Origin of the sequence: Streptacidiphilus fuscans (genome assembly GCF_015690355.1) — a bacterium.
GTDB classification, from domain to species: Bacteria; Actinomycetota; Actinomycetes; order Streptomycetales; family Streptomycetaceae; genus Streptacidiphilus; species Streptacidiphilus fuscans.
In genome coordinates, this window is sequence record NZ_JADPRT010000001.1 from 1 (window position 1) to 742,945 (window position 742,945).

Sequence of the window (742,945 nt, forward strand, 5' to 3'; positions counted from 1 at the left end):
ACTCCACGGTGCCCTTGGCCACACCACCCCGGCCGAACACGAAACCGCCTACCATCACCAAAGAACCCGCGCCGACGAACCCGTCAGCGCGTGACATCAAGCTCGATACCGAACCCGGAGCGGTTCACCTCGATGGTTGATGCTTGCGCTCAGGTGCTACGCGCTTCCCGTACTCGGCAGCGTGATGCTTGCCGTTGATCACAAGGTGAAGACGGGGCAGTACACGTTTCCCGTGTACTTCACGGTCCCGACTGTGACTCTTGGGACGTGGCTCTTCTGGCGTCAGTTGAGTTCTGATCGAGTGGCTCGTCAGGTGGAGAGTCAGATGGGCAAGGGCCTGGAGTAGGGCTCCAAGCAGACCAGACCATGCTTCTCTCGGGTTGCACTTTGTGGGTGTTCGCTGGTGTTTTGCCTGTTCAGCATGGTTGGTCTCGCTGTTGCGGAGGTCCTTCCGGCCCTACAGTTCGGGCGTGAATCCTTGGCTCCGCTATACGCTTCGGCTCCTCTCGATGCCGATGGCCACGATGACCGGCTACCTGCTGTCCTGCCTGACGGTTACTCACGACTTCACCGTGTCGAGGCTGTGCATCTACGGTGCGCTCGGGCTGCCGGCCGGCCTGATCGCGTCCCGGAGGCGCTACAACCAGGACCACGCCGCCCGACGAGTCGGGCAGTGAGTGGCATGCCCCAACGCCTCAGAAGCCTCGCCGTCGTCGTCCTGCAGACGGCCGTGGCGACTGCTGCCCTCAGCCCGGTCATGCGATTGGTCGGCATGTCGTGGTCACACATCGGCTCGGATCTCGAGAACTTCGAATTCATCGCGGTCTCAGGTGTCACGTACGAGTGGTGGCACAACGGGAACTCCAGGTCGGCTGTGGCGCTGCGGGCGCGGTCCGAGGCAAGGAGGGCTGCGTGCTCGTCGGACGGGGCGCTGACGCGTGGACGGGTTGCCTGGCCATCCTGGTCGACTCCCTGAGCGGCGGAATCTCCTACCAGCCGACCTGGGAGGGGCCGAGGTCGAGGCCGCAGGCCTCCCGCCACGTGTCTCTGACCGCTCGGTTCTCCGGGGTGCTCCCGGTGGACACCCAGAGTCCGAACTCGCCGGGCGCTTGGATCATGCAGTCCTTGTCCCATACGCCGTTCAGGCAGAGCTGCAGTCCGCACATCTTGGCTCGCGGCAGGCCCCGCCACTTGCACGACCAGCTCACGTTCAGGGCGAGGGGGCCTAGGACGGCGACCATCTCATCCAGTTCCGCTTCGGTGCTGTCGTCCTCGTCGGTGCTGTCCGGACCGCCGAACGGACTGGTCATCCCGAGGCTCATGAGCAACCCGCTCGGCAGCGGCCAGAGGTCAAGCAGTTCGGGCGCCAGGCGCAGGTCGATCTTGAACCGATAGCTCGGCTCCTCGCGCTCGAACACGGCACCTCGACGGGCAAGCTCGTCCAGAAAGGGAGGCACATCCCGATCGTCGATCCCCATGATCTGGGCGGTGGGGAACCCGGCGACTGCGTGTTCGAACTGCTCACGCGTGACGATCGGTTTGGGTTGCACCCACGGATCGCTATATCCCTCGGACAGGAAGCCGAGGATCTCGCGTGCTCGCGCGACGGCCGTTGCCGCGTCAGGAAACGGCTCAACCACCCGATAGAGGGCGGAATTTCCCACACGTGCTCCCTTCGCAGCCGCCGAAAGGCACAGATCCTTCGGCCTTCGCTCACCCTAACGAGTACGAGCGGCTGCCTCCGCAGGCTGGCCTCCGGGCCGCAAAGGAGGCGAGTTCGCAGAATCGCCGACAGCCCGGACGTTGCGTCGCCCGGCCGTTGTGCGAGTGTGGTCGCCTCGGTTCGAGCTGCGAAACCGACATCATGGCCAGGTTGGGGACTCCGGTGCGCTGGATTGGCAGGCGCAAGCGCGTCAAAGCCGCCGAGACGGTCGTCCGCGCCAGGACGTACCCTTCGGGCGACTACCGCCGTTGGAAGATCCTCAGTGAGCTCGAGGATGTCGATGCGGAAATCGCATTCAGCGAGGCCCTTGCGCTTGCCGGAGCTGAGGACCCCGAGTCGATGACCTTGGCTGCCGAGATACTGGACGGCGTCTTCACCAGGGGGCACACCCGCCCCGAACTCGTGCGCCAGGGTGAGGAACTGCTGAGCGCGATGTGTCGGCTGGACCAAAACCCGGAGGTGCTCGCTGCGGCTCTCCACCCGTATGCGATGGTGAGCTCCGTCCAGACCCCCTTCCTCCTCGAACTACTGAGCCACCCAGACGCCCGTGTGCGGCGGAGCGCGACCCAGCTCATCGCCGTTTCGCAGGAGGGCTCAGCGGACGACGACCTCGTGGCACTTCTCATCCGGCTTCTTGCCGCAGACCCCGATTCGACTGTCCGTCAGGAGGCCGCACGCGGATTGGAACTCATCTTCGACTGCGATGACGCTTGGAAGCCGAGGATCGCCGACGCCTTTGCGGGCCATCAGGGCGACCCGGTGCCCGGCATCCGGCTCTCGGCGATCCGAACGATTACGGCTGCCGATCCCGGCCGGACCCTCGAGATGCTCACTGACGAACTCTTCGGATGGGAGGTCGACTGGCAGTTCGTCTCCGCTTGTGAAGGCGGCCATCGATGGATCGCAGTTCCCCGCGATATTAGGGTCAAGGCTCACCAAGCGCTCCTGCGGCTCCGGAAACAGGGCTGGGCCAAGAGGGAGACTCCGAGCCAGTACCCCCTCGCGGACGAACGGGCCGAGATCCTTGCGAACGCTATTGCCGCGGTCAGGTCCAGGTGATCATCCCGCTGACTAGGGGCACCAGCTGCGTCCCGTGCAAGGCGACAATGCTGCCCAGCGCCCAGGCGGTGACGGTCAGTGCGAGGGCGACCGGGCGTCCGGGGTCGGGGGTGGCCGTCCACACGGCGGCAGCGGTCCCGGCTCCGTAGCCGCACCATGCCAGCAGTGCTGCAACCGAGCCGGTGGAGGCCAGGACTAGCAGCAGAGGCCCGGCGAGCTGCCACAGCCAGCCGTTTCCACTGGGCCGTATGGCAGCCGCAGTCGCAGCCGATCACGCGTCCGTTGATCTTGTGCACGCCGACGGGGCAGACGTGATCGTTGGCCGTTCCCGATGTGTTGCAGGTGCCGAAGAAAGATTGCTCAGGGGCCGTCCAGGTGCGCACGCCAACCGTTGGCCACACGAACGGGATCTTCGTCTCTGGGTACGACGAGCGAGCGCGGCTCACCGTCGGCTTCCGAACAGTTGCTCCCGGCTGTCCCGAACGCGCTCGGCCTCAGCGGCGGTCTCGAAGCGCAGCGGCTGCCCCGGCTCGCCTTCGAGTGGCGTCCCGTTGACGACCAGCCGGTACATGCCGTCACGCGGCTCGAACACCACCGTCCCGCCGCTCATGACGCCGCCTGATGGCAGGCGCAGGCGCAGGCCACGGGGACCCAGCCGAGCGAGGTGTGCTGATATCCCGGTGCCCTGCACTGCTGGTGGAGGTCGGGCCAGCGGCTTCCGCCGGTTCGGCACGCCGGCGTCATGTACGGGCGCGGCAGCGGGCCGGAACTCGATGGTGGGGCCTGGGCAGTCTTCATCGCGTCGTCGCCTCCACGTGGCGTCGGCCGTGCCCCGGGCCGTTCGCGCGGTCGCCGGGGTCCTTTCGTCCGGATCCTCCCGTTGGCAGAGCGACTTGATCCGGACCTGGCCGGGACATCCGGGCCGGTCTGGCTCTAGGCTTAGAAAAGGCCCAAAAGTCCACGCGGGGGGACGCCATGAATCGAGCTCTGCACCAGGCTCTGAGCGCAGCTCAGCTCACCCCGCGTCAGCTGGCCGTGCGCGTGGGCATGACGCCGAAGCAAGTGGAGCGCTGGCTGGCGGACGAGACCCTGACCCCGCACCCCAGGAACCGCGCGGATGTGGCCGACGCGCTCGGAGTGGATGAAGCCATGCTTTGGCCCGCAAGCGTTCGAAACACGATCAAGACCGGCCCTGACCGGGAGATCGCAGCAGTGTATCCGTACCGGTCAGCCGCGCCATCAAGCTTGTGGGCGCAGCTGATCCGGGACGCCGGGGCGGAGATCATCTTTGCCGGATACACGAATTACTTCGTCTTCCTGGAGCAACCGCAGTTCGCTGCCACGCTGCGCGCCAAGGCGGAGGCAGGGTGCCAGGTGCGGTTCCTGGTCGGTGATCCGGAGGCGGAGGTGACCCGGCAGCGGGAGACGATCGAAGACACCCCGCTCGCCGTCTCCGCCCGCATCCGGATCACGCTGGGTGAGCTGGCCAAGCTACGGGACGTGCCCGGCATCGAAGCCCGGATCTCCGCCGCCGAAGACGCGGTGAACCACATCAGCCTGAGTGTCTTCCGCTTTGACCAGGACGCCCTGGTCACCCCGCACCTGGCGCGCTTCGTCGGCCATGACTCCCCGTTGATGCATCTGCGCCGCCGGGACGAAGGCGGGATGTTCGACCGCTTCGCCGAGCATGCGGAAGAACTCTGGGGACGCGGGAGCGCCGTATGACCAGTCGACACGCGGGAGCCCACCCCTGAAGTGCGGTGGGCCCCTTCGCTTTCACCGAGCCGTCTCGCAGGCGCACAGCCATTGGTCTGGACCATTTTCACCCCGCTCCAGATGGAGGGCCCGTCCCGTCCCCCCGCTACGCGTTGAGTCGTTCTTGGCGACGCGAGGCATGTAGCGACGTGATGGTGGTGACCGACAGCACCACCACGATGAAGCCGAGCGAGAAGGCGATGCCGATCTCAGGCGCCCAATGCGCCCCGGCCTCGTGCAGAGCGTGCAGCAGCAGCTTCACGCCGATGAAGCCGAGGATCACCGAGAGCCCGTAGGAGAGGTGGACCAGCTTCTTCAGCAGGCCGCCGATCAGGAAGTAGAGCTGGCGCAGGCCCATCAGCGCGAAGGCGTTGGCGGTAAAGACGATGTACGGGTCCTGCGTCAGCCCGAAGATCGCGGGGATCGAGTCGATCGCGAAGAGCACGTCGGTGGTGCCGATCGCGAGCGTCACGACCAGCATCGGGGTGATCAGGCGACGGCCGTTCTCGACCACGACGAGCTTGGTGCCCCGGTACCCGTCGGTCGCTGGGAGGCGGCGCTCGACGGCCTTGAGGAAGCGGTTCTCCTCGAACTCCTCGTTCGCCGCGTCAGCGCGCGCCTCTTTGATCAGCTTCCAGGCGGTCCAGATCAGGAAGGCCCCGAAGAGAAAGAAGATCCACGAGAACGAGGCGATGACCGCCGCGCCCGCCGCGATGAAGATCGCCCGCAGCACCAGGGCTATCAGCACGCCGACCATCAGCACGCGCTGCTGGTACGCGCGGGGGACGGCGAACTTGCCCATGATCAGCACGAAGACGAAGAGGTTGTCGACGCTGAGCGATTTCTCGGTGATGTACCCGGCGAAGAACTCCCCGGCGGGGCCGCCGCCCGAGTGCCACCAGAGGAAGCCTCCGAAGAGCAGCGCAAGCACGATCCAGACCACGGTCCACGTGGCAGCCTCGCGGATCGAGACCTCGTGGGGCTTTCGCCCGCCGATGAAGAAGTCGGCGGCGACCAGGGCGACGAGTACGGCGACGGTGGTGACCCACAGGGCCACGGAGACGTCCATGAACGGCTGTTCCTCCGGCAGGCGACACATCTGCCGGAGGTCTCCTCCGCCCTGCCGCGACAGGGCCGACGCCGCCGGACGGTGCGGACACCGTCGTGTTGACGAGGACGTCGTTCTAGGGAGTACTCCCCTCCGCTTGCTCTGTCAGGGTAGCAAGGTGGCAAAGGGGAGGTAAAGCAGCTCAGGATTCAGTCACGGCCTTCTGCTTGCCACCAGGCAGGGTGCGGGCTGAAGTTCGGGAGCGCCCGGGTGGGCTCGTAGCGGCGCTGCCATGCCGGGGGCGTGGATCCGCTGGTGGCGGGGACGATGGAGGACCAGTCGGCGGGGCAGGCCCGGCCCTGCTTGGCCTCCCGCTCCTCGTGCCGGACGAACTGCTTGGTCGCGAAGTGGTGGTCGATGATGGAGACACCGTCGCGGTCGAAGGAGTGCAGTACGGCCGCGACCAGTTCCACCAGGGCCCGGTCGCGCCACAGCGTGCGGTCGCGGTGGGTGTCCAGTCCCATCGCGCCGGCTACCTGGGGCAGGCGGTTGTAGCGGTTGACGTCGGAGAGGTTTCGTCCGCCGATCTCGGCGCAGGTGTACCAGGCGCTGAACGGGACGAGCGGGTAGCGCAGACCGCCGAGATCCAGGCGCTGGTTGGATATCGTCGGGAAAGCGTGCCAGCGCAGCCCCAGTTCCTCGAAGCGGGGGAAGTCCGGGTGGGTGATCCGCACCTCGGGCACCGCGTCCGAGGGGAGATCGAACCAGCGCGGTTCGCGTCCCGGGAGCTGGACCACCAGGGGGAGGACGTCGAACTCTCCGCCCTTGCCGCGCCAGTCGAGCCGGAGTACGGCGTCGGTGAACCGGACGGAGTCGGGATCGCCCGCCACCGTGCCGTCCCCGCGCCGGTAGCCGGCGTACCGGATCAACTGGCTGTTCCACACCCGCGCGGCCGGAAGGCCCGGCAGGTCGGGAGGGAAGACGCTGAGCAGCAGCCGGACCTTGCCTCCGTTCCAGCTCAAGCGCAGGTGCTCCACGAGCGCCTCGAACACGGCGGCTTCGCGATCCTGTCCGGGGGTGTCGCCGGGGTCGTCGACCAGGTCCCGGCAGTCGCGCACCTCAAGGGCACGCCAGTAGAACTTCCCCACGCACAGAGGGTTGTTGCGCCAGGCGATCCGGGCGCCCGCGGTCAACTCGGCCCCGGTGTGGCGGTAGGTGTGGTGGCTCAGTACGTCTTGTTCCACGTCCGCCAGGCGCGACGCGGCCTGAACAGCGGTGAGATGACCCTCCTGTTCCAACTGACCTAACAGGTCACGCGCTTCGCTGAGCAGAGCGTCGGCCTCGGAGCGCGCCGCAGTTCCCGTACCGCTCGGTGACATGACAGACCCCAACGTGTGAGCGAGAAGTGACTGCCGTTCACGCGAACGAAACACCTGTCCGCATTTCGAACGCTACACCGCCCCTCCGGGCGAATCGAGGCCCCCTAGCGCGACCTTGATGCCGACTCGACATCCCGCGCTGGTTCGCCGGCACCCGAGTCACCTGAGCATCACCGGCCCCGACCGCGGTGGGTTCGGGTGGCCGGATGACGCGCCTCGTTAGCGCCGTGCTGTCGTGCAGCCCGCACCCCGAGGCTAGCCGACGTTGATCGACTCGTTGTCCTGCGGTAGGAATGCCGCGTGATACGTGGCAGCAAGATCGGGCTGCGTGCCCGACACGAGGCGGACATTCCGGTATTCCACGACCTGCTCTACAACGACGTGGCAACCCGTTCGCGCCAGGATCCTCGGCCCTGGCAGCCGGTCCCACCGGGGTCGGCGCACTCGCCCTTCGCAGCGACTGAGCCGTCGGACACGACAGCGCCCTTCTCGGTGGTGGAGCTGGGCTCGCAGGGATGGCTGGAATTTCGGCATCCAGCGATCACCCACCACTGACCACTCCGGTGTGTTGGCGCCGGAGACCGGCCTGGGATCTGCACCCCTCACGGTGATGCTGAAGCTCCACCGCTCGAGGCGCTGACCACCAGAGCCGACGGAACAACTCCGGCCTCCCATGCGCCCTTGACGACTCATCAGCAGTGTCGAGAGGCTGGGTGCAAAGCCGTGCAACGTCCTCGGAGAGGAGACTCAGATGGCACTCCAGCTGATTGCGGTCGATGACAAGAGCGGGAAGAACGGCTCCCCGACGATCTACGTGGACAAGGAGCGCGAGGAGTTCGTGTTCCAGGGTTGGCTCCCAGGTGCCAGCCTCATCGCTGAGATCGAAGCCAACCCCACTCCCGACCACGAGCCTGGCATCCCCGACGGCGAAGGCGCGGTGCGCCTCCCGTTCCGCATGGTCGCCGCAATCAGGAAGGCCTGCGATGCAGCCGGACTGGACTGAGCTGATCGGCTCGGCCGGCGAGTTCGCGCGCCACCTGGAGCTCCGCGACCGCTACCTCGTCCCGGACGAGGAGATCGAGTTCGAGGCCTGGAAGCGCGACGGCAGTCTCGACGCTGACGCCGAGGGTGACGGCTGGCAGTGGTGGACTGGGCTGGTGCGTTCGGCCCTCGGCCGCGGCTGCTCCGTGCAGCGCCTCCGGATCGTCTCGGAGCCGGTGACGGAGTACACGCGCTGGCTCCACGCCATCACCGCGGCCAACGTCGCAGCCGGCGAGCAGGTGCGCTGGCTCCCGCGCACGATGGCACGCGATCTACTGATCCCTGCGGAGGACTTCTGGCTCCTCGACGACCACACGGTGGCGTTCAACGAGCTCGACGGCGACGGCAACTCCCACGGCTGGGACGTCCGCAACGACGAGGAGCTCGCCGTCCGCATGTGCGTGGCCTGGAGCGAGCTGTGGGACCGCGCCATCCCTCACGAGAAGTACGAGATCCACTGACCTGATGGCACGATCCCCCCACTCCGGGACACAGGAGGTCCGCGAGCGCGTCGCAGCGCGTCTCCTCGCGCTGCGCACGCGCGCCGGGTTGTCCGGCGTGGAACTGGCGGGGCGCTGCGCCTGGTCGCCTTCGAAGGTGTCGCGCATCGAGCGCGCCCTGACGGTGCCGTCGCTGGCGGATATCCAGGCTTGGTGTGTCGCCACCAGCGCCGATCCTGCGCTCGCCGAGGAACTGGCGGGCGCCACCGCCGAGGCGAACATTCTCTACCGGGAGTGGCGCGAACGGCAGCGCCACGGCCTGCACGTCTTCCAGGACGAAGCCATGACCGTGGCGGAGCGCACTCGCGTGCAGAGGGTCTACTGCGCGAACCTCATCCCCGGGTTCTTCCAGACCGCCGCCTACACCTCGGCCGTGCTACGCACGTGGGTCCGTGTTGAAGGCATTCCCGATGACGTCGATGCGGCGGTCGCGCGTCGCGCTGACCGTGCCCGACTGCTGCGTTCACCCGAGCATCGGTTCGTTGTCGTGATCGAGCAGGCTGTCCTGTCGTTCGTCATCGGCGGTCCGGCGGCCATGCGTGACCAGCTGACGCACCTCATCGCGGTCTCTCGGCTCCCGGCCGTCCGCGTCGGCATTATTCCCGCCGGCGTCGACCGGTCCCCGCATTCGATGCTGCCGTTGGAGAGCTTCTATCTCTTCGACTCCCGCGCGGTCATGGTCGAGCTGGTGACCGCCCAGCTGGACATCACCGCCCGGCATGAAGTGGCGCTGTACGAGCGGTGCTTCGCCGAGCTGGAGTCGCTCGCGGTCTACGGGCGTGACGCCAGGGACTTGATCGCGGGAGCGCGCGCCAGCATCCCCACGTAGACCGGGCAGCGTGCAAAACGGTGCAAGGAAGTTGAGCTGACGTCAGCTCGGCCAGCACGGTGGGTCAGGACGGAGTAACCATCCGCACCCGGAAGCAAGGATTCTTCCGATGAGTCATCCCTCCACGCTGTCCCGCCCGAGCTCGTCCGGTCCTCTGCCGCGCTCGTACCTGACGCCGGCGTGCCGTACTGGCGGTGACCGCTGGCCTGATCTTCACCAGCAGTGCCGGGCACCGGGCTACCGGCATTCCTCGCTCGGGTGGACGCCAGTCCCGTGCGCCTGCTCCTGCCACCAGCAGGCCGAGGAACGGGGGTCGTCGTGAGCGTGCGACTCGTGCTGGACCCCGACGAGATGTACCGGGTCATCGTCAACGGCAAGCTGCTGGAGGGCCAGCCGGGTCGACCCCTGCGGTTCGAGACCGAGCGTGACGCCCGCGACATGCTGGCCAGGCGAGCGGCTCTGTTCTCCATCCCGCCTCGGAAGCTCGGGGAGCACCGGTGACCGCGCCGCGGCCGGCCTACCCAGAGACGCGGGTGCCGTTCGTCTGGCCCGTGCCGGGCGTCCGCACGTGGACACCGCCGGCTCAGTCGTTCTTCGGCACGTGCAACGCGGCCGCAACCGCCGACGACCACGTCTGTCCTGTCGGCGTCTACACGGTCAACGGGTATGTGACCGGCTGCGATTGCGTCTGTCACGCCAAGCGGCGAGCCCGACTCGCAAACCCGAAGGGGTAGGTCTCCGCCGGGCGTCCCGTGGAGGGGGCGTGGGGCGGTGTGGTGCTGTGCTGCTGGACGGGCCAGCGGCAGCACGGCACCAACACAAAGGAGGCCCCTGACGCTCGGACGCGGCGTCAGGGGCCTCGGTGGTGCAGGCGACGGCACAGGTGCTGGTCGGTGAGGCCTCATCAAGTGATCGGTCTGGAGGCGTCCGAGGTCCTGAGCACCGGTGCCGAAGATGACCATTCGGTGGGCATTGGGCTTTGCAAGTCGATCGGCCTTCGTGAACCGGCTACCAGGGGCGCGTGTATGTGACTCTGCGCCGCCTGCGCAGCAACGGTCGAGCGACGACAAACCACAGCGATACGGGCAGCCACACAGCACCGAAGACCGCAGGGCCAGGGGAGGGGCCGACTATTCCGCCGATGATCATCACGACGGGCATGATCAGCGTCGCGACCCGCACGATGACATCCAGGTATGGGATTTGACGTTGGTACGGCCTCGGTCTCGGGGCTGGCTCAGGGAGAGTCGGTGGCCGGTGGTCGGTCCCAGCTTGCCTCCGGACGCTCGGCCGCAGCTCGCCAACTGATCGCCCCGCACGGCGCATCAGGATCCACAAAACCGCAGAGCCGCCTACGCCGACAATCGTGGCGATGAGGCCGATCCAGGGCATGCGCATGACCGCGCTCGCGTAGCCCAACTCCGCACAGGCGGAGCCCAGGAGCGTAACGATGGCAGGGAGCCATTGCCGTCTATGGATGCGGAGCGCCGTCAGCCCGATGCCGAGTACGGCGAAGATGGCCATCCCAATGATCATGGCGGGATCTTAGGGCCGGGCTCCTGCCGAGAGATACAGTGCCGGGCGCCACTCGTAGTCCTGAACGGGCGAATCATGCGTCGTCTCCTCGGCAGCCTTGCCATAGGGCTGCCCGCGACCGTTGCGTCCAACGGCGTCGTCAAACCTGCCTGGACCGCAGGGTGGCTCCGGCGATCGCGAGGCGGAGGAAGCGTGTCCTCGCTCGGCGCGAGGACGGTGTGCTTGACGCGGCACTAGCAGGCGACGCCCACCGAAGCACCGGAGTTGTTGTCGCACCCGCCGTCTCGTGCCCCATCGTCCACGAGGCCGCTGTCGACCGCACCGCGCCCCCTCGCGCCGCTGTCCACCGCGCCGTGCTTCGCCGCGCCGTCGTCCATCCGCACGACGTGGAGTCCGTTCGCCCGGCCGCGCATCAGCAGCACGTAGCCGCCCGCGCAGAGGACGCCGAGCACCGCGCAGACGGCCCAGACCGAGTTCGCGCCCCAGGCGGACAACATGAATCCGGCCGACAGCGGGGCCAGGAACGACGAGCCCTGCCAGGCCAGCGAGAACACGCCCTGGTAGCGGCCGCGGCCGTGGGTGGGCGAGAGTTCGGCGACCATGGCCTGGTTGGCGGGCGTCCAGATCATCTCGCCGCAGGTCCAGACGACCACGGTCAGCGCGTAGAACCAGAGGCTTCCGGCGAAGGCGCAGAGCGCCGTGCCGAAGCCGAGCAGCAGGGCGGCCGAGATCAGCGCGGCCTTGCGGCTGCCTTTCTGCACCAGCCGGGTGACCGGGATCTGGCCGAGCACGATCAGCAGCCCGTTGACCGCGATGACCAGGCCGTACTCGGTGGCACTGAAGCCCTGACGGCCCATCACCACCGGTACGGCCACGCCGTCCTGACCGATGACCATGGCCAGCAGGAAGGTCAGCCCCACCAGGCCCATGAACGCCCTGTCGCGGAAGACCGTGCCCATGCCGACCGAGCCCTCGGCGGACTCCGACACGCCGGTTCCGGACGCGGTGGTGGTCTGCTCCGGCCGGGTTTCCGGGATGCGTAGGAAGACGACGAGTGCGCAGAGCAGCGTCGTGATCGCGTCGCCGTAGAAGAGGAGCAGGAAGCCGTGGGCGGCGATCAGTCCGGCGACCGATGCCGAGATCGCGAAGCCGATGTTGACCGCCCAGTAGTTCAGCGAGAACGCCCGCACCCGGTCCACGCTGGGGACGAGGTCGGCCATGATCGCGGAGATCGCGGGCCGGGCGGCGTTACTGGTCAGGCCGAGCAGCGCGGCGACGACGGCGATCAGCACCGGTGCGTGCGTGTAGCCCAGCGCGACCGTGGTGACCGCGGTGAGCGTCTGCGCCGTGACGAGGGTGGGCCGGCGTCCGATCCGGTCGGCCAGCACGCCGCCGAGGATCGCGCCGAAGACGCCGCCGAGGCCGTACGAGGAGACGACCAACCCGGCGACGGCGGGGGAGAGTCCCCGCGTGGTGGTCAGGTAGAGGGTGAGGAAGGTGACGACGAAGCTGCCGAGGCGGTTGACCAGGGTGCTCGTCCAGAGCCACCAGAAGGTGGTCGGCAGTCCGCCCACGGTTTCGTTCAGCGCGACCCGCACGCGGGCGGGCACAGCCATGGACATACGTACTCCGACCTCGGCAGGTAAGTGTCAGATTGGCGATCCGCACATTACCCATTGGGCGGGCGGGCACGCCAGCGAATTACCACCTGGCAATGATGAGAGCCAAGTCTCATTACTGAAGTTGACTTGCTAGACTTGGCCCATGGACACCGCTGAACCGACCACCCCGCAGGCCACGACGGGCCGGGTGAACCAGAAGCTGCGCACGCGCCGGGCGATCGTGCAGGCCGCGGTGGAGCTGATGCGCAGCGGGCGCGATGTGACGATGCCCGAGGTGGCCAAGTCGGCGTTGGTGTCCGAGGCCACGGCCTACCGGCACTTCCCCGACCTGGTGAGCCTGCTCCAGGAGGCCATGGCCGGGCAGATGCCGTCCCCGGCCGAGGCGCTCGCGTCGGTCGCGGACTCGCGCGACCCGGTGGAACGGGTCGCCGTCGCGACCGAGCACTTGCTGCGCACGGTGCTGGCCCACCAGGGGGCGACCCGCGCGATGATCGCGGGCACGATCACCCGCCCGGCGTCGGCCGACGCCCGCCCGGCGATGCGCTTCGGTCTGATCGACCTCGCTCTGGCCCCGCTGGACGACACCCTCGCGGCAGCGGACCCGGACGCGGTGCGGCAGCTCAAGAACGACCTTGCCGTCGTCGTCAGCGCCGAGGCGCTGTTCGCCCTGACCGACCTGGCGCACATGGACCCCGAAGAGGCCGTCGTCAGCGTGGTCCGCACCGCGCGCACCCTCACCCGAGCCGCCCTGGACGCCGCCGCGTCACGCTGACACCGCCTCGCGCCGACGCTGCGTCACGCCGACGGCGCCTCGCGCTGACGACGCGTCACGCGGGCGTGCCGTCGCGGATTCCGGGCGGGCTCTTGGGCGAGTTGCTCGTCGCGGTCGTGGGACCGGCGGGGAAGCGGGCCGCGACCCGGGCCGCGCTGGCGCTGGCGCGGGAGGTGGTCGCCGCCAGGCCGATCGCCGCGATCAGCAGACCGCTGACGGCGAGGATCCACCACCCCGGGTGGCTGGCGGCGGCGAGTCCCGCATGGCCCGGAGCCCGGGTGCGCGCGGCGACGACCGAGCCGAGGAGGGCGACGCCCAGGGTGTTGCCGACCTGGCGGCCGGTCGTGGTGATCGCGGCGGAGACCCCCGCCTGGGCGTGCGGCATCCCGGCCACGGCGATGCTGGTGATCGGCGCGTTGACCAGGCCGAATCCGATGCCCAGGAGCACGTACGCGCTGAGCAGGACCGGCCAGGACGTGGTCGGGGTGAGGGTGGTCAGCGTCAGCGCCGCGACGGTGATCAGCAGGCCGGCCGCGACCATCGGAAGTCGCGGGCCCCGCGCGGCGGTCAGCCGCCCGGACAGCGGCGAGGCGAGCGCGATGCCGACGGCCATGGGCACCGTCAGCAGACCGGCGTGCAGGGCGCTGTAGCCGCGTACGTCCTGCAGGTACAGGGTGTTGAGGAACAGGAAGCCGGCCAGGGCGAGGAACGCCGTGACCGCGACGACGAAGGACCCGGTGAACGGGACGGAGCGGAAGAACAGCGGGTCGACCAAGGGCTGTTCGCGCCGTCGCTCGTAGGCGGGCAGCGCTGCGGCCGCGACTGCGGACAGGACGAACAGGCCGACGATGGGGGCGCCGGCGTAGCCCCGGTGCGCGCCTTCGATGATCGCGAAGAGCAGCGAGGTGAGGATGGTGACGACGAACAGCTGACCCACGGGATCCGGACGTCGCGTTATGGCGGAGCGGGATTCCGGCACGAACACGGCCGTGAGTGCCAGGGCGGCCACGCCGATCGGGATGTTGATCCAGAAGATCGAGCGCCAGCCGGCGGAGGCGACCAGCAGGCCGCCGACCACGGGACCGGCGGCCAGGGACAGGCCGACCGTGGTACCCCAGAGCCCGATCGCGCGGGCACGTCGGCGCGGGTCGGGAAAGGCGTGCGCGATGATCGACAGGGCGACGGGGTTGAGCATGCTGGCACCCAGGCCCTGGGCGACCCGGAAGCCGATCAGCCACCCGAGGGTCGGGGCGAGCGAGCAGGCCAGCGAGCCGACGGTAAACAGGACGAGTCCCGTCCGGAACACCCGGCGCCGTCCGATGCGGTCAGCGGTGGACCCGGCGAGCAGCATGAACGAGGCGACCGCCAGGGTGTAGCCGTCGACGGTCCACTGCAGTCCGCTCACCGGCGCGTGCAGGTCTCGGCCGACGGCGGGCAGTGCCACGTTGACCGCCGTGGTGTCCAGGGCGGTGATCAGCAGGCTCAGGCAGCACACCGCCAGCACCGCCCCTGACCGCCGACGAACGCCGTCGGTGGTCAGGGGCGCAGACGTCGTCATGCCCGCCCACCGTCGGGCTTGCCCTCACCGCCCGACGTGGCCTCACCCTCGGGCTTGACCTCGGCGTCGACGAAGTCGCCGATCGCCGCGAAGACGGCGGCGGGCTGCTCGATGTGGGGGAAGTGGCCGGCCTCGCCGACCGGCCGGAACGTGGCGCGGGGGAAGGAGTCGGCCAGGGCGCGTTCATACGCCACGGGGGCGATGCCGTCCTGCTCGCCGGCGATCACGAGTACCGGGACGGTGACCCGGTGCAGGCGGCCCTGGAGCTTCGGGTCGTAGCAGAACGGGTCGCCCGCGTACACGGCCAGGGTGCGCTGGTTGGCGGCCATCGCGGCCAGCTGCTCGGCGCCGAGCGTGGCCGGGTCCGGGCGGAACTGCGGGTTGTGGAAGGCCAGTTCGCCGGTCTTGACCGGGCCGAGGTCGGCGGGGTCGGCGATCCGCACCGGAGGTTCGGGAGCGATGCCGGTGGAGGCGAGCAGGGTCAGGCAGGAGATCCGGGCGGCGTTGTCGCGCAGCGCCATCTCGGCGGCGATCCAGCCGCCCACCGAGCTGCCCGCCACCATGACGCGGCGCAGGTCGAGGACGTCGAGCAGGTCGAGGTAGGCGGTGGCGAGGTCCGCGACGGTGTCGGTGGACTCCGGCCGGGGCGTGCCGTCGAACCCGGGGTGGGTCGGCACGACGACGTAGGCGTGCTGCGCGAGCCCTGCGGCGAAGCCGGCCATCGAGCGTGGCCCGGCGCCGCCGTGCAGCACGAGCACACCGGTGCCCTCGGTGTTGTCGCCGAACTCCTGGACGGTGACGGTGAGGCCGCCCGGCAGGTCGACGGAGCGGGTGGTGGCGGTGGGAGCGGGGACGGTCATGGTGTTTCCCTTTGGGTCGGGGTTCTCGCGGGGGAGCGGGGACGGGACGGGGCGCGGGGCGGAGGCGGCCGGGTGCGCGTGCTCAGGCGAAGTCGGTGGCCGGTTCGGTGGCGTAACGGCTCATCACCTCGATGGTCGACTCGGGGGTGAGCGGCCGTCCGCCGGCGATCATGTCGCGCAGGTCCCGGAAGTAGTCGACGTACAGGTCCGGGGTGAAGGTGTTCAGCAGCACCGTGGTGCCGTCGGTCGGGTTGGCGAAGGTGTGCGGCGCGCCGGGCGGGATCATGACCAGCGTTCCGGCGGGCGCGTCGTACACGGTCTCGCCGACGGTGAACCGGGCCGCGCCCGAGACGACGTAGAAGCCCTCGTCGTGGCGGGCGTGGCGGTGCTGCGGCGGGCCGTCGGTGTGGGGCGCGAGGGTGATCTCCCCGACGCCCAGGCGGTGTCCGGTCGTGGTGCCGTCCTCCAGGATCCGCATCACGGTCGGGCCGAGCCCGATCGACTCGCCGTCGTCCGGGCCCACCACTGAGACGTCTGTCATCTGAACCTCCAAAGAAGAGAGACTGCCCTTGTTGTGCGAGTTGACTCTCATAAGAGTATGCGCCGCTCGACTCGCTTCATGCAAGTGAACTCTCATAATGAGCGGCGGTGTGGGAGGCGCGAGTTCAGTCCAAGGCACCGGTCTGCCGCAGCAGGCCGACCGCGTCGGCGACGGCCCAGTGCTCGGTCCACTTCCCGTCGCGGAAGCGGACCAGATCCATCACCCGGATCTCGATCGGGTTGCCGGACGGCGGGACGCCGAACCACGGCCCGGTGTGCCGGCCGCGGAACACCTTGTGGGTGGCCACCAGGTCACCGTCGCCCACGCAGTGCAGGACCTCGACCCGAAGGTGCGAGAAGGCCGTGTGCAGCGCTGCCACGGTCTCGCCGACCCCGGCCCGGTCGTCGCGCTGGCCCGCCTCGACGGTGTGGTTGCGGAAGTCGGGCTGGACGAGGTCCTCGATGAGTTCCAGGCGACCGTTCTCCTGGACCTGTTGGACGAACAGCAGCATGCGCCGCACGTTGGACTCGGACTCGGACTCCGGGCTGGTCACGCGTTTCTCCTTCTGTCGCAGCGATCTGATCGCGGTGGGCTTGGTAGTCAGGCGTCGACGGCATGGTCGACGGCGTAGAGGTTGGTCTGGCCGTCGGACGCGGTCAGGCCGCCGTCCACGGGAATGTGGGCTCCGTTCAGGTACGCGGCGTCGGGGCCGGCCAGGAACGCGATGACGGCGGCGACCTCGGCCGGTTCGCCCGCGCGGCCCATGGGCACGCGGTCGGCGAACCGCCGCTGCAGCGCGGTGCCCTCGGCCAGGGCGTCGCGGTAGTACGGGCGGCTGAGCGTGAGACCGGGGTGGACGGCGTTGACCCGGATCTGGCGGCCGTGATCCAGCGCCATCGAGTTGGTCAGGCTGGTCACGGCGCCCTTGGTCATGTTGTACGCGGCCTGGTTCCACTCACCGCGCAGCCCGGCCACCGATCCAACGTTGACGATGCAGCCGCGCACGGCCTGCAGATGGGGCAGAGCGGCGCGCGAAGCGAAGAACACGCCGTCGATGTTGGTTGCGAGCATGGCCCGGTAGCTGTCGACGTCGATCTGGTCCACGGTGCCCGCGATCGCCACGCCCGCGTTGTTGACCAGCACGTCCAGCCGCCCGAACTGCTCGACCACCTCGTCGATCACCGCGGTCACGGCCGCAGGGTCCGCGACGTCCGCGACCCGGGGATGCATGCGCCCCGCGTCCGCGCTCGACTGCGCGGTCTGCTTCAGCGTCGCCTCGGTGCGACCCACGAGCACGACGGTGTACCCGTCGGCGGCGAACCGGTGCGCGGTAGCGGCCCCGATACCCGTGCCGGCCCCCGTGATGACGGCCACGCGGCCGGAGAACTGTCGATCCATCAGTCTTTCGCCTTCCCATCCGTTCGCCCTGAACCGGGGATTGCCCCCACCAGTGAGGCTAGGAAGACTGGACAGGCGCGGGCTTGAACCAGAGCGCCAAGCGGACAGAACATCGGCGCCACGCCGACACGCACCGCGACCACGGACGTCAGGGGACCAACGGCGATGGACACCACCGGACCGGACACCGCCGACACACGCGGAGGGGCTCACCCGGACTCCCAGGCCCAGGACGGCACCGAGTCACGCGCGTTCGCCGCGTTCCGGCACGGGTGGGAGGCGGAGTTCGGTGCCACCGCCCCGCTGCCGGCGTTCAGCCCGGCCACGATGGGGGACTTCCGAGTCAAGAGCCGCGCGGTCAGGGTGGACGACGTGGCCATCACCGACCTGCGCGGCGCGTCGGTCATCCGCACCGAGGGACCCCTGGGCGGGCCGGAGGACGTGGTGCGGCTGTACGTCGTCAAGCGTGGCGCCTGGACCCTGGGCGGCCCGCACGACCGCAGCGAGCGGACCGTGTCGGCCGGGCAGTTCCTGCTGAAGCACGTCGGCAGGCAGTCGCACTTCGAGACCGTCGCGGACACGACGGCGAAGGTCCTGGTGCTCCCGACGCCCATGCTCACACCGCTGTTGGGGAACCGCGCCGTCGCGGGCCCGGCGGACGCGGCCGAGGTGCGCCTGCTCACCGCGCACACCAACATGCTCTACCAGACGATGCGCGACCTGGGCCCGGTCGGGGCGCAGGCCGCCCACAGCACGCTGATCGAGCTGGCCAAGGCAGTGGCCCGCAGCCGTTTCGACGACACCGAGCCGCTGCTGGCACCCGCCCTCGCCCAGGCGGCCAAGGACCTCGCCGACGGCCACCTGACCGACCCGGGGCTCTCCGCGGCGGTACTGGCACGGGAGTTGAACGTGTCCGTACGCACCCTGCAACGCGCGTTCGCCGCGACCGGCGAGTCGGTGGTCTCCTACGTCCGCCGGCGACGGCTGGAGGAAGCCCGGCTCGCGCTCGCGGCGCCGACCGGCCGCCTCAGTGTCTCGGAACTGGCCGCACACTGGCAGTTCGCGGACAGCAGCCACTTCATCCGCACTTTCAAGAAGCGCTACGGCAGCACGCCGAGTGAGTACGCCCGATCCCAGCAGTCGGCCGGTGCGCTGACCGGTCCGTGAGGCACACGGCCAACTACCCGCTCGACGGGCGGGCCCAGTCGCACGTGCACGGCTACCACCGGGAACGAAGGGTGCGCAGGCCGGTGCGGATCTCGCTGACCAGGATCTCGGGCTGTTCCAGGGCTGCGAAGTGCCCGCCCTTGTCGGCCTCGCCGTAGTGGATCAGATTGCTGTAGGTGTCTTCGATCCAGCTTCGCGGCACGCGTGGAATGTCCCTCGGGAAGACGGTCACCGCGACCGGAAGCGTCAGCTTCGGGCCGGCGAAGGTGAGCGCTCTGTTCTCCCAGTAGATGCGGCCGGACGATGCCGCGCTGTTGGTGAACCAGTAGAGGGATATCGCGTCGAGCATGTCGTCCATGCCGATGGCGTCCTCGGCGAGCCCGTGGTTGTCGGTCTTGGACTGGAACTTCTCGTAGATCCAGGCTGCTTGACCGGCGGGGGAGTCCGCCAGGGCGAATCCGACGGTCTCCGGCTTCGTGCCCTGAAGGTGATTCGACCCACCGAGATCGCCGCTGTAGCGGGCCAAGGTCTCCACGGCGTCGCGCTGTTCGGGCGTCAAGGTGTCGGGTATCTGTGCGGGAAAGGCGTACTGGGTGTTCAGATGAATTCCGAGCAGCCCCTCGGGTTGCACGACTCCGAGGGCGGTGGTGACGACGGCGCCCCAATCGCCGCCTTGCGCGGCCCATCTCGTGTAGCCGAGCCGCTTCATCAGCTCCGCCCACGCGCTGGCGATGCGCGCCACGGTCCACCCGGTCTCGGTGGGCTTCTGGGAGAACCCGAACCCGGGGAGCGACGGGACGACGACGTCGAACGAATCGGCGGCGTCTCCTCCGAACGAGACCGGATCGGTCAGCGGGCCGATCAGCTTCAGGAAATCGACGATCGAGCCGGGCCATCCGTGCGTGAGGATCAGCGGCATCGCGTCGGGGTTCTCGGACCTGACGTGGATGAAGTGGATGTCCAGCCCGTCGATCTCGGTCAGGAATTGGGGGAACCGATTGAGCTCGGACTCGAAGCGCCGCCAGTCGTAGCCGCGTTCCCAGTAGTCCACCAGCGATCGGGCGTTCTCCACCCGAACGCCTTGCGACCAGTCGCCCACCGTTTCCGGATCCGGCCATCGGGTGCTGGCCAGTCGCCGCTTCACGTCGGCGATCTCCGCGTCCGGGATCGAGACGGTGAACGGGCGGACGAGGGTCGAGGTCGGCGGCGTCGGTGCGGTCATTGCCTTCTCCTCTGCTCCTGAGCTGTGAAGCACGGCGCAACGCTCCATTGCACAGTGGTGTGCATATTGCACAGTGGTGTGCAGCGTACTTCGCTGCACACCACTGTGCAACACTGGTGTCGTGCCTACCGAGTCCTCCCGCGCGCGCTCGACGAACGAGACGCGCGAGCGCATCCTCGACGTCGCCCTCGACGTGCTGGGAGAGAACCCCGACGCCGGAATGGGCGACATCGCCTCCGCTGCCGGCGTCGTCCGTCGCACGGTCTACGGCCACTTCCCCTCGCGCCTCGACCTGGTGCGGACGCTCACGGAGCGGGCCGTCGCCGAGATGACAGCCGTGCTCGGCGACGTCAACGCCTCCGACGCGGAAGCGGACGCGGCGTGGGTCGAATTCGTCGCCCGCGTCTGGCCGGTGGCGCACCGGTACCGGGTGCTGCTGGCGCTACGCCGTGGCGAGTACGGCGAGGCGATCCACAGCCTGCTCGGCCCGGTCGACGAGCTCCTCGCCGACCTCGTGCAACGCGGCCAGGACAGCGACGTGTTCGCCCGGCACCTGCCGGCGGGCACCCTGAGCCAGGTCGCCTACGGCGTCGTGTTCGCCATCGCGGACAGCGACCTGTCGAACGGGACCCTCGGCGCCCGGGCGGCGACGATCACGAGCCTGCTGATGCTGGGCGTTCCCGAGTCGCGCGCGATCGTACTCGTGGGCGACCGGCCCTGACCCGGCCGTCCCGGAGCGCGTCAGCCGATCATTGCCTGGGCGACCTGCCAGGAGTCCTCGAACATGTAGTAGCGGCTGATGCGGCCCTCGTGATCGACGACGATGTCGATGGCGAAGGGCGTGTCGATCACCTTGCCGGTCGAACGGACGACGACCCGTGCCCGTCCGATGAGGACCGCGTTCGGGCCGTCGACGACCATGCGCTCGATGTCGAAGAGTTCGCGGTCGGTGTGCGCGCTGATCGTCTCGAAGAACTCCGGGATGTTCTCGACGGTGCGACGCCCCACCCACGGGACGATGGCCGGGTCGCCGGGGATCTCCCAAACGGCGTCGTGCGCGAACAGCTTGACGGCGCCTTCGATGTCGCCCGCTGTGATGCGCTTGAGGAGTTCGTCCACCACGCTGCGCGTGTTCTCGCTCATGTGCTGACCTCTCTTCGCCGAACGGGGTTGTCCGGCCTTTCGAAGCGGTGATGTAACATTATTAGTTACATCAATGGGTAGGCGGAGGCTCGGGCGGTGAGGCCCCGCAGGCGGGCCCTGCGTTCCGCGTCCGCTAGTGGGCGGCGAGCACGTCGCGCAGCAGGGCCTCAAGCGTCACCTTGGCCAGTTCGCTGCGCACGGCCCCCTCGACCCCGTCATAGACCGTGCGCATCGCCGGCTGGATCCCGGATCCCACCACGCACTCCGGGTCCGGGGTCGCGGGATGCATGGCGAACAGCGGGCTCGGACCGACGACGTCGTAGACGTCCAGCAGGGTGATGGAGGCCAGGTCGCGACTGAGCATCCAGCCCGCGCCCGCGCCCCGCCGGGACTGACACAGCCCCGCCTGCTGCAACTGCGCAAGCAGTCGGCGAATGGCCACCGGGTTCGTGTTCACGCTCGTGGCGATCTGCTCCGAGGTCGCGACCTCGTTTCCGCGACGCTGATACAGCCCTATCCAGATCAAGGCGTGCGCGGCGATCGTCATCCTGCTGTTGGCGCTCATCAGTCCCTCCCTCCACCTTGATGTAACAGTAAGTGTTACGACGGCGTCGCGTCAAGCTCAGACGTCACTGCGGTGATTGCGTTCGTATCGGTTCGGGAGAGGGCTGGGTGGAACGGATCGGATCCACCTGCCGGCACTGTCCGCCTGCCTGTCTGTGGCCCGCCGGGCACGGCGTCATGCGCCGCCCACCAGACGAGAAGCAGCGCGCACTCCCCTCCTGCCGCTGCCGGCCCGCGCCACCGACGACGACCGGCCCCTGCTCGTGTGCCTGGCCGGGAACACGTCTCCCCGCGCGTCTTCGCGGCGTCCGTCAACTCATCTCGGCCTGACGCAAGATCAATGATCGGCCAGGTACCGGCGGTTCACGCCGCCGCTCTGCGGCAGCCGTCGGGTGATCCGGTCGAACAGCTCCGTGAGCGGCTCGCTCACCTCGCGGCCGAACTCGGTCAGGCCGTAGGTGACCTGAGGTGGCGTGGTCGGCTCGACCTTCCGCCAGACCAAGTCGTCCTGGACCAGTGCCCGCAGGGTCTGGGCGAGCATCTTCTCGCTGATGCCGCGGATGCTCTCGCGCAGCTCGAAGAAGCGCAGGTCGTTGCTCCGCAGGGAGATCAGTACCCAGACGCCCCACCTGCTGGTGACGTGGTCGACCACGCCGCGCGCGGGGCAGTCGGTGTGAAGCACGTCATACCGGCTGCCCCCTTCGGCCTCTCTGTCCTGCAGCCCTCCCACCATGCCATGAGCTTACCTTCAGGTATGTCCTTACGAGAAGTTAGCTCTTCCTCCTAACGTCGAAGCCACCGAGGACATCTGACGAGGAGTCGAACATGATCGTGGTGACCGGAGCGACCGGGAACATCGGCCGACCGCTGACGCAGGCGCTGACCGAGGCGGGGCAGCAGGTGACGGCGGTGTCGCGGCACGCGGCGGCGGTGCCGAACGGCGTCCGCCATCTGGCAGCCGACCTGACCAGGCCGGCCGCGCTCAAGCCCGCGCTGGCCGGGGCGAAGGCGCTCTTCCTGCTGCTCTCCGGCGACTTGCATGCCGCCGACCACAACCCGGCCGACCTCATCGGCGATGCCGCGGCCGCCGGGGTTCGGCGGGTCGTGCTGCTCTCCAGCCAGGGCGTGGTGACCAGGCCCTTCGGGCCGACGCGGATCGCGATGCGCCAACTTGGGGACACGCTACGGGAATCCGGTATGGAGTGGGCGATCCTGCAGCCCGGCGGCTTTGCCTCCAACGCTCTGTGGTGGACCGAGTCCGTCCGTACGCAGGGACTCGTCGCCGCGCCCTTCGGCGATGTCGGCGTGCCGATCGTCGACCCGGCGGACATCGCGGCGGTCGCGGCGGCCTGCCTGCTGGACGACCGGCACGCAGGCGGCGTGTACCAGCTGACCGGCCCCGAGCTGATCACGCCGCGCCAGCAGGCCGCCGCGATCGCCGACGCGCTGGGCACGCCCGTCCGGTTCCACGAGCTCACCCGCGCCGAGGCCAAGGCGGCCATGAGCCAGGCCATGCCCGCGGAGCTCGCCGACGACACCCTGGACATCCTCGGCGCACCGAACCCGGCCGAACTGCGCATCAGCCCGGACATCCAGCGGGTCCTGGACCGCGCCCCGCACCCCTTCTCCACCTGGGCCGCCCGCAACGTCGCCGCTTTCCGCTAGGCACGGCTACAGGAGACGTGTCGCAGTCCGGACCAGGTCGGCGACGGCTCTGGAGCGGCTGTGCGATGGCCAGGCGATCACGGTGGTGACCTTCGGCGCGTCAAGTACGGGCACAGCGACGAGGTCACCGTGCAGTTGGGCGCGGGACGACTCCGGGGAGACCGTGCAAGCGCGGCCGAGCGCGACCAGCTGCAACAACTGGGCGTGGTCGCGGACCCGTGGGCCGGGGCCGGGTGGGTAGGCGCCGTCGGGGCCGGGCCAGCGTGGCAGGGGGAGGCCCGGCAGCCCGGTGATGTCGGCCATGTGCACGTGGGCCCGGGTGGTGAGCGGGTGCCCGGCCGGCAGGACCACAACCTGGCCCTCCGTGCTCAACTCCTCGGTGTGGAAGCCGGCCGTCGAGTCGAACGGCAGGTGCAGCAGCGCCACGTCGGCCTTGCCCTCGCGCAGCAGTCGTCCCTGCTCGGCCGGCCCGCACAGGATGACCTCGACGGGGACCGCGCCGGGCTCGGCGGCGTACGCGTCGAGCAGCTTCGCCAGCAGCTCACTGGACGCGTTGGCCTTGGTGACGAGAACCAGGCCGGGGGAGCTGAGGGGGGACGCGGCGGCCCGGCGGGTCCGACGCTCGGCGGCGTCGACCGCCTCCAACGCCGCCCGGCCCTCGACCAGCAGCACCGAGCCGGCCTCGGTCAGCGTGACGGTGCGGCTGGTCCGATCCAGCAGCGCGGCCCCGAGCCGGCGTTCGAGCTGCTGGATCGCTCGTGACAGCGGCGGCTGCGCGATCCCGAGGCGCTGCGCGGCGCGCCCGAAGTGCAGCTCTTCGGCGACAGCGACGAAATACCGCAGTTCGCGGGTCTCCATACGGCCACGCTACTCCAGATCCATACCCTGACGGTATCGTTTCCCACTCGATCGGTCTTGGACCCCTCGCCGTGTTCCGAGACAGCATGGTCCCCATGAGCGAACGAACGATTGCGCTGGTCACCGGCGCGAACAAGGGAATCGGCTACGAGATCGCCGCGGGCCTGGGCGCCCTCGGCTGGAGCGTCGGCGTCGGCGCCCGCGACGACCAGCGCCGCAAGGACGCGGTGGAGAGGCTGCGCGCGGCCGGCGTCGACGCGTTCGGCGTACCGCTGGACGTGACCGACGACGCGAGCGCGGCGGCCGCCGCGCGGCTGATCGAGGACCAGGCCGGGCACCTCGACGTGCTCGTCAACAACGCCGCCATCACCGGCGGCATGCCGCAGGAACCCACCCGGGTCGATCCCGCGACCATCCGAACGGTCGTGGAGACCAACGTGATCGGCGTCATCCGCGTCACCAACGCGATGCTGCCGCTGCTGCGCCGCTCCGCCTCACCGCGAATCGTGAACATGTCCAGCAGCGTCGGCTCCCTCACCCGCCAGTCGGGACCCGCTCCGGAGCAGACGGCGGGTCCGGTGGCCGTGGCGTACGCGCCGTCGAAGACGTTCCTGAACGCCGTCACCCTCCAGTACGCCCGGGAGCTGAGCGGTACGAACATCCTGATCAACGCGGGCTGCCCCGGCTACGTCGCGACCGACCTGAACGGCTTCCGCGGCGTGCGCACCCCCGAGCAGGGCGCGGCAATCGCCATCCGACTCGCGACCCTGCCCGACGACGGCCCGACCGGCCAGTTCTTCGAGGACGCTGGCGTAGTGCCCTGGTGATGAGCTCGGTCGGCCAGGGGCGCCCCTGGCGGGTCGGTCCCGCGTCAGCCGAGTCCCACCAACTCTGCGATGGTCCCGCCGAGGACCCGGTCGCGGACTTCGCCCGGGCTGGTGACCCGTTCCACCAGGGCCCGGGCGAGAACGGGGTCGCCGTACGGGGCGTCCGAGCCGAACAGGGTCCGGTCCGGAATCTCCTTGACGGCCAGCCGGACCGCGAAGACGACGTCGGCCGTGGACAGCTCCAGGTACATGTTCGGGGTGTCCCGCACGAGTTCGATTGCCTGGATCCAGTGCTGCCCTCCCAACTGGCTGACCACCAGCGGGACTTCGCGGTACCGGCCGGCCAGCGCGGCCAACGCCGTCAGGTCCTCCGCGGTGGTCGGCGCGGATCCGTGCACGACCACGGGCAGCCGCCCCTGGTCGGCCGCCGCCTGGAGCACCGGTTCGATCAGCCCTGCCCGTCCGGGCGGCGGTGTCAGCTCACCGATCCCGCGCAGTCCGCGTCCGACCACCTCCTGCTCCACGATCACCGAGGTCTCCTGAGCACCCAGGCCCAGCGGCACCGACAGGAAGCCGATGAACCGCTCCGGCCGCGCGGCAAGCGCCTCGTCCAGCTCCTGCCACGCCCCCCGGTACGCCTCCACCGTGCCGGCCTGGCCCCCGAGCGCCTTCTCCAGGACGGCCATCTCACGCCGCAGTTCGGCCAGGTCGCCGGCCCGCTCCGGGTGCGGCCGGGTGGCGAACAGGACCGCGCGGTCGACCCCGGCCTCGTCCAGCAGCCCCACGTGCGCCTCGACCGGGTCATGGACGTGGCTGTGCGCATCGATGATCACTGATTCGTTCCCCTCCGTCTGGGCCGGTCCGGAATTCGGCCGGTCAGGGCACTGTTGCTCCCTACCAGCCTGCGCGACCAGCTGGACATCCTCGATCAGCGCGCCGCCGATCTCGAGACCGCCCGTCGCCTGCTGCGCCGGACGATCGCCGTCACCGAGGACGCCGAGGATGCGGCCCGCGTCGAACTCGCCGAAGCGGTGGACGCCTGCGCCGCCGCGCTCGGCCAGTCACGCAACGTCATTGGCGGCCACCTGGTCGGCGACTGACCTCAGTGGGCTCCGTGCCCGCCGCGGCGCCGGCCGTGATGCTGAGCGCCGGCGGCGGGGATGGTGGCCGGAGAGGGGCGAAGCCCGCCGAGGGTGACGGTGACGAGTCGATTGACGGCCGTCTCGTCGGGCAGATGCCCGGCGGCCGACAGGGCGTGCATGCAGTACGTCGCGAGCTCCTCCGGGGAGGTGTCCTCGCGCAGACCGCCGGTCGCGGCGACATCGGCGAGCAGGTCCCGGAAGAGGTCGACGAGCCGCTGCTCGGCCTGGTCCATGGGTTTGCCGCGATGGACCAGGGCGGAGATCTCACCGCCGTGCCGCGCGCGGTGGTGGCAGATCAGCGCGTAGGCGCCCAGAACCGCTTCCAGGCGTTCGGCGGGAGTGCCCGCGCGGTCGCGCAGTTGCGCGAGTTGGGCGAGGTGTTCCTCGACGTGGCGCTGGTGACGGGCGATCAGGATCGACTCGACATCGGGGAAGTACTTGTACAGCGTGGCGCGGCCGATTCCCGCCTGCTCCGCGATCTGGGACATCTTCACGGCCGCGATCCCGTGCTCGACCGCGAGGGCGGCGGTGGTCTCCATGATGGCGTCCCGCACCGCGTGGCGGTGCGCTTCGACCGTCTCGTTCCACAGCTTCGGCACCGTCCGACTATACATCGCGGCCCTGTCGCGTCAGAGTGACCTGATGGCGACACTCTGTTCCGAAAAGCCGTGCGGGTGAGCGGGCCGCGGCGCTCTCAGGTGAGCGCCCCGGCCCGCTCGCTGCGGTCAGCTCACATGCAGGGTGAGGGCGGCGGTGTGGAGCGTTCCTGCGGTCTGGAACTGCAGGAACAGCCGCCAGTTGCCGGCCTTCGCGAGTTCGGCGTGGAACGCGAGGGTCGGGCCGCCGTGGTCACCCGACGCCTGCGTGGTGGGGTGCAGGTGTGCGAACGCGGCGTCTCCCTCGTGGAACGCGGTCAGGTGGGCGTAGGTGTCCAGGTAGGGCTGGAGGTCGGTGACGGGTTTGCCGCCTCGGGTGATGGTGACGGTGAGCGGGTGGGCCATGCCCGCCATCAGGTCCCCGGTCAGGGTGACGGTGTAGCCGTCCACGGTGGCGTGGGTGGAGGCTGCGGGCAGCGTCCGGTCCACGGGCGTGCCGGGGACGGTGACGGTGCGGCTGAGCACGAAGTCGCTGCCCGCCCCGGTGCCCGTGGCGGGGGTGAAGGTGGCGAACAGCCGCCAGCTGGCCGGGGTGAGGGCGGCCAGGGGAGCGGTCCAGGTGCCGTCCGGGGCCATGGTCGGGTGGACGTGCTGGAACCCGGTCAGGTCCGAGCGGATCGCGTAGAAGTGCAGCTTCTTGGTCTGGTCGACGGTGAACGCCGTGACCGGCTTCCCGTCGGGGCCGGTGATCGTGAAGCGGTAACCGCTCGTCCTGCCGGCGGGCAGGGTCGAGACCTGGGAGGCGAGGGTGTAGCCGCTGCTGGTGGCGGCCAGTCCGTCACCGGACGGCATCGCCCCCATGCTGCTCATCGACGGCATCGCCGGCGCGCTCGTGGCCAGCGTGGGGGCGGTGCCTGAGCTGCCCATGGCGGGCGTGGAGCTGGATCCGCACGCGGCCAGCGTGACGGCCAGAGCGGTGGCGGTCAGGGCCGCGGCCGTCAGGCGGCGGACGGACAGGGTGGAAGAGGACATGCGGGTGTGGTCTCTCGGATCGGCGCCGAGTCACCGGCGCGCGGACATGGCGGGAACAGTGCCGAAGCCCCGACAGGCGAGGGTCCGGTGGTCCTGTCACGTCCGCGCGACGCACACCCGCAGAAGTATCTGCCGACCACCCACGGGCGGGCCGCGCCAGCGACCGCCGAGGGCTCTCCACCGGCCGCTCGCCCCGAAGGCCCTGGTCAGCAGGGTCAGGACGATCAGAGCCGCGAGGGCGGTGGGCGGCAGCGGGAGCTGATCGCGGGCCGGAGTGGACACGCACAGCGCGCCCGTACCGTCCATGCCCGCCGAACCCACGCTCACGGCCGGGGACCCGGTGCGCGGGGCAGTGCCCGGCCCGGCCACCTGGTGCAGGGAAGGGCTCATGGCGGACGTGGGAGCGGGGGTGACGCCATGACAGCCGCCCATCGCCGCACCCGGACCGCCGTGCATGAGAAACAACCCGACCAGGACCGCGAGGACGGAGAGCCACCGGGCTGAGCCCGTTGCCCGTGCCGTCCTGGTGCTCACGCTGCCTGTCCCTCTCTGCGCCCTGACGCCGGTATGGCCGGGTTTCTGACGGTAGCAGGGCGGCCTGGACGGCCTGTTGGGGGGAGGGGGCCGTCATGCCCCAACATGATACGGGGCGACGATGGCGTGACACTTTGCATTGACGGAGACAAAGTGTATCGATAAAGCTGGGAGAGTCGATCAGGACGCTGGTCTTCCACGGCTTCGACGGTGCGGACCGCGCCCGCGATCTCGAAGACCTGCGCGCCGCAGGCCGACTCTGACGTCTGTCCCCGCATCGAGTAACCCTGCGAAAGGAGCGGTCATGCCGACCGCCGAAGCCCGTCTCGCGACTGAACGCGCGAGTCGCTACCTCGTCCAACTCTGCCGCCATCTCAGCCAGATGGCCCGCATGAGCCATCGTCCGCGCGGCGGTCACGACGCGGACCGGATGCCACCCGCCGTGCAGCACGTCGACTGGACCGACACCCACGGCACCGTTCGCTTCGCCCACGGGCAGTGGACCCTGGAGGCCACCCCCGACCAGCTCACCCTGCGCGTGGACGCCGGCGACGAGGAAGCCCTACAGCGGTTGCAGGACGGAATCACCGCGCGCATCGAGAAGATCGGCCGACGCGACGGCCTACAGGTCCACTGGCAGCGAGCCGAGACCGGCGATCTGCCGCCGACCGAACCCACCGAACCGACCGACGAGACCAGCCCCACCCCCGAGAAGGGAAGGGCCTCACGCCGCCCGCGTGGCACCACCCTGGGCCTGATGGCGGGCGGGGCAGCTGTCGTCGCCGTTCATCTCGGGATCGCCGGCGCGGCGCTCGCCGGTGCGGCGTGGACCGGTTGGGCCGCCAACGCCGTCCTGGTCCTGATCGTGGTCAAGCTCCTCTTCATGGGCGGCCACCTCTTCCTCGGACGCGCAGCGCTGCGACGCGGCATCACGCTTCGGCACGGGCGGAAGCAGGAAGCCCCGCCCGGCGCCGATGCCGCGGGCTGACCGGTCAGCTGCCCCCCTCGGGCGGAACTTCGTGCTCTTCCACCCATCCGACTGCGTGCCGGCGCCGAATGCACCACAGGGGAGGTCGCCGAGGGGAAGCAGGTGGGTTGGTCATGGCCGTGCGGGAGCGGGTCGCGGTGGTGGGCAGCGGTGTGGCGGGGCTGACGGCGGCGTACGTGCTGCAACGGCGGTACGACGTGACGCTGTACGAGGCGGACGAGCGGCTCGGCGGGCATGCGCACACCCACGACCAGGTCGACTCGCGCGGGGTGGTTCAGCGGGTCGACACCGGGTTCATCGTGCACAACCGGCGCACCTATCCGAACCTGCTGCGTCTGTTCTCCGAGCTCGGGGTGGCGACCCAGGAGTCGGAGATGAGCATGTCGGTGCGGTGCGAGGGCTGCGGCCTGGAGTACGCGGGCGCGAAAGGCGTGCCCGGTCTGCTCGCGCAGTCCCGGCGCGGCGCCGACCCCCGGTACCTGCGCATGCTGGCCGAGGTGCCGCTCTTCCACCGTCGGGCGCGGACGCTGCTGGCTCGCCCCGCCCAGCCGACCGAACCGACGGTCGGGGAGTTCGCCCGCCGACACGGCTTCTCGGACTACTTCGTCGCGCACTTCCTCACCCCGGTGGTGTCTGCGGTGTGGTCGTGTCCGGGCGAGGTGGCGCTCGGCTATCCGGCCCGCTACCTGTTCCGCTTCCTGCAGCACCACGGCATGTTGTCGGTGTCCGGCTCGCCGACCTGGCGCACCGTCACCGACGGGTCGCAGGAGTACGTGCGCCGCGTCGCCAAGCAACTGCACCAGGTCCGCACCGGAACCCCGGTGGCCCGTGTCGTGCGCCACCCGTCCGGGGCCGATGTGGAGGACGCGACGGGGGAGACCCGGTCGTTCCGCGCCGTGGTCCTGGCCCTGCACCCGCACCACGCGCTCGCCGTGCTCGACGAGCCGACCGCCGCCGAGCGGGAGGTGCTGGAGGCGTTCCGCTACTCCCGCAACTCCGCCCTCCTGCATGGCGATGACACCGTCCTGCCGCGCAACCGCGCCGCGCGGGCGTCGTGGAACCACCTGCTGCCCGCGTGCGACGCGGACGCCGGCGCGGTCCGGGTCTCCTACGACCTGAACCGTCTGCAGCGCCTGGACACCCCCGACCGCTACCTGGTGACGCTCAACGCGGACGGTCTGGTCGATCCCGGGAAAGTGCTGGACCGGATGGAGTACGAGCATCCCGTCTACACCCGCGAGTCCGTCGCCGCCCAGGCGTGGCTGCCCCAACTCAACACGCCGGTCTGCGCGTTCGCGGGCGCGTGGCACGGCTGGGGCTTCCACGAGGACGGCTGCCGCTCGGGAGTGGCAGCCGCCGCGGCGCTGGGGGTGGACTGGTGAGCGTCGCATCCCAGGCTTCCCACGAAGGCCGCGCCCTTCACGTCGGTCCGCCGCAGGAACGCGGCCCGGCGCTCGGCGGCCGGGCGGTCCTGTACGAGAGCCAGGTCCGGCACGTCCGCACCGCGCGGCAGCGCTACACACTGGCCCACCGCACCTGCTACTGGCTCGTCGACGTCGACGACCTGCCCAGGCCGGCCCGTCCGCTCCGGCCGCTCGCGCAGTTCCGCGGCGGCGATCACTTCGACGGCCGAGGGCACACGATCCGGGCCGGCCTGGAGCGTTTCCTCTCCGGCCAGGGCGCGGCCACCCCGTCCGGTGTGGTCCTGATGCTGACTCAGCCCCGGGTGCTGGGGCATGTCTTCAATCCGCTGACCGTGTACTGGTGCCACGACGCCGACGGTGCGCTTCGGCATGTCGTCGCCGAGGTGCACAACACCTACGGCGAGCGCCACGGCTATCTGCTGGGCCCGCAGGCCGTGCGGCACGCGACGACCGGCAAGGCCTTCTACGTCTCGCCGTTCTTCCCCGTGGCCGGCCGCTACCGGATGCGACTGCCGGTCCCGGACGGGCGGCTCGACCTGACCGTGCAGCTCGACCTCGACGGCTCTCGGGCCTTCACCGCGACCGTCAAGGGGACGGGACGCCCCTACACCCCCCGCGCTCTGCTCGCCGCGTCGCTGCGTCACCCGCTCGCACCGCTGGCGGTCAGCATCGCCATCCGCTTGCACGGCATCCGCCTGTACCTGCGCGGGCTGCCCGTCGTGCCGCGACCCCGCCACCAGTCCCAGGAGGGAATGAAGTGACCCTGCAGCAGACCCCGCCGACACCGCTTCTGCGGGACCGGATCGACCCGCAGCGCTGGGCCGACGTCGTCCGTGTCCCCGTGAGCTCACCGCTGCGCACCGCCGTCGCCCGCGCAGTGATCACCCGCGCGCTGAGCCGGCTGCCGCTGCGCGTGATGATGGGCGGGCGCGTCCTCGGGCGAGGAGGGCCGCTGCTGCAGGTGCACGACCCCGAGGCGTTCACCGCCCGGCTCGCCAGCGACGGCCTGATCGGCTTCGGCGAGTCCTACCAGGCCGGCGAATGGGACGCCCCCGACCTGCCCGGCACGCTGACCGTGATGGCCGAGCAGCTGACCACGCTCGTCCCGGCCTCGCTCCAGCGGCTGCGCTGGCTGTGGGAGTTGCGCCAGCCGGACGGAGCCAACACCGAAGCCGCCTCGCACGCCAACATCCGCGCCCACTACGACCTGTCCAACGAGCTGTTCCGCCTGTTCCTCGACGACTCGCTCACCTACTCCAGCGCCGTCTTCGAGCAACTCCCCGCCTGCTGGCACCAGTTGGAAGAGGCGCAGCACGCCAAGATCGACCGCCTGCTCGACCTCGCCCGAGTGGGCCCCGGCAGTCGTGTGCTGGAGATCGGCACCGGCTGGGGCGAGTTGTGCATCCGGGCCGCCCGACGCGGCGCCACCGTGCTGTCGCTCACGCTCTCCGAGGAACAGCACGACCTCGCTGTCGCTCGGGTACGCGCCGCGCGGCTTGAGGACGCCGTCGAGATCCGGCTCCAGGACTACCGACGCCTGGACCCGGTGCGCGACGGTCGGTTCGACGCCGTCGTCAGCGTCGAGATGATCGAGGCCGTCGGCGTCGAGTACTGGCCCACCTACTTCCAGACCGTCGACACGATGCTCGCCCCCGGCGGCAAGGTCGCGCTCCAGGCCATCACGATGCCGCACGACCGCCTGCTGGCCACCCGCCGCACCTACACCTGGATCCACAAGTACATCTTCCCCGGCGGCATGCTGCCCTCCAACGAGGCCATCGACCAGGCCACACGCGAGCACACCACCCTCCGCGTGGCGCGCAGCGAGGGCTACGGCCAGCACTACGCCGAAACCCTGCGACTGTGGCGCGAGCGCTTCACCGCCCACGGCGCCGAAGTGGCGGAGCTCGGCTTCGACGAGGCCTTCCGCCGGATGTGGACCCTCTACCTCGCCTACTCCGAGGCCGGATTCCGCTCCGGCTACCTCGACGTCCGCCAGATCCTGCTCACCCGCCGGGCGGAGGCATGACCGCCACCGCGCGCCGGGAGGATCGACCGGCTCGGCCGCGCCCGGGGGCGGTGCGGTGAACGGATTCCCCTGGGCGGCGTTCGCGTCGGGCCTCGGCGCGGTGGCGGGCGCCGTGCTCGCGGTGCTGCTGGCCACGTTCGCCCTCGCCCTGGTCAAGGGGGTGCACCGGATCGTCGACAGCGCCTGGGGAGTGGCCTTCGCCGCCGCCGCGGTGACCTCCTGCGCCCTGGCGGCGTCCCAGGGCCACGGCGACCCCGCACGCCGCGCACTCGTCACCGTGCTCACGGTCGTCTGGGGCCTGCGGCTCGCCCTCCACATCGCCTGGCGCGGGCGTGGCCACGGCGAGGACCCGCGCTACGAACGGCTGCTCGCCAAGGCGGGTCCTGGGCGCGCTGCCCGTGCCTGGTACGCGCTGCGCATGGTGTACCTGCTCCAGGCCGCGCTGGTGTGGCTGATCTCGCTGCCGGTCCAGGCCGCCTGCTACGCCCCGTCGCCCATCGGCGCGCTCGCCGTCGGCGGGGTGGCGGTCTGGGTGGCGGGTGTCGGCTTCGAGGCGGTCGGCGACTGGCAGTTGCGCGCTTTCAAGGCGGATCCGTCCAACCAAGGTCGGATCATGGACCAGGGGCTTTGGGCGTGGACCCGCCACCCCAACTACTTCGGCGACTTCCTGGTGTGGTGGGGCCTGTACCTGCTCGCCTGCACCACTTGGCCGGTCGCCGCGGCGACCCTCGTCTCCCCACTGGTCATGACGTTCCTCCTCACCGCCGGAAGCGGAAAGGCCCTGATGGAGCGGCACATGGCCGACCGCCCCGGCTACGCTGCCTACCAGGCCCGCACCAGCGGCTTCGTTCCCCGGCCACCGCGCCGACGATGACGGCCGAGCGAAGGCCAGGCGGGGGACTACGCGCCGCCGAAGGCCAGCACGCCGGTCTCCGTGCCCAGCAGCACCTGACCGCCCGTCAGCACAGGCGAGGCGAAGTGCGGCAGCGTCCCGGTCCCCGCCGAGGTGAGCGCCCGGCCCGTCGCCGGGTCCAGGGCGTAGAGCACGCCTTTCGCGTAGTCGGCCACCCACACCGCGCCGCCGCCCACGACCGGCGAGCCCGCGGCGGCGAGCGCGAGCCGCCAGCCGGGTCGCGCCGAACCGGCGGCGTCCACGTCCACCCGGACCAGGCCGTCCGCGCAGGGCAGGAAGACCGTGCTGCCGACCACCGCCGTCGCGCCGAAAGCGCCGGGCGCGTTGCAGAGGCTGGCCTGTGCGACCTGGCCTCCGACTCCGCCGAGACGGGCTGCGTCGAGGGTGTAGCCGGTGCCGCTCTTGCCTACCGCGAGCAGGTAGCGGCCCACCACGGCCGGGGTGAGCGACCCGAGGTCCAGGTCGTGGGCGTTGTCGGCGGCCCAGGTGCTCGGGGCGAAGACGTCGGTGCGGGTCAGCGTCTTCGGGTCGAGGGCGACCACCGAGTCCGAGCCGTCGTAGGCCCCGCCGACGGCGGCGCCGTTGCCCACGGAGGTCATGACCGCCGGTCGGCCGCCCGCTCCTGCCGTCAGCACGGGACCGCCCGGCGCCCAGATCCCGCCCTGCCGGGCCGTGGGGACGGCATAGGAGAGCAGCGGACCGGCCCCCGTGGCGGCGGCGGAGACCACCGCGCCCACGTAGTCGCCGCAGTCGCCTTCCAAACCCCCGAAGGCCACCAGGATCCGCCCGTCGTAGGCGGTCAGCGCGCCGCGCTGCTGGTGGTCCGCGGCCGTCCCGCGCGGCGGCTCCACCTCGCGGCGCACGCGGACCGTGCCGTCGACGGGGTCGATCCCGGCCAACAGGTGCCGCCCGCCCGCCAGTTCGGCCACGACGAAGACCAGCCCCGTCGTCGGCTCGTAGACGGGCGTGCTGGTGATCCCGAGCGGGTCGATGTCGCCGCAGGGCAGTGAGGAGAGCGGGGCGGGCGTCCCGAGCCGGGTCCGCCAGACGACGCGCCCGCTGCTCCGGTCCAACGCGTAGACGCTGTCGTTCTCGGTCGCCGCGACGACCAGGCCCCGGACGACCAGCGGCTGCCCGTAGACCGCCCCGTCCAGCGCCGCCGACCAGCTCCTGGCCAGCCGGGAGGGCGGCGGCACGTCCGGCACGTCGCCGCTGCGGGTCGCGTCGTGGTGGTAGGTCAGCCAGTCGCCGGGAAGTGTCGGCGGGGGCGACGCGGCACCTGGTTGGTACTGCTGCGGCGTGATCGCCGCTCCGCCGGGCGACGGGCTCGGCGACGCGTGCGCGGGCGGCGAGGAATGCGTGCAGGCGGGCACGAAGGCGAGCGTAAGAGCCGTCAGTACGGCGAACGCGCGCAGCCCCCGCGGCACGCGGCCGGGCGCCCGGCTGGGCAGGCGGCGGGCACGTCGGGCTCCGTGACGGGAGGGCATGGCCTCAGTCTCGGCGTCCGGCCCCTCCCGGCGAGCGCGCCGCGCCCGACGGGCCGTCACCACAGCCGAGTCCGATCAGCTGGGTCCCCTCAGCTGGGACCCGTCCTCGCGTGCGGCCCTACCGCCGGTTCGAGCAGCGACAGCGTGCGCTGCTGCGCGTCGAGGCCGACGCGGATGCCGACCGGCATCGGCAGGTTCGGGCCGGCATGCCCGATCTCGACGTTGCCGAGGACCGGGATGTCACGGTCGCCGAGGACGTCGAGGACGATCTCGCGCAGGTCAGGGGACGCGCCCGGTTCGAGCCCGCTGATGTCGTGCGGAACGCCCACGACCATGCCGGCGATCCGGTCGAGGATGCCGGAGTGTCGCAGCACCTGCAGATAGCTCCACACGTACGAGGCCAGGCCGCCCAACTCCTCCCAGAACAGCACCGCACCGTCGAACCGTTCGAGCGGCAGCGCGTAAGGGGTCGCCTGCGCGAGCACGATGCGATTGATCACCCCGCCGATCAGCCGACCCTCTACACGACCAGGACGCCAGCACTCCCACGACGGGCTCGCAGGCAGCGCGCCGATCGCCTCGGTATCGGTCAGCAACCTGGAGTAGAGTTTCTCGAGTTCCGCTCGGCGCGCCGCGGGCGCAGACTGCCAGTGTCCGCCGAAGCCGGGGACGGCCATGTCGGCGTGGAAGCCGACCAGGCCCGTGTGCGCGTAGAGCACGAGATGCAGCAGCGAGATGTCGCTGTAGCCGAGGATCGGCTTGGGGTCGGCCTTGACCGCCTCGACGTCGATCAGGTCGAGGTAGCCGAGCACCGTCTGGCCGCCGTCACTCGCGACGATCGCGCGCACCTCAGGATCACGCAGAAGACCGTTGAGCTCCCCGGCGATCTCCGCCGGCGTGGCCGCGCTCCACCAGCGCCGGCGTCCTACGTCGAGGAGCGGAGCCCGACGCACGCGGAATCCCATCCGCTCGAGCACCGTCACCGTCTGCTCGACGTTGGGCTCGTAAGCGGCAGGGAGCGGACCGGACAGCGCTGCGATGACCACGAGATCGCCGGGCCTCAGGGCACGCGGTCGAAGCAGGTGAGGTAATGCAGAACCAGTCATGGCGTCAGTGTCGCCGGGGCCATGCGTAGGGTCACGCGAATTACTGCTCGCTGTCCATCGGCCTGGAGGGGGTGTCGGGGCCGTTCGAGGAGCGGTTGGGCAACCCCTCACTGGTGACGAAGTAGAAGATCGGCAGGGTGACGAACACCAGCAGCGCGATGGCCGGGGAGACCACCACACCGGCCACTCCGGCCAGGAGATAGGCCACCGCACCGGCCCAGGAACGGAGTCGGCCGTGCGTGACGTACGTCGGTTCGACGGCCGGGTCCAGCAGCTCCGGATGGCGGTGCAAGTGGCTGTAGAGCACGATCCAACTCCCGCACATCGCCGCGGCGATGCCCGCGTACAGGGCGACGGCAACGCGGGCGTCGGAGCCGGAGAGGCTGCTCTGCAGCGCCGCCGACACCACTGCCGTGGGGAACGCGAGCGCTGCCGTGGTGAGGAGCAGGAGGAGGTTGGCGGCGTGCAGCCCGCGGTCCATCGCGCGGATCCGGACGAAGGCCTGATGGTGGTTCAGCCAGATCACCGCCACGTAGCTGAAGGAGGCGAGATAGCCGAGGTAGGACGGCCACTGGAGCAGCAGCGCCCGCCCCAGCCCGCCCGGCCGGTGCGCGGGGTTCGCGAGCCCGAGGACCAGGATGGTCACCGCGATGGCGAACACGCCGTCGCTGAACGCCTCCGCACGGGCGGTCTCGGATCGCGTGAACCGGTGCGGGTGGCCGTGGTTGTCGGACATGTCGATCTCCCCATCGCACCGCGACCTCGTGCTCGCACCAGGCACTCTCCTGGTGAAGAACCGTAGCGGGTCACCAGCGATGGACAGGACCACGAAGCCGGGGACTGTCAGACCCAGGGCCGGGGGGGGAGCCGGGGCGGTGCATCGAGCGGCGCCCATCTGTCAGATGACCAGTCTTCCTTGGCGGCCACGAGCCGACGGCCCGTCGGGAATCGGCTGCAGGGACCATGGAACTGCGGACGAATCCGCAGGTCAGCTGGCATGTGATGCGGCGCCGGGTGCCTTCGCCGCGCGCGCCGGCGCGCTTTCCCCGAGCCGTCCTCCATCTGTCGAAGACTTGGCTGCGCAGTTTCTCGCCTTGTTGAATGGCGCCGGGAGGACTTGATCATGACGAAGTGGATTCAGCGTGCCCCTGGTGCCAGTCAGGCGCTCCAGTCCCTGGTGGACGACCTCGCCGAGGAACTGGGTCGGTCCGTCGTCCTCGACGATCCCCTGATCCGACTCATCTGCTCCAGCCGCCACTTCGGCGACGAGGACCCGGTGCGCATCCGTGGCCTGTTGCAGGGAATGGCGGACGCCGAAATCATCCGTTACGTGCTGTCCCAAGGCGTTGCCCAGTGGGTCAGGGCGGACTACCTCCAGGGCAGGGACGACCTCGGCCTGCTGCCGCGGTACTGCGTGCCGCTCCGCGAAAAGGGCCATCTGCTGGGCATCCTCATGGTCGTCGCCCCGGACAAGGCCCTGACGTCGGCCGAGACCGAGGCCATCGCTCAGGCCGGTCACGCCGTGGCCGCGCAGATGTACGCCGAGCGCCTCGCCTCGGACGCCGACGAGGCGCACCGGCAGTTCCTGGTCCGTCAACTCGTGGGCCCGGACGGCAGCGCCCGCGAGGCGGCGCGCCAGCGCTGCCTGGAGGACGGCATGCTGCCCGACGCGCCGCACGCCTTGGTGACGAGCGTGGTCGTAGCAGGGCGCCACGTCGCCACCGGCGAGGTCGAGATCGCCCTACGGGGTTCGCTGGAGGCGTTGTTGAGGACCCGGACCGCCCGCGGAGCGCTGGCGATCGAGCAGGATCGGGCCGTCCTTGTGCAGGCGTTCGAGCAGGAGCCGACCGCTGAGGACCGCGCCGCCCAGTCGCGGCGCATCGCCCGCTCGATGGCCACGTTCCTGGATCCGAGCTGGACCACGGTCGTCGGTGTGGGCGGCCGCCAGGACGGGTTGGGGGACGCGTGGATCTCCTTCGACCAGGCGCGGGTCGCGGCGCGCGCCGCCCGGCGACTGCCGCAGTTGATGGGTGTGGGTGACTGGGACGAGCTGGGGGAGTACGCCGTGCTCCTGCAGTTGCCCTCGAGCGCGCTCGGCGAGTCCCTGGTGCCGAAGGCACTTCGACGCCTCCTCGACAGTCACGGCACCCCGCGGCTGGAGGAGACCCTGCGCTGCTTCCTGGAGAACGCAGGCTCGGTGCCCAGGACGGCGGAGACCCTTCAGATCCACCGCACCTCCCTCTACTACCGGCTGCGGCAGATCCAGGAGATCACGGGTCTGGACCTGGACAACGGAGCACACCGGCTCGTGCTCCACATGGGGCTGCGGCTCTGGGACCTGCTGGAGGCACCGGAGTTGACGGCCTCCCGCTGACGGGGGGCCTGCCGCGGACCGGCCCTCGGCCGTATCGCGGCGGTTGCTACAGAGCGATGAAGTCCGCGCGCGCAATCCCTACGTCGGTCGGTGGTGATCCCGTCCGGTCCGCACCCAGAATGTTCTACGCGGGGGAGCGAATCACCCGCGACAACCCCTGCTGGACCGCGCCGGAAATTGACCTCGGCTACCGGTATGCGGGACAAGGGAAATGAGAAGGATCATCATGCAGGAGCTGACAACTGACGACGGAGTGCGCCTTTCCGTTCGCGACAGCGGCGGCCCGGGAGTTCCGCTGGTCATGCTCCATGGCTGGGGCCAGACCCAGGAGATGTTCCGTCACCAGTTCCAAGGGCTGGCCGCCTCACGCCGGGTGATCACGGTGGACCTCCGCGGCCACGGTCGGTCGGACAAGCCGCACCACGGCTACCGCATCGCACGCCTCTCCCAGGACGTGCTCGGTCTGGTCGATCGCCTCGGCCTGCGGTCCTTCGATGCCCTGGGCTGGTCCACGGGCGCGTCCGTCTGGTGGAGCTTCATCGACCAGTACGGGACGGACCGCATCCGTCGCCTGGTCCTGGTGGACCAGCCGGCGGCCGTCGCAGCGGTCCCCTGGATGACGGACGCCGAGCAGCACGAGTCCGGGGCCCTCTTCGACGTGGCAGGCCTCCTGGACCTGGGCGCCGCGCTCGCGGGGCCGGACGGGGAGCAGGCCCGTCAGGACTTCGTGCGCTCGATGTTCAGCGGCGACACCGACCCGGAGGTGCTCGCGTTCGTGGCCGAGCAGATCAGGGCCACACCCGCGTTCGCGGCCGTCCCGCTGCTCTTCGACCACTGCGCCCAGGACTGGCGTGACGTCCTGCCCAGGATCGACGTGCCGAGCCTGGTGCTCGGTTGCGACGGGAGCCACGTGGATCCGGACTCCCAGCGTTACGTGGCGGAACGGATCCCCGGGGCGCAGCTCCACGTGTTCCCCCGCGAGGTCGCGAGTTCGCACTTCCCGTTCCTGGAGAATCCCGGCGCGTTCAACGCCGTCGTGGAGAAGTTCCTCTCCTGAGGAATCCTGAGGAAGCCTGAGGCGGCCTGACGCCGCCGGCGGACTTTTCTTCCCGCCCACACCCAAGTGCACACGAACCATGAGTCGGTTGGAGTTTCCGTGATCCAGTCGGGCGCCACAGCCTTGCCGAAAACAGAATCGCACGAGATCGGGGACGTACGCGCCGACGAGGGACGCGGGTGCATCGACGTGCTTCCCCAGCCTCCGGGCGTCGACCCGAGGGACTGCATCTACGTAGGGGTGTACCGGCACGGTACGGCCTCCTACCACCGGAGCGGCATCGAAGTGCTGCTGGAGCCCGGGGACCTGTTGATCGCCGCCAAGCCCCACGTGGCGAACGTGTTGCGGGACCGGTCCGGTGAGATCACCTTCTTCCGTATCCCCTGCTTCTACCTGGGCGGCGTCACCTGGGCGGAGGTGCGGCGGGCCGGCGGGTTGATGGCCCGCGGGGGCGAAGGCATCGGCTCGCTGCTCTCCCAGTTCCTGCTGACGCTCGCGGCCCAGCCCCGGGCCCAGCGCGCGGTGACGGGCAGTCATCTCGCCCGCAGCGTCGCGGATCTCGCCGCACTGCTGGTGATGGACCTCCTCGAGCAGGAGAACCCGACGCACCCGACCGCCGCCGCCGAGTTGCTCGCACGGATCCGCTCCCACATCGAGGAGAACCTCATGGATCCGAGTCTCTCGCCCGAGTCGATCGCTCGCGCGCACTTCATCTCGGTGCGCTACCTGCACAAGCTCTTCAAGCAGGAGGGGGTGACGGTGGGCCACTGGGTGCGCCGGCGGCGTCTGGAGGCGTGCCGACGGGAACTCGGGAGGTCCTTCCACCGGCGCAGTTCCGTCGCCGCCGTCGCCCAGCGCTGGGGCTTCGTCAGCGCCTCGCACTTCAGCCGGGTCTTCCGCGACACGTTCGGCGTCTCCCCGAGCGAATGGCAGGCCCACGCCGAGACCCTCGACAACCCGAGCGTTGTCCAGGCGTCCGGGCATCCGAACTGAACCGCGGTCCCGCCGACACCCAGCCCGAAAGGCCGCCCCTCCATGAACACCTCCGGACCCACCGTCTCCAGACCCACCGTCGTGCTCGTCCACGGCGAGTTCTCCGACGCGACCTGCTGGTTCGGGGTCATCGCGGAACTGCACCGACGTGACGTCGCCGTCGTCGCGGCCGCCAACCCGTTGCGCGGGCTCGCTCACGACGCCGAGTACCTCGTCTCCCTCCTCTCCGGCATCGACGGTCCCGTCGTTCTCGTCGGCCATTCCTACGGAGGGGCTCTGATCACCGACGTCGGGTCCGCCGCCAACGTGCTGGGCCTGGTCTACGTGGCCGCCTACCTTCCGGACGTGGGGGAGAGCTTCGAGAAGATCGGTAAGCTCTTCGCCCCCTCGCCGATCCGCGCTCACCTGCGGCGCTCGTCGGTCGCGGCGCCCGACACGGACCGCGTCACCGAGCTGACCATTCGCCGGGACGCGTTCCCGGCGCTGTTCGCCGGGGATCTGGATCCGGAACTAGCGGGCGTGCTCGCCACGGTCCAGCGGCCCATCACAGAGCGCACGCTCACGGAAGCGGTCTCCACGGCGGCGTGGCGCACCAAGCCGTCCTGGGCCCTGGTCACCGGCGCGGACCAGACACTGCTCCCGGAGATCCAGCGATTCACCGCGCAGCGCGCGGGCGCCGTCACGGTCGAGGCGCCCGGCGCCTCCCACGCGGTGACCGTGTCCCGTCCGTCCATGGTCGCGGAGCTGATCCTGGAAGTCACCCGGACACCGAGCTCTGGTTGAGTCGACGCTAGGGCCTGCTTTAGAACTCCCGCCGGGCCCGGCCCGCCTGGCACGGCCATCTGCTGCGTTGTCGCATCGCCCAAGTACGGCCCAGTACGAGGGCGATCCTCCGCCTTGCAGCTGACCGCGCCAGACGGGCCGGGCTGATCCGACGCGAGTTCTAAAGCAGGCCCTAGGTCGGCTCGGGCTGTGCACTCCTGGGTTCAGCGCCGTGCGCGGACGGTCAACCACCCGGAGTGCGGGCGGTGAGAATCCGCAGCATGCTGGACGGGGCGGTCGGCCGGTGCCGAGTCCCGCCGTCGTGCCTGTTCGACGCCGAGGGAGATCAGAATGTCCGACGACCACACGCCCGTTTCTCCGGTCCTGGAGCCCGAGGCGCAGGAGTTCGCGAGGGCGACGGCGAACCCGCCGTACCTGTTCGATCTAGGTCCGGCCGAGGGCCGCAAGGCGGTGGACGAGGTCCAGTCCGGCGAGATCGCCAAGCCGGCGGTCGACGAGGAGTGGATCACCGTGGACGGCGGCCCGACCGGCTCCGTCAAGGTCCGCATCGTCAAGCCCGCAGGCGCCACCGGCACCCTGCCCGTCATCGTCTACATCCACGGCGCGGGCTGGGTGTTCGGCAACGCGCACACCCACGACCGCCTGGTCCGCGAGCTGGCCGTCGGCGCGAACGCCGCTGTGGTCTTCCCCGAGTACGACCTCTCGCCGGAGGCGACCTACCCGGTCGCGATCGAGCAGAACCACACGGTCGCCCGCTGGGTCGTCAGCGACGGTGAGAGCAAGGGCCTGGACGCCACCCGCATCGCGGTGGCCGGTGACAGCGTCGGCGGCAACATGGCCGCGGCGCTCACTCTGATGGCGAAGGAGCAGGGGGACGTCCCGCTGGCGGCCCAGGTGCTGTTCTACCCCGTCACCGATGCCAGCTTCGACACGCCGTCCTACCACCAGTTCGCGGAGGGCTACTTCCTGCGCCGCGACGCCATGCAGTGGTTCTGGGACCAGTACACCACGGTCGAATCCGAGCGCGCGCAGATCACCGCGTCGCCGCTGCGTGCCACCCTCGACCAGCTCGCGGACCTGCCGCCCGCGCTCGTCATCACCGGCGAGGCCGACGTCCTGCGCGACGAGGGCGAGGCCTACGCCAACAAGCTCCGCCAGGCCGGCGTGCCCGTCACCGCCGTCCGCTTCCAGGGCATCATCCACGACTTCGTCATGCTCAACGCCCTGCGCCCCACCCACGCCGCCCAGGCCGCCATCACCCAGGCCGTCACCTTCCTCCGCAGCGCCCTCAACTCGGCGAGCTGAGGGCCAAGTCGGCGCTGGGGTCGGTTCGACAGCAGGACATCGCATCTCCAGCGGGAGGCGCCCGGTCGACCTGGGCACCTCCCGCTTCGGCGTGCCGTCGAAGCGGCGCGGGGCGACGCGCCGGGCCGGAGCGTGTGCCCCTGTGCGCCGGCGGGAGAGGATGTGCGCCCTCTCGGGACAGTCGGGTCGCCACGGCCGTGTGAGGCTCGACCTGCTGGATCCCGCCGGTCCTTAGAACGCAGTCCCAGGAGTCGCGATGCGCGACGGATTGCTGCTCGGGCCGGTCGCCGGCGTTCCCCTTTGGCCCCTCTCTCCCTGAGGACGTACCGCGATGTCCGCGATGAATCGACTGACCCGACGTAACAAGATCCTGCTCGCCGTGAGCGCCCCGCTGGTGGCCGGGCTCGTGGTGGGCGGCACCTCTCTCGGGGCGGCCGCCGCGCCCTCCGGCGCGACGGGTGCGCCGGTCGTGCTGGAGCGTGACGCGCAGGCGTTCGCTGACGCGGCCGCGAAGAACCCGCCCATCTACACCCTGTCCTACGCGAACGCCCGCAAGGCGCTGGACCAGGTGCAGTCCGGCCCGGTTCCGCTCCTTCCGGCCGACATCAGCCACCGCACCCTTCCCGTCGGTCCGACCGGCAAGGTCACCATCCGGATCGTCCGCCCTGAGGGCGCGCACGGCAAGCTCCCGGTGGTCATGTACTTCCACGGGGGCGGCTGGGTCCTCGGGGACGAGGGGACGCACGACCGCCTCGTCCGCGAGCTCGCCTACGGCGCTCACGCCGCCGTGGTCTTCGTCGACTACACGCCGTCGCCCGAGGCGCACTTCCCGGTGCCGATCGAGCAGGCGTACGCGGCCACCAAGTGGGTTGCGGCCCATGGCGACGAGATCGGCGTGGACGGCTCCCGGATCGCCCTCGCCGGCGACAGCGTCGGCGGCAACATGACCGCTGCCGTCACGCTCCAGGACAAGGAGCAGCACGGCCCGAAGCTGCTCGGCCAGGTGCTGTTCTACCCGGTCACCAACGCCGCCTTCGACGACGCGTCCTACCTGCAGTTCGCCGACGGCCCCTGGCTCACCCGCAAGTCGATGATGTGGTTCTGGAACGCGTACGCCCCGAACGTGGCGGACCGGAGCAACATCCTGGCCTCGCCGCTGCGCGCCAGTCTCGACCAGCTGAAGGGCCTCCCCAAGGCGCTGGTCATCACGGACGAGGCGGACGTGCTCCGTGACGAGGGCGAGGCCTACGCGGCTAAGCTCCGCGCCGCCGGTGACGATGTCACCGCTGTCCGCTACGAAGGTGTCTTCCACGACTTCGTGATGCTGAACGCGCTCCGCAACACCAACGCCGACCAGGCCGCGGTGGCACAGGCATCGGCCTTCCTCTTCACCGCCCTGCACTCCTGAGTCAGTGTCAGGCCGAGCGCGTCGAGCGCTCGGCCTGACGCCGAGAAGCAGCCACCCGCGCTGCCGGCGAAGACCCCCTGCGCTGTCCGTGAAGAAGGCGTGCGCCGGGAGGACAGGAGCGGGACGTTCCGGTGGCTACCGTCGCCGGGTCTGAACTCCGTTCCACCTCACCCGTCTGGAAGGCCTCCCATGCAATTCGGCATCTTCACTGTGGGTGATGTCACCACCGATCCGACGACCGGCCACACGGTCTCCGAACACGAGCGGATCAAGGCGATGACCGCCATCGCGCTCAAGGCCGAGGAAGTGGGCCTGGACGTGTTCGCGACCGGTGAGCACCACAACCCGCCGTTCGTGCCGTCCTCGCCGACGACCATGCTGGGCTGGATCGCGGCGCGCACCGAGCGGATCATCCTCTCCACCTCGACCACGCTGATCACCACCAACGACCCGGTGAAGATCGCCGAGGACTTCGCGATGCTCCAGCACCTGGCCGACGGCCGGGTGGACGTGATGTTGGGCCGCGGCAACACCGGCCCGGTCTACCCGTGGTTCGGCCAGGACATCCGCGACGGCATTCCGCTTGCGGTCAGCAACTACGCGCTGCTGCACCAGCTGTGGCGGGACGAGGTGGTGGACTGGGAGGGAAAGTTCCGGACCCCGCTGCAGTCCTTCACCTCCACCCCGCGCCCGCTCGACGACGTGCCGCCCTTCGTCTGGCACGGCTCGATCCGCTCGCCCGAGATCGCCGAGCAGGCCGCCTACTACGGCGACGGGTTCTTCCACAACAACATCTTCTGGCCCTTGGAGCACACCCGCCGTATGGTGCGGCTCTACCGTCGCCGCTTCGCGCACCACGGCCACGGCACGGAGGAGCAGGCCATCGTCGGCCTGGGGGGACAGGTGTTCATGCGCGCCAACTCCCAGGACGCGGTGCGGGAGTTCCGGCCCTACTTCGACAACGCCCCGGTGTACGGCCACGGCCCGTCCATGGAGGAGTTCACCGAGGAGACTCCGCTCACTGTCGGCAGCCCGCAACAGGTCATCGAGCGCACGCTGACGTTCCGCGAGCACGTCGGCGACTACCAGCGTCAGCTCTTCCTGATGGATCACGCCGGCCTGCCGCTGAAGACCGTGCTGGAGCAGCTCGACCTGCTCGGTGAGGAGGTGGTTCCGGTGCTGCGCAAGGAGTTCGCCGTCGGCCGGCCTGCCGGCGTTCCCGACGCGCCCACGCACGCGTCCCTGCTCGCCGAGCGGGAGGCGCGGAGCGCCGCGCAGTCCGCGGACACCGCCACCGCCGTCCCGACCGCCGTCCCCACCGCCGCCGACGGCGCCTGATCACGGATATCCGGAGAAGTCGTGAGACCACTCAATCTTGTCACCGTGACGGCCGGGCTGAGCGTGCCCTCGTCCACCCGGCTGCTCGCCGACCGGCTCACCGGCTCGGCCACCCGCCAGCTGACCGCGCGGCAGCTCGCGTTCCGCGACGAGGTCGTGGAGCTGCGCGAGCACGCCACGGCCGTCGCCGAGCACCTGGTCACCGGGTTCCCCGGCCCGGCCCTCGGGGAGGCACTCGCGGCGGTGGCCGCGGCCGACGGTCTGATCGTCGTGACGCCGGTCTTCGCCGCGTCCTACAGCGGCCTGTTCAAGAGCTTCTTCGACGTGCTCGAGCCCGATTCGCTCCGGGCCACGCCGGTACTGATCGCCGCCACCGGCGGCACTCCCCGGCACTCGTTGGTCCTGGAGCACGCGCTGCGCCCGCTGTTCGCCTACCTCGGCGCGATCGTGGTGCCGACCGCCGTCTACGCGGCCACGTCCGACTGGGGTGCCGCGGGCGAGGCCGGGAGCGAGGAGTTGGCCCGTCGGTTCGACCGGGCCGGCCGAGAGCTCGTCGACCTGATGGGCACGCACGGCGCGGCGGAGCGGCCCGCCGACCCGTACGAGGAGCCGGTCCCTTTCGAGCAGCAACTCGCCGCAGTGCGCGGCGGTAGCTAGGGCCAGAGCTTAGGCCATGTCCGGCGACGAGGCTGTGCTGAGCGTCGCGTTGCGCCATTCCCGTGGCGACATGCCGTACGCGGCTCGGAAGGCCCGGCTGAAGTGCGCGGGGTTGACGAAACCCCAACGCTGGGCGACCGAGGACACGGTCGGGCTGGTCCGGCCCCGGGGCGCGAGCTCGCGGCTGCACTCCTCCAGCCGACGCTGCTGGATCCACCGGCTGATCGAGGTTCCCTCACTCTCGAAGAGCTTGTGCAGGTAGCGCACGGAGATGTGATGGTGGGTCGCGATCGTCTGGGGGGAGAGGTCGGGATCCGCCAGGTTCTGGTTGACGTAGTCGTGCACGCGCAGCGCCATCGCGCCCGCGGCACCGCCTCGGTCGGCCGGCTCGTGCCGGGCGACCTGCTCGCTGATCAGTGTGGTCAGCAGGTCGCGGACGGTGCCCGCGAGTTGTTCGCCCACGCTGGGGCTGCACCGCGCGGCGGTGGCGGCCAGCGCCGTCAGGAAGGGCGTGACGATGCCCGCCATGACCTCCTCCGGGGCCAGCGTCGTGGCGGTGATGCGGTGGGACACCGTCTCGGGTACGGCCAGGACGCGATGCGGCACTTGGAAGAGGTGCATGTGGAAGGGCTCGGGCTGTTCGAGCGTGTAGGGACGGGTGGTGTCGTAGACCACCAGTGCTCCCGGGTCCAGCGTGGCGGTGCGTCCGTCCTGGGCCAGCGCGCCGCGTCCGGACGTCTGCAGGCCGACGGTCACGAACTCCCCGCCTGCCTGGGAGGTGTGACGGCGGGTCCTGCTCATGCGCTGCGCGTCCGCCTCGATGGTGGAGACCCGGAGGTAGCCCAGGCGACGGGAGGTGATCCGGCCGGTGAGTGGTTCCGGTCTGCGGGGCGTGACCGCCTGGGGGACGAGGACGCGGTTGAGGGCCTTGTTCCAGTAGTCGAGCTTGTCGTCGTCCGGCACGCAAGCCGTGGTCAGTGCGACATCCATGTGAATTCCCCTGAATACGGGCAGGTGTTTCTTGGAACACCGTGTCACCGGGGCCGAATCCACACATCGCGTGAACCCGCTAGATCATGTCTACCTGAGGGAACCGCTGGTGGCGCCGGCGGTGACGTGGCGCTGGGCGACGAGGAGCAGGACGGCCGCCGGGACGGACGCCAGGACGGCGGTGGCCATGACGGCGTTCCAGTGGTCCGTCTGGGCGCCGAGGTACTGGTAGATGCCCAGGGTGACCGGCTGCACGGTCCCGGTCGTGGTCAGCGTGAGGGCGAAGAGGAAGTCGCTCCAGGTGAAGAGAAACGTGAAGAGGGCGGCGGTGACCAAGGCGTTCGCGCTCATCGGGAGCACCACGGCGCGGAAGACGCGCAGCCTCCCGGCGCCGTCCACGCGCGCGGCCTCGACGATCTCCCGGGGAATGCTCAGCATGAACGAACGCATGACGATGATGGCGAAGGGGACCCCGGCCGTGGAGTCGGCGAACACCAGCCCGGCGTAGGAGTTGAGGAGCCCGAGGTCGTTGTAGACGCTGTAGAGCGCGTTGGCCACGACGATGCTCGGCACCATCTGCGTGAGCAGGACACCGAAAAGCACGAGGTTGACTCCGCGGATGCGGAACTGGGCGAGTGCGTACGCCGCCGGGGCGGCGAGCCCGAGGCTGAGCACGACGCTGCCGAGGGCCACGACGAGGCTGGTGACGAGGTTGCGTCCCTGGTCGCGCAGCGCGGTGAGGTAGCCGCTGAAGTCCGGATGGGAGGGGAACCAGCCTCCCTGCAGGGTGTTGCCCGCCGGCTGGAGTGAGGCGTTCACCATCCAGTAGACGGGAAAGAGCATCAGCGCGAGCAGGAGGATCCCGACGATCGTGGATATCCGGCCACGGCTTGACGAGCGCTTCACGGGGTCTCCTCCGAGGCGTTCCGGGCGCGACGGCCGGCGCGCAGGTAGAGGACGGCGAACGCGAGCGAGATGACGACGAGCACGTTGCTCATCGCGGCACCGCGCCCGAATTCGAACTGCTGGAAGGAGAGTTCGTAGGACCGGGTGGCGAGGGTCTCCGTGGCGCCGGCCGGCCCGCCGCCGGTGACGACCAGGATGATGTCCAGCACCTTGACCGTGTAGACCGCGCCCAGCACCAGTACCACCCTCACCACGGGCCGCAGCAGGGGCCAGGTGATCCAGCGGAACGTCGTCACCGGGCCGGCGCCGTCCAGCTTCGCCACCTCGTACAGATGCGTCGGGATGTCCTGCAGACCGCCGTACAGGATCGTGGTGTTGAAGGGGATTCCGATCCAGATGTTGATCAGCGTCACGGACAGGAGCGCCTGCCAGGTCCCGGTGAGCCAGGGGACGCCGGACGGCACGAGGTGCAGGCCGCGCAGCACCTGGTTGACCACTCCGGTGTCGCTGTCGAGCATCCACTTCCACGTGGTCCCCGAGGCGACCAGCGGCAGCAGCCACGGAAGCAGCAGCAGCGACCGCAGGAGGCGGCCGAGCGGGAAGTTGCGCCGGAAGAACAGCGCGAGGGCCAGGCCGACCACGAACTGCCCGACGATCGACCCGACGGTGAACAGGACCGTGGTGAGCAACGCCTGGGAGAACACGTCCGAGGAAAGGACCCTCGCGTAGTTCTGCAGTCCCACGAACGGTGCGGCACCGGTGTAGAACGTCGTGATCGAGTACTGCTGGAAGCTCATCACGATGTTCTTGACGATCGGGTAGCCGAAGAACAGCAGCAGGTAGACCCCAGCGGGCGCGATGAACATCCACTGGGCGAGGCGCTCCCGCCGACGCGGGCTCATGCCGAGGGTGGGGGAGGGGTCAGGAACCCATCGCGGTCTGCTGCGCATGCTTGAGTGCTTCCTCCGGCGTCTGCTCGCCGGTCAACGCGGACTGGATCGCGGTGTATATGCCGGTCGCGGCCAACGGCCACCTGACGCCGAGTTCGCCGGTACGGGCACGGGCCGCTGCGACGCCCTGCACGAAGGACGCCATCGACGGGACCTGCTCCGCGTACGCGGCGGCCACGGCGGAGCGGGAGGGCACGGTGAAATGCTCCCTCGCCAGGGTGAGCATGCTGGTGGAGTCGTTGACGCAGGCGAGGACTTGGGCGGCCTTCTCCTGCCGGGCCGCGGAGGTGCTTCGCGGGACCGTCCAGACCTCGCCGCCGAGCGGGGTCACGGAGACCTGTCCCGGGCGGCGGACGGGGATCGGGGCCACCCCCCAGTGCAGGTTCTTCGCCTGGTTCAGGGCGGGGATCTGCCAAGGGCCGTTGACCATCATGGCGGTCCGGCCGGCGAGGAACTGATCGTTCACGTCGGACTGGTTCCAGTCCAGCACCGACTTCGACATGGATCCGCTCTTCACCAGGTCGACCCAGAGCTGGAGTGCCTGCGCGGCCTGCGGGGTGTCCAACTGCCTCTCGTCCCCGCCGTTCGACCACAGGAAGGGCAGGAACTGCCAGGCGCCCTCGAAGGTGGCGTTCGCGTCGACGGCCATGCCGTAGCGCCCCGGACGGGTCAGCTGGGCCGCTGCCGCCTTCAGCTGCTCCCAGGTCCTCGGCACGGCGACGCCGGCGCCGGAGAGCATGTCCTTGTTGTAGAAGAGGGCGATCGTGTTGACCTCAGGCGCCAGTCCGTACAGCTTGCCCTGGTAGGTGCTCGCCGACAGGATCCCCTTGCCGATGCCGCCCGGGTCGATTCCGTACTGGTCCAGCGGGGTGAGCGCGCCGGTCTGCGCGATCTGCTGCAGGTCGGGGTTGTCCAGCATGAGCAGATCGGGAAGGGTCCTCGACGACGCCTGCTGAAGGACCTTGGGGATCAGCGACGGCCCGGGGACGCTGGTCTGCTCGACCTGCACGCCGACGGCCTTGCCGCAGGAGCTGAGCAGCTCGCTCCACTGGGTGTGCTGCGGTTCGTCGGTGTAGTAGTCGAGCGCGGTGATGGAGGTGACCTGGCCGGTCGCGGACCCGGACCCGGACCCGCTGACGATTCCGGCACCGCACCCGGTCGCAGTCAGGAGCAGGGTGACGACCCCGGCCCCGATGCGGGTCCGGATCCGCGGCCGGGTCGTCGGTCTGGCAGATGAGGTCATGATGGCGCCTTACCGGAGTCGTGGGTGGGCCGGAAGTCGGCACGGGTTCCTGGGGTACGGGCAAGACCGTACTGCTGGTGCGCGGCGGAGATTGATGCTGCTCAGTCCTCGGGCAAGGCCATGACCAGGTTGGCGAGCTGAACCCGGGAGTTGATCGACAACTTGCGGAACACGGACGTGACGTGAGTGTTGACCGTGTGCGGCGAGACGATGAGCAGGTCCGCGACCGACCGGTTGGTGCGGCCCTCGGCGATGAGGCGCGCGACCTTCTTCTCCGAGACGGTGAGGGCTCCCCATCCGTGGACCGGGCGCTGCGCCGTCGCCACCCGGTGACCTCCGGCCCCGGCACGGTCCAGATCGTGCTGGAGGAGTGCCGCCGCCGCGTGGGCGCCCGTCTCGGTGAACACGCGTCGGGCATCAGCGAGGGCGGCCACTCCGTCGGTCGTGCGGCCCGCGGCGAGGAGCGCCTGTCCAAGATCGGCGGCGGCCGCCGCCCGGACCAGCGGGCGAGGGCTTGCCTGAAGCAGTGTCACGGAGCGTTCCAGCGTGTCGAGATCGTCCGACACGAGCCCCGAGGCCTGCGCCGCGATGCCCACGGCGGTGGGCACCGCCGGGTTGCTCGCGGCATACCGTCCGGCCTGGGCTGCCAGGTCCTCGGCCAGCTCGCGGTCCGCGCCGCGCAGGGCCATGCGTATCGCGGAGTCGATCTGGTTGCGCAACAGCCGCCAGCGCATGAAGAAGCCCTCCTGCTGCACCTGACGGATCCTCTCGACGGCAAGCGCGAGGTCACCGTCGGCCTCGGCGTGAACCGCTTCCAGGAAGCGCACCGCGGCCGTGTTGCCCGGGTTGGGTTTGACCGCCAGTCTTCTCCGAGCCGTGGCCAGGTGCTGCCGAGCCGCTTCACCGTCGCCGCGCAGCAGCGCGATCTGTGAACGGATCACCGCCGTGTTCACCTGCTGGACCGGGACCTGTACGTCGTCCTCCAGGCGTTCCATCGTCACGAAATCGGTGTCGGCGTCGGCGAGCCTGCCCAGCGCCAGATGGTGCTGGCCCTGTCCCCACAGCAGCATCGCCTGACGTGGCGCCCCGTCACGGCCCTCCGCCAGCAGCAGCCGCGCGCTGGACGTGAAGTCGTCCATGTGCTGGTGCGCGACGATCTCCTCGGGCAGGAACGCGGAGTCGACCGCACTCAGCGCGGCGAACCGCTTCAGGGCGGCCGCGCTCTCACCGGCGTTGAGCGCGATCTCCCCGAGTCCGCACAGGGCCAGGACCTGCGCCTCCCGGTCACCGCAGGCGACAGCGGCCCGTAGGGCGGCCTCGCCGACCCCGCGTGCCGCAGCAAGATCGTCGTCGCGGGACATCGCCAGCGCACGCAGGGCCGACAGCCTGGCGCCCACCTCCGAGGCGGCGCCGCCGATGGACAGGGCCGTCTCGGCCCGGCGTCGCAACTCACCGGCGAGGTCCATGTTCCACAGCGTCACGCCGAGGGCGGCCTGCAGTCGGCTGAACGCCTCCGTCGGAGGTCGGCCGGCCAGCAGCCGGTCGCCGGTCGACAGCGCCTCTCGATTCCGGCCGGCCCGCGTCAGGGAGACGATCGCCTGCTCACCCACGACGAACCTCAACGGCACGGCTGACGGCACCAGTTCGAGTGCGCGCGTCATCAGGTCGGCCGCGAGACCGGGCGCGACCGGCAGCACCTCGTCAGCGGCCTGCTGAAGCAGCGCCACCGCCTCCTCGTCCCCCGGCGCGGCGCCCCGGAGGATGTGCGGCACCGCGTCGACCGGCTGACGGCCCACCCGGACAAGGTGGTTGGCGGCCTCGCGGTGCAGTGCCATCCGTGCTGACGGCGGGATGTCGTGGTAGACCGCCTGACGCAGCAGGTCGTGCCGGAAGAGCAGGTGATCGCCGTTGTCGTCCAGGAGTCCCGCGCGCACCGCCTCCTCCAGTGCCGCGAGCAGCGCGGTGGACGGTCGGCCGCAGAGCGCGGCGGCATCGTGGAAGCGGAACCTCCGGCCCAGCACCGCCCCCATCTGCAGCAGGCGCAGCGTGGACGGCTGCAGGGATCGCAGTCGGCCGCGCACACCCACCACGAGTCCGGGCGGCACGGTCTCACCCGAGCGCTCGGGGGACCGCAGCCCCGCGAGCATCTCCACCACCAGAAACGGATTCCCTCCGGCTCCGTCGAGCAGGTCCCGTGCCCGCTCGTCGGCCCCTGCACCGAGAGTGTCACTGACCAGTTCGCCGATGGCGGCGTCGGAGAGGGGACCGAGTCGCACAGTGGACGTCGGCAGGGTCTTCGCCGCAGCCGTGAGTACCTCCTGGGCAGGGCCGGCAGGATCCAGGCGTCCAGCCAGCATCCACACGACCGGCAGGGTCCACAGTCGGGTCGGAAGCTGCTTCAGGGCGAACAGGCTCAGCGGGTCGGCCCACTGGACGTCGTCCAGGGCGATCAGCACCGGCATGCTGCCGGCTCTGGCTTCGATCGCCTCCGCTATGCGCTCCACGAGCCAGATCCGCTGATCGTGACTGCGGGCCAGATCGGCGAAGGCGTCGCCGGACAGCAGCGGCTTCTCGCCGTGAAGGATGCAGGCCGCCAACGACGAGAGCGGCACGATGCGATGCAGCTCGTCGGCCTTGCCCAGGCCGACCGAGAAGCCTGCCGCTCTGGCCCTGGTGACGGCCTCGGAGAGCAGCGTCGTCTTGCCGATACCCGGCTCGCCCTGGATCACGGCCAGCCCACCGGATCCGGTGCGGGCCACCGAGGCGATCAGATGCTGGAGCCCTTCGAGCTCCACCTCCCGGCCCCGCAGACCGCAACGGGACAGCGATCTGCCTGACCCCGCCACTTGCACGCCCTTCCTTGTCCGCAGCCGCCGGCCGTGCCTGGGCCTGGGCGGGCGGGTTCATTATGCAAGGAATCGCAGTTCAGGCCGGTATCGGGCGAGTGACTCAAGCCACGTCGCCGACAGCGGAGGGAGCGCCACGGCGTCCGGCCGCCCGACGGCGCCCACTGGTGACCCGGGAGTAAGTCCCGGCGCCGGGACGGGCGTCGCGCTCGGACGACGTTGTCGTCGGCCCAGGCCGGGAGGCCTCACCGTCCATCAGGTGTTCGCCCGGAGTTGGTGTGATCGCCATGTCGGACGCCGCGCTGTGGTCTCCGGCGGGGTAGCCGCGACGGTTCGCGAACTTTGCCAACTCTTTACAGCAGGAGCTGGCGCTGGTTCGTCTCTCCGCCCGATCACCAACGCAGCACGGTCGACCCCTTGAGGGAATCGGCCGTGCCGATGAGAGGGAAACTGTTCATGCGTGCAAGTGTTGTCATCACGTCCGTGGCCCTGGCCTCCGCCGCTGTTCTGGGTGGGGCGGGCTCCGCCTTCGCCGCGTCCTCCGCGACGCCCACCCCCGCGGTGAGCGCGACCCCCACCGCGGCGCCGAGTGCCGCGTCGAGCGGCACTCCCACCGCCGCGCCGAGTGCCGCTCCGTCGCAGGCGGGGGGTTCCGGTGGCGTGGGTGGCGGGGCGACCCCCACGCCCGTGCCCTCGCAGTCCGCCGCCGGCGGCCAGGTCGGCGTGGTGCCCAGCGGTGCGCCGGACACCGGCGTCGCTCCGGTCGCCGGACAGGGCTCCGGGGACACCGCCGTGACCGAGGCGGCAGTCGCCGCAGCGGTGTTGGTCGGCGGTGGCGGCCTGCTGGTCCTGCGCCGCCGCAAGGCCCGGGCCTGAACCGTGTCGACGAGGTACGCAAAGGCGTGGCTGGCCGTGCTGAGCCTCGCGGCCGTGTCGCTGGCCTCCGGATGCGGCGCGGACCCGTCGTCCGCGGTCGGGGCCTCGACGGTCGCGAGCAGCCCTGCTGCTGCGCCGCTGCAAACGCCGGCCGGCGCTCCGGCTGACGGAACGTCTGCGCACGTGCTGGCGCGCTCGACGCCGGTGCGGCTGGAGATTCCCGCCATCGGGGTCGACACGCCCGTGATGCGGTTGGGGCTTGATTCCGACGGGACCGTACAGGTGCCGCCGATCGAAGCGAACGCGCCGGCGGGCTGGTACCAGGGATCGCCCACTCCGGGTCAGCTGGGTCCGTCGGTGATCCTGGCGCATGTGACGGTGGGGCAGTTCGGCAACGGGGTCTTCCTGCACCTGGCCAGGCTCAGGAGCGGCGACCGGGTCACCGTGCGACTCCAGGACGGCGCCTCGGCGGCCTTCACCGTGTACAAGGTGCAGACCGTCAGGAAGGCGGAGTTCCCGACCAGCGAGGTCTACGGGAACGTCGACCGGCCCGAACTGCGTCTGATCACCTGCGGCGGTCCCCGGGACAGCAGCGGACACGGCTACCTCGACAACGTGCTCGTCTTCGCCTCGCTGGACCCCGGACAGTGAGCGGTCGTTAGCAACCGTCAGCCGGTCAGTAAGCCAGTCAGTCAGCCGGTGGGTGGGGTGTGCGGTACCGCGCGCCCCACCCACCGGACCCCTCGCACAGCCCTGGAGAACGTTGAGCAGGTCCAAGGACGCCGAAGCGTCCGAGCTGTTCGCTGCCATCTACCCCAGCCTTGCCGGCTGGTGCCGTCACTTGACGGACGACGAAGGGACTGCCCATGAGATCGCCGCGGAGGCGTTCACCCGCCTCTGGGCCCGCTGGACCAAGGTGGAGGAGCCGCGCGGTTTTCTCTATGTCACGGCCGCGAACCTGGTCCGCGACCACTGGCGGAAACTCGAACGCGAGCGGCGGGCCATGCGTCGGGCGACCACCGAGGCCCTGGTCGGGGCGCAGGGCGAGCACGCCGACGTGTCCGTGCGGCTGCTGGTGCAGTCGCTGCCGGAACGTCTGCGTACCACGGTGCTGCTGTACTACTACGCTGATCTGCCGGTCCGGGAGGTTTCCGCGCTGACAGGGCGTAAGGAAGGAACGATAAGGGCCGATCTGCACGCAGCCAGGGAACTGCTGCGTGCCAAGCTTGGAGGACATCTTGATCGCGCACATTGAGGATCCGGAGGACGAGCGCGACCCCCAGCTGTCCGCGCTGATGCAACCGGACCCGGTGCTGCTGATGCCGCCCCCCGGAACATTCGAGCAGATCCGGCGCGGCGCGGTCTGGCGCAGGCGGCTGCGCGGCGTGGCAGGCGGAGGTCTGGTGCTGGCGGCGGCCGCAGCCGTGGTGACGCCGCTGTTGCTGAGCGGGGCCCCGGCCCGGCAGATCCCGGCCACCCCGATCGCCCCACCCACGGTTCCCGGCCGCAGCGGCACACCTTCGCCGTCTCCGTCGGCTCCGCCCTCGCCGTCGGCGTCCGAATCGGCGGGACCCTCGGCGAGCCCGTCCGCCACGGCGTCCGCCTCGCCTCCCGCGGGCAACGCGGGAAGCGGCGGTGTCGGCGTCGGCGGGACGACCGTTCACCAGACCGCGACGCCGAGTTCTGGCTTCGGCACGTCCGCGGCCGGACCTGGACCGACGACGGTCCCCACACGGAGCCCGAACCCGAACCCGAGCCCCACACCGTTGGCTACGCCGACCTCCGTGCCCAGCTCAGCCCTCGGCTCCGGCCGCTCCTGAGCTCCGGCGCCGGCTGAGGCTCAGCCAGCACCGGCTGACGCTCAGCCGGTGCCGGTGGCTTCGAGGACGGGCAGGGCACGGGCCGCGCGTCGTTCGGCGGAGAGCACGGGGTCCAGGACCGGGACCGCCTCCAGCAGCCGGCGGGTGTACGCGTGCTGCGGTGCGGTGAAGACCTGCTCGGCAGGTCCCGACTCCACCACCTGGCCCCGGCGCATCACCGCGACCCGGTCGCTGACCTGGCGCACCACCGCGAGGTCGTGCGCGATGAAGACCAGCGAGAGCCCCAACTCCCGCTGCAGGCGCCCGAGCAGCTCCACCACCTGGGCCTGCGTGGTGACGTCCAGTGCGGAGACCGGTTCGTCGCAGACCAGCAGGCGCGGGCGCGGGGCCAACGCCCGGGCGATGCCGACCCGCTGGCGCTGGCCGCCGGAGAACTCGTGCGGATACCGGTTGTACCAGTCGGGGTTGAGGCCGACCAGGTCGAGCAGCTCGCGGACCCGCCCGGTGATCGCCCGGTCGTCCCGCTCTCCCGCCGCACGCAGCGGGTCGGCGATGGATTCGCCGATCGAGCGGCGCGGGTTGAGCGAGGAGACCGGGTCCTGGAAGACCATCTGCAGTTCGCCGCGCACCGGCCGCAGTTCGCGCTCGCTCGCCCGCCCGATGTCGCGGCCGTCGTAGACCAGCCGTCCGCCGCTGGGGTCCAGCAGCCGGACCAGCATCCGGCCCAGGGTGGTCTTGCCGCTGCCGGACTCGCCGACCACGCCGAGGGTCTCGCCCTGACGCACCGTCAGCGAGACGCCGTCGACGGCGCTCACGGTCGGCGCGCCCCGGCGGCGGAACTCCTTGCGCAGGTCGACGGCCTCCAGCAGGACGGGACGGTCGTCGCCCGGCTCGTCCTGCTCGGCCTGCTTGCCCGACTCGTCCAGAAGGCCCGATTGGTTCGGCTGGTCCGGCTGGTCCGTCCCGCGCAGCTCGACGGCCTCGTGGCGCGCAGTCTCGACGCGCGGGACCGCGTCCAGCAGCGCGCGGGTGTACTCCTCGCGCGGGGAGCCCAGCACCTCGGCCACCGGGCCGAGTTCGACCGCACGGCCGTCCCGCATCACCAGGACCCGGTCCACGCTCCCGGCCACCACGCCCAGGTCGTGGGTGACCAGCAGCAGCCCGGCCCCGGTCTCGGCGCGCAGCTCGTGCAGCAGGTCGAGGATCTGGGCCTGGACGGTGACGTCCAGCGCGGTGGTCGGCTCGTCCGCGACGATCAGACGCGGCTCGCAGGCCAAGGCCATGGCGATGAGGGTGCGTTGGCGCATTCCGCCGCTGAACTCGTGCGGGCGGGAGCGGGCGCGGCGGGCCGCGTCGGGGATGCCCACCCGGTCGAGCACCTCGACGGCGCGCTGCCGCGCCGCCCGGCGGGAGACGCGGTTGTGCACCCGGTACACCTCGGCGATCTGGTCGCCGACGGAGTAGTAGGGGTCGAGCGAGGAGAGCGGGTCCTGGAAGACCATCGCGGCCAACCCGCCGCGCAGCCGCCGCAGTTCGGCCTCGGGCGCGCCGAGCGGGTCGACCCCCGCGACGCGCACGCTGCCGCCGGTCGCCGCTCCGGTGCCCCGGTGCAGCCCGAGCAGCGCGTACGCCGCCGTCGACTTGCCCGAGCCGGACTCGCCGACGATGCCGAGCGCGGCGCCCGGCGCCAGGTCGAAGGAGAGTCCGTCGACCGCGCGCACGGTGCCGCCGCCGTCCACCGGGAAGTCCACGGTGAGGTCGCGGACCTCCACCAGCGGCTCGGTCACCGGGTTCTCGGTCGCCAACTGCTCGGTCACCATCGGTTCAGCCATGAGCTGTTCAGTCCTGAGTTCCTCGGTCACGACAGCACCACCCGTCGGTCGGCGGTCGCGTACAGCAGGTCGGCGACGGCGTTGGCCAGTACCACGCAGAACCCGGTGACCAGCACCAGGCCCACCACCACCGGCAGGTCCACGATCGCCACCGAGGAGACCAGCAGCTTGCCGAGCCCCGGCAGGCCGAAGAGCGACTCGGTCAGCACCGCGGAGCCGAACATGGTGCCCAGGTCCAGCGCGCTGAGCGCGATCACCGGGGTGAGAGCCCCGCGCAGGGCGTGCCGGGTGACCAGTCGGCGCTCGGCGACACCATAGGCGCGGAAGGTGCGGATGTGGTCCTCGGCCAGGGTCTCCAGCATCGAGGAGCGGGTCAGCCGGGCGTACTTGGCGGACTCGATCAGCGCCAGCGAGACCCAGGGGAGGAGCAGCCCCCAGAACCACTGCTGTGGATCCTGGGTGAGCCCGACATAGCTCGGGAAGGGCAGCCACTGCAGATAGGCGCAGAAGAGCAGCAGGAGCAGCAGTCCGATCACGAACACCGGGGTGGCGTTACCGGCCAGGGTGAGCGCGGTCAGCGCCCGCTCGGTCAGCCGGCCCCGGCGCAGCACGGACAGCAGTCCGGTGGCGACGCCGAGCAGCAGCCAGAGCGCCATGGCGCCGAAGGCGAGCGAGGCGGTCACCGGCAGCCGGTTCCACAGCATGGTGGTGACCTGCTCGCCGGTCTTGTAGGAGATCCCCAGGCACGGCGCGTTGCAGTGCACCGCGGCCGCGCCGGTCCCGAAGTCCCGTCCGGCGACGATGCCCTGGAGGAAGTGCCAGTACTGCGCCCACACCGGGGCGTTGAGCCCCAGCTGGTCGCGCACCTGCGCGACCTGCGCCGGGCTGCACCTGGGGCCGCAGGCCAGCTGCGCCGGGTCGGCGGGCACCAGGTAGAACGCCGCGTACACGGCGACGGACAGCACCAGCAGCACGGCGATCATGCCGAGCAGCCGGCGCAGCACGAATCGGCTGATCCCGTTCATGCGGCGGCCTCCCCGGGCTGGGACGTCTGCGTGGTCTGCGATGTCTCGGGCGCCTGTGACGCCTGGGACGTCTGGGGCTTCTGCCGCCGCCTGCCGCGGCGTGGCCGCTCGACGCCGACCCGCAACCGCGAGGCGGCACGCGGGTCGAGCGCGGTGCGGACGGCGTCGCCGACCACCGTGAAGGAGAAGGTGGTGACGAACAGCAGCGCGGCGGGCAGCAGCACGTACATCGGATCGGACTGGAACCAGGTGGTCGCCGAGGAGAGCATCTGGCCCCAGGAGGAGGTGGGCGGCTTGACGCCGACGCCGAGGAAGGACAGACCCGCCTCGCTCACCACGTTGGACGGCAGCAGCAGCGCGGCGTAGGTGATCACCGGCGCGGCCAGCGAGGGCAGCAGCTCGCGCCGGGCGATCCGCCAGGTGCCGGAGCCGCCCAGCCGGGCGGCGGCCACGTAGTCGAGCTCCTTGAGCGCGAGGGTCTGCGCGCGGACCACCCGCGCCGTTCCGCCCCAGCCGAGCAGGCCGATGACCAGCATCAGCAGCAGCGGCCGGGGGAACGAGGAGGGGACCACGGCCATCAGCGCGATGGCGAACACCAGCGAGGGCAGCGCCAGCATGATGTCGCTGAGGTTGCCGATCACCTGGTCCGCGAGCCGGTTGCCGAGCCCGGCGGCCAGCCCCGCGGCCATCCCGATCACCACCTGGACGAAGGTCGAACCGACCGCCACCAGCAGCGAGATCTGCGCGCCGTAGACCAGCCGGGCGAACAGGTCCCGCCCGGTGCCGGGCTCGACTCCCAACCAGTGGGCGGAGTCGATCCCGCCGAGCGATCCCGTCGGCACGCCGCCGAGCGCCGAGTTCAGCAACCCGTCGTGATACGTCGTCGGGTCCTGTCCCTCGATTGAGGACAGCAGCGGCGCGGCCACCGCGACGACGACCAGCAGGGCCAGCACCACCAGCCCGGCCATCGCGGCGCGGCTGGAGCGCAGCCTCCGCCACACCAGCACCCCGGCGGACTCCACCCGGGGGTATTCCTCACTGCTCATGACGGATCGCCAGTTCCCTACTGCTGCTTCTCCTGCTGCTTCGCTGCTGCTACTTGACCGCGACGTCGGAGACGTCGAGACGGCCGTCCCAGTCGTTGATCACGACATTGCGGATATCCGTGCCGTACAGCCGCTCGTAGACCGGGTGCAGCAGCGGGACGGTGTAGGCGTCCTGGCCGAGCTTCTTGTCCAGCGCGCCCCATGCCGCGGCGGCCTGGGCGTGGTCGGTGATCGCGTTGATCCGGTCGATCTCGGCGTTCACCGCGGGGTCGTTCAGCTGCGCGTTGTTGAAGTTGGTGCCGTTGGTGACGATCTGCCGTCCGTCGAAGATGGGTGCCAGGAACGGGCCGCCGCTCGGCCAGTCGGCTCCCCAGCTGGCCAGGTACATCCCGGGCTCGCTGCTCACCGAGTTGACCACCGAGGAGTAGTCGCTGTCCTGGACCGGGTTGAGCTTGACGGTGATCCCGGCGGCCTTCAGCCCGGCCTGCACGGCCGTGGCGATCGCCGGTCCGGTGTAGCTGCCGTCCGAGGCGTCGTGGGTCAGCGAGACGGTGATCCCGTTCGGGTAACCCGCCTGCGCCAGCAGCTGCTTGGCCTGGGCGGCGTTGCCGCTCGCGCCCGCAGGGAACCAGTCGTACGGCGTGTAGCCGAACGTCGCCTGCTCGGGCAGGAAGGTGGTGGCGGGGGTGGCCAGCGCGGAACCGCCCGCCGCGTCCACGATCGCGGTGCGGTTGATCGCGTAGGAGATCGCCTCGCGCACCTTGGGATTGTCGAAGGGCTTCACCTTGGGGTTGAAGGCGATGTAGTAGGTCTCGCCGAAGTGCCCCGTGCCGACGCGGGAGGCCAGGCTCTTGTTGCCGGCGATCTGCGCCAGCTCCGAGGGGCCCAGGTTGGTGTCGGTGGTGACGGCCGCGGCGTCCGAGCCCGAACTGGTGGACAGCCGCTGGTTGATCACCGCCGGGTCCAGGCCCGAGTCGTAGTCGATGACGTCCGGGTAGGCCTTGCGCTGGGTGTCGGTGGCGGCGCTCCAGTTGGGGTTGCGCTTGAACACCATGGTGGTGCCGTTGTTCTGGTTCTCCGTCACCTCGTAGGGGCCGGAGGAGATGGGGTGCTTGTAGTAGTTCGCCCCGGTGTCCTTGGCCTGCGGCACCGGCGAGAACTGCGTCATCGTCGCCAGGTAGGGGAAGTCGCCCTCGGACTTGGTGAGGTGGAAGACGACGGTGCTGGCGTCGGGCGTCGCGATCGAGGCCAGGCCCTGCTTGTTCTGGTACGGGCCTTGGTAGTTGGCCCCACCGACCAGCCAGTCCCGAAGGTACGAGGGACCGCCGGAGAGATCGGGGGCGAAGCTGCGCTCGACGCCGTACTTGATGTCGGCGGAGGTGATCGGCGTGCCGTCCTCGAACTTCAGCCCCGGCTTGAGGTGGTAGGTCCACACCGTGGCGTTGGCCGAGGGCTCGCCGGTGTCGGTGGCCAGGTCCGGGACGACCGTGGTGCCGGCGGCACCGCTGACGTGGGCGCGGGTGGTCAGGGTGCGGAACACCAGGCCGGGCACGTCACCGCCGCCGGTGGTGTAGAGCCGCGCCGGGTCGAAGTCGGTCTGCGGGTTCTCGTCGAGGACGGTGAGGGTGCCGCCCTGGTGCGCGGTCGCGTCGGCGCTGGAGCCGGTCGTCTTCGGGCCGCAGGCCGCCACCGTCACCAGGATCGCGGAGACCAGGGCGACGGAGGAGACGGCGCGCAGGCCGCCCGGTATATGAGAGCGCGACATGACTGGTGTGGTGCCTTTCACTTCACTGTGACGACGACGGTACGGAGGCCGGTGCGCGGCCCCGGGAGAAGAGCTGGAAGAAGACGGAGGGAGACCCAGAGTCGGACCGGGCAGCACGGGGCGCCCGGTCCAGCCGTCCCGGCCGCGGAGGCTATGCCTCGACGCGACCGGAGGGGACCGGCATCAGCGACAGTGGGTGTCCGACACGCACATCAACGCCACGCCGATCAGCACGAGGCAGTGACCGTTGGTGGTGGCGGAGGCAAGGGTGGTGCGTGGCATGAAGACGATACTGAAGTATTTCTTATCTGATGTCAAAGCAGTCCTGATGTCTCCGGCCCGGGTCGTCCCAACGTCTGCCGAGAACGCCATCCACGCAGCTCAGCGCCCTGGAGCCCGGCCGGGCTCCGAGCTCAGCCGGGCGGCGGCCCGCATCACCGCGGCGCTGAGACGGCCGTTCTCCGGGGCGGGGCCGCCGGGGAAGGCCATGCGGCGGCGGGTGTAGCCGTAGGCGACCCCGTGGCTGGGCGCGGCGAAGCTGAGGGCGCCGGCCGCACCGCCGTGGCCGAACGCGCCCGGGCCGAGCGCGGGGAACATCAGGCCCATGGCCTCGTAGCCGACCGCGAACTGGTCGACGACGCCGGTCACCAGGTCGGTGCCGCGCCGCTGGGGCGTGCCGAAGACGGCTACGGTCTCCGGTGTGAACAGCGGCGGGCGGCCGTCGAGTCCGGTGAGCACCGCCGCGTACAGTCCGGCCACGCCGCGCGCACTTCCCACAGCCCCGGCCGACGCCGGGCCGAGGGCGCGGGTGCGGCGCTCGTTGATCCACGGCACCAGATCGGTGGAGGCCTGACCGACGCGGTTCATGGCCACCAGGACCAGCTGCCCGGGTGTGGGCCGGGCGCTGATCAGTTCCTCCTGGTCGGGGGTGGGGGCGAGCGGGCGGACCGGGTGCCAGCGGTGCTCCTCGGCCTCGGGCAGACCCAGGTACAGGTCCAGGTCGTACGGGGCGCGGATGCGCTCCTCGTACCACTCCTGGATGCTGCGCCCGGTGACGCGGCGCACGACCTCTCCGGTCAGCGCGCCGATCACCAGGCCGTGGTAGCCCGAGGCGGTGCCCGGCGTCCAGAACGGGGTCTGTCCGGCCAGCTTGGCGGCGAGGACGCGGTCGTCGGCGAGCTGCTCGTCGGTGAACCCCTCGGCGACGCCGATCACCCCGGCCTCGTGGGCCATGAGCTGGCGCAGCGTCACCGCCTCCTTGCCGCCTGCCGCGAACTGCGGCCAGTAGGAGGCGACGGTGCGCTCCAGGTCCAGGACGCCGTCCTGGACGAGCAGCGCCACGACCGTGTGCGCGATGCCCTTGGCGATCGAGAACAGGCCGGTCAGCCCGTCGCCTTCGAACCCCTCGCCGGCCCACAGGTCCACCACCCGCCGGCCGTCGACGTGGACGACCAACTGTGATCCGGGCTCGGTGGTGTCCTGCTCCAGGACCGCGGTGAACTCCTCCAGGACTTCCTGGAATCCGTCGTCCACCGTGCCCTGCACGCTGACCGGCTGTGCCATGACTTCCCCTTCGCATGAGCCCGGAAATACGTCGTGCGGCCTGGACAGTCACGGTGCCTCCCCGCGCCGCGAAGATCAAGACCTGGGCGGCGGGGGAGTGCGACGCTGACCGTGCTCAGCGTGCGGTCAGGCTCCCGCCTCCAGCGCGGGCAGATAGGCGTCCGCCTGGCCGTCCGCCGTGGGGTGGAGGGTCGTGGCATCGATCCACGGCGCGGCGTCGCAGAGCTCGTGCCCGGCGAACCGGTGGACCACGTCCTGGTAGACGAAGCCGCTGTGTTGGCTGGTCTCGGCCGCGATGGCGGCGTTGAGCACGTCGGCTCCGTCCGCGATCGCGGTGCGCTTGTTCTGGTCCAGCAGCACGCAGTTGGTGGCGGAGGTGTCGAACAGCTCGGGGTAGCCGAGGACGACCACACGGGCGTTGGGAGCGTCGTTGCGGACGTCCGTGAAGAGGGTGTCGAGCGCGCCGGGGAGCTGCGTCACGGCGGCCTCCGCGGCCGTCGCGACCGCCGCGGAGCACTGGCTGTCGGTTCCCGCGGAACAGGCGGCGGCGACGTCGACCAGGCCCACGTCGTTGCCGCCGATGGTCATGCTGACCAGTGTCGTGCCGGAGTTGAGGCCGCCGAGCTGGGTGCTGACGACGTCGCTGGTGGTGGCGCCCGCACAGGCCGCGAAGTCGAACGACGCGGGGGCGGTCGCCTGGTCGTACAGGTAGGGGTAGGCGGCGGTGCTCTGGGCGCAGGTGTTGAGGTAGGTGCTGGAGGCCCCGTACCCGGAGGAGTAGGAGTCTCCCAGGGCGGCGTAGGAAGCGCCGGAGGTGGCGGCGCTCGCGGTGTCGGCGCCCACGAGGGTGGGCACGGAGGCCGCCATGATTCCTGCGGCGAGGGCAGCGGCGATGCGGACGGGTCTGCGCATGAAGTCCTCCACGGATCTGGGGTGGCGCCAGGGAGAAATCGCACATGACGACGGAGCTGGGGTGTGCGGGGCCAACTCCGGAGCATGAAAAACATACAGTGAACGGTTTTTGATGGCAATGGCCGGGCGCGGGACGTGTCATCGGTGTGCTGACGCGACGTCAGCGGGCGTCCGGGCACGCGTGAACACCCGCGCTGCGCGGTGCTGCGCGGGTGTGCTGCCCTGATGTCTGACGAGAGGTCAGCCGCTGTTCGGCAGGCCGAGCTGGGTGAGCAGGTCGGTGACCGGCTGGCGCATGTCGAGCGAGGGGTCGGCGAGCCACTGAAGCTGGATGCCGTCGATGGCGGCCAGGACCAGCGTGGCGAGCCGCTCGGTGGGGAGGTCGGTGCGCAGCTCCCCGGCCTCGGCCCGGCTGTCGAGCCAGCTGGCCAGGGCGGGTCGCAGGGTCTCGTAGCGATGCGCGAAGAACTCGTGGGCCGGGTGGCTGGGGTCCTTGGCCGAGGCGGCCATGGAGACGAAGAGTTCCACCAGACCGGGCGTGTTCATGTTCTCGTGCACGATGTCGGTGAAGTCGCCGATGCCGTGGAGCTCGGGATGCCGCTGGTTCGCGGTCTCGTCGCGCATCCGCAGGACCTGCACGAGCAGGTCCTCCTTGGACTCGAAGTAGTGCATCACCCCGGGCAGGCTGAGGCCGCACCGCTCTGCGACCTTGCGCAGGGAGGTGCCGCGGTAGCCCTCGGCGGCGAAGATCTCCAGCGCGACGGTGAGGATTTCCGCGCGCTTGGCCTCGCCCTTGCGGTAGGGGCCTCGTTTCGACATGGGGTCACCTTAGGGCCCCGTAGCGACGCCCGTCCTGCCCGGGGCCGACCTGCGCGCCTCCGGTAGCAGCGCTGCAGGCACCTGGAGCGCTGGGCGTGCCCTGCCGGGAGTCAGTGCCGCGGACGGCCGGCACCAGCAGCTCCACCCGGTACCCGGCCCGCCGGAACCTCAAAGCGCCCGCGGCGAAGGAGGCGGGGTCTGCGGGGGTGGTCTCCCGGGCGAGTTGGACGAGCCGGGTGTGACTGGAGGGCACATGAAGCCTCTCGGCCGGGACATGATCTTCGCAGACCTGTTCCTACCAGGGGCTTCATGCATATCTGACGTCGGGTCACCGACCCGACCACCCGCACGCGGTCACGCACCGCAACCATCGCGAGGACCCACCCTGAGCTGTCATGCGGATTGGGCTTCGATCACGACATATGGGCCCGCGGTGTTCACCTTGACGCGACGCAGGCTGGCTGCGGCGAACAGCGCGTCGAACTCGCTCATCGCTCGCTCTCTGCCGCCAGTCATACCGAGCATGTTCATATCCATCAGGGGAGTGAAACCGGGCTCGCCGATCTCGCCGACCAGGTGATCGACCACAGCGACGCGGCCGCCGTGCACCAGTGACGACTGGCAGTTTTTCAGAATCCGCACGCACTTGTCGTCATCCCAGTCGTGCAGGATGTGCTTCAGTACGTACAGGTCTGCGGGCGGAATCTCCTCGAAGAAGTCGCCGCCGACGACAGTGAAACGCGTCGCCAACCCGTCTGCCTGTGCGGCGTCCGCGGCGGTAGGGATGATATGCGGCAGGTCGAAAACCCCGCCGTGGAGTTCTGGGTTGATCCTCATCATCGCCCGAATGACATGTCCGCTCGCTCCGCCGACGTCCAGGGCGAGATTTACACCCTCGGTGGCGAGAACGGCAGCGATGTTCGCAGCCGCGGTGACCGATAGATTGGTCATGGACTCGGTGAAGTAGGACGCCTCTTCACGATGGCTTGCGAAGTAGTCGAAGATGGTCGCGTCTCCATGGGCGGCTTGCACCTGGTGTTTGCCGGTGCGGACGGCGTCAGGGAACCGGCCCCACGACAGCCAGTGCCCAGGCGCAGACTGTGAAAGGGCGAAGTAATAAAGCGAGTTGGGTGCATCCTTGTGCAGAGTGTTCAGCAAGGATGTGCCGACATAGTGCACACTGTCGCCCGAGGTCATAAGGCCGAGCGAGGCACATGCACGCATGAGACGACGAGTGGCGTCAGGGTCGGTGGACTCCGCCTCGGCGATCTCCTCGGGCGTGCTCATCCCCGACGCCAGGTGATCCGCGAGGTTGTACTCAGCTGCGGCGCGGACGATCTGCGTCACCCAAAACCCGGTGACCATGCCCATCATTCGCTCGTAGTCCTGCGCCTCAGCAGGATTCCTCGGTGCCGTCACTGTATCTCTCCTCATGGGTGAGAGGCGGTTCCTCGTTCGAACAGACCGTCATTCGACCACTCGCCGCCTCGCAGAGCCGGAACAAGGCCATGGAAATCGCCACGGTCCACGTGCTCACTCAATGGTCGTTGCTGAAGGCCGGCAGCACGATCCGGGGTCGATGACGATGACAGCCATCGGGTCGGCAGGGCCCGTGACGTGCATCAGTCGCACGCCCGCCGCCTTGCGGCCGTCGGGGGTACAACAGGCCAGTGAGGTTACGCCGATCCGGAAGAAGCCTGCGCCAGAATTCATCCTTTCGGGTGATGTGGAGTAGTGCGACCCACGCAAACAGGATGTCGGGCATGTGCCGAGCGACGGTACAAGAATCAACAACCCTGCGGGATAGATGAGTTGAGACTCCGAATTACCGCCCTTGACGGCATCTGGATCCTTGCTCGCCACAAATTCCAGCACCGTCACCCGGCCACCGCCGCTGACTTAAGCCGCAGCGTGCGCGAGCACGCCCGCTGCGGCCGGTCGCGGGCTGACGGAGCGTCAGTCGTGGTAGACATCGCCCTTGTGGACGGCGGCGATGAGCTGGTCGATGACGTCCTCGGTCAGCCCGATGCCGAAGGTGCGGAACTTGCCCAGCGGCACGCCGCGGGCGAGGGCGGCGAGGGTCGGGTCGGCCTGTGTGAGCGCGCTGGCATGGTCCGAGCGGGCCAGGAGTGCGCCGATGACCGGGCCGCCGACGGGGTGGTCCAGCCACTCGCCGAGCGTGGACATCGCGTCGAGTTCGTCGACGAGTCCGTCGCCCGCGCTGACGAGCTCTGCGCGCACTCTGATGTCGCGCGAGGAGGCCCCGACCTCGACGGTGAACGGCCCCGGGTCGGTGGTCCAGCGGTGGTGCCCGATGGACCAGCGGGCCAGGTCCCGCTCGGTGAGGGTGAAGGCGACCCTGCGGGCCTGACCCGGATCGAGGCGGATCTTGGTGAAGCCGCGCAGCTCCCGGCGTGGGCGGGTCGGCTGCGGCTCGTCGAACGCGGTGTAGAGCTGGACGACTTCGTCGCCGGGGCGCTGACCGGTGTTGCGCACGGTCAGTTCGACGCGCCAGGTGTTGCGTCCGGCCTGCTCGGTGGTGAGGTCGGTGTAGGTGAAGCGGGTGTAGCTGAGGCCGTGACCGAAGGGGTAGGCGACGGGGCGGTCGAGGGTGTCGTAGTGGCGGTAGCCGACGTAGCGGCCCTCGCCGTGGACCACATGACCGTCCTGGCCCGGGAAGAACAGGTGGGCGGGGGTGTCGGCGAGGCGCAGCGGGATGGTCTCGGCGAGGCGCCCGGAGGGGTTGGCCACACCGAGGAGCAGGTTGGCGAGCGCCTGGCCACCGGCTTGGCCGCCGAGCCACCCTTCCAGGATCACGGCGACCCGGTCGCGCCAGTCGGCCACGGAGACGACGCCGCCGTTGGCGAGCACCACGACGACGCGCGGGCAGACGGCGGCCACCTGGTTCAGCAGGGCGAGTTGGTCGCCGGGCAGGTCGAGGGAGGTGCGGTCGAAGCCCTCCGACTCGGCGGCGTCGGGCAGGCCGAGGAAGAGCAGGGCCGTGTCGCAGGACCGGGCGGCGGCGATCGCCTCGGTGGTCAGCGCCTCGTCCGGGGTGCCGTCCAGCCGGTAGCCCGCGGCGAAGTCGAGCCGGACCTCCGTGCCGAGGCCGGACAGCAGGGCGTGCCAGGCGCTGTCGAGGCGGGTCGGGACCACGTGGGAGCTGCCGCTGCCCTGGTAGCGGGGGGTGCGGGCCAGTTCGCCGATCAGGGCGATCCTCTGCGGGGCGTTCGGGTCGAGCGGGAGCAGGTCGCCGTCGTTCTTGAGCAGCACGGCGGCGGCGCAGGCGGCCTCGCGGGCGAGCTCGTGGTGGGAGTCGACGTCCCAGGTGCCGTCGGCGTCGTCCCGGGCGCCGTCGGTGCGGTCAGCCAGTGCGAACAGGCGGGCCGCGGAGGCGCTGACCACCGCCGGGTCCAGGCGTCCCTCGTCGACGGCGTCGACGATCTGCTGGTCGGTTCCGGTGGGCGGCATCTCCAGATCCAGGCCCGCCGCGAGGGCGGCGACGCGGTCGTTGACGGCGCCCCAGTCGGACATGACCAGGCCGTCGAAGCCCCACTCCTCGCGCAGCACTTCGGTGAGCAGCCAGCGGTTCTGGCTGGCGTAGACGCCGTTGACCTTGTTGTAGGAGCACATCACCGTGGCGGGGCGGGCCTCGCGGACGATGTGCTCGAAGGCGCGGAGGTAGATCTCGCGCAGGGTCCGCTCGTCGACGTCCGCGCTGACGCGCATCCGGTCGGTCTCCTGGTTGTTGACCGCGAAGTGCTTGACGCAGGCGCCGACGCCGGTGGACTGGATGCCGGTGACCAGGGCCGCGCCCATCGCGCCGCTGAGGTGCGGGTCCTCGGAGAGGTACTCGAAGTTGCGCCCGCACAGCGGCGACCGCTTGATGTTGACGCCGGGTCCGAGGACGACGTCGACCCCGAGGGCCTGGGCTTCGCGGCCGAGTGCCGCGCCGACGCGGGTCACGAGGTCCTGGTCCCAGGTGGAGCCGAGCGAGACCGCGGGTGGGAAGCAGGTGGCCGGGACGCTCTGGTGCAGGCCGAGAGCGTCGGCGCCCTCGCGCTGGCGGCGGATGCCGTGCGGGCCGTCGGAGAGGGTGAGCGCTCGCAGCATCCCGGGCAGGTCGCTGGTCTGCCAGGTGCTGCTGCCGGAGGTCAGTGAGGCCAGCTGTTCGAGGGTGAGGGACGAGAGATCACGGGGTGTCATAAACGGTCCCAAGGGTGAGGAGCGGGTGCTCGGCGGGGTGGGGCGAGTGGCGGTGAGCGGCTTCGAAAACCTATCACTGTCTTGTTTTCGTGTGTATGCTCGCGCACATCCTTGGCGGAGGCCTCCCACTCCGCCCTGAACCGGAGTCGCCACCATGCCGCGATCTGCCAGAGCCGTCACCACCGCGTGCCTGCTCACCACTGCCGCACTCGCCCTGACGAGCTGCACCAACTCCGTCGGCTCGAACAGTGCCGCCGGAGCGTCGAAGACCCTCACCATCGCCACCATGACGCTGCCCCAGAGCCTGGACCCCGCCGTCGCCACCGGCAGCGCCCTGCCGTTCTTCCAAGCCACCTACGACACGCTGGTCAAGCGCAATGCCGACGGCAGCTACGCCCCGATGCTGGCGACCGCGTGGAGCTACAACGCCGCGCAGACCCAACTGACGCTGACCCTCCGCACCGGCGTCACCTTCCAGGACGGCACCGCGTTCGACGCAGCCGCGGTGAAGGCCAACCTGCTGCGGTTCCAGAAGGCCGGCGGCGCGGACGCCTCGACGCTCGCGACGCTGAAGTCCGTGGACGTGCTGGACGCCACCCACGTCCGCCTCGACCTGGCCGCGCCCATGCCGTCACTGCTCTTCCACCTCAGCGACTCGGCCGGCCTGATGGCCAGTCCGGCCGCGTTCGCCAAGGCCAACCAGCTCAACACCCGGCCGGACGGAACCGGCCCCTATGTGCTCGACCAGAAGAGCACCGCGTTCGGCACCAAGTGGGTCTACACCCGCAACCCCACGTACTGGGGCACCAAGCTTCCGTTCGACACCGTGACGATGAGCGTCTTCAACAACGAGACGGCGATCGTCAACGGACTGGAGACCGGCCAGATCGACACGGCGGTGCTGCAGACCGCCGACAAGGAGACCGCCGTCGCCTCCGACACCCAACTGACCACCACCGACGAGCAGTTCGACTTCCAGGGCCTGCTGCTGTTCGACCGCGGCGGCGCCGTCACCCCTGCCCTGAAGGACGTGCGCGTCCGGCAGGCCGTCAACTACGCGCTGGACCGGGCCACCATGCTCAACGTGATCCGGCAGAACCTCGGCCAGGTCACCGACCAGGTCTTCGGCCCCCACACCCCGGGCTACGAGGCCGGGCTGGACACCTATTACAGCTACGACCCGGCCAAGGCCAAGCAGTTGCTCACGCAGGCCGGCTACGCACATGGCTTCACCCTGCACCTGCCGTTGATCCCCGCCATCGTCTCCGACGCGCTCGCTGCCGGGATCAAGTCCGACCTCGGCGCGGTGGGCATCAACGTGGTGTGGGACAGCACCGACGCGTCCACGGTCGAGCAGAAGATCTTCGTCCAACGCGCCTACTCCGGCATGGTGATGAACATCGGGCAGTCGTCCGACCCGTGGGTCGTCGCGCAGACCCTGGTGCTGCCGGGCGTGTTCAACATGTTCGGGTCGACCGACCCCACCGTCGCCGGCCTGGTCGCCAAGATCCAGTCCGAGCCTGCCGCCGACGCCACCGCGGACTACCAGGCGCTCAACACCCACCTGGTGCAGCAGGGCTGGTTCGCACCCCTGTACCGGATGACCTACAAGCTGGTCACCGACAAGAAGGTCAAGGCCACGCTCCAGGCGGGCATGGCCGTGCCGTCCCTGTACGACTACACCCCCGCCCAGTAGCCCCGCGGGGCCTCGACGATTGCCACCCCGATGCTCTACTTCCTCGCACGCAGGATCGCGTCAGGGCTGCTGCTCCTGTTCGTGATCTCCTTCCTCGCCTACCTGCTGCTGTCCCTCGCCCACCCCGACGTCGCCCGTCAACTCCTGGGCCAGAACGCCACTTCGGCGGCGGTGGCCGCCAAGGACCACCAGCTGGGCCTCGACCAGCCGGTCACCACGCAGTACCTCGACTGGCTCGGCCACGCCCTGCGCGGTGACCTCGGCACCTCCTGGTTCAGCGGTGAGGACGTGACCCAGGCGATCGACAACCGGCTCCCGGTCACGCTCAGCCTGATGCTCTGCGTCACCCTCGTGACGGCCGTGCTGTCGTTCCTCCTCGGAGTCTGGGCCGGAGTGCGGCGCGGCGCCGTGGACCGCCTGGTCCAGATCATCGGGGTGGCCGGCTACGCCCTGCCCGGCTTCCTGGTCACCCTGGTCCTGGTGACCGTTTTCGCGGTGCAGCTGCACTGGTTCCCGGCCATCGGCTACACCGGCATCACCCAGTCGTTCAGCGCCTGGCTCTCCAGCATCTTCCTGCCCGTGGTTGCCCTGTCCGTCGGTTCTGTGGCGGGCGTCTCCCAGCAGGTGCGCGGCGCCGTCATCGACGTCCTGCGCCAGGACTGGGTCCGCACCCTGCGCACCCGCGGCCTGCCCAGCCACCGCATCGTGCTCCGGCACGTGCTGCGCGCCGCCGCCGCGCCCGCGCTCGCCGTGCTCGGCATGCAGTTCGTGTCACTGATCGGCGGCACCGTGCTGGTGGAGCAGATCTTCGCGCTCCCCGGCATCGGCAGCATGGCCGTCTCCTACACGTCCAACGGCGACATCCCCGTGATCATGGGCCTGGTCATGTTCACCGTGGTCGGCGTCGTCCTCATCAACCTCCTCGTCGATGTCCTCATCGGCTGGCTCAACCCGAAGGCGAGGACCGCGTGAGCGACACCGCACCCCGACCGTCCGCCGCCCGCACACCGCGTGGTCGAACCCTGCGGCGACTGCTGCGCAGTCCGCTCGGCCTGCTCTCCACCGCGGTGTTGGTACTGATCGTGGCTGCGGTGCTGCTCGCACCGCTGCTCGCACCCCAGTCCGCGGACGCCTCCAACCTGCGCGACGCCTTCGCCGGACCGAGCGGGGGTCACCTGCTCGGCTTCGACTCGGCGGGCCGTGACGTGCTCTCACGCCTCCTGTACGGAGGGCAGAACACGCTCGGCGGCGCGCTCATCGCGCTGGGCGTGGCACTCGTGCTGGGCGTACCGACCGGGCTGGTCGCCGGATACCGGGGCGGCTGGCTCGACGGCCTCGGCAACTGGGCGGCCAACCTGGTGATGTCCCTACCCGCGATGGTGGTGCTGCTCGCCTCCCGCGCGGTGCTCGGCCCCACCGTGTGGGTCCTGATGGTGGTACTCGGCTTCCTGGTCGCCCCCAACTTCTTCCGCCTGGTGCGCGGCATCGTCGCCCAGGTACGCGGCGAGCTCTACGTGGACGCCGCCCGCGTGTCCGGGCTGCGGGACAGCCGGATCATGGCCCGGCACGTCCTGATCCGCGTGCGCGGACCCGTCATCATCCAGGTCGCGCTGGTCGCGGGCATCGCGATCGGTCTGCAGGCCGGGCTGGAGTTCCTCGGAATCGGCAGCAGCGACGGAGCGACCTGGGGCGACATGCTCAACGAGGCGTTCCAGAACCTGCAGCGTGACCCGGAGTTGATGCTCTGGCCGGGCCTCGCTCTCGCGCTGACCAGCGCGGCGCTGGTCCTGCTGGCCGCGGCCCTGCGCGACGCCCTGGAGGACCGCGCTCGCGAACCGGCCGCGCCGCGCCCCGCGACGCGGGACTCCGCAGCGGACACGGGGACGACAGCCGTCACCGCCACGACAGCAGCCGTGACCGACGCACCGTCAGATACCGCTGCCCCGCAGGCCGAACGCTCCGGCCTGCTCTCCGTCCGCGGCCTGCGCGTCGGCTACGCGCAGTCGGACGGCCGCGTCCACGACGTCGTCCACGGCGTCGACCTGGACGTCCACGAGGGCGAGATCGTCGGCCTGGTCGGCGAGTCCGGCTCGGGCAAGACGCAGACCGCGTTCTCCGTGCTCGGCATCCTGCCCGAGGGCGGCCGGGTCACCGGCGGCAGCGTTCTGGTCCAGGGCAAGGAGGTGGTCGGCCTGGGCGAGCGCGGTCACCGCATGCTGCGCGGCGGCGTCGTGGCCTACGTGCCGCAGGAGCCGATGAGCAACCTCGACCCGAACTTCACCGTCGGCAGCCAACTGGTCGAACCGATGCGCTGCACGCTCGGCCTGTCCCGCCGCGAGGCCACCCAACGCGCCCTGGACCTGCTGCGGCAGGTGGAGATCCCCGATCCGCCCCGCGCCTTCCGCGCCTGGCCGCACGAGATCTCCGGCGGCATGGCCCAACGCGTCCTGATCGCCGGCGCGATGTCGCTGGAACCGCAGCTGCTCATCGCCGACGAGCCGACGACCGCCCTCGACGTCCGTGTGCAGGCAGAAGTCCTGGACCTGCTGCGGAAGTTGCAGGAGGAGCGCCGGATCGGCGTGCTGCTGGTCACGCACAACATGGGCGTCGTCGCCGATCTGTGCGACCGCGTCGCGGTCATGCGCGAAGGCTCGATCGTGGAGACCGGACGCACGGAACAGGTCCTCCACCGACCCCAGCACCCCTACACCCGGACCCTGCTCGACGCCGTGCTCGACCAGGTCCCCGCTCGTTCCCCCTGGCAGTCCCGGAAGGTCGACGTCGCATGAACCCCCAGCAGACCGACGACCAGCCGCTGCTGGACATCGCCGACCTGACGGTCTCCTACCGGGCGAAAGGCCGACGCAAGCCGCCCAACCGCGTCCTCGACAAGGTGTCCCTCACCATCCGGCCGGGTGAAACCCTGGGCCTGGTGGGGGAGTCCGGCTCCGGCAAGACCACCATCGGGCGCGCCGTCCTCGGCCTGGCTCCGGTCGAGTCCGGCACGATCACCTTCCAGGGCGACCCGATCGAGCACGCGACCCGCAGACGACGGCGCGAGCTCAGCCGGGACCTTCAGGTGATCTTCCAGGACCCCTACACCTCCCTCAACCCCTCGCTGACCGTCGGCGACACCCTCACCGAACCGCTCATCGCCCAAGGCCACACCGCGCGCGAGGCGCGTACCAAGGTCGGCGCGCTCCTGGAGCGGGTGCGCCTGCCCGCCGACGCCGCCGGTCGACTGCCGCGTGAGTTCTCCGGCGGCCAGCGCCAACGCGTCGCCATCGCCCGCGCCCTCGCGCTGCGTCCCAAGCTCGTGGTGTGCGACGAACCGGTGTCCGCCCTGGACCTGACCACCCAACGCACCGTGCTGGACCTGCTGTTGGAGCTCCAGGAGCAGACCGGCGTGTCCTACCTGTTCATCTCCCACGACCTGCCCGTCGTCCGGTACATGAGCCACCGGGTCGCCGTCATCCACCACGGTCTGATCGTCGAGACCGGAGACGCGGACCAGGTCACCGCCCGGCCCGAGCACCCCTACACCCGCGACCTGATGCTCGCCGCCCCCGTGGCGGACGTGGGTGAGCAGCGCCGCCGACGCGAGGCACGCCAGGCACGCGCGGCGCGACAGGAAGCGCAGAGCCGCCAGGACGCCGTGGCACTCCCCTGAGCCCGGGGGCGCGCCGGTGCCTCGGCGCGCCCCCGACCTCCCTCAGCGCCAGTCCACCTCGGTGGTGGGGAGCCAGGTCAGGCCGCGTTCGCGCCAGAGACGGGAGTGCAGCGCGAGGCGGCCTCGGTACTCGTCCCATGAGGGGGCGGCGCCGGTCCAGGCCGCCTCTGCCACGCCCGCAAGGCGGGGCAGCAGCAACGTCGTCAGGTCCTCGAAGCAGCACAGGGTTTCGCCGAACAGCGTGGCCTCGATCCCTGCCACGTTCTCGGGCCGAAGACCGTAGGCGGCAGGGTCGAAGCCGGCCGTGTGGGCGACGGAGCGTGGCCGGTAGGCGAAGCCCAGCCGCCGCGCGCGCTCGGCCTGCTCGGGCGGCACCACGGCCGCGTCGTAGGGGCGGTCGAGATAGAGGTGGGACTGCGGAGAGAGCAGTACGCGTCCGCCGCCGGCCACGATGCGCGCCAGGTCGCCGTCGGTGGGCGCGAAGAAGCGCCGCAGCAGGTCGCAGGTCCGCAGGGTGTACCCGGCGTCCACCAACTCCGGGCGCGCGTGCAGTTCCTGCTCGGTCTCGGGCAGCTCCATCATCGCCACGTCCACCCAGAACTGGGCGATGTCACCGGAGCCGATGCCGGCACGGGAGGACTCCTGCCAGCCCACTGGGCGCTTGCCCGCCCGGCGTATGACGTCGCGGGCGAGGGTGACCGCCTCGGTGAAGGCGTCGGCGTCCGCGCCCACGGCCTCGTCCCCGCCGAAGTGCAGATACGGACCCTCGGTCAGGCGCGCGACCTCGGTGAGCACATCGACCAGGAAGGCGCGCGTGCCCGGATCGTGGGCGTCCAACGGCGGTGTGAACGGCGCGCCTTCGGGCAGCGACGAGGGTCGCGGCAGCGTGCCCAACCCGGGGTAGGCGCGGGGCGCGGCGGCGCTGTGCCCGGGCAGGTCGATCTCGGGAACGATCACCACATGACGCTCGGCCGCGTACGTCTGGAGTGCGCGGTACTCGGCGGCGGAGTAGTACGGCTGTGCGGCGTCCGCCGTGAGCCCGGGACGCGAGGCGATCTCCAGCCGCCAGCCCTCGTTGTCGGTCAGGTGCAGGTGCAGCACGTTGAGCTTGTACAGGGCGGCGAGGTCGACCACGCGGCGCAGCTCGTCCGGGGAGAGGAAGCTGCGCGCCGGATCCAGCATCAGACCGCGCCACGCGTAGCGGGGCCCGTCGTCGATCGAGCCGCACGGCAGCGTGTCGGCACCGTCGGCTGCCGCCGCCGTGAGCAGGTGCAAGGCGGAGACGGCAGCCCGGAAGACCCCGACCGGCGTACGGGCGAGGCAGAACAGGCCGAACTCGTCGGCCTCGACGCGGTAGCTCTCGTCCGGGCACGACTCGCCCGTGGGCGCGACGCCGAGAGCGTCCGCTCTCAGCGGGACATCGCCCAGCACGAGGCGGATCACCCCGGGGGCCTCAGCGGCTCCGACGGTCTTGGCTCCGGCAGCTTCGGCTTCGGCGGTTTCCGCTTCGGGGGACGGCGCGAGTCCGGCCAGGTGCGGAGCCAGCAGCTCACGCAGCACCTGCGCGGTGCGGTCGAGCCCTGGTGTGTCCGCGCGGACCGTCCAACGCCGCGCGATCGGGCAACCCGCCCGGGAGGACCGCCGAGGCGGCCACTCCTCGCGGACGGGAGCGGGGAGAACTCCGTTCACCTGGGCCTCCTTCCGCGCGGTCGTTACCGCGCGCCAGCCTGTTTTCGTCGGACGCTACCACGAAAGCAGATCAGTGTATGGTTTTCGCTGCGTGCCTGCCGCAGCCCAGCCGCGTGTCCCACGCGCGCGCACGCCGCCACCCATCGATGAAAGGCCGCGCATGACGAACCATCAGTTCACGCTTCCCGACGGCTTCCTGTTCGGGGCGTCGACCTCGGCACACCAGACCGAGGGCAACAACGTCAACGCCGACTGGTGGGCGTTCGAGCACCGCTCCGAGACCGTGGTGCACGAGACGAGCGGCGACGCCGCGGACAGCTACCACCGCTGGCGAGAGGACATGGACCTGCTCGCCGACCTCGGATTCAACGCCTACCGGTTCAGCGTCGAGTGGGCCCGCATCGAGCCCGCCCCCGGCCAGGTCTCGCAGTCGGCGCTGGCGCACTACCGGCGCATGCTCCAAGGCGCCCACGACCGCGGCCTGGAACCGGTAGTGACCCTGCACCACTTCACCTCACCGCGCTGGTTCGCCGAACGAGGCGGCTGGACGGCCCCGGACGCCGCCGAGGCGTTCACCCGGTACACGGAGGCGGTCGCCCCGGTCCTCGACGGTCTGGCCACCCACGTCGCCACCATCAACGAACCCAACATGCTCGCGCTCATCCACACCGCGCTGCGGCAGGGCGGCGTCCCGGCCGACCTCCACCACCTGGAGCCGGACGAGCAGATCACGACCGCGATGATCGAGGCACACCACGCGGCCAAGGCCACGCTCCACTCGGCGCAGCCGGGCCTGCGCGTGGGCTGGACCGTCGCGAACCAGGTCTTCCAGGCCGAGCCCGGCGCGGAGGACGCGTGCCGCGCCCACGCCTGGCCCCGCGAGGACTGCTTCCTCGAAGCCGCCCGCGGCGACGACTGGATCGGCGTCCAGGCCTACACCCGCACCCGGGTGGGACCTGACGGACCGTTGCCGATCCCCGACGCCGCCGAGCGGACACTCACCGGCTGGGAGTACTACCCGGAAGCCCTCGGCGAGGCCGTGCGCCACACCGCCGAGGTGACCGGCGGTCAGGTCCCCGTCCTGGTCACGGAGAACGGCATCGCCACCTCCGACGACCAGCGCCGCGTCGACTACACCACCGCGGCGCTCACCGGCCTGGCCCAGGCCATGCGCGACGGCATCGACGTCCGCGGCTACCTGCACTGGAGTGCCCTGGACAACTACGAGTGGGGCTCCTACGCCCCTACCTTCGGACTGATCGCCGTGGACCGCGACACCTTCGCCCGGACACCCAAGCCCTCGGCCCACTGGCTCGGCTCACTCGCCCGCTCCGGCCGCCTTCCCGGCTGAGCCCGCCGGGCGGCGCTTCCCGGGCAGGGCCACGTGGGGCCGCCCGGTCTCCGACCGAACACCCCCGAGATCCGCATCAGCCGTCCAGCCGATCGATTCCAAGCCGTCAGTGGTCGTAGGCAGTCGGCGATCGCATGAACAGGTGCCGCAGGTGGTCCCGGGCATGCCGGAGCCACCGGGCCTCGGAGGTGTAGCCGAGCATTGCCTGCATCATCGACAGCGTCACGAGTTCGGCATCGCTGAGCTGTGGTGCTATGCCGACCACCGGCCGACACGGGGCGAGCTGCGCGAAACCTGCAGCAGGTCGTCGGTCCTGACGTGGAGTGCGGTCGCGAGGGAGTCCATGTCCGGCGTCACAACCTGACTGTGGGCTCCCTCGTCTCATGCGCGCGGCCAACCCCGGGGATCGATGAACACGCACGCACGCTCGCCGCGCTGGCAGACTGAACCCATGGCAGGGACCCTGTACGCGGAGACAGTCGGCGATCCCTCGAACCCGGCTCTGGTCCTCCTCCACGGCGCTGGCGCGGCGTCCCGCATGTGGAAGAAGCAGCTGTCCGGCCTGTCCGAGCGGTACCACGTCATCGCCCCGGACCTGCCCGGCTTCGGCAGGTCCCCAGGACCGTTCTCCCTCCAAGCCTGCGCCGACGCGGTCGCCGGCCTGATCGGCGAGTCCCAGCCCGTCCATCTGTGCGGCATGTCGCTGGGAGCCCTGGTCGCCGCGCAGGTCGCCGCCGACCACCCCGCGAGCGTGCGCCGCCTGATCCTGCAAGGCGCCTCGATCCGCCCGGCGGAGCGCGGTCGAGGCGCCATCCGCTTCTATCGCTCCCGCCCCGGCTGGTGGTACATGAAAGCCGCCTCCGATCTCCACGACCGCCCGACCCTCCTCGCCATGGTCAACGCAGCGGAGGAGGCCGACATCACCGATCTCCTTCCTCGCATCGCCGCCCCGACGCTCATCCTCTGCGGCGCACGCGACAACGAGTCTCTGCCGGACGCGCAACTCCTGGTCGACGCCATCTCACGCGCGTACCTCGTCGTCGTCCCCCATACCGGACACCTGATGCCAGTGACGGCCGCCAAGGCGTTCAACACGATCGTCGACGGCTTCCTCGCCAACGCGTCCCCCACGACCGGCTCACGTAGCCGCGACGAGAGTTCCAGGCAGTAGGTCTCTGACACCAAGCCCAACAGGCTTGGGAATCGATCGTCTAGGTGGAGGGGGCAAGCGCGACAACCGAGCCAGGGCCGTCATCTACAAGGTCCCTGGTTGGATGTTCCTGCTCTTCAGCTCTCAACTCTCAACCGGGCGTCGCTGCGCGTGTGCTCCGGCCTGCGCCTTCTCGGGTCATTGTGCACTGTGGCACCGGAAGCCGTTCTTCACCGTGCATACAGACACTCCACAGCCCGCTCCTACCGGTGCAGCCTGGTCGGGCCGCTTCACGGAGGACCCGATCAAGCGGCAGTAACGGGGAACGCGAAACAAGCCCATAACGGGCCGACCACACACGGGGGACACATGCAGCGTTGGACCGGACGCATCACCAAGGCCGTCGTCGCTGGGGCCGTCGCGGTTGCAGGCTTGGCTGCCGGAGCCGGCAGTGCCCACGCCGCCGGCGCGTCGGCGTACCGCTCCGACAACACGGGCGGGAACTACACCTACGCCATCGCCGCCAGCACGAACACGGTCGACGAGACCACCGAGGTCATCCCGGCCGCGCAGCAGCACATGAACGCGGCAGGGGCGGCGACCGCCGACACAATCATCGAGACCGGCGACTGACCTCAGCAGCGCGATGAAGGGGGCAACGCATGCCTGGCTGGACTGGTGGGGGCGCCAACAGCGGCGACGACGCGGAGATCACCGGCGTCAGCCCTGGGCCTGATGCCGAGCAGGCCGAGGAACAAGCTGCGGCATACACCACGCTGCCCCGCCCCATAGCCCCAGACCAACGAGAAGCAGACGAGCTCCTAGTTGAGCCGTAGACCGCGGATGCGCCAGGCGCTGAACGCGGCCAGCAGCGCGGACCCGGTCAGGTAGAGGCCGGTCTCGATCCACTGGAAGGTCCAGTAGCGGTCGGCGGGTTGGTACTCGGCGATCTGGTTCAGGTGGAGGGCGTTGATGGCCGCCATGCACTGCTCCGGGGTGGTGCCGGAGCCGCCGCAGGCCTGCGGGGCCGGGCCGTTCCAGGGGGTGCCGCTGGAGTCGACGGTCCGGACCGAGGTGACCCAGCCGCCCGGGACGCTCACCGGTTCCGAGACCTGCGCCGTGGTCCCGTCGATCCGCAGGGCGATGCCCGGGCGGTGGTCGGAGAGCACCAGCGCCGAGGTGGTCTTCTCCGGCGTCTCGTAGTGGGGACGGACGGCCAGCGGCAGCAGCAACTGCACGGCCGTCAGCGCCGCCAGCGTGACCACCATCGCGGGCAGCAGCCGCCGTGCCAGCACTCCCGACGCGACCCCGAGCACGAACGCGAAGACCGCGCAGCCCACCGGGAGCAGGTCCCGCGCGCCGAAGATCAGCGGCATGAACCGGTCCGGCAGCGCCTGGCCGAGGTCCTGCCCGCCGCCCGGCAGCGCCGCCGCGTGGTCGATCGGGCTCGACCACCACGTGATCAACAGGCTGAGCAGCGCCGACACGGCGACCGCCGCCAGGCCGACCACGCCCAGCTTGACCGCCAACCAGCGGGTCCGGGTGACGCTCTGGCTCCACGCGAGCCGGAACGTTCCCGTCTCGACCTCACGGGACACCAGCGGCGCGCCCCAGAAGATCCCGATCGCGGCCGGGACCAGAGCGAGCAGACCGGCTCCCACGAAGTAGAGCAGGGGGTAGAGGCTGTCCGCCTTCACCTTGTCGAAGAACTCCGACGTGGCCGTGCCGCACGTCGTTCCCGCGCAGCCGGACAGGCCGGTGCTGTCGGCGAGTTGGGCGAGCTGCGGGCCGGTCAGCGCGAACAGCAGACCGACTACGACGACCGCGCCGAGTGCGGCCAGGGCCTGGGTGCGGAACTGACGCCAGGTCAACCAGATCACGATGTCGTCTCCTCGCTCGTGCGGGTGTTGGCGCGGCCGGCGGTGAGTCCGGCCAGGACGAGGTCCTCCAGGTCCGCCGAGGGGTTGCCCGTCGCGGTGCGGTGTTCGGCGACCAAGTCCTCGATCGAGCCGGAGAGCTGGACCCGGGAGGCGCTGAGCACCACGAGCCAGTCGCAGACCCGGGCCAGGTCGGCGACCAGGTGGGAGGAGAGCACGACACTCATCGGCCGGTCCCGTCCGGCGCTGCCCGCGACGGCGTCGGCCAGGTCGTCCAGGAACTCGCGTCGGGCGAGCGGGTCGAGGCTGGCGGCGGGCTCGTCCAGCACGAGGAGGTCCGGTTGCTTCGCCACCGCCAGGGTGAGCGCGAGTTGGGCTCGCTGGCCGCCGGAGATCCGGCCGGCCCGGGCGTCCAGGGCGAGGCCGAGGCGTTCGACGCGGTGCCGCGCGTAGCCGGCGTCCCAGCGTTGGTTCATCCGCTCGCCCAGGCGCAGGTGGTCCGCGACGGAGAGGGCGGTGTAGACGGGTGCGTCCTGTGCGACGAAGCCGACCCTGGCCAGCTGGGACGCGTCCGCCGCCGGTCGGCCGCCGAGCACCGACACGCTGCCGGTGGTGGGTTGCAGCAACCCGGTGACCAGGTTGAGCAGTGTCGACTTGCCGGCGCCGTTCGGCCCGACCAGGCCGACCACGTGTCCGGACGGGATCGACAGGGTGCAGTCGGACAGGGCCCACCTGCTCTGTTTGCCCACCCGGTACTGCTTGCCGAGGCCCACGGCCTCGATCGCGGCGTTCATCGCTCTCCTCCACTCGTTCCGGCGCGGGTCTGCGCCATGTCGTGCGGTGACGGGCACCACGATGCTGCGGAGGGAAGGACCGGGACGTCGGACTGCGGGTCAGAACTGTGCGGTCCGGAAGGGACCCGGGTACTACGCGCCGCATGGGACCCAGGTCTGATGCCCTGGTCCGGGCCGGTCGATACCGTGTCCGCATGGAGTCGCCACGCCCGCCCCTGCTCAGGCGCCTCCGGCAGGGACACTGGGTGGCGATCGACTGCGCCACCGCCTTGCTGGTGGTGCTGTCCAGCACCCTGCTCACCCGCGCCGACCTGCGCGGGCCGACCCGCCTCGACGCCTTCGCCGTGCTCTGGTCGCTCGTCGCGGTCGCCCTGCGCCGCGTCTGGTCGCGGACCTGGCTGGTCGCGGTGCTGCTGCTCGGCTCGGTCTCGGCTGCGACGACCGCCTCGCCGGTGCCGTTGATCGCGATGGCGCTGGTGATGTACCAGGTTCCGCAGCGGTTCCCGCGCGGTGAGGCGCTCGGACTGCTCCTCGGCACCGCTCTGCTCAGCACCGTCGGCATGTTCGCGTGGATGGACGGGCTGCGTACGGTTCCGGTCAGTTTCAGCCCCGGCCCGGTGGCCGAGTCCCTGCTCCTGGTCGCCGGAGGGTGGGTCGTCGGCTACCTGGTCGCCCAGCAGCGCGCCTACACCGCGGCCCTGAAGGTCCAGGCGGAACAGCGCGCGGCGGCCGAACTGGCCGAGGCGCGGCGCGCGTTGAGCGACGAACGGTTGCGGATCGCGCGCGAGCTGCACGACGTGCTGGCCCACTCGATGAGCCTCATCGCGGTCCAGGCGGGCGTGGCCAACCACGTCGCAGCGGAACGTCCGGAGGAGGTCCGCCGCGCGCTGGCGTCCATCGAGGACACCAGCCGGGGCGCGCTCCGCGAGATGCGCGCCCTGCTCGGTGTCCTCCGCGAATCCGACGACGGCGACTCCTCGACGGACACGCGGCCCGGTGTGCCGGAAGCGCCCGCGCCGGACCTCGCCGACCTGGAGTCACTGGCCGCGCGGACGGCCGAGGCCGGGGTTCGCGTCGCACTGTCAGTGACCGGCGCGCGCCGCCCGCTCTCGCCCGGCCTGGAACTGACGATGTATCGGGTGGTCCAGGAGTCCGTCACCAATGTCGTCAAGCACGCGGGAGCGGACTGCTGCCGGGTGGCCGTCGACTACGGCGAGAACGTCGTGTCACTGGAGATCACCGACGCCGGGGACGGCGGGGACGGTAGGGACGGCGGCGGAGCACGCGGAGGCCCCCGCGTGGTGGGTTCGGGCGGGAGCGGACACGGCATCACCGGAATGCGGGAGCGGGTCGCGATGTACCGGGGCGAGTTCCACGCCGGGCCGCTGCCCGGTGGCGGGTTCCGGGTGACCGCTCGCTTCCCGGTCACGCAGGCGACCACGTCCGCATCGGACGTGGCGGACCCGGCCGGGGTCGTCGCGTGATCCGGGTCCTGGTCGCCGACGACCAGGCGCTCGTGCGCGGCAGTTTCCGGCTGCTGGTCGACACCGCGCCCGACCTGGAGGCGGTCGGCGAGGCCGAGACGGGCGAGGAAGCCGTCTCCCTCGCCCGCCGTGAGCGGCCCGACGTGGTGCTGATGGACGTGCGGATGCCGGTCATGGACGGCATCGAGGCCACCCGCCGGATCGCCGCGGACCCGGCCACGGCCAATGTCCGCGTGCTCATCCTGACCACCTTCGACCTGGACGAGTACGTCTTCGCCGCCCTCCACGCGGGCGCGAGCGGCTTCCTGCTCAAGGACACCCGCCCGGCGGACCTGCTCGCCGCGATCCGCGTCGTCGCGGCAGGCGACGCGCTGCTCGCACCGGGCGTCACCCGCCGCCTCATCGCCGAGTTCACCCGCCACCCGCCCTCCGCCGCGAACCCGACGGCGACGACGCTCGCCGACACCACCGACCGGGAGCGGGAGGTCCTGACCCTCGTCGGGCGCGGGCTGTCCAACACGGAGATCGCCGAGCACCTGCACCTCAGCCTCTCAACGGTGAAGACGCATGTCGGCCGTCTGCTGATGAAGCTCGGCGCCCGTGACCGGGCGCAACTGGTCATCGCCGCATACGATGGCGGACTGGTCAGGCCGTCCGGCACCTGAGCGGGCGCTGCAACGTCTCTGCCAGCAGGGGGCGTTGAGAGAGAACTGCCCGGTGGCGGGGCGGCACAGGTGGGCCGTCGAGCACACTGAGCGCCCCGCCACGCCGATTCAACACGGTGATGCACCGCCTCGGCGACCATCCTCACGCGTGCCTGACGCGCCGCCCGGATCTCTTGACGTGATCTTTCCGGGGGAGTGCCGATTCGGGGCGGACGCACCCCGGAAAGGGGCCGGTGGCCCTCCGCGGAGCGGGGTTCGGGTGATCGGCGTCACGCTCCCGGCACGATGCCGACAACATTGCCGCCGCTCGCGTCAGGAACGCGTCAGGACCGGGCGCAGGCCCGGGAGCAGCGGGAATAGCGTTCGTGGCGCGCTCGGAGGTCGCCAGGAGGCAGCCGGGTGACGCCCCCTCACCCCTTCTGTCGAAAGGCGCCCGTGATGCTCACGCATGTCATCGGCGAGGACCCCGAACACGCGCTGACGACACCCTGACCACCGGCCGTGCGCGCCGACCCGACCCGGCCCGCACGGCCGGTTCCGACTGCCCGGCCAAGACTGCCCGGCACTCCGGGGCACCCCCTCGAACCCCCCCTCGCACCGAACGAAAGCGTGAGCCGTGACCGCCGACAACGTGGTGGGCCTGCTGGTGGCGATCGCCCTGGTGGGCTACCTGATCGCCGCCCTGAAGTACCCGGAGCGTTTCTGATGACCGCCGCCACCCGAACCCCCGCCCCGCCGGACGTGGAGCAGCCCGTCCGTCCGCCCGAGCCGGGCCAGCCGCGTCGCGTCGGCGGCGGTCTGCTGGACCCGAAGCAGCTCTGGCGCAGCCTGCCCGCCGCGCTGCGCAAGCTCGACCCGCGCACCCTCTGCCGCAACCCGGTCATGTTCGTCACCGAGGTCGGCGCGGTGCTGACCACCGGTCTGACGATCGCTCACCCCTCGCTCTTCGGTTGGCTGATCACCGGCTGGCTCTGGCTGACCGTGGTCTTCGCCAACCTGGCCGAGGCGGTCGCGGAGAGCCGTGGCAAGGCCCAGGCCGACTCGCTACGCCGCACCAGGCGTCAGACCACCGCCCGCCGCCTGCTGGACTGGGCCCCCGAGCGCGGCACCGCCGTCGACGACTGCCGGGACGACGTGGTCGCCGCCGCCGAGCTGCGACGCGGTGACGTCGTCGCGGTCGCGGCGGGTCAGCTGGTGCCTGGCGACGGAGACGTGATCGCCGGTGTGGCAAGTGTCGACGAGTCCGCGATCACCGGAGAATCCGCGCCCGTCATCCGCGAGTCCGGTGGCGACCGCTGCGCGGTGACGGGCGGCACGACAGTCCTCTCGGACGTGATCGTGGTGCGGATCAGCCAGGAGCCCGGCGAGAGCTTCCTGGACCGCATGATCACGCTGGTGGAGGGCGCGAACCGGCAGAAGACGCCGAACGAGCTGGCGCTCAACCTGCTGCTGGTCATGCTGACCTTCGTCTTCCTGGTCGCGGTGGTCACGCTGCAGCCGATGGCGATCTTCTCCAAGCAGTACATGGGCGCCGCCCACGACACGGCCGCGCTGACCGGCGCCGGGGTCACCGGCGTCGTCCTGGTCTCGCTGCTGGTCTGCCTGATCCCGACGACCATCGGCGGCCTGCTCTCGGCGATCGGGATCGCCGGGATGGACCGGCTGGTGCAGCGCAACGTGCTCGCGATGTCCGGGCGCGCCGTCGAGGCGGCGGGTGACGTCAACACGCTGCTGCTCGACAAGACCGGCACCATCACCTTCGGCAACCGCCGTGCCGCCGCCCTGCTGCCGGTCGGTTCCGTCCCGCCCGGTCAACTCGCCGACGCGGCACGGCTCTCCAGCCTCGCGGACGAGACGCCGGAGGGCCGCTCGGTGGTCGAGTTCGTCGACGACGCGGGCCTCGCCACGGGCCTCGGCACGGCCCCCGGCACGGGCGTCGGAACCGGTGTCGGAACCGGCGCGGGTGGCCAGCTCGCCTCCCCGGCGGACGCGGTCTGGGTGGAGTTCAGCGCCACCACCAGAATGTCCGGCGTCGACCTGCCGGACGGCCGGCGGCTGCGCAAGGGCGCGGCGGCGGCCGTCGCCGCGTGGGTCGAGGAGCACGGGGGCGTCGTCCCTGAGGCCCTCGGCACACAGGTGGACCAGGTCTCCGCCGCCGGTGGCACCCCGCTGGCCGTGGCCGAGGCCTGGTCCGCCACGACCGGCGGCGACGGCCGTCCCGCCCGCGTGCTCGGTGTGATCCACCTCAAGGACACGGTCAAGCCCGGCCTGGCCGCCCGGTTCGCGGAGCTGCGCCGGATGGGCATCCGGACCGTCATGGTGACCGGCGACAACCCCGACACCGCACGGGCCATCGCCGAGGAGGCGGGCGTCGACGACTTCCTGGCCGAGGCGACGCCCGAGGACAAGCTGGCGCTCATCAAGCGCGAGCAGCAGGGCGGCCACCTGATCGCCATGACCGGCGACGGCACCAACGACGCGCCCGCTCTGGCCCAGGCGGACGTCGGCGTGGCGATGAACACGGGGACGACCGCGGCCAAGGAGGCCGGCAACATGGTCGACCTCGACTCCGACCCCACCAAAATCATCGAGATCGTCGAGATCGGCAAGCAACTCCTCATCACCCGGGGTGCGTTGACGGCGTTCTCGATCGCCAACGACATCGCCAAGTACTTCGCGATCCTCCCGGCCATGTTCGGCGCGGTCTACCCGTCGCTCGGCGCGGTCAACATCATGCGGCTGCACTCGCCGACCTCGGCGATCCTCTCCGCCGTCATCTTCAACGCGGTGATCATCGTCGCGCTGATCCCGCTCGCCCTGCGCGGCGTGCGGTACCGGCCGAGCAGCGCCTCCGCGCTGCTGACCCGCAACCTGTGGATCTACGGCCTCGGCGGCGTGCTCGTGCCGTTCCTGGCCATCAAGCTCATCGACCTGACGATCGTCCAGCTCATCCCGGGGATCTGACCATGAACACCCTCTCCAGGCTCCCTTCGTGGGTGGCCCAACACCTGGTCGCGGCACGGGTGGTGCTCGCGCTGACGCTGCTGCTCGGCCTCGCCTACCCGCTCGGCATGGTGGCCGTCGCCCAGGTCCCCGGACTGCGCGACGCGGCCCAGGGATCGGCGCTGGGCGATTCCGGCACAGCCGCTGACGGAAGCTCACTGATCGGGCAGAGCTTCAGCGACGCCAAGGGCAACCCGCTGCCGCAGTACTTCCAGCCGCGCCCGAGCAACGCCGGGGCCGCGGGCTACGACCCGACCGCCTCCGGCGCGAGCAACCTCGGCCCGGAGAACGTCGTCGACCACCTCTCCACCGGCAAGAACGACCCGGCCGTCGCCAGCCTGCTCAGCACCGTCTGCGCGCGCAGCCTCGCCGTCGGCCAACTCGAACACGTCAGCGGCGCACGGCCGTTCTGCACGCCGGACGGCGTCGGCGCGGTGCTCGGCGTCTACCGCGCGGACGGTCTGACCGGCACGGTGCAGCGCGTCGTCAGCCTCGACCAAGCCTGCCCGACGAGGCCCTTCCTGACGACGTACCAGGGCGTCACCGTCGAGTGTGCCAAGCCGGGGGAGGACTACAGCGGCGCGCTCGTCACCCCGATCCGGGGCGACGCGCCCGCCGACCCGGCCGTCCCCGCCGACGCGGTCACCGCCAGTGCCAGCGGCCTCGACCCCGACATCAGCCCCGCCTACGCCCACCTTCAGGCGGCGCGGGTCGCCCGCGTCCGACACCTGGAGCTCGCCACCGTGCTGCACCTGATCAACACGTACACCACCGGCCGCACCCTCGGGTTCCTCGGTGAGCCCGTGGTCGACGTGGTCGAGCTCAACCTGGCCCTGGACCGCTCCCACCCGCTGACGGGCGGTGCCAAGTGAGCGTCTACGGATGGATGCAGGCCCTCGCCGTCGTCGCGGTCGTCGTCGCGCTGCACGTGCCGCTCGGCGACTTCATGGCCCGCGCGCTGGACGGCGGCGGCCACGGGCGCGCCGAACGCGTGCTCTACCGGTTCTGCGGCGTCGACCCCGACCGCGAGCAGGACTGGAAGCACTACCTCACCGCCGTCCTCGCGTTCTCGGCCATGAGCATTGCCGCGCTGTTCGCGCTCCTCACCTGCCAGCAGTGGCTGCCGTGGTCGCTCGGCCACGGCGGCATGCCGTGGCGGCTGGCGCTCAACACCGCCGTCAGCTTCACCACCAACACCAGCTGGCAGAACTACGCCGGTGAGGCCACCACCGGCCACCTGGTGGTCATGGCCGGGCTCGGCGTCCAGGCCTTCGCCTCGGCAGCGGTCGGCCTCTGCGTCGCGCTGGCCCTGGTCCGCGGCCTGGTCCGGCGCGGCACCGACGACCTGGGCAACTTCTGGGTGGACCTGGTCCGCACCTGCTTCCGGGTGCTGCTGCCGATCGCCGTCGTCGGCGGCCTGGTGCTGGTCGGCCTCGGCATCGAGCAGAACCTGACGGGCGCGCACACCGTGCAGACGATCGCGGGCGGCACGCAGACGCTGATCGGCGGGCCGGTCGGCTCCTGGGAGCCGGTCAAGCTCTTCTCCGGCGACGGCGGCGGCTTCTTCAACGCCAACAGCGCCCACCCCTTCGAGAACCCGAACGCGTTGAGCAACGCGATCGAGATCGTGCTGATGCTGCTGATCCCGGTCGCCTGCATCCGGATGTTCGGCCGCATGATCGGCAGCCTGAAGCAAAGTTGGACGCTGCTGGCCGTCGTCGGCATCCTCTTCGGCCTGCTCCTGGTCGGCGCGAGCCTGGCCCACGGAGCCCACACCGGCACCGTCGCCCAGGCGGTCGGCGGCCAGACCGAGGGCACCGAGCAGCGGTTCGGCGTCTCCGGCAGCACGCTGTTCGGCGTCTCCGCGACGGGCACGGCGGACGGCGCTGCGGACGCCTCGTACGACAGCTTCTCCAGCCTCGGCAGCGGCGTGCTGATGGCGGCCATGATGCTCGGCGAGATCGCGCCCGGCGGTGTGGGCAGCGGACTCTACGGGCTGCTGATCGCGGTGCTGATCGCCGTCTTCATCGGCGGTCTGATGGTCGGTCGCACACCGGAGTACCTGCGCAAGCGGATCGGTTTCGGCGAGATGCGGCAGGTGGTTCTCTACGCCCTGGTCGGGCCGACGGCGGTGCTCTTCTTCTCCGCGCTGGCCGTGGCCCTGCCGCAGGGCTGCTCCTCGATGGGCAACCCCGGCCCGCACGGGCTGAGCGAGCTGATCTACGCCTACACCAGCAACGTCAACAGCAACGGCAGCGCGATGGCGGGCTTCAACGGCGCCACGAACTTCCACAACCTGCTGATGTGCGCGGCGATGCTGGTCGGCAGGTACCTGCCGATGGTCTTCCTTCTCGTCCTCTCGGGTCGGCTGGCACGACAGCAGCCGGGTGTGGTGACGGCGGGGACGCTGCGCGCGCAGGGGATCAACTTCGTCGCCCTGGCGACGGGAGCCGCGCTGATCCTGGCACTGCTCAACTTCCTCCCCGCGCTCTCGCTCGGCCCTATCGCCGAGGGCCTGCAATGAGCGAGGGCCTGCAAGGAGGGCGTCAAGGCAGGCCACCCGGACGTCAGGGAATCGTCAAGGGATTTCACAGGCAATCCCGCAGGGTGTCCAATGAATCCAAGAGACGGACCCCCGAAGGCGAAGAACTTCGATAGTCGACGGGGACTCTCGCCAACGAATGCCAATCCGGCCGCTACAGGCCGGGCAGTGTCATCGAAAGAAGCGAAGCATCATGGCTCAGAACCGCGTCGTCGTGGGCGTCAACGGATCCGAGAACAGCCTGGCCGCGCTGCACCGCGCCGCCGAGGAGGCGCGGCGCCGGGGCGCCGTGCTGGTGCCGGTGCTGGTCTGGCACCCGGTCGGCGGCGAGATGGCCTACCGCAGCCACCCGTGCCCGCCGTTGCTGAAGCAGTGGCAGCAGGCCGCCTGCGACCGTCTCGACGCCGCCTTCGACACGGCCTTCGGCGGTTGCCCGGCCGACCTGACGGTCGAACCTCTGGTCGTCCGTGCGGAGCGGCCCGGTCCTGCCCTGGTGGAGATCGCCGACCAGCCCGGTGACCTGCTCGTGGTCGGCACGGGCAAGCAGGGCCGACTGACCCGCCTGTTCCACGGCTCCGTCAGCCGCTACTGCCTGGCCCACGCGCGTGGTTCGGTGCTCGGCGTGTCACCGACCGCCACGACGGAACCGGCGCGTCCGGCCCGGAGGAGTGAGACGTCCCGTCGCGCCACCTTGTCGGCGGCGGCCTGACCCGGCCGATGTCAGGGCTGACGTCTAGGCCGGCGTCAGCGGGCGATGACCGCGGCGGTGGTGCGGCCGCCGTCGACGTCCAGGACGATGCCGTGGACGAACGCGGCCTCGTCCCCGGCGAGGTAGACCGCGGCATGGGCGATCTCACGTGCGTGGCCCATCCGGCCGGCGGGCGTGCCGTTCATCATGACTTCGCCCGGGTGCACCTCGCCGGGGGCCGGCTCCTGCACGACGCCGGGTGAGATCGCGTTGACGCGCACCCCGCTGGGCCCGAACTCCGCAGCCCAGGCCCGTGTCAGGGTCTCCAGGGCGCCCTTGGTCGAGCTGTACAGGGAGCCCTGCGGGATGCCCAGGCGCGCGATCCACGAGCCGAGGTTGATCACCGCGCCCCTGCCGGCCTCGGCCATGGCCGGGGCGACGGCCGCGGTCAGGAAGAACGGCGCCTTCACGTTCACCGCGTAGACCCTGTCGAACATCTCCTCGTCCGTGTCGGCGGTTGTGGCGCCGGGGTAGATCCCGGCGTTGTTCACCAGGATGTCGATCCGCCCGCCCAGCGCTGACGTCGCCTCCGCGGCCAGGGCGCGCGAAGCCTGCGGGCTCCCGTCCAGGTCGGCCGCCACGAAGTCGGCGCGGCCACCACGGGCACGGATCGCGTCCACCACCTCCGCTCCGCGCTCCCGACTGCGTCCCGACACCACGACGTGAGCGCCCTCGTCGGCGAACGCCTCCGCGATCGCGCGCCCGATGTTGCTGGTCGCCCCCGTCACCAGCGCCGTCCTGCCCGCAAGTCGTCCATTCATGACCGCTCCCGAAGTCGCTTCGACGTGGCCCGGATCCGCACCGGGCCGCACTGCCACTGTGCGAAACCAAAAATGGACTAGCAAGTCCAAAAAGGCGGGCGTGGTCAGGCCTGCGCGAAGTCCGGGTCCGGGCCGGCGTTGCGCAGGTCGGCGATCCCCTGATCGAGGGCCGCCTGAAGGTGCGTCACGTCGCCGGTGGACAGCAGGATCGAGACGCCGCCCTGGATGCCCGCCAGCAGTGCGGCCGCGCGACGGTCGACGTCAAGACCGGCAGGCGCGAGCCCCGCGTCCTGCAGCGCGCGGATGCCGCCCGCCAGGCTCTCCTGCCAACGGCGCATCAACTCGACCACGATGGCCCGCGCGCCCGGGGTGGAGCGGCCGATCTGCAGGAAGAGCGAGCCCAGCGGGCAGTGGTCACCCTGGACCTCGTAGCGTTCGACCACCACGTCCCGCCACTGCTGCCACGCCTCCCACGAGTCGAGGCAGCCCAGGTAGGGCATCTGGTCCTCAAGGACCTGGTCCGCCTCGAACTGGGCGACCGCGAGGAGAAGTTCGTCCTTCCCGGCCGGGAAGTAGTGGAACAGCTGGCTCTTGCTGGTTCGCGACCGGGCCAGCACGTCGTCCAGTGTCGCCAGCGCGACGCCCTTCTCGCGCAGCACCTCGGCCGCACCTACGACGATGCGACTGCGGGTCGCCTTGCCCTTGGGTGTCAGCTCCTTGGCCACCGGCTCGCTCCTTCAATGGACTGATCAGTCCATTCTAGGGTGCCGTCAGGCGCCGGAGCCGGGTCCGTCCAGGAGGCGGTGGAAGTCGGTGCGGCCGTCGCGGCGGTGCTCGGCCAGCAGCCGGAGCGCAGCCGGGGCGTCGTCCTGCTCGAAGGCGGCGACGATCGCCTCGTGCTCGGCGAGGATCGCGTCGGCCCGGCCGGTGTCACCGGCGGCGGCCGCACGCCGGTAGGAGAGGGCGCGGTGCGGCTCCAGCGCCTCCCACAGCTGGCGGACGAAGCGCGACAGCCACGCGTTGTCGCACCGGTCGAGCAGGGCGAAGTGGAAGCGACGGTTGGCGGCGATCACGCCCGCGACGTCGGCGGCGGTCACGGCGGCGCGCTGCTCGGACAGCGCGGCGCGCATCGCGGTGACGTCCTCGGGGCGCAGCCGGGCCGCGGCGTCCTGCTCCGCCTCGCCCTCCAGCAGTTCGCGGAGGCGGAAGATGTCGTCCACGCCGTCCGGGCTCAGCTCGGTGACGGTGTAGCCGCGTTGTGGCACGTAGGTGACGATCCCTTCGCCGGCCAGCGTCTTGAGCGCCTCGCGCACCGGAATGACGCTCAGTCCGAGCTCTTCGGCGGCCGCGCTCTGGCGGATCGGCGCGCCGGGGGCGAGGTCGCCGCGGACGATCGCGTCGCGCAGTTCGGCGAGTGCCACGGCCTCGGCGGTACGCGGGACGGAGGTTCGGTTCAGTGCCACACGGTCATGCTACCGACCCCCTGCGCAAAACTAGATGTTATATGTTCTAACATCGACGCCGGGATGCCCGGGCAGCTTCGGTTGCTCCCGCGTTCCTGTATTCCTGCATTCCCGCCGAGCACGAACGACTGCGGAGGTGAGCGCGGTGCACGCACCGACCCCGGAGACCACCCGACGGCCCACTGACCCGGACGGCCCCACCGGCCGACTTGCCGCCTGGCTGGCCGGCGCGACGCTGGACGAGATCCCCACCGCCGTTCGCGAGCGAGCGGCGCACCTGGTCCTCGACGGCTTGGGCTGCGCGTTGATCGGGGCTCAACTGCCTTGGTCCCGCACGGCCGTGGAGGCGGTCCTGACGCTCGAGGGCACAGGTGACGTCCCGCTGATCGGCTGGGGGCGCACCACCAGCGCCCCGGCCGCCGCGGTCCTGAACGGCACCTTCATCCAGGGCTTCGAACTGGACGACTACTTCCCGGCCGCGCCGCTGCACAGCGCCTCCCTGGTGCTGCCGGCCCTGCTGTCGACCTCCGCCCAGCTGCCGGCCGTCTCCGGGGCCGAGTTCCTGCGCGCGGCCGTGCTCGCCTTCGAGACAGGCCCCCGGATCGGCCTCGCCCTGCACGGCCCGCAGATGCTCACCCGCGGCTGGCATTCCGGCTCGGTGTTCGGCACCCACGCCGCAGCCGCCGCCTCCGGCGCGCTGCGCGGCCTCGACCCGGCCGCCTTCGAGGACGCGCTCGGGCTGGCCGCCACCCAGTCCGCCGGACTGATGGCCGCCCAGTACGAGGCGATGTCCAAGCGGATGCACCACGGGCTGGCCGCCCGCAACGGCTTCTACGCCGCAGGGCTCGCGGCGGCGGGATACACCGGCATCAAGCGCGTCTTCGAGCGCCCCTACGGCGGCTTCCTGTCCACGTTCGGCGAGGGCCACGACCCCGACGCCACCCAGGTCACCCGCGGCCTGGGCGAGATCTGGCACACCAGCGGCATCGCGGTGAAGCAGCACGCGGCGATGGGCGGCCTCCATCCGGCCGTGGACGCCGTCCTCGCCCTGAGCAAGCAGCACGCGTTCGACACGCAGGACGTGACCGGCATCCGGATCGAGGTCCCCGAGGCGATCTACCACCACGGCTGGTGGCAGCCCGAACGGCCGCTGACCACGATCGGCGCGCAGATGAACATCGCCTACGCCGTGTCCGTGGCACTGCTCGACGGCCAGGTTGGCCCCGCCCAGTTCACCCCCGCCCGGATCGACGCCGACGACGTGTGGCAGCTGATCGACCGCACCACCGTCGCCCAGGTCGACACCGTGCAGGACCCCGCCTGGGCCCAGCCCGGCTACAACACCCGGGTCACCCTCCGCCTGCGCGACGGACAGGAGCTCACCCTGGCGCTCAACCAGCCGCACGGCGGCCCCGACGACCCGCTCCGCAACGACGAGATCCGCGCCAAGTTCCGCACCCTGACCGCCGACGTGATCGACACCCACCGGGCCGCACGCATCGAGGAGTTGACCCTCGCCATCGAGACGCTGCCGGACCTCACCGAGCTGGTCGCTCTGCTGGCGGCTCCCGCCGGCGGCGTCCTCGGCTGAGCGCCGCCGACCCGGCTCACGACCGAAGGGACTGACGAGATGTCACCACACGGCCACGGCACCCACAACAGCGCGGTTTCCGCCGGACGGCGACTGCGCGAACTGCTGGCGAGCGGCCGACTGGTCACCGCGCCCGGCGTCTACGACGGCCTGGGCGCGCACCTGGTCGCCCGCTGCGGCTTCCCCACCGCCTACCTGACCGGTGCCGGTGTCGCCGTGGCGGGCTACGGCCTGCCCGACATCGGGCTGCTGACGGCCACCGAGATGGTCGAGCGCGCCCGCATCGTCGCCGACGCTCTCGGCGAGGTGCCGCTGATCGCCGACGCGGACACAGGCTACGGCGAGGCCGTGCACGTGGTGCGGACCGTGCGCGCCTACGAGCGGGCCGGCGTCGCGGCAATCCAGTTGGAGGACCAGGCGTTCCCCAAGAAGTGCGGCCACCTGCCCGACAAGGAACTCGTCGACGCGCGCGCCTTCGAGGCCAAGCTCCACGCCGCGCTCGACGCCCGCACCGACCCGGACACCGTGATCGTTGCCCGCACCGACGCCCGCGGACCGCTCGGCATCGCCGAAGCGATCGACCGCGCGGGCCGCTACGCCGCCGCCGGGGCCGACGTCGTCTTCGTCGAGGCCCCGCAGACCCTGGAGGAGATCGAGAAGATCGCCGCCCAGGTCGACGCGCCGCTGCTGATCAACATGGTCCAAGGCGGCCTGACTCCCGACACCGCCCCCGACACCCTGGCCGCGCTCGGCTACCGCATCGCGATCCACCCCGGCGCGCTGCTCGGCCCGGCCGTGCTCGCCGGCTTCGACTCCCTCAAGCGGCTCGGCGGGACCCTGCCCGCAGGTCTCACCCCCGGCCCCCAGGGCCTGTTCGAGCTCGTCGGACTGCGCGAATGGGCCGCCGTCGGCGAGCGCTACCGCGAGCACAGCGACCGAAGCGACCGAAGCGACCGCAGTGTCCAAAGCGACCGCAGCGACCACGGCAAGGACGGCGCCTGATGGCCATGACCATGATCGAGAAGATCCTCGCGCGCAAGTCCGGTCAGGGGCGGGTGAGCGCCGGTGACACGGTGGTCTGCGACGTCGACATGACCGTCATGATCGACCTGCAGTTCGCCACCAGTTGGGTCCAGCCCCTGAGGATCAACGACCCGGCCAAGGTCGCCGTCGTCATGGACCACGCCGTCCCCGCTCCCTCCGTCAGCGACGCCGCGGGCGGTACCAGGGCCCGCGCGTTCGCCCGCGACTTCGCCGTCGAGAAGTTCTACGACGTGGGCCGGCACGGCATCTGCCACCAGGTCATCGCCGAGAACGGCCTTGCCCGGCCCGGCGAGATCCTCGCCTGCACCGACTCCCACACCTGCGCCGCCGGCGCCTACAACACCGCCGCCCGCGGGCTCGGCCCAGCCGAGGTGTACTCGATCCTGTGCACCGGGAAGACCTGGTTCCAGGTCGCGCCGACCATCCGCTACGAGTTCACCGGCACCAAGCCCGACGCGGTCTCGGGCAAGGACGTCTTCCTGCACATCGCCGGAACCTTCGGCGACGCCACCAACCACAACCTCGAATTCGGCGGCCCTGGCCTGGCCTCCCTACCGATGAACGACCGGCGCACCATCGCCACCCAGGGTGCGGAGATCTCCGCCGACTTCTCCACGTTCCCCATCGACGACCTGGCCGCCGCATTCCTCTCCGCCCACGGCGCTCACCCCGACAGCTACCAGGCCGCGGAGGCGGACCCGGACGCCGTCTACGCCGCGGTGCGCGGCATCGACATGTCCGCGCTGGAGCCCTACGTCGCCCGCCCCGGCACCGTCAGCCACAACGCCGTGCCGGTCTCCGCGATCGAACAGCGGCCGGTGCAGCAGTGCTTCATCGGCTCCTGCGCCAACGGGCAGTTGGAGGACATCGCCGTCGCCGCCGCCGTCGTGCGGGGCCGCACGGTCGCCCCCGGCGTGCGGCTGCTGGTCACGCCCGCCTCCCAGCAGGTGTACCGGGACGCGATGCGCGCCGGGTACCTCCAGGACCTCGCCGACGCCGGCGCGGTGGTCACCAACTCCACCTGCGGCGCCTGCTTCGGCTACCACATGGGCCTGCTCGGGCCGGGAGAGGTCTGCCTGACCTCCTCCACCCGCAACTTCACCGGCCGGATGGGCAGCCCCGACGCGGAGATCTACATGGCCTCCCCGGCCACCGTCGCCGCCTCCGCGCTGACCGGCCGCGTCACCGACCCGCGCACCATCGACACCCGCACCATCGACCGGCTAGGAGCCCAGAACTGATGGACACTCAGATCACCGGCCGCGTATGGGTGGTGGGCGACTCCGTCACCACCGACGCCATGTACCCCGCCTTCGCCATGCGGCTGCCCGTCCCCGAGGCCGCGCGGCACGTCTTCTACGAGCTGCGCCCCGGCTGGACCGACCAGGTCCGCCCCGGCGACATCGTCATCGCCGGCCGCAACTTCGGCCTCGGCTCCTCCCGGCCGGTCGCCGCGCTCTTCCGCGAGCTCGGCGTCGCCGCGCTGGTCGCCGAGGAGTTCAACTCCCTGTTCCTGCGCAACGCCGTCAACCACGGCCTGCCCGCGCTGACCGTCCCCGGCGTCACCGCCGCCTTCGCCGACGGCGACACCGCCCACCTCGACTTCGCCCACGGGTGGATCGAGAACCCCGCCACCGGCACCCGCCTGCAAGGCGGCGCGCTGCCCGCGCTGGTCCTCGACATCCTCGCCGCGGGCGGCATCCTGCCCAAACTCGCCCGTGAGGGCTACGTGCCCCTTCCGGCCGCGCCGTAGCCCACAGGAGGTCTCCTCGTGCTCGACCGACTCGCGCCCGGCGTCGTCCGGATCCCCACCACCGGCCGCGACAACGCCTTCCTTGTCGACGGCGACGACGGCTTCACCCTCGTCGACGTCGGCTGGGCGGACGCGGCCGTCCCCATCCTCGGCGCCCTCGCCGAACTGGGCCGCAAACCCTCCGACATCAAGCGCGTGGTGCTGACCCACGCCCACCCCGACCACGTCCAGGGCGTCGCGAGACTGCGCGACGCCACCGGCGCCCGGATTCTCGTCCACCACGCGGAGCAGACATGGCTGGAGGGCGGCCGCGTCCCCGCCTCCGGTCGGTCGGGGGTGCTCGGCCGCGCGCTGGACAAGCTGCCCAAACTGCACTGGCAGCCACTGACCGCCGACGCGACCCTCACCGATGGCGACCTGGTCCCCGGCAGCGGCGGCCTGCGGGCGCTGCACACCCCCGGACACTCACCCGGGCACCTGGTCTTCCTCCACGAACCCAGCGGCACCGCCCTGGTCGGCGACGCCGTCTTCAACCGCTCCGGCCTCGCCCTCGGCCCGGCCGCCCTGGCCGCCGACCCCCAGCTGCGCGCCGGCAGCCTGGCCAGGATTCCGGGCGACGTCCGCGCCGTCGGCTTCGCCCACGGCGCACCCCTGAACGGCGACGGCGTCCAGGCCTTCCACGCGTTCATCGCCCAACTGGTCTGACACCCGCGAGAGTCGGGCCCCGCGCGCCTGGACCGGACCGATCACTCGCCCGTCCGACGCGGGTCAGGAGTCCTCTTCGCCCGCGATGGTGCCCAGTTCGGCCAGGGCGTCCTCGGGGAGCTCAAGCGCCGCGCCGGTGATGTTCTCGCGCAGATGGTCGGCGGAGGAGGTGCCGGGGATGAGGAGCAGGTTCGGGGAGCGCTGGAGCAGCCAGGCCAGGGCCACGGACAGCGGCGTGGACTCCAGCCGCTTGGCGACGTTGTGGAGGGTGTCCGACTGCAGCGGTGAGAAGCCGCCGAGGGGGAAGTAGGGGACGTAGGCGATGCCCTGACGCGCCGTCGCGTCGACCAGGTCGTCGTCGTGGCGGTTGGCGATGTTGTAGAAGTTCTGGACGCACGCCACGGGGGCGATGGCCTGGGCCTCGGTGAGTTGCTCGGCGTTGACGGTGCTCAGGCCGAGATGCCGGATCAGACCCTGCTGGCGTAGTTCGGCCAGAGCGCCGAACGCTTCGGCGATCGAGCCGGGTTCGGGCGCGCTGAGGCCGCCGACCCGGAGGTTGACCACGTCGAGCGCGTCCAGGCCGAGGCGGTTCAGGTTGTCGTGGACCTGCTGGACGAGCTCCGGGGGAGTGAGGGCGGGGGGCCAGCCGCCCTGCGCGTCACGGCGGGCGCCGACCTTGGTGACGATGTGCAGGTCTTCGGGGTAGGGGGAGAGCGCTTCGCGGATGATCTCGTTGGTGACGTGCGGGCCGTAGTAGTCGGAGGTGTCGATGTGCGTGATGCCCGCGTCGACGGCGGCGCGCAGGACATTGATCGCGGCGCCGCGGTCCTTGGACGGCCCGAAGACGCCGGGTCCGGCGAGCTGCATGGCGCCGTAGCCGAAACGGGTCAGGGTGAGGTCGCCGACGCGGTAGGTGCCGCCGGGCAGTGGGAAGTCCGCCATGAGGGGGCCTTTCGGTTCAGGGGGACCGCTTCTGGGTTCGCAGCACGGTAGCGTTCGCCCGGCTCGGGGCCGGGCTCGCGCGTCTCCATGATGGGCGGCGAGCTGCCCGCCCCGCCCGTCGAAGCGCCCGCCTCGCCTCAGCGGCCGGCGGCCGCCGTCGCGGCGGCCACCCCTCAGACCCGCTCTGGCCGCCAGCCGTGTTCGAGCAGGTCGAAGGCCCGTGTGATGGCCGGGCGGATGTCCTCGTGGCCGCGGGCGGCGCGGGCGGCGCGGGCGGCGCGGGGCGCTTCGAGGGCGAAGTGGGCCAGCGCGGCGCAGGCGGGGTCGTCCTCGGGGAGGCCGCTCTCCTGGGCGATGGTCCGGGCGAGGGCTGCGGCATGCCGGAGCCACATGCCCTGGGCGTAGTCGCGAAGCGCGGGGGTGGCGTCGACCAGGTCGCAGAAAGCGGCGAAACGGCCGTCGCCGTCGCCGTCGCCGTCGGTTGCGGCCACGCGGTGGCGGAGTGCGTGGTCACGCAGCGCCGCAGGGATCGACTGACCGTCAGGGCGTTCGCGTACGGCGGCCAGCAGCAGGCTCTCCTGCTCGGCGTCCTCGTCGAAGACGAGGGCTTCCTTGACGGGGAAGTGCTTGAACAGGGTGGTGGTGGACACGTCCGCGGCGTCCGCGATCTCGCGGATGCCGACGTCCTGGTAGCCCCGCTCCAGGAACAGGCGCAGTGCCGCGTCGGCGATGGCCTGCCGGGTGGCGGCCTTCTTGCGCTCACGGCGGCCGATGGGGGCGATCCCGCTGCGGGTCTCGGTCATGAGGACCAGCCTAGCGCCTTTGGTTGAGCGACTCCAAAAGTGTAACCGTTGCACTTATTGAGTTGGTGTGCTCTTCTGAAGTGGTCGCTGCGCGGTACTGCCCGGCGCCCGACCCGAGACGAATGGAGCGTCACCATGCATGCCACAAAGGCCCCCCGCATCGCGATCGTCGGCGCCGGCCCCGGCGGGCTGACCTGCGCCCGTATCCTCCAGCGCCATGGCATCGCCGTCACCGTCTACGACCACGAGACCGGCCCTGACGCGCGTAACCAGGGCGGCACCCTCGACCTGCATGAGGACAACGGCCAGATCGCGCTGCGCGAAGCGGGACTCCTGGAGGAGTTCTTCCGCCTGTCCCGCCCCGAGGGCCAGGAGATGCGCCAGTTGGATCCGGCGGGGACGGTCCTCTTCCACCACACCCCTGACGAGGGCGAACGCTTCAAGCCGGAGATCGACCGCGGTCTCCTCCGCGACCTCCTGCTGAACTCGCTCCAGCCCGGCACCGTGCGCTGGGGCCACACACTCAAGGCCGTCGACGGCCCGGCCGAGGGCCCCCGGCAGCTGCACTTCGCCGACGGCGCCACCGTCGAAGCCGACCTGGTGATCGGCGCCGACGGCGCCTGGTCCAAGGTCCGCCGCGCCGTCTCCGGGGCAACCCCTCAGTACAGTGGCGTCAGCTTCCTCGAAGCGTGGTTCCACGACGTCGAGAACCGGCATCCCGACGTCGCCGAACTCGTCGGCCGGGGGAGCGCGGCAGCCGCCGACGGCGAGCGCGGGCTGTTCGCCCAACGCAACAGCGGCGACCATGTGCGCGTCTACCTCATCCGGCGCGTCCCCGCCGACTGGATCACCGCCGCCGGCCTGAGCATCCGGGACACCGACGCGATCCGGGAGCTGCTCCTTGCGCAGTACCGCGACTGGTCGCCCGCGCTGCGCCGCCTGATCAGCGACAACGACGGCGAATACGTGGACCGCCCCATCCACGCCCTGCCGGTCCCGCACACCTGGCCGCACGACCCCACCGTCACCTTGCTCGGCGACGCCGCCCACCTGATGCCACCGCTCGGCGTCGGCGTCAACCTCGCCATGCTCGACGCCTGCGAACTCGCCCTGGCCCTCGCCCACCAACCCACCGTCGACGACGCCCTCCGCGCCTACGAGACGACCATGCTTCCCCGCGCCCACGAGACGCAGCGGCTGCTCGACCACGGCGCGGAAGAGCTCCTGTCCGCCGAACTTCCCGACTTCGCCACCGACAGCGGTCGCTGAACACCCGGGCGGGCGGGGCCGGTCGGCGAACGTCAGCCGCGGCACCCGCCGGCACTCCGTCGGTGCCCGGCCACCGCATGCCGTCCTGCCGTGACCGCCCAGACCAGGCACAGCAGGAGGGCCAAGGCGGCGCCCAACGCACACACCCCCTCCCATCCGGCCTGGGAGCAGACCACCCCGGCCAGCGCCGAACCGGCCGCGCCGCCGACGAAGTAGCACGTCATGTACGCCGAGGTGATGCGTCCGCGTGCCTCCGGACGCAGGGCGTAGATCAGCGACTGGTTGGTGATGTGCACGCCCTGGTGCGCGAGGTCGAGCAGCACGATCCCGGTGACCAGCGCGGCCAGGTGGTGCGCCCCCAGGGCCAGCGCCCACCAGGAGCCGAGCAGGAGCAGCGCGCCGGCCGCCGTGGTCACTGTGGTGCGGCCGCGGTCGGCCAGCCGTCCGGCTGCCTGGGCGGCGATCGCACCCGCGGCGCCGGCCAGTCCCAGCAGGCCGATCTCGCCGTCCGACCAGCCGTAACCGGGGCCGGACAGCAGGAACGCCAGGGCTGTCCACAGCGCGCTGAAGCAGGCGAACGCCAGCATGCCGAGCACCGATCGGACCCGTAGCACCGGTTCCTCGGCCAGCAACCTGGCGGTGGAGCGGAGCAGTTGTCCGTATCGCAGGCCGGCGGTTCCCCGGTACCGCGGCAGCATCCGGTGCAGCGCCGCGGTCAGGGCGAGCATCGCCGCCGCGGCGACCCAGTACACCGTGCGCCAACCGCCGACCGAGGCGAGCGCCCCGGACGCGGTGCGGGCCAGCAGCATGCCCAGCACCAGACCGCTCATCACCGTCCCGACGGTTCGGCCGCGTTGGCGGGGCGCGGCCAGGTCCGCGGCGAACGGCACCAGGATCTGTGCCGTCACCGACAGCAGACCGGTCAGCGCCGTGCCGGCCAGCAGGATCCCGGAGTTCGGCGCACTCGCCGTCAGGGCGAGCGAGAACGCGGTGGCCAGGGTCATTCCGCACACCAGCCGACGCCGTTCCAGCAGGTCGCCCAGGGGCAGCAGGAGGACCAGCCCGGCGACGTACCCGACCTGAGCGGCCGTCACCACGAGCGAGGCGGAGGTGGACGACAGGTGCAGGTCGCGGGCGATGGTCTCCAGCAGCGGCTGGGCGTAGTAGTTGGCGGCCACGCACAGCCCGACGGCCACGGACATCAACCGGACCGTGCGGGGTCCCGGACCGCTCGCGTTGTCGGCCTCCGCACTCTTGGCGGCGGTTCCCGCGGGGGACGGTGGGCGCTGGGTCGCGGAGGACTCCACGAGGCTCTCCCTTCCAGGAGCGCTCGCCCGCAGGCCGCGGTTCAGCCCTCGGCCGAGCAGGTCGGTTCCGGCCCGTTCATGCTGTCCTGCGCCCTTGGATGAGTCCAACAGATGGTTGTCATGCCAGCGATCTCGAAACAAGATGTATGGATGGAACTCCGCCAGCTCGCCTATGCCGTCGCCGTCGCGGACACCGGCAGCTTCACCCGTGCCGCCCAGCGGTGCTTCGTGGTCCAGTCCGCCCTGAGCCACCAGATCGCCCGCCTGGAGGAGGAGTTGGGTACCCGCCTGTTCGAGCGCAACAGCCGGCGGGTCCAGGTCACCGCGGCCGGTGAGGTGTTCCTCGGACCGGCCAGGGAAGCCCTGGCCGCCGCGGAACGGGCCCGCAGCGAAGTGGTCGCCCACGGGGGCGAGGTGCGGGGCACGCTGCACATCGGCACCATCACCCCGCTCGCAGCGCTGGACCTGCCCGATCTGCTCGCCACCTACCAGGAGCGGCATCCGGCGGTACGCGTCACCCTGCGCACCCGGATCGTGAGCGACCTGCTGCAGCAGGTACGCGACCACACCTGCGACCTCGCGTTCGTCGACGCCGATCCGCAAGATCCCCCGCGCGGACTGGTCGCGCGGGTCCTCGCGCACGAGGACATGGTCGCGATCGTCCCGCACGGTCATCGGCTGGCGGGAGCCGCCGAGGCCACCCTGGCCGGGCTGGCGGAGGAGGGCATGGTCGACATGCCGCCTGGTTCCGGCATCCGTCAGCACAATGACGAAGCGTTCGCGGCGGCCGGCGTCACCCGGACCGTCGCCTTCGAGGCCGACGCCATGGTGCTGCTCGAACAGCTCGTGGCGCGCGGCCTCGGCCCGGCGCTTGTTTCAGCCGCCGCGGCCGACCGCATGCCCACCGTGCGCAGCGTGCCGCTGACCGGTGTGCCGCCCCGCGTGATCCAGGCGCTGTGGAACGCTTCCGGAGCCTCACCCGCCGCCCGCGCCTTCGTTGAGCTCCTGCGCGAGCGGACGCCCGACGCCCCACCGGCGGCCCAGGGGTGAAGCAGGTCGGTCAGCGGGGCGGGCCCACGATGATGTTGCCGTACTTGTCGGCGAGCGCGGGATCGGGCAGCACCTGGAAGCCGGGCGGGCGCGGCGTGGACTTGTCGCGGCCCGTCTCCCGGAACATCCCCTCGATGCCGGCCGGGGTGTTGATCATCAGCAGGTCGGCCTTCTTGGAGGTGATCCGGTAGCCGTGCGGGACCCGCTTCGGCAGGAACACCACGCCGCCCTCGGCGAGTTCGTACTCCTGGTCGTCGCACCACACCAGGGCGGTGCCCTTGAGCAGCAGGAAGACCTCGTCCTCGCGGGTGTGCGTGTGATAGGGCGGGGCCTCGCCCTCGGCGACGTCGAAGCGCCCCATCATGAGTTGGCCGTCGGTGGCCTTGCCGTCGAGCAGCATCGCCAGCGTGCCGCCGTCGAGCCATTCGAGCTGCTGCTGCTGTTCGGGTTGGGCGAGGTAGACCATGCTCATGGAAGGCTCCGATCAGGTGCGGGGACGCTCGTGCAGACGGACGCGTTCGCCGTCCATCACATCTCAATCCTGATCGGGACGCACCCGGTTCGCCCCGAATCGCAACCAGTTGCGTGAGGTGACGGGGAGAGAGCGCAAAAGACTGCATTTCTGGTCACGGCCACCCGCCGGCTCACGCCCCGGCCCGTCCTGGGCCGGGGCGTCAGGTGGAACCGGACGGTCAGAAGCCGCTGTCGCCGGCGCCGCGGTTGACGGTGTAGTTGCCCGGGTTGTTGAGCCCGCCCGAGGCGGCGCCGCTGACGGTGACGTAGTCGGCGGTCATGCTGCCGGTGACGTCGGAGATGTCGATCCCGTACGTCCCGGCGCCGTTGATGGCGAGGTGGTCCAGGGTGAGATTGCTGATCTGCTTGGCGTAACTGAGCAGGACACCCTGGTAACTGGCGTTGGTGATGGTGTTGTCGGTGACGTTCACGGGTTGGGTGATGTCGTCCTGGTTCGCGTAGATCCAGAGTGCGCCCAGGGACGAGCCCCAGTTGGAGTTGTACGAGCCCGCGCGGACCAGCGCGTTGCCGCTGACCGTGGTCGGGCCGCTGAAGCCCGCGCCGAAGGCGGTGCTGACGGTGATGCCGGAACCGAAGGCGACCGTGTCCGAGACGAGGTTGTTCGCGACCGTGTTGTCCGCGCCGCCGTAGACCCCGATGCTGTTGGCCTGGATCGGGCTGCTGACGGTGTTGTTCGTCAGCGAGCACCCGGTCACGTCGCCGTTCTCGGTGTCGAGTGCCAGCTCGTCGTCGCCGGTGTTGCGGACGACCGTCTGGTCGACCCGGGAGTTGCTGCTGCCGCCGTTGAGGTGGACGCCGTCGGCGAAGGTGTCGCGCACGCGGTCGCCGACCACGTAGAGGCCGTTGGCGGAGTCGGTCCAGATGCCGACCTTGGTGTGCTCGATCCACACGTCGTAGATCAGCGACCCGGGGCCGAAGGTGCCCTCGATGCCGGCCGCGCCGGAGTTGTTGTTGCGGAAGGTCTGGTCGCCGTCGACGGTCAGGTCGCTGACCCGGTTGGTGCCTCCCGTGGCGAAGAGTCCGCCGGAGCCGTTCGGGGCGGTGGACTCGATGGTCGTGTACCACTCGCCCGCGCCGCGGATCGAGACGTTGGCGAAGCTGATCTGCCCGGAGATCAGGTAGGTCCCGGCGGGGAACCAGAGGCCCGTGCCGGTCCCGGACAGGGAGGAGAGGGCGCTGTTGATCGCGCTGGTGTCGTCCGCGCCGGAGTTGGGCGTGACGCCGTAGTTGGTGACCGGCACGTAGCCGGTCGCGGGCATGGTGGCGGCGGGGTCGACCTGCTCGGTGTCGACCACGTCGATCGTGTAGGAGGAGGCCGTGTCGGCGGCGTCCTTCTGCAGCTTGAGGACGGTGCCGGCGGGCCAGTTGCCGATCAGGGCACGGGTCTCGTCGTAGAAGTGGTGGGCCGGGCCGTTGCTGGGAGTGTGGGTGTCGGTGTAGCCGCCGCCGTAGAGCCAGGAGTACTGCGTGGTCAGGCTCAGGTCCTGGACCTTGGTGCCGTTGGCGTAGAGCGCGAGGGGCGCGGTCGCCGTCGAGCCGTCGGAGTTGTCCGGGATCGAGTAGCGCAGCACGATCGCGTTGGCCGGCTGGGTGAGCGTGAACTGGACGTACTGGCCGGTCGACGTCAGCTGCACCGCCTGACGCCCTGTCGCCTCGGCCTGCAGGCTCGGGTAGGTCGTGCTGTAGGGCAGCACGGTGCCGTCGGTCTGGGCCGTCGCGGCCTGGTACTCGGTGTACGGGAGGGTCGCGCCCTGCGCTGCCAGCGGATTCCCGCCGGTGACGGCGACGCTGTTGACCGCCACGTTGCCGCTGTCGCCGCTGTCGGTTTGGTAGGCGATCAGGTTGAGGCCGGAGCGCAGCGCCACGGTCTGCGAGGAGGTCAGCCAGCCGGATCCGGCGGGCAGGCTGAGCTGTCCGTTCTTGACGCCGTTCAGGTAGAGCGAGATGGTCTGCGCCGAACCGGAGGTGTTGGCGTACGAGAGCGTCACGGGGTAGTTGCCCGCGCTCGGCACGTCGGCGGTGAAGTCGACGACGGCGCCGGTGCCGGTGAAGCCGGTCAGGTAGCCGCTGCCGGTGTAGCCGGACAGGGAGGTGGCCAGTGCCGGGCCGCCGGTCCAGAACGCGCTGGCCGCCTGGTAGACCTGCGCCGAGCCGCCACCGCCGGTGGAGGTGGGGGTCGGCGTGGGTGTCGGTGTGGGCGTGGGCGTCGGGCTCGGCGACGAGGCGCTGCCGACGGTGATGTTGTCGAGGTTGACGTTGCCGCTGTCGGTGGTGTCGAACTTGTAGCCGATGGTGTTGCTGCCCGCGGTGAGGGTGAGCGAGTCCGTGACCGTGGTCCAGGTGTTCCAGTCGGCCGTCACGGGCAGTTGGTCCTGCTGGATCTTGGTGCCGTTGACGTAGACGGAGAGCGTCATGGTCGAGCCGGTGCCGTTGGAGTAGCGCACGGACACCGGAGTCGCCCCGGGCGCCGAGGTGTTGACGGTGAAGACGGTGTCGGCGGTGCCCTTGTTGGCGTCGGTGTAGCCCTCGACGAAGCCGGTGCCGGTGTAGCCGGTGTGGTCGGTGCCGACGACCGCGCCGCCGGACAGGGCGGCGCTCTCGGCCTCGTACTGGCCCGGCGGGGGTGCCGGGACGGACGCCACGGTGATGTTGTCGAGGTTGACGTTGCCGCTGTCGGTGGTGTCGAACTTGTAGCCGACGGTGTCGCTGCCCGCCGTCAGGTTCACCGGGGTCGTAACGGTGCCCCAGGTGTTCCAGTCGGCGGTGGCGGGCAGTGAGATCTGGCCGGTCTTGGTGCCGTTGACGTAGACCGAGAGGGTCATCGTCGCCGTGGTGCCGTTCGCGTAGCGCAGCGTGGAGGTGTACGCGCCCGCTGCTGCGGCGTTGACGGTGAAGACGGTGTCGGCGGTGCCCTTGTTCGTGTCGGTGTAGCCCTCGACGAAGCCGGTGCCGGTGTAGCCGGTGTGGTCGGTGCCGACGACCGCGCCGCCGGACAGGGCGGCGTTCTCGGCCTCGTAGACCGTTCCGTCGGCGTGCGCGGCGGGGGCCGTGCCCAGACCGACCGCGAGAGTGAACAGCAGGGAGAGCAGGGCGAGCACGGCCACAGGAAGAACGCGGCCGTGCCGGAGCCCCGAGGATGAGGCGGGCATGTCACTCCAAGGATGGGTGGAGCCGGGGACGACGGCACGGTAGCCCCGTCGACCTTTCCGCACAATGAATCGCGCGATGGCCGCAAAATCCCGGGTAATTGACGTCAGGTCAGCCGACAGCGCTTGCAAACGATTGCCACCTGCGGCGATGCCCCGAAAGGGCGATCAGGGGTCCGTGTACGTCCTGAAAACCCCAGGCGGAATTCGTCCACTCCTTGCTGCGGTTTACGAACTCTCCCCGCGCCAAGGGCCGGTCGACCCGCGGACCACCAACTCCGGCTCGTGGAGCAGCTCCTTGGGAGTGGGTGCGCCGCCCTCGATCTGGTTGACCAGGAGTTGGACCGCGGCGCGGGCCATCGCCTCGATGGGCTGACGCAGCGTCGTCAGCGGCGGGTCGGTGTAGTTCATGAACGCCGAGTCGTCGAAGCCGACGGCGGAGAAGTCGCGCGGCACCTCGAGACCGGCCCGACGGGCGGCCCGGATCGCGCCGAGGGCCAGGATGTCGCTGCCGCAGATGAGCCCGGTGGCTCCGGCCCGGATCAGCTCGCCCGCGGTGGCCTGGCCGCCGGCGAAGGAGAAGAGCGCGTGGCCGACCAGGTCGGAGAGGTCGAGCCCCGCGCGGGCGGCCAGTTCGCCGAACGCGCGGGCCTTGCGCTCGGACGGCGTGTGGTCCGCCGCGCCGACCAGCAGGCCGATGCGCCGGTGGCCCAGCGCGTGCAGGTGGGTGAAGGCCTGTTCGACGGCGGCGCCGTCGTCGGTGGAGACGTGCGGGAAGCCGGTCCAGTCGACGGCGGCGTTGAGCAGCACCACCGGAACGCCGCGGTCCAGCAGGTTGCTGTGTTCCTCATAGCTGAGGCCGCCGCAGAAGACGACGCCGGAGACCTGCTGGTCCAGCAGCATGGTGACGTACTCGGCCTCGGTCAGTCCGCCGGCCGAGCGGGTGCACAGCACCGGGGTGAAGCCGAGCTGGACCAGCGCCCCGCCCACCATCTCGGCCAGCGCCGGGAAGATCGGGTTCTGGAGTTCCGGGAGGACCAGGCCGACCAGCCGGGCGCGTACGCCTCGCAGTTGGGTCGGGCGCTCGTAGCCGAGCACGTCCAGCGCGGTGAGCACGGCCTGGCGGGTGGCGTCGGAGACGCCGGGCTTGCCGTTGAGCACCCGGCTGACCGTCGCTTCGCTGACGCCGACCTTCTTGGCCACTTCCGCGAGTCTGCGAGTCATGCGGGCACTATGTCATACCCACCGTCAGATTTCTGCAGTGGTTTGCGCTGACCCAACATCAGCTTGCGGGCAGGGGTTCGGTTTTTGCGCATATAAGTTTCGGTATTGCACGCCGCCGTGGTCGCCCGTAGCTTGTGCTGCACACCGGGCCGAGACCGCCGCCCCGTACCGTGGGGTGCGGCCCTGACCTGCCCACTTCCTGCACGGCACCGCCCTCGGGCGATCTCCTGCGCATCCTATCCTCACCTTCAGGGACCGAAGATGACCGGTATCAGAGCAGCCAGCAGAGTCCGCACCGCCGCAGCCGTCGCCCTGGCGACCGGTCTCGCCCTGACCGCCTCCGCCTGCGCCAGTTCCGGCTCGGGCTCCGGCTCGGGCACGGGCTCCGCGAATGGCAAGGTCACCATCACCGTCGGCTGCGAGCCGCCCACCACCCAGGCCCAGCCCCGCGCCAACTGGCTCGCCGACGTCGCCACGTTCGAGAAGGCCAACCCGAACATCACCGTCAACGGGGACGACGCCAACCCCTGCGACGACCCGGCCACCTTCAACGCCAAACTGGCCAGCGACAAGATGGACGACGTCTTCTACACCTACTTCACCGACGGCGCCAACGTGGTGGCCTCCGGTCAGGCCGCCGACATCCAGCAGTACGCGAGCCAGATCCACGGCCTGTCCGACATCCAGCCCGCGCTGACCGACATCTACCGCCAGGGCGGCAGCACCTCGGGCGACCTCTACGGCATCCCCAAGGGCAACTACAGCCTCGGCCTGGTCTACAACAAGACCCTGTTCCAGAAGGCCGGGCTCGACCCCAACAAGCCGCCGACCACCTGGGACCAGGTCGAGGCCGACGCCGTCGCCATCAGCAAGCTCGGCAACGGCACCGTCGGCTACGCCGACTACAGCGCCGGCAACACCGGCGGTTGGCACTTCACCGCCGAGCTCTACTCCCGCGGCGGCACCATGGTCACCCCGGACGGCAAGTCGGCGAACTTCGACAACGCCGACGGCCTCGCGGTGCTCCAGTTCCTGCACAAGCTGCGGTTCACCGACAACGTGATGGGCACCAAGCAGGGCCTCCAGTACAACGACCTGCTGCAGATGATGGCCACCGGCAAGCTCGGCATGTACGTGGGCGACCCGGTCACGTTGACCACCATCCACGACCAGTACAACGTGCCCTACGACCAGATGGCCGTCGGCCCGATGCCCGGTCAGCAGGCCACCCTGGTCGGCGGCGACGGCTACATGTTCAACAAGAAGGACACCCCGGCCCAGATCGAGGCCGGCATCAAGTGGATCAACTACGAGTTCCTCACCTCGGGAGTGGGACAGAACTTCAACTACCCGCGCCGCGCCGAGCAGAAGGAGCCGGTCGGCCTGCCGGAGCCGGACCTGTGGACCGGGGCGACCGCCGCCGCCGACGCCGCGGCCATGGCCAAGTACGCCAACATCCCCACCCAGAACTTCGCCACCTACGTCGCCGCGCTGCCGAGCATGAAGCTGATCGTCGAGCCGCCGCAGGCCCAGGCCATCTACGCCCAGGGCGACAAGGCGATGGACGCGGTGCTCACCAACCCGAACGCCAACCTGCAGCAGCTGCTCGACACCTTCCGGGACGGCACCAACAGCGTTCTGGCCAACGCCCAGCAGTAGCACCGTCACCCGTCACCCGATGACGGCCACGGCGACGACGAGACGAGAGCCCCACCCATGGCGACGATCAACCTGACCCGCGCGGTCGCCCGCGACCTGCGGGCGGCCGAGCACTCCCGGCGCGGCTCCCTGGGCCGCAGGCTGCGGCGCAACGCGACCGCGTACCTGTTCCTGGCAGGCGCGATCCTGTGCTTCGCGGTCTTCTCCTGGTGGCCCATGATCCGCGAAGTGGTCATGAGCTTCCAGTACACCAACTTCGCGGGCGACACCAAGTGGGTGGGGCTGCACAACTACCAACGGGTGCTGGCCGACCCGGACTTCTGGAGCGCCTGGCGCACCACCGGGCTGTTCACCCTGTTCGCCCTCGTCGTCGGCTACGCCGTGCCGTTCGCCCTGGCGGTCGTGCTCAACGAACTGCGGCACGCCCGCTCGTACTTCCGGCTGCTGGTCTACCTCCCCGTGATGATGCCGCCGGTCGCCGCCGCGTTCCTGTGGAAGTGGTTCTACACCCCGGACGACTCGGGCCTCTTCAACGCCGTGCTGCACGCGGTCGGACTGCCGAGCGTCCAGTGGCTCCAGTCCTCGCACGCCCTGGCCGTGCTCTGCCTGGTGCTCTTCTCCACCTGGATCAACATGGGCGGCACGGTCCTGGTCTACCTCGCCGCCCTGCAGGGGATCCCCGGCGAGCTCTACGAGGCCGCCGAACTGGACGGGGCCGGACTGCTGCGCCGCGTCTGGCACGTGACGGTGCCGCAGACCCGGCTGATCCTGTCGATGATGCTGCTGCTCCAGATCGTCGGGACGATGCAGGTCTTCCTGGAGCCGTACGTGATCACCGGCTCCGCCAACGACACCACCTCGGTGGTCTACCTGATCTACCAGTACGCCTTCAACTACAACAACTACGGCAGCGCCGCCGCGCTCGGCGTGCTCCTGCTGCTCGTCCTGATCGCCTTCGCGGGCGGCTACCTGTGGCTCAGCCGCCGCGCCGAGGAGGAGTAGGCCCGATGTCCGCCTTCGACACGCCGACCCGCACCCTGGTCTCGCAGGCCCAACTCGCGCGCCCGCTCGGCCGCACCGTCTACTGGACCGTCTTCTGGGCCCTGGTCGCGCTCTTCGCGCTGGCCTTCCTCTTCCCGATGTACTGGATGGTCAGCGGCGGCCTGAAGTCCCCCCAGCAGATCATCCAGACACCGCCGTCCCTGCTGCCCGCTTCACCGGCCGTGAGCAACTACGCCGCCGCCTGGCGGGACCTGGACCTCGGCCGGCTCATCCTCAACACCACCGTCTACGCCTTCGGCGCGCTCGCCTTCCAGCTGGTCTTCGACGTGGCCGCCGCCTACGCGCTGTCCAAGCTGCGGCCGGTCTTCGGCAACGTCGTGCTCTTCGCGATGCTCGCCACGCTGATGATCCCGACCACGGTCATCGTGCTGCCCGCCTACCTGACCGCCAACAACATCCCCTTCCTGCACTGGAGCCTGCTCAACACCCCCTGGGCGATCTGGCTGCCGTCGGTGGCCAACGCCTTCAACATCTTCCTGCTCAAGCGGTTCTTCGACTCGATCCCGACCGAGTTGCTGGCCGCCGCCGCGATCGACGGCGCGGGACCGCTGCGGACGCTCTGGTCCGTGGTGCTGCCGATGTCCCGGCCGATCCTGGGCGTCGTCTCCATCTTCTCCGTGGTCGCGGTCTGGAAGGACTTCCTCTGGCCGCTGCTGGTGCTCACCGACACGTCGGCACAGACCGTCAACGTCGGCATCAACCAACTGCACGTCGGGGTCCCGGAGAACGTCTTCGTGGCGGCGCTCGCCATCGCCAGCGTCCCGACGATCGTGTTCTTCCTCTTCTTCCAGCGCAACATCATGGCCGGGCTCACCGCCGGCTCGATGAAGGGCTGACCGTCCGCGGCCCTTTCGCCGTCCTCGCCTCGCCGACCTCCGGAGCCTCATCCATGACCTCCCGCAGCGCCGCGCGTCCGCGGCGCAGAACCAGCCTGCCCGCGCTCGCCGCACTCCTGCTCGCCGCCCCGCTGGCTGTCCTCCCCGCGACCGGCGCGCACGCCGCCGCGGCTGCCACCGCAGCTCCCGCCGCGGACGCCCAGCGGGCGGGCGCCGACGTGCCGTTCACCGAGGAGAACGCCGCGACCAGCCCGCTCGCCCGCACCAACGGCACGGTCCTGGGCCCTGACTACCGCTACGGCACCCTGGCCTCGGAGGCCACCGGCCGAACCGCCGTCCAACTCGTCGGTCAGGGCCGCTACGTCAGCTTCACGCTGACCCGTCCCGCCAACGCCGTGGACTTCCACTACGCCCTGCCCGACTCACTGCACGGCGGTGGCATCGACGCACCCCTGGAGCTGTACGTCGACGGTAAGGCAACCACAGCCCTGCCGCTCACCTCCCAGTTCAGCTGGCTCTACGGCACCTACCCCTTCAGCAACAACCCCAGCGTCGGGCAGCCCGACGGCCAGGTCCCGCACGACTTCTACAACGACGTCCGCTACCACTTCGACCGCACCCTGCCCGCGGGCACCGTCGTCCGACTCCAGGTGGACCCCGGTGACAACGCGCCCTGGTACGTCGTCAACACCGCCGACTTCGAGGAGGTCGCCCCGCCGGCCGCCCGACCCGCCGGGTACCTGGACGCGACCGCCGCGCCCTACGGCGTCGACAACACCGGCGCCACCGACACCACCACCGCGCTGCAGAACGCCATCGACGCCGCCTCCGCCTCCGGCCGGGGCCTCTACCTGCCCCCCGGCACCTACACGCTCAGCCGGCCGCTGAACGTCGACAACGTCGCCATCGCCGGAGCAGGGGAGTGGTACACCGTCCTGACCGGCCACAACGTCTCCTTCGCGGGCAAGCAGAACCCGCCCAGCACGCACGTCGACATCTCCGGCCTGGCGATCTTCGGCAACGTCGACGTGCGCGACGACAGCAACAGCGCCGACACCGGCTTCAACGGCGGCTTCAGCGACTCGCGGATCTCCCACGTCTGGATCCAGAACGAGAAGGTCGGCGCCTGGATCATCGGCCCCAGCACCGGCCTGACCCTCGATCATCTGCGGATCCAGGACACCACCGCCGACGGGATCAACCTGAACGCCGCCGACGGCCCGGTCACCCACGCCCTGGTCACCCAGGACTTCCTGCGCAACACCCAGGACGACGGCCTCGCCCTGTGGGCCGAGAACTACGGCGACACCGACGACGCGCTGGTCCACAACACCGTCGACTCGCCCGGCCTGGCCAACAACATCGGTGTCTACGGCTCCGGCGCCGACGACGTCGTCAGCGGCAACCTGCTCCAGGACACCGTCACCCGGGGCGGCGGCATCGGCATCGGGCAGCGCTTCGGCTCCGTCCCGATGAGCGGACCGCTGCTGGTCACCGGCAACACCCTGGTCCGCACCGGCCAATGGGACCCGGGCTGGGACTACGGCGTCGGCGCGATCTGGTTCGACCCCCAGCAGGGCGACATGACGGCCCCGGTCGAGATCCGCGACAACGACATCCTCGACAGCCCGTACTCCGCCTTCATGTTCCAGAACTCCAACGCCTATGTGGGATCGGCCGTCACCACCCCGCCGAGCGCCGGATACTCCGTCAGCAACGTGACGCTCGACGGCAACCGCGTTCGCGACGTCGGCAGCTACGTCTTCCAAGGCCAGGCGCCGGGCTCGGTCACCGTCTCCGGCACGCACGCGAGCGGCATCGGCGTCGCCGGAGTCTTCAGCTGCGGCGCGGGGTTCCAGATCGAGGACGCGGGCGGCAACAGCGGTTGGCAGGGCAGCACCGCCTGCGGCATGCCCGCCCGCTCACCGCTGTGGGCCTACCCGGGCACCACCACCTTCGAGGCCGCCACCGTCCGCCAGGCCACGCCCCCGCAGAAGGTCGTCGTGATGAACACCGCCGCCACGGCGGCGGCACTCGGCCAGGTCTCCGCCAGTCCCGGCTTCACGGTCAGCGCCGACCCCCAACACCCCTGCGGAGCAACCCTCGACGCCGCCTCCCCGACGGACCCCTCCGCGTGGTGCGTGCTGGACGTCGCCTTCACCGCGCAGCGCCAGGGCGTCACCGAGGGCACGCTCACCGTCCCGGGCGGAGCGGGCGGCGCGCCGACCAGCGTCCGGCTCGTCGGCAGCACCGACCCGATCGGCGGAGACGGCGGCGTCGCGCCGCCGAGCAACCTGGCGCTGAACGCCACGCTCACCGCCAGCAGCGCCCTCTCCGGCTTCCCGGCGTCCAACGCCAACGACGGCAACGACGGCTCCTACTGGGAGAGTCAGGACGGCACCGGCTTCCCGCAGACCCTCACCGCCGACCTCGGCACCACCCAGCAGGAACGCACCATCACGCTGACCCTGCCCGCCGGCTGGGGAACGCGCACCGAGACGATCGAAGTCCTCGGCTCGAACGACGGCAGCACCTGGTCCACGCTCCTGCCGTCCACCGGGTACGTCTTCGACCCGACCGCGGGCAACACCGTCAACCTGACCCTCCCGGCGGGCACGGACGAGCGCTTCCTCCAGCTCTCGATCACCGGCAACACCGGCTGGCCCGCGGCCCAGCTGTCCGAGTTCGAGATCTTCGACTGACCGCCCGACGAGCCGGTGTCCGGGACGCGGACCCTGACCCCGCGTCCCGGACACCCAGCCGGGTCGGATCACGACCGACACACGCACGCCACCGACGCAAGGAGCACCCCTTCATGACGGTCAGTACACGCACTGCTGGTGATCGCGACGACCGGTGGTGGCGCACCGCCGTGATCTACCAGGTCTACGTCCGCTCCTTCGCCGACGCTGACGGCGACGGCGTCGGAGACCTGGCCGGCGTCCGCGCCAAGCTGCCCCACCTCGCCGGACTCGGCGTCGACGCGCTGTGGTTCAACCCCTGGTACGCCTCGCCGATGGCCGACGCGGGCTACGACGTCGCCGACTACCGCCGGATCGATCCGGCCTTCGGCACGCTGGCGGAGGCGGAGGCGCTGATCACCGAGGCCCACCAGCTGGGCCTGAAGATCATCGTCGATGTGGTCCCCAACCACGTGTCCGACCAGCACGCCTGGTTCCGCGAGGCGCTGGAGGCAGTGCCGGGATCGGCGGCGCGCGAGCTGTTCTGGTTCCGCCCGGGACGCGGCGAGGACGGCGAACTGCCCCCCAACGACTGGAAGTCCGAGTTCGGCGGTCCGGCCTGGACCCGGGTCCCCGACGGCGAGTGGTACCTGCACCTCTTCGCGGCCGAGCAGCCCGACCTCAACTGGAACAGCGCCAAGGTCCGAGAGGAGCTGGAGTCCGTGCTGCGGTTCTGGTTCGACCGCGGCGTGGACGGCGTCCGGATCGACTCCGCCACCATGCCCGCCAAGGACCCGGCGCTGCCCTCTTTCGGTCCGGCGCACACCCAGTCCGCACCGCCCGTGCCGCATCCTTTCGTCGACCGGGACGAGGTGCACGACATCTACCGCGCCTGGCGGGCGGTGGCCGACTCCTACGACGTGCCCAGAGCGCTGATCGGGGAGGTGTGGCTCGCGGACCCGCAGCGCTTCGCCGCGTACCTGCGCCCCGACGAGATGCACGCAGCCTTCAACTTCGACTACCTCAACTGCCCTTGGGACGCCCAGCGGCTGCGCTCCGTCGTCGACGCGACCCTGGCCGCGCACGCTCCCGTCGGCGCGCCGGCGACCTGGGTGCTCTCCAACCACGACGTGACCCGCCACGTCACCCGCTACGGCCGCGCCGACACCGCGATGGGCCGCAGCCCTGCCCAGCACGGCGCCCCCACCGACCTCGCCCTCGGCACCCGGAGGGCCCGCGCGGCCCTGCTGCTCAACCTGGCCCTGCCCGGCTCCTGCTACCTCTACCAGGGCGAGGAGTTGGGGCTCTGGGAGGTCGACGACATCCCCGACGAAGCCCGCCAGGACCCGTTCTTCTTCCGCAGCGGCGGCGCGGACATCGGCCGCGACGGCTGCCGCGTGCCGCTGCCCTGGTCGGGGGAGCGACCGCCGTTCGGCTTCAGCCCGCCCGGAGCGCAGGCGGCTCCGTGGCTGCCCCAGCCCGCTGAATGGTCTGCGCTGACGGTCGAGGCGCTGGACACCGATCCCGCGTCCGTGCTCGGGCTCTACCGGCAGGCCCTCGCCGCGCGCCGGGCGGAACCGGCCTTGCGGGGCGAGGAGTTCGCCTGGCTGGGCGAGGGCGAGGGCGAGGGCGCGACGGGGGTGCTGGACTTCCGCCGGGGCGAGGGATTCCGGTGCGTCGTCAACCTGTCCGCGCACGATGTCCCCCTGCCGGAAGGGGACGTCGTGCTCCTGGCCAGTGGTCCGCTGACGGGCGACGGCGGGGCGCTGCCACCTGACACGGCGGTGTGGCTGCGCGGATGAGGCGCCGGCGTCCAGGCGCGGCCCCCGGCCGGCCCGGGTCGCTCAGACCCGGGCCAGCCCGGCCGGTGCCAGGGCGGGCGGCGCGGTGGACCCGCGTACCACCAGCTCGGGCTCGTGCAGCAGCTCCTTCGGCGTCGGCGCGCCGCCGCCGATCTGGTTGACCAACAGGGTCACCGCGGCACGGGCCATCGCGTCGATCGGCTGCCGCAGCGTGGTCAGCGGCGGATCGGTGTAGTTCATAAAAGCGGAGTCGTCGTAGCCGATCACCGAGACGTCCCGCGGCACCTCCAGCCCGCGCCGCCGCGCGGCGCGCACCGCGCCCAGGGCCAGGATGTCGCTGCCGCAGACCACCGCTGTCGCGCCGTCGGCCAGCAGCTCCGCGGCGGCGGCCTGGCCGCCCTCGAAGGAGAAGAGCGCGTGCCCGATCCTCCCGCCGTGGTCGCTGCCGGTCCGGTGACACAGGCGGGCGAAGGACTCCGCCTTGCGTCGCGAGGGCACGTGGTCGGCGGGCCCGACCAGCAGGCTGATCTGCCGATGACCCAGCGCCCACAGATGGTTGAAGGCCTGCTCGACCGCGGCCGAGTCGTCGGTGGACACCTGCGGGAACCCGAGCCTGCTCCCGCTCACCGGATCCCTGATCAGCGCGGGCGGCAGGGCCGCGTAGTCGACGGCCGCGTTCAACAGCACCACGGGCACGCCGCGGCCCAGCAGTTGCTGGTACTCCTCGGCGCTGAGCCCCCCGCAGAACACCACGCCGGAGACCTGCTGGTCGAGCAGCATCGTCACGTACTCGGCCTCGGTCAGCCCACCCGCCGTCCGGGTGCAGAGCACCGGGGTGAAGCCCAGCTGCACCAGTGCCCCGCCGACCACCTCGGCCAGCGCCGGGAAGATCGGATTCTGCAGCTCGGGCACCACCAGCCCGACCAACCGCGCGCGAACGCCGCGCAGTTGGGTGGGACGCTCGTATCCGAGCACATCGAGGGCGGTGAGCACGGCCCGGCGGGTGGTGTCGGAGACGCCGGGCTTGCCGTTGAGCACCCGGCTCACCGTCGCCTCACTGACGCCGACCTTCCTGGCCACTTCCGCGAGTCTGCGAGTCATGAGCAGATCGTCGCTGATCATCGATGAATTTCACAGATCAGGACGATGATTACTGCAAAAGATCTGGTTCTTGCGTCCTGAATGTGGCAGATCTGCAAGAACTGAACGAGGAGACGCGCAAACCCTCACAGCGGGGTGAGGACATCCCCGTGGGCCCCGTCGAGGACGAAGCCGTTGTCCCAACGGACCCGGACCGTCACCACGCTTCCCCGTTGCCGGTGTGCGGCCCACTCCGGCTCCAGCGCGGCGATCTCCGTCTCCAGCCGCTCCAGGCTCGCCGCAGGCATGGTGTGCCCGTAGTCGTCGAACAGCGCCTTGAGCCGCTGGTACTCGCGGACCGCCTCGCTCTCCGGGAGCTCCCCGTCCACCCGCTCGACGGTGCCCTCGATCCCGGCTCCCAGCGAGAGGAACCCGACGACGGCCCCGGGCTCACCGGCGACCGCGTCGCCGATGGCGAGGTCCTGCGCCAGCCTGACGCGTCGGCCTTCCTTCAGGGTCATCCGTTCTCTGCCTCTCAGTCGATGGGCGACGACTACTCCGCGTGGGCGGCGACCACGGTCCACACCTCGGTCGACGCGTCGTCCATCCGCAGGTCGAAGGCGAAGGCGATCGGCCTGCGCCGGTGCGCGTCACCGCGGAGCACCTGTTCGCTCCGGCGGTCGACCTCGTAGGAGAAGCCCTCGGCGTCGACCGCGACGCGGAAGACGATCGGATCACGGGAGACCAGCGAGCGCACCGTGACCGACCTGATGACAGCGTCCCGCATGACGGTGCGATTGACCGTGCGCACGGGCGTGAAGTCGAGGCTGCCGTCGTTCATGACCCACTCCTCGACGAACCGCTCGACGGCGACCTCGAGAACCGACCTGTCGAACCGGCCGTCGAGCACGCTCAGATCGCCGACGGCGGCGTCGGCGTCCGTGGACCAGGAGATGGTGGTGAGCGACAGGATGTCGCCCGCACCCGTGACCGCGGTCTTCCCGGCCACCTCCAGCACCGCCTCGCGCGCGACGTCCTTCTGGTCCCAGCCGTCCGTCTCGATGGCGGCGGTCAGGTGGTGAGCTCCCTCGGCGGCCTGCTCCACCGACGAGACGATCCACTCGCCGGCGCCGTTCTTGCGCAGCGTCCAGTACTCGACCGGGCGCGTCGAGCCGTCCTTGCGCACGGCGTCCTGGCCGTAGCCGCTGCGTACGTAGTCGTTGAGCGTCGCGGTGATCCGAAAGGTGACGGTGTCGTTCACCTCACCCGCACGGTTCGCCACGTCGACCAGCTCGACCTCCGGGCCGGAGACGATCTCCACGACGTTGACCTCGCCGCGCGACTCGTAGTCGCGCAGCTCGTCGGCCCACTTGCCGTAGAGCACGGGGGACAGGATCTGTTGCAGCGTGCCGTGATCGCGCTGCGTCCAGGCACGCTGCGCGGACACGTACAGCCACACGGCACGGCGTTCGAGCGCGGCGCGGTCGAAGGTCGCGTCCGTGTCGGCGATCGCGTCGACCCGGGCTCCGACCTGGGCGGCGCGCTCGCGCGCCTGCGCGTCCGCGCGGTGCGCCGTGCGGTCCGACCCCGTGTTCAGGCCGCTCGCCCGCGCCGCCTTCCGGCGCTGCGACCTGAGCCACAGGACCAGCAGGACCACGGCCACGATCACCAGCAGGGTGACGAGCCCGCTGCCACCGGCTCCGAAGCCGCCGACGCCGAACCCGCCGCCGAAACCGTGGCCGAAGCCTCCGCCGAACCCGCCGGTGAAGCCGCCGCCGGAGGAACCGTGGAAGCCGCCGCCATGGCTGCTCCCGCCGCCGCCGAACCCGTGACTACCGCTGCCACCACGGGCGAACGCGACCTCCGGGCTGCTCAGCGCGATGACTCCAGCAGCCACACATATCCACCGACCGGCACGCACCTCGGCTCGCCCCCCAAAAAATAAATCAGAAATGTTCCAGGTCACCCTACAAGCCGGGTCACCCGGGATTGCCCGGCCTGCCGTGCTCCGGGATTCTGGTACTGCCTTCGCCCGCGAGGGGCGGGGGCGGCGTCGGGGGACGCCTGAATGACGGGGGATGCCGAGGATGGACCGACCAGAACGCTTCGCTTACCGAGAAGACCACTGTGCACTGGGCCTGCCTCTGTTGGTCATGGGCCTTTGCGGACCCGTCGCTCTCTTCGCCCTCTGCTTCGCCCTCGGTCTCACCGTCAATCCGCAATGGTTCGTGGGCGCTGCTTTTGTTCCGATCTACTGCATGGTCCCGGTGTCGTTGCTGTACCGGAACTGGCCGACCGGGATCAGGCTGGACGAGCAGGGAGTCCGGATCGGGGCGGTCTCCTCGAAGCGGGCCGAGCGCCGGAGCACGACGGTCACGCACCAGAACTGGGCGGTGTTCTCCTGTCCTTGGTCGGGCGTCCACGAGATGTCCGTCGTCACCGACCGGGACGCGCTGAAGCGCCTGCGCACGTCACCCGAGTTCCACACGCTCAGCAACCGGTGGGCCAAGCCGAAGACCATGGCCTGGTGCATGGCGGGTGTGCTCGTTCCCCCTTTTATGCGGGCGGCGCTGGTGATCCGCATCGACGCTGAGGTGGCGTCCGTGCCCGACTTCGGGTCCGCCCTGTTCTTCTCGAACTACACGGATCCCAGCGACCCGCACTTCAGCCGCCGGCTTCGGCCCAGGGTCGGCGACACGTGGGTGGTGCCGACCCGCCACCCCGAACGCCTCCGGGCCTTGATCGCGGGGTCGCTCCCCGTCCTGAGAGGCTGAAACCCACAACAGCAGAGGTGGTGCCCGGTGTCCTCGTCCTCGGCAAATCCCGCACCCGCCAGATCCGCCGATCTCTCCGGCATGCAGACCGAGTTCCCCGACGGCCGGGTCGCCCTCGCCGACGGGGTGGCCCTGGACGACCCACGCTTCGCCAACGGCGACCTGGCTCCGGTGCCGCTGGAGCGGCGCACCTGGCGGACGTACAACTACCTCGCGCTGTGGGTCGGCATGGCCCACTGCATCCCCTCGTGGACGCTGGCCTCGGGGCTGGTGGCGCTGGGCATGGACTGGAAGCAGGCCGTGCTGACCATCGCGCTGGCCAACGTGATCGTGCTGGTGCCCATGCTGCTGACCGGCCACGCCGGGACGAAGTACGGCATCCCGTTCCCGGTCTTCGCGCGGGCCTCGTTCGGCGTCCGGGGCGCGAACCTGCCGGCGCTGGTGCGGGCGGCGGTGGCGTGCTGCTGGTTCGGCATCCAGACCTGGATCGGCGGGGAAGGCATCTACCTGCTGGCTGGGAAGGTGCTGGGCCACGGGTGGTTGACGGCCGGTCAGATCTCCGGGACGCCGTGGACGCAGTGGCTGTCGTTCCTGGTGTTCTGGCTGATCGAGATCGCGGTGATCACACGGGGGATGGAGACGCTGCGGCGGGTGGAGAGCTGGGCCGCGCCGCTGGTGATCGTCGGCGCGCTGGTGCTGTTCGGCTTCATGGTGTCGAAGGCGGGCGGCCTCGGGCCGCTGCTGAACCAGCCCTCGCAGCTGGGGTGGGGGAGCGGCTTCTGGAAGGTCTTCTTCCCCGCGTTGATGGGGATGATCGGCTTCTGGTCCACGCTGTCGCTCAACATCCCGGACTTCACGCGCTTCGGCGGCAGCCAGCGGGCGCAGCTGTGGGGCCAGACGCTGGGGCTGCCGACGACGATGACGCTGTTCGCACTGCTGTCGGTGCTCGTCACCTCGGGTTCGCAGGCGGTGTACGGGGCGCCGGTCTGGGACCCGATCGCGCTGAGCGCGAAGATGAGCAACGTGGTGGGCGCGCTGTTCGCGCTGCTGATCGTGATGGTGGCGACGTTGTCGGTGAACATCGCCGCGAACGTCGTCTCACCGGCGTACGACCTGTCCAACCTGCTGCCCAGGTACGTCAACTTCCGTACGGGCGCGCTGATCACGGGCGTGGTCGGGATCGTGATCATGCCGTGGAAGCTGATCGCCAACCCGCACGTCTACATCTACACCTGGCTCGGCGTGGTCGGCGGGCTGCTCGGCACGGTGGCCGGGATCCTGATCGCCGACTACTGGTTCGTCCGTCGCACCCGCCTGGCCCTCGCGGAGCTGTACCGGCCGGACGGCCGCTACTGGTACACGGGCGGCTGGAACCTGCGGGCGGTGCTGGCCTTCGTCGTGGGCGGCCTGCTGGCGATCGGCGGCTCGTACTCGACGGTGGTCAAGGGCGTGAAGCAGGGCCCGTTCCCGGCCGACGGAGTCATCCCCTTTTTGAAGCCGCTCGCCGACTACGGCTGGGCCGTCGGCCTGGCCTCGGCGTTCCTCCTCTACGCGGCGCTCAGCCTCGGGCAGCGCCGAACCGATTGAGACGCATCCCGGTCAGATGGCGCTGCCGTGCAGCTCGTGGTGCGCGCCGTCCGACGCGGGCCGGATCTGGTCGAGGATCGCGGCGAGCTGGGCGTCCTTGAGTTCGTACCGCACGATCCGGCCGTCCTTGGCGCCGGTCACGGTGCCACCGGCGCGCAGCAGGCGCAGGATCTGCGAGACGGCCGTGTCGGCGATGCCCGTCGCCGTGGCCAGGTCGGTGACGGCGATCGGCCCGGCCCGGTGCACGGCCAGCAGCACGGCGAGCCGGTGCGGCTCGCCGAGCAGCGCGAAACGGTCGGCCCAGTCGGGGAGTTGGTCGGGCTCGCCGATGCCTTCGATGGCCAGGCAGACGGTGTGTTCGTCGATGGCCTTGCGGTGGGCGCGCTCGGTGGGGACGAGATGCATGGGGCCCATTGGACCCCTGGAGCGGGGCGATCTGCAACACCTGCGCAGGTTTGCGGGTTTGAGACGCCGGTGAGCCGGGGCACTGCGACCTCGGCTCAGCTCGACGTCAGGTCAGCTCGACGTCAGGTCAGCTCGACGGCTGCGGCTCCTCGGTGGCTGTGGCTGTGGCCGCGGCGTCCTCGCCCTCGGCGAGGCCCTGCTGCCAGCGGGTCTCGATCTTGCCGTAGCGCCAGTAGAGCAGCGCGACGATCCAGGTGAGGGCGAAGAGTCCGGCGATGACGAAGCCGGCCTTGTTGATGTCGAAGTTGGCCATGAAGTCCCAGAAGCCGCCGGTGAGGTGGAGCTCGCTGGTGAGCACGCCGAGCACCTCGATGGTGCCGATCAGGAACGCGGCGGCGATGGAGAGGCCGGTGATGACGAGGTTGTAGTAGACCTTGCGCACGGGTCGGGCGAAGGCCCAGCCGTAGGCGAAGTTCATGAAGAGCCCGTCGAAGGTGTCGAAGAGGAGCATGCCGCCGGAGAAGAGCAGCGGCAGCGCGAGGACGGCGTAGAAGGGCAGCCCGGCCGTCGCGGCGTAGGCGGTGGCCGCCAGCAGGACGACCTCGGTGGCGGTGTCGAAGCCGATGCCGAAGATCAGCCCGACGAAGAAGAGCTGCCAGGTGTGGTTGATCGAGCGCATGAAGCGGCCGAAGAAGCGCCACATCAGACCGCGTGCCTGGAGCTGCTTTTCGAGCTCCCCTTCGTTGAAGGTGCCCCGGCGCATGTCGCGGAAGACCTTGAAGATCCCGGCGAGCACGATCAGGTTGAGCGCGGCGATCAGGTAGAGGAACCCGGCCGAGGTGAGCGTGCCGAGCATGCCGCCGAGGGTCTCGTAGGTCGAGTTCGGGTCGACCATCGCACCGAAGACGGCCTTGGCCGCGACGGTGATGCCGACGCCGACCGCGGAGACGACCGTGGAGTGGCCGAGTGCGAAGAAGAACCCACTGCCCAGCGGGCGTTGACCGTCCGCCAGCAGCTTTCGCGTGGAGTTGTCGATCGCGGAGATGTGGTCCGCGTCGAAGGCGTGCCGCGCGCCCAGCGTCCAGGCGGTGAACGCGACGCCGAGGCCGACGCCGAGCTTGTCGTAGTGGAAGTGGTGGGGGAGCACGGTGAAGATGTAGATGCCCCAGCCGAAGGCGTTCAGCAGCAGGATCACCAGGGACATCACCCCGATCCTGGTCCACTCCGCAGGAGTCAGAGACTGACGGACCGTTCGGATTCTGTCGACGAACGCGGACACTGGGCATCCTCCTCGGGACGCTCACAGGTCGGCGCGGCCTGATCGGGACTCCCGGAGGGCCTGGTCCGGACCGACCTTCCTGCGAGGCTGGTTTCCAGGAGTGCGACGCCAGGCGACCGGACTCGTCCCCTCTGCCGAGGGGCTCCACCGTTGCGGGACAGTGCCGGGTTCTCACCGGACTTCGCTGACGCTGCACTGTCCCCGCGCAGCGCGGGGACGTCCGCAGCCTAGAGGTGGCGGAGGCTCGGGTACAAGCCTGCACAACTGAGAAGGTCTTCGAGTATCAGGCCGTACTGAGGCGTCCACTTGGCGTGGTGACCGCCGGTTCACAGGTTGGCTCCTGCCTCTTGCGCGTCAAATCTCGCCCCGTGTACACATCGGTGGTGCGCTCGGCACGAGCGTTCACAAAGGTGCTTCCAGGCACCTTTTCTGACGGATCTTCACACCGGGAGTCGTCATTTCCGCAAACCGGTCCCCCCGTGGACAGCGCGCCCGCATGGCCACCGTCGCAGCCGCCTCCCTCGCGCTGGTCACGGGCTCGCTGGCCCTGGCCGCTCCCTCCCAGGCCGCGCCCGCCCCGGCTGTGCCGCAGGCCAAGGTGCTCCCCGGCAGTCACCCCGGCTGGGCCACGGCCGCCGCCAGCAAGGGCGCCGTCGCGGCGGGCACCCTGACGACGGCGACCGTCTACCTCCAGGGCCAGGACCCGGCGGCCCTGGCGGCCTACGCCATTGCCGTGTCCGACCCGAGCAGCCCGGAGTACGGCCACTACCTGACCGCGGCCGAGGCCAAGGCGCGCTTCCTGGCCACGCCGTCCCAGGTCACGGCCGTGCAGAACTGGCTCACCGGCGCGGGCCTGCAGATCGTCAGCAGCAGCGACCACCAGATCGACGTCCGCGGCGAAGCGGCGGCGATCAAGCGTGCCTTCGGCACCGGCCTCGACCGCTACAGCGTCAAGGGCCGTCTGCTGCAGGCCCCCACGGGCAGCGTCACCGTCCCGGGCGACGTCGCCGCGTCCGTTCTCGGCGTCGATGGCCTCGCCTCCCAGGCCCCCTCGGTCCGCCCGACCTACGTCCCGGACAGCAAGGTGGCCAAGACCACCGGCGCCTCGGCGAAGGGCGGCGGACTGGCGACCACGCCGACCTGCTCGACCTCCTGGGACCAGAAGAAGGCCGACGGCGCCCCGCGCGGTTACACCGACACGACGTACTACGACCAGTGCTCCTTCCAGCCCTCGCAGCTCCGTCAGGCCTACGGGATCACCAAGACGGGCATGACCGGCAAGGGCGCGACCATCGCGATCGTCGACGCCTACGGCTCCTCGACGATGCTCGCCGACGCCGACCAGTACGCCACCAACCACGGCGACCAGCCGTTCCGGTCCGGTCAGTACACCGAGATCGTCACGCCCGCGCAGTGGAACAGCGAGGCCGCCTGCCAGGGCGCCGCAGGCTGGGCCCCCGAGGAGTCCCTGGACGTGGAGATGTCGCACGGGCTCGCCCCCGACGCGAACGTCGTCTACGTCGGCGCGAACTCCTGCAACGACAACGACCTCCAGGCGGCGCTGTCCAACATCGTCGACAACCACCTGGCGGACATCGTCTCCAACTCGTGGTCCGGGCTGATGTACTCCAGCGCGGCCGGTGACGGCGAGTCCCCGACCTCGATCGCCGCCTACGAGCAGATCTTCGAGCAGGGAGCGGCCGAGGGCATCGGCTTCGACTTCTCCGCCGGCGACTGCGGCGACAACTCCCCGGGAGCCGCGGCCACCGGTGTGAACTGCGACCCGACCACGACCAAGGCCCAGGCCGGCTACCCGTCCTCGGACCCGTTCGTGACCGACGTCGGCGGCAGCGCGCTCGCCGTCTCGGATCCCAAGGGCGACTACAAGTTCGAGACCGACATGGGCACCCTGCTGTCCAACCTGAACTCGACCGGAACGGGCTGGAACCCGCTGCCCGGGTCGTTCTTCTTCGGCGGTGGCGGCGGCACCAGCGACTACTTCGCCCAGCCGTACTACCAGAAGGGCATCGTCCCGACCGCCCTGTCGCACACCCTGATGACGGGCGCGACCAGCGCCACCGCCCAGCGGGTCACCCCCGACGTCGCCATGGTCGGCGACCTGTTCACCTCGGTCCTGGTCGGCTTCTCCGACGGCAGCCCGTACAGCGAGGGCGGCTACGGCGGCACCAGCGTCTCCTCCCCGTGCTGGACGGCTGTGCAGGCCGACGCCATCCAGGCCCGTGGCGACCGTCCGCTCGGGTTCGCCAACCCGGAGATCTACGACCGGTTCGGCACCAAGGACTTCCACGACATCGTCAACAAGACGGCGTTGAACGGCCAGCCGCCGCTCAACGCGGTCTTCGACAACGGCCTGCAGAACGGCAGCCTGAACGCCGCCCTGGTGGCCTTCGGCCGTGACTACGGCCTGGTGGCCACCCCCGGCTTCTCCAACGCCACCGGCGTCGGCTCGCCGACGGCGGCCTACCTGGAGTCCTACGAGCACTGACGGTCGGTCAGCTACCACCGGGGCCCGGCGGGGATAACTCCCGCCGGGCCCCGGTCGCGTTTTGGCGGCGGGTGGTCAGGCGTGGCGGGCGAGGTTCAGGGCCGAGTTGAGCGCCTGCTTGAGCGGCACCGTGGGACGGCCGATCAGGCGGGCCAAGTCGCCACTGGTGGTGGCCAGTTCGCCGCGACGCAGACCCTGGTCGGCGTCGGCCAGGATCTCCGCGAAGACCTGCGGCACGCCGTTGCCGGTCAGGGCTCGGACGTAGTCGGCCTCCGGAAGGTCCGTGTACCCGACCGGAGTTCCGGAGCCGGCGCTGATCTCGGCGGCGAGCTCGGCCAGGGTGAAGGCCTCGTCCCCGCCGAGCTCGTACGCCTTTCCGGCGTGTCCGTCGGTGGTGAGGACGGCCGCGGCCGCGGCTGCGTAGTCGGCCCGGGGAGCGGTGTTGACCCGGCCCTCGCCCGCGCTGCCGAACAGCGCGCCGTGCTCCAGGACCGCCGCGAGGTGGTCGGTGTAGTTCTCCGTGTACCAGCCGTTGCGCAGCAGCACGAACGGTACGCCGCTCGCCCGCAGCAGCGCCTCGGTGGCCTGGTGGTCCTCGGCCAGCCGCATGGTGCTGGTGTCGGCGTTGACGATGCTGGTGTAGGCCAGCAGCTCGACCCCCGCCTCCCGTGCGGCTTCGACGGCGTTGCGGTGCTGCTCGACCCGGGCCCCGGGCTCGCTGCCGGAGACCAGCAGGACCCGGTGCGCACCGGCGAACGCGCTGCGCAGGGTCGCGGGGTCGGCGTAGTCGGCGGCGCGCAGCTGGACGCCGCGGTCGCCCAGTGCCCCCCGCCGGTCGAGGCTGCGGCCGGTGGCGATGATGTCGGCGGCGGGGACGCCGCGGTCGAGGAGGTTCTCGACGACCAGACGGCCCAGGTTGCCGGTGGCGCCGGTGACGACGAGTGTCATGTGCGTGCTCCTTGTCGATCGGTTTCCCCGGTCAACGGCGGATGCCTCCCATACCCTTCCGCTGCGGTGGTACGCACTTTGACGTACGGTACTGACAGGGAGGAAAGTATCGAGGTCAGAGGCATGCTGGCAGGAAACCTCTCGGGCAATCTCTCGGGCAATCTCTCGGGCAATCCCTCGGGGAATGTCTTCGATCCGAGCTGGCCAGCCCGCTGCGCACGCTCAAGGCGGAAGCGCCCGCTGAGGCGGACGCTTCCCGGGCCCCTTGTGGGCTCGCCTTGTGCTCCGATCAGCTGCTGAAGACCTGGAACTCGGAGAGCTGACCGGCTGCCCAGCCGGTGTTGGCGGTGATGTTGACCCGCAAGTACCGCTGGGTGGTCGCCGGGAAGGTGATGGTCACCGTGTTGCTGTTGACGTTCGGGTCGAAGGTGTAGGTGGCCGAGCCGACGACGGTGGTGAAGTTGGTGCCGTCGGTGCTGCCCAGCAGCGACAGCGTCTGGTTGCGCGCGGCCCACGAGGTGCTGTTCGGCAGCTCCAGCACGACGCGGCTGACGCTCTGCGCCGAGCCCAGGTCGACCTGGACCCACTGCGGGAAGGTGCCGTTGGCGCTCTCCCAGTAGCTGGCCTGGTTGCCGTCGGTGACGTTGGCCGAGACGTAGTTCTGCGTGTTGCTCGACTCGCTCGTCGCCGCGTTCAGCGCCAGGTTCGTCGGGGTGGTGCTGGTGCCCGTCCCGGTCAGGGCGATCGTCAGCGGGCTGTTGGACGCGTTGCCGGTGACGCTGACGCTGCCGGTCCGGGTGCCCGCCGCGGTCGGGGTGAAGGTGACGCTGACGGTGCAGGAGGCGTTGGCGGCGAGCGAACTGCCGCAGGTGTTGGTCTGCGCGAAGTCCCCGCTGGTGGTGACCGAGGAGATCGACGCTGCGGCCGAACCGGTGTTGCTGACGGTCACCGACTGCGCCGTGCTGGTCGAGTTGACGGCCTGTCCGGCGAAGCTCAGCGAGGTCGGGGCCGCCGAGAGGGTCGCGGACGAGGAGCCGCCCGCGCTCGGGTAGACCGCGAAGTCGGAGATCTGTCCGGCCGCCCAACCGGTGTTGGCGGTGATGTTGACCCGCACGTAGCGGGCGGTGGTCGACGAGAACGGGATGGTGACGGTGTTGTTGTTGGCGTTGGGGTCGAAGTTGTAGCCCGCCGAGCCGACGATGGTGGAGAAGTTGGTGCCGTCGGTCGAGCCGAGCACGGAGAGCGTCTCGGTGCGCGCACCCCAGGCCGTGGACGGCGGCAGCCGCAGCACGATCTTGCCGACGCTCCAGTTCCGGCCGAGGTCGACCTGCGCCCACTGCGGGAAGGAGCCGTTGGCGCTCTCCCAGTAGGTGTTCGGGTCGGTGTCGGTCATGTTGGCGGGGACGTAGGAGCCGTTGCTGGAGCTGGCCGACGCCGGCTGCCCGGCGGCGATGTCGGTGGTGCTGTCGGCGGCCGTCCCGCTGAGGGCCACCGTTGTCGGGGAGTTGTTGGCGTTGCTCGTCACGGTCAGGGTGCCGGTGCGGGTGCCCGCGGCGGTCGGCGCGAAGCCGACGTTCACCGTGCAGGAGGCGCCGACCGCGACGGTGCCGCAGTTGTTGGTCTGCGTGAAGTCACCGCTGACCGACACCCCGGACACCGAGGCCGAGGTCGTGCCGGAGTTGGTGACCGTCACCGCCTGCGTCGACGCGGTGGCGCCGACGGCGGTATCGCCGAAGGTCAGTCCGGCCGGGCTCGCCCCGAGCACCGGACCGGGCGCGGTCCCCGTCCCGGACAGCGCGACCGTGTTGGTGACCCCGCCCGCGTTCACGGTGAGACTGCCGGTGCGGCTTCCCGTCGCCGTCGGCGAGAAGGTGACGCTGACGGTGCAGGAGCCGTTCGCCGCGATGGAACTGCCGCAGGTGTTGGTCTGGGCGAAGTCGCCCGTCGCCGCGATCGACGACACCGACGCGGCGGCCGAGGTCGGGTTGGTCACCGTCACCGTCTGTGCGGCGCTGGTGCTCCCGGTCGCCTGCGAGCCGAAGCCGAGCGCGCTCGGGGACGCGGTGACGCCGGTCGGGGGATAGGGCGGGTAGACCGGGGCCGGCCAGCCGTTGCACTGGGTCGGGCTGATCCCGGAGTTGCCGCCGTTGTCGGTGATCGCGAAGGCGGTGCCCTCGCAGTTGTAGCTGGGCGCGTTGCCCGCGTTGACCTGCGCGACCCCGGTGGCGGTCACGTTCTGGAAGGTGGCCGCGCCGCCGGTCTGCTCCTGCAGCGCGAAGGTCCCGGTCCCGTTGATGGTCACGGTGTTGAGGTTGACGCCGCTGATCGTGCCCTCGACCCACTGCACGGCCTCGAAGGGGCTCTGCTCGATCAGGTCGTTGGTCACGTTGATCGGGCCGGTGATGTTGCCCTGACTGCCGTCGAACCAGAGCGCGCCGACGCCGAACTGCCAGTTCGGGTCGAGGGAGCCGTCACGGATCAGCGTGTTGTTCGAAATAGTGGTGGTGCCGACCGGGGTGGAGGTGAACCGCTGGCCGACCTGGATGCCACCGCCCTGCGTGATGCCGGTGTCCTGCACCAGGTTGCCGGTGACGGCGTTGTCGTGGCCGCCGTAGATCGCGATGCCGTTGGCCAACTGCTGCAGCTGGACCGTGTTGTTCGAGATGGTGTCGTTGGCGTCCGCGCCGATGCTGGAGTCGGCCCAGGTGGCGATGCCGTCGTCACCGGTGTTGCGGATGTCGCTGTTGGTCACCGTCGAATTGGTGACCCCGCCGTGGAAGTTGATGCCGTCGGCCGTGGTGTCGCGGATCCGCATGCCGCTGAACTTCAGCGAGTCCATCGGGCCGTCCATCCAGGCGCCGACCTTCGTGTGCTCGATCCACAGGTTCGACACCGTCGAGTTCGACATCGCGCCGCCGATGCCGTTGACCTGGCAACTGTCGCAGCGTTCCTGGACGTTGCCGAAGATGGCGAAGTTCTGCAGGTGCACGCCGGTGCTCGGGTTGGGCGCCGAGTTGCCGTAGAAGCCGGGCGCCGTGCCGGTGACGGTCGAGTACCACATGCCCGCGCCCGCGACGGTGACGTTGTTGACGCTGATGTGGCCAGGGACGTCGTAGGTCCCCGGCGGGATCCACACCGTGCCGCCCGCTCCGGCGGCGGTGATGGCGGCGTTGAACGCGTTGGTGGAGTCGGTCGCGCCGCTGGGGTCGGCGCCCTCGCTGGTGACCGAGACCGAGCCCGCGGGCTGGGTCAGCGCCGGGCCGACGTTCTCGAAGTCGGCGAAGTCCAGCGTGTAGGAGGAGGCGGTGTCCTCGGAGTCCACCTGGAGCGTGAAGGTGGTGCCCTGCGGATAGGTGGTGGTGAACAGCCGGTGCACCTCGTCGTAGAAGTGGTGCGGGTTCCCGCTGCTCGGGGTGTTGGTGAACGGGTAGCTGCCGTAGTACCAGCTGTAGGCGTTGGTGAGCGAGAAGTCGCTCTGCTTGACGCCGTTGACGTAGAGCGAGAGCGGCGCGGTGTAGACCGAGCCGTCCGAGCTGTCCGGGATCGAGTAGCGGAAGTCGATCGAGTTGGTGGCCACCGGCGTGGTGAAACTGACGTACTGTCCGCTGCCGTTCCCGGCCAACGTCACCGCCTTGCGGCCCGAGGCCTCGTCGGCGAGCTGCCCCTGGGTGTAACTGGGGCCGATGACCGTCCCGTTGGTGGGCGAGCTCTCCGCCTGCACCTCCGCGTAGGGCAGACTCGCGCCACTCCCGCCGGTCGCGACCGGCGTCGCGGCGAACGCGGGCGAGGCCGTCACCGGCGCGAGAGCGAAGGCGCCGGTCAGAAGCGCCGCACTGGCGACCCCGGCCGCAGCGCGTCTCAGCGTGCGTATCAGCTTGGACAAAAGGTGCTCCTTGGAACCGGAAGGGGTGGGCGAAACCGGAGAAGTGTCATGCAACGGACATCCAGGCAGGCGTGACGCAGAACAGACATGACACGTTCCGGGGGGGAGCAGGCTGGAACCGTAATCCCTAGGACATCCGCGCGCAATATCTCTCGCGACAATTGCTAGTTTTTTGCGTAGATATGAAAAGCCATGAGGTCTTCGGTGCCCCCTGAACCCGCGCGTCGCTTGCGGTCTGATCCCTGGTCAAGCCCTGCGGCTACAGCCCCGCGTGCCGTGTTGACGCCGGTGTCGGGTGAGAATGTCGGGTCGCATCGCTTGCTGCAAACCATGCCGGAATCTTGCTTCGTCTGAGCAAGTTATTTGCGTAGGCACGCGCGCGGCACGAGCGCAGCAGCTGACGATCAGGCGTTGCGGAAGCCGATGAGGCGCTTGACCGCCTCGCGCAGGTAGCGGTCGGCGGCGGTGAGGGGCAGGCGTTCGCGGTAGTAGGCCGGGGAGAAGACCGGCCGGGCGCCGAAGCTCTCTTTGAACCGCGCCAGGGTGGACCCCGGCCGGGCGTCTCCCATGTCGTACAGGAGGCACCCGGCGGCGCAGGCGTCCTGAATGGCGAGTCGGTGCAGCATGTGGTTGGCATGGACCGGGGCAGCCAGGCTCCGGTCCATGGCCCCACGCCAGTACTTGGCGTGGGTGCCGTGCCGCAGGACCACGATCGCGGCCGCGGGCCGCCCTTCGTGGCTGGCCAGCCAGATCGCGCAGTCGGCGCCGAACCGTTCGGCGACCGCCGCCACCAGCCGGGGCGGTTCCTCGCGCAGTCGGCGCCAGCGGGCGAGTGCGAGCGGCTCGTGCTGCTGTTCGGCCCAGCGCACCAGGGACTCCTCGTAGAGCTGCTGGAACTGCGGCACGAAGCGCCCGGTGCGGTCCACCTCGAAGGTGGCCTGCGATCGCTCGGCGCGACGCGCGCCCTGGCGCACGGACGAGTGGAAGCCGCGTGTCCAGGCCTCCTCGAAGCCGCCCGCCAGATCCAACAGGTATGTCGTGCGTTCCACGGAGGCGAAGCCCTCCGGCACGGAGGCGTCCCAGACCGACGGTCCGCGCGGGCTGAACCGGACCGCGACCCGCAGCGCGGGCCGGGATGCGAGGTCGTCGAAGACGAGACGCGCCTGGTCCACGTCCGGAGCGCCGTCAGGCACGACGGCCCCGCCCACACCCCAGCCGGGCCATGACTCCTCCGTCAGCAGCCGACCAGGCCAGGAACGACGCCGCACCATCGGGACCACCAACTCTGCGCCCGAGGCGAACCGGTAGTGCCGGCTCACGTCCTCCAGCGGCCAGGCGTCGCAGAGGCAGTCGAGCCAGGTCGGCGTCTGGGTGACGAGTACGTCCCGGTCGCGGCGCGCCAACTCCCACCACAGCTCCCTGGGTACGGGGCTGGTGACCTCGATGTGACTGCCCTGGGCGCTCGCCACGGACGTCTCCGATTCAGCCGGTCATTCATCCTGTACACGGCTTTTGAGCCATTTCTGCCCTATGGTCAAATCTAGCGTGTCCGTCGTCCGTCGGAGGCCCTGTGCCCACCAGCCAAGCGGTCGTCAGCCCGGCGCCGAGGTCCGAGTGGAACCGACTGCTGGCCGGCGATCCGGCCTCCTCGGTCTTCCAGACCCCGGCCTGGTTCGACGCGGTGATCCGGCTGACCGGCGGTCGCGATGCCAGCCGTCTCTACACGACCGGGGACGGGCGCCGTCTGCTGCTGCCCTTGGTGCGGCGCTCACTGATCCCAGGGATCGTGTTCGACGCCGCCTATCCGCACCGCATGGGCCCCGGAGGGCTGCTGGCGACCGGGGGGCTACGGCCCGAGGATGTGGACCTGGTCCTGTCGGACGTGCTCCTGGCGCGAACGCCCGGAGTCAGGATCGCGGCGATGCACGACGTCACCGACCGCTGGGAACAAGGCCTGGCGCTCGGAGCAGCGCCTCGCGTCGACGTGGTCCGTGCGCACGTGCACGTGCTCGACCTGGACGGCGGTTTCGCCCGGGTGCGTGACGACCGCTTCCACGCCTCCACCAGGAAGAACGTGCGCAAGGCAGAACGCTCCGGCCTCACCGTCGAGCGGGACGTGACGGGGCGGCTGGTCCCCGCTTTCTACGACGTCTACCTGCGTTGGTCGGCAGAGCGTGCCCGAAAGTCCGGCCTGCCCTGGCCGCTCGCCGCCGCGCTGGCACGTCGCCGGGAACCGCTGCCGATGTTCGAGACTCTGGCGACGTCGCTGGACGGCGCCTGTCGGCTCTGGCTGGCGCGCTACGACGGCGAGCCGGTGGCGGGGCTCATGACGTTCGTCCACGGCGAGCACGGCGTCTCCTTCCGCAGCTACGCCGTCAAGGAGTTCGCGTCGCTGCGGGCCGGACTGCTGCTCCAGCGGGCGGCGATCGAGGACGCCTGCGACCAGGGGTGTCGCTTCTACAGCATGGGCATGTCCGGTGGTGTCCGGGGGATCGAGGTGACCAAGGAGGCGATGGGTGCCACGCCCCGGACGGTGCTCGAATGCCGTAGGGAACGTCTGCCGTTCACGCGCCTGGAGCACCTTGGGAGCGGCATGGAATCCACCGCCGCCCGAATCCTTGCCCGTCTGCGCGGTGACCACCGAGCGGAGCCAGGGAGCCTTGCGGGTGTCAGGGAATAACGGGCATCAAGGAATAAACTGGGCGGACCTGACCCGGTCGAGGACGGGAGCTCGCCTGTGGTGAGCACCGGAGCCAGCAGCTCGGGCGCCGCCACGCGCTCGCTGCGGTCGCGCGGCAGGGCGCTGCTCGTCGCGGCGGCCCGCTACGACCCGCTGCTGCGCAACGCCCACTTGCTGACCCTCTCGTCCGTGCTGACCTCCCTCTTCGGTGCGCTGTACTGGGCGCTCGGAGCCCACTGGTACAGCCCCGACGAGGTGGGCCGGAACACGGCGGCGGTCTCCGCGATGATGTTCCTCGGGGGAGTCGGGCAGCTGAACCTCGCCAACGCCATGGTCCGTTTCGTGCCGTCGGCCGGGGCGCGTACCGGCCGACTGGTCGGCCGTGCCTACGTCGTGGCCGCCTTGGTGACGCTCCTGTTCGCCGCCGGGTTCGTGCTGCTGATCCCGCAGCTGTCGCCCGGGCTGGACTTCCTGCACACGTGGGGCCTCGGCGCGGCGTTCGTCCTCGCCACCAGCGGCTACGCCATCTTCAACCTCCAGGACGGCGTCCTCACCGGCCTGCGCCGGGCCGACTGGGTGGCGCTGGAGAACGGGCTGTTCGCGGCGGAGAAGATCGGGCTGCTTGCCCTCTTCGCCGCCGTCGGCACCGCCAGCGGCATCCTCGCCTCCTGGATGGTCGGCCTCGTCCTCTCGCTCGCGCTCACCAACACCTTCCTGTTCGCCCACGCCTTGCCCCGCCACCAGCGTGCGGCGCCCGAGCCGGCCGCGGACACCTCCCGGCTCACGCTCGGCTACGTCTCGGCCGACTACGTGGGTGCGATGTGCTGGCTGGCTGCCGTCAACCTGCCGCCCGTGATCGTGCTCAACCGGCTCGGCGCCGCTGACGCGGCGTACTTCTCGCTCGCCTGGCTGGTGCCGCTGGCGCTGTACGCCTTCAGCGCCAACATGGGGTACTCGCTCGTCGTCGAGTCCGCGCGGGACATCACCCGGCTCGACGCGTACCGGCGGGTGCTGCGCCACGCGGGCCGGGTGCTGGTGCTCGCGGTGGCGGCGGTGCTGGCTGTCTCGCCCTGGGCACTGCGCCTCTTCGGCGAGGCCTACGCCCGCCACGGCACGGTCACGCTGTGGCTGCTCACGCTCTCCGCGCTGCCGAACCTGCTCAACACGACGGTGGTCGCGCTGTCCCGGGCGAGGCGGCGGATGCGCGTCGTGGTGGGTGTGCTGGGGTCGCTGGCGTTCCTGGTGCTGGGACTGACGGAGGCGCTGCTTCCCGTGATGGGCATCACGGGTGCGGGCGCGGCGTGGCTGATCGGGCAGAGCGTGGTCGCGGCGGTGCTGCTGTGGCGACGCGACTGGTGGTTGCCGAACGCGCGGCGGGACTGATCTCTGCAGACGGGGTGCTTGCACCATCAGGGGCGCGGGGCTCTGCTGATGTGCGGCTCCGCCGCGTGGGCGCGACAAGCCACCCACGCAGCTAGCAGGCCGAACGGTCAGGGCCATCCGCACAGGGTGGTGTCCCGCGCAGTTCCCCGCGCCCCTGAGGTGCTCGCCGCGTCAGGCGGGTGCACCCTGGAACGAAGAGCGCGCGGAGGAGGCGGCCCCCCGTAGCCACCGGCATCCCGGGAGCCAGATGATGAGCGCCAGCAGGAGCGAGGTCGACCCCTCGGCTGCGCTCGGGAACGTGGGCGGTCCGGTTCCGGACCCCTTCGCCACCCTCGACGAAACGCTCGCCGGACTGGGCCGCTCCCTGGCCGAAGGGGAGTGGCTCGACGCGTATCTGTGGGCGGCGGGTGCGCTGCAGATCGTCGAGGACCGGATCGACAGCGTCTCGTGGCCGCCGCGTCGCCTGCTGACCCATCTCGCCAAGCGTGACGGCGACAGCTCCGCGCTGCGCGTGGGCTTCGAGCTGCTCGAGGCTGCGGAGGCCGCGTATCGGGCGTCGCCGCCGACCCGTGCCCTGCGCGCGTGGGCCGCCGACGCGGCGGCCCTGACCCTCGCGCTCGCCGGGATGGTCATGGGGGACGACTCCACGTGCGCGCCGCAGTCCGCCGTCGCGGGGCGGGTGCTGGCGGGGCCGGGACGGGGGTCACGGCGGCTGGTCGCGCGGGACCTGCTGCGCCCGCCGGCCTGCTTTCGCAGCTTCGACCAGCACCCCGCCGACGTGGCCGCGCTCGCCCGCCGTTACTCCGAGGCGTACCCGGCCCGTGAACCGCCGCTCCTGGTGCTGGGAATCCGGACCTCCGGGAGCTATCTCGCCCCGCTGCTCGCCGCCGCGCTACGCCGCGACGGTCATACGCGCGTCGACTGGGCCACGACGCGGCCCGGTGCGCCGCTGCCCGCACGCGCCGCGTTCGGTGTCGCCGCACGCCTGCTGCTGGTGGACGACCCGCCGGTGACGGGTGGCTCGTTGGCCGACGTGGCGGCGGCCCTGGTGCGTGAGGGCGTGCCGAGCCAGGCCGTCGTCCCCGTCTTCGCCTGCTTCGACGACCCGCCGGTCGTCCCGGACCGCCTGGCCCGGTACGGCTGCGTGATGCTGCCAGGATCTGCCTGGCACGTACGGGAGTTGCTCTCGCCGCCCGCCCTGCGGGAGGCGGTTCCGCGCCTGCTGGCGGGAGTTCGGGTCCTCGACGTGCGCGTGCCGGAACCGGGCCGGGCCTCGCGTGGTGGCCATCTCCGCGTGCCGCTCGACGTCGTCGTCGCAGGTGACGGTGGCGAGAGCCAAGAGCTGGCGCTCTGCGCCGAGTGGACCGGCGTCGGGCGGTTCGGCCGTCTCGCCGTGGCCACGGCGGACGTGCTCCGCGGCCTGGTGCCGCGTGTCCACGGCTTCGCCGACGGCGTGTTGCTCCGTGACCGGCTGGACGGGCCGGACGCTGCCACCGTGCCGTCCTCGCAGGTCACGCCGGGCGAGGCCGCCGCATACGTGGTGCGACGGGAGGACCGGCTGGGCCTGGGGGAGGACCGGAGCGGGCACCTGGGCGGGCGCGATCCGGTCTGGGAGTCCGCCGCGCGGATGCTCGCCCCGGTACTCGGCCGCGCGGGCGTGCTGCTGCGGCCCGCCCTCGTGCAGCCGTTGACGCGGAGTCTGCTGGCCGCCGCGCCGCGTCCGTGCCTCGTCGACGGCCGCACCGCACCGTGGCGCTGGGCACCGGACGGCAGCCGCGCGTCGCGCAAGCTGGACTGGGCCGAGGGCGGCTTCTCCAGCCTCGACCTGGCCTGCTACGACGCCGCCTACGACCTCGCGGGGTTCGTCGCGCACGGCGACTTCGACGACGCGGTCGAGGCAGAAGACGTAGACGACGCGGTCGAGCATGAACTATTGCGTGCCTACGCTGATCTGACGGGGCGTCAAATCGCGCCCGCGCGCTGGTTCCTGTTCCAGCTGGTCCAGGCGGGCAACGCGGTGCGGCTGGCCCAGGGCCGCGGCGACACGCGGGCGCTGCGCGCCCACGCCCGACGGGCGAAGGCCAGGGCGGCCCAGCGCTTCCTCGCCGGGGCGCTCCTGGCCGACCTGGACGACAGGGTCATTGACGAGTCGTCAACTTCCCTGGTGGTGCTGGACATCGACGGAGTTCTGGAGACCGACGCGCTCGGGTTCCCGTCCGCGTCGCCGCTCGGGATGCTCGCCCTCCGGGCCCTGCGCGCACACGGCTTCCGGACGGTCCTCGCCACTGGCCGCTCGCTCGCGGAGGTCCGCGACCGGTGCGCGGCCTACGGGTTGACGGGGGGAGTGGGCGAGTACGGCGCCGTCTGCTTCGACGCGGCGAGCGACCGGCAGCGCGTCGTCCTCGACGACGCGCGGCGCGCCGAGGGGGACGGGGGACTGGCCGCGCTGCTGGCGTCCAGGACCGGCCATGAGACCGACCCGCTGTCGCACTGGTGCGTCCGGGCGTCGGTGCGCGGGACGGACGGCCGACGCACCGGGCTGTCAGCTGCAGAGACCGAGGAACTGCTGCGCAGCGAGCCGTTCGGCCGCCTCTTCGAGGCCGTGCCCGGCGACGCGCAGACGGACTTCGTCCCGCGCGGAGCGGACAAGGCCGCCGGGGTGCGCGCCCTGTTCACGCTCATGGGCGAGCCCGTCGAACCGCCCCTGCTCGCGGTGGGCGACGGCTCGGCCGACCTGCCGCTGCTGCGCTGGGCCCGGCACGCGGCCGTGCCCGCGCACGCGCGGCGGCTGTCGGGCGACGGCGTCCGCGCGACCCGGGGCGCGTACCAGGCCGGGTTGGCCGACGCGGTCGCCACGCTGCTGGGCCACCGTCCGGGGCACTGCCCGCTCTGCCGTCCGCCTGCGCTACCAGTGGAGACGCGGGCCGTGCTCGACGTCCTCGCCCTGCCGGAGGCGGGCCGCAGCGGGGCGCTGGCGCGGCTGGCGCGCCTCGCCCTGGCGGACGCCGGGCTGGTGGCGCGCCACGAGGCCGAGTTGCTGCACGCCCGCCGTCCCTTCGGCGACTCTCTGCATCTGGTCACCACGGGAACGCCCCGCCCGCAACCCGCGCCGGCGGCGCGGCCGACGCCGGGGAGCCGGGCCGCATGAGAGCGCAGCGTGCCTCGGGCGGCTCCGGTCGCGGGAGTTCCGTCGCGGCGGACCACGGCGTGACGCTCCGGGAGCAGGTGCGCGGGTTCCTGCCCGTGCGGCGGCCGACGGTGCTGCGGGTGCCCGTGGAGCGCCGTGAGGCCCGGCGTCTGGCCAGGCGTTTCCGGCCGGAGCAGCCTCCGTCGGCCCGGCGACGCGGCAGCGGCCTCGCCGACGTGCTGGTCCTGCAACTCGAACTGCCGGACCGGGGAAGTGTCGTGCTCAAGCACGCGCACAGCGAGCCCGCGGCCCGCGCGCTCGACCGGGAGTGGGCGGTGCTGACGCGCCTTCGGCAGGACGAAAGGCTCGGCGAGTGGCGGCGGCTGGTCCCCGCGCCGCTGGACCGGGACCTGGACGCTCCGCTGCCGATGATCACCGAGAGCCGCCTGCCGGGCCGCGACGCCGCCACGATCCTGCGAGCCCGCCCCGACACCGCCGACTCGGTCGCCCGCCTCGCGCTGGACGCGCTCGCCGTGCTCCACCGCGTCACCGCCCGTCCCGAGCCCGGCGCGGGCCGCGCCGACGCGTGGGTGACGGAACCGTTGGCGGCCGTGCGCGGCGACGTGCCCTGGTGCCGCACCGGCCCGGGAGCGGCCGGGCTGACCGCTGTCGGCGCGCGGCTGCGCGGCGCTCTGGACGGCCGCACCGTCGCGGTCGGCTGGACCCACGGCGACTACCATCCGGGCAACGTGCTGCTGGACGAGGAGGGCAGCCGGGTCACCGGCATCGTCGACTGGGGTGAGGCCCGCGCGGACGGCCCGGTGGTCGTCGACGCCGCCACCTTCGTGCTCATGGTGCGCTGCCTGCGCAACGGCGCCGACCTCGGCCCGGTCGTGGCGGGCATCCTCCACGACGGCGCGCTCGCCCCCGAGGACGCGCGTCTGCTCGCGGGCCAGGACACGGCGGACGTGGCCGACGCCTCCGACGTGGACTTCGTGCTGCTGGCCTGGCTCTGGCACGTGGCCGCGAACGTCACCAAGTCGCCGCGCTACGGGCGCAGCCGGATCTGGTACCGCCGCGCGGTCGCGCCGGTGCTCGCGGAGGCGGTGCAATGGCCGGTGCCCTGAGTGTGAGCGCCGTGAGCGTGGGGGTGCGGAGGTACGCGCCCTGCGCCCCGCTGCCCGTGGCACTCGTGCTGTGGCTGCTGTCGCTGCGCAACGTCAACCTGGGCGGGATCGGCGCCCTCGGGCTGCTCCAGGTGCTGCCGCCGCTGTACTGGGTCGCCGTCGTGCTGCTGACCGGCGGCTTCGTGGCGACGCTCCGCACGCCCCGGCTGAGCCAGGGCTGGCTCGCCGGCTACGTTCTCGCGCTGATCGCCCTGATCCACGCCACCCCGACGCTGCTCTACCCGACCCTGCGCTACGCCTGGGCGTGGAAACACGTCGCGATCGTCGACGCGATGCTGCATCACAACGGGGTGGTGCCGAACGCGGGGGACCTGGAGATCTACAACCAGTGGCCGGGCTTCTTCCTGCTCAACGTCGCGGTGCTCAAGGTGCTCGGCCTCTCCTCCCCGGTGGGCTACGCGGCGTGGGTGCCGCCCTTCGCCAACGCCCTGATGCTGGTGCCGCTGCTGCTGATCTACCGCTCCGTCACCACCGACCGGCGGATCGTCTGGACCGGCGTGTGGATCTACTACTCGGTCTCCTGGATCGGGCAGGACTACTTCTCGCCGCAGGCCTTCGCCTTCCTCCTCTACGCCTGGGTGATGGCACTGGTGCTGCGACGGCTCCCGGCCAAGGCCAGGGCACCGGGTGAGCCGGCTTCCGGCCGTCCGCCGGATCGGCCCACGAGCGGTGTGCTCGGAGGCTGGGGTTGGTCGCTGGTTACGGTGCTGCTGCTGGTCGGCGCCATCGTCTGCTCGCACCAGCTCACCCCGCTGATGGTGATCAGCGGCCTGGCCCTGCTGATGATCCCTCGCCGCAACCGCCGGGTGGTGTGGCCGCCGCTGGTCGGTGCGGCGGTGATCACGGCCGTCTACGGCGCGACGGTGGCCCGGCCGTACCTGTCGAAGAACCTCGGCTCGTTCGTGTCGTCGCTGGCCAGCCCGGACGGCAACGTGGCCTCCGGCTTCCGGAGCCTTGGCTCGGCCGCACCGGAGCAGGTGCTGGTCGGCTTTGTGGACCGGGGACTGTCGGCCACCGTGATGCTGCTCGCTGTCGCCTGCCTGGTGCTGCGGCGCTGGACCCGGCGCACGCCGATCGTCTGGCTGCTGGTCGCGCCGCTGCCGCTGCTCGCGGCCAACGCCTACGGCGGCGAGATGCTGTTCCGGGCGTACATGTTCTCGCTCCCCGCCGCGTGCTTCCTGATCGGCGCGCTGGTGCACCCGAGCCGACGCGGCCAGGAGGCTGCCCGGACGCGGTGGTCGGGGCCGCGCAAGGCCCTGCTCCCCGTGCTGATGCTGGCCCTGCTGGGTGGGTTGTTCTTCAGCTACGACAGCAAGGAGGCGATGAACTACTACACCTCCGACGAGGTTGCCGCCGCCAGCTGGATGACCGACAACGCGCCGCCCGGGGCGGTGATCGTGGCGGTGACGGGCGCCGTCCCAGGGCTGGACGAGCGTTACGACGAGCACCCCGAGGTGGTCCTGGCCGCCACCGCCCCCCAGCTCCAGCAGTTGCTGGTCGCCGATCCGCGCACCGCCCTGCTCTACAGCGTCGGCTTCGTGAAGTCGGGCACGCCCGTGTACCTGATCCTGAGCCGCGCGCAGATGTGGGAGCTGAAGCTGACCGGCGAGTTGCCCGCCGACACTGTCGCCCGACTGGCGGATGCCGTGTCGGCGACCCCCGGATTCACACTGGTGTACCGCAACGCCAACGCGTCGGTCTACCGGTTCACCGTCGGCTGAGGAGGTGGGCCGGATGCGCATGACATCGACAGGGCTGCGGGTCGCGGCGGCGATGCTGGTCCTGGGCCTCACCGCCGCCTGTGGAGGCGGGGGCACGCCCCACGCCGGATCGGCGGGCGGCACCCCTGGGTCCGCGCCCGGAAGCTCCGCGAGCAGCTCCGCGTCCGCCCCGGCGACGCCGAGCCCGTCCGCCCCCGGCCCCTGGAACCTCGTCCTGTCCGACGACTTCACCGGCGGCTCCCTCGACACCGCGCGCTGGGCCACCTGTTACGACTGGAACCTCGACGGCTGCACCAACGCGGGCAACAACGAGCTGGAGTGGTACCTGCCGAACCAGGTCAGTGTCGGAGGCGGTTCGCTCCAGCTGACCGCCCAGCGGCAGACGACCGCGGGCAGCGACGGGCACACCTACCCGTGGACCTCCGGAATGGTCACCACCGGCCGCGACAGCTGGAACGCGCAGCCCCGGCAGACCTTCCAGTACGGCTTCTTCGCCGCGGCGCTGCGCATACCCGCGCAGGCCGGGATGTTCCCCGCCTTGTGGCTGCTCCCCGCCGCGCACGACGTCCCGCAGGAGATCGACATCGCCGAGTTCGCCGGCACCACCCAGGTCGTACAGAACACGATCCACTGGCAGCGCGCCGACGGCTCCACCGACCAGCAGCAGCACTGGTTCGGCCCGGTGAACTTCCCCGCCGGGTTCCACGTCTTCGCCGTCGACTGGGAACCCACGTCGGTCACCTGGTACGTCGACGGCAAGCCCGTCTGGAAGGTCACCGACCGCGCGGACATCCCGGCGATGCCCATGGAGCTGATCCTCAATCTGGCGGTCGGGTACCCGTACCCGCCGCCGGCGAACGTGGACAAGGCCCAGCTCCAGGTGGAGTGGGTGAGGGTGTGGCAGCACTGAGCACCCGGACGAGTCGGATCGCGCGGCTGGGCGTCGTCATGGCCGGCCTGCTCGTCGCTCTGGCCGCCTGCGGAGGAGGCGGAACGCCGGGCGGGGCCGGGATGGCCACGCAGAGCCCGCCGCCCGACGTTCCCGGGCCGTGGCACCTGGTCTTCAACGACCACTTCACCGGCTCCTCGCTCGACACCGGCAACTGGGCCACCTGCTACGACTGGAACGACAACGGCTGTACCAACGGGACCAACAACGAGATCGAGTGGTACCGGCCGAGCCAGGTCAGCGTCGGGAACGGCTGGCTTCAGCTGAGCGCGCAGCGGCAGGCCACCACCGGCAGCGACGGGCACACCTACCCGTGGACCTCAGGCATGGTCACCACCGGTCGCGACTCCTGGGACGCCACGCCGCGCCACACCTTCACCTACGGCTACTTCTCCGCCGCGATCGAGATCCCCGCCGAGTCCGGCATGTTCCCCGCCTTCTGGCTGCTCCCCGCGCAGCACTACGCGCGGCAGGAGATCGACATCGCCGAGTTCATCGGCAGCACCCAGCAGGTCCAGATGACCCTGCACTGGCAGCAGCCGAACGGCACACCCCAGTTCCAGCGCGACAGTTGGGGGCCGGTCGACTTCCCGGCGGAGATCCATGTCTTCGCCGTGGACTGGGAGCCCGGCTCGGTCACCTGGTACGTCGACGGAGTGGAGCGCTTCCGGATCACCGACCCGGCCAAGGTGCCGACGCTGCCGATGGAGCTGCTGCTCAACCTGGCGGTCGGCTACCCGTCCGCGCCGCCGGACAACGTCGACCACGCCGTGATGAAGGTCGACTGGGTGAGCGTCTGGCAGCACTGAGGACGGGGCGCCTCAGTCGTCCGGGCGGCCCGGGGGCTGGTCGGTGAAACGGGCGCGGGCGCGGCGGTAGAGACGCCAGCCGCGCGTGGACAGCGAGTCGCGGGTGGGCGCGTCGGGCGCGCCCTCGCCGCGTAGCCAGCAGCGGAAGACCGAGCGCGGGGTGTCCGCGCGGACGGTGAGGCGGGCCAGCCGTAGCGTGTCGTCAGCGGTGGAGCTGAACGCGTTGACGACCGCGCAGGCGGAGTCCCAGCCGGCCCGCTGCACCTTGCGGCGCACGGCCGCGCTGTTGTAGCCGTGCGGGTAGGCGTAGTTGGCGACGGAGTGCCCCAGCGCGTCCTCCAGCTCGTGCTTGCAGAGCACCACCTCGTCCGAGAGGTGCTGGTTGGTCAGCGTGTCCAGGTGCGGATGGGTGCGCGAGTGGCCGCCGATCTCGACGCCGTAGGCGTCCAGCCCCGCGACCTGACGCCAGTTCAGCATGTCGGCCGGGGGCAGCACGCTGCCGTTGGGACGGCCGCCGGGCGGGTGGATCGCGCCGGTGGTGACGAAGAGCGTGGCGGGCAGTTCGCGCTCCGCCAGCATCGGGGCGACCGTCCAGTAGAAGTCGGCGAAGCCGTCGTCGAAGGTCAGCACCGCGGCGCGCGCCGGCAGCGGAGGTCCGCCGCGGATCGCCGCGAGCAGGCGGCGCAGCGGGACGACCGTTACCTCCGCGCGGACCAGGTCGTCGAGCTGCTCGGCGAAGACGCGCGGCCGGACGGTGAACGGGGCGATCCAGTCGGGCGGGTTGTCCGAGACGGAGTGGTAGAGCAGGATCGGTACGGCGCTCATGCGGTTTCGCCCCCCGTCTGCCCCTGTTCCCTGACTCCCTGCTCATCGGCGCGGTCGGCCAGGTGTGGCCGACCGCCGGTACATCCCCATGCGTAGCCGCAGACCGTCGTGGTGACGCCGAGACAGAGGGCCGCCGCGCGCCCGGCCCGGCCGCCGGTCAGGGCGGTCAGCAGGCCGTGCGGCACGGTCCGGCGCAGGTAGGCGCGTTCGCTGGCGAGCGCGGGGCCGCGTCCCGAGAAGCGGGCGACGGCGGCCTTGGAGAGGCCCTCGGCGTAGCACCGCGCGCGGAAGTAGCGCCAGGTGGCCCGCTGGGGCGGCACGTGGTGCCGCACCGCCGCAGTGGGTTCGGTGCGCAGGACCGAGCCCGGCAGCGCGGCGGCGAGCCGCAGGCACAGTTCGGTCTCCTCGCACCCGAGCGGTCGGGACCCGACCCGGCCCAGATCCGTGCGGAAGCCGCCCGCGACCAGCAGCGCGGAGCGGCGGAACGACATGTTGGCCCCGATGAAGTTCCGCACCCGCGCCGGGTGTTCGGGAAGTCCCCGGTAGGAGCAGCCGACCACCCAGTCGAACTCCTCCGGGAACCAGCGGGGGCGGCCCGACTCCCACAGCGCGTGGACCGCGCCGCCGACGCCGGCGACGGACGGGTCCGCGTATCCGGCCAACAGCGCCTGCGCCCAGCCGGGTTGGGCGGCGGCGTCGTCGTCGAGGAAGGCGACGACGTCCCCGTGCACGAGCTCCACCCCGGTGTTGCGCCCGCCGGACAGTCCGCGCGGCCCGGCGTTGGCCACCACGTGGAGGTCCCCGAAACCGTCGGCACCGGTGAGCTCGGCGCGGGCACGTTCCTCCAGCGCCGGATTGTGGTCCACCACCAGCACAGTCTCGCGCACGCCGGGTTGGCGGGCCGGGGAGACGGAGCCGACGGCGTCGCGAAGGTCATCCCAACGGTCCATGGTCCAGCAGCAGATGACGACGGAGAGCGTCGCCTCGCTCCGCGTCTCCGTCTCCGTCGCCGTCGCCGTCGCCGTTGGCGTCTCCGCCTCTGGCTCTGCCTCTGGACCCGGGACGGCCAGCGGCGGTGGCTGGGGCATCGGTGGGGGGACGGGCAGCGGGTCCGGGATCGGGATCGGGTCGGGCACCGGGAGCGGCCGCGGCACGGGTGGCGGCGCGGGGATGGGATCCGGCACCGGCACCGGGACGGGTTCCGTCAGGCGTCGGGGTACACGGGTGCCGGTCATAGCGGTCACCTGCCGTACGGCGGCCCGGACATCGGCCCGTTCGTCGGCCCCGACGCATGTCCGGACACGGGCCCCGACACCGGTCCGGACGCCGGCGCGGACTGCGACCCGGACTGCGCCCCGGATGCGGCCCCGGACGGCAGTCGCGCGGCGATGTGCGGGATGCCGTCGCGCCGGGCACGCAGGCAGCTGCGCAGGTAGCCGAGCGGGCCGTAGGCGAGGCCGCGCAGCTCCAGCCCGGTCAGACGGCCGTGGGTCTGTCGTCCCGCGCCCGGACCCGTGGGCGCGGGACGGCTGCGGGCCCGGCGCACGGCCTGGCCGAGACCGAGCGGGACGCGGCGCAGCAGGGCGGGCAGCATGGCGGGTTCGTGGGCGACCGCCGCCGTCAGGTAGGCGCCGAAGCCGACGCCGTAGCCGTAGGCCTGGGCGGGCAGGGCGTCCATGGTGCGGTGGTGGTGGTGCCAGACGATCGCGTCGGGCTGGTAGACCAGCGCGGCTCCGGCGATCAGGGTGCGGAAGAAGGCCAGCAGGTCGTCGCCGCCCCGGGCGAGCGTGCCGGTGCCCGTCGCCGGGTCGAAGCCGCCGAGCCGGTGCAGCAGGTCGGCGCGGAACGCCATGTTCGCGCCGGAGCCGAACTGCCCGCCCGCGAACGGGAACAGCGGCTCGTCCGGCGGCGCGTCGAGCGACCAGCGCTGCTCGGTGAAGCCCTTGGTGTAGCCGCCGTGGTTCTCCAGTGCCACCTGGGCCTGCGTCTCCAGCTCGGCGGGCACGATCAGCCCGGTGACGCAGCCGACGGCCGGGTCCGCGGCGAAGGTGGCCACCAGGGCGCGCGGCCAGCCGCGGTCGACGACGGTGTCGTCGTCGGTGAAGGCGACCAGCGTGCCGTGGGCGGCGGCCAGACCGCGGTTGTGGGCCCGGGCCAGGCCGGGGATCGGCTCGCGCAGGTAACGGACGGACGGCGGATACTCCGTCAGCACCAGCGTGCGGGCGGAGTCGTCGGCGGGTGCGTTGTCCACCACGACGACGTCGAGTTGCGGATATCCGGTCCGCAGCAGCGAGTCGAGGCAGCGACGGAGCGACGCGGGGCGGTTGTGGGTGGCCACGACCACGCTCAGCAACGGCGTGAGGTTGGGCTCGGTGCGGGCCGCGGGCAGGTCGGGCGCGGAGAGTTCGGGCGAGGGGAGTTCCAGTTCCCGGTGGGCGGCGGCGACCAGCGCGCGGCAGAGTCCGGCGGTGTCGCCGGGTCGGCCGGTGGCGTGAACCAGTCCGAGCGGGTGTCCGTGCAGCCGCACCAACGCCAACACGCGTCCGTTCGGGACGACCGGGCTTGCACCGCCGGGCGAGCGCAGCTCGTTCGGACGGTCCAGGTCCAGCTCCACGACGTGCACGGGGGTGTAGAGCGATTCGCGGGCGGCGGAGCAGGGGCAGGCCGCAGCGGAGCGCCGGTCGCGCCCGCTCATCGGGGACCGCCCGCTCGGTACATGGCCGAAGCCTGCGCGGGGGCGTCTGCGGGGGTCTCCCGGCGTCCCGTCCTCGGCCGTTCGGCGACCAGGGTGCGCAGCACCCGACGCCCGTCGGCGATCGCGTGCAGGTGCGAACGGCCGTTGCGGCGCGGGAGTTCCAGACTGGGGACCTCGGCCACCCGCAGGCCGGAGCGGAGCGCGTGGGCGACCATCTCGGTCTCGATCTCGAACCCGGGCGCGTGCAGGTCCAGCGCGTCCAGGAAGCTGCGCCGGAACGCGCAGAAGCCGTAGCAGAGGTCCGTCAGCGAGGCGTGGTACAGCGCCTTCACGGCGGTGAGCAGCGCCCGGTTGCCGAGCGAGCGGATGGGCGTGAGGTCCTGCGAGCCGCCGCCCGCGACGAACCGGGAGCCCTTGACGAAGTCGTAGCCGTGGTCCAGGAAGTGCAGGAAGTGCGGGATCTCGCCGGGCCACATGCTGCCGTCGGCGTCCATCATCACGACGTAGTCGCAGCGGGCGGCGGCGAAGCCGGCGCGCAGCGCGTCGCCCTTGCCATGGCCGGGTTGGGCCAGCAGTCGCACCGACGGACGGCACAGTTCGGCCATTCGTGCGGTGGCGTCGCTGGACCAGCCGTCGACGACCAGCACCTCGTCGACGCAGCTCGGTACCTGCTCCAGCACCCAGGCGATGTTGCGGGCCTCGTTCTGCGCGGGGATCACCAGACTGACGGTGTGTCGGACCCTGGCGGTGTCGGAGGCGCGCCGAAGCCGTGGCTCGGCCGCGGCCGTCGGGTCCGGTGCTGCGATCCGCGCCTGGCCCTGATGCCGCGTCGGCGGTGTCGGAGACGTCGGCGGCGGTGCGGCCGACGGTGGCAGAGCGGATGGCGGCGGGGAGAACGCGGTCAGTGGCAGCGCGGATGGAGCGACGGGAAGCGAGGAGAGTGCGGGCGGGGGCAGGGGCGAACCCATCGGAGAGTCCTCTCCGGAGAACGCGCGGGCACGCTGCACCAGGCCGTGACCGGCCGGCGCGCGAACAGGCGCACGAACGAACATGGACCGTACCGGGCGGAATGCCCCAAGCCCTGACTCCGAAGCCCGCCCCCGAGCCTCGCCCCCGGACCGCCGGTCGATCGCGGGACGCCCAGGGCCTGTACGGCGTGCACGGCTCTCACGGCGTGTGCGTCGTACGTGCCCGTGGCGTCGACCACCACAGTGGCAGGTCCCCTCAGGGGTCTGCCGGTGACTCATCCTGTGCGCGGGCTGCGCTACGAGTCAAGGGATTTGTGGGGGACTAGTACGTTTCTCGCTCATTTGCGGGACTTACCCGGTTTGTCGCCTCGGCCATCCCCGCCGTGGGTGTCGCCTCCGCCGCCCCGGCCAGGATCAGCGCCTCCAGCCGTTCCGGCGCGGTGGGACGGCCGAAGTGCCAGCCCTGGCCCCAGTCGCAGCCCAGCACCCGCAGGCGCTCGGCGGTCTCCGGCGTCTCGACGCCCTCCGCGGTCAGCGTCAGGCCCAGGCTGCTGGACAGCGAGACCAGCCCGCTGATGATCCGCCAGCTCACCTCCTCGCCACCCGTCGCCTCGGGGTCGGGCACGAAGGAGCTGGAGAGCTTGAGCCCGGAGATCGGCAGGTCGCGCAGGTAGGCGAGGTTGGACCAGCCGGTGCCGAAGTCGTCCACGGCCAGGCTGACGCCCCGGTCCACCAGCGCGTGCAGCACCCGCTGCGACTCGTCCAGCGGGCCCAGGGCCGTGCCCTCGGTGATCTCCAGCTGCAGCAGCCCGGGGTCGAGCCCGGTGTCGGCAAGGATCCGGCCGACGTCGGCGACCAGGCGTTTGTTGCGCGCCTGACGGGCCGTGATGTTGACGTTGAGCTGCGGCGCGAGCTGACCGAACCGGCGCTGCCAGTCCGCCGCCTGCGCGCACGCCTGCTCCAGCACCCACCGGCCCAGCGGCAGGATCAGCCCGGTCTCCTCGGCGGCGGCCACGAACTCGTCCGGGCCGAGCACGCCCAGCCGCGGATGCCGCCAGCGCACCAGCGCCTCGACCGCCGCGAGCGAGCCGTCGCTGAGCGCGCACAGCGGCTGGTACTCCACGAAGAACTCGCCCCGGTCCAGCGCGACCGGCATCCGCACCGAGACCGAGTAGCGGCTGACGGCCGCCGCGTTGGTCCTGGCGTCGTACAGCGTCCACCGGCCGCCGCCCGCCTCCTTGGCGCGGTAGAGCGTCAGGTCGGCGGCGCGGACCGCCGCGCCCGGCGTGATGGTGCCGACCGGGCGCTCCAGCACGCCGATGCTGGCGCCGACGGCCAGCTTGTGGTCCTCGATGTCGATCGGCTCGGACAGCGCCGCGAGCACGGCGCGCGCCGCCGCGACCGCTTCGTGCTCGCCCTGGCAGCGCTCCAGCAGCACCACGAACTCGTCGCCGCCCAACCGGGCCACCATGTGCCCGAGCGGCGTCAGCGCGGCGGCCAGCCGGCTGGCGACGGCGACCAGCAGTTGGTCGCCGGTGTCGTGGCCGAGGCTGTCGTTGACGATCTTGAACCGGTCCAGGTCGATGTAGCAGAGCCCGAACCGGGCGTCCGCGCCCGCCTCGGCGAAGAGCGTCTCCAGGCGTTCGAAGAAGGCGGCCCGGTTGGGCAGGCCGGTCAGCGGATCGTGGGTGGCCTGGTGCCGCAGCCGCTCCTGGAGGCGGTAACGGTCGGTGATGTCCTCCAACATCGCCACCTGGTACTTCGGGCTGCTGTCCTCGTCGCGGATCAGCGAGACGGTCAGGTGCGTCCAGACGACCTCGCCGTCCTGCCTGTAGTACGGCTTGTCGCACTGGAAACTCTCGCGTCGGCCCGCGATCAGGTCCTCGTACGCGGCCCAGACCTCGGGGCTGTCCTCCGGGTGCACCAGGTCGGTGACCTGGCGGCCGTAGAGGTCGTCCGGGCGGGCGCCGAACATCTCCAGCAGGGCCTGGTTGGCCGCCAGGATCTCCCCGTGCACGCTGCCGACGCCGATCCCGACCGCCGCGTGCTCGAACAGTGCCCGGAACCGTGCTTCGGAGGCGTGCAGGGCCTGCTCCGCCTCGCGGCGCGCCGTGTCGGCGGCGCTGTGGATCGACTCCTGGTGGCGCAGGGTCTGCTCCTGCAGCGCGGTGGCCCAGGCGGCGGCGAACCTCCCGGCGCTGCCCGGCACCCGGGAGGGCGCGGTGCGCAGCAGCTCCACCGCGCCGACCAGCAGCTCCGGATCGGTGAAGTGCGCGTTGACCAGCGCGAACGCGGCGTGGTCGGCACGGCCGTCGCGGATCAGGGAGGTGGTGCGCTCGGCGAGCGCGTCGATCTTCAGCGGGTGCAGCGGGCTGCCGTGCGCCCGCAGCAGCCGCGCCCAGCGCGCCGTGAACTCCGCCTCGGACGTCGCGGCCGTCACGGAGCCGCTCCCGCGGCTCTGGTGGCCGCTCCCGGAGCCGCTTCCGTGTCGTCCGGGGGCGGGCCCGCCGGTGGCGCCGTCATGGCAGACGCCCCACCCCGACCAGGCCGGCCATCCGCTCCGGGTGGGGCGCGACCGTGCCCGGGCTGTCCGGGCGCCACTCCGGCAGGTAGACGATCCCCGGGTCGACCAGCTCGAAGCCGTCGAAGAAGGCCGCGATCTCGTCGTGGCCGCGCATCGTGATCGGGGTGGTGGTGCGCCGGTAGATGTCCTGGTGCGAGCCGACCTGGTCCGGGCGGCCCTCGGTGCAGGCGTGGCAGATCACGATGGCGCTGCCCGGTGGCAGCGCGTCGCGCAGGCGGGCGACCAGCGTGTGCGGCGCGGCCTGGTCCGGCACGAAGTGCAGGACGGCGACCAGCAGCAGCGCCACCGGCGCGTCGCCGTCGAGCAGGGAGGCGACCTCCGGATCGGCCAACAGCTCCTCCGGACTGGTCAGGTCCGCCTGAACCATGCGGCTGAGCGGGTCGTCGACCAGCATCGTCATGCTGTGCGCGACGGCCACCGGATCGCGGTCCACGTAGACGACGCGGGCCTCCGGCTGCTCCTCGCGGGCCACCTCGTGGACCGGGCCCACGGTCGGGATGCCGGAGCCGACGTCCAGGAACCGGGTGAAGCCGTCACCGGCCAGGTACTGCACCGAGCGGCGCAGGAAGGCGCGGTTGGCGCGCATGATCTGCGGGAGCTCCGGCCACAGCTCCATGGCCTTCTGTGCCATCTCGCGGTCCGCGGCGAAGTTGTGGCTGCCGCCGAGGTAGTAGTCGTAGACCCGGGCCGCGTTGGGTTTCTCCAGGTCGATCCAACTCGGCGTCCAGCTCTCACGTCGCACGGGAAGCTCCCTCCGAGCTGGGAAGGACAGGCGCTTGCGAGGTCCAATACTATGACAAAAGCCACGTAATCACCGGTGATTGCCGAGCAGTCCGGCTGAACGTCCGTTCCATGACGGCGAGGCGCGTCGATGGCGGGAAGCATCGAGGAGTACGCGCTGATCGGCGACCTGGGAACGGCGGCGCTGGTCGGCGCGGACGGTTCCGTCGACTGGCTATGCCTGCCCCGGTTCGACTCGCCCTCCTGCTTCGCCGCCCTGCTCGGCGAGGAGCGCCACGGCCACTGGCGACTCGCCCCCTCCGCGCCCGACGCCGCCCTGGTCGACCGCCGCTACCTGGACGACACCCTCGTGCTGGCCACGCACTGGCGCACCCCGCGCGGCGAGGCGCGGGTGCTGGACTTCATGCCGCGCCGCACCCGCGAACCACGCCTGGTCCGGATCGTCGAAGGTCTCTCCGGCACGGTCGAGATGCGCGGCGAGCTGCGGGCCCGGTTCCACTACGGCCGGGTGATGCCCTGGGTGCGCCGCACCGGCCACCACCGGGTCGCCGTCGCCGGACCCGACGCGCTCTGGCTCAGCGTCCCCACCGGCGTGCACACCTACGGCGCGGGCGCGGGCGCCGACGGCTGCACCCGCTCGGAGTTCGTCGTCGCGGCCGGGCAGCGGACCGTCTTCGTGCTCACCTGGCAGCCCTCGCACGTTGCTACACCTAGCCGCTTTGACGCGGGCCAGAGCCTGCGGCAGACCGTCGCGGGCTGGGAGCGCTGGTCGGCCGCCTGCCGCTACCAGGGACCGTGGCGGGCGGAGGTGATGCGCTCACTGCTGACGCTCAAGGCGCTCAGCTACGAGCCCACCGGAGGCATCGTCGCCGCGCCCACCACCTCGCTGCCCGAGTGGATCGGCGGCGACCGCAACTGGGACTACCGCTTCTGCTGGCTGCGCGACTCCAGCCTCACCCTGGCCGCGCTGCTGCGCGGCGGCTACCGCGAGGAGGCCGCCTCCTGGCGGCGCTGGCTGCTGCGCGCCATCGCGGGCGACCCGGCCCGGCTCCAGGCGCTCTACGGAGTCGCGGGCGAACGGGCGTTGCCGGAGTCGGTCGCCGACTGGCTGCCCGGCTACCGGGGCTCACGGCCGGTCCGGGTCGGCAACGCCGCCGTCGGGCAGATGCAGCTGGATGTCTACGGCGAGGTCGCCGACACGCTGCACCGCGCGCTGACGGCCGGGATCCCGATGGAGCGCCAGGTCTGGAGCCTGTTCCGGTCGTTGATGACCGCCGTCGCCGAACGCTGGCGGGAACCGGACGAGGGCCTGTGGGAGGTCCGGTCCGAGCGGCGGCACTTCACCCACTCCAAGGTGATGTGCTGGGTCGCCGCCGACCGGGCCGTCCGGATGGCCGAGCAGACCCGCCTGCCCGCCCCCCTCGACCAGTGGCGCGCGCTGCGCGACACAATCCACGCCGACGTCTGCGCAAACGGCTACGACGCCGGGCGCGGGGTCTTCACGCAGTGCTACGGCGGTAGCCAACTGGACGCGGCCGCACTGCTGTTGGCGCAGACCGGATTCCTGCCACCGACCGACCCGCGGGTGGTGCGCACCGTCGACGCGATCCGGCAGGACCTGGCCGTGGACGGCTTCGTGCGCCGTTACGACGTGGGCGGTTCGGATGCCTGTGACTCGACCTCGGCCTCGACCTCGACCGCGTTCTCAGGCGGTGACGGGTTGCGCAGCCCTGAGGGTGCCTTCCTGGCCTGCAACTTCTGGCTGGCCGAGGCGCTGGCGCTGGGCGGGCGACCGGAGGAGGGCGCCGAGGTCTTCGCCCGCACCGCCGCCGTGGGCGGCGAGCTCGGCTTGCTCAGCGAGCAGTGGGACCCGGCGACGGGCTCCCAGCTCGGCAACGCGCCGCAGGCGTTCACCCATGTCGCGCTGGTCAACGCGGCGTTCGCGCTGGCGGACACCGGGGGCGCCGGGGTGGACTGACCGGGCGTCGCGGGCCGCACACCGCAGACCGGCCTTTGCAGACCGCCTTTCGGCGCATTTCCTTGGCCACGCGCCCTCGGTTCGTCGTGCACGCCCTACTCTGTGTCACTCTTCTTGCGCACTCTGTGATGTGAGTGCTAGCAATTGTCACTGAACGCACCTGCCTAGGGATTCCCCTGACCATGCGGCTCACCTTCCTCGGGACCACCTCGAACAACGGCAACTGCCCCACCCTGTACGCGACCGACCGGGGCACCCTGGTGGTCCAGGGCTACGCCGTGACCGACCCGCACGCACGCGACCAGCTGCGGGACCTGCTGCCGGGTGAGGACGCCGTCGAGATCCCGACGGAACTGCTGAGGTTCCTCGGCTGAGTCTGCCGGGCCGTCGAGCTTGCCGGGCCGCCAAGCTTGCCGGGCCGTCGATTCCGCCCGCGGGTCCACGGGGGTGGCTGACGGGGGTGCCGGTGCGGCGCGGTACGGTGCGTCGACGGCGGGGGAGGGGCCGGGCCATGACGGACTTTCAGCGCGAACGCGAGGCGCTCGGCGCCTGGCTGCACCGGCTCCGCCGGGACGCCGGGCTCAACGGCAAGGAGCTGGCCACCCGGCTCGGCTGGGCCGCGTCCAAGGTGTCCCGGATCGAACACGGGCGGCAGACCCCGACCACCCCCGACGTCGAGGCCTGGTCACGGGCGTGCGGTCGCCCGGACGAGGCGGCCGGGCTCGCCGCCCGGCTGCTCGCGCTGGACAGCCACTACGTCAACTGGCGCCGCTCACTGCGCGCGGGCCACGCGCCCAGGCAGCGGGTCGCCGTCGAGCTGGACCGGGGGACGCAGCTGCTGCGCGTCTTCGAGTCCGCCATGGTCCCCGGCCTGCTGCAGACCGCCGAGTACGCGCGGTCGGTCTTCTCCGCCCTGGTCGCGCTCCAGGGAACCCCGGACGACGTGCCGCAGGCGGTCGAGGCCCGGATGGAGCGTCAACGCGCCCTCTACCAGCCCGGACACGAGTTCCACTTCGTGCTTACCACCGCCGCGCTGCGGGCCCGGCTCTGCCCGCCCGAGGCGCACCGGGGCCAACTGGACCGGCTGCTCGCCGTCGCCTCGCTGCCCGGCGTCCGGCTCGGCGTGATCCCCGACGGGACGGCGCTGCCGCTCGCGCCGCTGCACTCGTTCTGGGCCTTCGACGAGCGGCTGGTCCAGGTCGAGACCTGGACCGCCGAGATCAACGTCACCGACGCCGACGAGATCGACCTCTACCTGCGCGTCTTCGAACACTACGCGGACGCGGCCCGCTACGGAGCGGGCGCCCGGCAGGTCGTCACCACGGTCCTTGCGGAACTCGCCGGCGCCACGGAGGGGGACGACGACGGCCTGGACGGCGAGCCGGACCTGCTCGACGGGAGAGCGGTCCCGCGCACGCCGTGGCTCGACTGACCGGTGGCTCGATCGGTGGGTGTGGTGCGGGCAGCTGACGCACGGTCGCGCAGGTGTCCCAGGGTGCCTCACTCGAACCGGTGACGACCACCGGTGAGTTTGCAGCACGCGGGCCACCTGATTCGCAATAACGCGCAATCGGGCTCCCCGAGCAACCCGCACTTCCCTACCCTTCCCCCTATGGCGGACAGTTCCCCGGCACTCGGCTGGTTGCTCCGTGCCGCGCCCGTCCCCGGCCTCACCCTGGCCGAGTGGAACGGCCGCCCGGACGGCAGCGCCGAACTCGCCGTAGGCGTCGTCTGGGACGCGGTCCGCGCCCAGACGGAACTCGGCATCGAGGCCCTCGACAGGCTCCGCCTCGCCGGATGCGCGGGACCCGCGCTCTGCGCGGTCGCGGAGGGTCTGGTCTCCGTCCTCGTCCCGGTCGGCACGGCCAGCACCTGGGCGGACCCGATCAAGGGCGTCCGCGTGCTCGGGCGGGGCGAGTCGCTGCGGGTCCCGGTGCCGCGCTGCTCGCACGGCCCGTACCACTGGCTGATCCCGCCCGACGGGAGCGGCACCCTCACCGACCCCTGCCTACTGCACCGCGCGCTGCTCCACGCGTCCGACGTCTACGCGGCGGTGCGTGGGTAACCACCGCGCGGGCAGGGCTTGTTGTGCCCCCGTCGCGGGCTCAGTACCGCACCGTGATCCGCCTCGCCGGGCCGTCCACACGGATCTCGCCGCCGTAGGGGAGCAGCAGCTGGGGGTCGGTGTGCCCGAAGTCGACGTCGAAGACCGCCATGGCCTGCGGCGCATACGTCTCCAACGCCCGTAGCACCGCCGCGCGTTGGTCCGCCCGGTAGCGGGCGCGCGCGTCGGCGGGGACGGGGTTGAACGGATCCTGCGCCCTGGCACGGCCCATCAGCAGCGCCGGGAACTGCCGCAGCAGGCCACGCTCGCCCATGTTCCGCAGGATGCGGAAGACGGTCGCGGCATCAGGCCGCTCCTCCGAGGTCTCCAGCAGCAGCACGCCGCCCGCGTAGCTCTCGACGGGCAGGATCTCGCGGTCGGCCATCAGCAGCCAGGAGAGGATCTCCAGATTGCCGCCCCAGCTGCGGCCGGTGACGACCCGGTCGGCGCGGTGCCAGTGCCACGGCGTGGCGGGCTCGGACGGCGGCTCGGCCGCGAAGGTGGCCTCGTCGGCCCAGTCGCCGGTGATGTCGCCGAAGCGCCCCGGCTCGGTCAGCACGTACTCGCCCGACCCGCCCGACCCGCCCGACTCGCCTGAGCCGAACAGCGCGGCGCGCCACGAGTCGACGGTGGCGGGGTGCATCGCGCCGGGACGGCCGAGCTCGCACATCACCGAGCCGCCGTGGTAGCTGACGATGCCGAGGTTGTGCAGCAGCACGAGCAGGTTGGTGTTGTCGCTGTACCCGAGGAAAGGCTTCGGGTTGGCCCGCAGCAACTCCCGGTCGAGCAGCGGAAGCACCGTCAACTCGTCGTCGCCGCCGATGCTGGAGATCACGGCCTTGATACTCGGGTCGGCGAAGGCCGCATGCAGGTCGTCGGCGCGCTGCTGCGGCGTGGAGCCCATCCGCCGGGTGCTCGGGTACTCCACCGGCTCCAGGCCGAACACGTCCCGCAGCCGCTGCAGCCCCAGCTCGAAGGGGCGCGGGAAGAGCCCCGGCAGTCCGGAGGACGCGGAGACGACCGCGACGCGGTCACCGGGGACGGGCTTGGGCGGGTAGCGAAGGTCGTCCATGCCCGCGGAGCGTAGCCCGACAACGCCGGGCCACGCTCAGGTTTTCCGTCGGGGACGGGTCAGTTGCCGCCCGCGCGGCGAGCGGCCTGCTCCCGCTCGGCCGCCTGCTTCTCCTTGATCCGCACGGCCTCCTTGCGGACCTCCAGCTGGTTGGCGCGCTCGTGCTGGAGCCAGAGCGGGTTCTCGGCCTTGAGGGCGTCGATCTCCTCGGTGGTCAGCGCCTCGGTCACACCGCCGCGGGCCAGGCCCGAGATGGAGATGCCGAGCTTGGTCGCGATCACGGGGCGCGGGTGCGGCCCGTTGCGGCGCAGGTCGGCCAGCCACTGCGGCGGGTCGGCCTGGAGCGCGTTCAGCTCGTCCCGGGAGACGACCCCTTCCTGGAACTCGGCGGGCGTGGCGGGCAGGTACACGCCGAGCTTCTTCGCCGCCGTGGCGGGCTTCATCGTCTGGGTCGACCTGGGCTTGCTGTCAGTCATGGGACAAGCGTAGCGAGCGGAAGCCGTGCCTGATCACAGCCGGTAACCTGGGCCCGTGACAGACACGCCCGACACCGCTCCCTTCCGGCTCGCCTACGTCCCTGGGGTGACGCCCGCCAAGTGGGTGCGCGTCTGGAACGAACGGCTCCCCGAGACCCCGATCAGGCTGCAGCTGGTCCAGGCGGGCGAGGGCGAGACGGTCCTCCACGACGGCGGCGCGGACGCCGGGCTGGTCCGGCTGCCGGTGGACAAGACGCACCTCAGCGCGATCCCGCTCTACACCGAGACCACCGTCGTGGTCGTCCCCAAGGACCACGAGTTGGCCGACGCGGCGGAGGTCTCCGTCGCCGAGCTGGCCGAGCTGGTCGTGCTCCACCCGCTGGACGACGTCCTCGGCTGGGAGGACGGCACGCCCGGCGAGGCCGCGTTCGAGCGTCCGGCGACGACCTCGGACGCCGTGGACCTGGTCTCGGCGGGCATCGGTGTGCTGATCGTCCCGCAGTCGCTGGCCCGGTTGCACCACCGGCGCGACCTGACCTACCGGCCGATGACGGACGCGCCGCAGTCGCAGATCGCGCTCTCCTGGCTGCAGGACCGGACGACGGACCTGGTCGAGGAGTTCATCGGCATCGTGCGCGGCCGCACGGTGAACAGCTCGCGCGGTCGCAGCCAGCCCGAACCGGAGAAGGGCGCCAAGGCGAAGGCGGCCAAGGCCGCGCCGACGAAGAAGCAGCCGCAGAAGCAGGCCGGCCGTCCCCGTTCGGGCGGCGGAGCAGGCGGGGGAGCGGGCGGCGGCGCGCGGAAGCAGACGGCCCGGCGCGGCAAGCCGCGCCGCTGACCGCCCTGCCACAGCCGCTCGCACCGCGACCGCTCACACCGCGACCGGCTCCGCCACGTACGGCGCCAGTACCAGCCGGATGACCTCCTCCAACCGGGCGAACGCGTCGCCCAGGGTGGAGCGGCCGGTGACCCAGTCGACGAGTTCGCTCTGCCACGCCGCGTCGATGATGTGCGGGACGACGGACCGCGCCGTCGGCGGGACTTCCGGCATCAGCGCGAGCAGCTTGGCCCGGCCCGAGTTGCCCATGGCCTCGACCACCTCGCTGGCGAACGGGTCCGTGGAGACGGCGACCGAGACCAGCAGCCGGGCCAGGTTGGGCTGTCGCTGCAGGGCCCGCATCCCGCGGTGAACGAAGCGCACCACCCGGTCTGACCCGCTGCCCCGCCCGGCCAGCGCCGCGGGCGAGCCGCGCACCTCGGTCGCCAGGTCGTCCATGAGCATCGCCCGCCAGTCGGACGCGGCGGCTGCGAGCAGGTGCTCCTTGGAGGAGAAGTAGCGGTAGGTCGTGCCGAGCGCCACCCCGGAGCGTTCGCTGACCTGCTTCATCTGCAGCCGTTCGACCCCGCCTTCCGCGACAAGCGCGAGGGCGGCGTCGATCAGGTGTTTCCGGCGTTCCAGTTGGCGGGGAGACATGGTCTCGACCGGCCTGGGGGACAGGTCTACCTTGGACACACGGCCATCCTACCGGGAACCGTGTTGCACGTGTATGACGCCTCATCAGCTGATCCGACCACCACCGACCTGCGCAGACGCGCGCAACGGTGGAACAGCGTTCTCGCCCCGACGCCGTCGGACGCCGGGCCTCAGGGCGTCCTGCCCGGCCTACGCCGCGTCCACGGGCAGCGGCAGGCGGGCGGTGACCTGGAAGCCGCCGCCGGAGTGGGGGCCTGCGGTGAGGGTGCCGCCGAGGAGGGCGGTGCGTTCGCGCATGCCGGTGATACCGAAGCCCGCGCCGACGCCGCTGCTCGGGCCGTTCGGGCTGGTGGGGCTGTGGGGGCCGTTCACGGTGCCAACGCCGGTGGGCCCGCGGCCGGAGTCGAGGATCGTCAGCGTCAGGTCCTGTGCCCCGTAGGCGATGTCGACCGTGCAGCTCGGCGTGCCCGCGTGGCGGACGACGTTGGTCACCGCCTCCTGGACGATGCGGTAGGCGGAGAGCTCGATGTCCGGCGGCAGCGGGCGTTCCTCGCCGACGCGTTGCAGCGTCACCCGGACGCCCGCCGCCGCCGTGACCTCGGCGAGCCGGTCGAGGTCGGCGAGGCAGGGTGCGGGCGCGTTGAGCTCCGGTGAGGACATGGCCGCCGGGTCGGCGTCGGAGCGGCGCAGGGCGACCAGGGTGCGGCGGAGGCCGGACAGGGTCTCGCGGCTGGTGGTCTCGATGGTGCTGAGCGCGGCCTGCGCCTCGGCGGGCTGGGTGTGCACCACGCGGCTGCCCATGCCCGCCTGGATGGCGATGATGCCGATGCTGTGCGCGACCATGTCGTGCAGCTCGCGGGCGATCCGCAGCCGCTCGGCGGTGACCGCCTCGGCGACCGCCTGCGCGCGCGTCGCCTCCGCGTGCTCGCGGCGTTCACGGGCCAGCAGGCCCATGGTGTAGGCGGTGGCGATTCCGAGGGTGACCAGAACCTCGGTGCTGATGAGGGCGTCGGGCCCCTGCGAGAAGCCCGCCACCATCAGCATCTGGGCCACCAGGCTCACGACCGCCGCCCAGACGCCCGTACTCCGGCGGCAGCGGCCCACGATGACACCGAGCAGGATGTCCGGGACCACGAACAGCAGGAACATCAGCGGCGACCGGTCCCGTCCCGGGATGGCCGCGATCATCAGGCAGACCAGGGGCAGTGTGACGCCGAGCGTCAGCACCGGGCGCCGACGGGCCGCAGGGACGAGCAGGAACATGGCCAGGAGGGCGCCGGGGAGCAGCACGCCGCCTTCCGCGTGGGCGGCGATCCCGAAGAGCAGCGTCAGCAGGGTGAGCGGGTAGGCCACCAGACCCAGCCAGGTCGACACCTGACCTCGCCGACGGCTGCGGGCGGTGCTCTCGGCTCGGGGCGGCGGGGCTGCGATGTCCATGCCGCCGAGCGTAGAGGGACTGCCCCGGCACGGCATCGACCTGCGGGCTTACGCCGACGGGCGGACCGCGGTGCGGGAGTTGCCGCTCACGGCGCGGGGTGCGGGTGCTCCCGGATCAGCGCCTCCTGGACGACGGAGGCGACCAGCTGACCGTCGCGGGTGTAGAACTCGCCCTGCGCCAGCCCGCGGCCGTCGGACGAGCTCGGGCTGCGCTGGGCGAAGAGCAGCCACTCGTCGGCGCGGAACGGGCGGTGGAACCACATCGCGTGGTCCAGCGAGGCCAGGCTGATCCGCGACGGCTCTTTGCGCTCGGCGCGCGGGAGTTGGAGGTGGAGCGCCGCGGTCGAGGCCAGCGTCAGGTCGGACAGGTAGGCCAGCGCACAGACGTGCATCAGCGGCTCGTCGGCGGGCAGCTTCTGCGCCGACTTCAGCCAGACGTACTGCTGCGGCACGCCCGGCAGCTCCGGCGGCTGTCCGGGCAGGTCCCGCGGGACGATGCGCATGTCCAGGGTGAGCCGGCCGGTCGACCCCCAGTAGTTCTCCGGACCGCCTGCCGCCCAGGCCGCGTACGGGTCCGGCAGGTTCTCCGGGCCGGGGAGGTCCGGCATGACCGCCTGCCGGTCGGGGCTCTCCTCGGGGCGCTTGAAGGACGCGGAGAGGGTGAAGACCGCCTCGCCGCGCTGGATCGCGGTGACCCGGCGGGTCGAGTACGAGCCGCCGTCGCGCAGCGAGTCGACCTCGTAGACCAGCGGGCGGCGCGGGTCGCCGGGTCGCATGAAGTAGCCGTGCAACGAGTGCACCAGGCGACCCTCGGCCACCGTCCGCCCGGCGGCGACCAGTGCCTGCGCGGCCACCTGCCCACCGAACGCGCGCAACGGCGCGCCCGCATGACACCAGCCCCGGAAGAGGCCCTTGTCGATCTCGTCGAGGCTCAGCAGGTCGACGAAGCTGGTGATGGCGGTGGGCTGGGGCGTTGCGGCGGTCACCGGTACATCGTTTCAGACGCCAACCACTGCGCGGCTGTGACATGTCTGACATTGCGTGTGGCCAGGGGCGAACTCGACTGCCTGGCCTGGGACCTGCCCCCGGGCCGCTGAGCCGCTGTGCGATCCACGTATGCTGCACGCCCGGCCAGCGGCACTCCGCCCACGGCCAGCAAGCCTCAGGCGGAACGAATGGTTGACAGCGGAGTCCTGATGACAGGTGTGACCGGGGCCGCGGCCTGGGTCGCAGCCGGCTGGCAGGCAGTACGCCAGTGGAGGGCCACCACCGGACGCCACACCACGGGGATGGTGACGCGCGTGAACCGGGGTGGTCGCGGCGGCAGTTCCAGCACCGTGCAATTCATGGACGAGTCTGGCACTCCGCACCGGTTCGAGTCGAACTTCCGCGGCACCGTCGGGCAGGAGGTCCGGGTCGGCCATCCCGTCGGCAGGCCCCAGCAGGCACGCACGATCGGCGGCCCCACCCCATGGGCGCTCCCGATCATGGCCACGCTCGTCGGTGGTGCCTTCCTCGCAGTCGCGGTGTCGCTGCTGACGGGCAGCGGCCTGCCCCGGATATAGGGCCGTGGCAGCATCGACATGTCCGGGATGGCTCCGCCGCCCGTCGCGGGCAGCGGGGCCACCGTCGTCACTGGGCGAGTTGCACCACGAACTCGATGTCCGTGTCGACCCCGGCGAGGATCTCCTCCACGTCCGCGGTTTGATCCCCGGGCACGTCGGTCCCGACAGTTGTCGTCTGTGTGCCGATGCGATGCGCCGAGCTCGGCTCCTTCCCTGTCAGGTTACGCAAGATCGCTTTTGCGTCCTCGATGCGCCCGTTGAGGACCGTGGCGCTGATGTGGGTTCGCTGACTCATCCACGCAGCGTCCCGCCGGAGCTCGCCGGTAGCCGTTGAGACACGCGGTGCCCACCCGAATGGCGGCGGGCGCCGTGTACGTGCCCCATTGCGCTTTTGACGACGCGTCGGCGTTCCGGGTGCGACCTGCGAAGATGGCGCCATGCTGCAGGTTTGCCTCAACGGTGCTCGAAGCCGTGCCGAGTGTTCCGTATTGCCGGTGACTTCCGACGAACTGGCGGTGGCGGCCCGTGAGGCTGTCGCCGCGGGCGCCGAGGACGTCCATCTGCACCCCAAGGACCGCGCCGGTCAGGACACGCTGGAAGCCACCGCCGTCGCCGCCGCTGTGAGCGCGGTGCGGGCTGCTGTTCCAGGCATCCCGGTTGGGGTCACCACCGGCGCATGGGCCACGGCAGACCCTTACCTCCGTGCCGCGCAGGTCCGGGCCTGGACCGTGCTGCCTGACCATGCCTCCGTGAACTGGCACGAGGACGGTGCCACCGACGTCGCCGCGGCCTTGCTGGACCGGGGGATCGGCATCGAAGCCGGAATCTACTCCGGCACCCCCGCGGCACAACGGTTTCTGGACTGGCCCGGATCCCGCCGAGTCCTGCGCGTCCTGGCCGAGATCACCGAGGCCGCCCCACAGGAAGCGCTCCACGCCGCAACTGGCCTGCTGGATGAACTCACATCGGTTGCCGTGCCGATTCTCCTGCACGGTGAAGACGCCACTGCGTGGCCCATCCTGCGACTTGCAGCCTCCCGCCGCCTGGATGCCCGTATCGGTTTGGAAGACGTGCTCCATCTCCCCGACGGAACCTCCGCCCCAGGCAACGCCGCCCTCATCCGCGCAGCACGCCAGATCATCCAGAACACACCGCAGGGCACGCCGTAGTGAGTCGTGGTCACAACCCCACCTCGGCCGAGGAGCACCCCGCGACACCCCGTAAGGTTTGCTCACCAGAACGGGCGAAGGTAGACAGTTTCGAGGGACGACGTGGTTCTCAGAGCGGGACGAACAACAGCCGCGACGATCGCGGCTGCGACGTGCCTCGGTCTCACCGCCTGTCATGCCTCCGGCCACACGGCGAGCGCAGCGGTCTCGCATTCGGTCGGCGCGTCAGTATCGTCCTCCGCCACGGCGAGTCCGACCACGATGGTGATCACGACACCCAGCGCATCCGCCAGCCCCACCAGGCACGCCACCCCAGCAGCACCGACGACCGTGGCGGCAAAGACGCCCACCGCCACCCCGACGGCACCACACACAGCAGCAGCCGTCGTCCCCGCCGGCTGCCAGAACCTGACCGTCCCGAACGGTGTCAAGTGGGCCGTGACGCAGACCTGGGCGAACACCAAGGGCATCGCCCACATCCAGCCCAAGCCCGGCGGCTTCTATTACGGCAGTTGCGGCACCACCCTCTACGCCGCCGTACGCTTCGAGGTAGCCCCGGGAGCGACCAGCAACGATCTGGTCCAACTCCAGGACGAAGGCACCTCCCTGCAGTTCTTCAGGTTCACGCCGGAGACAGGCTGGACGTTCGTCGGCTCCGACTCCTACCCGCCCACCACCAATTGCTCCCAGTTCGCCCCGGTCGCCCTCTCGCGGCAGTGGCACTGCTCCTGAGAACCGACAGCTCCACCCCGGTGAAGCAGACCAGGTCCACGGTGCGGGCCTCGGCGATGGTGGACGGCACGGCGAGGGCCGCCAGTGACATGAAGCCTGCGACGGACTGCCCAAAGACACGAGTTCCGGGCATGGATGGTCCTTCCATCGACGTGGACGCAGGAGCACGCATCCCTGGCGGACGGGCCTGCGATGGGGCGGGGGATTACGCAAGGCCGCGCGAGGGAGCCGGGCCGGTCCGTGATGGCGTCAGAGGATCGGCTGGTGTTGGGGAGTGAGGCATCCTTGGACGGTCGCGTTGAACGCGCGTGGCGCCGTGATGGGGAAGGTCGGAGAGAGCCCGGACCAGGCAGCTCCTCGCAGCTCAGCGCCGCGAATGTGCCCGCATTCGCAGCGAGAAAGGCATCCGATGGGGCGGCCGATGCCGCGCCTCCGCAGCCTGACGCTACTCGGAGTCACCGTCGTTCTGGACGTTGCGGCGAGCGCGAAGCATGGAGGGTGTTCCCACCGCGGCGATGAGGAGCACGATGATGCCGATTCTGGTGATCTGCGGGGTATGCACGGCAACGCCCACCGTGGAGAGCCCGACGCCCATGGCAGCGATCAGACAGCCACCCAGAACGAGAATCCATGCACGGGTTCTGCCGGCCAGGTTCTTGATCAGCGGCAGAAACAAGACGAACATCAGGAGGACTCCTCTTCGCTGTGGCGGAGTTGACTCAGGATCGGACCTGGTTCACCGGTCTGCAGCTGGGCGGCGAGCGCTTCCAAAGTCTCGATGATCGAAGCCACGGCTGCCGGATCGCTGGCGCCGACGGCCTGCGCCAGTGCCGTATCGACGGATGCGGTGCCCAAGCGCGCAACGTTTCTCGGGTGCCCGGCTGTCACGCTGGCGAGAGTGCGACGTGCGTCGTTCGGATCTGCTTTCGTTTCGACGATTCCCCTGTCGCGTAGCTTGGCGACGGACTCGGAGACGTAGCTTTGTCGTAGTCCCGTCCGCTCGGTGATGTCCCGGATGGAGCTTGCGGGATGGGCGAGCACGTCACGTAGCACGAGCCCCACCCCTGTGGGCAGCGCAGGCTGTGCTCCTCCACGCAGGACAGCCTCGCCGATCTTCGTGAGCCGGCGGCCCAGGACGATGAGTTCCAGTGCATTCACATCGGCAACGATACATCGGCACCGATGAATCGCACATCGTTGCGCACGTGCCACCCGGGTGAAGCTAAGTGGTCAGGGCACTGGAGGCCGGGAAGGGTTTCCTCTTGCGCGCCGCGCGGTGCCCGGATGTCAGCGGCGGTCCGTAGCTTCGAATCGGCGCACGTCGCCCGTCAGGCCACGCTACGGCGCGACAGGCCGGGCCGACTCCGAGGCGCACCGACTGCTTCCCTCTGGAGCGGCTGCACGCGGCCGGTTCATTGGTTCTCGCGGGTTCCCGCGCCTCGCTGGCTGGTCCAGGATCCGACCGGCCGCTGGATCGCGATCGCGGCGGCGTCGTCGCCGAGGCGGCGCCCGCAGTGCTGCAAGAGGTCGTGCTGCAGGTGTCGCAACAGGCCTTCCGGCCCTTGGCTCGTCCAGTTCTGTACGCGTTCCGCCAGCGGGTAGAACTCGCCGGCCCGGTTGCGCGCTTCGATGACGCCGTCGGTGTAGAGGAGCAGGGTGTCGCCCGCCTCGAAGGCGGCGGCGTCCTGGGTGTAGTCGGTCAGGCCCAACATGTGCATGCCGAGCGGCGGGGAGGGATTGGGGCTTGCCAGGATCTGGACGTCGCCATCGCGGATCAGCAGTGGTGGCGGGTGCCCGCAACTGGTGAACTGCACGGCGTGCCCGCGGTTGGGGATGTTGAGCAGCAGGGCGGTGATGAAGTGCTCGGCGGCATGCGCGTAGTCGTCGACGAAGTCGGCCAGGTAGCGGCTGACGCTGAGGTCCAGGGCGGCGGCGAGCTCGGGCAGGGTGGTGTGGCTGTCGGCGGCCTCGCGAAACGCCCCGATCAGCAGGGCCGACTCTCCGACGGCGGTCAGCCCCTTGCCGCGCACGTCCCCGATGATCACGCGGGTGCCGTGCCGGGTGCGGGTGGCCGTGTAGAGGTCGCCGCCGATCTCGGCCTGGTCCGCAGCGGCCAGGTAGAAGGAGGAGATGTGCAGTTCCCCCTGCCGCTGGGGCAGTGGCCTCATGAGTGCACGCTGAGCTGCCTCGGATACGGAGCGTACCTGCTCAAGCTGGTGCTCGCGCCGGTCGCGGACCCGGGTGAGAACAACGACCAGAGTGGACAGCGCCGTGGTGGCGAGGATCTGGACGGCCTCCTGGCGCTGCACCGCCAGAACATCCAGCCGTGCGGCGAGGTAGGCCTGGGCGCACACGGCCAGTAGTCCCGTCGCCGCGGTGAGCCACGCATCCCCGATCAGTGCCGCGATCAGGGGAGCCAGGACGAGCAGCACCCCGTAGTGGACATTGTCCGTGGTGAGCACGTCGAAGACCATGACCGCGGCGATGAACCCGATCGGGATCAGCGCCAACGCATGGTGTCCACGCCAGGCCGGCCACGTCAAACGGTTTCCCTTCGACGCTCCCACACATCCACCATGCGCTTCGCAACGCCCTGCTCCACACCGGAAGGAACCAGACCTCCACTGGATTCCTGAGCCCCTGGTCGAGAACGATATTGATCCGTCCGTGACCCCCCGCGCGAGCTTCTGAGTCATGTCGTCAAGAACCCTGTTCCCCCGAACACGCCACTGGCTGCCGCTAGGCGAGGTGCTCGGCCAGCCAGGACGCGATCACCGGGACGACCCCGGGAAGCTTGGATGCTGCGACGTGTCCTGTGTCGGGGACCAGCCACACGTCGGTGGCGCGACGGCCTTCGAACAGCAGGGTGTCCGACTGCGTCACATGGACGTCGTCCGCCCCGTTGATCACGAGCATCGGGCTGTTGCGGTCCTGGGCGAGCAGCTCATCCAGCGGGTAGTCGCCGAGGAGCGCCAACAGCTCCCCAGGCTGCGGCTGGTGGTCGAAGCCGAGGGCGTTGCCGAAGATGTCGGCCATGCCGAACACCAGCTTCTTGAGGTTGTCCTCGGTGAAGGAGTCTCGGATCGGTCCGCCCAGGTCGACGGCTGCGTCGACCAGTCCGGTCAGGCCGGAGTGCGCGGCGTAGTAGCCGCCCATGGAGAAGCCGAAGTGGCCGACCCGGCCGTTGCCGATGCTCCGGGCGTGCTCGACCAAGCCCTGTACGAGCTCGAAGCCGCCCACAGCTGTCATCGGAACCTGCGTTTCGCCGGTTCCGGGCAGGTCGAAGGCCATCACCTGGACGCCACCGTCCAGTGCCAACCGGACCAGCAGCGGGTGCAGGTCCATCTTCCACGAGTCGAGCCCGCCGCTGGCGATCAGTACCGGCCCTCCGGCAGGACCGAGGAGGTGCACCGTGACCGGCGTGAGTGCGCCCCGGTGCGGCAGGTTCAGCACGCGGCGGTCGAACGGCACCGGGAAGCCGGGCGCGGCCAGTTGGTACTGCTCGGTCTGCCGGGCCAGGGCCGTCAACTTGGCCGCATCGGCCAGCGACGGGAACTTGGCCCAGCCGTATGCGAGGTACGCGAGGTCGTGGCGCCTTGCCCCGGCATACGCAGCGGCGCGGGCGGACCACTCGTACACCCAGCCTCCGGGCTCGTCCGCCCACATGTGCTCGACGGCCGCCCTCACCGCGTCCACATCCCTTTGCGGGAGCCCGAGGTTGAGCATCTGCGGGTACCGTTCTGCGAACAGATCCTGTGCTGCCATGGGCCACTGGTACGACATCGTTCTCCTGTCGCGGATGTTTGGATCCTGATGCAGTCCTGGATATCAGCTGAAGCAAATGTTCCGGTGGGCTTGCTGCGATCAAGTCAGTTCGCCGGTACAGAAGTTGTCTCGTGTCGTCAGCAGCGAGGCACCTGTCGGACGAACCAGGCGGGGCACGCCGGGCGGGCTTCGGTCATGCTCCAGAGGCCAGGTGGCGCACGGGTAACTCGCTCTCGCCACAGGGCCTTTGGCGAGATATCGTCGGAGTGCCACTTCGTATCTCGGTCGGATTTGGGCGGGCATCAGGTTTGTGTGCGCCGGGATTGGGGGACCCGGCGGGTCCGAACCGTCGGACCGATCCCATCGAGAGAGGTGGCTGCTCCAGGATTACGAGCAACTGTTCCTCATCCGTCTGTCCCAGGACGGCTGCGCAAGCACGGGCCCACAGCCGATCGTCGGCTCACCGGCGGGGCGAGCCTTCGTGGAGCAGCGCCTGGCCGCGCTCGAGGAGCACACCTCGGGAGGCCTGCAGTTCGGCCGCACGCAGCTCATGGACATCGCCGCACGCGTGGGGCGCGCCGGGAACGGCCTGGCAGCTACCACGCGGGCCCTCTCCCACGCACTCAAAGCAGCGCGAGGCGGGCGGACCAGCGACGACGCAACGATCTTCCTGATCGAATGGCGTGGACCGGGCCGTTGACGGACCTCCTGCGGGTGTGGATGCGCACCCCGGCACCGGCCTCAACCGGGCAGGAGCGGAGTACGGTGAGAGTACCGAGGGTTCTTCGGACACCGGCGGCCATGCCCTGTCGTTCTCGGCGAACGCCGACACCGGGCCTGCCGCGGCGGGCTCGGGGACAGGCCCGCACCATGACCACAGTGCCGCTTCCCGGGCGTCGCCCCGCGCTGCCCGGTTCTCCGCCGTCCACGCCCCGCCCGCGTCTCGCGCTCAAGCCCGCCGGACCGCCATCCGGTCTGCTCGACGGGGCCTGGTGGCCTTACTCCGATGACCTTGCGCACGAACTTCCCCTGCTCATAGCCGAGTTGGGTGGTGGTCGGGGGCGCATCACCCGCGTGACCGTCGACCCTCGCCACTGGAGGCAGCCGCTGCCGGCCCGTCTGCCGATTGCAGGCCATGTCATCCGGATCGCCTGGTGCGCCGTCGAACAGGACCCGCACAAGCTCCTGCTCCTCTCCTTCGGCATCGAACGCTGCGACCTGCTGGTCGTCCCGCCGCAGACGGACCCGACGACAGCCGCCCGGCTGATGGCGGCGGCCACCGACCCGGCCACCCGGCAGACCGCCAGTGCCCTGCTCGCCGCTGCCGTCGCCCTGGCTGCCAACACCTGGGAGTCCGACGGCGGCGTCCTCGCCCGCGCCTCCCTGAGGCTGGGGCAAGCTCAGCCCGCTCGGCACTCGGCGGCCGACTGCACGGTCGAGCACCTCAAGGCCCGGTTCGAGCAGGAGGGGACGTTCGGCGACGCGGAGCTGTGGGCGCGCCAGCTGGCCAGGGCTGCGGAGGCCCGCGGTGGGAGCCTTGGACTCGAAGCGCTGGCCGAGGAGACCGGGCTCACGTACGAGCAGATCGGGGCGGGCACCTTGTGGCAGCTGCTGTGCTGGAAGGGGAGCAGTCCGTGGCCGCGGTAGCTGTGGCGAGGGCGCTTGACTGATGAGGCGTCAGGGTCGGATGAAAGGCCGATGGTGAGCCACCACCGACTCCCCGTACTCATGTGAACACGCGTCCGGGTCAGCGTTGCCCGTTGTCACCTTCGAGGAATTGAACGACCCAGGCATGCCCGCTGAGACTGTCGGCGTCGACCTTGCGGACATCGATGACCTGGCAGCCGTCGTGGACGTACTTCCCGGCGAATCGCTCCAGGAGCTGCGGTTTGTCAAGATCGTCCATCGACAGCGGCGCCCCTACTACCAGGTCTTCGTGGACGGTCGACCCGCTCCCGGCTGCGGGCGAGCAAGTGCGGCACTGGTGTTTCTCGGGCAAGGCCATACGGCCAGTGTGCGCCTCGGACAGGCAGTGAGCACAGACGACGGCTCCATTGCTCCACGGAGGGGCAGCCCGGCCCAGGGTGCAAGGTGCGGCACAGCAGTCCGCCGGTCGAAAGCGGACGTCTGACATCCGTCCGGATCGGCGCGGCACGGAGTAAGCTGAAAGTTACCGAGGGTATTCCGTGCACCGGCCGTATTGCCCCTGTCGTTCTCGGCGAACACCGACACCGGGCTCGCGCGCGGGCCCGGAGACAGGACGCGCACCATGCCCGTGTCGCTTCTTCGAGTGCCCATCGCAGTCCTGCCATCGCCCCGTCGGGAATCGCCCGCGTTGCGGCTCGCGCTGCGGTCGACTGACACTCCCAGCACCCTCCGGATCGGCGCCCTGGACGGCGCCTGGTGGCCGCGCTCCGACGACCTGGCTCGCGAACTCCCCTCCCTTGTCGAGATGTTGGACCGGTTGTGGGGACGGATCACGAGGGTCAATGTCAACCCGACCAACTGGCAGCCACTGCCTCACGAGGTGCCGGTCCCGGGCCACGTGGTCAAGGTCGGCTGGTTCACGACCGAGCAGGACCCGCACAAGTTGCTGCTCATGTCCTACCGGCTCGGCCGTTGGGACCTGCTTGTCATCCCGCCGCAGACCAGCCAGGCCGCGGCTGCCCGCTTGATGGCCGCCGCCACCGACCAGGACGGCGCGCCCGGCGCGAGCGAGATCATCGCAGCTGAACACGGCCGCCACGCCGACGCCGACCTCCTTGCCGCCCCGCCCAGCGACTCGGTCCCGGAATCCGTATGGGAGTCGGAAGGCGGCGCGGCTGCATCCGTTCCGGCGTCCATGCCCGTCGGTCGCATGCACGTGTCCTCGGGCGGGTGAGCACCATGGGAACGCTGTTCACGCTCCTGGCGATCGCCGCCATGATCGGCGTCAGCGTAGTGCTGATCCAACTGGCGAACGCCCGACACACCCTTCTGCCGACGGCAACCCAGCCCCACCGGTGGCACCTGCCGCGTCGGCGCCCGACCACCGAGCAGACGCATCGCCGCCCCTGACTGGACAGCCAGAGGCGGACCTCCACGAAGTGCACCTTCACGAAGCCCCGGAACGGACGGGGTCGCCACGCCGCCGACGTCGCTGACCTGGGTTCAGGGGCGTCGGGGTGTAGAAGTGAAGGCGGCCTCTTCCGCGCTGACGCTTCGACGCCCCAAGTGGAGTTACCGCATGAAAGCTCTCGTAGCCCGCGAATACACGACGCTCGACGGGGTCGTCGTCACCGACGTTCCGCAGCCCGCGGCAGGCCCCGGTGAGGTGCTGGTCAAGGTGGAGGCCGCCGCCCTCAACCCGCTGGACCTCGCGCTGATCACGGGTGCGATGAAGGGCGTCTTCCCGGTCGAGCATCCACTCGTCGTGGGGATGGACGCCTCGGGCACCGTCGCCGAAGTCGGTGAGGGGGTGACGGCCTACACACCGGGCGACCCGGTGGTCGCGTTCACCGGTCAAGCCGGGGCCGTCGCCGAGTACACCGTTGTCGCGGTGGGCCCGCACCTCGCCAAGCGGCCGGCCGGCCTGGCCGCACCTCGGGCCGCAGCCATCCCGGAGTCCGGGATGACAGCCACGTGCCTCCTCCGCGCGGTCGGCCTCGCAGCGGGGGAGAGCGTGCTGGTGGTCGGCGCTACGGGAGGCATCGGCCTGTACGCCGTTCAGCTTGCCGCCTCGCTCGGCGCCAAGGTGATCGCTACCGCGACCCCCGACGACGCCGACTACGTCCGCGGGCTCGGCGCGCAGGGCACCGTCGACTACAAGGCGGGCGACGTCGCGGAGCAGACGTTGCGCCAGGTCCCGGACGGGGTGGACGTGGTGGTCGATCTGATCAATCGCGGTGACGCGCTCTCCACCACGGCCCGCGCGCTCCGTGATGGCGGCCGGCTGGTCTCCCCCCTGTTCGGTCCGCAGGACTTCGGCCGGGGCGTCACGGGCGTCTACATCGGCAGCTTCACCGCCGAGCCCGGCGACCTGGAGGATCTGGCCGCCCGCGCGGCTGACGGGCGGCTGCGGGTGGAGATGGGCGCCACCTACCCGTTTGCCGACGCCAGACAGGCAGTGTCCGACTTCGCCGGCAAGCACATCCGGGGCAAGGTCGTCATCACCGTCCCGTAGCGAACACCTCGCGGGCTCGCGTGGGAGCGACGGCGTGCCGGACTCGAACCGGCTGCTGTTCAGGGCCGTGACCTGGGCCAAACGCCCAGGTCACGGAACCCCACCTCGAAGACCACACAGATCTACGACGGCTCGAACCAGGTCCAGCGCATCGTCATGGCGCGCAACCTGCCGTAACGGCACGTCAGTAGCTATGCGTAGGAGGGCTTGGCCGATCTCTCGGCCGGGCCCTCCTACGCATCAAAGTGCAGCGCTGGTAGAAATTTGGTAGATCAACTCTGTATCGCCCAGGGTGCCCAGACGATCTTGTCGATCGTTTGGGTGGGCAGAGTCCCGTGGTTCCGAAGGTGATCTACCACTCCGCTACCACTCGCGCGCCTTGCTGACCGGCGCAGAACCAGGGATAGCCACCGCGCCGACAGCGACCGCGGCCCTGGTGTCCCGCACAGCGCGCCAGGCCCAGCCCACGAGCCCGCCGGGTTTGGCCGGAATCCTCCTCGCCCACCGGTGGCATCGAGAGAGAAACTTCGAGAAATCCCTCACTCGCGGAGGCTGATATGCGGCTAAGGTTCGTCGGCAGCGACAGCAAGGACGGCAACTGCCCGAGCGTCTACGAGACGGACCGGGACACCGTCGTGGTCCAGGGCTGGAAGGTCGCCGACGGCGACGCGGCCTGGGGCGACGTCCGGTTCCTGGACCCCAACGAGACTCTCGTCGAGATCCCCCGCGCGTTGTTGAAGCACTTCCCGAAGGAGTAGCCGCCGGTGCTCATCACGGACGCCTCTTGGCTCGACCTGTTCGACACGTTCGAACGTGCTGCGCTGCGGCTGGAGACCCAACCCTCCTACCTCGTCGACGCGGAGCAGGAGGAGTACGCCCAGTTCCTCGCAACCGGTGCCGTCGAGGACGAGGAGCCGGACCGCCGCTGGCGCAGGCAGATGCGCGCCGCCCGCGATACCGGCCGCCAGGTTGCCCGGGTACGCCTCATCGATGAGCCTCCAGCCGACTACCAGCGCTTCCTCATCGCCTGCAACCGCTTCAACGACGAAGACGGCGAGGACATCCGGTACCTCAACTACCGGCGCGCGGACGAACTGGACCTGCCGCGCGAGGACTTCTGGCTCTTCGACGACGCCACCCTGCTCCGGATGCGGTTCGACGAGCTTGGCCGCCCGCTCGACAAGGAGCTCGTCGACAACGACCCAGCGGCGGCGAAGCAGGCGCGCGACTGGCTGGCACTGGCCATGAAGCACGCCACGCCCTACCGCGACCTGGCTAAGGAGCTCTTCGCCCGTTGAACGCACCTCGGGCCGTCCACGAGGCCCGCGAGGAGCTCGGCCGCAGACTACGTGAGCTCCGAACGGGTGCTGGCCTGACCGGCAAGAGCCTGGCATCCGCGCTGGGCTGGCCCCACAGCAAGATCAGCAAACTGGAGCTCGGCCAGCAGGCCGCCACCCGCGGGGACGTCCTCAGGTGGTGCGCGGCGTGCTCGCGCGAGGACGCAGCAGACGGCTTGCTCGTCCTTCTGCGCGAGATGGACTCGCGCTACAGCGAGTGGCGCCGCCAACTCGGCCGCGGCGTCCACCTGCGCCAGCGCCCACTGATCGACCTCGACCACGACACCCGGGTGTGGCGAATCCTGGAGACCTGCGTGGTCCCGGGTCTCCTCCAGACCCCGGATTACGCCGCAGCGACCTTCCGTGAGGCCGTGCTGCTGCGCGGGATCCCCGACACAGCGGACACTGCGGTCGCGCTGCGGATGCAGCGTCAGCAGGTCCTCTACGAGCCCGGCAAGAGGTTCCACTTCCTGCTGTGGGAGCCGGTGCTGCACACCGGCGCGGCCACGGCCAGCGTGATGGTCGACCAGTTGCAGCGCCTGATCAACCTGCTGCACCTGCCTTCGGCGCGGATCGGCATCATCCCGCAGAACACGCGGCTGCCGATCACGCCGTCGCACGGGTTCTGGCTGCGCGACGACCAACTCGTGCTCATCGAGACGTTCGACGCAGAGCTGCGCTTGGCGCTGCCCGACGAGGTCGCCCTCTACCGCAGGGTCTTCGACCTGTTGGCCCCAGCGGCGCGGTATGACGACGGTGCGCGCCGGCTGCTGGAGAAGGGCATCAATGCCTGGCAGACCGAGCACTGAGAAATCCCGAGAAATCTCTTAGGACATCAGGGCAGCTCGGGAGCACGCTGTTTGGCGTCGGCAGTCGCCAAATCAGAGCGAGGACCCCTCCGATGAGTCATGCCTCCACGCTGCCCCGTATCGGTTCGCCCGGCCCTCTGCCGCGCCCGTACCTCACGCCTCCCTGCAAGGTCGGCGCTGACCGCTGGCCGGATCTTCACCGGCAGTGCCGCGCGCCGGGCTACCAGCACTCGTTGCTTGGCTGGGTGCCGGTCGCGTGCGCCTGCTCCTGTCACGCCGAGACGGACGGGGGTGAGAAGTCGTGAGCGGCTCCATCGAGTTCGATCCCTACTGGGACGTCTACCGGATCCGTACGGAGGCGGGCGTGCTGCTCGGCTCGGAGTACGGCGGCAACCCGTGCGCGTTCGAGGACCGCGGCCAGGCGCTCCAGACGGTGCAGAGCCGCGCCCAGTTGGCGGAGCTGTGCAGGCTTGCCCGTCGTCGGCGTCAGGTGGCAGCGAGATGAGCGCGCCCGGGGAACCGTACCCGGAGACGAAAGTCCCCTTCGTCTGGCCCGTGTTGGGCGTCAGGACGTGGACGCCGCCCGATCAGTCGTTCTTCGGCACGTGCAACGCGACCGGGACCGCTGACGACCACGTGTGCACGGTGGGAGTCCAGAAGGTCAACGGCCACGTGTACGGCTGCGACTGCCTGTGTCACGCCGAGCGCCGCGCCCGGCTCGCGAACCCGAAGGGGTAGGTCTCCGCCCGCGTCCCGTGGAAGGGGCGACGGGCGGTGCGGTGCCTGTCTGTGGGACGGGCCTCCCGCAGCACGGCACAGGAAAGCCCCCGACGCCAGGACGCAGCGTCGGGGGCCTCCTCACGAGTGGGTGGCAGCCCAGTGTCTAACGCCCAAGAAGGGCGATCCACGGCCCCCCGGAATCCTGATCGAATCCCGCAGAGCAGCTAATGAGGAGTGTGAGGCTCCAGCAGACCGGCGGGATGCCGGCAACGGGGTACACCACCATGCCGACCCCTCCGCCCGGCCCGTCGTAGTCCGCGCCGGCACCGGTGTCGGGGATCCGGACGTACTCAGTGTGGTTTGGTCGTAGGGTCAGCGGCCAGTCGGCGCCGTCGCTCGCACTCAGCGTCAGCGGCGGGATGTCGTAGGTGAGGATTCTTAGGGTTACCCTGCTGGGGGGAACCGAGATGGGTACCTCGGCGCCGAGTCCGGTCGCGCCCGTGCTGCTGGTTCCGGAGCCGACTGTGTTGCCGTGGCCAGCGTTGAAGATGTCTCCGAGCGCGGTCTGGTGGACGTTGTAGACGGAGACGGGGGCGCTGCCGTTGCCCCAGTCGGCTGCGGTGGCGGTTGCGGGCAAGCTGACGAGAGCGGTGGCGGCGAGTACTGCCGCGGTGTTCCTGAGTGCGCGGATCACGGTCAGTCCCTTCGGGTTCCCGGGGTGCTGGGCGACCGTACGCGCCGCCCCCGTGGTGCTGGCGGACCGTCACTCTCCGCGCTGGTGTCGCTGCGCCGAACGCCACGATGCCCCCGTCGCCACGGCGTTGGGGCTTTCGCTCGTCCGGGTGGGCGCGGATGCGTGAACCGCGAGGTGGTCACACGCTGGACCTATGACCGATTGGGACGGTGACGAACGGCGCCCCGCACGTGTGGTCGTCCACCACGTCGTGAACCCCGAGGGCGGCATCCCTTTCCGCCGGGTCACCATCATGGGCCAGGAAGCGGGGAAGGCCTACGGGACGGCCGATGTCGTCGCGTTCATTCGCCGCGCCGGGTTGGACGACGTGGACGTCGATGACCCCGGGCTGATCGACTGGGAGGGCGGCGGACCCGCAGTGTGGGAGTAGCCCGGAGCCAGGCGAAGGGACGGCCCCACAGGACGGGGGGACCGGTAGGGCCGTCAGCGGTGATCTTCGCGGAGCAGGCAGCCCTGGTCAAGGCTTACATCCGGAGCCGACGGTTGACGCTCATGGGCCCCGCCAGTCGCAGTCGGCAGGGCCACGGGAGAACGGTTGCGCCGCTGCCGCGGTGGACCAGCTTCAGTCGAAGTCCTCCTTGCGGTCATACCGCCACTTCCAGCGGCGGAAACCCGTGATCATCGCGGCCATGACCAAGCCCGACGCAGGTGGGCCATAGACCGGCTCGGGTGTGTGCTGGTCGATGTCGAGGAAGACCATCCCGCTGGTGATGACAACCCAGCCGATCAGCAATTCCTGCCACCAGGGCCGGTTGCGCATCCACGCGTTCATAGCGGTCATCATGCACTGGGCTGGTTGGGGAGTCTGACGGTGGTGGCGGCGGAATGGGGGACGATCTGAAGAGGGGCGGCCCCAGCATCGCGGCCGGCGGTGGTGGTAGCGGTGGTTCCAGCGCTGGCCTTGACGGAAGTATCGCCCGGACTAGAGACCCGGAAGGGTTTCCTCTTGCTCGCCGCGCGGTGGCTCGGGTAGGCGCAAGTCGGTGCAGCGCACGATCCGGGCGGCGTTGGGCTGGACATCGTCGAGACCAGGGAGCTGCTCGGTCATGCCGTCAGAGTAGCGCTCGAAGTGATCGACACGCGGTCGTTCGTGGGCGGTCGTAGCGTGACTCTGCGGCCACCGTTGCTGCGGCCGCACCGATCCCGTCTGCCAAGGAGGAACCTTGCCGACCATCGCTATCCACCACAGCGTCGACGACACCAAGCACTGGCTCGCCTCGTCGAAGCGCGAAGAATTCTTCGGCCCGCTCGGAGTAACGAACATCCGGACGTTCACCAACCCGGAAAAGCCGGGCCAGGTCGCGCTGACGATGGATGTACCGAATCTCGACGCTCTCTTGGCCGCAATGCAGGGACCGGAGGCAGCGGCCGCGATGAAGGCCGATGGTGTGCATCCCGACTCGATCGTGATGTACGTCGAAGCCCAGCGGTAATCAACGGCCGTCTGACACAGGCGGTTTATAGCGTGGGGAGAGGTGACGAAGACGGACCCATCGGAGATCAGCGGCTGAACCAGCGAGCAGCGGGACAGGCCGGGCCGGCTCCTACAGGCGGGAGCGGTCCGGCCTTGGGGTGATCAGGTGGCAAGACCGGCCGCGGACCCGGTGGCGAGGTCGGGGCCCCAGCGTCCGATGGAGCGAGCGAGGTCGAGGGGGCCCGGCTTGGCGTCGGAGTCGGCGTCGGGCCAGTCTTCACGGGGGACGCGCCACATCAGCTCGAACTCGTTGCCGTCGGGGTCCTTGGCGTAGAAGGACTGCGAGACCAGGTGATCGGTCGAGCCGACCAGGGCTCCGCGCTCGGCGAGCTTGCGGCCTATGGCGGCCAGCTCACCGAGAGTGCCGACCTCCCACGCCAGGTGGTAGAGGCCGACGCGGCCCTGCTCGGGGCCGGGGGCGTCGGGACCCAGGGCGAAGAGGCCGAGGTCGTGGTCGTTGAGGCTGTCGGGCGCACTGAGGAAGGCGGCCCGGCCGGGGATCAGATGGTCGACGTGGAAGCCGAAGACATCGGTGTAGAACGCGACCGAGCGGTCGACGTCGCGGATCCAGAGCACGGCGTGGTTGAGGCGGCGGACTGACATGCGGAAAGGATACGCCAGGACGTTCGAATTCAAACTACAGGTGGTGGGCTGGGGCATCTCGGCCGGGCTGTCCGTCACCGCCCACAGGGGCTGGCGAGAAGCCCCCACCCTCTACGCGGGGGAGGAGTCACCGGATTCACGGCAGGGGGACCTCGGCCCAGATCACCTTGCCGTCGGCGGTGTATCGGGTGCCCCAGCGCTCGGAGAGCTGGGCGACCAGGAAGAGTCCCCGGCCGCCCTCGTCACTGGTGGCCGCGTACCGCAGGTGCGGGGAGGTGCTGCTGCCGTCGGAGACTTCACAGATCAGGGCTCGGTCACGCAGCAGGCGAACCCGGATCGGCTCGGTCGCGTAGCGGATCGCGTTCGTGGCAAGCTCGCTGATGATCAGTTCGGTGGCGAAGGCCAGCTCGTCCAGTTCCCAGGCGGCCAGCTGCCCGGTCACGTCCGCCCTGAGCCGGGCGACGGCCGCCGGGTCGGCCGGGACGTCCCAGGTCGCGACCTGGTCGGCCGGTAGTGCCCGGGTCCGGGCGACCAGCAGGGCGACGTCATCCGTGGGACGGCTGGGGAGCAGCGTGTCGAGCACCGCCTGGCAGGTCTCCTCCGGCGTCCGGTGCGGCTGGGACAGCGCGGCGCGCAGCAGGTCGAGGCCGATGTCGATGTCCCGTGCCCGGTCCTCGACCAGGCCGTCGGTGTAGAGCACCAGTTGGCTGCCCTCGGGCAGCTCCGTCTCGACCGTCTCGAAGGGCGCGCCGATAAGGCCGAGCGGCGGCCCGGCGGGCAGGTCGGGGAACTCGACCGACCCGTCGGGGTGCACCAGCGCGGGCGGCAGGTGCCCGGCCCGGGCCATGCTGCAGCGCAGCGAGACGGGGTCGTAGATCGCGTACAGACACGTCGCTCCGGTGATGGACGTCCCGCCCTCGGTGGCCGCGCGGTCCTGGTCGATCTGGTTGACCAGGACGTCGAGATGGCCGAGCAGCTCGTCCGGCGGCAGGTCCAGGGTGGAGAAGTTGTGCACGGCCGTGCGCAGGCGGCCCATGGTGGCTGCGGCGTGCAGGCCGTGGCCGACCACGTCGCCGACGACCAGCGCGATCCGGGCGCCGGGCAGCGGGATGACGTCGAACCAGTCGCCACCGACACCGGCCTGGGCGGGCAGATAGCGGTAGGCCACGTCCAGGGCGCTCTGCTCGGGCAGGCCTCCGGGGAGCAGGCTCTGTTGGAGGGTGACCGCCATCTGGTGCTCGCGAGTGAAGCGGCGGGCGTTGTCGATGCTCACGGCGGTGCGGGCACCGAGCTCCTCGGCGACCGACAGGTCCTCGGCGTCGAAGGGCTCGGGTTTCTCCGATCGGTAGAAGTGGGCCACGCCGAGCAACAGGCCGCGAGCCAGCAGCGGGACGGTGACCAAGGAGTGGACGCCCTGCTCCACGATCAGCTCGGCCCGCTCCGGGTCGGTCAGCCGCCAGTTGGACGCGGGGTCGGACAGATCGGGCTCGAGAACGGAGTGCCCGTCGAGGGCATGGGCATGCGGTGTTCCGGACGGCAACGGGATGGACGTCCCCACGGGGAAGAACGGAGGGTCCGGCCGGACGCCGTGGAGCGCGGCGCGGCGCAGGGCCGTCGCCCGGCCGGGGGTGGGTTCGTCCCCGCGGAGCAGCGGCTCCGCCAGGTCGACGGTCACGAAGTCGGCGAATCTCGGGACGGCCGCCTCGGCCAGTTCCTCTGCGGTGCGGATCACGTCCAGCGTGGTGCCGATAGCGGCGCTGGCCTCGTAGAGCAGCCTGAGGCGCTTGCGGGCCTCGTCGGCCTTGCCGGACAGGGCTCGCAGCTCGGTGGAGTCGCGCAGCGTGGCGACGACGCCGGACGGGCCGCCGCCGGGGTCGGTGGTTCGAACGTTGACCACAAGCAGCCGTTCGCCGGCGCTGACCACCTCGTCGGTGGCGGCGTGTCCGGAGTCCAGCAGCTCGGTCAGGCGGTGGTCCAGGCCCATATCGGTGACGAGCCGACCTTCGTACTCGCCGAGGGGCAGGTCGAGCAGTCGGCAGGCCTCGTCGTTGGCGAGCAGCATGCGGTGGTCGTCACCGACGATGAGCACGCCCTCGCGCACCGCGTGCAGTACCGCGTCGTGGTGCTCGTACATTCGGGTCATCTCGGCCGGGCCGAGGCCGTGGGTCTGGCGTCTCAGCCGCCGAACGACCAGCCAGGTCCCGCCTGTGGCGAGCCCCAGAGCGAGGGCGCCCGCCGCGAGGACGACCGGCAGGCGGTGCTGGGCAGTGCTGCTGATCTTCTTGAGTGTGATGCCCGCGGAGACCGCGCCGATCACCCGGTGGTGGCTGTCGAAGACCGGGACGATCGCCTGCACGAGTGGGCCGATGGTGCCGTGGATGGTCTCGGTGACCGTCTGCCCGGCGAGTGCGGGGCCGATGTCGCCGACGAACTTCTTGCCGATCCGGTTGGGGATGGGGTGGGTGTAGCGGATCCCGTGGTCGTCGGTGACCACGACGAAGTCCACGCCGGTGGCCAGGCGGGTGGCCTCGGCGCGCGGCTGGAGCAGCGCGGTCGGGTGGGCCGACTCCATCGCGGCGACGGTTCCGGGTGCGTTGGCGAATGTCTGGGCCACCGCAAGTGACCGGTTCCTGGCCTCCACCGTGGTGTCGTGCTGGGCTTGGACGAAGACCTCGATGCCCGCAGCCAGCACAAGCACAAGGATGATCACGACCTGGAGGACGAAAACCTGTCCGGCGACGCTGCGCATGCCGAGAATCGCCCGGCGGCGACGCTCAGGTGGAAGCTGCCAGTCCGGGCGCCGATCACTTTGCTGATCCCGCTCCGGGCGCGGGCCTCCCCAGTCCCCACTGGCGGAACCGGGGCCCGTGGGGGCCCGGGAACGGCCCCAGAACCGGGCCATACGCCTATGAAACACCGCCCTCCCCAAGGCAGCCAATGGGCGGCGGGTCGGGGCTCGGTGTCCGAAAGGGCGGGATGGGCTCCCTCGGCCCGCTGATTGGCCGGTCCCTGGCAGTGGAGGCTGTCGTCTGGGTGATGCTGTTCCGGCGAAGTGGTTGTTGAACCAAACCCCCTGCGTGTGGCGCGACGGCTTGAACGGCGCTACCGCGCGAAGTCGCCGCCGAGCTTGCGGAAGTCCCAGGAGGTGAGCGTCTCGGGGGCGAGGCGGAGCCAGGCGTGGCGGCCGTCGTGGAACATGGTCGCGCCGAAGCCGTACTTGGCCGCGAAGACCTTCTCCGCCGCCAGCAGCTCCGGCGGGTCGGATTCGGGCGTGCCCGTGCCGGTGCGCGGCGCCTCGCCGACGGGTTCCACCCGGCCGGTGAGCTCGACGCCGCGCAGGTCGCCGTACTCCTCGCCGGTGTCGACGACGACGGCGATGCGCGGGTCGGCCGCGAGCTCGGCCCAGCGGCGGCTGCGGGTGATCGAGTAGAGCCAGAGGCAGCCGCCGTCCCAGGCGAACCAGAGCGGGGTGGCGTGCGGGCGGCCGTCGGCGGAGACGGTGGCGACGCGGCAGACGCGCTGCTCGGCGAGGAAGGCGTCGCGCTCCTCCGGGGACATCATGATGCGGCGTCCGTGTCGCTGGTCACGCATGCTGCGGCCCTTCCGTCTCTTCCGTCCTCGGCTGCCGGTGCGGGATGGTCGGTGGTTGTCCTGGGTTGACGGTTGACGGTCCGTCAGGCGACAAGTAGAACCTGTTCTCGTTGAATGCGCCAGACGCTGTCGAACGGGAGGCCACGCATGGGACGGTTCGAGACGCTGGGATACGACCTCGGCGCGGACGGCGTCGCCTGGGTGACCCTGGACCGGCCGGAGGTCCACAACGCCTTCGACGCCCGCATGCTCCGCGAACTGCGCACCCTCTGGCGCGAACTGCGCGAGGACGACGCGGTACGGGTGGTCGTGCTGACCGGCGCGGGCGACCGCGCCTTCTGTACCGGTGTCGACCGCGGCGCGCTCGGTGACCCGGACCTCGCGATCGGCCAACGCGGCGCGACCCCACTGCATTTCGACGATCCCGGTGACTGGATCAGTCCGAAGACGGCGGGCGACCTGTGGAAGCCGGTCATCGCCGCCGTCAACGGCATGGCCTGCGGAGGCGCGTTCTACCTGCTCGGCCAGGTCGAGTTCATCATCGCCGCCGAGCACGCCACCTTCTTCGACCCGCACACCAGCTACGGCATGGCCTCCGTCTTCGAGTCGATGGCCATGCTGCAGCGGATGCCGCTCGGCGAGGTGATGCGGATGCAGCTGACGGGCAGTCACGAGCGGCTCTCGGCGCGGCGGGCGTACGAGATCGGACTGGTCCAGGAGATCGTGCCGGGCGACCAACTGCACGAGGCGGCGGCCCGGGTGGCGGCGGCGATCGCCTCGCAGCCGCCGCTCGCGGTCCAGGCGACGGTGCGGGCGGTCTGGTACGCGCAGGAGTTGGGCTACCGGCAGGCGCTGGAGGTGGCGAAGACGCTGATCCATGTCGGCAACGACCCGGCGTCGCTGGCCGAGGGCCAGGCCGCGTTCACCTCGGGCGTGCGGCTGCCGTGGCGGCTTCGGTAGGCGGGCCTGTCACGTCTCTGGTGAACGCCGTGGTGGGGCGCCCATGTTGGCGATCATGACGGAGTTCGGCCGGGTTACTGGCCGGCCGCCATCATCTTCTGGATCGCCTGGCGGGTGACGCCCAACTCCCGCGCCACGTCGGCCTGGGAGAAGCCCTCCGTGAGGAGTCGGTCGATCAGCTTGCGCCGCTCCTTGCTGAGCCTGATCGCCTCGGTGTAGTGCTCGATCGCCGCGCTGCGGACCTGCTTGAGCTCCTCGAAGAGGTCCGCGTGCGCCGTGGACTCGATGTGTTTGACCATGCGTCCACTATGACAACCCCCCGTTGTCTATGTCAATGGGGGGTTGTCAATCGGCCCGGGTCGCTGTCGTCAGGTCAGGCGCGCGCCGACCTGAGTGTCGTCGTCCGGATCGCGGTCGACGCGGTCGACGCGGTCCTCTCGGTCGTTGCCGTCCTCGCGATCGTCCTGACCGGCACTGACGTCCGCCGTGCGGTCCAGGACCTCCGTCTCCGCCGTCGGATCGACGGCTCCGGGGCCTGCGGCGGAGGCTGCGCCGTCGTCGTCCGTGCCCGGGACGGCGACCGCGCGCCACCACGGGCGCTGCGGCAGCGGCTCGCCGGGTTCGAACGGCTCGCCGGGGCGTGGGGTGGCCAGCGGGATGTCGTGGGCGATCGCGGCGGCGAGGGTGCGTTCAGCCGGCTCCTCCCAGCTGTGCGGGGCCAGGTCGAAGGTGCACCAGTGGATCGGCAGCAGCACGCCGCCGCCCAGGTCGAGGTGGGCCCGGACGCCCTCCTCGGGCGTCATGTGGACCTGCGGCCAGAACTCGCCGTACGCGCCGACCTGGATCATCGCCGCGTCGAAAGGCCCGTGCTGCGCGCCGATCTCCGCGAAGCCCGGGAAGTAGCCGGTGTCACCGCTGTGGAAGACCCGGTGCTCGCCCCCGGCGACCACCCAGGACGCCCACAGGTGCAGCGGGCTGGGGCGCGGGCCGCGCGAGCAGTAGTGCCGGGCGGGCGTCGCGGTCAGGGTCAGCCCGGCGATCTCCGCCGACTCGTGCCAGTCCAGCTCCACGATCCGGTGGGCGGGCACGCCCCAGAACTCCAGATGCGCGCCGACGCCCAGCGGCGCGGCGAAGACCGCGTCCGACCCGGCCAGCATCCGCACGGTGGGCAGGTCCAGGTGGTCGTAGTGGTCGTGCGAGATGACCACGACGTCGACCGCGCCGAGCTCGGCCGGCGGGATCGGGTTCGGGTGCAGGCGACGCGGCCCGATACCGGGGACGGGCGCGCAGCGCTCGCCGAAGACCGGGTCGAACAGGACCCGCTTGCCGCCGATCTCCGCCAGCACGCCCGCGTGGCCCAGCCAGGTCAGCCGCAGGCCGGTGACGGGCGGCACGTCCAGCTGCTCGGCCGTCAGCCGGTGCACGGGGACGGCCTGCGCCGGGCGGCGTCGGGCGCGGTTCTGCGTCATCGCCGCGCGGATGTTGTTCAGGCCCGAGCCGGGCAGAAGCCGGTCGGTGGGGACCGGGTTGCGGAAGGCGCCGTCGACGAAGTTCGGGGAGCGCATGATCCGGGCCAGCCGCTCGCCGGTCGGCTCGGCGCCGAAGCCCTCCGGGCGCACCCGTCTGATCAGCGAGACCGAGAGCGAGCCGAGCGTGGACCGGTCGGCCGGTGACGTGGACCGGTCGGCCGGTGAGGCGGACCGGTCGGTCGGCGAAGCGGGGGACTCGGGACGGGCGGGACCGGGCACGGCACCTCCAGGCGACGCGCGAGGGACGCGCGATCCCGCTGCGGTCCCTCTGAGCGATCTTTCGGGTCGATACGTCGGACAGTCCGGCGTCACGTTGCCTGCTCGATCGTCCGAAACGGACTTCGAAGCAACGATCGCGGCGACTTTCGCAGCGTACCCGGAGGATCGCCCGCGTACCGGGGACGATCACGCGGACCAGGTGCCCGGTCCCGGCGGGTTGACGCCGGGTCGCCCGGACCGTCAGGCGTAGAAACGGGTGATGGTGTCCGCGACACAGTGCGGCTTGCCGCCGTCCTTGCCGCTGATCGTGAAGCGGACCACGGCCTGGAGGCCGCCGGGGACCTCGGTCGCGGAGACCAGTTCGGCGGTCGCCCGAACGGACGAGCCCACCGGGACGGGGGCCGGGAAGCGGACCTTGTCCGAGCCGTAGTTCACGGCCATCCGGACGCCCTCGACGCCGTAGCACTCCTTGGCCAGCACCGGGATCAGCGAGAGCGTCAGGTAGCCGTGCGCGATCGTGGTCCCGAACGGTCCGTCCTTGGCGCGCTCCGGGTCGACGTGGATCCACTGGTGGTCGCCGGTGGCCTCGGCGAAGAGGTCGACCCGCTTCTGGTCGACGACGTGCCATTCGCTGGTGCCGAGTTCGGTGCCGACGGCCGCGGCGAGGTCTGCGAGGGACGCGAAGATGGTCATGGAACCGGAGCGTAGCCCTCGGTCCCGGCCACCTGAATGTGGCGCAGGTCACAGATCGGGGGCTTTCCGGAGCGTCGCGGCGGGCCTGTCCGCGATCCGGTGCGCCCCGAGCCGACGGGTTTTCCGTCCGGGCCAACGGGTAGAGGGAGCTGGCAGGCGGATGTGGCTGGTGGGAGCCGGTGCGAGGACGCGCGGTGGCCGGTCGGCGTCCGCGGGGGCCTGCGGATTCTGACGGTGGAACAGCGACGGCAGCAGTGTGCCCCGAACGACGGGTCCGACCCGGCGCCGGGCTTGGGGGTGTGGTGGATCTCGCGGTGGAGCTGGTGCTCCTGGGGGCGGAGTGCCCGGACGAGCGTGCGTTCGGCGGGTCGTTGGGTGCTGCCGAGGGAGCGCAGCGCTTCTGGCGCGCGGTCACCGGCACGCTGCTGGACGCCGGGCCCGGCCGCTGCCGGGTCACCTCCGTCCATCCCGAGACCGACGCCAACGCGATGCTGTCGGCGCTCAAGGAGGCGGCCTCGCGCGGCGGCCGGCTGCTGGTGGTCTATCTCGGCGGCCAGCTGGCCTGGGACGAGCGCAGGCGGCGTCCCGCGCTGGTGACGGCGGGCAGCCTGCGCGAGAACGCGGCCCGGCGCGGCCTTCCCTGCGACTGGGTCACCAGTGCAATGGCCCACGGCACCCAGCAGGAGGCGCTGCTGGTGCTGGACCTGGCCGCCGATCCGGTCGCCTGGCAGGAGTGGCCCGCCTGGGCGGAGGCCGAGCTGGAGGTTCCGGCCTGGGGCCGGGTCGTCCGCCACGACACGCATCGCCGGGGGCGCGCGGCCGAGGACATGCGCGCCGGGGTGCTCGCGGAGGAGCTCGCCGAACTGCTGGACGCGGGCGCGCCCGGTGCGCCCGCCGCGCTCGACGTGAGGACGCTCGACGCGCGGCTGGAGCTCCTCGGATCCCTGGGCGCGCGTCCGGAAAGGCGCGTTTCGCACGCGCGTGAGCGGGGCGTGCGCGAGGCGGGAGCGCCGATCCATCACGTCGGTCCGCCGGGGGACTGCCGGTTGTTGCTGCGTAACCGGTCGGTGCTGCGCGGCGCGCTGCGCTCCTTCGCGCGCTGAAGAGGCGTGAAAGTGCCGGAGGCATTGACGTGCGCATTACGACGGGGAGAATTTCAGCCACACCCGGGGACAGCGCCCGCTTCGGGGCATAGGGTGCTGAGCACCGTCAATCCGGGAATCGACGGCAAGGGGGGAGCCATGCGGCGCCTGTTCACCGGTTTTCGGAACCGCCCTTCACACCGTGCTGCTGACGGCACGTCATCCGATTCCGCCGATTCCGCGCGCTCGCGCGGAGCGGTGCCGGCGGCCGTCGTGACGGTGGCGTCGTGTGTCGCACTGCTCGCCGGGTGTGCAAGCGGCGGCGGCGCGGAGACACTCAACGGCGCGCCCTCTAAGGACGCCACGCCCCCCGCCCCGGCAGGGCTCGCCGCCCCCAGCGTCGCCGGGCCCGACGCGGACTTCGTGCTCCGCGCCTACGCGGGCTACTGGGCGGCCCAGGTACGCGCCATGTCCACCGGCCAGGCGGACGGAAGCGACTTGTCCACCTACGCCACCAGCGAGGCGCTGAGCGACAGTTACGCCGACCTGGTCCGGCTCGACGGCGACGGCATGCGGATGCGCGGAGCCCCGGTGTCGCACCCCAAGGTCACCTCGGTCGGGGCGATGTCCGGCGCGAAGGGGATCGACCAGGCCACCGTCGTCGACTGCCTCGACGTCACCGGCTGGCACCAGGTGCTCGGCTCCAACGGGCGGATCGCCGACCCCGCCCGACGACTGACGCGCTACCAGGTCGTCGCCACCGCCCGAACAGTCGGAGGAGTCTGGATGATCACCCAGATCACGCGTGAGACGGACAAGCCGTGCTGACCCGGAGAGCGGCCCATTCGGGGGCTCGGCTCGCCACCGCGCTGCTCCTGGTCCTGGTCGGACTGATGGGCGCGGCAGGGAGCGCGCGGGCGGATGTGACGCCGTGCGCCAACTCCTCGGTGTGCGTAGGCGCGGGATCCCCCGGGTCCCCAGGGTCCGGTGGTGGTACCCAAGGTGGCGGTTCGGGGGGCGGATCCGGCGGAGGCGGGAGCTGCTACTACAACAACCAGCCGGAGCCTTGCTACGTCGCCGGCATCGGCACGTTCGACCCCGACGACGGCTGCTACTACACCACGATGCAGCCGCAGCCCCCGGCGGGCGACCCGCTCTGGCAGGGGCACCAGCCCGGCGACGGCGCCGTCTACGTCCGCACCTGTGCGCTCAACGGCGGTGGCGGCACGGTCAGTCTCTGGCTCGCTGCGGCTCCGCCCGCGGCCGCCCCGGTGACACCCGCTCAGCTTGCGCAGCAGGCTCTGAAGAAGATCAAGATTATCAACGCCCAGCCGGAGACGGCTCCGGGAGGCGGAAAGCCCGGCCTGGTCAACACGCCCGTCATGCTCTGGCTGCAGCCCTTTGACGGCAACCCCGCCGACGGCTATCCGTACGCCCCGCCGAGCGCACCGGCCCAGGCCACCGCGAGCGTCCCCGGGCTCTCGGTGACTGCCAAAGTCTGGTCGACCAAGGTGACCTGGAACATGGGTGACGGCACGAGCGTCGTCTGCCCCGACGCAGGGACGCCGTACGCAGGAACGCTCGTCAACGGGTGCACGCACACCTATTCCACGGCGAACAACGCCTACGCCGTCAACGCCGCGGTCAGCTGGACCGTCACCTGGTCCGGCGGCGGCCAGACCGGAGCCTTCAATCTGGACGACATGCCCAGCAAGGGGATCACCCTCACGGTGGACGAGATCCAAGTGCTCAACTGACGCACCAGCACGCACCACCACGCTTCACCGCACCGCCCCTGCAATGCCACGCACCGCACCGCACCTGCACGGAACGGACCAAGGAAAGAGGCGAGACTCCGGTGGAAGCCCCCGCGTCCCCGACGCTCACCGCAGGGCAACGCCCCGCAGCGCCGATACGCGCGCCCCAACGCCGCAGGCGCAGGCCCGCCGTGCTCGCGCTCGGAGTCGCCCTGATCGCGGCCGGAGGGCTGGGCGGCAGCGCTCTCTACCTGACCACCGGTCAACGCGTCGGCGTCCTGGCCCTCACCCAGGACGTCCCGGTCGGCCAGCCGATCACCGCAGGTGACCTGACGGTGGTGCGGATCTCCCTCGACCCCGCCCTCAAGCCGCTCAACTCCGACAGCCACGTGCTCGGGATGCGCGCCACGACCGACCTCAAGGCCGGACAGCTCCTCACCGGCGCGGACCTGACCAACGATCCGCTGGTCGACACCGGCGAGCAGGTCGTCGGGCTGGCCGCCAAGCCGACCCAGCTGCCCGCGTCCGGGGTCCAGGCGGGCGCGTGGGTGGTCATGGTCTTCACGCCGTCGGCGGTCGGCAACGGCAGCGCGACGGGCGGATCGCCGACGACGAGCGGGGGCAGCAGCAACAACGGCGGGTCCGGCAACAGCGGTTCGGGCGGGTCGGGCGGCTCCGCGGCGGCCGGGACCGGCGCGGCGCAGGTGCAGTCGATCACGCTGCGGGTCGTCGACGTCGGCCAGGTCTCGCAGTCCGACGGCACCGTCGTGGTGGACGTCGCCGTGCCGCCGCAGAAGGCCGCCGCCGTGGCGGACCTGGCCGCGAGCGGCAGGTTCATGCTGCTGCTCGCCGCCACCGGGGCGCAGGGCGGTGGCGGCTGATGGCGGTGGTCGCGATCACCGGTGGTCCCGGCGCGCCCGGAGCCACCAGCACGGCGCTCGCGCTGCTGCTCAACTGGCCGCTGGCGGAGCACCGGAAGGTGCTCCTGCTCGAATGCGACCCCGACGGCGGCGCGGTGCTCTCGGGCGCGTTGCAGGGCCAGGTCGAGGCGGGCGGCGGCCTGCGCAACCTGGCGTTGGCGGACCGGCGCGGACGGCTGCTCGAAGTCCTGTGGGAGCAGTGCCTCGACCTCTCCCCGGGCGGCACCGGCGACCGGCTGCTGCTGCCCGGCCTCACCGATCCCGCCCAGGCCCCCGCGCTCGCGTACACCTGGGAGCCGCTCGCGCAGACCTGCCAGGCGCTGGACGCGTATGGCTGCGACGTCCTGGTGGACCTCGGCCGCTCCGGCACGCACGGACCCTCGGCGGTGCTGGTGCAGCAGGCGGACGCCGTGGTGACGGTGCTGCGGACCACGCTGCGCGGGCTCAGCGCGACGCAGCCCCGGATCGCCACGCTGGCGGCGGACCTCGCGACGCAGGGCACCGGCGCGGACGCGCTCGGTCTGCTGCTGATCCAGGAGGGGCCGTACGCGTCGGCGGAGGTCTCCCGGGCGCTCGGGGCCCCGGTCCTCGGTGTCCTGCCGCACGCTCCGCGCGAGGCGCGGGTCCTCTCCGACGGCGGGCAGACCTCGGACCGGCGCTTCCAGCGCTCGGAGTTGATGCGCGCCGCGCGCTCGACGGCGGACGAGCTGCGGGCACTGGTCGCGCGCCGCCGGGTGCGGTTGCGGCCCGGAGGTGGGTACGCGCCGGAGGCGGCGACTGCGGCTCCTCCGATTCCGCCGGTTCAGTCGGTGGTGGGAACTCCCATGGTGTCCATGCCTCCTACGGCTGCTCCGGCTGGAGCGCGTCATGCGGCGCCGGAGTTCACCGCGCCGGTGGGGGAGCCTCTGGCGGCAGCGGCTCACGTGCCGGTACCGCCGCCCGCGCCGCAACCCGCGTACCGTCCCGCACACGGGGCGGCCGCGGCGGCTGTGGCGGCGCACCCCAGCGGGCTGGTGACACCCGGCCAGGCGCTGCGGCTGCAGGCGGTGCAGCAGACGTTCGTTCCCGACCTCGGAGCCGCCGGAACGGACGCAAACTCTCACCCTAAGCCTCAGGATGACGATTCGGCCTCCGCCCCCGCGCAGGACTGGTTCAACGCCCCTCCGTTGTCGGTCCACGCGCCCCGCCCGCCCGTGCCGCAGCCGGCCGTTCCGCAGCCGTTCCTGCCCGAAGGGGAGCCCGGCACCGCGCAGCCGCACGAGCCCGGGGAGGTGTCGGCCCATGTCCGTTGAGTCGCTGAACCAGCCGATGCCGCGTCAGCAGTTGCCCGAGCGGTCCGCGAACGCACAGCCGAACGGACACCTGAACGACCAGCCGAACGGCCCGTTCAACGGCCCCGTCGGTCACCAGCCGTCGCAGTCGCCCAACCTCCTGTTCGGCGCCGTCGTCGACGCCAGGGTCGCGCAGGAGCTCAAGCGTCAGGTCGCCGCCGAACTGCACGAGCAGCTCAGCGCCTCGGCCGACGCCGCGAGCGCCGACCCCGCCGGGCGTCGGCAGCGCGGGCGGGCGCTGATCGAGGACGCCGTCGCCCGCTGGTCGGACGCCTACGCCGTCGCCCACGGTGTCACGCCCACGCGGGAGCAGGACCGGGCGTTGGCGGAGGTGGTCTTCGACCTGCTCTTCCGCGCCGGTCGGCTGCAGCCCTACCTGGACGACCCGGAGATCGAGAACATCCTGATCAACGGCTACGACGACGTCTGGATCTCGCGCGCGCACCAGCCGCTCCGCCAGGTCCCGCCGATCGCCGACAGCGACGAGGAACTGGTCGAGCTGCTCCAGGACCTGGCCCGGCGTCACGGCGGCGGCGAACGGTCGCTGTCGACGGCCACGCCGACGCTCGCGCTCCGGCTCGAGGGCGGCATGCGGCTCCAGGCGATGACGCACGTGACCCCGCGCCCGTACGTGGCGATCCGCCGCCACCGCGTCCAGAACGCGACGCTGGGCGACCTGGTCCAGCTCGGCACGGTCGACTCGACCATCGCCGCGTTCCTGGCGGCGGCGATCCGGGCGCGGAAGAACGTGATGATCACCGGCACCCAGGGCGTCGGCAAGACCAGCCTGCTGCGCGCGATGGCGGGCGAGATCCCGCCGGACGAGCGGGTCGGCACGCTGGAGTCGGAGTTCGAGCTCTGGCTGCACACCCTTGGCCATCTGAAGCAGGTCGTGCCGATGGAGGCCCGCGAGGGCAACGGCGAGCGGATCGACGGACGCGTCGCGGGCGAGGTCTCGATCGGCGAACTGATCCCTGCCGCACTGCGGATGACGCTGAGCCGGATCATCGTCGGCGAGGTCCGCTCCAGTGAGGTGGTGCCGATGCTGCGGGTGATGACCAACGGCGAGGGCGGCTCGATGTGCACGCTGCACGCCCGTACCCCGCACATGGTGGTCGACCGCATCGCCGAACTCTGCCTGGAGTACGGGGCGCAGATGACCGACCAGCTCGCCTACCGGCTCACCGCCAACGCGCTGGACTTCGTGGTGCACGTGACGATGCTCGACGAGACCGGCATCGGCGGGAAGCGCCACCGGTTCGTCTCCCACGTCCTGGAGGTCACCGGCCTTGGCGAGCAGGGACGCCCCGCGCTGAACACCGTCTTCGGTCCGCGTCAGGGCGGCGTCGACGCGCAGGGGCGGCAGATCTGGCCCGAGCCGCGTGGCGTTCCGCAGACGCTGCCCTCCTGCCTGGACGACCTGCGCCGCTCCGGATTCGACGCCTCGCTGCTGCGCAACCCCTACGGGACCTGGGCGGCCCCGCTCGGCCTGCGGATCGGCGGCGGCCAGGGCGGACACGGCGGCCAGGGCGGCCATGCTGACGGTTCGTCAGAGGGTCGCGACGGCGGCGGAGTCGGAGGAGCGCTGTGAGCGTGCTGCTCTGGGCCGGCTGCGGCGTGCTGCTCTGCGGCGGGCTGGTGGCGCTGATCGTCTTCGCGCGCGGAAGCGACCTGCCGCCTGTCGCCGAACTCGACGCCGAGCGCCACCGGTTCCGGCCGACCGGACTCGCCGGGGTGCGGGGTCGCGTCCAACTCGTGGTCGCCGTCGGCGGAGCGGCGCTCGGCTGGGTGCTGACCGGTTACGTGGTGGCGCTCGTCATCGTGCCGATGCTGGCCTTCGGCCTGCCGTGGCTGCTCGCCGCGACCATGCCCAGGACCGAGGCGATCGACCGACTGGAGGCGCTGGCCGAGTGGACCCAGCGGCTCTCCGACGTGCTGCTGCTCGGCGTCGGCATGGAACAGGCCCTGATCGGCAGTCTGCGCACCGCGCCCGAGGCGCTGGAGAAGGAGATCGCCGACCTGGTCGGCCGGATCCAGTCACGGATGAACCCGGAGGAGGCGCTGCGCCACCTCGGCGACCGGCTCGGTGACGCGACGTCGGACAAGGTCCTGGCCGCGCTGCTGCTCCGGGTCAACGACCGTGGCCCCGGCCTCTCCCGGGCGCTCTCCGACCTGGCCGACTCGGTCCGCGAGGAGGTCCGGCAGCGCCGCGTCATCGAGGCCGACCGGGCCAAGCACCGGGCGACCGTGCGGTGGCTGGTGCTGATCCTGCTGGGCGCGGCCGTCGTGATGTCGCTCAACGCCTCCTACGTCGCCCCGTACGGGACGCCGCTCGGGCAGGCGGTGCTGACCGCCGTCGTCTTCTGCGTCGTCGCCGTCGTCGGCTGGATGGCCCGGATGACGCTGCACCGGCCCGTGCCACGGTTCCTGGAGGCGGACCGCCGCAGCCGCGTCTCCACCCGGGAGTTCCTGCGCGGGGACGGCGCCGACGAGTCCGACACGGCCCACGTGGGTTCCGGGGAGGCACGATGATCACGTGGCTGGTGGTGCTCGGCGGCGCGCTCGGCCTCGGGCTGGCGCTGCTGATCGCCGAACTGCGGCCCGCGCCGCCGCATCTGGAGACGGCCCTGAACCGGCTCAACCCCGGCCCCACCGCGCCGATCCGGCTCGGCGAGGCGGTGCCCGACTTCGGCGTCATCACCGCCGAGCCCGGCGTCCTCGACGGCCTGGGCCGCAGGCTGCGCGGTCTCGGCGTGCTCAGCGGGCTGACCCTCCCCGAGCGGGACCTGGCCCTGGTCGGGCGGACCCCGGAACGCCATCTGGCGCAGAAGCTGATCAGCTCCCTGGTCGGGATGCTGGCCTTCCCCTACGTCGTCGTCATCGCCCAACTGCTCGGCCACCCACTGCCGTTCGTCGTACCGGCGCTCGCGTCCCTCGGTCTCGGCGCGGTGATGTGGTTCCTGCCCGACCTGCTGCTGCGCAGTCAGGCGGACGAGGCCCGGATCGACTTCCTGCACGCCGTCGCCGCCTACCTGGAGCTCGTCGCGCTGGAGCGCGCCGCCGACCGGGGACCGGCCGAGTCCCTGGAGCGCGCCGCACAGGTCGGACGCGGTCCCGTCATCCGGCGGATCGCGCAGGCGATGGAGCTCGCCTCGCTGCAACGCCGCCCTCCCTGGGACGGCTTGGCGGACCTGGCCACCGAACTCGGCCTGACACCGCTGCAGGACCTCGCCGACACGATGCGGCTGTCCGGCACCGACGGCACCGCCGTCTACAAGACGCTGCGCGCCCGGGCCGCCAACCTGCGCTCCGAGCTGCTCTCCGACGAACTCGCCAAGGCCAACGTCGTCAGCGAACGCATGGTCGTTCCGGGCACGGCCCTGGTCATGCTCTTCACCGCCCTGGTCGGCTTCCCGGCCCTCTATCGCATGCTCCACTGATCGGTTCGCACCGCTGCCCGACCCGCACCACTGCTCGACCCGCACCGCTGCTCGACCCGCACCGCCCGCACCACCCCGAGAAGATCACGAAGGAGTACGTCATGTCCCGCGAACGTCGTCGTCCCACCGCGCCGCCCACGTCCGAACGACCCGACGTGCCCGCCGCGTTGCTTCCTGTCGTGATGGCCGTGACCTTCCTGCGCGGACGCGCCGAGAAGGCGCGGCAGACCGAGGACCTGGGCGCGCTCAGCTTCGAGCTGGTGCTGCTGGCCATCGGGCTGATCGTGGTCGCGACCACCGTGATCGGCGTGCTGATTGCCGCGATCAACAACAAGGCCAGCAGCCTCAAGTGAGGCGGGCCGATCGCGGCTCGCTCTCCGTGGAACTGGTCTTCCTCTTTCCCGTCGTGCTGTTGATGGTCTTCCTGGTCGTGCAGGGGGCGTGCTGGTGGTACGACCGCCAGGTCGCCCTCAGCGCGGCCCGCGAGGGCGCGGCCATCGCCGCCGACAGCCAGAAGGGCGGCCAGGAACCCGTGGCCGCCGCCGTGGACTTCGTCGACGCCAACGCCCTGCTGGGCGGTGGTGCCGCAGCCGTCCCCACGACCACCGACAACGACACGAAGGTCACCATGACTGTCACCGTGCGAGTGAACTCGCTGCTGGGTCCCGTGTGGGGCGGCCCGGACATCACGGTGACGGCGACCGTCCCCGTCGAGCGGTTCGTGGGGGTCGGGCAGTGAGGACACTGGCTGTCGGGGACCGGGGCTCGCTGTCGCTGGAGGCCGTGCTGCTGATGCCGGTCGTGACGGCGTTCTTCCTCTTCGCCGTCGCGGCCGGGATCAGGGAGCAGGACCAGGGCACCTTCGATCTCGCCGTGCAGGCCGCGGCGCGGGCCGCCTCGCTGGACCGGAACCCCGGCGACGCCGTCAACGCCGCCACCACCGCGGCCGACACCGTGCTGCAGAGCGAGGACCTCCAGTGCTCGAACCTCCAGGTCGCGCCGCCGGTACGGCAGACCGGGACCTACGACGACTACCTGACGGTGACGGCCAGTTGCGACCTGAGCCTGGATGTCGGCCTCCCCTTTCCGATCACGACGACGGTGACCAGCGACTTCGCGTCGGTCGTCGACACCTACCGCGGGCAGGGGTAGCCGGGCGGATGTCGGAGCAGGCGCGGATGTCGGAACAGACGAGGGCGCGGGACCAAGGGTCGCTGTCGCTGTTCTTCCTCGGGATCGCCCTGGGGTTCCTGGCGTTGACCGGTCTGGTGCTGGACGGAGGAGGCAAGGTGCTCACCGAGGAAAGGGCGGACGCCGTCGCGCGTGAGGCGGCCCGTGCCGCGTGCGAGCAGATCGACGTCAACGCCGTCCTCGGCGGGACGTACCAGATCGACCGGACGCGGGCGGCCGAGGCGTCGGCGGAGTATCTGGGCAGGGCGGGGATGGACGGCTCGCCGCCGCAGTTCCCGGCCGGGGCGTGCTCGGTCGCGGTCACCACCACGTACCGGACGAAACTGCTCGGGCTGATCGGCATCGATCAGATCACGGTCACCGGCCACGGCACCGCGGTGGCCTTCTACGGCATCACGGGTCCGGAAGGTTCGGTGGGGAACTGATGCTCCGCAACGTCGTCCGCGCGTTCCTCGCGTGCGTCACGCTGCTCGTGCTGATGATCGGCCTTCCGGTCGTGCTCGGCTTCGGCACGGTGACGGTCGTCCACGACGCCCGCCCGGCGGGCGGGCTGGCGGGCCTGCTGACCTCGGGGGACCAAGGAAACCTTTTCCTTTGGGTGTTGGTGCTGGTCGGCTGGGTCGCCTGGCTCTCCCTGGCGATCTCGCTGCTGGTCGAGATCCCCGCGCAGCTGCGCGGACGGGTGCCGCGCCGACTGCCCACGCTGGGCTGGAGCCAGCGGCTGGCGGGCGGTCTGGTCGGCGCGATCCTCTCGCTGCTGCCGGTCGCCGGCACGGCACTTGCGGCCGCCCCCGCGCCACAGCTCGCGATCACTGCGCCGCACCTGCCACAGGCAGCCGGGACGGCGGGAGCGGCCGTGGCCGCGAATGCCGCCGGAGGCGGGTCCGCAGGGGCCAAGTACGCGTCGGTCTCGGAGCCGCACGGGGCGGGCGCGGCCGCGGACGCCACAACCGGCCAGGGCGGGCGGGTCAGTTACACCGTCCGCTCGACCAGACCCGCCGAGAGCCTGTGGAGCATCGCGGACCAGATGCTCGGGTCCGGCGAGCGCTGGCGCGAGATCGCCGCGCTCAACGAGGGCCGGGTGATGGACGCCGAACACCGCGTCTTCGACGCGGAGCGCCCGATCCAGCCCGGCTGGGTGCTGCTGCTCCCGTCCGACGCGAAGCTGCCGAGCGGCGGCGACGCGAGCGCGACGGCCGACCACGCGCCCGCGCAGCCGGTCGAGGTGACGGTCCGTCCGGGCGACACCCTCTCCGGGATCGCCGAGACCACCATGGGCACGGCCTCGGACTGGCCGAAGCTCTTCGCCGCGAACCGCGGCGTCGCGGCCCCCGACGGGGACCGTCTGACGGACCCGAACCTGATCGAGCCGGGGATGCGCCTCACCGTCCCCGGGGCGAGCGCACTGGGCGGCGGCGGTTCGAGCTCCGGGACCACGACGGCGCCGACACCGCCCCCCGCACCGACACCAGCTCCCAAGCCGCCTGTGACGACGACGCCTGCAACCCCGCCCGTCACGGAGACGCCGACGCCGACCCCGACCGAGTCGGCCACGTCCGCACCGAGCTCGGCTCCGACGTCCGCTGCGCCGACCGCCTCCGCGCCGACCACCTCCGCGCCTGCCGGGACGCCCGAGGGCGTCCCGCACGCGACCGCCTCGCAGTCCCCGGAGGAGTTCGCGCTGGCGTCCGGGACCAGCGTGCTGGGCGCGGTCGTCCTGGGCGCGGTCGCGCTGCGTCGCTCCCGCAGGCGGAACGGGCCGCCGAGGCAGGGTCAGCACCGGACGCCGCGCGGGCCTCGCCCGACTCCTCCGATCGACCCGGAGTCGCGGAGCGCCGCGCATCTGACGCCGGTCCCCATGCCGCTGCCCCCGGCCCTCTCCGGCTCTCCGCAGCAGACTGCGGCGGCGGCTCCTGCCACCGCCCCGGCCCCGGCCGCCGTGCCGCGCCTCGGCGGACAGGCCGGGCGCGACCTCGATCTGCTCGGCCGCGCGTTGCGCAGCATGGCCCGCAACGTCGCCCGGGAGGGCCGTCGGCTGCCGCCGCTCAACGTGGTCCGGCTGACGCCCGCGCACACCGTCGAGCTGCACCTGGCCGCGCCCGCGCCGCCCGTCGCGCCGTTCCGCGCCGCGCACGCCTCGACGGTGTGGTGGTGCACCGCCGACGCCCCCGGACTGCTCGGGCCCGAGGCGGCGGCCGTGGTGCCCTCGCCGTACCCCGCGCTGGTCAGCCTGGGGGAGACGAACGACGGGGCCACGGTGCTGGTCGACCTGGAGGCCATCCGGCTGCTGCACATCTCCGGCGAACCGGAGGACGTCTCCCGGGTGCTGCGGACGCTGGCACTGGAGCTCACCTTCACCCCGCTCGCCGACCGCGTCGGCGTCCATGTCGTGGGCGTGGCTGCCGAGTTGGCTGCGGTGGCCGACGACCGGCTGGTCGTGCACCAGGACTTGGAACACGCCGTCGCCGCGCTGCAACAGCGTGACGCCGCCGTCCGGTCCGCCCTGGTCGAGGCCCAGGCGGCGACCCCGCGCGAGGCCCGCAGCCGCGGCATCGGCGGGGACGAATGGGCGCCCGAGGTGGTCCTCTGCGCGGGCTACCCGACCGGCACGACGCCGGAGGCGCTCGGGCGGCTCCTCGACTCCCGCCCACGCGGCAGCGTCGCCGTGGTGACCGCCGCGCCGCCGTCCGGCACCGGCCCGGTGGCGCGCTGGACCCTGCCCGCATCCGGCTCCGGCGTGGTGCCGGGACTGGAGATGGACCTGACCCTCCAGCGGCTCGACGACGAGTCCTACGACCGCTGGCTGCGCCTCCTCGGCGCGAACGTGGTCGATCCCGCACCCGCCGCCCCCGAACCGAGCTGGCCCGAGGACGCGTTCGCGGACCTCTTCGACGCCTTCGACGACATGGGGGACTCCGGGGCATTCGGGGCCTCCCACGACGCGCCGGATACGTCGGAGACCGACGACAGCGCGCGGCGTTCCAGCGTGTGGAGCAGGCGTGACGTCGTCCCACCGCCGCGCGTATCCGACGCGACGCCCCCGGACCCGCGCCTCGAACACCGCCTCGACCCGATCGATCCGGTCGACCCGGTAGAGCTGCCTGACCGGCCCGACCCGCTCGACAAGTCGACCGGCGGTTCGAGCATCTTCTCCGTCGACGCGGCACGCTCCAGCCGATCCTCCGTCACCGAACCAGCCCTGCCCGGCGCGGCGGTGGTTCTCCCCGACCCGCCGGGCTCGCTCGTTCCGGCGACGCAGGGACGGCTGCCGAACGACCCGTGGATCCTCGCCCTGCTCGCCACGCCGCCGACCCCGGCCTCGCCCGCGCATCCGCAGCTGCGGCTGCTCGGCCCCGTCGAACTGGTCGGCGCGGCCGGGCCGGTGGAGCCGGAGCGGCGCGGCGTGCTGACCGAGGCCGCCGCACGTCGCTCGGTCGGGCCCGCCCAGGGGGCGTACGTCTCCGCCGACGCCATCGGACGGCTGCGGGAGTGGCTCGGCGACGGACCCGACGGCCACCCGGTCACCCTGCGCTGCGACTGGGACGACTTCCAGGCCCTCAGCGAGCGCGGACTCCGCGACAGCGGACCGGCCGCCGACACGGCCCTCGCCCGCGCCCTCGCGCTGGTGCGCGGAGCGCCGTTCGCGGACGTCGCCTACACCTGGGCGGAGCCGCTGCGCCGACGGATGGCCGCCGCGGTCGTGGACGTGGCCCACGAGCTGACGCTGCGTCGGCTCCACGCCGGCGACCACCGGGGCGGCGAGGCGGCCGCCGCTCGCGGCCTGAGCGCCGATCCGGACGCGGAGCTGCTGCTGCGCGACCTGCTCTGCCTGCACGCGGACGCCGGGGCGACCGACGGACTCCGCGCCACCGTGGCCCGGCTGGAGGCGAAGGCGCTGCGCACCGGCCAGCCGCTGGAACCGGAGTCCGCCGCTCTCCTTTCCGAGCTGCGCAGTGCGTCGTTCGGCTGACCACCGTGCGGGCACGCGCGGCCGCTTGTGAAGAGTCTGCGCCTGGGCTACTGAAAAACGATCACGATGGGGGACCTGACCGATCGGAGCGGAAATGGGACGATAGGCCGCGGGACCGGCCAAGGCGGTTCGGTGCGCCCTTGGGTAGGGTGTCGCCGGTGGGGCGTCAGGTCGCCCCCGCCCAGCGTGGGGTGCAGGCAACGGACGGGGTGGCGGATGGGCGGCGACGGGCTGCGCGGCCGGGTGCTCGTGATCGAGGGCGGCATCGGACGTGGCGCACGGCGGTTCCCGCCGCGTGACGCGCGACCGGCGCCGGGAATGTCCTCGATTCTGGCGGCGCTCGCCCCACAGGTCCTGCTCGCCGCCGACGGCGTCGACATCGTCCATCTGCCCAAGGCCATGGACGCCGACGGCATCCGGGCCCACGTGCAGGCCTGCGTCCGGCACCAGGGACCGCTGCTGATCCACGTCGGTGGACACCTGGTCAGGGACCGCCGCACCGGCTCGCTCGACCTTGACCTCGGCGGTCACGGCCCCGCCTCGCGGCTGCCGTGGCGGGCCTTCGCGGAGGACCTGCGGCTGCGCGGCCTCCAGGCCACCCCGGACACCGGCACGCTGGTCATCGCCGACCTCAGCGCCGAGGAGGCCGCGCTGCCCCAACTGCGCGTGCAGCCCTCGCCGTTGGGAGCGGGCCTGCCGCTGTGGGCGGCGGTCAGCCCGGACCCGCAGCAGGTCGGCATCTTCACCAAGGCCCTGGTCGAGGCCCTCCACGGCGGCCAGCCGGGCGCGGGCGAGCGGCTGACGCCGGAACAACTCCAGTACCAGGTGCACTCGGTGCTGCGGCCCGAGACGCAGGTCGTCATCTCCCACGCGCCTGGTTGGCAGGTCTTCCGCAACACCTCGCGGCGGCTGGCCCCGACGATCGTCGACTCGCCGACCCCGGTCCCTGGCCCGGGGACCGGCCCCGTCCCCGGTTCGGTCTCCGGCCCGCCGCAGGGGGTGCCGCTCGGCGCTCCGCTCGGCGGCGGGCCGACCGCGCCACTGACGGGAGCGCCGCGTCCGTCCGTCGTGACGATCGCCCCGCCCTCGGAGGAGGTGACCGTCGAGTTCCTCTCGCCGACGGCCACCAGCCCGGCTGGGCACACGCCTCCCGGCGTGGCGATACCGAGGGGCGCGGTGCCGACCGCTCCCCGGCCCTTGGCCGACGACATGCCGACGGCTCAGGTGCCCGTCGTCGTCATCCCCGCAGCTGCCGCGCCCGTCGACCTCCCGCCGTTCGACATGCCACCGCTTCCGCCGCATGCGCCCACGGTCCATCTGCCCGACGAGGCCGACCAGTCGGAGGCGTCGGACCAGCCCCACCCCTCCGGCGAGCCCACGGCCACGCTGCCGGCCAACCAGCAGGATCCCTCGGACTGGTCCGCCGGGGCCGACGACGCAGAGCCCGCCGACGCCGAGGCCGACGCCGTACCCGGCGCCAACGAGGCCGACGCCTCTGACGCCGCCGGTGAGATCGAACCCGCCGACGCCTCCCCGACCCTCGACGACCAGGACGACCTCGCGCCCTACCGCGAGGCCATCGGGACCGTCGTCGCCGCCGCCGAGGCGGGCGAGCACGCCCAGGCCATCGCCGACGCCCAGTCACTGGAACGGCAGGCCATGCTCTCCCACGGCCCGGACGCCGAGCCGGTGCTGAAGCTCCGTCAGGTCCGCGCCCACGTCACCCGCATGGCCGGGCTGCAGTCCGACGCCACGCTGCTCTACCGGGACGTCGCGCTCAGCCTGCTGGACGCGCACGGCCCGGAGGACCCGGAGACACTCCAGGCCGCCGCCAACGCCGAGGCGTGCTGGCGCGCGATCGAGGACGACGCGGAGGCCCGCCGTATCGGCCCGGACCTCCTCCGCCTCCGCCAGGCCGTCCCCGACCCCCGCCGCCTCGCCGCCGTCGAACGCCACCTCGCCCGCCTCCGCGACACCAACCGCGCCGCCGCGTCCTGATGCGCGGCATCGAGCTATTGGAGCAGGTCCGGTGGGCGATTCCCGAGCATAGGAAGGTCGAGCTCAGCGGCGACATGGTCGTGATTCAGCCGTCCCCGTCGGCCCTGCATCAACGGAATCTCGCCATCGTGCAGGAGCAGTTCGACGCGCACCGCCCGACGGGGTACTTCCCCAGCGGCAACAGCGACCTCGCCGCCGTGGCGGTGAGCAAGGTCCGCAACCCGGACCTGACCTACGTCCCCGACGACGTGGTCGAGCTGCCGGAGCACGACATTCCGGCGGCGCTGGCGCTCGTCGCCGTCGAGATGGTCTCGCCCAGGAACCCCGAGAACGACTGGGTCGGCAAGCTGCGGGACTACCCGGTAATGGGCATCCCGCTCTACTTGATCGTCGACGCGCGAGCCAAGACCGTCACGCTCTTCTCCGAGCCGGAGAACGGACGGTACCGCAGCCGCGAGGACGCCGACTTCGGCGAGACGATCCGGATCCCCGCACCGTTCGACTTCGTCCTGGAGACGGCGTCCCTGCTGCCGATCATCGACTGATCACCAGACTGATCACCACGGGTGCGGGTGGTAGTCCTTGAGGAAGATGCCGAAGAGGTCCTCGCCCTGCTCGCCGCGGATGATCGGGTCGTAGACGCGGGCCGCGCCGTCGACCAGGTCGAGCGGGGCGTGGAAGCCGACGTCGGCCATGCGCATCTTGTCCGGGTGGGGGCGCTCGTCGGTGATCCAGCCGGTGTCGACGGCGGTCATCAGGATGCCGTCGGAGTCCAGCATCTCCTGGGCGCTGGTGCGGGTGAGCATGTTGAGCGCGGCCTTGGCCATGTTGGTGTGCGGGTGGCCCGGACCCTTGTAGCCGCGGCCGAACTGGCCCTCCATGGCGGAGACGTTGACCACGTACTTGCGGCGGGCCGGGGACGCGGCCATCGCCGGGCGCAGGCGGCTGACCAGGATGAACGGCGCGGTCACATTGCAGAGCTGGACTTCGAGCAGCTCGATCGGGTCGACCTCGTCGACCTTCTGGCTCCAGCTGTTGGACGCGTCCAGGTCCGGGACCAGGCCGCCGGCGTCGATCGCCGTGCCCGCCTCGATCAGCGCGGGTGCGGCGGAGCCGCTGGTCAGGGCCAGGGCGGTGAGCGCCTCCGCGCTGAGCTCGGCGCGGCGCGGGGACCCGGCCTGGGCGGGCAGCATCGGCTGGCGGCTCATGTCGAACCGGCCGAGCGTGACGGCGGCGGGCAGCTCACCGGCCGGCAGCGGCGCGTCCTCGGCGTCGATCAGCTCCTTGTAGGCGCGCGGCGAGCGGCGCACGGTCTGGGCCGCGTTGTTGATCAGGATGTCCAGCGGACCGGCCGCGCTCACCGAGTCGGTCAGCGCGATGACCTGGGACGGGTCACGAAGGTCCAGGCCGACGATGTTGAGGCGGTGCAGCCAGTCGGCGCTGTCCGGCATCGCCTTGAAGCGGCGGATCGCGTCGTTGGGGAAGCGGGTGGTGATCGTCGTGTGCGCGCCGTCGCGCAGCAGCCGCAGCGCGATGTACATGCCGATCTTGGCCCGGCCGCCGGTGAGCAGCGCGCGCTTGCCGGTCAGGTCCGTGCGGGCGTCGCGACGGGCGCGGTTCTCGCGGGCGCAGTCCTGGCAGAGCTGGTGGTAGAAGGCGTCGACCTCGACGAAGCGGCTCTTGCAGGTGTAGCAGGCACGCGGGCGCTCCAGTATCCCCGCGATCGCGCCGGTCGCGGAGGAGGTGAGCTGCAGGCCCTGCGTCTCGTCGTCGATCCGGTCGGCGGCGCCGGTCGCGGTGCGCTCGGTGACCATCCGGTCGTTGGCGGTCTTGGCCGCCCGGCGCTCCTGGCGACGGCGGTGCTTGACCTCGCGGTACACGCCGGAGGTGGCCTTGCGCAGCGCGATCGCCTGCGGGTGGTCGATGGGGAGCTCGTTCAGCTCCGCCAGGGTGTCCAGCACCAGCTGCAGGCGGTCCGGGTCGATCCCGGGGTGGGCCTCGGCGGCGGTCGTCACGTCGGGTCCTGCGTTCATCGCCTGCTGTTCTCTTCTGGAAGGACGGATCGGGCTGGGGCAGTACTGGGAGACAACCCGATCAACTCTACTTGGTTCTACGGTGTCGGGTTCTGTGTCCCGCATCGCAGTCGGCGGGCGACCTCGCCGAGCCCGGCGGCGAGGTGTGCCTGCTGCTCGGGCGTGAGCACGTCGATCAGCGCGGAGCGGACCGCGGCGACGTGGCCGGGGGCGGCCTCGCGCAGTGCCTCCCGGCCCTGGTCGGTGATCTCGGCGAAGACGCCGCGCACGTCGCTCGGGCAGGAGCGGCGGAAGACCAGTCCGGCCCGCTCCAACTGCGTGATCTGGTAGGTGAGCCCGCTCTTCGAGGTCACCAGCCGGTCGGCCAGCTCGGTCATCCGCAGCGCGCCGCCCTCCGCGGCGGAGAGCTGGACCAGCACCTCGTACTGGGTGTGGGAGAGGCCGGAGTCGTCCTTGAGCTGTTGTTCAAGCTTGCGGCCCACCAGGCTGGTGGCGCTGAGGAAGGCGATCCAGGCGGCCTTCTCGTCGTCGTCGAGCCAGCGGGGTTCACTCATGCTCACCACTGTACTCCAGGTAGTTCAAATTTAAAGCACACGTTCGACGCGGTCGGTCAGGACGTTACCAACGATCTTGCGGGGTGAGGCGGAGAGTGACCAGTTCGAACGGGCGAAGCCGGACACGGACGGTCCCGGCGTCCACCGCCTCGACGGGACCGGGCGCTGTGTCGTCGTAGTCCTCGCCGTCCTCGCCGTCGTCGTAGGGGCGTTCCAGCAGGTCGCAGGTCCGGACGCCGCCGCTGAAGGCGAAGGACGTGGTCAGGCGGGCCTCGGCGCGCCCGCCCCGGGCCTCGTAGAGGCGCACGATCACGTCGCCGCTCGTGTCGTCGGCGAGCTTGAGCGCGCTGACCACGACGTCGTCGTTGTCCACGGCCACCAGCGGGGCGACGTCCGCGTCGCCGGGCACGCGTCGTTCGGGCAGGTTGATCAGGTAGCCCTCGCGGACCGCGTCGCCGATGCCCGCGCCGGGGACGAGGGCGTGGCGGAAGCTGTGCGTGCCCTGGTCGGTGTGCGGGTCGGGGAAGCGCGGCGCGCGCAGCAGGGAGGCGCGCACCGTCGTCGTGGTTCCCCGGTCCGCTCCGCCCGCGCCGCCCGTGCCGCCTTCTCGGACGGTGCGGGTCACGTCGTGGCCGTAGGTCGAGGCGGTGACCAACGCCACGCCCCAGCCGGGCTCCTCGAGATGGACGAAGCGGTGGTTGCAGGCCTCGAACTTGGCGGCCTCCCAGCTGGTGTTGGTGTGCGTCGGCCGGTACACGTGCCCGAACTGGGTCTCGGCGGCATAGCGTTCGGCGTGCAGGTCCAGCGGGAAGGCCAGCTTGAGCAGCTTCTCGGTCTCGTGCCAGTCGACCTCGGTGTCGATGTCGAGCCGCCCGGTCCCTGCCGTCAGGGTGAGGGTCTGTGTGACCCGGGACCGGCCGAAGGAGCGCACCACGCGCACGGCGACGGCCTGCGGGGAGTCGGAGACGACGGTGACCTCGTCGGCGTCGGTCAGGTCGGTGACGGTGTTGCGGTAGAAGCGGTCGACGTCCCAGGCGTCCCAGCTGTTGGGGAAGTCCGGGTGCAGTTGCAGCAGGTTGGCCGCGCGGCCCAGGGCGACGGTCTCGCGGCCGGTGGCCAGGTCGCGGACCGACCGCACCAGACCGTGCTCGTCCACGACGACATGGAGTCGGCTGTTGTCGAGCAGCCACCCGCCGTCGGGCAGGGCCGAGACCGTGCAGTCCCCGGGAGCTCGGGCGGCATCCAGCGCCCAGCCCGCTCCCGCCGGCACGCCGCCGCGCTCGTGCGGTGCGGCGTTGAAGACCACCGTGCCGCCACCCGACGGGTCACCCGCCAGGGCGCGTTGGGCCCGGCCGATGATGCCCTCCAGCTCCTCGGCGACTGCGGCGTACGTCCGCACGGCCTCACGGTGCACCCAGACGATCGAGGATCCGGGCAGGATGTCGTGGAACTGGTGCAGCAGCACCGTCTTCCAGAGGCGGTCCAACTCCTGGTACGGGTAGGGGAGTCCGTGCCGGACGGCTGCCGTCGCTGACCACAGTTCGGCCTCGCGCAGCAGGTGCTCGCTGCGCCGGTTGCCCTGCTTGGTCCTCGCCTGGCTGGTCAGCGTGGCCCGGTGCAGCTCCAGGTACAGCTCGCCCACCCACACCGGCGGATCGGGGTACTCGGCCTGCGCCGTGGCGAAGAAGTCGGCGGGGCGCTCCCAGGTCACCCGCGCTGAGCCCTCCAGGTCTCGCAGGCGGGCGGCCTTGGCGACCATCTCGCGCGTCGTGCCGCCTCCGCCGTCGCCGTACCCGGTGGGCGCGAGCGAGTGGCGGGCCACCCCCTTCTCCTTGAAGTTGCGGGCCGCATGGGCGATTTCACGGCCCTGCATCGAGCAGTTGTAGGTGTCGACGGGCGGGAAGTGGGTGAAGATCCGGGTGCCGTCGATGCCCTCCCACCAGAAGGTGTGGTGGGGGAAGGAGTTGACCTGACTCCAGGAGATCTTCTGCGTCAGCAGCCACTTGCTGCCCGCCGCCTTGATGATCTGCGGCAGCCCCGCCGCGAACCCGAACGTGTCGGGCAGCCACGCCTCTTCGTTCTCGACGCCGAACTCGTCGAGGAAAAACCGTTTGCCGTGCACGAACTGACGGGCCATCGCCTCCGAGCCCGGCATATTGGTGTCCGACTCCACCCACATTCCGCCCGCGGGCACGAAACGGCCTTCGGCGACGGCCTTCTTGACCCGTGCGTAGACCTCCGGGCGGTGCTCCTTGATCCAGGCGTACTGCTGGGCCTGCGACATGGTGTAGACGAAGTCGGGTTCGGTCTCCAGCAGTTCGGTCATGTTGGCCGCGGTCCTGGCGACCTTGCGCACCGTCTCCCGCAGCGGCCAGAGCCAGGCGGAGTCGATGTGGGCGTGGCCCACCGCGCTGATCCGGTGCGCCGACGGCGCGGCGGGCGCGTCCAGCACCTCGGCGAGCCGCTCGCGGGCGGCGGCAGCGGTGCCGCCCACGTCCTGGAGGTCGACCGCGTCCAGCGCGCGCTCGACAGCGCGCAGGATCTCCCAGCGCCGGGCGCTGTCCGGGGAGAGCTCGGGCATCAACTCGCCCAGCACCTCCAGATCCTGCACCAGCTCCCACACCGTCTCGTCGAAGACGGCCAGGTCCGTCCGGGCCAGCCGGTACTGCGGCCGGGAGCCCGCGGTCTCCTTGTCGCCGAGCTCGGTGGGAGTGAAGCCGGGCCAGGTGAAGACCACCGGGTTGGACGCGGCCTCCAGGTGCAGCAGCACCTCCTCGCCGCCGACGGCCGGAGCGGCGACGCGCACCCACTGGTTGCGGGGGTTGATCCCCTTCACCGGCGAGCCGTCGGGTCGGTAGACCAGCCCCTCGCACTGGAAACCGGGCGAGTTCTCGTCGAAGCCGAGGTCCAGCAGCGCCTCGACAGTCCGCCCGGCCCACTCGGCCGGGACGGTGCCCGACACCGTCAGCCAGCTCGTTCCCCACGGCGCGCCCCACTCCTCGCCCACCGCGATGGGTGTGCGCGGCGCCGCCAGGCCCTCGGCCACCGGGACGGGCTCGTCGGGCGCGGTCCAGATGCCGACCGTCAGCGGCACGGAGTGCGGGTAGACGGCAGGGCGGATGCGGTCGTCGAGCACGCGCCGCAGGCGGGCCTCGACCAGGGTGCGATCGTCATGCATGACCAGGCTCCAGAGAGTCGACGACGTGCGTTCAGGCGTCCGTGCCCGGCTCGTGGGCCCAGCAGTGCACCCAGTGACCGTCACCCGCCTCGGAGCGGGGCGGGAAGGCGGTGAGGCACTCCGTCCGAGCCAGGGGGCAGCGCGGGTGGAAGCGGCATCCGGTGGGCGGGGCGACGAGGTCCGGGGGTTCGCCGAGCGACTCCTCCCCGTCGGGATCGGCGTCGTCGAGGCCCCCGTCGAGGCTCGTCCCGTCAAGGAACCCGCCGCGATCCGGGTCTGGGGCGGAGTCCAGCAGCAGCCGGGTGTAGGGGTGGCGAGGATGCCCCACGACGACGTCCGGCGGGCCGGACTCGACCAGCTGACCGGCGTAGAGCACCTTGATCTCGTCGGCGAAGTAGCGGGCGCTGGCGATGTCGTGGGTGATGTAGAGGATCGCCAGGCCCTCGTCGTCCCGCAGTCGGCGCAGCAGGTTGAGGATGTCCAGGCGGATCGAGGCGTCGAGCATCGAGATGGGCTCGTCGCCCAGCAGCACCTTCGGCCGGGCGGCCAGCGCGCGGGCGATGGCGACCCGTTGGCGCTGCCCGCCGGAGAGCTCGTGCGGGAACTTGTCGATGAACTGCTCGGCGGGCGTGAGCTCCACCCGTTGCAGCAGGTCCAGGACCTGTTCCTCCAGCTCCGCCCGGCCGCGCGCGTGGCCGTGGAGCTTCAGCGGGCGGCTGAGGATGTAGCGCAGCCGGTGCACCGGGTTGAGTGAGGAGAACGGGTCCTGGAAGATCATCTGGACCTGGCGGTAGTAGGCCCGCCGGGCCTTCGTCCGGAACGTCCGGCGGACCGGCCTGCCGTCGAGCCGGATCTCGCCCTCGGTGGGGGCGTGGTCCAGGGCCAGCAGCCGGGCCAGGGTCGACTTGCCGCTGCCGCTCTCGCCGACCAGGGCGGTGATCCGGCCGGGATGCAGGGCGAGCGTGGTCGGCTCCAGGGCGTGGACCTGCCTGCCGAGCTGTCCGAGGCCGTGCACGGGGAAGCGCTTGACGACCTCCCGCGCCTCCAGGACGGCCCCGCCGGCCGTTTCTGACGCTGCGTCACGCTCCGGCATGGGTGTCCTCCTGGCGGGCGCTGTCCTGGCGGGCGTTCGCGGCCGGGGTGGGGCCGGGGTGCAGATGGCAGGCGACCTCGCCCGCGCTCGGGGCGGTCCCCAGCGCCAGCAGCGCCGGAGCAGTGGTCGCGCAGGGCTCGAACGCGCGCGGGCAGCGCGGGTGGAAGCCGCACCCCGTCGGCGGCGTCCGCAACCCCGGCGGCGAACCGGGGATCCCGACGATCTCCCGACGCGGGCCGCGCACCGGCGGGAAGGCGCTGCGCAGCGCGGCCGTGTAGGGGTGCCTGGGATCGGTGTACAGCTGCCGTGCCGGACCGGTCTCGACGACCTGGCCCGCATACATCACCGCGATCCGGTCGGCGATCTCGATCAGCAGGGAGAGATCGTGGGTGATGAACACGACCGAGAAGCCCAGCCGGCGCTTGAGACGTGCGATCTGCCGCAGGATCTGACGCTGCATCACCACATCGACAGCGGTGGTGGGTTCGTCCATCACCACCAGGTCCGGTTCGCAGGCCAGCGCGAGGGCGATCGTCGCTCGCTGCCGCATGCCGCCGGAGAGCTCGTGCGGCCACGCGCGCAGCCGGTCCTCCGGGATGCCCACCATCGCCAGCAGTTCGGCGGCGCGCCGCTCGGCGTCCCGCCGTGACAGCCCGCGGTGCCTGCCGAGCACGTCGGCGAACTGGGTGCTGATCCGCAGCACGGGGTTGAGCGCGTTCATCGCGCTCTGGAAGACGACGGCGATGTGCTCCCAGCGCAGCTTGTTCAACTCCCGCTCGGTGAGCCGGAGCAGGTCGACCGGCTCGGCCCCCTCGCGACCGTGGAAGAGCACGGACCCCGCGGTGGTGACCGCAGGCGGGCGCTCCAGCCGCGTCACGGCGGTGATCAGCGTCGACTTGCCGCAGCCGCTCTCGCCGACCACGCCGAGGGTCTCGCCCCGGCGCAGGGTCAGGTCCACGCCGCGCACGGCGTGCACGGGTTCGGCCTGGTCGAAGTAGTCGACATGCAGGTCGCGGATGGTCAGCAGCGGCTCGCCGACAGAGGGCCCGTTCATGACGCCGTCCTGCTCGTCGCTGCGGAGGAGGCCGTCGTCGCGACGGTCGGGCGCACGGCGGCCAGAGCCGCTGCACGGGCCCGCTGGACGGCCTTCTTGGGCGGACGGCGCAGCCTCGGATTGGAGATCTCGTCGATCCCGAAGTTGATCAGACCGGCCGCGACGCCGATCAGCGCGATGCACGCTCCGGGCGGCACGAACCACCACCACGCGCCGATGGTCAGCGCCGATCCGTTCTGCGCCCAGTACATCATCGAGCCCCAGCTGACGGTGTTGATGTTGCCCAGCCCGATGAACGACAGCCCGGCATCGGCGAACATCGAGCCCACGACGGCGCCGAGGAAGGAGACGGAGATGATGGGCGCGAGCCCGGGGACGAGCTCGCGGGTGATGACACCCCAGCGGCTCTCGCCGGTCATCTCGGCCGCGGTGATGAAGTCGCGGCTGCGCAGCGACAGGGTCTGCGCCCGCTTCTGCCGCGCGCCCCAGGGCCAGGAGGTCAGCGCGATGATCAGGGCGACCGTCAGCGGGCCACCGCGACCGTGCACGTAGCCCGCGATGATGATCAGCAGCGGCAGACCGGGGATGACCAGGAAGATGTTGGTGACCGCGGTGAGCACCGCGTCGACCCGGCCGCCGACGTAGCCGCCGGCCACCCCGATCAGCACCGACAGGGTCGTGCTGAGCACCCCCGCGACCAGGGCGACCATCAGCGAGACACGGCTGCCGACGACCAGTTGGGCGAAGACGTCCTCACCGGTGGCGGTGGTGCCGAGCAGGTGCGCCGAGCTGGGCGGCTGGAGTGCGTTGGAGACGTCGATCGCGGTGGACGACAGCCCCATCCCGTCCTGCACGACGAACGGCCCGACCAGGGCCATCAGTGCGAAGAACGCGATGATGGCCGCACCGACCCGGACCTTGGGGTTGCCGGGCAGCTTGAGCCTGATCCGCCGGGGCCTTGGGAGTTGTGTCACGATCCTGCCTCCCTCACGCGCGGGTCGATGAGGCCGTACACCGAGTCGGCGATGAAGTTCGCGGCGAGCACCGACAGCGAGATCATCAGGAACAGGGCCTGCATCAGCGGGTAGTCCACGCTGTTGACGGCCTGGTCGAGGAGGTAGCCGACCCCCGGGTAGGAGAAGACGATCTCCACCAGCAGCTGCCCGCTGACCGCCGTGCCGATACTGAGCGCGAACCCGGCGACGCTGGGCAGGACGGCGTTACGGGCCGCGTACTGGAACATCACCCGGGCCTTGGACAGCCCCTTGGCGCGCGCCAGCAGCACGTAGTCCTCGGAGATGGTGGTGACGGTCATGTTCCGCATGCCCACCAACCAGCCGCCCAGCGACGCCATCAGCATCGTCAGCGCCGGCAGGATGCCGTGACTGACGACGGAGCCGATGAACGGCCCGGTAAGGCCCGGCGGAGTGGCGGTGCCGTAGCCGCCGCCGATCGGCAGCCAGCCCAGCTGCACCCCGAAGACCAGGACCAGGACCAGGGCCACCCAGAAGGTGGGCAGCGCGCCGAGGAACATCGACGCCGGGGTGATGAAGCTGTCGAAGCGCGAGCCGACGCGGCTGCCCGCGAGCACCCCGGCGGCCGTCCCCACCACGAACGAGAGGATCGCGGTCAGGCCGACCAGCCCCAGCGTCCATGGCAGCCCGGTGCGGATCACCTGCCAGACCGGCGTCGGGTAGTACGCCACCGAGATGCCGAAGTCGAGATGCGCGATCTGGTGGAGATAGGTGACGTACTGGTCCCACAGCGGCTGGTGGGGTTTGCCGAACAGCCGGTAGATGTTGGCGATCTGCTCGGAGGAGAGCGCCTGCTTCTGCTCCATCTGCGCGATCAGGGCGGACGCCGGGTCACCGGGCATCAGGCGCGGGATCAGGAAGTTGAGGCTGATGGCGACCCACGCCGCGCAGAGGTAGAACCCGAGCCGCCGGACGAAGAACCGGGCGGCGGACAGCCGGGGGAGCACCGCCCGGCGTCCGGTCCTGCCGCCGGGACCGCCCGGACTGCCGGAACTGCCGGAACTGCCGGGGCCGTCGGCGCCGGGGGAGCCGGGTCGCTTCAGGGCTTCGGTGGCCATCGTCAGCCCTTGGCGGGGCGGAGCGAGAGCAGGATGCTGGCGACGTCCACCGGGCCCGCCCATGGCGCCGGTTGCGCGTACGGGTTCTGCGCGGTGGGCCAGCCGGTCCAGTTCTTGGTGCTGTACTCGGCGGAGACGCCGATGGTGTCCAGGGGCGCGGCCGGGACCTGATCCACCATCAACTGCTCGAGCTGGGCGGACATGCTCTTGATGCTTGTGGTGTCACCGGCGTCGCCCAGCTGGTTGAGCAGGGCGTCCGTCTGCTTGTCCACGTAGTGGCCGTAGTTGGTCCAGATGCCGGCGTTCCCGCTGAACAGCATGTCGTGGTAGAAGCCGTACGGGGTGGCGTAGTAGACGGCGCCGCCGACCACCACGTCGAAGTCGGCGCTCTGCCGCTTGGCGGCGAGCTGGGCCGCGGGGATCGCGTCCACCTGGACGTTCATCCCGGCGGCGTTGAGCTCGTCGGCGAGCACCTTGTCGCGCTGGACCGAGTCGGCGAAGTCGGACTCCTCGGTGATGGTGAAGGAGAGCTGCTTGCCGTCGGGGCCGACGAGCTTGCCCCCTTGCATCGTGTACCCGGCCTTGGCGAACGCCGCGTCGGCCTTGGCGAGGTCGGGCGTGGGCTGCACCGCGTTCGCGAACTGCGGGGCGATCCAGGTGCCCTGTGTGACCGGGTCGAGGCCGGTGAGGTTGAGCGGGCTGAACATGCCGGGGTTGCCCAACTGGGCGAGTTCGGTGCGGTTGACGGCGGCGGAGATGCCCTGGCGGACGTCGACGTTGTCGAACGGCGCCTTGGTGAGGTTGAAGAAGATGAAGTCGCCGCCGTAGGTGGGGTACCAGGCGTGGAAGTCGGTGGGGTCGACGGCCACGAACTGCTTCTTGACGTCGGGGACGTTGCCGCCGCTCCAGTCCTCCTCGCCGCTGAGCAGCTTGCCGACCTCGGACGCGCTGGTCACCACGGGTGCGTAGACGGTCTTGACCGGGACGTCCTTGGTCTTCCAGTAGTTGCCGCGGGCCTGGAAGGTGAGCTGCTGGGCGCTGTACTGCTGCAGCGTGTACGGGCCGCTGGCCACGGGGTTGGGATTGGTGAAGGTGGTGGGGTTCTTGTCCTGCCAGATCTTCTTCGGGACCGGCGTGACGTTGCCGATGCTGGAGAGCAGGGCGTAGGCGGGCGCGCCGAAGGTGATCGAGACGGTGTGCGCGTCGACGGCGGTCGCCGTGTCGTAGGTGAAGGCCCAGGCCACGGGCAGCTTGTTCTGCTTGGCGTAGTTCAGCGTGAACACGACGTCGTCGGCGGTGAGTGGCGAGCCGTCGCTCCAGTTGGCACGCGGGTCCAGACGCAGGGTGATCTGCTTGCCGCCGTTGGACCAGGTGTAGTCGGTGACCAGCCAGGGGATGAACTTGCCGCCCTGCAGGATGTTGAGGTTGAACAGCGACTCGTACTGGAAGCCCATGGTGCCCTGGGTGGCCTGCGGCGAGAACGGGTTGAAGTTCTGGGTGATGGTGGTGCCCGAGTAGCCCAGGTTGACGGTGAGGGTACTGGCGGCGGCGTGGTTCGCCGAGGCGCCGGAACAGCCCGTGAGGGTGAGCGCGAGGGCGAGCGTCGCAGCGGCGGCGGTCCCAAGAGTCTTCCGTCTCATGATGGTCGGTACCTCCGGTTGGCGGGTCAGCACGCTGGGGGGAGCGGTCGCACAGGGCGCGGGAGGGGAAGCGGGAGTGAGCCTGGGGGAGCGTGAGGGAGGCCGCTATGCGGGCGCGGGCCCGATGCTGCCGCGCGGCACCAGGTGGGGACGGTCGAACTCGGTCGTGACCGCCGGGCCGCCGTCCAGCAGGTCGAGCAGCTCCTCGGCCGCGCGGCGACCGAAGCCCACGGTGTCCCGGACGAGCGCGGCGAGCCTGGGCCGGGTGGAGCGACACAGGACCGAGTCGTCCCAGGCCACAACTGACAGGTCATCAGGAACGCTGAGACGGCGCTCGGCAGCCGCGCCGAGTGCGGCGACGGCCTGCACGTCGCTGTCGTACACGATCGCCGTGGGACGGACCCGCTCGGCGAGCACGCTCACGGTGGCCGCGACGCCCTCGTCCTCCGAGTAGTCGGTGATGATCGAGCGGGCGTCGACGAGGCCGAGCCGCTCGGCCTCGTGTCTCAGGGACTGCACGCGGCGCTGGGTGTGGGCGAGCTCGGCGGGCCCTGCGATGTGCACGATCCTGCGGTGCCCGAGTTCGTGCAGATGGTCCACGATCTCGGCCATCGCCCGGGCGTCGTCGGCCCACACCTGGGAGACGCGTAGGCGGCCCCCGTCGCTCTCGCTCTCGGCTTCGGTTTCGTTCGTGCTCCGCGTCAGGGCTCCGATGACCACGGCCGGAAGGCCCAGTTCGGCCAGGACCTCGAAGCGTGGGTCGTCCAGGCGCGGATCGACCACGAGCACGCCGTCGACCCGGTGTTCGGCCCACATCCGCCGGTAGGCGGCGCACTCCGCGTCCGGGCCGTCGACGACCTGGAAGAGCAGGCCGAAGCCGCGGTGGGAGAGGGCTTCCTGGATGCCGACCATCAGCTGCAGGAAGAACGACGAGACGCCGAGGGGGCTGATCGAGCGCGCGAAGACCAGACCGACCGTGGCCGATCCCTCGCCCGCCAGCGCCCGGGCGGCGACGCTGGGCCGCCAGCCGAGCTGGTCGGCCAGCCTGCGGATCCGCTCGCGGGTCGCGGGCGAGACGCCGGGCCGGTCGTTGAGGGCGAGGGAGACCGCGCTTTCGGAGACGCCGGCCCGCTGGGCGATGTCCCTGATGGTCAGGCGCTGAGTCGGTGGTCGGGGCATGTGCGCTCCTGCCGCTGGGGTCGGCGGGCCGTGGTGCTGAACGGCTGCTGAACGGTCGTATCAAGCGCTTTAGCGAAGGAAGCTAGAGCGCTTTAGTCACGCCGTCAAGAGATCGCGCAATGCCTCACGGAAAAGACACGATTCAGCAGATCGTGCGTGTGGCAATGGAATTGACGCACCGTCTTGACGCGCCCCGGAGGCGTGATCGACGATTTCCCCCACGCCCGGTCTGAGTCCCAACAGCAGAAGCACAGAAGCAGAAGCAGAGGCTCCCTGGTATGTCGTCATCCATGCGATTCGGCGTCAACTACACCCCCAGCCAAGGCTGGTTCCACCACTGGCTGGACTTCGACCTCGACGCCGTCCGCCGCGACCTGGACGCGATCGCGGCGCTCGGGCTGGACCACGTCCGGGTCTTCCCGCTGTGGCCGGTGTTCCACCCCAACCGCAGCCTGATCAGACGTCAGTCCGTCGACGACCTGGTGGACTTGGCCGAGGCGGCGGCCGAACGCGGGCTCGACGTCAGCGTCGACGGCCTCCAGGGCCACCTGTCCAGCTTCGACTTCCTCCCGGCGTGGACGCGGACGTGGAAGCGGCGCAACCTCTTCACCGACCCGGACGTGGTCGACGCCCAGGCCGCCTACCTGCGCACCCTCGCGTCCGCGCTCGCCGACCGGTCGAACTTCATCGGCATGACGATCGGCAACGAGACCAACCAGTTCGCGCTCGCCGAACACCCCGACCCCGACCCGATCACCCCCGACCAGGCCGAGGCCTGGCTGCGGCGCCTGCTGGACGCGTGCGAACAGGGCGCTCCCGGCCGGTGCCACGTCCACGCCGAGGACGCGCACGTCTTCTACCGGGACGACCACCCCTTCACGCCCGGCCACTCCGCGCGGCTCGGAGCCATGTCGGTCGTCCACTCCTGGGTCTTCGACGGCACCGCGCAGCGCCACGGCCCGCGTGGCGTGGCGACCGAGCACCACGCCGCGTACCTGGTCGAGCTGGCCAAGGCCTGGGCGCTCGACCCGCTGCGCCCGGTGTGGCTCCAGGAGGTCGGCGCACCACAGCCGTTGATCCCGGCCGAGTCGGCGGCGGACTTCACCGAGGCGACCGTCAGGGCCGTCCTGGACTGCCCCGGTCTGTGGGGCATCACCTGGTGGTGCTCCCACGACGTCTCCCGCTCGCTCGCCGACTTTCCCGAACTCGAGTACACGCTAGGCCTGTTGACGAACGACGGGGAGGTCAAGCCCGCCGGCCGGCGCATCGCCGACCTCGCCAAGGAGTGGCGCGGCGTGGAGCACGCGCCCGCAGCGCGCACCACCGCGCTGCTGGTGGACGCGGGCGACGAGGCCACGGCGTCCGGCCGGTCGGTGTGCGCGGCAGGCGGGCCGGTCTTCGAGGCGTTCGCCCGGCTGACCGCCGACGGCCTGCGGCCCGCCCTTCTCCTGGCCCAGCACGCGGGCGACCCCGCCCACCTCGCCGCACGCGGCATCACCGACGTCGTCACCCCCGAGGCCGTCTGACGTCGGGCCCGAGCGCGTAGCAGACCCGCAATCCTCGACTCGAGAGGATCCGCCATGATCGGACCACGAATAGCGAGAACGCTGGCGGCAGCCCTGGCCGTGCTGCTCGCCGCCGCCGGGAGCGCAGCCGCCCAGCCACAGGCCCAACCCGCCTCTCGGCAACCGTCGTTGCCACAGGTGTGGCCGACGCCGCAGCACGTCGAGGCGCGCGGCGGCGACGTCCGGATCGAGTCCCATGTCGTGGAGGTCGTCGGCCCGCACACCGACCCCTCCGCCCTGCAGACCGTCGAGGCGACCCTGCGCGCCGCCGGTGCCCAGCACATCACCCGCAGCGAAGGCGACGAGCACCTCCCGGCCGGTGAGCTGCGCGTCTACGTCGGCGGTCCGACGGAGAACCCCGCGACCGCGCAGGCGTTGACGGTTCTGCACGCGGGCAGCCCGGCCGGTCTGGTGTCCGGCGGCTACGTCCTGGCCGTCGGCCGCGGGACCGGTCACGACGCCGGGCACGACGCTGGGCACGACGTGATCGCGCTGTCCGGCGTCGACGCGACCGGCACCTACTACGCGGCCCAGACGCTGCGTCAGCTCGTCGTCCCGCTGCCGGGCCACCGGAGCGGCGTCCCGGACTCCGTCGTCAGGGACTGGCCCAGCACCCCGCTGCGCGGGGTGATCGAGGGCTTCTACGGCACGCCCTGGTCCACCGCCGACCGGCTCGCCCAGTTCGACTTCCTGGGCCGCACCAAGCAGAACACCTACGTCTACTCCCCGAAGGACGACCCCTACCTGCGCGCCCAGTGGCGCGACCCCTACCCGCCCGCGCAACTGGCCGTGCTGAAGACGCTGGTCACGCGGGCCGAGGCCGACCACGTCACCTTCACCTACGCGCTCTCGCCGGGCCTGTCGATCTGCTACTCCTCCGACACCGACGAGCAGGCGCTGGTCGCCAAGTTCCAGTCGCTGTACGCCATCGGGGTGCGTTCCTTCGCGATCCCGCTGGACGACATCAGCTACACCAGCTGGAACTGCCTGGCGGACCAGCAGAAGTTCGGCACCGGCGGTGCGGCGGCCGGTGCCGCGCAGTCGTTCCTGCTCAACCGGGTCCAGCAGGACTTCGTCGCGACCCACCCGGACGTCGCCCGGCTGCAGATGGTGCCGACCGAGTACTCCGACCTCAGCGACTCGCCGTACAAGACGGCGCTGCGCACCCAGCTCGACCGCGCGGTGATCGTCGAGTGGACCGGCGCCGGGGTGATCGCCCCGACCATCAGCACCGACCAGGCGAAGGCGGCCCGCGCGGTGTTCGGGCACGACATCCTGCTGTGGGACAACTACCCGGTCAACGACTACGTGACGTCGCGGCTGCTGCTCGGCCCGTACACCGGACGGCAACCCGGTATCACCGGGCAGTTGGCCGGGGTCACCGTCAACCCGATGCCGCAGTCCACGGCAAGTCAGATCGCCGAGTTCACCTCGGGGGATTTCCTGTGGAACTCCGGCGCCTACGACCCGACCGCCTCCTGGCAGGCCGCGCTGCGCGCGCTCGGCGGAGCCGCAGCCGAGCCCTGGCTGCGGCTGTTCGCGGAGAACAACTACTCCTCGCTGATCGACCCGGTGGAGTCGCCGACCCTGACGCCGCTGCTCGCCGCACTGTGGCAGGCGTACGACCGGCACCAGGACCTCACCGCCCCGGCCGCCCGGGTGACCGCCTACTTCCGGCAGCTCTCCGAGACCCCGAACGCCCTGCGCCACGCCATGGCAGGCAGCGAACTGCTCACCGAGATCGCACCCTGGCTGGACAAGCTCGGCCGCTACGGTGACGCGGGCCAGACCGCCGTGCAGCTGCTGCTCGCGCAGGCCAAGGGCGACCAGGGCGCTGTCACCACGCTGCGCGCCACGCTGCAGAACGACCGGACCCAGCTGACCGCGATCCCGCAGCAACTCGCCCCCGGCGTCCTCGACCCGTTCCTCTATCAGGTCCTGCTCGACACCGAGCCGCCGCTCGGCGCGCAGGCCGCCTTCCAACCGACCTCGGTCTCACTGCGACCGGGCGCGGCCCGGTCCGTCACCGTGCAGTTCGCGGCCCCGGAGTCCGGTGCGGCCACCACGGTCGCCTGGCGCGCCACCGCCGAGGACAGCGTCACCGTGCAGCCGTCCAGCGGCAGTCTGCCGATCGCCGCCAAGGGCCAGGCGAGCGTCACCCTCACCGTGACCGCTGCGGCGGGCGCCACCGACGGCGTGCGCACGGTGGTCGTCACCGGCAGCGACGCCTCGGGCGAGGCGGTCGTACCCCGTGCGCTGCCGGTCCAGGTCTCCGCCGCCACGACCGGGTCGACCCGCGCCCTGGTGGCGAACTACAGCGAACCGACCGTCACCCCGGTCGACCTGGGCACCGGCAAGGCTCTGGCCGGCATCGGCGTGGGGCAGAACCCGGGCGAGATCGTGCTCAGCCCCGACGGCCGCCACGCCTACACGGCCAACCAGGGGTCGAACACCGTCAGCGTCATCGACGTCGCCGCGGGAACGGTCACCGCCACCATCCCGGTCGGCAACACGCCCTCGGGCGAGACCGTCACCCCGGACGGCAGCACGCTGTGGGTGGCCGACTACGGCGACGGCACCGTGCAGCCGATCGACCTGGCGACCGACACGGCAGGCCCGACCGTCAAGGTCGGCTCCGGCCCGGAGAACATGGCCGTCGCCCCGGACGGCAAGAACCTGTACGTGGCGAACATCAACGACAACACCGTCACCCCCGTCGACCTGACCACGGGCGTAGCCGGCGCGGCGATCCCGGCCGGGTCGGCCCCCATGAACGTCGTCGTCTCGCCCGACAGCCGCACCGTCTACGTCTCGGACTCCGGCGCGCCGACCGTCACCCCGATCGACGTGGCCACCGGCAAGGCACTGCCCAGCCTGGAGATCGCCGGCCAGGACGACGCCTACGGCCTGGCCCTCAGCCCGGACGGCCGCACCCTGTGGGTCCAGGCGGGGGACGACGTCACCACCCTGGACACCGCGACCGGCCGCGAAGGCACCCCGATCCACCTGGGCAACGGCCCGAGCTCGCTGGGCTTCGACTGGAACGGCGCGACGGCGTACGTGACCTGCTCCAACAACAACACGCTGGTGCCGATCACGGTCGGCAGCGGCGCCGTCGGCACCGCGATCCCCACCGGCGCCTACCCGTTGGCGGTCGCGGTCACCGGAGTCCCGGTCGGCTGACCACACTGACGAGGAGCAACTGCTATGGCGATGCAACCGTGGTTCCCCGACGCCAAGTTGGGGATCTTCATCCACTGGGGGATCTACTCCGTCGACGGCGTCCCGGAGTCGTGGTCCTTCTGGCACGGAACCGTCCCGCACGACCAGTACATGGCCCAACTCGGCCGCTTCGCCGCCGAGAAGTACGACCCGCAGGAGTGGGCCAGGCTCTTCGCCGCGGCGGGGGCCAAGTACGCGGTGCTGACCGCGAAGCACCACGACGGCGTGGCGCTCTTCGACACCCGTGAGTCGGACCTGTCGGTGGTCAAGCGCACCCCGGCCGGCCGCGACCTGGTCCGCGGCTACGTCGACGCGCTGCGCGACCACGGCCTCAAGGCGGGCCTGTACTTCTCGCACAGCGACTGGAACCACCCCGACTACCCGACGCTGCGCCTGCCTGACGAAGCGTCGGGCACCAACCGCAACAGATACAGCACCGCTGCGCCCGGCGAGGAGGACCCGCAGCGGTGGGAGCGGTTCCTCGCCTTCCGCCGCGCCCAGATCCGCGAACTGGTCACCGGCTACCAGCCGGACCTGCTCTGGTTCGACGGCGAGTGGGAGCGCACCGAGGAGCAGTGGCGGATGGCCGAACTCGCGGACGATCTCCGCACCTCGGCCCCCCGCACCGTGCTCAACGGCCGCGCGCTCAGCTTCGGCGACTACGCGACGCCGGAACAGGGCGTCCCGATCACGGCCCCCGACGGGCCCTGGGAGCTGTGCCTGACCGTCAACGACTCCTGGGGCTTCCAACCCCAGGACACCAACCACAAGCCGGTCCACCAGCTGGTGCGCTACTTCACCGAGACGATCGCCGCCGGTGGCAACCTGCTCCTGGACGTCGGCCCCCGGGCGGACGGCACCATCCCCGCCGAGCAGGTCGAGCGGCTCCAGGGCCTCGGCGCGTGGATCGCCAGGCACGGCCCCGCCGTCCACGGCACCCGGGCGGGTCTGCCGCCCGGCCACCACTACGGCCCGAGCACGGTCTCGCCCGACCGCCGCACGCTCTACTTGATCACCTTCGACGCGCCACGCCACGCGGTGTCCGTCCGCGGCCTGCGGACCCCGGTCCGCCGGGTCACCGTCCTCGGCACCGGCCGGGAACTCGCCCACCACACCGTCGGCGGCATGGCCGAGGTCCCGGGCGTGCTCTGGATCGACGCGCCCGGAGCGGTCGACCTGGACGAGCACGCCACCGTCCTCGCGGTGGAACTCGACGGCGAACTCGACCTGTACCGGGGCCACGGCCGCGGCTGAGCGGCCGTTTGTCAGTGCTGACTCGTACGATCCGCATCATGCGTAAGTACTTTGTGACGGGCGGACAGAAGCTGTCGTACCTGGACTTCGGTGGTCCGGGGCTACCACTGCTGGCACTGCACGGCCACTACAACGAGGCATCGGCCTTCGCGCCGCTTGCCGGGGCGCTCGCGCCACGGTGGCGGGTGATCGCGCTCGACCAGCGCGGCCACGGCGATTCCGACCGTGCCGCAACGTACGGGCGGGACGACTACATAGCCGACGTTCTCGCCTTTCACCGGCATCTGGGAGTCGGCCCGGTTCCGCTGCTGGGCCACTCCCTGGGCGGGGTGAACGCCTACCAGTTCGCCGCCCGGCACCCGGACGCGGTCAGCAGGCTGGTCGTCGAGGACGTCGGCGCGGTCGTCGACACGGACGGGGCCTTCGCCCTGCGCCTTCCCGCTGTCGCTTCGTCCCGAGAGGCGTTGGTGGCTGCCCTGGGTGCTTCGGCGCCCTATCTGGAGTGTTCGTTCCGGCAGCGGGACGGGCGTTGGGGTTTCTCCTTCGACATCGAGGACACGGTGACGTCGGAGAAGGCGGTCAGCGGCGACCACTGGGACGACTGGACGTCGGTGTCCTGCCCCACCCTGCTCGTCCGCGGGACACGGAGCGACCTGCTGACTGCCGACCACGCCCGCACCATGGTCTCCCGCGGCGACGGGCGAGTCCGCATGGTCGAGCTGACGGCCGGTCACGTGGTGCATCACGATGCCGCCGAGCAGTTCGCAGCCGAGGTCGCCGCCTTTCTGTCGGAGCTGGGATGACAGCCATGTTGAACGATTCCGTCCGCGCCCTGCTCGACACGGCGGTTCCCGCTGTCCTCGCCACGGTCAACGCGGACGGAAGTCCGCAGACGTCGGTGGTCTGGGTCGGTCGCGACGGGGATGACCTGCTCCTCTCCACCGCTGCCGGCAGGCGCAAGGAGCGCAACCTGCGCCGTGACCCTCGCGCCAGCCTGACCGTCTACGACCCGGCCGACCCGTTGCGCTACGTCGAGATTCGCGGCGTCGCCACCGTCACTGAGGACGTCGGCCGGTCGCTGGCGGTCGCCCTCGCGGAACAGTACGAAGGCCCAGGCGCAGGCCAGGAGTACCTCGACCTCCCGGCAGAGGTACTCCGTGTCGTCGTCCGGATCAGCCCGACCAAGGTGGTCGGCACCGCAGCTGACTGACGGAGCGATCCTCAGCCGGTCCGGGCGGCGAGGACCAGGGCGTGCTCGGCCTTGTGGCCGTCCGGCAGCCGGACGCTGAGCAGGCCGTCGGCGTGCGTGAACGGCAGATCGCCGGGGTGGCCCAGCAGGCTGACGGCGTCCGGGGCCGGGCCGTCCCAGGGGATGTCCGCCTGGGCGGGCAGGGGCTCGTCCGGCTCGAGGAGCAGGACGGCGTTGACCGTGGATCCGACACGGGTGAAGAGGCAGCGCCCGCTCTCGTACGGGGCCACCGGCCGGGAGCCGTAGACCGCCGCGCCGTTGACGTCCAGCCAGGCGCCGATCCCGGCGAGCCGGTCGTGGACGGCCCGGGGGAGTGCGCCGGTGTGGTCGGGGCCGAAGCCGAGCAGCAGGTTGCCGCCCCGGGCGACGATGCGCAGCAGCAGATGCACCACCTCGCCGACGGACTTGAACGTGTCGTCCGGACCCAGGGTGTACCAGGCCGGTCCGAGGGTGAGGCAGCTCTCCCACGGGTACGGCTGCACCTGGTCGGGGACCTGCTGCTCCGGCGTGCGGTAGTCCTCCTGCGGGCCGTGCACCTCGCGGTCGACGACGAGAATGCCGGGCTGCAGTTCGCGCGCCCGCGCGGCCAGGGCGGGCATGTCGAGGTCCTCGCGCGGTGCCCGGACCCAACCGGCGTCGAGCCACAGCAGGTCGATCGGACCGTAGTCGCTGAGCAGTTCCTCGATCTGCCCGTGGGTGAACTCCTTGAACCGCTGCCACCTGTCGGGTTCCGCTGCGGTGTCGTAGTCCGCGAAGCGCTGCGGGGCCAGGCGGTCGGGGGACCAGTAGTCGGGGTGGTGCCAGTCGGCCTTGCTGAAGTAGACGCCCGCGCCGAGCCCTTGGCCGCGGAAGGCGTCGAACACCTCGCGGGTGACGTCCCGTTGGAGGGCGCAGTCGGGTCCGGTCGACTTGTACGAGGACAACTTCGTGTTGTACATGGCGAATCCGTCGTGATGCTTGGTCGTGAAGACGACATAGCGCATCCCGGCGTCCCGGCAGGCGCGGGCCCAGTCCTCCGGATCCAGCCCCGGAGCGGTGAACCCGGCCGGGAGCTGCTCGTACATCTCCCGGTAGCCCTCCGGGTCCCCGGCCCACGGTTCGGGGGCGGCACACCACGGGTCCTGCTCCTGGCAGAGCGTCCAGCTCTCGCAGGCGCCGAGCCGACTGTAAGGCCCCCAGTGGATGATGGCGCCGAACTTCTGGTCCTGCCACCGTTCAAGGCGGGCACGGACCTGCGGGTCGGCGGGCCAGGTGTAGTCGTCCGTCACCGTTCGTCTCCCTCGGGTCCTCACGTCGCAGCGCCTGGACGTGATTCTGGCCATTGGGGTCGACGCACAAACGGCCTCAAACGGCCTCGGTCCAGAGTGGTCCGAGAAGCGGGAGCGCGGCTACGGAGCGGGAGCCTCGGCGGCTGACCGGTCGTGCGGCCCGGGCTCGGGCCCGGACTACGGCTTGAACCCGGACCCAGACCCGGACCCACGGGCGGGCAGCGGCGAGCACGGCCGTCGGGACCAGACTGACGGTAACTGCCGCGCAGGGGTGCCCGATCTCGGTTATCGCTGGCACTCGCTCGTGACCGCGACGCCGCGTGGGTGGTGTGGTGACCGGGCGCACGTTGACGTGGCGGGCCTGGGCGCGGTGCGATGCCGGGATACCCTCAGGAGGAGATCCGTATGACCCCTGCCGACCGTGAATCCGTCTCCGTCCGGACGGAGATAGCCGCCGCGCCGGACGACGTCTGGGCCGCAGTCGCCGATGTGACGCGCATGGGTGAGTGGAGCCCCGAGTGCACGGGTGCGGCGTGGAGGGGCAGTCCGGCGGGCCCGGTGGTGGGCGCGCGGTTCCAGGGACACAACCGCAAGGGCGGCATCCGCTGGAACACCGTCTGCCGCGTGGTCGAGGCCGAGCCGGGGCGCGCGTTTGCCTGGGACGTGAGCTTCGGGCCGATTCCGGTCGCCCGCTGGGGGTTCCGCCTCACGCCGGGTGGCCTGGGCGGCCCGGGCGACGCGGAAGGCACCGTGACGGTGGTCGAGCAGTTCTGGCAGGACCGCCGCGACCGGGTCAGCGCCTGGACGACCGAGTTCGTGCTGCGCACCGGTGGCCGCGCGGAGTGGAACCGCCGGAACATGGCGGCGACGCTCGCCGCACTGAAGCGCTCGCTGGAGGCTGCCCCGACGACGGGCGAACGGGACCACTGACGCTCAGTGTCGAACGTCCTTCGCGACATGACGGGCCGTCAGCGAAGCGGCGAGGAGCGCCTGGACCGCTCCGTGGACGTGGTTCGCGACCGTCTCGGGGGCGGAGGAGTCGAGCTTGCCGTCCAGCAGCAGGAACGCCAGCCCGTGGACCAGGGCCCACACCGCCGTCGACAGGGCCTCCGGGTCGCTGCCGGGGAAGACGCCGTGGACGAGGTCGCGGACGTACTGCGTGATGGCGGCTGTCGCCGCCACCCGCTCCTCGTCCGTCGGGTCGCAGGGCTCGGCGAACATCACCCGGAACAGCGCGGGGCGTTCGAGCGCGAAGCGGACGTACGCGACGCCGACCTCGGCCAGCTCGTCAGGGGTCGTGGGCGCGGGGTGCACCGCGACCAGGGACTCGGCCAGCTCGCGGTAGCCCTCCGCGGCGACCGCCGAGACCAGCGCCTCGCGGTCCGCGTAGTGGCGGTAGGGGGCCGTCGCCGAGACGCCGGCCCGGCGTGCGACCGCCCGCAGGGACAGACCGGCGCTGCCGTCCTCCTCCAGCAGCACCCGTGCCGCGTGCAGGCAGGCGGCGCGCAGGTCGCCGTGGTGATAGGAGCCGGTCGTCTGTGGCATGGGTCACCCTCTCCAATGTTTACGGCGCATACATTCCTCGCCTAATGTGAGCGCTGTACACATCGTAGTCGTTCGACTCGACGCACCCGATGAACAGGAGATTCCCCATGGCCGGCGCGCTGTTCTCGCCGCTGCATCTGCCCTCCGGGGCGGTGCTGCCCAACCGGATCGCGAAGGCGGCCATGGAGGAGAACCTGGCCGCCGCAGGCCAGGTGCCCGACCGGAAGCTGATCGACCTCTACCTGCGCTGGGCCGCGGGCGGCACCGGTCTGCTGATCACCGGCAACGTCATGGTCCACGCCGAGGCGCTGACCGGTCCGGGCGGCGTGGTGCTCGACGACGCCGCGCCCTTGGCGCCGTTCGTCGCGTGGGCCAAGGCGGGCAAGTCTGCGGGCGGGAAGATCTGGATGCAGATCAACCACCCCGGTCGCCAGATCGCGTCCGACATGCCCGGCGTCGTGTGGGGACCCTCCGACGTCGGAGTCGACCTGGGCAGGCTCAGCAGCCGGTTCGGCAAGCCCGTCGCGATGACGGCGGATCAGATCGAGGCGACGGTGAAGCGGTTCGCGGTCACCGCGCGCCGGGCCGAGGAGGCGGGCTTCGACGGCGTGGAGATCCACGCCGCGCACGGCTACCTGCTGTCGCAGTTCCTCTCGCCGCTGGTCAACAAGCGCACGGACCGGTGGGGCGGGTCGCTGGAGAACCGCGCCCGGATGCTGCTGGACGTCGTCCGCGCGGTACGCAGCGTGGTCTCGCCGTCGTTCGCGGTCGCCGTCAAGCTCAACTCCGCCGACTTCCAGCGCGGTGGCTTCGACGCCGACGACGCGCGTCAGGTGATCGAGTGGCTGGCGCCGCTCGGCGTCGATCTGGTCGAGCTGTCCGGCGGCAGCTACGAGAGCCCCGCGATGGCCGGCCGCCCCGCCGACGCGCGCACCGCCGCCCGGGAGGCCTACTTCCTGGAGCTGGCCAAGGACTTGCTCACCACCAGCCCCCTCCCGCTGATGCTCACCGGCGGCATCACCCGCCGCGAGACCGCCGAGGCGGTCCTGGACAGCGGCGTCCACGTCGTCGGCATGGCCACCGCCCTCTCGGTCACCCCCGACCTGCCCAACCGCTGGGTCGAGGGCCGCGAGGCCGACCGGCAGATGCGGCCGGTGGCCTGGTCCAACAAGGCCCTCGCCTCGGCGGCCGGCATGGCCATGGTCCGCAGGCAACTGCGCCGCATCGCCCGCGGCAACGCCCCGAAGCCCGGCACCCGCCCGGCCGTCGCACTGTTGGCCGACCACCGCCACCAGCGCAACGCGCTGCGCAGCTACCGCGCCTGGCTGCCCACCGCGCAGGGCACCCGCTGACGGCCCGGGCGGTGGGACGGCGGTGGGACGGAGGCGACACCGGCCCCTCGATATACCCACCGGGGTACAGTGGCAGGGTTCGAAGGAGGCGACATGCAGGTGGACGAGGCCGCGGTCGGGCCGGTGCTGAATCGGCTGCGTCGGGCGCAGGGGCAGTTGGCGGGTGTGATCGCGATGATCGAGGCGGGGCGGGACTGCAAGGACGTCGTCACGCAGCTCGCCGCGGTGTCGCGTGCCCTGGATCGAGCCGGGTTCAAGATCGTCGCCAGTGGGATGCGGCAGTGCCTGATCGAAGCCGAGGAGGGCGGCGCGCCGATGAGTGAGGCGGAGCTGGAGAAGCTGTTTCTCACCCTGGCCTGACGCAGGCGTGACGCGGGTGGTCGGGAGCGTTGCTCGGGGCCACCCGCGATTTCCGTGTCGCGCATTCCCCGGCCGCCCATGGCGCAGTCATCGGCCGAACGGCCACCAGGAGCGCTTCGGCTCCGGCGGGCAGGTGCAGCGCTGTGCCTTGGGCATGCCGGCGAGCACCTGGTCCACGTGGTTCCCGCAGCCCGCGTAGGTGGCCTTGCCGCACTTCCTGCACGTCACTCGACGGCACATGTCACACGTCCCTTCCGTCCGGGGGTCGAGCCGCCGGATCGTCCGCTGTGCAGTCCACAATACCCCCAGGGGTAATATCCACAGTGTCGCCCGTGCTGGTGGGGCGGGCGCCCAGCCGGGCGCGGCGGACGCGTGGTCGGGTGGAATGCATCGATCCGCTTGACCGTTCAGGTAGCCTGAAGGATACCCCCGGGGGTAATGTGCAAAGTCTGATGATGCGGGCCCGCCCTATGCGGGCCTCTTTTTAGGCCCTCGCATATACCCCCACCCGTATGTGACCTGACTCGTCTCACCGGAACGGAGCACGACGTGAACCCCGCCCCCACCGCCGCCACACAGGCGGACACGGCCCCACCCCCGACACGCCCGGCGAGCCCCGGCCTGCTGGGCCGACTCGGCGCCTGGTCCGCCCAGCACGTCAAGGTCGTCCTGGCCGCCTGGATCCTGGTGGTCGTCGCGTTGGGCGCGTTCGCTCCGCAGGTCACCAGCGCCCTGTCCGGCGCGGGCTGGCAGGCGGACGGTTCGCAGTCGGTGAAGGTCCGTCAGCTCGCCCAGCAGCACTTCGCCGGCGACGCCTCCTCGGCGATCGAGATCGTGGTCACCGCCGACCAACCCGTCACCGACCCCGCGGTCCAGCACGTCATCACCGAGGCGACCCGCATTGCCGCCGCCGACCCGCGCGTCTCCACCGTCGTCGCCCACCAGCCCGGTGCGACCATCAGCAAGGACGGTCGCACCGCCGTGCTGCTCGCCGGTGCCAAGGCCTCGCCCGACGACATGGTGCGCGCCGCCGATCACCTCAAGGGTCCGCTGGCCGCCTTGTCCGGCCACGGGATCACCGTCCACGCCACCGGCGCGTCGGTGCTGTGGAGCGACTTCAACGCGGCCAACCACGATGCCATGATGAAGTCGGAGATCACCTCCTGGCCGGTCACCCTGGCTATCCTGGTGCTGGCCTTCGGCTCCCTGGTCGCCGCCGGGCTGCCCCTGCTGCTCACCATGGCCGGGCTCGCGGCATCCGCCGGATCCCTGGTGCTGATCAGCCACCTGTTCCCGGTGTCCGTCTGGGCCATGAACTTCGCCATGATGTTCGCCCTCGCGCTCGGCATCGACTACGCCCTGTTCCTGGTCGTCCGGTACCGCAGTGCGCGCATGGGACGCTCCCTCAGCAGTACGGAGGCGGTGGCGGAGACCATGGACACCGCCGGCAAGGCCGTGCTGCTGTCCGGTGCGACGGTGCTGGTGAGTCTGTCCGCCGTGATGCTCGTCCCCTCGCCCGCGTTCCGGTCCATGGCAGGCGGCATCATGCTGGCCGTGCTGTTCGTCCTGGGCGCCACGCTGACCCTGTTGCCCGCCGTCCTGGGCAAGCTCGGCCACCGTGTCGACGCCCTGGCGCTGCCCTGGGTGAAGTCCGGCGAACACCGCTCCCCGCGCTTCTCCGGCTGGGGTGAGCGGCTGTGGAAGCACCCCGTGCGCTACGGAGCCGTCGCGCTCGCCGTCCTGCTGGCCCTCGCCGCTCCGGTGATCGGCCTGCGCACGGCGATGCCGTCGATCACGGTCCTCCCGCAGGACGCGAGCGCGCGGGCCGGGTACACCGCGGTCCAGGACGCCTTCGGCGCCGGCGCCCCCGGCACGCTGCAGATCCTCACCCCGTCCGGCACCGCGCAGGAGGTGGCCGCCCAGGTGGCGCACACCCCCGGAATCGCCGGAGCCATGCCCGCCCAGCCCGCCGCCGACGGCTCCGGCTGGTCGATGATCCAGGCCGTCCCCACCGTCGACCCCTCCAGCCCCCAACTCGCCCACACCGTCGACACCCTGCGCGCCGAGCTGCCCAAGGACACGCTTGTGGGCGGCGCCGCCGTCGAGAACCTCGACCTGCAGCACCTGCTCACCCAGAAGACACCCCTCGTCATCGGCGTCGTGATGGGACTCGGGTTCCTGCTCCTGCTCATCGCGCTGCGCGCGCCGCTGATCTCGGCACTCGGCACGGCCGCGAGTCTGCTGTCCACGGGAGCCGCGTTCGGCGTCGCCCGCCTGGTCTTCCAGGACGGCCACGGAGCCTCGCTGCTGGGCTTCCACCCGCAGGGATTCCTGGACGGCTGGGCGCCGGTGTTCTTCTTCGCGATGATCTTCGCCATCGCCATGGACTACACCGTCTTCCTGCTGGCCTCCGCCAAGGAACACTACGAACGCAGCGGCAACCCACGGGAGGCGATGGTCGGCGCACTGGCCCACTCGGGGCGGGTGATCTTCGCTGCGGCAGGCGTCATGGTGGCCGTCTTCTTCACCTTCGCCCTGTCAGGTCCCCTGCCCCCCAAGGAGATGGGCATCGTGCTCGGCGTCGCCGTGCTGCTCGACGCCGCCCTGGTCCGCCTCGTCCTGCTGCCGGTCATGCTCCGCCTCACCGGACGCGCCGCCTGGCACACCCCGGCCTGGCTGGACCGCGTCCTGCCGAAGATCAGCTTCTCGCACGGCTGACCATGGCTGACCGGAAGGCATGGTGGACCGACGCTGCCGGGCAGCCGCCGCGAGGCGACCGCCCGGCGCTCGGCTCAGCCCGCGTGGTGCTCCACGAGGGCGAACCGTCCGTTGTCGCCGTGGCCGTAGCCGACGGCGAAGAGCTGGCCGTCCCGGGTGGCGGCGATCGCCGCGACGACGCAGTCGTTGGTGTTCAGGTACGGCACGTCGACGGTCTGCCAGCGGCCGTCCTTGAGCGAGGCCACCAGCGGGTCCAGGAACTCGGTGGTGGTGTCGAGGTAGCTGCCGACCAGCGTCGGGACGCCGTGGGCGACGGCGATGCCGGTCACGTCGCCGAAGCCGGAGCCCATCTGGCTGAGCAGCGTGGCGGTCCAGTGTCCGTGGGCGTCACGGTGCAGGACCAGCGGACGGGCCGTGTGTGCGGCGTCGTCGCTCTGGCCTGCGGCCCAGACCTGGCCGTCGGCTGTCACGGTGACGGCCTGGAGGAGGGAGCTGGTGATCCCGGCGTCGGGCACGGTCACGGCGGTCCAGCGGCGGCCGTCGTAGTGCTCGACCAGCGGGGTGTCGCCGGTGGTGCCGTTGCGCTGGCCGACGGCCCAGATGTCGTGCGGGCCCTGGGCGGTGACGCCGTACAGGTGGTTGCCGGTCGCGCCCGGCTCGGCGGCGTCGACGACGGACCAGCGGTGGCCGTCGAAGTGCTCGACCAGGGCGGAGAAGCCGCCGTTCGCGTTCTCCTGGTCGCCGACCGCCCACACGTCGTCCGCGGAGGACGCGGTCACCGAGTAGAGGGTGTCATGGACCGAGGTCAGCTTGGGCAGCGCGGCAGGGTGCCAGGCGTGTCCGTCCCAGGCCTGGACGAGGCTGTGGGACTGGCCGCGGTCGTCCATCATCACGCCCACGGCCCAGGCTCGGCCCGGGACGGCGGCGACGCCGTAGAGGGCGTTGAAGTTGGTGCCCGCGACGCCGATCGGCGTGTTGGTCCACTTCGTGCCGTCGTAGTGGGCGGCCAGGGACAGCATCGCGTCCTGGTTGCCGGCGGCCGTGTCGGGCAGCATCGAGCCGACCGCCCACACGTCCTTGGGCGAGACCACGGCGACCGCGCCGTAGTTGTTGTCGGCGGTGCCGAGTTGGGGCTGCGGCTGGACGGTCCAGCCGGCACGGCTGCCGGTGAACGTCGTGGTCGTGACCGGCTCGGTCGGGACCGGCGTCGGGGTCGCGTAGGTCGGAACGGGCAGCGGGCGGAAGGCCTGGGCGGCCGAGCCCTTGCCGGTCACCGCGTACATCGGCGACATCGGCGCGGTGGTCGCGTCGCAGGAGTGCTGCAGGCAGGCGACGCCGAAGTTGTCCTGGATCGTGCGCAGCATCGAGTAGTGGCTGTACGCGGCACCGGCCTGGAGGTGACGCGGGCCGTGGCTGGTGACGACCACGTTCACGGTCCGGCCGCCGCCCGCGCCGCTGGTGTCGGTCTCGTCGCCCTCGTCGACGACGACGTCGATCGCGTTGTCGCCCTGCTTCCAGAACGACGCGCCGGTGATCTCGGCGACGAGGCTGCCCAGTTGGGCGTCGCCGGTGGCGACCAGGCGCTGGTCCTCTGGGTCGCTGCCGCCGGTGGTGCCGGAGTCGACGCAGTACGGCGGGTCGCCGTGCATGTCGAGGCACTCGCTCGGGACGACGTAGCCGAACTGCGGGACGTGGCCGGTGCGCAGATCCTGCGTCAGCTGCCCGAAGCCCACCTGGCGGGACCAGTCGGCGGCGTTCCAGTCGGTGGTGAAGTTGGCGATGCCGTTGTGCTTGGCCGCGTACAACGGGTCCTTGTCCGGGGAGCCGTTGCAGTTGGCCGGGTAGCAGATGCCCTGGTAACCCGGGTGCGGGAGGTTCTGGAAGTAGCCCTTCCAGCTGACACGGGCCTGGTCGAGCTCGGAGATCAGGCTCGGGGCGTCGACCTTGTTGACGTAGTACGGGTTGTCGTAGCCCTGCACGCCGAAGGTGCTGCCGCCCAGCATCGCGATGTAGTTCACCTCGCTCGGGTGCGTCACGGCGGAGTAGTTCGTCGCCGAGCCGTAGGTACGGGCCAGGGCGTTGAGGTTGGGCGCGGCCGGGTTGCCGATCAGGTCGGTGTAGCCGTGGTTCTCCAGGACGACCATGAAGACGTGGTCGTAGTGCGGAGCACCAGGGGCGTGCGCTGCGGTGACGTGTGCTGTGGTGGCGGGGCTGTGCGCGGACGCCTGCGGCGCCAACGCCAGTCCTGCCACTGCGGCGCAGGCAACGCCGACGGCGCGCAGTCTCTTCGCTGACATGAGGGTTCCAATCAAGCTGACAACTGCCTGGTCAGGGCAGCGACTCGGGTGTTCGAGGGGAGATCCTGATGGGACAAAAGGTGCTTTTCAGGCATTCCATAGCGGCGGAACGCCCAACTCTGGGTGAACAGAAGGAATTTCACGTGCCCCGGTCCCACCCTTTTCGGCGGAGCGCGCGCCGTCCACGGGGGAACTACTCATTTCCGGGCCCGGATCCGGTGCCGTGAGGGCGCGGCTCCCGGCGCGTCTACGCGCGCTGACCAGGGGTGTTAGGCTGCCCGCCACCCCGGCCCCACACGAGCGGCGCAGCGCGGTACCGCACAGCACAACGGCGAGGAGAGACCGGTGGCACGACCTTCCACCGCGAGAGACGGCGACAGGGACGGCGACAGAAGCGGCGGGACGGGCCTGCCGGCCGAGGTGGCGAGCTTCGTCGGGCGGCGGGACGAACTGACGGCCGTGGCAGGCCTGTTGACCACGTCCCGACTGGTGACCCTGGTCGGCGCCGGTGGCGTGGGCAAGACCCGGCTGGCGCTGCGCGTCGCGGCGGGTGCGGTCGCCGCGTTCCCCGACGGCGTGCGACTGGTCGAACTGGCCCCGCTGCGGGACGCGACGCTGCTCCCGCAGAGCGTCGTCGACGCGCTCGGCATCCAGGAACACTCGGACCGTTCCCCGGCCGAGGTGCTGCGCGACTTCCTGGCAGAACGTCAACTGCTGCTGATCGTGGACAACTGCGAGCATCTGGCCGCCCCCTGCGCGGCCCTGCTGGAGGAGTTGCTGCGGACCGCGCCGGGGCTCAAGGTGCTCGCCACCAGCCGTCAGCCCCTCGGCGCCGCCGGAGAGCACCTGTTCGCCGTGTCGCCGCTACCGGTGCCTGCGCTCGACCGGATTCCCGGGCCACGGGTCCTGTGCCGCAACGAGGCGGTCGAACTCTTCCGTCAGCGTGCATCCGCGATCCGGCCCGGCTTCGCTGTGACGGAGGAGAACTCCGCCACCGTGGCGCGCCTGGTCGCGGCGCTCGACGGGATCCCGCTGGCCATCGAACTCGCTGCCCCCTGGTTGCGCGTGCTCACCCTCGGGGAGCTGCTCGACGGTCTTGCCGACCGCTTCGCCCTCCTGGACTCGGGCGCGGTCGGGCCCCGCCACGCGCGGCGCACCCTGCGCGAGCTGATGGACTGGAGCTACGACCTGTGCTCGCCGCAGGAGCGGCTCCTGTGGGCCAGACTGTCCGTCTTCTCGGGCGGCTTCGACCTTGAGGCGGCAGAGGCGGTCTGCTCCGGGGACGGGATCCCGCGTGCGGCGGTGCTGACCCTGGTGGCCGGGCTGGTGGACAAGTCCGTGCTGTCCCGGCAGGAGACCGCGACCGGCACCCGGTTCCGGCCGCTGGAGACCGTCCGTGAGTACGGCGCGGGCCGGTTGGCCTCCGGCGAGGAGCGGCTCCGGCTGCGCCGCGCCCACCGCGACCACGTCCTCGCTCTCTTCCGGCGCGCGGAGCGGCAGTGGGTTGGGCCCGAGCAGATCGCCTGGTTCGACCGGCTGCGCCTCGACCACGACAACCTGCGTACCGCGCTGGAGTTCTGCGCCGAAGAGCCCGGCGAGGCGGAGGCGGGCCTGGCCCTGGCGGCGCACCCGCGGGCCTACTGGGTCGCGCTCGGCTCGCTCCGTGAGGAGCACCAGTGGCTGCGACGCCTCCTGGCCGTCGCCGGGGACGCCGGCGACGTCCGCACGCGGGCGATCGGCCTCGACGCGTGGTTCACCGTGCTGCGCGGCGACCTCGGCCTGGCCAGGACGCTGCTGGCGGAGCACCGTGAGCGCGCGGAACGGCTGCGCGACGCGGAGGAACTGGCGTGGGCGATCCACCACAGCGCCGTGGCCATAGGTCTGGAGCGGCTCACCGCCGAAGCCGTCCCGATGTTCGAGGAGGCGATCGCGCGTCACCGGGCGCTGGGGAACACGCTCGGCGTCATCAGCGCGCTCTTCGAACTGTCGCTCACCGAGAGCCTGGTGGGCGACGTCCAGCGGGGACTCGTCCTGAGCCGCGAGGCCGTCGCCGTCGCCGAGGCGGCCGGAGAGACGTTCCTGCGCTCCTACGCGGTCTGTGCCGAGGGGTTGGCCCTCTGGATGAGCGGCGACCGCGCCGCCGCCGACACCCGGCTGCGGGAGGCGATCCGACTCAAGCAGCCGTTCCGCGACCGCTGGGGCCTCACCCTCTGCGTCCAGTTGAGCTCCTGGAGCGCGGTCGAGGACGGCGAGTACCGGTACGCCGCGCACCTGCTCGGCATGCTCCGCGCCCTGTGGGAGGGCCTCGGCGCCACGGTGCTCCAGCTGGTCCCCTTCAACGTCGGCGCCCACGAGAGCTACGAGGCACGGGTGCGCGAGGCCCTCGGTCCGCGCGCGTTCCAGGCCGCGTTCGCACGCGGCGCGAAACTGACCCTGGAACAGATCACGACCGAGGTCCTGCGGGCCGAGTCCCGTGCGGACCCTTCGTCATCCGCTCACCCGCTGACCCGCCGCGAACGCCAGGTCGCCGGGCTGGTCGCTCAGGGCAGGAGCAACAAGGAGATCGCCGGTCAGCTCGTGATCTCCCTGCGCACCGCGGAGAACCATGTCGAGCACATCCTCGCCAAGCTGGGCTTCACCTCCCGCGCCCAGATCGCCGTCTGGGCGACCGAGCACGAGCACTCGCGGGCTGCTGGCGGCAGGCCTCAGAACCCGGGCTTCCAGTCCTGGTAGCCGCCGCTGTAGCAGTACGAGTTGATGTACGGCAACGCCTGCGGCTGGTTGGCGTCCAAGCAGGCGCTGGTCGCCGAGTTCTCGATGTTCCAGACAGGGGCGCTGGTACCGTTTCCGCCCAGCAGCCACTGCTGCCAGATGTCGCCCGGGACGCAGTTCGACACGTAGAGGGCGCCCGTCGACCCGTTCCAGGTACCCGGCTTGACGTCAAGACACTGGCCGGTCGCGTCGTTGGTGATCAGACTGGTGCCGGATCCCCCGTCGGCCAGCGCGACGCTCCAGTCCTGCCAGACGTCTCCGCTGACGCAGCCCGAGGTGTACACATTGCTGGTGCCAGGCTGGATGTCAAGGCAGTTGCCCTGGGCCCAGCTGCGCAGAATCCCGTTGTAGTAGGACGGTTGGCTGTTCGCTTGCGCTGGGGCCCCGAACGCCAGCGTGAGGCCGACCGCCATCGCAGCGACGGTGCCCGCCGCAGCCGCCTTGCGGCGCGCGTTGCGGCGGACGGGAGATGCGAGGTTCTGGAGGGTAGACACGGTCCGCAAAACACTCCGATCAAATGGATCTACGTGGCGCTCCAGTCTGTGCAACTGCCTTGCGCGTGTGCCAGATGCGTTCGGGCATACCGGCTGCCTGAACGCACCTCATCCGTCGAGGCGGTCTGGGCCCAGGTGGACGCCTGGATCGGTGGCGGCTGGGGCATCGACGCCCTCGTCGGCGAGCAGACTCGCCGACATCGCGTGCGACAACCGCGGACCAGGGTCGAATACCCGAGTGCAGTTGGACGCGGAGCACGGCAGGATGAGCGGATGGAGCAACCACTTGACGTGCCTGAACTCGCTGCCGGCGAGGGTTTCATGCTGCGGCCGTGGCTCATGTCGGACCTTGACCTCGTCCGTGAGGCGTCAGACGACGATCACATTCCGTTGATCGCGACGGTGCCGTCGCCGTTCTCCGAAGCGGAAGGCGTCGCGTTCGTCGAGCGGCAGTGGGGGCGGGCAACCAGCAGGACGGGGTATCCGTTCGTCATCGTCAGTCCTGACGGTGAGCCGATCGGCCACGTCGGGCTGCGGCTCAAGGACCTGGGGCAGGGGCGCGCGTCGCTTGGCTACTGGGTCGTCAAGTCGGCGCGAGGCCGGGGTGCTGCCGGGATCGCGCTTGAGGCAGTTGCAGGTTGGGCCCGGCGGGACCTGCGCATTCCCCGGTTGGAGCTCTATGTGGAGCCGTGGAACAGCGCCTCCTTGCGGACCGCGGAGCGCGTCGGTTTCCAACGCGAGGGCCTGATGAGGAGTTGGCAGCAGGTCGGTGCCGAGCGTCGGGACATCTTCATGTACTCGCTGCTGGCCGACGGGCAGTGACGCACGGTTCCGCCGACCGTCAGGTCAGCGGGACCAGTGCGATCGGTGAGGCCTGCGGAACGCCGTTGGCCGTCAGGGCGCTCGCGTAGTCGGCCTGCGGGAGGTCGTGGTAGCGGACCGGAGTGCCGGAGCGGGCACTGGTCTCGGCGGCGAGCTTCGACAACCAGGCGGCCGAGGTGGCCGGTCGCGCCGGTGACGACCGGTGTCATGGTGGGCTCCTTGTCGATCGGTCCCCTCGATCAACCCCACATGTCGTCCAAACCGTCCCTACGCGCAGGTACACACAATTTTGTATGGTACTGACATGAAGGAAAGTATCGAGGTCAGAGCTACTGCGGCGGGGAACCGCTCAGGAAATGTCTTCGAGCCGAACTGCCCCAGTCGGCTGCTGCTGGACCACGTGACCAGCCGCTGGGGCGTGCTGGTCCTGGTGGCGCTCTCGGACGGGACGATGCGGTGGTGCGAGATCCGCCGGTGGGTGAAGGGCATCACCGAGAAGATGCTGGCGAGCACCCTGCGCACGCTGGAGGCCGACGGGCTGGTGCTGCGCGAGGTTCATCCCGTTGTGCCGCCGCGGGTGGACTACAGCCTCACCGAACGCGGCCAGGAGCTCGTCGCGCTCCTGCTGCCGCTTGTGGAGTGGGCCACGGCTACCGCGGACGCGGACGCCCGCGAGGCGGCCGGCTGACCGTGCGGTCGGCCCGGGGGAGCCGGGCGTGCCGGCGTCCCGCAGGCCGTCGATCCTGCCGGATCCGTGATGGTCAGGTCATGGCCGCGCGGACCACAGGTCCATGTCGCCGGTGGCCGAGGCCAGGTACTGCAGGCGTACGGTCTCCGCCGGAGTGTGGGCGCTTTCCGCCGTGGCCATCAGAACATGCCGTTGTCGTTCGCGGACTGCTTCGGTACCTCCTGGATGACGTCCCAGTGCTCGACGACCTTGCCGTCCTTCAGACGGAAGAAGTCAGCCAGCGCGCGGCCGGGGTTGTCCGGATTGCCGGGCTCCAAGTCCAGGTGGGAGTGGGTGGCGACCAGGTCGCCCTCGGCGATGACCCGCTTGATGTCCAGCTTCAGGTTCGGGTATTCGCCGCGCAGCCAGCGCACGAAGCCGATGAACGCCTCGGGGCCGTCCTGGGCATCGGGGTTGTGCTGGATGTAGACGGGGCCGAAGTGGTCCGCGATCGCCTTCTCCGGGTCGCCGTCGAAAGCGGTCTGGTAGTAGTCGACGACGACCTGCTTGTTGCGCTCAAGGTCGGACATTGCCGCGTGGCTCCAATCTGGCGAACCCCCCAAACTGGTGTGACTACAAAAATAGCGTAACACCATGATTGTGATCTGGCCGTTACGCTTGACTGCCATGAGCTCACACACGGTCGACTGGATGGCGCTGCGCGCGCCAGAGGAGGGAGCCGGTCCCGCGGGCGGGCTGCGGGAACGGCGCAAGCGTGCCACCCGCCGCCTTCTGGTCGACACCGCCACAACAATGTTCCTCGAACGAGGCTTCGACGCGGTGACCGTCGTTCAGATCGCCGAGGTGTGCGAGGTATCGCCGACCACCGTGTTCAACTACTTCCCGACCAAGGAGTCCTTGGTCCTGGACCTGCCCGACGACCTGCTCGCCGCGCTCACTTCGGCCCTCGCCGAGCCCAGGACCACGCCGGTCGACGGCATGCTGTCCATCCTCGACGGCGAACTGGACAACCTGATCGGGTGGCTCCAGGCCCAGCCGGACTACGCCTGGGCCGTCGACGCCGTCCAACGCTTCGAGGCGATGGTCCGCGACACCCCGGCGCTGCGCGCCCACTACCGTCAGATGCTCGCGCGGATGACGGACGCGGCCTGCCAGGTCATCGCGGTGAGGTCCGGTCTGAGTCCGAGCGACCCTGAGCCGCAGATCGCCGCATCGTCCCTGATCGGCCTGTGGAGCGTCCAAGTGGCCTCCTCCTGCAAACACCTGGACGGACACAAGCCCCCGGACCAGGTGCGCCAAGCGGTCACCGCCGAGGTTCGCCGCGCCGCCGACCTGCTCAACGCCGGCCTGTGCGACTTCGCCGCCGTTCGCGTCGGCACTGCCTGAATCCGGTCTGACAGGGCGACGTCAGCGGCGACGCTGCCCGCACACGGACGGCAGGTGCCTGCCTGCAAGATCTAAACGGGCATCGGGTCATGGAGCGCCATTGCGTCACAAGTATTGACGCGAACATGCATGCCGGACGATAGTTTCGACCGGTCTACACCAATCCACCGCGCGTGCGGACGCGGGCCCAGTCAATCCCTTGGAGTGACTCTTGCTCTCACGACGCACCTTCCTGACCGCCACGGCGACGGCCTCCGCGGCCGCGCTGACCGCCCCGGCCTGGCTGCCCGGCCTCGCCACCCCGGCCGCCGCCGCCGTATCTCTTCCGATCACGCTGCAGAACAACTCCGGCTCCGCCGCCCCCGTCTACGCCTACATCTCCGGCGCCGACACCACCGGCTGGCCCGGCTTCGTCGCCTCTGACGGCACCTTCCAGCGCCTGCCCAACCCCTCCGCCACGCTCACCCCCACCCCCGACTACTCCATCGCGCTCGGCGCGACGGGCACGTCCACCACGGTCCCGCTGTCCGAGTACGTGATCGGCGGCCGCGTCTGGTTCTCGACCGGCCAGAAGATCCAGTTCTTCGTGAACCCGGGCCCGGGCCTGGTTCAGCCCGGCTTCACCAGTTCCGACCCCAACTGGCTCACCGACTGGACGTTCTGCGAGTTCACCTACAACAGCGCGAACCTCTACGCCAACATCAGCTACGTCGATCTCGTCGCCTCGCCGATCTCCATGCAGACCACAGGCAGTTCGGGCACCCAGACCGTCAGCCCCCTGCCCGCCGGGGCGCTGGCGTCGATCGCCTCCGGACTGATCAGCCAGCACGCGAGCGACGGCGCGCCCTGGGACACCCTGGTGGCCACCGACAGCAGCGGCGCCGTACTGCGGGTGATGGCCCCCACCCACGCCACCACCGACTTCGGCGGTTACTGGACCAGCTACCTCGACCAGGTCTGGAGCCGCTTCACCACGACGCCGCTCACCATCGACACCCAGTCCCAGGGCACCTTCACCGGCACCGTCTCCGGGGGAGTACTCACCTTCTCGGGCCTGAACGACGACGGCGTCGCCTTCACCCAGCCGAGCGCCGCCGACATCTTCAGCTGCAACAGCGGACCGCTCTACAACTCCGGCGGCGACGCCCGCGGCGCTGTGGCCGCACGCCTTGGAGCTGCGCTGAACCGCAGCACCCTGCTGCTCGCGGGCGGTGAGAACCAGCCCGGCGGCGTGGCGGCCTCCCAGTACTACGGCAACGCAATCACCAACCACTACGCGCGCCTGGTGCACCAGTACGCGACCATCGGCTACGCCTTCCCGTACGACGACGTCGGCCCCACCGGCAGCGCGCCGGTGGATGGACACCTGCAGGACCCTGCCCCGACCTCCTGGACCATCGCGCTCGGCAGTGGCGTCACCGGCTCGGGGGGAGGAGGTGGTGGCGGCGGGGGGAGCGTCAGCGCCTACAGCACCATCCAGGCCTCCACCTACTCCGCCCAGAGCGGCACCGGCACCGAGGCGTGCTCGGACGCCGGTGGCGGCCTCGACGTCGGCTGGATCTCCTCCGGGGACTGGCTCCAGTACAAGGGTCTCGATTTTGGCAACACCTCCCCGGTCCAGGTGCTCGCCCGGCTCGCCTCCGGCGCCGCCGCAGGCGTCAGCGGTGCTGTCCAGTTCCGGCTCGACAGCACCACCGGCCCGGTCGTCGCCGAGATCGACATCGCCAACACCGGCGGCTGGCAGAGCTGGGAGACCGTCCCGATGAACCTCGGCAGCAGCGCCACCGGGGTCCACGACCTCTTCCTGACCTTCGGCACCGGCAGCACCAGCGACTTCGTGAACATCCACTGGTTCACCTTCTCCGCCACCTGACACCACCCCGGCCGCAGCAGGTCGCACGCGTAATTCTTCGACGGTTCGCTGACCGTGGGTCAACGTCGCTGCAAAGCCGGCGACGTTGTCGGCGGACCGTCGTCACATCAAGGCCGTCACTCCGGCGCCCGCTTCTCCCAAGCTGTGACCGAGGCCGCCACCCACCTGACCGAAGCCCTGCGCCGCCCCCGGTTGTAGGCGGGAGCGGCCGCGACGATCATGCCTCGTAGGCGAGCGCCTTCTGCAGATGGAAGTCGGCGACGTCGAGCATCCACTTCCGGTCCGGGAAGTCGCCCTCGGCGATGCGAAGCGGGCCGCCGACCAAGTCCAGGTGCATGACGTACTGGTAGTACTTGACGCGCCGCGGGTCGAGGTCCGGGTTGCGGAGCGCCTCGTAGTGCGGGCCGAAGCGCATCCGCATCCAGCAGTGGTCCACTTCGATATCGGTGTACATCAGGCCCTCGATGTCGATGATGACGGGCTCCCCGTCCGGCCCGACGAGGGTGTGTTCCGCGCAGAGCTCGCCGTGGACCACGCCCAGCTCTGCGCGCGGTTCGAGTGCGGCGTGCAGAGTGCGGAGCTTCTCCTCCAGCATCGCCTCGCCTTCGGCCGCGCGGGCGTCACGGGGCACGGCAGTGGCAATGTTCACCAACGTGCGCTCCAGGTATGCCTGCTCGCAGGTCATGTCCAGCGGCGCACCCCCACCATCGATCCACGCCACCCGCCCGAACGCCGGCGCTCGGTAGGCGTGCATGCGCCGCAGCATGTCTGAGAGCTGGGCGAGCGTTCGCCGGCCGGCGTCCGGGTCGTGTTCCAGCAGCGCCTCCAGCGTTCCACCGCGGACGTCCTCCGCGACGGCGATGTCGGCCGGGTACAGATTCATGCTGCGGTCGGCGAGCAACAGCCGCGGTGAACGGGCTCCTACCGCTTCCAGCCGACGGGTGGCACCCTCGAAGAACTCGATGCCGGAGGCGTGGGCGAACGGGTTCGACGGATCGTCGTGACCGTCAGGAAGCAGCCCGTCCCAGTAGTCCTCGTCGGCGTTCCAGACATAGACGATCGTGCTGGTGGCGTCGTCCAGCGTGACCCGGTAGACGCCCTTCTTGGTGCCGTTGAGCAGGCGGTCGACGGCGGCGATGCGACGGTCGGTGCCGAACACCTCCCGGATCACCGGGGTCAGGGTTTGGGCGTCGGCGAATATTCGTTCAGCGGCCATGAGGACGATCTTGCCCCTCGCCGGAGGTGAAGGGCAGTCAATTCTTGCCGACCCCCCGAGAGATCACGCCCAGCCATGCCCAGTGGGGGTTCGGACTTCCTGCCTCCCACTGCGCGGTGAAGGATCGGCAGCGCGTGATCGAGCCGAGCCTTGATGAGGTCCGGCCTTATCCCATTCGGCTGGTGAACTGGTTGATGTCGAAGTAGTCGCGCCAGGCGTTGATCTTGCCGTCAGCGACCTCGAAGGTCCCCATGACCGGCAGTTCGAACGATCTGTCAGTGAGCCTGAAGACGTCCACCCGCTCGGTCATCACGACCGGTCCGTTGGCTGCGATGTTGATGACGCGGAACTCGATGTGCTCAATGCCTGGCGGGCCAGGGCGAATGAACGTGGTGATGGTGTTGGCGATGGCCTCTCGGCCGGTGGTCGGCTCGAGCGGGATGTTGTGGTACACGGCATCGTCGGCGAAAAAGGCTGCCAGCTCGGCGGCCCCAGCGTTGTCCGACCACGCTGCGCAGAACCTGCGTACTACTTCGATCGGGCTCTCCATCTTTGGCTCCTTCCACGGCCGCTAAAGGGTGAGGATGAGTTTCTCGTGCGCTGTTCCAGCTTCGAGGAGGGCGTGCGCCTGCGCGGCGTCCCGCATGGGCAGGAGCCGCTGGGCACGCAGGCGGAGTTGCCCGGAAGCAAGTAGCGGCATGGTCTGCTCAACCGCGTCGGGGGCGCGGTCCGGGGTGGGGGCGGAGAGGGTGACGCCGAAGTCGGCCGCGTGCTCGTCGGCGAGGGTGATCACGCGCGCGGGGCCGCCCGCGAGTTCGACAGCGTCGCGCAGACCGCCCTTGCCTCCGGCGTCGAAGACGGCGTCCACCTTGCCCACGTGCGTGCGCATCTGCGCAAGGAGCTGCGGTCCGTAGCGGACCGGGATCGCGCCGAGATCCTTGACGAACTGCTCGTCGCGAGTGCCGGTGGCGCCGAAGACTGTGAGGCCCTGGGACAGAGCCAGTTGGGTGGCGATCACGCCGACCGAGCCTCCGGCGCCGAGGACGAGCAAGGTCTCGCCGGAGGTGACGCCGAGTTGGCGCAGGACGCCGAGGGCGGCTTCGGCCGAGGCGGGCAGCGCCGCGGCGTCGGCCCAGCTGACGCCGGCCGGTTTGGCGGTCCAGGCCGAGGCGAGGGCGTATTCGCCGTACCCGCCGAGGGTGGGCAGCTGGGCGGCAACCTCTTCACCCACCGACACGCCGGTCACACCCGGGCCGAGGGCGTCGACGGTGCCGGCGGCCTCGAAGCCGAGAACAGCGGGGTCGGGCAGCGGGAAGACCTCTCGCAGGTCGCCCCGCCGGATCTTGAGGTCGGTCGGACCGACTCCCGCCGCGTGCACGCGCATCCGGACCTGGCCGGGTCCGGGGGCGGGCAGGGCGACTTTCGACCACACGAGCGCCTCCGGCGCTCCGTATCCGGTGAGCACTGCTGCATACGGCATGGGTGCCTCCTGCTCCTGCCGACCCGCGCGAGATGATGTGGGGGCGGCACGCCTCGAAGGTGGTGCTACAAAGAAAGCTTAGGTGATATGTCACGCAATGCCAACGGCAGCGCGCCGGTGCCCGAGGGCGGGTGGCTCGACGGCGAACAGCAACGGGCCTGGCTGGCGTACATCCGGGTTCAGCTGCGGCTGACCTACGAGATGAATCGCCAGCTCCAGTCCGACAGCGATCTGTCCCTGCCGGACTACGACGTCCTGACCGCCCTGAGCGTCGCCGACCAGGGCCTGATGCCGATCACGGTGCTGGCCGCGCAGATCGGCTGGGAGCGCAGCCGGGTCTCGCACCACGTGAGGCGGATGGCCAAGCGGGATCTGGTGAGCTGCAGCCCGTCCGAGAACGACCGCCGCGTGACCGAGGTGAGGCTGACCCCACACGGCCGGCAGGTCCTCGAGGCCGCGGCTGTGGGACACGTGGAACTCGTGCGTCACCTGTTCTTCGACGGCTTGCCCCGCGAGCTCGAAGGGCCGCTCAGCCAAGCGCTGGAGAGCGTCTACGCGAACATCATCGCGCAGGGCACACTGCCGCCGCCGGTGGACTGGCGCCCGCCCAAGGCGAGCGACCGGCGGGCGGCGGGCTCGGCCTGAACAGCCTGGCCGACGCCGGATCCTGACGGGCCTGCGCGCGGCGGAGTCTGCGGCGCTGGTCAGTTCGGCCACGTCGGTGGCGCTGGTCATCGCGGCCTGGTGGGGGAAGACTCCCGCCCGCTGACGGCCGGTTGGGCGGGGACGACGTCCCGGGGATTGGTGCTCAGGGGGAGCAGGGCCGGGTCTCGGTCCAGTCGACCATGAGGCGGCGTTCGGCGAAGTACCAGTTGCCGTCGGCCTGCTTGACGAACTGGTCGAGGTAGCGGATGGAGGCGATCATGATGGTGCGCTGCGGGGGCTGTTCGCGGGAGATGTGGTGGGCGATGCAGTAGCTTTCGCCGGTGGCGCGGTCGCCGTCGAGGGTGACGGTGCTCTGGCCGTTGAAGTGGGTGGTGGTCCGGTAGGTGTTCAGGTTGTCGAACACCGGGGCCAGGGAGTCGCGGCCGTTCAGTTCCTGGGTGGGTTCGGCAGCGGTGGCGTCCATGTAGACCAGGAAGCGGGTGTCCTCGGTGAACAGGGCCATCTGGCCCTTCGCGTCGCGGCGGTCGGCGCAGTGGGCGTAGGCGTCGACGAGCTCGCGGATGGCCAGCCGGTCAGCGGCTTCCTGCGGCGTGACGGGTGCGTGGGGGGACATGGCGTCTCCTTCGAAATCGGGTGCTGCAATTCGGGTATCAGTGGTCAGGGCCCGGTAACCGGTACGGTATGAGGCTCCGTCAGAGCTGCGGGTAGACGCGCGGGGTGCGTCATCCGGTGGCCGGTACGGGGTGGATGGGGGTCCAGGTGTAGGCGGTGCCGGCCGGGGTGACGCGGCCGAAGACGCCGTCGGTGAAGTGACCGGCGGCGATGACGGTGTCGGGGCGCTGGAGGATGCGGTTGCGCACCTTCCGGGCCCGGTCCGGGTCGACGTCCGTGGAGAAGACGCAGGTCGGCTCGGCCATCGATGCCGAGGTCGACCAGGATGTTCCGGTCTCCCGTTTGCACGAGGAAGGCGCCGAGGGTGAGGCGGTCGGCCGCGTGCGGCATTGCAGTGTCCCTTTTTGTGATCCGGAACTTCGGTTGACGGTGCGGGCCACGCACCCGGAAGGCCGGGTGGTGTCGGGTCAGCCGTCGAGGGTGCCCATGTGCTCGGGGGCGTACCGCTCCCCGGTGACGACGCCGTGCGGGGCGACGGCTTCGATCGCGGCGAGGTCCTGGTCGGTGAGAGCGATCTCCGTGGCCGCGATGTTCTCCTCCAGGTAGCGGCGGCGCTTGGTGCCGGGGATGGCGACCGCGCCCTGGTGCTGGACCCAGGCCAGGGCCAGCTGGGAGGGGGTGACGCCCTTGGCCTGGGCGAGGCTGTTGACCGCCTTGACGACGTCGAGGTTCCGGTCGAAGTTCTCGCCCTGGAAGCGGGGGTCGGTGCGCCGCCAGTCGTCGGCGGCGAAGTCGTCGGGGCTGGTGATGGCGCCGGACAGGAAACCGCGTCCCAGCGGGGAGTAGGCGACCAGGCCGATCCCCAGCTCCCGCAGCGCGTCCCGGACGCCGTTGTGCTCGATGCCGCGCTCGAACAGCGAATACTCGGTCTGCACGGCGGCCAGCGGGTGGACCGCGTGGGCGCGCCGGATCGTGGACGCCGAGGCCTCACACACGCCGATGTGGCGCGCCTTGCCCTCGGCGACCAGCTCGGCCAAGGCCCCCACGGTCTCCTCGATCGGCACGCCCGGATCGATGCGGTGCAGGTAGTACAGGTCGACGTGGTCGGTGCCGAGGTGCCGCAGCGACCGCTCCAGCGCGTGGCGCATGTAGTCGGGCCGGCCGTTGAGACCGACGACCTGCCCGTCGTCGGTGATCTCCACGCCGGTCTTGGTGGCCAGCACGGCGGCGTCGCGGCGCCCGGCCAGCGCCTTGCCGAGGAGTTGCTCGTTGGCGAACGGGCCGTAACTCTCGGCTGTGTCGAGCAAGGTGACGCCCAGTTCGAGCGCCCGGTCGATCGTGGCGAGGGACTCCGTCTCGTCGGTCGTGCCGTAGAAGGCGCTCATGCCCATGCAGCCGAGCCCCTGCACCCCCACGGTCAGACCCTCACTGCCCAGCGTGCGCTGTTCCATCACTGTCCTCCAAACTAACCGGATAGATACCAACGTAGATCCGCCTCTTCCGCGAGTCAACCAACTGGATAGTTAGTTGTATGGTTGGTTCATGCCACCACGCGATGCCAACGCCACCAAGACCCGTCTGCTCGACGCCGCCTTCGCCGAGTTCGCCGCCTACGGCATCGCCGGCGCCCGCGTGGACCGCATCGCTGAGAACGCCGGGGCGAACAAGCGGATGATCTACATCTACTTCGGCAACAAGGAGCAGCTGTTCGACGAGGTCCTGCGACGGGCGGTCGAGGCCGGCATCGCCGCCGTGCCGTTCGACGTCGAGGACCTGCCCGGCTACGCCGGAGCGATCTTCGACCACCTCGTCGCCCGGCCGGACCTCATGCGCCTGCGCCTGTGGAAGCTCCTGGAACGCCCCGACACCGACGGGCTCGAAGCCGAGGCCTTCGCGGGCAAGACCGCCGGCGTCGCAGAGGCGCAGCAGCGTGGCGACCTCGTCCGGGAGATGCTGCCCGACGACCTGCTGACCATGGTCCTGGCCGCTGCCCAGGCCTGGTTCTGGGCCGACGAGGGCGGCCGGCTCCAAAAGCCGGAACGCCTGGCCCAGCACCGGGCGGCGGTCGTCGAGGCCGCCCGCCGAATCATCGAACCCGGTCCATCTCCGCGGAGCCACGACATCCGCCCGTAATGCCCCGCTCGCCCGGAGTTGACTGGTCTTCTGATCGGTGGTCAGTCCGTTGCCGCGGGGACGGGAAGGTCGATCAGTGGCGCGTACTGCTGGCCGCCGTAGCAGTCTCGGTCGTGGACGTCGCCCTGGCGGACGGGGCGGGGAAAGGACACCTTCACGGCCTGGGCCAGGTCGTGATGCACCACCAGGACCTTGTCGGGGTCCGCGCCGTACAGGTCGGCGAACAGCTGCGGGTTCAGCACGCCGGCGGCGCGGACCTGGTCGTAGCTGTCGCGGTCGTTGCACATGAAGTCGAAGGTGAGGGTGAACGGGCCCGCGTTCTTGGAGCGGATCAGCGAGCACAGGTCGAGCAGCCGGGTCACGGCGCCACCTCCTGGTGGACGGTGCGGAACATCTCGAACGGGTCGGCGGGCACGGCCACGTGGTTGAGCGTGAACTGGTAGACCGGGCCGCGGTCGGTCTCCGGTGGGGAGAACGGGTAGGCGATGGTGCTGGCGAGTCCGTCGTAGCCGGGGATGGGCAGGTGCGAGGAGATGTGCGCGACGAACGTCGAGACTGCGTGCGCGATCTCCTGCGTGGGGGCGGTGACCGTGATCAGCACGCCGAGCTCGTGCACCTCGTCGAAGCGCTGCGGGTCCAACGGGCCGAGGACCGCGTCCTGGCCGTAGAGGCGGTAGTCGATGTCGACGTCGTCGGGGTTCACCTCGCCGCCGAACACGTCGAGGATCTTCGCGCGGAAGAAGTCCTGCGCCATCGGCAGCAGCTTGGGCAGGTGCTTGATGACGACCCGGTCGCGGATGCCGCCGACCGCGATGGTCTGGTGGCCGACCAGGCGGGCACCCTCCAACTTGATCGTGTAGGTGTCCGCCTCGTGGTACTCCGCCCCGGTCACCCGCACCGTGCGGTCATCGAGCGCGGTGTAGCTGGCACGGGTGGTGTCCAGGACGCCGGACGGTTCGACGACCCGGTGCGGGTGGGCGTTCTCGTACAGCGTGTGCGCGGCCACCGAGTGCGGGGTCAGCCGGGTGGCGGGGTTGAGCGGCTCGACGTCGAAGTGATCGTCGCGCAGCCGGACGAGCAGTCCGTCGGCGCCGGGAGGGATTGCGCACGCGGCCCCGCACTCCACGGTCTTGGCCATGTGCCAGGTCAGCCCCGGGTCAGCGCCGAGCAGGTGCGGCAGTGCCGCGAACAGCGCGGTGTCGCTGGCCCGCCCGGCGAGGATCACGTCGGCGCCCTCGGTGACAGCCCGCTCGATCGGTTCGACGCCCATCATGGCGACGACGTGGCTGCCGGTCACCGTTTCCAGGTCGATGGACGGTGCTGGGTCCAGCGGACGGATGTCGCCTGCGGCGTAGCGCTCGGCGAGGCTCACCGGGTCCTGGCCGGAGTAGATCAGGGCGAGCTTGAACGACAGGTTCTCCTCGGCGGCGATCTCGCGGGCGAGTTCGGCGACCAGGTCGACGCCCTCGTCGCGGCCGCTGGTGCCGCACGAGCCGATGATCAGCGGCACGTTCAGGGTGTCGCGGGCCTTGAGCAGCAGTTTCAGGTCGCGGCGCACCGCAGCCCGGGACAGCTTCGGCTCGCCGGTGCCCAGGTAGAAGGGGCCGGAGTCGGTGGAGCCCGCGTCGCAGGCGATCACGTGCGGCTTCATGGCGACGCCCCGTTCCAGGGACGCGGCCGGGAAGCCGGCCCCCAGGGCGCCCGTCGGCGCCAGGATCCTGATCTCCATCAGACGGTTTCCTCTCTGTACGAGCCACCCGTACGCAATATGCTATAGCAACAGGGTGATGGTGCGGCCGAGCGCGGGACGGGGCGGCCGCGGGTGCGGGTCTAGGGGCGGTCCCAGCCCACCAGCTCGCCGACGGCGGACATGGCGTGCTGGCGGGCGAGGGTCTCGGCGCGCTCGACGTCGCGGTCGCGCAGCGCGTCGAGGATCTCGCGGTGCTGCTGGTAGCGCTGTTCCTGGCCGCCGGTCTCGCCGGCGGCGACCTGCGCCGAGGCGATCTTGAGGCGTTCGGAGCGGCTGAAGGCGCGGACCTGGTCGAGCGTACGGATGAGCTGGGCGTTGTCGGCCGCGGCTTCGACGCTTCGGTGGAAGTCCCGCAACGCGTTGAAGATCAGCTCGATCTTCTGCGGGTCCAGATCGCGCCCGTGCTCGCGGTCCGCGCGCAGCTGCTCGGCGGCCTCGTCGGCGCTGTCGAGGAGCTGCCCTATGGCGTCGAGCTGCTCGGACGTGGCCTTCTCGGCGGCGAGCCGCGCGGCGACGCCTTCGAGGGCGGCCTCTATGGCGCCGGATTCGCTGCGGGCGAGCGGGGAGACGCTCGCGACGCGCAGCGAGCGCGGGCTGGTGCGTTCGACGAGCTGTTCTTGTTCGAGGCGGCGCAGGGCCTCGCGGACGGGGGTGGGGCTGACGCCGAGGTGTTCGGCCAGGCCCCGTTCGGTGATCTTCTCGCCCCACTGGAGGTCGCCCTGGACGATCGCCGCCCGCAGGGCTTTGTAGGCCTGCTCGGACAGGGACTGGGAGCTGAGTGCGGGGAGCGGCATGGTCGTATTCGATATCTGCTACAGCACATTGTCAAACAGCGTGCAGGCGCGCGGGTGCGGGCTGCGGGCCGGGGTCGATGTGCTCGGGCTGCGGGTCGGCGGTGACCGGGTTCGCGGCACCGGCGACGAGCGACACGCGGACGGTGGTGGTGCGCATGAGGCGGGGGCTTTGGGCCTGGAGGTCGTGCGGGCCGAGCCGGAGGCTGTAGAGGTAGTGGTCACCGAGGAAGGTGGTGTGGGTGACGGTTGCCTCCCATCCGTGGCCCGTCGCATCGGGGTCGGTGTCGTCGAGGACGAGGTGTTCGGGGCGGACGGCGAGGGTGACCGGGCCGGGGCCGGGGTTGTGGTCGGCGTGGAAGGCGATGCCGCCGGTAAGGTAGGGGGCTTCCAAGAGCCAGGTGCCCGCGCCGGTGTCGCGGGCTGCGCCTTGGATGAAGTTGCAGCGGCCCAGGAATTCGGCGACGAAGCGGCTGCCGGGGCGCTGGTAGACGTCTTCTGGTGTGCCGGCGCGGACGATCCGGCCGCCGTTCATGACCAGGATCCGGTCGCTCATGGCGAGGGCCTCGTTCTGGTCGTGGGTGACGAAGACGGTGGTGATGCCGAGGTCGCGCTGCAGGTCGCCGAGCCATTCGCGGGCTCGGTCGCGCAGTTTCGCGTCCAGGTTGGAGAACGGCTCGTCCAGCAGCAGGGCACTGGGCCCGTGCGCCAGCGCGCGGGCGAGCGCCACGCGCTGCTGCTGACCCCCGGACAGTTCGTGGGGGTAGGCGTCGGTGCGGTGGGCCAGTTCCACCAGTTCCAGGACGGCTCGCACGCGGCTGGCGATCTGTGCCTTGCCGGCCTTGCGGATCTCGAGGGGGAAGCCGACGTTCTGGGCGACCGTCAGGTGCGGCCACAGGGCGTAGGACTGGAAGACGACGCCGAGTTCGCGCTGTTCGGCCGCCAGATCGGTTTTCGTGGCGGAGTCGAACAGAGTGCGCTCCCCGTGGGCGATGGCGCCGTGGTCGGGGCTCTGGAAGCCGGCGATCGACATCAAGGTGGTGGTCTTGCCGCAGCCGCTGGGGCCGAGCAGGGTCACGAACGCCCCGTCGGGGACGGTGAAGTCGACCTCGTCGAGGACCTTGTTGCTGCCGAAGGTCTGGGAGAGCTGGCGGACGGTGATCTCAGGCATGGCGGCGGTCTTTCTTGCGCAGGGTCCAGCCCAGTCCGACCGTCAGCGCGAGGGCGACGAGGAGGACTTGGACCAGGGCGAGGGCGGCGACCGGTCCGGGCAGTCCCTTGGACCAGGTCTGCAGCATGGAGGTGCCCATCAGTTCGGTGCCGGGCTTGGTCAGAAACACCACAGGGTCGTAGTCGGACACCAGGGTGACGAACATCAGCACCACGGCGCTGATCAGCGCGGGGCGCAGCAGCGGCAGGGTGATGCGGCGGGTGGTGGTCCACCAGCCGGCCCCTACGCTGGCCGCGGCCTTGGCGAGTTCGGGGCTGAGTCGGGAGAGCGCGGGCGCCAGGATGATGTAGGAGAGCGTCATGTTGCGCACGCACAGGGCGATCAGCTCGCCCCACAGGCTGTTGCGGAGCATGGCGCCGGGCCAGTCGACGATGAGGAAGAGCCAGAAGAAGCCGACGCCGAACACGATGCCGGGGGTGGCGCGCGGGTAGACCAGCAGTGCGGGCAGGGTACGGCGCAGGCGGAACCCGGAGCGTTCCGCGATCACGGTGGCGAGCGCGACCAGGGCGACGGTGGCAACGGAGCCGACGGAAGCGACGACGAGGCTGTCGGTGATGGCGCGGTGCAGGCTCGGGTCGCTCCAGATCTGCCGCCAGTTGTCGGCGGTGAACAGGTGCCAGGGGGCGACCAGGGTGGTCAGGGCTGTCACCGACGACATCAACGCCAGGCCGAGCAGCGGGATCACCGAGGTCAGCGCGATGAACCCGCCCGCGCCCGTGGTGATCGGCCGGCGCCAGCGGCCCAGCGAGATCGGGCGGGCCGGGGGTGTGGCGCGGGTGCCGGCGGTGTAGCGGTTGGCGTTGCGCAGCAGGCGGGAGCGAAGCAGAAGGATCGCGGAGGCGACCACCAGGAGCAGCATCGCGCCTGCGGAGACGATCGGCGGGTCCGGGACCATGCTGTTGGACCAGGTGTCGTACAGGTAGCTGGCGATGAACTGGATGTTCGCGGGCCGGCCCAGGAACAGCGGGATGCCCAGCACCTCCAGGGACAGGGTGAAGATGAGCATCCCGCTGTCCAGAAGTGCCGTGCGCAGCATGGGAATCGTGACGGTGGCGAGCACGCGGCCGGTGCCGCCGCCGGACGCGCGCACCGCGTCCTCGAGGGTGCCGTCTGCTCCCTCGAGGACGGACTTGCAGGTCAGGTAGGCGATGGGGAGGGTGACCACGGCGCCGATCGCTGCCATCCCGGGCAGGGAGGTGAGGTTCCAGACCGGCAGGTGCAGGTTCTTGTGCCACAGCTGGGTCAGGTAGCCGGACGGCCCGTACAGCGATTCCCAGCCCACGATCAGGCCGAGAGGCGGGATGACCAGCGGCGCCATGAGGGCCGGCCCGATCAGGCGGCGCCCGGGCAGGTCGGTGCGGGTGACCAGGACCGCGAACGCCGCGCCGAGGATCACGGCGGCCGTCGTCGCGGTCGCGGCGAAGATCACCGTGTTGAGGGCGGCGGTGCGGAAGGCGGGGTCGGTGAACAGCTGCCGGTAGGCGTCGACGCTGAACACGCCGCCGGGCAGGTAGTACGGCTTGGACAGGAACGAGGTGTAGATCAGCGGCGCCAACGGTGCGATCGCCAGGACCGCGACCAGGAGCCAGACCAGGTACTGGCCGGGCGCTGCGGACCAGGCCCGGCGCCGGTCGCGTCGCTGAGCGGCGACCGGCGCGGTGAAGGTGTCGGGGGTCATGGTGATCAGTGCCCGAGGGCCTTGTTCCAGTTGTTGGTGATCGTCGTCTGCTGGTTGACCACGTCCTGGGAGACCGGAACCAGGTAGGTGGCGGACGCCGGGACGTGCTTGGCCAGGTCGGTCAGGTCCGCGGTGCAGCCGGTGGCGGGCTTGAAGCCGTTCATGGACGCCTCCATGCCGGCCGCGCACATGACCTGTTGGCCCGGGTTGGAGTAGACGAAGTCCAGGAACAGCTGGGCGGAGGCCGGGGAGGCGGCGCCGGAGGTCTGGGTGATCAGGCGCGGGGTCAGCGGGGTGGCGTCCGTCATGTACCCGTACTTGATCAGGCCCTTGTACTGCGGGGCGACGCCCTGGACGAGGCCGGAGGAGAGCCAGCCGACGGACGCGCCGCCCTGGACGAGGTAGTTCATACCGTCCAGGCCCTCGTCGAGGGTCTTGGTGTGCGGGCCGAAGGTGTTCAGGTACCCGTTGGTGGTGTTGGCGCCCAGGATGTGGTTGAGCCCGTAGACGGCCTCGTAGCCGAGCGGGTTGTTCGGCGAGTAGGAGACCAGCGGGTAGTGCGAGGGGTCGGTCTTCACCGCCTTGTCCAGGGCCGCGTAACTGGTGGGGGCCTTCGCGTCCGGGATCAGCTTGGAGTTCCACGCGACCAGCACCGGATCCGGTGACATCACGTACACACCGTCGCCCTGGCTGGTGTACGAGGGGAACTGGGACAGGCCCTGCGGGGTGACGTTCGCGAACAGGCCGTTCTGCTCGCCCTGCAGCACCTGCGGGATCGAGTCGGAGATCAACAGGTCGGCGCTGCGGGCGCCCTGGGCGTGCTCGGAGGTGTACTTGCTGTACACCTGATTGTCCGACAGCTGCGAGTACGCGGGCTTGATCCACGGATAGGCCTTGGTGAAGGCGTCCAGCAGCGGCTGGATCACCGCGGTGGGCGAGTTGCCGTAGATCATGAGCCCCTGCTCGCTGTGGGACTTGGACACCAGGTCGGCCACCGCAGCGGGGGCGGAGGGCGCCGACGACGCGGGGGCCGCGGTGCCGCCCGTTCCTGCGGTGGTGGCGGAGCCCGAGGAGGAGCAGCCGGCCAGGGCCGTGCCGGCCGCGAGCACGGTGAGCGCCAGCACGGCGGCGGATCGGGTGGGGTTGGTGCGCATGACGACGACCTCTCTGTCAGTCTATTTGCTACAGCATTGGGTTTGAACGGCTGTTTTGCCGTAGGAAACGTTCGAAGCTGTTTGCTATGGCAGATCTCAGCACCGGTGGTTCTGGAGTGTCAAGGCGGAGGAAACCTGCGCGTCACCGGCCACCAACGTGCCCGAAATGGGGCGCTCGCGCGACGGGGGAGGGTTAAGCGAATCGAAAGGTCGCCCTTCCTACCTTCGACAGCGTGAGAGGTCTGCGGCTGCGGACTCCCCACTGCTCCTGGAGGTAGGAAGTCATGGAACGCTTCGCCGCATTCGTGATGCGGCACCGGCTCTGGGTGGCCATCGCCTGGGTCGCCATCACGGTCATCGGTGTGCTGATGGCGCCGCAGGTGTCGGGTCGCCTCAAGAGCGGTACGACGATCAGCGCCGCCAGCTACACCGCGAACCAGTCACTGCAAAAGCACTACGGCGGCGTCGGCGCCAACCCGAGCGTCCTGGTGGTGGACCTGCCCTCCGGCACCACCGTCGACAGTCCGCAGGTGAAGGCCGGACTGGCCGCGGCCGACAGGGTCGCCGCGTCGGTGCCGCAGGTGCGGGACCTGTCCTACGCCAACACCGGCGACAAGGCCCTGGTCGGCACGGGCGGCAGCTCGACGCTGGTGATGGTGTACCCGCCCGCGTCCGGCAACCCGGTCCCGCAGCCGGTCATGGACGCCATGGGCTCCGCGATCACGAAGGACGTGCCCGGCGCGCACGTGCAGACCACCGGCATCGAGCAGCTCAGCTCGGGTGGCACCAGCTCCGGCGGCAGCGTGTTCGGCGAGCTCCTGATCGGGATCGGCCTCGCGCTGGTCGTGCTGGCGTGGGTGTTCGGCTCCGCGCTGGCGATCTTGCCGATGATCTCGGCGATCGTCTCGGTGCTGACGATGCAGCTGGCGATCTGGGGCCTGACCTACGCCACATCCATCGCGATCAACCCGTCTGTGCAGTTCATCGTCGCCCTGCTGGGCCTTGGCCTGTCGGTGGACTACGCGCTGCTGCTGGTCAACCGGTGGCGTGAGGAGCGCGACAACGGATCCGACAACAAGGACGCGGTCATCGCGTCGCTGAAGAAGGCCGGCCACTCGGTCGCCTTCTCCGCCTTGATCGCCTCGCTCGGCCTGTTCGCGCTGATGGTCATCCCTGTCTCGTTCATCCAGGGCGTCGGCATCTCGGGTCTGTTCATCCCCTCCATCGCCGCCCTGGTCGCGCTGACGACCGTGCCGCTGCTGCTGTCCACGATCGGACCGCGCCTGGACAAGATCCGGCTGCGCAAGCGCAAGAACACCGGCCCCAGCCGCATGTGGACAGCCGGCGCCGAGCGGATCGTGAAGCGGCCGAAGACCGCCGTGGCGATCGGAGCCTCGATCCTCGGTGTGCTGTGTGCGTTCGGCGTGACCATCAACATGAACCAGCCCTCGGTCACCTCGCTTGCCCCCAACGGCCCGGCCGAACAGGCTCTGGTCCAGCTGCAGCACGACGGCTTCCCCACCGGGGTGCTCACCTCGGTCCCGATCGAGCTGCCCGCCGGCACCGACCCGTCGGCGACCGCCGCCACGCTGCGCGCCCTTCCGGACATGCACGGCGTGCTGGTGTCCAACTCGCCGCAGTGGAACAGCAACGGCACCTCGGTGATCATGGGCCTGCCCAACGCGCAGGTCGGCACCGCCCACGCGGGCAACACCGTCGCGGATCTGCGGGCCGCGGCACCGCACAACGCGCTGATCGGCGGCGAGCAGACGCAGAACACCGACCTGACCCACATTCTCATGCAGTGGTTCCCGCTGCTGCTGGCCGTGGTCGCGCTGGTCACCTTCGTCCTGCTGGCCCGCGGCATGCGCTCGCTGCTGCTGCCCGCGAAGGCCGTGGCCCTCAACGTGCTGTCCGTCGGGGCGGCCTACGGTGTCCTGGTCCTGATCTGGCAGCTCGGCTACGGCTCGAACAGCCTGTGGGGCATCCCCGCCACCGGATCGATCAACCCCCTGGTGCCGATGCTGCTGTTCGGATTCTTGTTCGGGGTGTCGATGGACTACGAGGTGTTCATCCTCTCCCGGGTCCGAGAATCCTTCGACCGCACCGGCGACACCAACCGGGCCGTCGTCGAAGGGATCTCCCGGACCGGACGGCTGGTCACCAGCGCCGCCCTGATCCTGTTCCTCGCGCTGGTGTCACTGTCCTCCTCGCCTGATGTGACGATCAAGATGATGGCGACCGGCATGGCCGCCGGCGTCCTGATCGACGCCCTGGTGGTGCGGACACTGCTCACGCCCGCGCTGGTCGTCCTGTTCGGCAAGGCCAACTGGTACTTGCCCACCTGGGCCGCCCGCCTCCTGCGGGTCAAACCCTCCACCGCCGACCTCACCGGCATCGGTCAGGCCGCAGCCCACGGGACCAGCCAAGCCTCCGGTCCGGGCTGCGCCACCAGTGCGAAGGTGTAGCCATGCGGATCCTTGTGGTCGAAGACGACGAAACCATCGGCGAGTCCCTGACCTGGGGGCTGCGCGCCGAGGGCTACACCGTCGAACTGGTCGCAGACGGCAACGAAGCCCTGTGGCAGGCCACCGAGCACACCTTCGACCTGATCCTCCTCGACGTCATGCTGCCGGGCCTGGACGGCTACCAGATCACCTCCCGGCTGCGCGAAGCCGGGAACTGGACCCCGATCCTGATGCTCACCGCCATGGATGCCGCCCTCGACCAGGCCGAAGGTCTCGACCTGGGCGCCGACGCCTATCTGACCAAACCGTTCGAGTACCCGGTGCTCCTCGCCCACATGCGCGCCCTGCTGCGCGGCCGCGCCCAGCAGCGCCCCGCCGAACTGAGGGCCGGCGACCTGGTGATGGACCCCGCGACCCGGCGCGTCCACCGCGCCGGCGCCGACATCGCGCTGACCGCAGGGGAAGCGTCGGTGCTGGAGTACCTGCTGCGCGCAGACGGCCGGGCGGTGTCCAAGACCGAGCTGCTCGAACACTGCTGGGACGACTTCGCCCAGGCCGACCCCGCGGTGGTCGAGGTCCGCATCCACCACCTGCGCCGCAAGCTCGACCAGCCGAACGCCCCGCGCATCATCCACACCGTCAGGGGAGTGGGGTACCGCATTGACCCGGATCAGCCGTAAACGCTCCTCACTGCGCCTGCGGCTGACCGTCCTGGCCACCGCCGCGATCACCGTCACCGTCGCGCTCGTCGTCACCGTCCTGGTCGCCACCGTCGTCCAAGCCGTACGCAGCAACGTGGAAACCACCCTCAGCGCCTACGCCGACAGCGTCGCCCGAGAGGGGGCCGGCGGCAGCTGGCCGACACCGCTTCCACCCGCGCCCGGCGGCTTCAACGCCTGGGCCCAAGTCGTCGACGCCAAAGGCGAGGTCATCGCCTCCACCTCCAACGTCGCCGGCGAGAGCGCCCGCTACACCCTGTCCCCGGGCACCACCACCCCCGTGCCCTCACCCAGCCTCGGACCGGTCGACGAACGCGTTATCGCCCAGCGCTACGTGGAAGGCACCCGCCCCGTCGTCATCTACGTCGGCGGCTCCACCCAACTGCTCTCCCTCCTCACCAGCGACATCCAAGGACACCTCCTCTACGTCCTGCCCCTGGTACTGATCGGGGCCGTCGGCGTCTCCTGGCTGCTGATCGGCCGCACCCTGCGCCCCGTGGAACGCATGCGCGCCGAAGCCGCCGAGATCACGGGCAGCGACCTGCACCGCCGAGTCCCCGAACCCGAAAGCAACGACGAAGTCGGGCGCCTCGCCCGCACGTTGAACACCATGCTCGACCGCCTGGAGACCTCCGCCTCCCGGCAGCGCCGCTTCGTCGCCGACGCCTCCCACGAACTGCGCACCCCCCTCGCAGCCGTCCGCACCTCCCTGGAAGTAGGCCTCGCGCACCCCGACCAAGCCCCCTGGCCCCAACTCGCCCAGCGCGCCGTCGCCGAAACCACCCGCATGCAGCGCCTGGTCGAACAACTCCTCCTGCTCGCACGCTCCGACGCCGACACGCTGGAGGCCCGCCGCGAACCCGTCGACCTCGCCGCGCTCGCCCGCGACATTGCCGCCGGGGCGGCCGCACGCGTCCCCGTCGAGGTCCACGCCGACGCACCGCTCGTGGTGACCGGCGATCCGGACCAGCTCACCCGCCTGATCCGCAACCTGGTCGACAACGCCACCCGCTACGCCACCACCCGCGTCGACGTCACCGTCCGCCCCGACGTCCGCCCCGACCAACCAGGCACCGTGCTGCTGCAGGTGAGCGACGACGGACCCGGCATCCCACCCGAGGACCGCGAACGCGTCTTCGACCGCTTCGTCCGCCTCCAGGCCTCCCGCACCCGGCAAAGCGGCCAGGACTCCGGCGCGGGCCTGGGCCTGTCCCTCGTGCGCGACATCGCGACCGCCCACGATGGCACCGTTACCGCCGCCGACCCAGGCACCACCCCCGGAGCCCTGTTCGAAGTCCGCCTGCCAGCCGCCACAGCATCGTGACCAAGGCGGTGCCACCGCGCACAAGGGAGGTCGCGGTTGGCCAGGGCTGCCCTCGTGGTGCCTGCGCTCATCCGCAGGAAGACTGCGCCCCAAAGTCGTTGGGTGCAGCGCCTCTCAAGTGGTTGGGTGCAGCGCCTCTCAAGTGAAGGAGGCCGCGCTGCACTGAAGCCGGTTGGTTCGGGTAGCCCAGGGCTGAGACACCCAGGGCCACCAAGCTGCCCGGGATGCACTCCGCAGGGGCAGCGACGGGGCCGGGGTTAGCAGACCTCCGGCTCCGGCTGGGCCACGTCCCGCAAATCGGGACAGCCCCGGGAGCGAGCCGCGGCCCGGTGGCGGCGCGCCGTCGAGCCGCTCTGCCCGCATGCCCGAACACTCGGCTGCGCCCGGCGGTCGAATCCGCTCAGGCGGCCGCGGCAAAGATCTGTCCTGCGCCGGACGGACCTGACCACTCCAGGTCGGTCGCCGTCTGCGGAGCTACCGTCCGCAACGACCGGGCCCCGATCTCCTCGCTCATTGAGGCTGTGGGCCGATCAGGTTCTCCGAGACCTCCCACAAACGCTTGGCGTGGTCGGGGTCCAGTGCGTAGGCGGCCACTCCGCGCCGGATTCCGCTCTGGTGCGGGCCGGCCTCCTGGCAGTCCTCGAAGTAGCGGCCGGTGACGCCTTCGACGAGCGGGGACGCGGCCAGCAGTACCGAGGTGGCGGCGCCCTGCTCGGCGTTCTTCCAGGACACGTCCGTGCTGGTGGGGTCGAACGAGGTCGGAGCGGCGGAGGCGTCGCCGATGTGGCGGCTCAGGTTGGTGCCGGGGATGCGTCCCGGGTTGAGTGCGTTGGCGGTGATCTTGTCGCCTGCCCAGCGGCGTGCTGCCTCGACCGCGAACAGGATGTTCGCCGTCTTGGACTGGGCGTAGGCGAGCCACGGGTCGTAGGGGCGACGGGTGAAGTCGAGGTCGTCGAAGTCGACGTCGCCGTTGATGTGTCCCACCGAGCTGACCACCACCACCCGGGCGCCGCCGGCGGTGGCCATCGCGTCGTGCAGCCCAGTGGCCAGGGCGAAATGGCCCAGGTGGTTGGTGGCGAACTGCAGCTCCCAGCCCTGCGCGGTCCGTCCCAGTGGCGGGGCCATGACGCCGGCGTTGGCGACCAGCATGTGGAGCGGGCCCGCCCATCCGGCCACGAAGTCGGCGACCGAGGCCTGGTCGGCGAGGTCGAGCGGTGCGACCTCCACGCGTGGATTGCCGGAGGACGCGGTGATGTCCGCTGCGGCCCGGTCGCCGGCCGCGGTGTCGCGGACCGCGAGGGTGACGTCGGCTCCCGCGCCCGCCAGCGCCCGCGCGGTCTCCAGCCCGATGCCGGACGCGCCGCCGGTCACCACCGCCCGCCTCCCCGACAGATCAGCCCCACGGGCCACCTCGGCGGCGGTCGACTGCGCCCCGAACGGGGTCGTGACGAGGACGTCCATGATCGTGCCTTCCTTCGCCTAGACTCTAAGCGGAGCCGACTCCGCTACGGTTCCCAGGCTAAGCGGAGCCGACTCCGTTTGAAATCGTTGCCGGTGGACGTGAAGGAGGAGGAGCCATGTCGCCCACGCCCGAGCGGCCCCTGCGCGCGGACGCGAGCCGGAACCAGGAGCGGCTGCTGGAGGTCGCGGCCGAGGCCTTCGGCCGTGAGGGGGCCGGCGCGTCGTTGAAGGCGATCGCGATGGAGGCGGGGGTGGGGATCGGGACGCTCTACCGGCGGTTTCCGACCCGCGAGGCGCTGGTGGAGTCGGTGTACCGCAACGAGGTCGCCCGGCTGTGCGCGTCCTCTCCCGTTCTGCTCGGACAACTGCACGCGGTGGAGGCATTGCGCGCCTGGATGCGGCAGTTCGTCGATTTCATGGCGACCAAGCACGCGATGGCGGACGCCCTGCGTCAGGTCCTGGCGTCCGAGGACGACCGCATGCACACGCGCTTCCTGCTGCGCGATGCGATCGCGACCTTGCTGGACGCGGGCGTGGCCGAAGGCACGATCCGCCCCGGCCTGGACGCCTACGACCTGATGATGGCACTCGGGGGAGTCACCCTGATCGCCGACGGTCCCGAACAGCGCGACATGGCGATGCGCCTGCTGGACTTCCTCATCGACGGCGTCCGAGCGGCTTGAATCGCCTCCCGCACCGGGCATCGCGTCCTGTGGAGCCGGGGTGCCCCGCAAAGGTGTCCGCCGTCCCGTCTTCGAGTCGCACCGGTCCGCGCCACTCGGTGCGCACCTGATCTGACGCATGCCCACGCAGTGGCCCGGACGCGGCGGTGTCCGGGCCACCGCGGCGGTGCTTGCCCGCCCGGTTGTGGCGGAGCGTCAGATTTGGACTCTTGCCAAGGCACTCCGGGTCCCTGACCTCGACCGCCGAGATCCTTGGCGGAGTCAGGCTCAACACCCGCACTGGCACTCCGTTCTGACGAGCTGACAAAGTATGCAATGATTGTCAGCATGTCAGACGATGAAAAGCTCGAGGCCATCCTCGCGGCCGCGTACGAGTGCTTCCGGCTTCACGGAGTCCGCCGCACCACCATGGACGACATCGCACGACACGCGGGGATGTCCCGACCGGCCGTCTACCAGCACGTGCGCAACAAAGAGGACGCGTTTCGGCAGCTCGCCGAGCGGTTGGTGGCCGAGACGCTGGAGCGGTTCACGGGCGCGCTTGCGAGTGACGCGCCACTCGCCGAGCGGCTGGCCGCGGCGCTGGCCACGAAGCTCAACCTGACGCTGAGGCTGTGGCGGGAGAGCCCGCATGCCGAGGAACTGCTGGGCGCCGGCGCCAAAATCTCCGCCGATCTCACCGCGCGGGACCACGCCGTAACGCGTGAAGCCCTCATCGCGGCCATCGGCGCCGAGCGCCCGGACGTCGACGCCGCCGAGTTCGTGGAGCTCCTCATGGCGCTCGGCCGAGGACTCCAGATCGAGTCGGCCGACCCCGAGATCCCGACGCGCCGACTCCGGCAGGGCGTCGTCCTGCTCGTCGCCGGACTCGACCACTCCACGACATCCTGAAGCCTGGGGGCCCGTAGCTGTGCTTCTCCATCGAATAGGCCACACCGCATACCGCCGCCGCAAAACGGTACTCGCCGTGTGGCTGGTGGTCCTCGCCGGACTGTTGGCCTGCGTGGTCGGGTTAGGCGGCAAGCTCGACGACACCTTCAGCGTGCCCGGCGCTCAGTCGCAGCAGGCACTGAACACCCTCGCGAAGACCCTCCCCGGTGCCTCCGGCACCAGCGCGCAGATCGTCTACATCGCCCCGAGCGGCAAGGACGTCACCAAGCCGCCCTACGCCGACGAGATCCGGCGCAGCCTTGCCGCCGTCGCCGCCGGCCCGCAGGTGTCGGCGGTGGTCACCCCACAGCAGGCGGGCACCGTATCCCGGGACCGCACCGTCGCCGTGGCGCAGGTGCAGTACGCAATGCCTCGCGCACAGTTGAAGCAGTCGTCGCTGGACGCGGCACGTGCTGCCGCCCTGACCGCGCAGCGCGACGGACTGCAGGTCGCCGTCGGCGGCGCCGCGTTCGGCAGTGGTGGCATGCAGGTGGGATCCGGTGAGGTCGTCGGAGTGCTCGTGGCTCTCCTGGTGCTGCTCTTCACCTTCGGTTCGATGCTGGCGGCCGGGGTTCCCTTGCTCTCCGCGCTGCTCGGGGTGGGCGTCGGCCTGGCCGGGCTGATGGCGCTGACCCCATGGGTGTCGGTCTCCTCGACCGCGATCACCCTGGCGCTGATGCTGGGGCTCGCGGTCGGCATCGACTACGCGCTCTTCATCCTGTCCCGGCACCGCACCCAACTCGCCACCGGTATGGACCCGCACGAATCCGCCGCGGTCGCCACCCGCACAGCGGGCGGAGCCGTGGTCTTCGCCGGTGGCACGGTGATCATCGCGCTGGCCGCACTCAGTGTGATCGGCATCCCGTTCCTCACCGTCATGGGGCTCGGCGCGGCCGGCGCCGTGGTCATCGCGGTCCTGGTCGCGCTCACCCTGCTGCCCGCGCTCGCCGGCTTCGCCGGCACCCGGCTGGCCCCGCGCCCCGGATCACGGGCGGCGAAGCGCAGCACCCATGACGGCGTCGTGGGGAACCGCGACACCCTCGGTGCCCGCTGGACCAGGCTGGCCATCGCACGCCCTCTGCTGACCGCGGTCGTAGTCGGTGGTGCCCTGGTGCTCGTTGCGCTGCCGGTGGGCGACCTGCAGCTCGGCCTGCCGGACAACGGCTCCGCCGCCAAGGGCTCCGGCCAGCGCACCGCGTACGACACCATCAGTGACCGCTTCGGCCCCGGGTTCAACGGGCCACTGCTGGTGCTGACCGACGCCGACGCCTCCGGCACCGCCGCACGGCAGTCCGCGACGGACATCGCCAAGGAACTCCGCGCGCTGCCCGGAGTGGTGGCCGTGGCGCCACCGCACCCCACCGAGGCACCCGGCCAGACGGTGATTCAGGTGGTCCCGGCCTGGGGCCCGGAGGACCAGCGCACCGCCGACCTCGTGCGCACCATCCGGGACAAGGCCGATGCCGTCCACACCGACACCGGCACCCGCATCTCGGTCACCGGCGCCACCGCCGTCAACATCGACGTCTCCAACCGGCTCCGAGCCTCGCTGCTGCCGTTCGCGGGGATCGTCGTCGGTCTCAGCCTGATCCTCATGACGATCGTCTTCCGGTCGCTGGTCGTACCGCTCAAGGCCGCCGGCGGATTCCTGCTCTCGGTGGCCGCCTCGCTCGGCATGGTGGTCGCGCTGTTCCAATGGGGTTGGCTTGCTGACGCGTTGGGCGTGGCCAACACCGGACCGGTCGTCAGCTTCCTGCCGATCATTCTCATCGGCGTACTGTTCGGCCTGGCCATGGACTACGAGGTGTTCCTCGTCTCGGGCATCCGGGAGGAGTGGCTGCGCAGCGGTCGGGCCAAGGAGTCCGTGGTCAACGGTGCCCGCCGCAACACGCGGGTGGTGACCGCCGCCGCGCTGATCATGTTCACCGTCTTTGGGGGCTTCTTCCCCGCTGACGACGCCGTCATCAAGCCGATCGCGTTCTCCCTGGCCGTCGGCGTGGCAATCGACGCGTTCCTAGTGCGGATGACACTGGTCCCCGCAGTCCTGGCACTGGTCGACCGCCGAGCGTGGTGGCTGCCGCGGTGGCTGGACCGGGTGCTCCCCAACCTGGATCACTGATCACCCCACGACAGCCGTTGACGGTGCGGGTAGCTCTGCGGCAGCAGGGTCCGCACCGCCAACGGCTTACAGCCCGCCGTCGACGTGGCCATGAGGGCGAGTTCAGGAGACGAGGTTCCAAGCCTGGCCGCTTGCCGCCGGGTTGGGGGCGTTGGTGACGACGGTGCTGCCGGCGCCGGTGCCGGCGGTGTCGAGGGCCAGGCCGGTGGCGACGTTGGCGATCGTCAGCGCACCGGTGGCGGTGTTCTGGACGACGCGCCACTCCTGCCAGGCGTTGCCTGCGGAGTAGTTGAGCAGGTAGGCGGGGTCGCCCCCGCCGGTGCCCGCGGCGAGGACGGTATGGACCTGGGTCGAGGTGTCGCAGTTGTCGCTGATGCGGACGGTGCCGTCGGGGTTGCTGGTGAAGGTCCACTGTTCGGAGGTGTGTGTGGGCGACCAGGTGTTGATGTCCGCCAGGGAGGTCACCGGCGCGCTGCATGTCCCGGATGCCTCCAGGACCAGGCCGCTCGTGCCGGAGCCGAGGGAGTGGTACCTGCCGTCGTCGACGACCGTTGCCGGAACGGTGGTCGGCAGTGGCGACAACCGGTAGAGCACTGCGCCGTGCGGGGGCACGGAGGCGCTGATGACTCCGCCGCCGGAGGCGGTGAACTCGCCCGTTGCGCCGGTCCACAGGTCCTTGGAGGAGTATCCGGGCCCGGTGAGGCCCAGGGCGGCGAGGCTGGTGCTGACCGTCTGGGTGTTGTCCGGGTCCTGGTTGACCAGCAGCACGGCGGTGTCGCCGTCGGCGAGTTGGCGCTGGAGCACGACGGGGGCGGTGGCAGAGCTCGGCGGGCTGCCGACGAGGGTGGCGGGCACGCCAAGGCTGTCCTGGTCGACGGCGATGACGTCGCGGTTCTCGTAGAGCGCGAGCGCGGAGGAGGAGATGCCGGTGGACCAGGTGTAGCCGTCGTAGCTGTGCTGGGAGTCCGCGGCGGTGCGGAAGTCGGCGCCGGAGATCAACGGGGCCGCCATCATGGACAGGATCGAGATCTCCGTCTGCGACTCGGTGTCGGTGAACGGCTTGTGGCAGGGGCAGGTGTCGGTGGTGCCCCACAGGCCGTAGGGGTCCTGCCAGCCGGCGAACATCATGTCCATGTCGTTCCAGCTGCCGGGGCGCACGCCCGCGCGGTACTGCAGCGCGGTCTGCAACTGGCCCTGGTAGAGCACGCCGTCCAGCTCGCTGTCGCGGTCGCCGCCGATCCGGCAGAGGTTGGCGACCTGGCCGCACCACACGCCGGTCGGTGCGTACCCGGGGGCCTGGTACTGCGGCGTTCCTGCCGCGACGATGACCGGGTCGGTGCGCGCAGGGTCGTTCGGGTCCTGCAGGTACGGGAGCCCGGTGTGGACGGGTTGCGCGGAGACGCTCAGGGTGACCTTCGGGCGTCCCTGCGCCGCGGACGCGGCGTCGAGGGCCCTCTGAAAGGTCTGGACGCGCTCGTAGATGGACTCCGTCAGCTCCTTGCCCTCGCCCTGGGTTCCGTAGTCGTGCCCGTCAGGCCCGGTGATGGGCGGGCCGTAGGGGCAGTCGTCATACTTGACGAAGTCGACCCCCCAGGAGACGAAGTCGCTCGCGTCGGTGGTCTCGTGACCGAGGCTGCCGGGGTGGCCCTGGCAGGTGGTGTAGGTGTCGGTGGCGTACAGGCCGAACTTCATGCCCTTGCTGTGCGCGTACCAGGCCAGGTACTGGATCCCGTTGACGGTCTGTCCGTTGACGGTCTGCGAGGGAAAGTTGTTCGGGTCGGGGATCAGGTGACCGGAGGTCGGGTCGCTGCCGGTCCCGTCGGTCCCGCTGACGGGGTTTCCGTTGGCGTCGTAGAGCTGGAGGGAGCCGTAGGCGTCCTTGACGATGTCGGTGGTCTGGCCGCTGCGGTGCAGGAGCGACCAGCCGTCGTCGATGGTGACGGTGTTGTACCCGGCGGCGGCCAGGCCGCTGGACGACATGTAGTCGATGGTCTGCTGCACCTCCTGCTCGTTGATGGCCGGGCCGAAGGAGTTCCAGGAGTTCCAGCCCATCGGCGGGGTCAGGGCGGCACCGTTGCCGAGTGCCGCGGCCGGGGTGGCGGCGGCCAGTCCGGTGGCGCCGAGACCGGCGGCGAAGGCCGGCACGGCCAGGGCCAGGGCCAGCACGGTGCGGGTGGTTCTCGGTACACGCGTTCGCATGAGAGCGGCTCCGAAGGGCGCGAGGGCGGCCAGAGGGTGGTGCGCCTTGCGTAGGGGAAAGCAACACAATCAAACGCCGGTCGACCGGGGGTGGGATCGCTGACGCATCCTCAAATCCGGTCAAGGACTTGCTGACGAACAGTCACCATCTGTGCTCACCACGATGGTTGACGGTGAGAGTGTAATGACACATGCCACACTGCACCAGAACCGATGCGAGATTGTGTGAGATGTTGAAGGATGATGTTGGTTTTGCTTCCCCGGGCGCACCGTGAACAGCGGACTGCCGGCCCACCCATAAGGCAGTGCGATCGGACCGGGCGACAGGAGACACTGGCTCGGTGGATCAGATTCAGGAGATCGTGGGGTTGGTCGGCGGTGTGCTGGGCCCAGACGTCATCGGCGCTTACCTCCACGGTTCATCCGTACTCGGTGGCCTCAGGCCGGCCAGCGACGTGGACGTGCTGGTTGTCTCCCGGCGGCGGATGGACGAGCGGGAGCGACGGGCGCTCCTCGGCGGACTGCTCGGGATCTCCGGCTCCCGGAACAAGGTCCGCCCGGTCGAACTCACCGTGGTCGTCCAGTCGGAGGTCCGGCCGTGGCGATACCCTCCGACCGGCGACTTCCTGTACGGCGAGTGGCTGCGCGCCGAGTACGAGGCCGGGGAGGTCCCGAGGCCGGAGGCGATGCCCGATCTGGCCTTGCTGATCACCATGGCACTGGCTGGAGATCACCCGATCACCGGCCCGCGCCCGGCGAAGGTCCTCGACCCCGTCCCGCACTCCGACCTTGTCCAGGCCAGTGTTGCGGGCATCCCCGGCCTGCTCGACAGCCTGGACGGCGACACCCGCAACGTCCTGCTGACCTTCGCCCGCATCTGGAGCACGCTCGCCACCGGCCAGATCAGGCCGAAGGACGCTGCCGCCGACTGGGCCCTCGCCCAGCTCCCGCCCGAGCACCGCCCCGTCCTCGAGCACGCCAGGCAGCTCTATCTCAACTGCCGATACTCCGAGGAGAGCTGGAGCGCGACGTTGCAGGCGCAGGTGCGTCCGCATGTGGACCGCGTGCTCGCCGAGATCGACCGGTTCACGGGACCACGTTGATGTAGCTCATCATCCCGTTGTCCTCGTGCGCCGCTATGTGGCAGTGGAACATGTAGCGGCCGGTGAAATCGGTGAACGCGACGCGGATGACCACGACGCCCGGCTTGCCGTTGACCGCGTACGGGACCGGGATGATGTCCTGGTCGTGGGTGTAGGGCTGGGCGACGCCGTTGATCGACATCACCTGGAACGCCGAGGTGTGCAGGTGGAACGGGTGCACCTCGCCGCTGGTGTTGAGGATGGTCCACTCCTCGACCGTGCCCAGCTTCGCCGGGGTCGCGAAGACCGAGTTCGCGCCCATGGTGAACTGCTTGCCGTCGATGTAGAAGCTGTTGCCGTCCGCGCTCTCGGAGAGGACGACCGTGCGGTGCTGCGCGATCCGCGCGTCCTGCAAGCTCGGTGCGGACGTCGGGATGCGTCCGGAGACGGTCGGCAGGGGGTGGGCCGGGCGGCCGGAGACGTTCAGCTGGAGGAGCGGGACGTTCGGATAGGAGTCGCCCTGCGGGCCGTTGCTGTAGGCGAGGGTCCGCAGCCACGCGCGGCCGGGGTGCGCGGAGGCGGTCACCAGGACGTCGTAGCGCTTGCCCGGGGGCAGGAGCAGGGACGACGCGGTGGTGACCTGGGCGACCGGGGTGCCGTCCTCGCCGATCACGGTGAAGCGGTAGCCGTCGAGTTGGAGCTTGTAGAAGATGTCCGCCCCGGCGTTGGTGAGCCGCCACAGCTGGGTCTCGCCGGGGCGGATGGACAGCACAGGTCGCAGTTGCCCGTCGACCAGGCGGACGGTCGGGTTGTCCGAGTTGATGGACGTGGTGGCGGTGTTCTGGACGATGTGGCCGTGGCTGTCGATCTGGGCGTCCTTGAACACCATGGTGTGCGCGGTGATGTGACGCAGCGCGCGCGGCAGCAGCGACCGGTCGTCGCCGACTACCAGGGCTCCGGAGAGCCCGGCGAAGATCTGGTTCTCGACGTCGCCCGGCATGAAGGCGGTGGGGGAGGGGGAGGCGGACGCAGAGGGGGTCGACATGCCGGGCATGCCGGGCATGTTGGCCATACCACCCATAATGTCGTTCGTGGCTGACGAGGCGTCAGAGACGTCGCCGTCGTCGGTCACCATCGTGCCCGGCGCCGGGCATGTGGTGCCCATGGCGTGGCTGTGGTACCAGAACGTCCCCTGTGGGTGGTTGCGCGGGATCGCCAGGTGGTAGACCAGCGTCTTGCCCGGCGGGACGCAGAGGAAAGGATCGTCCGAGTCGCCGGTCGGCGACACGTGCAGGCCGTGGAAGTGCAGGTTGGTGGCCACCGGGAGGTGGTTGACCAGGCGGATCGTCAGGTCCGAACCGGGCTGCGCCCGTAGCGTCGGTGCGACGAACTGCCCGTTGTAGGACTCTCCCCACACTCGGCGCCCGGCGAGGTCGAAGCGCGTCTGCCGGGCGTCGAGGGTGATGGTGAGGCCGGGCTTGGCGCTCGCGTCCGCGTCGACGGGGTCCTGGAACGGGCGGCCTGCCACCATGCCCTTCTCCTGCTGCGCCGTCGACGGCGGTGTTGTGGAGTGCGGCGAAGGCGACGCCATCGCCTGTCCGGCGAAGACCGCCGCGACCACCGCAGCCGTCGCTGCCGCGATGGCGGTTGCGGTCAGTCGGCGGGATCTGCCGGTTTCCTGTGCCTTGCCCGGTATGTGACTGCTCATCGGATCCCCCGTTGCGCACGCCGGGGGGAGCTCACAGCTTTCCCCCCGAAAGCTCAGAAGTTTTTCAAAGGGAAGCATGTCAAGGGCGCCACGCCGAGGCAATCCCGAATGTGTAACAGCTGCTTTGCGGCCGCGTGACGACAGAGGAATCTCAGAAGTTTCTGCCTCGACCCTCTTTTCATCGTGTACGCGACACCTCTACGCTCCGGTACGGCAGCAGCACCACACCGCAGGGTGACACGCCCTCCGGGCCTGCCGGCGTTCCGCTCGAACCGCAACTCCCGTGCACGCTCGGCTACTTGCACGCTCGGTTACCTGCACGCTCGGCTACATGCACGATCAGTGAAGTGGACACCGTCCGAAAGGAATCCGATGCAGCTCCGCCATCTGCTCGCCCCCGGCTCGGCACTCGTCCTCATGGCCACCGCGTTCGCGCCCGCCGCTGCCGCGGCCACCAGCGCGGCAGTCGCCGGACCCGCCGTGCACGCCGCGACGGTCAACGCACCGATGCACCACGTCAGCGGGCAGCACGGCAGCGTCCCGTTCTTCATCAGCCACGGCGGCGGCGTCAAGCACGCCACCTCGACCAGCGACAACTGGTCCGGCTACGCGGCCAACGGCTCGACCTACACCAGCGTTTCGACCACCTTCGTGCAGCCGTCCGTGGACTGCTCGCAGGGCGACGGCTACTCCAGCTTCTGGGTCGGCCTCGACGGCTACAGCTCCAGCTCCGTCGAGCAGACCGGCACCGAGGCCGACTGCTCCGGCGGCCAGGCCTCGTACTCGGCCTGGTACGAGATGTACCCGGCGAACCCGGTGACCTACAGCAACACCGTCCAGCCGGGCGACACCATCACCGAGACGGTCAAGTACGCCTCGGGCGCCTACACCCTCACGCTGAAGGACTCGACCGAGGGCTGGACCAAGACGGTCACCAAGAAGGAGAGCGGCTTGGCCCGCTCCTCCGCCGAGGTTATAGCCGAGGCCCCGTACTCCGGCGGCGTCCTGCCGCTGGACGACTTCGGGACCGTCAACTTCAGCAACTCCACCGTGAACGGCAGCAACCTGGCGTCCACCAACCCGACCGGCATCAACATGGTCTCCGACTCGGGCACCCCCGAGGCCACCATCTCCTCGCTCAACGGCGGTGCCTTCTCCATCACCTGGAACAGCCTGTGACAGCAGCCTGAAACGGCCTGAAACGGTCTGACAGCCTGAAGCAGCCTGAACCCGAGACCATTTCCCGGCACCGCCCCGGCCCGCCCCCGTCGAGTTCCCCTCCCGACGGGGGCGGGCCCGGCTGCTGCCACAGCCAGGCCCGCCCGCGTGTCGCAGAAGAGTCAGTGGCCGCGGGCGATCCACTCGGCCAGGTGCGGGGCCTCCGTGCCGACGGTGGTCGAGTCGCCGTGGCCGGTGCGGACCGTGGTCTCCGGCGGCAGGGTCAGCAGCCGCTCGCGGATCGAGTCGACGATGGTCGGGAAGTCGGAGAAGGACCGGCCGGTCGCGCCCGGTCCGCCCGCGAAGAGCGTGTCGCCGGTGAAGACCGTGTCGAGCGCCGGCGCGTGCAGCGAGACCGCCCCGGGACTGTGACCCGGCGTGTGCAGGACGTGCAGGTCCACGCCCGCGACGTGCAGCACGTCACCGTCCTTGAGCGGGCCGTCCGGCTCGCGGTCGGGGTGGGTCATCCGCCACAGCGTCAGGTCGTCCGGGTGGAGCAGGATCGGCGCGCCCGTGCGCTCCGCGAGCGCGGGAGCGGCGTTGACGTGGTCGTTGTGCGCGTGCGTGCACACGATCGCCGTCACCCGCCGCCCGCCGACGGCCGCCGCGACGGCCTCCGCGTCGTGGGCCGGGTCCAGGACGAGCACCTCGCTGTCGTCGCCGACCAGCCAGACGTTGTTGTCGACGTCCCAGCTGCCGCCGTCGAGCGTGAACGTCCCCGAGGTGACCAGGAGTTCCACCCGGGCAGCGGGGACAGCGGGGACGGGCCCTGCGGACGGCGCCATCAGAACAGCACCACCGAGCGCAGTACGTCGCCGTCGCGCATCCGGTCGAAGGCCTGCTCGACCTCGTCGAGGGCGATGGTCTCGCTCACGAACGCGTCCAGGGGCAGTCGGCCCTGGAGGTAGAGGTCGATCAGCATCGGGAAGTCGCGCGAGGGCAGACAGTCGCCGTACCAGGAGGACTTGAGCGCGCCACCGCGCCCGAAGACGTCCAGCAGCGGCAGTTCGAGCTGCATCTCGGGCGTGGGGACGCCGACCAGGACGACCGTCCCGGCCAGGTCGCGGGCGTAGAAGGCCTGCTTGTACGTCTCCGGGCGGCCGACCGCCTCGATCACCACGTCCGCGCCGAAGCCGTCGGTGAGCTCCTGGATCGCCGCGACCGGGTCCGTCTCGCGCGAGTTGACGGTGTGCGTCGCGCCGACGTCGCGCGCCTTGGCCAGCTTCCGCTCGTCCACGTCGACGGCGATGATCCGCCGCGCGCCCGCCAGCCGTGAGCCGACGATTGCCGCGTCCCCGACGCCCCCGCAGCCGATCACGGCCACCGAGTCGCCGCGGCCGACCGCGCCGGTGTTGATGGCCGCGCCGATCCCGGCCATCACGCCGCAGCCGAGCAGCCCGGCGACGGCCGGGGAGGCGGCCGGATCGACCTTGGTGCACTGACCGGCGGCGACCAGCGTCTTCTCGGCGAACGCGCCGATGCCCAGCGCGGGGGAGAGCTCCTGGCCGGTCTCGGCGAGCGTCATCTTCTGGCGCGCGTTGTGGGTGTTGAAGCAGTACCACGGCCGTCCGCGCCGACAGGCCCGGCACTGGCCGCACACCGCACGCCAGTTGAGGATCACGAAGTCCCCCGGCGCGACCTCGGTCACGCCCTCGCCGACCTGCTCGACGATCCCGGCAGCCTCATGTCCGAGCAGGAACGGGAAGTCGTCGTTGATGCCGCCCTCGCGGTAGTGCAGGTCGGTGTGGCAGACGCCGCACGCCTGGATCCGCACCACCGCCTCGCCGGGTCCGGGATCGGGGACGACGATCGTCTCCACTCGCACGGGTTCGCCCTTGCCGGGGGCGACGACTGCTCGGACCTGCTGAGGCATGGAACGACACCTTTCGCGTGGAACGACGATCGGAGATGCGGCCTTGACGATCATGGAATCAGTCGCGCAGCCTGTCGGCAACCCAGGTGTGGAAGTCCCCGATGTGGTGCTCGCTGGGGACCAGCACTCCGCCCCGAGCATAGGCGCGCGAGTCCATGGCGGGCTGGCAACGCTCGCACGCGTCGAAGTCCTGCACGTTGACGCGGTGGAACAGCTCGACGGATCGGTCCAGGTCCGCGCCGGACTCGACCACGTCCGAGAGGAAGAGCCAGTCGCACTCCACGACGGTCCGGTCCGCGGCGAGGGGGTACATCCGGTGGACGATGGCGTGGTCGGGCACCAGGTTGACGAAGACCTGCGGCTTGACCGTGATGGCGTAGTACCGCCGGTCCTGCTCCGCCGAGACGCCGGGGATCCGGGTGACGCCCGGGCTGCCGTCGACGGTGAACCCCTGCGCCTCCTCGGCGAACTCCGCGCCGTGCCCGACGTAGTACTGGGCCGCGTAGCCCCCCGCGAACTCCGGCAGCATCTCGGTCAGTTCGGGGTGGATGGTGGCGCAGTGGTAGCACTCCATGAAGTTCTCGACGATCAGCTTCCAGTTGGCCTTCACGTCGTAGCGGACGCGTCGGCCGACGGCGAGCTCGTCGAGCTGGTAGTGGCCGATCGCCTCCGGATCGCCCAGCCGCGCGGTCGCGGCGCCGACGACGTCCTCCTCGAACGACGGCGGCTTCTCGGCCAGGCAGACCCAGACGTAGCCGAGCCACTCCCGGACGTGCACCGGGTGCAGCCCGTAGGTGGTGCGGTCGACGTCGGGCATCCCGGTCAGGTTGGGCGCGGCCACCAGCTTGCCGTCCAGCCCGTAGGTCCAGGCGTGGTACGGGCACTGGAACGCCCGTTTGACCTGGCCGGACTCCGTGGTGCAGAGCCGCGCGCCGCGGTGCCGGCAGATGTTGAGGAACGCCTTGACGCTCCGGTCGCGGGAGCGCGTCACCAGCGCGCTCTCGCGGCCCACCTGCACGGTCCGGAACACCCCCGGCGCGTCCAACTCGGCGGCGCGGACGGCGCAGAACCACATGGACTCGAAGATCCGCTCCTGCTCCCGCGCGAAGATCTGCGGATCGGTGTAGGCGGCGCCGGGCAGCGTGCTGATCAGACTCGGCGGCAGGTCGGTCGCGGTCACGTCGGTGGCCTTTCGACGAGAAGGACGAGACGAGAAGGGCAGGTGGGGTGGCACGTGCTAGCGCCGGATGCGGGCCATCTCCGGGTCGAACAGAGGCTCCGCGGCGACGGTGGCGGGCAGCCGCTCGCCGAAGTACTCGACCTGGACGCGGGTGCCGGGCGTCGCGGCCGTCGCGGGCAGCCAGGCGTAGGCGATGGACCGGCCGACCGCGTACCCGTAGGCGGCACTGGTGACGTACCCGATCACGGCGTTGCCCGGGCCGTCTGCGTCCCCGGCGTAGACCGGCTCCTTGCCCATCACCACGGCCTGCGGGTCGTCCAGGACCAGACAGGACAGCCGCCGCGCCACCGACTGCTCGGTGACGCCCGCCAGAGCCGCGCGGCCGACGAAGTCGCCCTTGTCCATGCGCACCGCGAAGCCGAGACCGGCCTCGTACGGGTTGTGCTCGGCCGTCATGTCGGTGCCCCAGGAGCGGTAACCCTTTTCCAGGCGCAGGCTGTTGAAGGCACTGCGACCGGCGGCGACCAGGCCGAGCGGTTCCCCGGCGCGCCAGAGCGTGTCCCACAGCTGTTGTCCGGCGTCCGCCGTGGTGTAGAGCTCCCAGCCGAGCTCGCCGACGTAGGAGAGCCGCATCGCGGTGACCGGGACATTGCCGAGGTAGGTCTGCCGCGCCTTGAAGTAGCCGAAGCCGCGGTGCGAGAAGTCGGCGTCGGTCAGCGGCTGGACCAGGTCACGGGCGAGCGGGCCCCAGACGCCCAGGCAGCAGGTCCCGGCGGTGATGTCGCGGACCTGGACGGAGCCTTCCTCGGGATGCCCGGCCTGCGGCAGCTGGCGGGTGAACCAGTCCAGGTCGAGGTTCCCGTTGGCGCCGACCTGGAAGCGCTGCTCGCCCAGTCGCGCCACCGTCAGGTCGCTGCGTACGCCGCCGGACTCGTCCAGCAGCAGTGTGTAGGTGACCGTGCCGACCGGCTTGTCGAGCTGGTTGGTCGTCAGACGCTGCAGGAAGGCGAGCGCGCCCGGCCCGGTGACCTCCAGGCGCTTGAGCGCCGTCATGTCGTAGAGCGCGACGCGTGAGCGGGTGGCCAGCGCCTCGGCACCCGCGATCGGCGACCAGTAGCGCGACGCCCACGCGCCCCGGCCGGGGACGTCCGCGACCTCGGGCAGGCCCGCGTTGGCCTCGTACCAGTGCGGCCGTTCCCAGCCCGCGGCCTCCAGGAACACCGCGCCCAGCTCCCGTTGACGTGCGTGGAAGGGGCTGACCCGGAGCGGGCGCGGCTCCTCCATCGGCTGGAGCGGGTGGACGATGTCGTAGACCTCGACGAAGTTCTGGCAACTGCGCTGGTGCACATAGGCGGGCGCGAGCTGGACCTGCTCGAAGCGGTTGAGGTCGCACTCGTGCAGGTCGGTCCGGGGCTTGCCGTCGACCAGCCACTCCGCCATCGCCTTGGCCACGCCCGCCGAGTGAGTCACCCAGACCGCCTCGGCGACCCAGAAGCCGCGCAGTTCCGGCGCCTCGCCGAGCAGCGGAAAGCCGTCGGGGGTGAACGAGAAGACGCCGTTGAAGCCCTCCTCGACCTTGGCACTCCCGAGCGCGGGCAGCAGCGCGCGGGCGTCGTTCCATGAGGGCTCGAAGTCCTCCTCGGTGAAGGCCAGCATCGAGGGCATCACCGGGGCGTCGGACGCGGCCGGGCGGTCGAGGTCGCCGCCGTCACCAGGGCCGTCAAGGGCATCGAGGGCATCGAGGTCGACGGGCAGCGGGCGGTGCGCGTAGGAGCCGATGCCGATCCGGTCCACGTGTTCGCGGAAGTAGAGGTCGCGGTCCTGGTGCCGCAGGATCGGCTTGGAGGCTTCCTGCGCTTCGGAGTTGTGCCCGGCCAGCGCCGGTAGGGGAGTGGTCCGCGCGTACTGGTGCGCCATCGGCACCAGTGGCACGGTCAGCCCGGCCATCCGGCCCACCTTCGGGCCCCAGAAGCCGGCGCAGGAGACGACGATGTCGGCGGGGAAGACACCCTGATCGGTGACCACGCCGGTGACCCGGCCGCCGGAGGACTCGATCCCGGTCACGGTGTGATGGCCGAGGAACCGCGCGCCGCGCGCGATCGCCCGGCGGGCCTGGGCCTCGCAGGCGTGCAGCGCCTTGGCGAGACCGTCGTCGGGGGTGTGCAGACCGGCCAGGACCCGGTCGCGGCCGAGCAGCGGGTGCAATTCGACGCACCGGTCGGCGTCGACGAGTTGGGCCCGCACGCCCCACGAGGCGGCGTAGCCGAGCTTGCGCTTCAGCTCCGCGACGCGCTCGGGTGTGGTGGCCACCTCCAGGCCGCCGACCTTGCGGAAGCACCACCGCCCGTCGAGGGAGAGCGACGCGTATTTGTCGACCGTGTAGCGGGCGAACTCGGTCATCGTCTTCGAGGCGTTGGTCTGGAAGACCAGCCCGGGGGCGTGCGAGCTCGATCCGCCGGTGGCGAAGAGGGGGCCCTGGTCGAGCACGGTGACGTCGGTCCAGCCGCGGGCGGTGAGTTCGTCGCTCAGCGCACAGCCGACGATCCCGGCGCCGACGATCACGACCTTCGGTTGAGCTGTCAAGAGATCCGTCCCCTCGGGAGGTCGATCGTTCCTGACGAGTTGCGGATAGCGCACTGCGATGCGTGATGGGGAACAGCGTCCGTCCGGGCTGATGCCCTGTCAAGATGCTTGGCGGGCCTGGCGATGCGGACGCGGGCCCGGCCGCCGGTGGCGTGCTGTCCCGAGCCGGTCCGAGCCGCTGACCGAACCCTTGACACCCCCTCGACGGCGCTCCCATACTCGGCGGCACGTTGCGGATGAAGGCATTTGTTGCACATGGCGCAACTCGCCCCGAAGGGTGGTGAGAAGGCCCCCGGCACCACCCCGGACCACCCCCTCGGAGCACCCCCGGACCACCGCGAACCACTCCGAACCACCCGGACCACTCCGAACCACCCGGACCACTCCGAAAACCCAGGACACCAGGACCACCTGGAGCTGCCCATGAGCACCTCGGGAAAGACCACCGCCCCCGGACAGCCGGGGGAGGACACCCGCGACCTGGCCCGCTTCGGCTACCGGCAGGAACTGGAGCGGTCCCTCGGCTCCTTCTCCAGCTTCGCCGCCGGGTTCAGCTACATCTCCATCATGACCGGCGTCTTCCAGCTCTTCGGCTTCGGATTCGGCGCGGGCGGGCCCGCGTTCATCTGGTCCTGGCCGCTGGTCTTCGTCGGCCAGCTCGCCGTCGCCCTCTGCTTCGCCGAGATGGCCGGGCAGTTCCCGCTGGCCGGCGGCGTCTACCAGTGGTCCAAGCAGATCGCCCGCCCGATCACCTCGTGGATGTCCGGCTGGATCATGGCGATCGGCGCGGTGGTCACGGCCGCGGCCGTCGCGGTCGCTTACCAGGTGATCCTCCCTCAGGTCTCGCTGGCCTTCGAGATCGTGGGCAGCTCCTCGGACGCGGGCCAGACCGCGACGCCCAACGGAGCCAAGAACGCGATCCTGCTCGCACTCGGCCTGGTGGTCTTCACCACGCTGGTCAACCTCGTCGGCGTCAAGCTGATGGCGAAGATCAACAACTTCGGTGTGGCGGTGGAGCTGACCGCCACCACCCTGCTGATCGCCATGCTCGCCATCCATATCCACCGTGGCCCGCAGGTCGTGCTCAAGACGGCGGGAACGGGGACCGGGCACTCCTGGGGCTACCTCGGCGCGTTCCTGGTCGCGTCCCTCATGAGCGCCTACGTCTTCTACGGCTTCGACACGGCGGGCGCGCTCGCCGAGGAGACCAAGGAGCCGCGCCGCCACGCCCCGCGCGCCATCATCCGCGCGATCAGCGCGGCGTTCCTCGCGGGCGGACTGCTGATGCTGATCGGCATGATGGCCGTCGGCGACATCAACTCCCAGGCGCTGGGCTCACTGGGCATGCCGTACCTGATCAAGTCCACGCTCGGCAACGGACTCGGCGACGTGTTCCTGGTCTGCTCGGCGATCGCGATCACCGTCTGCTGCCTGGCCGTCCAGACCGCCGCGATCCGGCTGATCTTCGCCATGGCACGCGACGGCCGGCTGCCGTTCGGGCACGCCATCGCCAAGGTCTCCCCACGCTCCAAGACCCCCGTCGTCCCCGCGCTGCTGACGGGGGCGCTGACCATCGCGCTGCTGCTGGTCAACATCGGGAACCAGCGCGTCTTCTACATCCTCACGTCGGTCGCGATCATCCTCTTCTACATCCCGTATTTGATGGTCACCGGCCCGATGCTGCTGCGCCGCTTGCGCGGCGAGTGGCCGCGTCCCCAGCACGGGCCGTATTTCAACCTCGGGCGCTGGGGTACGCCGGTGAACGCGTTTGCGGTTCTCTATGGCGCGGCGATGACGGTCAACCTGGCGTGGCCGCGCGCCGCTGTCTACGGGAGCGACCACTGGTACTACCAGTGGGGCGCGGTGGTCTTCACGGCGGTGATCACGGCCGTGGGCCTCGGCCTCTACCTGCGCTACCGCCGGTCGGCGACCGCCGGCCGGGAGGCGCTCCCGGATGCGGGCCCGGACGCGGTCGCCGAGGAGGCGTGAGGAGGAGGCGTGGGGAGGCGTGAGGGGGTCCGTCGGCCTGTCACCATGGGTGCATGATGTTCAGCGAGTGGGCAGAGCGGCACTACGGCAGCGAGGACCTGGCGCTTGTCGACTGTGTCGCGTCGATCGAGGCAGCGGCAGGCGACGACTTTGCGCAACTGTCGGCCGACACCAAGGCGAAGGCGGTCCAGCTCTTCATCAGCTGGATCGCGGAGCACCACCCCGACGGGCCCGCTACAGGAGCGCTGGCGGGCGAGTTCTTCGACGGGCTTCTGTCGGGGCAGGGATAGGGCAGGGGCAGGCACCTTAGAAATCGAACAGAATGACTAACTCGTTCGTGTTCGGAATATAGTCCTTGTGGGCCATGGTCGTGGGTGGGGTTGTGGCTTGATAATTGTTCTATGGACGCCTCGATGTTCGGGGGCGGGTGTGATGACGGTGATGGCGTCCATGGGTGGGGTGTTTCCCCGGAGTCCCAGGGTTCGTCGTCTGGTTCGGATGCCCGGCTCCCTTCAATTCCCCCTTCTGTTCCTTCTCCTTCGCCTGCGCCTGCTGGTGATGACTGGCTGCGTCTGCCGCAGGACGCGGCCGGTTCCCGCTTCGTTGCGGGGACTCCCTTCTCCTCGCGTCAGGCGCGGTTCGTGGATCCGCTGCGGACCCTTCCCGGGTGCGCGCGTGACCTGTTGACGGCGCTCGCCGACGAGGGTGATGACGCGTTGTTGGACGCGGGTGTGGATTTCCTCGCGGAGCAGTTCCTGGCTCTGGAGCGGTTGTCGGAGATGCTGGATGCGCAGAAGTTGCGTCGTCTGGCGGTGTTCGACCGCGTGGGCGGCGCTACTGCGGTGCGGTGTCGTTCGACGAAGGGGTTCCTGCGGACGCATGCGCAGATGGGCCAAGGTCACGCGAACCGCCTGGTGAACCTGGCGCGGGATCTGGACAAGCTCCCGACGATCCGTCAGGCCCAAGCGGAAGGGGCTCTGTCGACGGACCAGGTGGAGATCCTCGCGAAGGAGCTCGCCCCGATCGAGGACACCTCGGCCCGGCATCAGGCGGAGGTGTTGATGGTCGAGCAGACCCCGAAGCTCCACCTTGCCCACGTCCGTCAGGCGGCGAAGCAGATCCACGCCCACCTCGTCCCCGAGCAGGACGCGGACGCGACGGCGGTTCCGGCGGTGTTCCAGTCCTGGGTCAAGCTCTCCGCGACCGGCACCAGTGACCGGCCGTTCTGGGTCCTGTCCGGTGAACTCTCGCCGGTCGCGGGGGAGAAGCTGCGTGTGGCCCTGGAGGCGGCGATGGGTACCCCGGTCGAGGGCGAGACCCGGACCCACTCCGAGCGCATGGGCGACGCCCTCGAAACCGTGACTGATCTGGCGTTGGGTTCGGACAAGTTGCCGACGACGGGTGGGCAGCGTCCGCACCTGACCCTGAGCGCCGACCTCGACGCCCTCCGGCAGTCCTGCCCCACCCACCCCGCACTGACCGACGGGGGCGATGAGCTCTCCGGGCTGCTCCGGCCGAAGGCTGCGGCGACCACGACCCGGGGTTACGAGCTCCCCGCGTGGCAGGCGCGGAAGGAGGCGTGTGATTGCCAGCTCCGCGTGATCCTGACGCGCGGGCAGGACAAGCCGGTCTCCATCGGGCGCGCGACCCGCACCGTGCCCGCGCACCTGCGGGACGCGGTCATCGCCCGCGACCGGCACTGCGTGTGGCCCGGCTGCGACCGGCCACCGACCTGGTGCGAAGCCCACCACGTGACCCACTGGGCCGACGGCGGCGAAACCAGCCTGGGCAACCTGGCCCTGCTGTGCAACGAGCACCACACCGATCTCCACCAGACCGGCTGGGAACTCGAAATCAGGAACGGCCGACCCCACGCCGTCCCACCACCGGACACCCCACCCCCACCCAACACGCGATATCCGTACCGCGACTAGCTGATCGCTTCAGAATGATCGCGAAAGCCGCCGCAGGCAGAAGCTCGAGCAGGCGAGTTCGAGCAGTCCCTGGTGGAGGTCCGCCTAACGCTGGCCAGCGAACTGCGCGAACAGTGGGAGATGGACGTGCTGCGCCTGCACCGCGCCTGGCGGCACCGATGAGTGAAGATCAGACGGCAAACTTCCCTGGCTGCTTCCCGGCGTTCCACGCCACGACGTCCAACAACCGCAGGGGTACGACGTCTTCCGGGACGGCCTCCGCCAGCAGGCGCCACTCAGCCCGCCGAATAGCGAGATCGTGCTTCATGCATTCGGCCAGCAGGACGAAGAACTGGGCCCAGGAACGCTTGCCGTCCTTGGCTGGGTGAAGGAGACCCGCAGCCCGGGCTCCTCACAACCGACATACTCACGCGGCCAGCAACGCTCGCTGAGATTCAGGCGAGCAGCTGGGGACATCTCATCAGGCTCGCCTGAATGTCGTGACCAAGCGTCCGCTTGATCGTGGCGGTCGCCACCCGCCCGGCCGACCGGGCCTGATGCCCTGCCCCGGACACCTGTTCAGAGGCTGCGGGCGGTGATGTTGCCGTGGCCGGTGGTGGCGCGGATGTCGAGTGCGGTGGTGCCGTCGTTCTTCAGTGCGTTGCTGACGCGGCCGTGGCTGGTGCCGGCGTCGAGGGAGGCGGAGACGCCGGGGGTTGCGCCGACGGTGATGTCGCCCATCTCGGTGCGCAGCACGACCGCGCCGCTGGTGGCCTCGGCGATGCGGATCGCGCCGCGGGAGGTGCTGATCTGGGCGGGGCCGGTCAGGCGGCCGACCTCGACGTCGCCGTCGACCGCGGTCAGGCGGACGCCGGCGGCTTCGTCGATCTTGATCTGCTGGTAGGCGCCGTCGAAGACCACGTCGCCCAGGCGGCCGACGCCGCGCAGCTCGCAGGCGGAGGTGTGGGCCTCCAGGTGGGAGCCGGCGGGGAGCTGGACGGTGACCTCGACCGATCCGGAGGGGCCGAAGTACTGGTTCTTGCCCTCCGCGGTGCGGATCCGCAGGACGCCGTCGGCGTACTCGACGGTGGTCTGCTCGGCGGCCTTGACGTCGCGGCTCTTGTCGGGGTTGGCGGGGCGGACCTCGACGGTGGCGTCGGTCCGGTCGGCGGCGATGACCTGGATGCGCCCGGAGGCGACCTCGGCGACGACGGAGACCGGGGCGGTGGCGGCGAACTTCTGCATCGTTCTCTCCTGTGCTCGGGGCTTGCTGCCGTTGTTTCTGACATTGAGAACGCTACGTTGCGTTCAAGGCACTGGCAACAGTCTTGTTGCGCTCAATCAGTATCAATGCAGGTCAGAGCAGAGATTTCGTTGCAGTGAGTGTAAATCTAACGCAATAGCAGAAACCACAACCGTTGCAATGAGGCAAGAGTGAACGCTATGCCCGCGGCATCATCTGCCTGCGGCGCCTCCGCACGGCATCCTGAACGATCAGCAAGTCGGGTGTCAGTGCTGCCGGATACGGTCTGGCCCATGGCTGACACTGAACTGACCACGTTGCTCGCTGTCCTGAACAGCAAGCGCGCGCACGTCCTGGGCATTCTGGAGGGCTTGGACGAGGAGGCGCTGCGGCGCCCGGTGCTGCCGTCCGGTTGGACGTGTCTTGGACTGGTGCAGCATCTCGCTCTAGATGACGAGAAGTTCTGGTTCCGCGCCGTTGCGGCGGGGGAAAGGACCGCGATCGAGGAGGTCCTCGGGTCTGGGCAGGACGCGTGGCAGGTCGCCCCGGGGAAGGCGGCCGAGGAGATCTTCGACCTCTACCGCCGGGAGGGCGAGCTCGCGGATGCCCTCCTGGCCGGTGCCGACCTCGACGCGGCCCCCCGCTGGTGGCCGGACTTCTTCGGCGGCTGGCGGTACGACAACCTGCGCGAGGTCATCCTGCACGTGATCACCGAAACCGCCACCCACGCCGGCCACCTGGACGCCGTGCGCGAAATCATCGACGGCAGGCAGCGACTGGTCGTCACCTGACGGGGGATCGTCTCAGCTCGACGGGCGGCTATCGAGCACAGGGTCCGGGGCATCGCCGCCTTCGTGTCGGCCTACACGTGCGTCGCCGGCTCGCCGAGGGCGCGCTCAAGCCCTGGCGGCACCGATCAACCGGATCGGGTGGAGGGCCCGGCTGGCCGACTATCCGACGCGGATGTGGCCGAGGCGTGCGGAGATCTCCTCGGCCGCGGCGCGGACGGCGACCGCCACGTCCGCGAGGCGGGTCTCCGAGAGGCGGAAGGAGGGCCCGGACGCGCTGACCGCGGCGACCACCTGCCCGTTGTGGGCGTAGACCGGAGCGGCGACCGCGTTCAGCCCCGGCTCCAACTCCTCCACCGTGCAGGCGAATCCGTCCACCCGTGCGGCGTCGAGCTGGCCGCGTAGCTGCGCCGGGTCGGTCACCGTGCGTGGGGTGAAGCGCGGCAGCTCCAGGGTGAGGCGCTGCTCCAGGGCGGTGCCCGGCAGGTGGGCGAGGAGCACCTTGCCGCTGGACGTCGCGTGCAGCGGGGTGCGTTGGCCGACCCAGTTGTGCGTGGTGAGTGCGGACGGGCCCAGTACCTGGTCGATGTTGACGGCCGCGTCGCCGTCCAGGATCGCCACGTTGATGGTCTCGGCGACCTCCAGTGCCAGCCGCTCGCAGACCGGGCGGCTCTGCTGGGACAGGTCCAGCCGGACGGTCGCGGCTCCGGCCAGTCGGACCAGGCCCAGGCCGAGGCGGTACTTGCCGCGCTCGCCGGGCTGTTCGACCAGGCCGCGCAGCTCCAGGGCGGCGACCAGCCGGAAGGCGGTCGACTTGTGCACCCCGAGTTCGACGGCTATCTCGGTGACGCCCGCCTCCCCGCGCCTGGCGAGGAGTTCGAGGATGGTCACCGCCCGGTCCACCGACTGCACCGGGGACTCCGCGCTGTTGCTCATGGCGCAACCATAGGCACACGTGGTCGCGCGGAGGAAGGGTTGACAGGGCGTCAGCTGCCGGAAACCATGTTGCGTATGCCGAATCGAGTTGTGTAATACGCGACTGATTCGAGTAGTTGAGCACGCCCGGAGTCGTCCTTGGAGTCCCTGGAGGTTCCGCATGATCACGGTGTGCCGGATCGAAGACCTTCCGCCCGGCGAGGCACTGCGCGTCACCGAGGGCGTCCCCGCTCCTGTCGCCGTCTTCAACGCCGACGGTGTCTACTACGCGATCGACGACACCTGCACCCACCAGGACGCCTCCCTTGCCGACGGCTGGCTCGAAGGCTGCGTCGTGGAGTGCCCGCTGCACGCCTCCGCCTTCGACCTGCGCACGGGCCGCCCCAGCTGCCCGCCCGCGAAGGCGGCCGTGCGCACCCACCGCGTCTGCGTGCGCGACGGGTTGGTCCTGCTGGAGGTCACCGTCGGCGAGCCGGCGTGACGACCCCGACGCTGCGCACGATCACAGTCGTCGGCGCCTCGCTCGCCGGGCTGAGCACGGTGCGCGAGCTGCGCGCCCAGGGCTACGACGGGCGCGTGGTGGTGGTCGGGGAGGAGCATCATCTCCCGTACGACAGGCCGCCGTTGTCCAAGGACTTCCTCGCGGGGGGCTGTGACGCGGACGCGCTGGCCCTCGGCGACCCGGACGAGTACCGGGAGCTGGCCGTCGACTGGCTGCTCGGCGAGCGCGCGGTCCGGCTCGACCCCGCGGCTCGCACGATCACGCTGGCCGACGGACGTGAACTGCGAACCGACGCCGTGGTCGTGGCGACCGGAGCTCGTCCGCGCACGCTGCGCGGAGCCGACGGACTGCGCGGCGTGCACACGCTGCGCACCCTGGACGACGCCGTGGCGCTGCGCGACGCGCTTGCCGTCGGGCGTCCCCGAGTCGTCGTCATCGGCGCTGGGTTCATCGGCGCGGAGGTGGCCTCTGCCGCGCGTGGGAGAGGACTGGACGTCACCGTCGTCGAGGCGGCGCAGGTGCCCCTGGAGCGGGCGCTGGGCCCGGCGATGGGCCGCGTCTGCGCCGCGCTCCACGCCGACCACGGCGTCCGCCTGGTGTGCGGTGTCGGTGTCGCTTCCCTGGAGGGGCGCGGGCCGGAGGAGCGCGGGTCGGAGGGGCGCGGGCACGTGACCGGCGTCCGGCTGGCGGACGGGCGGGTGCTCGCCGCCGACGTGGTCGTGGTCGGCGTGGGCGTGCAGCCCGCGACGGAGTGGCTCCGCGGCTCCGGGGTGCGCGTCGATGACGGCGTGCTCTGCGACGCGGGGTGCGCGAGCAGCATCCCCCGCGTGGTCGCCGCGGGCGACGTGGCGCGCTGCCCGCACGCCTTCGTCGGCACCGACGTCGGCGCGACGCGCATCGAGCACTGGACCAACGCGCTGGAGCAGCCCAGGACCGCCGTGCGGACCCTGCTGTCGGGCACATCCGCGCCGGGACCGACCGCCCCGCCGTACTTCTGGTCGGACCAGTACGGCGTCCGGATCCAGCTGGCCGGACACGTGCGCCCGGGCGACGTCCCGGAGGTCGTCCACGGCGACCTGGAGGCGCGTTCCTTCGCCGCCGTCTACCGCCGCGACGGTCGCGACGGTCGAGATGGAGGCCACGGACGCGACGGTCGCCACGTGGCCGTTCTCGCCGTCGACCAGCCCAAGCTCTTCGCCCGGCTCCGCCGCACGCTGACCCTTGCGCCCGACGCAACACCGCTGCTGGGATGCAGGGATGGGAACTGAGACACGAGCCGCGCTCTACGACTCCATCGGCGTGGGATACGCCACCATGCGCCGCGAGGACCCGCGATGGCGGGCGCGGATCCTGGAGGCGCTCGGTGACGCCGCGCCCGTGCTGAACGTGGGCGCGGGAGCCGGGTCGTACGAGCCCGACGACCGGCGGGTGGTGGCCCTGGACCCCTCGGCCGCGATGCTCGCCCAACGGCCTGCGGGCGCGGCCCCGTGCGTGCTCGGGGTGGCCGAGCAACTGCCCGCTGCCGACGGCGCGTTCGGGGCGACGTTGGCCGTGCTGACGGTGCATCACTGGCCGGACTGGCGGCGCGGCCTGGCCGAGCTGCGGCGGGTGGCTCCCCGGCAGGTCGTCGTGGCCACCGACACCGACCAGCTCGCGCGGTTCTGGCTGACCCGCGACTACGTGCCCGAACTCGCCCGCTATGAGCGACGGCAGATCAACGCGGCCCAGGTCGCGGCCGAGCTCGGCACCGAGGACGTCCGCACGATGTGGATCCCGGGCGACTTCAGTGACGCCGTCTACCCGGCCTTCTGGCGCCGTCCCGAGGCGTTCCTGGACGAGGAGCTGTGGCGGCACTCCTCCGCCCTGGCCAAGCTCGACCCGCAGGTCCGCCGCCGTGGCATCGACCGACTTGCCTCCGACCTCGCCGACGGGACGTGGCGGGAGCGCAACGCGGAGCTGCTGCACCAGGACGCGTTCGACGGCGGCTTCCGCCTGGTGGTGGCCGGAGCGACCGGCTGACGCCGCCCACGCGGGGAGGCCCCGCGCCCCGGCCGACAGGCCCCGCTTCCCGGCCGACAGGCCCCGCTTCCCGGCCGAGAGGCCCCGCCCCCCGCCGGGACAGCCGAAGGCGGGGCCTCACCCGTGCGTTGTCAGTCGCTTTCGGCCTTGCGGTGCCGGTAGAACTCGCGGTGGTCCGGATCGAGCGGGGTGTTGCCGAGGATCAGGTCGGCGGCCTTCTCCGCGAGCATCATCACCGGGGCGTAGATGTTGCCGTTGGTCACGTACGGCATCGCCGACGCGTCGACCACGTGCAGCCCCTCCAGCCCGTGGACCTGCATCGTCGTCGGGTCGACGACCGACATCTCGTCCGTGCCCATCCGACAGGTGCAGGACGGGTGCAGGGCGGTCTCGCCGTCCCGCCGGACCCAGTCCAGGACTTGCTCGTCGGTCTCGACCTCCGGGCCGGGGGAGATCTCGCCGTCGCTGAACGGGGCCAGCGCGGGCTGCCGGAGGATCTCGCGGGTGACCCGGATCGCCTCCACCCACTCGCGGCGGTCCTGTTCCGTCGACAGGTAGTTGAACCGCAGGGCCGGGCGCTCGCGCGGATCGCGGGACTTGATCTTCACCGAGCCCCGGGAATCCGAGTACATCGGGCCGATGTGCACCTGGTAGCCGTGCCCGCCCGCCGGGGCGGAGCCGTCGTAGCGGACCGCGATCGGCAGGAAGTGGAACATCAGGTTGGGGTAGTCCACGTCCTCGTTGCTCCGGACGAAGCCACCGCCCTCGAAGTGGTTGGTCGCCCCCGGCCCGCTGCGCAGGAAGAGCCACTGCGCGCCGATGAACGGCCGCCGCCACATCTTCAGCTGCGGCTGGACCGACACCGGCTGCCTGCACGCGTGCTGGACGTAGACCTCCAGGTGGTCCTGGAGGTTCTCGCCGACCCCTGGCAGGTGGTGCACCGGAGTGATGCCCAGCTTCGACAGCTCGTCCGCGTTGCCCACACCCGAGAGCTGGAGCAGCTGCGGCGAGTTGATCGCTCCGCCGCAGAGGATGATCCGCCCGCCGCTCACCCGCTGCGGTGTGCCGCGCCGCGGCGTGTACTCGACGCCGACCGCCCGCTTGCTGCCGTCCTTGCCGTTCGTGCCGTCCTTGCTGTCGAAGAGGACGCGGGTGACCAGCGCCCGGGTCCGCACCTCCAGGTTGGGGCGGTCGAGGACGGGGTGCAGGTAGGCGCGGGCGGCGCTGAGCCTGCGGCCCCGGTGGAGGTTGCGGTCGAAGGGCGCGAAGCCCTCCTGGCGGTAGCCGTTGACGTCGTCCGTGAGCGGGTGGCCCGCCTGCTGGACGGCGTCGAAGAAGGCGCCGAACAGGGGGTTGGTGGCAGGCCCACGCTCCATGGTCAGCGGACCGTCGTGGCCGCGGAACGTGTCGTCCTCGTCGGCCAGGCAGTTCTCCATCCTCTTGAAGTACGGCAGGCAGTGGGCGTAGTCCCAGGTCTTCATCCCCGGATCGGCACCCCAGCGCTCGTAGTCGAGCGGGTTGCCGCGTTGGAAGATCATGCCGTTGATGCTGCTGGAGCCGCCGAGGACCTTGCCGCGCGCGTGGTAGATCCGCCGCCCGTTCATGTGTGGCTCGGGCTCGGACTCGTACTGCCAGTCGTAGAAGCGGCTTCCGATGGGGAAGGTGAGCGCGGCCGGCATGTGGATGAAGACGTCCCAGGGATAGTCGGGACGCCCTGCCTCCAGGACGAGCACGCGGTTGGCCGGGTCCGCGCTCAGCCGGGCGGCGAGCGCGCACCCGGCCGAGCCTCCGCCGACGATGATGAAGTCGTACTGATGCATGGTCATGGGTTTCCTGCCGTAACTGTCGGCAACCGTGACGTCGACGGCGAGTTTCTCCAAGTGAAACTCGATCCGTAGTGCGCAACAGTCTCGGGTGGGTCCGATGCCCCGTCAAGAACTCCCGCGCAAGGTCGAGTTGTACGCGGGGTGGCACCGACTGTTGTGGGTGACGCAACTCCGTGCGTAATCTGAAACAGCTTCGATGCCCTCCGCACGTCACGTCCGGGAGGAAGTCGCCCGATGTCACCTCACCTTCCCGAGCATCCTGACTGGTTGTGGCGCAGTCCCGAGCCGAAGGCGTCGTACGACGTCGTCGTGGTCGGCGCGGGCGGCCACGGTCTGGCCACCGCCTACTACCTGGCCCGCAACCACGGCATCACCAATGTCGCGGTGCTGGAACGCGGTTGGCTGGCGGGCGGCAACATGGCGCGGAACACCACGATCATCCGTTCCAACTACCTGTGCGAGGAGAGCGCGGCGATCTACGAGCACGCGCTGCGGCTCTGGGAGGGCCTGCCGGAGGAGCTGGAGTACGACTTCCTCTTCAGCCAGCGCGGCGTGCTCAACCTCGCGCACACCCTCCAGGACGTCCGCGAGGGCACGCGGCGGGTCAACGCCAACCGCCTGGGCGGCGTCGACGCGGAGTGGCTCGACCCGGACCAGGTCCGGGAGTTCTGTCCGATCGTCAACACCTCGCCGGATGTGCGCTATCCGGTGCTGGGCGCGACGCTGCAGCCCCGGGCCGGGATCGCCAAGCACGACCACGTCGCCTGGGCGCTGGCCCGCAAGGCCGACGCGTACGGCGTTGACCTGATCCAGAACTGCGAGGTCACCGGCTTCGTCCGGGAGGGCGGATCCGGTGGTTCCGACGGCTTCGGTGGTTCCGGCGGCGGTGGCCGCGTCGTCGGTGTCGAGACCACGCGCGGCCGGATCGCGGCCGGACGCGTCGCGCTCGCCGCCGCCGGGCACACCAGCACGCTCACCGACCTGCTCGGGCTGCGGCTGCCGCTGCAGAGCCATCCGCTCCAGGCCCTGGTCTCGGAGCTGCTGGAGCCCGTCCACCCGACCGTCGTCATGTCGAACCACGTGCACGTCTACGTCAGCCAGGCGCACAAGGGCGAACTGGTCATGGGCGCGGGCATCGACCCCTACAACGGCTACGGCCAGCGCGGCTCGTTCCACCAGATCGAGCACCAGATGGCCGCCGCGCTGGAGCTCTTCCCGGTCTTCGCCCGCGCGCACGTGCTGCGCACCTGGGGCGGGATCGTCGACGTCACGCCGGACGCGTCGCCGATCATCGGCCTGACGCCGGTCGAGAACCTCTACCTCAACTGCGGCTGGGGAACGGGCGGTTTCAAGGCCACGCCCGCCTCCGGCTGGGTCTACGCCGACACGATCGCCCACGGCCGCCCGCACCCGCTGGCGGAACCGTTCGCGCTGGAGCGGTTCACCACGGGCGCGCTCATCGACGAGCACGGCGCAGCCGCCGTCGCCCACTGACCAGCCCTGCCTACGGACCGGCCCTGTGACCCGTCCCGTGATCTGTCCTGTGACCTGTCTTGCTCCCGGATCGGAGGACGCATGCTGCTCATCGCCTGCCCATGGTGCGGGGAACGCGACGAGACCGAATTCCACTACGGCGGGCAGGCGCACGTCGCGTACCCCGCCGACCCCGAGGCGCTCACCGACGCGGAGTGGGCCGCCTACGTCTTCGTCCGCGACAACCCCAAGGGGCCGTTCGCCGAGCGGTGGTGCCACGCGGCGGGGTGCCGGCGGTGGTTCAACGTGATCCGACACACCGTCACCCACGACATCCTGGCCGTCTACCGGCCGGGGGAGCCGGGGCCGGTGCTGTCCGAGTCGCAGGGAGGGGCATGATGAGGGGCAGCATGAGGGGCAGGATGACCCATCGGCTTCCCGCAGGCGGGCGCATCGACCGCTCCGCGCCGCTCCGATTTACCTTTGACGGGGTCGAGTACCAGGGATTTCGCGGCGACACCCTGGCTTCCGCGCTGTTGGCGAACGGAGTCCTGACGGTCGGGCGCAGCCTCTACCGCGACCGGCCGCGAGGGATCGTCTCGGCGGGCGTCGACGAGCCGCACGCGCTGGTGCAGGTGGAGGGGTCTTGCTCCGAGCCGATGCTGCTGGCCACCACGATGGAGCTCTACGACGGCCTGACCGCCCGCAGCCTGAAGGGCCGTGGGCGGCTCGACGAGGCCCCGGACGAGGCCGCCGACGAGCCCGTCCACGACAAGATGTACCGGCACGCCGACGTGGTCGTCGTGGGTGCGGGCCCGGCCGGGCTGGCGGCGGGGTTGGCGGCGGGCCGCTCCGGTGCCCGCGTCGTCCTGGTCGACGACCAGCCGGAACTCGGCGGCGCGTTGCTCGCCGGACACGCAGGGTTCGGGCGTGAGCAGATCGACGGCCGCCCGGCCCTGGAGTGGGTCGCCCGCGTCCGTGCGGAACTCGCCGCGCAGCCGGAGACCCTGGTGCTCACCCGGTCGACGGCCATCGGCTACCACGACCACAACTACCTGCTGGTGGCCGAGCGTCGCACCGACCATCTCGGCCCGCTGCCCGTGCCGGGGGTGTCGCGGCAGCGGCTGTGGCACGTCCGGGCGCGGGAGGTGGTGCTGGCCACCGGCGCGCACCAGCGTCCGATGGTCTTCGCGGGCAACGACCGGCCGGGCGTGATGTCGGCGGCTGCGGTGCGCACCTACGTCGACCGCTACGCGGTGCTGCCGGGGCACCGCGCGGTCCTCTTCACCACCGACGACCAGGCGTACGCGACGGCGCTGGACCTGGTCGCGGCGGGCGCGGAGGTCGCCGCGCTCGTCGACACCCGACCCGAGCCCCCTGCGGCGCTGGTCGACGCGTGCCGCGACGCCGGGATCGAGGTCGTCCCCGGATCGGCCGTCGTCGCGACGGCGGCCGGGGACGAGGACGGGACCGAGGGCGAGACCAAGGGCGAGGGCCGGATCACGGGCGTGCGGATCAGCGCGCTCACGGACGACGACCAGCTGGTCGGAGCGGTCCGCGAGGTGGCGTGCGACCTGCTGGCCGTCTCCGGCGGCTGGAGCCCGGCGGTGCACCTGTGGAGCCAGTCCCGGGGCACCGTCCGCTACGACGACGACCTCGCCGCCTTCGTCCCGGACCGGGCCGCTCAGGCGGTCCAGGCCGTCGGCGCCGGGCGCGGCACCTACGATCTGGCGAGCTGCCTGCGCGAGGGCTTCGCCGCAGGGGCGGAGGCGGCGTCGCGCGCCGGGTTCGGCGGCGAGGCGCCCGACGAGCCCGAGGCGCTCGACGAGCCTGAGGTGCCGTCGGTCGTCGGCGACCAGCCGCCGACGCGACCGCGACCCGTCTGGCTGGTGCCCGCCGAGCAGGGGTCCTCTGCCGTTTCAGGTGATCTGGGGGAGTGGCACGACCACTTCGTTGACTCCCAGCGGGACGCCACGGTCGCCGACGTCCAACGCGCGGTTCGGGCGGGCATGCGCTCGGTGGAGCACATCAAGCGCTACACGACCATCGGCACCGCCCACGACCAAGGAAAATCCTGCGGCGTGGCCGCGATCGGCGTCATCGCTCGCCTACTGGGCGCGGGTTCACCGGGTGAGGTCGGCACCACGACCTTCCGCGGCCCGTACGTCCCGGTCTCCTTCGCGCTGCTGGCTGGGCGCGAGCGAGGCCCGCTCTTCGATCCGGTCCGCACGACGCCGATCCACCCCTGGCACGTCCGGCACGGCGCGGTCTTCGAGAACGTCGGCCAGTGGAAGCGGCCTCGCTACTACCCCAGGGTAGGGGAAAGTATGGACGCCGCCGTGCTGCGCGAGTGCCGCGCCGCACGCGAGGGCGTCGCGGTGATGGACGCGTCCACGCTCGGCAAGATCGACGTGGTCGGCCCGGACGCGGGCCTGCTGCTGGACCGGCTCTACACCAACGGCTTCGCCAAACTGCCCGTGGGCTCCGCCCGTTACGGCGTGATGTGCCGCCCGGACGGCATGGTCTTCGACGACGGCGTGACGCTCCGGCTCGCCGCCGACCACTACTACCTGACCACCACGACCGGCAACGCCGCGCCGGTGCTCGACTGGCTGGAGGAGTGGCTCCAGACGGAGTGGCCCGACCTGCGCGTCCGCTGCACCTCGGTGACCGAGCAGTGGGCGACGGTGGCGGTGGTCGGCCCCCGCTCCCGCGAGGTGATCGCCGCCCTCGCCCCGGAGCTGGACGTGTCGAACGACGCCTTCCCCTTCATGACGGTGCGTCACACCAGCCTGGCCAACGGTGTCGAGGCGCGGATCTGCCGGATCTCCTTCTCCGGCGAGCTGGCCTACGAGATCAACGTCGCGAGCTGGTACGGGCTCGCCGTCTGGGAGGCGGTCCTCGCCTACGGCGCGCACCTCGGCATCACCCCCTACGGCACCGAGGCCATGCACGTGCTGCGCGCCGAGAAGGGCTACCCGATCGTCGGCCAGGACACCGACGGCACGGTCACCCCGAAGGACCTCGGCATGGAGTGGATCGTGGCGCGGCACAAGCACTTCGTCGGCAAGCGCTCCTTCCGCCGCGGCGACACGGCGCGCGGCGACCGTCGGCAGCTGGTCGGTCTGCTGCCGGTGGACGAGACGGAGCTGCTGCCGGAGGGGTCGCAACTGGTCGAGATCGACGCCGATCTGACGGTCACTCCGGTCGAGTCGCTCGGCCACGTCACGTCCAGCTACCGCAGCGCCGCGCTGGGCCGGACGTTCGCGCTGGCGCTCGTGCGCGGCGGCCGGGAGCGGATCGGGGAGACGGTCCTGGCCCCGCTTTCCGACGGCCGCACGGTGCCGGCGACGATCACCGATCCCGTCCTCTACGACCCCAAGGGAGCCCGTCGTGACGGCTGACCCCGACCTGCGCCGCAGCCCGCTCGCCCACCTCGGCGAGATCGTCGCGGGAGAGGGAGGCCGACAGGTGACGCTGCGTGAGGTGCCCTTCCTTACGCAGATCAACCTCCGGCTCGACCCGGACGGGCAGGCGGCGGCGCGGGTGGGCCGTGTGCTCGGCACGCCGCTTCCCACCGTGCCCGGCGCGGTCGCTACGGCGGGAGTGGTGCGGGTGCTGTGGCTGGGCCCGGACGAGTGGCTCGTCGTCGCCCCGGACGGCCAGGCGTACCCGGCCCAGCGGGCGCTCCACGACGCCCTCGGCGACGAGCCGGGCTCGGTCGTGGACGTCTCCGCCAACCGCACCGCGCTCGACCTCTCCGGCCCCGCCGCCCGGGAGGTGCTGGAGAAGGGCTGTTCGATCGACCTCCACCCGCGCGCGTTCGCGCCCGGGCGCTGCGCGCAGACGACGGTCTCCAAGGTCAACGTCGTCCTGTGGCGCTTGGACGCCGGCGTCGAGGCCGGTGACGAAGCCGGATCGGACGCCTGCTACCGCCTGCTCGTCCGTCCCTCGTTCGCGCAGTACCTCGCCGACTGGCTCACCGACGCGATGGAGGAGTACCGGCACCCGGCTCTGGATTCCGTCCTGCGCCTCTCCCACGGCTGACCGCCGCTGACCCACGGGCGGAGCACGCTGTGCCCCGCCCGTGGCATGCCCGGCAGGTCGCTGACCTGGGACTTTGTGCTGCATGGCGGATTTCCCGCCACTCCGGGCCCCGGTACTGCTACCATGAAGGCGCAGGGTTCGCCCTGAACGCTCCCGCGAGTCTCTCCCGGTTGAGCGCACGGCAGACAAATCTCCTGCCGCTGAAGGTCCCGTCAGAGATCACGTGACAGTCGTACGTCGGCCCGATGCCGCGTGCTTGTCCCGCCTGTTCTCGACGGCCTCTGTCCGTCGCGTGTCGATGCCCGCGACGCAGTTCTCCACGCCTTTTCGCACGTCACCTCCAGAACGGGGTTTTGTATGACCACCGCAATCGCACCCACTATGAGCACCACAACCACATCCACAGCCGCACCGTCGTCCACACCGTCCGACGAGGCGCTGGAGGGACTCCTCCGCGCCGAACTCCACCAACTCGCCACCACCCTGGGCATTCCGGGCGCCACCCGGCTGCGCAAGGCCGAGCTGGTCGAGGCGATCGCCGCCAAGCGCGTCGTCGCGCAGGCAGCCCCGGTCGCCGTCCCTGGTCCCGCCCCCGTCCCCGTCCCCGTCCCCGACACTGACCCTGACGGGACGTCGATCTCCGGCGTGCTGGAGATCCGGGACGGCCACGCCTTCCTTCGCACCTCCGGCTACCTGCCCGGCCCCGACGACCTGTACGTGTCGATGGGTCAGGTCCGCAACCTTGGCCTGCGCACCGGTGATCTGATCACCGGAACCGCGCGCTCCGAGCCGGGCAACTCCGGCAACGGCAGGAAGACCGGCCGCTCCGGCCGCTCCAACCCTTCCGACCGGTCTGAGCGCACAGACCGCTCCGACCGCCGTACGGCGCTGGGACGCGTCGACCTCGTCAACGGCCGGGCGCCCGAACTGATGCGCAACCGGCCCGAGTTCACCAAGCTGACCCCGCTCTACCCGCAGGAGCAGCTGCACCTGGAGACCGACCCCGGCGTCCTCGCCACCCGCGTCATCGATCTGGTCGCCCCGATCGGCAAGGGGCAGCGCGGCCTGATCGTCGCCCCGCCGAAGACCGGCAAGACGATGATCCTGCAGTCGATCGCCGCCGCCGTCGCCAAGAACCACCCCGAGGCGCACCTGATGGTCGTCCTGGTCGACGAGCGTCCGGAGGAGGTCACCGACATGCAGCGTTCGGTGCAGGGCGAGGTGCTCGCCTCGACCTTCGACCGGCCCGCACGCGAGCACATCGCCCTCGCGGAACTCGCCATCGAGCGTGCCAAGCGCCTGGTCGAGCTCGGGCACGACGTGGTCGTGATGCTGGACTCGATCACCCGCCTCGCCCGGGCCTACAACACGGCGGCCCCGACCTCGGGCCGGATCCTCACCGGCGGCCTGGACGCCGGCGCGCTCCACCTGCCGAAGCGGTTCTTCGGCGCGAGCCGCAACATCGAGGACGGCGGCTCGCTGACCATCATCGCCACGGCCCTGGTCGACACCGGCTCCCGGATGGACGACCTGATCTTCGAGGAGCTCAAGAGCACGGGCAACATGGAACTCCGGCTCGACCGCCGCCTCGCCGACCGCCGGGTCTTCCCCGCCGTCGACCCCCAGGCCTCCGGCACCCGCCGCGAGGAACTCCTCCTCGGTCCCGCCCGCACCACCGCGACCTGGACCCTCCGCCGCGTCCTCAACGCCCTCGACACCCAGGCCGCGACGGAGCTCCTGATCGACCGGCTGAAGCAGTCCCCGAACAACGCGGACTTCCTCCGCAAGGTGGCGGTCAGCCGTCCGGCGGACGCCGCCTGACGGCGTGTGGTTCCCTGGACTCGTCACAGCAGCACGCCTGAGGGGAGCAGACGTGAACCCGCTGCCGGACCGGTCCGCACCGCGCGTCAGCGCCCGCGCCGTGCTGACGGACCAGCTCGACCGCCTTCTCCTGGTGCGCCACCAGAACGCCGACCGGGACTTCCACGTGCTCCCCGGCGGACGGCTCGAACCCGGCGAGACCGCGGCAGAGGCCGCACGCCGCGAGATGCTCGAAGAGACCGGGCTCCGCGTCGTGATCGGAGACCTGCTCTGGGTCCGGGAGTTCCTCCCCGAGAGGCACCCCGGAGACCCGCACCACACGACCGTCAGGCAGCAACTCCAGCTCATCTTCCGCGCGGCCCTCGGACCCGGCGCGGAGCAGTCCGCGCCCCTACAGCCCGACCCCACGCAGACGGACCTCGTCTGGCAGCCGCTCACCGCACTCGACGCCGTGACCCTCGTGCCGGTCGGCCTGGCTGGACCGCTGGCGGAGCTGGGCAGGGGACACTCGCCCGTCTACCTGGGAGACCTGGCCTGACCCGCGCTTAGCCTCGCCGACCCGCGCAGCGACGCGGTGTCAGCACGGCGGCTATCCTCACGCGGGTGGTCACCCTCGCAAGACATGCACACGATGACGAGACCGGCTTCCGACCCGAGGTGAGGGCGTGAGTCTGCTCGGCGCATTCATACCGATCTGGATCCTCACAGCGGTCGGCTACGCGGCCCGACGGCGGGGGTTGCTCAGCGAGACCGCGGGGTCGGCGTTGGGGCGCTTCGTGTTCCACATGGCGATGCCCGCCGCGCTGTTCATGACCTTGTCGGCGACGCCGATGGCCGGCTACGACTACCGCGCGCTGCTCGCGTTCGGAGCGAGCACCGCCGTCGTGATCGGCGTCGGCTGGCTCGGTGTCAGTCGGCTCTACGGGCGGAAGGCGGGGGAGCGGCCGGTCTGGGGCATGGCGGCCGGGTACGTGAACTCGGCGAACCTCGGTATCCCGATCGCCCAGCAGGTGCTGCACTCGGTGTCCTTCCTGGCCGAGGTGGTCCTGCTGCAGACGCTCGTCGTCACGCCGGTCATCCTGATCGCCCTGGACCGTCACGGCGACAGCGCCGGTCGGGTCCGGCTGCGCCGGATCGCGAGCCTGCCGTTCCGGAATCCGGTGATCCTCGGCTCGGCGCTCGGTGTGGTCTGGTCGGCCGCGCATCTGCCGGTGCCGCACGCGGTGTCCAGTTCGCTCGAGCTGCTCGCGGGGGCGGCCGTGCCCGTGGCCCTGATCGCGCTCGGCGCGTCGCTCCACAGCGAGTCCGGACTGAAGGTCCCGCCTGCGGAGACCGCCGTGATCACGGTGCTCAAGCTGGTGGCACAGCCGCTGGTGGCCCTCGTGTTCGGCGTCGCGCTGCACCTCACCGGCGCGGAGTTGCTGGCGGTCGTCGTCTGCGCGGGCCTGCCGACCGCGCAGAACACCTTCATCTTCGCCCAGGAGTACGGGGTCGGCGAGGCGCTCGCCAGCCGCGTGGTCATCGTGACGACCCTCTTCTCACTCGGCACCCTCGCCGCGGCGGCGGCCCTGCTGCAGCGTTAGCCGCCGCGTCGCCAGTCGCCGCCCACGAGGGGTCGCTCGGCGGCCTGGCACTGCCGCCCGCCGCCCGCATCGCGGCGCGGCGACCACAACGTGACGTGCCGTCAGGAGGCGGCTACGGCTGTCGCTTCGTCCTCCGACGCTGGTGATTCTGACGGAGCGTCAGCAATCTTGCCCTCGGCCGACGGAGCCGGATGGCGCTGGTCCAGCCAGTCCCCGATGGTGGCGTAGGCGAGCTCGCGCGCGTCCGACTCCGAGAGCAGCACGTCGTGGCGCGCGCCCGGGATCGGGACGACGGTCGTCTCGTTGCCCAGGCAGCCCGCCCAGCGGGCGATCTGGGCCACGTCGAGCACCGTGTCGGCGCGGTCGGCCCGCTCGGACCAGGCGCGCGCGAAGTGCGTGCGGTCCGAGCGCAGCACCAGCGAGGGCACGCCGATGTCGAGCCCGTGGTGCAACTGGGCGTGACCCCGCCGGATGGCGTTGAGCCAGCCCACGGTGACCGGGAAGCCGGTCAGCGGCTTGAGGTCGAGGTCGAACTCCCACTCGCCGTGCGCGGAGACGTGGAGCGAGTCGCCGTAGGTGGTGCTCGGCGGCAGCTTCAACGGGGTCTTGGGCGTGACCTTGGCCAGGACGCGCATCAGCTGCGTCAGCGGACCGCGCTGGGCCGACGAGCCCTGGAGGTCGAACCACGGGCTGTTCAGCACCAGCCCCGCCACCGGCGCGACGCGTCCGGCGGCGCGGCGGCGGTCCAGCCACAGCGGCAGCACCAGGCCGCCGGTGGAGTGCGCGGCCAGGACTATGGGCAGGCCGGGGTGGGCGGCGCTGACGATCGCCAGTGACCGCTCCAGCTCCTCGTCGTAGAAGGCCAGGTCGGAGACATAGTGCCCGGTCTGTCCTGGGCGGCGCGCACGGCCGCACCTGCGCAGGTCGAGCGCGTAGAAGGCGAGTCCGCGCGCGGCGGCGAAGTCGGCCAGCTCGGTCTGGAAGAAGTAGTCCGAGAACCCGTGCACGTACAGCACCGCGCCGTGCACGGCCTCGTCCGGCCGCGTCTCGCGACGGACCAGCACCGCGGCGACGGAGCCCTCGCCGTCCGGGTCGACGCCCAGGTCGAGGGTGTGCTGGACGTACCCGTCGCCGAGGATGTCCGGCTGCCAGTCGGGCTGGACGCCGGCGTCGGCGGCAGCAGTGGCGGTGGCGACAGGCTGGGGTTCGGGCATGGAACTACCTCCGGGGTGTGGGTCGAGGTTCACCTTGACCGACCGCCGGCCTTCAGGACAAGTGCCAGTACCGACGAGTAGCGAGCGGGGAAGAGACGGGCCAGCACGTCGGGGACGCGCGCGCTGAGCGCGATCAGCAGCCGGGGCCGACGCCGCTCGACGGCGCTGACGATCTCCTCGGCGGCCTTCTCGGGCGGGTAGGTGAGCAGCTTGTTGAATCCTGCCCGCCCGGCGGCCGCCTCGGAGGCGGGGATGCTCGCGGCGGACCGGGCCGACGAGGCGATCCCGGTGCGGATCCCGCCGGGGTGCACGACCGTGACGCCGACGCTGCCCGCGAGCTCGGCCCGGAGCGCCTCGGTGAACCCGCGCACCGCGAACTTGCTGGTGGCGTACGCGACCTGACCCGGCGGCGCGATCAGCCCGAACAGGCTGGACAGGTTGACCAGGTGCGACCCGGCGTTGGCCCGCAGCACCGGCAGCAGTGCGCGGGTGAGCGTCACCACGGCCCGGTAGTTGACGGCCATCAGCCAGTCGAACTCCTCCTCGCTGACCTGCTCGAAGGTCCCGCCGAGGGCCACCCCGGCGTTGTTGATCAGCAGGGTGGCGTCGGGGTGCTCGTCCGCGAGCCGTGCGCCCAGCGCGTGCGTCGCGTCGTCGTCGGACAGGTCGACGACGTAGGTCGCCACCGGCCGACCCGACACCGCGCGCACCGCCTTGGCGACCAGTTCCAGGCGCTCCGCGTCGCGGTCCACCAGCGCCAGCGCGCTGCCCCGCCGCGCGAGGGCGTGCGCGAGCTGCTCGCCGATGCCGCCCGCGGCGCCGGTCACGACGGCGGTGCCGAGGGTGAAGTCGTAGCGGTCCATCAGGCGGTGACCTCCTGGGTGGCCGACGTGCTGGAGTCGGGAGACGACTTCCCCGGGCTCAAGCTGAAGCGCAGCTCCGGGTCGGTCACCGGGAGGTGGCGCAGCAGCTTCACGTCGTCCGTGTAGCTCATGGAGGTCAGCCACGGCGCGCGCTCGCCCTGCCGGGGGAGCTGCCCGATGGCCCGCTGGATGTAGCCCGCGCCGAAGTCGAGCAGCGGCCGGGTCGGCAGGTCCGCGTCGGCCGGGACGGGCACGGCGGTGTCGAAGCCCAGGCTGTCCATGTGCGCGAGCAGTCGGCAGAAGTGCTCGCAGAGCAGACCGACCTTGAGCGTCCACGAGGAGTTGGTGTACCCGATCGCGTACGCGAAGTTCGGCACGCCGGAGAGCATCATCCCCTTGTACGCCAGGGTGTCCGCGATGTTCACGGGGTTCTCGTCGACGGTCAGTCCGATGCCGCCCATGGCCTGCACGTTGAGCCCGGTCGCGGTGACCACGATGTCGGCGTCCAGCTCCTTGCCGGACTCCAGCCGCAGGCCGGTCTCGGTGAACGTCGCGATCCGGTCGGTCACCACCGAGGCGTCCCCGCGACGGATCGCGTGGAACAGGTCGCCGTCGGGGACGGCGCAGAGCCGCTGGTCCCAGGGCCCGTACGGCGGGTTGAAGTGCTCGTCGATGGGATACCCCTCCGGGAGCAGCCGCGCGTTGATCCGCCGGATCAGGCCCCGCGCCGCCTGCGGGTACTTCTGGCAGAACTTCCAGACCAGTTGCTGCTGGAGGATGTACCTGCGCCGCGTCAGCGCGTAGCCGCGCTCGTCGCCCAGCAGTGCGCGCAGGCCGTTGGCCAGCTTGTCCTGCGCGGGCACCGGCATGATGTAGGTCGGCGTGCGCTGGAGCATGGTGACGTGGGCGGCGTTCTGCTTGGCCAGCGCCGGGACCAGGGTGACGGCCGTCGCGCCGCTGCCGATCACCACGATCCGCTTGCCGCTGACGTCGAGGTCCTCCGGCCACTGCTGGGGGTGGACGATGGTCCCGCCGAACCGCTCGCGTCCCTCGAACTGCGGGGTGTAGCCCTCGTCGTAGTTGTAGTAGCCGGCGGCGGCGAAGATCCAGTTGCAGGTGACCGTGGTGCGTTCGCCGGTGTCGGTGCGCTCGGCGGTGACGGTCCAGCGGGCGTCGGCGGTGCTCCACTCCGCGCCGACGACCTTGGTACGGTAGCGGATCTTCCGGTCGATGCCGTTCTCGGCGGCGGTCTCGCGCAGGTAGGCCAGGATCTTGTGGGCGTCGGCGATCGAGTCCTTGTCGCGCCACGGCTTGAACTCGTAGCCGAAGGTGTGCAGGTCGGAGTCGGACCGGATGCCGGGGTAGCGGAACAGGTCCCAGGTGCCGCCGGAGGCCTCGCGCGCCTCCAGGATCGTGTAGCTGCGCCCGGGGTGCTCGCGCTGGAGGTAGTAGCCGGCCCCGATGCCGGAGATGCCCGCGCCGATGATGACGACGTCGACGTGGGACGGCGCGTCGTCGGCGTCCGCGGTGTGGTTGGCGGTGTTCCTGGCGCGAGTGGCGGCCATGGGCAGAGCTCCCGTCGGGCGGTGGGGCCGGGGTGGGACCGGGGGTGGGACCAGCGGTTGCCGATCATCGTCGTACGTGCGCGCTTCGATGGCCATGGGCAGAGTGCACCTGGATTCGCGAACCGTGCAGCAGAGTGCACCAGCCCGCTGCCGTAGCCTGGGCGCATGGGAGCAGCAGCGCTGTGGGAGCCGCCGTCGCCGAAGGTGCGGGAGCTGATCCGCCGGGGGGCGGAGCTCGCCGTGCGTCCACCGGCCGAGTGGCTGGAGGAGCTCGACCAGGCGACGCTGTCCGCGCCGCACAACCGCGAGTTCACCGAGGACCCGGTGCTGCGGGCCGCCGCCCGTCGGTCCAACCGGTCGAACCTGCTCTTCTGGGCCGCCGCCAACGTACAGGCTCCGGGTGAGCGGGTCACGGCAAACGTCGGCGCGGCCCAGGTGGGCATCGCCCGGGAGCTGGTCCGGCGTGGGCTGAACGAGACCGGGCTGGACGCCTACCGGGCCGGTCAGGCGGTCGCGCTGCGGCGGTGGACGGAGATCTGCTTCGCCCTCACCACCGACCACGACGAGCTGCGCGAGCTGCTCGACGTCTCCTCGCGGTCGATCGCGGCCTTCGTCGACGACACCATCGCCGGGATCGCCGCGCAGATCGCGCGCGAGCGCAAGGAGCTGACGTCCGGCAGCCACGCGGAGCGGCTGGAGACCGTCAGCCTGCTCCTCGACGGTGCGCCGATCCCGGTCGCCCGCGCCGAGCAACGGCTCGGCTACCGGCTCGCGGGGCAGCACACGGCCGCGGTCGTCTGGAGCGAGGCGCCGGACGCGGACCTCGGCGATCTCGACCGGGCGGCGGAACTGGTCGCCGTGGTGAGCGGGGGCTCCGCCGGCCCCGGCGAGCCGCGCCCGCTGACGGTGCTGGCGGGCGCGGCGACGCGCTGGGTCTGGGTGCACGGACGTCCCGACCGGGAGCAGTTGCGCGCCCGTGCGGCCGACCTGCCCGGCGTGCGGATCGCGGTCGGGTCGTCCGGCGAAGGCGTCGACGGGTTCCGCCGCAGCCACCTCGACGCGCTGACCGTGCAGCGCATGCTCGACCGGCTCTCCTCGCCCCACCAGGTCGCGAGCCACGACGAGGTCGAACTGGTCGCGCTGCTCACCGCCGATCCCAAGAGCGCCGGGCAGTTCGTCCGGCGGGTCCTCGGCGATCTGGAGACCGCCGAGCCCGAGATCACCGAGGCGGTCCGCGCGTTCGTCGCCGCCCAGTGCAACGCGTCGCACGCCGCCGCCCGGCTCTACGTCCACCGCAACACGCTGCTGCGCCGCCTCGCCCGCGCGGACCAGCTGCTGCCGCGCCCGCTCGCGCACAACGTCGTCGACGTGGCCGCCGCGCTGGAGGTCCTGCGCTGGCGCAGGGGCGCCTGAGCGCGCCGGGGGCGCGGCGGAACCGGGCCGGGAACGCGCCGGGGGCGCGCGGGAATAGCGTCTCGGCCGGTCGAGGTTGGAGATCCGGCGAGGGAAAAACAGCTCCGGGATCCGGGCATCGTCGGGCGATTCTCCGTTGTTCAAATTTGAAGCACGGTGTACTGTCGTCGAGTCGCTTGGTTCAAATTGGAACGAAGCCCGGAACGAGCGGAGCCCATCATGAGCGCCACCAGCACGAGTGCGAGCCCTGAGGCGTCGGTCCGTACCCGCGTCCGCGTACCGCTGCGGTTCGGCGACGGTTACAGCGTCGACTCCGAGCTGGTCACCTTCCACGGCCTGGCCGACGGCCAGGAGCACCTCGCCGTGGTCCTCGGCAACCCGGACGCCACGGACACCCCGCTGGTCCGGCTCCACTCCGAGTGCCTGACCGGCGACGTCTTCGGCTCCGCCCGCTGCGACTGCGGCCCGCAGCTCCGCGAGGCGGTCGAGCGCATCGCGTCGCGCGGCGGCTACCTGCTCTACCTCCGCCAGGAGGGCCGCGGCATCGGCCTCTACAACAAGCTCGACGCCTACGCGCTTCAGGACCAGGGCCGCGACACCTACGCGGCCAACGTGGAGCTCGGCCTCCCCGAGGACGGCCGCGACTACACGGCGGCTGCCCAGATGCTGACCGCGCTGGGCGTGGACGGCATCGACCTGCTCTCCAACAACCCGGACAAGGCGGAGCAGCTCCGCGACCTCGGCGTCTCCGTCCGCGACCGGGTCCCGACCGGCGTTCACGCCACCCCGCACAACCTGCGCTACCTGCGCGCGAAGTCGACGGGGACCGACCACTCCTCGGCGCACGACCTGCTTGCGGGCCGCATCGCCTGACGGACGGCCTGGTCAGGCCGGGCGCGGCCCGCGGGGGATCCGCGTCAGTGCTGCCAGACGCCGGGACCGTCGCCGAGCCACTCGACCACGTCGTGCTGGTCGAAGGCGGCAGGGTCCATACCGCAGCGCACCATGATCGCCTTGACGTCGTCGAGCGAGTAGGCGCGGCCGACCTCCATGCCGAGCAGCTCGACGCGCCGGTAGGGAACGCCTGCCGCGTCGACGTTCACGCGGTGGACGACCATCCGGGCGTCGCTGTGCCCGGCCCGGAAGACGAAGGGACTGCCCATGCGTCCAGCGTGGGGGAGTCGGACGGTGATCACCACCGCTCGGGCGATCCCCGCAGCTCGGGCGGCGGGCTGCTAGGCGGAGGCCTGGCCGAGCTGGTCCGCCTCCGCGCCCAGCCCGCAGTCCGGCCCCGCCTGTCCTGTGAGCGCGGCGATCAGCTTCTCGACGGTCTGCTGGTTGCAGCGGCCGAGTTCGATCAGCGGGAGACCCGCGACCGGGTGATCCGCCCGCAAGGACGGGAGGGTGATGGCGTGCCGTTCGAGGGCGGACCTGAGCCGGGTCACCAGTTCGTCGGTGACCCGCGCGGTGCTGACCTCGAACTCCTTGGCGGTGGACACGCTAACCCCCTGGTCTGCCGGGCGCGGCCGAAATTCTGACGGTCTTCATCATCACCCGGATCGGGTCTGCTGACGCGCCATCTAAGAGGATTGGCAAGTGCCGTTTTCGAGGGTGACCGTCGAGCGGGGGTTACCGACAGTGCGCGGGGCTCGCTGATGGTGCGCTGCTTGCCAGGCGAAGCGGAGGATCGCCGGTTAGCGTGATCACTGAGACTCGCTGTCCGCGTTACCGCTTCATCCGCAGTTCGAGGACGCGACCATCCCAGGGGTACCGACCAGACGGGCCCCTCGTCCCGAACGGGAGAAAACCATGGCATCCGGCACTGTGAAGTGGTTCAACGCGGAGAAGGGCTTCGGCTTCATCGAGCAGGACGGCGGCGGCCCGGACGTGTTCGTGCACTTCCGCGCCATCACCGGCACCGGCTTCAAGGAGCTGCAGGAGGGCGAGAAGGTGACCTTCGACGTCACCCAGGGCCCGAAGGGCCCGCAGGCGGAGAACGTCGTCCGCGGCTGACGTAGCCACCCGCGTTTGCCCCGTCGCCCTTCGTGGGCGGCGGGGCCGGGCGTTTCCTGACGTCATCGACGCGCTGGGGGAGCGCCCCGGATCACTCGGCCGGGAGCTGGTCGGTCGCCTGAGTGTGGGAGCCCGGCTGGGCGTGGCGGCGGGCGGGTTCGCGTCCGGGGGGCTGGGCGTGGCGTTCGACCGGCTCGTGGCGGCGGGTCTTTCGGGTGACGGGGTGGCCGGGTTCCACCTGGACGCGCTCGCCGTCGTGCACGACCGGTACCGGGCCGCCCTTGCGGACCGCGTAGGTGGTGGTCTCGTGGGTGATCTCCACCGTCAGCAGACTTTGACGGACCGTCATGGAAAAGGTGAGCCGCCGCAGTCCGCCGGGCAGGCGCGGGCGGAAGGTGAGAGTGCCGTTGTGGTCGCGCAGGCCGCCGAACCCGGCGACCAAGGCGATGCACGCGCCGGCGAGCGAGGCCATGTGCAGGCCCTCGTGGCTGTTGCGGCCCAGGTTGTCCAGGTCCATGAGCGCGGCTTCGGCGGTGTAGTCGTAGGCGAGGTCGAGCTGGCCGACCTCGGCGGCGATGACCGCCTGGGTGCACGCGGACAGCGACGAGTCGCGGACGGTGATCCGCTCGTAGTAGGCGAAGTTGCGGGCCTTCTGCTCGTCGGTGAACGCGTCGCCGCGCACCTGCATGGCCAGCACCAGGTCGGCCTGCTTGACGACCTGCTTGCGGTAGAGGTCGAAGTACGGATAGTGCAGCAGCAGGGGGTAGTTCTCCGGCGGAGTGCTGTCGAAGTCCCAGAACTGGTGCTCGGTGAAGCCGTCGGCCTGCGGGTGGACGCCGAGCGTCTCGTCGTAGGGGATGTACATCGCGGCGGCGGCGTCACGCCAGGCCGCCGCCTCCTCCGGATCGACGCCCAGAGCCGCGGCCTCGTGCATGTACGTGGTCGCCGTCGCGGCCGCGTGCCGCAGGTTGGACTGCGCGGTGAGGTTGGTGTAGACGTTGTTGTCCGCGATCGCGCTGTACTCGTCAGGCCCGGTGACGCCCTCGATGCGGAACCGCCCAGCGAGGTCGTGGTGGCCCAGCGAGCGCCACATCCGCGCGGTGTCGACCAACAGCTCGAGGCCGATGGTGCGTTCGAACTCGTGGTCGCCGGTGGCGCGGACGTAGCGGACCACGGCGGCGGCGATGCCCGCGCCGATGTGGAACGCGGCGGTGCCGGCGGGCCAGTAGCTGGAGCACTCCTCCCCGTGGATCGTGCGCCAGGGGAACACCGCTCCGTCAAGGCCCAGTTGGGCGGCGCGCTCGCGGGCCAGCGGGAGCGTGCTGTGCCGCCAGCGCAGGGCCTGGTTGACGGCGCCGGGAAGGGCGTAGGTGAGCACCGGCAGCACGAACGCCTCGGTGTCCCAGAAGCTGTGGCCGTCGTATCCGGTGCCGGTGAGGCCCTTGGCGGGGATGGCGCGGTCCTCGCTGCGCGCGCTGGCCTGCAGGATGTGGAACAGCGCGAAGCGGACGGCCTGTTGCAGCTCCACGTCGCCTTCGAGCCGGATGTCGCTGTGCTCCCAGAACTCGTCCAGGTACTCCCGCTGTTCGCGCACCAGGCCGTCCCAGCCGGTGAACCGGGCGGCCGTGAGGGCCGCGAGGACCTGGTCGCGGACGGCGGGCAGCGACCGCGCCGCGGACCAGCCGTAGGCGACGAACTTCACCAGCCGCAGCCGCTCGCCCGGCTGCAGCACGGTGGTGACGCTGATGCGCGCGTTGTTCTCGCTGCTCTCGGCGCTGACGTCGAAGGGCTCGGGGGCCTCGATGACGTGGTCCATCCCGGCTGCCACCCGCAGCCCGCTGCGGGCGGTGCGGTGCACCAGCGCCGCCTCGGTGCCCACCGCGATGTTGGCCTCCGCGACCAGCGGCGCCTCCAGCACCGCGGCCGCGCGGGGGTCGGGCTCCTCGGTGGGCAGCTGCTCGTTGGAGACCAGCGTGGACTGCAGCACGATCCGGGCCGGACCGTCGACGGCCTCCACCGTGTACTCGATCGCGGCGATCGCCCGCTGGGTGAGCGAGACCAGCCGGGTGGAGGAGACCTTGACGGTCCGTCCGGCGGGCGAGGTCCACTCCGCCTCGCGCCGCAGCAGCCCGTCACGGAAGTCCAACCGACGCTGGTGGCTGCGGAGTTTCCCGTATCGGACGTCGAACGGCTCGTCGTCCACCAGCATCCGGATGATCTTGCCGTTGGTGACGTTGATGACGCTCTGCCCGGACTCGGGGTACCCGTAGCCGCTCTCCGCGTACGGCAGCGGGTGCAGCTCGTACACGCCGTTCAGATACGTGCCGGGCATGCCGTGCGGCTCGCCCTCGTCCAGGTTGCCGCGTAGGCCGATATGGCCGTTGGACAACGCGAACACGGACTCCGCCGCGGCCTGGCCGTTCAGGTCGAGGGTGTGCTCGACGACGGCCCACGGGTCGACGGAGAAGGCCTCGGTCGTCACTGGGCGTCTCCTCCAGACTCTCCCTGCTGTCCGGGGAGTTCGAGCAGTTCGGACAGGTCCTTCACGACGATGTCGGCGCCGTGCGCCCGCAGCTCGTCCGCCTGGCCGACCCGGTCCACCCCGACCACGGTGCCGAAGCCCCCGGCGCGCCCGGAGGCGACACCGGCCAGCGCGTCCTCGAAGACCGCCGCGTGCTCCGCCGGGACGCCCAGCATCCGGGCGGCGGCCAGATAGGTGTCCGGCGCGGGCTTCCCGGCCAGGTGCTGCTCGGCGGTGACGACGCCGTCCACGACGACCTCGAACAGGTCGGCGATCCCGGCCGCGTGCAGCACGTCCCGCGCGTTGGCGCTGGAGGAGACCACCGCCCGCGGCAGCCCGAGCCGGCGCAGGCGGTGCAGGTAGGTGACCGATCCTGGGTAGGCGTCGACGCCGCGCTCCTTGATCATGCGCAGCACGATCTCGTTCTTGGCGGTGCTCAGACCGTGGATCGTCTCGGTGCCGGGCGGGTCCTGGGGGCTGCCCTCCGGGAGCCGGATGCCACGGGACTCCAGGAAGGCGCGGGTCCCGTCCAACCGAGGGCGGCCGTCGACGTAACGGTCGTACTCCGCGACCGGGTCGAACGGCACGAACTCCGTGCCCGTGCGCGTCGCGTACGCGCGCAGGAATCCGTCGAACATGTCCTTCCAGGCCGCTGCGTGCACCTCGGCGGTCCGCGTCAGCACGCCGTCCAGATCGAACAAGAAGCCGCGGATGTGGTCCGGGAGTCCCAACATGGCCCCAGTCTCACCCGCCCGCACGCGCCTGCCCGGCCATTTCTCCCCGGCGGGCGCGTCGCCGCTAGGGTCGTGTCTCGCACGCCGGTGCAGTGTGGGAACACAGGTGGGCGCGGATCGAGAAGAAGCGTCCGAGGGGTGGCGCATACCGTCGTGGTCGACGGCACCGCACCAACTTCTGGGCGGTAGTCCCCCCTTGGCCTCGCCCGTTCCCCCTGGAAGGACACCGACCATGGTCAACCCTGCCGCAGTTCAGCCGACCCCCAGCCCCGACCTGCTCACGCCCGACAACGCGATGATGCTCTTCGTCGACCACCAGCCGCAGATGTTCTTCGGCGTCGGCAGCGGCGACAGAGGCGCCATCATCAACAACACCGTCGGGCTGGCCAAGGCCGCCAAGATATTCGACGTCCCCGTCGTGCTCTCCACTGTCGCGGCCGAGTCCTTCTCCGGGCCGATCCTGCCGCAGCTCAAGGACGTCTTCCCGGAGCAGGAGATCATCGACCGCACCTCGATGAACGCCTGGGAGGACGCCGCCCTGGTCGACGCCGTCAAGGCCACCGGGCGCAGCAAGATCATCCTCTGCGGTCTGTGGACCGAGGTCTGCCTGGTCCTGCCCGCGCTGTCGGCGCTGGACCAGGGCTACGAGGTCTACGTCGTCGCGGACGCCTCCGGCGGTCTGACGCCGCAGGCGCACGAGCACGCGCTGCAGCGCATGAGCGCGGCCGGTGCGGTGCCGGTCACCTGGGTGCAGGTGCTGCTGGAGCTCCAGCGCGACTGGGCCCGGACCGAGACCTACGTGCCGGTGACGGACCTGGTCAAGGAGCACGGCGGCGCCTACGGCATGGGCGTGGTGTACGCGCAGAGCGTCATCGGCGCGCACGCCGCCGGCTGAGCCGTCCCCGACCGGAACGTACGGATCGTTCGGATCGCTCACCGGAGACACATGTGAACACGGGTCTACTCCTGCTGCGCCTGGTCGCAGGCCTGCTGATCGCGGGCCACGGGGTCCAGAAGGTCAGCTTCCACCTCGGGGGACGAGGACTTGAGGGCGGCACCGAGGAGTTCCGCGGCGACGGCTTCCGCGGCGGGGTGCTGACCGCGCTCGCCGCGGGCGGCAGCCAGATCGGCGCGGGGCTGTTCCTCGCCCTCGGCCTGCTCACCCCGCTGGCCGCCGCCGGGGCGATGGGCGTGATGACCGTGGCCTTCACGGTCAAGTGGCGGCACGGGCTCTGGGTGCAGAACGACGGGTACGAGTACCCGTTCGTGCTCATCGTGATCGCGGCCGTGCTCGCCGCGACGGGCCCGGGAGCCTGGTCGGTCGACGGAGCGCTCGGCATTGCCGCCTGGCCGCTGTGGTGGCTGCCGGTGGCGGTCGTCGCCGGTGTAGGCGGCGGCCTGGCCACCAGGCTCGCCCTGCACCGGGAACCACGTCACCCGGCCGACGTCACCGTGCTGACACCGCGGGGCTGACGTCCCTGGACTGACGTCCCTGGACTGACGTCGCGTCAGTCCCCTCAGAACGCCTGGGCTCCGGTGCTCCCCCGGTACCGGAGTCCAGGTCCGACCCCCGACCCCTTCGGAGCCCTGGTGGCCTCACCTGCCGCGCTCGAACTGTCACGCTGGCAGTTCGCCATCACCGCGATCTTCCACATGTCCTTCCCGGCCCTGACGGTCGGCCTCTCCGTGCTGCTCGCCGTCGTCCAGACGGCCTACCTGCGCACCGGCAACCCGCTCTACCAGCAGATCTTCCGGTTCTGGCGGAAGATCTTCGCCGTCGGCTTCGGTCTCGGCGTGGTCGCCGGCACCGTGATGACCTTCGAGTTCGGCCTGAACTGGGGCATCTACGCCCACGCGGTCGGGCCGGTCATCGGCGTCACCATCGGCATGGAGGTGATCACCGCCTTCTTCCTGGAGGCCGGGTTCATCGGGATCATGCTCTACGGCGAGGGCCGGGTCCGCCCGCGGACCATGGCGCTCGCCTCCTGGATGGTGGCCTTCGGCACGCTGCTGTCGACCACCTGGATCCTCTCCGCCCACAGCTGGATGCAGGACCCGGTCGGCTACACCCAGACCGCGGGCGGGCAGTTCCAGCCGCACGACTGGATCCAGATCCTGTTCAACCCCGCCTTCGCGTACCGGTTCCCGCACATGCTGCTGGCGGTCCTGATCAGCGCGAGCTGGTTCGTCGGCGGCATCTCGGCCTGGTACCTGGTCAAGCAGCGCACGGCCGCCTTCCCGCTGGCGCGCCGCTGCCTGTCGATCGCGCTCGGCGTGCTGGCGCTGCTGATGCCGATCCAGCTCTACGTCGGCGACCTCACCGCCGTCTTCGACGGCCAGCACCAGCCCGCCAAGCTGGAGGCGTTCGAGGGCAACTGGCGCACCGACAACAACGGTTACAACCTTGTCGTCGTCCCCGACACCAACCGCGGCACGGACCGGCTGCGCATCGAGGTCCCGCACCTGGGCGCGGCCATCGGCCACGACCTGACCGGTCAGGCCCACGTGCCCGGACTGCTGCAGACCCCGCCGGACCAGCGGCCGAACATGTGGAGCGCCTTCTACGGCTTCCGGACCATGTACTTCACCGCGCTGGCCATGTTCGCCACCGCCATGGCCGGACTCGTGCTGCGTCTGCGCCGACGGCTCTTCCACTCGCCGCGGTTCCTGCGCTGGATGGTCTGGATGACCCCGGCGGGGATCATCGCCATCACCGGCGGCTGGATCACCGCCGAGACCGGCCGTCAGCCCTGGGTGGTCTACGGCAAACTGCGGACCGCCGACGCGCTCTCGCACCTGACCACCACCGAGGCCGCACTGAGCCTGGTCGGGTTCGTGGCCCTGTACGCGAGCCTGCTGCTGATCTGGGTCCGCTACATCGTCCGGACCGTCAAGGCCGGACCCGAGGCGCTCACGGGCGCCACCGCCCCCCGGGCGACGTCATCGGAGGCCATCGGTGCTTGAGTACGCCACCTACGGACTCGTCCTTCTCTCGCTCGGCATGTACGTCGTCCTGGACGGCTACGACCTCGGCGTCGGCATGCTCAGCCTCTTCGACCGGGGCGAGCGGCGGCGCCCGTACATCGAGCTGATCGCCACCGCCTGGGACGCCAACGAGAGTTGGATCGTGCTGGCCGGCGTCGTGATGTGGGCCGGGCTGCCCGGCGTCTACGCCACCGTGCTGCCGGGCGTGTACCTGCCGCTGATCGGGATGCTGATGTCCATCATCCTGCGCGGCGTCGGGCTGGAGATGCAGAGCGCCGCGCGGGGCTACCGGCGCGGCTGGGCGCTGCTGTTCGGCATCGCCTCGGTGACCGCGACGGTCTGTCAGGGCCTGGTGATCGGCACGGTCCTGTCCGGGCTGAGCCAGCGCGGCGGGTCCTTCGACGGTCCCGTCTACGGCTGGATCTCGCCCTACAGCGTGCTGTGCGCGCTCGGCCTGCTCGTCGTCCACCTGCTCGCGGGCGCGGCCTGGCTGCAGGACAAGACCGAGGGTCCGGCGCGGGAGCGGGCAGGACGGGCCGGTCGGCCGCTGCTGGTCGGCACCGCGATCGCGACGCTGATCCTGGGCTTCGGCCTGGAGGTCGCCGACCCGATGACCTTCCACTTCGACCAGCCCTGGCGCGCGGCCGTCTACTGGACCGCCGTCGCCGGAGCCGTCGTCGGCGGAGCGCTCGCCTGGCACGGCTTCGGCCGGCGGCCGGACTGGCGCCCCTTCGTGGGCGTCGTCACCGCCGAGGTCTGCGGCCTGGTCGCGCTGGTCGCGGCGACCGTCCCGATCGTGGTGCCGGCGGATCTGACGTTGCGTCAGGCGTCGAGCCCGAGCAGCTCGCAGCTCTTCCTGGTGGTCGGCGTGGGCCTGTGCATGCCCGTCGTCCTCGCCTACAACACCTACGCGTGGTGGGCGTTCCGCGGCAAGTACGCGGACCCGGCCGTGGAACCGCTCGCGCCGCTGCGGCGCAGCCGTCCCGGGCGGCCCGCGCCCGCCGAGGAGCGCGTCACACCCGTGGTGGTGGCCCGGCGGCTCGGGGTGGTGCTGCTCGTCGTCGTCCTGGCGGCGATGGCACAGGACGTCTTCGGCGGCGTCAGCCAGTGGCTCGACCCCGTGGGGATCGGCGTGCTCTGCGCCTTCGGCCTCGTCGTGTGGGTGGTCGGTGAGCGGCGCGACCACCGGGACGGGCTGTTCGACCTGGAGATCGATGCGGAGGCTGAAGGGGTGGCCGATGCGGGGGCTGATGCGGGGAGCGGTCCGATGGCCTCGGGGGAGCAGGCGTGAGCGACTCCGCCGCCCTGCTCTCCGGCCTCGTCGAGGACGACCGGAGCGCGGACCACGCGACCGCCGCCCTGCGGAGCTGGGCGGAACCGGCGCGCGCCGAGCTGCGGCGCGCCGGATTGCTGCGCGGCCTCGCCCAGCTCGGGACCGTGCTGTGGGCGGCCGGTCTCGCCTGGGCGGCCCAGCGCGGGCTCGACGTCCAGGCGGCCCACCGCATCCCGGTGGCGGTCGCGCCTGGCGTGGCCCTGGTGGTGGGCGGGATCGCGCTGCGCGCCCTGCTGCTCGACGCGGCCGAGAGCGCGGCCGACCACGGCGCCCGCACGGTCCGCGAGCGGGTGCGGAGCCGCCTGCTGGACACAGCCCTGCCGACGCGCGGCCCGTCCCGCACCGCGCTGCCCGACGCGGCCGTCGCCGAGGCGGTGACCCGGGAGGTCGCCCGGCTCACCGACTGGCTGACCGACTACGTTCCGGCGCGCACCGCCATGCTCGTCGGCAGCGGCACGGTCCTTGCGGCCATCGCTGTCCGCAGCTGGTTCGTCGCGCTGCTGCTGCTCGCGGCCACGCCGCTGCTGCCGATGAACCTCAAGGTGATCGGGTTGGGCACGCAGGCCGTCGTCCGCGCCCAGCTCTCCGCCGTGCGTCGGCACAGCACCCGGCTGCTCGACCACCTGCGCGGCCTGCCCACGCTGATCGGCCTGGGCGCGGAGGACAGCACCGCGCTGGCGCTGCGCGAGGACGACGAGGAACTGGCCCGCCGCACCGAGTCGGTGCTGCGCGTCGCCTTCCTCTCCACGGCGTGGATCGAGCTGCTGATCACCGGCTCGCTGGCGGTCGTCGCCACCTACTGCGGTCTGGTGCTGCTGGACTACCTGCGGCTGCCGCTGGTGCCGGACCATATGACGCTCGGTCAGGCGATGTTCGTGCTGGTCCTCACGCCCGCCTACTTCGCGCCCGCGCGCGACCTGGCCCGCGGCTACCACTCCCGCGCCGAGGCGCGCGCCGCGGCGGACCTGCTGACCGAGGCGCTCGGCGGGCCTGACGCTGAGCCGACCCCGGACGCGGTGTTGCCTGAGGGCGGGACCAGCCCGGTCGGCGTGCTGCTGGAGGGAGTCTCGGTGCGCTTCGCGGGGCGCGAGGCTCCCGCGCTGGAGGAGGTGAGCCTGGCCGTCGAGCCGGGCGAGGTCCTGGCGCTGACCGGCGCGAGCGGTGCGGGCAAGTCCACCCTGCTCGCGGTCGCCGCCGGCCTCACCGTGCCGGGCACGGGCCGCGTCGCCCATGTGGTGGCCGACGGCACCGTGACGCCGTCCCCCACGGCCGTCGCCTGGGTCGGGCAGCCCGCCCGCCTCTTCGCCGGAACGGTACGGGAGAACCTGCTGCTGGCCCGTCAGGAAGCCGCCGTCACGACCGACGCCCAGCTGGAGGCGGCCTTCGCCGCGCTCGGACTCGCGGACCTGCTCGACGCGCTGCCGCAGCGCCTGGACACCAGGCTCGGCGAACGCGGACACGGTCTGTCCTCCGGCCAGCTCCAGCAGGTGGCCCTGGTCCGCGCGCTGCTGCGGGACGCGCCGCTGCTGGTGCTCGACGAGCCGACCGCCCATCTCGACGTGTGCGTACGGGCCCGGGTGATCGCGGCCGTCCGCACGCTCGCGCGCGGGCGGACCGTGCTGCTGGCCACACACGACCCCGGGCTGCTGCCCTTCGCCGACCGGGTCCTGGAACTTTCACGAGGGAGGCTGCGGTGAGCCCGTGGCGACTGCTGCGCCGAGCCGTCCCGCTGCGCGACCTCGCGCTCGGCGTCGGCATGGCCGTCCTGGCCGAGCTGAGCGCCGCCGCGCTGCTCGGCGTCTCCGGCTGGTTCCTGACGGCCTGTGCGCTGGTGACGATGGTGGCGAACACGACCTGGTCGTGGATGTACCCCTCCGGCGCGGTCCGGGCGCTGGCCCTGGCCCGCACCTTCCTCCGCTACCTGGAGCGGATGACCAGCCACCGCACCGCGCTGGCCACCACCGTCGCCCTGCGCGGCGCCCTGGCGCGCGGCGCGGCCAGGCTGACTCCGCGTCAGCTCCGCGCCGAGGGGGACGGGACGCTGCTCGGGCGGCTCACCGTCGACGTCGAAGCGGTGGCCGGACTGCCGGCCCAGACCGTCGCCCCCCTCGCGGGCTGCGCGGCCACGGCGGTCGCCGCCGAGGCGCTGCTGTTCCGCGCGAGCCCGCTGCTGGGTGTCGTCGAACTCGCCGTCCTCGCCCTCGGCGTGGGCTGGACGCTGCGCGGCCACCGGCGCGCCCGGCGTCACCGCGCGGACGCGGCCAGGGCCCGCCAGGCGGCCCGCGCGGGCCTGATCGGCGCGCGCGGCGGCTTCGACGAGCTGCGCTGCCTGGACGCCGTGACGCGGGTGCGTGCCGGAGTCGCGGCGTCCCTGGCCGAGGAGGAGTCCCTGGCCGCCGAGGCCCAACGGGCCGAGCGACGCGCGCGTCTGGGCCTGCGGCTGCTCGCCGGGCTCGGCCAGGCCGCGGGCCTGCTGGTGGCGTTGGACCTCGGCCGCGCTCCGCAGCCGGTCGCTGACGCCCTGGGCGAGGTGCTGCTGTTGACGGCCGTGTGGGAACTGCTGGACCGGCTGCCCGACCTGCTGCGCGAGGCCGCCGAGTCCCGCGACGCCGCCGGGCGGCTGGCACCGCTGGCGGACGGGCCCGGCGTGCGCGGCGGGGCGGCTGAGCCGTCGCCGACGGCGGACGCGCTCACTGTGGCGGGCTTGCTGACGCTCCGTCACGGCGTGCCGTTGTCGTTCACCGTCCGGCCGCCGGAGGTGGTGGTCGTCACGGGCGCGAACGGGAGCGGCAAGTCGACCCTGCTCGACCAGCTGGCCGGGCGGCTGGGGAACGAGACGGGTGAGGTGCTGCTCGACGGGTCGCGCGTCGCGGAGCTGCCCGCCCAGGTCATCGCGGGTCAGCTCGCCATGGTCGAGGCGCACGACTGGCTGGCCGACGCCACCGTGGCCGACAACCTCTGCCAGGCGGACCCGCTCGCGGACCCCGACCGTCTCACCGGTGCGCTGGCCTCGGTCGGCCTGGAGCGGATCCCGCTGGACACCCCCGTCGGCCAGGCCGGACGGGCTCTCTCCCTCGGCGAGCGCCGTCGGTTGGCGGTGGCCCGGGCGCTGCTGCGCAAGCCGCGCTACCTGCTGCTGGACGAGCCCACCGAGGGTCTCGACCGCCCGACGGCCGAGGCGTTCCTGACCGGCATCCGCGCCGCGCTGCCCGAGGCCGCCCTCGTCATCGCCCTGCAACGGCAGGACCTGGGCCTGCTTCCCTGGCAGCCGGACCGGGTGATCGACCTCGACGTTCCGTCAGGAAGGCTTGATAACACGGCTGTTGACGGAACGTCGGGCGACCGGGCGGGATACCGTGTGGGTGCGGACGGTCAGAGTTCGAACCGCGCGCGATGGGTGGTGGGGACCAGATCGACGTAGTCGGGGTGCTTGCTGATCCAGCGGCGGATGAACGGGCAGTAGGGCAGGACCGCGAGCCCGCGCTCGCGGGCCTGGTCCAGGGCGGTGCGGGCCAGCACACTGGCGAGGCCCTTGCCCTCGAAGGCCGGGAAGATCTCGGTGTGGATGAACGCGATCTCGTTGCCGAAGCGGTGGTAGCGGGCGAACCCGGCCAGCTGGTCGCCCTGGAACACCTCGAATCGCGCCTCGTCGCTGTTGTCGATCACGTGCTGGTCCATCGGTGGGCCTCCTTGGTGGGGTCTGTCGACCATCAGCTTCGCCGACCGTCCGGGGCGGCTGCCCGGCGCAGCAGGTGGCGGCGGGGATCCGTGCAGCCTGGGAGAAGCGGTGTGCGCGCACCGCACAGCGGGGCGGGCGATATGTCGGTTGGCTTCCGGCATCGAGGTGTTGAGGATGCGAAACGCCGAGGTCCCGCGTCATCGAGGCGCTGGAGACACGGAGAGGGAGGCGGACGAAGGTGAGCACGGTGGACACGTACGACGTGGTGGTGCTGGGCGGGGGACCGACGGGCGAGAACCTCGCCGACCGGGTCAGGGCGGCGGGGCTCAGCGTCGTGGTCGTCGAGCACGAGCTGGTCGGCGGCGAGTGCAGCTACTGGGCCTGTATGCCGAGCAAGGCGCTGCTGCGTCCGGCCGCCGCGCTCGCCGACGCGCGCCGAGTGGCCGGGTCGCGGGAGGCCGTCACCGGACCGCTGGACGCGGACGCGGTGCTGAAGCGGCGCGACGCCTTCGCCGCGCAGTGGACCGACGACGGCCAGGTCGCCTGGCTCGACTCCGCGGGCATCGCGCTCGTGCGCGGCCACGGACGGCTTGAGGGTGTGCGCCGCGTCGTCGTGCAGGCGCCGGACGGGTCGGAGAACGTGCTGGTGGCGCGGCACGCCGTCGCCGTCTGCACGGGCACCCGTGCCGCGCTGCCGCCCCTGCCGGGGATCGAGCAGGCGGGCGTGTGGACCAGCCGGGAGGCGACCAGCGCGGGCGAGGTCCCCGGCCGCCTGGCCGTCGTCGGCGGTGGGGTGGTGGCCGTGGAGATGGCCACGGCGTGGGCCGCGCTCGGCAGCCGGGTCACCCTGCTGGTGCGCGACGACACGCTGCTGGACCGGATGGAGCCGTTCGCCGGAGAGCTGGTCACCGAGGCGCTGGAGGCGGCCGGTGTGGAGGTGCGCTTCGGCGTCTCCGTCGGCGGCGTCACCCGCGAGCCGGGCGGCGAGGCGGTGCTGGACCTCGGCGACGGCGAGAAGGTGACGGCTGATCAGGTGCTGTTCGCGACCGGCCGCAAGCCGGCCACGGCCGAGCTGGGCCTGGAGACCGTGGGCCTGACGCCGGGCAGCTGGATCTGGGTCGACGACACCGGGCTGGTCGTGGACGTCCCGGGCGAGTGGCTGTACGCCGCCGGGGACGTCAACCGCCGGGCCCTGCTGACTCACCAGGGCAAGTACCAGGGCCGCATCTTCGGACAGGCCATCGCGGACCGCGCCGCGGGCCGTGACCTGGACATCGAGGACTGGGGCCGCAGCTCCGCCACCGCCGACCGCCTGGCGGTCCCTCAGGTGGTCTTCGCCGACCCCGAGGCGGCCTCGGTCGGCCTCACCCTGGCCGACGCCCAGAAGCAGGGCTTCCGGGTGCGCGCCGTGGACTACGAGATCGGCGACGTGGCGGGCGCCGAGCTGTACGCCGACGGGTACAAGGGCCGGGCCAGGGCCGTGGTCGACCTCGACCGCGAGGTCCTGCTCGGCGTCACCTTCGTCGGTCCGGGCGTCGCGGAGCTGCTCCACTCGGCCACCGTCGCCGTCGTCGGCGAGGTGCCCATCTCCCGCCTGTGGCACGCGGTTCCGGCGTACCCGACGGTCAGCGAGGTGTGGCTGCGCCTGCTGGAGACCTATCGCGGCTGAGCAGCCGGACACCGGTCATGGGAAAAGCCCCCGAGTGCGGTGCTCGGGGGCGTTCGCATGCCTGAGCGCGCACAGCCGGAGGCGCTGAGCGTCGGATCCACCCGCAGGCAGCGCCGCTGCGGAGTCGGCCGGGAGAGGCTGAATCCGTGAGTCCGGCACGGTGCTGCAACGGGAGAGGGTGAGACGGCATGGCCCTCGTCATCGACACGGGCACGATCCCCGAGAGAGAACGCCTGGAGGCCTGGAGCCAGGCGCTGGCGCAGGTCATCGTGCCGGTCAAGGTCGCCTCCCGGGCCCCGGGCGCGCTGCTCGGCCAGGTCCGCTCGCACCGTCTCGGCTACATGCGCACCGCCTCGCTCGTCGCCGACCCCCAGCGGATCAGCCGCCCGCCGAGCCTGTGCGTGGAGGACCGGGCCGAGCGTTTCGCGCTCGCCCTGCAGAGCGAGGGCGAGACCCGGCTGACACAGGAGGGGCGCTCCGCCCGACTCGGGCCCGACGACATGGTGCTGCTCGATCTGCGGCGGCCCTTCGCCCTCGACTTCCCGCAGCCGTTCCGCCTCGACCTCGTCCACCTCCCGCAGCGCGCCCTCGGCGGCCCGAGGACGCTGGAGCAGCTGGCCGGCCGGACCCTCCCCGCCGACGGCGGCCCCGCGTCCGCGCTCCGGCTGCTGCTCAGGGGCACGCTGCGGGCGGCCGGGGAGTTCCGGCCCGTCGCCGCCGAGCGCCTGGCCGGGCACGTCGCCGACCTGGTCGACGCGATCGCGTTCGAGAGCCGCGACGAGCCGGTGCCGACCACCGCGCGCGAGCACCTGGTGCCGCTCATCCGCGACCACGTCGACGCGCACCTGGGCGACCCGGACCTCGGCCCGGAGTCGGTGGCCGAGGCGTTCCGCATCTCGGTCCGCTACCTGCACCGCCTGTTCGAGGGACAAGACCTGACGGTGGCCCGGCTGATCCAGCAGCGGCGCGTCGCGGCCTGCGCCCGCGAGCTGGACCGGCACGGGCATCGCGCGTCGAGCGTCGCCGCCGTGGCCCGGCGTCACGGCTTCACCAACGCCGCCCACTTCAGCCGCGCCTTCCGAGCCGCCTACGGCGTCTCCCCGCGCGTCTGGCGGGCCCGGGGCGGCCCGAGCGGCGGCGACCCCGCCGTGACGACAACAGAACCGGCAACTGCCGCCGCCTGACGGAGAACCCATGCCCACCACCTCGGCCGTGCTGATCCCGCACGGACGCCACCTCTCGCACGCCACGCAGGCGGCCGAGCCGGTGCTCGCGCTGCTCGTGCCCACCGACGGACGCCGCACGGACGTCCGGCTCTGGCGCGACCCCTCCGACGCCCCGGCCCGCGCCTGCCGCGCGGCGCTGACGGACGAGGACGCCGCCACGCTCCTGGTGCCCTGGGCCGCGCTGACGCGGGACCTGCGGACCCTGCCCGCGAGCGACTGCTGCCTGACGGCCGACCTGCCGAGCAGCGCGCTGCTGGTCGAGCTCGTCGGCGCGCTGGTACGCGACGAGGTCCGGTCCACCAGCCCCCACGTGGCCGGACTGCTCACCGATCTGACGGCGACCCTGCTGGCGGAGCTCGCGCAGGCCGGACTCGCCGCTGCGCCGGCGGAGGACGGGGCAGCGCCGCAGAGCCCGCACCGGCGTCTGCTCGACGAACTGCGCTGGCACGTCAACACCGGCCTCGGCGATGCGGAGCTGTCCCCGCAGGAGGTCGCGGCGCGGCACCACATATCGGTGCGGCAACTGCACAAGGTCTTCGCGGCCGAGGGCACCACGCTCGGTCGGTGGGTGCTGCAACGTCGGCTGGAGGAAAGCGCGCGCGAGCTGGCCAAGTCCGGTATCACCGGCCGGAAGATCGCGGCCACGGCCACCCGTTGGGGCTTCTCCAACGCCGCGCACTTCAGCCGGGTGTTCCGCGACGCGTTCGGCGTCGCGCCGCAGGAGTGGCGGGCCATCCGCACCGAGCTCGCGCTGCACGCCGGGCCCGGGCAGTCGGAAGAGGGCGGCGACTGAGCGGCCCGGGCGGCACGGCAGCACGGCGGCACGCTGAAGGGCGGTCACCTTCCTCGGGGGAGGCGACCGCCCTTCGTCGTTTCAGAGGGTCACCGGCTTACAGGAAGCAGTCGTCGAGCCCGGCCAGCGACGGCATGGGAGCGCCGCCGCGGGCCTGCGCCCAGCGGGTCTGGGCCAGGGAGTCGTCGGCGGCCTCCGCGAGGGCCAGCGCCTGCGCCGCGCCCGCCGAGTTCTCCGGGGCCGCCTGGTAGCCGCCGAAGTGCGCGACCGGGCTCCACAGCGGAGTGACCTCGGGCAGCGGCGCGGTCAGCCCCTCGTGCTCGGCGGCGCTGTGCACGATCTTCCCGCCGACGACCGTCAGCACCGACTCGATGTGCGGGATCCGGTGCTCCGCGACGTCGAAGTAGTCCTCGGTGAGCAGGGCGAAGTCGGCGAAACTCCCGGTCGTCAGACGGCCCTTCACCTCGGCCTCGCCGGTGAGCCTGGCGCCGCCGAGGGTGTAGAGCGTAAGTGCCTCGGCGCGGTCGATCCGGTTGCGCTCCGAGCGCAGCACGCGGCCCGCCACGTTCCTGCCGGTGATCAGCCAGTGCAGCGACACCCAGGGGTTGTAGGAGGAGACGCGGGTGGCGTCGGAGCCGGCGGCCAGGGTCAGACCGCGGTCCAGGATCTCCCGCAGCGGCGGCGCCTCGGCGGCTGCGCCGACCCCGTAGCGGGAGCGGAACGCCTCGCCCTGGAAGGAGAGCCGGTTCTGCACGGACACGCCGCCGCCCAGCGCGGCGATCCGGTCGAGGCTGTCCGGGGAGACCGTCTCGGCGTGGTCGAACAGCCACCGGTTGCCGCCGGGGAAGAGACCCTCGGCGGCGAGCTTCTCGAAGACCGACAGGTCGCGGCGGATCGTCTCGTCGTAGGTGGCGTGCAGCCGGAAGCCCCAGCCGTGCTCCAGCAGCAGCCGCACCGCCTTCTCGAACTCCTCCTCGTAGGAGCGCAGTTCCGGGCGCGGCTCGGAGAAGTTCTCGAAGTCGGCGGCGGCCCAGGTGAGGTTCTCGCCCGCGCCGTTCAGGCGCAACCACTCGTCGCCGTCGCCCATCCTGACCGTGCTGGTCCAGCGCCGGAGGTCGTCCAGCTCCTGCCCGGCGGTCTGCGGGAAGAGGTGGTAGGCGATCCGGAGCGTGAGCTCGCCCTTGGCGGCCAGCTCGGTGACGGTCCGGTAGTTCTCGGGGAAGCTCTGGAACCCGCCCGCGGCGTCGATCGCCGAGGTCATGCCGAAGCGGTTCAGCTCGCGCAGGAAGTACCGGGTGGAGGCGGCCCGGTGCTCCTCGTCCAGGATCGGCGCCTTGGCCAGCGTGGAGTAGAGCACCAGCGCGCTCGGCGCGGCCAGCAGCAGACCGGTCGGGTCGCCCTGGTGATTGCGCACGATCTGCCCGCCGGGCGGGTTCGGGGTGTTCCGGTCGATCCCGGCCGCGGCGAGGGCGGCCCGGTTCATCAGAGCCGCCTGGTACAGGTGCAGCACGAAGACCGGCGTGTCCGGGGCAGCCGCGTTGAGCTCGGCGAGGGTCGGCATCCGCCGCTCCGCGAACTGGTCGGCGGACCAGCCGCCCACCACGCGCACCCACTGGCCCATGGGCGTCCGCTCCGCCTGCTCGCGCAGCATGGCCAGCGCCTGACGCAGCGTCGGAACGCCGTCCCAGCGCAGCTCCAGCACGTAGTTCAGCCCGCCGCGGATGACGTGCAGATGCGCGTCGTTGAGCCCGGGTATCGCCCGCCGCCCGAGCGCGTCCACGACCCGCGTGTACGGGCCGACTTGCGGGACGACGTCGCCGTCGTCCCCGACGGCGGTGATCCGGCCGTCCTTCACGGCCAGTGCGGTCGCCTGGGGGTGGGCGGGGTCGCCGGTCCAGATCCGGGCGTTGCGCAGCACGAGATCGGCGGGCTCCTCCGGACGGCCCGGGACGATTCCGACAACGGGCATGTGGGGCACGGCGTCTCCTCGGTTCACGGCAAGCGGCGTTCGCCTGCGTGCGGAATCTAGGCGGCGGGTTCGCCTGCGGCTTTGCGGAGGGCGCACGACGTGTTGCCGGTGGGAGCCCGCGCCCTGAGGCAGCGCAACTTCCCTAAGCTGCCGAAGGCTTCGGCTCGCGGTAGCCGACGGCCGCCGCCGCGAGGTTGACCGTGCTGACGAGCAGCGCCCAGGCGAGACGTCCGTGCAGGACGAACGCCGCGCCGACCGTCGCGCCGACGACCATCAGCGCGATGGCGATCACGCGGCGGCGGATCCGCGGGTTGCGGCCGCCGGCCAGGGTCGAGTCCGCGCCGAGGCCGGTGATGGTGAGGGTGAGCACCGTCGTCGTCATGTCCGGGATCCCGAGCTTGCGGACGGTGCCGTTGCGCAGGCCCATGGCCAGGGCCAGCAGCCCGATGAGAAGCAGGTGTTGGCTGTGGGCGGCGAAGGCCACGACGGTCGCCGCCGCCTGCAGGGCCGTCTCGGTCAGCAGCGCCGCGCGCACCCACGGTTCGCGGGCGCGCGCGGAGGCCCATACGGCCAGGCGGCCCGCGCCGATCGCGCCGACCAGGAAGGCGGCGAGGGAGACCAGCGAACCGGAGATCGAGAAGCCGGGCGCGCCGGCCAGCGCGAAGCCGATCACCACCACGTTGCCCGTCATGTTGGCGGTGAAGACGTGTCCGAGGCCGAGGTAGCTGACCGCGTCGATCAGACCGCTGGCGAGGGTGAGCGCGAAGAGGGTCACGGACAGGGGGTGGGCGTCGCCCAGCTTCGCCGGTTCGACGGCGGTGGGTGCGGGCGGCGGCATGGTCTCGTTCACGTGGCATCCGGGTGGGTCGTCGGGGCAGTTGCCCCGACGGTAAGGAGCCGCGCGGTGCGCGGGGTGCGCGGAGCGCACGGGAGGTTGTCGCGCGGTGCACGGGTCACGGCTCCCGTGTGCGGGTCTCGGTTCCCGCGCACGGGCCGCCGCGTCGTGCAGTCTCGGAACAGTGCCGGGCACGCGGGGGCAAGTCGCTTCGCGATCTGCTGCCTAGCATGGCCGGGCGCGGAGTGCGCACAGTCCGTCAGGAACCTCTGGGCGGCGGGCGGACCGAGCGAACGGGACGGTGCGGGGATGAGCGACACGGACGGCGGAGACGGCGCGAACACCGCCGCACCGACGAAGGCCACCGCACCGGAGGAGCCGACAGAACCGACGCAGCCCTCGGGCTCGGCCTGGTCGCCGTTGCGGGTGCGGATCTTCCGTGAGCTCTGGCTGGCCCAGTTCGCCTCCAATGTCGGCAGCTGGATGCAGACGGTCGGCGCGCAGTGGCTGCTGGTCAGCCACGGCGCGGGACAGGTCGCGCTGGTGCAGGTCGCGGCGGGGCTTCCGGTGCTGTTCCTGGCGCTGCCCGCCGGCGTGCTGGCCGACCTGGTCGACCGCAGGCGGCTGCTGCTCATCATGCAGGGCGCGATGGCGCTGGTCGCGACGGTCCTTGCCGGGCTCTCCTTCGCCGGGCTGCTCGGCTCGTGGTCGCTGCTGGGGCTCACCTTCCTGCTGGGCTGCGGCGGCGCGCTCAACGGGCCCGCGTGGCAGGCGGTCCAGCCCTCCCTCGTCCCGCGCGACCAGTTGCGGCAGGCCTCGGCGCTCGGCGCGGTGAACCAGAACCTGGCCCGCGCGATCGGCCCCGCGCTCGGCGGGGCGCTCGTCGCCTTCCTCGGCGTCAGCTGGACGTTCGCGGTCAACGCGGTGTCGTTCCTCGGGATTCTGATCGTCCTGGCCCTGTGGCGGCCGAGCGGGGAGTCGCGCACACCGCGACCCGGCCAGGAGCGCGAGCACATGCTGGCCGCCCTCCGTGCGGGCGGCCGTTACGTCCGCCGCGCGCCGCGGGTGCGGCGGATCCTGCTGCGCAGCGCGCTGTTCGTGCCGAGCGCCGCCGCGCTCTGGGCTCTGCTTCCGGTCACCGCGCAGAAGTCGCTGGGCCTCGGCGCGGCCGGGTACGGGCTGTTGCTGGGCGCGGTGGGCCTCGGAGCTGTCGGCGGGGCGACGGCACTGCCGCTGGTCTCGCGGCGGATCGGGGGCAACGGCGCGCTCGCGCTCGCCGGGACCGTCTTCGCCGGTGCTCTGCTGGACCTCGCCTGGGTCCCGAGCGTCCCAGCCGCCTGGATCGCGCTCATGCTGGCCGGAGCTGCCTGGATCATCGGCCTGTCCACCCTGAACGCGGGCCTGCAACTGGCCTTGCCCACCTGGGTCCGGGCCCGCGCGGTCGCCTTCTACCTGCTGGTCTTCCAGGGCGGCATGGCGCTCGGCTCGCTGGTGTGGGGTCAGGTCGCGCAGCACACCAGCGTCACCCTCGCGATGGCGCTCGCCGGTGCGCTGCTGCTCGTCGGCGTCGTCTCGCTGCGTTGGCTGCGTCTGCTGGACGGCCGCGTCGACCCGACGCTCTCCGAGGCCTGGCCGGAGCCCCGGCTGCTGGTCGAACCCGCCCCGCAGGACGGGCCGGTGCTGGTGACCGCGGTCTACCGGGTCCGGCCGGAACGGGTGCCGGACTTCGCGCAGGCGATGCGGAGGGTGGAGAACTCACGCCGCCGCACCGGCGCGGTCACCTGGGGCCTGTACCGCGACGCCGCGAGCGAGGACCGGTTCGTCGAGGCGTTCACCGTCAGCTCCTGGTCCGAGCACTGCGCCCAGCACCACGGCCGCTACACCGGCATGGACCACACCTTCGAGACCCGCGCCCGGGAGCTGCTGGAGGAGGATCCGGTGGTCACCCACGCCGTCATGGTCGAGCCGGACACGGCAGGCGTGACCCGGATGCGATGATCCACGGATGGATCTGCGGCAGTTGGAGGTCGTCGTCGCGGTGGCCGAGGAGGGCGGGTTCACCGCCGCCGCCCGCCGCCTGCACGTGGTGCAGTCGGCGGTCTCCGGGACGGTCCGGGCGCTGGAGAAGGATCTGGGCGTCCGGCTCTTCGAGCGCACCACGCACCGCGTCACGCTGACCGCCGTGGGGGAGTCGTTCGTTCCCGCCGCGCGCCTCGCGCTCAGGGCGGCGGAGCAGGCGCGTGCGGTGGCCGACGAGGCACGCGGGGAGCTGCGCGGGGTGCTGACGGTCGGCACGATGCAGGGCGTCTGGCTGGGCCTGGACCGGGCGTTGGCCGCGCTGCGCGCCGAACATCCGGGACTGGTGGTGCGGTTGCGCCAGGCGGCGGTGGCGGACATCCGCGCGGCGCTGCGGGACGGCACGGTGGACGTCGCGGTGGTGGCCTTCGACCGCCAGCAGCGGCGCGGCCTGGAGGTCCGGCTGCTGGCCCGCGAGGAGATGGTCCTGGTCGCCTCGCCCGCACGGGAGTTCGCCGAGCCGGACACGGTCGGCTACGCGGAGGTCGCCGAGCTGCCGTTCGTGGACTTCGCGCCCGGCTGGGCGATCAGGGGAGCGGTCGACCGGGCGTTCCGCGCGGCGGCCGTGGAGCGTGCGGCGGTCTTCGAGGTGAACGACATCGGCGCCGCGACCGAGCTGGTCCGGCACGACCTGGGCGTCTGCGTCCTGCCGGACTCGATCGCCGCCCGGATCCCCGGTCTCGCGCTGCGCCGGTTCCCGAGCCGGCCGCCGCGCTGGAACGTGACGGTGGCGCGGCCCGCCGGAGATCCCACTCCGGCGGTCGCCGCGCTGCTGCGTCATCTCGGCTGAGGTTGGGCTCAGTTGACGCTGAGCCCACTGTCGGCGCCCTCGGCGCTGTTGGTGTCGCTGCTGTGCTCGGCCCGGCGCTCGGTGGTCCAGTAGAGCAGCGCCAGCAGCGGCAGGGCCGTGCCGAGGATCGAGACAGCCCACCAGCCGTACGCGTGGTAGACGATCGTGCCGAGCTGCGAGCCCACCGCGCCTCCCGCGAAGAAGGTGGCGATGAAGACGCTGTTCAGCCGGGCCCGCGCGCTCGGGTCGAGCTGGTAGACGACGTGCTGACCGAGGATCAGGGACGTCTGGACGGCGATGTCGAGCAGGATCGCCGCCAGCGCCAGCAGCACGACGTTGTGCCCGCCCAGGCCCGCGACGAACGCGCCGAGCGCCCCGATCAGCAGCGCCGCTCCGGTCAGCGGTCGGCCGAGGCCGCGGTCCGCCCAGCGGCCGACCACCGGGGCCACGACCACGCCCGCCGCGCCGACCAGCGCGAAGATGCCGACGCCGGAGGCCGGGTAGTGGAAGGCGGGACCGGTCAGCAGGAAGGAGACCGTGGTCCAGAACGCGCTGAAGGTCGCGAACAGCGCCGCCTGGTACAGCCCGCGCCGCATCAGCGCCGGGTGGGTGCGGACCAGCTTCGCGGTCGAGCGCAGCACCTGGTGGTAGGGCAGGTCGGTGGTCGGCGCGTGCTTCGGCAGCGCGAAGCGCAGCCCGACGGCGAGCAGCGCCATCAGCACGGCCGAGCCGAGGTAGACCACCCGCCAGCCGGCCGCGCCCGCGACCAGGCTGCTGAGCGTGCGGGAGAGCAGGATGCCGGTGAGCAGCCCGGCCATCACCCGGCCGACGATCCGGCCGCGGGTGTGGTCGGGTGCGAGACTCGCCGCGAACGGCACCAGGATCTGGGCGACGACGGACGTCGCACCGCTGACCAGCGAGGCCAGCACCAGCATCGAGAAGCCGGTCGCCGCGCCGCCGACCGCCATGGCGACGGTGGTGACGCCCAGCAGGATCGAGACCAGGCGCCGCTTCTCGAAGCGGTCGCCCAGGGGCACCAGGAAGAGCATGCCCAGCACGTAGCCGATCTGAGTGACCGTCACCAGCGCGCCGACGGTGGCGGCGCTGACGCCGAAGGCCGGGGCGAGCGTGGACAGCAGCGGCTGCGCGTAGTAGAGGTTCGCCACGGACAGGCCGGTGGCGACGGCGAGCAGCGCCACGAGCCAGCCGGGTATCGCGGTGCGCGAGGCGGTCCCGGTGCCGGGACCGAGGGTGGAGGTGGTGCCGGATGACTGGGCCATGGCTGCCTTCCGAGGACGTTCCGTTCGGTGCATGCGGCGGGGTTCGCCGCATGCACCCGTGTCAGCGCTGCCAGCCGCGCCCCGCTTCCCACCTCACGGCGATGATCCAGGACAACTGTCATCTCCGATCGAGATGACCGAGGGAACCGCAGGACGGGCCGACCCTCGGCTACGAGGCCTCGGGCACGAGCAGGACGGGGACGCGCGCGGCGTGGGCGACCGCTGCCGAGACGCTGGGCGTGAGCCAGGAGGCGACGAAGCGGCGGTGGTGCGGGCTGAGCACGAGCAGGTCGGCGTCGACCCGCTCGGCGGCGGCGGAGATCGCGGCCGGGACCTCGACCGTCAGGCTGCTCAGCAGCTCGCCGTCGGCCTTGACGCCCGCGTCGCGCAGCGCCGTGAGCGTCTCGTCGAGCACGCGGCGCGCGTCCTCGTCCTCCTCTATGGCGAGGACGGCGGTGGACACCACCGCGGTGGGCGCGACGTGCACGACGTGGACGGAGCTGCCGAAGCGCTCGGCCAGCGGCGTCACGGTCGCGAGGGCGTGGGCGCGGGCGTCGCTGGAGTCGACGGCCAGAAGGATGCGCTGGAACACGGGAGATCTCCGAGGATCGGGGGACAGGGTTGGAGAGTGGCAGTGTACGGAGGGCCGGTCCGCAGCTGCGGACCGGCCCTGCGGGGCAGTCAGATCCCGCGACCGGTCAGGTGTGCGAGCTCGACGTCCCAGTCGATCAGCTCGCTCTCGGTGCCGGCGGGAACCAGCGCGAAGCACTCCGAACTGAGCCAGCTGCGGACGGGCTCCGCCGGGACGTGGACGACCGCCGAGCCCTCGGCGCCCTTGAGCGAGACCCTCAGGTGCGTCGGGTCGTGGCACGGGCAGGGCGGCCAGATCCGGACGTCCCCCAGGCCGGACGCCTTGTGCAGTCCCTCGGACAGCACGTCCCGCGAGAACTGCCAGGTGGCCAACGGTCCATTCTCGCCGAGGAAGAGGAGGGTGATCGCGAAGGGGTCGCCCGCGTCGTAGCGCAGGCGCAGGTGCAGCAGCAGGGACTGGTCCTCGTCGAGGGCCATCCGGCTCTCGACGTCGAGCTCCGTCGACCGGGACTCGGAGAAGGGGTCTTCACCGCTGGACATGGTGCATGGGGTCACAGTGGCTCCTCAGGGGGCGGTCTTGGTGCGTGGGGCGGGCGGCAGGTCCGGGCCGGAGGCGGACCGCGTGGTGTCGCGGTCCGCCTCGGTGAGCCCGCCCCAGACCCCGTAGGCCTGGCCGGTGCGCACGGCGAACGCCGCGCACGCGATCTGGACCGGGCAGTCCCGGCAGACGGACCGGGCCCGCGACTCGCGCTTCCGTCTGGCCGTCCCACGTTCGTGGGCCGGTGAGAAGAAGACGGAGCTGTCCATCCCGCGGCAGGATGCGCCGGCCTGCCACTCCCAGTGGCTCAGCAGCGGCTTGGTCGTGGACTGCTTCATCGCGGGCCGCCCGATCAGCCCTGGGCGAGCGGGGTGACGACCAGGTGCTCGGCGAGGAACCAGACCTGGCTCTCGCCGGTCCGGATCACCTGCGAGACCAGCAGGTCCTGCGTCCCGTCGTCGCCGAGCGCCACGACGCGCGCCGCGGCGTCGTGGGCGTCCGCCAGGATGATCTCGTGGGCCTCCAACAGGCGCGAGACCATGGTGGGGACGTTCTCGACGCCGTCCGGCGGGCGGGGGACCTCGGTGATCTCGGCGGCATGACGCGGGTCGCCGACGGCGACGCCGCCCAGGGTCTGCACGCGTTCGGCGATCACGTCGACGAGCGTCTGCTGCTCCTCGGCGTGCTTGTCCAGCAGCAGGTGCAGTTGGTAGAACGTCGGGCCGCGCATGACCCAGTGGTGCTTCTTGTAGAGCGCGTAGAGGAACTGGGTGTCCGCGAGGACCCGGTTCAGCCGCTGGCACGCGTACATCCGCGCGTCGTGGGACAGCGCGATGGGCAGCTGCGTCACGGTGCCGAACTGCTGGATCTCCGGGCTCTTCTGATGGAGATGCGGCTGACTGCTGGTCATGGTGCTCCTTGTGTCCTTCTCTTGACAGGTCAGGCCTGGTGGAGTGCGTCGCGCAGGGTGCGGACCGCCATCGTGATCGCGCCCTGGGCGGCGTGGGTGGGGCGCAGGGCGTTGAGCATGACGAAGTCGTGGATGATGCCCTGGAAGCGGACGGCGGTGACGGGCACGCCGGCCTGGCGGAGCTTGTTGGCGTAGGCCTCGCCCTCGTCGCGCAGGACGTCGGCCTCGCCGGTGATGACGAGCGCGGGCGGCAGGTCCGCGAGCTGGTCGAGGGTGGCGCGCAGCGGGGAGGCGGTGATCTCGGCGCGCTGCTTCTCGTCGGTGGTGTACTGGTCCCAGAACCACTGCATTCCGTCGCGGCGCAGGAAGTAGCCCTCGGCGAACTGGTGGTAGGACGGCGTGTCGAAGCTGGCGTCGGTGACCGGGTAGAAGAGCACCTGCTGGACCAGCGGGACGCCGCCGCGCTCCTTGGCTATCAGGGTCAGGGCGGCGGTCATGTTGCCGCCGACGCTGTCGCCCGCCACCGCGATGCGGGTGGCGTCCAGGCCCTTGCTCGCGCCGTCGGTGACGACCCAGCGGGCAGCGGTCCAGTTCTGCTCGATCGCGACCGGGTAGCGCACCTCGGGGGAGAGGTCGTACTCGGGGAAGACCACGGCGGCGTTCGCGCCGACGGCCAGCTCGCGGACCAGGCGGTCGTGGGTGTGCGCGTTGCCGAACACCCAGCCGGCACCGTGGATGTAGATGATGACGGGCAGGGTGCCGGTGGCGCCCGCGGGCTTGACGATCCGGACCTTGACCGAGCCGGTCGGCCCGCCGGCCACGGTGATCCACTCCTCGTCCACCGCCGGCTTGGCGATCTCGCCGGACTGGACCTCGTCGACGGCCTTGCGACCGTCGGCCGGGGCGAGGTCGAAGAGGTACGGCGGGTTCGCCGTCGCCTCGACGAACTCCTGCGCCTGGGGCTCCAGGACCGGTCGTGCACCGTAAGTGTTCGTGCTGTCAGCCATGGTGTGCTCCTTCGAAAGTGAGGTGCTGTCGAGTGCTCAGGCTAGGAAAGGCCGAGTAAAGGTGGTTGCCTGACTGCGCACCCACTGTGCGCAGTCCGTGCATCCTGTTCACGAAAAAGCCCCAGGACACGGCGTGACGCCACAACGGGAGACCGCCTGTCACGCTCCGTGACCCTGCTCGGAGTGCGCAGCGGCCCGCGCCTGGGTGCGCCATTGGACGGGGGATATCCCGTAGGTCTCGCGGAAGGCCCGGCTGAAGTGGGAGGCGCTGGTGAACCCCCACCGCGCCGCGACGGCCGAGACCTCCCGCCGCAGCGCGTCGGGGCGGGCCAGCTCGCGGCGTGCGGCGTCCAGGCGGCGGCTGCGGATCCACCGGCCGACGGTGGTGCCCTGACGCTGGAACAGTTGGTGGAGGTAGCGCAGCGAGACGCCGTTCTGGTCGGCGATCGCCTGTGGGCCGAGGTCGGGATCGCCGAGTGTGGACTCGATGGAGTCGGTGATCCGGTCGAAGAGGGACTGCGTGGCAGGTCGCGCGTCGGCGACCAGACGACTGGCGCAGTCCGCGGCCAGCGTGGCGACCAGTTCCGCGGCGGACCGCGCGAGCCGGTCCTGGACCGACGGCACCACACCCGTGATCGCCCTGCCGATGTTGGCCAGCATCGGCAGCAGCAGTTCGCACGCGCCGCCCGCGGACCGGTCGACGGGCGTCGCCGTCAATGCGCGCACGGCCTGTTCATCGAGGCCGAGCAGCGGCCTGGGCACCACGAAGGTGCGGGCGCGCTGCGGCCCCGGGCCGGGCAGTGTGATCTTGAAGGGCCGTTCCAGATCCAGGAACGTGAGCGAGCCGGGTGAGAGTTCGGTCACCCGGCCGTCCTGCGACACCCGGGCGGCGCCGGCGAGTTGGAGCCGGGCCAGGACGTGGCGGCGTGGATCGGCCGCTGCGGCCTGGGGGTTGCGCAGGACCGTTCCCGGCCCGGACGTCTCGTCGATCATGTCCAGAAAGCCGAGACGACGGGTGGCCAGGGACGCGGTCCAGGAGGCCGGTTCGGGGACCTTCACCTCGACCCGGGCCAGGGAGCGCGACAGGGCCTGTTGCCACACGCGCACGCGCTCCCGCCCTTCGTCCGGTCCGTCGGGCAGTGCAGTCACGACGCGTCTTCCTCCGTCGTTCGGTGGGTCGGTGATCAGTGGTTCAGCAGCTCAGTGGTTGAGCGAACGGGTGGTTCAGTGGTTCGGCGATGTGGTGGATCGGCGGTCCGGCGGCCGTCCGTGGGGAGGCGGTCCGGTCGCGTTCCTGCCGCAGCCAGTCCGTGGGGGAGAGCCCGTAGGCGCTGCGGAACGCACGGCTCAGCTGCGCGCCGCTGGTGAACCCCCACCGCCGGGCGATCCGCGCCACGCCGAGGGTGTCGGCGGGTGCGGCGAGCAGCGCCCTGCGGCACTCCTGGAGCCGGACGTCCCGCACCCACTGGCCGAGCGTCCGGCCCTGGCCTTCGAAGAGCCGGTGCAGGTAGCGCACCGAGATCCCGTGGGCCCTGGCGATGACCGGCGGCGACAGCTCCGGGTCCGAGAGGTTCCAGCGGATGTACCGCTGCACGCGGAGCAGCATCACCCGCTCCGCGCCCGGCAGTTCGTCGGTGCGGCGGCCCAGCCGGTCGGCGGCGGCCGCGGCGAGCAGATCCGTGGCGCCGCGCGCGAGACTCTCCGCGGTGGGGGTCGCGTAGGAGTCCCAGGTGTCGGCCAGCCGGGCCAGGAACGGCGAGACCAGTCCGCCGAGCGGATCGCTCTGGCGCAGCGGTCGGCCGACCAGCTCCGGCAGGTCGCCCTCGGACTCGCAGAGCAGGCGGCGCGGCACGGAGAAGATCTTCAGCTGGAAGGGGTCGGGGAACCGGGTCCGGAACGGGCGGACGGTCTCGAAGAAGCCGACATCACCCGCCCGCAACTCCATGGTCCGGCCGGCCTGCTCGACCTGGGCCACGCCGGTGCACTGGAGGCCGACGAAGATCTCCCCGCCGTCGCCCCTGGCGATGAAACGCGGCGCCCGGTACACCTCCCCGGGGTCGCACTCGACCGTGGTGATCCGCAGGCCGCCGACCACGCCGGTCCGCATGCTGGCGTCGTAGGTGCCGCTCTCGGTCCGGATGTCCATGCCGACGAGGGTGTCGAGCACGGCGTCCTGCCAGAACTCCAGGCTCTCGTGCTCAGGGACCGAACGGGTGGTCAGGAAGTGACTGCGCGTTCCCGACGTAGGGAGTCGTTCGCCGCGGTCTTCCTCGACCGGGGAGATCGTTGCTGGCATGGTGCCAGCCTGCCGGTGCCGGGCATCCCGGCGCATGAGTCAGTCGACTGGTCTCTGCCGACTCAGACATTCCTACAGCCCTGGTGACGACGGGTCAGGAGGAGACGGGGCAGGAGGAGACGGGGCAGGAGGAGACGGGGCAGGAGAGGACGGGTCAGCAGAGGCGGGCGCGCAGGAACGCGCTCCCGTGCTCCACCGCCGCCAGCGACGGCGGGCTGTCGCGCAGGGCGTTCAGGGCGACGAAGTCGTGGACGGTGCCGAGGAAGCGCACGGCGGTGGCCTCGACGCCCGCCTCGCGCAGGCGTGCGGCGTACTGCTCGCCCTCGTCCCGGGCGACGTCCGCCTCGGCCGTGACGACCAGCGCCGGTGGCAGCCCGCGCAGGAGCTCGTCGGTCGCGCGCGAGGGGGAGGCGGTGGCCAGGGCGTGCTTGTCGGGGGAGCCCAGGTACTCCTCCCAGTAGTGGCGCAGGGCCGCGCTGGTCAGCAGGTAGCCGGTGCTGAAGCGGCGGTGCGACTCGCTGTCGCAACGGGCGTCGGTGAGCGGGTAGTAGAGCAGCTGGGCCCGGAGCCGGGGGCCGCCGCGCTCGTGGGCGAGCATGGTGACGGCCGTCGCCAACGTCGCGCCGGCGCAGTCGCCCGCGACGGCCGTCCGGTCCGCGCGCAGGCCCAGCTCGTCCGCGTTCTCGACCGCCCAGGTGAGCAGCGCGTAGCACTCCTCCAGGGCCACCGGATAGCGGGCCTCCGGGGTGCGGCTGTACTCGGGGACCAGGGCCACGGCCCCGGTGCGCCGGACGAGTTCGGTGATCAGGCGGGCGTGCGTGTGCGCGTCGCCCAGCATCCAGCGGCCGCCGTGGACGTAGAGCAGTATCGGGCGGGGAGTGGTCACCCCGACCGGGCGGAAGGTCCAGTAGCCGACCAGCCCCGAGGGCCTCACGGGGGCCACCCGGAACGCCGTCTCCACGTCGCAGTCCTCGACGCGGTCGTCGCCCTGGGCCTCCAGCAGCGCCTGCCGTCCGGCGACCGGACCCAGGTCGTCGAGGCCCGGCGGTGTCGCCGAGGCGGCGACGAGTCGCGCCACGACGGGGTCGAGCGCGATGGTCGATCGCGAGCACGCGTCGTCGTCGGCCGGGACGTCAGGCTCCACCCTGCCGCACCTCTCGCTCGATCTCTCCGGGGTCACCGCCTCGGGTTCCCCACGTGTGACGGCACTGACGGCACCGTACCGTGCCCCGTGGCGTGCGCGCACGCCCCCGGCGGATACCGCCTAGCAGCCCTGGAGCAGGTCGCGGAGCTGGTGGCGGCGGGTGACGCCGAGTTTCGGGAAGACGTTGTACAGGTGTGTACCCACCGTACGTGGTGAGAGGAAGAGCTGTTCGGCGATTTCACGATTCGAGAGGCCCTCGGCAGCCATGCGGACGATCTGTTGCTGTTGGACGGTCAGCTCGGCCAACGCCGCCCCGGTGGGCGCCGTCCCGGGGGCGGCGGACGGGGCCACCCCGCTGGCGCGCAGCTCCTGGCGGATCCAGGTGGCGACGCATGCGGCGTCCAGCGGCTCGACCAGTTCCAGCGCGGCGGCCAGCTGCTGCCGCGCCTCGCTGGGACGGCGGGCCCGGCGCAGCCAGATCGCGTAGCTCAGACGCGCCTGGGCGCGTTCGAGCGGCCAGCGTTCGCCCGCCGCGTTGACCAGCGCGAGCCGGAAGTGGTGCTCCGCGTCGGTCCCCGGGTCCACCAGGGCCGCGGCGTGGTGCATGAGCAGCGTCATCCGGGTGGTCGGCCGCTCGCCCTGCGCGTCCCGTACCCGGTCCAGGATCCGCGCGGCCTCCTCGACCTGCCCGGCCCGCAGGCCCGCGAGGGCGAGGTCGGCGATGCACCGTGGCGAGTGGAACGGGTGCAGCGGCGCGCCGTCCTCGTCGAAGAGCGTGCGCAGCCGTCGGAAGGCGTCGGCCCAGTCGCCCTGCGCGAGTGCGACCAGGGCGTCGGCCCGTACCAGGCGGGCCCGGGTGGCGGCGTTCTCCGGAAGGTCGATCCAGGGCAGCTGCCGGGCGGGCGGGGTGACGCTGTCGGCCTGGCCGCGCAGGGCGCGCAGCGCGGTGCGGAACGCCGTGAGGTCGGCCAGCAGCCGCGGCAGGCGCAGCAGCGTGGCCTTGTCCTCCGCCTCGTTCAGCAGGGCGTCGGCCTCCACCCACCGGCCGGTCGCCAGCAGCGTGTCCAGCAGCGGGGCCAGGTACCGGGCTCGCCGGCCGAAGGCCCGGCGGGAGCTGAACAGCAGGTCGGCTACGCGGAGTTGCTCCAGGCAGAGTTCTGGTTCGTCCGCGAGGTGGGCGACCGAGGCCGAGGCGACCCACTCCGCGAGCCGGGCCGGCTCGGCCAGCGGATCGCCGAGGCGCGCGACGTCGAGCCGCCGCAGGCTCCGCCGGGCGGCGCAGGGGCCGTGCGACACGGCCCGGGCGAAGGCGATCAGGGGGTCCGGCGCGGCCGCACCGGACGCGGCGGCGTCGGCGACGCGGGCCTGCTCGGCGCGGGCGACCAGCCGGGCCAGACGGTCGCGGTGCTCGACGAGTGCGGACTGCTCTGCGACCGCTGCGGCTGCCGCTGCCAACTCCGCTGCGGCGTGGGCGTCCTGCGGCGGGCACTGCTCGGCCGTGCGTTCCAGGAGGCCGAAGGCCTCGCGTTGGCGGCCGGTCAACGACAGCGCCTCGGCCGCCGCCAGGGCCGCCTCGTGCCGGAGCCTGGGGTCGGCGTCGAGACCGCCGAACCGGGTGTGCAGCTCGCGCACCCAGTCGGGGTCGCCGACCGCCAGGGCCGAGGAGAGGCTCCGCGCCAGGCAGGCGGCGCGGTCCTGCGGCGAGGTGCTGAGCCGGGCGGCGTCCTCCAGGGCGCGGGCCGCCGTGAAGTCGTCGGCGGACGTGCGGGCCGCCTCCAGCAGGGCGCGGGCGACCGTCGGCTCCGGGCCGAGGGCAGCCGCCGCGAGGTGCAGCGCCCGGTCCAGGGGCCGCTCGGCGGCGAGTTCGGCAAGCGCCCGATGGGCCTGGTGCCGGACCACGGCCGACTCCGTGACCGCCGCCGCCACCTGGGCCATCGGGTGGCGGAAGACCACGCGGCCGTCGATCAGCGCGACGATCCCCGCCTCCTCGGCCGGGGCCCAGACGGCCAGGTCGGCGGTGCCCAGCGAGGCCATCACGGCAGCGCCGTCGTCGCCCGGCAGCGCCAGCGCGGCGTGGGCCAGGGCGCGCCGGGTCTCCTGCGGCAGCTGCCGCAGCGCCGCCTCGAACGTGCCGCCCAGGTGCCGCAGCCGCGGCGGACCGCCCAGCGTGACGGCCGGATCAGCGGCACCGGCGTGCAGGCGGCAGAGTTCGACCAGCGCGCCGGGGTTGCCGTGGGCCTGGTCCACGAGCTCCAGGCGGCCACGGCCGCTGGGCGCTCCGGGCAGGCGGTCGAGCAGCTCGGCCGAACCGCGCAGCGACAGCGGCATGACGTGCAGGAGCTCGACGTCGGTCGGCAGGTCGGCGAGGAGTGCGCCGTCGCGTGACGCGAGCAGGACCGAGAGTCGCCCGCCCGCGCCACGGGTCAGCGATCCGAGCAGCTCCAGGGTCGCCCGGTCGCACACGTGCGCGTCGTCGACCGTGGCCACCACCCCGGCGGTGCGGCCGAGCCCGTCGGGAGCGGCGATGCGGTCCAACAGGGCCGAGGCGCTCGACCGGACCGCCGCGGCGGACGGCGCGGGGGCATCGGTTCGGTGGCCGAGAACGGCGCGGAGCACGTCACGGTGGGGGTCGGCGAGCGCCTCGACGCGGTCGGTGACCGGGGCGAGCAGATGGCCCAGGCAGCCGAAGGTCTGCTGCCGCTCCGCGGACCACCCGCGGGCCGACAGCACCAGGCGGCCGGTCCCGGCCGCGTACGCGCCGGCCGCGTCGAGCAGCCGGGTCTTGCCGATGCCTTCCGCGCCGAGCAGGACCAACGCCGAGGGCGCGCCGGGCTCTTGGCGGACCGCGCTGCGGAGGCGTTCGAGCTCGGTGTCGCGTCCTACCGGTCCTGCGGGCGCACCCGCGTCGGCCGCGGGGGCGGTGGCACCTCGGGAAGATCCTGGGGCGCCCCAGGTCGTCTCCATAGATCGGCATCCTTGCATTCCGGACCGGCACAGCGCACGGTCGCGGGACTTCTCGGGCCTGTCGATCCTGCCTGGGATACAGCGGCGGCGCTTCTGTCAGATGACCAGTCCTCCGCCCCCGGCGGCAGAGGCGGTCGGGGACGGTTCACCGTGCGGATTCCCGGAGTTCATCATGGGTCGATCGTGTGTTCGCCTGCAAGGCTCGCCCCCGGCGCCGACCTGGCACCATGGGATGATCACACTCCGTGGACGAGGACGTCCGTGGGGGCGGAAGGGCAGGGAGCACTGTGGACACCAGCAGCGATCGGTCGGCCGCGCCGGCGATCCTCGGCCGCCCGTCCGAGCTGGCCCGGATCGGCGCTCTGCTCGACTCCGCCCACGGCGGCGCGGAACACGTCCTGGTCCTCACCGGCGAGCCCGGCGTGGGCAAGAGCACGCTGGTCGAGTGGGCCGCTGCGGAGGGTGACGCCCGAGGCCTGCGGGTGCTGCGCGTCCGGGGCAGCGAGGGGGAGTCCGGCCTGGCGCTCTCCGGCCTGCACCAGTTGCTGCGGCCGTTGCTCTCCGGACTCGACGCGCTGCCGGAGAGTCAACGGCAGGCGCTGCGCTGCGCGTTCGGCCTGTCCAGCGGACCCGAGGCGCCGGTCAACACGCTCCACCTGTGCGTCGGCGTGGTCACCCTGCTCACCGAGGCGGCCGCACGGCAGCCACTGTTGCTGCTGGTCGACGACGTCCAGTGGCTCGACCTCGGCTCGCTGGACATTCTGGCCTTCGTCGCGCGCCGGCTCGACGGCGAGCCCGCGGTCATGCTGCTCGCCTCCCGCGAGGAGGGCGTGCCGGCCCGGTTCGACCGCGACTTCCCGCACCTGGTGGCCGGGCCCCTGGACCGCGCCGACGCGGGACTGCTCCTCGACGCGCTGCCGAACTCGCCGACGGGACGCGCGCGTTCGCAGGTCCTCCAGGAGGCCGCGGGGAACCCGCTGGCGCTGATCGAGCTGTCCCGCGCCCTGGCCAAGCGCTCGGGAGATCCGGGGGGCGGCCAGTCCCTCACCGGCAGCACCCTCAACGGCCAGACCCTCAGCGGCCAGACCCTGCCGCTCACCCGCCGCCTGGAGAACCTGTTCGCCGCCGACCTGCCGGAGCTGCCCGAGGAGACCCGGTCCGCCCTGCTGCTCGTCGCCGCGTCCGGCTCGGCCCAGCTCGCCGACATCGTCAAGGCGGCGCGCGGCGAGGACGTGATCGGCGCGCTGCTCCCCGCCGAGAAGGTCGGGCTGCTGCGGATGGAGAGCGGGCAGGTGCTGCTGCGCCACCCGCTGGTGCGGTCGGCGGTCTACCAGGCGGCGTCGTTCGCGGAACGGCGTGCGGCGCACCTGGCCCTGGCGGAGGCGCTCGCCGACGAACCCGACCGCAGGGCCTGGCACCTGGCCGCAGCCGCGCCCGGCGAGGACGAGGAGGTGGCCGAGGCGCTCGCCTCCAGTGCCGAGCGCTCGCGCGGACGCGGCGGCCATGCCGCCGCCGCTGCCGCCCTGGAGCGGTCCGCGGAGCTCACCGCCGACCCAGCGACCCGCTCGCGGCGCCTGCTCGGAGCGGCGCAGTCGGCGATGTTTGCCGGGCACCCGCAGTGGGTGGGCGAGATCACCGCGCGCGTCCAGGGCCTGACCGACGATCCGGCGCTGCGGGCAGAGGCCCAGCTGATGGAGGGTTGGGCGCTCGGTGTGACGCTGCGTCACCAGGAGGCGCTGACGGCCCTGCTGTCCGTGGGCGAGTCCATGGCGACGGTCGCGCCGCCGCTGGCGCTCTCGGCCCTGGCGACGGGTGCGACGTCGGTCTACAACTCGGGCGACCCCTTCTACCGGACCGAGATGCGGCGCATCTACGGGCTGATCGACGAGCAGGGCAATCTGCCCGGTCACGCGTGGGTCCAGGCCACCGTCGGCGCTATGACGGAACGTCAGCAGGCGCACGAGGCGTTCCGGCAGGCCCTCGCCGTGATGTCCCAGGACTCGCTTTCCGACCTGACCGTGCTCGGCGGGACGGCGTGGATCCTGGACGAGACCGAGGAGGCCACCCGCATCCTCGGCCGCACCATGGACATCCTGCGTCGCGTCGGCACGGCGGGGACCAACGCCACCATCGCGCAGGCGCTGGCCTTCGCCCACACCGAGTCCGGGGCCTGGGCGTCGGCCCTGACCTGCGCCGAGGACGCCTACTGGATGGCCGCGGAGGCCGGGGTGGAGAACGTCACCCTGGGCTCGCTGGTCCTGCAGGCGACCATCGGCGCCTTCCGGGGCGACCACCAGGCCTCCTGCGCCCGCGCGGACGACGCGCTGTGCGGCATCGACCTGCGCAAGTCCCGCAGCCTCCAGGTGCGTTACCGCTACGCGCTCGGCATGGCCCACGTGGTCGAAGGGGACCACGAGTCGGCCTACGAGGAGCTCCGCAGCACCTTCAGCCGCGACTACGTGCCCGTCCCGGTCCACTACCACGCGTCGGTGTACTACCTGGCCGACCTCGCCGCCGCCGCGGTCCGGGTCGGACGGATCGACGACGCGCGTGTGGTGCTGGACGCGACCGTGCGCGGCCTCGGCCCCGACCGCTCGCCCCGGGTCCACGCCGTCGTGGAGCGCGCCACCGCCCTGCTGAGCGAGCCCGACGCGGCCGAGGAGCACTTCCTCGCGGCCGTCGCCGACCCGGCCGCTGCGGGCTGGGCCTTCGAACACGCGCTCACCCAGCTGGACTTCGGCGAGTGGCTGCGGCGTCGGCGGCGCACCGCCGAGGCGCGCCCCCGGCTCCAGCACGCCTTGGAGACCTTCCGCCGTCTCGACGCCCGCCCGTGGCTCGAACGCGCCGCCGCCGAGCTGCGCGTCGCCGGAGCATCCGTTCCGGCGGCAGTCGACACGGCCCCGACGGCGGACCTGACGGCGCAGGAGCTGCAGATCGCCGAGCTGGCCGCCCAGGGGCTGACCAACCGCGACATCGCCTCCCGGCTGTACCTCTCGCCGCGCACGGTCGGGTACCACCTGCACAAGATCTTCCCGAAGTTGGGGATCAAGACGCGGGCCCAGCTCAGGGACGCGCTCTCGACCCCGACGTCCCGAAGGGCCGACGTGGACTGACCGGCTGTCGTCCGGTGCGCCCTTCGCAGGGCGGCCGTGCGCTCCTGGGACAGTGCTCCGTGTACCGCGCGCATAGCGTCCAAGGGTTCACGCGCGCGCGGCACGCCGCGGGCCGACAACAGCCCTGCCCTCGTCCTCCGCGGCGAGCAGCGAGCGGGGCTTCCTGAGGAAGGTTCATCCATGAGGTGGCGCATCATCGTCCCCGCCGTCGTCTGCTCTGTCGCGGTCGGCTCACTGCTGGCCGGACCGGCGCAGGCGACGTCCGCCGGAGCTCCGGCCGCCAAGGCGACGGACCGTCAGATCGCGGTGGGGCCGCAGTACGACACCACCCACGTCTACGTGACGCCCGGCGAAGCCCAGGCCTTCGTCACCAGCTGGGAGAAGACCTTCGGCGGCACCAACACCAAGCCGGTGCTGACCGACGTGACCCCGACGCCCAGCAAGACCGTCTCGGAGCTGGTCCTGTCGCCGGTCGGCACGCTCTCCGTCTTCGACTACCAGACCCCGGCGCCCTACCCGTTCGGCGTGGAGCGCACCGGCTGGCTCACCACCGACCTGAACACGGCCGTCGACCAGGCCCTGAAGGACGGCGCCGACGTGCAGGTGTCGCCGTTCGACGACCCGATCGGCAAGGACGCCGTCATCGAGTTCCCCGGCGGGGTCCACACCCAGCTGTACTGGCACACCACCGCCCCGCACTACGCGCCGCTGGCGAGCGTGCCGGAGAACCGGGTCTACGTCTCGTCGTACGCGGTCTCGGATTTCTTGCGGTCCTACCTGCGCTTCACCCGCGGGCACGTCACCGCTGACCAGTGGCGCGCGGACGGCGCCGAGATCGGGATGCCGGGCACGACCTACCGCCGCATCGCGATCGACTCCCCGTTCGGGAAGACGGTGGTGATCGTCAACGACGGCCACCTGCCGTACCCCTTCGGGCGCGAGGAGACCGGCTACCAGGTGGCCGACCTGACCGCGACGCTGGCCAAGGCCCGTGCGGCGGGCGCGCAGGTGCTGTGGGGCCCGGTGACGGCCGGGGGCCGTGACAGCGCCGTCGTCCAGTTCCCCGGCGGGTACGTCGCCGAGATCCACGACACCGCACGGCGCTGAGGCATCCCGTCCGCTTCGTGAAACGGCCCGCCCTCGCACCGCCCGGAACGGGTGCGAGGGCGGGCCGTTCGCTTCACGGCCGGGGGATGTTGCGCAGGTTGGTGCGCGCGAGGTGGACCATCCGCCCGACGCCGCCGCTCAGCACGGTACGGCTCGCGGACAGGGCGAAGCCGGTGAGCTCCTCCGTGGTGATCTTCGGCGGGACGGCCAGCGCGGCGGGGTCGGTGACCACGTCGACCAGCGCGGGGCCGTCGTGCGCGAACGCCTCCCGCAGCGCGTCGCGGACCTGCGCCGGGTGCTCGACGCGGATGCCGCGCGCACCTGCGGCGGTGGCGATGGCGGCGAAGTCCGTGTGCCGGTACCCGGTGCCGTACGGGGTCAGGCCGTCGACCATCATCTCCAGGTCGACCATGCCGAGCGAGGAGTTGTTGAAGACCACCACCTTCACCGGCAGCTCGTACTGCACGAGCGTCAGGAAGTCGCCCATCAGCATGGAGAACCCGCCGTCGCCGGAGAGCGAGACCACCTGGCGTCCCCGGTCCAGGAACTGCGCGCCGATGGCCTGCGGCAGCGCGTTGGCCATCGAGCCGTGGACGAAGGAACCGAGGATCCGCCGCCGCCCGTTCGGCGTCAGGTAGCGGGCGCCCCAGACGCAGCACATGCCGGTGTCCATGGTGAAGACGGCGTCGTCCGCCGCCACCTCGTCGAGCACGGCGGCCACGTACTCGGGGTGGATCGGCGTGTGCTTCTCGACGTCGCTGGTGTACGCGCCGATCGCGCCCTCGAGGGCGTGCACGTGCTGCTTCAGCATCCGGTCGAGGAAGTGCCGCGAGGACTTGTCGCGGACCGCCGGGGTCAGGCCGCGGAGCGTCTCCCGCACGTCTCCCCAGACCGCCAGGTCCAACTGGGTTCGCCGGCCCAGGTGTTCGGGCTGGATGTCGACCTGGACGGTGCGCACGCCGCGCGGCAGGAAGTCGGTGTAGGGGAAGTCGGTGCCCAGGAGCAGCAGCAGGTCGCACTCGTGCATCGCCTGGTACGCCGCGCCGTATCCCAGCAGCCCGGACATGCCGACGTCGTACGGGTTGTCGTACTGGATGTGCTCCTTGCCGCGCAGTGCGTGGCCGACGGGAGCCTTCACCTTCTCCGCGAAGGCCAGCACCTCGGCGTGCGCGCCCTCGACGCCGCGCCCGCAGAAGACCGTCACCCGCTCCGCCTCGTCCACCAGCCGGATCAGACGCGCCAGTTCCTCGTCGCCGGGTCGGACGCTCGGACGGTCCAGCGGGATCGCGAGGTCCGCGCTCCGCTCCGGGGAGTCCTTGGCGGCGACGTCCCCGGGCAGCGCCACCACGGAGACGCCCCGGCGGCCCACCGCGTGCTGGATGGCGGTCTGCGCCACCCGCGGCATCTGCTTGGGCGAGGAGACCAGCTCGGAGTAGTGGCTGCACTCGGCGAAGAGCCGGTCCGGGTGGGTCTCCTGGAAGTAGCCGGTGCCGATCTCGCTGCTGGGGATCTGCGCGGCCAGGGCGATCACGGGGGCCATCGAGCGGTGCGCGTCGAACAGGCCGTTGATCAGGTGCAGGTTGCCCGGCCCGCAGGAACCCGCGCAGGCGGCCAGACGGCCCGTCAACTGCGCCTCGGCGCCTGCGGCGAAGGCGGCGACCTCCTCGTGCCGGACCTGGATCCACTCCAGCGCGTGGTGCCGCCGCACGGCGTCGACGACCGGGTTGAGGCTGTCGCCGACCACGCCGTACATGCGGCGCACACCCGCGCGGGCCAGCAGGTCGACGTACTGCTCGGCAACGGTCTGTTTCGCCATGACGCTCCTCGTGGGACTGAATCCGTGGGCCGAATTCGTCGGGCTGGTTCAGGGGCCGGGACCCGGGCGTGGTCCCGCGCCGCGGCCAGGCTAGAAGCGGGACGCCGCGACGCTTGCCCGGCCGCGCACGGCCTCGGGCCGGTCCGTGCACCCCGCCCCGTGGACCGGCGGTTCCCTGACGGCGCATAGGCCGTGCGTTCCGGGACAAACGGTGCCGTCGACCGGCTTCTACGCTGCGGCGCGGGAGCCCGTTCGTACGGCGACGGAGGAGAGAGCGATGACCGGTTCCGAACCGCACCCGGGCCTGGTGGAGCGGCTCAAGCGGCACCACGAGGACGCCGAGCAGCGCCGCGAGGAGGCGGAGATCGAGTCGGCCGTCGGCGCGGCCGGATTCGACCTGGGGTCCGACATCGGCCGCCCGCCCGCGACCGGCCACGGCCAGGCCGGCTACGACGTCGATGCGGACCTGGGCGTGGACGCGGGTGTGGACGCGGAGCCCGGGAGGGGGACGGACGGCGCACGGGACCAGGCGTGAGGACGAGCGACTGCTCACCGGGCGCGGCCGGTTCGTCGCGGAACCGAACACAGATCAACCGAACACAGATCAACCGAAGACCGAACACCGAGCGCGATCACGGTCATGCTCAGGAAAGGCGCACCATGGCAACGCAGAACGGGCGTCCGACGCTCACGACCGAGTCGGGCGCACCGGTCGCCGACAACCAGAACAGCGAGTCGGCGGGCCCCGGCGGTCCGCTGCTCGTCCAGGACCAGCAGCTTCTGGAGAAGCTGGCCCGGTTCAACCGCGAGCGGATCCCGGAGCGCGTCGTCCACGCGCGCGGCGCGGGCGCGTACGGCACGTTCACCGTCACCGGCGACGTGACGGCCTGGACCCGGGCCGACTTCCTCTCGGCGGTCGGCAAGCAGACCGAGGTCTTCGCGCGGTTCTCGACCGTCGCAGGCAACCTGGGGGCGGCCGACGCGGTGCGTGACCCGCGCGGGTTCGCGCTGAAGTTCTACACCGAGGAGGGCAACTACGACCTCGTCGGCAACAACACCCCGGTCTTCTTCATCAAGGACCCCAGCAAGTTCCCCGACTTCATCCACACCCAGAAGCGCGACCCGTACACCGGTTCGCAGGAGGCGGACAACGTCTGGGACTTCTGGGGTCTCAGCCCCGAGTCGACCCACCAGGTCACCTGGCTCTTCGGCGACCGCGGCATCCCGTCCTCCTACCGGCACATGAACGGCTACAGCTCCCACACCTACCAGTGGACCAACGAGGCGGGAGAGGCGTTCTGGGTCAAGTACCACTTCAAGACCGACCAGGGCATCGCCGGCCTCACCGCCCAGGAGGCCACCGCCCTGGCGGGGTTGGACCCCGACAGCCACCAGCGCGACCTGCGCGAGGCCATCGAGGGCGGCGAGTTCCCCAGCTGGACGGTCCAGGTGCAGGTCATGCCCGCCGCCGATGCGGCGGCCTACCGCTTCAACCCGTTCGACCTGACCAAGGTCTGGCCGCACGCGGACTATCCGCCGATCGAGATCGGCCGCCTGGAGCTGAACCGCAACCCGCGCAACGTCTTCGCCGAGGTCGAGCAGTCGGTCTTCTCCCCGGCGCACTTCGTGCCCGGCATCGGCCCGTCGCCGGACAAGATGCTCCAGGGACGGCTCTTCGCATACGGCGACGCGCACCGCTACCGCGTCGGCATCAACGCCGACCAGCTGCCCGTCAACCGCCCGCACGTCGCCGAGGCGCACACCTACGGGCGTGACGGTCACCTCTACGACGGACGCCACGCGGGCGCGAAGAACTACGAGCCGAACTCGGCCAACGGCCCCGTCCAGACCGGCCGTCCGCTCTGGGCCGCCACCGAGGTGTCCGGTCCGACCGGCGACCACGCCGCCCCGCTGCACCGCGAGGACGACGACTTCGCGCAGGCCGGAGACCTTTACCGGCTGATGACGGAGGTGGAGAAGGAGCGACTGGTCGACAACCTGGCCGGCTCCCTCGCCGCCGTCTCCGCCGGTCGCGGCGACATCGTCGAGCGGGCCGTCGGCAACTTCCGTCGTGCCGACGCGGATCTCGGCAGCCGCCTGGAGGCGGCGGTGAAGCAGCGCCGCGGCTGAGTCCGGCGCCCCGAACGGAGAAGGGGCCTCCCACGCGATCGCGCGGGAGGCCCCTTCTCGTCTTCACCGTCTTCCCCGGGGTGCCGGGGTGCCGGTGACTGTCCGTCAGGATCCCTGGATCCGCATGGCCCAGTCCGCGGGAACCCGCCCGGCGGGGCCGGGGACGGGCTGGTCGACCGGGTGGTGGGACGGCGGCGCGAGGGCGGGGCCGGAGTTGAAGAACTCCTCGGTGCGGAAGTTCCAGAACCACTCCTCCCCGGGCTCGAAGCTGCGGATCACCGGGTGCCCGGTCGACGTGGCGTGGGCGGTGGCGTGCTTCGAGGGGGAGTCGTCGCAGCAGCCGATGTGACCGCACAGCGCGCAGCGCCGCAGATGCACCCACCAGCCGCCGGACGCGTCGCACTCGACGCAGCCGGTGCCGCTGGGCGGGACGGTGGCGTCGAAGGCGTTCTCGGGAATCATGCGGGTTTCTCCTCGGGGGAAGGCTGCTGGTGGGAGGACGGGACGTCAGGATCGGCGGGGCCGAGCGGCAGTCGCACCTGGAACCGGGTGTCACCCGGCACGGAGTCGACCCGCAGGTCGCCCCCGTGGTGGTCGACGACGATGCGCCAGGAGATGTCCAGGCCGAGCCCGGTGCCCTCGCCGACGGGCTTGGTGGTGAAGAAGGGATCGAAGAGCCGGTCCCGGATCTCGGGCGGAATGCCGGGGCCGGTGTCGCGGAACTCGACGAGCAGCCGGTCGCCGTCCCGTGCGGTCCGGACGGTGAGGGTGCCGGTCCCGTGGTCGGTGCTCGTCCCGGTGTTCGCGTGCCGCATCGCCCATGCGGCGTTGTCGACGAGGTTCGTCCAGACCTGGTTGAGCTCGCCCGGGTGGGCGAGGATGCGCGGCAGGGCGCGGTCGTAGTCCCGGACGACGTCGATCCGCGCGCCGAGGCGTGGCGAGAGCATCTGCAGTGTGCTGTCGAGCAGTTCGTGGACGTCGGTCAGCTGGTAGGGCGCGCGGTCGAGCTGGGTGTACTGCCGGGAGGCGTCGACCAGGTCGAGCACCCGACGGGTGGCGTCCGCGATCTCGTCGAGGAGCAGTGCGGTCTCGACGGCGCGGCTCACCTCGCGTACCGCGCGGGCGAGGTCGGTCTCGTGCGGGCAGGCTTCGGCGATGCGGTCCAGCCAGCCCTCGTCGAGGCCCGCCTGCACGAGCACCGGCGCGAGCTCCCAGGCGTCGGAGACGCCGAGCTCGTCCAGCCGGTCGGCGATCGCGTCCTCCGCGTCGGCCGCCGCCAACGCGCTGGGAGCGGCCGACGCGGAGCCCGCCCGGGCTCGGGCAACGGCCTCGTCCCGCAGGCGTGCCACGGCGTCGTCCCGGTCCCGCCCGCCGCTCGGTCCGCAGTTCGGTCCTCCGGCCGGCGCGGCGGCGAGGAGCTCCCGCAGCGCGGCGGTCGCGCGGACCGCGGCACCCGCCGGATTGCCCAACTCGTGGGTGAGGCCCGCCGCCAGCGCCCCCAGCGCGAGCAGGCGTTCGCGCTGCCCCACGGCCTCCTGGGTGGTCCTGGTCCCGAAGAGCAGGCCCTCCAGCAGGTGGACGGCCATGGGGAACCACTCGTGCACGACCCGCGCGAACGACTCGGCGGGGAGCGTGAAGAACCGGGACGGCTCCGTGACCCGCATCGAGTTGTTGTAGACCTGCGGCACCTGGTCGCCCAGGTAGGCGTGGAACGCGCCCGCGTACACACCGGGCACGGAGGAGCGGTTCACCTCGACGTCCTGGGTCGCGACCCGGCGGGAGAGGACCACGGTGCCCTCGACCAGCACGTAGAACGTGGTGGCCGGGTCCCCCTCCCGGTAGACCGGACCGGCCGGGACGCACTCCACCCGGCCTTCCCGACACAGCCGGGTCAGCTGATCAGGCGTCAGTTCCTTGAACAGAAAGAGCGAACGCAGCTCCTCCGGTTGGCACGGCCAGGTACGTCCGGAGGGGTGGGCCGTCATGACTGCTCCAGATAGCGGTGCGCGAGCATGACGGCCATGGCGCCCTCGCCGACCGCCGAGGCGACCCGCTTGGCCGACTCGGCGCGGACGTCGCCCGCCGCGAAGACCCCGGGCACGCTGGTCTCCAGGTGATAGGGCGGCCGGTCGAGCGTCCACCCGGGCGGCGGGCCTCCGTCGGCGGACAGGTCCGGGCCGGTCAGCACGAAGCCGTGGGAGTCGCGCTGCACTGTGCCGTCCAACCAGCCGGTCTGCGGGGCCGCGCCGATGAAGACGAACAGCCACTGCGCGTCGACCGTCTCGGTCCGTCCGGTCGCCGTGTCCAGCAGGGTCATCCCCTCCAGATGCTCCTTGCCGTGCAGTGCGGTCACGACCGTGGTGGTGCGGACCGCGATCGTGGGCGCCGCGACGATGCGCTGCAGCAGGTAGTGCGACATCGAGTCGGCCGCGGACCGCCCCCGCACCAGGAGGGTGACGGACCGCGCGCCCCGGGCGAGGAAGAGTGCCGCCTGGCCTGCGGAGTTGGCGCCGCCGACGATGTACACGTCCTGGCCCCGGCAGTCGGGGGCCTCCGTCAGCGCCGAGCCGTAGTACAGCCCGCGGCCGACGAGTTCGGCCGCGCCCGGCACGTCCAGCTGCCGGTAGGACACCCCGGTCGCCAGGATCACGCTGTGCCCGGAGAGCCCCGGGCCGTCGGCGAAACGCAGCGTACGCGCGCCGCCGGTGACGTCCAGCGCGGTGACCTGACGTGCCGTCAGCAGCTCGGCGCCGAACTTCGCCGCCTGGCGGCGGGCCCGGTCCGCGAGTTGGCCGCCGGAGAGTCCGTCGGGGAAGCCGAGGTAGTTCTCGATGCGTGAACTCTGGCCCGCCTGGCCGCCCGTCGCCGAACGCTCCACCAGGACCGTCCGCAACCCCTCCGAGGCCCCGTAGACCGCCGCGCCCAAACCGGCCGGGCCGCCGCCGACGATCACCAGGTCGTAGAAGTCCGCGACCGGGGTGGTCGACAGCCCCACCAGGTCGGCCAACTCCCGCTCCTCGGGCGCCACCAGGGCGGTGCCCTCGGCGGTGACGACGAGCGGCAGTCGCGCCTGGTCCGCCCCCGCGGCGGCCAGCAGCCGGCGTCCCTCCGGCTCGTCGCTTGAGTACCAGCGGTAGGGGACCTGGTTGCGGGCGAGGAACTCCCGGATCTCCGACGACCGCGCCGACCAGCGGTGGCCGACGACCTTGACGCTGCCCGCCTCCCGGCCGTCGCTCGCCGTCCACGACTCCAACAGGGCGTCCAGGACCGGGTAGAGCTTCTCCTCCGGGGGCTCCCAGGGCTTCAGCAGGTAGTGGTCGAGGTCGGCGACGTTGATCGCGTCGATGGCCGCGCTGGTGTCGGCGTAGGCCGTCAGCAGCACGCGCCGTGCGCCGGGGTACAGGTCCATGGCCTGTTCGAGGAACTCGACGCCGGTCATCCGGGGCATCCGGTGGTCGGCGAGGATCACGGCGACGTGCTCACCCCGCAGCTTCAGCTCCCGCAGGGCCGTGAGCGCCGCCGGTCCCGACTCGGCGCGCACCACCCGGTGGGTCTGCCCGTAGCGCCGACGCAGGTCGCGGGCGACGGAGCGGGACACCGCCGGGTCGTCGTCCACCGTGAGGATGACGGTCTGTGCGGCCATGGAGCCCCCTCGGAGATGGTGGCCCGGCCGCCGGGACAGCCCGCCGGTCCGCGCGATCCCGGCCAGGCTAAGCAGGCCGGGACTCCTCTCCTTGACTCTCCGTGCACCGGGCGACGCCCGGGAGCGACCTCAGGCCGACTGGGGTGGCGGCGCGTCGGGAAGGGTGCGGCGGCCCAGCGCCTCGGCGTCGGTCAGGAAGCGGTCGCGGTTGCGCCGGTCGCGGAAGGCGCGCAGCTCCTGCGCGGAGAGCTGGGGGCGGTTGACCCTGCGACCGAGCGGGACGTCGGCGTCCCAGCGGTCCCACCACAGGACGAGATAGGGCAGCAGGTCGGGGTGCAGCTCGCGCTCGGGGAGTTGGAGCAGGCCCGCGTGGGCGGGCGATTCGTGCGCCAGGGACGGCAAGGGCCGCAGCTCCGGCCGGGCGCTCCGGGTCGGATCGTCGGTGCGCAGGATCTCGGCGGCGCAGAAGCGTTGGAGCTGGTCGACGGTGCCGATCTCGACGGGCAGCGGTGCGGGCACCGTCTCGGGATCGGCGGCGAGCCATCGGCGCACGGGGTCGTCCTGCGGAACCAGCGACGGGTCGACGATCCGGTCGCTGTTGTGCGGATGTCGGCCCTGCGCACTGAGTTGCGGTGTGTCGAAGACCTTGCAGATGGTCGCCCACGCGCCGGTGGTCGGCTCGACGGCCAGCCACCGGCGGTAGCCCTCCTCGCTGGACGGGAGTCGCATCACCGCGTACGGCCGCGCGTCGACGGTCACCGTACTGAACGGCTCGTCCGTGGCCGGTGGGTCCGCCCACCCGCGCTCCCCGCCGGGCTCGGCCGCGGCGATCAGCGCCTTGGCCCAAGCCACGCTCGGATGCGGCGACTTGGGCTCGTCCTTCGTGCCGCCTGCCGTCGCCCTGCGCCCTTTCCACCGGATCATCCGCTGTCCCCTCCGTCGGTGCGCGTTGCCACCGCACGCGCGTGGCGGGCCCAGTATCGCCGCGATCGCCTGGACGTACCAGACAGCGCCGCTCACCCACCGCGTCAGCGGCGCTGTCGGGCGGTCAGGCACCTGCGACGGGCAGGCCGGGCTTTGTGAGCGCCCGTCAACCGCCGGCGCTGAGCTGCTCCTGCCAGTTGCGCGGCAGGCGGTCGGCCGGGCCGGGGACGGACTGGTCCAGGGGGTGGTGGGTCGGGGGAGCCAGCTGCGGGCCGGTTTCGTAGAACTCCGAGGTGTCGTAGTCCCAGAACCACTCCTCGCCCGGTTCGAAGCTGGTGATCACCGGATGCCCGGTCGACTTGTTGTGCGCGGTGGCGTGCTTGGCGGGGGAGTCGTCGCAGCAGCCGATATGGCCGCAGGCGGCGCAGCGCCGCAGGTGCACCCACCAGCCGCCGGCCGCGTCGCACTCGACGCAGCCGGTGCCGCTCGGCGGGACGGTGGGGTCGATCGCATTCTCAGCCGTCATGGCGGGGCTCCTGCTCCTGCTCGGGGTTCTCGGTGTCGGACGGTGCGGGATCGATCGGGAGGCGGATCTGGAAGCGCGTGTCGCCGGGCTCGGACTGCAGGCGCAGGTCGCCGCCGTGCCGGTTGACGATGATGCGCCAGGAGATGTCCAGGCCCAGGCCGGTGCCCTCGCCGACGGGCTTGGTGGTGAAGAAGGGGTCAAAGACGCGGCTCTGCACCTCGGCGGGGACGCCGGGACCGGTGTCCCCGATCTCGACCAGCACCCGGTCCCCGTCCCGTGTGGTGCGGACGGTGAGGGTGCCGCCCTTGCCGGTGCTGTGCATGGCCCAGGCGGCGTTGTCGATCAGGTTCGTCCAGACCTGGTTCAGCTCGGCCGGGTAGCCGGGGATGCTGGGCAGGCTCGCGTCGTAGTCCCGGACGACGGTGATGTCCGGGCCGAGCTTGCCGCCCAGCAGCAGCAGCGTGCTGTCCAACAGCTCGTGCACGTCCGCTCGTTGGTACGGGGCGCGGTCCAGCTGCGAGTACTCCTTCGCCGCGCCCACGAGGTTGGAGATGCGGTGGGTGGCGTCCTCGATCTCGGTCAGCAGGAGTTCCGCCTCGACCGTGCAGCCCAGCCAGTCCAGAGCGCGGCTGAGCAGGCCGTCGGGCACCTGGTCGGCGATCCCGTCCAGCCAGTCGGTGCCGAGGCCCGCCTGGACGAAGACCGGTGCCAGCTCCCAGGCGTCGGCGATCTCGCGGCCCGCCAACCAGTCGCCGACCTCGTCCTCCAGATCCGCCGCCTCCAGCGGGCCGAGCGTCGGGGCCTGCTCGATCCGGGCGACGGTCCGGTCCTGAAGGTCGTTCAGCCGGGACAGCTCCTTGCCGCGTTGCGGGTCGGCCGCGATCTCGCCGAACTCGCGGCGGACCCGGGCGATGCGCTCCCGCAGAGCCGCGGTGGCCCGCACGGCGGCGGCCGCCGGGTTGTTGAGCTCATGGGTGAGCCCGGCCGTCACCGAGCCGAGGGCAAGCAGCCGCTCGCGCTGCCCGATCGCCTCCTGCGTGTTCCTGAACCCGAAGAAGAGGCCCTCCAGCAGGTGGACGGCCATCGGGAACCAGTCGCGCATGATCCGCGCGAAGGCCTCCGCGGGCAGCACGAAGAAACGCGAACGCTCGGTCACCCGAAGCGAGTTGTTGTAGACCTGCGGCACCTGGTCACCCAGGTACGCCTGGAACGCCCCGGCGTAGACCCCGGGCGCCGACGTGCGGGTCACGTCCACCTCGTCGACGCCGACCAGACGGGAGAGGACCACGGTCCCCTCGAAGAGCGTGTAGAAGTTCTCGGCCGGATCGCCCTCCCGGTACACCGGACCGGCGTCGAACCACTCGACGTGGCCGGCGCGGCACAGCTGGGTGAGCTGGTCCGGCGTCAGCTTCTCGAAGAGGAAGAGCTTCCGCAGCTCCTGCTCGTCGCAGAGGACTTCGCCGCCGGTCATGACTGCTCCAGGTAGCGGTGGACGAGCATGACCGCCATCGCGCCCTCGCCGACGGCGGAGGCCACCCGCTTGGCGGACTCGGCCCGTACGTCCCCGGCCGCGAAGACGCCCGGCACGTTCGTCTCCAGGTGGTAGGGCGGCCGGTCCAGCGCCCACTCGGCCGGAGGGCGGCCGTCGGCGGTCAGGTCGGGGCCGGTCAGCACGAAGCCGTGGGAGTCGCGCAGCACGGTGCCGTCCAGCCAGTCGGTCAACGGCTCGGCCCCGATGAAGACGTACATCCACTGCGTGTCGACCGTCTCGGTCTCCCCGGTCGTGCGGTTGCGCAGGGTCAGCCCCTCCAGGTGCTCCTTGCCGTGGGCCGCCTCGACGACGGTGTCCATGCGCACCGAGATGGTCGGGGCGTCCTCGACCCGCTGGAGCAGGTAGTACGACATGGAGGCGGACAGCTTCGGCGCCCGCACCAGCAGGGTGACGCTCCGGGCGTTGCGGGAGAGGAACATCGCGGCCTGGCCGGCCGAGTTCGCGCCGCCGACGATGTAGACGTCCTGGCCCTGGCAGGCGGTCGCCTCGGTCAGCGCCGAGCCGTAGTAGACCCCGCGCCCGGTCAGGTCGGCGACGCCCGGCACGTCGAGGGTGCGGTACGACACGCCCGTCGCCAGGATCACGCTCTGGGCGGCGAGCCCGGAGCCGTCGGCGAAGCGCAGCGTGCGGGCCGCGCCGTTCACCTCAAGACCGGTGACCTTGCACGCCGTGAGCAGCTCCGCGCCGAACTTGGTCGCCTGGCGACGCGCCCGGTCGGTCAGCTGCGCGCCGGAGACGCCGTCCGGGAAGCCCAGGTAGTTCTCGATCCGGGAGCTCTGCCCCGCCTGGCCGCCGGTGGCCTCGCGTTCGACGAGCACCGTGCGCAGGCCCTCCGAGGCCCCGTAGACGGCGGCGCCCAGCCCGGCCGGGCCGCCGCCGACGACGACCAGGTCGTAGAAATCGGCGGCCGGGGTGATCGACAGGCCGACATGGGCGGCCAGGTCCCGCTCCCTGGGGTCCACCAGGGCGGTGCCGTCCGGCGTCACCACCAGGGGCAGGTGCAGCGCGTCCCTCCCCGCCGCGGCCAGCAGCCGCGCCCCCTCCGGCTCCTCGACGGAGTACCAGCGGTAGGGCACCTGGTTGCGGGCGAGGAACTCGCGGATCTGCGAGGAGCTGGCCGACCAGCGGTGGCCGACGACCTTGGTGATGGCCACGACCCGGCCGTCCGTCTCCCGCCACGCCGTCAGCAGGTCGTCGACGACCGGGTACAGCTTCTCCTCGGGCGGCTCCCACGGCTTGAGCAGGTAGTGGTCGAGGTCGACGACGTTGATGGCGTCGATCGCGGCGTCGGTGTCCGCGTAGGCAGTGAGCAGCACCCGGCGCGCGCCCGGGTACAGGTCGAGCGCCTCCTCCAGGAACTCGATGCCGTTCATCTGGGGCATCCGGTAGTCCGCCAGGATCACCGCGACCGGCGTGCCGCGCAGCTTCAGCTCGCGCAGCGCCTCCAACGCCGACTCACCGGACTCGGCCCGGACCACCCGGTACCGGTCCCCGTACCGGCGGCGCAGATCGCGCGCCACGGCGCGGGAGACCGCGGGATCGTCGTCCACGGTCAGGATCACGGTCCGTGCCGCGTCGGCGGCGTCTGCCATGGTGCACCACCCGAACTGTCGCAGGGCTGGACGGAACAACCCCTCCAGTCTGCTCCGGGGGACGCGATCCGGCCCCCGATGTTCGCGCTCAGGGGATCAGGGGATCAGGACGACCTTGCCCCCGGGGCGGCCCGACATGCTGAGCTCGACCGCGGCCCGCCAGTCGGCGAGCGGGTAGGTGCGCGCGATCGGGAGACGGAAGGCGCCCTCGGCCGCGAGCGCGGCGTACTGCGGCAGGAAGGAGCCCGCCGGGGCCGGAGCAGTGGCGTGGTCGAGGTTGACGCGGGCGCCGAGCCGCCGCGCCTCGTCGTGGTTGCTGACGGTCATCACCCGGCTCGGATCGCCGGTGGCGGCGATGAGTTCCGGGACGACCCCGGCGTTCGGGGGCGCGGCGTCCAGCACCCCGTCGACCGGCCCGCCGGCCAGCTCGCGTACCCGATCGGCCATCCCCGTCCCGTAGGGCGTGACCTGCGCGCCCAGTGCCGAGAGCTGTGCGGCGTAGGTGGGCCCGGCGGTGGCGATCACGCGGATGCCGCGGCTCAGCGCGATCTGGACGGCGGCGAACCCGACCATCGCGCCGCCGCCGTGGACCAGCAGCGTGCTCCCGGGCTCAATGCCCATGGCGTCGAGTGTCCAGACGGCGGTCTGGACGACCATCGGCAGCACGGCCGCCTCGGCGGGGTCGAGCCCGATGGGCACGCGGTACCAGCTGTCGAGGATCGCGACGTCGGCGACGCCCGCGCTGGGCTGTCCGAGGAAGTCCGCCGTGCCGAAGACCAGGTCTCCGACCACGACGTCGTCCACCTCCTCGCCCACCGCGTCGACCACTCCGGCGACGTCGTAGCCGACGCCGCGCGGCAGGCTGCCCGCCAGGAAGCCGCGGCAGATCTCCCAGTCGGCCGGGTTCAACCCGACGGCGGACACGCGGACGCGGACGCGGCGGGCGGCCGGGTCGGCGACCTCGACGCGCTCCTCGCGCAGGACGTCGGCCGGCTCGCCGTGCTCGTGGAAACGGACTGCGGTAGCGGGAACGGGGCTCATGGGTCCTCCAGACAAAACCACGTAGCGACAGTCACTGACACTACCACGGTAGTGGCAGTCACTGTCGCTACGTACAATGTGTGCATGCCCAGAGACGGATCGAAGGCGCGCGCCCGCCTGCGCGCGGCGGCGCTGGACCTGTACCGCGAACGCGGCTACGACGAGACCACCACCGCCCAGATCGCCGCGCGCGCCGAGGTGAGCGAGCGCACCTACTTCCGTCACTTCGCCGACAAGCGCGAGGTCCTCTTCGACGGCGAGGCGGAGCTGCGCGCGATCCTCGTCGACGCCGTCGCCGCCGCGCCGGACGGCCTGCCGCCCCTGCACGTGATGGTCCGGGCGTTCAGCGCCGCGGTCCCGCTCATCGTCGCCAACCGCCGGGTGGCCGAGCAGCGGGCCGAGGTGATCGCCGTGACGCCGGCCCTGCAGGAGCGCGCCTACGCCAAGACCGCGGGCCTCACGGACGTCCTCGAAGAGGCCCTCGCCGCTCGCGGGACCGCTCGGCCGACGGCGCGCCTCGCCGCGCAGGTCGGGATGGCGGCGTTCGAGCGCGCCAGTCGCGCCTGGGCCGGCGATCCCGACGTCGACCTGTCCGCGCTGATCGCCCAGGCGGCCGACGAGGTGCTCACCCTCGGCGGCACATGAAGACGTCACGCCCGACGCGGATGGCATGATCCCTTGCATGAATCCGAGCGACGTGACGATACGTCCGATGGCGGGAGCCGAGGAGCTCGACCTGTTCGGTCGGCTCCGCTACGTCCTTGACCACGAGTTGGCCGACGACTTCGCGCAGCGCCGGCGTCGGCCGGAGTGGACCTGGGTCGCGCTGGACGGTGACCGGCTTGTGGCGCGACTCGCCTTCTGGGGGCGGGCGGACGCGGACCGCCCCGCGCTGCTGGACTTCTTCGACCTCGACGCCGCCCTGAGCCGGGACGACCGGCTGACGGTCGGAGGCCGCCTGCTGGACGCCGCGCTCGCCGCCGTCGTCCCCAAGGGGACTCGCCCCCCGGAGTACAGCCGCTTTGTCCCGCCCGACTGGCGTGACGACGACGCGGCCCGGAGCGCCGTAGAGGACCGCATCGCGATCGCCGAGCAGGCCGGCGCGCGGCTGCTCACCGAGCGGCTCCGGCTGGAATGGCGCCCCGGGGCGGCGATCACTGAGCCGAGCGGGCGCCTGACGTTCCGGCAGTTCGCCGACACCGAGGAACTGCTGGCTCTCACGACCTCGGCGCTGGCAGGGACGCTGGACGCGCACAGCCGCGACGACCTGACGCGGATGTCCGCACGAGATGCCGCAGTCCAGCACTACGAGGACGAGTTCGCCCGGTTCTCCAGCCCTCGTGCGTGGTGGCGGGTCGCGGTGCGCGGCGACGGGGAGCCGGTCGGGTTCGTCATCCCGGCGCGCAACGCCTACAACCCGATCATCGCCTACCTGGCCGTACTGCCCGCGCACCGTGGCAACGGCTATATCGACGAGATCCTCGCCGAGGGCACCCGCATCCTCGCGGGCGAGGACGTGCCTCGCATCCGGGCCTCGACGGACCTGGCCAACGTCCCGATGGCGCGCGCCTTCCATCGGGCCGGCTATGTCAACTTCGAACGCGAGATCAAGATGACCTGGAGCGATTGAGGATCACAGATTGACGCTCCGTCAGGATTCGGCGTCCGGGAGCCAGTTGCCGTGGAAGCCGGCCGGCACGCGGTGCGGCAGGGGCACGGTGGCGACCCGCGTCATGTCGCTCGCGTCCAGGACCGCGAAGGCGGAGCCACGGCCCGAGCGGTCGGAGACGATCGTCAGCAGCCAGCCGTCGTCCTCCGCGCGGGCGTCGGCCGCGGGCACGAAGACGGCCTCCCCGGGGGCCTGGCCGCTGCCCGCGTCGTAGCTGCGGTTCGCGCCGAGGGTCAGGTCGTACTTGACGATCGAGGTGTCGGCGACGGCGTAGCGGTAGCGGCTGGGGCGGCCGACGAGAGTCTCGTTGACGGTGGGGAACTCCACCGCCCGGTCGTCCAGGGGCTGTTCGCTCACCCGGCCGGTGCGCGGGTCGAGCGTCCACTGGTGGAGCCGGGGGTGGTCGGCGCTCTCGGACGGCGCAGGGACACCTGGCTGCGCCGCTCCGCTGATGCGGTCCCAGGAGCGGACGAAGCCGTCCCGCCCGTAGCGCACCGCGTCCAGCACGATCCGGCCCGCCGCGTCCTCACGGGCGTTGCCGACGTGGTAGACGTAGCCGGGCTCGACCTCGAACCACCGCACCGCGGTTGTGCCGTGCTGCGCCATGACGCCGATCCGCGCCGGGTAGCCGTCGTCCCACCGGTACGGCATGCCGCCGCGGCCCAGCCGGGCGTGGTCGAAGACGACCGGGAGGTCGAGCCAGACCACGTGGTTCTCGGTGATGGCGAAGTCGTGCATCATGGTCGGCCCGCCGACCGGGATCTCCCGGCTCTCCACCAACGTGCCGTCGGCGGTGGCGCGGTGGTAGGTGAGGTAGGGCGGGAGGGCGCCGTAGCCGAAGAAGTGCAGGTCGCCGGTGACCGGATCCTCCTTGGGGTGGGCGGTCATCGCCGTGGTGAGCCGGCCGCCGAAGTCGTAGGGGCCGACCGTGTCGAGCTGGTCGGTGACCTGGTACGGCAGGCCGTTCTCGACCAGCGCGAGGATGCGGTCGGCATGCCGGATCACGTTGGTGTTGGCCGTGACCGCCCGCAGGTCGGGCCCCTCGGGGCCGAGGAACCGGGCCCCGGCGAACGCGGTCGTGCGCACCCATCGGTTGCGCTGCCACAGCGCGCGACCGCCCTGGAGCCGGACGCCGTGCAGCATGCCGTCGCCGGTGAACCAGTGCCCGGGGTCCTGTCCGGGGCGGGGGTTGGGGCCGTTGCGGAAGTAACGGCCATTCAGCTCGGGCGGCAGCGACCCCTCGACGGGCAGGTCGTGGCTCTCGGTCTCTTCGGTGACGGGCGCGAGGTGGCCGGTGAGGTAGACGGGCTGGTGGGTGGGCTCGTGGAGGGTCATGGTCAGCTCTCCTTCGTGAACACGGCGGTCTGCGCGCCCTGCGCCGTCTGCGCGCCCTGCGCGGCGAGACGGCGGCGGGACTCCTGGTAGCGGATGGTGAAGACGGCCGGGACGACGAACCCGGCGACCTGGATGAGCGTGGTGGCCAGGCTCGCGTTCGCGTCGGTCAGGTCGACGGCGCCGCTGGCCAGCGCCGTGACGGTGAAGCTCGCCGCCCACACCGTCGTGATCACGTTGTTGGCCCGCAGGAACTGCGGGCTGTTCCAGAACTGCTGCGGTACCGAGCGGCGGGCGATGCCCAGGGTGAACGGGCGCGAGATCGCCAGTGAGCCCCAGGCGGTCAGCGCCAGCCAGGCGGAGGACAGCGCGCCGACGCCGTCGCGCAGCGGCGAGTGGGGCTCCAGGTGGGCGAGGACGGCGACGGCCGCGAAGAACACCGCCGCGCTCAGCTCGATGACGTTCGCGTCCAGGCCGACCCCCGCGCGGCGGTTGCGCAGCAGCAGGACGACGCTCAGGGCGACGGCGACGATCGCCGCGGTCTGCCAACCCGCCGTGCCACTGAGCACCGCGAAGGCGATCCAAGGGATGAAACCGCGCACCGATCCGGACATGACTGGTCCTCCTCCATCGACATGTCTGTACTGACATGTCGAACATAGAATGTCACTCGGGACCTGTCAATACTGGAAGGTCGGCGTAGGATGCACGCATGAGCTTGAGACACGCTGCACTGGGCCTGCTCGCACTCCGCGGGGAGGCGAGTGGCTACGACCTGCTGGGGATCTTCAACGAATCGCTGGAACACGTGTGGCCCGCCACGCAGAGCCAGCTCTACACGGAGCTGGGCAAGCTCACCGACGCGGAACTGGTCGAGGTGGTGGCGGAGGGCGGCCGGGGTCGCAAGGCCTATGCCGTCACCGACGCAGGCCGGAAGGAGTTCGAGCACTGGCTGTTGGAGGAGCCGCCGACCGTCAACCGCCGCAACGACCTGCTGCTGCGGGTCTTCTTCCTGGGCCTGGTCCCCACCGAACGCGGTCAGGAGTTCCTGCGCGAGCGCGCGGTGGCAGCGGCGGACATGCACGAGCGGCTCCGCGAGCTGGAGCGGTCGCTCGCGACAGAGGAGGGCCCGCTGGCGGTCCACGGGCGGCTCGCCCTGGAGTGGGGGCTGCGCTACAGCCGGATGCAGGAGGAGTGGGCGACCTGGGCCGCCGAGCAGCTGGCCGAGGAGGAATCCGCTGGTCAGCGGATTGCCGAGGTTGCGGTGGAGCAGTAGGTCCTAGCGCAGGCCGTGCGGCCGTCGGGGTGAGCGTCAGTGCGGGTCGGCTGCGGGCCGTTGCAGCCCCGCCGCTGTCGCCGCCTCGCGCAGGGCGATGACCACGGCGTCCGTCAGAGGGTCCGGGCCGGGGCCCGAGGAGCGGCGGAGTGCGGCGATCCGGCGGTGACCGGCGACGGGCAGGGCGGGGAGCGCGACCAGATCCGAGCGCGCGGTGCCCAGGGCCAAGGTGGGGACGATCGCCGCGCCGAGACCTGCCGCCACCAGTGCGAGCACGGTGGGGAACTCCAGGGCGGTGTGCGCGCGGTCCGGCGTGAAGCCGTACTGGGCGGCGATCCGCTCCAGCGCCCGCCCGCAGGCGCTCTCGGGAGGTCCGGCCACCCAGGGGCGGTCCGCCAGGTCGCCGACCGACCCGGGCGCCGGTGACCCGGGGGCCGCTGATCCGGGTGCCGACCACTCGGCGGGGACGACGATGCGGTACTCGTCGTCGGCGACCGGCGCGGCGGTCAGACCCGCCGGGGCCGCGGCGGCGTCAGGGCCGACCAGATCGTCCTCGGCGACCACCAGGTCGAGCCCGCCGGTCCGCAGCTCGCGCAGCGCCGCCGGGCCCTCAAGCTCCACCACACGTGGCTCCAGTTCCGGTTGGCGGGCGGCGAGTTGACGCAGCGCCGGAATCAGCAGGTGGCAGATCGCCGAGGAGAACCCGGCGATGACGACCGGGCCGGTCATCCGCCCGCTCGCCGTGGCGAGTTCGCGGCGCGCCTCGGCCAGCTCCTGCTCGATCCGCTCGGCGCGGGCGGCGAGGAGCTGCCCGGCCGGCGTGAGGCCGACCCTGCGCCGCGACCGGTCCACCAGCGGCTGGCCGACCTCCCGCTCCAACTGGGCGAGCTGCTGGGAGACCGCCGAGGGCGTCAGGTGCAGCAGCCTCGCCGCGTCCACCACGCCGCCGCGCACGGCCACCGCGTGCAGTACCCGGAGGCGTCTCGGGTCGAGTTCCATAAGGCCGACTGTAGCGACACTTCAGAAATCCTCGATTGAACTCCAGCTCAGCTTCACTGATCATCGTGGGTGTGGACATGGAGACGGCGAACACGAACCAGGGCCCCGACGACGCGGACGGGCAGCGTGAGCAGGGCGGGCAGCAGTGGCGCGTCGAGTTCGACGCGGAGGTGGCCTTCGCCAACGGCGGCGGCCTGCAGACCCAGGGGTTCCGACTGGACGTGCCCGGCCCGGATCTCGGCGACGACGAGATCGCCGAGCTGCTCGTGCGTCACCTCGGCCTGCTGATGGTCGACACGGTGCGCATCAGCGACAGGCGGACGCTGCGCGAGCCGCACAAGGGCGGGCGCGGCACCGTCGGAGCAGCCGCGCAGTCGACGGACGCACAGGCGACGAACGCACCGGCGACGGCTCGTCGGATCGTCGACCTCAGCCACGCGATCCGGCACGGCATGGTCACCTACCCGGGCCTGCCCGCGCCCGAGATCAGCGACCACCTCTCACGCGAGGCCTCCCACGACCACTACGCGCCCGGCACCGAGTTCCAGATCGGCCGGATCTCGATGGTCGCCAACACCGGCACCTACCTGGACAGCCCCTTCCACCGCTTCGGCGACGCGCCGGACCTGGCGGGGCTTCCGCTCGACGGGCTGGTCGACCTGGACGGGCTGGTGATCCGGGTCCTCGGCGCGCAGGACCGCGCCGTCGACCGGAACGCGCTGCTGCCGCACCAGGTCACCGGCCGTGCGGTGCTGATCCACACCGGCTGGGACCGGCACTGGGGCACCGACCGCTACGGATCCGGCGGCCACCCGTTCCTCACGGCGCAGGCCGCCGCGTGGCTCGCCGAGCAGCGGCCCGCGCTGGTGGGCATCGACTCGGTGAACCTCGACGACACCGACGACCCGACCCGCCCCGCGCACACCGCCCTGCTCGCCGCGGGCATCCCCGTCGTGGAGCACCTCACCGGTCTCCAGCAGCTACCCACGGACGCCTTCCGCTTCCACGCCGCCCCACCCGCCGTCGAGGGCATGGGCACCTTCCCGGTCCGCGCCTACGCGGTGCTGCGGGGGAATTGAATTTCCTGTGAAATTCCTGTCCCGATTTTGAACGGGTTCCCGTGTCGAGGGAAAGCATGGCCCCTGGAGTCCGCTGACGAATCAACCTGAACGCGGAGAGAACGGACATCACGGCATCAGGTGCCCGTCCTTAGCTGGGAGTTTGGCCACAGGGGCCTGATGATTCCCTGTGTAGGGTGCAGAGGGGCTGCGTCGTGCGGCGCGGCCGATTGCGTGGCGTTGCAGCATCCAGCTGCCCTTGCGCCGCCCGGCGTTTCCCTCTCCCCCTTTCCTCCCCGGCTCCCGGAGATCTACGGCCTTATGCCCACCGCACAGACCGCCTCCCCGTCCGCCACGTCGTCGGTTGCGCCGTCCGTCCCGCCGCTGAGCGGGCCGGTCAGAGCGGGGCGTCGACCACGGTTGGACTCGCTGACCGGTCTGCGGTGGTTCGCCGCCTTGGCGGTGTTCGCCTTCCACACCAACCAGGTGGGACGCGTTCCCAAGCTGCAGATCCCCGCCAGCTACGGGGACGCGGGTGTGGCGTTCTTCTTCATCCTCTCCGGGTTCGTGCTGGCCTGGTCGTTCTCGCCCGACACGCCGGCGCGGGTCTTCTACTGGCGGCGCTTCGCCCGCATCTGGCCGCCGCTGCTGGTGACGACGGTGTTCGCCTTCTTCGGGCTGCAGCAGACCTGGCACCAGGCCGCCAAGGCGGTGGTGCTGGGGCTGACCCTGCTGCTGGCCTGGCACCCCAACACCACGCTGGTCGGGAACCCGGTCGCCTGGTCGCTGTCCGCGGAGGCCTTCTTCTACCTGCTGTTCCCGCTGGTGATCCGGCCGATACTGAAGGCGCGCCCGGCCGTGCTGGCGTTGCTGGCGGCGGTCCTGATCGCGGTCGACATCGTGTTCCGGAAGGTCGCGTTCGACTACTACCTGCCGCACCACTACGACACCTTCCACGTCCTGCTGGTGCAGTGGATCCCCGCCTACCGCGCCATGGAGTTCATCCTCGGCGTGGTGGTGGCCGCGGCGCTGATCCGCGGGTGGCGGCCCCGCATCCCCGTCAGCGTCGCGCTGCTGGTGGTGGGCCTGGACGTGTTCGCCATGTGGTGGGCCCACTACGAGCGCTGGCTCGGCGCGTCGTGGACCAGCCAACTCCTCAGCCCGGCCCTCGCGTTGCTGATCCTGGCCGCCGCACTGCGGGACCTGAGCGGCAAGCGCTCGGTGCTGCGCAGCAAGCCGCTGCTGCGCCTGGGGGAGTGGTCGTACTGTTTCTACCTGATCCACGCGACGGTGATCTTCGGCCTGAGCCGCTACTTCCATCCGCCGGTGGGGCCGGCGCTGGCGACGAACCTGGGGTACGACGCCGTCTGGCTCGCCATCTCGCTGGTCCTCTCCTGGCTCTGCTACCGGTTCGTGGAGAAGCCCGCGGAGAAGTGGCTGCGCGCCCGGTACGGCGCCCGCCCGGCGAAGACCGCGCTCGCTTCCGCCTGATCGCTGAGTGATCCCAGCCTGATCCCAGCCTGATCCTCATGGCTCCAGGTCGGTGACACCCCGCCCGGTCAGCACGTCGAACGGCACCGAGGCCTGGTCGTGCACGATCAGCCAGGCGCCGCCGACACGCCGGAAGCAGAAGGTTCCGCGCACCCACATCCCGTCCACGGCCGAACCGTTCGCGAGCCTGCCGCTCAGCCGCCCGAAGCCGTGCGCGACCGCGAGATCGCCGCCGACGGTGACGTCCAGATCGCGCAGCTCGTAGGAGACCTCGTCGAAGAGCGTGAACACCCGGGCCCAGTTCTTCAGCTTGGCGTCCACGCCGACGTGCTGGAGCGGCGGTTCCACGTCGAAGGAGACGACGTCCGTCGCGTAGATCCGGCGCAGCGCGTCGAGGTCCCTTGCGTGGATGCCGTCGACGATCGCGTCGATCCGCGCGCGGATCTCCGTCTCGGCACCCGGTCCGGAGCGCAGCGTCGACATGGCGGTCGTCCAGGAGACGACCTTGTCCAGCATCAGGTCCAGCGACCGCAGGGCGGCCTCCCCGGGCCGGAACACCGCGTGGTCCTCGAACTCGTCCGCGAACGGCAGGATGACCGGCGCCGCCACCACCGCCAGCTGCAACGCCGCGCCGACCAGCTTCAGTTGCTCGACCGCCCGAACGCCGCCGTTGACGCCGTACGAGACGAACCCGGCGGCCTTGTCGTTCCACTCGGTGTAGAGGTGGTCCAGGGCGTTCTTCAAGGCGCCCGGCATGCCCAGGTTGTGCTCCGAGGTCACGAAGACGAACCCGTCGCACGCCGCGACCGCCGCGCTGAAGGCCTGGGTGCGCTCCTCGTCGTAGACGCCGCGCGAAGCCATCGCCGGTATCGGCGTGGCCAGGACCGGGAGCTCGAAGTCCTTCAGGTCGATCAGCTCGAACGCGGCGTCGGTCCGCTGCCCGGCACGCTCCAGGACCCACTGCGCGACCTGTCCGCCGCGACGACCGGAGCGCACGCTGCCCAGGATGATCCCGATCGTGGTCATCGTCCACCTTCTCTGTCTGTGTCCGTCTGTGTGTCTGTCGGGTGAGGCCTCCGATCGGTATGACGACGCAGCCCGTCGAAGTGTCAGGCCCGGACGCCGAGATGCCGCCGGGCGGTCGAGTCGACCTGACGTTTCGCGGCGCTGATTCGTCGGATGGGGTATGACCCACTCCATGGACCCCGCTGACGCCGCCGCCTCACTCGACGAGATCGCCGGCGAGCGCCGCCACCTGCTCAACCTCGGCTACCGGCTGCTCGGCTCGCTCGCCGAGGCGGAGGACGCGGTGCAGGAGACGTATGCGCGCTGGTACGCGATGTCGAGGGAGCAGCAGGAGGAGATCGCCGCACCGGCCGCGTGGCTGACCCGGGTGGCGAGCCGGATCTGCCTGGACCTGCTGGCCTCGGCGCGGGTGCGGCGGGAGCGGTATGTGGGGGAGTGGATCCCCGAGCCGTTGCCGGGCCGCGCGGAGTGGCTGACCGGGCGTCCGGGCTCGGGCGTGGCGTCGGCCGAGGGGGTGGACCCCGCGGACCGGGTGACGCTCGACGAGTCGGTCAGCATGGCGTTCCTGGTGGCGCTGGAGGCGATGACCCCGGCGCAACGGGTGGCCCTGATCCTGCACGACGTCTTCGAGTACCCGTTCACCGAGGTCGCCGCCGTCACCGGCCGGACTCCGGCGGCCTGCCGCGAGCTCGCGTCGGCGGCCCGCCGCCGGATGCGCGCCGCGCGCCCGGAAGGCGCCGACGCCGACGCCGACGCCGAGCACACCGGCAGCAGCGGGATCGCCGCGTCGACGGCCGAGCAGGCCGCTCTGGTTCGCGACTTCCAACGTGCCTGGCACGCCCAGGATCTGAACGCCCTGGTCGCGCTCCTCGACCCGGCCGCCGTCTTCACCGCCGACGGCGGTGGCGTCGTCCAGGCCGCTCTGCACCCGATCCACGGCGCGGCGCAGATCGCCGACTTCATCGTCGAGGTGGCCCGTCAGGTCGCGCACTCGGTGACGCTGGACGAGCGACTGGTCAACGGACGGCCGGGGCTGCTGGTGCGCAAGGACGGCGAGACGTCCGCGGTGTACGCGTTCGACGTCGCGGGCGGACGGATCACCCGGATCTGGGTGGTACGGAACCCGGAGAAGCTGCGGCTGTGGGAAGCGGAGTGAGCCCGAGGTGAGCCCGGACACAGCCCGGCCGCAGTGATGGAGCACGCACTGCGGCCGGGCTGCCCGCCGTGGGCGTCAGCCTCCGGAGACGTTCGTCGTCGGGTCGTTGGACGCGATGGTCACCGGCTGGTCGTTCTGGAGCTCGCTGAAGAGCGTCTTGGACTGCGTCTTGTCCCAGAGCAGCGCGTCGCCGTCGGTCGGGGTGTAGTAGTTCGCGTCCCCGACCGGGACCGTCAGCGACTTGCCGTTGCCGCCGGAGACGTTCTTCATCGCGAAGAACATCTGCGCCAGGTCGTACGGGCTCATGCCCTTGTCCACGCTCAGCGTCGCCGTGCCCGCGCTGAGGGCCGGGTAGAGCTTGAACGGGTTCAGCAGCGTCGAGGGCGTGGCCGCCTGGTGGGCGACGGCGGCGAGGAACTTCTGCTGGTCCGCCATGCGGCCCAGGTCCTGCGACGCCTCCTGGTGGCGCTCGCGGACGAACGCCAGGGACTGCGCGCCGTTGAAGGTCTGGCAGCCGGCCTTGAAGTTCGCGCCCGAGGCCTGGTCCACCATCGGCTTGGCCAGGCACATGGTGACCCCGCCCAGCGCGTCGACGAGGTTGACGAAGCCGCCGAACCCGATCTCCGCGTAGTGGTCGATGTGGATGCCGGTGTTGTACTCGACGGTCTGCGCCAGCAGCTGTCCGCCGCCCCAGGAGAACGCGGTGTTGAGCTTGTGCTGGGTCGCCGGGTACTGCTTGCCGGAGGAGCCGGTGAACGCGGGGATGGTGACGTAGCTGTCGCGCGGCAGGCTGACCAGCGTGTCGCCGTTGGCGCCGACGTGCAGGATCAGCATCGAGTCGCTGTTGCCGTACTGGCCCTCGTTGTCACTGCCGGTGTGCAGCTGTTGCTGCTGCGTCGCGGTGAGGTTCTGCCGGTTGTCCGAGCCCGCGATCAGGTAGTTCGTGCCCTGGCCGGTCGGGGGCTGGTTCGGCAGTGCGCCCAGGTCGACGGTGTGGTTGAGCTGGCTGTCCGCCCAGGCGTAGGTGCCGCCCGCGGTGGCCAGCAGGGCGATGACCAGTCCTCCCGCGACGTAGGCGGTCCGGCGGCGCCAGGACCAGCGGCGCCAGCCGCGCGGCGGACGCCCGCCGGTGGTGCCGGAGCTGTAGGTCCCGCCGGGGCCGGACGGAGCTCCCGTCCGGGACGCCGCTGCTGGACGGGACTGAGTACCAGGACGGGCCGACGCGGTGGACGCCCCCGGGGTGCCGGGGACCTGGCGGGCGGGCTGGCGCAGGCGGGACCGCCCGCTCGCTCCGCCCCGGGGCGAGAGGCCAGGAGGCAGCGGCGGCTCCTGACCGCCCCCGCCGTTGTCGGCGCTGCTGTTCCACTGATCGGCCCATTCGTTCATGCGCACAGTGTGCTGCAGTCGGATGAAAGACCTGTGGAGGCACTGTTCTTACCCCGTGCCGAGCCGATGACGGGTTTGTTGCACATCAGGGACAGTGCCCTGCGAGTGCCCGGTCCGCCCTCCGCCTGCGACCGCCCCTGTCTGCGCCTTCGCACGGTACGGGGTGGTTCGGCCACTCCGGGTGAGCTCGGCCTGACGCGGTCGCCGGAGCCTCGTCAAGGTCGACACTGTCGCAAAGCTGTGACACGAAACACCGGCTTTTGTCCGATCCGAGTGGCCTGGGACCGGTTGGCGGCCGACGTGGAGGATGATCGACTCCATGTCCTCGCTCACCGGGCCGCTCAACGTCACCAGCACCTTCGTCACCTTCTTCGCGGTCGTCGGGCCGCCCAAGGTGATGCTGTCCTTCGCCCACGTGGCGCGGGGGCGCACCACGCTCGTGGCGCGTCGGGTGGCCCTGCTGGCCTCGGGGGCCTCGGCGCTGCTGGGTGCGCTCTGCGCGTGGACGGCGCCCTACGTGACGGACTTCTTCCACATCAGCGTCGAGTCGCTGGAGCTCGCCGGTGGGATCATCTTCTTCCTCTACGCGGTCGGTCTTGTGCTCGGCGTGCACGTCGGCGCGGACAGCCCGGAGGAGGTGGACGAGATGCACCCGGTGGTCTCCGGCTTCCGGGAACTGCTGCTGCCCTACGTGGTGAGCCCGCTGGCGGTGACCGCGGTCCTGGTGGAGTCCCTGAACCGGAACGACTGGGGCTGGCGCAGCAGCGTGGTCGCGTCCTTCGTGGCCGTGGCGATGATCGACGCGGTCTGCATGGTGGCCACGACCGGGCTGCTGCGCAAGGTGCACACGACCACTCTGGAGATGTGCTCGCGGCTGTTGGGCCTTCTCCTGGCGGCCGTGGGAGTGGAACTGTTCCTGACAGGCCTGGACCATGCGATCGCCGAGTGGTCCAGCGCCTCACACTGATCGGAGAGGTGTCGCGGTGAGCGAGCAGTACGTGGTGGAGCTTCGCGAGGTCGACGAGGCTCAGGTCGCCGTCGTGGGTGGCAAGGGCGCACAGCTGGGCGGGCTGGCGCGGATCGACGGCGTCCGCGTGCCGGACGGCTTCTGCGTGACGACGGACGCGTTCCGGCGGGTCCTGGCGGACGCGCCGTCGGTCGGCGAGCTGCTCGACCGGTTGGCGCAGGTCAACTCGGCGGATCCGGAGGCGATTAGCGCGCTCAGCGCGGAGATCCGCCGGAGCATCGAAGGCGCGGCCGTCCCTGCCGAGATCGCGGCGGCGATCACCGGCGCGCTCGCCCGGCACGGCGAGGACGCCGCCTACGCCGTCCGGTCGAGCGCGACGGCGGAGGACCTGCCGACGGCGTCGTTCGCCGGACAGCAGGACACCTACCTCAACGTGGTCGGTCCGGCGGAGGTCCTCGGGCATGTCAGCCGGTGCTGGGCCTCGCTCTTCACCGAGCGGGCCGTGACCTACCGTCAGCGGAACGGCATCGACCACCGCACGGTGCACATGGCCGTGGTGGTGCAGCGGATGGTCGTCCCGGACGCGTCCGGCATCCTGTTCACGGCCGACCCCGTCACGGGCGACCGGAGGCTCGCCACCGTGGACGCCGGCTTCGGCCTCGGCGAGGCCCTGGTCTCGGGCCTGGTGAACCCGGACGTCTTCGCGGTGCGCGACGACGAGGTCGTCGCCAGGACGATCGCCGCCAAGCAGCGTGCCGTCCTGGCGGTGCCGGGCGGCGGCACGCAGGAGGTCGCGATCGAGGAGCGGCGGCAGGAGCAGCCCGCGCTGACGGACGGTCAGGCCGTGGAACTCGTCCGGCTCGGCCGGCGGATCGAGGCGCACTTCGGCCGTCCGCAGGACATCGAGTGGTGCCTGGTCGACGACGGCTTCCGGATCGTCCAGAGCCGGCCGATCACCACGCTGTTCCCCATCCCCGAGGCCGACGACCAGGCGAACCACGTCTACGTCTCCGTGGGCCACGGGCAGATGATGACGGACCCCATGAAGCCGCTCGGGTACTCCATGTGGCAGTTGACGGCCATGGTGCCGATGCACGAGGCGGGAGGGAGGCTCTTCGTCGACGTCACCGCACGGCTGGCCGCTCCGGCGAGTCGTGCCGCGCTCCTGGACGTGATGGGCAAGGGCGATCCGCTGATCAGGGACGCGCTCGAAACCGTCCTCGCCCGCCAGGACTTCGTCCCGCTGGTCGAGGACACCCCTGCCGCCGGGCCGCAGGCCGGAGCGGCGCGGGCGCGCGCTGCGTCCGCGCCGATCGAGACCGATCCGGGGATCGTCAAAGGGCTGATCCAGCGCAGTCGGGAATCCGTCGCCGCCCTGGCGCGGGACATCAGGACCAAGAGCGGAGCGGCGCTGTTCGACTTCCTCGAGGAGGCCTTCGCGGAGCACAAGCGGGTGCTCGCCGATCCGCTGAGCATCAAGGCGATCATGGCCGGGATGGAGGCCACCTGGTGGCTCAACGACAACCTGCAGGAGTGGCTGGGCGAGAAGAACGCCGCTGACACGCTCACGCTGTCCGCGCCGGGCAACGTCACCTCGGAGATGGGGCTGGCCCTGCTCGACGTCGCGGACGTGATCCGCCCGCTGCCGGAGGTACGGGCGTTTCTCCAGGACGTCCAGGAGAAGGGGCTCCGGGACGAGGACTTCCTGGACGAGTTGGCGAAGCGCGAGGGAGGCATCGAGGCCCGCGCCGCCATCGAGGTCTACCTCGACCTCTACGGGATGCGCTGCGTCGGCGAGATCGACATCACCAGGCCGCGCTGGAGTGAACGCCCCACCACGCTCGTGCCCGTGATCCTCGACAACATCAGGAACTTCGGCCCGGACGCCGCCGAGCGACGCTTCGAGGAGGGGCGGGAGAAGGCGCAGCAGAAGGAAGCTGACGTACTGTCACGTCTGCGGCTGCTGCCCGAAGGGGACAGCAAGGCCGACGAGACCCAGCGGATGATCGAGCGGGTCAGGACCTTCATCGGCTACCGGGAGTACCCGAAGTACGGCATCATCAGCCGCTACTTCGTCTACAAGCAGGCCCTGTTGGCGGAGGCCGACCGTCTGGTGCAGGCGGGCGTCCTCGCCGGGCGCGAGGACGTCTTCTTTCTGACGTTCCAGGAGTTCCGCGACGTCGTGCGCACCGGGCAGGTCGACGAACAGCTGCTGCGGCAGCGCAGGGACGCGTTCCGCGCGTACCACGCACTCACCCCGCCGCGCGTGCTCACCTCGGACGGCGAGGCGCTGACCGGGGCGTACCGGCGCGAGGGGATCCCGGCTGACGCCCTGCCCGGCGTGGCGGTCTCCGCCGGGACCGTCGAGGGGAGGGCCCGGGTCGTCCTGGACATGGCCGACGCAGACCTCGAAGCCGGCGACATCCTGGTCACGCCCTTCACCGACCCGAGTTGGTCACCGCTGTTCGTCGGCATCGCGGGCCTGGTGACGGAGGTGGGCGGCCTGATGACCCACGGCGCGGTGATCGCCCGTGAGTACGGACTGCCCGCCGTCGTGGGCGTGGAGCGGGCCACCCGGCTGATCCGGGACGGGCAGCGGATCCGGGTGCACGGCAGCGAGGGGTACGTCGAGCTGCTGTCCTGAACCGTGTCCTGACGGATCGTCAACTCAGGTGAACTGCCCGGCTCCTACTCCGCGACGACGACCAGAGCCGCCTGGTCGTCGTCCGTCAGGCCGCCGGTGAAGCCGTCGACGGCGTCGGTGAGGGCGTCGAGAATCCGCCGCGCGTCCGCGGCTCCGGCGGTCGGACGCAGGGCGGAGACGAGACGCTCCTCGCCGAAGAAGGTCCCGGCCGGGTCGCGGGCCTCCAGGATGCCGTCGGTCACCAGGACCAGGTGGTCCCCGCTGCGCAGGGTGAACGACTCCATGACCAGTTCGGGCTCCGGCGATACGCCGAGGAGTTCCCCGCTCGGGCTGGGCGCGTAGACGGTTCCGTCGGCCCGGTGCAGCACGGGAGGCGGGTGCCCGGCCCGGACCATGCTCACGGCGACCCCGGCGGGCTCCCCGTGCACGCCGTGCTCCCGGCGCAGTTCGGCGTAGATCAGCGTCACGAAGCTCTCGTCGCTGTCCGGCCGGGCCAGCAGGGCGGCGTTGACCGCGTCCGCGACCGCGCCCGGGGTCGGCAGCAGCGGAGCGACGGCGCGGGCGGTGTTGCGGACCAGCGCGGTCGTGGTCGCCGCATGGGCCCCGCGCCCGCACACGTCCCCGATGACCAGCCCCCAGCGGTCCCCGGGCAGCGGGAAGATGTCGTAGAAGTCGCCGCCGATGTCCAGGCCCTCGCCTGCCGGGCGGTAGGAGGCGGCCAGCCGTACTCCCGGGACGTCCGGCAGCGCCGCGAGCAGCAGCCCGGCCTGGAGGTCGTGGGCCAGCCGGGCGCGCTGGGCGTGTTGGCGGGTGGTCTCGGCCCCGGCCGCGGCGGTGCGGGCGAGTTCCTCGGCGAGGACGATGGTGCGCGGGCCCAGCGGCCGGTCGGCGGTCGCGACCACGGTCAGCGCGCCGAAGGTGTGTCCGCGCGCGGTCAGCGGCACGCAGATCCGGCCGGTGATGTCGAGCCCGAGCTCCCGCCACCCGGCGCCGGGCGCTGCCCGGCTCACCTCGGTGCGTCCGGTCGCCAGCACGCGCCCGACCGGGCCGTCCTCGGTGTGCGCCGACGCGTGGGCCGACGAACGGTCCGACGCGCCGTCCGAGGCGTGCGCCGACGCCCCGGCTGCGAGCAGCGCCGCGGCCCGATCGGGCAGCCCCGCAGCGAGCGCGACGGCCACGCGGCGGACCCGGCCGTCCTCCAGCACGTCGATCACGCAGACCGGACCCAGCGTCGGGACGGCCAACTGCGCCAGCCGCTGCAGGTTCTGCGGATAACGGGCCTCCTCGCTGACCGCCGTGCTGGTCCGCAGGACGAACTCCAGGTCGGAGCTGAGCGTGTGCTCGCGCTCGTGCGCCCGGTGGCGGGCGATCTCGGTGCGGTGGCGCTCGATGGCCAGCGCAGCGGTGCGGGTGAAGACGATGCTGAGGTCGAGATCCTCCTCGCGCAGCGGCCTCGGGGTGCGGTGGTACATGGCGAAGGTGCCGAGCAGCTCGCCCGTGCTGGACATGACCGGGGACGACCAGCAGGCCGCGAGCCCCGCCTGGCCGGCCAGCTCCCGGTAGTCGGTCCAGAGCGGATCCGTGGCGATCTCGTTGACCACGACCATCTCGCGGCGGTACGCGGCGGTGCCGCAGGAGCCCTCGCGCGGTCCGATCTCGCAGCCGTCGATGGCCTCGTTGTAGAAGTCCGGCAGGCTCGGGGCCGCGCCGTGCAGCAGCCGGGTGCCGCTCTCGTCGAGGAGCAGCACCGAGCTGAGCACGTGCGGTGAAAGCTTCTCGATGGCCCGGCACATGCCGTCCAGCACCTCCGCCAGCGGCGCGTCGCGCGCGATCTGCTCCAGCAGCGCCTGCTGCTCGGCGGCCAGCTTGTGGGCGGCGCGCTGCCGGGTGACGTCCACGCCGAGGAAGGCGATGCCCTGGACCCGTCCGTCCTGGTCCCGCCGCGGTTCGAGGCTGATGTCGAAGTACCGCAGCCGACCCGCGCCGACCGATCCCAGCAGCACGGCGACGTTGGAGGTGACGATCGGCCGACCCTGGAGGTAGACCGAGTCGAGCAGGGACAGCAGGCCCTGGGGCACCAGCTCGGGCACGGCGTCCCCGACCGGCCGACCGAGCATCTCCCGGCCCAGCGCGTCCCGGCCCCGCTCGCCGCCGACGGTCTCGAAGAACGCCTGGTTCGCCCCCTGGAGCAGGTGGTCAGGGCCGCTGAGCGCGGCGAAGACGACCGGGGCGCGCGCGAACATCCCGGGCAGCGGGTCGGCCCCGGCCTCGGCCCCGGCCACGCCGACGCCGGACCGCCACTCCGCCTCTGCTCCCTCGTCCGCGCGATCTCGGCTCCCGGGCTCCATGAGATCAGCCTGACCCCGCCCCCACGGGTGAACAACTCGGCGAGGCCTTGCAGTCGCTAAGCCGGGAGCCGGATGCCCAGCCACTGTTCCGCGCCGTACGCGTGGTAGAGCTCGACCTGGGTGAACCCCAGCTTCGCCGCGAGGCGGAGGGACCGGGTGTTGGCGGTCTGGGTGCGCAGCACCACCGGCTCGCCGGGACGGGCGTCGGCGTGCCAGCGGAGCGCTGCCGCGCAGGCCTCGGCGGCGTACCCGTGCCCCCACGCCTGCGGCAGGAACAGGTAGCCGAGCTCGGCCGCCTCCGGGCGGACGTGGTTCGCATGCTCGCCGTGGCGCCGGTTGAGCTCGACGGTGCCGATCGTCGCGCCGTCGCTCTCGATCACGAACAGGCCGGGGCGCCGCTCGGGCGTCTCGGCAACGCTGCGTTCGAGCTGCTCACGCGGCTGAGGACCGCCGAGGTAGGCGTTCACCTCCGCCGAGGCCAGCAGCTCGACGACCGCCGCACGGTCCCGCGCCTCGGACTGGCGCAGCACGAGCCGCTCGGTCGTGATCGGAGCGGGCGGCCAGGGGACAGTTCCAAGATCGGTCATGATCGGGAACCTATCGTTCCCGCACGACCCGAGTGAAGGAATCTCCGTGGGGCGCGATCTGTTCAACTCTGCACAACTGGCCGGGTCGAGGCGGATCATGGACGCTGGAGTCGGGGGGTGAGCCCGGCGCGAGAGGAAGGCGGCGGTCGGACATGGGAGTCCTGCCAGCGGATCCGGATGACAGCCTGCCGGACGGCGCGCGCCGCCGGTCCTCCAGGCCGCGGCGCGGCCTGGTGCTGGGGGCCGGGGGAAGTCTGGGCGCGGCCTGGACGATCGGGGCGCTGTGCGCGCTGGAGGAGGCGTCCGGGTGGGATCCCCGCGAGGCGGACGTCATCGTGGGCACCTCGGCGGGTTCACTGGTCAGCTCGATGCTCGCGATCGGCGTCACCGCCGCCGACCTGCGTGACCACCAGCGCGGCATCGTGCCGACCACAGGAGGCATGCAGGGGGTCGAGGTCGACTACGACACCTGGGTCGGCGGCGCGCTGCCCCGCATTCCCCGGCCCGGGGTCGGGTCGCTGCGGCTGCTGCGCGACCTGGTCGGGCATCCGCACCGGATGCCGTTCGCCACGATCCTGGCCGCCGCCGCGCCGACCGGACGGGGCAGCCTGAGCGGCGTGCGGGACCTGTACCACCAGATGCAGATGGACGACCGCTGGCCGGACAACCCGGCGCTCCGGGTGGTCTCGGTCGATCTGGACACCGGGATGCGCGTGCAGTTCGGGACCCCGGAGGCGCCGGCCGCCGACCTCGCCTCCGCCGTGACCGCCTCCTGCGCGCTGCCCGCGTGGTTCGAGCCGGTGCGTATCGACGGACGCCGCTATGTGGACGGCTGTGCCTGGTCGGACACCAACCTGGACCTGCTGGCGGGCGAGGGGCTGGACGAGGTCTACGTCCTCGCGCCCACCTGCGCCCGCGAGACCGACCATCCACGCGGCGTCGCCACCCGGCTGGAACGCCGGCTGCGCCGCGGCTCCACCTCCCGGCTGCTGCGCGAGGCCCGGCAGGTGCGGTCAATGGGCACGCGGGTGCACGTCCTGGTGCCCGGGCCGGACGACCTGGTCGCGATGGGTGCGAACCTGATGGCTCCGCAGCACCGGCTCACGGTGCTGGAGACCTCGTTGCGGACGACCAAGGCCTTTCTGCAGACTCCGCAGACTCAGCTGGGCTGATCCGGCTTCGCCTCGGGCTCGCCTGGCTTGGCGGGCTGGGCGTCCTGCTCGTCCTGCTCGTCCTTCGCTGGGGCGGGCTCCGTGACGGACTCCGGGGCGGCCTCCAGGGAGGGCGTGGCGCTCTTGCCCGCGGTGAGTTCGGCTTTCATGGCGGCCAGTTCGGCCTCCACCTCGCCGCCCGCCGTGAGGGCGTCGAGCTGGTCGCGCAGGTCGTCGTGGGCGACGGGGGAGGCCGGGTCCTCCAGTGCGCCGGAGGCCATCAGCTCGTCCAGCGCCCCCGCCCGCGCCTGGAGTTGTTCCGTCTTGTCCTGGGCGCGCTGGACCGCGGAGCCGATGTCGCCCATCCCGTCGGAGATGCCGGTGGCGGCCTCGTTGATGCTGGTCTGGGCCTCGGCCGCGGTGTAGGAGGCCTTGACCGTCTCCTTGCGGGTGCGGAACTCGTCGACCCTGGTCTCCAGTTGCCGGGAGGCCGTGGTGAGCTTCTCCTCCTCCTGCTGGAGCGCGACCAGCTGGTCCTTGAGCTCCTGGTCCTGGGCGAGGACACCGGCCCTGCGGGTCAGCGCCTCACGGGCCAGGTCCTCCCTGCCGGCGCCCAGCGCCTGCTCCGCCTGGCTCTGGAGCCGGGTGGCGGAGCCGGCGAGCTGCGTGCGCTGCATCTCGATCCGCTTGCGGCTGGTCGTGACGTCGGCGAGCCCGCGTTTGACCTTCTGGAGCATCTGGATCTGCCGCTGGTAGGCGTAGTCGAGGGTCTCGCGCGGATCCTCGGCGCGGTCGAGGGCCTTGTTCGCCTTGATCTTGAACATGTCGGTGACGCGGTGGACGAGACCCATGGCCGTCACCCTCCTTCCGGGACGGCGTGCCCCTCCTGGCTTTCTGCCCGCTCACCTCCGCGCTACGCCACTCGACTCCTGGGACTGTTGTGGCGAGGTGGTCGCTGCGAGCGCTCAGGCGATGTAGTGCGGGGAGTGGGTCCGGGTCGCCAGCTCGATCCCGCTGTGCCGCCAGGTGACCTCGTGCCCGTCGGTCCGGAACCGCAGCCGGACGCCGCCGTCCTCGGTGATCCGGACGACGGTCGCGGTCTCCACCGCGGCCAGCGGGCCGTCGCGGTAGACCCGGACCTCGTCGCCTTGCCGAAAGTCGCCCTGTCTGAAGGGGATGGTCGTCGACATCGCTCTCACCGTCCGTAGCAGTGTCCCCGCAAGGGGAAATGTGGGCTGGAGCACAGGGCCCACAGGTTTGGGCGGCGCACTTGAGAATGGCTGGAGCGAGCGGACCAGGCAGAATTCAGAGCCAGCCGGCTTCCTGGGCGATGCGGACGGCGTCGACGCGGTTGCGGGCGTTGAGTTTGGTGACGATGTTGGTGAGGTAGTTGCGGACGGTTCCGGAGGCCAGGTAGAGGCGGCTGGCGATCTCTTTGACGTCCTCGCCGTCGGCGGTGAGGCGGAGCACCTCGAAGTCGCGTGGGGTGAGCGGGCTGCTGCCGGCTTCGAGGGCGGCGAGGGCGAGCTTGGGTTCGATGGCGTGGCCGCCCTTGGCGACGGAGCGGATGGCGGTGGTCAGCACCGTCGGGTCGGAGTCGGTGAGCATGTAGCCGACGGCGTGGGCGGCCAGCGCGCGGCGCAGTCGGCCGGGTCCGCCGACCTCGGTGAGGATCATCGTGCGGCAGGAGGGCAGTTGGTCGTGCAGTTGCCGACAGGCGGTGATGCCGTCCATACCGGGCAGCTCGGCGTCGAGTACGGCGACGTCGGGTCTGTGTCGGTGCGCGAGCGGCAGGATCTCCTCGCCGCGCGCGGTCTCGGCGACGACTTCCAGATCGCTCTCCAGGTTCAGAAGCGAGACCAGTGACTTCCGCAGCAGAATCATGTCCTCGGCGATCAGGATGCTGATCATCGTGCTCCACCGTCTTTCCGTGTTGGTGCCCACACGGAAGACTGCCCTCACCTTGTTGATCTTCCGTCAGCAGACCATGAACACTCGCACACATTTCGGTCGCATTCGCGTAATGCAAGGTCGGTCGTGGGCGGCGGGGCTAGCGTGACCGGATGGATGATCGGGATGAACGTCGTTTGCACGCCTCGTCGTTCGGTGCCGCGGCGGCGGCGTACGCCGAGCACCGGCCGGACTACGCGCAGGACGCGGTGCGTTGGGCTCTGGGCGCGGCACCGGCATCGCACGCGCCTGGTCCGCGTGTGCTCGACCTGGGCGCGGGAACGGGGAAGTTGACGGCGACGCTGGTCGACATGGGCCTCGGCGTCGTCGCGGTCGAGCCCGATCCGGCGATGCTGGGCGAGCTGCGTCGCTCGCTGCCGACGGCACGGGCGCTGTCGGGGAGCGCCGAGGCGATTCCGTTGCCGGACGCGTCCGTCGACGCCGTGCTCGGCGGGAACGCGATGCACTGGTTCGACATGGCCGTCGCGGGTCCCGAGATCGCTCGGGTCCTGCGGCCGGGCGGAATCCTGGCCGGGCTGTGGAACGTGATGGACGATCAGGTCGAGTGGGTCGCCGAGCTGGCGCGGGTGAGCGGGAGCGCGGCGATCGGTTCGCGTGACATGCCCGCGAGTTGGCGTGCCGAGACGGCGGAGATGCATCTGCCCAAGGCGCGCACGTCAGGCACAGCGAGAGGGGAGGCCCGGTTCGGCTCGGCGGAGCAGGCCCTGTTCCCGCACGGGCAGCGGCGCACCGCGGACTCACTCGTGGCGACCCTCGCGACGCGCGCCGGGGTGCTGGTGATGCCGGAGCCGGAGCGGGAGGCGCTGCTCGGCCGGATCCGCGGGTTCCTGGCCGACAGGCCGGAGACGGCACGTGGCGAGTTCACCCTCCCGATGCTGACCGCAGTGCTGCGCGTCCGACGGCTCTGACCGGACTGCGAGGCTCCTCAGCGCAGGACGGGGATCAGGAGTCGGCGATGTCGCCGAGCAGCTCCGCCGCGCGGGCGATCACCGCGCGGTCCTCGGCGCTGAGCGCGTGCAACTGCCGGTCCAGCCAGGCGTTGCGCTGGTCGCGTGCGGCGCGGGCGAGTGCGTCGCCCTCCGCGGTGGCGCTGAAGCGGACCTTGCGGCGGTCGTCCGGATCGGGGGTGCGGACGGCGTACCCGGCCGAGGTGAGGCGGTTGACGGTCTGGCTCATGGAGGCGGGGGAGACCCGGTCGCGCTCGCTGAGTTCGGTCAGCGTCTGCGGGCCGTGCTTGTGCAGCCGGGTGAGCACCTCCAGGGCCACGTCACCGAGGCTGCCGTCGGGGCGCTCGCTGCGGAACCGGCGGTAGAGGCGACCGACGGCGGAGCGGAGCTCACCGCTGAGGTCCGGCTCGTCCCCTCCGAGCGACATGCCCGCGGCTTGCTGGTCGGTTGCCTGCTTCTCCATAGCTGATTAGTATACCTAAAGAGATCTTTCGTGTACCTAAAGGAAGAGTCGAGGCCATGCCCCCCGCTAACCCCCTCGGTGTCGCCCTGCGCAACCGGCGCGCCGGCCACCACACCCTCGTCTGGGCGCGCCCCGATCTGCAGGCCCCGGAGAACTTCACGCTGACCAGCCCGGCCTTCGAGCACGGTGCGCCGATCCCGGAGGCGTACCGCGGCAGGATCTTCGGCGCGAACGTCTCGCCCGCGCTGGAGTGGACGCAGCCTCCGGCGGGCACGGTCGAGCTGGTGCTCATCGCGCAGGACCCCGACGTGCCGATCGGCAAGCCCGCCACGCACGCGCTCGCGCTGGGTATCGACCCGACGCTCGCCGGGATCCCCGACAACGGCCTCGCCCATCCCAGCCCGGTGCCGGGCATCCGGCACGGCAAGGGGCCGCTCGGCCGCCGTGGCTGGGCCGGGCCGATGCCGGTCCGCTCGCACGGACCGCACGCCTACGTCTTCCAACTCTTCGCCGTGGACCGGGCGTTGGAGCTTCCTGAGAGCTTCGGCCTGAACGACGTGCTGGCCGCCCTCCAGGGCCACGTCCTCGGCCGCGCCCGGCTGGACGGGACCTACGAGATCAAGTAGACCGGCCGTCGGCGCAGTTTCAGAGATGGGCCTGGGCCCCCGGTTCCAGGGTGAACTCGGCGTCGTTGTGGTCGTAGTCGTACAGCTCGGCGTAGCGGCCCCAGTCGATGGCGGTGTCGAGCTGGATCCGGGCCTCCTCGGTCGAGAAGCCGCGGCGGAGCAGGTCGAGGAAGAGGCCCTCGCGCAGGGTGTGGTCCTCGGTCCTGGACAGGGCCTGGACGATGGCCCGGACCAGCGGGGCGTGCTTGGCGACGTGCCCGGCGAAGAGCTGCTTGCTGGTGAGGATGTCCGCCTCGGTGATCTCCCGACCCTCCGGGGTGACGCTGATCCGCGCGTCGCGGGTACGGGCGAGGCCGAGCATGACGGCCGCGTCGACCAGCGGGAGCAGGTCGTCGACCTCGAAGTTCAGCTCGTCGGCGAGTTCGGCCAGGCCGTCCTCGCCGCCGCGGGCGACCAGGATCTGCAGCAGACCCGCAAGTCCGCCGACGGTCACCACTGGCAGCGGCGTGTTGACCGGCGTCGCGGGCGTGCGGTCGCGCGCCTCCTCGTGGTCGGCGTGCGGTGCGGCCTCGGCCCCGTGACCGCTGCGGCCGGTGAGGAGTCCGTAGACGGTGTCGACGATCGACTCGAAGCGGGGGTCCTGGCGGTCGCGCGGGCGCGGCAGGTCGATCGGGATCTCGGCCTTGATCCGGCCCGGGTTGGAGGAGAGCACGAGGACCCGGTCCGCCAGCAGCACCGCCTCCTCGATGTTGTGGGTGACGATCAGGATCGATTTGACCGGGGCCTCGTTGCCCTCCCACAGGCCGACCAGCTCGGAGCGCAGGTTCTCGGCGGTCAGCACGTCGAGCGCGGAGAAGGGCTCATCCATGAAGAGGGCGTCGGGTTCGACGACGATGCCGCGGGCGAAGCCGACGCGCTGGCGCATGCCGCCGCTGAGCTCCTTGGGGTAGGCGCCCTCGAAGCCGTCCAGACCGATCAGGTCGATCGCCTTGAGCGCCCGCTCGGTGCGCTCCGCCTCGGGCACCTCGCGCGCTTGGAGGCTGAGCTCGACGTTCTGCTGGACCGTCAGCCAGGGCAGCAGCGCGAAGGACTGGAAGACCATGGCCACGCCCGGGTTGGCCCCGTTGATCTGCTGACCCCGGTAGGAGACGCCGCCGGTGGAGGGCGCGATCAGCCCCGCCAGGCAGCGCAGCAGCGTGGACTTGCCCGAGCCGGAACGCCCCAGCAGCGCGACGATCTCGCCCTCGCGCAGGGCCAGGTCGATGTTGTCCAGTACCGGCAGGGGCGATCCGTCCGGCGCGGTGAAGGCCTTGCTGAGGCCCTCGGCGCGGATGATGACGGGCGGCACGGAGCCCGCCGTGCGGTCGTGGGCGGAGGTGCTGCTCATGGGAGTCCTCGGCTGCTCGTTCTGGGTGGGCTGGGTGGACCGGGTCGGCTGTGTCGGCTGGGTGGGCCTGGCGGTTCGACGGTCTGTCACAAGGCGAAGCGGGTCTCGGCGAGACGGTACAGGCGTCGCCAGAACAGCCGGTTGACCACGACGACGTAGAGGCTCATCACGCTGATGCCCACCAGGATCCGGGGGAAGTCCCCGGCGGCCGTCGCCTGGGTGATGTAGGCGCCGAGGCCGTCGGCCGTCAGGTTGTGGTGACCGTAGGCCACCACCTCGGCCACGATGGACGCGTTCCACGCGCCGCCCGCCGCGGTGATGCCGCCGGTGACGTAGGCGGGGAAGATCGCGGGCAGGATGAACTTGGTCCAGCGCAGCCGCCCGCCTATTCGGAAGCTGGTCATCGCCTCGCGCAGGTCGGTCGGGATGGCCTGGGCCCCGGCGATCACGTTGAACAGGATGTACCACTGCGCGCCCAGCGCCATCAGCAGGATCGCGCCGAAGTCGAGCGAGATCCCCAGCGCGACGAAGGCCGCGGTGGCGAAGGGGAAGACGAAGTTCGCCGGGAAGCTGGCCAACACCTGGACGACCGGCTGCGCGAACCGGGTCACCTTGGGGTTCATCCCGATCCACACGCCGATCGGCACCCACACGACGCTGGCGACCGCCACCAGCAGCGTGACGCGTCCGAAGGTCAGCGCGCCCAGCCACAGCGCCCGGCCGAACTCGCCCAGGCCGACGGTGGACTGGACGTAGTGGAAGGCCTCCCACGCGCCGTACGCGATGAGCACGCTGACCGCCCCGCCGAAGAAGACGTCCCCGGCGCGTTCCCGGGTCACCGGACGGGTCAGCGGGTGCTCGGCGAGGCCGAAGGGGCGCGCGGCCTTGTCCAGGGCGCGGCCGACGGGCCGGAGCGGCGTCCCGATCAGGTGCGGCACGCTGCTGCGCCGCAGCAGGTCGAGCACGATGCTGCGCGGGCGTTCGACGGCGCTGGACTCCTCCACCCGGAACCGCTCGCACCAGGCGGTCATCGGCCGCCAGAACAGCACGTTGACGCCGATCACCATCACGACCATGACGGCGATGGCGATGCCCACCTCGCCGAGGTTGCCGTCGGCGATCGCGGCTGCGGTGTAGGAGCCGATGCCGGGCAGGGCGTACTGGTGCTTGAGCACGCTGATCGACTCGGAGGCGGCGAGGAAGAACCAGGCGCCGCCGAAGCTCATCATCCCGTTCCAGACCAGCGGGATCATCCCGGAGGGGACGTCGAGTCGCCAGAACCGCTGCCACTTGGTCAGCCGCATCACCCGTGCCGCCTCGTCCAGTTCGCGCGGCTGGGAGATCAGCGCGTAGTAGAAGGCGAAGGTCATGTTCCACGCCATCGCCGTGAATACGGCGAAGATCGACGCGCACTCCAGGCCGAGTTCCGAGCCGGGGAAGAGGTTGATGAACGCGGTGACCGTCACCGAGAGGAAGCCGAGGACCGGCACCGACTGGAGGATGTCCAGGATGGGCAGCAGCACCTTCTCCAGCCGCCTCATCCGCGCCGCGGCGGTGGCGTAGACGAAGGTGAAGAGCACCGACGCGGCCAGACCCGCGAACATCCGCAGCAGTGAACGGACCGCGTAGTAGGGGAGGTTGGCCGGGTCGGTCGACACCTGCGTCGGCGCGGTGCTGGGCAGGAACCGGGCGTTGAGACCGGGAGCCAGGCGCAGCAGTCCGTACAGCAGCGCCAGCAGCGCCGCCCCGACCAGCAGGTCGACCCAGCTCCAGCCGGAGCGCCGCCACAGCCCTCGGGCGGGGTAGCCGTTGTTCTGGGCCATCTGTTCGCCTCTCGCCCCCACGGCGGCCGCCGGAACGGCCGCCTGCCTGACCGTGCGTGAGCGCACCGTCCGGCGTCGCTGCCGGGCGGGCGCTGCACCGTGCCCGACCGGCCTGTTGTCGCTGGTCGGACGGGTGCAGCACGGATGATGTCACGGCCGGGGCGAGACGCGTCAACCCGCGCTTGGCAGTTGGCACGCTGCGTCAAGAGCGCGTATCGGTGACGTGCCGGCACGTCAGGATCGCGTCAGGCGCTCTCCGGGGTTTGCCGAACCGGCAACAGAACTTGTCGCTTCTGCGGTGTGCGACGCACGATCGCCGCATGACTGATGTGACGACGAACGACGAGTTCTGGGACTCCTTCTACGCCGAGCGCGAGCAGGTCTGGAGCGGACGGCCCAACGACGCCATGGTCCGGGAGACGGCGGACCTCACTCCCGGCCGGGCGCTGGACCTCGGCTGCGGAGAGGGCGGCGACGCGATCCACCTCGCGCGGCGGGGCTGGACGGTCACCGCGGTGGACATCTCCCAGGCCGCGCTCGACCGGGCCGCCGCGCACGCGGCGGCCGAGGGGGTCGCGGACCGGATCGAGTGGCAGCGCCACGACCTTGCCGTGACCTTCCCGGAGGGGGAGTACGACCTGGTCAGCGTCCAGTTCCTGCACTCGCCGGTGGAGATCCCGCGCGAGGGGATCCTGCGCCGCGCCGCGCAGGCCGTCGCACCGGGCGGGGTGCTGCTGGTGGAGGGTCACGGGGGCTTCCCGTCCTGGGAGGACGAACACGACCATCACCCCGACGTCCACTTCCCCAGCCCGGACGAGGTGGTGGCCGAGCTGCGGCTGGCGGAAGGGGAGTGGGAGGTCCTGGTGAGCACGGAGCACGAGCGCACCCAGAACGCCCCCGACGGACGGCCGACCGTGCGGATGGACAGCACGGTCAAGGCCCGTCGGAGGAAGTGAGCAATAGCTCGTAAGCGCATGTGACGTATCGTCAGGCCGCCTGCGCGGCAAGCTCGTCGCCGAAGGCGGCGCGCCGTAGGGAGCGCAGGCGGCTGCCGCCGAGCTTGGCGATCAGGGGCGCGGGGACGCCGGTGCGCTCCTCCGGGGTCGCGACGTCGGCCAGCCACGGCGGAAGGAAGGTGAAGGCCCACGGCGCCTGGGTCTTGACCATGTGCTTGCGCAGCGCGTCCCAGACCTCGTCGGTGAGGTGGGGCGCGAGCCGACCGAGCAGCTCGTCCTCCTCGTCCGTGGCGTGCCGGGCGAGCAGGGCGTGGGTGTCGCTCGCCGCCGCCGCGAGGAGCTGCGCCGCCGAACTGTCGCTGGTGAGTTCGGCGGCGGCAGCGGCGGTCCGCTTCAGCAGGTCGGCAAGCTCGCCGTGCTCGGCAGCCATCAGCTCCAGCGCCTCCGCGTCCGCGCCGCGCTTGGCCAGCTCGGGCCAGAGGACGTCGTCCTCGCCGGTGTGGTGGTGCTCGATCAGGTGGAGCAGCTGGTCGGTGTACTTGGCCAGCGCCCGCGCCCGAGCGGCGTCCGGCCGCTCCGCGAGGACGGCGGCGGCGCGGGCGAGGCACTCCAGGTCCCGCGACATGGCCCGGTGGGCGAGCAGCATGGTCTGGTGACTGCGGTGGAGGGTGTGGAACGGCGGGTGCGCCATGGGACCTGGGTCTCCTGTGGTCGGGGCGGTCGGGGGCGGTCGGGGGCGGCGTCGGGTGGGGTCGGGTCGGGTCGGTACGTCGGCCATCCGCGCGACGGTCGTCAGGCGCAGTCTTCCCGCAGCTGATCGACCGCCGCTTGAGCGGCACTTGAGCGCGGCTGGAACGCTCGGCCGGAATCCGTGAACGGCCGACGGTCCACCGGGCGACGTTCGCGCTTCCAGTGGGACTCGACCTCGGGTCGGTAGACATGACTCAGCTGACCTGACGCCAGCGTCCCGTCCACCAGCCGAGTGCGGACCCCGATGACCACACCTACCGCTCAATCCGACGACCGAGCGCCCCGCTCCGCGCGCATGAGCGCCGAGGAGCGACGCGAGGTGATCCTCCGCGTGGCGGTGGCCGAGTTCGCGACCGGCGGCTACCACGGCACGTCGACCGAACGCATCGCCCGGCGCGCCGGCATCTCCCAGCCCTATGTCTTCCGCCTCTTCCCCGGCAAGAAGGCGCTGTTCCTGGCCTGCGCGGAGCTCTGCTTCCAGCGGGTGCGGAGCACGCTGACCGAGGCCGCCCGAGGCCTGACGGGCGATCCGGCGATCGAGGCGATGGGAACCGCGTACCAGCAGCTCATCGCGGACCGGAACACCCTGCTGCTCCAACTCCAGCTCTACGTCGCCTCCGCGTCCGCCGAAGCGGACATCGCGGACCTGGTGCGCCGCCGCTGGAACGAACTGTGGGACGAAGTACGCGTGCGGACCGGCGCGACGGACGAGGAAGTCAACGCGTTCTTCGCCAACGGGATGTACATCAACGCTCTGCTGGCCATCGGAATCCCGGTCGCCAGCGGCTGTTGGGCCGGACTGCGGCCGATCTCCGAAGATCAGCCGGATTTTCGTGCCCTCGAAAGTTAGTGACCAATTGCTACCGAGAAACGCTACCGAGAAAGAGGACGGACCATGACGGACACCGTGGACGCCCAGTCACAGGGAGTCGGGCGGGGAGTGGTGGTGTGGGCGATCGTCGTGACCGGCCTCGCCGGCTTCATGGCCATGCTGGACAACCTGGTCGTCATCACCGCCCTGCCGACGATCGGCCGGCACCTCGGTGGCGGCATCGACAAGCTCGAATGGACGGTGAACGCCTACACGTTGAGCTTCGCCGTGCTGCAGATGCTCGGCGCCTCCGCAGGCGACCGCTTCGGGCGACGCAAGATGTTCATGGGGGGCCTGGTGCTCTTCACCGTCGCCTCCGCGGCGGCCGCCTCCACCACCGGGATCAACGCCCTGATCGCCGCCCGCGCGATCCAGGGTGTCGGTGCGGCGATCGTGATGCCGCTGACGCTGACCCTGCTCACCGCGCACGTGCCCGCCAAGTTCCGCGGCGTGGCGCTGGGCGCGTGGGGTGCGGTCAACGGCCTTGCCGTGGCCACCGGGCCGCTGATCGGCGGCGCGATCGTCGAGCACATGTCCTGGCAGTGGATCTTCTGGGCCAACGTGCCGATCGGCATCCTGCTGGTGCCGCTGGCCGGCTGGCGGCTGAAGGAGAGCCGCGGCCCGAGCGCCCGGCTCGACGTGGTGGGCACGGTCCTGGTCAGCCTGGGCCTGTTCGGCGCGGTCTACGGCATCATCCGCGGCCACGACGACGGCTGGACGAGCACGGGCATCCTCGCCTCGCTGGTCGGCGGCGCGGTCCTGGTGCTGGCCTTCGTGCTCTGGGAGCTGCGGGTCAAGGAGCCGATGCTGCCGATGCGGATGTTCGCCAACCGCTCCTTCACCGGCGTGAACGTGGCGAGCCTGCTGATGGCCCTGGGCATGTTCGGCGCGATCTTCCTGCTCACCCAGTTCTTCCAGAACATCGAGGGCTTCGACGCGCTGGGCGCCGGTGTGCGGATGCTGCCGTGGACCGGAATGCCGATCCTGGTCGCACCGATCGCGGGCATCCTCTCCGACAAGATCGGTGGCCGTCCCATCGTCATCGTCGGGCTCTTCTTCCAGGCGCTCGGGCTGGCCTGGTTCGCCCTGATCACCAAGGCCGGTGTGAGCTACGGCGAGCAGATCCCGGCCCTGGTCCTCGGCGGCGTCGGCATGGCCCTGTTCTACGCCCCCATCGCCCACGTCCTGATGGACACGGTCCGCACCGAGGAGCAGGGCGTCGCGTCCGGCGCCAACAACGCGCTGCGGGAGTTCGGCGGCGCGCTCGGGGTCGCCGTGCTGACCTCCGTCTTCACCGCCGAGGGCAGCACCCAGACCGCCAAGAGCTTCGTGGCCGGTATGGTGCCCGCGCTGTGGGTCGGCGCCGCCGCCGTGGCGCTGGGCGGAGCCGCGATGTTCCTGGTCCGGGGGCGCGCCAAGGCGTCCGCCGCGGCAGCGGGCACGTCCGACACTCCGGCCGCCCGCGCCGCCGAACCGGACGCGGTCGCCGCCGTCGGCTGAACGCCGAGCCACGTTCCCGACTGCCCACAAGGCTGTCAACAAGACTGTCAACAAGAGAGAAAGCTGGAAGATCTGATGGTGACGCTCACTCAGATTCTCGCGGTGGTAGGCATCCTGGCCAACGGCATCGTCTACGGGACGGACTTCTTCTGCGCGCTCGTCCAGCGGTCCGCGCTGGCGAACGTGGACGACGCCATGCTCACCAAGGTCATGGGAGAGGTGCACCGGTTCGGCGACAAGCGCATGCCCGCGCCGGGAGTGGTGGGCCTGGTCACGGCGCTCGCGTGCGCGGTCGTGGCGGGCGTCGGCGGTCACACGGCTGCTGCCGTCGCCGCCGGGGTCGGCACGGTCGCGCTGGTGGCGTGGCTGGTGGTCTACGCGAAGGTCAGCGCGCCGGTCAACAAGGCGCTGACCACCGCTGCAGACGAGGGCACGACCCTCCCCAACGCCCGTGCGCTCCAGGCGACCTGGGACGGGGTCATCAACCTGCGGGTGGCCCTGCAGCTGATCGGCGTCCTGGGCCTCTGCATCGCCCTCATCAAGGCCTAGGTCGAGCGGGCAAGCCCAGCCGGACAGACCCGGCCGGACAAGGCGAGCGGACAAGGACCGGCGGCCCCGGTACGCGCAGGCGGAGTGATCACGACTCCGCCGCCGCGTACCGGGGTTTTCGCATGAAGTGGAACGTCAAGGGCCGTTCGAGCCCACTGCGAGCCAGGTCCGGCACGTTGTGGCACGTGCACGAGAGATATCCGGAAGACCGGATCCGCCGCACCTTCGCGATGTTCCCCGGGCAGGACCGCACTCGCCACAACCGAGCCCACCCGGTCCGCCACTTCGGCCACCAGCCTGACGGTGCTCGAAGTTCCGCGCGTGGAAGGCGTTTTCGACGTCCCCATCCGTAATCCGACTGCGCACAACCCGTAAGTCCGCCAGGTCCACGCTCAGGAAGGGAACTCCCGTGCATCTTGAGGTAGCACGACGCGACACCAGAGCCTGGCGAGCAGGTGTCCGGCTCGCACAGCGCACGTACCAGGACCAGTTCGACGCCCGGATCTCCCCGGCCCCCGACGCCGCGCTGATCCTCAGCGAGCAGGACCCGCGCGCCCTCGGCCCGGACGACGAACTCGACGGCGCGGTCGCCGGGTTGACCTTCGCCAACGAGGGGCCGCTCTTCGCCGAGCACTACCTGGACGTCCCGATCGAGACCGCGCTCGCGCCCTTCGCGGGCGAGGAGCTGTCCCGCTCGCAGATCGTCGAGGTCGGCCCGCTCGCCTCCAGCACCACCGGCGCCGGTGGCCGACTGGTCTCGCTGCTCGGGGCGATGTGCTGGTGCCAGGGCGCCAAGGCGGCGGTGTTCACCGTCACCCGGCCGCTGCACGTGATGCTGCGACGCTCGGGCATCCGCACCGAGGTGATCTGCAACGCCACCGAGGCCCGGCTGCCCGCCGAGCTGCGGGGCGACTGGGGCCGTTACTACGCCCTGGAGCCGGTGACCGTGTACACCGACGTGAACCAGCACATGGGGGAGGCGCTGTCCCTGCTGTCGGGTCAGTCCCCGCTGGTCGGCACCGCCGGGAGGGCCTGAGATGCGCAGCGTGGAAGCAGGGCTGAACAACCCGGAGTGGCAGGACCGGGTGCTGGTCGAGGTCGCCGACCCGACCGACGGACGAGTCGTCAGTTCCCGTACCTACGGCGAGATCCGCGCCGCCCGGGACCGGTTCGCCGCCCGGCTGCGCCGGTGGGTCGCGCCCGGCACGCCGGTCGGCCTGGTCGCGGGCAACACCCCCGAGTGGGTCGTCGCCGACCTGGCGCTGCTGACCGCCGAGGCGGTCGAGGTGCCCGTCCCGCTGGCGTTCTCCGCCGAACAGGCCGGCTCGCTGCTCGCCGGGACGGCGGTGTGCCTGGTGGACGAGCAGGGCGCGCGCCGCCTCGTCGAGTGGGGCCTGGACGCCGGCCGGGTGCTGCTGCACATCAGCGACGACGTCGCTGACGGCGGAAGCGGTGAGAACACCGACGGTGGCGCTGACACGGACGCCGATGCTGACGCCCACATCGTCGGCGAGCCGTTGCAGGGTCGCGCGGCGGACGTCGTGAAGATCATCCACACCTCCGGCACCACCGGTGCGCCCAAGGGCGTGCTGATCCGTCGCTCCGGCATCGAAGCGCTGCAGGAGTCGCTGCACGGCATGCTCCCCACCGGCGCGCTCGACCGCTACCTCTCGATGGTGCCGTTCAGCCTGCTGATCGAGCAGGTCGCCGCCGTCTACATGCCGATCACCGTCGGCGGGACGCTGCGGCTGCTGGCGCCCGAGGCCGCGCTGCTCGGCACGGCCGGGTCGCGGGTGGAGGACGCCCTCCAGTGGCTGCGCGTGATGGGGCTGAGCGCGGCGGTGCTGCCGCCGGTCGTGGTCTCCGCGCTGGCCAAGGTCGCCGGTCAGGCGGTCGCGGCCGGACGCGAGCCGGTCCAGGAGCTGTTCGGCTCCGCGACCGCGCCGCTGCTGATGGCGGGCGGCGCTCCCGTCGCCACCGAGGCGCTGGAGTCGCTCGCGGCGCTGGGCATCGAGGTGCTGGAGGGCTACGGCCTGTCCGAGAACACCTCCGTCGTCGCCTGGAACCGGCCCGGCGACGTGGTCCCCGGCACCGTCGGCAGGCCGCTGCCGCACTGCGAGGTGCGGATCGGCGAGGACAGCGAGCTGCTGGTCAAGTCGGCCTCGCTCTTCGCCGGTTACACCGTCGAGGACCCGACCAGCCGCCCGCTGGACGACGACGGCTGGCTGCACACCGGCGACCGCGCGGAGCTGGACCCGGACGGACGGCTGCGCATCCTCGGACGCCTGAAGAACATGATCATCACGGGATTCGGCCGCAACATCTCGCCCGAGTGGGTGGAGGGCCGACTGCGCTCCTGCCCGGCGGTGCGCGAGGCCGTGGTCTTCGGCGACGGCCTGGAGCACCTGGTCGCGCTCGTCCTCACCGACGGGACCCTCTCCGACGACCAGGTGCACGCCGAGGTCGCCGCGTACTCCGCGCAGGCGCTGGCCGAGACGGACCAGCCGAGCCGGACGATCGTGCTGCGCGACGAACCCGCCCTGCGCGCACGCTACTTCACCGTCACCGGCCGGCCGCGCCGCGACCTGCTCTTCAGCGAGCAGGTGCAGCCGCACCTCGCTCTCGCCGCAGCCCACTGACACCCCTCTGCGCCGCAGCGTCGCTCTCCTTCTTACTCCTACTCGCTTACCGCTACTCCGCTGCTTCTCGGCACTGCTGAATTTCCCTGGAAAGGAAAAGGTCCTGTGACCACTGCCTCCCTCCCGATCCACCGGTCCCGCCTCGGGGACGGCACCGGAGCGCTCATCACGCCGTCCGACAGCACCGTCAGACTGATCGACATCGCCCCCGTGCTTCTGGACGAACTCCGCGAGGCGGGCCACCTGCTACTGCGCGGCTTCGCGCCCAGCGTCGAGGACTTCAACGAGCTGGTGCAGAAGTGCAGCGCCAAGGTCACCCTCGACCCCGCGCGCACCTTCCACGGTGACGTCGCGCAGCTGGTGGACTCCGGCACCGACTCCATCGGCCTGCACATCGAGAACGGCGCCACCCCGTACCCGCCCGACCTGCTGTGGTTCCACTGCGTCACCGCCGCGGCCTCCGGCTCGCAGACCACCGTCTGCGACGGTCGCCGGGTGTGGGAGCAGCTGGACGAGCCGACCCGGCAGCTCTTCCTCGACAACCCCGTCGTCTTCGCGCGCTCGGTGTCCGAGACGCAGTGGCGGCAGTTCACCGCCTTCAGCCTGGGCGGCGGCCGCAAGCCGGAGGAGGTGACCCTCGACGACCTGCGGTTCCTGGCCGACCAGGGCAACGCCACCGTCACCGAGCGCGAGGACGGCTCGGTCCACTACGCGTTCCAGACCCACGCCGCCCACCCGAGCAAGTGGTCCGAGCAGATCACCTGGGCCAACAGCATCTTCGGCCCCTCCTACAACTACGAGACCCCGGAGATCCGCTTCGAGCACGCGGCCATCCCGCGCGAGGTGCTGGACGAGCTCGCCCGGATCACCGAGGAGGTCACCGAGGAGATCGCGTGGCAGGACGGCGACGTCGTCCTCATCGACAACTCCCGGGTGATGCACGGCCGCCGGCCGATCACCGACACCCGCCGCACCATCGTCAACGCCCAGAGCTTCGCGGCCTGAGCGGACCCCGATCCGACCGGCCCACGGAGCGAGATCTCCTTATATCGGGCGAAACAGACGTATCCGGGCAAATAACTAAAACACCATCAAGTCCCCACCCCACGACGCCGTTTCGACCGGGTTGCCGCACTGCGCGGTGCCTGATCGGAGCGGCGTCGCTGCGCTCCGTAGACAAATGAGACGCAGGTCACGGCCGTCTTGTGGCGTGGCGCACTTTACCGGCGGTACGGCTTGCTCCACTTGTGAAGGCCGTGTGAGAGTGCGTGAAGCAGGCCAGGCAGAGAGCCTGCTGGAGCACGGCGACCGGCGCGACGAGCGCCGACCTGTCAAAACGCCGATGTGCTCCTCTGCTCGGTCGGGCCGGTCCCGATTCCGCCGGGCGCATATCCAGCCAGCGACGCCGGTGCGGCGAACGTCTGGTTCCGTGCGCCTTCGGCCAGGGCAGATCCGTCGACATCGGAGTGTCATGCCTTCCCACGCCCGTCTTCCCCACGCCCGTCGTTACCTTGTGCAGGTCAACCAGCGTCTCTCGGCGATGAGCCTGAACAAGCGCATCACCGCCGGTGTCGGTGCAGCCGTGCTGCTGACCGGTGCCGCGACCGGGACCGCCGTCGCCCTGACCGGCAGCTCCAGCCCGAGCCACACGGCCGCCGCCTCCTCCAGCGCCGTCGCCGCCGCCCGGCCGTCCGCGGACACCGCGAACCGCTCCGAGCAGCGCGCCCCGCTGGCCAACGCGTCCGCCGACGCCGCCAAGGCAAAGGCTGCTGCCGAGGCCAAGGCGAAGGCCGCCGCTGACGCCGCCGCCAAGGCCAAGGCTCAGGCCGCCGCCCAGGCGCAGGCCCAGGCCCAGGCCGCTGCCAAGGCAAAGGCCGAGGCCGCCGCGAAGGCTCAGGCCGCCGCCCAGGCGCAGGCCCAGGCTCAGGCGCAGGCCGCTGCTCAGGCCCAGGCCCAGGCTCAGGCCGCTGCCGCCGCCAAGGCGAAGGCCGCCGCTGCGGCTGCCGCCGCCCAGGCCGCCGCGACCCCGGTCTACGCGAACAACCTCAGCGGTTGGATCGCGCAGGCCCAGGCCATCCTCCAGGCCGACGGCGACCAGGTCCCGACCGCGGACGCGATCAGCGCGCGTGCGATGACCGAGTCCTCCGGCAACCCGAACGCCCAGAACAACTGGGACTCGAACGCCGCGGCCGGCACGCCGTCCATGGGTCTGATGCAGACGATCCAGTCGACGTTCGACACCTACGCGCTGCCGGGTCACACGGACATCTGGAACCCGGTCGACAACATCGTCGCCGCGGTCCGCTACGCGAACGCCACCTACGGCTCGTTCATGAACATCGCGTACGGTTCGAGCGGCTACTGATCAGCCGCAGCGTTCCCACGCACGTCGCCCCCCGTACCAGGTGCAGGTACGGGGGGCGACGTGTGTCGGTCGGTGCCCGGGGCGAGGCCCAGGTTCAGGGATTGCCCTCAGGCTCAGGCGTTGCCCTCAGGCTCAGGCGCCCTCGGTCGTCCGCGGTCCCTGCGGGCGACGGCGGCGCTGGTCCGGGCGGCCGGAGGCGGCGGTACGGGTTCCGGACTGCTCGCCGCGCTCACCGCGTGTGGCGCGCTGCGGACGGTCCGTGCGCTCAGTACGCTCCGTGCGCTCCACGCGCTCGCCGCGCTGCTCGGTCCGCTGCGGCCGTCCGTTGCGCTGAGGACGCTCGCCGTTGCGTGCGGCCTTCGGCCCGGCAGCCCGCGACGCGCCGGACCTCGACGCCGCAGGCTTCGACGCGGCCGGCGGGGTCGGCGTCGGGAGGGTGACCGGGACGCCCGACGGGCGGCGCGCTCCGGTGATCCGGACGAGCTCCGGGTCGCCGGGGCGGACCCGGTCGTTGTTCGGGCGGATGCCCGCATCGGTCATGAGCTTGGCCGTGTCGCGCCGCTCGTGCGACAGCACCAGGGTGACCACGGTCCCGGACGCGCCCGCGCGGGCGGTGCGACCGCCTCGGTGCAGGTAGTCCTTCGGGTCGGTCGGCGGGTCGACGTTGACGACCAGGTCGAGGTCGTCGACGTGGATGCCGCGCGCCGCGACGTTCGTGGCGATCAGCGCGGTGACCTGGCCCTGCTTGAACTGCTCAAGCACCCGGTTGCGCTGCGGCTGCGTCTTGCCGCCGTGCAGCGCCGCGGCGAGCACGCCGTTGGCGAGCAGGTCCTTGGCCAGGCGGTCGGTGGCGCGCTTGGTGTCGACGAACATGATCACGCGTCCCTCGCGGGCCGCTATCTCGCGGGTGACCTCGCGCTTGTCCTGGTCGGTCACATAGAGCACGTGGTGCTCCATGCTGGTGACCGCCCCGGCGCTCGGGTCGACCGAGTGCGCGACCGGGTCGTTCAGGAAGCGGCGGACCAGGCGGTCGACGTTCTGGTCGAGCGTCGCGGAGAAGAGCAGTCGCTGCCCGTCCGGGCGGACCTGCTCCAGCAGGGCGGTGACCTGCGGCAGGAAGCCCATGTCGGCCATCTGGTCGGCCTCGTCCAGCACCGTGATCTCGACGCGGCCGAGCTGGACGTCGCCGCGGTCGAGCAGGTCGCGCAGTCGGCCGGGCGTGGCGATCAGCACGTCGACGCCGCGCTTCAGCTCAGCGGCCTGGCGGCCGATCGGCAGGCCGCCGACGACGGTGGCGAGCCGCAGGTTCACGGCGGTCGCGTAGGGGGTGAGCGCGGTCTGGACCTGCTGGGCCAGCTCGCGGGTCGGGACCAGGACCAGCGCCAGCGGGGCCTTGATCTCCGCGCGGCGACCGGCCAGCCGGCCGAGCACGGCGAGGCCGAAAGCGAGGGTCTTGCCGGAGCCCGTGCGGCCACGGCCCAGGACGTCGCGTCCGGCCAGCGCGTTGGGCAGCGTCGCCGCCTGGATCGGGAAGGGCTCGGTCACGCCCTGCTTGACCAGGGTCGACTGCAGCCCGCGAGGCAGCTCGGCCTCGGCGAAGGTCGCCACCGGCGGCAGCCCCGGGGTCTGCGGCGCGGCCACCTCGAACTCGCCGTTCACGGTCACGCCCTGACGCTTCGTCGGGCGGCGCTTCGGCGGGCCGTAGGACGTGCCGCCCCGCTGCCCGCCGCCGTCGGCGTTGGCACGCTGCTGGACACCGCGCTTGCGTCCGTTCCGTCCGCCCCGCGCGTCCTGTTCAGCCTGGGACATCGGCCGACCGAAACGGGTCGTAGAACGCTGGTCGCTCGACCGGTTGGTGCGGTGGTTCACAGACGGACCTTCCACAAGAAGTCACAAAAAAGGCTCCGTGGGCCCGGCCTTCCGGCCGAGCCCACGGAGCCGTAGTAGCGGGGGCAGGATTTGAACCTACGACCTCTGGGTTATGAGCCCAGCGAGCTACCGAGCTGCTCCACCCCGCGTCGGTACCTTGAACGTTAACAGAGTTCGGCCGCCGATGTCGGATGCGGCCCTGTGACGACGCCCACCTGCCCCTCCCCGCACCCCTGTGCTGCGGGCCGGAACAGGCGTTTTGCCGTCCAGGCGGCAGCTCCCGTTGTGTGGTTCAGGCCGGGCGCGTTCCCGGAGGAAGCGTCCCGGTCCTGGCGGCCTCGTCCAGATACTGCGTCAGCACGCTGCGCAGCTCGCGCGCGGCGCGCGGCGGCTGCACGTCCTTGCGGTGGGCGAGCCCGATCGTTCGGCGCAGTCCCGGCGAGGCGAAGGGGGTGACCCGGAGCGGTCGGCGCGCGGCCACCATGCTGGGCAGCACGGCCGCGCCCAGACCCGCCTCGACCATGCCGAGCACCGCGTCCATCTCGCCGCCCTCGACGGCGAAATGCGGCTCGAAGCCCTCGGCCCGGCAGGCGGCCATGGTGAACTCGCGCAGGTCGTAGCCGTGGCGGAACATCACCAGTGGCTGGTCGCGCAGCCCACCGATCCCGATGGCCGCATCGGCCGTCGGCGGCGGGGCCTCCGGCGCGGTGGCCACCACGAGTTCCTCGCTGAGCAGTTCGGTGGTGGCGAGGGCCGGGTCGTGCCGTTGCAGCGGGAGGATGATCAGGGCCAGGTCGAGGCTGCCGGTGGCGAGGTGTCCGACCAGGTCGCGGGAGCCGCCCTCCTCGATCTGCAGGCGGATCCCCGGGTGCTCCCGGCGGTAGGCGCGCAGCACGCGGGGCAGGAGCCCGGTGCACAGGCTCGGCGTCGCGCCGAGGCGCACCCGGCCGCTACGTAGACCGGCCACCTCCTGCACCTCGATCCGGGCACTCTCGGCGTCGGCGACGATCCGTCGTGCCAGCGGCAGGAGCGCCTCGCCCGCGTCAGTGAGGGTGATGTTGCCGCGCGCGCGGTGGAACAGGTCCGAGCCCAACTCCTTTTCCAGCGCCCGGATCTGCTGCGACAACGACGGCTGCGCGACGTGCACCTGCTGCGCCGCGCGGGAGAAGTGGCGCGCGTCCGCGACGGCCAGGAAGTAGACGAGCTGCTGGAGCTGCATGGTTCGCAAGCCTACCTTCATGATAGGCATTGCCTATCGAAACGACCAAGATCATGTCTTGGACCTTTCGACGTGGCGAACCTAGCGTTCTTGTCCATGGCAGTCGCGATTCGGACGGCGTCGCCGTCGACCCTACGGACACTGTGGTCCTCCACCATCGGCAAGAAGGCCGTGATGGCGGTGACCGGCGTGGTCATGCTCCTGTTCCTCGTCGTCCACATGCTCGGCAATCTGAAGATCTTCTTCGGCGCCACGGAGTTCGACGCGTACGCGGCCTGGCTGCGCACCATCGGCGAGCCGGTCCTGCACAACTCCTGGTACCTGTGGATCCAGCGCACGGCGCTCGTGGTGTGCGTCGTGCTCCACGCGGTCTCCGCGTACCAGCTGAGCCGCCGGGACGTCGCCGCGCGCAAGCAGCGCTACGTCCACAGCGCACCGGCAGGACCGTCCTTCGCGACCCGCACCATGCGGTGGGGCGGGGTGATCATCGGCCTGTTCCTGGTGTGGCACATCCTCGACCTCACCACCGGGACGCTGAACCCGCTGGGCGAGGCGGGCCACCCGTACGAGAACGTCGTCGCCGACTTCCGCAACTGGTGGGCGGACGTCATCTACCTCGTCGCGATGGCGGCGCTCGGACTGCACATCCGCCACGGGTTCTGGAGCGCCGCACAGACCCTGGGCGCCAACGGCCCCCGTAGCGGCCCGGTCTTCAGGACCGTCAGCTGGGTCCTCGCCCTTGTCCTCTTCGCGGGCTTCGTCACCGTGCCCGTCGCCGTCATGACCGGAGCCGTGCACTGATGACCGAGCACCCTGAGAACGCCGAGCACCCCGAGCACCCCGAGCACGCCAAGGGCGCCCGCTACACCGACTACTCCGTCGGCGCGCCCGTCGCTGACACCCGCGCGCCGGGCGGGCCCATCGAGGAGCGCTGGAACACCCGCCGCTTCGAGGCCAAGCTGGTCAACCCCGCCAACCGCCGCAAGCACACCGTGATCGTGGTCGGCACCGGCCTGGCCGGGGGTTCCGCCGGAGCCACCCTCGCCGAACAGGGCTACCACGTCGTCCAGTTCTGCTACCAGGACTCCCCACGTCGCGCTCACTCCATCGCCGCCCAGGGCGGCATCAACGCGGCGAAGAACTACCGCAACGACGGCGACAGCGTCCACCGGCTCTTCTACGACACCGTCAAGGGCGGCGACTTCCGCGCCCGTGAGTCCAACGTCCACCGCCTGGCCGAGGTCTCCGTGCAGATCATCGACCAGTGCGTGGCCCAAGGCGTCCCGTTCGCCCGCGAGTACGGCGGACTGCTCGACACCCGCTCCTTCGGCGGCGTCCAGGTGCAGCGCACCTTCTACGCGCGCGGCCAGACCGGTCAGCAGCTGCTGCTCGGCGCTTACCAGGCGCTGTCGCGGCAGATCGCCGCGGGCAACGTGGAGATGCACGCGCGCACCGAGATGCTCGACCTGCTCGTCGTCGACGGCCGCGCCCGAGGCATCGTCGCCCGCGACCTGATCACCGGCAAGGTCTCCAGCTACTTCGCGGACGCGGTCGTCCTCGCCTCCGGCGGCTACGGCAACGTCTTCCATCTCTCCACCAACGCCAAGAACTCCAACGCCACGGCCGTCTGGCGCGCGCACCGGCGGGGCGCGTACTTCGCCAACCCCTGCTTCACCCAGATCCACCCCACCTGCATCCCGCGCTCCGGCGACCACCAGTCCAAGCTCACGCTGATGAGCGAGTCGCTGCGCAACGACGGCCGGATCTGGGTGCCGAAGCAGGCGGGCGACAGCCGCAGCCCCGACCGGATCCCTGAGGACGAGCGCGACTACTACCTGGAGCGCCTGTACCCGTCCTTCGGCAACCTGGTGCCGCGTGACATCGCGTCGCGCGCCGCCAAGAACGTCTGCGACGAGGGCCGCGGCGTCGGTCCCGGCGGGCTCGGCGTCTACCTCGACTTCGCCGACGCGATCCGGCGGATGGGCAGGCAGGCCGTCGCCGAGAAGTACGGCAACCTCTTCGAGATGTACCAGCGGATCACCGGCGAGGACCCCTACCAGGTCCCCATGCGGATCTATCCGGCGATCCACTACACGATGGGCGGCCTCTGGGTCGACTACGACCTGCAGACCACCGTCCCCGGCCTGTTCGCCATCGGCGAGGCCAACTTCACCGACCACGGCGCCAACCGCCTGGGCGCGTCCGCGCTGATGCAGGGCCTGGCCGACGGCTACTTCGTCCTGCCGACCACGCTCAACGACTACCTCGCCCGCAACGCCGGCCTGGCGCCGGTCGCCGAGGACCATCCCGAGGTCGCCCCGGTGGTCCGCGAGACCAGCGAGCGGCTGGACCGGCTGCTCGCCAACGACGGTGACCGCAGCCCCGACTCGTTCCACCGCGAGATCGGCGAACTTCTCTGGGAGTTCTGCGGCATGGCCCGCGACGACGCCGGACTCCGCAAGGCACTCGCCCGGATCCCTGAGCTCCGTGAGGAGTTCTGGCGCCGGATCAAGGTGCCGGGCGTGGGCGACGAGCTCAACCAGTCCCTGGAGAAGGCCAACCGCGTCGTCGACTACCTCGAACTCGCCGAACTGCTCTGCCTGGACGCGCTGCACCGCACGGAGTCCTGCGGCGGGCACTTCCGCACCGAGTCGCAGACCCCCGACGGCGAGGCCGCCCGCGACGACGACGCCTTCTCCTACGCCGCCGCCTGGGAGTTCGCCGGCACCGGCCACGCCCCCGTCCTGCACAAGGAAGACCTCGTCTTCGAGTACGTCCACCCCACCCAGCGGAGCTACACGTGAACCTCACCCTGCGGATCTGGCGTCAGCGCAACGCGGACGCCCCCGGCGCCATGGTCACCTACCAGGTCCAGGACGTCTCACCGGACATGTCGTTCCTGGAGATGCTCGACGTCCTCAACGAGGACCTGATCCAGCGCGGCGAGGAGCCGGTCGCCTTCGACCACGACTGCCGCGAGGGCATCTGCGGCATGTGCTCGCTGGTCATCAACGGCGAGGCACACGGCCCGGAGCGCGCCACGACGACCTGTCAGCTGCACATGCGGCACTTCTCCGACGGCCAGACCGTCGACATCGAACCCTGGCGGGCCACGGCCTTCCCGGTCGTCAAGGACCTGGTCGTGGACCGCTCCGCGTTCGACCGGATCATCCAGTCCGGCGGCTACATCACCGCCCCGACCGGCTCCGCACCCGAGGCCCACTCCACGCTCGTCCCCAAGCCGGACGCGGACCTGGCCTTCGAGCACGCCGAGTGCATCGGCTGCGGCGCGTGCGTGGCCGCCTGCCCCAACGGTTCGGCGATGCTCTTCACCAGCGCCAAGATCACCCAACTCAGCGTCCTGCCGCAGGGCGCGCCGGAGCGCGAGAGCCGCGTCCTCGACATGGTCGGCGCGATGGACGCCGAGGGCTTCGGCGGCTGTACCAACACCGGCGCCTGCACCACGGCCTGCCCCAAGGGCATCCCGCTGACCAGCATCGCCACCCTCAACCGCGAGTTCCTCCGCGCGGCAAGGAGCAACCCTGGCGCGGCGCACCGGCGCTGAGGGCTCTCCCGGATCGGTGCTGGTGCCTCCGGTCAGGCGGTGAGGGTGTTCGCAGGGTCGTCGAGCCACGGCGTGACCGTCGTCGACTCCCGGGTCGCCGTCACCGTCAGGCCGAACCGGTCTGCGCTCGGCTCCCCGCGCTGCGCCCACCAGTGGTAGGCCGCCTCCACCTCGTCCCACAGGCGGCGCGGGCCGAACTGGACGACCGCGTACGTGCTGCGGCCCTTCTCGTAGTCCGCGGTGGCCCACGAGCCCGTCCCGTCGGTCGAGTACAACCACAGCGTGTACGCGCCGTCGTCATACCGCTCCGCGCGCCAGAACGCGCCGGGCACGCGTAGCCCGATCACGAACTGCGCCAACCACGAGCCCGTCGCGGCCGGGGAGAGGTCGGTCTCTGTGGCGGTGCCACCGGCTGGCCACGGAACTCCGTGCAGGTACGCGTCTACCAGCGGTCGCTCGGTGCGCTGCTGACGCAGCCGCATGAACGCGGAGGAGCGGGTGAAGCGGCCGGAGGCGGCGCCGTCGTCGCCGACGACCAGGCGCACGATGTTTTCGCCGCCGTACTCGGTGCCGTAGGGGGCGACGATGACGCCGCCGGGGCGCGTCTGCTCGATCCACGCGGGCGGCAGCGTGCCGATCGAGCAGGTGGCGATGACCCTGTCGAAGGGCGCCCCGAGGGGGTGACCGGCGCGGCCGTCGCCGACCAGCAGCGTCGGGCTGTATCCGGCACTGGTCAGGGCCGCCCGCGCGTCGCGCGCCACCTGGGCGTCGTACTCGATCGACGTCACGTTGGCGTCGCCGAGACGGTGAGCCAGCAGGGCGCAGTTCCATCCGGTGCCGGTGCCGATCTCCAGCACCCTCATGCCCGCGTCCGCGTCGAGGTCGGCGAGCATGGAGAACACCATGGTCGGCATGGAGCTGGACGACGTCGGCGCGGTGCCCAGTCCGTCGCCCTGGTGGTTGCCGTCGTCCCATTGCGTGGTCAGCGGAATGTCGGAGTAGACGGCCTCCAGCCACGCCTGCGGATCGACGTTGCGGTGGACGAGGGGGTTCTGGCGGGTGCCGTCGGCGACACCGGGCCAGATCCGGTCAGGCACGAACTCCTCCCGGGGTACGGCCTGGTAGGAGGGCAGCCAGTCCGTGGTGAGCGAGCCGCTGGCCATGAGCGCGGAGGCGAGCCGCGGCGGACCCGCCTCGTTTCGCGTGTCGGTCACTTACTTCCCGTCCGCCGGGCCGGAACCGTCGGAGGTGTTGCCGCCCTCGTCGGAGCCGCCGCCCCCATGGCCCGCGCCGCTGTTGCTGTCGTCCTGCTGGCTGCCACCCGTCCCGCTGCCCGAGCCGCCTCCGTGCCTGCCGTCACTCATGATGGTGCCTCCTTCGGTTGGATGATGCGCTGTTGGTGCGGCCTCCCCGTCGTGGGGGAGGAGTTGTTGCGAGCGGCGCGAGCCGCGTAGCCCCTACCGGCCTGCGCGCCTGCCGCGCGGGCCGGAGCATCGAGGGCATGTGCAGGGAGGAAAGGCGAGGGTGTAAGGGGCGTCGCCGAGGGCGCCGCTTGCCTCCTGGTGCGATACCTCGCTCCACTCGCCGGCTTGGTCCTGGCTCAGCACGCGGAGGGTCATCCTCGGACTCGTCACCGCCTTTTCGTCGATCGTGGGGAGGCGGGCGACCGTCCACTCGGCCGGGGCGGGTGTCACACCAGTCCCGCTGCCCGGGGCTTACGCCGTCCTTCGCCGATCTGCCACAGGACCAGAGCGCGGCGCGCGACCCGCCCGGTGCCGGGTTCGCGGATTACGCGCTGCTCGGCGTCGGTGTCCGCATCGAGCCGCACCTGCTCGCCGGTTTTCCAGTTCTTCAGCGTCGCCGTCGCCGTCGGCGCTACCGCGACCAAGACAGTCGCGGAGTTCAGGTCGATCGTGAAGGAAGGCATGCCCCAACTCCCTTAGTCGGCCCAACTTCTGATGTCGGATAGCAGCTTAACTGCGAAGGTACTCGCAGAAAAACTGCGAGTCAAGCAAAACTGCGAGTAGCAGGAAAGCTGTGGATCTGAGAGCCTGGCTGTGACTACAAGGAGGCTTCATGAGCAGCGGCTTTGGTCTGGTTGTTCGCTTCGAGCTGCGCGATGCCGAGGCAGGGTTCGCGTTCGACAAGCTCGTTGCACAGACCGCCGAAGGCATCAAGAAGCACGAGCCCGGCACCCTCGTCTACGTCGTGCACTCCGTGCCGGATGAGCCGAACGTCCGCGTCTTCTACGAGCTGTATGCGGACCGGGCCGCGTTCGACGCCCACGAGAAGCAGCCCCACACCCTGCACTTCCTCGCGGAGCGCGAGCAGTACATCCGCGGCCTTGAGGTCACGTTCCTGCAAGCCGAAGGCGGCAAGGGGCCGATGCCGGCATGAGCAAGCAGGATCAGGTCTTCGGCTCCCGAGTCGCCGCGTTCCGCAAGGAACGGGGCATGAGCCAGGCGGAGCTCGCGGCAGAGATCGGACGCACCGCCAGCTGGTTGTCCCAGGTCGAACGCGGCATCCAGCCCGTGAATCGACTCGACGTTCTCCGTCTACTGGCGGACGCACTCGGCGTTTCTCAGGCAACCCTTCGCCCGGACCTGCCCGAGTCGGACGTGCCGTCCGCCGGGGAAGCGAATGAGATCAAGCCGAACGATCTGGACCAGGCGCGGTTGCTGCTGTCGGGCCACCCTGCACTGGAGGCGCTGCTAACGGACCAGGACGCGGCGAACCGTGCGAGCCTCTCTGAGCTGCGGTCCGCCGTTGATCGGGTCTGGGAGCTCACGCACGCGGACAAGTTCGCCGAACTCAGCAGCACGCTCGGCCCCCTCGTTCCGAGGCTCGAACGCGCCGTTCGGACCGCGCCAGCCGAGGAGCGAGCCGAGCTCTCCCAGTTGCTTGGTCGGACATACGCGGCGCTTGCGGCTGCTTTCGTGCGCCAAGGTGAGCCGGACGCCGCGTGGGTCGCAGCCGATCGGTCCATCAGGGCCGCCGAGCAGTCCGGCCAACCGCTTCAGGTCTGTGCCGGTATCTACCGCTTGGCTCAGGCGTTCGTGCGCCTGAAGAGGCTCGACCAGGCAGAGCACGCCGCGACCACCGCGGCCGACGCCCTTGCCCAGTACGTCTCAACCCACGATGACCCTGAAGCCCTCTCTGTTCTCGGAGCCTTGCACCTGCAGCTTGCGACGGTGCACGCGAAGGCCGGTGACCGCGCACGCACCCGCGAAGAGATTCAGCGGGCTCGGGAGGTTGCGCGCCGCCTCGGTGAAGACCGGAATGACTTCAACCTGGAGTTCGGGCCGACGAACGTCGAGATCCAGGCCGTTTCCAGTGCCGTCGAGCTCGGGGATGCCGGCGAAGCGATCGACCTCGGTGAAGGGATCGACGCTACGGGCCTGTCTGTCGAACGCCAGGCCCGGTTGCTCATGGACCTTGGGCGAGCGTACTCCCAGCGGCGGCAGCCCGGCGAAGCCCTCGGCTACCTCCTGAAGGCTGAGGAGCTGGCACCGGAGATGATCAGCAGTCACATTGCCTCGCGAGACACGATCCGCGAACTGATGTTGGTGGCCGGCCGGTCGGCGTCCCCAGAGCTCCGGGGACTTGCGGAGCGCGCTGACGCGAAGCCGTGACCAGTCCGCTGCACTCCGTGCCCGTGGCGGGCGTCGTTATTCGTGGCGATGCCCGCATCTTGGCTATCAAGCCGCGGACAATATTCACGACGCGCTGCGCGCTGGTTTGCCCCCAGGTCCAGGCACACGATGAGCGAGAGATCCTCAGCTAATAGATATTCGCAGGGTGGTGGCTTGACCGATTCCGAGAGGGGCGGGCGAGAGCAGGTCCGGCTCCAGGCTGTGGCTTGCTTCGAGCGCGGGGAGAAGAACCGGGAGATCGCTGCTGCCCTACGTGTCTCGGAGCGTTCCGTGGAGCGCTGGCGGCGCCAGTGGCGCGAAGAGGGCCTGGCCGGGGTCGCATCGAAAGGCTCACCCGGTCGCCCTCGACTGTCGGATACACAGATAGCCAAGCTGGAACGGGAGTTGGAGCGCGGCCCGCTGGCGCATGGGTGAGCCGATCAGCGGTGGACGCTGGCCCGGGTGAAGACGTTGATCGGCCGTCTGTTTCATGTCTCGTACACCGTGGAGGGCACGTGGCTGGTGCGGCGACAGGGCTGGTCCTGGCAGCAACCCGCCCGGCGCGCGATCGAACGCGGCGACGACGCGGTGGAGCTGTGGGGAGCGGTCCCGGCTGATCTACGCGATTCGCGCGTACGAGGACCGCAAGGACGAACGGAAGGGCTTCGGCTGGAAGGACTACCGCGAACTGGTCATCCGCGCCCGGATACAGCTCGGCGGCCCGATCGTTCTGGTGTGGGACAACCTGCGCACTCACCTGGCCACGCCGTTGCGGGAGTTCTTCAAGGCCAACTCCGACTGGCTCACCGTGTTTCAGTTACCGACGTACGCGCACGACCTCAACCCGCAGGAGGGCATCTGGCCGCTGGTCAAACACGACATCGGCAACCTCGCCGCCGCCGACCTCAGCCAGATCACCCGCGCGGTGAAACGCAAGCTCAATATGCTTCAGTACCGGCCGGAGGTCATCGACGGCTGCCTGGCCGGCACCGGCCGGACCCTCTCAGGACGGCACACCCCTACTGGGAGCCGTAGGTCTTGATACTCACCGCGGCGCCGTTGGAGTACTGGGCCACGGCCCGAGCGGCTGCGCCCGTGACCTGAACGGTGGCCTTGCCGTGTGCGGCTAGTGCGACCAGACCGCCGATCGGGACCACGACTACCGCCTGCTGTGTCTGATTGGCTGGGGGCTGGTCGTAGACCAGGTAGACGAGTCGGACGGAGACCGGGTAGGAGTCGGGGTTGGACACGCTGACGGCACTGAAGTCGCTGAACTTGCTCACCGGGCGGCCGTGCGCGTCCAGGGCCTGAGCCGGGTCGTAGTCTCCGGCCTGTGTTCGCGCCAGGGTGATGCTGCGGACAGTGACGCGCACGTTCGCCACCTGGTGCTCTCCGGTCCCGGAGAAACGAAGGATGTCCAGGCCCGCACTACCGTAGGGAACGACCAAGTTGCCGCGGTCGCTTCCGTAGACCGTGGTGACCTTGACCTGCGGCAGGACCCTCCCGCGGGCATCCAGCGCGGTGAAGGCCAGGACCGGGACCACCGATTGGTCGAAGCTGTTGCTGATGTCAAGTACCTGATCGATGTAGTCGTTCTTCGGCGGGAAGCCCTTGTAGGAGAACGTCAGGTCCCCGGCGCTCGGCTCAGGTGTCGGGGCCTGCGCGGGCTGCGCCGCGGCGGTTGTCGCGGGGGTTGCCGTCGGCGCAGCCGCCAGGGGCCCGCAGCCGGCCAGGAGCACGGCCGCCATGGCGGCTCCGAACCCCAGATACCGCCTGCGTATGTCGCTCTCGCCCACGCGGTCCTACCTCTGTGATCGTCAAGCTCGTTTGTATCGGCGGAGCTTAGCGCACGCACAGCGTGGGGCTCTTTGGGTTCGGATCATGTGGTTGTGGGGTCGAACATCGGCTTCACCTTGGCGAACGCCAGCTCCGGCACCATCCGTCCGCTCAACCACGGGACATCCCCGTCGTCGATCGTGATCGCCCCCAGAGGCTCCTGCCCACGCTGCACCCGCCAGACCTCACCACTACGATCCGCCAGCACTCCGTGCCCAACTGTGAACAGGCGCCCTGTCCACCGGCACTGTCCCAGAACCCACCGACAACGCCCGAGGGAAGCGATCACCCAGCAGACGGGAAGCGATCTTCGGATCGCCGCAGACGGCCAGGCCACCCCCACTCAAGAACACCCCCATAGGTGGAGCGGCGCGTGAGGCCATCCAGCTCCCCGACGTCACTCATTCAAGCCAGTAGCCAACCGGGCGGTGGGTCGGACCCGTTAGACCTCCTGGCGCTTTGCTGTCTTTGAGCCGAGTTGGTTACGCAGGTGGCGCGGCACAAGGAACTGCGGTCGGTTGAACGACACGATCGAGAACGCCAGCCACCCGCTCGTCGGCAGCCCCAGGATGGCCAGCCAGAGGAGCAGGTTCGCCCACAACGGTCCCGGAGAGGGGGTGCCGGACGGGTCGTTGTTGATCACGATTCCGGCGGCGAGAAACAAGATGCCAAGCAACCACTGGAAGACACCCATCGGAACGAGAGCACGCCGCACGCCCTGCCACACGGCCTCTCTGAACATCGGGTTCGACCGGGCCGCCCATTTCGGTGGGGTCTGGTTGCGCCAGACTTTCAGGCCCGCGCGGATCGTCGCGGTGCCCCACGCGGCGAGGAACAGCGCAAACAGGGCAAGAAAATAGACCATCAGAACCTCGTCAGTTACATGGGAAGCCGCTGTGTCGATCGCGGCACGCAGTTTCGCAGCCGACGTAGGCTAGCGCGGAAAAATGCGTAGCGTACCGCCACATGGGGCTCCAGCGTCCGACACCCCGCTCTCTACGTGATTTCTGCGCTGGAGCCCAGGTGGCAGTGCTGCCATGGTCAGCCGGACTACTGACTAACCGTCAGAAGAATTTTCCCTTGGACGTGACCTTGGTCCATGGCAGCGTGGGCGCTCGCGGCATCGGCGAGGTCGAATGTGGCCTCGACGTGGGGGCGGAGCCTCCCGGCGTCAGCGAGTTCTGCGATTCGCTCCAGGGCGACGTAGTCCGGCTCGACGGAGGTGACGACGAGCCGCACGCCGCGCGCCTCGGCCGCGGTGGCAAGCTCGTCTCCGTCTTCGAGGATGCTGACGAGCGCGCCGCCTGCCCGCAACACGCTCAACGAGCGCTCGCCTTGGGCGGTCGAGTCGAAGACGACGTCCATGTCCTGCACCGCGTCGGCGAAGTCGACAGTCCGGTAGTCGACCAGCTCGTCCGCCCCGAGCCCCCGCAGGAAGCCGTGTCGCACCGCGCTCGCCACCGCGGTGACATGGCAACCATGTGCCTTGGCTATCTGCACCGCCAGGTGCCCCACCCCGCCGGCCGCACGCAGAATCAGCACCCGGTCACCGGGCTTGATCCGGGCCCGATCGACCAACCCCTGCCACGCGGTCAGCGCGGCCAACGGCAGAGCAGCGGCTTGTACGTGGCTGAGTGACGCCGGTTTTCGGGCCAGTTGCCGGGAGGGTGCCGCGACATATTCCGCGTAGGCGTTTGCTGCGCGCGGGAAGAACGGCATGCCGTACACCTCGTCGCCGACGGCGAAGCGGGCGCCCGGCCCGGCCTCCGCCACCACCCCGGAGAGATCCCAACCCACACCGAACGGCGGTTCGCCCAGCAGTGGGTATTCCCCCGACCTGACCACCGCGTCCACGGGGTTCACCCCACAGGCACGCACGCGGATGAGTACCTCGCCCGGGAGGAGGCTTGGTCGGTCGGTGTCCACCACCTCCAGAACCTCCGGCCCTCCGAACGACTTCTGCATGACCGCACGCATCAACATGCGTCGTCCCCCCATACGTACTGGTCGACGTGCGGCACGTTCCGCGCCGACGCTGGCGATCATATGCACCACCACCGACACGGCGCAGCGGCGCTGACCGCCTACCGACGCAGGCCCCCCGAACTACGGTCGTCGGAATTCCGTCGACCAGGAAGCGTGCCGTGTCCCAGAAAAGCACCCCGACCATCGTCCTCGTCCGAGATGGTGATCACAGCCATCAGCAACATTCTGCTCCTGCGTGACTGCGGCGCATCCGCTCCCGGACCACGTCCGTCGCGCCGTCGACAGGGCATGGCGACGGGCGGATTCGGCCGGCTGACCCGGGAGGGATGCAGAGGCCCTGGCGCTACATCAGGTCGCTGATCACCGGGTGCTCCGGCGAGGCAGGGCAGGAGAAGATGCGCATGGTCTCGTTCCTGCCGAGTCGCACACCCGATGGCGACTGACGTCGCAGGCGGCTGTCCACGTGGCCGTCGAGTGACCCGGCCGGAGCCCAGCTGGCCGTGCCGCCGTCCCACTCGCTGCTGGCCACCGCCGCGACGAACCGCATCTCGGTGCCGCATGAGTGGCACTGCACCGGTCCGAAGTAGCCCTGATAGTTCCACGGCTCGTGACCGCCGAGCTTCCAACCCGGAGCGGTGGAGAGCTCCCAGTGGAATCGGGGTTCGTAGTCTTCCGGGTCGTCGGTGATGTCGCCGAAGGTGGCCATCTCCCACGCGTCGACCCGCTCCTCGAACTCCTCGCCCAGAGCGCCGGGGTGCGGGTACTCGGTGACCGGCTCCGGACGAAGCAGACATGGCGATGGCAAGTAGCCCGGCTCTCCGACGACCAGGGGCTCGGGCGGAACCGACAAGCATTCGGAGAGACTGCGGCTGTCGCGGTAGCAGACCTGAACGAACGGTCCGGCGATCCCGTTGTAGGGCACCGTGGCGTCGTCGTAGTAGTGCTGGAACGGACACCACAGGACCTGCAGAACATCCGTCCCCGGCGGAAAGCCCTCATACCAGGGCACGTCGTGCGCGAACACCTGCATCACCGGAAGCATGGGCCACGTGGTGTCCGCAGGGATCTCATCCCAGGCGATCTCACCAACGTGAGCGAACCCCGTCTCGGACCGCTCGCCACGGACGTCACCGGGTCGATGCGGCGGACGGTGCTTGAGATGGTCACCTTCCGGGCAGGTCGGCCAGGCCTCATCAGCCGGCCAAGCCAGTCGGCCACCGATCGAACTCTCGTGAGGGCCTGGGTGAGCTGGCACGGGGTGCAACCGGATCGCTGTCCTTGCGTGACCAGCAAGCTCAGGAAAGACCGAGAGGATGTCCAACGGACGCGGCGGAGTCACTGGAGCGTTCATCAATGCCGCCTCTTTCGTTGCAGGGTGGTCTGACGGCCAGCTCGGCCTTCAGAGCGATGGATCCCTCGGTCACGCGCCGCATCGTATGATCCTTGCCCCACTCAAGGCAGCCCGGGGCTCCATCCCGCGCTTGCAGATCCACACGTCTTGGAAATTACTCCGTAGACACCCACATCGGATGGACCGCCCGCCCCACGCTTTTCCCGCCCTGGTCCATCCCCGGACTGCAACTCACCCTTTGCGTCACTGAGTTCAGACCGAGCGTCGGACCTACTGAGCAACAACCTTCTCTACGGCTTCAAGGGCCCACGCCGCTTGCGCGGCGCGGCCCTACGTCGTCCTCGCTGGCCTTCCCGCGGATGGCTGCCCCGGTCCCGTCCGGCCCGATCGGTACCCTCTCCCCGGTCGCTCCCGCATGCCCGTAGTCCACCAACCGCAGGGGACGGGAAGGGCAGGCAATCGACGCGGGACGATCTCCTCAGCAGTCACCACGGATTCACGGCAGAGCAATAACTGATCGGCGACCTCACGGTCTGGACATTCACACTGCTACGCGGGCGTCGGCCATATCGCCGACGCCCGCTCGCACTCGTGTCTTCGCCCTGTGCGGGCGACACCGGCGATGGCCTCCCCTCGGGCAGAGAAGGACAACGGGGGGATCAACAGTCCGGGACTGCATGGCTGAGCTCACCGAAGATTCGCTTCAAGCACCCACCGTCGGAACGGGTACGAGGTGCGTCCGGGGCACCGGTCGGACCGGGGCGGGGACCGGCGCGGCCTTTGCTGGGAGGCGCTCAGCGACCGCGCGACCCGTCTCCGCGAGCACAGCTCCCTTCTCCTCAGCGGCAACCATCAACGCCGGCGAGGCGGACGCAATGGGGCTCCGCTTCAAACCCCGGCCCTTCTCAAGGAGGGTCCAAAGCGATCGGGAGAACGTGCAGGAGAGTGGGAGCAGGGGTGGTGGGGTGCGGCGGAGGAACCCACGTCTGTCAGTTCATGCCTGATCCTGCGGTTCATTCTGGCCAAGCTGGGTTGTGGAGCCGAAAGGTCATGAAACCCGTTGAAACGCTCTCAAGCACGATTCAGGTCGGCGACCAAGGGCCTTGCGAGCATCCTGGCGGGTGGACGAGTGAGACAAAGCCGCAGGTCCGATGCCCAGATCTATGGTTGCGGGATTCGGCTGGCCCCAGAGTGGCGGTCGTGCTAGCTGAATGTAGACGGTAGAACGAAGCGCAGCGCTGAGGTGGCCGGATTGGCTGCTAGCTTCCATATACGAGAAGCGCCCCTGCCGGGAGGACTGGAGAGCGAAGCGCGGGCGTGTTGGTCCGTCGCCGATAGCGGGCCTGATCGAGCGTGGCGTACGACACATTTCGCAGATGGACGCGCCCCACATCTGATTAAACGCCAATATGCCTGCAAAGCTGGGAAGTTGGATTTTCTGCAACTTGCTTCAAATCCCAACTCGCTTGCTGCACGGGCGAGTTTGGAATGAGGCGCACCCCGTGCAGCATGAGAAACGTCATTGGAGCTCGCTCGCGCCAGCCGATCTCGAAGCAAGCGTGGCACGAGCGAGCCGACGCCTTTTGGGAGGCATAGCTATGAGTGTGACCCCCGCGCAGCCCGTCCTGTCAAACCCTGGCGTTAGCCCCTGGTCGATCGCCACGGTCATCGTTGTGGTGGTCATCGTCGTCCCGCCGAGCTTGCTCAATTCGACGTTGATGACTCTGACCACCTTGTTTGCCCTGTTCGTGGGCGCGAGTGTGCCAGCAGTGAAGTACAGCAATCGGGGCGACCGTCGCTGACCGGTCTCGACCTCAGCGGCGCGTTTGACCTGCGCTGCAGATCTCACCGACCGGACTGCCCGTAAGGGGGCGGTGGCCGGACCCCGATCACGCAGCGCCTGATAACCGACTGGCGGGACAAGACGGCCCCCGAGGGCGGCCAAGCTGACGCTGGTTCGATCTGGTCCAGCGCCCGCCGCCTCACTGGCCGCAGACGGCTCCTTGCCGGCCCTGCCCGAGTCCTCACCGCCGGGGCCGGGTGGGGCACTTGAGTTGACCCCGGCCCCGGCCGCCCTGAGCGTGAACCAGTCAAACCCTGGGAACTGATCCCACCGGGGCTGGCGTCGTCGTCCACAGTGAGGCCCCGGGGCGGGTACGGATCTAGGCTGATTTGGAGGGGAGCAAGGGGTGGAGGCACACATTGGGCAGGTGATTGGTGATGACCGTTACGAGCTTATCCGAGAGCTGGGGGAAGGCGGTTTTGGGCGGGTCTGGCAAGCCCGAGACCATGTCCTTGGCGTAGATGTGGCCATCAAGGAAGTCAAGTTTCCCGCCGATCTGGCACCTGATCAGCGCGCTGAACTTTTGGTTCGCGCCAAGCGAGAAGCCCGGAATGCCGCCAAGCTTCGAGATAACCCCAATGTCGTCACAGTTCACGATGTCCTGGAGATTGACGCTTCTCCCTGGATTGTCATGCAGCTTATCGAGGGAAAATCGCTACGCGAAGAGCTCATGAATGGGCCCTTGTCTGAAGATAGGGCTATTGTCCTAGCGCGAGGGCTGCTCAAAGCGCTCGAAGCGGCTCATGAGAAGGGGATCGTCCATCGAGATATAAAGCCAGCCAATGTGTTGATCGCATCCGATGGTAGTTTTCTACTGACAGACTTCGGAATTTCGAAGCATCAGCTGGACACGCAGCTCACGGCGACCAACATCCTCATGGGGACGCCCGGTTACACAGCCCCGGAGTGCTGGCAAGGAACTCCCGCCGGCGCCGCGTCGGACGTTTACTCCGTTGGGGTCACCTTGTACGAGGCCATCGAGGGGGAATTGCCATTCCCGTGCGACGTGTATCTTGCCGCGCTGACTCAGCCGCCGCGCACCATGGAGAAGGTGAAGCGCCTGTCAGGCATTCTGCTAAAGATGCTAGGCGGAGACCCGAGCCGACGTCCGACCACCAGTGAGGCACGTCAAGCGGTTGATTTTTCTGCTTCAACGGTGACGGTTCCTGGCACGGATATCACTGAGCCTGGGGATCGAAAGCTTCAGCAAGAAGTAACGTTCGTATCTGATAGGAGGGAGATTTTTCGTCGATTCTTTGTGGCCTACTCCCTTTTCTGGCTTCCCTGTACGGTCGTGCTGGGTGTCGTTCTCGGGCTTAATGCCCACAACGCTGATAGTCTATATTGGCTGGGAAATAATTTGATTGCCGGCCTGGCGGTGGGAATCGCGACTTCCGCCGCGCTCTGGGAACTCATTTCGTTGATCTCCGCAGCTACCTCGATGAGCATTATTAGCGATGAGGTGCAAATTAATCTTGATCATATCTCGGTGAGCTCTTCGAGTCGCGGGAATCCCCTTTTCTTCACCGTTAGCTGGAGCGACGTCGAGCACGTATCAATTTCGGGATCTGGTAGGGCGGAAGCGGTATTTGTGTGGTTCCTTCCCGGTCGGAAGCCGTCTCAGAGCTGGACTGACGACAATCGCCTTTCCCGGAGGCCTGACGGGAGCATACGAATCTACCCTCTAGGTGGCTGGTTTAAGCCGACTCGTATTCCGATGTCGCGGATCAGGGGGCCCCTCCGCAGGTTTGCCGCGGAGCGTTATGTTGAGTCCGTGTGAAATTCGACGCTGGCCTCATGCAGACTGCGGCGAGACTTTGGCGACTGCCTGTCGCGCCGCACTGGTCGGCGGGGCTGGGCAGCACTCCGTGCCCCACGCTTGCTCCATCAGGCGGTACGCCACCGGCTATCACGGCACATCGCGGACTGTGGGCCAAGTATCGGCCCCGGCCGATTTCGCTGGTCGGGGGCCGTTCTCCTGCGGAGTCTGTGGGATTTGAACCCACGGTGACATCGCTGCCACGACGGTTGAAAGAAACGTCTCTGCTGCAGCACAGCACCGGGGTGCGTACGGCGAGGACGCCGAGGAGCGCGCCGACATGATCGCTGCCGCTTTGCGACGCGGTGGGGCGGAGTCGGAGGAAGCGGTGATCTTCGGCGACACGGTGGCAGACGTGGAGGCGGGAGCGGCGAACGGTGTTTTCGTCGTCGGCGTCGCCACCGGGAGGACCAGCCGTGAGGAACTGGCCGAGGCCGGAGCGGGTGTCGTGCTGGACGACCTGACGGACACGGATCTCGTGGTCCGGCTGGCCGAGCGGCTCACGCCGGACGCCTGACTCGGAGGCAGGAGCCGTTCCGCAGCTCGCTTGTGCGAGGACTTCATGTATTGCAGACCAGTTCGATCGGCTCACATGAGGTCGATCTGGGATTCATCCCTGCGACGGCAACGTCAATGACTCTCCGTCACGTCCCGGTCCGCGATAGTGATCACCGTTGTCAGTGATCATCTCGCCGATGCCGCCTGTGCCTGGAGCAGAGGGCGGTCCGTCGGCGTCCCCCAAGGAGCGCAGAATGTTCCAACCGCGTGCCCTGTCCCGGGTCCGGTCCCGTGTCCTCGCCGTGCTGAGCGCGGCTGCCGTCGCCTGTGGGCTGGCCGTCGCCGCGCCGGCTGCGCCCGCTTCGGCTGCTGGATTCGTCGTCAGCCAGGCGCAGTTCAACCAGATGTTCCCGAGCCGGAACTCCTTCTACACCTACCAGGGCCTGATCGACGCGCTGAGCGCCTACCCCGCCTTTGCCCACACGGGAGACAACGCGACGCAGAAGCGTGAGGCTGCCGCGCTGCTCGCCAACGTGAGCCACGAGACCGGCGGTCTCCGCTACGTCGTCGAGCAGAACACCGCCAACTACCAGCACTACTGCGACAGCAGCCAGCCCTACGGCTGTCCCGCAGGTACGGCCGCCTACTACGGCCGCGGGCCGCTTCAGCTGAGCTGGAACTTCAACTACAAGGCGGCCGGTGATGCCCTCCACATCGACCTGCTGCACAACCCGTGGGCCGTGGAGAAGGACCCCGCGACGTCCTGGAAGACCGCGCTCTGGTGGTGGAACACCCAGAACGGCGCGGGGACGATGACGGGCCACGACGCGATGGTCAACGGCCGGGGCTTCGGCGAGACGATCCGCAACATCAACGGTGACCTGGAGTGCAACGGCAAGAACCCGGACGAGCGCAACGACCGGATCAACCTGTACAAGCAGTTCGTCGGGATGCTCGGCACCGACGTGGGTCCGGGCAACCTCTCCTGCTGATCCTGTGACGGCCGTCGGTCCCTCGCCTGCGATGATGACGTGCAGTCGAGGCCGACGGCCGCACGAAGCGGGGAGCGGTGGAGCAGGGGGAGCGGGCAGTGCCGACGGTGGCGCGGGCGGGGAGGTTCGAGGACGGGGCGTGCCGGCACATGCTGGTGTGGCGGGCCGGTCCCGGCTGGCGCATGATCAGCAGCGCCGTCCTCGGTGGTGGGATCGGCGCGCGTGCGTGGGTGCTGAACGCGCAGGTGCGCCCCGGCTACAGCCGCATGGATCCGGACCGTCACCTCGCCGAGCTCGCCCGCTCGCAGGGACTGACCGGCCCCGGCGTCGGGCTGATGACGGCCGCCCAGGTCGACGGCGTCACGTGGGCCGAGGAGGGCGGCGTCTCGGCGACAGTGACCACCGGGATCGGGCTGCCCGTCTGGGCCGCCGACCCGAACCCCGCACTGCGCGAGGCGGGCGAGGGCGCGGGTTCCGCCTACCGGCCGGGGACGATCAACATCCTGGCCGTGGTGCCTGCTCCGGTCGCCGACGGTGGGCTGGTCAATCTGCTCGCCACGGCCACCGAGGCCAAGGTGCAGGGCCTGCTCGAAGCGGGCTACTCCTGCTCCGGCACCCCGTCGGACGCCGTCTGCGTGGCGGTCAGAGAGCCGTTGCCGGGTGAGAATCCGGATCCCTTCGGTGGTCCGCGGTCCATCTGGGGCTCGCGGTTGGCACGCGCCGTGCGCGACGCGGTGCGTCAGGGCGCGCTGGACGACCGGGCCCGGCGCGCTCAGGGCGAGCCCGCCGTCCACGCCGGGCCGACCGCGTCGTGCGCAGTGCGGGATGTCCGGCGACTTGGGCCTGCTCGGCTGTTGGAGCCCTCAGGTCGGGCTTCGGCGGAGCTCCGGGGCGTGGCTGTCGGGCCGGATGAGGTCGAGGATCGCCGCGACGTCGGCGTCCGTGAGTTCGTGCCGTACGACCCGGCCGTCCTGCGTTCCGGCGACGGTGCCACCGACGCGTAGCAGGCGCAGCGCGGTTCACGCCTCGTACCGGGCGGCGAGGGTGCGCACCGTCTCGGCGATGCGGTCGCGGAGTTGGACCGGCTCCAGGACCTCGATGTCGGCGCCGAGCCGGAGGAACTCCCCGTGGGCGTGGCCGATCGACTCGATGGGCACCCGGGTCTCGGTCCATCCATCCTGGGCCGCTCCGTCCCCCGACGCAGTGACCCCGAGCCGTCGGACGCCCTCCGGGGTGAGCCGGACCAGGGCCTCCCCGGTGTGCAGCCGGGCGTGGAAGTCGGCCAGGCTGCTGCTCCAGTGCGCGGCCAGGTCGAACGCGTCCGGGACTGCGAACTCCTCGTCCAGCATGCGGACTTCGAGGATCTGGTCGACCCGGTAGGTACGGATCCCGGACGGCCCGGCGGCGACCAGGTACCAGCGTCCGGCTTTGAGGATCAGCCCGTACGGCTCCACCCGCCGCTCGATCTCCTCCGGTGCCCGCCAGCGCAGGTACCGGATCAGCACCGCGCGCCGCGACCACAGGGCGTCGGCGACCACGGGCAGGTGCGGCACGGGGTCGGCCTCGCCGTACCAGCCGGGGGCGTCGAGCAGGAAGCTCTGCCGGATCCGCTCGGCGTGCTCGCGCAACTGCGTCGGAAGCGCGGCCCGCAGCTTGAGCTGGGCGGTCACCAGTGCCTCGCCGACGCCGAGTTGGGCGGCGGCGTCCGGGAGCGCGGTCAGGAACGCGGCCTGCGCCTCGTCCGCGGTGAGCCCGGTGAGCCGGGTGCGGTAGCCGTCGAGCAGTTGGTAGCCGCCCTCGTGCCCGGCCTCGCCGTACAGCGGGATGCCGGCGGCGGCGAGGGCGTCGACGTCCCGGTAGACGGTGCGGACGGAGACCTCCAGCTCCTCGGCCAGCTGCCGGGCCGTCATCCGGCCCCGGTTCTGGAGCAGCAGGAGCAGGGTGACCAGTCGGCTCGCGCGCATGGCGCCCAGTATCCACGCGATCCCCATTCGCTGACAGAAGATGTCAGTGGAGCGTGCCTAACCTGCGTCGCATGAACGACTTCGACTTCCTGCACGGCTCCTGGGACGTGGCCAACCGCCGTCTCACCACTCCGCTCGGCGGCCCGGACGCGCACATCTGGGAGGAGTTCCCCGGCCACTCCGTGATCCAGCCGCTGTTCGGAGGGGCCGGCAACATCGACGAGATCACTTTTCCCACCCTCGGCCGCCAGGGCGTGACGCTTCGGCTCTTCGACCCCGAGACGAAGCAGTGGTCGATCCACTGGGCCAGCAGCAGGACCGGCCGACTGGACCCGCCGGTGGTCGGCGGCTTCACCGGCGACCGTGGCCACTTCTACGGCGAGGACACCTACGACGGGTGCCCGATCCGGGTGCACTTCACCTGGCACCGCCTCGGCTCGGACGCCGCCCGCTGGGAGCAGGAGTTCTCCGCCGACGGGGGCCGCACCTGGGAGCTCAACTGGACCATGGACTTCACCCGCGCCAGCACCCCCACCCGCGTCGGTCGGGACCACTCGTGAGCATCGTCGAACTCCGGCAGTACACCCTGCATCCCGGCGCGCGGGAGACGCTGATCGAACTCTTCGAGCGGGAGCTCGTGGCCGGTCAGCAGGCGGTCGGCATCAGCGTGGGCGGGCGCTTCCGCGACCTGGACGACCCGGACCGCTTCGTCTGGCTGCGCGCCTTTCCCGACATGGCACACCGTCGGCGCTCGCTGGAGGCCTTCTACACCGGCCCGGTCTGGCGCGAGCACCGCGAGGCGGCCAACGCCACCATGGTCGACAGCGACGACGTGCTGCTGCTGCGCGGACCGGGCTTCGCGCCGACGCCCGGCACGGCTGAAGTCCTCGCCACCGTCTGCCACCCCGGCGACGCGGCCGACTTCGACGCGTACGCCGCCCGGCATCTGGGCCCGCACCATGCGCTGCACCGCACGGAGCACGCCGAGAACGACTATCCGCTGCTGCCGGTCCGTGCCGGAGAGGACGTCCGGGTCTGGTTCGGCCCGGCCGAGCCGCCGCCGCCCGGGCCGGTCCGGCGGCTGCGGCTGGAGCCCGTGACGCCCTGACGCCCGTGACGCCCGTGACGTCCGTGACACCCGAACGGAACTGACGCGGCGTCAGTCCTCCGTGCGGCGCAGTAGGTAGCTGTCCATGATCCAGCCCTTGGCCTCGCGGGCCTCCAGGCGCAGCCGGGAGATCTCCTCGGCGGTCTCGGCGAGCGGGCCGGAGACCAGGATCTCGTCCGGCGTGCCGAGGTAGGCGCCGTAGTGGATGTGGACGCCCTCGGGGTCGATGCCCGTGAAGGCGGCCTTCCCGTCCAGCATCACCACCGCGTCCTCCGCGCCCGGCGGAAAGCCGTCGGCGGCCAGGCGGCGGGCGGTGGTGATGCGGACCGGGCGGCCGACCCGGGTCAGTGTGGTGCGGTGCCGGGCGGCGAGCACGGAGGGGCTGCTGATGCCCGGGATCACGTCGTAGCTGAAGGCGGTGGGGTCGTCGGCCAGGATCTCGTCGAGGACGGCGGACACGCTGTCGTAGAGCGCCGGGTCGCCCCAGGCCAGCAGCGCGCCCGTGCCGTCCGGCGCGATGTGCTCCTCGATCAGGCCCGCCACCAGCTCGGCCCGACGCCGCCGCCAGTCGTGGACCGCCTCCCGGTACGCGGGGGTGGCGCGGTCGCGCTCGGCGTCCGGGACCTGGACCAGGCGGTGCCCGGGGCGTCCGTGCTCCTCGATCATGCGCAGGCGCAGTTGGACGAGCTCCTGTCGCTGGTCGTTCTTGTCGAGGAGGAGGAAGACGTCGGTACGGGCGAACGCCTTGACCGCCTGAAGGGTGAGGTGGTCCGGGTCGCCCGCGCCGATGCCGATGACGTTGATGTGCCGCATGGGGAAGATTCTTCCGGATGCGGTTCTCCCGTCCGGAGCCGGGAGGGTGATCAGCGTTTCACGCCTCGGCACGCGGGCGCCCACGTGCCGAGGCGGCAAGCTCGTCGAGCTACCGCAGCGTCTCCGCGAGGAAGTTGAAGATGGTCTGGTGCAGCTGGAACATCGCGCCCTCGTGGCAGTGCTCGCCGGCGCCGTCGGCGGCGCGCATCAGCACGTGCGTGTGCGGCGCCTTCAGCTCCTCGGCCAGCTTGTTGGACTGACCGGCGAAGACCTTGTCGTTCTCGCCCTCCAGGATCAGCACGGGCGTCTGGATCCGGTGGATGTCGTCCGTGGTCAGCGTGTAGTCGCGGGTGCTGCGGACGTACTCGGCGAAGTTCGCGACGCCGTTGACCCAGACGCCGTTCTGGAGTCCCCAGCGGGCGTTGGTGTCGTTGGCGGCCAGGTCCTCCAGCAGCGGGATCGCCTCGGTGTCCTTGCCGTCCTCGACCAGGCGGAGCGTGGGTGCGGGGATCGGCGGGTAGGACGCGTAGAAGGTCAGCAGGCCGTCGTTGCAGACGATCGCCGCCGAGCGGTGGTCGTTCGCCGCGTACCGTGCCACCAGGTAGCCGCCGAGGCTGTAGCCGAAGTGGACGATCTTGCTGTTGTCGATCTCGGGCACGCCCATGGCGTAGTCGACGACGGGACCGAGCACGTTCTCCCAGTCCGGGCGGTACGGCATCTTCTCCTCGCGGATCATCCAGCCCTGGCCGGGGCCGTCGTAGGCGAGGAAGTTGTAGCCGCGGCGCAGCGCCGCCGCGCCGATGACCCAGTAGCCCTCCTCGCGGGTGGAGTCGAAGCCGTTGGTGTAGATGACGGTCGGCCGCGGCTCGCCGCTGTCGTCCACCAGGAACAGGTAGCCGGGGATGTGGCCGCCCTCGTAGGGGATGGAGACCTCGCGGAACGGGCCGTCGAGCAGCCCACCGGCCTTGACCATGTAGTCCTTGGACAGCCGGGACAGCTCAAGCACCAGCGGGTCGTTGACCGGGTCCTGGCGGCGGTAGAACTCGGCCGTCCGGTAGTAGCTGGACGCCCGCAGGAAGGCCTCGCGCGCGCTGACGGGGTCGCCCGCCTGGAGCGAGTCCTCACCGCGCTTCGCGGTGCGCTCGGCGGTGGCCTTCCACGCCGCGGTCCACGCCTCCTCGTCGCCCTCGGGGATCAGGGCCGAGGTGACCAGGACCTCGCCGATGTCGGCGCCGGCGTCGCCCGCGAATCCCGCGGTGCGCAACGTCTCGAACTTGAAGGCCTGGTCCTTGAAAATGAAATCCACCGGAATTCCCTCCACGGGCGAGCATGTCGTCCGGGCCCTTTGTGGGCACGGACGTATTCGTCGGCGACACCACGGATCCGACGTTTCGTCGGTTACTGCGGCTGCCGTGGAATGAACGTAACTCGGCGTCTGGGCAGGGCGCTTGGCGAGCATTCCGGTTCGGCGGCGCCCGGCGTCGGGACGGAATGGCGCGAATTCGGTGGAGGGGTGGGTTTAGCCGCTGGTGGTGCGCACGGCGTCGACTTCACGCCAGGGCTTTTCGCCACGTGGAAACCGGATCGAGAAGTGCAGCATCAGGCAATTCGGAGTACACGTACAAGCCATTCCAGCGCACCCTCGACATCCTCGGCGACGGGCACGCCCGCAGGGGCAGGCGGTCGCTGGACCACGACGACGGGCAGGCCCAGCTCCCTGGCTGCCGTCAGCTTCGGGGCCGTGGCCGCGCCGCCGCTGTCCTTGGTGACCAGGACGTCGATCCGGTGGTCCCGCAGCAGCGCCCGTTCGCCGTCCAGGGTGAACGGGCCGCGGTCCAGGACCACCTCGACGTTCGGCGGGAGCGGCGGGGCCGGTGGGTCGACCGAGCGGACCAGGAACCGGAGCCGGTCCAGCGCGTGCAGACGGTCGGGGCCGGTGAACGGGGCCAGGTCCTTGCGGCCGGTGGTCAGGAAGACCCGACTGCCCAACTCCGGCAGCACGGCGGCGGCTTCGGCGAGTGAGGCCACCGGGTGCCAGCGGTCGCCCGCGACCGGACGCCAGCTCGGGCGGCGCAGCGCGAGCAGCGGCACACCCGTCCCGGCCACCGCGACGGCGGCGTTGGCGCTGATCCCGGCGGCGAAGGGATGGGTGGCGTCCACCACGGCCGACACCTGCTCCGCGCGCAGCCAGGCGGCCAGACCGTCCGCGCCGCCGAACCCGCCGACGCGGACACCTCCGTCCGGCAGCGCCGGTTGCTCCACCCGCCCCGCGAGCGACGTGGTCACCCGCAGGGCAGGAGAGCGCGCCGCAAGCTCCGCCGCCAGCAGCCGGGCCTCGGTCGTGCCGCCCAGGACCAGGACGTGCCCGTCATCGCGAGCGTGGTGGGCAGGCATCGACATGACGAAGCGTCAGTTTTCGCTGGTGTCCGCGGACTTGCCGTCGAATGCGGCCAGGATCCGCTCGGCGGCCAGGGTCGCCGTCAACTCGCCCGACCGGACCTGGGCCTCCAGCTCCGGGGTGACCGCACGGACGCCCGGGTGCGCCGAAAGGCGCCCCAGCAGCTCGTCGCGGACCATGGACCAGGCCCAGTCGACCTGCTGCGAACGGCGTTTGGCGGTCAGTCTGCCGGTCGACTCCAGCAGCGTGCGATGCTGCTCCAGCCGCTCCCAGACAGTGTCCAGCCCGGTGGACTCCCGCGCGCTGCAGTGCAGCACCGGCGGCGTCCAGGCCGCGTCGGCGGGATGCATCAGCCGCAGCGCGCCCGCCAGTTCGCGGGCGGCGGCGCGGGCGTCGCGCTCGTGCGGGCCGTCGGCCTTGTTGACGGCCAGGACGTCGGCCAGCTCCAGCACGCCCTTCTTGATGCCCTGGAGCTGGTCGCCGGTGCGGGCGAGGGTGAGCAGCAGGAAGGAGTCGACCATGTCCGCGACGGCCGTCTCCGACTGGCCCACGCCGACGGTCTCGACCAGGATCACGTCGTAGCCCGCGGCCTCCATCACCACCATCGACTCGCGCGTGGCCTTGGCCACGCCGCCGAGCGTCCCGGCGCTGGGGGAGGGGCGGACGAACGCCGCCGGGTCGACCGCCAGCCGCTCCATCCGCGTCTTGTCGCCGAGGATGGAGCCGCCGGTCCGGGTCGAGGACGGGTCGACGGCCAGCACCGCGACCCGGTGGCCCATGCCGGTCAGCATGGAGCCGAAGGCGTCGATGAACGTGGACTTGCCCACGCCGGGCACGCCGCTGATGCCGATCCGCCGGGCCTTGCCGGAGTAGGGCAGCAGCGCCGTCAGGAACTGCTGTGCCAGCACCCGGTGATCGGGACGGGTGGACTCGACGAGGGTGACGGCGCGGGCGACGAACGCCCGCTTCCCGTCGAGCACACCCTTGATGTAGGCGTCCAGATCTATGCGCATCCGCCGGTCCGCGACTACAGCTCGACGTGCAGGTCGCTGTGACCGAGCGAGGCGCCGAGGCGCTGCACCAGGTCGTAGGCCGCGTCCGGGATCACCGTGCCGGGCGGGAAGACCGCCGCCGCGCCCATCTCCAGCAGCGTCGGGACGTCCTGCGGCGGGATGACGCCGCCCACGACGATCATGATGTCCTCGCGGCCTTCGGCCGCAAGCTCCTCGCGCAGCGCGGGCACCAGCGTCAGGTGACCGGCCGCCAGCGAGGAGACGCCGACGATGTGGACGTCCGCCTCGACGGCCTGACGCGCCACCTCGGCCGGGGTCTGGAACAGCGGGCCCACGTCGACGGTGAAGCCGAGGTCGGCGAAGGCGGTCGCGATCACCTTCTGGCCGCGGTCGTGGCCGTCCTGGCCCATCTTGGCGACCAGGATGCGCGGACGGCGACCCTCGGCCTCCTCGAAGGAGTCGACCAGGGCACGGGTGCGTCCGAGGGACGGGGACTCGCCTGCTTCGGTGCGGTACACACCCGCGATGGTACGGATCTGGCTGGTGTGCCGCCCGTAGACCTTCTCCAGTGCGTCGGAGATCTCACCGACCGTCGCCTTCGCGCGGGCGGCGTTGACCGCGAGCGCGAGCAGGTTGTTGTCCAGGCCCGAGCCGGAGTCCGAGCCCGAGCCGCGCTCGGCGGCGGCGGTCAGCGCCCGCAGCGCGTCCTGGGTCGCCGTCTCGTCGCGCTCCTCGCGCAGCCGCCGCAGCTTGGCGATCTGCTGGGCGCGCACCGAGGAGTTGTCGACCTGGAGCACGTCGATCTGCTCGTCGCTCTCCACCCGGTACTTGTTGACGCCGATCACCGGCTGGCGACCGGAGTCGATCCGGGCCTGGGTGCGGGCCGCGGCCTCCTCGATACGGAGCTTCGGGATGCCCGCGTCGATGGCCTTCGCCATGCCGCCGGCCGCCTCGACCTCCTGGATGTGCTGCCAGGCCCGCCGGGCCAGGTCGTAGGTCAGCCGCTCGACGTAGGCGGAGCCGCCCCACGGGTCGATGACGCGGTTGGTGCCCGACTCCTGCTGCAGCAGCAGCTGGGTGTTGCGGGCGATGCGCGCGGAGAAGTCGGTCGGCAGGGCCAGCGCCTCGTCCAGCGCGTTGGTGTGCAGCGACTGGGTGTGGCCCTGGGTCGCGGCCATGGCCTCGACGCAGGTGCGGGTGACGTTGTTGAACACGTCCTGCGCGGTGAGCGACCAGCCGGAGGTCTGCGAATGGGTGCGCAGCGACAGCGACTTGGGGTTCTTCGGGTCGAACTGCTTGACCAGCTTGGCCCAGAGGAGGCGGGCCGCGCGCATCTTGGCGATCTCCATGAAGAAGTTCATGCCGATCGCCCAGAAGAAGGAGAGCCGCGGCGCGAAGGTGTCCACGTCCAGGCCCACGGCCTGACCCGCCCTCAGGTACTCCACACCGTCCGCGAGCGTGTACGCCAGCTCCAGGTCGGCCGTCGCCCCCGCCTCCTGGATGTGGTAGCCGGAGATGGAGATGGAGTTGTAGCGCGGCATCTTCTGCGAGGTGTACGCGAAGATGTCGGAGATGATCCGCATCGAGGGCTTCGGCGGATAGATGTAGGTGTTGCGGACCATGAACTCCTTGAGGATGTCGTTCTGGATGGTCCCCGCCAGCTTCTCGGGCGGCACCCCCTGCTCCTCGGCCGCCACGATGTAGAGGGCGAGAACGGGCAGCACGGCACCGTTCATGGTCATCGACACCGTCATCCTGTCCAACGGGATCCCGTCGAACAGCTGGCGCATGTCGTAGATCGAGTCGATCGCGACGCCCGCCATGCCGACGTCGCCGGTGACACGCGGGTGGTCGCTGTCGTAGCCGCGGTGGGTCGGCAGGTCGAAGGCGACCGACAGACCCTTCTGACCCGCCGCCAGATTGCGGCGGTAGAAGGCGTTCGACTCCTCGGCGGTGGAGAACCCGGCGTACTGGCGGATCGTCCACGGCTGGTTGACGTACATCGTCGGGTACGGACCGCGCAGGTACGGCGCGACACCCGGGTACGTGCCCAGGAAGTCCAGGCCCTCGACGTCCTGGCCGGTGTAGAGCGGCTTGACGGAGATGCCCTCGGGCGTCTCCCAGAGCAGGTCGCCGACGCTGCTGCCGGTGGTCTCCTTGACCGCCGCGCGCCACTGCTCCTCGGTGGTCTCGGGCGGAGCCCCGGCGCCGAGGTCGACGTGCGTGAAGTCGGGAATCTGCGTCACGCCGGGGCTCCCATGAGGTCGAGGGCGGAGGAAAGGACGGCCGGCGCGTCGCAACCGGCGAAGACGTAGGCGTCGACATGCGCGTACTCGGCGGGTCGACCGGCGAGGTAGACGCGCGTCGCGCCCGCGGTGCGGAGCGCCTCGGCGACCGCCTCGGCCTGCTCACCGTAGAGCTCGTCGCTGGAGCAGAGGCAGGCGATCGCCGCGCCGCTGGCGGTGAACGCCTCGGCGACGGTGCTGGCGTCCACGGACACCGGGTCGTGCACGGGCTCGATGCCGCCCGCCTGGAACAGGTTCGACGCGAAGGTCGCGCGCGGGGTGTGCGCCGCGGCCGGGCCGAGCGCGGCGAGGAAGACGCGCGGGCGCGCACCGGTCGCCGCGAGCTGCGCGTCCGAGCGGGAGCGCAGCGCCTCGTAGGCCTCGTCGCGACGGACCCGGGGGAGGCCCTTGCCGTTCCCGGCCGCACGACCGAGGGGACGGATCCAGTCCGAGGCGACCTCCTCGCGGACGACGGGCGTCTCGGCCAGGTTCGGGAACTCGCTGACGCCGGTGATCGGCTCCTTGCGGCGGGCGAGCTTCTTGCTGCGCTCAGCCCAGGTGGCCGCGATCCGGTCGGCGACCATGCCGGAGCGCAACGCCGCCTCCTGGCCGCCCGCCCGCTCCAGCTCCTGGAAGAACGCCCAAGCGGCGTGGGCGAGTTCGTCGGTCAGCTGCTCCACGTACCAGGAGCCGCCCGCCGGGTCGGTGACCCGGCCCAGGTGCGACTCCTCCAGCAGGATCGACGAGGTGTTGCGGGCGATCCGGCGGGCGAACGCGTCCGACAGCCCGAGCTCGTGGTCGAACGGCAGCACCGTCACCGCGTCGGCACCGGCGACCCCGGCCGCGAGGCAGGCGATGGTGGTGCGCAGCATGTTCACGTAGGGGTCACGCCGGGTCATCATCACCGGCGAGGTCACGGCGTGCTGCACTTGAGCACCGGCAGCGGCACCGGCGCTCGTGCCGGCGTCCGCGCCCGCCCCGCTCGCCTCCGCGACGCGGGCCCAAAGGCGGCGCGCCGCACGGAACTTGGCCACCGTCAGGAACTGGTCGGCGGTGGCCGCGTAGCGGAACTCCAGCTGACGGCAGGCGGCGTCGACGGAGAGCCCCGCCCCCGTCAGCAGCCGCAGGTAGGCGACGCCGGTGGCCAGCGAGCAGCCGAGCTCCTCGGCGGCCGAGGCGCCCGCCTCGTGATACGGCAGCGCGTCCACGGTCAGGGCGCGCATCCCCGGGTAGCGGTCGGCGCAGAGCTTGGCCAGCTCGACGGCGTCGGCGGTGTCCTGCTCGGCGACCGGCTCGCCGGTCCTGGCGGCCAGCCCCAGCGGGTCCGCGCCGAGCGTGCCGCGGACGGCCTCGGGGGCGACGCCCTTGGCGTCGTAGATCCGCAGCAGCTCGCGTGCGGCGGCAGCGGTCTCGCCGCCCGCGTCCAGCGCGACCGGCGCGAGGTCGAGGTAGACGCCGTCCAGCGCACGGGCCAGCTCCGCGACGGGCACGCCGCCGCCGGATTTGCCCACGGCCAGCCAGACGGAGGTGACGCCGTTCTCCAGATCGGCGAGCACGGCCTCGTTGCAGCGGTCGGCCTCCGGCCGCTCGTGCCGCTGGCGCACGTCCCAGCCGGTCGAGGCGGGCGCGGCACCCCGGACGTACGGCGCGAAGCCGGGGAACCCGGCGGCGTCCTGCGCGGTTTCCCGGGCCGCGTCGCGCGCGGTGCTCTCGGCCGTGTAGAGGGGAGCGACGACGAGGCCGTCCTCCAGTGCCGTCGCCAGCGCCTCCTCGGCAGCCGCGCCCGACACGTCCTTCCCTGACTTGCGCAGCACCCCGGCTACAAGGCTCTGCCACTGGTCTCGGGTGGCATCGGGGAATTCGGCAGCGAGCGAGAGCCCGTCATCAGGCACGACTGTCATGCAAAGGATGCTAGAGCAGCGGCCTTGAGGTTCAGCAGAGCCAACCGTTGTGATGTATCCCTCTCCGAACCTGCATGTCAGGGGGTCAGGACGAGCGAGCCCTCCGGATGCGGATGCCTCCCCGTGACCAGGTACACCACGCGCCCGGCCAGCGACGCGGCATGGTCCGCGTATCGCTCGTAGTAGCGGGCGGTCAGGGCAACGTCGACGGCCGTCTCGATGCCGTGCGGCCAGTCGGCCTCGCCGAGCCGCGCGAAGACCGCGCGGTGCAGCTGGTTCATCTGGTCGTCCGCCTGCTGGAGCCGCGCCGCCTCCTCCGGGTCCCGCGAGGCGATCACGTCGGCGGCCTGACTCATCAGCTGGTACGCCAGCGCCCCCATGTCGCGGACGGTGGCGCGCAGTTCGACCGGAACGGCCGAGACCGGGTGCCGCATCAGGGCCAGCTCGGCGACATGACGCGCCAGATCTCCGGACCGCTCCACCTCCGCGCCCATCCGCAGCGCGGTCACGACGATCCGCAGCTCGGTGGCGACCGGTTGCTGACGGGCCAACAGCGCGACCGCCCGGTCCTCCAACTCCTGCCGCCGCCGATCCACGGCGCGGTCCCCCTGGACGACCGCGAGCGCTGTCCGCTCGTCCGCCTCCAGCAGCGAATGCGTCGCCCGACTCATCGCGGAGGCGACCTGCCGCGTCATGTCGACGAGCCCGTCGCCGATCGCCGCCAGCTCCTTGTGGTAGGCCTCACGCATCGGGGGCTCCTTCCTCTTCGTTCCCGAACACTCATGTTCGCGACGTGGGCGAGGACGGGAGAAGCGCTTTAGCGGACCCCTGACGGCTCGTTGCCGAGATCCCTACGCGGCGGGGACCAGCGAGGACAGGTGTGCGTGCCCTCCGGACGGACAGCTGAGTACGCGTACTCATGCGGACTGAGCATCAGCACCGGCAGGGTGAGTGCTCATGACCGAGTCGGACCCCGAACTCCCCCCGCACCGGCGGCGCAGCTGGCGCCCACAGGAGAGGGCGCCGCTCGGGACGGACGTTCCCGTCGCCTTCTTCCTGTTCCTCGTCGAGGCCTGGTTGTTTTTCTGGGCTGCGCTGGCCTGGGGAATGTCGGGGTGGGCCGGACAGACGGCGGCGCAGGCCGATGAGGCCACGCGGGCGGGGATCTCCCGGTTGGAGCACCTGCTGATCGCGGCAGTGGTGTGCGGCGTGATCGCGGCGCTGCTCCGCGCGCCGTGCAGTTCGGCGTCGCAGCTTGTGATCGCCGCCGTCCTGGCGTTCATGGTCCTGCTGGCACAAGGGGGTTACGACCAGGCGCACCAGCCGGCGCCATCGTCGAGCCCGAGCGTCTGGTACGACCCCTGCTACAGCGGGAGCCATGGGCCGTCCTGCACGTGACGTCCGGGCTCGCGCCGGGGGTTCACCTTCGGGCGTGTTGTTGCGGAAGCCTGCGCGGTGGCGACCGCGACATGGCACTGTGTCACCAGTTGATCACGCCTTGTTTCGTAGGAGACCTGTCATGGCGAATGTCCCCGCCGACCTCAAGTACACCGACGACCACGAGTGGGTGCAGCAGGAGAAGAGCGACACGGTGTCGGTCGGCATCACCGACTACGCCCAGAGCCAGCTCGGTGACATCGTGTTCCTGGAGCTGCCGGAGGTGGGCCGGGCCATCAAGGCCGGTGACCCGATCGGCACCATCGAGTCGGTCAAGTCGGTCTCCGAGCTCTACAGCCCGGTGAGCGGCGAAGTGGTCGCGGTCAACGCGGACGCCGTCGACAGTCCCGAGGACGTGAACGACGACGCCTTCGCGACGTGGCTGATCAAGATCAAGCTCGCGGCGGGCAGTTCGACCGACGGCCTGCTCGACGCCGCCGCGTACGGGAAGCTCATCGGCTGACGGTCCGTCACGTCGTCACGTCGCTGTTGTGGCGGGACGGCCTGCGGGCACCGGATGACGTGGCCGCAGGCCGTCCCCCGCGCTGATTCAGGTCAGTTCATCCACGCGGTGCAGCCGCCGCCGTTGTCCTGGTCGTACATGCAGACCTGGAGCTGGTGGACGCCGTCACCGTGGTACATGTTGCCCGCAGTGGCGAAGCCGTACGGAGAGGCCGTGTTGTACTGCGGGGTGCCGTAGCCGCCGGTGCTCAGGTTGCGCTGCTGGATCGAGATGGTGCAGTCCGTGGCACCGGCCCAGACCTCGCCGTAGCCGTAGGAACCGCTGTACAGGTCCAGCGCCGCGCTGCAGCCGTCCGGAGTCTGCGACGCGGTGTAGTAGACGCCGGTGGATGCGAACGCGGTGCCCATCGACAGCGCCAGGCTGGCGGTGACGACGCCGCCGCCGAGCAGCAGCCTCTTCACGATGCGCTTCATCGTCAGCAGACCTCCTCGGACGGCGAGTAGACCCTGCCGACGGACGTGCCGTCGACAATGACCGCCGCCTGCGCCTGCACGTAACAGGAGACGCGCCAGTTCGTGGAGCCGCCCCAGACCACGGCCGATCCGTCGACCGTCGAGTTGAAGCTGCTGGTGTCGTTGTAGGACCCGTTGGAGTTGATCCACTGGGATCCGGTGACCTGGTGCAGCTGGGAGTCGTCGACCACCACGTAGGGCTGCCAGTAGCCGTTCCCACCGAGGTGGATGCAGCCGGTGACGGTGACGTCCCCGTACGTGACGGAGGTGCCGCAGTAGTAGGAGTCGGCCGCGTGAGCCGCCGTGGCGCCGAGGCCGACGATGCCGACCGTGGCCAGGCCGAGCGCTGCGGCGCTCGTCGTCAGTCGCTTCACGAGTTTCATGCGATTCCCCTCTCGCTCCCGCTTGTCGGGAGCGCCCTGTGCCTCGGACCGCGCGTGGTGCGGGCAGCGGCCGAGGACGTGGTCAACGATCGACGGTCCGTGACCAGGCCGCTACGCTTTTGCGCGGTCGTGCAAAGGGTCTGAAGCCGCGGCACGTCGCTCAACGTCGGGCTCACGCCGGTCGAGATCGTCGAGGCGCTGTTGCAGTCCGCCGGGTACTGCGGCTTCCCCCGTGCCATCAACGCGACCAGGGTCGCGCAGGAGATCTTCGCCGAGCGCGGCCTGCTCCCCGTGGAGGGGACGCAGCCACCCTGATGCCCAGTCCCTGCGCTATTCCGGGGTCTGCGTGCAGATGGACTGCGACCAGGGGGAGTCGCCGTAGGAGTTGTCGGCGCGGAGCCAGATGCAGATGTTGTCGCCCGAGTACTGGGAGTCGATGGTGTAGCTGCTCGCGTTCCCGACGGGGATGACGCGGTCGGTCCGGTCGCTCCTGTTGCCCGCACCGTCGTTGGTGTACCGGATGTCGTAGCTGGTCGCGCCCGAGACGTGGTTCCAGCTCACCAGGATCGGGATCTGGGCGTAGCCCACGTAGAACCCCTGGAAGTAGGCGCTCCAGTGCGTCACCGTGCCGGGTGCGGAGCCGCTGGGCGGGCGCGTCGAGCCACCCGTGGAACCACCGGACGTGCCACCGGTGTTGCCGCCGGAACCGCCTCCGTTGGTGGCTCCGTTGGTACCGCCGGTGCCGGTGTTGCCGGACGTCGACCCGCCGGTCGTCCCCGCCGACGCGCTGCCGGTCGAACCGCCGCCCGTCGAGCTCGGCTTCGCCGTCGGGCTCGTGCCCGACGAGGCCGACGCCGACGCGGACGCGTGGGACGACGGCGTGCCCGAGCCGCTCGCCGACGGCGACGCGGAGTTCGAGGTGCCCGTGGTCACCTGGACCGTGGTGCCGGAACCCTTCGGGTCCGGGCCGTTCGCAATGCTGAACGGGGAGAAATTGGGCAGCAGTGCCACCGTGGCGGTCGCACCCGCAGCAACGAGGATCGGGACGACCGTGAACAGCACACGCCTGCGGCGCCGGGGCTGCTCGGCCTGCGGCGCGCCGCCCAGCACGATCGGAGTGCCGCCGCTCGGAGCAGGAGACGCGGCGGGCGCAGCTGACACGGCCGGTGCGGCAGGCACCGCCTCCTCTGCCAGCGCCATCGTCGGCGCGTCCGTGCCGGCGAAGGCCGACCGCTGGGCCAGGACGCCCATGACCTCCTGCGGCCAACCGGGCTTCGGCGCACCGCACTTCTGCCGGCCCAGCTCGTACAGCCGCTCCGCACTGGGCCGCGCCTGCGGGTTCTTGTCCAGGCAGGCGGCGACGACCTCCGCGAGCTCGGAGTTGAGCTCGCGAATCCGGGTCAGGTCGGGCTCGGTGTGGACGATGCGGTAGAGCAGGTCCACGCCCGAGCCGTCGCCGAAGGGAGGCTCCCCGGCCGCCGCGTAGGCGAGCATCGCGCCCAGCGCCCAGACGTCCGTCGCGCCGCTGAGGTTCTTGACCGCGTTGGCCTGCTCCGGCGACATGTAGGCGGGGGTGCCCATCATCACGCCGGTGCGGGTCAACCGGCTCTGGTCGGCCGCGCGCGCCACGCCGAAGTCGATCAGGGTGACGCCCTGCTCGGTGAGCATCACGTTGGACGGCTTGAGGTCGCGGTGCACCATGTCCAGCGCGTGCACGGCCTTGAGCCCGGCCGCCGCCTCACGCAGCAGCAGCCACAGCATCGGGACCGACAGCGGACCGCCGTGCAGGTCGAGCGTCTGAGCGAGTGTCATGCCGGGGATGTACGCGGTGGCGAACCACGGGGGTCGGGCCTCGCGGTCGCTGGCCAGCAGCTCCGCGCTGACGTCCTTCGGGAGCCTGGCCAGGTTGTCCAGCTCGTGGCCGAAGTGCCGCAGGAAGTCCCCGTCCTCGGCGAAGGCGGGCAGCACCTGCTTGATCGCCGCGTATCTGCCGTCGACCACGCCCAGGTAGACCCGGCCCATGCCGCCGGAACCGAGCCGTCCCAGCAGCGGGATCGATCCGACCTTCCGCGGGTCCTCGTCCCCGAGAGGTGTGGCCCCGCTCCCCGTAAGGTCGAATCGCTCCGACCCGTTCCCCGTTTCAGCCACGCAACGTGCTCACAATCCCGGAATGTCAACTGTTCCCGTAGGCCCCGCGAGTCTACGAGAAGATCGTCGGCAGTTCCGCATGCAGTGATCGGTGCGGCCGGTTCTCCATCCTCCCCACATATCTGACGCAGCGTCAAGAAGACGATCCCTGACCGGGACGGATATGCGGGCTGTCCCGGTATTCTGATGGTTCGTCAGGACCCGGTTCGTCAGGACGCTGCGGGAGCCACCGCGTAGAGGCTGAGACCGTACGGCTCGGACGAGACCAGCCGCACGTCGCCGCTCAGGTCGGACGGCAGCGTGCCGGCGGGGACGCCGATCCACCGCACGTGGTAGCGGCGCAGCGTCGCCAGCCGCTCGGCGTGCGTGGTGGCCGGGTTGAAGAAGGCCCAGGTCGCGTCGGAACGCGCGGTGCTGTCGGTGAGGAACACGTCCATGTACGCGGGCGCTACGGTCGGCATGCCGTGGGCGGGTGCGACGCGCAGCATGTAGTAGTCCTCGGTCATCAGCGTCCCCGTGGCGGCCGTGGTCTGCGCGGACGGGAAGTGCCAGGTCGACGCGTCCCACAGGGCGACGACGTGGACGCCCGCGTCCGTCAGCGGCGCCTGGAGGCCGGGCAGCGCGAAGGCGAGCACGCCCGCCTGCGTCCACAGCCCGACGGCCGCCGCCACCCCGGTGACCGCCAGCGCCACCGGGCGCAACAGCCGTGCGACACCGGTGCGGGCGCTCTCCGACCGGGTGGGCAGCAGCTCGTAGGCGAGCGCGAGCTGCGCGGAGAGCATGACGGCGGGCAGGATCCGGCCCATCGCCCACTCGTGGGTGAGCCCACCGGCGGCGAAGAGGCCGAGCGAGGAGACGAAGAGCAGCGCCAGCGGATCCAGGCGGTCCCTGCGGAACCGCAGCGCGAGCGCCGGAACGCCCAGCAGCGCCAGGCCGTAGTGCCGCCCCATGGCCAGGTAGAGCGGCTGGTGGATCCGGTTGAGAGCGTCCGCGCTGCCGCCGAGCGCCCAGAAGTCGTAGTAGGGCCAGACGCTCACGACCACCGCGCAGACGACGACCGCGCCCGCCGCGTGCGCGAGCAGCCGCAGCCGGTCCGGCCGGGTGCGGGCCTTTCGCCACAGCGGGCCGCAGGCCATGGCCGCCAGGCCGAGCCCGGCGGCGATCCCGGTGAACTGGTGGATCAGCAGGATGACGCCGAGACAGGCGCCCATCGCGGACAACCACAGCCCCGGACGCGCACCCCCGTCGCGGGTGCTCCGGCGACGGCACCAGGCCCACAGGTTGAGCGTCAGCGCCAGGGCCGCCGTGCTGGGGTAACCCACGCCCAGCGCCAGGGAGTTGAGCGAAGGGAACCCGCTCCAGTCGAAGAGCTGCCAGCCCCACAGGCCGACCAGCAGCGCCATGGCGAGCGCGGGCGCGAGGAGGCGGTCGGTGAAGCAGCGGGTCAGCCGCACGACGCCGATCGCCAGCACGAGGACGAAGCAGGCGGCGCTGATGCTGACGACCGCGTGCGCCGACAGGCCGGTGAGCCGGCCGAACAGTCCCTGGGGGATCGTCAGCGGCGAGTAGTAGGGGCTCGATTCGGTCGTCCCGGTCAGCGGATCGACCGGTGCGCCCGGGGAAGCGGCGGCCCGCAGCGCCGTCGCCAGGTGCACGCCGAGGTCGCCGTCCCAGGGCAGCCGGACGCAGACGGGCAGAGCGAGCAGGAACACGCCCACGACCAGCAGCGCGTCCAGGGCCTGCCCCCGGCGTATGCGCAGGCGGCGGCCCGCGTCACTTCCGGTTGCACCTGCGGCGCGGGGGACCGAGCCGGTGACTGACGTCGTCATGTGGGGGACACTCCGCCGCGATCCGATCAAGGGGACACGGCAGCTTGGCACACCTACCTGTGGGCGTTCCACGGGAACCCGACCTTGGGCTTTCCACTGGGTGAACTCGCGATGCGCGCCCCGTGCGCGCCCCCGTGCGCGCCCTGGTCACGGCGCGTCAGGAGTGCGGTCCGCCACGGCCGAGCGTCTGCTCCGGGGTCGCGCCGGGACGCGTCCACTGCGGTACCGGTCGGCTGGTCGGGGCCCAGTCGGCGTTCCCGTCGGCGTCGGACCGCCAGTACCAGCAGGCGTGGTTGCCTTCGAGCCAGCCTTCGGGCTTGTCCTCCCAGGTCTCGCCGCGACCGTAGGGGGTCATGTCGAGCAGTCCGAGTGACGGGTTCGCCGGCTCGTTGCCGCGTCCCGTCGTGGAGTAGGTGAGGAAGGTGCGGTCGCCGTCGTGCAGGAAGCTGGTGAGGTAGCCCATGTCCCCGCCGACCGGCTCCGGCAGGCCGCGCACCGAGTACCACGGCTGGGTGTAGCCCATGAACTCGGTGAAGGCGGCGACCTCCTCCCAGGGGCCCGTGGTCAGCAGCGCGAACGAGACGCCGCGTTCGTTGAGGTAAACGGCGTCCCTGAGGTGCCAGGCCGTGGTGGTGCAGCCCTCGCACTGTCCCTGGTGCGGTGCGCCGTCGTACCACATGTGCTTGTAGACGAGGAGCTCGTCGCGGCCCTGGAAGAGGTCCAGGAACGGGACCGGACCGTCCGGTCCGACGACCTCGACGGATCCGTCGAACTCCACCATCGGCAGCCGTCGGCGTGCTGCGGCGATGGCGTCGCCCTCGTGGGTGTGTGCCTTCTCGCGGAGCAGCAGCTCGTCCCGCGCGGCCCGCCAGGTGGCCAGGTCCACGACGGGCGGACGGCCCGGCGTGTTCGGCTCGCGCGGCTCACGCGGTGGGTTCGGCGTGTTCGGTGCGGACGTCATGGTGTCCTCCGTGGTGAACGGATCCCCGACCCGGCCAAGCCTGCCCGCCCGACCACCGCAGAACAACCGGACACGCCCACCACGGCGCGCAGTGAGGTCACAGCCGCGCATGTCACAGGACGCCGGGCTACCTCGTCTCAAGGGGTGTAGCCGATGACGAGCACGGAGGAGCACCCGATGGAACCGCGTCTCAACTTCCTCGCCCAGCCGACCGCGGGCAAGGCACTCAAGCACCTGATGACGGCGGGCGCGCTGCTGCGGGAGTCGGCGCTCCCCGCCGCCACGCAGGAACTGGTCTCGCTGCGCGTCAGCCAGATCAACGGCTGTGCTGCCTGCATCGACATGCACACCAAGGAGGCCACCGCCGCCGGCGAGACCGCGCTGCGGCTGCACCTGGTCGCCGCCTGGCGCGAGGCGACCGTCTTCACCGAGGCCGAACGCGCCGCGCTGGCCCTGGCCGAGCAGGGGACGCGTACGGCGGACGCGGGCGAGGGCGTCAGCGACGAGGTCTGGGAGCAGGCCGCCAAGCACTACGACGAGGAGCAGCTCACCGCGTTGGTGCTGCTGGTCGGCTTCATGAACCTGGCCAACCGCATGAACATCATCACCCGCCAGCCCGCCGGCGACTACCAGCCCGGACAGTTGCAGCACTGATCGATGTGCACGGGGCATGATCCGGTGGAGGATCACCGGATCACCGGATCGCCGGTTCAGGAGAATCACCGGTTCAGGGGAGAGGAACGGATATGAACGACGCGGACCGGGTCAAGGAGTTCGAGGCGCTGCGCCCTCTCCTCTTCTCGATCTCCTACCGGATCCTCGGCAGCGTGGGGGAGGCCGAGGACGCGGTACAGGAGACCTGGTTGCGCTTCGCCGCGTCGACCACCCGGCCCGCCTCGACCAAGGCCTACCTCTCGGCCGCCGTCACGCGGCTCTCGATCGACGTGCTGCGGTCGGCGCGCGTCCGGCGCGAGGAGTACGTCGGGCCGTGGTTCCCCGAACCGCTGCTCGCCGACCCGTACGAGGACCCGGAGCGCGCGGTGGAGCTGGCGGACTCATTGTCGACGGCCGCGCTGGTCCTGCTGGAGCGGCTCAGTCCGCTGGAGCGCGCGGTCTTCGTGCTCCGGGACGTGTTCGGCTTCGAGTTCCCGGAGATCGCCGCGGCGGTCGAGCGCACGGAGGCGGCGTGCCGCCAACTCCTGGTCCGCGCAAGGCGGCACATGCAGGCAGGGACACCGCGCTTCGAGGCGGACCGGACGGAACGTCAACAGCTGGCCGCACGCTTCTTCGACGCGCTGAAGGACGGCGACGTGGACGGACTCCAGCAGCTGCTGGCCGCCGACGTGCAGCTCGTCGGGGACAGCGGCGGCAAGGCGCCCCGACTGGCCAAGACTGTCCTGGGCGCGTCGAACGTGGCCCGACTGCTCGGGGCGGTCTACCCCGCGCTGCTCGGCATCGACGTGACGTGCGAACCGCACGATCTCAACGGCGAGCCGGGCGCGATCTTCCACGACCGCGACGGCAAGGTGCTGCAGACGCTGGTCCTTGACATCGCCGACGGGCGCATCCAGGCCATCCGCGCGGTCGCCAACCCCGACAAGCTCGCCCACCTCGGCCCGGTCGCCGACGCCTGGGCGCTCGACCGCGAGTTCCGCGCGTCACGCCGCTCCGGGCGCTGAGCTCGCGTCTGCTCAGCTCCGCTCGGCGACGGCCCGGGCGCAGGACATGGGGTCGGCGTGGGTGGTGTCCACGACCAGGTCGTAGTCGACGCCCTGGTGGACCGTCTCGGCCTGGAGCGCGGCCATTCCCGCCGCCCGGTCGCCGCGGGCGGCCTCGCGGGCCGCGGCGACCGCGCTGTCGCAGCGCACGCCGACCCAGAGGACGTCCAGTCCGACAAGCGCCTTGCGCCAGCGTCGTTGCGACGCCGCCTGACCGAGGAAGACGTCGTCGACCACCACCCGCGCCCCCGCGCGGGCCATCGCGCCGACGCCCTCCCGCCAGGCCGCCTCCAGCGCGTCGAACTCGGCCCCGACGTTCACGGTGCCGTCGTCGGCGATGTCGATGCCGGTGTCGGATCCCTGCATGGACACGGGCAGCGCCCCGATGAAGGTGTCGACGCTGAGGGAGAGCCAGCGGTCGGGCAGGATCTCCTGCAGACACCGGGAGATGCTGGACTTGCCGGAGCTGGAGCCGCCGTTGAGGACGATCACGTGAATGGTCACCGGGTCACCTCGGCGTTGTCGGGGCCGTCGGAGGGGCTTGCCCCGGCTCGCGCAGCATGAAGACGTCGACCGGGTCCTCGGTGTCGACGCGGAAGCCGTGGCGCTCGTACAACCGGCGTGCCGGGCTGCCCTGCAGGACGTTCAGCCGTACCCGCGCGCCGGTCCGGTCGCAGGCGTCCAGCAGGACGCGCAGCACGCCGGAGCCGATGCCCCGGCCGTGCAGCCGTGGCGCCAGGTAGAAGTGCTCCAGCCAGTGCGCGTCGGCGGCGGGCCGCAGCGCCACACAGCCTGCGAAGTCGCCGTCCACCTCGACGATCCGCGTGCACGAGGGGTCGAAACCCTCGCGCAGGCGCTGCCGGACCCGGCGGGCGTCGTAGCGGCCGAGCCGCTCCAGGTCGCCCCTGAGTACGACCGCGCGCAGCTCGGCGACCTGTTCGACGTCGGTCGCCGACGCGTTCCGTAGCTTCCAGGCGTCCATGATCGGGATTCTAAGGGAGCCTGCTCGCACGCTGTCCGTCTTGACCTGTTTGTTCCTCAATTCCCGCTCGGCGCCCGTGTGATGGCAGTGCGTAAGTTGAGCAGGGTGGGCTCAAGGCATGCTCCGTGCGCGATTTCTTCACCAAACCCACCCCTGAGCTGCCCGGATGCCGTGGGCTCGGTGCACCCCCGTCCCGCGGGAGTGCCAGGCCGGGCCCCACGGGTGGGGGTCGAGTGCCAGGGGGCTCCGGTAAACCCGTTCTGAGCTGGTCATTTGGCGCCCCGCGCGGCCTTCGTGCGCGATCTTCCGTGGTGCGGAACTCGCGCCCCCGTATCGCGGACTGAGACGCGAGGGCCTTCCGGAATTAGCCGCAGCCGACGGATCGACAGGCGAATCAACCTGCGGTGCTGTCGCGTTGACGGGCCCTTAGCGGCACCGAGTGGAATGCGGAATCATCCATATGATGTGATGGTCAGGTCCTTCGAACTGATTGTCTGACGCGCAAGCTGCTGCGCTGAACTGTGGGGTTACGTGTCCACACTGAACGCCCCTGCGGCTCTGGCTGCTGCCGCTGCTGTGGTCGCGGTCATCCTGCTCCTGGTCCTCCTGGTCGTGCAGATGCGCACCCGCAGAGCCCGTCGCCGTGGACAGGCCGCCCGTAACGCGGCCATGGACAAGATGCGGCGTGCCTACGACGACCTGGACCGGGCGTACGCGCAGTTGCAGCAGAACAACGTGCGGCTCGTGCAGGAGTTGGACGACGCCTCCCAGGAGCTCCGCCGCAGCCGGACCGAGGGCGGCGAAGTGCTGGCCAACCTCGCGCTGCGCTCCCTGGTCCTGGTGGAGCGCCAGCTCGGCAGCCTGGAGGGCCTGGAGGCGCGCGAGTCGGACTCGGTCCGGCTGGAGCAGCTCTACCAGCTCGACCACCTCGCCACCCGGATGCGCCGCAACAGCGAGAACATGCTGCTGCTCGCCGGCAGTGGCGACCAGCAGCGACCCGGCCGCCCCGGCGCGCCCGCCCAGCTGCTGGACGTGCTGCGCGCCGCCCTCTCCGAGATCGAGCGCTTCGAGCGCGTGCACCTGACGGCCCTTCCGCCCGTTCTCGTCCGCGGTGAGGTCGCCGACGACCTCAGCCATGTCTTCGCCGAACTCCTCGACAACGGCACCGCGTTCTCCCCGCCCACCGAGGCGGTCACGGTCACCGCCTGGCACCTGGACAGCGGCGAGGTGATGGTCTCCGTCGCCGACCGCGGCATCGGCATGACCGACACGATGCTGCGTCAGGTCAACCACACCCTCGCCGACCACGGCGACAGCGAGGAGATCGGCCACGGCAGCGGCCGCTCCCTCGGCCTGCGCGTCGTCACGCTGCTGGCCCGCCGTCTCGGCCTGCGGATCCAACTGCGCACCAGCGCCAGCGGCGACGGGACCACCGCGCTGGTCGCCGTGCCCGCCGCGCTGTTGGCCGACCCCGCCGAGGCGCACCACCAGGCCGCGACGGGAGGGATGGAGCAGATCCCGCCCGGACGCCCGGTCCCGGAGGACGCCCAGGCCGCCACCTACCGACAGGGAGGCCCGATGCTCGCCGCTGTCCCCAACGCCCGACACGGCCAGGGTGCCGGTCCCGCCAGCACGACCGCCGCGCCGAGCACGACCACGACGTCCGCCAGCGGGCTGCCCAAGCGCGTCCCCGGTGAGAGCGGACAGCTGGCGCAGGCCAACGACCCGAGCCCCCAGCCCGCCACTCGTCCTCCCCGGGACGCCGGCTCCGCAGCCGAAGAGCTCCGCCGCCGCCTCGGCGGCTTCCAGAACGGACTGCGCGAGGCCGCAGCCCCGCGCGAGGAGGACAACAAGGCATGACCCAGGCGACCCCGCAGCAGCGCTTGCGCTGGCTGCTCGGTGATGTGCTGATCAGCACACCCGGCCTGCGCGCGCTGGCTCTGGTCTCGACGGACGGCCTGCCCCTCGTGGCCGTCGACGAGCACTGTCCGGTGGAGGAGCTGGCGACCTTCGTCGCCGGGATCAACGGGCTGGCGAGCGGACTGACGCACCTCCTCCAACTCGGCAGGCTCAAGCGGACCGTGGTCACGCTGGACGAGGGCACGATCATCCTCATGGCCGTCGACCGGACGGCGTGCCTGGCCGCCTACACCTCACCCGACTGCGACCTGAGCGTCGTGGCCTTCCAGATGGCCCGGCTGGTCGACCAGGCCGGTCATGTCCTCACCGCGCACGTCCGTACCGAGGTCCAGGAGGCGATCCGGTGACTGTCCCCGCGCGCTCGCTCCGCGTGCGCCCCTACGCGCTGACCGGGGGCCGAACGCGTTTCGGCCAGGTGCTGCTCGTCGAGACGCTGATCTCGGCCGTCGAGCAGAGACCGGTCCAGGCCGCGTGGCAGGCGCAACCGGCCGCGTCCGTCATGCCCGAGCTGGAGCGGATCTGCGCGCTGTGCGAGGGTCAGATGCGCTCCATCGCCGAGGTGTCGGCGCTGCTGAAGCTGCCGCTCGGCGTCGTCCGCGTCTGGGTCAGCGACCTGGTGGACGCCGGGCGCATCCGGGTCCACGGCTCCTCGGTGAGCATGGGCTCCGGCAACTCGCCGATCGGCGTCCCCAACCGTCCCAACCGCGTGGTGCTCGAAAGAATTCTCGGAGGCCTTCGTGACCTGGCCTGACACCCGGTCGGACGTCGCCCCGCCCGGCGGCGTCCCCGCCGCTCAGGGCGCTTACGGCACCCAGGGCGCTTACGGCGCTCAGGGCGTCTCCTACGCGGCCGTGTCCACGCCCGGTATCCCGCTGACCGAGCTGGCGGTGACCTCCGCCAAGATCGTGATCGCGGGCGGCTTCGGGGTCGGCAAGACCACCATGGTCGGTTCGGTCTCCGAGATCACCCCGCTGCGCACCGAGGCGATCATGACTGACGCGGGCAGCGGGACCGACGAACTGGCTCCGGGCAGCGACAAGACCACCACCACGGTGGCCATGGACTTCGGCCGCCTGCACATCGCCGACGACCTGATCCTCTACCTCTTCGGCGCCCCGGGCCAGCGACGCTTCTGGTTCATGTGGGACGACCTCGCCCGTGGCGCGGTCGGTGCGGTGGTCCTGGTCGACACCCGGCGGCTGGCGGACGCCTTCCCCGCGATCGACTACTTCGAGAGCAGTGGCCTGCCGTTCATCGTCGCCGTCAACGAGTTCGACGGCGCGCCGGTGTACGAGGAGAACGACGTCCGCGACGCGCTGACGCTCAACCCGGCGGTGCCGCTGCTCCGTTGCGACGCCCGGTCCCGCTCCTCCTCGGCGCGGACCCTGGCGGCCCTCGTCCAGCACACCCTGGCGACCACGCCGTACTGACGGTCCGTCAGACCTTTACCGAGACTGACGGCCGGTCGACCCGCCGGGTACTTCACCAGCACAACCAGCACAACAGGAGCTCATCTTGGCGAGAATCCTCGTCGTCGGCGCCGGCCAGGCCGGCCTGCAGCTCGCGCTCGGCGCGCAGAGCGAGGGCCACGACGTCACCGTGATGACCGACCGCACCCCCGACGAGGTGCGTGGCGGCCGGGTGATGTCCACCCAGTGCATGTTCCGCACCTCGCTCGCGATCGAGCGTGAACTCGGCGTCAACCTCTGGGAGGCGGACGCCCCGAAGGCCCGTGGCCTCGGCGTCTCGGTGAGCGGCCCCGAGTCCGCGCGCGTCATCGACTGGGTCGGCCATCTCGACGACTACGCCCAGTCCGTGGACCAGCGCGTCAAGATGCCCGGCTGGCTGGAGCTGTTCGCGCAGCGCGGCGGCAAGGTGGTCATTAACGGCGTCACCGTCTCCGACCTGGACTACCTGGTCCGCGGCTACGACCTGACCGTGGTCGCCGCGGGCAAGGGCGAGCTGGTGTCGATGTTCGCCCGCGACCCCGAGCGCTCCCCGTACAGCGCGCCGCAGCGCGCCCTCGCCGTCTCCTACGTGCACGGCCTCGGCCCGCGCCCGGAGCACGACTTCCCTGCGGTCCGCTGCAACCTGGTGCCGGGCGTCGGCGAGCTGTTCGTCATCCCCGCGCTCACCCACTCCGGTCCGTGCGACATCCTCTTCTGGGAGGGCATACCCGGCGGTCCGCTCGACGTGTTCGAGCCCGGCCTGGAGCCGGAGGAGCACCTCAACCAGACCCTCGACCTGATGCGCACCTACACCCCGTGGGAGTACGAGCGCACCCGCGGCGGCGTCGAGCTGACCGACGCGCGCGCCACCCTGGCCGGCCGCTACGCGCCGACCGTGCGCCGCGCCGTCGGCGAACTGCCCAGCGGAGGTGTGGTCCTGGGCGTGGCGGACGTCGTGGTCGCCAACGACCCGATCACCGGCCAGGGCTCCAACACCGCGTCCAAGTGCGCCGCCTCCTACCTCGCGTCGATCCGCGCCAACGGTGACGGTCCGTTCGACCGCGCCTTCATGGAGCGGGCCTTCGAGACGTTCTGGACGGAGACCGCGAGCGACGTCACCGCGTGGACCAACGCGATGCTTGCCCCGCCGCCGGAGCACGTGCTGAACCTGATCGGCGCCGCCGGCCAGATCCAGCGTGTCGCCGACCGCTTCGCCAACGGCTTCGACAACCCGTCGGACTTCCCGAACTGGTTCTTCACCCCGGACGCGGCCGACGCGTACCTCGCCTCCCTCAGCGGCTGAGCACTCCGCCACGGGCCCGGCTCCTCCCTGCCACCGGCGGGGGAGGGCCTGGCCCATGGCGTTGCCGCAGGCCCGTCCCGGGGGTCACGGGTGGCGACCGGTTGCCGCGTCGGTGAGTCTGGAGAGACAGGTCTTCCGACGAGGCGAGGCTCTCCCATGGTCGAACCCCAGACCGACGCGGGTGCGGACGGTGGCCTCGCGCAGGCCGCACCGAAGCCTCGGCCTGGCCTGCTGACCTTCCTCGGCGCAGTCGGCACGGTCACCGGTAGCAAGTTCATGGTGGAGACCGACCACGCCAGGGTGCTGGTCGACTGCGGCCTCTTCCAGGGCCAGGCCGAGCTGCGGCGCCGCAACTGGCGCAAGCTGCCGCTGGATCCCCGGGACGTCAGGTCCGTCGTGGTGACGCACGCCCATCTGGACCACACCGGCTACCTGCCGCGCCTGGTCCGCGACGGATTCCGGGGGCCGATCTTCTGCACGCCCGACACCGCCCGCCTCGCGGAGATCGTGCTGCGCGACAGCGCGCACCTCCAGGAGGAGCAGGCCGAGCACGCCAACCAGAACGGCTGGTCCAAGCACCGCCCGGCCGAGCCCCTCTACACCGAGGCGGACGTCGAGGAGGTGCTGACCCTCTTCCGGCCGACCGAGCTCGGCGTCGACACCGAGCTCGCGCCGGGCACGGTGCTCCGGCTCCACCACGCGGCCCACATCCTGGGCTCCAGCTGGGCTCATCTGACCCTGGAGGACGGCGGCACGGTCGCGTTCAGCGGCGACCTCGGACGACCGGTGCATCCGCTGCTGCTCCCGCCGGACCCGTTCACGGGCGCGGACGCCGTCCTGGTCGAGTCGACCTACGGCAACCGCAGCCACGACGACGCGGCCAGCCGCACGCGCTTCGCCGAGGCGGTCACGCGGACGCTGGAGCGGGGCGGCACGGTACTGATCCCGTCGTTCGCGGTGGACCGGACGGAGGTGGTGCTGCACGAGCTGGCCGAGATGCGGCGTCGCGGCACCCTGTCGGCGAGCGTGCCGGTCTATGTCGACAGCCCGATGGCGCTGCGCGCCCTGCGGGTCTACCAGGACGCGGCCGACCGCCGCTCGCCCCAGTTCCGGCCGGAGGGCGAGGCGGACCTGGCCTCGTCGCTGGATCCCGCCCCGTTCACGGCAGTCCGCAGCGTGGAGGAGTCCATGGCGCTCCAACGCAGTACGAAGCCGTGCGTCATCGTGTCCTCGTCCGGGATGGCGACGGGCGGACGCGTCGTGCACCACCTGGAGCGGGTGCTGCCCGATCCGCGCAACGCGGTGCTGATCGTCGGCTTCACCGCCGAGGGAACCCGGGCCAGGAACCTGATCGAGGGAGCGCGCTCGCTGAAGATGTTCGGCGGCTACGTGCCGGTCCGGGCGCAGGTCGTGGACATCGGCGGCTTCTCCGCGCACGCGGACGCCGACGAGGTGATCGCCTGGCTGCGCGGCGCGCCCGAACCGAAGACCGTCTACGTCGTCCACGGCGAGCCGCAGGCCTCCGCCGCACTGCGCGACCGGATCGAGCGCGAGCTCGGCTGGAACGCGGTCGTGCCCACGTCCGGCGAGCGCGTCCTGATCCGCTGAACCATTCGCCGCACATTCGCAGCACATTCGCTGCACCAGCAAGGGAGCCAGGTTTGACGAGTCATCAGCAGTCGGAGGGCCGGACCGTCGCGGAGGTGATGACCCGCGACGTGGTGACCGCCTCCGCACGGACCCCGTTCAAGGAGCTGGCCCGGATCATGGACGAGCGCCGGATCAGCGCACTCCCGGTGCTCGACTCGTCCGGACACGTGCTGGGCGTGGTCTCCGAGGCCGACCTGCTGCTCAAGCAGGCGGACCGCCGCCGCACCCTGGGCATGCGCGCCGCCCTGCTCGACCCGGACGAGGCCGCCCGCCTCTCCGGCGAGGTCGCCGAGGAGCTGATGTCCGCCCCGGCCATCACCATCGGCCCGGAGGCGTCCGTCGCCGCCGCGGCCCGCGCCATGATCCGCCGACGCGTCAAGCGACTCCCGGTCGTGGACGAGGACGGCACGCTGCTCGGCATCGTCAGCCGCGCGGATCTGCTCACGGTCTTCCTGCGCGACGACGCGGCTCTCGCCGAGGAGATCGGCTCCGCCCTCGTCCGTGCTCTCGGGCCGGAGGCCGTGGGAGGGCTGACGCTCGACATCGACGGGGGCGTGGTCACGGTCGGCGGCCGGTTGCCGGACTCGTCCCTGATTCCGCAGGTCGGCCGGACGGTGAGCGGTGTCGACGGCGTCGTGGACGTCAGCTTCGCCCTGACTCCGGCAACGGACGGAGGCTGACCCGACGGAGGCTGACCCGGGCGAGTGGTTGTTCAAATCTGAACCTCAGAGTAGAGTGAAGTTCAGATTTGAACTACTGGCGACCTCTCTCCAGGAGCAGCACGATGACCACGGCCACCCCCGCGCGGATGCCCGCCCTCTACCTCGGCCACGGCGCGCCGCCGCTCGCCGACGACGCCCTGTGGACCGGCCAGCTCGCCGCATGGGCGGCGGACCTGCCGCGGCCCACGGCGATCCTGATGATTTCCGCGCACTGGGAGGAGGCGCCGCTCGCCATCGGCGCGACCACGACGGTGCCGCTGGTCTACGACTTCTGGGGCTTCCCGCAGCACTACTACGAGGTCAGCTACGCCGCTCCCGGCGCACCCGAACTGGCCGAGAGCGTGCGTAAGCTGCTGCGCGCCCCCGGGACCCCCGTCCAGGACATCCCGGACCGGGGCCTGGACCACGGCGCGTACGTGCCGCTGGTCGAGATGTACCCGGACGCCGACATCCCCGTGCTCCAGGTCTCCATGCCCACCCTCGACCCGCGCGCACTGATGGAGATCGGCCGCAAGCTCGCGCCGCTGCGCGACGAGGGCGTGCTGATCGTCGGCAGCGGGTTCTTCACCCACAACCTGCGGGCCCTCACCCAGGACGGCTCGGTGCACTCGATCATGGCTGAGTTCGACGACTGGGGACACCGCGCCCTCCACGCCCAGGACATCGACGCGCTGCTCGACTTCGAGCGCAAGGCCCCCGCCGGACAGCTCGCCCACCCGCGCACCGAGCACTTCGCGCCGCTCTTCGTCACCCTCGGCGCGGCCGAATCCGAGCTGCGCAGCCAGCGCAGCGTGATCGACGGGTTCTGGATGGGCATGTCGAAGCGCTCCCTCCAGTTCGGCTGACAGCTACTTTTGTTCGCCGAGCGCGCACTCGGCTTCACCGCGCCCGCCCGGACGTGAAGACTCCTGGGCATGGGACTTCTGGGCATGAGACTTCTGGTGATCGGTGGATCGGTCTTCGCCGGCCGTGCGTTCGCGGAGGACGCCGTGCGGCGCGGGTGGGAGGTGACGGTCTTCAACCGGGGCAGGTCCCAGGACGACCCTCCCGGCGTCCGGTCGCTGCGCGGGGACCGCGAGAACGCTGCCGACCTGGCGGCGCTCGCCGCCGCCGGGCCGTACGACGCGGTCGTGGACGTCTGCGGCTACGTCCCGCGTGAGGTGGCCAAGTCCGTTGCCGCGCTGGCCGGTCACGCGGACGCGTACCTCTTCGTCTCCACGATCAACGTCTATCCCGGCTACCCCGCCGAGCCGACGGACGAGTCCTCGCCGCGTCACGGCGGCCTGGCCGACGCCGGTCCCGACGACGGCCCCGACGGCGGCGTCAGCTACGGCTGGCTCAAGGACGGCTGCGAGAAGGCGGTCCGGGAGAACTTCCCCGGCCGCGTGGTCGTGCTCCAGCCGGGCTTGATCGTCGGCCCGCACGACCGGGCCCGGCGCACCACGGCCTGGCTGCGCCGTGCGGCCCAGGGCGGCCCGATGGCGGTCCCCGGCGCCCCGGACCGTCCGGTGCGGGTGATCGACGTCCGCGACCTCGCCGCGTTCGGGCTGGACCTGCTCGCGGACGGGCCGCGCGACGAGGTCGAGGACTACCTGGTCCCCGGCGCGCCCGACAACGGCACCTGGGGCGACTACCTCGACGCCTGCGTCGAGGCGACCGGCGGCAAGGCCGAGCTGGTCTACGTGGACGACCAGCTCTTCGTCGACCACGGCGTCGAGCCCTGGACGGAGGCTCCGCTGTGGGTGCCACCGGTGCCCGAGGCGGCGGCCGTCTGGGACGCGTCCTGCGCGAAGGCGCTGGCCGCCGGCCTGCGCTGCCGTCCCGTGGTCGAGTCGGTGCGGGACACCGCGGCGTGGCTGCTCGCGCCGGGCGGCGAGTCGGAGGCCTTCGAGGAGTACCGGACCTTCGGCGACCGCGCGGCCGGCCTCTCGCCGGAGCACGAGCAGGCGCTGCTCGCGGCGCACGCGGCACGGTCCACAGACGCGGCACGGTCCGTCGAGGGGGAGCAGGACGCGGGCTGACCGAGCGTCAGACGCTGGTGTACGCGTCGCTGCGGTTGAGCTGGTTCGCTATGGCCACGAAGGCGCGGCGCTCGGTGCGGCTCAGCGCGACCTGCTCGGCCGGGTCGAGCCCGATCGCGCTGCCGCCGACGGCCCACGGGCGGAAGGTGGCGAGCCAGACGGCACGTACGCCCACGGCGGTCCAGAGCACGGCCAGGGTCAGCACCGTGTACAGGGCGACAGCGTGGAGGGGTGACATCTGCGGATGCATGCGACCGTCCTTCACTGGTACAGCGCCCACGAACATTCATGCGGGCCGCTCCGGCGTTGGCCATAGTTAACACCGTGGTCAGGCACCTGTGGCAATGGGGTCGGGAACTTTGGTCCGCAGATGAGGGAAATGATCCCGCCGTGGGACCGGCGTGGGCCTGCGGTGGACCCGGCGCGGTGCCGCTGTCGGCGGGCTCAATCAGCCGTGCGGGCCTGCTCGGGGCGCGTACCTTCGGTCATCGCGCCCGGGCCCTGGCCCGGGTTCGGCTCGGCCGCCCAGCTGGCCAGCAGCCGGAGCGACTCCGCCGAGGCGGAGCCGGGCTCGGCCGCGTAGGTGATCAGCTGCTGGTCGGGGTCGGCGGGCAGGACCATCGCCTCGAACGCCAGGCTGAGCCGCCCCACGACCGGGTGGTGCAGCTCCTTCTGGCACGGGCCGGTGCTGCGCACGTCGTGCGCCGCCCACCACTGCCGGAACTCGGGGCTCTTCACCGACAGTTCGCCGATCAGCGCGGCCAGTTTCGGGTCGTCCGGGGTGCGGCCCGCGTCCATCCGCAGGCAGGAGACCACGTCGCGGGCCTTGCTCTCCCAGTCGTCGTAGAACTCGTGGGCGGCCGGGTCCATGAAGACCATCCACGCGAAGTTCCGCTGCTCCGGCGGCAGCGCGCCGAGGGCGCCCAGCAGCGCGCAGGCCATCCGGTTCCACGCCAGCAGCTCGCAGCGTCGGCCCAGGATGTACGCCGGGACGGTGTCCATCGAGTCCAGCAGGAACTGGAGCTGCGGGCGGACGCGCTGCGGGCGCGTCGGCACCGCGCGAGCGCGCTGCCGCGCCGGCTTGACGAGGTGGTCGAGGTGCTTGCGCTCGGCGGGGTTCAGCCGGAGCGCGTCCGCGATCGCCTCCAGCACCGAGGCTGAGACGTTGTGGGCGTTCCCCTGCTCCAGCCGCGTGTAGTACGCGACGCTGACGCCCGCCAGCTGCGCCAGCTCCTCCCGTCGTAGGCCCGGGACGCGGCGGCGCGCGCCGAAGTAGGGGAGGCCCACCTCCTCCGGCTGCAGGCGGGCGCGGCGGGTCCGCAGGAACTCGCTGAGCTCGCTGCGCGGATCGAGGGAAGCGGGGTCGGACGTCATGACACTCAAGTATGAGGGTGACCCTGCTGGTGGTAGGAACCGCAGACGTACGTTCGAGAGGGGCCTGGCTCCCTGTACGTACGACCGGCAGGCTGGTGACCATGACGACGAGCACCATCCCCGCGTACGCCGCTCCCTCCGCCAAGGCCCCGCTGGAGCGCACCACCGTGCCGCGCCGCGAGCTCGGCCCGCACGACATCCTGATCGACATCGCCTTCGCCGGCATCTGCCACTCCGACATCCACCAGGTCAACGAGGACTGGGGCCCGGCGATCTTCCCGATGGTGCCCGGCCACGAGATCGCGGGCACCGTCGCCGCGGTCGGCTCCGCCGTCACCCGGCACCAGGTCGGCGACCGCGTCGGCGTCGGCTGTCTGGTGGACTCCTGCGGCGAGTGCGAGCAGTGCCGCGCCGGGTTCGAGCAGTTCTGCTCCGGCCCCGGTGGCTCGACCGGCACGTACAACTCCGTCGGTCGCGACGGTGAGCCCACCTACGGCGGGTACGCCAAGCAGGTCGTGGTGACCGAGCGCTTCGCGCTGAAGATCCCCGAGGGCATCCCGCTGGACGCCGCCGCGCCGCTGCTGTGCGCGGGCATCACCACCTACTCGCCGCTCGCCCGCTTCGGCGCGGGCCCGGGCAAGAAGGTCGCCGTCGTCGGCCTGGGCGGCCTCGGGCACATGGGCGTCAAGATCGCCCACGCCAAGGGTGCCGAGGTGACCGTGCTGTCGCAGTCGCTGCGCAAGCGTGAGGAGGGCCTCAAGCTCGGTGCGGACCACTACTACGCCACCAGCGACCCGGAGACCTTCGAGAAGCTGGCGGGCACCTTCGACCTGATCGTCAACACGGTCTCGGCGGAGCTCGACCTCAACGCCTACCTCCAGCTGCTCAAGCCGAACGGCGCGATGGTCCAGGTCGGCGCGCCGCCGGTGCCGGTCCCTGTCGGGGTCTTCTCGCTGATCGGCGGCAATAAGACGCTGGCCGGCTCCATGATCGGCGGTCTCCCGGAGACCCAGGAGATGCTGGACTTCTGCGCGGAGCACGGCATCGGCGCGGAGATCGAGGTCATCCGGGCCGAGCAGGTCAACGAGGCCTACGAGCGCGTCCTCAACAGCGACGTGCGCTACCGCTTCGTGATCGACACCGCCACGATCTGACCCGCAGTACCTGATCAAGGGCCGGGCGCGATTCGCGCGCCCGGCCCTTGGCGTGTCTTCAGGCCTTCGCCCGGGCTCGGGCCGCTCCTGGAGCTCCTGCGGCTCGTGCGGCTCGTTCCGCTCGTTCCAGCGAGGCGACGTAGGCCGCGACCGAGCGTCCGGCCGCCAGAAAGGGTTCGGCGGAGCGGAGGCCGCGGGCGAGGACGAAGGCGCCTTCGATCGCGGTCAGAATGGCGAAGATGACGCTGCGGGAGTCCGTCTCGGACAGGCCACGGGTGGTGAGATAACGGCTGCCCTCGTCGATCCAGGTGCCCATCACCTCCGCGGCGACCTCGCGCAGGGTGGGCTCGGTGTCCGCGACCTCGGCGGTGACGGTGCCGACCGGGCACATGTTGGCCCAGCCCGTGTTCTCCATGTCCTCGGCGGCTGCGGCGAACGCCGCCTCGATCGCGACCGCGAGATCGGCGTGGGCGTCGAGCAGCAGGGGCAGCAGCTGGATGTAGGCGGCGCCGGTCTGCCGGAGCGCGGCCGCGGCGACCTCGCGCTTGCCGCCCTTGAAGTGGTGGTAGATCGAGCCGGTCGGGGCGCCGGCCGCGCGGGCGAGCTGGTTGATCCCCGTGGCGCCGTAGCCCTGCTTTCGCAGGAGCTCCGCCATCGCCAGCGCGATCCTCTCGTCAGTCTTCATGTGCCCATGCTAGAACGGTCTCTCTAGAGAGATTGTTCTAGTGGAGGTTGTCGTGCGGGATGTCGAGCTTCCAGCGGGTGTCATCGAATACGACGTGGCCGGGTCCGGACCGCCGGTCGTCCTGCTTCACGGGCTGCTGATGGACCACACGGTGTGGGACCGGGTACTGCCGCTGCTGCCGCCGGGATTCACCTACCTCCGGCCGGTGCTGCCGCTGGGGTCACATCGGCGGCCCATGAGGCCGGGTGCCGACCTCACCTTGCGCGGACAGGTCCACCTGGTCGCCGACTTCCTGGACGCGCTCGACCTGGAGGACGTGACGCTGGTTCACTCCGACTGGGGCGGGGCGCTGTTCCTCACCGCACACGGGCGCGACCAGCGCGTCACCCGGCAGGTGATCCTCCCCTGCGAGGCGTTCGACAACTTCCCCCCCGGGCTGCCCGGCAAGTTGGCGACCCTGGCCGCCCGGATCCCCGGCGGACTGGCGTTCGCCGCCCGCCAGTTGCGTATCGGCCCGCTGCGCCGGCTGCCGATGCTGTTCGGGCAGATGGCCCGGCGGCCCGTGCCGGACGAGCTGGTCCGCGGCTGGACCGAGCCGCTGCTCAGGGATCCCGGCGTCCGGCGTGATCTACGTGCCTACTGCACCGGGCCGCTCGACAAGCAGGAGCTGGTACGGAACACCGAGGCGCTGCGCGGGTTCACCGGCCGGGCGCTCGTCCTGTGGTCCCCGAGCAACCGCGTGATGCCGCCCGAGCACGGCCGTCGCCTGGCGCAGCTGCTCCCGGCCGGACGGTACGCCGAAGTGCCCGACGCCTACGTGCTGTCGATGCTGGACGAGCCCGAGGTCGTGGCGCGTGAGATCGGAGAGTTCCTGACCTCGTCACGCTGAGCTCGACGGGCTGGGACTAACCGGCCAGCTGTTCCTCCGCCTGCGTCGGTGCGAGCCAGATCTGGGCGGCGGCCTGGATGGGGAGATGCAGGGCTTCGCAGAGGCCGACGATGGTGCCGAAGCCGGGGCTCGGCATGCGGCCGGCCTCGATCTTGCGCAGGGTCTCCGGGGAGATGCCCGCGGTCCGGGCGATCAGCTCCGGATCGCGTCCGGCGCGGGCCTCGCGCAGCAGCGTGCCCAGGCGTCTGCCTGCCTCGACCTGTTCGGGTGTGAGGGGGATGCGGACCATGGCGTCATCGTAGCCGGTATTTGAATACCGAGCTGTGTTAGGCTCCCCGACGACGGGGAAGGTATTTAAATACCGACGTCCATGCCGACGTCCACGAGGAGAACTGTGATCGAGCTGAAGACCGCCGAGGTGATCGACAAGATGGCGGTGACCGGCCGCTTCGTGGCCGAGACACTGGCCGAACTGTCGGCCCTGGCCCGCCCCGGGGTGAACCTGCTCGACCTGGAGCAGCGCGCGCGTCGGCGCGTCGAGGAACGCGGCGCGGTCTCCTGCTACTGGGACTACGCCCCGTCGTTCGGCAGCGGGCCGTTCCGCAACGTCATCTGTCTGTCCGTCAACGACGCCGTGCTGCACGGCCGTCCGCGCGCCCACGTGCTGCGCGACGGCGACGTGCTCAGCCTGGACTTCGCCGTGTCCATCGACGGCTGGGTCGCGGACTCCGCCGTCACGGTTCTCGTCGGCACGCCCCGCGAGCAGGACGCCCGGCTGATCGAGTCCACGCGGACCGCGCTGGACGCGGGCATCGCCGCCGCCGTCCCTGGCGCCCGCATCGGAGACATCTCGGCGGCGATCGGCGCGGTCGCGGCTTCGCACGGGTACCCGGTCAACCTGCAGTTCGGCGGCCACGGCCTCGGTCGCACCATGCACGAGGACCCGCACGTCCCGAACAAGGGCCGCCCAGGGCGCGGCCTCAAGCTTCGGCCCGGTATGACGCTGGCCATCGAACCCTGGTGGTCGGCCAGCTCGGACGAACTGCGCGTCGACGAGGACGGCTGGACCCTGCGCATCGCCGACGGCTCGAACGGCGCGCACTCCGAACACACCATCGCGATCACCGAGGACGGCCCCCGCGTCCTGACCCGGCTCGACTGACGGGCGGGCAGGGGGCTTTCGAGGTGATGTTCACAGGATGAGACGGTTCGTCCCGCTGTAGGGGAAGAGTGCCATGCTGGCCACATGAGCCTGGCCCTCATTATTCGCTTCAGCGTGCCGCTGTCGGAGTGAGTCCCACCGGACCGACCGAACCAGCCGCACGCAGACCTCCCGCACCCTCCGGGAGGTCTTTTCTTTTGGCCCGGACATCCACGGGCCCCGACGGAATCTGGAGCATCCCGTGCCGGTCGACACCCTCGAAGCCCCCATCCTGGAAGACCCCACCCTCCGCACCGCCCCTGCCGCCGCGTCGTCGCTGTTGACCGCGACGGTCGTGCCGTCGCGAGGCCTGCTCGGCCGTCTGGCAGCGGTCCTGAGCGCGCATCAGGTGCTCGCGCTCTCCTATGCGACGGCGGACTCGTCCGGCGTCCGAGGCCGAGTCGAGGTGCGGGTGCCGGTCGAGCACGCGGAGCGGGTGCGGGCCAAGCTCCTGAGGGTGGTCGACGTGACGGATGTGACCGTGGCCGCCGTGGCGACTTCGGCTGCGGACGCCTAGACCACTAGACGATGCAGAACTCGTTGCCCTCCGGGTCCTGCAGCACCACGCCGTAGTGGTCCGCGTCCGGCGAGTCCGCGACGCGGACCACGCGAGCGCCCGACGCGACCACGCGCTCCACGGTCGCGTCGACGCGCTCTCTTCGGACCGCGATGGGCACGCCCCGTCCGCCGCCCACCTTCAGGTCGAGGTGGATCCGGTTCTTGGTGGTCTTGGACTCCGGGACCTGCTGGAACCACACGCGTGGACCCTGCCCGGCCGGGTCCACGATCGACTCCGGCGTGTCGCCCGCGCCGTCGGGCAACTCCTCGTCGGGAACCCCGATGGCCGTCCAGTACGCGCGCCAGGTGGCATGGTCGCCTGGCGGAGGCTCGGGCACGTACCCCAGCGCCTCGCTCCAGAACGCCACCAGTCGTTGCGGGTCGGCGCAGTCGATCGTCAGCTGCAGCGTCATCTCCATGACCGGAGCCTTGCAGACACCACTGACAAAACCGATGGGGAGCAGCTATGTGAACACGTGACAAAACTTGTGCTGCGCAACCCCTGGGCACGGGCTTTACCAGGAGGTAACTTACTCCGGCGTCAGGTCCATCTGTGATCCGTTTCACGCTCTTGGGGGACCACCCATGTCCAGACACGCCGCTCGGCTCCTGGCCACCGCCGTTGCCGCCGTGATGACCGCCGCCGTCGCTCCGGCCGCCACCGCCGAAGCGGCTGCCGCGCCGACGGCGTCCACGGCGTCCACGCCGTCCGTCGGGGCCGCCGTGGCTGCGCATGCCGTCCGCACGGCCGCAGCTGACGACTCGTTCTACAGCTACGACGGCAGCACGCCGCTCGGCTCGTTCGCGCCGGGGACGGTGCTCAAGGAGCGGACGCTCCAGTACCACCTGCTCGGGATCCCCACGCCGCTCCAGGTGATCCAGCTGCTCTACCGCACGGTCGACGCGCAGGGCCGTCCGACGGCCAACGTGACCTCGGTGGTGCGGAGTCTGACGGGTGATCGGACCCGGGCGGTGTCGTACCAGTCGTTCTACGACTCGCTCGACCCGGCGGACAGCCCGTCCCGTGCGATCGCCGGTGACGTGACGCTGGGCGGGGTGATCCCCAACGCCGAGGCGGTCCTGCTGGTCCCGCTGCTGCTCCAGGGCTACAACCTGGTCATCCCGGACACCGAGGGTCAGACCGCCGACTTCGCCGCCGGTCCGGAGTACGGCGCGACCACGCTCGACTCGATCCGCGCCGCCACCCGGGCCGAGGGCACCGGGCTGGACGCCGACACGCGGTTCGGGCTGATGGGCTACTCCGGCGGCGCGATCGCCACCGACTGGGCCGCCGCCATGGCGCCGACGTACGCGCCGGAGGTGAACCGGAAGCTGGTCGGCTTCGCCGAGGGCGGCCTGCTCGTCGACCCGGCGCACAACCTCAAGTACGTCGACGGCTCGCTGGTGTGGAGCGGCGTCATCCCGATGGCGCTGATCGGGGTCGCCCGGTCGTACGGCCTGGACCTCGAGCAGTACATGAGCCCCTACGGCCAGAAGGTCTACAACGACCTGCAGAACGCGTCGATCGTGGACGCGCTGGGCCACTACCCGGGGCTGACCTGGAAACAGATGGCCAAGCCGCAGTACGCGGACCCCGACTCGGTGCCCGCGTTCGTGGGCGCGGTGAACCGGATCAACCTCGGTTCCGCCGGCACACCGACCGTTCCCGGCTTCATTGGCCAGGGCGACGGCGGCGTCTTCGAGGGGACGTTCAGCAACGTGGCCGGTATCGGCACGGGTGACGGCGTGATGGTCGCGGGAGACGTGCGCGCGCTCGCCCGGCAGTACTGCGCGACCGGTGACCCCGCCATCAAGTTCCAGCAGTACGACCTGCTGAGCCATGTCGGCACGGCCGTCGCCTGGGCGCCCACCGCGATCGGCTGGCTGGCCGACCGGTTCGCGGGCCGGACGGCCCCGTCCGACTGCGGCTCGATCCCCGCGGGCAACTCGCTCGCGCCGGAGGTGCCGACCAGCTGACCCTGCTGTGTGACTGTGCCCACGGACCCGAGGGGTCCGTGGGCACAGTCGCTTTGTTGCTTTACCGCTCTACTGCCTTACCGCTGTACTGCATTACCGCTTCACTCGCTCACTGCGAGGAGAAGACGCAGCCGTTGTCCGCGTTCGAGTAGAGCGGCTGCATCGCGAAGGTGCCGGTGGAGAAGTTGACCGTCTGGTCGTTGTCCCAGGCGCAGAGGTCACCGATCTCCTCGCCGTTGGAGTCGACGTAGCCGCTCGACGGCTCCGGGTCCGTCGTGGCCTCGGCGTACTCGTGGCCACCGACAATGCTGAAGCCGTCCAGCTGGTTCTGCACCGAGCTCGCGCCACAGCTGGAACCGGCGTCCAGGACGTACGGCATGTTGGTGTACGCGACGTTGCCATCCCAGTCGTGCCAGGCACAGAAGCCCGCGTTCGGGAAGCCGTCCGGCTGGGTGCCGCTCGGGCTCATCACGAAGATGTCCACGCCCGGACCGGAGACGCCGAAGTGCGAGGCGGCGTTGTCGGCCTCGGCCGCGATCTGCGCCTGGGACGGAGCGGCCGGAGCGGCCGAGCCGTCGTCGGTCCAGGTGCCGCCGAGGACCGAGCCGTTGAAGGTCGGCGCGTTGCCGCTGCCGTCGGTGTACTGGCTGGTGACGGTGGACCAGGTGTCACCGGAGGCGCCGAGGCCGTTGAAGAGGTTCTGCATGTACTGCTGGACACCGTTGGAGTCGCTGTCCCACTGGTTACCCCAGAAGTCGAGGTAGACCGTGGGAGAGGGGGTCTCCAGCGGGCCGCCACCGTAGTTCAGGCCGCTGGTGGAGGTGGTGGGCGGGTACACCGTGGCGTTGGTGTCCGTGGGGGACGCGTGGCCCGCGGTCTTGACGCCGTGGTGGTTCATCGGCATGACACCGGTCGGCTTGTTCAGCTGCACGTGGTAGGTCTTGCCACCCATGTGCACGGTGACGGTGCGGCCGTTCTGGGCCAGCTGCGCGATGTGCGCGGCCATGGCGGCGGCGGGGGCCGCCGCGCCGGAGTCCTGCTTGGGGGCGGCGTTGGCGGGGAGCGCCGACATGGACGCGGCGAGCACCACGGTCGCTCCGGCGGCGACGAGGCCGAAGGCGCGACGCGTCGTGGGACGGGTGGAGCGGGCGGTCGAGAACACGAGGATTTCCTCCCTGTGACGACTGCTGCGATGGGGGACAGGGAGCATGCTGGGCTACCACTTGACGTGGTGACAACAACCTGGAACCGGGCTGGGAGAACACTGTGAAGGTGCTGAGCATGCGAACCCACAGGAAGTGGGTGTGGTCGTACAGGTGGGCGAGCAGAACGTGAACATTCACAGTTTCACAGTTGTCTTGACGGATGTTCACGAACGACAGGGCCGTCAGCGCCCTTTCGGCCGCGTCCGAGCGGCCATCTGGCCCCCTCGTCAGTCCCACTCCCAGCGGAAACCCTCGATGCCCGCCTTGCCGTTGAGGCTCACCAGCTGGATCACCCCGTGCGCGTCGGGCTGGAGTTCCTGGACGTCGCGCAGGCCGCTGTCGTCGTCGTAGCGTCGGCGGACGACCTGGTAGCAGCGGACCGGGAGCCGGTCCGGGACGAAGTGGGCCCGCAGCACCAGCTCGCGCAGCGGTTGCCGGGACCCGTAGTCGTAACGGGTCACCCCGGTGGAGCCGGGACCGGCCTGGTACTCGTAGTCGAAGACGTGGACCTGACCGCTGCTCAGCCGCCGGTCGAAGAGCAGCTCGGCGGCGTGCAGACCGGTCGCGGGGTCGATGCGGACCCGCCCGAGGCGGCAGCCGTGCAGGGCGCGGACGCTGGGCGGCTGCTCGCCGTCGATGTCGCGCAGGCTGAGCGCGACAAAGCGGTCGACGCCCTCGGTGCGGGCGATGACGATCCGTCGGATCCGCTCCTTGCCCCAGGACCGGTCGGCGTGCATCCACCGGTCTCCGTGGACGCTGACGTGTTCGCAGCGGCTGTTGACGGAGACGTCGAGGCCGCTGAGCGTCATCGCCAGCAGCATCTCGTCGCCGAGCAGCTCCTCGATGTCGAGCTCGCGGGTCCGCGGTTCGCCCCAGCGTCCTCGGGGCCGGCGCGGTCCCAGCAGGGCGACGAGGCTGGAGCGCGGCAGGCCGCAGAGGTCCTCGATGGCGCGCACCGCGCGCAGCGACTCGGCCCGCTCGGGGCGCCGCAGCCCGCGCTGCCAGTAACTCAGCGTGGAGAGGCCGACGTGGATGCCGTCCGTGGCGAGCCTGCGCCGCAGGCTTTCCAGGCTCAGTCCGCTGTCGCTGATGGCCAGTTGCAGCGCGGATTCGAAGGGGCCGGCACGCAGGGCCGCGTCGAGGGCGCGGGAGGTCCGGCGGGATGGGGGAGTGGGGGTTGGTTGTCCGGCGGGTCCGGTGGGTCCTGCGGGCCCGGTGGGTCCGGTGGTGCGTGTTGTGCGGGTGATGCCTGTGCTGCTTGTGCGTTGGCTGTAACCTGTGGGGTCGGTCACGCTTCGCCGTCCTTCGTCCGGCCGTACGCCCGCCGAGCGGGTGGCCCATAGACTTCACGATTAGCCTGTACGCGTCAAGATCTTCTGTGGCTGCCCGGCGCTGCTCATACCGGCGTCTCAACTTGGGGCGGCCGACGGGCGTGGGAGTGCAGCTGGTGGGTGTGGGAATCCGCCACGGATCGCCGATCGAGTGTCGGATGTGTTCGTCCTGGTCCGCCGATTCGTCGCCGGGAGCGAATCCGCGCTCATCGTGGGGGTGAACCCCGAGCGGCTGAGGTGGGACCGGACATGACCCTGCAGCAGGCAGCAGCACAGGACGAGACCGGCGACGTGCAGGCGTTGTTGGGACGGATGACCGAGGCGTGGAACGCCGGTGACGCGGCCGCGTTCGCGGGCCAGTTCACGGACGAGGCCGCGTTCGTCAGTTGGCAGGGCAATCGGGACAGCGGCCGCGCGGCGATCGAGGCCAGTCACCGCCTCCTCTTCGCCGGGCCGCTCAAGGGAGCCCGGATGGACGAGGACGGTGACTCGACGGTCGAGATCACCTTCCTGGCGCCGGACGTGGCGCTGGTGGTCGTGGACGAGGTGCGCGTCAGCAACTCGCCCACGGCGCTGGTGATCACGCTGACGGCCGTGCGTCGCGGCGGTCGCTGGCGGTTCGCCTCCTTCCAGAACACCCGAAAGACGGCGGAGGCGACGGTGACGGTGACGGCGGGGTGAGGCGGGTGGCCCTGCGGCTCATCCGAGGTCCAGGGACCTGCCGATGATCTCCTTCATGATCTCGGTGGTCCCGGCGTAGATGCGCGTGACGCGGCTGTCCTGCCAGGCGCGGGCGATCGGGTATTCGAGCATGTAGCCGTAGCCGCCGTGGAGTTGGACGCAGGCGTCGACGACGCGGCCCTGCAGTTCGGTGCACCACCACTTGGCCTTGGCGGCGTCGACGGCGGTCAGTTCGCCGGCGTTGAGGGCCAGGATGCAGCGGTCGAGGTAGTGCTGGGCGACCTCGATCTCGGTGGCCAGCTCGGCGAGGCGGTGCTTGATGACCTGCTGCGCGCCGATCGGCTTGCCGAAGGCCTTGCGCTCGCGGACGTAGGCGACCGTCCAGTCGAACGCGGCGGTGGCCTGGGCGAGGCCGGAGACGGCGACGGAGATGCGCTCCTGCGGCAGGTTGCGGGTGAGGCCGAAGAAGCCCTCGCCCTCCTCGCCGATCAGGTTGGCGACCGGGACGCGGGCGCCGGTGAAGACGAGCTCGGCCGTGTCCTGGGCGTGCAGGCCGACCTTCTCCAGCTTGCGTCCGCGCTCGAAGCCGGGGGTGTCGCGCTCGACGACGATCAGGCTGAGGCCGCGGTGGGGGTGCTCGCCGGTGCGGACGGCGACGACCACCAGGTCGGCGTTGATGCCGTTGGTAATGAAGGTCTTGGCGCCGTCGATCACGTAGTGGTCGCCGTCGCGGACGGCCTTGGTGCGGATGCCGGAGAGGTCGGAGCCGGTGCCGGGCTCGGTCATCGCCACGGCCGTGATCAGGTCGCCGGAGGCGATGCCGGGCAGCCAACGGGCCTTCTGCTCCTCGGTGGTGAGGTCGAGGAAGTAGGGCAGGCAGACGTCCGCGTGCAGAGCGGGTCCCAGCAGCGCGGGCGAGACGGCGGCCCGAGCGGCCTCCTCTTGGAGGATCACGTTGTAGCGGAAGTCCGCGATACCGGCCCCGCCGAACTCCTCGGGGACCGCGATGCCCAGCGCGCCGAGTTCGCCGAGGCCCTTGAAGAGACCGCGCGGCACGATGCCGTCCCGCTCCCAGTCCGGGTAGTGGGGTACGACCTCGCGGTCGACGAAGGCCCGGACGCTCTCCCGGTAGGCCTCGTGCTCGTCGTCGAAAAGGACCCGCTTCATGTCGGCTCCGCCTTTCGGGAATGTCGGAGGGGGGTCTGCTCCCCGGCCGCCGCAGCGCAGGAAGGCGTGATCGCCCACGCACGCCCTGATCATGCCCCAAACGTGGACCCGTTCGGAACCGAACCGTGGTCGGTTCCGGTCAGGGCGTCGAGGCCGGGTGCTCCCTTCTCCAGCGGGTGGCAAGGGAGAGGAAGGCGGAGTTCTCCGCCGCCAGGCCGACGGTGACCCGCACCCCCTCACCCTCGAAGCTGCGGACCGCGATCCCGTGGCGCAGGCAGAACTCCGCGAACGCGGTGCTCTCCGCGCCCAAGGGCAGCCACAGGAAGTTGGCGTGCGAGGACGGCACCGTATAGCCCAGGTCGTGCAGGGCCGACATCACCCGCTCGCGCTCCAGCAGGGTCAGCCCGATCCGGCGGGCCACCTCGTCCCGCTCGCCGAGCGCGGCCACCGCCGCCTCCTGGGCCAGGGCGCCGACGCTGAACGGGACCTGGGTCTTGCGGACCTCCGCGATCACCGCCGCCGAGCCGACGCAGTAGCCCACGCGCAGGCCCGCCAGCGCGTACGCCTTGGAGAAGGTGCGCACGACCACGACGTTGGGCCGATCCCCGAGCAGCGTCAGTGCGTCCGGCACCGCGGTCGCGGCGGCGTACTCGCGGTAGGCCTCGTCCACGACGATCAGCACGTCGGACGGTACGCGGTCGACGAAGGTGGTCAGCGCCCTGGCGTCCAGGGCGGTGCCGGTCGGGTTGTTGGGGTTGCAGACGAAGACCAGCCGGGTCCGCCGGGTGACGGCGCGGGCCATCGCGTCGAGGTCCAGGCCCTGTCGGAGCAGGGGCACCCGTACCGGCGAGCCTCCGGCGACCAGCGTGAGGATGGGGTAGGCGTCGAAGGACCGCCAGCCGAAGACGACCTCGTCGCCGGGCCCGACCACGGTGTGCACGAGCTGACTGCACAGCTCCGAGGAGCCCGCGCCCACGGCGATGCGGTCCACTGGTACCCCGAGATGCGAGGCCAGCGCCTCGACCAACTGCGCGGCGCAGCGGTCCGGGTAGCGCGAGGTGTTCGCGGTCGACGCGGCGATCCGTTCGACGACGGCCGGAAGCAGCCCGTACGGGCACTCGTTGTCGGCAAGAACGATGACACCGGGAGCCATCCGCGTCGGCACCCGGGAGGGCACCCGCTTGAGGGTCTGTCGGACGAGCACCATGATCTGCTCGCTTTCCTCGCTTCCATGCGTGGGCCGCACGGGCCGCACGGGTCGCGCGGCTCGGTCGGGTGGCGTGGCGGACGCCGCCGTCGCCCGCGGGCGCGGGCAGGGGAAGTGATAGGGGGGCGTGTGACGGGGCGTCACGGCCTGACGAAGCGCAGTGCCTGCCGCTGACACGTCGTGAACTGTCTGAGCGGCTCGCCGTCCGCGACCCAGGGCCAGGAGGAGACCACGGGGCCGATCCGCAGGAAGACGAGACCGGCGTCGCGCAGGCGGTTGGCCTGCATCAGCGCGTAGGCAAGGCCGTTGAGGTCCGCCAGGGCGCCGGCGTGCCGGAGGAAACCGGGTTCGGTCCAGGCCGGCACCGACCGGTCCAGCAGTCTCGCCTGCCGTGGCGCCTGCCACCAGCGGTCCGACAGCAGGTCGCCAAGTCCGGCGCCGTCCATGGCGCGGGCGTAGCGGCCCAGCGTCGCGGCCAGCTCCAGCCCGGCGCCGGGGGAGCCTTCGGGGATGTCGAAGCAGCGGCGGTCGACGAAGTCGTCCACCCGCCAGAACGAGGCGTCGTCCAGGGCGGTGAGATACGACAGCATCTGCAGGTCCGCCTCGCGGTTCCAGTGATCGCGCGCCAACGCCTCGCGCCAGACGGCCATCACCTCGGGACCAGGTCGGCGCAGCAGCCGGCAGAGGCCGAGACGCACCACCCACGGCGTCGGGTCCTCCGGCCGGAGCGCGGCGGCCTGCGCGCAGTCCTCCATCGCCGCGAAGGCCTGGTTGCTGAGCGAGCCGTCATTGCGCAGGTCGGCGTAGGCGATCCGGGCGCGGTAGAGCCAGGCATCCGCACTGCGCGGGTGCCGCATCACCCACGAGCGCGCCAAGGCCGGGTCGCTCACCTCGTCGGCCAGGACCGCCATCCGGTGACCGATCCGGTCCCAGTCACCGGCGACGCTGTCGAAGAGCTGGGCGACCGCGTCGACCTGCGTGTCGACCGCTCCCGGCATGGCGGGGGCACTGCCCAACTGCCTGCAGACGCGCCCCAGAGCCTCGTCGTCCAGTTCCGGGGTGAGCCGGGGAATCGCCCGCCGACCGCGTCCCAAAAAGTTCATGGGCCGACGTTACGAGTCGAACGGGCGGTTGTGCAGCCTTCTGCGGGATTTATTCCGACGGGTAACCTCAAATTCTGCTCAGATGAAGCCCTTTCGGCCCGCTCAGGTGCCACTTACGGGCGTGGCAGTGACTTTTTGATAACGGGAGTGCCTCCCCGTCTTCGCAGGCACCTAACGTGTCCCGCATTCTCTGGACAGCGCGGTGAACGCGAGCGAACACGAGGAGTTCCATGGTCTACGATCAACTCTCGGCTCCGGCCCGAACCGCGCGCCGATCCGGGGTCCTGCGCCGCGAGGTGGGCCTGATCGGCCTGATGTGGGCTTCGGTCGGCTCGATCATCGGCTCGGGCTGGCTCTACGGCGCTCGGAACGCCGTCACCGCTGCGGGGCCTGCGGCGCTGGTCAGTTGGGGTGTCGGCGCGGTGGCGATCGGCTTGCTCGCCCTCGTCCACGCGGAGCTCGGCGGGATGTTCCCGGTCTCGGGAGGGACCGCGCGCTACCCGCACTACGCCTTCGGCGGGCTGGTCGGCATGTCGTTCGGCTGGTTCTCCTGGATCCAGGCGGCGACGGTCGCTCCCATCGAGGTCGAAGCGGTGATCGGCTACGCCGGCCACTGGTCCTGGGCGGCGGGGCTGCAACGTGCCGACGGGACGCTGACCGCCTCCGGACTCGCGGTCGCCACCGCGCTGATGGTGGTATTCGTGACCGTCAACTTCCTTGGCGTGAAGGTGTTGGCCCATACCAATAGCACGGCCACGTGGTGGAAGATATTCGTGCCACTGCTCACCGTGTTCGTTGTGGCACTCACGCATTTCGACACCGGTAACTTCACCTCACACGGATTCGCTCCGTACGGCGCCAAGGGCGTCCTCGCGGCGATCAGCACCAGCGGGATCATTTTCGCGCTGCTCGGCTTCGAGCAGGCGATTCAGCTGGCGGGCGAGAGCAGCGATCCGAAGCGGCACATCCCCCGGGCCGTGCTCGGGTCCGTGACGATCGGCGCGGTGGTCTACACGCTGCTCCAGGTCGTCTACATCGGCGCGCTCCCGGCGGCGTCGCTGCGGCACGGCTGGGCCGCGCTCGTCTACCAGGGCATCTCCGGTCCGTGGGCGGGCCTCGCGGGAGTGCTCAGCCTCGGCTGGCTGGCAGCCTTCCTCTACATCGACGCGGTGATCTCGCCAGCGGGCACCGCGCTGATCTACACCACCTCGACCTCCCGCGTCTCCTACGGGCTGGCCGCCAACGGCTACTTCCCGCAGGCGCTGGCACGGACCGACCGGCGCGGCGTCCCGTGGATCGGGCTGCTGGTCTCGTTCGTGGTGGGCGTGGTCTGCTTCCTCCCGTTCCCGAGCTGGCAGCAGCTCGTCTCCTTCATCACCTCCGCCTCGGTGCTGATGTACGCGGGAGCGCCGCTCGCCTACGGCGCGCTGCGCCGGAGGCTGCCGCACCACCCGCGCCCCTACCGGCTCCCCGCAGGCGGGCTGATCTCGCCGCTCTCGTTCGTCATCGCCACGCTGATCATCTACTGGTCCGGCTGGAGCACCTTGTCGCGGCTGGGCTTCGCGGTGCTGGTCGGCTACGCCCTGATGGGCGGCTACGCCGTCTACGCGTCCGCGATGCGGCTGCCGCAGGCGCCGCGCATGCGGTGGCGCCCGGCGCAGTGGCTGCCCGTCTACCTCCTCGGCATCGGTGCGATCTCCCGGGAGGGCGGCTTCGGCGGGACCGGTCGCCTGCCGCTCGGCTGGGACATCGTTCTGGTGAGCGTGTTCGCGCTGGTCGTGTACTACTGGGCGGTCGGTGTGGCGCTGCGGACAGCGGAGATCGAGGCCGCGATCAGGGAGGCCGAACTGCACTGACGGCGCGTCGGCGCGTCGGTGCGGCGCGGGGGCGCGCGGGGGCGCGCGGGGGTGTCGCTCGGTCCGGCGCAACGGGAATGCGTGCGAAGTCGGTCGCCGCACGTTACTGTGCGGTAGGGATCGCTGTCGCCGCGCGAGCCTGCGATGGAACCGGCTGCCGGACCCACCGGAACGCGACGGAAGGTGAACGCCACGATGAGCCGCGCGAGCCACCCGACGCCCGGACTGGCGGAGCTGGCAACGCAGTTGAGTGAGGGTCAGCTCACCTCGCGCGCCGCCGTCGAGCAGACGCTCGACCGGATCGAGGCGACGCAGCCGACGCTCAACGCCTTCCGACGCGTCCGGGCCGACGCGGCGCTCGCCGAGGCCGACGACGCCGACCGGCGGCTCGCGGCGGGGGAGCGGCTGCCGCTGCTGGGCGTGCCGGTGGCGATCAAGGACGACACCGACCTCCTCGGCGAGCCCACCGCCTTCGGCTGCGCCGGGGAGTTCCCGCCCGCGCGGGCCGACGCCGAGGTGGTGCGCCGCCTGCGCGCGGCCGGAGCCGTCATCGTCGGCAAGACGAACACGCCCGAGATCGGCCAGTGGGCCTTCACCGAGAGCCGCGCCTTCGGCGCCACCCGCAATCCGTGGGACCTCGGGCGCACGCCCGGCGGCTCCTCCGGCGGGGCCGCAGCCGCGGTCGCGGCCGGGGTCGTGCCCGCCGCGATGGGCTCCGACGGCGCGGGGTCGGTGCGGATCCCTGCCGCCTGGACGCACCTGGTCGGCATCAAGCCGCAGCGCGGGCGCATCTCCGCCTGGCCGGAGCCGGCGCCGTTCAACGGCCTGACCGTCCTCGGCCCGCTCGCCCGCACCGTCGCCGACGCGGCGCTGCTGCTGGACGCCGCCACCGGCAACGCGTCGTGCACCGCATCCGGCAACAACCCCGGCGGCGACGCCCGCAACGACCCCGGCAACGACCACGGCCACGGCGAGACCTTCCTGCCCGCCGCCGGACGCGACCCGGGCCGCCTGCGCATCGGGCTCTCCTTCGGCGCGGCCTGGGCGATCCATCCCCTGCGTCTCGACCCGGAGATCCGCGACGCGACCGTCGAACTGGCCGAGACCCTGGCCCGGTTGGGCCACGACGTCGTCGAGGTCGAACCCCGCTACGGCCTGGTCGGCCCGGCGCAATTACCGCGCGCCCACGCGGGCATCCGTGCCTGGGCCAGGCGAGCACCCGACCCCGCACTGCTCGATCCGCGCACCCGCAGCAACATCCGCTTCGGCGCGCTCCTCGATGGCCCGGTGCTGCGGGCCGCCCGCGCGGCGGAACGGCCGCTCCAGCGCCGGATCGGCGCCGTCTTCGGGACGGTCGACGTGCTGCTCACGCCGACCACGGCCGCCCCGCCGCTGCGCATCGGCGCCACCGACGGCCTCGGCCCGAGCGGGATGGACCGGGCGATGATCACCGCCTGCCCCTACGCCTGGCCGTGGAACGTCCTCGGCTGGCCCGGGGTGAACGTCCCGGCGGGATTCACCTCGGACGGGCTGCCGATCGGCTGCCAGCTGCTGGGCCCGGCCGCGAGCGAGGCCCGACTGATCTCGCTGGCCGCACAGTTGGAGGCGGACCGCCGCTGGGACCTGCGCCGCCCGCCGGACCACGTGACACCGGCCGCGAGCCGCGCCTGACGGTATCTCAGCTTCGCGAGGCACCTGTCTCACGGGGCGGGGCAGCAGCGATTCAGCTCGGGAGGCATCACCATGACGACCGATCAGCCAGGCTTCGACCCGGCGGAGATCCTGGGAGAGATCACCGCGGCGACCGAGCACTTGCTGCGGACGGCGGAACAGCTCACCGACGCCGAGGTGCGCGCGCCGTCGCTGCTCCCCGACTGGTCGCGCGGACACCTGCTCAGCCACCTGGCCCGCAACGCCGACGGCGGTCGACGTCTGCTGACCTGGGCCCGGACCGGCGTGGAGACGCCGGAGTACCCGAGCCTGGCAGCCCGGGCCCGAGAGATCGAGGCCGGAGCCGACCGCAGCGCCGCCGAGCTGCTGGCCGACGTCCGCGACAGCGCCGCCGCGTTCGAGGCCGAATACCGGTCGATGCCGCCCGAGGCATGGCACCGCACGGTGCGCTGGACCGCCGGTCAGGAGCACCCTGCCGCCCGCGCCGCCGACTCACGGCTCTGCGAGGTCCTGTTCCACCACGCCGATCTGGACGCCGGATACGCGCCGTCCGACTGGCCGTCAAACTTCGTCGCGTCCCTGCTCGCCCGCGTCGTGACGTCCTTCAACGGCCGGGACGACGCCCCGGCGGTGCGGCTGCTGGCCACGGACACCGGCGCCGACTACACGGTCGGCGGCGGCGAGCAGCTCGCGCCGACCGTGCGGGGGACGCAACACGCCTTGCTGGCCTGGCTGGTGGGCCGTTCGTCGGGCGCCGACCTGACCGTGGACGATGCCGGCGCCCTGCCCACGCCACCCTTCCTCTTCTGATCCGGCGTACAGAGGTGGATTCAGGCGCCGAAGACGTTGTGCGGGGTGATGAGCTGCGTGATGGCCTGGCCGAGCAGGTTGACCGGCAGGTTGGCGACGTTCCGCTGGTAGGGGATGTCCGTGTTGATCATCAAGGTCAGCGTCAGCTGCTGGGACGGCAGGTAGATGTCCAGGGTCTCGTAGCCCGGGACCTCGCCGTTGTGGCCGATCCAGCCGTTGACCTCGGCGACCCCGAGACCGTAGCCGAAGCCCGCAGTGCCGGTGGGCACGAAGGTGAGCCGCTGGGCCTGTGTGTGCGGCGACAGCAGGTTGCCCTGGTAGAGGTCGTAGGCCCAGGCGTGCAGATCCCTCAGATTGGAGATCATGTCCCCGTCGGCCCAGGCCCAGCTCGTGCTCCAGCCGGTGGCGTCGGCGACGGTGCCGTGGGGCGTCTGCATGGTGTAGCCGTGCGCGTGCGGCCTGGGCAGGTACGTGGTCGGAGACATGAAGCTGTCGCACAGGCCACTGGGCTCGATGACGTGCTGCCAGACGTACTGCTCCAGCGACGTGTGGGTGAGCTTCTCGACGACGAGGCCGAGCAGGACCGTGTTGCTGTTGGAGTAGAGGTACGCGGCGTTGGGCGCGAACAGGTTCGGGTGCTTGAAGCCGTACGCCAGCAGCTGTTGCGGGGTGAAGCTGCGGGTCGGGTGGGCCTCGAACTCACGCAGGAAGCCGGTGTCCGCCGTGTACGGGTACAGGCCGCTGCGCATGTCGGCCAGTTCGCGCAGCGTGATCTTGCTTCCGCCGGGCACGCCCGCGATGTACTTCGAGATCGGGTCGTCGAGCTTCAGCAGCCCCTGGTCGACCAGCTCCAGCAGGGCGGTCACGGTGAACGTCTTGGTGATGCTGCCGATGCGCGTATTGACGTCGGCACGCATCGGCGCGTCGGTCTTGAGATCGCGGACGCCGAAGGTGCGGACGTACTGGTGCCCGTGGACCCCGCGCTGCCAGAGACCGACCACCGCCCCCGGGATGCCGTAGGTCCGCATCGCCTCCTGGATGGTGCGGGTGAGCCGGTCGGTCGACGCCGGGTTGAACGGGCTGAAGGGGCTGCCGGTCTTGGCGGCAGCGGACCTGACGGAGGGGAGGGTGTCGGCCGAGGCGGTGGTGAGCGGGACGAGCAAGGCGGCGGCGGCTGCGGCGAGCAGGCCGCGCACCGGCATCCGGCTGCGCAGGGAGCGGCGGGGACTGAGCGGTTTCGTGCGGGATTTCGAGCGGGATTTCGAGCGGGATCGCATGGGCAGGCTTCGCCTTTCGGTTTCGCAGGGCCCCCTCTCAGAAGGCTGACAACCATCTCGGCGCGTGTCCGCTCACAGCAGGCGGCTGATCAGGTGAAAAGTGCGCGGAGCCACCCCGTCGGCGCAGCGCGGCGCAGGACGTGCGCGCTGTATATGATTGATCGTCAGTGGTCGTGCCGTTCCCGCTGTGTGCAGAACCTTGACCGATGCGGCGGCAGTCTGGTGATCATGGGCTCGTGACCCGCGACCTCTCGACACCGCCCGTCATCCCGTCCGGCCTGCTGGCCGGCTCCCCTCAACCCACGCTGCCCGCCGCCCAAGGCCGGCTGGTCCTGCGCCCCTGGACGGCCGCCGACGCGCCGGTATTCCTCTCCGCCTACCAGGACCAGGAGATCCGCCGCTGGCACACCCGTCGTCCCTCGTCCGAGACCGGCGTCCGGGAGTGGTTCGCCCGCTACCGCCAGGACTGGGAGCAGGAGCGGGGCGCCCACTGGGCGGTCGCCCGGAGCGGGGGCGAGGTACTCGGCCGGATCGCCCTGGGCAGCCTGAACTTCGACGACGGCACGGCGGGCGTCGGCTACTGGGTCCTCCCGGCGGCCCGCGGCGCGGGAGTGGCGACGAGCGCTCTCACCACGCTGTCGGAGTGGGCCATCGAGAAGATCGGCTTCCACCGCCTCCACCTGGACCACTCGACGCGCAACCACGCCTCCTGCCGGGTCGCCACCAAGTCCGGCTACCGGCTCGAAGGCACCAAGCGCAGCGCCGCGCTCCACGACGACGGCCGCCACGACATGCACCTGCACGCCCGCGTCCGCGAGGCGTGAAGCCTCGGGCGCTGTATCTGCTCCGGCGCATAGGATCGCCGTATGGCACTGCGACCTGTTCAGGTGAACTTCAAGGCTCTTGACGACGCGGCAGTGGGCCGCTTCTGGGCCGAGGCGCTCGGCTGGGGGATCTCCAGCGAGGCGCCCGGCGTGACCAACGTCGAACCCGGGGGTGGTTTCGTCTGGCCGGACCCGGCCGCCGTCTGCATCGACGTCGTGGCCGTACCGGAACCCAAGACGGCCACGAAGAACCGGGTGCACCTCGATCTCGCCACCACGTCGGCCGCCCACCAGGCCGAGCTGGTCGAGCGACTCCAGGCGCTCGGGGCGACGCCCGTGGACGTCGGGCAGGGCGACGTGCCGTGGACGGTGCTCGCCGACCCGGAGGGGAACGAGTTCTGCGTGCTGGAGCCCCGGGAGATCTACCGGGACACCGGGCCGATCGCCGCAGTGCTGGTCGACTGCGAGGATCCCCGTGCCATGGCCCGGTTCTGGGGCGAGGCGACGGACTGGAACCTGCACGAGGTGACCGACGACTTCGTCTCCCTGCGCTCGGCCAAGGGCGTCGGCCCATACCTGGAGTTCCTGCGCGTGCCCGGTGGGAAGACCGTTCCGGACCGCGTCCACATCGACCTGCTGCCGTACACCGATGACGACAAGGCGGCGGAGGTCGCCCGGCTGAAGGCGCTCGGTGCCACCGACCTCGACCTCGGTCAGGGCGACGTGGCGTGGTCGGTGCTGGCGGACCCGGAGGGCCACGAGTTCTGCGTCCTCGCGCCGCGCTGATTGCGCTGATCGCGCCGACCGAGCGGAGGCGCCGACTCGACGACCGGGCTGGTCGCTGAGTCGGCGCCTTGCGTGTCCGGCCTGCTGTCTGCGCCTTGTCAGTACCGCCGACCCTTTTCGCGCATGCGGCGGTTGCGTGCCGCTCTGCGTCGGTGCTCCGCTTTCTCTGCCCGCTCGGCCTTCTCACGGGCCCGCTTCTCGGCTTCGGCCTTTGCGGCCCTGGGCCCGGCATCGACGTTGCCACCAGCCACAACTGCTCGCCTGCTGTGGGGCGTTGCTCCCAGGCCGCGCTGACCGACCTGCGCTCCCTGTCCGGCGTGGCGTAGTTCGCCCGGTCGGGGCGGGCGGAACCCACACTCGTCGACAGAAGTAGCCGAGTTCCGCGCGACGAGGCAGTGGAGGTGTCCGGGGCGTCAGCTGCGCAGGACGCGAAAGCGATCGGGCTGTGCCGGGTCCCGGTCGACGACCTGGACGGGTGGCCAGGCCCACTGCCAGACGTTGATGCCCGGCGCGCGCGAGAACCGGATCGGCCCGCGAGTGCCTTCGACGGCAAGGCGCGGCCAGGCGTCCGCGAGGCGCGTGCGATCCGTGCCGCACGAGCGCAGTGCCTCGGCGAGGACGGTGACCGTGTCGTAGCCCTCGAAGGCGACGAACGAGGGTGTCACGGACAACTGCTCGCGCAAGGCCGACTCGACGCGCGCGCCGAGTGGGCCGAAGTGCTCCGGGAGGTAGCGCAGGAACGGGATCGCGGCGCCGTCGTCGCCGAGCAGCGCTGCCCACTCCGGGAACTCCGGCTGCCCGGCGGGTGCACCGATCAGGACCCCGGCCAAGCGTGGGTCTCGGCGGGCAGCGGTGACGATCGGCACGGCGGGTTCCGGGTGGCCGACCAGGAGGAGCAGAGCCGTCGCCCCACTGGCGACGAGAGCGTCGCACACGGCCGTTGGGGTGAGCGCGCCCGCGTCGAGTTCGACGACCGAGCCGCCACGTCGAGCGACATGCTCACGCAGGATGCGCGTCCCGGACGCCCAGTAGACGCTCGACTGCGCCGCCACGGCGATGCGCGTGTGGCCTGCGGCGAGCAGGAACTCGGCGTAGATCCGCCAGCCGTGGGACTGCGCAGGGGCGATGCGCGCGACCCATTCCGTCGGCTGGTCGGTGAGCGCGTCGAGAACCGCCGACGAGCAGAGGAACGGCAGGCCGAGCGCATCGGCGCCGGCGGCAGCGGCACGGGCGACGACGCTGTGGTACTCGCCCACCACGGCCGCGACGCCCAGCCCGTCCAGCTCCTTCACGGCCGCTGCGGCCTTCTGCGGATCCGCAGCCGTGTCCCGGACCAGCAGCTCCAGTGGCCTGCCGTCGATCCCGCCGGACGCGTTGACGTCCCGAAGGGCCAGCTGGAGACCTGCGAGCAGGTGCTGACCTGCCTCGACCCAGCCGGGGCGCGTCAACGGCACGAGCGCGCCGAGCCGCACGGTGGTGGTGCCGTCGCCCTGCTCGGACTGTCCGCGCTGTTCAGGCTGTTCGGGATCTTGGTTCTGAGTGACCATGGCGGCCATTGCATCCTCGTCGGCGCCCACAAGCAAGTGACTAACCCTCAGGCAGCGTCTCGACCCAGAGCAACTCGCCGGAGCCGAGCGCCACGTACGCCCTGGGCCGCATCGGCACGTCGTCGCCCCGGCGCGACAGCAGCGCCAACTCGCCCACCTGCACGGCGTAGTCGCCCAGCTGGGCGCTGCATTCGGCAACCAAGCCCTTCGGGTCGGCGGTCCGGCCGAGGGAGAGATGCGGGGTGAAGCCACCAGCCCGGCCCCGGCAACGGGGAAAGCGCTCCACCAAGGCGGCGTGCAGGGCACGCCAAGGCGCTTGGCCCGCTGCGGCCGGGTCCAGCCAGGCGGTGCTGTAGGCGCGGTGGCGGAAGGTGCGGATGCCGGAGAGCCGTGCGGCGAACGCCGGGACCTCGGCGGTAGCCGCCGCGAGCAGAGGCGCGGCCAGGCGGAAGTCGGACTCGGGGACGAAGCCGAAGAGCACGTTGACGTGCGGCGGCCAGCGCCGGATCTGCGGGTCGTGATCGGCGCGGACCGCCTGGATGGGCGGCCACAGGTCGTCCGGCGGCAGCCATGCCAGCGCGGTTCGGGGTGTGGGCGCCACGTCGAAGACACCGGAGCCGCCCGAGGTCACGAACTGGACCGCGCCAGGTGGTCCGCCAGCTCGCGAGGATGGCTGAGCGCGGCCAGGTGGCCGCCGGGGATCTCCTCGATCTCCAGGCCGAGCCGCTCGCGGGCCAGACGGCGTTGGAACTCCAGGGGGAAGAACCGGTCGTCGCGGCCCTGGAGAAAGCGGGTGGTGATGTCGGGCCACTCCGTCAGCGGCCAGGGCTGCTCGAACAGCGCCGAGGGCGGCGCCGCGCCGCCCTCCGCCAGGGCCTCCGCCGTCACCTCCGGCGGCACGTCGTGAAAGAAGTCGACGCGGACGTCGACGCCCGCGGACGGCTCGCGCCCCGACGCGACGGCGTACTCCGCGCGGGCCTGGGGTTGGCCCGTGTCCTCCCACCACTGCCCCGCCGTCTCCCCGGGCACCGGCACCATGGCGTTGAGCAGGACCAGTTCGGCGACGGGCAGGGGCAGCCGTTCACACGCCACCGGCGCATGGAACCCCGCGAGGGACTGGGCGACCACGACCAGTTGCCCCGACCGGTCGAACTCGTCGAGCACCGCGGCGCCGACGGCCTCGGCGAACTCGTCGTAGCCGGAAGAGTCGGCGGTGGGCAGGTCCAGCGTGATCACCCGATGGCCCCGCGCCCGCAGTTCGGCGGCGAGCAGATGCCACATCCAGGCCCGGCCGTCTGCGCCCGGGACGAGCGTGTAGGTGGTGGTCATGGCGCACTCCTTCTGCCTGCTGATGTCCTCGACCGTATCCGCCACCACTGACAGCGCCCGGACTGACGGCAGGTCAGCGGGGCGCGCGTGCGCTGTCCCCGCGCCCCGACCCGTCAGCTCGCCCCGACTCGTCAGCTCGGACCGAGCAGCTCGGCCCAGTCGGCGGGGACGCGGCCCGCCGGGCCGGGGACGGGCTGGTCGGCCGGGTGGCTCACGGGTGGGGCGAGCTCCGGCCCGGAGTCGTAGAACTCCGAGGCGACGTAGTCCCAGAACCAGCTCTCGCCCGGTTCGAAGCTGCGGACGATCGGGTGACCGGTGTCCTGGGCGTGCGCCGTGGCGTGCTTGCCGGGGGAGTCGTCGCAGCAGCCGATATGGCCGCAGTGGGCACAACGCCGCAGGTGCAGCCACCAGCCGCCGGCTGCGTCGCACTCGACGCAGCCGGTACCGCTCGGCGGCACGGAGGGGTCGACGGAGGCGAGCCGGGGGTGCGGGTCGTTCGGGTGCTCGGGACTCATGGTGCGGCTGCTCCTGCGGGCTCGGACGGGGGCACGACGCGACGCGATGACGCGTTCAGCGGGCGTAGACGGCGACGAAGTCGCGGGTGGCCTGGGTGTAGTAGCGGTCGGCCGCCTCGCCGAAGTCGAGCATGTTGGAGGGCTTCGGGTTGGCCGGGTCGACCCTGGAGTCGTAGCTCATGAAGGACGGCCAGGCGCCGTTCATGTCCAGCGGCATCGCCCGGACCGCGCCCGCGTGCTGCATCAGCTCGGCCAGCGTGCGGGCGGAGAGGGCCTGGCCGACGACCATGATGATGTCGCCCTTGGCGGTCTCGCCGACGCCCGACCGCTCGACGTACTTCTTGCCCTGGTACGCCCAGCCGTAGGCGTACGGCACGTCGATGTCGCTCGCCAGCTTGCCGCCGTCGACCATCAGGGTCAGGCACTGCCGCACGCCGACCACGTCCGGGGTCATCTTCGCGTCGCGGCCCCAGACGCCGATTTTGATCGTGCCGTCCTTGTAGAAGACCTCGGACGCCGCGCCGTCGCGCAGCGTCGAGTCCGTCCGGCCGTCGAGGTAGAAGCCGCCCTTCGACGTGCCGTCGGTGATCCGGAAGCCACCGTTCCAGGTGGCCATCAGGCCGGTCCGCTGGCCGACCGGGATCGTGGGCGGGACGGCGAAGCTCCCGCCGGGCTCGCGGAAGCCCGGGTGCAGCAGGAAGCGTGCGTGTGCCGCGCTGATCCATGCCACTGCGGCCTCGTAGGAGGAGTGCTCCGCGTCCGGGCGCACGTAGGTTCCCTGGACCAGCGGCAGGCCGTGGTAGGTGACCAGCGCTCGGAAGACGCCCTCGCCGGGCAGACGCGGGGTGATGCTGGTCGGCATCGGAGCGAGCATCGGCACGGCGGAGTTGAGCGGGCCGCTCCCGTTCGTCGCCCGCATCTGGGCCAGCTGGGCGGCCGTCAGGGAGCCGCCGACGCGGGGCGGGTTCAGCTCGTACTGCCAGTCCTCCAACTGGTTGATCACCAGGCCGAGGTGGTGGTCGCGTCCCCACTCGGCCAGCCGCGCCTCGGTGCCGTCGCGGCCCGGATAGGTGAGCGCCTGGCCGATCGACCAGCCCAGCCAGCCCGCGCACACCAGGCCGGTGGCCAGGACGCTGCGGGTGACGATCCGCCGTCGGCGGCGCTGAGCGGGCGTCAGGTCACTGGCCCGCTTCCACGGGAGCAGTCGGCGGCGACGGCGGCGCTCCGCCGGACGGTCGGCGACGGCGGTTGCGCCGTTGTGGTCGGTCATCTGCGATTCCCTCGTCTCCCTCTTCGCTGCGCGCGGAGACGCAGAGCAGTGCGATCAACGGATGGACTGGAGGACGGACTGCCGTGAGCCGTGCGAGCCGTGATTGCCGTGCACGCGTCCCATGCATGCCATGCCTGACGTCGCCTCACGCGGCATCGGGTGGTGAATCACCCGCACGAACCGTCGCCCGGCACGGCGGGACTATCGCCCCGGCGAGGTCGACGGCGTCGCGGTGGGCTTGGGCTGCAGCACGGGTGTGGAGTTCCCGAAGACGGGATGGTCGGTGTTCTGCTGGATCTGTGCGGCCTGCCGCCGGATCCCCGGCAGCGCCGCGTACAGCGCCGAGCCCGGACAGTAGGTGCAGTCGGCGTCGGTGTGGCCGGAGATCACGGCGAAGGTGGCCCGGCTGCCGGCCGGGAAGCGGCTGAGCGAGTCGGAGCAGGTCAGCACGGTCGTGGAGAGGGCGTCCACCCCGTGCAGGCTGAGCTTCCAGGCGCACAGCGCGCTGAGCGACTGGAGCATCGGCGCGGGCACGTCCGCGCCCTCGGTGAACGTGCCGATGGCGGCGATGCCCGCCGAGTTGACGTTGAAGCCGCTGCACTGGGCGCCGATCACCGGCCGGTCGACGCCGCCGTGACGGCCCTCGTAGATGTTGCCGAAGCGGTCGACCAGGAAGTTGTAGCCGATGTCGTCCCACCCTCGGCGCCCGGTCTGGTCGTCCTTCATGCTCCAGATGATGCTGGGCACGTCGGCCAGGTCGTACTCGTTGCCGCTGTCGGTGTGGTGGATGAAGATGGCCTTCACCGCGTCCGCGTAGTGGGGCGCGGGCAGCGGCTTGTTGCGGCCGATGGTGTCCCAGTCGGCGCGCCGGATGATCGCGGGCTGCGCCGCCGTCCAGTGCAGGTCCACGGGGTCGGCGAACACCCGGGCGGGCGTGGACGACGGCGCGGGCGCGGTGGATCCGCGCACCAGGACCGTGGTGACTCCTCCGACCAGGGCGACCTGTGCCACCCGACGCATCAACAGACGCCGCTCGACGTGCATGAGTACGACGATATGCACGGATCTGCGGGGTGGGGGCTCGGGAACCGGCGCTCGGGTGAGAAGTTCCGCCGGGTGGGTGTCCCGTGTTACGCCAGGTGGGAGGCGCGATGTGACGCACCGTGAGAAGTAGTGTGACGCGCCATCAGAGTGCGCTGATCGGGCACGCGGTGATGACGATCGGTCTCGCCGCCCATGCGTGGCCGCTCCGCGGCCTACTCGCCGACGGTGATGCCGCCCCACTCGCTCGGCGCGACGTCCCGCACGGTCTGGGTGAACTCCCAGCGGTGGCCAGCCAGGTCCTCCAGCGTGCACTGGCGTTCGCCGTACGGGTACTCGGTCGGCTCCTCGACCACCCGCGCGCCGTGTGCACGGGCCTGCTCGAACCGGGCGTCGACGTCCTCGACGCGTACCTTGATCACATGGGTGTGCCCGCCCTGCGTCGGCGACGGCGGTCGGCGTTCCCCGTGCGCATCGGCGATGATCACGGCCCCGTCCGCGCCGATGCGCATCTGCGACCGGTGGTCCTCCCCGATCCGCACCCGCTCGGCGAACCCGAAGGCCGCCGTCAGCCAGGCGACGGCCGCGCGCACGTCGGGGTAGACCAGCACCGGGATCACCGTGCTGTGGGGGATGGAACGGTTGCTGAGCACGGCATCAACGTACGTCCGCCCGGGCGCGGCAGCCAGTCTGCGGTGGTGCCGGGGGCTCAACCTGCGGCGTCCTGTTCCGGGTGGGCGAGTCGGCGGCGTGCTCGTGCCAGGTCGCGCACCCTTTCGTCGTCGACCTGGTCGCGGGCGGTGGGCGCGGGGCAGACGGCCGCGTGGGCCGGGCGGACGAGCGTGTCCGGGAGTGGTTCGATGCCGCCGAAATGGACGGCGGTCAGCCTGATCACGTAGCGGGAGTTGCGGGCCGTCGTGGGGAGCAGCCGCCATTGGTACCGGGAGGGGATGGTCTTCGCGGGCACTTCGTCGGCTTCCAGCGCGATGCGTCGGCCGTAGTTGGTGATGAAGTACGTGAGCGGGGCACCGCAGTCCGGACACGGCTGCGGTTCGTGGAAGGTCAGGTCGTCGGGATCCTCCTCGGGCCACCCCGTGGAGCCGTCGGCCGCGACGGCGATCCGCACCGCGTCGGCCCAGTCCTTGTCGCACAGCCAGCCCAGGGGAACCGCGCGGCCGCGTTGCTCGACGTCGTCGCCGGTGCTCTGGCAGCGCTGGCAGGAGTGCTGCCCCTCCCCACGTCTCCCCATGCAATCGACGATGCGACGTGATCCGGCATACTTCCAGGGCTGTTTCCGGCCGAATCTTCGCAGGTCACGCCGGTGGCCGTCGCACGCGTGCCGTGCCGTCCCACCGCTCCCGGGCGTCACGGCGGGTGCGGGCGTGGGCCCGGGGTGCCGAAACGCCCACGCTGTCGGCACCCCGGGTGAGGAGCCGCGAGGCCACCTGTCCATGCCCTCGCGACACGGGGATCCGGCCGCTCAAAGCAGAACCCCGCAGGTGCCCCTTACCCCCGCTGAGCTGGGCAAACCCTGTTGCTGTCCGTGCTGGGTCGTGTCCGAACGGTAGTGATCGGGCGGGTGCCGCGCAGTCGCGCCGTGCAGGCAAAGGGGAAGCGGGTCGCCGCGCCAGCGCGGTACGTTCGGGCGTATGCCCGATGATCTTTTTGCCGATCCCGCCATGGCCGCGCTCTACGACCCGATGGAGGGCGACCGCGACGATCTCGACTTCTACGCCCGGATCGCGGAGGAGTTCGGGGCGCGCGATGTGCTGGACGTCGGGTGCGGGACGGGCGTGCTCGCACTGATGCTGGCCGATCGGGGCATCTCCGTCACCGGGCTCGATCCGGCCGCGGCGTCCCTGGAGATCGCTCGCGCGAAGCCGGGCGCTGACCGGGTCCGGTGGATCTGCGGGGACGCGAGCGCGCTGCCGCCGACGCTCTGCGTGGATCTGGCCGTGATGACCGGGAACGTCGCGCAGGCCATCGTCGAGCCGGACGCCTGGGACGGCACCCTCGCCCGCGTCCGTGCGGCGCTGCGGCCCGGCGGGCATCTGGTCTTCGAGACCCGGGATCCCGCCAGGCGCGCGTGGGAGACCTGGAACCGCGAGAGCTCCCACCGGGTCGCGCGGTTCCCGGGCCTCGGGAGGGTCACCAGCTGGGTGGACCTGCTCGATGTCGACGGCCCGCTGGTGACCTTCCGCTGGACCTACCTGCGGGAGGACGACAACGGGCGGGAGCTCACCTCGCTCTCCACGCTCCGCTTCCGCGAGCGGGACGAGGTCGAGGCGGACCTTGCCGCGAACGGATACGAGGTCCGGGAGGTACGGGACGCCCCGGACCGTCCCGGCAAGGAGTTCGTCTTCGTGGCCCGGAGGCCGGCAGGCGCTGACGCGGCCTGATCAGACGTGGCCCGGCCTGACCGGGCCTGATCCGACCCGACGTCAGACGAGCCGCTCCAGATAGCCGTTGCTGACCAGCCACCCCACGTTGAGCTGTGCCGGAGCGCCCGGGAACAGGGACGGGTCGAGCTGGTACTGCCAGCCCAGGCCCGGCTGGTTGAACCAGGGCGCGATCGGACCGGCGTCCACCTCGAACGGCTTGAGCACCTTGTAGTCGTGGTAGTTGCACCCGGCCGCGGGGTTCCCGTCGAGGCTCTGCGGCGGGAGGGCGCGCGAGGAGTACGCCGAGCCCGCCGGGGCGAGGAAGGAGCCGTACTCGCTGCCGAAACGGTCGATGTCCAGGCCGCGCAGCAGCCGCTGGTGGATCTCCATGGGCTTGCCGTCGGGCGCGATCAGGTAGCCGTTGTCCGGCGGGTAGCGCCAGCCGCCCGCGCCGTTGTAGGCCGTGGGGTCGTAGAACTGCGCCAGGAACGCAGCCGGGGCCTCGCCGCCCGTGCGCCGGTAACCGTTCAGCTCGCCGCCGACCGCTCCCGTGGTCGGGAGCTGCTCCGGACCGAGGCGCGCGTCGCCGTCGTGGAAGGCGGCGGAGCAGTCGTCGCTGGGCAACGCGTCGGCGTGCGCGGCCGTCGCCTCCGCGCCCACGCCGGTGAACACCGTGGCCGCGACGACCAGGGCGAGGCCCACGCCGATCCTGGAAAGGTTCTGAGCAACCGTCATGGGGTGATCAAAACACTCCGCCACAGCCTGACGGTCCGTTACGTGATCAAACCACCCGAAAGAGCGGAACCGCCGGTGGCAGGCCCTGCGTCACCCCTCCCACCTGCGGGGATGCCAAGCAACCGGGCTCAGCCCATCCAGTCGAACGTGTCCGGGTCCGGGCCGATGCGGCCGCCGTGGTCGAGGGCCGCGATCGCCGCCAGGTCGTCCGCGTCGAGGGTGAAGTCGAAGACGTCGAAGTTCTGCCGGATCCGCTCCGGGGTGACCGACTTCGGGATCACCACGTTCCCCAGCTGCAGGTGCCAGCGGAGCACGACCTGGGCCGCCGTCTTGCCGTGCTTGGCGCCGATCGCGACCAGCGTCTGGTCCTCCAGCAGACCGCGACCCTGGCCCAGCGGGCTCCACGCCTCGGTCGTGATGCCGTGCTCGGCGTTGAGGGCGCGCAGCCCGTTCTGCGGGAAGTAGGGGTGCAGCTCGACCTGGTCGACCGCGGGCACCAGGCCGGTCTCGGCGAAGAGCCGCTCCAGGTGCTTCGCGCCGAAGTTGGAGACGCCCACCGCGCGCGCCCGGCCCTCGGCGTGGATCTTCTCCAGCGCGCGCCACGCGTCGACGTACCGGTCACGCGAGGGGACCGGCCAGTGGATCAGGTAGAGGTCGATGTAGTCCAGCCCGAGCCGCTCCAGGCTGGCGTCGAACGCGCGCAGCGCGCCGTCGCCCGCGTGGTCGGTGTTCCAGAGCTTGGTGGTGACGAACAGTTCGTCACGCGGCAGGCCGCTGTCGCGCAGCGCCAGGCCGACGCCCTTCTCGTTGCCGTAGATCGCGGCGGTGTCGATGCTGCGGTACCCGGCGGCCAGTGCCTCGCCGACGACGGTGCGGGCCTCCGCGTCCGGCACCTGCCAGACGCCGAAGCCGAGCTGGGGCATCGTCAGCCCGTTGTTCAAGGTGATCGTCTGCATGTCGACCAGTCTGCCAGGGTGCGGCCGAGGTGCCTCGCCGAGCGTTCCACCGGGGTTTGCCGGGTATCCCCCGTTCGGCCCACGGGCGTTGTCGCGGGTCTGTCGAGAATCTGCTCGCACGCCCCCGAGCCGAGTGCGCCGACGCACCGGAGACCGGAGTCAGACCTGATGTCCTCTTCGTTGAACCGACGCCGATTCCTGCAGTTGGCCGGTGGCACCGCCGCCGCGTCCGTGCTGTCCACCAGCGTCGCGCGCGCCGCGTCGATCCCGGCCAACCGGGCGACCGGCAGCCTGCGCGACGTGGAGCACATCGTGGTGCTGATGCAGGAGAACCGGTCCTTCGACCACTACTTCGGCACCCTGCGCGGCGTCCGCGGCTTCGGGGACCCGCACCCGGTCACGCTGCCCAGCGGCAAGCCGGTCTGGTACCAGAACGACGGCGGCGCGGGTGGCGGCAAGGACGTGCTGCCGTTCCACCCGGACGCGCCCGACCTCGGCCTCCAGTTCCTGGAGGACCTTCCGCACGACTGGAACAGCACGCACGGCGCGCTCAACAACGGCGGCTACGACCGCTGGGTGCCCACCAAGAGCGCCACCTCCATGGCGCACCTGACGCGGGACGACATCCCGTTCCACTACGCCCTGGCCGAGACGTTCACCGTCTGCGACGCCTACCACTGCTCACTGCTGGGCCCGACCGACCCGAACCGCTACTACATGTGGACCGGCTACGTCGGCAACGACGGCAAGGGCGGCGGCCCGGTCATCTCCAACGCCGAGGCCGGGTACGGCTGGACCACCTACCCCGAGCGGCTGGAGGCGGCCGGGGTCTCCTGGAAGATCTACCAGGACGTCGGCACCGGTCTGGACGCCAACGGCTCGTGGGGCTGGACGAGTGACGCCTACATCGGCAACTACGGCGACAACTCGCTGCTCTACTTCGACCAGTACCGCACCGCCAACCCCGGCGACCCGCTCTACGACAAGGCGCGCACCGGAACGAACGCGAGCGCGGGCGATGGCTTCTTCGACGTGCTGCGCTCCGACGTCAAGGCGGGCAAGCTGCCCCAGGTCTCCTGGATCGTCGCGCCCGAGGCGTTCACCGAGCACCCGAACTGGCCGGTCAACTACGGCGCCTGGTACATCTCGCAGGTCCTGGACGCGCTGACCGCCGACCCGGAGGTGTGGAGCCGCACCGCGCTGCTGATCACCTACGACGAGAACGACGGCTTCTTCGACCACCTGGTCCCGCCCTTCGCCCCGGCCGACGCCGCGCAGGGGGCGTCGACCGCCGACACGAGCCTGGAGATCTACAGCGCGGGCGGCGGCGCCGTGGCCGGTCCCTACGGGCTGGGCCCGCGCGTGCCGATGCTGGTGGTCTCGCCGTGGAGCACCGGCGGCTACGTCTGCTCGCAGACCTTCGACCACACCTCGATCATCCAGTTCATCGAGCAACGGTTCGGCGTCCACGAGCCCAACATCTCGCCCTGGCGTCGCGCCGTCTGCGGTGACCTGACCTCGGCGTTCGACTTCCGCCGCCATGACGACGCGGCCCCGTCGCTGCCGTCGACCGCCGGCTACCTGCCGCCCGACAAGAACCGCCACCCCGACTACGTGCCCACGCTGCCGGCCAACCCGGCGCTGCCCAAGCAGGAGCGCGGCACCCGCCCGTCCCGTCCGCTGCCCTACGACCTGGCGGTCGACGGCTCGGTGGACGCGTCCGGCGCGCTGACCGTCGGCTTCGCCAGCCACGGAGGGGCGGGCGCGAACTTCTTCGCGACCTCCACCTCCCGCACAGACGGCCCGTGGACGTTCACCGTGGGCGCCGGACGCAGCCTCAGCCACGTCTGGACCGCGCCGGGCGCGGCTGCCGCGAAGCCCGGGCCCTACGAGCTGACCGTCCACGGCCCGTCCGGGTTCCTGCGGCAGTTCCGCGGCGAGCCGGGGCAGCTCGGCGTCGAGGTGACGGCCCGCCACGAGGGCGCGAGCGGCGAGCTGCGGCTGACCCTGGCCAACCACGGCAAGGCGAGCGCGCACGTGGTCCTGGTCGACGCCTACGGGGTGCACGGGCCGGTCACGCTCACCCTGCGGGCGGGCGCCACGGCCGTGCACCAGGTGGACACCCGCCGCACCAACGGCTGGTACGACGTCTCGGTGCTGACCGACGGTCGGCCGTCCGACCTGCGTCGCCTGGCGGGTCGCGTGGAGACGGGCCGGGCCGGCACCAGCGACCCGGCGATCGGGCGCGGCTGACGCTCGTGTGACGCGACGCAGCCGGACGGGCGGGCCGAGGGCCTGTCCGTCCGGCTGTGCGTGTGTGGATGCAGCGTGTGCAGGCAACGCGTGCTGGCAGCGCGTCAGCTGGGACCCTGCTGCTCCGACCGGACGCCGCCCCGCGTGCGGAAGGTGCGGCGGTAGGTGTCCGGGGGGACCCCGACCGTGCGGTGGAAGTGGCGGCGCAGGGTCGTCGAGGTGCCCATGCCGGTGGTCTCCGCGATCAGGTCGATGCCCTGGTCAGTGGTCTCCAGCAGCTCCTGTGCGCGCCGGATCCGCTGGCTGAGCAGCCACTGGAGCGGTGTCGTGCCCGTCACCTGCCGGAAGTGGCGGCCGAGGTGACGTGAGCTCATCCGCGCCTGCCGGGCCAGGTCCTCGACGGTCAGCGGCTGGTCCAGCCGCTCGATCGCCCAGGGGAGCAGGTCGGCGAGCGGATGGTTGCCCGGCGCGGGCATCGGACTGGTGACGAACTGGGCCTGCCCGCCGTCCCGGTGCGGCGGCACGACCAGCCGCCGGGCGACCGCGTTGGCCGTCGCCGAGCCGTGGTCGAGGCGGACCAGGTGCAGGCAGAGGTCCATCGCGGCGGCCTTGCCCGCCGAGGTCAGCACGCTGCCGTTGTCCACGTACAGCACGTCGGGGTCCACCTCGACCAGCGGATGGCGCTCGGCGAGGATGTCGGTGTGCGCCCAGTGCGTGGTCGCGCGCAGGCCGTCCAGCAGACCGCCCCTGGCCAGGACGAACGCGCCGGTGCAGAGGGACGCGATCCGCGCTCCCGCGTCGTGGGCCGCGCGCACCGCGTCGACGAGGTCGTCCGGCGGGTCCTCGTCGACGTCCGCCCAGCCGGGGACGATCACGGTGTCGGCGTGCCGGAGCTGGTCGAGCCCGTGGTCGGGCTCCAGCCGGAACCGCCCGACCTGCACGGGTGCCGGGCCGCAGAGGACGAGCCGGTACCAGGGATGCGCCACGGTCACCGGCGGGGAGCCGAACACCTCAAGGGCGAGCGAGAGTTCGAAGTGCAGCATCCCGTCGGTGACGGCGAGGGCGACGGTCTTCACGTCCGGATCCGCGTCCCGATTCATGTCCGGAAGTGTATGGGTGATGTCGTTCCGGACACTAGTGCCTTCAGTCCGCCTCCAGCAGGATGGTCTCGAAGGAAGAACGCGGCAGGGACCTGAGAAACGGGAGTCAAGTCATGGGATCGGCCCACAGGGTGACGGTGTTCGGGGCGTACGGACACACCGGGCGTTTCGTGGTGGCGGAGCTGCTCAAGCGCGGACTGGTGCCCGTGCTGTCCGGCCGGGACGCCGACAAGCTGGCGGCGTTGGCCGCCTCTCTCCGCAAGGAAGCGGGGGAGCTCGACGTCCGCCCGGCGTCGGTCGACGACGACGCCGCGCTCGACCGCGCGCTGGACGGTTCGGCTGCGGTGATCAACTGCGCGGGACCGTTCGCGACGACGTCGGCTCCGGTCGTCGAGGCGGCGCTGCGCGCGGGGATCCCCTACCTGGACGTCGCCGCCGAGATCGAGGCCAACGTCGACACCTTCGCGGACTTCGCCGACCGCGCCCGCGAGGCGGGAACGGTCGTCGTCCCGGCGATGGCCTTCTACGGCGGCCTCGGCGACCTGCTCGCCACTGCCGCGATGGGCGACTGGACCTCGGCGGACGAGGTCCACGTCTCCTACGGCCTGAGCAGCTGGCAGCCGACCGCGGGCACGCTCGCCGCCGGCGTGGTCTCCCGCGAGCGGCGCGGCGGCCGACGCGTCCGCTTCGCGAACGGGCGGCTGGAGTACGTCGAGGCCTCCGAACTCCCCACCTTGGAGTGGGAGTTCCCCGAGCCGCTGGGCCGTCGCCCGGTGCTGGGGGAGTTCACCATGGTGGACGTCGTCACCATCCCGAGCCACCTCGACATCCCCGAGGTCCGCACCTACATGTCCACGGCGGCGGCCGGCGACCTGGCTGCGGCGACCCCGGTCGACGAGCACGGGCGCACGGCCGAGACCTTTGTCGTCGACGTCGTCGTCCGTTCGGGCGACGAGGAACGGCGCGCCGTCGCGCGGGGCGAGGACATCTACGCGGTCACCGCGCCGCTGGTGGTCGAAGCGACCCAGCGTGTCCTCGCGGGCGAGACCCGGGCGGTCGGCGTGGCGTCGGCGGGTGAGCTGTTCGACGCGGCGGCCTTCCTCAAGGCCCTGTCGCCGCAGGTCTCCGTCGAGCTCTGAGCCTTCTGCTGAGCCGCCGGCTCAGACCGCACCGCCGAAGAAGACCTGCACCTCCCGGATGAGCCCGTCCCGCACGGTGATCGCCTCGACGTTGCGGTACCGGCCGCCCGTCGTGAGCTCGTACTCGTACTGGACGAAGACAAGCTCGGGGGTGACGGGGACGACGTGCAGCATCCGCTGCTCGGTGAAGCGGTCGGCGGTCGGGAAGCAGCGTTCGAAGAAGGCCGCCCTGTCGATGCGGTCGTCCTGCGGGCTGGTGAAGGTGAAGTCGTCGGCGTAGAGCGGCAGCGCCGCGTCCCGATCCTGCGCCCGGTAGGCGCGGAACGCCGCCTCGACCACGCGGGTGGGGCTCGGCGGGCTCGTCGGGTTGGCGTCGTCCACGGTGATCTCGACCTCCGTGCATCGGGCTGGCGATCTCCTCGTTTCAGGGTAGGGCCGGCCGTCCAGCAGGACCTTCCGAAATTCAGTTGCCCGGTCCGCGCGACGGGTGCAGCATCACCGCATGACCGCCTCCGTCTGCAGCAGCCGACACCCCATCAGCCCGCTTGCAGAGAGCCGTGATCATGACCTACACCCTTCGCGCATACGCCCCTTCTGACGAGACCTCCTGGCTCCGCTGCCGGGTGCTCGCCTTCCTCGACACCGCGTACTACGACTCGGTCGAACCCGCCAAGCCGACCGTCGCAGCACCCGGCCTGGAGCTGGTCGCCGTGGACGAGCACGGGGCCGTCGTCGGGATCATGGACGCCGAGGTCGAGGGCGACCTGGCGACCATCGAAACCGTAGCGATCCACCCCGACCACCGACGCCGCGGCCTGGCACGCGAGTTGCTCGCCCGCACCCGCGCCTGGGCCCGCGCCGCGGGCGCGACCACCCTGGACGCCTGGACCAGGGACGACGCCGACACCCTCGCCTGGTACCGAGCGGTCGGCTTCGCCGAGAGCGACCACTACCTCCACGTCTACGCCTTCCACTACGCCGACCCGGCCGAGCCGGGCCGCGCCGTCGTCCAGGCGGCGGCGGGACTGAAGCCCATCCACGTCTTCGCCCACGCTCCGCTGGCCGAAGAGGCGCGCATGCGCGAGGAGTTCGGCCGGGTCCATGTGTGCCGCCGCTTCGCGATGGCGATCTGACGGCCGCGCGGTCAGCTCCGGTCCGTCACGCGACGACGCGCTTGTGGTAGGTGACCCGGTCGATGTCGCGCACCTCGACCGTCACCTGGACGGTCAGGCCGGGCACTGGCGAGAGGCAGCGCCCGGCCGCCTCCATGGCGATACGCCCCAGCTCCTGCTTGGTCGCAGGTGTGCGGCCCGAAAGGATCGCCAGCTCCACGTGGACCATCGCGTCCTGCCCGGATCCCTCGCCGATGACGTGCTCTCCGCTCACGTAGAACCTGGTCTTGAAGTCGTCGAGCGGACCTTCGAGGAGGTCCGCCGCCGGCGGGTGCAGAGCAAGGGCGAAACCTCGCCGGTCGAAGGCGTCGGTCAGCTCAGCGGAGTACTCAACGGTGATCTGCGGCATGAGGGACTCTCAGGTGAGAAGATTTCTCGGGTTTCCCCGGGAGCATAGCCAGCCGGGGGCACCCGTGATCTGGGCTCGCTCGGGGGAGGATACTGTGCCGATCAGTACACGACTCGAAGGACGTATCCGGCGGGACTTTTCCGAACTCGGTTCTGCGGCAGAGGTTCTGCGCATACTCGACGATCTCCCCGACGCCGCCGGCTACGGCGCGGAGATGCTTGGAAGTGAGCGCTTGCAGACGGCGATCGTTCTGCTCGCGCAGGGAACCATCCGCCAGCTCGAAGCAGCGGTCCAACTCGCCAAGACGGACTGGCGCGACGTCCTGGTCGCAGCCGAGCTGGCCGACGCGGACTGGCCGGCTCGACTGGACGCCGAGCTCGGTCCTGAGGCTGCCTGATCTGTAGTCGGCGACGAGCCGCAAGTAGGCGAAAGGGCCCCGAGCTCCATCAGGAGTCGGGGCCCTTCGTCGTGCTCAGTCGCGCGGGTGAGGGTCGAAGACGACGATCCGGTTGGCGGCGTCGGGCCGCTCGGGCCAGACCGTTTGCTCAGTCTCCGCCTCTGCCTGCCGGTAGCGGGCAACCAGGTCGCGATGCTTCTCACTGATGTACTCGCTCGCCACGGCCGGCTCCTTTCGTCTAAACGGAGCGTAGCGGAGTGGCTGCGCTCAGCCGGGCTTGACAGTTCGCGGCGACCACGATCTGGCCGGATTCCGGGTGACCCCAGAGGCGGGTGTCGGGGCAGAACCCGGCCTCGCGCGGATCGCCGCTTTCGAAAGCCGAGAGGTCGGCCGCTTGGGCGCGAGCTACGAGGCTGCGTCAGCAATCGACTTGTAGCGGATCGGGCGCCAGGTGGTGCGGGTGTGGGTGATGCGGAAGCCGGCGCGTTCGAGGTTGAGCTGGCTGGGGGAGCCGTAGGCGACCGTGACGACGGCGAGGTCCGTGACCTTCGCGGCGTCGGCGAGGCGGTGGGTGATCAGCGCGCTCTGGCAGCCGTGGCGGCGGTACTGGGGGAGCGTCGCGGCGCCGCTGAGCAGGGCTCCGGTCGGGGTCACGTACAGGCTGGCGGCGGCTGCTGGGTGGCCGTTGACGCGGGCGAGGTAGCGGCGGACTGTCGTCGGGTCGTGTTCGGCGCGCAGCATCGTGCGGCGTTCAGACGGCGCGCTCGTGAGCTCGTAGCCGCCTAGGAGCGTGGTGAGGTAGTCGGTGTCGTCGGACGGGTCGAGTTCGTCCACGGTGACCGAATCGTGCGCGACCACTGGGGGCCGGGAGTCGCTGTCCAAGTGCCGGTGCAGGGTCGCCGTGACGGTGCCTGCGTACAGGCCGCGCAGGGCGAGAGCGGCGCCGAGGCGGTCGCCGGCGTCTCCGGCCCAGACCTCCAGAGTCGGCTCGATCCCGGCCTCAGTGAAGAACGCGAATATCGCGTCGAGGTATGGGAGATCGTCCTCGTTGAACCCGCGAGCCTTGTTGTAGAAGGGCAGTTCGCGAAGCGCCGGGACGCGCAGCGCCACGGTCCGTCCCCAGCAGGCGGTTTCGGCGTCGAGGGACTGCCGCGCGGCGGGCGTGGCCGCGTCCAGGGAGAGCTTGGACGTGATCAGGTCTTCTGCGCGGCGCGCGATGTCGGAGAGCATCCCGTCAGGATGCCTGCTCACCGCTCGCGCGAGGTGAGGTCGCGGGCGAGGCGGCCGAGGTTGAGGCCGTAGCCGATGCCGAAGGCGTGCGGGGTGAGGAGGGAGGGGTTGTCCGGGGCCCAGAACTCCGCGCGGACGCGGGCGAGGGTCGGCGGGCGGAAGTCGTAGGGCAGGCCGGCGATGCGGCCGTGCCAGGTGCGGTCCTCGGCGGGCTGGCCGAGTTCCTTGGCGAGGGCTGCGCCGACCAGCGCGCTGACGCCCGCGAGGACGAGCAGATTGAGCGCGTTGCCGCGCCGACCCACGGTGTTTTCAGCGTTCCGGGCTCCCATGCCGCGACGGTAAGTCGCCGCCGGGCGGCGGAGCAAGAGGAATCGCCGGATCTGTGGGAGCACAGTTGAGGGCGCACCCGAGCGGGCATGGCCGAGCGGCCGGAAAGGTGCAGCGGCCCGCCGCGTCTCGGGACGCGAGGGGTCGCTGCGGTCTGCCGGGTCTGGGGGTCCGCGGGGGACGGCCGGGGGCCGGTGGGTGTCAGCTGAGCTCGCGCTCGGCGGTGAGCGGGGCCTCGGGGGCGATCGCGTCGCCCGGGACGGCGGGCGGGACCGGCTGGTTGCGCATCAGGGCGAAGTAGAGCGCCGAGGAGACGGCGAGGCCGAGCAGCCAGGAGATGTCCGCGCCGCCCAGGTGGGCGACCATCGGGCCCGTGTAGAAGGTGGTGCTGACGAACGGCACCTCGACCAGGACGCCGACGACGTACGCGACCATCGTGCGCCAGTTGAACCGGCCGTAGCAGCCCGCCGGGTCGAACAGCGCGGGGATGTCGTACTTCTCGCGGCGGATCACGTAGAAGTCGACCAGGTTGATCGCCGTCCACGGGACCAGGAAGTACGTGAGCAGCAGGATGAAGTTCTCGAAGGTGTTGAGGAAGTGCGCCTGCCCGACCAGCGCCAGCACCGTCCCCACCGCGGCCGCGAGCAGGATGAACGCCGCCCGCAGGCCCTGTCCGACGTTGAAGCGCAGCAGCGCCGACAGCGTCGTGGTGGTGGACATGAACGCGCCGTACAGGTTGAGGACGTTGACGGCCAGCACGCCCAGCACCACGACCAGGTAGAAGAGGCCGGAGATCGAGCCGGGGGCCAGGCCCACGACGAAGGACACCGCGTTGTCGCTGAACGCCTTGGGTGCGACGGCCGCCGCCACGCAGCCGAACGACATCATCCAGATGCTGGCGCCGACGGACCCGGCGTAGGTCCACCAGAACGGCGGCGAGACGCGGGTGGAGGAGGGCAGGTAGCGGGAGTAGTCGGCGACGTAGGGGGCGTAGGTGATCTGCCACGTCGCGGCGATGGAGATCACCAGCAGGAAGGTGCCCCAGTTGAGCGAGCCCGCGTGCCACATCCCGGCCGGGTGGCCCTTGCCGGTGAGCAGGCGGTAGCTGAGGTAGGCGAAGCCGATGCCGCTGAGCAGGCTGATCCAGCGCTCGACCGTGTGGATCAGCTTGTAGCCGTAGAGCGCGAGCACGGCGCAGACCGCCGCGACGGCGACCACTGCGGCGCTCTGCGGCATGCCGGTCCAGGCCGCGAGCGCCGAGCCGCCCAGGACCGCGCTGCTGGCGAAGAAGCCGAGGTACATCAGGATCACCAGCAGCAGTGGGATCACCGCGCCCAGGAACCCGAACTGCGCCCGGCTCTGGATCATCTGCGGCACGCCGAGCTTGGGGCCCTGGGCCGAGTGCAGCGCCATGAAGACGCCGCCGAAGAGGTTGCCCACGACGAGCGCGAGGATCGCCCAAGGGAGCGGCAGCCCCAGCACCACTCCGAGAGCCCCGGTGACGATGGTGGTGATCTGCGTGTTCGCCGCGAACCAGACGGTGAACAGGGAGCGCGATCTCCCGTGCCGTTCGGATTCCGGGACGAACTCCAGTGCACGCCGTTCCATGAGGGCCACCTTGGAAGCTCGAATCGTGTGGGGGATGCACACATCTTGCTGTATGGAGTCAGGCAGCTGTCAAGAGCTTGAATAATTTCATTCTGAGTCGCCGATGAGGTGCACAGGGGCCGCGATCCTGCCTATCGTGCTCGGCCATGACGCATGACTGGCGCAAGGACCGGATCGGCAGCGCGCTCGCGGGCGCCAACCCCTCGGTGATGCGGCGGCTGGACGCGGGCTTCGCGACGATCGGGGACGTGCAGTTCCTGCCGGGCTACTCGGTGCTGCTGGTGGACGACCCGTCGGTGCAGCGGCTGTCCGAACTGCCGCGCTCCAGGCGGCTGGCGTTCCTCTCCGACATGGAGCGGCTCGGCGAGGCGATCGAGCACGTCTGCCGCCGCCTCGATCCGGCGTTCCGACGCGTCAATCTGGAGATCCTCGGCAATACCGAACCGATGCTGCACGCCCACATCTGGCCCCGCTACGACTGGGAGCCGCCCGAGTTGGTCGGCCGGCCGGTCTGGCTGCACCCGCGTGAGAAGTGGAGCGACCCGCGCCACGCGGTCGGCCCGCAGCACGACGCGCTGCGCGAGGCGATCGGCGAGGAGCTCGACCGGCTCGCAGATTGAGGATTGACGTGCCGTCAGTATTCAAGCGGCGAGCTGAGGATGTTCACGACGCGCTAGCCGGTGCCCGAGTGACGGGCGGCCGTCATTCCAGCAGTCCGCGGCGGATCGCCTCGGCGACGGCGGCGGCGCGGTCGGAGACGCCGAGTTTGGCGTAGAGGTGCTGGACATGGCTCTTGACCGTGCTGGGGGAGAGGAAGAGCGCTGCCGCCGCCTCCGGGACGCTGCGGCCCTGGGCGAAGAGTTCGAGCACCTCGTGCTCGCGGGCGGAGAGGACGGGGGCGTCGACCTCGCGGCGGGCGTGGATCTCGGCGGCGAGGCCGTCGGTCAGGTGGGGCGGGACGACGGAGCGTCCGGCGGCGGCCTGGGCGACGGCGTCGACGATCTCGTCGCGGGAGGAGTCCTTGAGCAGATACCCGGCCGCGCCCTCCTGGAGGGCCTTGAAGACCAGGCCGCTGTCCTCGAAGGCGCTGAGCAGCACCACGCGCGTCGGTAGCTCGTCGCGGACGACCGCGTGCACCACGGCGATGCCGTCGAGGTCGGGCATCTTGTAGTCGATCAGCGCGACGTCCGGTTGGTGCTCGCGGATCGCGGCCAGCGCGGTGCGGCCGGTCTCCGCCTCGGCGACGACCTCGACCCGGCCGCTCTGGGTCAGCGAGCGGCGGACGCCCTCCCGGTAGAGGGGGTGGTCGTCGGCCACCACGACCCGGATCGGTCGGTCCTGCTGGGTTGTCCGGCTCATCGCGCTCACCATGCGTCCATGACGGGCCCGTTCGGCGGAGGATCAGGCCGTCCGTCCCGGCTCCGCCATCGTATGCCGGGCCGTTGCGGGCCGCCTGTGGGCCGCCTGTGGGCCGCCTGAGGGGCCGCGGCCGTGCGGTGGCTCAGGCCGCTTCGGGTGCCGCGTCGGCGGACGGTGTGCCGTCGTGGCCCGCGGTCTCCGGCGGCGGCAGGGGGAGGGTGACCGTGGCGGTGGTGCCGCGTGGGCGGTTGGGGCCGAGGACGAGGGTGCCGCCCGCCTCCTCGACGCGGATCCGCTGCGCGGACAGGCCGATATGGCCGCGGGTGACGGGCGGGTGCTGCCCGCTCCCGTCGACTTCCTGCCCCTCCCCGTCCCCGTTCCCGTCGACCGGGAGCCCGACGCCGTCGTCCCGGACGGCGAGGACGGCGACGCCGTCGGCCAGCGACAGCTCCACCTCCACATGCTCGGCGTCGGCGTGCTTGACGACGTTGGTCAGCAGTTCGCGTCCGCAGCGGTAGAGGACCCGGTCGGCGCGGTGGCCCGCCGACACCGCGTCGCTGCGGAAGCTGAGGCTGAAGCCGCCGCGCTGGGCGGCGCGTTCGGCCAGGTCGCGCAGCGCGGGCGAGACGCCGGCCTGCTCCAGCGAGGCGGGGTGCAGCTCGGTGACCGAGGAGCGCAGCTGGCGGGCGGCCTCGCGCAGCGCCTCGTCAGCGCGGTCGAGTGCGCCCTCCGTGGTGGCGGCGGTGGCGTCGGCCTCGACCGGGGATTCGGCGGCAGGGTTGGGGGTGGCTTCGCGGTCCTTGCGGGTGAGGTGGTGGGCCTCGTCGAGGTCAAGCCGGGCCGCGAGCACGTTCTGCAGCGGGCCGTCGTGCAGGGCCTCCGCGAGGTCGCGGCGCTCCTCGTCCACGGCGGCGACCGTGCGGGCCAGCAACTGCCCACGTTGGCGGGCCAGCTCCGCGATCATGCGGACGCGGGACTGCTGGATCCGCGACAGCACCACGCCCGCCACGCTGAGCGTGGCCAGCACCAGGCCGTTGGTCAGCGTGTAGTGCAGGTCGGGGGAGGCGTGCAGGTGGCCGATGCCGGACGCGGCGGTGTAGGTGACCGTCGCGGCGAGGCCCGACACGGCGGTGACGAACGGGCTGAGCTGGAACGAGGCCAGCAGCGGCACGAAGATGAACGCGTCCGGGCTCAGCGGCGTCGACCAGTTCGGGTCGGTGTAGGCACCCGCGATGCCGAGGATCACGGCCAGGAACGGCAGGTCGACCAGGGCCACGGCCCAGACCAGTTGCTGTGGCCCGTGCTCGCGCCGGGAGACCACGATCATCCCCGCGCTCCACACCCCGTAGAGGAGGGTGAGCGCGAGCGTCAGCCCGACCCGTTCGTGCGGGCGGATCAGCAGCAGGTTCGCCAGCACCACGAGGAAGACGCACGCCCGCAACCACGCCTGCACGCGGACCGCGCGGTGCTGGTGGGTCCGCAGGATCTCGCCGATCGCGTACTTGTCGGCTGCGTCGGGGAACCCGGGCCCGGAGAGCCCGACAAGCCCGGGGACGGCGTCGAGTCGGCGCAGCGACGCGAGGAGGCCGCTCGGCTGGAGCGCGCGGGCCGAGCCGTCGGCCGTCCGGGCGCTGCTGGGGTTGGGGCTGGGTGCCATGGTCACTCCCGGAGTCCCGTGGATGTCCGTCGAGCCCTCCGCAGCTCTCAGTCTCCCACCAGCCCACCAGCCCACCAGCCCCGTCCGGGCGGTGCGCGGATCATCCACCTGACCCCCCGATCGGTTGACCCTGCCGCCCCTCCTCCCCGCCGACAGTGGAAAGCGCAGGTCAGCAGACCCGCCGGGCCGGACGATCCACCTGGTCCGTACGAGCGAGACACGCTTAGGGGAACACCATGAAGTCGACGATTCTGGTCACCGGTGCCGCCGTCCTGGCCGCGGGAACTCTGACTCTCGCCGCGCCCGCCGCGTTCGCGGACTCCGCGAGCCCGACGAGCACCGCGAGCTCCACGAGCGCCCCGGCGGACGCGTCGAGCGGCTCCACCACTCCGGCGGACTCGACGGGCGGTTCGACCACCCCGACAGACCCGACCACGCCGACCACGCCGACCACCCCGACGACCCCCGCGGCCTCCACGGGCGGGGCGATCAGCGTCACCTCCGCGACGGACGCGGGGGCGGCGATCCAGGGCGGCAGCAATGTCAACATCAGCGGCACCTGCCCGGACGACGCCACCACGCTAACGTCGATAGCGTCGCCGTTCTTCGCCGGAGGCTCCGCGAGCATCGGCGCGTCCAACCCGCAGGCGTTCACCGCAACGGCGACGGTCCTGCCCGACATCCCGGCCGGGTCTGACCCGGTGACGGTGTCCTGCGTCAACGGCTCGGGCGCGAACGAGACGGTGCAGGGGAGCTTCACCGTCACCGCCCCGGTCACCCCTGTCACGCCGGTGACCCCGGTCAAGCCAGTCACCCCGGTCACTCCGGTCACCCCCGTGAAGCCGGTGACCCCGGTGACCCCGGTGGCCCCGCCGGTGAAGCCGGTCACCCCCGTCACCCCGGTCGCACCGGTGAAGCCCGCGACCCCCGTCGCTCCGGCCAAGCCGGTGGCCCCCGCCCACGCGATCGCCCCGGCGGCACCGGTGAAGCCGGCCGCCCACCCGTCGCTGCTGCCGCTGGCCCCCGTCGCGCAGCCCGTCGCCCCGGTGGCTCCCGCACAGCCGGCAGCTCCGGTCGCTCCGGTCGCACCGGCCGCGCACCAGGCCGCCCCCGTCGCGCACACCTCGACCGCGAAGCACAGCAGCGAGACCGCCGCGCACTCGGGCGGCTCGAATGACAACACCGTGCTGCTGGCCGTCGGAGCGGGCCTGGTCGCCGGTGTCGGTGTGATCGGTGCCGGGATGGCCAAGAAGCGGATGAGCGCCAAGAAGTGACGATCAGTCAGTAGAGAGCGGAGCGGCGGCCCCAGGGCCGCCGCCCCTTCTCGGACGTACCCGACCAACTCCCAGCACCCGCCGCCTGCTTGCCAGCCCTCCTCCCCTCCCTCCCTGCCAATGGAGTGACCTGCCATGCCTGCTTTCCTGCGCCCCGGCGACCGCACCACCGGAAGCTACGCCCCTCGTTCCGCCAGGCCCGTCGCCGCGCCGGCCGCGCACGTCTGCTGCACCCACTTCCTGGTCCGGACCGACGTGCTCGACGACGCCGTCGTGCTGCGCCTCTCCGGCGAGCTGGACCGGGCCGCCGTGCCGTGTCTGCTGCACGCCGTGGAGCGGGCGTTGGTACGCGGACGTCACCGGCTGGTGCTGGACATGGAGGCGCTGCGCTTCTGCGACGCGGGCGGAGTGGGCGGGCTGATCACGGCCCGGCGCGCGGCCGAGGCCGTCGCGGTGCGGATGTTCGTGGCCCGTCCCTCGCGGCTGCTGCGCCGGCTGTTGTCGCTGTGCCGGGTCAGCGCGTGTTTCCCGACTCTTCCCTGACAGTTCGCCGAAGTGCACGTTTGTGCGGGGACTGGACAGTACGCCCGTTGTGCCCCAGGCTACGTGACCATGGCCGGTCAGCTGCTCGACGTGCGCGGACGTCAGGAACTCCATGATGCGGTCCTGGCCGCCGCCGAGGACATCGCCGCTCTGCTCCGCTCGGGCGGCGAGGGAACAGTCCCGATACCCGACGCGGAGTGGACCGTGGCCGAGGCCGCCGCGCACCTGGTGCTCGCCAACGCGCTGATGGCCGAGATCGCGGCCGGAGTGGACCTCCCGCTCTACGGCGACGGGACGCCGGGCGGTATCGCCGCCGCCAACGCCGCGTCCCTGGACGCTTTTCCGGAGCGTGACCTGGCTGTCCTCGCCGACGGCGTGGTCGACCAGGCGCGCGCCTACGTCGAGGCGGCGGGCCAAAGGGCCGGCACGGAGCCCGTGGTGACGCCGATGGGTCCGATGGTCCTGGACATCCTCGGCTCCTACCTGTTGACGCACATGCTCGGCCACGGCTGGGACATGGCCCGCGCCCTGCGCCGCCCGCACATGGTCGACCGTCGCCGGGTCGAGCTGTGCCTGCCGTTCCTCTTCGCCGCGATGCCACGGGTGGTGGTCCCGGACGCGGTGGGCGACCTGAACGCCACGTTCACGCTCGGTCTGCGCGGCTCGCGGGAGCGCTGGTCGGCCCGGTTCACCTCCGGTTCGCTGAAGGTGACGCCCAAGGCCGTCGCGCCGGACGGGCCGAGTGACTGCACGATCATCAGCGAGCCGGTGACGTTCTTCCTGATCGCGCTGGGCCGTTGCTCGCCCTGGGGCGCGATCGCGCGCGGCAGGGTCCTCGCCTGGGGCCGCCGCCCCCGCCTCGCGGCGGCCTTCGCGACGTACTTCCGCGCGCCCTGAGGCCCTCCATCCACGGACATGGCGGAGAAACATGGCGGGGAAAGCAGAACGTCCGGGCCGACCCTTGCGGGCCGACCCGGACGTCAGGTGAGCTGAGCGCTCAGGCGAGCAGAGCGCTCAGACCAGCAGAGCGCTCAGGCTCAGCGCAGGTCGAACCGGTCCAGGTCCATGACCTTGCTCCACGCCGCGACGAAGTCCGTGACGAACTTCTGCTTCGCGTCGTCGCTCGCGTAGACCTCGGCGAGGGCGCGCAGCTCGGAGTTGGAGGCGAAGACCAGGTCGGCACGGGTGCCGGTCCACTTGGCCTTGCCGGTGGCGCGGTCCTGGCCCTCGAAGGCAGACGCGTCGTCGGCCGTGGCCGTCCACGCGGTGCCCATGTCGAGCAGGTTGACGAAGTAGTCGTTCGTCAGCACGCCCGGGGTCTCGGTGAGGACGCCGTGCGTGGACTGGCCCTGGTTGGCGCCCAGCACGCGCAGACCGCCGACCAGGACGGTCATCTCCGGCGCGCTCAGGTTGAGCAGGTCGGCCTTGTCGAGCAGCAGGTACTCGGCCGGGAGGCGGTTGCCCTTGCCGACCCAGTTGCGGAAGCCGTCGGCCTTGGGCTCGAGCGCCGCGAAGGACTCGACGTCCGTCTGCTCCTGCGTGGCGTCGGTGCGGCCCACGGAGAACGGGACGGTGACGTCGACGCCGGCGTCCTTGGCCGCCTTCTCGACGCCCGCCGCACCGGCGATCACGACCAGGTCGGCCAGCGAGACCTTCTTGCCGCCGGACGCGGCGGAGTTGAAGGACTCCTGGATGCCCTCCAGCTTGCGCAGCACGGTGGCCAGGCGGTCGGGGTCGTTGACCTCCCAACCGGCCTGCGGCTGCAGGCGGATGCGACCGCCGTTGGCACCGCCGCGCTTGTCGCTGCCACGGAAGGACGAGGCAGCTGCCCACGCGGTGGAGACCAGCTCGGAGACGCTGAGGCCGGAGGCCAGCACCTTCTCCTTGAGCGCGGCCACGTCGGCGGAGTCGACCAGCGGGTGGTCCAGGGCCGGGACCGGGTCCTGCCAGATCAGCACCTCGGAGGGGACCTCCGGGCCGAGGTAGCGGGCGATCGGGCCCATGTCACGGTGGGTCAGCTTGTACCAGGCGCGGGCGAAGGCGTCCGCGAACTGGTCGGGGTGCTCCATGAAGCGACGCGAGATCTGCTCGTAGGCCGGGTCGAAGCGCAGCGACAGGTCCGTCGTCAGCATCGTCGGCTGGTGCTTCTTGGACGCGTCGTGGGCGTCCGGCACGGTGCCCGCACCGGCGCCGTCCTTCGGCCGGTACTGGTTGGCGCCCGCCGGGCTCTGGAACAGCTCCCACTCGTAGCCGAAGAGGATCTCGAAGAACGAGTTGTCCCAGGTGGTGGGCGTGTTGGTCCAGATGCCCTCCAGGCCGGAGGTGATCGCGTCGCCGGCCTTGCCGGTGCCGTAGGTGGACTTCCAGCCCAGGCCGACCTGCTCCAGGCCGGCGGCCTCCGGGTCCGCGCCGACGTTGTCGGCCGGGCCGGCGCCGTGGGTCTTGCCGAAGGTGTGGCCACCGGCGATCAGCGCGACGGTCTCCTCGTCGTTCATCGCCATCCGGCGGAACGTCTCACGGATGTCGCGGGCCGCGGCGATCGGGTCCGGGTTGCCGTTGGGGCCCTCGGGGTTGACGTAGATGAGGCCCATCTGGACCGCGCCGAGGGGGTTCTCCAGCTCGCGGTCGCCGGTGTAGCGCTTGTCGTCGAGCCACAGGGTCTCGGGACCCCAGTAGGTCTCCTCGTCCGCCTCCCAGACGTCCGCGCGACCGCCGGCGAAGCCGAAGGTCTCAAAGCCCATCTGCTCCAGGGCCACGTTGCCGGCCAGGATCATCAGGTCGGCCCAGGAGATGTTCTTGCCGTACTTCTTCTTGATCGGCCAGAGCAGACGGCGGGCCTTGTCCAGGTTGCCGTTGTCCGGCCAGCTGTTGAGCGGGGCGAAGCGCTGCATGCCGTTGCCGCCACCGCCGCGGCCGTCGCTGATGCGGTAGGTGCCCGCGCTGTGCCAGGCCATGCGGATGAAGAGCGGGCCGTAGTTGCCGAAGTCGGCGGGCCACCAGTCCTGCGAGGTGGTGAGCACCTCGGCGATGTCCTGCTTCACGGCCGGGAGGTCGAGCGACTCGAAGGCCGCCTTGTAGTCGAAGTCCTCGCCGAGGGGGTTGGCCACGGCGGGGTTCTTGGCGAGGATCTTCAGGTTGAGCCGATCCGGCCACCACGTGCGGTTGCCGCCACCCTGGGTCGGGTGCGGGGCGCGCCCGTGCACGACCGGGCAACCACCCGAGCCCTCGGCTCCGACCATTGCGTCAGGGGTCTCAGACATGGGAATCCTTCCGGGCTAGACGAGTAAGTCCGAAGTCTGGCTGAGGGGAAGAAGCGAGGCCGTTCAGGCCGACGCGTGTCGCGCGCAGGAACTCGTGCCGTTCGTCCTGCACGCCAGACAGGCAGGCCCGACCCGCGATCCGCGCGGAGCGCGCACTGCGCGCCGCCCACGCGGCCTGCGCGTGGTGGTCGTCGACGGGAATGGGAGTCCCCGTCGTTGGGTAGGCAGTCACGTGCGGTTACTCCAGGCCGTCCTTGCATCCATCCGGTGCCGCCACGAACCCTATCTTAGACCTTGTCTAAGTCAATGCCGACACCAATCTCGAACAACATCCGAGTGCCTGCTACCCTCGACGCATGAGCGACCTGCTGGAACGGCTCCGTACTCGTGGCTGGCGGCTGACCGCGCAGCGGCGGGTCGTCGCCCAGGTCCTGGACGGCGACCACGTCCATTTCACCGCCGACGAGATCCATGCGCGCGCTGTGGAGCTGCTGCCGGAGATCAGCAGGGCGACGGTCTACAACACGCTCGGCGAGCTGGTCAGCCTCGGCGAAGTCCTCGAAGTCAGCACGGACGGCCGCGCCAAGCGCTACGACCCGAACGCCCACCACGCGCACCAGCACCTGATCTGCGAGTCCTGCGGCACCATCCGCGATGTCCACCCAACGGGTGACCCGCTGACCGCCCTGCCGTCGACGGAGCGCTTCGGCTTCGCCGTCTCCGGCGTCGAGGTCACCTACCGCGGCCTCTGCCCGGACTGCGCGGCCAAGGGCTGACAGCAACAAGCCGACACCGACCAACCGAGCGCTCACGGGGGAGTGCCATGGACGACGACCGGTCCGACGACTGGTACGTGGACGACCGTTGCACCAACTGCGACGTGGCGCGGCAGTTGGCGCCCGGGCTGATCGAGCAGGTCGGCGGACGCTCGCAGGTGGTGCGGCAGCCACGGGACACGGACGAGCTGGCCCGGATGAACGCCGCCGCGTTCGCCTGCCACACGCGCTCGATCCGGCGGCCCGACCGGCCACTCGACACCGCCGCTGACCCCTACCCGCTGGCGCTCGACGAGAACGTCCTGTTCTGCGGCCACAACTCGCGGAACACCGCCGCCGCCAACGCCTACCTGCTGCGCCGTCCCGACGGCACGCAGATGATGGTCGACACCCCGCGCTGGTCCGCCGCGCTCGCCGACCGGTACGAGGCGTCGGGCCGGGTCACCGACGTCCTGCTGACGCACCGGGACCACGCCGCGCACGGACGCCAGTACGCCGACCGGTTCGGCGCGCGGCTGTGGATCCACGAGGGCGACCTCGGCGCCGCGCGCGACGCCGACCAGGTGCTGCGCGGCATCGAGCCCACCGAGATCGCGGAGGGCGTGGTGGCCCACCCGCTCGCGGGGCACACCGAGGGCAGCGTCCTGTTCGTCGCCGACGAGCGGTACTGCTTCAGCGGCGACAGCCTCTACTGGTCGCGCGCCAAGGGATCGCTCGCGGTCGCGGAGCACGTCACCTGGTACTCCATCCGGGAGTTGGCGGCGTCGCTGACCCGCACCGCGCCGTCGCTGCGCTTCTCCTGGGTGCTGCCGGGACACGGCGACCGCAAGCACCTCCCGGCGGAGGAGATGGCCGAGCAACTGCGCGCGCTGACCGCGTACACGCGTCAACTACGGCCGACGCCGGTCGACTTCGCCGCGCATCAGTGGTGAGGGGAGAACCCGCACAACCGGAGTGAACCGTCCCGCCGGGTGACGCTCCGAGCAGGCCCTATGCTCGTCCGCCATGATCCCTTCGCCGACGGACGAGTTGACCGCGGAACGCCCTGCAGGCCTGGGAGACGACTTCCGGCGGCTGTGGAGCGCCTACGCCGTGAGCGCGGCGGGCAGCGCCGTCGGGGCTGGGGCGCTGCCGCTGGTCGCGGTGCTGGCGTTGCACGTGTCGACGTTCCAGGTCTCGCTGCTGGCCGCGCTGTCGGCGCTGGCGGGGGCGGCGATCGCGCTGCCGCTGGGGAGCCGGATCGAGTACCGGACCAAACGGCCCGTCATGATGACGGCGGACCTGGTTCGTTGCGTCGCGCTGGCGAGTGTGCCGGTCGCGGCGGTGTTCGGCACCCTGACGTACGCCCAGCTCTGCGTGGTCGGCGTGGTCCAGATGGCTGCGGCGATCGCGTTCGGCGCGGCGGCGACCGCGAACCTGAAGGGGCTGGTGTCGTCCGCCGGCCGACTCCGGGCCGCCGCGCACTTCGGGACAACCGACTGGATCAGCCAGACCGCCGGCCCGCCGCTGGGCGGCCTGCTGATCGGGGCGTGCGGGGCGACCGTCACCATGGCGGTGGACGCGTTCTCCTTCCTGCTCTCGGCGGTCGGCGTCCGCGCGATCCGACGCCCCGAGCCCGCGCCGCCGATGCGGTCGGCGGGGCAGCGCGGGGAGTTGGCCGCCGGATGGCACGTCATCCTCCGGCATCCGGGCCTGCGTCCGCTGTTCTGGAACTCGCTGCTGTTCAGCGGCGCGGTGATGATGAGCAGCCCGCTGCTGGCGGTGCTGATGCTGCGGAACCTGCACTACGCGCCGTGGCAGTACGGGCTGGCCCTCGGCCTGCCCTGCGTCGGCGGGGTGCTGGGGTCGCGGTGCACGAACCTGATGTCACGCCGCCTCGGTGCGCACCGGACGCTGCTGCTCTTCGGCGTCGTGCGCGCCCCTTGGCTGTTGCTGCTCGCCTGGGTGCCGGCCGGACCCGTCGGGCTGGTGTTCCTGGTCGTGGTGGACACGGCGCTGCTCTTCGCGGCGGGCGTCTTCAACCCGACGTTCGTCGCCTACCGGATGACGGCGACACCGGACGAGGTGCTGGCGCGCGTGGTGACGGCCTGGTCGGTCAGCATCAAGGCCGCCCAGCCCCTCGCGATCGTCCTGGGCGGTGCGGTCGCCGCGTTCGCCGACGTCCGGACGGCGGTCGCCGTCGCGGGCGTGCTGTGCCTGGCCAGTGGTCTGCTGTTGCCTTGGCGTCAGGATTCCGAAGTCGCGCTTGCGGCAGGGGAAGAGGCGGAGGGGACGCCGATCGGAGCTGCTCGAAGTGGAACGAGCGAATGAGGAGGGAGCCTACGCCGACCGGACCGGATCCTCTGCCTCGGCACCGGCTGCGGCGGCCGCAGTGTTCGAGCGGGCGACGACGTGGGTGGGCGCATCCTTCTCCGCGCGCCGCGCCCGGATCCCGACCGCGCTCAGCACCGCGCTGACCGCGAGTGCGACGACGGCGGTGGCGAGCGCGGTCTGCAGCCCGGTGCGGAAGTGGGGTGAGGAGGCCTGGCCGACCAGCAGCCCCATCACCGCGACGCCGACGAGGCCGCCCACCTGCCGCGAGGCGTTGAGCACGCCCGAGGCGATGCCCGCGTGGGCCGGGTCGACCGAGGTCAGCATGGCGTTGGTCATCGCCGGGACCACCAGGCCGGTGCCGAACCCGGCGACGAGGAACTGCACCAGCATCGCGGTGTAGGAGTGTCCGCCGATCGCAGGGAGGGTGAGCAGGTAGCCGAGGGCGGCGAGCACGCTGCCGACGACCAGGACGGTGCGCGTCCCGTAACGCTTCGTCAGCGGGCCGGAGGAGAGGTTGGCCGTCATGATCGCCGCGGTCATGGGCAGGAACGCCAGCCCGGTGCGGATCGGCGAGAACCCCCAGACCTGCTGGAAGAAGAGGCTGAACACGAAGATCAGGCCGTAGAAGGAGAAGTTGATCAGCACCCCGATCAACGACGTGGTCCGGAAGACCCCGTGTCCGAACAGCCGCAGCGGGAGCATCGGGTCCGCGCTGCGCCGCTCGACGCGCAGGAAGCCGACGAGCGCGAGGACGAAGACCGCCAGGCAGGTCAGCACCAGCGGGGAGCCCCAGCCCTGGGCGTTCGCCTCCACGACGGCGCCGGTCAGTGCGCCCAGGCCGACGACGGCGAGGACCTGGCCGGGCAGGTCGAGCCCGCGAGCGGGACGCTTTGACGCGGCGTCACTCGGCGCGGTGTCACGCGGTGCGGCGGAGCGCGCGTACCGGGCGGTGATCACCACGCCGATCGCGGCGACGGGGAGGTTGACGTAGAAGATCGAGCGCCAACCGGCGGTGGCCACCAGCACCCCGCCGACGACGGGACCGAGGGCCAGGGCGAGGCCACCGGCCGCCGCCCACAGGCTGACGGCGCGGGTGCGCCGGGCCGGGTCGGGGAAGTTGGTGGTCACGATCGAGAGCGACGAGGGCACAATCATCGCCGCGCCGACACCCTGGACGATGCGCGCGGTGATCAGCGCGACCAGGTCGGGAGCCGCGCCGCAGGCCAGCGAGGCGAGCGCGAAGAGGACGAACCCCCACAGGAAGATCCGCTTGGGGTCGAACCGGTCGCCCATGGCGCCCGCCGTGAGCAGGAAGCCCGCGAAGGTCAGGGTGTATCCGTTGACCACCCATTCGAGGCCGGACAGGCTGCCACCGAAGTCGGCGGAGAGCGCCTTGATGGCGACGTTGACGACGCTGACGTCGAGGATGATCACGACGATGCCCAGGCAGGCGGCGAAGAGTGTCAGGCCCGGACGAGTGTGGGCGGCGGGGTGTGGGCCGGCGGCGGGGTCGTGCGGCATTGCTCTTCCTTCCGTGCCGCACGCGGCGGCGTGAGGAGGCAAGGGACAGGGACAGCAAGGGATGGAGGCGGCGAGGGACAGGGAACGTCCGGCCGAGGTAGAGTGTTCGTCGAAACACGAACACCCATAGTGTTAGCAGAGCGTCGAACACTTTTCAATCCGCTGCTGCTGCGTCAGGAAGGGGCAACTGCCATGGCACAGACGGAGGAGCGCGTCGCCGGTGCGAGTCACCGGGCCGCGCCCGTTCACGCCGCCCTGGCCGAGGTGAGCCTGGAGACCGCGCTCCTCGCGCTGGCCGATCCGGTCCGGCGCACGCTCGTGCGCACGCTGGCCGGCGTGCCCGACTGGGAGCGTGCCTGCGGCAGCTTCGAGGTGCCGGTCACCAAGGCCACGCTGAGCCGGCACTTCCAGGTGCTGCGCGACTCGGGCCTGCTGGAGCAGCGTGACGCGGGTGCGAAGCGACTCAACCGGCTGCGCCGCGAGGAGTTCGAGGGGCGGTTCCCCGGGCTGCTGGCGCTGGTCCTGGCCGAGTCGGGCCAGGCTCCTGCTGTGTCCGGGGCGGGTGCTTGACGGGGTCGTCGGTCGCATTGTTGGATGAGTGACCAATAGCGCCGTCTTGAGGTCCGCCTCGCCGAGGAGCATCGCGATCATGACCGCCCCCACGGTTTTCCGTTCCCCCGCCACCGCCCCCGGCGAGCGCGGCCTGCTCCTCGGTCGCGCCTTCCCGGACCGGATCCGGCGCACCGCCGACTTCTACGACGAGCTGTTCCGGGCCACCGGCGCCGGCACGCAGGACGTCGCCGACGCGGCCACGACCGCCTTCGAGCACATCGCCGCGCTCGCGCCGGAGCTGGCCGAGGAGATCGACGGCATCGCCCGGGGCGCGGAACTGCAGCTGCACCGCGTCGCCGCGCTCAACGCCCGCACCGAGATCCTCGGCCGCTTCGGGCGGCAGCACGCCGAGTGCTCGACCGTCGTCCACGTCCCCGCCGACGGGCGTCCGCCGGTCACCCTGCAGACCTGGGACTGGCACGACGGCATGCGCGACGGCTGGTTCGTCTGGCACATCGAGCACCCGGACGGGCGGGTCGTGAAGACCGTCACCGAGTACGGCATCGTCGGCAAGATCGGCGTCAACGCGGCGGGACCGGCTCCGAAGCGGGCTTTGGGCCTGCACTTCAACATCCTCGGCCACGCCTCGGACGCCGCCGCGACCCTTTCGGACCGCGCCTGGCTGCCGGTCCACGTCCTGGCCCGGTACGTGCTCGACCGCTGTACGGACCTCGACGCCGCCGTCGAACTGGCCACGACGACACCCGTCGCCGCGTCGAGTTCGCTGACGTTGGCCGGCTTCGCCGACGGCCACGCAGCGGCGACCACCGTCGAACTCAGCCCGGCCGGACCGGCGTTGCTGCGGCCCGAGGCGGACGGCTACCTGCTGCGCACCAACCACTTCGTCGACGCCCGGCTCGCGCCCGGCGAGGCCATGGCCACCGAGGACCCCGACACCCTCAACCGCCTGGCGGCCCTCCGCGCCCGCACGGCGGGCCGCCCGCACCCCGCCCGGTCCGAGCTGCTGGACGCCCTGACCTTCCACCTGGACGAGGGCGCGGCCCTGTGCTGCCACGCCGCGCCGGACGCGCCGCTCGGCCAGCGGTGGGAGTCGCTGGCGACGGTCTCCCTCGACCTCGCGGACGGCCGACTCGCCGTCCACGCGGGCGGCCCGTGCACGGCACGCGAGAGCGTGTGGGCGGTGGTCTGACCTCGGTGGTCTGACCTCGGCTGACGTCAGGTCAGGACGGTCCGTCGCGGTAGATGTTGACCTGGTTGTTGATGTCGCCGACATTGAAGTTGATCAGGCCGCTGCAGGCGAGGAGGCAGAGCCCGCTCGGAGGCGTCGGGGTCGGTGCCGCGGACACCACTACCGTCGTCGTGGCGTTCGAGGCGTCGCAGTTGCCGTTGCCGTTGTAGGCGGCGGTGATCGTGTGCGAGCCGACGGAGGACAGGGTGGTCGTGTAGGTGGCCACCCCGGCGGCGCTGACGGGCACGGTGGTGAGGAGGTTGCTGCCGTCGAAGAACGTCATGCCGAGTCCACCGCTGGGATCGCCGGTACAGGTCACCATCGCGGACAGGTTCACCGACTGGCCGACGGTCGCAGCCGAAGGTGAGGCTTGGACCGTGGTCGTCGACGGCGCTTGGGCGGCCGCCGGTGTGGCAAGGACCACGACGGCGGCCATGGCGGCGGCAGTGACCGAGTTCCAGGCCAGCATGTCTTTCCAACGCGTCACCGCGTCGCCTCCTTGAGAGAGCGAGTGTGCGAACAGAGGGAGACACTAGGGCGGGAATCTCGATCTGCCCGGGCATGGTGGCGCCGGTGAGGCTGTTTGGCCGACCTGGTTCCTTCGGACGGAGGCCTCCTGACGGAGGGTCGGGCTACGACTGGCCCACAGCTTCACGGTCGCGTCGTGCGGCCTCCGGCTGTAGCGGAGTCGCGGCCGGCTCCTGGGCCGGGGCGCGGCGGATCACCAGCGCGGCGACCACGACGGCGCCGACCACGAGACTCGCGCCGACCCGGAAGGCGAGCTGGTAGCCGTCGGTGAGGGCGGAGTCCGGCGAGGTGCCGTGGCCGAGCAGCGCCGCGGTGCGCGAGGCGGCCAGGGTGCTGAGGACCGCGAGGCCGAGTGAACTGCCGACCTGCTGCATGGTGTTGAACATGCCCGAGGCCAGACCCGAGTCCCCGGCCTTAGCCCCCGACATGGCGAGTCCGGCGAGCGCGGGCATGGCCAGGCCGAAGCCGATGCCGAGCGGTACCGTCGCCGGGAAGACGTCGGTGAGGTAGGCGCCGTGGACCGAGACCTGCCCGAGGATCGCGAGTCCGGCCGCGATCAGCGCCAGGGCGACGAGCAGCACCGGGCGCGCGCCCCAGCGGCCGATCACACGTGGTGCGACCAGCAGCGACATCGCGCCGATCAGCAGCGACACGGGAACCACGCCGAGGCCGGTCTGCACCTCGTCGAAGCCGAGCACCTTCTGCATGTAGAGCACGGACAGGAACGAGAAGCTGAACATGCCCGCCACCATCAGGGTGTGCGCGCCGAGCGCACCCATGACGTTGCGGTACCGGAACATGCGCGGCGGCAGCAGCGGATCGGCGGCCTTCGCCTGCCGGACGGCGAACACCGCCAGCAGGACGGCGGTCAGCAGGCCGAGGACGCCGGTGCGGAGCGAGACGAAGCCGTGGTCGGCCGTCCCGACGATGGTGTACACGGCGAGCATCAGCGCGGCGGTGATCAGCACCGCGCCGACGGCGTCCGTGCTCCTGCCCCGGTCCCGGAGCGCACCGCCGTCGGCATGCAGCCGGCGGGCGGCGAGGACCGCGGCGACCGCGCCGATCGGCACGTTGACGAAGAAGATCCAGTGCCAGCTGACCGCCTGCGTCAGCACACCGCCCAGCAGCAGGCCCAGCGTGCCCCCGGCGGACTGCACGAAGCTGTAGACGCCGATCGCCTTCGCCTGCTCCTTCGGCTCGGGGTAGAGCGTCACCACCATCGCGAGCGTGACGGACGACGTCACCGCGCCGCCCGCGCCCTGGAGGAAGCGTGCCGCCAGCAGTACGGCCTGGTCTTGCGCGACCCCGCACAGCAGAGACGCGATGGTGAACACGACCAGGCCGACGACGAAGACCCGCTTGCGCCCGAGCAGGTCACCCAGCCGTCCGGCGAGGAGGAGCAGACCGCCGAACGGGATCAGGTACGCGTTGACCACCCACGCGAGGCTGGACGGCGAGAAGCCGAGGCTCTGCTGGATGGTCGGCAGAGCGACGTTGACGATGGTGCCGTCGAGGATCACCATCAGCTGGCCGACGCAGAGGATCGCCAGGGCGAGCGAGCGCGACGCACTGCGCGTGGGTGGGGGTGAGGAGTGCGACGAGAGCGGTGACGAGGGCGACTGGGCGGGCATGGGCGGGCCTCTCATGGGTAACCTTTTGTTACTGAGACCATCGTGAGTAACCATCGCCGAAGGCGGAAGGAGGCACTTTTATGTCACGCAGTCACATTTCTGTGACCGACCTGGTCACGGAGGAGAACCCGGCCTGCCCGGTGGCGGAGGTGCTGGACCGGGTCGCGGGCAAGTGGGCCATCGGGATCCTGGTCGCCGCGGCGAAGGGGCCGGTGCGCTTCACCGAGCTGGAGCGCCGTGTCGAGGGCATCAGCCGCCGGATGCTCACCCTCAACCTGCGCAAGCTCGAACGCGAGGGCCTGCTGGAGCGGACGGTCTATCCGACGGTCCCGCCCAAGGTCGAGTACACCTGTACGCCGATGGCGATGGAACTGCACGAGACGCTGATGACGCTGGTCGACTGGGCCAAGCGCCACAGCGCCGACATCGCCCGCGCCCAAGAGGCGTACGACGCCGCGCAGGCAGCCGACGTGGCCTGACGGCGCGGGCTCCGTCCTCAGTCCTCTGCGCTCGGCGCGAGCAGTGCGCCGAGCGCTGCGCTGCCGTCGAGCAGGGCCCTGGAACGGGCGTTGACGGTCGCGGCCCTGGCGGCGAGGGCGGCGGCGAGGTCCGCCGTCCGGCGGCCGCGCCGGAGTTCCGGCATCAGCGCCCGCAGCGGCTCGATCCGGTAGCCGGCCAGGCGGAGTTGGTGGACGATACGCGCGTCCCTGACCTGGGCTGGGGTGTAGCGGCGGGTGGCGCGCGCCGGATCGCGGTGGGGTTCGCGGTCGGGGACGACGAGGCCCTCCGCGTCCCAGTGGCGCAGGGTCGACGGGCGCACGCCCAGCGCCGCCGCGAGTTCGGAGACGCTCATCGCGTCGGACGCGCGGACGTCGGCGATCGGTTCGTCGGAGATCGACTCCACGGCCTGCTGCGCCTGGCGCAGGTCGCGGCGTTCCGCGTCCAGCCGGGCGTGGGCGGCGTCGAGCAGGACCAGTACCTCCGGCGAGGCGGGGTAGGCGTGGGCGGCCCGGACGATGCGCCGGGCCTCGGTCGGGCCCGTGCCTGCGGCCAGGGCGCGGTAGGCCAGCGCGGACAGGACATGGACCTCCGCGTAGACGCGGTACCCCGTATCGGTGCGGGTCGTGGGCGGGAGCACGCCGTCGCGTTCGAGGTTGCGGATCTGCTGGACCGAGCACCCGGCGCGGCGTGCGACATCGACAGTGCGCATCGCGGTCGATTGTAGACCTGTCGCCTGAAGTGCCTTGATCTATGCTCCTCGGGCGGCAGAAGTCTCCACATGGACGTGAATGCCACGCTGGAGTGCATGACCATGGAAGAGATCCTGAGTTATGTCGATGGCCTCGGCGATGTCCTCACCGTCAGGCCCGCTCCCGGCGACGGTTCGCCTGAGATCAGCTGGGGCGACGCGTTCTTTTACCTGGCCCCCGACGGAGTCAACCCGACGGAGCCGCAGCCCTTCGCGACGATCGTGACGAAGGACTACCCGGGCGACGAGTCCTCCCGGCTGGACCGGCCGGACACGTTCCGCGTCAACGTCGCCGCCGGGCGCGACGCGTTCGCCCGCTGGACCGGGCACGAGCCGCGCGAAGCGGGCGCGCCAGGTCGCCCCACGGATGCGGTCGCCGCAGACGCCGAGGACACCGTGTTCGCCCACCCCGTCTACGGCGCGCTCGGTTGGCTGGCCGTGGTGAACCCGGGACCGCCCACAGACGGCGCCACCCGTGAGCTGCTGCGCGAGGCCCACCGCCTGGCCCGCGCACGGTACGAGCGGCGCGCCGAGACCGGCTGACGCGACGGTTGAGTGGCCGAGCGGAGGTTCAGCCGCCGAGGTCCTCGGCGTCCGTGGTGTACGGATGGACCGGGCGGTCGGAGTCGAACGGGGTGAACCAGGCGTCGATGGAGGACGGCGCGAACTCCGGCGAGCCTGCGGCCGAGCCGTCACCCAGCGGGTCCGCCTCGGGCTGCGCGTAGAGCCACTCGTGGTCGAGGGTCTCGTACACGCTCGCCTGGAACGCGAGCAGCGCCTTGCGGACGCCCGGGTCCAGCAGACCGTGCAGGTCGAGGGTGGCCTCGGTGGCCTCCAACAGCAGGCGCAGCAGCAACTCCTCGGCGACGCAGTTCGGTCGGACGAAGCCGGGACGGCAGATCCGGTCGGTCAGGTTCACGGCGGTGACCAGCAGTTTTCGGGCGAAGCGCGGCGTGTAGAGGTGGGCGAACTGCGGTGGCAGTCCTTCGAGTTGCAGCAGGCCGTTCTCGCACTCGGCCGCGTTGGGACCGTCGCCGAGGGCCTCGATGTCGGCGAAGAGCTCGTCGATGAGGATGTCGATGCTGTAGACGAGCGCCCCTGCGGCCAGCGCGGCATCCTCGGCCGCGGCGCGGTCGCGCTCGTGTGCCGCGTCGGTTGTGTCGCCCGCGTCGGGCACGTCCTCCGCGTCCGGCGCGTCGGCGCCGGGGTGGGGGAGCCCGAAGGACTCCGGGCCCACGCCCGCGAGTCTCGGCGCGAGGGCGCGGAAGGCGCTTTGGAGTCTCCGGCGGTCCTCGCCGACCGGCGGTTCCGAGCCGGGCGCGAGGCCCGGTGCGGCTTCGAGGGTCGGGCGGGCGGCGAGCGAGCGCGAGGACGCGGGCCCGTCCACCGGCGTGTCCGGGGTGTCGGCGGCCTGGAGGCTCTCCTCGGCGGAATCGAGGTGCAGCTCGACCTCGCACCGGTCGACGGTCCACTCCGACAGCAGCTCGCTGTGCTGCAGAATCTCGCCGATGACCGCCTCCACCGCCGCCTCGGCGTCCTCCAGCGTCGGCGCGTCGACGAAGACCTTCAGCAGCGCGCCGTCGGGGTGGACGCCGATGAAGTGGTCGGTGATCTCGACGACCTGCCCGTCCTCGTCCTCGATGCTCTCGATGGCGTCCAGGCCCTCGCGCAGCAGGTGGACGACGCCGGCCCGCTGCAGCGGGTCGAGCCCCGGGGACTCCTCGGGGCGGCGGGTGTCGACAGTGACCGCGTAGCTCATGCCTCCAGCCTGCCCCACGCCACCGACACCGCACACACGACAACGCCGGGCAGGATATTTACGCCTGCCGCGAGGACTGCCGTAAGGGGTCGCGGCAGGTCAGGCGGTGGAACGGGAGCCTGTCCGTCCGCCCACAGACGAATCCGTCGCGGGCCGGGCCGGGCGACGCTAGCGTGCGCGCATGGCGGAGATCGAGATCGACGGCGCCCGACTTGCCTACGACGACACCGGCGTGCCCACGGGCTCGCACCCGGACACGCCATCGGTGGTGCTCGTGCACGGCGGGACCTCGGACCGGCGCATGTGGGACCGCCAAGTGCCGGTGCTGGCTGGACGGTTCCGCGTCGTCCGCTACGACTGGCTCGGCTACGGCACGTCCGGCGACGTCCTCGGCGACCACGCGCGGCACGAGCAACTGCTGGCGCTGCTGGACGCGCTCGGTGTCGGTCGAGCAGTGCTGGTCGGCAACTCCGACGGCGGCAAGCTGTCGCTGGACGCGGCGCTGTGCGCGCCGGAGCAGGTGGCGGGTCTGGTGCTGGTGGGGTCCGGGCTTTCGGGGCATGTGTGGCCGCCGGAGTTCCTGCGCCTGTACCAGGAGCGCATCCATGATCTCGTCGGCGCCGAGCGGCTCCAGGCGTACGCCTCCGGCACGGCCGGGGCGGTCGACCCGGACGACCTCGTCCGCTACGTCGAGGCCACCGTCGAGCTGCTGGTCGCGGGGCCTGCGCGGACCAGGAAGGACCTCGCCCCCGAGGTGTGGTCGCTCGCCGTCGAGATGTTCCGCAACGTGATCGAACGCGAGTGGGCCCAAGCATCAGCCTTGGCGTCGGCCACAGCCTCGTCCTCGGCCCCGGCGTCCTCGGCCGCGGGCACGGCCCGCGATCTCGACCCGGGCGCGGAGACGCGGTTGGCGGAGGTGTCCGCGCCGACCCTCGTCGTCCACGGGACCGAGGACGTGCCCGCCATCATCGCCGTCTCCGAGCTGCTCGCCCGCGCGATCCCCGGCGCGCGTCATGCCGTCCTGCCCGCGACCGGTCATGTGCCGCCGCTGGAGTGCCCGGACGAGTTCACCCGCCTGCTGGTCGAGTTCCTCGACGGCGTGGCCCCGGCCCCGACGCAGAGCCGATCCTGAGGTTTCGCCGACTCCGTCCACGGGAAGGGAATTCGACCGAATTGCACGGAATAGCTGCCCTGGACGGCGTGAGTTGACGCGCGTCAACGGGAGCATTTCCGGGCGGGAAAGCATTGCGGGCGAAGTCCCCACAGAATTCCCGTGTCTGATGGGCACTCAACTGCCGCAATTCGGACCATTCATGATCCATCCTCCCACTACCTGCACTTCTCCGGCGGAGTCCAACCCACCGTTTGTGTAGAGCCGGTGGGTTTCGCACGCCTGAAAGATTTCCTTGGTGTGGCTGAAACAAAAGTGGTGAAGACTCACTCCGGTCACGCGGGTACCCGACCGGGCATCCAGCGTGTAATGATCCTGCCAATGTGAACGGCAAGGGGTGAGGCGCGTCGAACCGTAGACCGACCGAGCCCGGGTGCCACAAAGGGGAAGGTTGGGCCGCGCATGCGCAAGATACGTCAGTTGACGCTCACCGCAGCGATGGTGACGCTGACGATGGCAGTCGCGGCGGGCTGCTCGGGAGGCGGCGGAGGATCCGGCGCCATCGGCAACGGCGGGGCAGGGGGCAAGAAGCCGGTCAAGGCAGGCGGGACGGTGACCATCGCCGAGACGGGCGCCACCCCGAACTTCGTCTTCCCGTACGCCCCCGCGACCAACACCGACGGCTGGAACGTCAACCTCACCCAGCCGATGTGGCCCGCCCTTGTCTACGCCGGTGATGGCGGACAGTCCGTGGTCAACCCGGACGAGAGCCTGTTCTCCAACATGACCTGGGCCAACGGCGACAAACAGGTCACGATCGATCTCAAGCACTGGAACTGGTCCGACGGGCAGCCGATCACCAGTCGTGACTTCAGCTTCGTCTACAACCTGTTGAAGGCGAACACTGACAACTGGAACGGCTATGTCCAGGGGCTCTTCCCCGACAACGTGTCGAGCGTGTCGACCCCCGACGCCAACACCGTCGTGATCAACCTGGCCCGCTCGTACAACCCCTCGTTCTACGAGGAGGACGTGCTCAGCCTGATTCCGCTGCTTCCGCAGCACGCCTGGGACAAGTCGTCGGACGCGGGCCCGGTCGGCAACCTGGACCAGACCACCGCCGGTGCCAAGGCCGTCTACGCCTACCTCCAGAAGGAGGGCGGTGACATGGCCTCCTTCGCCACCAACCCGCTGTGGAAGGTGGTCGACGGTCCGTGGAAGCTGTCGGAGTTCCGGACGGACGGCTACTACAGCTACGTCCCCAACAAGCAGTACTCGGGGGCGGACAAACCGATCCTGGACAAGGTCGTGAACACGCCGTTCACCACCGACACCGCCGAGCTCAACGCCCTGCGCGCCGGTGACACGCTGGACGTCGGCACCCTGCCGCTCAACGACGTCAAGCAGGCCTCGGCGCTGGAGCAGAACGGCTACTCGGTGGCCAGCGTGCCGATCCCCGGCGTCGCGATGATCCAGCCGAACTTCTACAACGCCCAGGTGGGGCCGGAGATCCAGCAACTCTACGTCCGCCAGGCGCTGGAGTACCTGATCAACCGGCCGCAGATCGTCTCCAAGGTCTACTCCGGCTACGCCGACCCCGGAAACGGCCCGGTCCCGCTGACCGCGACCGGCCCGTGGGCCTCGCCGCTGGAGAAGTCCGGCGGACCGTACCCGTACTCGCCGTCCAAGGCCACCGCGCTGCTCCAGGCGCACGGTTGGAAGGTCGTGCCCAACGGCGCCACCACCTGCCAGAACCCCGGCACCGGCGCGAACCAGTGCGGCGCGGGCATCACGGCGGGGGAGGGGCTGACCTTCCAACTCGCCTACACCTCCGGTGAGACGTCCCTGGACGAGCAGAGCGCCGCGATCAAGTCCTCCGAGGCGCAGGCCGGCATCACCATCAACCTGCACTCCGAGCCGTTCAACACGCTGATCGCCAACGTGGGCACGTGCACCGCCCAGTCCCACCCGGCCGCCACCTGCGGCTGGCAGCTGGCGGACTTCGGATACGACCCGTACTCGCTCTACCCGGCCGGTGAAGGACTCTTCAACAGCGGCGGCACCAGCAACCAGGGCGGCTACTCCGACCCGAAGATGGACCAGCTGATCAACGCGACCGAGTACGGCTCGGACACGGCCTCCTTCTACGCCTACGAGGACTACGCGGCCCAGCAGCTGCCGTGGCTGTGGCTGCCGAACCACAACAGCCTGCTGGTCTACCGCAACAACCTCCAGGGCATCACGCCGCTGAACCCGTTCTCCGGCGGCCTGAACCCGGAGATGTGGGGCTACACCAAGTGAGTGCGTCATGACCGCCTATCTCGTCCGCCGGATCGGCCAAGCGATCACCGTGGTGATCGGGGTCATGGTGCTCACCTTCATCATGGTCCACCTGGAGCCCGGGAGCGCGGCCCGCGCGACGCTCGGAGTGAAGGCCACGGCCGGTCGGATCGCCATCTTCGACAAGGTCAACGGCCTCAACCAACCGTTGTGGGAACAGTTCTGGACGTACGTCAAGCAGGTGTGCCAGGGCGACTTCGGCACGTCCTACTCCCTGCAGCAGCCGGTGTCGACGCTGATCGCGCAACGGCTGCCCAAGGACGCGGTCCTGCTGGGCATCTCCACGGCGCTGGCGCTGGCCATCGCCATTCCGCTCGGGATCTACCAGGCGGTGCGGCGTAACGGCGTCGGCGACAACGTCGCCACGGTGGTGGCCTTCGTCCTCTACTCGATGCCCGACTTCTTTTTCGCGCTGCTGCTGATCGCGGTGTTCTCGGTGCAGTTCCACCTGCTGCCGCCGCTGGCCCCCCGGGCCACCACGGTGCTCGGGATCCTGTCCGACCCACGGGCGCTGATCCTGCCCGTGGCGACGCTGACGCTGGTCAGCGTCTCCGGCTACAGCCGCTACATGCGGTCCTCGGCGATCGACGCCCTGGCCCAGGAGTACCTGCGGGTGGTCCGGGCCAAGGGCTTGCCGGAGCGGCTGGTGCTGATGCGGCACGTGCTGCGCAACTCGATCCTGCCGATCGTCACCATCGTCGGGCTTTCCGCGCCCAGCATCGTCGCGGGCGCGGTCATTGCCGAGGAGGTCTTCAACTACCCGGGTATGGGGCTGCTCTTCTTCCAGGCGGCCACCAGCCACGACTACCCGATCCTGCTCGGCTCGACGCTGATCGTCGGCGTCGCCACCGTCATCGGCAACCTGGCCGCCGACACCGCCTACAGCCTCCTCGACCCCCGGATTCGCTATGTCAGTACATGAGCCGGTGCACGAACCCGCACTCGATGCGGAGCCGGACCGCGAGGCGGCGACCGGTGCCGCCGCCGGGCCCGGAGCGGTGCCGGAGGCAGGCGAGCTCACCGCGCGGCGCGGGTCCGGACGGCTGATCGTCTCGACCCTCGCGCACAACAAGATGGCGATCGCCGGGGCCTGCCTGGTGGTGGTGATGGTGCTGTTCTGCTTCGTGGGCCCACTGCTCTACCCCACCAACCAGGTCACCGTCCGGCTGGACCTGGCCGAACTCCCGCCCAGCGGTGCGCATCCGCTCGGCACCGACGCCTCCGGCTACGACGTGCTGGGCCGGTTGATGCAGGGCGGCAGGTCCTCGCTGGAGCTGGGGTTCGCGGTCGCCGTCGCCACGAGCGTCATCGGCACGCTCTACGGCGCGTTCGCGGGCTTCATCGGCGGGGTGGTGGACGCGCTGATGATGCGTGTCATCGACACCTTCCTGGCCATCCCGGGTCTGGTGCTGCTGCTGATCCTGGTCAGCATGTTCACCCCGAACCTGCTGATGATCATCGTGCTGCTGTCGCTGCTCTCCTGGCTGGGCGTGGCGCGACTGGTCCGAGGCGAGGTACTGAGCTTGCGGACCAGGGAGTTCGTCCAGGCGGCCCGGATGATGGGCGGGAGCCGACGCCGCATCATCCTGCGCCACCTGGTGCCGAACGCGATCGGCGTGGTGCTCGTCAGCGCCACCTTCACGATCGCGGACGCCATCCTGGCCATGTCCACACTGAGCTTCCTCGGGCTCGGCATCCCGCCACCCCACGCGGACTGGGGCACGATGCTCTCGGACGGGCTCAACTACCTGTTCGACGGCTACTGGTGGCTGGTCTACCCGCCGGCGGTGATCCTGATCGTCACGGTCGTGGCGTTCAACCTGATCGGCGACGCCCTCCACGACTCACTGGACGCGCGACTCCAGCGGCAGTAGGGCGGTAGGACGCGCGGGCCCGTGCGTCCTCGTCCGTTCTGTCAGTCCCTTCGTGTTGAGTGGGTCGGAGACGAAGGGAACAGAACTGTGGACATCCTGCTGATCGCCGGTCTGTGGCTCGGCGGAACCGCCTGGAAGGACGTGACGCCCGAACTCGAACGCCTCGGTCACCGGCCGGTCCCGCTCACCCTGCCGGGCCAGGGCGACGGCAACGCGTCCGCCACACTGGCCGACCAGCTCGCGGCCGTCCTCGCCGCCGTGGACGCCGCGCCGGGCCCGGTGACGGTGGTCGGCCACTCCGCCGCGAGCACGCTGGCGTGGCTGGCGGCCGACGCCCGCCCCGACCGGGTGGCCAGGGCCGTCCTGATCGGCGGCTTCCCGGGCAACGACGGCGCCGCGTACGCCGACTTCTTCCCGATAGCGGACGACGCGATGCCGTTCCCCGGCTGGGAGCCCTTCGCAGGCCCCGACAGCGCCGACCTGGACGAGCAGGCGCGCACGCGGCTCGCAGCCGCGGCGATCCCCGTCCCGGCGGGCGTCGCCCAAGGCGTGGTCCGGCTGACTGACGAGCGCCGCTTCGACGTACCGGTGACGGTGGTCTGCCCGGAGTTCTCGCCCGAGGAGGCCAAGGGCTGGATCAGCGCCGGACAGATCCCCGAACTCGCCCGCGCCAAGCACGTCGAGTTCGTCGACATCGCCTCCGGCCACTGGCCCATGGTCACCCGACCGAACGAGCTCGCAAATCTCCTGGGTGCCATGTCCTAGGGTCTCGCCGGGCGGAGCGGCGAGCCCTGTCGTGCGTGCCCGCGTTGGACGTGACGTGGTGGGTGGTCATCCCGTCCATCCGGTGTGGCGCAGCCAGTCCTCAAAGGTCATCACGTCGGGGTGCAGGCGGCGCAGGAGGTTGATGTCCCGGTCCTGGGCGTAGAGATCACGCTCGGCGAAGAACCGGAACATTGCCGCGTAGTCGTGGCTGAAGTCGGGGACGGCGGCGCGCAGTTCGTCGTGCGGCATCGGGATGTAGGCGCTGGGGGTGCCCGTGACCTGAGCGAAGGTGGCGGCGATCTTGTCGCCGGTGAGGCTGTCACCGATCACCGCGAGGTCGCGGGCGCCCCAGGACTGCCAGTTGTCGAACATGTGGCAGGCGAACCAGGCGATGTCGTCGAGGGCGACGAGCGGGTAGCGGGCGGCGCCGAGGGGGAGCCTGAAGGTCAGGCCACCCCGGACGTCCGGTCGCGGGTGAGCCGGTCCCGCAGGTTCTCGAAGTACGGCGCCGTGGTCAGCACCGAGACGTGGTCCGTGTACCAGCCGTCGGTCTCCTTGCGGAGCATTTCCTCCGACCGCATCAGGTTGATGTGGGCGGCGACGGCGGCTTTGCTGTCGAAGTGCGGGACGGGGTGGCCGGTCAGGGACACCGCGCTGTCCAACGAGGACCAGATGAAACGCTCCACGCCGGCCCGCTCCGCGGCGGCCAGCAAGCGCAGGCCTTGCCGATACTCACCCACCGCGCTGCCCGTCGCGAAGAAGTCGGTGTTGGCGAACACGCGGTCGGCCTGCCCGATCAGGGCCTCGAGGGCCGCCGAGTCGGAGTGGACCAGTCGCACGCGCTCGGGCGCGGTGGCGCTGAGTTCGGTGGCGCGGGCGGACTCCGGGTGGCGGGTGGGGACGGTGACGGTGGCGTCGGTGGTGGCCAGCAGGTGGCGGACCACGTGGCGGCCCATGGCTCCGGTGCCGCCGACGACGAGGACGTGGGTCATGACGTTCTTCTCCGGTGTGTCAGGACGTGATCGGCCACCTGGGCGTGGGTGGCGACCCAGACGTCGCCGGACTCACGGATGTGGTCGAGGATCTGGCCGACCATCCCCGCGAGGGGCGGACGTCCACGGACTGAGCGCACCACACGTGCGATGTCCCAATGCTCCTATCTGCAAAGGATGGTGATCGAGCGTCAGAACCCTGCCGAGAGTGAACTCTCTCGTCCCACCGTCCCGAGCCGCCGTCATGTCCGTGTACGTCCCAGCAGGTCAGGCATGGCGATGTCCCGTCATCACGTCATCTTGTCTCCGCCCCTCGTCGGACGGGAGTTGGTCGAGCACGCTCTGTGCCGAGCAGTTCCCAGGGGCCCATAGGAACTGCGTCCGAGTTGTTCGACCAGGAGGGGAAAGATCGTGATGAGGTCACGCAGCTTGAAGGCGCTCGCCGTCATGGCGACGGTCGCGGCCATCGGCACGGCGGGGGTGGGCACGGCGAACGCCGCGTCCCAGGCCGCGCCGCACACCGCGACGCAGGCCGCCCCGTTCGCGACGCAGGTTCGCGAGGCGGGGTTGAACACCACGCAGGCCGCCGCCCTGCAGAGCAAGGTCGACCAGATCCTGCACCAGTACACCGGCGCCAAGCAGGTCGCCGCGAACGAGATCGCCCTGCCGCACGGCAGCTCGGTCCTGCTGCCGCTGCCGGGCCAGAAGTACGCGCGGGTCCTGCCCGGCGCGGTCAACCTCGGCTTCGCGCCGGCGAACGCCACCCGCGTGACGCCGAACAGCAGCGGAACGGGCAACCCCGACTCCGGCACCTACTTCTGGCCCAACGGCTCGGGCTGTACGTACGAGTACTTCTGCATGTGGCAGGGGCAGGAGGGTGCCGGTGAGCAGTTCAACGTGAGCACCTGCAACGAGGACCAGGAGCTTCCGGGGTCCGGCTGGAACACCGACGGGTCCTGGATCAACAACCAGACCCCGGGCACGGACGCCTACCTCCTCAACAGCGGCCACGGTGTCATCTACACGACGCCTCCGCCCATGTCGTGGAACAACGACTACAACTGGCAGCCCGTCTGGTACGCGGACGCCTGCAACCACTGATCCGCTCCATCGCTGAGCACCGCTGAGCACCGCTGAGACCGCAGGGCCGAGCAGCTCCACCCGCTCGGCCCTGCGCCGCGAGGACGTGCGTCGGCTACCGGCAATCGGGTAGCGGCGCGCGTAGGTGAACCCACAGGATGCCTCGCATGATCACCACACGTACCGCCACCGCAGCCGACGTGACCACCCTTGCCGCGCTCAACGCCGTCGTTCACGACCTGCATGCCCGCACACGTCCTGACATCTTCGTCACCGCTCCGGCCGTTGACGCGCTCGAAGCCCTGCTGACTGAGCAGTTGGCCGAACCGGGCGTGACCTTCGTGCTCGCCGAGACACCCGACGGCCGAGCCGTCGGCTACGCGATGGCAAGGGTCGTCGAGCGACCGGCGAGCGTCCTGGCGCTCCCGGAGACCTTCGTCTCGCTCCAGCAGATCGCGGTGGATCCGACCGCCGCGAGAGGCGGAGTGGGTACCGCGCTGCTGGAACAGGTCCGCGCGATCGGGCGCGCGGCGGGCTGCCGTCGGCTGGTGACACAGGTCAGGGACTTCAACGAGGACGCCTACGCCTTCTACCGGTCCGCAGGTCTGAGCCCGGTCACCCGGACGCTGGAACAGGCACTCTGACGCCGGGTCATTCCGCCTCGTCGCCGGGGGTCCGGTGTGGGTGTGGTGACGCGTGCGGCGGGGAAAGGCAGGAGGGACATGACAACCTGGCGCGCCGCGAGCGGTCACAAGCCGTGGTGCGGCGTCCTGACGTTCTGGGGGTAGTACGGATGAACCGCAGGCACTGGTTCTCGTTCGCGGCGGCAGCGGCGCTCGTCCTGGGGACGACCGGGGCGGCCACGGCGGCGAGTGGCGTGGGTGGTTCGGGCGGCGGCACGCAGAGCCTCGCTCCTGCCCACCAGGCAGCCGCCCACCACGCGGTCGCGGCGACCGCCGCGGATCCGTGCGGCTACACCGCGGCGGTGCCCGCGGACCGTTTCAAGGGCATCCCGGTGTTCGACGCGGCCAAGGCCGCCAAGCCGTACTCGGCGCAGCTGCGCACCAGCCAGGGTGTGATCACCTTTCAGGCGCTGACCAGCGCAGCGCCCTGCACCACCTACTCGTTCCGGTTCCTGGCCGAGCACGACTACTACAACCGCACCCACTGCCACCGGCTCACCACCAAGGGCATCTACGTGCTCCAGTGCGGCGACCCGACCGGGACCGGCTCGGGCGGGCCGGGGTACTCGTTCAACGACGAGAACCTGACCGGCGCGACCTACCCGGCCGGCACCGTGGCGATGGCCAACGCCGGGCCGAACACCAACGGCAGCCAGTTCTTCTTCGTCTGGAAGGACACCAAGCTCTCGCCCGCCTACACCCCGTTCGGCAAGGTCACCGGCGGCATGGACGTGCTGCTCAAGATCGCCGCCGCGGGAGAGGACGACCAGAACGGCCCCGGCGACGGTTTCCCGACGCTCCCGGTCGACATCCACGACATCCGGATCCTGCACGGCTGAGCCGTTCGGCGTCCGTCTCCTGAGACGGTCCGGCCGTTGCACCGGAAGTGCGGCGGCCGGGCCGTAGCATCGGGCCTCATGCATATGGGAGTGATCGGCCACGAAGGCCTGTCCGACGTCACCGAGATGCTGGTCCGCGGCGAGCTGTGGCGCATCGTCACCGGCTGTCCGAGTCACGACCTCGTCGGTGTGACGCCGCTGCGCCCCGGCCCGGAGACCTGGTTCGCCCAGTCCGTGGTGGACCACGGCGGCGGGCTGGAGATCCTCGGCACCACCGCGCACGCGCTGCGCGAGGAGGCCCGTGCGGTGCACCATCTCAGCTCCGGCATGGTGCTCGTCCCGACGCTGCTCGGCATGGTCGAGGAACTGGTCGCGGTCTGGGACGGTCAACCCGGTACGGAGGTCGCCGAGGCGGTCGCGGAGGCGGAGCGTCTCGGCCTCTACGTGCACCGGGTCTGGCCCGAGGGGTCGGCGCGACAGTAGGTCTTGGACGCACTACCGCCCGCGTGGCAGGGTGGTTCCCGCACTGATCATGAATCGGCAGGCGGGGAGCGGAAGATGACGAAGGTTTGGCTGGTCACCGGGGCGAGCAGCGGGTTCGGCCGGGCGATCGCCGAGGCGGTGGTGGCGGCGGGCGACATCGTGGTCGCCGCCGCGCGCCGTACCGGGCCGCTGGACGACCTGGTCGCCGCGCACCCGGGCCAGGTCGAGGCGCTGCGGCTCGACGTCACCGACACGGCGGGCGCGCAGGCTGCCGTCGACGGGGTGGTCGCGAAGCACGGGCGGATCGACGTCCTGGTCAACAACGCAGGGCGCGGCGTCGTTGGCGCGGTCGAGGAGACCACGGACGCCGAACTGCGCGAGTTGATGGACCTGCACTTCTTCGGCCCGGTCGCCCTCACCCGCGCCGCGCTGCCCCACATGCGCCGTCAGGGCTCGGGCGCGATCGTGCAGCTGACCAGCATGGGCGGACGTTTCGCCTTCGCCGGGGTGGGCGCGTACTGCGGCACCAAGTTCGCCCTGGAGGGGCTGTCCGAGTCGCTGGCCGCGGAGGTCGCGCCGCACGGGATCCGGGTGCTGATCGTCGAGCCGGGCGCGTTCCGCACCAGCTTTGCCGGGGCGGGCGCGCTCTCCCAGTCCGAGGCGATGGACGCGTACCAGGACACCGTCGGTCCGGTCCGCGCCGGGCTGTCGGGCGGCGCGGGTCAGGAGGCGGGCGACCCGGCCAAGGCCGCGGCGGCGATCCTGACCGCCCTGGACGCGCCCGAGCCGCCGCTGCGGCTGCTGCTCGGCAACGACGCGGCCGATGCGGTCAGCGGCAGCCTGGAGCGGGACCGCGCGGAGTTCCGCGCCTGGGAGAAGCTGACCCGCTCCACGGACTTCGACAGCTGAGCGGCTTTCTCGCGGCGAGCGAGCAAACCGCGAAGACTTCTTTGCAAAGAACTTTTTGCAAAGAAGTCTTCGCGGTCTACCGTTGTGCGGTATGACCGAGACAGCAGCGGGTGGATCTGAGCGAGCGCAGCAGCCTCACCCGGAAATTGAACTCACGTCAGTTGTCCTCGATGCCAAGGGACTTCGTGCCCTGGCCCATCCGGTGCGGGTGCAGCTGGTCGGGCTGCTGCGCAAGCACGGACCGTCCACGCCCACCCGCCTCGCGGAGCGGCTTGGCGTCAACTCCGGGACCGCCAGCTACCACCTGCGGCAACTCGGCGCGGCCGGGTTCGTCGAGGAGGTCCCGGAGCGCGGCAACGCGCGCGAACGCTGGTGGCGCGCGGTCCACCAGTCCACGGAGTTCAACGATCCGTCCCTCGCCGACCGCGAGCCCGAGGCGGCCCAGGCCTACCTCCAGTCCGTCGCCGCCGCACACACCCTGCGCACCCAGCAGACCGTGAACGACCTGCCCACCATGCCCCGCGAGTGGCGCGGCACGGTCAACCTGAGCAGCTGGCCCCTGCGCCTGACGCCGGACGAAGCCGCCGCTCTGAGCGGGGAGTTGGAAGCCGTCCTCAGCCGCTACCGCAAGGACGTGCCGGAGGCGGCTGACACCCCTGGCGATGCCAGGCGGGTTGCCGCGGTGTTCCATGTCCTGCCCGAACTGGACGCCGACGGCGGTGCGGAGTGACCACGGCGATATCAGGCCCGGCCCGCAGGCGCTCGTTACGACCGCTGGCCGGGGTGCTGAGTGCGATCGCCGTCTCGCAGACCGGTACGCGTGTCTCGGCGGTCGCGCTGCCGTGGTTCGTCCTCGTCACGACGGGCAGTGCGACCCGCACGGGACTGGTGGCCTTCTGCGAGATGGCCCCTTACGTCGTGGTCAAGGCGCTCACCGGCCCGCTCGTGGACCGCGCCGGACCGCGTGGCGTCTCGTGGACCACGGACCTGGTCAGCGCGATCGCCGCCGGTGCGATCCCGCTGCTGCACGCCCTGCATCTGCTCTCGTTCCCCATCCTGCTGGCGCTGGTCGCGGTCGTCGGCGCGGCGCGCGGGCCGGGGGATCTGGCCAAGGAGGTCATGGTCCCGGAGGCGGCCGACCTCGCCGAAGTCCCGCTGGAGCGGGCCACCGGGTTGTCCGGCACGACCGAACGGCTCGCCTCCACTCTCGGCCCGGCAGCGGGCGGCGCGTTGGTCGCGCTGCTTGGGCCGCTGACGGGCATCGTCGTCAACGCCTGCTCGTTCGCCCTCGGCTCGGTCATCATCGGTCTGGCGCTGCCGCGCGGTGTCGGACAGTCAGTTGATGTCGCGTCAGCTCACGGGGGACAGGCCGAATCGGAATCCGGCTACTGGCGACGCTTCGGAGAGGGCTGGACCTTCCTTCGCGGCCAGCCGCTGCTGCTCACCGTCATCGTGATGGTGGCGTGCACGAACCTGCTGGACCAGGGGCTCTCCTCGGTGCTGATCCCCGTCTGGGCCCGGCAGTCCGGCGGCGGGGCGACCGCGATCGGCCTGCTGAGCAGCGCGGGCGGTGCGGCGGCCGTCCTGGGCAGCCTGGTCGCCGCGGCGCTGGCGCATCGGCTGCCGCGACGGCTCGTCTTCTTCGCCGGGTTCCTGGTGGCCGGGGCCCCGCGCTTCCTGGTCCTGGGCTCCGGCGCGCCTCTGGGCGCGGCGCTGGCAGTCTTCGCCGTCGCCGGGCTCGGGGCGGGCTTCATCAACCCGGTCATCGGAGCCGTCGTGCTCGAACGCGTCCCGCGCCGGATGCTGGGCCGCGTCAGCGCCCTGGGCGACTCGATGGCCTGGGCGGGGATCCCCCTCGGCGGCCTCCTCGCCGGCGCGGCGGTGGCCGCAGCCGGTCTCGTCCCGGTGCTGTTGGTCGGGGGCAGCGCGTACTTCCTCACCACCACCCTGGCCGGACTGCGCCCGGAGTGGCGCGAGATGAAGCGACCGGTGGTGCGTGCGGGGACGACGGAAGCTGACGGTGCCTCACAGGCACGTGCCGAGGAGATCACGACCTGACCCGGTCGCGGGGGAGAACCTATGCGGTGCTCACCGCCCCTTTCCCGACTTTCCCGACCGCTTCCGCCCTGCTGCCCGATGCACTTGCGGCGAGGCTCGGAACTGCTTCTGCGCCTCCCTGGCGGCGGACTCGCCGGGGAAGTCGGCGCGCAGGGTGGCGGTGAACAGGGCCAGTACCAGGCCACCGGCGATCGACAGGAACGGCAAAGCAAGCGGCATCAGCAGACGCCCGGTGGCGAACCCTGTGTGCGGGCCCTGCCGAAGTCGGTCCCGGCGGAAGCCGTAGAGGACCACCTGCCGGTACATGGCCAAGTATGCGATCCCCGCCGGGATGTACCACACCGTCAGGAGTGCGACCTTCAGGACCAAGGGCAGATGGGCGTTGAACGAGTACTGGTGGCTGAAGAGCAGATCGGGGCCGAGGCCGAGGATCAGGGTTCCGGCGAAGGCGGCGAGCAGGAAGTAGACGAAGGTCGTCGCGATCCGCCGCGACCAGTACCCCGCGCCGCGGGTCGTCCAGGTGCGTCCGAGGTAGCCGAGTTCCGGCTCGCCCCGGCAGGTCGCGACGTAGGTCTCGACGAGGAAGTGCCGGCGATCGGTGCGGTTCTGCCCTGACACCTCGGTGAGCAACGCGCGCAGCCACGCGCGCGGCGAGGAGGCATGGGAGGCGCTGGTCATCGGACGTGATCCACGCGCCACGCCTGTGCCAGGGCCCCGAATATCGCGGCGGGCAGGCCGACCCAGGGCTGGTGTTCACCGAGCTCGGCGACGAGCAGAGTCGGGCTGCTGAACGCGCTGGCGACGGTCTCCCCGGTCGAGAGGCGTCGCAGCTCCACACCCGGCTCGCCCGAGCCGAGCGCGGGATGCGCCGGTACGCACAACAGGTCCGACCCTTTTGGCAGTTGCGAACCACGTGTTGCCATGTGTTCCCCCCGGACCGTAGGCGCTCGCGGTGGCAATGTTGCCAGCATGGGCTGCAACACGTGAACCTTTCGCGCCTGGACGTGTGTCCCGATCCGATGGAGACCATGGGGGCCACCTTCGACAACCCGTGGTCAGACGATTACTTTGTGCTGCTTGCGTGGTCGCATCTGTGCAGGTTAAGCATGGTGTGTGCTACGCCGCCGCGCGCCTTCCACGCACCGTGACCGCGGTGCGTCGCCCGAATCTGGGCGGGAATCATGGCATCCGCGCGGCCTGCGTGGGGCGCTGTTCGGGCGGAGTCTGGCCGGGCGGATGTTCCTGATCGAGCTGCTGATCGTGCTGCTGCTCGTCATCGCGGGGGTGGTGGCCATGGTGCTGCAGGCGCGCTCCAGTACGACGAGCGACGCCCGGCGGATCACGCGCGGGGTCGCGCAGTCGTTCGCGGGCGCTCCGGGGGTGGTCCAGGCGCTGGAGGCGCCGCACCCGTCGGCGGTGCTGGAGCCGCAGGCGGAGGCGGTACGGCAGGCGAGCGGGGTCGACTCGGTCGTCGTCTTCAACCGCGACTTCGTCCAGCTGACCTCGCCCTACCCCGACTACGTCGGCCGCCCCTACCAGCCCCCGCCCTACGTGCTCCACAACGTGCTGCCGAAGCTGCTCGCCGGGCAGACGGTCACGTTCGAGGACAACCAGCCGGGCTTCGACTCGATCGCGACCGCCGTGCCGGTCTTCGACGCCGCTCACCGGCCGCTCGGCGCGGTCGCCGTCAACATCACGGTCGGGCGCGTCAACGCCCTGGCCGACACCCAACTGCCGGTCCTGCTGGGCGGAGCGGCCATCGCCGTGCTGCTGGCCGCCGCGGGAGCGGCGTTCGCCTCCCGGCGGCTGCAACGGCAGACACGTGGCCTCGGCCCGACCGAGCTGTCGCGGATGTACGAGCACCACGAAGCCGTTCTGCACGCCGTGCGCGAGGGCGTGCTGATCATCGGCGGCGACGGACGGCTGACGCTCGCCAACGACGAGGCGCTGCGGCTCCTCGACCTGCCGTCGGACGCCGAGCAGCAGTCCGTCGCGGCGCTGGACCTGGACCCCGCGACGACGGCGCTGCTCACCTCCCCGGACGAGGTGACGGACGGCATCCACCGGGCTGGGGACCGGCTGCTCGCGGTGAACAAGCGGCCGACGGCGCCGTACGGCGGCCTTCCCGGCAGCGTGGTCACGCTGCGGGACACCACCGAACTGCACGACCTCACCAGCCGGATCGAGGCCGCCGGTCGCCGCCGCCGAGTCCTCTACGAGGCGGGCATGCGGATCGGGCGGACCCTGGACATGACCCGGACCTGCGAGGAACTCGCGGACGTCGCGCTCGGCGGCTTCGCGGACGCCGTCTCGGTCGACCTGGTCGACGCCGTCACCCGCGGCGAGGAGCCGCCCCGGACCGCCGGACTGCTGCGCCGCACCGTCCTGCGCGGTGACCCGCGAGGCGGCGGTCACGATCCCGCCGCACCGGTACCGGTACCGGCCGGCACCGCCGTCAGCCTCACCCCCGACAGCCCGCAGGCCCTCGCCTTGGCCGACGAACACGCCGTCCCCGACGCGGACCACCGGACGCTCACCGTCCCGCTGCGGATGCGCGGGGGAGTGCTGGGCCTGGTCGAGTTCCGGCGCGCGGCCGGCAGCCCGCCGTTCGACGCGGACGACCTGCCGCTCGCGGAGGACCTGGCCGCCCGCGCTGCCGTCTCCGTCGACAACGCCCGCCGCTACACCCGCGAGCACGGGACCGCCGTCGCCCTCCAGCGCAGCCTGCTGCCGCGCAGCGTCCCCGACCGCACCGGGCTGGAGCTGGCCCACCGCTACCTTCCGGCCAGCGCCGGGGTCGGCGGCGACTGGTTCGACGTCATCCCGCTGCCCGGCTTCCGCACCGCGCTGGTGGTCGGCGACGTGGTCGGGCACGGCATCAACGCCGCCGTCGCGATGGGCCGGCTGCGCACCGCGATCCGCACCTTCGCCGCACTCGACCTGCCGCCGGACGAGGTGCTGGGGCGGCTGGACGAGCTGGTCACGCAGCTCGACGAGGAGGCGGAGGAGATCGGGGCGGCCGGGGGGACCGGGGAGTCGGATCCGTCCCGTGCGGACGGCGTCCCCGCCGACGTCACGGTGACCGGATCGACCTGCCTGTACGCGGTCTACGACCCGGTCTCTGGCCTCTGCACCCTCTCCAGCGCGGGCCATCTCGGGCCTGCCGTGGTCCGTCCGGACGGCATCGTGGACTTCCCCGAGGTCGCGGTCGCCCCGCCGCTCGGCGTCGGCGGCCACCCGTTCGAGACGAGCGAGATCCGGCTCGACCCGGGCTCCCGGCTGCTGCTGTTCAGCGACGGCCTGGTCGAGGCGCGGGGCGAGGACATCGACGAGGGCCTGCGGCGTCTGCGCGACGCGTTGGAGGACCACAGCCGCGCGCTCAGTCCCGAGGAGATCTGCGCCGTCGCCGTCCGCGCGGCACCCCCGCCGCAGCCGACCGACGACGTGGTCCTGCTCGTGGCCGGAACGGCGCTGCTGCCGCCCGAGCAGATCGCGGAGTGGGAGGTCCCCGGCGACGCGGCCGCCGTGGGACCGGTGCGGAACGCGTGCGTCAAGCAGTTGGCGGAGTGGGGACTTGAGGACATCTCCTTCAGCGCCGAGCTGATCCTCAGCGAGCTGATCACCAACGCGATCCGCTACGGCGCGGCACCCGTCCGGGTCCGGCTGCTGCGCGACACCGGACTGGTCTGCGAGGTCTCCGACGGCAGCAGCACGGCACCGCACCTGCGCTGGGCGGCGACGACCGACGAGGGCGGTCGCGGCATCTTCCTGGTCGCCCAGCTCGCCCACCGCTGGGGCACCCGCTACACCGCGAGCGGCAAGGTGATCTGGTCCGAGCAGCCGCTCACCGGGGACGGAGGCGCAGGGGACGGCATCTGGGGAGCCGGGATGTTCGGCGACCTGGAGGAGCTGTAGGGCTGGGGGAGTTCCAGCGACGGACGGTCCGGCCCCGCGCTCCCGGGTGGGAGTGCGGGGCCGGACGCGCGACGCGGGACGACGCTACGTCAGCTGTGCTTCCAGACGTCGGAGAAGTTGCCGCCCGAGATCGCACCGGGCTGGGCCCGGACCGTGCTGCCGCTGCTGTTGACCATGACGATCTCGGTCGGCGAGGTGCTGCCGAGGGACGACCCGCCGGCCGTGCCGCCGGTGAAGTTGACCGTGCCGAAGTTCGCAAGGTTGGCTATCGAGCCGTTGACCTCGGGGGCCTCGGCGATCACCTCGGCCGAGCTGTCCTGGTAGCCGGAACTTCCGGCGTGCGTGGTGGACTTGGACCAGCCCTCGGTGCTGTCGGTGAGCTTCATGGTGAAGGTGCCGTTGCCGTTGTCGGTCACCGACGCCGACATCGAGTCGCCGCCCTTGATCGTGATGCCCGAGTAGGCACTCTCCGAGGCGGGGAGCACCTCCCACCAGGCGCCGTAGGTCGCCTTGCCGCCGATGCAGTCGGCCTCGGTGCCGGTCTGCTCCAGCGCCGAGTTGCTGTAGCCGTCCAGGCCGACCCAGAACGACGAGTAGGTCGTGGCCGAGCCGCAGCTGACGGAGGGCTGGACCCACGAGGTGGAGACCGACTTGTACGCGCCCGACGAGCCGGTGGCGGCGTAGCCGGACCAGTTGGTGGACTCCACGCTGGCGTTGGTGACGCCGGCGTGCCGCAGACCGTGCAGGGTGTGGCTCTCGTGCGACGCCTGGGCCTGGGTGATCTGGGCGGGGGACGAGGTGGGGGTGGCCGCGACGGCCGGGGTGGCCAGCGCGGCGGCGCTGATGCCGACGGCGACGACGAGGAGGGGAGCGGTTCGCCGAACGGTCCTCATGGATGCTCCTATGGGGGTGAGGAGTTGGGGTCGGCCGCCGCGAAGCTGGGGGTGTCTTCGGCGGCTGACACAGCCTCACCTTGTGTGCATGGACCCGACAAGAGGGCTCCGCCCGTTCAGTTTCAAGGGAATTGCCGACGAGGGCGGCGGGGAACGGCGGGGAGGGCGTCGGGAGGATCACCGGGGGCGGAGCGTCGGCGGGCGGGATGAGCCCAGGGCGGGTCACCGCCAGGGAACTCACAGGTTGTCACAGGTTGGCACATGCAATCGTGGGTAATGATCAGCCAGACCCCCGGGCGGGGTAGGCAGAAGGAGGGCATGACTGTGACGCAGGTGCCTGCCCAAAGCGTTCCCTTCGAGCTGGCGCTGCGTCTCGCCATCGCGGAGCGCGGGCTCACCCTCGAACGGATAGCGGACCGGCTGCAGGCGCGCGGGATCCGGCTGTCCGTCGCGACGCTGAGCCTGTGGCAGACCGGCCGCTGCCGTCCCGAACGGCCCACGTCACTACGCGCGTTGACCGTGATCGAGGAGGTGCTGCAGCTCCGGCCCGGCGCACTTTTCGCTCTGCTGGGGCCGCCGCGTCCGCGCGGCCGGTGGGCCGTAAAGGGCACTCAGCAGAGCGCGGGAGAGGGCCCGGACCCTGGCGCCGACCAGGGCACAGGTCAGGACGCAGGCCGGAACGCGGACGAGGGCGCGGCTCCCGACGCGACCGGCGACGTGCCGCTGACCGACGCCTGGTCGCCCGGCGAGCAGGGCCGTGGGCTGTGGGAGCGGCTGGACACCCGGTGGGACCTCAGTCTGACCCGGCTGAGCTGCCACAGCCGCCTGACCGTCGACGCGAACCGCTGCGCGAGCTCGCTGTGGAGCAGACGCCTGGTCCGCGCCGAGGCCGACGGCGTGGACCGCTGGATCACCGTGGTCCAGGCACGCGAGATCGGCCGCCGCCCCGAACTCGAGGTCCCGGCGCCGCTGCGGCTGGGAGCCGTCGAACACCTGCCGGACCAGGGCCTGTTGGCGGCGGAGCTGCTCTTCGACCGGCCGCTCGCCAGGGGCGAGACGGCGATCGTCGAGTACACCGTCCACCGCGCGTCGGCCGGGCAGCCGGTCCACCACCTCGACGCGCGCCTCAACCGGGCCTCGCGCGAACACCTGCTGGAGGTCCGCTTCGACCGCGCCGCCCGCCCCGGCGCGTGCCGCATGTTCCGCAGTGCGGCGCTGGACGCCGTCCCGCGCGAGCGGACACTGCGGCTGAACAGCGCCGGGACCGTCCACGCGGTGGCCCTCGGCGCGGGCCCTGGCCGCTTCGGCATCCGCTGGGACTGGGACTGACGGAACGTCAGGCCGACACGTCCGGTCGGCGCGTCAGGCCGGCCGGTTCGGGCCCTGCTCGAAGAGGCTCGCGTGGTCGGCCACCCACTCGGCGAACGATCGCGCCGGCACCCCGAGGACGTCGGCCACGGCGGAGGTGACGAACGCGGGCCTTCCCATCGTGGCGTCCCACGCGGTGAGCAGCATGTCGACGACCGCACGCGGGGCCTTGCCCTCCGTCGCGCTGCGGAACTCGTCCGGTGACAGCTCCTCGAACGTGATCGGGCGGCCCAGGACCTTGCCGATGATCTCCACCTGCGCCGCCTGGCTCAGCGACTCGGGCCCGGTGAGGACGTAGTCGCCGCCCGCATGTCCGTCCTCGTACAGGGTCCGCGCCGCGACAGCCGCGACGTCACGGTCGTCGACGGGGGCGGTCTCGGCCGCGCCGTAGGGCCAGCGGACGACCTCTCCGGCACGGATGGCGGGTGCCCACCAGGCCGTCGCGTTCGAGGCGAACATCCCCGGCCGGATGACGGTCGATTCGAGCCCGGTGGCCGCGATGAGCCGCTCGATCTCGGCGTGGAACGCCGCCATGGGGTTCGGCTGCTGGAAGAAGGGGTGCGGTGTCCGGTGCGGCGAGGACAGCAGGACGACGCGCCGCGTGTGGGTTGCCAGCCGCTCGACAACGTCCGCGGCGGTCGCCGGCGGTGCCGTCCAGAGGAGGAAGACGGCGCTGGTCCCGCGCAGCGCCTGGTCGAGAGACGCGGGCTCGGTGAGGTCGCCGGTGACGACCTCGACACCGTCGGGCAGCTCCGCTGCCGCCTCGGCGCGCCGCGTGAGGGCGCGCACCGGCACGCCCGCGTCGAGGAGCTGGTCGACGACGCCGCGCCCGATCCGGCCGGTGGCACCGGTGACGAGCACGGGTTGCGTGTGGGTGGTTCGTGTCATGAGTGCCTCGGCCGTCCTCGTCCGGTGTTCGCCGGGCCGAGCCTAGCGGGCCGGGCCGTCGTCGCCCGCGTCCGGTGGTGCCGGTGCGGGCGGCGACGATCCGGGTCGATCCGTCACACGCGGGGGAGCACTCACGTGCTCATGCGCGGGCGCGTGATCACTCGTTGGCGGTGAGCACCGGGTAGTAGCCGTCGGCCTGGCCGGCGGAGGTGGGGTGGTAGGACTCGTAGACCGGCAGCGTGGTGCTGTGGAGCCACTGGTCGTCGGTGCAGATCTCGTGCCCGCTGAAGGCGCTCCGCACGTCCCCGTAGGTGAAGTTCGGGTACTTGGCGACCTCGTTGGCGATCACGCCGTCGAGGACGTCGGCCGCGCCGTTGATGGCGCTGCGGCTGGTGTCGCTGATGCCGAACAGGCAGTCGCCGGGGACCGCGTAGAGGTGCGGGTAACCCATGACGACGACGTGGGCGTTGGGCGCGTCGGCGCTGATCGCGGAGTAGAGCGTGTCCAGCCGCGAGGCGAGTTGGGTGTTGACGAAGTTCTCGTCGGTGTCGACGGCGGAGACGCACGAGCTGGTGCCGTCCAGCACGCAGGTCTCCATCGTCGAGGTGAAGCCCGCGTCGTCGCCGCCGACGACGAGGCTGATCTCGGTGGTGCTGCTGTTCAGCCCGGAGAGCTGGTTGTTCAGCACGTCCTGGGTGGTCGCCCCGGAACAGGCCGCGAAGTCGAAGCTGGACGGGGAGTTGGCCTGCTGCCACAGGTAGGCCGCCGACAGCGTGCTCTGGTAGCACGACCCGCTGGACGAGATGTAGCTGCCGCTGCCCACGCCCGAGGCGTAGGAGTCGCCGAGGGCGGCGTAACCGCCGCTGCTGGCCTGGGCGGTGGGAGCTGCGGCGAGGGCGCAGGCCACGAGGGTGCCGACTGCGAGGGTGCTCGCCAGGAGTCGTCTGGACGCGGGGATGTGCATGGTGCCTCCACTTGTGGTGGTGGTGCACGACATTGGGGGGTGGGGCCTGGGTGACGCGCGTCGCGAAAATTTTTACCAGCGGGTAACCCGCCTGGAAAGTGTCCATGCCAACGTTCTGACAGCCGCTCTGAAATGGCGTGAAAAACCTTGCAGATCGTCAAGATCGCTGTATTCCAGCGGGATTGGAGGGAGTCACGAGTTCCGCGGGACTGTCCGCAGACGCGCCGGAAAGGTTCGGCCATCTCGGCGGGACGGGTGGCGGCGCGGAATGGCGGAAAACAGCCGACCGACCGTCAGATTGGCTCTGAACGGCCGGTCGGGGAGGCTGCGCGGCAGCAGGGGATCCGAAGGATCAGCGGAGGATCAGCGGCGGGGCAGGGGAGGGCCCGGGGGGATCAGGGGAGGGTCAGGAGAGCTCGCGCTTGAGGATCTTGCCGGTCGCGGTCATCGGCAGCGACTCGACGATCCCCACGATGCGCGGGTACTTGTGACCGGCCATCTGCTCCCGGCCCCAGGCGACCAGCTCCTCCGGTGTGGCCGCCGCGCCGGGCTTGAGGATCACGAACGCCTTGACCTCCTCGCCATGGCTCTCGTGCGGCACGCCGACGACCGCGGCCAGGCTGATCGCGGGGTGCGTCATCAGCACCTCCTCGATCTCGCGCGGGTACACGTTGAAGCCGCCGCGGATGATCATGTCCTTGGAGCGGTCGACGACGTAGTAGAAGCCGTCCGCGTCCCTGCGCGCCAGATCGCCGGTGCGGAACCAGCCGTTCCTGATCACCTCGGCGGTGGCCTCGGGCCGGTTGTAGTAACCCTTCATGATGTTGTGTCCCTTGACGGCGATCTCGCCGATCTCCCCGAGCTCGGTCACCTCGGACCAGTCGTCGTTGATCAGCTTCACCGCGACACCCCAGATCGGCACGCCGATCGAGCCGGGACGCGGCTCCTGGTCCGGGTCGCTGAAGGTGGCCACCGGACTGGTCTCGGACAGGCCGTAGCCCTCCAGCACCTGGACGTGCAGCCGCTCCCGGACCTGGGTGATGATCTCGACGGGCAGGCTGGACCCGCCGGAGACGCCGACCCGGAGGTTGCGCGCGATCCGGTCGACGTCCACGTCGTCGGTGAGCGCGCCGAGCAGGGCCCACCACATCGTCGGTACCCCGGCGAAGAAGGTGATCTCCTCGGTGTCCATCAACCGCACCACCTCCGCCGCGTTGAAGCGCGGCACCAGGTGGAGCGTGGCCGCCATCGCGAACCCGGCGTGCATCTGCACCGTCGCGCCGTAGGTGTGGAACAGCGGCAGGCAGAGCACATGGCTGTCGGTGGCCGGCCTGGTGTTGAACATCCGGTTGCAGGCGAACACGTTCATCATCGTGTTCGCATGGGACAGTTCGGCGCCCTTGGCCTGGCCGGTCGTGCCCGAGGTGTAGAGGATGATCGCGGTGTCGGTCGCCTCGGTGACCACCGGGTCGAAGACCGGGCTCCTGCCCGCGAGCGCGCTGCCGAGCGTCTCCGCTTCTTCAAGGGACGGTGCTCCCCCGACCGGGCTCGGCGCGGCCGGGTCGGCGGTCATCAGGAAGAAGTGCTCGACCTCCTTGACCTCGTTGAACGCCGCCCATCCCGCAGCGCCCATCGGCAGCTCCGGCGTGCCCTCGAAGCAGAAGTACGCCTTCACGTCGGCGTCCCGGAGGTGGTAGGCGATCTCGCGCGGCTTGAGCAGCACGTTGAGCGGGACCACCACGGCGCCCGCCTTGAGGACGCCGTAGTAGACGATCGGGAACTGCGGCAGGTTCGGGCAGCTCAGCGCCACCTTGTCGCCGGGCTGGATCCCGCGCTCCACCAGCAGGTTGGCGACCTGGTTCGCGGCGGCGTCGACCTGGGCGTAGGTGAGGCGGGTCGGGCCCAGGACCAGGGCGTCACGGTTCGGGTACGTGCGGGCGGAGTCCTCGAGCAGGATCGACAGGTTCAGCATGGTGCCTTCCGGAAGGTGGGAAGCCGGGCCGTCGTGTGTGAACGCATGTCAGATGACATCACAGGTCAGGCGCGTTGGCTGCGGCACTGCCGATCCTGCTCGGAGAGAAGCCCCTGACGAGGGCGGAGCGGCCCTGGGCTCAGTCCGCGAGCAGCTCGGGCACCGGCTGGACCCGGCCGACGGGATGACCGCCGCCCAGCAGCGTCTCACCCGCGAAGGCGGTGAGCAGCTCGGGGTCGACGCCCGCGCGGGCGAGTGCGGCGGCGGCGACCGGGATCCGGGCGCGGTCGGCGCCGTCGGAGATCTTCACGGCGATCGCCCGGCCGTCCGGCAGCGCGGCGACCTGGACGCCTTCGAAGCCGTCCTTGGCGAGCAGTCCGGGCACGGCGCGCATCAGCGCGGCCACGTCCCGGTCGGCGCCGGAGGCCAGCTCGGGGTGGTCGCGCATCGCGTCCGCGACGCGCGCCTCGGGGGTGCCGGGCGCGGCGGTGGTGATCCGCGCGGCCGCGCGGGCGAGGCCGTGCAGCGAGACCGCGAACAGCGGTGCGCCGCAGCCGTCCACCGTGACCGTCGCGACGTGCTGCCCCGTCAGGCCCTCGACGGCTGCCGAGACGGCCCGCTGGAGCGGGTGGGCGGGGTCGAGGTAGTCGTCCAGGGACCAGCCGGCCCGGGCGCAGGTGTAGAGCATCGCGGCGTGCTTGCCGGAGCAGTTCTGCGCCAGTCGGGACGGCAGGCGTCTGGCGCGGATCCAGGCGTCGCGGACGGCCGGGCCGTAGGGGAGGTCCGCGACGTTGCGCAGGCGGTCCTCGGTGAGACCGGCGAGCGCCAGGATCCGCCGCGCGCCGTCCAGGTGGCGCTCCTCGCCGGAGTGGCTGGCGGCGGCGAGCGACAGCAGCTCGCCGTCGAGCGGCAGCCCGGCCCGCACCATGGCGACGGCCTGGACCGGCTTGAGCGCCGAGCGCGGGTAGAAGGCGGCCTCGATGTCGCCGTGTGCGAACGAGACCTCGCCGTCGGCGTCCAGGACGACCACCGATCCGTAGTGGACGCCCTCGACCACTCCGGCGCGCACCAGGTGCGCGACGGGGGAGTGCCGGGGTTCGCGGATCGCCGGAGCGTCGGCCGGGGTGGGGGAGGGGGCGAGGGAGGGCGTGGCGTTCATGCGTCGACCCCGCTGACCCCAATGCCCGAATTGCTAGAGTTTGCTGTCATTTCAATGCATACTGCGCTGCCTATGTGACTGTTGATCTGATCGCTCACGCGACGGATTCGCCTTCCGTGGGAGTGGTGGTGCGTCCCGGGTGCACGATGCTGCTGAGGGATGCGTCGATGCAGTCGAGATGGTGCGCCATGGCGGCGACGGCGTCGTGCTGGTTGCCGTCGACCAGTGCGTCGAGGATCGCGCGGTGCTCCCGGTCCGACTGCTCGCGGCGTCCGTCGCTCAGTTCGTTCAGGAACGACGACTGGCGGGCCAGGGCGTCGCGGATCTCCTCGATGACGCGGCGGAAGGCCGGGTTCTGGGCGGCTGCGGCCACCGTCAGGTGGAAGAGGCTGTCCATCGCGACCCACGCGGTGGTGTCCGTCTCCCGCTCCATCCGCTCCAGCAGATGGGCCAGCCGGTCCAGGTCCTCGGGGGTGCGGCGCAGCGCTGCGTAGCCCGCGACGGGGATCTCGACGTGTCGGCGCACCTCCTCCAGGTCACCGGCCGCGTAGTCGCCGAAGGTGGGTTCCTCGACCGTGGTCGCGATGACGAAGGTGCCCTTGCCGGTCCGGGACTGGGTCAGGCCCATCGTCTGCAGGGCACGGAGCGCCTCCCGCAGCACGGGTCGGCTGACTTCGAGCAGGCGGCAGAGCTCCGCCTCGGAGGGGAGTTTGTCGCCTATGGCGTAGTCGCCGCGCTCGATGGCCTGGCGAAGATGGCCGAACACCGCCTCCATCGCGCTGACGCGACGCGGTATCGCGCCACCTGTCTGGCTGTCTGACAGGTTCACCCGAGTGATCCTGGAGGGTGAGGGTGGGGCTGTCAAGCGTCGATTCGCCATCCCGTGCGGGGGTGGGGGCCTGCGGCGGCAGGGTTGCGCGGGGAGCCGTGCGGCGCACGGTGGTTGACGAAGGTTCAGGTCCCGGGAACGCCCACGGCCCCGACCTGAGGGCATGTGCTTCTGCTCACAGAGGGCTCCAGTCGGTTGATCTGGCGGCTCGGTGCTGCCTAGCGTGCCGCCTGTCCGCGTGTAGCGGACCCTGATATTCCGGAACGCCGAATCCTGCCGCCGGAGGCTCGGGACGCGCGAACTTCGACTCGGCAGGGGCGGGGGAACCAGGTAAGTCGCTGCGACCGGTCCGTCAGGTCCGCAGCTTGGGGTGAAGCCGTGCTCAGCACGGCCGGGCTAGCCCACGGTCCGAATCCGACAGCTCACCTCGCAGGCGTCGTAGAGGACCCTGCCATGCTCCTGTCCGGAAACGGCCGTCACCGCCGCCCCCGCACCAGCCAGGCCCGTCGCCTGGCCACCGTCGCCGGTGTCGCCGGCGCCGGCATCGCCCTCCCGCTCGTCGGGACGTCCAGCGCGTTCGCCGCCTCGACCTCCACCTGGGACTCCGTCGCCCAGTGCGAGAGCTCGGGCAACTGGTCGATCAACACCGGCAACGGCTACTACGGTGGCCTCCAGTTCTCGCAGTCCACCTGGGACGCCTACGGCGGCCAGCAGTACGCGTCCTCTGCGGACCAGGCCAGCAAGGACCAGCAGATCGCCGTCGCCGAGAAGGTCCTCGCGGACCAGGGCCCCGGCGCCTGGCCCGTCTGCGGCCCGCAGGCCGGTCTGACCCAGGGCGGCCCCGCCCCCGTGATCAGCACCTCCGGCTCGTCGGGCTCCTCGAACTCGGCCACTTCCGCCACGTCCGCCAACTCGTCTGCTGCGAGCAGCTCGACCGCTTCCAGCGACAGCGGCCAGGCCCAGGCGGGTTCGGAGGACTCCGACGGGGGCAGCTCCGCCGCGCCGAGCACCTCCGCCTCCAGCACGAGCCCTGCCGCTACGACCGCCACCGGTGCGACCGAGTACACCGTCGTCGCCGGTGACTGGCTGTCGCGGATCGCCGAGTCGCACCACGTCTCCGGCGGCTGGCAGGAGCTGTACCAGCTCAACAAGGCCACGCTCACCCAGGGGCCGAACCTGATCTTCCCGGGCGAGCACCTGCAGCTGACTGGCACGGGTTCGTCGTCCAGTGCCAGCACGAGCTCGGCCTCGACCTCGGCCTCGACGGGCAGCGACGCGTCCGCCGGCAGCAGCGCGCAGAGCGGCTCCTCCGCGCAGCCGGCCAGCAACGCCAGCCTGACCGGCGACCCGCAGGCCATCGCCGCGCAGATCGTCCCGGCCGACCAGCTCGCCTCGTTCGACCAGATCATCTCCCACGAGAGCGGCTGGAACGTCACCGCCACCAACCCGTCCTCCGGCGCCTACGGTCTGCCCCAGGCGCTGCCGGGCGACAAGATGGCCTCCGCGGGCGCCGACTGGCAGACCGACGCGGCCACCCAGCTGCGCTGGGCGCTGCAGTACATGGACTCCACCTACGGCAGCCCGAACCAGGCCTGGGCGTTCTGGCAGGCCAACAACTGGTACTGACGGTCGGTCAGGTGCTGAGGTCCGCAGACGGGGTCAGAGCGTAAGGCTCATCCCTTCGTCCGCGGCCAGCACCTCACCGTCGTATGCGGCGCTCGCTTCCGCGACGGCCCGGCTCCGCTCGGAGCCGGGCCAGAAGTGTGTGAGGAGCAGGCGCGCGGCCCGGGTGTCCGCGGCCCAGCGACCCGCCTCGGCGGCGCTGAGCAGGTACGGGTCCCGGTCCGCGCCCTGGAGCGTCGCCCCGGCGACGAACAGGTCAGCCCCGGAAGCGAGTTCGCCGAGACGCCGGTCCGGTCCGGCGTCGCCGCTGTAGGCGAGGACCAGGCCGGAGACGGTCAACCGCACCCCCGCATGCGGCACGTGATGCGGCAGCAGCAGCCCGTCCAGCCGGAACGGACCCACCTCGTGGCTCCCCGGCAGCGGATGCGGGTCGAATACCTCCCGCAGATCCTCGCTCGGCTCCATCGCCTGCACGCGCTCCAGCACCCCGTCCGGGCAGTACAGCGGCGTGCGCCCGACGCGCCTGCCCCCGGCCCGAGTGCCTCCGGCCGGTATGTCTCCGGCCCGCGTGTCCCCGAATGTCAGCGCCCGACCGAGCGCGCTCAGGTCCGCGCAGTGGTCGGGATGCCCGTGCGTGATCACCACGGCGTCGACCTCGTCCGCCGTGCAGTGCGCCAACAGGCGTGGCAGCGTGCCGTATCCGAGATCCAGCACGACGCGGAACCCGTCCGCCTCCACCAGGAGCCCACTCGCCGCGCGCCCGGCCGCAGGCCATGCTCCGCACGTTCCGAGGACGGACAGTGCGGGTACGGTGGTTGTAGTCATCTGCCCATCCTGGCAAGGATGTTGGAACCGCGCAGGTGCTCTCGGCGCACAGCACAACTCGCGGGGGACCGGTCCCCTCCGGCCGTCGCTAGCTTCTTTCACAGAGCCACCGCGGTGAGCGGGCACAGGTATCGCGGCCGTGGCTCCCGCAGGCAAAGCCAGCCACACCTTGGAGGGGTCGTGAACTACTACCTGGACGTGCTCAAGAACTACGCCGGTTTTTCGGGCCGGGCGCAGCGCGCGGAATACTGGATGTTCACGCTGTTCAACATCATCGCCGGTGCGGTCCTGCTCATCATCGGCGCCGCGATCCACTTCCCGCTGCTCTACGGCATCTACAGCCTGGCGGTGCTGCTGCCCACGCTCGCGGTGGCCTTCCGCCGACTGCACGACACCGACCGGTCGGCCGGGTGGATCCTGATCGCCCTCATCCCGTTCGTCGGGGCGATCATCCTGCTGGTGTTCCTGTGCCAGGAGGGCACCCCCGGACCGAACCAGTACGGCCCGCGCGTCTGACACAGCGATCTGACACAGCGTTCCGACACGACAAAGGGCGGAACACCTCGGGGGAGGGGCACGGCGATGGCAGGCGACGGGGGAGAAGCGGTCGGGCGCGACGGGCTCGGCGGGGGAGCGATCGCGCTCCCCTGGCCGTTCGGCCGGTGGGACCGGGCGGTCGTGCCACTGCGCCCGCTCGACGCGAACGACATCGTCAAGGGCGTCTTCGCCACCGTCCGGCGCTACCTCGGACCGCTGTACCTCCCGTTGTCGACCCTCGCCCTCGGCAGCACCGTCGTGCTGGGCGGCTGCGTGTGGGCCGCATGGGGACTGATCAGGTCCCTGCACCTGCACAGCGAGCGGATGACCACAACGCGCGGGATCGAACTGGCCCTCGCCATAGCGGTGGCCGTCGTTCCCGCCCTGTTGTGCGCGGTCCTCGCCTCCGCGGTCACCACGACGGTCTGCCTCACCGTCCTCGGCCACCACGCGGTGCTCGGTCGACGCCTGACGGCCCGTCAAGCCTGGGTCGAGGCACGCCCCCACCTGGGGCGCACCCTCGGCACCCAGCTGCTGACCTTGTCGGCCGTGCTGGGTGTCCTGATCCTGTCCTTCCTTCCGGCCGTCGTCCTCGGCCTCGCTCTCCACAGTGGCGCCGCCGCAGGGTTCGCCCTGCTGCTGATCTTCCCCGGCCTGGCGGCGATGGTGTTCGTCGGGGGCAGGCTGCTCCTCGCCACGCCGGTCGTGGTGCTGGAGGGCATGACCCCCACCGCCGCGCTGCGCCGCTCCTGGCAGCTCAACCGGGGCGTCTTCTGGCGCACCTTCGGCATCTCGCTGCTGCCCGGCATGGTCGGCCGGGCCGCGACCCAGCTGATCGTCGGTCTCGGCTCCGCCGTCGCGGCGCAGTACCTCCCGGCGCAGGTGCTCTACGGTCCGGCGGACAGCAAGGCCCCTGTCTCGTTCGGGAGTCTCGTCCTTCCTCTCTGCATCGTCGTCCTCTCGTATGTCGTCGCCTCGGTCGTGACGGCGCCGCTGACTCCGCTGACCCTGGGCCTGCTCTACCTCGACCGGTGCTTCCGGAAGGAGAACCTCCAAACCACGCTGCACGCGGCGCTGTGGGGCGAGGTGCGCTACGGCTCCTCCGTCCTGTTCCCGTTCCCGCCCGGGTTCCCGCCGCGGCCCCCGCGCCGCGGGACGACGCAGCCCGCCGACCGACCTCTGCGCCGCGAGGAGCAGAGGCCCAACAAGGGACGCGCGATGATCGCGACCGGGTGGACGCTGCGGGTGTCAGGAACCAGCGTCGGGATGGCGGGCAACGGCGTACTCACGCAGGGGATCCGGGCCGCCGGCGTGGGCCTTCTGAGCTGGCTCGACCTGCTGGCCAGAGGCGCGGGGCTGGTCGGAATGACCGTCGGCATGTGGGTCTTCCTGTACGGCCGCCTGCTGATCAAGCGGGGCAAGCGTCACACAGTCAAGATCATCGGATCGTTCACCGAGCTCGTCTACACGCGCTACGTGCTCTACCTGCGGCCGTTCGCGCAGGACGCGGCGATGTTCAAGATGCCGACGACGCTGGTCGGCGGAGGTGATCCGGGAACGGCCATCTTCCTCCTGTCCGGGCTGACGCAGGAGGAGTACCTGGTGCGCCGGTTCGGAGGCATCGGCAAGGTCATCGCGATCGGCAGCCCGTGCGAGGACCTCCCGCTTCCGGGCGCGACACGCGGCTACCTGTCGGACGACGACTGGCAGGACACCGTCGCCGGGCTGATCCGCGGCGCTCACGTGGTCGCCCTCGCCGCCGGCAGAGGCAACGGAACGGTGTGGGAGTTCACCGAGGCCGCCCATGTGATGGACCTGAAACGGCTGGTGCTGCTGGTCTACTGCGACGAGGAGGAGTACGGCGACTTCTGCGAGTCGGTGAAGGCCGTGTACGCGAACCGGTTCGGCGCCGCCGAGGAGGCGTCGGTCGAGGGACTCCCGAGGCAACGCCCGCTGCCCCAACTGCCCACCTTCCGGCCCAAGTCGAGCTACCGGGAGCTGTCGCGGCGAAAGGTGCTGCTGTACGGGGGCCGGAAGCGGGTGAAGGCGCTGGTGGAGTGGGACTTCCCATTGAAAGGCATCGTCGTCTTCGACGAGGACGGGGTCGGGGAGTTCCGGCGATTCGATCCGGCGGCGGTCCCCTTCTCCTCAATCAAGAGGGGGTGGTTGCTCTCGCGCCTGGTCAAGCGTCAACTCAAGCCGGTCCTGGCGGAACTCGCCGAGCTGCCCCGCAATCAGAGCGCGACGGAGAAAGTCAGGAGTGTCTGAGCGATGGACGAGACAGAGCCCGCACCCGCAGCCGCGCCCATGGCCGAAGCCGCGCTCGTAGCGGAGGCCGCGCTCGTAGCCGAGCCTGCGCCTGCACCCGAAGCCGCAGCCGAAATCCCCGAGGCGCGGACCCCCGAAGCCCGGCGGCAGCGGCCGGTTCCGAGGCGGAGGTTCAGCAACGAGTTGTTCGAACCCTACGCGTTGGCGGTCGAGATGGCGGACCGGGTGTCGGAACGGCGCGGCGCGGCCAACAAGTTCTTCCTCTCCGTCCAGACGACCCTGCTGGCGGCCGTGGGCCTGGCCGACACGACGCTCGACCACGTCGCGTGGTACTCCGCGCTGACCGCAGCCCTCACCGGCTGTGCGATCTCCGCCGTGTGGTGGCTGCAACTACGCAGCTACCGGATGCTCAACGCGGCCAAGTTCACGGTGATCAACCGGCTGGAGCTGCGGCTGCCCGCACGGATCTTCACCGACGAGTGGGAGATCCTCAAGCACGTGGCAGACGGCGGTTCGCGGCGGCTCGGCTACGTCGAACTCGGCACGACCGAACGTCTGATCCCGTGGGTGCTCGCCGGATTGCACGTCCTGTTGCTCCTGGGCAGACTGCTCGGATGAGCCCGTACCTCTCCGAAGACGCCGCACTCATCCGGAGCCTGCTCCCGTCGGCCGCACAACCGCCCGGGGACGACGACGCACTCTTCCTCGGCTACGCGGTGCTGATGAGGGCCAAGGGCACGCAGACCACGGCGGAGGACGTCCACGACACCTGGTCGGCGTGGATGCTCGGGCGCGAGCCCGACCATCCGGCGATCGTTCCCTTCGAGCAACTCCCCGCCCGCACGCAGGCCATGGACCTCCCGTACATGCAGGCGATCCATACGGCCGCTCAACAGCGCACCACCGCAGGCGGTTTGTGACCTGCTCCCGGACGACGACGCCCCCACCGGCCTGACGACCGGTGGGGGCGTGGTTGTGAGTGCGGTCGGTGGTCTTGACATGTGCCCGTTGTCGCCGGTTTGCTGTCTTTCGCGTTCACATGGTCCAGACCATTCCCCACTTTGGTCCAGACAACATGTGCGCACGCCCCTGGCGTCCGACGGTGCCCGCCCGGTCGCACCGCTGGTCCCCCCATGCCGAAAAGGGAGCAGTGCATGCCCAAACGCTTCTTCGTCCTGTCCGCATCCGCCCTGCTGAGCGTCGGCGCGTTCGCGGCGCTCACGGCCACCGGCCTGACCCCCGCCGCGCACGCCGCCGGCGTCACCTGGCCCTCGCAGGTCTTCGCCCCCTACGTGGACACCGGTCTGAGCAACACCACGCTCACGACGGTGGCTTCCGACTACGGCACCAAGTACTTCACGCTGGCCTTCGTCGACGGCTCGGGCTGTCAGTGGTCGCTGCCCAACGAGTCGGGCTGGCAGTCCCAGATCTCCTCGCTCCAGGCGCAGGGCGGGGACGTCAGCATCTCCTTCGGCGGCTACACGACGGACACCAACGGCACGGACCTCGGCAACACCTGCTCGTCGGCGAGCGCGATGGCCGCGCAGGTCGAGTCGGTGGTGACCACGCTCGGCGTGAGCCACCTCGACTTCGACATCGAGTCCAACGAGGTCACCAACTCCGCCGACATCACCCTCACCGCGCAGGCCCTCGCCCAGGTGCGCTCGTGGGCCTCCGCCAACGGGCAGAGCCTGACGATCTCGTACACCATCCCGGCGGCGCCGACCGGGCTCACCTCCTCCGGTGTCAACGTGCTCACGAACGCCGTGGCCAACGGCTTCACGCCGGACATCGTCAACATCATGACGATGGACTACGGCACCTCCGGCACCGAGATGGGATCGGCCGCCAACCAGGCCCTCGACGCCACGGCGGCACAGGTGGCCTCGGCGTTCGGGATCTCCACCTCCGCGGCGTACGCGCGGCTCGGCAACACCCCGATGATCGGTCAGAACGACAGCGCGGGAGAGGTGTTCTCACTCGGCGACGCGAGCACCGTCGAGTCCTACGCCGCGCAGCGGGGCATCGCCGAGCTCTCGTTCTGGTCGGAGGGCCGTGACAACGGCGGCTGCCCGGGACAGACGACCGCGAGCTCGACGTGCAGCGGCGTCAGCCAGAACAGCGGGGCCTTCACCCAGGCGTTCCAGGCCTTCACGGGTGGCGGCACATCGACGGGCACACCGACGCCCACCCCGACACCCACGCCGACCTCCACCGGCGGTGGCGGCGGCTCCTGCGCGGCGGCGTGGACCGCCTCGGCCGCGTACACCTCCGGCCAGGAGGTCTCGTACAACGGTCACAACTGGACCGCGAACCAGTGGAACGACGACGAGGTTCCCGGCGGCCCGTCCGGCGCCTGGAACGACGACGGGTCCTGCTGATCACTGACCCGCCATGAGTAACCCCACTGCCCCGGCCGAATCGCGGCCGGGGCAGTGGGGTCATTCGTGCCGTCGTGGCGTCGGTCCGGTGCTCACCCGCCGAGGATCTTCCTCTTCTCCTGGGCGAACTCCTCGTCCGTGAGGACTCCGGAGTTGTGGAGGGCGGCAAGGCGCTCCAGGCGGTCGAGTGAGTCGTCGCCCGCAGGAGCCGCCGGGGCCGGGGCCGGGGCCGCGGGGGCCACCGGCTCGGGCGCGGCTTCCTGCGCGCGGGCGGCCTGCCGCCGTTGGACGTTGCCGGAGACGGCGGTCGCGGTACCGGCCACCACGGCCGTGCGCGCCGCCGCGCCGATCAGGCCGGGCCCCCTGCGACCGCCCACGGGTCCACGTCTCAGCATGTCGGTGTTCCTCTCTCGTGCAGACTCAGCTCTCGTGCAGATTCAGGTCTCGTGCCGGCTCAGGCCGCGCCGGATTCGAGGACCGCGACGGCCGCCTGCACCACCTCGTGCGGAACCGTCTCGCGGGTCACCAGCACGCCGCCGCTCTCCCGTGCCGCCTGGGCCAGCGACCGGGCCCAGCTGTCCTCCCAGACGACGATCGCCGCGCTGCTGCCGGGCGGCACCGCCTCGGCCAGGTCCGCGATGTCCTCGGCGCTGAGCAGTCCGCTGACCTCGCCGTCGAGGGCGTCGTAGGCGGTGGTGATCGTCTCCGGCAGGGCGTCGAGCTCGAAGGCCTCCACCGAGCCGTCCGGTGCCTTCGTGATGAACGTCAGGTCGATCAGCCTGATCGTGCCCTGGCGGATCAGGTCGTTGAGAGCCGGGACGATCCTCCCGGAGAACTCACTGCCAGGGAAGGCGATGACGGCGTACTCGACCGGCCCCAGTTCCACGATGCGCTCCCTGTTCGATTCGGCACCCCACCTCCCCAGTCACCCACGGGCTCCGGACGCCCGCAACCGGGCCGTCCTCCCTGCGCATGCGGCGGGCCTGGCTCTGCGGAAGCATGAAGGTACGAGTCCTGTCCCGGCTCCGTGCTCGATCGTTCAGCGCCTTCGCATCGAGGCGCTTCACCGCGAGGAGACCGCCGTGGCTGCCGTAGCCGATCCTGCCCAAACCGAACGTCCGGCGTCCGAGACCGGACCCGAGTCCCCACGGGAGCGTGCCGAGCGGGGCAGGGCGGCGCGGAAGCGGGTGCCGAGGTCGGTGCTCGGCGAGTTCGCCCCCGGTCCGGACCGGCCGGACCCGATCGATGTGATCGGGGCGCAGTCGGCGACCCGGGTGCAGGAGCTGGTCCCGGTCCGCTACGGACGGATGAGCGAGTCGCCCTTCCGCTTCTACCGGGGCGCCGCCGCGATCATGGCGATGGACCTGTCCCGGGGCGTGAACACCGGGCTGACCGCCCAGCTGTGCGGGGACGCGCACCTGCTCAACTTCCGGCTGCTGGGCTCGCCGGAGCGCAACCTGCTGTTCGACATCAACGACTTCGACGAGACCCACCCCGGACCGTGGGAGTGGGACCTCAAGCGACTGTCGGCCAGCTTCGTGATCGCGGGCCGGGAGAACGGGTTCCCCGACGAGGAGAGCCAGGACGTCGTCCGCGCCTGCGTCCAGTCGTACCGGGAGACCGTCCGCGAGTTCGCGAAGGTCGGCAATCTGGAGGTCTGGTACGCCCGCGCCGACGCCTACCAGGTGCAGGCCGCGATCGCGGGCCAGCTGAGCAAGGGGACCCGCAAGCGGGTGACCGAGCAGCTGGCCAAGGCGCGCTCGAGGGACAGCGAGCAGGCGTTCGAGAAGCTCACCGAGGTGGTCGACGGCCGCCGCCGGATCACCGCCGACCCGCCGCTGATCACCCCGATCGACGCGCTGCTCCCCGACCGGGAGCGGTCGCAGACCGAGGACGAGATGCGGGACCTGCTCGACCGCTACAGCCGCACGCTCCCCAGCGACCGCCGCCACCTGCTGCGCGAGTACCACATGGTCGACATGGCGCGGAAGGTCGTCGGCGTCGGCAGCGTCGGCACCCGCTGCTGGATCGCCCTGCTGCTGGGCCGGGACGGCGAGGACCCCCTCTTCCTGCAGGCCAAGGAGGCGGACCGGTCGGTGCTGGAGCGCTACACGGCACCCTGCGAGTTCGAAACCCAGGGCGAGCGGGTGGTCTCCGGGCAGCGGCTGATGCAGGCCGCGAGCGACCTCTTCCTCGGCTGGGAGCGGGTCATCGGCATGGACGACCGGCAGCGCGACTTCTACGTCCGCCAGCTGCGGGACTGGAAGGGCATCGCCCAGCCCGCGCTGATGACCCCGGACGAGATGGCCGAGTTCGGCCGCCTCTGCGGCTGGACCCTCGCCCGCGCCCACTCCCGTTCCGGCGACCGGATCGCGATCGCCGCGTACGTCGGCCGCAGCGACATCCTCGACCAGGCGCTCGCCCGCTTCGCGGTGGCCTACGCCGACCAGAACGAACGCGACCACGCGGCGTTGCTGGCCGCGATCAAGTCGGGTCGGGTGACCGCTCGGACGGAGGTGTAGTCGGTCCCTGCCTCCTGGCTGATCAGCGGGCCTGAAAGTCGGGGAGCTCCCAGGACTTGCAGGAAGCCGCGCGCCGTCGCCCCGGCATGCGCCGGGGCGTCGCCGCATACGCGCTCGACCCGGACAAGGCCGCCCGCCTGTGGCAGCTGTCGACCGCGTTGCAGGCCGGCTGGTGGCCCGCCGGGGCGGTGGCCCGGCAGGCCGTTTCGCCGCACCTTCGCCGCACTGACCTGGACTGGAAGGCCCAGCCTCGCAGCAGGGAGGAGGCCGGTCCCAGCAGGGCGTTGTCCGCACCGGGGCAGGACTCCTACCGTCGAACCATCGACCGGCGGCCGACGCCGAGTTCGAGGAATCCCACCCCGCCACCCGGCCGATGCTCGGCCCTGCTCCGGAGACATGTCATGGACGCGCAAATCACGGGTCAGAAGGTCGCCATCATCACCGGTGCCTCGCAGGGCATCGGCGCCGGCCTCGTCGACGCCTACCGCAAGCTCGGCCACGCCGTCGTCGCCACCCCGCGCACGATTGCCCCCGCCGACGACGCAGGCGTCCTCACCGTCCAGGGCGACATCGCCGACCCGGGCACCGCCGAGCGCATCGTCACCGCCGCCGTCGAGCGGTTCGGCCGGGTCGACACCCTGGTGAACAACGCCGGCGTCTTCGTCGCCAAGCCCTTCACCGACTACACGGCGGACGACTACGCCGCCGTCAGCGGGATCAACCTCACCGGCTTCTTCCACCTCACCCAGCTCGCCGTCGGTCAGATGCTCGCCCAGGGCGGCGGACACATCGTCACCATCACCACCAGTCTGGTCGACAACGCCGACGCCCGGGTCCCCTCCGTGCTCGCCTCGCTGACCAAGGGCGGCCTGCAGTCCGCCACCAAGTCCCTCGCCGTCGAGTACGCCACCCGCGGCATCCGCGCCAACGCCGTCTCGCCCGGCACCATCCGCACCCCCATGCACCCCGAGCAGACCCACCCGTTCCTCGACACGCTGCACCCCATGGGCCGGATGGGCGACATCGGCGACATTGTCGACGCGGTCCTCTACCTGGAGCAGGCGCCGTTCGTCACCGGCGAGATCCTGCACGTGGACGGCGGCATGAGCGCCGGCCACTGACCGCACCGACGCCACCGAAGGGAACCGACGACCATGAACGCCGACACGACCGACGAGACCGTCCTGCGCGAGGTGCTCGACCGCTGGAAGGCCGCAGTCGACCGGCATGAGCCCGAACGCGTAGCCGCCCTCTTCACCGAGGACGCCGTCTTCCAGGGCCTGCACCCCTACAGCGTCGGACGTCCAGGGGTGACCGCCTACTACGCCGCGCAGCCCCTCGGCATGACCGCCGCGTACCGGATCCTGACGACCAGTCACCCCGCCCCCGACCTCGTCCTCGGATACCTCTCGGTGGACTTCGCGTTCACCGACCGTCCGACGCTGGCCGTCTACCTCGGTGTCCTGCTGAAGCGGACCGCGGACGGCTGGGCGATCGCGCACTACCAGGTCTCCCTGCTGCCGGACTGAGCCGCGGCGCGGCGGTGACCGGCGTCCGTCCGGGGCGCGACCGGCCTCAGCGCAGCCGGTGGGGGTCACCGGCGGGCAGCCATGCCCCGGCGTCGCGCAGCCCGAGGGCCGCGGCGTCGACGCCCTCGCACAGTGCGTCGACCACCGCGAGTACGGCCGGGCGGACCTCGTCGGCCCGCCGGACCAGCGACCAGGTCCAGTACGGCTGCGGCTCCGCCAACGGGCGCTGGACCAGGTCGAGGGGCAACGAACCACCTTGCTCCTTGGGCGAGTTGACGACAGGCAGGCCGAGGCGGCGGACGTGGTCGAAGAACGCCGGACCGGTTACACCGCCGTGGGACACCTGCTCCGCGCGGATACCGGTGTCGCGGGCCAACTCCTGGGCGTAGACGTTCCAGGACTCCCAGGACGTGACATCGCCGTCGAGGAGCACTGCGGCCTCCCGTGCGCGGACCGGCCCGGCCGCCGGCCCCGCGGACACCGCGTACAGCCGGTCGGCGCCGGCCAACCGGGCCACCAGGCCCAAGCGTTCCAGGTCCTCCTCACGCGCCCAGCACACCGCCACGTCCAGGCTGCCGTCGGCCACCCGGCCCGCCTGGGCGTGCGAGGGCGCCACCCAGGGGTCGACCAGTACCCGGGCCACCGCGGAGGTCCGGGCACCAAGGTCGGGCGGCAGCCAGTTGACGTAGCCCAGCCGCACCGGCTCCGAACCGGACAGCCGCCCCGCCCGGTGCCGCAGGTCGTCAGCCCGGTCCAGCAGCGCCCGCACGTGCGGGAGCAACGCCGTGCCGGCCGGAGTGAGCATCACCGAGCGCCGGTCCCGGTCGAACAGCCGCACACCGAGGTCGCGTTCGAGCGCCTTGATCTGCTGCGACAGCGAAGGGCCGGCGATCAGAAGTCGCGCGGCCGCCCGGCCGAAGTGCAGTTCCTCGGCGACGGCGACGAAGTACCGCAGTTGGCGCAGCTCCACACCGATCATCCTACGGCCGCTGGGAGGCCGCACCTGTCACCAGGGAGGACGCCGGACGTGGCATCCGACCCAGCAGCCGACGCACGATGACGACACGTCAGCCCTGGCGCAGGGCGGGCATGGGGACGGGGACGGCGTAGGTGGTGGAGCCGATGCCGACGCCGCCCTGGCAGGTGTTGGGCGGCGTGGTGGACATGCCGCGGGCGGAGGGGGTCTCGGCGGCCCAGAACATGTAGCCGAGCATGCCCGGCGTCGTCCCCGCGCCGCCCGGCGCGGCGGACTGGAGCCAGCTGCCGGTGGTGCTCTCCAGCGACGAGGCGAAGTTGTTGCACTCGGGGAGCACCTGGGGTTGCCCGGCGAGGTAGACGCTGCCGGTGAACTTGGCCGGGGCGAGCGGCGCGATCGGCGGGCTGTACTGGGGCTCACCGTCGATGTGCTGTTGCCAGTTGGCCTCGGCAGCGGACGTGGAGGGCTGCTTGTTGGGGACCATCGCGTTGGCGTAGTCCAGCACCGGATTGCTGGTGCTGAGCCAGTTGGCCGTGGCGTACTGGGTGAGCCCGATCAGGTAGCGGTCGCCCGCGGCCAGGTCGATGGTGAGGCGGGCGGTCGGGTCGGCGCCGGTGGCGTCGTACGGGTGTACGGCCCGGTAGGCGCTGATGAAGGATTGAAGGCCCGTCAGGTTGGGGCTGGTGGAGTTCTCGTAGTCGATCTCGATGCCGACCCCGAGCTGGGTGGCCAGCGCTGCGGCCTTCTGCCCGAGCAGGGTGGGGTTCTGGCTGAGGGCGGTGTCCCAGTCGGCCGTGTAGGTGACGCCGCCGAGCGAGAGCATCACGCGGACGCCGTGGCTGGTGAAGTAGTTGACGACGGCCTGGTCCATGCCGACGGGCGCGCCGTTCACGTCGCCGGTGTCGTTGGTGCCGTCGAGCAGCTTGAGCGGGTCGACGAAGGAGAGCACGACCAGGTTGACCGACGGGGTGCCGTCGCCGCGGTCGATCAGCCAGTGGTTGTTGGTGTCGAAGTCGGTCATGTTGCGGACCGTGCCCCAGGTGCACTCGTCGTTGCCGCAGTCCCACGCGCCGTAGACCTGGATCGGCGAGGTCGTCGAGGCCGCCGTGGCGGAACCGGCAGAGGCGCGGGCCGCCTGCGCGGGTGCGGCGGCGGTTCCGGTGAGGGCTGCTGCGACCAGCAGGGTGGTTGCCGACAGGGTTCTGAAGCGTCCTGTGTGCATGCGCATCCTCGCCTCCAGGCGGGCCGGGCTCTCGGGTGGTGTGCGGTGGATCACAGGGTGGAGTGGAGCCTGGCGCTCCGTCAATGGTCTGGACCAAAAAGCGGTGCCGGTGCGGGAAGCGCCCCTCGGCTCTCTCCGCGCCGACGGCTCGCTGACGGCTCGCACCGACGGCTCGCACCGACGGCTCGCGCGGCTGCGGATCTTCACAGGTAATACCCCCTCCCCATCAGCGCCTCTTTCATGCCAGAGTGCTTGTCGAAGATCGCCGCAGGGACGAAGAGGAGCGGACATGCCCGAACCGGTCATCATCGGCAGTGAGCGCAGCGAGGTCGGCCTGCCCGCCGGGATGGACGTGCTGCGGCGGGGTGGGTCCGCGTTGGACGCCGTCGAGGCGGCGATGCGGTGCTGTGAGGACAACCTCGCCGACCACTACGTCGGGACCGGCGGTCTGCCCAACGCCCGTGGCGAGGTCGAGTTGGACGCCTCGGTGATGCTCGGTTCCAGCCGGCGCTTCGGCGCGGTGGGTGCCGTGCACGGGTTTCCGAACCCGATCTCGATCGCCCGCGCCGTACTGGAGCGGCTGCCGCAGCACTGCCTGCTCGTCGGCGAGGGCGCGGAGCTCTTCGCCGAGGAGAACGGATTCGCCCGCGCCGAGCTGCTCACCGACGAGGCGCGCGAGCTCTGGCGCGAGCAGCTGGACGCCGTGGCCCGCAAGGAGCTGGCGGATTCCGTCGAGGGCGAGAACACCGCCGCCGTGGCCGGGGACCACCGCTACCGCGCGGCGGCGCTCGACCTGGTGCGCAAGTTCGCGCCGCACGAGGGGCCGTGGGGGACCATCAACATCATCGCGCTGGACGCGTCCGGCGAGCTGTGCGTGGGCGTGTCCACCTCCGGGTACCCGTACAAGTACCCCGGCCGGGTGGGCGATTCGGCCGTTCCCGGCGCGGGCAACTGGTGCGACCTGCGGGCCGGCGGAGCCGCCTGCACCGGTCGCGGGGAGCTGAGCATGCGCGGCGGGACCGCCCGGACCATCGTCGACCACCTCGCCGCGGGCCAGGACCCGGCCGAAGCCTGCCGCCTCGGCCTGGCGGATGCCTCGACGCTGCCGGACGACTACCGCGCCGAGCTGCGCGCCCTCGCCCTGACCCCCGACGGCCGGCACGGCGGCGCGGCAGGTCAGCAGGGCAGCGTCTACGCGCTGATGACGACGGACTCAACCGAGCCCGAGTTCCGTCCCCGCGCGGTGCTCTGACGGTTCGTCACGGTTCACGGTTCGTCGTCCACACGCCACACGGTCGGAGGGTTCGCCGATGTTCACCACCCGCCCCACCCTGCAGGGCACCTTCGGCATGGTGTCGTCCACCCACTGGCTCGCGTCGCAGTGCGCGATGGCGGTGCTGGAGGACGGCGGCAACGCCTTCGACGCGGCGGTCGCGGCGGGCTTCGTGCTGCACGTCGTCGAGCCGCACCTGAACGGACCCGCGGGTGAGGTGCCGATCATCCTGGCCCCGGCCGGGGGAAGCCCGGCCGTGCTGTGCGGCCAGGGACCGGCTCCGGCCGGGGCCGGCGTCGCGCACTACACCTCGCTCGGCCTGGACCTGGTCCCCGGCACCGGGCCGCTCGCGGCGGCCGTGCCGGGAGCCTTCGACGCCTGGATGATGCTGCTGCGCGACCACGGCACCCGCGACGTGCGCGACGTGCTGCGCTACGCGATCCACTACGCCGAGTCCGGCCACCCGGCTGTGGAGCGGATTGGAGCCACAGTGGAGAGCGTCCGCGAGCTGTTCGAGCAGGAGTGGACCAGCTCCGCCGAGCTCTACCTGCCCGGCGGCCGGGCCCCGCGCGGCGGTGACCTGCTGCGCAACCCCGCCCTCGCCGCGACCTGGCGGCGCGTCACCGCCGAGGCGGAGGCGGCGGGCAGTGACCGCGAGACGCAGATCGACGCGGCCCGCCGGACGTGGCGCGAGGGCTTCGTCGCCGAGGCCCTGGTCCGCGCCTCGGACCGGCCGACCATGGACACCTCCGGCGAACGCCACACCGGCACGCTGAGCGGCGACGACCTGGCGGCGTACCGGGCCGGGTACGAGGCGCCGGTCACCGTGGACTGGAACGGCTGGACGCTGTGCAAGGCCGGACCGTGGAGCCAGGGCCCCGCGCTGCTCCAGCAACTCGCCCTGCTGCCCGACGGCTTCGGCACCGGCGAGACCGCGTACGGCTCGGCGGGCTATGTGCACACCCTGGTCGAGGGCGCCAAGCTGGCCATGGCCGACCGTGAGGCCTGGTACGGCGACGCGGCCGACGTGCCGCTCGACGACCTGCTCGCGCCCGCGTACAACGCCGCCCGCCGGAAGCTGATCGGGGACCAGGCCAGCCTGGAGCTACGGCCCGGTTCCCCGGACGGGCGGACGCCGCGACTGCCCGCGCACGTCGAGCATTTGCTCTCGGAGCTGGCCAAGTCGGGCGCGGAGGACGGCTTCGACGCGCTGGGCACGCTGCCGTCCGGCGCGGGGGAGCCGACCGTCGCGCGGGACGGCCTCACCCGGGGCGACACCTGCCACCTCGACGTCGTCGACCGCTGGGGAAACCTGGTCTCCGCCACGCCAAGCGGCGGCTGGCTGCAGTCCAACCCCGTCGTCCCGGAGCTGGGCTTCCCGCTCGGCACCCGCCTGCAGATGGCGTGGCTCGAACCCGGCCTGCCCAACACGCTCACTCCCGGCCGCCGCCCGCGCACCACGCTCACCCCGTCGTTGGCGCTCAGGGACGGCGTGCCGGTGATGGCCTTCGGCACGCCTGGCGGCGACCAACAGGACCAGTGGAGCCTGCACTTCTTCCTCGCGGTGGCCCTGCGCCCGCCGGTCCGCGGCCAGTGGGACCTTCAGGGTGCGGTCGACGCTCCCAACTGGCACACCGACGCGTTCCCGAGCTCGTTCTTCCCGCGCGGCATGCGGCCGGGCAGCCTGGTGGTCGAGGACCGGATCGGCGACGCGGTCGCCGCCGAGCTGCGTGCCCGCGGCCACCGGGTCACCCTGGCCGACCCGTGGTCGGAGGGCCGCCTCTGCGCGGTGGCCCGCGACCCGCGTACGGGAGTGCTGTCGGCGGCGGCCAACCCGCGCGGCATGCAGGGGTACGCCGTCGGCCGCTGAGCCGGGAGCCCCGCTCCACGTCACCGTGGCGGGAGTGCGTACACGTGGCTTCCGTGGACGGCGTAGAGCTGGGTGCCGTCCGTGGACAGCCACCACTCGTCGGTGGAGGAGTCTCCGTCCTGGAACGTCCACAGGGCCTTGCCAGAGGTGACGTCCAGGGCGGTGACGCCGCTGGACTGGCCGTTGATGAGGACCGGGCAGAAGACCGTGTCCGCCACCACGACCATGGGGGTGCGGCTGACGGTCGTGTCGACCTGGCTGGTCCAGATCTGGGCCCCGGTGTGGGCGTCGAGGGCGAGCGCGGTGCCGTCGCCCTGGGTCAGATAGAGGCGACCGTCCGCGTAGGCGAGGGAGTCGTAGTCGGCGTTGGTGAGCTTCGCGCTGGAGAGCCTGCTGTCTCCCTTGGCCAGGCCGTAGCCCGACAGCTGCGGGCCGGGCAGGAACAGGGTGTCGCCGCCGAGGAGGGGGAGGACGGGGTTCTGCCACTTGGGGTTGCCGTAGTCCTGGGACCACAGTTGCGCGCCGGTGCGGGTGTCGCGGACGACGATGTTGTTCTTGTCGTTGGTGTACACCAGGTAGCCGCTCGTGGCGAAGCCCAACACGTCGTAGCCGTTGGCCACGGTCCGGTGCTGGGTCCACAGCACCTGGCGGGTGTGCAGGTCGACGGCCATGACAACCTGCGTGCTGGTGTCGTCCCCGAACACGATGATCGGCTGCCCGTGGGCGTCGAGCTTGTACTGGTTGCCGATGAGGAAGGCGGCCTGGTCGTTGACCGCGAGCAGGCTGGTGAAGGCGTACTGCGCCGGTTCGGGCAGCGTCCACCGCTGGGCGCCGGTCGCCGGGTCGTAAGCGGACAGCGCGGGGCTGCTGCCGTCCTGGTTCAGCGTGACGAACAGTCCGCCGCCGTAGGCGACGGGTTGCTGCTGGTAGCTCGACGAGACCTGGGGTCCGGTCCACTGCAGGGCGCCTGATCTCGCTCTGAGGGTGACCATTTCCTGGCCGGCGACCGCAACCATGCCGTCCGCGGCCAGTGCCGGGCTCTGGACGGCCTGGTTGGCCGTGTAGCTCCACAGCGGTTGCGGAGGGACCCCCGGAGGGCGGGTCGCGGTCGCCGAAGGGGCCGCGGTGGCGGTACCGGACCGGCTCGCCGACGGGCTCGGTGTCGGTGCGCCGCCGCCCTGGCTGAGCGCGAGGGCGGTCCCGCCTCCGGCTGCGCCCAGGGCCACGATGCCGAGCCCGGCGTACACCAGGGTGCGCCGCGACACCGCGTCAGAACGCCCCGGGGGCACGGACGCCGTGGACGGCGGTGGCGACGGGAACGACGTCGCCTCCGAGGCAGCCGTCGGGGGACCTGCGTCAGGACCGGTGTCCCGGTTGCCGAGCAGAACGGTTCCGCGGTCCCCGCGGTCGCCTCGACCCGGCTGCGCCGCGGCACCGGCTGCCGGCACCCGTGGGTCCCCGCCGGCGGCCGGTGCCGGGAGAGGGGTCTCCAGCTCCATCACCGTGGCGGCGTGCCGTGCGATCGCGGAGGCGACCTCGGCCGGCAGCCACGCGTTGCCCGGCTGTGCGGCGACCCCCTCCGCGGCAAGGGCCGCGAGTACCTGGTCCGGAGTGGGCCGCGCCTGCGGATCCTTGGCCAGGCACGCGGTCACCGTCGGTAGGAGATCGTGCGGAACACCGGCCAGCTCGGGCGGCTCGTGGACGACCCGGTACAACAACGACGCGGCGGACTCCTGCCCGAACGGACCCCGCCCGGTGGACGCGAACACCAGGACCGCCCCCAGCGCGAAGACGTCTCCGGGAGGCCCGACCGGCCGACCGGACGCCTGCTCGGGTGACATGAACCCCGGTGAGCCGACCACCACGCCGGTGCTGGTCAGGCCGACCTCGTCCAGCGCGCGGGCGATCCCGAAGTCGATCACCCGCGGCCCGTCCACCGCCAGCAGCACGTTCGAGGGCTTCAGATCCCGGTGCACCAGCCCGGCCCCGTGCACCGCCCGCAGCGCCTCCGCCAGTACCGCCCCGAGGACGCGCACGCTGCCCGCGGGAAGCGGTCCGAACTCCGACACCGCCTGGGCCAGCGACGGCCCCGGGACGTAGGCGGTGGCCAGCCAGGGTGACGGGGAGTCGCGGTCCGCGTCCACCACGGGCGCGGTGAACCCTCCGGAGACCGAGCGCGCGGACGCGACCTCGCGCCGGAACCGCGCCCGGAAGTCCGGGTCGCCCGCCAGTTCCGGACGCACCACCTTGACGGCCACGGTCCGGCCGCCCGCACTACGGGCCAGGTAGACCCGTCCCATGCCACCCGCGCCCAGCCTGGCGACCAACCGGTAGGTCCCGATCTCTGCCGGGTCGTCAGCTTCCAGCGGCTCCACGCCATCCCCCTCGTTCACTGTGTCCATCCCCCCGAGTCGTCGCGGGGGTCCGTCGTGGTGCTCGGTGCCACGGGCGGCTGCACCGACCGGCAGGTCGCGTCCCCGCCTCCACCCCGATGCGGTCCGGCATGCTCACGTCCCGCCGTGCTCGGGAATGGGCAGGCCGAACCGTCGCCTCAGGCTCCATGCGGACACGACCGCTTCCGGCATTCGTCCGGCCCCACCCCGACCACCGTCCCCCGTTGCTCGGCCCCGTCACCGGCCCGGGCCGTCCGCGAGTGTCCCATGGTGTTCAACCAAGGCCAAGTTCGCCGACCGGCACGGCATCCAGCGGTTCAGCGCCTGGACGTGCGGCGACTGCGGCGCTCCGAAGTCCCCTGTTCGGATGAGTCCGCGATGCGTCGAGGACTCGGGGTCCGGGGCGGCCGACCGTCCACTGCGGAAGACGCCCTGACGGACGTTCCGGTGCCGAATGTCGGTGAGCGAAGCCCGCGACCGGGAAGTGCCAGTGCCGGTTGCGGCGGGCTCTACGGGTCTCCCCGGCCCTCGCTTCCGTACCATCTGTGGCCGGTGGAGAAGCTGCGACCAGCGGGAGCGTGCACGGATGGAGCCAGTGGACCGGTACCGGGTGGTCGTCTCCGACGAGTTGTCGGACGGATTGACGGATGCGCTCGGGGGCGTCCGCCTGTCCTCGATCAGCGGCGGTGACCAGTCCCCGCTGGTGTTCGTGGGACCTGGCCTGCCGCAGGGGCTGCTGCACGATCCCCGGCTCCGCTGGTTCCACAGCAGCAACGCAGGAGTGGACGCCGTCCTGCGCGCCGGGCAGGGCCGTCCGTGGCCGGAGAAGGTGCTGGTCACCCGTACCGTCGGGCGGATGGGTGAACGCATCGCGCAGTTCGTCCTGGGATGGCTGCTGGCGGAGTGCCAGAACATCCCGCTCTTCCTCGACCAGCAGCAGGACCGGGTCTGGCGGCGGCAGCCGGCCGAACTTGCGGGCGGGCAGCTTGCGGTGGTGTACGGGGTCGGCGAGATCGGGTCGGCGGTCGGCGGGCTGCTGCGGAAATGCGGGATCCGGACGGTCGGGGTCGCGCGAGCCCCGCGCCAGGCACCGGGGTTCGAGCGGGTGGTCACCCCCGGCAACGCGCCTGTCACAGACGCCCGTTGGGTGGTGTCGGCCCTGCCGCTGACGGATGCCACGCAGGGCTTCTTCGACGAGGCGCTGTTCCGCCGGTTCGCGGGAGCCACCTTCCTCAACGTCGGCCGAGGAGCCACCGTCGACATGGACGCGCTCGAGGCGGCTCTGGTGGACGGAAGCGTTTGTTCGGCTGTCCTCGACGTCCTCCCCACGGAGCCGCCTGCCGCGGAGGCCGCCTGCTGGCGGCTGCCGCGTACGGTCGTCACCTCGCACTCCGCCGGAGTGACCGAGGACAGCGACGTGATTGCCGACTTCACCGCATGCCTGCGTGAGGTGTCCGACGGTCGACGTCCGAGGCTCGCCGTGCGAACCGACGAAGGCTACTGACCGTCGGAGGGCGGAACACCGGCCTCCGGGCGGAGTTCACGGTCTGAGCCCGGAAGCGCGTGGGCCCCGCCGAACCTCCGGCGACGCGGGTCGGCAGCCCCCGCGTTTCCTGTGAGATCGTTCCGTGATCACCACTGGCTAGGGTGCCGCACATGCTCAACACGCACCGCCTGCACGTCCTGGCCGAGATCGACCGGTCGGGGAGCATCGCGGGGGCGGCACGGCGGCTCCGGCTGTCGCCCTCCGCGGTGTCCCACCAGCTCGCCCAGTTGGAGAAGGAGGTGGGGGTGAGCCTGGTCGAACGCGGGGCGCAGAGCCTGCGGTTGACGTCGGCCGGGCGGCGGCTCTCGCTGCGCGGGCAGGAGGTGCTCGCGCTGCTCGACGCCGCCGAGAAGGACCTGCTCTCCCAGGCCCGCGCGGACTCCGGGCACCTGCGGATCGGCTTCTTCGCCTCCGCCGGGTACCGGTTGCTGCCGCAGGCGCTGTCGCGGTTCTCCGGACGTTACCCCGCCGTGGAGCTGGAACTCGTCGAGGGAGAGCCGGACGACCTGGCCGACAGTGTGCAGCAGGGGGCCATCGACGCACTGATCGCTTTCGAGTACCCGTTCGGCCCGTGGGCGGTGCCGGACGGGGTGCAAGTACGGGAACTGCTCCGCGAGCCGCTGCACCTGGTGGTGCCGACGGGACACCCGGCGGGCCGACGCGCCCAGGTCCGGCTCCAGGAGCTGGCCGGGGAGCAGTGGATGTGCGGCACCGGATCGCCGATGTCCCTGCTGGAACGGATCTGCGCACTGGAGGGGTTCGTCCCCAACATCCGCTGCCGCAGCGACCACTACGAGGTGATGCTCGGCCTGGTCCGCGCGGGCATGGGGATCGCGCTGGTGCCCAGCCTCGGCATCAACGACACCCCGGGTGTGCAGACGACACGGGTGTCTGGGCCGCGGCTCTACCGAAGGGTGATGGTCGCCTCGCGGCCGGGCAACCCGAATCCGCTGCTCAACACCTTCCTGGCCTACCTCGGCAGCGTCGCCTCGAACCTGTTGACGGTGATGAACCGTCAACGTTCCGGAGACGGACGGTCCTGACCTGCGCGCCTGACTGGTGGTCCTGACCGGCGGTCCGGCGGCGTCGCTCAGCGTGCCACCGTGCCGCCGCTTCTGGCCACGACCTCGTCGATGCTCTCGGCGGCGCGCAGCACGGTGAACCGCACCGCGCCGTTGCGGGCGAGTTCGAAGCCGTGGACCGGGGGCATCGGCAGGCTGTTGTAGTGGAACGGCGCGGAGAAGGCGTAGGCGCCGGTGTCCGGCACGACGACCAGGTCGCCCGCGGACAGGCGCGGCAGCAGCCGCTCCTGCGCCAGCAGGTCGCCCGCGAAGCAGCACGGGCCGCCGACGTCCTGGACCTCCGGCTCGGCGCGGCTGGGGCTGCCGTCGGCGTCGTAGGCGAGGACACGCAGCGGCCACAGGTCCGGGGCGAAGGCGGTGCGGGCCGAGATCTGGGCGCCGGCGTGGGTCAGCGCGATGCGTCGCCCGCCGGAGGTCTTGGTGTACTCCACCCGCGTGGCCACGAATCCGTTGCGCGCCATCAGCGCCCGCCCGTACTCGGTGACGATCCGGAAGGACCCGTCGAACAGCTCCGGCACCTCCCGCCGGAGCACGCTGACGTGGTCCGCGAAGGTCGGGGAGTCGTTGTCGTCGGTGAAGTCGACGTGCAGTCCGCCGCCGATGTCGATGCCGACGACCTGACCGGGCCGCTGCTTGTTCACCTCCCGCGCGAAGTCGACGGCAGCCGCCACGCCCGCCGCGTTGAGGTCCAGCGGCACGCCCTGGGAGCCGACGTGGACGTGGACCCAGCGCAACCAGGGCCGGTCCCGGTAGGCGTCCAGCAGGCGCTCGCGGTTGCCCGGATCGGCCAGCGCGATCCCGAACTTGGTGGTGCGGCCCGCCGTCGACATCGCCGCGATGCTGCCGAGGCCGACCTGGGGGTTGAGCCGGATGCCGATCCGCTGTGCCGTCACGTCGGCTGTCGCGGTGCCGATCAGCCGGTCGACCCGTTCGAGCTCCTCGAAGTTGTCGATGTTGACGGCGATGGCGTCGCCAAGCGCCGTGGACAGCTCGGCGAGCGTCTTGACCGGCGAGTCCAACACCAGCTGTTCCGGGAGGAACCCGGCGGCGCGGGCCTGCGCGAATTCGCCGGGGCTGCTCACCTCGCAGCCCAGTCCGTGGGCGCGCAGCTGGGCCAGCACCGGCACCAGGGGGTTGGCCTTGGCGGCGAACGCGTGCAGGACGTCGAGTTCGGGCGGCCAGGCCGTGCGCAGCGCGTGGGCGCTGTCGCCGATCCCGGCCAGGTCCACGAAGGCGGCGACCGGGCTGTCCACTTCGTCCAGGAGTCCTTGGGCGACGGCGGCCCGGACGGCCGCGTCCCGCCGGGTGCGGCGTTTGGCGGCTGCGGAGCCGGTCGGGGTCGGGGGCGGAAGCATCGCTACCTCGCTCGCGGGAGTGCCGGGCGGTCGGACGGGCTCAGCCTGCACCGCTGAGCCGGAGTTGGGCGGGAGCATCGAAAACCTCGGTGCTCAGTCACCACTTCGTTCCCGGCTGTCGGTCGGCTGGGCTTCAGCAGTCAACATAACGGCTCACCACGGCGACTGCGCCGTGTGATCTGCACGACGCAGCACGACTTCGCACGAGGAGTGTGCCCATGACCGCCCGATCCTCGCCCGTCACGCCCGAGACGACCCAGGTGATCACCCCGGACGCCGTCGCCGCCCGGCCTGGCGCGCCGGTGTGGCCGACGGTGGCCGGTGCCGAGACGTGGTGGTGCGCGTCGGACCCGACGACCGCGAGCGTGGGACTGTGGCGCTGCGCCGCGCCCGGAGCTCCGGTGCGCGGGGTGCTGGGGCCGGGATGGTCGGTCGGCAACTCCTCGATCGGCTACGGCGGTCGGCCCTTCCTGGTACTGCCCGGGGCGGAGCAGCACCGCCTCGTCTTCACCCGCGCGTCCGACCAGCGGCTCTACGCCGCGGTCGTCACGGCCCTCGCGGCAGGCCTTCCGGAGACCGAGGTCGCCCCGCTCCCGCTCACCCCGGCCGACCCGGACGGCGTGCGCACCGCCTACGCCGACCCGATCCCGGGGCCGGAAGGCGGCGACGAGGTCTGGTGCATCCGTGAGACCACCCGCGCCGCCCCCGGCGACGAGACTGCCGATCCCGCGCCGCGCACCACCCGCGACATCGTCGCCGTCCCGCTGTCCGGGGCGGCGGCCGAGGACCCGGACGCGATCCGCGTCGTGGCGCGCTCGCACCACTTCCTCTCCGGGATCCGGCTCAGCCCGGACGGTGCCCGGCTGGCCTGGATCGGCTGGGACCACCCCGCCATGCCGTGGGACACCAGCGAGCTGATGGTGGCTCGGATCGAGGACGGGGTGGCCGCCCCGCCGGTGCGCGTCCTGGGCGGCGACGGCGTCTCGGTCCCGCAGGCGGAGTGGGCCGACGCTCACACCCTCTACGCGATGGGCGACCCGGACGGCTGGTGGAACCTGCACCGCGTCGATCTGACGGATGGTCATCCCGCGAAGGCGGACGCGGTCTGCGTGCTGCGCACGGACGTCGAGTGCTCCCACGCGATCTGGCGTGTCGGCGCGACCTCCTTCGCCGTCACCGACGCGGGCGTGCTGTTCCGCCGCAGCGCGGGCGACCAGAGCCTCGCGCTGTGGGATCCGGCGACCGGCGGGCTGACCGAGCTGGCAGGGGAGTGGACCGACTTCGCCGTCGGCTGGTCCGGCGACTCCTCGGCGGTGGCCGTCGTCGCGGCGAGCCCCACCGAGTCGGCGACGCCGCTGCGCCTCGACCTGGCGGCACGTCAGGACAGGGGTGCGCCAGGCATCACGGTCACCCGCTGCGTCCCGGCGAGCCCCGACCCGTTCGAGGACCGGCACTCGATCCCGCAGCGCCGCACCGTCGCGGTCGAGGGCGGTTGGGAGGTGCCCTACGTCTACTACCCGCCGACCCGTCCCCAGCTGCAAGGGCGAACAGGCCCGCCACCGCTGCTGATCGACGTCCACGGCGGCCCGACCAGCCGGACCGGCGGCACCCGCAGCCTGGAGCTGTCGCTCTTCACCAGCCGCGGCTTCGCCGTCGCCTCGGTCGACTACGGTGGCTCGATCGGCTACGGCCGCGCCTACCGCGACCGGCTGCGCCACACATGGGGCACCGTCGACGTCGCCGACAGCGTCGCCGTGGCCAGGGCGCTGGCCGACGCCGGACTCGCGGACCCGGACCGGACCGCGATCCGGGGCGGCTCGGCGGGCGGCTGGACGGCGCTCGCCGCACTCGCCCACACCGACGTCTTCTGCTGCGGTTCGGTCTACTACCCGATCAGCGACCCGGCGACCTGGTCGCACGGCGAGACCCACGACTTCGAGAGCCGCTACATCGAGTCCCTGGTGGGCGTGCTCCCGGACGACGCGGACCGCTACGCGGCGGTGTCGCCCTTGGCGCACGCCGCCGGGATCACCGTCCCGTTCGTGATGCTCCAAGGCCTGGACGACACCATCTGCCACCCCGACCAGGCCCGCCGCCTCGTCGCCGCCGTCGAACAGGCGCACGGGCCGGGCCTCTGTTTCCGCCATCTGGAGTTCCCCGGTGAGGGCCACGGATTCCGGCGCGCGGCCACGACCGCCGCCGCCCTCCAGGCCGAGCTCGACCTCTACGCCCATGTCATGGGCGAGCCGTGACGGCTCATCAGCCTTCGTGCGCGCATCATCCGAACCCGGGGCCTGTCCAACGGCTCCCACCCCTCCCAGAGAACGTGAGGTGCTGGTCATGACCGACACCGCTGCCGCGACGCCCGTCCCCTCCGCGGACGAGGCGGCGGCGCTCGCCGACGACGCGGTGGACTTCTGCTCCCGCCTGATCCGCTTCGACACCAGCAACTACGGCGGCGGCGAGAGCCGCGGCGAGCGCGCCTGCGCGGAATGGGTCGCCGGGGAGCTGACCGACGCCGGGCTGAAACCCGTCGTCCTGGAGTCCGCGCCCGGCCGGGCCAACACCGTGGTGCGCATCACGGGCGCCGACCCGGCCGCCCCCGCGCTGCTGGTCCACGGACATCTGGACGTGGTGCCCGCCGAGCCGTCCGACTGGTCGACCTACCCCTTCTCCGGAGAGGTCCGCGACGGCGCGGTCTGGGGACGCGGCGCGCTCGACATGAAGGACATGGACGCGATGATGCTGGCGTTCGTCCGACATCTGCAGCGCACCGGCGCCAAGCCTCCGCGCGACCTGGTCTTCGCCTTCGTCGCCGACGAGGAGGACACCGGCGAGTACGGCGCCCGCTTCCTGGTCGAGCAGCACCCGGACCTCTTCGAGGGCGTCAACGCCGCGATCAGCGAGTCCGGCGGCCAGAGCGTCCCGCTGCCGGGCGGTGCCAGGCTCTACCCGATCGCCGCCGGCGAGCGTGGCAGCGCCTGGATGACCGCGACCGCGCGCGGCACCGCAGGGCACGGTTCCAAGCGCAACGACGACAACGCCCTGGTCAAGCTGTCCGCCGCGATCGGCAGGTTCGACCGGCACGAGTGGCCGGTCCGGGTGGTGCCGATCGTCGCGGCGCTGCTGGACGGACTCTCCCGGCACCTCGGCGTGGCGATCGACCCCACCGATCTCAGCCCGCTGGGCGCGGCGGCGGAACTGGTGTCGGGAACCCTGGCGAACTCGGTCAACCCGACCATGCTGCGCGCCGGTTACAAGCACAACGTGATCCCCAGCGAGGCGAGCGCCGCGCTCGACGGCCGGATCCTGCCCGGCACCGAGGCGGAGTTCTTCGCCACCGTGGACGACCTGCTCGGCCCGGACCTCACCCGGACCGGCGACTACCTGCCCCCGGTCAGCGCCGACCACACCTCGCCGGACTTCGCCGCGATGGCGGCCGCCCTGCGCGCCCACGACCCGGAGGCGCTGGTCCTCCCGTACTGCATGACCGGCGGTACCGACGCCAAGGCCTTCGCCGCCCTCGACATCCCCGGCTTCGGCTTCGTGCCGGGCCGCACCCCCGCGGACTTCAACGCCTGGCAGTACGTCCACGGCGTCGACGAGCGCGTGCTCACCGACAGCCTCGCCTTCGGCGCCCGGGTGCTGACGACCTATCTGATGACCGACCCCCGTGCCTTCGCCTGAGCGCCTGCACGCCTGAACCCGCGCGTCACCCCCACCCTCCTGAAAACCCCCACGGAGACCGACATGACTGTGCGCGACACCAAGAGAAGCACCGGCAGAAGACTGCGGACGGCGCTGGCCGCCGCCTGCGCGAGCGGCTTGCTCATGGCCGGACCCGCCGCCCTGGCCACGGCGACCGCCGCGCGGGCCGCCTCCTCGTCCGCCACCTCCGGCACCACCCTGCGCGTCGCCATGGACAGCTCGGGCGTCGACACGCTCAATCCGTTCACCGCCTTCTTCAACGGCTCGCTCGACATCTTCGGCAGCATCTACCCGTCGCTGACGACCATCGACGAGAACGGCGTTCCTGCCCCCTACCTGGCCACGTCATGGACCCTGTCGCCGGACCACCTCACCTGGACCTTCAAGATCCGCAGCGGGCTCACCTGGAGTGACGGCCAGCCGCTGACGGCCGCCGACGCCGCTTGGACGCTGAACCTGATCATGACCAACTCCGTGGCCGGGACGGCCAACGGCACGCTGGTCTCCAACTTCGCCTCGGTGACCGCGCCCGACCCCACCACGCTGGTCATCAGGACCAAGCAGCCGGAGGCCAACGTCACCTACGTCAGCATCCCGATCTCCGGCATCCCGATCGTGCCGCAGCACATCTGGCAGTCCCACGTCGCGGGCCTGTCGACCTACAAGAACGACACGTTCCCCGTCGTCGGCTACGGCCCCTGGGTGCTGACGGACTACCAGACGGACCAGTACGCCAAGTTCGACGCCGACAAGTCGTTCGTGCTGGGCGCGCCGAAGTACGACCACCTGATCGAGCAGCTCTACAAGGAGTCCGACGCGGCGGTCGCGGCGCTCAAGGCCGGTCAGCTGGACTACATCAACGGCGTCGACGCCACCCAGTTCTCCTCCCTCCAGCACGCCGACGGCGTGCGGACCGCGCAGGCCGCCGGTGAGGGCTGGACCGGCGTCGAGCTCAACCCCGGCGCGAAGACCCGCTCGGGCAAGCCGATCGGCACCGGCAACCCCGCGCTGGCCGACCCGACGCTGCGCCGCGCGATCGCCGAGGCCGTCGACAAGAAGACCCTGCTCGCCAAGGTGATCGACGGTCAGGGCCAGGTCGCCGCAGGCTACCTGCCGCCCGCCTGGCCCCAGTGGAACTGGACGCCCCCGGCAGGCCAAGGCCAGCCCTACGACCCCGCCGCCGCCAACAAGATGCTCGACGCCGCCGGGTACACAATGGGCCCGAACGGCGTCCGGATCGACCCGAAGACCGGCAAGCCGCTCGACCTGCGCCTCGGCATCCACTCGGGCCGCGCCGAGGACGCCGCCATCTCCACCTATCTGGCGGGATGGCTCAAGGCGATCGGCATCAACGTCGACATCCAGCCGATGAGCATGTCCGCGCTCAACAGCAACCTGGGCAAGGGCGACTGGGACATGCTGATGGACTCCTGGACCACCGGCCCCGACCCGACCTACCTGCTCGGCATCCAGACCTGCGCGACGCTGCCCGACGACAACGGCAACGGCGGCAACACCGACTCCTTCTACTGCAACCCGGCCTACGACAAGCTCTTCGGCCAGCAGGCGACCGTCTTCGACGCCACCCAGCGCGCCCAGGTCGTCGGCCAGATGCAGGGCATCCTCTACAACGCCGACGTGGACCAGCTGCTGTACTACGCCACGGACAAGATCGCGGCGTCCTCGAACGTCACCGGACTGGTCACCGGCACGCAGACCAACGGCTACTACCCGGCGCAGACCACCTTCTGGAGCTACCTGAAGGCCGCTCCGGCCGCGCAGAGCGCCTCGGCCTCCTCCGGCTCCGGCAGCACCGGGTTGTGGCTGGGTCTGGTCGGCATCGTGGTCGTCGTGGGAGCGGGCACGGTCGTGGTCCGCCGCCGTGCGGGGGCGGACGACCGTGAGTAGCCCCGCCGCCGTGGCGGAGCCGGCTGTCGCGGCACCCGACCCCCGCCCCCGTCGGGCGTTCCGGGTGCCGCGGCCCGGCTACCTCGTCACCAAACTCGCCGCCGCCGTCGTCAGCTTCGCGGTCACCCTGGTGATCGGCTTCGTCCTCTTCAACGTGATGCCCGCCGACCCGGTGCGCACCATGACCCAGGGACGCCCCGTCGGCGAGGCGCAGTTGGCCGAGCTGCGGATCCAACTCGGGCTCAACAAGCCGATGTGGGAGCGGTTCCTCAGCTACGTGAGCGACACCCTGCACGGGCACCTCGGCTACTCCTGGGAGTACCAGCAGTCCGTGGCGTCGCTGATCGCCAGCCGGATCGGCCCGACGCTGCTGCTGATGGGCACCTCGTTCGCCATCTCCGTCGTGCTCGGCCTCTGGCTGGGCATGCGCAGTGGCTGGCGTGCGGGCAGCCTGTTCGACCGGTTCACCTCCGCCACGTCGCTGACGCTCTGGTCGGTGCCGACGTTCTGGCTCGGCATGATCCTGCTGATCGTCTTCAGCGTCGGCATCGGCCCGTTCCACGGGTTCCTGCCCACGGCCGGGATGAGCGACCCGACGTTGCCGCAGACCGGCATGACGCACTATCTGGACGTCGCCCGCCACCTGGTGCTGCCCGCACTGACCATGGTGCTGGTCGTCTACGCGCAGTACGTGACGATCATGCGCTCCTCGATCATCGAGGAGAAGGGCAGTCCCTACCTGCTCACCGCCCGCGCCAAGGGCCTCACCGACGACGCCGTGCGCCGCCGCCACGCCCTGCCCAACGCGCTGCTGCCCTCGGTGACGATGATCTTCATGCACCTGGGCGGCCTGATCAGCGGCGCCGTCACGGTCGAGGCCATCTTCTCCTGGCCCGGCCTCGGCGACCTGACCTACCAGGCACTGACCATCCCCGACCTGCCGGTGCTCCAGGGCACCTTCATCGTCTTCAGCGCGAGTGTGATCCTCATGAATCTGCTGGCCGACCTGGTCTACCGGTTCCTCGACCCGCGGGTGCGTGCCCAGTGAGCGCCGCACAGACCGTCCCCGCGCCGGGCGCCCCCGCCCCCGGGGCCGCCGGTGAGCCCTCCGCCGCGGCCTCCGTGCCGCCCCGACTCGCCGGAGCGCGGCGCTTCGTCCGCGCGTTCCTGCACCGGCCGTCCGGCGTGGCCGGGCTGTCGATCCTGCTGCTGTTCGTCGTGCTCGCGCTGGTCGCCCCGGCGTTCATCGGACCCGACCAGCTCGACGTCACCAAGGTCAACGGGCCGTTGCTGACCGCGCCGAGCGGTTCCTACCCGCTGGGGACCGACCAGGCCGGACGCAGCGTCCTGCTGCTGCTGATCTGGGGGTCGCGCGAGTCGCTGCAGATCGGCGTGATCGCCACCGTGCTGACCGTCGTCTTCGGCAGCGCGGTCGGGATCGTGGCCGGGCACTACGGCGGCCTCGTCGGGCGGGCGCTGATGCACGTCACCGACTGGTTCATCGCGCTGCCCAGCCTGCCGCTGGCCATCTCGCTGGCCGCCGTGCTCGGCCAGGGCTCGACCTCCATCACCATCGCGATCGCCGTCACCTCGTGGACGGCGACGGCCCGGCTGGTCCGCGCCCAGACCCTGGCCGTCGAGGCGCGTCCGTTCGTCGAACGGGCCCGCGCGCTCGGAGCCGGGAACGGGCAGATCATGCTGCGTCAGGTGCTGCCGAACGTGATGCCGTTGATCCTGGTGTCCAGCACCCTGACCGTCGCCAGCGCGTTGCTGTCGGAGGCGACGCTGACCTTCCTCGGCCTGGGCAGCCCGACCGACGTCACCTGGGGCCAGATGATCCACGACGCCTTCTTCGGCGGCGCGTTCACCGCCGACGCCTGGTGGTACCTGCTGCCGCCGGGCCTGGCGATCCTGGCCGTCGTGCTGGGCTTCACGCTCACCGGGCGCGCTGTGGAGCACGTGCTCGACCCGCGGATGGAGAACAAGCGATGACCGCGCAGACCACCCTCACCCCCGAACGTCCGCTGGACCGCCCGCTGTTGGAGGTCCGCGACCTGCACGTCACCTACCGCCAGGGCGGCCGGTCCGTTGCCGCCGTCCAGGGCGTCGACTTCAGCCTCGCGCCCGGTGACACCCTCGGCGTCGCGGGGGAGTCAGGGTGCGGCAAGTCGACCATGGCGCTGAGCCTGCTGCGGCTCCAGGGCGGCACGGCGAAGGTCACCGGCGAGGTGCTCTTCGACGGCCAGAACCTGCTCACCACCACCTGGTCCAAGCTGCGCGCCGTCCGCTGGGCGGGCGCGTCGGTGGTGTTCCAGGGCGCGATGAGCGCGCTCAACCCGGTGCGCACGGTGCTGGACCAGATCACCGAGCCGATGCTGCTGCACGACAAGGTCGGCCCCAAGGAGGCCGAACGCCGCGCCGCCGAACTGCTCGACAGCGTGGGCATTCCGTCGCGCCGGATGCGCAGCTACCCGCACGAGTTCTCCGGCGGCCAGCGGCAGCGCGTGATGATCGCGATGGCGCTGGCCTGCCGCCCGGACCTGATCATCGCGGACGAGCCGACCACGGCGCTCGACGTCATGGTCCAGGCGCAGATCCTGGAACTGCTGGGCGAGTTGGTCCGCGAGTCACGGATCGCGGTCATCATGATCACCCATGACCTGTCGCTGCTGGCGCACACCTGCGACCGCCTCGCCGTGATGTACGCGGGACGGATCGTCGAACTCGGCCCGTCCCGGCAGGTGCTGGAGCAGCCGCAGCACCCCTACACCCGCGCCCTCGCCCGGGCCTTCCCGACCATCGGCGACCCCGCCTCCCGGCGCGCCCCGGCCGGGCTGCCGGGTGACCCGCCGCGGCCGTCCGGGGACGACACCGGCTGCGCGTTCGCGCCGCGCTGCCCGGAGGCCGAGGACGCCTGCCGCACCGGGCAGATGCTGCTGTGGCCGACCGGACCCGGCCGCACCGCCGCCTGCCTGCACGCCAAGCCCGAACCCGGAGGCGACTCGTGACCGTCAACCCCACCGAGGAAGCCGCGAGCGCGCCCGGTGCCCAGCCCGGCGCCCTGCCCGACGCTCCACCCGGCGCCCGGCCCGCCGCGCTGGAGGCCCGCGACCTCTCCGTCGTCTACCCCGGCTCACGCGGCCGGGCCCCGGCCCGCGCCGTCGACGGCGTCAACCTGCGCATCGGCCAGGGCGAGATCGTCGCGCTGATCGGCGAGTCCGGCTGCGGCAAGTCGACGCTGGCCCGCGCCCTGGTCGGCCTGGTCAAGCCGACCAGTGGCCAGGTGCTGTACCAGGACACACCGTTGGGCTACTCGGCCAAGGCACTCAAGCAGTACCGCCGCCACACCCAGCTGGTCCTCCAGGACCCGGGTGGCGCCCTCAATCCCAAGCAGAACGTCTACGACGCCGTGGCCCTCGGCCCGCGTCTGCACGGGCTTCGCGACGGGCTTCCCGAACGCGTCCACGGGGCCCTGGCCCGCGCCGGACTGCGCCCGCCGGAGGAGTTCGCCGGGCGCTACCCGCACGAGCTCTCCGGCGGACAGCAGCAGCGCGTCGTCATCGCCGGCGTGCTGGCCCTGGACCCGCGTGTGATCGTCGCCGACGAACCGGTGGCTTCACTCGACGCCTCGGTGCGCGGCGAGATCCTCAAGCTGATCCTGCACCTGCGGGACGAGCTCGGGCTCTCCGCCCTGGTGGTCAGTCACGACCTGGGCCTGGCCTGGAACATCGCCGACCGGGTCGCCGTGATGTACCTGGGCCGGATCGTCGAGCAGGGCACCGTCGAGGAGGTCCTGCTCCGCCCGCAGCACCCGTACACCAAGGCGCTGCTCTCGGTGATCCCCACCGGCGCCGAGGACTGGCGGCCCACCCTGCTCACCGGCGAACCGCCGGACCCGACCGCGATCCCGGCGGGCTGCCGCTTCCATCCGCGCTGCGGGCGCTGGGCCGCCGCCTCCGAGCCCGAGCGCGCCGAGGCCGCCTGCGACCGCCGCGAGCTGCCCGTCCTGGCGGCCGACGGCTACCGTGCCGCTTGCCACCTGCTCCACACCGACGCCCTCACGGAGTCCGTATGACCCTGCTGCGCCCACCCGCCCTGCGTCCCGGCGACACCGTCGCCGTCCTGTGCGGCAGTTCGCCCGTCCACGACCAGGAGCGCCTGGAGTCCGGGCTGCGCGCGCTCACGTCCCTCGGCCTCAAGGCGGAGGTCCTCCCCTCGGCCCGGGCCGCAGGCACCGTGTACGACTACCTCGCCGGGGACGACGCGCTGCGGGCGGCGGACCTCACCCGCGCGCTGGCCGACCCGCGCTATGCGGGCGTGCTGACCGCCAAGGGCGGCTACGGCATGCAGCGCACCCTGGAGCTGGTCGACTGGAGCCGGATCGACCCTGACGCGCCCAAGGTCGTCGTCGGCTACTCCGACGTGACCGCGCTGCTGGAGGCGCTCGCCGCCAAGCTGGGCTGGGTCTCGTTCTTCGGGCCCATGGTCGCCGCCAGCGGCTTCTGGGAGGGCCCGGACGAGTACGACTTCCAGGAGCTGACGAAGCTGCTGTTCACCCCCGAGCGCGTCACGCAGCTCAGCTTCCCCGGCTCCCGGGCGCTGGTCCCCGGCGTCGCCGAGGGCGTGACCCTGGGCGGCACCGCGACGCTGCTGACGGCGAGTCTGGGCACCGACACCTCCTACCCGGCGCGCGGCGGGATCCTCTTCCTGGAGGACGTCGACGAGCGCCCGTTCCGGCTGGACCGCGTCTTCACCCAGCTCCGCCGGGCCAAGGACTACCTCGACGGCGTCGCGGGCGTCGTCCTCGGCACCTTCACCGAGTGCGGCGACCCGGAAGAGATCGACCGGCTGCTGGCCGACCGCTTCGGCGACCTGGGCGTGCCGGTGCTGGCTGGGGTGAACATCGGCCACAACACCGCGATGCAGACCTGGCCGATCGGCGTCCATGCCCGTCTGGACACGGAGAAGGGCACGCTGACCTTCCTGGACCAGGTGCTTCTGACCGACCGTCAAGACTAAGGGCATCGCGCGCCGATCCGCCCGCCACCGGACCCCTGGTGGCGGGCGGATCGGCGTCGTTCAGACGAACAGGCGGAGCAGGTCCTCCTCCGTCTCGCGGCGCACGATCTCGCGTGCCACGCCGTCCCGGACGGAGACCACCGGCGGCCGGGGCACCTGGTTGTAGTTGCTCGCCGCCGAGCGTTGGTACGCGCCCGAGCAGGGGATCGCGATCAGGTCGCCGGGACGCACGTCCCCGGGCAGGTCGATCCCGTCGACCAGGATGTCGCCGGTCTCGCAGTGCTTTCCGACCACGGTGAAGTCCGCCGGTAGGGCGTCGCTCGTCCGTGAGGCGAGGACGGCGGTGTAGGCGGAGCCGTAGGTGGCCGGACGCGGGTTGTCGCTCATTCCGCCGTCCACGCTCAGGTAGCGGCCCTTGACCGTGCCGACCTGGTAGAGCGCGACGGTGGTCGGCGCGACGATCGACCGGCCCGGCTCCAGGGCGAGTTGCACGTCCTCGGGCACCACCGCCCGTAGCACCTCGGCCAGTTGGGCGGGGGTCGGGGCCTCCTTCTCACCCGGCAGGTAGTGCACGCCCAGCCCGCCGCCCAGGTCCAGCCTGCCGATCGCCACGCCGTGCTCGTGCTCCACCGCCCGCAGGAAGGCCACCATCCGCTCAGCGGCGGTGCCGAAGGACCCGAGGTCGAAGATCTGCGAGCCGATGTGCGAGTGCAGCCCGACCAGCTCCAGCGAGGGTTCGGCCAGCACCCGGCGGACCGCCTCCGCGGCCTCGCCGGAGGCCATCGACAGGCCGAACTTGGTCCCCTCCCCGCCCGTCGCCCAGGCGGCATGAGTGGCCGCGTCCACGCCGGGTTTGACCCGGACCATGACGGCCTGCCGGATCCCGCACCCGCGGGCGGCCCGGGCCACCCGCTCCACCTCGTCGAACGAGTCCAGCACGAGGCAGCCGATGCCCCACCCGACGGCGCGTTCGATTTCTGCGACGGACTTGTTGTTGCCGTGGAAGACGACCCGCTCGGGCGGCATCCCGCCGCGCTGCGCGACGGCCAACTCGCCGCCGCTGCACACGTCCAGCGACAGGCCCAGCTCCCGCAGCCAGCCGACCACCGCCGGAGCGAGGAACGCCTTGCCGCCGTAGTGGACGTCCGCGTCGGGGAAGGCGGTCGTCCAGGCCGCGCAGCGGGCGCGGAAGTCGTCCTCGTCGAGTACGTAGACCGGCGTCCCGAACGTCGCCGCCAGCTGCGTGACGTCGAATCCGCCGAGCCGAAGCTCCCCGTCGGCCCACTGCGCCCGCAGCGGCCACACCTGGTCCATCACCTTGTTGCTGCCCATGACGCCGACGCTAGGCTTCGACCCTGCCCGGACCGGGGGAGCGTCGAGGAAGTGGATGCTCAGGCGTACTTCCGTCGAGCAGGACCCTGCCGGGCACCGAGGCCTGGCAGACTCCGAGTCGGTGAAGGAGTGGGTCTGCGATCGAGTGAGGACGGGAGACGCCATGCGCGTGCTGATCTCGGCGGACATGGAAGGCGCCACCGGCGTCACCTGGCCCGACGACTGCGAACCGGGAAACCCCGCCTGGCAGCGCTGCCGGACCCTGTTCACCTCGGACGTCAACGCCGCGATCGCGGGCTTCTTCGACGGCGGCGCGACCTCCGTGCTGGTCAACGAGGCCCACGCGACGATGCGCAACCTGCTGCTGGAGGAGCTCGACCCGCGCGCCGAGATGCTGACGGGCCGTCACAAGGACCTCACCATGGTCGAGGGCGTCCAGCACCCCGACGTCTCGGCCGTCGCCTTCGTCGGCTACCACGCCGGCGCCGGGGCGGACGGGGTCCTCGCGCACACCTACCTGGCAAACTCGATCACCGGGGTCACCGTCGACGGGGTCCCGGCCAGCGAGGGGTACCTGAACTCGCTGGTGGCCGCCGAGTTCGGCGTCCCGGTCGTGCTGGTCACGGGTGACGACCGAGCCTGCGCGGACGCCGTGTCCTACGCCCCCGACGCCGTCACGGCGGCCGTGAAGGACTGCGTCAGCCGCTACGCGGCGGTCTGCCGTCCACCCGCCGTGACCTTCGATCAGATCCGCGCGGCGGCTCAGCAGGCCGCGCGGCTCTGCGTCAGGGCCGAGCCGGTCACCGGGCGCAGCTTCGAGGTCGAGGTCGAGTTCGACGCCAGCCACCTGGCGGCGGCGACCGCCGGGGTGCCGACGGTCCGGCGGACGGACGTCCGCCGGGTCGCGTTCACCACGGACACCGCGTACGCGATGATCCGTACCTTCAGAACCGTGGTGACCGTCGCCGCCGCCGCGATCGAGAACGCCTACGGCTGAACCCGCGCTGCGGGTCAGCTGCTGCTCAGCCGCTGCGGCTCAGCCCAGCCCGAGCGTGCCGGCGACCTGGTCGGCCATCGCGGCCTCGCCCGTCGCGTTGGGGTGCACCGGCACGTAGTTGGTACCGAACAGCAGCGGCTCGATCCACCGGGTGCCGACCGGCTCGCACGCGTCGTGGCCGTCGGAGACGGTGGACATGTCGACGTAGGTCACGCCGTTGTCCGCGGCGGCGCGCTGGACGGCGGCGTTGAGGTGGGCCTCGATGTCGCGCAGGTAGGGGATGTCGCCGGACGCGAGCGGCATCTTGGCGTAGCACCCGGGAACGGCCTGGGCCGGGACGATCCACGGGTAGCCGACGATGGCGATCTGCGCGTTGGGGGCCTTGGCCTTGACGGCGGCCAGCGCGGCGTCGAGGTTCGCGTACGTGGTGGTGTCGATGGTGTTGTCGAAGCTCGACCCGTACAGGCTCTGGCACGGGTGCCCGATGCCCAGCGTGGCGATGCCCGCGGAGCCGCAGGCGAGGATCGCGTCGATGAAGGTGTTGTTGTCGTTGCCGCCGATGGTCATGGTGACCAGACCGGTGTCGGCGTTCAGCGCGTCCAACTGCGGTGCGACGCCCGGGTACTGGGAGCCGCTGAAGTCCTTGGTCTCGGCTCCGCCGCAGGTGACGTCGGTCAGGTCGAGCCCGAGTCTCGCGGCCAGGTCGTGCGGGTAGTTGAGCGTCGAGCGCGCGCACTCCAGCGGAGCGCTGGTGTCGAGCGGCAGGATTCCCGACCCGGCGCTGTAACTGTCGCCCAGCGCGACGTAGTTGACTGTCGAGTCCGCCTGCGCCTGCGCGGGGAGCGCGAGGCAGAGGCTGGTCAGAGCGGTGACGGCGGCGGTGGCCGCGGCGAGACGCCGCGATCGGACGCTGCGGACACGGGGCACACGGAGCACACGGAGCGGCATGCGGGGATCTCCTTGAACCGGGGTGGGGCCGTGACAGGGAGAGAATCAGATGGCGACACGTCAGCGGGCATGTGTCGTCGGCGTTTCCGCTAAGTTACCCGCGGGAAACGTAGCTCCGTCGTCGTCAGAGAGCAAGAGGCGTGCCGCGATCCCGTGTCCGGATCCGGCGGGGACGGGCGGCGGTCGGCGGGGACGATGGCAGCGCCGCTCACGCGTGCGGCCGCCCACCCGCGCGGGGTGCGCGGGGGAGCGGCCGCAGTGCTGGTCGCGGATCTGTCCGCGCTCGCTACTGGAGCTGGAACTGCTGGAAGCCGGCGTGCGGACCGCTCTGGTCCTCCCCGGGCCGCCTCGCGGACCTCACGGTCTGGCCGCAGGACCCGTTCACGCTCCCGGACGAGGCGCTCAGGGCCCTGCTGGCGGACCGCACCCTGCTCGGCGGCCACATGGTCCACGGCTGATTCCGGCTGATCCCGCCCGGGCGCGCGGCACCGGTCACCCGTTGGGCGGCCCGGTGATCGTGTACGGACGGCTCGGCGACCTACCATGGAGCGAGGAGCCACAGGAGTCGAGGCCATGGACTTCCCGCTGCACAGGCATCACCGGCATCCGGTCGTGCGGATCACCGACGCACGCGCGAGCGTGACCGACGACATCCGCCATCGGCAGCGCCGGTATGCCCTGACCATGGGAATCCGCACCATCTGCGTCATCCTCGCCGTCGTGCTGTGGCAGGAGAGCCGGATCGCCGCGATCATCGCCCTCGTCTGCGGCGGCGTACTGCCGTACATCGCGGTGGTGTACGCCAACGCCGGACGGGAGACCACCGTCGAGCCGCCCGAGGCCTACATCCCGCACCAGCCCGGACCGCCGCCGGAGAGCGAGGGGGAGGGGCCGGGGCAGCCCGGACCGTCCCCGGACCGCCCCTCCGACGCGCCGCGCGACGGGTTCTAGGCGGTTCCGGGGCCTGGTTCCAGTCCTGCTTCGTCCAGCTTCTCGGTTCTAGTCCTGCTTCTCGGCGTAGTGGACCGCGCCCTGCCAGTCGACGAGCGTGACCGGCTCGTCGCCGACCACCCACGCGTCGTGGCCCGGGGCCACCATGGCGACGTCGCCGGCCTGCGCGTCGAACTCGGTCCCGTCGGCCATGCGCACGTGCAGGGTTCCCGACAGGTGGTAGCCGAAGTGGGCGGCCTCGCACCACTCGGTGCCGGCCAGGGGCTTCACGTCCTGGGACCAGCGCCAGCCGGGTTCGAGCGTGAAGCGGCCGACCACGCCGCCGCCCATGGTGAGGATCTCCGCCCGCCCGTGCGGGAAGGTGCGGATCTCGTCGGGGACCGCGAAGTCCATGTGCTCGCTCTGCATGGGTTGCGTCATGGGCTGCGCCGCGGTCGCCTCGTCCCAGGCCTGCACGCTGGTCTGCGCGGCGATGCGCCCGTCCCGCAGGTCGAGCATGGACGTGGAGGTCACCCGGGTGCCGTCCGGGTAGCGGCACTGCTCCAGGTAGGCCGCGTGGCTGCCGTCGGCGGAGACGACGACCTGTTCGAGCCGGTGCTCCATGTCCCGGCTGCACACGTCGTCGAGGAACTCGCCGATCGCGGTGGTCCCGGTCATCTCGTGGGGGTGGCTCGGCTGGTCGCGCTGGTCGACGACGGTCATGTGCGCGTCGTCCGCGTACAGGCCGCGCAGGGCGGAGACGTCACGCCCCTCGATGCCCCGGCGTAGGGCGTCGGTGTCGAAGATCGGTGTGCTCTCCATGGTGCTCATCGGTTGCTCACCTTTTGTCATTTCTCGTCCGGGTATGTCCCTGTCGCCCTTCCACTGCATACCACCCCGTTGCGGCCGTCAAGGCTCGGTCCCGCCACGCTGCGGCGCGCAGTCGCGACCTGCGGTTTCGCCTTGACAGGTGGGGTGGGCGAGCGTACAGAGAAGAGATGCACCCAGGTGGGCGGAACCGGCCACACCGCACGGCCGGATCGGGACAGCCGCCGACCGGCACGGGAGGCCTCGTCCCGGACGCCGCCCGCTGCGACGATCTCCAGGTCGACGCGTTGGAGCGCACGCTCACCAGAACCGGCGCCTACGGCGCCATGATCTACCTGCGCTCCCACGACCGGCGCGCCCTGGTCCTCAGCACGGCGGCCGGAGTCCCGGTGGGCGCGCTGGAGCCGTTCCGGCGGGTCTCCGTGCAGGGCTCGCTGCCCGGGCCGCTGGCCTACCGCTCCCGGCGGACGGTGCACCTGGCCGGGGCCGAGGACACCATGCGGCGGTTCCCGCAGCTGCTGGCGGGCCTGCCCTACGCCTTCGCGTCCGCGTACGCGCCGGTGACCTACGGGGAGGAGACCTACGGCGTGCTGTGCGCGCTGTGGCCCGCCATGCCGGAGGGTGTGCCCGCGGCGGTCCTGCGCAAGCTGCGGCAGGGCGCGCAGCGGCTCGGCGCGGGTCTCGGGGAGCTGGTCGCGGAGGGCGGGACGGTCGAGGGCCGGGGCAGCGTCCTGGAACTCCCGTGGCCGCCAGGCCCCGCCATCCGGTTGGGCCTCTTCGACCTGGATCTGCAGACGCGGGCGATCACGCTCGACGACGAGCTGCGCGCGATCTTCGGGTTCGAACCGTCGGCGAGTGTCAGGGAAGCTCCCGAGGGGTCCGTCGCGGAGCCGGGGCCAGGACGGGCGGCGCTGGAGCTCGTCGAGGCGATCGACCCGGGCGACCTGCCCAAGCTGCGGACCGCGCTGCGCCATGCCGAACGCACCGGTCGCTTCCGGCCGTTGCGCCTGCGGATCACGGACGACACCAAGCGCACCCGCACGATCCAGGTCTGGGCCGACGTCCGGGACGGCGGCGGTTCCGCCGGGCGGCATCTGACGGGTGCGGTGCTGGACGTCGGCACCGCCGCGGCAGCCGCGCAGGCGGTGGAGCGGCTGCGCAGGGGCGTCTTCTCCCTCGATCCGGACGGGCGGTTCGACTACGCGAACCTGGGCGCCGAGCTCCTCTTCGGGGTCCCGCGCGGGGAGCTCCTCGGCGAACGGCTGTGGGAGGCGCTTCCGTGGCTGGCCGACCCCGCCCACGAGGACCGCCATCGGGCCGCGGTGATCTCCCGGCAGCCGACCGCCTTCCTCGCCCGTCGCCCGCCGGACCGCTGGCTGGCCTTCAGCCTGTACCCGGACGCGCACGGCATGACCGGGACGGTCGTCCCGGGAACGAACCCCGCCGGGGACGACGTCCCCGGCTCCGAGAGCGCCGCCGTAGCCGGGGCGGTGGGGGAGGACGCCCCACCGGGGCCGGGCGCGGGCGCCACCGCCATCTACCACCTGCTACGGCTGGCGAGCGCCCTCGCCGAGGCGGTGTCGGTGCGCGAGGTCTGCGAGGTCGTGGCCGAGCAGCTCCTGCCCGCGTTCGGCGGCCAGGAGCTCGCCATCTACGTGGCGGCGGACGGCCGGCTGCACCTCGCGCTGCAGGTCGGCTACCCCAAGGGCTTTCTGGACCCGTTCGAGGGCACCCCGATGCGGGCCCGGCTGCCCGGCGCGGAGACGCTCACCAGCGGCGCCCCGATCTTCTTCGCCTCCGCCGACGAGCTGTCCAGCGCCTATCCCGGCATTCCCCTGGACGAGATGTGCGCCTGGGCCTTCCTCCCGCTGATCGCCTCGGGGCGCCCGGTCGGCAGCTGCATCCTGGGGTTCGACGAGCCGCATCCCTTCACCTCCGAGGAGCGCGGCGTGCTGACCGCGCTGGGCGGGCTGATCGCCCAGGCCCTGGAGCGGGCCCGGCTGTACGACGCGGAATACGCGCTGGCCCGGGGACTCCAGCGGGCCCTGCTCCCGCACGCGCTGCCCCGGCTGGAGGGCGTCTCCGTCGCGGCCCGGTACCTGCCCGGCACCCGTGGCATGGAGATCGGCGGGGACTGGTACGACGTGATCGTCACCCCGGGCGGGCTCTGCCTGGTGGTCGGCGACGTCGAGGGGCACAGCGTGGCGTCGGCCGGGCTGATGGGCCAACTGCGGAGCGCGGTACGGGCGTTCGTGGCGAGCGGCCACCCGCCGGGCGAGGTGCTCGAGCATCTCAACCGCCTGCTGCTCGACCTCGGTTCGGGGTTGCTGGCGAGCTGCTGCCTGATCGAGCTCGACCCCGCCTCCGGGCGTGCGTCCGGCGTGCGCGCGGGCCATCTGCCGCCGCTGCTGCGGCATCCGGACGGCAGCACGCACGTCCTCGAACTCGGTGGCGGGGTGCTGCTCGGCGTCGACCCCTCCGCCGCCTACCCCGCCGAGGAGTTGACGCTGCCCCCCGGGTCGGTGCTGGCCCTCTACACCGACGGGTTGGTCGAGCGGCCGGGAACGCCGATCGACCAGGGCATCGACCGGTTGCGCAGCTCGCTCGAACGCGCGGACGACGCCGCCTCCCTGGAGGAGGTCGCGGAACGGCTCCTCGCGGACATGGTGCCCCCGTCCCACCGCGCGGACGACGTGGCGCTGCTGCTCGCCGCGCTCGCCGACTGAGCGGCCGGCGCGCGAGGACCGGTCAGGGCCGCGCGGCATGGCCAGCGCCGCGTGGAACGGTCAGGGCCCGACGAGCAACCAGAGCACCAGCACCGCGTCGAGCTCCGGGTGGAACCGGTAGACGAGGGTGACCCGGCGGTGGACGCCCTCGTGCTCGCCGACGGCGAGCACGTAGTCCTCGGTCCGTTCGCCGCGCTCGGGGCGGTGCAGACCCTGGCGTGGACCCCACTCCAGCTCGCGGCAGAGCGCGTCGACCACCCGCGACTCGTGGTCGCTGGACTCCCGAAGCTGCGGCTCGGCGGCGTCGGAGAGGGCGACGAAGGTCCTGGGGCCACGGCCTCCCGCAAGCTTCGCGGTCAGTTCAACGGCCGACTCCGGCACGGTCATGGCCAGCGCTGCCGTCGCCTCGGGCGCGGTGGTACAGGCGACGTAGGCACGGTAGCGGTCGGTGAGCTGGTCAGCCCGGTCGGGCGCGGATGCGGCGAGGTCGGCGTCGAACTGCTCGGCCAGACTCGGCACGCCGAGCGCGGTGAGACCCTCCAGCGCGCGACGGACGTCGGCCTGCGCCTGCGTCAGCACGGGTGCCGTGGCAGTGACGGTTCCTGACGCGGCGTCGGCTTCGTCGTCGTGCAAGCCCAGGGCCTCCTCCACGTCGTAGCGGAACTCCTCGTCCACCTCCTCCCGCATCGCCAGCAGCATCCGGGTGCCCTCCTCGGCGGGTGCGCCGCCGATGTCGCGCAGGTGGGTGGCCCGGGCCAGCTCGTTCTCCCAGGTGTCGTGGGCGATGTCGTCCTGGTGGACGACCGCCGCGGCCTCGTCCCGAAGGGAGGGGTCCGTATCGGCCAGTGCCACGGCGGCCATCCAGCGCAGCTGAGCGACCCGGGTCGTCTGCCACCTTCCCTGCTGAGGGTCGGCGATGGCGGCGCGCAGGGCGGCGACGCCCTCGTCGCGGTAGTCCGCGCCCAGGGCGGCGAGGGCCTCCGCAGCCCAAATCCGGTCCTCGTCGAACTCCCCGGACACGGCGGCCGGGCCGCGAAGGCGCTCCGCCAACTGCTCCTGGAACCTGGGCGCGAAGTCCGCCATCGCCTCGGCGAGGTACGAGGCGACGGACATCGGGAAGTCCCGCTCCAACAGCCGCTCGGTGGCGAACTCCTGCTCCGCCTCCCCGGCCGTGCCGAGCCGCTTGGCGGCCGGCCAGCGTTCCAGGCCCGGTGCGTCCGGGTCGCGCAACAGGCGTCGCAGAGCGAGTAGTTCGCGGCCGGTCGGTCGTTCCATCGGTGTGCTCCCAGGTGCTGCGGTCCGGCGCGGTCGTGCGCGCCCGAGCGCAGTCTAGGAAAGAAGACTGACAAGAATGCGTCGGCGACGTCGCGGGCTCAGCGAGGACCGGCGGCGTGAACCGGTGGCGACCGCCGTCAGCGCGTTACTTCTTGACCTCGGCCACGGAGCGCAGTGCCAGGACACGTTGGCTCAGAGCGGTGAAGTCCGGCGGGGTGTCCGTCCGGCTCGCCTGGCCGACGAACATCACCATCGCGACGGTGCTGTTGTCGGCCCAGGCACAGACGGGCATCCAGACCCCGTTCGCATGGCCCATGCCGCACTGCAGCACGCCCCCGAGGGATCCGCTCGGCTCGGTCGTCTTCTGGCTCACGGTGCCGATCCCGCTCCAGATCGCCGCCTCCTCCGTGGCCGGCGTGAAGACCTTCCCGTAACCACCGAACAGGGCCAGCTGCGGGAGCTTGTCGCCGACATGGGTGACGTACGCGGCGGCGACGGGCGTGGCTCCCGCCTGCTGGAGCGCGGAATCCGCAGTGCCGAGCGACGCCAGCATCCCGTTGGACGGGTCCGAGGCCAGGCCCTGGAAGTAGCCCGGCGGGACGAGCTGGTAGGCGCCCACCTTCGCCAGCATCGGACCGAAGTAGGCGTAGGCGCCGCCCGCCGCGGCGACGAGCAGCACGAGAACGCCGAGACAGCAGCCGAAGCGGCGACGTCGCCGGGGTTCGGGCTCGGCGTCAGGTGCGGCTTGGGCCGCGTCGACCGGCGCCTCGGAGCGCAGGGGCCGCAGGCCCGGTGACGTCCGGTAGTCCTCGTCGAGGCGTCCGAGCTCGGCGTAGGGATCCGCTGCCGGACGCCGCGCCGCCTGCCGCTGCGGCTGGGCCTGCGGCTGCGGGGGCTGCGGCGGCAGAGGGGACTGCGCGTACGGATCCGGGTACGGCGCGGGGTACTGGTACGCGTCCGCAGGGGCGTCGCCGTACCCGTATCCGTAACCCTGCCCGTACTCGTTCTGGTACTCGTACCCGTACGCCTCGGCGGCGGGCTGCGCCGGGGCCTGCCACGGCTGCCCGTAGGGCGGTTGCGGTTGTCCGTACGCCTGCTGCGGTTGCCCGTAGGGATCTTCGGGCTGCCCGTAGGGAGGCGGGTAGGTCGACATGGGTGACCATGAGAGCGGTGTGTCCGACCACGCGTCAACCGTTGTCAGAGCCCTGCCACGGCCCTGTTCTTACAGTGCCGGACCCTGGGCGGGACGCTTTGGAGCGCCGTATTCCGAATGAGGTGAATTGGCGTGCCCTCGCGCCCGAGAGATTCTTACCCCGGCGGTGCCGGTCAGTCGTCTCCGCAGCCGCCAGTAGTGCTGCTGCGTCCGTTGCACGAGCGTCAGCGCGGTGATGCGGTTCGCCAAGGTCAGCCGGTACTTGAGCCGCAGCGGCGGACTGAGCGTCGCCACGCGCTCGGGGCCGATCTCCCGGAGCAGGCGGCTGACGTGCCGTTGGTAGGCGCGGCGGTACGCGTGGTCCCCACGGCACACCCAGGCGAAGAACATCGGGAGTTCCTCGCGCAGCGTGTTGGTGTCGTAGAGACGCAGCTGGGCAGCACGATCGGCACGATCGGCACGGTCGTCGTGCTCGCGGGCGAGCAGCCAGGCGCGGACCAGTTCGATGGACCGCACGCGGTCGATCAGTCCCTTCGGGTCGGTGCGCTTCTGGGTGATCGACAGCTGACCCTCCTGGCGGATCCGCCAGTGGTAGACCGGTTCGTGCAGGACGTCGACGCCCGATGCCAGGAAGTGCAGCGGGATGCTGACCGGCGCGTCCTCGTAGAGCATGCCCTCCGGGTAGAGCAGGCCGGCGTCCGCGAAGAAGCGGCGGCGGTAGACCTTGTTCCACGCGGTGCGGTCGCGGACCAGCGCGGGCAGGCGGGTGACGTGGGTGGCGTCCTGGTCCCGCCGGAAGGGGGCCTGGTGGACCCGGGAGGGGACGTAGCCGTCGGCCGTCAGCCGCAGCACGTTGCCGGCGGCGAAGTCCGACCCGGTCCGGTCGAGCGACGCGACCATGCGCCGGTAGGCGTCGGGCGGCAGGGTGTCGTCGCTGTCCATGAAGGCCAGGTACTCGGCCTGGTCGTTGACGTTGCGCCATCCGGTGTTCCTGGCCGCGCCGAGTCCCCGGTTCTCCTGCCGCACCAACCGGAAGCGCGGGTCCGCCTCCGCGTACGCCTGCGCGATCGCGGCCGATCGGTCGGTGGACCCGTCGTCGACCATCACGCACTCGAAGGCGTCCAGGGTCTGGGCGGCGATCGAGTCCAGGCACTCCTGGAGGTAGTCCTCGACGTTGTAGATCGGGACGACGACGGACAGTCGTGGAGCCATCGGGGTCACTCGCCTTTCCCGACCCGGGAGAATGTTCTCCCCGTGCGCGTACGGTCACGCTAAGTCCGGGCGGAGCCTCGCGCGAACGGGCGTGCCCGGCGTGCGGTGGGTGGGCCGCCCTGCTGAGCTGGCCGGACAGCGACCCGAGCGACGAAGAAGGAGTGACCATGGCGCAGAGTGAATGGGCGAGGTCCCGGGGGCCGGAGGCGGACGACGACCTCCGGGTGCTGGCGGAGCCGGACGATCTGCGGGACGCGCCGCTGCGCGACGACCGCGACGACCGCGACGAGTGGGACGACCATGGCGACGACTTCCAGCTGCCGGACGGGATGCCGGACGATCTGGTGGCCGAGGTGCCTGACGCGATGCCAGGCGAGATGCCCGACGAGATGCCGATCGAGCTCCCAGCCGACAACTGGCTGCCGTAGCGGGCCAGCGCGCACCCGGGCAGACATGCGTTCAGAAACTGAATGCTCCAAGGGTTCCTGCGGCCCCGGCGGTCGCAAGTATTGACGTGTCCGCGTCGGTGGACCACACTCTCGTCGAGTGGACTTGAGGTCTACACCAATCCTCCGCGCGTGCGGACGCGGGCCCGGTCATCCCCTGGAGTGACTCATGCTCTCCCGACGCACCTTCCTCGCCGCCACGGCGACCGCACTCACCGCCCCGGCCTGGCTGCCGGGGCTTGTCGCACCCGCCGCAGCCGACGCGAACCTGCCGCTCACGCTGCAGAACAACTCCGGCTCGGACACCGTCTACGCCTACATCTCCGGTTCGGACAGCACCGGTTGGCCCGGATTCGTCGCAGCGGACGGATCCTTCCAGCAGTTGCCCAGCCCCTCGTCGAACCTCACGCCGGCACCCGACTACTCCATCGCACTCGGCCCCTCGGGCACGTCCACCACGGTCCCGCTGTCCGAGTACGTGATCGGCGGGCGTGTCTGGTTCTCGGTCGGCCAGAAGATCCAGTTCTTCGTCAACCCCGGCACTGTCCCCGGCCTGGTCCAGCCGGGGTTCACCACCTCGGACCCCAACTGGCAGACGAACTGGACGTTCTGCGAGTTCACCTACAACAGCGCCAACCTCTACGCCAACATCAGCTACGTCGACCTGGTCGCCTCGCCGATCTCCATGCAGTCCACCGGGAGCGCCGGCAACCAGAGCGTCAGCCCGTTGCCCAACGGCGCGCTCTCCTCGATCGCCTCCGGGCTGGTCGCCCAGCACGCGAGCGACGGCGCGCCCTGGGACACCCTGGTGGCCACCGACAGCAGCGGCACCGTGCTGCGCGTCATGGCCCCGACCCACTCCACCGTCGACTTCGGCGACTACTGGACCTCCTACCTCGACCAGGTCTGGAACCGCTTCGCGGGCACGACGCTGACCGTCGACACCCAGTCCCTGGGCGTCTTCTCCGGCACGGTCTCGGGCGGCGTCCTCAGCTTCGCCGGACTGAACGACGACGGCGTGGCGTTCACCGTGCCGAGCGCGGCGGACATCTTCAGCTGCAACAGCGGGCCGCTGTACAACTCGGGGGGAGACGCCCGCGGCGCGGTGGCCGCCCGTCTTGCCGCCGCGTTGAACCGCAGCACGCTGCTGCTGGCCGGGGGCGAGAACCAGCCCAGCGGGGTCACGCCCGCGCAGTACTACACGGACGCAACCACCAACCACTACGCCCGCCTGGTCCACCAGTACGCGTCCATCGGGTACGCGTTCCCGTACGACGACGTCGGCCCGACCGGCAGCGCGCCGGTCGACGGACACCTCCAGGACGCAGCGCCGACGTCCTGGACGGTCTCACTGGGGAGTTGACGAACCGTCAGTTCCGTCGGCTGGTCCGGTCAGTGCAGCCAGTGACCGTCCCGGAACAGCTCGCGGTCACGCAGCTCGTCCTCCTCGCGCCACGCCTGGATCCGGCGCGGGGAGATGCGGAACCAGCGGAACGAGCTGCCCGAGTCGCGCGGGTCGAAGCCGGAGCGTGCGGCGAACCGGTCCGCCTCCGGCTTCGGCAGCCCGTCGATGTCGAGGACCTCGACCGTCCCCTCGACCATCACGACGTCGCGCGTGGGTCCCAGCCCGAGCCGGACGGTCCCGGTGGCGGCCAGGTTCCGCCCGGTGGGGCTGGCCGCCGCCGTGGCGATCAGCAGCCGTTCGCCGTCCCAGTCGAACGACAGCGGCACGAGGTACGGCGCGCCGTCCGGCGACGCGGTGGCCACCCAGAGGTCGACGTCGTGGGTGAGGCGGTGCAGGGTGTCCTGGCGGCGCTCGGCGCGGGTGCGGGGCATCGTCGGTGGCTCCTGTGAGCGGGCTGACTGCTGAGGTCTCAGGCTGGAACAGACCCTAGCCGGGAGCGCCCCTGCCGCGCCGTCGCTCGGAAGAAATCCGGCTACTTCGCAAGATCCTCGACGCGGAGCACTGCGGCGGTGTTCACGGCCGCCCGCAGGCCTTCCGCGGCGTGCCGGGCCTCCGCCTCGCTGCGCAGTCCGCCCAGGGTGAAGAGCCGCTCGCCGGTGTCATCGCGGTTCAGTGTGAGCGTCCACTCGTCCGGGTCGGTCCTGGCGATGGTGAAGGAGAGCTTCATGCGTCACTCCCACACGTCGGAGCCGCCGCCGATCCACTCGACCATGTCCTCCGAGTCGAGGTCGAGCCCGCCCATACCGGCACGGCGGCAGAACTCGGCGACGTCCCGAAGGTTGTGCGCCTTGCCGACGGTCTCGCCGAGAATGTCCACGCGCCGGTAGGGCGGGTTGGCGTCGACAACGTGGTGCACGACGACGTGCGCGTGATGATGCGCGCTGGCGTGCGAGGGCTCGGTCATACCTCCAGGCTGCCTCAGACCGATCCGTGCGGCATCCCGTCCGGGTGCGCCGGCGACGCCGGGCGACCCCCGGACCGGACGACGCTCAGCCGAGAACCAGGACCATCACGTCGTGGACGGCCGCTCCGTCCCACGGGACCGCAGCGCCGACGCGCCGATACCCCCACGCACGGTATGCCGCCTGCGCCGCCGTCGCCTCCGGCCGCGTGTTCAACATGACCCGCTCGTTCGGCAGGCCCGCGACGAGCCGGCGGTGCATCGCTGTCGCAACTCCCTGGCGACGCCAGGACGGACGCACTGCCAACTCGAACAGCCCGAACGTCCGCGTCCCGTCCTCGAGGCGCAGCTCGGCTGCCACGTGTTCGACGAGTGTGTCCCACCACCCGGTCGAGGCCGACAGGGGATAGCCGTACGCCATCCCGACCACCCTGTCTCCGTCGAACGCGACCGCCGCGCGGAACCCCTTCCGGCGGGCCTGAGAGCGGAAGCGGCGGAACGCTCGGTCGACGTCAGCGGGCCCCTCGCCGTAGGGCGGCTCTGCGAACGCCTCTGCGAACACCTCGCGCAGTTGGTCCTCCAGCGCTGTCGTCTCCGCCCCGTCCAGCACCCGCACGTCGATCACGTTCGCCTCCCAGCCGCCACACCCAGGACGCGCAGCTGCTCCACGCTCCCTTGCCGTCGCAGTGTCTACCCGACCGGTGGTGGTCGGCGCTCAGAGCCCGGGCAGCCAGGTCTGAGGTGGCTACCCGCTCGGTCAGGAGACGGTTCCGCTGCACGTCCTCGTGGGAGCGGCGGCGGCTGGGAGGGTCGGCTCGCCTGGCGGGAGGGTGCCGTGGACGGTGAAGTAGGTCAGGTCGGTGGCGCGTTCGGCGGACTGGGCCGGGGTCGCCGCCGCGGCGTTCTCGAAGGAGTCGGCTGGGGCAGGGCCGGAGAGAGGCCCGGCGACGGTGTAGAACGGGGTGGCTCCGGGGTCCTCGCCGGAGGGGTTGGACCAGCCGCAGACGTTGAAGTACAGGGCGTCCGTGGCGGCTGCGCCGACCGCGACCACCAGGTAACGACCCGTCAGTCCGGCCGCCCAGGCGGAGGCGAAGGAGCGGGTCACCTGGCTCGCGGGCAGTCCGGCCGCTGCGGCGGCGGATTGGGCGGTGGCGGCGTCGGCCGGGGTCGCCGCGTACAGCAGGACCTCGTCGGGCCAGACCGAAGGCTGGGACGGCAAGGCGGACAGCGTCCAGTCCGCAGGCGGCGCGGCTCCCAGGGTGGCGCTCGTGGCCGCCGAAAGGCCGGAGCCCTGCGTCATGAACACCTGCTGCGGGTGGCCGTACTGTGGATAGGCGCTCACGCCGACGAGTCCGTCGGCCGTGCCGGGCAGCGTGACGGCGGACCAACTGCTGCCGTCCCAGGCGGTCAGGCCCGGTGCCCCGGAGGCGGTGAGGTAGGAGACCTCGACGCCCGTCGCACCCGTGCTGCCCGGGACGGCGGTGGCCGACGGCAGCAGCGCAGTGGTCGCGGTGAGCGGCGTACCGGCCGCCGGGGAGCCAGGCAGCTCGGTGACGGACCAGCCGCCGTGCCCAATCGAGGTGGCCTCGGTGAGGCGGCCCTGGGCGTCGGTGTAGAAGGCGGCGACCCGGCCGGTGGCCTCCGTCACGGCAGACAGCGCGCTGTCGTGGGCGATCGGGAAACGCGAACCGATTCGCTCGCTCGTCCAGGCACCGGAGGTGTTCTGAGTGACCGTCAGCACACCCTCGCCCGCGTGCCGGAAGAGCGCCACGGCGGTGCCGCCGGTCGCGGCGATGGCCAGCGATCCGCGCGCCGCGCCGGGGACGGGCGGGCCGGGGAGCTCGGAGGTGGTCCAATCACCCTGGTGCTCCACCGTTTCGGCGAGCCGTCCGTCGGCGGCGTAGAAGAAGACCTCCGGGGTGAGCGAACCGCCCTTGGCGGCGTTCCCGTCGCCGTCCACGACCGCCGCGACGATCGCGCTGCCCGGGGCCGGCGAGCCGGGGAGGGTCGTGGTGGTCCAGCCGCCGCTGCCGAGCGACGTCTCGGCGAGCGTGCCGTCGGCCGCGCGGTAGAAGGCGTGCGGGGTACGGGCGTCCGCCGCCGCAGGGTCGGACCAGCCGAGCGAGGCGACCGCCGGTGCGTGCGCGGGGACCACGGGCGAGGGCTGACCGGGGACGGTCTGACGCAGCCAGTCCACGCCGTCCGAGGTCTCGGCGGCCAGCGTGCCGTCCCCGGCCGGGGCGATCAGGTACTGGTCGACCAGGCGCGCGGAGTACCACAGCGAGGGGTCGGGGACGTCGACGACGGTCGAGGAGCTGCCCGACACGTCGACGGTCCAGGTCCGGACGGTGGCGGTGCCCAGGCTGGAGGTCGCGGTGAGGGTGACCGTGTAGACGCCGGGGCCGGGGAAGACGTGGTCGACCGACCGCGTGGCGGTATTGGTGTCGCGGCCGTCGCCGAAGGTCCAGTAGAACTGCGTGACCGTGCCGCCCACCTGCGCCGCGTTCCCGTCGAAGTGGACCTGCGCGCCCGCGACGGCGGTGTGCGGCCCGCTGATCGAAACGGTCGGGGCCGATGCCTGCGGGGTGGAGGGCGGCTGGACGATCACCCACTGCTCGCCCGCGCCCCACACTCCGGCGGCCCAACTGGTCAGCGACACATGGGTGTCGTACTCGGCGGTGATGCCGTTCGGGCCGAGGAAGTCGCCGTCGACCAGGTCGACCGTGCCGTCCGCGTTCACGGCGGAGACGATGCCGACGTGGTCGGCGAAGCGGGACGCGTTCACCGGGCCCGGCGGGAAGAACACCACCGCGTCTCCCGGAGCGGCCGTGCCGCCGTCCACCGTCGGCGACTGCCCGTGCTGGAGCGCCCAGGCGTAGAAGGAGACGGACCCCGCGTTGAGGGTGTCGACGTCCTGGGTGACACCCGCCTGCATCCACGCCCACTTGGCGAAGTCGGAGCACCAGGACTCGTTCTCGTTCTCCACGCCGAAGCGGCTGTCGGAGCCGCAGCCATTGGAGTTGGGCGAGAAGGCGCCGTCCAGGGTGCTGAACGGGTCGCAGTCGACGCCGTTGAAGGAGGTGACCGCGGGGGTGGTGGCGAGGCCGACCTGGCCGAGCGCGATCCGCGCGATCGAGCCGCCGATCCCTTCGTCAGCGGTGGTGTCGGTGCCGGTGGATGCTCTCGCCATGGCTGCGGTGCCCGTATGCGCGGCGCAGGCCGGACCCGCCAGGCCCCAGGCGGTGCGCACCGCCTGTGGGAGTCCGAGGCCGCACGCGAGCGGGCCGGCCTCGCCCACCAGTCGCCAACTGCGCCCGGAGTCGGCACTGGTGAACACCCCCGTGCCCGCGCCGTCCTGGAACGACGCCTGCACCGCAGCCGCGCCCTGGGTGGCGGGCAGGAACGAGGCCTCCGCCCACTGCGTGCCGGTCCCTGGGTCGGTCGCGGTGCGTATCGATCCGGCGCGCACCCCCGCCACGGCGTCCGGCGGTAGGTGACGTCCTGTCACAAACGTTTGCTCCAGCGTCGACACGGACGCTGACGACGGATCAGCGGTCGCGGCGGGCGCGGTGGTGATGCAACCCACCGCGACCATCGCCGCTCCCACCGTGAACCGCACCAGTGCGCGGAATGCGGGCACCTGAATACCTCCAGCGGGAAAGGCGGGAAAAAAGGGGTCAGTCGGCGAAGCGCTTCTGCAGGCGGAGCAGGACCGCGGAGACCGCGACCACGATGACGAAGCCGAGCAGGGCCAGGGCCGTGGCCAGGCCCATGGACTGGGCGGTGGTGCCGAAGCCCCCGAAGCCCGTGCGGTAGAACAGCGTGCCGAGGACGTCAGTGGAGTAGTTCGGCCCGGCCTGCGAGCCTTCGAGGATGTAGATCAGGTCGAAGGTCCCGAACGCGCCGATGAAGTTCATCGTGGTGACCATGACGATGGTCGGCCGGATCGCGGGGATCAGCACCGACCACAGGGTGCGGAACCGTCCGGCGCCGTCGAGGGCGGCGGCGTCCAGCATGTCCTGCGGCACGTCCATCAGCGAGGCGAGGAAGAGCAGCACCGGGAAGCCCATCCCGGCCCATGCCGTGATCACCGCGATGGTGGGCAGCGCCAGCGTCGGCGAGCCCAGGAAGGGCGCGGCCAGCGCGTCCAGGTGCAGCGTGTGCAGGACGCTGTACACCACGCCGGTGTCGGGTTCCAGGTAGACCGTCCACACGTAGGCGATGGCCACCGGCGGCAGGGTGAACGGCAGCATCAGGATGACCGAGTAGCGCCGCGACGCCTTCTCGTTCTGGAGCAGCAGGAGGTAGGCCAGCGCGATGCCGACCACCAGCGTGAGCACCATCGAGATGGCGAAGAAGTACAGGTTGTGCTCGACGGCGTGCCAGAACTCCGGCGCGAACTGGGAGTCGAAGAGCGTGTAGGTGTAGTTGCGCAGCCCGATGAAGTCGTTGAGCGGGCCGGTGCCGTCCCAGTTGTAGAAGCTGTACCGCACACCGGAGACCAGCGGGTACACGACGAAGACGGAGAACAGCGCCAGGCATGGCAGCACCAGCCCGGCGAGTACCAGGCGCTGACGCCGCACCGCGCGGCGTCGGGCCGAGCGGCCTGCGTCGCTCCGGGGCGCGTCCTTGGCCGGACGCGCGTGGGCAGGCGCCTCGGTGGTCGCTACCGCTGCGTCGGCGGAGGCGGTCGTGGGAACGTCCATCGCGTCCGTCACTTCTTGCCGAAGTACCAGGCGAGCTGCGAGTCGATCTGCGCGGCGGCCTGCTGCGGCGTGATCTTGTTCTCCAGCAGTGGCACGGCGACGTTCTGCTCGGCGGTGAAGATGCCCTGGTCGGTGGTGGCGGACTTGGTCTTGATGTCGGTCGGGCTCACCGGCGGGGTGTCCATGGGCGAGCGGATGCCGAAGACCGGATTGACGCTCTGCGTCTGGTACCACTGCGCGGCCTGCACGCTCAGCGGGTAGCTGGAGGGAACCTGCACGCCCTGGATCGGTGAGATCTCCCCGGCGATCTGGGTGAAGGCGTCACCGAAGGCCTTGGTCGCGGTGAAGGCGACGACCTTCTTCGCCGCGGCGGCCTCGGCGGACGACTTGATGTTCGCGTTGAGGGAGATGTCGCCGTCCGTGTACCAGTCCTCGCGCGCCTGCTTGCCGTCCGGCGAGGGCACCAGCATCTGGCCGTACTTCAGCGCCGGGTCGACCTGGTTGATCGTCGCCGTGTCGAAGCCGCCGTCGATGATGAACGCGGCCTTGCCGAGCGCGAACTGCGTCTCCTGCTCGTTGCCCGCCGAACCGACGGCCTGCCAGTTCTGCTCCAGGTACGGCGCGAGCTGCTGGAAGGAGGCGAGTGTGTTGACGAACTGCGGCGTGGCGTAGTTCGCCTGCTTGGCGGTGATGGACTGCGCCGTGGCGTCGTCCAGCGTGGACGCCCCTATGGCGTCGATCTGCAGGGCGAGCAGCCACTGCTGCACCCCCATCGCGTACATCGGCGTGACGCCCTTGGACTTCAGCTGCCCCATGGCCGACATCAGCTGCTGCCAGGTCTGCGGCACGGCCACGCCGTTGTCGGAGAGCAGCTTGGTGTTGTAGTAGAGCTCCATCGTCTGCACGGCGAACGGGACGCCGTACGTCTTGCCCTGGTACTGCGCGGCGGCCAGCGCGGTCTTGCTGATGGTCGAGGTGTCGACGCTGCCGTCCAGCGGCGCGGCCAGCTTGGCGGCTGCGTACTTCATGGTGCCCTCGCCGGCGCGGTCGTAGAAGATGTCCGGTCCGGCGCCGCCGTTCATCGCCGTCTGGAGCACCGAGTCGTAGGACGTCGCGCTGATGGCACGGAAGTTGATCCGGACGTTCACGCCCTGCTTGTTGAGGTCGTTCTGCACGGTCTGCCACATCGGCGCGTCCTGGGAACGCCAGGACCACACCGTCACGGTCGGCTCGCCGGAGGACGCGCCGGAGGTGCCGCAACCGGCGAGGCCGAGCGTGGCGGCGGTGACCGCGCACGAGAGCAACGCTGCCGTGGTGCGCGGGCTGCGGCGGCGGGCGCCGGGGGTGGAAGTCATGTGGGGGTGCATCCTTTCGAGGACCCGGAACAGGGGAGAAGGAGTGGGGCGGGGCGGCAGCGAAGGCGCGCGGGGGTCACATCTTCACGCCGCCGCTCATCAGGCCGCGCCGGAACTGCCGTGCGACCAGCAGGAATCCCACGATCGTGGGCAGGGAGACGATCACCAGTCCGGCCAGCAGCAGCTGCCAGGCGGTGGTGTGCTCGCCGACGAACGACAGGATGCCGACGGGGACCGTCATGTTCTGCGGGTCCTGGATCAGCAGCAGCGGGAGGAAGAACTCCTTCCAGGCGGTGAGGAACTGGAAGACGGCGACGATGCCGAGGGCGGGGCGCACCAGGGGCAGGACGACGTGCCAGTAGATCCGCAGCGGTCCGGCGCCGTCCATCACGGCCGCTTCCTGCAGCTCGAACGGGATCGAGCGCATGTAGTTGACCAGGATGAAGACGCTGTAGGAGATACCGCCCGAGGCGAAGACCAGCACCAGCGCGGTGAGCGTGTTCAGCAGTTGCAGGTTCTCGATCAGGATGAAGATCGGCAGCGCGATGATCTGGATCGGCAGCGCCAGCCCCGACACGAAGAAGAGGTACAGCAGTTGGTTGCCGCGGAAGCGGTAGCGCGAGATCACGAACGCGGCCAGCGAGGACACCAGCAGGATCACCGCGACCGTCGCGCCCGCCACGATCAGGGTGTTGAGCAGGAACTGGCCGAGGTCGCCCTCGGACCAGGACTGCGAGTAGTTCTCCAGGTGGACCTTGGTCGGCAGGGAGAGCGGCGTGCCGAGGATGCCGGGGATGTCCTTGATGGAGAGGTAGACCACGAAGAGCAGGGGCACCAGCACGATCGCGGAGGCGATCACCAGCACGGTGTGGCCGACGAAGGGTGCGGCGCCGGCTCTCCCGGCTCCGCGCCGGGAGGCGCGTCCGGGACGCCGGGTGGCCCCGGAAGTCTGGTTGATGGCGGCCACGATGAGGGTCCTTCCGTGCGTGGGCTCGGTCCCGATCTCCGAAGGTTGTCGGAAGGTTACCGATGGAAGAAAAAATCCGTCAATGGTTTACGCAAGTGGCGCGAGCGCCGTCGCGGCGTCAGCGACCGCCGCGCGCAGGGGGTGCACGCTGCCGCCGTCACGGGTCGGGTGCACACGGTTGGTCAACAGCACCACGGTGAGGCCGCGTTCGCGGTCTATCTGCATGGAGGTGCCGGTGAACCCCGTGTGACCACGGGATCTGCGACCCGCCGCGCCCATCCACACCGTCTCGCCGATGCGCAGGCCCAACGAGGCACCGTGGGGCGGGCGTTCGGCGTCCGGCGGCAGCACGTCGGGGAGCTGGTCCTCCCACATCCAGGCGGCGGTGCGCTCGTCCTCGCCCCGGCGGATCGCCTCGGCGAACCGTGCCACGTCCTCCAGCGGCGCGAAGAGACCGGCGTTGGCCGCCGTTCCCCCCAAGGACCATGACGCCTCGTCATGGACGGTGCCGCGGACCGTTCCCCGGGCGAACTGCGGCTGGTGCTCGGTCGCGGCGGTGCGCGCGGGGTCGGGGCGGAAGGTGGTGGCGGCGAGGCCGAGCGGGGCGAGCGTGTGCCGTGCGACCAGGGCCTCCCACGGCTCGCCGGTGGCGCGCTCGGCCAGCAGCATCGCGGTGAGGTAACCGGTGCAGGCGTACTCCCAGCGGGTGCCGGGCGGCGCGGTGAGCGGGGTGGCGGCCAGGTCCGCGAGGAGGGTGCGGCGGTCGGGAGGCCAGGACGCGAGGGCGTTGGGTGCGGCGCGGCGTTCGGCCGCCGGACGCCAGCCGTCCCAGACGGCGGGCAGGCCGGAGGTGTGGGTGAGCAGATGACGTAGCGTCACTTTTGGTCGCTCGCCCTCGCGGTACTCCGGCAGGTGGTCCGCCAGCGGCGCGTCCAACGCCAGCGTGCCCGACGCGACCAGGCCGAGCAGCGTGTGCGCGGAGTAGGCCTTGGTGACGGAGGCCAGGTCGAAGAGGGTCTCCGGGGTGACCGGCTGTTGCCGGCCGGCGGGGAGTTCGGCGCAGTCGTCGTCGAACCGCTGGAGCACGCCCGTCCCGTACCGCAGCACCGGCTCGCCGTGGACGGTCACCGCCACGGCGGCGGCCGAGCAGGTGCCGCGGGCGACGGCGGCGTCGAGGAGGTCGCTGATCCGGTTCATGCGGTTCATACGGCGGCGCCGGGGGAGGCGAAGATCGCGGCCGGGTAGGTCGCGTCCACCGTGGTGGCAGGGCCGATGAGGGTTCGCGGGTCGCGTCTGTCCTCGAGCGTGCGGCGCAGGGTGTCCGAGCCCCACAGGCGGTCCAGCGCGCAGCCCGGCTCCGACGCGGGGGTGTCGGCCGAGCGCGGCAGCACGCGGAACTCGTCCGGGTAGAGCTCGGCCAGTGCCCACAGCAGGGTCAGCCCCGTGCGCACCGGCGCGAACGCCTCGGTGTCGGTGACGTGCAGCGCGACGCCGCGCAGCACCTGCCCCGCGTATTTGTGGAACACCGGCCGGAACCAGGTGTCCCGCCAGAGCACCCCGGGCAGGTTCTGCTCGCGCAGCAGCGGCAACAGCCGGTCGTCGACGTACGGTGCGCCGACGGTCTCGAACGGGCGCGTCGTGCCGCGCCCCTCGCTCACGTTGACGCCTTCGATCAGCCCGGTCGCGGCGTAGACCAGCGTGCTGTCGGCGGTCGGCAGGTTGGGCGAGGGCGGCACGAACGTGCGATACGCGCCGGGCTGCCGGTCCTCCCAGTCGCTGACCGCCACCACCGTCGGGTCCGGCAACGGCGTCGGGGTGGCACGCGAGCGCAGGGCGGCGAGTCGGGCGATCTCACCGGGCGTCAGGCCGTGCCGCAGCGGGATGTCGAGCCGACCGACGAAGCTCAGGTACGCCGGGTCCAGGCCGGGGCCCTCGACGGTGGTCCCGCCGAGCGGGTTGGGCCGGTCGAGGACCGCGAAGGGGACGCCGGTACGGGCGGCAGCTGCCATGCAGTCCAGCATGGTGGAGGTGTAGGTCCAGTAGCGGGAACCCACGTCCTGCATGTCGAAGACGACGGCCTCCGGTTCGGTGGCGGCGATGGCCGCGTCCAGGTCGGCGGCGGGCAGCTCGTAGGTGTCGACGATCGGGATTCCGGTGGCCGGGTCGGTGCCGGCGCCCTCGGACCGTCCTGCCTGGGCGGTGCCGTGCAGGCCGTGCTCGGGCGAGAGCAGCGCGGTGACGGTGAACCCGCGTTCCAGCAGCGCGTCCACCCCGCGCCTCAGGTCGGCGGTGAGCCCGGTGGCGTTGGTCGCCAGCGCGATGTGGCGGGCGGGCAGCAGGTCCGGATCGGCGAGCAACCGGTCCAGGCCGGTGGTCGTGGTCGCGGTCCGACGGGTGGCCGCGGTGCGGTCGGGGGCCGTGGTGGGGGCGGTAGCGGGCGGCATGCGGGGGCTCCTCGGAGGTGCCGGTGGGTCAGCGGTCGTCGTGGAGGGTGCGGGTGGCGGCGTGGGTGCGTTCGAGCGAGGCGACGCTGCGGTCGTGGTCGTAGCGGGCAGCCCCGACGAACAGGTAGTCCACGACCGTGAGTTGAGCGATGCGGCTGGCCATCGCGCCGGAGCGGAAGCGGGTCTCGCGCACCGCCGTGCGCAGCGTCGCGTCGGCCTGCGCCTCCAGCGGGGTGGCGGCGGCGTTGGTCACGGCGACCGTGTAGGCGCCGCTCTGTCGTGCGGTGCGCAGGAAGGCGACGGTCTCCCGGGTACGCCCGCCGTGCGAGAAGCCGATGGCCACCCCGCGCGGTCCGAGCAGTGCGGCCGGTACCAGAGCCTCGTGCGCGTCGGTGAAGGAGACCGCGTCGATGTCGATCCGCAGCAGTTTCTGCGTCAGGTCGTGGGCGCCGGCGTTGCTGGCCGCGATGCCGAAGGCCAGCACGCGACGCGCTCCGGCGACCCGCTGAACGATCCGGTCCAGCAGGGCGATGTCGAGGCTGGCGGCGGTCTCCTGGATGCCGACGATCTCGGCGGTGCTGATCTTGGCGACCGCGTCGGCCAGGCTGTCGGTGGGGGTGATGTCCGAGCCGTACCCCGCCTCCGGGCCGAACCGGGCGGTCTCGCTGGCGAGTTCGGTGGCCATCTCGATCCGCAGCGGCGCGTACCCGGTGAAGCCGATGGTGCGGCAGAACCGCACCACGCTGGTCTCCGAGGTCCGGCAGGTGCGGGCCAGTTCGGTGATGGTCCGGTCCAGGACGATCCGGGGCTCGGCCAGCACGGCGTCCGCGACCCGGCGCAAGGAAGGGGGGTATTCGTTCACCTGGGACTGAATGCTCGTCCGGATGCTCACGGCCGCTCACGCTATCCAGCGCCACGGGGTAGGTCAATGACTAACGTCAGGTTTAGTTGGTTGGTAATTTACTGACGGACTGACGGGTGATCACGGACGACCCCGGTCCCGACCGCGGCACGTTAATCCCTCCTGCTTCCCCGCTTCTGAGCGGGTCAGCCGCCGCTGTGCAGGTGGGGAAAACGGAACTCGGTGGTGCTGCGCAGTTCCTCGCCCGGGCGCAGCACCGTGTCCGGATAGGACGGCTGGTTGGGGGAGTCGGGGAAGTGCTGGGTCTCCAGGCAGACACCCGCGTGCTGCTCGTACGGCTTGCCGGACGGCCCGCTCAGCGAGCCGTCGAGCTGGTTGCCCGTGTAGATCTGAACCCCCGGCTCGGCCGTCCACACCTCCATGCGGCGGCCGCTGTCGGGGTCCGCGAGGTGCGCGGCCCGGCGCAGCGCGCCCGGCGAAGGGGGCTCCCTGAGCACCCAGCAGTGGTCGTATCCGCCGGCGTCGCGCAGTTGCCGGTGGGTGTCACCGATGCGTGCGCCGATGGGATGCGGGGTGGTGAAGTCGAAGGGGGTGCCCGCCGTGGGGCTGGTCGGCCCGAGAGGGATCGCCTGTGCGGTGACCGGTAGGTACCGGTCGGCGTCGACCGTCAGCAGGTGGGCGAGCACGTCGCCCGAGCCCGCCCCCGCGAGGTTGAAGTACGCGTGGTGGGTGAGGTTCACCGGCGTCGCCCGGCTGGTCCGGGCGGTGAAGTCGAGGCGCAGTGTCCCTGCCTGGTCGAGCGTGTACTCCGCGGTGACGTCCAGGGCTCCGGGGAATCCCATGTCGCCGTCGGGACTGTGCAGGTGCAGGCGCAGGGCGGCAGCGTCGTCGCGCGGGTGCGGCTCGGCGTGCCAGACGCGGCGGTGGAACCCGTCCGGGCCGCCGTGCAGGGCATGGCCGCGGTCGTTCACCGCCACCTGCTGGGGCGCGCCGTCCAGCAGGAAGCGGCCGTGGGCGATGCGGTTGGCGTACCGGCCGACCAGGGCGCCCAGGAACGGGTTCTCGCCTGTGTAGTCGGTGAGTTCGGGCAGGCCGAGCACCACGCATTCGGTACGCCCGATGGTGTCCGGGACCTCGAGCCGGTGCAGGATGCCGCCGAAGTCCAGTATCTGCGCGCGCACTCCGGTGCCGCTGTCGAGGGTCCAACGGGTGACGAGGGTGCCGTCAGGGGTGGCGCCGAAAGCGCTGTGGGCAAGGCTGGGGGACGCGCTGGGGGGCGGCATGAAGTCCTCAGACAGAAGTGGGCGCGGTGGCGCGAGGGGTTGGTTCGGTTGGGGCAGACCGTGGGTGACGGGAAGTCAGGCGCCGGTGCCGGGCCTGCCGCGTCCGATGGTCGACTCCCGGACGGTCAGGGTGCAGCCGGGCAGGATCCGCCGTGGGAACGCCGCGGTCGAGGCGCCGGAGGCGATGCGTTCGACAAGGCAGTCGACGGCGAGCCGGGCGATGGCGGTCTTGTCCGGCGACATGGTGGTCAGGGACACCGCCGCGTACTGCCCCTCCTCGATGTCGTCGAAGCCGACCACCGCGATGTCCTCGGGGATCCGCAGCCCGCGCTCGGTCAGCACCCGCATCGCGCCCAGCGCGACCAGGTCGTTGTAGGCGAAGACGGCGTCCGGCGGGTCCGTGCGGTCGAGCAGCCGGGTCATCGCGGCGGCCCCGTCACGGCGGTCGTAGCCGTCGGTGGCCAGCACCAAGGACTCGTCAGGGACGCCGCCGGACGCCCGGATCTCCTCCCGCCAGCCGCGCAGGCGCAGATGGGCGGGCTGGCGCAGACTCTCGTGGCGGGCGCCCAGGAAGGCGATGCGCCGCTTGCCGAGTTCGATGAGGTGCCGGACGGCTGTCCGCGCGGCGGCCACGTTGTCGATGGCGATGTGGTCGTACGGCGCGTCGTACTCGCGTTCGCCCAGGAGCACGAGGGGAGGCCCTCCGGCGCGGGCGAGCAGGTCCTCGGTCTCCAGTCGAATAGGACTGAGGATGAGGCCGTCGATGATGTGGCTGCGGAAGCCCTGGGAGACCAGCACTTCCTTCTCCCGCAGTCCCGCGGTGTGGTCCAGGAGGACGATGTGGTCGTGTTGGGAGGCGGCGTCGATGACCGCGGTGGCCAGGTCCGCGAAGTAGGGGTTGCCGAGTTCGGGGACCGCGAGGGCGATGATCCCGGTCCGGCCCTTGCGCAGGTGACGGGCGGTCAGGTTGGGCCGGTACCCCAGGTCGTCGATGGCACGCTGCACCCGCTCGCGCGTCTCGGGCTTGACGTGCGGATAGCTGTTGACCACGTTGGAGACGGTCTTCACCGACACGCCCGCGCGCTGCGCGACATCCTTGAGGCTGACGCCCACGGCACCTTGCTCCCTCGTCCGTGGCCAGGGCCGGCTGTGGTGCCCGGACGCGGCCGCTGCCAGTGCGGTATGCGGTCCGTGTTCGGTGCACGGACCTGGAATGGGTGACCGACCGCCGCAGGTGGACGACCACCTGCGGCGGCGTGGTCACTCCCGTTGCCGGGTGTGGTTGAGCAGGGCCTGGAGCAGCACCACGACGGCCAGGAACGCACCGTTGACGGTGTCGGTGAACGCCGAGCCGTACTGCGACGCGTACTGGTCGATCAGATTATGGATCACGGCGAGCAGGAGCACGCCGCTGACGGTTCCGCCGACCGAGCCGACGCCCCCGGTGAGCAGAGTCCCGCCGATGACCACGGAGGCGATCGCGGTGAGCTCGTAGCCGACCCCGATCGTGGTGACTCCCGAGCCGAGCCGGGCGCTGCCCAGGGCACCGGCCGTCGCGGCCAGCGTTCCCGACAGGGTGTAGACGAGGATCTTGGTGCGCGCCACCGGAAGGCCCATCAGGAGTGCGGCGTTCTCGTTGCCGCCGATCGCGGTCAGGTTCGCGCCGAAGCGGGTCCGGGTCAGCAGCAGCGCGCCGAGCGCGAACAGTGCGGCCACCAGCAGCGTCGGCGTCCAGGTGCCGGCGCCCAGGTCGCGGAAGGCGGACCCGTTCGGCACGAGGTAGGTGGTGGCGCCTTCGTCGGTGACCGCCTGGAGCAGACCGCGTGCCCCGAGGAGCCCGGCAAGGGTGACGATGAACGGCGCCATACGCGCCCGCGCGACCAGCAACCCTTGCAGCGCGCCCCACGCGGCGCCGACGACCACGGGCAGCGCGACGGCCAGCCAGGTGCCGTGGGTCTGCGCCCCGTAGGCGGCCAGGACCCCGCCGAGGGCGTACACGGAGCCGACGGAAAGGTCGATCCCGCCCGTCATGATGACGAAGGTCATGCCCAGCGCGAGCAGCCAGACGAACGCGTTGTTGCCCAGAATGCTGCTGACGTTGGACCAGGTGGGAAAGGTGGCCGAGGTGGCCGAGGCGACAACGGCCAGGAGGACCAACACGGCCAGGGCGCCGCGCCGTTGGACCTGGGCGGTGAGCCGCTCGTGCAGGGGCGCAGGTCCGGGTGCGGCGCCGGGGGCACGTCCCGGAGTCGGTGCGGTGCGTTGTACGGCGGTGGGGCTCATCGGCTACCACGCTCCTGGGAGGCGTACACGGCAAGGCAGATGATGGCCGCCTCGACCATCTGCGTGTACGACGTGGGGACGTTGTGCTGGGTCAGGACGGCCGTGATCAGTTGCATGAAGAGCGCGCCGGCCACGGTGCCCAGCACGCGCACCCGGCCACCGCTCAGGGGAGTTCCGCCGACGACGACGGCGGTGATCGCGTCGAGTTCCATGTTGAGGCCCTGGTTGGCCGGGTCGGCCTCGGCGCCGTGGCCCACGATCATGACCCCGGCGACGGCCGCGAGGACGCCGGAGAGGATGTAGACGGTCAACAGGATGCGACGCACGGGCAGTCCGGCCAGTCGGCTCGCCGCCCGGTTGTCGCCGATGGCGACCAGTCGGCGGCCGAAGGTCGTGCGGCGCACCAGCAGTCCGGTCAGGACGGCGCAGGCCGCCGTGATCCACGCCATCAGCGGCACCCCGGCCACGCTGTCGGAGCCGAGTGCGAGCAGGCCCGCGTCGGTGACCGGCTTGGCGGAGTCCCCGTTGACGATCTCCGCGAGGCCGCGCACGCCGATCATCAGCGACAGGGTGGCCACGATGGGCTGGGTCCGGGTGAAGGCGACCATGGCTCCACCCACGGACCCTGACACCGCTCCCAGCAGCACGGCGACCAGGAGGGCGACCGGGAGCCCCCAGCCGAGGTACAGCGGGACGACCGCGGCGGAGAGCGCGATGACCGCGCCGACCGAGAGGTCGATCCCCTCGGTGCCGATCACCAGCGCCATACCGAGTGCGACCAGAAGGGTGGGGGACACCTGGAACAACTGGATCCGGACATTGGCGACGGACAGGAAGCTGGAGTCCAGACCCACGGAGATCGCGAACAGCGCCACCAGCGCGGCGTAGACGCCGTACTCCTGCAGCAGGTGGCGCACGTGGTCGCGGTCGCGGACGGCCACCGCCCAGCCGAGAGTGCTCAACGCCGTTCCTCCTTGTGCAGATCCAGTCCGTCCTCGTCCGCCGCCTGCGCGGGGACGTCGCCGGGGCGGGTGCCCTCTTCCGGGGCGGCTGTCGTCGCTAGGGCGCCGAGCAGCCCCTCCTCGGTGACGTCGTCGCCGGTCAGATGGCCGACCACATGGCCCTCCTTGAGCACGACGATCCGGTCCGAGCCCTCGATCAGCTCCTCCAGGTCGGAGGAGATCAACAGCACGCCCAGCCCGTCACCGGCCAACTCGTCGATGAGCGCCTGGACTTCAGCCTTGGCTCCGACGTCGATGCCGCGCGTGGGCTCGTCCAACAGCAGCACCCGCGGGTCGAGACAGAGCCAGCGCGCCAGCAGCACCTTCTGCTGGTTGCCGCCCGACAGGTCGCTCACCTTCTGGTCGGGGCTCGACGCCTTGATCCGGAGCCGGTCCATGAAGAAGCGCACGATCTCGTCCTGCTTGGCCTGCGACACCAGGCCCGCCCGGGACAGCCGCGGCAGCGCGGCGAGCGAGATGTTCTCGCGCACGGACAGGCTCGGAATGATCCCCTCCAGCTTGCGGTCCTCCGGCAGCAGCACCACTCCGGCCCGGATCGCCGACGCCGGGCTGCGGCGAGTCAGCCGCCTGCCGCCGACCTCGACCGTGCCGGCGTCACCGGACAGCGCCCCGATGACCGCCTTGGCGGTCTCGCTGCGTCCTGACCCGAGCAGTCCGCCCAGGCCGACGACCTCGCCGGGGTGGATGTCCAGCGAGACCCCGTGCACGCGGTGGCGAACCGTCAGATCCCTTGCGCGGAGCGCGGGCGGGCCGTCGCGAAGGTGGTGCCGCCGGGCGTCGAAGGCCGTGCTGCCCTTGTCCCTGACCGCGGACATCTCGCGGCCGAGCATCAGGGAGATCAGCCGCAGCCTTTCCAGCTCGGCCATCTCCCCGGTGTGGACGACCTCGCCGTCGCGCATGACGGTGACCCGGGCGCAGATCTCGTACAGCTCGTCGAGGCGGTGGCTCACGTAGACGACCGCGGTGCCCTTCGCCCTGAGGTCCCGGATCACCGAGAAGAGGGTCTCGACCTCGCGCGGCTCCAGCGAGGACGTGGGCTCGTCCATGATCACGACCCGGGCGTCGACCTGGGCAGCTCGCGCGAGTGCGACCATCTGCTGGGCGCCCAGGCCCAGCGTGTCCAGCGGTCGCGTGACGTCCGTCTCCACGCCGTAGCGGCGCAGTTGCTCAGCTGCCTGACGGTTCATCAGGCGCACGTCCACCAGGCCGAGGCGCCGTGGCTCGCGGCCGAGGAAGAGGTTGCGAGCCACCGACATCATCGGGACGAGGTTGACCTCCTGGTAGATCGTGGAGATTCCGGCCGCCTGCGCCTCCAGCGGGTTGTGGAACTCCCGCTCGACGCCCGCGAGGCGGACCTGCCCCGCGTCGGGCCGGTACACCCCGGTCATCACCTTGATCAGAGTGGACTTTCCGGCCCCGTTCTCACCGATCAGCGCGTGCACCTCGCCGGGGCGAACGGCGAAGTCCACCCCGTGCAGGGCGCGCACACCTGCGAAGCTCTTGTCGACCCCCGCCACCTCCAGCACGGAGGTGTCCCGGGGCGCGTGGTCCTGGTCGACCAACGTTCCTCCTCGAATGTGGCTGCCGGTCGCAGCCGGGGGCGGAGCAGGAACCCGGCACAGCGGTTCCGCTCCGCCCCTGCGGACGCCGGGTCAGTAGACCAGGCCCTGGGCCAGGGCCTGCTGGGCGTCGGCGCTGGTGAAGTGGTTGTCCTTGATGATCACCTTGGGCTGGACGCCGGTGGTCCCGTAGAAGTCCTGCAGGGCCTGGAAGGCCAGCGGGCCGAAGCGCGGGTTGGTCTCGACGTCGGCGACCAGTTGGCCGTCGGCGACGTCCTGCACGGCCTGCTGGATTCCGTCGATGGACACGACCTTGATGTCCTTGCCCGGGGTCTTGCCCGCCGACCTGATCGCCTGGATCACGCCGAGGGCCATCGCGTCGTTCTCCGCGTAGACGGCGTTGATGTCCGGATGCGCCTGCAGGAGCTGCTCCATGACCTTCTGGCCGTCGGTCTGGTCGAAGTTGCCCGTCTGCGAGGCCACCACGGTCATCTGCGGGTACTTCGCGGCGATTTCGTCGGTGAATCCCTTGGTGCGGTCGGCCGAGACGTTGTTCCCCGGCGTGCCCTGGAGTATCGCCACATGCGCCTTGCCGCCTACGGCGCCGGCCAGGTCGTCGGCGGCGATCTGCGCCTGCCCGTAGAAGTTGGACCCGATGAAGGCGATGAAGTCCTGGCAGGCGGCCCCGGTGGCGGTGCGGTCGATGGTGAGCACCGGGATCTTCTTGGCCTTGGCCTCGGCGAGCGCCGGTCCCAGACCGTCGGAGTTCTCCGGCGCCACGATGAGCGCCTGCGCGCCCTGCGCGATCATGTCCTCGATCTGGGAGTTCTGCGCGTTGACGTCCGCGTTGGCGTTGCGCTCGATCAGCTTCACGCCCAGCGTCTTGGCCTGGCTCTCGATGCTTGCCGTCTCCGTGGCGCGGAAGGGGTTGGAGGTCGACTCCGACTGGGAGAAGCCGACGATCGTCTTCCCGTCGGTGATGTCGAGCTTCGGCACGCCCCCGGCGTAGTTCTGGTAGGTGCAGGCGGGACCGGCGGTAGCGGATGCCGCGACGGTCTGCTGGGCGTTGGCGGTGCCGGTGACCTGAGGAGCGGACGAACCGGCTGTTGTCGAGCCGGCGTTGGTGCACGCGGTCACGCTCAGGCAGAGGCCCGCGGCGATGACGGCGGCGGTGGCGGCCTTGGCGCGCAGGGTGGGGTTCATGCGCCGATCACTTCCTCGGATGGGGGAGAGGGTGGGGGAGAAAGGGTGGCGTCGCCCGGGCCACCCGTTGATTTCCAACGTTGTAGAGGGACCATGCGGCACCCTCGGTCTGCTGTCAAGGAGTGCTGCAGGAAGTGGATCTGAGTTCCCATCACCTGCCGAGGCGATTCAAAATCTCTGCCGACAACGCGGCATGACGGAGTCTCAGCAGGTCAGAAAGGGTTCGGGAGTAAGGAGCTTCGCCCCGCTGTCACGACCGGAGTGGTCGCGCTCGTACGGGGGCCGGTCGTGGGGCTGGACAGCCTGTAGGTGCCGTGCTGTCATTCTCGTGCTCGGATTTCCAACGTTGTTCATCGGCTGACCGGGGCACTGTGGCGTCGCCGCGCCTGGCCCTCGGTGTGCGTCCGCCCCCGCCGCATCCATGTCACCCGAGTCCAGGCGGAGCAGGCGTGCCGGCGCCGACACAGCCGAACTGCACCTCCCACGTCACCGTCGTTCGTACGAGCGGTTCCTGGAGGAATCCGAATGTCCCACGCAGATGACAGCGTTGCACGACCGAACGATGCGGAGCCGAGTGTTCAGGGAGCCGCCCTCAGCAGGCGCGGACTGATGCGCTGGTCCGGTCTGGCCGGCATCGGCGTGGCCGGTGCGGCCCTGCTGCCCGGCCTGGCCACAAGCGCCGCGGCAGCCGAACCGGCCACCGGCACCGCACTCACCGGCACCGGACCCACCGGCAGCGCACCCGACGGTGCGCCCTCGGGGGCGCTGCCCGGCTCCTTCGACCCGATCCGCCCGCCCGCCGTCCCGCTCGCCGTCCGCTCCCCGTACCTGAGCACCTGGACGACCGCGGACAACACGACCGGTACCTGGTCGTCGTTCTGGACCGGGCGCACCACCGCGATGACCGGCATCGCCAGGATCGACGGGGTGCCCTTCCTCTTCCTCGGCGCGCCCGACATCAACGGAACCGTGCTGCGCGGAATGGCGCAGCGCAGTCTGACCGTCACGGCCACCCGCTCCCAGTACGTCTTCGTCGGGGGCGGCGTCGAGCTGACGGTGACCTTCCTCTCCCCGGTGGAGCCCGGAGACCTGCGGCGACAGTCCATGCCGCTGTCCTACGTCACGGCCGAGGTGCGGAGCACCGACGGCGCCACGCACGACGTCGGCCTCTACGTCGACATCTCCGGCGAGTGGGCGAGCGGCGACTCCGGCACGCAGATCCGCTGGAACCAGGAGCAGGTCAACGGTTCCGGAACCTCGCTGACCTCGCTCTCGTACACCCCCGACACGCCTGCGGTGCTCAGCGAGAACGGCGACATGGCCAGTTGGGGCACCGTCGTGTGGAGCGCCACCAGCCGGCCCGGACTCACCTGGCAGATCGGCGCCGACACCGTGGTGCGCCCGGCCGTGGTCGCCAACGGCAAGCTGGCGAACACGAGCGACTCCGACCAGCCCCGCGCCATCGGCGACAACTGGCCGGTCTTCGCCTTCCACTTCGATCTGGGCCAGGTGGGACGCACCGCGCAGACCGCGGTCGTCTCCGTCGGCCATGTGCGCGAGCCCGCCGTCAGCTATCTGGGCACGCCGCTGCCGCCGCTGTGGCGCTCCTACTGGAACGACTGGGAGAGCATGGTCGCGTTCTTCCACGGGGACGTCGAGGGTGCGCAGAACCGCACCGCCGCGCTGGACCGGAAGATCCAGCAGGAGGCGACGGTCGCGGGCGGACCCCAGTACGCCGCGCTGTGCGCCCTCGCGCTCCGCCAGGCCTTCGGCGGCACCGAACTGGTCAGCCGCAACGGTGAGCCGTGGGCGTTCCTCAAGGAGATCTCCAGCGACGGCAACGTCTCCACCATTGACGTGACCTACCCCGCCATGCCCGCGTTCGTCTACACGGACCCCGCCTACCTCGGCCTGCTGCTGGCCCCGATGCTGGAGTACGCCGAGCACGGGGGCTGGCCGAAGACCTTCGCCGAGCACGACCTGGGCTCCAGCTACCCGAACGCGAACGGACACAACGACGGCAACGAGGAGGACATGCCGGTCGAGGAGTCCGCGAACATGCTCATCATGAGCGCGGCCTACCTGTCCCGCACCGACGCCGCCACGGCCAGGTCGTTCGCCACCGGCCACTACGCGATCCTCAAGCAGTGGGCCGACTACCTCACCGCCAACGCCCTCGATCCCGGCAACCAGAACCAGACCGACGACTTCACCGGCTGGATCGCCCACAGCGCCAACCTGGCTCTCAAGGGCATCATCGCGATCGGCGCGATGAGCCAGATCGCCACCGCGGCGGGCAACACCGGCGACGCGACCACCTACCTGGCCACCGCGAAGAACTACATCAGCCAGTGGGTGACCAAGGCCCAGGACACCGGCGGCGCGCACCTCAAGCTCGCCTACGACCAGCCGGGGACCTGGAGCCTGAAGTACAACGGCTATCCGGACGCCCTGCTCGGCCTCGGCCTGGTGCCGCAGGCCGTCGCCCAGGAGGAGGCCGACTGGTACCTCACCCAGGTCAACCAGTACGGCGTCCCCCTGGACCTCCGCCACTCCTACACCAAGGGCGACTGGGAGATGTGGACGGCGGCGTGGCTCAAGGGCCACCCCGTCAGCGACTACCTGGTGGGCGCGCTGTACGACTTCGTGAACACCTCACCTTCCCGGGTTCCGTTCACCGACTGGTACGACACCGTGACGGATCGTCAGAACGGGTTCCAGGCGCGCCCGGTGGTCGGCGGGATGTTCGCGCTGCTCAGTCTGCACCGCTAGCCCACCACGTGTCGGGGGCCCTGCCTGCGTCCAGGGCCCCCGATGCCCTGCCCCGACAGGACCAAGGAGCCTGATGCCTCCTCATGCGGACAGCACCGGAAGCAGAACGAAGCCGCTGAGCACCCTCACCCGCCGGCTGCTCGCCACCGCCGCCACGATCACCGTCTTCGCCACCGCACTGCCCGCCGCCGCTGTGGCCGACCAGGCGCCGGCACCCCTGACGACCGCAGCGCAACACGTAGCCGACGCCTACCCGTCCGTGGGTCCGGGCACCCACTTCCTCGACGACGCCTCCTACCTGTCGGGGTTCAACGATCCCGCCTGGTACGAATCGAACATCCCCTTCGTCGACCTGCCCGATGCCACCCTCCAGAACGTCTACTACTACCGGTGGCGCGACTGGAAGGAACACCTGACCTACACCGACCCCACCGACGGCTGGATCTCCACCGAGTTCCTCGACTGCTGCGGCTACAGCGCCCCGTACCAGGCGATCGACGCCGCCGCCGGGCACCAGATCACCGAAGGGCGCTGGGTCCGGAACCAGAGCTACGACGACGACTACATCCGCTTCTGGCTCACCGGCCCCGGCGCCGGTCCCAAGCCCGCCACCGACAGCGTCAACGCCGACACCACCGACTGGGCACACGAGTACAGCATGTGGCTCGCCACGGCCGCCTACGGCCAGGCCGAGGAGACCGGCGACTTCTCGCAGGTGAAGGCTCTCCTGCCCGACCTGGTGCGCCAGTACCGCGGCTGGGACAAGCAGTTCGACGCGCAACTCGGCCTGTACTGGTCCGTCCCCGTCTGGGACGCCATGGAGTACTCCGCGTCCTCCTACGCGTCGAGCGACCCCTACCACGGCGGGGCGGGCTACCGGCCGACGCTGAACTCCTATCAGTACGGCGACGCCAGTGCCATCAGCGCGATCGCGAACATGGTCGGCGACCACACCCTCGCCGCCGAGTACGCACGACGTGCAGCGGACCTGAAGGCAGCCATGCAGAAGTGGCTGTGGGATCCCAGCCGGGGCTTCTACTACACCATGGCGCGCGACGACAACCCGAACCACAAGCTGTCCGACACCCGTGAGGAGATCGGCTACATCCCCTGGATGTTCGGAGCCGCCACGCCCTCCGACGCCACCGCGTGGTCCCAACTCCTCGACCCGCAGGGCTTCGCGAGCGCCTACGGGCCGACCACCGCGGAACGCCGCAGCCCGTGGTTCATGTACCAGGCGGGAGGCTGCTGCCGCTGGGACGGCCCGAGCTGGCCGTTCGCCACCAGCCAGACACTCACCGGGTTGGCGAACCTGCTCGACGACTACCCGTCCCAGAGCACGATCAGCGCCAGCGACTACGACAACGCGCTGGAGACCTACGCGCAGACCCAGACGCGCAACGGTCAGCCCTACGTGGCCGAAGCCCACGACCCCGACCAGAACCAGTGGCTCTACGACAGCTACGACCACAGCGAGGACTACAACCACTCCACCTTCGACGACCTCGTCCTGTCCGGCCTGCTCGGGCTGCGCCCCCAGGCCGGCGACGACCTCCGCGTACAACCGCTCGTCCCGACCGGCTGGAACTACTTCGCCGCCGAGAACGTGCCGTACCACGGCCACAACGTCACCGTCCTCTGGGACCGCGACGGCACCCACTACAAGCAGGGCGCCGGCCTGCGGATCTACGTCGACGGCCGGCTGGTCCGCACCTCACCGACGCTGCAGGACATGACCGTCGACGTCGGCCCGACCGTCACCAGCCCGCAGAGCCCGCTCGTCGACGACGCCGCCAATCCGCTGCGTCAGGGCTATCCCAAGCCGATCGCGTCGTACACCTGGCGCAACGACGATCCCTGGAACGGGATCGACGGCAAGGTGTGGTTCAACGAGGTCCCCGAGGACACGCGGTGGACCAACTACGACTCGCCCAACTCCGCCGACTACTACGGCGTCGACTTCGGGGCACCGACGGCGGTCAGCGACATCAGCTGGTACGGCTACGACGACGGCGGCGGAGTGCGCCCGGCCGCGGCCTACCGCCTCCAGTACTGGGACGGCACCGCCTGGCGCGACGTCCCGGACCAGACGCGCAACTCCACCGTCCCGGTGGGCAACGGCCTGAACCGGATCACCTTCCCGCCGATCACGACCACCCAGGTACGGCTGCTCTTCACCGATCCGCCCGGCGCCTACGTCGGCGTGACCGAGTTCGAGTCCTGGGCCCCCTCCAGCCGCGACGCGAGCGTCACCCTCGGACCCGCGAACCAGAACGGCCTGATCACTGTCGACACGGCCACACCTGTCGACGTGACGGTGCACAACAACACCGACCACCCCCTCGACGCGACCTCCGTCAGTCTCGGGCTGCCCCCCGGCTGGACCGCAGCACCGTCGACGCGCGCCACCGCATCCGTCGCTCCCGGCCGGTCCGCGGTGTGGCGCTTCGCGATCAGCCACCCCGCCGCAGCCGCACCGGGAACTCCCGCAGCCCTGACGGCGACCGCGACCTACCGCGAGGCCCACGGTGTCAGCCGGACCACGCACACGCTGCAGAACCTCCAAGTCGCCTACCCACCAGGGCAGACCGACCCGATCGGCACCTGGACCTTCGACGAGGGCTCCGGCAGCGTGGCCCACGACAGCTCGGGCACCAACGACCTGCAGCTCATCGGAGATCCGGCGTGGGTGCCCGGCGTGTCCGGGACGGCTCTGCAGTTCGACGGGAGCTCCCAGTACGGACAGACCTCGGGTCCGGTTCTCGACACGACGGGCAACTTCAGCGTGGCCGCCTGGGTGCGACTGGACCGCACCGGATCCTTCGCCACCGCAGTGAGCCAGGACGGCGCCACCACCAGCGGCTTCTTCCTGCAGTACTCCGCGGCCGACAACCGGTTCGCGTTCTCGACCGGTGAAGGACGAGCGCTCGCCGACCAACCGCCGACAACGGGCCAGTGGTACCAGCTGGTTGGCGTGCACGACGCGAACACCGGCACCTACACGCTCTACCTCGACGGCAAGCCGCAGTCGACTGTCTGGAATCAGTCCACGGGTGACAGCGCCTCAGGACCGCTGGCGATCGGGCGCGCCTTCTCCGGCGGCCACGACAGCGACTTCTGGCCGGGGAGCATCGACCAGGTCCACGTCTGGAACCGCGCCCTGACCGCCGCCGACGTCTCCGGCCTGTACTCCTCGGGCACCTGACGAAGCCCGCGTCGGGCCCGCCCCCCGGGGGGGGGGCGGGGGCGGGGCGGCCCCGGGGGGCGGCAGCGGCCCCCCGGGGGGGCACCTGCCTACCCCCGGGTCGCCCGGCCCCGCTTTCGGCGCCGGGGGGCGGGCCCGACGCGCGGTCAGGTCAGCAGCCCTGCGTGGCGATCAGGGTGTTGTAGGCGTCCAGGTCGAGTTGGTAGCCCTTGGTGTTGGGGCCGTCCGACGACGGGTCGCCCGCGTCGTCGACCAGGACGCCGCTCTGGCTGGCGGCGTAGCTGATGTAGCCGTGGTGGAGCTTGTACATCAGGTCCTGGCTGCCGACCTGGTACTGGGCGGCGGAGGTGGCGCCTGTGCAGCTGAAGTTGCCGAGTGCGGACATGGCGAGGCGGGTGCCGGTGACGTTCATCCAGCCCTCGAAGACGTAGAGGGCGGAGCTGCGCAGGCCGCCGGAGTCGGTGGAGTCGAACTCGTGGCCCATGCCGAGCTTTCCCTGTTCGGGGCTGGTGGTGCCGTCGTTGATGTGGGCGGTGACGCTCGCGCCGTTGGAGGTGCCGGTGACGGAGCTGGTGACGGTCTGGTCGAAGGTGTCGGCGGCCTCTTGGTTCCAGATGCCCATCAGGTCGGTGGCGGTGTGGCCCTTCCACACGAACGGCGGCTGGATGGCGGTGTTGGCGGCGCTGCCGACGGTGGTGAAGCAGCCTCCGGCGTTGGTGAGGCCCGCGGCGTTCAGCTGGGAGGCGAAGGTGCTGTCGTCGAAGGAGGCGAGCATCTGCGTCCAGGTGCTCGCGCCGAAGAACTGGATGGCCGCGGCCTCGACGGAGACGTAACCGTCCTCGTAGTTGGGGTTGTTGGTCTTGGCGAAGTTGCCGTAGCCGCAGATGCCGGAGGAGAAGTTGCTGGCGTCGTTGTAGGCGTAGTTGCCGGCGTAGCCCATGGCCTGCTCGACGAGGGCGACCTTGTTCTGCTCGGTGGCGGTGAGTTCGCTCCACGCGGGGCCGTTCTTGACCAGCAGCAGCGCCTGGGCGACCAGGGCGTGGGACCAGCCTTCCAGGCCGCCGTCGGCGTCCGGCTCGTGGCCTCCGGCGATCAGGTTGCGGACCTGGGCCAGCAGGGCGCTGTCCACGGTGGTGCCGCTGGTGGCGGCCGCACCCGGGTCCTCCTTGTCCACCAGTGCGAGGTACTGGAGTGCTGCGGCTTGACCGATCTGGGTGGGGTTGGTCCCCGGACGCGGCACGGACGAGGTCGGTGCGGCGAACGCGATGAGCGGTTCGGCGACCGCGGCGTCGATCTGCGCCTGGCTGAAGCCGGTCGCGCCGCCGGTCGACGTCGAGGTCGGCGAGGCCGACGCGGAGCTCGACGGCGATGCGGAGGCCGACGCGCTCGCGGAGGGTGACGCCGAGGTCGTTGGCGTGCCGGCGGTGCCGAAGACCTCGAACTCGTCGACGCTGAACCCGGCGCTCCCCGCGTAGTGCTCACCGTAGATCTCGATCCAGCGGGTGCTGACGCCCGCTGGGAGCGCGACGGTCTCGGTGCCGCCGGTCCCGGCGGTGACGGCGGTCTGGGTGTGCCAGGTGGTGCCGTCGGGCGAGGTACGGATCTTGAAGCTCGTCCCGTATCCGCTGCCCCAGACGATCGTGACGTGGTCGACGGCCTGGGTGCTGCCGAGGTCGACCATGAGCTCCTGCAGGGTGGCCGGGGTGCTCTGCCAGGCGGTGCCGGTGTCGCAGTCGGTGGCGTTCGACGGCGAGCTTCCGGTGGCGGTGGTGGTCGCGGTGGTGGCCGCGCCGCAGGCGATGTCGCCGGGGACGGCGGTGCTCGCGGCGGCGACGGGTCCACCGCTGACGGTGAGCGTCAGCGTCACCGCGGCCGCGACGGAGGCCGCCGCGGCGACGACGGAGAGAGATCGGGCGCGGCGCCGCTCGGCCGGCGCGATCGGGCGCGGTGCGGGCTGGCTGGATGACCGGAAGGGCATGGCAGGACGTCTCCTTCGGCTCTACAACTCGCAGACGGGATCACATACCTGAACACTGGACATGTATCTGAAGCCATCCGGACCATAGCCCTTCGGTTGGAGGGGCGTCCAGGGGTGGGGAGTTGAGAGTCCGTTGACACCGGTGCCGAGTGTGGGGGCCCACCGCGACGTGCGGGAGCGGAGTGAGACGGCGTGTCCACGCCGCCCCCTGGTCACTCAGCAACGTTCTGAATTGAACGAGCGGTGAAAACTTACCTGCTGCGGATGCCGACCAGTCAGCCCCCGGGCGGGAGGGCGCCCCTCATCAGCGGAAACCGGGCCTGCGCCGACCGTCGACCAGGTCGGCTGGGATTACGTAGGATCTCGGCATGACGCAAGGGAGTGGACGCCGGCGGCACGACGCCGGGCGGGGGGCGGCAGTGCCGTCCATGCCGCCGCAGACCGTGCTGGTCCAGATCAGGGCCCTGCTGCCGACGCTGCCGCCCTCCGAGCGGCGGGTGGCCGAGGCGGCGATCGCGGACCCTGGGGCGGTGGCGGCCAAGACCATCAGTGAGCTGGCCGCCGAGTGCCACACCTCCGAGACCACCGTGGTGCGCTTCTGCCGCGCTGTCGGCCTGAAGGGCTATCCCGACCTCAGGATCGGGCTGGCCGCCGCGGCCGCTCAGGAGGACGGCTCCGCGAGCTGGACCGCCGTCGGCAGCGACATCGGCCCGCGCGACCCGCTCGCGGACGTGGTCAACAAGCTCGCCTTCGCGGACGCCCGCGCGGTGGAGGACACCGCCGCCCAGCTCGACCTGGAGGCCCTGAAGCGGGCCATCGACGCGGTGGTCGCCGCCGACGCGATCGACCTCTACGGAGCCGGCGCAAGCGCGCTGATCGCCCTGGACCTGCAGCAGAAGCTCCAGCGGATAGGCCGCCGGGTCAGCGCTTTCCCGGACGCGGACGGCGCGCTCACCTCAGCGGCGCTCCTCGGTCGGGGTGATCTCGCGATCGCCATCTCCCACACGGGGTCCACCGCTCAGACCGTCGCCGCGCTCGCCGAGGCGCGGGACAACGGCGCGACCACCCTCGCCATCACCAACTTCCCCCGCTCGCCGATCGCGGAGGTGGCCGATCACGTGCTGACCACCGCCGTGCGGGAGACCACCTTCCGGTCCGGGGCGATGGCCAGCCGAATCGCCGCACTGACGGTCGTCGACTGTCTCTTCGTGGGCGTGGCGCAGCGCAACTACAGCCGCACCATGCGCGCGCTGGAGCGCACCTACACGGCGGTCCGCGGGCACGCGGAGCCCTGACCGCCGCTGACGCACCGTCACGGTGCCCGTGTCCGTGCGGAACGGAGCGCTTGTGACGCTCTCAGGCCCGGTCGGCGGGCGAGGCGGCGACGGCCGTGCGGACGTCCCCGTCGGACCGGGCGAGCAGAGCGTCCGCCTGCTTCGCGTCGGATCCGGTGAGCAGCATGATGATCGCCGTCTTGGCGTGGCCACCGGCGGCCGCCAGGGCTTGCTCGGCGGTGGCGAGGTCGGTGTGCGCGGCCTCGGCCACGATGCGGCGGGCGCGGTCGCGCAGCTTGTCGTTGGTCGGGCGCAGGTCGACCATCAGGTTTCCGTAGACCTTGCCGATCTGCACCATCGCGGCGGTGGACAGCATGTTGCAGACCAGCTTCTGCGCGGTGCCCGCCTTGAGCCGGGTTGATCCGGTCAGCACCTCGGGGCCGGTCACGACCTCGACCGGCACGTCGGCGTGGGCGCTGATCGGCGCCTCGGGGTTGCAGGCGACCGACACGGTGGACGCGCCGAGGGCGCGCGCGTGCCGCAACCCGCCCACGACGTAGGGGGTCCGGCCGCTGGCGGCGATTCCGACGACGGTGTCCCGGGGGCCGATGCCCAGGGCGTCGAGGTCCGCGACCGCGCCGTCCGGGTCGTCCTCGGCGCCTTCGACCGCGGTGGTGAACGCGCCGGGCCCGCCGGCGAGCAGGGTGACCACCTGCGCCGGGTCGGTGCCGAAGGTGGGCGGGCACTCGACGGCGTCGAGCATGCCGATGCGCCCGCTCGTCCCGGCCCCGAGATAGACGAGCCTGCCGCCCTGCCGGAGTGAGGCCGCGACCAGGTCCACGGCGGACGCGATCGCCGGGAGGGCGGCCCGGACGGCCCTGACCGCTACGCCGTCCGCGTCGTTCATCAGGGCGAGGAGGTCCGTCACCGGCAGCCGGTCCAGTTCGCCGGTGCCGGAGTGCGGGGATTCGGTGCCCAGGAGGCTGAGATCCACGGCGCATGGTCCTTTCGTTCCCGCTCGCTCCCGCACGAGCGGGCGCTCGGCGGGCGGGGCGGCGTGATCCGGGTCGGGCGGCGCTGCGTCCGAGCGCTGTCCACCGTAGTCAGCCACCCCGTGGCGGTCAAAAACATACGGCCTTCTGGCCAGTGTGGTAAATCATTGACATGCCCTGCTGCCTCTCCGATACTCGCTGGAACGTGGGCCGGAGTGCTGGGGCGGAGACGAACGGAGCAGGGCCATGGCAGCGGTACTGGCGGTCGACCTCGGAAAGACCGGTTGCCGCGCCGGGCTGTGGCTCGACCCGGCCGGGCTGTGCGAGGGCCCTGGCAGTACGGACGGCGCGGACGCGCCGCTGGCGACCCGTCAACTCCCGGGTGCTCCAGGGCTGGCCGCCCCCGACGGCGCGGCCCAGGCGGAGGCTCTGGTCAGGAGCGTGAGCGCCGAGCTCCTCGCCGAGACGGGGATCGACCAACTCGACGCGCTCTGCATCGGAGCGGCAGGAGCGATCGCTGCCCCGGACGCAGCACGTGCGTTGGCCGAGACCCTGCTGGACGCGATCCCCACTGACCAAGTGGCCGTCACCAGCGACGCGGTCACCGCCCACGCGGGCGCGCTCGGCACGGCGACCGGCGTCGTGCTTGCCGCCGGAACGGGTGCTGTCGCCCTCGGTGTGGGCGAGGCGGGCGCCTTCTCCGTGGTCGACGGATGGGGTCCGTGGCTCGGGGACGAGGGGAGCGGAGCCTGGATCGGCCTCGCCGGACTGCGCGCAGCTCTGCGCGCCCGCGACGGGCGAGGCGAGCCCACGACGCTGAGCCACGAGGCCACCGAGCTGTTCGGCGATCTCGGCCGCCTGCCCGGCGTGCTGGAGCAGGGCGGCAATCCGGCCCGGTCCGCCGCCTCCTTCGCCCCCGCCGTGGCCCGGTCCGCTGCCGCGGGCGACCCCGTCGCCGTCGCCATCCTGCGGGACGCGGCCGCCGCGCTCGCCACGACCGTGGCCACCGCCGCCCGGCTGACCGCCCCGAGTGGCGGGAGCGGCGCTCGAGCCGACGAGGAACCCGTCACCGTCACCGTCGCCGTGACCGGCGGTCTGGTGCACCTGGGCGCGCCGCTCCTGGACCCGCTGCACGCCGCGCTCGCCCGCCACCGCCCACGGCTTCGCCTCCAGGAGGCGCTCGGCGACCCCTTGCACGGCGCCCGGCTGCTGGCTCGTCAGGCCGACGGCCCGCACGAGCCGTTGGTGACCCGACTGCACCGCCGGGCCCCGTCCGCTGCCTCGACGGGCGGGGGCACCGGGCACTCCTGAGCCGGCCGGGTCACCCCGACCGTCCCTTCCTCTGACACGCGCACGTGAGTCCTGCCTGCGCCTGAACCGCGTACCTGAGCCGCGTACCTGAACCACGCACCTGAGCCCCGCACCGCCGAGTGTCGTGGCCCCGACCCTGGAGAAGCATGAGCACCCGGACTGCCGTCCCGTCCACCTGGCCCGCACCCGGGAACGATCTGATCGCCCTGCTGCGTTCCTGTGTGACCGACCCCGCACGCGTCCGGACGCGCGACTCCCAGCGCGCTGCCGCCGCCCATGACGCCTCGCACTACCTGCTCGCCCCGCAGGCCGTCGTCCGCGCCGCCTCGGCCGACGAGGTGGCGGCCCTGATGCGGGCCACCAGTGGCATCGGCGTCCCGCTGACCCTGCGCTCCGGTGGGACGAGCCTGTCCGGACAGGCCGGCGGTGACGGCGTCCTCGTCGACGTCCGCACCCACTGGCGCTCCGCCGAGGTCCTCGAGGACGGGCTGCGGGTCAGGGTGCAGCCAGGCATGACGGTGCGTCAGGTCAATGCCCGGCTGGCCCGGCACGGCCGTCGGCTCGGCCCGGACCCGGCCAGCGAGTCAGCCTGCACCGTCGGAGGGGTGATCGCCAACAACTCCAGCGGGATGAACTGCGGTACCAGGGACAACGCCTACCGGACCGTCGAGTCGCTCCGGTTCGTGCTGCCCTCGGGAACCGTCGTCGACTCCGGCCGCCCCGACGCCGACCAGGAACTGCGCGCCCGCGAGCCGGACCTGTACGCGGGCCTGGTCGCCCTGCGGAAGCGGATCCATGCGAACAGCGACAGCCGCGCCGCCGTCGAGCGCCTCTTCGCCATGAAGAACACCATGGGCTACGGCCTCAACGCCTTCCTCGACCACACCAGGCCGGTCGACGTCCTCGCCCACCTGATGATCGGAAGCGAAGGAACACTCGGCTTCGTCGCGGAGGCCACCTTCCGCACCGTCCCGCTGCTGCCGCACACCGCCACCGGATTCCTCGTCCTGCCCAGCCTCGACGCGGCGACCGACGCCCTGCCCGCGCTGCTCGCCGCCGGAGCCCGGACGGCCGAACTGCTGGACGCCGCCGCCCTGCGCGTCGCCCGGCTCGACCCGGACGCCCCCGCCGAACTGCGGGGGCTGCGGATCGACCGGCACGCCGCGCTGCTCGTCGAGTTCGCCGAGGAAGGCCGGGCGGAACTGGACGCGGTGGTGGAAGCCGCACAACCCGTCCTGGACCGTGCGTCTTTGGCCGTCCCCGCACAGTTCACCCGCGACAGCCGGGTCCGCGCCCGGCTGTGGCATCTGCGCAAGGGCCTGTACACGGCGGTGGCAGCCGCGCGCCGACCGGGCACCACCGCCCTGCTGGAGGACATCGCAGTCCCGCTCCCGCGCCTCACCGGGACCTGCGAGGGGCTGATCGACCTCTTCGACCGGCACGGCTACGAGGACGCGGTGATCTTCGGTCACGCGCGCGACGGAAACGTGCACTTCATGCTCACCCAGGACTTCGACAGTCGAGCCGAGATCGACCGCTACGCACGCTTCACCGACGACATGGTCGACCTCGTCCTGGACGCGGGCGGCACGCTCAAGGCCGAGCACGGCACCGGCCGCGTGATGGCCCCCTACGTCCGGCGCCAGTACGGCGACGAGCTCTACCTGGTCATGCGCGAGCTCAAGCAGCTGTGCGACCCGAGCGGCGTGCTGAACCCGGGAGTGGTGCTCGACGACGACCCGACGGCGCACCTGAGGCACCTCAAGCGCGTGCCGCGCGTCGACCCCGCCGTCGACCGCTGTGTCGAGTGCGGCTACTGCGAGCCGATCTGCCCGACCGCCGACGCCACCACCACCCCGCGTCAGCGCATCGCGCTGCGCCGCGAGATCGCCCAGGCCGCCGCCGCAGGGGACCAGGACCGGGTGCGGCGGCTGGAGGCCGACTACGCTTTCGACGCCGTCGACAGCTGCGCAGCGGACAGCCTCTGCGTCACCGCGTGCCCGGTGACCATCGACACGGGTGCCGTGATGAAGCAACACCGTGCCGACCGGCACGGCCCGTTGGCACAAGCCGCCGGTCGCGTCGCGGCCGAGCACTGGGGCGGCGCCCTGCGCGGCGCACGCGCAGCGCTGACCGCCGCCCACGCGCTGCCGACGCCCCTCCCACGTGCCGCCACCCGGGCGCTGCGCGGGCTGGGCGCGGGCGAGCTCGTGCCGGAGTGGGACGACCGCATGCCCAGGGCCGGACTCCTGCGACCCGAGGCGCAGACGAACGCGGACGCCCGTGCCGTGTTCTTCGCCGCCTGCGTCGGGACCGTCTTCGAGCCGTCGAGCGGGCGCGACGGCGCCGGTGGCGCCGGTGGCGGAGAGGGAGCGACCCGTGCCTTCCTCGCGCTGTGCGCTCGCGCGGGCGTCCAGGTAACCGTGCCGACCGGGCTGGGAGGGCTCTGCTGCGGCACCCCGTGGCAGTCGAAGGGATTCACCCGAGGCCACCAGGCGATGGCCGCACGCACTCTGGCCGCCCTGTGGCAGGCCACCGAGGGCGGCCGGCTGCCCGTGGTGTGCGACGCCTCCTCCTGCACCCACGGTCTGACCCAACTGCACGCGGCACTCCCGGAGGCGGAGCGGGCGCGGTACGCGGAGCTGCGCTTCGTCGACGCCGTGAGCTTCGCCGTCGAGCACCTGCTGCCCTCGCTGCCCGCACCCCGGCGGATCGACTCGCTCGCCCTGCACCCGACGTGCTCCTCCGCCCACCTCGGCCTCGACGAGGACCTGCGCACCCTGGCCGAGTCGGTCGCCACGGACGTCACCGTGCCCGCCGCCTGGGGCTGTTGCGCGTTCGCGGGCGACCGCGGCTTGCTCCACCCGCAGGTCACCGCGACCGCGACGGCCGCCGAAGCCGCCGAGGTCACCTCACGCGCCCATGACGGCTACGCCTCCTGCAACCACACCTGCGAACTCGGCATGACCCGCGCGACCGGACGCCCGTACCGGCACGTGCTGGAGCTGCTGGACGACGCGACCCGGCCGCTGAAGGGCGCTCGTCCGGAGACGCGCTGAGCATGATCCGGACCCGGAAATCTCAGAGGACGGACCGTCAGCGGCGCTGCCTCCCACACTGAAGATCGTGAATTCGCGCTAATGGTTCAGGGGCGAGCGGCGTCCGCTTCGCCGCGCGCTCCTGTCGGAACGTCATGCCTTCTGCCGGTTCTGGTTGCCCTCGTGGAGGTCGCTGATGCGCTGGAAGCACGTTGCACGGCCAAGACGCACGATCGGCGCGGTGACGGCGCTGCTTCTCGCCGCTGCGTCGCCGATGGTGGGCGCGCCCGCTGCGGACGGGGCGACGACCGCGACGCACGTCGTGATCTACCACGGCTACCACGTGCGCGTGCCCGCGGCATGGCCGGTCGTCGATCTGACCGCCTCCCCCCGGGCCTGCGTCCGCTTCGACGTCCACGCCGTCTACCTGGGCCGGCCGGGCGCTGGGACGGACTGCCCGGCGCACCTCGTGGGCCGCACCGAGGCGCTGCTCATCGAGCCGCTGGACGGAGCCGGGGCGGCGGTCGACGCCCCGGGCACGGTGTTCGCCCCGGCGGGCACGGCCACGTACCGTCGCGCCCACGGGAAGCAGAGTGTCGGGGAGATCCACTTCGTCGTGCCCGGCGCCGGGGTCATGGTGACCGCCTCGTTCGGGACGAACAGGGCCGAGGCCGAGCGGATCCTCGGCTCCGGTTGGCTCGGGGCCGGAGCGCGGCCCGAGGCTGTGTCCCGACGCGGCGCACCGGCACCGCCCACCGCCGAAACGCCGACGGAACCGGAAGCGCCGCCGGTGCCGGTGCAGCCCGGTACCTACACCGGAGCCGGATTCGAGACCTGCAGCGCGCCGAGCCTCGCGCAGATGACGGCGTGGGAGTCCTCCCCCTATCAGGCGGTCGGCGTCTACATCGGCGGAAGCAACCGGGCCTGCGCCCAGCCGAACCTCACCCCCTCCTGGGTAAGCACGCTCACCACCGCCGGATGGCACCTGATCCCCACCTATGTGGGCTCGCAGGCGCCCTGCAACAGCTACAGCTCCCTGGTGTCGCCGGACCCCGGCACCGCTGACGGCCAGGGCATCTCCGAGGCCGACGACGCCGTCGCCCAGGCCCAGGCTCTCGGCATCCCGCCGGGCAGCGTCCTGTACGACGACATGGAGGCGTACGCCAAGACCGACGCGACCTGCCGGACCGCCGTGCTGACCTACCTGTCCGGCTGGAGCCAGGAGCTCCACGCCCGTGGCTACCTCTCCGGGGTGTACTCCAGCGCCGGGTCCGGGATGACCGACCTGGCCGCCCAGTACGGCACCGGGACCTTCACCCTGCCCGACCAGATCTGGTTCGGCTGGTGGAACAACGTGGCCGACGCGAACGCCGGAAGGTTCGTGCCGGCCGCGGACTGGAGCAACCACCAGCGCATCCACCAGTACAACGGCGGCACGCACGAGACCTGGGGCGGCACCACGATGGACGTCGACGGCGACTACCTCGACGTGAGCGGCTGACCGGCCCCCTGCCTCGGCGGACGCGGCGTCACTTTCCCGAGACGAACGAGGGGCCCTTGCTGGTGAGTGCGAAGGTGGCCTTGGGCGTCGGCGAGGTCGGAGCCGTGAGGTACATGCGCGTGTAGGTCGTGCCCCGCAGGCTGCTCACGGTCACCGTGACCGGGTAGGTGGAGACGCCGCCGGTGGCGCAGTTCGGCGTGCAGTTCTTCTCGGACCACAGGCCGCTCGCCGACGCCGTCGGCTGCCCCCAGCCGGTCCACTTCAGGTGCTCCAGCACCCAGCCCGCGTCCGCGCAGGTCAGCACGATGTCGCCGGGCTGCGGGACCGGTTTGCCCAAGCAGTCGTCGATGACGGCGGCAACGCTGCCCGGCTGCGGGGCGGCACTGGGGCCGGACGACGTGGGCGCCGCCGACGACGGGCTGGTCGCGATCGCGGAGGGCGTCGGAGTGACCGTGCCCGCCGTCTTCGAGACCGGCTTCGTGGAGACGGCGGTGGAGGGTGAACCCGCCGTCGCCGAAGGGGCGGCGGGCTGCTTCGCGGAGCCGCCGCACGCGGTGAGACACAGGGCGGCGGCGAGCGCGCCCGTCGCCACGAGGAGGCCGCGCTTCCCGCGCGCGCCGTCCCGGACCGTTCCTGCCATGCGCTGAGGCCGAGTGGACGTCACTGACCCCACCCCCGTTCATGTCGAGCTCTGGGTGTTCTGCTTCATGCACATTCATTCAAACCGGCCGCCGCAGCAGCAGCGACATTCCCTCAGACGCGCCCGAGCGCTCCTGCTTTCCCCCGTTCTGTAACGACTGGGCAACTCTCGTGCAGGGCGGTCAGGCGGCGGACGGCTCCGCGGTCCGTGCGCGGTAGTGGCCCGGGGTGGTGCCGAACTCCCGCTTGAACGCGTGGGACAGCGCGTACGGGGTTCCGTAGCCGACGCGGCGGGCGATGGTGGCCAGCGGTTCCGTGGTGTCGCGCAGCATGGTGGCGGCGAGGGTCAGCCGCCACCAGGTGAGGTAGGCCATGGGCGGGCGGCCCACCAGGCCGGTGAACCGGCGGGCCAGGGTGGGACGGGAGACGCCCGCCTCGATGGCCAGGCGCTCGTTGGTCCACGCGGCGGCCGGGTCCGTGTGCAGGGCGCGCAGCGCGGTGGTCGTCACCGGGTCGTTCAGCACGCCGGGCCAGGCCCCGGTCACCCCCTCGTCCATCCAGGAGCGGATCATGTAGACGAGCAGCAGGTCGAGCAGGCTGGGGACGGCGATGCAGGAACCGGGTCGGCGGGCGTCCAGCTCGCTGCCCAACAGTTCGACGGCGGCCCGTAGTTCGGCGTGGCTGCCGACGCGGTGCGGCAGATGGACCACCTTGGGCAGTTCCGTCATGAGCGGATGGGCACGGCTCCGGTCGAGCCGGTACTTGCCGCAGAGCAGCTCCACCGGCGCGGCGTCGCCCGGGGGCTCGACCGCCTCCGCCTGTTCCCGCCAGCTCTCGAACGGCACCGCATGGCTCACTGCCGCCGCGTCGGCGGGGGAGTCCGCGAGGACGTGGCCGGTGCCGTGCGGGAGCAGGACCGTATCGCCGGTCCTGAGCGAGATCGGAGCGCCGCCGCCGTCGGGCAGGAGCCAGCAGTCGCCCTTCAGCACGACGTGGAAGCCCGCACCGTCGTACGGCGCGAGCCGCGCGCACCAGCTGCCGCCGACCCGTACCCGGTTGGAGGAAGGCTGCCCGACCCGGGCCGCCGCGATCGCGTCACTCACCACGTCCATCGTGCGAGGCTATCGCAGACATCGGTGTGGTGAGACGCATGCGTATCCGACTGAGCCTCAAGAGCATTGAGAAGCTCTTCCGCTCCTCGCTAGAGTCGAGGACATGAACGACGAGAACCCCCGGAACAGCAGCGTCCAGAGCATCGAGTTGGGGGAGGTCGAGGTGATCAGGGTCGTCGAGTGGCAGGCGCCCTTCACCCCGGCGCACCGCCTGGTCCCGGACTCGACTCCCGAGATCTGGCAGGACAACAAGGAGTGGCTCGCGCCGGGCCACTGGGATCCGGACGCCGACAAGGCCGTGGTCGCGCTGCAGAGCTGGGTGCTGCGCAGCGGCGGGCGGACGGTCCTGGTCGACACCTCCGTCGGCAACGGACGCGAGCGGCCCGCTTCGCCGCAGTTCCACCAGTGGCAGGGCGACTTCCTCGGTCGGCTCGCCCAGGCGGGGGTTTCGCCGCAGGACGTCGACGTCGTCGTCAACACCCACATCCACGTCGACCACGTCGGGTGGAACACCCGTGAGCTCGACGGGGAGTGGGTGCCGACGTTCCCCAACGCCCAGTACCTGCTTCCGGCCGCCGACGACTTCCACTACGGGCCGGACCACGCGTACGGAGACGGACGGCGCGTGGACGACCGGCTGATGTACGAGGACAGCATCGCGCCGGTCCACCGGTCCGGCCAGGCCACGCTGTGGGACGGAACCCACCGCATCGACGAGAACCTCACCCTGGAGTCCGCGCCCGGTCACACGCCGGGATCCTCCGTGCTCCGGCTGGCCTCGGGAGGCGACCGGGCGGTCTTCGTCGGCGACCTGCTGCACAGCCCGGTGCAGATTCTCCGGCCCGAGTGGAGCAGCTGCTTCTGCCTCGACCCGGCCCAGTCGGCGGCCAGCCGTCGGCGGATTCTCGAACGGGCCGCTGCCGAACGGGAACTGGTCGTCCCCGCGCACTTCGGCGGAGCCGGCGCCGTGGAGGTGCGGAAGGACGGCGAGGGATTCGCCCTGGGAGCCTGGGCGGCCTACGACCTGGCGTGACCGGCCGTCAGGTCCTGGCCCCGGCCCTGACGCCTGCGGCGTTTCGCTCGTGGGACGTCCGTGACGGAGGTCTAGGCTCGGCCCGTGGAGAAGCCTGACCAGCACGCCGAGGGAGCGGGACCGTTCACCACCCGCCTCACCTGGCGTGTTCCAGGCGGCGGCACGGCCGTGTGGGAGTCACGACGCGCCCGTCGCCGCGGAGTGATCGCCGTGCGGCAGCCGGGAGCGGAGACGAGCGGCAGCATCAGCGCCGACGACGTCACCCTCGGCCGGCTGCGCAGGCTCAACGCCATCGCGGCGATCGCCTTCGTCATCGGGGGAGCCCTCTTCGCGGGCGGCGCCGGTGTCGCGCAGTTCGGCTCGGGTGACGCCACGACCTGCGCGTCGATCTACTTCGCCGGGGGTCTGTTCTTCAACACCGGCGGCTACGTCTCACTGCTCCAGGTCGTCAACGCGCCTCGTCACCTGCCGGGAGGCGAAGGGCGGTTGGTCACCCCCGGCTGGCGCTGGTGGAGTTACGAGCCGACGCGGGTGGACTGGCTGAGCGCGTTCCTGCTGTTCGCGGGCACATTGGTGTTCGGCGTGAACCTGCTGGACTCCTTCCTGCAGGGCCTCAGCGTCCAGCAGGTCAACCGGCTGATCTGGGGCCCCGACGTGGTCGGCTGTCTGCTCTTCCTGAGCTCCGGCCACCTGGCACTGGTCGAGATCTGTCACGGACGGCCCGGTCTGCGCCTGCACAGCCTGGGCTGGTGGATCGTCGCGGTGAACCAGCTCGGGTCCGTCCTCTTCATGGCCTCGGCGCTCGCCGCCTACACCCGTCCCTCGACCGGCAGTCTGATCAACGTCGACATCGCCAACTGGGGCACGCTCACCGGCGCGCTCTGCTTCTCGGTCGGCGGCTTCCTGCAGCTCGCCGAACGCCCCTGAGCCGTCACGACGGGCGCGGCAGCTTCGCTTCGAGCACGGGGACGTCGAACGGGTCGTAGTGGAGGCGCTGTTGGGGCACTCCTTGGCGCAGCAGCACTTCCGCCGAGCCGGCGACCATCTCGGACGGGCCGGAGAGGTAGACCTGGTGGCGGTAGAACGGCCCGAACTCGTGCAGTGCCTCGGGCAGGGAGCCGCGCCATCCCGGAACCTGCTGGTCGGAGAGGACGCCGCGGACGCTGAGCCAGTGGTTCCGTTGGGCCAGGCGCAACATGTCGTCAAGTCCGTAGAGCTCGTCGGCGGTTCGGGCGCCGACGAAGACGTCGACGAAGCGTCGGCCGCCGTCCTGGACCGTCTGCTCGACGAGGGCCTGGATGGGGGCCAGGCCGGTGCCTCCGGCCACGCAGAGCACGTTCCCCTCGTGGTCGGAGTCCAGGACCATGTCGCCCTGGGCCGCGCCGAGGGTCACCTGGTCGCCGGGGCGCGCGTGGAAGACCAGGCCGGGGCTGACCTGCCCGCCCCGGACCGCGCGGACGTGGAAGGTCAGGGTGCCGTCCGGGCGTGGCGCGTTGGCCATCGAGTAGTAACGCCAGGCGCGCGGCTGCCAGGGGGTCTCCACGGTGGCGTACTGGCCCGGCCGGAACGGGTAGGGCTGGTGCGGACGCACGGTGATCTCGGCGATGCCCGGTCCGCGCAGGCGGTGGTGGACGATGTCGGCCGTCCAGACGGCGGGATGGACCGTCGCGTCCTGGTCGGCGGCCTGGATCATCACCTCGGCCACGACGCCGTAGGCGCGCGTCCACACGTCGGCGAGCCTGGGAGTCCAGGCGTCCCCGGCGAACCGCGCGAGGGAGTCGAGGAGGGCGGCGCCGACGGCGGGGTAGTGCCCGCTCAGGGTGCCGAACTTGCGGTGGTCGCGGCCGAGTCGGCTGCAGAAGTGCACCAACTGCTCGGGCGAGTCGACCAGGTCGACGATCCGCAGCAGGCCCCGCAGCAGCCGGTCCCGCTGCACATCCATGTTGGCGGGGAAGAGTTGACGCACCTCGGGATGCCGCTGGAAGAGTATCGCGTAGAAATACACCGTCAGGTCGCCCGCCAGCGGCCCGACCAGGGCGACGCTCGCCCGGAGCAGCGCGATCTCCTCGGCGTCGAGCGGTGCCGCGGGCGCTGCCGGTGCGGTCGGTGTCGCAGGTTCGGTGCCGCCGGCGCGCTCGGCAGGCGACGCGGTTGCTGACTCCGCGTCGCTTTCGGGGGAGGCCTTCGCCTGTCGTCGTCCGAACCTCATCGGCCGCCCCTGTTCTCTCCCGGCGAGGGGTTTTTCACGAGGCGTCGGATCCTTCGGCATAGACGGCGGCGGTGTTGGCCGAGCGGCCCTCGGGGCGTGGAAGGGCGACGGGGGGCGCGGCCAGGCGTGCACGCTAGCCGTCCTCGTGGTGGACGAACAAGTAATGAGGGTGGCTCCGGCCGTCGGTGAAGATCGTGGAGGAACGGGAGAGGAAGGGCGGAACGCCCGATGGCGGGCCTGGGGAGGGAATGGTTTGTCTGCGTGTTATTTCTGGCCGGCCATCAGCTCCTCATGGGGTTCTTACCCTTACCAATTAGTAAGCGAATGGATGTTCGGCGGCGGTATCGCCGAATTGCCCGACGTCCTCGTCCGCTCGGCGGCGATTCCCTGTTCGCTGTTTGGGCATTCCGTCAGGCGTCAATCACTCTCTTGATGATCACCACGAAGCCTCCCTCCAGCAGGTCGACAGGCCGGGCAGTCGACCTGACGATGATCGTGCCGGCGGTCGTGGCGGTAGCACTGGCCGTCCTGACCGTGGCGACGCCGCGTGACATGGAATTCAGCCGGTTCCTTGCGGTCCCTCCCGCGCTCGCGGCCGCACTGTGGCCCGTGCGGGCCACCCTCGTCCTGGGCCTGACCATGCTCGTCGGGGTGGGGTGCTACCTGCTGGTGGACTCCAGCTCGTCCTACGTCTACACCGCCGGCGCCCTGGCGGCCGTCACCGCGGCCGCCGCGTACGCCAGCTACGTGCGGCAGCGCCGGGAGCACACGCTGCGCGAGGTCCGGGCCGTCGCCAATGCCGCGCAGGCCGTCCTGCTGCGGCCGATCCCGGAGCGTGTCGGAACGCTGCGGATCGACTCCCTCTACCGGTCGGCCGCTCCACAGGCGCAGGTCGGCGGCGACTTCTTCGCCCTGGCGGACACCGCGTACGGAATCCGGCTGATCCTCGGCGACGTCCGAGGCAAGGGGCTGCCCGCGCTGGCCGTCACCGGCGCCCTGCTGGGCTGCTTCCGCGAGGCGGCGTACGACGCGCCGGACCTCGCGACCCTGTCCCGACGGCTGGACGCGGCGCTCGCCCGCGAGAGCGACGGTGCGGACGGCGACGCCCTCGAACGGTTCGCGACCGCCGTCCTCGTCGAGTTCTCGCGGGACGGAGACGGAGCCGTCCTGCTCAACCGGGGTCATCCTGCGCCGCTGCTCACCACGTCGGCGGGCACGACGGTTCTCGACACTCCGGCGGCCGGGCCGCCCCTGAACCTGGCCGGACCCCAGCCCCGTCCAGCCCGTCCGCTTCGCCGTCCACGCCGGGGACCGGCTCCTGCTCTACACGGACGGCGTCTCGGAGACCCGCGACCCGGCAGGAGAGTTCTTCCAGCTGACCGCGTGGGCGGACGATCATCCCCGGGCGACCACGTCCGACCTGCACCTCGCGCTGCGCCAGCACAGCGCGAACAACCTCACCGACGACATCGCGGTTCTCGCCGTCCGCCGGGAATAGCCGTCCGCCGGGAATGAAGGTGTCGGGGGTCATCGGGGGCCAGCGGGGGGTAATCGCGTCACCGTGGCGCGGGTGGGCCTGTTGCCGCGCACCGGGTCTGCTGCGCAAGCTGGAAGCAACCGACAGGCGCGCTCGGCGGGCCAGGAGGTACAGGATCATGAGCAGACTCGAAGAGCAGATCACGATCGACGCCCCCGCGAGGGAGGTCTGGGACCGGCTGCACGACGTCGAGTCCTACCCCGCGTTCATGGCCGGTGTCGAACGCGCCCGCGCGCACGGCAGGCACCACGCCCACCTCGACGTCCGGACCAAGGACGAGCGACGACGCGAGTTCGAGGCCGTCATGGCCGATCGCGGCGGTGACCAGGTGATCACCTGGCAGACGGAGGGCAGCCCGGAGCTGAAGGGCGACATCGTGGTGCGGCCACTGGACCCGGACCACAGCCAGCTGCAGATCCGTGTCGCCTACGAGCCGGACGCGATCCACGACGCCTTCGGCGGCCCCAAGGGCATGGCCCAGGTGCACCGCATCGAGAACACCGTCCGGGGCGACCTGGAGCAGTTCAAGTCCCTCGTCGAGGCCGCAAGCTGACTCCTGGCACCGGCAGACGTTCCCCGCGCGCACGGAAGGACGGCCATGGCAGACGAGACCACGACGTACGAACTGGTCTTCTCCAGCACGGACAGCGGCTCCGCCGACGACGGCGGCCCGGGCGACGTCGTGCTCGTGCACCCCAGCGGTGCCACCGGCCCGGGCGGCAGCCCGGTGTACCGGGACGAGTCGGGAATCATCCAGGTGGAGATCAACGACAACTGCGAAGCGCGACTGCTGTCCACCAGCGCCTACCAGCGGCATCGTCGCGTGGAGGGATGCCGGAGGGTCGCGGCCGGGTGACATGGCCGGGTGACGCGGTCGAGCGGGACGTGAGGTCAGGAGACGACGCGGATCCTCGGCAACAGCCGCGCACCCGCTGTGCCGAGCAGCCGTTCGGCGGCGGGCAGGACGGGACCGGCGAGTGCCGCGGCCGTGATGGCGGCGGCGACGCCCGCCCAGGCCAGCGGACCCAGGGGGGTGCAGCCGAAGAACTGGCTGACCACGGGCGTCTGGATGAGGGCGACGAGGACGGCGGCGGAGCCGAGTGCCGTGGCGAGCACGAGCGGGCTGCTGCGGCGCCCGGCCACCGTCTGAATCAGCTGGGCTCCCACGACCCCGCACAGTGCCATCGTGCTGCTGCGGCGGGTCGTTCCCGGGGTGAGGGCGCCGATCAGCCAGGCCGTGGCCGCCCCGATGCCGGTGATGATGCCGCGATGGCGGATCTCGCGCATCAGCGGCTCGCCCAGCGCTTCCAGCCCGACCGGCCCGACCGGCCCAGCGCCGGTGGGTGCCGCGGTCCCCGCCGGTGCTCGGTCCTGCGCAGATGCCTCGCTGCGCGGAGTGACGGCGACGGCCATGGCCGGGAACATGTCGGTGAGCAGGTTGACCAGCAGAAGCTGCCGGGTGGACAGGGGTGAGGCCCCGGCGGTGAGGGCGCCGAAGAGGGAGAAGCCGATCTCCCCGGCGTTGCCGCCGATGAGGATGCTGACGGCGTCGGCGACGCTGCGCCACAGCGCGCGGCCTTCCGCGACGGCGTCGAGCAGCGTGGTCAGTTCGTCGCCGGTGATCACCAGATCGGCGGCGTTGCGGGCGGCTGCCGAGCCGCGGCTGGCGATGCCGATGCCGATGTCGGCGCAGCGGATGGCGGCGGCGTCGTTCGAGCCGTCGCCGACCATCGCGATGACATGGCCCGCCTCCCGGAGCCCCTCGACGACCTGGAGCTTCTGCTCCGGTGCGACGCGCGCGACGACGCCGCACGAGCCGAGGAGCCTGGCCCGGCCCGCCCGGTCCTGCGTGGCCAGCTCCTCGCCGGTGACCACGACCACGTCGTCGGGCCAGCCCAGATCGACCGCGATGGCGCGGGCGGTCTGCGGGTGGTCGCCGGTCAGCATGACCGGGCGTACGCCCGCGTCACGCAGTGCCGCCACCAGCGGGCCGGAGCTGGGACGCGGCGTGTCGGCCAGGGCCACGAAGCCCAGCAGGTCCAGTCCCTCCAGCGGCTTGTCCAGCGCCTCGGCCCCGCCCTCCGGCGCCTCGGATGTGCCGGCGCCCGCGTCGGACGGCCGGAGGTCGTCCAGTCGGCGGGCGGCGACGGCGAGGACACGCAGCCCCTGGCCGGCGAGGGCCTGCGCCGCCGAGGTGGCCTCGGCACCGGCGTCCGGGCAGCACGGAAGCACCGCCTCGGGGGCGCCCTTGACCACGAGCAGGCGGGTCCCGGTCCCGTCGGTTCCGGTCGCAGACGCGTAGCCGCGCTCGGAGGAGAAGGGCAGCGCGCCGGACGAGACCCACGACGGCTCGGGCCGAGCCGCCGCGAGGATGGCCTCGTCGGTGGCATGGGCGTGGATGCCCTGCTCGTCGACGATGTGCGGGCAGGCCCGTGCCGCCGCCCGCAGCACCGGTCCCGCTTCGGCGGCTGCCGCGTCGTGGGAGGAGCCGTCCGGACCGACCACGCGCACGACCCGAAGGCGGTTCTGGGTCAGGGTGCCTGTCTTGTCGAAGCAGATGGTGTCCATCCGGCCCAGCGCCTCAAGGGTGCGTGGGGTGCGCACCAGGATGCCGCACCGGCTGAGCCGTCGTGCCGCCGCCAGCTGCGCGACCGTCGCGACCAGCGGCAGTCCCTCGGGGACGGCGGCGACGGCCACCGCCAGACCGCCGCGGACCGACTCGCGGACCGGTCGGCCGCGCAGGAGGGACAGGCCGGTCACGGCCGCTCCGCCGGCGAGCGTCAACGGCAGTGCGCGGTTGGTCAGTTCACGCAGGCGCGCCTGAACTCCCGCCGAGGCGGCGGTACGCGAGGCGAGGTGGGCGGCGCGTCCGGCCTCCGTGTCGTCGCCGGTGTCCACGACGACGGCGCGCCCGTGCCCGGCGACGACGGTGGTGCCCTGGAAGACCATGCAGCGGCGGTCGGCCACGGCCGCGTGCGGCGTGGCGTCCACCTGCTTGGTGGTCGGCAGGGACTCTCCGGTCAGCGCGGATTCGTCGACCTCGAGTGCGTCGACCTCCAGCAGGCGGGCGTCGGCGGGGACGACGTCGCCGGTCTGCAGGTCGATCACGTGCCCTGGCGTCAACTGGTTGGCCTCGACCGTGCTGGTGCCCCCGCCCGGGGCGCCGCCGGTGCCGGAACCGGGTTCGGCACCGGCCGGCGCGGGACCGGCGCTGACGCGCCGTGCGGTCGGGCGCTCACCCTCGACCAGTGCGGACAAAGCGCGTTCGGCGCGCAGTCGTTGGACGCCGCCCACGGCCGCGTTCACGACCATCGCACCGGCGACGAGCAGCGCGTCCACCGAGGAGCCCAACAGGGCGGAGGCGATCGCACCCACCGCGAGCACGGGCGTCAGCGGGTCGTCGAGCTCCGCCCACGCGGCGCCGAGCAGATGCGTCACGTGCCGTGCGGGCGCGAGGGCGGGAAGCGACCACAGCCTCGCCGCGCCGCGACCGGAGGCCTGTCCGTGCGGGGAAGCGGCCGACGGAACCCGCTGCTCGGCGGCTCGAAGCCGCGAGAGGGCCTCTCGCGGCTGGAGGGCATGCCAGGCGATCCGAGGTCTGGGGTGCGGTGTCCCACGCACCCCCACGTCGACCGCCGCATACCAGCCGAGGACCAGCGAGGCAGCCGCAGCGGCGTTGACCGGACTCAGACGCCAGGCCAGGGGCAGCGGACTGCGGTGATCGCGTGAGCCCCGGGTGACCACCAGGAGCCCGGACAGCGAGGCTCCCGCCTTGGCCAGCAGCGTGCAGTGATGCGCCACGGTGTGCGCGGCGGGCACTGCTGCGAGCAGTCGCCACACGCCGGCCAGCCCGTTGAGGGCGATGAGGTCGGATCCCCAGACGACCGCGCTGCGGTCGTCCGTGAGGGAGACCGCGACGTCGCTGCCCAGCAGACCGGCGAGGATCTCCTGGGTCCGGTGGTCGGCCCGGGCGGAGGCGCGTCCGCGGGAGTGCCGTCCTGCGGGCCGCGCGTCGGTCGCGATCCGCGCCACGGTGAGCACCACCCGTCCGCGCGCCCGCAGTTCGGCCACGACGTCGGCCAACGGGCGCTCCGCGCCCACACGTTCGTCGGCGAGGGTGGCGAACTCGCCGAGGGACCCGTCGTCCACGACCACCACGTGCAGGCCCGCTCGTCGTGCCGCGTGCAGGGCCGCGTCCGCGAGGGGATCGACCTCCCAGCCGACCAGTACCGTGCCGAGATCCACGCCCAGCCGTGAGGCGATCATCAGTCCGGTGTCCGACGACAGCCCGTCGGGCACGGGCCGCAGGACGCAGGAGACCTCGTCGTCCTCGTCAGTCGCTGCGCCCGAGCTCGCCGGGCCGGAGCGACGGAGGGCGGTGACGGCCGCCTGCCACAACGCGTCGTGGTCGACCTGCGCGATGCTGGGGTGGACCTCGAGTACCGTCCGCGTGCCCCCGCGCAGGGCTTCCGCGTGGAGCACCAGGGTGTCGACCGTCTCCAACTGCTGCAGCCGCTCGGTGCTGCGCACCAGCACGCCGTCCCTGGCCAGAGCGGTCGCCAGGACCGCGGTGAACCCGCTCGGGCCGTACCGGGCGGCCTTGGGCGACCCGGCCAGGACCGCCTCGGCGGTCTCCTGGACGTCGCGGGTGAACAGCAGCGTCGCGGCGGCTCCGACGAGACTCGCCGACACCGCCTGGTCGGCGTAGCTCCTCGCCGGCGAGGCGTGCAGCGCGGGACGGACGACCTCGCTTCCGCCCAGGCTCGCCTTCCCGGGCGCGCACACCTGGTCGTGGGCGGCGTCGAAGGCGGCGGCGCGGGCGACAGCCTCGATCCACTGACTGACCCTCAGTCCGGCGTCCAGGACGAGGGAGTCGGGGGACTGCCCGATGCCGTGGGCTGCGGCGTTGGCCACGGCCAGGACCAGGTCGGCGCTCGCCGCCCCCAGCCGCCCGGACAGCGCCGAGCGGACGCGGGAGTCCTCTCGCAGCAGCGTGACCAGGGAAGTGGCAAGGCGCGGCGCGCTGGACAGGCGGACGGCTCGGGCGCTCAACGCCCCGGCGATGCCCGCCACGTCGCAGGCCAGCGCGATGGCGCCGATGCGTACACCGCCGGTATGGCCCGGATGGACACGTTCGAGTACCTGCTCGTCGGCGCGCCGCAGTCCGCAGTTCGCGGCCAGTTCGCCCGCCCGGTCCGCCACGCGGTCGGTGACGGCGTCCTCGGCCAGCTCCACGACCAGTCGCTCCAGGCCCCCGTCCCAGTAGGCGCTGACCACCTCGGGGTGATCGGCCAGGGCGGCGGCAACCTCCTCGGCGGCGTCCTCCAGCAGCACGGCGGGGTGCGCGGCCGCCTGCTCGACCTCGTCGAGCGCGTCAGACACGTCGAGGGCGCCGGGCGCGTCGGGCGCGTCCGCGCGCTCGGGTACCAAAGCCAGGTGGAGGCGGCTTCCGGCGCTCCAGTAGCCGCGGCCGGGAGTCAGCGCGTTCCGCACCACCCGGGCCACGCGCGCCGTCGGGTCCGCCAGGGCGTCGACGCTTGCGGAGGCCGCCCGAACACCGCTGCCCGCCAGGTCCCCCGCCGTGCGGGCGGCCGACTCGACGGCGGAGACCAGTCGGGCGGGAGCCAGCTGCCGGGAGACCTCGGTCGGCAGCGCCCGGGCCAGGTCCAGACCCGCTACGGGCAGCGCGGCCAGCAAGCGCAGGACCATCCCGCGCGCTCAGGACTTCCGTGCGGTGGTGGGCTTCGCTTTGCCCGCGGTCGTGCGCGAGCCCGCTCGGCGTCCAGCCCCTGAGGGCGCTGCCGCGCGGGCCGTCGGCGACTTGGCCGTCGTGGCGGGTTTTGGAGCCGACGGCTTACCGGCCCTGGGCGCGGACTTCTTGGCGGTTTTTCTGGTGGCTGCGGCTTTCGCCGGGGGCCGTTCCGCGGCCGGGGCCTCGGTCTCGGCTGCGGTTGTGCGCTTGGCCTGTGCTGACGGCTTCACCGGCGTACTGCCCTTGTGGGGTGTGGCGGGACTGGGCCCGTCCCCGCCGTCGCGCGACTGGGTGAGCCAGACCACGGCGGCTCCCGCAGCGGCAACCGGCCACTCCACCAGTCCGGCCGCGCCCAGCAGACCGGCGCCGGTGTAGGCCGCCACCCGCCGCGCGTGCGGCGACACGATCCCGACCGTGTCCAGCACACCGGACAGCGCACTCTCGACCATGCCCGCCCCGGGAAGGCTCCGGACCGCGGAGGTCGCCGAGGAGACGGGGTGCAGCAGCACGGCCGCCGACCGCGCGACGGTGCCCGGAGCAGAGGACGACCGGCCTTCGGACGCGTGGGCGGTACTGCCACTCATGAGGGCTCCGATCGGGCAGAGGACGGCAACCAGCCCAGGGCTCCCGAACGGACGCCCCAGGTTCACCAGGTGTTAACTATGTCTCTTTGACAACGTATGGCAGCGCGCTCACCCTTTGACACATATGGGCACTCCAACGGGTGACGCCTCCGGCTCAACCGCTGGCAGCAGCAACGCGGACCTCAGCGGGTCCGGTTCCACGGCGCGTTCATGCGCCCCGGCATCGAGGAGGTGAGGGCGATGAGTCCCTGCCACAGTCCGTCGACCGCTCCTGGGCGCTTCCGCCCGTCATCTCCTGATCGCCGCCCCTGTACTCGCTGACCCGGCCTCCGGCCTGGGCGCGAGGGCGCTCGGCGTGATCAGCCGAACCGGAAAGAAGTCCGGCCGTGCGCATCGAACTGACCTGGCAGCGTGCCGACGCCGCCGACCGTGTCCTGACCATCCCCGTCCCTGACGTCCTCGCGCCGCGCACCCCGCAGCCCGATGCGCCCGCGCCCGAGGCGCACCTCGTGCCCCCGCGCGGATCGGGCCTGCTCGAAGACGTCCTGCTCCACGCCGAGCCCGTCGCCGCGAGCGCGGCGAGCGCGCTCGGGTTGGGCCTGCTCGCCCAGATCGCGCTGCCGTTCGCCGCCAAGCTCGCCCGCCAGGCCCTCACGGAGCAGCGGTAGCGCGCGATCACCCCGTGCCGAGGCCCGACCGGCTGCTGAGTCGCTGAGTCGCAGTGTTGCTGGACGGACGCCTCAGGCTCCGGGGCACACGGCGACGACGTCGATCTCGACCAGAATGTTGGCGAGGTCGGAGCCGACCGTGGTGCGCACGGGGTAGGGGGCTTCGACGAACGTCTCGTACGTGGCGTTGAAGCCGGCGAAGTCCCGGTGCAGGTGCTGCAGATGCACGGTCGCCTTCACGACGTGGGAGAAGTCGAGACCGTGGGCTTCGAGCACGGCCCGCACATTCGCCATCGCCTGCGCGGTCTGTTCCTCGATGGTGTCTCCGGCGACCTGGCCGGTGGCGGGGTCCTGCGGTCCGAAGCCCGCGGTGTAGAGGAATCCGCCTGCGGCGATGCCCTGGGAGTAGGCCCCGGCCGGGCGCGGTGCCTTCTCGGTGCTGACCTGCTGTCGAGACATGTGGTGTTCCTTCGTCGGGTTTCTTCTCGGACTTTTGGGCGCTGGTCGGTTCGGCTGGTGGCCGCTCAGCGGATCACGGGGTCGGTTGCGGTGAGCAGGTCGAGCTCGTCCCGGCGGGGGAGTCCCTCCCAGTCGCCGGGGACGGTGACGGCGAACGCGCCGGTGGCGGCGGCGGTTGCGAGACGCTCGGCCGGGGGCTTACCTGCGAGGAGTTCGGCGAGGTATCCGGCGACGAAGGCGTCACCCGCGCCCACCGGATCGACCGCACGAACCGTCAACGCCTGCTGCTGGTAAGGGGCCTGGTCGATCACGGCGACGCAGCCGGCGGGGCCGCGCTTGAGCACCGCCTGACGGGGGCCGAGTTGGGCCAGGTTGGCCGCCAGGTGCTGCGGTGTGGAGCCGTCCACCACCAGGGCCGCCTCGTGCTCGCCGGCGAACACCACGTCGGAGCGTTTCACCAGCTCGCGCAGCGCGGCCGAGGCCGCCGCCGTATCCCAGAGCGCGGAACGGTAGTTGAGGTCGAGCGAGACCGTGACGCCGGCGGCGCGCGCGATCTCCACGGCCTTGCGCACGGCGGCGGCGGGGCCGTCGCCGAGTGCCGGGGTGATCCCGGTGACGTGCAGGACCGCGGCGGAGCGGATGGTGTCCTCGTCGACATCGGCCGGGCAGAGGTGGGATCCCGCGCTCGCGGCGCGGTAGTACCTGACCGTGGTGATGGCGTCGGTGCGCCTGGTCTTGAGCATCAGGCCGGTCGGTGCGGTGTCCCGGATCGCCACCACGGTGACGTCCTCGGCCCGGAGCTCCCGTACGACGAGGTCGCCCAGCTCGTCGCCGCCGACCCGGCCGATCCAGGTGGCCGGTGCGCCGAGCCTGCGGAGGCCGATGGCGACGTTGGACTCCGAGCCGGCGATGCCCAGGCGCAGGGTGGTCACCTGCTGAAGTGGGCCGGTTTCGGTGGGCGTGAGCAGCCCCATCGTCTCGCCGAGGGTGACCAGGCCGCCGGGGGCGGTAGCGCCGCTCACCGGGCCTGCTTCGAGGCCGCTACGGCGTCGAGGAGCCGGCGGGCGCGGTCGTGCAGGGCGGTCAGGTCGCCGCCGTCGAGCGCGTCGCCGAGCAGGGGCGACCCCATGCCCACCGCGAGCGCGCCCGCCGCGAGGTAGTCGGGCGCGTCCTCCGCCGTGATCCCGCCGGTCGGGACGAGCGGAATGCCCGGCAGCGGTTCGTGCAGGCTGCGCAGGTGCTTGGGGCCGCCGCTCGCGGCGGGGAAGATCTTCACGGCGGTGGCGCCGGACTGCCAGGCGGTGAGCACCTCGGTGGGTGTCCAGGCGCCGGGGTAGCACGGCACCCCGGCGGCGTCGGCGAACGAGAGCACGTCCGCGCAGACAGCCGGGGAGACCAGGAAAGCGGCGCCGGCGTCGGTGGCGGCGGCTGCCTCGCGGGCGCTGGTGACGCTGCCGGCGCCCACGACCACCTCCGCGGGCAGCCGTTCGCTGAGCGCGGCGAGCTCCGCCAGCGCGCCGGGGATCGTCAAGGTCACCTCCAGGCAGGTGATTCCGGCGTCGACGAGCGCCTCGGCGGCCCGCTGGACGTGCTCGGCGGACCGGGCGCGCAGGATCGCGACCACGCCGGTCTCCACCAGTTGCCTGGTGGGTGCGAGCCGGGAGGCGGCACGGTCGGTCAGTGCGGGGGACATGGCACTCCTCACGGGGTCGGCTCTGATCGTGTGTCAGGAGGACGGGGATTCAACCGGCGGCGGAGTCACGTCACAGCCGGGCTCCGAGCCTGCGGGAGATCTCGGCGGCGGCTTCGCCGACGAGGCGGCCCAGCTCGGGCACCCGGGCCGTGGTGATCCGGGTGGCCGGGCCGGAGACGGAGAGCGCGCAGCCTGCGGTGCCGGTGTGGTCGAACACCGCGGCGGCGACGCAGCGGATCTCGGCCTCGTTCTCGATCTCGTCCACGGCGTAGCCGCGGTCGCGGATGACGGCGAGGTCGGCGAGGAGCGCCGGGCCGGTGGTGAGCGTGTTCGGGGTGCGCCTGGGCAGCCCGCGGTCGATGACGCTGCGCACCGTGGCCTCGTCGGCGTGGGCGAGCATGGCCTTGCCGACGCCCGTGCAGTACGCGGGCTGGCGGCTGCCGATGCGGGCGTGCATCCGGACCGGCTGGGGGGTGTCGGCCTTGTCGACGTACACCACCTCGGGCAGGTCCGCGATGACCAGGTGGATGGTCTCTCCGGTGGCGGTCATCAGGCCGTGCAGCACGTCGTGTGCGGCGGTGCGCAGGTCGAGCCGTTCGAGGTAGGTCTGGCCGAGCTGCGCTGTGCGCCACCCGAGGCGGTACCGGCCGGTGTCGGAGTCCTGCTCGACCAACCGCGTCTCGCACAGGGGCGCGAGCAGCCGCAGCAGGGTGCTCTTGTTCATGTCCAGGACACCGGCGAGATCGGAGAGGCTGGCCCCGCGCGGGTCCTCGGTGTCATCGGCGAGCTGCAGCAGGATGCCGAGTGCGCGTCGTAGCGATGCCGAGCTGTTTCTGGATCCTGCGTCGGGCGCAGCGGGGCTGCCGGAGGCGGGGCTCATGGTGACTCCTCATTCGTGGCGCAACGTCTTGCGTGGTGCAAGGCGCGCGCCCAGGCAAAACCGCAGGTCAACTACTGATCAGGCAGCGCACCTTGGTGACCGGTCAGCAGGTCGCCCAGGGCTGACGTGCCAGACGATGCCACCATCCCCGCTGAAATGCAACAAGGTGTTTTGCTATGCAAAACTCCTGCGCCCAGCGGCAGTTGATCCCACCTCACGTCTTGACGGCGCAAACAGGGCTCTCTAGCGTGACGCGGACCGTTCTGCAAATCAATGTTTTGCATTGCAAAATCTTAGAGAGAGGCAGGTGGTGGCGGTGCACGAGGTCGCGGACGCAGAGAGCAGCTCCGCACAGGCACAGGCCGGACAAGCCGCACGCGTTGCCGGGGGCCGTACCCGCTGGGGCATCGCGGCGCTGCTGGGCACGGGGATCCTGATCAACTACTTCGACCGGGTCAACATCTCGGTGGCGGGCACCGACCTGCAGCACGCCATGGGCCTGAGCGCAGGTCAACTCGGCATCCTGTTCTCGGCGTTCACCTGGTCCTACGGGCTGGCCCAGATACCCGTCGGCCTGCTGCTGGACCGGATCGGGGTCGCCTGGGTCACCCGCGTCAGCACCGTGCTGTGGGCGTGCGCCACGTTCCTCACCGCCGTGGTGAGCGGGCTCGGCATGATTCTCCTGGCCCGGCTGCTGCTCGGCCTGGCCGAGGCGCCCGCGATCGTCTCGTCCCAGAAGACCACCAGCTACTGGTTCCCCCGCCAGGAGCGCGGGCTGTGCACCTCCGCCTTCGACGGCGCGGCCAAGTTCTCCAACGTCATCGGCGTGCCGCTGATGTCGGTGGTCGTCTCCGAGTTCGGCTGGCGCGGCGCCTTCTGGGTCAGCGGCAGCCTCAGTCTGCTGTACGCCCTCGCGTACTGGCTGCTCTACCGCAACCCCCGGCAGATGCTGCGTGCCGGACGGCTGAGCCAGAGCGAGTACCGGTACATCACCGAGGGCGGCGCCCAGGACGAGGACGCGGTGCCGGCGAACCAGTTCGCCGGTCTCGGACGGCTGCTGCGCAACCGCAAGGTGTGGGGGCTCTCGCTCGGCTTCGCCTGCTACAACTACGCCTTCTTCATGCTGCTCACCTGGCTGCCCGGCTATCTGGAGGGGCAGCTGCACATGTCCGTCCTCAAGGGCGGCCTCTACTCGGCGATCCCGTGGATCACCGCCACCCTCTCGGACCTGCTGATCGGCGGGCTGCTGGTCGACCGGCTGATCGCCCGTGGCCGCGACGCCAACCGGGTGCGCAAGTCGGTGCTGGTCGGCGGCATGGTGGTGGGCCTGTGCGTGATCGGCGGCGCGACCACGCACACCCCGGCGGTCGCCGTGCTGTTCATCTCGCTCGGCCTGGGCGGGCTCTCCGCCTCCGCCCCGGTCGGATCCAGCTGCGTCGCACTGATCGCCCCCGAAGGCAGCGTCGGCGCGGTCGGCGGGATTCTCAACTTCCTCAGCCAGCTCTTCGTCGCCGCCGCGCCCATCGTCACCGGCTACCTGGTCGACGACACCGGAAACTTCGCCTGGGGCTTCGTCATCGCGACGCTGATGGTCGCCCTGGGCATTCTCTGCTACCTGTTCGTGCTCGGCCGCATCGAGCAGGTTCCCAGCCTGCAACCGGCTCAGAAAGGCACCACCGCATGACCCTTCACCACCCCATCGCCCGGCTCGGCGATCTCACCCGCGACGAGGTCGCCGACGCCGCCGCGCACAGCGTGCTGGTCCTGCCCATCGGGGCCGTCGAACAGCACGGCCCGCATCTGCCCCTGCGGACCGACACCCTGCTCGCCGAGACGGTCGCCACGGCCGCCGTCGAGGCCTGCTCCGGCACGGTCCCGGCCGTGCTCGCCCCGGTGATGCCGTACGGGAACTCCGAGCACCACCTGTTCGCCGGAGCCGCCTCGCTCCGCCCGGCGACGCTCGCCGCCGTGCTCGGCGACCTGGTGAGGTCGCTGCACACCACCGGCTTCCAACGGTTCTTCCTGGTCAACGGGCACGGCGGAAACGACGAGACGGTGCGCCTGGTCTCGAAGTCGATCGTCACCGAACTCCCGGTCGCCGTGGGAACGGTGAACTACTGGCAGGCGGGCAGCAGCGCCGAACCGGTCCCCGACGGCGCGGACGTCCCCGGACACGCCGGGTGGTGGGAGACCAGCCTGGTGCTGGCCGTACGGCCGGAGCTGGTCCGGACCGAGAACGCCCCGAGCGAGCCGCTCGGTGCGCGCGGCCTCTACTCCTACGAGCCCGTTCCCGGCCTCAACGTGCAGATGCGTGGGGAGTGGGCCCGATCCGGCGGCACCACCGACCCCGCCGCCGCGGCCGACCCCGGCGCGGGGCGACGGATGCTGAACGAACGCACCGCCGGGGTCGCCGAGGCCCTCACCCGCTTCCACGAACTCACCCGGGAGCAGCAGACCCGATGAAGATCGACGAACTCACCCTCTGGACCGTCAACGTCCCCTACGCCCGCCCCTTCACCAGCTCCTTCGAGACCCGCACCGGCACCACCCGGACGATAGTCCGCCTGCGCACCGACGACGGTCTGGAGGGCTGGGGCGAGACCATGCACGGCAGCCCGGTCGCGGCGATCATCACGAAGATCTACCCGCAGCTCCGCGGCACCGACCCGCACCAACTCCAGCGTGCAGCCGGTGCGTTCCACATGGTGCCGTACTTCTACGGCTACCTCGGCGCCGCCGCCCTGGCCGGGCTGGAGATGGCCTGCTGGGACCTGATCGGCAAGGCAGCAGGCCGACCCCTCGCCGACCTGATCGGCGGCCGGGTGCGGGACACCGTCCCGATCACCTCCGTGCTCACCCCGGGCCTCGTCGGCGAACCCGAGGGCGCGCACGCCCTCGGCGACGCCCTGGTCGAGGAGGTCCGACGGGTCCAGAAGTCCGAAGGGGCATGCGCGTTCAAGGTCAAGGGCTCCACCGACCCCGAACACGACGTCCAGGTCCTCGAGCGGATGCGCGCCCAACTGCCTGACGTGGCGCTGCGGGTCGACCCCAACGCGCACTGGACCGTGCCGCGCACGCTCGAACTGGCCCGCCGCATCGAGGAGATCGGCCTGGAGTACCTGGAGGACCCGGTCCCCGGCCTGGACGGGATGACCGCGGTCCGCCGCGTGCTTCGCGTTCCCCTGTGCACCAACATGTGCGTCACCGAGTTCGACCACGTCGCGCCCGCCGTCCGGCTCGGCGCGGTGGACGTCGTCCACGGCGACGTCCACCGATGGGGCGGAATCGCGCCGACCCGCAGGCTGGCCGGAGTGCTGGAGACCTTCGGCCTCGGCATGAACCTGCACAGCGGCGGCGAGATCGGCATCTCCACCGCCGCCCACCTGCACGTCGCCGCGGCGAGCCCGCAGATCGGCTACGCGATCGACACCGTCTACCAGTACCTGGAGCACGACGTGGTCACCGCTCCGTTCACCATCAGCGCGGGCGTGATGACCCCACCGGACGGCCCGGGCCTGGGCGTCGAGGTCGACCACGACGCGCTGGACTTCGCCGCGCGCGCCCACGAACGCGACGGAGACCTCCTGCTGTGAACGGAACGCGCGTGTGATCAGACGCGTGGTCGGGCGAGTGGTCAGACGGTAACGGTGGCGCCCCCGGCGGCAAGGGAGGTTTCGGCTGCGGCGAGCAGCTCGGTCAGCCGCAGCCCGTGCTGGATGTCGCAGGGGTGGCCGCCGCCGGTGCGGGCTGAGGTGAGCAGCGCGTCGATCGCCCTCCGGTACGCGTCCTGCGGGCCCTCGCTCTGCGGCGGCAGGGAGGCCACGCCGCTGGTGCCGCGGAGGGTCACCTGGACCCCGGCTGCTCGGCGGGGCGCCGTGAGGCTCAGCGTGGCCGTGCTTGCCGCACCAGTGTGGTGATGCAGCGTCAGCAGCACGGTGTCGCCCGGCCCACGCCGGGCGGCGAGGGCGGACACGTCCCCGAGTACCGGCAGCAGGACCGACAGCGCATGCGGCCCCACGTCCCACAGCGCGCCCTTCTCGCGACGCCACGGGGACTCGGCGTAGGGGCTGTCGCTGTCCGCGGCGAAGAGCGAGCCGAGCCAGTCGGCATGAGCGGTGAACCAGCCGCCGGCATCTGCCTGTTCGGCGATCCAGGCGCTCTCCTGCGCACCGAAGCGGGCGGTGAGGAACACCACGCTCGCCGTGCCGGCCCGTGCGACGGCCTGAGCCGCCGCGCGGGCGGACGCGACGTCGGTGGCCAGCGGTTTGTCCAGCAGCAGGTGGCATCCGGCGTGGGCGGCCCGCTCGGCCAGGTCGGACTGCACCGAGGGCGGCAGGGCGACGGCCACCGCGTCGACGTCGGCGAACAGGTCCTCGGGGCTGTCGTAGACCCGCACGTCGTGCTCGGCGGCCAGATCCCGGGCGGCCTCGGGGCGGCGTCCCCAGACGCCGGTGAAGGCGACGTCGGGATGCGAGGCCAGGGAGGGTGCGTGAACCCGGGACGCCCAGGGGCCGGTCCCGAGGAGTCCGATGCGCAGGATGCCGTGTGCGGTCATGCCTCAAGTCTCGCCGACAGCCCGCGCCGTGTCTGACGTTCAGCCGCGTTCCGGCGCTCGGGCGCGCCGTCAGGACGGGCGGCCAGGTCGCGGCTGAGTCGACGCCGCAGCAGGCGTCCCAACGGCGCGTCCACGACGCGGTTCAGCAGCGCGGCCAGCAGGAGTGAGAAGAGCAGGCCGAGGGTGATCGAGGGCAGCAGCCCCAGTCGTGGGACCGCCTTGAGCAGGCCGCGCACGACCGGTATGCCCAGGCTCTGGTGGACCAGGTAGAACGGGTAGGTTAGCGCCCCGGCGTAGATCAGCCAGCGGGTGCGGAGGCGGGCGAGCGGCCCGGTGGCGGCCAGGGCGAGGAGCACCAGGAAGGCCGTCAGCAGGGCGGCGCTGACGCCCCAGGACTGCGCGCCGCCCCTACCCGGCGCGGCGGAGTGCTCCGCGACGCGCCCCGACAGCACGGTCAGCGTGTAGCACCAGGAGAAGCCGACCAGCAGCCACAGCGCGAGGTTGTGGCCGAACCGGTGGATCAGGTAGAGCGCGATGCCCGCCGTGAACAGGCCCGCGTACTGGGTGAGCAGGAACTCGTCGAGCACCGTCGAGTGGAGCTCCCGCGTGATCGCGGCGAGGGTCAGCCAGGCGCCGCAGAAGGCGATCGTGCGACGGTAGGTGAGGCCCACGAAGAGCATCACCGTCATCAGCAGGTAGAACCGGGCCTCGACCCACAGGGTCCACGCGACTCCGTCGACGGTGTCGAGCCCGAGCGGGCCGGGCGCCATGGTCAGATTGCCGAGCACGGTGCGCACGTCGGTCGGCGCGCCCGACCTCATCCCGGACAGCTCGGCGACCAGCCCCAGCGCGACGACCAGGATGACGGAGCACCAGTACAGCGGGAAGAGCCGGGCGATCCGGGAGACCGTGAACTGGACGGGGGAGCGTCCCCAGCAGCTCATGCAGATGGCGAAGCCGCTGATCAGGAAGAACGCCTCGACGCCGAGCCAGCCGTAGCGGCCGGTCGTGTAGAGCATGGGCAGTGCCTGCGGCAGGTCCGGGCGTCCCCAGAAGTGCGGAGTCGGCGTGCCGACGTAGTGGTAGGCGGCGACCGCGACGGCCGCCACCAGGCGGAGGCCGTCCACTGCGGCGAGTCGAGGCAGGGCGCGGGCGGGTGTGGGCTCGTGTGTCGGCGCGGGTTCGGGCACGGTGAACGTCCTTGGGTGGGCAGGGGAGACCGGCCGGCCCGCGCGGCGGCGCGGGCGGCTGGTGCGGTGCGGCGGTGGGTGCGACGTCAGACGCGACGGCAGACGCGACGTCGGGTGCGAGGTGGCTTCGGCTCAGGCTTTCTGCTCAGGCCCGTGGCCTGCGCAGTGCCCGGTGGGCGAGGGCCAGCGCGACGAGGGCGAGCAAGGCCATGATCCCGGCCTGGGTCCACTGCATCGGCCACAGCTGGTTGGCGGTGTGGTAGTCCTCGAACGTCGGTGCGCTGTTCGGGCAGGTGGGTTCGCACTGGGCGTACAGAAGGCGACGGCCGTCGGCGAGTTGAACGCCGTCGCGCAGCAGCCAGTCGTCGGGCGCCAGGTTGTAGCCGTGGTTCGTGAGCAGGTGGCGCACGGGTTGCAGCCACTGGCGCAGCCAGGTCAGGCAGGCCATCGCGGCGCCGTAGAGGGCCAGGGTGACGGCCATGGCGGGCAGCGTCCGGCGGACCAGCGTGCCCGCGGCCACGCCCAGGGCCACCGCCAGCAGCACCGAGGCGGCCAGGACCGGGCCGGTGGCGTTGTAGGGGAGCAGCGTGAAACCGCCGAGGGCGGGGGCGAACGCCGGGGTGACGGCGGTGTGCAGCCACAGGCCGAGCGCCGCACAGACGCCACCGGCCGTCAGTGCCGCGCCGCCCCAGACGACGAGCAGTTGCCCACGGAGCCAGCGCTGCGGGGACACCGACTGGCTCCAGGCCAGCCGATACGTGCCCTGCTCGAACTCCCTTGCCACCAGCGGGGCGCCGAGGAAGAGCCCGGCCAGCGCGGGCGTCGCGACCAGCGCGTACTGGAGCAACTGGGCGTCCTGGATGGCGGGTTGGGCCTGATCCAGGGCGTCCAGGCAGTCACCGTACAGGCCGCCGGGGCAGTGCGCGGCGGCCATGCGCGCATGGGCGGCGACGGCCTGCGCCACCACCTCGTGCGTCCACAGCGCCAACAGGGCGAGGACGACCACACCCAGGACCAAAACCGTCCGATGCTGGAACGCGGCAACCCGGAGCAGAGTGGTGGTGCGCACCTTGGGACCCTGCGGGGAGGTCCGCGCGCGGACGCGCAGCGGGACGAGTCGAGTGGGGACTTGCGGAGAGGCCCTCATGCGCCGATCCCCTCCGGGGCGTCGGCCGTCAGCGGGCGCATGCCGGGGCTGATCCAGCCTGGCGCGTCGGGCCGGCGCAGGTAGGCGAGCACCAGTTCCTCCAGGGTGGGCGGCTCACCGGCGGCGGTCCCCGCCCCCGAGGCCTCGGCGGAATGATGCAGTCGGACCAGCACGGACCGAGCCGGACCGCTGCCCCGGCTCTCGACCACCGCAGGCGTGTCCGACGCACCCGAGAACGGCGCACCGGCCGACTGTGCCGCATCGACGGGGTGAGCCGCGGCAGCGCGCCGCGCGGGAAGCTCGATGGCGTCCAACAGTCGGTGGGCCGCCAGGAGTTCGGGCAGGGCTCCGGCCAGGCGGACCCGGCCTTGGTCGAGCAGGAGCAGGTGGTCGATGCTCTCCTCCAGGTCGGCCAGGACGTGGGAGGAGAGCACCAGCGTCGCGCCGCGATCGGCGACGTCGGCAAGGAGGAGCCCCATGGTCCGGCGTCGTGCGAGCGGATCCAGGTCGGCCAACGGCTCGTCGAGCAGCAGCAGGTCGGCCGCCTTCCCCCGGGCGAGCGCGAGACTGAGGAGGGTGCGGTGGCCGCCGGAGAGGGACCCGACGCGGGCGCGCAGCGGAATGCGCGCGGCTTCCAGCACCTCCTCCGCGGCCTCGGACTGCCAGCACGGATTGAGGTCCCGGCCCAGGCGGAGCAGCCGCCGGACGCTGAACTGCGGGTAGAGGGACCGGTTCTGGGCCACGTAGGCGAGCCGGGCGCGGTGCGCCTCGTCGCCGACCGGACGACCCCACAGCTCCAACGTCCCGGAACTGGGCGCGATCAGACCCGCGACGGTGGCCAACAGGGCGCTCTTCCCGGCTCCGTTGGGACCGACCAGGCCGCAGACCGCGCCCCTGGGTATGCGAAAGCCGCAGTCACGCAGCACGTCCAGCCGATCGCGACGGCCGGGCAGGCCGAGACCGCCGCCGCGACGCACGCTGAGCCCGACGGCCTGGACCGCCGCGGTGGTGATCACGAGCGCTCCCGGAGGGCCGCGCCGGGCAAGGGTTCGGCCGTGGGCGGGAACTCCTGGTCCACCACGGACGTGATGAGCGCGAGGACATCCTCCCGCTCCAGCCCGGCGGACCGCGCTTTCGCCGCCCAGCCCGTCAGCTCGCGCCGGAGGTCACCCGCCGCGGAGTTCTCCGCCTGCCCGAGCGTCCCGACGACGAAGGTGCCGAGACCCTGCCGGGACTCGACCAGCCCGGCGCGCTGGAGCTCCTGGTAGGCGCGCAGCACGGTGTTGGGGTTGACCGCCGTCGCCGCGACGACCTCCTTCGCGGTGGGGAGCTTGTCCCCGAGCTGGAGGTGGCCCAGGCGCAGTGCTTGTTCGGTCTGCTGGACGATCTGCTGATACGCGGGCACGCCGCTGCGACGGCGCACGTGGTACTCGATCACCAAAACCTACTTTCACTAATTGATTAGTGAAAGTAGTCAAGGAAGATCGGCCTGTCAACGCCCCGTCAGGTCCACCGGTAGTCGCTGACGTGGCCTCCGGTGACGGTGATGGAGCCGTGCGTGGTGTCGTCCTGGCTCCAGACGGTGTAGCGACCGGCGGGCAGCGGGGTGATGACGGCGGCGTACAGGGTGCGGCCGGGCAGGTGGCGAGGGCGGACGGCCGCGTGCGTCCGCTGCTCGGGCAGGTCCACGGGGCTGACGTGGATCTCGAGTGCGTCCTCCGCGCTGGTGGTGTGGATGACCAGTGCTCCGGTCCCTGCGCCGATGTCGAGGACGACGCTGCCCTGCCGGGAGGGTGCCGGCAGTGGCGGATGAGCGTGCCCGTGCCCGTTCCCGTGCTGGTCGTGGGCGGGGTGGTCGTCGATCGCGGTGCTGTGGGTCATGACCGGTTCCTTGGGGACGGGTTGGGCTCCGGTGCCGGTCGATGCGGCACCGGAGCAGAGATCAGGAGGCGGGGTGGTGGTAGCCGTCGTAGGGGACGCCGAGGTACGGGAAGTGGCCCAGGTAGGGGTTCTCGGGCGAACTGGCGGTGAGGCCGTCGGTGATCTCGCTCGCCGCGGCGTCCGGCGTGAAGGACTTGTCGACCAGCGCGTAGGTCAGGCCCGCGATGGCGCGCAGTTCGACGGTGACGACGTCGTCGAAGACCCGGCGCCCGTTCGGGAATCCGGCCGGGTCGCCGCCGATCAGGCCCAGGATGCTCGGGCTTGCCGAGGGCGGGATGGCGACGTTCAGGCGCAGCATGTCGGCCTCGGTCGAGCCGGTGAAGTTCTCGAAGCCGGGGACGACGCCCTTGGGGATGCCGGTGAGCAGGATCGCGAGCAGGTCGGCGCGCGACTTGCCGGACTTGTCCAGCGCCTCCAGGTGCGGGAAGACGCCCGGGTACAGCACCGGCAGCAGTCCGGCGAGTTCCGGCTTGGCGACGTAGGAGGCGAACCGCTTGTCGTCCGCCGGGGGCAGAGCGTTCCACTCGTCCTTGCGGGCCATCGGGACGAGGACCTCGTTGAACAGCGGGTTCCCCAGTCGGGAGACCTGGACGAACGGACCGGACTCGGAGTCCTTGCCGCGGCCCTGCTCGATGATGCGGGAGGCGCGGCGGCTCGCGGTGGTCCAGACGCCGATGACGGCGTCCGGATTGCCGGAGTCCTTGCCGCTCCAGCAGCCGCGGGTCAGTTCGTCGACGGGGACCTGCAGCGCGATGCTGTGGACGTTGAGCTCCTTGGTGGTGTCCACCCCGGGGGCGTTCTGGAAGTGCTGCGCCTTGGCGAAGACCTGAAGCGACTGGAAGGGCCGCAGGTCGGCCAGGTCGAAGATGGAGCCGAGGTCGACGTAGAAGCCTTCCGCGCGCTGCCCGGCGAAGACCTTCCGGTTGCCCAGGTGGTGCACGGCCTCGTTGGCGAGCGCCGGGTAGTCAGGGGTGGACAGCGGGCCGATGTTGCACGGCGGGCACATCAGGTCCTTGCCCAGCACCGTCTGCCGCCCGCCCTGCTCGACCCGGGTGACCGTGTAGGTCTGGAAGCGGTTCCAGTTCTGCGAGTTGAGGGACGTGATCGGTCCGGTGTTGTACAGGAACGTGTCCTGGTTGCGCAGGTGGGTGGTGAAGCGGAACTGGTAGCTGATGTCGGGCCGCGCGTCGCCGTCGTTGTCGATGTGGATCTCGTAGAGCACGTCGTCGCCGAACTCGTAGAAGTTCGGGCCGCCCGCCGGGTTCTGGAGCGGGATGTAGTTGGCGATCAGCGTCACGGTGCCCGGGGCGTCGGGGCTGACGAACGCGTACAGGTCGGTGCTGTCGGCGACCGGGTCCTTGGCGATCTCGGGGGCTTCACGGTGGGAGGACATGGAGAACCTCGCAGACGGGGTGGTGGGTGCCGCAGGACAGGTGAGGTCCGGCCGGGGGATCTCCCGGCCGGTGCCTCCCAGGGAGAACCCGGGAGTCAGCGCGCGGCGCGCAGCAGTTCGGCGGTGAGCTTGGGGTCGCGGACCCGGTGGTGGCGTTCGCCGTGGAAGATGTCGAGTTCGCCGGTGCGGGCGTCGACGACACGGACCACGAATGCCTCGCCCGAGGTGTGCCGAGGAGCGTCGTGCGACGCCGGCGTGTCGGGTTCGGGTCGCGGTGCCGCGGCTGCGGCCTCGGTGGCGCCGGCATTCAGGGCGAATCCCGCCGCGACGGTCACCGCGCCTGCGGCGCCGGCGTGCTGGATCAGGCGACGACGCGACAGGGGTGACGGATCGTCAGGCCGTTCGGTGTCGAGGTCCTGGGACATGGGCAGTCCTCCGATGGGACGCGGATGCGAGGAAGCCGCCCTCGCCGGGATCCGCGCCTCGGCCGACGCGGAGCAGCAACCAGCCCTCCGCGAGGGCAGCCTGAAGCGGGCGAGGAGTGAGGATCCGGACGGGGCGGCGACGGTCGCTCGCAGTCAATCCCCGACATAACGGGCAGTCAAGCACCATATGCGCACCACGGACCCCGCCCTGACCACGGACGCGATGCGGAATGCCAGCTCACAGCCGCCCCGGCGGGCCCGACCGGGTGAACTTGACCGAGCACTGACGGGTCGGCCGCTCAGCGGGTGAACGTCCCCAGGCCGGTGGTGTCGAGGTTCTCGACGGTGACGGCGTCGACTGCGCCGTTGGCGCCGTTGGCACCGCCGGCGCCGGTGTGGAAGGTGACGCCGGACAGGCCGACGGCGTTCTCGCCGCGCGTCCGGTAGCTGAACGTGTCTCCGGTGTAGTGCGTCAGCGGGAAGGTCTCCTTGTCCGGACCGAGCACCATGGCCAACTCCCCGTTGCCGGAACCGTTTCCGGAGCCGTTGCCGCTTCCGGTGACGGTGAAGGTGACGGGCCCGTAGTAGTCGTTCTTGTAGCTGCCGGTGTAGGCGCTGTTAGCCTTCGCGGGCTGGGGGGACGCGGGCGGCTTGGCGTAGTCAATCGGCGAGTGGCCCGCACCGGCCAGTTGCTGGAAGAGACCACGGTAGAAGCCGAGCCAGTCGACGGTCTGGTGGCCGTTCTGGGCGATGTCGAAGAACGCGGCGGCGATCGCCTCAGGAACTCCGATCGGCTGGCCGTTGGTGAGTACGACGATCCCGAGCTGCTCCGTGGGCAGCAGGGTGACGGTGGTGGCCGCGCCCAGGTCGAAGGCCCCGGAGTGGTTGAGTCGGAGCCGGCCGAGCTGGTCGTAGTTGACGTTCCAGCCGAGGCCGTAGAAGCCGGGCTCGCCGCCGGGGCCCCGAGGCGGGCTGGCGATGTTGTGCGGGATCCGGGTCTGGTCCAGGGCGGCGGGGTCGACGATCTGCTTGCCGTCGGAGGAGCCGTTGCCCAGTTGCAGGCGCATCCAGGTGTCCAGGTCGTCGACGGTCGAGCTGGCCCCGCCTGCCGGGGCCTGGGAGTCGGCGTTCTCGGTGGTGGACGGCTGCCAGTGCCCGTCGACCTGGACATGGGCGGTCGCCTTGTCGGCGGCCCGGTCGTAGTCCGAGCGCCGGTAGCTGCTGTGGGTCATGCCGAGCGGCTGGAACAGGCTGGTGGCGGCCAGGTCGGGCCAGGTGGTCTTCGCCGCGTCGGCGACGGCGTTGCCCGCCTCGGTCAGGCCGTAGTTGGTGTAGGCGTACGTGGCACGGAACGCGGACAGCGGCTCCATCCGCAGGTGCGAGATGATGTAGTCCCCGTTGTACCCCAGGTCCTCAAGCAGATCGCCCGGGTGGTCGGGCAGTCCGCTGCGGTGCGAGAACATGTCCGCGATCGTCACATGGGCGGTCACATACGGGTCCTTGAGCGCGAAACCGGGGTCGTGGGCGATGATCGGGTCGTCCCAGCCGACGACCTTCCGCCCGACCGCCTGCGCCACCACGGTGGACGCCAGCGGCTTGGACATCGAGGCCAGTTGGAACACCGTGCCGGGATCGACCCGGTCGGGCTTGCCCACCTCGCGGACGCCGAAGCCCTTCGCGTACACGGTCTTGTCCTGGTAGACGACGCCGACGGCGACACCGGGCACCCCGGTCTGCGTCATGGCGTTCTGGACCACACCGTCCAGCTGCCCGAGCGCATCAGAGACCTGAGCCTGTGTCAGCTGGGGTGGCTGCTGCGACGGCGGGGCGGGGGCGGGCGAGGCCGTGCTCTGCTGAGGGCCGACGACGCGGTCGGTGCCGTAGAGAGCGCCGGGGACGGTCAGGGCCGTGACGGCGCCGGCGGAGACAAGAAGCCGTGAGAGTCGCATCGCCCGCGCTCCGGATCAGGGGCGCGTACTGTCGGCCCGCATGGGTCGACGGTGCCTTCCGTCGTCGTGCGCCGCCACCGCAGTGGCGCGGGCGATCACGCCACGTGACCGGGGCCGAACGGATGCGGAAGCGGGACGAACCGGTGGTGTTGCGGGCAGCGGGCGGATGCGCGCATATGGGTGGTGTGGCCTGGGTGCTGGGATGGTTGCGCACACACGACCCGGGGCTGGTGGCGACCCGGCGGGCCGGGCGGACCGCGGTGGTGATGCCCGCGCTGTTCGCGCTCTGCACCCAGGTGCTGCACTCGCCGACGATGGCGAGCTTCGCCGCCTTCGGCTCCTTCTCGATGCTGCTGCTGGTCGACTTCTCCGGCCCGATGGTGGAGCGGCTGCGTGCCCAGGCGGGACTGGCCCTGGCCTGGGCGGTCCTCATCTGCCTCGGCACGCTGGTCGCACACCGGACCTGGCTGGCCGTCCTCACCACCGTCGTGGTCGCCTTCGCTGTGCTCTTCTCCGGCGTCGTCAGCTCCGTGCTGGCCGGGAGCGCCACGGCCCTGCTGCTGGGGTTCGTGCTGCCGGTCGCGACCCCCGTACCGCTGTCGCTGCTCCCGGACCGGCTCGCGGGCGCGGGGCTGGCGGCAGCGGCGGCGCTGCCGGCCGTCGCCCTTCTCTGGCCGCGTCCCGTCGTCGATCCGCTCAGCGGGCCCGCCGCCCGCGTCTGCCGGGCCGCCGCCGACCGGCTGCGCACCGACGCCGCCCTTCTGGGCGCGCCCGCGTCCCGGCCGGCCGCCGACCTCTGCCACTCCGTGGCCGACCGCGCCGCCCGGGCCAGCGCCGACCTGCGCCGGGCCTTCGACGCGACGCCCTACCGCCCCACCGGACTGTCGACCAGCTCGCGCACACTGGTCCGCCTGGTCGACGAGCTCACCTGGCTCAGTACGGTCCTCGCGGACCGACCCGCCTACACCGACGAGCCGCCCGCCTGCGACCCGGCCGCGCTGAGTGTGCGCCTGGCCGCCGCCGAGGTCCTCGACCGTGCCGCCGACCTGCTCACCGACCCACGCGGCGACGTCGGCGGGCTCCGCGACGGGATCAAGGAACTGCGGGTCGCCATGCGGGCGATGGAGGACAGCTCCACGGTCCGGCTGCCCGTCGAACGCCCGGTCGGCGAGGGCGCCGCGGAGGTCTACGGATTCATCGCCACGCTCGACCTCTCCTTCCGCGCTCACGAGCTCGGCTACGCCGTGCTGCAGATCGCGGGCAACGTCGACCTGGCCGCGACCGCCTGGCAGCGCAGCTGGCCCGACCAGCTGCTGGGCCGCGAGCCGGACGCGCTGACCGCCCCGCTGGCCACGGCCCGGGAGCGGGCGTCCGCGCATCTCGGCTGGGGGTCGGTCTGGCTGCACAACAGCATGCGCGGCGCGGCCGGCCTCGGCGTCGCGGTCCTGCTGGCCGACCTGACCAGCGTCCAGCACTCCTTCTGGGTGCTGCTCGGCACCCTGTCCGTGCTGCGTTCCAACGCCCTGAACACCGGCCAGAACGCGATGCGCGCGGTACTCGGCACGGTGATCGGCTCGATCCTCGGCGCGGGGCTGCTGCAATTGATCGGGCATCACGGCACGGTGCTGTGGTTCCTGCTGCCGGTGGCCATCCTGCTCGCGGGCATCGCGCCCGCGGCGATCTCGTTCACCGCCGGGCAGGCCGCGTTCACCGTCACCCTGGTGATCCTGTTCAACATCGGCCAGAACCCCGACTGGCAGATCGCCCTGCTCCGGGTCCAGGACATCGCCCTGGGCTGCGCGGTCAGCGTCGTCGTCGCGCTGTTCTTCTGGCCGCGCGGCGCCGCGGCCGCCGTCGACCGGGCGCTCGCGCGGGCCTACAGCGACAGCGCCCGCTACCTGTCCGCAGCCGTCGAGTACGCGCTGGGCCACTACGAGACCTCACCCGCCACGCCCGCACCCGGCGAGCCGACGCAGCAGGGCCATGACGCGGCCGCCGCCGCGCGACGCCTGGATGACGCCTTCCGCAGCTACCTGGCCGAGCGGGGAGCCAAACCGCTGTCGCTGGCCGACATGACCACCCTCGTCACCGGCGTCGTCGGGCTACGGCTGGCCGCGGACGCGGTCGTCTCGCTCTGGCAGGACTGCCGTCGCGTCCGCACCAAGGCCCACCGGACCGGGGCCGACCAGACCGAGGCCCACCGGGCGATCCTCGTCACGGCCACCCGCGTCACCGACTGGTACCACGGCCTCGCGGCGAGCCTGGACGGACACACGCCGGTGCCCGTTCCGGTCCCGCTGGGGCCCGAGTCCGCTGCCCGGCTCGTCGAGTCCGTCCGCACCGACCTGGTCGACCGCGAGGGCCAGGCCACCGCGACCGCCGTGCGGGTCATCTGGACCGGCGACCACGTCGACGTCGCCCGCCGCCTCCAGCCGGGCCTCGCCGCCGCGGCACAGGAGAGCCCGCCCGCGTGAGCGGGACGGTCCGAGGCCGGAGCCGGAAGACGAGGGGTCGACGGCGGGACGGGGGACGACCGCCCGTAACCTCGTGCTGTGTCACCTTCCCGCCTGCATCGCGTCGCCGTCCTCGTGCTTGAGGGCGCGAAGCCGCTTGACGTCGGAATCCCCGCGCAGGTCTTCACGACCCGCGCGAGCATGCCGTACGAGGTGCGGGTGTGCGGGGCGACGCCGGGCCTGGTGACCGGCGGTGACGGCCTCGCGTACTACGTCGCCCACGGCCTGGAGGCGCTGGCCTGGGCCGACATCGTCTTCGTCCCCGGCTACCGGTTCCCTGACCGTGAGGACCCGCCGCAGCAGGTCGTCGACGCACTGGTCGCCGCCCACGACCGGGGCGCGCGGCTCGCAGCCATCTCGACGGGCGCGTTCGCGCTGGCCGCCACGGGCCTGCTCGACGGCCGCCGCGCCACGACGCACTGGCACTACACCCAGGCACTCGCCGCCCGGCATCCGCTCGTCCACGTCGACGAGAACGTGCTGTTCGTCGACGAGGGAAGCGTGCTCACCTCGGCCGGCGCCGCCTCCGGCATCGACCTGTGCCTGCACATCCTGCGCGGCGACCTCGGGGTGGCCGCGTCCAACCACGCGGCCCGGCGTCTGGTCGCGGCCCCCTACCGCAGCGGCGGCCAGGCCCAGTACGTGCCGCGCAGCGTCCCCGAGCCGCACGGCGAGCGGTTCGCCGTCACCCGCGAGTGGGCGCTGCACCGGCTCGGCGAGCCCCTCACCCTCGACATACTGGCGCGGCAGGCGGGGGTCTCGCCGCGCACGTTCTCCCGGCGCTTCGTCGAGGAGACCGGCTACACGCCGATGCAGTGGGTGATGCGCGCCCGCGTCGACCTCGCCCGCGAGCTGCTGGAACGCTCGCAGCGCAGCGTCGAGCAGATCGCCGCCGACGTCGGGCTCGGCACCGGAGCGAACCTGCGCCTGCACTTCCAGCAGATCCTCGGCACCACGCCGAGCGAGTACCGGCGCACCTTCACCCGGGGCGAGTGACCAGCTCGTACGTGCCTCCCCGGGCTGCTGGGACGGGCTCGGCGGGATCTTGGCAAGATCCTTTCGAACCGTGGCGATCACGCCACTGTCACCGCCGCGACCTGCGAGAGAGCCTGGTGGCGAAGGGAAGGGACATCACTCAATGACTCGCATCGCCATCAACGGATTCGGCCGCATCGGGCGCAACGTGCTGCGCGCACTGCTGGAGCGCGACAGCGCCCTGGAGATCGTCGCCGTCAACGACCTGACGGAGCCCGCGACGCTCGCCCGGCTGCTCGCGTACGACAGCACGGCCGGTCGGCTCGGGCGCCCGGTGACCGTCGACGGGAACGTCCTCGTCGTCGACGGCCGCCGGATCACGGTGCTGGCCGAGCGCGAACCCGAGCAGCTGCCCTGGGCCGAACTCGGCGTGGACATCGTCCTGGAGGCCACCGGCCGCTTCACCTCGGCCAAGGCCGCGCGGGCCCACCTCGACGCGGGCGCCAAGAAGGTCCTCGTCAGCGCGCCGTCGGACGGCGCGGACGTCACGCTCGCCTTCGGGGTCAACACCGACGCCTACGACGCGGACCTGCACACGATCGTCTCCAACGCCTCCTGCACCACCAACGCGCTCGCGCCGCTGGCCGCGGTGCTCGACCGACTCGCCGGTATCGAGCACGGGTTCATGACGACGGTGCACGCCTACACGCAGGAGCAGAACCTGCAGGACGGCCCGCACCGCGACGCCCGTCGCGCCCGCGCCGCCGCCGTCAACATCGTGCCGACCACGACCGGCGCGGCCAAGGCGATCGGCCTGGTCCTGCCGAACCTCGACGGCAAGCTGTCGGGCGACTCGATCCGCGTGCCGGTGCCGGTGGGCTCGATCGTCGAGCTCAACACCACCGTCGCCCGCGACGTGACGCGCGACGAGGTGCTCGCGGCGTACCGCGCCGCGGCGGAGGGGCCGCTGGCCGGGATCCTGGAGTACTCGGAGGACCCGCTCGTGTCGTCCGACATCACCGGCAACCCCGCCTCGTCGATCTTCGACTCGGCGCTCACCCGCGTCGACGGCCGCCACGTCAAGGTGGTCGCGTGGTACGACAACGAGTGGGGCTTCTCGAACCGCGTGATCGACACGCTGGAACTGCTCGCCGCCGCCTGACGGTCCGAGACGGCCCCAGTTCTCGACGGCTGGGGCCGTCTTCACGGTGATGCTGCCGCTCAGTGCAGGATGTTCAGCGTGTTGGTGTCGTCGTTGACGTAGTAGACCGCGCGGGGGTTGGCGGTCGGGGCCAGGCCGAACAGGGCGCCGCCGGGCTGGTCCTTGGTGTCGAGGTTGCGGGTGGCCACCCTGGTTCCGCCGGTGGTGACCTCGACCAGGTTGTTGTCCGCGCCGTTGACCGCCAGCAGGTTGCCGTCGGGTGCGAGGGCGAGCCCGAGCGGTCCGTTCAGCGGGCTGCCCGAAGCCACGGTCGCGGATGCGGCGCCGGCGTCGACGGGGCTGGTCCGGGCGACCGCGTCGGGGACGCGGGCGATGCGCGAGTGCACCGTGTCGGCCACGTACAGCGTGCCGTCCGGCGCGACCGCGACGCCGGTGGGACCGACGACGAGCGCGTTGGGGTCGGTGTGCACGGACAGGCCGTTCGCGACGACCGTGCTGCCGCCCACCTGCGGCATGCCGTTGGTGAGGTTCAGGGCGATCCGGACGACGTCGCCCTTCGAGGTGGTGGTGGGCTGTCCGTTCGTGATGCCGCCGAGGACGTTGCTGACGAAGAGGTCGGCGCTGGTGCCGTTGTCCACCGCCGTCGCGTCCCAGGGGCCGTCGATGCCGTGGCCGGTGACGGTCTCGCGCACGTGACCGTTGTCGTCCAGCACGAGCAGCGCGCCGCTGTGCATGGTCGCGGAGGTCCCGTCCGTGGTCGGCAGGCTGCCGACCACGACCCAGCCGGAGCGCAGCACCACCAGGGCCGTGGTCAGCCCCACTCCGTTCGGGGCGGCGCTCGGCGGGATCTGGGCGAAGGTGGTCTTCGTCCCGTTGGGAGCGACCTGCACCAGAGTGGTGCCCCGGCCCTGCTGGCCGCCCTTGGCCGTGCTCGTGGGCGCGTTGTTGAAGTTGCTCACCAGGATGTCGCCCGCGGTCAGAGTGCCATGGCTGTCGGGAACGACGGCCACGCCGTACGGGTTGACGTCGCCGTTCGCGGGGATGGTGGAGGCGAGCTGCTGGTTGTGGGTGAGCCGCGGGATGAACGCCGCCGTCCGCGGGACGGCCGCGGCGCCCGTCGTGACCGCCGTCGCAAGTCCCGCGCCCAGTGCCGCGGCGACCACGGCGGTGCGCGGGGCGAAGGGATGGAGTCGCATGATCCACCCTCCTTCTCGTCGGGGATGTACCTCCTTGGGTACGCGTTCCCGACCGGCGGGGTTCATGAAAGAGTGAGCCCGTGATCACCGGTGTCGAAACGGGGTGGGACTCCTGAGCGGGCCTCCTGAGCGGGGCTCCTTCTTGGACTCCCGTGCCGACCGGGCCGCAACCGCATCCGAGGGTGAAGCCGTGAAGATCTACCTCTCCTCCGACATGGAGGGCACCGCAGGCGTCGTGGAGTGGGAGCAGTGCCGTCCCACCGGCCCCGACTACCCGTACTACCGCGACCTGCTGCAGCGGGAGGTGGGCGCGGCCATCGACGGCGCCCGGGACGCCGGGGCCACCGAGTTCCTCGTCAACGACTCCCACGGCCGGATGGCCAACCTCCGTCCGGACGAACTACCGCGCGGCACACGGTATCTGTCGGGGCGTCACAAGCCGCTCTACATGATGCAGGGGCTCGACCCCTCCTACGACGCCGTCTTCTTCGTCTCCTACCACGGCTCGATGTCCGGCTGCGCGGCCACGCTGTCGCACACCTTCAACCCGCTTGCGATCGCCGAGGTCCGGCTGAACGGCGTGGTGGCGGGGGAGAGCGCGATCAACGCGCTGGTCGCCCTGGGCCACGGCGTCCCGGTCGCACTCATCACCGGCGACCGCACCACGGCCGAGGAGCTGCGCCCGTTCTGCCCGCATGCGCGGGCGGCGGTGGTCAAGGAGTCGCTCAACCGTTTCGCCGCGGAGAGCCTGCACCCGGAGGACGCCAGGCAACTGATCCGGGAACAGGCCCGGCTGGCGGTGGCGGCGCTGGCCGATCCGGCGTCCGGCGCGCGGGAACTCCCGTCCATCGAGCTGCCCGCAACCCTCACGGTCCGTTTCCGCAACCCCGACCTGGCGGAGATGGCGACCTGGATCACCCGCGTGGAGCGCGGCGGCGCGGACGCCGACAAGGACGATCCGACGATGGTCCGGCTGACGGACACCGATCCCGTCCGGCTCTACCGGACCTTCGTCACCGTCGTGCTGCTGACGCGCGGCATCGCCGAGTAGCGCGCGGCCCACGCAGCGGCGTCGGCGCTCACTCCGGCGGCGCGGCCTCGGCGGCCTCCACCTCCGCAATGGTGGCCGCGCCGACCGGCACGTCGGGGTTGCGGAACCAGGAGCCCTGGACGGCCCACTGAATGAGCATCAGCACGAAGCCGAGCACCAACGCGCCGACGCCGATCACCGAGACGCCGCCGACCTTGCCGACCAGGGGCAGCGTCACCGAGGTGAAGCCGTAGCTCGGGGAGGCGTACACGTCGAACGCGGCGTAGCAGAAGAAGTAGAGCAGCATGAGCCCGCCGAGCAGCGGCAGGATGCCCTTGAACCAGAGGTCGCGGGGGCTGCGGCGGAGCACCCGGCGGAAGTACCAGGCGCAGGCGAAGCCGGTGAGACCGTAGTAGAACGCGATGCCCAGGCCGACGGAGGAGACCGAGTCGGTCAGGACGTTGGTGCTGATCCGGGTGAGCATGACGTAGAAGGCGATCGAGATCAGGCCCATGCCCACCGTGGACCAGGTGGGGGTGGCGAAGCGCGGGTGCACGCGGCCGAAGTGCGACGGGATGGCCTTGTGCAGGGCCATGGAGAAGCTGGTGCGGGCGGTCGGCAGAATGGTGGTCTGGGTCGAGGCGGCGGCCGAGGTCAGCACCATGAAGATCAGCAGCTTGGACTCGAACCAGCCGAACCCGGAGGTGCCGAAGACGGCGCCGCCCAGGCCGGAGAGCACGTCGCCCGAGTTGTTCGGGTTGGCCAGGCCGATGCCCTTGTCGCCGACGCCCGCGAACGCCTGCGCCGAGGTGGAGACCATGGCGTAGATCAACAGCAGGATGACGGTGGAGAGCACCGCCGCGCGGCCGGGAGTACGGGACTTGTCGGCGGTCTCCTCGTTGACGGAGACGGCGGTGTCCCAGCCCCAGTAGATGAACACCGCGGAGAGGATGCCCGCGGTCAGCGCGCTCGCGGTCGGGACCTGGAACGGGTTGAACCACGATCCCGAGACGTGGATCGCCGTCGCGGGCGCGTGGCTGCCGTAGACCTTGACCAGCGCGGTCACCGAGAAGACCGCCAGCATGGCGATCTCGACGCAGAGCAGGACGCGCTGCAGCGCCGCGGAGATCTCGATGCCGATGTAGCAGATGAAGGTCATCAGGACGATCCAGATCACCCCGGCCAGCGTCGTCCACAGCTTGTCCGACGCGAGGTTCGGGTGCCCGACGAGCTGGAAGCCGTAGGAACCGGCGATCTGGGCCAGATTGGCCATGACGATGATGTCGGCGATGATGATGCCCCAGCCGCCCATCCACCCCGTGCGGGGCCCGAAGGCCCGGGCGGCCCAGGTGAAGGTGGTGCCGCAGTCCGGGTCGACCGCGTTCATCTCCTTGTAGGCGTAGGCGATCAGCAGCATCGGGATGAACGCCAGGATTGTGATGATCGGGGCCTGGAGGCCGACGCCGACGACGATCAGCCCGAGGGTCGCCGCCAGGCTGTAGGCGGGTGCGGTCGACGCGAGGCCGATCGCCACCGAGGAGAACAGGCCGAGGGCGTTGCCCTTGAGCCCCTTCTCGCCCGAACCAGAACCGGAGACCTCACCCGGCACGACGGACGTGCCCAGGCCCCAGGCCGATTCGGAAGAACCGGACGCCCCGGACGGTTCGGACGGCTCGGGGGACTCAGGAGTCGGGGACGAGGCACCCATGGCGCACCTCCAGGTGCTCGTGCAACGCCGAACCGCGGTTCGGAGACGTGCCCCTATGATCACTCGTTTCCGGTCCGTCGCCCAGCCGAATCGCCGCCACACCGCGACTCCCGTCGCTAGAATCGGGGCGACTTTCCGTACACGACTGGGGGCTCCTGTGCGACTGTTCCTCACATCAAGGCGATCGATGGCCACCGTCGTCGGCGCGACACTGCTGCTCTGTACGGCCGGGGCCGGGGTCGGGCTCGGCGCGGGCAGTGCCGAGGCCGCGCCGCGCACGACGGCGTTGGAGACCATCGCGCAGCTCTCCGCGCAGCGGGTCGAGGTGGCCGACCAGGTGGCGGCGGCCAAGTACGGGACCGGCAGCCCGATCGACGATCCCGCGCGCGAGGCGGCCGAGATCGCCACCGCCGAGCAGCAGGCCACGGCTCTGGGCATCGATCCCGCGCCGGTCGCGAAGATCTTCCGCGACCAGATCGAGGCCAACAAGGTCGTCCAGCGCGCCCTGTACGCCGAGTGGGACGCCGACCCGTCACTCGTCCCGACCACCAGGCCGAGCCTGGCCACGATCCGCGTCGAGCTCGACACCATCGGCACCGAACTCGTCCAGGCCATCGCGGCGGCCGAGGTGAGTCGTCAAGCACCGTCCTGCGACGGGCAGTTGACCGCAGCCGCAGTCCACGCCCGGCACCAGCAGAGCCTCGACGCCCTGCACTTCGCGGCACTGCTCCGGGCGCTGCCGTCGGGGGGGGGGGGCGGGGGGGGGGCCGCCCCCCGCGGGGGGGGGGGGGGGCCCCCCCGCGGGGGGGGGGGGGCCCCCCCCCCCCGACGCCGTCCACCGTCCAGCCTCAGCTGACGGCTGGACGGTCCGGCCTTACTTCAGGTGCCGGTCGTAGAACCGGCCCCCGTCCTCCAGCTCGAACCACGGGGTGCCGGTGTGCCCGCCCACGTTGGCGTGCAGCGTCTTCTCCTTGCTGCCGAACGCGTCGAACAGGTCGAGAGCGCGCTGCCGGGGGTTCCCCTGGTCGTCCCACTGGAGCAGGAAGAGCAGCGGAATGGTGAGCTGCCGGGCCTCCTCACGCTGGGCGAGGGGCACGTAGCCCCCGGCGAAGAAGCCGGCCGCCGCGATGCGCGGCTCGGTCACCGCCAGGTGAATGCCGACGGCGGTCCACCCGGAGTAACCGACCGGGCCGTCGATCTCGGGCAGGGCGAGGAGGGCGTCCAGGGCGGTCCGCCAGTCCGGGACCGCCTTGTCGACCAGCGGGCCGATGAAGGACTCGAAGATCTCGTCGACGGGCTCCCCGGCCTGCATGGCCTTGCGGAGATCCGCGCGGGCCTGGTCGTCGGCGGCCGAACGCGGTCGGCTACCGCACCCTGCCGCGTCGATGGAGGCGACCGCGTAGCCGCGCGCGGCGGTGTGCCGGGCACGGGCGACCAGCCGGGGCTCGTTCTTGGGCAGGCCGTTGTTGTGGGCCATCAGGACCAGCGGCACCGCCGCGGAGGCGGATCCGGGCATCCAGAGGGTGCCGGGGATCTCGCCGAGGGTGAACTCGCGCTCGACGACGTCGTCGTCAAGACGCTGCTCAGAAGTGAATTCCATGATCGTGCCTTTCGGGAGTGCACAGAACGGCGCTCCCGGGCGACGACCTATCGCCCGACCGTGACCCCGAGGGGGAGCACCCATGTCGTTTGTGTGTTCACGGGTACCACCTCCTCGTTCAGCTGCACGGTCTGGCGCAATCTTAAGCAGTCTTCGCCGCGATCTGCCAACTCCTTTTTGCGCGGGCTGCGACCTCTTCCCTAACAAGTGTTTGGTAGGTTACCGTGCGCCTGAGGCGGCGTCGTGAGCCACGTCGAGACCCACGGGAGCTGAACTTGACCAGAACCGACGTCTTCCGGGCCGGGATCCGGGACTGGCTGATCCAGCGCGCCATCATCGCCGAGCGCGTGCTCGGCCTGCCGAGGGAGGCTCGCGCATGACGTCCACGACCCCCGAGTACGTTCCCGCACACGGCCTGCTGACCGGCCGCACCGCCGTGGTCACCGCCGCCGCCGGGGCCGGCATCGGCGGCGCGACCGCCCGCCGACTGCTGGAGGAGGGCGCGGACATCGTCATCGGCGACGCGCACGCGCGCCGCACCAAGGAGACGGTCGACCGGCTCGCGGGGGAGTTCGGCGCGGACCGGGTGGCCGGACGCGCCTGCGACGTCACCGACGAGGAGCAGGTCGCCGCGCTGTACGACCTCGCGGAGGAGCGCCACGGCCGCCTCGACATCGTGGTCAACAACGCCGGTCTCGGCGGCACGGCCGAACTCGTCGACATGACCGACGAGCAGTGGGACCGGGTCATCGACGTCACCCTCAACGGCACCTTCCGCTGCACCCGCGCCGCGCTGCGCCGGATGAAGGCCGCGGGCAGCGGCGGAGTCGTCGTCAACAACGCCTCCGTCATCGGCTGGCGCGCCCAGGCCGGTCAGGCCCACTACGCCGCCGCGAAGGCGGGCGTCATGGCGCTGACCCGCTGCGCGGCCGTGGAGGCCGCTGCCTACGGGGTGCGCGTCAACGCCGTGTCGCCGAGCCTCGCCATGCACGCGCACCTGGTCAAGGTCACCACCCCCGACCTGCTGGAGGAGCTCACCGCCCGCGAGGCATTCGGCCGGTACGCCGAGCCGTGGGAGATCGCCAACGTCATCGTCTTCCTGGCCAGTGGCTACTCGTCCTACATGACGGGGGAGACGGTGTCGGTCAGCAGCCAGCATCCGTGACGGCGACAGTCGCCGGGCGCGACGACCCCTGCTCCGGGGCAGGGCTCAGGGCTGGGGCAGCGGGAAGTGCATGCAGCTGCTGGTGGCGTGGGCGAGCAGCCGCGCGAAGCGCGCGCGACTCCGTCAGCCTCGGCCCGGCCGCTGGTGTGAACTGACACGGTCATCCTCCACGGTCGTCCTCGCGACGCGGCGCTCCTCACGCCCGGCCGGGCAGGGCGGTGATGGTCTCGGCGGCCTGGGTCATGATGCGTTCCACCAGCTCCTTGCAGGACGGAAGGTCCTCGATCAGGCCCGCCACCTGGCCGGACGCCATCACCCCGAGGTCGGGGCGGCCGTCGACCATGGCGGCCTTGAGCATCATCGGGGTGTTGGCGGCCAGCAGGATCTGACTCCAGGTCAGCTCCTTGCCGTGCTTCATCGCCAGGCCGTCGCGGACCATGGCCGACCAGCTCATGCCGGAGATCCTGCGGAACGCCGCCGCGTGCCGGACCGCGCGGAGCAGGGCGCTGGCGCGGCCGGAGCGCTCCAACCCGTCGACCAGGTCGGTGCGCAGCATCCGGTGGGGGAGGCCGTCTACCTTGGTGGTGACGGTGATGTCCTGGACGGACGCGGCGAGGTAGCGGGCCTTGACGGCGTCGGGGACGGTGGAGTCCGAGGTGAGCAGGAAGCGGGTGCCCATGGCGACACCGGCGGCGCCGTACGCGAGCGCTGCCACCAGGCCGCGTCCGTCGTGGAAGCCGCCGGCCGCGATCACCGGGATGTCGACCGCGTCGACGACCTGCGGCAGCAGCACGGTGGTGGCCACGGCGCCGGTGTGGCCGCCGCCCTCGCCGCCCTGGACCACCACGGCGTCCGCGCCCCAGGCGGCGACCTTCTCAGCATGCCGCCGCGCGCCGATGGAGGGGATGACGACGACGCCCGCGTCCTTGAGCTCGGCGATCAGCTCCCGGGAGGGCGCGAGCGCGAAGGAGGCGACCCGCACGCCCTCCTCGATGATGATCCGCACCCGGCACCGCGCGTCGCTCGCGTCCGCACGCAGGTTGACGCCGAACGGTGCGTCGGTGCGCTCCTTGACCTCGCGTACGGCGGCGCGCAGGTGATCGGTCGTCATGGTGGCGGAGGCGAGGATGCCGAGCGCGCCCGCGTTCGCGGTGGCGGAGACCAGACGCGGGCCGGCGACCCAGCCCATGCCGGTCTGCACGAGGGGGTGACGGACGCCGACGAGCCTGGTCAGCGGGGTTTCGACGCTCATGGGCAGGCTCACGACCGCACCTCGCGGTCGCGCAGGCGCTTCGGGTCGATCACCTCGCGGATCAGGTGCAGCTCCGCCTCGGTGGGCTCCCGGGTGGCCGGGACCTCGTCCGGCACGACCAGCGGGAAGGCCGTCGCCGCCAGCACCTGCTCGACGCTCACCCCGGGGTGGACCGAGCGGAGGCGCATGGTGCGGTCCGGGGTCTCGAAGTCGAAGACGCCGAGGTCGCTGACGACGCGTCGGATCTCGTGGAAGCGGCTCGCGGCGGGCCCGGCGGCAGCCGCGCGGTCGTAGCCGACGCCGCAGACCATGTCGACCTTGTCGACGAAGACCCGCGGCGAGTGCCGGGGCACCCAGTAACTGGTGGGGTTGTTCACGGTATTGACCGGAGCCCCACGCACGCCCAGCAGTTGGCGGTCGGGCCGGGACCAGTCGCCGATGCAGGAGATGTTCTGGTTGCCGTACCGGTCGATCTGGCTGGCCCCCATCATGACGTGTCGCCGGCCGCCCGCGACCATGGAGAGGTGCAGGCGGTAGGGCAGCCAGCCCTCGACCACCTCGGCCTTGGCGCCGACCGCGGGGGTGTCGCCGAGGATCATCGCCTCACCGTCGGTGAGCAGCAGGTCGGGCGAGAAGGTCAGCCGGGCGAGGCGGGCGCCGATGGCGGGCACCGTGCCCATCGGGGTGGCCAGGATCTCGCCGTCGCCGCGCCAGGCCTCGGCGCAGGCCACCACGCAGTACTCGGCGCGGGTCGTGGTCGTCGTGGCAGTCACTTCTGCTCCTCCTGCTCCTGGCGAAGGGCGGCTTCTTGTCGAAAGGCGCTGACCGCTGCCTGGTAGGCGTCCTCGTCCCCGGTCAGGAAGCGTTCGGTGAACGTGGCCCAGTCCTGCGGGTCGGCGGCAGCTGTCGCGTAGGCGCGCTGGAAGGCCTCGTCGCGCTCGTAGTCGGGCACGCAGGAGGTGAAGTGGGCGCCGTTCGGGGTCTCGACCACGCCGGTGACGTCGGAGCGCTTGATCAGCAGCGTCTGCGGCGCACCCGACTTCAGCAGGTCGGCGGTGTCGACGATGCGCTCGCACGACAGGTACGCCTCGCGCGCCGCCGCGCAGAACAGGTCGTCGAAGTACGGGTCCGGGCCGAGATACTGGCCATTGCCGCGGGCGTCGGCGGCGTTGACGTGGACCAGTGCGGCGTCGAGTTCGAGCGCGGGCACGGCGACCAGCTCCTCGCCGTCCGCGTACGGCGAAGTGACCGTCCGCAGCTGGGGGTTGACCCGCATGACGTCGGAGCCGAGACCGGCCCGGGCGGGCATGAAGGGCAGGCGGTGGGCGGCGGCCGTGAGGCCCCACATGAACATCGACTCGTCCAGCTCGACCAAGTCGAAGGCGCCGCGCTCACGGGCCGCGCGGAAGTGCGGCTCCAGCGGGATCGAGTCCAGGGTGGCGAAGGCGGCCACCAGCTTGCGGACCTTGCCCGCGGCGGCGAGCAGCCCGACGTCGGGGCCGCCGTAGGAGACCACGGTGAGGTCGGTGACCTCGGACCGGAGCAGGGCGCGGACGAGGGCCATCGGCTTGCGCCTGGACCCCCAGCCGCCGATGCCGACGGTCATGCCGCTCTCCAGGCGGGAGACGACCTGATCCGGCGTCATGATCTTGTCGCTCAACGCTCCTCCTCGCGCTCGTTGTCGTCCTGGCTCCTGCCGGTCACGAAGGAGTCCCGGTGGCGGTCGGCCACGCCGCTGAGGTTGGCCTCGAAGGTGAAGCCCTGCTCGAAGCGGTAGCTGCGGCGCACGTCCACCGGATCGATCCCGTTGATCGCGGCCTTGGCCAGGCGGATCAGGTAGCCGTCCTTGGCGGCGATCTCCCGGGCCAGCTCCAGCGCCGAGGCCGCGAGCTCGTCGCGCGGCACCACCTGCCACACCGACCCGTGCCGGTGCAGCTCCTCGGCGCTGACGGTGCGTGAGGTGTAGTACAGGGTGCGCATCAGGTGCTGCGGGACCAGCCGGGCGAGGTGGGTGGCCGCGCCCAGCGCGCCCCGGTCGAGCTCCGGCAGGCCGAAGACGGCGTCGTCGCTGGCCACGATCGCGTCCGCGTTGCCCACCAGGCCGATGCCGCCGCCCAGGCAGAAGCCCTGGACGGCGGCCACCACCGGCACCTCGCACTCGTAGACGGCGGCGAACGCCTCGTAGCAGCCGCGGTTGGCGCCGATCAGCGCGTCGTGGCCGGTCGTGCGCTGCATCTCCTTGATGTCGACGCCCGCGTTGAAGCCGCGTCCGGCGGCGGCCAGGACGACGCACCGCACCTCCGGATCCGCGCCCGCGGCCCGGAGCGCGGTGGCGAGGTCGTACCAGCCCTGCACCGGAAGGGCGTTGACGGGTGGGAAGTCGACCGTGACGACGGCCACGCCCTTGTCGGGCGTCGAGGTGGAGACAGCCATGGGAGGACCAGCTACCTTTCGACCTGTCAACCAAACATTTGTTAGGTGAGAAGGTACGGGAGGAGACGGACGCCCGCAATGGATCTGCCCCAACGGGTGACACTCGCCGCGCACGTCGGCATCCGGCCGGGCGAGGGCGACTACGAGGAGACCTCGGCGGTCAGCACGGCGACAGCGGAGTCGACCAGGTCCGCCACCAGCCGGCTCTGACCGGGGAGTTCCCTCCCGGCGGCACTCGTGCCGGCGCGGGTCTCCAGGAGGCGTTCGCGCTGGGCCAGCGTGTGCAGCACGAGCCCGACGAAGAACTCCCACCGGTTGGCCCGGACCTCCCGCGACAGCGCGAGCGCGGACATGCCCTCCTCGATCCGCGTCCGGATCAGCGCGATGCCCTGCGTCCACTCCTGCGCCGCCAGGTCGAACGGCGCGATCTCCTCCACGTAGAGGGCGTTGACGACGAACCGCAGGAACCGGCTGGGCCGCTCGGGGTCGTCCAGCCGCTCGGCCATGGAGCGCACAAGCAGTTCGACCAGCGCGCGCAGGTCCTTGCCCCACCCCTGGGCGTCGAGCCGCTCCAGCTGTCGCAGCTGCCGTTCGCTGGTCGGTGCCATGCGGTGCTGATAGACGGCCTCGACCAGCGCCTGCTTGGTGCCGAAGTGGTACGCCACCGCCGAGGTATTGCGCTGCCCGGCTGCTGCCGCGATCTGGCGCAGCGACACGGCGTGGATGCCGCGCTCGGCGAAGAGCTGCTCGGCCACCTCGATCAGGCGGATGCGGGTGTCGGACGCGGGAGTCACGCGGACCAGTGTGGAGCATCTTGCAGGTTTAACGCAGGCGCGTTAGAACTGACGGTGCGTCACCAGTGCGTCCCCGGTCCATCGCGACGGCGTCAGGAGCTCACGCGTGAAGCGGCCCAACATCCTCCTGGTCGTCTCCGACCAGGAGCGGCAACGCGGCTGGTTGCCGCCCACGGTGCGGTTGCCCTGGCGGGAGCGACTGCTCGCCGAAGGACTGGAGTTCACCAACTACTGGACGCACTCCTCCCCGTGCTCGCCGTCGCGCGCGACCATGATGACCGGCCAGTACGTCACCCAGCACCGGGTCGCGGAGAACGTGATCTTCCCCTGGCAGCCGCAGCTGGACCCGGGCGTCCCGACCATCGGCAGCGCGCTGCGGAAGGCCGGTTACCGCACCTCCTACATCGGCAAGTGGCACCTGTCCGCCTCGGCGCACCCGACCATGGAGGCCTACGGCTACGGCGACTGGGACGGCAACGACCACCACTTCATGGGCATGGCCGGCACCGGTGTGCACTTCGACCCGATCATCGCCCGCAACGCCGCGCACTGGCTGCGGCAGAACGCGAACGCGCCGGACCCGTGGTTCCTCACCGTCGCCCTGGTCAACCCGCACGACGTCATGTGGTACCCGATCGACCAACCGGACTACCAGCGCGCGAACCCGGCGATGCTGGACTTCGTGCGCCAGTTCCTCGGCGGCGGCGACTGGGGTGGCGGACAGGCGATCCCACCGTACGAGCAGCCCTACGGGCGGGTGTTCGACGATCTGCCCGCCAACTTCGCGGACGACCTGCACACCAAGCCCGACACCCAGCGGCAGTGGCGCTACGACCAGCAGCACAGCCTGTGGGGCTGGATCGACCCCGCCGACAAGCGCGCCTGGCTGCGCCAACTCGACTACTACGTCCAGTTGCACCGGCTCGCCGACGAGAGCCTCGGCACGGTGCTCGGCGCGCTGGAGACGTCAGGAGGCTGGGAGGACACCGTCCTCGTCTTCACCTCCGACCACGGCGACATGTGCGGCTCGCACGGTCTGCGGTCCAAGGGTCCGTTCGTCTATGACGAGATCATGCGCGTGCCCTGCTACGTGAAGGTCCCCGGCGTCACGCGAGCCGGCACGGTGACCAACGCCCTTGCCTCGCACGTCGACCTGGCCACGACGATCTGCTCGCTCGCCGGTGCCGAGCCGGAGCCCTCGTTCCGGGGGACCGACCTGTGCCCGGTGTTCCGTGACCCTGCCGCCTCGGTCCGCGACTACGTGCTGTTCGCCCACGACGCCGTGCACACCCGGCAGATCCAGCAGACGCGGTACGCGATCCGCGGCATGTTCGACGGGCGCTACAAGTACGCGCGCTACTTCGGTGTGGGCGGCGGCATGCCCGCCGACGGGCCGCGGCAGCCCGCGCCGACACAGATGCGCTTCGGTCCGGACGCCGACTTCGACGACAACGACCACGAGCTCTACGACCTGCGGGAAGACCCCCACGAGCTGGTCAACCTCGCGATGGACCGAGGGCGTCGGGAGCACGTGCGCGAGCACTTCGCGCAATTGCGGGCTATTGAGCGCACGGATCTCACGCCGCTGGAGTAGTCCGGAGTGGCGCAGCCCGGGTCAGCCGAGAAGGACTCGCAGTCGCCCGGCCGCGTCCGTGACGGCTGTCCGGCCCGACTTCCGGACAGCGGACCTTATGGACCGTCAGGGCTGCCCCCAAAAATGATCTTGCGGCCCTTTGGGCAGGAGTGCTGGTCCGGTAAGGATGGAGGGCTGGTCGTACGCGGGTTCGAAGGGAACGTCATGCACGCGCGGGGAAAGCCCAACCGGTCGTCGAACGAGCAGGACGCCGTCCACCGGGTGGCCCGGCCCGGCGTCAGCCCCGGTCTCGGCGCACCGGTCCAGCGGATGCTGGACCTTCAGCAGGCGGCGGGCAACGCCGCCGTGGCCCGCATGGTCGAGCGGGAGCGGCACCAGCACGGCCCGGGCTGCGCGCACGCCAACCCGGCCGTCCAGCGCAGTGAGGCCGATGAACACGGCCACGTCCACGACCGTGCCGAGGACGCCCACCCGGGCGGCCATCGCAGCCTCATCGACGCCGCGATGGCGACGCCGAGCAGCCCGCTTCCCGCGGCCTTCCTGGCCAAGGCGCAGGCGTTCTACCGCAACGACAGCCTCGCCGCAGGCCGCGTCCACGACAACGCCACCGCCCAGCGCGCCACCGCGGCGCTCGGCGCGCAGGCCATGACGATCGGCAGCCACATCTTCCTCGGCCCGTCGGCCGCCGGAAACGCGGAGATCCTGGCCCACGAGACCAGCCATCTCGACAAGAACCTCCGGGGCGTCCGCGAGACGGGCAACGACAACGGCGCAGGCGTCAGCGTGACCGACCCGGGGCAGGGCTCGGAGCGCGCGGCAGCCGCCGACGGCGCCGCCTTCGCGGCCGGAGCGGCCACCGCGCCGTCCGTCGTCGCCCAGCGCGCGGTCGCGCGGGACGCGGGCACGGGGGACGCGGGCACGTGGGAGGCGGGCACCCGGGACACGGCAGCACCGGCCGAACCCCACGGAGCGGCCGGCGCGCAGCCAACGGCCCACAGCGGCACGGCGGTTCAGCGCACGGTCTGGGAGTTCAGCCAGGGCGCCAACTACAGCGACCCCCGCTCCGGCGGGGAGACCCGCTGGGTGAACCGGGACGACCGGGCCCAGGTGCGCACCTCGACCCAACTGGGCATCAACGGCCACGGCGCGCCCCGGCACGGCGACGTCTACGACGATGCGACCCGGCAGATCCACAGCAGCGCGAACGCGAAGTTCGGCAAGAGCGGCACCATCCCCGAGCGCGACTACCCGCAGCGCGAGTCGCAGACCCGAGCGGCCCTGGTCGAGGCCAAGGAGGCCATCGCGACGACCCTCGCCCTGCTCGCTGCGGCGGGAAACGCCCCGAGCGGGCAGCTGCTGACGGGGCTTCAGTCCGGCTTCCCGGTGTTCCGGAGCGCGACGCCCCAGCAGATCGCCGCATTCCTGCCGCGGATCGTCGAGGTCGTGCGGCGCATCCAGGCCGGGCTGAACGCCCACGGGGCGGAGTTCACCCTGGTCGGCAGCGGGAAGGTGCCGCGCGGAGTCGCGGGCTGGGTCGGTTCCAGCTGGGGGGACCTCTACACCCGCCTGTCCAATCCGAAGCAGCAGCAGAGCGAGGAGTTGCCGACCATGGACACGGGCCGCAGCGGCCCGATCAACCTCACCGAGGAGGGCCAGGTCGCCTGGTACGTCATCCACGAGGCGACGCACCGGTTCGCCGGCACGCTGGATTACCAGTACAGCGCGCACGACTCGGAGTTGCAGGAGGAGAAGTTCGTCGGCGGGATGGCCAAGAGGATGCCCGAGGAGGCGGCGCAGCTGGAGGAGCAGATGCTCGGCAGGCGCGCGCTGCGGGACCCCTCGACGTACAGCGGTGAGAACAAGGAGTCCGACCGCCAGTCGAACTGGTACGCCATGGGTCAGCGGGCGCTGATGAACGCCGACTCCTACGCCCAGTTCATCCTGATCGCCGCGGGCGCGCGAGCGCCACGCTTCTGACCCCGGCCGGCGCGTCCGTCACCTGAGCGGCCCCCTCGCGCTGCCCGCCGGGCCGTGTGCCCCGAGCCTGGGAGGGGCACGGCACACGGGAGGCACGGATGGCGGCAGAGTCCGAAACAGCAGGGCCCGCAACAGCAGGTTCCGCAACAGCAGGTTCCGCAACAGCAGGGTCCGCAACAGCACGGTCGGCAGCAGCAGGGCGCGGCGCACGTGAGCGGATGGACGCGCTGGTGATCTTCGGCGCGACCGGGGACCTGGCCAAGCTGGAGACCTTCCCGGCGCTGGTGGGGCTGGTCGAGCGCGGCGTGCTGGACGTCCCGGTGGTCGGGGTGGCCAAGAGCGGCTGGGGTCTGGACCAGTTCCGCGACTACGCCGCGGCCTCGCTCCGCCTGAACGGCCTGGATCCCGACTCCGACGCGGCGCGGAAGATGCTGGGCCTGCTGCGCTACGTCGACGGGGACCTGGGCGACGACGCGACCTACCACGCGATGTCCGACGCCATGGGCCCCGCCTCCGGTGCCGCGCTGTTCTACCTGGAGGTGCCGCCGCCGCTGTTCGCGCGGATCGCGCAGGGCATCGCCACGGCAGGGCGGGCCGAGGGCGCGCGGGTCATGGTCGAGAAGCCGTTCGGGACCGACCTGGACAGCGCCCGCGAGCTCGACGCGACGCTGCACCGCTTCTTCCCCGAGGAGGCGATCTACCGCGTCGACCACTGGCTGGGCCTGGACCCGGTGGAGAACATCCTCTTCGCACGGTTCGCCAACGCGGTCTTCGAGCCGCTGCTCAACCGCACGTACGTCGAGAGCGTCCAGATCACCATGGCCGAGGCGTTCGACGTGTCCGACCGCGGCGCCTTCTACGACCGCACCGGCGCGATCCGCGACGTGGTGCAGAACCACCTGCTCCAGGTCCTCGCCACCGCGCTGGCCGACCCGCCGTCCGGCACCGGCCTGGACTCCTGGCGCGACGCGAAGGCCGCGGTCGTCAACTCCCTCCGACCGCTGACGCCCGATCATGTGGTGCGCGGTCAGTACGCGGGCTACCGGGACGTCGCCGGGGTCGCCCCGGACTCGACGACGGAGACGTACGCGGCCGTCCGGCTCGCCGCGGAGTCGTGGCGCTGGGCGGGCGTGCCGATCGCGATCCGCGCGGGCAAGTGCCTGCCGGTGACCGCGACGGAGGTCAGCTTCACCTTCCGCGCCGCACCGCACGACCTCTTCCGGCTCCGCCCCGAACCCGTGAGCAACCGGCTCCGGTTCCGCGTCTGGCCGGAGACGCAGGTCGGGCTGGGCCTGGCGGGCAAGCAGCCCGGCGGCGGCTGGCAGGCCAAGCACGAGGAGCTCGTCTTCGCCGAGCAGCCCGGCTCGGACATGCGCCCCTACGACCGCCTCATCGGCGCGGCCCTGGACGGCGACCGCTGGCTCTTCGCACGCCAGGACACCGTGGAGTCCGCCTGGCGCATCGTCGACCCCGTCCTCGGCGATGCCGTGCCGGTCCACCCCTACGATCGCGGCAGCTGGGGCCCGCAGGAGGCCGACGCCCTGCTGCCGCACGGCGACAGCTGGCACGACCCGGTCGCCTGAGCTGGGGCGGCGGGTTGTCGTCGCGCCTGCCTCAGGAGAGCGCCCGGCGTATGCTGACCAGGCCGTACTCGAAGGTCTGGTCGACGTCGCCGCCGAGCCGGAAGGCGCCGTTCAGCTCCATCTCGATGAAACCGGTGACCCATGCCGACACCAGTCGCGCGGCGTCGAGTGCCTGCTCCGTGCCGACGAGCTCCTCGGCGGCGCGCAGGATCGGTTCGGCCACGCGGGCGAGGGCCTGCGGCGGTGCGTGCTCGGAGCGCAGCACCAGCCGGAACGCCTCGGGCCAAGCTCCGGCGAACCGCCGGTAGCAGCGGGCCAGTTCCTCGATGGAGCCGTCGGTGGAGGCCAGGTTCGCGGCGAGCTCGTCGACGGTGGCCGTGGCCACCGCGGTCAGCAGAGCCGCGCGGTTGTCCACGTGCTTGTACAGTGACGGAGCCCGCACGCCGACGCGTTCGGCCACCCCACGCATCGTCAACTCCTGCTGACCGCCTGCCTCCAGCAGTTCGCGGCCGGCGGTCACGATCTGTCCGAGAGACGTCTTCTCGGGCGTCGGCATGGTGGGAGCCTCTCGTCATTGAAAGCTATTGACGTTAGCCATCATAGCTAACTAGCTTAGCCGTGTCAGGCGAGCCCCAGCCCAGCTCCTGGAGAGCCATGAAACTCGCACCGCACCTGCACCGCCTCGGCAACGACGTGGTGGCCTGCTATCTCATCGACACCCCCGAGGGCATCACGCTCATCGACGCCGGCCTGCCGGGACACTGGCACGACCTGCAGCGCGAGCTGAAGTCGTTGGGCAAGACCCCCGCCGACATCCGCGGCCTCGTGCTGACGCACGGCGACGCCGACCACATCGGCTTCGCCGAGCGCCTGCGCAGCGAGCACGACGTCCCGGTGTACGTGCACGCCGCCGACGCCGTCCGCGCCCGCACGGGTGAGAAGCCCAAGACGCCAGCGGGCCCCATGCGCATCGGGCCGACGCTCAAGTTCTTCGGCTACTCGCTCAGCAAGAACGGCATGCGCACCCGCTACGTCGACGTCGTGACCGAGGTCGGCGACGGCGACACCCTCGACCTGCCCGGAGCGCCCGTCATCATCGGCATGCCCGGACACTCCCCGGGAAGCGTCGCGATCCACGTCCCCTACGTCGACGCGGTCTTCGTCGGTGACGCCCTCACCACGCGGCACGTCCTCACCGGACGCACCGGCCCGCAACCGGCGCCCTTCACCGACGACCCCGCCGAGGCCCTCGCCTCCCTGGAGCGGATCGCCCCGCTTGCGGCCTCGTGGGTGCTCCCCGGCCACGGCAGCCCCTGGCACGCCTCACCGGCGGAGCTCACCCAGGCGATCCTGAAGAACTGACGCGGGCGGGCGGCGTGCTCCGGCGCAGTCCGGCGGTCACGCGTAGCGTGCGAACAGCGCTTGGAGGTACCGCTCCAGACGGTCCGTCAGCAGGGCCGGGGTGAGGTCGTCGCGGCCGAGGGTGCGCCAGGGCACGGCGACCTTCTCGGCGTCCGGGGCGAAGGCGAGGGCGTCGAGCAGACGCCAGTACAAGTGCGCCGCGTCGTCGTCCGCGAGCTCTCCGCCCGCGGCGACGTACCGGTCGGCGAAGTCCATTGCTGTGGGCACGCCGTGGAGCAGCGCCAGGGCGGTCGAGCAGTGGGCGACGTCCAGGTCGGCCGGGCCCCAGGAGGTCTCCACCCAGTCGACGACGCCGCTGATACGGACGTCGTCGCCATCGCCATCGCCATCGTCATCGCCTTCGAACAGCACGTTGCCGGGGTGGAAGTCCCGGTGCAGGAAGCAGGACCGGTGGGCCGGAGGCTCCTCGCGGATGACGTCGACGGCCCGTCGCCACAGCTCCGGACGCGCGGTCCGCTCGGGCAGCCGCACCCGCTCGGGCGAGGTCCAGGGCTGCCAGGTCCGGGGCCTGGCCTGCGGGGTGACGTCGACCCGGTGGATGCGCACCAGTTGCGCCGCCAGCAGGTCGGCCCGCCGGTCCGCGCCTTCGTCGTCCAGCCGGACGGAGCCGGGCAGCAGCGACATCAGCAGGGACGGGTCGTCGCAGGCTTCGGCCGTCGGGTCGACGTCGAGCAGGGTGGCCGCCGGGATGCCGGTGTCGGCGAGCAGGCGCAGGATCGCGGCCTCGCGGGACAGCAGGCCGTCGGCGTGCAGGCGGTAGAAGGGCGTGACGAACGAGCGCAGCACCAGCGTGCGCCCGCTCCCGTCCTTCCCGGCGACGTCCAGTCGGCGCATCTCGGACGTCCAGCCGCCACGCAGGCGCGTGACCTCGGCTATCCGCTCCCCGGCGGCGAGCCGCCGCTCCACCCATGACCGCGTGGCGGCCCAGTCCTGGTCCTCGCTGGTGATCACGAAGGGAGACTATCGGTCTGCTCGTCGAACTCGTCGAACTCATCGACCTCGTCGAGAACGGCGAGCGTGAGTCGACGCAGGCGGGCGGGGTCGGCGACGACGTCGTAGGCGGCGATCCGGTCGCCGACGATCGTGAACGTGATGACCATGGCGAGACGGCCGCGCGGGGCCACGATCGCGCCGACGGCGCCGTCGACCAGCGCGGGAGCGGCGTGCCGGGCGCGTCGGCCGAAGGCCAGGATCCCGTCCGCCACGTCGCGTACGCCGCGGGCCTCGGTGGCCGCGCCGGGCGGGAGGGCGCTCGCGTCGGTGCGGCGGACCACGTCGGCGGTGAGCAATTGCAGCAGGGCCGCCAGGTCGCCCGTGCGGGAGGCGGAGAGGAACGCCTCGACCACGCGTCGTTGCCGGGCCAGTTGCGTGGCGGCGGGCGGCTCCGGGGCGGCGTGGACACGGAGGCGGGCGCGGCTGGCGAGCTTCTTGGCGGTGGCGGGGGTGCGGTCGACGACGGGTGCGATCTCGTCGAAGGGGACCGCGAACAGGTCGTGCAGCACGAACGCGACCCGCTCGGCCGGGGTGAGGGTGTCCAGCACGACCAGCATGGCCCGGCCGACGCCGTCGACGAGCACGGCCTCCTGCTCCGGGTCCGCCCCGTCGCCGACCGCCTGCGGGTCCTCGCCCGGGAGCCGGTGCGCGCCCGGCTCCTCGGGGTGGGAGGCGCGGGCGCGGAGCATGTCGAGGCAGACCCGGGAGGCCGCGGTGCGCAGCCAGGCGTCGAGGTTGCGGATCTCGTCGGCGTCGACCCGGTGCAGCTTGAGCCAGGTCTCCTGGACCGCGTCGTCCGCCTCGTTGACGGAGCCGAGCATGCGGAAGGCGAGTGCGCGCAGCGGCCCGCGCTGTGTCTCGAACCGCCGGGCCAGCTCGGCCGCCGCGATCCGTGCGTCGTCGTCCATCGGTCTCCGGTCACCTTTGCCGCGCGGCTCCCGTCGATCCTACGAGACCCGCGGGACCCGCGGGACGCCTGCGAACGACCGGAAGGACCTGACGATGACTACGACGACACATGAGCTGCGTACGACCAGCGGCCTGGACCAGCCCCTGCTGCGCCCGTTCGACCTGGGCGGGCTGCGGCTGCCCAACCGCGTGGTGCTGGCTCCGACCACACGGGCGCGCGCGGAGAACCCGGGGCTGGTGCCGACCGATCTGCATGTCGCCCACTACGCGCAGCGCGCGACGGCCGGTCTGGTCGTCTCCGAGAGCTTGTTCGTGAGCGAGGAGGCGATCGGACAGGTCAACGTCCCCGGGATCTACAGTCCGGAGCAGGTGGCGGCCTGGCGGCGGGTCACCGACGTCGTGCACGCGCTGGGCGGCCGGATCGTGGCGCAGCTGTGGCACGCGGGCGCGGTGTCGCACCCGGACCACCACGGCGGACGGCTGCCTGCCGGTCCGTCGGCGGTGAACCCGGGGCAGACGGTGTTCACACCGACCGGGCCCAAGCCGACCGTCACCCCGCGCGCGATGACCGTCCGTGAGATCGGACAGGCGATCGCGGACTACGCGGCTGCGGCGGAGAACGCCCGGCGAGCCGGATTCGACGGCGTCGAACTGCCCGCACAGGGCGTGTACCTGCTGCCGCAGTTCCTGAGCCCGACGCTGAACCGGCGCACGGACGCCTACGGTGGGGACGGCGTCCGTCGGCGGCGGCTCCTCTTCGAGGTCGTCGACGCGGTGGCCGCGGCCTGGGACGGCGCGCCACGCGTGGGCGTGCGGCTGGGGCCGTACTGGAACACCGGCGAGCAGTTCGCTTTCGCTCCGGACCGGTTGCCCGAGTACGACGAGTTGACGGCAGCGCTCAACGACCGCCCGGTCGCCTACCTGCACCTGCTCGGACCGGATCTGACGGCTCCCGGGGCGACGCCGGACCTCAGCCTCTTCGCCCGCTACCGGCGACTCTTCGCCGGGCCGCTGATCGCGAACAACGGCTTCGACCGCGAGTCGGCGAACGCCGCGATCGCGTCCGGTGTCGCCGACACGATCTCCTTCGCCCGTCACTTCGTCGCCAACCCGGACCTGGTCACCCGCTTCGCCCTCGGCCGCGCGCCGGCGCAGGGGGACCCGAGCACGTACTACACCGGGGGAGTGCGCGGGTATCTCGACTGACCCGCTGTGATGGCTGCGGCGGCGAGCCGGAAGCCGGGCCGACAGTAGGGCCGACAGCCGGGCTGACGGTGAACATCCGTCGAACATGACGCTCGCTCCGAGCGGGATGCGGCGGACCACTGCGTTCCGCGTGATTCAGTTGGCTGCGAACGAGCGGGACACACGGGGAGACGTCGTAGACGTGGTGCGCGAGATGGACCGGGCACGTGCCTGGGTCGGGCCGGCCTGGCTGGGGGCGTCGTTGGTGCTGCCCTGGGCGCTGGTCCAGGTGGGGTGGGGGCCGCTGCTACTGGTGGTGGTGCTGCTGGGCACGGCCTCGGCGATTCGGACAGGCGGGGTGCTGCTGGACCGGCTGATCGCGGCCGGCCTGCTGCTCAGCGGTGAAGTGCTGATCCTGGGTCTGCTGCTCTCTGTGTGGCCCTGGGGGCTCTCGGTCCCCCTGTCGTGCTCGGTCCTGCTACTCCTCGCCGGAGCGTGGTGGTGGTGCGCGGGCCGGCTGCCGCAGCTCCCGCTGCGTTTCCGGGCGTCGGACCTGACGGTCCTTGGTACCGGAGCGTTCGTGCTGTGGCGGCTGCTGGCTCCGGTGGCCCGACTGTCCGCCGCCACCCAGCTGGACTACAACGGTGAGGCGCCGGACGCCTACGTCCACTTCGCGATCTTCGACGCGATCCAGCACATGCCCGGATACTTGTTCCTGCACGCGGAGCAGGCGCGTCAGTACGTGATGACGCCTACCGAGACGTCCTACCCGCAGGGTTCGCACTTCCTGCTGGCGTGGGTCGACCTGGTGCTGCACAACGGCCGGATCCAGCCCGACGCGCTGCTCTCCTACACCTGGCTGTTCCACAGCATGCTGGTGGTCGCGGCAGGTGTCTGCGCGGTGACCGTGTGGGCGGCCCGCTGGGTCGGCGGCCCGCGGTTGCGCGGCTGGCGGGCCGGGGCAGTCGGTGCCCTGGTGGCTGGTGTGCTGGTGGCCAGCCCGTTGGTGGTGCTCGTCCTCCAGGGCTTCTACTCGGAGCTGGTCGGCCTGTTCTTCCTGGTCCTCGGCACCGCACTGCTGCTGCGCTCCGCGATGCCGATGGCGGAGCGTACGGCTGTGGCCGTCGCCGCGGCGGTGACCACGGCGTACTGCTACAATCTGTTCGCGGTCATCCTGGGCCTGGCCCTGGTCGCCCACGTCGTACTGCGGTGGCCGGGCATTCGCAGGGCGCTGCGCTGGTGGCTCCCGGTGATGGCGCTCGGCATGGTCGCGGCCGTGCTGCCCACCCTGGTCGCGGTCACCACCTCGCTCGACATCGGCGCGCAGTCGTTGGAGAGCGGGGCCGACGCCAGCACCCAGTCCCTGGTCTTCGTGGCTGCTCTGGCCGCCGTCGTGCTCGCCGCTCTGGTGCGTCCGGCGCTGCGCGGCCTGGCGGTGCCGCGGGCAGGGGTGCTGGTGGCCGCGGGTGGCGTCGCCGCGCTGGTGCTCTACGGGGTCTACCAGTACGCCACGATCCACCAGCTCGCCTACTACTTCGACAAGGCGGCCACCGGGCTCACCTTCGTCATGCTCACCTTGGTCGGCGCCGTCGGCTGGGTGCTGCGGCCCGGCGTCGCGCTGCCCAACCTGGGCGCCCCCGCGCGACGGCTGGTGCAGACCGCCGTAGGCGTGACGGCGTGCGCGGGCGCGATGCTGGTCGGGCTGAACGCGGCCTGGGGCGCACCACCGATCAGCAACGCCCAGCCGTCGACCTCGACCGTCGGCCCGGGGCTCGCGTTGCTGGGCAACCTGCCGCTGATCGTCTGGAGTGACGGCAGGATCCGAGTCACCGCACCCCAGCCCGGCCCGGACGTCACCGACAACGCGTCCGTGCTGCGCGCGACCGGCACCGTCATCATGCTGGACACGGCGCGTGGCTGGTCGAACCGGCGCAACACCATCCTGGCGAACACGCTGAACCACCGTCAGGGCACCATGGCGCCGATCAACGCCTACCTCAACTCGGTCAACATGGGCAGCGTCCTGCCCACCGGCGCCGTCTACCGGCAGTCACTCGACGCACTGGTGCTGGCCGTCCGCGCGCTGGCCGGACAGGCCGTCGACGTCCAAGTCGGCAACCGGGCGCTGGCGCGGCGACTGCAGCACGACCTGGAGCGACTGGTCCCGGGCGCGCACCTGCACATCGTCTGGCGCTGCACGCCGGTCTCCCCGGCCTGACCCGGCAGGCCCGGTGGCCAGGGTCTGTCCGGCGGACCCTAGTCGTCCGGGCAGACGACGAAGCGCGGGCAGGCGAGCCGGCGGGGCCGGTCGCCGATCTCGACGAGCGCGGCGCGGATCTCGCGCAGGTGCTCGGTGGTCAGCTGCAGCGGGGGCTCGTGCGGCTGGTAGGTGGTGCGGACCGGGTAGTCCACGCCCGGTTCGGTGGTCATCTCGATGTGGCAGCCCAGGACGTGGGTGACCGGCCGGAGTTCACAGAACTCGATCAGACGGTCGACGGTCCGGGCGAACGCGTCCCAGTCCTGGACGTAGAGCCTGCCCGGGTAGACGGTGTCGCCGGTGAGCAGGATCCCGGTCCACGGGTCGTAGAACGTGACCGCCGCCTCGTGGTGCCCGGGGGTGGCCAGACACTCGAGTACGCGGCCGCCAAGATCCACCCGCGCCACGGCGGTGGGGTCCTGCGCGAATCCGAAGTACGTCCAGGCGCTGGCGAGGTCCGCACCGACCACGGTGGTGTCCGGGCGGTCGGCGAACTGGCCGTCGCCCGCGACGTGGTCGCCGTGGCCGTGGGTGTGCAGCACCAGCAGGTGGTATTCCGTGCGGGGGTTGCGGACGAGCCAGCCGTCGACAAGTTCGTCCACCACTCGACGCAGGGGGAAGAACTCGGCGGACGCGGTGGCCCCGGTGTCGACGAGCACCGCCTGTGTGTTGCCGAACAGCAGGAACAGGAACGGTGCTTCGTAGTCGATCGCCATGTTCTGGCGCAGGATGACGGTGTGCTCGTCGTAGGCGTGGACCTGGATGTCCGGGTCCGTGTTGTGCTTGGACGACGGTGATCCGTGGATCCAGCGGACGTCCAACTCGCGAGGCCTGGGAGCCGGGCTGTCGAAGTCGACGAAGGATGAGCCTGGGCCTGCGGTCATGACGCCTCCTGCGTGCGTCGTCTTGGCAGGCCGGGTACGGCGCACATCTCGTCCGGGGCCGGCACAGCTGAGCCTCCGGCGCGAAGCTACCACGGGCACGACGACGGGCGGCAGGCTCCCCGGACGGCACGCCGAGGGCACGCCGAGGGCACGCCGAGGGCGCGGCGGAGTCCCGCCGGGGCCGCGCCGGACAGGCCGAGCGGCGTCGGCTCCCCGGTCTGGGCCTGCCCGGCCTCGTAGGCTGGCCCCCGAGGAGGTCGTGATGGGACATCAGAACACGTCGCGCGCCGACCTGTTGGTCGAGCTGTGGCACTCCTGGGCGGAGCGCGGGGCCGCGCTGGAGCCGGGCGAGTGGGACCGTGCGACGCGGCTGCCCGGATGGTCGGTCCGGGCGCTGTACGCCCATGTGGCGCCCGACCCGGCGATGCTCGCCGTGCTGCGCGAAGCCGTGGTGGCGGGCCCGGCGACGGTCACCAGCGGGTCGGAGATCCTGCGGATCTTCAACCGGCCCGGCGGTGTGGCGCACGCGGTGGCGGACCAGGTCGCCACGCAGGCGCAGGAGACGGCAGGCAGCATGACCCCTGAGGCTCTGGTCAGCCGGTTCGCCGAGACCGGCCCCGCCGTCGTCGCGGAGCTCGCCGCCCTCCCGCCGGACACGGCCGTCGCCCACCCCGCCGGAACGGTCACGCTGGGAGCCCTGCGCGAGATCGCGGTGATGGAGGCGACCGTCCACCTGCTCGACCTGATCGACGCCGTCGGCGGCCCGCCGCCACCCGCCGCAGCGCTGCGGGCCACCCGGGACATGCTGGCGGACGTGGTCGACCCGACGGCCTTCATCGAGGCGGCGGCCGGCCGGACCAAGGAGGCCGTGCTCCCGGTGATGAGATAGGCGCCCGGTGATGAGATGGATGAGATTGACGAGACCAGCGCTGAGCTGGTCGGTGGTGTCGTCCCGTCAGATCTAGGGTGAGCTCATGGACTATCGCACGCTCGGCAACAGCGGTCTCCTGGTCTCGGTGGTGGGACTGGGCTGCAACAACTTCGGTGTACGTCTCGACGAGGCGCGGACCCGCGAGGTCGTCGACGCGGCACTGGACGCAGGCGTGACCCTTTTCGACACCGCCGACATGTACGGCGACGGGGGTGGCTCCGAGACGCTGCTCGGCCGGGTGTTGAAGGGGCGGCGCGACCAGGTCGTGCTGGCTACCAAGTTCGGCCACCAGAAGTGGGACATGGGGTACGGCCCGGCGGCGGGGGCCAAGGGCGGCCGGGCCTACATCCGGCGCGCGGTCGAGGAGTCGCTGCGGCGGCTGCAGACCGACCACATCGACCTCTACCAGCTGCACACCCCCGACCCGCTCACGCCGATCGCCGAGACGCTCGCCGCGCTGAGCGAGCTGGTGCGCGAGGGCAAGGTGCGGTACATCGGCCACTCCAACTTCGCCGGCTGGCAGATCGCCGAGGCCGCGCACGTGGCCCGGGAGATCGGGGCCGTCCCGTTCGTCTCGGCCCAGAACGAGTGGTCGCTGCTCGAACGCGGCGCGGAGCGGGAGGTGGTCCCCGCCGCGCTGCACTACGGCCTGGGCGTGCTGCCGTTCTTCCCGCTCGCCAACGGGCTGCTGACCGGCAAGGTGCGCCGCGCGACGGGCGTCCCCGCGGGCTCGCGCCTGGCGTCGCGGCCGGAGCGGGTGACCGAGGCCGGGCTCGACACGGTCGAACGCCTTGCCGCCTGGGGTGAGGCGCACGGCCGGACCGTCCTGGAGATCGGCGTGGGCGGGCTCGCCGCGCGTCCTGGGTGCAGCTCGGTCATCGCCGGGGCGACCAGCGCCGAGCAGGTCCGTGCCAACGCCGCCGCGGGCCAGTGGGTGCCGCCAGCCGAGGAACTGGCGGAGATCGACGCGGTCCTCGCCGGGCGTCCCGCCGCCTGACGCGACGGCCGTGGGTCCCTCACCGTCCGTCGGCCCGTCACCGTCCGTCGTCGACTAACGTGGCTCGGCGTGGATCTCGAAGCCGTACGCACATTCGTCGCCGCCGCGGACGCGGGCCAGTTCCAGGAGGCCGCCGCCGACCTGTCGATCACCCAGCAGGCGGTCTCCAAGCGCATCGCGGGACTGGAGAAGGAGCTGGACGTACGGCTGTTCGTGCGCACCGCCCGCGGCGCCCGGCTGACCATCGACGGTCAGGCGTTCCTGCCCCACGCCCGCGAACTGCTCCGGGTGGCGGATCGGGCTGACGCCTCGGTCCGCCCCGGCCGGCGCGCGCTGCGCGTCGACGTCGTCAACCGGCGCATCGCGACCGCAGGACTGCTGCAGGACTTCCACCGCGCGCATCCCGAGATCGAGTTGGACGTGGTGACCCTGGACGCCGACGTGGACGGCGCCATCGCCGCCGTCGCGGCGGGGAGCGTCGACGCCACCTTCCACGCCGTGCCGCCGCAGCGCCATGTCCCGGACGGCATCCGCACCGCCCCCATGATCGAGGACCGGCACCAACTGCTCGTCGGCCCGCGCCATCCGCTGGCCAGCGCGCGCGCCGTCACGCCGGGGCAACTGGCCGGACACCGCATCTGGATGCCGGGCCTGGACGCCCGCGGCGAGGTCGCCGACTACTACTACGAGCTCGCCACGGCTTTCGGCCTCACCATCGACATGGTCGGTCCAGTCTTCGGGAACGAGGCGCTGCTGGACGAGATCGCGGACTCCCCGGACCTGGCCACGCTGGTCGGCGAGGGCTCGCGCTACATGTGGCCGGACAGCTACGACCTGCGGCGCGTCCCGATCCGGGACCCGGCGCCGGTCTATCCGCTGTCCGTGATCTGGCGCGACGACAACCCCCACCCGGCGCTGGACCGGCTGCGCGGCTACTTCGAGTCCCGGCGGACGACGTCGCCCGCCGCCGAGGTCTGGCTGCCGACCTGGGCGGGTGCGGCCACGCGGTCCTGAGCGGGCCGCCCCCGGAGAGGTGGGTCAGCCCTTGGCCGAACCGAGGGTCAGACCGGCGACGAACTGTCGCTGGAGCGCGAAGAACACCACCAGGGTGGGGACCGCGACGATCAGGGACGCCGCGGAGATGAGGTTGTTGTTGACGAAGAACTCTCCGCTGAGGTTGTTGAGCGCGGCCGTGATCGGCCGGTTCGCGCCGGTCTGCATCAGCACGGTGGCCCAGAAGAAGTCGTTGTAGATCCAGGTGAATTCGAGGGTCGCCAGGGCGGCGAGCACCGGTCGGCACAGCGGCATGATGATCTGCCAGTAGTAACGCCAGCTCGACGCGCCGTCCATCAGCGCGGCCTCGCCGAGCTCCGCGGGCAGGGTCCGCATGTAGTTCGACATGACGAACGCGCAGAAGCCCGTCTGGAACGCGACGTGGACCAGGATCAGGCCGATGAACGAGTCGTCCAGCTTGCCCGAGGACGCCAGCCAGGTGGGCAGCGGAACCAGCTGGTAGAGCTTGTAGAGCGGCGTGATCAGCGCCTGCTGCGGCAGCAGGTTGCCCGCGGTGAACAGCATCAGCAGCGCGACGTTGACGCGGAAGCTGTAGCGGGAGACCACGAAGGCCACCATGCTGGCCAGCCAGAGCGTGAGCACCAGCGCGGGCACCGTGATGATCAGCGAGTTGAGGAAGTACTGCGGCAGTTGGGCCTGCGTCCAGGCGGCGGTGAAGTTGCCGAACCCGTAGTGGCCGCCCACCGAGACGTAGCCGAGCCGCTGGGTGTCCGCGTAGGGACGCAGCGCGGTGTAGAAGGCGTACAACAGCGGGGTGATCCACACCAGGCAGGTTGCCGCCAGGAAGACGTGCAGGGCGAGCCGCGCGGCGCGGGTGCTCCGCCTGGTGCCGGACGCGTCGTCGCGGCCCCGGGCCTCGGGGCGGGACGACGGCAGCAGGGTCGCGGTCACGTGCGGGAGTCCTTTCGGAACACCGTCACCAGGTAGGGGACGATGAAGACCATGGAGATCACCAGCAGGATGGTCGCCAGCGCCGAGCCGAAGCCGATCCGGCTGGCCTCCCCGATGATGTTGTTGGTGACCAGGACCGAGAGCAGTTCGAGCCCGTTGGTGCCGCGGTTGATGATGTAGACGATGTCGAACGCGCGCAGCGACTCGATCACCGTGATGACCAGGACGACCACGTTGATCGGTCGCAGCGCGGGCCAGACCACGTGCCGGAAGGTCTGCCACCCGCTCGCTCCGTCGAGCGAGGCGGCCTCCTTGAGGGAGGGGTCCACGGACTTCAGCCCTGCCAGATACATGATCATGACGTAGCCGGTCTGCCGCCAGCAGGCCATCACCAGCACGGCCCAGATGTTGAGGTTCGGGTTGCCGAGCCAGTCGATCACGGACGAACCCTGGGTGTGCCCGGTGAGGTTGTTGATCAGGCCCTGGGTCGGGGAGAAGATCAGTTCGGTCATGAAGCCGACCAGCGCCAGCGACAGGACGACCGGCATGAACAACACGCTCTGGTAGAGCCGCGAGAAGCGGATCTGCTTGTCCAACTGCACGGCCAGGAACAGCCCGAGCGGGGCCGGGACGCAGAAGAAGACGACGAGCCAGAGCAGGTTGTGTTCCAGGGCCGGCTGGAACGGCGGGTAGATCGTGAAGATGTTCCGGTAGTTCTCCAGGCCGATCCAGTGGATGTTCTGCACCCCGCCGATGCCCGGCCAACTGGCGAAGGAGAGCACGACGGAGGCCAGGGCCGGCAGCCAGACCAGGCCCACGGTCAGGAGCGTGGGCACGCCCGCCATCAGCGTCAGGGTGAGCCGGTCACGCGTGGACAAGCGCCGACCGCGCGGTCGAGCGGTCAGCTGTCGAGTGGTCATCAGCGCTCTCGTTTCGGTGCGCCCCGGCGCCTGCCGGGTGGGACGCGACGTGGTCAGCCGTTGCTCGCCCAGATCGACTTGGCCTGCTTGTCGATCGAGGAGGTGATTGAGGCCACGTCGCCCGGGTTGTTGAGGAACTGCTGGATGGCCGGCAGCAGCACCGGGTCCGCGAAGTCGGGCCGGGTGTCGCGGTCCATGAACTGCGAGATGTGGCTGGCCTTCTGAATGAGCGTCACCGAATCGGCCTGGGCCTGGGTGTACTTGGCGGCGTCCACGCCGTTGGCGGTGGCGATGTCGGCGGGGTTGCTGCCGAGCCAGAACTGCTGGGCCTTGGCGGTTCCCAGGTACTCCAGCAGCTTCACGGCGCCGGTGTGGTTCTTCGGCGAGGCGCTCATCATGAACCCGTCGATCGGGGCCTCGACGCTGTCCTGGCCGAACTGCGGGTTGATCTCAGGGAAGGCGAAGAAGCCCAGGTCGGCGGCCTTGGGGCCGGTGAAGATCGTCCCGATCTGGTCGAGCCCGAGCACCATCATCCCGGCCTGCTGGTTGAGCAGTTGCTGCGCCCCCTCCTGCCAGGTCAGACCGAGGGCCCCGGGGGAGTAGTACGGCAGGAGCTGCGTCCACTGGTCGAAGACCGCCTTGACCTGCGGGGAGTTCCACTGGTCGCCGTTGCGCATCAGGTTGATGTGGAAGTCGAAGCCGTTGATGCGCATGTTCAGGTAGTCGAACGTGCCCATGGCGGGCCAGCCGTCCTTGTCGGTGAAGGCGATCGGGATCAGCCCGTCGGTCTTCATCTTCTTGGCCAGCGCGATGAACTCGTCCCACGTGGTCGGTTCGGCGTAGCCCTTGGCCTTCCACAGGCTCTTGCTGTAGTAGACGGCCCAGGGGTAGTAGTCGAACGGCACGAAGTAGTAGTGGCCGTCGCTGCCCTTGCTCTGGGCCTTCATCGCGTCGGTGTAGTTGCCGCCGATGGACGCCCACACGTCGTCGACGTCGTGCAGCAGGTTCTGCCCGGCGAAGAACTGCATCCGCTCGCCAGCGAACCAGTTGAAGACGTCCTGCGGATTGCCCTGCAGGTAGGTCGAGATGTTCTGCTGGAACGTGTTGTGGTCCACCCAGTTCACATCGACGCTCAGGCCCGTGTCGTGTTTGACCTGCGTGAACAGAGACTGGTAGGCGCCCTTCGGCTGGGGCACGGCGGCGTTGGAGCCGAAGCTGACAGTGGTGGCGTCGGCGCCCGAGGCGGCCGAGCCTCCGCTCGAACAGGCGGCCAGGAGTGGAGACAGCCCAGCGGCTCCGGCACCCAGTGCCGCAAAGCGAAGCAGTGAGCGGCGGGACAAACCGTCGCGCTCAGCGAAGGTACGAGGCACTACCCCTCCCAAGGCATCAACATCGAACAGGGTCAAACATTGAGCGAAGTGATGCAATCAGGCTGATGATCCCCCGTCAAGGGGCTTCACAAGACTCGCCTTTTACCTGGTGGACGTGGATTGCAAGCGGGCGCGACCGATCTGCGTCACGTGTCTTGACGCAGTGTCACGACGTCGATGGAATGACTTTCGTCGTTCGGCTTCGTGTAGTGATGTTTGTTTGTGTCTCAATCCGACTTCGGAGGTTCGCACAGTGACGCGGTCGATCCGTACCAGGCGCACTCCCCACTCAGCACACTCGCCACACCCGACCCAGCCGATCCAACCGACCGAGCCGATCCACCAGATCCGCCCGAGCCGCGGGCACGCGCTGCGCCAGGGCCGCACCCTGGCACTCGCGTTAGGCGTCTCGCTCGTCGCACTCGCCCTGCCGACCGCCGTCCCCGCGCTGGCCGGCACGGCCCCCGCGGCCCAGGCCGAGGCGAACGGCGTGTCCGCCACGCCGCCCATGGGGTGGAGCAGTTGGAGCTTCGTCCGCCGCAACCCCACCGAGTCGGACATCGAGGCCGAGGCCAAGGCCATGTCCACCAGCGGCCTGGTCTCCCACGGGTACAGCTACGTCAACGTGGACGACTTCTGGTACCTCAACCCCGCCACCACCGTGGACTCCTACGGCCGCTGGGTGACCGACTCCAGCAGGTTCCCCGACGGCATGGCGGCCGTCGGCAGCTACGTCCACGGCCTCGGCGAGAAGTTCGGGATGTACCTCACGCCCGGCATACCGGTGGCCGCGTACAAGCAGAACACGCCCATCCAGGGCACCAGTTACCACGCCCAGGACATCGTCTCCGACACCACCAGTTACGAGACCAACTACAACTACGGCAGCGGGTCGATGTACTACATCGACTACAACAAGAACCCCGCCGCCGCCCAGGCCTACCTCAACTCCTGGGCCGACCAGCTGGCTTCCTACGGCGTCGACTACCTCAAGATCGACGGCGTCGGCGACTGGGACGTCGCGGACATCCAGCACTGGTCCCAGGCGCTGAACCAGACCGGCCGACCGATCCACCTGGAACTCTCCAACAGCCTCGACGTCAACAACGCGGCCACCTGGAAGCAGTACGCCAACGGCTGGCGGATCGACGGCGACGTCGAGTGCTACTGCGGAGCGGGCGGCTCCTCCTACCCGCTCACCGACTGGAACAACGTCGCCGGCCGCTTCAACGACGTGGCTCCCTGGATCAAGGACGCCGGACCCGGCGGCTGGAACGACCTCGACTCGCTGGAGGTCGGCAACGGCAGCAACGACGGGCTCACCGTCGACGAACGCCGCACCCAGATGACCTTGTGGGCCGTCGAAGGCGCACCACTGCTGCTCGGCACCGACCTCACCAACCTGGACCCGACCGACCTGGCCATGCTGACCAACGACAAGGTGATCGCGGTCGACCAGGCCGGCAACCCCGCCCGGCCCGTCGACCGAACCACCCAGCAACAGGTCTGGTACGCGGCGAACCCCGACGGCAGCTACACCGTGGCCCTGTTCAACCTCGGCGGCAGCACCGCGAACGTCACCGCCCACTTCGCCGACCTCGGCTTCAGCGGCAGCGCGGACGTCCAGGACCTGTGGAACAACACCGACTTGGGCACCAGCGCGGGCTCCTTCTCCGCGAGCCTGAACACCCACGCGTCCATGCTGCTCAAGGTCACGCCGACCACGGGCGACGCGTTCACCGCGATGCACTACAACATCGTCAACGCCGCCACCGGCCAGTACCTCGACGTGTCCGGCGGGTCCACCGCGGACGGCGCCTCCCTCGTCCAACAACCCGCCGACGGCGCGACCGACCAGCAGTGGCAGCTGGCGTCCACGGGCAACCAGCTCTACCGGATCGCCGACGTCAACAGCGGCAAACTGGTCAACATCCCCGGCGGCACCGGCACTGCCGGCACGCAGCTGATCCAGTACCACGACGACCACTCGGCCGGTTCGCACTGGACCTTCACCCCGACCGGCAGCGGCACCTACACCATCAGCTCCGCGCTCGACGGCCAGGTGCTCGACACCAACGGGAGCGCGGTGGTCCAGAACGCCGCCTCCGGAGCTGCCAGCCAGCAGTGGAAGCTGGTGCCGGTGCCCGTGGCGGGTGCGCAGTACCGCCTGGAAAACGGGGCCACCGGCGGTCGGATGGACGTCAGCGACGACTCCGTGTCGGACAACGCCGCGATCCTGCAGTGGTCGGACAACGGCCAGTCGGACCAGCTGTGGTCGTTCGCCCGGCAGTCCGACGGCAGTTGGACCATCGCCGACGACCACAGCGGGCTGCTGCTCAACATCCCCGGCCCGACCACCGCCCAGGGCACCCAGCTGATCCAGTACCACGACGACGGCAACAGCAACTCCCGCTGGACTCTTGTGGACGCGGGCCCCAACCTGGTCCAGCTCAAGAGCGTCTACGACGGACAGTTGGTCGACCTGACCAACAGCTCGCTGAGCCTGGGCGCGTCGGTGCTCCAGTGGCCGTCCGACGGCGGCACGAACCAGACCTGGACGCTGGCCGCGCCGAACTGATCCACCGTCAGAAACGCGCGGCTCCGCGGCGGCAGCGCCCGCCGAATTCGCCCGGGAATTCACGGGGCCGCGCTGTTTCGGGGATTCACCGTGGTATTCCCTGGACCTCAACATATGCTCAAGTTTGTGCAGATTCTGGTTGGGTTGTTACATCCAGGGGGTAGTCGGGCTACGTTTCCTGAGTTTGCGTGGATCACCAACACCGCGCAGGAGAGGTAGCACAACCGATGACCACCGAGACCTCGGAACCGGATCAGCAGGCCGCCCCCACCGGGGCGGCCGGTGACGGTCACCTCCAGGCGGGACTGAAGAGCCGCCACCTGTCCATGATCGCCATCGGCGGAGTGATCGGCGCCGGTCTCTTCGTCGGCTCCGGCGCGGGTATCGCGGAGACGGGCCCCGGCATTCTGCTCTCGTACGCGCTGGCCGGTGTGCTGGTGGTGCTGGTGATGCGGATGCTCGGCGAGATGGCCGCCGCCAACCCGCAGAGCGGCTCGTTCTCCGCCTACGCCGACCGTGCCCTCGGCCGCTGGGCCGGCTTCGCCATCGGCTGGCTCTACTGGTTCTTCTGGGTCGTGGTGCTGGCCGTCGAGGCCACCGCAGGCGCGAAGATCCTGCACGGCTGGCTTCCCGGCGTCCCGCAGTGGGCCTTCGCCCTGCTGGTGATCGCCCTGCTGACCGCCAGCAACCTGGGCTCGGTCGCCTCCTACGGCGAGTTCGAGTTCTGGTTCGCGGGCATCAAGGTCGTGGCGATCGCCGCCTTCATCGTGATCGGCGTCCTGGCCATCTTCGGCGTGCTGCCGGGCACCCACGCGGTCGGCACCCAGAACCTGGTGGGACACGGCGGCTTCCTGCCGCACGGCATCGGCACCGTCTTCACCGGCATGCTGACCGTCGTCTTCTCCTTCATGGGCAGCGAGATCGTCACGCTCGCGGCGGGCGAGACCGCGGACCCGCGCCGGGCCGTGACCAAGGCGACCAACAGCGTGATCTGGCGCATCGGCGTCTTCTACCTGGGCTCCATCCTGGTCGTGGTCACCCTGCTCCCGTGGGACGCGGCCTCCGTCAAGGGCAGCCCGTACGTCGCGGTCCTGCAGCACGTCGGGATCCCGGGGGCTGCGCAGGTGATGAACGTCATCGTGCTCACCGCCGTGCTCTCCTGCCTCAACTCGGGCCTGTACACCGCCTCCCGGATGGCCTTCTCGCTCGGGCGGCGCGGTGACGCCCCGCGCGCCTTCGCCACGGTCAGCGGACGCGGTGTGCCGCGTAACGCGATCCTCGCCTCGGTGGTCTTCGGCTTCATCGCGGTAATCTTCAACTACACCTCGCCCGACACCGTGTTCAGCTTCCTGCTGAACTCCTCGGGCGCCGTGGCGCTCTTCGTCTGGCTGGTGATCTGCCTGTCCCAACTGCGGATGCGGAAGATCATCGAGCGCGACTCGCCCGAGACGCTGACCGTCCGGATGTGGCTCTACCCGTATCTGACCTGGGCCACCATCGGGCTGATCGGCTTCGTCATGGCGTACATGTTCACCACCCACGACGGCCGGATGCAGATGGTGCTCTCGCTGCTGGCGGCGGGCGTCGTGCTGGTCGCCGCGCCGATCGTGCAGCGTCGTCGCGCTGGAGTCGGTTCACCTTCGTAGTCATGCCTCGGGTTCGGCACTCCGCGACCAGCCGCGTGCCTCGCCCTCGTCGATCAGTCGTCGTCCGGCCTCCCACAGCGAGGCCGACGCGTCTCCGATCACGGCCTTGCGCGCCCGGACGTCGTCGGCGGTGACGCCCGGGGTGCGCCAGGTGCCGCCGCGTGCCATCCAGTTGAGCAGGAGCGGCTGGAGCCGGTCCATCGCCTTGGCGAACCGTGCCTCCGGGGTGCGGCGTTCCTCGAACTCGTCCCAGAGGGCCCGCATGCGCTGTGCCTGGTCCGCCGGAAGCAGTGTGAAGAGTTCGTCGGCCGCCGCCACCTCCCGCGCGCGCTGGTCGACACCGGCGGCGCTGTCGTACAGCGGGGTGTCGCCGGCGTAGATCTCGACGAGATCGTGCAGCAGCACCAGCTGCACGGTGTGTCCCACGTCGAAGGGCCGGTCGGAGTGTTCGGCGAGGACCACGACCATCATGGCCAGGTGCCAGGAGTGCTCCGCGTCGTTCTCGCGGCGGTCCGCCGCGGCGAGCGGCGACTGGCGCAGGACGGTCTTGAGCTGGTCCACCTCCACGAGGAAGGTGAGTTGGGCGCGCAGCCGCTCGTCGATGTCGTCGGGGAAGGGCGTCCTGTCGGCGAGTGGCGTGTGGCGTTCGTCGCTCATGCCTGCATCGTGGCAGCCGTGGGCCGGCTTCCCGGGGAGCATCGCCGAGGCAGCAGGCCCGTCCACGGGTTGGAATTGCGCCCGGCGACGACGGTGCGCGCGGCACTGTGGTCGGCATGATCGTGAAACCGGAGACAGACGACCTCGCCGCCTACCTCGCGGCGGACGAGGTGATCGACCATAAGCACCCCGGGCTGCGGCGGCTGGCCGCCGAGCTGGCCACCCCCGAGGCGGCGTTCCACCACGTCCGGGACCAGGTCGCGCACTCCGCCGACGCGGGCGCTTACAGCGGGGCGTTCCGCGCGTCCGAGGTGCTGGCGGCGCGCAACGCGATCTGCCACGGCAAGTCGCACCTGCTGGCCGCGCTGCTTCGGGCGCAGGGCGTGCCGACCGGCCTGTGCTACCAGCGGCTGGACGACGACGAGGGCGGCTTCGTGCTGCACGCTCTCAACGCCGTCCACCTGGACGGCCGTTGGTCCCGTCTCGACGCCCGGGGCAACCGCGAGGGCGTGGACGCGCAGTACGACCTGCAACGGGAGCGGCTGGCCTGGCCGGTCCGGCCGGAGCTGGGCGAGCGGGACTACGTCAAGGTCTTCGCCGCGCCGCCGGGCTCTCTGGTCCAGGCGCTCGCCCGAGCGGTGCCGGGCAGCTCCGGCTACGACTACCTGCCCGGCGAGCTGCCGGGCGAGGAGTCGATCTAGGGCCCCGCAGGTCGGCCGGGTTCAGCCGCAGAACACGGCCGTCTGCGCGGGCCCGAGGGCGTCGGACGCCGGGGCCGGGGGCTGGTGGCGGAGGTCCCGGCCGAGGTCGAAGACCGTGCCGACCAGGATCAGCTGGCGGTCGGCGTCGGCGCCGGCATCGGCCGAGGTGAGCGAGATGCTGGTGAAGCCGGGACCGCCGCCGTCGGTCTCCCAGACCGCCGCCTGGCGGCCCGCGCCGCAGTCGACGGCGGCGCGGGTCACGCCGAGCGCGTAGCCGTCGTCGCCGGGGACGTCAGGGACGGTCTCCAGCGCGCGCTGCTCGGCGGCGGGCAACAGGCGACCGGCGAAGAGCGCCCGGTCGAACGTGCCCAGGTCGCCGAGGGTGGAGATCATCGCACCGGCGGTCCAGTCGTAGGACGGGCTGAACACGGTGACGTCGTGGTGGGCCAGGTCGTAGCCGTGCAGATGGCGGCCGTGGATCCGCGGGTCGGTGAGCGGGAGCGTGGTGTGGGTCAGGCCGAGCGGGCGCAGGATCCGGTCGGTGATCTCCTGGCCCGCGCTGCGCCCGGTGACCGCCTCGATCACGAGTCCGGCCAGCAGGTAGTTGGTGTTGGAGTAGTTCCACCGGGTCCCGGGCGCGAACAGCGGCGGGTGGGCCGCGGCCTCGGCGACGACGCGGCGCGGGGTGTAGACGTAGTCCATGTCGTGGCGTTGCAAGTAGGGGGCGAAGAAGGCCGGGTCGGTCGTCGGGTCGTAGATGCCGCTGGTCTGGTCGAGTAGCTCCCGCACGGTGATCCGGCGGCCGTCGTTGCCGTGTCCCGCGACCACGCCCGGCAGCCACCGGGCGACGCTGTCGTCCAGCCCGAGCCGGTGCTCGCCGACCAGTTGGAGCAGCACGGTCGCGACGAAGGACTTGGTGTTGCTGGCGATCCGGAACCGGTCGTTGGGCTGGGCCGGACGCCCGGTGGCGAGATCGGCGAGCCCGGCGGCGGCCATGGCGCTCGTGCCGCCGCGCCGCGCGTAGGCGATCGCGGCGGGGTACCCGTCGGCGACCGCCTGCGTGGTCGCGGTGTGCAGGACGGTCGCGAGCGGCGAGCCAGAGGCGGACGACGCGTCCGACGCGGCGGCAGCTGCGGGAGCGGCAGCCGTGGGCACGGCACGGGCGGGCGCGGTGGCGCAGCCGAGCAGCGCGGCGACGGCGAGCAGGACCAGGTGAGGGCGGCGCATGAGTGATACCCCGTCAGATGCGGTTGCGGTGGTCACTGATCAGCCTGGCGGCCCTCGGCCGCGCAGGCCATGAGGCTGGCCGTAGCTGACATGCTGGTGACAACCCCCCCTGGATTCCCCGCGCTCACGCTCCAGCTCCCGCGTGTGCGCCGCTGCGCGGTCTGCCCTCACGCCTCCGGTTCTGCGGCCGCGCCGGGCGTGAAGATGCGGGCGAGGTGGTGGCTCAGGACCTCCCACGCAGCGTCCGCGCTGCGTTGCCCGACCAGGACGCTCGTCCCGAGCCCGGCCGACATGGCGAGCAGACCGACCACCTCCGCGCGCAGGTCGATGTCGCGGGGCGTCTGCCCGGCCTCCCGTGCCGCGGTGAGTTGCGCGAGCAGGAGGCCCTCCATGGCGTCGGGGTCGCGCAGCAGCGGTTGGGTGGCGAGCGCCGGATCGGTCAGCGCGAGGGTGGCGTACGAGGTGTAGACGAGGTGGAACGTGCGGCTCTCGTCGTCCGTGGGCAGGGCCTCCGCCAGGACGGCTTCGACGACGGTGCGCGGGGTCGGTGACGTACCGCCCGCCCGAACGCGTCTGCGCACCCGTTCGCCCATCCGCTGGGCGAGATAACCCAGCGCGTAGTGGAGCAGTTGCTCTTTCGTCTTGAAGTAGTACTGGATCAAGGGGACCGAGATCCCCGCCTCTTCCGCGACGTCACGCATGGCGACCGCATGCAGGCCCCTGGTGCCCGCGCGCCGCAGCAGGGCCTCGGCGATCTGGTGTCGTCGTTCCTCGTGGTCGACTCGCTTCGGCATGTTTTTACTATACGCTCATATGGTGAAGGCGGGTCAGCTCATCGCTGAACCGAACCGACGATGGGGGAGCCGGGCATGGCTACGAGCGCGACTGTCAAGGGAGTTGGGCGTTTCACCAGCGAGAGCGCCAGGACGCGGTTCCTGGCCGCGTATGACGACGCCATGGCGCTGTGGCCCTGTCCCAGGCAGGAACTCCAGATCGAGACGACCTATGCGACCACCCATGTCCACCGCTGCGGCCCGGACGACGGCGAACCGATCGTGCTGCTGCACGGCGCCGGTGGGAGCTCGACGATGTGGTTCCCCAACATCGCCGCCCTCAGCGCGAACCATCCTGTCTATGCGATCGACACCCCCGGCGATCCTGGGCGCAGTGTCCAGCGCAGTCCGATCTTCGCGCCGGAGGTGAGCGCCCGGTGGCTGGACGAAGTCCTCGACGGGCTCGGGCTCACCAGGGTCCACCTGGTCGGCTCTTCCTACGGTGGCTGGCTCGCGCTGAACCAGACGCTCCACTCGCCCGGCCGGATCGCCGGCTCGACGCTGCTCGACCCGGGCGGACTGGAGAAGGTCGGTGCCCGCTTCTACGCCTGGATGATGGTCAACCTCCTGGCGGGACTTGTTCCGCGCCGCCTCTTCCCTGGCCTGTCCACCAAGCTGTCCAACCCCGTGCTCGACCACCCCGAGTTGAAGCGCTCCATCATCCTCGGCGCCCGCACCTACCGGTCCGGCCGACCCGCACCACTGCCCCTGACCGACGACGAACTCGGCGCGATCCGCATCCCGACGCTCCTGCTGATCGGTGACCGCAGCCCGCTGATCCACGCCGTCCCGACGCGCGACCGCGTCCGACGCCTGATGCCGTACGCGGACGTGGAACTCGTCACCGACACCCGGCACGGCCCGTCGATCGAACGCCCCGAGTACGTCAACGACCGCATCCTGGGCTTCGTGGCGGCAGCCCAGCGGGTCTGACCGCCCCGCGTCGCGCGGTCCGGCCGGGCGGGCGGCGTGGCAGGCTGGGGTCATGTGCGGACGCTACGCATCCTCCCGAAAGCCCGAGGACCTGGTGGAGCTGTTCCAGGTCGACCGGTGGAACCCGACCGAGACGTTGGCGCCCTCGTGGAACGTCGCGCCGACCGACGACGTGTGGGCGGTGGTGGACCGGGCCGACCGGGAGACCGGTGAGCTGGGGCGGGAGCTGCGACCGCTGCGGTGGGGGCTGGTGCCGTCATGGGCCAAGGACCCCTCGGTCGGGGCGCGGATGATCAACGCCCGGGTGGAGACCGTCCACGAGAAGCCCGCGTATCGCAAGGCGTTCGCCAAGCGCCGGTGCCTGCTGCCCGCCGACGGCTACTACGAGTGGACCGCCGTCCCCGCGAGCGAGGACCGCAAGGCCTACAAGCAGCCGTGGTACATCGCCCCGGAGGACGGGGCGCCGATGGCGATGGCGGGCCTGTACGAGTGGTGGCGGGACAGGACCCGGGACGATGACGACCCGCTGGCCTGGTGGGCCACGTGCACGATCATCACCACCGAGGCCGTCGACGCCGCGGGCCGGGTGCACCCGCGCATGCCCCTGGCCATCGCGCCCGCCGACTTCGAGGCCTGGCTCGACCCCTCCCACCAGGACCCCGGCGAGCTCCGCTCCCTGCTGATCGAGCCCGCCGCCGGAAACCTCGGCGCGCGCCAGGTCTCACTCGCCGTCAACAGCGTCCGCAACAACGGGCCGCACCTGCTCGACCCGCCCGACCAGCCGGCGCCCGCTGCGTAGCGCCCGAAGTCGGCGGGACCAGGCGGCATCGGTCGCCGGGCTCGGCATGGTCATGGGGGCGTCCCGGACGTAGGCTGACACCAGCAGAAGCACGCCCCCGCGACCGTTTGGTGCGTGGTGCCGGTGTTCATGAGCAGAAGCCAGAGCCTGGTGGAGCCGTTGCAGGACGTGACGGCCCCCTACCGGACTCGTGCGGCCCGAACACCCGCGAGTCCGCCGCTCGTCTTCGGGTCCGGCGTGGACGAACTCCCCGCACTCGTCAGCCTCAGCCGTGAACAGCCCGTAGTCGCCCGCACCCTCAGCGACGCCGTCACCGCCCTGCACCAGGCCCCGCACCTCGCGTCCGCGTTGCCGCACCTGCTCGAGGACGCGATGGACCTGATGGGCGCGGACTTCGCCAACGTCCAGATCGTGGACCCCCGGGACGGGTCGCTGGTCCTGGTCGCGCAGAGCGGCTTCGGTCCGGCCTTCCTGGAGCACTTCGCCGTCGTCCGCGACGACGACTCGGTGTGCGGTCTCGCCGCTCGGCAGCGCACCCAGGCTGTGGTGGCCGACGTCCGGGCCGAGCCGACGCTGGAACCGCACTGGGGCGTCTTCCGCGCCGCCGGTGTCCGCGCCGTCCAGTCGACGCCGCTGCTCGACGGCACGGGCCGGTTGATCGGGATGATCTCCACGCACACGCCCTCGCCACGCGGTCCTTCCACACGCAGCTTGCAGGTCATGGACCTGTACAGCCGCTTCGCGGGCGAGGCCGTGGCGCAGTTCCTCGACGGGACCTCTCCGCTGGGCCGTGCCGCCGACCGGGGTCGCGGCTGAACCAGCACGGCGCAAGCTCCGTGACCGGCGCCGGATCCGGTCGTTGCTCCGGACATGAAGAAGATCATCACCGCCGCCGTCCTCGCCACGGCGGCTCTCGCCACCGCCGCGCCCGCCGCCCATGCCGACAACGACAGCAACTTCGGCCCCGGCGTCAACGCGGCCAACAACTGGAACTTCTCCGCCGCGGCGGTGTGCTTCCAGGAGCTGGCAGTCGTCCCCGTCGGCGGCGCGTGGACCGGTGAGGCCAAGAACCTGTGCAGCAACGGCAATGTCATCGACCACGCGGCCGGGGGTCTCGGTCTGCCGGGCTGACCTTTCGCGCCACCCGAGCGGCCCCGCACCTAGGGTGGTCGCCGTGACGACGCAGACGACGCAGACGACGCAGACGAGGCAGCCCACGAGGGACGCGCGACCGCTGGCCGTGTTCGACCTGGACGGCACGCTGGCCGAGACCGGACACCGACAGCACTTCCTGGAGCGGCAACCCCGGGACTGGAAGGGCTTCTTCGCCGCCCTGCACCGGGACCCGCCGCTGGACGAGGGCCTGCGGCGGGTCCGGGAGGCGGCGGCGGACTGCGACGTGGTCTACCTCACCGGCCGCCCCGAGCGGTGCCGCAGGGACACCCTCGCCTGGCTGACCCGCCACGGGCTTCCCGAAGGGCGCCTGCTCATGCGGGGCGACGCCGACCGCCGCCCGGCCCGGGCGGTCAAACTGGAGGTCCTGCGTGACCTCGCCCGGCGCCGCGAGATACGCATGCTGGTGGACGACGACGAGTTGGTGTGCGACGCGGCCGAGCGAGCGGGCTTCCGCGTGGTCCGGGCCCGATGGGCCAGCACCTCGCAGTCCGCGTCGACGGCCCTACGGGACGCGCAGGAGCGTGACGGCAGGACCTGACGGGCAGTCCTGACGGGTGGTCAATCATCCGAGCAGAAGGCCGATACCGCTTACCAGCATCACCAACGCCGTTGCGGCGTGGACGCCGTAGGCGATGGCCTTCGGCCCGCCGCTGCGCAGAATGACCACCGCGTCCCCGGCAGGTATCGCGGCGAACACCACCATGTACCAACCGAGAACCGATGTCGTCGCGACGAGCATCAGCACGAAGACGAAGACCCCGGGCGCGATCTCGCGCAGTCCTTTCACGCGCAGCCAGGGCAGGAGGGCGCGGTCGTCGGGGCGTGCGCCGGGAATGCCGAAGCCGGTGGCGGTCTGTGGTCTTGTCACACCGTTCCCGCCCATGAAGACGAGGCCCGCGCCGATCAGACCGGCGAGAACGGTGGCAATGGTGGTGATCATCGGCTGTCCTGTCCGTTGAGAGTGTTGAGAGTTGTGAGTCGTTCTGCAGTGACTCCGGCGCATCCGGCTGGTCCGGCGAAGGTGGCGACGCGGCTGTCGCGGTCAGGGGACGAGCACGATCCGGCCGCGGACACCGCCCTTGGCCATCGCCTCGTAGGCAGCCGCAGCTTCGTCCAGCGGTATCACGGCGTGGACGCGAGCCGGGAGTTCACCCGTCGCCACCCGCGCGAGCAAGCCGGCGAGCCGCGCGCCGTCGGGACGGGCGAACACGACGTCGACGGCGATACCGCGCTCCTCGGCAAGCCGCGCGGCCGGCTGCACGCCGACGAAGCGGCCGCCGTCGCGGACCGCCCGTAGGGCGTGCTCCTGCAGGGCACCGGCGTCGGCGACGGCGTCCCAGCCCTGCCCGAGATCGGTCGCGAAGTCGGCGCCGAGGCCCCGGACGAACGGCTCGTCGGCCGCGCGCGCCACCCCGGTCACCCGCCAGCCCCGGTCCTGCGCGAGGACGGCGACGTACGCGCCCAGCGCACCGGCCGCGCCGGTCACCAGCAGGCGCGAAGCCGCGCCCGACGCCTCACCGAGCAGGTCGAGGAGCTGGGCCGCGGCGACGGCGTTGACCGGCACGGTCGCCGCCTCGACCAGGTCCACGCCGTCGGGAACGACGGCGACGTTCGCGGCGGGGGCGAGCAGGTGCTCGGCATGGGACCCGTGGTCGCGGTCGAAACCGTCGACGAACCCGGCGACACGCGTGCCGACCTGCAGCTCGACACCGGGTCCTGCGGCGTCGACGGTGCCGGCGAAGTCCCAGCCGAGACCGGTGAAGTCCGGCTGGTGCACGAATCCGAGCTGGTGGAAGACGCCCCCGGCCACCCCGAGGTCGACCGGGTTGATCGCTGCGGCGGCAACGTTGACGCGGATCTGGTCCGGCCCGGGCTCGGGCACCGGGACGTGGACGGTCTCGATCGACCGCGGCCCGGACGGCACGCGGACCACGGCCCGCCGAGAGGTCGTCGGATTCATCTGACTCATCATCAACTACTCCTTGAGGAACGTCCAGTGAGATCGGACTTGCCTTCGCTGTGGCGCGACATCAGCATGGAGACACCTGCTTCCTGCCGGGAAGTAGGCACCTTGAAGTGCGTAAGTCACCGAGTGGAAGGGACGACTGATGGCGACCAGCACCGCGTCCGAGCGGCGGGCCGTGGCCAAACTGCAGTACGACGCGTTCCTCGCGGTCTGTCCCAGCCGCCAGCTCCTGGAGCGCATCTCCGACAAGTGGGTCGCCCTTGTGCTCGCCGCCCTGGGCGGGGACGGGCCGCGTCCCGGAGAGGCCTCCCACGGCGAACCGCGGCCCATGCGCTTCTCCGAACTGTCGCGCCTGATCTCGGGCGTGAGCCAGAAGATGCTGACGCAGACGCTGCGCGCACTGGAGCGCGACGGGATCGTGAGCAGGACGGTGACCCCGACGGTGCCGGTCACCGTCACGTACGAGCTGACGGATCTCGGTCGCTCGCTCCAGGGCCTCATGCGCGGCATCAAGGACTGGGCGGAGGGCCACATGGAGGAGGTCCTCACCCATCGCGACGGCTACGACCAGCGGCAGTACGACGCCGTCGGCTGAGGTCTTCGGACGGAGCTGTGTAGGGGCGGGGAAGCGGGACATGTGAACGGGGGAGCGGGATGAGTGAGGGGTCACCGCGTTCCGGGGCTCTGGAGAGCCTCTGGAGTCTGGCGGACGACCTGTACGGCCTTTTCGTCCGGACGGGCCTGTCGGGGCGAGCGGGCGCTCGGGCGGCGCGAACTGCCGGTTCCCTGATGGCGGAGGCCTGGGAGGGCAGCCTGCCGCCGCTGGCCGCGCTCCGTGCCCATCTGCAGGCCTGCGGGGTGGCGGAGCTCGACGCCTGGGAGCTGCGCTGGGACGGGATCCGGCGTCAGATCGAGGTCGACCAGGGCATTTTGGGGTTCCGGCTCCCCAAGGCGGAGATCGTCAGGACCACCTTCGCACGTCGGCCGGCAGGTTCGTACGCCTTCGCCCTCCCGCCGTTCCTTTCCTACGGATCCTACGGACCGCAGGAGTTCACCGCCGAGTTCCTCGTGCACTGTGCGGTGAGAGACCGGGTCCAGCTCGTCCGGAGCGGTGTCCGGGACATCCCGCGCCTGCTCATGACAGAGGCCTGGGCACGGCTGCGGCTCGCCCAGCGCGAAGACCGCGACCCGGCAGACGAGTTCGAGGGTGAGTTTGCGGCCATGCCCCTGATGCGGGGTGTCGGCATCGACGCCTTCGTCGAGGTGCGCACCGTCCCGTTCCGGCCGGCACCCCAGCAGGCGCCGATGCCTCAGCCGTACGGTGGTTTCCCCGCTTCTGAGCCGCCCCATCCCACCGGAGCGATGCCGCAGCAGCCCGCGGTTCCCGGCCAGGGCGGCATGCCCGAGGGCGTCTGGCCGTGCCTCATCCCGCCGACCGGCTCGGGGAACCGGTTGTCGCCCGTCCCCGAGCCTTGGGCGGACCCCGGTCGGGAGCGTTTCCTCGTCGCGGACATGGCTCCGGCGGTGCGGCTCGGGAGCACGTGCAGCCTGGTCGTGAGCATCCTGACGGACCGACCCGTCGACAACGTCAGCGCGGCCCGGTCCTTTCAACTGCCCACTGCGACCGGGGGCGTGGCAGTGACGGTCGTTGTACACCCCTCTTCCGGCCTGCTCCCCGAAGACGCCCTGGAGCAGGTGGTCCGGGTGCCACCGGACGGCGACGCGGCACCGGTGCGGTTCCCGTTCCAGGCCGTCCAGGAGGGCCCGCAGCGGGTGCGGCTGACGGCGTGGGTCGGCGGGTCGTTCCTGTGCGAGCTGGAGGTGCAGGTCTCCGTCCACGCGTCTTCCCGCGTCGCGGGAGCGCCGCGTCGAGCCGTGGCCGCCATGGAGTCACTGGTACCGGCCCAGGGCGAGGTCACGCTGCAGATCACCACGATCGACGGCCGACGCGCGTTCCAGATCATCTCCGAGCCGTATCTGGGCCGACTCGTCCATGCGGAGAGCCTGGTCGGGGCTCCGGGCGATGCGGTGGAGCGGGCCATCTCGACGCTGCGGGACCTGGCGGTGGGGCGTTCTCCCTACTCGGCCGGCACGGCGCGTCGTTGGATGGAGGAGGTCGGTGCCGGGCTGTGGCGGCAGATGGTCCCGGATGTGGTCAAGGACGAGTTCTGGCAATTGCGGGACCGGATCACCACGTTCACGATCGCTGCCGACGACGACATCCCGTGGGAACTGCTCTACCCGCTGGCTCCCGGCTACGACGACGGTTTCCTGGTCGAGTCTCTCCCGGTGCTGCGCCGGGCGAGGGGCCAAGGCCGCGCCCGTAGCCTGCAGTTGTCGGATCCGCGTTTCGTCGTGTCGGCCAGGCAGCCGGTGACCGCTGCTGAGGAGATCGCGGCGATCCAGGGTGTCATCGGCCGAGGTGCGGTGATCGACTCGATCGAGGGCGTCCTGGACGCCCTCGACGCCGGGGAGTTGAACGTCGCTCATTTCGCCTGCCACAACGCGTTCCAGCTCGACGGCGGCGGTTCGCGGATCGAGATGGCGGGTGGGCCGTCGGTGCCGGGGATGCTCAACCGTGTGGCGGTCAGGCGCAGTCTGGCGGCGCGCAGTCCGGTGGTCTTCCTCAACGCCTGCCGGTCCGCGGGGGCGGTGCCGGAGTACACGCAGATGATGGGCTGGGCCCAGCAGTTCCTCAGCGCGGGCGCCGGAGCCTTTCTCGGTACGCTGTGGGCGGTCCGCAGCGACAGGGCGAGCTCGTTCGCCACGACGTTCTACACCGCGCTCGCGGAGGGCCGCCCGCTCGGTCAGGCCGTGCTGGCCGCCCGACGGCAGGCGGCTGCCGGTGACGGCGATCCCACGTGGCTGGCCTACACCGCCTACGGCGACCCCGCCGCCACCGCCCTCACCACTACCGCCCTCTGACCTCAACCCCGCCCTTCTGGAGCCTTCATGGACACCGGTCTGCCGGTCGACGACCTGATCACCGTCATCAAGCGGGCGATCAAGCACGCCAACATCTCCGACACCGACGCCGACCGGGACCTCCGGGTCACCTCCGTCTACCTGCACCTGCACACCGTCGCCACCGCGTCGTCCGGGGGAGGCGTCGACTTCCGGATCCCGTTCGTCGGCATGCAGTTGAAGATCGGCGGCAAGGTCACCCACAAGGACACCCACTCGATCGAGCTCACCCTCGTGCCCGAGGACCTTGTCGAGCACGAGGTCCGCGACGGGCAGGTCGAGGCCGTGCTGGTCGACGCGATCGAGACGCTGCGCCGCCTGGTGGCCCGGGCAGGCGTCGGTGAGGACCCGTTCGTGCTCAAGGACAGCACCGTGGAGCTCGTCTTCGCGGTCGAGGAGGACGGCACGATCGCGCTCGGCTTCGAGGGCGAGCTGAAGAACGAGGTCACCCACACACTGCGCCTCGGCCTCGGCGTGCCGCCCGGCGCGGCGTGACCGATCTGGCAGCGCGTGACCGATCTGGCGGGGCGTGACCGGTCGAACCTCGTGCCGGTCCGGGCTCAGCCCGTCCAGGACCAGTCCGCCACCTCCGGCAGGTCCGTGCCGTGGGCGCGGATCCACGCGGCGTGGCGGGTACGGACGTCGGCCATGCGCTGCCGGACGCCCGCCGCACGGGCGGCCAGGCCGGGGACGCGGTCGATGACGTCCATGACCAGGCGGTAGCGGTCCAGGTCGTTGCGGACCACCATGTCGAACGGCGTGGTCGTGGTGCCGGACTCCTTGTACCCGCGCACGTGCAGCTCCGGGTGGACGGCGCGACGGTAGGCGAGCCGGTGGATCAGCCACGGGTAGCCGTGGTAGCCGAAGATCACCGGCTTGTCCCGAGTGAAGACGGCGTCGAACTCGCGGTCCGGCAGCCCGTGCGGATGCTCCTCGGCGGGCATCAGCCGGGCCAGGTCCACGACGTTCACCACCCGCACGGCCAGCTCCGGCAGTTCCTGCCGCAGCAACTGCGCCGCCGCCAGCACCTCCTGGGTGGGGACGTCGCCCGCGCAGGCGAGCACCACGTCCGGCTCGCGGTCGCCGCGTTCGGTGCCGGCCCACTCCCAGATCCCGAGGCCCCGGGCGCAGTGGACCCGGGCCTCGTCCAGCCCCAGCCAGTCGAAGCACGGCTGCTTGCCCGCCACGACCACGTTGACGTAGTCGCGGCTCGCCAGCACGTGCTCGGCCACGCTGAGCAGCGTGTTGGCGTCCGGCGGCAGGTAGACGCGGACCGCCTCCGGGCTCTTGTTGAGCACGTGGTCGACGAAGCCGGGGTCCTGGTGCGAGAACCCGTTGTGGTCCTGCCGCCAGACGTGCGAGGTGAGCAGGTAGTTGAGCGAGGCGATCGGCGCCCGCCAGGGGATCTGCCGGGTGGTGCGCAGCCACTTGACGTGCTGGTTGACCATCGAGTCGACGATGTGGACGAAGGCCTCGTAGCAAGAGAACAGGCCGTGACGCCCCGTCAGCAGGTAGCCCTCCAGCCAGCCTTGGCACAGGTGCTCGGAGAGCACCTCCATCACCCGGCCGTCGCGGGCCAGATGCTCGTCGACGGGCAGCACCTCGGCCTGCCAGGCCTTGCCGGTGGCCTGGTAGACGGCCTGGAGCCGGTTGGACGCGGTCTCGTCCGGGCCGACCAGGCGGAAGTCGCGGCGCTGCGCGGTGTCGGCCATCACCTGGGCCAGGTAGTCGCCCAGGACGCGGGTCGGCTCGTGCACGGTCGCGCCGGGCTTGTCGACCGGGACGGCGAACCGCTCAAGCTCGCGCAGCGGCAGGTCGCGCAGCAGCAGCCCGCCGTTGGCATGCGGGTTCGCGCCGAGCCTGCGGTCGCCCGTGGGGATCTGCCCGAGCACGCCCGGCACGGGGCGTCCCTCGGCGTCGAAGAGCTCCTCGGGGCGGTAGGAGCGCAGCCAGGCCTCCAACTGCCGCAGATGCTCGGGATTCTCGCGGACCTGGGGGAGCGGGACCTGGTGGGCCCGCCAGGTGCCCTCGACCGGCAGCCCGTCGACCTCGGCCGGGCCGGTCCAGCCCTTCGGGGTGCGCAGCACGATCAGCGGCCAACGCGGGCGCTCGGCGACGCCCTCCGCGCGGGCCGCGTGCTGGGCGGCGGCGATGTCGTCCAGGGCGGTGTCGAGGGCGGCGGCCATCGCTCGGTGGACGGCGAACGGCTCGTCGCCGGTGACGTGGATCGGGGCGTAGCCGTAGCCGCGCAGCAGCTCGTCCAGCTCCGGCTCGGGCAGCCGGGCCAGGACGGTCGGGTTGGCGATCTTGTAGCCGTTCAGGTGCAGGATCGGCAGCACCGCGCCGTCGTGGACCGGGTCGAGGAACTTGTTGCTGTGCCAGGAGGTGGCCAGCGGGCCGGTCTCCGCCTCGCCGTCGCCCACGACGCAGGCGACGACCAGATCCGGGTTGTCCAGCGCGGCCCCGTAGGCGTGCGCCAGCGCGTAGCCGAGCTCGCCGCCCTCGTGGATCGATCCGGGAGTCTCCGGCGCGACATGCGAGGGCACGCCGCCGGGGAAGGAGAACTGCCGGAAGAGCCGCGCCATCCCGGCCTCGTCGCGGGTGATGCTCGGGTAGTGGTCGGTGTAGCTGCCGTCGAGCCAGGAGCAGGCGAGGACCGCCGGTCCGCCGTGCCCTGGCCCCCAGACGCAGAGGGCGTCCAGGTCGCGGTCGCGGACGGCGCGGTTCAGGTGGGTGTGCACCAGGTTCAGGCCGGGGGAGGTGCCCCAGTGGCCGAGCAGCCTGGGCTTGATGTGCTCCGGGCGCAGGGGTTCGCGCAGCAGCGGGTTGTCCATCAGGTAGATCTGTCCGGCCGCGAGGTAGTTGGCGGCGCGCCAGTGGGCGTCCAACTCGGCGAGTGCGGCGTCGGTCAACGGTGCGCTCATGGTCGGGCTCCCCCTCCGGGAGTGCGGTCGACGGCGTCTTCGCGTACACCGTCCACCGTGGCGGCCCGTGACGCCGCCCGGACAGGGCCGACCGGACCACACTCGCCGCCGGACGAGGCCGGACGAGGCCGGACGAGGCCGGACGAGGCCGGACGAGGCCGTTCGGCGACGGGGACGGGGCCGATCGGTCCTGTCCGGGCCGGGGAGCGGGTGGAAGGGTGGGACCACGGGGACGACCGCCGCTGCGGTGCGAGGCCACCCGCCCGCGACAGGGCCCGCTCGATTCGCGGCGTCGTGCCCATCCAGGAGGCGACGACCCATGGCAACGCCCGCAGCCGCACCGCGCCCGTCCGCCCCCGCGCCGAGACGTTCCCGCCTCGCTCGTCTCGGCCGACTTGTCAGTCTGGTCGGTCTCGTCGATCTCGCCCGGGGGCTGCCGGGCCGCCCGAGCGTGCTGCGGCGTCGGACCGACACCTGGCGGTCGGTCCTGCTGGAGCTCCGGATCCTCGGCGTTCTCGCCGCGCTGGCGGTCGGCGCGCTGGTCGGGATGTCCGTCTACCAGCAGGGCCGTGCGCACGCGCTGGAACAGGCCAGGAACCTGCGTCCGGTGCAGGCCAGGATCGTGAGCCGACCCTCCCCGACGGGCGACGGCGGTGACGTGGCCCAGGTGACCTGGACCGCCTCCGACGGCACGGTGCAGCAGGCCGTCACGGGCGTCCCGGCGGCGGACGGGGTGGGGGACCACGTCGGGATCTGGCTCGACGCGAGCGGCCAGCCGGTGGCCGCACCCACCTCCGTCGTGAACATCGCAGGCACCGCCGTGCTGGTGGGCCTGCTGGTGACGGTCGGCGCGGGCGTCGTGGTCGAATCGGCCGGAGCCTTGGCGCGGTGGCACCTTGACCGTCGGGACGAGGAGACGTGGGAGACCGAGTGGCAGGTCGTCGAGCCGGTCTGGTCCCGCCGCCGATGAGCCGCAGGGCGGGGCCAAGGCCAGCGGCGTCACGGACGCGTCACGGAGCCGCCGTCACCGACGGTCGGAGCGCGTGGACCGGCCCGGCCCTGTGGCGTGCTGGGCCGCTTGCTCGGCGGCCTGGGAGGCGATGACGGCGGCCTGGACCCGGCGCTCCACCCCGAGCTTGGCCAGCATCCGCGAGATGTGGTTCTTCACGGTCTTCTCGGCCAGATAGAGGCGCTGCCCGATCTCACGGTTCGTCAGGCCTTCGCCGACGAGTTCCAGGATGTCCCGCTCACGGTCGGTCAGTTCGCCCAGCGCGTCTCGCGGCTGCGACGCATGCGCGGCCTGCGAGGTCTGCATGGATTGGGCGCTCTGGCCACGCAGGCGGGAGATCAGCCGGGTGGTCGCGCCCGGGTCCAGCATCGACCGGCCCGCGCCGACGGTGCGCACGGCCGAGACGAGGTCCGTGCCGCTGATCTGCTTGAGGACGTAGCCCGAGGCCCCGGCCATGATCGCGTCCAGCAGGGCGTCCTCGTCGTCGAACGAGGTCAGCATCAGACAGGCGAGATCGGGGAGTTGCGAGCGCAGGTCCCGGCAGACGGTGATGCCGTCCCCGTCCGGGAGCCGCACGTCCAGCACCGCCACGTCGGGGCGCAGGGCAGGAACCCGAGCCAGTGCCTGGGCGCGGGTGGCGGCCTCGCCGACGACCTCCAGGCCGGGCTCGGCGTCGAGCAGGTCGCGGACACCGCGGCGTACCACCTCGTGGTCGTCCAGCAGGAAGACACGGATCGTGTCGGCGGCGGCACCGCCGGAGGAGTCGCCGGTCATCCCTCCACCCCATCTCGTCGATCTGCGCGGCCGCGCTGCGCCTGCGTCGCACGGCGATCGAGAGGATCGTCGCGCGCACGCCCGGCGTCCGACAGGGCCGAACGGTCCCATCTTCGCGCGATCGACGCCGCGGGGCGCTGCCGGCTGCGGCGATCGCACCTGGTGCGCCGGTCGCCGATGCTGGGTAACGTGGCGATGACCGGGTTGCCCGGCCGGTCCGCCGTCGGGGTGGAGAGACAGGTGCCCGAGGAACCGCCGCACGGGACGGAGAAGGGAGCCCTGGGGCTCCCGGATCTGCGTCTGGACCAGCTTCTGGCTGAGCTGCAGTCCCGGCTGGACCTTGCCCGGGGCACCCGGGACCGCGTGCACGCGTTGCTGGAGGCGGTCCTCACCGTCGGCCGCGAGCTCGACCTCGAACAGGCGCTGCAGCAGATCGTCGAGACCGCCGCGACGCTCGTGGACGCCCGCTACGCCGCCTTGGGCGTCATCGGCGAGGACGCCTCGCTCGCCAAGTTCCTCACCACCGGGCTGACTCCCGCGCAGGTCGAGGCGATCGGCCCGTTCCCCACCGGCCACGGCATCCTCGGCGAGCTGATCCGGCGCCCCGAGCCGCTGCGGCTGGGCGACATCGCGGACCACCCCGCCTCCGTCGGCTTTCCCGCCAAACACCCGCCGATGCACAGCTTCCTGGGCGTGCCGATCCGGGTGCGCGGCGAGGTCTTCGGCAACCTCTACCTGACCGAGAAGCGAGGCGGCGGCCAGTTCGACGCCGAGGACGAGTCGGTGCTGCAGACGCTGGCCGTGGCCGCGGGCGTCGCCATCGACAACGCCCGCCTCTACCGCGACGCCCGGCTGCGCGAGCGCTGGCTGGTCGCCAGCGGTGAGATCACGGCCCGGCTGCTCTCCGGCGCCGCGGAGCAGGACGTGCTGGCCGAGCTGGTCCAGGCGTCGCTGGAGATCCTGGAGGCGGACCTCGGCGTCATCGCCCTCACCCTGCAGAGCACGGGCGGCACCGAACTGGCGGTCCAGCTGGCCGAGGGCGTCGACGCCGAACTGCACCGAGGACTGCTGCTGCCTTTGGAAGGCACCTTCATGGGCACGGCCTTCGCCTCCGCCGCGGCCGTCACCAGCGCCGACATCGCCCACGACCCCCGGGTGACGGCGGGGCCGCCGCGCTGGCGGGGGCTCGGCGCGGCGGTAGCGGTGCCGCTGGGGCGCGGGCCGGGAGGTCCGCGCGGTGTGCTGATGCTGGCGCGCCGGGCGGGTCTGTATCCCTTCACGCCCGCGGACGTCGCCCCGCTGAAGGCCTTCGCCGACCAGGCCGCGCTGGCACTGGAGCTGGCCGGCCGCCGCAGCGACGCCGAGCAACTGGCGCTGCTCGAGGACCACGACCGGATCGCGCGGGACCTGCACGACCTGGCCATCCAGCGGATCTTCGCGACCGGCATGACGCTGCAGAGCGCCCAGCGGTTCATCGACCACCCCCAGGCCGCGGAGCGGGTCGGCCGGGCGGTGGAGGACCTCGACGAGACGGTGAAGATCATCCGCACCTCGATCTTCGGCCTTCGCTCACGGGGATCCGCGCAGGAGTCGGCGGGACTGCGGGCGCGGATCGTCGACGTCGTCTCCCGTTTCATCGCCACGCTCGGGTTCACGCCCTCGATCCGGCTGGAGGGGCTGCTCGACACGGACGTCCCTGCGGACCTGGCCGAGGAGGTGCTGGCGGTGCTGGAGGAGGCACTGAGCAACGCCTCCCGTCATGCCCGGGCCAAAGCGATCGACGTCTTCGCCAAGGTCACCGGCGGCGACGCGCCGGAGGTGGTGCTGACCGTCACCGACAACGGCGTCGGCCTGCCCAGGACCGTCCGTCGCAGCGGGCTCGCCAATCTGGAGGAGCGAGCCGTCAAGCACGGCGGGGAGTTCGAGCTCGACGCCAACCCGGCAGGCAGCGGCACCCGGCTGCGCTGGCAGGCGCCGCTGCAGACCGACTGAGAGCCCTGACAGGCGCGCCGCTCCACCCCGAACCCGTTGGATCGCGTCCCTGAGGCATTCCCCGGGGTCGCAGAGAGGGCCGATGGGCCCTGTCCGTCGTCGCCGCCGTGGCGAACCCTGGGGGGTGAGCCATCCCTCCTCGGCTGGCCGGAAGGAAGGGCCAAGGCGATGACCTCTTCGCTGATCGTCGGAGTCGACAGTTCCGACGCGAGCCTGGGCGCGGCCGACTGGGCGGGCAGCGAGGCCGCCGCGACCGGGCGGAGCGTGCGCCTGGTGCACGTCCGCCCGGGCGGCTTCTGGAGGTGGCCGGGCGACGAGCGGGTCGACGAGGCCGAGCAGGACGCCCTGCAGGCCATGAAGTGGTTCGCCGACGACCTGCGCCGAGCCCATCGCGGCCTGCGGGTGGACGTCGAGACGGTGACCGGGCCGGTCGACCGGGTACTGCTCGCCAGCGCCGACCAGGACGGCACGCTGGTGCTCGGTACCCGGGGGAGCGGCGGCTTCGCGGCCCTGCTGCTTGGCTCGGTCGCGCAGTCGGTTGCGGCGCAGGCGGAGACCCCCGTGATCCTCGTGCCGCAACAGGCCGCCGCAGCCCAGCCCGGTTACCGGGTCGTCGCCGGCGTCGACCCGGCGGGGGACTGCCGGCCCGTGCTCGACTTCGCCCTGCGCAACGCCCAGGACCACGGGGTCGTCATGCGCGCCGTCCACGTCTGGCAGCCTCCGGTGCCCTGGGGCGCCGGTCCCGTCCAGCCCGGCGAGGCCGAGCGGCACGAGGTGGAGCACCACCAGGTGCACGCCCTGCGCGAGGCGGTGGCGGCCGCTCATGCGCGGTTCCCGGTCGTCGAGTCGACCAGCGCGGAGCTCTCCGGCGATCCGGCGAGGGTCCTGGTCGAGGAGGCGGAGAAGGCGTCGCTGCTCGTCGTCGGCCGACGACGGCACCGTCCGGTGTCGGCCCTCGGACCCGTCGCCCACGCGGCGGTCCACTATTCCCGCTGCCCGGTCGCCGTCGTCCCGCACTGGTGACCGAAGGAAGAGGAGGACCGAGCATGTTCGCGGTGTCACCTTCAGGGACGACGGAACCGGGCCGGGCCGGTGCGGAGCGACGCACCGTCAAGGTCGATCTGACCGAGGACGAGTGCTGGAGCCGGCTGGGCGGGCACGGTGTCGGCCGCATCGTGTTCCTCGTCGGCGGAGCCCTGATCGTCCGGCCCGTCGACTACCAGGCCGCCGACGGAGTCCTGCGCATCCGCTCCGACGAGAGCGACGTCCTGGCGGGGGCGGTCGGACGGCGGGTCGTGCTGGAGGTCGACTGCGCGGACGACGCATGCGGCCCGGGCTGGAGCGTTCGGGTGTCGGGCCACGCCGCGCTGGATCGTCGCGACGCCGTCCGGTCCGGTTCACCGGAGGGGGAGGGGGAGCCGGAGCCCTGGGCGGACGGGCCGAGTGACCTGCTGGTCCGGATCCGCCCCCACCGCGTCGCCGGACAGACACGCCTCGCAAGCCGATCCGGGACCCACCCGTACGGGAGCCGGCCATGACCGAGAACACCCACACCGCAGCCGTCCGGGACGCCCTGACGCCGGATCAGCTCGCGTTCCTGGCGGCGGCCGGAGGGGCCGCGCCCTCGCTGCACAACAGTCAGCCCTGGCGTTTCCGCGCCACGGGCGACCGCCGCGCGCTGCTGGTCCTCCGCGACCCCTCGCGCGCGGTCCCGGCAACCGACCCGACGGGCCGCGCCCTGCATGTCTCGGTCGGCGCGGCGGTCCTCAACCTGCGGGTGGCTGCCGCCGCGCTCGGAGTGGAGGCGCAGCTGCACCTGCTCCCTGACCCGCAGCAGCTGGACCTGCTCGCCCGGCTCGACTTCGCCCGGCCCGAGCCCGACGCCGGCCCGCTGCCGGACGCCGAGCTGTACCCGGCCGTCGCCGAACGCCACACCAGCAGGCAGCCGTTCGCCAACCGGGACGTGCCGGAGCAGCTGGTCGGCGAGCTGATGGCCGCGGCCGACCACGAGGGCGTGGTGCTGGCGATGCTGGAGGAGTACGAGACCCGGCGGGTGCTCGCGCTGACCGCCGACGCCGAACGACGCACCGCCGCCGACGCGGCGCGCGAGGCCGAGGCACGGAGCTGGGTGCGCCTCGAAGCCCCCGCAACCGACGGCATCCCGGCTGAGGCGCTGGGCCCGCTCGACCACGACGCCCACGTGCCGGTGCGCAGCTTCACCGGACACCCGCCCACGTCCGTCCCGCGCTCGGCACACTTCGAGGCCCTGCCGCAGCTGGCGACGTTCACCACCGCGCACGACGACCGCAGCGCCTGGGTGCGCACCGGGATGGCCCTGGAGCGGGTCTGGCTCCTGGCGACCGCCCACGGCCTGCGCGCCTCGGTGCTGCACCAGGCCGTCGAGTGGCCCGACACCCGGTGGCAGCTGCGCGACCCGGAGACCGGACCCGGCTACGTCCAGATCATCCTGCGACTCGGCTACGGCCCGGCCGGAGCCGCCACGCCGCGCCGCCCGGTCGCCGAGATCCTGCAACTCTCCTGAGCGCACACAAGCGACCCGCGGCACTCACGCTCGGCACGACACCATCAGGCTCGGTAAGGACAGCCGCTCAGCTTGCTCGGAGCTCGCTCAGAGCTTGCTCAGCGCAGGGCTCGACGCGGGGATGCGTCGGCGGGACGCGCCGAAGTCGACGATGACGGCGTCTTCGTCGTCTGCGACTTCGAGGACGCGGCCGAGGCCGTACTTGTCGTGGCTGACCCGGTCACCTGCCTCGAAGCTGACCGGGGGCGGCGCTGGAGTCGCTTCCCGCGCGAAGGGGCTCGTGGGAAGTACGCGTCTGGACCACTCAGATCTTGTCATTGGTGCCAGTATGCGCCTTTCCGGAGCGCTTCCGGTCGGGCACGGCCGGTGATGGTCACCGGTCGTAGGTGTTCCGCCAGCGTGCGCGGTGCTCGCGGTCTCCCTGCCCGTCCCCGTTGACCTGGGGAAAGGACATCAGGGACGCGCCGCTGTTCCACAGGCCGAGCAGGTCGCGGTGCACCGCCCAGATGCCGTGTTGGCGGCACAGGTCCTGGGCGGGGCGCGTGAAGCGCGTGGTGGTGACGAAGACCCCGACCTGCGCCCCGTGGTGCTGCAACGCGCCCATCAGATCGCGGATCTCCCGCGCGGGAATCGCGTTGTGGGGCGCGTAGCGCTTGCACTGCACCACCATGCTGCGCCCGTCGGGGAGCAGCCCGCGGACGTCCGCCCCGTTGTCGCCCGCGCCCCCGACGCGCACCACCTCGGTGCAGCCGTCGCGGCGGCACAGCGCGGCCACGAGGTCCTCGAACTGAGTGCCCGTCATCCCGTCGACCTCGGCGAGGGTGCGGTGCCCGGCAGCGATCGCGTCCTGCTCGCGCCAGAGCCGGTCCTGGCGACGCGCGGTCCGGTCGCGGTACCAGAGCGCCCGACCTGCCGCGCCGACAGTTGTGGCTGCCACGACGGCGGTGACGTACGGCCACGCCGTGGCCCAGTTGGCGGCCAGCAGTATCCCGGCGATCAGCGCGCCGAACGCCGCCAGTGCCTTGAGCCTGCCGGCGCGCCGCCGGGCGGCGGCGGACCTTCTCCTGCGCGGCAATGCTGCCCCCTTGCGAAGTGACCTTCCGTCATCTCTCCCCAGGGCGGCGTGACGGCGAACGCGCCATAGCGTTCACTCTTGCCTCATTGCAACGGCTGTGGTTTCTGTCATTGCGTTAGATTTACGCTCACTGCAACGAAATCTCCGCTTCTACCTGTGCTGATGCTGATTGAGCGCAACAAGACTGTTGCCAGTTCCTTGAACGCAACGTAGCGTTCTCAATGTCAGAAACAACGACAGCACGTCCGAGCACAGGAGAGAACGATGCAGAAGTTCGCCGCCACCGCCCCGGTCTCCGTCGTCGCCGAGGTCGCCTCCGGGCGCATCCAGGTCATCGCCGCCGACCGCGCCGACGCCACCGTCGAGGTCCGCCCCGCCAACCCCGACAAGAGCCGCGACGTCAAGGCCGCCGAGCAGACCACCGTCGAGTACGCCGACGGCGTCCTGCGGATCCGCACCGCCGAGGGCAAGAACCAGTACGTCGGCCCCTCCGGATCGGTCGAGGTCACCGTCCAACTCCCCGCCGGCTCCCACCTGGAGGCCCACACCTCCGCCTGCGAGCTGCGCGGCGTCGGCCGCCTGGGCGACGTGGTCTTCGACGGCGCCTACCAGCAGATCAAGATCGACGAAGCCGCCGGCATCCGCCTGACCGCGGTCGACGGCGACGTCGAGATCGGCCGCCTGACCGGCCCCGCCCAGATCAGCACCGCCCGCGGCGCGATCCGCATCGCCGAGGCCACCAGCGGCGCGGTCGTCCTCCGCACCGAGATGGGCGACATCACCGTCGGCGCCGCCCCCGGCGTCTCCGCCTCCCTCGACGCCGGCACCGGCCACGGCCGCGTCAGCAACGCACTGAAGAACGACGGCACCACCGCACTCGACATCCGCGCCACCACCGGCCACGGCAACATCACCGCCCGCAGCCTCTGAACAGCGGGGGAAGTGCCCTCGCCGACTGCCCGGCCGGGTCCACGGCTCTCCGCCACGGACCCGGCCGACCGGACAGCCGGACAACGGGTCTACCGGCCTACCGGCCTACTGGCCTACTGGCCGAAGGTGCAGGTCAGCGAAGTCCGGCGAAGAGGTCGTTCTCCGGGACGGGCGCGCCGGTGGTGTCCTGGACGCGGACGAACGTCTCCACACCCATCAGCTCGGTGAACCGCTCCTTGCCCATCCGCAGGAAGAAGATGTTCTCGCCCTGGCTGGCGTGCGCGGCCAGCGCGTCGAACTTCTGGCCGCCGAACGCGGTGGTGTCGACCCAGGTGGTGATCTCGTCGTCCGGGAGCCCGATCTCGGGCATCGTCTCGGCCTCGGTGCCACCCTCGACCTCGGCGCCCGCCTCGGCGTCGGCCTCGGACGGCTCCTGCTCCCAGTCCGCGCCGAACTCGCGCATGACCTCGCCGAACCGCTGCATCATCGAGCGGGGAGCCGTCGTCCAGTAGACCTTGGGAGTCGACTCGGTCAGGGCAAGCGCGGCGGTGGTGATGCGATTGGCCTGGATGTGGTCGGGGTGGCCGTAGAAGCCGTTCTCGTCGTAGGTGACGACGACGTCAGGCTGGTAGAGGCGGATCAGCTCGGCGAGTCGGGCCGCGCCCTCCTCCACGGGGGTCTGCCAGAACGCGCCGGGAGCGTCGTTGGCCGGCCAGCCCATCATGCCGGAGTCGCCGTAGCCGAGCGTCTCCAGGTGATGGATGTTCAGAACCTCGCAGCTGGCCTTGAGTTCCTGGAGCCGCATGGCGGCCACGGCCTGCGGATCGTGTCCGGGCTCGCCCGGCTTGACGCCGCCTGGCCCGTCACCGCAGGCGCCGTCGGTACAGGTGACCAGGACCGTCCGAATGCCCTCGGACGCATAGCGGGCGAGGACCCCTCCCGTGCCGGTGGCCTCGTCGTCAGGGTGGGCGTGCACGGCCATCAGCGTCAGGGGCCGGTCGTTCATCAGAAGGTCCTCCGGGACAAGCTCGGTCTGGGTCGTGGGCGTCGATGCTGGAGCGACCAGGCGTCGGGCGTGCCCGAGGGCCCAGTATCACGTCAGGCGCATGCCCCGTCGACCTGTGCTCCCCGCCCGCGCCGTGACGGCCGCTTCCTCAGTGCAACAACGGCGGCCGGAGCGACTGTTCCCGCCAGCCCCTGAGAAGAGGAGCGGAGATAGGGTTGAGCTCATGATCCTCCCGAAGGTCCGGGACCCCCGCTTCGTGACCGTCCGCCGTGGCGGCACCCTCACCGACGCGGACCACCGTCTTCTCGCGCTCTGGGCCGCCGCGTGCGCAGAGCACGTCCTCGGCCTCTTCGAAGCCGCCCGGCCGGAGGATCCGCGCCCGCGCCAGGCGATCGAGCATGCCCGCGCCTGGACGCGGGGCGAGGTCAAAATGATGGAATCGCGCGCGGCGGGTGGCCACGCCATGGGCGCGGCCAGGGACCTGAGCGGCGCAGCGCGCCACGCCGCCTACGCCGCCGGGCAGGCCGGGGCCGTCGCCCACGTTGCCGCGCACGAACTCGGTGCGGCCGCCTACGCGATCAAGGCCGCGCGTGCGGCGGCACCGCAGGGCGAGAGCGAGGCCGCCGGGCGCGTCGAGTGCCGGTGGCAGCGCGACCAGCTCCCGGAGGCGATCCGCGAGCTTGTGCTCGACGACCAGAGACTGCGCAACGACATCTGCTGGTCGGTCTTCGACTGCTGAGTCGGGCTGACACCGTCGAACCCTGATGATGTGTCATCCGCCGGTGCCGCGCCCATGCCGTCGCTACAGTGTCGGCATGACTTCGGTTCGGGCGAACGGTGTGGATCTGGGCATCGAGAGCTTCGGCCGCGAGGACGATCCGCTGGTCCTCCTGGTTGGCGGCACGACGATGCTGTCCTGGCCCGACGCGCTCTGCGACCGGCTGGCTTCGGGCGGGCGGCGCGTGGTCCGCTACGACCTGCGTGACTCCGGCGCGTCGACGACCCTCGACCCCGAGAACCCGGCGTACGACCTGCGGGATCTCGTCGCCGACGCGGCCGCGCTGGTCGCGGCGCTGGGTGCCCGGACCGCGCACCTCGGTGGCATCGGCGTCGGCGGGATGGTCGCGCAGGTCGCCGCCCTGGACCACCCGGACGTGTTCTCCGCGCTCACCCTCGTCGGGACCCGGCCGGTGGCACCGGGCCCGGTCGACGAGGACCTGCCCGGCCACGACGCTGCGGTCATGGGTTCGCTGTTCTCCCGCCCGCGTCCGGACTGGACCGACCGGGACGCCGTCGCGGCATTCGCCGCCGATGGCGCCGGGCCGCTGGGCGACGACCCCGAGGAGGCGCGGGCGACGGCGGCCCGGATCTGGGACCGGACGCCGTCGAGTGACCCCGCCGTGCACCAGGCGAACCAGCTCAGGACGGCCTTCTCCCGGATCGACTGCGCCCCGCGCTGGCGGGAGCGGCTCGTCGACCTCGACGTGCCCACGCTCGTGGTGCACGGCCGCGCCGACCCGTTCTTCCCGGTCGGCAACGGCGAGGCGCTGGCCGCCGAGATCCCCGGGGCGCGCCTGCTCGTCCTCGACGACATGGGAACCGCCCTGCGGCAGGCCTCGGCCGACCAGGTCGCTGCGGCCATGCTCGCCCTGTGACCGCTCGCCCTGTGACCGCTCGGGTGGTGCCCGCTCGGGCCCGGCTGTGCGGCTGTGCCGGGGTTCAGCGTGCTGTGGCGGCCGACTACCGAGCGGTCCGAGGCGTCACTGGGCCAACTGTCGGCTGATCACCAGCCGCTGGATCTGGTTGGTGCCTTCGAAGATCTGCATGATCTTCGCCTCGCGCATGTAGCGCTCGACCGGGAAGTCGCGCGTGTACCCGTAACCGCCCAGGACCTGGACCGCGTCCGTCGTCACCTTCATCGCCGCGTCCGTGGCGATCAGCTTGGCGACGCTGGCCTGGCGGCTGAAGGGGCGGCCGAGGTCGCGGCGGCGGGCCGCGTCGAGGTAGGTGGCGCGGGCCGAGTCGACGGCCGCGGCCATGTCCGCCAGCAGGAAGCCGAGGCCCTGGTGGTCGACGATCTTCCGACCGAAGGTGGTTCGCTCGTTGGCGTAGCCGACGGCCGCGTCCAGCGCCGCCTGGGCGAGCCCGGTGGCGCAGGCCGCGATGCCGAGGCGGCCGCTGTCGAGCGCGCTGAACGCGATCTGCAGGCCCTGGCCCTCGGTGCCGAGCAGGCGGTCCGGCTCGATGACGGCTCCGTCCCACATGGCCGAGGTGGTCGGGACCGCCTGGAGCCCCATCTTCTCCTCAGGCTTGCCGAAGCTCAGGCCGTCCGCCGCGCCCGGCGCCAGGAAGCAGGAGATGCCGTGGCTGCCCGGTGCGGTGCGGGCGAACAGGGCGTAGAAGTCGGCCTTCCCACCGTGGGTGATCCACGCCTTGTTGCCGGTGATGCGGTAGCCGGTGAGCGCGCCGGTGGCGTCGGTGACCTGCTCCGCCTTGCAGGTCAGCGCGGCGGCGTCGGAGCCGGCCTGCGGTTCGGAGAGGCTGTAGCCGCCGATGAGTTCGCCGCCGAGCATGTCCGGCAGCCAGCGCTCCTTCTGCGCGTCGGAGCCGAAGGCGTTGACCGGGTGGCAGGCGAGGGTGTGCACGCTGGTGGCCACCGCGACCGCGGCCCAACGGGCGGCGAGCTCCTCCAGGACCTGGAGGTAGACCTCGTAGGGCTGGCCGCCGCCGCCGAACTCCTCGGCGTAGGGGAGCCCGAGCAGGCCCGCCCGGCCGAGGGTCGCGAAGAGACCCTCCGGGTAGATCTCGCCCTTCTCGTGGGTGTCTGCCCTGGGCGCGAGCTCCTTGTCGGCGAGTTCCCTGGTCAGCGCGATCAGGTCCTCGGCCTCCGGGGTGGGCAGCAGACGATCAACGGCCATGGCGGGGCTCCAACCGGTACTTTGTGCGGTACGTCAGTACCGGAAATGGTAGCCCCAAACGAGCGCGGGGATAATACCCAGATGATCGAGACTGCCGACGGGGTCGGACCCAAGCAGACCGGCCGGGGCGCCGCCCGGCGGTACGAGCTGTTCGAGGCCTTGGTGGAGCTGCTGACCCAGGAGGGTTTCGCCCATCTCACCCTCGACGATCTGGCCGCGCGCCTGCACTGCTCCAAGCGCACGCTCTACGGGCTGGCCGGGAGCAAGGAGCAGCTCGTCCGGGCCGTCGTGGTGCACTTCTTCCGCCATGCGACCGAGCGGGTCGAGGCGGCGCTTGCGGCCGAATCCGGCCCGGCTGCCAGGGTGTCCGCGTACCTGAGCGCGGTCGCGGCACAACTCGCGCCGCTCTCACCGCAGTTCTTCGAGGACGTGGCGGGCTTCGAGCCGGCGTCCGAGGTCTACGAGCGCAACACGCGGGCGGCAGCCCGCCGGGTCGAGCAGCTGATCCAGGAGGGGGTGACGGCGGGGGAGTTCCGTGAGGTGCACGTCGCCTTCGCGGCGGATGTCATCGCCTCGGTGATGGTCCGTATCCAACAGCGCCAGGTGGCCGCCGCCACGGGGCTGGCCGACGCCGAGGCCTACGACTGCCTGGCCGAACTCCTGCTGCACGGCCTCAGCCGCTAGGCGGGCAGGGGCAGGGGCCCGCACGGCGCGTATGTCCGGGCGGGCCCCGCGGTGTGGACCGTCCCCCCGGCGGCCCACACAAACGAAAACGCCTCGGCCACGCATGACGGCCAGGGCGAAGCCTCAGTTCGAAGATTCGAAGCAGAGAGGCGCATCGCTCCGCACGAGATCATCCACGAAGTGAATGGCACCTCGGCACCCCTGGTCGGCGGTGTCCCGGCCCGCCGATCGGGGGTCTGGGTCAGGTGATCACCAGGGTGCTACCAGGTCAACGAGGCAGCAAGCGTCAGGTGAGTCGGCGCCGGATGCGCCAGAAGCACAGGCCCGCGAGTATCGCCGCAAGGGCGGTGAACAGTGCCGACTCGTACCACTGGAAGGGCCAGTAGCGGCTGGCAGGCTGGAGAGTCACACTGACGTGGGCGTCCTCTTTGGCGATGCAGTCCGGGAGTTGTGCAGGCGAGACGGTGTTGACGCAGTAGGACCACCACGCGGTGTGGCCGACGTCCTTACCGGACGAGTCCAGGACGTCGCTGGTGGACACGATCCACGGGCCGCCGGGGACGCTCACGCCGCCGACCGCGCCGTACGCGCCGAAGAAGGACAGTTGGCTGACCTCGGTCCTGGTGAGCGCGACCGTACGGCTGACCGGGGTGACGTAGTTCGGTCGCACCACGGTGGGGATGAGGCCCTGCACGAGGACGAACGCCACCAGGGCTGCCGCCATCGCCGGGACCGTACGGCGTATGAACAGGCCGAAGGTCGTGCCGAGCACAAAGGCGAAGACGCCGTACGCCAGCGGCACGATGTTGCGCGCGTCGAAGACCAACGGGGAGAAGCGGTCGTCGTTGACCGCGTCGATCGGGCCGGCCGCCCAGGTCAGCAGCAGGCTGTAGCCGCCGGTGAAGGCGACGGTGGCCAGGCCGACGAATCCCAGCTTCACCGCCAGCCAGCGTCCGCGGGTCACCGTCTGGTTCCACACCAGCCGATGGGTGCCCGACTCGAGCTCACGGGTGATCAGAGGCACGCCCCAGAACATCGCGACGACGGCAGGGACCGCGATCAGCACACCTCCGAGGACGTCGACCTGCAGGTTGTACTGGCTGGTGAACTCGCTCATCACCCCCGCGCAGCTGCCCGCGGCGCAGAGCGCGGCGTCCGTGGTGTACGTGTGTCTGATCTGCAGGCCGAGGACCACCGTGTAGACCGCCAGGAGCGCCAGCGTCGCGGCTCCCAGCAGTGCCGGGGTGCGGAACTGACGCCAGGTCATCCAGATCACCGCGTGGCCTCCTCGGTCATCGGGGCTGTGTGTGCGGCCGGCAGGCCCGCGCGGGTCATGTAGGCGAGCACCAGCGTTTCGAGGTCGATGTCCTCGATCTTCCAGGGGCCGGGCGGTGGTGCGCCGCCGGAGCGCACGATCACACTGCTTGCCCGGTTCGTGTGTTCGGCGTGCACGGCTTCGAGCCCGTGCGGAAGGGTCGCGAGGCGACTCCGTTCGCCGGCGAGCCTGTGGTGGCTCTGCAGCAACTGCGTCACCTCGCCCGCGACCTGGACCCGCGAGTCGGCGAGCACGATCAGGTAGTCGCAGACCCGCTCGACGTCGGAGAGGGCGTGGGAGGACAGGATCGCGCTCGCGCCGAGGTCGGCCACGGACTCCATCAGGGTCTCCAGGAACCCGTGCCGGGCCAGCGGATCGAGCGCGGCAGCGGGCTCGTCGAAGATCAGCAGCTCGGGCCGTTTGGCCGCCGCGATCGTGAGGGCCAGCTGCGCACGTTGGCCGCCGGACAACCGACCGGCCTTCTGGTCCAGGTCCAGGCCGGACCGGGAGATCCCGCGCCGGGCGAACTGCTCGTCCCAGCCCGGGTTCAGCCGCGCCCCCATCCGCAGGTGGTCCGCGACGGACAACGTGGCGTACACCGGCGTGTCCTGGGCGACGAAGCCCACCTTGGCCAGTTGGGTGGCGCTGGTGCCGGGGCGCGAGCCGAGCACGTCGATGGAGCCCCAGGTGGGCTGGATCAGCCCACAGGCCAGTTGCAGCAGGGTGGACTTGCCCGCACCGTTCGGGCCGACCAGGCCTACGACCCGACCCTGAGGGACGGACAGGTCGCAGTCCGTCAGAGCCCGCCGCCGGCCGTAGCGCTTGCCGAGCCCCTTGGCTTCCAATACTGGATTCATGTGCTTCCTCGCTCGGGGTTCCCGTCGTCGGGCCGGTGGGCCGGGTCAGCCACGGGACCGGCGGTCGATCAGCTTGATGACGAAGCGGACGGCGCTGAAGAACACGATCAGTACGGCGATCGCGACGACCACGAGCAGGCCGTAGAAGAGCGGGCTGTAGTGCACGCCGGAGGACGAGTCGGCCAGGATGCCGAGCGCTTGGTGGTGATGCGAAGTCATGGCTCAAAGGTGCTGGTCGGGCGCGGGTCGCAGCATCCACCGAAAGCACGGTTGGGTCTGTGCGCGATCGTACTTTCGGCCGGTTCAACGCCCGTCCCCGGTCCCGTAGCCTGATCGACGTGAACCCACGAGAGCGGCCGATGACGAGGTGGGCCGGATTCGGGGCGGACATCCTCCTCACCTCTTTCTGCGCGGTACTGATCGTCCTCACCGCCCACCGCTTGGCGGACGAGGGGCGCGTGTGGACGCTCGACGCGATCACAGGTGTCGCGATGTGCGTCGTCGCGGCGGCCCGGCACCGGTACCCGCTGGGGGCGCCTGTCGCGGCGCTTGCGGTGAGCGGTACCGCAGCGGTCGTCGCGATGACCGCCGGCCTGCCCGGTGAGCCGGGCGCGGCCGCGATCGTCGCGCTGATGGTGGTCGGGTGCACGGCCGTCCGGGTGCTGCCGCCGCGGACAGCCGTGGCGGTCGAGCTGCTCGGTCTCGCTGTCGTCGGCTCCGGGTGGATCGGAGCGTTGCTCGGCCGTCAGACCTCGCACACCGCGTACACGGTGGGCGCGGAGGGCTGGCTCGTGGCCGTGGCACTCGGGTTCTGGCTGCGCCACGTCGACCGACGCCGCAGGAACGCCGCCGAGTCGGTGCGCCGGGACGAGCGGCTGACCCTGGCGCGGGAGTTGCACGACGTGGTGGCGCACCACGTCACAGGGATCGTGTTGCAGACCCAGGCGGCCAGGATCGCCGCACGCAGACGTCAGGACGGCGACGGCGTCGACGACCTCGACGACACGCTGGCGGAGGTCGAGGCTGCCGGCGGTGAGGCACTGGCGGCCATGCGGCGGGTGGTCGGCCTGCTGCGCGACACCGACGACGCACTACCGACCGGCACCGGCCCGGAGCGGCTTGCCGAGTTGGTCGAACGCTTCGACGGGCACGGCCCGGCCGTGACACTGAGTCTGCCCGAGGAGGAGGAGACGCGCTGGCCGCCCGAGGTCGCCTCGACTGTCTACCGTGTGGTCCAGGAGTCGCTGACCAACGTCGCCAGGCACGCCGGGCACGCCCGCTCGGCCTGTGTCGAGGTCTCGCGGTGTCCTACGGGCATCACGGTCGTGGTCGACAACGATGCGCCGTCAGGCACACAGCGGCATCTGCACCGTGACGGATTCGGCCTGGTCGGCATGCGCGAGCGCGTGGAAGCGCTCGGCGGCACGTTGAACGCCGGACCGAAGCCCGCAGGCGGCTGGGCCGTCACCGCCACGCTCCCGGTCTCGGTCCCGGTCCCGGGGGAGCGTCGTTGAGCATCGCAGTGCTGTTGGCCGACGACCAGGCCATGGTCCGACGCGGCTTGCGGATGATTCTTGAGGACCAGTCCGACATCACCGTGGTCGGCGAGGCAGCGGACGGCGCCGAGGCGGTGGAGCTGGCCCGCAGGCTCCGCCCCGACGTGTGCCTGGTCGACATCCGGATGCCCCGGCTCGACGGCATCGAAGTGACCCGGGCACTCGCTGGCCCGGGCGTGACAGATCCGCTGCGGGTCGTCGTCGTGACCACCTTCGACGACGACGAGTACGTGCATGGCGCCCTGCGTGCCGGCGCGCTCGGCTTCGTCCTCAAGGACGCGGGCCCCGCGCTGCTCGCCGAGGCCGTGCGGGCGGCGAGCGCAGGCGACGCCCTCATCTCACCGTCGGTCACACTGCGGCTGCTCGAGCACCTCGCCCCGGTGAAGCGCAAGAGGTCCGGACGGCAGCCGGAGCAAGCGCTCTCCGCCCGTGAGATCGACGTGGTCAAGGCCATCGCCGTCGGACGCACCAACCAGGAGATCGCGGCCGAGCTGTTCATCTCGCTCAGCACGGTCAAGAGCCATGTGGCGAGCGTCCAGGGCAAGTTGGGCGTGCGTAACCGGGTCGGGATCGCGGCGTGGGCCTGGGAGAACCAGCTGGTGGATTCCGCGGTGTAAGGGCGGGCCGGTGTGGTCGTGCTGGTCGGACCCGCCCTCAACTGGCGGCGCCTGCACTGCTGATGAGGACGGTGCGCCGCCCGTTGCGGCGATGTGAGCCGCGCTCGTCGGTACGCCCGCCCTGTCGAGGTAGTCGGGTTGACTCCGAGTTACCTATGAATCATGTATGAATCACGGGGTGGACGTTGACGTGGCCATGGACCGGCAGGAGTCTCTGACTGTCACCCCAGCGCGGGGAGTCACGTGACCCCGGCTCCCGGGCCGAGACAGCCCGCGACGACCTCGCCGTGTGGAGAGAGGCACTGTGATCGCCTCCAGCAGCACCCACGAACCCCCCGACGTGACTTCGGCGACCCCACGATTCAGTGCGCTGGCGAGCTTTCCGGCGCAGCCTCGGAGCGTCCCTCTCCTGCGCCGCCTGATGCGGAATCTGGCGATCGGTTGGCGACTGCCTGCTGAAGTCGTCGACGCACTCGCGCTCATCAGCACCGAGCTCGCCACCAACGCAGTGGTCCACAGCGGCAGTTCCGACGTCGTCGCCCTGCTGACGGCAGACCTCGACCATGTCGCCCTGGCCGTTCGTGACCACGGGCAGTGGCGACCGCCCGTCGGATGCACTGGTGGCTCGCTGCCCACCAGCGGACGCGGCACCAGCCTCGTCCGTGCCCTCGCAGAGTTGAGTGTGCTTCCCACGTCGAGCGGTACCACGGTCGTTGCACGTATCCCGCTGGATGCCTCTCCCCAGCGTGGTCGCGGCGGTGGATCCGACGGCGCACGCCCGGTGCGCCGTGGCCGTCTGCCCGCTGCTCGTCCTACGGCTCGGACCCGGCCGACGCTGACGATATGACAGACCCGTTGTGCGGAGGCGTGGTTCAGCTGGTGATCATCTCGGCGGTCGGGCTGCACAGCCAGGCCAGGCGGCCGAGCCGTGGCCGCAGTCGGCTGTCCAGGCTCCAGACCGCGCCCGCATGCGCGTGGAAGAGTGCCAGGGACGCGAAGATGTAGGCCACGGCCGGGCCCAGGTCCGTGATCCCCGGAGCGGTCCACGGCAGGCCGAACGCCTCGGCGGACGACCAGATGCCGAGCGAGTACAGGGCGCTGCCGAGGAATACGGCGTTGCTGAACAGGCCGAAGATCAGCCCCAAGGCGATGGCGGTCTCCGTCAGGGCCACTCCCATGGCGAACGCGCCCGGCGCGGACGTGGCGACGGCATGCCACATCAGGATCCACTGGTGGATCGCCGGGATGTGGACCGAGGTCCCCTGCCCGAGTTCGTCACTCAGCGTCTGTCCGTGGATGAACCCCGGAAGCCACTTGAAGGACGCGTCGACGGCCCAGACCAGGCCGAAGCCGATCCGCACTGCCGCCGCACGCCGCAGGCGCGCCTGCCCGCCCGAGCTGGGGCGGATTCTGACGAGTCTTCGGCCCGAGGCAGCTGGTGCTGTGGTGGTCACGATGAGCTCCTTCTGAGAGGAGGTGCGCAGGGACCCGCGAGGCCTCTCAGATGTCGCACAGAAACTCACATCGCGGCGCACCAACACGCCGGGTGTCCCTCGAACGAGTCAAGCTGCGCCCGGTCGGCCTTCGTCAGAACGATGTCCGGGGTGGCTGCCGCCATCGGCCGCTACCTCACTGGGCGACGTCCAGCTCCGGCTCGTCCTGGAGATCTGCGGTGTCGAGGCCGGGGGAGCGCAGGTGCTCGACGTGGCCGATGGCCTGGTCGAGGAGGTCGGCGACGTGGTCGTCGTAGAGCGAGTAGACAATCGAGCGGCCGTGGCGTTCGGCGTTGACCAGGCCGAGGTTGCGCAGCAGACGCAGTTGGTGGGAGCAGGCCGAGCGTTCCATGCCGACGGCGTCGGCAAGGTCGGTCGCCGCGTGGGCTCCCTCCTGGAGCTGGGCCAGGATCAGCAGCCGGGACGGGGTCGCGAGGGCCTGCAAGGTGGTGGCGACGGTGGTCGCACCGACTGCGTCCAGACGTTCGCGCGCGGTGGTCGTCCTGTTCATCCCGTGGCCCATAGGGCCATGATACCGAGAACGCGTGAAGAAGCATTCAAGTATTCCCGTATAGTAGGTGCGGGGCGAAGCCTGCCCCTCCGCTTGACCGTGCCCTCTTCGCTGCGTCCTCCCAGGAAGTCCACCCCACACATGTCGACCACACTTCTCGAACGCCCGGCCGTGCCGACGGCGCCGTCCGTCGCGCCACGACGGAAGACGCGCGTGCTGGCCCTGGCCGAGGCCCGTTGGGCGTTGGCCGCACTGGCGCTCTTCGCGATCGCGCTGCCGCTGCAGCTCACCGGGGCGACGGCCTGGGCGTGGGGTCCGCTGTACGCGCTCTGCTACGCCGCCGGTGGCTGGGAGCCCGGCTGGGCCGGACTGACGGCGCTGCGCGAGAGAACCCTCGATGTCGACCTGCTGATGATCGTCGCCGCGCTGGGCGCCGCGGCGATCGGTCAGGTGCTGGACGGTGCGCTGCTGATCGTCATCTTCGCCACCTCCGGTGCGCTCGAAGCCCTCGCGACCGCCCGCACCGCCGACTCGGTCCGGGGCCTGCTCGACCTCGCCCCGGCCACAGCGACCAGGCTGCTGGACGACGGCGGAGAGGAGACCGTCTCCACCGAGGAGCTCGCGGTCGGCGACACGATCCTGGTCCGCCCCGGCGAGCGGATCGGCGCGGACGGCCGCGTGCTGGACGGCGCCAGTGACGTGGACCAGGCCACCATCACCGGCGAACCGCTGCCGGTCGCCAAGCAGCTGGGCGACGAGGTCTTCGCCGGGACGCTCAACGGCACCGGCTCACTGCGCGTCACGGTCGAGCGGGACGCCGCCGACTCCGTCATCGCCCGCATCGTGGCCATGGTCGAGGAGGCGTCGGAGACCAAGGCCCCGACGCAGCTGTTCATCGAGAAGGTCGAGCAGCGTTACTCGCTCGGCATGGTCACCGCGACGCTCCTGGTCTTCGCGATCCCGCTCGCCTTCGGCGCGGCCCTGTCCGGTGCGCTGCTACGCGCGATGACGTTCATGATCGTCGCCTCCCCGTGCGCGGTGGTGCTGGCCACCATGCCGCCGCTGCTCTCTGCGATCGCCAACGCCGGGCGGCACGGTGTGCTGGTCAAGTCCGCGGTGGTCATGGAGCAGCTCGGCCAGACCCAGGCGGTCGCCCTCGACAAGACCGGCACCCTGACCGAGGGCACCCCGCGTGTCACCGACGTCAGGCCGCTGCCCGGCAGCGGCCTGACGGAGGATCAGCTCCTGGCCCTCGCCGCGTCCGCCGAGCACCCCAGCGAGCATCCCCTCGCCCGCGCCGTCGTCGACGCCGCCCGGACCCGTGGCCTGCGGCTGGCCACCGCCGAGGACTTCACCTCCGCCCCTGGCATCGGCGTCACCGCCACCGTCGACGGCCGCGCGGTCGCGGTCGGGGCACCGTCTCGCCTCGTCGCCGACGCGGCATCGGACGAACCGGCCAGGGCCTGCGCGCAGGCACTGGAGGACGAGGGCCGCACGGCCGTGGTCGTCGAGTGCGACGGCACGCCGGTCGGCGTACTCGGCATCGCCGACCGGCTGCGCCCCGACGCCGCCGCGACCGTCGCCCGGTTGGACGCGCTCACCGGTCGGACCCCGATCCTGGTCACCGGCGACAACCCCCGCGCCGCCGCACGCCTCGCCGCCGAGGTCGGCATCACCGACGTCCGCGCGGGACTGCTGCCGAAGGACAAGGTCGCCGTGGTCCGTGAGTTGGAGCAGGCGGGACTGCGGACGACGGTGATCGGCGACGGCGTCAACGACGCCCCCGCACTCGCCGCCGCCCACGCCGGCATCGCCATGGGCCGCGCCGGCTCCGACCTCGCCCTGGAGACCGCCGACGCCGTCGTCGTCCGCGACGAACTCGCTACTGTGCCGACGGTGATCGCCCTGTCCCGCCGCGCGCGCAAGCTCGTCGTGCAGAACCTGGTCGTCGCGTCGGTGTTCATCACCGGCCTGGTCGTCTGGGACCTGGCCGGACACCTGCCGCTGCCGCTCGGCGTCCTCGGGCACGAGGGCTCCACCGTCATCGTCGGCCTCAACGGACTGCGCCTGCTCCGCGACGCCGCCTGGCGCCGCGCAGGCGCCGACGCGACGGCGGCCCGTCCGTGAGCCGCCGCTCCCGCGCCGAGAAGGCGACGCCCGGCACACAGTCGGGCGCCGCCCGGCCCACGGTGACCGTCTGCCGCGGCTGCTGCTGCGGCACCCCGAAGATCCCCCGCCTCGACCACGCCGCCCAACTGCGCGACCTGCGAGCCGCGTTGGCCGACAACGCAAGCATCCGCGTGGTCGACTGCCTGGACGTCTGCGAGCACGCCAACGTCATCGTCGTCCAGCCCTCGGCGGAGGGCCGCCGCGCGGGCGGACGCCCGGTCTGGCTCGGCCTGGTCAACGACCCGGACGCCACCACCGACATCGCCACCTGGACCGAGGCCGGCGGCCCCGGTCTGGCCGATCCGCCCGACATCCTCGACCTCTACGTCTTCCAGCCCTCCCGCCGCGTTCGCCAGGGCGTCGAGGAGGCGTGAGTAGTCAGACTGGGTATGTTTTTGAACCGAGTATGGTTATTGTGGCCGCATGGCAGGGCTTCGCGAACGCAAGAAGGAACAGACCAGGCAGCGGATCGCCGCAGTTGCGTTGAGGCTGTTCGTCGAGCGCGGCTTCGACGCCGTGACGGTCAACGAGATCGCCGAGGCCGCCGAGGTGGCCAAGGCGACGCTCTTCGCGTACTTCCCGACCAAGGAGTCGCTCGCCCTGCACGGCGTGGGCGGCGACGACCTGGCCGGGATCGTCGCCCGGAGGCCGGCCGGACTGACCTTGCTGGCCGCCCTGCGCGCACACCACCGCGCGCTCGCCGCAGGAAAGCTGCCGGAGGCGGAGCTCGACGCGCTGCTCGCCCGCGTGCGCGTGATCGAGGACAGCCCGACGCTACGGAACGCGGCCAACGGCCTGCTCTACCAGCAGCGTGAGGCGCTGGCGCAGGTCCTGGCCGACGAGTACGGCTCGACGGCAGCCGCGCTGATGGCCGCCCAGATCGCCGCGTCCCTGCTGACCCTTCAGGAGGCGTACTTCCGGCGGCTGTTGGCCGGGGCGTCGGCCAAGGACGCAGGCCGCGCCCTGTCGCGGGATGTCGAGCTGGCCTTCGACCTGCTCGAACACGGACTCAACCAGGCGGAAGGGCGCTGACATGCGCGCGCGAGGAATCAGCTACGACACCGGGACCTTCCCCGGCGACCGGTTCACCCGAAAGACGTTCGACCCCGCCCAAGTCCGCCAGGACATGACGGTGATCGCGGGCGACCTGCACTGCGACGTCGTCCGCATCACCGGCCGCGACGCCGAACGACTCGACGTCGCCGCCCGCCACGCAGCCGAAGCCGGGCTCGAAGTGTGGTTCTCCCCTTTCCCGGTGGACCTTGCCCCGGAGGAGATCCTGGAGTTCCTCACCGACTGCGCGCAGCGCGCCGAAGCCCTGCGACAGGGCGGCGCGCAGGTGGTACTGGTGACCGGCTGCGAGCTCAGTGCCTTCGCCCACGGCTTCCTGCCCGGGGACACCCACCTCGACCGCCTCCACGCCATGGCCACCGCCGATTTGCAGTGGTGGGCCTCCCTCGGGCCGGTCCCTGAACGCCTCAACGCTTTCCTGGCCCAGGCCGCCACGACGGTCCGCACCCACTTCGGCGGCAAGGTCACCTACGCCTCCGGCCCGTGGGAGCCCGTCGACTGGGCGCCCTTCGACATGGTGGGCGTCGACGCCTACCGATCCGCGCAGAACGCCGGCACCTTCCGCGCCGAGCTGCGCGAGCTCTCCGCCCACGGCAAGCCGGTCGTCGTCACCGAGTACGGCACCTGCGCCTACCGTGGCGCGAGCGACCTGGGCGGTATGGCCTGGCAGCCACCGCAAGGGGCGGTCCCGGACGAGGACGAGCAAGTGCGCTACCTCAACGAACTGCTGGACGTCTTCGAGGAGGAAGGCGTGGACACCGCGCTGTGGTTCTCCTTCGCCAACTACGACAAGCCCGGCGACCGCGACATCGCCTCCTACGGCGTCGTGCGCCTGCTCGACGAGGCCCGCTGGGAGCCGAAGGCCGTCTTCCACGCCATGAGCGCCCGACACCGACGCTCCCGTCCGGCGTGCCCCAACTGACGGGAGTACGGGGCAGGTGACAACTCGGTGGCAGCCTGAACGGCGGCAGGAGAGGACCGTCGCCGACGGATCGACGGTCGGCTCGGCCGTTCCGCGCAGAGCTGGAGAGGACGTGTATGTCGCTCGTTGTTGAAGATCGCCTGGCCATCACTGAACTGGTCTCCTTGCACGGTCACTTGGTGGACGACGGAAGCCTTGACCGGTTGGAGGAGTTGTTCACCTCCGACGTCGTCTACGACGTCACCGATTTCGGCCAGGAACCGCTCCGCGGTGTGGCGGCCGTCCGTGCGGCGGCATGGGCGCTGGGTGCCGCCAACCCCGTCGCCCACCACGTCACCAACGTCGTCGTGACGGAGTCGGCGGCAGACGGCCGGGTGCAGGTCCGATCGAAGGGGCTGGGCATCAAGGCGGACGGTTCCTGCGGTTCGGTCTCCTACGACGACACCGTCGTGCGCACGGCTGACGGCTGGCGGATCAGCCATCGCAAGGTCTCGGCAGGGCGTACTCCCCTCGGCGGGAGGACTCAGGCCGACTGACCCCCCGTCACGCGGGACGACACCCGCAGGACAAAGTGCCCGGCCGGCTCAGGGGCGGAACACGTGAGGAACGGTCGAGCTCAGCGGGACGAAGCCGAGCCGCTCCAGGATCGGGCGACTCTGGTCGGAGGCGTCGACCTGCAGGTAGCGATAGCCCAACTCGGCGGCGATGCGCGCCCGGTGGGCAACCAGGGCCCGGTAGACGCCGCGGCCTCGCCAGGCAGGAACCGTGCCTCCGCCCCACAGGCTGGCGAAGTCGGTGCCCGGATGCAGCTCCATGCGCGCAGCGCAGACCGGCACGTCGCCTGCCATCGCGACCACCAGGCTGAACGTCTCCGGCCTGCCCCTGAGCTGGGAGGCGAGGCGAAGCCGCAAACGGTCCGCGCTGGTGCCGAACGCCTGCTCGTGGACATCGGCCGCGAGATCCACCCCCGCGGCGTCGGTGACCCGCTCCAGCCGGATGCCGTCGGGGAGCTCGGCGTGGGCTCCGACGGCCTTGACGGCCTTGACGTCGGCGACCATCAAGGTCTCCGCCGGGTCGGGGACGAAGCCAGCAGCGAGCAGGCGCGCGGACAGATCGGCGGGCGTGTCGTGGCTGTACAACTTCCACTCGAACTCGCGCTCCAGCGAGGTGAAGTAGTCCACCTGAGCGGCGATCGCCGCATCGGCAGTCGCATCGTCCAGGCCGGACCACAGCACGCCGTTCCAGTCATCGGCACGAGCGCCGACCTGCCGCACCACAGCGCCGATGCGCTCGACCCGGGCTGCGGGATCGTCGGGCCGCGCGTTCCGCCGCATCTGCTCGTCGAACCGGGCAAGTACTGCTCGTTGATCCATTCAGGTACCCCACCATCGAAGGCGGTGAGGCGGCAACTGCAATGTGCTTGCTGCACTCGGCGCGAGGACGGGAGGGTCTTCTATGCGTAGGATTCCGGGTTGAACAGCCTCCAACGGCCCTCGGACACGACCTCGATGTCGCCGCCGGTCACCTTGATGGCGGTCTGAGCGTCGGTCGCGTATGCCGGGCCGTCGATCTTGGCGGCCCACCGCTCCGCCTCGGCCATGGTGTTCTCCGGACAGTTCGGGCTGTCGAGGTGCGGGAAGATGGAGAAGTCGACGACGCCCAGTGTGCTGTCGTCACCCGTGGGCGGCTGCCAGCTGACGAAGTCCCGCCCGATACGCGGAGTCAGCACCATGCTTCCGGCGCTGAGTCCTACGTAGACGGTGTCGTGCAGCGAGGGGAGGAGGTCGGCCAGTCCGGACTCCCGCATCCAGTGGCACAGGTAGAGCGCGTCGCCGCCATTCACCAGGAGCGCGTCCGTATCCCGGACCCAGGAGACCCAGCGTTCCTTGTCGATGCTGGGCAGTGCGGTGAGCTCCAGCACGCCCACCGACTTCCACCCCAACGCGGTCATGGGGCAGTCGGACTGTCCGCTGGTGAACTGCCATGGCCCGAACGGATCCCCGTACGGGCCGCCGTACCCGGCGGTGGGGATGCAGAGGGCGCTGGCCTCGGAGATCGGCTTGCCCAGGAGATCCACCAGCGCCGCCAGGATGCTTGCGTTGCTGACACCGGAGTCGGTAAGGAGAAGCTTCATCACGCCCCCGTACTGATTGCATCGCAGCGGACGAGTGACGCTAGCACGGCCGACTGCGCCCCGGACCTCGTAGACGAGCAAACAGCGCTGCCGCGACGCAGGCGGGCGTAGGCAGGGTGACCAGGCGTCATGGGCGTCGTTGCCAAGGCATGAAGAAGATCCTCGCGCTGGGCGCGCTCACCCTCACCTCGCTCGCCGTCGCCGCCCCCGGCTACGCGGACACCCACACCAGCACGTTCGATGGCGGCGGCGTGCGAGCAGTCGACAACCACAACCACGCCACCACGGCTGGGGCCGTCCCTCAGACCATCGGCCAGCAGCTGGCCGTCATCCCTGCGCTGGGGAGTGGGGGCGGCGGCCACGGGGACGGCGCTGCCGGATACGTGCGGGTTTGACCAGTCAGGCAGCACCTTTCGGCCTGACTGATCGTCACGAGCCGCAGCAGCCGCCGGACGGCGAGGTCTCGGCCTGCGGGAGGTCCCGGGCGGCGACGGTGATGTGCACGAGCTGCGGTGCGGGCGCGGCGGCGGGGGAGGGGGTGCAGCAGCTGCCGGCTGCCGTGGCGTCGGGGGTGTCGAACAGGCCAGCGCCGCCGCAGACGCCGGTGTCCGGGAGGGTCAGTTCGACGTTGTCGGCGGCGTCCAGGTCTCCGGCGATGGCTGCGGCAACAGAGCGGACCTGCTCGTAGCCGGTCATGGCGAGGAAGGTGGGGGCGCGGCCGTAGGACTTCATGCCGACCAGGTAGACACCGGGCTCGGGGTGGGACAGTTCGCGGTGGCCGTGCGGGTAGACGGTGCCGCAGGAGTGCTGGTTGGGGTCGATCAGCGGGGCCAGCTGGGTCGGCGCCTGGAGCCGCTCGTCCAGGCCGAGCCGCAACTCCTCCAGGAAGGAGTGGTCGGGACGGAAGCCGGTTAGGACGACGACCTCGTCCACGGGGTCGAGGCGACGCCCGTCCTCGGCGACGAGCACGATACGGCCGTCGGCGTGGCGCTCGACAGCCTCGGTGCGGAAGCCCGTGACCGCGTCGGCGTGGCCCGCGTCGACAGCCGCCTTGGCGGCCAGGCCGAGCGCGCCACGGGCGGGGAGCTGGTCAGCGCTGCCGCCGCCGAAAGTGGAGCCGCTGATGCCGCGTCGCAGCACCCACACCGCGTGCGTGCCGGCGCCGTCGCCCGACGAGGAGAGGTCGGCGAGCATGGCGAGGGTGGTGAAGGCGGAAGCGCCGGTGCCGACGACGGCGGTGCGCCTGCCCGCGTATCGGGCGCGGACGGCTGGGTCGATGAGGTCGGGGACGCGGTAGCTGATGCGGTCGGCGGCGGCCTTTTCGCCGAGGGCCGGGAGGCCGTTGCCGCCGACGGGGCTCGGGCGGGTCCAGGTGCCGGAGGCGTCGATCACGGCCTGGGCGAGGATCCGCTCCTCGCTGCCGTCGGCGTTCCGGACCTGGACGGTGAAGGGCTGGGTGGCGCGGTCCGCGTCGACGATCCGGTTGCGGCCGAGGCGGGAGACGCCGGTGACGCGGGTGTCGTAGCGGACTTTGGAGCCGAGGATTTCGGCCAGCGGCTGGAGGTACTGCTCGGCCCAGTCGCCGCCGGAGGGGTAGGCGGCGGCGTCGGGACGGACCCAGCCGGTCGGGGCGAGGAGCTTTTCGGCGGCGGGGTCGATGACCTCGCCCCAGGCGGAGAACAGGCGGACGTGCGACCACTCGCGGACGGTGGCGCCCGCGTGGGGACCGGCTTCCAGGACGAGAGGCTCGATGCCCTGCTGGACGAGATGCGCGGCGGCGGCCAGGCCGACCGGTCCGGCGCCGATGACGACGACGGGGAGAGCGGTGGTCATGAGGGGGAGTCCTCTCGCGTGGCGATGCTCTGCTCAGCCTCGGCTGTTTCGATGTTTGTCGATGCAGCAAGCATTGCGCCATGAGTCGACGGATGTCAATATTGATACATGTCGAAATTGAGCGTGTCGGAGGCGCGGGAGCTGCCCGTCCTCCAGGACGACGTCGCGGTGCCCTGCTGCCCGCCGCTGACCGAGCGCCCACTGTCGGCCGAGGAGGCCGAACGCACGGCGGCCATGTTCAAGGCGCTGGGCGACCCGGTCCGGCTGCGGCTGTTCTCGCTGATCGCCTCGCACGAGAGCGGCGAGGCCTGCGTGTGCGACATCTCCGACGTCGGCGTCTCCCAGCCGACCGTCTCCCACCACCTCAAGAAGCTCAAGGAAGCCGGCCTGCTCACCTCCGAGCGCCGCGCGACCTGGGTCTACTACAAGGTCGCCCCTGACGTCGTCGCCACGATGTCCGCCCTGCTGGACCTGCGCCGCTGACGTCGCTCTCGCGGCAGCCCGGAGCCCGCAGCCCCGGGGCCCCGGGGCCCCGAGCCTCCCGCGTCGGCCGTCAGCCGACGGGCCATCCGACCAGGGCGGCGGCCACGCCCAGGACCCCCGCGCCCACCAAGGCGCTGACCACGCCTCGCCGGAGCGCGAGCAGCCACAGCGCGGCGCAGGCGAGGACGGCGAACTGCCAGGCGTGGGCCAGTGCGAGGGCAAGGGGAACGGCGGAGCCGGCGATGGCGCCGATGACGGCCGGGCCGGCTCCGGTCAGGAAGGCCTGGACGTGGGTGTTGGCGCGCAGCGCGTCGAAGTGGCGTCCGCCGAGGGTGACGAAGAGGAACGAGGGAGCGAAGGCGACCAGGGCGGCGAGCAGTCCGCCGCCGACGCCCGCGGCGGCGTAGCCGACCACGGCGACGGTCTGGACGACGGGGCCCGGGGTGACCTGTCCTAGGGCGACGGCGTTCAGGAACTGCGCGCCGGTCATCCAGTGGTAGTGGTGGACGGCGTCCGCCTGCATCAGGGGGATGATGACGAAGCCGCCTCCGTAGGACAGCGCCCCGACTTTGAAGGCCACCCAGGCGAGCGAGAGCAGCCCGCCCGCGCCACCGGCGGCCGCCGCGAGCGGAATAGGGAGCGGCCACACCCCCGAGCCCGCGCCGCGTGCGGAGCGTCGGGCGCGGACGGCGACCTCCGACAGGCCCGCCGCGATCAGCAGCAGCACGAGCCACGGCCCGACCGTGGCCGCGGCGACCGCGCCCGCCGCAGCGTAGGCGATCCACCGGGCACGCGCGTCACGGGCTTGGCCCGCGCGCTGCCAACTGCCGGGCACGAGGCCCCAAGCGGCGTGCACGGCCACCGCGGCGACCGCGGCACCGGCGCCCGCTGCGGCTCCGCGGACCCAGGTGGGAGTGCCGCCCGCGAGGAAAACGGCGGCCAGCGCCAGGATCAACACCAGACCCGGCACGATGAAGCACACACCGCCGACGATCGCTCCGGGCACACCGCGCAGGCGCCAGGCGGTGTAGATCGCGAGCTGGGTGGAGGCCGGACCGGGAAGAAGGTTGGTGGCGGCGATGCCGTCTTCGAACTCGGACGCTGCGATCCATCCCCGCCGTTCGACGCACAGCTGCCGCAGGAGCGCGATGTGCGCGGGTGGTCCGCCGAAACCGATACAGCCGATCCGTCCCCACTCGCGGGCGATCGTGGCCAGGGCGACTTCCGGCTGCCGCGTAGCCACGTCGGCCTGTTCCGGCTCCGGCGGCCCCGGCTCTCCTTGTCCCGACTCCGCTTGTCCCCACTCCGGATGGTGCCCTGGGTCGTCCAACGTGCGCTTCCCTGGTTCGGTCACTGCTGCTGATCGGGAGCGACGATATCGCCCGGACTCCTGGCCCTGACTCGACGTCAGTCCGCCTGGGCTCGGTTTCGGCGCTCGGTTCCGAAGACCAGCGCCACCAGGGCCAGCCCCACGACGCCGCCGACGAGTTCCATGCCGACGAAGCCCGGCAGGCTGGAGGGCTTGATGCCCGCGAAGGTGTCCGTGAACGCGCGGCCGATCGCCACGGCCGGGTTCGCGAACGAGGTGGAGGAGGTGAACCAGTACGCCGCGCCGATGTACGAGGCGACCGCGACGGCGGCGAAGCGCAGCTGGTCCTTCTTCGCCAGGCCGAAGATCAGGAAGACCAGCCCGGCGGTGGCGACGACCTCGCCGAGCAGCAGGTGGCCGGCCGAGCGGTCGTGGGTGGACCACTGCACCAGCTGCTTGCCGAACATCGCGTCCGCCAGGATCGCGCCGAGGATGGCTCCGGCGATCTGCGCGGGTACGTACGCGGCGATGTCACGCCCCGTCAGGCCGTGCGGGGTGCGGCGGCCGGTCCACCAGTCGGCCAGGGTGACGACCGGGTTGAAGTGCGCGCCGGAGACCGGGCCGAGCAGTGCAATCAGGACGCCGAGGCCGAAGACCGTGGCGGTCGAGTTCGCCAGCAGTTGCAGGGCGACGTCCTTGGTGAGCTCGGTGGCCTGGATGCCCGAGCCGACGACGACGGCGACCAGCGCGGCGGTGCCGACCAGCTCGGCGGCGGCCCGCTGGTGCAGCGGCTGTCGGTGCGCGACCGCGGGCCCTGGCGGCAGGGCGGGATCAGGCATGTCGGCGGCGTCGGCGTCGATGGTCATGGCGGCGGCGTCGGTGCTGGTCACGGGCAGGCTCTCTTGGAGTTGGCCGCGTCGTTGACGCGGGCGAGGGAGGCGAGTCCGGCGAGGTCGCGGGCCAGTCCGTCGAGGACCTCGGGCCGCAGCCGGTAGTAGGTGAACCGGCCGCAGGGCTCGGTCTCGACGATCCCGGCGTCGCGCAGCACCTTCAGGTGGTTGGACAGGTTGGTCTGCCGCGCGCCCGTCTCCTCGACCAGATGCGTCGTGCACAGCGTCTCGCGCGCGAGCAGGGAGACGATCTGCATGCGCAGGGGGTCGGCGAGCACCCGGATCAGATCAGTGTCGACTGACGTCAGCATGCACTGATAATCTCATATCAGTCGAGGCTGATACCAGCCCGGCGGGTCGCCCGTCCCTACCCCACTCCCGTGGAGCCCCGATGTCCGCCACCGCCCCGGCCGCGTCCGTCCTGTTCGTCTGTGTCCACAACGCCGGTCGCTCGCAGATGGCCGCCGGATTCCTGCGCCACCTCGCCGGGGATCGCGTCGAGGTCCGCTCCGCGGGCTCCCTGCCCGGCGACCGGGTCAACCCCGCCGCGGTCGCCGCCATGGCGGAGGTCGGCGTCGACATCTCCGACCAGCAGCCCAAGGTGCTCACCAGCGACGCCGTCCAGGCGTCCGACTACTGCATCACCATGGGCTGCGGCGACGCCTGCCCGATCTTCCCCGGCAAGACCTACCTCGACTGGCAGCTGGACGACCCGGCCGGGCAGGGGATCGAGGCGGTCCGCCCGATCCGCGACGAGATCAGGAAGCTCGTCGAGGGCCTGATCGCCGAGATCGACGCCAAGGCCGACGCCAGGGCCGAAGCGGGGAGTTGAGCGTCGGAACTCCACGGTGCGCAGGACCGGGGGACGGCGCCCCGTCACCCCGGCCCGCGCACCGGCGGGGAGCGGTCAGACCGGCAGGCTCAGTGCCTTCGACATGGCCTGCGCCAGCGCGGGATTGCGGTGGGTGTCCGTGTCGCTGTGGAGCGCGGTGATCACGTTCCGGGCCACGTCGACCGGCTTGTCCTGGCTGAGCTTGGCCTTGGCGACGACGCGGCTCGGGGTGAGCCGGAACCCGGTCGTGGCGGGGGCGATGCTCTGCGCGTAGCCCTCGACCTCGGAGAGGCGCCAGGGGGTCGGCCGCTCGTCCTCGAAGTGGGCCACCGTCCGGTCGAGCACCTCGTAGGTCTGCTCGCCGGTGAGGATCTCAGGGGTGCCGTGCAGGTGGGCCACCACGAAGTTCCAGGTGGGAACGTAGGGGCCGCTCTGATAGAAGCTCGGGGAGATGTAGCCGTTGGGTCCTTCGAGGATGAGGACAGTGGGGTGCTGTCCCAGCTCGTGCAGCTCCGCGTCGGTGCGGGCGAGGTGGCCGAGCACGGTGGCGTCGTCCCGGTCGGGGTCGAGGATGACGGGCAGGTGCGACACGACCGGGCCCTCGCCCGGTACGGCGCTCACCAGCGTGGCCCAGCCCCGGTCGGCGATGAGTGAGCGGATCTCGCTCGGATCGGTGAGCGCGTAGACGGGCAGTTCGAGCATGACACATCCTCAGGTGGTAAGTGGAGAGGGTGAATCGGGAAGCGGCATCCCACCGTGCAACCGTGCTAGAACAGTTCTTCTGGTGTTATGGAACACTAGTCGAGGCGGTGCCCACAACCCCCGGGGTGTACCAGTACGCTGACCGCGTGGACCCCATGGACCCCGTGGACATCGAAGGCCGGACCTCGCGCGAGGTGGTCGACAGCGTCGAACGCGCCGTCCGTGACGGACGAGCGGCGCCGGGGGACGTGCTGCCCTCCGTGCGGGCGCTCGCATCCCACCTGCAGATCAGCCCCGCGACCGTGGCCGCCGCCTACCGGGATCTGCGCATCCGCGGTGTGCTGACCAGCGAGGTCGGCCGCAACACCCGGATCAGCGCCCGGCCTCCGCTGATCAGCCGCGCGCCCGCGGCCGTGCCCGCCGGAGCCCGTGACCTCAGTGACGGCAACCCCGACCCGGAGCTGATGCCGTCCGTCACCCGGGCCGCCCACGGCGTGGACCTCGGCCACCACGGCTACAGCTCGCCCAGCATGCTGCCCGCGCTGGTCGTGCAGGCGACCCGCCAGTTCGCCGAACTCGGCGTCACCGAGGAGCAGTTGTGCCTCGCGGGCGGGGCGATGGACGGTGTCGAGCGGGTGCTGTCCGCGTGGCTGCGCCCCGGCGACCAGGTCCTGGTCGAGGACCCCTGCTACACCGGCGTGCTCGACCTGGTGCGGGCCTGCGGCCTGACCGCGGTGCCGGTCGCCGTCGACGAGCGCGGACTCGTGCCCGACGCCCTGCGGGCCGCCCTGACCGGCAAGAGCGCGGCGCTGGTCCTCACGCCCCGGGCCCAGAACCCGACCGGGGCCGCCCTCGACGCCGTACGCGCGGCCGAGCTGGCTTCGGTCCTTGAGCGCCGTGAGGACGTGCTGGTCGTGGAGAACGACCACATGGGGCCGATGGCGGGAAGCGACTTCTTCACGCTCACGGCCGGACGCCCTCGCTGGGCGGTGATCCGGTCGGTCAGCAAGTCGCTGGGGCCGGACCTGCGGCTGGCGTACGTCGCGGGCGACACGATGACGGTCAGTCGGGTGGAGGGCCGCCAGCGGCTGGGCAGCGGCTGGGTCAGCCACATCCTGCAGCAGATCGTCGTCGAACTCTCCGAGGACCCCGGCGTGCACGACCTGGTCCGGCAGGCCGAGCGGACCTACCTGACGCGCCGCGAGGCGCTGCTCAGTGAGCTGGCGGCACGCGGCGTGGCCGCCTCCGGGCGCTCGGGGCTGAACGTGATGATCCCGGTCCAGGAGGAGGCCGCGACCCTTCGCCAACTGCAGGAGCGGGGTTGGCTGCTGCGAGCCGGTGAGCCGCACCGACTGGCAAGCGCACCGTTCGTCCGGGCCACCACCGCGACCCTCCACCCGGAGGAGGCTGCCGAACTCGCCGCTGCCGTCGCGGAATCCGTCCGTCCCCAGCGCGGCACGCGCTCGGTCTGAGACGGGTCGGCTGCCCTAGCTGCGGACAGGCGGCGTCGGCCGAGACCCCCGCGTGATCCACCTCTGGGAGACTTCCCGGGTGACCGTGACGAACGACGCCCCCCGTGCCGCGCTGCTCCGCCGTGGCTTCGCCCTGGAGTACGCGACCCTCGCCTGGAACGTGGTCGGCATCGTCGTGCTCGCCTTCGCCGCCGTCGCCGCGCGGTCGGTCGCGTTGGCCGGGTTCGGCCTGGACTCGCTGATCGAGATCGGCGCCTCCACGGTCGTGATCTGGGAGCTGTCCGGCAGCGGGGAGGAGCGGCAGCGGCGCGCGCTGCGGCTGATCGGCGTCGGGTTCGGCCTGCTCGCGCTCTACCTGCTGGTGCAGTCGACCGTGGTCCTCGCGACCGGATTCCACCCGCACCACTCCACCCTCGGCATGGTCTGGACGGCGGTCACGGCGGCCGTGATGTTCGGCCTCGCCTTCGGCAAGGCCCGCACGGGCGCGGCGCTGGACAACCCGGTGTTGCGCACCGAGGGTCGGGTCACGCTGATCGACGGCCTGCTCGCCGCGGCCGTGCTGGTCGGCCTCCTGCTCAACAGCGTCCTCGGCTGGTGGTGGGCGGACCCGCTGGCCGGGTTCGTCCTCGTCTACTACGCGCTGCGCGAGGTCAACGAGATCTTCCGCGGCGAGCACTGAAGAGGCCACGCGCTGTGGCGACTTGACGGTTGCTTGACGGACGCGGCGCCGGTCTCAGGCGGTGGTCGGTCGTTGACAAGCGCCGCGAAGAGAATCTAGCTTTGCTGGTCAGAACGGTCATGAGCGTCAGCGACAAGCCCTGGCTTGCTGACCGGCAACCCTCCTGCGCGGCGGGGTGCCCCAGGTGAGGACCGGACCGAAGTGTCGGTAAGCGCGATGCCCCTCGGGGCGGGACGGCAGAAGGTGATGGCGATGCACGCAGCCCCGGGAACGGCCGCCGGCCGATACCGCGGTCGCGCTGCCGCGTACCTGAACCGCGCCGTCGACCTGCTGCGCGTCAACAGCGCCCTGTGTCCGAGCTCCGCCCGCACCCTCGGTCGGCGCTGACCGCCCTTAGACGCGCGCTGCGGCGTCCGGCCGTTCGGTTCCGCACCGGCTTTCCGTACCGGTTTTCCGCACCCGTGATCGTGGTGCTGCTCTTCCCCCACCTTCACGCGCTGTAGCGCACGTCGAGTCTTGGCGTGGGCTTCGGCCGTTCCTTCGACGACCCGACGCATGGGAGCCGTACCACGGTGTCCACCAGCCTCCGTCCATCCCAGCCCCGACGCCACCCGCGCACCGTCGCCGTGCCGCACGTCCTGGACAACGCCGCCTGGGCCGCGCTGACCGGCCCGCACGCGCCGTTCGCCGAGCGGGTCGGCCGCGCCGCCCGCTACCCCAGCGACGTCTCACCGTTCACCGCGCTCGAAGACCCGGCCGACCCCCGTGCCTGGGACGACCTCGCCGCGCTCGTCGGCCCCGGCAGCCGGACCGCAGTGACCGGCGCGCTGACCGGCGCGGCGACGCCACCCGACGGGTGGGAGATCGTCCAAGCCGGACAGGGCGTCCAACTCGTCGACGTCTCCCTGCGCGTGGAACCCGACCCCGAGGCGGTCCGGCTGGGCCCCGAGGACGTGCCCGAGATGCTCGACCTGGTCGCCCGCACCCGCCCCGGCCCGTTCCTGCCGCGCACCGTCGAGCTCGGCAGTTACCTCGGGCTGCGCAGGGATGGGCGGCTCGTCGCCATGGCCGGCGAGCGCCTGCGCCCGCCCGGCTGGACCGAGATCAGCGCCGTGTGTACCGACCCGGACCACCGCGGCCAGGGACTCGCCACCCGACTGGTCCGCGCGGTGGCGGCCGGGATCAGAGAACGCGGCGACACCGCTTTCCTGCACGCCGCCGCGGCGAACACCGGCGCCATCCGCCTCTACGAGTCCCTCGGCTTCACCCTGCGACGCACCACGAACTTCCTGCTGGTGCGCGCGCCCGACGGCCCGAACTGACCCGGGCCGCCCGACACTTTCGGAGTCCCCATGCTGCCAGCGCTCATCGCGACACCCGGCCCGCCGCCCGGCGCCGAGCGGCCGGACGGTGCGGCGGCCGTGCTGCGGGCCGTACTGACCCGGGGGCCGGTGGCGCGCACCGCGATCGTCGCAAGGACCGGGCTGAGCGCGGCCGCTGTGTCGCGGCACGCGGCGGACCTGCTCGCCATGGGACTGCTCTGGCAACCGCCCGAGCCCGCGCAGCAGCCGCGGCCGGGACGCCCCCGGATCCCGCTCGCCGTCGACACCTCACGTCATGTCGCGGCGGGCGTGCACATCGCCGTGCCGCGACTCACCTTCTCGCTCACCGACCTGCGTGGACGCGTCGTCGCGTCCCACGTCGTGCCACGGGAGCCGCAGCCGGACGCGGCGCTCAGGGAAGTCGCCGCACGGCTGCCGGAGTTCCTGCGCCGCCACGCGCACGGGCGCTCGGTGCTCGGGCTCGGCGTGGTCACCGGCGGCCGGGTCGATCCGGACGCCGGGGTGCTCGTCGACAACGCTGCACTCGGCTGGCGTGACGTCCCGCTGCGGCGCACCCTGCAACAGCTGGTCCGGCTGCCCGTCCACGTGGAGGGGCACGCCCAGGCGCTGGCCCGGGCGGAGCTGCTGTTCGGCGCGGCAGGCGACGGCGTGCTGGTCCATCTCTTCGTGGGCAACGCCGTGGACGCCGCGATCGCCACCGGCGACACCCTGCTGAGAGGCCGTCGACACGGCGCGGGAGGCATCGCCCACCTGCCCGTCCCCGCGTCCACGGCGCCGTGCGCGTGCGGCCGGACCGGCTGCCTGCAGGCCACCGTCTCCGACCGCGCCGTCGCCGAGCGCGCTGCGGCGGACGGCATCACGCCGCGCCCTGACCTGGCGCTCCTGCTGCAGGCGGCGCGGACGGGCGACGCGCGCGCCTTGGAGCTCTGCCGCGCGCGGCTGCGCCGGATCGCCCGCGCGGTCCGGCCGATGCTCGACGTGATCAGTCCGGACACGGTCGTGCTGACGGAGGCCGTCACTCTCCATCTTCCTTTGATGGTCGATGAGTTGAGGCAGGAGCTGGGCGACGCCGGTGATCTGGTGCGGGTCGGCTCCTTCGGCGCGGACACCCTCGCGGTGGCAGCCGCCGCGCCCGTCCTCGCCGCCGTCTACCAGGACCCGATGGGTCTGCGCACGGTGGGGACCGCCCGATGAGGCCCGACGCCGAACGGTTTCTTCCGCGCCCTCACAAACCATTGTCCGCAGGGTCGTCCACACAGCAGACTGCTGCCATGGACGCGCAGTACAAGGCCACGATCCGGGCAGCCGCCGAGCGGCTCCCCGTGGACGCCTTCCGCGCGCACCACTTCGCCGGACTGCGTTGTCGCGTCTGCTGACCGGCTCGCGCTGAGGCGCCTCTGGTGACGCGTCTCAGTTGACGCGTCTCCGCGCGTTCGGCACGCGGCGTTGACCGCCGCGGACCTCACCTTCCCTCCTCACGGTGGCGCCGTTCGGGCCTGCCCAGGCTCCGGCACCGACCTGCCTCGGCGTAGCTCTGCCTCGGCGTAGCCATGCCCAGGCACAGCGCTGCCCTCGTACGGCCCTTCGCGCCGCGCCGCGCCGCGCCGCGCCGACCGGGCCGAGCGCCGTCACCGCAACCCGAAAGGACATCCCATGAGCACGCCCTCCGTCCGTCCCGTCGCCGGCCACATCGGCGCCGACATCGACGGCATCGACCTCGCCCGGCCGCTCTCCGCCGAGGCACTCGACACCGTCAAGCAGGCCCTGCACCGCCACAAGGTGGTCTTCTTCCGCGGCCAGGACCTCGACCACGCCGCCCAGATCGCCTTCGCCCGCCAGTTCGGCGAGCTCACCTACGCCCACCCGCACGACGACGCCCCGCCGGCGGACCACCCGGAGATCTTCACCATCGACCCGCGCCGCTTCGAGGAGCGCTACGGCAAGGAGTTCCGCGACGAGTACCGCAGGCGTCAGTACAGCTACGCCGACGGCTGGCACACCGATGTCACCGCCGCCGTGAACCCGCCCGCCGGGTCCATCCTGCGGGCCGAGATCGTCCCCGAGGTCGGCGGCGACACGCAGTGGACCAACCTCGTCGCCGCCTACGAAGGGCTGTCCGCGCCCGTCCGGGCCTTCGTGGACACCCTGCGCGCCGAACACCGCTACGGCGGCAGCCGACCGGTGGAGGGCGAGAACGAGTACGCCCGGCGGATCAACGACAACCTGCTGGTGGCCGTCCACCCCGTGGTGCGGGTGCACCCGGAGACCGGAGAGCGCGCGCTCTTCGTGAACCCCTTGTTCACCAGCCACATCGTCGACGTCACGCCGGCCGAGAGCAAGCGCATCCTCGACCTCCTCTACGCCGAGATCACCCGGCCCGAGTACACGGTTCGGCTGCGCTGGGAGGCCGGGCACGTGGCCTTCTGGGACAACCGCGCCACCGCCCACCTCGCTCCGCGCGACCTGGAGCACCTGGACGTGGAGCGGCGGCTGCACCGGGTCACCCTGATCGGCGACGTCCCCGTCGGGCCGGACGGACGCGAGTCCGAGCTGGTCGCCGGACGCCCCTTCACCGCCGACCACCGCGTCGCGGTGGCTTCCTGACGTTCCGTCAATAACTGACATGCCCACAGCGGCGGCGGGCAGCCGTCCGCCGCCGCGCCCGATCCGCCGGAAGGAACCACGCACCCGTGTCCGCACCCCAGAGCCTTCCCGTACCTCGGGGCCTCCCCGCCCCGAATCGACGACTCTTTCTACAGACCCTCCTCGGCGCGGGCGCCGCGCTCGGCCTGAGTGCCTGCACCGCCGCAGCGGCGAGCGGTCCCGCGCTGTCGAGCACCGCGCCGCTGCCGACCAAGGTGCCCTCCGGCACCGGACTGGCCATCGCCTCCGCCCTCGGAGCCGAGCAACTCCAGCTCCAGCTCTCGGGCCTGATCAAGCAGATCCCGTTCGCCGTCTCGTCCTGGCCGAACATCAGCGCCGGCCCGGACGTGATCAACGCGTTCCGCGCCAACTCGCTCGACCTGGCCAACAACGCCGGCATTCCACCGATCCAGGCGCACTTCCAGGGCTACGACGCCCGCATCGTCGCCGTCGACCTGACCCGCAAGCCGTCGTATCTGTTCGCCACCAAGCCGCACAGCGACATCCAGTCGGTGGCCCAGTTCGCGGGCCGGAAGCTGGCCTTCTCGCAGGGGCAGGCACAGGGCGTGGTGCTGCTGCGGGCGCTGCGCGAGGCCGGGCTGAAGGACTCCGACGTGCAGCTGGTGCCGCTGACCAGCGACCAGTTCCTGACCGCCCTGGAAGCCGGGCAGGTGGACATCGCGCCGCTGGCGATCTCCCAGGCGCCCGCCTACCTCAACCAGTACGCCTCCGACGGCGCGCACACCATCACCACCGACGTCGTCGACCTGCTCAACCTGCTCTGGGCCCCGGCCGACGTGCTGGACGACGCGGACAAGGCGGCGGCGGTCGCGGCGTTCGTCCCGATCTGGGCGAAGGGGCTGGTCTGGGTCTACGAGAACCCGTCCGTCTGGGAGCAGGAGTACTACGTCAAGACCCAGAACATCAGCGCCGCCCAGGCCCGGCAGGTCACCGCGCTGAGCAACAAGCCGCTGTTGCCGCCGAGTTGGGACGAGGCGATCGCCTGGGAACAGCAGACCGTCGACCTGCTGGCCCAGGGCGGCTACGTGAAGTCCTTCCAGGCCGAGACCCTCTTCGACCGCCGGTTCGAGCACCTCGCCGCCGCGGCCGTCCCCGCCGAGTACCGGAGCTGACCATGGCCGAACACGTGTCGACCGCAGTGGTGGAAGCGGAACTGACCCCAGTGGTGACCGCGCCCGAGCGACCGCCCACCGTTGCCGAACCACCACCTCCTGTCCGGACGTCGGCGGCAGCCGTCCGTCCCCGCACGCGCAGGCTGGCGCCCGGCCCGCGCCGCCCGTACGCGCGGCTGCTCGGACCGCTACTCCTGCTGGCCGTCTGGTCCGTTGCCAGCGGCGCCGGATGGCTGGACCCGCGGATCCTGCCCGCACCCTGGACCGTGCTGCACACCGGTGCGCACCTGTGGACCGCAGGCACGCTGCGGACCGATCTGGCGACCTCCCTGTGGCGTGCCGTCCAGGGCTTCGCCATCGGGCTGGTGGCGGGCGTGGTGCTCGCGCTGGCCGCCGGGCTGAGCCGGATCGGCGAAGCGCTGATCGACGGAACGGTGCAGGTCAACCGAGCCGTGCCGACGCTGGGACTGATCCCGCTGTTCATCCTGTGGCTGGGCATCGGCGAGACGTTCAAGGTCGTCATCATCGCGATCGTCGTCTACATCCCGGTCTACCTGAACCTGCACGCCGCCCTGGCCGGCATCGACGCCCGCTATGTCGAGCTCGCCGAGGTGCTGCGGCTGAGCCGCTGGCAGTTCGTCCGACAGGTCGTCATCCCCGGTGCGCTGCCCGGCTTCTTCGTCGGACTGCGCCTCGGCGTGACCGGCTCCTGGCTGTCCCTGGTCGTGCTGGAGCAGATCAACGCCACCAATGGCCTCGGTTACATGATGTTCCAGGCGCAGAACTACGGCCAGACGGACGTCATCGTCCTCGGACTGCTCATCTACGGAGTCTTCGGCTTCGCCTCCGACTCCGCCGTCCGTCTTCTGGAAAGGAGGGTCCTGGCATGGCGCCGATCGCTGAACAGCTGACCCGCCCAGCCGTCCGCCCGGCAGTCCACCCCGGCGTCCGCTCCGCCGTGCGCCTCACCGGCCTGACCCGGTCCTTCGGCGAGCGGACCGTGCTCGACGGGATCGATCTGGAGATCCCGCCCGGCCAGTTCGTCGCCCTGCTCGGCCACTCCGGCTCCGGCAAGAGCACGCTGCTGCGGGCCGTCGCCGGACTCGACCACGACACCGTGGGCGACGGTCAACTCGTCACCCCGGCACGGGTCTCCGTGGTCTTCCAGGACTCGCGCCTGCTGCCCTGGCGCCGGGTGCTGGACAACGTCCTGCTCGGCACGCGCAAACGGGACGCCGACGGTCGTGACGCGGCCGCGCGCGGCCGGGCGGCACTGGCCGAGGTCGGTCTGGCCGGGCGCGAGAACGCCTGGCCCGGTCAGCTCTCCGGCGGTGAGCAGCAGCGGGCCGCGCTCGCCCGCTCCCTGGTCCCGGAGCCCGAGTTGCTGCTCGCCGACGAGCCGTTCGGCGCGCTCGACGCGCTCACCCGGATCCGGATGCACACCCTGCTGCGGGAGTTGTGGCAGCGGCATCACCCGACTGTGCTGCTGGTCACCCACGACGTGGACGAGGCTGTCGTGCTGGCGGACCGAGTCCTCGTCCTCGACCACGGCCGGATCGCGGTCGACCTCACCATCGACCGGCCGCACCCGCGCTCCTACCGCGACCCGCAGTTGGGGGAGTACCGCGAACGCCTGCTGGCCGCCCTCGGCGTCCGGCCCGACGGCGAACCTGCCAGCGAGGCCGCCCAGGCCGCGCCCGCGCCCGCGCCCGCGGCCGAGGCCGTGCCCGACCGTCGGACGGAGAACTGAGATGGGAGAGTACCTCTGGTACATCCCGAACACGGTCGAAGCCGGACACCGAGGTGACGACACCCGCGACGGCTGGGGCACCCTCGACCACCTGACCGAACTCGCGCACGCCGTCGAGGACCACGGCTGGGGCGGGGCGCTGCTGGGCACCGGCTGGGGCCGACCGGACACCTTCACGGTCGCGGCATCCCTCGCTGCGCGGACGACGACCTTCAAACCGCTCGTCGCGATCCGCCCCGGCTACTGGCATCCGGCGAACTTCGCCTCGGCCACGGCCACGCTCGACCAGCTCAGTCGGGGCCGGGTCCTGGTCAACATCGTCAGCGGCCTGGACAGCGCCGCCTCCTACGGCGACGGCGAGTTCGACCAGTCCCGCCGCTACGGGCGCACCCGGGAGTTCCTCCAACTGGCGCGACGGCTGTGGACCGAGGAGAAGGTGACCTTCCACGGCGAGCACTACCGGGTCACCGACTCCACCGTCCGCCCGCGTCCCTGGGGCGCGGACGAGGGACGGCACCCGCGCCTGTACTTCGGCGGAGCCAGCGCCGCCGCCGAGCGGGTCGCCGCGGAGGAGGCCGACGTCCAACTGTTCTGGGGCGAGCCGCTGGACGGCATCGCCGAGCGGATCGACCGGCTCCGCACGCTCACCGGGACGGTCGAACGCAAGCACCAGCCACTGGAGTTCGGACTGCGCGTGACGACCGTCGTCCGGGACACGACCGAGGAGGCGTGGCGCGACGCGGAGGAGAAGGTCGCCCAGATGGCACAGCAGGGCGCCAAGGACCCCGAGGCCTTCCAGCGCCGGACGGCCGTGGGTCAGCGCCGCCTGCTCGACCTGACGGCACGCGGCGAGGTTCTGGACAGCTGCCTCTACACCGAGCCCGGTCGCTACGGAGGCGGCGGCGCCGGAACGACCTGGCTGGTCGGCTCCGCACAGGACGTCGCGCATGCGCTGGAGCGCTATCGCGCGCTGGGCGTGACGCACTTCGTCCTGTCCGACACGCCCTACCAGCGGGAGATCGCCCGGGTCGGCGGCCAGCTCCTGCCGCTGCTGAGGCAGCCCGCGCCCACGACGACTGCCCCCACCATCGCGACCGCGACCGAGACCGCGACCGCGATTGAGACCGCTTCGGAGGTCCCCGCATGACCACGCTCGTGCACGACACGACATCCCTGCGCGCGGTCTACGGCGCCTTCCCCTCCGGCGTCACGGCCGTCGCCGCGCTCGTCGACGGACAGCCGGTCGGGCTCGCGGCCAGCTCGTTCACGTCCGTCTCCCTCACCCCACCGCTCGTCTCGGTGTGCGCGGGGCACACGTCGTCGACCTGGCCGCTGCTGCGCCGCGCCGAGCGGCTGGGCATCAGCGTGCTGGGCGCGGAGCACGGCTTGCTCTGCCGACAGCTGGCCGGTCCGAGCGACCAGCGGTTCACCCAGGTCGCCTGGCGGGCGACACCGGACGGAGCCGTGCTGCTGGACGGCGCGAGCGCCTGGTTCGACTGCTCCGTCGAGCAGGAGATCCGCGCCGGTGACCACGACATCCTCGTCCTACGCGTCCACGACCTCTCCGCCGAGACGGACGTCGAGCCGCTCGTCTTCCACACCGGGACGTTCCGATCGCTCCGCGCTCCCGAAGGCCCACGCAAGCGCTGAGCAGCACCCTGTACCGCCATCTCCGCACCGATCGTACGAAGGACCGTTCATGAGCGAGCGACAGCAACTGCACCTCAACCTGTTCATCCACGACACCGGACACCACGAGGCGTCCTGGCGGCTCCCGGAGTCCGACCCGCGCGCCGACCTGGACCTCGGTTTCCACCAGAGACTCGCCCGCATCGCGGAGGACGCGAAGTTCGACTCGGTGTTCCTGGCCGACAGCCCCGCGCTCTGGGGCGACCCCGCCCGCCGTCCCTCGGCGCGGCTGGAGCCGACCGTGCTGCTGGCCGCACTGGCCGCGAGCACCACCCGCATCGGGCTCATCGCGACCGCCTCGACCAGCTACAACGAGCCGTACAACCTCGCGCGGCGGTTCGCCTCGCTGGACCACCTGTCAGGTGGCCGCGCAGGCTGGAACATCGTCACCACCGCGGGCGACGCCGCCGCACGCAACTTCGGCCTGGACGGGCAACCGCTGCACCGGACCCGCTACGAGCGGGCCGCGGAGTTCCTTGAGGTCTCGGCCAAGCTCTGGGACAGCTGGGCCGACGACGCACTGGTGGGCGACAAGGACGCGGGCGTGCACGCGCTGCCCGACCGCGTGCGCCCCGCCGGGCACCACGGCCGGTTCTTCCGCGTCGAGGGCGCGTTGAACGTGCGCCGCTCGCCGCAGGGCCACCCCCTGCTCGTGCAGGCGGGCTCCTCGGAGGACGGCAAGGAGTTCGCCGCCCGCTGGGCCGAGGCGGTCTTCACCGCCCAGCCGACCCTTGAGGAGGGGCAGGCCTTCTACGCCGACGTCAAACGCCGCGCGGTGGCCCTCGGTCGCGACCCCGAGCACGTCAAGATCCTGCCCGGCATCGTCCCGGTCATCGGCGACACCGAGGCCGAGGCACGCGAGCTGGAGGCCGAACTGGACCGGCTGATCAGGCCCGAGTACGCGCGCGAGCAGCTGGCCGCCCTGCTGAAGGTCGAGCCGGAGCGCTTGGCCTTCGACGCGCAGCTGCCCGACGACCTCCCCACCGAGGACGACGTCGAGGGGTCCAAGAGCCGCTACACCCTGATCGTGGAGCTGGCCCGCCGCGAAAACCTGACGGTACGTCAACTCATCGGCCGCCTCGGCGGGGGCCGCGGGCACCGCACCTTCACCGGCACGCCGGTCCAGGTCGCGGACACGATCCAGCACTGGTTCGAGCACGGCGCGGCCGACGGCTTCAACGTGATGCCCGCGGTGCTGCCGTCCGGCCTGGAGGCCTTCGTCGCGAAGGTATTGCCGATCCTGCGCGAGCGCGGACTCTTCCGCACCGACTACACCGGCCGCACGCTGCGCGAGCACTACGGCCTGCCGCGCCCCGGCGACCGGTACGCGCTCGCCTCGGCTGTGCCTGCGTCCGTCTGACCGACGGGCGGCATCGGCGCGACTCAGCCCAGTACGAAGGTGCCGCCCGCGGCCGTCGCCAGCTCGGCCCCGAGGGCGGCGGCCGGCGTCCAGGCGCCGGGCCTGGCGGTGCCACGGGCCAACTGCTCGGTGACGGCAGCGGTGACGTCGGCCGTGAAGTCCATGCCGTCGCCGGCACGAAGCCACCCCTCGCGCCGCGTGCCGTCCGTCCACTCCACCACGGCGTGCCCCCAGGAGTGCCGGCGCGGGCGGGGGGTGGCCTTCGCCCGGACCCGGGCGAGCCGGTCGACGGCGAGGCGTCGCAACGCCGGAACGCTCAACAGGCGGCCCAGCAGCGGGAGCAGGGCACGCACCGGCGCGGCGGTCGGCACGAGCGCGGAGGTGGCAATGACGAACGGCGCCCCGCTCACCGCCTGCGCCGCGACCAGCTCGCCGGAGGAGACGCCTGCCGTCTTCGCCGACTCGCCGTCCGGGAAGGCGAGTTGTTGCGGATCCGCGCCGAGGCGCGACGTCACCAGCCGACCGTGCTCGTAGCGCCGTCCGCCGGTGGTGAGCACGTCCACGATCGAGGCCGCCAGGGCCGCACCGAGCAGACCCGCCTCGACGGCCACCGAGGCTGCGGCGTCGACCCGCACCCGGTGCGGCGCGGGCCGGTCCTCGCACAGCTTCGCCACCACCGCCTCCGTCGCCAGCACGCCGAATCCGGCGCCGGTGACCAGGATGCTCCCCGCCCGCACCGCCTCGTCGTGCAGGGCGAGCAGCGCCTGGACGGCGGCGACGTCGTTGGCCTGGTCGACGTAGTGGCCGCCGCCGGACATGCACGCGCGGGCGATGACCGGTGCGGTGGCGGCGAAGGAGCCCATCGTGTTCACCACCACGCGCGGGCGATCCCGGACGATCTCGTCCGCGATCCGCTCGGCCGAGTCGGCGACGACCACCTTGGTGGCTGCGGGCAGACCCGCGTCGGCCCAGGCGGCGACCATCCGCTCCCGGCTGCGCCCGACGGGCACGACCGTCAGCCCGCGCGCGGCGAGTCGCGCGGTCACGGCGCGGCCCACGCGGCCGCTCGCGCCGACGATCCACACCTCGTCGTTCGTCGTGTTCCCACCTGCCGTGCTGCCGGTCGTGCTGGTCTGTTTCGTCTGTTCGGTCTCGGACATGCGAACGTCACCCTGCCTGCTCCGGGGCGCACCTGGGCGGTCGCCCCAAGTGATGACACAGTGTGTCGTGAGTACAGGCTAGCGCCGACGACGACACACTGTGTCATCACCTGTTAGAGTCAGCCCATGGCAAGGTGGGATCCGGGTGCCGAGGCGCGCCTGAAGCGCGCGGCTCTGGAGCTGTATCTGGAGCGCGGCTACGACAACGTGACCGTCGCCGACATCGCCGAGCGGGCCGGACTCACCCGCCGCTCCTACTTCCGCTACTTCCCGGACAAGCGCGAGGTCCTGTTCGCGGGCTCGGAGCGCCTGCCTCCGGCGCTGGCGGAGGCGGTCCTGGCGGCAGATCCGAACGCGACGCCGCTCGCCGCCGTCCTCGACGCGGCGGCGCGGGTCGGTGCCGAGCTCGTCGAGCAGGTGGAGGGTGTGACCGAGCGCCGTGCGGTCATCGACGCCAGTCCCGAGTTGCAGGAGCGCGAACGGACCAAGATCGCCGCGATCACGGCTGCGGTCCGGGACGCTCTGATGCGGCGTCAGGTGAGCCCCGGTGCGGCCGAACTGGTTGCGCAGCTCGCCACGGTGGCCTTCAGCAACGCCATCCGGCAATGGATCGAGGCGGAGGGTCGTGAGAGCTTCGCCGACTGCCTGGACGCGGTGACCGACGAACTGCGTGCTGCCCTCGCCGGAGCGTGAGGCGGGCTCCTCCGGCATCCGTGGTGGAGGCGCGGTGCCCGGTCGGGTTCGAAGCGGCCGACTTCCCCTCGGGCCCGGGGTGGAGTCTGATGGAGGGTATGAGCAGCGAAGGCTCCGAAGCTGCGGACGCCGCGCGGACCGACCCCCTCGTGCAGGTGGGTCTCGACCGGCTGCGGAGGCGCACCAGCATGAAGTGGCGCGCCTTCCCGGAGGACGTGCTCCCGCTGTGGGTCGCGGAGATGGACGTCCCGCTCGCGCCCGCCGTCGCGGAGGCCCTGCGCGACGCGATCGACCTCGGTGACACCGGCTACCCCTACGGCCCCGCCTACGCCGAGGCGCTGGCCGACTTCGCCCACGACCGCTGGCACTGGGACGGCCTGCGCGTCGACCGCACCGCGATCGTGCCCGACGTGATGCTCGGCGTGGTCGAGTTGTTGCGGCTGGTCACCGATCCCGGCGACGCCGTGGTGGTCTGCTCGCCCGTCTACCCGCCCTTCTACGCTTTCGTCGGCCACGACGGCAGAGAGGTCGTCGAAGCCCCGCTCGGCGCCGACCTGCGCATCGACTTCGGCACTCTGGAGGAGGCGTTCGTGCGCGCGCGGAGCGGCGGCCGCCGACGCGCGGCGTTCCTGATGAGCAACCCGCACAACCCGACCGGCGTGGTCCACACCCGTGAAGAGCTGTGCGCCGCCGCGGAGCTCGCGCGGACGCACCAGGTGAGGGTCGTCTCGGACGAGATCCACGCTCCGCTCGCGCTCGCCGGGGCCACCTTCACCCCGTTCCTCAGCGTTCCCGGCGCGGAGAACGGCTTCGCGGTCACGTCCGCCTCGAAGGCCTGGAACCTGCCGGGCCTGAAGGCCGCGCTGGCCATCGCCGGCCCCGAGTCGGCGGCCGACCTGCGCCGCATGCCCGAGGAGGTCAGCCACGGCCCCAGCCACCTCGGCGTCATCGCCCACACGGCGGCCCTGCGCTCGGGCCGGGAGTGGCTCGACGAGCTCCGCGCCGGTCTTGACGCCAACCGGCGTCTCCTGGGCGACCTGGTCGCACGCCACCTCCCAGGGGTGACATACCGTCAGCCCGAAGGCACCTACCTGGCCTGGCTCGACTGCACCGCACTGGGCCTGCACACGGACGCGCCCGCCGGCCCCGGCATCGTCAGCGACCTCGCCGGCCCGGCGCGGATGTTCCTCGACCGGGCCCGTGTCGCCCTCAGCTCCGGCCACGCCTTCGGCACCGGCGGCGCAGGCTGCGTGCGCCTCAACTTCGCGACCTCCCCGGCCATCCTGCGCGAGGCGCTGGCGCGCATGGGACGCGCGGTCGCCGAGCTGTGACGGCACGGCGCTTGTGCGGTCGCGGTGACAGTCGGATGCGATGTCAGTGGCGACGGATAAGTTCCCGGGTGTCGACTTCGACCTCACCTCAAGGGGGATCCGTGAGCTTCCACATGCACCTTCGGGCTGTTCCACCAACGGAAATCCACTCGGACGGACCGTGGATTCAGGCCTTCATGCTGACAGCCTGGTCCAACCATCAGGAGGAGTACGCCGCAGGCATCGCGGACTCGATCGAGAAGGACTTCGAGGGCGTCAACCACCTCTACACCGGAGACCCGGACGGCCACGAGGGAGCCGGGTCCCCGAGCGGGCTGCCGGTCTTCGGTGGCGACCTCGTCCCCCACGAGGACGGTCCTCCGTTCGTGATCCTCCAGCCCGTGCAGGTCAAAGAAGCGGCGGCGTTCTTGAACGCGGCCGACTTCGACTCGCTCTGGGACGCCTCCGGAGCCGCGATCTCCGCCCCCTGGGGAGATCTGACGCTCGCACGGGAGATCTACCTGAGCCACCACGAAGGGCTCGTGGCCTTCTACCAAACGGCGTCCCAGGCTGGGAACGCGGTCATCAAGGCGTTCTGGTACTGACGGTCCGTCGACCATTGGCCGGGGTCGAGCGCGCTCGGGGACCCCTCGGGACACGCTGGGCGCGACCGTGATGCCAGCGGCGGAGCGCTGCTGAGCAAGCTCGGTAACTCCGCTCAGGGTCAACACAGTTAGCTGCATCATCCGATCGCGTGACAGTCGGGCGAGGTCGTACCGGGCCGACCATCCGGCTCCCCGCAAGTCGGGCTCCCAGAAGCCAGCGGGTCGCGCGTCGACGCGAGGCTCAGGTCGCGTCGGGCTTCGCGGGTGACGGTGAAGGTGGGCGCTCGTCGCGGCTCTCCGGGGTGAAGGCGTCGCGGCGGGCGAGGGTCACCGACAGGGGCAGGCCCAGCCGCTCGGCCGCGCGGCGGCGGGCGCGGACCTGCGCGGGGGTCCGGGGGCGGAACGAGGGGAGCAACGCGCAGCCGCAGCCTGGGCGGTGATCGTAGGTCAGGCCCTCCGCGAGCACGGTGGCGACGACGGACCAGGCCTTCGCATCTCGTCGCCGGGGTGCGGCGAAGTCGTAGCCCGCGAAGACGAGTTGCTCACGACAGCCTGGACAGACGCGCTTCCGGACCGGCCACGTGCTGCCTTTGAAGGAGAGTCGGCATGCGACGCACACGTAGTGCCGGAAGGCGCCGTTGAACGCGTGGTAGCACATGGCACACGAGGCTACGCGTCATCCGAGCCCCGGCCCAAGCGGATTCTTGGTTCCCGATCGGCCCGCCCCGCACCAATCAGCAGGGCCGGTCGGGGCTCGGGTCAGGCGAGGAAGCCGCCGTCGACGGCGAGGTGGCTGCCGTTGACGTAGGAGGCGTCGTCGGAGAGGAGGAAAGCGACGGCGGTGGCGATCTCCTCTCCCGTTCCGACGCGGCGCATGGGGATGCCTGTGTCGGCGACGCGCTGCGCGCCTTCGGGGTTGGCCTGGGTCATCTCGGTGTCGATCACGCCGGGCTGGAGTTCGTTGACGCGCACGCCGCGCCCGCCGAACTCGATCGCGGCGCTGCGGGTGAGCCCGCGGATCGCGTGCTTGGCACTGGAGTACTCGGGCGTGGGACCGCCACGGTCGGCGAACACGCTGGAGACGTTGACGACCGCGCCGCCCCCGGCGGCGAGGATCGCCGGGAGCTCGTACTTGAGCCCGTAGAAAAGGCTGTTGAGGTCGATGTCGACGGTGCGCCGCCACTGCTCGGGGGTCATCTCGGTCAATGGCGTGAAGGTGCCGGAGACCCCGGCGTTGTTGACGGCGCAGTGCAGCGCCCCGAAGTGCTCGACGGCGCGGGTGACGGCGCGTTCGTTGTCCTCGGGCCTGCTGACGTCGCCGGGGACGGCGAGGGCTCTGCCGCCTGCTGCGGTGATCTCGGCGACGACCTCGGCGAGCTTGTTCTCACGCCGTCCCACCAGCGTGACCGCTGCGCCGCGCCGCGCCAGCAGGATCGCGGTGGCGCGGCCCATGCCTGATCCGGCGCCGGTCACCAGGGCCACCTTGTCGGCGAACTGTGCGGCGAACTGTTGCTGCATGGCTGGTCCTTCGTGCCGGTAGTGGGTTCAGCGCGCGGTGGGCGCCTTGGGCGGAGTGGGCAGGTCGACCGGGTAGTCGGCGCCGGTGTCGGCCGAGGCGGAGACGGCCTGCCAGGCGGTGGCTTCGGCGATCTGGCCGCGGGAGTAGGTCAGGGCCATGTCCACCGCGCCCGCGCCGAGGAGCAGATGGCTGGGCAGGTTGTCGGCGTGGACGAGCCGCACGAGGATGTCCGCGGCCCGGTCGGGGTCGCCCTGCGCGGTGCCGCCGCCGCGGAGCAGGTCGGCCAGCGCGCCGACGGTCTCGCGGTACTCGGCGGGGATCTCGTCGACCTGCATGGACGGGCCGGCCCAGTCGGTCGCGAATCCGCCGGGTTCGACCACCAGGTAGCGGATCCCGAACGGCGCGGTCTCGGCGGCCAGGACCCGGGTGAACCCGTCGACGGCGAACTTGGCCGCCTGGTAGGAGCCGAGCCCCGGGGTGTGGCCGACGCGTCCGCCGACCGAGGAGAACTGGATCACGATGCCCGCGCCCTGCTTCTTCAGCAGTGGCAGCGCGGCCCGGGAGACGTTGTAGACGCCCCAGAAGTTGGTGTCGAACTGTCGGCGGAAGTCGTCCTCGCTCGTGGTCTCGACGGGGGAGAGGTTGGCGTAGCCGGCGTTGTTGACGACCACGTCGATCCGCCCGTACTTCGCAAGCCCGGCGGCGAGCGCGGCGTCGGCCGCTGTGGCGTCGGTGACGTCCAGGGCCACCGGGAGCACGCGGTCGCCGTACTCGGCGGCCAGGTCGGCGAGCTGTTCGGGCCTGCGGGCGGTCGCCACGACGTTGTCGCCGGCCTTGAGGGCGGCGGTGGCCAGGGAGCGGCCGAAGCCGCGGGAGGAGCCGGTGATGAACCAGGTGTTGGGCTGTGTAGTCATGGCTCTAGTGCAACATGGTTGCACTAATAACGCAACTAGGTTGTGCTCACTTCTGGGATGACTGTATGAACTGCAACAGGGTTGCGCTAAACGGGTATGCTTGGACGGTGACTGGTTTTGACTTCGAACGTGCCCGCAGTCCTGAGGCGAAGCGCGCCCGGCAGGACGCCATCCTGGTGGCGGCCTCCCGACTCGCTACGGCCAACGGCGTGCGAGAGGTGACCGCGAGCGCCATTGCCGACGAGGTCGGCATGCACAAGTCGGCGATGCTGCGCTACTTCGAGACGCGCGAGGACATCTTCCTCCAGCTCGCGACCGGCGCCTGGGACGAGTGGTCGGCGGCAGTGCGAGCCGACCTCGAAGGCCTCACGGACCACTCCGGAGCGGGACGCCCCGATTGGGACCGAAACGCGCACGAGATCGCTGCCGTGATCGCGCGCTCACTCGTCTCCCGCCCGCTCTTCTGCGACCTGCTGGCGCACACCCCCCTGAACCTGGAGCGCAACGTCTCCCTGGAGCGGGTGCGGGAGTTCAAGACGCACGCCCTCGCTGCGGTGGCCGAGATCAGCTCCACGCTCTGCACCATCACGCCGTTGCGGTTCGACGAGGCCCACCGCGTCGTCGCCACGGCGACCTCGATGGCCGGAGCCATGTGGCAGATGGCCGCCCCGGGCACGCGGCTGCGGGACTTCTACGAATCCGAACCCGAACTCGCCCACGCGGTCGTGGACGTGGAACCGCAGCTGACGGACATCCTCCGCGCCCTCCTCACCGGGTACGCCGCGCGCTCCTGGCAGTGAGGGCAAGGCCGTTCTGATTCGGCCTGGGACGCCTGCCTTCGGTGCGTGGCCGCAGGAGTGAGGGGACGCGCGCACGGCGGCCGGACCAGGCCTATGCGTGGTCGCGCACGATGATCTTTCCGGTGTTCTCGCCGCGCAGCATGCCCAGGAACGCGTCCACGATGTGCTCGAACCCGTCCACCACTGTCTGGTCGAGCGCGAGTCGGCCGCTCTGCAGATGGGGGACCGCGAACTCGTACAGCTGGTCCTGCAGTTCGCCGTAGTTGCGGACCAGGAAGCCCTCCATACGGAGGCTCTTCTCCACGATGTCCGAGTAGTTGAAGTGCGGCGAGGGCGCGTCGGGGGTGTTGTACCGGCTGATGGTGCCGATCCGGACGATGCGCCCGAACTCGCGCAGTGCGCCCACCGCGGCGGCCAGTTGTTCGCCGCCGACGTTGTCGACGAAGACGTCGATGCCGTCCGGTGCGGCCTTGGCGAGCATCTCAGCGGCGGGGCCGTCGTGGTAGTCGAACGCTGCGTCGTAGCCCACCTCCCGGGTCAGGTGGTCGACCTTGGCCGCAGAGCCCGCGCTGCCGACCAGCCGGCCGGCGCCCAGCAGCCGGGCGAAGCGGCCGGTGGCCACGCCGACGCCGCCGGCCGCGGCGGAGACGAAGAGGTCGTCGCCCTCGCGGAGCCGGGCGATGCGGGTGAGGCCCACGTAGGCCGTCAGCCCGGTGCCGCCGAGGACGCTCAGGTACGCCGTCAGGGGGACCCCGGCGAAGCGGGGGAGTTTGCGGATCTCCTCGGGTCGGACCACGGAGTGCGTGCGCCAGCCCTGCCGGTGGAACACGATCTCGCCCTCGGTCAGCTCCGGCGCCCGTGAGGCGACGACGCGCCCGAGGGCGCGGCCCTCGAGCGGTGCGTTGAGCGCGAAGCCGCCGGGCGCACCGTCCATCATCTGGCGGTGGTACGGGTCGACGGACCAGTAGAGGTTCTCCACGAGAGCGGTGCCGACCGCAGGATCGGGAATGGTGGACTCGACGAAGGTGAATTGCTCGGCGGTGGGGAAGCCGTGGGGGCGGGCGGTCTGCTGGACGGTGATCGCGTGCTCGGTCATGGCGGGGACCGTAGTACGGAATGGGGACCCTCAGGCAGACGGTTGGCATCATGTGACGACCCGTTCCATGAGTAGTCCTCATACCTTGAGGTGAGTGCCCTGTGGCCCGCACGATTGACGCCGATCTCGCTCCGCACGAACTGCGCATCCTGGTGGCGGTCGCGGACACCGGCGGCTTCTCGGCCGGGGCCGAGGCGCTCGGCCTCACCCAGTCCGCCGTCTCCCATTCGGTGGGCCGCAGCGAGCGCAAGATCGGTGCCGTGCTGTTCGAACGCGGTCGCCGCGGCGCGCGGCCCACCGCGGCGGGGGAGCAGGCTGTGGCGCACGCGCGCCGCATCCTGCGCTTGCTCGACGTGCTCGTCGCCGAGACGCGCCGAGCCGCCCGGTCCGAGGCGCCGCAGGGACCGGAGGGCCTGCTGCGGATCGCGGCCTTCCGGAGTACCGCGCTCCACCTCCTGCCGCCGATCCTGCAGCGGCTGCGCGCGCGGCATCCCGGCATCGAGGCGCAGGTGCGGATCGTCCGCGAGCTCGGGCGAGGCACGGCGGGTGAGGTGGCCGACGGGAGGGCGGATATCGCCATCGCCATCTTGGACGGAGCGCAGTTGCCCGCCGGGCTGGTCGGGAGCGGACTCTTCGAGGAGAGCTACTCCCTGGTGCATCCGGCCGGGCATCCGGCTCCCCGCTCACTGCCGCTCGTCGACTGGGTCGAGAACTGCGGCTCGGTCACCCGCGCCTGGTGGGGCGCACAGGAGTGGATCCCAAGGGCCACGATCGAGGCCGAGGACGACGGAGCAGTGCTGTCGCTTGTGAGTGGGGGGCACGGAATGGCGATCATGCCTGCACTCTCCCTGGTGGAAGCACCGGACTCGATCGAGATCACCGATCTGGGCCCGGGAAGCCCGAAGCGCTGCGTCGGCTACGTGACCACCCCGGAACTCGCAGGCTCCGCCGTCGTGCGTGCTCTGGTGCGCGAGCTGCGGGCCGCCGAGTTCGCGACCTGACGGGAAACGGACAGTCAGCGTGCCTCCCAGTCCCAGCGGATTCCCAGGCTGCACGGCCCGGCTGACAGTGCGACCGTGAGCACGGATCCGGTCGTGTCCGGGTTCAGCAACCGTTCCTGTGGCCGGGAGCCCGGCGCGGCGGTGCGAATGGAGTAGCAGCTGAGCGGCAGCGCCTCCGGGTCGAAGCGCACCTCCATCACGTACTCGCGCACCGGTACATGCAGGCTGGACTGCATCATCGTCGAGAAGGGCCGGGGCGTCCGGTGCTCGATCGTGTATTCGATCATGACTGTGTCACCGCGCGAGAGCGGCCGGTCGAAAAGGATCTCGGCCGCGAGCATCCCGGTTTCGTCGTTCTGCAGCACCTTTCCGGCTCGGCACGGCGCCCCCACGCGCAGATGCGGCGCGGGGCCGGGTTCCTCGCGCTGGAACAGGGTGATCCACCTGTCCGGGCCGTCGCACTCGGCGCGCAGCAACTGGCGACTGCGCATGGCCCGTTCGCGGCCGAGGGAGTCGAGTTCCAGCCTGGTGTGGCTGCTCAACCGGGTCAGGTTCTCGTCCCAGCGCACGTCCATCTCGTTCAGCGCGGACACCGGGCCGGCAGCTCCTGGCCACGTCGCGGCCAGGCCGCGGCCGTCGGTGGGTCTGGGGAGCCTCCGTCCGCGTGGCCGCGGCGGTCCGACCAGCGCGGTCAGGGACTCCGAAGGAAGGCCGAGGATCTCCTCCAGCGAGGCCAGCGCGCGCAGGGAGCCGGCCCGCTCGGGCTGGTAGCGGCCGGATTGCCAGCAGCTGAGCGTGGCCACCGAGATCCGGTGTCCGCGCAGCTGCAAGCGGGCCCGGATCCGGTCAAGGCTCAGGCCGCTGTCCGCGACCGCCGCCCTCAGCGCCTCGGGGAACGGCCCGGTTCGCAGCAGCGCTGTCAGCGACGGGTCCAGCGGTCTGCGCTCCCGCGCGGGCTGCGTGTGTGTCGGCTCCGCGTGGATCACGAGTCCGTCCCTTCCGCCGGTCCTTCGGCCTTCCCGGCAACGTATCCGCAGGTTCACCCGGGGGAGTGAGAGCCGTCCCCGGCTGTTCTCCCAATCGTGATCTTTCCTTGACCTTCTGGCCCGTTCGGCATGACCTGACAAGTCGTGACTTTTCGATCCAGCCCGGCAATCCCACAGGACGGGACGCCGCCGCGGTCCCTGATCGGATGCCGCCTCAACTACCCGCCGTGCGCGCCGTCTTGTTCGGCAGCCCGGTCGAGCAGGATGGCGCGTTCCTTCGCGTTGCCCGCCAGGGCGGCGGCCCGCTCGAACTCGACGCGGGCCTCGTCGTGGCGGCCCAGCTTGGCAAGCAGGTCCGCACGCACGCTCGGCAGCGCGTGGTAGGAGTTCAGCGCGTTCTCGTTGACCAGTTCGTCGACCAGGACGAGGCCTTCGGCGGGTCCGGAGGCCATCGCCACCGCGACGGCCCGGTTCAGGCGCACGACGGGCGAGGCGGTGACGCCGGTCAGTGCCGTGTACAAGGCGACGATCTGGGACCAGTCGGTGTCTTCGGGCAGGCGGGCGCGCGCGTGGCAGGCCGCGATCGCGGCTTGCAGAACGTAGGGTCCGGGCCCCGGCGAGCACTGTCCGGCGCGCAGCAGCGCGGCGAATCCTCGGGCGATCAGCAGCCGGTCCCAGCGGCTTCGGTCCTGTTCGAGAATCCCGATCGGCTCGCCGCCCGTACCCACCCGTGCCCGCAGGCGCGAGGCCTGGAGTTCCATCAACGCGACCAGTCCGTGGACCTCGGCGTCCTGGGGAGCGAGTTCGGCGAGGATCCGGCCGAGCCGGAGGGCCTCGAAGCACAGGTCCGGGCGAGTCCAGTCGTCGCCGCTCGTCGCCGCGTAGCCTTCGTTGAAGACCAGGTAGAGGCATTCGAGGACCGAGGCCAGACGTTCGGCACGCTCACCGGTCGGGGGCAGTTCGAAGACGACACCGCGCGCGGCGAGAGTGCGTTTGGCCCGCACGATGCGCTGCGCGACCGTCGCTTCAGGCACGAGGCAGGCCCGGGCGATCTCCCGGGTGGTCAGGCCGCCGAGGAGCCGGAGCGTCAGGGAGACGCGCGCCTCGGCGGAAAGCGCCGGGTGGCAGCAGACGAACATCAGGCGGAGCACGTCGTCGTTGATCTCGCGCTCGTCGAGGGCCGCGTCGTCGTCGAGCGCTTGCTGCATGTCGTGCAGATCCTGCCCGAGCTCCTGCTGTTTGCGTTCGAGCCGTTCAAGGCGACGCAACCGGTCGACGGCCCGGCGTTTGGCGATGACGGTGAGCCATGCGCCCGGATTCGGCGGAACCCCGTCGCGGGGCCATTGCTCGAGTGCGGCCAGCAGGGCTTCCTGTGCCATCTCCTCGGCCAGGTCGACATCGCGCAGGATACGGGCGAGTCCGCCGATGATCCGCGCGGACTCGAGCCGCCAGACCGCCTCGACCGCGCGGCTCACGTTGGACTGCGCCATGGAGCCGATCCCAGCACCAGGTTCGGCCCCATGGCAAGCGCGGCGCGCTGGCATGCGCTGGGGTTCGGGCATGCGCTGGGGTTCGAGCGCTAGGACGCGTCCTCCGGCCCGAACACGCGGCGGATGTCGCCCTCGCCGTCGCCCGCGATCGTCCAGAAGCGGCGGGCCAGCTCCAGGGCCTCTTCCTTGGAGTGCACGTCAAGCAGGGCGAAGCTGACGATCAGCTCTTTGGCCTCGACGTACGGTCCGTCGGTGAAGGTGACCCGCCCGCCGGTCGACGAGGCGTGCGTCCCCTGCGGTTCGAGGCCGCCGGTCGCCAGCAGCGCGCCGGACTTGGACAGCTCCGCGACGAACGCACCCATCTCGGCGTACATCTTCTCGTCCGGGGTGCTGCCACCCGCGTAGGTCGTCATCAGGTATCGCATGATCGTTCCTCTGTGTATGTGTCGGTGTATGTGTCGGTCGTTGACGCGTGGTGCCCCACCGGGCTCAGGACGGATCCCGGTCCGTCGGCTGCCAGGAGGTGTGTCCGGCCAGGGTGTAGCCGACAAGCGCGGTGGCGTGTCCGTGGCCGACGCCGTACTCGGCCTTGAGCCAGTCGACGAGTTGCTTGTGCTTGGTGAGGTCGCTGGAGCGGATGAGGTCGATCCATTCGTTGATCGGCCGCCCGTACCTCTTCTCGATGGAGGGGAAGTAGAAGGCGGGTCCGGTGGTGGGAAGGGTCATGGTGCTCTCCTCGAAGGACCACTTCGCGGTGGGTGGCGTGCCGGGCTGATCGCCCGGCCTCATGCATGCTTCGAACGGCGCAGGCACAGATCGACACCGTCGGAAAAAATTTCTTGGCAGGTGAGAGAGACCCTGTGTAGGGCGGGGCACCGCGTGGCCGGTGACATAGGGGCATGGGAGCTGACTGCGATGGGCCGGCACGAAGACGCAGAAATCGCCGTTCGGGTGAAGTCCCGGGCGGGGAAGGGTCACGTCCCTCGAGGTGGTGCAAAGGCCGTGGGCGGACGGTCATGAGGCGGGCTACGATCAACCGCTCGGTGTGATCGGGAGCAAGGGGTGGGTGGAGATGAGTCACTTCTCTGTCACCGTGTGCCTTCCGCCGACTTCTCCGCAGCAACTGCGCGAGGCGCTGGACGCCGTGATGGCTCCGTTCGACATCAACGCCACCGACGACTGGAATCCCGACGGGCAGTGGGACCGGTGGTGTATCGACGCCGGCGACGAGGATCGCTTCGCCGTCCGGCCGGAGTACGACGGCGATCCGCGGCTGATACTTCAGGCGACCTGCCCGAACGGCGATCCGCGTGGTCGGCTGCCGCTGCGCTGTGACGGCGGCCCGCGAGGGCTGTTGGACTTCCACGCAACGCGGGAGGCTGCCGTCGGTCGAGCCCGAGCCCGATGGCAGGCCGAGCAAGAGGACTTCGCCCGCCTCGTCGCGGACTATCCCTCGGCCGAACCGTTGACCGCGTTCCTGGAGCGGCACCGCGGGAGCTCTGGCGGGTACCCCCGTGAGCAGGCTGTGGCCGACCACCACGCGCAGCCTCTGGTCCGTGCGCTGAGCCACCGCTCTGCCTGGGACCGCTACCCGCACCTGGGTCTATGGGTGCTGGGACCCGACAGTGACCCGATCACTCGTTTCACTCGAGATCCTCAAGCCGATCTATAGCAGGCAGCGGCCTGGGCCATCGCCACCTTCGCCCTGCTCACCCTGGACGGGCAGTGGATCGACGCCGAGCGGCCCCGCCCATTCGCGAAGGTGCTGCCGGGCGAGAGTCCGAGCGCCGCATACGCTCGGCAGGCCGCCGCCTACATGGAGGAGCTCGATGACGACTGCGTCATCGTTCGTCTGAGCTGCCACTGTTGAGCATGCGGGTTTCCTGTCGGGTCCGTGCTCCAACGGGCAGATCTGGTCCGGCGGCCTCACGACGGTCCGACGCGGCGGCGTCCCATCCGTACGACGACTGCCAGGAGGAGGTCGAGGGCACCCATCAGGATCAGCCAGACGCCGAGCAGCCGGGTCAGCACGATGGCGCTGTTCACGGGCGAGCTGAGCAGGACCACACCGGCGACGACGCCGAGTGAGCCGAGAGCCAGGATCCAGCCCCGGTGGGGTATCGGCCGGTCAATGGCCAGGTAGATGGTCACGACCCCTCCGACCAGCCAGTACAGTCCGACGAGGATGGTGAGGAAACCGACGGTCTGGAGCTGGTGCCGCAACACGAGGACACCCGCGAGTATGGCCAGCAGGGCCACCAGCACCTGGAGCCCTCGGCTGCTGTCCGCCGGGTCGCGCTGTCCGAAGGCGCGGACGAAGCGGACGACACCGGACAGAAGCAACTGAAGCCCGATGACCACGGCGGCGACGCGCACCGTCGCATGCGGCCAGCTCAGCAGGATGATGCCGGCGACCAGGGTGAGGATCCCACCGACGAGCCACCATGCCCACGAGACACCGATCTCGCCGAGCAGGTCCCCGGGGTCCTTGTCCCAAGGGGGCGACGCTGTCGAATCGCTGCTCATGACCGGGCCCTTGCCGCTTCGGCCAGCACGCCGGGCGGGCGCAGGGGCACGAGGGGTGGCAGCCATGCGGACCGGGCGCTTCGGACGGTTCCTGGCACAGCTCGACCGGCGACGCGGATCAGGCTCGGGGGAGCGGCACAAGGGATAGGACGAACGATCATGGTTCCTCCTCGGTTCCAGCCATCCGCCTTCCGGGGCGGCGCCGGTGATCGCCCCCGCCCGAGTGCTGTCCCGTAGCGGCACTACGTCGGTGGTGCCCGGGGTGACCGTCTTCGCAAGACGCCCGGACCCCACCGCGGATGTGTGGACCCGCGCGGACACTGCCCTTCAAGCGCCCCGGCACAGCGCGCCCGCCGTGGTCAGCGCGTTACGCCGGTGTGCCAGGGCACACGTTTTGACGCTGGTTCCAAGGTACCGCCGACGCCGCAGCGCCGCCCGGGCGAGCAGGCCCTGCCGTTTATGCCTGCCGCTTGAACAAGTGCCGGTGTCCCTCGTGCGGGAACTTGGGCGGCATCGGCGCGAGGACCGAGTCCAGCGCGAAGCCGCACTTCTGCGCGACGCGGCACGAGCCCTCGTTGCCGACGGTGTGCAGCAGCTCGATCTCGTCAGCGGGCATACGGTCCTGCCCGCTGAACAGCCACTGCATCGCGGTCTGGACGCAGCGCGAAGCGATGCCCTTGCCGCGCGCTTCGGCCGCCGTCCAGTAGCCCACGCCGGTCGCGAGCGTCTCCGGCGGGTTGGCCGCCTTGATGACGAAGTAGCCGACGAGCGTGCCGTCCTCTTCTACCGCCCAGCTCAGATGAGTGCCATTCGCCCACCCCTTGTCCTGGTCGGCGATCCAGGCGCGGGCCTCGTCCTCGTCGTCGATCGGGCGCATCAACCAGCGACGCATCGCGTCGTCGCGGTGGGCGGCGACAATTGAGGGAGCGTCCGAGTCCTGCCAGGGACGCAGCGTCAGAGCGGGCGCCGTCGTGGTGGGCTGCACGATCAAAGTCATGGGCGACGTCATGCGGTCCATCCAACAGCATGGCTGCGTGCCAGCCCGACCTGGGGCGCAGCGGCGAACCGTCTAGCACAACTCGCCTGGGATTTACGAGCGGTAGGAGACCGCGACGTGATCAGCCACCGAGGCTCCGCACCCATCCGGTGAGAACGGCGAAGTCCTCCGCGCCGAGACCGACACGCGCATCGACGCGGTGCAGCAGCGCCGGCCCTTCATGATGAGCAGCGACCCACTCGCGATCCGCTCCGGTGATCTCGTCGTCGACCCAGGCGAACGCCCGCCCCGCCGCCCAGGCGACGATCGGCCGCGTCTTCCAGTGACGACCGGCCCGGATGTCCCGCTCCTCTTCCTCCGAGGGCTCCGGCCAGGGGACTACGGGCAGGCGTGGAAGGCCAAGCCGCGGCGCGACACACTCGTTGGCGTCCTCTCCCCACGTCGTCGCCCAGACCAACTCGTAGCCGAGCACGGTCAACCGGCGTCCCACGGCGGGATCGATCCGTGTCAACAGCGGGTTCGCAGCGGTGGCCGGGCGCTCCGGTTCGCCCCGGTGGGGGGGGGCCGGGCCCCCGGCGGGGGGGCGGGGGGCGGCGAGCGCGAGGTCGCGAGCCGGCCGCCCAGAGA

General features: G+C 71.3%; 683 protein-coding genes, 1 tRNA gene, 6 pseudogenes and 3 riboswitches. Of the genes and pseudogenes, 352 read left to right on the top strand and 338 right to left on the bottom strand.

What is annotated here, in order from left to right; translation table 11 throughout:
* Positions 1-470: 470 nt before the first annotated feature.
* Positions 471-677 carry a hypothetical protein gene (locus tag I2501_RS00005; protein ID WP_196191624.1) on the top strand — a complete coding sequence of 69 codons (207 nt, stop codon included), beginning with the start codon at positions 471-473 and terminating at the stop codon, positions 675-677.
* A gap of 312 nt (positions 678-989) precedes the next feature.
* Here the strand turns inward: I2501_RS00005 and I2501_RS00010 are convergent, their stop codons facing one another.
* Entirely contained in the window at positions 990-1,664 is a 675-nt protein-coding gene (locus I2501_RS00010; RefSeq protein WP_328806123.1) for a hypothetical protein, read from the bottom strand.
* A 209-nt stretch (positions 1,665-1,873) separates the two neighbouring features.
* On the opposite strand from I2501_RS00010, the gene I2501_RS00015 reads away from it, so the two are divergent.
* Complete coding sequence (locus tag I2501_RS00015; protein ID WP_196191625.1) at positions 1,874-2,782, top strand: HEAT repeat domain-containing protein; 909 nt, start codon at positions 1,874-1,876, stop codon at positions 2,780-2,782.
* Here I2501_RS00015 and I2501_RS00020 read toward each other — a convergent pair.
* Entirely contained in the window at positions 2,769-2,906 is a 138-nt protein-coding gene (locus I2501_RS00020) for a hypothetical protein (protein ID WP_196191626.1), read from the bottom strand. The genes I2501_RS00015 and I2501_RS00020 overlap by 14 nt on opposite strands.
* Positions 2,907-3,224: 318 nt before the next feature.
* A complete protein-coding gene (locus I2501_RS00025; RefSeq protein ID WP_196191627.1) occupies positions 3,225-3,392 on the bottom strand; it encodes a hypothetical protein in 168 nt (55 codons plus the stop codon).
* 365 nt (positions 3,393-3,757) lie between these two features.
* On the opposite strand from I2501_RS00025, the gene I2501_RS00030 reads away from it, so the two are divergent.
* Positions 3,758-4,507 (top strand): helix-turn-helix domain-containing protein, encoded by a 750-nt coding sequence (locus I2501_RS00030; RefSeq protein ID WP_196191628.1) that lies wholly within the window; start codon positions 3,758-3,760, stop codon positions 4,505-4,507.
* Positions 4,508-4,643: 136 nt separating this feature from the next.
* Here I2501_RS00030 and I2501_RS00035 read toward each other — a convergent pair whose 3' ends face one another.
* Together I2501_RS00035 and I2501_RS00040 are read right to left on the bottom strand one after the other, a co-directional pair.
* Positions 4,644-5,606 (bottom strand): TerC family protein, encoded by a 963-nt coding sequence (locus I2501_RS00035; RefSeq protein ID WP_196192281.1) that lies wholly within the window; start codon positions 5,604-5,606, stop codon positions 4,644-4,646.
* Positions 5,607-5,794: 188 nt separating this feature from the next.
* Positions 5,795-7,018: a nitric oxide synthase oxygenase gene (locus I2501_RS00040; RefSeq protein WP_408022693.1), complete on the bottom strand. Its 1,224-nt coding sequence runs from the start codon at positions 7,016-7,018 to the stop codon at positions 5,795-5,797.
* Positions 7,019-7,715: 697 nt separating this feature from the next.
* Here I2501_RS00040 and I2501_RS00045 point away from each other — a divergent pair.
* From I2501_RS00045 to I2501_RS00060, 4 genes are all read left to right on the top strand, one after another.
* Entirely contained in the window at positions 7,716-7,967 is a 252-nt protein-coding gene (locus tag I2501_RS00045; protein ID WP_196191630.1) for a hypothetical protein, read from the top strand.
* A complete protein-coding gene (locus I2501_RS00050) occupies positions 7,948-8,466 on the top strand; it encodes a DUF6879 family protein (RefSeq protein ID WP_196191631.1) in 519 nt (172 codons plus the stop codon). Before I2501_RS00045 ends, I2501_RS00050 begins: the two co-directional genes overlap by 20 nt.
* A gap of 4 nt (positions 8,467-8,470) precedes the next feature.
* Positions 8,471-9,334, top strand: a complete 864-nt coding sequence (locus tag I2501_RS00055; RefSeq protein WP_196191632.1) for a Scr1 family TA system antitoxin-like transcriptional regulator — start codon at positions 8,471-8,473, stop codon at positions 9,332-9,334.
* A 318-nt stretch (positions 9,335-9,652) separates the two neighbouring features.
* Positions 9,653-9,835 (top strand): hypothetical protein, encoded by a 183-nt coding sequence (locus tag I2501_RS00060; protein ID WP_196191633.1) that lies wholly within the window; start codon positions 9,653-9,655, stop codon positions 9,833-9,835.
* 1,268 nt (positions 9,836-11,103) lie between these two features.
* On the opposite strand, the gene I2501_RS00065 is transcribed toward I2501_RS00060, so the two are convergent.
* The gene (locus I2501_RS00065; protein ID WP_196191634.1) at positions 11,104-12,486 is read right to left on the bottom strand and encodes an MDR family MFS transporter; all 1,383 of its coding nucleotides are present in this window, start codon (positions 12,484-12,486) and stop codon (positions 11,104-11,106) included.
* A gap of 148 nt (positions 12,487-12,634) precedes the next feature.
* On the opposite strand from I2501_RS00065, the gene I2501_RS00070 reads away from it, so the two are divergent.
* Positions 12,635-13,264, top strand: a complete 630-nt coding sequence (locus I2501_RS00070; protein ID WP_196191635.1) for a TetR/AcrR family transcriptional regulator — start codon at positions 12,635-12,637, stop codon at positions 13,262-13,264.
* A gap of 55 nt (positions 13,265-13,319) precedes the next feature.
* On the opposite strand, the gene I2501_RS00075 is transcribed toward I2501_RS00070, so the two are convergent.
* The 5 genes from I2501_RS00075 to I2501_RS00095 all read right to left on the bottom strand — a co-directional run bounded on the left by I2501_RS00075 (position 13,320) and on the right by I2501_RS00095 (position 17,621).
* On the bottom strand, positions 13,320-14,822 hold the full coding sequence (locus I2501_RS00075) for an MFS transporter (RefSeq protein ID WP_196191636.1): 1,503 nt from the start codon (positions 14,820-14,822) through the stop codon (positions 13,320-13,322).
* Complete coding sequence (locus tag I2501_RS00080) at positions 14,819-15,682, bottom strand: alpha/beta fold hydrolase (protein ID WP_196191637.1); 864 nt, start codon at positions 15,680-15,682, stop codon at positions 14,819-14,821. Before I2501_RS00080 ends, I2501_RS00075 begins: the two co-directional genes overlap by 4 nt.
* 82 nt (positions 15,683-15,764) lie before the next feature.
* A complete protein-coding gene (locus I2501_RS00085) occupies positions 15,765-16,223 on the bottom strand; it encodes a cupin domain-containing protein (protein WP_196191638.1) in 459 nt (152 codons plus the stop codon).
* Between the two features lie 124 nt (positions 16,224-16,347).
* Positions 16,348-16,776 carry an ester cyclase gene (locus I2501_RS00090; protein WP_215909158.1) on the bottom strand — a complete coding sequence of 143 codons (429 nt, stop codon included), beginning with the start codon at positions 16,774-16,776 and terminating at the stop codon, positions 16,348-16,350.
* A 47-nt stretch (positions 16,777-16,823) separates the two neighbouring features.
* On the bottom strand, positions 16,824-17,621 hold the full coding sequence (locus I2501_RS00095) for an SDR family NAD(P)-dependent oxidoreductase (protein ID WP_196191639.1): 798 nt from the start codon (positions 17,619-17,621) through the stop codon (positions 16,824-16,826).
* A gap of 165 nt (positions 17,622-17,786) precedes the next feature.
* On the opposite strand from I2501_RS00095, the gene I2501_RS00100 reads away from it, so the two are divergent.
* Positions 17,787-18,788: a helix-turn-helix domain-containing protein gene (locus I2501_RS00100; protein WP_196191640.1), complete on the top strand. Its 1,002-nt coding sequence runs from the start codon at positions 17,787-17,789 to the stop codon at positions 18,786-18,788.
* 52 nt (positions 18,789-18,840) lie between these two features.
* Here the strand turns inward: I2501_RS00100 and I2501_RS00105 are convergent, their stop codons facing one another.
* The gene (locus I2501_RS00105; RefSeq protein ID WP_328806124.1) at positions 18,841-20,109 is read right to left on the bottom strand and encodes an epoxide hydrolase family protein; all 1,269 of its coding nucleotides are present in this window, start codon (positions 20,107-20,109) and stop codon (positions 18,841-18,843) included.
* A 22-nt stretch (positions 20,110-20,131) separates the two neighbouring features.
* Between I2501_RS00105 and I2501_RS00110 the strand changes: the two genes are divergently transcribed.
* On the top strand, positions 20,132-20,731 hold the full coding sequence (locus I2501_RS00110; protein WP_196191641.1) for a TetR/AcrR family transcriptional regulator: 600 nt from the start codon (positions 20,132-20,134) through the stop codon (positions 20,729-20,731).
* Between the two features lie 20 nt (positions 20,732-20,751).
* Here the strand turns inward: I2501_RS00110 and I2501_RS00115 are convergent, their stop codons facing one another.
* From I2501_RS00115 to I2501_RS00125, 3 genes are all read right to left on the bottom strand, one after another.
* On the bottom strand, positions 20,752-21,153 hold the full coding sequence (locus I2501_RS00115) for a nuclear transport factor 2 family protein (protein ID WP_196191642.1): 402 nt from the start codon (positions 21,151-21,153) through the stop codon (positions 20,752-20,754).
* Positions 21,154-21,286: 133 nt separating this feature from the next.
* Complete coding sequence (locus I2501_RS00120; RefSeq protein ID WP_196191643.1) at positions 21,287-21,718, bottom strand: Rrf2 family transcriptional regulator; 432 nt, start codon at positions 21,716-21,718, stop codon at positions 21,287-21,289.
* A gap of 336 nt (positions 21,719-22,054) precedes the next feature.
* Positions 22,055-22,450 carry a winged helix-turn-helix transcriptional regulator gene (locus I2501_RS00125; protein ID WP_196191644.1) on the bottom strand — a complete coding sequence of 132 codons (396 nt, stop codon included), beginning with the start codon at positions 22,448-22,450 and terminating at the stop codon, positions 22,055-22,057.
* A 92-nt stretch (positions 22,451-22,542) separates the two neighbouring features.
* On the opposite strand from I2501_RS00125, the gene I2501_RS00130 reads away from it, so the two are divergent.
* On the top strand, positions 22,543-23,382 hold the full coding sequence (locus I2501_RS00130; protein WP_196191645.1) for an SDR family oxidoreductase: 840 nt from the start codon (positions 22,543-22,545) through the stop codon (positions 23,380-23,382).
* 6 nt (positions 23,383-23,388) lie between these two features.
* On the opposite strand, the gene I2501_RS00135 is transcribed toward I2501_RS00130, so the two are convergent.
* Positions 23,389-24,240: a LysR family transcriptional regulator gene (locus I2501_RS00135; RefSeq protein ID WP_196191646.1), complete on the bottom strand. Its 852-nt coding sequence runs from the start codon at positions 24,238-24,240 to the stop codon at positions 23,389-23,391.
* A 95-nt stretch (positions 24,241-24,335) separates the two neighbouring features.
* On the opposite strand from I2501_RS00135, the gene I2501_RS00140 reads away from it, so the two are divergent.
* Positions 24,336-25,067, top strand: coding sequence for an SDR family oxidoreductase (locus I2501_RS00140; RefSeq protein ID WP_196191647.1), 732 nt, complete (start codon positions 24,336-24,338; stop codon positions 25,065-25,067).
* 44 nt (positions 25,068-25,111) lie between these two features.
* On the opposite strand, the gene I2501_RS00145 is transcribed toward I2501_RS00140, so the two are convergent.
* Entirely contained in the window at positions 25,112-25,900 is a 789-nt protein-coding gene (locus tag I2501_RS00145; RefSeq protein WP_196191648.1) for an amidohydrolase family protein, read from the bottom strand.
* A gap of 54 nt (positions 25,901-25,954) precedes the next feature.
* Between I2501_RS00145 and I2501_RS00150 the strand changes: the two genes are divergently transcribed.
* Entirely contained in the window at positions 25,955-26,167 is a 213-nt protein-coding gene (locus tag I2501_RS00150) for a hypothetical protein (protein ID WP_196191649.1), read from the top strand.
* A 2-nt stretch (positions 26,168-26,169) separates the two neighbouring features.
* Here I2501_RS00150 and I2501_RS00155 read toward each other — a convergent pair whose 3' ends face one another.
* From I2501_RS00155 to I2501_RS00165, 3 genes are all read right to left on the bottom strand, one after another.
* Entirely contained in the window at positions 26,170-26,808 is a 639-nt protein-coding gene (locus tag I2501_RS00155; protein WP_196191650.1) for a TetR/AcrR family transcriptional regulator, read from the bottom strand.
* A 126-nt stretch (positions 26,809-26,934) separates the two neighbouring features.
* On the bottom strand, positions 26,935-27,837 hold the full coding sequence (locus I2501_RS00160) for a hypothetical protein (RefSeq protein ID WP_196191651.1): 903 nt from the start codon (positions 27,835-27,837) through the stop codon (positions 26,935-26,937).
* Positions 27,838-27,933: 96 nt separating this feature from the next.
* On the bottom strand, positions 27,934-28,371 hold the full coding sequence (locus I2501_RS00165; RefSeq protein ID WP_196191652.1) for a hypothetical protein: 438 nt from the start codon (positions 28,369-28,371) through the stop codon (positions 27,934-27,936).
* A 304-nt stretch (positions 28,372-28,675) separates the two neighbouring features.
* Here I2501_RS00165 and I2501_RS00170 point away from each other — a divergent pair, with 304 nt between their 5' ends.
* The 5 genes from I2501_RS00170 (at position 28,676) to I2501_RS00190 (ending at position 33,686) form a co-directional block, all read left to right on the top strand.
* Positions 28,676-29,359: a DUF2218 domain-containing protein gene (locus I2501_RS00170; protein ID WP_196191653.1), complete on the top strand. Its 684-nt coding sequence runs from the start codon at positions 28,676-28,678 to the stop codon at positions 29,357-29,359.
* 113 nt (positions 29,360-29,472) lie between these two features.
* A complete protein-coding gene (locus tag I2501_RS00175; RefSeq protein ID WP_236045705.1) occupies positions 29,473-30,741 on the top strand; it encodes an NAD(P)/FAD-dependent oxidoreductase in 1,269 nt (422 codons plus the stop codon).
* A gap of 89 nt (positions 30,742-30,830) precedes the next feature.
* Positions 30,831-31,544, top strand: a complete 714-nt coding sequence (locus tag I2501_RS00180) for a DUF1365 domain-containing protein (RefSeq protein ID WP_196192284.1) — start codon at positions 30,831-30,833, stop codon at positions 31,542-31,544.
* Positions 31,541-32,812, top strand: a complete 1,272-nt coding sequence (locus I2501_RS00185; RefSeq protein WP_196191655.1) for a class I SAM-dependent methyltransferase — start codon at positions 31,541-31,543, stop codon at positions 32,810-32,812. The genes I2501_RS00180 and I2501_RS00185 overlap by 4 nt, the downstream gene beginning before the upstream one ends.
* Positions 32,813-32,867: 55 nt before the next feature.
* Complete coding sequence (locus tag I2501_RS00190) at positions 32,868-33,686, top strand: DUF1295 domain-containing protein (protein WP_196191656.1); 819 nt, start codon at positions 32,868-32,870, stop codon at positions 33,684-33,686.
* 26 nt (positions 33,687-33,712) lie between these two features.
* Here the strand turns inward: I2501_RS00190 and I2501_RS00195 are convergent, their stop codons facing one another.
* The 3 genes from I2501_RS00195 to I2501_RS00205 form a co-directional block, all read right to left on the bottom strand.
* On the bottom strand, positions 33,713-35,212 hold the full coding sequence (locus I2501_RS00195) for an outer membrane protein assembly factor BamB family protein (protein ID WP_196191657.1): 1,500 nt from the start codon (positions 35,210-35,212) through the stop codon (positions 33,713-33,715).
* 89 nt (positions 35,213-35,301) lie between these two features.
* Positions 35,302-36,318 (bottom strand): S66 peptidase family protein, encoded by a 1,017-nt coding sequence (locus tag I2501_RS00200; RefSeq protein ID WP_196191658.1) that lies wholly within the window; start codon positions 36,316-36,318, stop codon positions 35,302-35,304.
* A gap of 40 nt (positions 36,319-36,358) precedes the next feature.
* Entirely contained in the window at positions 36,359-37,054 is a 696-nt protein-coding gene (locus tag I2501_RS00205; protein ID WP_196191659.1) for a TMEM175 family protein, read from the bottom strand.
* A gap of 387 nt (positions 37,055-37,441) precedes the next feature.
* Between I2501_RS00205 and I2501_RS00210 the strand changes: the two genes are divergently transcribed.
* The 8 genes from I2501_RS00210 (at position 37,442) to I2501_RS00245 (ending at position 46,233) form a co-directional block, all read left to right on the top strand.
* A complete protein-coding gene (locus I2501_RS00210) occupies positions 37,442-38,692 on the top strand; it encodes a PucR family transcriptional regulator (RefSeq protein ID WP_196191660.1) in 1,251 nt (416 codons plus the stop codon).
* Positions 38,693-38,918: 226 nt separating this feature from the next.
* A complete protein-coding gene (locus I2501_RS00215; protein WP_196191661.1) occupies positions 38,919-39,749 on the top strand; it encodes an alpha/beta fold hydrolase in 831 nt (276 codons plus the stop codon).
* A 189-nt stretch (positions 39,750-39,938) separates the two neighbouring features.
* Entirely contained in the window at positions 39,939-40,742 is an 804-nt protein-coding gene (locus I2501_RS40435) for a helix-turn-helix domain-containing protein (protein WP_196191662.1), read from the top strand.
* Between the two features lie 42 nt (positions 40,743-40,784).
* Positions 40,785-41,525 (top strand): alpha/beta fold hydrolase, encoded by a 741-nt coding sequence (locus I2501_RS00225; RefSeq protein ID WP_196191664.1) that lies wholly within the window; start codon positions 40,785-40,787, stop codon positions 41,523-41,525.
* Positions 41,526-41,855: 330 nt separating this feature from the next.
* Positions 41,856-42,830 carry an alpha/beta hydrolase gene (locus I2501_RS00230; RefSeq protein WP_196191665.1) on the top strand — a complete coding sequence of 325 codons (975 nt, stop codon included), beginning with the start codon at positions 41,856-41,858 and terminating at the stop codon, positions 42,828-42,830.
* Positions 42,831-43,161: 331 nt separating this feature from the next.
* Positions 43,162-44,238: an alpha/beta hydrolase gene (locus I2501_RS00235; protein ID WP_236045706.1), complete on the top strand. Its 1,077-nt coding sequence runs from the start codon at positions 43,162-43,164 to the stop codon at positions 44,236-44,238.
* 189 nt (positions 44,239-44,427) lie between these two features.
* Positions 44,428-45,576 carry an LLM class flavin-dependent oxidoreductase gene (locus tag I2501_RS00240; protein WP_196191666.1) on the top strand — a complete coding sequence of 383 codons (1,149 nt, stop codon included), beginning with the start codon at positions 44,428-44,430 and terminating at the stop codon, positions 45,574-45,576.
* Between the two features lie 21 nt (positions 45,577-45,597).
* A complete protein-coding gene (locus I2501_RS00245) occupies positions 45,598-46,233 on the top strand; it encodes a CE1759 family FMN reductase (protein ID WP_196191667.1) in 636 nt (211 codons plus the stop codon).
* Between the two features lie 9 nt (positions 46,234-46,242).
* On the opposite strand, the gene I2501_RS00250 is transcribed toward I2501_RS00245, so the two are convergent.
* From I2501_RS00250 to I2501_RS00270, 5 genes are all read right to left on the bottom strand, one after another.
* Positions 46,243-47,223, bottom strand: a complete 981-nt coding sequence (locus I2501_RS00250; RefSeq protein WP_196191668.1) for an AraC-like ligand-binding domain-containing protein — start codon at positions 47,221-47,223, stop codon at positions 46,243-46,245.
* A gap of 90 nt (positions 47,224-47,313) precedes the next feature.
* Positions 47,314-48,129: a carbohydrate ABC transporter permease gene (locus I2501_RS00255; protein WP_328806125.1), complete on the bottom strand. Its 816-nt coding sequence runs from the start codon at positions 48,127-48,129 to the stop codon at positions 47,314-47,316.
* A complete protein-coding gene (locus tag I2501_RS00260; protein ID WP_236045707.1) occupies positions 48,126-49,079 on the bottom strand; it encodes a carbohydrate ABC transporter permease in 954 nt (317 codons plus the stop codon). Before I2501_RS00260 ends, I2501_RS00255 begins: the two co-directional genes overlap by 4 nt.
* Positions 49,051-50,322, bottom strand: a complete 1,272-nt coding sequence (locus I2501_RS00265) for a sugar ABC transporter substrate-binding protein (RefSeq protein WP_196191669.1) — start codon at positions 50,320-50,322, stop codon at positions 49,051-49,053. Before I2501_RS00265 ends, I2501_RS00260 begins: the two co-directional genes overlap by 29 nt.
* Positions 50,323-50,423: 101 nt before the next feature.
* Positions 50,424-53,174 (bottom strand): helix-turn-helix transcriptional regulator, encoded by a 2,751-nt coding sequence (locus I2501_RS00270; RefSeq protein WP_328806127.1) that lies wholly within the window; start codon positions 53,172-53,174, stop codon positions 50,424-50,426.
* 450 nt (positions 53,175-53,624) lie between these two features.
* Here I2501_RS00270 and I2501_RS00275 point away from each other — a divergent pair, with 450 nt between their 5' ends.
* From I2501_RS00275 to I2501_RS00290, 4 genes are all read left to right on the top strand, one after another.
* On the top strand, positions 53,625-54,044 hold the full coding sequence (locus I2501_RS00275; RefSeq protein ID WP_196191673.1) for an LPXTG cell wall anchor domain-containing protein: 420 nt from the start codon (positions 53,625-53,627) through the stop codon (positions 54,042-54,044).
* A 3-nt stretch (positions 54,045-54,047) separates the two neighbouring features.
* The gene (locus I2501_RS00280; RefSeq protein ID WP_196191674.1) at positions 54,048-54,695 is read left to right on the top strand and encodes a class F sortase; all 648 of its coding nucleotides are present in this window, start codon (positions 54,048-54,050) and stop codon (positions 54,693-54,695) included.
* Between the two features lie 112 nt (positions 54,696-54,807).
* Positions 54,808-55,299, top strand: a complete 492-nt coding sequence (locus tag I2501_RS00285; RefSeq protein WP_196191675.1) for an RNA polymerase sigma factor — start codon at positions 54,808-54,810, stop codon at positions 55,297-55,299.
* A complete protein-coding gene (locus tag I2501_RS00290; RefSeq protein WP_196191676.1) occupies positions 55,283-55,864 on the top strand; it encodes a hypothetical protein in 582 nt (193 codons plus the stop codon). Before I2501_RS00285 ends, I2501_RS00290 begins: the two co-directional genes overlap by 17 nt.
* A gap of 41 nt (positions 55,865-55,905) precedes the next feature.
* On the opposite strand, the gene I2501_RS00295 is transcribed toward I2501_RS00290, so the two are convergent.
* The 10 genes from I2501_RS00295 to I2501_RS00340 form a co-directional block, all read right to left on the bottom strand.
* A complete protein-coding gene (locus tag I2501_RS00295; RefSeq protein ID WP_236045708.1) occupies positions 55,906-57,696 on the bottom strand; it encodes an ABC transporter ATP-binding protein in 1,791 nt (596 codons plus the stop codon).
* A 26-nt stretch (positions 57,697-57,722) separates the two neighbouring features.
* Entirely contained in the window at positions 57,723-58,712 is a 990-nt protein-coding gene (locus I2501_RS00300) for an ABC transporter permease (protein WP_196192289.1), read from the bottom strand.
* Between the two features lie 5 nt (positions 58,713-58,717).
* Complete coding sequence (locus I2501_RS00305; RefSeq protein ID WP_196191678.1) at positions 58,718-59,767, bottom strand: ABC transporter permease; 1,050 nt, start codon at positions 59,765-59,767, stop codon at positions 58,718-58,720.
* A 49-nt stretch (positions 59,768-59,816) separates the two neighbouring features.
* On the bottom strand, positions 59,817-61,532 hold the full coding sequence (locus I2501_RS00310; RefSeq protein ID WP_196191679.1) for an ABC transporter substrate-binding protein: 1,716 nt from the start codon (positions 61,530-61,532) through the stop codon (positions 59,817-59,819).
* 381 nt (positions 61,533-61,913) lie between these two features.
* Positions 61,914-63,095 (bottom strand): serine hydrolase domain-containing protein, encoded by a 1,182-nt coding sequence (locus I2501_RS00315; RefSeq protein WP_196191680.1) that lies wholly within the window; start codon positions 63,093-63,095, stop codon positions 61,914-61,916.
* 126 nt (positions 63,096-63,221) lie between these two features.
* Positions 63,222-64,007: an SGNH/GDSL hydrolase family protein gene (locus I2501_RS00320; RefSeq protein ID WP_196191681.1), complete on the bottom strand. Its 786-nt coding sequence runs from the start codon at positions 64,005-64,007 to the stop codon at positions 63,222-63,224.
* A 240-nt stretch (positions 64,008-64,247) separates the two neighbouring features.
* The gene (locus I2501_RS00325; protein ID WP_196191683.1) at positions 64,248-64,826 is read right to left on the bottom strand and encodes a TetR/AcrR family transcriptional regulator; all 579 of its coding nucleotides are present in this window, start codon (positions 64,824-64,826) and stop codon (positions 64,248-64,250) included.
* A gap of 393 nt (positions 64,827-65,219) precedes the next feature.
* Entirely contained in the window at positions 65,220-66,245 is a 1,026-nt protein-coding gene (locus I2501_RS00330) for a methyltransferase (RefSeq protein ID WP_328806128.1), read from the bottom strand.
* A 114-nt stretch (positions 66,246-66,359) separates the two neighbouring features.
* The gene (locus I2501_RS00335; protein ID WP_196191685.1) at positions 66,360-66,707 is read right to left on the bottom strand and encodes a hypothetical protein; all 348 of its coding nucleotides are present in this window, start codon (positions 66,705-66,707) and stop codon (positions 66,360-66,362) included.
* A gap of 75 nt (positions 66,708-66,782) precedes the next feature.
* Positions 66,783-69,032: a glycoside hydrolase family 3 C-terminal domain-containing protein gene (locus I2501_RS00340; RefSeq protein WP_196191687.1), complete on the bottom strand. Its 2,250-nt coding sequence runs from the start codon at positions 69,030-69,032 to the stop codon at positions 66,783-66,785.
* Between the two features lie 154 nt (positions 69,033-69,186).
* Between I2501_RS00340 and I2501_RS00345 the strand changes: the two genes are divergently transcribed.
* Genes I2501_RS00345 through I2501_RS00360 form a run of 4 tightly spaced genes read left to right on the top strand, consistent with a single transcriptional unit; the run spans position 69,187 to position 74,398 of the window.
* Positions 69,187-70,728, top strand: a complete 1,542-nt coding sequence (locus I2501_RS00345; RefSeq protein WP_196191688.1) for an ABC transporter substrate-binding protein — start codon at positions 69,187-69,189, stop codon at positions 70,726-70,728.
* A 30-nt stretch (positions 70,729-70,758) separates the two neighbouring features.
* The gene (locus I2501_RS00350) at positions 70,759-71,700 is read left to right on the top strand and encodes an ABC transporter permease (RefSeq protein ID WP_196191689.1); all 942 of its coding nucleotides are present in this window, start codon (positions 70,759-70,761) and stop codon (positions 71,698-71,700) included.
* On the top strand, positions 71,697-73,517 hold the full coding sequence (locus I2501_RS00355) for a dipeptide/oligopeptide/nickel ABC transporter permease/ATP-binding protein (RefSeq protein WP_196191690.1): 1,821 nt from the start codon (positions 71,697-71,699) through the stop codon (positions 73,515-73,517). Before I2501_RS00350 ends, I2501_RS00355 begins: the two co-directional genes overlap by 4 nt.
* Positions 73,514-74,398, top strand: a complete 885-nt coding sequence (locus tag I2501_RS00360; RefSeq protein WP_196191692.1) for an ABC transporter ATP-binding protein — start codon at positions 73,514-73,516, stop codon at positions 74,396-74,398. The genes I2501_RS00355 and I2501_RS00360 overlap by 4 nt, the downstream gene beginning before the upstream one ends.
* A 42-nt stretch (positions 74,399-74,440) precedes the next feature.
* On the opposite strand, the gene I2501_RS00365 is transcribed toward I2501_RS00360, so the two are convergent.
* Positions 74,441-76,087 (bottom strand): family 20 glycosylhydrolase, encoded by a 1,647-nt coding sequence (locus I2501_RS00365; RefSeq protein ID WP_328806129.1) that lies wholly within the window; start codon positions 76,085-76,087, stop codon positions 74,441-74,443.
* Between the two features lie 160 nt (positions 76,088-76,247).
* Between I2501_RS00365 and I2501_RS00370 the strand changes: the two genes are divergently transcribed.
* Entirely contained in the window at positions 76,248-77,438 is a 1,191-nt protein-coding gene (locus I2501_RS00370; RefSeq protein ID WP_196191693.1) for a glycoside hydrolase family 1 protein, read from the top strand.
* Between the two features lie 124 nt (positions 77,439-77,562).
* Here I2501_RS00370 and I2501_RS41030 read toward each other — a convergent pair.
* Positions 77,563-77,783 (bottom strand): annotated as a pseudogene (locus tag I2501_RS41030) (IS982 family transposase); the annotation flags it as partial.
* 106 nt (positions 77,784-77,889) lie between these two features.
* On the opposite strand from I2501_RS41030, the gene I2501_RS00375 reads away from it, so the two are divergent.
* Both I2501_RS00375 and I2501_RS00380 read left to right on the top strand, forming a co-directional pair.
* The gene (locus tag I2501_RS00375) at positions 77,890-78,609 is read left to right on the top strand and encodes an alpha/beta fold hydrolase (protein WP_196191694.1); all 720 of its coding nucleotides are present in this window, start codon (positions 77,890-77,892) and stop codon (positions 78,607-78,609) included.
* Between the two features lie 348 nt (positions 78,610-78,957).
* Positions 78,958-79,221, top strand: a complete 264-nt coding sequence (locus tag I2501_RS00380) for a hypothetical protein (RefSeq protein ID WP_196191695.1) — start codon at positions 78,958-78,960, stop codon at positions 79,219-79,221.
* A gap of 188 nt (positions 79,222-79,409) precedes the next feature.
* On the opposite strand, the gene I2501_RS00385 is transcribed toward I2501_RS00380, so the two are convergent.
* Complete coding sequence (locus tag I2501_RS00385) at positions 79,410-80,468, bottom strand: hypothetical protein (protein WP_196191696.1); 1,059 nt, start codon at positions 80,466-80,468, stop codon at positions 79,410-79,412.
* The gene (locus tag I2501_RS00390) at positions 80,465-81,259 is read right to left on the bottom strand and encodes an ABC transporter ATP-binding protein (protein ID WP_196191698.1); all 795 of its coding nucleotides are present in this window, start codon (positions 81,257-81,259) and stop codon (positions 80,465-80,467) included. The genes I2501_RS00385 and I2501_RS00390 overlap by 4 nt, the downstream gene beginning before the upstream one ends.
* Before the next feature lie 245 nt (positions 81,260-81,504).
* Here I2501_RS00390 and I2501_RS38890 point away from each other — a divergent pair, with 245 nt between their 5' ends.
* The 7 genes from I2501_RS38890 (at position 81,505) to I2501_RS00425 (ending at position 89,662) form a co-directional block, all read left to right on the top strand.
* Complete coding sequence (locus I2501_RS38890) at positions 81,505-82,743, top strand: sensor histidine kinase (protein ID WP_196191699.1); 1,239 nt, start codon at positions 81,505-81,507, stop codon at positions 82,741-82,743.
* Positions 82,740-83,408, top strand: a complete 669-nt coding sequence (locus tag I2501_RS00400) for a response regulator (protein WP_196191701.1) — start codon at positions 82,740-82,742, stop codon at positions 83,406-83,408. Before I2501_RS38890 ends, I2501_RS00400 begins: the two co-directional genes overlap by 4 nt.
* 616 nt (positions 83,409-84,024) lie before the next feature.
* On the top strand, positions 84,025-84,114 hold the full coding sequence (kdpF, locus tag I2501_RS38895; RefSeq protein ID WP_196191702.1) for a K(+)-transporting ATPase subunit F: 90 nt from the start codon (positions 84,025-84,027) through the stop codon (positions 84,112-84,114).
* Positions 84,114-86,372: a potassium-transporting ATPase subunit KdpB gene (kdpB, locus tag I2501_RS00410; protein ID WP_196191703.1), complete on the top strand. Its 2,259-nt coding sequence runs from the start codon at positions 84,114-84,116 to the stop codon at positions 86,370-86,372. Before kdpF ends, kdpB begins: the two co-directional genes overlap by 1 nt.
* Positions 86,373-86,374: 2 nt before the next feature.
* The gene (locus tag I2501_RS00415; protein ID WP_196191704.1) at positions 86,375-87,283 is read left to right on the top strand and encodes a potassium-transporting ATPase subunit C; all 909 of its coding nucleotides are present in this window, start codon (positions 86,375-86,377) and stop codon (positions 87,281-87,283) included.
* The gene (gene kdpA, locus I2501_RS00420) at positions 87,280-88,935 is read left to right on the top strand and encodes a potassium-transporting ATPase subunit KdpA (protein WP_328806130.1); all 1,656 of its coding nucleotides are present in this window, start codon (positions 87,280-87,282) and stop codon (positions 88,933-88,935) included. Before I2501_RS00415 ends, kdpA begins: the two co-directional genes overlap by 4 nt.
* Positions 88,936-89,146: 211 nt before the next feature.
* Positions 89,147-89,662, top strand: coding sequence for a universal stress protein (locus tag I2501_RS00425; protein ID WP_196191705.1), 516 nt, complete (start codon positions 89,147-89,149; stop codon positions 89,660-89,662).
* Between the two features lie 35 nt (positions 89,663-89,697).
* Here the strand turns inward: I2501_RS00425 and I2501_RS00430 are convergent, their stop codons facing one another.
* The 3 genes from I2501_RS00430 to I2501_RS00440 all read right to left on the bottom strand — a co-directional run bounded on the left by I2501_RS00430 (position 89,698) and on the right by I2501_RS00440 (position 91,925).
* On the bottom strand, positions 89,698-90,462 hold the full coding sequence (locus I2501_RS00430) for an SDR family NAD(P)-dependent oxidoreductase (protein WP_196191706.1): 765 nt from the start codon (positions 90,460-90,462) through the stop codon (positions 89,698-89,700).
* 104 nt (positions 90,463-90,566) lie between these two features.
* Complete coding sequence (locus I2501_RS00435; RefSeq protein ID WP_196191707.1) at positions 90,567-91,187, bottom strand: TetR/AcrR family transcriptional regulator; 621 nt, start codon at positions 91,185-91,187, stop codon at positions 90,567-90,569.
* Between the two features lie 45 nt (positions 91,188-91,232).
* Positions 91,233-91,925, bottom strand: a complete 693-nt coding sequence (locus I2501_RS00440) for a GntR family transcriptional regulator (RefSeq protein WP_215909163.1) — start codon at positions 91,923-91,925, stop codon at positions 91,233-91,235.
* Between the two features lie 145 nt (positions 91,926-92,070).
* Here I2501_RS00440 and I2501_RS00445 point away from each other — a divergent pair, with 145 nt between their 5' ends.
* From I2501_RS00445 to I2501_RS00465, 5 genes are read left to right on the top strand one after another with little or no spacing between them, the layout of a single operon-like run.
* The gene (locus tag I2501_RS00445; protein ID WP_328806131.1) at positions 92,071-93,516 is read left to right on the top strand and encodes an MmgE/PrpD family protein; all 1,446 of its coding nucleotides are present in this window, start codon (positions 92,071-92,073) and stop codon (positions 93,514-93,516) included.
* 39 nt (positions 93,517-93,555) lie between these two features.
* Entirely contained in the window at positions 93,556-94,518 is a 963-nt protein-coding gene (locus I2501_RS00450) for an isocitrate lyase/PEP mutase family protein (RefSeq protein WP_196191709.1), read from the top strand.
* Complete coding sequence (locus I2501_RS00455; RefSeq protein WP_196191710.1) at positions 94,518-95,801, top strand: 3-isopropylmalate dehydratase large subunit; 1,284 nt, start codon at positions 94,518-94,520, stop codon at positions 95,799-95,801. Before I2501_RS00450 ends, I2501_RS00455 begins: the two co-directional genes overlap by 1 nt.
* Positions 95,801-96,313 (top strand): LeuD/DmdB family oxidoreductase small subunit, encoded by a 513-nt coding sequence (locus I2501_RS00460; protein WP_215909164.1) that lies wholly within the window; start codon positions 95,801-95,803, stop codon positions 96,311-96,313. Before I2501_RS00455 ends, I2501_RS00460 begins: the two co-directional genes overlap by 1 nt.
* Positions 96,314-96,331: 18 nt before the next feature.
* Positions 96,332-97,018, top strand: a complete 687-nt coding sequence (locus I2501_RS00465) for an MBL fold metallo-hydrolase (RefSeq protein WP_196191711.1) — start codon at positions 96,332-96,334, stop codon at positions 97,016-97,018.
* 63 nt (positions 97,019-97,081) lie between these two features.
* Here the strand turns inward: I2501_RS00465 and I2501_RS00470 are convergent, their stop codons facing one another.
* Positions 97,082-97,960, bottom strand: a complete 879-nt coding sequence (locus I2501_RS00470; RefSeq protein ID WP_328806132.1) for an oxidoreductase — start codon at positions 97,958-97,960, stop codon at positions 97,082-97,084.
* A gap of 173 nt (positions 97,961-98,133) precedes the next feature.
* Positions 98,134-98,763: a TetR/AcrR family transcriptional regulator gene (locus tag I2501_RS00475; RefSeq protein ID WP_196191712.1), complete on the bottom strand. Its 630-nt coding sequence runs from the start codon at positions 98,761-98,763 to the stop codon at positions 98,134-98,136.
* A gap of 135 nt (positions 98,764-98,898) precedes the next feature.
* Between I2501_RS00475 and I2501_RS00480 the strand changes: the two genes are divergently transcribed.
* Entirely contained in the window at positions 98,899-100,032 is a 1,134-nt protein-coding gene (locus I2501_RS00480) for an FAD-dependent oxidoreductase (protein WP_196191713.1), read from the top strand.
* A 32-nt stretch (positions 100,033-100,064) separates the two neighbouring features.
* On the opposite strand, the gene I2501_RS00485 is transcribed toward I2501_RS00480, so the two are convergent.
* Positions 100,065-101,339: an MFS transporter gene (locus I2501_RS00485; RefSeq protein ID WP_328806135.1), complete on the bottom strand. Its 1,275-nt coding sequence runs from the start codon at positions 101,337-101,339 to the stop codon at positions 100,065-100,067.
* Positions 101,340-101,489: 150 nt separating this feature from the next.
* Here I2501_RS00485 and I2501_RS00490 point away from each other — a divergent pair, with 150 nt between their 5' ends.
* Positions 101,490-102,389, top strand: coding sequence for a LysR family transcriptional regulator (locus I2501_RS00490; RefSeq protein WP_196191714.1), 900 nt, complete (start codon positions 101,490-101,492; stop codon positions 102,387-102,389).
* A gap of 10 nt (positions 102,390-102,399) precedes the next feature.
* Here the strand turns inward: I2501_RS00490 and I2501_RS00495 are convergent, their stop codons facing one another.
* The 3 genes from I2501_RS00495 to I2501_RS00505 form a co-directional block, all read right to left on the bottom strand.
* Positions 102,400-102,861: a cupin domain-containing protein gene (locus I2501_RS00495; RefSeq protein ID WP_196191715.1), complete on the bottom strand. Its 462-nt coding sequence runs from the start codon at positions 102,859-102,861 to the stop codon at positions 102,400-102,402.
* Between the two features lie 220 nt (positions 102,862-103,081).
* Complete coding sequence (locus tag I2501_RS00500; RefSeq protein WP_196191716.1) at positions 103,082-106,072, bottom strand: carbohydrate-binding protein; 2,991 nt, start codon at positions 106,070-106,072, stop codon at positions 103,082-103,084.
* A 225-nt stretch (positions 106,073-106,297) separates the two neighbouring features.
* Positions 106,298-107,293, bottom strand: coding sequence for a LacI family DNA-binding transcriptional regulator (locus tag I2501_RS00505; protein WP_196191717.1), 996 nt, complete (start codon positions 107,291-107,293; stop codon positions 106,298-106,300).
* 261 nt (positions 107,294-107,554) lie between these two features.
* On the opposite strand from I2501_RS00505, the gene I2501_RS00510 reads away from it, so the two are divergent.
* From I2501_RS00510 to I2501_RS00530, 5 genes are all read left to right on the top strand, one after another.
* Positions 107,555-108,952 carry an ABC transporter substrate-binding protein gene (locus tag I2501_RS00510; protein WP_196191718.1) on the top strand — a complete coding sequence of 466 codons (1,398 nt, stop codon included), beginning with the start codon at positions 107,555-107,557 and terminating at the stop codon, positions 108,950-108,952.
* Positions 108,953-109,009: 57 nt separating this feature from the next.
* A complete protein-coding gene (locus I2501_RS00515; protein ID WP_196191719.1) occupies positions 109,010-109,954 on the top strand; it encodes a carbohydrate ABC transporter permease in 945 nt (314 codons plus the stop codon).
* A 5-nt stretch (positions 109,955-109,959) separates the two neighbouring features.
* Entirely contained in the window at positions 109,960-110,850 is an 891-nt protein-coding gene (locus I2501_RS00520; protein ID WP_196191720.1) for a carbohydrate ABC transporter permease, read from the top strand.
* 53 nt (positions 110,851-110,903) lie between these two features.
* Positions 110,904-113,552: a discoidin domain-containing protein gene (locus I2501_RS00525; RefSeq protein WP_196191721.1), complete on the top strand. Its 2,649-nt coding sequence runs from the start codon at positions 110,904-110,906 to the stop codon at positions 113,550-113,552.
* 113 nt (positions 113,553-113,665) lie between these two features.
* Positions 113,666-115,333, top strand: a complete 1,668-nt coding sequence (locus I2501_RS00530) for a glycoside hydrolase family 13 protein (RefSeq protein WP_196191722.1) — start codon at positions 113,666-113,668, stop codon at positions 115,331-115,333.
* Positions 115,334-115,375: 42 nt separating this feature from the next.
* Here I2501_RS00530 and I2501_RS00535 read toward each other — a convergent pair whose 3' ends face one another.
* The 3 genes from I2501_RS00535 to I2501_RS00545 form a co-directional block, all read right to left on the bottom strand.
* Positions 115,376-116,434, bottom strand: a complete 1,059-nt coding sequence (locus tag I2501_RS00535) for a LacI family DNA-binding transcriptional regulator (RefSeq protein WP_196191723.1) — start codon at positions 116,432-116,434, stop codon at positions 115,376-115,378.
* 125 nt (positions 116,435-116,559) lie between these two features.
* Positions 116,560-116,934 carry a hypothetical protein gene (locus I2501_RS00540; protein WP_196191724.1) on the bottom strand — a complete coding sequence of 125 codons (375 nt, stop codon included), beginning with the start codon at positions 116,932-116,934 and terminating at the stop codon, positions 116,560-116,562.
* 32 nt (positions 116,935-116,966) lie between these two features.
* A complete protein-coding gene (locus tag I2501_RS00545; protein WP_196191725.1) occupies positions 116,967-118,310 on the bottom strand; it encodes a TIM44-like domain-containing protein in 1,344 nt (447 codons plus the stop codon).
* A 361-nt stretch (positions 118,311-118,671) separates the two neighbouring features.
* Here I2501_RS00545 and I2501_RS00550 point away from each other — a divergent pair, with 361 nt between their 5' ends.
* Positions 118,672-119,187 carry a hypothetical protein gene (locus I2501_RS00550; RefSeq protein WP_196191726.1) on the top strand — a complete coding sequence of 172 codons (516 nt, stop codon included), beginning with the start codon at positions 118,672-118,674 and terminating at the stop codon, positions 119,185-119,187.
* A gap of 81 nt (positions 119,188-119,268) precedes the next feature.
* Positions 119,269-120,774 carry an NCS1 family nucleobase:cation symporter-1 gene (locus I2501_RS00555; RefSeq protein ID WP_196192297.1) on the top strand — a complete coding sequence of 502 codons (1,506 nt, stop codon included), beginning with the start codon at positions 119,269-119,271 and terminating at the stop codon, positions 120,772-120,774.
* A 12-nt stretch (positions 120,775-120,786) separates the two neighbouring features.
* On the opposite strand, the gene I2501_RS00560 is transcribed toward I2501_RS00555, so the two are convergent.
* Positions 120,787-121,179, bottom strand: coding sequence for an ArsR/SmtB family transcription factor (locus tag I2501_RS00560; RefSeq protein ID WP_196191727.1), 393 nt, complete (start codon positions 121,177-121,179; stop codon positions 120,787-120,789).
* Positions 121,180-121,306: 127 nt separating this feature from the next.
* Entirely contained in the window at positions 121,307-122,458 is a 1,152-nt protein-coding gene (gene nicT / locus I2501_RS00565) for a Nickel transporter NicT (protein ID WP_456243080.1), read from the bottom strand.
* Positions 122,459-122,954: 496 nt separating this feature from the next.
* Here nicT and I2501_RS00570 point away from each other — a divergent pair, with 496 nt between their 5' ends.
* Positions 122,955-124,964, top strand: coding sequence for a S53 family peptidase (locus tag I2501_RS00570; protein ID WP_196191729.1), 2,010 nt, complete (start codon positions 122,955-122,957; stop codon positions 124,962-124,964).
* 75 nt (positions 124,965-125,039) lie between these two features.
* Here I2501_RS00570 and I2501_RS00575 read toward each other — a convergent pair whose 3' ends face one another.
* From I2501_RS00575 to I2501_RS00585, 3 genes are all read right to left on the bottom strand, one after another.
* Positions 125,040-125,912 carry an SDR family oxidoreductase gene (locus tag I2501_RS00575; protein WP_196191730.1) on the bottom strand — a complete coding sequence of 291 codons (873 nt, stop codon included), beginning with the start codon at positions 125,910-125,912 and terminating at the stop codon, positions 125,040-125,042.
* 289 nt (positions 125,913-126,201) lie between these two features.
* Positions 126,202-129,795, bottom strand: coding sequence for a choice-of-anchor D domain-containing protein (locus tag I2501_RS00580; protein ID WP_196191731.1), 3,594 nt, complete (start codon positions 129,793-129,795; stop codon positions 126,202-126,204).
* 404 nt (positions 129,796-130,199) lie between these two features.
* Entirely contained in the window at positions 130,200-131,264 is a 1,065-nt protein-coding gene (locus I2501_RS00585; RefSeq protein ID WP_196191732.1) for a GNAT family N-acetyltransferase, read from the bottom strand.
* Positions 131,265-131,365: 101 nt separating this feature from the next.
* On the opposite strand from I2501_RS00585, the gene I2501_RS00590 reads away from it, so the two are divergent.
* From I2501_RS00590 to I2501_RS00620, 7 genes are all read left to right on the top strand, one after another.
* Positions 131,366-132,475 carry a GNAT family N-acetyltransferase gene (locus I2501_RS00590; RefSeq protein WP_196191733.1) on the top strand — a complete coding sequence of 370 codons (1,110 nt, stop codon included), beginning with the start codon at positions 131,366-131,368 and terminating at the stop codon, positions 132,473-132,475.
* 60 nt (positions 132,476-132,535) lie between these two features.
* Positions 132,536-133,858: a lipopolysaccharide biosynthesis protein gene (locus tag I2501_RS00595; RefSeq protein ID WP_196191734.1), complete on the top strand. Its 1,323-nt coding sequence runs from the start codon at positions 132,536-132,538 to the stop codon at positions 133,856-133,858.
* 250 nt (positions 133,859-134,108) lie between these two features.
* The gene (locus tag I2501_RS00600) at positions 134,109-137,006 is read left to right on the top strand and encodes an HAD family hydrolase (RefSeq protein ID WP_196191735.1); all 2,898 of its coding nucleotides are present in this window, start codon (positions 134,109-134,111) and stop codon (positions 137,004-137,006) included.
* Positions 137,003-138,112, top strand: coding sequence for an aminoglycoside phosphotransferase family protein (locus I2501_RS00605; RefSeq protein ID WP_196191736.1), 1,110 nt, complete (start codon positions 137,003-137,005; stop codon positions 138,110-138,112). The genes I2501_RS00600 and I2501_RS00605 overlap by 4 nt, the downstream gene beginning before the upstream one ends.
* Positions 138,113-138,123: 11 nt before the next feature.
* Positions 138,124-139,893 carry a glycosyltransferase gene (locus tag I2501_RS00610; RefSeq protein WP_196191737.1) on the top strand — a complete coding sequence of 590 codons (1,770 nt, stop codon included), beginning with the start codon at positions 138,124-138,126 and terminating at the stop codon, positions 139,891-139,893.
* 13 nt (positions 139,894-139,906) lie between these two features.
* Positions 139,907-140,803 carry a glycoside hydrolase family 16 protein gene (locus I2501_RS00615; protein WP_196191738.1) on the top strand — a complete coding sequence of 299 codons (897 nt, stop codon included), beginning with the start codon at positions 139,907-139,909 and terminating at the stop codon, positions 140,801-140,803.
* On the top strand, positions 140,791-141,651 hold the full coding sequence (locus tag I2501_RS00620) for a glycoside hydrolase family 16 protein (protein WP_196191739.1): 861 nt from the start codon (positions 140,791-140,793) through the stop codon (positions 141,649-141,651). Before I2501_RS00615 ends, I2501_RS00620 begins: the two co-directional genes overlap by 13 nt.
* A 12-nt stretch (positions 141,652-141,663) precedes the next feature.
* Here the strand turns inward: I2501_RS00620 and I2501_RS00625 are convergent, their stop codons facing one another.
* The 6 genes from I2501_RS00625 to I2501_RS00650 form a co-directional block, all read right to left on the bottom strand.
* Positions 141,664-142,476, bottom strand: a complete 813-nt coding sequence (locus I2501_RS00625; RefSeq protein ID WP_196191740.1) for a polysaccharide deacetylase family protein — start codon at positions 142,474-142,476, stop codon at positions 141,664-141,666.
* Positions 142,473-143,711 (bottom strand): glycosyltransferase family 2 protein, encoded by a 1,239-nt coding sequence (locus tag I2501_RS00630; RefSeq protein ID WP_236045709.1) that lies wholly within the window; start codon positions 143,709-143,711, stop codon positions 142,473-142,475. The genes I2501_RS00625 and I2501_RS00630 overlap by 4 nt, the downstream gene beginning before the upstream one ends.
* 5 nt (positions 143,712-143,716) lie before the next feature.
* Positions 143,717-145,171: a glycosyltransferase family 2 protein gene (locus I2501_RS00635; RefSeq protein WP_236045712.1), complete on the bottom strand. Its 1,455-nt coding sequence runs from the start codon at positions 145,169-145,171 to the stop codon at positions 143,717-143,719.
* Positions 145,168-145,890: a glycosyltransferase family 2 protein gene (locus I2501_RS00640; RefSeq protein ID WP_328806136.1), complete on the bottom strand. Its 723-nt coding sequence runs from the start codon at positions 145,888-145,890 to the stop codon at positions 145,168-145,170. The genes I2501_RS00635 and I2501_RS00640 overlap by 4 nt, the downstream gene beginning before the upstream one ends.
* Positions 145,891-146,461: 571 nt before the next feature.
* The gene (locus I2501_RS00645) at positions 146,462-148,579 is read right to left on the bottom strand and encodes a putative bifunctional diguanylate cyclase/phosphodiesterase (protein WP_196191742.1); all 2,118 of its coding nucleotides are present in this window, start codon (positions 148,577-148,579) and stop codon (positions 146,462-146,464) included.
* Between the two features lie 79 nt (positions 148,580-148,658).
* Positions 148,659-149,465: an SAM-dependent methyltransferase gene (locus I2501_RS00650; protein WP_196191743.1), complete on the bottom strand. Its 807-nt coding sequence runs from the start codon at positions 149,463-149,465 to the stop codon at positions 148,659-148,661.
* A gap of 129 nt (positions 149,466-149,594) precedes the next feature.
* On the opposite strand from I2501_RS00650, the gene I2501_RS00655 reads away from it, so the two are divergent.
* From I2501_RS00655 to I2501_RS00670, 4 genes are all read left to right on the top strand, one after another.
* Positions 149,595-151,442 (top strand): glycoside hydrolase family 15 protein, encoded by a 1,848-nt coding sequence (locus I2501_RS00655; protein ID WP_196191744.1) that lies wholly within the window; start codon positions 149,595-149,597, stop codon positions 151,440-151,442.
* Between the two features lie 182 nt (positions 151,443-151,624).
* Positions 151,625-151,816, top strand: a complete 192-nt coding sequence (locus I2501_RS00660) for a hypothetical protein (protein ID WP_196191745.1) — start codon at positions 151,625-151,627, stop codon at positions 151,814-151,816.
* A gap of 137 nt (positions 151,817-151,953) precedes the next feature.
* Positions 151,954-152,874, top strand: a complete 921-nt coding sequence (locus tag I2501_RS00665; protein WP_196191746.1) for a helix-turn-helix domain-containing protein — start codon at positions 151,954-151,956, stop codon at positions 152,872-152,874.
* A gap of 180 nt (positions 152,875-153,054) precedes the next feature.
* On the top strand, positions 153,055-153,507 hold the full coding sequence (locus I2501_RS00670; RefSeq protein ID WP_196191747.1) for a hypothetical protein: 453 nt from the start codon (positions 153,055-153,057) through the stop codon (positions 153,505-153,507).
* Positions 153,508-153,547: 40 nt separating this feature from the next.
* Here the strand turns inward: I2501_RS00670 and I2501_RS00675 are convergent, their stop codons facing one another.
* Both I2501_RS00675 and I2501_RS00680 read right to left on the bottom strand, forming a co-directional pair.
* Positions 153,548-154,618 carry a S66 family peptidase gene (locus tag I2501_RS00675; RefSeq protein ID WP_196191748.1) on the bottom strand — a complete coding sequence of 357 codons (1,071 nt, stop codon included), beginning with the start codon at positions 154,616-154,618 and terminating at the stop codon, positions 153,548-153,550.
* 59 nt (positions 154,619-154,677) lie between these two features.
* Complete coding sequence (locus I2501_RS00680) at positions 154,678-155,094, bottom strand: DUF5997 family protein (RefSeq protein ID WP_196191749.1); 417 nt, start codon at positions 155,092-155,094, stop codon at positions 154,678-154,680.
* A 55-nt stretch (positions 155,095-155,149) separates the two neighbouring features.
* On the opposite strand from I2501_RS00680, the gene I2501_RS00685 reads away from it, so the two are divergent.
* On the top strand, positions 155,150-155,932 hold the full coding sequence (locus I2501_RS00685) for a LysR family substrate-binding domain-containing protein (RefSeq protein WP_196191750.1): 783 nt from the start codon (positions 155,150-155,152) through the stop codon (positions 155,930-155,932).
* A gap of 33 nt (positions 155,933-155,965) precedes the next feature.
* Here I2501_RS00685 and I2501_RS00690 read toward each other — a convergent pair whose 3' ends face one another.
* The 3 genes from I2501_RS00690 to I2501_RS00700 form a co-directional block, all read right to left on the bottom strand.
* Entirely contained in the window at positions 155,966-156,607 is a 642-nt protein-coding gene (locus I2501_RS00690) for a TetR/AcrR family transcriptional regulator (RefSeq protein ID WP_196191751.1), read from the bottom strand.
* A gap of 150 nt (positions 156,608-156,757) precedes the next feature.
* Complete coding sequence (locus I2501_RS00695; RefSeq protein WP_236045713.1) at positions 156,758-158,005, bottom strand: sensor histidine kinase; 1,248 nt, start codon at positions 158,003-158,005, stop codon at positions 156,758-156,760.
* 86 nt (positions 158,006-158,091) lie between these two features.
* Positions 158,092-158,991, bottom strand: a complete 900-nt coding sequence (locus I2501_RS00700; RefSeq protein WP_196191752.1) for an acyl-CoA thioesterase — start codon at positions 158,989-158,991, stop codon at positions 158,092-158,094.
* 360 nt (positions 158,992-159,351) lie between these two features.
* Here I2501_RS00700 and I2501_RS41035 point away from each other — a divergent pair, with 360 nt between their 5' ends.
* The gene (locus I2501_RS41035; RefSeq protein ID WP_196191753.1) at positions 159,352-159,570 is read left to right on the top strand and encodes a hypothetical protein; all 219 of its coding nucleotides are present in this window, start codon (positions 159,352-159,354) and stop codon (positions 159,568-159,570) included.
* Between the two features lie 67 nt (positions 159,571-159,637).
* Here the strand turns inward: I2501_RS41035 and I2501_RS00710 are convergent, their stop codons facing one another.
* A complete protein-coding gene (locus I2501_RS00710) occupies positions 159,638-159,865 on the bottom strand; it encodes a hypothetical protein (protein ID WP_196191754.1) in 228 nt (75 codons plus the stop codon).
* A 142-nt stretch (positions 159,866-160,007) separates the two neighbouring features.
* On the opposite strand from I2501_RS00710, the gene I2501_RS00715 reads away from it, so the two are divergent.
* Positions 160,008-160,739 (top strand): 3-keto-5-aminohexanoate cleavage protein, encoded by a 732-nt coding sequence (locus I2501_RS00715; protein WP_196191755.1) that lies wholly within the window; start codon positions 160,008-160,010, stop codon positions 160,737-160,739.
* A gap of 173 nt (positions 160,740-160,912) precedes the next feature.
* Here I2501_RS00715 and I2501_RS00720 read toward each other — a convergent pair whose 3' ends face one another.
* A complete protein-coding gene (locus I2501_RS00720) occupies positions 160,913-161,095 on the bottom strand; it encodes a hypothetical protein (RefSeq protein ID WP_196191756.1) in 183 nt (60 codons plus the stop codon).
* An 82-nt stretch (positions 161,096-161,177) separates the two neighbouring features.
* Between I2501_RS00720 and I2501_RS00725 the strand changes: the two genes are divergently transcribed.
* A complete protein-coding gene (locus tag I2501_RS00725) occupies positions 161,178-161,471 on the top strand; it encodes a hypothetical protein (RefSeq protein WP_196191757.1) in 294 nt (97 codons plus the stop codon).
* Positions 161,472-161,818: 347 nt separating this feature from the next.
* Positions 161,819-161,914, top strand: a pseudogene (locus tag I2501_RS38900) (integrase); the annotation flags it as partial.
* A gap of 2 nt (positions 161,915-161,916) precedes the next feature.
* Here the strand turns inward: I2501_RS38900 and I2501_RS00730 are convergent.
* The 4 genes from I2501_RS00730 to I2501_RS00745 all read right to left on the bottom strand — a co-directional run bounded on the left by I2501_RS00730 (position 161,917) and on the right by I2501_RS00745 (position 165,236).
* Positions 161,917-162,156, bottom strand: coding sequence for a hypothetical protein (locus I2501_RS00730; protein WP_196191758.1), 240 nt, complete (start codon positions 162,154-162,156; stop codon positions 161,917-161,919).
* Positions 162,156-162,629 carry a MarR family winged helix-turn-helix transcriptional regulator gene (locus I2501_RS00735; protein WP_196191759.1) on the bottom strand — a complete coding sequence of 158 codons (474 nt, stop codon included), beginning with the start codon at positions 162,627-162,629 and terminating at the stop codon, positions 162,156-162,158. Before I2501_RS00735 ends, I2501_RS00730 begins: the two co-directional genes overlap by 1 nt.
* Before the next feature lie 254 nt (positions 162,630-162,883).
* Positions 162,884-163,981, bottom strand: coding sequence for a PP2C family protein-serine/threonine phosphatase (locus I2501_RS00740; RefSeq protein ID WP_236045714.1), 1,098 nt, complete (start codon positions 163,979-163,981; stop codon positions 162,884-162,886).
* Between the two features lie 229 nt (positions 163,982-164,210).
* Complete coding sequence (locus I2501_RS00745; RefSeq protein ID WP_236045715.1) at positions 164,211-165,236, bottom strand: alpha/beta hydrolase family protein; 1,026 nt, start codon at positions 165,234-165,236, stop codon at positions 164,211-164,213.
* A 481-nt stretch (positions 165,237-165,717) separates the two neighbouring features.
* On the opposite strand from I2501_RS00745, the gene I2501_RS00750 reads away from it, so the two are divergent.
* Positions 165,718-165,936 carry a hypothetical protein gene (locus I2501_RS00750; protein WP_196191761.1) on the top strand — a complete coding sequence of 73 codons (219 nt, stop codon included), beginning with the start codon at positions 165,718-165,720 and terminating at the stop codon, positions 165,934-165,936.
* Between the two features lie 170 nt (positions 165,937-166,106).
* On the top strand, positions 166,107-166,883 hold the full coding sequence (locus I2501_RS00755; protein WP_236045716.1) for a DUF5994 family protein: 777 nt from the start codon (positions 166,107-166,109) through the stop codon (positions 166,881-166,883).
* A gap of 100 nt (positions 166,884-166,983) precedes the next feature.
* Here I2501_RS00755 and I2501_RS00760 read toward each other — a convergent pair whose 3' ends face one another.
* The gene (locus I2501_RS00760) at positions 166,984-167,241 is read right to left on the bottom strand and encodes a hypothetical protein (protein ID WP_196191763.1); all 258 of its coding nucleotides are present in this window, start codon (positions 167,239-167,241) and stop codon (positions 166,984-166,986) included.
* A 285-nt stretch (positions 167,242-167,526) separates the two neighbouring features.
* Here I2501_RS00760 and I2501_RS00765 point away from each other — a divergent pair, with 285 nt between their 5' ends.
* The 8 genes from I2501_RS00765 to I2501_RS00800 all read left to right on the top strand — a co-directional run bounded on the left by I2501_RS00765 (position 167,527) and on the right by I2501_RS00800 (position 172,282).
* Complete coding sequence (locus I2501_RS00765; protein WP_328806139.1) at positions 167,527-168,117, top strand: DUF5994 family protein; 591 nt, start codon at positions 167,527-167,529, stop codon at positions 168,115-168,117.
* The gene (locus I2501_RS00770; RefSeq protein ID WP_196191765.1) at positions 168,114-168,293 is read left to right on the top strand and encodes a hypothetical protein; all 180 of its coding nucleotides are present in this window, start codon (positions 168,114-168,116) and stop codon (positions 168,291-168,293) included. Before I2501_RS00765 ends, I2501_RS00770 begins: the two co-directional genes overlap by 4 nt.
* Positions 168,294-168,462: 169 nt before the next feature.
* Positions 168,463-169,398 carry an NADP-dependent oxidoreductase gene (locus tag I2501_RS00775; RefSeq protein ID WP_196191766.1) on the top strand — a complete coding sequence of 312 codons (936 nt, stop codon included), beginning with the start codon at positions 168,463-168,465 and terminating at the stop codon, positions 169,396-169,398.
* A 557-nt stretch (positions 169,399-169,955) separates the two neighbouring features.
* Complete coding sequence (locus I2501_RS00780; RefSeq protein WP_196191767.1) at positions 169,956-170,156, top strand: hypothetical protein; 201 nt, start codon at positions 169,956-169,958, stop codon at positions 170,154-170,156.
* A 6-nt stretch (positions 170,157-170,162) separates the two neighbouring features.
* Positions 170,163-170,696 (top strand): DUF6879 family protein, encoded by a 534-nt coding sequence (locus I2501_RS00785; RefSeq protein WP_196191768.1) that lies wholly within the window; start codon positions 170,163-170,165, stop codon positions 170,694-170,696.
* Positions 170,693-171,544 (top strand): helix-turn-helix domain-containing protein, encoded by an 852-nt coding sequence (locus tag I2501_RS00790; protein ID WP_196191769.1) that lies wholly within the window; start codon positions 170,693-170,695, stop codon positions 171,542-171,544. Before I2501_RS00785 ends, I2501_RS00790 begins: the two co-directional genes overlap by 4 nt.
* 301 nt (positions 171,545-171,845) lie before the next feature.
* Positions 171,846-172,049, top strand: a complete 204-nt coding sequence (locus I2501_RS00795; RefSeq protein ID WP_196191770.1) for a hypothetical protein — start codon at positions 171,846-171,848, stop codon at positions 172,047-172,049.
* Positions 172,046-172,282: a hypothetical protein gene (locus I2501_RS00800; protein WP_196191771.1), complete on the top strand. Its 237-nt coding sequence runs from the start codon at positions 172,046-172,048 to the stop codon at positions 172,280-172,282. The genes I2501_RS00795 and I2501_RS00800 overlap by 4 nt, the downstream gene beginning before the upstream one ends.
* A 145-nt stretch (positions 172,283-172,427) precedes the next feature.
* On the opposite strand, the gene I2501_RS00805 is transcribed toward I2501_RS00800, so the two are convergent.
* Positions 172,428-172,958, bottom strand: coding sequence for a hypothetical protein (locus I2501_RS00805; RefSeq protein WP_196191772.1), 531 nt, complete (start codon positions 172,956-172,958; stop codon positions 172,428-172,430).
* Positions 172,959-173,151: 193 nt separating this feature from the next.
* On the opposite strand from I2501_RS00805, the gene I2501_RS00810 reads away from it, so the two are divergent.
* Complete coding sequence (locus tag I2501_RS00810) at positions 173,152-173,388, top strand: hypothetical protein (protein ID WP_196191773.1); 237 nt, start codon at positions 173,152-173,154, stop codon at positions 173,386-173,388.
* 192 nt (positions 173,389-173,580) lie between these two features.
* Here the strand turns inward: I2501_RS00810 and I2501_RS00815 are convergent, their stop codons facing one another.
* Positions 173,581-173,790 carry a hypothetical protein gene (locus I2501_RS00815; RefSeq protein ID WP_196191774.1) on the bottom strand — a complete coding sequence of 70 codons (210 nt, stop codon included), beginning with the start codon at positions 173,788-173,790 and terminating at the stop codon, positions 173,581-173,583.
* A 150-nt stretch (positions 173,791-173,940) separates the two neighbouring features.
* Complete coding sequence (locus tag I2501_RS40085) at positions 173,941-174,066, bottom strand: hypothetical protein (RefSeq protein ID WP_268926836.1); 126 nt, start codon at positions 174,064-174,066, stop codon at positions 173,941-173,943.
* 115 nt (positions 174,067-174,181) lie between these two features.
* Between I2501_RS40085 and I2501_RS00820 the strand changes: the two genes are divergently transcribed.
* On the top strand, positions 174,182-174,451 hold the full coding sequence (locus tag I2501_RS00820; protein WP_196191775.1) for a hypothetical protein: 270 nt from the start codon (positions 174,182-174,184) through the stop codon (positions 174,449-174,451).
* 143 nt (positions 174,452-174,594) lie between these two features.
* Here I2501_RS00820 and I2501_RS00825 read toward each other — a convergent pair whose 3' ends face one another.
* From I2501_RS00825 to I2501_RS00835, 3 genes are all read right to left on the bottom strand, one after another.
* Positions 174,595-175,095, bottom strand: a complete 501-nt coding sequence (locus I2501_RS00825) for a VOC family protein (protein WP_196191776.1) — start codon at positions 175,093-175,095, stop codon at positions 174,595-174,597.
* Between the two features lie 136 nt (positions 175,096-175,231).
* A complete protein-coding gene (locus tag I2501_RS00830) occupies positions 175,232-177,997 on the bottom strand; it encodes a SpoIIE family protein phosphatase (protein WP_196191777.1) in 2,766 nt (921 codons plus the stop codon).
* A 200-nt stretch (positions 177,998-178,197) separates the two neighbouring features.
* Entirely contained in the window at positions 178,198-178,686 is a 489-nt protein-coding gene (locus tag I2501_RS00835) for a pyridoxamine 5'-phosphate oxidase family protein (RefSeq protein WP_196191778.1), read from the bottom strand.
* A 147-nt stretch (positions 178,687-178,833) separates the two neighbouring features.
* On the opposite strand from I2501_RS00835, the gene I2501_RS00840 reads away from it, so the two are divergent.
* Positions 178,834-179,646, top strand: a complete 813-nt coding sequence (locus I2501_RS00840) for an enoyl-CoA hydratase/isomerase family protein (protein ID WP_196191779.1) — start codon at positions 178,834-178,836, stop codon at positions 179,644-179,646.
* Positions 179,647-179,720: 74 nt separating this feature from the next.
* Here the strand turns inward: I2501_RS00840 and I2501_RS00845 are convergent, their stop codons facing one another.
* From I2501_RS00845 to I2501_RS00855, 3 genes are all read right to left on the bottom strand, one after another.
* The gene (locus I2501_RS00845) at positions 179,721-179,945 is read right to left on the bottom strand and encodes a TrfB-related DNA-binding protein (protein WP_196191780.1); all 225 of its coding nucleotides are present in this window, start codon (positions 179,943-179,945) and stop codon (positions 179,721-179,723) included.
* A gap of 69 nt (positions 179,946-180,014) precedes the next feature.
* Entirely contained in the window at positions 180,015-181,274 is a 1,260-nt protein-coding gene (locus I2501_RS00850) for an MBL fold metallo-hydrolase (RefSeq protein ID WP_328806174.1), read from the bottom strand.
* Between the two features lie 360 nt (positions 181,275-181,634).
* On the bottom strand, positions 181,635-182,087 hold the full coding sequence (locus tag I2501_RS00855) for a MaoC family dehydratase (RefSeq protein WP_196191781.1): 453 nt from the start codon (positions 182,085-182,087) through the stop codon (positions 181,635-181,637).
* Positions 182,088-182,401: 314 nt separating this feature from the next.
* Here I2501_RS00855 and I2501_RS00860 point away from each other — a divergent pair, with 314 nt between their 5' ends.
* The 15 genes from I2501_RS00860 (at position 182,402) to I2501_RS00930 (ending at position 198,321) form a co-directional block, all read left to right on the top strand.
* Positions 182,402-183,190, top strand: a complete 789-nt coding sequence (locus I2501_RS00860; RefSeq protein WP_196191782.1) for a hypothetical protein — start codon at positions 182,402-182,404, stop codon at positions 183,188-183,190.
* Positions 183,191-183,427: 237 nt separating this feature from the next.
* The gene (locus I2501_RS00865; RefSeq protein WP_196191783.1) at positions 183,428-183,997 is read left to right on the top strand and encodes a hypothetical protein; all 570 of its coding nucleotides are present in this window, start codon (positions 183,428-183,430) and stop codon (positions 183,995-183,997) included.
* Entirely contained in the window at positions 183,991-184,926 is a 936-nt protein-coding gene (locus I2501_RS00870; RefSeq protein WP_196191784.1) for a hypothetical protein, read from the top strand. Before I2501_RS00865 ends, I2501_RS00870 begins: the two co-directional genes overlap by 7 nt.
* A 101-nt stretch (positions 184,927-185,027) precedes the next feature.
* Complete coding sequence (locus tag I2501_RS00875) at positions 185,028-185,807, top strand: SAF domain-containing protein (RefSeq protein ID WP_196191785.1); 780 nt, start codon at positions 185,028-185,030, stop codon at positions 185,805-185,807.
* On the top strand, positions 185,807-187,138 hold the full coding sequence (locus tag I2501_RS00880; RefSeq protein ID WP_196191786.1) for a hypothetical protein: 1,332 nt from the start codon (positions 185,807-185,809) through the stop codon (positions 187,136-187,138). Before I2501_RS00875 ends, I2501_RS00880 begins: the two co-directional genes overlap by 1 nt.
* A complete protein-coding gene (locus I2501_RS00885) occupies positions 187,128-188,768 on the top strand; it encodes a CpaF family protein (protein ID WP_236045718.1) in 1,641 nt (546 codons plus the stop codon). The genes I2501_RS00880 and I2501_RS00885 overlap by 11 nt, the downstream gene beginning before the upstream one ends.
* Positions 188,765-189,709, top strand: a complete 945-nt coding sequence (locus tag I2501_RS00890) for a type II secretion system F family protein (protein ID WP_196191787.1) — start codon at positions 188,765-188,767, stop codon at positions 189,707-189,709. Before I2501_RS00885 ends, I2501_RS00890 begins: the two co-directional genes overlap by 4 nt.
* Complete coding sequence (locus tag I2501_RS00895) at positions 189,706-190,617, top strand: type II secretion system F family protein (protein ID WP_196191788.1); 912 nt, start codon at positions 189,706-189,708, stop codon at positions 190,615-190,617. Before I2501_RS00890 ends, I2501_RS00895 begins: the two co-directional genes overlap by 4 nt.
* Before the next feature lie 101 nt (positions 190,618-190,718).
* On the top strand, positions 190,719-190,970 hold the full coding sequence (locus tag I2501_RS00900) for a hypothetical protein (RefSeq protein ID WP_196191789.1): 252 nt from the start codon (positions 190,719-190,721) through the stop codon (positions 190,968-190,970).
* Positions 190,967-191,356: a TadE/TadG family type IV pilus assembly protein gene (locus tag I2501_RS00905; protein ID WP_196191790.1), complete on the top strand. Its 390-nt coding sequence runs from the start codon at positions 190,967-190,969 to the stop codon at positions 191,354-191,356. Before I2501_RS00900 ends, I2501_RS00905 begins: the two co-directional genes overlap by 4 nt.
* Positions 191,353-191,769 (top strand): pilus assembly protein TadE, encoded by a 417-nt coding sequence (locus I2501_RS00910; protein ID WP_196191791.1) that lies wholly within the window; start codon positions 191,353-191,355, stop codon positions 191,767-191,769. Before I2501_RS00905 ends, I2501_RS00910 begins: the two co-directional genes overlap by 4 nt.
* Before the next feature lie 26 nt (positions 191,770-191,795).
* A complete protein-coding gene (locus I2501_RS00915) occupies positions 191,796-192,233 on the top strand; it encodes a pilus assembly protein TadG-related protein (protein ID WP_196191792.1) in 438 nt (145 codons plus the stop codon).
* Complete coding sequence (locus I2501_RS00920; protein WP_196191793.1) at positions 192,233-195,778, top strand: LysM peptidoglycan-binding domain-containing protein; 3,546 nt, start codon at positions 192,233-192,235, stop codon at positions 195,776-195,778. Before I2501_RS00915 ends, I2501_RS00920 begins: the two co-directional genes overlap by 1 nt.
* A 216-nt stretch (positions 195,779-195,994) precedes the next feature.
* Complete coding sequence (locus I2501_RS00925) at positions 195,995-197,776, top strand: hypothetical protein (RefSeq protein ID WP_196191794.1); 1,782 nt, start codon at positions 195,995-195,997, stop codon at positions 197,774-197,776.
* Positions 197,776-198,321, top strand: a complete 546-nt coding sequence (locus tag I2501_RS00930) for a Uma2 family endonuclease (protein ID WP_196191795.1) — start codon at positions 197,776-197,778, stop codon at positions 198,319-198,321. The genes I2501_RS00925 and I2501_RS00930 overlap by 1 nt, the downstream gene beginning before the upstream one ends.
* Positions 198,322-198,333: 12 nt before the next feature.
* On the opposite strand, the gene I2501_RS00935 is transcribed toward I2501_RS00930, so the two are convergent.
* The 9 genes from I2501_RS00935 to I2501_RS00975 form a co-directional block, all read right to left on the bottom strand.
* A complete protein-coding gene (locus tag I2501_RS00935; RefSeq protein ID WP_196191796.1) occupies positions 198,334-199,809 on the bottom strand; it encodes an SDR family oxidoreductase in 1,476 nt (491 codons plus the stop codon).
* A gap of 77 nt (positions 199,810-199,886) precedes the next feature.
* A complete protein-coding gene (locus tag I2501_RS00940) occupies positions 199,887-200,363 on the bottom strand; it encodes a MarR family winged helix-turn-helix transcriptional regulator (protein ID WP_196191797.1) in 477 nt (158 codons plus the stop codon).
* A gap of 64 nt (positions 200,364-200,427) precedes the next feature.
* The gene (locus I2501_RS00945) at positions 200,428-203,541 is read right to left on the bottom strand and encodes an alpha-mannosidase (RefSeq protein ID WP_196191798.1); all 3,114 of its coding nucleotides are present in this window, start codon (positions 203,539-203,541) and stop codon (positions 200,428-200,430) included.
* Between the two features lie 31 nt (positions 203,542-203,572).
* Entirely contained in the window at positions 203,573-204,634 is a 1,062-nt protein-coding gene (locus I2501_RS00950; protein ID WP_196191799.1) for an ABC transporter ATP-binding protein, read from the bottom strand.
* Positions 204,621-205,688, bottom strand: a complete 1,068-nt coding sequence (locus I2501_RS00955) for an ABC transporter ATP-binding protein (RefSeq protein WP_196191800.1) — start codon at positions 205,686-205,688, stop codon at positions 204,621-204,623. The genes I2501_RS00950 and I2501_RS00955 overlap by 14 nt, the downstream gene beginning before the upstream one ends.
* A complete protein-coding gene (locus tag I2501_RS00960) occupies positions 205,685-206,662 on the bottom strand; it encodes an ABC transporter permease (protein ID WP_215909165.1) in 978 nt (325 codons plus the stop codon). The genes I2501_RS00955 and I2501_RS00960 overlap by 4 nt, the downstream gene beginning before the upstream one ends.
* Positions 206,659-207,780: an ABC transporter permease gene (locus I2501_RS00965; RefSeq protein ID WP_196191801.1), complete on the bottom strand. Its 1,122-nt coding sequence runs from the start codon at positions 207,778-207,780 to the stop codon at positions 206,659-206,661. The genes I2501_RS00960 and I2501_RS00965 overlap by 4 nt, the downstream gene beginning before the upstream one ends.
* Positions 207,781-207,782: 2 nt before the next feature.
* Positions 207,783-209,420 (bottom strand): ABC transporter substrate-binding protein, encoded by a 1,638-nt coding sequence (locus I2501_RS00970; protein ID WP_196191802.1) that lies wholly within the window; start codon positions 209,418-209,420, stop codon positions 207,783-207,785.
* Between the two features lie 105 nt (positions 209,421-209,525).
* Positions 209,526-210,599 (bottom strand): LacI family DNA-binding transcriptional regulator, encoded by a 1,074-nt coding sequence (locus I2501_RS00975; protein WP_196191803.1) that lies wholly within the window; start codon positions 210,597-210,599, stop codon positions 209,526-209,528.
* A 278-nt stretch (positions 210,600-210,877) separates the two neighbouring features.
* Between I2501_RS00975 and I2501_RS00980 the strand changes: the two genes are divergently transcribed.
* The 5 genes from I2501_RS00980 to I2501_RS01000 are packed head-to-tail and all read left to right on the top strand — an operon-like array spanning position 210,878 to position 217,850.
* The gene (locus I2501_RS00980; protein ID WP_196191804.1) at positions 210,878-212,125 is read left to right on the top strand and encodes a glycoside hydrolase 5 family protein; all 1,248 of its coding nucleotides are present in this window, start codon (positions 210,878-210,880) and stop codon (positions 212,123-212,125) included.
* Positions 212,126-212,179: 54 nt separating this feature from the next.
* On the top strand, positions 212,180-215,347 hold the full coding sequence (locus tag I2501_RS00985; RefSeq protein ID WP_196191805.1) for a beta-N-acetylglucosaminidase domain-containing protein: 3,168 nt from the start codon (positions 212,180-212,182) through the stop codon (positions 215,345-215,347).
* Positions 215,348-215,371: 24 nt separating this feature from the next.
* Positions 215,372-216,640: an alpha-L-fucosidase gene (locus I2501_RS00990; RefSeq protein ID WP_196191806.1), complete on the top strand. Its 1,269-nt coding sequence runs from the start codon at positions 215,372-215,374 to the stop codon at positions 216,638-216,640.
* A 38-nt stretch (positions 216,641-216,678) separates the two neighbouring features.
* On the top strand, positions 216,679-217,443 hold the full coding sequence (locus I2501_RS00995) for an alpha/beta fold hydrolase (RefSeq protein ID WP_196191807.1): 765 nt from the start codon (positions 216,679-216,681) through the stop codon (positions 217,441-217,443).
* A 5-nt stretch (positions 217,444-217,448) separates the two neighbouring features.
* Positions 217,449-217,850, top strand: coding sequence for a PPOX class F420-dependent oxidoreductase (locus I2501_RS01000; protein ID WP_408022694.1), 402 nt, complete (start codon positions 217,449-217,451; stop codon positions 217,848-217,850).
* A gap of 11 nt (positions 217,851-217,861) precedes the next feature.
* Here the strand turns inward: I2501_RS01000 and I2501_RS01005 are convergent, their stop codons facing one another.
* Complete coding sequence (locus I2501_RS01005) at positions 217,862-219,157, bottom strand: alpha-L-fucosidase (protein ID WP_196191809.1); 1,296 nt, start codon at positions 219,155-219,157, stop codon at positions 217,862-217,864.
* 405 nt (positions 219,158-219,562) lie between these two features.
* Between I2501_RS01005 and I2501_RS01010 the strand changes: the two genes are divergently transcribed.
* Positions 219,563-220,087, top strand: coding sequence for an SRPBCC family protein (locus I2501_RS01010; protein ID WP_196191810.1), 525 nt, complete (start codon positions 219,563-219,565; stop codon positions 220,085-220,087).
* Positions 220,088-220,090: 3 nt separating this feature from the next.
* Here I2501_RS01010 and I2501_RS01015 read toward each other — a convergent pair whose 3' ends face one another.
* A complete protein-coding gene (locus I2501_RS01015; protein ID WP_196191811.1) occupies positions 220,091-220,702 on the bottom strand; it encodes a TetR/AcrR family transcriptional regulator in 612 nt (203 codons plus the stop codon).
* A gap of 107 nt (positions 220,703-220,809) precedes the next feature.
* Here I2501_RS01015 and I2501_RS01020 point away from each other — a divergent pair, with 107 nt between their 5' ends.
* The 3 genes from I2501_RS01020 to I2501_RS40090 all read left to right on the top strand — a co-directional run bounded on the left by I2501_RS01020 (position 220,810) and on the right by I2501_RS40090 (position 225,132).
* On the top strand, positions 220,810-222,054 hold the full coding sequence (locus I2501_RS01020; protein WP_196191812.1) for an NADH:flavin oxidoreductase/NADH oxidase family protein: 1,245 nt from the start codon (positions 220,810-220,812) through the stop codon (positions 222,052-222,054).
* Positions 222,055-222,147: 93 nt separating this feature from the next.
* Positions 222,148-222,414, top strand: a complete 267-nt coding sequence (locus I2501_RS01025; protein ID WP_196191813.1) for a metal-sensitive transcriptional regulator — start codon at positions 222,148-222,150, stop codon at positions 222,412-222,414.
* A gap of 549 nt (positions 222,415-222,963) precedes the next feature.
* On the top strand, positions 222,964-225,132 hold the full coding sequence (locus I2501_RS40090; protein WP_196191814.1) for an MMPL family transporter: 2,169 nt from the start codon (positions 222,964-222,966) through the stop codon (positions 225,130-225,132).
* Positions 225,133-225,206: 74 nt separating this feature from the next.
* On the opposite strand, the gene I2501_RS01035 is transcribed toward I2501_RS40090, so the two are convergent.
* Entirely contained in the window at positions 225,207-227,429 is a 2,223-nt protein-coding gene (locus tag I2501_RS01035; RefSeq protein WP_196191815.1) for an alkaline phosphatase family protein, read from the bottom strand.
* A gap of 345 nt (positions 227,430-227,774) precedes the next feature.
* On the opposite strand from I2501_RS01035, the gene I2501_RS40445 reads away from it, so the two are divergent.
* Positions 227,775-230,162, top strand: a complete 2,388-nt coding sequence (locus I2501_RS40445; protein ID WP_196191816.1) for an ATP-binding protein — start codon at positions 227,775-227,777, stop codon at positions 230,160-230,162.
* Here the strand turns inward: I2501_RS40445 and I2501_RS01045 are convergent.
* Positions 230,135-230,695, bottom strand: a complete 561-nt coding sequence (locus I2501_RS01045; protein ID WP_196191817.1) for an RICIN domain-containing protein — start codon at positions 230,693-230,695, stop codon at positions 230,135-230,137. The two genes, I2501_RS40445 and I2501_RS01045, sit on opposite strands and share 28 nt — an antisense overlap.
* Before the next feature lie 135 nt (positions 230,696-230,830).
* On the opposite strand from I2501_RS01045, the pseudogene I2501_RS40900 reads away from it, so the two are divergent.
* Together I2501_RS40900 and I2501_RS01050 are read left to right on the top strand one after the other, a co-directional pair.
* Positions 230,831-230,890: pseudogene (locus tag I2501_RS40900) on the top strand (nucleotidyltransferase domain-containing protein); the annotation flags it as partial.
* A 78-nt stretch (positions 230,891-230,968) separates the two neighbouring features.
* On the top strand, positions 230,969-231,517 hold the full coding sequence (locus tag I2501_RS01050) for a GNAT family N-acetyltransferase (protein ID WP_196191818.1): 549 nt from the start codon (positions 230,969-230,971) through the stop codon (positions 231,515-231,517).
* A gap of 19 nt (positions 231,518-231,536) precedes the next feature.
* Here the strand turns inward: I2501_RS01050 and I2501_RS01055 are convergent, their stop codons facing one another.
* Positions 231,537-231,680, bottom strand: coding sequence for a hypothetical protein (locus I2501_RS01055; protein ID WP_196191819.1), 144 nt, complete (start codon positions 231,678-231,680; stop codon positions 231,537-231,539).
* Between the two features lie 141 nt (positions 231,681-231,821).
* Between I2501_RS01055 and I2501_RS01060 the strand changes: the two genes are divergently transcribed.
* On the top strand, positions 231,822-232,205 hold the full coding sequence (locus I2501_RS01060) for a winged helix-turn-helix transcriptional regulator (RefSeq protein ID WP_196191820.1): 384 nt from the start codon (positions 231,822-231,824) through the stop codon (positions 232,203-232,205).
* A 179-nt stretch (positions 232,206-232,384) separates the two neighbouring features.
* Here I2501_RS01060 and I2501_RS01065 read toward each other — a convergent pair whose 3' ends face one another.
* On the bottom strand, positions 232,385-232,774 hold the full coding sequence (locus I2501_RS01065) for a nuclear transport factor 2 family protein (RefSeq protein WP_196191821.1): 390 nt from the start codon (positions 232,772-232,774) through the stop codon (positions 232,385-232,387).
* A 97-nt stretch (positions 232,775-232,871) separates the two neighbouring features.
* On the opposite strand from I2501_RS01065, the gene I2501_RS01070 reads away from it, so the two are divergent.
* Positions 232,872-233,591: a TetR/AcrR family transcriptional regulator gene (locus I2501_RS01070; RefSeq protein WP_196191822.1), complete on the top strand. Its 720-nt coding sequence runs from the start codon at positions 232,872-232,874 to the stop codon at positions 233,589-233,591.
* A 211-nt stretch (positions 233,592-233,802) separates the two neighbouring features.
* Positions 233,803-235,464 carry a beta-1,3-glucanase family protein gene (locus tag I2501_RS01075; RefSeq protein WP_196191823.1) on the top strand — a complete coding sequence of 554 codons (1,662 nt, stop codon included), beginning with the start codon at positions 233,803-233,805 and terminating at the stop codon, positions 235,462-235,464.
* A 217-nt stretch (positions 235,465-235,681) separates the two neighbouring features.
* On the opposite strand, the gene I2501_RS01080 is transcribed toward I2501_RS01075, so the two are convergent.
* The 3 genes from I2501_RS01080 to I2501_RS01090 all read right to left on the bottom strand — a co-directional run bounded on the left by I2501_RS01080 (position 235,682) and on the right by I2501_RS01090 (position 238,160).
* On the bottom strand, positions 235,682-236,680 hold the full coding sequence (locus I2501_RS01080; protein ID WP_196191824.1) for an aminoglycoside phosphotransferase family protein: 999 nt from the start codon (positions 236,678-236,680) through the stop codon (positions 235,682-235,684).
* Positions 236,681-236,846: 166 nt separating this feature from the next.
* The gene (locus I2501_RS01085; protein ID WP_196191825.1) at positions 236,847-237,230 is read right to left on the bottom strand and encodes a limonene-1,2-epoxide hydrolase family protein; all 384 of its coding nucleotides are present in this window, start codon (positions 237,228-237,230) and stop codon (positions 236,847-236,849) included.
* Positions 237,231-237,251: 21 nt separating this feature from the next.
* Positions 237,252-238,160 (bottom strand): NADP-dependent oxidoreductase, encoded by a 909-nt coding sequence (locus I2501_RS01090; protein WP_196191826.1) that lies wholly within the window; start codon positions 238,158-238,160, stop codon positions 237,252-237,254.
* Positions 238,161-238,247: 87 nt separating this feature from the next.
* Here I2501_RS01090 and I2501_RS01095 point away from each other — a divergent pair, with 87 nt between their 5' ends.
* Positions 238,248-238,805, top strand: a complete 558-nt coding sequence (locus I2501_RS01095; RefSeq protein WP_196191827.1) for a MarR family winged helix-turn-helix transcriptional regulator — start codon at positions 238,248-238,250, stop codon at positions 238,803-238,805.
* Positions 238,806-238,968: 163 nt separating this feature from the next.
* Here the strand turns inward: I2501_RS01095 and I2501_RS01100 are convergent, their stop codons facing one another.
* The 3 genes from I2501_RS01100 to I2501_RS01110 form a co-directional block, all read right to left on the bottom strand.
* A complete protein-coding gene (locus I2501_RS01100) occupies positions 238,969-239,439 on the bottom strand; it encodes a nuclear transport factor 2 family protein (protein ID WP_196191828.1) in 471 nt (156 codons plus the stop codon).
* A gap of 109 nt (positions 239,440-239,548) precedes the next feature.
* Complete coding sequence (locus I2501_RS01105) at positions 239,549-239,743, bottom strand: hypothetical protein (RefSeq protein WP_196191829.1); 195 nt, start codon at positions 239,741-239,743, stop codon at positions 239,549-239,551.
* Between the two features lie 162 nt (positions 239,744-239,905).
* Entirely contained in the window at positions 239,906-240,889 is a 984-nt protein-coding gene (locus I2501_RS01110; RefSeq protein ID WP_196191830.1) for an aldo/keto reductase, read from the bottom strand.
* A gap of 91 nt (positions 240,890-240,980) precedes the next feature.
* Here I2501_RS01110 and I2501_RS01115 point away from each other — a divergent pair, with 91 nt between their 5' ends.
* Positions 240,981-241,571, top strand: a complete 591-nt coding sequence (locus I2501_RS01115; RefSeq protein WP_196191831.1) for a TetR family transcriptional regulator — start codon at positions 240,981-240,983, stop codon at positions 241,569-241,571.
* Between the two features lie 41 nt (positions 241,572-241,612).
* On the opposite strand, the gene I2501_RS01120 is transcribed toward I2501_RS01115, so the two are convergent.
* From I2501_RS01120 to I2501_RS01145, 6 genes are all read right to left on the bottom strand, one after another.
* Positions 241,613-241,933, bottom strand: coding sequence for a DUF4387 domain-containing protein (locus I2501_RS01120; RefSeq protein ID WP_196191832.1), 321 nt, complete (start codon positions 241,931-241,933; stop codon positions 241,613-241,615).
* Positions 241,930-243,300, bottom strand: coding sequence for an acyclic terpene utilization AtuA family protein (locus I2501_RS01125; protein WP_196191833.1), 1,371 nt, complete (start codon positions 243,298-243,300; stop codon positions 241,930-241,932). The genes I2501_RS01120 and I2501_RS01125 overlap by 4 nt, the downstream gene beginning before the upstream one ends.
* A 101-nt stretch (positions 243,301-243,401) precedes the next feature.
* Positions 243,402-244,115 (bottom strand): GntR family transcriptional regulator, encoded by a 714-nt coding sequence (locus I2501_RS01130; protein ID WP_196191834.1) that lies wholly within the window; start codon positions 244,113-244,115, stop codon positions 243,402-243,404.
* 31 nt (positions 244,116-244,146) lie between these two features.
* Complete coding sequence (locus I2501_RS01135) at positions 244,147-245,283, bottom strand: ABC transporter ATP-binding protein (RefSeq protein ID WP_196191835.1); 1,137 nt, start codon at positions 245,281-245,283, stop codon at positions 244,147-244,149.
* Entirely contained in the window at positions 245,276-247,021 is a 1,746-nt protein-coding gene (locus tag I2501_RS01140) for an ABC transporter permease (protein ID WP_196191836.1), read from the bottom strand. Before I2501_RS01140 ends, I2501_RS01135 begins: the two co-directional genes overlap by 8 nt.
* A 5-nt stretch (positions 247,022-247,026) precedes the next feature.
* Positions 247,027-248,175 (bottom strand): ABC transporter substrate-binding protein, encoded by a 1,149-nt coding sequence (locus tag I2501_RS01145; protein WP_196191837.1) that lies wholly within the window; start codon positions 248,173-248,175, stop codon positions 247,027-247,029.
* 284 nt (positions 248,176-248,459) lie between these two features.
* On the opposite strand from I2501_RS01145, the gene I2501_RS01150 reads away from it, so the two are divergent.
* Genes I2501_RS01150 through I2501_RS01160 form a run of 3 tightly spaced genes read left to right on the top strand, consistent with a single transcriptional unit; the run spans position 248,460 to position 252,686 of the window.
* Positions 248,460-250,643: an MMPL family transporter gene (locus I2501_RS01150; RefSeq protein WP_196191838.1), complete on the top strand. Its 2,184-nt coding sequence runs from the start codon at positions 248,460-248,462 to the stop codon at positions 250,641-250,643.
* A 2-nt stretch (positions 250,644-250,645) separates the two neighbouring features.
* Positions 250,646-251,323, top strand: a complete 678-nt coding sequence (locus I2501_RS01155; protein ID WP_196191839.1) for a response regulator transcription factor — start codon at positions 250,646-250,648, stop codon at positions 251,321-251,323.
* Positions 251,304-252,686: a sensor histidine kinase gene (locus tag I2501_RS01160; RefSeq protein ID WP_196191840.1), complete on the top strand. Its 1,383-nt coding sequence runs from the start codon at positions 251,304-251,306 to the stop codon at positions 252,684-252,686. Before I2501_RS01155 ends, I2501_RS01160 begins: the two co-directional genes overlap by 20 nt.
* A 510-nt stretch (positions 252,687-253,196) precedes the next feature.
* On the opposite strand, the gene I2501_RS01165 is transcribed toward I2501_RS01160, so the two are convergent.
* Entirely contained in the window at positions 253,197-254,147 is a 951-nt protein-coding gene (locus I2501_RS01165; RefSeq protein ID WP_196191841.1) for an SDR family NAD(P)-dependent oxidoreductase, read from the bottom strand.
* 116 nt (positions 254,148-254,263) lie between these two features.
* Here I2501_RS01165 and I2501_RS01170 point away from each other — a divergent pair, with 116 nt between their 5' ends.
* The 3 genes from I2501_RS01170 (at position 254,264) to I2501_RS01180 (ending at position 257,879) form a co-directional block, all read left to right on the top strand.
* On the top strand, positions 254,264-254,830 hold the full coding sequence (locus tag I2501_RS01170) for a TetR/AcrR family transcriptional regulator (protein ID WP_196191842.1): 567 nt from the start codon (positions 254,264-254,266) through the stop codon (positions 254,828-254,830).
* 327 nt (positions 254,831-255,157) lie between these two features.
* Positions 255,158-255,721, top strand: a complete 564-nt coding sequence (locus I2501_RS01175) for a TetR/AcrR family transcriptional regulator (RefSeq protein ID WP_196191843.1) — start codon at positions 255,158-255,160, stop codon at positions 255,719-255,721.
* A gap of 76 nt (positions 255,722-255,797) precedes the next feature.
* A complete protein-coding gene (locus I2501_RS01180; RefSeq protein WP_328806144.1) occupies positions 255,798-257,879 on the top strand; it encodes an MMPL family transporter in 2,082 nt (693 codons plus the stop codon).
* Between the two features lie 102 nt (positions 257,880-257,981).
* Here I2501_RS01180 and I2501_RS01185 read toward each other — a convergent pair whose 3' ends face one another.
* On the bottom strand, positions 257,982-260,078 hold the full coding sequence (locus I2501_RS01185) for an alpha-galactosidase (protein ID WP_196191845.1): 2,097 nt from the start codon (positions 260,076-260,078) through the stop codon (positions 257,982-257,984).
* Between the two features lie 341 nt (positions 260,079-260,419).
* On the opposite strand from I2501_RS01185, the gene I2501_RS01190 reads away from it, so the two are divergent.
* Positions 260,420-261,181, top strand: a complete 762-nt coding sequence (locus tag I2501_RS01190) for an aminoglycoside adenylyltransferase family protein (RefSeq protein WP_196191846.1) — start codon at positions 260,420-260,422, stop codon at positions 261,179-261,181.
* Here I2501_RS01190 and I2501_RS01195 read toward each other — a convergent pair.
* Complete coding sequence (locus I2501_RS01195) at positions 261,165-262,868, bottom strand: multicopper oxidase family protein (RefSeq protein ID WP_196191847.1); 1,704 nt, start codon at positions 262,866-262,868, stop codon at positions 261,165-261,167. The two genes, I2501_RS01190 and I2501_RS01195, sit on opposite strands and share 17 nt — an antisense overlap.
* Before the next feature lie 372 nt (positions 262,869-263,240).
* Between I2501_RS01195 and I2501_RS01200 the strand changes: the two genes are divergently transcribed.
* Complete coding sequence (locus tag I2501_RS01200) at positions 263,241-264,047, top strand: G1 family glutamic endopeptidase (RefSeq protein WP_236045722.1); 807 nt, start codon at positions 263,241-263,243, stop codon at positions 264,045-264,047.
* A gap of 161 nt (positions 264,048-264,208) precedes the next feature.
* On the opposite strand, the gene I2501_RS01205 is transcribed toward I2501_RS01200, so the two are convergent.
* The 4 genes from I2501_RS01205 to I2501_RS01220 are packed head-to-tail and all read right to left on the bottom strand — an operon-like array spanning position 264,209 to position 269,722.
* The gene (locus tag I2501_RS01205; RefSeq protein WP_196191848.1) at positions 264,209-264,871 is read right to left on the bottom strand and encodes an MBL fold metallo-hydrolase; all 663 of its coding nucleotides are present in this window, start codon (positions 264,869-264,871) and stop codon (positions 264,209-264,211) included.
* Complete coding sequence (locus I2501_RS01210; protein WP_196191849.1) at positions 264,871-265,959, bottom strand: S-(hydroxymethyl)mycothiol dehydrogenase; 1,089 nt, start codon at positions 265,957-265,959, stop codon at positions 264,871-264,873. Before I2501_RS01210 ends, I2501_RS01205 begins: the two co-directional genes overlap by 1 nt.
* A 58-nt stretch (positions 265,960-266,017) precedes the next feature.
* Complete coding sequence (locus I2501_RS01215; RefSeq protein ID WP_196191850.1) at positions 266,018-267,139, bottom strand: aromatic ring-hydroxylating oxygenase subunit alpha; 1,122 nt, start codon at positions 267,137-267,139, stop codon at positions 266,018-266,020.
* 57 nt (positions 267,140-267,196) lie between these two features.
* Positions 267,197-269,722 carry a GcvT family protein gene (locus I2501_RS01220; RefSeq protein ID WP_196191851.1) on the bottom strand — a complete coding sequence of 842 codons (2,526 nt, stop codon included), beginning with the start codon at positions 269,720-269,722 and terminating at the stop codon, positions 267,197-267,199.
* 423 nt (positions 269,723-270,145) lie between these two features.
* Here I2501_RS01220 and I2501_RS01225 point away from each other — a divergent pair, with 423 nt between their 5' ends.
* The 3 genes from I2501_RS01225 to I2501_RS01235 all read left to right on the top strand — a co-directional run bounded on the left by I2501_RS01225 (position 270,146) and on the right by I2501_RS01235 (position 273,645).
* A complete protein-coding gene (locus tag I2501_RS01225) occupies positions 270,146-271,711 on the top strand; it encodes an APC family permease (RefSeq protein WP_196191852.1) in 1,566 nt (521 codons plus the stop codon).
* Positions 271,712-271,764: 53 nt separating this feature from the next.
* Positions 271,765-272,001: a hypothetical protein gene (locus I2501_RS01230; RefSeq protein ID WP_196191853.1), complete on the top strand. Its 237-nt coding sequence runs from the start codon at positions 271,765-271,767 to the stop codon at positions 271,999-272,001.
* Between the two features lie 351 nt (positions 272,002-272,352).
* Positions 272,353-273,645, top strand: coding sequence for an HNH endonuclease signature motif containing protein (locus I2501_RS01235; protein WP_196191854.1), 1,293 nt, complete (start codon positions 272,353-272,355; stop codon positions 273,643-273,645).
* 169 nt (positions 273,646-273,814) lie between these two features.
* Here I2501_RS01235 and I2501_RS40905 read toward each other — a convergent pair.
* Positions 273,815-273,985, bottom strand: a pseudogene (locus I2501_RS40905) (DUF6308 family protein); the annotation flags it as partial.
* A 218-nt stretch (positions 273,986-274,203) separates the two neighbouring features.
* Complete coding sequence (locus I2501_RS01240) at positions 274,204-274,869, bottom strand: DUF4097 family beta strand repeat-containing protein (protein WP_196191855.1); 666 nt, start codon at positions 274,867-274,869, stop codon at positions 274,204-274,206.
* Between the two features lie 291 nt (positions 274,870-275,160).
* On the opposite strand from I2501_RS01240, the gene I2501_RS01245 reads away from it, so the two are divergent.
* Positions 275,161-275,658, top strand: coding sequence for a DinB family protein (locus I2501_RS01245; protein ID WP_196191856.1), 498 nt, complete (start codon positions 275,161-275,163; stop codon positions 275,656-275,658).
* A gap of 159 nt (positions 275,659-275,817) precedes the next feature.
* Here the strand turns inward: I2501_RS01245 and I2501_RS01250 are convergent, their stop codons facing one another.
* Positions 275,818-276,591, bottom strand: coding sequence for an IclR family transcriptional regulator (locus I2501_RS01250; RefSeq protein ID WP_196191857.1), 774 nt, complete (start codon positions 276,589-276,591; stop codon positions 275,818-275,820).
* A gap of 160 nt (positions 276,592-276,751) precedes the next feature.
* Here I2501_RS01250 and I2501_RS01255 point away from each other — a divergent pair, with 160 nt between their 5' ends.
* From I2501_RS01255 to I2501_RS01265, 3 genes are read left to right on the top strand one after another with little or no spacing between them, the layout of a single operon-like run.
* Positions 276,752-277,072, top strand: a complete 321-nt coding sequence (locus I2501_RS01255) for a bifunctional 3-phenylpropionate/cinnamic acid dioxygenase ferredoxin subunit (RefSeq protein WP_196191858.1) — start codon at positions 276,752-276,754, stop codon at positions 277,070-277,072.
* A gap of 11 nt (positions 277,073-277,083) precedes the next feature.
* Positions 277,084-278,361, top strand: coding sequence for an NAD(P)/FAD-dependent oxidoreductase (locus tag I2501_RS01260; protein WP_196192305.1), 1,278 nt, complete (start codon positions 277,084-277,086; stop codon positions 278,359-278,361).
* On the top strand, positions 278,351-279,112 hold the full coding sequence (locus I2501_RS01265) for a class I SAM-dependent methyltransferase (protein WP_196191859.1): 762 nt from the start codon (positions 278,351-278,353) through the stop codon (positions 279,110-279,112). Before I2501_RS01260 ends, I2501_RS01265 begins: the two co-directional genes overlap by 11 nt.
* A 131-nt stretch (positions 279,113-279,243) precedes the next feature.
* Here the strand turns inward: I2501_RS01265 and betA are convergent, their stop codons facing one another.
* Positions 279,244-280,938 carry a choline dehydrogenase gene (betA, locus tag I2501_RS01270; RefSeq protein WP_196191860.1) on the bottom strand — a complete coding sequence of 565 codons (1,695 nt, stop codon included), beginning with the start codon at positions 280,936-280,938 and terminating at the stop codon, positions 279,244-279,246.
* A gap of 234 nt (positions 280,939-281,172) precedes the next feature.
* Between betA and I2501_RS01275 the strand changes: the two genes are divergently transcribed.
* The 7 genes from I2501_RS01275 (at position 281,173) to I2501_RS01305 (ending at position 289,862) form a co-directional block, all read left to right on the top strand.
* On the top strand, positions 281,173-282,432 hold the full coding sequence (locus I2501_RS01275; RefSeq protein ID WP_196191861.1) for a sarcosine oxidase subunit beta family protein: 1,260 nt from the start codon (positions 281,173-281,175) through the stop codon (positions 282,430-282,432).
* Positions 282,433-282,513: 81 nt separating this feature from the next.
* The gene (locus I2501_RS01280; RefSeq protein WP_196191862.1) at positions 282,514-282,810 is read left to right on the top strand and encodes a sarcosine oxidase subunit delta; all 297 of its coding nucleotides are present in this window, start codon (positions 282,514-282,516) and stop codon (positions 282,808-282,810) included.
* A 23-nt stretch (positions 282,811-282,833) separates the two neighbouring features.
* Positions 282,834-285,815: a 2Fe-2S iron-sulfur cluster-binding protein gene (locus I2501_RS01285; RefSeq protein ID WP_196191863.1), complete on the top strand. Its 2,982-nt coding sequence runs from the start codon at positions 282,834-282,836 to the stop codon at positions 285,813-285,815.
* Entirely contained in the window at positions 285,805-286,458 is a 654-nt protein-coding gene (locus I2501_RS01290) for a sarcosine oxidase subunit gamma (protein WP_196191864.1), read from the top strand. Before I2501_RS01285 ends, I2501_RS01290 begins: the two co-directional genes overlap by 11 nt.
* A 381-nt stretch (positions 286,459-286,839) precedes the next feature.
* Positions 286,840-288,279: a transcription termination factor Rho gene (rho, locus tag I2501_RS01295; RefSeq protein ID WP_196191865.1), complete on the top strand. Its 1,440-nt coding sequence runs from the start codon at positions 286,840-286,842 to the stop codon at positions 288,277-288,279.
* A 52-nt stretch (positions 288,280-288,331) separates the two neighbouring features.
* Positions 288,332-288,817 carry an NUDIX domain-containing protein gene (locus tag I2501_RS01300; RefSeq protein WP_196191866.1) on the top strand — a complete coding sequence of 162 codons (486 nt, stop codon included), beginning with the start codon at positions 288,332-288,334 and terminating at the stop codon, positions 288,815-288,817.
* A 127-nt stretch (positions 288,818-288,944) separates the two neighbouring features.
* Positions 288,945-289,862 (top strand): AEC family transporter, encoded by a 918-nt coding sequence (locus tag I2501_RS01305; RefSeq protein WP_196191867.1) that lies wholly within the window; start codon positions 288,945-288,947, stop codon positions 289,860-289,862.
* A gap of 101 nt (positions 289,863-289,963) precedes the next feature.
* Here the strand turns inward: I2501_RS01305 and I2501_RS01310 are convergent, their stop codons facing one another.
* The 3 genes from I2501_RS01310 to I2501_RS01320 are packed head-to-tail and all read right to left on the bottom strand — an operon-like array spanning position 289,964 to position 293,504.
* Complete coding sequence (locus I2501_RS01310; RefSeq protein WP_196191868.1) at positions 289,964-291,076, bottom strand: alpha/beta hydrolase; 1,113 nt, start codon at positions 291,074-291,076, stop codon at positions 289,964-289,966.
* A 29-nt stretch (positions 291,077-291,105) separates the two neighbouring features.
* Entirely contained in the window at positions 291,106-291,939 is an 834-nt protein-coding gene (locus tag I2501_RS01315) for an SDR family NAD(P)-dependent oxidoreductase (RefSeq protein WP_196191869.1), read from the bottom strand.
* Positions 291,939-293,504 (bottom strand): flavin-containing monooxygenase, encoded by a 1,566-nt coding sequence (locus I2501_RS01320; protein WP_196191870.1) that lies wholly within the window; start codon positions 293,502-293,504, stop codon positions 291,939-291,941. The genes I2501_RS01315 and I2501_RS01320 overlap by 1 nt, the downstream gene beginning before the upstream one ends.
* Before the next feature lie 165 nt (positions 293,505-293,669).
* Here I2501_RS01320 and I2501_RS01325 point away from each other — a divergent pair, with 165 nt between their 5' ends.
* Positions 293,670-294,917: a PucR family transcriptional regulator gene (locus tag I2501_RS01325; RefSeq protein ID WP_196191871.1), complete on the top strand. Its 1,248-nt coding sequence runs from the start codon at positions 293,670-293,672 to the stop codon at positions 294,915-294,917.
* 219 nt (positions 294,918-295,136) lie between these two features.
* Positions 295,137-295,790 (top strand): GTP cyclohydrolase II, encoded by a 654-nt coding sequence (locus tag I2501_RS01330; protein ID WP_196191872.1) that lies wholly within the window; start codon positions 295,137-295,139, stop codon positions 295,788-295,790.
* Between the two features lie 44 nt (positions 295,791-295,834).
* On the opposite strand, the gene I2501_RS01335 is transcribed toward I2501_RS01330, so the two are convergent.
* Together I2501_RS01335 and I2501_RS01340 are read right to left on the bottom strand one after the other, a co-directional pair.
* Entirely contained in the window at positions 295,835-296,080 is a 246-nt protein-coding gene (locus tag I2501_RS01335) for a hypothetical protein (protein WP_196191873.1), read from the bottom strand.
* A gap of 72 nt (positions 296,081-296,152) precedes the next feature.
* Complete coding sequence (locus I2501_RS01340) at positions 296,153-296,416, bottom strand: hypothetical protein (protein WP_328806145.1); 264 nt, start codon at positions 296,414-296,416, stop codon at positions 296,153-296,155.
* A 310-nt stretch (positions 296,417-296,726) separates the two neighbouring features.
* On the opposite strand from I2501_RS01340, the gene I2501_RS01345 reads away from it, so the two are divergent.
* Complete coding sequence (locus I2501_RS01345; RefSeq protein ID WP_196191874.1) at positions 296,727-296,930, top strand: cold-shock protein; 204 nt, start codon at positions 296,727-296,729, stop codon at positions 296,928-296,930.
* 91 nt (positions 296,931-297,021) lie between these two features.
* Here the strand turns inward: I2501_RS01345 and I2501_RS01350 are convergent, their stop codons facing one another.
* Positions 297,022-299,412, bottom strand: coding sequence for a glycoside hydrolase family 65 protein (locus I2501_RS01350; protein ID WP_196191875.1), 2,391 nt, complete (start codon positions 299,410-299,412; stop codon positions 297,022-297,024).
* The gene (locus I2501_RS01355) at positions 299,409-300,185 is read right to left on the bottom strand and encodes an HAD family hydrolase (protein ID WP_196191876.1); all 777 of its coding nucleotides are present in this window, start codon (positions 300,183-300,185) and stop codon (positions 299,409-299,411) included. The genes I2501_RS01350 and I2501_RS01355 overlap by 4 nt, the downstream gene beginning before the upstream one ends.
* 232 nt (positions 300,186-300,417) lie before the next feature.
* Between I2501_RS01355 and I2501_RS01360 the strand changes: the two genes are divergently transcribed.
* The 6 genes from I2501_RS01360 (at position 300,418) to I2501_RS01385 (ending at position 307,924) form a co-directional block, all read left to right on the top strand.
* Complete coding sequence (locus I2501_RS01360; RefSeq protein ID WP_196191877.1) at positions 300,418-301,080, top strand: hydrolase; 663 nt, start codon at positions 300,418-300,420, stop codon at positions 301,078-301,080.
* A 53-nt stretch (positions 301,081-301,133) separates the two neighbouring features.
* Positions 301,134-301,658 carry a DoxX family protein gene (locus I2501_RS01365; protein ID WP_196191878.1) on the top strand — a complete coding sequence of 175 codons (525 nt, stop codon included), beginning with the start codon at positions 301,134-301,136 and terminating at the stop codon, positions 301,656-301,658.
* A gap of 117 nt (positions 301,659-301,775) precedes the next feature.
* Positions 301,776-303,149, top strand: a complete 1,374-nt coding sequence (locus tag I2501_RS01370; protein WP_196191879.1) for a cytochrome ubiquinol oxidase subunit I — start codon at positions 301,776-301,778, stop codon at positions 303,147-303,149.
* Positions 303,142-304,461 (top strand): cytochrome d ubiquinol oxidase subunit II, encoded by a 1,320-nt coding sequence (locus tag I2501_RS01375; protein WP_196191880.1) that lies wholly within the window; start codon positions 303,142-303,144, stop codon positions 304,459-304,461. Before I2501_RS01370 ends, I2501_RS01375 begins: the two co-directional genes overlap by 8 nt.
* Positions 304,458-306,200, top strand: a complete 1,743-nt coding sequence (locus tag I2501_RS01380; protein ID WP_196191881.1) for an ATP-binding cassette domain-containing protein — start codon at positions 304,458-304,460, stop codon at positions 306,198-306,200. The genes I2501_RS01375 and I2501_RS01380 overlap by 4 nt, the downstream gene beginning before the upstream one ends.
* On the top strand, positions 306,197-307,924 hold the full coding sequence (locus I2501_RS01385; protein ID WP_196191882.1) for an ATP-binding cassette domain-containing protein: 1,728 nt from the start codon (positions 306,197-306,199) through the stop codon (positions 307,922-307,924). The genes I2501_RS01380 and I2501_RS01385 overlap by 4 nt, the downstream gene beginning before the upstream one ends.
* Here I2501_RS01385 and I2501_RS01390 read toward each other — a convergent pair.
* Entirely contained in the window at positions 307,876-308,181 is a 306-nt protein-coding gene (locus I2501_RS01390; protein WP_196191883.1) for a GNAT family N-acetyltransferase, read from the bottom strand. The genes I2501_RS01385 and I2501_RS01390 overlap by 49 nt on opposite strands.
* Positions 308,182-308,420: 239 nt before the next feature.
* Between I2501_RS01390 and I2501_RS01395 the strand changes: the two genes are divergently transcribed.
* From I2501_RS01395 to I2501_RS01405, 3 genes are all read left to right on the top strand, one after another.
* Entirely contained in the window at positions 308,421-309,851 is a 1,431-nt protein-coding gene (locus tag I2501_RS01395) for a dihydrolipoyl dehydrogenase family protein (protein WP_328806146.1), read from the top strand.
* 188 nt (positions 309,852-310,039) lie between these two features.
* Entirely contained in the window at positions 310,040-311,035 is a 996-nt protein-coding gene (locus I2501_RS01400) for an AraC-like ligand-binding domain-containing protein (RefSeq protein ID WP_196191884.1), read from the top strand.
* A 10-nt stretch (positions 311,036-311,045) separates the two neighbouring features.
* On the top strand, positions 311,046-311,870 hold the full coding sequence (locus tag I2501_RS01405; RefSeq protein ID WP_196191885.1) for a helix-turn-helix transcriptional regulator: 825 nt from the start codon (positions 311,046-311,048) through the stop codon (positions 311,868-311,870).
* Between the two features lie 97 nt (positions 311,871-311,967).
* Here the strand turns inward: I2501_RS01405 and I2501_RS01410 are convergent, their stop codons facing one another.
* Together I2501_RS01410 and I2501_RS01415 are read right to left on the bottom strand one after the other, a co-directional pair.
* Positions 311,968-313,839, bottom strand: a complete 1,872-nt coding sequence (locus I2501_RS01410; protein WP_196191886.1) for an amidohydrolase — start codon at positions 313,837-313,839, stop codon at positions 311,968-311,970.
* 142 nt (positions 313,840-313,981) lie between these two features.
* Entirely contained in the window at positions 313,982-314,689 is a 708-nt protein-coding gene (locus I2501_RS01415; protein ID WP_328806147.1) for a YoaK family protein, read from the bottom strand.
* A gap of 294 nt (positions 314,690-314,983) precedes the next feature.
* Between I2501_RS01415 and I2501_RS01420 the strand changes: the two genes are divergently transcribed.
* Together I2501_RS01420 and I2501_RS01425 are read left to right on the top strand one after the other, a co-directional pair.
* Positions 314,984-316,672 (top strand): MFS transporter, encoded by a 1,689-nt coding sequence (locus I2501_RS01420; RefSeq protein WP_196191887.1) that lies wholly within the window; start codon positions 314,984-314,986, stop codon positions 316,670-316,672.
* A gap of 7 nt (positions 316,673-316,679) precedes the next feature.
* Complete coding sequence (locus I2501_RS01425; protein WP_196191888.1) at positions 316,680-317,540, top strand: LysR family transcriptional regulator; 861 nt, start codon at positions 316,680-316,682, stop codon at positions 317,538-317,540.
* 8 nt (positions 317,541-317,548) lie between these two features.
* Here the strand turns inward: I2501_RS01425 and I2501_RS01430 are convergent, their stop codons facing one another.
* The 10 genes from I2501_RS01430 to I2501_RS01475 form a co-directional block, all read right to left on the bottom strand.
* The gene (locus I2501_RS01430; protein ID WP_196191889.1) at positions 317,549-318,820 is read right to left on the bottom strand and encodes an MFS transporter; all 1,272 of its coding nucleotides are present in this window, start codon (positions 318,818-318,820) and stop codon (positions 317,549-317,551) included.
* Between the two features lie 169 nt (positions 318,821-318,989).
* Positions 318,990-319,412 (bottom strand): universal stress protein, encoded by a 423-nt coding sequence (locus I2501_RS01435; RefSeq protein WP_196191890.1) that lies wholly within the window; start codon positions 319,410-319,412, stop codon positions 318,990-318,992.
* Positions 319,413-319,501: 89 nt separating this feature from the next.
* Entirely contained in the window at positions 319,502-319,951 is a 450-nt protein-coding gene (locus I2501_RS01440; RefSeq protein ID WP_196191891.1) for an SsgA family sporulation/cell division regulator, read from the bottom strand.
* Between the two features lie 24 nt (positions 319,952-319,975).
* Positions 319,976-320,287, bottom strand: coding sequence for a WhiB family transcriptional regulator (locus I2501_RS01445; protein WP_196191892.1), 312 nt, complete (start codon positions 320,285-320,287; stop codon positions 319,976-319,978).
* A 14-nt stretch (positions 320,288-320,301) separates the two neighbouring features.
* Positions 320,302-320,859, bottom strand: a complete 558-nt coding sequence (locus tag I2501_RS01450; protein ID WP_196191893.1) for a Dps family protein — start codon at positions 320,857-320,859, stop codon at positions 320,302-320,304.
* A gap of 29 nt (positions 320,860-320,888) precedes the next feature.
* A complete protein-coding gene (locus I2501_RS01455; RefSeq protein ID WP_196191894.1) occupies positions 320,889-321,866 on the bottom strand; it encodes an alpha/beta hydrolase in 978 nt (325 codons plus the stop codon).
* A 159-nt stretch (positions 321,867-322,025) separates the two neighbouring features.
* On the bottom strand, positions 322,026-323,015 hold the full coding sequence (locus I2501_RS40450) for a helix-turn-helix domain-containing protein (protein WP_328806149.1): 990 nt from the start codon (positions 323,013-323,015) through the stop codon (positions 322,026-322,028).
* 43 nt (positions 323,016-323,058) lie between these two features.
* Entirely contained in the window at positions 323,059-324,162 is a 1,104-nt protein-coding gene (locus I2501_RS01465; RefSeq protein ID WP_196191895.1) for an AraC-like ligand-binding domain-containing protein, read from the bottom strand.
* A gap of 154 nt (positions 324,163-324,316) precedes the next feature.
* On the bottom strand, positions 324,317-325,306 hold the full coding sequence (locus I2501_RS01470; RefSeq protein WP_328806150.1) for an alpha/beta hydrolase: 990 nt from the start codon (positions 325,304-325,306) through the stop codon (positions 324,317-324,319).
* A 120-nt stretch (positions 325,307-325,426) separates the two neighbouring features.
* Positions 325,427-328,270, bottom strand: a complete 2,844-nt coding sequence (locus I2501_RS01475) for a helix-turn-helix transcriptional regulator (RefSeq protein ID WP_196191896.1) — start codon at positions 328,268-328,270, stop codon at positions 325,427-325,429.
* A 287-nt stretch (positions 328,271-328,557) separates the two neighbouring features.
* Between I2501_RS01475 and I2501_RS40455 the strand changes: the two genes are divergently transcribed.
* Together I2501_RS40455 and I2501_RS01485 are read left to right on the top strand one after the other, a co-directional pair.
* Positions 328,558-331,383 (top strand): helix-turn-helix transcriptional regulator, encoded by a 2,826-nt coding sequence (locus I2501_RS40455; RefSeq protein ID WP_196191897.1) that lies wholly within the window; start codon positions 328,558-328,560, stop codon positions 331,381-331,383.
* 180 nt (positions 331,384-331,563) lie between these two features.
* Positions 331,564-332,490 (top strand): VOC family protein, encoded by a 927-nt coding sequence (locus I2501_RS01485; protein ID WP_196191898.1) that lies wholly within the window; start codon positions 331,564-331,566, stop codon positions 332,488-332,490.
* A 73-nt stretch (positions 332,491-332,563) separates the two neighbouring features.
* Here the strand turns inward: I2501_RS01485 and I2501_RS01490 are convergent, their stop codons facing one another.
* Positions 332,564-334,306, bottom strand: a complete 1,743-nt coding sequence (locus tag I2501_RS01490) for a pyruvate dehydrogenase (RefSeq protein WP_196191899.1) — start codon at positions 334,304-334,306, stop codon at positions 332,564-332,566.
* Between the two features lie 277 nt (positions 334,307-334,583).
* On the opposite strand from I2501_RS01490, the gene I2501_RS01495 reads away from it, so the two are divergent.
* Together I2501_RS01495 and I2501_RS01500 are read left to right on the top strand one after the other, a co-directional pair.
* The gene (locus tag I2501_RS01495; RefSeq protein ID WP_196191900.1) at positions 334,584-334,841 is read left to right on the top strand and encodes a hypothetical protein; all 258 of its coding nucleotides are present in this window, start codon (positions 334,584-334,586) and stop codon (positions 334,839-334,841) included.
* A gap of 125 nt (positions 334,842-334,966) precedes the next feature.
* A complete protein-coding gene (locus I2501_RS01500) occupies positions 334,967-336,436 on the top strand; it encodes a catalase (RefSeq protein ID WP_196191901.1) in 1,470 nt (489 codons plus the stop codon).
* A 105-nt stretch (positions 336,437-336,541) separates the two neighbouring features.
* On the opposite strand, the gene I2501_RS01505 is transcribed toward I2501_RS01500, so the two are convergent.
* From I2501_RS01505 to I2501_RS01540, 8 genes are all read right to left on the bottom strand, one after another.
* Positions 336,542-336,898 (bottom strand): UBP-type zinc finger domain-containing protein, encoded by a 357-nt coding sequence (locus I2501_RS01505; RefSeq protein ID WP_196191902.1) that lies wholly within the window; start codon positions 336,896-336,898, stop codon positions 336,542-336,544.
* Positions 336,895-338,421: an ATP-binding protein gene (locus tag I2501_RS01510; protein ID WP_196191903.1), complete on the bottom strand. Its 1,527-nt coding sequence runs from the start codon at positions 338,419-338,421 to the stop codon at positions 336,895-336,897. The genes I2501_RS01505 and I2501_RS01510 overlap by 4 nt, the downstream gene beginning before the upstream one ends.
* Positions 338,418-340,079, bottom strand: coding sequence for an FAD-dependent oxidoreductase (locus tag I2501_RS01515; protein WP_196191904.1), 1,662 nt, complete (start codon positions 340,077-340,079; stop codon positions 338,418-338,420). Before I2501_RS01515 ends, I2501_RS01510 begins: the two co-directional genes overlap by 4 nt.
* A gap of 129 nt (positions 340,080-340,208) precedes the next feature.
* Positions 340,209-341,003: a hypothetical protein gene (locus tag I2501_RS01520; protein WP_196191905.1), complete on the bottom strand. Its 795-nt coding sequence runs from the start codon at positions 341,001-341,003 to the stop codon at positions 340,209-340,211.
* Between the two features lie 166 nt (positions 341,004-341,169).
* Positions 341,170-341,529, bottom strand: coding sequence for a UBP-type zinc finger domain-containing protein (locus I2501_RS01525; RefSeq protein ID WP_196191906.1), 360 nt, complete (start codon positions 341,527-341,529; stop codon positions 341,170-341,172).
* Positions 341,519-343,000: an ATP-binding protein gene (locus I2501_RS01530; protein WP_196191907.1), complete on the bottom strand. Its 1,482-nt coding sequence runs from the start codon at positions 342,998-343,000 to the stop codon at positions 341,519-341,521. Before I2501_RS01530 ends, I2501_RS01525 begins: the two co-directional genes overlap by 11 nt.
* Positions 342,997-344,673 carry an FAD-dependent oxidoreductase gene (locus I2501_RS01535; protein WP_196191908.1) on the bottom strand — a complete coding sequence of 559 codons (1,677 nt, stop codon included), beginning with the start codon at positions 344,671-344,673 and terminating at the stop codon, positions 342,997-342,999. Before I2501_RS01535 ends, I2501_RS01530 begins: the two co-directional genes overlap by 4 nt.
* Positions 344,674-344,769: 96 nt before the next feature.
* A complete protein-coding gene (locus I2501_RS01540; RefSeq protein ID WP_196191909.1) occupies positions 344,770-345,714 on the bottom strand; it encodes an alcohol dehydrogenase catalytic domain-containing protein in 945 nt (314 codons plus the stop codon).
* Between the two features lie 84 nt (positions 345,715-345,798).
* Here I2501_RS01540 and I2501_RS01545 point away from each other — a divergent pair, with 84 nt between their 5' ends.
* Entirely contained in the window at positions 345,799-346,359 is a 561-nt protein-coding gene (locus I2501_RS01545; RefSeq protein WP_196191910.1) for a TetR/AcrR family transcriptional regulator, read from the top strand.
* Between the two features lie 37 nt (positions 346,360-346,396).
* A complete protein-coding gene (locus I2501_RS01550) occupies positions 346,397-347,344 on the top strand; it encodes a GNAT family N-acetyltransferase (protein WP_196191911.1) in 948 nt (315 codons plus the stop codon).
* Between the two features lie 21 nt (positions 347,345-347,365).
* Here the strand turns inward: I2501_RS01550 and I2501_RS01555 are convergent, their stop codons facing one another.
* The gene (locus I2501_RS01555; protein ID WP_196191912.1) at positions 347,366-348,718 is read right to left on the bottom strand and encodes a carotenoid oxygenase family protein; all 1,353 of its coding nucleotides are present in this window, start codon (positions 348,716-348,718) and stop codon (positions 347,366-347,368) included.
* Positions 348,719-348,720: 2 nt separating this feature from the next.
* Positions 348,721-349,329 (bottom strand): hypothetical protein, encoded by a 609-nt coding sequence (locus I2501_RS01560; RefSeq protein ID WP_196191913.1) that lies wholly within the window; start codon positions 349,327-349,329, stop codon positions 348,721-348,723.
* A 98-nt stretch (positions 349,330-349,427) separates the two neighbouring features.
* Here I2501_RS01560 and I2501_RS01565 point away from each other — a divergent pair, with 98 nt between their 5' ends.
* A complete protein-coding gene (locus I2501_RS01565) occupies positions 349,428-349,991 on the top strand; it encodes a PadR family transcriptional regulator (RefSeq protein ID WP_196191914.1) in 564 nt (187 codons plus the stop codon).
* Positions 349,992-350,027: 36 nt separating this feature from the next.
* Here the strand turns inward: I2501_RS01565 and I2501_RS01570 are convergent, their stop codons facing one another.
* The gene (locus I2501_RS01570) at positions 350,028-350,990 is read right to left on the bottom strand and encodes a LysR family transcriptional regulator (RefSeq protein WP_196191915.1); all 963 of its coding nucleotides are present in this window, start codon (positions 350,988-350,990) and stop codon (positions 350,028-350,030) included.
* A gap of 77 nt (positions 350,991-351,067) precedes the next feature.
* Between I2501_RS01570 and I2501_RS01575 the strand changes: the two genes are divergently transcribed.
* A complete protein-coding gene (locus I2501_RS01575; protein WP_196191916.1) occupies positions 351,068-352,069 on the top strand; it encodes a cyclase family protein in 1,002 nt (333 codons plus the stop codon).
* A gap of 300 nt (positions 352,070-352,369) precedes the next feature.
* On the top strand, positions 352,370-353,539 hold the full coding sequence (locus I2501_RS01580) for an acyltransferase family protein (RefSeq protein WP_196191917.1): 1,170 nt from the start codon (positions 352,370-352,372) through the stop codon (positions 353,537-353,539).
* Between the two features lie 36 nt (positions 353,540-353,575).
* Here I2501_RS01580 and I2501_RS01585 read toward each other — a convergent pair whose 3' ends face one another.
* A complete protein-coding gene (locus tag I2501_RS01585) occupies positions 353,576-354,565 on the bottom strand; it encodes an NAD(P)H-dependent oxidoreductase (protein ID WP_196191918.1) in 990 nt (329 codons plus the stop codon).
* 172 nt (positions 354,566-354,737) lie between these two features.
* Here I2501_RS01585 and sigJ point away from each other — a divergent pair, with 172 nt between their 5' ends.
* Positions 354,738-355,721, top strand: coding sequence for an RNA polymerase sigma factor SigJ (sigJ, locus tag I2501_RS01590; RefSeq protein ID WP_236045724.1), 984 nt, complete (start codon positions 354,738-354,740; stop codon positions 355,719-355,721).
* Positions 355,722-355,796: 75 nt separating this feature from the next.
* Here sigJ and I2501_RS01595 read toward each other — a convergent pair whose 3' ends face one another.
* Positions 355,797-357,107: an LCP family protein gene (locus tag I2501_RS01595; RefSeq protein WP_196191920.1), complete on the bottom strand. Its 1,311-nt coding sequence runs from the start codon at positions 357,105-357,107 to the stop codon at positions 355,797-355,799.
* A gap of 319 nt (positions 357,108-357,426) precedes the next feature.
* Here I2501_RS01595 and I2501_RS01600 point away from each other — a divergent pair, with 319 nt between their 5' ends.
* Entirely contained in the window at positions 357,427-358,074 is a 648-nt protein-coding gene (locus I2501_RS01600) for a MarC family protein (RefSeq protein WP_196191921.1), read from the top strand.
* A 16-nt stretch (positions 358,075-358,090) separates the two neighbouring features.
* Positions 358,091-360,718: a rifamycin-inactivating phosphotransferase gene (gene rph, locus I2501_RS01605; RefSeq protein ID WP_196191922.1), complete on the top strand. Its 2,628-nt coding sequence runs from the start codon at positions 358,091-358,093 to the stop codon at positions 360,716-360,718.
* A 44-nt stretch (positions 360,719-360,762) separates the two neighbouring features.
* On the opposite strand, the gene I2501_RS01610 is transcribed toward rph, so the two are convergent.
* Entirely contained in the window at positions 360,763-363,066 is a 2,304-nt protein-coding gene (locus tag I2501_RS01610; protein ID WP_236045725.1) for a SpoIIE family protein phosphatase, read from the bottom strand.
* Positions 363,067-363,122: 56 nt separating this feature from the next.
* Entirely contained in the window at positions 363,123-363,653 is a 531-nt protein-coding gene (locus I2501_RS01615) for a GNAT family N-acetyltransferase (RefSeq protein ID WP_196191923.1), read from the bottom strand.
* 152 nt (positions 363,654-363,805) lie between these two features.
* On the opposite strand from I2501_RS01615, the gene I2501_RS01620 reads away from it, so the two are divergent.
* On the top strand, positions 363,806-364,825 hold the full coding sequence (locus I2501_RS01620) for a patatin-like phospholipase family protein (RefSeq protein ID WP_196191924.1): 1,020 nt from the start codon (positions 363,806-363,808) through the stop codon (positions 364,823-364,825).
* Here I2501_RS01620 and I2501_RS01625 read toward each other — a convergent pair.
* From I2501_RS01625 to I2501_RS01635, 3 genes are all read right to left on the bottom strand, one after another.
* Positions 364,813-365,655 carry a PspA/IM30 family protein gene (locus tag I2501_RS01625; RefSeq protein WP_196191925.1) on the bottom strand — a complete coding sequence of 281 codons (843 nt, stop codon included), beginning with the start codon at positions 365,653-365,655 and terminating at the stop codon, positions 364,813-364,815. The two genes, I2501_RS01620 and I2501_RS01625, sit on opposite strands and share 13 nt — an antisense overlap.
* A 114-nt stretch (positions 365,656-365,769) precedes the next feature.
* Positions 365,770-365,994 (bottom strand): hypothetical protein, encoded by a 225-nt coding sequence (locus tag I2501_RS01630; RefSeq protein ID WP_196191926.1) that lies wholly within the window; start codon positions 365,992-365,994, stop codon positions 365,770-365,772.
* A 115-nt stretch (positions 365,995-366,109) separates the two neighbouring features.
* On the bottom strand, positions 366,110-366,715 hold the full coding sequence (locus I2501_RS01635; RefSeq protein ID WP_196191927.1) for a response regulator transcription factor: 606 nt from the start codon (positions 366,713-366,715) through the stop codon (positions 366,110-366,112).
* 152 nt (positions 366,716-366,867) lie between these two features.
* Between I2501_RS01635 and I2501_RS01640 the strand changes: the two genes are divergently transcribed.
* A complete protein-coding gene (locus tag I2501_RS01640) occupies positions 366,868-367,683 on the top strand; it encodes a class I SAM-dependent methyltransferase (RefSeq protein WP_196191928.1) in 816 nt (271 codons plus the stop codon).
* Between the two features lie 34 nt (positions 367,684-367,717).
* Here I2501_RS01640 and I2501_RS01645 read toward each other — a convergent pair whose 3' ends face one another.
* Positions 367,718-368,185 (bottom strand): MarR family winged helix-turn-helix transcriptional regulator, encoded by a 468-nt coding sequence (locus tag I2501_RS01645; RefSeq protein WP_196191929.1) that lies wholly within the window; start codon positions 368,183-368,185, stop codon positions 367,718-367,720.
* A 56-nt stretch (positions 368,186-368,241) separates the two neighbouring features.
* Here I2501_RS01645 and I2501_RS01650 point away from each other — a divergent pair, with 56 nt between their 5' ends.
* Positions 368,242-368,811 carry a YbhB/YbcL family Raf kinase inhibitor-like protein gene (locus tag I2501_RS01650; protein WP_196191930.1) on the top strand — a complete coding sequence of 190 codons (570 nt, stop codon included), beginning with the start codon at positions 368,242-368,244 and terminating at the stop codon, positions 368,809-368,811.
* Positions 368,812-368,830: 19 nt separating this feature from the next.
* Here the strand turns inward: I2501_RS01650 and I2501_RS01655 are convergent, their stop codons facing one another.
* Together I2501_RS01655 and I2501_RS01660 are read right to left on the bottom strand one after the other, a co-directional pair.
* Positions 368,831-370,198, bottom strand: coding sequence for an ABC transporter ATP-binding protein (locus I2501_RS01655; protein WP_196191931.1), 1,368 nt, complete (start codon positions 370,196-370,198; stop codon positions 368,831-368,833).
* An 86-nt stretch (positions 370,199-370,284) separates the two neighbouring features.
* The gene (locus I2501_RS01660) at positions 370,285-372,021 is read right to left on the bottom strand and encodes an ABC transporter permease (RefSeq protein ID WP_196191932.1); all 1,737 of its coding nucleotides are present in this window, start codon (positions 372,019-372,021) and stop codon (positions 370,285-370,287) included.
* Between the two features lie 320 nt (positions 372,022-372,341).
* Between I2501_RS01660 and I2501_RS01665 the strand changes: the two genes are divergently transcribed.
* Positions 372,342-372,977 carry a class I SAM-dependent methyltransferase gene (locus tag I2501_RS01665; RefSeq protein WP_196191933.1) on the top strand — a complete coding sequence of 212 codons (636 nt, stop codon included), beginning with the start codon at positions 372,342-372,344 and terminating at the stop codon, positions 372,975-372,977.
* A 31-nt stretch (positions 372,978-373,008) separates the two neighbouring features.
* On the opposite strand, the gene I2501_RS01670 is transcribed toward I2501_RS01665, so the two are convergent.
* The gene (locus I2501_RS01670) at positions 373,009-373,668 is read right to left on the bottom strand and encodes a hemerythrin domain-containing protein (RefSeq protein WP_196191934.1); all 660 of its coding nucleotides are present in this window, start codon (positions 373,666-373,668) and stop codon (positions 373,009-373,011) included.
* 354 nt (positions 373,669-374,022) lie between these two features.
* On the opposite strand from I2501_RS01670, the gene I2501_RS01675 reads away from it, so the two are divergent.
* The 7 genes from I2501_RS01675 (at position 374,023) to I2501_RS01705 (ending at position 381,651) form a co-directional block, all read left to right on the top strand.
* Positions 374,023-374,577, top strand: coding sequence for a TetR/AcrR family transcriptional regulator (locus I2501_RS01675; protein WP_196191935.1), 555 nt, complete (start codon positions 374,023-374,025; stop codon positions 374,575-374,577).
* Between the two features lie 45 nt (positions 374,578-374,622).
* Positions 374,623-376,098 carry a DHA2 family efflux MFS transporter permease subunit gene (locus I2501_RS01680; protein ID WP_196191936.1) on the top strand — a complete coding sequence of 492 codons (1,476 nt, stop codon included), beginning with the start codon at positions 374,623-374,625 and terminating at the stop codon, positions 376,096-376,098.
* Positions 376,099-376,173: 75 nt separating this feature from the next.
* Positions 376,174-376,647: a DUF1772 domain-containing protein gene (locus I2501_RS01685; RefSeq protein ID WP_196191937.1), complete on the top strand. Its 474-nt coding sequence runs from the start codon at positions 376,174-376,176 to the stop codon at positions 376,645-376,647.
* A gap of 409 nt (positions 376,648-377,056) precedes the next feature.
* Entirely contained in the window at positions 377,057-377,683 is a 627-nt protein-coding gene (locus I2501_RS01690) for a thermostable hemolysin (RefSeq protein ID WP_196191938.1), read from the top strand.
* Position 377,684: 1 nt separating this feature from the next.
* Positions 377,685-379,286: an AMP-binding protein gene (locus I2501_RS01695; protein WP_196191939.1), complete on the top strand. Its 1,602-nt coding sequence runs from the start codon at positions 377,685-377,687 to the stop codon at positions 379,284-379,286.
* Between the two features lie 105 nt (positions 379,287-379,391).
* Positions 379,392-380,291 carry a TauD/TfdA family dioxygenase gene (locus tag I2501_RS01700; protein WP_328806151.1) on the top strand — a complete coding sequence of 300 codons (900 nt, stop codon included), beginning with the start codon at positions 379,392-379,394 and terminating at the stop codon, positions 380,289-380,291.
* Positions 380,292-380,826: 535 nt separating this feature from the next.
* Positions 380,827-381,651: a lytic transglycosylase domain-containing protein gene (locus I2501_RS01705; protein ID WP_196191940.1), complete on the top strand. Its 825-nt coding sequence runs from the start codon at positions 380,827-380,829 to the stop codon at positions 381,649-381,651.
* Between the two features lie 132 nt (positions 381,652-381,783).
* Here I2501_RS01705 and I2501_RS01710 read toward each other — a convergent pair whose 3' ends face one another.
* From I2501_RS01710 to I2501_RS01720, 3 genes are all read right to left on the bottom strand, one after another.
* Positions 381,784-383,460 carry a DEAD/DEAH box helicase gene (locus I2501_RS01710; RefSeq protein ID WP_196191941.1) on the bottom strand — a complete coding sequence of 559 codons (1,677 nt, stop codon included), beginning with the start codon at positions 383,458-383,460 and terminating at the stop codon, positions 381,784-381,786.
* A 135-nt stretch (positions 383,461-383,595) separates the two neighbouring features.
* A tRNA-Met gene (locus I2501_RS01715) sits at positions 383,596-383,669 on the bottom strand.
* Positions 383,670-383,812: 143 nt separating this feature from the next.
* Positions 383,813-384,739: a LysR family transcriptional regulator gene (locus I2501_RS01720; protein WP_196191942.1), complete on the bottom strand. Its 927-nt coding sequence runs from the start codon at positions 384,737-384,739 to the stop codon at positions 383,813-383,815.
* A gap of 96 nt (positions 384,740-384,835) precedes the next feature.
* Here I2501_RS01720 and I2501_RS01725 point away from each other — a divergent pair, with 96 nt between their 5' ends.
* Genes I2501_RS01725 through I2501_RS01735 form a run of 3 tightly spaced genes read left to right on the top strand, consistent with a single transcriptional unit; the run spans position 384,836 to position 388,304 of the window.
* Positions 384,836-385,540 (top strand): succinate dehydrogenase cytochrome b subunit, encoded by a 705-nt coding sequence (locus tag I2501_RS01725; RefSeq protein WP_196191943.1) that lies wholly within the window; start codon positions 384,836-384,838, stop codon positions 385,538-385,540.
* Positions 385,540-387,543, top strand: coding sequence for a fumarate reductase/succinate dehydrogenase flavoprotein subunit (locus I2501_RS01730; protein WP_196191944.1), 2,004 nt, complete (start codon positions 385,540-385,542; stop codon positions 387,541-387,543). The genes I2501_RS01725 and I2501_RS01730 overlap by 1 nt, the downstream gene beginning before the upstream one ends.
* Entirely contained in the window at positions 387,540-388,304 is a 765-nt protein-coding gene (locus tag I2501_RS01735; RefSeq protein WP_196191945.1) for a succinate dehydrogenase/fumarate reductase iron-sulfur subunit, read from the top strand. The genes I2501_RS01730 and I2501_RS01735 overlap by 4 nt, the downstream gene beginning before the upstream one ends.
* Before the next feature lie 32 nt (positions 388,305-388,336).
* Here I2501_RS01735 and I2501_RS01740 read toward each other — a convergent pair whose 3' ends face one another.
* The 3 genes from I2501_RS01740 to I2501_RS01750 form a co-directional block, all read right to left on the bottom strand.
* Positions 388,337-389,518, bottom strand: coding sequence for a methyltransferase domain-containing protein (locus tag I2501_RS01740; protein ID WP_196191946.1), 1,182 nt, complete (start codon positions 389,516-389,518; stop codon positions 388,337-388,339).
* Positions 389,519-389,668: a hypothetical protein gene (locus I2501_RS01745; RefSeq protein ID WP_196191947.1), complete on the bottom strand. Its 150-nt coding sequence runs from the start codon at positions 389,666-389,668 to the stop codon at positions 389,519-389,521.
* A gap of 326 nt (positions 389,669-389,994) precedes the next feature.
* Complete coding sequence (locus I2501_RS01750; RefSeq protein WP_196191948.1) at positions 389,995-390,231, bottom strand: hypothetical protein; 237 nt, start codon at positions 390,229-390,231, stop codon at positions 389,995-389,997.
* 149 nt (positions 390,232-390,380) lie between these two features.
* Here I2501_RS01750 and I2501_RS01755 point away from each other — a divergent pair, with 149 nt between their 5' ends.
* From I2501_RS01755 to I2501_RS41040, 3 genes and pseudogenes are all read left to right on the top strand, one after another.
* Positions 390,381-390,701, top strand: a complete 321-nt coding sequence (locus I2501_RS01755) for a putative quinol monooxygenase (protein WP_196191949.1) — start codon at positions 390,381-390,383, stop codon at positions 390,699-390,701.
* Positions 390,698-391,936 (top strand): helix-turn-helix domain-containing protein, encoded by a 1,239-nt coding sequence (locus I2501_RS01760; protein WP_196191950.1) that lies wholly within the window; start codon positions 390,698-390,700, stop codon positions 391,934-391,936. Before I2501_RS01755 ends, I2501_RS01760 begins: the two co-directional genes overlap by 4 nt.
* 129 nt (positions 391,937-392,065) lie before the next feature.
* A pseudogene (locus tag I2501_RS41040) lies at positions 392,066-392,978 on the top strand (winged helix-turn-helix domain-containing protein).
* On the opposite strand, the gene I2501_RS01780 reads toward I2501_RS41040, so the two are convergent.
* The 4 genes from I2501_RS01780 to I2501_RS01795 form a co-directional block, all read right to left on the bottom strand.
* Positions 392,956-393,684, bottom strand: coding sequence for a hypothetical protein (locus I2501_RS01780; protein ID WP_196191952.1), 729 nt, complete (start codon positions 393,682-393,684; stop codon positions 392,956-392,958). The pseudogene I2501_RS41040 and the gene I2501_RS01780 overlap by 23 nt on opposite strands.
* A gap of 530 nt (positions 393,685-394,214) precedes the next feature.
* Positions 394,215-394,637, bottom strand: a complete 423-nt coding sequence (locus I2501_RS01785) for a hypothetical protein (RefSeq protein ID WP_196191953.1) — start codon at positions 394,635-394,637, stop codon at positions 394,215-394,217.
* A 185-nt stretch (positions 394,638-394,822) separates the two neighbouring features.
* Entirely contained in the window at positions 394,823-395,749 is a 927-nt protein-coding gene (locus I2501_RS01790) for an NADP-dependent oxidoreductase (RefSeq protein ID WP_196192314.1), read from the bottom strand.
* A 352-nt stretch (positions 395,750-396,101) separates the two neighbouring features.
* A complete protein-coding gene (locus I2501_RS01795; RefSeq protein ID WP_196191954.1) occupies positions 396,102-396,788 on the bottom strand; it encodes a hypothetical protein in 687 nt (228 codons plus the stop codon).
* 1,919 nt (positions 396,789-398,707) lie between these two features.
* On the opposite strand from I2501_RS01795, the gene I2501_RS01800 reads away from it, so the two are divergent.
* From I2501_RS01800 to I2501_RS01820, 5 genes are all read left to right on the top strand, one after another.
* The gene (locus I2501_RS01800; RefSeq protein ID WP_196191955.1) at positions 398,708-398,911 is read left to right on the top strand and encodes a hypothetical protein; all 204 of its coding nucleotides are present in this window, start codon (positions 398,708-398,710) and stop codon (positions 398,909-398,911) included.
* Between the two features lie 387 nt (positions 398,912-399,298).
* Positions 399,299-400,732, top strand: coding sequence for a serine/threonine-protein kinase (locus tag I2501_RS01805; protein ID WP_196191956.1), 1,434 nt, complete (start codon positions 399,299-399,301; stop codon positions 400,730-400,732).
* Between the two features lie 232 nt (positions 400,733-400,964).
* Positions 400,965-401,288 (top strand): HAD family hydrolase, encoded by a 324-nt coding sequence (locus I2501_RS01810; RefSeq protein ID WP_328806176.1) that lies wholly within the window; start codon positions 400,965-400,967, stop codon positions 401,286-401,288.
* A 235-nt stretch (positions 401,289-401,523) separates the two neighbouring features.
* Positions 401,524-402,261, top strand: coding sequence for a chitinase (locus I2501_RS01815; protein WP_196191958.1), 738 nt, complete (start codon positions 401,524-401,526; stop codon positions 402,259-402,261).
* A gap of 98 nt (positions 402,262-402,359) precedes the next feature.
* The gene (locus I2501_RS01820; RefSeq protein ID WP_408022695.1) at positions 402,360-403,265 is read left to right on the top strand and encodes an adenosylcobinamide amidohydrolase; all 906 of its coding nucleotides are present in this window, start codon (positions 402,360-402,362) and stop codon (positions 403,263-403,265) included.
* A gap of 15 nt (positions 403,266-403,280) precedes the next feature.
* On the opposite strand, the gene I2501_RS01825 is transcribed toward I2501_RS01820, so the two are convergent.
* Positions 403,281-404,225 (bottom strand): helix-turn-helix transcriptional regulator, encoded by a 945-nt coding sequence (locus I2501_RS01825; RefSeq protein ID WP_196191959.1) that lies wholly within the window; start codon positions 404,223-404,225, stop codon positions 403,281-403,283.
* Positions 404,226-404,296: 71 nt separating this feature from the next.
* On the opposite strand from I2501_RS01825, the gene I2501_RS01830 reads away from it, so the two are divergent.
* The gene (locus I2501_RS01830; RefSeq protein ID WP_196191960.1) at positions 404,297-404,785 is read left to right on the top strand and encodes a hypothetical protein; all 489 of its coding nucleotides are present in this window, start codon (positions 404,297-404,299) and stop codon (positions 404,783-404,785) included.
* A complete protein-coding gene (locus I2501_RS01835) occupies positions 404,782-405,333 on the top strand; it encodes an NIPSNAP family protein (RefSeq protein ID WP_196191961.1) in 552 nt (183 codons plus the stop codon). The genes I2501_RS01830 and I2501_RS01835 overlap by 4 nt, the downstream gene beginning before the upstream one ends.
* A gap of 51 nt (positions 405,334-405,384) precedes the next feature.
* Here the strand turns inward: I2501_RS01835 and cobF are convergent, their stop codons facing one another.
* The 7 genes from cobF to phoU all read right to left on the bottom strand — a co-directional run bounded on the left by cobF (position 405,385) and on the right by phoU (position 414,492).
* Positions 405,385-406,146: a precorrin-6A synthase (deacetylating) gene (cobF, locus tag I2501_RS01840; RefSeq protein WP_196191962.1), complete on the bottom strand. Its 762-nt coding sequence runs from the start codon at positions 406,144-406,146 to the stop codon at positions 405,385-405,387.
* Positions 406,147-406,255: 109 nt separating this feature from the next.
* The gene (locus I2501_RS01845) at positions 406,256-407,452 is read right to left on the bottom strand and encodes an alpha/beta hydrolase family protein (protein ID WP_196191963.1); all 1,197 of its coding nucleotides are present in this window, start codon (positions 407,450-407,452) and stop codon (positions 406,256-406,258) included.
* Between the two features lie 293 nt (positions 407,453-407,745).
* Positions 407,746-408,546 (bottom strand): cobalt-precorrin-6A reductase, encoded by an 801-nt coding sequence (locus I2501_RS01850; RefSeq protein WP_236045726.1) that lies wholly within the window; start codon positions 408,544-408,546, stop codon positions 407,746-407,748.
* 9 nt (positions 408,547-408,555) lie between these two features.
* Entirely contained in the window at positions 408,556-409,557 is a 1,002-nt protein-coding gene (meaB, locus tag I2501_RS01855) for a methylmalonyl Co-A mutase-associated GTPase MeaB (protein WP_196191964.1), read from the bottom strand.
* Between the two features lie 14 nt (positions 409,558-409,571).
* On the bottom strand, positions 409,572-411,803 hold the full coding sequence (gene scpA, locus I2501_RS01860; RefSeq protein ID WP_408022696.1) for a methylmalonyl-CoA mutase: 2,232 nt from the start codon (positions 411,801-411,803) through the stop codon (positions 409,572-409,574).
* Positions 411,800-413,743 carry a methylmalonyl-CoA mutase family protein gene (locus I2501_RS01865; RefSeq protein ID WP_196191965.1) on the bottom strand — a complete coding sequence of 648 codons (1,944 nt, stop codon included), beginning with the start codon at positions 413,741-413,743 and terminating at the stop codon, positions 411,800-411,802. The genes scpA and I2501_RS01865 overlap by 4 nt, the downstream gene beginning before the upstream one ends.
* Before the next feature lie 77 nt (positions 413,744-413,820).
* Positions 413,821-414,492: a phosphate signaling complex protein PhoU gene (gene phoU / locus I2501_RS01870; RefSeq protein ID WP_196191966.1), complete on the bottom strand. Its 672-nt coding sequence runs from the start codon at positions 414,490-414,492 to the stop codon at positions 413,821-413,823.
* A gap of 208 nt (positions 414,493-414,700) precedes the next feature.
* On the opposite strand from phoU, the gene I2501_RS01875 reads away from it, so the two are divergent.
* A complete protein-coding gene (locus I2501_RS01875) occupies positions 414,701-415,141 on the top strand; it encodes a DUF6234 family protein (RefSeq protein ID WP_196191967.1) in 441 nt (146 codons plus the stop codon).
* Between the two features lie 121 nt (positions 415,142-415,262).
* Entirely contained in the window at positions 415,263-415,643 is a 381-nt protein-coding gene (gene gcvH, locus I2501_RS01880) for a glycine cleavage system protein GcvH (RefSeq protein WP_196191968.1), read from the top strand.
* A gap of 92 nt (positions 415,644-415,735) precedes the next feature.
* On the opposite strand, the gene I2501_RS01885 is transcribed toward gcvH, so the two are convergent.
* Both I2501_RS01885 and I2501_RS01890 read right to left on the bottom strand, forming a co-directional pair.
* Entirely contained in the window at positions 415,736-416,116 is a 381-nt protein-coding gene (locus I2501_RS01885; RefSeq protein ID WP_196191969.1) for a hypothetical protein, read from the bottom strand.
* Positions 416,117-416,118: 2 nt separating this feature from the next.
* Positions 416,119-416,538, bottom strand: coding sequence for a hypothetical protein (locus I2501_RS01890; protein WP_196191970.1), 420 nt, complete (start codon positions 416,536-416,538; stop codon positions 416,119-416,121).
* A 156-nt stretch (positions 416,539-416,694) separates the two neighbouring features.
* Between I2501_RS01890 and I2501_RS01895 the strand changes: the two are divergent.
* Positions 416,695-416,853 (top strand): annotated as a pseudogene (locus I2501_RS01895) (carboxymuconolactone decarboxylase family protein); the annotation flags it as partial.
* 15 nt (positions 416,854-416,868) lie between these two features.
* Here I2501_RS01895 and I2501_RS01900 read toward each other — a convergent pair.
* From I2501_RS01900 to I2501_RS01910, 3 genes are all read right to left on the bottom strand, one after another.
* A complete protein-coding gene (locus I2501_RS01900) occupies positions 416,869-418,686 on the bottom strand; it encodes a serine/threonine-protein kinase (protein WP_196191971.1) in 1,818 nt (605 codons plus the stop codon).
* A 209-nt stretch (positions 418,687-418,895) separates the two neighbouring features.
* Positions 418,896-420,515, bottom strand: a complete 1,620-nt coding sequence (locus I2501_RS01905; RefSeq protein ID WP_196191972.1) for a hypothetical protein — start codon at positions 420,513-420,515, stop codon at positions 418,896-418,898.
* Positions 420,516-420,672: 157 nt separating this feature from the next.
* Positions 420,673-421,476, bottom strand: coding sequence for a DUF899 family protein (locus I2501_RS01910; RefSeq protein WP_196191973.1), 804 nt, complete (start codon positions 421,474-421,476; stop codon positions 420,673-420,675).
* 177 nt (positions 421,477-421,653) lie between these two features.
* Between I2501_RS01910 and I2501_RS01915 the strand changes: the two genes are divergently transcribed.
* Both I2501_RS01915 and I2501_RS01920 read left to right on the top strand, forming a co-directional pair.
* Positions 421,654-422,130 (top strand): carboxymuconolactone decarboxylase family protein, encoded by a 477-nt coding sequence (locus I2501_RS01915; protein ID WP_196192319.1) that lies wholly within the window; start codon positions 421,654-421,656, stop codon positions 422,128-422,130.
* A 92-nt stretch (positions 422,131-422,222) separates the two neighbouring features.
* Entirely contained in the window at positions 422,223-423,155 is a 933-nt protein-coding gene (locus I2501_RS01920) for an RNA polymerase sigma-70 factor (RefSeq protein ID WP_196191974.1), read from the top strand.
* Between the two features lie 12 nt (positions 423,156-423,167).
* On the opposite strand, the gene cpt is transcribed toward I2501_RS01920, so the two are convergent.
* Positions 423,168-423,698 (bottom strand): chloramphenicol phosphotransferase CPT, encoded by a 531-nt coding sequence (cpt, locus tag I2501_RS01925; protein WP_196191975.1) that lies wholly within the window; start codon positions 423,696-423,698, stop codon positions 423,168-423,170.
* A gap of 4 nt (positions 423,699-423,702) precedes the next feature.
* Positions 423,703-424,176, bottom strand: a complete 474-nt coding sequence (locus I2501_RS01930; protein WP_196191976.1) for a GNAT family N-acetyltransferase — start codon at positions 424,174-424,176, stop codon at positions 423,703-423,705.
* A 531-nt stretch (positions 424,177-424,707) separates the two neighbouring features.
* Between I2501_RS01930 and I2501_RS01935 the strand changes: the two genes are divergently transcribed.
* The 9 genes from I2501_RS01935 (at position 424,708) to I2501_RS01975 (ending at position 433,240) form a co-directional block, all read left to right on the top strand.
* On the top strand, positions 424,708-426,036 hold the full coding sequence (locus I2501_RS01935; RefSeq protein WP_196191977.1) for a sensor histidine kinase: 1,329 nt from the start codon (positions 424,708-424,710) through the stop codon (positions 426,034-426,036).
* The gene (locus I2501_RS01940) at positions 426,033-426,443 is read left to right on the top strand and encodes a roadblock/LC7 domain-containing protein (RefSeq protein WP_196191978.1); all 411 of its coding nucleotides are present in this window, start codon (positions 426,033-426,035) and stop codon (positions 426,441-426,443) included. The genes I2501_RS01935 and I2501_RS01940 overlap by 4 nt, the downstream gene beginning before the upstream one ends.
* A complete protein-coding gene (locus I2501_RS01945; RefSeq protein WP_196191979.1) occupies positions 426,440-426,847 on the top strand; it encodes a DUF742 domain-containing protein in 408 nt (135 codons plus the stop codon). The genes I2501_RS01940 and I2501_RS01945 overlap by 4 nt, the downstream gene beginning before the upstream one ends.
* Positions 426,834-427,526 carry a GTP-binding protein gene (locus tag I2501_RS01950; RefSeq protein ID WP_328806152.1) on the top strand — a complete coding sequence of 231 codons (693 nt, stop codon included), beginning with the start codon at positions 426,834-426,836 and terminating at the stop codon, positions 427,524-427,526. Before I2501_RS01945 ends, I2501_RS01950 begins: the two co-directional genes overlap by 14 nt.
* An 85-nt stretch (positions 427,527-427,611) precedes the next feature.
* The gene (locus I2501_RS01955; RefSeq protein WP_196191980.1) at positions 427,612-428,847 is read left to right on the top strand and encodes a styrene monooxygenase/indole monooxygenase family protein; all 1,236 of its coding nucleotides are present in this window, start codon (positions 427,612-427,614) and stop codon (positions 428,845-428,847) included.
* Between the two features lie 156 nt (positions 428,848-429,003).
* Positions 429,004-430,455: an MBL fold metallo-hydrolase RNA specificity domain-containing protein gene (locus I2501_RS01960; protein ID WP_196191981.1), complete on the top strand. Its 1,452-nt coding sequence runs from the start codon at positions 429,004-429,006 to the stop codon at positions 430,453-430,455.
* 53 nt (positions 430,456-430,508) lie between these two features.
* On the top strand, positions 430,509-431,177 hold the full coding sequence (locus tag I2501_RS01965; RefSeq protein ID WP_236045727.1) for a CBS domain-containing protein: 669 nt from the start codon (positions 430,509-430,511) through the stop codon (positions 431,175-431,177).
* 104 nt (positions 431,178-431,281) lie between these two features.
* Positions 431,282-432,064 carry a dioxygenase family protein gene (locus I2501_RS01970; protein ID WP_196191982.1) on the top strand — a complete coding sequence of 261 codons (783 nt, stop codon included), beginning with the start codon at positions 431,282-431,284 and terminating at the stop codon, positions 432,062-432,064.
* 84 nt (positions 432,065-432,148) lie between these two features.
* The gene (locus tag I2501_RS01975; RefSeq protein ID WP_196191983.1) at positions 432,149-433,240 is read left to right on the top strand and encodes a Rossmann-fold NAD(P)-binding domain-containing protein; all 1,092 of its coding nucleotides are present in this window, start codon (positions 432,149-432,151) and stop codon (positions 433,238-433,240) included.
* 7 nt (positions 433,241-433,247) lie between these two features.
* On the opposite strand, the gene I2501_RS01980 is transcribed toward I2501_RS01975, so the two are convergent.
* Positions 433,248-433,490 (bottom strand): hypothetical protein, encoded by a 243-nt coding sequence (locus I2501_RS01980; protein ID WP_196191984.1) that lies wholly within the window; start codon positions 433,488-433,490, stop codon positions 433,248-433,250.
* 194 nt (positions 433,491-433,684) lie between these two features.
* Positions 433,685-434,614, bottom strand: a complete 930-nt coding sequence (locus tag I2501_RS01985; RefSeq protein WP_196191985.1) for a helix-turn-helix domain-containing protein — start codon at positions 434,612-434,614, stop codon at positions 433,685-433,687.
* A gap of 101 nt (positions 434,615-434,715) precedes the next feature.
* Between I2501_RS01985 and I2501_RS01990 the strand changes: the two genes are divergently transcribed.
* The gene (locus tag I2501_RS01990; RefSeq protein ID WP_196191986.1) at positions 434,716-435,768 is read left to right on the top strand and encodes an NAD(P)-dependent alcohol dehydrogenase; all 1,053 of its coding nucleotides are present in this window, start codon (positions 434,716-434,718) and stop codon (positions 435,766-435,768) included.
* A 58-nt stretch (positions 435,769-435,826) separates the two neighbouring features.
* Here I2501_RS01990 and I2501_RS01995 read toward each other — a convergent pair whose 3' ends face one another.
* Positions 435,827-436,453, bottom strand: coding sequence for a TetR/AcrR family transcriptional regulator (locus tag I2501_RS01995; RefSeq protein WP_196191987.1), 627 nt, complete (start codon positions 436,451-436,453; stop codon positions 435,827-435,829).
* Positions 436,454-436,505: 52 nt separating this feature from the next.
* On the opposite strand from I2501_RS01995, the gene I2501_RS02000 reads away from it, so the two are divergent.
* On the top strand, positions 436,506-437,342 hold the full coding sequence (locus tag I2501_RS02000; RefSeq protein WP_196191988.1) for an alpha/beta fold hydrolase: 837 nt from the start codon (positions 436,506-436,508) through the stop codon (positions 437,340-437,342).
* Positions 437,343-437,358: 16 nt separating this feature from the next.
* Here I2501_RS02000 and I2501_RS02005 read toward each other — a convergent pair whose 3' ends face one another.
* Complete coding sequence (locus I2501_RS02005) at positions 437,359-437,631, bottom strand: helix-turn-helix domain-containing protein (RefSeq protein WP_196191989.1); 273 nt, start codon at positions 437,629-437,631, stop codon at positions 437,359-437,361.
* Positions 437,632-437,736: 105 nt separating this feature from the next.
* Here I2501_RS02005 and map point away from each other — a divergent pair, with 105 nt between their 5' ends.
* Both map and I2501_RS02015 read left to right on the top strand, forming a co-directional pair.
* Positions 437,737-438,504: a type I methionyl aminopeptidase gene (gene map, locus I2501_RS02010; protein WP_196191990.1), complete on the top strand. Its 768-nt coding sequence runs from the start codon at positions 437,737-437,739 to the stop codon at positions 438,502-438,504.
* A 241-nt stretch (positions 438,505-438,745) separates the two neighbouring features.
* Positions 438,746-439,060: a hypothetical protein gene (locus I2501_RS02015; RefSeq protein WP_196191991.1), complete on the top strand. Its 315-nt coding sequence runs from the start codon at positions 438,746-438,748 to the stop codon at positions 439,058-439,060.
* 4 nt (positions 439,061-439,064) lie between these two features.
* Here I2501_RS02015 and I2501_RS02020 read toward each other — a convergent pair whose 3' ends face one another.
* Positions 439,065-439,520 carry a VOC family protein gene (locus I2501_RS02020; RefSeq protein WP_196191992.1) on the bottom strand — a complete coding sequence of 152 codons (456 nt, stop codon included), beginning with the start codon at positions 439,518-439,520 and terminating at the stop codon, positions 439,065-439,067.
* A 166-nt stretch (positions 439,521-439,686) separates the two neighbouring features.
* Between I2501_RS02020 and I2501_RS02025 the strand changes: the two genes are divergently transcribed.
* Complete coding sequence (locus I2501_RS02025) at positions 439,687-441,078, top strand: lipase family protein (RefSeq protein WP_196191993.1); 1,392 nt, start codon at positions 439,687-439,689, stop codon at positions 441,076-441,078.
* Positions 441,079-441,187: 109 nt separating this feature from the next.
* On the opposite strand, the gene I2501_RS02030 is transcribed toward I2501_RS02025, so the two are convergent.
* Positions 441,188-442,240, bottom strand: a complete 1,053-nt coding sequence (locus I2501_RS02030; protein WP_196191994.1) for a hypothetical protein — start codon at positions 442,238-442,240, stop codon at positions 441,188-441,190.
* Positions 442,241-442,510: 270 nt separating this feature from the next.
* The gene (locus I2501_RS02035; RefSeq protein ID WP_196191995.1) at positions 442,511-443,575 is read right to left on the bottom strand and encodes a hypothetical protein; all 1,065 of its coding nucleotides are present in this window, start codon (positions 443,573-443,575) and stop codon (positions 442,511-442,513) included.
* Positions 443,576-443,863: 288 nt separating this feature from the next.
* On the opposite strand from I2501_RS02035, the gene I2501_RS02040 reads away from it, so the two are divergent.
* Positions 443,864-444,295 carry an SgcJ/EcaC family oxidoreductase gene (locus I2501_RS02040; RefSeq protein WP_196191996.1) on the top strand — a complete coding sequence of 144 codons (432 nt, stop codon included), beginning with the start codon at positions 443,864-443,866 and terminating at the stop codon, positions 444,293-444,295.
* Between the two features lie 18 nt (positions 444,296-444,313).
* Here I2501_RS02040 and I2501_RS02045 read toward each other — a convergent pair whose 3' ends face one another.
* The 3 genes from I2501_RS02045 to I2501_RS02055 all read right to left on the bottom strand — a co-directional run bounded on the left by I2501_RS02045 (position 444,314) and on the right by I2501_RS02055 (position 447,772).
* Entirely contained in the window at positions 444,314-445,462 is a 1,149-nt protein-coding gene (locus I2501_RS02045) for an acyl-CoA dehydrogenase family protein (protein WP_196191997.1), read from the bottom strand.
* A gap of 139 nt (positions 445,463-445,601) precedes the next feature.
* The gene (hisC, locus tag I2501_RS02050; RefSeq protein WP_196191998.1) at positions 445,602-446,669 is read right to left on the bottom strand and encodes a histidinol-phosphate transaminase; all 1,068 of its coding nucleotides are present in this window, start codon (positions 446,667-446,669) and stop codon (positions 445,602-445,604) included.
* Between the two features lie 140 nt (positions 446,670-446,809).
* A complete protein-coding gene (locus tag I2501_RS02055; RefSeq protein WP_196191999.1) occupies positions 446,810-447,772 on the bottom strand; it encodes a hypothetical protein in 963 nt (320 codons plus the stop codon).
* 230 nt (positions 447,773-448,002) lie between these two features.
* Between I2501_RS02055 and I2501_RS02060 the strand changes: the two genes are divergently transcribed.
* From I2501_RS02060 to I2501_RS02070, 3 genes are all read left to right on the top strand, one after another.
* Entirely contained in the window at positions 448,003-449,628 is a 1,626-nt protein-coding gene (locus tag I2501_RS02060) for an APC family permease (protein ID WP_236045728.1), read from the top strand.
* Positions 449,629-449,823: 195 nt separating this feature from the next.
* On the top strand, positions 449,824-451,299 hold the full coding sequence (locus I2501_RS02065) for an amidase (RefSeq protein WP_196192000.1): 1,476 nt from the start codon (positions 449,824-449,826) through the stop codon (positions 451,297-451,299).
* A gap of 72 nt (positions 451,300-451,371) precedes the next feature.
* Positions 451,372-452,109 (top strand): maleylpyruvate isomerase family mycothiol-dependent enzyme, encoded by a 738-nt coding sequence (locus I2501_RS02070; RefSeq protein WP_196192001.1) that lies wholly within the window; start codon positions 451,372-451,374, stop codon positions 452,107-452,109.
* Between the two features lie 20 nt (positions 452,110-452,129).
* Here I2501_RS02070 and I2501_RS02075 read toward each other — a convergent pair whose 3' ends face one another.
* Positions 452,130-453,311, bottom strand: a complete 1,182-nt coding sequence (locus I2501_RS02075) for a serine hydrolase domain-containing protein (RefSeq protein ID WP_236045729.1) — start codon at positions 453,309-453,311, stop codon at positions 452,130-452,132.
* 311 nt (positions 453,312-453,622) lie between these two features.
* Here I2501_RS02075 and I2501_RS02080 point away from each other — a divergent pair, with 311 nt between their 5' ends.
* On the top strand, positions 453,623-454,210 hold the full coding sequence (locus I2501_RS02080) for a GNAT family N-acetyltransferase (protein WP_196192003.1): 588 nt from the start codon (positions 453,623-453,625) through the stop codon (positions 454,208-454,210).
* A 42-nt stretch (positions 454,211-454,252) separates the two neighbouring features.
* A complete protein-coding gene (locus tag I2501_RS02085) occupies positions 454,253-454,996 on the top strand; it encodes a VOC family protein (protein WP_196192004.1) in 744 nt (247 codons plus the stop codon).
* Between the two features lie 413 nt (positions 454,997-455,409).
* Here the strand turns inward: I2501_RS02085 and I2501_RS02090 are convergent, their stop codons facing one another.
* The 8 genes from I2501_RS02090 to I2501_RS38935 all read right to left on the bottom strand — a co-directional run bounded on the left by I2501_RS02090 (position 455,410) and on the right by I2501_RS38935 (position 461,947).
* Positions 455,410-456,552 carry an ABC transporter substrate-binding protein gene (locus I2501_RS02090; RefSeq protein WP_196192005.1) on the bottom strand — a complete coding sequence of 381 codons (1,143 nt, stop codon included), beginning with the start codon at positions 456,550-456,552 and terminating at the stop codon, positions 455,410-455,412.
* Positions 456,553-456,583: 31 nt separating this feature from the next.
* Positions 456,584-457,174: a 2'-5' RNA ligase family protein gene (locus I2501_RS02095; protein ID WP_196192006.1), complete on the bottom strand. Its 591-nt coding sequence runs from the start codon at positions 457,172-457,174 to the stop codon at positions 456,584-456,586.
* A complete protein-coding gene (locus I2501_RS02100) occupies positions 457,171-457,872 on the bottom strand; it encodes an alpha/beta fold hydrolase (RefSeq protein ID WP_196192007.1) in 702 nt (233 codons plus the stop codon). The genes I2501_RS02095 and I2501_RS02100 overlap by 4 nt, the downstream gene beginning before the upstream one ends.
* Before the next feature lie 131 nt (positions 457,873-458,003).
* Positions 458,004-458,387 (bottom strand): UBP-type zinc finger domain-containing protein, encoded by a 384-nt coding sequence (locus I2501_RS02105; protein WP_196192008.1) that lies wholly within the window; start codon positions 458,385-458,387, stop codon positions 458,004-458,006.
* Between the two features lie 55 nt (positions 458,388-458,442).
* Positions 458,443-459,657, bottom strand: coding sequence for a phosphodiester glycosidase family protein (locus I2501_RS02110; protein ID WP_196192009.1), 1,215 nt, complete (start codon positions 459,655-459,657; stop codon positions 458,443-458,445).
* Positions 459,658-459,858: 201 nt separating this feature from the next.
* On the bottom strand, positions 459,859-460,701 hold the full coding sequence (locus I2501_RS02115; protein ID WP_196192010.1) for an N-acetylmuramoyl-L-alanine amidase: 843 nt from the start codon (positions 460,699-460,701) through the stop codon (positions 459,859-459,861).
* 212 nt (positions 460,702-460,913) lie between these two features.
* Complete coding sequence (locus I2501_RS38930) at positions 460,914-461,351, bottom strand: VOC family protein (RefSeq protein WP_196192011.1); 438 nt, start codon at positions 461,349-461,351, stop codon at positions 460,914-460,916.
* 56 nt (positions 461,352-461,407) lie between these two features.
* Entirely contained in the window at positions 461,408-461,947 is a 540-nt protein-coding gene (locus I2501_RS38935; RefSeq protein ID WP_196192012.1) for a DUF6083 domain-containing protein, read from the bottom strand.
* 400 nt (positions 461,948-462,347) lie between these two features.
* On the opposite strand from I2501_RS38935, the gene I2501_RS02130 reads away from it, so the two are divergent.
* The gene (locus tag I2501_RS02130) at positions 462,348-463,097 is read left to right on the top strand and encodes a class I SAM-dependent methyltransferase (RefSeq protein ID WP_196192013.1); all 750 of its coding nucleotides are present in this window, start codon (positions 462,348-462,350) and stop codon (positions 463,095-463,097) included.
* A 42-nt stretch (positions 463,098-463,139) separates the two neighbouring features.
* On the opposite strand, the gene I2501_RS02135 is transcribed toward I2501_RS02130, so the two are convergent.
* Together I2501_RS02135 and I2501_RS02140 are read right to left on the bottom strand one after the other, a co-directional pair.
* The gene (locus I2501_RS02135; protein WP_196192014.1) at positions 463,140-463,814 is read right to left on the bottom strand and encodes a TNT domain-containing protein; all 675 of its coding nucleotides are present in this window, start codon (positions 463,812-463,814) and stop codon (positions 463,140-463,142) included.
* Positions 463,815-463,942: 128 nt separating this feature from the next.
* Entirely contained in the window at positions 463,943-464,770 is an 828-nt protein-coding gene (locus I2501_RS02140) for an aldo/keto reductase (RefSeq protein WP_196192015.1), read from the bottom strand.
* Positions 464,771-464,938: 168 nt separating this feature from the next.
* On the opposite strand from I2501_RS02140, the gene I2501_RS02145 reads away from it, so the two are divergent.
* Entirely contained in the window at positions 464,939-467,023 is a 2,085-nt protein-coding gene (locus tag I2501_RS02145; protein WP_196192016.1) for a phosphocholine-specific phospholipase C, read from the top strand.
* A gap of 104 nt (positions 467,024-467,127) precedes the next feature.
* Here I2501_RS02145 and I2501_RS02150 read toward each other — a convergent pair whose 3' ends face one another.
* Positions 467,128-468,123 carry a helix-turn-helix domain-containing protein gene (locus I2501_RS02150; protein ID WP_196192017.1) on the bottom strand — a complete coding sequence of 332 codons (996 nt, stop codon included), beginning with the start codon at positions 468,121-468,123 and terminating at the stop codon, positions 467,128-467,130.
* 113 nt (positions 468,124-468,236) lie between these two features.
* Between I2501_RS02150 and I2501_RS02155 the strand changes: the two genes are divergently transcribed.
* Positions 468,237-469,262, top strand: coding sequence for a saccharopine dehydrogenase NADP-binding domain-containing protein (locus tag I2501_RS02155; protein WP_196192018.1), 1,026 nt, complete (start codon positions 468,237-468,239; stop codon positions 469,260-469,262).
* A gap of 21 nt (positions 469,263-469,283) precedes the next feature.
* Here the strand turns inward: I2501_RS02155 and I2501_RS02160 are convergent, their stop codons facing one another.
* Complete coding sequence (locus I2501_RS02160) at positions 469,284-469,643, bottom strand: nuclear transport factor 2 family protein (RefSeq protein WP_328806153.1); 360 nt, start codon at positions 469,641-469,643, stop codon at positions 469,284-469,286.
* Between the two features lie 182 nt (positions 469,644-469,825).
* Here I2501_RS02160 and I2501_RS02165 point away from each other — a divergent pair, with 182 nt between their 5' ends.
* Complete coding sequence (locus I2501_RS02165) at positions 469,826-470,395, top strand: GNAT family N-acetyltransferase (protein WP_196192019.1); 570 nt, start codon at positions 469,826-469,828, stop codon at positions 470,393-470,395.
* Between the two features lie 25 nt (positions 470,396-470,420).
* On the opposite strand, the gene I2501_RS02170 is transcribed toward I2501_RS02165, so the two are convergent.
* Positions 470,421-470,783, bottom strand: coding sequence for a 5-carboxymethyl-2-hydroxymuconate Delta-isomerase (locus I2501_RS02170; protein ID WP_196192020.1), 363 nt, complete (start codon positions 470,781-470,783; stop codon positions 470,421-470,423).
* Between the two features lie 214 nt (positions 470,784-470,997).
* Here I2501_RS02170 and I2501_RS38735 point away from each other — a divergent pair, with 214 nt between their 5' ends.
* Positions 470,998-471,180 carry a hypothetical protein gene (locus I2501_RS38735; RefSeq protein WP_215909172.1) on the top strand — a complete coding sequence of 61 codons (183 nt, stop codon included), beginning with the start codon at positions 470,998-471,000 and terminating at the stop codon, positions 471,178-471,180.
* A 75-nt stretch (positions 471,181-471,255) separates the two neighbouring features.
* Here I2501_RS38735 and I2501_RS02180 read toward each other — a convergent pair whose 3' ends face one another.
* From I2501_RS02180 to I2501_RS02195, 4 genes are all read right to left on the bottom strand, one after another.
* Positions 471,256-471,402 carry a hypothetical protein gene (locus I2501_RS02180; RefSeq protein ID WP_196192022.1) on the bottom strand — a complete coding sequence of 49 codons (147 nt, stop codon included), beginning with the start codon at positions 471,400-471,402 and terminating at the stop codon, positions 471,256-471,258.
* Positions 471,403-471,585: 183 nt separating this feature from the next.
* Positions 471,586-472,410 (bottom strand): GNAT family N-acetyltransferase, encoded by an 825-nt coding sequence (locus tag I2501_RS02185; RefSeq protein WP_196192023.1) that lies wholly within the window; start codon positions 472,408-472,410, stop codon positions 471,586-471,588.
* 17 nt (positions 472,411-472,427) lie between these two features.
* Positions 472,428-472,739, bottom strand: a complete 312-nt coding sequence (locus I2501_RS02190; RefSeq protein WP_196192024.1) for a DUF5808 domain-containing protein — start codon at positions 472,737-472,739, stop codon at positions 472,428-472,430.
* 199 nt (positions 472,740-472,938) lie between these two features.
* On the bottom strand, positions 472,939-474,345 hold the full coding sequence (locus I2501_RS02195) for a purine-cytosine permease family protein (protein WP_196192025.1): 1,407 nt from the start codon (positions 474,343-474,345) through the stop codon (positions 472,939-472,941).
* A gap of 146 nt (positions 474,346-474,491) precedes the next feature.
* Between I2501_RS02195 and I2501_RS02200 the strand changes: the two genes are divergently transcribed.
* A complete protein-coding gene (locus I2501_RS02200) occupies positions 474,492-474,965 on the top strand; it encodes a diadenosine tetraphosphate hydrolase (protein WP_196192026.1) in 474 nt (157 codons plus the stop codon).
* 82 nt (positions 474,966-475,047) lie between these two features.
* Here the strand turns inward: I2501_RS02200 and I2501_RS02205 are convergent, their stop codons facing one another.
* Together I2501_RS02205 and I2501_RS02210 are read right to left on the bottom strand one after the other, a co-directional pair.
* Positions 475,048-475,704 (bottom strand): response regulator, encoded by a 657-nt coding sequence (locus tag I2501_RS02205; protein ID WP_196192027.1) that lies wholly within the window; start codon positions 475,702-475,704, stop codon positions 475,048-475,050.
* Between the two features lie 142 nt (positions 475,705-475,846).
* On the bottom strand, positions 475,847-477,361 hold the full coding sequence (locus I2501_RS02210; protein ID WP_196192028.1) for a sensor histidine kinase: 1,515 nt from the start codon (positions 477,359-477,361) through the stop codon (positions 475,847-475,849).
* Positions 477,362-477,597: 236 nt separating this feature from the next.
* On the opposite strand from I2501_RS02210, the gene I2501_RS38740 reads away from it, so the two are divergent.
* The 3 genes from I2501_RS38740 (at position 477,598) to I2501_RS02230 (ending at position 480,075) form a co-directional block, all read left to right on the top strand.
* The gene (locus I2501_RS38740; protein WP_215909173.1) at positions 477,598-478,635 is read left to right on the top strand and encodes a hypothetical protein; all 1,038 of its coding nucleotides are present in this window, start codon (positions 477,598-477,600) and stop codon (positions 478,633-478,635) included.
* 135 nt (positions 478,636-478,770) lie between these two features.
* Positions 478,771-479,178 carry an STAS domain-containing protein gene (locus I2501_RS02225; RefSeq protein ID WP_196192031.1) on the top strand — a complete coding sequence of 136 codons (408 nt, stop codon included), beginning with the start codon at positions 478,771-478,773 and terminating at the stop codon, positions 479,176-479,178.
* Between the two features lie 69 nt (positions 479,179-479,247).
* Entirely contained in the window at positions 479,248-480,075 is an 828-nt protein-coding gene (locus I2501_RS02230) for a maleylpyruvate isomerase family mycothiol-dependent enzyme (protein WP_196192032.1), read from the top strand.
* 140 nt (positions 480,076-480,215) lie between these two features.
* Here the strand turns inward: I2501_RS02230 and katG are convergent, their stop codons facing one another.
* Positions 480,216-482,438: a catalase/peroxidase HPI gene (katG, locus tag I2501_RS02235; RefSeq protein WP_196192033.1), complete on the bottom strand. Its 2,223-nt coding sequence runs from the start codon at positions 482,436-482,438 to the stop codon at positions 480,216-480,218.
* A 356-nt stretch (positions 482,439-482,794) separates the two neighbouring features.
* Between katG and I2501_RS02240 the strand changes: the two genes are divergently transcribed.
* From I2501_RS02240 to I2501_RS02250, 3 genes are all read left to right on the top strand, one after another.
* Positions 482,795-483,214: a Fur family transcriptional regulator gene (locus I2501_RS02240; RefSeq protein ID WP_196192034.1), complete on the top strand. Its 420-nt coding sequence runs from the start codon at positions 482,795-482,797 to the stop codon at positions 483,212-483,214.
* A gap of 47 nt (positions 483,215-483,261) precedes the next feature.
* Entirely contained in the window at positions 483,262-484,146 is an 885-nt protein-coding gene (locus tag I2501_RS02245; RefSeq protein WP_196192035.1) for an MBL fold metallo-hydrolase, read from the top strand.
* Between the two features lie 73 nt (positions 484,147-484,219).
* Positions 484,220-485,524: an MFS transporter gene (locus tag I2501_RS02250; protein ID WP_196192036.1), complete on the top strand. Its 1,305-nt coding sequence runs from the start codon at positions 484,220-484,222 to the stop codon at positions 485,522-485,524.
* 9 nt (positions 485,525-485,533) lie between these two features.
* On the opposite strand, the gene I2501_RS02255 is transcribed toward I2501_RS02250, so the two are convergent.
* Complete coding sequence (locus tag I2501_RS02255) at positions 485,534-487,048, bottom strand: MFS transporter (protein WP_196192037.1); 1,515 nt, start codon at positions 487,046-487,048, stop codon at positions 485,534-485,536.
* A gap of 192 nt (positions 487,049-487,240) precedes the next feature.
* Here I2501_RS02255 and I2501_RS02260 point away from each other — a divergent pair, with 192 nt between their 5' ends.
* Both I2501_RS02260 and I2501_RS02265 read left to right on the top strand, forming a co-directional pair.
* Entirely contained in the window at positions 487,241-487,618 is a 378-nt protein-coding gene (locus tag I2501_RS02260; RefSeq protein WP_196192038.1) for an ArsR/SmtB family transcription factor, read from the top strand.
* Positions 487,619-487,697: 79 nt separating this feature from the next.
* A complete protein-coding gene (locus tag I2501_RS02265; protein WP_196192039.1) occupies positions 487,698-488,810 on the top strand; it encodes a C45 family autoproteolytic acyltransferase/hydolase in 1,113 nt (370 codons plus the stop codon).
* Between the two features lie 31 nt (positions 488,811-488,841).
* On the opposite strand, the gene I2501_RS02270 is transcribed toward I2501_RS02265, so the two are convergent.
* Positions 488,842-489,336, bottom strand: a complete 495-nt coding sequence (locus I2501_RS02270) for an Ig-like domain-containing protein (RefSeq protein WP_328806154.1) — start codon at positions 489,334-489,336, stop codon at positions 488,842-488,844.
* 145 nt (positions 489,337-489,481) lie between these two features.
* Entirely contained in the window at positions 489,482-491,023 is a 1,542-nt protein-coding gene (locus I2501_RS02275) for an MFS transporter (RefSeq protein WP_268926839.1), read from the bottom strand.
* Between the two features lie 65 nt (positions 491,024-491,088).
* Between I2501_RS02275 and I2501_RS02280 the strand changes: the two genes are divergently transcribed.
* Complete coding sequence (locus I2501_RS02280) at positions 491,089-491,487, top strand: winged helix-turn-helix transcriptional regulator (RefSeq protein WP_196192040.1); 399 nt, start codon at positions 491,089-491,091, stop codon at positions 491,485-491,487.
* A 17-nt stretch (positions 491,488-491,504) separates the two neighbouring features.
* On the opposite strand, the gene I2501_RS02285 is transcribed toward I2501_RS02280, so the two are convergent.
* Positions 491,505-492,218 (bottom strand): MerR family transcriptional regulator, encoded by a 714-nt coding sequence (locus I2501_RS02285; protein ID WP_196192041.1) that lies wholly within the window; start codon positions 492,216-492,218, stop codon positions 491,505-491,507.
* Positions 492,219-492,314: 96 nt separating this feature from the next.
* Between I2501_RS02285 and I2501_RS02290 the strand changes: the two genes are divergently transcribed.
* The gene (locus I2501_RS02290; protein ID WP_196192042.1) at positions 492,315-492,800 is read left to right on the top strand and encodes a DUF6194 family protein; all 486 of its coding nucleotides are present in this window, start codon (positions 492,315-492,317) and stop codon (positions 492,798-492,800) included.
* 28 nt (positions 492,801-492,828) lie between these two features.
* Here I2501_RS02290 and I2501_RS02295 read toward each other — a convergent pair whose 3' ends face one another.
* Entirely contained in the window at positions 492,829-494,016 is a 1,188-nt protein-coding gene (locus I2501_RS02295; protein WP_196192043.1) for a hypothetical protein, read from the bottom strand.
* A 181-nt stretch (positions 494,017-494,197) separates the two neighbouring features.
* On the opposite strand from I2501_RS02295, the gene I2501_RS02300 reads away from it, so the two are divergent.
* From I2501_RS02300 to I2501_RS02320, 5 genes are all read left to right on the top strand, one after another.
* Entirely contained in the window at positions 494,198-495,148 is a 951-nt protein-coding gene (locus I2501_RS02300) for an alpha/beta fold hydrolase (protein WP_196192044.1), read from the top strand.
* Between the two features lie 441 nt (positions 495,149-495,589).
* Positions 495,590-497,428, top strand: a complete 1,839-nt coding sequence (locus tag I2501_RS02305; protein WP_196192045.1) for a peptide ABC transporter substrate-binding protein — start codon at positions 495,590-495,592, stop codon at positions 497,426-497,428.
* Between the two features lie 7 nt (positions 497,429-497,435).
* Positions 497,436-498,389: an ABC transporter permease gene (locus I2501_RS02310; protein ID WP_196192046.1), complete on the top strand. Its 954-nt coding sequence runs from the start codon at positions 497,436-497,438 to the stop codon at positions 498,387-498,389.
* Between the two features lie 4 nt (positions 498,390-498,393).
* Complete coding sequence (locus I2501_RS02315) at positions 498,394-499,341, top strand: ABC transporter permease (protein WP_196192047.1); 948 nt, start codon at positions 498,394-498,396, stop codon at positions 499,339-499,341.
* 87 nt (positions 499,342-499,428) lie between these two features.
* On the top strand, positions 499,429-500,106 hold the full coding sequence (locus I2501_RS02320; protein WP_196192048.1) for an alpha/beta fold hydrolase: 678 nt from the start codon (positions 499,429-499,431) through the stop codon (positions 500,104-500,106).
* Positions 500,107-500,172: 66 nt separating this feature from the next.
* Here I2501_RS02320 and I2501_RS41045 read toward each other — a convergent pair whose 3' ends face one another.
* Together I2501_RS41045 and I2501_RS38945 are read right to left on the bottom strand one after the other, a co-directional pair.
* The gene (locus I2501_RS41045) at positions 500,173-500,649 is read right to left on the bottom strand and encodes an NmrA family NAD(P)-binding protein (RefSeq protein WP_456243082.1); all 477 of its coding nucleotides are present in this window, start codon (positions 500,647-500,649) and stop codon (positions 500,173-500,175) included.
* Complete coding sequence (locus I2501_RS38945) at positions 500,553-501,098, bottom strand: NmrA family NAD(P)-binding protein (RefSeq protein ID WP_236045734.1); 546 nt, start codon at positions 501,096-501,098, stop codon at positions 500,553-500,555. Before I2501_RS38945 ends, I2501_RS41045 begins: the two co-directional genes overlap by 97 nt.
* A gap of 414 nt (positions 501,099-501,512) precedes the next feature.
* Between I2501_RS38945 and I2501_RS02330 the strand changes: the two genes are divergently transcribed.
* The 7 genes from I2501_RS02330 to I2501_RS02360 all read left to right on the top strand — a co-directional run bounded on the left by I2501_RS02330 (position 501,513) and on the right by I2501_RS02360 (position 507,150).
* Positions 501,513-502,199, top strand: coding sequence for a hypothetical protein (locus tag I2501_RS02330; protein WP_196192049.1), 687 nt, complete (start codon positions 501,513-501,515; stop codon positions 502,197-502,199).
* A gap of 146 nt (positions 502,200-502,345) precedes the next feature.
* Entirely contained in the window at positions 502,346-502,822 is a 477-nt protein-coding gene (locus tag I2501_RS02335) for a GNAT family N-acetyltransferase (protein WP_196192050.1), read from the top strand.
* Positions 502,823-502,971: 149 nt separating this feature from the next.
* Positions 502,972-503,700: a peptidylprolyl isomerase gene (locus I2501_RS02340; RefSeq protein WP_196192051.1), complete on the top strand. Its 729-nt coding sequence runs from the start codon at positions 502,972-502,974 to the stop codon at positions 503,698-503,700.
* Positions 503,701-503,778: 78 nt separating this feature from the next.
* Complete coding sequence (locus tag I2501_RS02345; protein ID WP_196192052.1) at positions 503,779-504,183, top strand: hypothetical protein; 405 nt, start codon at positions 503,779-503,781, stop codon at positions 504,181-504,183.
* 75 nt (positions 504,184-504,258) lie between these two features.
* Entirely contained in the window at positions 504,259-505,092 is an 834-nt protein-coding gene (locus I2501_RS02350; protein WP_196192053.1) for an oxidoreductase, read from the top strand.
* Positions 505,093-505,183: 91 nt separating this feature from the next.
* Positions 505,184-505,822, top strand: coding sequence for an ArsR/SmtB family transcription factor (locus tag I2501_RS02355; RefSeq protein WP_196192054.1), 639 nt, complete (start codon positions 505,184-505,186; stop codon positions 505,820-505,822).
* 53 nt (positions 505,823-505,875) lie between these two features.
* Positions 505,876-507,150 carry an MFS transporter gene (locus tag I2501_RS02360; RefSeq protein ID WP_328806155.1) on the top strand — a complete coding sequence of 425 codons (1,275 nt, stop codon included), beginning with the start codon at positions 505,876-505,878 and terminating at the stop codon, positions 507,148-507,150.
* A 30-nt stretch (positions 507,151-507,180) separates the two neighbouring features.
* Here the strand turns inward: I2501_RS02360 and I2501_RS02365 are convergent, their stop codons facing one another.
* Together I2501_RS02365 and I2501_RS02370 are read right to left on the bottom strand one after the other, a co-directional pair.
* Positions 507,181-507,828 carry a hypothetical protein gene (locus I2501_RS02365; protein ID WP_196192056.1) on the bottom strand — a complete coding sequence of 216 codons (648 nt, stop codon included), beginning with the start codon at positions 507,826-507,828 and terminating at the stop codon, positions 507,181-507,183.
* A complete protein-coding gene (locus I2501_RS02370; protein ID WP_196192057.1) occupies positions 507,825-508,073 on the bottom strand; it encodes an SAV_915 family protein in 249 nt (82 codons plus the stop codon). The genes I2501_RS02365 and I2501_RS02370 overlap by 4 nt, the downstream gene beginning before the upstream one ends.
* A gap of 313 nt (positions 508,074-508,386) precedes the next feature.
* Between I2501_RS02370 and I2501_RS02375 the strand changes: the two genes are divergently transcribed.
* A complete protein-coding gene (locus I2501_RS02375; RefSeq protein WP_196192058.1) occupies positions 508,387-511,065 on the top strand; it encodes a SpoIIE family protein phosphatase/ATP-binding protein in 2,679 nt (892 codons plus the stop codon).
* 89 nt (positions 511,066-511,154) lie between these two features.
* Here I2501_RS02375 and I2501_RS02380 read toward each other — a convergent pair whose 3' ends face one another.
* On the bottom strand, positions 511,155-511,958 hold the full coding sequence (locus tag I2501_RS02380; protein WP_196192059.1) for a G1 family glutamic endopeptidase: 804 nt from the start codon (positions 511,956-511,958) through the stop codon (positions 511,155-511,157).
* Between the two features lie 318 nt (positions 511,959-512,276).
* Here I2501_RS02380 and I2501_RS02385 point away from each other — a divergent pair, with 318 nt between their 5' ends.
* Complete coding sequence (locus tag I2501_RS02385; RefSeq protein ID WP_196192060.1) at positions 512,277-513,287, top strand: hypothetical protein; 1,011 nt, start codon at positions 512,277-512,279, stop codon at positions 513,285-513,287.
* Positions 513,288-513,320: 33 nt separating this feature from the next.
* On the opposite strand, the gene I2501_RS02390 is transcribed toward I2501_RS02385, so the two are convergent.
* The 5 genes from I2501_RS02390 to I2501_RS02410 form a co-directional block, all read right to left on the bottom strand.
* Complete coding sequence (locus tag I2501_RS02390; protein ID WP_196192061.1) at positions 513,321-514,214, bottom strand: NAD(P)H-binding protein; 894 nt, start codon at positions 514,212-514,214, stop codon at positions 513,321-513,323.
* A gap of 157 nt (positions 514,215-514,371) precedes the next feature.
* Entirely contained in the window at positions 514,372-515,178 is an 807-nt protein-coding gene (locus tag I2501_RS02395) for an SGNH/GDSL hydrolase family protein (protein ID WP_196192062.1), read from the bottom strand.
* A gap of 406 nt (positions 515,179-515,584) precedes the next feature.
* Positions 515,585-517,150, bottom strand: a complete 1,566-nt coding sequence (locus tag I2501_RS02400; RefSeq protein WP_196192063.1) for a long-chain-fatty-acid--CoA ligase — start codon at positions 517,148-517,150, stop codon at positions 515,585-515,587.
* Between the two features lie 139 nt (positions 517,151-517,289).
* Positions 517,290-518,309: an asparaginase gene (locus tag I2501_RS02405; RefSeq protein ID WP_196192064.1), complete on the bottom strand. Its 1,020-nt coding sequence runs from the start codon at positions 518,307-518,309 to the stop codon at positions 517,290-517,292.
* A 94-nt stretch (positions 518,310-518,403) separates the two neighbouring features.
* Positions 518,404-519,084, bottom strand: coding sequence for a FadR/GntR family transcriptional regulator (locus I2501_RS02410; RefSeq protein ID WP_196192326.1), 681 nt, complete (start codon positions 519,082-519,084; stop codon positions 518,404-518,406).
* Positions 519,085-519,392: 308 nt separating this feature from the next.
* Positions 519,393-519,589: riboswitch (cyclic di-AMP (ydaO/yuaA leader) on the top strand.
* 2 nt (positions 519,590-519,591) lie between these two features.
* On the opposite strand from I2501_RS02410, the gene I2501_RS38955 reads away from it, so the two are divergent.
* Complete coding sequence (locus I2501_RS38955) at positions 519,592-520,764, top strand: aggregation-promoting factor C-terminal-like domain-containing protein (RefSeq protein ID WP_196192065.1); 1,173 nt, start codon at positions 519,592-519,594, stop codon at positions 520,762-520,764.
* A gap of 33 nt (positions 520,765-520,797) precedes the next feature.
* Here I2501_RS38955 and I2501_RS02420 read toward each other — a convergent pair whose 3' ends face one another.
* Positions 520,798-521,586: an MBL fold metallo-hydrolase gene (locus I2501_RS02420; protein ID WP_196192066.1), complete on the bottom strand. Its 789-nt coding sequence runs from the start codon at positions 521,584-521,586 to the stop codon at positions 520,798-520,800.
* A 180-nt stretch (positions 521,587-521,766) separates the two neighbouring features.
* On the opposite strand from I2501_RS02420, the gene I2501_RS02425 reads away from it, so the two are divergent.
* The 5 genes from I2501_RS02425 (at position 521,767) to I2501_RS02445 (ending at position 526,772) form a co-directional block, all read left to right on the top strand.
* Positions 521,767-522,102 (top strand): DUF805 domain-containing protein, encoded by a 336-nt coding sequence (locus I2501_RS02425; RefSeq protein WP_196192067.1) that lies wholly within the window; start codon positions 521,767-521,769, stop codon positions 522,100-522,102.
* A gap of 66 nt (positions 522,103-522,168) precedes the next feature.
* Positions 522,169-524,391 carry a hypothetical protein gene (locus I2501_RS02430; protein WP_196192068.1) on the top strand — a complete coding sequence of 741 codons (2,223 nt, stop codon included), beginning with the start codon at positions 522,169-522,171 and terminating at the stop codon, positions 524,389-524,391.
* A gap of 3 nt (positions 524,392-524,394) precedes the next feature.
* Positions 524,395-525,009 carry a RipA family octameric membrane protein gene (locus I2501_RS02435; RefSeq protein ID WP_236045736.1) on the top strand — a complete coding sequence of 205 codons (615 nt, stop codon included), beginning with the start codon at positions 524,395-524,397 and terminating at the stop codon, positions 525,007-525,009.
* Positions 525,006-525,311 (top strand): DUF7701 domain-containing protein, encoded by a 306-nt coding sequence (locus tag I2501_RS02440; protein ID WP_196192069.1) that lies wholly within the window; start codon positions 525,006-525,008, stop codon positions 525,309-525,311. Before I2501_RS02435 ends, I2501_RS02440 begins: the two co-directional genes overlap by 4 nt.
* Positions 525,312-525,545: 234 nt before the next feature.
* The gene (locus I2501_RS02445; protein WP_196192070.1) at positions 525,546-526,772 is read left to right on the top strand and encodes a chitinase; all 1,227 of its coding nucleotides are present in this window, start codon (positions 525,546-525,548) and stop codon (positions 526,770-526,772) included.
* Between the two features lie 92 nt (positions 526,773-526,864).
* Here the strand turns inward: I2501_RS02445 and I2501_RS02450 are convergent, their stop codons facing one another.
* Positions 526,865-527,167: an SHOCT domain-containing protein gene (locus I2501_RS02450; RefSeq protein WP_196192071.1), complete on the bottom strand. Its 303-nt coding sequence runs from the start codon at positions 527,165-527,167 to the stop codon at positions 526,865-526,867.
* Between the two features lie 59 nt (positions 527,168-527,226).
* Complete coding sequence (locus I2501_RS02455; RefSeq protein WP_196192072.1) at positions 527,227-527,658, bottom strand: DUF6325 family protein; 432 nt, start codon at positions 527,656-527,658, stop codon at positions 527,227-527,229.
* A 196-nt stretch (positions 527,659-527,854) separates the two neighbouring features.
* Between I2501_RS02455 and I2501_RS02460 the strand changes: the two genes are divergently transcribed.
* The 3 genes from I2501_RS02460 (at position 527,855) to I2501_RS02470 (ending at position 530,823) form a co-directional block, all read left to right on the top strand.
* Positions 527,855-529,294 (top strand): DUF2252 domain-containing protein, encoded by a 1,440-nt coding sequence (locus tag I2501_RS02460; protein ID WP_328806156.1) that lies wholly within the window; start codon positions 527,855-527,857, stop codon positions 529,292-529,294.
* Positions 529,295-529,695: 401 nt separating this feature from the next.
* Positions 529,696-530,415, top strand: a complete 720-nt coding sequence (locus tag I2501_RS02465; RefSeq protein WP_196192074.1) for an SDR family NAD(P)-dependent oxidoreductase — start codon at positions 529,696-529,698, stop codon at positions 530,413-530,415.
* Between the two features lie 33 nt (positions 530,416-530,448).
* A complete protein-coding gene (locus I2501_RS02470) occupies positions 530,449-530,823 on the top strand; it encodes a YybH family protein (RefSeq protein ID WP_196192075.1) in 375 nt (124 codons plus the stop codon).
* A gap of 46 nt (positions 530,824-530,869) precedes the next feature.
* Here the strand turns inward: I2501_RS02470 and I2501_RS02475 are convergent, their stop codons facing one another.
* Entirely contained in the window at positions 530,870-531,802 is a 933-nt protein-coding gene (locus I2501_RS02475) for a LysR family transcriptional regulator (RefSeq protein WP_215909175.1), read from the bottom strand.
* Between the two features lie 88 nt (positions 531,803-531,890).
* A complete protein-coding gene (locus I2501_RS02480) occupies positions 531,891-533,027 on the bottom strand; it encodes a glycoside hydrolase family 18 protein (RefSeq protein WP_215909176.1) in 1,137 nt (378 codons plus the stop codon).
* A gap of 283 nt (positions 533,028-533,310) precedes the next feature.
* Between I2501_RS02480 and I2501_RS02485 the strand changes: the two genes are divergently transcribed.
* Positions 533,311-534,273: a N(4)-(beta-N-acetylglucosaminyl)-L-asparaginase gene (locus I2501_RS02485; protein WP_196192077.1), complete on the top strand. Its 963-nt coding sequence runs from the start codon at positions 533,311-533,313 to the stop codon at positions 534,271-534,273.
* A gap of 58 nt (positions 534,274-534,331) precedes the next feature.
* Positions 534,332-536,164, top strand: coding sequence for a gamma-glutamyltransferase family protein (locus I2501_RS02490; RefSeq protein WP_196192078.1), 1,833 nt, complete (start codon positions 534,332-534,334; stop codon positions 536,162-536,164).
* A 20-nt stretch (positions 536,165-536,184) separates the two neighbouring features.
* Here I2501_RS02490 and I2501_RS02495 read toward each other — a convergent pair whose 3' ends face one another.
* Positions 536,185-538,557: a protein kinase domain-containing protein gene (locus I2501_RS02495; RefSeq protein WP_196192079.1), complete on the bottom strand. Its 2,373-nt coding sequence runs from the start codon at positions 538,555-538,557 to the stop codon at positions 536,185-536,187.
* 586 nt (positions 538,558-539,143) lie between these two features.
* Here I2501_RS02495 and I2501_RS02500 point away from each other — a divergent pair.
* Complete coding sequence (locus tag I2501_RS02500) at positions 539,144-540,061, top strand: NAD(P)-dependent oxidoreductase (RefSeq protein ID WP_196192080.1); 918 nt, start codon at positions 539,144-539,146, stop codon at positions 540,059-540,061.
* Positions 540,062-540,213: 152 nt separating this feature from the next.
* On the top strand, positions 540,214-541,146 hold the full coding sequence (locus I2501_RS02505; protein WP_196192081.1) for a LysR family transcriptional regulator: 933 nt from the start codon (positions 540,214-540,216) through the stop codon (positions 541,144-541,146).
* Positions 541,147-541,193: 47 nt separating this feature from the next.
* Here the strand turns inward: I2501_RS02505 and I2501_RS02510 are convergent, their stop codons facing one another.
* On the bottom strand, positions 541,194-542,540 hold the full coding sequence (locus tag I2501_RS02510) for a type III PLP-dependent enzyme domain-containing protein (protein WP_196192082.1): 1,347 nt from the start codon (positions 542,538-542,540) through the stop codon (positions 541,194-541,196).
* Between the two features lie 218 nt (positions 542,541-542,758).
* Here I2501_RS02510 and I2501_RS02515 point away from each other — a divergent pair, with 218 nt between their 5' ends.
* The 8 genes from I2501_RS02515 (at position 542,759) to I2501_RS02550 (ending at position 553,175) form a co-directional block, all read left to right on the top strand.
* Positions 542,759-544,792, top strand: a complete 2,034-nt coding sequence (locus I2501_RS02515; protein WP_196192083.1) for an alpha/beta hydrolase family protein — start codon at positions 542,759-542,761, stop codon at positions 544,790-544,792.
* 88 nt (positions 544,793-544,880) lie between these two features.
* The gene (locus I2501_RS02520; RefSeq protein WP_196192084.1) at positions 544,881-546,227 is read left to right on the top strand and encodes a M20/M25/M40 family metallo-hydrolase; all 1,347 of its coding nucleotides are present in this window, start codon (positions 544,881-544,883) and stop codon (positions 546,225-546,227) included.
* A 63-nt stretch (positions 546,228-546,290) separates the two neighbouring features.
* Positions 546,291-548,156 (top strand): ABC transporter substrate-binding protein, encoded by a 1,866-nt coding sequence (locus I2501_RS02525; RefSeq protein ID WP_196192085.1) that lies wholly within the window; start codon positions 546,291-546,293, stop codon positions 548,154-548,156.
* Between the two features lie 10 nt (positions 548,157-548,166).
* On the top strand, positions 548,167-549,204 hold the full coding sequence (locus tag I2501_RS40460) for an ABC transporter permease (protein ID WP_328806157.1): 1,038 nt from the start codon (positions 548,167-548,169) through the stop codon (positions 549,202-549,204).
* Positions 549,201-550,148 carry an ABC transporter permease gene (locus I2501_RS40465; RefSeq protein ID WP_196192086.1) on the top strand — a complete coding sequence of 316 codons (948 nt, stop codon included), beginning with the start codon at positions 549,201-549,203 and terminating at the stop codon, positions 550,146-550,148. Before I2501_RS40460 ends, I2501_RS40465 begins: the two co-directional genes overlap by 4 nt.
* A complete protein-coding gene (locus I2501_RS02540; RefSeq protein WP_196192087.1) occupies positions 550,145-551,164 on the top strand; it encodes an ABC transporter ATP-binding protein in 1,020 nt (339 codons plus the stop codon). Before I2501_RS40465 ends, I2501_RS02540 begins: the two co-directional genes overlap by 4 nt.
* On the top strand, positions 551,161-552,231 hold the full coding sequence (locus I2501_RS02545; RefSeq protein WP_196192088.1) for an ABC transporter ATP-binding protein: 1,071 nt from the start codon (positions 551,161-551,163) through the stop codon (positions 552,229-552,231). The genes I2501_RS02540 and I2501_RS02545 overlap by 4 nt, the downstream gene beginning before the upstream one ends.
* Positions 552,228-553,175 carry a S66 peptidase family protein gene (locus tag I2501_RS02550; protein ID WP_196192089.1) on the top strand — a complete coding sequence of 316 codons (948 nt, stop codon included), beginning with the start codon at positions 552,228-552,230 and terminating at the stop codon, positions 553,173-553,175. The genes I2501_RS02545 and I2501_RS02550 overlap by 4 nt, the downstream gene beginning before the upstream one ends.
* A gap of 60 nt (positions 553,176-553,235) precedes the next feature.
* Here the strand turns inward: I2501_RS02550 and lysA are convergent, their stop codons facing one another.
* Complete coding sequence (lysA, locus tag I2501_RS02555) at positions 553,236-554,672, bottom strand: diaminopimelate decarboxylase (RefSeq protein WP_408022697.1); 1,437 nt, start codon at positions 554,670-554,672, stop codon at positions 553,236-553,238.
* Between lysA and I2501_RS02560 the strand changes: the two genes are divergently transcribed.
* Positions 554,671-555,504, top strand: coding sequence for a M55 family metallopeptidase (locus tag I2501_RS02560; protein WP_196192091.1), 834 nt, complete (start codon positions 554,671-554,673; stop codon positions 555,502-555,504). The two genes, lysA and I2501_RS02560, sit on opposite strands and share 2 nt — an antisense overlap.
* A gap of 39 nt (positions 555,505-555,543) precedes the next feature.
* Here the strand turns inward: I2501_RS02560 and I2501_RS02565 are convergent, their stop codons facing one another.
* Positions 555,544-556,452 carry an SGNH/GDSL hydrolase family protein gene (locus I2501_RS02565; RefSeq protein ID WP_196192092.1) on the bottom strand — a complete coding sequence of 303 codons (909 nt, stop codon included), beginning with the start codon at positions 556,450-556,452 and terminating at the stop codon, positions 555,544-555,546.
* A 573-nt stretch (positions 556,453-557,025) separates the two neighbouring features.
* On the opposite strand from I2501_RS02565, the gene I2501_RS02570 reads away from it, so the two are divergent.
* Positions 557,026-557,403, top strand: coding sequence for a DUF3099 domain-containing protein (locus I2501_RS02570; RefSeq protein WP_196192093.1), 378 nt, complete (start codon positions 557,026-557,028; stop codon positions 557,401-557,403).
* Between the two features lie 48 nt (positions 557,404-557,451).
* Here the strand turns inward: I2501_RS02570 and I2501_RS40470 are convergent, their stop codons facing one another.
* On the bottom strand, positions 557,452-558,213 hold the full coding sequence (locus tag I2501_RS40470; RefSeq protein ID WP_196192094.1) for a nuclear transport factor 2 family protein: 762 nt from the start codon (positions 558,211-558,213) through the stop codon (positions 557,452-557,454).
* Between the two features lie 167 nt (positions 558,214-558,380).
* Between I2501_RS40470 and I2501_RS02580 the strand changes: the two genes are divergently transcribed.
* Positions 558,381-560,936, top strand: coding sequence for a SpoIIE family protein phosphatase (locus I2501_RS02580; RefSeq protein ID WP_196192095.1), 2,556 nt, complete (start codon positions 558,381-558,383; stop codon positions 560,934-560,936).
* Positions 560,937-560,996: 60 nt separating this feature from the next.
* Here the strand turns inward: I2501_RS02580 and I2501_RS02585 are convergent, their stop codons facing one another.
* The 3 genes from I2501_RS02585 to I2501_RS02595 form a co-directional block, all read right to left on the bottom strand.
* A complete protein-coding gene (locus I2501_RS02585; RefSeq protein WP_196192096.1) occupies positions 560,997-562,211 on the bottom strand; it encodes a hypothetical protein in 1,215 nt (404 codons plus the stop codon).
* A gap of 145 nt (positions 562,212-562,356) precedes the next feature.
* Positions 562,357-563,364: a hypothetical protein gene (locus I2501_RS02590; RefSeq protein ID WP_196192097.1), complete on the bottom strand. Its 1,008-nt coding sequence runs from the start codon at positions 563,362-563,364 to the stop codon at positions 562,357-562,359.
* Between the two features lie 69 nt (positions 563,365-563,433).
* Positions 563,434-564,576, bottom strand: coding sequence for a glycosyltransferase family 2 protein (locus I2501_RS02595; RefSeq protein ID WP_196192098.1), 1,143 nt, complete (start codon positions 564,574-564,576; stop codon positions 563,434-563,436).
* A gap of 167 nt (positions 564,577-564,743) precedes the next feature.
* Between I2501_RS02595 and I2501_RS02600 the strand changes: the two genes are divergently transcribed.
* Both I2501_RS02600 and I2501_RS02605 read left to right on the top strand, forming a co-directional pair.
* Positions 564,744-565,004, top strand: coding sequence for a hypothetical protein (locus tag I2501_RS02600; protein WP_196192099.1), 261 nt, complete (start codon positions 564,744-564,746; stop codon positions 565,002-565,004).
* A gap of 187 nt (positions 565,005-565,191) precedes the next feature.
* On the top strand, positions 565,192-566,385 hold the full coding sequence (locus I2501_RS02605) for a beta-1,3-glucanase family protein (RefSeq protein ID WP_196192100.1): 1,194 nt from the start codon (positions 565,192-565,194) through the stop codon (positions 566,383-566,385).
* Between the two features lie 29 nt (positions 566,386-566,414).
* On the opposite strand, the gene I2501_RS02610 is transcribed toward I2501_RS02605, so the two are convergent.
* The 17 genes from I2501_RS02610 to I2501_RS02690 form a co-directional block, all read right to left on the bottom strand.
* Positions 566,415-566,858: a pyridoxamine 5'-phosphate oxidase family protein gene (locus I2501_RS02610; protein ID WP_196192101.1), complete on the bottom strand. Its 444-nt coding sequence runs from the start codon at positions 566,856-566,858 to the stop codon at positions 566,415-566,417.
* A gap of 101 nt (positions 566,859-566,959) precedes the next feature.
* On the bottom strand, positions 566,960-567,154 hold the full coding sequence (locus I2501_RS02615) for a hypothetical protein (RefSeq protein WP_196192102.1): 195 nt from the start codon (positions 567,152-567,154) through the stop codon (positions 566,960-566,962).
* Between the two features lie 3 nt (positions 567,155-567,157).
* Positions 567,158-567,391 (bottom strand): hypothetical protein, encoded by a 234-nt coding sequence (locus tag I2501_RS02620; RefSeq protein ID WP_215909178.1) that lies wholly within the window; start codon positions 567,389-567,391, stop codon positions 567,158-567,160.
* Positions 567,392-567,476: 85 nt separating this feature from the next.
* Positions 567,477-568,013 carry a GNAT family N-acetyltransferase gene (locus tag I2501_RS02625; RefSeq protein WP_328806158.1) on the bottom strand — a complete coding sequence of 179 codons (537 nt, stop codon included), beginning with the start codon at positions 568,011-568,013 and terminating at the stop codon, positions 567,477-567,479.
* 132 nt (positions 568,014-568,145) lie between these two features.
* On the bottom strand, positions 568,146-570,896 hold the full coding sequence (locus I2501_RS02630) for a PKD domain-containing protein (protein ID WP_196192103.1): 2,751 nt from the start codon (positions 570,894-570,896) through the stop codon (positions 568,146-568,148).
* Between the two features lie 169 nt (positions 570,897-571,065).
* Entirely contained in the window at positions 571,066-572,094 is a 1,029-nt protein-coding gene (locus I2501_RS02635) for a carbohydrate ABC transporter permease (protein ID WP_196192104.1), read from the bottom strand.
* A gap of 8 nt (positions 572,095-572,102) precedes the next feature.
* Positions 572,103-573,449 carry an ABC transporter substrate-binding protein gene (locus I2501_RS02640; protein WP_215909179.1) on the bottom strand — a complete coding sequence of 449 codons (1,347 nt, stop codon included), beginning with the start codon at positions 573,447-573,449 and terminating at the stop codon, positions 572,103-572,105.
* Between the two features lie 76 nt (positions 573,450-573,525).
* A complete protein-coding gene (locus I2501_RS40475; RefSeq protein ID WP_215909180.1) occupies positions 573,526-574,416 on the bottom strand; it encodes a carbohydrate ABC transporter permease in 891 nt (296 codons plus the stop codon).
* An 87-nt stretch (positions 574,417-574,503) separates the two neighbouring features.
* The gene (locus I2501_RS02650) at positions 574,504-575,622 is read right to left on the bottom strand and encodes a serine hydrolase domain-containing protein (RefSeq protein ID WP_196192105.1); all 1,119 of its coding nucleotides are present in this window, start codon (positions 575,620-575,622) and stop codon (positions 574,504-574,506) included.
* On the bottom strand, positions 575,619-576,860 hold the full coding sequence (locus tag I2501_RS02655; RefSeq protein WP_196192106.1) for an exo-beta-N-acetylmuramidase NamZ family protein: 1,242 nt from the start codon (positions 576,858-576,860) through the stop codon (positions 575,619-575,621). The genes I2501_RS02650 and I2501_RS02655 overlap by 4 nt, the downstream gene beginning before the upstream one ends.
* Positions 576,861-576,888: 28 nt before the next feature.
* The gene (locus I2501_RS02660; RefSeq protein ID WP_196192107.1) at positions 576,889-577,752 is read right to left on the bottom strand and encodes a MurR/RpiR family transcriptional regulator; all 864 of its coding nucleotides are present in this window, start codon (positions 577,750-577,752) and stop codon (positions 576,889-576,891) included.
* 155 nt (positions 577,753-577,907) lie between these two features.
* A complete protein-coding gene (locus tag I2501_RS02665; RefSeq protein ID WP_196192108.1) occupies positions 577,908-579,005 on the bottom strand; it encodes an aldose epimerase family protein in 1,098 nt (365 codons plus the stop codon).
* A 75-nt stretch (positions 579,006-579,080) separates the two neighbouring features.
* Positions 579,081-580,118, bottom strand: a complete 1,038-nt coding sequence (locus tag I2501_RS02670; protein ID WP_196192109.1) for a LacI family DNA-binding transcriptional regulator — start codon at positions 580,116-580,118, stop codon at positions 579,081-579,083.
* A gap of 147 nt (positions 580,119-580,265) precedes the next feature.
* A complete protein-coding gene (locus I2501_RS02675; protein WP_196192110.1) occupies positions 580,266-581,288 on the bottom strand; it encodes an ABC transporter permease in 1,023 nt (340 codons plus the stop codon).
* Complete coding sequence (locus I2501_RS02680) at positions 581,285-582,250, bottom strand: ABC transporter permease (RefSeq protein WP_196192111.1); 966 nt, start codon at positions 582,248-582,250, stop codon at positions 581,285-581,287. Before I2501_RS02680 ends, I2501_RS02675 begins: the two co-directional genes overlap by 4 nt.
* Positions 582,247-583,872, bottom strand: coding sequence for a sugar ABC transporter ATP-binding protein (locus I2501_RS02685; RefSeq protein ID WP_196192112.1), 1,626 nt, complete (start codon positions 583,870-583,872; stop codon positions 582,247-582,249). The genes I2501_RS02680 and I2501_RS02685 overlap by 4 nt, the downstream gene beginning before the upstream one ends.
* 90 nt (positions 583,873-583,962) lie before the next feature.
* Positions 583,963-585,072, bottom strand: coding sequence for an ABC transporter substrate-binding protein (locus I2501_RS02690; RefSeq protein ID WP_196192113.1), 1,110 nt, complete (start codon positions 585,070-585,072; stop codon positions 583,963-583,965).
* A 609-nt stretch (positions 585,073-585,681) separates the two neighbouring features.
* On the opposite strand from I2501_RS02690, the gene I2501_RS02695 reads away from it, so the two are divergent.
* Positions 585,682-587,844, top strand: a complete 2,163-nt coding sequence (locus tag I2501_RS02695; protein WP_236045739.1) for a glutaminase family protein — start codon at positions 585,682-585,684, stop codon at positions 587,842-587,844.
* A 73-nt stretch (positions 587,845-587,917) separates the two neighbouring features.
* Entirely contained in the window at positions 587,918-591,049 is a 3,132-nt protein-coding gene (locus I2501_RS02700; protein WP_196192115.1) for an MGH1-like glycoside hydrolase domain-containing protein, read from the top strand.
* Positions 591,050-591,200: 151 nt separating this feature from the next.
* Here I2501_RS02700 and I2501_RS02705 read toward each other — a convergent pair whose 3' ends face one another.
* Positions 591,201-593,027: a discoidin domain-containing protein gene (locus I2501_RS02705; protein ID WP_196192116.1), complete on the bottom strand. Its 1,827-nt coding sequence runs from the start codon at positions 593,025-593,027 to the stop codon at positions 591,201-591,203.
* A gap of 368 nt (positions 593,028-593,395) precedes the next feature.
* On the opposite strand from I2501_RS02705, the gene I2501_RS02710 reads away from it, so the two are divergent.
* Positions 593,396-594,322, top strand: a complete 927-nt coding sequence (locus I2501_RS02710; protein ID WP_236045740.1) for a MurR/RpiR family transcriptional regulator — start codon at positions 593,396-593,398, stop codon at positions 594,320-594,322.
* A 61-nt stretch (positions 594,323-594,383) separates the two neighbouring features.
* Here I2501_RS02710 and murQ read toward each other — a convergent pair whose 3' ends face one another.
* Positions 594,384-595,295, bottom strand: a complete 912-nt coding sequence (murQ, locus tag I2501_RS02715; protein WP_196192117.1) for an N-acetylmuramic acid 6-phosphate etherase — start codon at positions 595,293-595,295, stop codon at positions 594,384-594,386.
* A 244-nt stretch (positions 595,296-595,539) separates the two neighbouring features.
* Here murQ and I2501_RS02720 point away from each other — a divergent pair, with 244 nt between their 5' ends.
* The 3 genes from I2501_RS02720 to I2501_RS02730 all read left to right on the top strand — a co-directional run bounded on the left by I2501_RS02720 (position 595,540) and on the right by I2501_RS02730 (position 601,143).
* The gene (locus I2501_RS02720; protein ID WP_196192118.1) at positions 595,540-596,604 is read left to right on the top strand and encodes an N-acetylglucosamine kinase; all 1,065 of its coding nucleotides are present in this window, start codon (positions 595,540-595,542) and stop codon (positions 596,602-596,604) included.
* A 146-nt stretch (positions 596,605-596,750) separates the two neighbouring features.
* Entirely contained in the window at positions 596,751-599,663 is a 2,913-nt protein-coding gene (locus tag I2501_RS02725; RefSeq protein ID WP_196192119.1) for an FAD-binding and (Fe-S)-binding domain-containing protein, read from the top strand.
* A 220-nt stretch (positions 599,664-599,883) separates the two neighbouring features.
* Positions 599,884-601,143: a DUF1906 domain-containing protein gene (locus I2501_RS02730; RefSeq protein ID WP_196192120.1), complete on the top strand. Its 1,260-nt coding sequence runs from the start codon at positions 599,884-599,886 to the stop codon at positions 601,141-601,143.
* 28 nt (positions 601,144-601,171) lie between these two features.
* Here I2501_RS02730 and I2501_RS02735 read toward each other — a convergent pair whose 3' ends face one another.
* Positions 601,172-601,783 carry a hypothetical protein gene (locus tag I2501_RS02735; RefSeq protein WP_196192121.1) on the bottom strand — a complete coding sequence of 204 codons (612 nt, stop codon included), beginning with the start codon at positions 601,781-601,783 and terminating at the stop codon, positions 601,172-601,174.
* Between the two features lie 181 nt (positions 601,784-601,964).
* Entirely contained in the window at positions 601,965-602,894 is a 930-nt protein-coding gene (locus I2501_RS02740; RefSeq protein WP_196192122.1) for an AraC family transcriptional regulator, read from the bottom strand.
* 103 nt (positions 602,895-602,997) lie between these two features.
* Here I2501_RS02740 and I2501_RS02745 point away from each other — a divergent pair, with 103 nt between their 5' ends.
* The gene (locus tag I2501_RS02745) at positions 602,998-603,927 is read left to right on the top strand and encodes an MBL fold metallo-hydrolase (RefSeq protein ID WP_196192123.1); all 930 of its coding nucleotides are present in this window, start codon (positions 602,998-603,000) and stop codon (positions 603,925-603,927) included.
* Positions 603,928-604,011: 84 nt separating this feature from the next.
* Positions 604,012-604,854: a hypothetical protein gene (locus tag I2501_RS02750; protein ID WP_196192124.1), complete on the top strand. Its 843-nt coding sequence runs from the start codon at positions 604,012-604,014 to the stop codon at positions 604,852-604,854.
* Positions 604,855-604,858: 4 nt separating this feature from the next.
* On the opposite strand, the gene I2501_RS02755 is transcribed toward I2501_RS02750, so the two are convergent.
* A complete protein-coding gene (locus tag I2501_RS02755) occupies positions 604,859-606,136 on the bottom strand; it encodes a globin domain-containing protein (RefSeq protein WP_196192125.1) in 1,278 nt (425 codons plus the stop codon).
* 507 nt (positions 606,137-606,643) lie between these two features.
* On the opposite strand from I2501_RS02755, the gene I2501_RS41050 reads away from it, so the two are divergent.
* The 3 genes from I2501_RS41050 (at position 606,644) to I2501_RS02770 (ending at position 608,529) form a co-directional block, all read left to right on the top strand.
* Positions 606,644-607,651 carry a PP2C family protein-serine/threonine phosphatase gene (locus I2501_RS41050; protein ID WP_456243081.1) on the top strand — a complete coding sequence of 336 codons (1,008 nt, stop codon included), beginning with the start codon at positions 606,644-606,646 and terminating at the stop codon, positions 607,649-607,651.
* 140 nt (positions 607,652-607,791) lie between these two features.
* Positions 607,792-608,226 carry an SRPBCC family protein gene (locus I2501_RS02765; RefSeq protein ID WP_196192126.1) on the top strand — a complete coding sequence of 145 codons (435 nt, stop codon included), beginning with the start codon at positions 607,792-607,794 and terminating at the stop codon, positions 608,224-608,226.
* 45 nt (positions 608,227-608,271) lie between these two features.
* Positions 608,272-608,529 carry a DUF6296 family protein gene (locus I2501_RS02770; RefSeq protein WP_236045741.1) on the top strand — a complete coding sequence of 86 codons (258 nt, stop codon included), beginning with the start codon at positions 608,272-608,274 and terminating at the stop codon, positions 608,527-608,529.
* A gap of 35 nt (positions 608,530-608,564) precedes the next feature.
* Here I2501_RS02770 and I2501_RS02775 read toward each other — a convergent pair whose 3' ends face one another.
* Positions 608,565-613,382, bottom strand: coding sequence for a cation-translocating P-type ATPase (locus tag I2501_RS02775; RefSeq protein WP_196192127.1), 4,818 nt, complete (start codon positions 613,380-613,382; stop codon positions 608,565-608,567).
* A 9-nt stretch (positions 613,383-613,391) separates the two neighbouring features.
* The gene (locus tag I2501_RS38975) at positions 613,392-614,009 is read right to left on the bottom strand and encodes a hypothetical protein (RefSeq protein ID WP_236045742.1); all 618 of its coding nucleotides are present in this window, start codon (positions 614,007-614,009) and stop codon (positions 613,392-613,394) included.
* A 386-nt stretch (positions 614,010-614,395) separates the two neighbouring features.
* Here I2501_RS38975 and I2501_RS02785 point away from each other — a divergent pair, with 386 nt between their 5' ends.
* On the top strand, positions 614,396-614,677 hold the full coding sequence (locus I2501_RS02785) for a hypothetical protein (protein WP_196192128.1): 282 nt from the start codon (positions 614,396-614,398) through the stop codon (positions 614,675-614,677).
* Between the two features lie 72 nt (positions 614,678-614,749).
* Here the strand turns inward: I2501_RS02785 and I2501_RS02790 are convergent, their stop codons facing one another.
* The 4 genes from I2501_RS02790 to I2501_RS02805 form a co-directional block, all read right to left on the bottom strand.
* The gene (locus I2501_RS02790) at positions 614,750-615,136 is read right to left on the bottom strand and encodes a RidA family protein (protein WP_196192129.1); all 387 of its coding nucleotides are present in this window, start codon (positions 615,134-615,136) and stop codon (positions 614,750-614,752) included.
* Between the two features lie 65 nt (positions 615,137-615,201).
* On the bottom strand, positions 615,202-616,158 hold the full coding sequence (locus I2501_RS02795; RefSeq protein ID WP_328806162.1) for a sugar kinase: 957 nt from the start codon (positions 616,156-616,158) through the stop codon (positions 615,202-615,204).
* On the bottom strand, positions 616,155-616,829 hold the full coding sequence (locus tag I2501_RS02800) for a bifunctional 4-hydroxy-2-oxoglutarate aldolase/2-dehydro-3-deoxy-phosphogluconate aldolase (RefSeq protein WP_196192130.1): 675 nt from the start codon (positions 616,827-616,829) through the stop codon (positions 616,155-616,157). Before I2501_RS02800 ends, I2501_RS02795 begins: the two co-directional genes overlap by 4 nt.
* 70 nt (positions 616,830-616,899) lie before the next feature.
* Positions 616,900-617,709 (bottom strand): IclR family transcriptional regulator, encoded by an 810-nt coding sequence (locus I2501_RS02805; RefSeq protein ID WP_196192131.1) that lies wholly within the window; start codon positions 617,707-617,709, stop codon positions 616,900-616,902.
* A 310-nt stretch (positions 617,710-618,019) separates the two neighbouring features.
* On the opposite strand from I2501_RS02805, the gene I2501_RS02810 reads away from it, so the two are divergent.
* The 3 genes from I2501_RS02810 to I2501_RS02820 are packed head-to-tail and all read left to right on the top strand — an operon-like array spanning position 618,020 to position 621,302.
* Positions 618,020-619,393: an MFS transporter gene (locus I2501_RS02810; RefSeq protein WP_215909182.1), complete on the top strand. Its 1,374-nt coding sequence runs from the start codon at positions 618,020-618,022 to the stop codon at positions 619,391-619,393.
* A complete protein-coding gene (locus tag I2501_RS02815) occupies positions 619,390-620,172 on the top strand; it encodes a creatininase family protein (protein ID WP_196192132.1) in 783 nt (260 codons plus the stop codon). The genes I2501_RS02810 and I2501_RS02815 overlap by 4 nt, the downstream gene beginning before the upstream one ends.
* A complete protein-coding gene (locus tag I2501_RS02820; RefSeq protein ID WP_196192133.1) occupies positions 620,169-621,302 on the top strand; it encodes a mandelate racemase/muconate lactonizing enzyme family protein in 1,134 nt (377 codons plus the stop codon). The genes I2501_RS02815 and I2501_RS02820 overlap by 4 nt, the downstream gene beginning before the upstream one ends.
* A gap of 41 nt (positions 621,303-621,343) precedes the next feature.
* Here the strand turns inward: I2501_RS02820 and I2501_RS02825 are convergent, their stop codons facing one another.
* The 9 genes from I2501_RS02825 to I2501_RS02865 all read right to left on the bottom strand — a co-directional run bounded on the left by I2501_RS02825 (position 621,344) and on the right by I2501_RS02865 (position 630,309).
* Positions 621,344-622,264, bottom strand: coding sequence for a Gfo/Idh/MocA family protein (locus I2501_RS02825; protein WP_236045744.1), 921 nt, complete (start codon positions 622,262-622,264; stop codon positions 621,344-621,346).
* Positions 622,261-623,454, bottom strand: a complete 1,194-nt coding sequence (locus I2501_RS02830) for an acyltransferase family protein (protein WP_196192134.1) — start codon at positions 623,452-623,454, stop codon at positions 622,261-622,263. Before I2501_RS02830 ends, I2501_RS02825 begins: the two co-directional genes overlap by 4 nt.
* A 145-nt stretch (positions 623,455-623,599) precedes the next feature.
* Positions 623,600-624,523 (bottom strand): ABC transporter permease, encoded by a 924-nt coding sequence (locus tag I2501_RS02835; protein ID WP_196192135.1) that lies wholly within the window; start codon positions 624,521-624,523, stop codon positions 623,600-623,602.
* A 74-nt stretch (positions 624,524-624,597) separates the two neighbouring features.
* On the bottom strand, positions 624,598-625,617 hold the full coding sequence (locus I2501_RS02840; RefSeq protein WP_328806163.1) for an ABC transporter ATP-binding protein: 1,020 nt from the start codon (positions 625,615-625,617) through the stop codon (positions 624,598-624,600).
* Positions 625,614-626,039: a GntR family transcriptional regulator gene (locus I2501_RS02845; protein WP_196192136.1), complete on the bottom strand. Its 426-nt coding sequence runs from the start codon at positions 626,037-626,039 to the stop codon at positions 625,614-625,616. The genes I2501_RS02840 and I2501_RS02845 overlap by 4 nt, the downstream gene beginning before the upstream one ends.
* A 65-nt stretch (positions 626,040-626,104) precedes the next feature.
* Positions 626,105-626,482, bottom strand: a complete 378-nt coding sequence (locus I2501_RS02850; RefSeq protein ID WP_196192137.1) for a phospholipase — start codon at positions 626,480-626,482, stop codon at positions 626,105-626,107.
* Between the two features lie 61 nt (positions 626,483-626,543).
* Complete coding sequence (locus tag I2501_RS02855) at positions 626,544-627,935, bottom strand: DUF4331 domain-containing protein (RefSeq protein WP_196192138.1); 1,392 nt, start codon at positions 627,933-627,935, stop codon at positions 626,544-626,546.
* Positions 627,936-628,030: 95 nt separating this feature from the next.
* The gene (locus tag I2501_RS02860) at positions 628,031-628,360 is read right to left on the bottom strand and encodes a hypothetical protein (RefSeq protein ID WP_196192139.1); all 330 of its coding nucleotides are present in this window, start codon (positions 628,358-628,360) and stop codon (positions 628,031-628,033) included.
* Between the two features lie 299 nt (positions 628,361-628,659).
* Positions 628,660-630,309, bottom strand: a complete 1,650-nt coding sequence (locus I2501_RS02865) for a serine hydrolase (RefSeq protein WP_196192140.1) — start codon at positions 630,307-630,309, stop codon at positions 628,660-628,662.
* Positions 630,310-630,515: 206 nt separating this feature from the next.
* Here I2501_RS02865 and I2501_RS02870 point away from each other — a divergent pair, with 206 nt between their 5' ends.
* The 3 genes from I2501_RS02870 (at position 630,516) to gap (ending at position 634,959) form a co-directional block, all read left to right on the top strand.
* Positions 630,516-632,783 (top strand): FUSC family protein, encoded by a 2,268-nt coding sequence (locus I2501_RS02870; protein ID WP_236045745.1) that lies wholly within the window; start codon positions 630,516-630,518, stop codon positions 632,781-632,783.
* 78 nt (positions 632,784-632,861) lie between these two features.
* Positions 632,862-633,818: a GlxA family transcriptional regulator gene (locus tag I2501_RS02875; protein WP_196192142.1), complete on the top strand. Its 957-nt coding sequence runs from the start codon at positions 632,862-632,864 to the stop codon at positions 633,816-633,818.
* A gap of 142 nt (positions 633,819-633,960) precedes the next feature.
* A complete protein-coding gene (gene gap, locus I2501_RS02880) occupies positions 633,961-634,959 on the top strand; it encodes a type I glyceraldehyde-3-phosphate dehydrogenase (RefSeq protein ID WP_196192143.1) in 999 nt (332 codons plus the stop codon).
* 59 nt (positions 634,960-635,018) lie between these two features.
* Here the strand turns inward: gap and I2501_RS02885 are convergent, their stop codons facing one another.
* Positions 635,019-636,155 carry a hypothetical protein gene (locus I2501_RS02885; RefSeq protein ID WP_196192144.1) on the bottom strand — a complete coding sequence of 379 codons (1,137 nt, stop codon included), beginning with the start codon at positions 636,153-636,155 and terminating at the stop codon, positions 635,019-635,021.
* 190 nt (positions 636,156-636,345) lie between these two features.
* Here I2501_RS02885 and I2501_RS02890 point away from each other — a divergent pair, with 190 nt between their 5' ends.
* Complete coding sequence (locus I2501_RS02890; RefSeq protein ID WP_196192145.1) at positions 636,346-637,206, top strand: M55 family metallopeptidase; 861 nt, start codon at positions 636,346-636,348, stop codon at positions 637,204-637,206.
* Positions 637,207-637,234: 28 nt separating this feature from the next.
* Here I2501_RS02890 and I2501_RS02895 read toward each other — a convergent pair whose 3' ends face one another.
* Positions 637,235-638,893: an APC family permease gene (locus I2501_RS02895; protein WP_196192146.1), complete on the bottom strand. Its 1,659-nt coding sequence runs from the start codon at positions 638,891-638,893 to the stop codon at positions 637,235-637,237.
* A gap of 187 nt (positions 638,894-639,080) precedes the next feature.
* On the opposite strand from I2501_RS02895, the gene I2501_RS02900 reads away from it, so the two are divergent.
* Positions 639,081-639,749: a chorismate mutase gene (locus I2501_RS02900; RefSeq protein ID WP_196192147.1), complete on the top strand. Its 669-nt coding sequence runs from the start codon at positions 639,081-639,083 to the stop codon at positions 639,747-639,749.
* An 18-nt stretch (positions 639,750-639,767) separates the two neighbouring features.
* On the opposite strand, the gene I2501_RS02905 is transcribed toward I2501_RS02900, so the two are convergent.
* On the bottom strand, positions 639,768-640,493 hold the full coding sequence (locus tag I2501_RS02905; protein ID WP_196192148.1) for a dienelactone hydrolase family protein: 726 nt from the start codon (positions 640,491-640,493) through the stop codon (positions 639,768-639,770).
* A gap of 376 nt (positions 640,494-640,869) precedes the next feature.
* Here I2501_RS02905 and I2501_RS02910 point away from each other — a divergent pair, with 376 nt between their 5' ends.
* Positions 640,870-641,658: an SDR family oxidoreductase gene (locus I2501_RS02910; RefSeq protein WP_196192149.1), complete on the top strand. Its 789-nt coding sequence runs from the start codon at positions 640,870-640,872 to the stop codon at positions 641,656-641,658.
* Between the two features lie 196 nt (positions 641,659-641,854).
* Here I2501_RS02910 and I2501_RS02915 read toward each other — a convergent pair whose 3' ends face one another.
* From I2501_RS02915 to I2501_RS02935, 5 genes are all read right to left on the bottom strand, one after another.
* Positions 641,855-642,910 carry an NAD(P)H-dependent flavin oxidoreductase gene (locus I2501_RS02915; RefSeq protein WP_196192340.1) on the bottom strand — a complete coding sequence of 352 codons (1,056 nt, stop codon included), beginning with the start codon at positions 642,908-642,910 and terminating at the stop codon, positions 641,855-641,857.
* Positions 642,911-642,918: 8 nt separating this feature from the next.
* Positions 642,919-643,683: a CoA-transferase subunit beta gene (locus I2501_RS02920; protein WP_196192150.1), complete on the bottom strand. Its 765-nt coding sequence runs from the start codon at positions 643,681-643,683 to the stop codon at positions 642,919-642,921.
* Positions 643,680-644,570, bottom strand: coding sequence for a CoA transferase subunit A (locus tag I2501_RS02925; RefSeq protein WP_236045746.1), 891 nt, complete (start codon positions 644,568-644,570; stop codon positions 643,680-643,682). Before I2501_RS02925 ends, I2501_RS02920 begins: the two co-directional genes overlap by 4 nt.
* Positions 644,567-645,343 (bottom strand): enoyl-CoA hydratase family protein, encoded by a 777-nt coding sequence (locus I2501_RS02930; RefSeq protein ID WP_196192151.1) that lies wholly within the window; start codon positions 645,341-645,343, stop codon positions 644,567-644,569. Before I2501_RS02930 ends, I2501_RS02925 begins: the two co-directional genes overlap by 4 nt.
* A 140-nt stretch (positions 645,344-645,483) precedes the next feature.
* Positions 645,484-646,137 carry a TetR/AcrR family transcriptional regulator gene (locus tag I2501_RS02935; RefSeq protein ID WP_196192152.1) on the bottom strand — a complete coding sequence of 218 codons (654 nt, stop codon included), beginning with the start codon at positions 646,135-646,137 and terminating at the stop codon, positions 645,484-645,486.
* A gap of 106 nt (positions 646,138-646,243) precedes the next feature.
* On the opposite strand from I2501_RS02935, the gene I2501_RS02940 reads away from it, so the two are divergent.
* The 3 genes from I2501_RS02940 (at position 646,244) to zwf (ending at position 651,291) form a co-directional block, all read left to right on the top strand.
* Positions 646,244-647,731, top strand: a complete 1,488-nt coding sequence (locus tag I2501_RS02940) for a sulfatase-like hydrolase/transferase (protein ID WP_196192153.1) — start codon at positions 646,244-646,246, stop codon at positions 647,729-647,731.
* A gap of 204 nt (positions 647,732-647,935) precedes the next feature.
* Complete coding sequence (locus tag I2501_RS38980; protein ID WP_236045748.1) at positions 647,936-649,708, top strand: eCIS core domain-containing protein; 1,773 nt, start codon at positions 647,936-647,938, stop codon at positions 649,706-649,708.
* Between the two features lie 218 nt (positions 649,709-649,926).
* Entirely contained in the window at positions 649,927-651,291 is a 1,365-nt protein-coding gene (gene zwf, locus I2501_RS02950) for a glucose-6-phosphate dehydrogenase (protein WP_196192154.1), read from the top strand.
* 31 nt (positions 651,292-651,322) lie between these two features.
* On the opposite strand, the gene I2501_RS02955 is transcribed toward zwf, so the two are convergent.
* Entirely contained in the window at positions 651,323-651,847 is a 525-nt protein-coding gene (locus I2501_RS02955) for a TetR/AcrR family transcriptional regulator (protein WP_196192155.1), read from the bottom strand.
* A 98-nt stretch (positions 651,848-651,945) separates the two neighbouring features.
* Between I2501_RS02955 and I2501_RS02960 the strand changes: the two genes are divergently transcribed.
* Positions 651,946-652,653, top strand: a complete 708-nt coding sequence (locus tag I2501_RS02960; protein ID WP_196192156.1) for an MBL fold metallo-hydrolase — start codon at positions 651,946-651,948, stop codon at positions 652,651-652,653.
* A gap of 36 nt (positions 652,654-652,689) precedes the next feature.
* Here I2501_RS02960 and I2501_RS02965 read toward each other — a convergent pair whose 3' ends face one another.
* Both I2501_RS02965 and I2501_RS02970 read right to left on the bottom strand, forming a co-directional pair.
* Positions 652,690-653,661 carry a phosphotransferase family protein gene (locus I2501_RS02965; RefSeq protein WP_408022699.1) on the bottom strand — a complete coding sequence of 324 codons (972 nt, stop codon included), beginning with the start codon at positions 653,659-653,661 and terminating at the stop codon, positions 652,690-652,692.
* Complete coding sequence (locus tag I2501_RS02970; protein WP_196192157.1) at positions 653,661-654,614, bottom strand: sigma factor; 954 nt, start codon at positions 654,612-654,614, stop codon at positions 653,661-653,663. Before I2501_RS02970 ends, I2501_RS02965 begins: the two co-directional genes overlap by 1 nt.
* 94 nt (positions 654,615-654,708) lie before the next feature.
* Between I2501_RS02970 and I2501_RS02975 the strand changes: the two genes are divergently transcribed.
* On the top strand, positions 654,709-655,821 hold the full coding sequence (locus I2501_RS02975) for an alkene reductase (RefSeq protein ID WP_196192158.1): 1,113 nt from the start codon (positions 654,709-654,711) through the stop codon (positions 655,819-655,821).
* Positions 655,822-656,014: 193 nt separating this feature from the next.
* A complete protein-coding gene (locus I2501_RS02980; RefSeq protein WP_196192159.1) occupies positions 656,015-658,018 on the top strand; it encodes a hypothetical protein in 2,004 nt (667 codons plus the stop codon).
* Positions 658,019-658,056: 38 nt separating this feature from the next.
* Here the strand turns inward: I2501_RS02980 and I2501_RS02985 are convergent, their stop codons facing one another.
* Positions 658,057-658,941 carry an MBL fold metallo-hydrolase gene (locus I2501_RS02985; RefSeq protein WP_196192160.1) on the bottom strand — a complete coding sequence of 295 codons (885 nt, stop codon included), beginning with the start codon at positions 658,939-658,941 and terminating at the stop codon, positions 658,057-658,059.
* Between the two features lie 11 nt (positions 658,942-658,952).
* Positions 658,953-659,020, bottom strand: a riboswitch (guanidine-III (ykkC-III) riboswitch).
* 183 nt (positions 659,021-659,203) lie between these two features.
* Between I2501_RS02985 and I2501_RS02990 the strand changes: the two genes are divergently transcribed.
* From I2501_RS02990 to I2501_RS03000, 3 genes are all read left to right on the top strand, one after another.
* The gene (locus I2501_RS02990; protein WP_196192161.1) at positions 659,204-659,830 is read left to right on the top strand and encodes a maleylpyruvate isomerase N-terminal domain-containing protein; all 627 of its coding nucleotides are present in this window, start codon (positions 659,204-659,206) and stop codon (positions 659,828-659,830) included.
* Positions 659,831-659,915: 85 nt separating this feature from the next.
* Positions 659,916-660,869, top strand: a complete 954-nt coding sequence (locus I2501_RS02995) for an aldo/keto reductase (protein ID WP_196192162.1) — start codon at positions 659,916-659,918, stop codon at positions 660,867-660,869.
* A gap of 69 nt (positions 660,870-660,938) precedes the next feature.
* The gene (locus I2501_RS03000; protein WP_196192163.1) at positions 660,939-661,883 is read left to right on the top strand and encodes a LysR family transcriptional regulator; all 945 of its coding nucleotides are present in this window, start codon (positions 660,939-660,941) and stop codon (positions 661,881-661,883) included.
* A 24-nt stretch (positions 661,884-661,907) separates the two neighbouring features.
* Here I2501_RS03000 and I2501_RS03005 read toward each other — a convergent pair whose 3' ends face one another.
* Genes I2501_RS03005 through I2501_RS03015 form a run of 3 tightly spaced genes read right to left on the bottom strand, consistent with a single transcriptional unit; the run spans position 661,908 to position 664,950 of the window.
* Positions 661,908-662,819, bottom strand: coding sequence for a carbohydrate ABC transporter permease (locus I2501_RS03005; RefSeq protein ID WP_215909248.1), 912 nt, complete (start codon positions 662,817-662,819; stop codon positions 661,908-661,910).
* Between the two features lie 11 nt (positions 662,820-662,830).
* Entirely contained in the window at positions 662,831-663,754 is a 924-nt protein-coding gene (locus tag I2501_RS03010; protein WP_196192165.1) for a carbohydrate ABC transporter permease, read from the bottom strand.
* A 53-nt stretch (positions 663,755-663,807) separates the two neighbouring features.
* On the bottom strand, positions 663,808-664,950 hold the full coding sequence (locus I2501_RS03015; RefSeq protein ID WP_328806165.1) for an ABC transporter substrate-binding protein: 1,143 nt from the start codon (positions 664,948-664,950) through the stop codon (positions 663,808-663,810).
* A 427-nt stretch (positions 664,951-665,377) separates the two neighbouring features.
* On the opposite strand from I2501_RS03015, the gene I2501_RS03020 reads away from it, so the two are divergent.
* Together I2501_RS03020 and I2501_RS03025 are read left to right on the top strand one after the other, a co-directional pair.
* Positions 665,378-667,702 (top strand): alpha-galactosidase, encoded by a 2,325-nt coding sequence (locus I2501_RS03020; protein ID WP_215909185.1) that lies wholly within the window; start codon positions 665,378-665,380, stop codon positions 667,700-667,702.
* Positions 667,703-667,929: 227 nt separating this feature from the next.
* On the top strand, positions 667,930-669,348 hold the full coding sequence (locus tag I2501_RS03025) for an amino acid permease (protein WP_196192167.1): 1,419 nt from the start codon (positions 667,930-667,932) through the stop codon (positions 669,346-669,348).
* Here I2501_RS03025 and I2501_RS03030 read toward each other — a convergent pair whose 3' ends face one another.
* On the bottom strand, positions 669,349-670,005 hold the full coding sequence (locus tag I2501_RS03030) for an HD domain-containing protein (protein ID WP_196192168.1): 657 nt from the start codon (positions 670,003-670,005) through the stop codon (positions 669,349-669,351). It lies immediately after the preceding gene.
* A 116-nt stretch (positions 670,006-670,121) separates the two neighbouring features.
* Here I2501_RS03030 and I2501_RS03035 point away from each other — a divergent pair, with 116 nt between their 5' ends.
* Positions 670,122-670,706 carry a transglutaminase-like domain-containing protein gene (locus I2501_RS03035; protein WP_196192169.1) on the top strand — a complete coding sequence of 195 codons (585 nt, stop codon included), beginning with the start codon at positions 670,122-670,124 and terminating at the stop codon, positions 670,704-670,706.
* A gap of 21 nt (positions 670,707-670,727) precedes the next feature.
* Here I2501_RS03035 and I2501_RS03040 read toward each other — a convergent pair whose 3' ends face one another.
* Both I2501_RS03040 and I2501_RS03045 read right to left on the bottom strand, forming a co-directional pair.
* Positions 670,728-671,933: a serine hydrolase domain-containing protein gene (locus I2501_RS03040; RefSeq protein WP_196192170.1), complete on the bottom strand. Its 1,206-nt coding sequence runs from the start codon at positions 671,931-671,933 to the stop codon at positions 670,728-670,730.
* 167 nt (positions 671,934-672,100) lie between these two features.
* Positions 672,101-672,727, bottom strand: a complete 627-nt coding sequence (locus I2501_RS03045) for a TetR/AcrR family transcriptional regulator (RefSeq protein WP_196192171.1) — start codon at positions 672,725-672,727, stop codon at positions 672,101-672,103.
* Positions 672,728-672,802: 75 nt separating this feature from the next.
* Between I2501_RS03045 and I2501_RS03050 the strand changes: the two genes are divergently transcribed.
* From I2501_RS03050 to I2501_RS03070, 5 genes are all read left to right on the top strand, one after another.
* Positions 672,803-673,699, top strand: coding sequence for an alpha/beta fold hydrolase (locus I2501_RS03050; protein WP_196192172.1), 897 nt, complete (start codon positions 672,803-672,805; stop codon positions 673,697-673,699).
* 52 nt (positions 673,700-673,751) lie between these two features.
* A complete protein-coding gene (locus I2501_RS03055) occupies positions 673,752-674,498 on the top strand; it encodes an SOS response-associated peptidase (protein ID WP_196192173.1) in 747 nt (248 codons plus the stop codon).
* A 129-nt stretch (positions 674,499-674,627) separates the two neighbouring features.
* Positions 674,628-675,314, top strand: a complete 687-nt coding sequence (locus I2501_RS03060; RefSeq protein ID WP_196192174.1) for a GAF domain-containing protein — start codon at positions 674,628-674,630, stop codon at positions 675,312-675,314.
* A gap of 54 nt (positions 675,315-675,368) precedes the next feature.
* Positions 675,369-675,629: a hypothetical protein gene (locus tag I2501_RS03065; RefSeq protein WP_196192175.1), complete on the top strand. Its 261-nt coding sequence runs from the start codon at positions 675,369-675,371 to the stop codon at positions 675,627-675,629.
* A 43-nt stretch (positions 675,630-675,672) separates the two neighbouring features.
* Positions 675,673-676,212, top strand: a complete 540-nt coding sequence (locus I2501_RS03070; protein WP_196192176.1) for a phosphatase domain-containing protein — start codon at positions 675,673-675,675, stop codon at positions 676,210-676,212.
* 24 nt (positions 676,213-676,236) lie between these two features.
* On the opposite strand, the gene I2501_RS03075 is transcribed toward I2501_RS03070, so the two are convergent.
* Together I2501_RS03075 and I2501_RS03080 are read right to left on the bottom strand one after the other, a co-directional pair.
* Complete coding sequence (locus I2501_RS03075; protein ID WP_196192177.1) at positions 676,237-676,614, bottom strand: DUF4267 domain-containing protein; 378 nt, start codon at positions 676,612-676,614, stop codon at positions 676,237-676,239.
* A 102-nt stretch (positions 676,615-676,716) separates the two neighbouring features.
* Complete coding sequence (locus I2501_RS03080) at positions 676,717-677,646, bottom strand: NADP-dependent oxidoreductase (protein ID WP_236045749.1); 930 nt, start codon at positions 677,644-677,646, stop codon at positions 676,717-676,719.
* Between the two features lie 136 nt (positions 677,647-677,782).
* Here I2501_RS03080 and I2501_RS03085 point away from each other — a divergent pair, with 136 nt between their 5' ends.
* The 3 genes from I2501_RS03085 (at position 677,783) to I2501_RS03095 (ending at position 681,099) form a co-directional block, all read left to right on the top strand.
* Entirely contained in the window at positions 677,783-678,235 is a 453-nt protein-coding gene (locus I2501_RS03085; protein WP_196192178.1) for a winged helix-turn-helix transcriptional regulator, read from the top strand.
* 194 nt (positions 678,236-678,429) lie between these two features.
* Complete coding sequence (locus tag I2501_RS03090; RefSeq protein WP_196192179.1) at positions 678,430-680,565, top strand: CHAT domain-containing protein; 2,136 nt, start codon at positions 678,430-678,432, stop codon at positions 680,563-680,565.
* Positions 680,566-680,592: 27 nt separating this feature from the next.
* A complete protein-coding gene (locus tag I2501_RS03095) occupies positions 680,593-681,099 on the top strand; it encodes a trypco2 family protein (protein ID WP_196192180.1) in 507 nt (168 codons plus the stop codon).
* A gap of 65 nt (positions 681,100-681,164) precedes the next feature.
* Here the strand turns inward: I2501_RS03095 and I2501_RS03100 are convergent, their stop codons facing one another.
* Positions 681,165-683,528, bottom strand: coding sequence for a phosphoketolase family protein (locus I2501_RS03100; protein ID WP_196192181.1), 2,364 nt, complete (start codon positions 683,526-683,528; stop codon positions 681,165-681,167).
* A gap of 319 nt (positions 683,529-683,847) precedes the next feature.
* Between I2501_RS03100 and I2501_RS03105 the strand changes: the two genes are divergently transcribed.
* On the top strand, positions 683,848-684,498 hold the full coding sequence (locus I2501_RS03105) for an Rv1733c family protein (RefSeq protein ID WP_196192182.1): 651 nt from the start codon (positions 683,848-683,850) through the stop codon (positions 684,496-684,498).
* A 54-nt stretch (positions 684,499-684,552) separates the two neighbouring features.
* Here I2501_RS03105 and I2501_RS03110 read toward each other — a convergent pair whose 3' ends face one another.
* Positions 684,553-685,311, bottom strand: coding sequence for a response regulator (locus I2501_RS03110; protein WP_196192183.1), 759 nt, complete (start codon positions 685,309-685,311; stop codon positions 684,553-684,555).
* 240 nt (positions 685,312-685,551) lie between these two features.
* Here I2501_RS03110 and I2501_RS03115 point away from each other — a divergent pair, with 240 nt between their 5' ends.
* The 4 genes from I2501_RS03115 (at position 685,552) to I2501_RS03130 (ending at position 689,845) form a co-directional block, all read left to right on the top strand.
* On the top strand, positions 685,552-687,303 hold the full coding sequence (locus I2501_RS03115; protein ID WP_328806167.1) for a sensor histidine kinase: 1,752 nt from the start codon (positions 685,552-685,554) through the stop codon (positions 687,301-687,303).
* Between the two features lie 168 nt (positions 687,304-687,471).
* Complete coding sequence (locus I2501_RS03120; RefSeq protein WP_196192184.1) at positions 687,472-688,326, top strand: universal stress protein; 855 nt, start codon at positions 687,472-687,474, stop codon at positions 688,324-688,326.
* Positions 688,327-688,349: 23 nt separating this feature from the next.
* Positions 688,350-688,841: a pyridoxamine 5'-phosphate oxidase family protein gene (locus I2501_RS03125; RefSeq protein WP_196192185.1), complete on the top strand. Its 492-nt coding sequence runs from the start codon at positions 688,350-688,352 to the stop codon at positions 688,839-688,841.
* On the top strand, positions 688,838-689,845 hold the full coding sequence (locus I2501_RS03130; protein ID WP_196192186.1) for an Acg family FMN-binding oxidoreductase: 1,008 nt from the start codon (positions 688,838-688,840) through the stop codon (positions 689,843-689,845). Before I2501_RS03125 ends, I2501_RS03130 begins: the two co-directional genes overlap by 4 nt.
* Before the next feature lie 87 nt (positions 689,846-689,932).
* Here I2501_RS03130 and I2501_RS03135 read toward each other — a convergent pair whose 3' ends face one another.
* A complete protein-coding gene (locus I2501_RS03135; RefSeq protein WP_196192187.1) occupies positions 689,933-690,163 on the bottom strand; it encodes a hypothetical protein in 231 nt (76 codons plus the stop codon).
* A 55-nt stretch (positions 690,164-690,218) separates the two neighbouring features.
* Complete coding sequence (locus I2501_RS03140) at positions 690,219-690,920, bottom strand: restriction endonuclease (RefSeq protein ID WP_236045750.1); 702 nt, start codon at positions 690,918-690,920, stop codon at positions 690,219-690,221.
* 264 nt (positions 690,921-691,184) lie between these two features.
* On the opposite strand from I2501_RS03140, the gene I2501_RS03145 reads away from it, so the two are divergent.
* Positions 691,185-691,850, top strand: coding sequence for a DUF4097 family beta strand repeat-containing protein (locus tag I2501_RS03145; protein ID WP_196192188.1), 666 nt, complete (start codon positions 691,185-691,187; stop codon positions 691,848-691,850).
* Between the two features lie 133 nt (positions 691,851-691,983).
* On the opposite strand, the gene I2501_RS03150 is transcribed toward I2501_RS03145, so the two are convergent.
* Entirely contained in the window at positions 691,984-692,856 is an 873-nt protein-coding gene (locus I2501_RS03150; protein WP_196192189.1) for a PIG-L family deacetylase, read from the bottom strand.
* Positions 692,857-693,079: 223 nt separating this feature from the next.
* On the opposite strand from I2501_RS03150, the gene I2501_RS03155 reads away from it, so the two are divergent.
* Both I2501_RS03155 and I2501_RS03160 read left to right on the top strand, forming a co-directional pair.
* The gene (locus I2501_RS03155; RefSeq protein WP_196192190.1) at positions 693,080-693,595 is read left to right on the top strand and encodes a putative immunity protein; all 516 of its coding nucleotides are present in this window, start codon (positions 693,080-693,082) and stop codon (positions 693,593-693,595) included.
* 76 nt (positions 693,596-693,671) lie between these two features.
* Positions 693,672-694,511 carry an alpha/beta fold hydrolase gene (locus I2501_RS03160; protein ID WP_196192191.1) on the top strand — a complete coding sequence of 280 codons (840 nt, stop codon included), beginning with the start codon at positions 693,672-693,674 and terminating at the stop codon, positions 694,509-694,511.
* A gap of 105 nt (positions 694,512-694,616) precedes the next feature.
* Here the strand turns inward: I2501_RS03160 and I2501_RS03165 are convergent, their stop codons facing one another.
* On the bottom strand, positions 694,617-695,774 hold the full coding sequence (locus I2501_RS03165; protein ID WP_196192192.1) for an acyl-CoA dehydrogenase family protein: 1,158 nt from the start codon (positions 695,772-695,774) through the stop codon (positions 694,617-694,619).
* 81 nt (positions 695,775-695,855) lie between these two features.
* Here I2501_RS03165 and I2501_RS03170 point away from each other — a divergent pair, with 81 nt between their 5' ends.
* The gene (locus I2501_RS03170; RefSeq protein WP_196192193.1) at positions 695,856-696,458 is read left to right on the top strand and encodes a TetR/AcrR family transcriptional regulator; all 603 of its coding nucleotides are present in this window, start codon (positions 695,856-695,858) and stop codon (positions 696,456-696,458) included.
* Positions 696,459-696,744: 286 nt separating this feature from the next.
* Here I2501_RS03170 and I2501_RS03175 read toward each other — a convergent pair whose 3' ends face one another.
* The 3 genes from I2501_RS03175 to I2501_RS03185 are packed head-to-tail and all read right to left on the bottom strand — an operon-like array spanning position 696,745 to position 698,849.
* The gene (locus tag I2501_RS03175; RefSeq protein WP_215909251.1) at positions 696,745-697,725 is read right to left on the bottom strand and encodes an anaerobic carbon-monoxide dehydrogenase catalytic subunit; all 981 of its coding nucleotides are present in this window, start codon (positions 697,723-697,725) and stop codon (positions 696,745-696,747) included.
* A 5-nt stretch (positions 697,726-697,730) separates the two neighbouring features.
* The gene (locus tag I2501_RS03180; protein ID WP_196192195.1) at positions 697,731-698,630 is read right to left on the bottom strand and encodes an ABC transporter ATP-binding protein; all 900 of its coding nucleotides are present in this window, start codon (positions 698,628-698,630) and stop codon (positions 697,731-697,733) included.
* Positions 698,631-698,675: 45 nt separating this feature from the next.
* Complete coding sequence (locus I2501_RS03185) at positions 698,676-698,849, bottom strand: hypothetical protein (protein ID WP_196192196.1); 174 nt, start codon at positions 698,847-698,849, stop codon at positions 698,676-698,678.
* 119 nt (positions 698,850-698,968) lie between these two features.
* Between I2501_RS03185 and I2501_RS03190 the strand changes: the two genes are divergently transcribed.
* From I2501_RS03190 to I2501_RS40910, 3 genes are all read left to right on the top strand, one after another.
* Positions 698,969-700,144, top strand: a complete 1,176-nt coding sequence (locus tag I2501_RS03190) for a sensor histidine kinase (RefSeq protein WP_215909186.1) — start codon at positions 698,969-698,971, stop codon at positions 700,142-700,144.
* Positions 700,145-700,176: 32 nt separating this feature from the next.
* Complete coding sequence (locus tag I2501_RS03195; RefSeq protein ID WP_236045839.1) at positions 700,177-700,803, top strand: response regulator; 627 nt, start codon at positions 700,177-700,179, stop codon at positions 700,801-700,803.
* Between the two features lie 340 nt (positions 700,804-701,143).
* Positions 701,144-701,650, top strand: a complete 507-nt coding sequence (locus I2501_RS40910; protein WP_408022700.1) for an ATP-binding protein — start codon at positions 701,144-701,146, stop codon at positions 701,648-701,650.
* A gap of 25 nt (positions 701,651-701,675) precedes the next feature.
* Here I2501_RS40910 and I2501_RS03205 read toward each other — a convergent pair whose 3' ends face one another.
* Both I2501_RS03205 and I2501_RS03210 read right to left on the bottom strand, forming a co-directional pair.
* The gene (locus tag I2501_RS03205) at positions 701,676-702,257 is read right to left on the bottom strand and encodes a hypothetical protein (protein ID WP_196192199.1); all 582 of its coding nucleotides are present in this window, start codon (positions 702,255-702,257) and stop codon (positions 701,676-701,678) included.
* A 175-nt stretch (positions 702,258-702,432) separates the two neighbouring features.
* Complete coding sequence (locus I2501_RS03210; protein WP_196192200.1) at positions 702,433-702,819, bottom strand: ArsR/SmtB family transcription factor; 387 nt, start codon at positions 702,817-702,819, stop codon at positions 702,433-702,435.
* A gap of 129 nt (positions 702,820-702,948) precedes the next feature.
* Here I2501_RS03210 and I2501_RS03215 point away from each other — a divergent pair, with 129 nt between their 5' ends.
* The 5 genes from I2501_RS03215 to I2501_RS03235 all read left to right on the top strand — a co-directional run bounded on the left by I2501_RS03215 (position 702,949) and on the right by I2501_RS03235 (position 707,505).
* Positions 702,949-704,934, top strand: a complete 1,986-nt coding sequence (locus I2501_RS03215; RefSeq protein ID WP_196192201.1) for a heavy metal translocating P-type ATPase — start codon at positions 702,949-702,951, stop codon at positions 704,932-704,934.
* On the top strand, positions 704,931-705,350 hold the full coding sequence (locus I2501_RS03220; protein ID WP_196192202.1) for a (2Fe-2S) ferredoxin domain-containing protein: 420 nt from the start codon (positions 704,931-704,933) through the stop codon (positions 705,348-705,350). The genes I2501_RS03215 and I2501_RS03220 overlap by 4 nt, the downstream gene beginning before the upstream one ends.
* Positions 705,351-705,399: 49 nt before the next feature.
* Positions 705,400-706,008, top strand: coding sequence for a TetR family transcriptional regulator (locus tag I2501_RS03225; protein ID WP_196192203.1), 609 nt, complete (start codon positions 705,400-705,402; stop codon positions 706,006-706,008).
* A 1-nt stretch (position 706,009) separates the two neighbouring features.
* Positions 706,010-706,969: a hypothetical protein gene (locus I2501_RS03230; protein WP_196192204.1), complete on the top strand. Its 960-nt coding sequence runs from the start codon at positions 706,010-706,012 to the stop codon at positions 706,967-706,969.
* Between the two features lie 116 nt (positions 706,970-707,085).
* A complete protein-coding gene (locus I2501_RS03235) occupies positions 707,086-707,505 on the top strand; it encodes a nuclear transport factor 2 family protein (RefSeq protein WP_196192205.1) in 420 nt (139 codons plus the stop codon).
* A gap of 48 nt (positions 707,506-707,553) precedes the next feature.
* On the opposite strand, the gene I2501_RS03240 is transcribed toward I2501_RS03235, so the two are convergent.
* Together I2501_RS03240 and I2501_RS03245 are read right to left on the bottom strand one after the other, a co-directional pair.
* Positions 707,554-708,342 carry a GNAT family N-acetyltransferase gene (locus tag I2501_RS03240; RefSeq protein ID WP_196192206.1) on the bottom strand — a complete coding sequence of 263 codons (789 nt, stop codon included), beginning with the start codon at positions 708,340-708,342 and terminating at the stop codon, positions 707,554-707,556.
* Positions 708,343-708,422: 80 nt separating this feature from the next.
* Positions 708,423-709,103 carry a Type 1 glutamine amidotransferase-like domain-containing protein gene (locus I2501_RS03245; RefSeq protein ID WP_196192207.1) on the bottom strand — a complete coding sequence of 227 codons (681 nt, stop codon included), beginning with the start codon at positions 709,101-709,103 and terminating at the stop codon, positions 708,423-708,425.
* A 149-nt stretch (positions 709,104-709,252) separates the two neighbouring features.
* On the opposite strand from I2501_RS03245, the gene I2501_RS03250 reads away from it, so the two are divergent.
* The gene (locus I2501_RS03250; RefSeq protein WP_196192208.1) at positions 709,253-709,498 is read left to right on the top strand and encodes a hypothetical protein; all 246 of its coding nucleotides are present in this window, start codon (positions 709,253-709,255) and stop codon (positions 709,496-709,498) included.
* A 34-nt stretch (positions 709,499-709,532) separates the two neighbouring features.
* Here I2501_RS03250 and I2501_RS03255 read toward each other — a convergent pair whose 3' ends face one another.
* On the bottom strand, positions 709,533-710,936 hold the full coding sequence (locus I2501_RS03255) for an FAD-dependent oxidoreductase (protein WP_196192209.1): 1,404 nt from the start codon (positions 710,934-710,936) through the stop codon (positions 709,533-709,535).
* 108 nt (positions 710,937-711,044) lie between these two features.
* Here I2501_RS03255 and I2501_RS03260 point away from each other — a divergent pair, with 108 nt between their 5' ends.
* Positions 711,045-711,419, top strand: a complete 375-nt coding sequence (locus I2501_RS03260; RefSeq protein ID WP_196192210.1) for an ArsR/SmtB family transcription factor — start codon at positions 711,045-711,047, stop codon at positions 711,417-711,419.
* Positions 711,420-711,489: 70 nt separating this feature from the next.
* Here I2501_RS03260 and chrA read toward each other — a convergent pair whose 3' ends face one another.
* From chrA to I2501_RS03275, 3 genes are all read right to left on the bottom strand, one after another.
* Positions 711,490-712,662, bottom strand: a complete 1,173-nt coding sequence (gene chrA, locus I2501_RS03265; protein ID WP_196192211.1) for a chromate efflux transporter — start codon at positions 712,660-712,662, stop codon at positions 711,490-711,492.
* A 164-nt stretch (positions 712,663-712,826) separates the two neighbouring features.
* Positions 712,827-713,618 (bottom strand): aquaporin, encoded by a 792-nt coding sequence (locus I2501_RS03270; RefSeq protein WP_408022698.1) that lies wholly within the window; start codon positions 713,616-713,618, stop codon positions 712,827-712,829.
* A complete protein-coding gene (locus tag I2501_RS03275; RefSeq protein ID WP_196192212.1) occupies positions 713,615-713,929 on the bottom strand; it encodes an ArsR/SmtB family transcription factor in 315 nt (104 codons plus the stop codon). The genes I2501_RS03270 and I2501_RS03275 overlap by 4 nt, the downstream gene beginning before the upstream one ends.
* 80 nt (positions 713,930-714,009) lie before the next feature.
* On the opposite strand from I2501_RS03275, the gene I2501_RS03280 reads away from it, so the two are divergent.
* Entirely contained in the window at positions 714,010-714,450 is a 441-nt protein-coding gene (locus tag I2501_RS03280; RefSeq protein WP_196192213.1) for an arsenate reductase ArsC, read from the top strand.
* Between the two features lie 75 nt (positions 714,451-714,525).
* Here the strand turns inward: I2501_RS03280 and I2501_RS03285 are convergent, their stop codons facing one another.
* Positions 714,526-715,152, bottom strand: coding sequence for an FMN-binding negative transcriptional regulator (locus I2501_RS03285; protein WP_196192214.1), 627 nt, complete (start codon positions 715,150-715,152; stop codon positions 714,526-714,528).
* 155 nt (positions 715,153-715,307) lie between these two features.
* Here I2501_RS03285 and I2501_RS03290 point away from each other — a divergent pair, with 155 nt between their 5' ends.
* From I2501_RS03290 to I2501_RS03340, 12 genes are all read left to right on the top strand, one after another.
* On the top strand, positions 715,308-716,624 hold the full coding sequence (locus I2501_RS03290) for an aminotransferase class I/II-fold pyridoxal phosphate-dependent enzyme (protein WP_236045844.1): 1,317 nt from the start codon (positions 715,308-715,310) through the stop codon (positions 716,622-716,624).
* Positions 716,625-716,703: 79 nt separating this feature from the next.
* Positions 716,704-717,303 (top strand): cation transporter, encoded by a 600-nt coding sequence (locus I2501_RS03295; protein ID WP_196192216.1) that lies wholly within the window; start codon positions 716,704-716,706, stop codon positions 717,301-717,303.
* A gap of 115 nt (positions 717,304-717,418) precedes the next feature.
* Positions 717,419-717,523, top strand: a riboswitch (SAM riboswitch).
* A 32-nt stretch (positions 717,524-717,555) separates the two neighbouring features.
* Positions 717,556-717,690 carry a hypothetical protein gene (locus I2501_RS40135; protein WP_268926843.1) on the top strand — a complete coding sequence of 45 codons (135 nt, stop codon included), beginning with the start codon at positions 717,556-717,558 and terminating at the stop codon, positions 717,688-717,690.
* A 185-nt stretch (positions 717,691-717,875) separates the two neighbouring features.
* Positions 717,876-718,625, top strand: coding sequence for a GNAT family N-acetyltransferase (locus I2501_RS03300; protein WP_196192217.1), 750 nt, complete (start codon positions 717,876-717,878; stop codon positions 718,623-718,625).
* Positions 718,626-718,655: 30 nt separating this feature from the next.
* Positions 718,656-719,840, top strand: a complete 1,185-nt coding sequence (locus tag I2501_RS03305) for an ROK family transcriptional regulator (protein WP_196192218.1) — start codon at positions 718,656-718,658, stop codon at positions 719,838-719,840.
* Between the two features lie 459 nt (positions 719,841-720,299).
* Entirely contained in the window at positions 720,300-721,250 is a 951-nt protein-coding gene (locus I2501_RS03310; RefSeq protein ID WP_196192219.1) for a TauD/TfdA dioxygenase family protein, read from the top strand.
* An 86-nt stretch (positions 721,251-721,336) separates the two neighbouring features.
* Positions 721,337-722,422: an ABC transporter substrate-binding protein gene (locus I2501_RS03315; RefSeq protein WP_196192220.1), complete on the top strand. Its 1,086-nt coding sequence runs from the start codon at positions 721,337-721,339 to the stop codon at positions 722,420-722,422.
* Between the two features lie 2 nt (positions 722,423-722,424).
* Positions 722,425-723,333, top strand: coding sequence for an ABC transporter permease (locus I2501_RS03320; RefSeq protein WP_196192221.1), 909 nt, complete (start codon positions 722,425-722,427; stop codon positions 723,331-723,333).
* Complete coding sequence (locus tag I2501_RS03325; protein WP_196192222.1) at positions 723,309-724,172, top strand: ABC transporter ATP-binding protein; 864 nt, start codon at positions 723,309-723,311, stop codon at positions 724,170-724,172. Before I2501_RS03320 ends, I2501_RS03325 begins: the two co-directional genes overlap by 25 nt.
* Before the next feature lies 1 nt (position 724,173).
* Positions 724,174-725,319 (top strand): LLM class flavin-dependent oxidoreductase, encoded by a 1,146-nt coding sequence (locus tag I2501_RS03330; RefSeq protein WP_196192223.1) that lies wholly within the window; start codon positions 724,174-724,176, stop codon positions 725,317-725,319.
* A complete protein-coding gene (locus I2501_RS03335; RefSeq protein ID WP_196192224.1) occupies positions 725,316-725,822 on the top strand; it encodes a flavin reductase family protein in 507 nt (168 codons plus the stop codon). Before I2501_RS03330 ends, I2501_RS03335 begins: the two co-directional genes overlap by 4 nt.
* A 49-nt stretch (positions 725,823-725,871) precedes the next feature.
* Positions 725,872-727,221: an LLM class flavin-dependent oxidoreductase gene (locus I2501_RS03340; RefSeq protein WP_196192225.1), complete on the top strand. Its 1,350-nt coding sequence runs from the start codon at positions 725,872-725,874 to the stop codon at positions 727,219-727,221.
* Positions 727,222-727,244: 23 nt separating this feature from the next.
* Here the strand turns inward: I2501_RS03340 and I2501_RS03345 are convergent, their stop codons facing one another.
* On the bottom strand, positions 727,245-728,381 hold the full coding sequence (locus I2501_RS03345) for a saccharopine dehydrogenase NADP-binding domain-containing protein (RefSeq protein WP_196192226.1): 1,137 nt from the start codon (positions 728,379-728,381) through the stop codon (positions 727,245-727,247).
* Positions 728,382-728,507: 126 nt separating this feature from the next.
* On the opposite strand from I2501_RS03345, the gene I2501_RS03350 reads away from it, so the two are divergent.
* The 3 genes from I2501_RS03350 to I2501_RS03360 all read left to right on the top strand — a co-directional run bounded on the left by I2501_RS03350 (position 728,508) and on the right by I2501_RS03360 (position 730,989).
* On the top strand, positions 728,508-729,074 hold the full coding sequence (locus I2501_RS03350) for a TetR/AcrR family transcriptional regulator (RefSeq protein ID WP_196192227.1): 567 nt from the start codon (positions 728,508-728,510) through the stop codon (positions 729,072-729,074).
* A gap of 98 nt (positions 729,075-729,172) precedes the next feature.
* On the top strand, positions 729,173-730,405 hold the full coding sequence (locus tag I2501_RS03355) for a MalY/PatB family protein (RefSeq protein ID WP_196192228.1): 1,233 nt from the start codon (positions 729,173-729,175) through the stop codon (positions 730,403-730,405).
* 113 nt (positions 730,406-730,518) lie between these two features.
* A complete protein-coding gene (locus I2501_RS03360; RefSeq protein ID WP_268926866.1) occupies positions 730,519-730,989 on the top strand; it encodes a DUF1877 family protein in 471 nt (156 codons plus the stop codon).
* Between the two features lie 241 nt (positions 730,990-731,230).
* Here the strand turns inward: I2501_RS03360 and I2501_RS03365 are convergent, their stop codons facing one another.
* From I2501_RS03365 to I2501_RS03375, 3 genes are all read right to left on the bottom strand, one after another.
* Positions 731,231-731,647, bottom strand: a complete 417-nt coding sequence (locus I2501_RS03365) for a hypothetical protein (protein WP_196192230.1) — start codon at positions 731,645-731,647, stop codon at positions 731,231-731,233.
* A gap of 101 nt (positions 731,648-731,748) precedes the next feature.
* Complete coding sequence (locus tag I2501_RS03370; RefSeq protein ID WP_196192231.1) at positions 731,749-732,507, bottom strand: SDR family NAD(P)-dependent oxidoreductase; 759 nt, start codon at positions 732,505-732,507, stop codon at positions 731,749-731,751.
* Positions 732,508-732,534: 27 nt separating this feature from the next.
* Complete coding sequence (locus I2501_RS03375) at positions 732,535-733,422, bottom strand: SDR family NAD(P)-dependent oxidoreductase (protein WP_196192232.1); 888 nt, start codon at positions 733,420-733,422, stop codon at positions 732,535-732,537.
* 107 nt (positions 733,423-733,529) lie between these two features.
* Here I2501_RS03375 and I2501_RS03380 point away from each other — a divergent pair, with 107 nt between their 5' ends.
* Positions 733,530-734,222, top strand: coding sequence for a TetR/AcrR family transcriptional regulator (locus tag I2501_RS03380; RefSeq protein ID WP_328806171.1), 693 nt, complete (start codon positions 733,530-733,532; stop codon positions 734,220-734,222).
* Between the two features lie 91 nt (positions 734,223-734,313).
* On the opposite strand, the gene I2501_RS03385 is transcribed toward I2501_RS03380, so the two are convergent.
* On the bottom strand, positions 734,314-735,318 hold the full coding sequence (locus tag I2501_RS03385) for an NADP-dependent oxidoreductase (protein WP_196192234.1): 1,005 nt from the start codon (positions 735,316-735,318) through the stop codon (positions 734,314-734,316).
* 101 nt (positions 735,319-735,419) lie between these two features.
* Here I2501_RS03385 and I2501_RS03390 point away from each other — a divergent pair, with 101 nt between their 5' ends.
* Complete coding sequence (locus I2501_RS03390) at positions 735,420-736,319, top strand: LysR family transcriptional regulator (protein WP_196192235.1); 900 nt, start codon at positions 735,420-735,422, stop codon at positions 736,317-736,319.
* 14 nt (positions 736,320-736,333) lie between these two features.
* Here the strand turns inward: I2501_RS03390 and I2501_RS03395 are convergent, their stop codons facing one another.
* The 4 genes from I2501_RS03395 to I2501_RS03410 all read right to left on the bottom strand — a co-directional run bounded on the left by I2501_RS03395 (position 736,334) and on the right by I2501_RS03410 (position 739,521).
* Complete coding sequence (locus tag I2501_RS03395) at positions 736,334-737,305, bottom strand: hypothetical protein (protein ID WP_196192236.1); 972 nt, start codon at positions 737,303-737,305, stop codon at positions 736,334-736,336.
* 218 nt (positions 737,306-737,523) lie between these two features.
* A complete protein-coding gene (locus I2501_RS03400) occupies positions 737,524-738,795 on the bottom strand; it encodes an RNA polymerase sigma factor (protein WP_196192237.1) in 1,272 nt (423 codons plus the stop codon).
* Positions 738,796-738,884: 89 nt separating this feature from the next.
* Entirely contained in the window at positions 738,885-739,220 is a 336-nt protein-coding gene (locus I2501_RS03405; RefSeq protein ID WP_196192238.1) for a YciI family protein, read from the bottom strand.
* Positions 739,221-739,284: 64 nt separating this feature from the next.
* Complete coding sequence (locus I2501_RS03410; RefSeq protein WP_196192239.1) at positions 739,285-739,521, bottom strand: DUF4287 domain-containing protein; 237 nt, start codon at positions 739,519-739,521, stop codon at positions 739,285-739,287.
* A gap of 340 nt (positions 739,522-739,861) precedes the next feature.
* Here I2501_RS03410 and I2501_RS03415 point away from each other — a divergent pair, with 340 nt between their 5' ends.
* Positions 739,862-740,467, top strand: a complete 606-nt coding sequence (locus I2501_RS03415) for a hypothetical protein (protein ID WP_196192240.1) — start codon at positions 739,862-739,864, stop codon at positions 740,465-740,467.
* A 254-nt stretch (positions 740,468-740,721) separates the two neighbouring features.
* Here the strand turns inward: I2501_RS03415 and I2501_RS03420 are convergent, their stop codons facing one another.
* The 3 genes from I2501_RS03420 to I2501_RS38755 all read right to left on the bottom strand — a co-directional run.
* The gene (locus I2501_RS03420; RefSeq protein ID WP_196192241.1) at positions 740,722-741,321 is read right to left on the bottom strand and encodes an HdeD family acid-resistance protein; all 600 of its coding nucleotides are present in this window, start codon (positions 741,319-741,321) and stop codon (positions 740,722-740,724) included.
* 457 nt (positions 741,322-741,778) lie between these two features.
* Positions 741,779-742,318, bottom strand: coding sequence for a GNAT family N-acetyltransferase (locus I2501_RS03425; protein ID WP_196192242.1), 540 nt, complete (start codon positions 742,316-742,318; stop codon positions 741,779-741,781).
* A gap of 121 nt (positions 742,319-742,439) precedes the next feature.
* Positions 742,440-742,945: hypothetical protein (locus tag I2501_RS38755; RefSeq protein ID WP_236045751.1), on the bottom strand; the 506-nt coding region annotated here is incomplete at its 5' end.

Coding starts and splice junctions, on each gene's coding strand:
- I2501_RS02860 (WP_196192139.1), bottom strand. CDS start 628,360: ATGTCCCAGGACCTCGACACCGAACGGCCTGACGATCCGTCACCCCTG.
- I2501_RS38740 (WP_215909173.1), top strand. CDS start 477,598: ATGAAGTCGACGATTCTGGTCACCGGTGCCGCCGTCCTGGCCGCGGGA.
- I2501_RS01615 (WP_196191923.1), bottom strand. CDS start 363,653: ATGACCGATCTTGGAACTGTCCCCTGGCCGCCCGCTCCGATCACGACC.
- I2501_RS01910 (WP_196191973.1), bottom strand. CDS start 421,476: ATGACGTCCGCACCGAACACGCCGAACCCACCGCGTGAGCCGCGCGAG.
- I2501_RS01730 (WP_196191944.1), top strand. CDS start 385,540: ATGACCGAGCACCCTGAGAACGCCGAGCACCCCGAGCACCCCGAGCAC.
- I2501_RS01705 (WP_196191940.1), top strand. CDS start 380,827: ATGAGCCTGAACAAGCGCATCACCGCCGGTGTCGGTGCAGCCGTGCTG.
- I2501_RS02585 (WP_196192096.1), bottom strand. CDS start 562,211: ATGGAACGACCGACCGGCCGCGAACTACTCGCTCTGCGACGCCTGTTG.
- I2501_RS02815 (WP_196192132.1), top strand. CDS start 619,390: ATGACCCTTCACCACCCCATCGCCCGGCTCGGCGATCTCACCCGCGAC.
- I2501_RS02115 (WP_196192010.1), bottom strand. CDS start 460,701: ATGCACGTCGAGCGGCGTCTGTTGATGCGTCGGGTGGCACAGGTCGCC.
- I2501_RS02195 (WP_196192025.1), bottom strand. CDS start 474,345: ATGGAACGGCGTGCACTGGAGTTCGTCCCGGAATCCGAACGGCACGGG.
- I2501_RS01595 (WP_196191920.1), bottom strand. CDS start 357,107: ATGAACGAATGGGCCGATCAGTGGAACAGCAGCGCCGACAACGGCGGG.
- I2501_RS00550 (WP_196191726.1), top strand. CDS start 118,672: ATGGTCCCGGTGTCGTTGCTGTACCGGAACTGGCCGACCGGGATCAGG.
- I2501_RS02725 (WP_196192119.1), top strand. CDS start 596,751: ATGAGCACCCGGACTGCCGTCCCGTCCACCTGGCCCGCACCCGGGAAC.
- I2501_RS02475 (WP_215909175.1), bottom strand. CDS start 531,802: ATGATCGGTGTGGAGCTGCGCCAACTGCGGTACTTCGTCGCCGTCGCC.
- I2501_RS01155 (WP_196191839.1), top strand. CDS start 250,646: ATGCGGATCCTTGTGGTCGAAGACGACGAAACCATCGGCGAGTCCCTG.
- I2501_RS02345 (WP_196192052.1), top strand. CDS start 503,779: ATGCATATGGGAGTGATCGGCCACGAAGGCCTGTCCGACGTCACCGAG.
- I2501_RS00810 (WP_196191773.1), top strand. CDS start 173,152: ATGACCGATTGGGACGGTGACGAACGGCGCCCCGCACGTGTGGTCGTC.
- I2501_RS00840 (WP_196191779.1), top strand. CDS start 178,834: ATGGGACGGTTCGAGACGCTGGGATACGACCTCGGCGCGGACGGCGTC.
- I2501_RS02355 (WP_196192054.1), top strand. CDS start 505,184: ATGACCGAGACAGCAGCGGGTGGATCTGAGCGAGCGCAGCAGCCTCAC.
- I2501_RS00080 (WP_196191637.1), bottom strand. CDS start 15,682: ATGACCGTCCCCGCTCCCACCGCCACCACCCGCTCCGTCGACCTGCCG.
- I2501_RS03120 (WP_196192184.1), top strand. CDS start 687,472: ATGACCTCTTCGCTGATCGTCGGAGTCGACAGTTCCGACGCGAGCCTG.
- I2501_RS01760 (WP_196191950.1), top strand. CDS start 390,698: ATGAGCAAGCAGGATCAGGTCTTCGGCTCCCGAGTCGCCGCGTTCCGC.
- I2501_RS02960 (WP_196192156.1), top strand. CDS start 651,946: ATGAAACTCGCACCGCACCTGCACCGCCTCGGCAACGACGTGGTGGCC.
- I2501_RS01550 (WP_196191911.1), top strand. CDS start 346,397: ATGAATCCGAGCGACGTGACGATACGTCCGATGGCGGGAGCCGAGGAG.
- I2501_RS03355 (WP_196192228.1), top strand. CDS start 729,173: ATGAGCAGCGAAGGCTCCGAAGCTGCGGACGCCGCGCGGACCGACCCC.
- I2501_RS01640 (WP_196191928.1), top strand. CDS start 366,868: ATGGATGATCGGGATGAACGTCGTTTGCACGCCTCGTCGTTCGGTGCC.
- I2501_RS02505 (WP_196192081.1), top strand. CDS start 540,214: ATGCTCAACACGCACCGCCTGCACGTCCTGGCCGAGATCGACCGGTCG.
- I2501_RS03375 (WP_196192232.1), bottom strand. CDS start 733,422: ATGACTACACAGCCCAACACCTGGTTCATCACCGGCTCCTCCCGCGGC.
- I2501_RS00695 (WP_236045713.1), bottom strand. CDS start 158,005: ATGGACATCGCAGCCCCGCCGCCCCGAGCCGAGAGCACCGCCCGCAGC.
- I2501_RS00125 (WP_196191644.1), bottom strand. CDS start 22,450: ATGGTGGGAGGGCTGCAGGACAGAGAGGCCGAAGGGGGCAGCCGGTAT.
- I2501_RS01520 (WP_196191905.1), bottom strand. CDS start 341,003: ATGATCCGGTGGAAAGGGCGCAGGGCGACGGCAGGCGGCACGAAGGAC.
- I2501_RS00295 (WP_236045708.1), bottom strand. CDS start 57,696: ATGGCTGAACCGATGGTGACCGAGCAGTTGGCGACCGAGAACCCGGTG.
- I2501_RS01630 (WP_196191926.1), bottom strand. CDS start 365,994: ATGTCGACGACCATCCCCTTCAGACAGGGCGACTTTCGGCAAGGCGAC.
- I2501_RS02565 (WP_196192092.1), bottom strand. CDS start 556,452: ATGCCGCTCCGTGTGCTCCGTGTGCCCCGTGTCCGCAGCGTCCGATCG.
- I2501_RS00380 (WP_196191695.1), top strand. CDS start 78,958: ATGCAGCGTTGGACCGGACGCATCACCAAGGCCGTCGTCGCTGGGGCC.
- I2501_RS03210 (WP_196192200.1), bottom strand. CDS start 702,819: ATGGGCCACGGGATGAACAGGACGACCACCGCGCGCGAACGTCTGGAC.
- I2501_RS00990 (WP_196191806.1), top strand. CDS start 215,372: ATGGCGATGCAACCGTGGTTCCCCGACGCCAAGTTGGGGATCTTCATC.
- katG (WP_196192033.1), bottom strand. CDS start 482,438: ATGTCTGAGACCCCTGACGCAATGGTCGGAGCCGAGGGCTCGGGTGGT.
- I2501_RS00775 (WP_196191766.1), top strand. CDS start 168,463: ATGAAAGCTCTCGTAGCCCGCGAATACACGACGCTCGACGGGGTCGTC.
- I2501_RS00135 (WP_196191646.1), bottom strand. CDS start 24,240: ATGGAGACCCGCGAACTGCGGTATTTCGTCGCTGTCGCCGAAGAGCTG.
- I2501_RS01100 (WP_196191828.1), bottom strand. CDS start 239,439: ATGTCCCCCCACGCACCCGTCACGCCGCAGGAAGCCGCTGACCGGCTG.
- I2501_RS00885 (WP_236045718.1), top strand. CDS start 187,128: ATGTCCGTTGAGTCGCTGAACCAGCCGATGCCGCGTCAGCAGTTGCCC.
- I2501_RS03145 (WP_196192188.1), top strand. CDS start 691,185: ATGCAGAAGTTCGCCGCCACCGCCCCGGTCTCCGTCGTCGCCGAGGTC.
- I2501_RS01225 (WP_196191852.1), top strand. CDS start 270,146: ATGAGCACCTCGGGAAAGACCACCGCCCCCGGACAGCCGGGGGAGGAC.
- I2501_RS02610 (WP_196192101.1), bottom strand. CDS start 566,858: ATGCCCCGCACCCGCGCCGAGCGCCGCCAGGACACCCTGCACCGCCTC.
- I2501_RS01165 (WP_196191841.1), bottom strand. CDS start 254,147: ATGGACGTCCTCGTCACGACCCCGTTCGGGGCGCAGTCGACCGCCGCC.
- I2501_RS01265 (WP_196191859.1), top strand. CDS start 278,351: ATGGGAACTGAGACACGAGCCGCGCTCTACGACTCCATCGGCGTGGGA.
- I2501_RS01560 (WP_196191913.1), bottom strand. CDS start 349,329: ATGTCCGGATCGGTGCGCGGTTTCATCCCTTGGATCGCCTTCGCGGTG.
- I2501_RS00315 (WP_196191680.1), bottom strand. CDS start 63,095: ATGGCACAGCCGGTCAGCGTGCAGGGCACGGTGGACGACGGATTCCAG.
- I2501_RS03060 (WP_196192174.1), top strand. CDS start 674,628: ATGAGCAGAAGCCAGAGCCTGGTGGAGCCGTTGCAGGACGTGACGGCC.
- I2501_RS00945 (WP_196191798.1), bottom strand. CDS start 203,541: ATGCATGACGATCGCACCCTGGTCGAGGCCCGCCTGCGGCGCGTGCTC.
- I2501_RS00095 (WP_196191639.1), bottom strand. CDS start 17,621: ATGGATCGACAGTTCTCCGGCCGCGTGGCCGTCATCACGGGGGCCGGC.
- I2501_RS00830 (WP_196191777.1), bottom strand. CDS start 177,997: ATGGCCCGGTTCTGGGGCCGTTCCCGGGCCCCCACGGGCCCCGGTTCC.
- I2501_RS01535 (WP_196191908.1), bottom strand. CDS start 344,673: ATGGCAGACGCCGCCGACGCGGCACGGACCGTGATCCTGACCGTGGAC.
- I2501_RS01680 (WP_196191936.1), top strand. CDS start 374,623: ATGACGGACACCGTGGACGCCCAGTCACAGGGAGTCGGGCGGGGAGTG.
- I2501_RS02665 (WP_196192108.1), bottom strand. CDS start 579,005: ATGCCGCCCCCCAGCGCGTCCCCCAGCCTTGCCCACAGCGCTTTCGGC.
- I2501_RS02595 (WP_196192098.1), bottom strand. CDS start 564,576: ATGGCTCCACGACTGTCCGTCGTCGTCCCGATCTACAACGTCGAGGAC.
- I2501_RS02855 (WP_196192138.1), bottom strand. CDS start 627,935: ATGTCCTCCCACCGTGAAGCCCCCGAGATCGCCAAGGACCCGGTCGCC.
- I2501_RS02330 (WP_196192049.1), top strand. CDS start 501,513: ATGAGGTCACGCAGCTTGAAGGCGCTCGCCGTCATGGCGACGGTCGCG.
- I2501_RS02255 (WP_196192037.1), bottom strand. CDS start 487,048: ATGCCGCACGACCCCGCCGCCGGCCCACACCCCGCCGCCCACACTCGT.
- I2501_RS01065 (WP_196191821.1), bottom strand. CDS start 232,774: ATGTCCGACCTTGAGCGCAACAAGCAGGTCGTCGTCGACTACTACCAG.
- I2501_RS00665 (WP_196191746.1), top strand. CDS start 151,954: ATGACGGACTTTCAGCGCGAACGCGAGGCGCTCGGCGCCTGGCTGCAC.
- I2501_RS01445 (WP_196191892.1), bottom strand. CDS start 320,287: ATGAAGCAGTCCACGACCAAGCCGCTGCTGAGCCACTGGGAGTGGCAG.
- I2501_RS01210 (WP_196191849.1), bottom strand. CDS start 265,959: ATGCCTCAGCAGGTCCGAGCAGTCGTCGCCCCCGGCAAGGGCGAACCC.
- I2501_RS03150 (WP_196192189.1), bottom strand. CDS start 692,856: ATGAACGACCGGCCCCTGACGCTGATGGCCGTGCACGCCCACCCTGAC.
- I2501_RS02070 (WP_196192001.1), top strand. CDS start 451,372: ATGACGACCGATCAGCCAGGCTTCGACCCGGCGGAGATCCTGGGAGAG.
- I2501_RS01655 (WP_196191931.1), bottom strand. CDS start 370,198: ATGAGCAGCACCTCCGCCCACGACCGCACGGCGGGCTCCGTGCCGCCC.
- I2501_RS02065 (WP_196192000.1), top strand. CDS start 449,824: ATGAGCCGCGCGAGCCACCCGACGCCCGGACTGGCGGAGCTGGCAACG.
- I2501_RS00655 (WP_196191744.1), top strand. CDS start 149,595: ATGGCGGGAAGCATCGAGGAGTACGCGCTGATCGGCGACCTGGGAACG.
- I2501_RS01230 (WP_196191853.1), top strand. CDS start 271,765: ATGATGTTCAGCGAGTGGGCAGAGCGGCACTACGGCAGCGAGGACCTG.
- I2501_RS00715 (WP_196191755.1), top strand. CDS start 160,008: ATGCTGCAGGTTTGCCTCAACGGTGCTCGAAGCCGTGCCGAGTGTTCC.
- I2501_RS02525 (WP_196192085.1), top strand. CDS start 546,291: ATGACTGTGCGCGACACCAAGAGAAGCACCGGCAGAAGACTGCGGACG.
- I2501_RS02620 (WP_215909178.1), bottom strand. CDS start 567,391: ATGACCGAGCCCTCGCACGCCAGCGCGCATCATCACGCGCACGTCGTC.
- I2501_RS00340 (WP_196191687.1), bottom strand. CDS start 69,032: ATGACACCCCGTGATCTCTCGTCCCTCACCCTCGAACAGCTGGCCTCA.
- I2501_RS00560 (WP_196191727.1), bottom strand. CDS start 121,179: ATGCATCTCGTCCCCACCGAGCGCGCCCACCGCAAGGCCATCGACGAA.
- I2501_RS01465 (WP_196191895.1), bottom strand. CDS start 324,162: ATGCCAGCAACGATCTCCCCGGTCGAGGAAGACCGCGGCGAACGACTC.
- I2501_RS02165 (WP_196192019.1), top strand. CDS start 469,826: ATGACCTACACCCTTCGCGCATACGCCCCTTCTGACGAGACCTCCTGG.
- I2501_RS02865 (WP_196192140.1), bottom strand. CDS start 630,309: ATGCGACTCTCACGGCTTCTTGTCTCCGCCGGCGCCGTCACGGCCCTG.
- I2501_RS02550 (WP_196192089.1), top strand. CDS start 552,228: ATGACCCTGCTGCGCCCACCCGCCCTGCGTCCCGGCGACACCGTCGCC.
- I2501_RS00215 (WP_196191661.1), top strand. CDS start 38,919: ATGCAGGAGCTGACAACTGACGACGGAGTGCGCCTTTCCGTTCGCGAC.
- I2501_RS01000 (WP_408022694.1), top strand. CDS start 217,449: ATGTTGAACGATTCCGTCCGCGCCCTGCTCGACACGGCGGTTCCCGCT.
- I2501_RS00525 (WP_196191721.1), top strand. CDS start 110,904: ATGACCTCCCGCAGCGCCGCGCGTCCGCGGCGCAGAACCAGCCTGCCC.
- I2501_RS01405 (WP_196191885.1), top strand. CDS start 311,046: ATGCCCACCACCTCGGCCGTGCTGATCCCGCACGGACGCCACCTCTCG.
- I2501_RS02900 (WP_196192147.1), top strand. CDS start 639,081: ATGGCCACCGTCGTCGGCGCGACACTGCTGCTCTGTACGGCCGGGGCC.
- I2501_RS03420 (WP_196192241.1), bottom strand. CDS start 741,321: ATGAGCAGCGATTCGACAGCGTCGCCCCCTTGGGACAAGGACCCCGGG.
- I2501_RS00320 (WP_196191681.1), bottom strand. CDS start 64,007: ATGCGCAGACCCGTCCGCATCGCCGCTGCCCTCGCCGCAGGAATCATG.
- I2501_RS02335 (WP_196192050.1), top strand. CDS start 502,346: ATGATCACCACACGTACCGCCACCGCAGCCGACGTGACCACCCTTGCC.
- I2501_RS01540 (WP_196191909.1), bottom strand. CDS start 345,714: ATGAGCCCCGTTCCCGCTACCGCAGTCCGTTTCCACGAGCACGGCGAG.
- I2501_RS01095 (WP_196191827.1), top strand. CDS start 238,248: ATGTCACGCAATGCCAACGGCAGCGCGCCGGTGCCCGAGGGCGGGTGG.
- I2501_RS00455 (WP_196191710.1), top strand. CDS start 94,518: ATGGCCATGACCATGATCGAGAAGATCCTCGCGCGCAAGTCCGGTCAG.
- I2501_RS02805 (WP_196192131.1), bottom strand. CDS start 617,709: ATGAGCCCCGCCTCCGGCAGCCCCGCTGCGCCCGACGCAGGATCCAGA.
- lysA (WP_408022697.1), bottom strand. CDS start 554,672: ATGGCGTCTCCCGTCCTCACTCGATCGCAGACCCACTCCTTCACCGAC.
- I2501_RS00780 (WP_196191767.1), top strand. CDS start 169,956: ATGCGGCTAAGGTTCGTCGGCAGCGACAGCAAGGACGGCAACTGCCCG.
- I2501_RS01545 (WP_196191910.1), top strand. CDS start 345,799: ATGCCCAGAGACGGATCGAAGGCGCGCGCCCGCCTGCGCGCGGCGGCG.
- I2501_RS03280 (WP_196192213.1), top strand. CDS start 714,010: ATGTCCGCCACCGCCCCGGCCGCGTCCGTCCTGTTCGTCTGTGTCCAC.
- I2501_RS02440 (WP_196192069.1), top strand. CDS start 525,006: ATGAGCCCGTACCTCTCCGAAGACGCCGCACTCATCCGGAGCCTGCTC.
- I2501_RS03245 (WP_196192207.1), bottom strand. CDS start 709,103: ATGAAGCTTCTCCTTACCGACTCCGGTGTCAGCAACGCAAGCATCCTG.
- I2501_RS00670 (WP_196191747.1), top strand. CDS start 153,055: ATGGCGGACAGTTCCCCGGCACTCGGCTGGTTGCTCCGTGCCGCGCCC.
- I2501_RS02295 (WP_196192043.1), bottom strand. CDS start 494,016: ATGAGCTACGCGGTCACTGTCGACACCCGCCGCCCCGAGGAGTCCCCG.
- I2501_RS00045 (WP_196191630.1), top strand. CDS start 7,716: ATGGCACTCCAGCTGATTGCGGTCGATGACAAGAGCGGGAAGAACGGC.
- I2501_RS01250 (WP_196191857.1), bottom strand. CDS start 276,591: ATGAGCAACAGCGCGGAGTCCCCGGTGCAGTCGGTGGACCGGGCGGTG.
- I2501_RS02605 (WP_196192100.1), top strand. CDS start 565,192: ATGCTCTCCCGACGCACCTTCCTCGCCGCCACGGCGACCGCACTCACC.
- I2501_RS02005 (WP_196191989.1), bottom strand. CDS start 437,631: ATGGTCCGCATCCCCCTCACACCCGAACAGGTCGAGGCAGGCAGACGC.
- I2501_RS02850 (WP_196192137.1), bottom strand. CDS start 626,482: ATGACCCACAGCACCGCGATCGACGACCACCCCGCCCACGACCAGCAC.
- I2501_RS00370 (WP_196191693.1), top strand. CDS start 76,248: ATGACGAACCATCAGTTCACGCTTCCCGACGGCTTCCTGTTCGGGGCG.
- I2501_RS01575 (WP_196191916.1), top strand. CDS start 351,068: ATGGAGACGGCGAACACGAACCAGGGCCCCGACGACGCGGACGGGCAG.
- I2501_RS01865 (WP_196191965.1), bottom strand. CDS start 413,743: ATGACAGTCGTGCCTGATGACGGGCTCTCGCTCGCTGCCGAATTCCCC.
- I2501_RS00205 (WP_196191659.1), bottom strand. CDS start 37,054: ATGTCCGACAACCACGGCCACCCGCACCGGTTCACGCGATCCGAGACC.
- I2501_RS01660 (WP_196191932.1), bottom strand. CDS start 372,021: ATGGCCCAGAACAACGGCTACCCCGCCCGAGGGCTGTGGCGGCGCTCC.
- I2501_RS01345 (WP_196191874.1), top strand. CDS start 296,727: ATGGCATCCGGCACTGTGAAGTGGTTCAACGCGGAGAAGGGCTTCGGC.
- I2501_RS01060 (WP_196191820.1), top strand. CDS start 231,822: ATGAAGGAAAGTATCGAGGTCAGAGCTACTGCGGCGGGGAACCGCTCA.
- I2501_RS02085 (WP_196192004.1), top strand. CDS start 454,253: ATGGCACTGCGACCTGTTCAGGTGAACTTCAAGGCTCTTGACGACGCG.
- I2501_RS01130 (WP_196191834.1), bottom strand. CDS start 244,115: ATGCCGCTCCCCGCACTCAGCTCCCAGTCCCTGTCCGAGCAGGCCTAC.
- I2501_RS02985 (WP_196192160.1), bottom strand. CDS start 658,941: ATGACCGCAGGCCCAGGCTCATCCTTCGTCGACTTCGACAGCCCGGCT.
- I2501_RS00845 (WP_196191780.1), bottom strand. CDS start 179,945: ATGGTCAAACACATCGAGTCCACGGCGCACGCGGACCTCTTCGAGGAG.
- I2501_RS01695 (WP_196191939.1), top strand. CDS start 377,685: ATGCGCAGCGTGGAAGCAGGGCTGAACAACCCGGAGTGGCAGGACCGG.
- I2501_RS02450 (WP_196192071.1), bottom strand. CDS start 527,167: ATGCTGAGACGTGGACCCGTGGGCGGTCGCAGGGGGCCCGGCCTGATC.
- I2501_RS00210 (WP_196191660.1), top strand. CDS start 37,442: ATGACGAAGTGGATTCAGCGTGCCCCTGGTGCCAGTCAGGCGCTCCAG.
- I2501_RS00025 (WP_196191627.1), bottom strand. CDS start 3,392: ATGAGCGGCGGGACGGTGGTGTTCGAGCCGCGTGACGGCATGTACCGG.
- I2501_RS01010 (WP_196191810.1), top strand. CDS start 219,563: ATGACCCCTGCCGACCGTGAATCCGTCTCCGTCCGGACGGAGATAGCC.
- I2501_RS02635 (WP_196192104.1), bottom strand. CDS start 572,094: ATGGACGTTCCCACGACCGCCTCCGCCGACGCAGCGGTAGCGACCACC.
- I2501_RS01750 (WP_196191948.1), bottom strand. CDS start 390,231: ATGCCTTCCTTCACGATCGACCTGAACTCCGCGACTGTCTTGGTCGCG.
- I2501_RS02955 (WP_196192155.1), bottom strand. CDS start 651,847: ATGCCGACGCCCGAGAAGACGTCTCTCGGACAGATCGTGACCGCCGGC.
- I2501_RS01755 (WP_196191949.1), top strand. CDS start 390,381: ATGAGCAGCGGCTTTGGTCTGGTTGTTCGCTTCGAGCTGCGCGATGCC.
- I2501_RS00415 (WP_196191704.1), top strand. CDS start 86,375: ATGAACACCCTCTCCAGGCTCCCTTCGTGGGTGGCCCAACACCTGGTC.
- I2501_RS00360 (WP_196191692.1), top strand. CDS start 73,514: ATGAACCCCCAGCAGACCGACGACCAGCCGCTGCTGGACATCGCCGAC.
- gap (WP_196192143.1), top strand. CDS start 633,961: ATGACTCGCATCGCCATCAACGGATTCGGCCGCATCGGGCGCAACGTG.
- I2501_RS01780 (WP_196191952.1), bottom strand. CDS start 393,684: ATGGCGGCCGTGCTCCTGGCCGGCTGCGGGCCCCTGGCGGCTGCGCCG.
- I2501_RS03095 (WP_196192180.1), top strand. CDS start 680,593: ATGGACACCGGTCTGCCGGTCGACGACCTGATCACCGTCATCAAGCGG.
- I2501_RS00450 (WP_196191709.1), top strand. CDS start 93,556: ATGTCACCACACGGCCACGGCACCCACAACAGCGCGGTTTCCGCCGGA.
- I2501_RS03370 (WP_196192231.1), bottom strand. CDS start 732,507: ATGCAGCAACAGTTCGCCGCACAGTTCGCCGACAAGGTGGCCCTGGTG.
- I2501_RS01410 (WP_196191886.1), bottom strand. CDS start 313,839: ATGCCCGTTGTCGGAATCGTCCCGGGCCGTCCGGAGGAGCCCGCCGAT.
- I2501_RS01875 (WP_196191967.1), top strand. CDS start 414,701: ATGACCGAGTCGGACCCCGAACTCCCCCCGCACCGGCGGCGCAGCTGG.
- I2501_RS01930 (WP_196191976.1), bottom strand. CDS start 424,176: ATGGACGCCTGGAAGCTACGGAACGCGTCGGCGACCGACGTCGAACAG.
- I2501_RS00195 (WP_196191657.1), bottom strand. CDS start 35,212: ATGCCCTCCCGTCACGGAGCCCGACGTGCCCGCCGCCTGCCCAGCCGG.
- I2501_RS03175 (WP_215909251.1), bottom strand. CDS start 697,725: ATGACCTGGCGTCAGTTCCGCACCCCGGCACTGCTGGGAGCCGCGACG.
- I2501_RS01390 (WP_196191883.1), bottom strand. CDS start 308,181: ATGGACCAGCACGTGATCGACAACAGCGACGAGGCGCGATTCGAGGTG.
- I2501_RS01400 (WP_196191884.1), top strand. CDS start 310,040: ATGGCCCTCGTCATCGACACGGGCACGATCCCCGAGAGAGAACGCCTG.
- I2501_RS00615 (WP_196191738.1), top strand. CDS start 139,907: ATGCGCATGACATCGACAGGGCTGCGGGTCGCGGCGGCGATGCTGGTC.
- I2501_RS03155 (WP_196192190.1), top strand. CDS start 693,080: ATGATCCTCCCGAAGGTCCGGGACCCCCGCTTCGTGACCGTCCGCCGT.
- I2501_RS02405 (WP_196192064.1), bottom strand. CDS start 518,309: ATGAACGCCACGCCCTCCCTCGCCCCCTCCCCCACCCCGGCCGACGCT.
- I2501_RS03235 (WP_196192205.1), top strand. CDS start 707,086: ATGTCGCTCGTTGTTGAAGATCGCCTGGCCATCACTGAACTGGTCTCC.
- I2501_RS01670 (WP_196191934.1), bottom strand. CDS start 373,668: ATGGCGCACCCGCCGTTCCACACCCTCCACCGCAGTCACCAGACCATG.
- I2501_RS02285 (WP_196192041.1), bottom strand. CDS start 492,218: ATGCGCACTGTCGATGTCGCACGCCGCGCCGGGTGCTCGGTCCAGCAG.
- I2501_RS00460 (WP_215909164.1), top strand. CDS start 95,801: ATGGACACTCAGATCACCGGCCGCGTATGGGTGGTGGGCGACTCCGTC.
- I2501_RS02590 (WP_196192097.1), bottom strand. CDS start 563,364: ATGTCGACCTACCCGCCTCCCTACGGGCAGCCCGAAGATCCCTACGGG.
- I2501_RS40470 (WP_196192094.1), bottom strand. CDS start 558,213: ATGAGCACCATGGAGAGCACACCGATCTTCGACACCGACGCCCTACGC.
- I2501_RS01525 (WP_196191906.1), bottom strand. CDS start 341,529: ATGACGGCTGAGAATGCGATCGACCCCACCGTCCCGCCGAGCGGCACC.
- I2501_RS02970 (WP_196192157.1), bottom strand. CDS start 654,614: ATGGACGACGACGCACGGATCGCGGCGGCCGAGCTGGCCCGGCGGTTC.
- I2501_RS02790 (WP_196192129.1), bottom strand. CDS start 615,136: ATGTCTCGACAGCAGGTCAGCACCGAGAAGGCACCGCGCCCGGCCGGG.
- I2501_RS01885 (WP_196191969.1), bottom strand. CDS start 416,116: ATGAAGCGCATCGTGAAGAGGCTGCTGCTCGGCGGCGGCGTCGTCACC.
- I2501_RS02910 (WP_196192149.1), top strand. CDS start 640,870: ATGACGTCCACGACCCCCGAGTACGTTCCCGCACACGGCCTGCTGACC.
- I2501_RS00835 (WP_196191778.1), bottom strand. CDS start 178,686: ATGCGTGACCAGCGACACGGACGCCGCATCATGATGTCCCCGGAGGAG.
- I2501_RS00490 (WP_196191714.1), top strand. CDS start 101,490: ATGGAACTCCGCCAGCTCGCCTATGCCGTCGCCGTCGCGGACACCGGC.
- I2501_RS02915 (WP_196192340.1), bottom strand. CDS start 642,910: ATGAGCGTCGAAACCCCGCTGACCAGGCTCGTCGGCGTCCGTCACCCC.
- I2501_RS00985 (WP_196191805.1), top strand. CDS start 212,180: ATGATCGGACCACGAATAGCGAGAACGCTGGCGGCAGCCCTGGCCGTG.
- I2501_RS01915 (WP_196192319.1), top strand. CDS start 421,654: ATGGAACCGCGTCTCAACTTCCTCGCCCAGCCGACCGCGGGCAAGGCA.
- I2501_RS00950 (WP_196191799.1), bottom strand. CDS start 204,634: ATGCCGGAGCGTGACGCAGCGTCAGAAACGGCCGGCGGGGCCGTCCTG.
- I2501_RS03405 (WP_196192238.1), bottom strand. CDS start 739,220: ATGCGATACCTGATGACGACCTACGCGGGTGGCAGCACCCCGGACGAG.
- I2501_RS00075 (WP_196191636.1), bottom strand. CDS start 14,822: ATGACGACGTCTGCGCCCCTGACCACCGACGGCGTTCGTCGGCGGTCA.
- I2501_RS00170 (WP_196191653.1), top strand. CDS start 28,676: ATGCCGACCGCCGAAGCCCGTCTCGCGACTGAACGCGCGAGTCGCTAC.
- I2501_RS02825 (WP_236045744.1), bottom strand. CDS start 622,264: ATGACCGCACACGGCATCCTGCGCATCGGACTCCTCGGGACCGGCCCC.
- I2501_RS01635 (WP_196191927.1), bottom strand. CDS start 366,715: ATGATCAGCATCCTGATCGCCGAGGACATGATTCTGCTGCGGAAGTCA.
- I2501_RS01355 (WP_196191876.1), bottom strand. CDS start 300,185: ATGTTGGGACTCCCGGACCACATCCGCGGCTTCTTGTTCGATCTGGAC.
- I2501_RS03330 (WP_196192223.1), top strand. CDS start 724,174: ATGGGAGAGTACCTCTGGTACATCCCGAACACGGTCGAAGCCGGACAC.
- gcvH (WP_196191968.1), top strand. CDS start 415,263: ATGGCGAATGTCCCCGCCGACCTCAAGTACACCGACGACCACGAGTGG.
- I2501_RS03225 (WP_196192203.1), top strand. CDS start 705,400: ATGGCAGGGCTTCGCGAACGCAAGAAGGAACAGACCAGGCAGCGGATC.
- I2501_RS01475 (WP_196191896.1), bottom strand. CDS start 328,270: ATGGAGACGACCTGGGGCGCCCCAGGATCTTCCCGAGGTGCCACCGCC.
- I2501_RS01800 (WP_196191955.1), top strand. CDS start 398,708: ATGAGTGTGACCCCCGCGCAGCCCGTCCTGTCAAACCCTGGCGTTAGC.
- I2501_RS01600 (WP_196191921.1), top strand. CDS start 357,427: ATGTCCTCGCTCACCGGGCCGCTCAACGTCACCAGCACCTTCGTCACC.
- I2501_RS02735 (WP_196192121.1), bottom strand. CDS start 601,783: ATGGCAGGAACGGTCCGGGACGGCGCGCGCGGGAAGCGCGGCCTCCTC.
- I2501_RS02650 (WP_196192105.1), bottom strand. CDS start 575,622: ATGAACCGCATGAACCGGATCAGCGACCTCCTCGACGCCGCCGTCGCC.
- I2501_RS00310 (WP_196191679.1), bottom strand. CDS start 61,532: ATGTCGCGCTCTCATATACCGGGCGGCCTGCGCGCCGTCTCCTCCGTC.
- I2501_RS03365 (WP_196192230.1), bottom strand. CDS start 731,647: ATGTGCTACCACGCGTTCAACGGCGCCTTCCGGCACTACGTGTGCGTC.
- I2501_RS00895 (WP_196191788.1), top strand. CDS start 189,706: ATGATCACGTGGCTGGTGGTGCTCGGCGGCGCGCTCGGCCTCGGGCTG.
- I2501_RS01980 (WP_196191984.1), bottom strand. CDS start 433,490: ATGCATCCGCAGATGTCACCCCTCCACGCTGTCGCCCTGTACACGGTG.
- I2501_RS00710 (WP_196191754.1), bottom strand. CDS start 159,865: ATGAGTCAGCGAACCCACATCAGCGCCACGGTCCTCAACGGGCGCATC.
- I2501_RS02655 (WP_196192106.1), bottom strand. CDS start 576,860: ATGCCGCCCGCTACCGCCCCCACCACGGCCCCCGACCGCACCGCGGCC.
- I2501_RS02395 (WP_196192062.1), bottom strand. CDS start 515,178: ATGCACATCCCCGCGTCCAGACGACTCCTGGCGAGCACCCTCGCAGTC.
- I2501_RS03045 (WP_196192171.1), bottom strand. CDS start 672,727: ATGCCGAAGCGAGTCGACCACGAGGAACGACGACACCAGATCGCCGAG.
- I2501_RS02385 (WP_196192060.1), top strand. CDS start 512,277: ATGACTGTGACGCAGGTGCCTGCCCAAAGCGTTCCCTTCGAGCTGGCG.
- I2501_RS01085 (WP_196191825.1), bottom strand. CDS start 237,230: ATGGAGAGCCCGATCGAAGTAGTACGCAGGTTCTGCGCAGCGTGGTCG.
- I2501_RS02170 (WP_196192020.1), bottom strand. CDS start 470,783: ATGCCGCAGATCACCGTTGAGTACTCCGCTGAGCTGACCGACGCCTTC.
- I2501_RS03135 (WP_196192187.1), bottom strand. CDS start 690,163: ATGACAAGATCTGAGTGGTCCAGACGCGTACTTCCCACGAGCCCCTTC.
- I2501_RS01425 (WP_196191888.1), top strand. CDS start 316,680: ATGGATCTGCGGCAGTTGGAGGTCGTCGTCGCGGTGGCCGAGGAGGGC.
- I2501_RS01420 (WP_196191887.1), top strand. CDS start 314,984: ATGAGCGACACGGACGGCGGAGACGGCGCGAACACCGCCGCACCGACG.
- I2501_RS00390 (WP_196191698.1), bottom strand. CDS start 81,259: ATGAACGCCGCGATCGAGGCCGTGGGCCTCGGCAAGCAGTACCGGGTG.
- I2501_RS00915 (WP_196191792.1), top strand. CDS start 191,796: ATGTCGGAACAGACGAGGGCGCGGGACCAAGGGTCGCTGTCGCTGTTC.
- I2501_RS00980 (WP_196191804.1), top strand. CDS start 210,878: ATGTCGTCATCCATGCGATTCGGCGTCAACTACACCCCCAGCCAAGGC.
- I2501_RS00660 (WP_196191745.1), top strand. CDS start 151,625: ATGCGGCTCACCTTCCTCGGGACCACCTCGAACAACGGCAACTGCCCC.
- phoU (WP_196191966.1), bottom strand. CDS start 414,492: ATGCGTGAGGCCTACCACAAGGAGCTGGCGGCGATCGGCGACGGGCTC.
- I2501_RS00425 (WP_196191705.1), top strand. CDS start 89,147: ATGGCTCAGAACCGCGTCGTCGTGGGCGTCAACGGATCCGAGAACAGC.
- I2501_RS00470 (WP_328806132.1), bottom strand. CDS start 97,960: ATGGCGGACTTCCCACTGCCCGGCGGCACCTACCGCGTCGGCGACCTC.
- I2501_RS41035 (WP_196191753.1), top strand. CDS start 159,352: ATGGACGAGTCTGGCACTCCGCACCGGTTCGAGTCGAACTTCCGCGGC.
- I2501_RS00120 (WP_196191643.1), bottom strand. CDS start 21,718: ATGAGCGCCAACAGCAGGATGACGATCGCCGCGCACGCCTTGATCTGG.
- I2501_RS02490 (WP_196192078.1), top strand. CDS start 534,332: ATGTTCACCACCCGCCCCACCCTGCAGGGCACCTTCGGCATGGTGTCG.
- I2501_RS02480 (WP_215909176.1), bottom strand. CDS start 533,027: ATGCGCATGCACACAGGACGCTTCAGAACCCTGTCGGCAACCACCCTG.
- I2501_RS03410 (WP_196192239.1), bottom strand. CDS start 739,521: ATGACCCTTCCCACCACCGGACCCGCCTTCTACTTCCCCTCCATCGAG.
- I2501_RS02675 (WP_196192110.1), bottom strand. CDS start 581,288: ATGAGCCCCACCGCCGTACAACGCACCGCACCGACTCCGGGACGTGCC.
- I2501_RS02885 (WP_196192144.1), bottom strand. CDS start 636,155: ATGCGACTCCATCCCTTCGCCCCGCGCACCGCCGTGGTCGCCGCGGCA.
- I2501_RS00955 (WP_196191800.1), bottom strand. CDS start 205,688: ATGAACGGGCCCTCTGTCGGCGAGCCGCTGCTGACCATCCGCGACCTG.
- I2501_RS02700 (WP_196192115.1), top strand. CDS start 587,918: ATGCCTCCTCATGCGGACAGCACCGGAAGCAGAACGAAGCCGCTGAGC.
- I2501_RS00260 (WP_236045707.1), bottom strand. CDS start 49,079: ATGCGCAGCAGACCGCGATGGGTTCCTGACCCCTCCCCCACCCTCGGC.
- I2501_RS00250 (WP_196191668.1), bottom strand. CDS start 47,223: ATGGATGTCGCACTGACCACGGCTTGCGTGCCGGACGACGACAAGCTC.
- I2501_RS00375 (WP_196191694.1), top strand. CDS start 77,890: ATGGCAGGGACCCTGTACGCGGAGACAGTCGGCGATCCCTCGAACCCG.
- I2501_RS01985 (WP_196191985.1), bottom strand. CDS start 434,614: ATGACGTCCGACCCCGCTTCCCTCGATCCGCGCAGCGAGCTCAGCGAG.
- I2501_RS00880 (WP_196191786.1), top strand. CDS start 185,807: ATGGCGGTGGTCGCGATCACCGGTGGTCCCGGCGCGCCCGGAGCCACC.
- I2501_RS02930 (WP_196192151.1), bottom strand. CDS start 645,343: ATGGCTGTCTCCACCTCGACGCCCGACAAGGGCGTGGCCGTCGTCACG.
- I2501_RS03080 (WP_236045749.1), bottom strand. CDS start 677,646: ATGATGAGTCAGATGAATCCGACGACCTCTCGGCGGGCCGTGGTCCGC.
- I2501_RS01650 (WP_196191930.1), top strand. CDS start 368,242: ATGCCCCCCGCTAACCCCCTCGGTGTCGCCCTGCGCAACCGGCGCGCC.
- I2501_RS38935 (WP_196192012.1), bottom strand. CDS start 461,947: ATGGGGAGACGTGGGGAGGGGCAGCACTCCTGCCAGCGCTGCCAGAGC.
- I2501_RS01070 (WP_196191822.1), top strand. CDS start 232,872: ATGAGCTCACACACGGTCGACTGGATGGCGCTGCGCGCGCCAGAGGAG.
- I2501_RS01495 (WP_196191900.1), top strand. CDS start 334,584: ATGACCGGTTCCGAACCGCACCCGGGCCTGGTGGAGCGGCTCAAGCGG.
- I2501_RS02185 (WP_196192023.1), bottom strand. CDS start 472,410: ATGCTCTCCGACATCGCGCGCCGCGCAGAAGACCTGATCACGTCCAAG.
- I2501_RS01200 (WP_236045722.1), top strand. CDS start 263,241: ATGCAGCTCCGCCATCTGCTCGCCCCCGGCTCGGCACTCGTCCTCATG.
- I2501_RS02370 (WP_196192057.1), bottom strand. CDS start 508,073: ATGGCAACACGTGGTTCGCAACTGCCAAAAGGGTCGGACCTGTTGTGC.
- I2501_RS01500 (WP_196191901.1), top strand. CDS start 334,967: ATGGCAACGCAGAACGGGCGTCCGACGCTCACGACCGAGTCGGGCGCA.
- I2501_RS02980 (WP_196192159.1), top strand. CDS start 656,015: ATGGACCGGGCACGTGCCTGGGTCGGGCCGGCCTGGCTGGGGGCGTCG.
- I2501_RS00230 (WP_196191665.1), top strand. CDS start 41,856: ATGTCCGACGACCACACGCCCGTTTCTCCGGTCCTGGAGCCCGAGGCG.
- I2501_RS00570 (WP_196191729.1), top strand. CDS start 122,955: ATGGCCACCGTCGCAGCCGCCTCCCTCGCGCTGGTCACGGGCTCGCTG.
- I2501_RS02100 (WP_196192007.1), bottom strand. CDS start 457,872: ATGACCACCACCTACACGCTCGTCCCGGGCGCAGACGGCCGGGCCTGG.
- I2501_RS03255 (WP_196192209.1), bottom strand. CDS start 710,936: ATGACCACCGCTCTCCCCGTCGTCGTCATCGGCGCCGGACCGGTCGGC.
- I2501_RS01315 (WP_196191869.1), bottom strand. CDS start 291,939: ATGGACCGCTACGACTTCACCCTCGGCACCGCCGTCGTGACCGGCGCC.
- I2501_RS03285 (WP_196192214.1), bottom strand. CDS start 715,152: ATGCTCGAACTGCCCGTCTACGCGCTCACCGATCCGAGCGAGATCCGC.
- I2501_RS01645 (WP_196191929.1), bottom strand. CDS start 368,185: ATGGAGAAGCAGGCAACCGACCAGCAAGCCGCGGGCATGTCGCTCGGA.
- I2501_RS03030 (WP_196192168.1), bottom strand. CDS start 670,005: ATGAGCGACGAACGCCACACGCCACTCGCCGACAGGACGCCCTTCCCC.
- I2501_RS00760 (WP_196191763.1), bottom strand. CDS start 167,241: ATGGCCTTGCCCGAGAAACACCAGTGCCGCACTTGCTCGCCCGCAGCC.
- I2501_RS02280 (WP_196192040.1), top strand. CDS start 491,089: ATGTCACGCAGTCACATTTCTGTGACCGACCTGGTCACGGAGGAGAAC.
- I2501_RS02485 (WP_196192077.1), top strand. CDS start 533,311: ATGCCCGAACCGGTCATCATCGGCAGTGAGCGCAGCGAGGTCGGCCTG.
- I2501_RS01905 (WP_196191972.1), bottom strand. CDS start 420,515: ATGACGACGTCAGTCACCGGCTCGGTCCCCCGCGCCGCAGGTGCAACC.
- I2501_RS01325 (WP_196191871.1), top strand. CDS start 293,670: ATGGGAGCAGCAGCGCTGTGGGAGCCGCCGTCGCCGAAGGTGCGGGAG.
- I2501_RS00265 (WP_196191669.1), bottom strand. CDS start 50,322: ATGACCTCATCTGCCAGACCGACGACCCGGCCGCGGATCCGGACCCGC.
- I2501_RS00965 (WP_196191801.1), bottom strand. CDS start 207,780: ATGGCCACCGAAGCCCTGAAGCGACCCGGCTCCCCCGGCGCCGACGGC.
- I2501_RS01025 (WP_196191813.1), top strand. CDS start 222,148: ATGCAGGTGGACGAGGCCGCGGTCGGGCCGGTGCTGAATCGGCTGCGT.
- I2501_RS03360 (WP_268926866.1), top strand. CDS start 730,519: ATGCACCTTCGGGCTGTTCCACCAACGGAAATCCACTCGGACGGACCG.
- I2501_RS01665 (WP_196191933.1), top strand. CDS start 372,342: ATGACTGATGTGACGACGAACGACGAGTTCTGGGACTCCTTCTACGCC.
- I2501_RS02895 (WP_196192146.1), bottom strand. CDS start 638,893: ATGGGTGCCTCGTCCCCGACTCCTGAGTCCCCCGAGCCGTCCGAACCG.
- I2501_RS02745 (WP_196192123.1), top strand. CDS start 602,998: ATGAACGACGAGAACCCCCGGAACAGCAGCGTCCAGAGCATCGAGTTG.
- I2501_RS01335 (WP_196191873.1), bottom strand. CDS start 296,080: ATGGGCAGTCCCTTCGTCTTCCGGGCCGGGCACAGCGACGCCCGGATG.
- I2501_RS03085 (WP_196192178.1), top strand. CDS start 677,783: ATGGCGACCAGCACCGCGTCCGAGCGGCGGGCCGTGGCCAAACTGCAG.
- I2501_RS02305 (WP_196192045.1), top strand. CDS start 495,590: ATGCGCAAGATACGTCAGTTGACGCTCACCGCAGCGATGGTGACGCTG.
- I2501_RS01135 (WP_196191835.1), bottom strand. CDS start 245,283: ATGCCTGAGATCACCGTCCGCCAGCTCTCCCAGACCTTCGGCAGCAAC.
- I2501_RS02075 (WP_236045729.1), bottom strand. CDS start 453,311: ATGCCGGTGCGCGGCCTGCTCGCCGCAGCCGCCGCCGCCTTGCTCGTC.
- I2501_RS03335 (WP_196192224.1), top strand. CDS start 725,316: ATGACCACGCTCGTGCACGACACGACATCCCTGCGCGCGGTCTACGGC.
- I2501_RS02470 (WP_196192075.1), top strand. CDS start 530,449: ATGAACGCCGACACGACCGACGAGACCGTCCTGCGCGAGGTGCTCGAC.
- I2501_RS03055 (WP_196192173.1), top strand. CDS start 673,752: ATGTGCGGACGCTACGCATCCTCCCGAAAGCCCGAGGACCTGGTGGAG.
- I2501_RS01285 (WP_196191863.1), top strand. CDS start 282,834: ATGACCCATCGGCTTCCCGCAGGCGGGCGCATCGACCGCTCCGCGCCG.
- I2501_RS01555 (WP_196191912.1), bottom strand. CDS start 348,718: ATGACCCTCCACGAGCCCACCCACCAGCCCGTCTACCTCACCGGCCAC.
- I2501_RS03065 (WP_196192175.1), top strand. CDS start 675,369: ATGAAGAAGATCATCACCGCCGCCGTCCTCGCCACGGCGGCTCTCGCC.
- I2501_RS01145 (WP_196191837.1), bottom strand. CDS start 248,175: ATGCGCACCAACCCCACCCGATCCGCCGCCGTGCTGGCGCTCACCGTG.
- I2501_RS00325 (WP_196191683.1), bottom strand. CDS start 64,826: ATGTCGAAACGAGGCCCCTACCGCAAGGGCGAGGCCAAGCGCGCGGAA.
- I2501_RS40085 (WP_268926836.1), bottom strand. CDS start 174,066: ATGACCGAGCAGCTCCCTGGTCTCGACGATGTCCAGCCCAACGCCGCC.
- I2501_RS02150 (WP_196192017.1), bottom strand. CDS start 468,123: ATGAATCGGGACGCGGATCCGGACGTGAAGACCGTCGCCCTCGCCGTC.
- I2501_RS03180 (WP_196192195.1), bottom strand. CDS start 698,630: ATGAATCCAGTATTGGAAGCCAAGGGGCTCGGCAAGCGCTACGGCCGG.
- I2501_RS02800 (WP_196192130.1), bottom strand. CDS start 616,829: ATGTCCCCCGCACTGACCGACCGTGCCGCCTCCCGGCTCGCACCCACC.
- I2501_RS00225 (WP_196191664.1), top strand. CDS start 40,785: ATGAACACCTCCGGACCCACCGTCTCCAGACCCACCGTCGTGCTCGTC.
- I2501_RS02615 (WP_196192102.1), bottom strand. CDS start 567,154: ATGAAGCTCTCCTTCACCATCGCCAGGACCGACCCGGACGAGTGGACG.
- I2501_RS03305 (WP_196192218.1), top strand. CDS start 718,656: ATGCTGCCAGCGCTCATCGCGACACCCGGCCCGCCGCCCGGCGCCGAG.
- I2501_RS00925 (WP_196191794.1), top strand. CDS start 195,995: ATGGGCGGCGACGGGCTGCGCGGCCGGGTGCTCGTGATCGAGGGCGGC.
- I2501_RS02090 (WP_196192005.1), bottom strand. CDS start 456,552: ATGGCCGCCATGGTCACTCAGAACCAAGATCCCGAACAGCCTGAACAG.
- I2501_RS02435 (WP_236045736.1), top strand. CDS start 524,395: ATGGACGAGACAGAGCCCGCACCCGCAGCCGCGCCCATGGCCGAAGCC.
- I2501_RS00575 (WP_196191730.1), bottom strand. CDS start 125,912: ATGACACTCGTCGTCACCGGCGCCACCGGCAACCTGGGCCGTCTGGTC.
- I2501_RS02210 (WP_196192028.1), bottom strand. CDS start 477,361: ATGGCACCCAGCCCCAACCCCAGCAGCGCCCGGACGGCCGACGGCTCG.
- I2501_RS00815 (WP_196191774.1), bottom strand. CDS start 173,790: ATGAACGCGTGGATGCGCAACCGGCCCTGGTGGCAGGAATTGCTGATC.
- I2501_RS00275 (WP_196191673.1), top strand. CDS start 53,625: ATGCGTGCAAGTGTTGTCATCACGTCCGTGGCCCTGGCCTCCGCCGCT.
- I2501_RS01940 (WP_196191978.1), top strand. CDS start 426,033: ATGACCCAGGCGACCCCGCAGCAGCGCTTGCGCTGGCTGCTCGGTGAT.
- I2501_RS02365 (WP_196192056.1), bottom strand. CDS start 507,828: ATGACCAGCGCCTCCCATGCCTCCTCGCCGCGCGCGTGGCTGCGCGCG.
- I2501_RS00935 (WP_196191796.1), bottom strand. CDS start 199,809: ATGAACGCAGGACCCGACGTGACGACCGCCGCCGAGGCCCACCCCGGG.
- I2501_RS01020 (WP_196191812.1), top strand. CDS start 220,810: ATGGCCGGCGCGCTGTTCTCGCCGCTGCATCTGCCCTCCGGGGCGGTG.
- I2501_RS02905 (WP_196192148.1), bottom strand. CDS start 640,493: ATGGAATTCACTTCTGAGCAGCGTCTTGACGACGACGTCGTCGAGCGC.
- I2501_RS03340 (WP_196192225.1), top strand. CDS start 725,872: ATGAGCGAGCGACAGCAACTGCACCTCAACCTGTTCATCCACGACACC.
- I2501_RS01455 (WP_196191894.1), bottom strand. CDS start 321,866: ATGGCTGACAGCACGAACACTTACGGTGCACGACCGGTCCTGGAGCCC.
- I2501_RS00625 (WP_196191740.1), bottom strand. CDS start 142,476: ATGAGCGCCGTACCGATCCTGCTCTACCACTCCGTCTCGGACAACCCG.
- I2501_RS02340 (WP_196192051.1), top strand. CDS start 502,972: ATGAACCGCAGGCACTGGTTCTCGTTCGCGGCGGCAGCGGCGCTCGTC.
- I2501_RS01960 (WP_196191981.1), top strand. CDS start 429,004: ATGGTCGAACCCCAGACCGACGCGGGTGCGGACGGTGGCCTCGCGCAG.
- I2501_RS00100 (WP_196191640.1), top strand. CDS start 17,787: ATGGACACCACCGGACCGGACACCGCCGACACACGCGGAGGGGCTCAC.
- I2501_RS01530 (WP_196191907.1), bottom strand. CDS start 343,000: ATGACCGGCGGCGAAGTCCTCTGCGACGAGCAGGAGCTGCGGAAGCTC.
- I2501_RS01430 (WP_196191889.1), bottom strand. CDS start 318,820: ATGGCCCAGTCATCCGGCACCACCTCCACCCTCGGTCCCGGCACCGGG.
- I2501_RS02155 (WP_196192018.1), top strand. CDS start 468,237: ATGGGATCGGCCCACAGGGTGACGGTGTTCGGGGCGTACGGACACACC.
- I2501_RS00065 (WP_196191634.1), bottom strand. CDS start 12,486: ATGGCTGTGCCCGCCCGCGTGCGGGTCGCGCTGAACGAAACCGTGGGC.
- I2501_RS03275 (WP_196192212.1), bottom strand. CDS start 713,929: ATGCTGACGTCAGTCGACACTGATCTGATCCGGGTGCTCGCCGACCCC.
- I2501_RS03260 (WP_196192210.1), top strand. CDS start 711,045: ATGTCGAAATTGAGCGTGTCGGAGGCGCGGGAGCTGCCCGTCCTCCAG.
- I2501_RS00030 (WP_196191628.1), top strand. CDS start 3,758: ATGAATCGAGCTCTGCACCAGGCTCTGAGCGCAGCTCAGCTCACCCCG.
- I2501_RS00200 (WP_196191658.1), bottom strand. CDS start 36,318: ATGACTGGTTCTGCATTACCTCACCTGCTTCGACCGCGTGCCCTGAGG.
- I2501_RS02205 (WP_196192027.1), bottom strand. CDS start 475,704: ATGAGCCGGACAACCCAGCAGGACCGACCGATCCGGGTCGTGGTGGCC.
- I2501_RS01360 (WP_196191877.1), top strand. CDS start 300,418: ATGGTCAACCCTGCCGCAGTTCAGCCGACCCCCAGCCCCGACCTGCTC.
- I2501_RS02140 (WP_196192015.1), bottom strand. CDS start 464,770: ATGCAGACGATCACCTTGAACAACGGGCTGACGATGCCCCAGCTCGGC.
- I2501_RS03040 (WP_196192170.1), bottom strand. CDS start 671,933: ATGCGCCGCCCTCACCTGGTCCTGCTCGCCGTCGCCGCGCTGCTCGGC.
- I2501_RS02740 (WP_196192122.1), bottom strand. CDS start 602,894: ATGGACGTGGTGAGTGACGCGATCGCGGCGGCCCGGGTCGGGCAGCCT.
- I2501_RS03160 (WP_196192191.1), top strand. CDS start 693,672: ATGACTTCGGTTCGGGCGAACGGTGTGGATCTGGGCATCGAGAGCTTC.
- I2501_RS02300 (WP_196192044.1), top strand. CDS start 494,198: ATGGCGGAGATCGAGATCGACGGCGCCCGACTTGCCTACGACGACACC.
- I2501_RS01490 (WP_196191899.1), bottom strand. CDS start 334,306: ATGGCGAAACAGACCGTTGCCGAGCAGTACGTCGACCTGCTGGCCCGC.
- I2501_RS02465 (WP_196192074.1), top strand. CDS start 529,696: ATGGACGCGCAAATCACGGGTCAGAAGGTCGCCATCATCACCGGTGCC.
- meaB (WP_196191964.1), bottom strand. CDS start 409,557: ATGCGCATAGATCTGGACGCCTACATCAAGGGTGTGCTCGACGGGAAG.
- I2501_RS03320 (WP_196192221.1), top strand. CDS start 722,425: ATGGCCGAACACGTGTCGACCGCAGTGGTGGAAGCGGAACTGACCCCA.
- betA (WP_196191860.1), bottom strand. CDS start 280,938: ATGACCATGCATCAGTACGACTTCATCATCGTCGGCGGAGGCTCGGCC.
- I2501_RS01970 (WP_196191982.1), top strand. CDS start 431,282: ATGACCACGGCCACCCCCGCGCGGATGCCCGCCCTCTACCTCGGCCAC.
- I2501_RS00520 (WP_196191720.1), top strand. CDS start 109,960: ATGTCCGCCTTCGACACGCCGACCCGCACCCTGGTCTCGCAGGCCCAA.
- I2501_RS02770 (WP_236045741.1), top strand. CDS start 608,272: ATGGCAGACGAGACCACGACGTACGAACTGGTCTTCTCCAGCACGGAC.
- I2501_RS01310 (WP_196191868.1), bottom strand. CDS start 291,076: ATGCCCGAACCCCAGCCTGTCGCCACCGCCACTGCTGCCGCCGACGCC.
- I2501_RS00130 (WP_196191645.1), top strand. CDS start 22,543: ATGATCGTGGTGACCGGAGCGACCGGGAACATCGGCCGACCGCTGACG.
- I2501_RS00430 (WP_196191706.1), bottom strand. CDS start 90,462: ATGAATGGACGACTTGCGGGCAGGACGGCGCTGGTGACGGGGGCGACC.
- I2501_RS01175 (WP_196191843.1), top strand. CDS start 255,158: ATGTCAGACGATGAAAAGCTCGAGGCCATCCTCGCGGCCGCGTACGAG.
- I2501_RS01515 (WP_196191904.1), bottom strand. CDS start 340,079: ATGGCCGCACAGACCGTCATCCTCACGGTGGACGACGACCCGGCGGTG.
- I2501_RS03400 (WP_196192237.1), bottom strand. CDS start 738,795: ATGGCGCAGTCCAACGTGAGCCGCGCGGTCGAGGCGGTCTGGCGGCTC.
- I2501_RS02110 (WP_196192009.1), bottom strand. CDS start 459,657: ATGACCGACCACAACGGCGCAACCGCCGTCGCCGACCGTCCGGCGGAG.
- I2501_RS02580 (WP_196192095.1), top strand. CDS start 558,381: ATGCACCCAGGTGGGCGGAACCGGCCACACCGCACGGCCGGATCGGGA.
- I2501_RS00035 (WP_196192281.1), bottom strand. CDS start 5,606: ATGGACGTCTCCGTGGCCCTGTGGGTCACCACCGTCGCCGTACTCGTC.
- I2501_RS02380 (WP_196192059.1), bottom strand. CDS start 511,958: ATGAGGACCGTTCGGCGAACCGCTCCCCTCCTCGTCGTCGCCGTCGGC.
- I2501_RS00475 (WP_196191712.1), bottom strand. CDS start 98,763: ATGACCGAGACCCGCAGCGGGATCGCCCCCATCGGCCGCCGTGAGCGC.
- I2501_RS00745 (WP_236045715.1), bottom strand. CDS start 165,236: ATGGCAGCACAGGATCTGTTCGCAGAACGGTACCCGCAGATGCTCAAC.
- I2501_RS01620 (WP_196191924.1), top strand. CDS start 363,806: ATGGGAGTCCTGCCAGCGGATCCGGATGACAGCCTGCCGGACGGCGCG.
- I2501_RS02820 (WP_196192133.1), top strand. CDS start 620,169: ATGAAGATCGACGAACTCACCCTCTGGACCGTCAACGTCCCCTACGCC.
- I2501_RS00535 (WP_196191723.1), bottom strand. CDS start 116,434: ATGACTCGCAGACTCGCGGAAGTGGCCAGGAAGGTCGGCGTCAGTGAG.
- I2501_RS00160 (WP_196191651.1), bottom strand. CDS start 27,837: ATGTCCTCTTCCACCCTGTCCGTCCGCCGCCTGACGGCCGCGGCCCTG.
- I2501_RS00600 (WP_196191735.1), top strand. CDS start 134,109: ATGAGCGCCAGCAGGAGCGAGGTCGACCCCTCGGCTGCGCTCGGGAAC.
- I2501_RS00970 (WP_196191802.1), bottom strand. CDS start 209,420: ATGAGACGGAAGACTCTTGGGACCGCCGCCGCTGCGACGCTCGCCCTC.
- I2501_RS03215 (WP_196192201.1), top strand. CDS start 702,949: ATGTCGACCACACTTCTCGAACGCCCGGCCGTGCCGACGGCGCCGTCC.
- I2501_RS38945 (WP_236045734.1), bottom strand. CDS start 501,098: ATGACCCACGTCCTCGTCGTCGGCGGCACCGGAGCCATGGGCCGCCAC.
- I2501_RS01790 (WP_196192314.1), bottom strand. CDS start 395,749: ATGCGTGCGGTCATGCAGAAGTCGTTCGGAGGGCCGGAGGTTCTGGAG.
- I2501_RS03240 (WP_196192206.1), bottom strand. CDS start 708,342: ATGGATCAACGAGCAGTACTTGCCCGGTTCGACGAGCAGATGCGGCGG.
- I2501_RS00855 (WP_196191781.1), bottom strand. CDS start 182,087: ATGACCATCTTCGCGTCCCTCGCAGACCTCGCCGCGGCCGTCGGCACC.
- I2501_RS00555 (WP_196192297.1), top strand. CDS start 119,269: ATGCAGACCGAGTTCCCCGACGGCCGGGTCGCCCTCGCCGACGGGGTG.
- I2501_RS03090 (WP_196192179.1), top strand. CDS start 678,430: ATGGCGGAGGCCTGGGAGGGCAGCCTGCCGCCGCTGGCCGCGCTCCGT.
- I2501_RS03025 (WP_196192167.1), top strand. CDS start 667,930: ATGACCACCGAGACCTCGGAACCGGATCAGCAGGCCGCCCCCACCGGG.
- I2501_RS02445 (WP_196192070.1), top strand. CDS start 525,546: ATGCCCAAACGCTTCTTCGTCCTGTCCGCATCCGCCCTGCTGAGCGTC.
- I2501_RS01330 (WP_196191872.1), top strand. CDS start 295,137: ATGAGCGCCACCAGCACGAGTGCGAGCCCTGAGGCGTCGGTCCGTACC.
- cobF (WP_196191962.1), bottom strand. CDS start 406,146: ATGCGGCACATCAACGTCATCGGCATCGGCGCGGGCGACCCGGACCAC.
- I2501_RS02995 (WP_196192162.1), top strand. CDS start 659,916: ATGGACTATCGCACGCTCGGCAACAGCGGTCTCCTGGTCTCGGTGGTG.
- I2501_RS01610 (WP_236045725.1), bottom strand. CDS start 363,066: ATGGAGCCCGGGAGCCGAGATCGCGCGGACGAGGGAGCAGAGGCGGAG.
- I2501_RS00500 (WP_196191716.1), bottom strand. CDS start 106,072: ATGCCCGCCTCATCCTCGGGGCTCCGGCACGGCCGCGTTCTTCCTGTG.
- I2501_RS02245 (WP_196192035.1), top strand. CDS start 483,262: ATGGACGACGACCGGTCCGACGACTGGTACGTGGACGACCGTTGCACC.
- I2501_RS02350 (WP_196192053.1), top strand. CDS start 504,259: ATGACGAAGGTTTGGCTGGTCACCGGGGCGAGCAGCGGGTTCGGCCGG.
- I2501_RS02225 (WP_196192031.1), top strand. CDS start 478,771: ATGCCTGCTTTCCTGCGCCCCGGCGACCGCACCACCGGAAGCTACGCC.
- I2501_RS01685 (WP_196191937.1), top strand. CDS start 376,174: ATGGTGACGCTCACTCAGATTCTCGCGGTGGTAGGCATCCTGGCCAAC.
- I2501_RS00175 (WP_236045705.1), top strand. CDS start 29,473: ATGGCCGTGCGGGAGCGGGTCGCGGTGGTGGGCAGCGGTGTGGCGGGG.
- I2501_RS01675 (WP_196191935.1), top strand. CDS start 374,023: ATGAGCGCCGAGGAGCGACGCGAGGTGATCCTCCGCGTGGCGGTGGCC.
- I2501_RS02540 (WP_196192087.1), top strand. CDS start 550,145: ATGACCGCGCAGACCACCCTCACCCCCGAACGTCCGCTGGACCGCCCG.
- I2501_RS01795 (WP_196191954.1), bottom strand. CDS start 396,788: ATGCAGGTGTTCGCGCACGACGTGCCCTGGTATGAGGGCTTTCCGCCG.
- I2501_RS00630 (WP_236045709.1), bottom strand. CDS start 143,711: ATGACCGGCACCCGTGTACCCCGACGCCTGACGGAACCCGTCCCGGTG.
- I2501_RS01585 (WP_196191918.1), bottom strand. CDS start 354,565: ATGACCACGATCGGGATCATCCTGGGCAGCGTGCGCTCCGGTCGTCGC.
- I2501_RS02755 (WP_196192125.1), bottom strand. CDS start 606,136: ATGAGGTTCGGACGACGACAGGCGAAGGCCTCCCCCGAAAGCGACGCG.
- I2501_RS03105 (WP_196192182.1), top strand. CDS start 683,848: ATGGCAACGCCCGCAGCCGCACCGCGCCCGTCCGCCCCCGCGCCGAGA.
- I2501_RS02055 (WP_196191999.1), bottom strand. CDS start 447,772: ATGAACTTTTTGGGACGCGGTCGGCGGGCGATTCCCCGGCTCACCCCG.
- I2501_RS03185 (WP_196192196.1), bottom strand. CDS start 698,849: ATGACTTCGCATCACCACCAAGCGCTCGGCATCCTGGCCGACTCGTCC.
- I2501_RS38955 (WP_196192065.1), top strand. CDS start 519,592: ATGCTCCTGTCCGGAAACGGCCGTCACCGCCGCCCCCGCACCAGCCAG.
- I2501_RS03250 (WP_196192208.1), top strand. CDS start 709,253: ATGAAGAAGATCCTCGCGCTGGGCGCGCTCACCCTCACCTCGCTCGCC.
- I2501_RS01110 (WP_196191830.1), bottom strand. CDS start 240,889: ATGGAACAGCGCACGCTGGGCAGTGAGGGTCTGACCGTGGGGGTGCAG.
- I2501_RS02230 (WP_196192032.1), top strand. CDS start 479,248: ATGGCCGGTCAGCTGCTCGACGTGCGCGGACGTCAGGAACTCCATGAT.
- I2501_RS02200 (WP_196192026.1), top strand. CDS start 474,492: ATGACGCATGACTGGCGCAAGGACCGGATCGGCAGCGCGCTCGCGGGC.
- I2501_RS02720 (WP_196192118.1), top strand. CDS start 595,540: ATGGCAGCGGTACTGGCGGTCGACCTCGGAAAGACCGGTTGCCGCGCC.
- I2501_RS02560 (WP_196192091.1), top strand. CDS start 554,671: ATGCGCGTGCTGATCTCGGCGGACATGGAAGGCGCCACCGGCGTCACC.
- I2501_RS01090 (WP_196191826.1), bottom strand. CDS start 238,160: ATGCCGTATGCAGCAGTGCTCACCGGATACGGAGCGCCGGAGGCGCTC.
- I2501_RS02765 (WP_196192126.1), top strand. CDS start 607,792: ATGAGCAGACTCGAAGAGCAGATCACGATCGACGCCCCCGCGAGGGAG.
- I2501_RS01995 (WP_196191987.1), bottom strand. CDS start 436,453: ATGAAGACTGACGAGAGGATCGCGCTGGCGATGGCGGAGCTCCTGCGA.
- I2501_RS02265 (WP_196192039.1), top strand. CDS start 487,698: ATGACCGCCCCCACGGTTTTCCGTTCCCCCGCCACCGCCCCCGGCGAG.
- I2501_RS01205 (WP_196191848.1), bottom strand. CDS start 264,871: ATGGCGCCGTCCGCAGGGCCCGTCCCCGCTGTCCCCGCTGCCCGGGTG.
- I2501_RS03130 (WP_196192186.1), top strand. CDS start 688,838: ATGACCGAGAACACCCACACCGCAGCCGTCCGGGACGCCCTGACGCCG.
- I2501_RS02390 (WP_196192061.1), bottom strand. CDS start 514,214: ATGACACGAACCACCCACACGCAACCCGTGCTCGTCACCGGTGCCACC.
- I2501_RS02275 (WP_268926839.1), bottom strand. CDS start 491,023: ATGAGAGGCCCGCCCATGCCCGCCCAGTCGCCCTCGTCACCGCTCTCG.
- I2501_RS01625 (WP_196191925.1), bottom strand. CDS start 365,655: ATGGGTCTCGTCCACCGCGTCACCGACATGTTCAAGATCAAGGCGAAC.
- I2501_RS03050 (WP_196192172.1), top strand. CDS start 672,803: ATGGCTACGAGCGCGACTGTCAAGGGAGTTGGGCGTTTCACCAGCGAG.
- I2501_RS02135 (WP_196192014.1), bottom strand. CDS start 463,814: ATGACGGTTGCTCAGAACCTTTCCAGGATCGGCGTGGGCCTCGCCCTG.
- hisC (WP_196191998.1), bottom strand. CDS start 446,669: ATGGTGCTCGTCCGACAGACCCTCAAGCGGGTGCCCTCCCGGGTGCCG.
- I2501_RS01485 (WP_196191898.1), top strand. CDS start 331,564: ATGAGGTGGCGCATCATCGTCCCCGCCGTCGTCTGCTCTGTCGCGGTC.
- I2501_RS02400 (WP_196192063.1), bottom strand. CDS start 517,150: ATGCTGAACCTGTCGATCCTGCTCGAGGACTCCGCCCGCACGTACCCG.
- I2501_RS00070 (WP_196191635.1), top strand. CDS start 12,635: ATGGACACCGCTGAACCGACCACCCCGCAGGCCACGACGGGCCGGGTG.
- I2501_RS01975 (WP_196191983.1), top strand. CDS start 432,149: ATGAGACTTCTGGTGATCGGTGGATCGGTCTTCGCCGGCCGTGCGTTC.
- I2501_RS02240 (WP_196192034.1), top strand. CDS start 482,795: ATGAGCGACCTGCTGGAACGGCTCCGTACTCGTGGCTGGCGGCTGACC.
- I2501_RS03165 (WP_196192192.1), bottom strand. CDS start 695,774: ATGGCCGTTGATCGTCTGCTGCCCACCCCGGAGGCCGAGGACCTGATC.
- I2501_RS02290 (WP_196192042.1), top strand. CDS start 492,315: ATGACCATGGAAGAGATCCTGAGTTATGTCGATGGCCTCGGCGATGTC.
- I2501_RS02990 (WP_196192161.1), top strand. CDS start 659,204: ATGGGACATCAGAACACGTCGCGCGCCGACCTGTTGGTCGAGCTGTGG.
- I2501_RS00345 (WP_196191688.1), top strand. CDS start 69,187: ATGCCGCGATCTGCCAGAGCCGTCACCACCGCGTGCCTGCTCACCACT.
- I2501_RS03075 (WP_196192177.1), bottom strand. CDS start 676,614: ATGATCACCACCATTGCCACCGTTCTCGCCGGTCTGATCGGCGCGGGC.
- I2501_RS02130 (WP_196192013.1), top strand. CDS start 462,348: ATGCCCGATGATCTTTTTGCCGATCCCGCCATGGCCGCGCTCTACGAC.
- I2501_RS03010 (WP_196192165.1), bottom strand. CDS start 663,754: ATGACCACTCGACAGCTGACCGCTCGACCGCGCGGTCGGCGCTTGTCC.
- I2501_RS02710 (WP_236045740.1), top strand. CDS start 593,396: ATGACGCAAGGGAGTGGACGCCGGCGGCACGACGCCGGGCGGGGGGCG.
- I2501_RS01830 (WP_196191960.1), top strand. CDS start 404,297: ATGAACGACTTCGACTTCCTGCACGGCTCCTGGGACGTGGCCAACCGC.
- I2501_RS00305 (WP_196191678.1), bottom strand. CDS start 59,767: ATGAGCAGTGAGGAATACCCCCGGGTGGAGTCCGCCGGGGTGCTGGTG.
- I2501_RS02260 (WP_196192038.1), top strand. CDS start 487,241: ATGGCACAGACGGAGGAGCGCGTCGCCGGTGCGAGTCACCGGGCCGCG.
- I2501_RS03100 (WP_196192181.1), bottom strand. CDS start 683,528: ATGAGCGCACCGTTGACCGACGCCGCACTCGCCGAGTTGGACGCCCAC.
- I2501_RS00240 (WP_196191666.1), top strand. CDS start 44,428: ATGCAATTCGGCATCTTCACTGTGGGTGATGTCACCACCGATCCGACG.
- I2501_RS01580 (WP_196191917.1), top strand. CDS start 352,370: ATGCCCACCGCACAGACCGCCTCCCCGTCCGCCACGTCGTCGGTTGCG.
- I2501_RS00900 (WP_196191789.1), top strand. CDS start 190,719: ATGTCCCGCGAACGTCGTCGTCCCACCGCGCCGCCCACGTCCGAACGA.
- I2501_RS01450 (WP_196191893.1), bottom strand. CDS start 320,859: ATGACCAGCAGTCAGCCGCATCTCCATCAGAAGAGCCCGGAGATCCAG.
- I2501_RS01195 (WP_196191847.1), bottom strand. CDS start 262,868: ATGAGCAGTCACATACCGGGCAAGGCACAGGAAACCGGCAGATCCCGC.
- I2501_RS01990 (WP_196191986.1), top strand. CDS start 434,716: ATGACGACGAGCACCATCCCCGCGTACGCCGCTCCCTCCGCCAAGGCC.
- I2501_RS00540 (WP_196191724.1), bottom strand. CDS start 116,934: ATGACCCTGAAGGAAGGCCGACGCGTCAGGCTGGCGCAGGACCTCGCC.
- I2501_RS01115 (WP_196191831.1), top strand. CDS start 240,981: ATGCCACCACGCGATGCCAACGCCACCAAGACCCGTCTGCTCGACGCC.
- I2501_RS00350 (WP_196191689.1), top strand. CDS start 70,759: ATGCTCTACTTCCTCGCACGCAGGATCGCGTCAGGGCTGCTGCTCCTG.
- I2501_RS00755 (WP_236045716.1), top strand. CDS start 166,107: ATGACCACAGTGCCGCTTCCCGGGCGTCGCCCCGCGCTGCCCGGTTCT.
- I2501_RS00995 (WP_196191807.1), top strand. CDS start 216,679: ATGCGTAAGTACTTTGTGACGGGCGGACAGAAGCTGTCGTACCTGGAC.
- I2501_RS02025 (WP_196191993.1), top strand. CDS start 439,687: ATGTCCAGACACGCCGCTCGGCTCCTGGCCACCGCCGTTGCCGCCGTG.
- I2501_RS02420 (WP_196192066.1), bottom strand. CDS start 521,586: ATGACTACAACCACCGTACCCGCACTGTCCGTCCTCGGAACGTGCGGA.
- zwf (WP_196192154.1), top strand. CDS start 649,927: ATGGACGCGCTGGTGATCTTCGGCGCGACCGGGGACCTGGCCAAGCTG.
- I2501_RS02020 (WP_196191992.1), bottom strand. CDS start 439,520: ATGGAGATGACGCTGCAGCTGACGATCGACTGCGCCGACCCGCAACGA.
- I2501_RS02250 (WP_196192036.1), top strand. CDS start 484,220: ATGATCCCTTCGCCGACGGACGAGTTGACCGCGGAACGCCCTGCAGGC.
- rho (WP_196191865.1), top strand. CDS start 286,840: ATGAGCACCACAACCACATCCACAGCCGCACCGTCGTCCACACCGTCC.
- I2501_RS03230 (WP_196192204.1), top strand. CDS start 706,010: ATGCGCGCGCGAGGAATCAGCTACGACACCGGGACCTTCCCCGGCGAC.
- I2501_RS01140 (WP_196191836.1), bottom strand. CDS start 247,021: ATGACCCCCGACACCTTCACCGCGCCGGTCGCCGCTCAGCGACGCGAC.
- I2501_RS03195 (WP_236045839.1), top strand. CDS start 700,177: ATGGTCCGACGCGGCTTGCGGATGATTCTTGAGGACCAGTCCGACATC.
- I2501_RS01320 (WP_196191870.1), bottom strand. CDS start 293,504: ATGGCCGCCACTCGCGCCAGGAACACCGCCAACCACACCGCGGACGCC.
- I2501_RS01825 (WP_196191959.1), bottom strand. CDS start 404,225: ATGCGCGCGAGCCGACTGGTCACCCTGCTCCTGCTGCTCCAGAACCGG.
- I2501_RS01275 (WP_196191861.1), top strand. CDS start 281,173: ATGTCACCTCACCTTCCCGAGCATCCTGACTGGTTGTGGCGCAGTCCC.
- I2501_RS03345 (WP_196192226.1), bottom strand. CDS start 728,381: ATGTCCGAGACCGAACAGACGAAACAGACCAGCACGACCGGCAGCACG.
- sigJ (WP_236045724.1), top strand. CDS start 354,738: ATGGACCCCGCTGACGCCGCCGCCTCACTCGACGAGATCGCCGGCGAG.
- I2501_RS01280 (WP_196191862.1), top strand. CDS start 282,514: ATGCTGCTCATCGCCTGCCCATGGTGCGGGGAACGCGACGAGACCGAA.
- I2501_RS01035 (WP_196191815.1), bottom strand. CDS start 227,429: ATGTCAGCGAAGAGACTGCGCGCCGTCGGCGTTGCCTGCGCCGCAGTG.
- I2501_RS00920 (WP_196191793.1), top strand. CDS start 192,233: ATGCTCCGCAACGTCGTCCGCGCGTTCCTCGCGTGCGTCACGCTGCTC.
- I2501_RS03125 (WP_196192185.1), top strand. CDS start 688,350: ATGTTCGCGGTGTCACCTTCAGGGACGACGGAACCGGGCCGGGCCGGT.
- I2501_RS00800 (WP_196191771.1), top strand. CDS start 172,046: ATGAGCGCGCCCGGGGAACCGTACCCGGAGACGAAAGTCCCCTTCGTC.
- I2501_RS00140 (WP_196191647.1), top strand. CDS start 24,336: ATGAGCGAACGAACGATTGCGCTGGTCACCGGCGCGAACAAGGGAATC.
- I2501_RS02775 (WP_196192127.1), bottom strand. CDS start 613,382: ATGGTCCTGCGCTTGCTGGCCGCGCTGCCCGTAGCGGGTCTGGACCTG.
- I2501_RS00115 (WP_196191642.1), bottom strand. CDS start 21,153: ATGAGCGAGAACACGCGCAGCGTGGTGGACGAACTCCTCAAGCGCATC.
- I2501_RS00940 (WP_196191797.1), bottom strand. CDS start 200,363: ATGAGTGAACCCCGCTGGCTCGACGACGACGAGAAGGCCGCCTGGATC.
- I2501_RS03325 (WP_196192222.1), top strand. CDS start 723,309: ATGGCGCCGATCGCTGAACAGCTGACCCGCCCAGCCGTCCGCCCGGCA.
- I2501_RS03035 (WP_196192169.1), top strand. CDS start 670,122: ATGATCGTGAAACCGGAGACAGACGACCTCGCCGCCTACCTCGCGGCG.
- I2501_RS00235 (WP_236045706.1), top strand. CDS start 43,162: ATGTCCGCGATGAATCGACTGACCCGACGTAACAAGATCCTGCTCGCC.
- I2501_RS03170 (WP_196192193.1), top strand. CDS start 695,856: ATGATCGAGACTGCCGACGGGGTCGGACCCAAGCAGACCGGCCGGGGC.
- I2501_RS02040 (WP_196191996.1), top strand. CDS start 443,864: ATGACCCTGCAGCAGGCAGCAGCACAGGACGAGACCGGCGACGTGCAG.
- I2501_RS01185 (WP_196191845.1), bottom strand. CDS start 260,078: ATGCGAACGCGTGTACCGAGAACCACCCGCACCGTGCTGGCCCTGGCC.
- kdpB (WP_196191703.1), top strand. CDS start 84,114: ATGACCGCCGCCACCCGAACCCCCGCCCCGCCGGACGTGGAGCAGCCC.
- I2501_RS02105 (WP_196192008.1), bottom strand. CDS start 458,387: ATGAGTCCCGAGCACCCGAACGACCCGCACCCCCGGCTCGCCTCCGTC.
- I2501_RS38735 (WP_215909172.1), top strand. CDS start 470,998: ATGCTTGGAAGTGAGCGCTTGCAGACGGCGATCGTTCTGCTCGCGCAG.
- I2501_RS00505 (WP_196191717.1), bottom strand. CDS start 107,293: ATGACTCGCAGACTCGCGGAAGTGGCCAAGAAGGTCGGCGTCAGCGAA.
- I2501_RS02145 (WP_196192016.1), top strand. CDS start 464,939: ATGTCCTCTTCGTTGAACCGACGCCGATTCCTGCAGTTGGCCGGTGGC.
- I2501_RS01105 (WP_196191829.1), bottom strand. CDS start 239,743: ATGGCCGAGCCGACCTGCGTCTTCTCCACGGACGTCGACCCGGACCGG.
- I2501_RS01570 (WP_196191915.1), bottom strand. CDS start 350,990: ATGGAACTCGACCCGAGACGCCTCCGGGTACTGCACGCGGTGGCCGTG.
- I2501_RS38975 (WP_236045742.1), bottom strand. CDS start 614,009: ATGAGTGGCAGTACCGCCCACGCGTCCGAAGGCCGGTCGTCCTCTGCT.
- I2501_RS02310 (WP_196192046.1), top strand. CDS start 497,436: ATGACCGCCTATCTCGTCCGCCGGATCGGCCAAGCGATCACCGTGGTG.
- I2501_RS03425 (WP_196192242.1), bottom strand. CDS start 742,318: ATGACTTTGATCGTGCAGCCCACCACGACGGCGCCCGCTCTGACGCTG.
- I2501_RS01920 (WP_196191974.1), top strand. CDS start 422,223: ATGAACGACGCGGACCGGGTCAAGGAGTTCGAGGCGCTGCGCCCTCTC.
- I2501_RS02510 (WP_196192082.1), bottom strand. CDS start 542,540: ATGCTTCCGCCCCCGACCCCGACCGGCTCCGCAGCCGCCAAACGCCGC.
- I2501_RS02570 (WP_196192093.1), top strand. CDS start 557,026: ATGGACTTCCCGCTGCACAGGCATCACCGGCATCCGGTCGTGCGGATC.
- I2501_RS01890 (WP_196191970.1), bottom strand. CDS start 416,538: ATGAAACTCGTGAAGCGACTGACGACGAGCGCCGCAGCGCTCGGCCTG.
- I2501_RS00530 (WP_196191722.1), top strand. CDS start 113,666: ATGACGGTCAGTACACGCACTGCTGGTGATCGCGACGACCGGTGGTGG.
- I2501_RS01150 (WP_196191838.1), top strand. CDS start 248,460: ATGGAACGCTTCGCCGCATTCGTGATGCGGCACCGGCTCTGGGTGGCC.
- I2501_RS02705 (WP_196192116.1), bottom strand. CDS start 593,027: ATGCCCTTCCGGTCATCCAGCCAGCCCGCACCGCGCCCGATCGCGCCG.
- I2501_RS00605 (WP_196191736.1), top strand. CDS start 137,003: ATGAGAGCGCAGCGTGCCTCGGGCGGCTCCGGTCGCGGGAGTTCCGTC.
- I2501_RS03310 (WP_196192219.1), top strand. CDS start 720,300: ATGAGCACGCCCTCCGTCCGTCCCGTCGCCGGCCACATCGGCGCCGAC.
- I2501_RS40135 (WP_268926843.1), top strand. CDS start 717,556: ATGCACGCAGCCCCGGGAACGGCCGCCGGCCGATACCGCGGTCGCGCT.
- I2501_RS01745 (WP_196191947.1), bottom strand. CDS start 389,668: ATGAGTGACGGCAGGCACGGAGGCGGCTCGGGCAGCGGGACGGGTGGC.
- I2501_RS00510 (WP_196191718.1), top strand. CDS start 107,555: ATGACCGGTATCAGAGCAGCCAGCAGAGTCCGCACCGCCGCAGCCGTC.
- I2501_RS01125 (WP_196191833.1), bottom strand. CDS start 243,300: ATGGAGATCAGGATCCTGGCGCCGACGGGCGCCCTGGGGGCCGGCTTC.
- I2501_RS01710 (WP_196191941.1), bottom strand. CDS start 383,460: ATGTCCCAGGCTGAACAGGACGCGCGGGGCGGACGGAACGGACGCAAG.
- I2501_RS02045 (WP_196191997.1), bottom strand. CDS start 445,462: ATGAAGCGGGTCCTTTTCGACGACGAGCACGAGGCCTACCGGGAGAGC.
- I2501_RS01240 (WP_196191855.1), bottom strand. CDS start 274,869: ATGCAGAAGTTCGCCGCCACCGCCCCGGTCTCCGTCGTCGCCGAGGTC.
- I2501_RS01015 (WP_196191811.1), bottom strand. CDS start 220,702: ATGCCACAGACGACCGGCTCCTATCACCACGGCGACCTGCGCGCCGCC.
- I2501_RS02520 (WP_196192084.1), top strand. CDS start 544,881: ATGACCGACACCGCTGCCGCGACGCCCGTCCCCTCCGCGGACGAGGCG.
- I2501_RS02500 (WP_196192080.1), top strand. CDS start 539,144: ATGGAGCCAGTGGACCGGTACCGGGTGGTCGTCTCCGACGAGTTGTCG.
- I2501_RS38980 (WP_236045748.1), top strand. CDS start 647,936: ATGCACGCGCGGGGAAAGCCCAACCGGTCGTCGAACGAGCAGGACGCC.
- I2501_RS00515 (WP_196191719.1), top strand. CDS start 109,010: ATGGCGACGATCAACCTGACCCGCGCGGTCGCCCGCGACCTGCGGGCG.
- I2501_RS02515 (WP_196192083.1), top strand. CDS start 542,759: ATGACCGCCCGATCCTCGCCCGTCACGCCCGAGACGACCCAGGTGATC.
- I2501_RS01050 (WP_196191818.1), top strand. CDS start 230,969: ATGGAGCAACCACTTGACGTGCCTGAACTCGCTGCCGGCGAGGGTTTC.
- I2501_RS03110 (WP_196192183.1), bottom strand. CDS start 685,311: ATGACCGGCGACTCCTCCGGCGGTGCCGCCGCCGACACGATCCGTGTC.
- I2501_RS00495 (WP_196191715.1), bottom strand. CDS start 102,861: ATGAGCATGGTCTACCTCGCCCAACCCGAACAGCAGCAGCAGCTCGAA.
- I2501_RS00050 (WP_196191631.1), top strand. CDS start 7,948: ATGCAGCCGGACTGGACTGAGCTGATCGGCTCGGCCGGCGAGTTCGCG.
- I2501_RS02190 (WP_196192024.1), bottom strand. CDS start 472,739: ATGGGAGCCCGGAACGCTGAAAACACCGTGGGTCGGCGCGGCAACGCG.
- I2501_RS01440 (WP_196191891.1), bottom strand. CDS start 319,951: ATGTCCAGCGGTGAAGACCCCTTCTCCGAGTCCCGGTCGACGGAGCTC.
- I2501_RS00825 (WP_196191776.1), bottom strand. CDS start 175,095: ATGTCAGTCCGCCGCCTCAACCACGCCGTGCTCTGGATCCGCGACGTC.
- I2501_RS01255 (WP_196191858.1), top strand. CDS start 276,752: ATGATCACGGTGTGCCGGATCGAAGACCTTCCGCCCGGCGAGGCACTG.
- I2501_RS03350 (WP_196192227.1), top strand. CDS start 728,508: ATGGCAAGGTGGGATCCGGGTGCCGAGGCGCGCCTGAAGCGCGCGGCT.
- I2501_RS01170 (WP_196191842.1), top strand. CDS start 254,264: ATGTCGCCCACGCCCGAGCGGCCCCTGCGCGCGGACGCGAGCCGGAAC.
- I2501_RS03290 (WP_236045844.1), top strand. CDS start 715,308: ATGGACCCCGTGGACATCGAAGGCCGGACCTCGCGCGAGGTGGTCGAC.
- I2501_RS02695 (WP_236045739.1), top strand. CDS start 585,682: ATGCGCTGGTCCGGTCTGGCCGGCATCGGCGTGGCCGGTGCGGCCCTG.
- I2501_RS00675 (WP_196191748.1), bottom strand. CDS start 154,618: ATGGACGACCTTCGCTACCCGCCCAAGCCCGTCCCCGGTGACCGCGTC.
- I2501_RS01245 (WP_196191856.1), top strand. CDS start 275,161: ATGGCTGACACTGAACTGACCACGTTGCTCGCTGTCCTGAACAGCAAG.
- I2501_RS00975 (WP_196191803.1), bottom strand. CDS start 210,599: ATGCCCCGACCACCGACTCAGCGCCTGACCATCAGGGACATCGCCCAG.
- I2501_RS02375 (WP_196192058.1), top strand. CDS start 508,387: ATGTTCCTGATCGAGCTGCTGATCGTGCTGCTGCTCGTCATCGCGGGG.
- I2501_RS00680 (WP_196191749.1), bottom strand. CDS start 155,094: ATGACTGACAGCAAGCCCAGGTCGACCCAGACGATGAAGCCCGCCACG.
- I2501_RS02410 (WP_196192326.1), bottom strand. CDS start 519,084: ATGGAGGCGGTGTTCGGCCATCTTCGCCAGGCCATCGAGCGCGGCGAC.
- I2501_RS02600 (WP_196192099.1), top strand. CDS start 564,744: ATGGCGCAGAGTGAATGGGCGAGGTCCCGGGGGCCGGAGGCGGACGAC.
- I2501_RS00730 (WP_196191758.1), bottom strand. CDS start 162,156: ATGTTCGTCTTGTTTCTGCCGCTGATCAAGAACCTGGCCGGCAGAACC.
- I2501_RS01850 (WP_236045726.1), bottom strand. CDS start 408,546: ATGTCGATGCCTGCCCACCACGCTCGCGATGACGGGCACGTCCTGGTC.
- I2501_RS01080 (WP_196191824.1), bottom strand. CDS start 236,680: ATGGCCGCTGAACGAATATTCGCCGACGCCCAAACCCTGACCCCGGTG.
- I2501_RS00055 (WP_196191632.1), top strand. CDS start 8,471: ATGGCACGATCCCCCCACTCCGGGACACAGGAGGTCCGCGAGCGCGTC.
- I2501_RS01565 (WP_196191914.1), top strand. CDS start 349,428: ATGAGCTTGAGACACGCTGCACTGGGCCTGCTCGCACTCCGCGGGGAG.
- I2501_RS00085 (WP_196191638.1), bottom strand. CDS start 16,223: ATGACAGACGTCTCAGTGGTGGGCCCGGACGACGGCGAGTCGATCGGG.
- I2501_RS00930 (WP_196191795.1), top strand. CDS start 197,776: ATGCGCGGCATCGAGCTATTGGAGCAGGTCCGGTGGGCGATTCCCGAG.
- I2501_RS01725 (WP_196191943.1), top strand. CDS start 384,836: ATGGCAGTCGCGATTCGGACGGCGTCGCCGTCGACCCTACGGACACTG.
- I2501_RS02060 (WP_236045728.1), top strand. CDS start 448,003: ATGGTCTACGATCAACTCTCGGCTCCGGCCCGAACCGCGCGCCGATCC.
- I2501_RS02975 (WP_196192158.1), top strand. CDS start 654,709: ATGACTACGACGACACATGAGCTGCGTACGACCAGCGGCCTGGACCAG.
- I2501_RS01510 (WP_196191903.1), bottom strand. CDS start 338,421: ATGACGGCCCACCCCTCCGGACGTACCTGGCCGTGCCAACCGGAGGAG.
- I2501_RS01815 (WP_196191958.1), top strand. CDS start 401,524: ATGTTCCAACCGCGTGCCCTGTCCCGGGTCCGGTCCCGTGTCCTCGCC.
- I2501_RS01505 (WP_196191902.1), bottom strand. CDS start 336,898: ATGATTCCCGAGAACGCCTTCGACGCCACCGTCCCGCCCAGCGGCACC.
- I2501_RS00480 (WP_196191713.1), top strand. CDS start 98,899: ATGCATGCCACAAAGGCCCCCCGCATCGCGATCGTCGGCGCCGGCCCC.
- I2501_RS01720 (WP_196191942.1), bottom strand. CDS start 384,739: ATGCAGCTCCAGCAGCTCGTCTACTTCCTGGCCGTCGCGGACGCGCGC.
- I2501_RS02430 (WP_196192068.1), top strand. CDS start 522,169: ATGGCAGGCGACGGGGGAGAAGCGGTCGGGCGCGACGGGCTCGGCGGG.
- I2501_RS02690 (WP_196192113.1), bottom strand. CDS start 585,072: ATGAACCCCACCCTGCGCGCCAAGGCCGCCACCGCCGCCGTCATCGCC.
- I2501_RS01785 (WP_196191953.1), bottom strand. CDS start 394,637: ATGGTCTATTTTCTTGCCCTGTTTGCGCTGTTCCTCGCCGCGTGGGGC.
- I2501_RS02640 (WP_215909179.1), bottom strand. CDS start 573,449: ATGACTTCCACCCCCGGCGCCCGCCGCCGCAGCCCGCGCACCACGGCA.
- I2501_RS00635 (WP_236045712.1), bottom strand. CDS start 145,171: ATGAGCGGGCGCGACCGGCGCTCCGCTGCGGCCTGCCCCTGCTCCGCC.
- I2501_RS03385 (WP_196192234.1), bottom strand. CDS start 735,318: ATGACCGAGCACGCGATCACCGTCCAGCAGACCGCCCGCCCCCACGGC.